Origin of the sequence: Rhodococcus sp. 4CII, from assembly GCF_014256275.1 — a bacterium.
Taxonomy (GTDB): Bacteria; Actinomycetota; Actinomycetes; order Mycobacteriales; family Mycobacteriaceae; genus Rhodococcus_F; species Rhodococcus_F wratislaviensis_A.
The window spans coordinates 5,260,212-6,147,500 of record NZ_JACCFE010000002.1 but is presented as its reverse complement, the minus strand read 5'-3'; the positions used below and the strand labels follow the sequence as shown (position 1 = coordinate 6,147,500).

Genomic DNA, 887,289 nt, shown 5'->3' with positions numbered 1-887,289 from the left:
CCCAACCGGATCATCTCCTCGACGAAGCGGAACCGCGCCTCGAAGACGTTCTCGGTGATCATCGATGTTCCCTCCGCGACCGCGGCGAGGCCGATGGCCATCGGCTGCAGGTCGGTGGGGAATCCCGGATACGGCAGCGTCGCGAAGTTGACGGCGGTCGGCCGTGCCTCCTGGACCACCCGGAAGCCGTCGGATTCGGCCGTGACGTCGGCGCCGGCCACGCGCAGTTTGTCGAGGACCAGCCCGAGATGCTTCGGATTGACCCCGCGAACGCGCACGTCACCGCGGGTCATCGACGCCGCGATCCCCCATGTCGCTGCCACGATGCGGTCCCCGATGACGCGGTGCGTCGTCGGCTCGAGTTTGGCGACGCCCTGGATCGTCAACGTGGACGTGCCGGCGCCCCGGACCTTGGCGCCCATCTGATTCAGCATGTTGCACAGGTCGACGATCTCGGGTTCCCGGGCGGCGTTGTCGATCACTGTCTCGCCCTTGGCGAGCACGGCGGCCATCAAGATGTTCTCGGTGGCTCCTACGGACGGAAAGGCGAGCCGGATGTTCGCACCGTGCAGATCGTCTGCCTGGGCAACGACGCACCCGTGTTCGATCGTGCTGTGCGCGCCGAGCAACCGCAGCCCCGACTGGTGCATGTCGAGGGGCCGCGAGCCGATTGCATCGCCACCGGGAAGTGCCACCACGGCGCGCCTGCAGCGCGCGACCAACGGTCCCAGTACGCACACCGACGCGCGGAACTGCCGTACCGCCGCGAAATCGGCGTGATGTTTGGGCTCGGCGGGTGTAGTGATCCGGACGACGGAGTCGTCGAGGTCCACCTCGCACCCGAGGCCCCGCAGGACGTCAGCCATCAAGGGGACGTCCAGGATGTCCGGACAATTGGTGACGGTTGTCGTGCCCTCAGCCAACAGCGCCGCCGCCATCAGCTTGAGAACGCTGTTCTTCGCGCCCCCGACAGACACTTCACCTACGAGGCGGTTACCGCCGGTGACAAGGAAGCGTTCGCTCACAGAGCACAGCCTAGAGCCAGAGAGGCCGACCCCGGAGGCCGGTACCGTAACGCTATGGCCGTACACCTCACCAAGATCTATACCCGGACCGGCGACGACGGGACCACCGGACTCAGCGATTTCTCCCGTGTGTCGAAGAACGATCCGCGGCTGATTGCCTACGCCGACTGCGACGAAGCCAACGCCTCGATCGGTGTCGCGGTGGCGCTCGGTGCCCCTCCGGAGGAGATCCGGTCGATCCTGCGGCAGATCCAGAACGACCTGTTCGACGCCGGCGCCGATCTCTCGACCCCGGTGGAGATCGAACCCAAGTATCCGCCGCTGCGCATCACCGCCGAGTACGTCGATCGTCTCGAAGCGTGGTGCGACCGACTGAACGAGCGTCTGGAACCGTTGAACTCGTTCATTCTTCCCGGCGGGACCGCCCTGGGAGCGCTGCTACATGTGGCGCGGACCGTGACGCGGCGCGCCGAACGGTCGGCGTGGGCCGCCGTCGATGCGAATCCCGAGAACACCAACGCGCTGCCGGCGAAGTATCTCAACCGGCTGTCGGATCTGCTGTTCATCATGAGCAGGCTGGCGAACCCCGAGGGCGACGTGCTCTGGAAACCCGGAGCCGGCAAGGCCTGATCAGAGTCGGCGGCCGCGAACCGATCGGCCGGACGGTCGTGATTCGACCCAGGAGAGGAACGCGGTCAGCGCTCCCCCGTCCAGTGCGATCTCGTACGAATTCCCGCGGTCCTTGACCGACAGGATGATGATCTCCTCGGACATGATGTCGAATTCGGAGCCCTCCGGGCTGCGACGACCTGCGACTTCGATGCCCTGGCGCTCGATGCGCGAATCCGGGCCCGGACGCAGACTCGACAATTTGAAGAAGACGAGAGAACCCTCGCCGTAGCGGATGACGCCGTGGCGCCAGCCGGTGTCCCCCGGGGCGGGCGTCACCCGGAGGATCGCCGCGGTACCACCGCGGCGCAGTACTGCAAGCCGATACAGAAAGACCGCGACGAAGGCCGCGAGCAGCACAACCAGAATGATCAACACAGTCATTCCGATTGTCACTGTTCGTCGGCTCCGTCGCGGTCTTTCTCGAGCAGCCTAGGCGCGCTCTACGGCGCGGATCCGGCCCTTGGCGACAGCAATCGCCTCGAGGTCGTCTCCGCTCTCTTCGAGCACGGCCTTGGCCGCTTCCACATCGATGTCCTCGGCCAAGTCGGCGGACTCGGCGAGGATGGTGACTGTCTTCGCGGTCACGGACAGGAAACCGCCGTGCACAGCAGCGACGATACGCTCACCGTCGGCCGTCGTGATCGCAACCACGCCGCCCTCGACCAGCTGTCCGAGAACCGGCTCATGCCCGGGCATGACACCGATCTCGCCTTCGGTCGTCTGTGCACTGACGAGAGTCGCCGAACCAGACCACAACCGTCGCTCCACGGCGACGAGTTCCACGGTCATCTCAGCCATCGTCGACTACTTCCCGGCGATCTTCTTGGCTGCAGCCTCGACGTCGTCGAGTCCACCGCAGCTGTTGAACGCCTGCTCGGGCAGGTGATCGAACTCGCCCTTGCAGATGCGGTCGAACGCCTCGATGGTGTCGCGGAGCGGCACCACGGAGCCGGGCTCACCGGTGAACTTCTCGGCGACGATGAAGTTCTGGCCGAGGAACTTCTGCAGACGACGGGCACGGCCGACGAGCACCTTGTCCTCTTCCTGCAGCTCGTCCATACCGAGGATGGCGATGATGTCCTGCAGTTCCTTGTACTTCTGCAGGATCCGCTTGACCTCGTTGGCGACCCGGAAGTGCTCGGCACCGACGATGCCGGGCTCCAGGATGCGGGAGGTGGACGTCAGCGGGTCCACAGCGGGGTAGATACCCATCTGCGAAATCGGACGCGACAGCTCGGTGGTGGCATCGAGGTGCGCGAACGTCGTGGCCGGCGCCGGGTCGGTGTAGTCGTCGGCGGGCACGTAGATCGCCTGCAGCGAGGTGATGGAGCGGCCTCGCGTCGAGGTGATGCGCTCCTGCAGCTCACCCATCTCGTCAGCCAGGGTCGGCTGGTAACCCACGGCCGAAGGCATACGACCGAGCAGGGTCGACACCTCGGAACCGGCCTGGGTGAACCGGAAGATGTTGTCGATGAACAGCAGAACGTCCTGACCCTGGACATCGCGGAAGTACTCCGCCATGGTCAGCGCGGACAGGGCGACGCGCATACGCGTTCCCGGCGGCTCGTCCATCTGGCCGAAGACGAGGGCGGTGTCCTGGAGGACGCCCATCTCTTCCATCTCGAGGTGAAGGTCGGTGCCCTCACGGGTGCGCTCACCGACGCCTGCGAACACCGAGGTTCCGGAGAACTCGCGGGCGATACGGGTGATCATTTCCTGGATCAGAACGGTCTTGCCGACACCGGCGCCACCGAACAGACCGATCTTTCCACCCTTGACGTACGGGGTGAGGAGGTCGATGACCTTGATACCGGTCTCGAGGATCTCCGTCTTGCCCTCGAGCTGGTCGAAGGCCGGTGGCTTGCGGTGGATGCCCCACTGCTCGCCGTCGCGACCCGTGCCGGGTGCGTCGAGGCAGTCGCCCAGCGCGTTGAACACGTGGCCCTTGACGACGTCACCGACGGGAACCGAGATCGGCTTGCCCGTGTCGGACACCGAGGTGCCACGGATCAGGCCGTCGGTGGGCTGCATCGAGACGGTGCGCACCAGGTTGTCGCCGAGGTGCTGCGCGACCTCGAGGGTCAGCGTCTTGGCGACCGAGGGGAGCGTGATCTCGGCGTGCAGGGCGTTGAACAGTTCAGGAATAGCGCCACGCGGGAATTCAACGTCCACGACGGGACCGATGACCCGCACGACGCGGCCGGCGACGGACGAGTCCGAGCCTGCCCCGTTGTTTTCGGTTACTGCTGCGGTCATTGCTTAGTCACTTCCTGCGCTCGAGGCAAGCGCATTCGCGCCGCCGACGATCTCGCTGATTTCCTGGGTGATCTGGGCCTGGCGAGCCTGGTTTGCCTGACGGCTCAACGTGTTCACCAGTTCGTTTGCGTTGTCCGTCGCCGCCTTCATGGCGGTACGACGGGCAGCCGACTCCGACGCCGCAGCATCCAGCAGCGAGGAGTAGATGCGGGTGCTGACGTACTTCGGCAGCAGGGCACCGAGCAACTTGTCGGGTTCCGGCTCGAAGTTGTATCCGGCGACCGGCTCCGAGTTGCTCGACCCGTGGCCGTTCGACAGCATGTCCTCGCCGAGTTCGACGTGCTCCTCGGAAACCATCACCTCGAGGGGAGCCATGCGGCGCACCTCGGGAGACTGGGTCAGCATCGACACGAAACGGGTGTAGACGATGTGCAACTCGTCGACGCCTTCGATGGTGCCCTCGCCGTTGGGCGCGGGAACCTCGGAGCCGGATCCTGCCATGAACAGGTCGACCAGGTGCCGGCTCGCCTTGGCGGCGTCGGAGTAGCCCGGATCCTGGGAGAACCCGGTCCACGCGCCACCCAAGTCGCGGCCACGGAACGTGTAGTACCCCAGACCCTTGGATCCGAGCACGTAGATGACCGGATCCTTGCCCTCGCTGCGCAGCAGCTGGAACAGCTCCTCGGCCTCCTTGAGGACGTTGGAGTTGTATCCACCGCACATACCCCGGTCGCTGGTGACGACGAGAACGGCAGCACGCTTGGGGTCTGTGCGCTCGTTGAGGAGCGGGTGGTCCAGCGACGCGGACGCGCTCGCCAGCTCCGACAGGACCTTCGTGATCTCCTCGGCGTACGGCTTCGCCGCAGCGACCCGCGACTGTGCCTTCGTGATACGCGAAGTCGCGATCAGCTCCTGGGCCTTGGTGATCTTCTTGGTCGAGTTGACCGACTTGATGCGAGACCTCAGTTCGAGAATGCTTGCCATCGATCGATCACTCTCCCTTCATGTTTCGCAGCATCATGGGCTGGCCGCTCACTTGCTGACGGTGGTGCGCTTGACGTTGATCTGCTCGTGGCCGACCTCGCCGGCGTCGAGAGCCTCGGCCTCGGCCTCGTTCACGACCCGGCTTCCGTCGGACGCGAGGAAGGTTTCCTTGAACTTGTCGGTGGCCTCGACCAGCGCCTTGGCGTTGTCGGCATCGAGGGCCTTGCCGCCCTTGATGCTCTCGTACACGCCGGAGGCGGTGCGGTGCAGCTCGTCGAGCAGCTCGGCCTCGAAGCGGCGGACGTCGCCGACGGGCACGCTGTCGAAGACGCCTTCACCGGCGAGGTAGATCGACACGATCTGGTCCTCGACGGGGATCGGGCTGTACTGATCCTGCTTGAGCAGCTCCACCAGGCGGGCACCGCGCTCGAGCTGAGCCTTGGAGGCGGCATCCAGGTCGGAGGCGAAGGCCGAGAACGCTTCGAGCTCACGGAACTGGGCCAGCTCCAGACGCAGCGAACCGGACACCTTCTTCATGCCCTTGGTCTGCGCGGCGCCACCGACGCGGGACACCGAGATACCGACGTTGATCGCGGGGCGGACACCCTTGTTGAACAGGTCCGACTCGAGGAACACCTGACCGTCGGTGATGGAGATGACATTGGTCGGGATGTAGGCCGAGACGTCGTTGGCCTTGGTCTCGATGATCGGCAGCGCGGTCAGCGAGCCTCCACCCAGGGCGTCGGACAGCTTGGCCGAACGCTCCAGCAGGCGGGAGTGCAGGTAGAAGACGTCACCGGGGTACGCCTCGCGTCCCGGCGGGCGACGCAGCAGCAGCGAGATGGCGCGGTAGGCCTCGGCCTGCTTGGTCAGGTCGTCGAACACGACCAGGACGTGCTTGCCCTGGTACATCCAGTGCTGACCGATGGCGGAGCCGGTGTAGGGCGCGAGCCACTTGAAACCGGCGGAGTCGGAGGCCGGGGCGGCGACGATGGTGGTGTACTCCATCGCGCCCTGCTCCTCGAGGGCCGCCTTGACGCCCGCGATGGTGGAACCCTTCTGGCCGATCGCGACGTAGATGCAGCGAACCTGCTGCTTCTCGTCGCCGGTCTCCCAGTTGGCCTTCTGGTTGAGGATCGCGTCGATGCAGACGGCGGTCTTGCCCGTCTTACGGTCGCCGATGACGAGCTGACGCTGCCCGCGGCCGATCGGGGTCATCGCGTCGATGGCCTTGATGCCGGTCTGCAGCGGCTCCTCGACGGGCTGACGCTCGAGCACCGAGGCAGCCTGCAGCTCGAGGGCGCGGGTCTCGCTGCTCTCGATCTCGCCCAGGCCGTCGATCGGCTGGCCGAGCGGGTTGATGACGCGGCCGAGGAAGGCGTCGCCGACGGGAACCGACAGCACGTCGCCGGTCCGCTTGACTTCCTGGCCTTCCTGGATGTTCTCGTAATCGCCCAGGATGACGGCACCGATCTCGGTGGCATCCAAGTTGAGCGCGACGCCCAGAATTCCGCCGGGGAACTCCAGCAGTTCGTTGGCCATCGCCGAAGGCAGGCCACTGACGTGCGCGATGCCGTCGCTGGTGTCGGTCACGACACCGACCTCTTCGCGGGAGGCCTCCGGGGAGTAGCTCGCGGTGTAGTTCTCGATCGCGCTACGGATCTCGTCGGAGGAGATCGTCAGCTCCGCCATGTTTTTCCTGCTCTCGGTGTCTGGTCTTCGAAAAGATCTGGGGTATGGGGTTCGGTTGCGGACTACTTGAGGGACTTCCGCAACGCTGCGAGACGTCCCGCTCCGCTGCCGTCGATCACCTCGTCGCCCACCCGGACGACCAAGCCGCTGAGGAGTTCAGGATCGACCTCCACGTGAACCGTCACCGGCTTCCCGTAGGTACGGGTGAGGGTGGCGGTCAGCCGATCCGACTGCTCACTGGACAGCGGGGCAGCGCTGCGCACCTTGGCGACAACGGCCTTCCGCTGTGCTGCTGCCAGATTCGACAATTCGTCGAAGGCGTCCGCGGGTGCGGAGTTCTTCAACCGGCCCACTGCCTGGGTCGCCAGTGCCTCGGCGACGGCGGTGACCTTGCCGTACAACAGCTTGGACAGCAGTTCGCGCTTGCCCTTCGCCGATACGGAACGGTCGGACAGTGCCTGCTCGAGCTCCGGGTCACCGGCCACGATGCGGCCGAGACGGAAGAGTTCGTCCTCGACGGTGTCGAGCTGTTGCTGATCGGCCGCTGCCCGGAGCAGCGATTCCCGACCGAGGAGCACCAGCGAGTTGAGCAGGTCGGAGGTAGCGGACCAGTCCTGGCCCACCGCCACCTTCAGGACGGCGAGGGTCTCGGCGGAGACCTTGCTGCCGAACACCTGCTCGGCCAGACCTTCGCGAACGCTCCCGGGCGTCGAGGTGTCCGACAGGGCACTCCGAAGAGTGCGCTGTTCGTCCAGGATCTCGACGACCGAGAACAGCTCGGCCCCGATCTGGGCCGCGGCCGCTGTGGCTGCTCCGGCAGAGACGGATCCCAAGGCCGAAGACAACGCAGCACGGGTCTGCGTCAAGGCCTCACGGCTCGCTGCGTACATGGTGCTCACTTCCCTGCTGCGGAATTTGCGCCGATGGAGTCGAGCTCGTTCAGGAATCGATCGACCGTGCCTGCCCGCTTCACCTCGTCGGCGAGGGACTCACCGATGAGCTTCTCGGCGAGATCGACCGCGGTGCGGCCGAGATCGGCGCGCAGTTCGGTGACGATCTGCTGACGCTGCGCAACCAGCTGGTTGTGGCCGGCGGCCACGATGCGGTCGCTTTCTTCCTGAGCCTGTGCCTTCATTTCGGCAATGATCTGCTGCCCCTGGGTGCGCGCATCCTCACGGATCTGCGCAGCCTCGGTGCGAGCCTCGGCGAGCTGGGCGCGGTACTGCTCGAGCGCCGCCTTCGCCTCGGCTTGGGCCTCTTCGGCCCGCTTGATGCCGCCGTCGATCTGCTCGGTTCGCTCGGCAAGGACCTTCTGGAACATGGGAAGGACGTACTTCCAGAAGACGAAACCAACGATGACCAGGCAGACGATCGACCAAACGATGTCATACGTCGCGGGGAGGAGAGGGTTGTGGCTCTCTTCCTCTGCCGCGAGCAATGCGATGTTGGCTGCCATGTGACGGTCTTAGAAAATGAAGCCGGCGACGAGGCCGATCAGCGCGAGGGCTTCGGTGAAGGCGATACCGAGGAACATCGTGGTACGAACCTGTCCGGCCATCTCGGGCTGGCGGACCATACCCTCGATCGCCTTACCGACAACGATGCCCACGCCGATGCCGGGGCCGATCGCGGCGAGGCCGTAGCCGATGGCTCCGTAGCCCTTCGCCGTGGTGGTGGTCTCGACCGCTCCCTGTGCGAGGTACGCGAGGCTCATGGTGTTCCGTTCCCTTTCTGTTGACCTCCGCCGGATTCGGCGGGAGGCTCAGTTCTGGTGTAGCTGGTCGTGAAACTTGTGGTGCTAGTGCGAATCCGCGTGCAGCGCCAGATCGATGTACACCGACGTGAGCAGCGCGAAGACGTAGGCCTGCAGGAAGATCACCAGCAGTTCGAAGAAGGTGAATGCGATGCCGGCGGCAAGCGAGGCCACACCGAACACTGCCTGGAAGCCACCTGAGATGAAGAAGAAGTACTGGGTGGCGCTGAAGAACAGCACCAGCAGGATGTGGCCGGCCAGCATGTTGGCCATGAGACGAACCATGAGCGTGAACGGCCGGAGGACGAACGTCGAGATGAACTCGATCGGCACGAGCAGGAAGTGCAGCGGAAGCGGAACACCCGGGACCACGATGCTGCTCTTCACATACTTGAAGAAGCCGTACTTCTTGATGCCGACGTAGTTGAACACGATGTACGCGAGGGCGGCGAGCACGAGAGGCATGCCGATACGCGCGTTCGGCGAGATGTTGATGAAGGGAATGATGCTGCCGAGGTTGCTGGCGAGCACCAGGAAGAAGATGGTGGTGATGACCGGCAGGAAGCGCTTGCCCTGCTCCTTGCCGAGAATCTCTTCCGCGATGTTGATCCGGACGAAGTCGAGCGCGATCTCGCCGATGTTCTGGACGCCGCGGGGAATGAGCTTCGGGCTGCGCATCGCGATGACGAAGAAGAGCATCATCAGTGCGGACAGCAGGATGCGAACCAGCATCAGGCGGTCGAGTTCGAACGGAGTCCCTTCGAACAGGACCGCGGGCGGGAAGAAGTCGTTCAGGGAAGGCGCGTGGAATTCTTCCGCGGCCACGTTGATGACGCTCAGCGTTCTCTCCCGTAGTCGGTCCGCAGCCTTCGTTGACTGCGGTTCGATCGGACATTGACGATCAAACAAGTCGACAAGCGCGACTCGCGTATTCGTCAGCTGCTGTGGACTGTTCGAGTCCAGCGTCTGTCGGTGTCGGCGACTCTCGTCGACTCGGCGGCCCTGGAAGTGCGGCCACCTACAAGCATGCAATACCGGCGAGTAACTGACTCGCCCTCTCATTGCTCTCGCTTGACCCAGACCTTAGCAAGTCATCTACGACGTTGTGTAGACGGGGTCCGAGTCGATTCAATTTTACTACATCTCGTAGTACTACTTATCGTCCGAATCCGGCGAGCCGGGATCGTTCGAGGGCGTCGGCTCGACGTACGGGGCCTTGACTCCCAGCACCCCGAACGTCTCCGCTCCCAGCACGATCACCAGCGACAGCACCATGACCAGCACCAACGCAGTCTTGTCGTAGAAGTCGAGCGGCTTGAGGATCGCCAGGACCGTGATCGCGAGGATCATCTTCAACAACCACGTACCGAGCAGTACCGCTCCCGCCGTCAGGGCCGGAAGCTTCGCGGTGAAGAGCACACCCAGTGCGGTACACAGGATGAACCCTCCCCCGACGGCCGCTCCCAGCAGCGCGCCGTAGAGACCGGGCTTACCCGCGACGAGATACGCGACGATCGAGCCGACCACCGCCAGCACGATCAGACCGAGAACTCCGTAGCGGACGGCAGCCCGCAACGACGCGGTGTGATCGGGGACGGAGGCAGGGGTGAACGTCACGGTCGCCAAGGGTAGTGGATCGTCATCGGTCCATCGCAACCCTCCGGTCAGCCCCGACGGTCGTGCTGCTGTCCGCGGATCGACGGGACAGCCGTGACGACCAGGGCGAACACGAGGCCTCCCGCCACCAGGAGCACCACGACACGACGATCGAACAGCGCCGATCCGACCGCGCCGAACGCCAGGACACCGACCCACAGGTAGATGAGCAGCACGACACGGCGGTGCGAGTGGCCGATCTGCAGGAGTCGGTGATGAAGATGCATCTTGTCGGGACTGAACGGGCTCACCCCCGCGCGAGTACGCCGGACGACGGCCAGCAGCAGGTCGAGGATCGGAATGAACATGACGGCGCCGACGAGGAGCAGCGGAGACAGCAGACCGAGCAGGTCGCGTGTGCCGTACGCGGTGAGCGGGATGCGTCCGGACGCGCTGGTGGAGATGGCCGCGAGCATCAGCCCGATCAGCATCGAACCGGAGTCACCCATGAAGATCTTGGCGGGCTGGAAGTTGTGCGGCAGGAATCCGAGGCACGCACCTGCCAGCGCCGCCGCGATCAGCGCGGGGGGATAGGCGCTCACGTCGCCGCCCTGATCGTGCAGAAGTCCGACCGAGAAGACGCAAATGGCGAGCGAGGAGATCAGGCCGAGGCCGGCTGCGAGACCGTCGAGGCCGTCGACGAAGTTCATGGCGTTCACCATCACGACCGCAACACCCACGGTGACGAGACCGGCCTGGAGCTGATCGAGGATGACGGTGCTGCCGTCGCCGAACGGCATGTAGATGATGAACCAGCTCACCCCCATCACGACGAGGATGCCCGCTGCGGTGACCTGGCCGACGAACTTGGTGAGCGCGTCCAGGCCCCATCGGTCGTCGACCACCCCCACCAGCACGATCACGAACCCGGAGACCACTGCCGCGGGAATGTCGGAGGTGAACTCGAATCCCCTGGTGAGCGCCGGAAGCTGTTGCGCGAACAACAACGCGACCAGCATGCCGAGGTACATCCCGACACCGCCGAGCCGGGGCGTGGGCGTGACGTGGACGTCGCGGTCCCGCGGCACCGCGACCGCCCCGAATCTGAGCGCGAACAGGCGCACCGCACCGGTGGCCAGGTAGGTCACCACCGCCGCGGTGAACAGCACGAGCAGGAGTTCGCGCAGCGGGACACCCGCGCCGCCGCCTGCTTGAGCCAGCGCCACGCCGGCCGATTCGGCAGCAATCACTGGGCGGACAGGCTCTCCGCCGTCACTCCGAGCACGTCGGCGACGTCGCCGGTGGGCACCGCGCCCGCACGCAGGATCCGAGGAGCCGCGCCGGTGAGGTCGACGATCGTCGAGGCCTGGCCCTGCTCCGCCCGGCCGCCGTCGAGGTACACGCTCGCGGATCCGCCGAGTTGCTCGCGCGCTTCCTCGACCGTCGTGGCGGGCGGGCGCCCGGAGACATTCGCGCTGGATACCGCAAGCGGTCCGACGTCGCGCAGCAGTTCGAGCGCGACAGGGTGCAGCGGCATCCGCAGCATCACCGTCCCGCGGGTGTCGCCGAGATCCCAGGCCAGCGAAGGTGCTTGTTCCACAACGAGACTCAGGCCACCGGGCCAGAACGCGCGGATAAGGTCACGTGCCTGCGGGCGGACGCTGTACACGAGGCCGTCGATCGTGTTCCACGAGCCGACGAGCACCGGAACCGGCATGTCACGGCCGCGCCCCTTGGCACGCAGCAGAGCGGCGACGGCCTCGCTGTCGAACGCGTCCGCGCCGATTCCGTACAGCGTGTCGGTGGGGAGAACGACAAGCCGTCCGGCCTTCAGTGCATTCTTGGCCGCACTCATTCCGGCGGAGCGGGAATCAGGGAGGCCACAGTCGTAAACGGTACTCACCCGCCCATCCTTTCACCCTCGCCGACGGTGCCTGCACGCTGCGCCTCGATATCGGTGGCGATGCGCCGGGCGACGACGAAGCGCGGCTTGCCTGCGAGGTCGGGGTGCTCGGCCACCTCACCGAACACGCGGCGGGATGCGAACAGGGCCGCCACATCGGACCCGTTGGTGTCGTCGTGTTCGATTCCGACCGCTCCCCCGATCCGCAGCCAGCGCGCGACGTTCGAGATCATCGGCTTGATCACGGACAGCCCGTCCGGTCCGGCGAACAGTGCGCTGTGCGGATCGTGATCGGCCACCTCCGGCTCGAGTTCGACACCTTCCGGGATGTACGGCGGGTTCGACACGATCAGGTCGACGCCGCCCTCGAGCCCGGCCAGCAGCGTGCGGTCGGTGACGTCGCCCTGGTACAACCGGATCGGCGTGTCGCCGGCCTGTTCGCGGGCGTCGGCGTTGCGGCGGGCCCACGCGAGGGCATGCGGTTCGAGTTCGACCGCATGGACGACAGCGTCGGGGCGGGCATTGGCGATTGCGAGCGCCAGCGCACCCGACCCGGTACACAGGTCGAGAACGACCGGCGGGTGCTGATCGCAACTTCCGAGGAACGCCAGTGCCCACCCGAGCAGCAGTTCCGTCTCGGGACGGGGCACGAAAACCCCGGGGCCGACCTCGATGTCGATGTCGCCCATCGCGGCGGTACCGAGGATGTACTGCAACGGAATCCGCTTGGCGCGCTGGTCGACCATTTTTTTGTAGGCGTCGATCACCGACTCGTCGACGAGGGGGACCAGACCGAGCCGGGTGCGCTCGACCCCCAGCAGGTGTGCTGCGAGCAATTCGGCATCCGCACGGGAGCTGCGCACCCCGGCCTCGTCGAGTTGCGCGGTTGCGTCGATCAGGGCCAGGCGAAGAGGAAGGCGACTCACAGGTACAGAGTGCCACGCGGCCCGGCGGCCGGTGCGCAGTCCCGGGTCGGCGGCTACTCCGCGGCGAGCCTCGCCTCGCGGTCCGACTTGCCCAACGCGTCGAGCAGGGCGTCGAGTTCGCCGTCCAGGACGGCATCGAGGTTGTGGGACTTGAAACCGATCCGGTGATCGGTGATCCGGTTCTCCGGGAAGTTGTAGGTGCGGATGCGCTCGGAGCGGTCGACGGTGCGCACCTGGCTCTGTCGTCCGGCCGACGCCTCGGCATCCGCCGCCTCCTCGGCTGCGGCCTGCAGGCGGGCTGCGAGGACCTGCATGGCGCGGGCCTTGTTCTGCAGCTGCGAGCGTTCGTTCTGACAGGTCACGACGATGCCGGTGGGCAGATGTGTGATGCGGACCGCGGAGTCGGTGGTGTTGACACCCTGACCGCCCTTACCCGAGGAGCGGTAGACGTCGATGCGCAGATCGGTCTCGTCGATCTGCACCTCCTCCACCTCCTCCGGCTCGGGGTAGATGAGGACACCGGCCGCGGACGTGTGGACGCGTCCCTGCGATTCCGTGACGGGCACCCGCTGCACGCGGTGGACGCCGCCCTCGAACTTCAGTCGCGCCCAGACCCCGTCACGCACATCGCCCTTCGACTTGATCGACAGCGTCGCATCCTTGTATCCACCGAGGTCGGACACGGTCGCGTCGAGGATCTCGACGCGCCATCCGTGACGCTCGGCGTAGCGCACATACATCCGGGCCAGGTCGGACGCGAACAGTGCGGATTCCTCGCCGCCCTCCCCCGACTTCACCTCGAGCACCACGTCGTCACCGTCGTGGGGATCGCGGGGTGCGAGCAGATCGGTGAGGGTCTTGTCGAGCTCCAGGACCTGCGCCTCGAGGTCGGGCACCTCGGCGGCGAAGCTGGAGTCGTCGGCGGCGAGTTCGCGGGCCGCGTCGAGATCGTCCTGCGCCGACTTCAGCTTGGTGTACGTCGCCATGATGGGCGCGAGCTCGGCGAATCGCTTGCCCGCCTTGCGGGCCGCGGAAGCGTCGTTGTGCAGGGCCGGGTCCGCCAACTGCTGCTCCAGGCCGGCGTGTTCGGCCAGGATGTCGTCGATGGCCGAAGGCTGGGTGGTCCCTGCCATGATTCGCTCCGCTCTGCGTTCTTTTCGGGAATGGGCACAAAAAAGCCGACGCCCGGCCTGCAATTATCGCAGGACGGGCGTCGGCGGAACAGCTAGGACTCGGCAGATTCCTTGGCTGCGCCCTTGCCGGCGCGCTTGCCGTAGCGAGCCTCGAAGCGGGCGACACGTCCACCGGTGTCGAGGATCTTCTGCTTGCCGGTGTAGAACGGGTGGCACTGCGAGCAGACCTCGACGTTGATACGCCCGGACTCCTTGGTGCTGTGGGTCTCGAAAGTGTTTCCGCAACCACAGACCACGGTGGTGGCCACGTAATTGGGGTGAATACCTGACTTCATGGTGTCCCTTTCAATGGTCGCCGGGTCGCCTTCGCCGTTCGAAGACGTGAACCGGAACCGGACTCAGCCGCTCAGTATGCCAGATCGCGTGTTCGCGATCCCAATCGGCATTTCTGCTTGCGGTGTGGTCAACGCGGGCGGTCCGCGTTTTGTTCCACGGCAGTTCTCGGGGGATTTCCCGGGAAGGCAACGGGGCCCGGCGACCGTGGTCGCCGGGCCCCGTTCCGGGTCGAATCAGTCGTCGATCGCGCCCGGAGCAGTCTTCGAGACCTGCATGAGGAATTCGAGGTTGCTCTTGCTCTTCTTGAGCCGGTCGATCAGCAGATCGATGGCCTGGTGCGAATCGAGACCCGACAGCACGCGGCGGAGCTTGTGCAGTACCGCGGCCTCGTCCGGGCTGAGCAGCAGCTCGTCCTTACGGGTACCCGACGGGTTCACGTCCACGGCCGGGAACACGCGCCGCTCCGCGATCTTGCGGTCGAGCTTGAGTTCGGCGTTACCGGTGCCCTTGAACTCCTCGAAGATCACGGTGTCGCCGGTGGAACCGGTCTCGACCATGGCCGTCGCGATGATCGTGAGCGAACCGCCGTTCTCGATGTTGCGCGCCGCACCGAGGAACCGCTTGGGCGGGTAGAGCGCGGTCGAGTCGACACCACCGGACAGGATGCGTCCCGACGCCGGCGACGAGTTGTTGTACGCGCGGCCGAGGCGCGTGATCGAGTCGAGGAGGACGACGACGTCCTTACCCGCCTCCACCAGCCGCTTCGCACGCTCGATGGCGAGCTCGGCGACCGAGGTGTGATCTCCCGGCGGGCGGTCGAAGGTCGAGGAGATGACCTCGCCCTTCACCGACCGCTGCATGTCGGTGACCTCTTCGGGACGCTCGTCGACGAGGACGACCATGAGGTAGCACTCGGGGTTGTTCGTCGCGATCGCGTTGGCGATGGCCTGCAGAACGCTGGTCTTACCGGCCTTCGGCGGGCTCACGATCAGCGCGCGCTGGCCCTTGCCGATCGGCATCACCAGGTCGATTACACGCGTGGTCAGGATGTTCGGCGTCGTCTCCAGGCGCAGCCGCTGATTCGGGTACAGCGGGGTGAGCTTGCCGAACTCGGGGCGCTTCTTGGCCGCTTCCACGTCGCCACCGTTGACGGTGTCGATGCGGACCAGCGGATTGAACTTCTGCCGCTGGTTGCCCTGGTCACCCTCACGTCCCACCCGGACGGCGCCGGTGATGGCGTCGCCGCGGCGGAGACCGTTCTTGCGGATCAGGTTCATCGACACGTACACGTCGTTCGGTCCGGCCAGGTAGCCGGAGGTCCGCACGAACGCGTAGTTGTCGAGGACGTCCAGGATGCCCGCGACCGGCTGCAGGACGTCGTCCTCGCGGATCTCGGTCTCGCGGGCGTCACCGCCGCCACCCTCGCCACGGTCACGTCCACGTCGGCGCTCGCGGAAGCGGCGTCCGCGGCGTCCGCGACCGCCTTCCTCGTCGTCACCGGGACGGTTGTCGTTGTTCCGGGGGCCGTTGCCGCCCTGGCCGCGCTCACCGCGGTTGTCGCCGCGATCACCACGGTCACCACGGTCGCCGCGGTCACCACGGTCGCCGCGGTCACCACGGTTGTCGCGGTCGCCGCCGCGCTCGCGTCGAGTGCGGTCGCCGCCCTGTTCGCCGGCGCCGTCCTGCTGCTTGGCAGGCTTTTCGGCGGAATCCTGGCGGTCTTCGGCCTGCTTGCGCTCGGTCTGCTGCGTGTCGGTGGCCGTCGCCGAGGCAGTGTCCTCGGCGTTGCCGCCCTGGTCACCCTGCTCGGGTGCGCCTGCACGACGCGCAGATCCGCGGCGCTGACGCCCACGGCGCCCGCCCTCTGCGGTGTCGGCGTCGGCGGCTGCGCCGTCGGCCGTCGCGGTCTCGGTCGTCTTGGGCTCGGCGGCCTTCTCGGTGGTCTCCGGCCGCGGAGTCACTTCGAGTTCGGTCTGCGCCGACTGTTCGCGCTTCGCGCGCGTTGCCCGGGTGCGGGGAGCGGCTTCGGTCGCGGTGGCAGCCGGGGCCGCGGAGCCGCCCTGACGCTCCTTGATCGCGGCGATCAGGTCGCCCTTGCGCATCCCCGAGATGCCCTTGATGCCCAGCTCACCAGCGAGAGTGCGGAGCTCGGTGAGCACCATTCCGGACAGCCCGGCACCCCGGCGCGCCTCGGCGCGCTTGGTGGAGGCCGTCACTGCGCCGGTCGATGACGCCTGTGAAGAGTCGCCTGCCTGCGCGCCAACGGTATCCACCGAGGAGGCGCGCACAGGTGCGGCGATGAGGTCCGTATCGGTCACGGAGGTCCTTTCCTTCCCTCACTCGCGCTGCGCTGAGTCGAGGGTTCGTCCCGTAATCCGGTGTCGATACCGAATTCGGATGTGCCGTACGTAGTTGCATGTGAAGAACTGCCGGCTTGCCCGCCATCACATCACCTTTGAAACAGGCGCGTACTCGCAATCCCTACACGACAGAAAGTGCGGAGGATCGTGCCAGGAGCCGTCAACCCCGATTGACCTGGAGTAATTGCCCTGGTGAAGCACCGGCGTCTGATGCGCACGATGTACGGACAATGCCCAGGATAGCTGTGAACGCCCGTAGGGGCAAGGAGACGCCCCTACGGCGTGTCAGCTGGTCCGGACGCCGTCCGCAACGGCCAGTTCGAGCACCTGCAACCCCTCTGCCTCCGCCTGCGCTCGGAGCTCCACGGGGAAAGGGTCCGTGGTCAATGCGAGCACTGTCGGTCCCGCTCCCGAGACGGTGGCGGCGATCCCCGCCTTCCGGAGGATGGCGATCCATCGCGTCGTCAGCGGAAGAGCGGGAGCGCGCTGCGTCTGGTGCAGCCGGTCCTCGGTGGCCGCCATCAGAAGGTCGGGACGCTCTGTGAGCGCCACCACAGCGAGGGCGCCTCGGCTGACGTTGAACGCGGCGTCCCGATGGGGAACGGTCTCCGGCAACAGACCCCGCGTGTGAGCGGTCGACGAGCGCTCCCCCGGCACCAGTGCGACGACGCGGATCGAGGGGTGCACCGTCAGCGCGACGGCCGAGTAGATGTCGGTGGCAGCCGTGGTTCCGTCGGCCTGCTCGCCGGCACAGCTCCACGACACCACGGCGCCGCCGAGCACGCTCGCCGAGGCGTTGTCGGGGTGACCCTCGAATTCCGACGACAGCTGGACCAGCTGATCGAGCGACAGCGCCAGTTCCGGGTCGAGCTTGGTCGCCAGCCCGTTGGCGGCCGCCAGACCCCCGACGACGGCGGACGCGGAGGAACCCAGACCGCGCGAATGGGGTATCGCATTGCGGCACACCACATCCAGGCCCTCGGCCCACACCCCGGCCGATTCCAGGCCGCGTTCGATCGCCCGGACCACGAGGTGGGACGGACCCCACGGCACGTCGTCGGCACCTTCGCCCTCGACCCGGATCTTCAGCCCCGAACCCGTGGTGGTCACGGTGATCTCGTCGTACAGACCGAGCGCGATGCCCAGCGTGTCGAATCCCGGGCCGAGGTTGGCGCTCGACGCAGGGACGCGAGCGGTCACGGCGAGGCCCGTGGGGAGGGTCTGTGTCATATCAGCGGTCTGGTCCTGCGGCGTGGTGGGCGTGGGCGCCACCACTACGCCAGCTCGAGGGCCGAGGCGACAGCGACAGGGTCGACCGGAATCGGTTGGACCTCAGGCATGCCCGCCAGGGCCGTGTCCGGGTCCTTCAGGCCGTTGCCGGTGACCGTGCAGACGACGGTCAACCCGGAGTCCAGCCAGCCCTCCTTGCGCGCGGCGAGCAGACCCGCGACGCTCGCCGCGGACGCGGGCTCGACGAACACGCCTTCGGTCCTGGCGATCAGGCGGTACGCCTCGAGGATCTCGTCGTCGGTGGCGGCCCGGAATGCGCCGTGCGACTCTTCCTTGGCGGTCACGGCGCCGTTCCACGATGCCGGCGAGCCGATGCGGATCGCGGTGGCGATCGTCTCCGGGTCCTTCACCGGTGCGCCGTGGACGAGCGGTGCGGCGCCCGCGGCCTGCACGCCGAGCATGCGGGGCTTCACGCTGGTGAGGCCGTCCGCGTAGTACTCGGAATACCCGCGCCAGTACGCGGTGATGTTGCCGGCGTTGCCGACCGGGAGCGCGTGCACGTCGGGGGCCTTGCCCAGCGCGTCGCAGATCTCGAACGCCGCGGTCTTCTGACCCTCGATGCGGACCGGGTTGACCGAGTTCACGAGCCCGATCGTGGGGAACTCCGCGGTGGTCTTGCGGGCCAGTTCGAGGCAGTCGTCGAAGTTACCCTGCACCTGGATGATCCGCGCGCCGTGCATGACGGCCTGCGCGAGCTTGCCCATCGCGATCTTGCCCTGCGGCACCAGCACGGCGCAGGTCATCTTCGCCTTGGCGGCGTACGCGGCGGCGGAGGCGGAGGTGTTGCCGGTGGAGGCGCACAGGACGGCCTGCTGGCCGCGGGCCAGCGCGTCGGTGACGGCCATCGTCATGCCGCGGTCCTTGAACGAACCGGTCGGGTTGAGCCCCTCGACCTTCAGGTAGACGTCGCACCCGGTGATCTCCGACAGGTGCCCGGCCGGCAGCAGCGGGGTGCCGCCCTCGCGCAGGGTGACCGTCTTCCAGTTCGGTCCGATGGCGAGACGGTCGCGGTAAGCCTCGATCAGCCCCGGCCAGGGGGTGTGAACGGGGTTACGGGTGCCGGTCATTGTTCGGTGCCTTCCAGTCGCAGCACGCTGGTCACAGCGGTGACGAATTCGAGTTTGCTCAGTGCCTCAACGGTTTCCGACAGCGCGGAATCCGTCGCGACGTGGGTCACGACGACGAGGCGGGCACCGTCGCCGGCGCCCTCCTGCCGGACGGTGGAGATGCTGACGCCGTGCTGCGAAAACTCGGCAGCCACCGCGGACAGCACACCGGCCTTGTCCGCCACCTGCATGTTGACGTAGTAGCGCGTGGGGATGTCACCGATCGGCGCGACCTTCAACTTGGCGTACTTGGACTCGCGGGGTCCGCGGCCGCCGTTGACCTTGTTCCGCGCGGCCATCACCAGGTCGCCCATCACGGCCGACGCGGTGGGGGCGCCGCCCGCGCCCTGGCCGTAGAACATGAGTCGCCCGGCGTTCTCGGCCTCGACGACGACGGCGTTGAACGCGCCGTTCACCGATGCCAGCGGGTGCTCGAGCGGCACGAGCGCCGGGTAGACCCGCGCGGAGATCCGTTCCTTGCCCTCGGGCGTGGTGATCCGCTCGCAGATGGACAGCAACTTGATCGTGCAGTCGAGTGCGCGCGCCGACGTCAGGTCGGCGGCGGTGATCTTGGAGATGCCCTCGCGGTACACGTCCGCGGCGGTGACCCGGGTGTGGAAGGCGATCGACGCGAGGATCGCTGCCTTCGCCGCGGCGTCGTAGCCCTCCACGTCGGCGGTCGGATCGGCCTCTGCGTAGCCCAGACGACCGGCCTCGGCGAGCGTGGCGGCGTAATCCGCCCCGGTCTCGTCCATCGCCGACAGGATGAAGTTGGTGGTCCCGTTCACGATTCCGGCGACCTTGTTCACCCGGTCACCGGCGAGCGACTGGGTGAGCGGGCGGATCACGGGGATCGCACCGGCCACGGCGGCCTCGAAGTAGAGGTCGACGTTGTGCAGTTCGGCGGCTTCGGCCAGTTCACCGGTGTGATCGGCGAGCAGCGCCTTGTTGGCGGTGACGACGGACTTGCCGGAATTGAGCGCCGAGAGAATCAGCTTGCGGGGCAGATCCATGCCGCCGATGACCTCGACGACGAGGTCGACGTCGTCGCGGGCCACGAGGGACTCCGCGTCGGTGGTCTGCAACTCCTCGGGAATTCCGCGGTCCTTGCCGGGGCGGCGGACGGCCACACCCCTCAGTTCCAGCGGGGCACCGACGCGAGCCTCGAGGTCTTCGCTGTGCTCCCGCAGGATGCGCACCACCTCGCTCCCGACGTTGCCGAGGCCGAGGACGGCCACACCGATAGCGCGATGCGCCGATTCGCTCGTCACTCTTGTACCTCCAAGCTCAACAGGTCTTCCACGGTTTCCCTCCGGAGGATCACGCGCGACTGTCCGTCGCGCACCGCCACCACGGCAGGGCGGGCGAGCAGGTTGTACCTGCTCGACATCGAATAGCAGTATGCACCGGTGGCCGCGACGGCAAGCAAATCGCCGGCGTCGATGTCCTCGGGCATCCAGGTATCGCGGATCACGACGTCACCCGACTCGCAGTGCTTGCCGACGACGCGGGACACCACCGGTTCGGCCTCGCTGACCCGGGAGACCAGCTTCGCCTCGTACTCGGCCTGGTACAGCGCGGTGCGGATATTGTCGCTCATGCCGCCGTCGACGCTGACGTACCGACGGGTGAGGTTGCTGCCGACGGTGACGTCCTTGATGGTGCCGACCTCGTACAGCGTCACCGTTCCGGGTCCGGCGATCGCGCGCCCGGGTTCGACGGCCAGCGTCGGCTCGGGCAGTCCTGCGAGTGCCGACTCGTTGCGCACGATGTCGCCGAGTTTAGCGGCGAGCTGATCGACGGGCGGCGGGTCGTCGGTGGGGACGTAGGAGATTCCCATGCCGCCACCGAGGTCGATGATCGAGATCTGCGCGGTCTTGTCCACACCGAACTCCGCGACCACGTCCCGGAGGAGCCCGATCACGCGGTGCGCGGCGACCTCGAAGCCGTCGACGTCGAAGATCTGCGAGCCGATGTGGCTGTGCAGACCCACCAGTCGCAGGTTGTCGGCGGCGAACACCCGCCGGACCGCGTCGATCGCCTTACCGCCCGCGAGCGAGAACCCGAACTTCTGGTCCTCGTGTGCGGTGGAGATGAATTCGTGGGTGTGCGCCTCGACGCCGACGGTCACGCGGATCAGGACGTCCTGCACCACACCGGCTTCGGCGGCCACTTTGTCGAGGCGGTCGATCTCCATGGCCGAGTCGAGCACCACGTGCCCGACCCCGGCGGCGACGGCGGCCCTCAGCTCGGCCACCGATTTGTTGTTGCCGTGCATGGCAATTCGCTCCGCCGGGAATCCGGCATGCAGAGCGACCGCCAATTCACCGCCCGACGCGATGTCCAGCGACAGGCCCTCGTCGGCCACCCAGCGGGCGATCTCGCCGCACAGAAAAGCCTTGGAGGCGTAGTGCACCTTGGCCGTCGGCCCGAATGCACGGGCCATGTCACGGCAGCGCGACCGGAAATCGTCCTCGTCGACGACGAACAGTGGAGTGCCGTACTTCTCGGCGAGTTCGGTGACCGGGATGCCTGCCAGACTCACGACTCCGTCGGCGCCGCGGCGGGCGTTGCGGGGCCACACTTCGGGCGACAGGGCGGCGAAAGCGGCAGCGTCGGCGGGACGTTCGGGCAGCCCGGGTGCGTGCACCTGCTCGGCGTGCTTGGGACCTGCGGGGTGCGCGTTCACATCTGCTCCGGTGCGCTGACGCCGAGCAGTGCGAGACCGTTCGCCAGCACCTGGCGGGACGCGTCGCACAGCGCCAGTCGCGCGACGTGCAGCGGACCGACCTCCTCGTCCCCCTGGGGCAGGATCCGGCAGGCTCCGTAGAACCGGTGGTAGGCACCGGCCAGCTCCTCCAGATACCGCGCGATACGGTGCGGCTCACGCAGATTCGCGGCGCTTGTGACGACGCGCGGGTACTCGCCGAGGGTGCGGATGAGGTCACCCTCCTGCTCCGAGACCAGCAGCGCGAAATCGGGATCCGCGACGGCGATGCCGAGGTCCCGGGCGTTGCGGGCGATGGCCGACAGCCGGGCGTGCGCGTACTGCACGTAGTACACCGGGTTCTCGTTGCCGGTGCTCGTCCACAGTTCGAGGTCGATGTCGATGCTCGAATCCACCGACGACCGGATCATCGCGTACCGAGACGCGTCGACGCCGATCGCCTCGACCAGATCGTCGAGGGTGATGACGGTTCCGGCCCGCTTGCTCATCTTCACGGCCACGCCGTCGCGGACCAGGTTCACCATCTGGCCGATGAGCACCTCGACGGTGTCGGGGTCGTCGCCGAACGCGGCCGCGGCCGCCTTGAGCCGGCCGATGTACCCGTGGTGGTCCGCGCCGAGCATGTAGATGCACAGGTCGAAGCCGCGGGAGCGCTTGTCCTGGAAATAGGCGATGTCACCGGCGATGTACGCCGCATTGCCGTCGCTCTTGATGACGACACGGTCCTTGTCGTCGCCGAAATCGGTGCTCTTGAGCCACCACGCGCCGTCCTCCGGGAAGAGGTTGCCGGAGTCCTTCAGCGTCTCGACGGCCTTCTCCACGGCGCCCGACTCGAACAGCGAGTTCTCGTGGAAGTAGACGTCGAAGTCGACGCCGAACTCGTGCAGGGTCCGCTTGATGTGGGCGAACATCAGGTCGACGCCGATGGACCGGAACACTTCCTGCTGCTCGTCGGCGGGCAGGTCCAGCGCGTCCGGGCGCTGCTGCTGCACCTGGGCGGCGATGTCGGCGATGTAGGCGCCCGCGTATCCGTCCTCGGGGGCGGGCTCGCCCTTGGCGGCCGCGATCAGGGAGCGGGAGAACCTGTCGATCTGCGCGCCGTGGTCGTTGAAGTAGTACTCGCGGGTGACCGCCGCGCCCTGGGTGGAGAGAATCCGGCCGAGCGCATCCCCGACGGCCGCCCAGCGCGTTCCCCCGAGGTGGATGGGTCCGGTCGGGTTGGCGGACACGAACTCGAGGTTGATCTTCTTGCCGTCGAGCGTGTGGCCCGACCCGAATGCGGCGCCCTCCGCGAGGATCTTCGCGACGATCGCACCCTGCGCGTCGGCGGCGAGGCGGATGTTGAGGAAGCCGGGGCCCGCAATATCGGCGGAATCGATGCCGTCGGCCGCGGTCAGGGCCTCGGCGAGCCAGGTGGCGAGCTCCCGCGGGTTGGTACCGACCTTCTTGGCCACCTGCATCGCCACATTGGTGGCGTAGTCGCCGTGCTCAGAGTTGCGCGGACGCTCGACCGTGAGAGTTTCGGGGAGCACGGACACGTCGAGTCCGCGTTCGGCGAGTACTTTCGCGGCGGTTCCGCGGAGCAGTTCGGCAAGGTCAGCTGGAGTCACAGGTATCTATCCTATGGCCAACGCGTCCCGATCGGTGATCCGCCTTGCCGCGAGTACCGCGGACGGCGTCGCGACCGCCGGCAAGAGTGGCCGCGGCCACTCTCCCAGGTTGCCCTCAGGGTGGGAAAGTACAGTGGGGTCGCCCTGAGTCCCGGCCCTCAGCTTCCGGTTGCCGGGGGTCGAGCGCCCGTAACCCACACACCGAAAGATCACAATCGATGCCAAGCGGTTCGGAAAGTCGCGGTCCCGATAAGAACTCGGGCGCGAAGTCGGCGAAGGCCATCAAGGCTGCCAAGAAGAAGAGCGGCGGCGTGAAAGCCAAGGGCGGCGCGTCCGCTCCCCGGAACATCCCGTGGCTGACGATCGGCGCCGGAGCGGCCGTTCTCGCACTCGTGGCTGTCCTCGCGATCAACCTGATCCCCAAATATCAGGCCAAGGAAGAGGCCGCGAAGTACGCGCCGAGCGCCGAGAATCCCGACCCGTCGGTCAACATCGACGGCGTCGTCAAGGTCGACTACCCGGCCGGCATCCACATCCAGCCGACGCAACGCGTCGCATACGACCAGTCGCCCCCGTTCGGCGGACCGCACGACGCGATCTGGGCGACGTGCACCGGAACGGTCTACCCGAACGCGATCCGCACCGAGAACGCCGTCCACTCGCTCGAGCACGGCGCCGTGTGGATCGCCTACAACCCGGACGAGGTGTCCGGCGACCAGGTGGACACGCTGAAGAACAAGGTGGACGGCCAAACGTACACGCTGATGTCGCCGTACCCGGGCCTCGACAGCCCCGTCTCCGTGCAGTCCTGGGGCCATCAGCTGAAGGTGGACAGCGTGGACGACCCGCGCATCGATCAGTTCATCACGGCGCTGCGGATCAACAAGAACACCTACCCCGAGGTCGGCGCGAGCTGCTCGTCCATCCCGGGTTCGGGATTCGACCCCGACAACCCGCCGCCGTTCGACCCGTCCACGCCGGGCGCGGACGCGGTTCCGATGAACGGTGGCGGAATCAACCCCGACCAGTCGGAATCGGGCGGCGCGGGCGCGCAGCTGCCGAGCGGGATGCAGCTCCCGAGCGACCTGCAGCTGCCGTCCGATCTGCAGCAGGCGCCGGCCGAGGGCGGCAATGGTTAGTTCTGCCGATCCCCGGCACGAGCCCGACGCCGACGCTGAGGCCGACAACGAAGCCGATCCTGCCCCGGCCCGGCCCGGTCAGCGCACCGCGCTCCTGGTCATCGGGTTGATCGGTGCCATCGCCCTCGGATTCGCGCTCGGGTTCTTCGCCCGGCTTCCGCTGGGGGACACCGGCACCGCGGTACCCGAGGCGGGTTCCGTCGACGTCGGATTTTCTCAGGACATGAGCGTGCACCACAGCCAGGCGGTGGAGATGTCGGCGATCGCACTGACGAACGCCACCGACCCGGCAGTCCGGAGCCTCGCGTACGACATCCTCACCACGCAGCAGAACCAGCTCGGGCAGATGCAGGGCTGGCTCACACTGTGGGATCAGCCGGCGCTGCCGTCGGGCGGTTACATGGGCTGGATGGAGTCCGAGCATTCGGACGGGCACGACCACGGGTCCACCGAGAGCGCGCACATGGGTTCGATGACGAAGATGCCGGGCATGGCGTCGTCGGAGGACATGGCGGCGCTGCGTCAGGCCACCGGCCCCGCCGTCGACGTCCTGTACCTCCAGCTGATGCTGCGACACCACCAGGGCGGGCTTCCGATGATGGAGTACGCCGCGCAGCATGCGTCGGAAGACGCGGTCCGCGGCCTCGCGCAGACGATGGTCGACACGCAGCAGAGCGAGGCGACGGTGATGACGAACATGCTCACCGCGAAGGGTGCGGCGCCCCTCCCGATGAACTGACCGGCAGGCTCACAACCACGTCCAGTCGCGCACCTCGGGCATGTCCTCGAGGTGCGCGACGACGTACTCGCCGTGCCGTTCGAGTTGCCTGAGGCAGAAGTCGGCCAGCTCGGACGCGCCGGCCGGTTCCCGCCGCGTGCGCCGCAGCGCCGCGAGAGCCAGGTGGTAGCGGCTCATCCGGTTGAGCACGACCATGTCGAACGGCGTGGTCGTGGTGCCTTGCTCACTGAAGCCGCGGACGTGGAAGCGGCCCGCCGCAGGGCGTCCGTGGATCAGTTCGTGGACGGCGCGCGAGTACCCGTGGAAGGCGAACACCACGTCGGTGTCCGCGGTGAACAGGTCGAGGAACGTCTGCGCATCGAATCCGTGCGGATGCTCGGTGGGCGTGAGCAACCCCATCAGATCGACGACGTTGACCACCCGAGTCACCAGGTCCGGGGTGTGCTCGCGCAGCAACTGCGCCGCCGCGAGGATTTCCTGGGTCGGAACGTCTCCGGCTGCCGCGAGCACGACATCGGGGTCGGTGCCCGCACCGGATTCGGTACCCGCCCATTCCCACACCGACGCCCCGGCCGCGCAGTGGGAGTGCGCTGCGTCCAGCGTCAGGTACTGCAGATGCGGCTGCTTGTCGACCACGATGAGGTTGACGTGATCGGTGCTGCGAAGACAGTGGTCGGAGATCGAGAGCAGGGTGTTCGAATCCGGTGGCAGCCAGATCCGGACCACGTCCGGTGCGAGCGGGATGACCGCGTCGATCATGCCCGGCCCCTGATGGGAGAAACCGTTGTGGTCGTTGCGCCAGCAGGTGCTGGTGAGCAGGACGTTCAGCGACGCCACCGGCGCGCGCCACGGGAGGTCCACCGCGTGCTGCAGCCACTTCGTGTGCTGGATGAGCATCGACACGCTCACCATGGCGAACGCCTCGTAGCTCGCGAACAGTCCGTGCCGCCCCGACAGCAGGTACCCCTCGAGCCACCCCTCGCAGAGGTGCTCGCTGAGCACCTCCATCACCCGGCCGCGGGCCGACAGTGCGTCGTCGTGGTCGGTGACCGGCAACTGCCAGCAGCGGTCGGTTTGCTCGAACACCGCACCCAGCCGGTTGCTCGACGTCTCGTCGGGGCAGAACAGCCGGAACGATCCGCCGCCGTCCGCGGTGGTGGTCGCGGCGTAGAGGTCGCGCAGCAGTTCGCCGAGCACCCGGGTCGTCTCGTGGTGCGTGGTGCCCGGTTTCTCGATCGTGAGGGCGTACTTCTCCAGCGACGGGACGGGAAGATCCGCCCGCAGACGCCCACCGTTCGCATACGGGGACGAACCCATGCGTTTGTCGCCCTGCGGCGCGAGCCGCTGCAGGTCCGGCACCAGCGTCCCCGACGAGCCGAACAGTTCCTCCGGCGAATACGACCGCATCCACTCCTCGAGTTGGCGCAGATGGTCCTCGTCGGTCCGGACCCCCGACAGCGGAACCTGGTGCGCCCGGTGCGTGCCCTCGACGAGCACACCGTCGACGATGTGCGGCCCGGTCCAGCCCTTCGGAGTCCGCAGCACGATCGCCGGCCATCGGGCGGGGCCGGGCCTGCCTGCCCGCGCCCGCCGCTGGAAGCCGGTGATCGCGGTGTGCGCGTCGGTCAGGGCGCGATGCAGCGCCGGGAAGACCTGCCGCGGGTCGTCGCCGGCGACGACGGTCGGCGCCCACCCCTGACCGCTGAGGAATGCTTCGACGTCGTCGTCGCTGCTGCGACCGTAGACGGTGGGCCCCGCGATCTTCGCGCCGTTCACGTGGAGGATCGGCAACACCGCTCCGTCGCGTTCCGGATTGAGGAACGCCGGGAGTTTCCACGAACCGGACAACGGTCCGGTCTCCGCCTCACCGTCCCCGATCACGCACGCCACCAACAGATTCGGATGGTCGAACGCCGCGCCCGCGGCATGGGCGAGCGCGTAGCCGAGTTCGCCGCCCTCGTGGATGCTCCCCGGCGTCTGCACGCTGACGTGGCTCGGGATCCCGCCCGGCGTCGAGAACTGCCGGCAGAGCCGATGGATGCCGGCGGCGTCGCGGGAGACACCGGGATACACCTCCGAGTACGTCCCCTCCAGGTAGGTGGCGGCGACGAGCGCCGGACCCCCGTGACCGGGACCCGTCACATAGAGGCAGTCGGTGTCGGTCCGGCGGATGAGACGGTTCAGCAGCGCGTAGATCATCGACAGCCCCGGACTCGTCCCCCAGTGCCCGAGCAGCCGCGGTTTGATGTGCTCCGGCCGCAGCGGCTCCCGCAGAAGCGTGTTGTCCTGCAGATAGATCTGCGCGACCGTCAGATAGTTCGCGGCCGCCCACCACCGCAGGTCCAGGTCGAGTTCGGAATCGGAATACTGCCCGCCCGCGTCCTGTGGGTCGACCTGCCGCACTTCGGTCATTCTCGACCCCTCCCCGAGAGTTCGCGAGCGTCCACGTCCCTCCGACACTAGGCCGGTTCGGGCCGCTACCGGGGCGAGTCCGCGAAGTAGGGGCCCGATTTGGTCGATCCCCCTACCCATGCGCTACCATTGGCCAGCCCAATCGGCACACCGGTTTTCCGGTGCGCCCCCGTAGCTCAGGGGATAGAGCGTTCGCCTCCGGAGCGAAAGGCCGCAGGTTCGAATCCTGCCGGGGGCACACGAAAAGGGCAGGTCAGAGGCTGTTTTGCTGAGTCGCTGACCTGCCCGTTGACTATCCGGTGATCATCGCCGTCCCCCTCAGAGCCGCGCGCCGAACGGTCGGTTTGGGGTATTGATGACGATTCCCTGCCCCGAGTAGCGTCAAATCTAGCGGCCCGGGCGGCCGTCGGGGATGTTGGATGGCGTGGTCGTCCGCTTCGCGTTTCATCCAGAGCGCGAATCGAAAAGGAGTGCGGTCATGATCACATTCGGAAGTCCAACGTCCAATTCACCGGGATCGACAGGCCAGGGAACGCAAGTTCGACGGAGACGAGCGCCACGGCTGAGAGCGGCAACGTTCACACTGGGAGCCGCTGCCACAGCGATGGTCCTCGCGGCCGCACCCGCCGCCGCAGTTGTTACCGCGACCACGGTGTCCGTGCAGGGCACAGCAGCGACCACCTGTCAGGTCACGCTGAACGCGAAGGTTACGCCCACACCCGTGGGCGGCACAGTGCAGTTCAGGGACGGCACGGTGGCGATCGGGGCCGCAGCGGCAGTCAAGGCGGACGGCACCGCCAGCGTCAACCACACCTTCAGCACAACAGGTGCGCACGTTATCAGCGCAAAATTCAACGGAGCCGCTGGCTTCGATGCCTCAACGTCTGCAAACCTGACCGTTAACGTGGGAATGGGACTAAATCTCGGCTCGATCTGCTTGCCAATCGGCTGAGCGGAAGTCCGGCGTTTGAACGCCTAAAGTCGTCGACCCTGGCCCAGGGCCTCAGGACCGCCCTTTGTGCGCCGGGGTCGGCCCGTGTTCGTCCACAACCACAGCCTTGTCCAATCCACACAGGAGACTTCACATTGGCGATCTGGCGCTGAACCTCAGGTGAACATCGCATCACTTCGGCCGCCGGTGACGGTGAAACGCCGGACATCAAGCTGCGGTCCCCACACAATGAGTGACGGCATGCGTTGAGGTGAGCGGCAAGCGTAAGGGCGACCACCGTGACGAACTCGACCGTTCGAGAGCAGTTGCTCCACGACGCGCAGGACCGCACGACCGAGATGCGCCGATGGTTGGATTCGGACACCTCGTCGTTGACGGCGTATCTTCGCGATGAACCGGTCGACTAAACGTGGCTGAATACCTACCAGCGCCTCAACCGCGAACTCATGTCAGCCGTCGGGAATGTGCAGGAGCAATCGCCGCGACGACGATGAACGCCGACCAACGCCGCGCGCTCGAACATGTGCGGGACTCGTGCGCAGTCCTCAAAAGCTTTATGCGCATCGAACACCAGACCCGCGTTTCGGTCCTGGTTTGTATGACACCTACCGGCAGCTCACCGGCGAACCCATGGATGCAGTAGTCGGGGCGAGATCGGCGGGCGTGCCGGAACACATCATTTTCGACAGCATTGAAACGTCCGGAATGATAATGCCGATTTACCAAGTAGGTCGGGGAATTAATTTAACCGATCAAACGAGGTGAGGGCTCATGTCGGCAGGTATCGATCTCAACGTAGCCGAGTCGTCCCATCAGTTCCTTCGTCGTCGCCCCTGCGTGAGCCGCCAGCGTCGCCCCAGTGTGCCGGAGGTCGTGAATCCTCAACGACGGCTTATCGATCCGGTCGGCGGCGAGCTTGAACGGTCGGCGGATATCCCAGTCGGGAATGAAACTGCCAGCGGCACCGGGAAACAGCAGCGCGTACGGATCGTCGTCGTCCAGATCGGCCAGGTGCGCCAGGATCGCCGGTCTGATGTGTGGGGGCACCGCGACGGTGCGAGTCCCCGCCCTCGTTTTCGGGGTGTCTACCATGGTCTGCCCGCTGCGGTGGCTCACAGCCCGCTCGACGCGCACCCACTCGGCATCCGGGCCGATATTCCTCCGCATCAGCGCCTTCACCTCACCAACCCGCAGGCCACACCAACCCATCAGCAGCACCGCCGCCCGCAGAGATTTCGGCATCTCCCACACCAGCGCCTGCAACTCGTCGGGTGAGAGCGGTTCGATCTCCCGAGTACTGCCGGTCTGCATCGCCTTCCGGATTACACACGGGTTGGACGGGATCACCTCGTCCTCGACGGCGGTCCGCAGGATGGCATGCAGCAGCGCATAGGCGTGGGCCTTCCGCGTCGGCTCGGTCTCCAGTTCGGCATGCCAGGCGCGTACCGCTGCGGGCGTGATCCGGGCCACCGGCAGCTCACCAAGACCGTGGTTGATGCGCAGGCGGAGTAGATCGGCGTACAGCTGCCGGGTGCGCGGCTTAGGGGTGCGCTGGGTCAGCCAGCGTTCGGCGTACTTCTCCAGGGTCATGCCGCGCTGGTCCTCGCTGCCCGGTGGCCTCCAGGTTTCGAGATCGATCTTGCGGCGCTCACTCGACAGCCAGCCGTCCGCGTCGATCGTGGCGGCGAATGTGTGCGGCGCCGCATAACGGACGAGATCCGGACCGACATAGGTGGCGCGGAACCTGCCCGACTTGAGTTCGAAGACGGAGCCCCACGAGCGTCGTTTCGCTGTCTTCCTCGGCTTGCCTGCCATCGTGCTGACCACTCGGCGTTGATCAACCGTTGATTACAGGTCCGCTCCCCTGCGTCCTGGTGCGGCTTCCTGCAGAGGAGGCGAAAGATCATCTGTCCTGGTCAAAGCGCATTCTACGCGTCTGACCAATACAAACACCACCGAGCAGAATGAGTTTCGAATCCTGCCGGGGGCACACGAACGGGACGGCGGCGGGTTTCAGGCCGGGGTGCTGAGGCGCATTTCGCGTCGGAGGATTTTCCCGCTGGCCGTCTTGGGCAATTCGCCGACGATCTCGACCCGCCGCGGCGCCTTGTAGCCGGCCAGCCGCTCCCGGCAGTACTCGACGAGGGCGTCCGGCTCCACCGACCGGCCGGGGCGGAGGCTGACGAACGCGGCGACGGTTTCGCCCCGGTAGCTGTCCGGTTCGCCGACGACGGCCGCCTCCCGGACCGCGGGATGCTGGTAGAGAACGTCCTCGACCTCGCGGGGCCACACCTTGAACCCGGACGCGTTGATCATGTCCTTCTTGCGGTCGACGACGTACACCCAGCCGTCGGCGTCCATGAATCCCACGTCACCGGTCAGCAACCGGCCGCCGGGCAGCGACTGCGCCGTCGCGTCGGGTTTGTTCCAGTACGCGGGCACGACCATCGGTCCGTCGACGACGATCTCCCCCACTTCGAGGGGCGCGAGGTCGTCACCGTCTTCCCCCACGATCCGGATCACGGCGGAGGGCAGGGGCAGGCCGATCGCCAGGGTGCCGGAGGTCGGATCGACCGGGGCCTCGAGACCGGGCGGGACGACGACACACGGTGCGCTGGTCTCGGTGAGCCCGTAGCCGTTGCGGATGTATTTTCCGGTCAGCTCGCGGAAGCGTTCGACGATGGCAGGTGGCAGTGGGGCGCCGCCGGACATCACGGCCTCCAGTGAGGCGAAGCGTGCACCGGAGAAATCGGGGTGGGCCATCAGCGCCATGTAGGCGGTGGACGGGCCGACCATGAACACCGGCCGCTCACGCTCGAGGGCATCGAGCACGACCCCGGCCTCGAACCGGTACGCGAGGATCAGCGGTGACGCCAGGTCGATCGCGGTGAGCAGCTGGCACACCATGCCCGTGATGTGGAACAGCGGCGCGAGCGCGAAGATCGGCGAGCCGGCGGGTTTGTCCTCGTACAGGCGCAGGATCGCGCAGTTGACGGTGAGATTCCGGTGGGTGTTGGTCGCTCCCTTGGGAACTCCACTCGTTCCGGACGTGTAGGACACGAGCGCGATGTCATCCGGAACCAGACCGGGATCGGGCACGCCCGAGCCGGCGCGTGCCCGGGCCACCTCCAGCAGGTCGGGCACACCCGCGCTGCGGACCCGCGTCACGCCCCCGAAGAGGCGCGCGTCGTCGGAGGTCTGGATGTCGAGTTCGCAGGCGGTCACCGCGATCCGCACGCCCGCGGCGGCGGCCCGCTCCCCCACCCGCTCGGCCCACGCGTTCTCGCTGCACACGATCGCGGTGACTCCGGCGTCGGTGAGGATGTGGGCGAGTTCGTCCCGGTACATCGGGTTCAGCGGGACGACGGTACCCCCGGCCTTCCACGTGCCGATCAACGCCAGCACGAACTGCGGGACGTTCTGCAGGCAGATCGCCAGCCGATCCCCTGCCCCGAATCCGTTCTCCACGAGGTACGCGGCCAGACCGTCGCTGAGTTCGTCGACCTCGCGGTAACTCAGGGTGCCGCCGAGGTACCGGATCGCGGGCCCGTCCGGGGCGGACCGGACCGCGGCGGCGAACACGTCGAGCGCCGTCCGTGCGGGAATCTCCCCCACCGCACGCGTTCTCTCGTCGTACCGGTCCATCCAGGGCCTGTCGTCGTACCAGCTCATCGCCGCCGTACCGCCTCTCGCTCGCTTCCGTGTTCCGACTGGTTGACCGGTTGTTCAGCGTGTTCCCGACATCCCGCCGTCCACGGGGATCACGGTTCCGGTGAGGTACGCCCCGGCACGTGAGGACAGGAAGATCGCGGTGCCCGCGGCGTCCTCCGGTGTGCCGACGCGGCCGAGCGGAACGGAACCCTCGATCGCGTCCTTGCGCTCCGGGTCGTCCAGGATGAAGGCCATCATCTTGCTCGGGAACGGTCCCGGCGCAATGGCATTGACGGTGATCCGCTCGGCAGCGAGTGTCGCGGCGAGCTTGCGGGTGAGCAGGTGGACCGCGGCCTTGCTCGCCCCGTAGGAGAAGTTGTCGGTGCCGGACACGACGAGTCCGTCGATCGATCCGATGTTGATCACCCGGGCCGGGTCGCCGTCCGTCGCCGCGGCCCGCAGATTCGGCAGCAGGGCCTGGGTGAGCAGGAACACGCCCTTGACGTTGATGTCGAAGATCTTGTCGAATCCGCCTGCGGGGAACTCGTCGATCGGCGCACCCCACGTCGCGCCGGCGTTGTTGACGAGGACGTCGAGCCGGGGCGACAGCTCGCCGACCCGTGCGACGAGGCCGGCGATCCCCTCCTCGGTCGACAGGTCGGCGGGGTGCGCGTGGCACGTCCCCGGCCCCTGGGCCGACAGTTCGGCGGCGGCCTTCTCGCATGCCTCGGCCTTGCGTGCGGAGATGACGACCGTGGCCCCGGACTGGACGAATCCCTCCGCGATCATCCGGCCTATGCCCCGCGAACCCCCGGTGACCACCACGGTCTTGCCCGTGACGTCGAACAGTGACCCGGCATCCATGTGCGTTCCTTTCAGGGTTGGAAGACGAGGCGGCCGACGGTACTGCCGTCCCCGAGCCGGCCGAGGCCGTCGGCCACGTCCGCGAGCGACAGTCGTTCGCTGACGAGCGGCCTGATGGCACCGGAGTCGGCGAGGCGCGTGAGTTCCTCGTGGCAGTCGTCGATCGCCTGCTGGTTGTACTGCTTGTACAGGCCCCAGTGCAGTCCGATGATCGAGTAGTTCTTGATCAGGGCGTGGTTGAGGCCGGGTGTCGGGATGGTGCCGCCGGCGAAGCCGATGATCAGGATCCGGCCTTCGAAGGCGATGCATTTGGTGGACTTGGTGTAGGCGTCGCCGCCGACCGGGTCGTAGACGACGTCCGCTCCGCGTCCGCCGGTGAATTCCTTCACGAGCGGAACGAAATCGTCGGTGCGCCGGTCGATCACCAGATCCGCTCCCAGCCTGCGGCAGTACTCGACCTTGTCGGGGCCGCCGACCACGCCGATCACCTTCGCGCCCGCGGCCTTGCCCAATTGCACTGCGGCGCTGCCCACTCCGCCCGCGGCGGCGTGCACGAGCAGTGTCTCGCCGGGCTGCAACCGGGTGCGGCGGTGAAGGGCGAACCAGCTCGTCTGGTAGCCGATGCTCAGCGCCGACGCCTCGGCGTCGTCGAGTGCGGACGGGGCGGCGAACGTGTTGACCTCATCCATCACGGCCATCTCGGCGAATCCGCCGCCGGGCAGGTTCGGGTTGCCGATCACCCGCTCGCCGACGGCGAAGCGGGTGACGCCGTCGCCGACCGCCACCACCTCGCCGCACAGTTCGACGCCGGGTGTGAACGGCAGCGGTGGCGTGATCTGGTACTCGCCCCGGCACAGCAGGACGTCGGGGAAGTTGGCCGGCGCGGCCAGAACCCTGACCAGTACCTGGCCGGGACCGGCTGTCGGGTCCGGGACCTCCTCGAGTTGCAGCGCGCTGCGTGGTTCGCCGAGTTCGTGGACACGCCATGCCTTCATGTATTGCTTCCTGACTGTCGGTGGTGCGGGTTCGGTTACGCGGGCAGGTCGATCAGTCCGGCCAGGTGCGCGCGGTGCCGGTACGCGGTGCCCAGCGCGAGTTGATCGCTCTTCGCTCTCTTCAGGTACAGGTGGGCCGGGTATTCCCAGGTCATGCCGATTCCCCCGTGCAACTGGACGCACTCCTCGGCGGCGTGGACCGCGACGTCGCTGCAGTAGGCCTGTGCGACGGCAGCGGCGACCTCGGCGTCCGCGTCGCCGCGGGCAGCGGTGTCCGCGGCGTAGCGGGCGGCGGCGGCCGCGGAGGTGACCTCGAGCCACAGGTCGGCGAGTCGGTGCTTGATCGCCTGGAACGAACCGACGGCCCGGCCGAACTGCGTGCGGTCCTTGACGTACGCGAGGGTCGTCTCGAAGCACCACTGCGCGAGTCCGAGTTGCTCGGATGCGAGCAGGGCGGCGCCGACGACGAGCGCCTCACGGACCGCTGCCGCGGCGTCGCCGTCGTCGATGCGGGTGGACGCGGCGCCGTCGAACGCGACATCCGACAGGGGCCGGGTCATGTCGAGCGCGAGTACCGGTGTGACGGTGACGCCGGCGGTGCCCGCGGGCACCGTGTGCAGTTCGAGTCCGCCGGGACCCACGGCGGGCACGATCAGGAGGTCGGCCTCCGACACACCCGCGACACTGGTGACGGTGCCGGTCAGACGGTCGCCGTCCCGGCGCACGGTCGGGGTGAACCGGCCCGGTGCGGTCGCGAGCCCGACCGTGAGGGCACCGGTGGTCGTCCCGTCGGCGAGCGCGCCGACGGTGCGCGTGTCTCCCGCCTTCAGCAGCGCGACCGTCGCGAGGACGGCGCTGGACAGATACGGGACGGGCGCGACGGCGCGTCCGATCTCCTCCATGACCACCGCGGCCTCGCGGGCGCTCGCTCCGGCGCCGCCCAGGTCCTCGGGGACGAGCAGTCCCGCGAGTCCGAGTTCGACGGCGAGGGATTTCCACACTCCGGAGAAGTCGGCAGGCGCCCGGTCGTATGCCCCGACCACCAGTTCGGGTGGACAACGGTCGGCGAGGAGGCGGCGGACGGAGTCGCGCAGGGCGTCCTCCGTGTCGGAGTACAGCAGATCTGCGGTGCTCATCGGGGCAGGTCCTTCCAGGCGATGTCCTTGTCGACGCGGTGCTCCGGCGGGAGACCGAGGACGCGTTCTGCGATGACGTTGCGCAGGATCTCGGACGTGCCGCCCTCGATCGAGTTGCCTTTCGCGCGCAGGTACCGGTAGCCCGGTTCGCGTCCGGTGAAGTCGACCTTGTCGGGGCGGCGCATGGTCCAGTCGTCGTACCGCAACCCGGCCTCGCCGTGGAGTTCGATGTCGAAACCCGAAATGGTCTGCGCGAGCCGGGCGAAGGCCAGCTTCAGCCCGGATCCCTCCGGGCCGGGCTGACCGGCCTCCAGTTGCTGTCGCAGGCGTTCCCCGGTCAGCCGGGCGACCTCCGCCTCGACCCACAACCGGAGCAGTTCGTCGTGCATCGCGGGGTCGCGGAGGTCGGGGTGTTCCCGCCAGGCGCGGGCGACGGGTCCGATCATGCCGCTCTCGCGGGCGGCCGCGGAACCGCCGATCGCGACCCGCTCGTTGTTGAGGGTCGCGGTGGCCACCTTCCAGCCCTGTCCCTCGTCGCCGAGCCGGTCGGCGTCGGGAATGTGGACGTCGGTGAGGAACACCTCGTTGAATTCGGCCTCGCCGGTGATCTGCCGCAGCGGCCGGACGTCGATGCCGGGGTCGCTCATGTCGCACAGGAAGTAGGTGAGTCCGGCGTGCTTGGGGACCGTCGGATCGGTCCGGGCCACGAGGATGGCCATCTGCGCGTTCTGCGCCCCCGACGTCCACACCTTCTGCCCGTTGACCGTCCAGCCGTCACCCTCACGGACGGCTCGTGTCGCGACCGCGGCGAGGTCGGAGCCCGCCCCCGGTTCGCTGAACAACTGGCAGTAGATGTGCTCGCCGGTGAAGATCGGCCGAAGGTATTTCTGCTGTTGTTCCTCGGTGCCGAACGCGGCGATGGTCGGCGCGGCCATGCCCAATCCGATTCCGTTGCGGCCCTTCTCCGGACCGGGCGCCCCCGCCGCCTCGAGTGCGGCGTCGACCTGCGCCTGGAAGCTCTGCGGCAGACCGAGACCGCCCCGCCCGGGCGGGAAGTGGACCCACGCGAGGCCCGCGTCGAATCGGGCCCCGAGGAACATGGCCGGATCCGACAGGTCGTTCTGCTCGACGAGTGTCGCGACGCGATCGTGGAGATCGCGTGCGATCGCCTGTTCGTCAGTGGTCATGTTCCTCAGTCCTTCGGTCCGCCGGCCACGTAGATCACTTGCCCGGACACGAATCCGGCACCGTCACTGGCCAGGAACGACGCCGTGTTGGCGATGTCCTCGGGCTGCCCGACCCGATTCACCGGGATCTGCGATGCCGCCGCCTTCTTGAAGTCCGCGAAACCGACGCCCACCCGCTCCGCGGTGGCGGCGGTCATCTCGGTCTCGATGAACCCGGGCGCGATCGCGTTCGCGGTGACGCCGAACTTGCCCAGCTCGATGGCGAGAGTCTTGGTGAAGCCCTGCATCCCGGCCTTGGCCGCGGAATAGTTGACCTGCCCGCGGTTGCCGAGCGCGGAGGTGCTCGACAGATTCACGATGCGGCCGAACCCGGCATCGACCATGTGCTGCTGCACCGCCCGCGACATCAGGAACGCGCCGCGCAGGTGCACGTTCATCACCGCGTCCCAGTCGTCGACGGTCATCTTGAACAGCAGGTTGTCGCGGGTGATCCCGGCATTGTTGATCAGGATCGTCGGGGCGCCGAGGTCGGTCGCTACCCGCTCGACGGCCGCGGCGACGGACGCCTCGTCGGCGACGTTCGCACCCACCGCCAGCGCCTCGCCGCCGACGGACTTGATGGCGTCCACCGTTGCCGCGCAGGCGGACTCGTCGAGGTCGAGGACGGCGACCGCGTGACCGTCGCTCGCCAGTTTCTTCGCCACCGCGGCACCGATACCCCGCGCCGCGCCGGTGACGATTGCCGTTCTCTTCATGAAGTTCTCCATCGTTGTCGGTTCAGATCCCGGCCCGGGCGGCGACGTCGCACGCCTTGGCCACGAGGGCGTCGATGCGCTCGACCGTCGGCGTGCCCGCGGGCGCCTTGTTCTGCGGTTCGTCCCGCGCGCGTCGCATCACGCCCTCGGCGATGACCGCGACCTTCCACAGGCCGAGGACATGCCAGAAGGCCAGCGCGTCGGGGTCGCGCCCGGTCTCCTCGAGATACACCGCGGCGATCTCCACCCGGTCCGGGAAGCCGTCGAGGGTGGACGCCGGGAAGTCGCCGCCGGTTGTCTCGCCCGGCTCCGGCCAGTACGCGAGCAGGCTGCCGACGTCGGCGAGCGGGTCGCCCAGGGTGCACAGCTCCCAGTCGAGGGCTGCGGTCACCGCCCCGCTGTCGAAGGAGGTGATGACGTTGCGCAGATGGAAGTCGCCGTGCACGAGCGTCAGTTCCCGCTGCTCGGGGACCGCGGCTCCGAGTCGCCGGGTGAGGTCGTCGAGGGCGGGCAGTTCGCGGGTCTTCGATTTCTCCCACTGGCCCGACCACCGCTTGAGCTGACGCTGTGCGTACGGCTTGTGGCTGGCCAGATCGGTCAACCCGGTCCGGTCGAGGTCCACCGCGTGGATCTTCGCCAGGGTCCGCGGCAGCGAAAGGCCGATCGCCCGGCGACGCTGCGGCGTCAGTCCTTCGGCGATCGACATGCGATCGACCACCTGTCCGTCGACGAATTCCATCAGCAGCAGCGGTACGTCCGTCACGTCCGGGTCGTCGGTGAGACCGAAGACCCGGGGAGTGGGCACCGGGGTGTCTTCGAGGGCGGACAGGATCCGCGCTTCGCGGGCGACGTCGTGCGCGGACGCGAGGAGGTGTCCGAGGGGTGGGCGCCGCAGCACCCATCTGCGACCCGCCCGGTCCTGCACGAGGTACGTGAGGTTGGACTGGCCGAGTCCGATCCGGTCGAAGGTCAGCGGTTCGGCGCATTCGATGCCGAGTGTGCCGAACCACCGGCTGACGGCTCCGGTGTCGATGCCGACGACGTCCACGCTAGACACCGAGCTGGGCTCCCTGCCGGAACGGGAGCGCGTCGCCGAGCAACTGGCCTCCGTCGACCACCATGGTTTCGCCGGTGATCCAGCTCGCGGCGTCGGAGACGAGGAACGCGACCGCGGACGCGATGTCCGTGGGTTCGCCGATCCGGCCGAGTGCGGTCGACGCCGACACGGCCTGCTCGTGTTCCTTCCAGAGGGCCTCGGCCAGCTTGGTGCGCACCACACCGGGTGCGACGGCGTTGACCCGGACCTTCGGCGACAGTTCCAGTGCCAGTTGCTTGGTGAGGTGGATCAGCGCGGCCTTGGACGCGTTGTACACGCCGATGTCGGCCTCGAACGCCATGCCGCCGATGGAGGCGGTGTTGACGACGGCGCCGCCGTGCTCGCCCATCCACGCCTTCGTAGCGAGCCCGGTCCACATCACCGGCGCCCACAGGTTCACGTCGAAGGTCTTGGCGAAACGGGCGTGGTCCTGGTCGATGACCGGCCCGTACGAGGGGTTCGTTCCGGCATTGTTGACCAGGATGTCCAGGCTGCCGAACCGTTCGAGGGTGAGGTCGATGCAGCGCCGGGCGGCGTCCTCGTCGACGGCGTGGGCGGCGACACCGATCGCGGTGCCCCCCACCTGGGTAGCGGCGGCGTCGGCGGAGTCTTGCGACCGGGAGGTGAGCACCACGTTGCCCCCGGCGGCCGCGAGGGCCTGGGCGACGGCCAGGCCGATGCCCCGCGAGGCGCCGGTGACGATCGCGGTGCGTCCGGTGAGGTCGAGTCCGGCCATGTCAGCTCACCGCAACCTTGTGTCCGTTGGTGGCGGTGACGGCGGCGTCGCGGTACTGCCGCAGTTCCTGACGCGCGATGGCGCGCTTGTGCACCTCGTCGGGACCGTCCGCCAGCCGTAGCGTGCGCAGGTGCGCCCAGGCCATGGCGAGGGGGAAGTCGTCGGTGACGCCCGCACCGCCGTGCACCTGGATCGCCCGGTCCACGATCTTCAACGCAATATTGGGGGCGGCCACCTTGATCGCCGCGATCTCCGTCCGCGCTTCCTTGTTGCCCACGGTATCCATCAGATACGCCGCCTTCAGCGTCAGCAGGCGGATCATCTCGATCTCGATGCGCGCCTCCGCGATCCAATCCTGGATGTTCGCATTCTCACTGACCGGTTTCCCGAACGTCACCCGCGACGAGGCCCGGCGGCACATCAGCTCCAGCGCCCGTTCCGCCATCCCGATCGCCCGCATGCAATGGTGAATCCGCCCCGGACCCAACCGGGCCTGGGAGATCGCGAAACCTTCCCCCTCCCCTTTCAGCACGTCGGTCACCGGCACCCGCACATCCGCGAAATCGATCTCCGCATGGCCCTCCCGGTCCTGATACCCGAACACGGGCAGACCCCGCATCACCGTCACCCCCGGCGCGTCGATCGGCACGACCATCATCGACTGCTGCCGATGCGGCGCCGCCGACGGATCCGTCTTCCCCATCACGATGAGGACTTTGCAGTTGCGGTGCAACGCATTCGACGCGAACCACTTCCGGCCGTTGAGCACGTACTCCGCACCGTCCCGGACCATCGACAGCTCCACGTTCGTCGCATCCGAACTCGCCACCGCGGGCTCGGTCATCGCGAACGCCGAGGCCATCGTCCCGTCGAGAAGCGGCTTCAGGTACTTCTCCTTGTGCTCGGCCGTCCCGAACAGCTCGAGCACCTCCATGTTGCCGGTGTCCGGAGCATTGCAATTGCACGCTTCCGACGCAATATGACTGCGCCCCATGATTTCTGCCAACGGCGCATACTCGAGGTTCGTCAGTCCCGCACCCGTCCCCGGATGCGGATGGAACAGATTCCACAAGCCCCGGCGCCGCGCCTCCGCCTTCAACTCCTCCAGCACCGGCGGCTGGAAATGCGGATCCCCCGACTCCCGCATCTGCTCCTCGTACACCGCCTCCGCCGGATACACATGCGAATCCATGAACTCCAGCAGATCGGTCTGCAGTTGCTGGGCGCGATCCGAGATGTCAAACAGGGACATGGGAACTCCTGACGGGTAGTGAGCGAAACATGGGTGGGCGCTTGTCGAGGTGACTCTGTACGCCCTCGACGAGATCGGCCCCGCGGAACGCCTGCAACATCAGGCCCTCCGCTCGGGCCACGGATTCGGTGTAGGTGCCGTCCGAGTCATTGTGCAGTTGGTCCTTGATGACGGCCATCGACGTCGGGGAGCAGTGCGTCGCCAGCGCCTCCGCGTAGGCGACCGCGGCGTCGACGACCGAACCGTCCGGCACGAGATGGTCGACGAGTCCGATGCGCAGCGCCTCCTCGGCGTCCACCATGCGGCTCGACAGCAGCAGGTCGGTGGCCCGGCCGCGTCCCACGAGCCGGGGCAGCAGCCACGAGATGCCGTATTCGGCGATCAGCCCGCGCTTGGCGAAGGCGGTCGTGAACCGGGCCGAGGCCGAGGCGAACCGGACGTCGCAGTAGAGGGCCTCCACCATCCCGAGGCCGGCCGCGACCCCGTTGACCGCTCCGATGAGCGGTGTGCGCAGCGTCGCCGGAAGGTCGCGGGGCCGCGGCCGGCGAAGGTCCGCGTCGGAGACGTCGCCGACGGCCTGCAGCCGCCCGAGGTCGGCGCCGGCGCAGAACCCGCGCCCGGCTCCGGTCACGACGATCGCGCGTACGCCGGGGTCGTCGTCGGCGTCGGACAGCAGCGTGAAGTACCGATCCTCGAGATCGTCGGTCCAGGCGTTCAGCTTGCCCGGCCGGTTGAAGGTCAGCAGTTGGACCTGCCCGCGCCGCTCGGCGAGGACCAGGTCCGCGTGCCCGGGGGTCACGCGTGCTCCAGCAGCGAACTCTGATAGCGGCGCATCCCGCGCAGCCAGCGGTCGTAGTCGGACCCCTTCTGCCGGTACATGGTGAGGACGCTCTCGTGGGGCAGGATCAGGAACGTCTCGCGGTCCACGGCACCGAGCACGATGTCGGCGACCTGCTCGGGCTGCAGCACGTCGCCCGCCGACACGACGGCCCGGGTGGCGGCGACACCGAGTGGATCACCCGAGTTCTCGCCGGAGCGCATCAGCGTGGTCTCGACCCCCATCGGGCAGAGGCAGCTGACCCTGATTCCCTTGTCGCCGTAGGTGACCGACAGCCATTCGGAGAACGCGACCGCAGCGTGCTTCGTGACCGCGTACGTGGCCGAGCCGATCTGGGTGAGCAGGCCCGCGGCGGAGGCGGTCGACACGAAGTACCCCTCGCCGCGCTCGACCCACCTCGGCACGAGTTGCCTGGCGGCGCGGACGTGGGCACGAATGTTGACGTCGAACGCGAGATCCCAGTCGGCCTCGTCGGCGTCGAGGCCGGGCGCTCCCGCGACGCCCGCGTTGGCGAAGTAGAGATCGACCGGGCCGAACTCGGTCTCCGCGCGCTCGATGATGCGCCGAATCTGCTCGGTGTCGGCGACGTCGGCACCTTCGGCGAGGGCAGACCCGGGATGGTGTTCGTTGATCCGGTCCGCAACCGCGGCCGCTGCGGTCGGGTCGAGATCGGCGACGAGAACCTTGGCGCCCCGGTCCGCGAGACGGTCGGCGATGGCCCCGCCGATACCACCCCCACCGCCGGTCACGATGGCGACCTTCTGTGCAACCTTCACGAGGTGTCCTCTCCTTCGCCGTGCATTGTGACTCGGGTCTCTCTTTTGTATAGTTGAATCCGTCGTCAAGTTCAAGTGTCGGGGTTCAGATCACACCTCTAATTCCGACCCGGCCAACGTGACACATCCAGGCCCTGCACCACTCGGAATTGAGGGAGACAGATGACCGACACCACCGCACTGCCCGTTCGTCCGGCGAGCTTCGACGAGCTCACCGCGCTGATCGGCAAGGAGCTGGGCCCCACCGACTGGCACGACGTCACCCAGGAACGCGTCAACGCCTTCGCCGATGCGACCGGCGACCACCAGTGGATCCACATCGATCCCGAGCGCGCCGCGGCCAGCCCGCTCGGCGGCACCATCGCGCACGGCCTGTACAGCCTGTCCCTCGGACCGGCGCTGTCGGCGACCCTGCTGCGATTCGACGGCTTCGCGCACAGCCTGAACTACGGCTACAACAAGGTCCGTTTTCCCGCGCCGGTGCCGGTGGGTTCTCGCATCCGAATGCGTGCCACCGTCCAGTCCGCCGAACAGGTCGGCGGCGGCATCCAGGTGACGATGAGGCAGGTCGTCGAGCGCGAGGGTTCCGACAAGCCGGTGGTCGTGTCCGAGTCCGTCGCCCGCGTCGTCGAGGCCGGACAGTAGCCGTGGGTACTTCACAACCGCCCGCGGTCAACAAGTACTCACAGGCGAATGTGCTCGATCCGGTGTCCCGGCACGCGGACGCCACTCCCGGCAACATCGCGCTGCGCGGCGCGGACAGCACCCTGACCTACGGACAGCTGCGCGACGCGAGCACCCGGTATGCGGGAGCGCTCAGGGACGCCGGCCTGTCCCCCGGCGACAGAGTTCTGCTGGCCGCACCCTCCGTACCCGAGTTCGTGGTGGCGTATCTGGGAATTCAGGCTGCCGGGTGCGTCGTGGTCCCGGTGAACACGATGTCGACCCGGCCCGAGGCCGAGTACGTACTCACCGACGCCGGCGTCGCGCACGTCATCGGGTGGCACGAACTCGGGCCCGCGATCGGCGACGCCGCGGCTGCCCTGGACATCCCCGTCTGGACGCTCGCACCGGGCACGCTCCCGGACGCCGAGCCCGTCACCCCGGCCGAGCGGAGCCGGGACGACACCGCCGCCATCCTCTACACGTCCGGCACCACCGGCCGGCCCAAGGGCGCGGAGCTGACGGTCGGGAACCTGTTGTCCGGCGGCGAGATCGGCGCCGAATGCAGTCGCGGGTCGAGCCACGACCGCACCGGCACGGGACTGCCCCTGTTCCACGTCTTCGGCCAGTCCTCGGTCATGATGGCCACCTTCACCGGTGGCGGGTCGCTGTCGCTGCTGGCCCGGTTCGATCCGGCCGCGATGCTCGCCATGCTGCGCCGGGACCGGCTCACGATCATGGCCGGTGTCCCGACGATGTGGAATGCAATGCTCCATGCCGCGGGCGGTGCGGACTCGCAGGACTTCACCCAGCTCCGCATCGCCATCTCCGGCGGCGCGTCGCTGCCCGGCGAGGTGGCCCGCGAATTCGAATCGCGCTTCGGGTGCAGCATCCTCGAGGGGTACGGACTCACCGAGACGACCGCGTTCGGAACGTTCAACGACATCGACCGCGGCGGAAAGATCGGCTACACGGGACGGGCGGTGCCCCGGATGCAGGTCGAGGTGCGGGACCACGACGACGTCGCCTGTCCGCCCGGGACCGTCGGCGAGGTGTTCGTGAAGGGCGCGACCGTGATGAAGGGCTACTGGAACCGGCCCTCCGACACCGCGGCCGTCCTGGACTCGGACGGCTGGCTGCGCACCGGCGACCTCGGCGAGATCGATGCGGACGGTGACCTGCGGATCGTCGACCGGGTGAAGGACCTCATCATCCGCGGCGGCTACAACGTGTACCCGAGCGAGGTCGAGGAGGTCCTGTACACGCACCCCGAAATACTCGAAGCCGCCGTGGTGGGCGTTCCCGACGACCACTACGGCGAGGAGGTGGCCGCCGTGGTGGCCACCCTCCCCGGGTCCGGCCTGGACGGCGGCGAGTTGACGAGGTGGGCGCGGGAACGACTGTCCGCATACAAGATTCCCCGGATCGTAGCGATCGTCGATTCCCTCCCGAAGGGGTCGACCGGAAAGATCCTCAAGCGGTCGATCGACAGGACTGCTCTGAGAAACGACGCACTGACCGCAGAACCCGAAAGGTGAACATCGTGACATCCGTGAACAGGCAGGTCCGGCTGGCGAAGCGTCCGGTCGGCCGTCCCGACGACTCCACCTGGGAGATCACGTCCGAACCGATTCCCGAACCCGCGGACGGCGAATTCACCGTGAAGGTGGACTACGTGTCCCTCGATCCCGCGATGCGCGGATGGCTCGACGACGTGAAGTCGTATGTGCCTCCGGTGGCGATCGGTGAGGTGATGCGCACGCACGCCGTCGGCCGGGTGGTCGCGTCGAAGAACGCGAAGTTCCCGGAGGGGCAGCTGGTCTCCGGACAGTTCGGCGTGCAGGAGTTCGCGCTCTCCGACGGCCGCGGTGCTCTCGCCGTCGACGAATCGCTCGCCCCGGCACCGACGTGGCTGGGTGCCCTCGGTTTCCCCGGTATGACCGCTTATTTCGGCCTCACCGACGTCGGAAAGCTGGAGAAGGGTGACACCGTGCTCATCTCCGGGGCCGCGGGAGCCGTCGGGAGCATTGCCGGGCAGATCGCCAGGCTGAAGGGTGCCACCGTGATCGGCATCGCCGGTGGCCCCGAGAAATGCGCGTGGCTGACCGGCGAACTGGGTTTCGACGCGGCGATCGACTACAAGTCCGAATCGGTCGGCAAGGCCCTGCGCACCGCCGCGCCGGACGGCATCGACCTCTATTTCGACAACGTCGGCGGCGAGATTCTGGACGCCGCACTGGCCCGCCTCCGCAAGAACGCCCGGGTCGCGCTGTGCGGTGCGATTTCCGGATACAACGCCACCGACCCCCAGCCGGGCCCCTCCCGGTATCTGTCGCTGTTGGTCAACCGTGCGTCGATGACGGGATTCATCGTGTTCGACTACCTCGACCGGTTCCCCGAGGGCATGGAGGCGATGTCGGAGTGGATCCGCGCCGGGGAGATCGTGACCCGGGAGCAGGTGGAGACCGGGGGCGTCGAGGCGTTCGGCCGCACCCTCAATCTGCTGTTCGACGGCGCCAACACCGGAAAGCTGGTGCTGAAGATCAGCTGACCGCACGCTCGACAGGCTCGTCGCGGCCGCCACCGTACCCCGGTGACGGCCGCATTCGTGTTCGGGGCAGAAATCGGTAGAACGGCGTTGTATTGAAAACTTGAGCGTTCTAGGATTGGGGTATGGCGAAGGTCGAGTCCGATTCGACGGCCCCAGGCGGATCCGGAACCCGCCGGTACCGATCTCCGCTGCGCCGGATGCAGGCAGCTCAGACGCGGGCGGTGGTACTCGACGCCGCCACCCGAATGTTCGCCGAGCGCGGCTGGGTCGGCACCGGCATGAGGGAAGTTGCGCGGGACGCGGCGGTGTCCGTCGAAACCGTCTACGCGACGTTCGGATCGAAGGCCGGCCTGTTGAAGTCGGCGCTGGAGACCGCCGTCGCCGGCGACGACGAGGAGGTGCCGTTGGCCGACCGGCCCGTCTATACGGCGATCGGTACCGGCCGCACCACTGGCGACCGCATCGAGATGAGTGCGCGCATGGTTGCCGGTATCAACGAGCGCAGCTATCGCCTGGCAATGGCAATCCGCCAGGGTGCGACGACGGATGACACGCTCGCAGCGGTCGCTGCCGAACTGGAGGGGCAGCGCAGGCGCTCGGTCACCGACGTCGCAAACCTGATCGTGGGCCGTCCCGCCCACCCAGGTCAGGTCGACGAACTGTGGCTCCAGACCCACGACCAGGTCTACGCCCTGCTCGTGGACGAATGCGGGTGGAGTCGTGTCCGCTACGAGTCATGGCTGATAGACCGCATCGAAGAAATCCTCGACCGCCCGGTGTGACACCAGGGCACCATTGTCTGGAGTAGGTCATGACAACCGACACTCCCCCTCCCGCCGACACGCGCATCATGCGCATCGTGCACAACGCGCTGCGCCGCGATCTCGCTCGCGCTGCACCGGTATTGCGCACAGCACCTCCGCCCGCGCAGCGCCAACGGGTCGCCCTCGCCGATCATCTGGTGTGGATGATGCATTTCCTGCACCTGCACCACAGCGGTGAGGACCGCGGGCTGTGGCCGCTGGTCCGAAAGTTGAACCCGGGCGCCGGGGCACTTCTCGACGCGATGGAGACCGACCATGCGCGAATCGACCGCGAGATGGAGCGGGTTACCGCCGCGGCGATCGAATATCGTGCGCATCCGGATGCCCGAGAAGACCTTTCGGATGCCCTCACCGCTCTCGAACGGGTTCTGCTGCCGCATCTGCAGCGTGAGGAGGACGAGATGATGCCGGTCGTCGCCCGAACCCTGACTCGCCGTCAGTGGGACGACGTGGAACAGCGGGTGTTCGTCGCCTCGAAGACCAAGCGCGAGCTGGGGATCGAAGCTCACTGGATCGTCGACGGCGTCGACCGGGAAGACTACGACGTCACCGTGCGCAAGGTCGGTCCCGCCACCCGGTTCATGTTGCTCCATGTGTTCGAACAGCCGTATCGGCGGGCGTGCGCCGCCCGGTGGGGCGCCGACGTCGACGTCAGCCCGCGGCTCCGTCGACCGCTGCGCACCGAGGGCTCGGCGGAACTGTGGATCGGCGTCCCGGCCCGGCCGCTGTACGACGCGGTCGCCGATGTCACCCGGATCAGCGAACGTAGCCCCGAGTGCCGCAGCTGCGCGTGGCTCCCGGGACGATCGCCGGGCACCGTGGGCGCCCGATTCCGGGGGCACAACCGCGCGCACCACGCGCGATGGTCCCGGGTGTGCGAGGTGACCGCCGCCGATCCGGGCGAAAAGTTCGAATTCCACACGGTGTCCGATCGGCGAAACCCGCTGTACCACGACTCGACCACCTGGTCGTACACCTTCCGGGCCGACGGCGACGGGACCCTGGTGACGCATGCGTATCGGATCGACGTACTGCCCTACCGCCCGCTGCTGTCGCTCTACACGCGCCTGCAGCCGCAGCACCAGGACATGCGGCCGCAGATGCGGCAGAATCTGGAGGCGCTGCGACGGCAGGCACGCGACGGCACACTCGTGTCGGGTTCGGCGGCGCCGGGACCGTCTAGTAGAACTGGGCGCCGGGTACGGCGGCGGGATCGTTCCGGACCTCGGCGGTATTGGTCTCGCGGAGCTTCCACGCGCACAGGAGCGTGACCAGTCCCATCAGCGCGACGAAGACGGCGACGAACGTGGTGGTGCCGGTCTGGGCGATCAGCGCGGTCATGATGAACGGGGTACCGCCGCTCACCGTGATCGCCGCCAGTTGGTAAGCGAGCGACGCCGCCGAATACCGCACGTTGGGAGCGAACAGTTCACCCATGTACGCGGCGATCGGCCCGTACGTCATGGACTGGAACACGCTGCCGACCGTGACGGCGACGAAGAACAGCAGCAGGTTCCGGGTGTTGATCAGCCAGAAGTAGGGGAACGCCCACACGATGATCATCGCCGCACCGATCAGGATCATCGGGCGGCGTCCGATCTTGTCGGACATGTGCCCGGACCACAGGACGACACCGACGGTGAGTGCGGCGCTGAGCAGCGAGATCGCGAGCAGGTCGTTGCGTTTCATCCCCAGTTCCGCGGTGCCGTAGCTGAGCACCCCGGCGATGGAAATGTAGAACAGGGAATTGGTCGCCGCGAGCAGTCCGCAGCCGAGCAGGATCTTGCGCCAGTGGTCCTTGATCGCCTGGGTCAGCGGTGCGCGGACGACGGTCTCGTTCTTCTTCTGCGCCTGCTCCTGCAGGTCCCGGAATTCGGGAGTGTCCTCGACCTTGGTCTGGATGTAGAGCACGACCGGGAACAGGAGTGCGCTGGCGAAGAACGGGATGCGCCATCCCCAGCTGAGGAACGCCTCGTTCGAGATGGCCGCGGTGGCGCCGAGGAACACGAGGTTGCCGAGCAGGACGCCGAACGAGACGCCCATCTGCCCGAATGTGCCGGAGAATCCCCTGCGTTTGGGGCTCGCCGACTCCGTGAGCAGCAGCACGATCCCACCCCATTGGCCGCCGCAGGCGATGCCCTGGACGAACCGCAGGACGACCAGCAGGATCGGGGCCGCGACGCCGATCGTCGCGGCGCCGGGAAGGCACCCGATGAGGAACGTCGCGAGTCCCATGAACAGCAGGCAGGTGACGACGGCCGGTTTGCGGCCGTACTTGTCGCCGAAGTGACCGGCGACGAGGCCACCGAGCGGGCGTGCGACGAAACCGGCCCAGAAGGTGCTGAACGAGAGCAGGGTACCCACCAACGCCGACGAGTCGGGGAAGAAGACGTGGGGAAAGACCAGTGCCGCAGCGGTTCCGTACAGGAAGAAGTCGTACCACTCGATCGAGCTGCCGACGAGTCCCGCCGCAAGCAGTTTCCGATGTGCACGCGTGCGTGAGACGGCTGTGTCCTTACTCGGCTGCACCGCGGATGTAGTCATCCGATCACTCCTCGAGATAGGTCTGCGTGTGGACGTGGGAACGAGATTTTTCAGAACATGACGCCAACTTCAAGTCAGTGAGCGCTTGCTTAGTGTGTTTGAATAGCGGTGTGATGTCAATCACTCGAGGGGATTGATCTTGCCGAATCCCGCCGACACGGACCAAGCTCGATTCGGCGGAGAGGACCACCGATGACCGAACTGCGAGACGACGCGTCCGCGACCGAGGAGCCGACCCCGGGCCCGCCGACATCCGAGGAACGCCTGCTCCTCGCGGCAACGACGCTGTTCTCCGACAAGGGTTTCGAAGCCACCCGCACGAGGGACATCTCCACGATGGCAGGGATGAGCCCCTCCGCGATGTACGTGCACTTCCCGTCCAAGGAGGATCTGCTCTTCCAACTGGTGCGCCGATCGAACGAGCGCGCCCTCGCTCTGGTGCTGAGCGCAGTCGCACCGTTCACCGACCCGATCGACCGCGTCCGGGCACTGGTTCGGGAGTTCAGCGTCATGCATGCCCGGAATTTTCGGCGGGCACGCATCGCGCAGTACGAGAGCAGGCATCTGAGCCCCGAACATCACGAGGTGGTGGCCGAGACCCGCCTCCAGATCCGGGTCGCCGCGATGCGCGAGGTGAAGAACGGGATCGATCAGGGGGTGTTCCTGATCCCCGACCCGCGCGTCGCAGTCCTGGCGATCATGTCGCTCGCGGTCGACATCTGCCGGTGGTACAGCCCCGACGGCGAATTCACGCCGGCGGAACTGGGCGACATCAACGCCGATCTCGTCCTGCGCATCCTCCACGCGCCCGGTTACTGAGGGGCATCTCGGACGCGGTCCGGGACGCGCAGCGCGTTCGTCCACATCCGCGCGAGCCCCGCGGTCAACTGCTCGAACGTGAGCGTTCTCCGCTCGCTGGGCGGCCCGACGAAGTAGCCGTAGGCGGTCCTTCCGACCATGGCGGACAACGCCTTCGACGTCAGCATCGGATCGAGCGACGCGTCGGCGAGACCGCGGTCCTGCAGATCGGCGATCGCTCGCGCGTTACGCAGGAAGAAGGTCTCGTCCCGGGAGCGCTCCAGATCACGGAAGGCGGGGTCGACGTGCGCGACCTGTTCGAGCAGGGCCAGCAGTCGCGCATTCCGGCGGCACGCGTGCAGGTATGCCCGGATGCTGGCCTCCACCACCGCGTGCACGTCGCCCTCGTCCTCGACCCGCTCCATCCCGGGATGCAGCAGGTCGTTCTGCGTCACCTCCACGACCGCGGCGAACACCTCCTCCTTGCCGGTGAAGTAGGTGTAGAAGGAGCCGGTCGAGAGTCCGGCTTCCTTGCTGATGTCGACCAGGCGGGCGTCGAGGTATCCGTCCCGCTCGAATACCACCCTCGCAGCGGCGACGAGGCGGTCGCGGGTACGGACGCCCCGGGCCGTGACGGGTGCCGTCGGTGCGATTCGCGGGCGCGACATGTCAGTAGGTGCCGACGTTCTCGAAGTATCGACGGGGCACCTCGACGAGCATCTCGGTGATCATTTTCTCGGTGACACCCCGCTCCCGGACGTGGGGCAGCACGTCGTTCTCGATGTGCAGGTAGTGCCACTGCGGCAGGGCCGCCATCAGGGCGGGGTCGATCCAGTCGATGTAGCAGGAGGCGTCCTGCGACAGGACCATCTGCCCCGCGAACCCGCGGCGGCACATCTCGACGAGCGTGTCGGCGCGCGCTTCGAACGTGGTCTCGAGGTTGATGCCGAACCGGTCCATTCCGAGGACGAATCCCGCCTCGGCGAGGCTGGTCAGGTGCTCGACGTCGGTGCTGTCGCCGCTGTGGCCGAGCACGATCCGGTCGGGCCGCACCCCCTCTTCGTCGCACATCACCCGCTTGACGTGCCACCCTGCCTCGCTGCCGGGGTGGGTGTGCACGGTGACGGGAACACCGGTGCGACGGTGCGCCTTCGCGACCGCCCGCATCACCCGCTCGACCCCCGGCGTGAGCCCCTGATGGTCGATCGCGCACTTGAGCAGGCCCGCGCGGACCCCCGTGTCGGCGATCCCCTCCTCGATGTCCTTGACGAACATGTCGACCATCGGGTCGGGGACCGCGGTACCCACCATCGCGTCGAGCGCCGGACCCCGGTAGTGGAAGAAGAACGGCACGTCGTCGTAGGTGTAGAGCCCTGTCGCGGCAACGATGTTCAGCTCGGGAAGCTGTTCGGCGACCCGCTGGATGCGCGGAATGTACCGCCCGAGTCCCACGACGGTGGGATCGACGATCGTTCGCACACCCTGCTCGGCCAGCGCCCGCAATTTGGTGACGGCGTCGGCGACGCGCTCGTTCTCGCTCCCCCACTCGTCGGGGTAGTTCTGCTGCATGTCGGGGGTCAGCACGAACACGTGCTCGTGCATGTAGGTGCGTCCGAGTTCGGCGCTGTCGATCGGTCCGCGGACCGTGTTGATCTGGCTCATGCAGGCTCGCCTCTCCGGATGTGACGGTCGTCATACCCCCGGTTCAGCGTAGAACCAACTTGAACCTGACGTCAACATTGGCGTTACTGTCCGCCGGCCGCGGCCTGGATCGGCGCCATGTCGAAGTAGTCGCGCCACGTGGTGATCTTGCCGCCGGTGATCTCGAAGACGCCGACGACGGGCAACTCGACGACGGTGCCGTTCAGGGTGAACACGTCGATCCGTTCGTTCATCACCACACCACTCGACTCGTCGGCGTTGGGGCTCTGCCCGCCGTCGGTGACCTGCCGGTGCACCCGGAAGTCGATGCCGCCGAAGGCCACGATGAAACCGGCGATGAACTCACGAATCGCGTCCCTCCCGATCACCGGCTCCATCGGAATGTTGTGGTAAATGGCGTCTTCCGCGAAATATCCGGCGATCTTCGCCGGATCGGGCTCGATCCACTCGGCGCAGAATTGGGTGACCAACTCATCCGGGGTCATCGGTTCTCCCTTTCGATCGAGGACGGTTCGACGATGGCCATGACGGAGTGGATAGCCCCCGCCGGGATGTCGAAGTGCTCGGTGATCCGAACGGAGGTCACCTCGGTGGGGGTGGCCCCGAGATCGAGCAGGAACCGGGCCACGACATTGTCGCCCCACTCGTGGAAGGAGAGATCGCGGACGGCCTGGATGGCCTGGTACTGCAGGCCATTCTCGAGTTCGTCCCGGATGAAGGCCCCCGATTCGCCGGTGCGCTGACCGTTCTCCACCCGCCACGCGGTGTCCGCCAGACGCACCTTGGTGGCGTCGTGACTGACCAGGGCGTCGATGTAGGCGCGGGCCATCGCGACCCGGCCGCTGTCGGCGGTGTCGGTGGCGTGCTTCGCGATCGCGGCCAGCAGGGGCTGCGCCAACTCCGGCCGGCAGATCAGGAGGTCGGGCAGGTAGGGGTGGGATTCGTTGTAGTCCAACGGTGTTCCGTCGATCCGCGAGCAGTGCAGACCCGCCGCCATCGCGACGCCGACCGGTGCGGCCGAGTCCCATTCCCATTGGCCGCCCGCGTGGACGTAGGCGTCCACGTCTCCGCGGAGCACGGCCATCGCCTTCGCGCCCGCCGAACCCATGGTGGAGACCTCGGCACCGATCTCGGTCGCGACGGCGTCGACGAAGGCCGGCGGCCTGCTGGCGCTCACCACGATACGCGGGCGTGCCGGGAGCTGCTCGGCGTGCACCGCGTGACTGTCGTCGTCGCTGGCATACACGGCTCCCAGCGCCGGTTGCGCGACCGCGGCCGCCGTGATGCCGCGACCGCGTTCCCACAGCGCGACGTGCACGGCCCAGTCCGAATGCCCCGGCAGGCCGTACTCCTTGGAACCGTCGAGGGGATCGATGATCCACACTCTCGCGCTCTCCAACCGCGACCGGTCGTCGGCCGACTCCTCCGAGAGGACCGCGTCGTCCGGTCGCTCCGCGGAGAGCTTGCCGAGAATGAACGCGTCGGCGGCGACGTCGCCGCGCCTACCCAGTTCGCGACCGTCCGCCGATCCGAGTCCAGCGGTGCGGATGTCCAGCAGGAGGGCACCGGCGCCGGAGGCGATGTCGGCCGCGAGTCGCGCGTCAGTAGTCACGTCTCAACAATTCCATAATTTTCTCGGCTTGTTCGGTCGGCGTGCCGTCCTCGGGCCGGAGGACGAGTTCGGCGTTCTCGGGGGCCTCGTACGGATCGTCGACCCCGGTGAATCCGGAGATCTCCCCCGCACGCGCTTTCGCGTACATGCCTTTGGGATCCCGCGCCTCGCACTGTTCCACCGGCGTGTCGACGAACACCTCGACGAAGTCGATCCCGGCAGCCCGGTGCAGTTCCCGGACCCGGTCCCGGTCGGCGCGGTAGGGGCTGATCAGCGAGGCGATCGCGACCACCCCCGAGTCGGCCAGCAGCCCGGCCACGGCGCCGACGCGGCGGACGTTCTCGGCGCGGTCCGTCGCGCTGAAACCGAGGTCGGCGTTGAGACCGTGGCGCAGATTGTCGCCGTCGAGGCGGTAGGCGGGCACCCCGGACGCGACCAGTCGTCGCTCGAGTTCCACGGCGACCGTCGACTTTCCCGACGCAGACAGTCCGGTCAGCCACACGGTGCGACCCCGGGAGGCCCGCTCCTCGCGCGACACGGCTGCCGCATGCCACACCACCTTCGAACGCGACAGCGTCGGCCCGGTGATCATGCCCGCGGCCACGGTGTTGTGGGTCGACTCGTCGACGAGGATGAAACTGCCCGTCACGTGGTTGCGGCGATAGGGATCGAACATCAGCGGCTGCGCCGTCTTCAGCTGAATGCGGCCGATCTCGTTGAGTGAGAGCGATTGTGCGGACTCGTCACGGTGCAGGGTGTTGACGTCGAGCCGGTAGTCGAGCCGCTCGACGGTTGCCCTGGTCGCGCGGGTGGTGTGCAGCAGCGTGTACCGCGCGTCCGGTGTGAGCGCGGAGTGTTCGCTGAACCAGCAGACCATCGCGTCGAGTTCCTGCCCGACGAGGGGACGGTTGTTGGGGCGGCACAGGACGTCTCCGCGGCTCACGTCCAGCTGGTCGGCCAGCTGTATGCACACCGCCGACGGCGCGAACGCCTCGTCCAGGCGGGTACCCCCGGGACCCCAGATGGCACTGACCGTCGTGATGAAACCCGAGGGCAGCGCCACCACCTCGTCGCCCGGTTTGAACACGCCGCTCGCGACCGTGCCTGCGTAGCCGCGGAAATCGTGCAAAGCCGAATCGGTCTGGCGCTGCGGGCGAACCACGTACTGCACCGGGAACCGCGCGTCGATGAGGTTGCGGTCGGAGGCCACGTGCACCTGCTCGAGGTAGTGCAGCAGCGACGCGCCCTCGTACCACGGCATGTTGACCGTGCGTTGGGCGATGTTGTCGCCGCGCAGCGCCGACACCGGGACGAACGTGAGGTCGTGGACCTCCAGTTTGATCGCGAACTGCCGGAACTCCTCCTTGATCTCCTCGAACCGCTCCTCGGACCACCCGACGAGGTCCATCTTGTTGACGCACAGCACGAGGTGGGGAATCCCGAGGAGGCTGGCGATGAAGGCGTGCCGCCGCGTCTGCTCCAGGATTCCCTTGCGGGCGTCGACGAGGATCAGGGCGAGGTCGGCGGTCGACGCCCCGGTCACCATGTTCCGCGTGTACTGCTCGTGGCCCGGCGTGTCCGCGATGATGAACTTGCGGTGCGGTGTGGCGAAGTAGCGGTGAGCGACGTCGATGGTGATGCCCTGCTCGCGTTCGGCGCGCAGACCGTCGGTGAGCAGTGCCAGATCGGCGTGCTCGTCGCCGCGTTCGCGACTGGTCCGCTCGACCGCTTCGAGCTGATCCTCGAAGATCGCCTTCGAGTCGTAGAGCAACCGGCCGATGAGGGTGGACTTGCCGTCGTCGACGCTGCCCGCGGTCGCGACCCGGAGTAGTTGCGGCATCAGAAGTACCCTTCCTTCTTGCGGTCTTCCATGCCGGCCTCGGAGATCCGGTCGTCCGCCCGGGTGGCCCCGCGCTCGGTCAGCCTGCTCGCGGCAACCTCCGTCACGACGGCCTCGGGGCTGGTCGCCGACGATTCGACGCAGCCCGTACAGGTGGCGTCGCCGACGGTCCGGAATCGGACGAGGGCCTCATACGGCTCGTCCCCGGGAAGCAGGGTCAGGAACCGGGTGTGCGCCAACAGCATTCCGTCGCGCGGGACCACCTCCCGCCGGTGCGCGTAGTACAGGGGCGGCAGCTCGATCCGCTCCGCGCTGATGTACTGCCAGATGTCGAGTTCGGTCCAGTTGGACAGCGGGAACACCCGGATGTGCTCACCCTTGCGGTGCCGGCCGTTGTAGAGGCTCCACAATTCCGGACGCTGCGCCCGCGGGTCCCACTGCCCGGACTCGTCCCGGAAACTGAAGACCCGCTCCTTCGCGCGGGCCTTCTCCTCGTCGCGGCGGGCGCCGCCGAAGATGGCGTCGAAGCCGTTCTCGCGGATGCCGCGCAGCAGTGCGGTGGTCTGGAGCCGGTTGCGGCTCGCACGCGGCCCGGTCTCCTCGCTGACCCGCCCGGCATCGATGTCGTCCTGCACGCTCGACACCACCATCCGCAGGTCGAGGCGGGCGACGGTCCGGTCGCGGAACTCGATGACCTCGTCGAAGTTGTGGCCCGTGTCCACGTGCATGACGGCGAACGGAAGCGGTGCGGGCCAGAACGCCTTGGCGGCGACGCGCAGCATCACCACCGAGTCCTTGCCGCCGGAGAACAGCAACACCGGACGCTCGAACGTGGCGGCCACTTCTCGGAAGATGTGCACAGCCTCTGCTTCCAGCGCGCCGAGGTGGGACAACTCGTACACGGGCGGTGCGGTCATGGGCGACTCCTCGTCGCGAGTGACATACCGGTGGTTCATATTTGGACCAGGCCGGTCGAAAACGAATGCACCTCCGAGAATAGAACGTGTTTCAGATTGCGGTCAATGCCGGATCGTCACCGGGGCCGGCGACCGCCCACCTCCGACGTGATCGCGTCGGCGGCCGCGGCGAGAGCCTTGCCCCGCCGCGCGATCTCGGACGGCGCGAGTTCGGCGCCCACGTAGAGCGTGAGGACCATGGCCTGATGACCCTCGGCGTCGTATGTCGGCGCGGCGACGAGACTGACGGGATGCGGCGCGGCGAGGTCCGCGCGTTCGGCGTCCAGGTACACCCGCTCCCCCAGGCTGGACACCATCTCACCGAGAACGTCGCGCAACTCCGGCGGCAGATCGTGCGCGGCGACGCCGGCCATCAGCGTGTGCAGGCGCTGCCCGACCGGAGTGAGCGTCTCGACGAGGTACCCGGTGCGGGAGCACTCCTCGACCACCGCGCGCAACCGGTCCCGGTCCAGGCGCACCGGCAGCGTCGGCTCGCGCCGCAGCCACGACTGCAGCGCGTCGTCGCCGTCCCACAACACGTACATCAGCCCGACGGGCGGCGCGAACGGGTACATCTCCCCTACCTTGGCCGCCGCCCGGACGCCCGGCGGGCTGGTCAGTTCGAGGACGGCGATGCGGTCGCCGACCACCGCCGACGCCGTACACGTGGTCCGGAATTCGTCGCTGAGCGCGGCGAGATGCCTGCGCGCCACCGGCCCGGCCGCGAACCCCTGCTGAGCCGCGCGCCCGGCCGCGATGAGCGCCGGGCCCAGGCCGTACGTCTTGGTTGCTGGGTCCCGGACGAGGTAGCCGCCGCGGGCGAGTTCGGCGAGTATCCCCAGGCACGTCGGCTTGCTGATGTCGAGTTGCCGGGCGAGTTCCGACAACCCGAAGCGGTGCTCCTTGCGCGCCACCAGGAAGTCGAGCACCTGCACCACACGCTCGGTGGGCGGCGACCGCCGACCCTGGACCCGGTCGGTTGCCTCGTCCTCGTGCCCCATTGACCACTCCTTAGAACACGTTCTATTGTCGGTTCATCAACGTTCTACCACGCAGGTACATATTTGTACCACCCCTTCGTGAGGAGCACGGTGTGCTGACCGACCCATTCGCCGACGCCATGGCCGAGGCCGAGAAACTGATCGAGAGCGCCCCCCACATCCGCACCGAACAGGACCTGCTCGAGGGGTACCAGTACCTCGCCGGCGGCATTCTCGCGACGACGCACGCCGCGTGGGCCTCCGAACGGTCGCACCCGGCGTTCATCTCGGGCACCGGCCCGTACATGAAGATGGGCCTCGACAATCCCGACACTCTGTACTTCGGCACGCGGATCGACGACGACGTCGAATACGTGGTCACCGGGCGGCGCGGCACCACCGCCGACCTGAGTTTTCAGATATTGAACGGGAACTACACGGCCGCACACGTTCCCGGCAGCGTCACCGCGTTCGACGACCGGGAGATCGACATCGCGGACGACGATTCGTTCGAGGTTCGGTTCGGCCCGGACGAGAGCGCCGGCCGGCGCAACTACTTCACCCTGGCGCCGGGTTCGTCGCAACTGGTGGTCCGGGAGGTGTACAGCGACTGGAGTCAGCGGCCCGGCACCATCCGCATCGCCCGGGCGGACACGATCGGCACCGCCCCCGCGCCTCTCACTCGCGAGACCGTCGAGAAGCGCTACGCCCACGCCGGCACCGCACTGGTGTCACGGGTCAAGACGTGGCTGCAGTTCCCGGAGTGGTTCTACCTGAACCTACCGGTGAACACGATGACCGAACCCCGGCTGACACCGGGCGGTCTCGCCACGCAGTACTCCTCCGTCGGACACTACGAACTCGCCGAGGACGAAGCGATCGTCATCACCGTCCCGAAAGCCGATGTGCCCTATCAGGGTTTTCAGCTGGGCAGCATGTGGTACATCTCCCTCGACTACGTGAATCACCAGACCTCGCTGAACGTCTCCCAGTCCCAGGTGGATCCCGACGACCACATCCGTCTCGTCGTCAGCGAGCGCAATCCCGGAGTCGCCAACTGGATCGCCACCGTCGGACACCTCCGCGGGTACCTGCAATTCCGCTGGCAACGCGTATCCCGCGAACTGACCCCGGACGACGGGCCCCGGATCGAGGTCGTGAAGTTCGACGAGATCCATCGAAAACTGCCGTATTACGATTCCAACAAGATCTCGCCCGAGGACTTCGCCGACCGCATCGCCGCACGCCAGGCCGCCGTGGCCGACCGGATGCTGGGGTGACCGCCGTGAGCACTCCACAACTGTTGCAGGACAAGGTGGTCGTCATCTCCGGTGTCGGACCCGCGCTGGGGCGCACGCTCGCCGTCCGCTGCGCAGGTGCGGGCGCGGACGTGGTGCTCGCGGCCCGCACCGCGTCGCGCCTCGACGAGGTGGCGAAGGAGATCATCGCCGCGGGGCGTCGCGCGGTGACGGTGCCGACCGACATCACCGATCAGGCCTCGGCGGAGAACCTGGTGTCCGCGGCGACCGATGCGTACGGCACGGTCGATGTCCTGATCAACAATGCGTTCACGGTTCCGTCGATGAAACCGCTGGCCCGCACGGATTTCGACCACATCCGTAGCAGCTTCGAGCTGACCGTGCTCGGCGCCCTGCGCCTCACCCAACTGTTCACGCCCGCCCTCGCCGAGGCGAACGGGGCGGTAGTGAACATCAATTCGATGGTGCTCCGGCACTCCCAGGAGCGGTACGGCAGCTACAAGATGGCCAAGTCCGCCCTGCTCGCCACGTCGCAGTCCCTCGCCACCGAGTTGGGGCCACAGGGAATCCGCGTCAATTCCGTTGCTCCCGGATACATCTGGGGTGACACGCTGAAACAGTACTTCACACACCAGGCCGAGAAGTACGGGACGACCGTCGAGCAGATCTACGAACACACCGCCGCCAACACCGACCTGAAGAGGCTTCCCACCACCGACGAGGTGGCCGACGCCGTGATCTTCCTGGCCTCCCCGTTGGCAAGTGGCGTGACCGGCCAGTGCCTCGACGTCAACTGCGGCGAATTCCACCACTAGCGAGCAGAACCGGAGCATCATGAGCGAGCGCACCACCGTCGGCACCGTCGAGGACCTGCACGCCTCGGCCACCCGCCTGACCGGTCTCACCGACTTCGGCGGGGACGACTACACCGAGGCCCTCGGCGTCCTGCTGGACTCGTATCACACCGACGAGCAGCTGACCCCGCTCGGCAGCAAGGTGTCCCGGGTGTTCCTCCGCGGCGCCCTGGTGGCGCGCCTGCTCAGCGAGGCGGCGTGGAAGCAGCACCCCGAGCACGCGGACGTGCGGATCGAGCGGCCGATCTTCGTCACCGGGCTTCCCCGCACGGGGACGACGGCGCTGCACCGGCTGCTCACCGCGGACCCGTCGCATCAGGGTCTGGAGATGTGGCTGACCGAGATGCCTCAACCCCGGCCGCCGCGCGAGACGTGGGACTCGAATCCCGTGTTCCAGAAGATCGAGGAGTCGTTCAGCCGTCACCACATCGAGCGCCCCGAATTCATGGGCGTGCATTACATGTCGGCCGGCGAGGTCGAGGAGTGCTGGCAGTTGCTGCGGCAGACCTTCAAATCGATCTCCTACGAATGCCTGGCGTCGATTCCGACGTACTCCCGCTGGCTCGAGCACCAGGACTGGACGAACGCATATCAGCGGCACAAGAAGAATCTGCAACTGATCGGGCTGCCCGATCGAGATCGCCGCTGGGTGCTGAAGAACCCCAGCCACCTGTTCGCGCTCGACGAACTGCTGGCGGTGTATCCGGACGCACTGATCATTCAGACCCACCGGCCGCCGCGCACAATCGTTCCGTCGGTGTGCAGCCTGGCGGAACAGGCGACCGAAGGATGGTCGGAGAAATTCCGGGGCAGCGTCATCGGGGAGAGCCAGCTCGAACTGTGGGCCCGCGGGCTCGAACAGTTCACCGCGGCACGCGCCGAACACAATCCCGCCCAGTTCATCGACGTCGACTATCACGACTTCGTGGCCGACCCGCTCGGCACCGTGGACGGGATCTACACGCATTTCGGCCTCGAACTCACGGCGCAGGCCCAGGGCGCGATGGCGGCGATGCACGCCGACAGCCGCCGCGGCGACCGCCGCCCCTCGCACAGGTACACGCTCGAGGAGTTCGGGCTCACCGCCGAACAGGTGGACGAAAGATTCGCGAACTACCAGTTCAGCGCGACCAGCTGAGGGGATAGTCGAGAATCGACGACGCCGCCCGCGCCGCGATCAACGGCCGCGGCGACAACGGCAGGTGAAGGACCGGGGCTGCCGGGGGTTCGGCCTCCACACGGAGTTCGGGCTCGGGTTCCCGTTCCGGTTCCCTCTTCTCGCCGCTCGCGAGATCCAGAGCATCGAGCAGGGGAATCAATTCGGCCGCGATCCGATCGCCCACCGCGGTGAACGCCGACTCGGCCAGCCCCACCGGGTCGCTGATGTTCGGCTCGTCGACCTCCCCGTAGTCGCGGCGGGCGACAGCGAGCTCGGCGACGGTGCGGGCACCGGTGTCGACGACGATCCGGCGGGCTTCCGGGAGCGTGAACGTGCAATGGCTCGTCCCGAGAAGCAGTTCCATCGAACGATCCCGGATCTGCTCGGTCATCGCGAGGACGAGGTCGGCGCGTTTGATCATCTCGGGCCGCAGGCGACGTGCCCGGAAACCGTCGGCGCTCGCACCGAGACCTTCGATGACGCGCGCGGCAACCGGTTCGATCGGGAAGCCGACGAGGGCCCGCACCCCCGCGCTCTCGGCGGTGAGGTGCGGCAGATCGTGGACCGCCGCGTATGCGCGCGTCAGCCGCTCTGCGATCGGTGAGCGGCAGACGTTCCCGCTACAGACGAACAGAACGTGCATGAGGGCACCCTAAACAGCAAGGTCCCCCTCGCGCACGGTCGATTCCACTGTCCGAGCGGTCTGTTTTTCCCGTTCACCCAACGGAGGCCGGACGTTCACTCCTCGGACTTCTCCCGGTCATCTCCCCTGACGGACCCCCAGCTCACGGCCGCCGGGGTGCAGGTTCGCCACCCACGCGATCTGCGTCACACTCCGGGTCCACCGCGCGGGACAGCCGGTGTCATCGTCTGCCCACAGCAGACAATCGCGGGTCCGGCGCCGGTCCGGCGGTAGTACTGAGACATGACCACTGCCACACTCACCGACCTGAACTACCGCGACCTGCTGGCGGACAGACTGTTTCGCCAGCGCACGATCCTCCTCACCGGCGAGGTGGACGATGCCATGGCCGAGCGGGTCTGCTCGGAACTGGTGCTGCTCGCGGCCGCCGACCCCAACCGTGACATCGTGCTCTACATCAATTCTCCGGGCGGCTCGGTCTTCGCCGGCCTCGCCATCTACGACACGATGAAACTCGTACCCAACGACGTGGTGACCGTCGCCATGGGTTTCGCCGCCAGCATGGGACAGGTGCTGCTGTGCTCGGGAACCCCCGGCAAGCGGATCAGCCTGGCGCACAGCCGCATCATGATGCACCAGCCGTCCGCAGGCATCGGCGGCACCGCGGTCGACATTGCCATTCAGGCCGAGAGCCTCGAACGGATGAAGCGCCAGTCGCAGGAAATCCTCGCGGCCGAGACGGGTCACCCGGTCGAGGAGATCGCCGAGGACAGCGACCGGGACCGCTGGTTCACGGCCGACGAGGCCCGCGACTACGGGATCGTCGATCGTGTCGTGTCCTCGTTCGCCGAGATCGCCCCGCACACCACCGCCCCGAGAATTGGACTGTGACGCCATGTCTTCGTACACCATTCCCCACGTCATCGAACGCACCCCGGCAGGCGAACGGTCGTTCGACATCTTCAGTCGCCTGCTGAACGAGCGGATCGTGTTCCTCGGCACAGAGATCGACGACGGAGTCGCCAATGTCGTGATGGCGCAATTGCTCCACCTGCAGGCGGACAGCTCCGACCGGGAGATCGGGCTGTACATCAACTCCCCCGGCGGCTCCACCACCGCGATGCTCGCCATCTACGACACGATGCAGTTCCTCCGTCCGACCATCGCCACGTACTGCATGGGTCAGGCGGCGTCCGCCGCCGCGGTCCTCCTGTCCGCGGGAACGAAGGGGCACCGCCACGTGCTGGCGCATTCCCGGGTTCTGCTGCACCAGCCGTCCACGCAGGGCAACGGCACGATCTCCGACCTGGCGCTGCAGGCGGCGGAGATCATGCGGGTCCGTTCGCAGACCGAGGCGATCCTGAGCACACACACCGGGCAGACCGTCGAACGTCTGCGCCGGGACACCGACCGGGACCGCATCTTCACTGCCCAGCAGGCCATCGACTACGGCCTCGCCGACACGCTCGTCGTGGACTGACCGCGACGTCAGGCGGCGAGCAGGGTGGGCACCTGCCGGTTGACGGTTCCGGTCACCGACGTGCGGTGCGCTGCACCGAGCCGGCGTCCGGACCGGAACAGTAGGTGTTCCACCGACATACCGAGTGCACCGCACACGGCGCGGAGCATTTCCGAGGACGGCTCCTTCTTGCCGCGCTCGATCTCGGAGAGGTACTGCTTCGACATTCCGACGGCGCAGGCGACGTCTTCGAGGCTGCGGTCCTGGTCAAGGCGCGCGTCGCGGAGCACCCGTCCGTAGAGCTCACGCACCAGCGGCTCCTCCCCCGAGTCCTCGGAAGCCGCTGCCACCAGCGTCAGTCTGCGCTGCGCGTCCATAGTCCGGAGTCTTCCAGAACCGCGGAGCCGGCGCCGCGCAGTTCGCCGACAGCGGACAGCGGCGTCACGGCTGATCGAGCAGGTGCTCGCCCAATAGGGCGTCGACGCGCGCGGCGGCCTCGTCCGGGATCCAGTGGCTCACTCCGCGGAGAATCTCGTAGGTGTACGGGGCGTCGACGAATCGCGACGTCAGTTCCGGCCCGACGGGTCCGATCGCCGTGTCGCCGTCGCTCCACACGAAGAGCGTGGGCACCGTAACCGTGCGGGAGGCGGATCGGGGCGCGGTGAAAGGCATTGCCCGATACCAGTTCAGGGCACCCCGGGCGCGTGTCCGGTCGCGCATGGGCTCGAGATCACGCTTCGCCCGGTCCGCGGTCTGCCCGCTGGCGATCAGCGCCCGGTAGCCGTAACCGTCGGGGGTGATCACCCGCTCCGGAATCCACGGCAGCTGGAACACGAACATGTACCACGACTTCAGGATCTGCCGGCTGGTGAGCATCGCACGCACGAACGCCGCCGGGTGCGGCACCGACAGCGCGGTGAGCGTGCGGACCCGGTCGGGTCGTTCCGCCGCGATCCCCCACGCCACCGCCGCTCCCCAGTCGTGCCCGACGACGTGCGCCGGACCGAGACCGGCCTGATCGATGAGTGCCACGACGTCCGCAACCAGTTCCGAGCTGCGGTACGCCCAGCGGGCGCGGGGCCGGGCACCGGCCGAACAGCCGCGCTGGTCCGGCGCGAGGGTGCGGAAGCCCCGCCGGTGCAGCAGTGGCGCCAGCGCATCCCACGACCGCGAGTCCTGCGGAAAACCGTGCAGCAGCACCACCGGCACCCCGTCGATCGGGCCCTCGTCGCGGACGTCGAACACCAGCCCGGCACGGGTGAACGTGCCGATCCGTTCGGTCCTGCTCATCGGGCCGCGCTCATGGAGTCGCTGCGGTCCGCCACGGAGGCCCCCGCGCGGAGGAACCGCCCGGTCCTGGCGGCGCCGAAACCGCCGGTGAATTCGCCATCCCGGTAGACGAGCCGGCCGTTGATCACCGTCGCGACCGCGGCTCCGTCGCTGCGGTTCACCATCCGGCGCAGGCCGCCGTACTCGGGGACCTCGGCCTCGAACAGTCCGTCCACCGTGGCGTCGAGACCCGCCGGATCGACGACGACGAGGTCGGCGCGGTCGCCTTCACGCAGGTGCCCGGCGTCGATGCCGTACCAGTCGGCCAGCTCGCCCGTCAGCCGGTGGACGGCCCGCTCGACGGTGAGGAACGGCTTGCGGTCGGACTGCGCATCCTTGACCTTCTTGAGCAGCCGGATCGGATAGTTGTAGAACGCCATGTTGCGCAGGTGCGCCCCGGCGTCGCCGAAACCCATCTGTACCCCGGAGCTGGCGGCGAGCTTCTTCGCGAACTTGGGGCGATGGTTCGCGATGGTGGTCCGCCACCGCAGGTCGGTGCCGTACTGCACGACCAGATCGAGGTACGCGTCCACCGGGTGCACACCCCGAAGATCGCCGACGGCACCGAACGTCTTGCCGATCAGCGTCTCGTCGGGGCACCCGACGATCACGGCGTCGTAGAAGTTGCGATGCCAGATGCGCGGACTGAACTTGTTGTCGTAGTCCTTGCGGAACCGACGTCGGTAGGACTCGTCCTGCAACAACGCGTTTCGCTCCACCTCATCCTTGAGATGCAGGGCGGCGGCGCCGGCACCGAACTCCTCGAACACCACGAGGTCGATACCGTCCGCGTAGACGGTGAACGGCACCGGCAGGTGCTGCCACTTGAAGTCGGTCTTCGCGAAGCGGTTCAACAGCGGCGCCGCGGCGAGCATGAAGTACACGATCGGCGGGTACGCCTTCGAGTCCGCGGCCGACAGCAGTGACGTCTTGAGGGGCTTGCGCCGACCGAGACCCGAACTCTCCGCGAAGAATCCCGCGATGTTGGGGTGCAGATTGATCGTCGGCGCGCTCTGCAGGATTCTGCCGCGCTCGCGCAGGATGCGGTTGAGGAAGCGGAACTCCTTCCACCGCGCATATGTGGACGGCAGTGAGCGCGAACGGTATTCGTCGCCGTCGATTTTATCGAGCGCGTTGGTCATCGAGGAGAGACCGAGGAATCCGGCGTCGACTGCCTCGGTGAGCATCTCGCCCATCCGCTCGAGCTCACGTGTGCTCGGCTTCGTTCGCCTGTCGGTGCCCCGGCCGAGGCCGAGCACGTGGGTGCGGATGTCGGAGTGCCCGAGGAAGCCGGCGACGTTGGGACCGAGCGGCAACGACTCGAGTGCCTCGACGTACTCCGCCGGACTCTGCCAGATCTTGTTCTCTTCCAGGATCCGGAGCACGGAGTCGTGCGGCACGGCCTCGACCCGGCTGAACAGGTCGGCGCACTCACGGGGTGTCGAGTAGACGGTCGACAGGGAGCAGTTTCCGAGAACCACGGTGGTCACGCCGTGTCGCACCGACTCGGGCAGACCGGGGCTGACGAGCACTTCGGCGTCGTAGTGGGTGTGAACGTCCACGAAACCGGGGAGCACCCATTTGCCCGCCGCGTCGATGATCTCTGTGTCCGGCCCGGCGGGGAGCGGGCTACTCGACGTCACGACGACGACCCCTTCGCGGATACCGAGATTGCGGCGCTGCGGTGCGGATCCGGTTCCGTCGAACCACAGTCCACCGCTGACGACCACATCGAAATCCGACATTGTTGCACTCCTCACACTCAGTATGTGTTACCCGAGGTTACGTTTCCCGTTGAGTAGAAGTCAATGGACGGCCCGAAGGTTCCTCCCTAGAGTGCAGAGGTGGCCGCCGCACCCCGCACTCCCGAAGATCGGCGCGCGCAAATCCTCGACGTGGCCGTCCGGCTCTTGCAGACGGTGCCGTTCGACGACCTGTCGATGGACCAGGTGGCCGCCGAAGCAGGCGTCTCCTCGCCACTGCTGTTCCACTACTTCAAGAACAAGCAGGGTTTTCGCAACGCGGTACTCGAGGCCTCGGCCTCCGAACTTCAGCGCCGGATGACGCCCGACGCCGCACTTCCGCTGCCCGGACAACTCCGGGCCGGCGTCGAGACATTCGCGGACGCGGTGATCGAGCACCCCACCATCTACCTGGCGGTGATGCGATTGGCCGGTAGCGGTGACGAGCGGATGCGGCAGATCTACCGCGGCATGCGGCGGACGTTCACCCGCTGGATCGGCACGTCACTGGCCGAGTTCGGCGTGCCGGCGACACCCGCGCTCGAGGCCGCGATCTCGGGCTGGCAGGCATTCATGGAGGAGATCGTGCTGTCCTGGCTCGACGAGCCGACCATGGAACGCACCGAGATGATCGACCTCTGCGAACGCGCCTTCTACCATCTCCTCCCCGCCGCGGGTGTCGACGCCGGCGCACTCGACACGACCCGCTGAACTGGAGGGGCCGGGTTCACAGGAACCTTCCAGCCCCCTCCCAGCCCGGTGACCTCACTCCGGCGCCGCCGCGGCGAACAGGACCGCACGGCCACCGCGCCGCGATGTGGATCGCCCTCACCGGTCGTACGTCGAGAACGGCCAGGTGCACTACTACATCTCGGGAGGCGGCCGCGGCGGCGCCGGCATGTCCGGGGAGATCCAGAACTGGGTGGTCGCCAACTTCACGGCCGTCACGGTGGCCGGGACCACCGTGTACGACCTGACCGGCTACACCGGATAGTTCACCGACACGGTGGACGCACGCAGAGAACCGGCAGTTGCATCACCTGCCGGTTCTCGTCGAGCGAGTGACGGGATTCGAACCCGTGTGAACGGCTTTGCAGGCCGGTACCTCAACCACTCAGTCACACCCGCATCGACCATCACTGTGCCCGCCGGGGGCCGACGGCGCGAGAGTTGTGCTCACGGTGATTTTGAAGCAGCCCGCCGGAGCGGGAACAAACCGAGCACCCTCGTTGCTGTGTTGCTTCATGACCGACACCGACGAACACGCCGTAGTGACCGCCGACCGGACAACTACTCGTCCCAGCCTTCGGGTGATCCTGGTACTCGGCGCGATGGTGGCCCTCGGCCCCTTCACCATCGACATGTACCTTCCGGCGCTTCCGGATATCGGAACCGACCTCGGTGCGTCGTCGTCCGCGGTCCAATTGACCATCACCGGCACCCTGCTCGGGCTCGCCCTCGGGCAGTTGATCGTCGGACCACTGTCGGACAGCCTCGGACGGAGGCGCCCCCTCATCGCCGGTATCGCTGTCCACGTCGTGGCATCCGCGCTCGCGGTGTTCGCCCCGACCGTGGCCGTGCTGGGAGTGCTCCGCGTGTTCCAGGGCATCGGGGCCGCCGCCGCCGCGGTGGTCGCACTCGCGGTGGTCCGCGACCTGTTCTCCGGGAACACCGTGGCCGTCGTGATGTCCCGGCTGATGCTCGTGCTCGGCGTCGCGCCCGTGCTCGCGCCGAGCATCGGCGGCGCGCTCCTCATCGCCGTCGACTGGCGCGGGATCTTCGTCGTCCTCGCCGTGATCGGCACGCTCACGGCGTTGATCGGGGTGTGGGGTCTCACGGAGACGCTGCCCCCTGAGCGGCGTCGCAGGAGCAACCTGCGTGCGGTACTGGCCACCTACACCAGCCTGCTCGGTGACCGGGCGTTCATGGTGCTCGCTCTGGTGTCGAGCGTCGCGATGGGATCGTTGTTCTCGTACGTCTCCGGCGCGTCGTTCGTGTTCCAGGATCAGTACGGCCTCGACGAGCAGCAGTTCGCGCTGCTGTTCAGCTCCGGCGCGATCGCCCTGATCGGCGCCTCACAGCTCAATGTGCGCGCCCTCGCACGCTGGTCACCTTTGCAGATCACGGTGGCGGCCCTCGGCTTCGCGACGGTGGCCGGGCTGGCGCTCGTCACCACCGCCCAGGTCGAGTTCGGCGGACTCGCCGGTTTCGTCGTTCCGCTGTGGTTCCTTCTCGGTGGTGTCGGCTTCGTTCTGCCCAACGCCCCCGCACTGGCGCTCGGCCGTCACGGGGAGGCCGCCGGCACGGCGGCCGCGCTGCTCGGCGCCTTGCAATTCGGGGTCGGTGCGCTGATCGCTCCCCTCGTGGGCGTGCTCGGCAACACCGGCGTCGCCCTCGCGGTGACGATGACAGCGTGCGTGGGATTCGGGTTGGTGGCGTTGGCGTCCGCCGCGCGCACCGAAGCGCGGTAGGGACACGCTGGCCGGACTTTCGCGGCGCAACACCCGACATGGGATGATCGACGCATGCCACCACCGTCACCACTTCATCTCGACCCCATCGAAGAGGCCCACCGGCAGTGGACGAAGCACGGCTGGGGTGACGTCGCCGACGGCATGGCGGCGGTGACCTCGGTGATGCGGGCGCAGCAGATCATGATGGCCCGGGTGGAAGAGGTGCTCAAGCCGTCGGGGCTCACGTTCGCCCGGTACGAATTGCTCACGCTGCTGACGTTCACCCGGACGGGCGCCCTCCCGATGGCGAAGGCCAGCGCCCGCCTGCAGGTTCACCCCACCAGCGTCACCAACGCCGTCGATCGGCTCGAGACCGCGAACCTCGTCCGGCGCGTTCCGCATCCGAGCGACCGCCGTGCCACGCTGATCGAAATCACCGAAGCGGGAAGGAAACTGGCCGTCGAGTCCACCGAACGGCTCAACGCCCAGGTGTTCTCGCGTCCCGGGGTGTCGGGCGACAAGTTGGAGCAGCTCGTCACCATCCTCGCCGAACTGCGCCGCGAGGCGGGCGATTTCGACACCGGAGACGCGCCCACCAAGTGGTGAGAGGCAAGGGCTCTAGCGGTGCCTGAACACCGGCGCGCGTTTCTCGACGAACGCCGCCATCCCCTCCTTCTGATCCTCGGTGGCGAACGTCGAATGGAACACCCGCCGCTCGAACCGGACGCCCTCGGTGAGCGTGGTCTCGAAGGAGCGGTTTACCGCTTCCTTCGCCATCATCGCGACGGGAAGAGACATCTCGGCGATGGTGGTGGCCGTCTGCAGCGCGTCGTCGAGCAGGTCGGCGGCGGGCACGATCCGCGACACCAGTCCGGCGCGTTCGGCCTCCTCTGCGTCCATGTTCCGGCCGGTCAGGCACAGCTCCATCGCCTTTGCCTTGCCGACGGCGCGGGTCAGCCGCTGCGACCCACCGATGCCGGGGATGACACCGAGCTTGATCTCCGGCTGACCGAATTTGGCGGTATCGGCGGCGATCAGGATGTCGCAGAGCATCGCTAGTTCGCACCCGCCGCCGAGGGCGTACCCGGCGACCGCGGCGATGGTCGGCTTACGCGCCGCAGCAAGGCGGTCCCATGCCGAGAAGAAGTCGTCCAGGTACACGTCCATGTACGACTTGGGTTGCATCTCCTTGATGTCGGCACCCGCCGCGAATGCCCGGTCGGAACCGGTGATCAGAATGGCGCCGATCTCCGAATCGTTCTCCAACTCGTCCACCGCCGACACGACCTCGCGCATCAGCTGGGAGTTCAATGCGTTGAGGGCCTTCGGGCGGTTGAGCGTGATGATCCCGACCCGGCCCCTGCGGTCGAGCAGAATGGTCTCGAAGTCGGTCACTTGTCTCCTCCGGAACGCTCACGGATGTCGTTGATGATGGCCGAGAAGTCCTGGCCACCACCACCGGCGGCGTGGAACCTGCTGTACAACTCGGCCGCGCGCAGCCCGAGTTCCGCCTCGACGCCGTTGGTCTTCAGCGCATTCGCGGCGAGACCGAGATCCTTGTCCATCAATGCCGCCGCGAAGCCCGGCTGGTAGTCGTTGTTGGCGGGGCTCGTCGGAACCGGTCCGGGCACAGGACAGTTGGTGGTAAGCGCCCAGCACTGACCCGACGCGTTGGACGCGACGTCGAACAGCGCCTGGTTGCTCAGCCCCAACTTCTCACCGAGGACGAACGCCTCACTGACCGCGATCATCGACACGCCGAGAATCATGTTGTTGCAGATCTTCGCGGCCTGCCCGTTGCCCGGGTCGCCGCAGTGGACGACCTTCTTGCCCATCACGTCGAGCAGCGGCTTCGCGGACTCGAAGTCCTCCGCCGTGCCGCCGACCATGAACGCCAACGTTCCCGCGGTGGCGCCCACGACGCCACCGGAAACGGGTGCGTCCACCGAACGGTGACCCGCCTTGACGGCCTCGTCGTGCGCCGCGCGGGCATCCGCGACGTCGATGGTCGACGAATCGATGAACAGGGTGCCCGGCTTCGCGGCCGGCAGGATCTCCGCGTAGAGCCCGAGAACATGCTTGCCGCTCGGCAGCATCGTGATGACGACCTCCACCTCGCGCACGGCCTCGACGGCCGAATCGGCGACGGTGACACCGTCTTTCACTGCCTGCTCGAGCGCGGCGGGCGCGAGGTCGAAGCCGACCACCGTGTGCCCCGCCTTGACGAGATTGGCCGCCATGGGACCACCCATGTGACCGAGTCCCAGAAATCCGACGGTAGTGCTCATAGCAGTCCCTCCTGGACGCGTGTGCTGTTGGTCAGTGCTGCGGCTGCGGGGCCGTCAGGCCGAGTTCGAGGTCTCCGAGTGGTGTGAAGAACTGTGCGACGTCGTCGTCGTGCACGTCGTCGATGGACGGGGGTGACCACTGCGGGTTGCGGTCCTTGTCGACGACCTGCGCCCGGATGCCCTCGACCAGGTCGGGGGAGTTCAGGCAGGCCACCGACACCCGGAACTCGTCGTTGAGGACCTCCTCGAGGCTGCCCGCCCGCCGCGCCCGCCGCAACGAGGCCAGGGTCACCGCGCACGCGGTCGGCGACTTCGACCGCACCTGCCCGGCCGCCTTCACCGCCTCCGGCACCGCACTGTTCTCGAGCCGGGACACGATCTCCGCGACACTGTCCGCGGAATACGCGGCGTCGATCCAGCCCTGCTGGGCCAGCAACTCCGACGCCGGGGCCGGCTCGGCGTACGCGTCGAGCGCCTCCTGCACCGACGTCGACGCCAACGCCTCGATGAATGCGGTGATCTTCTCCGACGGGACGAAGTGGTCGGCGAACCCGCACGCGATCGCATCGCCGGCGCTGAGCCGGGCCGTCGTCAACGCGATGTGGGTGCCCAACTCGCCCGGGGTGCGGGCCAGCAGAAAGGTGCCCCCGACATCGGGGACGAACCCGATCCCGGTCTCGGGCATCCCGATCATCGACCGCTCGGTCACGATCCGGACGCTGCCGTGCGCCGACACCCCGACCCCGCCGCCCATCACGATGCCGTCCATGATCGCCACATACGGTTTCGGATAGTTCGCGATCACCGCGTTGAGGACGTACTCGTCGCGCCAGAACTCCCGGGACCCGGTGCCGCCGTCCTGCGCGTCGTGGTAGATCGACACGATGTCCCCGCCCGCGCACAACCCGCGGTCCCCGGCGCCGGTGATCAGCACCGCCCGCACCGCATCATCGCCGGACCACCGATCCAGGGCGGCCGCGATCTGCCGGACCATCGAGTGGTTGAGGGCGTTGATCGCCTTCGGCCGGTTCAGCACGATCCGGCCCAGCCCGCCGTGGCTGTCGATCAGCACATCCGGCTGCATGGTGGTGGTGTCGGTCATGCCGCTCCCTTTCCGTGTCCGGCGACGACGCTGCGGGCGATGACCACCCGCATGATCTCGTTGCTGCCTTCGAGGATCTGGTGCACCCGCAGGTCCCGGACGATCTTCTCGATTCCGTACTCGGCAAGATAGCCGTACCCGCCGTGCAGCTGCAGCGCCCGGTTCGCGACCTCGAACCCGGTGTCGGTGGCGAACCGCTTCGCCATCGCACACAACTCCACCACCTCCGGGGCGCCCTCGTCGAGGGCGGCCGCCGCCCGCCACAACAACGTCCGCGCGGCCTCGAGTTCGGTGCGCATGTCCGCCAACTGGAACTGCAACGCCTGCGACTCGAGCAGCGGCGCCCCGAACGCCTTCCGGTCCGCCAAATAGGCGACCGCCTTGTCCAGCGCCGCCTGCCCACCGCCGACCGAGCAGGCCGCGATGTTCAACCGGCCCCCGTTCAGGCCGGCCATCGCGATCCGGAACCCGCCGCCCTCCGCACCGAGCAGGTTCGCCGCCGGGACCCGGACATTCTCGAAGATCACCTGCCGGGTCGGTTGGGCGTTCCAGCCCATCTTCACCTCGTTCGGCCCGAACGACAGCCCCGCCGAGTCCTTCGGCACGATGAACGCCGAGATCCCCCGCGGTCCGCGGTCGCCGGTGCGGGCCATCACCACGTACACATCCGACGCCCCGGCCCCGGAGATGAACTGCTTGACCCCGGTGAGGACGTAGTCGTCGCCGTCGCGGACCGCCTTCGTGCTCAGCGCCGCCGCATCCGACCCGGCCCCGGGTTCGGTCAGGCAGTAGCTGCCCAGCTGGTCCATCGCACACAACCCCGGCACCCAGGTGCGGCGCTGCTCGTCGGTGCCGAACCGGTCGATCATCCAGGTCACCATGTTGTGGATGGACAGGTAGGCGGCGATCGACGGGCACCCCGTCGCCAACGCCTCGAAGATGCGGGCCGCATCGACCCGGGTCAGCTCCGACCCACCCACATCCTCCCGGACATAGATCCCCCCCATCCCCAGCGACGCCGCCTTCCGCAGCACATCCACCGGAAAATGCTTCTTCTGATCCCACTCCACCGCATACGGCGCGAGATGCTCGGCCGCGAAATCACGAGCAGTGTCGCGAATCGCCCGCTCGTCATCGGACAACGTGAACATACGGGTCCGATCAGTTCATCGTCGGGATGACGAAGTGGTTGGTCTCTTCCTTCTTGCCGGAGGGCCAGCGCTGCGTCACCGTCTTGGTCTTGGTGTAGAAGCGGAAAGAGTCGGGACCGTGCTGGTTGAGGTCACCGAATCCGGACCGCTTCCAGCCGCCGAACGTGTGGTACGCGATGGGCACCGGGATCGGGACGTTGACGCCGACCATGCCGACGTTGACGCGGTTGGTGAAGTCGCGGGCGGTGTCGCCGTCGCGGGTGAAGATCGCGACGCCGTTGCCGTACTCGTGCTCGGTGGGCAGGCGCAGCGCCTCCTCGTAGTCCGCGGCACGGGCGACAAGCAGGACGGGCCCGAAGATCTCCTCCTTGTAGATGCGCATGTCGGTGGTGACCTTGTCGAACAGGGTCGCACCGGCGAAGAAGCCGTTCTCGTGGCCTTCGAGGGTGAAGCCGCGGCCGTCGACCACTGCCTCGGCGCCCTCGTCGAGGCCGATCTGGATGTAGTTGTTCACGCGTTCGAGGGCGTCCTTGCTGACCAGCGGGCCGAAATCGGCGCCTTCGTCGTCGCTGCGCCCGATCTTCAGCTTGCCGACCCGTTCGGTCAGCTTCGCGACGAGCGCGTCCGCGGTCTCCTCGCCCACCGGGACGGCGACCGAGATCGCCATGCAGCGTTCGCCCGCGGAGCCGTACCCTGCGCCGATGAGTGCGTCCGCGACCTCGTCGAGGTCGGCGTCGGGCATGACGATCGCGTGGTTCTTCGCGCCACCGAAGCACTGCGCGCGCTTGCCGTGGGCCGCGGCGGTCTCGTAGATGTACTGCGCGATCGGTGTGGACCCGACGAATCCGACAGCCTTGACGCGGTCGTCGGTGAGCAGGACGTCCACCACTTCCTTGTCGCCGTTGACCACGTTGAACACACCCGCGGGCAGACCGGCCTCGAGGAACAACTCGGCCAGACGCAGCGGCACCGACGGGTCGCGCTCGGACGGCTTCAGGATGAAGGCGTTACCGGCGGCCAGCGCGGGGCCGGCCTTCCACAGCGGAATCATGGCCGGGAAGTTGAAGGGGGTGATGCCGGCGACGACACCGAGCGGCTGCCGCATCGAGTAGACGTCGATGCCGGTACCGGCGGATTCCGTGTACTCGCCCTTGAGCAGGTGGGGCGCGCCGAGGGCGAACTCGATGACCTCGAGGCCGCGCTGGATGTCGCCCTTTGCATCGGGGATCGTCTTGCCGTGCTCCGACGACAGCAGCCGTGCCAGTGAATCCATTTCTTCCTGCACGAGCTGGAGGAACTTCATCAGGACGCGGGCGCGCTTCTGCGGGTTGAACAGCGCCCATTCCCGCTGAGCCTCCACCGCGTTCGCGATGATCGCCTCGGTCTCGGCCTTGTCGGCGAGCGGCACGCGCGATTGAACCTCACCGGTGTTGGGGTCGTAGACGTCGCCGAACTTGTTGGACGCACCGGGGACGCGCTTGCCGCCGACGAAGTGGGATAGCTCTTGAACCATTGTGCGAACCCGTTCCTTACTCGATGATGAGGGAGTTCCGAATATATAGCTCATCCTATAGTTGGATGTCCATGTATGTCCAGGGACGAGAAAAGTCCACCAGATCTACGCTCGGTACGCCGTGGCACGAGTGAGCAGTCAGTGTTTTCGTACGACGCGCTCGGGCTCCCCCGGCTTCCAGATCGTGATGTCCATATGGCCGTCGCCGACCTCCACCGCCGAGCCGCCGGTCAGGTCGGCTCGGTAGCAATGATCGAATTCCTGTCCGCGAATATCGAACCCGGTCTCCTCGAACAGCGCCTGAGCGAAGCGCTGATGCAGGGCCTTGTCCTGGACGTCGTCGACGACTCCCCACAGTTTCGCGTCGCCCTCCTTCACCTCGGTGTCGACGGTTGCCGTGTGCAGGCAGAATCGCGGATCGCGAGCCAGGTCCCGGAACTTCGTGGTGTTCGGCATTCCGGCGATCCACAGTTGGCTCTCGAAGAATCTCGGCTCGACCGGACTGATCCGCGGAAAACCGTCGGAGCGAAGCGTGCCGAGCATGCACAGGTTTCCGGTCGCCGCGTGCCTTCGCGAGAAAACAGCGGCAATCCGCGGTGCAGCTTCGGCGAACTCGTTCCAGCCGGCCATGCACACGACCCTACGACGATTCTCGTGGCCGCACGGTCAGGACGCATGCAAATGTGCAATCAGAATGGCCTCGACTTCCGACCGTCGCGCCGCAGACGGCAATCGTGGGGCAGCCGACCGGTAGTGGTGCCCGGTCGGTGTACCGAGATCGAGGAGGTGGGTGCGGCCAGGCCTGCTCACGGGACGGGCGGTCCAGCCGTCGCCTTCCTTGGCGTAGTTGCAGGCCTCACACAAACCGGCCCCGTTGCGTGCCGTGGTGGCGCCCTCTTTGCGGCGGGAGCGGATGTGATCGTGATGGCGAATCGGCGCATCACACCACGGCGTGCGGCAGGTTCGGTCCCGGAGGTCGATCAGCTTCCGCAAGCCTTTCGGGAATGTCCTCGACTGCGATTCCATCGCCGTCAACGCACCCGACAGCGGACACGAGTAGACGTTTCGTAAGGTCACCGCGGTGTCACCATCGAGGGCGTCCGCCACCAACTGCCGAGCTATCGCCGCCGGCACCGGCCCGAACCCCGTCAGGTCCGCCGCCTCATTGCCACCCGCCAGGAGTGTTTCGTCGGAGAGCACCAGGTCCACCGCCACCGGCACACCCGAGGCCACCGATGCCCCGGTGCCGCGGTCGAACAACAAATCCGCCATCAACTGATTCCGGGTTCGGCCACCACTGTCCCCGGTCGCGATCAGGCTGTCCGCATCCCGACCGAGTGTGGCCCGCAAACAGACTGCCTGTTCCATCGGCATCAGCACACTCAGGTACGCCATCGAATCCGGTGCCGGACGTGTCGTCACCCGCCGCTCCGACACCGCCTTGCGATACCGCGCGACGACCGCGGCGGCGTCGAGTTCCACCGCCAGCGCCTTCGCCTTTGCGACCAGGCCGCGGTCGCCGACGCCGTCGAGAATGTCCGGGTCCGAACACAACCGGTGGTCGACGATCTTCCGGTCTGCCGCCGACAGACACGCCGTTTCCCGCACCAACAGGGTGGCCCGCCACTCGTTCAACCGACCCGACCGCAACAACGCCAATGTGTGCGGCATCTCGTGCACCACCGCCCGCGCGAACCCCAGATGCCGGCCACCACGATTCGGAGACTCTCTTCGCGCCAACGCAATCTGCGCTGCGATACCGCGGTCCCACTCGGCCCGCGGGAGCCTCCGGGCCCGACGGTCCTCTCGCATGCGGGTGGCGACATCGTCCGTGGCCACCGCCTGCACCGCACACCCCACCGACTTCAACGACTCCACCGCATCGAGCCACTCGATCCCCAACCCCGCATCCCCGCACGGCTCGACACACCGCAAACGCGCGGTGAACGCCCGCAACTCCTCCAGATCCGGTGGCGCCACTTCCCCCATGACCAACCTCCCCCAAGGTTATTCGAAATTTTGTTCGACTCTAGCAGTCGGACTGGATCACACGCAATGGCCGACAAATTCAGATCCCCAGCGCCGCAGGCGCTGCGAGGGCGATGGTTTCGTCGACGGCCTCGTATCCGCCACTGCCGCCGCCTGGGCCGCCGCTGTCGGCGATGGTGCGTCAGGCGGAGAGGTGTACGGCGTCGACGCCGGTGCCTGCGACCGCGGCGATGTCCTCGACGCGGATCCCGCCTCCTGCCATTACTTGAATCCGCCCGTTCGCGTCAGTGACCGTGCGGGAGAGGGATTCCAGTCCGTCGATGCACCGCGGTGCTCCGCCCGAGGTGAGGACGCGCGTGATGCGGGCGTCGGCGAGGGTGTCGAGCGCGGTCGCCCGGTCGTCCACGACGTCCATCGCACGGTGGAAGGTCACGTCGACCGAGGACAGGTCGATACCGTCGAGCAGACGCGCGAGCGCGGAACGGTCGACGCGACTGTCAGCGGTCAGCGCACCGAGCACGACGCCGGAGGCACCCGCCCCCAGTGCGGTGTCAACCCGCCGGTGGCGCCGAGCGCGGCGCACAACTCGACGCGCGGCGCACCGGCGCGTCGCGCGATCCGGGCACCCGCGACGTCCTGGACGCCAATTCGAGTACAGGCGTCATCTAGAACGACTGCCAGGAAGGCTTGTGTTCCAGCGCATACCGGTAGTAGTCGGCCAGTTGCAGCTTGCCGGCCGCAGCCTCGTCGATCACGACCGTGACGTGCGGGTGCAGCTGCATCACCGACGCCGGGCAGAACGCGGAGAGCGGTCCCTCCGCGGCGGCGGCGATCGCCTCTGCCTTGCCCTTGCCGAACGCGATCATCACGAGGTGCCGGGCCTCGCTGATGGTGCCGAGCCCCTGGGTGAGGACGTGGTGCGGGACGTCGTCCACACTGTCGAAGAACCGCGCATTGTCGAGGCGGGTCTGCTCGGTGAGCGTCTTGACGCGGGTGCGTGAGGTCAACGCGGAACCCGGCTCGTTGAATCCGATGTGGCCGTCGGTTCCGATGCCGAGAAGTTGCACGTCGACGCCACCTGCCGCGGCGATGGCGGCGTCGTACCGCGCCCCCTCCTCGGCGATGTCGGACGATTCGCCGTCGGGGCTGAGCACGTACCCCGGGTCGAGGTTCACGTGGTCGACGAACTCCGACCGGATCACCGAGAAGTACGACTGATCGTGGCTTTTCGGGAGTCCCACGTACTCGTCCAGCAGGAAGGCGCGGGCATCCGAGAAGTCCAGTCCCGACTCACGGTGTCGGCGTGCGAGTTCCCGGTAGCTGCCGAGCGGGGACGAACCGGTCGCGAGGCCCAGCGTCGCCGGACCGCGTCGCACGTACCCCTCGACGATGTCCGCGACGGTCGAGCTGACCTCCGACGGCGTCTGCCGGATTACGATTTCCATGCGAGTCCTTCCGTTCCGGCCGGCGTTCCGCCGACGAACACGCCGCGGGGGCGCAGGTGGGGATCGGTGACGACGATGTCGGCGCGGCGACCCGGGGCCAGGCTGCCGCGTTCGGAATCCAGGCCGAGCAGCCGGGCCGGAGTCCTGGTCGCGGAAGCGACGGCGTCGGCGAGACCGATGCCGCTGTCGACGACGGTGCGCACCACGTCCAGCAGTCGTGCGGTGCCGCCGGCGATGGCGCCCTCGGACCCGTCGGCGGTCGCAAGCCGGGCCACACCCCGCGAGACGCGGACGTCCAGGGGCCCGAGCTGGTAGTTGCCGTCCGAGACGCCGGCGGCGGCCATGGCGTCACTGACGAGGACGATCTGGTCGGGTCCGACGGTGTCGAACACCATCGACACGGTCTCGGGCGCGAGATGCACTCCATCCGCGATCAATTCGACGACGATGTCTCCTCGACCGGCCGCGGCCAGGAACGCGGCCACCGGTCCTGGTGCGCGGTGGTGCAGCGGCGGCATCGCGTTGAACAGGTGGGTGGCGGTCAGCGGCCGGCCGGCGGCGTCGGCGATCCGCGCTGCCGTGGTCGCCGCGTCGGTGTCGGTGTGGCCGAGGCTCGGCAGCACACCCCGCCGGTGCATCGCGTCGAGGAGTTCCCCGAAGTGCGCCGTCTCCGGCGCGAGGGTCATCGATCGGACGGTGCCGCGCGCGGCGTCGCAGATCCTCTCGAAAAGGCCGGGATCTCCGGGGATCACGGAAGCGGGATCCTGCGCGCCGCACCGGGCACCGGAGATGAACGGGCCCTCCAGGTGGATCCCGAGCAGCTCACCGCGTTCCACCAGGCCTGCGAGGATCCCGGCCTGCCGGAGTAGGTCCTGTTCCCCTGCCGAGACGAGACTGCCGAGCAGTCCGGTGGTGCCGTGCCGGCGGTGATGCTCCGCGGCCCGCCTCGCGCCGTCGGCGTCGGCGTTGGGAAATCCCGCGCCGGCGCCGCCGTGGCAGTGCAGGTCGATCAGACCGGGCAGCAGTATCGACGAATCGGGTTCGGGCAGGAGCGCCTGCCCGCGGTACTCCGAGACCGACCCGACCCACGAGATTCGGTCGTGGTCGGTGACCACCACGCCGTCGTCGACGACACCGTCCTCCCCGACGACCTTGCCGCGCAGGATCATCGGGATGCTCCGGGCGCGAGAGCGAGATCGGACGCGGCCTCACCGCAGACGCCGACGGGGGGGCCCGCCTCCGCTCCCGCGGCACCGACGGTCCCGATCAGATCCAGCACCGCGGGCTGCCACGGGTCGAGCACGGCACACGTGTACTGGCTCAGGTCGTTGGTGCCGATACTGACGAAATCGAGATGCTCGAGCAGGTCGCGGGCGCGCGGTGCCGCCGAGGGGATCTCGATCATCGCCCCGAACGCGAGCCGGGGCGCGCAGACCAGGCCCGGACTCACACCGCGGCCGTGGACAACCTGTTCCGTCGTCGTCGGCATCAGGGTGTGTCGAGGTCGGAGGCGAGCAGGTCGGCGAGACGGTCGCGGGCCTCCTCGGGGCGGGTGTGCAGTCCCACCTTCGAGCCGATGAGAACTGTTCGTGCTGCCATGGTCATTGACCTGCCTTTTCCGTGTCGACGGTTGTTTCCGTTTCCGCGTCGTCCTCCCGACCGGGAGTGCGCAGGTTCCACTTCTTGATGACGAAGCTGAACAGGACGTAGTAGATGACGGCGTACCCGAGCCCGATCGGGATCAGCATCCACGCGTTGGTGGCCTTGCCGAAGTTGAGCACGTAATCGAAAAAGCCTGCGGAGAAAGTGAATCCATCGTGGATGCCGAGCGCGTTGACGAGCGCCATCGACGTTCCCGTGAGGAATGCGTGGATCAGGTACAGCGGCCAGGCGACGAACATGAACGCGAATTCGAGGGGCTCGGTGATGCCGGTGAGGAACGCCGTCAGCGCGGTGGAGAGCATGATGCCGCCCACGACCTTCTTCTGTGACGGGCGGGCGTTGCGCCAGATCGCCAGTGCGGCAGCGGGAAGGGCGAACATCATGATCGGGAAGAAGCCGGTCATGAAGATGCCGGCGCTCGGGTCGCCGGCGAAGAACCGGTTGAGGTCGCCGCGGACGAGTTCTCCGCTCGCGTTCTGATAGTCGCCGACGAGGAACCAGACGGTGGAGTTCAGGATGTGGTGCAGGCCGGTCGGAATGAGCAGGCGGTTGGCCATGCCGTACACGCCGCCGCCGATCACCGAGTTCTCGGCAACGGTCTCGCCCACCCACGTGAGGGCGGAGTTGAACGCCGGGTACAGGAACGCCATCAGCACGCCGACGACGAGACCGGTGATCGCGGTGAGAATGGGAACGAGCCTGCGCCCGTTGAAGAATCCTAGATAGTCGGGCAGTTTCGTGCGGTAGAACCGCTGCCACAGGATGGCGGACAGCAGACCCATCACGATGCCCGCGAGCACACCGTAGTTGATCAGCGCCTGGTCGCCGTTCGGATCGGTCTTGCCCTCGAGGACGACCGGCGACATGGCCTCGAACACCCCGTTGATGACCATGTATCCGACCACCGCGGCCAGGGCGGTGGAACCGTCCGCCTTCTTGGCCCAGCCTATGGCGATGCCCACCGCGAAGATGAGGGGCAGCCAGGTGAACACTGCTTGGCCGGCTGCGGAGATGACGGACGCGGCGGTGTGCATCGAGTCGAATCGGCCGAGGAGGTCGTCCTGGCCGAGTCGCAGCAAGATGCCGGCCGCGGGGAGCACCGCGATAGGCAGCATCAGGCTTCGCCCGAGGCGCTGCAACCCGGCAAACACCGCTGATTCCTTTTTCGGGCTGTCTACGACGGTCATATCAGCCTTCTCTGTGCGCGTCGGGCGCCGAATCGGCGTCTGGTGATACTCGAATCCGGCGGCGACGAGCGCGTCGTCCGGCTTCGGAAAACTATTGTGGACCAGCACCGCGAACGGGTACTGTCCGGTCATAACCAGTTGCTAGTTTGACCAGGTGAGCACAGGATGTCAACAGGCAAATGTGACCCAGCTAACGCATTCCGCACCATCACCTGCAGCGCGAACACGAACTACGAGGAGACCCGATGTCCAAAGCGGACGCAATCATCAGCGGCCTCGGCGGTGCCGCCAACATCGTCGAGATCGAGGCCTGCATCACCCGGCTGCGCACCGAGGTCAAGGACGGCGCGAAAGTCGACGAGGCCGCGCTCAAGGCTGCGGGCGCCCACGGGGTGTTGAAGGCGGGCAGCGTCGTCCAGGTCATCGTCGGCCCCGAGGCGGACACGCTCGCCGAGGACATCGAGGACATCCTGTGAGCGTGACCGTGCAGGCCCCGCTCCCCGGGCGCGTGCTCGCCCTGGAAGAGGTGCCCGACCCCGTGTTCGCCGGACAGATGGTGGGTTCCGGGGTCGCGATCGACCCGGCGCGCGACCGGGGCGCCGTCGACGTGCTCGCCCCGATCTCGGGCAAGATCCTCAAACTGCATCCGCACGCGTTCGTCGTCCTCGGCTCCACCGGTGCGGGAGTGCTGGTCCACCTGGGAATCGACACCGTGAAGTTGAAGGGCGAGGGATTCACCCTGCTCGCGGCCGAAGGCGACGACGTCGACGCGGGCGATCCCGTGGTCCGATTCGATCCGACCGAGATCGACGGCACCGGATACTCCGCCGTGTGCCCCGTGGTGGTGATGGACTCCAAGCCGGATTCGGTGTCCACCACCACGATCGGTTCCGACGTGAGCACCGGCGACGCCCTGTTCGGCTGGACGGCGCCGTAGCCAAGGGGCGGCCGGGCTCAGACGCTGCGCTGAGCCCGCTCCCCCTGAACTTCCATCTGCAGTTGGTAGCGATCGGACCGGTACCAGCTGCGGGTGTGCTCGACCGGAGTGGGACCGCTGAACGACACCCGGTCGAAGTACATCACGGGGGCACCCTTCTTGACGCCGAGGAGGGTCGCGATCTCCTGGCTCGCCCCATCGGCGCTCACGGTCTGCTCCGCCCGGTCGATCGGCATGCCGTACGTGTCGGCGGTGGCCCGGTAGATCGACCCGGTGAGGTCGAGATCCAGCAGGCCGGGAAGCAGTGCGGCGTTGAACCAGCCGTCGTCGACGCTCACCGGTTCGCCGTCTGCCAAGCGCAGCCTCTTGACGTGATACGCGCTGGTGTCGGGTGCGATTCGCAGGGCTCTCGCGGTAGCCTCCGGCGCCGCGTCCTCCTCGCTCTGCAGCACCACCGTCGTCGGCTTGTGCCCCTGGGCCCGCATCTCCTCCGTAAACGAGGCCAAATGGAGTTTCGACTGCACCGGCCGGTGCGCCACGAAGGTCCCCTTGCCCCGCACCCTGACCAGGTGGCCCTCGTTGACGAGCTGACCGATCGCCTCACGAACCGTGATGCGGCTGACGCCGTAGTCCTGCATCAGTTTTCGTTCGCTCGTCATCAGATCGCCGGGCTGGAGTTCCTTCGTGCACTTGTGCAGCAGGATGGCACGGAGTTGTTCGTGCTTCGGAATCACGCTGTCGCGTAGATGTACGGGCATCATTCCGGCGGCTCCAGCTCAGTCAGGGGTGGACACATCGGATCAGTCAGTTGTACCCAAAGGTCCCGTCCGGTCCGGTCCAACCACGAGAATACGTGATCCGGACGCTCCGGCCTACCGTGTCGCCTCCTCCAGCGCCGCGAGATACCTGCGCGTCATCACCCGCTGGACGACCCGGCCCGCGGGTCCGCCGAGCCGGGTGAACCACCGCCCCGGTTTCGAGAACGCCGCGATGGTCGCGAGCACACTGCCGTCGGCCTTCTGTTCGACGACGAAACTCTCTTCGCCGCGCTCCGGATGCCCCGGCAACGTCCCGTAGGCGAATCCCCTGCGATGCGGCTCGTCGACGACGTAGACGACCCGGCAGGAGAACCGCAGTCGCACCCGCCCGATGCCCCAGCCGAGTTCGACCGACGTTCCGGGCACCGCCGTCGGCGACTCGGCCCGCACGTCCAGCCCGGCGCCGCGATGCATCCCCCAGGAGCAGAGGTGGGCGGCCACGGCGTCGAATGCCTCTGCCCCGTAACCGATCACCTTCTGCTCACGCACATGGTGGTACCCCGCGGGGAAGGGAACGTCGCGGCTCGCACCCACCTCCGGGTACGTGAACGCTGGCAGGTCGTCTCGGGTATTACTGATGGCGGTCGATCCTCTCGGTCCGGGCGTCACGAGCAGGTGGAAAGCACGTTACCCGGCGCACCGTCTCGAGGCCTTCAGGGGTGCCCGGCCGGTGCCGAGCCACGACCTGCGGCCCACACCTGCCTCGCATCCATCCGGCGGCGCCTACTGCTCCGACCGGACCGCAGGACGGATGTTCTGGTTCACGTGGAAGAGGTTGTCCGGATCGTATTTCGCCTTGACCTGCGCGAGCCGGTCGTAGTTGCCGAGGTAGGAGGCACGCACGCGGTCCTCGCCCTCGGACATCATGAAGTTGACGTACGCCCCGCCCGCGGTCGTCGGGTGGAGGGCCTCCCAATACCTCTTGGCCCAGTCCGTGATGACCTCGGCGTTCGCCGGATCGGGGTCGACACCCACGATCACCGCGGCCCAGCCGCCGTCCCGGTACGCGAACGCGGTGGCGTCCTCGGCGACCCGCGTCGCCGAGCCGTCGATGGGATACATGTGCATCGTCGAGTGCCCGGTCGGCAGCTGGCGGCCGAACTCCAGATGGATGTCGATGGCGTCGTCGGAGATCTCCCGCACGAAGTCCGCGCGCCAGTACCACTGCAACCCGGCCGGGTACAGTCCGTCGAAGGCGGATTGCAATGCCGTGAAGGGCATTTCGCCGAGACCGACCAGCAGGGGATTTCCGAAGTTCCGGATCGGTTCGAACACCGCGTCGGCCTTGTCCGGATCGCCGGTGTAGCACCAGACGACCCCGCACGCCTTGCGTCCCCACAGTTCCTCGGGGAACGGCGGTGCCGGCGGGATGGTGAGGAGGCCGATCCAGCCGTTGAGTTCCTCGGGCAGCGACGGCAACAGTTCGCGATACCACCGCATCACGTCGGGGGTGTCTTCCAGGTCGTACAGCACCGGACCACCGACGACGGTTCCGTGGTTGCCGATGTCGTGGCACGCGAACTGGAACGACGTGACCACGCCGAAGTTGCCGCCGCCTCCCCGCAGCGCCCAGAACAGGTCCGGGTGTGATCGTTCGCTCGCCGTCACCAGTGTGCCGTCGGCGAGCACCACGTCGGCGCTGAGCAGGTTGTCCACGGTGAGTCCGAAACGGCGAGTCAGATAGCCGATTCCACCGCCCAGCGTCAGTCCGCCGACGCCGGTGGAGGCGATGAACCCGGACGGGGTTGCCATGCCGAACGGCACGGTGGCATGGTCGACGTCACTCCAGGTGCATCCGCCGTCGACCCGGACCGTCCGGTCGGCGGGCGAGACGGTGGTGGCGCGCATCTCCGACAGATCGATCACGAGGGCGTCGTCCCACACACCGAGACCTCCCGCGTTGTGTCCCCCGCCGCGCACCGCGAGTTCGACGCCCTGCTCCCGCGCGAACCGCACACACGCGACGACATCCGCGGCGTTGGTGCACCGCGCAATGGCCGCCGGCCGACGGTCGATCATCGCGTTGTACACCGCCCGCGCGTCGTCGTAACCGGTGTCGTCGGGGGTGATCAACCGGCCGCGCAGAGACGCCGCCAGTTCCGCGAAGGGTGGCGGTGTCGTCGTCGGCGGTGTCGAATTCGTGATGGTGGTGCTCATGACCTTCTCCTCGGATCGCCGGGCCCCGAAACGGGCCGTACCTGGTAATTCACACCGTAGGAAGTCGGCGTTCGCGCACCGTTCGCGCCGGAAGACCTCCCGCGAACGCTCCGAGATCCGCGCGTAGTCGCAGCACCTGCGGCAACCACCAGCGGTCGTCGCGTTGCTCGGCGGCGATCCGGGCGGCGTCGAGCGTCGCGCGTGCCGAGTCCATGTCCCCGACCTCGATCTGTACCTCCGCCAGCAGCGAGAGCCAGTACGGCATGCGCGCGAACGCCCGCTGTCGCCGCAACAGGTCGAGTCCCTCGCGGATCTTCGCGATTCCCGGTTCGCCGCCGAGGAGCCTGCCTTCGAGGATCTGCGCCCACTGGCTGTAGTACGCGAAGCGGTAGCGCTCGCACAGCTCCCGCAACTCGGTGAGCGAGGCGAGTAACGCGACGTCGTCGCCGCGTATCTGATCCAGCACCGACGCGTATCCCAACGCGACCGCGAGACTGTAGGGATGACCGCAGGTCCGGCCCAGCGCGAGGGCCTCCGCACAGGACTGCACGGCGGCCTCGTCGTCGCCGATCATCCAGTACGCGTGCGACTCCCACGCGCGGGCATGTACCTCGAGCCGAGTACCGAGAATGAACGAATAGTCGTCGGAGAACGCGGCCCGCGCCAGGTCGAAATGTTCGATGGCCTCCGCCGGGCGGCCCAGGCCCAGGGCGGCGCCCGCCACGGAGAACTGCGCCTGGCCCTCGAATTGGGGATCGGCCGCGGACAGTTCGAGCGCGCGCACGCCGATACCGTAGGCGTGCGCGGTGTGCCCCTGCACGAAGTGCACCGCGAACAACCCGATCAGAGCCGCGAGTACCACCGTCGGCCGGCGCAGTTGCTGCCCCAGCTCCGCGGTGTGGTCCAGCGTCTGCTCGAGCTCGGCCGAGGAGTACCCGTACAGCGTGGTCAGCGGCGCAGACATGGCCTGCCGCACCTCCACCTCGCGCGCATCACGGTTGCGACCGGCCGGCATCGCTTCGAGGAGGTCCAGGCAGTGCCGGAAGTGTCGCACCGCCTCGGCGTTCGCGAACACTCCTGCCGCACCCTCGGCGGCACGCTGCAGATAATGGAGCGCGCGGTCGGGCCGCCCGCCCCGTCGATACTGCTCGGCGAGCTGCAGTGCCACGTCGTCGGTGCGGCCGGTGTGGAGGAGTTCGAGGCCTTGCGCCAGGCGGCGATGCAGGAGCCAGCGCCGCGGCGGGCCCACCGAGCGGTACGCGGCCTCCCGGACCAGGTCGTGCACGAAATCGTAGCCGGTGCCCGCGGGCCGGACGATTCTCCGCCGCCACAGTTCGTCGACCGCCTGAACGAGAGGATCGGCATCCAGATCGCTCGCCTCGCTGAGCAGGTCCAGGTCGAAATCGGTGCCGAGCGCCGCGGCCAGGCCGGCGACCTCCCGCGCGGGCTCCGAGCACTGTTCGAGCCGCCGCTGCAGCACCGCCCCGAGGTCGTCGGCGCCTCCGCCGGACCTGGTCGCGTCCGGGTCCGGCACCATCCGTGCGGCCTCGACGACGTACAGCGGGTAGCCCCCGGTGGCGGCGTACAGAACCGCCTCCTCCGCGCGGTCCAGCGTCCGGCCGCCGAGGGACCGTGCCAGTTCCGCCGTCCCGTCCGCGGTCAGGGGGTCCACCTCGACGTCTGTCACCAGTCGCGCCGATCGGAGGGCCCGTAGCGCCTCCCGCACGTCATGGCGCGACTGCGCCTCGTCCGTGCGGGCGGTCGCCGCCACCAGAACCCGCATGTGCGACTCGAGGGAGAGGAGGAAGGCCAGCCATGCGGTCGTCTCCGTGTCGCACCACTGCAGATCGTCGAGGACGAGCAGCACCGGCCTGCCGGACGACAGCACCGCTCGCGCCGTTCCTTCGAAGAAGCGGTGCCGCTGCCAGGCGTCGACCATCGCCCGGGACGTCGCCGGCCGCGGCCAGGACTCGGCGCTCGGCACCAGCCGTTCCACCTCCACCCGCCACAACGGGTTCAGGGACGCGACCGCGGACTGCAGTTCCGGGCTGCGGAGCCATTCGGCGACGGGAGCCAGCGCAACGCGCCCCGGCAGTCCGAAACAGCGGGCGGTGACGACGATCGCGCCGTCGGCGCGGGCGATCTCCGCGAGTTCCGTGGTCAGCCGGGTCTTGCCGACCCCGGCGTCACCCGAGACGAGCAGCAGTCCCTGCTTGCCGCCCTGCGCCTGCCGCCACCGCCGGTGCAGCTCCGCGCGTTCGCGCTCCCGCCCGATCAGCGTGGGCACCGCGTTCCGCACCCGTTCGGGCCGCCAGGCTCCGGCGGCCCCTGCCGTCGGACGGTCCCCCACCAGGTGGTCGAAGAGCCCGGCGGTCGCGGGGCTCGGCGCAACCCCGAGCTCGGTTTCGAGCACCGCCGCACACCGGTGGTAGGTGGTCATCGCCGCGGCCCGGTCGCCCGATGCGGCCTGCAGTTCCATCAGTGTTCGATAGCCCACCTCCTCGAGCGGGTCGAGTTGGATGCGTCGGCGCGCGCGCGCCGTCGCCGTCTCGACATCCCCCGACTCCCGCAACACCCGTACCGTCGCCTCGCAGAGTTCGACGCACTGCCGGCGCAGCACGTCGCGGTGCTCGAGAACCCAGTCCTCGTACGTTCCGGGCATGAGCTCACCGCGGTACACGTCGATCGCGCGGTCCGCGTGATCGAGAAACGTTCGGGGGTCCGAATCGGCGAGCGCTGCGAGGGCCGTCGATCGCTCCTTCCGGAAGGTGTCGACGTCCACCCGGCACGATGGCGAACCGGTCCACGTCAGTGTCGGCCCCTCGGCGGCGAGCGCCCCGTCCGCCCCCAGTACGCCGCGCAGGTTGTGCAGTTCCCGCCGCAGGTTGGTGCGGGCCTGCTGCTCGCTCGACTCGGGCCAGAACAGCCCCGCGAGACGCGTCCGGGACTGCCCGAGTCCGGCGTGCAGCACGAGATAGGCCAGCAGCGCGATCGCCCGTGACGAGATCGGTCCGCCCCGGGTATCCGCCGGGTCCGACACGCGCTGTTCGCCGAGCAGGTAGACCGTCAACATGACTGACCAGCTCCCGGTCGCGGGACGAGGTGAGCGCCCGCTCCCTCATCTTCGCACGGTCAGCGGAACTGCTGGTAGAGCGCTTTCAGCTCCCGGATCGCCGCATCGACGTCACGCTCGTCGGCACTGACCGATCGGATCGCCTTCCGCAGCTGCAGCGGGTCGAGGTCGTCGATCGCGGCCCGGAAGTCGGCGTCGGGCAGAGCGGGAAGCTGGGCCTCGTCACCGAACCAGTCGTCGAAATCCGCGTCGGAGGCGCCGCCGCCGACACCGTCGATCAGCATGTCCAGGTCGACGCCGCGCAATGTCAGGATCTCGAGTGGGTTCTCGTCGATCCGTTCGGCGGTGAGGTACGCGACCGCCGCCGCATGTTTGCACGGCCAGCCGTCGTCCGGGCAGGTGCAGTCGTAGTTCAACGCCGATGCCCCGGCCGGCAGCAGCAGCGGGCCCAGAATCTCCGGCACCCCGCCGCCCGCCAGCATCGCGAGGCTTCCGGGTTGTCGCCGCACCAGGGCGACGAGTTCGCCGATCTCCGCCTCGTCGAGACGATCGATCGACACGGTCGCGACGAACGGCTGCAGCTGACTGCCCTGGACCTCCCCCGTCACCATCCCACCGGCGATCTCGAGCGAGATCACCTGACCGCTGCGCGCGTAGCTCCGGCCACGGCTCATCCGGCCCTTCTCGGCGACGAACTCGATGATCTCGACGAATTCCCGGCCCCACCACGTGCGGCCGAACGATCCGCGCTGGGATCGCGCTTCGAGCCCGCCGGCCACCGGCCGGCGCTTGCCGTACCGACCGAAGTACGGCCCGGGTCGCCGATTCGTCATTCGCCCACCGCCTCGTCGCCGAGCCGCAGCAGTTCACCGAGTTGTTCGGTGCTCATCTCCGTCACCCAGTTCTCGCCCGTTCCCACCGCGAGGTCGGCGAGTTCCTGCTTGGTGGCGATCATCGCGTCTATCCGCTCCTCCAGGGTGCCGACGCACACGAGTTTGCGCACCTGCACGTCACGCCGCTGACCGATCCGGAAGGCGCGGTCCGTGGCCTGGTTCTCGACCGCCGGGTTCCACCACCGATCGAGGTGGACGACGTGATTTGCCGCAGTGAGGTTCAGCCCGGTTCCGCCGGCCTTCAGCGAGAGCATCATGATCGGCGGCCCGTCGTCGCCCTGGAACGATGCCACCATGTCGTCGCGCTTCTGCTTGGGGACGCCCCCGTGCAAGAAAGGTACGGGGGTACCGAAACGTTCGGCGAGATACGGCGTGACGAGGTCGCCGAATTCGCGGAACTGGGTGAACAGCAACGCTTTCTCGCCGTCCGCGACCACGGAGTCCAGGATGTCCTCGACCAGCCCCAGCTTTCCGGAGCGGTGCTGCCCGCGCCGCATCACCGTCGAACCGTCCCGCAGGAAGTGCGCCGGATGGTTACACACCTGCTTGAGTTTCGTCAGCGCCGCCAGGACGGCACCCTTGCGCTTCATGCCCTTCTTGTCCTTGATTTGCGCCATCATGTCGTCGACCACCGCCCGGTACAGCGCGGCCTGTTCGGCGGTGAGGTTGGCGCGGACCGTCATCTCGAACTTGTCCGGGAGGTCGGCGATGACCGCCGGATCGGTCTTGACGCGGCGCAACACGAACGGGGAGGTGACGGCGCGGAGCCGGGCCACCGCCGTCTCGTCCTGTTCCCGCTCGATCGGCACCACGAAACGTTTGCGGAACATCGCCTCCGAGCCCAGGATTCCCGAGTTCGCGAAATCGAGGATCGAGCGCAGCTCGTCCAGGCGGTTCTCGACCGGCGTCCCCGTCAGTGCGACGCGGTGCGCCGCCGGAATGCTGCGGGCCGCCCTCGCCTGCCCGGTCTTCGCGTTCTTGATGTGTTGCGCCTCGTCCAGAACGATCCGCCGCCAGTCCTGCTCCTTCAGTTGTGCGACGTCGCGCGCGAGCAGTGCGTACGTGGTGATCACCAGATCGCTCTGCTGCACAGCGGAAGTCAGGTCGTCGCCGCTGCGCCGCTGCGGTCCGTGATGGACGAGGACCCGCAGAGTGGGAACGAAGCGGGCCGCCTCCCGCTGCCAGTTGCCGACCACGGACATCGGGCACACGAGCAGGGTGGGCGAGGCCGCCTTCTCGTGGGCCAGCAGGGCGAGCAACTGCAGCGTCTTGCCGAGGCCCATGTCGTCGGCCAGGACCGCCCCGAGGCCGAGGCGGCTCATGAACACCAGCCAGTCGAGTCCGCGCTTCTGATACGGCCGCAGCGTGGCGTCCAGCCCCTCCGGCGTCGGCACATCCTCCGGTTTCGTGTCGCCGTCCAGCAGCGCGGCCGCCCACCCGGTCGCGGTCACCTCCTCGACAGGGAGATCGGACAGATCGTCCGCTATGAGGTCTTTCAGCAGGTCCACGATCGCCCGGTCGCCGCTGCCGTGCCGTTCCGCCACGTAGCGCGCGGCGCGGGAGAGCACCTCCTGATCGGCCCGGACCCACTCTCCGCGCAGGCGCACGAGGTCGCTCTTGGCATTGACCAGTCGATTCATTTCCGCGGCGGTGAGAACCGTGTCGCCGAGGGCCAGTTCCCAGTTGTACTGCACCAACTGGTCTTTGCCGACGGCCCGGTTCTCCGCGCTCGCCGGGGTGCTCGGCGAGCTCACCCGCAGCCGCATCGACGGCGACGCCACACTCCACGCCCGCGGCAGCAGCAGGCTGATGCCCTTCTCCTTCAACGCGACCGCACCATGCCCCACGAGGTCGATGACCACCGCGGTGGGCAGCATCAGGTCCAGACTGTCGGGATCGCTCGGGACGTCCTGCAATCGCGGATAGGCGGCGACGGCCTCGGTCAGCTTGCGGACACCGGTCTGCAGCCGGCTCGCCTCCGTGCGGTGCAGCGGAATCGGCACCGGCGCTTCGCCTTCCGGACGGAGGCACACCTGCAGCCGCCACAGCACCGTGTCCGGGTCCCACTCCCCGTCGACGTCCACGTCCTCCGGCTCGAGGAGTCTCAGCACCAGTTCGGGCTCGTCCACCTTGAGGCTGTCCCGCCACCCGTCGAGCGCGCCCGCCAGCTGGGCGGTGCCCTCGGCGAAGTGTTCACCGCGAACCAGCGCCTCGATCAGCGGGTGCTCGGCGCCGAGACCGGAATCGTCGGGGTGCCTGCCGCCGAGGACACGCCGGACCACCGGGTCGGTCAGCTCGGTGACCAGGTCGTCGAGCTGAGCGCGGGGAGTCGAACCGTGACGCTGGACCGGCGGCATCGCGACCGACAGTTCCGTGAGCCACGCACGCTGTCGTTCTCCGCCGAGCAGCCGCCACCGCGGCCACCAGCTACCCTCCGCCCGGTGCACCTCCGGCACCACCCGTCCGGCTCGAGCCCACCGCTCGATTCCCCGCGCCACGTGCGCGAGGTAGCGCAGGTCGCCGGCGATCCGAGGGTCGCGGGCCGACACCGACAGCAGGAAGTCGGTCGCATCCGGCGGCGCGAGCGCGACCGCGGCCCACTCGAGCATCTCCGGCCCCGACGGCGCCGGCATCGGAACCTTGACGTGGTGCCGGAACTTGCGAGCCAGCACCCGTCCGACCGAATCCGTCGGCTCCGGTACGGCCGAATTGCGGTCGTCGACCCACAGCATGAGACCCGAACCGGGTGTCCAGAGGCCGTGCAGCATCCACCCATCCAATCAGGCTCGACCGACACTCCGGGAAATCCCTGCTCGAGACGTGTAACCCTCGACGATGTTCCACCGATGGACGAGGTGGCGGCTGTCCACGCCGGTACTTACCGGGATCGCTGCCGTAGTTGATCGCAGTGATCGGAGGAAGACACATGGACGCGACACAGATGTTGCAGGTTCTCGTTCAACTCATCCAGGTTCTCGGACCGTTGATGGGTGGCGGAGGAGGCGGCGGAGGCACAGGTTCCCTGGGCAGCCTGTTCGGCTCCTGAGTTCGCACGAGAGGGCCCGCCGACTCCAGTTCGGCGGGCTTTCTGCGTGCCCGAATCCTGGCGCCGTCCGTGATAGGACTGTGGGCGTGAGCATGGCATACGGCTTCAGTGAATACGGCGGACCCGAGACGCAGCAGTTCTTCGACGTCCCCGTACCCTCCCCCGGCCCCGGACAACTGCTCGTCGCCGTCCATGCGGCGGGCGTCAATCCCGCCGATTGGAAGGTGCGCGCCGGAACGCGCAAGGACACCGTGCCCGTCACCCTGCCCGCGGTCCTGGGCCGGGAGGTGTCCGGTGTGGTGGCGGAGGTCGGACCCCGGGTGACCGATTTCGCGGTTGGCGACGCGGTGTTCGGCGCCACGGCGACCGGGTTCGGCGGGTACACCGAGCACACCCTCGTCAACACGGCGTCCGCGGCGCACAAGCCGGACACCGTGTCGTTCGCCGACGCGGCCACGCTGCCCGTCGCGGCGGGAACCGCGTACGACGCCCTGACCACCCTGGACCTGCCTCCCGGCAGCCGGTTGCTCGTGGTCGGCGCGGGCGGCGGCGTCGGGGTGGCGGCGCTGCAGCTGGCCGCCGCGGGAAACGTCACGGTGATCGGCGTCGCGAGCGAAAGCAAGCGGGAGGTCGTCGAATCCCTGGGCGCCACCTGGGTGGCGTCCGGCCCCGGGCTGGTCGACCGGGTGCCCGGCCCCGTCGACGCCGTCTTCGATCTCGTCGGCGGCGACTCCCTGGCCGACGCGGCACGGGTGGTCGCGGACCCGGCGGCGATCATCAGCGTCGGCGACCCGCTCGCCGCACGGGACCTCGGCGGCTCGGGAGTGGAACGCCGCCGGACGACGGCGGTCTTCACGCAGGTCGCTGCACTGGTGGCCGACGGAACTCTCGACCCGCGGGTAGCCCACCGGTTCCCGTTCGCGCACGCCGCCGACGCCCTCGCCGTGGTCGAGTCGGGCCACACGAGTGGCAAGGTCGTGATCGAGATCGGTTAGCGGGTCTGGCTTTCACCCGTTCCGAGGTAGATGCTGGAAAGACGTAGCTGCCGCCGGAAGAGTCGGGAGTCGATCATGAGCATCCTGATCCAGGTTCTCGAACAGGGGTACGCGCTCACCACCCCGTGGGAGCAACGGAAGTACGCCTTCGTCGATGCCACGCACATCGTCACGATACGACTCGACGGCCAGTCGGGTGTGTGGCTCGACGGGATGAAACACGGTGAGGCCCACAGGCTTGCGGTCACCCCCGTCGCCAGCGAGGCCATCTTCTTCCTCCTCCGCACCCTCGACCTCCTCGCGGAATGCAGGCAGAGCGGCGGTTCCTGGGTCATCGGCCACGACGGCACGCACGTGTCGTCGATCGCCGCGGTCCGGCTGCCGTTCAGCTGAACCTGTCGGGGTCCCGGTGCATACTCGTCGCGGTAGGGGGACGAGTCGCCGGGCGCCCGGGGGGACGCATGAGAATTCTGTACGCGACCGTGGTGCTGGCCACGGTGTTGTCGATCTGCGGTTGCGGGGTGTCGCTACTCGACCTGAGCGGCCCCGGTCCGGCGCCGGGGAGCCCGTCCCGCGCGGTCGTCGAGGAGTTGCTCGGCCGGGTCGCGACGGTCGCCTCCCGGCCCCACCCCGGCGGGTACGAGCGCGGGTGCTCCGGCAGCGAGTCGTGTGTGTTCGGTCCAGCCTGGACCGATGATCAGGACGCGACGGGCGGTCACGACGGGTGCGACACCCGCAACAACGTTCTCGCGCTCGATCTCCGTTCGGTGGCGTTTCGCGAGGGCACCCGCGACTGTGTGGTGCTGAGCGGGGTCCTCGCCGATCCGTACTCCGGCGACGTGCTCCCGTTCGACCGGGCCGATGCGAAAGCCGTTCAGATCGACCACGTCTACCCGCTGGCGGCGGCGTGGGACATGGGCGCGTCGACGTGGCCGGCCGCGCGCCGTCTCCGGTTCGCCAACGACGTTGCGTTCAACCTGCTGGCGGTCAACGGTGCCGACAATCAGGACAAGGGCGATCAGACCCCGCAGGACTGGCTGCCGCCGAATCCCGCGTATCACTGCTTCTACGCGGGCAAGTACCTGTCGGTGGCGGTGGAGTACGAACTTCCGGTAACGCTGGCCGACCGCGACACGCTCGCCGAGGTGGCGGAACGGTGTCCATGAGGGCGTCAGGCGACGGTGAAGGAACGGGTGTGCCAGCCGGTGGCACCACCCGGGATCGGCGGCGTCCGCTCCTCGACCTGCACGTTGCCGTCCAGATCCGTGGCTCGCACCTGGAGGGTGTGCAGACCGGACGTGGCCTGCCACTCCCAGATCCACTGCCGCCAGGTGTCGACGGTGTACTGCGGGGCGAGGGTCGCGGTCTGCCACTGCCCGTTGTCGACCCGCACCTCCACCTTCTCGATTCCACGGTGCTGTGCCCAGGCGGTTCCCGCGACGAGGACCGACCCGGGGGCGGTAGGCGCGAACGGGGCAGGCACATCGATCCGGGAAGCCGTCTTGATCGGCCCCCGCGCGGACCATCCCCGCTTCGTCCAGTAGGCCTCCGCCTTGTCGAAGCGCGTGAATTCCCAATCGACCACCCACTTGGTGGCCGATACGTAGCCGTACAGACCGGGGACGACCTGCCGCACCGGGTAGCCGTGCTCGAACGGCAACGGCTGACCGTTCATCGCCACCGCGAGGATCGCGTCGCGGCCGTCCCGCAAGACCTCGACCGGGGTGCCTGCCGTGAAGCCGTCGCTGCTCGTGGACAGCAGCATGTCGGCGTCGGGGTGGATCCCGACCTCGTCGAGAATGTTCTTGATCGGGTAGCCGATCCAGGTGGCGTTGCCGGCGAGGTTTCCGCCGACCTCGTTGGAGACGCACGTCATCGTGATCACCCGTTCGATCGGCGTCCTCGCGATCAGGTCGTCCCAGTTCAGCGTGAGCTCGCGGGCCACCATGCCGTGGATGCGCAGTTGCCAGTCGCCGGTGGTCAACCGCGGGACCCGCAGCGCGGTGTCGATCCGGTAGAACTCGTCGTTCGACGTGATGAAGGGGGTGGCTCCCCGCACTGCGATGTCGGTGCCCGCCGCGATCGGGGTCGCCTTGTCGGTCACGTCGGGGACCGCGAACGCGCGACGGTTGTCCAGGGCTTCCGCAGCCTGCTGCCCGAGATACCGACCGGCTGCTCCCGCCGCCGCGGCGGCTGCGGCCGCGGCGGCGGCAATCAGCAGGAACGTGCGGCGCGGCAACCACGAATCCTCGGCGTCGGAATCCTGGGGTGCCTGCGCGGTGGCGGTCAGCACCCGCAGAACGGCGATCCCGGCGACCACACCCACCACGGTCGGCAGGGCGTACAGCCACGTGGCGCTCGGCCGCTGCGTCGCGGCGAAGACCCCCACCAGACCGAGGGCCGCCAGGATCGCGCTGCCGAACGGGGCGCGGGGACGCTCGACGATGCCCGCGATCGCGGCGAGGAGCACGATGAGGATCGTCATGCCGACGAACAGAGCGGGTTTGTCGTTGGTGCCGAACGTGTGGATCGCGAACTCGCGGGCCCAGGCAGGACTGCGGTCCACCGTCGTCGATCCGACCGCGTAGAACGGCGACGAGTTCGGGTCGATCAGCGCCGACAGCAGTTCGCCCACCCCGAGCACCACGCCGGCGGCGATCACTCCGGCGAGCGCGCGGGAGAACAGGTGCCGCCGCCTCCGGGGCGTCCTCGCCGCGTCGTGCCGGTCACCGATCGTCGTTGTCATCGCAGCCCTGCTCCTTTGCCGTCGTCACCGTGTATTCGAAGCTGAGAACGCGCACGGATGGGAGCCCCCCACTAGTATTTACCGGATGAACCAGCTCGACAAAGACACCCGTCTCTGCATCTCGCTCTCCGGCCGACCGAGCAACATCGGCACCCGATTTCACAATTTCCTGTACAGCGAGCTGGGCCTCAATTACGTCTACAAAGCGTTCACCACCACCGACCTCCAGGCCGCGGTCGGCGGCATCCGCGCGCTCGGAATCCGCGGCGCCGGTGTGTCGATGCCGTTCAAGGAACAGATCATCGAGTACGTCGACGTGATGCACGAATCGGCGTCGGTCATCGAGTCCGTCAACACGGTGGTCAACGAGGACGGCGTGCTGCATGCCTACAACACCGATTACCAGGCGATCGCGAACCTGTTGCGGGACAATGCGTTACCGCACTCCCTGTCGGTAGCAGTCGCCGGGAGCGGCGGCATGGCCAAAGCCGTGGTCGCCGCCGTGCGCGACTACGGATTCACCGACGTCACCGTGATTGCGCGCAACGAAAGTACCGGCCGGGCGATCGCGCAGCAGTACGGATTCGGTTGGCAACCCGAACTCGGCGCGGCACGGCCGGGCCTGCTGATCAATGCCACTCCCGTCGGCATGGCGGGCGGTCCCGAGGCGGAGGACCTCGCGTTCGCACTCGACGCGATCGACGCGGCAGACGCCGTGTTCGACGTGGTCGCGATGCCCGCCGCGACGCCGCTGATCCGCGCCGCGGCCGAGCGCCACAAGACGGTCATCACCGGCGCCGAGGTCATCGCACTGCAGGCCGCAGAACAGTTCGTCCTCTACACCGGCGTGCGCCCGTCCCCCGACGAGATCCGCCGAGCCTCCGAGTATTCGCGGTCGTGAAGTAAGCACGGGCGAGACACGTTGACCTCCTCCCGGTGCTGATTGCCGAAGTGGCAGTACACGGTTGGGCCGCAATCGCGAGCAGCGAGACTCGCGTGACCGACTGCGTCGTCACGGTGCGGCGGCCGCACCGACAGGCGCGACGACCCCTTCGATCCAGAATCTGGATCGATTCAATTTTAGGTCTTGACACCTCTTGTGACCCCTGTCACGATTCTCTATACGGAATCATTATTTCGCATTGTGGAAGAAGGGTCGCCATGGTTCTCGATGTAGGACTCCAACGATTCAACGAGGCACCACACTCCGAGGCAACGGCATGGGCCAGGGTCTGCCTGGACATTCCCCGGTGGGCAGACGAACTCGTCTCCGCCCGGCCGTATCTCGATCGCGCCGCACTCCTCGCCGCGGCGAGGACGGGCGCCGGACCGCTCACCGCGGCCGAGATAGAGCAGGCTCTCGCCCACCATCCTCGAATCGGTGAACCCCCGGGCGGCGACGACCGCGAGGCGCACCTGGCACGCTCGGAACAGGCCGGCCTCGATTCGTCCGACGTGGCAACGCAGCAGCAGCTCAGCGACGGCAATCGCGCCTACGAGGACAAGTTCGGCCGGGTGTTCCTCGTCCGGGCCGCCGGCCGCACCTCGTCCGACATCCTCACCGCGCTCGATCAGCGACTTCGCAACGACGAGGACCGCGAATTGACCGTGGTCGCAGAGGAACTGCGCGACATAGCCGCACTCCGGCTCGCGGGAATGCTGGACGCATGAGCGCCGTCAGTCAGGTCACCACCCATGTCCTGGACGCCGCCGAGGGCATACCGGCGCACGACGTGCCGGTCTCGCTGTCCGTTCTCCGCGACACCGGGTGGGACACCGTCGCCGACGGCGTCACCGACCACGACGGCCGCGTCACGACTCTGGGCCCCGCCCGACTCGAACCCGGCACCTACCGGATCGTCTTCGACACCGGACGCTACTTCTCCGCGAAGGGACGTCCGACGTTCTACCCGGACATCACCATCACGTTCGCCCTGACCGACAGCGAACAGCACTATCACGTACCCGTCCTACTCAGCCCGTTCGCATACTCGACCTACCGAGGGAGCTAAATCATGAGCAAGATCGTGCTCGGCCAGAACCAGTACGGCAAGGCGGAGGTCCGGTTGGTCAAGATCACCCGCGACACCCAGCGGCACGAGATCGAGGACGTCAGCGTCACCTCTCAGCTTCGCGGCGACCTCGACGCGGTGCACACCGAGGGCGACAACTCGCACGTCGTGGCCACCGACACACAGAAGAACACGGTGTACGCCTTCGCCCGCGACGGCATCGGATCGATCGAGAAGTTCGCGATGCGACTCGGACGGCACTTCACCGGAGAGTTCGACTGGATCACGGGCGGCCGATGGGAGATCGAGCAGTATTCGTGGGCGCGGATCCCGGTCGACGGCAAAGGACACGACCACTCGTTCGTCCGGTCCAGTGACGAGAGACGCAACACCGTGGTCACCATCGACGGCAATCAGACCTGGATCGTGTCCGGACTCAGCAACATGGTGGTGTTGAAGTCGACGGGTTCCGAGTTCCGCGGATACCCGAAGGACAAGTACACGACCCTGCAGGAGACGTCCGATCGCATCCTCGCCACCTCGGTCAGCGCGCGGTGGCGGTACCTCACCACCGACGTCGATTTCGACAAGATCTTCGACAACGTGCGGTCCACCATGCTGGAGACCTTCGCAACCACACACTCACTCGCCTTGCAGCAGTCGCTGTTCCAGATGGGTTCGGCAGTACTCGAGGCTCATCCAGAGATCGCCGAAGTGAAGTTCTCGATGCCGAACAAGCATCACTTCCTCGTCGACCTGGAGCCGTTCGGCCTCGACAATCCCGGCGAGGTGTTCTTCGCAGCCGACCGACCCTACGGGTTGATCGAGGCGACCGTCGAACGCGAGGACGCTCCCGACGCCGGCCGCGCCTGGGATTCCGTTCCCGGATTCTGCTAGGGGCACAGCCATGAAGCGGATCGGACATCGGGTTGCCGGGACAGCGGGACCCGAAGACGAGCGGTTGCCGCTCGGAAAGTCGTACGTGTACGGGTTGCAGCACATCCTGACCATGTACGGCGGAGTGATCGCGCCTCCCCTGATCGTCGGCGGCGCCGCCGGACTGACCGGCGTCGAGATCGGACTGCTCGTGTCCGCGGCGCTGTTCGTCAGCGGCGCGGCCACCCTCCTGCAGACCCTGGGAATTCCGTATTTCGGAGCGAAGCTGCCACTGGTGCAGGGTATTTCCTTCGCCTCGGTGTCCACGATGGTGGCGGTCGCGAGCGGTCCGGGCGGGCTCCGCTCGATCTTCGGGGCCATCATGATCGCCGGCGTGATCGGTTTGTTGATCAGCCCCTTCTTCTGCAAGATCGTGCGCTATTTTCCGGCCGTCGTCACCGGGTCGATCATCACGGTCATCGGCATCTCGCTCCTTCCCGTCGCGGTGCGCTGGGCGATGGGCGGCAATGCCAAGGCCCCGGATTGGGGGTCGATGTCCAACATCGGCCTCGCCGGCTTCAGCCTGTTCGTCGTGCTCCTGGTGAGCCGCCTCGTCCAGGGAACTTTGTCCCGGCTGTCCATCCTGATCGGCATCGTGGTGGGCACCGCGTTTGCCGCGCTGATCGGCAAGGCCGACTTCGGCGCCGTCGGGAAGGGCGCGATCTTCGAACTCCCGCAGGTGTTCTCGTTCGGCACGCCGCTGTTCCAGATCGGCGCGATCATCTCCATGACGGTGGTGATCCTCGTCATCATGACCGAGACGACAGCCGACATCCTCGCGGTCGGCGAGATCGTGGGAACGAAGGTCGATGCCCGGCGGGTCGGCGACGGACTCCGCGCCGACATGCTCGCCACCACCGTGGCGCCGGTGTTCGGGACGTTTCCGGCCAGTGCGTTCGCGCAGAACGTCGGGCTCGTCGCGATCACGGGAATCAAGAGCAGATACGTGGTCGCGGCCGGCGGTTCGGTTCTGTTCGCTCTCGGGCTGTTTCCCATCCTGGGGCGGCTGGTGGCCTCCGTGCCGCTGCCCGTCCTCGGCGGTGCGGGCATCGTCCTCTTCGGTTCGGTGGCAGCGAGCGGTATCCGGACACTGTCCAAGGTGTCGTACGACGGCAACCTCAACCTGGTGATCGTCGCGGTGGCCCTGGGGTTCGGTGTCATTCCGATCGCGGTCCCGGAGTTCTACTCCGCCTTTCCGGAATGGGTGCACATCGTCTTCGACTCGGGCATCAGCGCAGCGAGCATCGTCGCGGTCGTGCTGAACATCCTGTTCAACGAGATCAAGATCGGGAACAGACCCACTCCCTCGGTGGTCTCGGCGGCGCCTCCCGTCCTCGTCGACCGCGCCGAGGTAGCGGATCGTCCGGAGGCGTCCGCGCCCACCTCCGCCGTGCGCAACGACTGAATCTCCGAGATCACCCCACCGCGCCGCGCAGCAGAGACGCCATCCGCGCGTCGAACGCGACGAACAGGATCCGCGCAATTCCGGCGTCCGACTCGCGGACGGCACCGACCGCCTGACGGACGGCGTCGTCCGCGGGCCAGCCGTACACCCCGGACGAGATCAGCGGGAACGCGACGGACTGCGCACCGAGGTCGGAGGCCACCGCCAGGCTGCTGGTGTAGGCGCTGCGCAAGGTTGCCGACCGATCGTCCGAGGCGGAATACACGGGGCCGACCGTGTGGATCACCCAGCGCGCGGGCAGGCGGCCCGCCGTCGTCGCGACCGCCTGTCCCGCCGGAAGCCCGTCCTGCAGCGTGGTGGCCCGCAGTTGCCGGCATTCGGCGAGGATCTCGGGCCCACCGGCCCGGTGGATGGCGCCGTCCACACCCCCGCCGCCGAGCAGCCCGGAGTTGGCGGCGTTGACGATCGCGTCGACCTCGACCGTCGTGATGTCGCCCTGCACGATCTCGATGGTGGTCATCTCCCCATTATCGCCGCGAGCCGACGGCGACCCGCACGATCAGACCGGCGATCAGCGCCCAGAACGCCGATCCGATTCCGAGGATGGCGACGCCCGAGGCGGCGATGAGGAAGGTGACGACGGCACCTTCCCGTTCCCGGACGTCGTCGAGGGCGGAGGTCAGAGCCCCACCGAGCGTGCCGAGGAGGGCGAGACCGGCGACCGCCTCCACCACCCCTTCGGGCGCCGCCGCGATGAGTGTGGCCACCGCGGCGGAACAGGCCGCGAGCACCAGGTAGGCCCATCCCGCCGTGAACGCCGCGACCCACCGCCTCCGGGGGTCGGGGTGGGCGGACGGCGCGGCGGCGAGGGCGGCGCTGATGGCGGCGAGGTTGATCGCGTGGCCACCGGCGGGCGCACCCACCAAAGTTCCGACTCCGGTCACCAGCATCGCCGGCCGCCACGGCACCCGATAGCCGAACGAGTTCATCACCGCGGTCCCGGGAATGTTCTGGGACGCCATCGTCACGATGTACAGCGGGACGGCGATCCCGATCATCGCCTGCCACGTCCACGCCGGTGCGGTGACGTCCACCGACGGCAGCAACGCCGTGGTGTCGAGTTCGCCGCCGCCGGTGACGAGTCCGATCGCGATCACGACACCCGCGGCCGCGAACGCCGCCGGCACCGCCCACCGCGGCGAGTACCGCTGCAGAACCAGCCACACCAAGACCACGGGGGCGACGGCCAGCGGTGCGTCACGCAGCGCGAGCACCGGCGCCAGGCACAGCGGCAACAGCACTCCCGCGAGCATCGCCTGCGCCAACGCGGACGGGATGGCCGCAATGAGCCTGCCCAGCCGCGGCCACAGCCCGGTGAGGATCACCGCCGCCCCCACGACGGCGAACGCGCCGACCGCCGCGGGCCAGCCGCCGCTCACCGTTCCCGCACCGGCGAGGAGAGCGGCACCCGGTGTGGACCACGCCAGTGTGATCGGCATGCGATAGTGCCGCGACAGCCACAACATCCCCAGCGCCTGCGTCACACACAACGCCAGCAGTCCCGACGCGGCCTGGGCGGAGTTCGCGCCCACCGCAGTCAATCCGGTGAGCACCACCGCGAACGAACTGGTGAAGCCCACCAGCGCAGTGACGATTCCGGCACTGATCGGCTGGGCGGCGGAACCGGGTGAACGCACGGCGCTGTCGGGCACAGACATAGGACGCGATTCTGCCCGATGTGAGGTCCGGTCGATCCGGGGCATTAGGGTCGGGGCGGTGAACCACGACGAGGCCCCCGCGCTGCCGACCGCCGCCGACTTCCCTGCCCTGTGGCCGGTCCCGACCCGCTGGGAGGACAACGACCACTATGGGCACGTCAACAACGTCACGTACTACTCGTACTTCGACACGGCCGTCAACGGCTGGCTGATCGCCACGACCGGCACCGACATCCGGGACCTGCCCGCCATCGGTGTGGTCGCCGAGACGTCCTGCAAGTACATCAGCGAACTGACGTTCCCGGAACAATTGCAGGTGGGGTTGTCCGTCGAGCGGCTGGGCGCCCGCAGCATCGTGTACGCGCTCGCGATCTTCCGCGAGAACGACGACGCGCTCGATCTCGCGGCTCTCGGCCGCTTCGTCCACGTCTATGTGGACGCGAAAACCCGGAAGCCGGTACCGATCCCCGCCGAAATTCGCAGCGCTGCAACCCTACTGGTGGTACCGGACGCCGTCTGAGCGTCCGGTACCGTTCAGCGATTCAGCGCAGGCCCTCGGCCTCCGCCGTGGCCACCGCCCGGGCGATGATCCCGTCGATCAGCGCGACCGTGGGCGCACCGGTCTCGGCCGTGTTCCGGGGGTCGTCGCTCACGCGGCGCAGTACGCCCTCGGCGATGATCGCCAGCTTCCACAGCGCCAGGACGTGCCAGTACCCCACGTGCGTGACATCGCGGTTCGTGTGGTGGACGTACGCCTCCACCAGGTCGGCCCGGGTGGGGAATCCCTCGAGCGTGGAGGCGGGGAACGGTCCGGCGTCCTCGTCGCCCGCCTCGGGCCAGTAGGCCAGCAACGCGCCGACGTCGGCGAGGGGGTCGCCGAGTGTGCACAGCTCCCAGTCGACCACCGCGACCACCTCCCCCTCCTCTGGTGAGGTGATGACGTTGCTCAGGTGAAAATCGCCGTGCACCAACGTCAGTTCGGTCTGCTCCGGGGTGTTGCGCTCGAGTATGCCCGCCAGGTCTTCGATCGCCGGAACGTCACGGGTCCGGGACTTCTCCCATTGGTCCTTCCAGCGCTTCAACTGCCTTGCCGCGTAAGGCTTGTGACTGGCCAGATCCTCCAGCCCGGCGTCCGCGAGATCGACCGCATGGATCTTCGCGAGAGCCTTCGGCATCGCGAGCCCGACCGCATTCCTCTGCTCGGGAGTCAGCTTCTTTGCCACGCCGATACTGTCGATCACCACCCCCGCGACGTAACTCATCAGCACGAGTGGCGCATCCGTGACCTCCGGATCGTCGGTGAGCCCGAGGATCTTCGGCACCGGAACGTCGGATCCCTGGAGAGAGGACAGAATCCGATGTTCGCGGACCACGTCGTGCGCCGACGCGAGCAGATGTCCGAGCGGTGGCCGCCGCAGCACCCACCGTCCACCACCCGCATCGCTGACCGCGTACGTGAGATTCGATTGACCGTTCCCGATCCTCTCGAAGCTCAGCGGTGCGATCGCTCCCACACCGAGTCCGGCAATCCACGCGGAAACGGCATCCTCGTTCAGCCCCACAGCATTCACGCGCTCGATGCTAACCGCTCGGGAGCCCGATGCGGAGGGAACGGGTCCGCACCGCAGGTCGCGGCCCTAGGGTGGCAACAGTGAGGCCGATTCGGCCGGAACGGGAGGGACGGACGTGGAAGTTTTCCTCATCGTGTGTGGCGTGCTCCTCGCCGTGAGCGCCGTCGCCGTGAGCATCCCCAAGCTGAGACTGAAGGGAACCGCGTGGACGGGCCTGCGGGCGCGGGGCCTGAGCGGGCAACAGGTCCGGCTGATCGGCGTGGCGGAACTCGCCGGCGGCGTCGGCGTTCTCGTCGGCCTGTACTGGACTCCGCTGGGAGTGATCGCGACGGTGGCGCTGCTGATTCTCCTCCTGTGCGCTATCGCCTTTCACGTCCGGAACGGCGACTACGGCAACCCCGATACGCGGGCGGTCGCGATGCCCGCGGTCTATCTCGCGGTGCTCGCCGTCCTGGCGTCGATCGGGTTCGTGTTCGCGGGCTGACCGGGGCTCACGGATCATTGCAGCGACAACTATGTGCCGGTGGTGTCCGGACTGGTCATTAGACGCAGCGTGACAGCCGCGGCATGCCCGAAACTGGGCAAAGTGCTCGAGGTCGACGGTGCCACTTGCGCACTTCGCGTTCCCGTGGATGCTGTGAAGTAGGACACACACATGCCCTACCGCACGTCTCCCACGAACCCACAAGGTTCACGGACTCGACAACGCGAGGTGAATCCGATGGTCGACACGATTGCCTATCCGGTCCAGCTCATCCAGCCGGACGGCCGACGGGTCTTCAGACCCGACTACACGAGCCTGGTCCGCGACATCGGACCCGACCAACTGCGCGACCTCTACGAGGATCTCGTGGTCGCGCGTCGGATGGATGTCGAGGCCGTGGCCCTGCAACGGCAGGGCGAACTGGGACTCTGGGCGCCCCTGCTCGGTCAGGAAGCCGCACAGGTCGGCTCCGCCCGCGCCCTCCGCCCCGACGACTACGCGTTCATCAGCTACCGCGAACACGCCGTCGCCTACTGCCGGGGCGTCGACCCGGGCGTGATGACCCGCATGTGGCGGGGCTGCGCCCATTTTGCCTGGGATCCGAGTTCCGTGAACGTGACGAATCCCGCGATCGTCGTCGGCTCACAGGGGCTACACGCCACCGGATACGCCATGGGCGCCCACCTGGACGGCGCGGAAATCGCGACGATCGCCTACTTCGGCGACGGCGCCACCAGTCAGGGCGACATCGCCGAAGCCCTCGGATTCTCGATGAGCTTCAACGCACCGGTCGTATTCTTCTGCCAGAACAACCAGTTCGCGATCAGCGAACCCGTCCACCTGCAGAGTCCCGTCCCCATCGCGCAGCGCGCCGCCGGATACGGCATGCCCGCCGTCCGGGTGGACGGCAACGACGTCCTCGCGGTCCTCGCGGTCACCCGCCAGGCCACCCAGCGAGCCCGCGAAGGCAGTGGGCCGACGTTCATCGAGGCCGTCACCTACCGGATGGGCCCCCACACCACGTCGGACGATCCCACCCGCTATCGGGCGGCAGCCGAGACTGAAGTCTGGAAGGCGCGCGACCCGATCGACCGGATCCGGCGGCTCCTCGACCGGGAAGACCTGCTCGACGACGTGTTCCTCGCCCGGGTCCAGGCCACCGCCGACGACGTCGCGGCCCGGTTGCGGTCCGGAACCGTCGAGGCGCCGGACCCCGCGCCGCTCGACCTGTTCGAGCACGTGTATTCCACCGACCACCCGCTCATCGACGAGGAACGCGAGCAGTACGCGGCGTACCTCGCAGGCTTCGCAGGCATCGAGGAGGCACTGTCATGACCACCACCACGCTGTCATTCGGCGCCGCGCTCAACGCAGGCCTGCGACGCGCACTCGAACACGATCGCAAGGTCGTGATCATGGGTGAGGACGTCGGACGCCTCGGCGGGGTCTTCCGCGTCACCGACACACTGCAGAAGGATTTCGGCGACAACCGGGTCATCGACACCCCTCTCGCCGAATCGGGGATCATCGGCGCCGCATTCGGCATGGCCCTGCGCGGCTACCGGCCGGTCTGCGAAATCCAGTTCGACGGGTTCGTCTATCCCGCATTCGACCAGATCGTGTCGCAGGTGGCCAAGATTCATTACCGCACGCAGGGCCGGGTCACCGCGCCGCTCACCATCCGGATCCCCTACGGCGGTGGCATCGGCGCGGTCGAGCATCATTCGGAATCCCCGGAGGCATACTTCGCCCACACCGCTGGACTGCGCGTCGTCACTCCCAGCAACCCGGCGGACGCGTTCCACATGATCCAGCAGTCCGTCGCGTCGGACGACCCGGTGATCTTCTTCGAACCGAAGCGGCGGTACTGGGACAAGGCCGACTTCGACGTGGACGCCGAACCGGACCTGCCGCTGCACCGGGCGCGGGTGGCGCGGGAGGGCACCGACGCCACGATCGTCGCGTACGGTTCCGTCGTGCCGACGGCCCTGTCGGCAGCGGCCGTCGCCGACGACGAGGGCCACTCCCTCGAGGTGATCGACCTGCGATCCCTGTCCCCGATCGACTTCGACACCATCGAGCAGTCGGTCCGCAAGACCGGACGGCTCGTCGTCGCGCACGAGGCATCGACGTTCGCCGGTCTGGGTGCGGAGATCGCCGCCCGCATCTCCGAGCGGTGCTTCTACCAACTGGACGCGCCGGTTCTGCGGGTCGGCGGATTCGACGTTCCGTATCCGCCGGCGAAGCTGGAATCGCACCATTTGCCCGACGCCGATCGCCTGCTCGACGCCGTCGATCGCAGCCTCGCGGCCTGATCCCACTCATCGCACGAGAGGAGCCGACCGGTGGCGCACGAATTCCGCCTACCCGATCTCGGCGAGGGGCTGACGGAGGCCGAACTGGTCTCCTGGGCCGTCGACGTGGGCCAGACGATCGCACTCAATCAGGTCATCGGTGAAGTCGAGACGGCGAAGGCGCTCGTCGAGTTGCCCTCGCCGTACGCGGGTGTGGTGGAGGAGTTGCTGGTGTCGCCGGGCACGACGGTGCCGGTGGGCACTCCGATCATCCGGATCACCACGGATGCGGGCACCGAGGAACCGCCCGCGCGCACACCCGTTCTGGTTGGGTACGGGCCCGGAGCCCCGGCCGCGAGCAAGCGTGCCCGGCGGAAAACGGTGACCGCACCGGAGGCCGGCGCCGTACCGGACCGCCGGCGGCCCGATGCCTCGCCGGCGGCGCGGGCGGCTGCCCGCGAACTCGGAATCGACCTCGACCTGATAGCGGGAACGGGGCCGTCCGGCGCCGTCACGCGGAGCGACGTGGAAGCCCGGACGGGTTCGGCCCGGCCGGACACACCGCCGGCACCGGAGTCGCCGCAGTCACCGGAGCGCGAGACCCGCACCCCGATCCGGAGCGTCCGGAAGCAGACCGCGGACGCGATGGTGCGCAGCGCGTTCACGGCCCCGCACGTCACCGAATTCGTGACCGTCGACGTCACGCGTTCGATGGAACTGCTCGACCGCCTGCGCGAGCTCCCCGAATTCGAGGGGCTGTCGGTGACACCGCTGACCCTGGTCGCGAAGGCGATGGTCGTCGCGTTGCGCGAGAACCCGAGCCTCAACGCCTCGTGGGACGGCGAGCATCAGGAGATCGTCACCAAGCACTACGTCAATCTCGGCATCGCCGCGGCGACGCCCCGCGGGCTGGTGGTCCCCAATGTGAAGGAGGCGCAGACCCTGAGCCTGCTCGAACTGTGCCGGGCGATCACCGAATTGACCGCGACCGCCCGCAGCGGCCGGGCCACGCCCGCGCAACTCACCGGCGGCACCGCGTCGATCACCAACGTGGGGGTGTTCGGCGTCGACGCGGGCACACCCATTCTCAATCCCGGCGAGTCGGCCATTCTCTGCCTGGGCAGCGTCACCAGGAGACCGTGGGTGCACGAGGACGAACTGGCGGTGCGGTGGGTCACCACCCTGAGCGTGTCGTTCGATCACCGGGTGGTCGACGGCGAGCAGGGGTCGAGGTTCCTGGCGTCCGTCGCCGGCATGTTGCACGACCCCGCCTCGCTGCTCGCGCACCTCTGATCCTCGGTACGTTTGATCGGTGAGCACTCCCCGAGCGTCCCCGGTCGACACGCGCGAACCGGTGGCCGCGCCGCTCCGTCGGGCCCGCGCCGGAACCTTCGGGATCTTCGGGATCAACGGGTTCCTGCTCGGCATGTGGGTCGTGCACATTCCGGCGATCGAGCACCGGACCGGGATCAGCCACTCCACCTTGGGTTCGCTGCTGCTCCTGCTGGCGGTCGGTGCGATCGGCGGCATGCAACTCAGCGGCCCACTGGCCGACCGGTTCGGCAGCAAACGGCTGGTGATCGTCGCCGGACTCGCACTGTCCGTGGCGACCGTGGGTCCCGGGCTGGCGTCCGGCGCCTGGCAACTCGGTCTCGCCCTCCTCGTGTTCGGATTCGCCAACGGCGCACTGGACGTGTCGATGAACTCGCAGGCCGTCGAAGTCGAGCAGCGGTATCGACGACCCATCATGTCGGCGTTCCACGCCCTGTTCTCCGTCGGCGGAGTCGCCGGATCCCTCCTCGGAGCGGCGACGCTCGCCGCAGGGTGGGCACCGCTGACGGCGCTGCTCGTCGCCGGCGGCATCGGCGTCGTCACCGTCGCCGCGGGTTCGCGACGGCTGATGGCGGATCGACCGCGGTCCCGGCACGGGACCGCGCCCGCCGAACAGGCCCACGGGCGATTGTCCGCGCAGGTCCTCGCGCTCGGAGGCGTCGCCTTCGTCCTCATGCTGTCGGAGGGTGTCGCGAACGACTGGAGCACCCTGCAGGTCAAGGAACACCTCGGTACATCGGATTCCGTCGCCGCCCTCGCGTTCGGCGCCTTCTCGGTGATGATGACCGTGGGCCGGTTCACCGCGGACCGTGTGAGCAGCGCGCTCGGCCCCGTCGCCGTCGTCCGCTACGGCACCCTGGTCGCGGCCCTCGGCATGCTGCTCGTCCTCGTATCCGGACTGCTCCCGCTCACGATCGCCGGCTGGGCGCTGTTCGGCCTGGGACTGTCGGGCTGCGTCCCGCAGATCTTCACGGCCGCGGGCAACCTCGGCTCAGGTTCGGCCGGCACCAACATGTCGCGGGTGGTCGGTCTGGGATACGTCGGATTCCTCGCCGGCCCGGCCACCATCGGGTGGATCACCCAGGTGGTTCCGCTCACCGTCGCGATGGTGGTGCCGCTGGTCTGCGTGCTGATCGCCGCCACGTTCGCGGGCGTGGTCCGGCGCGCCTGACGCTCAGGCCACCGCGCCATACCTGAGCATCATTTCGTGGTCCTCGTGATCGAGGATGTGACAGTGCCAGACGTAGCCCTGCAGCGCATGCGGGCCGTCGCACGCGTGTCCGTGGGCGCCGTCTGATCCGCGCCCGAGCGTCACGTCCCGGTAGACGTCCGGGCGTGATGTCGAAGGGGAACGCGCACGCCGACCCGACGGACACCGCGCCCCACCCACCCCCGAGCGCCACCGCACGCAGGAACGATCGGCGCGACGCTCGGCGCACGACGTCGACCGTTCACCGACCTCACAGTGGCCTCTCATGGATCGTTCAGCGTCGGTTGGCACACTGTGTGTCGTGACCGAATCGACTAGCAGGCTGCGTCGCAGTGTTCGCCGCCTCGCCTTCGCCGCGGCGGGTGTGGTGGCACTGTGCGCGCTGTACCTCATCCGCCCCGAATCGTCGGCTCTCGTGCTCCCGGAGGCACTCCGACCCGTCGCCGAACCCGTGATCCAGGCGATCGACGTCACCACGGTGCTCGCAGCGACCGTCATCCTCGCCATCGTCGCGGCGATGCGAAAACTTTCGTACGGCATGGGCGCGGTGCTGGTGCTCTGCATCGGAGCCAATCTCACCAGTGCAGCGATCCGGGCCTGGGAGGCGGACGCCCCGTCCGTGCTCCTGCCGAGCGGGCACGTCGTCGCGATCACCGCGCTGTACGGTTCGGCGCTGCTGGTGTCGGCTCCGCGGTTCCGGCCCGTCATCGCGGGCCTCGGTTTCGCCGTCGTACTCGGTGTCGCGGGCGCTGCCGCGCTCGTCGAACCGATCGGCGTCCTCGGTCTCGCGGCCGCCGTAATCATCGCGGCGATCTGGTGGGCGCTGGCGTCCACCCTGATGCTCTACTCCCCCGTCGCCGCCGAACGCGAAGAGCGCCGGCCCGACACCGCGGCCATCGCCTTCTCGCGGCACCGCGGCAGTCTGCGGCTGTAGGCGGCTCCGCCGCCCGTGCGCCTTTTTGGTAGCTGCTGCTACCAGAAAGGCGCACGAGCCCGGAGGGCCTACAGCGCTTTGAGTTCTTCGGTGACCTCGGCGACCGACTTCTTCGCGTCCCCGAACAGCATCGAGGTGGTGTCGGCGAAGAACAGCGGGTTGTCGATGCCGGCGAACCCGGAGTTCATCGACCGCTTGAGCACGATCACCGACTTCGACTGATCCACGTTCAGGATCGGCATCCCGTGAATCGGCGACGACGGATCGTTCCGCGCGGCCGGGTTGGTGACATCGTTCGCACCGATCACCAGGGTGACGTCGGTGCGAGCGAACTCGTCGTTGATGTCGTCCATTTCCTTCATCGCGTCGTACTCGACGTCGGCCTCGGCGAGCAGCACGTTCATGTGCCCGGGCATCCGGCCGGCGACCGGGTGGATCGCGTACTTGACCTCCACACCCTTCGACTCGAGCAACTTGGCCATGTCCTTGACCGCGTGCTGCGCCTGGGCCACCGCCAACCCGTACCCGGGAACGACGATGACCTGGTTGGCGTACGCCATCTGGATCGCCGCGTCCGCCGCCGAGGTGGACTTCGCCGTCTTGATGGTGCCGTCGCCGACCGCCGCCGCCGCACCGCCGCCGCCGAACCCACCGGCCACGATCGCCGGGATGGACCGGTTCATCGCCTTCGCCATCAGGTTGGTCAGGATCGAACCCGAGGCGCCGACGATCATGCCGGCCACGATCATGGCCTGGTTATTGAGTGCCAGACCGGCGGCCGCCGCGGACAGACCGGTGAGCGCGTTGAGCAGGGAGATCACCACGGGCATGTCGGCGCCGCCGATCGGCAGCACCACCATCAACCCGAGCACCGCCGCCAAAACCAGGACTCCGACGATCCACCACTGGCTGGTGGGTGCGGTCGGGTCGATGGCCTTGATCCCGATGGCCACCGCCAACGCGACCGCCCCGATCAGCAGCAGCGCGTTGAGTGGTTGCTGCAACCGGCCGATGCCGATCGGCCGGCCCGGCAGGGTTTCCTGCAGCTTGAGGAATGCGATCACCGATCCCCAGAAGGAGATCGACCCGATGATCGCCGCGAACAGCGAGGCGATCACGATGTGCACCGTCGGCGACTGTCCGTGCGTGAACGCGGTGAACCCGTCCGAGTCGAGGAATTCGGCGTAGGCGATCAGGGCGACGGTGCCGCCGCCGACGCCGTTGAACAACGCCACCAGCTGCGGCATCGCGGTCATCTTCGTCCGCAACGCCGGCGGCACCCCGAGGACCACACCGATCACCAGACCGGTGATGATGAGCACCCAGTTGGAGGTGTCCCGGATCGAGATCAGGGTGGCGACCACGGCCACTCCCATGCCGACCGCGGCGATCTGATTGCCGCGGACCGCGGTCTTCGGGCCGGTCAGGCCCATCAGACCGTAGATGAACATCGAGAACGCCACGATGTACAACACGTTGACGAGGTAGTCCATTACTTGTCCCCACCCTTCTCAGCGGCAGCGGCAACAACCGTCGGTGCGGCGGGCTTGGACTTGAACATGCCCAGCATCCGGTCGGTCACGACGAAACCACCGACCACGTTGATCGTTCCGAACACCAGGGCCACGAACAGGATCACCTGCAGCCCCCACGGCGGGTTCTCCACCTTGCCGAGCACCACCAGCGCGCCGAGCACCACGATGCCGTGGATGGCGTTCGTGCCCGACATCAGCGGGGTGTGCAGCGTGTTCGGGACCTTCGAGATCACCGCGAACCCCACGAACCCGGACAACACCAGGATCGCGATGTTCGCCAACAATTCGGTATACATCTAGGACACACCCTCCTCACGGGTGACGCAGGACGCGGCGAGGACCTCGTCCGAGAAATCGGGAGCCAACCGGCCCTCGACCAACATCAGCTCCAGCAGGGCGGAGATGTTCTTCGAGTACAGCTCCGACGCGTGCTCGGGCATGCTGGCGGGCAGGTTCAGCGGCGAGCAGATCGTCACCCCGTGCTTGACGACGGTCTGACCGGGCTCGGTGAGCTCGCAGTTGCCGCCGGTCTCCCCGGCCAGGTCGACCACCACACTGCCGGGCTTCATGCCCTCGACCGCGGCGGCGGTCACCAACCGGGGTGCCGGACGACCCGGCACCAGGGCGGTGGTGATGACCACGTCGAAGCCCTTGATCGCATCCTCGAGCGCCTGCTGCTGCTGCGCCCGTTCGGCCTCGGTCAGCTCGCGGGCGTAGCCGCCCTCACCGGCGGCGTCGATCCCCAGATCGAGCCACTGCGCACCGACCGACCGCACCTGATCGGCGACCTCCGGGCGGACGTCGTAGCCGGTGGCCCGGCCGCCGAGCCGCTTCGCCGTCGCCAACGCCTGCAGACCGGCGACACCGACACCGAGGACCAGCACCGACGCCGGCTTGACCGTGCCGGCCGCGGTGGTGAGCATCGGGAAGAACCGGGTCGACTCCGACGCCGCGAGCAGCACCGACTTGTACCCGGACACGTTCGCCTGCGACGACAACGCGTCCATCACCTGGGCGCGGGAGATCCGCGGGATCGCCTCCACCGCGAAGGCCTGCACGCCGGCCGCCTTCAGCGCGGCCACCTGATTGTCCTGATTGCGGGGGGCGAGGAACCCGATCAACGTCTGCCCCGACGACAGGCGGCCGACTTCCTCGTCCGACGGCGGCGCCACCTTCACGATCACGTCCGCCGACCACGGGTCGGCGATCTTCGCCCCCGCCTCGGTGTACAACTCGTCCGGAATCAACGCGCCCAACCCGGCCCCCGACTCGACGACCACGTCGACGCCCTTGGCGATCAACGCGGCCACGACCTTCGGCACCAACGCCACCCGACGCTCACCGTCGTTCGACTCCCGAACGACACCGACCGTCGGGCGCGCGGTGGACGCGCTCTGCGATGTATCCATGTATCGACTTCCTGCGGTAGATGATGTGTGTGCCGCGACGAGCGGCGATCAACCGATGATGAGCGGGAAAATCTCTCCCACCTCGACTGAGTTGAGCTGATAGTAGCCAGAGAAAGCGTGACGTAGGGAACAGAGAAGTCTGTGGATAGGCGTCTGAATCGAGTCCGAACAGTCGTTGTCACAGAACTTTCTCCCCGTTTGTGAACCCGGTCACACGACGTTCAGTCGTAGTCTGACGGTAGACACCGCACGGAAGCGGAGGTTCGATCATGAGCAAACCGAAGGAACGGAGCGCGGCGGACGTCACCGCCGGCCCACCCGTCGTGGTCGAACGGGTCTACGACCATCCGACCGAGGGCGACGGACTGCGACTGTTCGTGGACCGGCTCTGGCCGCGGGGCCTCCGCAAGGACGCGTTCCATTTCGACGACTGGGCCAAGGACCTCGCGCCGTCGACGGAGTTACGTCACTGGTACTCGCACGACGTCGCCGCGTTCAGCGAGTTCCGCGAGCGGTACGTCCACGAGTTGGATTCGCCGACCGGCCGGAAGGCGGTCGCGCGGGTGCAGGAACTCGCGCACGGGCGCCCGATCGTTCTTCTCACGGCCACCAAGGACGTCACCCACAGCCACGCCGAGGTTCTCGCCGACTACATGCGGGACCGGTTGTGACGACCCGCCGCGAGGAGGCGGTGCCCGTCGGCGACTCGGACGACGACGTCGGCGGCGATCCCGTCTGCTGGCTGGACCGCGTGTGCCCGGACTGCGGGTTGTTCGTCACCGATCGCGCCGCGGGCACGTGCCCGCGCTGCGGATCGGCGCCGGACAGGTGACGGGCAAGAGTTCAGCCGGCGTTCAGATAGCGGGCCCGGAGCTTGTGCTTGACGAGTTTGCCGGTGGGCGTGCGCGGCAGGTCGTCGGAGAAGTCGATGCTGCGGGGCGCCTTGAAATGGCTGACCCGGTCGCGCACGTACTCGAGTAGTTCGCGGGCAACGGCGTCCGACGGCTCCACCCCGTCGACGAGTTGCACGACGGCTTTGACCTGTTCGCCCATCTCCTCGTCGGGCACGCCGATCACGGCGACGTCGAACACCTTGGGATGCATGGTGAGAACGTTCTCCGACTCCTGGGGGTAGATGTTCACTCCACCGGAGATGATCATGAACGCGGCCCGGTCCGTGAGGTAGAGGAAGCGGTCGGAGTCGATGTATCCGATGTCGCCGCTCGTGGTCCACGTCGGATGGTCGGGGTGCGTCGCGGCGTCGGTCTTGGCCGGGTCGTTGTGATACTCGAACGGCCGCTCCTCCCGCTCCCAGTACACGGTGCCGATGTCGCCGACGGGGACGTCTGCACCGTCGTCGTCGCAGATGTGGACGACGCCCATCACGCCGTCGTGGCCGACCGACCCCGGCTTGGCGAGAGCCTGGGCGCTGTCGATGAACGTTGCACCGGCGCCTTCGGTGGAGGCGTAGTACTCGTGGATCACCGGACCCCACCATTCGATCATCGACCGTTTCACGTCGGGCGGGCAGGGCGCCGCCGCGTGGATGGCCACCTTCAGGCTCGACACGTCGAACTTGTCGCGAACGTCCTTCGGCAGCTTGAGCATCCGGACGAACATCGTCGGAACCCACTGACTGTGGGTGACCCGGTACTCGTCGATGAGCCGCAGTGATTCCTCGGCGTCGAATCGGTCCATCAGGACGATGGTGCCGCCGACGGAGGTGATGGTGCCGCAGAAGCGCAGCGGCGCAGCGTGATACAGAGGCGCGGGGCACAGATAGACGGTGTCCGAGTCGAATCCGTACATCGGGGCGAACACCGCGGTGTACGGATCCGTCGTGGTGTCCACTTCCCCCTCGGGGAGAGCGGGTTTGATCCCCTTCGGCCTGCCGGTGGTGCCCGAGGAATACAGCATGTCCTGTCCGCGGGGTTGCGACCCGAGCGGTTCGGCCGACTGCGCCGCGACGGCCCCTTCGTAGCTGTCGAATCCGTCGAGTTCGCCGCCGTATACGAGACGGTGGCGGACATGGGGAAGCTGTGCCGGGTCGCGCGGGACCGCACCGCCCGCGTCGGCGGACACGATGAGGACCTCGGCTCCGCAGTCGTCGACGACGTACCCGGCCTCCTCCGGGGTGAGATGCCAGTTGACCACGGTGATGTACAGCCCGGATCGCAGCGCCGCCCAGTACACCTCGAGGACCCGGAGGTCGTTGCTCGACACGAGCGCCAGATGGTCGCCAACCTCCAGGCCGAGCGAGCGCAGGTGCCGTGCGAGGCGGGTGGACCGCTCGTCCAGCTCCCGGTAAGTGAGCCGCTCCCCCGTCGAGGGACGAATGACAGCGGGCTTGTCCGGGGTGGTCGCCACGAAGTTTCCAGGGAACATCCGCACTCCTTTTGTTAATGGAGATTCTCACCATCGGTCTACCACACCGAACCCGGGACGGGGAGTCCTTCGTGGCCGTCACCGGCGCATTCGTCCGCCCGCGGCGAAAATGCCCGGGCACTCCGCCGGGAGGTCCTAGAGTTGAGGCAAAAGGAGGCGTACGACTCGTGACTGCCCTGCAGAAGGAACCGATCCTCGACGCATTGTTCGAGGAATGGAACGTGCTCGACGAGGTGCTGTCCTCGCTGTCCGGCGACGCGTGGTTCACGCCCACCGCGCTGCCCGGATGGACCGTCCACGACGTCACCGCGCATCTCATCGGCACCGAATCGCTCCTCGCCGGAATCTCCGCACCCCACACCAGCATCGACGTCCGCAGCCTCGGCCACGTGCGCAACGAGATCGGGGCGTTCAACGAGGAGTGGGTCGAGGGACTGCGCAGGTGCCCCGGACCGGAGATGCTCGAGCGGTTCCGGACGATCACCGCCCGCAGACGGTCGGAGCTCGGCGAGATGACCGAAGAGATGTTCGCGGCCGAGACCACCACGCCGGTCGGCCCGGCGCCGTATCTCCGGTTCATGCGCATCCGGTTGTTCGACTGCTGGATGCACGAACTCGACCTGCGGGACGCGCTCGCGCTGCCCGGCGACGAGGGGGGCCCGCGCGGCGAGACGGCGTTCGAGGAGATCGCCGGCGCCGTCGCGTTCCTCGTGGGCAAGCGCGGCAAGGCCCCGGACGGGTCGCGGATCACCCTCGTGCTGACGGGACCGCTCGCGCGGAACATCCACATCGCCGTCGACGGCAGGGCCGCGGTGGTCGACGAGCTGCCGTCCGCCGCGACGACCACCGTGACCCTCGACTCCCGGCTGTTCACCCGCTTGGCGGGAGGACGGACGACGGCGGCGGACCATCGCGACGAGATCGCATTGAGCGGTGACACCGCCGCGGGCAGGAGGATCGTCGACAACCTCGCGTTCACGATCTGACCGCGGTGCGCCTGTTCCTGTCCTCGTATCGGTTCGGCGCGGATCCCGCGCCGCTGATGTCGCTCGCCGGGAGCCCGGGGCGTGTCGGGGTGATCGCGGCGGCGGCGGACGCGTGGCCGCGGGCGGCGCGGACCTCCGCGGTCGTGAGCGATGTGATGCCGCTGACACGACTGGGCTTCACCCCGGAGGAGGTGGATTTACGCGACTACATCGGCGAGGACGGCCGGGCGCGGGCCGCGGCGCTGACCGAACGGCTGGACGGGCTCGACATGCTGTGGGTGCGCGGCGGCAACACGTTCGTGTTGCGCGCGCAGATGGCCCGGAGCGGGGCGGACCGGGTGATCCCGGAGCTGCTACGGAAGGACTCGCTCGTGTACGCCGGGTACAGCGCGGGGGCGTGTGTGATGACTCCGACGCTGCACGGTCTCGACTCCTCCGATGACCCGGCGGAGGTGGTCGCAACGTGTGGCATGGAGCCGCTCTGGGACGGCCTGGGCGTGGTGAGTTTCGCGATCGTGCCGCATCACCCGCCTGTGGGGCCGTCAGGGGCCGAAGACGCCGTGCCCCTGGAGGACGCGGCCGCCGTCCGGCGCACCGTCACCGCGCTGAGGCTCGCCGGCATCGAATACCGCACCTTGACGGACGATCAGGCGATCGTCGTGAACGGAGATCGAACCGATTTCGTGTGACGACGGCGAGCCCTGCGACGCGGAGGCCGTCAGCCGAAGACGGCGACGGGCACGGACGGGGTGAACGGAGCCACGCGGTCGAGTGCTGCCCAGGTGACCTCGCAGCGCTTCGCGGTGACCTCGTCGGCGTCCGCGAGAAGCGTGTTGAGGAGGGTCTTGGGGTTCAGGCGCCATTCCTGGACCATGGACCGAACTTCCTCGTTGGTGAACAACCCCGAACCCGCCAGGGCGAAGATCCATTCGTCGAACTCGCCGCGATGGATCTGTTCGATGGAGTCGTAGTCGATGCCACCATCGAGGAACTCGTACGAGAACATCGCGGAGATGTAGCTGCTGGGATCTCGGTGGAGTGCATTCATCGGTGCGGGTCCTTCCAGGGTCGGTGCGGCAAAACCCGGCCCCAACCGTGTTCTGGCTCACATTTAGTGAGAATCTCCGTTTGGGTGTAACGCCTCGCCGGTGTTTGACGATGCAAGACGCTAACCCGTAGAAGCGGGGTTTTGCATTGCCTGGTCGATACGATCCGGTAACAGAGGGACGAATGTGACCTGTGTTACACCCGTTTTGTCCGGGTTCTCACGTTCCGCGAGACGCCTCTACCTGCATTTTCTCCCCCACGCCCGGTTTCCCATGCCATCCGACAGTGCCCGAAAAAATTCACCCCCCTGATCCCACATCGTGAGACTCCTACGCGTAAGTAACTAACCGATGGGCTAATGGAGTCCCCCTTCTGCACCGAACGTCCAGGTTGGGGCGATATCCGCGAGTCGGGGTCGGAATCGACCCAGTTGGACGACTGACCAATTCGAGGACACGTGCGGGCGGCTGGGCTACCGTCGGGACTCCCGACACCCGCATTCCAGGAGTTCCGATGACGGTCACCGACGGCGCACTCGCAGAGCTCGCCGACGCACTCCCCCAGGGTTGCCTCGTGACCGACCCGGACATCCTGGCGTCGTACCGACAGGACTGGGCGCGCGACCCCCAGGCGGCCCTTCCCCGCGCCGTCGCCCGCCCCACGACGACCGAGGACGTCCAGACGGTGATGCGCTGGGCCACCGAGCACACGGTCCCGGTGATTCCCCGGGGAGCGGGCTCCGGGCTCAGCGGCGGGGCCACCGCGGTGGCGGGCAGCGTGGTGATCAGCACCGAGCGCATGCGGCGGATCGACGTGGACCCGATCACCCGCATCGCCGTCGTCGAACCCGGCCTGTTCAACGCCGAGGTGAAGGCCGCGGCCGCCGAGCACGGCCTGTGGTACCCCCCCGATCCGTCGTCGTTCGAGATGTGCTCGATCGGCGGCAACGTCGCGACCAACGCGGGCGGCCTGTGCTGCGTCAAGTACGGCGTCACCACGGACTACGTCCTGGCGCTGCGGGTGGTTCTCGCGGACGGCACCGACGTGCGCCTGGGCGGTCCGCGCCTCAAGGACGTGGCCGGACTGTCGCTGACCAAATTGTTCGTCGGGAGCGAGGGAACCCTCGGCATCGTCACGGAGGCGACACTGAGACTGATCCCCGCCCAGCCGCCGTCGAGCACCCTCGTCGCGTCGTTCGCCTCGGTCCAGGCCGCCGCCGACACCGTGCTGGCCATCACCCGCACCCTGCGGCCGTCGATGCTCGAGTTCATGGACCGCGCATCGATCGGCGCCGTCGAGGACGCCCTGAAGATGGGCCTGGACCGGACGGCGGAAGCGATGCTGATCGCCCGGTCGGATGCGCCGGGAGCGATTGCGGCGGAAGAGGTTTCCGCCATGGCGGACGCGTGCCGGGTCAACGGCGCCACCGAGGTCTTCACCACCGACGACCCGGACGAGGGTGAAGCCTTCGCCGCCGCACGGCGATTCGCGATTCCCGCGGTCGAGAGATTGGGCAGCCTCCTGCTCGAGGACGTCGGTGTGCCGCTCCCGAAACTGCCCGCGCTGGTGGAGGGAATCGCCGCCATCTCCCGCGAGCGCGAGGTGATGGTGGCGGTGATCGCGCACGCCGGCGACGGAAACACACACCCGCTCATCGTGTTCGACCCCGAGGACGCCGTAATGGCCGAACGTGCGCACCTGGCGTTCGGCGAGATCATGGACCTCGCAATCTCACTCGGCGGCACGATTACCGGCGAGCACGGTGTGGGCAGGCTGAAGAAGGCGTGGCTGCCCGACCAGGTGGGCCCGGACGTCATGGAATTGACGCAGCGGATCAAGAACGCCCTCGACCCCCTGGGGATCCTCAACCCCGGAGCGATCCTGTAGCTACACAGGTCGGGTGCGATACCCAATGGTTACCCAGGGGGCTGGTGTGACAGGTGAGGTATTGCTAGCGTGACCGGACCCGACTCGATTCGTCGCAGAGAGGTGCGCTCGTGACCAGACTCCGCCGTGTCGCCTCTCTGGCGATGCCCGCCCTACTCGCCTCTACCTGCACGTTTTTCACGATGGCGCCGCCCGTTGCGTCGGCGGCGCCGTGCCTCGGCGGAACCGGCAGCCTCGGATCGAGCAGCGGGAATCAGGGCATCAACCCCATTCCCTGGCTCAACGGCAGCGACGGTCGCCTTCCGGAGTTGCGTGGCAAAACTCAGGCTATTGCCCACATCACCGGGCCCCGCAGCTCCAACGACACGATCGGCCGGTTCCGGGTTCTCGGCACCGACCTCGGCATCATGTGGGACAACGGCGGCGGTCAGATCCTCACCGCCTTCGGCGACACGGTGGGCCTGAGCGACAACCCGCTGTGCGGGCTGGTCGGCGACTGGCGCAGCAACATCCTGTTGCGCAGCTCCGATCACGACCTCACCAACGGGATGAGTATCGACAATTCTCCGGTCGACGGACCGAACCATTCCAAGGAGATCATCCAGAGCAAGAAGATTCCCGGGGTGGAGCAGACCGTCATCCCCACCACCGGCATCTCGGTCGGCGAGGGCCCGACCGCGACGCAGTACATCAACTACATGTCCGTGCGGAGCTGGGGCGCCCCCGGGGAGTGGGTCACCAATGCGTCCGGTATCGCGTACTCCGTCGACAACGGCGAGAACTGGATCACGGACCCGCTGACGCTGCGGCCCAACGTGCCCGCAACGGGTGCCGAGAACTTCCAGATGGGCTCCTACGTCAAGCACGACGGGTTCGTCTACGCGTTCGGCACCCCTTCCGGGCGCAACGGCGACGCCCGGTTGTCGCGGGTGAAGGAAGCGGACATCCGGAACCTCACGGCGTACGAGTACTGGGACGGCAGGGCGTGGGTGAAGTCCAACGCCGTCCTGGCCGCCCCGGTGATCCCCGGACCGGTCAGCGAGTTGTCGGTGCAGTTCAACCAGTACCTCGGCCAGTTCGTCGCGATGTACACCGATGCCGGCAACTCGGTGGTCATGCGCCGCTCCGACCGTCTCGAATCCGGCTGGAGCGAACCCGAAGTGCTGGTGAGCAGCCGGGACGTGCCCGAGTTGTACGGCGCGTACATGCACCCGTGGGCGCAGGGATCCGATCTGTATTTCCTGGCCACCACCTGGTCGGACTACAACGTCATGCTGCTGCGTACCAACCTCGCGGACTGACGGTAATCTGCGAGTGACAGCGTGCGCGGGACAGCGCGCACGCCACACGAGCAGAGGAGCGATCTGTGGCGGCCACGGTGGAGCACGACATGTCGGAATCCCGGTTCGAGGTCTACCTCGACGGTCAACTGGCCGGATACGCCGACTACTTCGAGCGGAACGGTGCCCGCGACTTCCACCACACCGTGACGTACCCGCAGTTCCGCGGGCAGGGGCTGGCTGCCGTGGTGGTGAAGGCCGCCCTCGACGACACGAAGTCGAGCGGGCTCGCCGTGATCCCGTCGTGCTCGTACGTGGAGAAGTACATCGCCGAGAATCCGAGCTATGCGGAGCTCGTCTGATCCGGTCCGCCCTGCCGTCCGCGCGACGTGTCTGATCGCGGCGGCGGTCACCCTCGCCGGCTGCGGTTCCGGCACCGGTTCGACGGATCCGGCGGCGTCCGCGCCGACCACCTCGGTGGCCCCGCAGGCCGGCGCGTTCGTGGGTGAATGCGGCTCGCTGACCGACGCCGAGGTGTACGAGCGGGCCGGTATCTCCGGGCTCGCTCCGGTGTCGCGCAACGGCATCAAGTGCCGTTGGGAAGCGGGCCCCGAGCGGTACGTGATGTTCACCTGGTACCGCGGCAGCCCCATCGACCGGGAGCGGTCGGTGGCGAAGGGCATCGGTCACGAGGTGCACGACCTCGAGATCGCCGGGCACCGCGGATTTTCGTCGCAGAACGTCGGCTTCTGCGAGGTCGCGCTCGCGACGGGTTCCGACTTCGTGCACTGGCTCGTCCGCTACGGCACCGGCGCCACACCCGCCGACCCGTGCGCGGCCCCGACCGCGCTCGGGGAGCTCACGCTGGAGAAGGCCAAATGACCGCCGGTCGCCGGCTCGCCGCGGCGCTGGCGTCGGCGATGCTTCTGGCCGGCTGCGGCACGTCGGTCACCGGCACCGCGCTGCCGGAGGGCGCGTCCGCCTCCGGCGGGGGCGGATCGCCGCAGTTCGACAAGCTTCTGCGCGAATGCGACGCCGTCCCCAACGACAAGATCGCCGAAACGCTCGGCGGCGACGGCATCGACCAGTACTTCTACGGTGCGGTGTGCATGTGGACGGTGTCGTCCGCGGCCGGGTCGATCGATGTGACGTTCGGCTGGTTCGAGAACAACTCGTTGCAGCGGGAGCGGGACGTGGCGGCACAGCTGGGGTACCAGGTGGAGGCCACGACGATCGCGGGCACGTCGGCGTTCAGCGCCCGGCGACCGGGTGACTCCGCGACGTGCGGCATCACGGCCGCCTACTCCGGCGTCATCACGTGGTGGGTGCAGCAGCGGTCGGGCACCGGCGACCCGTGTGTGGGTGCCCGCACCCTCGCCGAACTGACCCTGCAACGCAACCAGTAGCGGCCGGAAATTCGCTCGCGGTGGCCACGACCTCGCTGTTAGCGTCGTAGGACCACCGATCGAGCCGACCAGAGGACCCTTGCCGTGACCGCCACCGAGACGGCTGTGACTCGCCGGTTCGGGCCCCTGATCCTCCTGAATGTCGCGACCCTGTTCTCTTCCACTGGCAACGGCATCGTCATCGTCGTGCTGCCGTGGCTCGTGCTCGAGCAGACCGGTCGCGCGTCCGACGCCGCGATCGTCGCGGGCGCGGCCACCCTCCCGCTGTTGCTGTCGAGCCTGTTCGCGGGCACGTTCGTCGACCTCTTCGGCCGACGCCGCACGTCCCTGATCTCCGACTGCCTGTCGGCCCTGTCCGTCGCGGCCATCCCGGTGATCGCGAACACGACGGGCCTCACCGTCACGGTGATCGCCGTTCTCGCCGCGATCGGCGCCGCGTTCGATCCGGCCGGAATCGCGGCCAGGGAGTCGATGCTGCCCGCCGCCACGAAGTCCGCGGGGTGGTCACTCGACCGGATGAACAGCCTCTACGAGGCCAATTACAACGTGGCGTATCTCGTCGGGCCGGGCATCGGCGGCGTCCTCATCGCCACCGTGGGTGCAGTGAACACGTTGTGGGTCGCCGCCGCCGGGTTCGTACTGTCCGTCGCGACGATCGCGTTCCTCCGTCTCGAGAACGCCGGCAGACCGGACCTTGCCACGCGCCCGACGTCCATCTGGCACGGCACGCTCGAGGGATTGAAGTTCGTGTGGCACAACCGGCTCCTGCGCACGATCGCTCTCGTGGACATGGCGGTCGTCGCGCTGTACATGCCCGTCGAATCGGTGGTGTTCCCGGTGTACTTCACCGAACTCGACAAACCCGCGCAACTCGGTTCCGTCCTGATGGCGCTCAGCATCGGCGGCGTGGTGGGCGCCCTCGCGTACGGACCACTCGCGCCGTACGTGTCGCGCCGGATGCTGATGGTGGTGGCGGTGACGGTGCTGGGCGCGGCGATGGTCGCGATGGCGTTCCTGCCGCCACTGTGGGCGATCCTGGCGCTGGCGCTCCTGCAGGGTCTGGTGTTCGGTCCGGTCGGCCCGATCGCCAACTACGCCATGCAAACTCGCAGTCCGGAGCACATGCGCGGCCGGGTCACAGGGGTCATGACGTCCACCGCGTATGCGGCGGGTCCGCTGGGCTACCTGCTGGCCGGTCCCATCCTCGACAAGTGGGGAATCCAGCCGACGTTCTTCGTGCTGGCGATCCCGGTCCTGATCATCGGGTTGGCGTGCGTCGCGCTGCCCGTGCTGAAGGAGCTGGACGAGAACGTGCCGGTCAGTTGAAGCCCATGACGTCGTTGCCCCACGCGATCCGCATCTCGCGGTCCGGGTCCTGCACGAGGGTGTCCGCGCCGTCGATCAGCAGGGTGGAGCGGTTCTCCTCGTCGTAGGGCGCCCAGTGCTTGGACCCGTCCAGCGCGGCGGGGACACCGTGCCGCGCGAACGCGAGCCACCGGCGCTGGATCCGGCCCGACACCTCGAGTGCCGTCTTCCGGCCGCCGAGCCAGAACGTCGGGTCGATGTTGAGGGTGTCGAAATTGCCGAAGACGTACGGGAGTTCGGTGGCGTGCCCGGCGCCGATGCGCGCGGCCTTGAGCATCGGCGTGGCCTGATCGAACCGGTACATCCAGGTCGGCGAGTGCCTGCTGTGCGCGTCGGCCACCCACAGGGCGGGCATCCGGAACGCGGCGTCGCGGGACATCGCGAGTGCGCCCTTCGGTTTCCCGCGGTCCGGGTACGCCGACAGGATGTCGGCGAGGCGGGCCGCGGGCAGTTCCGGGTGATCGGTCGCGATCGCCCGCAGCATCTCCTGCACCGAATCCGACGTGACCGGCAGCAGAGGCGATTTCATGAACTTGAAGATCGACGACTCGTCCTTGTTGGAACCGATGATGAGCGGGATGCGGTGGGAGAAGCCCTTCTGGAACGCGGCCACCGGGTAGCGCGGCAGGAAGTCGCGATCCACCACCGGCGCCATCGCCAGCGTGCCGGGGATCTTGACGGGGACCTCGTTGACGAGGGTGTCGCTGGCCTCGATGATCGTGCGGTACGGCAGCCGCAGCAGCGTGTCGATCTGCCCCGGCGCCACGTCGAGGATGTCGAGGAACTGCTTCCCGACGGTGGCGGCCCGCTCACCACCGTAGACGGACGTCGCGGGTGGGCTCTGGGCGATCGCGCGGTGGAACAGCCCCTCCGCGCTCGGACACGTCATCAGGGTGGTGATCGACCCGGCCCCGGACGACTCCCCGAACACCGTCACCTCGTCCGGGTCGCCGCCGAACGACCCGATGTTCTCGCGCACCCACTCGAGGGCCGCGACCTGGTCGCGCAGCCCGCAGTTGGTCTCGAACACCCGCCCGGCGGTCGAGAACGACGACAGGTCGAGGAACCCGAGCGCTCCCACCCGGTAGTTGAAGGAGACCAGCACGACGTCGCCGAGGGTGGACAGGACGCGCCCGTTGTAGATGCCCTGCGCCGCGGTTCCCAGGCAGTACGCGCCGCCGTGGATCCACACCATCACCGGCCGCGGGGTGCCGTCCGGTCGCGGCGCCCACACGTTCACCGACAGGCAGTCCTCGTCCATCTCGAGTCCGGCGTCGATCGGGACGGCGGTGCCGTGCCCCTGCGGCGCCATCGGGCCGAAGTCGGCGCAGTCGCGCACACCCTCCCACGGCGCGGGCGGGACCGGCGCGCGGAACCGCAGGTCGCCGACGGGGGCCGCGGCGAACGGGATGCCCTTCCATGCGTAGACGTCGCCCTCGGGGTAGCCGCGCACCTCGCCGTCCCGGGCACGGACGACGAGCGTGTCGCCGGACTTCTCGACATCCACGGACGAATCTCCTCACGCAGCGCGTACCGGGAATCTCAGGCCAAACTACCAACGATGAGCAGGCAGGGCCTTTCCTTCGCGGGCACGGGCGGTGCTAGGGTCGGCTTGTTCTGACACGGGGTGCTCCGCACGGGCGGGGCTGAGAACACACCCGGGAACCTGCTCAGGTAATGCTGACGAAGGGATGTCAACGTTGTGAATAGCTCTGTCCAAGATGCTGCCGGCGCCGGCCAGCACGCCCGATTCACGGACCACTTGTGGGACCGGACGAAGGTGCTGCGCGAAGCGATCGACGAACTCGAGTTTCTGCGCCGCCTCGGTGACGGCACGCTGCCGCTGGACGTGTTCCGCACGTACATCGAGCAGGATTTCCTGTACCTGACCGGCTACGCGAAGGCGCTGTCGCTGGTGGCCGCGCACGCGCCCGGTCCCGTCGAGGCCGGCTTCTGGGCGGGTTCGGCAGCCGAGGCCGCCACCGTCGAGGCAACCCTGCACCAGAATCTGCTGACCAGCGGACGGCTCCCCGCGTCGGACGCGGAGCCTCAGCATTCGCAGGCCTGCCTCGGATACATCTCGTACCTGACCGCCGTGGCGGCCACGGAACCGTACGCCGTGGCCGCGGCCGCGGTGCTGCCCTGCTTCTGGATCTACGCGGACGTGGGACGCCGGCTCGCGGCGAGCGCCCGTGACGTGCTCTCCGCCGACCCGTCGCACCCCTATGCGCAGTGGGTGACCACGTACGACGCGGAGGAGTTCCACGCCGCCGTCGCCCGGGCCCGCGAACTGGTGGACGCCGCCGCCGAGGCCGCGACCGATGCCCAGCGTGAGGAGATGGTGGAGGCGTTCGTGATCGCCAGCCGCTACGAACTCATGTTCTGGGACACCGCACTCAACGAGCAGGAATGGCCGGCGTCGTGACACTCTTCTCTCGCACCAAGCGCGCTGCGACCGCAGCCGTCATCCTGGTCTCCGCCCTGTCGATGCTCACCGGCTGCGCGGGTGACTCGCAGTCGGACGACACCATCCGGTTCGCACTCGACTGGACCCCGAACACCAACCACACCGGTCTGTTCGTCGCGCAGCAGCAGGGCTATTTCGCGGACGCCGGACTCGACGTGCAGATACTGCCGTACAACGACACCTCCCCCGACACCCTGGTCGATGCCGGAAACGCGGAGTTCGGGGTGAGCTTCCAGAGTTCCGCGACGTTCTCGAAGGCCGCGGGCGCGCAGACCACGTCGGTCCTGGCCCCACTGCAACACTGGGCGACGGGCATCGCGGTGAAGGCGGATCGCGCCGACATCACCCGCCCCCGGGATCTTGACGGCAAGATCTACGCCGGTTTCGCGGACCCGGACGGCGAGGAGACGCTGAAGCAGATCATCCGGAACGACGGCGGCAAGGGCGAATTCACCACCGTCACGCTGGGCACGTCGGCGTACGAGGCCGTCTACTCCGGCACCGCCGACTTCACCGTGTCGTTCTTCGGCTGGGAAGGAATCGAGGCCGAGCACCAGGGCACGCCGATGCGCTACTTCCACTACACCGACTACGGCTTCCCCGACGCGTACGCGCTGATCATCGAGGGCAACGAACAGTGGATGGCCGACCATCCCGAGCAGGCCCGCAAGTTCGTCCAGGCCCTGCAGCGCGGCTACCAGTTCGCCGCCGACCAGCCGGATCAGGCGGCGCAGATCCTGATCGACGCCAACCCCGGCGCGTTTCCGGACGAACCCCTCGTCAAGGAGAGCCAGCAGATGTTGTCGTCCGAATACATGAAGGACAGTGCCGGCAAGGTCGGAACCCAGACGGCCGAGAAGTGGGCGGGATACTCCGGTTTCCTGTTCCAGCACGGCCTGCTCACCGGCCCCGACGGGGCACCGCTGACCACGGAACCCGACTGGTCGACGTATTTCACCAATGAGTACCTCGCTCAGCCCTGACACCAGTCTCGGCACTCCGGCCCCGGGCACGTCCTCGCTGCTGCGACGGACGGTGCCCGCGGTCGTGGTCCTGGCACTGCTGCTCGTCGCCTGGCAGGTGTACGTGACGGTCAGCGGTATTCGGCCGCAGGTGCTGCCCTCGCCGCTGCGCGTCGTCCAACAGGGTTGGCGGGCGCGCGACGCCATCTCCGGTCACGCTTCCGCGACGCTGCAGGTGACACTGATCGGTTTCGCAGTGTCCCTGCTCTGCGCCTGGGCGCTCGCCGTGCTCGTGGACTTCTCGCCGTGGCTGCGACGCGCATTCGTTCCGCTGTTCGTCGTGTCGCAGACGTTGCCGATCATCGCGATCGCGCCGCTGATGATCATCTGGTTCGGTTTCGGTCTCCTGCCGAAAATACTCGTGATCGCACTCGCCACGTTCTTCCCGATGACGATCGGCCTGATCGAGGGTTTCGCCGCGGCCGACCGGGAGGCCGGGGCGCTGCTGCGCAGCATGGGCGCCTCGCGGTGGCAGGAATTCCGATACGTTCGGCTCCCGTCGGCGATCCCCCGGTTCTTCACCGCCTTGCGGATCGGCATCACGTATGCCGTGGTGGGTGCCGTGTTCGCCGAATATGTCGGCGCCACGTCCGGTCTCGGCATCTATATGGCGACGCAGAAGAACTCCTTCCGCACCGATCTCGTGCTGGCCGCCGTCCTCGTGACCGCCGTGATCAGCCTCAGTCTGTACCTGCTCACGTTCGCGGTCGAACGCGTCGTCGCCCCCTGGATCAAGAACGAGAGGGCCCGGCATGAGTGAGACCGCACGCGTCGCACTGTCCGGTCTCACCAAGGGATTCCCGGTCCGCGGCGGCATCCGGCCCGTTCTCGACGACATCACGTTCACCGTCGAACCCGGCGAGTTCGTGTCGGTGATCGGCCCCAGCGGGTGTGGGAAGAGCACCGCGTTCGCCATGCTCGCCGGTCTCGACCGACCGGACTCCGGCACCGTCACCATCGGCGGCGAACCCGTCCGCCCCGCCGGCAGCGTCCCCTCGAAGTGCGCGTACATGCCGCAGAAGGACCTCCTGTTCCCGTGGCGCAGCGTCCTCGACAACACCACCCTCGGCCTCGAGGTACAGGGGGTATCCCGCAAGGAGGCGCGGGACAAGGCACGCGAATTGTTCTCAGTGTTCGGTCTCGGCGGGTTCGAGGACGCCCGCCCCAGCCAGCTGTCCGGCGGGATGCGGCAACGCGCCGCGATGCTCCGCACCGTCGTCCAGGACCGTCCGGTGCTGCTGCTCGACGAACCGTTCGGCGCCCTGGATTCGTTGACCCGCACCGAGATGCAGACCTGGTTGCAGGACGTCTGGCAACGCTACCGGTGGACCGTGCTGATGATCACCCACGACATCCGGGAGGCCGTCTATCTCTCGGACCGGGTGGTCGTGCTGTCGGCGCGCCCCGCCACCGTGCGGCGCGAGGTGACCGTGGGCCTGCCCCGCCCCCGCGAACTGTCGATGATGACCTCGCCCGAATTCGCGGACGTCGAACACGAACTGCTGGGGGTCCTCCACGAGGAGTCGCGGCGGGCGCTCGTCGAGCAGGAGTCGGGCAGACGCTGAAACCTGCGGCGGCTCAGAGCAATGCGGCCTCGAGTTCGCCGAGCGCCATCTCCAGGTAGAACAGGATCCGTTGCAGGCTCGGCACCGAGCGGCGGCACCCGATGACACCGAAATCGAGGTTGTCGCCGTTGGTGGTGAGCGTGATGTTGAGGGCCTGCCCGTCCAGCACCACCGACGTCGGGTAGATGCCGTCGAGCCGGGACCCGTTCCAGTACATGGTCTCCCGAGGTCCTGGCACGTTGGAGATGATCACGTTGAACGGCGGCGGCGTGAACCGCACGAATCCCGGCACCGGCGTCAAGGCGATCGGCGACATGTTGATCGCGGACCACGCCAGCGCCTGCATCGAGGTGAGGCTGCCGAACAGTTCCTTCCCCTGGGTCATCGACGCGGAGATCGCGGTCAGCCGGTCAACCGGGTCGTCTACATCCGTCGCCAGGTTGCACAACGTGACGCCCACCGCGTTGCCGCCGGCGTCGACCTTCTGCTCGTCGCGCAGCGACACCGGAACCATCGCGATCAGCGGCTCGTCCGGCAGCGCATTCTGCTCGTCCAGGTACCCCCGCAGCGCGCCGGCGCACATGGCCATCACCACGTCGTTGACGCTGACGCCGGCGGCCTTCCGGACCGCGTGTACCCGCTCGAGCGGCCACGACTGCGCGGCGAACCGGCGCGCCCCGCCGATCGGGACGTTGAACATGGTGCGGGGCGCCTCGTACGGGAACCTCATGTCGTGTTGCCCCATCACGGTGCGGGCGATGCGCAGCGACGCCGGCGCGAGACCGGCCACGTCCTCGACCGTGCGACGGACACCGTTCACCACCGACCAGACGTCGGGAACGGAACCGTTGGTGGAGCCTCGGCGCGGCAGATCCCACGGCGGCGGGGCGTCGCGCACGTCGGGGTCGGTCGACAGCGTCCGCATCAGCAGCCGCAGCCCGGAGACCCCGTCCATCAGCGAGTGATGCAGTTTGGTGTAGATGGCGAACCGGCCGTCGTCGAGCCCCTCGATCAGGTACATCTCCCACAACGGACGGTGGCGGTCCAGCAGCGTGCTGTGCAACCGGGACGTGAGCGTGAGCAATTCCCGGATCCGGTACGGGGAGGGGAGAGCCGAATGACGCACGTGGTATTCGAGATCGACGTCCGACTCGTCCGCCCACCACACGTTCCCGAGACTCCCGACGGGGCCCGCCGGCTTCTTGCGAAACGTGGCGTCGACGTCGGTGTGTTTCAGCAGGGTTTCGTGCATCGACTTCACGTAGCCGGGGCCCGCGCCCTCCGGCGGTGTGAACAACTCGAGCGATCCCACGTGCATCGGATGCTCTCGCGACTCGGCCAGCAGGAATATCGAATCGGTAACCGGCATGAGCCCCACCTGGACGTTCACCCCCACTCGGTCACTATCCCATTACGACTTCCGTCTGGATGCTACGTCGGGCGTAGCGTCCGTGCGACCAACTTCGATGTAGATCGTACGGCGCAAAGAGGTGGCGCACCTGAGGGCAGTACGTCGATGGGCACCGAGGCCGGAACGGAGGCAGGCAATGAGCACTGCGACTTACGAATTCTGTCCGTCACCCGTGCCGGTGACGCGGCGGGAGTTCGCCGGAACCAGCCTGCAGTCGGCGGCCCTCGCGCACACCCTGCGCCGGACCGTCCGGCCGTTCCTCGACGGGTGGGCGCGCTACCCCGAACTGCCGTGGCCCACGGGAGTGGTCGACCTGTTCGGGTACTCGCTCGGCCCCATCCGCGGAACCCGGCGCCGGCCGGTCCGGCTGCCGAACTGCCGCGCCGAATGGATCCGCCCGCCGGGTGAGCTCGGCGACCGGGCCATCCTCTACCTCCACGGCGGCGCGTTCCTGTGCTGCGGGATCAACTCGCACCGTCAGATGGTGTCCCGGATCGCCGCGGAGTCGCAGGCGTCGACACTGAACGTCGCGTACCGCATGATCCCTCGCAACCCCATCCGGGCGGCCGTCGAGGACGGGGTCGACGGGTACCGGTGGCTGCTCGCGCACGGTTACACGGCAGACCGCATCGTCGTCGCCGGCGACTCGGCCGGCGGATTCCTCACGTTCATGGTCACCCTCGAAGCCCTGCGGCAGGGGTTGCCGCGCCCGGCCGCGGACGTCGCGCTGTCGCCGCTGACCGACCTCGACCCCGTCAACAAGCTGGCCCATCCCAACGCCGACCTCTGCGCCGTCTTCCCCACGCGCGCGGTCGGTGCCCTGTCCAGGCTGATCGAGAGGCTGGACACCCGGGGCGGGCACGAGCCGTCCACGTCACCCGTGGACGGCTCGCTCGCCTCGATGCCGCCGGCGCTGATCCAGACCGGCTCGCAGGAAATGGTGTACGTCGACGCGGAACTGATGTCGGAGCGGCTGTCCCAGGCGGGCGTCCCGTGCGAACTGCAGGTGTGGGAGCGGCAGGTGCACGTCTTCCAGGCCGCGGCCGGTCTGCTGCCCGAGGGCACCCGCGCCATCCGCGAGATCGGCCGGTTCATCCGCAAGGCGACCCCCCGTGAGTACTTGTCAACCGCCCGCGGTTGACGAGTACTCACAGGGTGAAAAGGTGGTTCCGGTCGAGCGTGGAACCCGGTGTGCGCCCTCCGCCCCACCCGATCACGGCGCGGTAGGCGCCGAGGGCCCCCGACTCTGCCAGCCCCTCGGCGTCCGTGTGCGTCGAGTCCTCGGGAACCGGGGTGTCGAACGGTGCGACATACAGTGCGTCGGTGGGACAGTTGGCCTCACACATGAAGCACGTCTGACAGTCCTCCTGGTGCGCGACGACAGGAACGCCGTCCGGGCCGCGGCGAAACACGTCCGTCGGACAGACCTTGATGCAGATGTCGCACCGCACGCAGCGGTCGGCGACGACGACCTCGATCATGACGCGACCGTCCCGGCGTCCGCGCGGGCCGTGCCGCGTTCGGGTCGCACCCACACCTCATCGAGCCCGCCGGACAGCAGCCGACGGGTCTGCGTCGGGTCGGTGCCGGGGTGGTCGGTGCGTACGTGCATGCCCCGCGTCTCGGTCCGCGCCTGCGCCGAGTGTGTCGCCCACCGTGCGGCCGCCAGCATCGCGGCGGCCGAACGCGCCTGCAGCAGTTCCCGTTCGGAGCCGCCGAGCAGATCGGCGGCGCCCGCCCAGGCCTCGTCGAGCGCGGTCACGCTGTCGTGCAGGCTCGTCGCGGTGCGCCGGTAGCTGCGCCGCAGCGGCAGGGTGTGCTCCTGCACGAGTCCGACGATGGCGCGCGAGGCCTGCCGTCGGGCCGACGGCCCCCGCAGGCCCGCCGTCCCCGCGCCCCGAACACGGTCGGGAACGGAATGCACCCGCGCGAACCGGGCCGCGCCGGCGCCCGCCCAGGTGCCCGAGGCGATCGCCCATGCCCCGTTGTGGCTGCCGCCGCCGCTCCGGCCGCCGGTGATCAACTCGCGGGTGGCCGCGTCGCCCGCCACGAACAGTCCGGGAACATCGCCGGCGCAGTCCGTTCCGGTCACCCGGATCCCCCCGGTCCCCCGCACCGTGCCTTCCAGGACGGCACGCACCGGATACTTCTGCGTGAACGGGTCGACCCCAGCCTTGTCCAGCGGCAGAAAGTAATTCGGCTGCGACGATCGCATGGCGGCGCGGATGTCGGGCCTGGCGCGGTCCAGCCTCGCGTACACGGGGCGACCGGCGGCGAGGTGTGCCATCGCGGCTCCGCGCGCAGCGAATCCACCGTCGCCGAGAGGCTGCCCGTCCGCGTCGTAGTAGGTGGCGAATTGCATCATCAGGCCCTTGGTGTGCCCGCTCCACGCGGGTGCCAGCGCGTAGGCCGTCGAGAATTCCATGCCCGAGAACGACGCCCCGACCTCCGCGGCCATGAGGAGTCCGTCGCCGGTGTCGACATTGGTTCCGAAGCTTCCCGACAGGAAGGCGCAGCCGCCGGTCGCCACGACCACCGCCCCGGCGCGCACCGACCACGGCGCGTATCCGCTCTGCCTCTGCAGACCGGCGGCGCCGGACACGATGCCGTCGCCGGTGACGAGCAGTTCGAGTGCGGGGCTGTGATCGAGGATGGTGACGCCGGCGCGGTGCACACGCCGGCGCATCCGGCGCATGTACTCCGGCCCCTGCAGGCTGGTGCGCACTTCCCGGCCGTCGTCGCCGGACGGAAACCGGTACCCGGCGTCGGCGAGCTCGTCCACGCGGTGGTGGGTCTCCTCGAGGACCCGGTACATCCAGGCCGGCTCGGACAGTCTGCCACCGTCCTCGAAGCGGGCCTGCACGGACCGTTCGCGCGCGGGACCGGGTGAGATGTTCCACAGGTTGTTGCCGCCCGACGCGGTGGGACCGCTGGTGCCGCAGTACCCCTTGTCGGCGAGCACGACCCGGGCGCCCGCCCGGGCCGCCGACAGTGCCGCCCACGTTCCGGCGGGGCCGCCGCCGAGGACGAGGACGTCGGCGACGATCGCGAGGTCGCTCACGAAGCGAACTGAATGGCCGAGGCAGCGACGGCCGCTCCGGTGCGTTCGGACAGCGGGCGGCGGCGGAACAGCCGGTCGAGCAGAATCATCGTTACCCCCGGTCGGAGCGGTATGGATACCGTTCGATCGTCGGCTGACCGGCTCGTCCGAACAAGGGTTCTCGTCAGCGTGCGCCGAATGCCGGCGGTCGCGCAGCAACGATCGAGCGAACAATCCCGGACGGGTCGCCACCCGGATACGTGCAGCGGTGGGTGGCACCGCCCTCTATGGTGGACGCATTTGCACGCCGAGGACGGGTAACAGATGGACGACAGGACAGTAGCGGTCGGGGCACTCGCGATCGCCACCGTTTCGGCGGTCTCCGGGCTGATGATCGGTGCCGCAGGCGGCGCGTTCGGCAGTCGCGGGCCTGCGGTCGTGCCGCCGCCGTTGACGTCGGAAGGTCTGCAGGCCGCCGGTACATATCAGGCGGAGCCGGCCAAGACCACGTTTCAGGTGTTCGTCCCGCCGACGCCCACGTGGCAGATGGCCGAGCTCACCACGCCGCGGGCGGTCACGCTCACCACCGAACCGGCACCGGTCACCACCGCACCGCCGCCCGCCCCCTCGACGACGACCACGGCACCTCCGCCGCCCCCGGTCAGGACCACGATCGTGCCGCCCCCGATCGCCACCGTCGCCCCCGTCACGACACCGGTGACCCATGCTCCCGTCATCACGACGACCGAGGAGACCATGTCGACGACCGAGGTGACCACGCCGCGGATCGCGGCCGCGCCGCCGGTGACGACGACCACGACGACGCGGCCGGTGATCACGATTCCGCCGATCACCACCAGGCCGCGCGGCTGGTAACCGCTCAGGTCCGCCGGCGCCCGATCAGCTGTGCGACGGCGACACCGGCGCCCAGCACGGCGACCAGGGCGCTGAAGACGATCCCGGCGGTGCGCAGGTCGGTGAAGCGGGCCAGCACACCGACACCGACCGCGGGGACGGCCAGCATCACGTAGATCCCGGCGAAGAACGCCGAGGACACCCCACCGCGGAATTGCTGTTCGACCCGTTCGACGGTGGTCGCGATCGACGCATTGAGGCACAGCCCCCCGGCGATGCCGAGCACCACCGACGACGCGAGCAGCGGCAACAGGATCGTGTTCGCCAGTGCGAGGGCCAGCAGTGCCGCGGCGGGGATCAGGGCGAGACACCCCACGAGCATGGCGCTGGACGTCGACATCCGGCGGGCCAGGAGTTGTCCGACCGCCATGAACAGGAACGTCAGGAACACGACGAGCCCGGCCATCGTGTGGCTCCTGGATCCCAGGTATTCCGTCAGGAACAGCGCCGACACGGCGGTGAGCACACCGGTCACCGCGAACGCCGTTCCGGCGGCGAGCACCGCGGTGACGAAGGCGCCGCGGATCGAGGCGGGAACCTGCAGTCGCCGGGGCCGGATCCGCCACGTCGGACGGATCGCCGGCGCGGGCGCGAAGAACCACAGCGCGACTCCCGCGAGGACGGCGAGCACGAGATTCACCACGTAGGGGAGGGTGAGCGGACTCGAGGTGAGGTCGGCGAGGACGCCTGCGCTGAGCGTGCCCAATCCGAGACCGCCGGTGTTCACGGCGACCGCGAGCATTCCGCCGACGGCCTTGCGGTCGGGTGGGAACAGGTCGATCACCGCGGCGGTACCGGTGCCGGTCATGAGGCCGGCGGACAGCCCCGAGATCACCCGGGCCACCACGAACACGGGAAGTGTCGACGGCAGCAGGAACAGCACGGCACTGACCGCGGCGAGGGCGACGGCGATGAAGAGCACCGGGCGCCGGCCGACGTCGTCGGACAGCCGGCCGAACAGGGCGAGCGCGGCCACGACCCCCACCGCGTACACGGCGAACAGGATCGTGACGGTGAGGGCGCTGAACGCCAGTTCTTGCGCGTAGATGGAGTAGAGCGGGGTGGGCAGTGTCGTGCCCATCATCGTGACGAGAAACGCGAACGACGTGGCCCCGACCGCGAGGGCGGACGTCCGCCGGGTGCGCGTTCCGGACACTGCGGGCGAGGACGAAGGCATGGACCGAGCTTTTCGGAGTTCGGGAGCGGTGACAAGCCCCGCGCAGCAGTCGGTAAGGTGGCTTCCCGCCGGATTGGGGGGTCCACTCCGGGACCAGGGTGTCCAACTGTCGGAGGTCGGGGATGAACGGCGGGGAGAATTTTCAGTCGGGCGCGTGGAACCACCGCGCCATCGGGGCCGCGGTCGACGCCATCGACCCGGCCCGATCGGGGGCGGTCGCCGGGGCCTGGCACGGACTCGGCCGGGCGTTCCGGGAGTCCGTCTCCGCGTTCGACGACGCCACCCGGACCGCGGTCGGCAACAGCTGGCGCGGCCGGACCGCGGACGCGGTGGTGTCGACCCTCGACGACTACGCCGCCCGGGCCGCAACCGTGAGCGGGAAATTCACCGAGGTCGCGAATGCGCTGCGGCAAGCGACCGACGGCGCCGAAGCGGTGCGCGGCGCGGTCGGTCCGCCCCTCGACCCTCCTGCCGACTGGACCCGGGTGCTGCCGGCGAACTGGACCGCGGGAGCCGAGGCCGACACCGCGGAACAGGACGCGAAGGCGGCCATGCAGACGCTGTACGCGTCGGCGTACCGGGCCGCGGACGAACAACTGCCCGCCGACGCATTCGCCGCGACACACCCCGCGACGACCGCGCAGCCGGTGGGATTCGATTTCGGGCCGAACGGGGTGCACGGCATTCCCAGCGATCAGCAGGTGGCCGAGCCCGCCGCCGAGTCCGTCCCGCACAACGAGCACCGGAAGAGCGGAGAGGTCCGTCCGCAGGACTCGCACGAGACCGCACCGGCGGCGCCCGCGTCGATCGAGGGCGCGGCACTGGCCGGGGCCGTCGGCGGCGGGGTCGCGCACTACGCGCACCACGTGGTGGCGTCGTACCGGGCCGCGACCTCCGCACGGCCGAGCCCGCCGGCCCAGGCTGCCGAACGGGAATCCGAGGAGGAACCCCCGACCTACCTCGAAAGCATCGACGAGGCAAGCGAACTCGTCGGGAAACTGCCGCTCGTCACACCTGCGGTGATCGGCGAATAGCCGTGGGGTACTGGGTGCTCGGCGGTCCGCAGTTCTCGGCGTTGTGGGCCCGCACCGGCCAGGACCGCATCCCGTATCCGTTCGCGGTCACGAGCGAGCTGACCACGGCCGACGAGTACGACGACGAGCAGCGCCGGATCCGCACCGACTTCGCCGGTCCCGAACACGATCCGCTCCAAGCGGCGTTGCTGGTCCTCGCCGAACCCGACCTTCGTATCGAGATCGCCGGCTCGATCGGTCCCGAGGCGACACCGATCCGCATGACGGGTGCCCACTCGCGGGGGCACGCGATCGCGGCCGTGCAGCATCCGGGTTCCGAGGTGGTGCTGCGGCGCTGCGAACCGTACGACCTCGGCCGGCAGCTGATCGCGCAACTTCCCGACACGGACGCGGGCACGGCGGCGGGCGTCGTGGTCCCGGTCACATCCGACGGGAAGGCACCGGCCGCGGCCCGCATCCTCGACCGGCCCGCGACGAGCCAGGGGGTGGTCACCGTGGTCCGGGGGTCGCGGCATTCGCCGCGGCCCGTCGGTGGTCTCGCGTGGCGTGACATCGACGGCGACGGCCGGTATCTGGTGTGGGGCGATGCGTCCGTCGCGGTGACCCCGGGCACGTCGTGGGACCTCCTCGACGCCGTCACCCGGCTGACCGGACGGATCGCCGCCGGTCACCCCGTCTGACGTCGCCGCACCCTCCTGCGCTGCGGTACGGACGATCGCCGCTACCGTATAGAGCGGAAGAACGTGACTCGTGGCCGACCCGGACGGAGCAGACATGCAGGACTTCGATCTGGATTCGAGCGTGAACCGCGACTGGGCCGAGTTCCAGCGGCGTCTCGCGGACTATCTGGCAGCGATGCGGGACGAGGACCTTCTGGTGCTCGAATCGGGGTTCGAGGAACTCGACGAATCCCAGGGGCTGATGCCGTGCATCCAGTTCGTCGTGTGGGACGGCGACACGGTGCGCTGCGAGGTGCCGTCGAACCATTACCTGCACCCCGACCGGGCACTGACCGACGCCGAGCAGACGTACCTCACCGAGCTGGGCTGGAACCGTCCGACCCGCGGTCCGGACGACGAACCCGACGACGGCTCCCCCGCGTTCTACGTCGACAAGAAACTGTCATGGTCGGATCAGCTGGCCGCGATGGCCGTGGCCGCGTTCCGCGACGTCTGGGGCATCACGCATCCGGCGTTCCTGAGTACCGAAACGTCGAGTACGGACCCCGAGGCCACGTTCGACCCGGTTGCGCTGCGGCCGCCGCTGGTCGCGCAGCTCGACCCCGGCGCGGCCGTCGTCCCGCGCGACGCCGAGCATCTGCACGAGCTGATCACGCTCTCGCTCGTGCCGATGCTGGGTCTGCTGCCCGAACGCGACCCGGACGGCGACGTCCCGATCCGGATGGGCAACACCATTCTGTTCGTCGGCCCGCTCGCCGACTCCGTCGACGTGCAACTGTTCGCGCCGCTGGTCCACGACATCAGCGACCGCACCCGGGCCGCCGAGGTCACCGCCGACCTCAACCGCACATGGTCACGGATCAAATTCGTGCTGGTGGACGACCGCTTGTCGGCGTTCCTCGAAGTGTCGGGCAACCCGTTCGTCCCGCAGCACCTCACGGACACCTGCAAGACGTTCGCCGAGTTCCTGCGTACCGTCGACGGCGACTTCGCGGCACGGTTCGGCGGCGAACTGTTCTTCACCCGCGAGTCGGCGTCGGACGAAGACCTCGAACCGGAACCCGGCGGTCGAACCGAGAGCCGGATGTCGTCGACGGACCTGCCGAAGGAACTGCTGACGCTGTTCCATCTCGATCCCGGACCGGCGGACGCCAGCGATCCCGCGGTCGTCGCCGACGTCTGCGGTCACGACCGCGATCGGATCCTTGCGCTCCTCGACACCGGCACCGCCTGGGTCAGTCAGTTGCGCGACACCGACGATGCGTCCGCGGACCACTGGGAGCGGGTCGTCGGCACCCTGCGCCACGCCCTCCGCACCGTCGTGCTCCCACCGACCTCCGCGCCCGACACGAAACCGCAGCCCGAGCAGATGGGACTGTTCACCAACCCCGAGGAGTAGGCGCTCCGCGCCCGTGCGCCTTTCTGGTAGCGGCAGCAACCACAAAGGCGCACAGGCGGTAACACTCCTCGCAATCGTGGCGAACAGGACCTCGGATACTCCTTCGTTCGGGGTGAGCACGATTCCGGTGCTGCGCGGCGAGAACGTGCGGTCGCGCGAGGAACTGTGGGCGCTTCCACTGCGGACCGTGATCGACGACGGCGCGTGGGACAGCACTCCCGTCGTCGCGGCGTCGGATGCCCGCCTGGTCTACCTGACGTCGGGGACGATGGTCGGGTTGGGTTCGGCCGAGTGACGGCCTACCCGGCTGACGCATCCCGCGCACCGAGGCGCCACAGCGACGTCACTTCCCGCTTGCGTGCGGCGTGCAAGGCGTCCGAGCGGTCGGCGACCTTGCCGTGCCGGGGCGCCACGTCCCGCCGCCCGAGAACTGTCAGGCCCGCGTCGTCGATCAGGGACAGCAATTCCTCGCGGGTCCGGAGGCCGAGGTGTTCGGCGATGTCGGACAGGACGAGCCATCCCTCTCCCGCGGGCTCGAGATGCTCGGCGAGGCCGGCCAGGAATCCGCGGAGCATCCGGCTGTCCGGGTCGTAGATCGCGTACTCGACCGGCGACGTGGGGCGGGCGGGGATCCACGGCGGGTTGCACACCACCAGCGGGGCTCTCCCCTCGGGGAACAGATCGGTCTCCACCACCTGCACGCGGTCGGAGTAGCCGAGCCGGTCCAGATTCGTCCGGGCGCACGCCAGCGCGTTCGCGTCGAGCTCGGTCGCGATCACCTTCTCGACGCCGCGGTGCGCGAGGACCGCGGCCAGCACCCCGGTGCCGGTCCCGATGTCGAACGCCGTCGCGTGCGACGGCAGCGGAGTGTCCGCGACGAGGTCGATGTATTCGCCGCGAATCGGCGAGAACACGCCGTAACCGGGATGGATACGCGCGCCGAGCGCGGGGATCTCGACGCCCTTCTTCTGCCACTCGTGGGCGCCGATCGCGCCCAGCAGATCACGCAGGCTGGTGACGGTGGGCTGATCCGTCGGTCCGAACGCCTCCCGCGCGGCCTGCCGCACGTCGGGGGCGCGGCGCAGCAGGACGGTCTGGTCGGCGTCGAACGGCACCAGCAGCATCCCGAGGATGCCCGCCCGTCGCGACTGCGTCTGCCGGTGCAGGTGGAACGCGGTGGCGGGGTCGGTCGACGTCTTGCGGGCCTTCCGGTCCGTGCGGGCGGCGACGGCGGTGCCGAGTTGGCGGGCGTTGTGGAAGTCGCCCCGCCACAGCAGCGCCGTCCCCTCGCACGCCAGGCGGTACGCCTCGTCGGCGGTCATCGAGTCGTCGGCCACCCGGATCTTCTTCGGCGGCGTCGCCCCGCTGGTGGACCGCCACACCGCCGAATGCTCGATGCCGTCCTCGGTCCAGCGGACGAACTCGGTTTCCATCGCACCACCATAGGCGCTTCGCGCCCGTGCGCCTTTTTGGTAGCTGGAACTACCAGAAAGGCGCACGGGTGGCGGAGCCGCCTACCGGACGGCGAGGACGCTCTTCCCGACGGTTCGGCGGTGTTCGAGATCGAGCAGGGCCTCGGCTGCCGCATCGAACGGGTACCGTGTCGGCTCGGGGACCTTCAGCGCGCCCGACGACAGGAGTGGAAACAATTCGTCCCACTGCGACGTCAGTCGAGCGGGGTCCTCGGACCACCACGAGCCCCACGCGACTCCCACTGCGGACGCGTTCTTCAGAAGCAGTCTGTTCACTTTCACCGAGGGGATGTCCCGGCCGGTGAAGCCCATCACGAGAATCCTCCCACCGGTCGCCAGGGATCGGACACTGTCGGTGAAACGATCGCCGCCGACCGGGTCGACCACAACATCCACCCCGCGGCCATCGGTGACCGCGAGGACCTCGTCCCGCCACTTCCCGGTGGTCACGACATCGGAGGCGCCGAGGCTCCGCACGTACTCCGCCTTCTCCTCGGTGCTGACGACCGCGATGGTCCGCGACGCGCCGAGGTGCGGTGCCAGTGTCATCGCAGCGGTACCGATGCCGCCTGCCGCGCCGTGGACGAGCACCGACTCACCCTTCTCGAGGCGTCCACGACGAACCAGCGCGAAATGCACGGTCAGGTAGTTGAACAACAGGGCGGCGCCCGCAGACATCGAGATCGTGTCGGGAAGAGGGAAAGTCATTTCCGGCGGCAGCGCGACCACTTCGGCCATCGCGCCACCGACACCGGTCAATCCGACGACGCGGTCCCCGGGAGAATATCCGCTGCCCTCCGGCGCAGACCGGACAATCCCCGCGACCTCGCCGCCGGGGACGAAGGGCAGAACCGGCTTGTACTGGTACCGGCCCTGGGTGAGAAGCAGATCCGGGAACGACACCCCGACCGCGTGAACGTCGACCAGGATCACGGATTCGTCCGCACCGGGTTCGTCGACCTCGACCGGGGCAAGAGCCCGGGGACCGTCGAGCGCGGTGACCAACAATGCGCGCATGCGGTTGCCCCTTTTCATGTGGTAATGGGGAGTTCGCGGACGGCAGCGCGGCGTAACTTGCCGACTTCGGTGCGCGGGAGTTCGGGGCGGAAGTCGACGACCTTGGGCGCCGCGTACGGTCCGACACGTTGCGCGACATGTTGTTTCAGTTGCATGACGAGGTCACCGTCATCGTCCCGGGCGTCCGCGCGGACGACGACGACCCGGACCACCCCGCCACGGATCGGGTCGTCGTACGCTACTGCCGCAGCGTCTGCGACCGCCGGGTGCTGCAACAGCGCGTTCTCGACCTCGACCGGGCTGATGTTGTGGCCTGACGCGATGATCATGTCGTCGTCCCGGCCGAGTACCTGCCACCGTCCCTCCGGGTCCGTGACGGCTCGGTCCTCGGTGAGAAATACATCGCCGCGCCAGCGGTCGGCCCACAGGTCGGCGGCGTTCTCGTAGCCGCTGGACATCTGGTGCCGGGGCCGCCGTACCGCGATCAAGCCCGGTTGGTCCTCGGCCACCGGTTGACCGTCCCGGTCCGCGAGGAAGGTGTCGAAACCCGGAATCGTGGCGGACATCCAGCCCGGGCCGGACCGCGGTTCGGTGCCCTGGGTGTCGCCCAGCAGCATGCCGACCTCGGACAGTCCGTACCCGTTGCGCACGGCGGGCGCACCGGTCTCGGCCCAGGCAGCGGCGACCGCCGCGGTCAGTGGTTCGCCGGCAGCGGCAACGGCCCGGAGGGTCGGCGGCACTCCGTCCTGCGCGAAGGTCGCCGTCAGTCGCCGCAATGCCGCCGGCGCGGTGGTGAGGATCGTGGCCTTCTCTTCCCGGATGACGCGATGCCAGGCCTCGGGGACGAACCTTCCGGAGTACATGACGCGCGGCACGCCCAGCGCCATGACGGCGGCACCGGTGCTGTACAGCCCGAATGCCCACGCCGGGTCCGACGTCGAGAAGACGACGCTGTCTCGGGTCGCCCCGAGAACGCTTTTCACGTAGGGCATGACCGAGACGAATGCGGCGTGGGTCATGTTGCACGCCTTCGGTGTTCCGGATGTTCCACTGGTGAACAGCAGGGTGGCGGTGTCCCCGATGGCCGTGGTCGCGAGCGGGCCGTCGGCATCGGCCCGGTCGACCTCGGCCCAGAAGGACTTGTCGTTCCCTCTGACCGCACCGCCCCCGACGACGAACACGGTCGGATCGAGTCCGTGGGTCGCCTGCGCCTCCGCGAGGGCCGGTCGGTACCGCTGATCGACCACGATCGCGCGGACCGCCGCCGCGTCGAGGCGCAGACCGATCGCGTCCGGGGCGAACCCGCCGAACAAGGGCACGTACACCAGCCCGGAACGCCACACCGCCAGTGCGGTGATCCAACTCTCGACCTGTCGTGTGAGCAGTCCGCCGACGCGATCTCCCGGCTTCAGCCCCGCGCGTGCGAATACGCGTGCGGCCTTGGCTGCGAGTCTGTCGAGTTCGCGGTAGGTCCAGCGGTCCACCGACCCGTCGTCGTGCCGCACGGTCAGCGCGACGCGACTCGGGTCTGCCGCATAACGGGTGCAGATTTCGTGGGCGGTGTTGAAGTCGCTACCGAACGGGTCGCGGTCCAGCAGGGCTTCGATGTCCTGCCATGCGGCGAGTCCGGACGTTGTGTCGTTGCCAAGAGACATCAGTGATTCACCTTTGCAGTTTTCGCCAGGGTCAGGACCAGGACTGTGATGGCGCACGCTGCGGCGATGTACGCGGCCAGCGCCCACGAACCGTCCGACTCGGCAGCGATCGCCACCGCGATGAACGGTGCGGGAGCACTGAAGACGACACCACCGAACTGATAGGCGACGGACGCGCCGGTGTACCGGACTTCGGCCGGGAACAGACCGGTGACGTAGCCGGCCACCGCGGAATAGGTGACGGCGTGACCGATGGTGATGATCAGAATCATCGCCAGCAGGACGGCGACCCCGACGCCGGTCGACAGCAACCAGAAGAACGGGTACGCGATCGCCGCCATGTAGAGGGACCCGTAGATCAACATCTTCCGGGCTCCGATCCGGTCCGCGATCATCGACGCGTAGGGCACGGACAGGATGTCGAGGACGCATGCGACGAGGATGCTCAACAGAATCGTCTGCCGCGAGATGCCGAGTTCCTTCGGACCGTACGAAAGCACGAAGACTGTGACGAGGTAGAACGGCACGAGTGAGGCGGCCTGGGTGAGAATCCCGACGCCGAGCGCACGTTTCTCGCTTCGCAGTACCGCCAGGATCGGGAAGTCGGCGATCTTCTTGTCACGCTTGACGTTCTCGAACTCCGGCGATTCGACGACCTTCAGTCGCACGTACATTCCGACCGCGACCAGCCCGGCGCTGGCCAGGAACGGAAGCCGCCATCCCCATGCCTGCACCTGATCCTCCGGAAGCTGCTCGACCAGCAGGAACGCGAGCGTCGCGAGCACGAGCCCGGCAGGAACGCCGGCTTGCGGCCAGCTGCCGTAGAACGCTCTCTTCTCGCGCGGTGCGTGTTCGACGGCCATCAGTACCGCGCCGCCCCATTCGCCGCCGACCGCGAAGCCTTGTGCCAGCCGCGCAAGTACGAGCAGCACGGGCGCCGCGAGGCCGATTGCGCCATAGGTGGGGATGAGTCCGATCGCGACCGTCGACGACCCCATCAGCACCAGGGAGAACACCAGCATCTTCTTGCGCCCGATCCGGTCTCCGAAGTGCCCGAAGACGATCGCGCCCGCGGGACGCGACACGAACGCGACACCGAACGTCGCAAACGCGGCCAGCGTTCCCGACAGCGGACTCAACGACGGGAAGAACGCCTTCCCGAATACCAGAGCGGCTGCGGTCCCGAAGATGAAGAAGTCGTACCACTCGATTGCCGTTCCGACGAAGGACGCGAAGGCGACCTTTCGGGGTTTGACCCGTGTGACCTCCAGGTCGTCGATGACTCCCATATCGAATCTCCCATCGCTGCTGATGTGGGGCGGTGCGGCGCCGGGTTGATTCGGTGCCACCGCGGTTGTGATCGGGTCGTGGGGCCTCGTCCGGGGTTCGCCGATCGGAGATCGCGTCCGCGTCGTCGCCCCATGTGGCCACGGTCACAGGTGTAACACACCCCAGACCTCGTCCGCAAGCCTTTTGTACCGAACGATCCACTCTGCCAACTCGCCCAAATAGTGATTCTCTGCACTTCAAAGGCGGGTTTCTAAATCACTCTGGACTATTTTTGGATCGATCAGTACATTTTGCTCATGGACGAGAACGATCACGACGAGTCACGCGTCGCACTGGTCTCCGGCGGCTCCCGCGGCATCGGGGCCGCCGTCACCACCGCTCTGACGCAGCGCGGTTGCCGGGTGGGATGTACGTACCGAACCGGACGTGACGACGCCGAGAAGATCGCCGCAGACGCCCCCGAACAGGTACTCCCGATCCGTTTCGACCTGCACGACGACACCACGGCACCCACGGCCGTGGCTGACCTCGTCTCCCACTGGGGACACCTCGATTCGCTCATCCTGAACGCGGGCCAGTGGTCGGGCGGGCGGCTCGTCGAGACGGACGCGGACGCCTGGTGGAGCGTGATAGAGACGAACCTCCGAGGCACCGTTGCCCTCGCCCGGGCCGCGCTGCCCCACCTCGTGCACGGCAGGTCACCCAGCATCGTGCTGGTGTCGTCGGTCGTCGGCGTGATCGGTCACGCCGGCGACACCGCGTACGCGGGTGCGAAGTCCGCGATGATCGGCTTCGGTCGGTCACTCGCCAAGGAGGTCGCGCGTGACGGCATCCGGGTCAACGTGCTGGCCCCGGGCTTCGTCACCACCGACATGACCGATGCGGTGCCCGACTCCGCACGCAGGCGAATCGAACGAGAAACCGTCCTCGGTCGATTCGGCACCGTCGACGAAATTGCCAAGGCCGCAGTCTTCCTCAGCGAAGACGCCACATTCTGCACCGGCTCCGTTCTCACTGTCGACGGCGGCTGGGCGCTATGACACACCACGACCGCAACGACCAACAACGAAGGGACACAACACCATGACCGCGACACTCACGCATTCGGTCGGCATTCCGGAGTCGGAGTACCTGGCGCTCCGCGACCGTATTTTCGATGCGATCTGGTCCGAACTCGATCCACTCGAACAGCGGATCGAAGACGACGAGCAGGTTCCACACGACATCGTCATGCCCATCCTCGAGCGAATCGGCGCACTCGGTCTGCTCGTCCCCCGCGAGTACGGCGGCAGCGGCCTCTCGATCGCCCAGTACCTGCCGATCATCGCCGAGTTCGCCAAGGTACAGGGCGGGCTCCGGGTCATCGTCCACGTGCACAACTCCTTCGCCCACGCGCTATCCGAGATCGGCAGCGACCTGCAGAAGGCGGACGTGCTGCCGGGCACGGCCACGGGCCGGAACTCGGTCGCGTTCGCGCTGACGGAGCCGGGTTTCGGGACGGGCGCCGACCTCGGGTCGACCGCGGTGCGCGACGGTGACGACTACGTCCTGAACGGCGAGAAGTGGTTGATCACCAACTCCGACATCGCCTCTCACTTCATCGTGTTCGCGAAAACGACCGCTACCGACGTCTCCGCGTTCCTCGTCCCTCGCGAGACCGAGGGCCTCTCGATCGCAGCGCTTCCCGAGACGATGGGGTGCAAGGGCACCGAGCACGGACGCGTCACCCTCGACTCCGTCCGCGTTCCCGCCACCGCCCTCGTCGGCGCCGAAGGACAGGGAAACGAGCACCTCGAACGCGCACTGGAGATCAGCCGCGTGTTCATCGCGGCGAGTTCGCTCGGCACGTCCGAGCGCGCGCTCGAACTGTCGATCGCCCACGCGAAGAGCCGTGTCACATTCGGCAAGCCGATCGGCACCCGGCAGGCCATCCAGCGCTACCTGGCAGAGATGGCTACCGACGTCTATGCCCTGCGCGGGATCCTGGCCGACGCCGCACAGAAGTGGGATGCGGGCGAACGGATTCCGGCCGAGGCCAGCATGTGCAAGCTGTTCGGCCTCGAGGCGGTCGGCCGGGTGACCGACCGCGCACTGCTCATTCACGGCGGAATCGGATACACGCGGGCGCACCCGATCGAACGCCTGTACCGGGACGCCCGTCTCAACTGGCTCGAGGAGGGGACGCCGACGATCCAGTACCTGGTCACGGCGGGACGCCTGCTCGACGGGTACGCGTTCTCCGACGCCTTCGAGGCGTCGCGCAAAAGCTGACATCAGCCGCCCTGCGGTCAGGAACGGCCGCAGGGCGGCACCTGCCACCAAGTGAGGAGAACAATGACGAACGCAGACCCCACCGTCCTCGTGGCGGGGGCACGAACCCCGTTCGGACGCTTCATGGGATCGCTGTCGAGCCTGAGCGCCCAGGAGCTGGGCGGCTACGCGATCGGTGGTGCGCTGGAATCCGCCGGCGTCGGCGCACGCTCCGTCGACCACGTGGTCATGGGTCAGGTGCTCACGGCAGGCAGCGGCCAACTGCCGGCTCGCGTCGCGGCTGCGGCCGCCGGAATCCCCATGACCACACCGGCACTGAACATCAACCGGATGTGCCTGTCCGGAATCGACGCGATAACGCTGGCGCACCAGATGATCGTCACCGGCGACGCCGACGTCGTGGTCGCCGGCGGTCAGGAATCGATGAGCACTGCGCCGCACCTCCTGAGGAACAGTCGTCGCGGGAACAAGTACGGCGACACGGTTCTGATCGACCACCTCGCGTTCGACGGGCTCCAGGACGCCTTCACCGGGTCGTCGATGGGGGCGCTGACCGAGTCGAGGAATCCCGGGTACGGGATCACCCGCGCGGCCCAGGACGAGTGGGCCGCACGCTCACACCGTGCCGCCGCACGCGCGCGCAAAGATGGCGTCTTCGCGGCCGAGATCGTTCCCGTTCCGATCACGTCCGGGCGGGGTGAATCGACCGACGTGAGCCACGACGAGGGCATTCGGGCCGACACCTCGGCAGCAGACCTCGCCGGTCTGCCTCCCGCCTTCGCCGCCGGCGGCTCACTGACGGCGGGTAACTCGTCACCGATCTCCGACGGGGCCTGCGCCGTCGTGGTCACGCGGAAGTCCACGGCCGTCCGGCTCGGACTGTCGTGGCTCGCCGAGATCGGATCACGCGCCGTGGTCGCCGGGCCCGATTCGGGTCTGCACGAGCAGCCGTCGAACGCCATCCAGGCCGCGTGCCGACGCGAAGGGATCGCGCCGCGCGACCTCGATCTCGTCGAGATCAACGAGGCGTTCGCCGCGGTCACGCTCGTCTCGTCCGAATGCCTCGGTCTCGACGTGGACCGGGTGAACGTCAACGGCGGCGCGATCGCGCTCGGCCACCCGATCGGCGTGTCCGGGGCACGGATCGTGCTGCACCTCGCGCTCGAGTTGCGACGCCGTGGCGGGGGCGTCGGCGCGGCGGCGCTCTGTGGGGGCGGCGGGCAGGGGCAGGCCCTGATCGTGCACGTCGCGCGCACCGGGATCACCGGGCTGGCCGCGCCGAACCCGTGATCCGGCGTCTAGACTCACATCTTCGACCGCCTGGAGACAAAGGGGCCCTTCGATGAGCGACAAGTACGACGCCAACCGGGACCGAGTCTTGCAAGTGGCCGCCGAATTGTTCGCGAAGTCGGGCTACCACGGCACCGGCATCTCCGACCTGGGCACGGCGGTCGGGCTCGGCCGTGGGGCGCTGTATCACTACATCGGCAGCAAGGAGGCAATCCTCTACGAGATCAGCAGCAGGCAACTCGCCCAGATGAATACGATCGCCGACGAACTCGCGCTGTCCGAGGCCGATCCGGAAAAGCGGCTACGGGGCCTCGCACGGGCGCTCATGCGGAACATCGCCGAGCACCGTGCGGAGTGGACAGTCTTCTTCCGCGAGTACCACGCCCTGACGGACGAACGTCGCGATCGGATCATCGCCGAACGTGAACGCTACGAATCGCATTGGCGGAACGCAGTGGAGCAGGGCATTCGCGACGGACAGTTCCGTGCTCTCCCGCGGCTGATGGTCAAGGGTCTGCTGGGCATGTTCAACTACAGCTACCTCTGGATCACACCCGACGGTGCCGAATCGCCGGAACAGATCGCGGACGAGTTCCTCGACGCAGTCATCATCGGGATGCACAAGTGAGACGCTTCGCGACGCTGGCTTGGACCTGCCAAGCCTGACACGACTATTCTCGTCGCATGAGCCCGTCCTCGGCCACGCCTGCCCGCTGTTCCATCGCGCGTGCCCTCGAGGTCCTGGGCGACCGGTGGACGCTGCTCATCGTCCGTGACGCCTTCTGGGGTCACAGCCGATTCTCGGAGTTCACGCGCAGCCTCGGTGTGGCGTCCGATGTGCTCACCGCACGGCTGGCGTTGCTCGTCGACGAGGGCATCCTCGAGCGCCGCGCGTATCGCCGGGCGGGGTCGCGGGAACGTCAGGAGTACGTGCTGACCGAGAAGGGACGGCAGTTACATGTCGTGATCGGGGCGCTCGGCCAGTTCGGTCGCGACTACCTGCCGCGCCCGGGGAGCACCTCCCCCGAGTACACCGACGAGACCACCGGCGAGGCCGTGTCCCTGGCCTTCGTCACCGACGACGGTCGACGCGTGTCCGCATCGACCCTGCACGTGCAGCGGGGAGAACCGGCGCCTACGGGCGACTGACGAAGCCGGTCACATCGTGAGAAACGAGAGCTCGACCTCTTCATACCCATGCTAACTTGGAAAATCCAAGCCAGAGAGAGGTAAACGCATGCCCCGTCGACACGGAGTTCACGCAGTCGAGAATTTCTGGGCCCGGGTGTGGCAGTCACCCCAAGACCCCCACGCGATCGACGAGCTCGTGGTCGACGATTTCGTCATCGTCACCGGCGGCGAGGCGATCCGCGGCCGAGACGCCTTCAAGGAATGGGTGCTGAAGTTTCAGTCGACCGTCGACGACCTGGAGTTCCTCCCCGTCGAAACGTTCCAGAACGCGGACGGTTCCCGCGTCGCATCACTGTGGGAAATGACCGGCCGCAATCGCGGATTCATGGGCACCGAACCCGACGGGCAGCCCATTCATCTGACGGGCACCGCGGTGTGGAACGTCCGCGCCGATGGGATGCTCGAATCCAACCGCGTCGAGCGCAACGCCTGGGAGCTGCACCGGCGGCTGACGGCCTAGGCGCTTCGCGCCCGTGCGCCTTCTTGGTAGCTGGAACTACCAGAAAGGCGCACGGGTGGCGGAGCCGCCTACCGGGCTGCGGCGATCCGGGCCTCGGCGACGGCGTCGGCTGCGGCGCCGGCGAGGATGCCGTCCCGCTTCGCGACGTCGAGGATCTGCACGACGGTGGCGAAGATCTTCTCGACCTGCGCGCGGACGTCGTCGGCGGAGGTGCCGAGGCGCTCGCCGGCGACCTGGATGAGTCCGCCGCCGTTGGCGACGTAGTCGGGGACCCAGGTGATGCCGCGGTCGCCGAGGTCGTGCTCGACCGCGGGGTGGGCGAGCTGGTTGTTCGCGGCCCCGCAGATGATGTCGGCGGTGATCGCGGCGACGGATTCGTCGGTGAGGGTGGCGCCCATCGCGCAGGGCGCGTAGACGTCGAGTTCACGGTCGATGACGGTGGATGCGATCGCGACCTCGGGGAAGTCGCGAGCCACCCGGTCGAGGGCGGCGGCGTTGACGTCGGTGGCGACCACCGACGCGCCGTCGGCGAGCAGCAGCTTGATCAGCTGGTAGCCGACCTTGCCGGTGCCCTCGACGCCGACGGTGCGGCCGGCGAGGCTCGGGGTTCCCCACCTGGCCTGTGCGGCGGCGCGCATGCCCTGGAAGACGCCGAGCGCGGTCATCGGGGCGCTGTCGCCGGACCCGCCGGCGGCCGTGTTGCGTCCGACGACGTAGTCGGTCGCGCGGCCCATCACGTCGAGGTCGTCGGAGTTGGTGCCCACGTCACCGGCGGTGATGTACCGGCCGCCGAGGGTCTGGACGAAGCGGGCGTACGCCTCGAGCAGTGCCTCCGACTTGCCGGTGGCGGGGTCGCCGATGATGACGGCCTTGCCGCCGCCGAGGTCGACCCCGGCGATCGCGGACTTGTAGGTCATGCCCCGCGACAGGCGCAGCACGTCCTTGAGCGCGGCGGCCTCGTCGGCGTAGGGGTAGAAGCGGGTGCCGCCGAGCGCCGGTCCGAGGGTGGTGTCGTGGATCGCGACGATCGCCTTGAGTCCGGTGGCGGGGTCCTGGAAGAACGTCACCTGCTCGTGGGCGGTGTCGGTGGGGAAATCGGTGCGCTCGAACACTCCGGCGTTTGCGGGCAGTGCGGTGTCGTGACGTTCCGCGGTGAGACTCATGTCTTCTCAGGACCTTTCCGGAGTGGTGGCGATGGTGATGGTGGAGGTGTCGACGCCGAGTTCGGCGAGACGCTGGAGGTAGACGGTGACGTTCCGCAGCTTCACGTCCTCGTAGCCCCGCACGAGGTCGGGAGCGTCGGCGATCAGCGTGGCGGTGTCGTAGGTGTCGGCGGTCAGGTCGGCGACGAGGCCGGCCACCGTGGTCTCGTAGTGCGCGAGCAGTTGACGCTCGAGACGACGGACCTTGGCGTAACCGAAGGGGTCGAACGCGGTGCCGCGCAGGAACTTCGCCTTGGCGAGGGTCTTGAGCGCCACGTGTGAGCGGGGACCGAAGCCGATCTTGCTCTTGCGGCCCATGGCCTTGAGGACGGGCGGGTGCAGTTTGTAGGTCAGCTTGCCGGCGCCGGGGACCTCGCCGGCGGCGGCGTCGAGGAAGGCCTGGTCGGTGAGCATCCGGGCCACTTCGTACTCGTCCTTGTAGGCGGTGAGCTTGTGCAGTCCGGCGGCGACGGCCTCGCTGAACTCGGTCCGGGTACCCAGCGCGCGCTCGGCGTCCCACGCCTGCTGCACGAGGGCGATGTAGCGGGCGGCGACGCGGTCACCCTGGAAGGCAACGAGATTCGCGGCGCGGCGTTCGGTGAGCTCGCGCGTCGCACCACCCAGGGTGGATCCGGCGAACAGGTGCGCCGGGACGACGGTGTCGCTGCGCTGCGGCACGGCCGCCGAGCTGGTGGCGGCGAGGAAGGCCTCCCGGTCGGCGACGGCGACGCGACCCCAGTGGAATGCGGCCTTGTTGGACTCGACGGCGACCCCGTTGATCTCGAGGGCTTCCTCGATGAACCGGGCGGGGACGGGCAGTCCGCCGGCCTGGTAGGCGGCGCCGACCAGCAGGAAGTTGGCGGCGGCGGTGCTGCCGAACAGTGCGGTGGCGGCGGCGAGCCCGTCGATCGCGGTCAGTTCGCGGGCCGAGACGTCGAGACGCTCGAGCAGCTTGTCCTCGTCGGGGTAGCGGACGGCGGGGTCGTAGACCATGTCGCCGGTGGGGGTCTGGCTCGTCGACGCGACGGTGATGGTGCGGTCGGAGCTGCCGAAGCCGGCGTACTTCGCGTCGGCGGCGGTCAGCAGGTCGAACGCGAGGACGCAGTCGGCGGTCGCGGGGCTGATCCGGTTGGACGGCGCCGAGCTTCCCGACCGCGTCTTCTGGTCGCTGAGCCGCAGGTGCGAGGTGACGGGTCCGGCCTTCTGGCTGAGACCGGTCTGGTCGAGTCCCTCGACGTGCAGCCCGGCGCGCAGCGCGGCCATGCCGAGCACCTGGTTGACGGTGACGATGCCGGTACCACCGACACCGGCCATGAACAGGTTGTGCGTTCCGGTCCACACGGCGGGATCGGGGTCGCCGACCTCCGGCGGAACGGGGATCTCGCGCAACGTCTTCGGTGCGCCTTCCTCGGGCAGCTCGACCGTCACGAACGACGGGCAGTCACCCTCGAGGCAGGAGTAGTCGGTGTTGCAGCTGGTCTGGTCGATCTTGGTCTTGCGGCCGAACTCGGTGTCGACGGGCTGCACGGACAGGCAGTTGGACTTGACGCCGCAGTCGCCGCAGCCCTCGCAGACGGCCTCGTTGATGACGACGCGGGTGCGGCGGGCGGGCAGCTTGCCGCGCTTGCGCTTGCGGCGCGCCTCGGCGGCGCACTGCTGGTCGAAGATCAGCACCGTGACGCCCTCGATGTCGCGGAGGACGCGCTGCGCCTCGTCGAGCCGGGTGCGGTCCCACAGCAGGGTGTTGGCGGCGAAGTGGGCGCCCTTGTGTCGCTTGGGGTCCTCGGCGCACACGATGATCTGCTTGACGCCCTCGGACGCCAGCTTGTGGGTCAGCTGCGGCACGGTCAGTCCGGCCTCGGCGTCCTGCGCGCCGGTCATCGCGACGGCGGAGTTGTAGAGCACCTTGTAGGTGATGTTGACGCCGGCGGCGACGCACGCCTGCACGGCGAGCTGGCCGGAGTGGAAGTAGGTGCCGTCGCCGACGTTCTGGAACATGTGCTTGACGTCGCTGAACGGGGCCTGCCCGATCCACTGCGCGCCCTCGCCGCCCATCTGGGTGAGCATCGTGACGGCGCTGTCGGTGCGGCCGGACATCGTGACCAGGGTGTGGCAGCCGATGCCGCCGCCCGCGATCGATCCCTCGGGCACCGCGGTCGAGCGGTTGTGCGGGCAGCCGGAGCAGAAGTACGGGGTGCGCGACGTCGGGAGGACGGTCAGCTCGAGGCGCGGCGGCGGGACCGGGGTCAGCGCGACCCGGTCCTTCAGGACGCGTCGCAGTGGTCCGGTGAGGCGGGCGGCGGTCAGTTCACCGTCGACGGGGATCAGGTTCTTGCCCTGCGCGTTCTTCTTCCCCAGTACGGCGGGTGCGCTCGTGCCACCGTAGAGGATGTCCTTGAGCTGGGACTCGACGAACGGCATCTTCTCCTCGACGACGAGGACCTGCTCGACGCCGTCGGCGAGTTCGCGCACCTGGTCGGCACCCAGCGGGTACGGCATGCCGACGCGGAGGATGCGGATGCCGGCGTCCTCGAGCTGGGAGTCGCCGAGCCCGAGGTCGAGCAGGGCCTGGCGCAGGGAGTCGTAGGCGGTGCCGACGGCGGCGATGCCCAGCCACGCGCTGCGCGGGTTGACCTCGATCTTGTCGATCTCGTTGGCGGCGTTGAACGCCTCGACCATCGCCCAGCGGGGCCCGTACAGGTCGGCCTCGGCGTAAATGCTGTCGGGCGGGGACGCGAGCACGCGCTGCCGGTACGACCACGGTTTGCCGTTCCATTCGATCTCGGGGAGCACGATGTCGAGGTCGGCGAAGTCGCGGTCGAGGGTCCACAGTCCGTCGGCGACGTCGGCGACGATCTTCATGCCCGACCAGCAGCCGGAGATCCGGGACAGCGCCACCCCGTAGAGGCCGAAGGTGATGACCTCCTCGGCGTTGCGCGGGAAGAACACCGGCATGCCCATCGCGGCCATGGACCGTTCGCTGGCGCACGGGATGGTGGAGGACTTGGCGTTGGGGTCGTCGCCCACGAGGACGAGGACGCCGCCGCGGGCGTTGGCGCCGTACATCGCGGCGTGCCGGATTGAGTCGCTGGCGCGGTCGAGGCCGGGACCCTTGCCGTACCAGACGCCGACGACGCCGTCGTGGGTGCGCTCGCCCTGCGGGAGGTCGACCTGGCTTCCCCAGACGGACGTCGCGGCGAGTTCCTCGTTCATGCCGGGCACGAACTTGACGTCGTGATCGGTGCTCAACGTGGGGATGGCGGCGATGGTGCGGTCGAGACCGGCGAGGGGGCTGCCCTGGTAGCCGGAGACGAACGTCGCGACGTTCAGACCGGCGCGGCGGTCGCGTTCGTGCTGCTCCACCAGCTGGCGGGCGATGGCCTGGACACCGGTCATCAACACCGGGCCCGAATCGGCCCGGTATCGGTCGGCGAGATCAAAGGATGCTGCACTGGTACGAGCGTCGTCTAGCTGAGTCATTGCGATTCCCGATCCGTCGCGTTGAGCATTTCGTGAGCTTGATCCTCTATCTGCTCTATGATTTGGTCAACGCAAATCGCATCAACTGATCAGTTCACGCAACAGGTGACGGTCGTCACTTCCCGGAGGTACCCAAAGTGCTCAGCATCGACAAGCTCGACGTGCAGTTGCTCGGACTGCTCGGCAAGGACTCACGCATGAGCGTGGCCGAACTCGCCAACTCGCTGGGCGTCGCCCGCAACACCGTGCAGTCCCGGATGAAGCGGATGGAGACCAGCGGATTGCTCACCGGCTTCCGCCCCAACCTCGACCTCGCCGAGGTCGGGATTCCCATTCAGGCGTTCGTCGGGCTGGAACTCGAGCAGGGCAAGCTGACCGCCGTCGGCAACCGTCTCGTCGACCTGCCGGAGGTCATCGAGATCCACGCGACCACCGGTCGCGAAGACCTGCTGGTGCGGGTGGCCACGTCTACGCACGCGGAACTGCAGAAGTTGCTCGAGAAGATCGCGAACCTGCCCGGCATCACGCATTCGACCACCACGATCGCATTGACCAGCCCGCTGCCGTACCGCATTCAGCCGCTGCTCGAGCACCTCACCGACGACTCGGGGTGGGGTCGGTCGACGGCACTGCCCCGTTCACAGCGCTGACACCGGTGCAGTAGTTTCAGACCATGAGTGAGAGTCAGGGACGGATCGCGTTCATCCAGGCCACATGGCACCGCAACATCGTCGACCGCGCGCGCGAGGGATTCACCGACGAGGTGACCACGCTGGGGTATTCCAAGGACGAGCTGGACTTCTTCGAGGTTCCGGGCGCGTTCGAGATCCCGCTGCACGCACGCCGGCTCGCGCTCACTGGACGTTACGACGCCGTCGTCGCCGCGGCACTCGTCGTGGACGGTGGCATCTACCGGCACGAGTTCGTCGCGACCGCGGTCATCGACGGACTCATGCGCGTGCAACTCGACACGGATGTGCCGGTCTTCTCGGTTGTGCTGACGCCGCACCACTTCCACGAGCACGAGGAGCACCTCACGTACTTCCGTGAGCACTTCGTCAAGAAGGGCGCCGAGGCCGCCCGGGCCTGCGTCGCCACCGTCACATCGCTGAAGTCGCTGCCGGCCGCGAACTGAAATTCGCCTCCTCCGAACCCACCACGAGAAACCGCCGCCGGTACGTACCGGCGGCGGTTTCTCGTGTTATCGGTCCTTCGCGTGCCGCCGCTGGAAGAAGAGGAGCCAGAAGACCGGCGCGCCGACGACAGCGAGGATGGTCGCGAAGACGCGCAGCCCGACGTTCCCTTCGCCGAAGGGGGCGATCATGAGGACGATCGTGCAGATGACGGCGCCGAGCAGTTGCCAGTGCGCGCCGAAGAAGCCTGCGACCATGGCCCAGGCGTTGCGGGCGACGATGCGCGCCGGCGACTCGGATTCCGGTGGGGGCGGCGGGGACGGGGCCACCGCAACCGTCGAGTTACGCGCGGCCGCCACCAGTTTCGGGGCGTGCGCGCCGACGGGCGGGGTTTCGCCGTCGGGCTCGCACCGGAACAGGGCGATGCCCACCGTGTCCGCGTAGTCGACGGCGTCGTCGGTGTATCCGGGGGCGGAGAAGTACAGGAGTTTGCGGGCGTGACTGGTTCCGCGGGTGTCGTAGAGGTTCGCGAGGTCCGCCTTGCCTGCGCTGCCGCCCCGCCACTTCACCTGCGCGTACGCGCGCGAGGAGTAGACGTCGATGCCGCCGTCCGCGCCTCCGAGTAGCGCTGTGGCGTCGCCGTACCCGAGCTTCTGCATCTGCTCGGCGGCGTTGATCTCAGCTTCGGCCGCCGTGCGTATGCGTGCCATGCCTCACTCCCCCAGATCGAACCAATCTTTCCCTTCGAAGGTACCCGCAGATCCGGCCAAACCAGCTATCCGCCGGTGAACGTCACACCGGCGGCATCGAATTGCAACACACTGCAACTCTTCGCGATCCCCGCCGGCGGTCGTACCGTTCCCCGAATCAGCACGTTCACAACGCAGTGAGGGCGGATTCATGAGGGCAGCACGCTTCCACGGACGACGCGACATCCGGATCGACGACATCCCCGAGCCGGAACTGAGGCCGGGCGCGGTGAAACTCCGGGTCGCGTGGTGCGGCATCTGCGGCACCGACCTCCACGAGTACCTCGAGGGCCCGATCTTCATCTCCCCACCCGGACATCCCCACCCGCTGTCGCACGAGAACGCGCCGGTGACGATGGGCCACGAGTTCTCGGGGACGGTCGAGGAGGTCGGTGAGGGCGTCACCGACGTCGCCGTGGGCGACAACGTGGTGGTGGAGCCGTACTTCGTGTGCAACGAGTGCGCGTCCTGCACGGCAGGTAACTATCACCTGTGTACGAAGATGGGCTTCATCGGATTGGCCGGTGGCGGAGGTGGACTCAGCGAGAAGGTGGTGGTCGACCGCCGGTGGGTGCACAAGATCGGCGACATCCCCCTCGACGAGGCGGCCCTGATCGAACCGCTCAGCGTCGCGCATCACGCGGTCGTCCGCAGCGGCGCGAAGGCCGGCGACGTGGCGCTCGTCGGCGGCGCCGGGCCGATCGGGCTCCTCGTCGCCGCGGTCCTGAAGGGTCTCGGTGTCACCACGATCGTCACCGAACTCAGCGACGCCCGGAAACAGAAGGCACTGTCGAGCGGGGTCGCGCATCACGTCATCGACCCGTCGTCGGAGGACGTGACGGCCCGGGTGCTCGAGCTGACCGACGGTGTCGGTGCCGACCTCGGGTTCGAGTGCGCGGGCGTCAACGCCGTCCTCGACACCATCCTGGACGCCGTCCGGCCCGCAGCCGTGGTGGTGAACGTGTCGATCTGGGGTAAGCCGGCGACGGTCGACATGCAGAAACTCGTCCTCAAGGAGATCGACCTGCGCGGCACCATCGCCTACGTCCGCGATCACGAGGCGGTGATCGAGATGGTGCGCAGCGGCGTGATCGACCTGGCGCCGTTCATCACCGGCCGGATCGAACTCGACCACCTGGTCTCCGAGGGCCTCACGACGTTGATCGAGCACAACGACACGGCAGTGAAGATCCTGGTACGGGCGTGACCGTCAGTCGGGTTCGTCCGAAGACGGTGTCACCGCTCTGGCCTTGAGCGCCAGCCACAGCTCCATGCGGTCGTCGGCCTGGTCGAGGTTCCGCCCGGTCAGTGCCGCGATCTTGTCGATCCGGTTCCGGACGGTGTTGCGGTGCACGGAGAGGGCTGCCGCCGCGGGGTCCCATGCCCCGTTGGCTCGCAGCCATTCCTCGAGCGTTCGCTGGAGTTCGACGCGTTCGCGTGGCTCGAGCTGATCGAGGGGTGCGAGGACGGCGGTGGAGAAGCCGCTGAGCACGTCGGCCGAGCCGAGTCGGAGCAGCAACTGGACGGTCTCCCCTTCCTTGGCGTCGACAGCGCGGCCCAGTCGGGCGCTGACGGCGACGAGGGATCGCGCCTGCATCGCCGACACGGCCAGCGCGTCCACGGGAACCAGCGCACCGATCCCGATCGCGCATCCCTCCGCCAAGCCCGACAGCAGGTCCGCCAGCCCGGCGACCTCGGGGTGCGCGATCTCGATGTCCGAGTTGCGCTGTCTCAGGACGGAATCCGGGAGGACCGAACCGATCCGGACGGTCAGGTCGGCAACCGCCTCGGGAGTGGAGCGCACGACGGCGATCTGCAGGGGGTCGCGGGACAGCCCGATGCCTGCCGCGATCTGGTGCGCGCGCTCCCTCCGGAGGCCGGGTCTGAGCAGCTGCGCCAGCGCCGCCGCCCGCCGCTGCCGCTCGGGTTCGCCGGCCATGTGACGGCGTTCGAGTTCGAGCGACAGCAGCGAGACGAGAACATTGGACGCGTGCCGCAGCGCGTTGTCCGCCGACCGCTCGAGCACGACGAACGCGAGCGGGTTCTCGATGCGAACGGGGTGCAGTTCGAGTTCCCGCCGACCGGCACCGCCGAACGCCGTCCAGCCCTTCGCGCGGGTGGTGTAGCGACCCACCTGGTCCTGGGCGTCCTGCAGAAACGCCGCGTCGACGCCGTCGGAGAGTTGGACCACCCCGCCCGACGCGTCCAGCACCGCGCAGAGGGAGCCGCTGACGGAACGCCAATTGTCGAGCAATCCGCTCAGCGGCGACGGTCCGGCCGCGACCGCGGTGAGCTGATAGCTCAGTTCGATGGCGTCCTCGAGCGCACGTTTCTCCTCCTCGGCGATCCGGGAGAAGATCCACTTGGTGATGGCGATGAACGGCACCGAGTCGGGGGCGATGAGCAGCGGGACGCCGAATTCCCGCGCCGCCGCGACGAGCGGCGCGGGTGGCGCCTGAAAGGGCAGCCCGTGCCCCAGACCGAGGCACAGTGCGGCGACCCCGCCCGCGACGCAATCCCGCACGTAGTCGCGGCACCCGGATTCGGTGGTGGGAAGCATCAGGCCGACGGTCATCAGCAACTCGCCGCCCTGGAGCCAGTCCCGCGGACGCGTCAGTTCGGACACGTGCGCTGCGGTGATGGGGTTGCCGACTCCCGCCGTCCCGCTCATCGACGTGAGCCGCAGCGTGGGAGCGGACAGGACGTCCTGGACGGTGATCACCGGCGACCTCTTGTACTCATTGCCCAACCGTAATAGACGAACTGTACATCTCGCCTCTGGTGCTGGGGCGGCGCAGTGCGCAGAGTGGTGATCAGAGCCACAGCACCTCCTAGGAGTTTCAGTGTCAGATCACTCCGGCGACACCGCCGCGACCCTCGGTGGCACCATCGAGACCCGCTCCATCGACTACGTCCCCGAGGACGAACGTCACGGGAAGGTCCGCGACCAGGGCCCCTTCTGGTTCGTCGGAAACTTCCAGCCATTCACGGTGGCCATCGGCTTCGTCGGCCCCGCCCTCGGCCTGTCGCTGGGCTGGACGGTCGTCGCGGGCATTCTCGGCATCTTCTTCGGAACCCTGTTCATGGCGTTCCACGCGTCGCAGGGACCGGTGCTCGGACTCCCGCAGATGGTGCAGTCCCGAGCGCAATTCGGCTATCGCGGTGTCGTCCTCGCACTCATCGGGACGTTGTTCACGTACGTCGGGTTCAACGTCGTGGACGTCGTCATCATCAAGACGGGTCTGCACAGCATCTTCGGGTGGAACGCTGCCGTCATCGCCGTCGTGATCACCGCGGTCGCGACGCTGCTCGCGATCTTCGGTCACGATCTCCTGCACCTGTCGTTCCGTGTGCTGTTCTGGCTGTCGCTGCCGCTGTGGGCCATCCTCACGTGGGGCATCGTGTTCGGGCACGCCGGCGGCAACGCGGGCGCCGCGACGGGCGGGTTCACCCTGCTGGCGTTCATCGCCCAGTTCAGTGTCGCGGCCTCCTACAACATCACGTACGCGCCGTACGTGTCGGACTACTCGCGGTACCTGCCGCGCAACACGCGCACGTCGGCCATCGTGTCGGCCGTGTTCCTCGGCGCCTCGGCGTCGCCGGTCTGGCTGATCCCGGTGGGCGCGTGGATGGCCACCCGACTCGGAGCCACGGATGCGCTTGCAGGCATCCACGACGCCGGCAACTCGGTGGTCCCGTTCCTCGGCAGCGTGCTCGCCCTCGTCGCGACGCTCGTGCTGGTGGCGACCATGGGCCTGAACGCGTACAGCGGCATGCTGACCGTGATCACCGGCATCGACTCCTTCCGGAAGGTCACCCCGTCCCGCCGGATCCGGGTGGTGACCGTCCTTGCACTGGCGGCGGTCTGGCTGGTGCTGAGCCTGCTGTTCACCGATTCGACGACCGTCCTCAACACGACGCTGCTGATCATGCTGTACCTCCTCGTGCCGTGGACCGCCGTCAATCTCACCGACTTCTTCTTCGTGCGCCGCGGGCACTACGCCATCACCGACCTGTTCACGCCGGACGGCCTGTACGGAATGTGGTCGTGGCGGGGCATGACCGCCTTCTTCGCCGGCATCGTCGCGTCCGTGCCGTTCATGGTGCTGCCGTTCTACGTCGGACCGATCGCCGCGGTCCTCGGTGACGTCGACGTCGCGTTCGCGGTCGGCCTCGCCGTGTCCGGGATCGTGTACTGGGTCCTGTCCCGGTCGCTGGACCTCGACACCGAGGAACGGTTCATCGAAGACAGCGAAGCCACACTGGCAGTCGAGGAGACCCCGGCTCATGGCTGACACGACGACGGCAGACGTCCAGCACGCGATCGACGCGCTGATCCGGGCATTCGGCGAGCACGACACGACGGCCTACTTCGAGGCGTTTCAGCCCGGACGCGACGTTCGTCTTCTACACCCACCCGGTGCCGCTGCCCAGTCGCGAGGCCTACCGCGACCTGTGGACCGAGTGGGAGGCGGACGGGTTCCGCGTCCTGGCGTGCCGTTCCAGCGAGCAGAACGTCACGTTCCCGATCCCGGATGTCGCGGTGCTGACGCACCGGGTCGGCACCACCGTGCGGGATTCGACGGGAACGGTCGAGCTCGACGAACGGGAGACGATCCTGTTCCGGCGTGGCGCAGAGTCGGGCTGGATCGCCGTCCACGAGCACTTGTCGCCCCAGTCGATCACAACCTGATAGCTGACCGATAGCTGGTTTGACGTGGACCGCATCACATCAGGGTCCCGCCAAGTTGCGGCGGCTCGGATTCGCGGGTGTACTCATGGGTAACCTGTCCGGCTCGGCATATCGCGAAGGTGCACAGATGACGGATGAACGGCCCGGCAAGAAGCAGTCCCCACAGAAGAAGGCGCCGAGACCGAGCCCTGAGGAGGAGACCCGGGACGTGTCCAAGACCGACCTCGCGGCCGTTGTCGACGCACTCACCGCGACGAACGAGAAGAACTACGACTTCTGACCCCGCGCCTCAGCCCCGTTCCCGATGCGGCACGAACTCGAACGTCAGGCACGCGAACGCGACGGGCAGCAGGTAGCGGAACCGCAGGAGCACGTAGCGCCGGTTCCCCGTCGAATGGAACTTGCCGAGGTAGCGGTACAGCGACTCGAGTGAGATCAGTACGTCGCCGAGGTGCAGGAGCCGGCGGAACAGTCGCGCTCCCGCACCGGGCGCGCGGGGGTCGAGGAGTTCCGGAAACGCCGCGAACGACAGCGAGACGTATCGCGCGCCGGTCTGCTCGGCGTAGCGGATGACGTCGACGGACATGCGTTCGTCGGTGCCGTTCGGTGCGTCGTCGCCGCGCCACGGCACGTCGAGGCTCAGTTCCCGCACCGAACCGGCGGTCCCGTACCGCTGGAACGCGACGGCACGCCCGGACGCATCGCGGGCGATGACGAGGAGAAGCCCGGGGAGCGTCCCGTCCAGCAGGTGGTCGAGGATCATCGAGAATCCGCGGCGCTGATGCCCGGCGCGGGCGTCGTCGACGATGTCCGTCAACTCGCGACGCGTCGGTTCGTCGAGGGCGGCCTCCGGGACGATCTCGGTGGTGATCCCGGCATTGTGGGTGCGCTGCACGGCCTGCCGCAGGTTACGGAACTTCCGGCCCTCCAGTGTGAAGTGTCCGACGTCGATCACCACGTCGCGTCCGATCGGCACCGCTCGCAACGACTTTCGGGTGTCGCTGCCGGTCTCCCACATCCTGCCGGCGCGCTCCCCGGCGCCGAGCACCGCGACGCGCCACCCGCGTTCGGCGGCGAACTCGGAGAACTCGTCGAGAAGCGCGCCGAATGCGGCGGTGTCGCCGAGCGGATCGCCGGACACGACCGCTATCCCGGACCGCGCCCGGTACGCGATCGCCGCGGTGCCGGACGCGTTGAAGTAGTACGACTTCGCCGAATTGAGGGCGAACGGCGACAACGGGTCGTCCGTGGTCCGCTGGATCAGCGCGAAGATGCGGGCGCGGTCCTCGGGTTGCGGCACGCTGCGCACCGGCAGCATCAGGACGGGTCCGGTCGCCATGAGGAGAACGAACCCCGGCGCCGGATGAGCGGTCGTGTAAGCGAGATCGGCGGCGGCCACGAACAACACCGCCGCGACCACATGCGTCACGGTGACGGGCCGGCGCAGGTGCAGCCCCCGGGCCACCAGCAGGACGGCGAGGCCGGCCGCCACGATCGACATGCGGACGGGCCCCGACCGCGCGGCAATCCACAGGAGCACGAGACCGACCACGACAGTCGCGCCGACGAGCGCCGCCCGCGCCGCGGGCGATTCGGGCCGGTACACCCGCAGCCCGGGCACGGTCGTCGGAGTCGACTTCGAATTCTGCACGCGCACCCCCGCACCAGGTGACGACTGTTCCCGTGACTCCAATCTAGCGGCTCCACCGCCCGTGGGTGGTCAAGGAGTCCAGGGACTCGCTACGCACTCACGGGCGCAGCCTGCTCGGCCCGACGGCGGTGAGTGTGCCCGGGGCGCGCCCCTTCCCCCAGCCGAGCTTCTCGCGGTATCGGCCGATGTGCTCGTGCGGGATGCCCTGCCCGTCGGTGAGGGGTGTGGACTGCGGATCCACGTAGAGCGCGTCGACGGGGCAGTACGCCTCGCACATGAAGCACGTCTGGCAGTCCGATTGCCGCGCGATCACGGGGATCCCGGCGGCGGTGCGGTCGAACACGTTGGTGGGGCACGCGTCGACGCACTTGTCGCAGCCGATGCACGCGTCGGTCAGCAGCAGTTCGATCACGATGCCACTCGCAACAGGCCGCTCCGCGCCGCGGCGGTCGTCGTCCAGACGTCGTCCAGCCCGCCGGTGAGCACATGGTGGTGCTGCGCGGGGTCGAGGTCGGGGTAGTCGGCGCGCTTGCTCATTCCGCGGGTTTCCGTCCGTGCCAGCGTCGAGTGGTACATCCACCGGCCCACCGCGGTGATCGCGGCGGCCTGACGGGCCCGGACGCGTTCGTCCCCGGAGTCGCCGCCGAGGCCCAGCGACAACGCCGTCCACAGCGACTCCAGTTCGTCGAGCGCCCCCTGCACCCGGACCCCGTCCCGCAGGTAGTTCTTCTCGTACGGAATCAGTTCCGCCTGCGCGGCCGCGACGACGGTGGACGCCTCCAACCCCGACCGCTGGGTTGGCCGCAGACCGGCCCGGCCGGCGGGGCGGAGCTCGCCTGCCCGGACGCGACGTTCGGTTCGGGCGAAGCGCGCGGCCCCGGTGCCCGCCCAGCTGCCGGACGACATCGCCCACGCCGAGTTGTGGCTGCCGCCGCCGGTGAACCCGCCGCAGATGCGTTCGCGGGTGGCGGCGTCGCCAGCCGCGAACAGTCCCGGCACGGACGTGGCACACGTGTCGTCGATCAGAGCGATACCGCCGGTTCCGCGTACCGTGCCCTCGGCGAGCACGCCGACCTCGAAGCGGTCGGTGAACGGGTTGATGCCGCGACGGTCGAACTGCAGGAAGAAGTTGGGCTGGCCGAGCCGCATCTGGCGCTGCACCTCGTCGTCGGCGCGGTCGAGTTGCGCGAACACCGGCTCGGACAGCAGCGTTTTCGCGATCACCGACCGCCCCTTGGTGGAGCCGGCGCCCTCGAGAACGCTCCCGTCGGCGTGGAAGAACGTGGCATAACCGTAGTAGGCGGTCTTCGTGATGGTGGAGTTGGCGGGGACGATCGCGTACGCGTTGGAGAACTCCATGCCGGAGAATGTGGCACCCACCTCGGCGGCCATCAGCGCGCCGTCGCCGGTGTCGACGTTCGTGCCCAGAGCGCGGGACAGGAACGCGCAGCCACCGCTCGCGATCACGACGGCGCCCGCCGTGATCCGGTAGTCGCGGTCGGCCTGGCGTCGGTAGCCGGCAGCGCCGCGCACCTGGCCGTCGATGTCGACGAGCAGTTCGAGGGCCGGCGAGTGGTCGAGGATCCGAACGCCCGCCTTCTTGACCCACGCCCGCATCCGTCGCATGTATTCGGGCCCTTGGAGTCCGGTGCGGATCTGCCTGCCGGTGTCGGGGTCGACGGGGAACGGGTACCGGCCCTCCTCGGCGAGGAGGTTCATGTTCGCGTACGTCTGGTCGAGGACGCGGTCCATCCAGTGATGGTCGGCGAGATGCCCGCCGAGCGTTTCGCGGCTGGCCTTGGCCTCCGCCCGCGCCGACGGGTCGGGGTCGACGTACCAGACGCCGGTGCCCGAAGGCGCGGTGGCGCCGCTGGTTCCGCAGTACCCCTTGTCGACGAGGACGACGTCCGCCCCGGCTTGCCGTGCGCGCAGCGCCGCCCACGTTCCTGCGGGGCCGCCACCGATGACGAGGACGTCGGTGCTCAGGTCGAGAAGTTCGGTCATGAAGGGCGCTCCTGTCGAGGCGGAACTACGGCCCCTTCACGCTTCCGCACATCACGGCCCTTCGCCATCGTCTGAATCACCGTGAACCAAATCGCCCGTGCGCCTTTCTGGTTGTCCCAGCTACCAAAAGGGCGCACGGGTGCTACGCGCCTTTGCCGTAATCGACGCTCAGCCAGTGCTCCGGCCGCATGCGGATGACGATCGCGTTGTCGTCGTACGCCTGCTCGACGAACCCGTCGACCTCGTCGGCGGGCAGGTAGCGGGTGGCGAGTCCGCGGACGATGTCCTCGGTGGGTGATTCGTCGAACTCCGCCGGACCTTCGACGCTCACGTACCGGTACGGCGGCTTCTCGTCCTGGGCGACGAGGCTGAAGCGGCCGGCGGCGCGGATCAGCCGCTCCTTCAGCGACCCACGACCGGTCCACACGTATGGTTGGCCGCCGGGTTCGTAGCCGTACCAGATGGGCACGGCGAGCGGTGCCCGCCCGTCGCGGTCGACGGCGATCACCCCCACGTGCACGTCTGCGAGGAACTTCTCGCGCTGTTCGGGGGTCATCGACAACTGCGACATGTCAGTCTCCGCTCTCGTGTTCGGGTTTCGACGGTGATGCGGGTGGTGCGGGGTCGAGAAGCTGGGCGAGATGTTGCGACGATCGGTCCGGGTCGAGTTGCCGCACCTGCATGTGGCAGCTGAATCCGTCGGTCAGCACGACTGCGTCGTCTGGACTGTCGCGCAGCGCGGGGGCGAGTGCCTGTTCCGCCACCTGCATGCTGAGCTCGTAGTGGTCGGCCTCGAACCCGAAGTTTCCTGCGACGCCGCAGCATCCGGTGGCCTCCCGCACCCGCGGCACCCCGACCGCTTGCAGCGCCTTCCGCTGCCCGGCCGCACCGAACACCGCGTATTCGTGGCAGTGGGTCTGCACGGTGACGTCTTCGGGCAGCGGCACGCTCGGGGTCCATCCGGCCTCGGTGCGCTCGAGGATCGCGCCGGCGAAGCTCCGGATCCGGGCGGCGACGCGTCGTGCGGCGACGGTATGGACGAGTTCGGGCAGGTCCTTGCGGAACGCGGCGGCGCAACTGGGTTCGAGGACGACGATGGGACGGTCGGTGCCGTCGTCGAGAATCTCCGCTGCCCGCGTGAGGGTCTTCTTCGCCTGCTTCAGCTGTCCGGTGGAGATCCAGGTGAGCCCGCAGCAGACGTCGCTGCGGCACTGCGAGCTCAGGCCCGCCTCGGCGAGCACTCGCGACGCGGCGCCGACCACCTCGGGCCGGAATCCGCGGGTGAACGTGTCGGCGAGCACCACGACGTCCGCGGCGCCGTTCTGCGACGTCTCCCCGACCTCGCGTCGAATCTGCTTGCGCGACGCGAACTCCGGCATCGTCCGGTGCGGGGTGAGACCGCCCACCCTGGCCGCGACCTTCGCGAGCCGGCCGGCGGTGAGCCGGTTCACCAGCGGGGCGGACCGTTCGGCGACCTTCAGCCACACCGGCAGCCAGCCGAGGGAGTAGTGCGACAGCGGACGCCGCCGGCCACGGTAGTGATGGTCGAGGAATTCGGACTTGTAGGTGGCCATGTCGACGCCCACCGGGCAGTCGCTGGAGCACGCCTTGCAGGACAGGCACAGGTCGAGGGATTCCTTGACGTCCTCGGACCGCCAGCCGTCCGCGACGGTCGGCGAGTTGCGGACCATCTCCTGCAGGGCGCGGGCCCGGCCGCGCGTGGAGTCCTTCTCGTCGCCGGTCGCCCGGAAGCTGGGGCACATCACGCCGCCCGTCGAGGCCCGGCAGCGGCCTACACCGATGCAGCCCTGAACGGCGTGGACGAATGGTGCGACCGGGACGTCGCTGGTGGGGGTGAGATCGAAGCTGGTCTGCCATGCCCGCGGGTTCACCCCGTCGAGGGCGAGACTGCCGAGCAACGGTTCGGGGTCGACGATGCTTCCCGGGTTCAGGACGGCCGCCGGGTCCCACAGCCGTTTGAACGCCGCGAACGCCGCCATCATGGTGGGCGTGTACATGATCGGCAGCAGCGCCGACCGTGCGCGACCGTCGCCGTGCTCCCCCGACATCGATCCCCCGAACCGCACGCACAGTTCGGCGGCGCGGTGGATGAACCGCGACATCACGTCCCGGCCGTCATCGGTGCGCTGGTCGAAGTTGATGCGGATGTGCATGCAGCCGGCGCCGAAGTGCCCGTACATGACGCCGGTGAGACCGAATTCGGCGAGCAGCGCCTTGATGTCGACGAGGTAGTCGGCCAGCTGGTCGGGTGCGACGGCGGAATCCTCCCAGCCCGTCCAGGATTCGCCGCCCTCGACGAGCCGGGCCGACAGTCCGGCGCCGTCCTCGCGCACCCGCCACAGCGACGCGCGTTCCGCCGGGTCGCCGACCACCCGCGAGTCGACGAGCCGTCCGGCCGCCCGCAGCTTCGAGACCAGTTCGGCCCCGCGGCGTTTCACCTCGGCGAGGTCGTCACCGTCCAGGTCGACGTACAGCCAGGCCTCACCGTCGGGCAGCCCGACAACGGAGTCGGCGCCGCGGAGGTGACGCATGGTGTCGACGATCGCCGAGTCGATGCCCTCGATCGCGGCGGGAGAGCATTCGAGGATCAGAGCGTTGTCCCGGGCCGCATCCACCAGGTCGCGGTATCCCAGGCACAGCAGCATCGCCGCAGGCGGCACCGGAACCAGCGCGACGGTCGCGGCGACGATCACCGCGCACGTCCCCTCGCTCCCCACCAGGGCGCGGGCCACGTCGAAGCCGTTCTCGGGCAGCAGGTTCGCGAGGTGGAACCCCGATACCTGACGCGGGATCCGGCCGAGTTCGAGCCGGAAGTCGCCGAGGTGCTCCTGGGTCAGCGCGCCCAGTCCGGCGGCGATCCGCTCGGCCTCGCTCACCGCAGACGCGTCGTCCGGATCGGTGGCCCACAGCCCGTCGCGGGTGGCGGTCAGCCGGTGCCCGTCCGCCGTCACCAGGTCGAGCGCGACGACGTGATCGGACGTGCGGCCGTAGCGGACGGAGTGGTTGCCGCAGGCATCGTTGCCGATCGCGCCGCCGACGGTGGCGCGGGACTTGCTGGACGGGTCGGGCGCGAACGTGAACGCGCCGTCCGTCGCCAGTTGCACCTGCTTCTGCAGGTCGGTGAGGACGATGCCGGGTTCGACGACGGCCGTGCGGGCGGACGCGTCGACGGCCCGCACCCGATTCATGTGCCGGGAGAAGTCGAGTACCACGCCCCTGCCGATCGCGTTGCCCGCGAGCGACGTGCCGCCGCCGCGGCTGGTGATGGGAATGCCCCGGTCGGTGCAGGCCCGGACGATCGCCACCACGTCGCCGGCGCTGCGCGGGAAGGCCACGGCCAGCGGCGGCACCCGGTAATTGGAGGCGTCGAAGGAGTATTCGGCGCGTCGGCGCGATCCGGTGTCGAGGTCGATGCCCTGCCCGCCGAGCTCGGCGCGCAGGTCGACGGCGGAAGGTGTCAGCGCAGCCACGCGTCGAGGTGTCCCGTCTCGTCGGAGTCAGCTACCGGGATTCGCGTCAACGGGGCCATGGCTACATCGTCGAGCCGCCCCCGAGGATTGTCAACAATCCACTCGGTGAGCCGGTACGGTACGGAGGGGTGAGCGTCGTGAGAACGTCTTCGCCCGCGCAGCGACTGTCGACTGTGCGGGTGGGCGCCGCAGCGTGGGTGCTGATCCCCCTGTATTTCGTCGCCGAGGCCGTGACCGCGAATGCCTGGCCGCGACCGTACGTGGTGCGGACCAATTCGGTCAGCAACCTGGGGGTCACGGGTTGCGACGGTTCCGCGGCACAGGCCGCCGCGGTCCGGCTCTGCTCGCCGCTGCACGCGGTGATCAACAGCGCGTTCGTGCTGACGGGCGTGCTCATCCTCGTCGGGGCGGTGTGCCTGCGGGAATTCCTGCCACCGGGACGGCTCCGACGCACCGCCCTGGCTCTGTTCGGTGTGGCCGCCGTCAGCGCCGCCCTGACGGGTTTCATCCCGATCAATGTGGACGCGCACCTGCACCAGATCGTCGCGACCCCGACCTTCGTCGCGCGCAACGCCGCCATGATCGTCGTCGCGATTGCGCTCTACCCGCGGTGGCGCGCCTTCGCGGTGTGGACCGGTCTCTGCGGACTCCTCGGGGTTCTCGGCATGGCGGCGATCCTGCTTCCGGGCACACCGTTCGGCATCACCGAGCGCCTGGCCCTCTACCCCTTCACGGTGTGGGTCGCGACCGCCGGTGTCGCCGCGCTCCGCACCCGTGCGCCGTTCCGGTTGCCCTGACTACCAAAAAGGCGCACGGGGCGCCGAAGGTGCCACCATGGAGTGATGTCCACAGCTCTCACACATGCCGCCGCTGCCCAGCAGTTCGCGGAGAACGGCCGCATCTCGATCGAACCCAACCACAAACGCATCCGGGTGTTCTTCGGCGGCCGGGTGGTCGCCGACACCACCCGGTCGGTGTACCTGTTCGAGAAGGGGCACCTGCCCGTCTATTACATTCCCCGCGACGACGTGGCGTTCGACCTCCTCGAGCCCGTCGACGCGACCACGACGTGCCCGTGGAAGGGCAAGGCGCGGTATTGGGATCTCGTCGTCGGTAACCGTCGCGCCGCACAGTCCGTGTGGGGTTACGACGTGAAACTGGACGACTCCCTCGACCTCAGCCCGTACGTCGCGTTCTACTGGCACAAGATGGACGCCTGGTACGAGGAGGATCAGCAGGTGTTCGTCCACGCCCGCGACCCGTATGTCCGCGTCGACGTGCTGCCGTCGTCCCGGCACGTCGAGGTGTTCGTCGGTGACACGCTGGTCGCCGACACGGTGCGCCCGCGACTGCTCTTCGAGACGTCGCTGCCGGTGCGCTACTACATTCCCCGCATCGACGTGCGGTCCGAGTTCTTCACCGCCTCCGACACGCGGACGTCCTGCCCGTACAAGGGGACGGCGTCGTATCTGTCGTTCACCGGGTCGGACGGCTCCGCGCCGGTCGAGGACGCCGCCTGGTTCTACCCGTTCACCACGGCGGAGGCGTCGGGCATCGACGACCACGTGTCGTTCTACCCGGACCGCGTGCGGATCGTCGTCGACGGCACGCCGCTGGATAACTAGCGGGCCGGCAGCGGCGGCAATTCCAGATTGTCCCGGAGCGTGCCGCCGACGTAGTCGGCGGCGACGATCCCGCGGCGCCGCAGTTCGGGCAGCAGCCCACTGACGACGAAGTCCCGGGTTCGTTCCTCGGCGAGCCCGCCGAGCGAGATGACGTCGAGGACGCCCGCGTCGTAGCGTTCCTGGACGGCGCCGGCGAGTTGTTCCGGTGTTCCCGCGACCGCCCAGTGGCCGGTGTCCTTGGACGCGATGATCAGCTCCCGTAGCGTCCGCGCGGTCGCGGCGAGCCGGCTGAAGATCTCGACCCGGCCGCGGCGGCGATTCACCGTCCGGACGTCGGGCAGGACGTCCGCCGGGATCGGTTTGTCGAGCGGCAGTCCGGACAGGTCGATGTCGCCGCCGAGCATGTCCTCGAGCCGGATCCGGCCCGCGTCGAGGTCCGTCGCCTCCTCCTGCTCCCGGACCATCTGCCGCACTTCCTCCTCGGTCGCGCCGTAGGTGGCGTGGAACGAACTCATGACCGCCTCCGCGAATCTGGCCCCGAGTTCCACGCCGGCCGCGGAGTGACCGGCCTGGAACTGCACGGGACGACGCTGCGTCGTACCTCCGGCGCCATCGGGAATGAGCGCCTCAGCAGGTCGGCGGCGAACAGTGCGTCGAACTTGTTCGCCTCCGCGATCTTCGCGATCTCGATCGAGGACGCGATGGTCGACTGCTGCGGGTCGACCGCGGAGGCATAGGTGCTGACGGCGCAGCTGACTCCCGTGACCGTCTTCAGCGGCCGGCGACGTGCTCATCGTAGAAGGCGTAGAAACGACGGCCCGGCCGGCCCAGCATTCGGATCAGCCGGATTCTGACCACCCACCGGACGTTCCGGTTACCGTCGGGGTGTGCTGTTCTCGCAGATCGTCGCGACGTCCCGGGACGTGGGGGCCACCCGGTCGCGCAAGGTGAAGGTCGGGGCTCTGCGTGAGGTGCTCACCCGATTGGAGCCGGCCGAGGTGGAACCGGTGGTGGCGTGGCTGTCCGGGGAGCTTCGGCAGGGCCGGATCGGAATCGGCTGGCGGACAGTCGCGGACATTCCCGCCGCCCCCGTCGACGTCCCGACCGTCACCGTGTCCGACGTCGACGGGACCATCTCCGCTGTCGCCGAGGTCTCCGGGTCCGGGTCGGCCGCACGCCGACGCGAACTGCTCGCGGACCTGTTCGCCCGCACCACCGCCGACGAGCGGGACTTCCTGCTGCGACTGCTCACCGGCGACCTGCGCCAGGGCGCGCTCGAGGGGGTGATGACGGACGCGATCGCCGCGGCCGCCGACCTTCCCGTCGAACCGGTGCGCCGGGCGTTCATGCTGTCGGGTCGCCTCCCTGCGACCGCGGTCGCGGCGTTCGACGGCGGCGTCGACGCCCTCACCGCGTTCCGGCTGGAGGTGGGCCGTCCGGTCCGGCCCATGCTGGCGTCCCCCGCCGAATCGCTCGCCGACGCGTGGACCGAACTCGGCGGCGACGTCAGCGTCGAATACAAACTCGACGGGGCGCGGATCCAGGTGCACCGCAACGGCGACGAGGTGCGCATCTTCACCCGCACCCTGCGCGAGATCACCGGCAGCGTGCCCGAACTCGTCGCCCTCGTCGCCGACCTGCCGTGCACGTCGGCGGTGTTCGACGGAGAGACGCTGGCCCTCACCGACAGTGGCCGCCCCCGACCGTTCCAGGAGACGATGAGCCGCTTCGGCGCCGAGTCCGCCCGCGATCTGCTGCTGCATCCCTACTTCTTCGACTGCCTGCACCTCGACGGCGTCGACCTCCTCGACGCACCGCTGGAACAGCGACTGGATGCCCTCGAACGCGTTGCCCCGCAACACCGCATCCCCGGACTGATCCGCCCCGACGGCGCGGGCGCCGCAACCCATTTCGACGACGCCCTCGCCGCCGGGCACGAGGGGGTGATGGTCAAGTCGCTGACCGCGCCGTACGCGGCGGGACGACGCGGCCGCGCCTGGCAGAAGGTGAAACCGGAGCACACCCTCGACCTGGTGGTGCTCGGCGCCGAGTGGGGGTACGGGCGGCGCACCGGATTCCTGTCCAACCTGCACCTCGGCGCGCGCGACCCCGACGGCGGGGCACCGATCATGGTGGGCAAGACGTTCAAGGGCCTCACCGACGCACTGCTGCAATGGCAGACGGACGAATTCCCGCGCCACGAACGCAGCCGCGACGACTACACCGTGTACCTGCACCCTGACCTGGTCGTGGAGATCGAACTCGACGGCGTCCAGGTGAGCTCCCGCTACCCCGGCGGGCTCGCGCTGCGGTTCGCGCGCGTCCTGCGTTACCGCCCCGACAAGACCGCCGCCGACGCCGACACCATCGACGCCGTGCGGGCCCTGCTGCCGGGGTGAGTGCTCGTCCTGCGCGGCGCGCGCCGGGACGGTAGCCTCCCCGGCAAAACAAGTCGCCGTGCCGCGAGGGGGTCGACCAGTGACATTCGTTTCCCGCTTCGTGCCCTCGCGTGTCGCCTCGATAGTCGAGGACGCGCACCGGAGGGCAACCGCCGCCGCCGAGCGTCCCGTCCGCATCGCCGTGTGCACCGTCACCGTGCCGATCGAGGTGGCGAAGACGTCGTTCCACATCCTCCGGCTCACCGAGGAACTCATGGAGGAGGTCGTGTTCCTGCTGCGGACGATGCGGCCGGTGGTCGAGGCGGTGAGCACCACCCGGCAGTCGGAGAATGTCGACACGGTGGTCCGGACGCTCGAACAGATCCAGCAGTCGGCCGACGCGATCGCCCGCACGCCGATCGGGGTGGTCCGCAGCGTGTTCGCGCCGGCCCGGCCGTCACCCGACGAGGTCGACCATCACCCCACGATCATCGACGCCGAACCGCCGTCGCCTCCCGGCCTCGCGGTCCGGATCGCGTCGATCACCGTGACGGCGCCGAGCATCACGTTCGGGCGGCCGAACCGCTGATCCGGGATACGCTCGTATGGTGTCCGAACACATCCTCGTCACCGGTGGATCGCGCGGCATCGGCGCCGCCGTGGTGCGCCTCGCCGTCCATCGCGGCTATCAGGTGACGTTCACCTTCCAGCGGAACGGGGAGGCCGCCCAACACCTCGTGCACCAGTGCGGCGTCCGGGCCACCGCGGTGCGGGCCGATGTGCGCGATGCCGCCCTGGCCGCGGCGGTGGTGGGCGCGGCCGACGAGCGCGGGCAGCTGACCGCGGTGGTCAACAACGCGGGGACCACCGGCCCGCTCGGCACATTCCTCAGCACCTCGGACGCGGCGCTGCGGGAAGTGTTCGACGTCAACGTCTTCGGCACCCTGAACTACGCCCGCGCGGCGGCCGAGCACTGGATCCGGGAGGGGCGCCCCGGTGTCGTCGTCAACCTCAGTTCGGTCGCGGCGGGAACCGGGGCAGCGGGCGAATACGTCGGGTATGCCGCGTCGAAGGCCGCCGTCGACAGTGTGACGACCGGACTCGGCAGGGAGTGGGCGAGCGCGAACATCCGGGTCGTCGGCGTCGCCCCCGGCACGACGGACACCGACATCCACGCCGCGGCCGACCCGGGACGACCCGGACGAGTGGCAGGCAGGGTGCCACTCGGCCGGGTCGCGCAACCGGAGGAGATTGCCGAGGCGGTGCTGTGGGCGCTGTCCCACCAGGCGTCCTACGTCACCGCCACGACCATCGCCGTCGCCGGCGGTCTGTGAGCTACCGCGCCCGCGAGCCGACCCTCGGGACGAGCATCGGCACCCGCCTGCGGTAGGTGCGGTAGTCGTCGCCGAACGTGTCGACCAGGTCATGTTCCTCGAAGCGCACCGCCACCAGGATGAAGCCGGTGGTCCCGACGGCGAACAGCAACCGGCCCCACGTCATCGTCGGCGCCACCCAGAACGCGATGATGAAACCGGCGTACAGCGGGTGCCGGATCACCCGGTACAGCAGCGGTGTCCGAAAGTGGCTGGGCAGAGCCGACTTCCCGCTCTGGTTGCGCAGCACCTGGCGGAGCCCGAACAGGTCGAAATGGTCGATGGCGAACGTCGCGGCCAGCACGAGGGCGTATCCGCCGAGCGAGACGGCATACAGGGCGACGCGGACCCAGTTCGTCTCCACGTCCCAGATCTGGTCGGGCAGCGGACGCCATTGCCACATCAGCAGCGCCAGCGCGGCCGTCGCGAACAAGACGTAGGTGGACCGCTCCATCGGCTCCGGGACGATCCTGGTCCAGCGTTTCTTGAACCAGGGCCGGGCCATCACCGAATGCTGCATCGCGAAGATCGTCAGCAGCACCACGTCGACGACCACGGCAGCGGCGACGGGGGCGTCGGGACCGTCGTTGATCGTGTGGGGCACGACGAGACCCTCGACCCAGCCGATCGCGTACAGGAACACGACCAGGAACGCGGCGTACACGACCGCTCCGTACGCCGTCATCAGGCTGCGGGCGACCGCGTGTGGGCGGTGTCCCCGCCGGGTTTCGACCATCTCGGCCATGGTGTTCTCTCCGATCTCTGGGCTTTCCCCCGACCCACCGAAGTCTCCGATCGGGCGCGGTGCGGAACAAGGAACCCTGGGGTGGAGTTCGCGGCACCCCGATCGGGCGGCGAACCGTGTCGGATCGACTGACTATCCTGTGGCCATGCTGCCTGGGGAATTCCGTGACATCGACGTGGCGTCGATCAAGTCGGTCCTCGGCACCACCACCTACACCCGCGGCGAGCAGTACGCCCGGGAGCACGCGGTCGTGGACATGGCGTGGGACCCGGACGCGAAGGAGTTGTGGGGCGAGGTGGCGGGCACCGCGCCGAAGCCGTACATCGCCTCGGCGTTCGTCGTATCCGTCCCCGGCCGCATCCTCTACCGGTACGGAGTCTGCACGTGTCCGGTCGCGATGAACTGCAAGCACGTCGCCGCCTTGCTGATCACCGCGATGCGACAGGCGAGGTCCGAGGCCCAGGCGGTGGTCGCCCCCACCTGGGAACGCTCGCTCAGCTCCCTGCTCGCCCCGGCCGATCCGTTCGGCGACTCCGGACGGCGTTCGCCGCTGGCCATCCAGTTCCGGGTGCAAGCGTCGTCCGGAGACTTGGCACCTCAACTCCTGGTACGACCCGTCCAGCCGGGTTCGAAGGGCTGGATCGTCGGCGGGCTGGCGTGGAACAAGCTGGGCAGCCACTTCCAGCATCCGGCCGAGCAGATCCGCGTGCTGCACGAGATCCATCTGCTGGCCGGCGGGGGCCTGAACTATCGCCGTCAGAACCACACCGACCTCGACCTCGGCGTCTTTCCCAGCCGCCAGTTGTGGTCGCTGCTCGACGAGGCGGCCCGGGTAGGGGTCGAGCTTCTCCACTCCTCCAAGCGCCTCGGCGCACTCGGCCCGGTTCGCTCGGCGGAGGTCTGCCTCGACGCCACCCGCGACGGCGCCACCGACGCGCTCGTCGTGCGACCGGTGGTCCGCGTCGACGGCGAACCCGTCCACGCGGCCACCGTCGGCTTCCTCGGCCTCCGGGCTCACGGACTGTTCTACGTCGACGCGGACGAGCGCATCCACCTCGCACGGCTCGTCTCCCCCGTGCCCGCCCCGTTGCAGGATCTGGTGCGCCGCCGCACGCCCATCGAGGTTCCCGCCGCCGAGGAGTCCCGTTTTCTGACGGACTTCCTGCCGAAGCTGCGCAACCTGGCCACGGTCATCTCCTCGGACGGCTCGTTCGTCCCACCCGCGATCTCCGAGCCCACCCTGGTGATGCGGGCGTCGTATCTGCCCGACCACGAGGTCACCGTCGACTGGGAATGGCTTTACACCGTCGGGGACGACGAGCACCGCACGCCGCTCGCGGCCCGGACGTCCGGGGACGACTACCGGGACGGCGCCCGGGAACGCGCACTGCTCGACGAACTCGACATCGTTTGGGACAGATACGGATTGGGGTCGGACGGCCCGGAATCGACGGCGTTGCGCGGACTCGACACGATGCGGTTCACCACCGAGGTCCTCCCCCTCCTCGGCGGCAAGTCCGACGTGTCCGTCGACGTCGTGGGCGAGCCGGCCGACTACCGGGAGGCCGGCGACTCCCTGGCCATCGGCGTGTCCGTCACGGCGTCGGAGGGCGGCACCGACTGGTTCGACCTCGGCGTCACCCTCACCGTGGAGGGCCGGGACGTCCCGTTCGACCAGGTCTTCTCCGCGCTGGCCGCGGGAAAGACCGACCTGCTGCTGCCCGACGGCGCCTACTTCTCCCTCGACAAACCCGAACTCCACACGCTGCGGAAACTGATCGACGAGGCACGGGCACTGCACGATCGGGTCGACGGGACGCTGCGACTCAGCCGGTTCCAGGCGAGCCTCTGGGACGAGTTCGCGGCTCTCGGCACCGTCGAGCGTCAGGCGACGTCGTGGCGGCAGCAGGTGGACGGCCTGCTGGCACCGGGCACCGTCCGGCACGTCGACGCCCCGGGCACGCTCGACGCCCAGCTGCGCCCGTACCAGCTGGAGGGGTTCCGCTGGCTGGCCTTCCTGTGGGAGCACGGGCTCGGCGGCATCCTCGCCGACGACATGGGGCTCGGCAAGACGCTGCAGGCGCTGGCACTGATCTGCCATGCGCGGCAGTCGAATCCGGCCGCGCCGCCGTTCCTCATCGTTGCCCCCACCAGTGTCGTGTCGAACTGGGAATCCGAATCCACCCGCTTCGCCCCGGGCGCGAATGTCGTCGCGATCGCGGACACCCTCAAACGCCGCAAGGTTCCGCTCGACGAACTGGTTCAGGGCGCAGACGTCGTAGTCACGTCGTACACCCTGTTCCGCCTCGAGTTCGAGGGGTATGCGGCGTGCACGTGGTCGGGGTTGATCCTCGACGAGGCGCAGTTCACCAAGAACCATCAGTCGAAGATCTACCAGTGCGTTCGCCGGCTCGAGACGCCGTTCAAGTTGGCGATCACCGGCACGCCGATGGAGAACAACCTGATGGAGCTGTGGTCGCTGCTGTCGATCACCGCCCCGGGACTGTTCCCGAATCCCGCTCGGTTCACCGACTACTACCGCAGGCCGATCGAGCAGCAGGGCGACGCCGAACTGCTCGCGCAGCTGCGGCGTCGCGTGAAACCGCTGATGCTGCGCCGCACCAAAGAGCAAGTGGTGAAGGATCTTCCGGCCAAGCAGGAGCAGGTACTCGACGTCGAACTGCACCCCAAGCACCGCAAGGTCTACGACACCCACCTGCAGCGTGAGCGGCAGAAGATCCTCGGCCTGCTCGCCGACGTCGACAAGAACCGTTTCACGATCCTGCAGTCGCTCACCCTGCTGCGGCAGCTGAGCCTCGACGCCGAGCTGGTCGACGACGAGTACCGCGACGTCCCGTCCGCCAAGGTCGACGCCCTGCTCGAGCAGCTCGCCGACGTCGTCGCCGGTGGCCACCGGGCGCTGGTGTTCAGCCAGTTCACCGGCTTCCTCGGGAAGGTCCGCGACCGCCTCGACGACGCCGGCATCGCGCACGCCTACCTCGACGGCAGCACCCGGCGCCGCGGCGACGTGCTCCGCGGCTTCAAGGAGGGCGACGCCCCGGTCTTCCTGATCAGTCTCAAGGCCGGCGGCTTCGGGCTGAACCTCACCGAGGCCGATTACTGCTTCATCCTCGACCCGTGGTGGAACCCGGCCACCGAGGCCCAGGCCGTCGACCGGGCGCATCGCATCGGGCAGACCCGCAACGTCATGGTGTATCGGCTGATCGCGAAGGACACGATCGAAGACAAGGTGATGGCGCTGAAGGCGAAGAAGTCGGCGCTGTTCGCGAGCGTGATGGACGCTGACACCCTGCTCAGTACCACCCTCGACGCCGACGACCTCCGCAGCCTGTTCGAGTAGTCCCCCGGCGCGGGGGCCGTCGGCCCTGGGTAATGTCCGATTCATGCCTCGTTACACGCTCCCCCTGCGGAACAATCCCCGCCCGGACGCGCCGGCGTCCGTGAGCCGCCACGTGCCGTTCTACTGCGCGCACGAAGCGGCGGCCGCGGCGTGGACCCGGGCCCTCGTGGAGGTCTGCGGCGACCTGCTCGACCCGGTCACGCAGACCGCCGTGGTGAACGTCGTCAGCAACTTCGGCCGCGAACTGTTCACCGGCGACGCGGACATCGTCGTCACCCTGGATCGAATCGGCAGCACCTCGCTGACCCTGCTCATCACCATCGAGCAGGACGGTGTGCAGGCCGCGGAGCTGACCGCCACCCTCGTCCAGCTCGATTCGAGCCGGGTGAACTCGGCGCCGTGGTCGCCGGCGCAGATCGCCGCGCTCGAGTCGTTGCGGAGTGCTCCGGTCGTGGCCTGACCTCGATCGATCGAAGTTTCAATCACGCGTGATCTGGGCATTTGATGCGTATGAGTATCGAAGACGGGCCCGGTGACACGCTGAGCCCCAGCGAGAGCCTGGACTCCGACGACGTGCGGAACAACGACGGCGATGACGTCGTCGATCCGCCCGACGGCTGGAGTGAGGCCGACAAATTCGGTACCACGGCGCGCGAGGAGCGCGAGGGTGAGTCGCTCGACGAGAAGTTGTCCGAGGAGGAGCCCGACACCCCGCTCGAGGAGCAGAGCGAGGTGTCGTTGGCGGATCTGCCCGACGACGAGCTGACCGAGGACGTGGACCGGGTCCTCGACGACGAGGACATCGACATCCCGGTGTTCGGCACCAAGCACGCGAACGTGGTCGAGGGCGTCATCGTGGAGGACTCGCGCACCGACCGCGGTCAAATCGACGGGGTGGCCGAGGACGGCGACTCGTTCTTCACGGTCCTCGACTGACGGCCGCCCCCGAACCGGGGCTTACACTGGCAGTGTTCGCACTCGCGACAGTCACCGGAAAGGCTCGACATTACTCATTCTTCTGCTCCGCACGACGTGTACCTGGTTCCTCCGGAGCAGGAGACCGCCGAGACCGTCGCGCACGCCTCCGCCGCCGCGTCGTCGCGGTTGCGGGACCGCCCCGACGTGGTCCGGTTCAAGGGCCGGTTCGCCCTGTCGATCACGCACACCACGCCGCACGAGGCGATGGTCGAGGACCTGTTGTTCGTCCGCGACGTCCTCGACCGCGCGGGCATCGAGTACCTGCTGGTGCGGGGCAACGACGAACGCCCGGTGATCGCGATCAACTGGGCGCAGCGCAAGGCGTTGCGGGCCGCGCTCGTCGCCGCGTGCGAGGACCGTCCGTTCTACTCCAAGACCGTCGACGCCAAGGGGCCGGCGGTCCTGATTTCCGACGGCACCCTGTCGGCGACGTCGAAAGCCCGCATCTTCCGGTTGTTCCGGCCGCGCGTGCACGTGGCGAGCGGTCTGAGTTACGGAGCGTCGACGGGGGTGCAGATCGAGTTGTGGTCGATCAGCGACGACGAGATCGTGCTGCCGATGGAGAATTCGCTGACCCGCCGCGTGGTGCGCTCGGAGGAGGCGGTCCGCGGCACCGTCGAGCGGTTCGGCCGGGTGTGGCCGACCATCGAGAACATGTTCGCCGACCACGCGTCGGACATCAATTTCGATGTCGACCTGGTGTTCTCCTGGGTGGATGGGTCTTCGGCGGAGTTCCAGGCGCAGCGCGCGAAGCGGATGCAGAACTACGTGGTCGGGGAGGGTGACGATTCCGCCGCCCGGTACCGGCAGATCGACGAACTGAAGTATGCGCTGCGCTCGGTGCACATGTATGCGCCGTGGATCCGCCGCATCTTCGTGGCCACCGACTCCGACCGTCCGGCGTGGCTCGCCGACGACCCCCGCGTCACGTTTGTGCCCAGCGAGGAATTCTTCGCCGACCCGTCGGTGCTCCCCACCCACAACTCGCAGGCCGTGGAGTGCCAGCTGCACCACATCCCCGGTCTCGCGGAGCATTTCCTGTATTCCAACGACGACATGTTCTTCGGCCGCGCGGTGGGCCCGCAGATGTTCTTCTCCCCTGGCGGCATCACCATGTTCATCGAGGCGACCACGCGAATCGGGTTGGGCCACAACGACGACGAGCGCAGCGGGTTCGAGAACGCGGCCCGTGTCAACCGCCGGCTGCTGCAGGACCGCTTCGGACTGATGACCACCCGTCACCTCGAGCACGCCGCCACCCCGCTCCGCAAGAGCGTGATGGAAGAGATGGAGAAGGAGTTCCCCGACGAGTTCGCCGCCACGGCCGCAAGCACTTTCCGCGCCAGCTCCAACATTTCGGTGACCAACTCGCTGTACCACTATTACGCGCTGATGAGTGGCCGCGCGGTGGTGCAGACGGCGGCGCGGGTGAAGTACGTAGACACCACCATGAAGTCGGGGCTGCGTGACATGGATTCGCTGCTCGCGAAGCGGTCGATGGACTTCTTCTGCCTCAACGACGGCAGCGCACCCGAAATCGACCTGGAGTTGCGGACCCGGAAGGTGACACAGTTCCTGGAGACCTACTTCCCGATCCCGGCGCCGTGGGAGACCGGGGTCTGATCAGATGGAGGGAAACGCATCGGCGGGACGCTCGCCCTCGTCGTAGACCGTTGCGGGAGAACCGATGAGGAGCGAGTCGGGTTTGCCGACCACGTGTTTGTCCTTGCCGGCGTAGTCGAACCGGTCGAGGATCCAGCGGATCGCTTCGAGGCGGGCGCGTTTCTTGTCGTTCGATTTCACGACGGTCCACGGCGCGTGCGGTGTGTCGGTGTAGAACAGCATGGCCTCTTTGGCCTCGGTGTAGGCGTCCCACTTGTCGAGGCTCGCGAGGTCGGTGGGTGAGAGTTTCCACTGCTTGACGGGGTCGGTGCTGCGGGAGACGAACCGGGCGTGCTGCTCCTCCCGGCCCACCGAGAACCAGAATTTCACGATGTGGATGCCCGATTGCACGAGCATCCGCTCGAACTCGGGCGCCGACCGGGTGAACTCGAGGTACTCGTTGGGGGTGCAGTAGCCCATGACGCGTTCGACGCCGGCCCGGTTGTACCAGGAGCGGTCCATCATCACGATCTCCCCGCCCGCGGGCAGGTGCTGCACGTACCGCTGGAAGTACCACTGGGTGCGTTCGCGTTCGGTGGGCTTCTCCAGCGCCACCACCCGCGCGCCACGAGGGTTGAGGTGTTCGGTGAACCGCTTGATGGCGCCACCCTTGCCGGCGGCGTCGCGGCCCTCGAAGATGATGACCACCTTCTCGCCGTTCTCCTTCACCCAGGCCTGGAATTTGAGGAGTTCGATCTGCAGTTTTCGCTTGCGGTTCTCGTACTGCCTGCGGGTCATCTTCTTGTCGTACGGGTAGCCGTGCCGCCAGGGCTCGTCTTCGTCGTCCACCGCGTGTTTACGGCCGGACTTGCGCAGCAGCTCCCCGATCTCGTCGATCTCCGGTGTCACGTCGATCTGGTCGGCGGGTGCGAGTTCGAAGGCTGTGGGATCGCGCAACTCGTCCATCTGAAAAGGCTACCGCTCCACGGCGCCGCCCGGCAGGCCCATGAGATCGTGGACTGCATGAGCATCGACCACATCGTTTCCGCGCTCGACTCGAAAGTTGCGGCCGAGCTCGCGGCCGTCCTCGACGGGTCGCCGCTCGTCACCCTCGACGGGATGGTGCTACCCGACCCCGCGCGCGACGCGGTCGTCGAACTGCTCACGCTCCTCGCCGACGGTCAGAGCGTGGCCCTCGGCGCGGTCGCGGACCTGCTCACGACATCGCAGGCCGCGGAGATCCTCGGCGTCTCCGACACCTATGTGCGCAGGCTCGCCGATTCGAACGCACTGCCGATCGAGATGCGCGGCACCCACCGCCGCTTCCGGCTCTCCGACGTCATGGCCTACAGAGAAAAGTTTCCGCGCACGAGTTGATCAGAGCCGGCCGGTGCGACAGCAACCTCGCCGTCCGAAATCCGCACGCCCTCGGCCGCGAGCCGACGCTCGGTTTCCTCGGCGGTGACGTATTCGCCGACTGTGTCGTAGCTGCCGATCGGGACCACCGAGTGCACGACCGTCTGCGGGTACACGTGCACGAGGTTGTAGCCCTGGGCGCCGTCGCGTCCGCGCAGCGCCCCGGCCGGGACGTTGAGGTCCTGGGTGTAGCAGGTGGCCGACGCGACGGAGACGGGGATGCCCGCGAACGTCGCCGTCGTCGAGTAGTGCAGATGGCCCGCGAGGATCGACCGGACGTCGCTGCCGCGAAGCACGTCGGCGAGGCGCGGCTGGTCGCGCAGTTCCACCAGCACCGCCAGGTCGAGGACGCACGGCACCGGCGGATGGTGCAGCGCAAGGATGGAACCGTGGGGCGCCGGGATCGCGAGCTGCTGTGCCAGCCAGATCAATTGGCTCTCGGAGATCTCGCCGTGGTGGTGCCCGGGGACGGTCGTGTCGAGGGTGATGATGCGCAGCCCGTCGACGTCGTGGACGTGGTCGATCGGCTCGTACGTCGGTTCCTGCCCGAGCAGTTCGGCGCGGAAGTGGCCGCGGTCGTCGTGGTTGCCCATCGCCCAGATCACCCGCGCACCGAGGGTCGCGGCTACCGGTTCGACGATTTCTCGCAGCTTCTCGTAGGCGCCCGGCTGACCGCGGTCGGTGAGGTCGCCGGTGAACACCAGCGCGTCCGGGCGGGCGTGCGATGCCTCGATGTCGGCGACGATCTGCCGGAGGGTGGCCTCGCTGTCGACGGCCCCGTACAGCAGGTCGTCGTCGACCAGGTGGGTGTCGCTGAGGTGGAGCACGACGTGTGACGGTCGCGGATACTCGGCCGTCCGTATGTCGGCTGCCGGTGTGCCGCTCATCGGTCTCTCGCTTCCGCTCGCCCCGACTGGGGCAGGTGCCCGGGTGGACGCCACTGTGCGTCCACCCTAGCCAAGCGCATTCCGGTCACCTGCCGGGGCACGTGCGGTGGCCGGCCGGTGAACGTTGAGATACGTCAGTTCCGGGCGTGGTGCGGTGTGCGCGACTCCGCACCGGCGGGCGGGATCATCGCAGCGAGATTGGCCTGCGCCTCGAACCGGGCGCGCTCGTCGCCATCGTCCGTCGCTGCCGCGTCCTTCGCCGCGGTGAGGAACGGCCGGACCAGGTCGAGCGGCATCGGGAAGACGACGGTCGAGTTGTTCTCGCCACCCATCGCGCTCAGGGTCTGCAGGTAGCGCAGCTGCAGGGTGGTGGGGTTGCGGCTGATGACGTCCGCGGCCTCGACGAGTTTGGCGGAGGCCTGGAACTCGGCTTCGGCGTTGATGATCTTGGCGCGGCGCTCGCGTTCGGCCTCGGCCTGCCGGGCGATGGCCCGCTGCATGTTGGCGGGGATCTCGACGTCCTTGATCTCGACGGTGGTGACCTTGACGCCCCACGGCTCGGTCTGCTGATCGATCACCTTCTGCAGGTCTTCGTTGAGGCGTTCCCGCTCGCCGAGGAGGGAGTCGAGATCGGCCTTGCCGAGGATCGATCGCAACGTCGTCTGGGCGATCTGCAGGGTGGCGGCGAGGAAGTCCTCGACCTCGACGATCGCCTTGTCGGCGTCGACCACCCGGAAGTACGCGACGGCCGTGACCTTGGCCGGCACGTTGTCGTGGGTGATCACTTCCTGGACGGGGATCTTGAGGGTGACTGTCCGCAGGCTGACACGTTCCATCCGGTCGATCGCCGGGATCAGCAGCACGAGCCCCGGGCCCTTCAGGTCGACCAGCCGGCCGAGCCGGAACACGACGGCCCGCTCGTACTCGCGGAGCACCCGGATCGAGCTGCTCGCGACGACTGCGAGGAGGGTGATGACGACGCACAGGATGACGATGATGGTGGTCATAACGGCAGCTCCCATGGTTCGCGGCGGCGCACGGTGAGGGTGAGTCCGCGGATCTGCTCGACGATGACGGAGTCGCCCGCGGTCGGCGTCTCGTCGTCTCCGAACAGGGTTTGCGCCCTCCACAGGCTTCCGGCGGCCTCGACCTGACCCTGCCGGCCTTTCCAGTTGCGGACGGTGGCGTCGGATCCGATGAGGGATTGCATTCCGGTGCGCACGGGCGCGTGTCCGGCGGCCAGTGCCTTCCGGCCACCGACCACGGCGAGGCCGACACCGACCACCGCCACTCCCGCGGCGGCCGGGATGGCGATCATCTGGGCGGTGTCGCTGGACGTGAACAGCAGCCACACCCCGGCGCCGACGAACAGTGCCCCGAGCCCGCCGAGCACACCCGCAGTCGGTGCGTGTGCCTCGACGACCATCAACAACACACCCAGCACCAGCGCCAGTACGCCCAACGCGGTCATCTCGCATCACCCACGATCACGCTTCGCGAGGACCCGGTCGCACTCGCATAGCCACTCGGCGATCGAGCCCTCAGTTCAACGGTAAGCGCAGGTCGACGGCAATGCCACCGGCAATTTGCGGCGGCGTACCGTTGCGCGAATGACGAATTTAGATCACGGAGATCCCGGTGACGCCCCGACCGTCCCGCCGCCGTTGGAGGAGGTCGCCAACCCCGCCCGCCCGTCCGCCGCCGAGGAGGCCCGGACGGTCGCGGCCACGACGAACGTAGGCACGCTCGCGAGCCTGACCAGCGAGGGCGACCCATGGGCGTCGTTCATCACCTACGGTCTGCTCGACGGCTCCCCCGTGCTGTGTGTGTCGCAGATGGCCGAGCACGGCCGCAACCTCGCGCACGACCCCCGCGCCAGCATCGCGATCGTCGCGCCGAACCCGCCGTCCGATCCGCTGGCCAGCACCCGCATCACCCTCGCCGGGTACGTCTACCGCCCGGAAGGCGACGAACTCGCCGCCGCCCGCGAGGCGCACCTGGCGGCCATCCCGGCGGCGCACGTCTACATCGACTTCAGTGATTTCTCGCTGTGGGTGCTGCGGGTGCAGCGCGTGCGGTGGGTCGGCGGCTACGGGCGGATGGACTCGGCGACCGAAGAGTCCTATGCCGCCGCCGAAGCAGACCCCGTCACCCCGCACGCCGGCCGGGCGATCGAGCACCTCAACGCCGACCACGCCGATGCCCTCCGCGCGATGGCCCAGGCGCTCGGCGGCTTCCCGGACGCAACCACCGCCGTGTGCGAAGGCGCCGACCGCTACGGTCTGGATCTGCGCGTCACCACACCCCGCGGCGTGGCCGTGACCCGCGTCGGGTACGCGGAGCCCCTCGACTCGGCCGACCAGTTGCGTTCGGCAACAGTCGATTTGACTGAGAAGGCTAGGGCGTTGACCGGGCGGTGAGCCACACCGCGGTGACTGGGCTGAATTGTCCAGTCACCGCGGGGCGGTTTACCCGCCTGTCGGCGTCAACTCAAGGCTTGTTAGTCCTACCGGAATCCGCACAATCAATTCGCACCGACGGCGCTCGCGGCCCCAACGCATTGATCGCTAAAAATTTCTGTGCTCGAGGCGTTTTCGACCGATCCTGGGTCTGACATGTTCGGGGGGATTTCGGGGCGGCACATCTGTGACGATCGAGAAATCGTCGACAGGCTGGAGTCCAAGTCTCACGAGGCATCGCGCTGGCGCCACCCAGCCAGGCGAGTAGCGATTGACGTAAACGTTGCGAGGCGATATCAGACGCCTAGACCTACCACCAGATGGCGCCCTCCCACGTACCGTCAATTAGTGTTCATCCGGTCGAACTTGTTTTGGGAGATGCGATGCGTACAGCTGTTTCGAGGGGTGCAGAACGCCGCCGTCCTTGCGCAGTGCTCTTTGCATCCTTCTTGCTACTTGGTGCATGTAGCTCGCACTCTGGAAACGTCGACACGGCAACGATCGTCAGCACGCCGCCGGCCAGGACGGAAACGACCGTCCCTCCGGCAGCGAGCCCAGAACCTCCACCGAGCGCAGAGGATCAGCCACAGGCCACCCCCACGGAAACGGTTGACTGTAGTCAACCGATGCCCGCGCCGACAAATCAGTTCGGCGCCCCCATGTCGAGCGGAACAAGTATCTGCGCCACTGTCGTGGCGTGTGCCGACATCAGCGAGAACTACGAGCCGGGCACTACCCACATGTCAGACGGCACCCTGATGTACACCGAGGAATGCAACGACTACTACTTCACCCAAAAGGCCGAGCAGCAGCCGGACCCCGGGACGACCTCCGGCCGGGGTTACACCTGCAACGAGAGTGGATGCGTCTGGCCTGACGGCTCACCGGTCCCGAACTATCAACGCTGTGGCGAAATGTGCGGCGAACCCCCCACCTCCGGTGACATACAAGGCAAATGGTTCGAATGCCTGAATTCTGGAGCAACCGAAGAAGAATGCCGTTCGCAGCAGGGCGAAAATTAGACAGTAGCCATTGCTGCGCAGTGCACCACACACGCGCGCACACGTTGCTCTGTTAAACGGCGGCGATACCTGGAGCCAGCGTACGAGGACCTGCGTTGTGATGAAACCAGCGATCGACCCGGGCGTCTCTCAGGCCCCCGACCGCCCCGCGGCTGCGCTCACGCAGTGACGCGAAGAAGTTGATGCGACGCATCCCGCGCGTAACAGATCTACCCAAAGGTGCGATAACCAGGGACAACGCTTGCGCGTCACTGCTAGCAATGCCCGGAGATACCATGTACGACCCTCACGGTCCCACACCCAGCTCACCCGCTCACGAGAACGGCCGCGCAGGGTTCCGTCGCACACTGTCGGCAGCGGTTCGAGTAGTTGTGGGACTGATTGGAGTCGTTTTCCTCCTCTCTCTCATCGGCGCTGCGATGGACGGCGTGGTCAGTATTGCGTTCTACGTATTCGGGCTACTGATCTCCACTGGCGCGTTGTACTTCGCCACCATTCGCCCATCACGCGTTCGCGCATGGAGGCAACAGAATCCGGGCAAGTCACCCGTCAAGCGGAGAGTTCTCTGGGGCGCGGCGGTGGCAACGTTGTTCATAGCCTCGACTGCTCTTGATTCGGCGATTCACCCCGAGATGCACGAAAGCGAGCAGACGGCTGAGATCGCAAGCTCGACCTTCCCTGGCACAACGACCGCGACTGCTCCATCTGCACCGACCACGACCGCCGAGCGGCCCCTCGCCGTCGCGTCCAAAGTCAAACAAGTCGATGGTTCGGTGGCAGCCAACGCTGCACTCGCGAAGCTCGACGCCTTAGCCATCGAGCAGCCAGCGCCGATGGTTGGCTTTGATGATGCCAGGCTGTCGACGTGGTCCGACGACGTTGACGTCGAGAGCGGAAGAAATGGATGCGACACTCGCGATGACATTCTGCGACGGGACCTCACCGAGGTCGTCCTCGTGTCGGGTTCTGGAGGATGCTCAGTACGTTCGGGGAAACTGGAGGATCCCTATTCGAACAGAACCCTTACCTTCGTAAGCGACGCGGACGTATCGGGCAGCGTGCAAGTCGACCGTGTCGTCGCTCTTGCGGATGCGTGGCAGAAGGGAGCGCAGCAGGTCGACGAGCAAACGATGCGCGCGCTAGCAAACGATCCGCGCAACCTGCAGGCGGTAGGTTCCACTACATTCGAGCAGAAGGCCGGGCGCGACGCCTCTGCGTGGTTGCCGTCCAACTCGTCGTATCGCTGCACCTACGTGGCCCAGCAGGTGGACGTCAAGTCGCTCTATCGGCTGTGGGTCTCGCAAGGTGAGCACGACGCGATCGCGCGGGTCTTGGGTGAGTGCGGCGCGACCCTACCACCACATCCAAGCCCGGTAGCCGTGCCGACCACAACCGTTTCGCCGTCTCCGCCACCCCCTACCGTTCCACCAGTTCAACAGGAACTAACTCGCGCCTCGCCGACAACAGTTCCAGTCGTACCCCCACCACCACCGGCCGCTCCGGCGCCCGCACCGGCTCCAGTCGTACCCCCACCACCTCCGCCCTCGCCGGCACCGGCTCCTGCACCTGCACCTGCCCCGGATCCCGAACCTTGGGGAGGGTACGGCTGCGGCGAGGGCTACTACGAGAACTCCGCCGGCAATTGCATCCCCGTACCCGGCTCATCGCCGAGCGGCGCAAGCGCACGTTGCAATGACGGCACATATTCTTACAGCGAGAGTAGAAGCGGAACGTGCTCCCGTCACGGCGGAGTGGCCGAGTGGTACTGACAAGCTGGCATGCGATTCTCGGGTTGCGCGCACCCCCGCAACTTCAGGATTCACCCACCGTCTGAAATATCAACGAGTTACATATGGCGACAATCGCTTTGACACGTCAGACTACAGCGATGAAGAGGTGTGAACCTGCAATTCGATCGGGTGGACGGCGAGCTTCAGACTCGCCGGAATCCGCTTCCGGGATTCGTGGGCGAATGATCAACTTCCTTGATACCGGCCCGTCCCGCGCGCCGGGGTGGGCGACTCCGTTCCGTTGACCGTGGGCAACGGGGAGAGCGGGAGGACGAATTCGTCCGGCAACGAGAGCATCGCGGCTGGTGGTGACGATGCGCGACGACCGAGGGCAAACATCCCGCCATCGGTACTGAGGTCGAGCAACGCGACACTGAGACACCGAAATCGAAAGTCATCTCGCCCCGCAGCGGGGCGCACTGGCGACAGCAGGCAGTCATTAGACCATTGCACCGAAACGCGTTAGTTCTATCGGCTCGCTGCATCCAAAAGAATTTGCGCCCATTCGTACCCGTCACCCCGCTGATCGGAACTTGTCGTAGCTCGCCTCGAGCAGTTCTCGATCTGGCCGCTCAGCCCGCACAGATGGAATCACCATGAGCTTCTGACCATGTCGTTCCTTCAATCCGTATTCGAGCATCGGTCCGTCAATCTCGATGAGCAGGTCCTGTCGAATTTCCACCACAAGGTCCGGTCGAATACCCAAAATGTGCGCATCGAATGCCGCATGGTGAATCTTGCACATCGCGAGCCCATTTCGAACGGAAGCGATGCCCCCTTCGTCAGAGTCCGGAACGATGTGCGCCGCGTCTAGAAGTTGACTGTGCCCCAGCGCACACACCGCGCACCGGGTCTCATACGCGCGCATCACCGTGGACCGGAAGACGGGCTGATGCAATCGCCGCTTGGTCTCCGCCACGATGTATCGGCGGAGGTGCTCCTCCACAGGCGAGTCCGTCCGGTGCAAATCACGTGCGACTTCCGTTGCGACAACGAATTGATGCTGCTCAGCTTCCTCAGCGACAATGAATACGGGGTAGATCGGTTGAAAGCGGCTCGGTCCCACGCCATAGAACCAGATGAGCGGAACCTTCAGCTCCATCGCCGCACGAAGGCCCCGGTTGTCCATGTTCTCGGGATCCTTGCCTGACCACTTGTAGCGAAGGAGCCCGTCCGCACCCACCGTATCCTCGTACGGTCGCTCTTCGCCAGCGCGACGGTACGTGGTGCTGATCGACAATGCGGAGGCGAGCTGGCGTGGCTTGCGAATGCCGCGTGTGGGATCCATCAAGCGGAACATCTCGCCATCGACAGTGAAGTCGAGCAGTTCCTGTCTGCTGATCGAATCGAGACCGTCATTCGTGCGGATGGCCAGAAACCTCATCGCCTCGCTACGTAGACGTGTGTCAAAATCCGATGCGGCGTTGACACCCTGAGAAATATCCGCCATCAACCGTTCCTCCACGTACTCAGCCTTTCCCCGCTAGTCACATTGAGTCGTAGAAGGGTCGCAGAATGCTTGCGACTGGCTCCTCTTTCATTGCTTTCAATGATTTGGACTCGATCTGCCGGATTCGTTCGCGCGTAACACCGTAGATCTTCCCGATCTCATCGAGGGTGTACGGTTCCAATCCTGTCAGCCCGTACCGGAGCCGGATGACCTGGGCGTCCCGCTCCGACGACGGCGCGAGCACCGATTCGAGCACTTCATAGAATCGTCTGCGCTCAGCGACCTCTTCTGCAACGACGGCCAGGTCGTCCTCGAAGTCGAGCCCGTCGTGTTCTGCGTTGTCGATGAGCACATCGAGACTCAGCACGCGTTGGTCGTACTTTTCCAGATCACCGATGTGTTCGGTCGTGGTGTCGAGCGCAGTGGCGAGCTCGCTCGGCGTCGGCTCCCGCCCGGTCTCCCTCGTCAGGCGCGCACGCTCCTTGCTCAGCTGGTCGATCTGCTCGACCATGTGCACCGGAATCCGAATGACCCGGGACTGGTCGGCTAGGGCGCGAGTGATCGCCTGCCGAATCCACCACGTCGCGTAGGTCGAGAACTTGAATCCGGTCTTGTAGTCGAACTTCTCGACGGCCCTGAACAGTCCGAGGTTGCCTTCTTGAATGAGATCGAGAAGTTCGAGCCCCCTGCCCTGGTAACGACGAGCGATCGATACGACCAATCGCAAGTTCGCCTCGAGGAACCGCATCTTTGCGCGCTGCCCATCTCGACGGAGCCGCTCCAAGTCGCGGTGTCGCTGGTCGGATAACTTCTCGCCGGCTTCCTCGGCCTCCTCCAACAGATAGGCCGCGTAGAGCCCGGCCTCGATCCGCTGTGCGAGTTCGGATTCATCTCCCGACACCAGTAGGGAGCGCTTCTGGATCGACTTCAAATACGCCCGAATCGAATCGACAGTCTCATACTCTCCGACATCGATGGCCGCCTCTGTGCCTACCTCGTTCTCGTCGAATTCGACTGGTGGTTCGTGCTTACTCGTGCCCGCGCCGGCGGCGGCACTCCCCTGTGGACGAGGAGCTGCCGGTTCCAACTCTCGCTTGAGTTTCGGTGTGCACTTGTTCTCCGCAGGACGCATCTGCTGCAGCCGTGGTTGCGGATGTTCCTCAAGCTTGGGCGCTTCCGCTTTCGGAGGAGAATACGCAGGCTCCGCGGGGACGCGATCAAACCCTTCGGCCTCGGGCTCGACAGAGGACGTCCGATCAACGATGGTGACGCCGAGCGCCCCGAGCGTTCGAGCCAGCTGCGTGAACTTGTGGTTCGAGCCGGCGTAATAACGCACGGCGTGGGGATGCCCAATATTGAACTGCCCCTCCGACGACCCTTCGAGGTCGATACACCGCTCGATGACGTGGACGATGCCGAACTCGGAAGTCGTTCCGCGCGTCAGCCGTACTTCACCGATCTGCGAAATCGGCAATCGCCGCGGCTCGGTACCAAACGACAACGCCACAGACGGCGCCAGCTCTTCCCGCGTTATCCAGACGTACCCGTCGTGCAGAAGAACCTGTCCGTCGAAGCCGTCGTATCGATCGACTGTCACCGTCATTTACCGCAGTACTTCGCCCTTGGTGGCACGGGCCTGCACCCGCTCCACGATCCGATCGATCAAGCGCGGAGGTGTCTTCCAACGCATCGCGGCTTTGTCGTAGTTCATCGAGTGTTCGGTGATGATGTCCTTCAACTGCTCCGTGTTCAGCGTCTTCAATCGAGCGCGCAGGCCCGCTTCACCGGAAACCGCGAACACCGAGAACGGATCGAGGACACCCTTCGAACGCGCGGTCGCGATACGCGGGGCGGCAGGCTTGGGCGGGGCAGGCGCCGCGACACCACCCCCGGCGGCGAGTGCCTCACCCAGCGTCTTCGCAAAGCGAGGCGTACGCGCTGCCTCATCCGCTATGGCCTGGACCATCCGCGCCAGTGCCACCGCCACGTCAGGATTGGCCTTGCCAAGCGTCACCAACGAAGTCTCCGCATCGGAGGTGACACGCCGCAGTCGCAGCTCGTCGACCGTCAGGTCTCTCCCGCGTGTCTCTCCTACGCCCATCCCAACCTCACCTTTGCCGTAGCCATGAAATCCTGTGCCAGATCCCGCAGTGCGGTGAACTGACCGTCCGATCCGTACTTCTGTCGGAGAGTGCCGAAGTCCGCATACTCCGCGGCCGCCGCAATCTGATTCGCCTCCGGAATCAGGGACGGGAACACCATCGTGATGTCCTTCCTCCGGTTCAGATCATCGACAGTATTTCGATGGACCGGCGACGCCTTCCGGTACTTGGTGATCACTACACCCAGTTCCACGATCGGCCGTCCCCAGCGCTCGCCGAATTGCGCGATCCGTTCCTGCACCGGACCGATACCGTACGTCGACATCACATCGGGAATGGTGGGAATGATGTACGCATCTGCGCAACGTAGACCGTTGAGCGTGATGGTCTCGAGATTCGGTGGGCAGTCGATCAGCACGTAGTCGTACTGATCGATGACGGGCTTCAGAGCACGCAGGAGGATATCCGTCGAGTCACCCGACGCGAACGCTGCTCCAGCGATCCGTTCCTGCAGACCAATCATTTTCAGCGAAGACGGCAGGAGGTCGACCGTCCGGACCTTGCGTAACGGCGACACGGAACGCTGGATGATGCTCGATACGTCGAATTCGAAGACGGTGCCGGCAGCTGATATCGCGTGCTCGAACAACGCCGCCAGGGTGCGGCCCTGTGAGTCGAGCTCACCCCAGCGACTCTCCCCAATCATCATCATCGTCAGGTTGGTCTGAGGATCGAGGTCGATGAGCATTACCCGTTGCCCGAACTCACCGGACAGCATCTCGCCGAGGGCAGCCGTGGTCGTCGTCTTCCCTACCCCACCCTTGAGGTTGGTAGTCGCGACCACGTGCGTCATGACGGTCCCTTCCTGCTGCAAGATTCAACAATGCACAAACTAGCGTGTGTATCCGACACGGACTGTCATCCGCTACAGCAGGTTCGCGAGCACGTCGGCAACGTCGGGCTTCTCGAGCCGACTCATCGCGGCGGCCTCCGTTCGGCCGACGTCGACAGCTGTCAGCGCGAGCGCCGCAGCCACCTCCGACTGACTCATCGGCCGATGTCCACCTAGCCCGAACCTTAAGATCACGACGCCTACTTGATCCGGTTCGAGCACGGACAATCCGGTCAACACGATGTCGACGTCGTCGGCGCGCGGGTTCTCCGCGACTCGGCTCAGGACAGCCAGAAGCTCAGAACCGGCAGTGACCGTCCCTGGCTCCAGGGAGTCTTCTGCCTCCCCCACGAGCCGCTCAGCGGTTTCCCGGTAGACGGCGTCGGTCGAATCCGTCGACGATCCGTCGTGCGACTCGTCCCCACCGAGCCAATCACGAAGAACGTCCGCAGCCTGATCCGCGTCGACTGTAATCAGCTCGGACGCGATACCCGTCAGCTGTTCGAGAAACGTGCCGTGAGCACCCAAATCGGGGTCTTCAGAACTCCCCTTGGCGAACAGGACGAGGAAGGATGCATGCCTGCCATCCTGCTTCGGACGAATGATGCGACCCATCCGCTGGATCATTTGCCGCCGGCTCTTGCTGCTGGCGAGGATGACGCCCACATCGGCTTCCGGAACGTCGACACCTTCGTCCAATACCTTCGGGGCAATCAAGGCCTTCATCGCCCCGCTCTTGAACGCGCCCAGCAGCGTGGTGCGGTCGGTTCGCGACAGGTCACTCGTGTACGGCGCCGCGAGCACGCCTTCCTCCAGCAGTACCTCCGCGGCGGCCCGGGACGACTCCTTGGTTTCGGAGAACAGGATGCTGCGCCCGGTCTGCGCCAGCACGCCCCCGAGCTCCCGAACCGTCTCGAGTTTCCCTGCTGCCGCTGCCAGCAGTGCGCGTCGCTGCGAGAACGCACGCAGGTAGTTTCTGGCAGCCCACGTGGCGCGGTCAGCGCCGCCCTCGCTGAGTTGCTGTACGTCGCGCATGAACTCGCCGAAGGGCTCCCCGGTGCAGCCGTACTTGTGGATCAGGTTGCCGCGCTCACGCTTGGCGGTCTCGTCGAGCTCCGAGTAGGTACCCTGTTCGGCCTCCGAGAACGGTACCGCTACCAACATCACCCGGACCGGGGCGAGAATGCCATCGCGATGCCCTCGGTCGTAGTCGCATCCCGAGATGACGGCTTCGAAGTACGGCAGAAGATGTTGTTCGACGCCATCATCGGTGCGTTCGAATGTGGCGGTGAGTCCCAGCCGTTCGGTGAACTCTTCAGTCAGCAGACGGGAGAAGGTCAGGGCCCCGTACCGGTGGACCTCGTCCGCGACCAACAGTGCCGGACTCGTCGGCATGGGCGCATTGCGCTGAATGGCAGATTGCACAGTGCTCACAAGAATGTCGCTGTTCGCGAAACTGTCGGACGACCCCGCACCACGACGACCGACACGACGACCGGGCAAGGCCTTCCGAATTGCCCGGTACCACTGGTCGAGGAGGTCTATGCCGGGAACCACTACCAGCACCGACAGTCCACGAGACAGCGCCTCTGCGGCGGCGACGATACCCAGGGTGGTCTTGCCCGTACCGGTCACCGCTTCGACCACTGCACGGCGACCCGCTGCATTCCACGCGTCGAGCGCTTCCTGCTGCCACGCGCGCAGCTCGATGCGTTCGGCGGCAACCGTAGCCGTCACGGCCTGATCCATTCCGGACCGTCAGCGCCGGCACGCTTCCGCAGCAGGCCTTCCTGCGCCAGCTCAGCGAGAAGTGCCGAGAGCTCGCCCTCCGGGAGGCGAGTGATGCGAGAGCCGCGTTCCATCGTCACCGGGCTCGTCCATGCGGCGGCGGTCAGCACACTCTTTGCCGAATCACGTTTCGCAGATGGGAGACCCGACCCCACCGTGGCGGGCGTGATGTGATCTTCGGAGAGAACGTACTTCCCCTGGTCGATGGCCAGTGTTTCGTCGGACACCAACGCATCCAGAGTTTCCCGCATCAGCCCCTCGTCCGCGGGCAGTCGTCGGTGTAGGTCCGTGCGAGTCGCGGGGCCCTTCTTCACCTCGGCGACGATGAGGGTGCGCAGCAGTCGCGGCGAGAACTCCTGATGGCCAGGCTCGGGACGGGCGTGGGTAGCCGCGGCAGGTGCGTCACCTTCCGCATTCGGAGGTTCGGCGAGTGCGTAGCGGATGTCCGGTTTATCCCCCACCTTGTCCATGAGGTTTTTGTGCGCCAGCTTTCGGAGCGCCGACCAGATCTGCACACGGTCGAGTCGCCAGAGCTCAGTGAGCTCGGCGGTCGACACCGGACCGGACTTCGCTGCCTCGAGCAGCCGATCGAAGAGATAGTCGTCAGGCCGCGGAATTGCGCTCTCGGGCATCACTTCCCATGCCGAAGCCGGAACAGCCGAAAGCGGTTCCTGAATGACCTCGGGTGCCGACGCGTTCACCTCGGCGACAACCGGTGGTGCCGGGGGCTCGGTGTCTGGCCGCTCTGGCGGGATCACTCCGGACTCGGCCGGAGGCACCCGCTCGATCGGATCGACGTCCACCGTCGGCTCCGCGACCGGGGTCGTCAATGGGGCCTCCGAGGGGAGCACGTTTGCCAGCTCCGCCTCAGCCACGTCCTCGGCAAGTGATTCGTCGTCAGGCAACAATGGAGGTGCCCACGTCGAGGTCGAAACTGTCTCTGCCGTGGAGACGGAACCGGGCGAGATTCCTCGCTTGTCGAGCTCCGCCCACAGCCCGCTCAGCGAACCGACGGGATCTAGGTAGTACTCCGACTCGCGGATCCTCCAGAACTCCCAACCACAACGCTTGAGCTCTCGCTCACGCTCCATGTCGGCGCGTACCTGTTCCGGTGATGTGTGGAATGCGTCGCCGTCACACTCGACCGCTAGCCGTCCGGCCGCACCGGTGACCACCAGGTCGATTCGGCGACTGTTCACCTCCACCTGCGGATTCACGTGATACCCGCGTGCCACGATGTCGAGGTAGATGCGCTGTTCGAAGAGGCTGTCGAAGTCTCGGTGGCGCTCGTCTCGAGTCACTCCCCCAGGCATCGGATCTGCCGGCGCCGGAGACGTCGACTGCATGTATGTGAGCAACGAATGCCGCAAGTCGGTCGAGCGCAGGGAGTCCGCAGTCCGCGAATGGAACAGCCATAGCTGGTCCTGCGCACGTGAAGCGGCAACGTTGTAGCGGCGCTGGTAGTCGTTTTTCGTCATCGCCGATATTTGCTGTTCGGGTGCGACCACCATCGACAGTAAGATGACGTGCCGCTCGTCGCCCTGGAAGTCGGGTGGTGTTCCGATGCGGAGCCGCCGCTCGTCCCACACGTCGATGTCCAGGCGTGTGAGAAGCTCGTTTTGGATGACGTCCACCTGGGACTGTCCCTGGAGCACCACGACGCCGAAGGTTTTTCCGTCGTATGCCTCGTCGGACAGACATGCCACGATGGCATCGACAATGGCGAGTGCTTCGGGCCTGTTCGCCAGTGTTGCGTTTCTCCCGGTTACGACACCGCCCTCCACATAGGTGGTCCGCAGCGGCGGCAGCCGGTCGGCGCCGAACTGGCGAACGGGCACCAGCGGCGCGTCGCGGTAGAACTGATTGCTGGACCAGTTGATGATCTCGGGCATGCAGCGGAAATGCTCGCGCAGCCGGATCACTTGGCCAAACCTCGTTCGCAGCAGGGAGAACAGGCTGTCACGGGGGGTGAAGCTGTTTCGGAGGTAGCCCGGAACGTCGTGCAGATACATGTCGAGCCGGTCGAAAATTCCGTCCAACGCACCGGACGAAACTTCGCTGGGCGCACACTGCTTGTCGTCGCCGACAACGATCACCCGCGGCGCGAGCCACAACAGGAACAAATTGCTGATGTCGGCCTGGCTGGCTTCATCGACGATGACGACGTCGAAAGTGTTGGGTTCCGGAGGAATCGACGCAAGAACCTGCTGGAGCGGCATCACCCAGGCGGGCACCGCCCTCTGCGCGATCTGCATCGCTTCACGAGCCGAGGCTCGATATGTCTCGGCGTACTTGCCGGTGCCCTTGCCGATCGACGACACGTGCCCCCGGTATGCCTGCAGGGCCTGCACTTCGGTTGCCGTCATCCGTTGAAGACACCCGACCCAGGCGCGTTCTGCCGCCAGCCGCGCGGTCAGCTGCGCAATATCAGCTTCAGCCGTCGCGAGATCCAGTTCCTGTTGTTTGTCTCGGCCCACCTCGTGCTCGCGCTGCATCCAGGTGTGAGCGCGACGCCAGGCCCATGCCTGGTCGAGGTTGTCGAGGCGGGTCGACCATCTGTCGTCGCCCGCGGTGTCGGCGATCAACGTCGCCAGTCCCGGCGCGCCGCCCTCGATCTGCCCGCGCAGGGTGTTCAAGTAACGCTCTTCTTCTTGTTGCTGTCGAGCCGTTGCAAGATCGGAGAGTGCTCGGGTGATTTCGTCGAAATCTGCCGAGCCAAGCCCTTCAATCAAATCGATGTACTCGGGTGCCGGTGCTCCACCACTCACCGCCGACACCTCGGCACTGAGTTGACTCATTCGGCTGCGGGCATCGTCCGCGTCATGGGTCGCCGCGACGGCGCCGGCCGCAGCCGCGAGTGCTTGCGCTTCCGACACGCTTCGGATTCGAGGCGCGGCAGGGGTGATGCCGAGCAACACCTCGACCAGACCATTTGCCTCCGCAGCGAGACCGTTGATGTGTCCGATCTGCACCGCCGTCCGGTGCAGTTCATTGATCTGGACGGTGCGTGAACCGTTGACGTGGACGACGATGCCGATATCGCCGACGAGTGTCGCGGCACTCTGGACGCAGTCAAGTGCCCGAAGGTGTTCAGTGACTATGCGCGCCGAGTCTGCGGTAACGGCGTCCTCGCCGTCCACCGTCGCCAGTACGCCCAGCTCCTCGACAGCCTTCTGTTCGTCGCTCTTGCGAAAACGGGTTCGCCACTCCACGCCCTTTTCCATTGCGACGGCCAACGCGCCGTAGGCATTCAAAGCGCGGCGCCCGGCAACCTGAGTTTCAACGCGACGCGAGCCGACGAAGGCGTCGCTGCGCTTGGCCATGTCGAGCAAGGCTGGCACCTCTGCGGTCCTCGACCACAGGTGTGACGTGTGACCCGACAGCACACCCTCGGCAGCGTTCTGGAACGCCGGCTCCAATGCACGAACTTCGGCAACCCGGGCCTGCAGTCGCTCGCAGCGGCGTTGCACATCCATCAACGTCGGCGCCGTCGCTCCACCGAGCAACTGAAGAAAATGGGCGGCCCCCGGATTGATGTCTGCGGGCCGGATGGATGCGCGCGTGCACAGCTGCTGGAGCTCGGGCATCGACGGAAGGAGGTGGTCGACAGTGGGCAAGGACTGGTCGAGCCGCCCCGCGCGGGTCGGGTTCGATCGAAGCGTCAGGGTGATCAGGGTTCGGAACTGTTCACCGGTGAGCGGGGGCGCGTCAGCATTGACTGGACCTGGGAGCCAGTCGAAGAGCTCCGCCCGGTTGGTGACCTCACGAACGATTGCTGCCGCAGTGCCCGAGTACCCCGGTGCAATTTCCGGATGCTGGAACGTTTCGGATTCGCGCAGGGAGCGGATGTCTTCGGTGATCTTCGCGCGGCGACTCAGCGCCTGCCGACGTCTGCCGGTGAGATCCGCGATCCGGGAATCGGCATCACCTTTACTGAACGAAGCTTTTCGGGTAGCGATCTCGGCAACGCTCTTGTTGAGCTCGTCGGAGCCACCGCGTCCGATATCCGTGATGGAGACACACAGTTCTTGCATCTCCTCCGGCAACTTGTCCCGCAGTACCCGCAGCGCCTGCGACTTCTCACTGGTGACGAGCACGCGCTGCCCGTTCGCCAGCAATGCCGAGACGAGGTTGGCAATGGTGTGCGTCTTGCCGGTTCCGGGGGGACCTTCCACCACGACGCCGCTGTCGTCTGCGAGCCGTTCGATGATCTCGCTTTGCTCGCGGTTGGCGGGCAAGGGAAACAGCGGGTCTTCAGCGAGAGCGGCCGACGGCGCGGATCCTGTCCGCTCAAGCCACGCGACTCGCCCATCCGGCTCGATGGCCGTCACCAGCTGTGCAAGCCCGAGAGGAACCGTGCTGTCGTCGCGTTCTGCCGCAGCGATCATCGTCTCGTAGTACTCGACCAGCGCGAACGCCCCGCGCTTCCGCAATACCAGCGCCGGCGACGGCGTGAGAACGCGACCGGAGGGCGAGTCCGTCCCGCTCTCTTCGACCTCCACATTGGTGGTGAGCGCACGCGCGGCCCATTCCTTGAGGAAAACGAGAATGTTCGCATCGACGGGAGACGCTGATTCGTGTAGCCGCTCCTGGAGAGCCCGCGATCCCGATACGTCGAACGCGTCGAGACCGGTCAGCAGCTGGGTGTCCTCGAGCCTCGGCGCAGTGTCCGCATTGAGTCGTACCAGTAGGTCGCCGGTGGTTTCGTCGCGTTCCACGGTGACCGGCTGCGTAACGATGTGCGTGCGAATATCCTCGCCGGCAACCTTTGCCGACAGCTCCAGCAACCCGGACGCCAATACCAGCTCGACGGACTCGGGGCGCGACACCATTTCCTGCAAGGCGTGCTGCAGTGCCTGGTAGAGCTCCCAGTTCGGCCGTCGCTCCTGGTCGAGCTGAGCCCACATTCGCCACTCGGACAGCCACCGTGTGAATTCGCCCTCGACGGCCGTTGCGTTGGGCGAAATTGCCAACGAGGCACGCGAGTCTGTGGGATCACCCTGGATCCATTCACGAAGGTTTCGAGGCACCTCGGGCGGCTCTTCCAACGCGACCCGCCGCGACCGAATGACTACTTCACCCGCGGTAACTTCGAAATCCACTGACACCGAGAGGCGGCTCTCGTTCAACCAGATGATGTCGTCGTGGAGGCGGAGGTTTCGGACCGGCTTGGTCCTCGCTTTTACCAGTTCCTGCAGAAACTGCATGAGCCGCTGAACCCGGTCTTTGAGCTGGGGGTCGTCTTCCCGAACCTCCACAGAATCGCCCCCTTCGTGCCTGTGCGCCTACTGCGCACCCGTAGCGTGTGACAGAGTAATGAGCAGGTAAGACACTCGCGCGACGGAGTCCTCAATTCCATCCGCGGTATCCGCTACGTGAATGACACGGTTCCTACCGTGGAAGTCCTAGAAGGTCCCAGCGATTCTTTCCGTGCGCCACCCGCTCGAGTTCGATCGCGTGATGTCCCTTCCGCTCGCGACGAGGATCGCGTGCAACCCATGCATCGGTCGCTCGACTGATGCCCTCTGCCACGTCTTCAGCGGCGAGGATGTAGATCGACTTGGACGAAGTCGACAGATCGACGAACGCCCAAAACTCCGCGCCGGTGTCGTCGCTCGCCAGATCCGGAAAGCGGCGCCCCTTCAGCTCGCCCTTCGTGATGTTGGTTTCTCCTGATATCAAGTCGCACACGGCGAGCGTGCGAAATCCGGCGCAGTCGAGGTACACCCGCCACCTACGCCCGACCGCAGCGGATCCCGACGGGCTCCTGCACCGTCGGGGTAACCGGAGCCGTCGACACCGGTTTCGACTTCGGGGCGGGGCTCACGGTCGGGGGCTGTGTGGCGCTCGGGGTACGTGACGGCGCGGGTCTGACGAGAGGCCTCAAGTCAACGCGCGGTGGCGCCTTCACCGCAGCCGGTGGCCGCTCAGGCACTTCGGGAGCGATGATCTCCCAGAGCTGCCCCAGCCGCATTGCGGACAGTTCTGCCAGGGGTGTGCCTGCCACCGCGGTAGCCAGTTGGTTGGTGCCGGCGTCTCCGCGGAGGGTGGTCACCAAGCGCGCCAGTTCGCGAAGTCTGCTTTCGCGAACTTCCTCGGACATCGAGTGATGGCCCCCGCCACGAACCAGCCATCACCCACCCAACCCCACGTCATCCGCGCATCGTCGTCGAGTGTGTCGAGTTCGTCAGCGAGGTGGCTGAACGTCTCTCCGTGTAGCGGCGACACGTCCAGCAGGCCAGCCCTCATGATGATTTCGTCGACCGACGCCAACCCTTCGAGTGCATCGAGCGCGGTCAGGAACTTGTCATCCGAGTCCTGCGGTGGCTCCTCCGCGTGAACGACTACCTCGCAGTATTGCGACAGGCTCTTCGTGAGCTCGAGAATGGCGGGGGCGACCGAAGCGTCGCACAGAACGACGTCGGGGTGGATGACGGTTCCTTCGTCAGGAGTGTCAGCACCCTGCACAAGTATGTGAATGAATCCGGGCCCGTCCTCCGACCCTGGAACGAAGCTGCACCTCTCCACAGCCGACAGCAGCGCTCGTCGTGGATGAGTGGGAAACGGAAAGTCTGTGCCGGCAGACAGTCCCTCCCTGGTAATCCACACGTAGGGGTGGTCGACAAGGATCTGTCCGTTGATGCCGTCGTACCGCTCCACCGCGTCTCTCTCCTGCTCGAGCTATGAGTCGTCACGCTGACACGGGTAGTCGGACCGATGGCGCGGTGCGTTACCGGTCGCGTCATCAGTGCTATGGCTATTGTGAGGGCGAACAGCGAAAACCGGGACGCCGATCTGGTCGTCGTCCGCAGTCTCGAAAGGACCACCATGGGCGTCACTCTGGCCAAAGGCGGCAATGTTTCCCTGTCGAAGGCGGCACCGAACCTGACAACGGTGTCGGTCGGACTCGGCTGGGATGCCCGCAGCACAACCGGCGCACCCTTCGATCTCGACGCGAGCGCCCTGGCCACCGGCCAGGACCGCAAGGTCCTCTCCGACCTTCACTTTGTGTTCTACAACAACCTCCGCTCCCCCGATGGCTCGATCGAGCACACCGGTGACAACCTCACCGGCGAGGGAGATGGTGATGACGAGTCGATCAACGTCGATCTCTCCGCCGTTCCCCCGAACGTCACCAATATCTTTTTCCCCGTGTCGATCCACGACGCAGACACCCGCGGCCAGTCCTTCGGACAGGTCACCAACGCATTCATCCGTGTCGTCGACAGCACCACCGGCATAGAACTCGCACGCTACGACCTCACCGAAGACGCGTCCAGCGAAACCGCCATGCTCTTCGGCGAGGTTTATCGCCACAACGGCGAGTGGAAGTTCCGCGCCATCGGCCAGGGTTACGCCTCCGGACTCGCCGGCATTGCACGCGACTACGGCGTCAACATCTGACGACAGGTAGAGCGTTGGGTTCGTGACGCCCGAGCGGCCCCAGCGAGAAGGTGACAACAACTGCACACCTGACTCGCTGGGGCGTTGCGGCCCGAAGGCCTACCTTCCGAAACGTCTCGCTCAGTTGGTAGACAGAGTAAGACGGGCCTCTTCGCTATCGCTGATCGAATCGTCGTCGTCCGGCCCGAACTCAGCTTCAAATTCTGCGTCGAGATCAGCGCGCGAAATACCCTCGCTGACTACGTCATCGACAGGTATCGTCTTGCCAGTCGCTTCCTCGATGAGGGATACGAGCTGCCGCTGCCGATCAGCCATGAACGCTTCGAATTCGTCTGACCGAAGCAGATTCGGGTTGATCAGGTGGCTCGAGAGATATCCATCCAGTGTGCCGGCAGCGATGACGGGCGCGTTCCCCTTGCCTCGTTCGAGACCCGCCAGGTAAAGCGACGGAGCCTCGCCGCCGATGATTCTGTTAGTCCTGAAAGATAGCGGGGTCTTGTTGATGATCGAGTCGTACACCGAACGCTGGATCCCGTTCGTTTCACACCACTTCTTTGGGAAAATGTGGTGGATGTCCACGTTTTCCCCGAAGAACACCGTGTGGTCGAACTCCTGACCTGATCGGAAGTCCTTCGCGCCCTTCAACATGAGCAGTGCATTCACTCCCTTGTACGCCGCAGACAACCGCATCCTCATCGTCTTCAACCGTTCCGCGCGGAACGAAGCGTCGAGTACTGTCGTCGGCTCCGGACCTCCGCGCATCCACTCAGGCACCTCGATGAAGTCCTTGGCAATGCGGTTCTCCGTCGTGGAACCGTACAGCTCGCCAAACACTCCATTCCAATACCAATTGACAAGCTTCGCGTGGTTCGTGACATGGTCGATGTCGTCGCCGATATCCGCCAAGATCGCTGCGAGGGGGATGATCTGGGTCTGGTATGGGAGGTCGAAGATGCGATAGATGTGGAGACGATGGAGGAACTTCGCGGCCGCTACGAATCCCTCTTCGACCTTGTCTTGGTACTTCACATAGGCCGAGAGCGGCAGATTGAGAAGCGCCTGCCGATTGCCGATTACCTGGGGCAGCTCCTTGCCCGTCTTCCCCGCAGCCGCGGCATCTCGGCGCTTCTCGCGCGTGTGAAAGAGCGACACGACGTGCAAGAAATCAGTGTTTGACACGTCGGCCAGAATTCCCGACTTCGCCTCCGCGAGGCGGTGGGTTCGTGCCATCCGTGCCTGCCGGCCGACGGTCGTCCCTTCACCGAACCAGTCCTTGCGAAGTTCATAACCCTCGGCTGCGTACATGGCGGTAATCAGTTCAAACGCGTCGAGCGCTTTGCCGCCGGTGTTCACCTTCTCGAACACGACGCAGACGGCTTCCTTCGACGTGTCCTTGTCGAGGGCGATTACCGGCACGTGGTAGCTGGTGAAGTTGTCAACTATCTGCTCCTGAAACGCGGTCAGCAGCGCCCACTTCTCCTGCAAGTTGTCGGGTTCTTCCTTCATGAAGTAGTTGATAAACTCCTTCTGCCATTCTGCGAAGTCAAACACCATCGACACCGGAAACATCAGGTTCCGGAACTCACCTTCTCTGGTCGACAGGTCGAGCTCGGTCTTGCGTCCGAAATCGCTCCTGACAACTCGGTCCTCGGGCACACCGAGAATCGCCTCTTCGCGATCGACCAAAGGGTCGAGAGCCTTCTCGATATCGATGTAGAACCAGCGCTTCACTTTGCGCTTTTTGGGTGTCACGGTCTCGACCACCTGCTTGCGCAGTGTCACCTGATACAGAGACGTCATGCGCTGCTGACCATCGAGCAGAAGGGCCGATGGCGGCTGCTCCGCAGCTGCATGCGGCGCCCCTTCCACCGGCCTCGGCTTGAACTCAACGCCTCCGCCCGTCTCCAACGTCATGAGGGCACCGACAGGGAAGGCACGCGACACCGACGCGATCAAGCTCCGGATGCGCTCCTCGTCCCAGACCCAGCTCCGCTGAAAGTCGGGCAGCTGCAGCTTGCCCTTCTCACAATCGGTCAGCAGCTCCCCCAACAGGATGGGGTTGGTCTTGAACATAGCTTTCGCCACGGTGACACCTCAATCTTCTGGCAACGAGACGGTATGGACCCTAGTAGGTAAGTGCTGAGTTCACTGCCGTCGACGGTACATACCGAAACGCGGCCTCGGTCAGCTGCGGTGAGTGCACCTTGCGCTGCATGCAAGGTCCCTTACGCATGATGTGCAGCGCAGTGGTCGCCGCGGCCCTCGTAACCGCCACATCGTCGAGAAGCCTTTCGATATCATCCAGGCTGTAGGCGTATAGGAAACTCTGGCCTGGGCCGGACTCCTGGTAGTCGGCCTCGCCGATACGGATGGAAGGATGCCTCCGCAAGAACGCGATTTCGGAAAATTCTGTCGGAAACAACTCGGCATCGTTTACCTGTATCTTTCCTCGGAGGCCACTACGGCCGCCCTCAAACATCAGAGTCAAAGTCTCGGTCATTGCGATGGTGATGCACGACAGTCGACCTCGCTTCCGATCAGGCTGCGTCAAGCAACTCAACGCCCACGACTGATATTCGGTACGTGCCGGGTACGGCACGCAACGCGAAAGGTAGTGGCCCAGGATGCGGGCAATTTGGTCTGCATCGGGCCGAGTGACGAACTGCCGGAAGTTGACAGTGGAGCTGGCAAGGCGCTCGTCGGAATACGCGCGCCGACCAGCCGGATCCGAAGCATTCCTGCCATCGGGAGCTCTCAGCCATTTCTTTTGCTCGGCAGATGAAACGACTTCATCGAGATGCTTGCTTGCACCGATCATTGTCGCCATCTCGTTGATGTTGCGAGCGTAGAGCCCCGCCTCCTGCGCTCCATGGATGAAGGCTCGCTCTTGGAGCCGCAAGTGGCGCTTCACATTCGGATGTCTGCGCGGTGCGTCATCTGGGCGCAAGCGAATCCCTTGCAGATCTGAATAACGCCCGCGATGCTGATCGAGCCGAGCCGGCAGATCAATCGACTCTCCGACATAGCATTGCCCGTCTCTGAATTCCAGCACGTAATAGCCCACGGTCCCGTGACCGGAATCCTGCAGATATCGGGTCACCTCCGCACGCGTAGGTGACAACCTCCCCGAGAAGCCGTTCTCCGTCGCCCAGTCGCCGATCTGCCGTAGCCGGGCGCTGACGACCTCGGCGGCAGGTTGCTCTTCCGTATTCATTGGGGTGGCCGGCAGGCCCGAGGGCGGAATCATTGCGCCCCCTGAATGACGGGTCGATGCGATTACCGAGGCATCAAACACACAATCCGGAGCTCCTACAGCTATCGCCCACATGATTTCGTCGAGGTCTCCATCGACTCTTCCGGTGGCGCCAACGAATCCTGTTGCTTCGGAATCGAGTACCCAGTCACCGTTGTCGAGCGACCATGATGCTGTGACTGGACCGGGCACAATGGGTTCTTCGCCATGCGCTGGTGGAACAAGCAGGCGCTTATCCATTTCGTTCGATAGAGCGGCGGACAGTTCGATGCGCTGCCGACCATATTTAGCGGTATGTGTCACGGATACGCGCCCGCCCGCCGCGAGGGCGCAACCGTACAGCTCACCTATCGTTTGGAGGGAATCGCAGATGGCCTCGACCAACTCCTCATCATCGATCCGCGACCTTAGATCGAGAAACGGATCGGTCAGATCAGTCTGCGCGGAAGGCGCCAAATATGCGGGTACACAACTGAACACCTGCTCGATGAGGGATTCGGAATCCTTCGCCACGACGTGCCCACCGCTTGTCAACGATCCTGTCGTGTTGAGGTCAATGAACCACTCGCCGTCCACGAACACAGCAGTCACCTGCACGCCGTCCAGCCCCGGCGACGGCGCGTCAGCATGAATCCGAAGCTCGAGTTGCTCATTTCGCAGCCCAAGGCTCGCATCAAGCGACCATCCGAGAAATACTGGGACGAATGCCAACTCGATGATCTCATCGGGCAGATCGAACAGCAAGAATGGCGATTCACCTGTGTTGTTTGAGTCCATACCGTCTCGCATCCCTACACCCACTCTTCCTACTGCGATAGGTTCCGCCACACGAAGTTTGAGGCACCGGAAGGGCCGAGATCCCACTACTTCGACCCGCACCGTCAATCGAGCGGTTAGTTGAAACTAATACCAGACAACCCTGTCGTCACCAATATGGATCGCCGTGGCAACACAGACTGCGCCCGAATGAAAACGAGTCAATACATTGTTCAACCGACAGCGCCATAACAAGGAGGGACCTTCGGCCCTAGCCGAAGCTAACGTCAACGCCCTGGGCCGCTACAGGCCCCGAGCAGTCGTCGGCGCTCGACTCTCACCACCGACACACCGTCGCCACGCCGACCGGTCTAATCCGGTGACCGATCACGGCCCAAGTGGATCCGGTGCCCGTACGCGATAGGTAGTAGTTTTGCGGTGTGGACACTACGTGGCAGGACCCCAGCGCCGTCTCGTCGATGCTCGACGACTGGGAGACGTGGGCGATCGTCGGGCTCTCCGGCAACCCCGACCGGACGGCGTTCCGGATCGCGGAGTTGCTGCAGCGTCGGGGGAAACGAATCGTCCCGATCCACCCGGATGCCCCGACCGTCCTCGGGGAGCAGGGGTACGCCACTCTGGCGGACGTACCGTTCCCGATCGACGTCGTCGACGTCTTCCGGCAGAGCGAGGCGGCCGGAGAGTTCGCGGACCAGGCCGTCGAGGTGGGAGCGAAAGGCGTCTGGTTCCAATTGGGCGTCATCGACGAGGCCGCTTTCCATCGCACGATCGCGAAGGGCGTCGCCATGGTCATGGACACCTGCCCGGCGATCGAGTGGAGCGCACGGGAATCGGCGTGACGTAGTCGGGCCGGCGTGCGCCGCTCGCGACTACGGCTAGTCTGGACCGAAATCGTGCAAATCGGACACCCGGTCCGATACGAGCCGCTCAGCCAACCGGAAGGTTCTCCCCTGTGGCCATCGACTACACCCGCCGCCCATCCACCCCCGCCGCACCGCAGGGCGGAGTCAGTTTGAGCAAGGTCACTTTGTCGAAGGCCGCGCCGTCGGTCAGCCTCACGAAGTCGGGCGAGCGGCAGGGTGCGATGCGGGTCAACCTCAACTGGTCGACGGGGGCGACACCGCAGCCGAAGAAGTCCGGTTTCTTCGCGAAGCTCGCGGCAGCAGCTGCCGGCAACAACGGCATCGATCTCGACCTCGGCTGCCTCTACGAACTCGCCGACGGGTCGAAGGGCGTGGTCCAGGCACTCGGCAACACCTTCGGTTCGCTGCAGAACGCCCCGTTCATCAAGCTCGACGCCGACGACCGCACCGGCACCGTGACCGGCGGCGAGAATATGCACATCAACCTCGACCGACCCGAGATGTTCAAGCGGATCCTCATCTTCGCGATGATCTATGACGGCGCACCCAACTGGGCGGCCGTGGACGGGGTCGTCACCCTCTACCCCACCAGCGGCCCCGAGGTGGAGGTTCGACTGGACTCCGCGAACAGCTCCGCCCGCATCTGCGCCATCGCGATGCTGCAGAACACCGGGCAGGGCATCACCGTCACCCGCGAGGTGAAGTACGTCGAGGGCAGCCAGGCCGATCTCGACAGGTCCTACAACTGGGGCATGAAGTGGGCGGCGGGCCGCAAGTAGCGTCCTCCGGGAGTACCGGCCCTGTTGCCGATCCGGCAAGAACTCTCGCCGAAAACGGCGATGCTGGTGCACAGTGTCGGCATGGAACATGCGGGCGAGGCCACCGGGTTCACGGCAGAATCAAGCGAGGCGGACGAGTGGGATGCGCGCTACAGCGAGCGGGATCGCGTGTGGAGCGGAGAACCCAACGGGACGCTCGTCGACGAAATGACCGGTGCACGGCCGGGACGGGCCCTCGACATCGGTTGCGGTGAAGGCGCCGACGCACTCTGGCTCGCCGGCCGGGGATGGGCCGTGACCGCGCTGGACGTTTCCCGGGTCGCCCTCGACCGGGCCGCGGCCCACGCCGACGGGAAGGGCTCGGATATCACGTGGATGCTGAGCGGACTGCTCGATGCCGACCTGCCCGCAGGCGGATTCGACCTGGTCTCGGCTCAGTACCCGGCCCTGCGCAGTACCGCCGACCGCGTCGCCGAACGTGCGCTGCTCGCCGCGGTCGCGCCGGGCGGCACCTTGCTGGTTGTGCACCACGACATGCGCGATGGCAGTGTGGCGCGCGAGCACGGCTTCGATCCCGATGATTGGGTCGCACCCGGTGATGTCGCAGCGCTACTGGACGACAGCTGGCACATCGACGTGAACGAGGTGCGGGAGCGTTCGATCAATGGCGGCGCGGGTGCGCACCACACCCACGACGTGGTCCTGCGCGCGCACAAGCTGTAGTCCCCCGAGGGTGATCAGCCTGTCGGGCTACTGCGAACACCGGTCGGCTGTTGCACGTCGAGGAGAGTTCACCGGTCGGTGACCGGTCCGCCCGCAGCGCGCCAATGGATGAGCCCGCCGCTCATATTGACCGCGCCGAAGCCGTTCTCCACCAACAGGTTCGCCGCACCGGCCGACCGGACGCCGCCGGTGCAGAAGGTGATGAGCAGGCGGTCGTCGGGGAGCTCGAGACAGCGTTCGAGCAACACTTCGAGTGGCGCGTGCACGGCACCCGGGATGTGTACCCGATTCCACTCGAACTGGCGGCGGACATCCACGACGAGCGGGCCGTCCTCGACGAGGCGGACCGCGTCCGCCGCGGTGACGGATGGGGGTCGGCGTAGGTAGTGTCGGAAACTCATGCGTTGCGCGCCACCTGTCGCAGGTTGACCATCGTGAGGGGGCCGCTGAGCACCGGCACGAGGGCACCGACACGGGTCCGCGTCGTCAATCCGCGACCGAGCAACGCCGTGACGGCAACGGCCAGGTAGAGCGCACCGTGAATCGGACCGAGGACACCGGCGACGGTCCCGTCGTGCACGGTGGCGAGATTGAAAAACAGCGCGAAGACGCTGACGGTCTCGAGGACCGAGAGCGCAGCCAGCGCGCGCAGCATCCCCGTCATGCGTAGCTCGATCCGGGCCGCACGATCATGAGCACGACAACGATCACCCACAGCACGTTGAACAGGCCGGTCGTCACGCCGAGGCGACGCAGCCGGGCACCGTCGTCGGGTGCGGTGAGCGCTTCCCCTTGCAGCGGGGCGATCTGCAGGGCCAGCAGTCCCCCGGCGACGGCGGTGAGCACCATCGCGACCACGACCCAGACCTCGCTCGTGCGGCCTTGGACAGAAGCGAGGACGAGGCCGACGACCGGGACCGCGATCGCCAGCAGGCCGTAGACGCGGGTGATGCGGTGGAGCACGCGGGCGGTGTCGAGGCTCCGCTCGTCCCGTTGCGGACCGCCCAGCGGGACGTTCACCGGCGCGTACCGGGGAAACAGGCTCGTGGCCACTGCGACGGGACCCACGAAGAGAATGCCCGCCACGACATGGGCGGAGAGCAACAGCGATTCCATAACCTTCAGCCTAACTGAAGGTAGGTGGTGGGGGTCAGTCGGTGGCCGACATCACCCGCAGCATGTGCGCCCGCAACGCCTCGGTCAGCTCGGGGTGCTGGACGGCGAACTCCGCGTCGAGGCGGGCCACTACCTCCGCGGCCCGGGCCAGCAGCGACTCGCCCTCCGCCGTAATCCGCAGCGTGGATGCCGCCCCCGCGTGCGCCGTCGCGTCGTCGACGAACCCAGCCTCGACGAACGCGGCGATCGCCGTGTGGGCGCTCTGCACGGTGATGCGCGAACGTCGGGCGAGCTCACTGAACGAGATGCCCGGCGTTCCGCGAACGTGACCCAGCAACCCGTACTTGCGGGTGGTCAACCCGAGCGGCTTCAGCGCGTCGGCGAACGCGGCCTCCCACACCCGGCCCACCGTGAGCAACGTGACCGTGGGACTGAAGGGCGGCGGCTCAGACATGGAAGCAGGCTACCGAGACGAGCGCGGCTCCAGGACAACTCGACACTGCCGACCTACGGCAATCGCGCTACCGTCGGACCATGTTCAGTACCGAGATCGAGGTGCGCACCGGCGCCGAGCCGGTGGTGCACGACCTGACCCGTGAGATCGAGAAGTTCCTCGCGTCCGCCGGAGCCGGCGACGGCCTGCTGCATGTCTGGGTGCCGCACGCCACCGCGGGAATCGCCGTCATCGAGACCGGCGCGGGCAGCGACGACGACCTTCTGCGGGCTATCGACGACGTGCTTCCCCGCGACAACCGGTGGACACACCGCCACGGCAGCCACGGGCACGGCCGCGACCACGTGCTGCCCGCATTCCTGCCGCCCTATGCGTCGGTGCCTGTCTTGGACGGAGCACTCGCGACGGGCACCTGGCAGTCCGTGTGCCTGGTCGACACCAACATCGACAACCCCGTGCGGCGCGTCCGGTTCAGCTTCCTCGCCGGCTGAACAACGTCAACCGTCTTCGATCATGAGCGCGCGAGTTCCCTTGCCGTGAAATAGATTTCAGGGAGGCTCGCCGACTCGTCGGCTGAGGACCGATCCACCCACGTCTCCAGCGCCGCCCGGAGCACGGCGACCGACACGTCGACCGCAAGTCGAATCTGCAAGTCGGAGCAGTCGAATCTCGTCGAGACCACGTCGACCAGAGCCGCCGTCCGCCGCACACTCTCCCGCGCCAGCACAGCACGCAGGGCCGGTTCCTGCTTGATGAGCCGGCTCACGCGCAACAATCGCCGGCAGGGAATCGACAAGCTGTCCGAATACGTCACCAACGCGGCGGCGAAGGAGGATTCCAACGCGAGCCTCGGGGAGATGTCCGGATCGAGCCGGTCGAGCCCCGACACCACGAACGCTTCGAACGCCCAGTGATCCCGGAGCGCGGCCTCCTCCTTGGTGGCGAAGTATCGAAAGAACGTTCGCTGCGACACTCCCGCCGATTGCGCGATCTCCCCCACCGTCGTGGCCTCGACACCCTTGCGTTCGAACAGTGTGAGCGCAGTCTCACTGATCTCCACGTTCGTCTGCTCACGTCGCCGTTCCCGCAGCCCAGGGGGCCCAACGGGCAGGTCAGGCGGCACGGGGAACACTTCGAGTCTGGTCATCAACGGCCTTCGTTATCGGTAGGTGAGCACCCACGCGACGATCGTTCACATTCGGGCATCCGTTGTCAATATGGCAGCGTGTGCCATAATGGTGGCGAAGGGTAGGTAATTAATGAATCTCAATATCGGTGACATCTTCCTGTACCCCCACCATGGGTCGGTGACCGTCACAAAGCTCACGACCCGGATGTTCAAAGATCTACCCACCGATTACGTGCAGTTCGAAGTCGCTCAGACCGGGCTGTCCATCGAGATCCCGGTCGCGAAGGCCGAAGCGCTCGGCGTGCGGAACGCGATCAACAACGACGAAGTCGATCGGGTCTTCGACATCCTGCGCGGACCGACCGTCGACGATCCGTCCAACTGGTCCCGGCGATACAAGGCCAACCAGGAAAAGCTGACCGTGGGCGGAATCTTCACGGTCAGTGAAGTCATCCGCGACCTGATGACTCGTTCGCAGGAGAAGCCGCTGTCGGCCGGCGAGAAGCGGCAGCTCGAGCACGCGATGCAGCTCGTCATCTCCGAACTCGTCCTCGCCATGAAGTCCGACCCGGACGAGACTCGACGCCGCATCGAAGAGATCTACGAATCCAGCACAACCGCAGCGGCCGTCTGACAACTCGATCGGCAGCAGCCCGGACTTTCGTCCGGGCTGCTGCCGATTGTCGTCGGTTGGCCAGTGGATCCGACGCTGGGGGCGAGATCAGCTGCTGCCGAACAGGTTTCCGAGCGATCCCGTTCCCGAACCCTGCCCGTAGGTGATGATCACGGTGGGTGCCGCGTCCACCGCAGCAGCCGCGAACGTCCCGCCGGGTGCGTACGACGAGCCGCCGCCGCCACCGCCTCCGCCGTAGTTGTCGGCTCCGCCGCCACCTCCGAACAATCCGCCGCCGCCCCCGCCGCCGGCTCCAGCGGCCGCACCACCGACGCCGGCTTCACCCGGCGAACCGTGCGGGTCGGTGCCGCCGTTGCCTCCGACGCCTCCGGCCGTGTCCGTGGCGCCGCCGCCACCGCCTCCCCCGCCACCGGCCGAACCGGCAGGTCCCATCAGATTGCCCGCGCCACCGATGTAGGTGTCGCCCGCTCCGCCGCCGCCCGAGGCGACGATCTGACGATCCGCGAGCTCACCCGACCCGGTGCGAACGTCGGACGCGCCGCCTCCGCCGCCGCTCACCCCGTCGCCACCCGCTCCACCGCCGTTGTACCCGGCAACTCCCGTTCCGTCGCCGCCGTTCCCGCCGACCTGGATGTAGAGCGCGTCACCGGCGGCGACCGTCAGCTGTCCGGTTGCGACCGCCGCCGGGCCGCCCAGGATCGCGTCAATGTTTCCGGAGCTGTTGCCACCACGTCCGCCCGTCGCCGTCACTGCCAGGCTGGTAACCCCGTCGGGAACCGTGAACGACTGCGCGGTGCCGGTGAACGTGAACGTGCAGGTTACCTGGGTACCCGCGCCCTGCACGCAACCGGCAGGCAACGCCGCCGGCGCGGCGACCGCAACACTGGGGGCAAGCAGGCCGGATGCGCCGATGACGGCGAGGCCACACATTCCGGTCGTGTACCACCGGCGGCGTGATCGAACGAGGTTCGTGGTCAAAGCAGTCTCCTGTCGCAACGCGAGCACGTGAAAGCTGGTCCGAGTGGAGCATTCCACAGCGTTCGGCGTCCAGCCCGGTGTTCCAATTTCCCGCGCGACGATGCCGCAGGAAGCACCTGGTCACAGCCTGTGTCGTTCCGCCAATCGGGACCCGCGGTATCGCAATCCGCAGCAGGAGGTCAGTATGAAGAGAAGTAGAACTAATTTGTTCCTCTAGGCAACGAGGTATGCATATGAACGACGCGGCACCCATCGGTGACGGGATCTTCCAGATTCCGGTCCCGATCACGGATAATCCCCTCGGTCACACACTCGTGTACGCGATGGAATCCCCCGGCGGCCTGATTCTCGTCGACGCCGGCTGGGACGACGACAACGCGTGGAACGGCCTCACCTCCGGACTCGAGGCGATCGGGCATTCGGTGAAAGATGTGGAGGGCGTCGCCCTCACCCACTTCCACCCCGACCACACCGGTCTGTGCGGGCGCGTCCGAGAGGCATCCGGCGCTTGGATCGCGATGCACGAATCCGATCATGAAATGTTCCAGCACATGTCGACCGGTCACGGCCCCGAGTGGCTGGAGTTCCAGAAAGCCAACATGACGCGCGCCGGCGCCGGCCCGGCAGACCTCGAGGCGTTCGAGAAATCCGCGAGCGGGAAGCCGCCCACAGGTCCCGATTCGGCCCCCGACCGTGTTCTCGTCGACGACGAGCTCATCGCCCTCACCGGCCGCAACCTGCGCGCCGTCTACACCCCGGGCCACACCCCCGGACACATCTGTTTCTATCTCGAGGACGCCGACGTGATGTTCACCGGCGACCACGTCCTGCAGAAGACGACGCCGCACGTCGGCAACTTCGTCTACCCGCTCGAGGAGCGCGACGGCCTCGCCGAATTCATGGACTCGCTGCGCCGCGTGCAGACCATGAACATCACCCGCGGCCTCGGCGCCCACGGCATCCCCATCGACGACGTCGCGGGCCGCGCCGGCGAACTGATCGAGCACCACGAAGAGCGACTCGACCACCTGTACAAGGCTTTCGGCGACGACCAGATCACCGTGTGGCAGGTCGCCGAGCGCATGAAGTGGTACAAGCCGTGGGCAGACATCTCTCCCATGGGCAAGGGCATGGCGCTGTCGGAGGCAGCGGCCCATCTTCGGCACCTCGTCGCCCGCGACCTCGTCGCCCAGGTTCCCGACAGCGAACCCGCCGTCTTCGCCCGCCGCTGACACGTGTAGCGGCAAAGCGTCCCCGAGGACACTTTGCCGCTCACATGGGTGGAGTCATCTCCAACCGCACGCCGAGGAGTCGCACCTCGCGCTCGTGGTCGAGCCTGTCGACCAAAGCTGCTGCCGCGTCGGCGATCACGTCCGGATCGAATGTCGGCTCGGGTAGCGGCTTGCTCGTCGTGTGGGTGTCGAACGGGGCATAGCGCACCTTCAACGCCACCCGCACCGCCTTCCGATTCTCCGCGAGGATGTCTTCCCTGACCCGGGCGGCGAGGCGTCGGATCTCCTCGGTGACAGCCTCCCTGCCGGCGAGGTTCTGCTGGAACGTCGTCTCCCGGCTGTGCGACCGCGCCACCCACGGTTCGGCGGACACCGGCGAGTGATCGATGCCCCGACCGATCCGCGCGTACCACGGACCCATGGTCGGGCCGAGGGTCGCGGCCAACTCCTGATCCGACGCGTCCGCCAACTCCCGCCCGGTGCTGATGCCCAGCGCGGCAAGCTTCTTCGCCGTCTTCTTGCCGATCCCCCACAGCGCGTCGGTGGGGCGCTCCCCCATGACGTCGAACCAGTTCTCCTCCGTCAGCCGGTAGACGCCCTGCGGTTTGCCGAAGTCCGTCGCGATCTTGGCGCGTAACTTGTTGTCGCCGATGCCGACTGAGCAGTGCAGCCCGGTCGCCTCGAGGACGGCGTCGTGGACGCCTCGCGCGAAGGCCTCCGGGTTGTCGGTCTCGACACCGAGAAACGCCTCGTCCCAGCCCATCACCTCGACGACGACGTCCAGCTTCCGCAACGTGTCCATCACGACGCCCGATACCTCGGTGTAGGTCTCGGCGTCGACGGGCAGGAATACGGCGTCGGGGATCTTCCGGGCCGCGATTCGCATCGGCATGCCGGAACCGACACCGAATTCACGCGCCTCGTACGACGCGGTCGATACCACCGCACGCTCGGTGGGATCCCCGCGACCGCCCACGACGACCGGACGTCCCTGCAGTTCAGGGTGCCGTAGCACCTCGACCGCGGCGATGAACTGGTCGAGATCGACATGCAGCACCCACCGGCGACGCGGCGGTGTGCTCATGAAGCCAGTGTGCCGGAATCGACGGGCCGACCACCGGCAAATCGCCGCGCACCAGCCGGCGAACCGTCCCGCCTCCGATGGTGACTCCGCGAAAGGCGAAGGCTTCACGTTACCTCGGTGGAGTCCGGCGGCGGCAGCAACTCGTCGGGAAAGCGGTACGAACATCCGAGTTCGCTGGTGGACCGGGTGCCCCAGTTGTCCCGGAACCAGGCCACGCACGTGTTCGCGATGAGGTTGACGTCCCGACTGAAGAGGTAGCCGTCCGTGCAGTCTTCGAAGTGGCCGTCGAACTGCCACCGGTCGAGTGGCAGGTTCTCGGAGGAATAATCGGCGAGCAGCAGGTGCCCGAGCTCGACACGTGAACGACGAAGCATCAGCACACCGTCGGCCAGCACCTGAATCTGCGCGCAGACGACTTCTTCGTCGTCGTCCTCACTGATGTAGCTGTTCGGGCCGATCTCGACGATGAGCGCAACGGGTTGATCGACCAGCGACCCCGTCAACCACTCGACCATTCCTGCCCACGAAACTTCGGGCAACTCGGTGGAATCGACCATCGCCATCACCTTCCCATGCTCGCGACCACGCCGGGGAGCGTCGGGCGCCTCTCCCATGAGTCGTATCAAAGCAGAAGGTTCCGACAGATGTGGACCGAAAGCGTTCTGCATCGCAGTGTGTCGATCACGCGAATGACGCGATCCGAGTGGCACTCGGTGGCGGAAAATGTTGAATTCTTCTGTCCCGCAGAACTTTCGAGCGACGGGCACCGACTTCCGAGCGACCGACCTACATCGACAGCACCATCTGCGCGAAGAGGCGGCCCCACTGGGGGTCCATGGGCTGGTCGCGTTGCCGGTAACCCTCGACCATGGCGCCGATCAGTTCGAGGAACGTGATCGTGGGGCGGGCGATCCAGAAGAGTTCTTCCCGGCCGACGATGGTGCCGTCGCTCGTCTGCCAGCCGAGGGCTGCGAGCCCTTCGGCGACCACGTCCCGGCGTTCGTCCGAGGACGTGCCGGCGGCGAGGGTGAGGAGCACGAGGTATCCGGCCTCCCGCTCGACCTGGTCGGTGCCGAGCGGCAGGCGCTCGAGCAGATGGCACCACATCTTGAAGACGTCGTTCGCCATCGAACTTCCGAGATTGGTCCGGACCAGCTTTCCCTTGTATTTGCGGACCAGGCCGAGGGTCTTGGCGTATTCGCGGAGCAGGTGGACCGGTCGTTGGTCCGTCTCACGGTTGCTGCTGGCGGGCCACTCGTCGAATCCCGGTAGTTCGTGCCGCATCTCCGATACCACGGCTGGTGGCAGATAGCCTGCCTGGGTCAGGGTGATGCCGTCGGGTCCGATGCGCTGCAGGAACCACCGCAGATGCCGCGTCGCCAGGTCCTGGGCCGCCTCGATGCCGACCCGTCGGTCGGTGAGCCCGGCGTGCTCGAGGAGCGAAAAGACATGCGGTGCAGCCTGATGCGGGATCCGGCGCAGCAAGTCCGCGAACTTCGAATCGGTCACCGGGCCATGCTCACGGATCACGGCCTCCAACCGGAGGTTACGGTTCACGACGTCGACGCCGAACGATTCGGGCGCGAAGCCGGGCCCCACCCACGCCCCGGCGTCGTGGTGACCGGGGTGCGACGGAGTGGCCAGGACCTTCAGCAGATCGGCGTACCCGCCCGGTCCGCCGCAGTCCTCGGGTGGGCAGGCGCGGGCACCGGCAACGCAGGTGACCGTCGGCGCAGACCCGTCGGCGTCGATCCGCTCGAGGACGATCGTGTGGTCCCAGCCGTCCCCGAAGTCGTACAGATAGGACAGCAGCTCGCCGGGCTCGGCCAGTACCTGGTCGAGCCGCACCGCGTCCTCGCACAGCTCGTCGTCCTCGTCGGCGAATCCCTCGTCGATGCTCTCGCGCATCTCGTAGCGCTCCGAGGCGGGCGGCTCGCCGCCGACCCATGAATGCAGGTGACTGTCCTGCCAGCCCATCACCGTCTGCACGATCGGATGCAGCTCGTGCAGGAACAGGTTCGACGGCACCACGAACTGACGCCAGATCGGCGGCGTCACCTCGTCGAGTTCGATGCGCAGGTGATAACTCGCGACGTCGCGTCGGCCCCGCCTCGCCGACGGCCGGACGATCGTCGGCACGTCGGGGACGACGGACAGATGTCGGCGTTTACCCGAAGCGGTCATGGCGTCATGTTAGGCGGGAGGCAGCGGTGTCCGGCACAAGTGGTGACGATAGCGTGAACGCATGCCCGTGTCCGCAGTTCTCGCAGGTCGGTACCAGTTGCGAGGAGTGCTGGGCCGGGGCGGGATGGCCGACGTCCACGACGGCTGGGACCTTCGCCTCGAGCGGCCGGTCGCGGTCAAGGTGCTGCGCCCGGAACTCGCGTCCGTCCCCGACACCCGTCGGCGGTTCGAGGCCGAGGCCCGGCTGGCCGCCACGCTGAACCACCCGAACGTGGTCGCCGTCCACGACTGCGGCGAGGACGCCGGCGTGGCGTACATCGTGATGGAACGCCTGCCCGGCCACACCCTGGCCGACGAGATCGCCGGCGGTCCGCTCCCGGACGGGCGAGTGCGGTCGATCCTCGCGGACGTGCTCGCCGCGGTCGGCGCCGCCCACCACGCCGGCATCCTGCACCGCGACATCAAACCGGGAAACGTGCTGTTCACCGCCACCGGCGCGGTGAAGGTCACCGACTTCGGCATCGCGAAGAGCGCCGATTCCGATCACACCGCGACCGGGCAGGTCCTGGGCACGGTCGCGTACCTCAGTCCGGATCGCATCACCGGCAAACCCGCCACCCCCTCCGACGACCTCTACGCGGTTGGGGTCGTCGGCTACGAGGCCGTCACCGGGCAGCGGCCGTTCGCGGGCGACAACATCCTCTCGCTCGCCCGGGCGATCATCGACGGCGCGGCCCGGCCCCTCCACGAAATGCGTCCGGACGCCGACCCGGGCCTCGTGCACACCATCGAACGGGCGATGGCGCGCGATCCGCGGGAACGCTACGTCGACGCGCACGCCATGCGGGACGCCGTCCTCGGCGCGTCCGGCGCCGTCCCACCCCCGACGAGGGCCTTCACGGCCACCACGTCCGTCCACGAGTTACCGCCCGAGCCTGTGCGACCCCGCCGGCGGACCGGGCTGATCATCGCCGCCATTGCCGCACTGCTGGTCGCGGTCGTCGTCGGAGCGCTGGCCATCGCGGCGCAGAATCGGGACGGAACCGTCGGTCCCGGCCCGGGCACCACCACCGTCAGTCCGCCGCCGGCCCCCGTGTCTGCCCCGAGCAGCGCCGTCGAGATAAACCCTGTTGCACCCGTCCCGCCGCCGAACGCACCTTCGACGAACGCCCCGAAACCGCGTCCGGGAAACGGCAATGGCAACAACGGGAATGGGAACAACAAGACCAAGGACAACGAGAAGGAGAAGCACGGCAACTGACCCGCGCGGTCGCTCACGCGGGGGTGCCGACGCCGCGGCACGCGTCGACGGCGGCCCGCACGGCCGGTGCGACGTCGGTCGCGAATTTCCTGACCTGCGCGGGGTCGTCGCCGTCGGTGCCGAAGACGAACGTGTCCATGCCCGTCTCCACCGCGAGGTCCGTCAGTTGGCTCACCCACTGCTCGGCGGTTCCCTCGAACAGCGTGTCCGACGGAGTGTCGCCCACCCGCCCGAAGATGTTGTAGGCGCGGACGATCGAACTCGGATCACGGCCGGCGTCTGCGGCGCCCGCATCGATCTTCGCGTGCATGCCGGGCAGGACCTCCGGCGGGAAGTAGGAGCTCGACGGAACCCATCCGTCGGCGGAACGACCCAGCGCACGCAGCAACCGCGGCCCGCCGACACCGAGCCAGATCCCCATCGGATGCGCCGGAACCGGCCCGGGATGCACGCCGTCGAGTCGGTAATACTCGCCCTCCGATCGGACGGCACGCTCACCCGACCACATCAGGCGGATCACCTCGACCGCCTCCTCCACCGCCGTCGCCGCCTGCCCGGGTGTGCGGACGTCGCCGCCCATCGCCCCGATCGCCTCCCAGAAGGCGCCCGCGCCCAGCGCCAGTTCGAACCGGCCGCCCGACATCACGTCGAGGCTGGCCGCGGCCTTCGCCATCACCGCGGGCGGGCGCAGCGGCAGGCACGCGACGTCGGGAAACACGCGCACCCGCTCCGTCCGGGCCAGCAGGGTGCCCATCAGCGAGAAGGAGTCGAGGAACTTCGCCTGGTACGGGTGATCCTGAACGGCGACGAAATCGAGCCCGGTCTCGTCGGCGAGTGCGGCGAGTTCGAAGGTGTTGCCCAGCAACTCCACCGTCGGGGTGACGAACACGCCGAACTGGAGGGTTCTGCCGTAATCGGTCATCTCGGTCGCGTCCCCTCTCGGTTCCCGGCCCCCTTCGATCATCCACCACCTCGCCCGCCGGGAACACCCGGTTCGCCGGGCGGCATAGTGGGTTCATGACATCCGAAGACACGACCGCAGGCTCCGCTCCCGACGTGCGGGACGCCCCCGACCACCACCGCTTCGAAATCCACGTCGACGGAGAGCGCGCCGGGCTCACCGAGTACCTCGACCGCGGCGACCAGCGCATCTTCTTCCACACCGAGATCGGTGACCAGTTCGCGGGTCGCGGCCTCGCCAGCGCCCTGATCCACCGCGCGCTCGACGAGACCGTCCGCAGCGGGAAGCGGATCGTTCCGATCTGCCCGTTCGTCGCCGGCTACCTGAAGAAGCACGACGACTTCGCCGACAGCGTCGACCCGGTCACCCCCGACGCCGTCCAGGCGGTGAAGGAGTCGCGTAGCTGATCACGGCCGGGCGTCGGCGCCGCGGGCCTGCTCGAGCTGTCCGATGAGGGTCGCGGCGTCGTAGGGGCCGCTGTGCCGGACGAGGTCGGTGCCCGTCGCGCCGAGGTAGAACGTCGGGGTCCCGCGGAAGTCGCTCGACTCGGCGTCGAGTTCGTCGTCGTCGACGCGGTGGAGGTATTCGCCCTTGCGGATGTCTTCCTCGAACCGGTCCGTGTCGAGCCCCAGCTCGGCCGCGTACCCGAAGATCTCGTCTTCGGAAAGGGCGTCGCTGTTGGCGAACAGGTGGTCGTGCATCTCCCAGAACCGACCCTGCGCGGCCGCCGCCTCGCTGGCCTGGGCGGCGAACCGGGCGTGCGGGTGCACGTCGTCGAGGGGCAGATGCCGGAAGACGTAGCGCAGTTCGTCACCGAAATGCGCTCGCACGTCCCGAATGCTGCCGGTGGCCTTGCTGCAGAACGGGCATTCGAAGTCGCCGTACTCGACGAGGGTAAGCGGCGCATCGGCCGGGCCGCGCACGTGATCGCGGGTGAGGGTGACGGGCCGCAGGAGGGTGAGCCCGGGCGCCTTCGTCGGCGGGTACCGCCAGTCCGACAGCCGGAAAAGCGCCCAGCCGAGCACCGTCGCGATGACGGCCGCCGTCAGGACGCCGACCCGGGCCTCGTTGGCCAGCTCGGGAGAGTCGATGGCGAGGTCGACGATGAAGAGGGAGATGGTGAAGCCGATGCCGGCCAGCGCGCTGCCGCCGGTGATCTGCGAGAGCGTCAGCCCGGGTGGCAGGCTTCCCGGCCGCAGCTTCGAGAAGACGGCGGTGGCCGCGGTGATGCCGACGAGCTTGCCGACCACCAGGCCGAGGACGATGCCCCACGCCAGCGACGACCGGGCCGCGTCCGCGAGGGTCTGCCCGGTGATGACCACACCCGCGTTGGCGAGCGCGAAGATCGGGACGACGAGGAACGCGGTGTACGGCTGGTAGAAGCGCAGCAGGCGCTCGTTGACGGACACCGCCCGCAGCACCCCGAGCTGTGCGGCGCGGGCGTATTCGGAGTTGGGTGACTGCCGGAACGCGCGCGTGAGTTCCCCGGCCCGCTCCACCTCACTGCGCCGCGGCGGATACACCGGCAGGATCAGCGCGATCAGCACACCGACGAGGGTGGGGTGGACGCCGGATTCGTAGAACGCCACCCAGGTGGCCGCCGCGACCACGAAGTAGGCGACGCCCCGCCACACCTCGAGCTTGCGCAACTGCATGATCAGCAGCAGCCCCACACACCCGAGGAGCAGGGGCCCGAGCCGCAGGTTGTCGGTGTAGAAGAACGCGATGATCGCGAGGGCGCCGATGTCGTCGGCGACGGCGAGGGTCAGGATGAACAAGCGCAACCGGGCGGGGCATCGGGGCCCGACCAGCGCGAGCGCCCCCAGCACGAACGCGGTGTCGGTCGAGACGACGACGCCCCATGCGCTCGCCTCCTCCCCGGTGGGGTTGAGGACGAGGAACAGCGCTGCGGGCAGCGCCAGACCCGCGATTGCGGCGAGAAGCGGGACGGCGGCGCGGGCACGGTCGGTGAGTTCGCCGATCGTCAGCTCGCGTTTCACCTCCAACCCCACCACGAAGAAGAACAGCGTCATCAACCCGTCGTTGACCCAGTGCTTCAGGTCGAGGCTGACCACGTAATCGCCGATCTGGATCGTCACCGGCGTGTGCCAGAACGACTCGTACGAATGACCGATGTTGGCCCACACCAACGCGACGATCGTCGCGACGAGGAGGAAGCCGGCCGACAGCTTGTCGTCGTCCGTGTCGTCGCGAATCTCGGCCAACCGCATCGACAGTCGCCGAAGTGTGGTGGGGCTGCTCTGGTCGACCGTCATCTGTTTCCTCACTCACAATTTCTGCCGCTGGTCAGCCTAACGCCGCTGCGATCGAGCCGCCGGGCTGTCCGATCACTCAGCCCCGACTACCTGAGCTCTGCGGGCGTTACGATCTCGCCATGGGATCGAACCGCAGGAGCAATCCGGGCCAGAAGCGTGCGGCAAAGCAGAAGGCACGCCAACGACGGAACCGCTCCACCGTGTCACCACTGTTTCCCACTCCCGCCGTCGACCAGGCGCTCATCGACAGCTTCGTGCAGTGGCTGCACGGCGGCGATCTCACCGAGGATGCGGAAGCCTACGGGCACCTCGTCGAGTCGACACTCACGAACCTCGCGCACGCCCGCCCCGGTTTCCGTGCCACCGGCTGGCTCCCGGCGGACGCGCATACCCTGCTCGAGGCCGCCGACGAACTCGTCGCGCAAGATTCCGACAACATGGACGACGTCGCCATGACAATCGTCGCCTCAACCCTGACGTTCCTGAACTTTCTCGACGAGAATCGGCTGTGGACCGGCACCGAGGAGGACTTCACGCATTGCATCGAGGACCTCCTCGAATTCGTCGAGCCGGAGCCACCCGTCCTCTTTCCGGACGACATCCCGCTTCCCACCGTGGACGAAGAAGACGAACTTCGCGCACTGCTCGCCCTTCCCGCGATCACAGCACTCGCCGCACTTGTCGACTGGGTCGGCACGAGTAAGCCCGTCACCTCCACCAAGGTGCCCAAGCCCGTCTCGGTTCCCGCTCTCGCTGACGCGCTGGGAATCGATCTCGACGTCGGCTCGGTGGGCATTCCGCGGGTCGGGAAAATCCGCTCGATGCGTGAGGTGCCCGACATGATGTCATATTGGGAAACCGCCGAAGAGGTCGGTCTCATTACCGTCAACTCCACGCGCGCCGCCCGTGGACCGAACGCGGAACTGTTCGCCGACCGCACGACCGGGGCGCTGCCGTTGATACGTGCCGCCGTCACCGAATTCGTTCGCAGCCAACTCGTCTCGACGCACGATCATCCGGACGACCTCACGCAACTGACCGATGTCGTGGTGATGCAGGTGATTCTGGCGGGAATGACACCGGAGCCGTCCCTCGCCCCGTCGGAAGACGCGCCACTCGACGACGAACAATCGATCATGGATGAATTCATCCACGACCGATTGGAGACGCTGGTGGAGCAGAAGTGGCTGACCAAGGATGACGCCTACCGCGTTCCGGCCGCGCTGCAGCCCGCCGTCCTGCGTGCCGTCCAGCTCGCGAGTCCGGAAACCGAGTACGCACTGCCCGACGTGGTGGATTCGCAGGTCACACTGCGTATCTCGTTGGAAGGCACACACATTCCCATCTGGCGTCGCATTCGACTCGACGCCACGCTGCCGCTCGCCGCTCTCCATGACATCATCCAGTCCGCGTTCGGGTGGGAGGACTCTCATCTCCACGAGTTCTCCGTCGGACCGGCGTACTCGGGCGGCGGAGTTTTCATCCCCGCCGACGACATCGCGCACCGCGACGTGGAAGGCCCGGCCGTTCCGGAGGAGGAGGTCCCCATCGGGTTGCTGCTCAGCTCCGTCGGCGACCATCTCACCTACCTGTACGACTTCGGTGACGACTGGATCCATCACATCGTCGTCGAATCCGTCGACGACCCCCATCCTGACTTCGCCGGCGCGCTCTGCCTCGACGGAGGCAACATGGCGCCGTACGAGGATTCCGGCGGGCCGTGGGGCTGGGCAGCCAAGATCGACGCCAGCGCCGATCCACGACACGAGGAGCACGCGGAGATCCGGGAATGGCTCGGTCTTCGCCCCGGTCAGCAACTCGATCCGACCTCGTTCGATCGAGACCGGGTCAACGAGGACCTCGCGACGTTGTTCGGGTAGTGCGGGGTCAGACGTAGTTCTCCAGAACGAACTTGGTGAAGCCCTTGCGGATCAGCCGGACGGCCTGCTTCTGCCCCTGCCGCAGCACGGACTTCGGCACCCACACCTTCGGCTCCACCGACATCGTCAGGGACACCAGCGTCCCGCGGGCGGTGGGGGTCAGTCGGTACTCCCCCTCCTGGCACTTCTGCTTCTCGCTCTCGAGAAGCGTCCACGACATGTGTTCGTCCCCGATCCACTTGTGCTCGGCCAGCTGAACGTCGGAGACACCGAGGACGGCAAGCGTCATCCGCACGGTGCGGGGACGTCCGTCGTCGAACCGCGACTCCACCACGACCTTCTTGTGCACCGCCGACCACTCGGGAATGCGTTCGACCTCCACCAAAGCGGCCATCACCCGCTCCGGGGGTGCTTCGATCTCGAACTCGCCTGACACCGACAACGCCATCTACTGCTCTTTCTCTCGACGGATGTGCCCACCGTGAGTGGCATTGCGCCCTCCAGCACGCATTGCCACTCACCTGTCCTACAGTTCGGCCGCGTAGCGCTCCAGCATGGCAGCGAGTTCGTCGGGTCGCGCGAGGGCCGCGAGATGTCCCGCATCGATGACCTCCGGCACGATACCCAGCCGCTCCCGGACGATCCGCTGCATGAAGTCGAGCGGAAACAGTCGGTCGCGACTGCCGGCGACGACACGCGTCTTCACGTGCGGCCACGCGTCCGCCTGCCACACCGTCTCGAACGGGGTATCCGACACCACCGGCGCCTCCTTACTGAACGCCTGCTCGGTTACGGCCGCGGGAACGTCGTGGAAGAACAGCGACCGCAGGTCGTCGGGGGCGTCGGGGTCGCGACCCTCCCGCACATCGAGTGCGCGTTTCGCGTCCGGCTGACCGGTGGTCGCCCACCACTGCCCGGGCGCCTCCCCCGGCGCCGGCAGCATGGGCGCCACCAGAACCAGGAGGTCGACGTCGACCTCGCCGCGTTGACACACGATCGCCGCGGTGAACGCGGACATGGACTGCGCGACCAGCACGATCGCCCCCTCGACATCCTCGGCGGCATCGACGACGACGTCGGCGAACTCGTACTGCCCCGCCGCGTCGTCGCCGTACGGCAGGTCGACGGCGATCACCGAGTGCCCACTCTCCTCGAGGAGCGGTGTGACGCGATGCCAATACCACGAGTCCGAGCCGGCGCCGGGCAGCAGAACGAAGGTTGCGGGCATCTCGTCTCATCTCCTGTTCCGGGACACGAACGGTCGGGTCGAGCCTAAGCGCTACGCGAGTGGGAGCGCGCGTCCGAACACGCTTGCCCAGTCACGTGCGGTGTGAAACGGCGGAGCGTCTGATGCCGATACACCCCATAGGTCGGACAGGCGAGTCCGACCGCGACGGGACCGACAGCCCACCACAGAACCGAGCCGACATGTTCACCAACCACCTCTTCGGCGGAATGACCGAACAGGAAATCGACATCGAGATCGCCGACGAGCTGGCGGCCTGACGCAGGCCCCGTGAGTGGCGATGCGTACCCCGGCACTCCGCGCCGCTCACCTGCGAATTGCGTTCACGCTCAGCTGGTTCGCCCACTCGCTCATGCCCGACGGAAACTCGGCGTAGCGTCACGTGGACACTGTCGACGGAGGAGTGCTCATGTCGGGCGAACTGTCGTTCTTCGAATTGGGTGTAGCCAACACCGAACAGGGCCGGAAGTTCTACTCAGCCTTGTTCGGCTGGGAATTCGAATCCGGGCCCGGCGGGTCGGGGTACGCGATCAACACACCGAACGTCCCGGGCGGCATCCACGGCGGCGACGAAGGAGCCAGCCCCTACGTCTTCTTCCGGGTGCCCGACCTCGCGGCCGCCGTCGAGCAAGTGCTGGCACTGGGCGGCACCGTCGACGCCGTGGATTTGGGCGGAGACCCGGAGTCGGTGGCGAAATTCGGAAAGTTCAAACTGTGCCACGACGATCAGGGATCCGCATTCGGCCTGCACGAACCGCCCGACGGACGATGATCAGCGCGCCCGGGAGGAGAACTTCCAGGGCGCACTGACCACGGACTGACGCGAAATCTGTCGAACAGTCGGTTTCAGATCACGATCGAGCCGCACCACGGCCCCCTGCGTCGTGCGAATAATCACCGGCGAATCAGGGGTTGACCGTCCGGCCCTGATTGTTGGCCGGCTGCGAGGAAATGCCGTCGTCGGGGCCGTCGCACCAGTTGTCGAATTGGTTGTACGGGTCGGTGCCCCATTGCGGCACATTGTTCTCGTAGGGTTCCGCCCAGTCGTCGCACCCGATCGGTCCGTTCTGCGGGAACCCCGGTGGCATCGGTTGGACCACATCCGGCCTGCGCACCGGTACCGCCGAGTCGAGAGTGCCACCCCAGGCGACACCGGACGCTCCCAATCCGATCGAAGCCGCGAATACTGCCACCGCGGCCACTCTCCTACCCATTCTCATAATTGCCTCCGTTGGTTACATGGCCTCTCGGGGCGATACCCAGAAACCCGGAAAACAATCCTCGACGAGAGTGTTCGTTGAAGAAATTCGACGATCAGTCGGTTTCGGGCCGGCAGCGCATGTACATCTCGGTCACCGACGTCAGGACCTGCTTACCCGATCCGTTGAGAATCTCCGCCGCAACAGTCACCAGGGCTCGTCCGCGATCGTCCGGAACCACATCCTCGACCACCAGGTTTCCGGTGAGCACATCACCCGGCCGCACCGGCCGCAGGAAGTTCACATCGCGCATCTGCTTCCCGGCGATGACGCTCCACCCCGCGTACAGCGTCAACGCGGACAGTCGCTGACACACCGCGATGGTGTGCACACCACTCGCGATGAGCCCACCGAAATAGCCGTCATCTGCAGATTCACGGTCGATGTGGAACGACTGCGGATCCCACTGCCCCGCGAACTCGACCACTTCCTGCTCCGTCACCGTGTACGAACCCAGCGCGAACTTCCCGCCGACCACCAGGTCGTCCGCATAAACGACATCACATTTGCTGTCCACTACCAACCGTCCGATCATTCGCTACAGCCCCCGGCACGAGACTGTAGTCGAGGATATGACCGGACGAGGACCGCGGTGACAGCGCCCTTCCACCGATGGCAGGACGACCGCCGTCAGTTCTCGTCATAACGCGGCCAGCCCGGATACGGAGCCAGCGTCGGGTAGGGGGTGTCGTGCGGGAGGTTCGACTTCTGCGGTCGCGCATCCCTGGCATCAGGCATGCGCGAGTCGCACTCCGTGTATGCGTTCTGATCACGCGCGCCTTTCGCGTGATCAGCCAACGTCCAACCACCGAACACATCGATAGTGGGCGCACGTTCCGAACCGGATGATTCTGCCGAAGTCGCGGACTGGTCATTCGGTGCGATCAAATCCACCGTCTCCGCGTTCACGTACTTCGATCCCACGTTGTAAAACTTCCCGTCTTCGCCCACTTCCATCACCGAGTAGTCGCCCGTGCACACCGTGGCGAACCAGCCATGCTCAGTCGGCGTCATCCACATCAGATGTTGAAACTGGGTGCCGACATATCTCCGGTCGGTCGGGTCTATGGGGTTATCGAAGTCGGCTCTCTTCTTTTGGGGAACCGCCTCGGCAAAACCCGGGTACGTGGCCGAAAGTGCGCTGCTGTTGATCGCAAGGTAGTAGGACTCCATATAGGCGCGTACAACTGTCGCCTGCCGGCTGGACAGATCGATGCCCGGGTCGGCTGACCACCGATAGTTGTAACCCACGCTCTCGGGCACAGAATAAGTCACAGCCGACACGGCCGCTGGGGATTCCGCAGCACTCGACCTACACCCTGCTAGCAGCAAGAGCGCCGCGGCGACAATCGCACCGGAATGTCGATTCACTGGCCGCCAGTCGCATTCTGAGCAAACTCGCGCCCTGCGTTCATCTGATCGATGAACTCGCCCAATCCCGTGTACCCGGAGTCGATTATGTAGCTCGAAAGGTTTGCCCCAAGTATTGGGAGAGCGGAAGCGGGGCGGTCTCCCGCGATCTCGTCATACGGCAGCAAAGGACCGTTTTCCCCATCTCGAAATTCCTCCAGTCCATCGTAAGGACCCAGCACTCCGCCATTCGCCGCCTGTAGACCTAACGCGATCTGGTAGTACTGCTTGGCGAGGTGCGCGTCGTCAGCGAATTGAGTATTCGATTGTGCAGTGTTGTCGGGCACAGCCCCCATCACCGCGCTCTTGAACGCCGGGTCCGCAAGGTCAATCCCACTGGCGATAATCGGACCTGCACCCGGAATGAACTCGACCCCCTTACTTACGACCGTTCTAATGGTGTCGTACGCAATGCCTTTGTTCTCGAACCCCGATGAATTCAGTGAGGATTCGTCCCCTGATCGGTCAGCGAACTCTAGGTCGAAACCTCTATCCACCACCCCCTGGATACTGCCTGCCCACCATCCGTACTGGTCGTGCGAGACCTCGACAGTTCGACCTTCGAGCGCCCAAGCCTGCTCCAGCTGCGCCGACATTCCGAATGCTTGCGCGTTGAAGTAGCTTGCCGCATCGGCGTTGGAGTCGATCACCGAGAAGAGGCGGGGCGCGTTCTCCAGCCCGAATTCTCCGCCGGTGGGACTGGCGAAACCCGAAGTACCCGCGAAGTCACCGGGAACCCCCACCATATTGCCGATGTAGGGTGCGAGGGATTTGCTTAATGCCTGGGTGATGTGGGGGTTCACTTCCCCAATTGCATGGCCGTTCGCTCCCGGGATATCGAGCAGTTCGGCGTCTTTGGCTGCCAGGATCTGGGCGAGGCCGAATGCCGATTCGCCGGCTTGTCTCGACCGGAACAGTTCTCCGGGATCGGAGGGATCGGTGGGTCTGGCGTCGTCGGCGATCCAGTCGAACATCCCCGCGACCTTCTGTTCGCCGCCGTCGGCCCAATCACGCTGGAGCAGAGGCATGATGGCGTCGTCGCGGTTGTAGTCGGCCGGCATTCCCTCGCCGGACAGGATGTTGTGGACGGCGACATGGTCGCGGCCACCGACGCCGACCATGTCCTGCAGGAGAGCGTCGACGCCGTCGCGGCGCAGAACGTTGTGGTCGAAGGAGTCGCCGATCAGCAGACTCTTGTCGTTGGTGGCCGACGCGATCTCGCCGGCGCGGGAGAGGAGGTTCTCGCTCAGCTCGCTGCCCTGCTGGACGGCAGGGTCCGCGAGTCCGAATGCCTTGGTGAATCGTGCCAGATCGTGGCCGTTGTTGACGACCATCGACTGCTGCGGGGAGTCCTGCGCGCCCTTTGTGAGGTTGCCGGTCGACGTCACCGGCCCCTCGAACAACCCACGAAGGCTTTCCGGGATGTGGCTCCGGCCGCCGACGTCCCCGGCCGCACTACCGACGTTGTAGTTCGACACGACGGCGAGACCGTTGGACAGCGCGCTGGCGGCTTCGGTGCGTCCGTTCTCGCTGTACTGCTCCGACAGCGCCAGGAAGCCGTCCTTACCGGCCGCGGTGTAGAACTGCTGGAGGAAGTCGATCGTTCCCTGCGGCACATCGGTGACCTTGCCGCCGTCTGCCAGGGTCTTCACCTGTTCGGGAATGAGCCCCGCGGCCACGATCTCCCGTGCAACACGGTCACGGACTTCCTGCGGAATGTCGGATCCGCTGCGCGCGACCTGCTCGCCCAGCGTGGTGCCCTCATGCCCCGACAGGCCTTTCGACGCGGGGGCACTGGCCGCCACGGCCCCCAGCGCGTCCCGGATCGCCGTCGCCATGTCCCGATCGGCATTGCCGAGTTCCGTCAGCGCCCCATCGAGTTGGCTGCGCCAGAACTCCATCAGGTCGGCGTGCTCGGCGGCCTCGGCCTCACTCGTCGTCGGCTGACTGACGAGTTGCCAGTCGTCGGACACGGTGAATCCGTCGGTGGCCGCCTTGTCGATCACGGTGGCGACGTAGTCCCGCGCATGACCGAGGCGATCAGCGCCACCCACGAGCGCGTGCGACAGGTCCTCCAGATCGTCTGCGAGCCGGCGGATTTCGGTGCGCTCGGTATTCGCTCGCTGCTCGGCGGCCGCCTGCGCGGGGCCGCGCCAGTCGTCGTGCCCACCGAGATCGGCGACAACCCGATAGACGTCCTCCGCCCGGCTGCGCGTGTCTTCGGCGGTCCGACCGATCTCTTCACCTGCCGAGGTGAGGTTCCGCGGGTTCCAGACGTGCAGCTGCGACCGACGCGGAATCACATCTCCCCCATCGCCGACAGCTGTGCAGCGAACGACGTGTCGGTGACGTCGTAATTCTCGGCGCCGTCTCCCGCGATGTACGCCATCTCGTCGATGCGGCTCGCGGCGACCCCGAGCGCGGATGCGAGAACGTCGCCGGCATCCTGGCATGCGGCAGCGGTGTCGGATCCCTCGACGGCCCGGCCGGCGTGGTCGAAGCTCCGCCGGCCGCCCAGCGCCTCGACCTCACGGGCGACAGCCCCGAGCGCACCGGCCATCGCACGCAACATGTCGGGGTCGACCTTGACGACCGCGACCTCCGGGCCGCCGAGCACCGGCGGCAACCCGGGGACGCTCGCCAGCGGAGGCTGCGCCGCACCGGTTCCGTCCATGGCTCCGATGACACTTTCCGGCCACGTCATATCGCCCACCGACATCGACTTTCCCCCTGATATCCGCCCCGCGGCCCACCCCCGGACCGGGTCACCGACCACGCTCGGCGACGGTGGAGAGAATAGCGGACGGCCTCGCACGGACGTGTGACCACGACCCAGTTGGACGGATACTCGGATTGGAATCGGCGCGAACCGGGTAACGACACGAGATGGCCATCACCGATATCAAGGAGTACAGCCACCTCACCGAGGCGGATGTGGAGGCGCTGGGTGCGGAACTCGATGCGATCCGCGCAGACATCGAGGAGTCCCGCGGCGCCCGCGACGCCCGGTACATCGACCGGACGATCAAGCTGCAGCGGTCGCTGGCGATTGCGGGCAGGGTCGTGCTGTTCGGCAGCCGGAAGAGACCGGCCTGGCTTCTGGGTACCGCGCTGATGGGCGCGGCGAAGATCATCGAGAACATGGAACTCGGTCACAACGTCATTCACGGCCAATGGGATTGGATGAACGACCCGGAGATCCACTCGTCGAACTGGGAATGGGACAACACGTGCCCGTCCTCCGGGTGGAAGCACTCGCACAACTACGTGCACCACAAGTTCACCAACATCGTCGGCCTCGACAGCGACGTCGGGTACGGGATCCTGCGCATGACCCGGGACCAGAAATGGTCGCCGGTGTATCTGGCGCAACCGTTCTACAACGTGCTGCTGGCGTTGCTGTTCGAGTGGGGTGTCGCGCTGCACCACCTGGACGTGGCGAGCATCCGGCGCGGCGACTACGACCGCGCCGAGACACTCCGCAACGCCAAGGAGGTGGGACGCAAGATCGCGCGGCAGGTCGGCAAGGACTACGTGGTGTTCCCGGCGCTCACCGGACCGGCCTGGAAGTCCACCCTGACGGCCAACGTCACCGCCAACGTGATCCGGAATCTGTGGGCATACGGTGTCATCTTCTGCGGACACTTCCCGGACGGCGCCGAGAAGTTCACCAAGGAAGAATACGAGCGGGAGACGAAGGCCGAGTGGTATCTGCGTCAGATGCTGGGTTCCGCCAACTTTCACGCCGGGCCGGTGCTGGCGTTCATGAGCGGCAACCTCTGCTACCAGATCGAGCATCACGCCTTCCCTGACCTGCCGAGTAACCGTTACGCCGAGATCGGGGTGAAGATGCGGGAACTATGCGACAAGTACGACCTCCCGTACACGACGGGTTCACTCCCTCACCAGTACGGACTGACCCTCCGGACCATCCTCAAGTTGGCCCTGCCCAACCGCTTCCTGTCGGCGTCCGCGGACGATGCACCGGAGACGGCGTCGGAACTGCGGTTCCGTATCCGGGGTGGGATGAAGGAAGTGTTCGGTGTCGACCCGGCCACCGGAAAGCGGCGCGGGCTGCGCACGGCGCTGGCGATGATCCGGCACTGACTACGGCGTCCACGCGAACCGGAAGCGCTGCGCGACCTCGTCGACCGGCTCGTCCCGGTACCGGGAGTGCTCGTACTCCTTGACCGCTAGGAGCGCCTCCACGATCGCGGGGCCGAACAGGTCCTGCGCGAGCGCCGACGCCCGAAGCGCTCCGAGCACGTCGGACGGCAACGTGGGGAGCAGGTCGACGGCGTCCGCCCCGGTCAGTTCGGCCGGATTGACCGACACCTCGTCCGGGAGGGGGCGCGCACCGAGAATTCCGTCGTGGGCGGCGCCGAGGATGGCGGCGGTGCCGAGATAGGGATTTGCGGACGGGTCGAAGGACTTGATCTCGAGGTTTGCGCCGTGCGGGTTGCCGGCGGTGTCCGCGCAGAGGCGGACAGCGGCCTCTCGGTTCTCCAGACCCCAGCACCGGTACGCGCCGGACCACATTCCCGGGCGCAGCCGCAGGTGCGAGAGCGCCGACCCGGCGAGGACAGCGGTGGCGTCGGGCAGCGCCCGCAGAATCCCCGCGACGGCCGCGCCGCCCGCCTCGGTCAGTCCGTGCGGACCCGGACCTCCCGACAGCAGCGGCCGGCCGCCTTCGGCGAACGACACGTGCTGATGAGCGCCGTTACCCGAACCACCTGCAACGGGCATGGGCGAGAACGACGCCCGCAGGCCGAGGGCTCGCGCGACCCGGCTGATCAGTGCGCGGGCCAGCACCGCGTCGTCAGCCGCCCGGACGGGATCGGCGGGGGCGAGCGACACCTCGAACTGGTTGAGGCCCGCCTCTGCGTGGACCTGTTCGATCGGGAGTTCGGCCGTCGTGGCGGCCGCGAGCAGTCGACCGAGGAATTCTTCCTGTGCGAGAACGGCATTGAGCCCGTACGCCGCCCACTCGTCGACGGCCACTCCCTCGAAAAGAGTGAACTCGATCTCGTGACCCACGCGCGCAGTCAAGTCGGACGACGCCAACCGCTCCGTCACCCGTCGTAACGCGCCGCGGGTGCAGGCGAGCGACGGCGTCCCGTCCTGCTCGGTAAGGCACGCCGGCGCCCAGTGTGTGCCGTTGCCCAGATCGCGCACGTCGTCGCTGACGATGCGGAGCCGAAGATCGCCCACGACGGAGAACGCCGGCGTGAACGCGAGGTGGTCGTCGATGCAGAACACGCTCCAACTCGGTGAGGCGCCCGCACCGGATTCGACGAACGACGTCAATCTGGCGATCGGCAGCACCTTCGCGCGGGAGACCCCGGCCATGTCGACGATGGAGCCGACGATGCGGTCCCCCCGGCCGTGGTCGTCCCTCTCGCCGCGCATCACGCCCGCGCTCCTGCCCTGACCCGTGCGAGGAAGCCGAGCACACTGCGGACCGCTTCCCGTTGCGCCCGGCCCTGTCCGGCCCCGTCGCCCCCGAACGCGATGCCGCCGGTCCACTGCGCGTCGGCGGGAAACATGCCGAGGCGGATGAGGTGGCCGGCCCCGTCGAAGGTCCGGTGCTCGTCGCGGGCGGCGGATCGACGGTCGAGCAGCGCGGTGGCCATCTCGCTCGACGGCCACACCTGGTCGTCCGCGCCGGTCAGGCACAGCAGCGGCGGCGTCGCCTCCTCGGACCGCAGCGCCGCGTCGGCGGGTGCGGCGGCGAGACCGGCACGGTAGGCGGCACCGAGCCGCAGCAGGCTCGGCCGGTGGGCGGCGATGTCACGGTGCGCGCGCCACGCGTTGCCGATCAACTGCGGCATCAACTCACCTCCCGGCAGCGGCGCCCACGGCACGGGCAGGCCGTTCCGGGTCCACGACGGGGTGTCGGCGATCTCCCCGTCGGGTCCGATCGCCTGCCAGGACACCGAACTCGGGCTGACCAGGATCAGCCCGGCGACGGGAAGGTCGCAGGCGCAGGCCGCGGCCATCAGACCTTCCGCGCCGCGCGAGATCGCCATCGCGGTGAGCCGGTTCGCGTCCACCGACCCCTGCGCACCCAACGCCGCCACCGCGTCCGCGAACCGCTCGAGCGGAATGCTCACCAGCGTCGCCTCGGTGTTCGACTCGTCCACCCATGAATAAACCAGTGCGGCATACCCGTTGGCGGCCAGCATGCCGATGGTGGAGCGTTGTGAGTCGACGCCGCCCTCCGAGCCGCCGAAGCAGGCGACGGCCGGCCAGCCGCCGAGTGGCGGGGCGCCGGCGGGCAAGGCCAGCAGCGCGGGCCGGCCACCCACGTCCAGCGGTCGAACGGACACCCCGGGGTCGCTCACGTGACGCGTCACCGTCCGGCGTGCGATTCCGTCCGGTGACGTCGCCTCGACGGTGACGAGCCAGGCGTCGGGCGGGGGCACGAACAGGTCGGGTACCCGGCCCTCCGACACGAAACGCATGGCCCACAGTGGTGCGTCGCCGTCCGCGACGTCCCAGTCCCCGTGGTCCGGACCGTGCGCCGCGACGTCGACCACCCCGTCGGCCGAGGCGGTGAACGTGGCCTCCGACCGCCACTGCGCACCGAACAGGTCGGTCCCGGTGGTGCGGACCGTGACCGGCGCACCGGGGATGACGCCGCGCACGATCAGCGAGAACTCCTGATCGTGGCGCGAATCCGCAGGGACGTCGAGGACGAGGGAACCGGACGACACATCCTCGGCCGGCGTCGGCTGCGGCGCCACCTCGGGGTCGGTCGACGACTGCGCCTCGAGCAACTGCGACCGCGACTCGAACCAGCCGGGGAACACCGCGGACACCAGACCCGCGGCGCCCATGAGGGTGTACGGCAGCACCCAGTAGCAGACGACGGACAGGGTGTCGCCGGCGTCGCGCATGGTGGCGTCGCCGTCGACGATCGGCGGAATCAGCGAGAACACCGTCATCAACCCGAACGCCGCCACCCACATCCACGTCATCGCCGTGGTGACGTAGCGGAATCCGCCGCTCGCCGCGGTCCGCGCGTCGACACCGGCCTCCGCGTATTCGCGAACGAAGGGGCGGCCGATCAGGGCGCCCACCGCCGCGATCGCGAACAGCCCGAAGTTGCCGAGCGGCTGCAGCCACCGTTCGAGGACGGCGTCGTCCAGGGTGAGCGCCGCGAGCAGCAGCACCGCGAAGACGGCCACCGTGCCCACCTCGAGGGTGCGCCACGGCTCGCGCCGCACCCGCTGCAGCACCTGACCGGCCAGCGCGATACCGAACGCGATCGCCACCGCAGCGGCGAATCCGGTGTTGCCCACCAGGATCCAATAGACGATCCACGGCGCAAATCCGATGACGAATCCCATTGCCCTGCCCCACTGCTCGACTCACCATATTGTCGACCCCCGGGCGGGCACGGGGTGCCGAATCGCCGAAGCCGGCTCAGTGTCCGAGCAGCTGATGCGCCCGCAGGCCGACGTACAGTTCGGCGGCGTCGATGGGGTCGGAGAAGTCGCGTCCGGTGAGGGTGTGGATTCTGCGCAGCCGGTACAGGACGGTGTTGCGGTGGTAGTGCAGTTGAGTGGCCGCCGCCGTGGTGGAGCCGCGGCACGAGAACCAGGCGTCGAGAGTGGCGAGCAGGCTGTCCTGTTCCTCGGCGGGCAGAGCGAGCACCGGTCCGAGGATCTGGCTCGACGCGAGCTTCCCGGCGTCGGGAACGCTGACCAGCAGCAGCGACACGGGCACCGACTCGTAACGGGTGATCGGGCCGCCCCCGTGTCCGGCACACCGGCGGGCGAACCGCGCCTGCTCCACGGCGTGGCTGGTTCCGCCGGGGCGTCCGAACGCCGAGCTGACCCCGATCCGGCCTTGACCGGTGCGGCCGAGAACGTCCAGGGCGGACTCGAGCAACTCGGCGCCGGCCGCCCACAGCAGCCCGATCCGGCCGTCGACCTCCGAATCCCACACCGAATCGACACCGACGCCGCGAAGGTCCGACTGCACGATGTCCGCGGCGGACGGGGCGGCCGCCGCCTCCACCGACACGACGACGAACGTGCTGTTCTCCGGAATCCGGAACGTGCGGAGCGCGTCGGCGGCGCCGGCCGGATTGGCCGCGTGGTCACCGAACAGCGTTCTGATCAGCCGGCCACGCGACTCCGCGTCCTCGCGGGCACGCAGGTCCGCGGTCTCCCGGTACGCCTCCGCGGCGCTGTCCGAGTAGACGTCCACGAGCGCCCACACCTGGGCGGCCATCTCGAGCAGGGCGTTGGTGGCGCGGCCCTCGGAACGGTTCATCAGTTCGTCCCAGATCAGGCGGCCGCCGAGCCGGAACGCGTGCAACAGCGCCGCCAGCGGCACACCCTGTTCGGCCTTCAGCTGCCCCGCCGCCCGCGCCGCCTCCAGCCGAATCGGGGCGCTGCCGGACAGGTTGCCGAGCATCGCCTTCAGATTGTCGACGCACGCCGCGTACAGCTGCTCGGGGGTCAGGAGCGTCGCCTCCACGTACCCGTGCTCCACCGACAGGATGCGGGCGACGAGTTCCTCGGACAATTGTTCGACGGATTCGAGCATCGATCCCAGGAGATCGGTGGGCGACGGCGCGACGTCCGGGCTGACGGTCATCCGGCAAGAATATCGACGCGGGGTAGTCGACGCCATAGCCGTTTTGTGCGACGGCATAGCGCCCGCGACGGGATTGACAGCCGCGGCCTATGGCGTGGGCGCACGGAACAGGACGAGAATCAGTGTTCTACGCCACAGTGTTCGTCTCGTTCCGTGGCGCAGTCCTACCTGCATTCGACCCGACCCGAGCGGAGCTGTCCACCGTGAGCACTACAGAACCCGAGGCCACCTCCAACACCCCCGGCGCCACCTCGTTGTACCCGGACGTCGACGCGGCCCTCGCCGCCCTGTCCGAGGGGGAGAAGACGTGGGCCGGCCTCTCCCTCGCCGACCGCCGCAAACTCCTCGACAAGGTGCACGACCTCACCGTGCAGCACGCGGCCGACTGGGTCGACGCCGCGGTCGCGATCAAGGGGCTGGACCCGAAGTCGCCGCTGGTCGGCGAAGAATGGATGTCCGGACCGTACCCGCTGGCCACCGGCACCGCAGCGCTGTCGGCCAGCCTCGCGAAACTCGAAGCGGGGCAAAGTCCCCTGGAGGGCGCCGCGTTCGGCACGGCGCCCGGTGGTCGCACCACCGTCAAGGTGCTGCCCCTGAACATCTTCGACAAGCTGCTCCTCAACGGATTCAGCGCGGACGTGTGGCTGCAACCGGGAATCGATCGTGCGACGGCACAGCGCGACGCCGGCCTCGCCCAGCGCGACCCGTCGCGGACCCAGGGCATCGGCGTGGTGCTGGGGGCCGGCAACATCACCTCGATCGCCCCACTCGACACCCTGTACGAACTGTTCGCGCACAACCGCGTCGTCGCCCTCAAGCTCAATCCCGTCACCGACCGCCTGCTGCCCGTCCTGGCACGGGTCCTGGAACCACTCGTCGCGATCGGCGCGGTCCGGTTGCTCACCGGCGGCGCCGAGGTCGGGACGTATCTGGTGCACCACGACCTCGTCGACCACGTGCACATGACCGGCAGCGCCCTCACACACGACGCGATCGTGTTCGGGACCGGCGACGAGGGTGCGCGTCGCAAGACGGCGAACGAGCCCATTCTCGGCAAGGCCATCTCCAGCGAACTCGGGGGCGTCTCCCCCACCATCGTCCTGCCCGGCGACTGGAGCAGTGCCGACATCAAATTCCAGGCCGAACATATTGCGACGCAACGACTCCACAACGGCGGCTACAACTGTGTCGCCGCACAGGCCGTCGTCGTGTCGGCCGAGTGGAAGCAGCGCGACGAATTCGTGGCGGCGTTGCGGGAGGCCCTGGACCGGGCGCCGGAACGCGCCGCGTACTACCCCGGCAGCGATGCCCGGGTCGCCGGCGCCACCGCCTCGTTCCCCACCGCGGCGCACCTCGGCCGGAACGGCGGACGCCTCCTGGTCACCGATCTCGAACCCGGCGACTACGCGCCCCTGCTGCAGACCGAATACTTCGCACCGGTGCTCGGTGTGATCGACCTGCCGCACGGCGGCTCCGCGTTCGCGGAACACGCCGCCGACCTCGTGAACGAGGACTTCATCGGCACCCTCGGCGTCAACATCGTCGCCGCGCCGAAGACCATCCAGGCGATGGGCGCCGAGTTCGACTCGCTGCTCGAGAGCCTCCGGTACGGGACCATCGCGGTCAACGCGTGGACCGGGGTCGGGTACCTCACCGCCACCGCCACGTGGGGCGCCTTCCCCGGTCACACCCTGAACGACGTCCAGAGCGGCATCGGCGTGGTCCACAACGCGCTGCTCATCGACCGGCCGGAGCGCACCGTCGTCCGCGGCCCGTTCCGTCCGTCGCCGCGGTCGATCCTCAACCGCGAGATGTCCATCTCCCCCAAACCCCCGTGGTTCGTGACCAACCGAACCGCTGCCACGACGGGCCGATTGCTGACAGGATTTGCCGGTGCACCCTCGTGGACCCGGCTCCCGGCGATCTTCGCGTCCGCGCTGCGCGGATGAGGGCAGTGCGTCCCCGATCCCTCCCCCCGTCGAAGTGGAGATGACCGATGAATCAGGAACTGTCAGTGGCCGACTACGTGATCGTGGGGTCGGGTTCGGCGGGCGCGGTACTCGCCGATCGGCTCAGCGCCGACTCCGGCAGCCAGGTCGTCGTCCTCGAGGCCGGGGGTGAGGACAAGGACAAGTTCGCGCACATTCCCGCGGCATTCTCGAAACTGTTCCGCAGTGCGTCGGATTGGGACTACCTGACGGAGCCGCAACCCGGACTCGGCGGCCGCAAGATCTACTGGCCGCGCGGCAAGATGCTCGGCGGCTCGTCGTCGATGAACGCCATGATGTGGGTGCGCGGATTCGCCGCCGACTACGACGAATGGGCCGAACTCACCGACGACTCCTGGTCGTTCAAGGAAGTGGTCAAATACTTCCGCCGCATCGAGAACGTGCAGGACGCGGCCGCCGGCGACAGCGGCACCGGCGGTCCGATCGTCGTCTCGCACCAGCGGAGCCCCCGGGCGCTGACCGGGTCGTTCCTCGACGCTGCGGGAGAGGTCGGGTACCCCGTCGAGCGAGCGAACACGAGTCGGCCCGAGGGCTTCTCGCAGACCATGGTCACCCAGAAGCGGGGAGCCCGGTGGAGCACCGCCGACGCGTACCTCCGGCCCGCCCTCAAACGCAAGAACCTGACCGTCCTCACCGGCGCCCAGGCCACCCGCGTCCTCTTCGAGGGCTCCGCCGCGGTCGGCGTCGAATACGAGAAGGACAGCGCCCGGCACACAGTGCGCGCCGCGAAGGAAGTGATCCTCGCCGGCGGGGCCATCAACACCCCGCAACTCCTCATGCTGTCGGGCATCGGCGACGAACAGCAACTGCGGCAGCACGGCATCGCGGTGCAGCAGCACCGGCCGGAGGTCGGGAAGAACCTGCTCGATCACCTGGTGTCGTTCCTCGGCTACAGCGTCGACTCGGACTCGCTGTACGCGGCGGAGAAGATCCCCGAACTGCTCAACTACCTGACCCGACGCCGCGGCATGCTCACCTCGAATGTCGGTGAGGCGTACGGCTTCACCCGCAGTCGGGACGATCTGACGCTGCCCGACCTGGAGATGATCTTCGGCCCCGCGCCGTTCTTCGACGAGGGACTCATCCCGGCGACCAGTCACGCCGCGGTGCTCGGTACCATCCTCCTCAAACCGCGGAGCAACGGGGAGATCTCACTGCGATCGGCCGATCCCCTCGCCAAACCGATCATCGATCCCCGCTACCTCAGCGACAGCGACGGGGAGGACCGGCGGGCGATGATCGAGGGGCTGCGGCAGTGCGACGCTTTCGCGTCGGCGCCGGCACTGAAGTCGAAGCTCGGCAACCTGATTCGACCGGCCGTCGAGCCGAGCACTCCCCTCGACGAGATTCTCGACCGCGCGCTCGAAGAGAACGCGCACACGCTCTACCACCCGGTCGGAACGTGCCGAATGGGCACCGACGACGCCAGCGTCGTCACCCCCGACCTGAAAGTGCGTGGGGTCGACAACCTGAGAGTCGCGGACGCGTCGATCATGCCCGCCATCATCCGCGGGCACACCCACGCACCCTGCGTCCTCATCGGTGAGCGGGCGTCGGATCTGATCCGGAACTCGTAGGGCGCTCCGCGCCCCGTGCGCCTTTTTGGTAGCGCTGACTACCAGAAAGGCGCACGGGCGGCGAAGCCGCCTCAGTATCGGCGCGCCGCGTAGAACGGCATCGAATCGAGTGGTGCTTCCTTCACCGGCTGTCCGGCGGTCGACGCGTGAACGACCGTGCCGTGTCCGGCGTAGAGCCCGACATGTTCCGCTCCGTTGAACAGGACGAGGTCGCCGGGCTGCAGGCTTCCCTTGTCCACGGGCGATCCGCCGTTCACCTGGTCGTAGGTGGTACGTGGCAGCGAGACGCCTGCCTGCTTGTACGCCCACTGGACGAGCCCCGAGCAGTCGAAGGCATTCGGACCGGTCGCACCCCAGACGTAGGGCGAGCCGATCTTCGACTCCGCGGCCGCGAGAGCCTGCGCACCGTGGGTGGACGGCATCGCCGGCGGCGCCGGCAGCGGTCCCGGAAGGGGACCCGGGAGGGGTCCCGGGTTCGGTGCCGACGGCACTGGCGGTACCGGCGGTACACCCGGTACCTCGAACGTCCCAATCCCTGGGATCGTGATCGGCTCCGCTGCAGCGGGAGCAACAGGAAGCAAGAACGCTCCCGCTCCCACACCGGCGGCGATCAGAAGACCGCCGGTCGAAAACTGCAGACGATTGCCCCGACGCAATCTATGCTTGGCCATTGAGGTGAGTCCTTCGATTCATTCGATGTCCGGCGGCATCGTGCCCTTCGGACGAGACGTTAGATAACATCTCGGTTACGGACTCAGCGGACAACGGCCGAATGGCCCATATACATACCTATTTTCGCAATCCAGGTATATAACGATCGGATATCGAACCGACCGGTCAGTCATCAAATATAAGAAACAGGTATGCCTTCGGGCAATTCGGCCCGTTCCCGACGGCATGCGCGTCGTCCACGCTGTGTGCGTGTCACTCACCCAGAATTCAGAACCCGAGATCTTCGGGGAACCCGCAAGCCCGGACGTCCCAGCGCTCACCGTCGTCGGGCACGGTTCGCCGGTCGTCTTCCTCCACGGTTGGGGACTCACCCCGCGGGTGTACGGCCGCAGCCTGTCGATGCTCACCCAGCAGGGGCACCGCGTCCTCACCCCGACGCTTCCCGGGTTCGGCGGAACCCCGGACCATCCACCCGAGTCCCGGAACTTCGCCGGCTACGCGGCCTGGCTGGGACGGTTCCTCGACGACGAGGGGATCGACGAACCGGTCACCCTCGTCGGCCACTCCTTCGGCGGGGGCGTCGCCATTCAGGCCGCCCACGACCTTCCGGACCGGGTCGCACGCCTGGTTCTCGTCAACTCCGTCGGCGGCGGCGCCTGGTCGCCCGACGGCTGGGGAACCCGGCCCATCGAGGAGCGACCGCTGTGGGACTGGGGCGCGTCGATGCTGGGTGAGGCGCTGTCGATCCGCTCCCTCGCCCACACGGCGGCGTCGCTGTTCAACGGTTTCCTGCCCAACACGGTGCGGGATCCGGGCGCGGTCTGGCGCATCGCGCACCTGGCGAGACGGGCAGACCTGCGCCACGAACTCGGCGTCCTCGCCGACCGCGGACTCCCGGTGTCCCTCGTCTGGGGTCGCGGCGACCGGATGATTCCCCCCGCCAGCTTCGAATCGCTGCGGAAGGCACTGCGCAATCCGCCCGTCCTCACCGTGACCGGCGGGCACGGGTGGCTGATCCACGACTCCACGACCTTCGCCGATGCAGTCCGTCGGGCCCTGCACAGCCTGTGAGTGGTCAGCGAGTCCGGAGAATCCCTAACCTCTCACGGGCGCGGAGCCGCCTACTTCTCGCCGCGGAACGCGGCACCGGCGATGGACGTGGACTCCTTGCCGTCGGGGCCGACGGGGACGTCGCCCTCGAGGGTGGTGCGGTAGAGCACCCGGGTGACGTCGAGGTGGTCGAGGTCGGTGGGCGCGAGGTGGGCAGTGGCGCGGTTGTCCCAGAACGCGAGGCTGCCCGGCGCCCAGCGGAAACGCACCGTGTAGGCCGGGTTCGTCACCTCGGCGAACAGCAGGTCCAGCAGACGGTCGCTCTGGGACGGCGAGACCCCGACGATCCTGGCGGTGAAGCCGGGTGTCACGAACAGTGCCCGCTCCCCCGTCACCGGGTGCACACGGACCACCGGGTGTTCGGTGACGAGCGGGTTCTCTCGCGTCTTCTGGGCGTAGCTACTGTCCTCGGCCCACTGCGGGTGCCGGCCGCCGAACCGGTGCTCGGCGCGGAGACCGTCGACGAAGCCCTTCAGTGAGTCCGGCAGACCCTCGTACGCGGCGACGAGGTTCGTCCACTGGGTGTCGCCGCCCTGCTCGGGGACGATGTGCGCGCGCAGGATCGTGCCGGCCGGCGGGTTGATCAGGGCGGTGACGTCCGTGTGCCACTTGTTGTCGTAGCTGTACTTCTTGCGCCCGAAGCGCTTCTCGTACTTGCGGCTGTCGACGGCGAGGATCTGCGGAAAACCCTCGGGTGCTTCGTCGTCGTACGGATGCGACGGCGTCACGTCACCGAACCTCCGCGAGAATGCAATCTGTTCGGCGTGCCCGATCTCCTGGTCGCGGAAGAACAGGACCTTGAAACGGTGCAGTGCATCGCGTACCTGCGCTACCTCGTTGTCGCCCAGTTCTTTCCGGAGGTCGATTCCGGAGATCTCGGCGCCGATGTGCCCGGCGACGGGACGAACCTCGAGCGCAGTGTCGGCGGTGCGGTCCGACTCGGCGGGCGCGGCGGTGGTGACTGTCATGAATACTCCTGGTGTCGGTCTGAACTCGATATGTCGCGATCATCATCGGATCCCGAACCACGTTGCTACAACCTACTTTTCACAATGCGAAAAAGGTTCACCCTGAGTTTTTCCCTACCGGAACACGGGGAACGCCGAACCTGCTCCCGCACCGATCCGTGCCGCGACGCCCCGCATCGGAGGCACGATCTCCCGGACCAGATCATCGGTGAGTCGGCGGCGGAGCGCCTGGACACCCAGCGCGCCGCGGGACCGTCCGTCGGCGTCGAGAACGGGCACCGCAATCGCGCGCACCTCCCGATTCTCCGACAGTGTCGCGGCGTAGCCCACCTGCCGGACCCGCTCGAGGTCCGAGCGCGTCGTCACCGCACCACCCCCGCGTGCGAACGCCGTCCCGAACGCCAGAATCGCCATCCCCATCGCGCTGCTCTGCAGCGGTTGCCGTGCCCCGGGCAGCTGATGCGTGCAGAACCGTTCGGGTGGGCGCGCCGAGAACACGGTGACCGCGACGTCGTCCTTCGCGACCCCGAGACTGGCTGTCAGCCGCAGACGCGCCGCGAGTGAATACAGGTGCGGAGCGAACGATTCGGCGTCGATTCGCCCGAGCGACGGCAGTGCCAGCGAGATCAGGCTCGGCCCCACCCGATAGCAGTCGGTCCGTTCGTCACGTTCGAGCAGTCCACCGCGGACGAGGGCCTGCACGATGCGATACGCGGTGCTGACCGCCAATCCCGTGCGGGCGGCGAGTGCGCTGAGGGTCAGGTCGGCGGCACCGCCCTCGAAGCAGGCGAGGACCGCGATCGCCCGTTCCACCGCCTGCGACCCCGAACGCGGTGAACTCACGACGCCTCCTCACCGTCCGAACGACATCAGGCCGACCGCGCGGCGGAATGCTCGGGAAGCGGCACCGCGAAACGCTCGCGCAGCGTCTTCTCCGCGTAGTCGTGCCGGAACAGCCCCCGTTTACGGAGCAGGGGCACTACCTCGTCCACGAAGGTGTCGAGTCCGGACGGCAAAGCGTCGGGCATCAGGTTGAATCCGTCTGCCGCCTCGGCACGGAACCATGCCTCGATGGTGTCGGCCACCTGGTGCGGGGTGCCGATCACGGCACGGTGCCCGCCACCACCGTCCAGCTCGCGCAGGAGCTGGACGACGGTCAGATTCCGCTCCCGTGCCAGGCCGACCACGGACTCGCGGAATCCGAGGGAACCCGAGAACGTCGCCGGGTCGGGCGGCCCGCCCAGCAGCGACGCCGGGATCGGCCGGTCGAGGTCGAGTAGCACCACCTGGTCGCGGGCCGCGTCCGGGTCGAAGTGCGTCCGGTACCGGCGCACCGCGTCCTCCTCCGCGAGGATCACGGCGTCCGCCGTGCGCCGCGCCGCCACCAGTTCGGCCTCGTTCCCGGGCCGCCAGAACACGGGCAGTTTGCGTTGCGGTGGCTCGGGAACGTTCAGCGGTCCCGACACGGAGAACGTACCGGCATGGTCGATGTAGACGATCCGCTCGGATTCCGCGAAGATGCCGTGCTCGGCGTCGTCGACGATGCTGTCGCCGGGCCAGCTCTCCCACAACTTCCGGACCACCCACACGGCATCGACCGCGGCGGACAGCGGGTCCGAGCCGATCAACCATCCGACCCTGCCATGGGATCCGTGGTCGAGCGAACCGAGCCGGCGCGCGAGATTGAACGGGTGATCGCGGACGGGAGCACTGGCCGCCACCAGACTCACCGACGTCGTGTGACGGGCCAGGACGGTGGCGGCCACGGTCGCATCGATCGTGACGTGCCCCGCGGCCGGGCGGTCACCGCCGAGAACGACGAAGTCGATTCCCGCCTCGTCGATGCTGCGCCCGAACTCCTCTCGCCGCGCCGGATCCGTCGGATCGAGCACGTGTGGGACGACGGCGGCGTCGAGGTGCAGTCCCACGACGGTATGACGGCTCATGACGGTTCCCCTTTCCGCGACAGCCGTTACCCTCCCCGAGCATCGTTCGCGAGACGAGCGTTGCGCTCAGTCTGATTCTGTTCTGCCCGAGAAGGTTCGAATGGCACGGCCTTCCGCTCACGCTGCGGGGACGGCTGTACGGCCCCACCGCAGCGGCCGTAACGTCGCCCGTGTGATCACCGTCTGGATCATCGCGGTGTGTTCCTTCTGTTCCGGGGCATTCCGCTGGCGGTCATCCTGCACAACACCGCTCCCCCGCGGGCTGTTTCCCAACTCCGCGGTCAACGCAGTCGCCGGCTGGGTGGTAAATCTCGGCCGGTCACTGCCGTTCCTGGTGCCGATGGCCGCCATCATCCCGTTGACCCGATTCGTCGTCGGCCCCTCGCTCGGGGACTGGCACTCGAGAGCCGGTACTCGGTGTCCGAACTGCTCCGCAACGCGGGCGGCTTCGGCCACCGGCTCGTCTGCTCCGCGCGAAGGGAATCTTCCGGCGCGAGTACGCGGAGTCGACGCTTCGAGGGCGCTTCGCTTCCCGTGAGTGGTTGACGAGTGCAAGGACTCGTTAACCACGCGCAGCCGCGGCGGAGCCGCCTACGCGGGTGTCCGGACGACGGTGAGGGCGGACTGCCGGCGGAGGGTGAAGCCGAGACTCTCGTACAGGCGGATCGCCGTCGTGTTCGACTGCGCGGCGTGCAGGAACGGCGTTTCCCCGCGTGCGCGGATACCGGCGCCGACGGCGCGGACGAGCCTGGTGCCGAATCCGCGGCCCCGGAAACGCTCGTCGGTGCAGACCGCGCTGATCTCGGTCCAGCCGGGCGGATGCAACCGCTCTCCCGCCATGGCGACGAGTTCGCCGTCGACCCGAAACCCGACGTAGGTCCCCATCTCGATGGTCCGCGGAAGGTACGGTCCGGGCCGGGTGCGACCGATCAGATTCAGGATCTCCGGAACATCGTCCGCGCCGAGGACTTCGGCGTCCTGGTCCGGTGCGACGTCCAGCGCGGTGCCGTCCATCTGGACCAGCCCGAAGGAATCCAGGACTTCCCAGCCCGGCGGCGGGGGGTGTCCGAATCCGCGGACCGCGGCCGTCGCCGACGGGCCGAGCAGCGCCGCCAGATCCGCCCAGTCCTCGTCCACCAGGGTGTCCGGGTGTCCGACGTGCGGCGCGACGTCCGGGTGATACCCCGCCACCCGGCCCGACCACCGGGCGAAATGCGCGTGCTCGCCGCGCAAGGATTCCCGAATTGCGTCGTCCAGAGGGTGGACGACGTCGGTCGTCGCCGGCGACGTCAGTTCCGTGGTCACCGGGTTTACGACGCGGCGGTGCGGAGCCAGCGGAACCGGCTGCGGTGGAAGACGATCGGCTCGATTTCGGACTGCACCCTCAGCTCGTTGATCCGCAGGACCACGATGGCGTGATCGCCCGCGGGCACCTGCTGGGTGACGGTGGTGTCGAGCCACACAGACGCGCCGTCGATGAACAGTGCGCCGCCCTGAGTGGTCTCGGTGTCGAGCCCCGCGAACCGGTCACCGGTCTTCGCGGCCAGCACCCGGGCGGCGGCGTCGTGCGCCTCGCCGAGAACGCTGATGCCGACATGCGCCAGGTCCGCGAGCTTCGGCCACGTCGTGGACGTGTTCTGTACGCAGAACGCGACCAGTGGGGGCTCGAGGGACACGGGCACGAACGTGCTCGCCGCCATCCCGACCCGCTCACCGTCGACTTCGGCGCAGACGGCGACGACACCGCTCGGGAAATGTCCGAACGCCTCTCGAAGCGAAGTCTGGTCCAGCGTGCCGTCTGCCTGTGTCATGAAAGTTCCGTTCGGGTCCGGGCCGCCGCGGTGAGGATCGCACCCCAGCGCTGGGCGTAGTCGGCGATGCGGGTGTCGGTGGTGTAGGTGGTGTCGATCAGGTAGAGGCCGGGGGCCGGGGCTGTCGCGCCGAGTTCCACGAGGACCGGCTTGAGCAGCAGGTCGGGCGCCATGGCGTGGGCCGGGCCCGCGCCGAGCATCACCGGCACCACCACGACGTCCTTCAGCCCGTCTCCGGTGGCGAACTGGTCGAGGAACAGCTTCAGCACACCCGTGTACGACGCCTTGAACGTCGGGCTTGCGAAGACGACGAGATCCGACGACGCCACCGTCTCCACGGCCGCCGCGACATTCTCGTCACCCCACCCGAGCAGACCCGCCTCGAGCTCGATCACGTCGACCGTGGAATCCGCGGCCACCCCCGCGACCGCGGTCGCCACCAGGCCCGCCGCGTCCAGCGTCCGCGAACCGGGCTTGGGATTGCCCGCCACTACCGTTACCTTCATCGCTCCATCACCTCTCGCGTGTTTACCAGTGTGCCTTCGGCCCCCTGAGTACTTGTCAACCGCCCGTGGTTGACAAGTACTCACGGGAGGCGGAGCCTCAACTCCCGGCGCCGCTCCCGGGTTACCGCCCCACCGGTCAACGTGGGCGCCGATCCGACGAGGAGCGCGGTGTATGGGTGTTGCGGATCGGAGATCACCTGGTGGGTGGGACCGTCCTCGACGATGTTGCCGCGGTAGAGCACGACGATCCGGTCGACCAGCGCTGCGACCGCCCCCAGGTCGTGTGAGATGAACAGCTGAGCGAGTTGCCGCGAGTGCCCGAGCTCGGTGAGCAGTTTCAGGATCTGGATGCGGTTGACCGAGTCGAGGGCGCTGACCGGCTCGTCGAGCAGCAACAGCGCCGGATCGAGGACCAGCGCCCTCGCGATCGCGATGCGCTGGCGTTGCCCACCCGACAACTCGGCGGGAAGCCGCACCGCGATGTCGGCGTCGAGTCCGACGCTACCCAGGACCGCCGCGACGCGTGACCGCACGACGCCGCGGTCGACTCCGCCCCGCACGAGCAGCCCCTCGGCGATCGACTCGCCCACCGGAATGTCCGGGTCGAGGCTCAGCAGCGGATCCTGGAACACGTACTGCACCGTCCCGGTGCGCCGGTGCGCCCTGCGCTGCGCGGTGGACAGGTCGTCGACACGCTGCCCGCGGATCTCGACCGACCCGGATGTCGGAGTGATAAGACCGAGTATCGTCCGGGCCAGTGTCGTTTTCCCGGAGCCGCTTTCGCCGATCAGTCCCACCTTCTCGCCGGCATCGACGGTCAGGTCGATGCCGTGCAGGATCTGCTTGCGGGCGCCGCGCTGCCCACGTTCCACCCGGACATCGGTCATGCGCAGCAACGAATCAGACACGGGCCGTCTCCTTTCCGGTGAACGACTCGAGCCCGTATTCCCGATGGTTGTCGACGAGTTGGCGGGTGTATTCGTGCCGGGGCGCGGTGAGCAGGTGGTCCGCACGCCCGGATTCGACGACGGCGCCGTCCCGCATCACGATCACACTGTCGCAGACCTGGGCCACCACCGCGAGGTCGTGCGAGACGAGGACGAGGGCGAGGCCCAGCTCTTCGCGCAGATCCTCGAGGAGGTCGAGCACCTCGGCCTGAACCGTGACATCCAGCGCGGTGGTCGCCTCGTCGGCGATGAGGAGTTCGGGTTCCGCGGACACCGCGATCGCGATGAGCACCCGCTGCAGCATGCCCCCGGACAGTTCGTGCGGGTACTGGCGGTACACGGTGTCGGCGTCGTTCAGCCCCATCTTCCGGAACAGTTCTACGCCGCGACGTTTCGCGTCCGCGCGGGACAGCCCGAGCGTGGACCGGAGGGCCTCGGCGAGTTGTTCCCCGACGCGGATGGACGGGTTCAGGTAGGACGCCGGGTCCTGGAACACCGCGGAGATGCGGGTTCCCCGCAGCGGCCGCCAGCGTTTGCGGTCGAGGTCGGTGAGTTCGACGCCGTCGAAGTCGATCGAACCGGCAGTGACGTCGAGTCCGTCGGGCAGGATCCCGAGAATGGCACGGCAGGTCAGCGACTTACCGCTTCCCGATTCGCCGACGATGCCGAGGGCTTCACCGCGCGCGAGGGAGAAGTCGACGCCGTGCACCAGTTCGGTTCCGTCGCCCAGTGCGATGCGCAGATCGCTGACGGTGAGCACCGGCCTGCCGCGGACCGCGGTTCCGGCTGCGGTCGTGGCATCCAATGTGTCAGTGGACATCCGAAGTGACCTCCTGCTTTCTCGGGGCGTGTCGTCGGGGTCGGCCGGTTACGTCGCGCAGCGCGTCGGCGATGGCGTTGAGAGCCCACACGGTCGCGACGATCAACAGTGCGGGCACGACGGGCCCGAACGGAACCTGGTAGAGGTACTGCAATCCGCTGGCGAGCAAACCACCCCACGTCGGGTCCGGCGGCACGACGCCGATCCCGAGGAACGTCAGCGACGACACGATGACGAGGCTGGCCCCGGTCATCGCCGCGAACGTCACCCCGACCGCCGGCAGCACCTTGCGTACCGCGTGGCGGCGGATGATCCACGACGTGTCGGCCCCCATCAATTCGGCTGCCTCGACGTACTGGGAGTTGGCGACGGTCAGTGCCGCGGCGCGCGTGACGCGGTAGAAGGCGGGTGCGATGAGGATGCCGACCGCGAACATCGCCTGGGCGAGCCCGTTTCCGAGCAGCGCGGTCATCGCGACGGCGAAGACCAGGAACGGCAGCGTGATGAGCGCATCCATCAGCCGCAACGTGAACCATTCCACGCCGCGCCCGAGGTACACCGACAGGAAGCCCGGGATCACGCCGAGGAGGAATCCGACGACGACGCACTGCAGCGCAGACAGCACCGACACGGTCGATCCCGCCAGCAGTCGGCTGAACACGTCCCGTCCGACATTGTCCGTCCCGAGCAAGTGAGTTCCGCTCGGGCTCTGCAGGATTGCGGACGTGTCCTGCTCGAGCGGGTCGAACGGGGCGAGCGCGGGCCCGAAGACCGCGAGCACCAGGATCAGCCCGAGGACGATGACCGCGGCGCGAGCGGAGTGATAGCGCAGGATTGCTGTGAGCATGGGATGTCAGTCTCTCCGCTTGGTTGCCGGCTGCAAGACGCTCTGCGCGATGTTGACGACGATGTTGCAGAACAGCACGAACACGATCGCCACGACGAGCGTCCCCTGGACGATGGGCACGTCCCCTCGCAGTGCGGAGTCGGCGGCGAGTCGACCGAAGCCGGGCATGGAGAACATGGTCTCCATCACGACGGCGCCGCCGATGAGGGTGGGGATCTTCATGCCCAGGATCGACAGCGCGGGGCCGCTGCCGTTCCGCAGTGTGTGCACGAACAGGATCCGGGACGGGCTGATGCCGCGCACCACCGCGCCGGTGACGTAGTTCTGATCCAGCTCCGCAACGAGTCCGGTGCGCAGTTGCCGCGCGATGTCGGCGACGACGTCCATACTCAACGCGATGGCGGGCATGATGATCAGCGACAGCCAGCGGCCGAAGTTCTCGTCCGGCGGGACGTACCCGGCCGACGGCAGCCAGTGCAACCCCACGCTGAGGACGAGGATCAGTCCGATCGAGATGACGAACGGCGGCAGCGTCGAGGCCACCGACGTGTAGGCGGTGATCAGCCGGTCGAGCGGGCTGCCCTTGTAGACGGCGGCGAGCACCCCGAGTCCGACACCGAGGACGAGTCCGATGACCAGAGCGACCCCCGCGATGGAGGCACTGACGGCGAGTCGCTCGCCGATCAACTCGCTGACCGGGATCTTGCTGAACCACGAGACGCCGAGGTCGCCGCTCAGCATGCTCGACATCCAGTCGACGTACTGCTGCCAGATCGGCTTGTCCAGCCCGAACTCGGCATCGATGCGGGCGATGGTCTCCGGTGTCGCGGCGTCGCCGGCGATCCCGGCGGCCGGGTTGAGTCCGCTGGCCGCTCCGAGCAGGAAGGTGATCAGGGTGGAGAACAGGAACACCGGTACCACGATCAGCACGGTGCTCAGCACGACCCGCAGCGCCGTGCCGAGCGCACCCGCGGGCACCGGGAGAGCGAATGTTCTCCCGGTGCCTACGGCCTGGACGTCTGCGGTGGTCACGAGACCGTGACGCCTTCCCACCGAACCTGGGACGGCAGGATGTTCAGGTTCTTCAGGTCCGGGTTGGACACGATGACCCACGGATTACTGAAGAGGTAGTTCGTCGGCGACTGCTCGACGCCGACCTTGACGGCCTGCCACAACCGCGGCTTGTACTCCGGGTCCTCGAGCGGCGTGCGGCGCACGGCGTCGAGAGCGGCGGTGAACTCCGGCGACGCGTGCGGACCGCTGAGGTTCATGATGCCTTCCGGACCGTAGACGGCGAGCAGGTTCTGCACCGGGGATTCACGTCCGATGGTGCCGTCCGTCGCCAGCTGCGGATTCTTCGCAAGGTAGACCTCGCTCTGCCACGTCGACGATCCCGGCGGGACCACCTTGATGGTGGACTCGACGCCGATCTTCTTCAGCTGCGACTGCACCAGCTCCGCCCGGTTGGTGGCCGCGGACTGCGCGGTGATCTCGATCGACAACTGTCCGGGCCCGTAGCCCGCCTCCGCGAGAAGGCGAGAGGCCTTGTCGGGGTCGTAGTTCCAGATCTTCTCGATCTCCGGGTTGAAGGCGAGGTACCCGTCGGGGAAGGGCTGACTCGTCGTGCTCCCCAGGCCGTTCGTGACGACGTCGACGAACGCCTGACGGTCGAATGCGTAGCGGAACGCCTCGACGACCTTCGGGTTGTCGAATGGGGCCTTGTTGAGGTTGATGGACACGTCGTTCGCGGCCAGCGACGGCTTCACGGTGACGTCGAGACCGGCGGCCTCGGCTTCCTTGGACTGCAGGGCGGGCAGCGTCGCGAAGTCGATGGAACCGGACTGGACGCCGGCGACGAGCGTGGCCGGATCGGGTGCGACGCTGAGTTCGAAGTGGTCGATGTGGATGTTGCCGGCGTCCCAGTAGTTCGGGTTCTTCTCGAAGTACGCGTGATCCTCGGCGACGAAATCGGTGATCGTGAACGGGCCCGCCCCGACCGGCCACACGCTGAGCTTCTGCGGGTCGGCCGCCGCAGTCGGGCTGGCGATCGCGCCGGTGCGCCCGGCCACGAGGTACGGAATCTGGTAGTCGGCGTCGCTCAGGTGCAGTGTGACGTCGGTGGCGCTGTCGGCCGTGACGTCGGTGACGCCGGCGAGCTGATCGCGCAGGAACGAATCGTCCTGCGTCTTGCCCCGGTCGAAGAACGCTTTCACTGCCTGGGAGTCGAGGGTGGTCCCGTCGGAGAACGTGAGACCGTCACGCAGCGTGAACGTCACCGCGGTGCCGTCGGCGTTGTACTTCCAGCTCTCGGCGAGTGACGGTTCGACGTTGCCCTCGGCGTCGAGCCGGGTCAGCGACGCGTACGCGAGGCTGATCGTGTTGATGTCGTTTCCTGTCCGGCTCGTCACCGGATCCCACGACGTGGGGAGGCTGAACGCCCACTTGACCTCGGCGCCGTCCGAACTGCTGCCACCGCCGCACGCGGTGGCGACGAGCCCTACTATCACTCCGAGTATGACGGCGCCGGCGATCCGCCGGCTCTTCTTGCTCACTGGGTGCTCCTGACCATGCAAAAGGGGTGGTGATTCAGACGCTCGCGGACAGCGATGCGGTGGTGCCGGGCAGCGGGGTGGGGTCGGTCCCCTCACGCCGTGCCCGGGTGTAGCGGTTCTCCGCGAACGGCAGGCCGAGGTTGCCCCGCAACGTGTTCTGCTCGTAGTCCTCCCGGACGACCCCGCGCTCACGCAGGATCGGCAGCACCTCGTCGACGAAGCGGCGGAACTGGGCCGGGTGACCGATGTGGATGTTGATGCCGTCGAGGGCGCGGCCGTCCAGCCAGCGCTGCAGTTCGTTCGCGACGGTCTCGGCGCTGCCGGTGAACGGCGACGTCTTCGGTGCGCTCAGCGCCTCGACCGTCTGCCGCAGGGTCAGCCCCCGGTCGGCGGCGAGGTCCGCGATCTTCTTCGCCTGGGTGTAGAAGCTCCGCTCGGCGTCCTTCAGTGCCTCGGTGGGGAACGGTGCGTCGAGGTCGTACTGCCGGAAGTCGTGCCAGCCGAAGGGGCGGCCCAGTTCGCGGAGCGACTTGCCGAAGTCGTTGTCCGCGAGTTGCGTTGCCCGTTCGATTTCGCGTGCGTCGGCGTCGGTGTCGCCCACCGTGACCGTCACCCCGGGCAGGATCACGATGTCCTCCGGGTCGCGGCCCTGGGCGGCGGCCCGCGACTTGATGTCCGCGTAGAACGCGGCGCCGGCCTCGAAAGTGGGCGCGTGCGTGAAGATCCCGTCGGCGATCCGCGCTCCGAGGTCACGGCCTTGGTCGGAGTCGCCGGCCTGGAAGATCACCGGCTGCCCCTGCCGCGACCTCTCGATGTTGAGCGGTCCCACCACCGAGAAGTGCTCACCCCGGTGATCGAGGGTGTGCAGCTTGTCCGCGTCGAGGAAGCGGCGGGCCTCGCGGTCGCGCGGAAACGCGTCGTCCTCGTAGGAGTCCCACAGCGCTTTGACGACCTCGACGTGCTCGAGGGCCCGGCCGTAGCGGGTGGCGTAGTCGTAATGCTCCTCGAGGCCGTAGTTTCCGGCCGTCCCCGAGTCGCCACTGGTGACTACGTTCCAGCCGGCGCGGCCGCGGCTGATCAGGTCGAGGGACGCGAACCGCCGCGCGAGGTTGAACGGCTGGTTGAACGACGTGGTCAGTGTGCCGACGAGGCCGATGTGCTCGGTGGCCACCGCCAGCGCGGACAGCAGCGTCAGCGGCTCGAGCCGGTTGAGGTAGTGCGGGGGCGAATCGGGGGTGATGAACTGGCTGTCGACGATGAACACGAGGTCGAACTTCGCCTGCTCGGCCAGACGCGCGTAGCGGATGTACCAGTCGATGTCGACGCTCGCGTCACCGTCGATCTCCGGATCCAACCAGGTGTAGGGGTGCCCCGGCCCACCGGTGGGCGTGAGGACAGCACCCAGTTTCAGTTGCCGTCTCGTCATGATGTCGCTCCTTCGTCGTCCGCCGTCAGCCACCTGCCTCGGCACGCCGCGTTGAAGTGTATGGAGCAAATTGCCGCGTGCAGAGTATTAAATTCTCGATGCTTCAAAACATATTTCGTATGTCCCGCAACGCTGTCGAACAAAGTCCGATCAGTCGAAGAACTCGCGCGACGACTCCGCGACCGCCGACGCGACCACGTCGGCGAGCTGCCCGATCCGCCCCGCGTCGTCCGGTAGCTGCGTGGCCGACAGGCGCAGCAGCGGCTGCGCCGGTGTCTCGACGAACGAGCGGGAGCCCGCCCCCACCGAGATCCCCTGCCGCGCCAACGCGACGAGCGCCGCGGTCTCGTCCGACACCGCGACCCATACGACGAGACTGTGCGGGCCGGCGAACGCGTCGATACCGCGGTCGGTCAGGGCCGCGAGCAGCGATGCGCGCCTGGTGGCGTAGCGGTCGTGCGCGGTCGTGACCGCCTGTTCGGCGTCGGCGCTGCCGACCAGGTGGGCGAGAGTGTTCTGCAGGATGCGGCTGTTCGAGCCGACTCCGTGACTGCGCACCTTCATCGCCTTCTCGATCAGTTCACGCGACCCGCCGAGAACGGAGGTCCGCACGTCGATCCCATATGCCTTGCAGTAGCTGCGGATCCGAACCACGCGCAGCGGCAGTTCGCCACCGACGGTCGGAGGTTGTCCGGGTTCGAGCGGGCCGATCGAGTCGTCCTCGACGACCCACACCGCCGGATGCCGTCGCAGCACCTCGGCGAGTTCACTTGTGCGCCTTGCGCTGACCGCATGGTGCACCGCGAACGGCGCGCCAGGCTGGAACACGAAGGCCACCGCACCGGCGGTCAGGGCCGCATCGAGAGCGTCCGGCCGGGGACCGTCGCGATCCGCACCGACGCCGAACGCCACCAGTCCCAGGTCGCGGAGGGTGTCGAGAACACCGGGGCCGAGGGGTTCGTCGACGGCCACGATCGATCCGGGCGGCGCGGCCGCCTCCACCGCCAGCAGCAACGCCTCGGTGCCGCCGCCCGCCGTCGCCCACGCCTCCGGTTCGAACGGCCACCCCGGAGCGACGGCCTTCCGCAACCGCTCGGTCATCAGTTCCCGGCCGAACACATTGAGCGTCTCCGCGTCGAGACTCGACAACAAGGCGTCGGACAGCGACGGCTGCAGCGCCGGATCGGGGGCATTCTGCGCCAGGTCGATGCCACGCCAATCGGGTATGCCGCGCTCGGGCACGCTGTCGAGGGGAGGAAGAACGACGGTGCCGCCGCGCCGGCGGGTCTGCACGAACCCTTGTTCCTGCAGGCGGCCCCAGGCGCTGACGATCGCACCGACACTGAGATCCGTCGATTTCGCGAGCGCGCGGACGGTCGGCAGGCGGTCGCCGGGGCTGAGGTCGCCCGACCGGATGAGGTCCGCGACGGCATCGGCCAGTTCCCCGGTGCGGCCCTCCACTCGTTCGAGCAACCACTTCGGAGAGATCGTCTCCGACTCCAGCACCGCTGACATCTCCACCCCTTCGATCGACAACCACACCCGGCCCCGCCCGCGACACGGTCAGTGCGCGAGCGCGCCGTCCGGTTCGCGGAGGAGGATGTCCGGCGTGCCGGGCAGGCGGAGTCGCTCGAGAAACTGCACGATCTCGGCGGCAACCGACCGGTGGGACACGTCGTTGAGGATGTCGTGGAGTCCCTCGCGAACCACCACGACCCGAGCGTCCGGCAACGCGGAGGCGACGGCGCGCACGTCCGCTGCCGGGCTCAGGACGTCGGCGGCCCCGTGCACGACGAGGACGGGGACCCGCACGCGGGCCAGCGAGTCCGCCGTCGCCACCACCGTTTCGCCGCCGAGCGTCCCCCGGTCGAGTGCGTCGGCCGAGGAGAGGACGCCGCGATGCACCGGGCAGGCGGAGCGGATTTCGAGCTCGCCGTCCCACTCTCCCGAGAAGGTGTCGGCACCGGCGACGAGAAGTCCGGCTGCCACGACCCCGGCGACCGCGGGGTGTGCGACGGCGACGTCGAGGGCGGTCAGGGCACCACTGTCCGACCCGGCCACGACGATCGGGAGTTCGGCATCGGCATCGGCGATCACCCCGCCGACCGCCGCGGGATCGTTCTCCACCACCGCGACGCGGTACCCGTCGAACGCGATCCGGCGGGCGAACCGGCGGTACACGGAAGCCCGCTCGCCGCGGCCGACGATGACGATCACCGAGCCTCGTGTGGTCGCTTCGGGTTCCAGCCAGTCGATGTCCACTGATTACCTCATTCGGGTGCTAGTTCGCAGGAATTGACTGCGTCACCCTGACCCACCCAGGCGAGCTGGAACAAGACTAAAGCTCGAGCAGAACAAAACACGTGCCTTCTCGGCGCACTTCGTGTTTTGTTCCGAACATATTCGTTTTGCTCTGCCATTGCGCCAGACATATCAACCCAGACGGTTCGACGAAGGGACAGGCACACCGATGCCCGAGACCACAGGGTTTGCGACCCGGCAGGTCCGCACCGGCTATCAACCCGGAACAGCGCAGAACACCGCGATCCCCCCGATCTACCAATCGGTTGCCTACGACTTCGGCAGCTTCGACCAGGCGCGGGACATCTTCTCCCTGCGAAGGAAGGGAAACCTCTACAGCCGCACAGGAAATCCCACCCAGGCCGTCTTCGAGCAGCGCCTCGCCGACCTCGACGGCGGTGTCGCGGCGCTCGCCACGGGTTCCGGGCAGTCCGCCGTCGCGGTCGCACTCCTCACGCTCGCCAAGTCCGGACAGCACATCGTCGCGGCACGGCAGTTGTACGGGGGGACGGTCGACCTTCTCACCGACACCTTCGCCGACTTCGGGATCGAGGTCACACTCGTCGATCAGGACGACCTCGACGGCTGGCGTGCGGCGGCGCGCCCCGAGACCCGGGCGTTCTTCGCCGAGACGATCGGCAACCCCGTCGCCTCCGTCCTCGACGTTCGAGCGGTGGCCGACATCGCGCACGAGGCGGGGGTCCCGCTGATCGTCGACAACACGATCGCCACCCCGTACCTGCTCCGCCCGAAGGACTTCGGCGCCGACATCGCCGTGTATTCGGCCACCAAGTTCATCGGTGGGCACGGCACGTCGCTCGGCGGCGTGATCGTCGACCTCGGCACGTTCGACTTCGGCGCGGAACCGCAGCGGTGGACCCAGTTCACCGAGCCCTACCCGCGGATCGGCGACCTCGTGCTGTGGGATGAGTTCGGTCGCGACCGGAGCGCCTACCTGGTCTACGCGAAGACGAAGATCGTCCACGACCTCGGTCCCGCGCTGTCTCCGTTCAATTCGTTTCAGCTGCTTCAGGGTCTGGAGACGCTGGACCTGCGGCTCGAACGGCAGGTCGGCTCGGCGCTGGCGATCGCACGGTTCCTCGACGGTCATCCCGCGGTCGCCCGGGTGAATTACCCCGGCCTGCCGGACAACCGGTGGCACGACGCCGCCCAGCGGTACCTGCCCCGGGGCGCCGGTTCGGTGTTCTCCTTCGATCTCGCCGTCGACGACTCGCGGGTCGCGAAGTTCGTCGACTCGCTGCAACTGTTCGCCATCGTCGCCAACATCGGCGACGCCCGGTCGCTGGTCGTGCACCCCGCGACCACCACGCACAGCCATCTCGACGACGCGCAACTCCGCGACGCCGGATTCGGTTACCGCACCGTCCGACTGTCGATCGGGCTGGAGAACCTGGACGACCTCGTCGACGATCTGCGTGCGTCGCTCGACGCCATCACGGAGGAATGACATGCATTTCGGTTACTGGACCCCCATCTACGGCGGCTTCCTGCGCAACCTCGGCGACGAGGGAATGCCCGCCACCTGGGATTACGTCAAAAAGCTCTCGCAACTGGCCGACCGGCTCGGCTACCACACCACCCTCGTGCCCGAGCTCTATCTCAACGACCGCAAGGGCGTCGACGCGCCCAGCCTCGAGGCGTGGTCGCTGTCGTCGGCGATCCTCGCGGTCACCGAACAGCTTCGGGTGATGACGGCGGTGCGCCCCGGATTCCACCTGCCCGCGGTCACCGCGAAGGAGTCCGCGACGATCACCGACATCGCCGGCACGACCGACGCCGGTGCCGCGCGGTTCGCGCTCAACGTCGTCGCCGCGTGGTGGGAGGAGGAGGCGCGGCAGTACGGCGGCGCCTTCACCCGGCACGACGAGCGGTACCGGCAGGCCACCGAATTCGTCGACGTCCTCCGCGGGTTGTGGGAACACACCCCGTTCAGCTACGAGGGTGCGCACTTCACCGTGCGCGACTCGGTCCTGTCGCCGAAACCCGGAATCCACCCCCCGGTCTTCGCGGGCGGCGAGAGCGAGAGCGGCCGCGAGTCGATCGCGACCTTCGCCGACTCGTACGTCCTGCACGGCGGCACCGTCGACGAGGTGCGCACGAAGATCGCGGACATGAACGCGCGGTCGCAGCGAATCCACCAGCGGGACATGGCCGAATTCGGCATGTCCACGTACGTCATCGTGCGCGACACCGAAGCCGAGGCCCGCGCCGAACTCGAGCGCATCACCACCGTCGATCCCCACTCGCCCGGCTACGCCTCGTTCGAGGAGTTCGTGCAGAACTCCGAACTCGACGTCGAACTGTCGCGGCGCGAATACTCGGTCGGCACCCGCGGACTGCGGCCCGACCTCGTCGGCACACCGGAACAGGTCGCCGAGAAGATCCGCGCCTACCAGGACGCCGGTCTCACCCTGCTGCTCATCCAGTGCTCCCCCGCACACGAGGAACTCGAGCGCATCGCCGAGCAGGTGTTTCCCCTCGTCCCCACCCGTGAGTACTTGTCAACCGCCCGAGGTTGACAAGTCCTCTCAGGCGGGACGCTCTTGACCGCACGACTCGCCGCGCGTCAGGATGGATACATTCTGTGCGCGGCGGTTTCGTTCCCGGGCGAGCGCGAGGGGATTTGTCATGGCAGACATCGAGGTCGACTGTTGCGTCGTCGGCGCAGGTTTCGCGGGGCTGACCGCGGCACTGCGCGTGAAGCAGGCCGGACATTCGGTCGCGCTGATGGAGGCGCGGAACCGGATCGGCGGGCGCACGTTCACCGAGATCCGCGACGACGGCTCGTGGATCGATCGGGGTGGTGCGTGGATCGGACCGGGGCAGGACCGGATCTACGCCCTGATGGACGAATTCGGCGTCAAGAGTTACAAGCAGTACACCGACGGCGAAGCGATGATGGTCGTCGGCGGCAAGCAGTACCGGTACAAGGGCACCATCCCGTGGACGATGAGTCCCTGGGCCGCCGCGAACCTCGGTGCCGTCTTCGTCGAACTCGGTGAGATGTGCAAGACGATCCCCCTGGACGCACCGTGGGAGGCGAAGAAGGCCGCCAAGTGGGACTCGATCAGCCTCGCGAAATGGCTCAGCGACAACACCGCGTCCAAGCCCGCCCACGACCTTCTCGAGACCGCCATCGCCGGCTGCTACACGTCCGCGGCGTCGGAGGTGTCGATGTTGTTCGTCCTGTATCAGATGGCATCCGGCGGAGGTCCGAGTTTCGTTCTCGGCGTGAAGGATGCGGCCGAGGACGCGCGGCCGGTCGGCGGAATGGGCGCCGTGTACCGGCCGATGGCCGCCGAGATCGGCGACTCACTGCATCTGTCGCAACCCGTCCGGGACATCGTGCAGGACGACGACGGCGTGACCGTCCGCTCCGCGGACATGGCGGTGCGGGCCCGCAGAGTGATCGTCGCGGTACCCCTCGCGATCGCGAGCCACATCCTCTACGAACCGCTGCTTCCGATGGACCGGTCGTTCCTGCACCAGCGGATGCCGAGCGGCGCCGTCAGCAAGATTGCCGTCCTCTACGACGAACCCTTCTGGCGCGCCGACGGATTGTCCGGACAGTCGGCGGCACCGGAATCCCCCGCCACGATCACCATCGACGCCAGTACGGACACGGGACGTCCCGGTGTGCTGTGCGTGATCGTCGAGGGTCCCGTCGCCCGCAGGATGGGGAGACTGTCGGTGGCGGAGCGGAAGTCGGCGGTGCTCGGGGAATTGACCGCCAGGTTCGGAAGCAAGGCGGCCTCCCCCGTCGATTACATCGAGCAGAACTGGAGCGTCGAGCGCTACTCCGGCGGCGGCATGCTCAGTCATGCGCCGACGGGAGTGCTCACCCAGTTCGGTCACACCCTCCGCGAGCCCTGCGGTCGCATTCACTGGGCCGGAACCGAGAGTTCGTCCGTGATGTGCGGCTGGGTCGACGGGGCCGTCCGCTCCGGGGAGCGCGCCGCCCGGGAAGTCACCGCTCAGTAATAGACGGCGCCCGGAGCGCCCCCGCCGACGGCCACCGCGTCGCCGGTGATGGCGACACTGCGCGGTGACGCCAGGAACGTGACGACGTCCGCGACCTCGCTCGCGTCGATCAGCCGGTGGATCGAATTGGTGGCCAGCCGCGACTCCAGTTCGGCCACCGGCACCCTCTCGTCCTCGGCTTGCTTCGCCAAGCGGTCGACGAGGCGTTCCGTCCGCGTCAGTCCCGGATGAACCACCGTGACGTTGACGCCGTGCGGTCCGAGTTCGTCGGCGAGGTTCTTCGTCAGCGCCGACACACCGACGTTCCGGACGGTCTGCGCGATGGAGTTGGCCTGCCGTGCACCGAGCCCGCTGATATTGATGATCCGTCCCCACCCCTGCTCGACGAGGTGAGGTGCCACCGCGCGGGCGGTCCGCAGATAGCCGAGCACCTTGATCTCGAATTCCTCGCGCACCACATCGTCGGTGGTGGACGCGAAATCGCTCGGCTTGCCCGCGCTCCACGGTGTGGCCGCGGCGTTCACGAGAATGTCGACGCCGCCGAATTCGTCCACCGTCCGCTGCACGAGGGCGCGCACCGAGTCGTCGTCGCCGGTGTCGGTCGGTACCCCGATCACCCGACGCCCGGTCTCCTGCGACAGCGTCTTCGCCGCCAGTTCCAGCGCCTCGGCGCCCCTGGCCGCGAGCACCACGTCGACCCCCTCCGACGCGAGGCTGCGCGCGATCGCGAAACCGATGCCCCGGCTGCCGCCGGTGACGACGGCCCGCTTGCCGCTCAGACCGAGATCCATTGCGTTCTCCTCATCTCCGCTGTCCACCCCTCGGTTCGAGAGTAAGACCGCATGGGCCGAGAGTCACGGATTCGGTTCAGTGTGAGGCCAATTGCGCTCCGCACCCGTGCGCCTTTCTGGTAGCTGGAGCAACCAGAAAGGCGCACGGGCGGCGAAGCCGCCCGGTGGCCGGGTTCACCACGTCGATACGACCCGTTCCCTGCGACTCGACCCAGGATCCGTCGATGTAGATCGCGGTGCGGTCCAGAACCTCGCTCATCGGTCACCCTCCAGTAGAAGGCGGATCCCCCTGCGCCCCGCAGCCTACGACCGCCGTCGCCCGGCACGGGGCGATTGCGATCTCGCGGAACCACATGCCGGGACGACGACGATCGCGGACCATCGACGTAGGCCGCACGTTCAGCAGGAGGAGCGATCCATGCGCACACCGTCACCGGCACGCACCCTTCTCGGAGCGCTCGGGATCGCCGCCGTACTCACCGCCTCGGCGTGCGGATCGACGGACGAGTCGGGGACCGCCGAGCCGTCACCCGGCGGCACTGCGACGACGTCGGCGGCCCCCACGACCACCGGCACTCCATCCACATCCACATCCACATCCCCGTCGTCGTCGTCCGAGACCACCGCACCGCACCCCGACCGCTGCCTGATCGGCGAACTGCAGGTGACGCTCGGCGAGTCGAGCGGGGCGGCCGGCTCGCAGGAGATTCCGATCGTGTTCACCAACACGGGCAGCCGCACCTGCGTCCTCCACGGGTATCCCGGGGTGTCGTATCTGGCGGCACCGGACGGCCCGCAGGTCGGGGCCGCGGCGGCCCGGGACGGCGGGGCGGAGAATCCGGTGACGGTGGCCCCGGGCGCGCGGGCTACCGCTGCGGTGCGCGCGACGGTGGTGCAGAACTATCCAGCCGAGACGTGCGGACCCACCGCGGTCGCCGGGTTCAGGGTGTACCCACCGAACGACACGGGGTCGGTGTTCCTTCCGTACCCCACCACCGGATGTGCACAGACCGGCGTCAAGCAATTGTCCGTGCAGCCGGTCACGGGGTGACCTGGTTCACCCGCGCCGGGTGAATCGGGTCACCCGGCCGCGACCTACCGTCGGACTACCGGCTCGCGTCGAGGGAAGGCGGAGGCATGTTCGAGATCATCCGCGAAGTCCATTCCGAGGTTCGGCATCGCCGCGGTCCGCGGCACCACCACCATCATCTTCTGACCCGCGCGGAACGCCGGTCACGGATCCTGAAACACCTCGCTCTGTGACCCGCGCGGACCGCTAGCCCCCGCCACCAGGCCTGTTCCTTGCCTTCGCTAACCATCAGCGCGGATGGGTACTATCCGACGTCGTGACTGACAGCAGGCTGGAATCGGCGAATGTGTCCAGAGACGACTCGGACGAGTCGCCGATCGGGACCCCGCCCCAGTCGTCGCTCCGTCGCAAGTCGGTCCGCTCCGCCCGCCTTCTCGCCGTCATCGCCTCCGTCCTCGGAGTGCTGCTCACGTTGTCGCTCCCGTTCCTTCCGGTCGAGCAGGACAGCGCGACCCTCAGCTGGCCGCAGAACGGCAGCACCGGAAGCGTCGAGGCACCGCTCGTCTCCTACGCGCCGCTCAGCCTCGACATCCGGATCCCCTGCTCGGCGGTCGGTGAGCTCGCCGACCGCGGCGGGATCCTGACCTCCACCGCGCCCGCCGGGGCCGCCGACGCCGGCAAGTACGGACTGGTCGCCAAGGTGAATCCCGCGACCCCGAACGGACCCGCCGGCGTCGAGGTGCTGCTGCGGAACCAGGCGATCCTGTCGTCGCCGCTGAGCCAGCTACCCGCCGACTGTACGCTCGCGGTGTCGTCGGACTCCACGCGCACTGCCGCCGGATTCGTCGGGGCGGGCCGGGACGCACCGACCGTCGTCGCCGGCGACCTCCGCCCCCAGATGGTGGGCATCTTCAGCGACCTCGACGGACCGGCGCCCGACGGACTGCAGGTGACCGCGCAGATCGACAGCCGGTTCTCGTCCACGCCGTCGACGATCAAACTCGTGGCCATGGTCGTCGGCGCACTCGCGACGATTCTCGCGCTCGTGGCGCTGCACCGCCTCGACAACGTGGACGGTCGCCGGGCGCGACGTTTCCTGCCTACCCGCTGGTGGTCGTTCGGGGCCGTCGACGCCGTCGTCCTCGGCACGCTGGTGCTGTGGCACTTCATCGGCGCCTCCACCTCCGACGACGGCTATCAGTTCAACATGGCCCGCACGTCCGAGGCCGCCGGGTACATGGCCAACTACTTCCGCTGGTACGGCGTCCCGGAGGCGCCGTTCGGGTCTCCCTACTACGACGTCCTCGCCGTGCTGGCGAACATCACACCAGGCAGCCCATTCGTGCGACTGCCCGCGCTGCTCGCCGGTATCGTCGCGTGGCTGGTGATCAGTCGTGAGGTGGCGCCGCGACTCGGCGCCGCCGTCCGCGGAAACCGGCTCGCGCTGTGGACGGGTGGCCTGGTGTTCCTCGCGTTCTGGCTTCCGTACAACAACGGTCTGCGGCCCGAACCGATCGTCGCGGTGGGCGTTTTGCTCACGTGGTGTTCGGTGGAACGCGCCGTCGCGACCCGGCGACTGCTGCCCGCTGCCGTGGCAATCCTCGTCGGTGCGGCCACGCTGACCGCGGGTCCGTCCGGATTGATCTGCTTCGGCGCCCTGGTCGCGGGTGCGCGGCCGATCCTGCAGATCGTGATCGCGCGGGCCAAGACGGTGGGATACGTCGCGCTGCTGGCGCCGCTCGTCGCGTCGGGGACCGTGATCCTGGTGGCGGTGTTCGCGGACCAGACGCTCGCCGCGGTCCTGGAGATGCAGCACGTGCATGCCATCGGACCGAACGTGCCGTGGTTCGACGAATACCTCCGCTACCAGTACCTGCTGAACATCTCGGTGGACGGTTCGCTGTCGCGGCGGTTCGGCGTGTTCGTCATGGTGCTGTCGCTGGCGGTGACCGTTCTCGTGATGCTGCGCAAGGGCGGCCGGATTCCCGGGACCGCGGTGGGACCGTCGCGGCGGCTTCTCGGCATCACGCTGGCCGCGATGGCGCTGATGATGTTCACGCCCACCAAGTGGACGCACCACTTCGGCATCTACGCGGGCCTCGCGGGGTCGCTGGCGGTGCTGGCATCCGTGGCGGTGAGCACCGGTGTGGTGCGCTCGCCGCGCAACCGCGCCCTGTTCGCGGCCGCCGTCCTGTTCCTGCTGGCGATGTGTTTCACCAGCACCAACGGGTGGTGGTACGTGTCCAGTTACAGCGTTCCGTGGTGGGACAAACCGGTGTCGATCGCCGGTCTGGGCGCGGGCACGATCCTGCTCGGCGCCACCCTGCTGATGCTGCTGGTCGCGGCGTGGTGCTATTTCCGCGAGCCCTATCGACGGACCGACTCCGCGCCGCCGGGGCGGCTGTGGGCGATCCCGCCGCTGACCGTGGCGGCCGCCGCGATGGTCCTGTTCGAGGTGCTGTCGATGGCGAAGGGCGCGGTCGCGCAGTACCCCGCGTTCTCCCTGGCCCGCTCCAACGTCGACGCCGTCACCGGCGCGCCGTGCGGTCTCGCCAACGACGTCCTGCTCGAAACGGATCCCAACGCGTCGCTCCTGCAACCGCTGTCCGGTGACGCGGCGACCACGCTCGCGGGCTCCGGCACCGTCGGCTTCACCCCGAACGGTGTCGCAGGTGACCTCAGCGCCGACGAGGAATCGTCGGACGCCGGTGTCGCCAACTCCGTCAAGACCGACAACACCGCGCAGACGGCGTCCAGCAACGCCGCGGGCACCGGCGGCGGCGCCGGCGCGGTGGGCGTGAACGGCAGCGCCGTGGCCCTGCCGTTCGGACTCGACCCGTCGCGCACGCCGGTCCTCGGTAGCGACGGCAGTGCGGGCGACGCGGCACTGACCACCGACTGGTACCGGCTGCCGGACGCCGACTCGGACACCGGGGCGGGGGACATCATCTCCATCGCCGCCGCGGGTCGCATCCGCTCCGTCGACGCGGACGGCGTCGTCACCTACGGCCAGAATCTCGAGGTGGAGTACGGCACCGCCCAACCGGACGGCACGGTCGCGGCGACCGGGCGTGTGACGCCCATCGACATCGGCCCGGCGCCGTCGTGGCGCAATCTGCGCGTCCCGCTCGATTCCCTGCCGCACGATACGAATGTCATCCGACTGGTGGCCTCGGACTCGGACAGCGATCCGCAGCAGTGGCTGGCGGTGACACCGCCGCGCGTTCCGCGGACGCAGACATTGAACGACGTGATCGGATCGGACGCGCCCGTGATGATCGACTGGGCTGTCGGCCTTGCGTTTCCGTGCCAGCGACCGTTCGATCACCGTGTGGGCGTCGCGGAGGTTCCCGAGTACCGGATCCTCCCGGACCGCCCCGGCGCGATCATGACCAGCCTGTGGCAGGACCGGTACGGCGGCGGGCCGCTCGGCTGGATCGAGATGACCCGGGCGAGCCGCACCATTCCGTCGTATCTGAAGGACGACTGGGACCGCGACTGGGGCGGAGTGGAGCAGTATTCCCCCCTCGACGCCGGCGCGACGGCGGCGGAGATCGACACCACCCGGACGCAGCGTTCGGGACTGTGGAATCCGGCGCCGATCATCACCGCCTACTGAGCGCCGGTGACGCGCCCTGCGCCGGGCGCGTCACCGGTCATCTCAGAGTTCGAATTCCGCCGGTGCGATGCCGACGGCGAAACAGGCGTCGCGCACCACATTTCGCTCGTGCTGATCGAAGTTGCCGTCGGCGCCACCGATGACGATGCCGATCTGGATGACGGCCCGGGCCTGATCCTGCTTGGTCTTCAGCTTCGCGATGGTGGCCGTGGCCTCGATCTTGCCGAATTCGAAATCGGACTGCAGCTTGCTGCAGTACCAGTCGAACTTCTGACTCAGCTCGTCCGACGGGAACACGCTCAGCGCCTCGTTGCTGGTGATCAGCGCCGACGTCTTCTGCCGCTCGGACGGGTCGATGGTCCCGTCCGCCGCGGCGATGAGGGCGCACATGGCCATGCTGGCGTTGGCGAACTCCTTGTTCTGGAACTGTGCCGTCTTCGTCTTGAGCTGGCCGTTCATCTCGAACGCCTTTGCCTTCAGCTGATCCCAGAAAGCCATTGGACTCCTTCGTCGTGTTCCACGCACGGTGCGCGTGGTGTCCAATTTGCCAGGTTTCCTTCGATGGCGTCGCCGCGGTCGGTCTACCAGCGCGGTCGCCGTCGCTAGGGCCGCAACGACTGCAGGCTTCCCGTCGGCAGGTGGATCCACCCTTCCCGCTCGGCGACGGCGCGGTCGTCCCCGTCGGGCAGCGCGGTGCATCCGACGGCCGCGGCCCGCGCGATGACCGCGGCCAGCACCGCGTCGAGGGCATCGTCCGATTCTCGGCAGAGCGTCCGGAACGCACCGAGTTCCAGCCAGTCCGCGGCCGCCAGGAGCGTGTCGACCAGCCCACCCAGGGTCAGCCGATTCTGCGCGCTCTTGTATCCGCGCGACGTCAGCCCCCAGATACGCAGCGCGGCAGCCGGATACGCCTCCACCACCCGGCCGTCGACGCGTCCGACGTCGACGCCGAGGTCGCCGAGTTCCGCGAGAAGTCCGGCGCAGCGCAGCGCGACGTGCGCGATGAGATCCGCCGACACACTGAGCGGGGAGATCCCCGTCGCGGCCTGCACCACGAGGTCGGTGCGCCGCTTGGTCAGCGGTCGGCGTCCGTCGCGGTTCGCGAGACCGCTGGTCGCGGGCAGCCTGCCGGCGTGATGCTCGGACACCATCCGGACGAACGCGTCGGGCCACCCGAACGGTGCGTCGATTCCGGCCTTGTCGCAGGCCAGGACGGCTTCGGTAATGGCGTCGTTTCCGGCTCCCAGCCGGACGGACTCGACGCGGGCCACGCCGCCGGACCAGTCGAGGACCGCCAGTGCCGTCTTCTTCGGCTCGGCCGCCAGGTCGACTCCCACGGTGCGCATCGACCCAGACTAGTTCGACCTGCTGAATCAGCAGAAGTGATGCGACGCATCGGTTAGTTGTTCTGAACAGACACCGGGCCGGTGTCCGCGTTCCTCGGCGGCGCCGACCTGTCGTGGGTGGCCGGCCTGGTGGTGACCGGACCCCTTTACCTCCTCCTCGCGCGGCGCGGCTCCGGAGCGGAGGTCACCTCGACGACACGGGAACCCACGCGATTGTGAAACTCCGAACCTCGCACCGCCCGAGCCGGTTACAGGCTCGGGCGATCGTCGTGTGGTCGCCCGAGGCCCTGCCCGCTCGGGCAGGGTTTCCAGATTGTCCACCACGCGGCTGCGCCGGCTCGCTAGGGTCGGAAACGGAGACCATTCCGCCGGAGAGAAAGTTGTCGCAGATGTCCAGTTTCCCGGGCCTCGCCCACGTCGCGATCACCGTGTCCGACCTTCCGGCCAGCACCGCCTGGTACAGCGCACTGTTCGGCTCCGCCCCCGTGCTCGACGAGGACGAAGAATCGGGGACGTTCCACCACACGGTGTTCGCGCTCGACGGGGGCATGCTCTTCGGCCTGCACACCCATCCCGACAGCGGCGCCCCCGCGAGGTTCGACGAACGGCAGGTCGGACTCGACCACATCGCATTCCAGTGTTCCCCCGACGCACTGCCCGGGTGGGCGGAGCGGCTCGACGCACTCGGCATCGAGCACGGGGGAATCAAGAATGCGCACTACGGATCCGGCATCTCGTTCCGCGACCCCGACAACATCGCGCTCGAGTTTTTTGCGCCTCCGGCGACGTGAGTACTTCTTGACCGCCCGAGGCCATCAAGTACTCACGGGCGGCGGAGCCGCCGGAGTATGGCGTCGAGCTGGTCGCAGCTGAGGAGGCCGTGCTCGAGGACCAGATCGGTGACGTTGCGGTCCGTGTCGAGGGCTTCCGCCGCCAACCGGGTCGCGGTCTCGTAGCCGAGGTGCGGGCTGAGGGCCGTGACGAGGCCGATCGACCGTTCCACTCCGGCCCGCATGTGGTCGACGTTGGCGGTGATCCCGACGACGCAGCGCGAGGTCAGCGCCTCGCAGGCCGCGGCGAGGTGGCTGAGCGATGCGAACAGGCTGTGCGCGATGATCGGTTCGAACGCGTTCAGCTGCAGCTGGCCGCCCTCCGCGGCGAGGGTGATGGTGACGTCGTTGCCGATAACCTCGAATGCCACCTGGTTGACGACCTCCGGGATCACCGGATTCACCTTGCCGGGCATGATGGACGACCCGGCCTGCACCGCAGGCAGATTGATCTCGCCCAGCCCGACCCGCGGTCCCGACGACAGCAGCCGCAGGTCGTTGCACATCTTCGACAACTTCACCGCGGTGCGTTTGAGCACCCCCGACAGCTGCACGAACGAGCCGACGTCCTGGGTGGCCTCGACGAGGTCGGTCGCGGTGGCGAGCGGTAGACCGGTGACGGCGCGCAGTTCCTCGCACGCGAGCGCGGCGTAGTCGGGGTGGGCGTTGAGTCCGGTGCCGATGGCGGTGCCGCCCAGGTTGATCTCGGCGACGAGCAGCGCGGCTTCCTCGAGACGTTCGGCGTCTTCCCGGACCATCACCGCGAACGCCCCGAATTCCTGGCCGAGCGTCATGGGGACGGCGTCCTGCAACTGGGTGCGGCCCATCTTCAGGTGATCGCTGAACTCCGCCGCCTTCGCGGAAAAGGCTTCCGCGAGCGCTGCCATTGCCGCGCGGAGTCGTCGAATCGCGAACTGCAGCGCCACCTTCAGGGCGGTGGGGTACACGTCGTTGGTGCTCTGGCTCAGGTTCACGTGCTCGAGCGGGTGCAGAAACATGTAGTCGCCGGGCCGGTGCCCGAGCAGTTCGAGGCCGCGGTTGGCGATCACCTCGTTGGCGTTCATGTTGGTCGACGTCCCGGCCCCGCCCTGGATCACGTCGACGACGAACTGGTCGTGCAGCGCGCCGCCGCGGATCTGCTCACAGGCGGCGACGACGGCGTCGGCGCGGCGGGCGTCGAGCAACCCGAGTCGCCGATTCGCGACCGCCGCCGACTGCTTGACACATGCCAGCGCCGCCACCAACTCCGGGTAGCGGCCGATCGGCGTCCCGGTGATGGTGAAGTTCTCGAGCGCGCGGAGGGTGTGGATCCCGTAGTGGGCGTGCAGCGGGACGTCCCGCTCCCCCAGCAGGTCGTGTTCGACGCGTGTGCGGCCTGGCTGGGCGATGCGGGACATCGGGCTTCCTTCAGGGTGATCAGTGGAGCAGGTGGGTGCGGAGACCGGGTTCGGTCGCCGCGTCGAGCAGGGTCAGGGCGAGGGCCAGCGCGCCGTCGACGGCGGCCCGGTCTGCGGCGGGTGCGGCGCTTGCCGCGGCGAACTCGGCCTGATGGTTGACGGCGGGCGCGGAGTCGATGCCGATGTACGGGTGGATCGCGGGGAGCACCTGTGAGACGTTGCCCATGTCGGTGGAGGCCCGGTTCATCAGCGAGTCCGCGCCGGTGCGGAACACCCGGCCGAGTCCCTCCGCGTTCCGGACGTACGACGCGAGCAGCGCTTCGTCGGTGCGGAACTCCGAGTACGGTTCGCTTTCCGGGGCGATGGTCAGTTCGCAGCCGGTGGCGACGGCGCCGGCCTCGAAGCAGCGGGCGACCCGCGGTTCGATGCGGGCCAGCTCCTCCAGGGTCTCCGCGCGCACGTACCAGCGACCTTCGGTGCGCTGGGGTATGGCGTTGGGCGCTTCTCCCCCACGAGTCATCATGCCGTGGACGCGGGTGCTCGACGGAAGCTGTTGCCGGAGAAGCCCGATGGCGACCTGCGCGACGGTGAACGCGTCGGCCGCGTTGATGCCCCGTTCCGGGTAGGCCGCGGCGTGCGCAGCCTTGCCCTCGTACCGGATGTGGCTGTGGGAGACGGCGTACGGTTCGGCCCGGGCCACGTCGACCGGGCCCGGGTGGGCCATGACGGCAGCGTGGACGCCGTCGAACGCTCCGCGGGTGAGCATCTCGATCTTGCCGCCCCCGCCTTCCTCGGCCGGGGTGCCGAGCACGGACAGCGTGATGCCGAGGTCGTCGACGAGCGGGGCGAGGGCCAGCGCCGTCCCCACCGAGACGGCGGAGATGACGTTGTGCCCGCACGCATGCCCGAGTCCGGGGAGCGCGTCGTATTCCGCGCAAACCGCGAGGCGCAGCGGCCCGGAGCCCACCTGCGCGCGGAACGCGGTGGGCAGCCCGACGTACTGCTGCTCCACCGTGAAACCGGCATCCGAGAGCACCCCGGCGACGCGGACGCACGACCGTTCCTCCTCCCACGCGACCTCCGGGTTTGCGTGGAGGTCGTGCGACAGCGCCAGGATCCGGTCTTCCGCGCGCCTGGCCCCGTCCCGAATCGCCCCGTCGGCACCGGCACTCACAGGTCGCCCGGCACGCCGTAGGACGGGGCGGCCGTCGGGTCGACGCCCCGCACCCGGTAGTCCCGCTTCTGCGGTTCCCACACCGTCCACAGCCGGCGCAGTTCGCCGACCGGGTCGTCGTGCCAGTCGACGCGCAGGTCGGTGACGGGCCAGGGCACGTCCTCGACCACCTGCATTCCGGCCGAGTGCACGGGCCCCGCCTCGCCGCCCGCGGTGATCGCGGCGGTGAGACCGTCGAGCAGTCTGCCTTCGAAGGTCGAAGCCGTGCTGGACACGTACCCGAACAGCAGCGACCGGATGACGCCCTCGTCGCGGAGCATGTTGCCGGAGACTGCGGCGCCGCTGCCCTGCGCGCTGCTGTGGATGCCGAGCGTCTGCGCACCCGAGTGCACCGCGGTGCCGCCGTCCGCATCCACGACGACGAGCTGCCGGTACTCCGGGAACTTCTCCTGCGCAAGTGCGGTTTTCAGCGCGGTCTCCGCATTCTCGCCCGACGCGAGCGCGTCGAGTCCGATGGGCCCCAATCGTGGATTGGTGACGTTCTGGGAGGCGACGACGCCGACCCCGGGCCGCACGTGCAGGCAGCGCGACGCCACTGCGGGGCTGGAGGAGCAGACGACCATCCCGAATGCGCCTCCGGGATCGCGGGCGACGAGGGAGAACGTCATGAGCCGATCACGGCCGTCGCGTCGATCTCGACGAGCCATTCCGGCCGGGCGAGGGCGTCGACAACAAGGCCGGTGGACACGGGGTGCACACCTTTCAGCCAGCGTCCGACCACCCGGTAGACGGTCTCCCGGTACCGGACGTCCACCAGGTAGATGGTGACCTTGACGACGTCCTCGAGCCGGCTGCCCGATTCCTTCAGCAGCATCGCGATGTTCGCCATCGCCTTCTCGGCCTGGGCCTCGACGTCGCCGATACCCACCGACTCGCGAGTGTCGAGATCCTGGCCGATCTGCCCGCGGAGGTACACGACTCCGCCGGCGACGACGGCCTGCGCGAGGTCGTTGTCGAGGTTCTGTTCGGGATACGTGTCGCGGGTGTTGAACGGGCGGATGCGGGTGTGGGTGCTGGTCATGCCGCACCTCCGACGACGTTGTCCGACAGTCCCGCCGCGGCCTTGACCAGGCCCAGCGGCCCGTCGAAGTCGAAGTTGCGGTACACGGCGGCGAGCTGGGCGAACGGCGGCGACTGGGCGAACAGCTGGAACGTCAGCCGGTGTCCGGCGTAGTCGCTGTTGAGCAGGTCGCGGGCGAACGCGAGGAGCTTGCGACGGTCGTCGGCCACCCAGTTGTCGTTGATGGAGTAGAACTTCTCCAGCCACGGCGCGACGTCCGGGTCGGCGAAGGTGGCGGCGTCCGGGGTGATGCAGATCTGGCCGCCGCACAGTTCGCGGGCGATGTGCATCATCGCGGGCAGTTGGCTGAGCGCCATCACCCGGCCGGTGTAGAGCAGGGACTGGTTGGGCATGAGCAGGCCGCCCGGGCTGGGCTCGGCGAGCGAAATCGCCGCGGTCAGGTGGGCGTTGATCGTCTCCCGGTAGCAGGCGAGCTGAGCGAGTTTCTCCTGCACCGCCTGCTGCTTCTCGAGGCCGCTCTGCTTGACGTTCCACAGCGCGGATCCGATCATCAGATCGGCGAGGTGCAGGGTGCGCTGGACGAACGGGAACGCGCTGTAGCGGTGCAGGGTGGAGCGGATGAACGTCGCCGCCCGGGTGTGCCGGTAGAACAGGACGTCTTCCCAGGGGATCTCGACGTTGTCGAATACGACGAGGGATTCGACCTCGTCGACGCGGTTGGCGAGGGGGTAGTCCGCGGACGGCGCGCGGCCCGCGAACCCGTTGCGGGAGATGTACTTCAGCCCCGGTGCACCCATGTCGAGCACGAATCCGACGGCGTAGTCGGACAGTTCGCTGTTTCCCCAGTTCGCGATGGTGGGTTTGGTGAACGCCTGGTTGGAGTATGCGGCGGCGGTCTCGTACTTGGCTCCGCGGACGACGATGCCGTTGTCGGTCTCCTTCACGACGTGCAGGAGCATGTCGGGGTCCTGATCCTGGGGCGCCTTGGACCGGTCGCCCTTGGGGTCGGTGTTCGCCGACACGTGGAACGGGTCCTCGCGAACCGAGCGCTCGAGGTGGCGGCGGATGTTCTCCGAGAAGCGTGGGTCGACCTCGTTGAGCACGTCCTGACCGTCGAACAGCGACCACATCTCCCCGATGGTCTCGTCGCCGACGCGGGTGACCACTCCCCGGGTGTCCTCGAGCACCAGGTCGACGGCGGCGCGCTTGTCGAGCCAGTCCTGCTGCGTGCGGGGAAGCTTGTTGGCGATGGCGTTGCGTTCGCCGGATTCGGGATCGACATACGTCATCGCGCCCTGCGTGGCCTCCTCGTGCGCGAGGTCGTAGATACGTGCCCGCACGTCGACGATCGGCTTGAACATGGGGTGGTCGGCGACGTCCTTGACGCGTTCCCCGTCGACCCAGACCTCACGGCCGTCTCTGATGGACTCCCTGTATTCGTCTCCGGTGCGGATCATTTCGTGCTCCTGGTCCTCGGCGCGGGGTGTGCGTCCGGGTAGTCGGGGAAAATGGACGGTTCAAATGCTGCGGGCTTGCTGTAGGTGTGGGACGCGTACACGAGCGGTTCGCCGGGGTGCGACTCGACGGCGGCGACGCGTCCGATGTAGACGCGATGGGTGCCGGCCTCGATGACGTCGTAGACGGTGCAGTCGAACGAGGCGATCGCGTCGTGCACGCGCGGCGACCCGGATTCGGCGACGGTCCAGTGCCCGCAGGTGAAGTCCCATCGCTGCTTGCCGGGCCACGGCCGCCCCGCGAACGTGTCGGCCACGTGATCATGCTGGGTGGCAAGCACATTGACGCAGAAAACGCCGTTCTCGGAGACCGCGTCGTTGACGGGGCTCCGTCCGTGGATGCAGACCAGCACCAGCGCGGGATCGGCCGAGACGGAGCACATCGCGCTCACGGTCTGCGCCGCGCGGCCGCCGGGACCGTCGGTCGCGACGACGGTGACCCCGGTCGCGACGGCTCCCATGGCCGTGACGAAGTTCGCGGTCGAGCTGTCCGGCATCGGTGCAGCCACCGATGTGCGGGCCGTCGTTTCGACGGCGGCGTGACGGTCAGCGATCGGCATGACGGGCTCCTTTCTGTGTGCGGTGAGCGAGGAGTTCGTGCCGTGGAACCAATCTTGGGTCGCACGGTGAAATCTGTACAACACAGATAAGTGGCGCACTGCATAAGAAGAAGTGATGCAACGGGAACCGATGCCGATCCCCGGCTCGACCAGGGATAATTCCCTACGACAGCCGATGCGGACGGGGACGACGATGACGCCACTGCAACGCTATATCGCCGAAGAGATCGCGATCGATCATGCGGACGGGCTGCTGACCCGCCGTGAGGCGCTGCGAAGACTCGGCCTCATCGGCCTCGGGGTGGCGGCGGCATCTTCGCTGCTGGCCGCCTGCTCCACCGGCGGCGACGAGCAGTCGTCGACGTCGGCCCCGGTGACGCCCGGTGGGGCGACGCCCCCGCCACCGGGAGTGGCCGACGCGGTCGGCACCGAGGCCGTGACGTTCCCCGGTCCCGACGGGCGGGTCCTGCAGGGGGCCTGGGCCGAGGCGGCCGAGCCCCGCGGGGCGGTCCTGGTGGTGCACGAGAACAAGGGCCTGACCGATCACATCCGTTCGGTGGCAGGCCGATTCGCCGGTGCCGGCTACTCCGCGCTGGCCGTGGACCTGCTCTCGGAGGAGGGCGGGACGGCCACCTTCACCGACCAGGCTCAGGCCACCGCCGCGCTGGCCACCGTGCCGCCGGAGCGCTTCGTCGCCGACATGAAGGCGGGCGTCGACGAACTCGCCCGCCGGGTACCGGACAAGAAGTACGCGGCAGTGGGATTCTGTTTCGGCGGCGGCATGGTGTGGCAACTGCTCGCGTCCGGCGAACCGCGACTGGCGGCCGCCGTCCCCTTCTACGGCCCCCTGCCCGACGGCGCGGACTTCTCCGGGTCGAAGGCCGCAGTCCTCGCCATCTACGCGGAATTGGACGCGAGGGTGAACGCGTCCCGCGACGCCGCCGACGCGGCACTCACCAAGGCGGGCCTGCCGCACGAGATCGTCACGGTTCCGGGCGCTGATCACGCGTTCTTCAACGACACCGGGCCCCGGTACAACGCGGCCGCGGCGGCGGAGGCCTACGAACGTGTGCTCACCTGGTTCGGCGAGTACGTGGGGTGAGGCGGGCGCATCAGCAGGGCGGCGACGAGGAAGCAGACCGCGCCCACGAATGTGCCCAGATCGGCGATCCCCGCGTTCTCCAGCGCGCCCGTGCCCGGCACTATGAACGCGGCGACGGCGGATACCCCGAACGCCACCGACCCGATCATGTTCAGCCAGGTGCTGCGCCAGTTGCGGGCGTGCGGATCCCACAGCCTGTCGGTTTCGGTGGTGGCCACCACCGCCAACGCGCTGGCGACGAGAAAGGCGGTCGACCCGAAGATGTCGGGCCGCCACCCCCACACCCGGTCCTGTTCGACGGTGAGGCCGTGGATGAGCGCGACACCGGTACTGATGTTGAACAGCAGGGTGCCGACGAACTGGATCAGCGCCGACCACCAGTCGTAGCGTTCGACCCGGTGCGATTCCGCCCCGGGCACCGGTCTGCCGCTCAGCGACAACTGGATGAATCCGGCGGTAGTGAAGAACAACGATCCGACGAAGTAGGTGATGTTGTCGAGTTCGGGGCCGGCCGCGTCGCCGTACACCCGCGTGGCCGCGAGTCCGAACAGGAAGGAGCCGATGACGAATCCCCAGGACTCCCGGCGCAGGCGCAACACTCGGCGCGGTGCGGAGGAGGTGCGGTCCCTCGGCATCGTGACGTCCCCCTCACCCGTCGGCCCGAGTCCTCAGACTCGCCGAAGACGCTGACCGGGTCAAGGGCGGGCACGGAAATTCGGCTGCGAGTCCGCACGGGGTGTGCCAGGGTCGAACCATGGCGAGCACCGGCGGAATCACGATCAGAACTGCGACCGAACAGGACTGGCCGAAGATCGTCGTGCTCAACGAGATCTGTTTCGTGACACCGCAGACGGAGGAATTCACCGCCCACTGGAGGCAGCTCGTCAATGGCGAACCGCCGGTGATCGCGCTGGACGGTGACGAGGTCGTCGGCGCGACGATGGACATTCCCATGACGGTCACCGTTCCCGGCGGCAGCGTCGCGGCGGCGGGCGTCACCGCGGTCACGGTCGCGCCCACCCATCGGCGGCGCGGCATCCTCCGCGCCCTCTACACCGAACACCACGCACGGATCCGAGCGTCGGGCGTGCCGCTGTCGATTCTCACCGCCAGCGAGGGCGGCATCTACGGACGGTTCGGTTACGGACCCGCGACCGTCGAGTCCACGGTGAGCATCGACCGCCGCTTCGCCGTCCCGCATCCGAGGGCACCGGACCCCGGCGGTGTGCGGATGGTCCATCCGGCCGAGGCCCGGCCCGCGTTCACGGACGTCTACCACCGCTGGCAGCAGGTGACTCCGGGGGCGCAGGTGCGGCCCGAGATCGTGTGGAACCGGATCTTCGCCGACCGCGAGAGCGAACGGGGTGGCGGCACAGCGTTGTTCGGGCTCGTGCACGACGACGGTTACGTCCTGTACCGTCGCGCCTCCGGCGACAACGGATCCTTCGCCCGGGTGGAGGAGATCCGCACGGTTACCGGTGACGCCCACGCTGCGCTGTGGCGGGCGATGCTCGGCCTCGACCTGGTGCGCCGCATCGAAGCGCATCTCACCCCCGAGGATCCGCTTCCGTATCTGCTCACCGACGGCCGACTCGTGCGCACGACATCCCGTCACGACGAGCTGTGGGTGCGGATCATGGATGTGCCCGCCGCGCTCGAGGCCCGCACGTTCCGCGGCAACCTCGACGTAATGGTGCAGGTCGACGACGGGTTCCTGGACGCCGGTGGCAGATTCGCCCTCACCGTCCGCGACGGCAAGGCCGTGTGCACACGGACCGACGCCGCACCGCAGGTGGTGCTCGATCTGGACGTGCTCGGAAGCCTGTACCTCGGGGCGCACCGGGCGCGGACATTCGCGGCCGCGAACCGGCTGCGGACTGCCGACGCCGACGTCCTGGACCGGTTCGAGCACGCGTTCGGCTCCGACCGCGACGCCCAGATGGGTTGGGGGTTCTAGCGTCTACGTAGATCTCATACTGTCTGCCACTTGCGTGGCGGGCGGGGGAGATGGACGTGTGGCACGGCTACCCGCATCACCGTGAGGTGGTGCGGGTTTGACCGTGTCCCACACCGACGCTTGTGGTGCAGGAACATATCTGTTTGGAGTCACCCCCACCCGCGGTGTCACGGTGGGCAGGCTGTGTCGGACCCGGCGATGCCGCGGCCTGCTCGGGGTGGGACTGTTCTTGTCCCGGGACTTGCGGACCGGCGCGTGCTCGGCGACCCGGACGGCGGGCATCTGCCCCCGCCGCCGAGTCACCTTGGTTCTACCGAGCAGGGCGCGTTTGGCCAGGTTCACCCCGGCGATATGGTCACGGTTGCCGCCGACGCGGCAACCTGAACACCACGCGGTGTGATAGCCGCCGGGGCGCGAGAGTGGTGCGTCGCAGCCCGGACACTGCGCGGACGAGCCGCGGGCCGGCACCGACACCACCGCGATGCCGACCTCTGCGGCGGTGTGAGTAAGGGCAGTGACCGCTTGGCGGCGGGCGGATTGCGCGGCCCGATTGTTGTTGACCCGACCGTGCCCGCGAGTTTCAAGGGTGGCGAGGTCCTCCACCGCGATCACCTGCGCGCCCGCCGAGATGGCGTAGTCGGTGACCTGGCGGGCGAAGTGGAATCCCAGTTCCCGGTTGATCTTGCCCCGTTTGACGCCCACCGCGGTGCGGTGGGCATCGAGGACGGTGATCTTCGCATCGAGTTGGGCGCGGACCTCGGGTTCGGCGTTGGTGGCGAGTTGCGTCAACCGGGCCGCCTTGCGGTGCAGCAGTTGCCCCTCGGCTTGCAGGCGTGCGAGTCTGGTCCCGAGGCCGCGGTCGTCGTACGTGAAACCCCGAAAGTCCGAGGACAACCCGTCCGGGGTTTCGGTGGTGATGGCGGCGACACCGAGCGTGGCCGGGGACCAATCCACCCCCACCGCGACGGTCGCCGATCCCAGGTCACAGACGGGAACGAGTTCGGTCGCCGCGCACCGCCACAACAGTCCCTTCCTGTCAAGGACCAGGGTCGGCAGGTGCCAGCCGCTGATCGGCCGGCCGTGCAGGTGCCCGGGGATGGCGGCGGTCAACCGGACCCGACGCCACTGCGCCCGCCCCGCCGGGGTCGGGCAGGTCGGCAGCTTCACCGTCAACACCAACTCACGGTCTGTCGCGGTGATCTGCGCGAGCTGCCGATCCGCGGCCGAGAGCCGGGCCATCGCGCTCGTCTGCGGTGGTCCCTGGATGTCCGTGATCCGGACCCGGCCCACCGACACCGCGTCGGTGTCGGTGCGGCGAGAGTGTACGACGAGTTGCCGCCGCACGCCTCGCGCGAAACCCGCTGGCACCCAGTCCGCAGCGCAGGTGGGTGGGGCTATCCGCCCAGTGGCCGGGTCGAACCGCTGGGCGAGTGCCGTAATCGCGGTGTCCCGGTAAGCCAGCGTCCGACGGGACGCCATCACCTGCGCCGTCACCACCCTGCTCACCCTCGACGGCATGTACACCCCGTCCGGGTAGTGCGGGTTCCAGCCGAGGCGGGCCGCGGCGACGTGACCCTGGGCGGGCAGCCTCCGGTCCTGATGGTCTCGTCCGGCCGCGAGGACGTCGAAGGTGACCGGCTGCCACAGCCGCGCCATCAGCTCGGTGCAGGCCGTGGCGATCAGGTCGAGCAGCCACCCCACCCGGGTGTCGACGTCGCCCCGTCCGATCGGTTCGCCGGTGATGTCGTCGACCGCGACGTGGGCGCGGGTGGTGAACGCGAACTGCCGCAGCGCAGGCAATCCGGTATCGGCCATCAGCGAGCCCACCTCAAAGCAATGACATCATCCATCAGCTCCCCCACCCGAGACTGTGTCCCCATCCTCACCGATGATCTCGACCCTAACGCCGACCACCGACACGTCACACTCGATCCACGCCACCCCGAAACCTGCGCCAACCGATCCCGCCACACCACTGGCACCACCGCGAACTGGCGGGTGGCTGCGTCGTCACGCATCCGATTCACGCCCGCTCGAGTCTCTCCCGCAGACCGGAACCACGATCCTGGTAGGCCCGGTACACGGTGCCGGCACGCTCACGCAACGTCATTTCCTGATCGGCGAGCGAGGGTTCCTGGCCGGTCGAGTCGGACAGCCGGCAGTACAACTGCTTCCGCCCTGTCCGCCCGAACACTCTCCGATGCAGGTCGACTCAGATTGACGTCGCGATCCTCCCGATCGAAGACTCGCTGACAGGAACGTGTACGCCGAGGGGCCGACGACGCGGCCCTCCGGACCCCCACCACGGACATGCTCAGGTCGCCGCCTCGAAAATGCGCATGAACCGACAGTGATTAGGAAGGATTAGGAAGTATTGGCCATTACGTCCACAGTTGACAGCCCGGTCCTAGCCAGCCGTTCGTGCTTGATTCGCGAACACGGCCCGTGCCCGCTCGGCGACGGCTCGGGCCCGGGCGGTGCTCCGGACGCCCTTGAGCCGGGCGAGGACGACGGGCAGTCCGGGAACGTCGTCGGCGATCGGTAGTGTCGCGACCCTCCCGCCGTCGTACGTCCGGCCCTCGGCGGGCCGCTGGTTCAGTATCGAGAAGCCGTGTCCGCGGGCGACGAGCCCACGCACCGTTTCGTAGCTCGCCGACCGGTAGCGGACCATCGGGGCGACCCCCGAGCCCGACATCATGGCGAGGAAGTAGTCGCGGCTGCTCGGCAGGTCCAGCAGCACCATCGGTTCGCCCTCGAGGTCGGCGAGCGCGATCGCGTCGTGGCCGGCCAGCCGGTGGTCCGGCGGCAGGACGACGTGCGGTCGGGCGACGCCCAGCGTCTCCGTCTCCATGTCGTCACCCAACGCAAGATCGTAGGTGAGGGCCAGTTCCGCGGTGCCGTTCCGCAGTGCCGCCCGCACCGCCTCCGCCTGGGTCTCGACGACCTCGACCTCGAGGTCGGGGTGTTGATCGCGCAGGTCCGAGATGAGCGTCGGCAGGATGAACGGGGTGAGGGTGACGAAACAGGCGAGGCGCACCGTTCCGCGGACGTTGTCCTCGTGGCCGCGCGCCGCATCGAGAACCTCCCCGAGATGGGCCAGGACGCTGCGGGTGTCGCGGAGCATTTCCTCCCCCGCCGCCGTGAGAACCAGCCCGCGGGACCGTTGCCGGATGAACAGCTGGGTGCCGATCTGGTGCTCGAGCTGGGAGATCGCCGAGGACACCGCCGATTGCGCGACCATCAGTTCGTCGGCGGCCTTCGTCATGCTGGAGAAGTTCGCGGCCTCGACGAAATATCTGAGCTGGGTCAACGTCACGTCGGGTCGTCGTTGCATGCGCTCTCCTCGGGATCTGAGGCCACCAGGATGGCAGGTCTCCGACCGGGGAGCCACTAACGACACCCGCGCCGGATGCGGCACCATTACCGGACGTCGGCCTTCGCGAGGTCGGGGTCCGGTTCGTCTTCGCGCACGGAACGCGGACCGGTCGCGGAGCGGACGGACTTGCCGCGCATGTACCCGATCGCGCCGAGGAGCGCGAGCACGGCCAGCGTCCCGAGGGTGAACAGTTCGAACGTCGACTGGCTCACGCCCCAGATGTCGTCGAAGTCGTAGTCGAGGCCGAACAGCGATTCCAGCGTGCCCGGGAACACCGCCACCCAGGAACCGAGCAGCACCCAGGCGAAGCAGAGACCGCCGAGGAGGCGGAAGCCGGCGTTTCCGGTGGGAACCCGGAACGGCCGCGCGACGTCCGGGAAGTGCGTGCGCAGCCGGATCGCGGACGGGATGACGATCAGGTAGCTGAGCAGGAACGTCGAGATCGAGATCGTCAGCACCACCGCGAAGACGGAGCCACCGGAGCCGGTGATCTGCATGGCGGCGATCATGAACGCGGTGGCGACGACGCCGGACAGGAAGTTGACGCGCACCGGTGTTCCGAGGCGCGGATGGAATCGGCCGAAGAACCCGCCGAAGAAGGCGCCGTCCGCGGCGGCCATCGCCTGCATGCGGTCGCTGATGATCATCCACGCCGCCCCCTGGGTCATCAGGATCACCGCGAAGATCACTCCGGTCACGGTCAGCATGACGGGTGCGGCGGGACCGTAGACGCTGTATACGGTCGCGACCGCCTCGAGGAGGCCGCCGACACCGGTGATGTCGTCCGCGGGCACCACGAGGAGGATCGCGAAGATCGGCAGCAGGTACGACGCGGCGGCGATGCCGCAGGCGCGGGCGATGGAGATCGGGACGTCGCGGGCGGGGTTCTTCATTTCGCCGGCGGCGCTGTTGCCGGATTCGAAACCGAGGTAGGAGAACAGCAGCAGCGGTGTGACGCCGAGGAGCCCGGTGAGGGTGGGGCTGAAGTCTCCCGCGGAAATGCCGGCGAATCCGTTCTTCGCGGCGTAGATCCCCGTGGTGACGAGGAAGAACAGCAGGAAGGCGATCTTCAGGAACGCGCCGATCGTCGGAATCCATTTGCCCCGTGCGAGACTCACCACGGCGGCGAGCACCGTCAGCCAGATGAAGACGAGTTTGAAGAGGTAGTCCGTCACCGAGCCTTCCTCGAAGGCGCTGACGTAGTGGTTCCACGTCTCGGCGGCGATGAACGCCATCGATCCGCCGACCCACACGGGCTGGGTCACCCACGTCAGCAGCGACGCGAGCGCGGCGAGCGGACGGCCGAACGCTCGCCGCACCCACACGTAGGCCCCGCCTTCACCGGTGAACGTGCTGCCGATCTCGGCGAAGATCAGGCCGTACGGCAGGAGGAAGAATACGGCGAGAACGAGCGCCCAGGTGAACGTCTCCGCGCCGAACGTGGACACCTGACCGAGGACCTCGACCGACACCACCGCCGCGACGATGAGGAAGACGATGTCGAAACGGCCGAGGGACTTCTCGAGATGTCGTGTCTGTTCGTCCGCCAGGACGGTGGGGGTGTTGTCGCTCATCGGTGCACCTCGTTGCTGGAGTCGATAGGAATGTGCTTGCGTACTACCGGTTTTCGGTCGGCGCGGTGTCAGGCTTCGTCGGCAACGTTGCAGTGATGCCGGTCACCACTCTCGTCCGCACCCGGCAAATCTGTACAGCACAAAGATCCGGGGTAGTGCATCAGTTCTGCAGATGCCACGGCTCGCGCGAATCCTCGCCACGCGGCGTGCCGCTCTAGTCCGCGGCGAACTCGGCGATGGAACACGACAGCACGGCTTCGAGGTAGCGAAGGACGCTGTTACGTGCGGTCCACGGCTCGACGCGCCGGTTCCGCGCGATGATGTGGAGGCCGTAGGCGTCCTCGAGGCTCACTGCGGTGCGGGCGATCTCCTCGGTGGGCATCGACGGCGCGAACACGCCCTGGGACCGGCCGATCTCGAGCACGGTGCTGTACAGCGACACCTCCAGATCGAACAGCGTCGACAGCAGTGCGGAGTGCGTCGCGTTGCGGCTCGCGTGAAGATGCAGCTCGTAGAGGACCGTGCACAACGGATCGTCGGCGGCGTCGGGAATGCCCAGGCGCACCGTCGTGCGCAGCCGCTCGACCGGATCGACGAGGTCCTGCACCGCGTCGTGCCTGCGCCGGTAGAACCTGTCGACTGCGTGCTCGTGCACTTCGACGAGCAGATCGTCGAGTGACGGGTAGTAGTAGCTGACCAGACCCGCCGACAGGCCCGCCTCCTCCGCGACGTCCTTGATGCGCAGCCCGGTCATGCCGCGCTTGGTGATCGCGGTGGTGGCCGCCGAGACCATCTCACTGCGCCGGACTCCCTGCCGCTTCGGACGTGCCATGACAACCATTATTGATGAACTTCATCAATAAACAAGTAGCGATCGGGGCGGTATTTCGCCGACTGAGCCTGGACTTTCCCCACTGGATCGGTAATTATTTGAGAAAGATCTCAAAGAATCGTCGTCTCGGCGACAGTGGCACGGCCAGCCAGCCGAGTGCGCAGGCCGCCACAGCGAGCCCACTCTCCGTCTCCAGTCAGGAACCCACCGTGCGTGATCCGCGATACGACATCCTTTTCGAACCGGTCAAGATCGGACCGGTCACCGCCCGCAACCGGTTCTTCCAAGTCCCCCACTGCAACGGCATGGGCTACCGCGACCCCTCCGGCGAGGCCTACATGCGGCGAGTCAAGGCCGAGGGCGGCTGGGCGGTCGTCTGCACCGAGCAGGTCGAGATCCACCCCACCTCGGACATCGGCCCGTTCATCGAACTGCGCCTGTGGGACGACCAGGACCTGCCGGCCCTCACCAGAATCTCCGAGAAGATCCACGAGGGCGGCTCCCTCGCCGGCATCGAACTCGCCCACAACGGCCTGAACAGCCCCAACCTGATCAGCCGCGAGACCCCGCTCGGCCCGCAGAATCTGCCGGTCGTCTCCTGGAACTACGACCCCGTCCAGGCCAGGGCGATGACCAAGTCGGACATCGCCGACCTCCGGCATTGGCACAAGGAAGCGGTGCGCCGGTCGCTGAAAGCCGAATACGACATCGTCTACGTGTACGCCGGGCACGCGATCGGCGGCCTGCACCACTTTCTGTCCCGTCGCTACAACAACCGGACGGACGAGTACGGCGGCAGCCTGACCAACCGCGTGCGCCTGCTCCGCGAGATCCTCGAGGATTCACGCGAGGTCGCGGACGGCAAGGCCGCGGTCGCGTGCCGCATCTCCGTCGACGAACTCCTCGGCGACGAGGGAATCACCCGCAGCGAGATCGAGGACGTGATCGGTCTGCTCGGCGAGACCCCGGACCTGTGGGACTTCGTGCTCGGCAGCTGGGAGGACGACTCCGTCACCTCGCGGTTCGGACCGGAGGCGGAGCAGGAACCGTACGTTCGGGGACTGAAGCAGCTCACCACCAAACCCGTCGTCGGTGTCGGCCGCTTCACCTCGCCCGACACGATGCTGCACCAGGTCAAGGGCGGCATCCTCGACTTCATCGGGGCGGCCCGCCCGTCGATCGCCGACCCGTTCCTGCCGCGCAAGATCGAGGAAGGGAATCTCGAGGACATCCGGGAATGCATCGGCTGCAACATCTGCGTGTCCGGTGACTTCACGATGTCGCCGATCCGCTGCACCCAGAATCCGACGATGGGTGAGGAGTTCCGTCGCGGGTGGCACCCGGAGCGGATCAAGGTCCGGTCGAGCGAGTCGAACGTGCTCGTGGTCGGCGCGGGTCCCGCCGGACTCGAGGCCGCACGCGCCCTCGGGCAACGCGGCTACACCGTGAGCCTCGCCGAGGCGAGCAGGCAACTCGGTGGCCGGGTGACCCGGGAGTCGAAGCTGCCGGGGTTGTCCGCATGGATCCGCGTGGTCGACTACCGCGAGCAGCAACTCCGCAAGCTCGCCGACGTCGACGTGTTCATGGAGAGTGAGATGACCGCCGACGACGTCATCGACAACGACTTCCACCACGTGGTCGTCGCCACCGGTTCCAGTTGGCGCCGCGACGGTGTCGGCCGGTGGCACACCCACGCCGTTCCCGTCGACGCGCACGCCGACGTCCTGACACCGGACGACGTGATGGCGGGGCTACGACCGGCGGGCAACAAGGTGGTGCTCTTCGACGACGACCACTACTACCTCGGGGCGGTCGTCGCCGAACTCCTGGCGAAGGAGGGATTCGACGTCACCCTGATCACTCCCGCCGCGCACGTGTCGCAGTGGACGACGAACACCATGGAAGTGGTCCGCATCCGTAAGCGAATCATCAACGCCGGGGTACACGTTCAGGTCAATCGCGCCGTCACCGAGGTCACCGCCCAGGGCGTGCGCACCGTGTGCGCGTTCACCGGCGACGAGCAGTTCGTCGACGCGGACAGCGTCGTCCTCGTCACCGCCCGGCTCCCGCACGATGCGCTGTTCCACGAACTGCAGTCGCGGGAACCCGAATGGGCCGGCGCCGACCTGCGCAGCGTCCGCGGCATCGGCGACGCCTGGGCGCCGTCCACCATCGCGGCCGCGGTCTGGTCCGGGCACCGGTACGCCGAGGAACTGGAGGAACCGCCGGCCCCGGGTCCGGTCGCGTTCCGCAGGGAAGTCACCGGGCTGTCCATCGAACCTGTCCACACACTGTCCGTCCCCCCGCTCGTCAACGCACAGAACTGAGGAGACCAACCATGACCGCAGTACACCCGATCCCCACCGGCGCCGAGAACGTCGCGGCGATGACGCCCAGCGCGTACGTCACCGCGGAGACGCTGCGAGCGGGCGATCCGCACGAACACGAGATGGTCCACCTGAGCAGCGGGGACGACAAGTTCACTGTCGGCTCGTGGCGCGCGCAGCCGTATCGCGAGTACATCGAGTCCTATCCCGGCGACGAATACACCCGTGTGCTGGAAGGGTCGGTGACGCTCACCGCGGACGACGGCACCTCGCACACCTTCGGCCCCGGCGACGCATTCACCCTGACCAGGGGCTGGCGCGGGGAGTACCGCGTCGACGAACCGCTGCTCAAGCAGTTCGCCATCTACGTTCCCTGACCACCACTTTCGAGCACGAGGATGACGATGCCTGATCCGACCACACTCGACGACTGGACAGCGCTCGCCGCGACGATCACGCCGCGCCGCGAACTGTTCATCGGCGGGGCGTTCCGTCCCGCGAAATCGGACGAGACGTTCGATTCGATCAATCCGGCGACCGGCGAACTACTCGCGCGGGTGTCCGCCGCGGGCGCCGCCGACGTCGACGTGGCGGTCCGGTCGGCGCGGGAGGCGTTCGACTCGGGAATCTGGTCGCGCAGCCCGGCGTCGCACCGCAAACGGGTTCTGCTCCGGCTCGCCGAGCTGATCCTCGAACACCGCCACGAGCTCGCCCTGCTCGACTCCCTCGACATGGGCAAGCTGGTCGTGGAGGCGCTGACCGTCGACGTCCCCTCGGCCGCCGAGCTTTTCAGGTTCTATGCGGAGGCCCTCGACAAGGTCGGCGGGGAGATCGCGCCCACCGATCCCGGGAGTCTCGCGCTGGTCTCCCGCGAACCGCTCGGCGTCGTCGGGGCAGTGGTCCCGTGGAACTTCCCGCTCGACCTCGCGGTGTGGAAGCTGGCGCCGGCCCTGGCCGCGGGCAACAGTGTCGTTCTCAAGCCCGCCGAGCAGGCGCCGCTGTCGGTGCTGCGACTGGCCGAACTGGCGGCCGAGGCGGGGCTGCCCGACGGCGTCCTGGCCGTCGTCCCGGGATCGGGCGCCACCGCCGGGGCGGCGCTGGGTCTGCATCCCGGTGTCGACGTCGTCGCCTTCACCGGCTCGACCGCGACCGGGAAGCGGTTCCTCCGATACGCGGCGGACTCGAATCTGAAACAGGTCTGGCTCGAATGCGGAGGCAAGAGCCCCAACCTGGTCTTCGCGGACGCCGATCTCGACGAGGCGGTGGAGAAGGCGGTGTTCGGCGCGTTCTACAACCAGGGCGCGGTGTGCTCGGCGAATTCCCGGTTGCTGGTGGACGCGTCGGTCGCCGAACAGGTGATCGACGCCCTCGTCCGCCGGGCGTCGTCGATCCGCCCCGGCAATCCACTCGATCCCGCGTCGACGCTGGGCGCGATCGTCGACGAGAACCACGCTCGCAGCGTCGCCGGGTTCATCGACCGGGCCCATTCGGAGGGCCGGGTGTTGCTGGGCGGCAACCGGACCACCGTCGGCGGCCGGGGGTGCTTCGTCGAACCGACGATCTTCACCGACGTCGCACCGACCGCCGAGGTGGTGACGCAGGAGGTGTTCGGGCCGGTCCTCACCGTCCAGACGTTCACCGACGAGGCGGAGGCGATCCGCATGGGTAACGACAGCATCTACGGTCTGGCCGCCTCGGTGTGGACCGAGAACCTGAACCGGGCGCACCGCGTCTCCTCCGCACTGCGGGTCGGGACCGTGTCGGTCAACACCGTCGACGCCATCAGCGCGCAGACCCCGTTCGGCGGGTTCAAACAGTCCGGGTTCGGCCGCGACCTGTCGCTGCACGCGATGGACAAGTACACCGGGCTCAAGACCACGTGGATCCGGCTGCGGCCGTAGCGAGGCCGGCGGGCGAATGTACCGTTCGGCGCCCCAGGCGCACCCAGGGGTACATTCGCCCTCGAATCGTGGCACCCCGTGAACACCGGGTCCATCGCGCTGCACCACGCGGTCGGCTACCGGACCGTCGGGGTCCGGGAGCGGCTCGCGCAGATCGACGGCGTCTGGCACGACAGCGTCCTGCTCGAGCGCCGCCGCGACACCTGACACCGCGTCCACCCGGGGATACGGTGGAGGAATGCTCCCCGTCATCGATCTCGCCGAACTGGACACACCGGCCGGGCGGGAACGGCTGCGGGAGATCACCCATCACGTGGGCTTCTTCTACCTCGACGGGCACGGCGTCGACCGGGACCTGCTCGACCGCGTGTTCACGGTCGCGCGGGAGTTCTTCGCACTGTCCGAGGACTCCAAACAGTCGATCGCGATGCTCAACAGCCCGCACTTCCGCGGCTACAACCGCGTGGGCGGTGAACTCACCAACGGCGAGACCGACTGGCGCGAACAGATCGATATCGGTCCCGAACGGCAGCCGATCCCCGGCGCCGCCGACTACCTGCGGCTGCAGGGTCCCAATCAGTGGCCCGCCGACCTGCCCGACCTCGAGAAGACGATCGAGGCCCTCGACGCCGCCCTCGCCGACGTCGGGATGCGACTGCTCCGGCACTGGGCCGCATCGCTCGACGCAGACCCGGCCACGTTCGACGACGCCTTCGCGCACGCCCCCGCCACGCTCATCAAGGTCGTCCGCTATCCGGAACGGCCGAGCGCAGACCACACCGGGGAACAAGGAGTGGGCGCCCACAAGGACTCGGGCGTGCTGACGATGCTGCTCCTCGAACCGGGGTCGTCGGGACTGCAGGTGGAGACCGAGGACGGCGACTGGATCGACGCGCCCGCCCGGGCAGGCTCGTTCGTGGTGAACATCGGCGAACTGCTCGAGGTCGCCACCGGCGGATACCTGCGAGCCACCCGGCACCGGGTGCTCACCCCCGCGGGCGCGCCCGAGCGACTGTCGCTGCCGTACTTCCTCAATCCCGCACTCGACGCCACAGTTCCGACCATCGAGTTGCCGCCGCACCTGGCCGCCCGCGCCCGTGGCATCGAACTCGATCCGGCGAATCCGCTGTACCGCACGTACGGCGAGAACGCGTGGAAGAGCCGCACCCGCGCCCACCCCGACGTCTACCGGCGCTGGTATCCGGACGAGGCGGCACCGCAGTAATCAGGCTGCCACCACCGGGAGTATTGTTCCCGCAGTGTTGTTCCTGACCTCTCGACGTTACGTCGACCTCCGCCTCCAGGCGAGCGCCATCTGTCCGCGCTCGCGCTGACGCACCTTTTCACTCAGGACTCTCTGTCGCCGTATCCGCCCCACCGGGCGACGTCCACGGCCCCATGCGAAAGGCACACCCATGCCCGATACCGCGCTGCCCACGCGCGCCGAGACCACCTCCCGGCGCCGACTTCCCCAGTGGGCCACAGCGTTCGGCCCCCAGATCGTCACCGGACTCGTCGTCGGCGTCGTTCTCGGACTCGTCGCCCGCGCGATGCCCGTCGCCGCCGACGGCAACGAGAACTGGCTCGTCGGCACCGTCCACACCGTCGGCTCGAGTTACGTGAAACTGCTGACCGTCGCGGTGATCCCGCTGGTGTTCACGGCCATCGTCAGCTCGATCGCCAATCTGCGTGAGGTGGCCAATGCCGCGCGCCTCGCCGTCCAGACGCTGCTGTGGTTCGCGATCACCGCGTTCATCGCCGTCGTCATCGGGATCGTGATCGGACTCGTCACGCAACCGGGCTCGCACACGACTGTCACCGGCGCGGGGAAGGAACCTTCCACCACCGGTTCGTGGTGGGCGTTCGTCACCGGCCTGGTGCCCAGCAACTTCCTCGGCCTGAACGCGAAGACCACCCTCACCGAAGGCGCAGCCAGCACGTCGCTGAGTTTCAACGTGCTGCAGTTGCTCGTCGTCGCGGCCGCGATCGGCATCGCCGCGCTGAAGGTCGGGGCCAAGGCCGAACCGTTCCTGCAGTTCAACGCGTCGCTGCTGGCCATCGTGCAGAAGGTGCTGTGGTGGATCATCCGCCTCGCACCGATCGGCACCGCCGCACTGATCGCGAACGCCGTCGCCACCTACGGGTGGGACGCCATCGGTTCGCTCGGCTGGTTCACCGCCGCCGTGTACATCGGCCTGGCCATCGTGTTCCTCGTCGTCTACCCCGTGCTGATCCGCGCGCACGGACTGTCGGTGCGCGCCTTCTACTCCGGCGTCTGGCCGGCGACACAGCTCGGATTCGTGTCCCGGTCGTCGATCGGCACGCTGCCCCTCACCGAGCGGGTCACCGAACGCAATCTGGGTGTCCCCCGCGAGTACGCGTCGTTCGCGGTGCCGCTCGGGTCGACCACCAAGATGGACGGATGTGCTGCCGTCTACCCGGCGATCGCAGCCATCTTCGTCGCCGAGTTCTACGGTGTGCCTTTGTCGTTCACCGACTACCTCCTGATCATCGTCGTCTCGGTCATCGGGTCCGCGGCCACCGCGGGAACCACCGGCGCCACGGTCATGCTGACGCTCACGCTGTCGACGCTGGGACTCCCGCTCGCCGGCGTGGGCCTGCTGCTCGCGGTCGAACCGATCGTGGACATGGGCCGCACCGCGGTGAACGTCACCGGCCAGGCGCTCGTCCCGACCCTCGTCGCGAAGCGGGAAGGCATCCTCGACGAGACCCGCTACAACGCGGAGCGGACCGGCGACCCGTTCGTCGACGACGACGAGACCGTCGCCGCGGCGTAGCGAATGCGCGACGGCAGCCTTCCGCACGTGGGAGGCTGTCGTCATGCCGGACTTCGACGCGATCAAACATCGGATCGTCACCCAATTCCAGCGGCACGTCGCCAACCCGCTCACCTCCAGATTGTCGAGCCAAACCCTCCTCGAAACCACCGGACGCGTGAGCGGGCAGCCCCGCCTCACCCCGATCGGGGGCCGGCGCACGGGCACCGAGTTCTTTCTGGTGTCCGAGTTCGGTGAGCGGTCGAACTACATCCGCAACATTCGTGCGAACAGTGCCGTTCGCCTGCGGATCCACGGCAGATGGCACGCAGGCACGGCAACGTTACTGCCCGACGACGATGCCCGCGCGCGGCTGGCGCAGCTGCCGCGGATGAACAGTCTCGCCGTTCAGGCCGTCGGCACCGACCTCCTGACGGTCCGGATCGATCTCACCGACTGAGACCACACCCCCAACAGACGCCCACGGGATCGTCACCCGCACACGCGAGAGTGTCCGCATCCGACCAGCCGCCGCGCAGCTACGGACCGGTCAGTCCGAACGATCGTTCGGCGGGCGACCGGGTCATGCACGTTTACCGGCCTGGCCAGGTGTGATGTTCGCGACTGCACGTTCCGCCTGCACGCTCGGCGCGGATTTGGTACCGCTCGTCGGCCACGGATCGAGCAGCTTGCAGTAAAGACTTAGCCTCCGCTAATCTGCGGTTTCGCGTGGACATGCCAAAGTCCGCATTTCAGACAACGACGTCTGCCTCACCGGCGCATCGGTACGGGGCCGGTTCTCTGCCGTGATCCTCTCGCCGACGCCACCCGTGCGCCCAGCACGGAACCCTATTCGGCGAGTATCGCGAGGAGACAGTCGGTTGAACACGAGTGCCACCGAGTCCGGCCTGTACGACAGGACGCTCGACAAGAGCAGCTGCGGCGTGGGCTTCATCACCCGCAAGGACGGCATTCAGACCCATGACGTCCTCCTCCGGGGCCACGAGGCCCTGTGTGCCGTTCCTCACCGCGGTGGCATGTCCGCGGAGGGCGTCGGCGACGGCGCCGGCGTGTGCGTCGACCTGTCGGTGCCGTTCTTCCGCGCCCTGACGGGGCAGGACGACCTGGAGGCCGGGAGCTTCGGTGTCGGCAACTTCTTCCTCCCCACCGACGTGGCGTTCCATGGCGACGCGGAGGCGGTCATCGAGCGGGCACTCGCCGACCAGGGGTTCCAGGTGCTCCTCGAACGTGACGTGCCCGTCGACGCGACCGTGCTGCGGCCCGCCGCGATCCGGCACCAGCTGCCGATCCGGCAGTGGGTGTTCACTGCGCCCGACGCGGGCGCCGACGAGGCCGAGTTCGACCGCCGCATCCACGACGCCCTGCTCGCGATCGAGGCCGTCGCGTACACCCAGCCGGATCTGGCCGGGTTGTACCCGCTGTCGCTCAGCGCGCGCACGCAGGTGCTCAAGGGCCGCCTCAACTCGAACGAGGTGATGCCCTACTTCCAGGACCTCGTCGACCCGGCGCACGCCGTCCACACCCTGTACTTCCACACCCGGTTCTCCACCAACACCGACCCGCATCCGACGATGGCGCAGCCGTTCCGTCTGATGGCGCACAACGGTGAGCTCAACACCGACAAGAAGAACCGGCTGTCGGAGGCCGCGCTGGCCCGTGCCCGCAACCGTGAGATCGTCCGTCCACACGGCCAGTCCGACAGCTGTCGCCTCGACCAGACACTGCAGAGCCGTGTCGTGGAGGACGGTCTCGACCTGGTGACCGCTGTGGTGTCGATGATGCCGCCGGCGTGGGAGAACGATTCCACCCTGTCACCCGAGGTGCGGGCGATGCTCGAGTACTTCTCGCTGTACGAGGAGAAGAACGACGGGCCGGCCGCGCTGATCTTCGGTGACGGCACCGTCGTCGGCGCCCGGCTCGACCGACTCGGTCTGCGTCCGCTGCGCTCGGTGGAGACGGACGAGTACCTGTGCGTCACGTCCGAGGCCGGTCAGATCGACTTCGACCCCGCCACCGTCCTGCACCGCGGCCGCATCGAGGCCGGCGGCATGCTGTACTTCGACCACCGCGAGGGCCGCGCGTACTCCACCGACGAGGCGCTCGAACTGCTCGCGTCCCGCACCGACTACGTCACGCTGGTCGCCGACGCGCGCCGCACCCTGGACGCCCTGCCGGAGGTCCAGCCCGAGCCCGGCCCGCTGCGCTACAAGGGCGATCTCGACCGCCACCAGCGCTTCGTCGCGTACTCGCACAACCAGGAGAGCTTCAAGTTCATGATGGACCCGATGCTCGCATCGGGTCAGGAGAAGATCTCCGCGATGGGCTACGGCAACGCCATCAACGCGCTCTCCGATCAGGAAGGCGGCGTCGCCAAGTACTTCTCTCAGCGGTTCGCGCAGGTCACCAACCCGTCCCTGGACAGCATCCGGGAGGCCGACGGCATGACGCTGCGGGTGGCGCTCGGCGCCAAGCCGAACAGCGGTGCCCGCCCGGCCCCGCAGATCGTGGTGCCGTCGCCGATCCTCACCCACGCCGAGGCGCTGCGGATCCGCAAGCAGACCGAGACGCCCGTCGAGCGGTTCTCGATGCTGTACACCCCCGTCCAGGGCGACGCGGCCGCCAACGCCGCCGCGCTCGAGGCCGCGGTGTCCGCCCTGTGTGATGACGTGGAGGCGTTCGCGCGGGAGCACGGCGGCATCGCCGTCGTCACCGACCGGCACGTGTCCACCGACAAGGCCGCGCTGCCGATGATCGTGGTGATCTCGGCGCTCAACCAGCGGCTCATCGAGGAGGGCCTGCGCCTGCGGGTGTCGGTCGTCGCGGAGAGCGGTCAGATCTCGTCGTCCCACCACGTGGCCGCCGCCCTCGGATTCGGCGCCGCCGCGGTGTACCCGCTCGCCGTCCGACTGCGCGCCGAGGAGAAGTTCGCCGACGAGGCCGACGTGGCGTTCAAGCGGTTCGCGAAGGCCGCCGAGAAGTCGCTGATGAAGACGATGGGCCGGGTCGGCCTGTGCACCGCCGAGAGCTACATCGGCGGCGAGTTCTTCGAGCCCAACTACCTCGACACAGACGACCCGATCCTGCGCCGCTGGTTCCCGAACGTCCAGACCCCGGTCGGCGGTGTCGGCTTCGCGGTGATCGCCCAGGCCGTCGCGGACTGGCACGCCCGTGCCGTCACGGTGTCGGGCGAGAAGGACATCCCGCTGCTCGGCCTGTTCAAGGAGCGCGCCGAGGGCGCCGGTCACTCGTACGGCACGGCGGCCGTGCGCGGCTTCGTCGACCTCACCGAGGAGCCCATCGCATTCGACACGGCGGGCACCCAGGACCACACCGAGTCGCTGCGACTGCTTCCGCTGAACCGGCTCGAGGACGCGTTCGGGCTCGACGACGACGCCTACCGCAACGCCGGCTTCCAGAAGCTGACGCACGACGCGATCGACCGTTTCGAGATCACCCCCGGCTACCGGGCGTTCGCGCGGACCATGGCCGACGAGCGCACCCGTCGTCCCGCAGCGCTGCGGGACGTGCTGGATCTGCCCGCCGACGTCACGTTCCTCACGACGGCCGCGGAGTTCCGCAAGCAGATGGGCCGCTTCTCCCGCAAGGGCAACAACAGCTTCGCGGTGCGCGGACTCGCGTCCGAACCGGTCGGCGACGACGAGTTCCGGCTCCGGCTCACCGGCCCCCACGCGGGCGAGGCTCGTGTGCTGGCGGCACTCGGCGAGTCGCTGGTGATGCGGTTCGGCGACGACCTCCGCGAGCACCGCGTGGACGGCGACGCACTGCTGGTGCGCACGTCCGGTGAGGCGCTGCGGTGCCTGTCGCTGCTGCGCACCGCCCCGCCGAGTGTCCCGCTGGCGAAGGTCCAGAAGGCCAGCGAGATCACCCCGTTCCTCACGTCCGGAGCCATGAGCCACGGTGCGCTGAACTCCAACGCGCACGAGGCGGTCGCGCACGGCACCAACATGGTCGGCGGCATGTCGAACAGCGGTGAGGGCGGCGAGCACATCTCCCGCTACGGCACCATCCGCGGTTCGCGGATCAAGCAGTTCGCGTCGGGTCGTTTCGGTGTGTGGGCCGGGTACCTGGCCGACCCGATGCTCGAGGAACTCGAGATCAAGATCGCGCAGGGCGCCAAGCCCGGCGAGGGCGGGCAGCTGCCCGCACCCAAGGTGACCGTCGAGATCGCGGCCGCGCGCGGTGGCACGCCCGGCGTCGAACTGGTCTCTCCCCCACCGCATCACGACACGTATTCGATCGAGGACCTCGCGCAGCTGATCCACGACTGCAAGGCCGCGCGGGTCCGCGTCATCGTCAAGCTCGTGTCCTCGGAGGGCATCGGCACGATCGCGGTGGGTGTCGCGAAGGCCGGCGCCGACGTCATCAACGTCGCCGGCAACACCGGCGGCACCGGTGCCGCCGCGGTGACGAGCCTCAAGTACGCCGGACGGTCGGCGGAGATCGGCGTCGCCGAGGTCCATCAGGCGTTGTGCGCCAACGGGTTGCGGCAGAAGGTGCTGCTCCGGTGCTCCGGTGCGCACCAGACGGCGAGCGACGTGGTGAAGTCGGCGCTGCTCGGCGCCGACAGCTTCGAGTTCGGCACCACCGCGCTGATGATGCTCAAGTGCGTCATGGCCAAGAACTGCAACGTCAAGTGCCCGGCCGGGCTGACCACCAATCCCGAACTGTTCGACGGTGATCCGCGGGCGATGGCGCAATACCTGCTGAACATCGCGCACGAGACCCGCGAGGTGCTGGCCGAGCTGGGCATGTCGTCGCTGCGTGAGGCCCGGGGACGGTCGGATCTGCTGCAGCTGCTCGACCACCCGTCCAGCGTCGGTCAGCTCGACCTGCGCGCGATGCTGGCCGTGGTCGAGGAAGTCACGATCGGCGATCCGGTGTACCTGGAGAAGGACTACACCCTCGACGACGGCTGGCTGGTGCAGTTGCGCGCCGCGCTGGTCGAGCAGGGCGAGGCCACGGTCGAGCTCGGCGACGGGGTGCACCTGAGCAACCGCAACAAGAGTGTCGGCGCCCAGTTGGCGGTCGACATCGAGCGGATGCTCAATCACGAACTCACCGACGCCGCGCTGCCGGCCGTGCTCCGCGACGAGCGTGGCCGCGGCTATCTGCGCGAGGGCAGCGTCCGGATCACCACGTCCGGGTCCGCGGGCCTGTCGTACGGCGCATTCTGCAACGACGGCATGACCCTCGTCCACACCGGTACCGCGAACGACGGCGTAGGCAAGGGCGCCAACGGCGGCAGCATCGTCGTGCGTTCGCCCGGTGGCGGCTCCGACCGCCACGGCGGCAACGTGCTGATCGGCAACTTCGCGCTGTTCGGCGCCACCGGTGGGCGCACGTTCGTCGAGGGCCAGGCAGGTGACCGCTTCGCCGTGCGCAATTCGGGTGCCACTGCCGTGGTCGAGGGTGTCGGCGACTTCGCCTGCGAGTACATGACCAACGGTGCCGTCCTCAACCTCGGCGGCTTCGGCAAGGGCGTCGGCAACGGCATGAGCGGCGGCTTCGTCTACCAGTACGACCCCGAGAACAAGCTGCCCGGCAAGGCCAGCGCGGACTCGATCCTGCTCGGTTCCATCACCGGCGACGACGAGCACGCGGCGCTGCACCGTCAGGCCGTGCACGTGCTGCTCGGGTGGCACCTCGAGGCCACCGGCTCCGCGAAGGCCGCCTGGTTGCTCGAGAACTGGGAGACCGAACAGCACCACTTCGTGTACGGCATGCCGCGCGCGCTGCTGCAGTACCAGGACAGCGGCGAGATCCTGAAGGCCAAGCCCCGCAAGGACCTGGCCGACGAGCTCGCCGCCGCACTGGTCGCGCACCAGGTTCGGAAGTTCAAGCTGGACTACCGGGACGGCCGCGCGGTCCAGGACGGCGCCGTGCCCGGCTACGGCGAGACCGACACCGAGGCCATGTTCGCGCTGCTGAACAACTACACAGTGCTGAACGCGGCGCAGGAGATGGCGCTGTCGAAGCTGCCGGGTGTCACCGATCTGTCCGATCCGGCGGTCGACAAGGCCGTCCGCAACCTGCTGCTCACCGAGGACTTCTTCCTCATTCAGCGGTTGCAGCGGTACGCACGGGAAGCGTTGAAGGACTACAGCGACGAAGACCTCGCCGTGATGGTGGCGGCCAAGCGTCTCGCCGACTACAAGGATGCGTTGCGCCGCCGCAACGTGCGGTCCATCGACGCCCCCGGCACGTACGGCTGGATCCTGCACCAGGATGCGAAGAACGTCGCGAAGATCGGCCGGCTGCCCGGTTTCGAGGAGCTGTTCGCGCAGCACGCCCTCCCCGATCTGATCCCCGCGAGAGACATCCCCACGAAAGACGTGGTGGCCTCATGAAATTGCCCTACATCCCGCAGGACGCCCCCTTCAGCGAGGACCAGCGTGTCTGGCTCACCGGCTTTCTCGCCGGAATGAGCTCACGTCTGGTCGTCGGTGGCTCCGACGCGTCCGCCGCGACCGGCGGGCAATTGCCCGCCATACACGTGCTGTACGGCAGCCAGACCGGGAACGCCGAGGGCATCGCGGAAGACGCTGCGGTCGCGGCACGTTCGCACGGCTTCGCGCCGGTCGTGAGCGCCCTCGACGACGTCGACATGGACGCTCTCGCCGCCATGCAGCGCGTCCTCGTCATCACGTCCACCTACGGTGAGGGCGAGATGCCGGACAACGCCGAACTGTTCTGGCAAGCGCTGGCCGCGGAGACCGCACCGCGACTCGAATCCACCGACTTCGCGGTGCTCGCCCTCGGCGACACCGGGTACGACGGGTACTGCCAGGCCGGCAAGATGATCGACACAAGGCTCGAGCAGCTCGGTGCCCCCCGGGTCACGCCGCGCGTCGACTGCGACGTCGACTACGAGGACACCGCCGCCGCGTGGGTCGCCGACACGCTGCCGTTGTTCGCGGCCGTGGAGGGCATTCGCGGCGAGTCCGCGGTCGCCGATGTCGCCGCCCCTGAGACGAAGCCCGCCCGCACGCGCTCGCAGTGGAACCGCAAGAACCCCTACAGTTCCACGCTGTCCGTGAACCGGCGGCTGTCGAGCGAGACGTCCGCGAAGGAGATCCGCCACTACGAATTCGCGCTCGCCGACAGCGGTCTCGAGTACGAGGCCGGTGACGCGCTCGGCGTGATGCCGATCAACGATCCCGCCCTCGTCGACGCCCTCGTCGACCGGCTGGGCATCCCGGCGGACGCCGCCGTCACCGGCAAGGAGCGGCCGTTCAGCGACCTGCTGCTGCACGCGTACGAGATCTCCACGCCCAGCCACGAATTGATCGACGAGATCGAGAAGCGGGCGGGCGACGACGAGCTGAGTCACGTGCTGCGGCACGGCGACAAGGAAGCGCTCGACGCCTGGTTGTGGGGCAAGGACGTGCTCGACCTGCTGCTCCTCGACCCGTCGGTCACGCTGACCGCGGACGAGTTCGTCGGGCTGCTCAAGCCGCTGCAGCACCGGGCGTATTCCATCTCGTCGAGCCCGCTCGCCAACCCCGGCAGTGTGCACCTCACCGTCGCGAGCGTCCGGCACAGCTCGGCAGGCCGCGACCGCGGCGGCGTGTGCTCCACCTTCCTCGCCGACCGGATCGCCGAGGGCGGCAACGGCGGAATCTTCGTGTCGAAGAACAAGTCGTTCCGGGTCCCCGCGAACGACGACGCACCCATGATCATGGTCGGCCCGGGCACCGGCATCGCCCCGTTCCGCGCGTTCCTGCAGGAGCGTCAGGCGCGGGGCGCGTCGGGACGCAACTGGCTGTTCTTCGGCGACCAGCACCGCGCGTCGGACTACATCTACGAGGAGGAGATCGGCGCCATGACCGACAGCGGTCTGCTCACCCGCCTCGACCTCGCCTTCTCCCGCGACCAGGCGGAGAAGATCTATGTGCAGAACCGGATGATCGAGAACGGCGCCGAGTTGTTCGCCTGGCTCGAGGACGGCGGCCACTTCTACGTTTGCGGCGACGCGACCCGGATGGCGAAGGACGTCGACCGGGCGCTGCACGAGGTGATCGCCACCCATGGCACCCTTTCCACCGAGCAGGCCGCCGACTACGTGACCAGGCTCAAGAAGGACAAGCGCTACCTGCGCGACGTGTACTGACCACGTCGGCAGCTACTCACGAGGAGCAAGAACAATGGCAGTGGTGATTCTGTACGGCAGCGAGGGCGGGACCTCCGAACTGGTGGCCGACAACATCGCCGACGTGCTCGGCGACTACGGCGACACGTCCCTGTACGACATGATGGAGTTCGATGCGGGCGACCTCGACCCCGAGAACTTCCACGTCATCGTGTGCTCCACCTACGGCGAGGGCGAGCTGCCCACCGGCGCGGAACCGTTCTTCGAGGGGCTCGAGGAGGACGAACCCGACCTCACGGGAATGCAGTTCGCGCTGTTCGGCCTGGGCGACAAGGTGTACGAGGAGACGTACAACCGCGGCGGCGAGATCCTCGCGGAGAAGCTGATCTCCCTCGGCGCGGTGCAGGTCGGCGAACACGGCCGGCACGACGGGTCCAGCTCGATCCGCCCGAAGGATCAGGCCGAGGAGTGGGCGAAGAACATCGGCGAGGAATTCCTGGGCTGACGCCCCTCAGGCCGGGAGCCGCGACTGCAGGTTTCGCACCCAGTCGCGGCTCTCGGCGAGGTAGCGGTCCCGCGCCGACGCGAACAGGCGAACACTGTCGGCGCCAGGCCAATTCGCGGGCAGCATACCGGCGGGCAGGCCCGGGTCGACGTACGGGATGATGCGCCATTCGTCGAGTAGCGGCACGAAGCGGACGAATGCGTCGCGCGGCGACACCTCCTCCGCGGCGGCGAGAGCGACGCGGTGGTGGTCGAGGAAGTCGCGGTGTCGCGCGGCGATGCCGCCCAGGTCCCACCACCGGGCCGCCGCGTCCGCCGTCGAATCGGGCACGAACACCGACGTGGACACGAACGTGGTCACGTATCCGGACAGGCCCAGCGCGTCGACGATGTCCCCGACCTCACCGGCGAGATGTTCGGGTGCGATCCACAGGCCCGGCGACACGGTGCCGCACCCGATCCAGCCGAGCCGCCTACGCAACTGGTGCCGTGCGGCCCGCTGGGATTCGGGGATGGTGAACGAGATCAGCCGCCAGGGGTCGGTGTCCGCCATCTGACGGAAGCCGAAGATCCGCGGATCGCCGCGGGTGAACATCGCCTCGGCCTGCTCGGTCACCTCGTACCCGCTCCGCCCGTCGCGGGTCAGCGGCCGCAGCACGCCCTTCTTCTTGAGGCGGGTCACCGCGATGCGCGTCGATTCGGGCGGGATGCCGACGACCTGCATCAGTTCCACGAAATCGGCGATGGCCACCCATCCGCCGAGGTCGCGCACGTACGCGCCGAGGACGGTGCGGATCAGCGACGTCGCGCTGCCGGGACGCGAATCGAAGTCGTCGAGGATCGCGCTCGCCGGCTCAGTCGGCGAGTTCATCACGGATCGCGAGTATCCCGGCGCACACCTCGCCGAAACTCGTGCTCAGCGGGCTCAGTCCGAGGCGCAGACCCTGCGGGGCCCGGAAATCGGGGATGACGCCCTTCGTCCACAGTCGCTCGACGACGGCCTCGAACCGCGGGTGGTCGACGATGACGTGACCGCCGCGTTCCGCAGCATTGCCGGGCGAGCCGATCTCCACTCCCAGTGGGACCAGCAACTCGCGGACGAGGTCGAGTGCGTATTCGGTGAGCGCGATCGACTTGGCCCGCACGGCGTCCGTCCCGACCTCGTCGAGAAGGGCGAGGGTGTCCTGCAGCGCAATCATGCCGAGCACGGACGGCGTTCCGCTGATCACGCGCCGGATGCCGGGCGCCGGACGGTAGCCCTGCTCCATCGCGAACGGATTGTCGCGGCCCATCCAGCCCCAGATCGGCTGCACGAAGTCCTGCTGATGGTCGGCCCGGACGTACGCGAACGCCGGTGAGCCGGGTCCGCCGTTCAAGTACTTGTACGTGCACCCGACCGCCAGGTCGACACCCCACGCGTCGAGTTCCAGGGGAACCGAGCCGACGGAATGGCAGAGGTCGAGCAGCAGGAGCGCGCCCGCCTCGTGCACCACTCGGGCGGCCGCGGCGGCGTCCACCAGGTATCCCGAGCGGTACGCGACGTGACTGAGAACGACGAGTGCGGTGCGGTCGGAGACCACGGACGTCAGTTCGTCGACGGTGACGCCGCCCCGGGTGTCCGACTCGATCCACCGGAGGGTGAGCCCGAGTTCTCCGGCGATGGCCTCGAGCACGTAGCGGTCCGTCGGAAAGTTGTCGCGGTCGACGACGATCTCGGTGCGGTCCGGCCGCAACGCGAGCCCGCCCCGCGCGAGTTTGTACAGCAGGACCGTCGTCGAGTCGCCGATGGTGGTCTGACCGGGGGCCGCGCCGAGCGCCACCCGCGCGAGTGTGTCGCCGATCGTGATCGGCAGGTCGTACCACTCCTCGTCCCACCCGCGGATGAGCCGGCCACCCCATGACCGAGTGACGAAGTCGTGGATCCGCTCGGCGCTCGCCTTGGTGGGCCGCCCGAGCGAGTTCCCGTCGAGGTACGCCACGACCGCGGGATCGTCGGCACCGATGAACAGTGCGCGATACGCGCGGAGCGGGTCGGCCGCGTCGAGTTGTTCGGCCCGGGTTGCAAGTACGTCGGTGGAAGCGGGCATCATCGTCCGATCTCGGTGCGGATGGCGAGAAGTTCGGGAAAGAACGTCAGTTCGAGGGCCTTCTGCAGGAATCCCACGCCACTGGATCCGCCCGTCCCCGGCTTCATGCCGATGGTCCGGAGCACAGTGCGCATGTGGCGGAAACGCCACAACTGGAAGTTCTCCTCGAGGTCGACGAACTCCTCGAACGCCTCGTAGACGGCCCAGTGTTCCTCGGAGTTCTCGTACACGAACTTGATCAGCGGCATCAGGTCGTCGTTCATGCTGTAGGCCGCGGTCACGTCGCGGTTCAGCGCGGATTCCGGCACGTCGTATCCGAGCCGCGCCAGGCACTGCCAGAACGCGTCGTACAGACTCGGCTCGCCGAGGAGCCGGTCGAGCAGTTCGTGGGCGGCAGGATCGGCCTCGAACACCTTCAGCATCCCGGTGTTCTTGTTGCCGAGCACGAACTCCACCGCGCGGTACTGATAGGACTGGAACCCGGACGAGTTGCCGAGGAACTGCCGGAACTCGGAGTACTCGGTGGGGGTCAGTGTGGCCAGCACCGACCACTGCTCGGTCAGCGTCTTCTGGATGTGCTTGACCCGCGCCACACACTTGAGCGCCCTGCCGATGTCGTCGGCGTCGAAAGCCGCTCGGGCCGCGAGGGTTTCGTGCAGCACGAGCTTCAGCCAGAGTTCGGTGGTCTGGTGCTGGATGATGAACAGCAGTTCGTCGTGGTGCTCCGGACGGCTCACCGGTTTCTGCGCGCTCAGCAGCGTGTCGAGGTCGAGGTACGAGCCGTAGCTCATCCGCTCGCTGAAATCGGTGACGATGTCTTTCTCGATGGCTCTGGTGTTGGCCTGCACGCCCCTGACCGTCCTCACTGCTGGTGTTCGAGTACCGGGCTCCCACGACCATATTACATAATCGTGGCGACCGTTACAGATATCGAATACCGCTCGCGCTCTCCGCAGACCTCACGCCAACTCGGCCGCCCAATCGGCGAAGCTCTGCCAGCCCACCTCGGGGTAGAGCCGGCGCAGTTCTCCGATGTTCGCGTCGTAACCCGTGTCGGTGAGGAAGCGGAACATCGCGCGCATGTCCGGCGATGCGATGGCGTCCGCGTCGGACGAATGGGCATGAACCTGTGTGCCCAGCACCTCACCGAGCACCTCGGCCATTCGACGCGGCGTCGGATCATCCGATGCCAGGTCGATTCTCGTCCCGGCGAATCGGTCCGGATCGTCGAACACGAGGGCAACGAACCGACCGAGGTCTCGGCGCGACAACTGCTGCAACGGGGTATCGACGGGCAGAGGCAGATCGAGTCGGCCTCGGCGGATGCCGTCGAGGCCGCCGAGCAGGTTGTCGTAGAAGTACGTCGGACCGACGATCGTGTACGAGACCGACGATTCTCGCAGCAACGCCTCGGTCGCGGCCTTCGTGTCGAAATGCGGGACCCCGGTGCTCTTGTCCGCGTCGGCCACCGAAGAGAACACCACGTGGGGAACACCGGATTCAACGAACGCGTCGACGAGGGCGGCACCCTGAGCGATCTCCGCCTCCGGGCCGTCTTCGAAGGGCGTTGTCATGGCGAACACGCCCGCACACCCGTCGACTGCAGACGCGACCGCCGCCCGGTCGGTGATGTCGGCGACGGCGATGTCGACGCCTCGCAGGCGCAACGCCTCTGTACGAGAAGAGCTTCGGCGGACGAGTGCTCGGACCTCACGTCCTCGTTCGAGCAACGCGTCGACGACCGCGCCTCCCTGACCACCCGTCGCTCCGACGACTGCATACGGCTCACTCATGGGCACAACACCTCTCCTTCTCGACCGCGCCAGCGTACTCGCAGGCTCCGTCCGCCCCTCGGACTACTCGGCCAGGTGAGATACCGCGACAGGAGAGCTCGGGACAGCGGTGCGGCGGGGTTGTGCGACGAGGATCAGTACCAGGGACAGGAGAAGCCCTGCGACGCTCACCGCGACGAGCGTCCCGCAACCTCCAGCGCTTTCGACGAGGCGCCCACCCATCAGCGGGCCGAGTGCGAATCCGCCGCCGATGGCGAGGTTCGCCAGGTTGACCAGCTGACCGGACCGATCCAGCCCGGAGAGGGTGGACATGAGATACGGAAGGATGAACGTCCAGGTGAACTTGAAGAGCAACGCGGCCGCGGTGAATCGGAGGACTCCGGGCGTTCCCGCCAGCAGAGCGACCGACAGGGTCATCGCGAGGTAACCGACGAGGAGATTGATCCGGGTGTTCGGCCGTGCACCCAGAACGGTCGCCCCGACCGAGCCTGCGATGCCGAACACGGTGGCGATCGACAGGATCGAGCTCGAGGTGTCGTTGTCGATCATCGATGCGCCCGCGATGCTCCCGAGGAACGTCCAGATGCCGCTGAGGCTGACGTAGAAGGCGAGCAGCGCGATCAGGCCCAGGGTCGCGCGGAGGGCGTAGTTCGCTGTGGGGACCGCGTCTTCGTCCGCGGGGCGGCCCGCGAAGATGTTGCGTTGCGGCAGGAACCGGACGAGCGGGAGGACGACTATCATGAGAATGGCGAGAACCCAGTACACGATGCCGATCCCGAAGGTGTCGAAGAACTTCGGGAGTACGGCCAGCCCGATCGCACCGAAGCAGAGTTGCCCCATCAGCCACAGGCCGTAGACACGGTTGCGGTCCCTGGTCTGGGCTGCGAGCGCCATGCACAGGACCATCAGCGATCCGCCCGCGAGGGACGTGAGGAATCGGACCGCGACCAGAGTCCCGTATTCGCCGATGTAGGCCGAACAGATATTACCGACGATGAAGATCGTCCCGAAGATCGTCGACATCGTGCGCAGGTTGTACTTCTTGATCCACCACAGTGCAGGAATCGACGCGATACTCATCGCACCGAGCTCGGCAGCGAACAGATCACCCGTCTGCGAGGGACTCAGTGCGAGCTGCAGTTGCAGTTGGCTTGCCGCGGCAGGTGCCATGAGAAGGAGCATGGCGACGACCGCCGAGAACAGGACGATGACGGCTACGCGTCCTGTGGAGTTGGGGTCGGTGCTGTCGAATGGGACGCGTCGGCCGTCGAGAGCTGTCACTGGGGTTGTCCGATGTCCGGCAATGACGTTGCATCATCGGGCCGGTAACTCGGCATGACGATGACCGGCTTGCCCGCACGGTGCCGGGAATCGAAGGCACCGACAGCGTCAGCGAGAGGCCGCACGCTGACCGCTGGCGGACGCAGGCGACCGTCACGGATCCGGCGCTCGATGCGGACCAGGCACTCACGATCCGGTTCGACGACGAAGAATATCGCCCGCCCCTGCTCGGGAATCACCCGAAGGGGCTCCGCGATGGTAACGAGGACACCACCGGAGCGCACCAGTTTTGCTGAACGGTCCAGTGTTTCGCCGCCGAGGACATCGAGTACCACGTCGACCTCGTCGAGGTCTTCGAGCCGGTGACGATCCAGATCGACGAAGGCGTGCGCGCCGAGACCGAGAACGGTGTCACCGTGCCGGGCACGACCGGTGCCGATGACCCGGGCGCCCGCCTCGAGCGCCAGTTGCACGGCCATCGAACCGACCGCGCCGGCCGCACCGTGGATCAGTACGGTCTGCCCTGCGGCGAGTCGCGCGTGATCGAACAGCGCCTGCCACGCGGTGAGCCCGGAGATCGGCAGGGCGGCAGCCACGGCGTGGTCGACGCCGCCCGACAGCGGCGCCAGGTTTCGGGCCTCGACCGCGACGTACTCGGCGAGTGTACCGTTGCGAGTCCAGTCGGTGACCCCGAACACGCGCTGGCCGATTGTCAAACCGGTTGTTCCATAACCTAATTCAGCGACGATTCCGGAGACTTCGTGACCGGGAATGGATGGTGCCCGGTCGCGTCCCGCACGGTCGGACCAGGTGCCGGGCCAGTCGAGCTCACCGGGCGTGAAGCTCGCGGCGTGCACGCGGACGATGACGTCGTTCTCGGCCGCATGAGGGTACGGAACGTCCGCCACCGACAGTCCATTGACACCGGAATCGTGGTCGGACGCGAGGACCGCTTGCATGAAAAACCTCACTTCGTTTCGTTTCGTTTCGATTGCGCGACGTGGAGTCGCGGCGCTCAGCTCTGGTGCCGACGCGCGCCGGTATGGCGCAGATGGTCGGTGACCTCGACGTTTCCGGCATTCAGCATGATCTGAGGCTAGTACCGTGGCGAGCCTTCGCATGGGCCACTTCCCCACCGAATCCGGGGGCCACTCACCGAAGTTGCCGGGCCAATGCCTCCACGGCTGCAGGCCATGCGCTCTGCGCCGGCGCGGCGAAGCCGACGACCAGACCGTCACGGTCGACGTCGACGTCGACGTCGGGATGGCGGTAGAGGGCGAGGCCCTCGACAGCAAGATTCCGCCACCCCGGTTCTCGAGCGGCGGCACTCTCGCTGCCGCCGGCCAGGTGCAGCAGGACGTGCAGGCCTGCAGGCAGGCCGGTCACGCGAGTGGCAGGGGACGACCGGCCGACCGCGTCGACGAGTTGCTCCCGCCGGCGGCGGTACTGCGCGCGCATCGCGCGAATGTGCCTGTCGTAAGCGCCGGTTCGGATGAACTCGGCCATCGCCAGCTGGTCGACGAAGCCGCACGTGGTCTCGGTCTCGCCCTTCTCGCGGGCCACCGTCTCGACGAGCCGGTCCGGAAGGACCAGCCAGCCGAGCCGCAGACCCGGGGCAAGGGACTTGCTCGCGGTGCCCACGTACACCACCCGCTCGGGGTCGACACCCTGAAGCGCGCCGACAGGGCTGCGGTCGTAGCGGAATTCTCCGTCGTAGTCGTCCTCGATGATCACGCCGCCGGTTCTGCGTGCCCAGTCGACGACAGCCGCGCGCCGGTCGGGGCGCAGCGGTACGCCGATGGGGAACTGGTGTGACGGCGTGAGCAGCACACCGCCCACCTCGTGCAGCTCGTCGAGCGCGGCGACGTCGGCGCCACCGGCGTCGACGTCCAGCGGTGGACAGCGCAACCCGGCTGTGCGCAGCGCGTCGCGGTGCGCCGGCAACCCATAGGACTCGACCGCCAGGGAGACCACCCCCGCACCGGCCAGCGCGCGGGCCAACAGGGTGAGCCCCTCGGCGGCACCGCAGCAGACCACGATGTTGTCGGGCCTGCACACGACCCCGCGAGCACGCGCGAGGTACTCGGCAAGCGCCAGGCGCAGTTCGGGACGGCCGTGCGGGTCCGCATAACCGAACGCCTCGAACGGGACCGTGCGGAGCGCCTGGTCGACGGCGCGACTCCACTGCCCGCGCGGGAACGAGGACAGGTCGGGCCTGCCCGGTCGAAGGTCGTGGTCGGGGCGGCGCGCCGGCGGCCTCCGCACGCGAAACCCGTCGGCCGGAAGGGCTCGAGCGGCGCGGCGGGACACGGTGGTACCCGAGCCGTGTTGCGAGGTCAGCCAACCTTCCTCGACGAGTTCCGAGTACGCCCGCGCTACCGTGTTCCGCGCGATGCCCAGGTCCGCGGCGAACGCGCGGCTCGACGGCAGTCGAGTGCCCGGCGGCAACCGGCCCGAACGGATGGCGTCACGTAGAGCGTCCATCACGCTGTCGCGGACTCGGCCGGTAGGCCGCTCGAGGTGCAGATCCAACCCGGCCGTCGAGGCCGGTGGTGGCTCGGTGTCCGTGGTGTCGGCGGACACCCCTTCGTCGGCGCTCAGCACATCCTCCAGTCGACGGGAAGACCTGACCAGGAGCTTACGCCGGTGCGGGCATCTCCCCGCAGATGCCGAGTCAATGCAGAAGAGAAGACGGTGACACTCCGTAGCGCTGCCGAAAGGCGGCGGCGAACCGGCCGAAATGAGTGAACCCCCATTTCAGCGCAACGTCGGTCACCGAACGAGCCGAGCCCGAGGCGAGTTCGGCCCGGACGCCGGCGAGACGGATCTCGGTCAGGCATTCGCGGGGAGTCTTGCCGAGGTAGAGGCGGAAGCCCCCTGCAGGCGCCGCAGCGGCGGGCCTGCGCAAATCGATCTGATCCGGGATCACCGCGTCGGCCCGGCCAGTCACGCGCCACAACTCGCGTTGGGCGAAATCCCGATCGATCTTGACGCCGACGATCGTGCAGGCGCGAGGCCACCGCGTGATGTCGGCCGGGGTGTCAGCGGGGTTGACCGTGGCGAAGCCTCGGGTGGACACGACGAGCCGCCCCCTGATCCGGGTCTCGCGCTCGCCATGAAGCGGGATGTTGATGCCGACGGCGCCGGGATGCTCGCTGTGAACGGCAACATCAGCGCCCCAATTGATTCGGACGATGTGCAGGGGCCGAGATGCAACGCGGAAACCCTGGGAGCTGCAGTGGGACTGGACGCGGTCAGCGGCATGAGCTCGTGCGGAAAGTTGGCGTCGAATACTGCATGGGGCACCGCGTCCCAATCGGGGTGCCGCATGCCACCCCCGGGATACTCGCCGCTCGACAGGGTGCCGGAAAAGCTCTCGCGCAATGTAATCGACCTCGCGGTTAACGGATCGCCACGCGACGAGTCCGTGCCTATCTTGTATCACACTCACTGCGGAATCAGAAGGAATCGGGGACGTGGAAGCATGACGCGGACCCGGCCCGGCGGGGTACCGATAACACGGTCTTCGAACAAAGTTTCGGTATTCCGACGTCGCACCGCCGGGGTTGCGATACCCTGACTGCGTCTGTCGCAAAGTGGAGGTGTCGTGTCGAAAGCGAGAACTCGCAGCGGCAACGTCCCGTCCACCGCAACCAGCTTCGTCGGCCGGCGTCAGCAGCGTAAGGAGATCCGCGACCGTCTGGCGAGCGGACGACTGGTGAGCTTGATCGGGCCCGGCGGAGTGGGCAAGACCCGATTGGCATTGCACGTCGCCGACGAGATGAACCACCTTTTCGAGAACGGCGTATATTTCGTCGAATTGGCGTCCGTCTCGGACGGAGGCGACGTACCGGCCGCTGTTGTTCACGCGCTGGGAATTGCGGATCAGTCGAATCGTGACGCCACCGCGAAGCTGATCGAATATCTTCGTGATCGCGAGATCCTGCTCATTCTCGACAATTGTGAACACGTACTCCCCGGGTCCGTGGCATTGATCAGCGACATTCTGCGATATGCCCCCTCGATTCGAATTCTGGCCACTACCCGCACGTCGCTGACGGTGACCGAAGAATTCCTTTATCCAGTACCTCCACTCACCGTCCCCGATGACGCGGCGCCGGTCACCGTCGAATCCCTGTCGCAGTTCGAGTCGATCCGACTACTCCAGGAGCGTGCAGAGGCCGCCTCCCCCGGTTTCGTCCTCGACGAGCACAATGCTGCCGCAGCGGCGCGTTTGTGCATTCAACTGGAGGGAATTCCGCTCGCAATCGAACTCGCGGTCGCCCGCATGCGCATTCTGTCGCTCGACCAGATTCTGGAACGACTGACGGACCGATTCGGGCTGCTCACCAGCGGAAGTCGATCGGCCGCACCGCGCCAGCAGACCCTCCGATCGCTCGTCGATTGGAGTTTTGCACTCTGCACGGAACCCGAACGTCATCTGTGGGCACGCCTGTCCGTTTTCGCCGGCAGTTTCGACCTGACATCGGCGGAAGGCGTGTGCGGCGACGCATACGCCCACGGCGGCCACCCGGCGACGACCACGCTCGACCTCTTGAGTTCCCTGGTGAACCAGTCCATCGTCGGGGTCGAGGACCAAGAATCGTCGATGCGCTTCCGGATGCTGGAAACCATCCGGGCCTACGGTGCAGAGATACTCGCGCTGACGGGAGACTCCGACAGATTCCGCAGCCGTCACCGTCAGTATTTTCTCGACGTGGTCCAAGAACTGGAACGTTCCTGGTGCGGGCCCGACCAAGCGGCCTCGGCCAAGTGGATGCGCGTCGAGCGGGAAAATCTTCGAGCCGCGTTGGACACTGCCGCCGCGGGCGACAACTATCAACTGGAATTGATCGCCGGACTGCGATACCGCTGGTACGCAGACGGATACATAGCCGAGGGTCGCCGGTGGTCGGACGAATCGCTCGACGCACCCGACGGCGATCGGACGCCCACGCCGGCCCGGGCGAAAGCGCTGTGGGTCGCTGCCAGGGTGTGCCTTCTCCAAGGCGACCACGAGGTGGCAGCACGGCGCCTCGACGAGTGTGAAGCAGTGGCGGCACAGCTTCACCTCGCTGACGCGGCGGCCCACTGCGTCGGTCTGCGGGGACTCGCCGCACAGCTTCGCGGCGACCTTGCCGAGGCCGAGAGTCGATTCGAGGTCGCGCTGCGCGAGTTGGCCGACGTCGGTGAGACCGCCGAATGGCTGATGGCGTCCTTCGAGTACGCCGTCGTGCTCTCCCTCGGCGGCCGGAGCGCGGAAGCACTGGCCGTCAGCACGTCGGCCTTGTCTGTGTGCCGGCATCGCGGTGAACGATGGGCGCGTTCCTACCTGAAGTGGAGCCAAGGGCTCGACCACTGGCTGCAAGGCGACTTCACCGCAGCGCATGCAACCGCGATCGATGCGCTGCGTGATCACCGGGTCTTCGATCCGTCCCTGGGCACCGCCTTGATGACCGAACTTCTCGCCTGGATAGCGGGATCAACCGGTCAGTTCGAGCGCGCGGCACAGTTGATCGGGGCGTCCCGGAGCCTGTGGCGACGCACGGGTACGGAATTGGTGGCGTTCGGGCCGAAACTCACCGGCTATCACTCCGCCTGTCGCGGTCAGCTCGAGCAGGCGATGGCGCCCCGGGCGCTGTCGACAGCGTTGCAGGCGGGAGCAAAGCGATCCCCGACCGGCATCATCGCCTACGCACTGGCGGAACAGGTCGCCGATTCGATTCCCGAGGGCGAACCACCCGTGCTCACCAGCCGGCAACAAGAGATCGCGGCCTTGATATCGAAAGGGCTGACCAGCCCGCAGATCGCGGCGGCTCTGGTGATCTCCGCACGCACCGTGGAGAGCCACATCGAGAACATCATGACGCGCCTCGGGTTCGCCTCGCGCAGCCAGATCGCCTCCTGGTACATCGGACAGTCCCGCTGACCGGACCACGCACCCGCAGCACGGGACGCGCCGACTTCGACGCCTGACGGCGTCCGTCCGTGAGAACTCGCGGTTCAGAGCCGTTTCTTCGTGTGCGCCGCCGGCCACGCCCGGTACGGAACCCCGCAACTTCCGTACCACCTTCCGTGATTTACCCCATGTGCGCGATCGCACAGTGCGGCAGATTACAACGGGCCGGACGTTGTGACCTCCCCTATGGAAGTCGCCCGACGGCGAGGCCGAAAACGACGGGCCGGTCGGCCACGAGTACACCACGTCGCCGACGTGGCCTCGTGCACCACAGTCCACGCCGGGGCATCCGGCCGAAATTCGAAGGAGTCCCCATGGCATCGCAGTTCGAGGCCCGACACTCCGGCCCACAGCCTCGGCGAGCGGACACCGCGAATCAGGCACACGAAGACCTCGCGATGGAAATCAAGGCCAAGACGCCGATCACCGACACCGTCACGCAGCTGACCCTGGTCCGCGCCGACGGTCGAGACCTCCCCGGGTGGACGCCGGGTTCACACATCGACGTCGTACTCGGACCGGACATGATCCGGCAGTACTCCCTCTGCGGTGAACCTGGCGACCGTCGTTCGTGGCAGGTGAGCGTCCTGTACCAACCCGACGGCCGAGGCGGCTCCACACGCCTTCATCACGAAGTGCACGAAGGCGAAAGCGTCACCGTCCGTGGGCCACGAAACAACTTTCACCTCGTCGACGCACCCCGCTACCTGTTCATTGCCGGAGGAATCGGAATCACCCCGTTCCTCCCGATGATCACGTCGGTCGAGCGGGCAGGAGCCGAATGGTCCTTGATATACGGAGGCCGCAGCCGACGCAACATGCCATTCGCAGGCGGCTTGAAACAGGCCCACCGCGACCGCGTGACCTTGGTTCCGGCCGACATCGACGGGCGCATCGACCTCCCTCGCATCCTTGCGGGTGCCACTCCCGATACCGCGGTATACGTGTGCGGCCCCGAGAGCCTGCTGTGTGCTGCGGAGGAGATAGCCGCCGAGCTCGACAATATCGATGAAATTCATCTGGAGCGATTTACTCCCAAAACTCCGACTGACGCACCGGTCCTCGATGAATTCGAAGTCGAATTCGTGCGAAGCGGCATCACCGTCTCGGTCGGATCGGATCAATCGATTCTCGACGCAGCACGAGCCGTCGGCATACCCGCACCATTCTCCTGTTCCGAAGGCACGTGCGGAACCTGCGAAACAAATATCGTGTCCGGCCTGGCCGACCACCGCGATTCAGTGCTCAGCCCCACAGAGCAGGAAGAAAACAGCACATTGATGATCTGCATCAGTAGAGCCGCCTGCCCGAAGATCACACTCGACCTCTGACAGCCCACCGAAGAGAGGAAAACAATGACTGGGTGCCCGGTCGCTCATACCGCCGCAGGATTCTCGTTCTTCGACCACGAATATCAGGAAAATCCGGGGGCCTCGCTGGCGTGGGCCCGCGAGAGTCAACCGGTGTTCTACAACGACGACTCGGACTACTGGGTCGTCACGCGGCACGAAGACGTGAAATCAGTTTTCAGCCAATTCAATCAGTTCTCTGCGGCCATCACGCTGACGCCGGTCACACCCCCCTCCGAGGAGGCCGGCGAGCAGCTCGGCAAGTACAACTTCGCACCCTGCCCCGTCCTCGCGGATTCCGACCCGCCCATGCACCGGCAGTACCGCCGGCTGAACGCTCCCGCATTCATGCCGGACCGTATCGACCCCCTCGCTCCCTACATTCGGGAGACGACGAACACCTACATCGACCGCTTCGTCGATCAGGGTCATGCCGATCTCGTCGCCGATATGCTCTGGGACATCCCCTGTTTGGTCGCTCTGCAGTTCTTGGGGATTCCCGAGGAGGACGTAGACACCGTACGCAAGCTCGCCACGTCCATGACCGAATTCGTGTGGGGGCGGCCCAGCCCCGAGGAGCAGATCCGAGCCGCCGACGGCCTGGGCCAGTTCTGGGAGATGGGTGAGCGCGTCATCGGGAAACTCAAGGAACTCGACAATCCACCAGGGTGGTTGGGTCATGCGATCAAGATGCAGCGTGAGAACCCTGACGTCATCTCCGATACCTGGCTGCAGACGAACGTCATGGGCGGCGCGATGGCTGCCCACGAAACTACGACGAATGCCACCGCGAACGCGGTCGTCACTCTGCTGAGGAACCGCGACCAGTGGGATCGCCTGTGCGCGGACCCCTCCCTGATCCCCGCGGCGGTCGAGGAGTGCCTGCGACTCAATCCCTCGGTGGCCGCGTGGCGCCGAGTCGCGAAGCAAGACGTGCAGGTCGGCGACGTGACCATTCCCGCGGGCGGAAAGATCCTCATGGTGATCGCGTCGGCGAACCAGGACGGCTCCGTGTTCGACGATCCCGAACGATTCGACATCGACCGAGACGCCAAGGCGCACATCGCATTCGGCGCGGGAACACACATGTGCCTGGGTAACCATCTCGCCCGGCTGGAGATGATCATCTATCTGGAGGAACTGACGCGACGCCTGCCCCACATGACTCTCGACCAGCAGGAGTTCCACTACGTCCCGAACACCTCGTTCCGAGGCCCGGAGTCGCTGCACGTCAGTTGGGATGTCGAAAAGAATCCGATCCTCACCTGATCGGCGCCCGCGCGCCGAGCACTCTCGAGTACTACCGAACGCTACGAACGGAGCAAGCACGCATGACCAACAACTCCATCGACTTCTCCGACACCAGGACCTGGCCGCCCCTGGACCGACTGGTGCCGGGATTCGACGGCAACAAGGCCGTCAGGTCGAGCAGTGTGGCCGGCCGCGACATCGTGTTCACGAACTCCCAGGGCAGCCGGGTGTCACACCGTTTCGGCACGACGACCGTCGAGTGGAGCTACGAGCCCGGGCCCGGCGACCCACACCCGGTGATGTCCGGAAAGGACGACTACGAGGCCTTCGACGTCGCAGAGGGACTGGTGTACACGCAATTCCATCATCGCGACAACGTGCCGAATACAGCAGTCAGCCTCGTTCTCGACTTCGAACACGGACGCAGCCTCGCCATCGTGAGCACGATCGGAGATCCGGCCGAGGGCCGGACCCGGGTGCAACACAACTTCCTGCAGGGCCGCATCGAAGGACTGGCGACGCGCGGGCCGGAACCGGCACCCACGACCGCACTCCTGGGCCGAAGAGTGCAGTGGACCTACAGCGACGAACACAGCTACGAGCACGTCTACCTCGGACCGCATTCGTACACGTGGCACTGCTTGGCCGGGCCCGCTGCCGGACTTGCGGACACCGACGAGTGCACGACCTATGAACTACGTCCCGGAATCTACGTCTTTGCCTCGCGGGAAAAGGTTCTCCCCTTCGCGGCGGTCACCATTGCCGATCACCGCGACATCACGTCCCTGCGATCGTACGGAGCCCTCTTCGGCCTCGACGAGACAGGTGAACTGCCAACGCACTTCACCTTCGGCGCAGTAGGCGAGCTAGTCAGTCACACGGTACGAAACACCACCTTCTGAGAGGACACACCCATGTTGGCTAAAGGAAACGTCCAGGTCACCGACCTGCTCTGCGCCACCCCACCCGCCATTCCCGAGGGTTCGCACGCGATGACCCAACTCGTCGAACTCCCGCCGGCCGACCCCGGACTCGCCCCGCATCGCCACTCCGGACCGGTGTTCGGTTACGTACTGGAGGGCAGCATCTTCTTCGAACTGGAGGGCGAAGAACCCCGGGTAATTGCTGCGGGCGAAGCATTCTGGGAACCCGGCGGCGACGTCGTGCACTACCAGGTCTCCAATCCCGATCCGCAGGCCTGGAGCCGGTTCGTCGCGGTGTGCATCTGCGCTCCCGACGTGGACATGATCACCATGCTCGAACCGGAAGAGATCATCGCCCGCGACCATCTGCGCCACCCCAGCGCGCGTCAGCACCAGGGCTGACCACCACCGCGGCTCCACGTCGCGCAATCGAAACGAAACGAGAATCCATGTCAATACTGTCGCGACGGTCGGTGGCCGACATCATTGCCCGCAGGTTCGCCGCCAAGATCAACGCTGCGATCCACCCTGCCGTCGAACCTCGGTTCCCTGAAATCACCATCCGCACAACCGACATCAGCATCGAAACGCGTCACGGTCCGGTCGCTGCGACCATCTATCCCCCGCAGTCTCCGACAGGCACCCCCGGAGTGTACGTGAATGCTCACGGCGGTGGCTTCGTCGTGGGACACCGAGAACAGGACGACGCCTGGTGCCGCTTCCTTGCCGCCCATGCCAATGTCTTCGTGCTCAACACGGATTACGCGTTGGCCCCGGGCAAACGGTTTCCCACGCCCGCCGAGCAGTTCTACGATGTAGTTCAGTGGGCATCAGGACCGGAGCGTGAGTGGGACGGCACGCGGTTGTGCGTCGGTGGCCAGAGCGCGGGAGGCAATCTGTCAGCAGCCGTGTCACGGATGTCGCTGGAGAACGACGGTCCCGCCATCGCGTTGCAGATTCTGCATTACCCGCCGCTCGATATTATGACGCCCCCCTCCCACAAGCCGTCGCCGCTGGGCTCGAAAGCCGTTCTGCAGCCCTGGTTGTGTGAGGTGTTCGACACCGCCTACACCCCCGATCGCGCGCAGCGTAGTCACCGGTTCGTCTCGCCGGCATGGGGAGACAACGCCAACGGCATAGCAGGTATCGCACCGGCATTGGTCATCGCCGCGGAGTTCGACCGCCTGCGCACTGAAGCCAGGCGATACGCGGACAAACTCGAGGCGGTCGGCGCGCTCGCCGAATACGTCGAGGTGCGCGGTGTCGATCACGGTTACGACATCATGACCGACGAGACCGAGATAACACGGCGGATGTACGAGGTGATAGTCGCGCACGTCAACCGGGCGGTCGACTCAAACATTCAGTCCCACAACCAATCGACAACCCAACCGAAAGGAACATTATGAGCAGCGTGAATATCGGCAAGCAGCACCCGGCCGTCTACAAGAGCCTGGTGACGCTGGATGCGGAAGTGAAATCGACCCTGAATGCGGCGGGCGTGGATCCGCTCCTGGTGGAGTTGGTGAAGATCCGCGTCTCCCAGCTGAACGGCTGCGCCTTCTGCCTTCGCATGCACACCCGCGACTCTCTCGCCAAGGGAGAGAAGGCGGATCGACTCGCGGTCGTCGCGGCGTGGTGGGAGGCGCAGTATTTCAGCGACCAGGAGCGCGCGGCGCTCGCTCTCGCCGAACAGGTCACCGGCCTCGCCGTTCCGGAACGGCGCACCTGGGATGACGGCTCCCTCACGGACGAGCAGGTGTCCGCGATCAGCTGGCTTGCGATCGTGATGAACGCCTGGAACCGGGTTGCCATCACCAGCCACTACCCCGTGGCACCGTAGTGTTCTCGGCCCTCGGCGCTGTCGTCGAGGGCCGGCCTCTGAAGAAGATCCGAGAGTGACGATGTTCGATATCCCAGTCGCGTACGCGACGATGTTCGCCGGAGCGGTCGGGGCACTCGTCCCGATGTGGCGGGCACATGGAACGCACTGCCGAGTCCGGATCGCGCACGGTGCGATGGCGGTGTCCATGGTCGCGATGATGATCCCCCGCGTGCCGGCAGGAATTCACCTGCTCGAGGGTGCCGTTCTCATCACGCTCGCCGTGTTCGTCACCGGTGAGACCATGCACCGCCGGACCGCGGTTCCCTGCGCGGTCGATCTCACGGCGATGGGGATGTTGCTGCTCCTGGCCCCGATGTCCGCTCCCGCCCCGGCGGCGTCGGCGCCGGCACCCTCCGGCCACCATCACGGCGGCGCAGGAATCTCGACCGGCTGGCTTCCCCTCACCGTGCTGGTGTGCTGGGCACTGTTGACCCTGCACCTCTTCCGCTCCACCCCGCGCCCCGAACGCGTCGGCGTCAAGACCGCGGCAACGGGTTCCGCACTGATGATCCTGGGCATGGCTCCGATGGCCCTCTGAGGGTCCCGAGGAGAGTCCTCCGCCACTTCGCCAAGTCGTTCAGAGAAAAGAGCTTCCATGACTGTCGTGTCCGAACCCACCACACCGCAGAAGGTCGAGTTGACCGACGAAGAGATCTTCGCCGGCCACATCGGCGGGAAGCTGTCCGTCGAGTTGACCACCCCGCTGGACAATCAACGCGATCTGTCGATCGCCTACACCCCCGGTGTCGCGCAGGTTTCCCGCGCCATCGCGGCCGACGAGACCCTCGCCGACCGGTACACCTGGACCAACCGCCTCGTGGTCGTCGTCTCCGACGGCTCCGCGGTCCTCGGTCTCGGCGACATCGGCCCCCGCGCCTCGCTTCCGGTGATGGAGGGCAAGTCCGCGCTGTTCAAGAACTTCGCCGGCCTGAACTCGATCCCCCTGGTCCTGGACACGAAGGACCCCGACGAGATCGTCGAGACCCTGATCCGGCTGCGCCCGAGCTTCGGGGCGGTCAATTTGGAGGACATCTCCGCCCCGCGCTGCTTCGAGATCGAACAACGGGTCATCGAGGCGCTGGACTGCCCGGTCATGCACGACGACCAGCACGGCACCGCCATCGTCGTCCTCGCCGCGCTCAAGGGTGCGGTCAAGGTCCAGGACCGGGACCTGTCCTCGCTGCGGGTGGTGATCTCCGGGGCCGGTGCCGCCGGCGTGGCGTGTGCGAACATCCTGCTCGCCGCCGGCATCGCCGACGTGACGGTCCTCGATTCGAAGGGCATCGTCTCCGCCGACCGCCAGGATCTGAACGCGGTGAAGGTGGATTTGGCGGCCCGCACCAACCCGGCCGCACGCCGCGGCGGCATCGTCGAGGCCCTGGACGGTGCGGACGTGTTCCTCGGGGTGTCCGCGGGCACGGTGCCGGAGGAACTGATCGCGACCATGGCGGAGAACTCCATCGTGTTCGCGCTGTCGAACCCGGACCCGGAGATCCACCCCGACGTCGCCCGCAAGCACGCGGCGATCGTCGCCACCGGGCGCAGCGATTTCCCGAACCAGATCAACAACGTGCTCGCCTTCCCCGGTGTGTTCCGCGGCGCCCTGGACGCCGGTGCCCGCCGGATCACCGAGGGCATGAAACTTGCCGCCGCCGAGGCCATCCTCTCGGTCGTCGGTGACGAGCTGGCTGTGGACAAGATCGTTCCCAGCCCGCTCGATCCTCGCGTGGCCCCCGCTGTCGCGGAGGCAGTCGCCGCCGCAGCGCGGGCGGACCTTGTCACCGCATGGCACTGACGACTGTCCCGGTATTTCATGATCGACTGACAGCGGATCCGTGCCGCTGGCGTGAATCAGCCGACTGCACTGCGGTGGGCGACTATTTCTTCTTCGCTCCGGAGAGCGAAACAGACCACGCCCGCCATCTCCGAGAGAACATCGCCCGCGGCATCTGCGAAGGCTGCACCGCCCGCAACCACTGCCGCCGGTACTCGCTCGAGACGGCGCAGCCGTACGGCATCTGGGGAGGACTGACCGAATGGGAACGCAAAGAGATTCTCGAGCGATCCACCGCATCGTGACGACGGCAACGGGTCCAGGTGTAGCGTATCGCGCTGTCTCCTGGTCACACTCCTGCCGCCGAGACGAGCTCTCGAATCTCGAGAGCCATGTCCAGCATCTGGGGTGTGTTCCGCCACCAGTCCTGCAGGTGCAGGTCGAGGATCAACTCATCTGCACCCGCACTTGCTACGGAAGCGATGTCGTCGAGAATCTGTGCAAGCGTGCCCGAAAAGCCGATCCGATCGTCGCCGGACGGAGTCTCGGAGAACGCGACGTTCCCCACCACGATCATTTCCATCTCGGACGGGTCGCGCCCGGCGGCGGACGCCGACTGGCGGATCACGTCCCACGCCGTGCGAAGCTTCCCGGCACCAGCATCGCCGGGGGTCGGGAAGAGAGGCATCCAACCGTTGGAACGTCGGGAAATCCGTTCCAGCACCCGCGCATTGGGACCTCCAGCGGAGCTGAAATCGACGTCGCCGGCCAAGATGACGGGGATCGGCGAAGCCGGCTTCGGCAGGACGTAGGCGTTGTCGATGAGCGTGTGTGGCCCGCGGTAGGTCACCGGATCCGGACCCCAGGCTGCCTCGAAGACGTCGAGGGTCTCGTCGAGCAGTCGGCCGCGGTCGGACTTTGCCATGCCGACCGCCTCGAACTCGTCCACCGCCCAGCCCGTTCCCAACCCCGCGACCACACGCCCGCCACTGATCTGGTCGAGGGTCGCGAATCTCTTCGCGAGTTGGAGAGGCTGATGAAGGCCGGCGACTATCACGCTGGTGCCCAGTCGGACTCGCTCGGTGACCACCGCTGCGGCCGCGAGGACGGTCAGTGGGTCGGCCGCTTGCCGATACGCGGGCGGCCACGGCGCGCCCGGAGTGAAGGAATCACGGGGCGCCACAGGAAACAACAATCTCTCCCAGGCCCAGACGCTGTCGAACCCGGCACGTTCGGCGGCGCCGGCTACCTCCGTGACGTCGTGACGCAAATCAGTACCCATTCGCTGGGGCAGTCGAAGTCCAAGTCTCATGAGTCAAGGGTGAACTATTTCGTCCCGGTACAAGGAGTGTAAATATCCTGGTATTCACGCCACCTGGATCGTCCGCCCAGGACGTGTCCGATGAATGATGTGGATGCACGTCGTGAAGCCCGCGCTCGTCGCGGCGAGTTCGGCGCTTTCCTGAAGAGCCGACGCGCCCGCATCACGCCGGAGCAGGTAGGCCTGCCCACCGGGGGGCGCCGCCGGACTCCGGGACTGCGACGTGAGGAGATTGCCCAACTGGCCGGCGTCGGAGTGACTTGGTATACGTGGCTCGAACAGGGTCGCGACATCAAGGCATCCGAGCAAGTGCTCGCGGCGATCTCGCGGACGCTGCGGCTGGATCTGCACGAGCACGCACACCTGTTGACACTGGCGGGTGTGACAGAACCGTTGAGCAAGACGGAGTGCAATGCCGTTACGCCTTCGATGAAGGCCATGATGGCCAAGCTCGACCCGTTTCCGGTGATAGTAAGCAATGCGCGCTACGACGTCCTCGCCCATAACCGGGGCTACTGCTGGCTGATGGGCGGCCTGGACGCTGTTCCGTCTGGGGAGCGCAATCTTCTTGTCCAAAGTCTGTTCAACCCGGACTGGCGAGCGCGCATCGTCGGCTGGGAGGAGCACGTTTCCCGTATGGTGGCGGGCTTCCGGGCCGGGTGGGCGGAGCACCTCGGTGAGCCGGCGTGGATCTCCTTGGTGAAGCGACTGAGTGCCGAGTCGCCCCTGTTCGAGCAGCTGTGGAATCGATGCGACGTTACCCGCGATCCCGTCACTACTCGCCGCTTCGAGCACCCCACCGCGGGGCCGCTGAAGTTCCACGTGACCCACCTGAACGCCGGACTTCATTCGGAGATCACGACGTCCACTTTCACCCCAGCCGACGAGGTCACGGCATCGAAGCTGCCCACCGCGGCCTGCAGACCATTGCGGAACTCTGCGTGAAGGTCACCGACGCCGAGGCAAGCGCGTCGGGTTGTGGCTGCGGCGATGATTTTGCGGCCTGGCCGGTGTCAGTATTCGTATGAGGACACTCGCGATTACCCAGAACATCACCGTCGACGGCTCGATCGAGATGCTCGGCGACTGGTTCGCCCCAGCGGACCAGGATCCACAGTTGCTGGAGGCGACCAACCGGCAGTCCGAACGCGCGGACGCCATGCTGCTGGGTCGGCAGACGTTCGAGGACTTCCGCAGCTACTGGCCCCGGCAGACCGACGACCGGACCGGGATCACCGACGAGCTCAACCAGATTGAGAAGTACGTCGTTTCCTCGACCATGACCGACCCCGAGTGGCGGAACTCGACCGTGCTCACGGGCGACTGGATCACCCAGGTGCGGGCCCTGAAGGGGCAGGAGGGCCGCGACATCGTGGTCACCGGGAGTATTGTTTCCCGATTCCAGTTCAGGCATCGGCGTTCCGGTAACGACATTGACTAAGTTCGGGTCGGACCAGGGCCGAATCGTCAAATGGGGAGTGCGTGAATCTGTCATGTGCCCTCGCCAGATGCCATCCCGGTACGTACGGTGACCCGGTGACCGAATCCGCTCGCCGACTCGACGTCGTCTTCGCCCCCGGCACCGTGGCGCACCACGGAACCGCGGAGGAACTGGTGGGCCGGGCGCTGGATGCGCGCGGTCTCGCCGGCGAGGTGATGTTCGCTGCGGACACCGTGGATCTGCAGCGGGCCGTACGGATGGCGGCGGGCCGGGGCGAGTTCGTCGTCGTACCCGGCGCGGGAGCGCCGTTCACCGCACCGGCCTGCGGGGCGATCCGCGTCGATTTCGGGGAGTGCGAGCCGGACCGCTCGGACGGCATCCGGGCGCACATCCGCGGGCGGGGACTCGACGGGCTCCGATTCGCCGTCGACAGCTGGTACCACCACCGCGTCCACCCCGGGAAGATCGTGCGCTACGGCGACGACATCGATCAGCGCGCCGAGCTGCGGATCCCGGGCGGCACGGGGCCCTTTCCCGTCGCCGTGCTGGTTCACGGCGGATATTGGCGTCCCCGTTGGGAGTTCGACCTGATGGATGGCCTTGCCGTGGACCTGACGGCCCGCGGGTACGCGACGTGGAATGTCGAGTACCGGCGACCCGCGGAGAACCGCTGGGCCGCGATGACGTCCGACGTCGCGGCTGCCCTGCAGGCCGCCGGGTCCCTCCCGGGGGCGGATCCGGGGCGGGTCGTGATCCTCGGTCACTCGGCCGGTGGCCAGCTCGCGCTGCGTGCCGCCGCCGACTCGGTCGCCGACCGGGCGGCGGTGCGTCCGGCCTTGGCGGTCAGCCTCGCCGGGGTCCTGAATCTGCGGCTCGCCGACGATCGCCGGCTCGGCGAGGGAGCGGTCGCGAACGCTGTCGGCAGCCACTGGGCCGACGACCCGGCGACGTACGAGCGGTCGTCACCGCTCGCACGACTGCCGCTCGGCGTCCCGCAACTGGTGGTGTGCGGCGTGGACGACGAACCGGACCTGCTGGAAATGAGCAGGCAGTATCACGCCGCCGCCGCGGCGACGCCCGACGACGTCGCTGCGATCGAGGGGCCCAGCGACCACTTCGCCGTCATCGATCCGGACAGCGACCTCTGGCGAACCGTCGCCGAGGCGATCGATGCCCGGCTCAGACCTCCGACAGCGTCGACTCCGCCGACCACAGGCTGGACCCCACGCGACCCCGCACGAGATCCGCGCAGCGCTCGGCCATCGTCATTACCGTGATGTTGGGGTTGATGTGCGGCAGCTTCGGCATCGCGGACGCGTCGACGACGCGCAGTCCCCGCACACCCTTGACCCGCAATTCCGGGTCGAGCACCGCCATCGGGTCGTCGACGCTGCCCATCCGGGCCGTGCCCGCCGGGTGGTAGACCGTGTTGTGGGTCTTGTGGATGTAGTCGAGGATGTCGGCGTCGGTGACGGCGTCCGGTCCGGGCGCCAATTCGCGGGCGATCCACCCGCGGAGCGCCTTCTGCTCCGCGATGGTGCGGGCCAGCTTCACGCCGGCCAGCATCACCCGGTCGTCGTGGCCGTCGCTGTCGGTGAAGTACCGGGGGTCGACCTTGGCGCGGTCGCGGAAATCGCGGGACCGCAACCGGACCGTTCCCCGGGACCTCCCCTGGGTCACGTTGGGCGTGAGGCAGAATCCGTTGTCGGTGGTCGGGTAGCCCCACCGCAGCGTGTTCATGTCGAACGGGACGCTGCCGTAGTGCATCATCAGGTCGGGGTGATTCAGCCCCTCCTGCGTGGTCGCGAACAGGCCGATCTCCCACCACTGCGTGGACTCGGTGACCATCGGCCGGGACGCCTCCCAGAAGACGAGCCCCTCCACGTGATCGTCGAGGTTCGCGCCGACCCCGGGTGAGTCGACGCGGACCGGGATACCGAACTCGGCAAGATGGGCCGCGGGCCCGATTCCGGACAGCATCAGCAACTTCGGGGTGTCGATGGCGCCCGCCGTGACGATCACCTCGCGCCGGGCCGACACCGTGTCGTAGCCGGTGAGGTCGGGACGCTGGTACCGGACGCCGGTCGCCGTCTGCTGTTCGTCGAACAGGATCTCACTGACCCAGCAGCCGGTCCGTACCTCCAGGTTGGGCCGGGACCCCAGGATCGGGTGCAGATAGGCGTGCGACGACGACATCCGGGTGCCGTCCTCGGACGCGTTGATCTGGAACCAGCCGGCGCCGTTGAGTACCGTTCCGCCGCGGTTGAACGCGACCGTCGGCAGTCCCACCGCGGCGGCGGCGTCGAGAACCGCGTGGCCGCAGGGGTCGTTCGGCGGGACGTCCCGCAGCCGCACCGGCCCGCTGCGTCCGTGGCCGTCGCCGGGGGCGTCGTTGCTCTCCAGCCGGCTGACGTACGGGAGGATGTCGCGCGCGCCCCATCCCGACGCGCCCATCGCCTCCCAGTCGTCGAGTGCCTCGGCCGGCGGCCAGAACGCGATACACGAGTTGTGGGACGAACAGCCGCCGAGGACCTTGGCCCGGGCGTGTCGCATGAAGCTGTTGCCCTTCTCCTGCGGCTCGACGGGGTAGTCCCAGTCGTACCCGGAGTCGAGCAGGTGCATCCACTGCGACAGTTCGAGGATCGCCCGGTCCCCGACGTCGGACGGGCCCGCCTCGAGGAGGCACACCGTCACCGACGGGTCTTCGCTGAGCCGTGCCGCGAGAGCGCACCCCGCGCTGCCACCGCCCGCGATGACGTAGTCGAATTCTCCTGCAGCGCTCTTCGATTCGCGGTCGGTCATCGGGCGAGCTCCTTGTCGTTCGGTTCGGATTCCGGCGCGGGTGTCGCCACCGCCGCGCAGTGTGACGTCAACGTGCCGATGTGGTGGCGGCCGGTGGTGAAGTACCACAGCAGTCCGGACCCGAGGATGACGCCGATGTAGACGAAGGCGCCCCACGTGTTGTACCAGGGTTCGCCGTAGACGGCCTCGCGCGGCCAGGCCAGGTTGACGGCCATCCCGATTCCCCACACGAGCGCGATGATGTTGACGGGCAATCCCCACCTGCCCATCGTGAAGTAGCCGCCCTCCTTCAGGTCCCGTGGCGGCCACTCGCCCCGCAGCCGCTTCTTCAGCATCGGCCCGGTGACCATCAGGTAGGCCAGGTAGATCATGATGATCGCGATCGAGGTGAGCACGGTGAAGATGTGCGGCTGGCCGATGTTGACCACCAGAATGAGCGCGGCCACCACTCCGATCGTCACCGCGGGCACGACGGGGGTCCGGGTTCTCGGGTGGACGCGGGCGAGGCGCTCACCGAACGGGAGTGCGTTGTCGCGGGCCATCGCGAACGTCAGCCGGATGGCAGCGGTGTGCACCGCGAGCGAGCACACAGTCACCGCGATCACGATGCACACCAGGAAGATCGTGCCGAGCGGGCCCCACATCACCTGCTCCACGATGTACTGCAGGCTGCCGTCCGACGCCCCGATCTTCGGATCGTCGAGGTCGGGTGCCGCCATCACTGCGAACACGAGGATCGCGCCGCCGATCACGAACGAGGCGAGGATCGCCCGGAAGATCGCCTTGGGGGCGGTGCGACGCGGTTCCACCGTCTCCTCCCCCAGCGAACTCGCGGTGTCGAATCCATACATCACGTAGCCCGACGCGAGCGTCGCGACCAGGAACGCACCGAGGTATCCACCGCTTTCGCCGGCTCCGTACCCGTGGGTGGAGAAGAACACCTGCGGGCCGCGGGTCGCGTTGGCGGCGAGGATGATCGCGATCAGGACCGCGGCGATGATCTCGATGAACACACCGGCGCTGTTGATCATCGCCATGAGACGGACGCCGAGCGCGTTGACGACGGTCGTGAAGCCGATCATCACGGTCCCGAGAATGACGGCGTTGGTGGCGAAGTCGTGTTCCCCGCTGCCGTCACCGACGATCTGGAATCCGCTCCACAGCCGCGGCAGGTTGAGCTGCAGCGCCAGCACGACGGCCGACAGGGTGACGATCGACGCGGTGAGCATCAGCCAGCCCGCGGACCACCCCACCACTCTGCTGCCGAGTGTCTTGGCCCAGTTGTAGACCGATCCGGCGATCGGGTACTTGGCGGCCAGCTCCATGAAGCACAGCGCCACGGCCAACTGGCCGACGAACACCAGCGGCCACGACCACAGGTACGCGGGACCTGCGGTGCCGAATCCGAAGTAGAACAACTGGAAAGTGCCGGTCAGGATGGAGATGTAACTGACGCCGGCGGCGAAGCTCGCGAACTTGCCGATGCTGCGATCGAGGGACTCCTTGTATCCGAAATCCTCGAGTCCACTGTCGTGATCACCGGTCGTGTTGTCGGTACTGGTCATTCGATCACTTCCTGAGAAGTTGAGTAGGCCTGTCAGGGCGCGGTGAACCAACCCGCGAGAGGTGAGGTCGTGTTGTTCCAGATGTGTTTGACTTCCTGGTATTCCGAGAGCCCGGCGGGTCCGAGTTCGCGCCCGTTGCCGGACTTCTTGAATCCGCCCCATTCCGCCGCCGCCGTGTAGTAGCCGAAGTCGTTGAGCCACACGGTCCCGTGGCGCAGGCGGCGCACCACCCGCTCGCCGCGGGCGGCATCGGACGTCCGGACGCCGGCGGCGAGACCGTACTCGGTGTCGTTGCCGAGCCGGATCGCGTCCGCCTCGGTGGTGAATCTCTCGACCGTGAGAATCGGCCCGAACGTTTCCTCCTGCACGATGCGCATCGAGCGGTCGCAGTGGTCGAAGATCGTGGGCAGGTAATAGCTGCCGCCGTCGAGCGCGGGATCGGTGGGCCGGGAACCTCCCGTCCGGAGCGTCGCCCCTTCGGAGATACCCAGCGCCACATAGGCTTCGATTTTGTCCCGCTGCGCCACTGACACGAGCGGTCCGGTTTCGCTACCGGGATCGAGCCCCGGGCCGACGCGGATGGCCTCGGCCCGCGCGACGAGTGCGGCGACGAAGTCGTCGGCGATCGACTCCTCGACGATCAGCCGCGTCCCGGCCGAGCACACCTGGCCCGAATGCAGGAAGACGCCGGTGAGCACCTGGTCGACCGACGACTCCCACTCGGCGTCCGCGAACACGATGTGCGGGTTCTTCCCGCCGAGTTCCACGGCGACCTTCGTGACGTGCTTGGCCGCGGTTTCCAGAATGGTGGTGCCGGTCGCGAGTCCACCGGTGAACGAGATGAAGTCGACGTCGCCCGTGTCGGTCAATGCGGGGCCGAGGTCGGCGCCGCTTCCCTGCACCAGGTTGACGACGCCCGCGGGCACACCCGCCTCCTCGATCAATCGCGCGAACGCGATCGTGCTCAGCGGTGTGACTTCACTGGGTTTGAGCACCATCGTGCATCCCGCGGCCAGGGCGGGTGCCACCTTCCAGGAGACCTGGAGCAGTGGATAGTTCCACGGTGCGATGAGGACGCACACCCCGATCGGTTCGCGAACCACCCGGGAGACGACGGCGGGGTCACCCACGTCGACCACCCGGTCACCGGAGACGAGGGCCAGCCGGGCGTAGTACCGGAACACCGATACGACGTCGTCGATGTCGATTCGGCTCTCCACCAGCGTCTTACCGGTATCCACCGTCTCGATACGCGCCAGTTCCTCCTTGTCGCGCTCGAGGAGATCCGCGATCCGCGACAGCAGTGACGACCGCGTGGCGACCGAAGTCTCCGGCCAGACCCCGGCGTCGAAGGTCGCGCGGGCGGCGGCCACGGCGCGCCGGGCGTCGTCGGGCGACGCCTCGTCGATCGTCGCGATCACGTTCCCGGTTGCCGGGTCGATGCAGTCGCGGGTGCGCCCCGACGTCGCCGCGACCCACTCCCCCGCGATGAAATTCACCTTCCCGAACAATCTCTGCACGTCGAGATCCGCCGATAGCGCCGTCGTCTTCATACTGTGTCCGAAACCCTCTCGTGTGCAGACTTTTTCGATGGACCGACGACAAGCGGATCCCGGGAGACGTCCCGGTACAGCGAGAAGCACAATCCGATCATCACCAGGAGGAACGGTGCGGCGGCGATGATCGTCATCGTCTGCAGTCCCTGCAGGGCGTCCGAGCCTCCGGTCCAGAGGATGAGGGCCGCGGTGCCGCCGGTGAGGGTTCCCCAGAAGATGACGACCCACGTTCTCGGCTCCCGCGCACCTCGTTGCGACAGGGTGCCCATCACCAGCGAGGCCGCGTCGGCACCGGACACAAAGAAGATTGCGACCAGCACCATGACCAGCACGGTGGCGAACCCCGTCCACGGCAGATGGTCGAGCATTCCGAACAGCTGACCCTCGGTCGAGGACTTCGACGCCAGGTCGATACCGTCCTGCTGCTGTCCGACGGCGGCACCGCCGAACACCGCGAACCACACCAGGCTGACCGAGGTGGGGATGACGATCACGCCGACGACGAACTGCCGGATCGTCCGGCCGCGGCTGATCCGGGCGAGGAACATTCCGACGAAGGGAGTCCACGACACCCACCACGCCCAGTAGAAGATCGTCCACGACGACAGCCACGACGCGGTGTCGTCGCCGGCACTCGCGGCGGTCCGCCCGGACATGGTGGCGAGCTGCGCCGCATAGTCGGCGATCGCGGTGGGGAGCAGGTTGAGGATGAGCACGGTCGGGCCGAGGACGAACACGAAGAGCGCGAGGGCCACCGCCAGCACCATGTTGATGTTCGACAGCCAGTGGATGCCGCGTGCCACCCCCGAGACCGCCGAACCGACGAATGCGAAGGTCAGCAGTCCGACGAGCGCGACGAGCGCGAACGTGCCGACGTGGCCCATCCAGCCGATGATCTCGAGACCGGAGCCGATCTGCAGTGCGCCGAGTCCGAGCGACGCGGCGGTGCCGAACATCGTCGCGATGATGGCGAGAACGTCGATGACTTTCCCCGCGGCCCCTTCCGAGCGGCGCCCGAGGAGCGGGTAGAACGCGGCGCTGATGAGTTGCTTGCGGCCGCGCCGGTAGGAGCCGTAGGCGATGGACAACCCGACGACCGCGTAGATCGCCCACGGGTGCAGTCCCCAGTGGAACATCGTCGTGGCCATCGCCGACCCGACGGAGCCGTCCGTTCCCGGCGGCGGGCTCACCAGGTGGGCGAGGGGTTCGGCGACACCGTAGAACATCAGTCCGATGCCCATGCCGGCGCTGAACATCATCGCGATCCAGCTGACCGTGCGGAACTCCGGCTTCTCGCCGTCGCGGCCGAGCGGAATCTTCCCGTACCGGGAGAACGCGAGAAACAGCGAGAAGACGACGAACGCCGACGACGCGGCGATGAATAGCCAGCCCATATCGGCCACCAGCCAGTCCAGCGCGGCGGTCGACACCACCGACAGGTTCTCCGGCGCCAGCAGTCCCCACAGGATCAGTCCGACACCGAGCGCCGCGGCCGTGCCGAACACCACCTTGTCGACGCTCCCCCGCCCCTCACCGGCGGAGGGCGCCGTCTGCTCCGGCTCCGGTTTCGGCGCCTGCACCCGGTGCGGATCGGTCACCCTGGGTTGTTCGCCGGCGTACGTCATCGGTGGTCCCCGCTCAGCCTGTCGAGTAACCAGTCGTGGAATTCGCCGATGTGGTGTTCCGCGGGCACCAGCACACCCCCGTTCCGGTACGCCTTCGACGCCATCGTGGGCTGCGTCCGCTCGCAGGCGTCGAAATCCTGCTGGTTGACCCGGTGGAACAACTCCACCGATCGGGAGACGTCGCGCCCCGACGCGGTGACCTCCGGGGAGTACAGCCAGTCGCATTCGACGATGGTGCGATCCGCGGACACGGGGTACATGCGGTGGAAGATGACGTGGTCGGGGACGAGGTTGACGAACACCTGCGGTCGGATCGTGATGGCGTAGTACTTGCGGTCCTGCTCGGGGGTGATGCCGGACAACGCCTCGAATCCGCCGCTTCCGTCGACGGTGAATCCCTCGACGTCGTCGCCGAAGGCGGCACCGTGTCCCACGAAGTACTGTGCGGCAAGGCCGTCCGCGAACTCCGGAAGCACCTCGGTGAGTTCGGGGTGGATGGTCGCGCAGTGGTAGCACTCCATGAAGTTCTCGATGATCAGCTTCCAGTTGGCTGCGACGTCGTAGACGATTCTGCGGCCGAGTTCCAGGCTGCCGATCTGGTAGCGATCGATGGCGCCCGGATCGCCGAGTCGTTCGGTCACGGCCCCGACGACGTCGTCCTCGAACGACGGCGGATCGTCGGCCAGGCACACCCAGGCGTAGCCGAGCCACTCCCGGATCGCGACCGGGATCAGTCCGTACCGGACCCTGTCGATGTCGGCACCGGTCTCGTCCCGCAGTGCCGCCATGTTGGGGGCGGCCACGAGTTTGCCGTCGAGTCCGTACGTCCACGCGTGGTAGGGGCACTGAAGGTTCCTGCGGATCTGCCCGTCGTCCTCGGTACACAGCATCGCGCCGCGGTGGCGGCAGATGTTGAGGAAGGCGCGCAGTTCCCCGTCTCGGCCGCGGACGAGGAGAACACTCTCCCGGCCGACCGTGATCTTCTTGAAGGCTCCGGGATCGGCGAGGTCGGCGGCGCGGACCGCGCAGAACCACATCGCCTCGAAGAGGTTCTCCTGTTCGTCCGTGAAGATGTCGGCGTCGGTGTAGTACCGGCCGCCCAGGGTGGGGATCAGGGCGGGGGCGGGGGCGGGGGCTTGAACGTCCGGAGCGGACATAGATGTCACCGTTACTTTCGTTGCCGGGAGAGATGCGTCGGTCGGGCTGTGACCTGAAGTGTGTGTGCGTATGGGGCGCAGATCGCAGTAGGCGTCGGTGCCGAGCGAGACGACATGCGGGCCCGATCCTCGGTGATCGGTCGAACAGCAGACAGCTTTCGGCCGAACCACCGCGGGGTCAGCATTGTTGCGTCTTCAGCAACGCTATGCGATTCACACAACTTAGACCGTCGTCCGCAGACGTGTCAAACATCACATTCGGCACATCTTTCGTGGACGCGACACGGCCGAAACACCACGTTAACGGCGGCAGGCCGGAACCCGGGCAAACGGGACTATCCGTTCATCCCGCCTTGAGGGAGAAGCACTTCCGGTCGCTCAGTCGCCTTCGCCGGCGGACTGCTGCGCCTCGATCCGCGTCACCGCGTCGGCGAGTTCGAGCGCCACCGCCTCGAATCGTTCGGGTGCGAGCCGGTACTCGGGCCCGGACACGCAGATCGAGGCGACGATCCGTTGGGTGACCTGACTGCGCACCGGCACCGCGATGGAGTGAAGGCCCGCCTCGAGCTCCTCGGCGGTGGACGCCCACCCGCGCGACCGCACGCGCTCGAGTTCCACGTCGAACGCCCGGAAATCGGTGATCGTGTTGGCGGTGAGCGCCTCGAGACGCGGACCCAGCCGGCTCCGAAGCTGGCCGGACGTCATCTCCGAAACCAGGACCTTGCCGGTCGCGGTCGCGTGCGCCGGGCTGACCTGCCCCACCCACGTACGCAACGCCACGTGCCGATCGCTGCGCGCCTCGAGCACATTGATGGTCGCCGCGCCGTCCAGCACGGCCAGATTGACCGTCTCACCGAAGGCGTCGGCCAGCCTGTCGCACTCCGGCTGCGCGACCTCGACGAGCCCGCTCTGCGCCACCGTCGCCTCGGCCAGCCGGACGACCGCGAATCCGAGCTGATATTTGCCGCGGATGCCGGTCTCTTCCACGAATCCGCGCTGCTGCAGCGATGCGATCAGACGCGAGACGGTGGACTTGTGCACGCCGAGCCGCACGGCGATCTCCGAGGCTCCGACCTTGCCTTCGGCGGCAACGATCTCGAGCACGTCGATGGCCCGCTCCACCGCGTGTACGGTCTTCGCTTTCCCCTCGCCGCCCTGCGTCGCGGGCGTCGTCGCCTCGGATTCACTCATGCCCCGAGGTTATGCCCACGGACTTCCGCCACGCAGTTTTTACACGCGAGTGCTTGACATCGCAGGGCGGCACCCGCGAGCATTGTGTTGCACAGCTTGCAAGTCGTCGCGCATAGCGCAACAACCGCTCCACAACTTGTCCTTCCTCCCCGACGCTTTCGGAGGTATCGAGTGATTCTCGATAACGATTCCCCAGTTGTGACCCACCCCGGCGCCACAGCCTTCCCCGTGTGCGAACTCGTGACCCTGCCCGTGGGCGACGTCGTCACGGTGACCCCGCCGGGCCGGGCTCCGATCTCCGTCTTCCACACCTCCGACGGCCTGTACGCCATCGACGACACGTGCACCCACCAGGACGCGTCACTCGCCGACGGCTGGGTCGAAGGCTGCACCGTCGAGTGCCCTCTCCACGAAGCCTGTTTCGACCTCCGCACCGGAGTGCCGTCCGGTCCGCCGGCCAAGATCGCCGTCCGCACACACGACGTGTCGATCGTCGACGGCACCGTGCTGGTTCACCTCGAACAGAAGGACGACGTGCGATGACTAATGTTCCGAATTCCGTTGTAGTGCTAGGCGCTTCGCTCGCCGGACTGTCAGCGGTGCGCGCACTTCGCGAGAAGGGATACGCGGGCCGCCTCGTCGTGGCCGGCAGCGAGCAGTCCCTGCCCTACGACCGGCCGCCGCTGTCGAAGGAATTCCTCACCGGCGAGGTGACCGACGAGGACCTGCTGCTCATGAACAGCGACGACGACACCCTCGACGTCGAGTGGCGCATGAACAGCACGGCGACCGGCCTGGTTCGCGCACCCGACGGGAGCCACCGCGTCACCTTCGACGACGGATCCCACCTCGACGCCGACGCCGTGATCGCCGCGACCGGGGCGCGCGCGCGAACCCTCCCGGGACACTCCGGTCTGACCGGGGTGCACACCCTCCGGTCTGTCGACGACGCACGCGCACTGCGGAATTCACTCGCGACAGCGCGGAACCTGGTGATCGTCGGAGCCGGCTTCATCGGAGCGGAGGTCGCATCCAGCGCCGCCGGGATGAGCCTGGCCGTCACCGTAGTCGAGGCGTCGCCGACACCCCTGGCAGGCCCCCTCGGCACCGAACTCGGCGCCATCTGCGCCGGACAGCACGCCGCGCACGGCGTCCGGCTCCTGACCGGCGCGGTCGTGGACGACCTGCTGGGCGACGGCGCCGTCGAAGCCGTCCGACTCGGCGACGGCACCGTCCTTCCCGCCGACGTCGTGGTGGTCGGGATCGGGGCCGTCCCCAACGTGGAGTGGGCCTGCGATTCGGAACTGCTGATCGACGACGGCTTCCTCACGGACTCGTCGTGCCGCACGAACGTCCCCGGCGTCTACGCGATCGGCGACTGCGCACGATCGTTCGACGACGCCCACGCGGTGCACCACCGGAGTGAACACTGGAGCAACGCCGTCGCGCAGGCCGCGACCGTTGCGCACACGATCATGGCGACACCGTCCGGGCCCGCCGCGATCCCGTACTTCTGGTCGCACCAGTACGGCAAGATGCTGCAGTTCGCCGGTACGAGGCACAGCACCGACGAGGTGCGGTTCGTCGACGGGGATCCCGGAGCCGGCTCGTTCGTGGCCACCTACGACCGGGACGGCGACACCGTCGGCGTCTTCGCGATGAACAACCCGCGCCTGTTCACGCGGTACAAGAAGCAACTCGCCAGGTCGCGAGCCTGATGCCGGCGCTAGGTGGCGGCATAGCCCAATCGGCTGCTGATCTGCTGGGACGTGTCGAGTGCGGCGCGGGCGACGTCCTCGAACAGTTCCGGCAGCAGCCGGTACGCCGGTCCGGACACACTCAGCGCTGCAATCATTTTCGACGTGTAGTCGCGGACCGGAACGGAAATCGCGTTCAACCCCAGTTCGAGTTCCTCCTCGGACTCGGCCCAGCCCCGTTCGCGAATAGCGTTCACCGACTCCACGAGCGCCTGCACATCGGTGAGAGTTTTGGACGTGAGCGCAATCGGAGTTTCTCCCACGCGCTCGGCAATATCGCTGTCGGACAATTCCGTGAGCAACAATTTCCCACTCGCCGTCGCGTGCGCCGGGCTGCTCTGCCCCACCCATGTACTGGTACCGACACCGGACGGGCCGTCTGCCTTGACGATGCTCACCGAGCGATTGCCGTCGAGTATCGACACATTCACGCTCTCACCGACGGAGTGCGCGAGTTCGGCGCACAATTCCTGACTCTGCCGCACCAGATCGCCGTCCGGCGACGCGGTGCGGGCGAGACGGACGATCGAATTGCCGAGTTGAAATTTTCCCCGGTTCTTCAATTGCGCAACGTAGCCTCTCGAATCCAGCACGGCGACGAGACGCGACGCAGTCGACTTGTGAACTCCCAACTCGTCCGCGATTTCCGTGACGCCGGCGGTACCGAGCCTCGCCAGGATTTCGAGGACGGCCAGTGCGCGGTCCACTGACTGCACGGCCCCGGTCGGCCGGCTCCGATCCCCATTCGAGTTATCGTCCAATTCAGTCATCGCGACTATCAGGATAGGCGACACCACCGTGCGACGGTTACCTCCATCCACAACCGCTCCGGCACCATCTCACACAGCGCCGCGCAATTCCGCTGAAATCCGCGGAACGGTCGTCGTTTCCACCATCCGATCGCTCTGGAATTGCCCGCAATTCAGGGTTGACCCGTTATCGAACGCACACCTACTGTGTTGATATATCAGTTGTCGATGACGATCCGATTTCCATTCCCGCACATTTCGCGATTCGCAGATCTTTCCGAAACCGCACCCGCACTTCGCCGCACACCGGCACCCACCCAACCAGGAGGACCATCATGGGGTCACCCCGCGTAGTGATCATCGGAGCCGGCATCGTCGGCGCGAATCTGGCCGACGAGCTCACCGCTCGCGGCTGGAATCGGATCACGGTTCTCGACCAGGGACCGTTGCCGCTCACCGGAGGCTCCACGTCGCACGCACCGGGCCTGGTGTTCCAGACCAACGCGTCCAAGACGATGACCGAGTTCGCCCGGTACACGGTCGAGAAGTTCGTCGGACTCGACGTCGACGGGCAGTGGTGTTTCAACCAGCTCGGCGGACTCGAGGTGGCCACCACCGAAGAGCGCCTGGCCGATCTGCACCGCAAGCAGGGCTGGGCCACGTCCTGGGGCATCGAGGGCGCCGTCCTGGACCCGGCCGAGTGCGCGAAACTGCACCCGCTGCTCGACGAGAAGCGGGTCCTCGGCGGCCTGTACGTGGAGACCGACGGCCTCGCGAAGGCCTCCCGGGTCGTCGTCGCGCTCGCCCGCCGCGCCGAGGCCCGCGGAGCGGTGTTCCAGGGCTCGACGAAAGTGATCGGCATCGAGCAGGCCGGCGGCAGGGTCACCGGCGTCGCCACCCCGGACGGGGTGATTCCCGCCGACATCGTCGTCTCGTGCGCCGGCTTCTGGGGTCCCGACGTCGGCGCGATGGTCGGCATGGACGTTCCGCTGCTCCCCCTGGCACACCAGTACGCGAAAACCGCGCAGATTCCCGAACTCGTCGGCCGCAACACCGAACTCGCCGAGGCGGGATTCCCGATCCTGCGCCACCAGGACCAGGACCTGTACTTCCGTGAGCACGTCGACCGCCTCGGCATCGGCTCTTACGCCCACCGCCCGATGCCGGTGAACCTGCGCGACCTGGCCGACAGCAGCGGCGACGTCTCCGACGCCGACATGCCGTCGATGCTCCCCTTCACCGACGACGATTTCGCCCCGTCCTGGGAGCAGAGCAAGCTGCTGCTGCCGTGCCTCGAATCCGCGGAACTCGAGCACGGTTTCAACGGGGTCTTCTCGTTCACCCCGGACGGCGGTCCGCTGATCGGGGAGTCCCCCGACGTCGCCGGATTCTGGATCGCCGAGGCCGTGTGGGTCACCCACTCCGCCGGCGTCGGCCGCGCCGTCGCGCAACTACTCGTCGACGGCCGCTCCGAGATCGAATTGCACGGCTGCGACGTCCACCGCTTCGAGGACGTCCAGATCGCACCCGACTACGTCAGCGAGACCTCGCAACAGAACTTCGTCGAGATCTACGACGTGCTGCATCCGCTGCAGCCCAAACAGTCACCCCGCGACCTGCGGGTGAGCCCGTTCCACGTCCGCCAGAAGGAGCTCGGTGCGGTGTTCCTCGAGAGCGCCGGCTGGGAGCGCCCGCACTGGTTCGAGGCCAACGCGCATCTGGTGCAGCAGCTTCCGGCCGAGTGGCAGCCGCCGGCGAGGGAGCCGTGGGCCGCGCAGTTCCACTCCCCGATCGCCGCGGCCGAGGCCTGGAAGACTCGAACGTCGGTGGCGATGTACGACATGACCCCGCTCGAGCGGCTCGAGATCAGCGGCCCGGGAGCGCTCGCGCTGCTCGACCGGCTCACGACCGGCAAGATGGACAAGTCCGTCGGGTCCGTCACCTACACCCTCGCCCTCGACGACGCGGGAGGCGTGCGCAGCGACCTCACCGTCACCCGAATGTCCGACACCGTCTTCCAGGTCGGCGCCAACGGCCACCTCGACCTCGACTACTTCCGCCGCCAGGCCCCCGGCGACGGCAGCGTGTCGGTCCGGGACATCACCGGCGGCACCTGCGGCATCGGGTTGTGGGGTCCGCGGGCCCGGGACCTGGTGCAGGCACTGAGCAGCGACGACTTCTCCAACGAGAACTTCAAGTACTTCCGATCCAAGCAGGTCCGGATCGGCGGTGTGCCCGTCACCGCAATGCGCCTTTCCTACGTGGGCGAACTCGGCTGGGAGCTGTACACCTCCGCCGACAATGGTCTGCGTCTGTGGGACCTGCTGTGGGCGGAGGGGCAGAAGCACGAGATCATCGCCGCCGGCCGGGCCGCGTTCAACAGCCTGCGGATGGAGAAGGGCTACCGCTCCTGGGGCAGTGACATGACCACCGAGCACAACCCCTACGAGGCCGGTCTCGGCTTCGCCGTCCGGTTGCAGAAGGGCGACTTCCGCGGCCGCGACGCTCTCGACGGCATCTCCGACGAGACCGTCGAGCGGCGCCTCGCGTGCCTGATGATCGACGACCGGCAGTCGGTGGTCCTGGGCCACGAACCCGTCTTCGTCGACGGCGAACCCGCCGGATACGTCACCAGCGCCGCCTTCGGCCACACCGTCGGGGCCCCCATCGCCTACGCCTGGCTTCCCGCCACCGCGACCGTCGACACGACGGTGGAGATCGAGTACTTCGGGCGCCGCATTCCCGCCACCGTCGTCGCCGAACCTCTCGTCGACCCCGAGATGAAGAAGATCCGGTCATGACCATTCGAGACGACACGATCGCCGGTTTCCTGGACTCACTCGCCGCCCGGACCCCCGCGCCGGGCGGCGGCGCGACCGGCGCGCTGCACCTCGGCCAGGCAGCCGCGCTGGTCTCGATGGTCGCCCGGTACACCACCGGCACGAAGTACGCCGACCACGGTCTGCTCGTCGAACGCATCTGCGCCGGCGCGGATGCGTTCCGCGAGAAGGCCCTGCAATTCGCCGACGACGACATGGCGGCGTTCACTGCCGTGATCGACGCCTACCGGCTACCGCGGGGCACTGACGACGAATCCGCCTCGCGCACAGCGGCGATCGCCTCCGCTCTGGCCGGAGCCGCCGCCGTTCCCGCCGAGGTGGTGGTCGCAGCAGGCGAGGTGGTCGCACTCGCCGACACGCTGTTGCCGGTGGCGAACCGCACCGTCGTCAGCGACGTCGCGGCCGCCGCCGAGGCTGCCCGCGCAGCCGCCACCACCGCCCGCGTCAACATCGAAGTGAACCTGCCCGGCATCACCGATGCAGACACCCGCCGTGCCCTCACCGAGTGCGTCGCCGGTGTCGACGCGATCCTCGAGCGCGCCGACTCCGTCACCACACGAGTACGAAAGCAGCTGAGTTCATGACCCGAAGCCTCGGCGGCGCCGAACTCGCCGCCTCCATCCGCAACGACGCCTCCGTCGCCGCCGCCGCCCTGGCCGACCTCGGTATCCGGCCCACGTTGGCGGTGGTCCTCGCCACCGACGACGAATCGACCGCGTGGTACGTGCGGTCCATCGCATCCGCCGCGAAGCGCACCGGAATACTGTGCAACATAGTCGATCTCGGACCATCAGCAACGACCGAGCAGATCCGCACCACGCTCGTCGAACTCGGCCACGACCCCGACGTCCACGGAATCATCCTCCAGACACCCCTGCCGGACGGCACCGACCTCGATGCGCTGCGCGAGGCGATCGATCCCGCCAAGGACATCGACGGCGCCAACCCGGTGAGCCTCGGACGCCTCGTCGCCCGCCTCCCGGCGTTCGCACCCGCCACCGCGCAGGCCGTGATCGCACTCCTCGATCACCACGGAATCCCCGTGCACGGCAGGACCGCCGCCGTCGTCGGACGGTCGACGGTCGTGGGAAGCCCTGCGGCGCACCTGCTCGTGCAACGCAACGCGACGGTGACCGTCTGCCACCGGCACACCGCCGACCTGGCCGCCGGCACCCGTGACGCCGAGATTCTCGTCGTCGCGGTCGGGATACCCGGTCTGATCGCGGCCGAGCACGTGGCCGAGGGTGCCGTCGTGATCGATGTCGGAACCACGGCCACCGACGACGGGCAGCTGCTCGGTGACGTCGACGCCGCCGCCGTCGACGGTCGGGCCGGCGCGCTGACTCCGGTTCCCGGAGGGGTGGGACCGGTGACCACCGCACTGTTGCTCAATCACACCGTCGACGCTGCCGCGACCCAGTACGCCGAGACCCGGTCGAACGCCCTCCTGACTGGGTCCCGCAGCAGCGGCTGACTCACGCTCCACCCCTTGACCCGTTCGTCCCGCCTGAAATAGCATGGGCCCATTCTGATATATCAGTTCGCTCGGACTGACACCTCAATAGGTCCGGCATCGAGGAGACCCACATGACCCAGACCTTCACCCTGACGCTCAGCTGCGCTCAGCGTCCCGGGATCGTTCACGCAGTCAGCTCCTTTCTCTTCGAGCAGAACTGCGATATCGCCGAGCACCAGCAATTCGACGACACCCTCAGCGACGCCTTCTTCCTCCGCACGTCGTTCGTGTCGGCAGAAGACGTCGACATCGAGCGCCTCACCGAGGAATTCCAGAGCGTCGCAGCGAAGTTCGGCATGACGTTCACCGTCAACGGCAGCGACCTGCCCCGCGTCATCGTCATGGTCTCCAAGATGGGCCACTGCCTCAACGACCTCATCTTCCGCTGGCGAGCGGGCAACCTCGGCGCCGAACTCGTCGCCGTCGTCTCCAACCACGAGGTCCTGCGACCGATGGCCGAGGCCGCCGGGCTGCCGTTCGTCCACGTCCCCGTCACCCCGGCCACCAAGCCGCAGGCGGAGGCCCGGCTACTCGAACTGGTCGAGGAATTCGACGCGGATCTCGTGGTCCTCGCCCGGTACATGCAGGTGCTGTCGGACGACGCGTGCCGGGCGCTGCGCGGACGGGCCATCAACATCCACCACTCGTTCCTGCCCGGCTTCAAGGGCGCCAAGCCCTACCACCAGGCATTCGATCGCGGCGTCAAGCAGGTGGGCGCCACCGCCCACTACGTCACACCCGACCTGGACGAGGGCCCCATCATCGAGCAGGAAGTCATCCGCATCGACCACACCTTCGACCCGGCGCGACTCGCCACGGTCGGGCAGGACGCCGAAGCCCTCGCACTGTCCCGGGCCGTGCGCTGGCACTGCGAGAACCGGGTCCTGCTCCACGGTCACCGGACGGTCGTCTTCAGTTGAGGCGGCTCCGCCGCCCGTGCGCCTTTTTGGTACCCCCTGCTACCAGAAAGGCGCACGGGCGCGAAGCACCTACAGCAGGTCGCGGATCGCCTGCTCGAAGCCGGTGACGTGGGCGAGGGTGAGCGCGGAGGCGGTCTCCCCGTCGCCGTCGACGATGGCCCGCAACAGTTCCGCGTGCTCGCGGACGTGGCTCGCGACGTCGGGCAGTCGGTCGAGGAACAGGCACCAGATGCGGGTGGCGTGGGCGTCGAGGCTGACGAGGATGTCTTCCAGGTGCGGATTGCCGGACGCCCGGTAGATCTCGCGGTGGACGCGCACGTCATAGCGCAGGACGTCCCGCGGATCCTCGGTGTCGCTGATCTCGGCGATCTCGTCGGCCAGTGCCGACAGTCGCGATCGCGCGTCCTGCGATGCGGTCCGCGCCGCGCGGGCGGCGGCGTTGGGTTCGAGTTGCTTGCGAATTTCGGAGATGTCGGCGAGATCGGTCATGTCGACGGCGGTGGCGAACGTTCCGCGGCGCGGGTAGGCGACGACGAGACGCTCCCGTTCGAGCCGCTTGAGAGCCTCCCGCACGGGGGTACGGCCGAATCCGAGTTCTTCGGCGAGGCGGTCGTCGTTGATCGGCTCGCCGGGCCGGATGTCCAGCATGACCAGGCGTTCACGCACGATCTCGTACGCGCGGTCGGCATTGGTACCGCCGTTGGATGCCGTGTCCGCGATCGATGAATGCGCCAGGCTCATGTTCCGTCTCCCTGATATTCCGGAGCTATTGACGTTGTTCGTTCCTGACCTTACTCTATTTTTCAGTTGATATATCAGTTCGAAGTCAACTGACCTTCCAGAAAGGCGAACCATGACCGTGGACACCGCAGGCCGCACCGAATCGGCTGCAGCGAACCCGACGCTGACCCATTCGCTCGCCGACCTCGACCCCGCCGTGCACCAGGCGATCGCGGCCGAACTCCAGCGCCAGCAGGGCACGCTGGAGATGATCGCCAGTGAGAACTTCGCCCCGCTCGCGGTGATGCAGGCGCAGGGGTCGGTACTGACGAACAAGTACGCCGAGGGCTACCCCGGTCGCCGCTACTACGGTGGCTGCGAGCACGTCGACGTCATCGAGCAGCTCGCCATCGACCGCCTTACCTCGCTGTTCGGCGCGAAGTTCGCCAACGTGCAGCCGCATTCGGGTGCGCAGGCCAACGCCGCCGCGATGGCCGCGCTCCTGCAGCCCGGCGACTCCATCCTCGGCCTCGCCCTCGCCCACGGTGGTCACCTCACGCACGGAATGAAGCTGAACTTCTCCGGCAAGCTCTACGATGTCGCCGCCTACCACGTCCGCGAGGACGACCACCTCGTCGACATGGACGAGGTCGAGCGCCTCGCCCGTGAGCACCGTCCGAAGCTGATCCTGGCCGGCTGGTCCGCCTACCCCCGGCAGCTCGACTTCGCCCGGTTCCGCGCCATCGCGGACGAGGTCGGCGCCTACCTCATGGTCGACATGGCGCACTTCGCCGGCCTCGTCGCCGCGGGGCTGCACCCCTCCCCCGTCCCGCACGCCCACGTGGTGACGTCCACGACGCACAAGACCCTCGGCGGCCCCCGCGGCGGCGTCATCCTCACCAACGACGAGGCACTGGCGAAGAAGTTCAACTCCTCGGTGTTCCCGGGACAGCAGGGCGGCCCGCTCGAGCACGTCATCGCCGGCAAGGCGGTGTCGTTCAAACTCGCCGCCGAGCCCGAGTTCCGCGAACGCCAGGAACGCACCCTGGCCGGCGCGAAGATCCTCGCCGACCGCCTCCTCGAGGACGATTCCCGCGACGCCGGAATCAACGTCGTGTCCGGCGGCACCGACGTCCACCTGGTGCTGGTGGATCTGCGCGAGTCCGAACTCGACGGCAAACAGGCCGAGGACCGGTTGCACCGGGTCGGAATCACGGTGAACCGCAACGCCGTTCCGTTCGACCCCCGCCCGCCGATGGTCAGCTCCGGTGTGCGGATCGGCACCCCAGCCCTCGCCACCCGCGGTTTCGACGAGGAGGCCTTCGCCGAGGTCGCCGACATCATCAGTTACGCCCTGCGCCCGGCCACCGACGAGGCCGCTCTCGACGACCTGCGCGCCCGTGTCGACGCCCTCGCCGCCCGGTTCCCGCTCTACCCCGACCTCACGGAGGCGAACTGATGACTGCCACCCAGCCACCCGGCGCCCACCTGCCCGACCACCCCGACTTCCTGTGGCGTAACCCGGAGCCGAAGAAGTCGTACGACGTCGTGATCGTCGGCGGCGGCGGGCACGGCCTGGCCACCGCCCACTACCTGGCGAAGAACCACGGCATCACCAACGTCGCGGTGCTGGAGAAGGGCTGGCTCGCGGGCGGCAACATGGCCCGCAACACCACCCTGATCCGGTCGAACTACCTGTGGGACGAGAGCGCGAAGATCTACGAGCACGCGCTGAAGCTGTGGGAGGGGCTCGAGGACGATCTCGACTACCCGATCCTGTTCAGCCAGCGCGGCGTGCTCAACCTCGCGCACAGCCTGCAGGACGTCCGCGACAGCGTCCGCCGGGTCGAGGCCAACAAGCTCAACGGCATCGACGCCGAGTGGGTCGGGCCCGACGAGGTGAAGAAGCTGTGCCCGCTGGTGAACATCTCCAGCGACATCCGCTACCCGGTGATGGGTGCGACGTACCAGCCGCGGGCCGGCATCGCCAAGCACGACTACGTGGCCTGGGGATTCGCCCGCCGCGCCGACGAGGCCGGCATCGACATCATCCAGAACTGCGAGGTCACCGGGTTCGTCACCGACGGCAACAAGGTCACCGGGGTGCGCACCAGCCGCGGCGACATCGCGGCAGGCCAGGTCGCGTTGTGCGCGGCGGGGCACACCTCGACGCTCACCGACATGCTCGGCATCCGCACCCCCGTGCAGTCCCACCCGCTGCAGGCGCTGGTCTCCGAACTGCTCGAGCCGGTGCACCCGACCATCGTGATGTCCAACGCCATCCACGTGTACGTCTCGCAGGCGCACAAGGGTGAATTGGTGATGGGCGCCGGCGTCGACTCCTACAACGGGTACGGCCAGCGCGGCGCGTTCCACATCATCGAACGGCAGATGGCGGCGGCGGTCGAGTTGTTCCCCGTCTTCGCCCGCGCCCACCTGCTGCGCACCTGGGGCGGCATCGTCGACGTCTGCCCCGACGCCTCGCCGATCGTCGGCCGCACGCCCTACGACAACGTGTATCTCAACTGTGGTTGGGGCACCGGAGGTTTCAAGGCCACCCCGGGGTTGGGCTGGTGTCTGGCGGACACCATCGCGAACGACGAACCGCACGAGTTCATCGCGCCGTTCAGCCTCGACCGGTTCGTCACCGGCGCCCTCGTCGACGAGCACGGCGCCGCAGCCGTCGCCCACTGAGCGGAAGGAGAACACACCATGCAACTCATCGAATGCCCGTGGTGCGGGTCCCGCGAGGAAACCGAGTTCCACTACGGGGGCGAAGCCCACGTCGTGTACCCGGACGATCCCGCGTCGCTCAACGACGAACAGTGGGCGCACTACGTGTTCTTCCGCGCGAACCCGAAGGGTCTGTTCGCGGAACGATGGAACCACAGCGCCGGCTGCCGGCGCTGGTTCAACGCCGTCCGCGACACCGCCACCTACCGATTCCACAGCGTCTACCGCTTGGACGAGCAGAAGCCGACGATATCGTGAACGCACCCTTCCGCACCCGCCAGGGCGGTCGCATCGACCGTGACACCTCCTACACCTTCACCTTCGACGGCCGGGACCTGACCGGCCACCCCGGTGACACCCTCGGCTCGGCGCTGCTCGCCAACGGCGTCCACCAGATCACCACCAGCATCAAACTCGGCAGGCCCCGCGGCATCACCGCGGCCTGGGCGGAGGACACCGGCGGCCTCGTCCAGCTCGAGGAGCCGTTCCCCGAGCCGATGCTGCTCGCCACCACCATCGAACTGTTCGACGGTCTCGTCGCCCGCGGCATCCCCGGCCAGGGACGGCTCGCCGCCATCGCCGATGCGGCAAAATACGATGCCACGCACGTCCACACCGACCTCCTCGTCGCCGGCGCAGGCCCAGCCGGTCTCGCCGCCGCCCTCACCGCGGCCCGGGCCGGCGCACGAGTGGTGATCGTCGACGAACAGAACGAGGCCGGCGGCGCCCTCCTCGGCTCCACCGATCTCATCGACGGCGCCCCTGCGCTGGACTGGGTCGCGGCCGCGGTCGCCGAACTCGCCACCTACCCGGATGTGCTGCACCTGCAGCGCACCACCGCATTCGGCAACTACGACGACGGCTTCGTCCTCGCGCTGCAGCGTCGCACCGACCATCTCGGCGTCGAGGCCCCCGCCGCACTGAGCCGTCAGCGTGTCTGGCGGATCCGCGCCCGGCACATCCTCGTCGCCGCCGGAGCGCACGAGCGTCCCGTCGTCTTCACCGACAACGACCGCCCCGGCATCATGCTCGCGCACGGCGCCCGCACCTTCCTGCACCGCTACGGCGTGAAGGTCGGCGAGCAGGCCGTCGTGTTCACTACCAACGACAGCGCCTACGAAGCCGCGATCGACCTGCACGACGCAGGCATCCGCGTCAACGCAATCGTCGAGGCCCGCGATCAGGCACCCGCACACTGGCAGGCCGAGTGCGATGCCCGCGGCATCGCGGTCCGCACCGGATCGGTGGTGTCGGGCACCCGCGGCAACGGCCGGGTCAGCCACGCCCTCGTCACCAACCGCACCGGCGACACCGGCACCGCGATCCCCCTCGCCTGCGACGTCCTGCTGGTCAGCGGCGGCTGGAACCCGGCTGTGCACCTGTTCTCCCAGGCCCGCGGCAAGCTCCGCTACGACGAGAACCTCGGCGCGTTCGTTCCCGGTGAGGACCTGGACGGCGTCTCCGTCACCGGCTCCGCGGCCGGGATCCTGAATCTGCCCGGGTGCCTGCGCGACGGGCAGAAGGCCGGGCAGTCGATCATGACCGACCTGGGCTTCACCGTTCCGGACCGGACGATCGACGTGACGATCGGAGAGGAATCCGCACCGTCGGCTCCGCTCGTGCTGTGGCGGGTGCCCGACGTCGCCGGTGAGGACACACAGTTCGTCGACGTCCAGCGCGACGCGACGGTCGCCGACCTCTCCCGCGCCGTCGGCGCCGGAATGACGTCGATGGAGCACATCAAGCGCTACACGACCATCGGCACCGCACACGACCAGGGCAAGACCTCCGGCGTGATCTCGTCCGGCATCACCGCCGAACTGCTCGGCCGCCCGATCGAGACGCTGGGGACCACCACGTTCCGCCCGCCCTACACCCCGGTCGCGTTCGCCACCCTCGCCGGCCGCAGTCGAGGCACCCTCTTCGACCCCGAACGGGTGACGGCACTGCACGATTGGCACGTCGGCCGCGGCGCGGTGTTCGAGGACGTCGGCCAGTGGAAGCGTCCCCGCTACTACCCGCTCCCCGGGGAGGACATGGACGCGGCGGTGCTGCGCGAGTGCGCCGCCGTGCGCCGCAGCATCGGCATCCTCGACGGCTCCACCCTCGGCAAGATCGACGTCCAGGGGCCCGACGCCGGGGTGCTGCTCGACATGCTCTACACGAACATGATGAGCACCCTGAAGGTCGGCATGGTCCGCTACGGCGTCATGTGCGGCGTCGACGGCATGGTCATCGACGACGGCACCGTGATGCGCCTGGCCGACGACCGATACCAGGTCTTCACCACCACCGGCGGCGCCGCGAAGATCCTCGACTGGATGGAGGAATGGCTGCAGACCGAATGGCCCCATCTGAAGGTGCGGCTCACCTCGGTCACCGAACAGTGGGCCACGTTCCCCGTCGTCGGACCGAAATCGCGCGACGTGATCGGCGAGGTCTTCCCCGACCTCGACGTCAGCAACGACGCGTTCCCGTTCATGGCCTGGCGCGACACCGCCCTCGGCGACCTGCACGTGCGGGTGGCCCGGGTCAGCTTCTCCGGAGAACTCGCGTACGAGGTCAACGTCAACGGCTGGCACGCGCCCGCCGTCTGGGCACGCCTGATCGCCGCCGGCGAGAAGTTCGACATCACCCCGTACGGCACCGAAACGATGCACGTGCTCCGCGCCGAGAAGGGCTACCCGATCATCGGCCAGGACACCGACGGCACCGTCACACCCCAGGACCTCGGTATGGGCTGGGCGGTGTCGAAGAAGAAGCCCGACTTCGTCGGCAAGCGCTCGTTCGCCCGGGAGGAGAACCAGAACCCGCTGCGCAAGCAATTCGTCGGACTGCTGCCCCTCGACAAGCAGACCGTGCTGCCCGAGGGTGCGCAGATCATCGAACACCGCCCCGACGGCGTCCTGCCGCCCCCGCCGGTCCCGATGCTCGGCCACGTCACCTCCAGCTACCTCAGCGCCGAACTCGGCCGGCCGTTCGGCCTCGCCCTGGTCAAGGGTGGCCGGGCCCGCGTCGGTGACACCCTGCACGTCCCGGTGGACGGTCAATTGGTGGCCGTGGAGGTCACCGGTTCCGTTCTCGTCGATCCCGAAGGAGCACGCCGCGATGGCTGACACCCTCGTTCCGCTCAGCCCCCTGCACGGCTGGGACCAGAAGTTCTCGGTGCTCCCCGACTCGGTGAGCATCGCCGAGGAACCGTTCGTCGCGACGGTCGATCTGTGGGTGGATCCGACAGGCCCCGGTGGCGCTGCTGCGGCCGCCGTCCTCGGCGTCGAACTGCCCACCACTCCGTCGACCCGTGTCGAGAGCGGCGCGATCACCGTCATCTGGCTCGGCCCGGAGGAATGGCTGATCACCGCCCGATCCCAGTCCCCCGAGGAACTCGAGGACGCGCTGCGCACCGCGGTGACCCCGCACGGCGGCGCGGCGATCGACGTCTCCGCGCAGCGCACCACCGTGCGCCTGCGCGGGGCCCACGCCCGCGACGTCCTCGCCAAGGGCTGCTCGCTCGACCTGCACCCCCGGGTCTTCGGTCCGGGTGCGGCCGTGCAGACGATGCTCGGCCTCGCCGGCGTCGTGCTGATCGCGCTCGACGACACCGGCACCGACTACCGCATCCTGGTGCGGGCGTCGTTCGCCCGGTATCTCGCGGAATGGCTGATCGACGCCGCCGAGGAGTTCGGCATCGATCCCGTCTGACGCGACAGTCCTCGGCCCGGTGGACGACATGGCGCCGTCCACCGGGCCGATCCCATCTGGAAGGAGTGCGTCGGATGGCCTCGTCCCCTGCTCTCATCGCGTCCCGCCCCGACCGCCTGCTCACCGCGCTCGCCGACGACGTGCCCGTGGTCTGCGGCATCGTCAACGTGACCCCGGATTCGTTCTCCGACGGCGGCCGGTACCTCGACACCGCCGCGGCCGTCGAGCACGGGTTGTCCCTCGCCGCGGAGGGCGCCGGACTTCTCGACGTCGGCGGCGAATCGACGCGGCCGGGGTCGCGCCCACCGTCGGTCGCCGAGGAGATCGACCGTGTGGTGCCGGTCGTCGCCGCCCTCGCAGAGTCGACGCCCGTCCCGATCTCCGTGGACACCTCGCGGCCCGACGTGATGCGCGAGGCCGTTGCGGCGGGCGCCTCGATGATCAACGACGTTCGCGCCCTACAACTTCCGGGCGCATTGCGCGCCGCAGCCGATCTGGACGTGCCCGTCTGCCTGATGCACATGCGCGGCGAGCCGGAGACGATGCAGAGATCTCCGGAGTACGACGACGTCGTGGCCGAGGTGCGCCGGTTCCTCGTCGAGCGGGTCGACTGCTGCCTGGACGCGGGCGTGCCGAACTCGCACATCATGGTCGACCCGGGGTTCGGATTCGGCAAGACGCTGGCACACAATCTCGAGCTGCTGTCGCGGCTGCCCGAGATCGCCGACCTCGGGCTGCCGGTGATGGCGGGGCTGTCGCGCAAGGGCATGCTGGGAGCGATCACCGGACGCGAGGTCGGCAACCGGCTCGCCGGGTCGGTCGCCGCCGCCCTCGTCGCCGCGCAGAACGGTGCGGCCGTCCTCCGGGTGCACGACGTCGCCGCGACCGTGGACGCGGTGTCCGTTCTGCGGGCGCTCGTATATCGTGGTTCCGCCCACCCGAGTCGCGCATCGAATCGAGCCTCCGCCCAGTGAACACCGCCGTCTCCGCCGCCGCCGGTCTCGCGACGATCGATGCGGCCGGGATCCAGCTGGTGGACGCCGCTGCTCAGTTGATGGAGACGATGTATCACGATCCGCGGACGGGACTGCGGCACGGGGAGCGACATCTGCGACGCCTGGCCCGTTCCGCGTCCGTGCTCGGGTACGAGTTCGGGGAACGAGGCATCCGGAGCCTTCTCGCGAGGCGACTGTCCGGCGTCGGCGCGGCCCGGGTCCGCGTGCGCCTGCACCGCGACGGCGCTGTGGACGTCGACGTCTTCCCGCCCCCGGTTGCGCCGTCGTGCGTGTCGCTCGTCCTCGACGACGAGCGTGTCGACTCCCGCGACGTCCTCCTCGGTCACAAGACCACCGTGCGCGAGCGGTACGACCGCAGGCGGCGCCGCCATCCCGAGGCCGACGACGTCGTGCTGGTCAACGAACTCGGGCACGTCACCGAGACCACGATCGCGAATCTCGCGGCCCGGATCGACGGCGTCTGGTGGACGCCGCCGTTGTCGTCGGGGTGCCTGCCGGGTGTCGAGCGGTCCTGGCAACTCGACCGCGGATTCATACGCGAGCGCATTCTCACACCGGGCGACCTCCTGGAGGCCGAGACGCTGGCCGTGACGAGCTCGCTCAAGGGCGTCCTGCCCGCTGCGCTCCGGCCGTAGCCACCCGTTTCCAGACGTTCTCTCGATCACCTCTTGACCCGCCCCCACACCTGACCTACCGTTATGGCTCAGACTGATATATCAATATCCGATCTGTTGGATCGCACGCGCGACGTCCGCGACGACTACGCCCGACTGTCAAAGGAAAAGGCATGAGATCTCGAAAGATTCCCTCGGATCGACGGTTCACGGCAACACACAGCTGGCTGGCCCTCGCACCGGGCCAGAACCTCTCCGACTATCCGCTGCGGGCCGGTGTCACCGACGCGGCGGTCGACGAGGTCGACGTCGTGAGCCTGGAACTTCCGGCGGTTCGCAGCACGATCGAGGCAGGTGCCCCCTGCGCCCTGGTGTGGTCGTCGAACCGGACCCCGATCACGGTGTACGCACCGATCAGCGGACTCGTCACGCTCACAAACGCCGACGTCCTCGCGAATCCGGCACTCGTCGCCGACGACCCGTTCCACCGTGGCTGGCTGTTCGCCGTCCTTCCCCTCCCGACGTCGTCGGCCTACGGACTGCTCACCCCCGCGCAATACGCCGGCGAACTCTGTGAGGCGATGTAACCCCATGACCATCAGCGTGTTCGACCTGTTCTCCGTCGGTGTCGGCCCCTCGAGTTCCCACACCGTCGGACCGATGCGCGCGGGCGCGCGGTTCGTCTCCGACCTCCGCGCGCTCGGTGCACTCACCGACGTGGCCGATGTCCGCGTCGACCTGTACGGCTCGCTCGCGGCCACCGGGGCGGGCCACGGCACGATGTCGGCGGTCCTGCTCGGACTCGAAGGGTATTTCCCGGAGACGATCGAGACCGAGGAGATGGAACGACGGCTCGACGAGATGCGCAGCACCGGGCGCATCCGGGTCGGCGGATCGCAGGAGGTCGCACTGGCCGAGGACGAGATCGTCCTCCACCCGCTGACGATTCTGCCGCTGCACCCGAACGGAATGACGATCACCGCGTTCGCCGCCGGGGGCGTCGAGATTCACCGCGAGACCTACTTTTCCGTCGGCGGCGGGTTCGTCGTCACCGAAGCGGAGAGCGCGGAGCCACCGGCTACCAGCACCGGCGGCATGTCGTTCGGGTCGGCGAAGGAACTCCTCGACGTCGCGGCCCGCCACGGCTACGCCATCAGCGACGTGATGCTCCGGTTCGAACGCGAAAAGCGGTCGACCGTCGAGATCTACGAACGGCTCCTCCATATTCGCGACGTCATGGTGGAATGCGAGAAGCGGGGGATCTCCCGTGACGGGATCCTGCCGGGCGCTCTGCGCGTGCGGCGTCGCGCACGGGACTGGTACCTGCGGCTGGATCAGGAAGACCCGCACCGCGATCCCGCCTTCGCCGAGGACTGGGTCAACCTCGTCGCGCTCGCCGTCAACGAGGAGAACGCATCCGGCGGCCGGATCGTCACCGCGCCCACCAACGGCGCCGCCGGGATCATTCCCGCGGTGCTGCACTACGCCGTCCACTACACACCCGCGGGCCGGGCCGATCCCGACGACACCGCGATCCGCTTCCTCCTCGCCGCGGGAGCCGTGGGATCGCTGTACAAGGAACGCGCGTCGATCTCCGGCGCCGAGGTCGGCTGCCAGGGCGAGGTGGGTTCGGCCGCCTCCATGGCCGCTGCCGGGCTCGCCGAAATCCTGGGCGGCACAACGGAACAGGTGGAGAACGCCGCGGAGATCGCGATGGAACACAGTCTCGGCCTCACCTGCGACCCCATCGAGGGACTGGTGCAGATCCCCTGCATCGAACGCAACGCGATCTCGGCGGGCAAGGCCATCAACGCCGCTCGCATGGCCTTGCGGGGCGACGGCACCCACCGGGTCAGCCTCGACCAGGTCATCGAGACGATGCGCTCGACGGGCGCGGACATGCTTTCGAAGTACAAGGAGACGTCGACCGGTGGTCTGGCAGTCAACGTTCCGGTCAACTATGTCGAGTGCTGACGTGATCACCGACGAACTTCGGCTTCTGCCCGCCCGCGCCGCGCAGTTCATTCGGCGGCACCGCGTCCACGAGGACTCCGCACCCGAGACGGGCTTCTCCGTTCTCGACGTCCTCGTGCACTGCGCCCCCGTCCGCGGCGATGCGTTCGTGGTCTTCCAGTTGCTGAGCCGACGCGCGCTACCGGGGTCCGGCATCCTGGACCGGGGCGCCCTGGACGACGCACTCGGCGTGCTCGATTCGTTCGCCGTGACCGAGGACGAATGCACGGAGACGTTCGGCCCGAACTGGCCGGACGTCATCGAGCACGCCGTCGACGCGGCGGCCCTTCTGCACGACCGCCTCCGAGAGCTGGGTGCGGCGAGTGGCACCGTCGACAGCCGCCGCAGGCTCGCCGCGTGGGCATGTGCCCGCGATGCGGCCTGGGCGAGCGGCCGGATCAAATCGTGGTATCGGGCTCAGGACGCCGCGTGGGAACGGTGCCACATGGACGAGCGGACACTGCGGGAGGACGAGCGGCTGTGCGCGAATCTCGCGACCGCCGTCCGTGATGCCGCGGCCGCCCTCGCGGTGGCCGATCTGGTCGGATCGGACGACTTCACCCGCTCACACTTCGAGACGTTGCTCGAGCCGTGGCGCCTCTGCTCACCCGGCGGCGCCAGTACGCGGACGCGAGCACTGCATCGGTGATCGCCCGCGGCAGGCCCGGAAGCCGGGGCGCCCGACAGACGCACCCGTTCTGTGCAGACGCACCCCTATTCGGGCCGCACAAGGGGTGCGTCTGCCGGGAAGGGGTGCGTCTGCACCAGCCCAGCCGGTGTCGCCGTTCCCCGTGCGGCGCAGTGCGCTCGGCACTATGTTCGGCGATGACGGTGCAGGTTTCTACGCGAGGGGGCAGTCCGGCATGAGCAGGACACATTTCACGGTTCGGACACTGGGCGCGGTGGCGCTGGCGGGAGGTGCCGCAGTCGCCGCGGGCGCGGGCACCGCCGCGGCGGATCCGCTCACCGAGATCAACGGCTGCACCATCGTGGCGAATCCGACGCCCGACGATCGCACGACGTGCCCGGGCGCCGATCTCAGTTTCGCAAATCTGGCCGGCGTGAACCTGAGCTTCGCCGAGCTGTCGGGCGCGAACCTGAAACGCGCGAACCTCACCGGCACCAATTTCGCTGCCGCGAATCTGTCGTACGCCGACCTGAGCGATGCAGACATCACCGGCACGAACTTCACTGATTCGCAGCGCAACGCGGTGATCCTGTACAGCACGGACATCAATATCTTCGGCACGATCATCGGCGACATGAACATCACCACCGAGCCCGAATGGTCGACCGAGGCACACGAGCGGGCACTCGCCTCAGTCGTCCCGGTGACGCCGACACCGGCCCCGTAACTCACCCCTGACAACCCAACCGGGCTGCGCACCGCGCGGTCCGGGTTTTGGCATGCCTGCACCCCTTGACATTGGATACTGTCACTATCCATTATTAGATAGTCTTGATATCCAGTCTTGGAGGCGTCCGATGACGACGATCGAACCCGCCCGTTCGACTCACCACTACGACGGCGAACTGGTGGTCTTCCTGATCGGGATGACCATCAACCGGCCGTGGCGACCCGATCTGTGGCTCCCGGCATTTCTGGCGATGCCGACGATGCTGCGGGAACTGTCCGAAGACGAAGCGTCGGGCCTGATGGGCTACCGCCTGACGTTCGGGTGGCGCGGCCCGACGGTGATTCAGTACTGGAACTCCGTCGACAAGCTGTACGCCTACGCCGGCGACGGCAATGCGAAGCATCGTCCGGCGTGGGCCGCGTTCAACCGGCGGGCCCGCAAGGCACCCGGCGCGGTCGGCGTCTGGCACGAGACCTATCCGGTGAGCCGCGCCGAGTCGGTCTACGTCGGTGCGCCGGCGATGGGCCTGGCACGTGCCACCGCCCGCGTCCCCGTCTCACAGAAGTTGAGCCGTGCCCGAAACCGGCTGTCCCGGCCGACGTCCACGCCGCCGCGGAGGGACTCTCGCCGGGACCCTTCGAAGCCCTGATCCCCCGCACCCTCCTGCAGATCGTCTTTCTGTCGGCCACCCTCGCCGTCGTGATCTCGTCGACGCGCAACCGTGTTACAGAATCGCCCGCCGAAGCCCGCTGGCCCGCAGGACCCGGCGTTGCACTCCCGCCCGCACTGCGTCCTCCGCTCCGATGATTCGCACGTGCTTCCGGGCACGGGTGATCGCGGTGTACAGCAATTCCCGGGTCAGCAGGGAGGATGCCGCACCGGGCAGTACCACGGTCACCGTGTCGTACTGGCTGCCCTGACTGCGGTGAATCGTCATCGCGTACACGGTCTGCACGGCGGCGAGGTGCGTTGGGTGCAACAGGAACGGTTCGGCGCCCCGCAGGAAGGCGGCAGCGAGTTCGTCGTCGTCGCGCCGCACGATCACCCCGGTGTCGCCGTTGTAAATCTTCGTATCGTGATCATTGGCAGTCACCATCAGCGGCTGGCCCGGATACCAGCGATCCGGGTCCAGCCACTGCCCTGTCGCCGCGCCGATCCACTCCATTGCCTGCCGCGCCCACCGCTGCACGCCGTACGGACCCTCCCGGTGCGCACACAGCAACCGGTGCGTCTCCGAATGCTGCAGTGCAGCAGCTGCATCGCCCAATTCTGCGGCGCCGGTGACCGCGGCCGCCGTGCCCACCACATCCGACCGCAGCGCGTCGAGGTCGTCCGGATCGTGAAAGGACACCTCGGGGGCACCCTCGCCACGCAGGATCTCGATCACCCGGTCCTCGTCCCCGTCTCGCACCGCGACCGCCAGTGTCGCGATGCCACCGCCGAACCGGCGTCCGCGGCTGAGCCGGACCACCCCGCCCCGCAGCCGGTCGCGCTCGCCCGCACCCAGGGACGCTTCGAGGGGGTCGTCCGCGGCGTCCAAGTCGTCCCCGACGACCCGCGCGAGCACCGGATTCTCGGTTCCCGAGACGGGCCGCCCCACCAGATCCGCGAGAACGGCGCCCGCATCGACGGACGTCAGCTGATCCGGATCACCGACGAGCACCAGGTGGGTGTCGGGCCGGACGGCCTCGAGAAGCCGGCACATCATCGTCAGCGACACCATCGACGTCTCGTCGACGACGATCACGTCGTACGGCAGGTGATTGTTCGTGTTGTAGCGGAATCTGCTGCCGCGCCCCCGCTGCCACCCCAGCAGCCGGTGCAGCGTCATCGCGGCCAAGTCGGGCGGCAGCCCGAGTGTGTCGGCCTGCTCGCGCACGGCCTCCTGCAATCGCGCCGCGGCCTTACCAGTGGGGGCGGCGAGCGCGATGCGCCGCCTCGGTCCCGGTTGCCTCGCCAGCAGCGCCAGCACCCGGGCGACGGTGTGCGTCTTGCCCGTTCCCGGTCCGCCGACGATCACGGACGTCCACTGTGTGGCGGCCACCGCGGCAGCGATCCGCTGCCGATCCGGTGACGGCGACGGCGCCCCGACGTCGTGCTGGTCGCGGAACAGCGCGTCCAACCCGTCCCGCAGCGCATGCTCGTCGACGAGCGGGTGCCCGACGGCACGCTGGTCGAGCACCCGCCGGATGGTCGCTTCCTGCCGGAAGTACCGGTCGAGATACAGCAGCCCGCCCTCCGCGGTGTCGACGAGCCGCAGCGGTCGCAGCGGACCCGCCGCGCCACCCGTGACCAGCGGGCTCCGGCGCAGGGCCTCGACGACAGCCGAGTCTTCCGGCCAGGGCAGCGCGTCGAGGTCGACCTCGGACTCCTCGTCGACCGTCACCTCCCGGATCCGCGTCAGGTCCAGGCACACCGAACCGGCCCGCACCGCGCGAACCGCCAGCGCCGTCGCCAGCACGACGTCTTCCGAGGGTTCGCCCCCGAGCGCTGACAACCGCAACGCGACGTGCACGTCCGCCGCGGCGAGCACACCGGCCTCGTTGAAGATCCGCAGCCGCCCCTTGCCGCGCTGCGCCACCTGCACCTCCGTCATGGCGTCCCCTCGGGCTCGCTGGCCGACCCGGACAGCAGATCGGACAGTTCGGTGATCAGCGCGGCCGGGGGTGCCCAGTCGAAGACGCCGCAGCCGGGTGGGGTGCCGGGGCCGACCATTCCGCGAACGAACAGGTACTGGACCCCGCCGAGGTGGACTGCGGGATCGTAATCCGGCTGCCGCCAGCGCAGGTAGCGATGCAACGCAACGGAATACAGCAGTGCCTGCAGCGGGTAGTGCGCCCGCAGCATTTCGGCGGCCATGTTGTCGCGGGTGTAGTGGGCGGTGGTCAGCTCCCCCTGCGCGAGGCGGTTGGTCTTGTAGTCGACCACGACGTATCGCGGCCCGGGCAGCCGCAGCACGGCGTCGATGCTGCCGGTGAGGTATCCGCGCAGGGGTGTCGGTTCGAGGGTCAGCACGGCGTCGGCATACGACCGCAGCGGGTCGTCGTCGGACAGGTGCGTGCGCAGCAGTCTGCCGACACGGTCGAGCATCACGGTCAGCGAGGGCGTGTCGCCGCCGGCGAGGGGCAGCTCGAAGTCGAGTTCCGCCAACAGGTCCGCCGGGGCGAGGTCGGCGAGTGTGCGCCCGGCCCCCGCCCCGAGAGGAGTCCGCAGCACCGGGACCAGTGCGGAGGCCAGCTGAGCCGGATCGATGTCCGAGAGCGTCGACGCGATCACGTCGCGGCAACACCGTAGGACTTCGTCGTCCAGATCGGGCGCTGCGGTGTCGACGATCTCGAAGACGGCGTGGACGAGCGTGCCGAACGTCGCGCCGCCCGGCAAGTCGTTCATCGTCGACGGCACACCCGTAGTGACGTCGGCGGGGGCCTGCAGCGGTGGCTCGTCCGGCTCGTCCGTCTTCTCGTCGACCTCCGCCTCACTTCCCACGGCGGGCGCGTCGTGCGCGGACGCGGTCAACGCCGAATACGACGTGCGACGCCAGCGCATGTCGAGCAGTCGGCGAAACCGCGCGGCCTCCAGATCTCCGCTGGGCTCGCGCTGCGGGGTCCACCCGACCCGCGCGATCGGTTCCGACCCCACCGCCTCGACCGTCACCGTCTCCGGCGCCGCCGAACCCCACTCCGACAACCGTTCCGCGACAACCGGATCCTCGGGAACGACGGCCTTCTGCGGGACCTCACGCTGCCCGGGCCTGCGCCCCAGAATCATCCGGTGCAGCGGCGCGCCCGCTGTCGTGAACCCCGGCGCCCACCACACCACGAGCCCGCACATCGCCCGGGTGACCGCGACGTACAGCAGCCGAAGTTCCTCCCCCGCCTCTTCGGCGTCGTGCCGGTTCCTGCGGTCGGCGTAGCCGGGGCTGCCCGGACCGCCGACGTCGAGGATGCGCCGACCGTCGTCGTCGTGCAGGAGCAGTTTGCTCGGTTTCGAAATCTTGGCGGCGTCCCACGCGTAGGGCAGGTAGACGAGCGGGAATTCGAGGCCTTTGCTGGCGTGGACTGTCGCGATCTGCACGGCGGTGGCGTCGCTGTCGAGTCGCCGGCTGCGGTCTACCCCACCCGAGGTCGGGTCCTTCATCCGTTCGGTCAGCCAGCGGGTGACGGCCGTCAGACCGAGCGACTGCTCGACGGCGGCACTGTTGAGCAACTGCGCCACGTGCCGCAGATCGGTCAGTGCCCGTTCTCCCGCCGCGACCCGGAGCAGTCTCGCCTCCAGGGCGGCGACCGCGGACAGTCGTTCGAACAGTGCCGCGAAACCGGACTGGGCGAACACCGCGCCGAGTTCGCGCAGCAGGCCCCCGACCTCTGCGACGATGTCGTCGCCGCGGGCGTCGAGTTCCTCGGCCGAATGTCCGAGCAGCGGTGTGAGCGCCGCCAGCCGCACCCGGTCGGCGCGGTGCGGTTGCTCGATGGCCTGCAGGATCCAGAGCCAGTGCTGCGCAGCCGGAGTGGTGAAGACACTGGCCCCGCCGGCCAGTACGGACGGCACCCCCGCCCGGTCGAGGGCGTCGTGGACGAGTGCGATCTGGGCGTTGGTGCGCACCAGCACGGCGATGTCGCCGGGTTCGACCGGCCGGGCGCTGCCCCCGACGTCGAGCGTCGCACCGCCATCGAGGAGGGCGACGATGTCGGCGGCGAGGTCGGCGGCGATCCGCTCCCGGAGCGGCCCCACCGCCGGATACCCCGATTTGTTGAGCGGGCCCGCGCCGGTCCGGGGAAGGTACCGCAGCCGCAGCGGCGCGGCGCCCGTGAGCCGCGACTTCGGTCTCGCACCGTCGACACGGTGCACCACGATCTCGGGATGCCCGAGTGCGGCGCCGCCGTGAAGGTATTCGAGGCCGTCGAGCAGTTCCTGATCGCTGCGCCAGTTGGTGGTCAACTCCTGGTGCCGATCGGCCGACCGCACCGCGTCGAGGTAGCTGAGCACCTCCGCCCCGCGGAAGGCGTAGACGGCCTGCTTCGGATCGCCGACGAGTACCAGTGTGCCGTTGCCGTGGAAGGTCCGGCGCAGAATGTCCCACTGCAGCGGGTCGGTGTCCTGGAACTCGTCGACCAGCACGACCCCGTACCGTTCGCGGACGCGCCGGCAGGCCGCCGCACCGTGTGCGGGGTCGCTGAGGACGCGGTGCAGGAGCATCGGCAGATCGTCGAAGTCGCGCAGCCCGACCGCGCGTTTGCGCCGCTCGACCTCGGCGCGCACCGCCTCGGCGAACGCCACCCGTTCCCCGGCCGGGGTGCCCCGTGCGTCTTCGGGGGCGAGCACGGCCTGCGGGTCGAAGATGGCAGCCCTGGCGGCGGCGGTAGCCTCGGCCGGAGTGAACGGCGCGACCTCGACGCGGCTGTAGGCCCGCAGGTACAGGTCGTCGATCACCTCGGCCGTAAGGTCGTCGGCCGCCTCGACCAGCACCGTGTCGGGGTCGCGCTCGCCGGCGATGCCGAGCCCGTCGAGCATGCGCTGGCAGAAACTGTGCGTGGTGACGATGGTGGCGGCGTCGAAATCCGACAGCGCCTGCAGCAGGCGCCGGCGCCGCACCGTCACCTCCTCGGCGTCACCGTCGGCGAGGTGCCGGATCAGGTGATCCGCACTCAGGCGCGCCGCCGCCGGATCGGCCAATGCGGCTGCGGCCGAACCGAATCGCTCACGGGTGCGTTCGCGCAACTCCTGCGTCGCGGCCCGGCTGAACGTGACCAGCAGCAGCTGCGACAGGGCCACCGCGCCCTCGGCGACGAAGCGGGCGGCCAGGCCGACGATCGCGTACGTCTTGCCGGTACCGGCGTTCGCCTCGAGTACCGTCGTCCCCTCCGGCAGCGGGCCGAGGAGGTCGAATCCGCCGGCGCCGGTCACGGCTGCGCCATCGTCTCTGCGGTGAGCAGCGGCGCCCACAGTTGTCGTGCGTAGTTCTCGATGGTCACCGAATCACCGAGCACGTCGAGACCGGGAGACGCTCCGTAGACGTAGGTGATGTGCCGGTCCCGTGCGTCACCGAAATCACTGCTCCACTCCTTCCGGGCCGCCTCCATCGCCTCCTCGACGCTGCTGCCGCCGTACCGTCGTTCGGCGTAGGCCGCGGACGCCCCCGTGGCGATGGGCAGCGGCGCGTGCAGACCCCGATCGCGCAATTCGACGAGGCGCACCAATTCCTCCACCGGGTTCTCCGGTGCGGTGAGGGTCGAGCGCCACGCCGGACGGCTGTACGCACCCCGGCCGGTGGTGACGGCGGTCCACTCGGTTCCACCGTCGGAAGCCGCCACTGCCAGCAACTGCGCCCACGCGGTGAGCCGATGCTTCGGCCCCAGCCTCGAATACGTGGTGCTCGCGATGACCGACCCGTGCACGCCGCCGACCGTCCCGGTGAGCCGACGACCCGAACCGAGGTCGACATCGACGTCGACGGATTCCGCGCGGCCGACGTGCACCGACCCGCTGACGGCGACGAGCGACTCCACCGCGTGCTCGATTCCCCCCAGCACCGACTCCCCCAATGCGAACGGCGGCAACGTCCCCCGGCGCCACTCCGCGGCGCGGAAATCGCCCAGCTCGACCCCCGCCAGCCTCGCGACGAGCATCCGCTGGCCCAGATCCCAGCGGGCCAGCGGATCGGGCGCGATGTCCAGCGCGTCGGCGAGGTCCTCGTCCACGTCGGGAACCCGCAACCCGAGCCGTTGCCGCAGAAACGCCTGCGTCGGGTGCACCAGGAACGCGATGAGATCGGCGAGATCGACGTCCCCCACCGGCGGCGGCACCAGCGGCGCCGGCAGGAACCCGGGCTCCGGCTCCGGCGGATGCTGCGTGGCGCGGGCCCCCGCCAGCGCACCCCGATCGAAACTGAACGGACGCTCCGGCCGGAAGTTCCGGGCATCGAACGGCTGCAACGGATGCCGGGTCACGATTCCCGGGAGAGCGTCCCGCCCGACCGTCGCGGCCACCGCGTCGAGGAGCTCGGACAACGGGATCGCCGGCGGCCGGGTCATGCCGCTGACGGGATCGGCGCCCGTGTAGAACAGCAGCAGCTTCTCACTCGCGGACATGACGGCATCGAGCAGCAACTGCCGATCCTCGCTCCGCGGGTCACGTTCGCCGAGAAGCGGATTGCGGGCCAGCACGTCGTCGCCGTCCACGCTCACACCCCGCGGGAACACCTCGTCGTCGAGACCGAGGAGAACGACGACGCGGTGCGGCACCGACCGCATCGGCACCATCGTGCACACCGTCAGCTCCCCCGTGCGAAAGTTCGCGCGGGTGGGACGGCCCGCGAGCCGGGTGGCCAGCATGGCGCGCACGTCCGACAGCCGCAGGACCGTGCCGCCGCCGTGCTCCATCGCGGCTCCGAGCTCGCGTCGCGCCTGCGCCAGTTGCCACGCGTCGGCGGCGGCGACGTCGACGAGAAGGTCCAACGCCCGGGTGAGGGCGCTCGACCACGCCGCGACCGACTGTGGTCCGCCGAGCCCCCGCAACGCGACGTCGAGCCGGTCGACGAACTCCGCCAGCCGCCCGGTGAGGTCGATGTCGTTGCTGTCGACGTCGTCGAGGGGAAGGGCCAGCGCGAGCCATTCGCTCTCCGACTCGTCGGCGGCGGCGCCGAGCAGGATGCGGTCGAGTGCGGTGGTGAACGTGTTCTGCGGAAAGTCGCCGAGACCGAACGCGGCGCGCTGCCGCGGTCCGATTCCCCACCGCGCGCCCGTCGCCGTGGCCCACTCCCGGATCCGTTCGAGGTCGTCGTCGCCGAACCGGAACCGCCTGCGTACCGGGGCGGCCGCCGACAGGTCCAGCACCTGGCTCGCCGTGACCCGCGCGTCGGCCAGCGCGAGCAGCGTCGACACCACGGCCAGGACCGGATTGGTTTGGTGCAGAGCACGATCCGCGAGCCGGACCCGAAGACGGTGGCCGGGATGACCGAGCACGTCCTGCCCGAACGCGGCGCGGATCAGCGGCGCGTACGACTCTACGTCGGGGCACATCACGAGCACGTCGCGCGGCTCGAGACTCGGATCGTCCTCGAAGAGATGCAGCAGGCATTCGCGCAGGACCTCCACCTGACGCGCCGGACCGTGGCAGGCATGCACCTGGACGGACGAGTCGGCCGTGCACTCGGCGAGCGCGGGTGCACGATCGTCCCTGATGTCCGCCTGCAGGCGTCCCAGGAGGGAATCGGGCGGCGGCGGCGCCTCGTGGTGGACATCGTCGAGGTCGAGACGGGTCAGCCTCGACTCGAGTTCGCGAACGTCGCGGGCCAGACTGGAGAGCAGCGGGTGCGCGACGGACAGCGCGGTGTGGTCGTCGGCGCGCGCGAGGACGCCGTCCGGCGCGGCCGAGGCCGACCACATGGCCGGGCTCGGATGCGGAAGCCACAGGTGCACATCGCGATTCACGGCGAGCGCGGCGAGCACCGAGAGCTGGTCGGTCGCGAGCCGGGTCGGACCGAACAGCGACAGCCGGTCGGGGAGCTCAACGAGCCGCGGTTCCTCGCGCAGCCGGGCACAGGCCGGCTCGAGCCGCTCCGCGGGCGCCGGGCCGCCGATGCGCTCGCGCATCCGTCGCCACAGTTCGGCCTGCCAGAGAAGGTCGTCGTCGAGCACGCCCCCGGCCCCGTCGGTGTCGCGGCCACCTGCCCAGTCGACCAGCATCGCGGGTCGCTGAGCGCCGTAGCTCCGGAACAGATCGGTCAGGTGCGACGCGGTGGCGTAGCGCCTGCCGGGCCGGTGATCGTCCGGGTTCTGGTCCGGCAGGCCGTGCCCGAGATGCTTGGCGAGAACCGCGCACCAGGGCTCGCCGAGGCAGCGGTCGACGACCTCGAGCAGTGCCCACAGCATGCGCGAGGGCGCCCACGGGTCGTCCTCGGCGGATACACCGGTGGCCGCCGCGAGGCACTCGTCCACGAGCCGGGTCGGTGACGGGAAGTCGATGTTCGCGGCCACGCCGTCACCGAGATCGCCCCGCGCCCCGAGCACCGTCGACAGTCGCTGCGTGAGCCAGCGCTCCACACCCTTCGCCGGGACCGCGACGATCTCACGGGCGAACGGATCGGACAGCGGGGTCGCGAGCACGTCGCCGAGTGCCGACGCGAGGGTGGTGGAACGCTCGGCGCGATGCAGTACGAGCACATGACCTCCCCTCGCTCCCCAACTCCGTTCGGCTCAGACTTACCACACCCCACCGACTCGGGAGGTCCACCCTCCGCAGGCGAGTGGCAATGTGTGCGGGGCGCGCATTCGCACTCACGTGCGGGTTAACCTGGTTCCGACCGTTCCGGCCCGGGAGGCAGGATGCAGACATTCGTGCCCGACCCGGGGTTCGCCCGCAGCGGCGCGCTGCTCGACGACCGGCGGCTGGGCAAGCAACGGGTGGAAACCTTTCAGATTCTCCGGGCCCTCGTGTGGCCTTCGTACGGGTGGAAGAACCATCCCGCGACCGCGATGTGGCGAGGCTTCACCCCCGCGCTCGTCACGTACGGCGTCGCGATGTGCCGCGAGTGGTCCGCGCGCGGTCACACCGACGCGCTCGCGCCTCAGCTGCTCGAGTACACGGGTGGGCGACTCGACTCGTTCGAGCATCTCCGCGACCACGGGCTGCTGCCACCGTGGGTCGGCGACGGCGCCGTCCACGCCAGTCACCGCCGCGTCCTCGCCGAGAAGGCACCCGACGCCTACCCGCGGTCGTGGAGCGGAGACGGCGGATACGTCTGGCCGACGCCCGTGTACCCGCGGTGGCCCGTCCGCGGCGCCGACCCGCGCGAGGTGCTGACTCCCGCGGAAGCCGAGACACTGGCCGGCAGCTCGGACACGCGGGACCTCCTGCGCAGTCTGCACCTCGGCCGGTCCGCCTCGACCGACTCACCGGATCCGGCGACGGTCGTCGCAGCGAGCCTGGTGCGTCCCGGATTGACGGCGGTGCTGCTCGACGCCGATCCCGTTCCCGACGACGCCGAGACACCCGCGGCGACGGCGGACGACGCCGGTGCCGCGACCCCGTCGATCGCCCGGCAACCGACTCCGGAAGATCGCGAGGCGATGGAGAGCGAGGCGACCGATCCACGCCGCATCCGGTTCTTTCGCCGCGGCCAAACGGTTCCGAGCGCCGAACGATATGGACTGGTCGTCTCGTCGTCGAGCACGCCGCCGCAGGGGCTCGACTCGATTCCCCTGCTGCACCTGCGCACCCCCACGTGAGTGGCAGTCACATCAGCGGCCGGGGCGCGCCTGAGTGAGGTGCGGAACCCAGCCGTGGGTTGGCCACTTCTTCAGACCGACCTTGGCCGGGACGATCCGCTTGTTCACGAACTGCGACTCCAGTTCGGTGTCGGACTCGCCCGTGAACCGCCACAGCGATGCGTCACCCGGCCGCGCGACCGACGACCAGGATTTGGCCCGGTAGGCGGCGCGAACGATGTTGTCCGCGAACACGATCACCGGGATGTCGTCGGTGTTGCGCACGGCCGCACCGGCCGCCCAGGCCCCGCGGGAGAGTTCGTACACCTGCTCCGACGTCACGCCGCGCCGGGACGCGGCGGGCACCTCGAGGACTACGCACGGGGTCGGCAGGTTCGGCACAGGTTCTGCTGCGTACTGCAACACGAGGTCGTCGACGGGCACCGCGCGATGCTCGCCGACGCCGGCGGCAAGGTTGGCGAGCTCGGCACCCTCGTTCAGCCCCAGCGCTCCCACCACGCCGTCACGCACGGCGTCGGCGACGCCACCGCTGTCGGCGACCCGGTGCGCCACGATGTAGTGCTCGACCTCGTGACCGGAATCGAAGATCTCCCGGATGCGGGCGATCGTCGCGGCCTTCACCTCGGCGCCGTCGGTGTCCGGATCCTCCAGCGTCTGACGGTGCTCGTTCTCGGCCAACGCCTCCCACACGTAGCCGTACACCCGCGTGCCCCGTCCGGTGCCGACGTAGAACACTGACCTGTTGCGGGGGTCGAGCAGCGCGTAGACGTAGGTGCCGAGTTCCTCGCCCACCCGCTTCGGGAACGGTTGCGGCGCGTGCCGGGTCTGATACACCTCTTTCAGGATCAGGCGCAGCGCTGCCAGTTTCAACGCGACGGGGACGCCGCCCTCGATGCCGTCGAACAACGCGGTCGCCGCGCCCTGCACCGAGGAGAAGGTGTGCCCGATGTGCCGTTCCAGCGACTTCGTGACATCCGCGAACTGCGCGAACCGCACCCGGGGATCCGGGGACGCGTTGTCGAGATCGTTGGACGCGAGGAAGGTCTGGACCTCGGCATTGTCGAGCCAGCGAGAAGTGATGTCGATCGGGATCGTCCAGACGGTAGCCATGCCCCTACCGTAAGGGAAAAGTTCCGTGAAGAACTCGGGCGAGTAATGCGCCTGGCGATTCGAACCCTTTCGACGTACGACATGGTGCGGGAAGATGGAGTGGTACCCGCTCCGACGCAGGTTGGGAGATCTTTCATGACAGCACCCAGCTACTCCACCCGTACGGCCGTCGACATCGCCGTCGGGATCCTCATCGGCGTCCGCGGATGCTCCGAGAACGAGGCGTTCGCCGAACTCGCGGAGACGTCCCGGCAACACAAAGTCGCCCTCGCCCGCACCGCACGCGCGTTGATCGCGTTCAGTCAGACTCACCATCACGACCTTCCCGCCTCCGACGTCACCGCGGCGGCCCTGCATTGGAGCAACGCCACCCCGTACCGGGGCGCGTTCGGCACGGCGGCGTAGGGCCGATGTGCGGTGAAGTCTGAGAATTCTCTGGCTTCGACGGCGCGATGCCCCGCAACCCTTCAGACTCGATGTGAGAACCGAACGACCTGCGCACCGAGAGACGAAGAGGTAACTGAGTTGACGATCCGCAAGATCACGGTTGCCGCGGTAGCGATCGCCGCAGCCCTCACGATGTCCGCCTGTGGTTCCGACGAGCCCTCCAGCTCGAACGCGACCACCAAGTCCACCACCGCATCGGCGGCCGAGACCACGGCCGACCTCGAACTGCCGACCGCAGCCGATCTCAACGCCCTACTGGCGAAGGGGCTCGACCCGGCGACTCCGCTCGACGAGAAGATCGCCATGGTGGAGGGGTCCGAGCAGGATCCGAACCTGTTCAACCAGGTCGCCGCCGCCGCGCAGCAGGCGGGTGCGCAGGTACAGGTGCTGGACCCGGTGATCGACAACGGCGACGGGAGCGCGAGCGCGCAACTGCAGTTGACGATCAACGGCCAGGTTCAGCAGAACACCCTGCCCGCCATCTTCGTTCCCGGCGAGAACGGGACGTGGAAATTGTCGAAGGCAACGGCATGCTCGATCGTGGCAATCGCGCAGCTGACGTCGCCGGCGTGCCCGCCCGCCTGATTCCGTCCGTCCGCGTCGGACGCCTTTCCGTGTCAGACGCCTTCCAGGGCTTCCCCGATCTCCTGGACGGCCCGGTTGTGCTGATCGGTAATCAGGATGTGTCCTGCCGCGATGGTCAGCGCAACCGGCCATTCGATGATTTCGACGGCGGCGAGCAGGCCGATCGCGGCGAAGAATGCCAACTGCTCGGGGCGGGGCAGCGGCACCCGGCCGAGGACCGGTAGCTGGACCGCGAAGCTGCGGGCTTCGCGGACCCGCTGCACGGCGTCGCTCTGTGACTCCGCCTCCGACGTTCGTTGGGTCATCGTTCGTCTCCCTTGTCCGTGCCGTTTCCCTGTGCGCCACCTTGATCGCGGACCGTTGCAGGCGTGCTGAGTTCCGTCGCCCAAACCGCCGTTGGTGTCTTCTCCGCTGCATCGGACCCGTTCACCGGCGCGGTGACCCGGGTGCTGACTCCACCGCTGCGGGAGGTGTACGCCGTGCTGCTCCGGGCGGGTGTGATCGAGATCGTCGACTGATCGCCCGCGAACTTTTCCAGCAACCCCGGTGCGAGGGCGGCGGCCGCGGTCGCGGCGCCCGCGCACCCCAGCGCCTGGGCCCAACCGAGCGGCCCGAGCGGGGTGCACCCCAGGAGCTGACTGACGCCGGGCGTGCTGACCATGACGGTGAGCGCGACGAGTGAACCGCCCGCAGTGAGCACGACGAGCGGGCTTCGCGAATCGATGAGCGTCTGCCCGAGCTGGGTGCCGACCAGTGCCACCAGCCCGACCGTCGACGCCCGGCGTTGCCTGCCCGTCACGCTCGCCAGCGCCCATGCCGTCGTCGCACCAGCCGCCGTGGCCGTGCCGCGGATCGCGACGGTCCGCCACAGCGCGGCACTGTCCGGGCCGCGGCCCTCGCCTCGAGCCCGCTCGTTGGGCGGACTCACCGCGAGCGCGGCCGCCGGCAGCGCGTCCGTGAGCACGTTCACCAGCAGGAGCTGGCGCGCGGTCAGCGGCGACCGTCCGGCGATCGCACTACCGACCAGGGCGAACGCCACCTCCCCCGCGTTCCCGCCGAGCAGTACCGACACTCCCGCCTGCACCCGCCGCCACAGTTGGCGACCCTCGTCCAGGGCGTCGAGCAGCGCGTCGACGCGGCCGTCGAGCAGCACGACGTCCGCGGCGCTCCGGGCCGGGTCGCTGCCGCGGGAGCTGACCCCGATGCCCACGCTGGCGGCCCGGATCGCCGCCGCATCGTTCGCGCCGTCGCCGACCATGGCGCAGACGTGTCCCACCCGTTCGAGGGTCTGCACGATCTGCACCTTGTTCTCCGGGGACATGCGGGCGAAGACAACGCACTTCTCGACGGCATTCTCCTGACCCCGGTGCGACAACGCGTCCCAGGCCGTCCCACTGATCACCTGCTCGGCCGACACCGGCAGTCCCAGTTCTCTCGTGATGGCGGTCGCGGTCACGGGATGGTCGCCGGTGATCAGCCGGACCCCGACCTGCAGCCGTTCCAACTCCGGCAGCAGTCCGGCCGCTTCCGGTCGCGGGGTGTCTGCCAGCCCGAGCAGTCCGACGAATTCCAGTTCGGCACCGCAGAGCTCGTCCAGGACCGCGGTGTCGGCGGCCGCGCGGCGCGCCTGGAAGGGCGTGACGGTTCGGCGGGCGACGGCGATGACACGGAGCCCGTCCGCGGCCATGCCGACGACGGTGTCGTGCACCTCGTCGGCGTCGATTCCGGCGCAGGCCTCGAGCACGACCTCCGGCGCACCCTTCAACGACAGGTGCGTGCCCGACAGCGCAGCGGAGTACGGCCGCCCGGATCGGAACGGGAGGTGGATGTGCTCGCCGTCCTCCGGGGCAAGGTCCGCCGCCGCCTCGGCGATCGCGGCGTCGGTTGCGTGTGCGGCCGGACGTCCGTCGGGTGTCACGGCACTGCGGGCCGCGCAGGCGAGCACCTCCTCGCGGTCGTGACCCGGGTGCGGGACGGCGCGGACCACCCGCAGCCGGTTCTCGCTGAGCGTGCCGGTCTTGTCGAAGCACACCACGTCGACCCGGCCCAGCGCTTCGACCGAACGCGGTGCCCGCACCAACGCGTCCGACCTCGTCAGCCTGCGTGCGGCGGCCTGCTGCGCGAGTGTCGCGACAAGCGGCAGTCCCTCGGGGACGGCCGCCACCGCGACCGCGACACCACTGGTGACCGCCTGCCGCAGTCCGGTGCCGCGCAGGAACCCGACGGCGGTAACCAGCGCACCGCCGCCGACGCTGACGGGCAGGACCCGGTCGGTGAGCGTCCTGAGCTGCGCCTGCAGACCCACGTGCGACGCGCCCGCGGGAGTGAGGGCGCCGGCGCGGCCCGCTTCCGTCGTCCCGCCCACCGCGGTGACGATCGCGGTCGCCGTGCCGGTGAGGACGGTGCTTCCCGCGAACACCATGCAGGCGCGTTCGCTGAGCGGCGCACCCGGAGTGGCCGACGTCTGTTTGACCACCGGCAGGGATTCCCCGGTGAGAGACGACTCGTCGACCTCGACACCGGCGGACTCGACCACCCGGCCGTCGGCGGGCACCACCTCGCCGGGACCGATCTCGATCACGTCCCCGGGCCGCAACCGCGAAGCCTCCACCCGTTCCGACACCCGGTGTTCGGGAACTCCGACGATCCGGTGTGCGGGCGGATCCCCCGCCGCCAGCAACCGGTTGAGCAGGCGTTCCGCATGCAGACGTTGCACCGCGGACAGCGCGGCATTGCCGACGAGGACGGAGCCCACGAGCACCGCGTCCACCGGCGACCCGAGCAGCGCGCTCGCCGCCGACCCGGTGGCGAGCACCGGCGTCAGCGGGTCGGACAGCTCGGTGCGCATGGCCCGGCCGAAGTCCCAGGCCAGCCCGACCGGCCATGCGGTGAGCCGCTCGATCACCGCGACCGGGCCCAGCACGAGGTTCACCGAGCGACGCCGCGCGCCGCCGATCCCCTCGTCCTCACGTGCGGGCAGCAGCCGGCGCACGTCCGGAACCGGCATCTCGTGCCACGCGTGGACCGGCGCCGCGGCCGGGGCCGGGGCCCGCAGCACGCCGCGTGCAAGGGAATGTCCCGTCCACACTCCGGCCGCCGCCCCGACCGTCACGGGTCCGGGTCCGCGGCCGCGCACTCCCGGCAGCATGAGGAGCGCGCCGAGTATCGACGACGCCGTCGCGATTTCCACGCCGCGCCTGCTCGCGGTCCTCGCGTCCGGCAGCGATCGCAGCACCCGCCAGGCCACGACGAGATCGTCGACGAGGAGATCCGCCGGCCAGGGCGGCGGGGCATCGGCGGCGAGGACGCCGATGCCGACATCCGCGGCGGCCAGGGCGAGTGGGGCCCGGACCGCCAGCACCGCAACGGTCGCGCCTTTCGCCCGAAGCGCCGCGACCGCATCGCGGAGGTCCGCGTCCTGTGACCCGCTCGCCGGGAACAGGTCGTCGAAGGCGGAGCGGAGACCACCGAGGGTGTCCACGTCCACCGACACCACCTGCGCTCCCGACGTCCGCGCCTGCGCGAGCACGGCCGCCGCGTGCGAGTGGTGGGCGGGGGTCACGAGCACGGCGGCGTCGTCGTCCTCGGCTGCCGCGGCGAGATCATCCGGAAGCTCTCCCAGCGCGTGCCAGCCCGCTCCGAGGGCACCGGCGTCCACAGCGGATCGGGCAGCCTCCCACACCCGGGTCCGGTCGGAATCGCGGACCGCGCGGATCGCGCTGACCCGGAGCTCGGACGTGTGCAGAACGTCGGGGTCGACGACCACGGCGTCGATACGGTCCAGGCAGCGCAGCGCTCGGGGACGCAGCGTGAGCACGTCGTGGCGATCGGCGAGTCCGCGGCCGAGCGTGGCGGCGAACACCTCACGGGCGGTGCGCGCCGCCTTCGGTGCGGCAACCAGAGCCGCGTCCGCGGCGCCCGCCACGCTGCGAGTGGCTGCCCCCACCGCCGTCGCCCCCACCAACTGGGCGACCGCCGCGCGGTCTGCGTCCCGCTCCAGCGGTCCCGACGTACGGTCGCGAGGGATTGCGACGCGGTCGGTGTCGTCGGAAGGGTTCCGCGCCAATTCGGGTTCACGCCGCCGCCATGCGCGTCGGCCCGACCAGGCCTCGGCCGTGATCGCCGACCGCAAAACCATGTCTACGGCGAGCGACGCGGGCGCCTGCCGCACCACGTCGCCGGCCGCCTGCGCGGTGGCGAGCAGCAGTTCGGCGGCGTCCGGTCCGAGCCGGTCCTCGACCATCCCGCGCAGGCGCGGCTGGTAGTTGACGAAGGTGACCGCCGCGGCCGGCACCGGCCAGGGCAGGCCGGGGATCGGAATCAGGCGGCCGGCGAGCGCCGCGACGAACCCGGTCGTCACGGCGGCCAGTGCGAGGGACCGTTCGGCGAGCGTCACGTCGTCGCCGGGAAGTTCCTTCGAACGGTCGCCGGCGGCGTCCGGGACCGACGGGCGGGCCCTATCCTCGGCGCCGGCGATCACGGTGCACAGCTCGGCCACCGACGGTCCGCTCGCGCCGACGGTCACGATCAGCCGGGACAACGACCGGTTGAGTTCCGCCCGGTCCACGCCGTCGAGGCTGCGGACGGCAGCGAGAACCCCCGCGGCCACGTCGTCGCCGCGGGCCCCCTCGAGTCCGCGGACCTCGATCCAGGCGCGACCGTGGTGGGTACTGGTCCGTCTGACCGGGGTTCCCCCCATCAGCTCGCCGGCCAGCTGCGTCGCCGTCCGGGTGGTGGTGGCCACGAGATCCGCGGCCACGGCGCCCCCGTAGGTCGCCACCCCGAGACCGAATCCGGCGCCACGCACCGGCAGCGACGCGGCGGTGCGGAGATACCCGACCGCGCCGTCGGCGATTTGCATCATGAGCTCCCATCGGCCGTGGCCACCGGCGCCGCCGACATCGGCGCGGTCATGACCGCGGTACCCACCCCAGGATATTCTCAACCGCCTCGCACCGGAACGTATTCAGGGAACTCTCAGCAAACCTCAGATACTGTTCTGCCCCAATGGAATTCGATCACCCTGCTCGGTGCGCCAGAAGTCCCACCCGTCGTAGGTCTCGACGTCGCCGCTGATGTGACTGGCAACGGCACCCGCCGCCGTCGTCGGGTCGGGGAACCGCCGGCCCTGCATCGGGCCGCGCATGATCTCCAGCGAACGGGTGTCGGGGTCGAATCGTCCGACCAGGCGGTACCCCTCGAAGTCGGCGACGACTTCGACTCGGGTATCGACCAGTTCGTCCGACACGGCGGCAGCCTTCGCCGGCTTCTTCCGGGCGGAGGCGTCGGCGGCCGCGTCCGCGCGCAGCGTCGCCGCCGTGGTGGCACGCTGCGCGTCGCTGTAGCGGCTGGGGTCCTTGTCCCCCGCCAGGCCGAGCAGGTCCCAACGCCCGCGGCCGTGCGCGACCCGGTTCAGCGGGATCGCGTGATGCCCGGTCCGCGTGCGGCCGGGGGTGTCCATCATCCACAGATCGACCTCGGCGCGGATGTCGTCCGCGACCTCGGCGGAAGGCACGATGAAGAACTCCTCGGGGGTGCTCGCGAGATCCACGAACACCCAGAACTGCGAACCGGTGTCGTCGTCGTCGAGCGATTCGTCCTGTTTACGGGCCTGCCAGTCGCCGCTCAGCTTGGAGCGCACCCGCACGATGCAACTGGTGCCGTCGTCGCCCCAGACCTGGACGGGGTTGCGTCGCGAGTGGGTGAGCCGGACTGCCTTGCCGCCCCGCTCCACGACATCGGCGATGAAGGCCTGGATTCCCCGGCTGGCGGTGTCTTCCACTGTGTACGTGTCCGTCCCTGATTCTGCGTCCCGTACGCAGGTGGAGAGAGGTGTGGCGACGGGTTTGCGCAGCACGACTCGGCGTTCTTCTCCTCACCATACGTGCCTGGTCGGGGAAGTGTGACTACCCGACCGCGCGGGCCGCGTCCGCGGCCTCGGCGAACAGCCACGACAGCACCAGCGCACCGGGGTCCACGACGCCGCGCGCCGCCTCGCCGATGTAGCTGGCCCGGCCGCGCCTCGCGGTGATGCCGGCGGTGGCCTCGGCCCCGCGGGCGGCGGCCTCTGCGGCCTCGGCCAGACCGTCGGTCGGACTGCTCCCGGTGGCGACGGCCGATTCGAGGGCGGCGACGGCGGGGGCGATCGCGTCGATCATGGTCTTGTCCCCGGGTTGCGCGCCGCCGAGTTCCTGGACGGCATCGAGGCCGGCGCGCGCCGCCGCGGTGATCGCGGCCAGATCCAGACCGTGCGGCGCGTCCGCGGCCGTCCGGTAGAACTGCCGGAACCAGACCCCGAACAGTGCCCCCGACGTGCCTCCGGCGTGCCCGAGATAGGCATCGGACAGCGACTCGAACACCGTCGCCGGGGCGTAGATGTCGCGGATCTTCCCGACGTCGACATGGTCGAGTGCCGCCACCATGTTGGTGCCGAAGTCGCCGTCACCGGCGCGGCGGTCGAGGTCGGTGAGGTCGGGCTCCTCGGCGAGCACCTTCTCCACGAATGCGCCGATCCATCTGCCCACCGCCGCACGGCCGAGCGCGCCGTCGGTGCCGGGCACCTCCGCCTCGTCCTCGCGTGATGCGACCTGCGATCGGAACTGCATCCCGGATGCGTCGGGGACGCCGCGGAATTCACCGGCCGGGGCGTTGGGCCACCCCGGCGCCGCGGTCGGGGCGTCCCACAGCTCGAGGAGCTGGTCGTCGCAGCGCACCAGTGTGACGGACGCGCCGTCCATGTCGAGGGCGGTGACGAAACTGCCGACCAGGGAGCGGCGAATCACCACTTCCCGCTCGGCGAGGTAGTCGGCGAGCTCACCGAACAGCAGTTGCAGTTCGAGCGGGTGGGCCGCGCCGAGCCCGTTGACGATCGCGATCACCTGCTCCCCCCGCTGCACGCCGAGCGAGGCGAGGACGGGGTCGGTGAGCAGGCGGACCAGTTCGGCGGCGGGCATCGCCTCCACCCGTTCGGTTCCGCGTTCGCCGTGGATGCCGATCCCCAGTTCGATCTCGCCGTCCGGGAGGTCGAACGACGGGGATTTCGCCCCGGGCAGGGTGCACGGCCGCAGGGCGACCGCCATGCTGCGGGAATTCCGGGCGGTGCGTCGCCCGAGTTCCGCGACGGTGGCGAGGTCGTCGCCGCGTTCGGCCGAAGCGCCGCAGACCTTCTCGACGGCGATCGTGGCCGCTGTGCCGCGGCGGCCCGGACCGTCCTCCCGCTCGGAGGCCACGTCGTCGTCGACGAGAACGCGCTCCACCGTGATGCCGTCCTCCGCCGCCAGATCGCCGGCGATGCGGAAGTTCAGGACGTCGCCGGTGTAGTTCTTCACGATGTGCACGACGCCGCCACCCGCGTCGACGGCCCGGGTGGCGGCCCGCACCTGCAGCGCGTTGGGTGAGCTGAAGATCAGGCCGGGGCACGCCCCGGTGAGCATGCCCCGGCCGACGAACCCCGCGTGCAGCGGTTCGTGCCCGGACCCACCGCCCGACAGCAACGCGACCTGCCCGGACGGCAACGGTTCCCGCCGCGTCAGATAACCCGGTTCCGGATGCCATTCGAGGTCGTCGGTGGTGGCGACGGCCCCGCGGAGCGCGTCGACGACGAAGGACTTGGGCGAGTTCAGGAACTGTGGGTGCGCCATGCTCCCAGGCTAAGCGTCGGCACGTAGGTGCCGTGGAGTGCCGGAGCACACATTGCCACTCACGTGGGCGGCCGCGGCAAGCGCTTCCTCGAACTCCCGCTGCCCCGACTGCGATCCGAGCAGCAACGCGAGCCTGGTCAGGAACCCTTCGCGGTCTGATTCGCCCGCCTGGTCGAGTGCCTCCGACAGCCCCATCCATACGTTCTCGCGCAGCAGTTCCTCCGGGCTCGCGGCCGTGCCGGTGTGCGCGGGGACGACGCCCACCGCGGGGGCGGTCGCCGCACTCAGGTGCTCGTGCACCTCCCCGAGCAGCGACAGGTCGCGGACCCGGCACAGGACGAGCCCGTCCGGGCGGATGACGAAGCACTCGCCGGGGGACGCGCCGAGAGCGGCCGCGACCGCACCGTCGGGGTCGTCCAGGACCGTCAGGTCCGCCGCCGGGTCCACCACCGCACCGGGTGCGGGGACGACGATCGCCCGCACCGACTCCGGCGACAGCGCCGTCGACAGCGCGGCCGCGTGGGCTGCGACGACGTCGGCGACCGCGGCATCCACTCCGACACCGAGCACCGCGAAACCCGTTCCGCGGACCCGGTTCAGCGACGACTCCACCGACCCCTCGGCGGTGACGACGCGAACGCGCCTGTCCTCCAGCGGATCTCCGGGCAGCACGCCGGTCGTGCCCTCGGCCACCGGCCACGTCAGCGGGGACAGGTGCGCATGCGTGGCGCTGGACTGCCGCGGGTTGATGAGGTGACCGAATTCCGGACGGGCGGTCGCCAGTGCCAGGACGGCGTCGCGGGTGGTGCGGTAGCCGTGGCTGCCGGGCGACATGATGAGCGTCGACTTGCCCGCGTTGTCCACGTTCTGCTGCCAGGCGCTGCGCCGCTCGACCGAGTACGCCTGCAGCAGAGCCTCGTCCGCGGTGCCGTGGACGACGGCGGCCAGCGTCCAGGCGAGGGTCTCGGCGTCCTCCATTCCCGAGTTCAGCCCGCGGACACCGAAGATCGGCACCAGGTGGGCGGCGTCGCCGGCGAACAGGATGCGGCCGTGGGCGAAATCGTCCAGCGCGAGCGCGTGGGCGCGGTAGAAGCCGTGCCATTCGAGGGTCCACGGCACGTCGTTCTCGAGCCAGTCGAGGTGCCGGGTGATCCGGTCACGGATCCGGTCTTCCTGCGTCTCGAGTTCGGCGTCGTCGGCGCTGTCCAACTGATAGTCGATGCGCCAGATGTCGCGGGGCTGCTGATGCATGATGATCGTCGAACCGGGGTTGCTCGGCGGGTCGAACCACACCATCCGTTCGGCGGGCAGCGTCGATTCCCAGTGGATGTCGGCGATGACGTAGTTTCCCTGATAGCTGTTTCCCTGCAACCGGATTCCGGCCAGCTCGCGCATGCGGCTGCGGCCACCGTCCGCCGCGACCACCCACCGCGCGCGCAGCCGGCGCCTGCCGAAGGCGGTGTCGATGTCGAGTGTCACGTCGTCGTCCGACCGCAGGACCCCGGCGACGCTCGACGACCAGTGGAACGTGATCAGCGGGTGCTCGAGCAGCGTGTCGGTCATGATCTGCTCGATCTCGGACTGCGACACGTTGACCATGGGACCGCGGACGTCGTGCTCGCCGTGCGCCATCTCGAAGTGCAGCACCTGCTCGTCGCGGTAGAAACTGCGACCGCCCACCCAGGGGAGCACGATCTTCTCGAGTTGCGGTCCGAAGCCGAGCCGGGCCGCGACCTCGAGGCTGTGCCGTGAGATACAAATGGCGCGACTGCCGAACGACACCTGGTCGGCGGCCTCGAGTACGGTCACCGGGATGCCGCGCTGCGCGAGCCCGAGCGCGACCCCCATCCCGACCGGTCCGGCGCCCACGACGACGACGGGCAGGGCCTCGTCGGTCGCGGTGGTCGAGTCGAAATCCGTCGCCGGGTATTTCCGGGGCTGAAAGTAGGTGGACATGTCAGGCGGCCTGCGCTTTCCGTGCGATCGTGTTCGTTTCCGGGAGTCGCAGGATCGCGACGAGACTGATCAGGGCGATCACCACGAAATAGGCGGTGATCGCCGCGGAACTCCCGACGGCGCCGAACAGCCACGTCGCCATGAACGGTGCGAGCCCGCCGCCGAGGATGGCGCCGATCTGATAGCCGAGAGACGCTCCGCTGTACCGGATGTGGGCGGGGAAGAGTTCCGCGAACAGTGCCGACTGCGGTCCGGCGGTGGTGCCGAGCACCGCGGCCATCACGACCATCGCGGCCAGCATGACGGGGATCGACGCCGTGTCGATCAGCGGGAAGAACGCCGCCGCGACGATCACCAGCGCGACCGAACTCCACGTGTACACGCGGCGCCTGCCGAGAACGTCCGATTTCCAGGCCGAGATCGCCATGCCGGCCATCCACACCGGGCACGCGACGATCAGAAGGGTGAGCATCGTGGCGCGACTGAAGCCGAGTTCGTTCGTGCCGTACGTCAGCACGTAGACCATGAAGACGTAGGCGATGCCGTTGGTCGCGATGAACGTGCCCGCGGCGAGCAGCACGGTCCGCCAGTTCTTCGTGAGCACCTCGACGATCGGCATCTTCACGATCGTGTGGGTCTCCTTGGCCTCGGCGAAGGCCGGGGATTCGAAGACGCCGAGGCGAATCCACATCGCGACGCCGACGAGCACGGCGCTCATGAGGAACGGCACGCGCCAGCCCCACGTCTGGAACGCGTGGTCGGACAGCAGTTGCGTGACGCCGAGGAAGACGACGTTCGCCATGATCACGCCGGCGGGGACGCCCATCTGCGGTGCGGCGCCGTACAGTCCGCGTTTGCCTTCGGGGGCGTGCTCGGTGGCCATGAGAACGGCGCCACCCCATTCGCCGCCGACGCCGATTCCCTGGACGAACCGCAACGCCACCAGCAGGATGGGTGCGGCCACCCCGATCGCCTCGAAGTTCGGGAGCAGGCCGATGCCGACGGTCGCGGCGCCCATCATCGTGAGCGACAGCACCAGCATCGACTTGCGTCCGATGCGGTCGCCGAAGTGGCCCATGACGACGCCGCCGATGGGGCGGGCCACGAATCCGACCGCGAACGTCGCGAACGCGGCCAGGGTTCCGGCGAACGCGGACGCCCCCGGGAAGAATTGCGGTCCGATCACCAGGGCTGCGGCGGTGCCGTAGATGAAGAAGTCGTACCACTCGATCGCGGTGCCGACGAAGCTCGACAGGACTGCCCTGCGCGCTTCCTTGTGAGACACCGTCGGTGTCGCCTCGGTGATTGCCGTCATCGTCTGCCTTCCCGGTTCTGCTGCGCACACTTCCCGCGCTACGAAGAAAACAATGACCCGGCTCACAGGCTTTGAAAAGCGGGACTATCCCCCCATGAAATGCAGAAAATCCGTGGAAAGGCCGAGTGCGCTGTTCAGGCGGACACGAACCGGATGAAGGCCCGCGCGACTCTGCTCAGTGTGGCCTCCCGATGCCACGCGACGACCACCGCCACCGACGCCGGTTTCGGTTCGGCGATCGGTTTCACCACAACGGGCAGGCCCTCGTAGGTGACGTCCACCCGGGGGCGCTGGAGCAGCAGCGTCCACCCGAGACCTCGCCCGACGAAGGCCCGGGCCGTCTCGAAGTTCGCCGTCCGGTACGCCACCCGCGGCGCGAAGCCGGCCTCCCGGCAGACGTCCATCGCGTGGTTCGTGCTCGGCGGCGCATCGAGCAGCACCATCGGATGCTCGGCCAGATCGGCGAGACGCACCGGCCCGTCGACTCCCGCGAGCGGATGCTCCGCCCCGAGCACCACCATCGGCTCGCGGGTCATCAGCGGCACCGTCTGCCAATCCGAGGACAGGTCGAGGTCGTAGACGATGGCGACATCCAATTCACCGCCCTCGAGCTCCGTGCGCAACCGGTTCTGGGTGTCTTCCCGAAACTCCACCGACGCTCGCGGGTACTCGGTGGTGAACGCGTACAGCATCGACGGCAGGATCGTCGGCCCGAGCGCCGGGTAGCAGCCGACGGCGATCGGCCCCGCGACGACGCCGCCCTCCCCCGACGCGTCGGCCTGCAACTCCCCCGCCTGCTGCAGCAGGGCACGTGCCCGCGACAGCACCGCCTCCCCCGTGGGTGTCAGCTGCACTCCGCGGGCACGGCGGCGCACGCACAGTTGGGCCTTCAGAGCCTTTTCCAGATCCGTCACCGCCGCGGACAACGCCGACTGCGACAGATGCATCCGTTCGGCGGCGCCGCTGATCGTGCCCGTCTCGGCGACGGCCACGAACGCCGCCAGTTGGCGGATCGTGTATGCGGGGACGTGGTCGGATCGGGGCATGGAAGAACGGTAGCGCGGACGCCCGGTCTTTCACTGCGCTCGATCTTTCACTGCGCTCGATCTTTCACTGCGCTCGATCTTTCCTGCCCTCGATCTTCCCTGCGCTCGATCATTCCTGGCGCGCGAGCTTGCGAGAACCGAACTATCGGCACCTGCCCCGATGTTAATCTTGACGAAGTTCGCTGCGAAAGGCGCACGTCGATGAGTACATTCACTCGAAGAATGAGTTCGGCCATCGTGACGCTCACGCTCACCGCCGCCGCTCTGGTCGTCTCACCGCCGCTGGTGCACGGCTTCGCCGAGGACATCTGTTACACCGAAGACGGAGCGCCACCGCACAACTGCGCTCCCCTGCCCACCGACTGCCCGCTCAACGACCCCAACGGGCCGATCTGCGGCGTCGAGGCGTTCGCCCGCTACGGATTCACGTTGCGCCAACCGCTCGGCGGCCGGAGTCTCGTGCACTCGGATTCGACGTACATCATCGCCCGCACCGTCGGATTCTCGGAGCGGGACGCATATTGGATCGCAGCGTACGACGAAGCAACCGACCTCGGCACATTCGCCCCACGAGACGTCAACGGCCGCCTGGTTCCCGGCGCCGACGCATTGACGACCAAGGACATCAGCGGCCTGGTGCGCACCCATTTCGCCACCGGCGGGTTCCTCTTCCACTTCCTGCCCACGTTGCGCGGGCCGTCGGACCCCCAGCCGAACGGGCTGCAACCCGACGTCGACGATCCGCAGCACGAGATCATGCTGACGCACCTGCGGCGCTGGGCCCTGGCGGGACCGGGCAGCGACGCCCCGTTGTGCACAGGAGGTTTCACCAACCCCTCGGCCGACGGCGACTACGCCACGGGCACAACCTGTTACGGCGGTACCCAGCCGGTACAGATCAACGGAACGTACAGCGTGGAGACCCCCGTCGCCATCCCCTTCACCAACGATACCGGTGAGCAGGTCATCTCCGATAACGTGCGCTCGTCGCAATTCGACTCCTGGATCGGCAGCGATTCGTGGAATGCGCGGATGGGCATCTACATTCACGCTCTCGGTGATCGCATCTCGCACCACGTCTGCACCGATGCCGGGACGATCACGCCGCCGAGCCCGGCAAGTCCGGCGTTCGGGATCGGCCTGAACGTGCCCACCTGCGACCAGGGCCCCCACGCAATTCGCCACGAGTACGAGACCGGCGTGGATTTCGCCGGGCTCGCACCGGAAGACCGGACGACGGAGGCGGCGCTGTCGATGGTGTACGACGAACTCGTCGCGTTCGCGCGCGTGCGTGGAACGCTCGATGCACGCGCCACGGCCCCCGCGACCAAGACCGCGCTCGTGTCCGACGGACTGCTGCCTGCGCTCGAGATTCGGGAACCGGTCGAGCGGTTGACAGCCGTCACCGCGGTCGGCTGCCGTAGCGGCGTGCCGGCGTTCCCCGGCAACCCGGTGTGTCCCGCGTGACCGCGAACCCCTAGCCCCTGACGACTCGGACCCCCTCCTGGCGAGTCAGCGTCTCGCCGGTGAGAGAACGTCCCGGGTCGCTGCGACCAGCCGATCCAGCCACGCATCCGTGCCGACGGCCCGCCGGAGTGGTTCGTTGGGCAGTTCGATGCTCACCGGGAGGTCGGCGGGCAGCCGCGACCAGATGCCGGCGAGGTCGATGCCGCCGGTTCCCGGCACGAGCCGTTCCTCCCGGGCGTGGCGGATCAGTTCGGCGTCGTCGGTGGGCGCCGGCGCGGAGCCGTCGCACATCTGCGCGTAGTGCAGCCACTCACGGGGAATCGCCGCCACGTCGTCCAGCGTGGTCGTCGAACGGGCGGTGTGCAGCGCGTCGACGAGGACGCTGCGCGCCGGGCCGTCGGCCTGCGACACGATCTCGACGGCCGCGGTCGCGTCCGGCACCGCGGTCCACGGCATGAATTCGAGACTCGCGACGATCCCGTAGGTGGCGCACAGTTCCGCGAGCCGGGCATAGGAGTCGGTGAGCCTCGAGCGGTCGCGGTCGTCGCCGCCGACGAGAACGGCCTCGGCCCCCAGCCGCGCCCCCGCCTCCAGCAGCGGCACATAGGCTTTCGCGTCGAAATCGGCTCCTAACCGGATGATCTCGAGGTCGAACACCGTCACCGGCGAATCCGCGAGCCGCCGCACGAGGGCGTCGAGCGCGGCGTCGTCCTCGTGCAGCGGGTAGGCGGTGGTGCCCGGTGCCGCGGGCAGCAACCGGATGCCGATGGTGTCGAACCCGTGCTTCTCGGCGAGGTCGACCTGCTCGAGCGGAGCCGTATCCAGGACGGTGAGGGCGGCGAGGCCGAGTGGGGCGGTCATCGGGAAACTCCTGTCGTCGAGGCGAGCCGGCGGCCGGTGAGGTAGCCGAAGGTCATGGCCGGGCCGAGGTTGATGCCGCCGGACGGGTAGTGCCCGCCCATCACGCTGGCCTGGTCGACGCCGACGGCGAACAGGCCGTCGACGGGTTGGTTGTCGTCGTTCAGCACTCGCGACGTCGCGTCGGTGACCAGACCGGCGAACGTGCCGAAGCTGCCGGGCACCACCTTCACAGCGTAGAACGGGCCTTCCTCGAGCGGGGCGAGCGCCGGGTTCGGCCACGGGTTGTCGGGGTCGCCGGAAGCGACGGTGAACGGGGTGGTGCCGCGGCCGAATTCGGGATCGACACCGTCGCGGGCGCCCTCGTTGAACGCCGCGACCGTCTTCTCCAGACCATCCGGGGCGACGCCGATCTTCTCCGCGAGTTCGCGGACCGTGCGGCCCCGGGTGAGGTACCCCGACTTCAGGTACGGCCACGTCGGGATCGGCAGCGGCTTGGCCATGCCGAGGGGGAAGTACCGCAGGTAGCGCTGGTCGGCGATCAGCCAGGAGCACACCTCCTCGCCGTCGGGCACCTGCTCGACCATCGCGAGGGTGTAGTCGTGGTAGCCGAGCCCCTCGTTGACGAAGCGCCGCCCGTCCGCGAGAATGCCGATGGCGCCGGGCTTTCCGCGGTCGAGGATGTGCGGGAACACGCCCTCCTTGCCGTTGCGGTACCGGATGAGCGACACCGGGCAGTACGCGACCGGGGACGCGAGCGAGCGGTCCAGCCGTCCGCCGACGGATTCGCCGAGGGTGATGCCGTCGCCGGTGGTCGTCGACGGGGTGAGAGTCCAGTGCTCACGGCCCGTGGGGGTGCGGGGAAAGAGTTCGCGTCGCCGGTCCAGGTCGTGGGTGAAACCACCCGTCGCGAGAACCACCCCGCGGCGCGCGTGCACCGTGTACGCGCCGTCGGGACCGTCCAGCCGGACACCCGTGACGCGACCGTCCGCGTCGGTGGTCAGCGCGGTGGCGGCCGTGCCGACCCGGATCTCGACACCCGCGTCCAGCGCCGACCGCAGCAGCCGGCCGACGAGCGCGGTGCCGTTGACGAGTTGCTGGCCGCGCTGCTTGGTGGCGAGGTCGAACAGGTGCGTCGACACCCGTTTCGCGCAGTGCAGGAACGCCTTCGCCGAGCGGGTCGAGTGCAGGAACGCCTGCAGGTCGGGGCCGGCCATGATGCCCATGCCGAGGAACGACGTCTCGTAGAGCTGGCGACGCAGCAGCGGCGCGACGTCGGGTCCGAGCGTCCGCAGGCTCACCGGCTTCGGTCCCACCGAGCGGTGACCGGTACCGGCACCGGGGGTGTCGCCGTGGATGTCGGCGATCTTCGCGCCCGGAACGAACTGCAGGGCGGTCTGCTTCTCGAAGAACTCGACCATCTCGGGGGCGCCGTCGAGAAGTGCGTCCACCTTGCCGGCGTCGAAGTTGTCGCCGAGCCGGTGCTCGAGGTAAGTGCGCGGCCCCGAGCGGTCCTCGTGCACGCCGTCCGCGTGCGCGAACAGGTTCCGCGGCGTCCACATCCAGCCGCCGGACCATGCCGTGGCACCGCCGCACGTCTCCGCCTTCTCGGCGACGAGCACGGATGCGCCGCCGTGCGCTGCCGCGATCGCCGCGGACAGACCGCCCGCGCCGGAGCCGATGACGACGACGTCGTAGGTGGTGGTGTCGGGGGTCATCGGTTCTCCTTGATGGTGGCGAGGGTGGGGACGGGTGCAAGGTTCACGACCCGGCCGGTGCGCGACGACTCGTAGACGGCGGCGACGATCGCGAGCGAGGCGCGGGCGTCGCGTCCGGTGACGGCGGGGGCACGGCCGGTGAGGACGGCATCGGCGAAGTCCTGCACCTGCAGCGTGTGGAAGTCGGCGAGTCCGGCGTTGACGTCTCCGACGTCGAGGTTGGCGTGAACGCCGGGTGAGAAGGGTGTGCGGAACTCCAGTTCGCTACGAAGGGTCCAGATCTCGTTGACCCCCTCCCGTCCCTCCGGGAACTCGAGGACACTGGCGATCGCGCCGGTCTGCCCGATCACGGTGACCCGGTTTCCGAGATTGTGGTTGGCACCGGTCGTGGCGGTAACGGTGGCCGTCCCGCCCGACGCGAACGAGACGACGGCGGACGCACTGTCTTCGGTCTCGATATGCTCCCCGTGTGTATGGGTGCGGATGAAGCCGCTCACCGAGACCGCCTCGCCCATGAACCACTGCAGCATGTCGATCTGGTGCACGGCCTGCGTCATGAGGACGCCGCCGCCGTCGGTGTCCCAGCGGCCACGCCACGCGTCGGCGGAGTAGTACGTCGACGGGCGGTGCAGAAGCACCGACGCCTCGCCGAGCACCGGGACGCCGAGACGACCGTCGTCGATCGCGGCCTTGATCCGCCGGGCGGCGGGCCAGAACCGACGCTGGAACAGCACCCCGAACGTGATGCCGGCGTGGTCGGCGGCCTCGATCATCCGGTCGGCCGCGGCGACGTCGACGGCGATCGGCTTCTCGCACAGCACGTGGATGGCGGCCTCGGCCGCCGCGACGACCACCTGTTCGTGGACGGGATGCGGAGTGCAGACGGTGCACGCGTCGAGGCCCAGGTCGAGTAGTTCCGCCATCGAGCGCACCGCCCGGCCGATGCCGTGCGCCGCCGCAAATGCCTGGGCGCGGTCGAGGTCGGGGTCGCAGCATCCGATCACCTCGACGCCGGGCACCTGCTGCAGTGCCTGCGCGTGGTTGCCGGCGATCTTGCCGCAGCCGACGATGCCGATGCGTAGTGCCATCAGAAGTGTTCCTCCGTTTCGACGTCCCGGCAGGCGATCATTCCCTCGAACGCCGCGACGTACCGGTCGAGACGCGGGAGCGGCCACGTACCGAGTCCGACCGGCGGCATGGTGGTCCGGATCGGTGTCGCAGCGGTCACCGCACTCATGCCGTCACCTCGGCTCGGGCGTCGGCGGCGGCCGTGATCTTCGCGGCGACGTCCACGGCGGTGACGAGGGCGGCGTGGAGGGAGCCGCCGTCACCACTGGCGTCACCGACCGGGTGGACGCCGAGTCGCGGTGCCAGCGAACGCAGTTCGGCGATCAGGTCGGCACGCGGTTCGACGCCGTGCGAGATCAGCAGTTCGCCGGGTGCGTCGACGGTGCGCTCCTCGCCGCCGGTCGAGATCACCACCCGGTCGGCTTCCACCCGCGTGACGATCGACGACAGGTGGGTGGTGAGGTTCTCGCTCGCCGCGAGGCGCGGTAGCAGCACGATCTTGCCGCGTCGGCCGACGTCGTGGGCGATGGTCTCCTGCGGTCCGATCATGACCACCGTCGTGCCCTGCTGGAGCAGGTCGTCGGCGACGGCGGCGGCCTCGCGGTCGGCGCCGAAGATCGTGATCGATTCGGGCGCAGGGTCTCCGGAGGCGAGGAACTCCCGCACGTCGCGGACCGTGCGGGTGTCGGCGCCGGGGATGTCGACCTGGGGTCCCCGGCCGCCCGTCGCGAGCACGATCGCGTCGACGTCGAGGCCGGCCAGTGCCGCGGCGTCGACCAGTGTCCCGGTGTGGCAGGTGACGTCGAGGTCGGCGAGTTCGGCGCGGTACCAGTCGACGATCCGAGCGTACTCGGGATATTCGTGCAGCCGCGACGCCAACGCGAAATCGCCACCGACGCTGTCGCGTTCGTCGTAGAGGTCGACGCGGTGCCCGGCGAGGGCGAGGTCGCGGGCCGCGGCCATGCCCGCGGGCCCGGCTCCGACGACCGCGACCCGCACCGCGACGGCCGCGGGCTTCGACGGCTGCTCGAGTTCCCGGCCCACCCACGGGTTGACCGAGCACGGAACGGGTCCGGCGGCAAGGCTGTCGATGCAGTAGTTGCACGCGATGCACGGCCGGTAGCGGCCGCCGTCCAGCGCGCGGTTCGGGAAGTCCGGGTCGGCGTGCAGGGTGCGGGCCATGCTCACGAAGTCGGCCTGACCCGACTCGATGATGCGGGCGGCGACGTCGGGTGAGCTGATCCGGCCGGCGACACCGATCGGGATGTCGAAGTCCCGCGTGTAGGGCTCGGCGTACGGCGCGAGCAGGCCGCGCTGCCATTCACCGGGCTGGATGATCCACTGCCCGGATTCGTAGTTGCCTGCCGAGACGTCGAGGAAGTCGAGGCGGTCGGTGTCGATCGCGTCGATGCGCGCGCGGGTGGTGGCGGCGTCGAGACCGCCGTCGATTCCCTCGAACGCCGAGAAGCGCAGTCCGAGAGCGATACCCGGCGCCATCGTGCGGACCGCGTCGATCACCCGGTTGACGAAGAGGGTCGGGTCGGCCCACTCGTCGTCGCGGTGGTTGTAGGCGGGCGAGAGGAACTGGTGGATGAGGTAGCCGTGCCCGCCGTGCAACGAGATCACGTCCACCCCGGCCTGCCGGCAACGCGCCGCCGCCTCGCCGAAGCATTCGATGATGTGCTCGATGTCGTCGCTGTCGAGTTGTTCCGGCATCTCCCCACCGACCACGGCGCACGGGATCGGCGACGGAGCGACGGGGACGAATCCACTGACGGCGCCCTGCGCGGTGCGGCCGCCGTGGTTGAGTTCGACGCCCACGAGTGCACCGTGCGCGTGGATCGCGTCGGTCATCTTCGCGATTCCGGGAATGCGTTCGTCGACGTCGACGCCCATCTGCCGGATGCGGCCCTTGCCGTCGGCGCGGACGTAGCTGGCCTCGGTGAACACGAGTGCGGCACCGCCGGCGGCGCGGCGCTCGAGGTACGCGATGTAGTCGTCGGTCATCGTGCCGTCGACCTCGCAGTAGTTGCGTTCCATCGGCGCCGACACGAAGCGGTTGCGCAGTCGCAGTCCGCCCAGGTCGAGCGGGGCCGCGAAGGCGGGCGGGGTGGTCATCGGGACTCCTCGAGGAGGGTCGGGACACCCTGCGCGGCGAGGAGATCACCGAGGTGGCGTCGCATGCGTTCGGGGTCGGGACGAATCCCGGTGACGAGCGCGAACGTGTCGGCGGCCTGAGCGACGAGCATCTGCCCGCCGTCGAGCACGTCGCAGCCGAGAGCGATTGCGGCCGAGATCAGTTCGGTGCGCAACGGGCGGTACACGATGTCCGCGACCCACAGTCCCGGGTGCAGCGCGTCGGGGTCGAACGGTGTTCCCGGGTGTCCGACCATACCGATCGGCGACGCGTTGACGACGCCGTCGGACGACCGCAGGGCACCGGCGATCGCGTCGACCGGGATCGGAGTGGTCCGGGTCGACGGGAAGGCGGCGGCCACCCGGGCGCACACGTCGGCGGCACGGGCCGGGTCGGCGTCGGCGATCCGCAGGTCCCGGACACCGGCCGCGGCGAGTGCGTACGCGACCGCCGAACCCGCCCCGCCGGCACCGGCCAGGACCACGCGGCCCAGCGACGCGTCGGGCAGCCCGCGCCGCAGGGCGGCGAGGAAGCCGCTGTGGTCGGTGTTGTGGCCGATCAGCCTGCCGTCGCGGACGACGACGGTGTTGACGGCGCCGAGGAGGCGCGCGTCCGCCGACAGTTCGTCGAGGGCGTCCACGACCACCTGCTTGCACGGGTGCGTGACGTTGAGGCCGGTGTAGCCGACGGCGACGGCGTCGCGCAGGACCGTGCCGGCGCTGTCGGCCGGGACCCCCGAGACGTCGAGGTCGATGAGGTCGTAACGGTAGCCGGTGAGGCCGAGGGCGTCCGCCTCGTGCGTGTGCAGCGTCGGTGACAGGGACGTGGCGATCCCTGCCCCGACGAGGCCGATACGGTGGCGGCTGGGTTCGGGGCCCATGAGAATTCTCCTGCGTAGTTCGGGCCGGTCAGGCGTCGTTGCGGACGAGTGCCTCGGGCGGGGCGGCGACCGCCTCGGTGCGGGGCTCGCCGAGTTGGTCGGTGGGCGTGCGGTACGTCTCGGGACCGGTGAGTGCGGCAACCGAGGACAGCAGCGCGAAGCCCAGGCACATCCACGCGACCGGGGTCCAGTTCGCGGTGTCGCCCGCCGACAGCCACTGCGCGATGGCCGGAGTGAAACCGGCGACCAGCAGTCCCAGCATGAGGCTCACGGCCATGCCCGTGTACCTGACCTTGGCGGGGAACTGCTCCGGGAAGTACGCCGGGTACACGCCGTTGGGCATCGCGTAGAACAGGCCGATCAGGACGATGCCCGACGCGAATACCATGGGTGCGCTTCCGGTTCCGATGGCGTAAAAGAACACGAACACCATGACCGCGGAGCCGACGGCACCCGTCACGAAGACCGGTTTGCGGCCGATCCGGTCGGCGAGCATGCCGAACAGCGGCTGGGTCAGCACTGCGACGAAGTTGGCGGTGGCGATGGCCCACAGCATCGTCGAACGTTCGAACCCGGCGACCTGCACGGCGTACGCCAGCGCGAAGACGTTGACGATGGTGTTGATCATCGCAAAGGTCGCGCTGAGGCTGATGCGGATCACGGTGCGCCAGTGCGAGCGGAACATCTCGACGACGGGGATTCCCGCCGTGTCTTCGTGTTCCTTCAGTTCTTCGAACACCTCGGGCTCGTCGAGCTTGCGGCGCAGCCAGACGGCGACGCCGGTCACGACGATGCTGAGCAGGAACGGCACCCGCCAACCCCAGGAATAGAGATCGTCGTCCGGCAGGGCCGCCACGGGGATGAATACCAGACTGGAGACGACGATGCCGAACATGATGCCGCTCATCGTGAACGAGGTGAAGAACGAGCGGCGGCGGTCCGGGGCGTGCTCGAGCGTGAGAGCGGACGATCCGGGCGACTCGCCGCCGGCGGACAGTCCCTGCAGCAGTCGCAGGAACACGAGGATGATGGGTGCGGCGATGCCGATCTGGTGGTACGTGGGCAGACAGCCGACGACGACGGTCGAAATGCCCATGAGCAGCAGGCAGGCGAGGAGCGAGTTCTTGCGGCCGTAGCGATCGCCGAGATGTCCCCACAGCACTGCGCCGAGCGGACGGGCGATGTAGGCGACACCGAGCGTGCCGATCGACAGCAATGTCGCGGTGGCTCCGCCGCCGGGAAAGAAGATCCGGGGAAAGACGAGCGCGGCCGCCGATCCGTAGATGAAGAAGTCGTAGTACTCGAGTGTGCTGCCGAGGAAACCCGAGACGGCCGCCCGGCGGGCGTTCTCGTTCGGTTGTCCCCCGGTGTCGCGAGTAGACGTGCGTGCCATGGTGTTCCTTTCGTCCCAGGGATCCGGGACGCCGCGAGGGCTGACTTCGGGGGGGGTGACTCACCTCACACGAAGATCCGGACCGTGACGAGCGTGTCACGGCTGACTATGTCGCGTCCAACACCGAAAAAGTCTCAGATAAAGACCGAAAATGTCTTACTCGGGGGTGGGGAGGATTTCCTCCGACACCCGCAGGGCCACGGCGAGCGCATCGGACACCCGGCGAGGCGACCAGGCGAGACCGTGGTTCATGTAGATCGGGTCGCCGGTGAGCGGAACGAACACCGTGCCCGGGGGTGTGATCGCGGCGATCCCCGAGGTCATGAGGGCGACCCCGACGCCCGTGGCCACCAGCATCAGGATCATGTACGGGTCGGTGATCTCCTGGACCACCCGCGGCCGGAAGCCGGCGTCGACGCACGCCCGCATCGCGACCTCCTGCAGCGCGGAACCCGCGGACAGCGGGGTGGTGACGAAGCCGTCGTCGGCCAGGTCGCGCAGGTCGATCCGCTGCTCACCGGCCAGCCGGTGGTCGGACGGCAGGACGGCGCCGAACGCCTCCCGGCGGATCAGCCGCGTCGACACCGAGGCCGTCTCGACCGGCAGTCCGACGAAGGCGAGATCGAGTGCCCCGCTGTCCAATTGGGTCACCGCGTCGCGGGTCATGATGCGGCCGACGAGCGTGAGTTCGATATCGGGGTAACGCTGCCGCAGCGCCCTGGTGAGCGGGGGAAGCGACAGGTGGTTGAGCACGCCGGTGAAACCGATCCTTATCCGTCCGTACACGCCGCCCGCGGAGGCACGGGTGGCCTGCCGGGCGGTATCGACACTCTCGAGGATGCGGTAGGCGTGCGGCAGGAAGGCATGACCGCCCGCGGTGAGAGCGACGCTGCGGGTGCTGCGCTCGAACAACGGCACCCCGAGGTCTTTCTCGAGTTTGCGCACGGTCTGACTCAGCGGCGACTGCGCCATCTGGAGCCGGGCCGCGGCCCGGCCGAAATGCAGTTCCTCGGCGACGGCGACGAACGCCTGGATCCAGCGGATCTCCACGAAAGCTCCTCCGGTGAGAACGACGGGCGGGCTTGACGATTGTCGCTCACGTCATATATCCAGATTCATACACAGTGTGGAAAGGATCATGCCGATTTCACACATAGAGTAAGACTACTGTGCACTCAGCGCGCGAGGAGAATTCAGATGCTCACCTACCCCGACGGCGCGACTGCCCTCGTCACCGGCGGCGCGAGCGGAATCGGCGCGGCCTGCGCGAAGCGACTGTCCGACGACGGCCTCCGAGTCGTCACCGCCGACATCGCGGCGGGTGCCGACGAGCGCCTGGACGTCACCGATCCCGACGCCGTCAACGCTCTCCGCACCCGGCTGGGGCGGGTGGACATCCTCGTCAACAGTGCCGGCGTCGTGGGACCGTCGGCCCCGCTCGTCGATATCGGCCTGGACGACTGGCGGCGCACGTTCCGCATCAATGTCGACGGAACGTTTCTCCTGTGCCGGGCGTTGGTGCCCGCCATGGTCGAGGCCGGCTGGGGGCGGATCGTGAACCTCGCGAGCATCGCGGCGAAGGACGGCAACCCCGGACAGAGTGCATACTCGGCGTCCAAGGCTGCCGTCATCGCCCTCACGAAATCGCTCGGCAAGGAGGTCGCGACCACCGGCGTCCTCGCCAATGTGGTGGCCCCGGCCGCCGTGGAGAGCCCGATGAACGCCGGCACCGATCCGGCGATCCTCGCCCGCTCGCAGAGTCTCACCCCGATGGCCCGGATGGGGCGGCCGGAGGAGATCGCCGAACTCGTCGCCTGGCTGTCGTCGACGGCGCTCAGCTTCTCCACCGGGGCCGTCTACGACGCGAGCGGCGGCCGGGCGTCGTACTGACTCACAGCCAGTGCGGGGGTTGAGCGTCCGCGCCGGAGGTGAGACCGACGGCGCCGCGGCCGGCGGCCCAGCGCACCACGGACGCGAGGGAACCGCCGACCTTCGTGGATGACGGCGAATCCGGTTGCACCGCAATGGGTACGCAGCCGTCGAACGCGAGAACCAGGCCGGCGCCGAGGTCCTTCTTCTGCCACATCCCGACGATGTCGGTGAGCAGCGAATCCAGGACGACGTCGGGGAAGTCACCGAACCGGCCGCCGTTACCGAGATCGGCGGCGTGGATCCACACCTCCCGCGTCCGCATCCACGCCGTCTCCGACACCGGCACCAGGCGGCCCTGCGCGGTGCGGACCTGCGCGTCCCACGCCGAGGCGGGCAGATGCCGCCACTTCTCGTCGAGCCGGGCGACGGTGTGATCGAACAGGTTCCGCAGCGCCGCCGCCGACAGGGTGGCACCCTCGTCGATCTCGGTGCCCCGCTGCTCCGGCGAGGCGTACATCGGCGTCTCCACCCCGGTGGCCGCCCAGTCCAGGAGCCGGCACAACGCCGCCGCGTTGTACCCGACATGCGCCACCAGATGTTTGCGCGACCACCCCGCCAACAGGGTGTCACCGGTCAGGTCGCCGTCGGTCAACTCCGCCAGACGCTGCGCGAAATACGCCGTGCCGCGGCGGGCGATCAGCAACCGCTCCGGCAACGGCAGATCCTGAAACGACATGGCCCCTACTTGACGATCGTCTTGTTGCGCACGCTGCCGAGTCCCTCGATGCTCACCTCGACGGTCTGCCCGTCCTGGATGTAGAGACCGGGCTTGCGGGCGTGCCCGACCCCACCCGGGGTGCCGGTGATCACCACATCACCCGGCTGCAACGTCACGATGTGTGAGATGTACTCCACCAGCTTCGCCGGGGTGAACACCAGATCGTCGGTGGTGGTGCTCTGCACCACCTGCCCCTCCAGTGTCGTGACGAGGGCACCGCCGAACGTGTAGGAGTCGGTGGTCGTGAGGAACGGTCCGAATCCGCTGGTCTTCTCGAACGTCTTGCCCTGATCCCACTGCAGGGTGCGGTACTGGTAGTCCCGCATCGTGTAATCGTTCATCACCGAATACCCGGCGATGTACTGCTCGGCGTCCGCCTCGGACACCTGGTAGGCCTGTTTGCCGACGACGAACGCCAGCTCCCCCTCCCAGTCCAGCTGGGCGGCCGCATACGACGGGACGATCACGTCGTCATAGGGACCGGTGAGCGCTTCCTTGAACTTCGAGAAGAGGGTGGGGTACTGCGGCAGATCCCGGCCCATCTCCTTGATGTGGTTGGCGTAGTTCAACCCGACGCAGATGATCTTCCCCGGGGACGGGACCACCGGGGCATAATCCGCGCCGTCGAGTTCCACGGTGGCTCCGGATGCGTTCTCGGCCAGGGCGTTCCAGTCCGGATCGGCCAGCAGCGCGGACAGGTCGGTGAACCCGTCGACGATCGTGGCGGTGGTATCGGAATCGACGCGCACGGCGACGGTGGTCCCGGCGCGGCGCAGGGTGGCAAGCTTCATGAGATTCAGGCTCCTTCGGAAATGTACGTACGGTGCAGATGCAGGCGTTCGACGATCGGGGCGTCGGAGAACGCGAACAGGTCGAACTCGGTGTCGGCCTGGATGGACCACTCCGTCCAGGACGGGACCACGACCATGTCGCCCTTCCCGACGACGTGTTCGGTGCCGGCGAGCAGGAAGCGCCCCTCGCCCTCGAACACCTGGTAGACGGTGGACCCGACGTCACGCCGCGGCCGGGTGTGCGCGTCGGCCCGCAGCCGGTGGAACTCGGCGCGGATGGTCGGCATCACGTCGCCGCCGGTGGTGGGATTGGTGTAGCGGACGGCGGCGTGACCGGGTTCGGTGGTCGCCGCATACCCCTCGTCCTCCAGGGCCAACTGCTCGCGCAAGGCTGCGTCGGTGTGCTCCCATCGGTACGCGGCGATCGGCGAGGACGTCTTCGCGTCCAACCCGACCAGCGGCCGCAGCCCCGGATGCGCCCACAACCGCTCCGACCGGGACACGTCCGGGGTGGAGTCGTCGGTGACGTTCTCGGACCCGAATTCGAAGAACCCGGTGTCGGTGTAGTGCACGAACGGGATGTCGAGCCCGTCGATCCACGCCATCGGCTGATCGGTTTCGTTGTGGTGGCCGTGGAAATGCCAGCCCGGGGTGAGCAGGAAATCGCCGCGGCGCATCGCAACCGGATCGCCGTTGACGACCGTCCACACCCCTTCGCCCTCGACGACGAACCGGAACGCGTTCTGCGCGTGCCGGTGCTCGGGGGCGACCTCCTTCGGGCCCAGGTACTGGATGGCCGCCCACAGCGTCGGTGTCACGTACGGCACCCCACCCAGGCCGGGATTGGCCAGGGCGATCGCGCGGCGTTCCCCGCCGCGGCCGACCGGCACCAGATCCCCGGCGCGCTGCGCCAGCGGATACAGCGTCGACCACTTCCACACGAACGGCACCGCCCGCGACGCCGGCGTCATCGGCATCAAATCACCGAGCTGAGTCCACAACGGATTCAGGTGTTCGCTCTCGAAGTCCCGGTACAGCTGGGCGAGGGGTGCGTCGTCGATGTGCGGTTCGGTAGCGGTCATGGCGTCAACGCTAGGAGCGCGGGTGCCGCCGCCGGGAGGATATTCTGCTGTGCAGAATCAGGTCAGGGTGCGAGGTCCGCGATGTCCACCTCCAGTTCGCGGATCGCGTTCTTTATCTGCGACACCAGCGGACCCTGCGAATGCTGACGGAACCGCGTGATCGGCACGGCCACGGTCATCGCTCCGACAGCCGTACGCGCCCGGTTCCGGATTGCAACACCGAACGCCGCGACACCCTCCTCGGTCTGCTGCACGTTGAGCGCGAACCCGACGGCACGGGCCGCGGACAACTCACGGCAGAAGCGCTCGAAGGCGTCCGCCGACAGCCGGCGGTCGCCCCACTCCCGCTCGTCGTCGGTCAGATCCGGGGGCCGCAAGTACAACTGCTCGAGAATGTCCCGCGGCAGTTCTGCCAGCAGAATCCGCCCTCCCGCAGTCAATTCCGCGTCGAGCACCTGCCCCTGACGGTCGCCGACGCGCAGCATTCCCGTCGACTCCGCGGACGAGAGGAACCGCGCCTGCGTGCCGACCCGGATCACGAGGTTGACGGTTTCACCGCACAGGATCGCAAGCGCCTCCATGTGCGGCCGGCACAGGTCGGTGAACTCGCGCGTCCACCCGCGCCGGGCGGGACCGGCGCCCATCGCCGAACCGGGGTGGTACATGCGCTTCTCGTCCTGAACCGCGAACCCGCGGTACACGAGCATCGCCAGCAACCGGTGCGCGGTGGACGGCGCGATACCGAGTTCCTCAGCGGCGTCCTTGAGGCGCAGTCCCCCGACGTCACGCAGCATCTGCAGCAGGCGCAGCGCGTTGTCGACGGACTCCAACATGTAGGTCGGCTTCTCGATTGTCCGCTTTTTCTGCACAGCAGAACTCTATTGCACGCACCCTGTGCGCCGCATCACCCTCGAATCATGCTCCTTACCGCCACCTCCGTAGCGCCACCGGTGAACCGCGTCGGCCTCGACCGCAAGGCCACGATCGCCGTTGTCGTCTGCTGGCTCTTCGTGGTCTTCGACGGTTACGACCTCATCGTCTACGGCAACGTCATCCCGAGCCTGCAGAAGGAATGGGGCATCAGCGCCGCCACCGCGGGCACTCTCGGCAGCCTCGCGTTCCTGGGAATGATGATCGGCGCCGTCCTCGCGGGCCGACTCTCCGACGTAGTGGGACGCAAGCGCGCGGTGATCGGGTGCGCGATCGTCCTGTCGGTGTTCACCGCGCTGTGCGCCCTGGCGACCGGTCCCGTAATGTTCGGCGCGCTGCGCCTGATCGCCGGTCTCGGACTGGGCGGCCTCGTCCCCACGTCGAATGCGCTTGCCGCAGAACTTGTTCCCGCGAAGTGGCGGGCTGCGGTGGCCACGATGATGATGTCCGGGGTTCCCATCGGCGGTTCGATCGCGGCACTGCTCGGCATTCCGGTGATCCCGCACTGGGGCTGGGAGCCGATGTTCCTGTTCGCTCTGATCCCGCTCGTCGTGCTCGTCCCCCTCGCGTGGAAGACGCTTCCGGACCGCACGATGCCGGCCACCGGGTCCACCCCGAATCGGGTGACCGGTTTCGGCGCACTACTCGGTGCCCGTTTCCGTTCCGTCAGCATCATGTTCGCACTCGCGACGGTGGTGACCCTGCTCGCCTGGTACGGCCTCGGGACGTGGCTGCCCAAGCTCATGCAGGGTGAGGGCACCGATCTGGGCAGCGCGCTCACCTTCGCGCTGGCACTGAATCTGGGCGCGGTGGCCGGGTCGTTCGTGACCGCCTGGGGCGGCGTCCGATTCGGCACGATACCCACCAGCATCGTCGCCGCACTTCTCGCGGGTCTCGCCCTGCCGGCATTGCTCACGAATCCGCCGGTGGCGCTGGTCTACGTCATCTTCGTCCTCGCCGGTGTCGGGACGCACGGAACCCAGTGCCTGATCATCGCCGCGGTCGCGTCGTACTACCCCGACCATCTGCGGGGCACGGCCCTCGGCTGGGCGCTCGGCGTCGGCCGGGTCGGCGCCGTGGCCGCTCCGCAGATCGGTGGCTGGCTGCTCGCCGCGGGACTCGGCGCCGATTCGAACTTCGTCCTCTTCGGCGTCAGTGCCCTCGTCGCCGCACTGCTGCTCACCGTGATCGGGCGCCGCTTCCCCTCCCCCACGTGAGTGCCGCCGTGTGCCCCGGCACGCACTGCCACTGACCTGCCCCCGAACGCTCGAACAGAAGGAACTGTCATGTCGAACCTGCAGGACGCACGCATCATCATCGCCGGAGGCGGGATCGGCGGCGCAGCCAACGCCCTCGCACTCGCGCGGAGAGGAGCGAACGTCACCTTGTTCGAACGCGCCGCCGAATTCGGTGAGGTCGGCGCCGGACTGCAGGTCGGACCGCACGGAGCCCGCATCCTCGACTCCTGGGGCGTGCTCGACGACGTTCTCTCCCGCGCCTTCCTGCCGAAGAACATCGTGTTCCGCGACGCGATCACCGCGGAGGTGCTCACCAAGATCGACCTCGGCTCCGAGTTCCGGGCCCGATACGGCGGTCCGTACTTCGTCACGCATCGCAGCGACCTGCACGCGACGCTCGTCGACGCGGCCCGCGCGGCGGGCGCCGAACTGCGCACCGGGGTCACCGTGACCGACGTGGTCACCGACGGCGACAGTGTTCTCGTCACCACCGACGACGGACACACGCACGAGGCCGACATCGCCCTCGGCATGGATGGTCTCAAATCCCGCCTGCGGGCCAAGATCTCGGACGACGAGCCGGTGTCGTCCGGCTACGCCGCCTACCGCGGCACCACCGCGTACCAGGACGTGGACCTCGACGAGGACATCGAGGACGTGGTCGGATACATCGGACCGCACTGCCACTTCATCCAGTACCCGCTGCGCGGTGGTGAGATGCTCAATCAGGTCGCGGTGTTCGAATCCCCCGGTTACCGGCAGGGTGTCGAGAACTGGGGCGGTCCGGAGGAACTCGAACAGGCGTACGCGCACTGCCACGAGAACGTCCGTCGCGGAATCGACTACCTGTGGAAGGACCGCTGGTGGCCGATGTACGACCGCGAGCCCATCGAGAACTGGGTGGACGGCCGGATGATTCTCCTCGGCGACGCCGCGCACCCGCCGCTGCAGTATCTGGCCTCGGGAGCCGTGATGGCGATCGAGGACGCAAAATGCCTCGCCGACTACGCGGCCGAGGACTTCTCCGCGGGCGGCGGGAACGCCGCGTGGCCGCAGATCCTGAAGGAGGTCAACACCGAACGCGCACCGCGCTGCAACCGCATCCTCACCACCGGGCGGATGTGGGGCGAGCTGTGGCATCTGGACGGCACCGCCCGCATCGCGCGCAACGAACTGTTCCGCACCCGCGACACCTCGAGCTTCAGGTACACCGATTGGTTGTGGGGTTATTCGTCCGATCGCGCGTCGTAACCGCCTCCCGGCCCATCCGGTTCGGCAGACTGGGTGAGTGACCCTCAACCTGGTGCGAACCCGTGTATGGCGCGATGGGCAGTGCGTGGGTGAAAACTTTCCGCTCGCCGACGTGTCCGAGATGATGCGGGACGAGAACGCACTCGTGTGGGTCGATCTGTGCGACCCTGACCACGAGTGCCTGACCGAGTTGGCGAACGAACTGTCGCTCGATCCGAACGCCGTCGAGGATGCCGTCGCTCGCGGTGAGCGACCGAAGGCGACGCGCTATGCGGGCCACGCGTTCGTGACCGCATATGCCACCTGGTTCGACGCCGAGGACGCCGTCACGCTCGGCGTCCTCGATTCACGGCTCCGGCTCAGCCGCGTCTCGGCGTTCGTCCTGTCGAACGGGATCATCACGGTGCGGCGGGACGACCGGTTCGACATGTCGCAGGTGGTGGAGCGCTGGGAGGAGTACCCCGCGCTGCTCACACCGGGTTTTGGCGCACTCGCGCTCCTGTACGGTCTGCTCGACGCCGTCGTGGACGGACAGTTCGAGACGATCGAGACGATCGACGACGCGATCGAAGCGCTCGAGGAGGGACTGTTCGACGAGTCCGCGCGGACAAAGGAGATCCAGCAGCGCACGTACCGGTTGCGGAAGGAACTGGTGCAACTGCGTCGCGTCGTACTGCCGATGCGGGAGGTGGTGGGCACCGTCATCCGCGGGCGGGCCGAATCCGAACACGATCGGTCGCCGGTTCTCGACAGCCTGTACACCGACCTCTACGACCACGTGACGCGCGCCGCCGAGTGGACGGAGTCGTTGCGCGACATGGTGGTGACCGTGTTCGAAACGAATCTGTCGCTGCAGGATGCACGGCTCAACACCGTCATGAAGAAGCTCACCGGGTGGGCGGCCATCATCGCGGTGCCCACCGCGGTGACCGGGTGGTTCGGTCAGAACGTCCTGTTCCCTGGAGTCGGTCAGGTGTCGGGGACGATCGTCAGCACCGTCCTGATCGTGACATCCGCGAGCCTGCTCTACATCCTGTTCAGCCGGCGCGACTGGCTGTAGTCCAGAGAGGCACGCCGTCAGGGTGCCGTCTTCGCTCCTGGTGACCCGGTCTCGCCCGGGGGGACCCCGGCGGCCTCGGTCATCAGGCGGGTGATCTCGGCGCGGTCGGCGTCACCGGGGAGTCCCCAGCCGGTCCGGTAACCGTAGAGGTCGGCGAGCGTGATCGAATGCCGGTTGCCGTCCGCGACCTCGACATCCGATGCGGTGATCAAGCCGGGGTGTGCGACTCCACACGCCTCGGCCACCTTGAATACGTCCCGACGCAACGCCCGCAGATAGTTCGCGGCCCGGACGGATTTGACGTCGGAATCGAGACCGTGTGCGAGCCAGGGGTTTTGAGTCGCAACACCCGTCGGGCACCGATCGGTGTGGCACTTCTGCGCCTGGATGCACCCGACCGCGAGCATCGGCTCACGGGCCACGTTGATCAGGTCGCACCCGAGCGACATGGCCGCCACGGCATTGTCGGGCAGGCCGAGCTTGCCCGAACCGATGAACGTGATGTCGTCGGTCAGCCCGGCTTCCGCAAACTTGGCGTAGACGCGCGCGAAGCCACTTCGGAACGGTAGCGAGACCGCATCCGTGAACACCAGCGGCGCGGCGCCTGTGCCGCCCTCACCCCCGTCGATGGTCACGAAGTCGACCCCCCGTCGAGAGTTGCTCATCGCATCGATCAGCTGGTCCCAGAACGTCGGATCGCCGACGGCGGACTTGATCCCGACCGGCAGTCCCGTCTCGGCGGCGAGGAGCTCGACCCAGTCGAGCATGCTGTCGACGTCGCGGAAGGCTGTGTGTCGTGATGGGCTGATGCAGTCACGGCCCTCCGGCACACCCCTGATCTCGGCGATCTCCGGCGTCACCTTCGCCCCCGGCAGGAGACCCCCGAGACCCGGTTTGGCTCCCTGGCTGAGTTTGATCTCGATTGCCCGCACCGGCGCCGACTCGACCAGCGCCCGAAGCCTTGCCAGGTCGAACCGACCGTCTGCGTCGCGGCAACCGAAATACGCGGTCCCGATCTGGAAGATCAGATCTGCGCCGTTCCGGTGGTATCGGGAGATTCCACCCTCGCCGGTGTTGTGCAGGCAGTCGGTGGCAGCGGCACCACGATTGAGAGCGATCACGGCCGCGGACGACAGCGCCCCGAAACTCATCCCCGAAATGTTCACGATGGAGCGCGGGCGGAAGGCGTGTGCCCGGCCGCGGGCGGCGCCGAGCACCTTCGCCGACGGAATCTCGAGATGTTCGTCGGCATGGGGCACCGCCGAGGGAGGAATCTCCGAGAACGTCCGGTGCTTGATGATCGTGTAACCGTCGGTGAACTCGATATCGTTGTCCGTGCCGAAACCGAACGTGTCGGTCACCCGCTTCGACGACGCGTACACCCAGCGACGCTGGTCTCTGGTGAAGGGTCGTTCCTCGTCGTTGCCGGTCGTAATGTATTGCCGGAGCTCCGGACCGAGCGACTCCAGCAGATATCGGCCGTGCCCGACCACAGGAAAATTCCGAAGCAGCGCGTGACGTCGCTGAACAAGGTCGTACGACGCGACCGCAGCGGCGACGGCGGCCGGAATCGCCAGAGCATTCCACCGCTTCATGAACTCACCGTACGCGCGTCCCGGCGCTCGGACCGGCTCCTCGCGGCAATGTCACCCCGGCATCGACCCCGACGCCGGGGCCTCCCGCGATACCGCCAGCAGGACGCGCAGTGCGTCGGTGACCACCTGCGCGGAGATGGTGGGATCGATGGCGCGCTGAATACCCAGTCCGACACCGAGCCCGAGCATGCTGCCGGCCACATCCTCCGCAGGAAGCGGCAGCACCACCCCGAGTGACTCGGTGAACGACTTCAGCAGCGACACGGTGATCTCCCGCGCGACCCCGAGGGTGGCGGTGAGTGCGTCGCGCAGTTCGGGATCGTGGCGGGACAACACGATCAGCTCGAATTCGAGCATGGTCCACCCGACGTCGCCGAGCGTCTTCTCCGCCCAGGCCTGGAACGCCGCGAGTCGCTCCTCCGTCGTGTCGCCGCCGCCGAGTGCGTCCGCGATTTCCTGTCCCTTGGTGGTGTGGATGAGGCCGAGCACCTCGAGGCACAGTTGCTTCTTGTTCTTGAAGTTGGAGTACACCGCGCCTTTGGAATAGCCGGCCACGTCGGCCACCTTGCCGAGCGACGTCGCCGCGTATCCGTCGGCCAGGAAGAGGTCGCGTGCAGTCGCGACGAGATGCGCCCGCGTCTGCGCCTGACTCTCCGACCTGGTCATTCGTGCCATGTCCACCCTTTCGCCGAAGCCTCCCGAGAATATTCTACTTTTCATATACCGCCGGTATCTGGTTTCTGCTAGTTTCTGTATATGACTTCGAGTGACAGGTACCTCAGCCGCGGGCTGGTGATCGGTTGCGGCGGGACGCTCGGCGCAGCATGGACGGTGGCAGCGCTCGTCGCCGTGAGCGACGTGTTGGGCTGGGACCCGCGCGACGCCGACGTGCTCGTGGGCACCTCCGCGGGCGCCGAACTCGTCACCATGCTGGGCGGCGGGGCCGGGGTCGACGATCTGCTCGCGATGCACCTCGGTGGGGTCACCCATCCGGCGCTCGACGGGCACCTCGCCGCCGCACCCGGACGGTTTCCGCCCCTCCCGAAGCCGGGCCTCGGATCGCCCGGCCTGCTGCGTCGCGGACTCCCGCCCGTCACCGCCGCGAGCGGACTGCTGCCGCGCGGCCGTGGCGACACGGCCTGGCTCGACCGGCTCGCACGGCGGTTCACCGTCGACTCCGGCTGGGTCCGCCACCCGGCGACGTGGTTGGTGAGCATGGACTACGACACGGGCGAGCGGGTCGCGTTCGGCTCACCCGGTGCGCCCGCCGCGACGCTGTCGGAGGCATTGCGGGCGTCGTGGGCGATTCCCGGCTGGTATCCCCCGGTTCCGATCGGCGGCCGACGCTTCGTCGACGGCGGTGTGGCATCCACGGCTTCCGCCGATGTGGTGCTTCCGCTCGAACTCGACGAGGTGATCGTGCTGGCGCCCATGGCGTCGACGGGCCGCACGGTCGGGCGCGGCGCGGCCCGCGTCGAGCGATTGATGCTGCGGAACTGGATGAGCGCCGGACTCGACGCCGAACTGGCGACGCTGGAGGCGGCAGGTACCCGGGTGATCCGGCTCGACGCCACGGCCGAGGACCTCGCCGTCATGGGTCCGAACTTCATGGACGGCAGGCGCCGGCTCGCCACCCTCGAACATTCCCTCGTCAGCACCCGAGCTCAGCTCGCGAACGGAGTACGCGCATGAAGCATTACGACATTGTCATCGTCGGCGCCGGGATCTCCGGCATCGGCGCAGCAATTCGATTGAAGCAGAGCGGAATCGACAACTTCGTCATCCTCGAGAAGGGCGACGCGCTGGGCGGTACCTGGCGTGACAACACCTACCCCGGCTGCGCCTGTGACGTCCCCTCCGCCCTGTACTCGTACTCGTTCGCACCGAACCGGGAGTGGTCGCGGCTGTTCGCCGGGCAGGAGGAGATCCGCCGCTACATCGAACGCACCGCCGCCGAACACGGGGTCCCGGAACACGTGAAGTTCGGCACCGAGATGCAGCGTGCCCGGTGGAGCGAGCAGAGCAGGCGGTGGACGGTGGACACGTCCGCGGGCACAGTCACCGCGAATGCCGTCATCGCCGCCGCCGGACCGTGGAGCGAACCGCTCGTGCCCACCGTCCCCGGACTCGACACCTTCACCGGCGAGGTCTTCCACTCCTCCCGCTGGAACCACTCGTACGATCTCACCGGCAAACGCGTGGCCGTGGTCGGAACCGGTGCGTCCGCGGTGCAATTCGTCCCGGCCATCGCACCGAAGGTCGAGTCGCTGCATCTGTACCAGCGCACCGCACAGTGGGTGCTGCCGAAACCCGATCACACCCTGCCGGGGGTGGAGCGCGCGTTCCTGCGGCGGGTGCCGGGTGCGATCCGGGTACTACGCCGCATCGAGTACATGATCATGGAGTCGCTCGGGCTCGGCTTCCGGCACCCGTGGATCCTGCGTGTGGTGCAGCAGATCGGGAAGGCCCAACTGCGCGCGCAGGTGCGAGATCCGCAGTTGCGCAAGGCCCTGACTCCCGACTACACGCTCGGCTGCAAGCGACTGTTGATGTCGAACACCTACTACCCCGCGCTCACCCGGCCCAACGTCGAAGTGCACGCGAACGCCGTGCAGTCGGTGCGCGGCAACGTGGTCGTCGGCAGCGACGGCGCCGAACGGGAGGTGGACGCCATCATCTTCGGCACCGGCTTCCACATCCTCGACATGCCGATCGGCTCCAAGGTGTTCGACGGCACGGGCCGGAGCCTCGACGACCACTGGAAGGGCAGCCCGCAGGCCTACCTCGGCACGACCGTCGCGGGTTTCCCCAACGCGTTCGTTCTCCTCGGCCCCGCTCTCGGCACCGGACACACCTCGGCGTTCATGATCCTCGAGGCGCAATTGGAGTATCTGATCCAGGCCGTCACCCGGGCCCGGAGCAGCGGCTGGACCCGGATGGAACCGCGACGCGACGTACAGGACGCGTTCAACGCCCAGGTCCAGGAGGCCCTGGCCACCACCGTGTACAACGCCGGTGGCTGCCAGAGCTACTTCCTGGATGTCAACGGCCGCAACAGCTTCAACTGGCCGTGGTCGACCGACCGGATGCGGCGGCGGCTCGGCCGGTTCGACGAGGCCGCGTACGAGGTGTCGTCCGAGCCTGGGGTCACAGCGACTTCGCGATGATCCCCTTCATCACCTCGTTGGCGCCCGCGTAGATCTTCTGGACGCGGGCGTCCTCGTACATCCGGGCGATCAGATATTCGCGCATGTACCCGTAGCCGCCGTGCAACTGCACACACCGGTCGATCACCGCGCACTGCTGCTCGGTGAGCCAGTACTTGACCATCGCCGCCTCCGACGGATCCAGCTCGCCACGCAGGTGCGCGTCGATGCAATGGTCGAGGAACACCGCACACGTGCGGGCGATGGTCTGGCACTCGGCGAGCTCGAACGCCGTGTTCTGGAACTCGAACAGACTGTGCCCGAACGCCTGCCGCGACTTCGTGTACGCCACCGTGTCCTCGACGGCACGATTCATCGCACCCGACGCCTGCGCACCGATGATCAACCGCTCCTGCACCAACTGCGCCATCAATTGTCCGAACCCCTGCCCCTCCTCGCCGAGCAGATTCGACACCGGCACCCGCACGTCGGTGAACGACAACTCCGACGTGTCCGCGCCGTGCTGACCGACCTTGTCCAGCACCCGGCCCACGACGAATCCGGGACAGTCCCGCAGATCGACGATCAGCAGCGACACCCCCTTCGCGCCGGCCTTCGGGTCGGTCTTCACCACCAGCACGATCACGTCCGCCGACGCACCATTGGTGATGAACGTCTTCGACCCGTTGACCACGTACTCGTCGCCGTCCCGGATCGCGGTGGTCTTGATCGCCTTGAGATCCGAGCCGGCGCCGGGCTCGGTCATGCCGATGGCGCCCAGGAGCTGCCCACTCGCCATCCCCGGCAGCCACGCCTTCTTCTGCTCCTCGGTGCCGTACTCGTAGATGTAGTGCGGGACGATGCCCGAATGCACGGCGATCCCGAACGCGAGGTCACCGGCGTAGCCCTGGGCCTCGAACACGGCCAGGTCGTGCGCGAACGTGCCACCCCCGCCGCCGTACTCCTCCGGGATCGAACAGCACAGCAACCCGAGCTTGCCCGCCTCGATCCACACCTCGCGGTCGATGCGGTGCTGCGCGTCCCACTTCTCGTTGTGCGCGACCACCTCGCGCTCGAAGAACCCGACCGCGAGTTCGGACAGGGCCTTCACCTCGTCGTCGTGCCACGACGGAACGTGCTTTTTCATCGCCGACCCTGTTTCTAGACGCGCTTGAAGAGTGCGGCGAGTGCCTGACCGCCGCCGATGCACATGGTGACGATGCCGAGTTCGAGGTCGCGGCGCACCAGGTCCTTCGCCACGCGCAGGCTCAGGATCGCACCGGTCGCACCCACCGGATGCCCCAACGCGATCGCCCCGCCGTACGGGTTGGTCTTCTCCGGGTTCAGCTTCGCGTCCCGGATCACCGCGACCGCCTGCGACGCGAACGCCTCGTTCAACTCGATCACGTCGATGTCACCCGGGGTGGTGCCGGTCTGCTCGAACAGATTCTGCAACGCCAGCACGGGGGCGTACCCCATCAGCGCGGGGTCCATCGCCGCGGTCGCGACCGCCTCCAGGGTGACCAGCCCGGTCAGACCCTTCTCCTGCGCAGCCGACCCGGTCGCCAGCACAAGCGCCGCGGCGCCGTCGTTGATCCCGGACGCGTTGCCCGCGGTCACCGTGCCGCCCTCCTCGAACGCCGGCCGCAACTTCGCCAGCGCCTCGAGGGTGGTGTCCGGCTTGGGGTGCTCGTCCGTGTCGATCGTCTTCGGCCGCCGGCCCCCGATCTCGACCGGGGTGATCTCCTGCGCGAACGCCGCCCGCGCCGCATCCGAGGCGGCGCGACGCTGCGATTCGACCGCGAACTCGTCCTGCTGCTGCCGGCTCACGTCGTACTTGCGGGCAACGGCCTCGGCGGTGCGGCCCATGTGGACCCCACCGAACGGGTCGGTCAGGATCGCGACCGTGCCGTCCACCAACTTGCGGTCGCCGAGCTTGTAGCCGGAGCGGGCCGAGAAGTCGTAGAACGGCATCCGGGTCATGCTCTCGTCGCCGCCGGCGAGGGCGAAGTTCACCCCACCCCAGCGCATCTGCTGCGCCGCCGACCACACCGCCTGCAGACCCGATCCGCACAGCCGGTTCACGGTGTACGCCGGGGTCTTGTCGGGCAGTCCGGCGGCCAGGGCGACGCGGCGGGCGTTGTAGGCGTCCGGCCCGACCTGACCGATGCAGCCCATCACCACCTCGTCGATGTCGGCGCCGGGCACCCCGGCGCGTGCCAGGGCGGCCTTCGCGGCGGTGGCACCGAGCTCGTGGGCGGGGACGTCCTTGAACGCGCCACCGAAGCTGCCGATCGGGGTCCTCGCGCCGTCGACCACCAGGATTGGTTCAGGAGTATTCATGACGTGCCCTTCCGTCTCTCTACCGGTATGGGGAGATAGTAGGACTTCAAAGTACCTAGCGGTTCACGCAGGGCCTCCGGGGCACTCCGTTCAGGCGCCGCGAATGAGATCGGCGCACTTCTCGGCCATCGTCATGACCGTGATGTTGGGATTGACGTACGGCAGCTTCGGCATGGCCGACGCGTCCACCACCCGCAGTTTACGGACGCCCTTCACCCGCAACTCCGGATCGAGAACGGCCATCGGATCGGCGACCGCACCCATGCGCGCGGTCCCGGCCGGGTGGTACACCGTGTTGTGCGTCCGGTGCGCATAGTCGATCAGTTCGTCGTCGGTCTCTGCCTCCTTCCCGGGTGCCAGCTCACTCATAATCCAACCGCGGAGGGGTTCCTGCTCGGCGATGCGGCGCGCGAGCCGGAGTCCGGCGAGCATCACGGCCTCGTCGTGGCCGTCGGGGTCGGTGAAATACCGCGGGTCCACTCGCGGCCGGTCCCGGAAGTCGCGGGAACGCAGTCGCACCGTTCCGCGGGACAGTCCCTGCGTGACGTTCGGGGTGAGGCAGAAGCCGTTGTCGGTCGTGGGGTAGCCCCACCGGAGGGTGTTCATGTCGAACGGCACACTGCCGTAATGCATCATCAGGTCCGGATGGTTCAACCCCTTCACCGTGGTGGCGAACAATCCGATCTCCCACCACTGCGTCGACGTCTCGACCATCGGCCGGGACGCGTCCCAGAACACCAGCCCCTCGACGTGGTCGTCGAGGTTCTGCCCGACCCCCGGCGCGTCGACGCGAACCCGCACACCCATCTCCCGCAGGTGCACCGTCGGCCCGATCCCCGAGAGCATCAACAGTTTCGGTGTGTCGATGGCCCCGGCGGTGACGATCACCTCGCGGCGGGCCGAGACGGTGTCGTAGCCGGTGAGATCGGGTCGCCGGTACCGCACGCCCGTCGCCGTGGTCGCGTCGTCGATGAGGATTTCGCTGACCCAGCAGTCGGTGCGCACGTCCAGATTCGGGCGGGATCCGAGAATCGGGTGCAGGTAAGCGTGTGACGTCGACATCCGGGTGCCGTCCTCGGACGCGTTGATCTGGAACCAGCCCGCCCCGTCGAGGACGGTGGTGCCGCGGTTGAACTGCACCGTCGGCAACCCGGCCTTCGCCGCGGATTCGAGCAGGGCCACGCCGCACGGGTCGTTCGGCGGGACGTCGCGCAACCGCACGGGACCTTCGTGTCCGTGCTGGTCGCCGGGGGCGTCGTTGTTCTCGACCCGCGCCACCAGGGGGAGCACATCCTCCGCTCCCCAGCCGGTGGCGCCGGCCGCCGCCCAGTCGTCGAGCGTCTCGGCGGGCGGCCAGAATGCGATACACGAATTGTGGGAGGAGCATCCGCCGAGCACCTTGGCGCGGGCGTGCCGCATGAAGCTGTTGCCCCTCTCCTGCGGCTCGACCGGATAGTCCCAGTCGTACCCGGAGTCCAGAAGGTGCATCCACTGCGACAAGTCCAGGACGTTGCGGTCACCGATGTCGGACGGTCCGGCCTCGACGAGGCAGACGGTCACCGACGGGTCCTCGCTGAGCCGTGCGGCGAGTACGCATCCGGCGGTGCCGCCGCCGGCGATCACGTAGTCGAACACGGTGTCCGTCATGACAGTTCGCTCTCCGTCGTCTCGTCCTTCGACGACGCCGCGTGCGAGGCGAGACATCCGATGTGGTTACGCCCCTTCACCGCGTACCAGAGGAGTCCCAGCCCGAGGATGATGCCGATGTACACGAACGCACCCCACGTGTTGTACCAGGGCGTGCCGTACACCTCGGTGCGTGGCCAGGCGAGGTTGAGCGCCATTCCCACTCCCCACAACACGGCGAAGATGTTGACGGGAAGTCCCCACCGGCCCATCGTGAAGTAGCCCTTCTCGGCGAGATCCTTCGGCGGCCAGTGCCCTTGCAGCCGCTTCTTCAGCAGCGGTCCGGTGACCATGAGGTACGCCAGGTAGATCATGATGATCGCGATCGACGTCAGCACCGTGAAGATCTGTGGCTGACCGATGTTGATGACGAGGATGAACGCCGCGAGCACCCCGATCACGATGGCGGGCACCACCGGCGTCTGATGCTTCGGGTTGACGTGGGCGAGTCGCTCGCCGAAGGGCAGGGCGTTGTCGCGGGCCATCGCGAACGTGAGCCGGATGGCCGCGGCGTGCACCGCGAGCGAGCACACGGTGACGGCGATGACGATGCAGACGAGGAAGACCTTGCCGAGCGGTCCCCACATCACCTGCTCGACGATGTACTGCAAGCCACCCTCGCTACTGCCGATCAGTGGATCGTCGAGGTCGGGTGCCGCCATGATCGCGAACACCAGGATCGCCCCACCGATCACGAACGACGCGAGGATCGCCCGCAGGATCGCCTTGGGCGCCGTCCGCCGCGGATCGACCGTTTCCTCACCGAGCGAACTCGCGGTGTCGAATCCGTACATCACGTACCCCGACGCGAGGGACGCCACCAGGAAGACGCTCAGATAGCCGCCGGTCTCCCCGGCGCCGTACCCGTGGGTGGAGAAGAACACGTCCGGACCGCGGGTGACGTTGGCGGCGAGGATTGCGGCGATGAGCACGGCCGCGATCAATTCGACGAACACGCCGGTGCTGTTGATGAGTGCCATCAGCTTGACGCCGAACGCATTGACCGCCGTGGTGAACGCGATCATGACCGTGCCGAGAATGACGGCGTTGGTCGCGAAGTCGTATTCACCGCTGCCGTCGCCGACGATCTGGAATCCGCTCCACAGCCGCGGCAGGTTGAGTTGCAGTGCGAGCACGACGGCCGACAGGGTGACGATCGACGCCGTGAGCATCAGCCAGCCCGACGACCATCCCACGATCCTGCTGCCGAGCAGTTTCGCCCAGTTGTAGACCGAGCCGGCGACGGGATATTTGGCCGCGAGTTCCATGAAGCACAGGGCGACGGCCATCTGCCCGACGAACACCATCGGCCACGACCACAGGTACGCGGGGCCCGCCGTGCCGAATCCGAAGTAGAACAGTTGGAAGGTGCCGGTGAGGATCGAGATGTAGCTGACTCCCGCGGCGAAACTGGCGAATTTGCCGAGGCTCCGATCCAGTTCCTCCTTGTACCCCAGTTCGCCGAGCCCGCTGTCCCCCGGCGTCCCGTCGTCACCCACTGCTCCGTGCCGAGTTGCCATGGTTCTCTCGCCTCTCCGTGCGCCGACCTAGCCGTTGTCGAACCACCCCGCCGCGGTGGGCGAGGTGTTGTGCCAGATGTGTTTGGTCTCCTGATATTCCGCCAGACCGGCGGGTCCGAGTTCGCGTCCGTTCCCGGACATCTTGAAACCGCCCCATTCGGCGGCCGCGGTGTAGTAGCCGAAGTCGTTGAGCCATACCGTGCCGTGCCGCAGACCGCGCACCATCCGCTCGCCCCGCGCGCTGTCGGCGGTCCGGACACCGGCGGCGAGGCCGTACTCGGTGTCGTTGCCGAGGCGCAACGCCTCCTCCTCCGTCGTGAAACGCTCGACGGTGAGGATGGGCCCGAATGTCTCTTCCTGCACGAGGCGCATGGTGCGGTCGCAGTGATCGAAGATGGTCGGGAGGTAGTAGCTCCCCTTCGCCAGCGCGGGATCCGACGGCCGCGCGCCTCCCGTCACCAACTGGGCACCTTCGGAGAGCCCGAGCGCGACGTACCGCTCCACCTTCTCCCGGTGCGCCTCGGAAACCAACGGGCCGGTTCGGCTCGCGGGATCGAGACCGTTGCCCATGCGGATCTTCTCGGCGCGCGCGGCGAGCGCGGCCACGAACCGGTCGGCGATGGATTCCTCGACGATGAGCCGGGTTCCCGCCGAACACACCTGACCGGAATGCAGGAACACCCCCGTGAGCACCTGGTCCACCGAATCGTCGCCGTCCGCGTCCGCGAAGACGATGTGCGGATTCTTGCCGCCGAGTTCCACTGCCACCTTCGTGACGTTCTTCGCCGCGGTTTCGAGGATGACGCGTCCGGTGGCGAGCCCACCCGTGAACGAGACGAAATCGACGTCGGGGGTCCCGGTGAGCGCGGCACCGAGCACCGCGCCGCTGCCCTGCACCAGGTTCACCACCCCGGCCGGAGCGCCTGCCTCGACGATCAACTCGACGAACGCGATGGTGCTGAGCGGGGTCACCTCGCTCGGTTTGAGGACCATAGTGCAGCCGGCGGCCAGCGCGGGTGCCACCTTCCACGAGATCTGCAGCAGCGGATAGTTCCACGGGGCGATGAGCACGCAGACGCCGATCGGTTCCCGCACCACCCGGCTGATCACGTCGGGCCTGCCGACATCCACCAGGCGGTCCGACTCGACGGCCGCGAGGTTCGCGTAGTACCGGAACACCGATACCACGTCGTCGATGTCGATTCGGCTCTCCTCCAACGTCTTTCCGGTGTCGAGTGTCTCGATCCGCGCGAGCGTCTCCTTGTCCCGCTCGAGCAGATCGGCGATCCTCGCGACCAGGGCCGCACGCTCGGCGACGGGGGTGCGGGGCCACGTTCCCTCGTCGAAGGCCGCGCGGGCCGCGGCGACGGCACGGGTGGCGTCGTCCGGAGCTGCTTCGTCGACGGTGGCGACAACCGACCCGTCGGCCGGATTGATGCAGGCCCGGGTCTCGCCGGAGCTGGAGTGGAGCCACTGCCCGTCGATGAACAGGCCCGTGTTCAAGAGGTCGTCGATCGACTGGTCCTGCATCACTCAACTCCGTGGCTCGCCGGAACGCATGCACCCCCTTCACGGTATGCCAGTGGAGTCGCGGTGGGCTGGGTTCGATCACACATGTCCGATTCCGGGAGTTCACCGAAAACAGGGCGTTCGGTAGTCGGACGCACGTTCGCTACGCGGCTGCGATAGCGTGGTCAGCCGAACTCTTCGCACCTTCGCACATGCACACCGAGAAACAGCACACCAAGAAACGGAGCACCCGTGGTCGCGATCGGCACGTCGGATCTGGACATCTTTCCCCTGGCCCTCGGCGGAAACACCTTCGGCTGGACCAGTGACGAATCGACGTCGTTCGAGATCCTCGACGCGTTCGCCGCGGGCGGCGGCAACTTCGTCGACACGGCCGACTCGTACTCGGCGTTCGCCGAGGGGAACTCCGGCGGCGAGTCGGAGACCGTCCTCGGCAACTGGATGTCCTCCCGAGGCAATCGCGACCACATGGTGATCGCCACCAAGGTCAGCCGGCATCCGGATTTCAAGGGCTTGGCGCCCGCCAACGTCCGGGCCGCGGCCGAGGCGTCCCTGAAGCGGCTCCAGACCGACCACATCGACGTGTACTACGCCCACTTCGACGACGCCGAGACCCCGCTCGTCGACACACTCGGCGCCTTCGACGAACTGGTTCGCGACGGCCTCGTCCGTTACGTCGCCATCTCCAACTACTCCCCCGAGCGCATCCGGGAATGGCTGTCCCTCACGGCGGAGAACGGGTTCGCGGCCCCGATCGCGTTGCAGCCGCACTACAACCTCGTGCACCGGCACGACTACGAACCCGAGGTCGCGGCGATCGCCGGCGAGAACAACCTCGGCGTCTTCCCGTACTACTCCCTGGCCGCGGGCTTCCTCGCAGGCAAGTACCGCACCCAGGCCGATCTGGACGGTCAACCCCGTCAGCGGATGGCGACCCGCTACTTCTCCGAATCGGGCCTCGCCGTCGTCGACGCGCTGGCCGAGATCGCCGCCGCCCACTCCGCGGAGATCTCCACCATCGCGCTCGCCTGGCTCCTCACCCGGCCCGGCATCACCGCGCCGATCGCCAGCGCGAGCCGACTCGAGCAACTTCCCGCCCTGCTCGACGCCCCGACGGTGACGCTGACCGCGTCCGAGATCAACCAGCTCACGACGCTCTCGGACGCGATCGGCGCCTGACGCACCGCTCGACTCAGCTCAGCAGCTTGCTCCGGAGCCGGTCGATGGTCGCCGGGCGGAGGCCGAGCCCCTCGGTCAGGTAGCGGTCGACCGTGCCGTACCGCTCGGTGAGGCGCCCCAGCCCTGCCTCCAGATAGCTCCGGTCGACCCCGAGCAACGGCTGGTAGATCGCCGCCACCGCCTCCCCGCGGCTGGCGGCGATCTGGTCGTACGTGACCTTCATCGACGCGGCGGTGTAGTCGTTGGTGAGCAGGTAGTCGTCGAAGATGGTCTCCTGCGAAACGCCCGCGATGCTCAGCAGCAGTGCGGACGCCCAGCCGGTGCGATCCTTGCCCGCCGTGCAGTGGAAGACCTGCGGTCCGGCCGTCTCGGCCAGTGACGTCAGAAGATTCGCGAAGCCCGCACGGGTGGCCGCGTCGTCGACGAAGCTGCGGTTCATCTGCTGCATGAACGCGACGGCGTCGGCCGGCGACTTCAGTTGCGCGACCGCCGCACCCAGGTCGCCCGACAGGATGGGGATGCCCAGGTATCGCGGGCCTGCCGGGAGCCGGTCCGGTTTCGCCGCGACCTCTTCGACGGTGCGCACGTCGTACACCGCCGTCAGACCGAGACCGGTGAGGACGGCGAGATCCTGATCGTTCGGGACCAGTGCGTTCGAACGGTAGAACACTCCCCGCGTCACGTGTCCCCCACGCGCGGTGGCGTACCCCCGTCCCGTGCCCCCGACGTCGCGGAAGTTGTCTACCGACGCGAGTCGCGGCGTCTCGGCGACCGGGCCCGCGCTCCCGAAGTCGGCGGAACCGAATCCGGGGAGCGTGATTCCGGGCAGCGACAGCGGGTCCGCCGAAGCGAGCGCCGGCGTACCGAAACCCGCGAACAGGACGCTGCCGGTGATCAGCGCCGCGGCGGTGGACGTGACACGACGAGACATAGAAGAGCCTTTCGGTGGGCTGTCGAGGAGAGCCGCCCCTCCGGCGTGTCCGGAACGTGAGCGGGTAATCCACATCACAGTGGGCCGGGGTTTCCGGTGGCTACGAGTTGTTCCGATCACCGGGAGACCCCGTTTCCCGGCGGCGATGCCCGCAGCAGACTCGGGCGGTCGGCAACCGACGCGCGCCGACGAACGAGATTTCCGAGAACGAGGATGTGAGCTGAGATGACCGAGATCGCACAGCAACTGGCGGGGAAGGTCGTGATCGTGACCGGCGCGTCACGCGGGCTCGGCGCCGCCTTCGCGCAGCGCATCGTCGACGAGGGCGGCAGCGTCGTGATCGGCGACGTCCTCGACGACGAAGGACACGCCACCGTCGCCCGGCTGGGCGACCGGGCGCGATACAGCCACCTCGACGTCACCGACCCGCAGCAGTGGCAGGCCGCGGTCGACGTGGCGACGAAAGAGTTCGGACGCGTCGACGGCCTCGTCAACAACGCCGGCATCTCCACCGGCCAGTACATCGAGCACGAACCGCTCGACCACTTCCGGACGGTCCTCGACATCAACCTGACCGGGGTGTTCAACGGTCTGCAGGCCGTGATCGCCCCCATGCGCGCCGCCGGTGGCGGATCGATCGTCAACATCTCCTCGGCCGCCGGGCTGATGGGCCTCGCGCTGACCGCCGGCTACGGCGCATCGAAGTGGGGCGTGCGAGGACTGACGAAGATCGCCGCCGTCGAGTTGGGCACCGACCGAATCCGCGTCAATTCCGTCCACCCCGGCATGACGTACACCCCGATGACCGCGGGCCTCGGAATCCAGGCGGGCGACGGCAACTACCCGAACACCCCCATGGCCCGGGTCGGGGTACCCGAGGAAATCGCCGGTGCCGTCGGCTTCCTGCTGTCCGATGCCGCCGCCTACGTCACCGGAGCGGAACTGGCCGTCGACGGCGGATGGACCGCCGGGCCCACCGTGAAATACGTGATGGGCCAATGAGATCGAATACGGAAACACACGAGGAGTACAGACGATGAATCGATTCGACAACCGCCGGATCCTGGTGACCGGCGCCGCGTCGGGTATCGGACAGGCCACCGCGCTCCGCCTGCTCGACGAGGGCGGCACCGTCGTGGCAGCCGACGTCTCCGAAGACGGCCTGGCGAAGACGGCGGAGCTGGCCGACGCCGCAGGCACCGCGGGACGCCTCAGCGTCACCGGCATCGACATCGGCGACGAGAAGTCCGTCGTCGACGGCGTGAAGTCGAGCGTCGAGACGCTCGGCGGACTGGACGTCCTCGTGAACGCCGCCGGGATCCTCCGCGCCTCGCACACCCACGAGACGTCGCTGGACCTCTGGAACCAGGTGATCGGCGTCAACCTCACCGGCACGTTCCTCATGGTCCGCGAATGCCTGCCGGCACTGCTGCGGGGCGAGCGCAGCGTGGTCGTGAACTTCAGTTCCACGTCCGCCGCGTTCGCGCACCCGTACATGGCCGCGTACGCCGCGAGCAAGGGCGCCATCCAGTCGTTCACCCACGCACTGGCACTCGAATACGGCAAGCAGGGCCTGCGCGCCGTCGGCGTCGCCCCCGGCAGCATCAAGACCGGAATCACCGACGCCACATCGGGTTACGTTCCCTCCGACGCCGACTGGAGCCTGTTCTCCAAGCTCTCACCCATCCTCCCCACCACCCTGGAATCCGGTGGCGCTGCCATGGGCGGACCCGAGCAGGTCGCCGGTGTGGTCGCCATGCTCGCCTCCGACGACGGCGCGTTCGTCACCGGAACCGAGATCCGCATCGACGGCGGAACCCACGCCTGACACGGCGAACCTTGCGTCAGCGACGGCGGCGGCACGTAGGTTGGACCCATGAGTCTCCCCACGCCTGCCGCCGATCGCACCGCGCTCGTCACCGGAGCGTCGTCCGGGATCGGCACCGCGATCAGCCGTGAACTCAGCCGCCGCGGTCACCAGGTCGTGCTCGTCGCCCGTCGGGCCGAGAAGTTGGAGGAGCTCGCCACCGAACTCCGTGCCGCGGGCGGTCGGGCACACGTGGTGTGCGCCGATCTGTCCGACCGCTCCGCGCGCGCGACCCTGCTCGACCGCGTCGGCGAACTCGGACTCACCCTCGACATCCTCGTCAACAACGCCGGCCTGTCCACCCTCGGCCCGGTGGCGGCGTCCGATCCGGACGCCGAGATGAACATGATCGAGGTCGATGTGATGGCTGTCGCGGATCTGTGCAGCCGCGCCCTGCCCGGCATGGTGCAACGGCGCCGGGGAGCGATCCTCAACGTCGCCTCCACCGGGGCGTTCCAGCCGCTGCCCGGGCAGGCCGGGTACGCCGCCTGCAAAGCGTTCGTCCTCTCCTACACCGAGAGCCTCACCGGCGAATTGAAAGGCACCGGCGTCACCGCGACCGCGCTCTGCCCCGGGCCCGTGGACACCGGGTTCGGCGAAACCGCCGGATTCGCGAAGGAAGACGCCGAAGCCGCACTGCCCAGCTTCATGTGGGAGAGCGCCGAATCCGTGGCCGCGACCGGCATCGACGGACTCGACAAGGGGCACATGATCGCCATACCCGGCTTCGCGAACCGGGCGGCCTCCATGTTCGCCCGCCTCGCGCCGAACAGATTCCTCGTACCGGTTCTGGCCAGCCGTCATCCCGGTTTGCGGACGTAGCGGCCGCCCGCCGGTTTACGGTGGCCCGGTGGCGACGACTACTGTCCATGGACTTCCCGGGATCCCTCGGCGCCACACTCCCGGACTACAGGGGGTCGCCCTCGACCCGCCCTGCCGGAAGGCTGCGGCCACAGATCATCAGCGCGAGATCTTCACCTGTTCCGCGTAATTCGGCGCCGGAACCGTACGACCAGTCGAGGTCCGTCGCCCGCAAACCGCGGCCCTCGATATCGATGCCGAAGTTCGAGTGACCGCCACCCGCGGTGAGATCGTTGAGAACGACGCGAATCGTCGCCTCCGGAACCCGGCGCGGCAGTCCGAGCGGCACGGTGGCGTCGAGTCCGTGAATCACCACATGGTTGAGGGCGCCGTGATACCCACCGCGGGGCGGGGTCCAGTGGCGCATGATGTCCGAGCGCACATTGGCGACGAGTTCCGCCGTTGCCAGTTCGGCATCGCGAGCGGCGATCTCGTTCGACAGCCGGGTGAAATCGAACTCGCTCTCACGCAGACGTCGCATGAACTCATCCTCCGAGTAGCGCGCCGCCATGGTCACATGCGCGACGACTTCCCGAATCCGCCACCCCGCACACAACGACGGCGTGTCCCACTCCGCATCGGAGAGCCCGTCGAGCAGATCGGCCAGTGCCGAGAACTCGTGCGCGACCGCACGTTGCAGATCAGCGTCATCGGTCATCGCAGCCAGTCCCCACATCCTTGTCCGACGAGAGTTCTCCCGACCACCGTAGACCGAATCCGCCGAGTATTGCCCCAGTCGAACATGATTGGTAGAGTCGAACACATATTCGAATAACCTTGGGGGAGGTTGGTCATGGGGGAAGTGGTGGCACCGGATCTGGCGGAGTTGCGGGCTTTCACGACACGGCTGCGGTGTGTTGAGGCTTGTGGCGATGCCGGGTTGGGGATCGATCTGCTCGATGCGCTCGAGGCGCTGAAGTCGGTGGGGTGCGCGGTGCAGGCGGTGATCACCGAGGATGTCGCCTTCTGCATGCGGGAGGACCGCAAAGTCCGGGGGTTGCCGCGGGCGGAGTGGGACCGCGGAATCGGATCGCAGATCGCCTTGGCACGCAGGGAGTCCCCGAACCGGGGTGGCAGGCATCTGGGGTTCGCGCGGGCACTGGTGCACGAAATGCCGCACACGTTGGTGTTGCTGCGGTCCGGCCGGTTGAACGAATGGCGCGCGACGTTGTTGGTGCGCGAAACCGCCTGCCTGTCGGCGACCGATCGTGCGGTAGTGGATCGCCGGTTGTGTTCGGACCCGGCCGTTCTGGACGGGGTGGGTGATCGGGCCTTGGTCGCGCGCGCGAAGGCGCTTGCGGCGGAGCTCGATGCCGCCGCTGTGGTGGCGCGGCACCGCAAGGCCGTCTCCGAGCGGCGGGTCACGACGCGGCCGGCACCGGACACGATGGCGTATCTGAGTGTGCTGATGCCGGTGCAGCAGGCAGTGTGTCTGCAGGCCACTCTGGGGCGGGACGCGGACAGCCTCATCGCCACCGGACACGGTGGCGGCCGTACCCGGAATCAGGTGATGGTGGACCTGTTGTTCGAACGCGGCACCGGACAGGCGGTGGCGGCGGGGGTGCCGGTGACGGTGAATCTGGTGCTCTCGGACCAGACCCTCCTCACCGGTGGTCCCGCGCCGGGTGGTCCGTCGGTCACCCGCCGGAGCAGTAGGCATGAGATCGATCTCCGCACCCCGACCGGGCACCATTACCGATCGACCGCGCCACCGCTGCCGACACCGGCGTACCTGCGAGCGTCATGAGGTGGCTGGTCTTGCACCGTCGGTCGCCGGGGTGATGCGCAGAAGTACCACCTTTCCCCGTCGAGTGCATGTCACGGGCGATCCACACCGGCGTCGCCACGGCCGCGCCGGACTTCCGTTACGTGGTGAGCGAGACGAACTATTCATCACCCAATCTGTCGAAATCGGTCATGCCCGTCCCCAGGAGGTGAGTTCGGCGATGTCGCCGTACAACGCCGACTGGTAGGTAAGCATCAGTTCCTCCACTCCGCCGAACTGATCGCCCACGTAGTGGGTGTTCTCCGCCGACAGTTCGCGATCGCCGGAGCGTGCGATGAGTTCGTCGATGCGGCTGTCGAGGCTCATCGCCCGGTTGACGGCCAGCACGGATCGCAGTTGCACCTCGGCCCGCGACAGCAGGTCGCCGATTCGGGCGAGGGCGGCGACGCGGTCCACCAATTGATCCCACACCGGTTTCAGCGCGTTCCGCCGAGCCTCGACCTGATGCCGCCCGCTGTCGGAGTGGGTGGCGCGGAGTGCGTCGTCGAGTTCGAACCGGATGCCGCGCAGAGCTACGGTGTCGACGGCGATCTGGGTGAGTTCTTCGGCGAGGTCGAGTTGATGCCGCTGCACGGCGAAGTGCTCCGAATGCCAGACGGGGGAACCGTCGATCCGGTCGAAGAGCATCCCCGCCAGGTAGAGCAGGGTGTCGTAGCCGTCGGCGAAGGTGTCGTTGTCGAGGTCGGTGCCCTTGCCGATCGCCTCGGCGACGCGTCGTCCGACCGCGGCCATACGTGTGTTCTCCGCCGCCCGGCCGATTCGTTCCGCCGCGGTGCCGCGGGCATAGTTGCCGGCCCGTTCGAGCGGCGTACCGACGACCGGCGCCGGTGTGCGCTGCAGCGCCCGGAACAGGGACTCCCGTTGTTCGAGGTCCAGATGCACGCCCTCACGCCGGTCGCGGCGCATCGCCCGGACACCGTTGCCGTAGTGCGCCGTCGACATCACCACGGCAGACCGGTACGACTGCAGCTTGCGCCCAAGTTCGGTGGCGCGGTATTTGAACAACAATTGCGCGGGCCCGGGGCGCAGGGTGTCGGCGCGCCGCGCGACCTGGTTGTACTCGTCCGTCAGCAGGCGCAACGCCCCGAAGCCCCCGATCGTCGGGATGGTCCGACCCGCACGACGGCGGTAAGTGAGGACCTGACGGGTCGGCGCATCGACATGACCGGCGGCGATCAGCACGGCGGCGGCGTCCGACAGCGGGGCGTGCCTGCCCGCGATCGCAGCCTGCTCGCACCACTGGCGGACCTGAGCCGAGATGCGGGCACGACGCTCCTCGTAGTGGGCGTTTTCCGGCATCGGACCTCCTGGCAACTGACTGATCACCACTGTCCCAGAATTTCGACCGGCGCGCTCTAGGCTCTCCCCAATGACCTCCACGGTGCGTGCGGTGCTCCTGTTCGCTTCGCTGTTGCTGGTGGCCGGTTGCGGTCGCTCGGTCGACGGATCCCCCGAGACCGGTGCCGTCGCGGGACCGGCGACCACCCCGTCGGCGACAACCGCGCCGTCGGCGACGACCGCGCCTTCGGTGACGACCGCGCCGAGAACGACCACCACGATCACCACCACAACAACAACGACCACCACAAGCGCCCCGGCGCAGGCCGATCCGAAGGCGTTCGCGGGCACGGCGGCGGGGAGTTACTACTTCACCACCCCGAGCACCAAGTTCCACTGCGGAATCCTGACCGGCGGCGACCTCCCGACCGCCGGCTGTCACGGCCCGATGCCGGCGTCGGCGCCGAAGGTTCCGGGGGCCGGCGCGTCCGGCACCGCGGTGACACCGAATGCGATCGAGGTCACCGGCGCCCGCCCCGGGCAGTTCGCCAGCGCGGGCGATCCCCGGTATTACCCCCTCGACGGGTCGGCGGCGGCCCCGGCCCTGCCCTACGCCACCGCGCTGCAGGTGAACGATCTGACGTGCCTCGTCGACGAGAAGTCGGGGGTGACGTGCCACAGCGAGGCGGGGCACGGATTCACGCTCTCCGACAGTGCGTTCCGGGTGTGGTAAGACGTCAGCCCAGCTCGGCCGAACGCCGCTCCATCAGCGTGCGCAGCTGAGCGTTTTCCTTCGGAGTGAAGCCGATTCTCTCGATTTCCCCGATGCCCCGCCCGATGCCCTTGCGGACACCGTCGAGCATCCTGGTGACGGCACGTTCGGGAACACCGAGCCGGCCACCCGATTCGACGAAATGCCTGCGGTTCAGCTTGTTCGCCTTACCGTAGAAGTCGAGCGCCATCGGGTCGCGCCACCCCAGGTACGGCTGAGTGCACAGCAGGTCGTACGCGGGTGTCACGCTCCACAGCCCCGACTCGGCGAGGTGCACCGAGAAGTTCTTGCCGTGCAGGTCGCCGTTGCCGATCGCGTACGAATATGCGACCAGCCGGAGCAATTCCAGTGTCGCTACTCGGGCCGATCCGCCGCCGCGCTCGCACACGTCGGCCAGGGCGGTGATGACATTCTCGGTCTTCAGCCGGTATTTGGCGGCGGGGAACACGCCCATCACCTGGCAGGCGTCCTCCTGCGGTGTGCGAACGACTCGACCGGCGGAGTCGACTCGCCTGTCGAAACGTGCGACCAGCAGGCCGGCGTTGCCCTTCCCGTCGCGCACCAGTTGATGGTCGGCGACGGGCAACCCGCAGTGCGCGGCGAGCCCCATGAAAAAGTGCTCGTTCTCCACCAGCTGCGGGTATCCCTGCGGTGGCGAGAGTTTGAGGATGGCGGGACCCTTCTCGGTCGCGATGGGCGTCGAGTACATCTGAGCGGACACCTTCGCCTGCACTCCGGGCAGCGAGGTGGGGTCCAGCTTCACCGCTTCGTGACCCGACATGTGCTCGAACAGCTCCCGCAGGTCGGAGCGTTCGATGGCGTCGGGGTCGAACACCGGTGCCGTCTCGGGCGGCGGCACACCCTCGGGCAGGACGCGCACGTCTCCGATCGTGTCTGCCCCGACCGCCATCAGGATCGTGAGGTGATCGTCCTCGGATGTCTTGGTGGCCGCGACCGCACCGCGAAGCCGGATACCTTCCGGGAGGAGACCCGCGAAGAACGGCGGAACGCTGCCGCCGCTCGCCCGCACGTCGGGTGACGACGTGGGGATCGTCCACGCGACCTGCGGAGATTTCGGATCCTGAAGGTACGTGGCGTCGTAACGGAAGACGACGTCCCCGCCCTCCCGCGCAAGGCTGCCCGCGAGGCGCTCGCCCTTGTAGACGTCGGCCCGCTCGACCCTGCTGAGATTCTCGACCATCAGGACGTCACCTCGACACCCGCGCGGGTCACGAGCACCAGGCGGCAGCCCAGCGCGCCCGCGACGGCCTCGACGAGGTCCAGTTGGACCGTTCCCCGACCGGATTCGATCGACTGCACACTCGACCTCGACACCCCGGCCAGGTCGGCCAGCTCCGCCTGCGTGAGCGCGAGCTGATGCCGCCGGGCCACGAATCCGTCGGCGATGCCTCCGGTTTCCGTGCGTTCGCGGCGGCGTGGGGTAGCCATGGACGCCTCCTGCTCTGATCGAGCAATGCTTGTAGTCGGATGCTTAACGACAGTGTGCGCCGATTTCGGCGCGAAGTCCATGTCTATGACTGCGAACGCAAGCTTAACGCTGAGGAAGGCCCCCAAAGGCCAGACCTCGCGCATTAAGCGTGCGATTGCAAGCACAATCAGTGTCGCGGCACCCACCCCCTACCCTGGTTACATGCGCATAGGAGCACACGTCCGCCAGGACGAAGATCCGATCGGATACGGCGCACGGCTAGGCGCCGACGTCATCCAGATGTTTCTCACCGACCCCCAGAAATGGGAAAAACCTCCGACGCATCCGCGGACCGACGAGATTCGCGACAGCTCCATCGACGTCGTCGTGCACTCCTCGTACGTGATCAATGTGGCCAGCCTCAACAACCGGCTGCGGATGCCGTCGCGCAACGCCGTCGCACAGCAGGCCCAGGCCGCGGCCGACATCGGCGCGTTCGGACTGGTGGTCCACGGCGGACACGTCCGTGACGGTGAGGACGTGAAGGCCGGGATAGTCAACTGGCGCAAACTCTTCGAACGTCAGGCCGACAAGGGCGGCTTCCCCGTCCCCATCCTCATCGAGAACACGGCGGGCGGCGACTTCGCAATGGCACGGCATTTCGACGCCATCGACCGGCTGTGGCAGGAGGTCGGCGACTTCGGCGCCGGATTCTGCCTCGACACCTGTCACGCGTGGGCGGGCGGCGAGGAACTGGTGGGTGTCGTCGAGCGAATCAAAGCCATCACGGGGCGCATCGATCTGGTCCATCTCAACAACTCCCGCGACGAGTTCAACTCGGCCCGCGACAGGCACGCGAACCTCGCCGACGGAACCATCGACGCCGAACTGCTCGCCGAGGTCGTCAGAACCGCCGATGCGCCCGTCGTCCTCGAGACACCGGCGGAGGGGCTGGCCGACGACCTCGCGTATCTGCGGGAGACCGTCGGTTAGTCGCCCAGCCGGCCGGTCAGCCTGCGGTACCGCTCCTCGCTGACCGGATTCAGGCCCTCCACGGTGACGTCGGTGCCGCGACTCGCGTACTTCGTGGTGACGCCGTCGAGCGCGGCCACGGTGGAGGCGTCCCAGATGGTGGCGCCCGACAGGTCGATGACGACGCGGCCGGGGTCGTCGGCGTAGTCGAACGAGAACACGAGGTCGTTGGACGAGGCGAAGAAGAGTTGGCCGCTGACCCGGTACGTCTTCACGTCGCCGTCGAGTTCGCCACGCACGTCCACCATGTGCGCCACCCGGCGCGCGAACAGCACCATCGCGACGAGCACACCGACACCCACACCGATCGCAAGATTGTCCGTCGCGAGGGTGCCCGCGACGGTGCTGAGCATCACCAGAGTCTCGCTCAGCGGCATTCGCCGGAGGGTGCGCACGCTGTGCCAGTCGAAGGTGGTCGCAGCCACCAGCACCATCACGGCGACGAGCGCCGCCATCGGAATAGTCCCCACCACGTCGCCGAGCCCGACCACGAGAATCAGCAGAAACGCCCCCGACAGGAACGTCGACAGCCGGGTGCGGGCCCCGCCCGTCTTGACGTTGATGATGGTCTGCCCGATGAGAGCGCATCCGCCCATGCCGCCGAAGAGTCCGGTCACGATGTTGGCGACACCCTGGCCCCACGACTCGCGAGTCTTGTCCGAATGCGTGTCGGTGACGGAGTCCACGAGTTTGGCGCTCATCAGCGATTCGAGCAGTCCGACGACGGCCATCGCCAGCGCGAACGGGGCGATGATCTTCAGGGTGTCGACGGTGAGGGGAACGTCGGGCAACCGATCAGGGTCGGCAGCCCGTCGGGCAGTTCACCCTGGTCCCCGACGGTGGGCACCGCGACACCGGCGAGCACGGTGAACGCGGTGAGACCGACGATCACCAGCAGCGGGGCCGGCACCGCCGTGGTCAGCTTCGGGATCCACACGAGCAGCGCCAGACCGGCGGCGAAAAGCGCGTACACCGCCCACGGCACGTTCGTCAGGTACGGGAACTGGTGGACGAAGATGAGGATTCCCAGCGCGTTGCAGAACCCGACCATCACGCTGCGGGGCAGGAACCGCATGAGCCGCGCGACCCCGAGGACGGCGAGGACGATCTGCAGCGCACCGCCGAGGAAGACCGCCGCGATGAGGTACTGCAACCCGTGTGACGCCATGAGCGGCGCCAGTACCAGCGACACCGAACCGGTGGCCGCGGAGATCATCGCGGGACGGCCGCCGGTGAACGCGATGGTCATCGCCATGATCGCGGCGGTGAACAGACCTACCCGCGGATCGACACCCACGATGATGGAGAACGACAACGCCTCCGGGATGAGGGCCATCGCCACGACCAGCGCGGACAACGACTCGATACGAAACACCGTCGGATGCAGCCACACCGGCCGTCGAAGAGCGAGAGAGGGCACGGCGGGACAAACCTTCTTCCTGAGGGGGCCCGAAGATCCTATCCGGGTGGCGTTCGACCAGTACGGTTAGCTGATCCGCCGAATGAGGAGGAACGCCGTGCGACGCACACTTCCGACCGTCCTGATCGCCGTCCTGACCGCGCTGTCGCTGGCCGGATGCGGGAACTCCGACTCGGGGCCGGTCATCGACCAGGTACGCGAGGCCGGGGTCCTGAAGGTCGGCACCGAGGGCACGTACACGCCGTTCAGCTACCAGGGCCCCGACGGTCAGCTCACCGGGTACGACGTGGACGTCATCCGTGCGGTCGGCGACAAACTCGGTGTCTCCGTCGAGTTCACGCAGACACCGTGGGACTCCATCTTCGCGGGCCTCGAGGCGAAGCGGTACGACCTCGTCGCCAACCAGGTGACCGTCAATGACGAACGCACTCAGAAATACGACCTGTCGACCCCGTACACCTACTCCGAGGGCGTGATCGTCACCCGCGCCGACGACAACTCGATCACCTCGCTCGCCGACCTGAACGGCAAGACGACGGCGCAGTCGGCGACGAGCAACTGGGCGCAGGTGGCGAGGGACGCCGGCGCGAACGTCGAATCCGTCGAGGGCTTCGTGCAGGCGATCACCCTGCTGAAGGACGGCCGCGTCGACGCCACCGTCAACGACAATCTGGCCGTGGCCGAATACCAGAAGCAGACCGGGGACACCGGCGTGAAGGTGGCTGCCGAGACCGGGGACACGAGCGAGCAGGCGTTCGCCGCCCGCAAGGACAGCGGCCTGATGCCCGACATCGACAAGGCGCTCGACGAGCTGCGGGCCGACGGTACCCTCGCCCAGATCTCGCAGAAGTACTTCGGCACCGACGTCTCGGCGCCGAGCAACTGAGAGTCTGTCCGTGGACGACGCAACGGTCCAGCTGATCCTGGACAACCTGTGGCCGATGCTGAAGGCCACGATCACCATGACGATCCCGTTGACCATCATCAGCTTCACCATCGGGCTCGTGATCGCGCTGCTGGTGGCGCTGGCCCGGATCTCGTCGATCAGACCGTTGTCGGCGGTCGCCCGCTTCTACGTCTCCATCATCCGCGGCACCCCGCTGCTGGTGCAGTTGTTCATCGTGTTCTATGCGCTGCCGCAATTCGGGATCACGCTCGAGCCGTTTCCGGCGGCCGTGATCGCGTTCAGCCTCAACGTCGGCGGCTACGCGGCGGAGGTGATCCGCTCGGCGATCCTGTCGATCCCCAAGGGACAATGGGAGGCCGCCCAGACCATCGGGATGGGGTACACCACCACCCTGCAGCGCATCGTGCTGCCGCAGGCCGCGCGGGTCGCCGTCCCCCCGCTGTCGAACACGCTGATCTCACTGGTGAAGGACACCTCACTGGCGTCGACGATCCTGGTGACCGAACTGCTGCGCGTCGCGCAGCTCGCGGCCGCACCGACGTTCGACTTCTTCGCCCTCTACGGTGTCGCGGCGCTGTACTACTGGGTGATCTGCATCTTCCTGTCGGCCGTCCAGGGCCGGCTCGAAGCCCGACTCGACAGGTACGTGGCCCGATGACCGACACTCCTCCCCTTCTCCAGGTATCCGGCGTCGAGAAGTCGTTCGGCGACCATCAGGTGCTCCGCGACATCGGGTTCGACGTCGCCGCCGGAACGGTCACCGTCATCATCGGACCGTCGGGTTCCGGCAAGACGACGGTGCTGCGCACCCTCAACGCCCTCGACATGGCCGATGCCGGGGTGATCTCCATCGGCGACGTGTCGGTGGATTTCGGCACCGAGGTGGGCCGTTCGACACTGGCCCGGTTCCGCGCACAGAGCGGGATGGTGTTCCAGTCCCACAATCTGTTTCCCCACAAGACGGTGCTGCAGAACGTCACCGAGGGCCCGATCGTGGTGCAGAAGCGACCCAAGGACGAGGCGCGCGCCGACGCGATGCGGTTGCTGACCCAGGTCGGCCTCGCGGAGAAGGCGGACCAGTACCCGTATCAGCTGTCGGGCGGTCAGCAGCAGCGGGTCGGGATCGCCCGGGCGCTCGCACTGAAGCCGAAGCTGATGTTGTTCGACGAGCCGACGTCCGCACTCGACCCCGAACTGGTCGGTGAGGTGCTGCGGGTGATCCGCGACCTCGCCACCGAGGGCTGGACGATGGTGATCGTGACGCACGAGATCCGGTTCGCTCAGCAGGTGGCCGACCAGGTGCTGTTCATCGACGGCGGCGTCGTGCTCGAACGCGGCACACCGAAGGAGGTACTCGCGAATCCGACCGGGCCGCGACTGCGGCAGTTCCTGCACCGCATCCTCGACCCGCTGTGAACGGTCAGAGCAGGGACTTCTCCATCAGCACGACGCTCGGCCACTCCGCCTCGAAGTCTCTGCGACCCACCAGGAAGAAGCCCTGCTCCTCGTAGTAGTCGCGCAGTCGCGAGTTGGTTTCGACGCACTCGAGCCGGACGACGGACGCCGCCTCGGAGCGGGCGTGCTCGTCGACCCACCGGAGCAGTTCGGCGCCGAGTCCCGCACTGGCGTGGCGGCGGTCGGTCATCACGCGGGCGACGTACGCGGCCGGGGTGTCGTCCTCGGTCCAGACGTCCGGATCCGACCGCAGCACCCGCAGCGCCCCCACCACGATCCCGGCGAACAGCGCGACACGCCATTCCCCGAACTCGATCTGTTCCCGCACGTCGGCGAGCGACACCTCACCGCGAGCCGGCGGATCGATTTCCCTGGCCAGGAGCCAATCCTCTGCGTCCCAGTGCATCTGAACGATGTCTTCAGCCTGCTCGAGTACTGCCCGCTCCACGGTGACCGCCATGCACACACACTAACCATCCGGCGGCGAAAACAAACCACCGCTGTAGCCGTGTCTATCTGCGGCGATGTGACTGGAGTTACAGTTACATTCCGGGACAGTTACCTCAGGGCGGTGGTAGCGATGAAGCTGTTTCGCGCAGTGGTCCTGATGACACTCTCCACCTGCGCGGCCGCGTATGTCTGCGCCCATCCCCCACGGGTGTCCGCGCAGCCCCTCGGGCCCGAATCCATTCTCCCGTCCCCCATCCTGGACGACGACTTCTTCGTGTGGCCGCCGAACGTCGCGGACTTCGCGGCGGGCGAGATCATCCGCTCCCGGGAGGTGACACTCCGGGCGTTCCCGAACCCGCTGGTACCGCACCGCGCCCACCAGATCATGGTGCGCTCCAACGATTCCAAGGACCGTCCCGTGCCGGTGACGGCGACGGTGCTGGTCCCCACCGCGGAATGGACCGCGCCGGGACCGCGGCCGGTCGTCGACTACAACATGCCCATCGACTCGCTGGGGTCCCGGTGCACCCCGTCGTACAAGATGGTCCACGACTGGCAGACCCTCGACCTGGACATCCCCCCGGTGCTGTCGCTGTTCCTCGCGAAGAACTACGCGGTGCTCGTGCCCGATCACCAGGGACCGCGGATGGCGTACAGCGCGGGACGCATGGCGGGACATGCCGTGCTCGACAGCATCCGCGGCATGAAGCGACTACCGGGACTCGGCCTGTCGGACAGTCCCGTGGTCGCGACGGGATACAGCGGCGGCGCGATCGCCACCGGCTGGGCAGCGCAACTGCAGCCGACGTACGCGCCGGACGTCGCACTGGCCGGGGCCGCCGCGGGCGGAACCCCCGCAGACTTCGGGTTACTCCGCAGGACGATGAACGGGCAGATCGGTTCGGGTGTGTACCTGTCCGCCGTCCTCGGGCTCGCCCGCGAATATCCGGAGATGCTGACCCTGGCGAATCCGCTGGGTGTGCTGCTGGCGACGGCACCACTGCGGGACCAGTGCATCATGGCTCTCGCACCGGCCGGGGTCGCCTCGATTCCCGCCGAACTGCTCGCGTCCGTGCCCGACCCGTTCGACTCGGACACGGCACGGACGGTCGTTGCCGAGAACCGGATGGGCGCAGTCGCGCCGACCACCCCGGTGCTGCTCTATCACGGGTCGTCGCGAGTGTTCCTCGGCGACGAGTGGATTCCGGAGGAGGGGGTGCTCGCCCTACAGCAGGAATGGTGCCGCGGCGGCGCGAATGTCACCTACGCCCCGCAGGTCGGGGAACACCTCACCGCGGCCGTGTTCGCGCTGCCGGAGGTCGTGCACTGGATCGACGAGCGACTCGCCGGTGTGCCGGCGCCCGACGGGTGCCGCTGACCGTCACCGATGCCGATGCCGATGTGGCAGCAGCAGATCGGCCTGCCCGACCTCGACGGGTGCCTCGTCGAGCCACTTCGCGGTCTGCTCCCGGGCCCGCGTGATCAGCTCGTCGGCGTCGCCGAAATCGGCGGGGCTCGTGTCCAGCGGACACAGCGGAGGCACCACCCGGACGTCGGCGACACTCTCGTACCGCTCGATGTCGAGGGCGAGACGCTGATTGATCGCGAGGGTCACCCCGAGCAACCCCATCCCCAGGGCACTTCCGGGGACCTTCGACAGCGTGCACGCATACCCGGTGGGCAGCACCCACACGGTCGTGGCGCCCAGTTCGATCGCGTGGGAGATGGGCGTGTTGTTCACAACCCCGCCGTCCATCAGTGCCCGGCCGTCGATCACCACGGGCGGAAGGATGCCCGGCAGCGCCGCGCTCGCGGTGACGGCGTCGACCGCGGGGCCCGTCGACAACCGAACGTCCTTGCCGGTCAGCACGTCGGCGGCGATGACGTGCAACGGAATGGGCGCATCCTCCATCCGCTCGAACCGGAGATGTGTCTCCAGCAACCGCTTGATGGCCCGGTTGGACACGAGATGATTCCGGAGCCCCACGAAACCGGTGAAACCGGTGAGCAACCCGGCGGGGAACACCGCGCTGCGCTTCAGCCCGCGCCACAGGTCGGCCAGGTCACGAAGGTCCGCGTCGGAGGAGCCGCCGGCGAGCCAGGCGCCGTTGAGCGCTCCGACGGACGTGCCGACGACGAGGTCGGGCCGAATTCCCCTGCCGATCAGGGTCTGCAACATCCCGACCTCGATGGCCCCGAGACTGGCTCCACCCGACAGAACGAAAGCTGTGGTCATGCCGCCACCGTATCCGGTCAGCCCCGGCGGTACAGGTTCGCGATGTCCGCGGCGAAGCGTTCGGTCACCACGGGACGCTTGATCTTCGAGGTCGCGGTCAGTTCTCCGGCGGCCTCCGTGAGGTCGCGGCCCAGGACGACGAAACGCTTGATGGCTTCCGTGTGCGAGACGGTGGTGTTCGCGTCGTCGACGGCGTCCTGCAGATCTCCGCGGAGTTCCTCGTCGTCGCGCAGATCCGCCACCGACGCGTCGGAAGGCTTGCCGTGCGCGGACTTCCACTTCTCGAATGCCTGCGGATCGACGGTGAGCAGGGCGCCGACGAACGGGCGGCCGTCGCCGACCACCACTGCCTGCGAGACGAGGGAATGCGAGCGCAACCGGTCTTCGAGCGGACCCGGTGACACATTCTTGCCGCCGGCGGTGACCAGCAGATCCTTCTTGCGTCCGGTGACGGTGAGGTACCCCTCGTCGTCCAGTTCGCCGAGGTCGCCGGTGCGGAACCAGCCTTCGTCCAACGCTTCCCGGGTGGCGTGCTCGTTGCGCCAGTACCCGCCGAACACGACGCCGCCGCGCAGTTCGATCTCGCCGTCCCCGGCGATGCGCACGCTGTTGCCGCCCAGCGGCCTGCCGACGGTCCCGATCTTCTGGGCACCCGGAACGTTCACGCAGTGCGCGGCAGTCGATTCGGTGAGGCCGTACCCTTCGTAGACCGGAACACCGATGCCGCGGAAGAAGTGGCCGAGTCTCGGCGTGAGCGCGCCGCCGCCCGAGATCGCCCACCAGCAGTCGCCTCCCAGCGCGGCACGCAGTTTGGCGTAGACGAGTCGGTCGGCCACCATCCGCTCGAGCCGGAGCCGCAGCGACGGGCCGCCGTTGTCCTGTGCCTCGCTGTACGCGACCGCGGTGGCCTCGGCGAAGTCGAAGATCCGGGTCTGCAGACCACCGGCCGACGCCGCCGAGCGGGCGGCACCGTCGCGCACCTTCTCGAACACGCGCGGAACTCCGAGAATGGTGTTGGGCCGGAAACGTGCGAATTCGCCCGTGACCGTGCTGAAATCGGACCAGTGGGCCTGGGTGGCGCCGGCCTCGAACATCGCCAGCGACACCGCCCGCGCCAGCACGTGGGCGAGCGGAAGGAACGTCAGGACTCGGTTGCCGGGGCGGGCTACGTCACCGATCGGCGCCGCGAGCAGCGCCCGCACCTCCGACAGGAAATTGCGGTGGGTGAGGATGCATCCCTTGGGACGGCCCGTCGTCCCCGACGTGTACACCAGCGAGGCGAGATCGTTGGCTGTCAGGGCCACCACCCGTTTGAAGACCTCGGAATCGTCGATCGACAACCCGTCCGTGATGAGGGTGCCGACGGCGTCCTCGTCGATGGTCAGGATGCGCTTCAGCGTGTACGGGATTCCGTCACCCTCGAAACTCGACGCGTGCGCCGGGGTCTCCACGAGGGCGGCCACCGCCCCCGAATCCTCGATGATCCAGCGGATCTGGTCGTGGGACGAGGAATCGTAGATCGGGACGGACGCCGCGCCCGCCGCCCAGATCGCGTAGTCGAGCAGCGACCATTCGAATCTCGTCGACGACAGCAGTGCCACCCGGTCGCCGGGGCGGACCCCGTTGGCGATCAGGCCCTTCGCGACCCCGGTGACGAGCGCGCCGAAGTCCTTGGCCGTCACGTCGACCCACCCGCCGGACTCCGGGCGGGAATACATCACGCGATCCGGGTTGCTCTCGGCGTGCGCGAACACCGTCAGCACGGCATTCTCGTGGTCGGCGACGGGGACCGTCTCGGCGGTGGTGTACTCACGCACGGGGGTCGTCTCCGATGCTCTCGTGGTCCGAGTCGCCGCCCTGGCGGAATTTGCGGAGATCCCGGGCGAATGCGGCGATCTCACTGTCCGACCACGAGGCCACGCGGTCGCGCACCTCCTCGACCCGGCGTGCGTCGGCACCGGCGAGCACCGCTATGCCGACGTCGGTGAGGCTCAGCGGGTGCCCGCTGCGGAGCGGTCCCGGCTCGGCGTGCACCCAGCCCTCGTCGACACAGCCGCGGAGTTGGCGCGACACGGTGGAGCGGTGCACTCCGAACGCGTCCGAGATCTGGGTGGCCCGGCACCCGGGATTGCGAGCGACGAAGGAGAGCAGCGAATGTTGAGCGAACGTCGGAGATCCCGCGGGCGGACGGTCACCGGCAACCAATTGTCGGACGAGGCGGACGAGTTCGTCATGGACGGCCACCACGCCCGATGCGGGCGTTTCCTCCGGCTCGACCTCGTTGTGTTGCACACTGCAACTGTAACCGACCACCCTGGCCTCGACCACCCGCACCCCGTTTCCCCGTTGTCCTTCGCTCGACTCACATTCTGCCCATACTGCTACCGACTCCCCGGAATTTCATTCGGCCGGAAAAGTCACACGGTCACAATTGGAGAACGCTTTCGCCACACGGCTACCGGCCGGACAACCCACGACACCGAAAAAGCCGTTGCGACCACGGTGCCGCCGATTCACGCTGGCGGCATGCTGATCAGGCGAGAGAATCCGGACGACGTCGCCGCCGCGGCGGGCTTCGTCTCCGGCCCGTCGGTCGGGATCGAGCCGGACGAGCCGTCGTGGTCGTCCCACTTCCAGGTCCGCCGTCTCGCGCGCTGGGAACCAACCCTCACCGGTACGGTCCGGTACGCGGCGCCGTTCTACGACCTGTGACGACGAATGCGCTGGTAGTTTGAGGTAGCACGTGTCACGGGGTGAGCGGAACCGAGGTAGGAAACGATGGAGAACGTGGCCGAGGGCACCCGGCCAGGCGAACCGGCGGATGCGTCCGTCACGACGACGATCGTGCGCCGAGTCCTCGCCGGCTGTGACGAGGAGTTCGCCGACTGGATCCAGACCGGCCTCGGCCTCGCCCGGCTGTTCCCCGGATTCCTCGGCGGCGGCTGGCTGAAGGAAAGCAGCACCTCCGACGTGTGCGTGATCGTGCTGAAATTCGAAACCCAAGCTGCGCTGGACAACTGGCTGACGTCGTCGCTGCGCAACGGGTGGCTGCGGACCGGCGGCAACATCGCGGTGGAGGAACCGAACGAGCGGGTGTCGAACGTCGAGAGCCTGTTCGAGCGACCTCGACTCTGACGGCGAGGGGTCAGGCGGATTCACCCGGGATCTGGGCGCCCGAGGGCATCCCCTCCCCCAGATACGTCTGATAGAACGGCCGCCAGTCGGACGACGCGTCCCGGCGATGTCCGGACGCGTCCGCCCCGTCGAGGTGCCGGTCCAGGTCGGCGAGACACACACTCCACCCTGCTGCGTTGCGGGCCGCGGTGTTGCGGACCTCGAGAACGTTGACGAGGGTCAGGGCGCACCCGTCCGCGGTCGGTTCCACCTCGAAGTGGATCTCGTCGCCGCCCCACGTGAATGCGAGTGCGCACGGCGCGCCGTACACGAGGACCGTCCCCGTCTCGACGTCGCTGTGCGGTTCCGGGACGAATTCGATGTCTCCGCCGGCGTAGGGGTCGATCCGGACGCGCGACGGAAACCAGTGCGCGAGTTCGTCGGGATCGGACACCGCCGCCCACAACCTCTGCACCGGGAACGGGTACGTGCACCGGAACCGCACGGCGGGACGACCCTTGAACTCGAAATACCTTCCGTGGATCACCGGCCCACTCCTCGCTGTCGCACCTGACGACAGCTTGACACGCGAGGCCGCCGCGCATATCGAAGTTCGCGGACATACCGCGTACCCTCCTCCCTTCGTGTCGGACAATTCCCTTACGGTGACGGGGTGACGTCGCCTTGGTCGGAGGGACAGGTCGCATCGGTCGCCCCCGATGCCGGCTCGCTCGCTGCCGCGCGAAAGCTGTCGGCCGCGTGGTCGCAGACGGGTATCGCAGGCGACGCACTGTGGGGACTGTGCCAGGGCAGCGGCGCGAACCCGTACCGCGCGGTAGTCGACCTGTCCGGGCCCGCGTATCACTGCTCGTGTCCGAGCCGGAAATTTCCCTGCAAACACGCACTCGGCCTGCTGCTGATGTGGTCGGCGGGCCGGGTTCCCGAAGTGTCCGCACCGCCCGCGTTCGCGGAGGAATGGCTGAGCCGCAGGGCCGCGCGCGCCGCCGCGCCGCCCACCGCGGCGGCACCGGCCACCGCGACCGTCGGCGCGAAATCCGCGGAACGCCGGGCCGAGCGGGTGACGGCGGGGCTCGACGAACTCGACCTGTGGCTCACCGACCAGATCCGGGGTGGGCTCGGCGCGGCCGACGTCTCGGCTTCCGCGTTCGACGCCATCGCGGCCCGGATGGTCGACGCGCAGGCGCCCGGTGTCGCATCCGCCCTGCGACGTCTGCCGATCGTCGTGGCCACCCGGGCGGACTGGCCCGACCGGCTGCTCCGCGAATACGCGAGGCTGCACCTGCTCGTCGTCGCGCATCGCCGTCTGGGCGAGCTGCCGGAACCGCTGCAGGCATCGGTGCGCGCGCACGTGGGTTACCCGACCACCACCGACAGCGTGCGCAGTCAGCCCGGGGTCCGCGACCGGTGGATGGTCCTGGGACTGCAGACCACCGAGGAGAAGCGGCTGTTCACCCGCAAGGTGTGGCTGCTCGGCCGCGACCGCGGTCGCCGCGCGATCCTGCTGGACTTCGCGCACGGCTCCGCCAACTTCGCGACCGCGGTCCCGCCGCCCGGTTCCCTCGTCGACGCCGCCCTGCACTTCTATCCCGGCGCGGCACCGCTGCGCGCCCACCTCGGCGACGTCCACGAAAGTCCCGAACCGTTCACCACCGTCGCACCGAGCGGCGTCGACACCGCACTCGACCACTTCGCTGCCGCGATCGGCGCCGACCCGTGGATCCGGTCGTGGCCCGCGCTGCTCACCGAGGTCACCCCGGCATTCGACGACGGGAACTGGGTGATCGTCGACGCCGAGGGCCGGGCGTTGCCACTGTCCGGCGAGGACCCGGTCCTGTGGCGGCTCCTCGGAATGTCCGGGGGCCATCCGGTCACCGTGTTCGGGGAGTGGAACAGCGAGTCGCTCGTTCCTGTCTCGGTGTTCGATCGCGGTGACGTGTACCCGCTCGGGGCAGGTGCGCCCTCGGCCGCGGCGGCGGTGCGCCGACGATGAGCGAACTCCTGTCCTCCGCACTGCTCGGTACCGCCCGAGCAACCCCGTCGTTCCACGGTTCGGCCACCGGCGAACTCGCCCAGTCGATCATCGGCGATTCCGCGGAGACACTGCTGGGCGCCGCGGCCCTCGAGAACGCCTACCGCGACGGCGGCGTCGTCGCGACCGCGCACGTGCCGCCCGCACCCGCCGAGGACGATCCGCGGCCCCAGTTGCCGCCCGCCTCCGCATCTCACCTCGTGCAGTTGCTCGCCGCCAAGTCGTGGACCCTCACCGAATGGTTCGCGGTGGCCGGCGAACGCGGATACCGCGCCCCCGATCATCTCGTGGCCGATCTGATGGCCGTCGCACGCACCAATGACACGCACCGCGAGAACATTCTGCGGTTGACCGGCCCCCGCGGCCAGTGGCTCGCCGCGCAGAACCCGGAATGGTCGACGCTGGTCCGGCGGTCCGATCGCACCGACGTCTGGACGCACGGTTCGCACCAGGAACGCCTGCAATGGCTCACCACGATGCGGGCGGAACGGCCCGCGGTCGCATCGACGGAACTGAGCCGCACCTGGGATTCCGAACGGGGTGAGCACCGGGCGGCGTTCATCGCCGTCCTGGGAACGGGACTCGGCGATGCGGACGCCGCGCTGCTCGAGCACGCACTCGACGACCGGCGCAAGGAGGTGCGCCAGCAGGCGGTCCAGCTGTTGCGGCAACTGCCGAATTCCGCCTACGCCCAGCGGATGGCCGCACGCGCCCGGGCATGGGTGCGAGTGGAGAAGAAACCGCTGCGCACCCGGCTCGTGGTGAACATGCCCGGGTCCCTGGACGATTCGGCCCGTCGCGACGGGATCGAGGACGTTCACTTCAAGAACAAGGGAATCCGCAGTTGGTGGTTGCGGATGGTGGTCACCGCCGCGCCCCTGTCGGTGTGGGAAGGCATGATCGGCTCCGCCTCCCAGGCATGGGAGATCCGGATCGAGGACCAATGGCGGGAGGTGATGACGGAAGCGTGGACCAACGCCACTGTGCTTCAGCGAAATCCGCGCTGGGCATCCGCCCTGCTGCACCGCGAGGGACGCACGACCGAACGCCGCGTGGTGCCGATCGTCCCCGCCCGCGAACGCCTGGAGTACATCCTGTCGGGCCGGGCCGACTCCTACCTGCTCGGGGTGGACGGCGCCGCCCTCTTCGACGGTCTGCCGCATCCCTGGCCGCTCGACCTCGCCGCGCGGGTGATCACCCGCCTCGAGGACGTGGCCGGACGGCACGCCGCAACAGGCAAGGACCTCGGGCAGTTCTCCCGGCACAGCCACTACTCGACCCTCCGCAGCGCCGAGACGCATTTCCCGTTCGCGGCGGTTCCGCTGCTGCGTGCGGCCGCCGAGCGGACCCGTGACCCCGGCTGGCACCAGGCGTTCGCCACGGTCGCCGCCAACATCGACCATCGCCGAACAGTCTTGAAGGAGCTCGAGTGACCGAGATCGCGGCCGCCCAGGCGGACCTGCTGCGCCCCCACGCGGAGCAGGCCTACGCCGACGAACTCACGGCCCTCGCCGCGCACGACACCCGGCCCCGGCCGCCGTCGTGGAAGTTGTCGCCCTGGGCTGTCGTGACGTACCTGCTCGGCGGCGAACTCGACGACGGCACCGTGATCACCCCCAAGTACGTCGGTCCCCGCCGGTTGATGGAAGTGGCGGTCGCGACGCTCGCCACCGACCGGGCACTGCTTCTGCTCGGCGTTCCCGGAACCGCCAAGACGTGGGTGTCCGAGCACCTGTCGGCCGCGGTGTCCGGGGAGTCGACCCTGCTCGTGCAGGGAACGTCGGGGACGCCGGAGGAGGCCATCCGGTACGGCTGGAACTACGCCCGGCTTCTCGCCGAGGGCCCGACGGCGGGCGCGCTCGTGCCGTCCCCGGTCATGACGGCCATGGAGGGCGGCCGGATCGCGCGGGTCGAGGAACTGACCCGCATCCCCGCCGACGTGCAGGACGCGCTCATCACCGTGCTCTCCGAGAAGACCTTGCCCATCCCCGAACTGGGCACCGAGGTCCAGGCTGCCAAGGGTTTCAACCTGATCGCCACCGCCAACGACCGCGACCGCGGGGTCAACGAATTGTCGTCCGCGCTGCGCCGACGTTTCAACACGGTGGTGCTGCCCCTGCCCGCCAGCGAGGAAGACGAGGTGGCCATCGTCGCCAGGCGCGTCGAACAACTCGGAGCGTCGCTCGAACTGCCGACGGTGCCGGCGACGGTCGACGAGATCCGGCGGGTGGTCACGGTGTTCCGCGAGCTGAGGTCGGGCGCCACCGGCGACGGCCGCACCAAGCTGAAGTCTCCGTCCGGAACGCTGTCGACGGCGGAGGCGATCTCCGTCGTCACCAGCGGCCTCGCCCTCGCCGCGCACTTCGGCGACGGCGTGCTCCGCCCGTCCGACGTCGCCGCCGGAATCCTCGGGTCCGTGCTGAAGGATCCGGTGGCAGACAGGGTGGTGTGGACCGAGTATCTGGAGGCCGTGGTCCGCGAACGGGAGGACTGGGCCGACTTCTATCGGGCGTGCCGCGAGGTCACCGGGTGAGCACCAGGGCGATGAGCCCGCCGGCGGGCGACGTCCGTGTTTTCGGTATCCGCCACCACGGGCCCGGTTCGGCGCGTTCGGTGCGCCGCGCTCTCGACGAATTCGTCCCCGACGCCGTCCTGATCGAGGGGCCCGCGGACGCCGATCCGCTGGTCGCGTTGGCCGGATCCGACAGCATGGAACCGCCGGTGGCCCTGCTGGCCTACGCCACCGGCGAACCCAGGACCGCGGCGTTCTGGCCGTTCGCCGTGTTCTCCCCGGAGTGGCAGGCGCTGTCGTGGGCGGCCGGACACGGCGTCGACGTCCGCTTCTGCGATCTTCCCGCCGCCAACACCCTCGCCGCCGACCGCGCCGACCCCGCTCGTGAGGACCCGCTCGCGCAGCTCGCCGCGGCGGCCGGTTACGACGACACCGAACGCTGGTGGGACGCCGTGATCGAATCGGGTTCGGGAGCTGACGCTTTCGACGCGATCACCGACGCCATGACCGCGCTGCGGGATACCGTCGAACTCGACGAACCCACCAGCAGGCGCGAGGCGTACATGCGCCAGACACTGCGGAAGGTGATCAAGGGCGGCGCCCAGCGGATCGCGGTGGTGTGCGGCGCCTGGCATGCCCCGGCACTCGCCGGACCCCTGGGCCCGGCCACCGCGGACGCGCGAATCCTCAAGGGAATCCCCAAGATCAAGACCTCCCTCACCTGGGTGCCGTGGACGCATTCGCGGTTGTCCACGGCGTCCGGGTACGGCGCCGGCATCACGTCCCCCGGCTGGTATCACCACCTGTTCACCGCCCCGGACCGAACGATCACCCGATGGCTCACCAAGGTCGCGCGGGTGCTGCGTGCCGAGGACCTGCCCGTGTCGAGCGCGCACGTCATCGAATCCGTCCGCCTTGCAGACACACTGGCCTCGATGCGTGCGCGACCGCTGGCAGGTCTCTCCGAGGTCACCGAGGCCACCCGCGCCGTGATGTGCGACGGCGACGACGTCCTGCTCGACCTGATCACGAGGCGGCTGGTCGTGGGCGAGGCCCTCGGCGCCGTGCCCGACGACACCCCGACGGTTCCCCTCGACGCCGATCTGCGGGCGCGCGCGAAAACCCTCCGGCTGAAGCAGCAGGCCACCGAGAAGGCGCTCGACCTCGACCTGCGCCGGGACAACGACGTCGCGCGGTCCCGCCTCCTGCACCGCCTGCAGATCCTCGACGTCGGATGGGGGACCCCCGCCGAGAGCGAGGTGCGCGGCACCGGCACCTTCCGCGAGACGTGGTCACTCGTGTGGAAACCCGAACTGGCGGTGTCGATCATCGAAGCGTCGCTGTGGGGCACCACGGTCGAGGCCGCGGCGACGGCGAAGGTCCGGGACGAGGCGTCGTCCGGCGACGTGACCCTCGCGCAGCTCACCCGGCTGCTCGAGCAGGCCCTGCTGTCCGATCTCGGTGACGCCCTGGCCGAACTGTTGCGCGCCCTGGAGAGCGCTGCCGCGCTCGACCACGACGTGATGCATCTGATGGACGCCCTGCCCGCCCTCACCCGGACCCTGCGCTACGGCGACGTCCGCGGCACCGACGTCTCCTCACTCACCCGCGTCACCGACAGCCTCCTCGTCCGGATCTGCGCGGGACTCCCCTCGGCGGTATCCGGTCTGGACGACGACAGCGCCCTCGACCTCCGCCGTGCCGTCGACGACGTCCACGCCGCGGTGATGTTGCGCGACGACGACCGTGCGTCGGCCCGATGGCTGGGCACCCTCGTCGGCCTGGTCGACCGCGGCGACGTGAACGGACTGGTGATCGGCCGGATGGTCCGGTTGCTCCGCGACGCGGGCGCCGTCAGCGAAGCCGAATCCGCCACCCGGCTGTCGCGGGCGCTGTCCGTCGGCGCCGAACCGTCCGCCAAGGCAGGGTGGGTCGACGGTTTCCTCGGCGGCGGCGGGCTGCTCCTGGTCCACGATCGGCAACTGCTCCGACTGTTCGACGGATGGGTGTCCGGACTACGCGAGCAGGATTTCGTCGACGTGCTGCCACTGCTGCGGCGCACGTTCGGCGGCTTCGAGACCGGGGAGCGCCGGGCGATCGGACAGTCCGTCGAGGGTGGTTCCGCCGCCGATGCCCCCGCCCCGGTCGATGCCCGGCGCGGCACCCTCGCGATCCGGACGGTCGCCGACATCCTGGGGGTGACGTCGTGAGCGAGGACGCGGAGCGGCTACGACGGTGGCGCCTGGTCCTCGGCAATGCCGCCGAGGAGTCCACCGGCGGGCTGGCGTCCCGGGCGGACACCTCGATGGACGGCGCACTCGCCGCCCTCTACGACACCAGCAGCGAGGGGTCGAAGAGCCGGCGCCGCGGCGCCGGCCTCGGTGGATCCGCCCCCAAGGTCGCGCGCTGGCTCGGCGACATCCGCACCTACTTTCCGAGCAGCGTCGTGCAGGTGATGCAGAAGGACGCCATCGACCGGCTCGGACTCACGCAACTGCTTCTCGAACCCGAACTGCTCGACGCCGTCGAACCGGACGTCCACCTCGTCGGCACACTGCTGAGCCTGAACCGGGTGATGCCCGAGACCAGCAAGGCCACCGCCCGGATGGTCGTCGAGAAAGTGGTCCGGCAGGTGGAGGACCGGATCGCGCAGAAGACCCGGACCGCGGTGACCGGCGCACTCAACAGGTCGGCCCGCATCAACAACCCCAAGTACCGCGACATCGACTGGAATCGCACCATCCGCGCCAACCTCGCGCACTACCTGCCCGAACACAAGACGGTGGTGCCCGAACGGCTCCTCGGATACGGCCGCCGATCGCAGACCGTGCACCGCGACGTCGTCCTCGCCATCGACCAGTCCGGCTCGATGGCGTCGAGCGTCGTGTACGCATCCGTGTTCGGTGCGGTACTCGCGTCCGTGCGCGCACTGAAGACGTCGCTGGTCGTGTTCGACACTGCGGTCGTGGACCTCACCGACAGGTTGTCCGATCCCGTCGACGTCCTGTTCGGGACGCAACTCGGCGGCGGCACCGACATCAACCGGGCCATCGCCTACAGCCAGTCACTGATCGACAGGCCGGCGGAATCGCTGTTCGTGCTGATCTCGGACCTGTACGAGGGCGGCATCCGCGCAGAGATGCTGCGGCGGATGGCGGCGATGAAGAGCGCCGGCGTCCAAGTGGTGGTGCTGCTGGCACTGTCCGACGACGGCGCGCCGTCGTTCGATCACGACAACGCGGCAGCACTGGGTGGGCTCGGCATCCCGACGTTCGCGTGCACCCCGGACAACTTCCCGGAACTGCTGGCGCTCGCACTCGAACGCGGAGACATCGGCCGCTGGGCGGACGGTCTACGGACGGACTGAGCGCCGTTTCAGCCGGCGGCCATCCGGCGGTCGCTGTGCAGTTCGGGATGTGCATCGGCGCGGATCCTCAGCAGGACCAGACCGGACACCGAGGCGACGATCAGCGATGCGACCGTCCATGGAACGTGCAGTTCGGAGATCCCGACTCCCGCACCGACGAGTCCCACGACGAGCAGGCTCCACATGATCGCTTTGACTGGACCGGACCCCATGACAACGCTCCTTCACCGAGATACGTACATCCCCCGTGAGTTCTGATGTGCGCGCAGAACGTTAGCTGCGTCACACGGGGGTCCTCGTGCGACACGTCGAAAACGCTCTTTCCGATACCAATCCGAGACCTGGACCGGTGAGCCCTTGTCAACCGCGGGCGATTGACAAGGACTCACCGGTGCGGCTAGATGATGCTGATCGTCCCCGGAGTGGTCGCCGCCGCGAGCACCCGCAGGTGGTCGTCGGAACCGCCGAGGGTGTGCTCGATTGCGGTCAACCGGCTGACGTAGTGCCCGACCGGGTACTCGGCGGTCATGCCGATGCCGCCGTGCATCTGGATCGCCTCCTGGCCGATCGTGCGGGCGGAACGGCCGATCTGCAGCTTGGCGCGTGAGGCGACCACCGGATCGACGGTGCCGTCGGCCAGCGACATCGTCGCGTAGAGACTCATGCTGCGCGCCAATTCCAGCAACACATACATGTCGGCCGCCCGGTGCGTCAGCGTCTGGAACTTCGCGATCGGGACACCGAACTGCTTGCGGGTCTTCAGGTACTCGGTCGTCAGCCGAAGCGCCTCCTCCATCGCACCGACCGCCTCCGCGCCCAGTGCCGCCTGCGCCCGGATCTGCGCGCCCACGATCACCGACGACGCGTCGCCGCCCGCACCGAGCGGCTCCGCCGGGGTGTCGGACAGTTCCACCTGCGCGGCCCGCAGCCCGTCGTGGGTGGCGTACGGGGTGCGGGTCAGACCGGCCGCATCGGCGTCGACCAGGAACAGCCCGACCCCACCGCCCGGGAGCGCCGCGGTGACGACCAGCGTGTGCGCGCTGCCGCCGTGCGGGACCGGATTCTTGGTGCCGGTCAGCGTCCACGCGTCACCGTTCCTCGTCGCGGTCGTCGACACCCGGGGAGACGGCCAGCGCACACCCGGTTCCCGATCGGCGAAGGCCAGCAGGAGGTTGCCGTCCGACACGTCGGGCAGAATCCGGCGCCGCTGCTGCGTGCTGCCCGCGGCGGCGATCAGTCCACCAGGTACGAGGACCGCGTCGAGGACCGGTTCGGGTGCGAGCCTGCGACCGATCTCGGTCATCACCGACGCGACCTCGACGGGTCCGGCGCCCATCCCGCCGTCCTCCTCGTCGAAGCTCAGACCCAGCAGCCCCACCTCGGCGAGTTGCTTCCACACCTGCGGGCTCCACCCCTGCTCGGTGTCGGTGACGATGTTGCGCTTCTCGGCGTCGTAACTGCGGCCGAGCAGTTCCCGGGTGGTGTCGCGCAGCAGTTTCTGTTCGTCGGTCAGTTCGAAGTCCATGTCACGCCCTCACAATCCGAGGATCGAGGAGGCGATGATGCTGCGCTGCACTTCGCTCGATCCGCTGTAGATGGAAACCTTGCGGTAGTTCAGATAGGTGGGTGCCGTCCGCTGCGCCCAGCGCGGCGAGGAGATCCCGTCACCGGCGGCGAAGGGCAGGGAGTCCGGTCCCGCGACGTCGGTGAGCAGTTCGAGCGTCGCCTGCTGCAGTTCGGAACCGCGCAGCTTCAGCAGCGACGACGCCGGGTTCGGCTTGCCGTCGGCGGAACTGGCGACCACCCGCAGCTGGGTTAGCTCGAGCGCGATGATCTCGTTTTCCAGTTCCGCGACGCGGGCGGCGAACAGCGGGTCGTCCAGGAGCGTTCCCTCCCCGACCGAGATCTCCGCGGCGCGTTCCTTCGCCTGCGCGAGCCGAACCTTGGAGAATCCGAGGCGGGTGACGCCGGTGCGCTCGTTGCCGAGCAGGAACTTGGCGTAGCTCCAGCCCTGATTCTCCTCACCCACCAGATTCTCGGCGGGTACGCGCACGTCCTCGAAGAAGATCTCGTTGACCTCGTACCCGCCGTCGATCAGCTTGATCGGACGCACCGTGACGCCGGGCGTCTTCATGTCGACGAGGATGAAGGAGATGCCGGCCTGCTTCTTGGGGGCGTCCGGGTTGGTGCGGGCGAGGACGAAGATCCAGTCGGCGTGCTGCGCGAGGGTGGTCCACGTCTTCTGGCCGTTGATCACGTAGTCGTCGCCGTCGCGGACGGCGCGGGTCTTCAGCGACGCGAGGTCGGAGCCGGCCTCGGGTTCGGAGAATCCCTGGCACCACCAGATGTCGAGGTTGGCCGTCGGCGGAAGGAACTTCTCCTTCTGCTCCTGCGACCCGAACGCCGCGATGACGGGGCCGACCATACTGGTGTTGAACGCGAGCGGCTCGGGCACCGACGCGAGCTGCAACTCGTCGAGCCAGATGTGCTTCTGCACCGCGGTCCAGTCGCGACCGCCCCACTCGACCGGCCAGTGCGGCGTCGCGAGGCCGTTGGCGTTCAGAATCCGCTGGGACTCGATGAAGCTTTCTTTCCCCACTTCTTCGCCGCGCGCATAGCGCTCGCGGATCTCCGCCGGAATCTGCGTGGTGAAGAACGTTCGCATCTCGTCGCGGAACGCCAGCTCCTCGTCGGTCAAGGCCAGATTCATCGGAATTCCTTCGCACTCGAGGTCGGATTCATGTTCTGGCTCCGACGGTACTCCCTCGTGCGGCTCCGCCGCCCGTGAGTACTCGTCAACCGCCCGCGGTTAACGAGTACTCACAGCTCAGGCGGTGCGCAGGACGAGCAGATAGGCGCCACCCGCGGCGTCGATCTGCGTCTCCACATTCAGTTCCGGGGCGAGACGCGACAACCGGTCGAGCAACCACTCCGACGCGTCCTCCGCGTCCGATCTGCCCGGACACCGCGCCACCGCGACCCGCCCGCCCTTGCGGCCCAGTTGCTCGACCACGCCGATGATCGGGGCGGGATCGACGACGAACAACCGGTCGGGCCACGGCACGACGGGTTTCACGGCGCCCTTCTTGGTGTTGCACGCACGGTGCGCGAGGCGTTCGACGCCGCCCTTTACCTTCGCCTTCTTCGCGGTGACGACGCTGTCGATGCTGGGGCCGCGCGGATCGTTGACCGACATGTCGGGATCCACCGGTTCGTCGCACAGCCAGCAGCGCCACGACTCCCGGTCGCCGACCTCTCGAAGAGTACTCATGGGCGCCAACGCTACTCGTGGGCTTGAACGGGATCGAAGCCGGAGATCAGCCAGTTGTCACCGGATTTGGTGAGTGTGACGTCGATGCTCGTCGCCGTCGTCGCCGGGTCCGGTTTCGCTGCGCTGGTGGTGGTCTGGTTGACGAACAGCAGCACTCTCGCGGTGTCGGCCTGCACGTCGACGGGGCCGGAGGCGGCGACGGTTGCCTGCGTGGCGACCTGACTCTCCTTCGCCGCCGGAATGACGACCTCGGTCGTGAACTTCGTGTAGTAGTCGAGGAACTCACCCGTCAGACGATCCCGGGCGGACCCGACGTCGCGTTCCACCGTGTCCGGCCGATACGACAGCAGCGCGATCGCGCCCTGCGATGCGGTGTCGGTGACGGCCGCGCGGACGGAATCGTCGACGCGCCGGTCGGAACGGTAGAGCGTGAAGTACAGAACTCCGGCCAGCACGGCCGTGATCACACTGAGCGCGCCCAGGATCAGGAGGAGCCTGCGTGGTTTCGGTGACGTCTCGGTGCTCACTGCACGAACCCCGCCTTCACGATCTTGTAGGAGCCGTCGTCGAGTTGCATCGTGACGCGCATTCTCTGGCCGCGCGGTTCCTCCGTCGCCCCACCTGCGTTCGACACCTTCTGGGCGACGGCGACGAGCACGTCCGCGGAGTCGCCGTTCTGCGTTTCGATCGCCGCCTGCCGCACCTCCCCCTCGGACTTGACCTTGGCCTCCTGCATGACCGCGACGAGGTCCTTGGACCGGGCCTCGAACTCGTCGCGGAAATCTCCGGCCGAGCCGTCGAGCACCCGTTGCACGTCCTCGTCGGCCCGCTCGAAGTCCATCGTCGTCAGGTTGACGACGCCCTGCCGCGCTGCCGCCAGGATCTCGGACCTCTGCTGCGCCTGCCGCGCGGCCTGCCAGTGCGTGTAGCCGAAGTAGCCACTGACCGCGAGGAAGGCGAGGGTGAGGACGGACAGCACCACCACACCCGGGGTGACTGCCCGCGACTGGGCGTCGGTGACGACGTCCTCAACGGGTGACTCTTCCGTCATCGGGTTCCTTTCGTCGTGCCGCGCTCGTGTTACCTGGATCACGCCAGATGCTACCGCTTAGTCATATCAAATATTTTTGGCCACCTTCCCGCGGCAGATCCGCGGTCGCAAAGGCGCGTGGGAAACCCCGCGTAGCGTCGGTGGTCATTACTGTTGAAGGCAAGGCAGGCGACTCGAAGGGGATCCACGATGACCAGCGATTCAGGCGCACGTAGCCGCGTGCAGTTCGGTGCGGGGGCGACGCCGGAACTCGTCAGTTCCGAGGGACGCACCATCATCGCGGACGCCGTGGTCGCCAAGATCGCGGGAATCGCCACACGCGAAATCAACGGCGTGTACGACGTGGGCGGCGGCACCGCGCGCGCCGTCGGCGCCCTCCGGGATCGCATCCCGGGTGCCCGCGTCAACCACGCGCAGGGCGTGGCCGTCGAGGTCGGGGAGAAGCAGGCCGCGATCGACATCGGCATCGTCGCCGAGTACGGCGTCGCACTGCACGAACTCGCGGTCGGCATCCGCCGGAACGTCATCGCCGCCGTCGAACGCATGACCGGACTCGAGGTGACCGAAGTGAACATCACCGTCTTCGACGTCATGCTGTTCGACGAATCCGAGGCCGTGACCGAACTCGACGGCAAACCGAGGGTGCAGTGACCGGCCCACTCCCAGGGGACGACCACACCGAAGACATCTCCGAACGCATCGTCGCCGCCGTGCTCGCGACCCCCGGAGTGGCGGCGATGCACGGCGGCGCGTTCGGTGAAGTCGCCACCTACCTGCCGGGGCGCCGGGTGACCGGCGTGACCGTCGGCCCCACGTCCTGCGCCGTCCACCTCGCGGCGCGCTATCCCGACAACGTCGTCGACACCGCCGACAGAGTTCGGGCCGCAGTGGAACCGCTGGTGGACGTCCCCGTCGACGTGATCATCGAAGACCTCCTGACAGAGACAGGACACGCTCAATGAACAGCACCGTCACCGGCCTGATCGTCGGATTACTGCTCGCCCTCGCCGGGATCCTCGGCGGGTTCAGCGGGTTCGTCTTCGCAGTCCTCCTCGGCGCCTTGGGCATGGCCGTCGGCGCGCACCGCGACGGCCACCTCGACCTCGGCGCCATCCTCCGAAGCCGCGGCCGTGGCTGAACCGTCCACCGCAGCCGCCGGCCCCCAGGACGAGGCACTGCTCGACGACACCGCCCTGCGCGGCGAACTGGTGATCAAGGAACGCGCCGTCGTGAAGATCGCCGTCGCCGCGGCGCTCCAGGTGCCGGGCGTCGTCAAGCAGTCGGGCGGGCTGTCCCGCCTCACCGGTCGCGAACTCCCGCGCGCCGACGTCTCGACGGGGGCGGACGCCGTCGCGATCAACCTCTACATCGCAGTGCAGTGGCCGTGCCACCTCGACCTCCTCAACCGCCGGGTCCGCGCTCAGGTGCACCGTCAGGTCGAGGAGATGACCAACATGCCGGTCATCGAACTCAACATCGTGGTTGTCGGAACGGAATCTGCTGCACCCGAGGACAGTTCGAGCGAGAGCCTCTTCGCCGAGCAAGGGGACCCGACCGCGCCGCCCACCCCGGTGGCGCCCGTCCGGCCACGCACACCGCGGGCCACACCGGCCGCCGTGCCCGCCGCGATCCTCGTCGCCGTCGGAGCCCTCGGTCTCGCGGTCGTCGCCGCGCGCGAACTGCTGATCATGCGCGGCACCTTCGCCAACGCACCGTGGATCCGCAACACCGTCCAATGGCTCGGCCGGCTGCACTGGTCCGACTGGATCGTCCCCGTCGCCGTGGGCGCCATAGCGCTAGGGATCGTCTTCATCGTCGCGGCCCTCAAACCGCGGCCTCGCACCCATCTGCCACTCGCCGTCGGCGACACCCCTATCGTGTGGCTTCGCCCCACCGATCTGGCCCGCAATTCCAGCAGCCACGCCAACACCGTGCCCGGGGTGCTGTCGGCGCACACCACGGTCGACCGCAAACACGTCACCGTCCGCGTGGTGCGCACCGAGTCGACACCCGCAGGCGACGTGGCCATCTCCGTCCGCGAGGCCGTGGAACCGACGCTGTCGCTGCTCGGCCGATCCCCCGAACTCCGAGTGCAGGTGAAGCCGTGAGACATCGGACCGCCGCCGTCAACCGCGTGATCGTCCTTCTCGTCGGCCTCGCACTCCTCGGATTCGGCGCCTACGCCGTCGCCTGGGACCTGCGGGTTCCCCTCGTCCGCGAATGGGTCGCGCGGTACGACCGCGAACGGGTCACCGCACTACCCGACCAGGACTGGTGGGGCTGGGCCCTCGCCGCGACGGTGCTCGTGGGACTGGTGTTCGGGATCGTGCTCCTCGCCCTCGACCTCACCCGGCGTCGCACGTCTCCCGTCGCCGTGCCGGACCGCGAGTCGGGCACGTTCGTCACCGTCGATCTCGGTTCCCTCGCGAACGGGGTCGCCAGCGAACTCGCCCAATACCCCGGTGTCCGGCAGACGCGTGCCCGCGCGGTGATCGAACGCGGCCTCCCCACACTCTCGATCGTCGTGACCGCCGACGCCACCCTCGACATCTACGACTTCACCCGCAAATCCGAGGACGTCGCCTCGTGGGTCGCATCGACCCTCGGCGGACAAGAGGTCGCCACGCAGGTCCTGCTCCACCTCGACCGCGCCGACCACCCGGTGCACGTCGAAAGCTGAGTTCTCGCCCCGAAAACGCCGATGGCGCCCACCCCGGAGGGTGAGCGCCATCGGCGTTGGTGAAGCTAGATCACTTGTTGATCTTCGTGACCTTGCCGGCGCCGACGGTACGGCCGCCTTCGCGGATCGCGAAGCGCAGGCCCTCGTCCATGGCGACGGGCTGGATCAGCTTGACGGACATCTCGGTGTTGTCACCGGGCATGACCATCTCGGTGCCCTCGGGCAGCGTCACAACGCCCGTCACGTCCGTGGTACGGAAGTAGAACTGCGGACGGTAGTTGTTGAAGAACGGCGTGTGGCGGCCGCCCTCGTCCTTGGACAGGATGTACGCCTGGCCCTCGAACTCGGTGTGCGGGGTGGTGGTGCCGGGCTTGACGACAACCTGTCCACGCTCGACATCTTCGCGCTTGATACCACGAACCAGCAGACCGACGTTGTCGCCCGCCTGGCCCGAGTCGAGGAGCTTGCGGAACATCTCGATACCCGTGACCGTGGTCTTGGTCTTGGTTTCCTTGATGCCGACGATCTCGACGTCCTCGTTGACGTTGATCACGCCACGCTCGATACGACCGGTGACGACGGTGCCACGACCGGTGATCGTGAAGACGTCCTCGACGGGCATGAGGAAGGGCTTCTCGGTCTCGCGAACCGGGTCCGGGATGGACTCGTCGACCGCAGCCATGAGCTCGAGGATGTTCTTGGTCCACTCCGGGTCGCCCTCGAGCGCCTTGAGAGCGGAGACCTTGACGACGGGGGCTTCCTCGTCGAACTCCTGCGCAGCGAGGAGCTCACGGACCTCCATCTCGACGAGCTCGATGATCTCGTCGTCGTCCACCATGTCGGCCTTGTTCAGGGCGACGAGGATGTACGGCACGCCGACCTGGCGGGCGAGCAGCACGTGCTCACGCGTCTGGGGCATCGGGCCGTCGGTGGCCGCGACCACGAGGATGGCGCCGTCCATCTGCGCCGCACCGGTGATCATGTTCTTGATGTAGTCGGCGTGACCGGGAGCGTCGACGTGCGCGTAGTGGCGCTTCTCGGTCTGGTACTCAACATGCGAGATGTTGATCGTGATACCGCGAGCCTTCTCCTCAGGAGCCTTGTCGATCTCGTCGAAGGCCGAGGCCTCGTTGAGATCCGGGTACGCGTCGTGCAGAACCTTGGTGATGGCCGCGGTCAGCGTGGTCTTGCCGTGGTCGACGTGACCGATGGTGCCGATGTTCACGTGCGGCTTCGTCCGCTCGAACTTCGCCTTCGCCACTGTGTGTCCTCCTGGACTGATTGATGCTTGCGGTATGCAGCAGTGCGGTTGTTATTTCTGGGTCGTGCTTCGGCCGGCTGGAACCGAGGTTACTCGCCGGTCGCCTTGGCGATGATTTCCTTCGAGACGTTCGCGGGAACCTCTGCGTAGGAATCGAACACCATGGAGAAGTTCGCCCGGCCCTGGGTCTTCGACCGCAGATCACCGATGTAACCAAACATCTCCGAGAGCGGAACCAGCGCCTTCACGACACGGGCACCACTGCGTTCCTCCATGGCCTGGATCTGGCCACGGCGGGAGTTCAGGTCGCCGATCACGTCACCCATGTACTCCTCGGGTGTGGTGACCTCGACAGCCATGAGCGGCTCGAGAATGACCGGGCCGGCCTTGCGGGCGGCTTCCTTCAGCGCCTGCGAACCGGCAACCTTGAAGGCCATTTCCGACGAGTCGACGTCGTGGTAAGCACCGTCGAGCAGCGACAGCTTCAGGTTCACCAGCGGGTAGCCGGCGAGAACGCCGTACTGCATCGCGTCCTGCGCGCCTGCATCCACGGACGGGATGTACTCGCGAGGGATGCGACCGCCGGAGACCTTGTTCTCGAACTCGTAGGTGGCACCGTCTTCGCCGACGAACGGCTCCAGCGCGATGATCACCTTGGCGAACTGGCCCGATCCACCCGTCTGCTTCTTGTGGGTGTAGTCGTGCTTCTCGACCTTCTTGGTGATGGTCTCGCGGTAGGCGACCTGCGGCTTGCCGACGTTGGCCTCGACCTTGAACTCGCGACGCATACGGTCGACGAGGATGTCGAGGTGGAGCTCGCCCATGCCGCCGATGACGGTCTGGCCGGTCTCCTCGTCGAGCTCGACGGAGAACGTCGGGTCCTCTTCGGCGAGCTTCTGGATCGCGGTGCCCAGCTTCTCCTGGTCGGACTTGGTCTTGGGCTCGATCGAGACCTGGATGACCGGGTCCGGGAAGCTCATGGACTCGAGCACGATCGGGGCGTCCTGTGCACACAGGGTGTCACCGGTCGTGGTGTCCTTCAGACCGATCATCGCGTAGATGTGGCCGGCCACGGCCTCGTCGACCGGGTTCTCCTTGTTGGCGTGCATCTGGAAGAGCTTTCCGATGCGCTCCTTCTTGCCCTTGGTCGCATTCATGACCTGGGCGCCCGGATCGATCCGGCCGGAGTACACGCGGACGAACGTCAGCTTGCCGAAGAAGGGGTGCGACGCGATCTTGAAGGCGAGAGCCGAGAACGGCTCTTCCTTGCTCGGCTTACGCGTGAGAATTTCTTCTTCGTTGCCGAGGGCGTGACCCTGGACCTCGCCGATGTCCAGCGGGTTCGGCAGGTAGTCGATGACCGCGTCGAGCATGGGCTGAACGCCCTTGTTCTTGAACGCGGAGCCACACAGAACCGGGTACAGCTCGGAGTTGACCGTCATCTTGCGGATGGCGCCCTTGATCTCCTCGACGGAGAGTTCCTCACCGGCGAAGTACTTCTCCATGAGCTTCTCGTCGGACTCGGCGACCGTCTCGAGCAGCTTCTCGCGGTACTCGGCAGCCTTGTCGGCGAGATCGGCCGGGATCTCCTCGATGGTGGGCTCGGCGCCGATGGCGACCGTGCCACGCCAGGTGACAGCCTTCATCTCGACCAGGTCGACGACGCCGTCGAAGTCGTCCTCGGCGCCGATCGGCAGCTGCAGGACGAGCGGCTTCGCGCCGAGGCGGTCGATGATGGTCTGGACCGTGAAGTAGAAGTCCGCGCCCATCTTGTCCATCTTGTTGACGAAACAGATGCGCGGAACGTCGTACTTGGCGGCCTGACGCCACACCTGCTCCGACTGGGGCTCGACGCCCTCCTTGCCGTCGAAAACGGCAACGGCGCCGTCGAGCACGCGGAGCGAACGCTCCACCTCGACGGTGAAGTCGACGTGGCCCGGCGTGTCGATGATGTTGATCTGGTTGTTGTTCCAGAAGCAGGTCACCGCGGCAGAGGTGATCGTGATGCCGCGTTCCTTCTCCTGCTCCATCCAGTCCGTCGTCGACGCACCGTCGTGCGTCTCACCGATCTTGTAGTTGACACCGGTGTAGAACAGGATGCGCTCGGTGGTCGTGGTCTTGCCGGCATCGATGTGCGCCATGATGCCGATGTTGCGGACCTTGTTCAGGTCGGTCAGCACTTCCTGTGCCACAGGATTCTTCCCCGCTCGTAGCTCGTGTATCGGGTGACGGCCTCCCCGGTGTTCCACCAGCGGGGCCATTGTCTCGAGTTGTAGATCAGCCGGTCCCCGGTAGGGGCTCGACGTGCGACGACGCCGGAGCAGTCACGGTAGGTGACTGCTCCGACGTGACGTCACCAGCGGTAGTGGGCGAATGCCTTGTTGGCTTCGGCCATCTTGTGAGTGTCCTCACGGCGCTTCACAGCGGCACCGAGGCCGTTGCTGGCGTCGAGGAGCTCGTTGGCGAGACGCTCGACCATCGTCTTCTCACGGCGCTGCCGGGAGAAGGTCACCAGCCAGCGCAGCGCGAGGGTGGTGGAACGGCCCGGACGGACCTCGACCGGCACCTGGTAGGTGGCGCCACCGACACGGCGGCTGCGGACCTCGAGGGCAGGCTTGACGTTGTCCAGTGCACGCTTGAGGGTGACGACCGGATCGGTGCCGGTCTTCTCGCGCGCCTGCTCGAGTGCTTCGTAGACGATGCGCTCGGCGGTGGACTTCTTGCCGTCCAGCAGGATCTTGTTGACGAGCTGCGTCACCAGGGGCGAACCGTAGACCGGGTCGTTGATGAGCGGACGCTTCGGAGCGGGGCCCTTACGTGGCATTAGCTCTTCTCCTTCTTGGCGCCGTAGCGGCTGCGGGCCTGCTTGCGGCCCTTGACACCCTGGGTGTCGAGGGAGCCGCGGATGATCTTGTAGCGCACACCCGGGAGGTCCTTCACACGACCACCGCGAACGAGCACCATCGAGTGCTCCTGCAGGTTGTGGCCCTCACCCGGGATGTAAGCGGTGACCTCGACGGAGCTGGTCAAGCGCACACGCGCGACCTTACGGAGCGCCGAGTTCGGCTTCTTCGGGGTGGTGGTGTACACGCGGGTGCACACGCCACGACGCTGCGGGCTGCCCTTGAGGGCTGCCGTCTTGACCTTCGCGGTCTTGTCGCGGCGGCCCTTGCGGACCAGCTGGTTGATGGTTGGCATTTACCGGCTTTCCTCGTGTTGAACAGACTGCTCTGGACAAGCAACCTTGGCTGTTCTGAAATTAGGGATCTAGCAGTTGGGGCAAGAGAGCTGCTGCCCCTCACCCGCTCCTCGAGCTGCACCCGAGGTCGGGTGTGTCGCATACCCCCACACAGGCAGCCGGATGCTCGTTCCATGCAGAAATCTGCACGAACGCGCGCACGGCAATACCTCGCTAGGCACACAGATCGGCCCGGGCATGCCGGACACGACCCACAACGATACCCGGCGGCGCGCCGGAAGGTCAAAGTGGGCTGGCAGTGGTAAGGGCTGACCTGCACTGTGCGGTATTACGTGGAGCTGTCGGTACGGGTACGGGCACATCAACTACTCAGATTGAGCGTCAGATCCGCAAGCGTCGACGCCGCTTTGCAGGGATCTGCCGCCCCCGCCCTGAACTGTACCCACCAGCCGACGACGCCCGCGGAGGGCGATCCGACCGTCACGCCGCACGCCCCCGGATCGTCCGGAGGCCGCATCACGACGGCCCTGCGGCCCTGAATCGTCGACGACTCCACGGTGTATCCCAGCTTCTCCCCGGTCGACTTCTCCGTATCGAGTGAGCCCGTCTCGAACCAGTTGAACGTCACCTTCACGGGACCGCTCGAACCGACCGCGTCCCAGCGGCAGATCGCGCCGAAAAACCCCCGCTGGATGGCGTCGGCACCGACGGTCTGGGCGATCTGTTCGTCCGAGACCGCGTTGCACTCCTCGAGCAGGGCCGTGAACTTTTCGGTGTCGCCGGACGACGACGCCCCCTCCGCTCTCGGAGAGCCCTCGATCGACGACCCGCATCCCGCGATCAGCCCGACCGCGGTGGCCGCGATCAGGACCCGTGCGGCGCGCCACGTTCCACTGCTCATCACTCCCCCGCTCACTTGGCCCTCGACACGTTGAGTTCGGCGAGACTCCGCGCCACCGTGCACGGGTCCGCGGCGGGTTGCGCGTCGGCGTACATCACGGACCAGTGCACGAAGTCGCCGCCGAATTCCACACCGAGTTCACACAGAATTCCCTGGGACGATGCCATGAATCCGGGATGTCCCTGGACGTCGATGTCGGTGGCCGGGCGGCCGATCAGTTCCGAGCCCGCACGCTCACGGCCGATGGGACTGCCGCGGTACCACGAGAACGTCACGCTGGGACCGCCTATTCCCGCGGTCTCCCATTCGCAGCCGACGGAATTACGCGTTACCCCGGTGAAGGGAGGCATCCCGAACGCCTTCGCCACCTCGTCGTCGGTGACCGAGCCGCACTGCCCGAAGAACGGGCCCGGGTCCGTCACCTGCTGGGGTGCCTGCGCGGCCGGATCGGTCCCGGAATCGTCCCCGTTTCCCCCACAGCCGGCCAGACCGGCCGCGACGGTGATCAGGACGAGCGCTCCCCATATCCGGCCCATGGTCGGTGACTCTACCGATCCTCGCGTTCTTTGCCCGGTCAGTCGCGGACGGCCGCGTCCAACTGCGCCGCCCACTGCCGCACGATGTCCGCGCGTCGTTTCGAGTCGTCCGTCAGCACGTCGGCCAGGCCGAGTCCCCGCGCGAGGTCCAGGGTGGCCTGGACCAGTCGGTGCGCCACCGGGTCGGTGTCGTCGAACCCGAAATGCTCGACGGCGGTGCGGTGCGCGATCCTGCCGAACCGTTCCTCGAGCGGCACGATCCGGGCCCGGAGTTCGGGGTCCGCGGCGGCGGCCGTCCACACCTGCAGCGCCGCCTTGAAGAGGGTTCCCGTGTAGTAGTCGACGAGCCGCGACACGACCGCCTCGGTGCGTCCGGCCCCGTCGGGCAGGTCGGTGGCCTCCCGCCGGGCCTGCTCCATCCGGGCGTCGAACATCACCTCGAGCGCGGCGGTGATGAGGTCTTCGCGGGTGGGGAAATGGTGCTGGGTGGCGCCGCGGGACACTCCGGCGCGCTGGGCGACGAGGCTGACCGTGGTGGCACCCCAGCCGAGTTCGGCGAGGCAGTCGATGGTGACCTCGAGGAGGTGCCGGCGCGTGACCCGGCTACGGTCCTGCTTCGGTTCGCGGGTCATGTGTCACCTTCCTCTCGTCGCGCTGCGCGCCCGTGCGTGGTTGGCGAGTCCTGGGACTCGTCAACCACGCACGGGGCCGGAGGCCCATCTCGGTGGGCGCTTCTGCAGAAACGCCATCATGCCTTCCCGCGCCTCCTCGGATTCGAACAGCCTCGCCGACTGGGCGGTCAGCTCGTCCGTGTACCGGTCGAAGTCGGCGAGAACAGCGCGCGTCGTGAGGGTCTTCGACTCGGCCAGTCCCTGCGGGGATGCCTGCCGCAACTGGTCGAGCAGTTCCGCGACGGTGTCCTCGGGATCCTGAGCGGACTCGCTGATCAGTCCGATCGCCTCCGCCTCGTGGGCGCCGAACTTCTCGCCCGTCAGCAGGTAGCGGCTCGCGGCGCGCGAATCGATGCGGGGCAGCACCGTCAGGGAGATGATCGACGCGGCGAGTCCGAGCCGGACCTCGGTGAGCGCGAACGTGCTGCGCGGGCCGGCGACGGCGATGTCGCACGCCCCGACGAGGCCCATGCCCCCGGCCCTGACGTGACCGTCGATCCGGGCGATCACCGGCTTGGGCAGTTCGACGATGGCCCGCAGCAAGTCGGCCATCTGCCGGGTCCGCGAGCCCACGTCGCCGGACGTCTCGCTCAGATCGGCCCCGGCGCAGAACGTGCCGCCCGTGTGGGTGAGGACGACGCCGCGGACGTCGTTGTCCGCGGCGGCGTCCCGCAGCCCCTGCAGCAGTTCGCCCACGAGCCTGCCGGAGATCGCGTTCCTGTTGTGCGGCGAGTCGAGGGTGAGTGTGGCGAACCCCCGGTCCACCTCGTACCGGACGTACCGGTCGGCTTCCACATCGGTCATGTGCTGTCCGTTCGACATCAGTACGACTTCGGCAACCCGAGCGAGTGCTGGGACACGAAATTGAGGATCATTTCCCGGCTCACCGGTGCGACGCGGGCGATGCGCGCCGCACCGAGCATCGCCGCGAGACCGTATTCCCTGGTCAGGCCTGCGCCACCGTGCGTCTGCACGGCCTGGTCGAGTGCCTTGATGCTGGCCTCGGCGGCGGCGTATTTGGCCATGTTGGCGGCCTCGGCGGCGCGGAAGTCGTCGCCGCTGTCGTAGAGGACGGCCGCCTTCTGCATCATCAGCTTGGCGAGTTCGAGTTCGATCTTGATCTGTGCGAGCGGATGCGAGATGCCCTGGTGCGCTCCGATCGGCTCCTTCCACACCGTGCGCTCCTTCGCGAACCGCACCGCGGCGTCCAGCGCGTAACGGCCCATGCCGATCGCCATCGCGGCGCCGAGGATGCGTTCGGGATTCAGACCCGCGAACAGCTGCATCAGCGCCGCGTCCGCCTCACCGACGAGTGCGTCGCCGGGCAACCGGACGTCGTCGAGGAACAGCATGAACTGGTGATCGGGTTCGACGATGTCCATTTCCATCGGCGTCTTCACGAAGTTCTCCGCGCCGGTGGGGACGATGAACAGCGCCGGCTTCAGCTTCCCGGTCTTCGAGTCCTCGGTCCGCGCGACGATCAGGACGGCGTCGGCCTGGTCCACCCCGGAGATGTAGATCTTGTTCCCACTCAGCAGCCAGTCCTCGCCGTCCCGACGCGCGGTGGTCGCGATCTGGTGCGAGTTGGATCCGGCGTCGGCCTCGGTGATCCCGAACGCCATGATCTTCGACCCGTCGGCGAGTGCGGGGAGCCAGGTCCGCTTCTGCTCCTCGGTGCCGTACTTGCCGATGATCGTGCCGCAGATGGCAGGCGACACGACCACCAGCAGGAGGCCGGCGCCGTGGGCGGCGAGTTCCTCCTGGACGAGGGCCAGTTCGTAGATGCCCGCGCCGCCACCCCCGTATTCCTCGGGAAGGTTGACCCCGAGGAAGCCGAGTTTGCCTGCCTCGTTCCACAATTCGGTGAGCGGTTCGCCCCGCCGCGCCCGGGGCAGCACGTAGTCGACGTAGTTGAAACGCTCCCCGAGCCTCGACACGGAGGCGCGGAGTTCCTTCTGTTCTTCGGTCTCGATGAAGCTCATGATTGCCCTTCTGTCTGCGCTGCCTCGACCACTGCCAGGACCGTTCCCACGTCGACCTGCTGACCGGCGGTCACGGAAAGTTCGGTGAGGACACCGGATGCCGGTGCCTTGATGGTGTGTTCCATCTTCATCGCCTCGAGCCAGACGATCGGCTGACCGGCGGTCACGGAATCGCCGGCCTCGGCGCCGAGGCGGATCACGGATCCGGGCATCGGTGCGAGCAGCGACCCCTCGGCGACGACCGCACTCGGATCGGTGAATCGCGGTGCCGCGTGCAGGCTCACCGGGCCCAGCGCGGAGTCGACGAACACGTCGTCCCCGTACCGGGACACCGCGAACGACCGGCGCAGCCCCCCGACGTCCAGGATGACGTGCCGCGCCGTGGCGGACACGAGGGAGACGTCGTCGAAATCCTCGGCCTTCAGCCCGTACCGGGTGTGCAGGTACCGGATCTCGAGGTCGCCGCCCGTGCCCGTGAACGTCTTACCCTGCGGCGCGGACGCCAGGTTCCGCCATCCGCTGGGCAGGGACCTGTTCACCGTCGCGACGTCGCGGTTGTGTGCGGCGTCGGCGAGCGCGGCGGCCAGCGCCGACAGTCGCTCGGTCTCCGCCGAGGCCAGTGGCTGCGCCAGCACGTCCAGCCCGTGGGTGTCGAAGAAGGCGGTGTCCGTGTCTCCCGCCAGGAATGCCGGGTGACGGAGGACGTTGACGAGGAGGTCGCGGTTGGTGCGCAGTCCGTGGATCCGCGCACGCCTCAACGCGGCGGCCAACCCGGCCGCGGCCTGCGTGCGGGTCGGCGCGAACGAGATGACCTTCGCGAGCATCGGGTCGTAGTGCACGCCGACGGCCGATCCGTCGACCACCCCGGAGTCCAGCCGGATTCCCGGGGAGCGGAGAACGTCGAATTCGACCGCATTGCCCGGCAATTCGAGGTGGTGCACCGGCCCGCTCTGCGGCTGCCAGTTCTGCGCGGGATCCTCCGCGTACAACCGGACCTCGATGGAGTGGCCGGACACCGCGGGCGGCGTGGCGTCCAGCGCCAGCCCGTTCGCGACCTGCAGCTGCAGCTCCACCAGGTCGAGTCCGGTGGTGCATTCGGTGACGGGATGCTCGACCTGCAGGCGGGTGTTCATCTCGAGGAAGTAGAAGTCACCCGCGTGGTCGGCCAGGAACTCGACGGTGCCCGCGCCCTCGTAGTCGATGGCCTTCGCCGCGAGCCGGGCCGCCTCGAACAGCCGCTCACGCATCCCGGGGACGGCCTCGACCAACGGGGACGGCGCCTCCTCCACCACCTTCTGGTGCCGGCGCTGGATGGAGCATTCCCGCTCCCCCACCGCCCACACGGTTCCGTGCCGGTCGGCCATCACCTGGACCTCGATGTGCCTGCCCGTCTCCAGGTACCGCTCGCAGAACACGGTCGGGTCACCGAATGCCGATTGCGCTTCGCGGCGGGCGCCTTCCAGATGTTCGGGCAGGTCTGCGAGTGCCCGCACGACGCGCATGCCGCGTCCGCCGCCGCCCGCGGACGCCTTGACGAGCACCGGCAGATCGGCTTCGGTGACGGCGTCCGGGTCGAGTTCGGCGAGCACGGGAACCCCGGCGGCGGCCATCATCTTCTTGGACTCGACCTTCGAACCCATCATCTCGATGGCGGGCGCGGGCGGCCCGATCCACGTCAGTCCCGCGTCGTGGACGGCGCGCGCGAACGCCGCATTCTCGGAGAGGAACCCGTAGCCGGGGTGGATCGCATCGGCACCGGCGAGCAGCGCCGCCTCGACGACGAGGTCGCCGCGCAGGTAGGTGTCGCCGGGACTGCTTCCCGGCAGCCGGACCGCGGCATCGGCATCGCCGACGTGCGGACTGCGTGCGTCGGCGTCCGAGAACACGGCGACGGTGCCGAGGCCTGCGCGGCGGCAGGTGGCGAAGACGCGGCGGGCGATCTCACCGCGGTTGGCGACCAGTACGGACTGGATCATGTCGGGCCTCACATCCGGAAGACGCCGAAGTTCGCGGCGCCTTCGATCGGGGCGTTGGCAATGGCCGACAGGCACATTCCCACCACGGTTCGGGTGTCGCGCGGGTCGATCACGCCGTCGTCGTAGAGGCGACCGGACAGGAACATCGGCACCGATTCCGCCTCGATCTGGTTCTCGATCATCGCGCGCATGCCGGCGTCGGCCTCCTCGTCGAACGCCTGCCCCCGGGCCTCGGCGGAGGCGCGGCTGACGATGGAGATGACGCCGGCCAGCTGCGCCCCGCCCATGACGGCGGATTTGGAGCTGGGCCAGGCGAACAGGAAGCGCGGATCGAACGCCCGCCCGCACATGCCGTAGTGGCCGGCTCCGTAGGACGCGCCGAGCAGGATCGAGATGTGCGGCACGGTGGAGTTGGAGACGGCGTTGATCATCATCGACCCGTGCTTGATCATCCCACCTTCCTCGTACTCCTTGCCCACCATGTACCCGGTCGTGTTGTGCAGGAACAGCAGTGGGGTATTCGAGCGGTTGGCGAGCTGGATGAACTGGGTGGCCTTCTGCGATTCCTCGCTGAACAGCACGCCACGTGCGTTGGCGAGGATGCCGACGGGATATCCGTGCAGCTCGGCCCAGCCGGTGACGAGGGACGAACCGTACATCGGCTTGAACTCGTCGAAATCGGAGCCGTCGACGATGCGGGCGATCACCTCGCGGGGATCGAACGGGATCTTGAGGTCGGCGGGAACGATGCCGAGCAGTTCCTCGGGGTCCTCGAGCGGTTCGATGACGTCGGCCCGGGGCGCCGGCCCCTGCTTCGTCCAGTTCAGGCGCTTGACGATGCTGCGCCCGATCCGGATGGCGTCCTGCTCGTCGACGGCGAAGTAGTCGGCGAGACCGGACTTGCGGGCATGCATCTCGGCGCCGCCGAGGGTCTCGTCGTCGGACTCCTCGCCGGTGGCCATCTTGACCAGCGGCGGTCCGGCGAGGAACACCTTGGACCGTTCCTTGATCATGACGACGTGATCGGACATGCCGGGGATGTAGGCGCCCCCCGCCGTCGAGTTGCCGAAGACGAGCGCGATGGTCGGGATACCCGCGGCCGAGAGCTGGGTGAGGTCGCGGAACATGCGGCCACCGGGAATGAACACCTCCTTCTGCGTCGGAAGATCCGCGCCGCCGGATTCGACGAGGGAGATGACGGGAAGCCGGTTCTGCCGGGCGACGTCGTTGGCGCGGAACCCCTTCCGCAGCGTCCACGGATTACTGGTGCCGCCCCGCACCGTCGGATCGTTGGCGACGATCAGGCACTCGACGCCCTCGACCACCCCGATACCCACGACAGTGCTGGCGCCGACCGGGAAATCGCTGCCCCACGCCGCGAGCGGGCACAGTTCCAGGAACGGCGAATCCTGATCGAGGAGCAGTTCGATGCGTTCGCGGGCGAGGAGCTTGCCGCGTTTCTTGTGCCGCTTGGTGTACTTCTCGCCGCCGCCCGCGAGCGCCTTGGCGTGCTCGGAGTCGATTTCGGCGAGCTTCTCCGTCATGGCCTTCGCCGCGGCGACATACTCTTCCGAGCCGGTGTCCAGATCGGATTTCAACGTGGTCATGACTGATACCCCAATCGCTTGGCCGCGAGCCCCCTCAGGATCTCGGTGGTCCCGCCACCGATTCCGAGGATGCGCATGTCGCGGTACTGCCGTTCCACTTCGCATTCCCGCATGTAGCCGAGTCCGCCGAACAGTTGGACGGCCTGGTTGGCCACCCATTCGCCGGCCTCGACGGCGGTGTTCTTCGCGAAGCAGACCTCCGCGATGAAGTCCTCGTTCGACACGAGCGAACGTTCCACCAGCGCCCTCGTGTACACCCGGGCCACGTCCGTTCGGCGTGCCATGTCGGTGACCGTGTTCTGCACCGACTGCCTGCTGATCAGCGGACGGCCGAACGTCTCGCGGTCGCGCACCCACTGCAGTGTCAGGTCGAGGCACCGCTGCGCGCTCGAATAGGCCTGCGCGGCGAGGGCGATGCGCTCGGTGAGGAACGCCTGGGCGATCTGCGCGAACCCGCTGTTCTCTTCGCCGACCAGGTTGGCCGCGGCCACCCGTGCGTCGACGAACGACAGCTCGGCGGTGTCGGACGCCCGCCAGCCCATCTTGTCGAGTTTGCGGGCCACCTCGAATCCCGGTGTGCCCTTCTCGATCACGAGGAGGGAGACCCCGGATGCCCCGGGACCTCCGGTGCGCACGGCGGTGACCACGAAGTCGGCGCGGACCGCGGACGTGATGAACGTCTTGGCGCCGTTGACGACGAAGTGGTCGCCGTCGCGGACCGCGGTGGTCCGCAGGTGCCCGACGTCGGAACCGCCGCCGGGTTCGGTGATGGCGAGCGAGCCGATGAGCTCCCCGCGCAGCGTGGGGCGGACCCACATCTCGATCTGCTCGGGGTCGCCGGCCGCGGCGAGGTGCGGCAGCGCGATGCCCGAGGTGAACAGGGAGGCGAACACGCCGCCCGACGCACCGGCCTGATGGAATTCCTCGCAGATCAGCACCGCGTCGACGAGGTCTCCGCCCTCGCCTCCGACGGATTCGGGGAAACCGGCGCCGAGGAGTCCGAGTTCGGCAGCCTCTCGGTGCAGTGTGCGGGGCAGTTCGCCGTCGCGTTCCCACTCGTCCAGGTTGGGCAGTATCCGGCGTTCGACGAAGCTGCGCACCGTCTTGCGCAGTTCCTGCCGTTCGGGTGTGTCCCACACGCTCACAACGCTGTCCCTTCGGGGAGGAGTGAAGCCGGTATGTCGAGGTGCCGGGATCTCAGCCATTCGCCGAGTCCCTTGGCCTGCGGGTCGAATCGGGCCTGGGACGCGACGCCCTGCCCGAGGATGCCCTCGATCACGAAGTTGACGGCGCGCAGTTTCGGCAGCACGTACCTCGTGACGGTGAGGTCGGCGGCCTCCGGGAGGAGCCGCTTCACCTCGTCGACGGTCAGGGCGTGGGCCAGCCACCGCCACTGCTCGTCGGTGCGCACCCACACGCCGACGTTCGCGTTGCCGCCCTTGTCTCCGCTGCGCGCGCCGGCGACTGTGCCGAGCGCCACCCGGATCGTGGGTTCGGCGGCCCGAGGTTCCGGGAGCGCGGGTTCGTCGACGTCGTCGAGTTCCCGGACGTCGGTGGCGGGTTCGATGTCGACGCGGGTGCCGTCCGGCAGCACCGCGACGTGCGGCACCTCCTTGGCATGCACGTAGCCAGGCGTGAACACGCCGTAGGGCTGCCCCTGCCCGGGCGGCGCCGTCAGCGTGAAGCCGGGGTAGCTCGCCAGTGCCATTTCGACTGCGACGGAGGAAAACCCGCGACCGACCGCGTTGGCATCGGAGTCCCGGACCACGCAGCGCAGCAGCGCACTGGCCGCCTCCTCGGTGTCGGCGTCCGGGTGGTCGGTGCGGGCGAGCGACCAGTCCAGCTCGGCAGGCCTGACGGGCAGCCATCCTTCGAGCTGCCGCTTCACGAGCGCCGCCTTGTCGTCGATGTCGAGGCCGGTGAGCACGAACACGGCCTCGTTGCGGAATCCCGCGAGAGTATTCAGCGACACCTTGAGCTGCGGCGGCGGCGCCTCCCCGGTGACGCCGCTGATCCGGACCCGGTCGGGGCCGTCCTGCGTCAATGCGGCGGAGTCGATCCGCGCGGTCACGTCGGGACCGGCGTAGCGGCCACCCGTGATCTCGTACAGCAACTGCGCGGTGACGGTGCCGACGTTCACGGCGCCCCCGGTCCCGAGGTGCTTGGTGATGACGGACGAACCGTCCGCGTCGATCTCCGCGATCGGGAACCCGGGGCGGTCGAGGTCGTCGATCTCGGTGAAGAACGCGTAGTTGCCGCCCGTCGCCTGGGTGCCGCATTCGATGACGTGTCCCGCGACCACGGCGCCGGCGAGCTGGTCGAAATCGTTTCGCCGCCAGCCGAAGTGCGCGGCCGCCGGACCCACGATCACCGACGCGTCGGTGACCCGCCCGGTGACGACCACGTCGGCACCGGCGTTCAGACATTCGACGATGCCCCACGCCCCGAGGTAGGCGTTGGCGGTCAGCGGGCTGCCCAGCCCCAGTTCGGCTGCCCTGCCGATCAGGTCGTCGCCTTCGACGTGGGCGATCGTCGCCGACAGCCCCAGCTTGTCGTTCACCTCCCGCAACGCGTCCGCGAGCCCGGCCGGGTTGAGACCGCCCGCGTTCGCGACGATGCGGACACCGCGGTCCAGGGCGAGCCCGAGACAGTCCTCCGCCTGCCGGAGAAACGTCTTGGCATAACCGCGGTTCGGGTCCTTCATCCGGTCGCGGCCGAGGATCAGCATGGTGAGTTCGGCGAGGTAGTCACCGGTCAGGTAGTCGAGTTCGCCGCCGTCGAGCATCTCGCGCATCGCCGACAGCCGGTCACCGTAGAAGCCGGAGCAGTTGCCGATCCGCACGGTCATCGGGTTCCCGCCTCACGCCCGCCGCCCGCGGGGCCCGCGAAGGCCTGCGCGATGTTCAGCCACGCGTCCGCGTCGGCGCCGGTGGCCTCGAGGGCGAGATCGGCCCGGATCGCGCGCTGGGTGACGAGGAGGCAGAAGTCCTCGGCGGGGCCGGTGACCTTCTGCGCGGCGTCGTCGGGGCCCCACGTCCAGACGGACACGCCGTCGGGGGCGGTGAGCTCGACCCGGAATTCTTCGGCCGGGGGCGCGAGTTCGTTGACGGCATAAGCGAAATCGCGGGTGCGAACCCCCAGGTGGGCGATGCTCTTCAACCGCTCGGTGGGTTTGCGGGGCACCGCGAGTGCGTCGGCGACGTCCTGGCCGTGCGCCCACGTCTCCATCAACCGGGCGGTGGCCATGGACGCCGCCTTCATCGGCGGCCCGTACCAGAGGATCTTCTGCCCGGGCGGCACCGCGAGGAGTGCCTCCGCGAGTCGCGCCCGGGCCGATCGCCAGGCCGCGAGCAGTTCCGCGGGTTGCCGCCGGGCGTGCTCCGCGGCACCGGCGTCGACGAAGCCGCCGGGGTTCGAGGCGGCCACCGTCAGTTGCTCCGTGAAGCCGTCGGGGTCGGTGATCGCCAGCAGCGCGGCCTCGTCGGTCCAGAGCAGATGTCCGATCTGGTGGGCGATGGTCCAGCCCTCGGCCGGTGTCGGGTCGGCCCAGCGGGAGTCGGGGAGGTCGGCGACCAACGCGTCGAGCGAAGCGCTCTCGGCGCACAGGTCATCGATGAACCTCTGCAGTTCAGCCATGCGATCAGCATCACACCGACCCGAGAAAAAAGCAAGCACGACTGATTGTTATTCGATCGGTGAGCTGACATCCTGGTCAGGTGATCCGACAGATGCTTACCCAGGCCGCGCTCAATCCACTCCCCACTCCGCGCGCACTGGCTGCGCGACTGGTCCCGGGAACCGGTCACCCCGTCGCCGGCAAGAGGATCCTCGTCACCGGCGGTTCCTCGGGGGTCGGCGAAGCCGCCGCCCGCCGGCTCGCCGCGCTGGGCGCCGAGGTCGTCCTCGTCGCCCGCGGCGCCGACGCCCTCGAATCCGTGCGCGACGACATCCTGCGGTCCGGATGCGAGGCGCACGCCGTCCCCTGCGATCTCACGGACCCGGAGTCCGTCGACGCTCTCGTCGCCACGGTGCTCGGAGACATCGGTCCCGTCGACGTCCTCGTCAACAACGCGGGGCGGTCGATCCGGCGGACGGTCGAGGACTCGCTGGACCGGTTCCACGACTTCGAACGCACCATGGCCGTCAACTACTTCGGCTCGACGCGGCTGACCCTCGCATTCCTTCCGTCGATGATCGAGCGCGGCGGCGGGCACGTCATCAACGTTGCGACGTGGGGCGTGCCGGCCGGCGTCATGCCCAAGTTCTCCGCCTACCACGCGTCCAAGGCTGCCGTCGGCGCGTTCGGCCGGAGCCTCGGCGCCGAACTACGCGACCGCGGAATCTCCGTGACCACCCTCGACTTCCCCTTGGTCCGGACGCCGATGATCGCACCCACCACCGACTACGACGCGATGGCAGCCCTGACTCCCGAGCAGGCGGCGGAATGGTTCGTCACCGCCGTGCGCACCCGGCCGATCGAACTGCTCCCCGGTTACGCCGAACTGTTCCGGGTGCTCGGCACGTTCGCGCCGTCCGCCACCGACGCATTGGTACGGCGCACCGGCATCTGAGCGAGGTGACAGACTGGGACGGTCTCGAATCCACGCTCACACCCGAGGGAGTCGTCCATGACCGACGCCGTGCTCACCACCCGCGATGGCGACATCGTCACCTGGACGCTCAACCGCCCCGAGGCGCGAAACCCCATCTCCGAGCCGGACGTGATCGAGGCGCTCGAGCACGCGGTGGCGGACGTCAACGGCGATCCCAGCGTGCGCGTGGCGATCGTCACCGGTGCGGGATCGGCGTTCTCCTCCGGCGGCAACGTCAAGCACATGCGCGACCGCGCGGGCATGTTCGGCGGTTCCCCCGCCGACCTGCGGCAGGGCTATCGGCACGGCATCCAGCGCATCCCGCTCGCCCTCTACCACTGTGAGGTGCCGACCATCGCCGCCGTCAACGGGCCTGCGATCGGCGCCGGATGCGACCTGACGCTCATGTGCGACATGCGGATCGCCTCGACTGCCGCCGTGTTCGCCGAGAGTTTCGTCAAGGTCGGGCTCGTCCCCGGCGACGGCGGCGCCTGGTTCCTGCCGCAGGCCGTCGGGATGGCGCGGGCCAGCGAGATGGCGTTCACCGGTGATGCGATCGACGCCGCGAAGGCTCTCGAATGGGGACTCGTCTCGCAGGTGACCGAACCCGGCGACCTCCTCGACGCGGCCCGCGCGCTCGCCGACCGGGTGGCGGTCAACCCGCCGCAGGTGCTGCGGATGACCAAGAAACTGCTGCGCGAGGGCCGTCACCAGAGCCTCGAAAGTCTTCTCGAACTGTCGGCGGCCATGCAGTCGCTGGCACACCACACCTCCGACCATCACGAGGCGGTCGGTGCGATGCTCGATCGCCGCAGCCCGACCTTCACCGGCCGGTGACCGCACACAGGTGACAGCCGAGCCGCGCAGTCAACTTCTGCCCGTCGTCTCGGTCCTCGGATCGGTGCTGTCCGTCCAATTCGGCGCCGCGTTCGCGAGCACCCTGTTCGACGCGGTGGGCGCCGGCGGCGCGGTGTCGCTGCGACTGACGATCGCGGCACTCGTCCTCGGGGTGATCGTGCGGCCGCGATGGCGAGGCTGGACACGCACGCAGCGGCAGGGCGTCCTCGCGCTCGGAGTGGCACTCGCCGTGATGAATTCGGCGTTCTACGAGGCCCTCGCGCGGCTCCCGCTCGGCACCGCGGTCACCATCGAATTCCTGGGTCCGCTCACCCTCGCCGCCGTGCTGTCGCGACGACTGCGGGACGGCGTGTGGGTGCTGGCGGCGCTGACCGGTGTGGTGCTGCTCGGCCTGCGCGAGAACTCGGGTACCGAGTCCCTCGATCTCGTCGGGGTGGCGTTCGCACTCACTGCCGGGGCCGCGTGGGCCGGGTACATCGTCGCGGGCTCCAATCTCGCGGCGAGAGTGCCCAGCGCGGACGGACTCGCGGGAGCGAGCATCATCGCCGCCGTCCTGACGATTCCGCTGGGCGCGGTGTCCGGCGGCACCGAACTGTTCGATCCCCGGATCCTGGCCGTCGGCGCGGCCGTGGCCCTGCTGTCGTCGGTGATCCCCTATTCGCTCGAGCTGAGGGCACTGCGGGTGATGAGCAAGAAGGTGTTCGCCGTTCTCATCGCCCTCGAACCGGCGGCCGCGACCCTCGCCGGGGTGATCGTGCTCGGGCAGGTCCTCGGACTGCAGTCGCTCGCCGCGATCGCGCTCGTCGTCGCGGCGGGCGTCGGATCCGTGCTGAGCAACCGGTAGCCGCACGGACGACGGGCCCGGCTGGCAGGATCGACCCGTGAGCACCGCGAATCTGACCCGAGCCGAAACCGCCGAACGTTCCCGCGCGATCGACGTTCTCGGTTATCGGGTGGAACTGGACGTCCTCGGTGCCGTCGACCCGGAGGTCGGGACATTCGCGACCACGACCACCGTCGAGTTCACCGCCCGCACCGCCGCGACCTGGCTCGACTTCCTCGGCGCCGACGTGGAATCGGTGACGGTCAACGGCGCCGACGTTCCCGTCGACTACGACGGCGCCCGCATCGCGCTGACCGGGCTGCTCGAATCGAACGTCGTGACCGTCACCGCCCGGGGCGAGTACAGCCGTTCGGGCGAGGGCCTGCACCGGTTCCTCGACCCCGCGGACGGGCAGACCTATCTCTACACGCAGTACGAACCGGCGGACGCACGCCGAGTGTTCGCATGCTTCGAACAACCGGACCTGAAGGCCCCGTTCACATTCGTCGTCGCCGCGCCGCGGGACTGGGAAGTGGTCTCCAACCAGCAGATCGCCGCACGGGACGACACCGACGGCGGACAACTCGTCACCTTCGCCCCGACGTTGCCGATCTCCACGTACATCACCGCGATCGTCGCGGGGCCGTACCACCGGGTGGACTCGTCGTGGCGCGGCGGCGACCTCACGATCCCGCTCGGTGTCCTCTGCCGGGCCTCGCTCGCCCGGTACCTCGACGCCGACACGATTTTCGAGATCACCCGGCAGGGCCTGGGCTTCTTCGCGGACGCGTTCGACTACCCGTACCCCTTCGGCAAATACGACCAAGTGTTCGTCCCCGAATACAACCTCGGCGCCATGGAGAACCCGGGTTGCGTGACGTTCACCGAGGCATACGTGTTCCGTGGCGCCGCCACCGACTCCCAGTACGAGGGGCGCGCGAATACGATCCTCCACGAGATGGCCCACATGTGGTTCGGCGACCTCGTCACGATGGTGTGGTGGGACGACCTGTGGCTGAAGGAATCGTTCGCCGACTACATGGGCGCACTCGCCAACGCCGAGGCCACCCGGTGGACCGACGCATGGGTGGCGTTCGCCAACCGCCGCAAGGCGTGGGCGTACCTGCAGGACCAGCTGCCGACGACGCACCCGATCGTGGCCGACATCGTCGACCTCGAGGCCGCCAAGCTGAACTTCGACGGCATCACGTACGCCAAAGGCGCCGGCGTCCTCAAGCAACTCGTCGCGTATGCCGGGCGGGACGCATTCTTCGAGGGTGCGCGCCGCTATTTCCGCGCGAACGCCTTCGGCAACACCACCCTCACGGATCTGCTGACGGAACTGTCGGCCACGTCGGGCCGGGACCTGTCGAGCTGGGCACGCGCCTGGTTACAGACCACCGGGGTGTCGGCACTGACCCTGGAGCATGGCACCGACGGACGCGCGGCGATCGTGCAGAGCGAGCCTCGGCCGCACCGGCTGGGAGTGGGGCGGTACGACTTCGACGAGGCGGGCGACCTCGTCTGCGTGCAACGGGTCGACGTCGACCTCGCCGACACGCGCACCCCGATCGACCTCGACGACGCGCCGCTCGTGGTGCTCAACGACGCCGACCTCACGTACGCGAAGGTGCGGCTCGACGATCGGTCGCTGACCACGGTCGAGCAGTCGCTCGACCGGCTGCGCGACCCGCTGACGCGTGGCCTGATCTGGTCGTCGCTGTGGAACGCCACCCGCGACAGCGAACTGGTGGCCACGCGGTATCTGTCGATGGCCCAGCGGTTCTCCTCCACGGAGTCGCAGCCGACCCTCCTCACCTCCGTGCTGGCCAACGTGCCGTATGCGATCGAGCACTACCTCCCCGCATCGGCGCGCGAGGCCGCACGCCGCGACTGGCTCGAGCACACCTGGGGTGCGTTGTGGGCGGCACCGGCGGCCTCGGGGAGCCAACTCGCCTGGGCACGCGCCGTGGCCACCGCCGCCGCGATGGACGGCGGTCGCGCGGACGACATCCGGTCGATGCTCGAGACCGGCGGCCCCAAGCCGGCGGGGCTGTCGCTCGACCCGGATCTGCGCTGGGCGTTCTGGAGCGCTCTCGCTGCCACCGGGCATGCCGGCGACGCCGATCTCGACGGGGAATTGCGCCGGGACGACACCGGTTCCGGCCGCACCGCGTACCTGCGGGCGACCTTCTCACGACCGGACCCGGACGTGAAGGCGAAGGCCTGGCGGTCGATCTTCGACGACCGCACCCTGTCCAACGATCACCTCGGCGCGATCATCGCCGGGTTCGGGGCGGGCGCCCGGCACGACCTCGTCGCGAAATACGCCGCCGGTTACTTCGCCGCGATCCGCTCGGTGTGGGAGGAGCGCAGCATCGAGATCGCCCGGCGGATCGTGGTCGGGCTGTTCCCGTCCGAGACGAGTCTCGACGCCGCGGACGGTTGGCTCGACGGCAACACCGATGCGCCCGCTGCGCTGCGCCGACTGGTGATCGAGCAGCGGGATCACCTCGCCCGCGATCTGCGAGCGCAAGCGTTCAACAGCCGAGACGTCACCGACTGACGGCGCGGGCGCTGTTCGCCGTGTGGGCCGACCACCGGCCCAGGACACTCCGCCACTGGCCCGACGAACTGTCGCCGGCCCAGGCAATGTAGCCGTCGGGACGCACGAGCAGTGCCGGACCGGCGTCGGTTCGGGCCACCGCGTGGACATCGCCGGGAACCGGCGCCCCCGGCTCGGTGACCAGAACGAAACCACCCGAACGCATCACCTCGTACAGCCGGCCCGCGCCGGTGGGCAGGTCCTCGACCCGCCGGCCGACCAGTGCGCTCTCACCGGCCCGGTGTCCGTAGCCGATTCCGATCCCCGAGAACATCCGGGCGATGGCGTCCCCGATCGGCGGGAAGCCGAGAAGCGCTGCGACAGCGACATTCCGGACCTTCCGGAGAATCCACGGCCGGACCGTCATCATGCGCATGGTGGCGCCGCTCGAGCGCAACACCAGCCTCCCCACCGGGTGACGCTCGGACTGGTACGTGTCGAGCACCGACTCGTCGGCGCCGTCCAGGACGGCCGCAAGCTTCCAGCCGAGATTGACGGCATCCTGGATGCCGGTGTTCATGCCCTGCCCACCCGCGGGCGAATGCACGTGCGCCGCGTCGCCGGCGAGGAACACCCGGCCCGTGCGGTACTGCGGCACCTGCCGTTCGTCACTGTGGAATCGCGACTGCCAGCGCACGTCGCCGAGCCCGTAGTCGGTGCCCATCGCGGTCCGGATGGTGGCGCGCAATTCCTCCCTGTCTACCGGGGCACTGTCGTCCACCTGATGTCGCCGGTTCCACGCGATCACGCGAAACAGGTTGTCGCCGTAGGGCGCGATGAACGCGAAACCGTCGCGGACGGCGTTGACGGTCACGAGGTCGTCCGGCGGGTTCGCGAACTCGACGTCCGCGAGCATGATCGACCGCAACACGGCCTTGCCCGGGAACGGCTGCCCGATCATCCTCCGCACCGTGCTGTGTGCGCCGTCCGCACCGACCGCGTATGCCGCGTGGAACGTGACGTCCTCGCCCGCGCTGTCGCGGCCGCGAACCCGGACGCCGTTCCGGTCCTGGTCCACCCCGGTGACGGTGAATCCGCGGACGATGTCGGCGCCGCGCTCACGCGCCCGCGCTTCCAGGAGGGCATCGACGTTCCGTTGCGGCGTGACGAGGACGAAGGGGAAGCGGGACTGCAGGCGGCCGAGATTCAGTGCCGCACCGCGCCACAGCCTCAGACCCGACGAGGGAGCCCCGGTGGCGACGAGCTGATCGGCGAGTCCGCGGGCGTCGAGCAGTTCGAGGGTGCGGGCATGGACGCCGAATGCGCGACTGAGAGTGGATGGTGCGGCGCGCTTGTCCAGCACCGTCACCGATCGGCCCGCCGTCGCGAGCTCGGCCGCGAGCGTGCATCCGGTGGGTCCGGCGCCGATCACCACCACGTCGATGCGCTTCATGACGATCCTCCGATCGAAAGACATCCGTCTAAGTCAACACCTGTTGACTTAGACGGTAGACCGATCCGACCGCCAGGTCAACAGCTGTTGACTACACTGTCGAAATGCCCGAACGCCGCACCCGCTCCGCCGTAGCAACGCGCGCCGCGATCCTCGACGCGGCCCGCGCCCGGTTCGGAACCGAGGGCTACGACCGCACGACGATGCGCGGCGTCGCGTCGGATGTCGGCGTCGACCCCGCGCTGGTCATCCGCTACTTCACCAACAAGGAATCACTGTTCGCCGAGGCCGCGGAATTCGAACTGTGCCTCCCCGACCTCCACGACGTTCCGACGGATCAGCTCGCCACCGTGCTGATGCCGCAGTTCTTCGCCGTGTGGGAGAACGACGGCGCGTTCCTGCCCCTGCTCCGCGCCGCGGCCGGCAGTCCGCGGGCGGCAGAGGCGATGTTGCAGGTCTTCGCCCGCCAAGTGGCACCCGCCCTCGCCGCGGTGGCGCCGGATCGTCCGGACGAGCGCGCGGCGCTCGTCGGGTCGCAGATACTCGGACTCGCCTTCGCCCGCTACGTACTCCGCGTACCGCCCCTGGCCGACATGACGCACGACCAACTGGTGCGTTGGGTGGGGCCTGTCCTCGAGTACTACCTCACCACCGAGCCGCGGTAGCCCTACCGGTGATGCCTGCCGCCGTTCAACATCCAGCGGGCATCGAGTTCACTCGTGCCACGGCGGTGCCGCCTGATGGTGAACGACGTGATCGGCAACCGCTCCACCGCGCTCGCGTCGGCCCGCAGATCGCCCGCGATGCCTTGTTCGAGAACCGAATACGCCGTGTGGTTGACCGAATGCACCGCCAGCCGGAGGGCGTCGAGCGCCGTGGGTCGCGGCCCGAACGCGGCGAGCGTGTGACCGCCGTCAACCGCGGTTTCGACCACCGCGTAGAAATGCCAGTCTGCGCCCGAATCGCCGGTCATGATGCGCCTCACTCGTTGTCCGTCTGTGAGCTGTGCCATGACCGTATCGCGAGGGTACGACACGTTTTCGTCAGCCGCACCGGTCAGGCGACCGCCCGCCGGCCGATCCCGAAGAGTTCCTGAGGGGTGTCCATCCCCTCGAGCCGGTGGCTGCCTGCCGGCTCGCCCCAGAATTCGTCGGTGTCGAGTTCGTCGAAGAACTCGCCCGTCACGACCACCTCGTGCGACGGCGCGACCGCGACGACGCGATCGGCCATGGTGACCGGCCGGCCGAACCAGTCGCCGGCGCTCGGCACGGCCGTGCCCCAGGCGATTCCGGCGCGCAACGGGGGCAGCCCCTCGGTGCGGGCGGCCTGTACGAGATCGAGCGCGGTATAGGCCAGCGCGTTGGGATCGGGCGACACCAGCATGACCGAGTCTCCGATCGTCTTCACCAGAGTCACCGGCGCAACCAGGAGATCGGCGGCGAGGCCGCCGAGTCGCTCGGCACCGCGGCCCGGATCGGCGGACGCCCCCTGCTCCCCCAGCAGTGTGAACCCGACGAGGTCGGCGAAACAGACCCCGATCTCCTGCGCCCCCCGAACCGGGAGGTTCGCGTCCCCGGCGATCTCCACCGCATCCGACCGCAGTTGCCGTCGCACATGGGTGGCGACGAGGTGCGCCAGGATCTGCGCCTCGAAGTCGGCGAGGCGGCGCACCTCCACCGCGTAGCGCAGTGCCAACTCGGGATGGTCGCGCGTCGCGTCGAGTCGCCCCTGCAACAGCGCGTCTGCGGCGTCGACGACCGTCGAGAGGTTGCGTCCCAGCACCCGGGCGGCCGCGAAAATCCCGCTCTCGTCGAGCCCCAGCTCCCGGTACTGCTCGAGTCCGCGCACGACCGCGAGGTCGCCGTCGTTGTAGTACGTCCCGTCGTCGGACGCCCCCCGGCCGATGGCCCGGAACCACCGGCGGGCGTCGTCGACACCGACTCCGGTCATCCGCGAGATCTCGTGGATGCTGTAGCTGCCCTCCGGTGACAGCGCCCGCTCGAGCAGCAGATGCGCGAGCCGGTCGTCCCGGGAGGCGGCGCGGAGTTCGTCGATCGGCACGCCCTCCTCGACCAGGGTGTTCAGCACCCCCACCCGCGCGGAGCGGTCCGACCCACTGAGGCCGTCGAGCAGGCCGGCACGCTCGAAGTCCTGCAGTTGCGACGGTCGCGGCCCCGGACGCCGCAACGGTCGCGGTGGCGGGGAAACCAGCCGTCCCGGTCGCGGTGTGATCCGACGAGGCTGTCGCGGAGTGCGCACGTCCTCATCGTCCCAGGAACGACGCACCCCTTCGCCGTTATCCTGCGAACTCGTCAGCCGCGCGGTTTCAGCCGGCTGTTCGGCAACTCGGGCGCGGGCAACGGATCGCCGTCGTAACCGGCGACCGTGCCGAACCGTGGGTCGTCGGGCACCGCGGCCCGGAGTTCGGACTGCCACTCACGGCGGTATCCGACGATGTCCTCGTGGCTGCGGCCGAGGAAGTTCCACCACATGATCACCTGCTCGCCGAGTGGTGCGCCGCCGAGCAGCAGCAGTCGCGCGCGGGTGGTGCCCGGGTTGCGCAGCACCACCAGCGACTCGCCCGGCGGCTGATAGCCGAGTTCCGACCATCGGAGGGTGGTTCCGCGCAACTGCACCTCGCCCTCGTCGACGAGCACCCCCACCTCGAAACCGCGCTCGATGTCGAGGGTCACGGCCGCCCCCGGCTCCAGTAGGACCTCCGCACCGAGCAGCGGTGTGAACGTGCGAACCGGCGACGTCGAACCCGCCGTGGTCCCGAGGAACACCCGCACGGTGGCGCCGTCCCGGACCACCGGATCGGGCGCGTACGTCTCGAACGCCGGCTCCGCGTCCTGCGCCGACGCCGGCAACGCCACCCACAGTTGCGCGCCGTGCAGGATCCGCGTCTGCGGAGTCGACACCTCGGAGTGCGCGATTCCCCGCCCCGCCGTCATCAGGTTCAGTTCACCGGGACGCACCATCGCGTGCGAACCGATGCTGTCCCGGTGCTCGATCTCCCCGGTGAACAGCCAGCTCACCGTCTGCAACCCCGTGTGCGGATGCGGCGGCACGTTCATCCCGCCCGTGGTCCCGACGTCGTCCGGACCGTAATGGTCGGCGAAGCACCAGGCCCCGATCAGCGACCGCTCCCGCTGCGGAAGGGTGCGGCGGACCGGCATGGCGCGGGGACCGCCCAGCGGAACCTCCCGGGCGCCCAGCACCTGGATGCCACCGCCGTCGGGGTGGGACTCACACCGCTCTTCCACCGAATTCGTCTCCAGATTGCTCACTGCTCCATCGTGCCTTTCGTCAGTCCTGTGCGCTGCGCAGTTTCGTGCACAGCTCGGTGAGCGTGTCGAGTTCGTCGTCGGACAGTGCCGGGCCGACGTGCCTCCGGATGCTCGCCGCGTGCCTGCGTCCCACGGACTGCTGCTGCCGCGCACCCCGATCCGTCAGGGCGACGACGGTCCCCCGGCGGTCTCCGGGATCGCACTCCCGGGCAACGAGCCCGGCGACGACGAGGCGTTCGACGAGCCTGCTCAGCGACGGCTGGCTGAGCAGGATCTCCCGATTGAGATCGTGCAGGCGCAGTCTGCGTCCGGGTGCCCGGCCGAGGGTGAACAGCACGTCGTACTCGCGCATGCTCAGCTCGTCCCACACGTCGTCGGCGGCGAGGCTGCGCATCACTGCGACCTGGGCGCGGAAGAGTGCCTCCCACGCCTCGGCCGCCCGTTCGGTCCTACTGACGGGCGGCATCGACGGGCTCGCGGTCGGCCTTCATCGACGCGTGCGTCGGCGGGTTGTCCGGCACGCCGGCAGGTCGCCGGGCCGCGAATTCCTTGCGCAGCACGGGCACGACCTCACCGCCCAGCAGATCCAGCTGCTCGAGCACCGTCTTCAACGGCAGTCCCGCGTGATCGACGAGGAACAACTGCCGCTGGTAGTCGCCGAAGAAGTCGGCGAACGTCAGGGTTTTCTCGATCACCTGCTCCGGTGTGCCGACGGTCAGCGGAGTCTGGTCGGTGAAATCTTCGAGGCTCGGCCCGTGACCGTACACGGGGGCGTTGTCGAAGTAGGGCCGGAATTCGTCGACGTCCTTCGCGTTCTTCCGCATGAAGACTTGCCCGCCCAGTCCGACGATCGCCTGGTCCGCGCGGCCGTGACCATAGTGTTCGTACCGCTCGCGGTAGAGGTTGATCAGGGCGATGTAGTGCTCCTTGGGCCAGAAGATGTTGTTCGCGAAGAACCCGTCGCCGTGGAATGCCGCGATCTCGGCGATCTCCGGGCTGCGGATCGATCCGTGCCACACGAAGGGCGCGATGCCGTCGAGCGGGCGCGGGGTCGACGTGAATCCCTGCAACGGGGTGCGGAACTGTCCCTGCCAGTCCACGACGTCTTCGTCCCACAACCGGCGGAGCAACCGGTAGTGCTCGAGCGCCAGCGGAATGCCCTGCCGGATGTCCTGGCCGAACCACGGGTAGACGGGGGCCGTGTTTCCGCGACCCATCATGAGATCCACCCGGCCGTCCGCGAGGTGCTGCAGCATCGCGTAGTCCTCGGCGATCTTCACCGGATCGTTGGTGGTGATCAGCGTCGTGGATGTCGACAGGATGATCTTCTCGGTCTGCGCTGCGAGGTAGCCGAGCATCGTGGTCGGGGACGACGGCACGAACGGCGGATTGTGATGCTCGCCGGTGGCGAACACGTCGAGCCCGACGTCCTCCGCGTGCCGGGCGATGGTCGTCATCGCCTTGATGCGCTCGTGCTCGGTGGGGGTGCGGCCGGTGGTGGGATCGGGGGTCACGTCGCCGACGGTGAAGATTCCGAACTGCATAGCTGTTCCTCTCACGCCAGAACTCCATGCGTTTGCATGAACCTATTGCAACATTCAACCACTTCGGCGTATTCCGGAAACGGCCGAGGGCGGCAAGCGCAGTGCGCTTGCCGCCCTCGTCGACGATCGGATCGAACGATCCCGATCAGTGCATCATGACCGTCGGGGCCCCTTCGGCCTCGAGGTGCGGGTTGACCGACTTCTTCCGCGGCAGCAGGAACGCCGGGATGAATGTCAACGCGATCAGCACGGCGGCAACCAGGAACGTGTTGCCGAAGGCATCGGCGGCCTGACTCAGGACCTGGTCCACCATTCCGGGAGGCTCCTGCGCAGCGACCTCGGGCACATGCTGCATCGCGACGGTCTGGCTGTCGAGACCGCGATCGAGCAGCTGGTTGGTGAGCACCACCGACATGACCGCCGTACCGATCGAGCCCGAGGCCTGCTGGACGATGTTCATCAGGGTCGAACCCCGCGCGACCTGCTCGTTGGAGAGCGTCACGATCGCCGCGGTCATCAGCGGCATCATCGTGCAGCCCATGCCCATGCCCATCACGAACAGGGCACCCATCAGCAGCCACGTCGGCGAATCCGACGCGACCTGCGTGAAGACGCCGATGCCGATCAGGATCAGCGGCAGACCCGTCAGCACGATCTTGCCGGGGCCCATTTTGTCGACGAGACGTCCCGCTACGGGCATGGTCAGCATCGCACCGATACCCTGCGGAGCCATCAGCAGACCGGCAGCGAGCGTTGTGTGCCCACCGACCTGGATGAAGTAGCTGGGGAACAGCAGACCGGCACCCATGAACGCGACGATGAACAGCGAAGTCGTGATGACCGCGACCGTCAGCTGCCGGTTCTTGAACAGATGCAGGTCGATCAGCGGGTGATCCTTACGCAATGCGTGGAAGACGAACGCGATGATCAGCGCCAGACCGATCGCACCCGACACGAGCACGCGAGCGGACGCGACAGTGCCCACCTCAGGAATGGACGAGACACCGAACAGGAACAGCGCCAGGCCGGGCGAGAGCAGCAGCATGCCGAGGAAGTCGAAGGACTCGGAGGGCGAGGGCTTGTCGGACGGCAGGATGATGAATGCAGCGGTGAGGGCGATGATGCCGATGGGCACGTTGATCAGGAAGATCCAGTGCCAGCTCGCTGCCTCGATCAGCCAGCCGCCGAGGATCGGACCACCGATGGGGCCGAGCAGCATGGGGATACCCAGCACCGCCATGACCCGGCCGACGCGGTCGGGGCCCGCGGCCTTCGTCATGATCGTCATGCCGAGCGGCATCAGCATGCCGCCGCCGAGCCCCTGAAGGACGCGGAAGCCGATCAGCGAGGTGATGTCCCAGGCGAAGCTGCACAGCACCGAGCCGAGCACGAACAGGACGAGTGCCGTCATGTAGAGGCGCTTGGTGCCGAACCGGTCGGCCGCCCACCCGGTGACGGGAATGACGGTGGCCAGCGCGAGGGTGTACGCGGTCATCGTCCACGCGACCGTGGCGTACGTGGTGTCGAATTCCGTGGCGAACGTCGGCAACGCGACGCTGACGACGGTCACGTCGAGGATCGACATGATGGCACCGAGCACCACCACGGACGCGATCTTGAGGACCGTGCCGTCGAGCTTGTCGGGCGCCGCGTTCGCGGCGGTCGGCGATGTCATCCGAATATCTCCTGGTTGAGTTCTCGCAGGGACTCCCCCGCGAGGATCGGTTGTAGTGCCTCGATCAGCCGAGTCCGCTCGATCTCCGGTACCCGGTGCGCAAACCGTCGCAACTGATCACGCTTGCATTCGACGTGCTGGGTTGCGACCTTATGCCCTGCCTCCGACAGGGAAACTCGCTTGACCCGCCGGTCCCGTTCGTCCTCCCGGCGCACGACCAGACCCAGTTTCACGAGCTGGTCGACGTTCCGGCCCGCTGCGGCCACCGAGAGCCGCAGCCGCTCGGCCACCTCGTTGATCGGAAGCGGCTCCCCGTGCTGACTGAGCGCGAAGAGCATGCGCACCTGTGAGAACGTCAGGTCCAGCTCGATGAGGATGTCCATCGACTCCGACTCTCCCGCGCTCAACAGTTGAGTGAAGAAATCGTTGAGAAGTTCGAAGAGAAGATCAGGAGATTTGTCGGGCACCTTCAAATAGTAGCGCTCATGCAACTATTGCTCAACGGCAACTATGACGCAACCGAATAAACGGTGTCCGGCATCACATCGTCCGACTGCCCGTACGCGCCAAGAGAACGACACCCGCGACTCGGGCGCCGGGGACGAACGGCGGCTCGGGGAGGAGCTGATGCTTGCCGTAGCAGCTCAGAAGGTCGGGGAAGCACACACCGCTCGCCTCGACGTCGATCAGGGCCAGACCGTCGGCGGAGAGTTCGGGCACGTCGCGCAGGGCCATGCCGGCCGGCCCCGACAGCTCCGTCACCACCACTGCGCGCACGCTCGAAGACTGGACGCGCAGGGGTGGCCGGAGTCCATCAACGAGTGAAGAGCCGCTTCCGTCGGCGGGCGACGGACACCATCTCGGCGGGGTCGGTCATCTTGACACGTGGCCGACCCGAGCCCGCCCCGCGTCCGGTCTCCGCCTTGTCGATCGCACGCCAGCCCGCGAACCCGATCTGTTCCGGCCTGCGCCGCTCGATCAGTTTCTTCACGTCCTTGCGGGTGCCGACGGTGCCGCGGAGCTTGCCGGCCTCGAAATCGGCGAGCAGCGCGGACACCGTCTCCTTGGCGCAGGCCTTGTTGGTGCCGATGACACCGCTGGGGCCACGCTTGATCCACCCGGTCACGTACACGCGGTCGGTGACGCGCCCGCGGTCGTTGGGGATGACGCCACGCTTCTCGTCGAACGCGACACCGCCGACGGGATTACCGCGGTACCCGATGGAGCGCAGCACGAGCGAGGTGTCGAGGGCACCCTCCTCGCCCGTCGGCCGGGCCGTCGGCGCGCCGGAGTCGGCGACCACCAATTCGTTGCGTCCGTAGCGCAGCACCTCGGCCCTGCCGGCACCGGCGACCTCGAGCGGCGACGTCAGGTAGCGAAACACGATGCGCTTGTGACCGGGACGCGGGGCACGCTCGGCGAACTCCCGCGCCAGCCGGACCTTCATCGCGGTGGCCGGATCGCCCAGCAGCGCCTCACTGGCCGGATCGAGATCGAGGTCCGCCTCGTCGATGACGACGTCCACGTTGTCCAGGTCGCCGAGCGCGAGGAACTCGGGGTTGCTGTAGGCCGCCTGCGCGGGCCCGCGCCGGCCGAGGAGCACGACCTCCTCGATGTTGCTGCGCCGCAGCGCCGCGAGGGCGTGATCGGCGATGTCCGTCCGTTCCAGTTCGTCGACGTTCATCGTGAGGATGCGCGCCACGTCGAGCGCGACGTTGCCGTTGCCGACGATCACCGCGCGCTTCGCGGACAGGTCGAACGTCCGCTGCGCGTAGTCCGGGTGGCCGTTGTACCAGGCCACGAACTCGGTGGCGGCGTGCACGCCCGGCAGATCCTCACCGGGGATTCCCAGCCGGCGGTCGCTCGACGCCCCGACGGCATAGATGACGGCGTGGTGATTCTGGAGCAGTTCGTCGTGCGTGACGTGCGTGCCGACCTCGACGTTGAGGTGGAATTCGAAGTTCGGCCGGTCGAGACTCCACTCGAACATCCGCGTCACCTCCTTGGTGCCGGGATGGTCGGGGGCGACACCCGCGCGGACGAGCCCCCACGGGGTCGGCAGCTTCTCGAACATCTCGACTTCGACGTCGGAACGCTCGAGCAGTTCACCCGCGGCGTAGCAGGCCGCCGGACCGGCCCCGACGACGGCGACGCGGAGCTTGCCGAGGTCGCGCCGCGGCGGGGTCGCGGGTGTGAGCGGGATCCAGCCGGTCGGCATGGGGTTGGTCGTGTAGTACTCGGCGTTGATGTCCTTGTAGCGGGTGAGGGACCCGAAGAGCTTGTCTTCCGGGAAGATCGCGTCGACCGGGCAGGCATCGACGCACGCCCCGCAGTCGATGCAGGTTTCCGGGTCGATGTGCAGCATCTCGGTCTGCGCGAACTCCCGCTCCTCGGGTGTCGGATGAATGCAGTTCACGGGGCATGCGGAGACGCAACTCGCGTCGTTGCAGCACGCCTGGGTGATGACATATGCCATTGCGGTTTCCTCACACCTGTCCGGACCATCGAGCTCATTTGTGTTACACGTAGTAACAGTTATATGAACTGTACTGAGAATCGCGTCCGCAAACAAGCACCGCCGCCGGGGTGGAAGAATCGGCACTTCGACCACGAGCGAAGGAAACGCACCTTGGCACTCGACCGACCCCTCGCCGCTCGCCCCGCCCGCGGTGGAGTCTTCGAAACCTCCTGGCCCGTCCGCACCGGCGACATCGACGCCGCGAAACGACTCCGCCTCGACGGGATCGCGCGCTACCTGCAGGACGCCGGCCTGGACAACCTCGACGCGGTGGACGCCGCCGACACCCACCCCCTCTGGATCGTCCGGCGCACCGTCATCGACGTCGTCCGACCCGCCGTGTGGCCCGAACGGGTGCATCTACGGCGCTGGTGTTCGGCGCTGTCGACCCGCTGGACCAACATGCGGGTCCAGATCGAGGGCGAGGCGGGCGCCCTGATCGAGACCGAGGGGTTCTGGATCCACATCAGCGGCGAAACCGGAATGCCCACCCGTATCGACGACGGGTTCATCGAACGGCTCGGGGAATCGGCGGACGAACACCGCCTCAAGTGGAAGCGGTGGCTCGTCGAGAACGCTCCCGCGGCCGAAGAGGACGGCATCGTCGACACCGAGTTCGTCCTGCGGCGCACCGATATCGACCCGTTCGACCACGTCAACAACGCCGTCTACTGGCAGGCGGTCGAGGAATTGCTCGCCGACCACGAGCATCCCGGCGGCGGCCGCCTCGTCGACAACCCCCACCGCGCGGTGCTCGAATACCTCTCCCCCATCGTGTCGACCGACCAGATCGTCCTGCGTTCGCGGCGGGACGAGCAGTCGCTGACCGTATGGTTCCTGGTCGACGACTCGTTGCGCGCCGTGGCCCACGTCGGGCCACTCGCAACCTGATCAGACCATCTGCTGGGTGCCGATCACCCGCAGCAGGTCGAGCTTCGCCCGGGCATCCGAGCCCGGCTGCGGCATGTACACGAGCAGATGCTGATAGGCCCCCTGGGTCAGCAGCGTCTCGCAGACGAGGTCGATGCGCCCGACCTCGCCGTGGAGAACGCTCTTCGTGTCGGACCGGCGGACCGCCACGTCGTGCCGGTCCCACAGGGCGACGAACTCGGTGCTCGACTCGTACAGCCGGCCCACCAGGTCCGTGACGTCGGCGTCGCCCGCGCGCCGAGCCGCAGTCGCGCGCAGGTCCGCGACGTGATGTCCGGCGAGACGGTCGTGATCGTCCGCCGGAAACATGTGCCGCTCGTCGGGGTGCACGAACCACCGCCACGTCACGTACCGGTCGAGACCGGAATACCGGGACGCGTCGCCGAACAGGATCATGTGCATCCGGTTCTGGATCAGCACCTCCCCGAGGTCGGAGATGACGCAGCCCGGGGTGTCGTCGAGCTTGTCGAGCAGATGCAGCAACCCCGGCCCGACGTGCTTGTTGCCCGCCGCCCGCATGGGCGGAACCTGACCCGACAACAGGTACAGATGGTCACGCTGATCGTCGGTGAGCCTCAGCGCACGCGCGATCGACGCCAGAACCTGCGTCGACGGGTGCGGTCCACGTGCCTGCTCGAGGCGCGTGTAGTAGTCGGTGGACATTCCCGCGAGCATCGCCACCTCGTCGCGCCGCAGTCCGGGCGTGCGGCGCCGCACACCCGGCGGCAGTCCGACGTCGGCCGGAACCAGCTGTTCCCTGCGACGCCGGAGGAAATCTGCCAACTCGGAGCGGTCCATGAATCCACTGTGCCGGACCCGCGAATGCCCTGCCAGGGATCGCCGGTCCCCCGATGAACGGTCTCTGGTTGCCGGTCCCGGCCGAGACGACGCTGGTGTCCGGAACACACAGCGACCATCGGAGCAGAACATGATCACCAGCACCACGCTCGGCAAGACCGGTCCCCGCGTCGGCCGGCTCGGTCTCGGCGCCATGGGCATGTCCGGGATGTACGGCAGGACGGACGATACGGAGTCCGTCGCCACCATCCACGCAGCCCTCGACGCCGGGATCGACCTCGTCGATACCGGGGACTTCTACGGATCGGGCCACAACGAATCCCTGATCGGCAAGGCCCTCACCGGTCGCCGGCGCGAGGACGTGACCCTCAGCGTCAAGTTCGGCGGACTTCGCGGTCCCGGCAACACGTGGGGCGGAGTCGACACCCGTCCCGCGTCGATCCGGAACTTCCTCGCGTACTCGATGCAGCGTCTCGGCGTCGACTACATCGACATCTATCGTCCGGCCCGGCTCGACCCCGACGTCCCGATCGAGGACACCGTCGGAACGATCGGCGAGCTCGTGGAGGCCGGGTACGTTCGTCACATCGGCCTGTCGGAGGTGGGTCCCGAAACCCTCCGGCGCGCGGCATCGGTGCACCCGATCGTGGACCTTCAGATCGAGTATTCGCTGATCTCCCGGGGCATCGAGGCCGAGATCCTGCCGGTCTGCCGGGAACTCGGGATCGGCGTCACCGCGTACGGCGTGCTGTCCCGCGGCCTGCTCAGCGACTCGTTGCGCACCGATCAGACCCTCGCCGCCGACGACTTCCGCGCGCACAGCCCCCGGTTCCAGGGCGAGAATCTCCGACAGAACCTGACCCTGGTCGACGCGCTCGCCGCCGTGGCCGCCCGGCACGGAGCGAGCGTCGCGCAGCTGGCCATCGCGTGGGTGCTCGCCCAGGGTGACGACATCGTGCCCGTCGTCGGGGCACGCACCGTCGCCCGCCTCGCGGAGACGCTCGGCGCACTGGATGTCCACCCGGCCGCCGCCGATCTCGCCGCGGTCACTGCTGCGGTCCCGGCCGCCGCCGTCGCCGGGGAACGCTACGCGCCGGCGCAGATGGCTCAGCTCGACAGCGAACGCGCGGCCGTGGGGAGCTAGCGTCTACGCCATGGCCTCGCACAGCTCGTCGCGCACCCGCACTCTCATCCTGATGCGCCACGGCAAATCGGCGTACCCGGAAGGGGTCTCCGATCACGAGCGGCCCCTGGCGCCGCGCGGACGAAAGCAGGCCGGGCTCGCCGGTGACTGGCTGCGGTCGACTCAGCCCCCGATCGACGCGGTGCTGTGTTCGACCGCTCGCCGCACCAGGGAGACGCTCGAGGCGACCCGGGTCGGTGCGCCCACCCGATTCGCCGCAGAGCTCTACGGCGGCTACCCGCCGGAGATCCTCCTCGAGATCGCGCAGGTGGAACCGTCGGTGCGCACGCTTCTCGTGGTGGGGCACGTTCCCGGCATGCCGTCGACGGCACTGGATCTGGCGGGCAACCCCGACACCGGAGACGCGAACCAGATGCGCGAGAAGTTCCCCACCTCCGCCCTCGCCGTTCTCGCGGTGCCGTGCGAGTGGAACGAACTCACCTCGAGCGCAGCGTCACTCGCCACGTTCCACGTGCCGCGGTAGCGAACCTCAGAACACCTTCCGGCCGACGACGGCCACCACGCCCAGAACCAGGGCGAGCACGAGGGCGGACCAGAATCCGAACAGCCACCAGACCACGCCGAAGACGACGAGAGCCGGCGCCACGGTGATGAGTGCGATCGTGGGGCTTTCCCGCACGACTTCGAGTGCCGACTCGGCTTTGACGCGATCGATCTTCTTCTCGGACATCTCGTCTCCGTTCAGCGAACCACGCATATCGGACAGGTGTGGTCGAGGATAGTCGCGCCGCCGGTAGTCAGCCGCCCGGGAAGGTCACGACGTCGAGGTAGAGCGGCATCGCGTCGGTACGCTCACCGGTCTGCGCTCCGGGCTCGTCGACGACGGGAGCACCGGCAGTGGCGGCGTCGACGCTGTCCCCCGTCATCCGTGCGTCGAGTTGGAAGCTGTCGAACTCGAACGGCACCCCGTTCGACGCCAGGGGGTCCGGACCGTCCATCACGTGGAAGTGTAGATGCGGCGCATCCGTGTTCCCGCTGTTGCCCAGCAACCCGACCTGGTCTCCCGCCCGGAGGTCCTGGCCGACGCTGATGTCGTCCACGCTGCCGGGCTGCAGGTGCGCGTAGAACGCGAACCGCCCGTTCCCGATGTCCTGGACGACGTGGTTTCCGCCGTACTGGTCGAGGGGCAGTCCCTGCGGACTGGCACCCGGAACCTGTTCGGACAGATCGCCCACGACCGCGATCACCTTGCCGTCCGACACGGCGCGCACCGGTGCGCCGTAATACTCGTAGCTCGACAGCTGAGTCTTGTCGCCGACGAAGATCCGCCCCTGCTCGTCGAGTTGGACGAAGTCGATGGCGAACCGCTCGGCAGTCAGCATCTCGCCGTTGATCGGCAGCACGGCCGCACGGTGCGCGCTGACCGTGCAGCACCCGGTGCCGTCGAGCCAGCGTGGACCGTCGAGCGGTGAGCGGATCCGGACCGCCTCCCGGGTGTCGACCTTCGTGTTCGCGACGTTCTCGGTGAGCCGCCCAGGCACCAGCGACGTCGCCTGCGGGAAGTCCACGGTCAGGACATGTCCGAGGCTGCCGGGTACGTCGTCCGGCCTGTTCACCGTCGCGTCGATCCACACCAGCCCCTGCTGTCCGGGGGCGAGGACGGTGCCGGTCTTCGGGCCGCCGCCGAGCGCCTGGAACCAGGGCATCAGCGCGTCGCCGCTCAGGTCCACGAGGGTTCGTCCGTCGCCCGTCACCTGGAACGAGGCGATCGTCGCGGGCTGCGAACCGGTGTTCGTCAGCCGCAATTCGTAGGCCAGGTGCACGAGCCCGTCGCTGCCGGTCACCGGTATCGGTGCCGCCACCACATCGGCGACCACCGGTGTGAGGACGGCGGGACCGGTGGACGTGGCAGGCGCCGCCGGCGACGTCGTCTCGCTCTGCGGGGTGTCCGAGGCCGAACAGGAGGTCGCGGCCCCCACGACGACGGCGACCAGGAGTGCGACGGCGAACCTCGACCGGGCCATCTTCCGACGCTAGCAACGGCGAACATCCGCCGACAAGACGCGGAAAACAGATGAAGGCCCCACCCCCGAAGAGAGAGGGGTGGGGCCTTCGTCCGATGGTGAGTGCTCGACGAGTCCTGGGACTCGTCAACCACTCACGGGCGCGGAGCGCCTACCGGTAATCGTTGCTGAAACCGTAATCGTCCAGCGGCACCGCGGCACCGGTGTTCTGGCCGAAGCCGTCCGGGCTGTAGTACTGGTCGTCGTACGACGGAACCGCGTACGCCGCAGCACGGGCCTCTTCGGTCGGCTGAACCTGGATGTTGCGGTAACGGTTGATACCGGTACCGGCAGGGATCAGCTTTCCGATGATCACGTTTTCCTTCAGACCGATCAGCTTGTCCGAGCGGCAGTTGATCGCCGCATCGGTCAGCACGCGAGTGGTCTCCTGGAACGACGCCGCGGACAGCCACGAGTCGGTCGCCAGCGATGCCTTGGTGATACCCATCAGCACCGGACGTCCGGCTGCCGGCTCGCCACCCTCGGCTACGACCCGACGGTTGGCCGCCTCGAAGTCGGCACGCTCGGTCAGCGAACCGGGCAGGAACTCCGTGGCGCCCGAATCGATGATCGTCACGCGACGCAGCATCTGGCGCACGATGACCTCGATGTGCTTGTCGTGGATCGACACACCCTGGCTCCGGTACACCTCCTGGACCTCGTTGACGAGGTGGATCTGCACCTGACGGGGGCCCATGACACGCAGCACCTCGTGCGGATCGGCAGCACCTTCCATGAGCTGCTGACCGACCTCGACGTGGTCACCGTCGGCCAGGAGGCGTTCGGTGCCGTCGTCGTGCTTGAAGACACGCAGACGCTGACGCTTCGAGAGCTTGTCGTAGACAACCTCTTCGCCACCGTCGTCCGGGATGATGGTGATCTTGTAGAAGCGGTCCCCGTCCTCGAGCTGCACACGGCCGCTGACGTCGGCGATCGGGGCCTTGCCCTTGGGGACGCGGGCCTCGAACAGCTCCTGAACACGCGGCAGACCACCGGTGATGTCGTCTCCGGCGACACCACCCTGGTGGAACGTACGCATGGTCAGCTGCGTACCGGGCTCACCGATGGACTGCGCGGCGACGATACCGACGGCCTCACCGATGTCGACGAGCTTGCCGGTGGCCATGGAGCGGCCGTAGCAGGTGGCGCAGACGCCGGTGCCGGTGGTGCAGGTGAGCACCGAACGGACCTTGACCTGCGTGATGCCCGCCTCGAGCAGCGCGTCGATGGCCGGGTCGCCCAGGTCGTGTCCACGCTCGACGATGACGTTGCCGTTCTCGTCGACCGCGTCGGCGGCCAGGGTGCGGGCGTACGTGCTGGTCTCCACGTGCGCGTCGCGGATCATCGAGCCGTCGGCCAGCTTCTCGGCGATCGTGGTGATGATGCCGCGCTCGGTTCCACAGTCGACCTCGCGGACGATGACGTCCTGCGAGACGTCCACCAGACGTCGGGTCAGGTAACCCGAGTCGGCGGTGCGGAGCGCGGTATCGGCCAGACCCTTACGGGCACCGTGCGTGTTGATGAAGTACTCGAGAACGGTCAGGCCTTCCTTGAAGGAAGACTTGATCGGACGCGGGATGAATTCACCCTTCGGGTTGGTGACCAGACCCTTCATGCCGGCGAGCGAGCGAACCTGAGTCATGTTGCCGGCGGCGCCGGACTTCACGATCATCGGGATCGGGTTGTCGTCGGGGAAGTGGGCCTCCATGGCCTTACCGACCTCGTCGGTGGCCTCGGACCAGATCTTGACCAGGGCGCTGTTGCGCTCGGTCTTGTTCAGGGCACCACGCTGGTACTTCTTCTCGATCTGATCAGCCTGAGCCTCGAAGGACTCCATGATCTGAGCCTTCTCCGGCGGCACGAGGACGTCGGAGATGGAGACCGTGACACCCGAACGCGTGGCCCAGTAGAACCCGGCGTCCTTCAGCTTGTCGACGGTCTGCGCGACCACGATCATGGGGTAGCGCTCGGCGAGATCGTTGATGATCGTCGCCTGACGCTTCTTCGGCATCTGCTCGTTGACGAACGGGTAGTCCGCGGGCAGCAGCTCGTTGAAGAGCACGCGACCCAGCGTCGTCTCCGCCGTCCAGCCGTCACCGTAGTTCCAGCCTTCGGGGAACAGCTCCGCCTCGATGTCACGGGGCGGGCGCTGCTGCGTGAGCCGCACCTTGATCTTCGCCTGCACGACGAGCGCGCCACGATCGACGGCCATCTGAGCCTCGGCCGGCGAGGAGTACACGCCCTGCTCCGCCTCGTCGTTCGTCGACGCCTCGAGCTCGCCGGTGGCACCCTCGTCCAGCCGGGTCAGGTGGTACAGACCGGTGACCATGTCCAGACGGGGCATGGCGAGCGGTCGACCCGACGCGGGCGACAGGATGTTGTTCGACGACAGCATCAGGATGCGAGCCTCGGCCTGCGCCTCCGCGGACAGCGGGAGGTGCACGGCCATCTGGTCACCGTCGAAGTCGGCGTTGAAGGCCTCACACACCAGCGGGTGGAGCTGAATGGCCTTGCCCTCGACCAGCTGCGGCTCGAAGGCCTGGATGCCCAGGCGGTGCAGCGTCGGCGCACGGTTCAGCAGCACCGGGTGCTCGGCGATGACCTCTTCGAGGACGTCCCACACCTGTGCGCGCTGACGTTCCACCATGCGCTTGGCGGACTTGATGTTCTGCGCGTGGTTCAGGTCGACCAGGCGCTTCATCACGAACGGCTTGAACAGCTCGAGCGCCATCAGCTTCGGCAGACCGCACTGGTGCAGCTTGAGCTGCGGGCCGACGACGATGACGGAACGACCCGAGTAGTCGACGCGCTTACCGAGCAGGTTCTGACGGAAACGACCCTGCTTGCCCTTGAGCAAATCGCTCAGGGACTTCAGCGGACGGTTACCGGGACCCGTGACGGGACGGCCACGACGGCCGTTGTCGAACAGCGCATCCACGGACTCCTGCAGCATCCGCTTCTCGTTGTTGACGATGATCTCGGGGGCACCGAGGTCGATCAGTCGCTTGAGGCGGTTGTTGCGGTTGATCACGCGGCGGTACAGGTCGTTCAGGTCGGAGGTGGCGAAGCGGCCACCGTCGAGCTGAACCATCGGACGCAGCTCCGGCGGGATCACCGGGACGGCGTTGAGAACCATGCCCATCGGCGAGTTCTGGTTGGCCTGGAAGGCGGCGACGACCTTGAGACGCTTCAGCGCGCGGAGCTTCTTCTGCCCCTTGCCGCTGCGGATGGTCTCGCGGAGGTTTTCGGCCTCGGCGTCGATGTCGAAGCTCTCCATGAGCTTCTGGATCGACTCGGCACCCATGGCGCCCGTGAAGTACTCGCCGTAGCGGTCGACGAGCTCGCGGTACAGCAGTTCGTCGACGATGAGCTGCTTGACGCTGAGCTTGGTGAACGTGGTCCAGATCTCGTCGAGACGATCCAGCTCACGCTGCGCGCGGTCACGGAGCTGACGCATCTCGCGCTCGCCGCCGTCCTTGACCTTGCGGCGGACGTCGGACTTCGCGCCCTCCGCCTCCAGCTCGGCGATGTCGGCTTCGAGCTTCTGAGCGCGGGCCTCGAGGTCGGCGTCGCGCTGGTCGGCGACGGCCTTCTTCTCGACCTGCATCTCGGCTTCGAGCGTGGACAGCTCGTTGTGACGCAGTTCCTCGTCGACACCGACGATGACGTACGCGGCGAAGTAGATGATCTTTTCGAGATCCTTCGGCGCCAGGTCGAGCAGGTAGCCGAGACGGCTGGGCACGCCCTTGAAGTACCAGATGTGCGTGACCGGTGCGGCCAGTTCGATGTGGCCCATGCGCTCACGGCGCACCTTGGCGCGAGTCACCTCGACGCCGCAGCGCTCACAGATGATGCCCTTGAAGCGGACACGCTTGTACTTACCGCAGTAGCACTCCCAGTCCCGGGTGGGGCCGAAGATCTTCTCGCAGAAGAGGCCGTCCTTCTCGGGCTTGAGGGTGCGGTAGTTGATGGTCTCCGGCTTCTTGACCTCGCCGTAGGACCAATTGCGGATGTCCTCTGCACTGGCGAGGCCAATGCGGAGTTCATCGAAGAAGTTGACGTCGAGCACGTAACTTCCTTTCCCCAGAGGGATTGTGGATCAACGGTCGCCCGCCGATTCCTGACTGCCAATTCAAATGTGAACTACGCCCCCGGGTCACAGATTTCCGTGACCCGGGGACCGAAAACTAGTTCGCGAGGTCGTCGACCGTCGCCGCTTCGTTCCGGGACAGGTTGATGCCCAGGTTCGCAGCGGCCCGCTCCAGGTCCTCGTCGTCGCCGTCGGCCATCGCGATGGCCGCGCCGTCCGAGGACAGCACCTCCACGTTGAGGCAGAGCGACTGGAGCTCCTTCAAGAGCACCTTGAACGACTCGGGGATGCCCGGCTCGGGGATGTTCTCGCCCTTGACGATGGCCTCGTACACCTTGACTCGACCCACCACGTCGTCCGACTTGATGGTGAGCAGTTCCTGCAGCGTGTATGCCGCGCCGTAGGCCTGCATCGCCCAGCACTCCATCTCACCGAAGCGCTGGCCACCGAACTGGGCCTTACCGCCGAGCGGCTGCTGGGTGATCATCGAGTACGGACCGGTCGAACGAGCGTGGATCTTGTCGTCGACCAGGTGGTGCAGCTTGATGATGTACATGTAGCCGACCGAGACCGGGTACGGGAACGGCTCGCCGGAACGGCCGTCGAACAACGTGGCCTTTCCGTCGGACGCGACCATGACCTCGCCGTCGCGGTTCGGCAGCGTCGAACCGAGGAGACCGGTGAGCTCGTCCTCCTTGGCGCCGTCGAACACGGGGGTGGCGATGTTGGAGTCGGAAGGCGCCGACAGCATCTCCTCCGGCAACTGCTCCGCCCAATCGGGACGGGAGCCGTCGCCGGCGATCTGAACGTTCCAGCCGGTCTTGCCGATCCACCCGAGGTGGGTCTCCAGGATCTGGCCGATGTTCATACGACGCGGAACACCGTGGGTGTTCAGGATGATGTCGATCGGGGTGCCGTCGGGCAGGAACGGCATGTCCTCCTGCGGGAGGATCTTGCCGATGACGCCCTTGTTGCCGTGGCGGCCGGCGAGCTTGTCGCCGTCCTGGATCTTGCGCTTCTGAGCCACGTAGACACGGACCAGCTCGTTGACACCGGGGGGCAGATCGTCGTCGTCGTCGCGCGAGAACACGCGGATGCCGATGACCTTGCCGGTCTCACCGTGGGGAACCTTCAGCGACGTGTCACGAACCTCGCGGGCCTTCTCACCGAAGATGGCGCGCAGCAGGCGCTCCTCGGGGGTCAGCTCGGTCTCGCCCTTCGGCGTGACCTTTCCGACCAGCACGTCACCGTCACGAACCTCGGCACCGATACGGATGATGCCGCGCTCGTCGAGGTCGGCGAGGACCTCGTCGGAGACGTTCGGGATGTCGCGAGTGATCTCCTCGGCACCGAGCTTGGTGTCGCGGGCATCGATCTCGTGCTCCTCGATGTGGATCGAGGTCAGGACGTCCTCTTCCACGAGGCGCTGCGACAGGATGATCGCGTCCTCGTAGTTGTGGCCTTCCCACGGCATGATCGCGACGAGCAGGTTCTTGCCGAGCGCCATCTCACCGTTCTCGGTGCAGGGGCCGTCGGCGAGGACCTGTCCGGACTCGACACGCTGTCCCTCGTCCACGATGGGACGCTGGTTGGCGCAGGTGCCCTGGTTCGAACGCGCGAACTTGCGCATCCGGTAGGTCTTGCGGCTACCGTCGTCGGCCATGACCGTGACGTAGTCGGCGGAGACCTCTTCCACGACACCGGTCTTCTCGGTGACGATGACGTCGCCCGCGTCGACGGCGGCACGCAACTCCATGCCGGTACCGACCAGCGGAGCCTCGCTGCGAACGAGCGGCACCGCCTGACGCTGCATGTTCGCGCCCATCAGGGCACGGTTGGCGTCGTCGTGCTCGAGGAACGGGATCATCGCGGTCGCGACGGACACCATCTGCCGCGGCGAGACGTCCATGTAGTCGATCTCGGCGGACGAGACGAACTCGACCTCGCCACCCTTACGACGGACCAGAATGCGATCGTCGGTGAAGTGGCCGTTGGCGTCGACGGCCGAGTTGGCCTGGGCGACGACGTGGCGGTCCTCTTCGTCCGCGGTGAGGTAGTCGACCTGGTCGGTGACCTGGCCGTTCTCGACCTTGCGGTACGGCGTCTCGATGAAGCCGAACGGGTTGACCCGGGCGTACACCGACAGCGAACCGATCAGGCCGATGTTCGGGCCTTCAGGGGTCTCGATCGGGCACATGCGGCCGTAGTGCGACGGGTGAACGTCTCGCACCTCCAGGCCGGCGCGCTCACGGGACAGACCACCCGGGCCGAGAGCGGACAGACGACGCTTGTGCGTCAGCCCCGACAGCGGGTTGTTCTGGTCCATGAACTGCGACAGCTGGGAGGTTCCGAAGAACTCCTTGATCGCGGCGACGACGGGCCGGATGTTGATCAGCGTCTGCGGCGTGATCGCCTCGACGTCCTGGGTGGTCATGCGCTCGCGAACCACGCGCTCCATGCGGGACAGGCCCACGCGGATCTGGTTCTGGATGAGCTCACCGACCGTGCGCAGACGACGGTTGCCGAAGTGGTCGATGTCGTCGACCTCGACGGGCACCGCGACGCCGCCGGGGGCGGTCATCTCGGTGTCACCGGCGTGCAGGCGCACCAGGTACTCGATGGTGGCGACGATGTCTTCCTCGGTGAGGGTCGACGCGACGATCGGCTGCCCGGTGTTCAGGCCCAGCTTCTTGTTGATCTTGTAGCGACCCACGCGAGCCAGGTCGTAGCGCTTGTCCTTGAAGAACAGGTTCTCCAGGAGCGTCTGCGCGCTTTCCTTGGTGGGCGGCTCGCCCGGACGCAGCTTGCGGTAGATGTCGAGCAGCGCCTCGTCGGTGCCGGCGGTGTTGTCCTTCTCGAGGGTCGCCATGAGGATCTCCGAGAAGCCGAAGCGCTCGGTGATCTGCTCGGTGGTCCAGCCGAGGGCCTTCAGCAGCACGGTGACGGGCTGGCGGCGCTTGCGGTCGATGCGGACGCCGACCGTGTCGCGCTTGTCGACGTCGAACTCGAGCCATGCACCACGGCCGGGGATGACCTTGACGCTGTGCAGGTCCTTCTCGGTGCCCTTGTCGACGGAGTGGTCGAAGTAGACGCCGGGGGAACGCACCAGCTGCGAGACCACGACACGCTCGGTGCCGTTGATGATGAACGTGCCCTTGTCGGTCATCATCGGGAAGTCGCCCATGAAGACCGTCTGGCTCTTGATCTCACCGGTGTTGTTGTTGATGAACTCCGCGGTGACGAACAACGGCGCCGCGTAGGTCATGTCCTTGTCTTTGCACTCGTCCGTCGAGGCCTTCACCTCGTCGAAGCGCGGGTCCGAGAAGGACAGAGACATCGAGCCCGAGAAATCCTCGATCGGGGAAAGCTCCGCGAGAATGTCCTCGAGACCGCCGGAGATTGCGCTGTCGCCACGAGCGGCGGCGCGCTCGCGCCAGCTCTGCGCACCGATCAACCACTCGAACGAATCGGTTTGTAGATCAAGAAGCCCGGGAACTTCGAGGGGTTCGCGAATCTTTGCGAACGAAACCCTCTTCGGGGCTCCGGGGATTCCGGAAACTGCCTTGGTCTGGCTAGAGACTGCCAAGATGCGTCCTTCCAGCACCTCACGCGGGCCGCTCTTGCTGTTGCGACCGCCGCTGTATCTGCTTCGAATTTCGCTGGTCACGACCCGAACGAAACTCGTCACAGTTGCTGAGGAGTGGATCACTTCGCAGCGGTACGGACGAGAGGTGGACAGGAGGCAGCCAGCGCAACGTCCAAAAGTACACCCAAACTCAGTAGATGTCGAGTCGGGCACCCGAAACAGCACCCAGCCGGGCGCTCGGCCACGCGTCACTGCGCATGTTCACGCATCAGAGTGACGCGTGATCATCGCGGCGTCAAGAGTTAGGGGGCGTGTCGTGTCGTTTCGCCCGGCCGACGGGCCGTTTCCGGCACCCCTTCCCACCCGCTGACGGGCGGTGAACAATATGCGCACGCGATCGGAAGTCGATTTCTCGAGGGAAGCAGAGCCGTGACGCGCTGGAGTTCGTTCGTCGTCGCCCGCCCGACGCTGGTCCTCGCCGTCACGGTGCTGCTGGTGCTGCTCGGCGGGGCGTGGGGTTCGGGCGTGTTCGACCGGCTGAGCCTGGGCGGATACACCGACCCGGGCAGCGAGTCCGCGCGCGTCGAGCGCCTGATCGAGGGGACGCTCGGACGCCAGACCCCCGACCTGGCTGTGACCTACCACGCCCGTCCGGGCGCGACGCTCGACGATCTCGGGCCCGACGTGGCCGCCCACCTCGCGCAGATCGACCCAGGAGCGCTCGCCGGCACTCCCCTGTCGTACTGGTCGGCGCCGCCGCAGGCGAAGGAGTTCCTGCGGTCCACCGACGGCACCGAAGGGCTGGTGGTGCTGTCGCTGAACGGCGACGAGAACACTCGGATCGCCGCGTACCACGACCTCCGGCCCCTGCTGGTCATCGATGGCACGGAACAGGAGTTCAGCGGCTTCAGCGCGGCCGCCAACGCCTTCAACGAGGCGTCCGAGCGCGACCTGCTGCGCGCCGAGACGGTGTCGTTCCCGCTCCTGCTGCTACTTCTGCTCGTCATCTTCGGCGGCCTCGTCGGCGCGGCGGTCCCGCTGTGCGTCGGCGGTCTCGCGATCCTCGGCGCACTCGGCGCCCTGCGCGTGATCTCGTACTTCACCGAAGTCAGCGCGTTCTCGGTGAACATCGCGAGCCTCGTCGGTCTCGGCATGTCCATCGACTACGGGCTGTTCGTCGTGACCCGGTTCCGCGAGGAGTTGCGGTCGGGCGCCCGACCGGACGACGCCGTCCGGCGGACGCTCGCCACCGCCGGCCGGACCGTGGGGTTCTCCGCCCTCCTCCTCGTGTGCGGATTCGTGGGCATGCTCGTCTTTCCCCAGGCCATCGTCCGGTCCTTCGCCTACGGGGGGATGGCGGCCATCGGGATCGCGGCGGTGCTGTCGCTGTCGGCATTGCCCGCGGCGCTCGCTCTGCTCGGGCCGCGCATCAATTCGCTGACGTGGCGACCGGGCGTGGTCGAACGCGGCGAAGACCGGGCGCACCGATTCTGGGGCGGCGTCGCCGCCCGGGTCATGCGGCGCCCCGTCGCGATCGCGTCGGGCATCGTGGCGGGGCTGCTCGTGCTCGCGGCACCCCTCACGGGCGCGTCGCTGGGCGATCTCGACCACACCGGGCTGCCCGCGGCTCACCCGCTCCGTCTGGCCGTCGAGGATCTCGCCGCCGACTTTCCGCTCGCCAACAACGGCGCAACGCTGATCCTGCAGGGCAGCGACGGCAAGGCCCCGCCCCCGGCCGCCACGGCAGAGTTCTTCCGGGCGACCGCCGCGGTCGACGGCGTCCAGCGGGTGGTCCCGGTGGGGGCCACCGGCACGTTCGTCGCCATCCGGGCCATCTTCGACGACGCCGACCGGACGCCGGGGGCCATGGCGACGACCGCCGCACTGCGCGACCTCCCGCCCCCGGAAGGGACCGTGAAGATGCTGGGCGGGCTGAACGCCCTGACCTCCGACGGACTGGACGCGATGGCCGCGCGACTGCCGTGGATGATCGGGATCATGGTGGCGGTCACCTTCGCCCTGATGCTGTTCGCGTTCCGGTCCGTGGTGCTGCCGCTGAAGGCGATCGCGATGGCCACCCTCAGCCTCGCCGCGTCCTTCGGCGTGCTCACGTGGATCTTCGAGGACGGTCACGGCGCCGGTTTCCTCGGCGTGACGCCAGGGCCGCTGCCCGCGACGATGGTCGTGCTGATCATCGCGGTGGTGTTCGGACTCTCCACCGACTACGAGATCTTCCTGATGTCCCGGATGGTCGAGGCCCACGACCAGGGCGCGTCGACGGAGGAGGCCGTCCGGATCGGCACGGCACACACGGGGCGCATCGTGACGGCGGCCGCCGCGCTGCTGATCGTCGTCACCGGTGCGTTCACGCTCTCGGAGCTGACGATGATGCGGTTCATCGGGCTCGGCATGATCGTGGCGCTGCTCATCGACGCCACCGTCATCCGCATGATGCTGGTTCCCGCCCTGGTGAAGCTGATGGGCGAGGCCAACTGGTGGGCACCGGGATTCCTGGCACGCAAGACACCCACCCCCGGTTCACCGGATGATCCGAAACGGTCACCGCGGCAACAGATTCCCGCTCAATCGTGATTCTTGTTCGGGCACAATACCTTTCAGGTGTCCGAATCAGCCCTCGCTGTCGGAGATGTCGGAGAGCACCCACTTGCCGTCGATCTTCTCCATCTTGATCGACAGCGGGGTGGCAGCACTACCCTGAGCGACCGCATCACCCGTGGCGCTGACGTTCATGTGCGCCAGAAGCTCGGCGCGGTCGCCGTCGAGCACCGTGACCCCGATGTCCGTGACGGAGGCCTGGGTGGCCGTCTTCGTCTGGATCGCAGCTTGTTTGGTGGTATCCGCGGTGGAGTCGAACTCGGCACGCTTGGCATCGTTGAGATAGCCACGCGCCTTGTCGAAGTCCTGATCGATGGTCTCGTAGCTGTAGGTGTACAGCGTCTCGATCGCCTCGGTCCCCGCCTTCGTCACCTCGGCGGTCGCTCCCGCGTCGACCCAGGCGGTGTTCGTGATGTGCGCGCCGGGCTTGAACGCCGCGACGACCGCGAACACACCGAGCACCACCGCCACGGCGCCGAGGATCCCGACGAGCTTCCAGGTGATCCGACCGGTTTCGCCGGCCGCGCCGGCCTCGGCGACGGGCGGTGCCTGCTGCTTGCCTATGCGGGGCTGAAGGTTCGGGACCTTCGCCTTACCCGCCGACGCCTTCGCGGTGTCGGTCGTGGTCGTGGTCGCGGTCGCTGCCGCGGTCGCCGCCGCCTCCTTCGCCACCGGGGCCGACTTCTCGCCCGGCGTAGGCTTCTTCACGAGGTCCGGCTTCTTCACCAGGTCCGGCTTCTCCACCAGGTCCGGCTTCTCCACCACGTCCAGCTTCTCGAGGGCTTCCGGCTTCTTCACCACGTCCGGCTTCGAAGTCGATTCCGGCTTCGGCGTTACCTGACGGGTCCCCGCCACGCGCGGACGCCTGCCCTTTGCAGCGCTGTCCGGCACGTTGTTGCGGCGCTTGGGGGGCATAATTCACCACTTTCTCATTGCACGACGAGCTGTCGTCGACGTGGACACCACAGCGGCACGCCGCTGTGGCACATCGGAACTACTGGCCGCCGCTGTCGCCCTCGGGGGCCGGCGCCTGCTCGGCGGGAGCCGGCGCCTGGTCTGTGGGAGCGGGGGCAGCGCCGGCGGCGGGTACCGGACCGTTCTCGAGCGGAATACGTCCGCCCACCGGTTCCACCGACGACGCCTTCCAGACCCCGTCCACGTCCTCGACGTCCATCCGCATCGTCACCTTGGCCTTGTCGAAGCGATCCGGCCAGGTGGTGGTGACAGCCACGACGACCAGCGCCTTGGCGGTGCCGTCGTCGGTGTTCAATTCGGTGAGGGTGCCCTGGATCAATTCGGCCTTGCTCGCCGCCCTCGACTGACGCATCTGGTCGGTGAACCCGTCCATCGTCGACTGCAGATCCTGGTTCATCTTGTCGCCCGTGATGGACGACTTCATATTCTCGAAGGATCCGTCGAGGTCCGCGGAATCGACCGAATTGAGGTTGATCGCGGCCTGCTGGGCGCCCGCCAGCGCGGAGTCGCGCGCGTCGGCGATCGGCTTGTCCACGAAGAGAGCACGCGCCCACCCGAAGCCGAACCATCCGGCTGCGACAACCGCGATCACCACCAGTGCGGTCACCGCAGCAAACGAGGCCTTCAACGTTCTGTCCTTCCCCGGAGCCGGTTGTCCCGACTCCGGGGGCGTGGTAATTCGCGTCACACCAATACCCTACTGATTGTTTTCTTCTACCCGCCCTCGGTGAGAACCGAATGCTACTTGGGAGTAACCCCGAGGAGCGGCGCGAGCTGCGTTGCGATGGGATTCAAGTTGAGAGTGTCAGGCATGACCTTCGGCTTGAAATCCCACGGTTGGATCGTGTCCGGATCGGCGAACACGATGCGATCTGCACTTCGAACACCCGTCACGCTTCCCTGGGGAGCGTCGCAGTTGGCCTTCGTGTTGTACGGGAAGTCCTGCTGGGTGTCGTCGAAATTCGGGTTCTGCCGCTTCATCTCGGCGAGGATCTCCTGCGTCCCTTCGTAACCCAGTGTGCACGACGGCGGATTGTTGGTCTCCAGGACGATGCCCTGGTGGACGGTGCCGTCGCCCGGTGCCACGGTCGACGCGGACGCCGCGATGGCAGGCAGGAACATCAGGATCGGCCGCAGCGCGATTGCCTGCGGGGCCAGCTTGTCGCCGACCGCGGCAAGGTTCGTCAAGTCGGTGGTGAGACTCGGACCGGTCTCGTTCACCAGTTGACCGATCTCGTCACTCGCCGGAATTCCCCTGTCGATGATGGAGCGGATGTCCGGGTCGCTGGTGCGCAGCTGCGCTGCCACCGCGTCGAGGTCCGAACTGAACTGGACGATCGCCGACGATTGATCGGATTGTGTCGCCAGCACCGTCTGGCTGTCCCGGATGAGGGCCAGCGTCTGCGGAAGGACGTCGAGTCCGTCCTTCGTCAGCGTCGAGAGAGAATCCGCGAGCGTCTGCAGATCCTCGCCCTTGCCGTTGAACGCCGTTCCCAATTGCGTGACGACCGTGCGCAGCGAGTCGACCGGAACCGACCTCACCAACCCGTCGGTGGCCATCAGCACCTGCTCGACCGGAACCGGTGTGGAGGTGTCGGCCTCGCCGATCACCGAGCCGTCTTCCAGATACGGCCCCTGGTCGGTGTCGGGCTGCAGGTCCACGTACTGCTCACCGATCGCGGACCGGTTCGCGACGACGGCTTTGGCCGACGCCGGAATGTCGGGCCCGCCCGACGAGATCTTCAACTCGACGTTGATGCCGTCCGCCGTCAGCGACAGGTCGCCGACACGCCCGACGGGCACACCGCGATACGTGACCTCGGCGTTGGTGAAGATACCGCCGGAGTCCTTGAACTGCGCGTTCACGGCGTACTCGCCGAACCCGAGCAGGTTGTCGAGGCGAACATACTTGGCACCGACGTAGACCAGCCCGAGCACCGCCACGACGGCGAACGCGACGAGCTGGAATCTGACCAGCCGTGACCTCACTGTCCACCCCCGATTCCGAACTGCTCCAGCAGTCCCCCGAGCGGGTTCTGCGGCAACGGCGCCTGGCCGTCCGTCGTGCGGTTCCCCGCGCCACCGTTGCCGGCCGCGGGCGCCGCCCCGGGAAGACCCGGGATCCGCAGACCCGTCGGGGCGGGGATGATCGGCGGAATCGGCAGCAGCGACACCGTGGGCCAGCCCGGCTTCGGCCCGTTGCCGTTGTAGTACGGGTTCGACGGGTCCACGATCGGCTTGGGTTCACCGAACTTCGGCGGCACGTACACCGGGTCGCCCTGACCGACGCCCAGCGCGCTCAGTGCGTCGCCGATCTGCAGGTCGACCGAGAGGAACAGGTTGACCGATCCGCCGAGGGCGATCTTCTCCACACCGTCCGGGAACGGGACGGTCGGGATGAACGCGAGCGAATTGGGCAGGTTGTCGCCGGAGTCGGCGAGCGCCTTGAGCGTCGGCCGCAGCGCGAGGAGATCTGCGATCAGATCGTTCTTCGACCTGTTGATCACGTCGGTTCCGACGGTGCCGAGCCGGTCCAGTTGCGTCAGCATCTGAGTGAGCTGCGGGCGCTGCTGGTTGAGCACTTCGGTGGCGATGGGAAGCTGATCGAGGATCAGCCCGATCTTCTCGTTCTGTTCGTCCACTCGGGTGGTCAACGCGTCGAGTCCGTCCAGGGCCCGGGTGATGTCGTCGCGCTGCTGGTTGAGTCCGTCGATGAGCGTGTTCGTCTGCTCGAGAAGTCCCCGGACCCGATCCTCGCGGCCGTCGAGGGCAGTGGTCAGTTCGTGCACGATCGGCTGCAACTGTCCGACACCGCCACCGTTGAGCAGCAGTGACAACGCGCCGAGCACCTGCTCGATCTCGGTGGCGTGGCGCGTGCGATCCAGCGGGATCGTGTCGCCGTTCTCGAGCCGCGCGGGATCCTTGTTCTCCGGCGGCTCGGACAGCTGGACGAACTTCTCACCGAGCAGGTTGGTCTGCTGGATGGCGGCGACCGCATTGGCCGCGAGGTCGACGGACGAGTCGAGGATTACCTCCACGTCGGCCGTCCAGCCGTCCGGCGCCACCTTGATGGATTCGACCCGGCCCACGGGAACACCGTCGACCTTGACGGCGGACTGCGGAACGAGGTCGAGGACGTCGTCGAATTGGATCGTCAGGTGCATCGGATCGTTGCCGACGTCCGGCCCGCCGGGGAGGGGAACTCCGTAGATTCCCTCCGACGAGCAGGAACTCACCGCGATGGCGACGGCGCACGCGCCGGCGCCGAGGATTACCGACCGCTTCATTCGCCCTCACCACCCGTTGCGCTCTCGAATCGCGGCGACACGACACCCGGCACCGTGCCGGGCGTGACCGTCCGCTGAATGTTGTCCGCACTCATGATCCCGAACGGAAGCACGAGCGACGGAGACTTCGCCGACTGCGTGATCTGGGACGTGACGGCGGTGCAGTTGTCGATCAGTGGCTGCATCTGACGCCCGAGTTGCTCGAAACGCGGGTCGCCGGGAACCAGCTTGCCGAGGTCGATCAACTTGCAGACCACGCCCGCCGGATCCTGCAGATCCGGGAACGCCAGGCGCGACGCCAGGTTGCCCGACTCCGCGTCGTACGAGTTGGCCAGGTTGCTGATCGCCAGCGGGAGCAGCGTCAGCGAGTTGACGAGCGACTCACGGTTGTCGGCGAGGGTCTGCGTCACCGGAACCAGATCGTTCACGTTCTCGGCGAGGATGTCCCTGTTGTCCGCCACGAACTTCGAGACGTCGCCGAGTGCGATCGCGAGCTGGTTGAGGGCGGCGCCGAGGTTCTCCCGCTCCCCCGCCAGGAACCCGGACAGATCGGAGAGCTGCGAGTTGAAGTCACGGACCTGCTGATCGTTGGCCGCCAGCGCGCCCACGAAGACCTGGAGGTTCTTGACGGTGTCGAACAGGTCGCCGCGACTCTCGTTGAGGGTGCGGGCGGCGTCGGAGAGCTGGGTGATGCTCTGCCCCAGCGCTTCACCGTTGCCATCGAGGTTGGCGGCGCCGGTCTCGACGAACTGGGACAGCGCGCCGTCCTTGTTCGCCCCGTTCGGACCGAGTGCGGTCGAGAGCTTCTCGATGCTCGCGTACAACTGGTCGACCTCGACGGGAGTCGCAGTGCGGTCCCGCGAGATCACGGCACCGCTCTGCATCGTGTCGCCTCCCGTGTACGCGGGCGCGAGCTGGATGTAGCGGTCGGACACCACCGACGGCGTGACCTGAGCAGCTTTCGCGTCGGCGGGAATGTCGACGCCGCGATCGACGCGCATGTCGACCTTCACCTGATCGCCCTGCGGCTCCACCCCGTCGACCGATCCGACCTTCACACCGAGGACCCGCACATCGGAGCCCTCGTAGATGCCCACCGACTTGTCGAAGTACGCGGTGATCTTGGTGGTGCCTGCCCGGGTGAACACCCACCACAGCGCGCCGGCGATCACCAGCGCGACGATGACGATTCCTACGATGAGGGCGACACCGCCGCGTCCTCCGCGGTCGGCTCCGTTCTCGACGTCTGCCATCAGTTACCCCCCAACGTGCGGACGGGTTCGCGCGGACCGGGAATGTCGGGCAGACCGGGCGGCAGGAGGTTCACCACGACCTGGTCGAACCAACGACCGTTACCGACCACGTTCGTGTAGAGGCGGACGAAGGGCTCGTACAGTTTCATCGCCTTGTCCAAGTTCTCGTTATTGGCCTTCAGGATCTCGACGACGCCGTCGAGCTGCTCGAGCGCGGGACCGATGGCGGCCTCGTTGTCGTGCACGAGTCCGGTCAGTTGCTGCGACAGGCGCTGTGTTCCGGTGAGCAACTGGGAAATCGACTGCTGACGGCTGTTGAGCTCACCGAGCAGCAGGCCGGCGTCGCTGATCAACCGGTTGAATTCGGCGTTGCGGTCGGCGAGGACCTTGGTCGTCTTGCCGGTCGCGTCGAACAACTTCTGCAGTTCCTGGTCGCGGCTGGCGATGGTCTGCGACAACCTGCTGACGCCGTCCAGGGACGCGCGGATCTCCGTGGGCGTTCCCTCGAACGCCTGCGACAGCGTGACTATGCTCTGCGCGAGCTGGTCGGAGTCGATGTCTCCGACCGTCTCCGCAGCAGCGGAGAACGCTTCGATCACGTCGTACGGAGACGTGGTGCGGTCCAACGGGATCGCGTCGCTCGGGTTCAGCGTGTCGGAGCCGCGGGGGTCGAGGGCCAGATACTTCTGGCCCAGGATCGTCTTGATCTGAATGGATGCCGACGTCTCGTCGCCGACCCACGCATCCGACACCTTGAACGCGACGTCGACGTGGTCGCCGTCGAGTTCGACCGACGTGACCTTGCCGACCTTCACACCGGCGATACGTACCTCGTTGTCGGGCTTGAGCCCGGCCGCCTCGGTGAATTCGGCGTGGTAGGTGGACCCGGCGCCGATGAACGGCAGCGAATCCAGGAAGAATGCCGACAGGGTGGCCAACAGCACCACGAGAATGCCGAGGGCACCAGCCACTGCCGGGCTGCGACGTCTGCTCATCGTGTCTGCAACTCCTGTAGGCCGTCCTGTGTGCACCGTTTGGCCGAGTTCGTATACAGCGGCTGGTTGACGGTGGGCAAGCCCGTGGGCAGGTTCAGTTGGGGCGCGGTGCCTGGTCCTGCGACGATGTCGACTCCACAGAGGTAGAACTGGAACCAGGATCCGTAACTGGCTGCCCGGCCGAGCTTTTCGAGCTTCACCGGAAGCGTCTGGAGGACGCTGTTGACGGTGTCGGAGTTACGGTTCAACGTCGTCGCCAGCGTGTTCAGCGACGTGATGGATTCCTGGATGGACGGGCGGGTGGGTTCGAGCAGATCGGCCGTCGCGTCGGTGAGCCCGGCGAGGGATGTCACCGCCGAACCGACGGTCCCCCGGTCGTCGGCCAACCCCGTGACGAGCTGCTGGGTGTTGACGATCAGCGAATCGAGCTGATCGTCGCGCTGATTCACCGTGGCGAGCACGCTGTTGAGGTTGTTGATCACCGCCCCGATCACCCGGTCCTTGTCGGCGACGGTGTTGGTGAGGCTGGCCGTGTTCTTGACGAGTTCCGTAATCGTCCCCGATTCACCCTGGAACACCTGGATGATCTGGTACGACAGCTTGTTCACGTCGTCGGCGCTGAGAGTCTGGAACAGCGGGCGGAAACCGTCGAACAGCGTCGTGAGGTTGACGGCAGGCTTGGTCCGCTCCATCGGAATGGTGTCGCCGCCGTTCATCTTCATCCCCTGCTGGCCCTCACCCTGTTCGAGCGCGATGTAGCGCTGACCCACGAGGTTCCGGAAGCGGATGGTCGCGGTGGTGCTGGCCGGAAGCCAGTCCCGTTCCGACACCGAGAACTGGACCTCCGCCTCGCGGTCGTCGTGGATCGAGATCTTCTCGACCTGACCCACACGCACACCGGCGATACGCACCTCGTCGCCCTCGTTGAGCGAGGTGACGTCCGAGAAGATCGCGTTGAACTTGGTGCCACCGCCGCCGCCGAGATTGGCGATGGTGGCGGCGAGCAGACCGGTCGCCAGGATCGTGACCACGGCGAACACGATCAGCTTGACCAGTGGTGCAGTCAGGCCCCTCACTTGAAGCTCACCTCAGTCCCCCTCATGGTCGGCGCGCCGACGAGTGTCGTCCAGCTCGGCACGTCCTCCGGCGCCATGCCGCCGGCCTCGCCGTACACGACGTCCAACGTGTCCTGCTCCATCTTCGAACCCGCGTAACTCGCGGGCGTGACCTGGGCTCCGTACCCCGGAACCTGATCGGGAACACCGGCCGGTGCCGGGAGGAAGTCGATGGTCGACGGACCGGGATTGCGCGAAGGCACCTGGTAGGCACCGTCGTTGTAGGAGGACCCGCCCGGGTACTGCGGGAACTTCCCGCCCGGTGCGGTGACGTTGTCGTAGCACGCCGGTCCGCGGTTGTCGAGCAGGCGCGGCTCGTCCTGGTTGGGCACGTAACGGCCCTTCGGGTTGACGAACTGCACGCTGGCACGCACACCCGGGTACGGATCGTCCGGCGCCAGCAGCTCACGGGCGACGGGTGCGGACTTCGCGAAGCCCGCGAACGTGCAGCCGAAGCTCGGCGAGTAGCGGCCCAGGATCTGCAGCGCCTCGCGCGAATCGGCGGCGATGCTGACGATCGACTCGGCGTTGGTCTGGAGCAGATCGGCGGTGCTCGATGCGGTTCCGGTCAGCGAGGCGAGCAGCGTGGAGATCTCACCCTGCTTCTCCACCACCGTGTTTCCGGTGGTCCGCAGATTGTCGAGGGCGTTCACCAGCTCCGGCGCCGCCTCCGAATACGTCTGCGAGAAATCGGCCAGACCGCGCAGATCCTCCTGAATGGCGGGCAGTTCGGTATTCAATCCGCCGAAGATCTCCTCGAGCCGGTCCAGCGTGAGGCCGAGTTCGGCGCCGCGGCCGCTCAACCCCTGCGACAGCGCACCGAGGGTGTTCGCCAGATCCTGCGGCGGAATCGCCTGCAGCAGCGGCAGCAGCCCGTCGAGAACCTCACCTACCTCGACGGCGTTGCCGCTCTTGTCCTGACGCAGCGTGTCTCCGGCCTGGATCGGCGGGGCGGTGTCACCCTCCGGAACGATCAGCGACACATACCGTTCGCCGAACAGCGTCTTGGGCAGCAGTCGCGCCGTAGCGTTGGACGGGATCAGCGGCGCCTTGTCCGGCTGGATCGCGAGCGCGAGGGTGACCTCGCCCTCCGACGTGGATGCCGAGCGCACCTCGCCGACGATGAGGCCGCGGACCTTCACGTCCGCGTTCGGCGGCAGGGCATTTCCCGCGGTATCGGTGAGGAGGTCGACCTTGACGACCTTGGTGAACGTCTTGTTGAACATGCCGATGGTGAAGGCCAGGAACAGCGCGAGGACCAGGAAGAACACAAGCCCCAGCACCCGTCGGCCCGCGACAGATGTCGTGTTGCTCATCCGGCCACCCTCACTGTGGTCGTCGTGCCCCAGATGGCGAGGCTCAGGAAGAAGTCGAGAACGGCGATGGTGACGATCGCGGTGCGGACCGCCCTACCCACGGCCACACCGACACCGGCGGGACCACCCGACGCGTGGTAGCCGTAGTAGCAGTGGATCAGGATGAGTACGAACGCGAAGATCAGCACTTTCGCAAACGAATACAGCACGTCCTGCGGTGGCAGGAACAAGTTGAAGTAGTGGTCGTACGAACCGGTCGACTGCCCGTTGAACACGGTGCTGATGACCCGGGACGCAAGATAGGCCGCCAGCAGACCGACGATGTACAGCGGGATGACGGCCACGAATCCCGCGATCATGCGAGTGGTCACGAGGAACGGCACACTCGGCACCGCCATGACCTCCAGGGCGTCGATCTCCTCCGAGATCCGCATGGCACCGAGCTGCGCCGTGAAACCACAACCGACGGTGGCCGAGAGTGCGAGTGCCGCAACGATCGGCGCGATCTCGCGGGTGTTCACGTAAGCGGACAGGAAGCCGGTGAGGACCGAGCTGCCGAGCTGTTCGAGCGCAGCGAAGCCCTGCAGACCGACGACGACACCGGTGAAGCCGGACATCATCGCGATGACACCGATGGTGCCGCCGATGACGGCGAGCGCGCCGCTGCCGAATGTCACCTCGGCGAGGAGGCGGAGCACTTCCTTGCGGTAGTGGACGAGTGTGTGCGGCGACCAGGCAATGGCTCTGGCGTAGAACGACATCTGCTCGCCGGCCTTGTCGAGCACGTTCAGTGGCGCACGACCGACTCGGCGTGCCGCCATCAGAGTCCGGTCACCGCGTCCCTTGGCGATTGTCATCGGGTCACGATCCCTTCGCCGGAACGATCTGGAGGTACACCATGGTCAAGATCAGGTTCGCGAAGAACAACAGCAGGAACGTGATCACCACAGACTGGTTCACCGCGTCACCGACGCCCTTGGGTCCGCCCTTCGGGTGGAGTCCCTTGTACGCCGCGATGACACCGGCGATGACACCGAAGACGGCCGCCTTGAGCTCGCCGACCCAGATATCGGGGAGCTGCGCGAAAGCCGAGAACGATGCCAGGTACGCACCGGGATTACCCCCTTGGAGAATGACGTTGAAGAAGTAGCCCCCGGCGATGCCGACCACCGACACGAGGCCGTTGAGCAGGATCGCGACGAGGACCATCGCGAGCACCCGAGGCACGACGAGTCGCTGAATCGGGTTGATACCGAGCACTTCCATGGCATCGATCTCTTCGCGGATCGTCCGCGCACCGAGATCCGCCGTGACCGCCGACCCCGCAGCTCCGGCCACCAGGAGTGCCGTCACCAGCGGGGAACCCTGCTGAATGACGGCGAGAACGCTGGCCGCTCCCGTGAACGACTCGGCTCCGAGCTGCTTGATGAGCGATCCGGTCTGCAGTGACACCACTGCTCCGAACGGAATCGCGACCATCGCAGTGGGCAGAATCGTGACGCTGGCGATGAACCAGGCCTGTTCGATGAACTCACGGACTTGGAACGGCCGTTTGAACGTGTTTCGTGCGACGTCGACGAAGAGCTCGACGATGTTTCCGGCCTGCGTCAGCGCACCGTTGACCGGCCGCAAGACCGAGCTGCGGGTAACCCCCATCCGTTATGCCTACCCTTGCCCGTGAGTGGTGTTTTCGTACCCTTCACCCCGGTATGCGGGGATGACCTGCGTGTCGTCCTGGCTGTATGCGTAGTCGTAGCCTCCGCCGCCGTTTCCGCCGGAATTCTCGTCGAGGCTTTCCTGAATCGCGATCTGAGCGTTCTCCGGCAACGTGTGCATGATGTGCCGCACCCGCTCCTGACGGCGAGCGACGGCCTGCCGGAACGGCATCCCCGGCGTCGCCTTCATCTGCGGAACGATTCCCTCCACGTCATCGACACCACCGGCATGGTGACCGGCGTCGACCATCGCCTGCTCCTGTGCCATCTGCGCCTCGTCCTTCTCCTCCGACATCCCGATCGGACCGATCATCGTGCCGTTGAGGAACTGCTTGACCACCGGCTCCTCACTGGTGAGCAGCACCTCGCGGGGTCCGAACATCACCAGATGCCGCCGGAACAGCATCCCGATGTTGTCCGGCACCGTCCGCGCCAGATTGATGTTGTGCGACACGATCAGAATCGTCGCATCGATCTCCGCATTGATATCGATCAACGTCTGCGAAATGTAGGTGGTGCGCACCGGATCCAGACCGGAGTCGGGCTCGTCCACCAGAATGATCTGCGGATCCAGCACCAGCGCCCGGGCCAACCCGGCGCGCTTGCGCATACCGCCGGAGATCTCGCCGGGCAGCTTGTCCTCGGCCCCGAGGAGACCGACCAGCTCCATCTTCTCCATCACGATCTTGCGGATCTCGGACTCGGATTTCTTCGTGTGCTCGCGGAGCGGGAACGCCACGTTGTCGAACAGGTTCATCGACCCGAACAGGGCGCCGTCCTGGAACAGCACCCCGAACAACTTCCGGATCTCGTACAACTCCTTCGAGGAGCACTCGAGAATGTTGGTGCCATCGATCACGATCGACCCCTGCTCCGGACGGAGCAGACCGATCAGCGACTTCAGAAACACCGACTTACCGGTACCCGACGGGCCCAGCAACGCACTCACCTCGCCGGCCGGAAGAGTCAACGTGACGTCCTGCCAGATCCTCTGCGAGCCGAAAGACTTGGTCAGTCCCTCGACGGAAACCTCGACTCCCACCATTACCTCCGCGACCGTCCGATGCACTCACCCCGTGTGGGTTGGGTCACTCTATCGCATCGGAGTGTTACCTGTGACAGGCTATGCTACTCATGAGTAAGAAAGATGCCAACAGCGGGTCCCACAATGCAAAACAACGTGCCTGAACTGGGATAACGGTAGCGAAATTTTTGGTCGCGCGTCCAGGTTTCGGCCACTATTCTCGACACTCCGAAGGCGTCCGCAGACATGAAAAGAGGGCCACTTCCCACGTATGGGAAGTGGCCCTCTTCGTCTACTCGGTGAGCAGCGCGGGTGAAACCGTCTTACTTGACGGAGATCTTCGCGCCGGCAGCCTCGAGCTTCTCCTTGGCGGCGTCGGCCGCGTCCTTGGCAACCTTCTCCAGGATGGCCTTCGGAGCACCCTCGACGAGGTCCTTGGCTTCCTTCAGGCCGAGGCCGGAAACGACCTCACGGACGACCTTGATGACCTGGATCTTCTTGTCACCGGCCGACTCGAGGATGACGTCGAACTCGTCCTGCTCTTCGGCAGCGTCGGCGCCGGCAGCAGCCGGGGCGCCGGCAGCAGCAACGGCGACCGGAGCGGCAGCGGTGACCTCGAAGGTCTCCTCGAACGCCTTCACGAACTCCGAGAGCTCGAGGAGGGTGAGCTCCTTGAACTGGTCCAACAACTCTTCGGTGCTGAGCTTCGCCATTGTGGCGGTCCTTCCTGTAAGTCCCATGTCGCTGATCCGCGACCGGGCGGGGTTATAGCAGTGATGCGCGGGTGCGGATCAGCTTTCGGCTGCAGCCTCGGCGGGAGCTTCGGCGGCTCCGCCCTCTGCGGCCTTCTTTTCCTGCAGCGCGGCGGCCAGACGGGCCACCTGCGAAGCAGGAGCGTTGAACAGGCCTGCGGCCTTTGCCAAGTTGCCCTTCATCGCGCCGGCGAGCTTGGCCAACAGGATCTCGCGGGACTCGAGGTCCGCAATCTTGTTGACCTCGTCCACGGACAGCGCAGCGCCGTCCATGTAGCCGCCCTTGATGATGAGCGCCTTGTTGTCCTTCGCGAAGTTCTTCAGAGCCTTCGCAGCATCGACGGGCTCGCCCTTGATGAATGCAATGGCGGTCGGACCGACGAAAAGGTCATCAAGGCCCTCGACGCCCGCTTCGGCAGCGGCACGCTTGACCAGGGTGTTCTTGGCGACGGAGTAGGTGGCACCTTCTCCGAGAGCGCGTCGCAGTGTCGTGATGTTGCCCACCGTCAGACCACGGTATTCCGTGATCACAGCAGCGGTCGAACCCTTGAACTGCTCGGTGATCTCCGCAACTGCGGAAACCTTCTCAGGCTTTGCCATACTTCGCCTCCTCTCATGACAGTCGTTATCCCACTTCGGAACCGCTGCGCACCGCCGGGTATCCCGGAGCACGCAATCCAAGACATGCAAAACGCCCCGGTGCAGGGCACACGGGGCGTGAAAGGAAGCCATTCGGTCAGCGCACACACGCGACCGATACGCATCCCCCTACCTCGTCCTCCTGCGTGGGCCGCCGGACATTCCCGGACTTTCAATCGCACCCTTACGGGAGACGATCACCAACGGTCTTGGGTAGAACATGATTTGGGGTGAAGCTCAAATACTGCATTGAACTCCGCAGGACAGATTACGGCATGCCCTGCACAACCACCAAATCCCAGCTCGAACCCGATCTGCCATGAGTGTTGCGGATCACCATTCATGGGCGATGTGGTTCATCAGACCCAGGCTGCCATGCATTATCTGTTACGTAACGTCACATATATAGTCTAGATTCGTGACATGACACTCCTCGAAGCCCGAGCCGTCGTGGCCGGCTCCCGGACGCGCCGCTTCCTCGCGCTCGCCGTGATCTGCCTGGCCGAACTGCTCGTCGTGCTCGACAACACCATCGTCAACGTCGCGCTCCCCTCCATCGGCGTCGAACTCCGCACCAGCGTCAGCGGGCTCCAGTGGGTCGTCGACGCCTACACCTTGACCTTCGCCGGTCTGTTGCTGGCGTTCGGCAACCTCGGCGACCGCTACGGCCGGCGACGCGTCATGATCATCGGGCTGATCGGCGTCGCCGTCATGTCGATCGCAGGCGCCAACGCCGAGAGTCTCGGCCAGGTGATCGCAGCCCGCGCGGCGATGGGCGTCTTCGCGGCCGCCGTCTTTCCCGCGACCCTCGCCCTCGTCATCAACATCTTCACCGACGTGCGGGAACGGGCACTGGCCATCGCCGCGTGGACCGCGATGGCAGGGTTCGCGATCGCCATCGGCCCGATGGCCGGTGGGTGGCTGCTCGAGCACTTCAGCTGGCACTCGGTCTTCTGGATCAACGTGCCGATCGCCGTCATCGCGGCAGCGGCAACGCTGCTGCTGGTGCCGGAGTCGCGCGCCTCCGTCGCCGGACGCATGGACCTCGTCGGGATCGCCGCCTCGATCACCGGAATCACCGTGCTCGTGTGGGCGATCATCGAGGCGCCGCACCACGGGTGGGCGTCGCCCGTGACGGTCGGCGCCGTCGCCGTCTCGATCGCGGTCCTGGCCGGATTCGTCTTCTGGGAGTTGCGCACCGAGCACCCGATCCTCGACCTCCGGTTGTTCCGCAACCGCAGGTTTTCGCTCCCCGCGCTCGCGATCGCGATCGGCTACTTCTCGATGTTCGGCTTCCTGTTCCTCATCACGCAGTACTTCCAGGGAGTCCGCGAATACACACCGTTCGAGTTCGGCGTCGCATCACTGCCGTTCGCCGTGTCCGTGGCGGTCGGCGCACCCGTTGCCACACTGCTCGCCCAGCGGATCGGGACGACCCCCGTCATCGTGTTCGGACTTCTCCTCACCGGAGTAGGCCTGTACCTCGGCGGTCAGGTGGCCGTCGACAGCAGCTACTTGACGGACGTCCTCCCGTCGATGGTGTCGATGGCTCTCGGATTGGCGATCGTGCAGGGTCCCGCGACCGAGTCGATCATGGCGTCACTTCCCCTCGACGAGGCCGGAGCCGGTTCGGCGGTGAACGACACGACCAGGGAGATCGGGGGCACACTCGGTGTCGCCGTACTCGGATCGATCGTCGCGTCGTACTACGCGACGACGATGGGTCCGCTGCTCGACCGGATCCCGGCGAGCTTGATGAACGAGGACGACAAGGGCTTCGCGCGGGCCACGGTCCTGAGTGTGCTGGAGATCCGTAAACGGCAGATCCCGCCGTTCCTCGAACAACAGCGTGAGAATCTCATCCTCACCATGAAGACGACAGTCCTGCAGGGCTCGCACACCGCGTCGCTCGTCGCTGCCGGCGCCGTCGTCGTCTGCGCCGTCGTCGTCGCGATCTTCATGCCGTGGGCGCCGGTGCGCACGGATTCCGTGATGCTGGCCTGGCGGAAACACCCCGCACCGGAGCCGATCGACGAAGACTGACCCCGGAAATGCAGTTCGGCCGGTACGGAAGATTTCCGTGCCGGCCGAACTGTGTGAAGCGAGACTTACGCGTCGGCATCCTCGAGAAGGTTGCGGGTGCGGTTCGGGTCCACCGGGATGCCCGGGCCGGTGGTGGTCGAAACGGTGACCTTCTTGACGTAGCGGCCCTTCGCGGAGGACGGCTTCGCACGCAGGATCTCGTCCAGCGCGGCGCCGTAGTTCTCCACCAGCTTGGCGTCGTCGAACGACGCCTTGCCGATCACGAAGTGCAGGTTGGCCTGCTTGTCGACGCGGAAGTTGATCTTTCCGCCCTTGATGTCCGCGACAGCCTTCGTGACGTCAGCCGTCACGGTGCCGGTCTTCGGGTTCGGCATCAGGCCACGCGGTCCGAGGACGCGGGCGATGCGGCCGACCTTGGCCATCTGATCGGGGGTCGCGATGGCGGCGTCGAAATCGAGCCATCCGCCCTGGATCCGCTCGATGAGGTCCTCGGCGCCGACGGCGTCGGCTCCAGCGGCCTCGGCCTCGGCGGCCTTCTCACCGACGGCGAACACGATGACGCGGGCGGTCTTACCGGTGCCGTGCGGCAGGTTGACCGTGCCGCGGACCATCTGGTCCGCCTTGCGGGGGTCGACGCCCAGACGGACGGCAACCTCGACGGTCGCGTCCATCTTGCTCGACGACGTCTCCTTCGCCAGCTTCGCAGCCTGCAGCGGGCTGTACAGCTTGTCGAAGTCGATCTTCTCAGCGGCGGCGAGATACGCCTTGCTGCGCTTTGCCATTTCTTCTGTCCTAACTTCTCACCGCAGTGTGTGTCTCGTCAGCGGTGGTGAATGGTTCAGTAGTGGTCGGGGCCTGGCCGGCCCTCCCACGCTTTCGTCGACGGCGGTGCGGTCAGTGGATCGTCGACGGCGGTGCCGTCAATTGATCGTCGACGGCGGTGCCGTCAGTTGATCTGGGTGACTCAGCCGTCGACCGTGATACCCATCGAGCGTGCGGTGCCGGCGATGATCTTCGCCGCCTGCTCGATGTCGTTCGCGTTGAGGTCTTCCTGCTTGGTCTTCGCGATTTCGCGCACCTGGTCCATGGTCACGGAAGCAACCTTGGTCTTGTGCGGCTCGCCGGAGCCCTTCTGCACGCCTGCAGCCTTGAGCAGCAGCTTGGCGGCCGGAGGGGTCTTCAGCTTGAAATCGAAGGTCCGGTCTTCGTAGACCGAGATCTCGACCGGCACCACGTTGCCGCGCTGGGACTCAGTCGCCGCGTTGTAGGCCTTGCAGAACTCCATGATGTTCACGCCGTGCTGACCAAGCGCGGGACCCACGGGCGGTGCAGGGTTAGCCTGACCGGCCTGGATCTGAAGCTTGATGAGCCCTGCGAGCTTCTTCTTCTTGGGGGGCATCTCGATTTCCTAATTCTTGCTGGGTGTGTTTCTTGCTACTGCAGTGCAAGTGTGTGGCGCTAGATCTTCGCGACCTGCGTGAAGGACAACTCGACCGGGGTCTCACGACCGAAGATCGAGACCAGGACCTTGAGCTTCTGCTGCTCGGCGTTGACCTCGCTGATGCTGGCGGGCAGCGTGGCGAACGGGCCGTCCATGACGGTGACCGACTCGCCGACCTCGAAGTCGACCTCGATGAGCGGCTTCGCGAAGCTTTCGCCGCCGGTCTCCCCTGCCGAGACAGCCGCCGCGGCGGTCTGCTTCTTCTGTTCCTGCTGCGGGAGCAGGAACTTGATCACCTCGTTGAGGGTCAGCGGGGACGGACGCGACGTGGCACCGACGAATCCGGTGACGCCGGGCGTGTTGCGCACGGCTCCCCAGGACTCGTCGTTGAGATCCATGCGGACCAGGATGTAGCCGGGCAGAACCTTGCGGTTGACCTGCTTGCGCTGGCCGTTCTTGATCTCGGTGACCTCTTCGGTGGGAACTTCCACCTGGAAGATGTAGTCGCCGACGTCGAGGTTCTGCACGCGGGTCTCGAGGTTGGCCTTGACCTTGTTCTCGTAGCCTGCGTAAGAGTGGATGACGTACCAGTCACCGGGGGCGCGACGCAGCGCCGCCTTGAGTTCCGCAACGGGATCTTCGGGCTCTTCGGCGGCCACGGCCTCTTCGGCGGTCACAACCTCGTCGGCGGCCTCGGCCTCGTCGTCAGTCGCGGCCTCGTCGTCGGTCGCGGCCTCGTCGTCGACGAACTCGTCGGCCGGGGCGTCCTCGGTCACGTCGTCACCGACGAATTCCGCGGTTTCGGTGCCCTCGTCGGCAGCCTCGACATCCACTTCGGCTGCCGCCTCGGCAGAAACACGCTCTTCGGCCAAGGCCTCATTCGTGTCGTTCTCGGGGGTGCTCACTGGGGCACTCGCTTCCTCTCGTCACTCACATACTTCGGATCCACCGGGGCGGATTCCGTCAACCGAACAACCAGGTGACGCCTTTGATGACCGCCAGATCCAATACGCCGATGAACGCCACCATGAACACCACGAATACCAGGACGACGCTGGTGTAGGTGATCATCTGCTTGCGATTGGGCCAGATGACCTTGCGGAGCTCGGCGATGACCTCGCGGAAGAACCTGCGCAGGCGCTTGAAGATGTTTTCCGTGCGCGGCTTGTCGGCGCGATCTTTCTTTGCCGGCTTGACCGCAGTGGCCGTCTCCGACTTCGAACGTTCCGGTGACTTCACGGAACTCGCAGCGATCTCGGTACCCGCCGGCGAACGACGGCCCTGGCGCTTGCCGCTGGGCTTGCCCGAGGGAGTGGCGGAACGCGTGGTGGCGTCGGCCGCGGTGCCATCGGCACCGTCCGGGCGCGTCGACCCTGAAGTGTCGCCGTCGCGCTTGGCGCGCTCCTCGCTCACGTCGTTCCTCTCAGTCGCTGGCATCCGGGGGCAGGGGCGACAGGACTTGAACCTGCAACCTGCGGTTTTGGAGACCGCTGCTCTGCCAGTTGAGCTACGCCCCTTTGGTCGGGAGACCTGATCCGAAACTAGCCTCGGACCAACTCTTGACCGACCTCTCTGTGATTACATGACACGCGCGCCACCCTTGCCGGCCGTAGAGCACCGTAGGGCAGCGCGCAGCGCTGAGTAATCCCAGAAATCTCAGTGTACTTCAAAGCCCCGGAACAAACCCAATCCACCCGGCTGTCAGGCCAGACGGACCGTTGCGGTAGCGCGACCGAAGATCTTCTTTCCCTCGGAGCGCGCCACGATCGCGACTACTGCTGTCTTGCTTTCTTCGTCGAGCGACTTCACCTTACCGGTGTACTCGACCTGCGCGGCCTCGTCCTCACGGACATAGACCGAGCTCGTGAAACGAACGTTGTATTCCTTGACCGCACCCGGATCGCCGAGCCACGACGTGACGAAGCCGCCGCCGAGACCCATGGTCAGCATTCCGTGCGCGATCACGTTGTCCAGACCGGCGAGCTTGACGACCTCGTCGCTCCAGTGGATCGGGTTGGGGTCGCCGGAGACGCCCGCGTAGTTGACCAGGTCGCCACGCGTGAGCTTCACGATGCGCTCGGGGAGTTCCTCCCCCACCGAGACGTCCTCGAACTTACGAAGCGCCATGCATGATCACATCCTTGACTGCGTGAGCGATGTTCTCGTCGACCTCGCCACCGGTCCGCGCGACCAGCGTCGTCCACGTGGTCTGGACCAGTTCGTCGTGCTGATCGGTGACGATGTTCTTGGTGACGATGATGTCGCTGCCACCCATCTGACGGAACGACTCCAGGTACACGTCGCAGACCAGACGGTCGCCGACCTTGATCGGCTTGTGGAACTCGAGCCGCTGGTCGGTCTGCAGGATCTGGCTCGGGTCGTAGCCGGTGACGATCTCCTTGAAGAGACGTCCCTGGGCGATGATGCCGACGAGCGAGATGAACGTCAGAGGTGCGAGGAGGCCGTCGTAGCCGAGGCCCTTGGCGGCGTCCTCGTCGTGGTGAGCGGGGTGCCAGTCCTGCACGGCACGCGCGTATTCACGCACCTTCTCACGTCCGACCTCGTAGAAGTCGTCGACGCGGTAGTGGTGCCCGACCATCGCGAGTGCGTGCGCGGCAGGATCGGCAGGTACAGCCGCGGGCACGTATGCCTCTGTCTCTGTCACAGTGTCAGTCACGCGAAAGAACCTCTTCTACCCTTGACGTCAGCGCGTGAGGGCAGCCTAGAGGACTCCCTTCGCGTACGCAGTCCTTGGTTCCGGACCGTGTTACTTGGACTCGCGATGCGACTGGTGAGTTCCGCAGTTCGGGCAGAACTTCTTGAGCTCCAGGCGATCGGGGTCGTTGCGCCGATTCTTCTTGGTGATGTAGTTGCGGTGCTTGCATACCTCGCAGGCCAAAGTGATCTTGGGCCGAACGTCAGTCGAGGAGGCCACGGGATGCCTTCTTTCGGGTGAATCTGATTACGAACAATCAGGGTGGATCATGCATATTGTGTAGCGGTGACCGGACTTGAACCGGCGACGCAACGATTATGAGTCGTTTGCTCTACCAACTGAGCTACACCGCCTCGGTGTCGAGTGTCGCGCACCAGGCGCTCCACTTCAATCCAGCGAGCCCCCTAACGGAATCGAACCGTTGACCTTTTCCTTACCATGGAAACGCTCTGCCGACTGAGCTAAGGGGGCGTGCTTCGCTCGCACATCGCTGTGCGCTGAAGCCTTGACGAGATTACACAGAGTTCGCGTCCAGAAACAAATTGCCTGGTCAGCCGCTTTCGCCCGCGGCTGTGCCTGGCAGTTCGGATCGCAGGCCCTGCCGGGTAGCGGAGCCCGCCCACATCCGGCCCACGATCACGTCCGACCCACGAACGACAGAACCCCGGTGAGCTCTCGCTCACCGGGGTTCTGTGTGTGGCAGATGTAGGATTCGAACCTACGTAGGCATAAGCCGACGGATTTACAGTCCGCTCCCATTGGCCGCTCGGGCAATCTGCCGGGGTTGCACGAGGAGCGCGAAATCTGTAGGAAATCGCTCTCCGCTGCGGAAAGAAGAATACAACGAACGGCCCCCCGTTTTGCAAACCGGGTGGATACGGGCGGTTGCGAACCGATAGCGTCGAATCTGCTCGTCGGCTTTCGGCGAGCCTCCGGCCGGGTCGCGGCGGGGAGAACTAGACGAAACCGGGAGTGTGAAGTGGCTGATTCGTCCTTCGATGTGGTGAGCAAGGTGGAGCGTCAAGAGGTGGACAACGCCCTGCATCAGGCCGGCAAGGAGCTGTCGACCCGGTTCGACTTCCGGAACACGGGAGCATCGATCGAGTGGTCCGGCGAGGAAACCATCACCCTGACGGCCGACACCGAGGAGCGACTGCTCGCCGCCCTGGACGTCTTCAAGGAGAAGTTGATCCGGCGAGACATCTCCCTGAAGGCGTTCGACGCGGGCGAGCCGGCGCAGTCCGGGAAGATCTACAAGCTGTCCGGCAGCCTCGTCCAGGGCATCACGACCGAGAATGCGAAGAAGATCACCAAGAAGATCCGGGACGAGGGCCCCAAGGGCGTCAAAGCGCAGATCCAGGGTGACGAGCTGCGCGTGAGCAGCAAGAAGCGCGACGACCTGCAAGCCGTCATTTCCCTGTTGAAGGGCGAGGACTTCGGGATCGCGCTGCAGTTCGTGAACTACCGGTAGGCGCTCCGCGCCCGTGCGCCTTTCTGGTCGTTCCTGCAACCAGAAAGGCGCACGGGCGGCGAAGCCGCCTACATCCCCGCCATCCGCTCGAGCCGCTCGATCCGCTCGGCCATCGGGGGGTGGGTGGAGAACATCCGGCTGACCTTCTCGCCGGTGCGGAACGGGTTGGCGATCATCAGGTGCGACTGCGCGGCGAGCTGCGGCTCCGGCGGCAGCGGCGCGGCCTGGGTGCCGTGTTCCAGCTTCCGCAGCGCGGACGCCAGCGCGAGGGGGTCGCCGGTGAGTTCGGCCCCCGACTGGTCGGCCTGGAATTCCCGCGACCGGGACACCGCAAGTTTGACGACGGTCGCCGCTATGGGTCCGAGCAGCGACACCAGGAGCAGTGCGATCGGGTTGGCGCCCTGCCCCCCGCCGCGTCCCCCGAATATGTTGGCGAACATGGCGAAGTTCGCGAGCCCCGATACGACGGCGGCCATCGCGCCGGCGACCGACGAGATCAGGATGTCGCGGTTGTAGACGTGCGACAGCTCGTGCCCGAGCACTGCGCGCAGTTCCCGCTCGTTGAGGATCTGCAGGATCCCGCTCGTGCAGCAGACTGCGGCGTGGCGGGGACTGCGCCCGGTGGCGAAGGCGTTGGGCGCGCTGGTCGGACTGATGTAGAGCCGCGGCATCGGCTGATGCGCGGTGGTCGCCAGCTCACGGACGATGCGGTAGATGACCGGCGCCTGCACCTCGGTGATCGGCTGGGCGTGCATCGCCTTGAGCGCCAGCTTGTCGCTGTTGAAGTACACGTACGCGTTCATTCCGACCGCGAACACGATGGCCAGCAGCAGGATGGTCGGGCTACGGAACAACGCGCCGATGAACACGATCAGCGCCGACATGCCGACCAACAGAACCAGAGTCTTCGCCCCGTTTGCGTAGCGCACGTCACGCCTTCCTTGTCGTTGTCACCCGATCACGATCGTCCGAATTTTCGGGATCTTGATCATTCAACGAAACACGGTGGCAGGACGGTTCCCGTTCCGACGACGAGATATCGGGGTGATGACGAGCTCAGGTACTGACGATACGGCTCAGCCGACGCGCTCGATCGTGTAATCGACGAGCTTCACGAGGGCGTCGTTGGCGGGACCCTGCGGTAACTCGGCGAGCTGCGCACGTGCCTGGACCGCGAACTCCGCGAGCTTCGCCTTCGCGGCCGCCATGCCGGGAGACCGTTCGAGGATCGCGAGCGCCTCCGCGACGTCGTCGTCGTCGGTGACGGGACCGTCCAGGAGCACGCGCAGACGGTCCGCGTCGGGCCCCTCGTCGCGCAGCGCGTACAGGACGGGCAGCGTGTGGACGCCCTCGCGCAGGTCGGTTCCGGGGGTTTTGCCGGACTGCGCGGACACCGAGGAGATGTCGATGATGTCGTCGGAGATCTGGAAGGCGGTGCCCACGGCGTCGCCGAGTCGTTCGAGCCGCTTCACGTGATCCGCATCCGCACCGGAGAAGGTGCCGCCGAAGCGCCCGGACGCCGCGATCAGTGAACCCGTCTTCTCCCAGACGACCTTGAGGTAGTGCTCGACCGGATCCTGTTCGCCGCGAAGCCCGATCGTCTCGCGCATCTGACCGGTGACGAGTTCGGCGAACGTCTCGGCGATGATGCGCACCGCCTCGGGTCCGAGCGTCGAGACGAGCCGCGACGCGTGGGCGAACAGGTAGTCGCCTGCGAGGATGGCGACGCTGTTGCCCCACCGCGCGTTGGCGCTGGGTGCACCGCGGCGCATCGACGCCTCGTCCATCACGTCGTCGTGGTACAGCGTGGCGAGGTGGACCAGCTCGACGACCGTGGCCGCCGTGACCACCGACGGGTCGGAGGCGTTCGGTCCGAGCTGGGCCGTGAGCACCGTGAACAGCGGGCGGAAACGCTTGCCGCCTGCCTTCGCGAGATGCAATGCGGCCTCCGTCAGGAAATCCTCCCCGTCGGAAAGCTCGCTGACCAGCAGTTCCTCGACTTGCTTCAGTCCTTCACGGACTGTGGCAGCTAGCTGCGGGTCGCCGAGATCGATCCCGGCGACCGTAGTGCCCACTACAGCGTCGGCAGCGGTGTGTGCTGCGCCCTCGGTGCTCACGTTCTCAGTACCCATTCCTGTCGTCAGTGACAGCGCGGTTCCCGCGCCGTCGGTGGCGGCTCGGCTACCACGGTAGTGAACCTAGCGGTTCCGCTGCCCGTCGGCCTCGCCGCGGTCACATAGCGAAGCCTGACAGGATGTAGGTGTGGTCGCAGCAGAACAGTCCCCCGCGGGATCCCCGCTTCCCACCAGTACCGACGTCCTGGTCGTCGGTGCTGGTCCGGCCGGTTCCTCGGCCGCCGCGTGGGCGGCGCGCGCGGGCCGCGACGTCGTCCTCGCCGACGCGGCCGTGTTCCCCCGCGACAAGACGTGTGGCGACGGCCTCACGCCCCGCGCCGTCGCCGAGCTCGATCATCTCGGTCTCGGCGACTGGGTGCGGTCGAAGGGAACCAACCGCGGGCTGAGACTCAGCGGGTTCGGGCAGGAGCTCGAGCTGGAGTGGCCCGGCCGGTCCTTCCCCGCGGTCGGCAGCGCGGTGGCCCGCACCGAACTGGACGACAAGATCCGTGCCACCGCCGTCGACGCCGGCGCCGTCATGGTGCAGGGCGCCAAGGCGATCGGCGTCGAGCGGGACGGCGACCGGGTGACGGCGGTGACCGTGACGACGCCCGGGGGAACGCACACCATCGCCTGCCGGACGCTGATCGTCGCCGACGGCGTCCGGTCCACGCTGGGCAAGCAACTGGGCAGGCAGTGGCACCGGGACACGGCGTACGGCGTGGCTGCCCGCGCCTATATCGCGACCCATCGCAGCGCCGACCCGTGGATCACCTCGCACCTCGAACTGCGTGACGGCGACGGGACGCTGCAGTCGGGATACGGCTGGGTGTTCCCACTCGGGACGGGCGAGGTCAACATCGGCGTCGGCACCCTGGCCACCGCCAAACGCCCCGCTCCGGGCGCCCTGCGACCGCTGCTGGACCTGTACACGGCGCAGCGGCGCGACGAATGGAACTGGGACGGGGAATTGCGGGCGGTCGCGTCCGCCCTGCTGCCGATGGGCGGTGCGGTGTCGAACATCGCGGGCCGGAACTGGGCGATCGTCGGCGATGCGGCGGCGTGCGTGAATCCGCTGAACGGCGAGGGCATCGACTACGGGCTCGAAGGTGGGCGCCTGGTCGCGGAGATCCTCGACGCCGACGATCTGTCGCAGCTGTGGCCGTCGATCCTCCGCGAGCGGTACGGCCGCGCGTTTTCGGTGGCGCGGCGACTCGCCGGTATGTTGACCGTTCCCCGGGTGCTGCCGGCGTCCGGCCCGGTGGCGATGCGCTCCCGTGCGCTGATGACCGTCGCGGTGCGGGTCATGGGCAACCTCGTCACCGAGGAGGACAGCGACCTCACGGCCCGCGCGTGGCGGGCGTCCGGCCGGGTGTCGCAGAAGGCCGACTCTCGACCGTTGTTCGGCTGAGGTTCAGCGGGTGGCGCGGTGCAGGGCGACCACACCACCGGTGAGGTTGCGCCACTGCACGTTCCGCCATCCGGCGGCCTCGATGCGCTGTGCGAGTTCCTCCTGGGTCGGCCACGCGCGGATCGATTCCGCCAGGTACACGTAGGCGTCGGGGTTGCTGCTGACGGCGCGCGCGACCCGCGGTAGCGCCTTCATCAGGTACTCCATGTAGACGGTGCGGAACGGCCCGAACACCGGGGTCGAGAACTCGCTCACGACGAGGCGTCCACCGGGTTTGGTGACCCGGGCGATCTCGCGGAGTCCGGCGTCGAAGTCGGAGACGTTGCGCAGCCCGAAGGAGATCGTGGCGGCGTCGAACACGGCGTCGGCGTAGGGCAGATGCATGGCGTCGCCGGCGACCATCGGAACACGCCGGCCGATGCCGGCCTGCAGCATGCCCTTGGAGAAATCTGTGGCCACACACCAGGCGCCCGACCGTCCGAGTTCCACGGTCGACACCCCGGTGCCCGCGGCGAGGTCGAGCACCCGCTCCCCTGGTTTCAACGCCAGCGCCGAGCGCGTCGCCTTGCGCCAACTGCGGTCCTGACCGAACGAGAGAATCGTGTTGGTGAGGTCGTAGCGCTTCGCGACGCCGTCGAACATCGACGCGACCTCGTGCGGATCCTTTGCGAGCGACGCCCGCGAACCGTGTGTAGTTGCCACGCCCGAAACGCTACCAACCGCGCCCGGCACCGATGTCGGCGCCGGGCGCGGAGGCGCGGCGGTCACTTCTTGGAGACGCGCACCAATTTCTTGTTGACGAACTCGTCCATTCCCCACGGGCCGAGTTCGCGGCCGACTCCGGAACGCTTCACGCCGCCGAACGGCAGGCCGGGCAGCGTCGTGCCGTGCTCGTTGACGAAGGCCATCCCGACGTCGAGCCGGTCGGCGACCTCGCGCGCCCCGTCGAGGTCGGTGCTCCACACCGAACCGCTGAGACCGTAGGAGGAGGAGTTGGCGAGTTCCACGGCTTCGTCGGCGGTGGCGACTTTGTAGACGACGCCGACCGGGCCGAACAACTCCTCGCTGTAGGCCCGCATCTCGGGAGTCACGTCGACGAGCAGCGTCGGTTCGACGTATGAGCCGGGGCCGTCGACTTTCTTCCCGCCGGCGAGAAGCGTCGCACCCTTGGCGACGGCGTCCTCGATCTGCTCGATCAGGGAATCCGCGGCGCTCTGCGAGGACAGCGGCCCGAGGACGGTCTTCGCGTCGAGCGGATCGCCGGTCGGCGTGGCCTTGAACGACTCGGCGAGCTTCGAGACGAACTCGTCGTAGTTCGGCTCGGTCACGATGAAACGCTTGGGCGAGTTGCAGGCCTGGCCCGCGTTGGACAGGCGGGCGCGGGTGGCCGTCTTGACGGTGGCGTCCATGTCGTCGGTGTCGAGGACGACGAACACGTCGGAGCCGCCGAGTTCGAGTACCACCTTCTTGAGGTTGCGCCCCGCCGTCTCGGCGACGCTGGTCCCGGCCCGCTCACTGCCGGTGAGGGAGACGCCCTGGACGCGCGGGTCGGCGATCATGTCGGCGATCTGCTCGTTGGTGGCGAACACGTTGAGGTACGCGTCCTCGGGAAGACCTGCCTGCCGGAAGATCTCCTCCATGAGCAGTGCCGACTGCGGACAGTTCGGTGCGTGCTTGAGCAACACGGTGTTGCCGAGCATGAGGTTCGGTGCCGCGAATCGGGCGACCTGGTAGTACGGGTAGTTCCACGGCATCACGCCGACGAGCGCACCGATCGGCCTGCGGTAGACGACGGATTCGTCCGCGCCCGGCACATCGAGCCGTTCCGCCTCGAGCAGACCGGGACCGTTGTCCGCGTAGTAACGGTAGATCGCCGAGGAAAGCTTGACTTCGCCCTTGGCCTCGCGGACGGGTTTGCCCATCTCGAGCGCGATCATCCGCGCCAGTTCGTCCTCGCGCTCGGCGTAGAGGTCGGCTGTCCGGCCCAGAATGTGGGCTCGCTCCTCGGCAGGGACGGTGCGCCATTCGAGATATCCGCTGTGGGCGCGTGCGAGCGCCGACTCCACTCCTGCCTCGTCCAAGGTTGTGAATTCCCGGACGGTTTCACCGGTCGCGGGATTGACAGTTTTGTACTTGGCCATGCTCCGGGCAACGACGGGATGCGGCCGCGGAATTCCCCGGCCGACCACATCGCGGGCCGCCCTCCCATCTCGTGAGAAGGTCGCGACTTCGCGTTCAGGCCGCCCGGAACTCGCGAAAACCCTGACCGCCGACGACCGCCGCGTAGTGGCCCAGCAGCTCGTCGCAGATCGCCGGCCACGTGCGGTGCAGCACCGACTGCCGGGCGGCCTCCCCGAAGCGCGCCCGCATCCGGCGGTCGCGCAGTGCGTCCACGGCGCTCGGCAGCAGTTCGCCGAACCGGTCCACCGGAAGCAGATAGCCGTTGCGGCAGTGCGCGACCAGATCGCGCGGGCCACCCGCATCCGGTCCGATCACCGGCACCCCGCTCGCGAGCGCCTCCTGGACCGCCTGGCAGAACGTCTCGTGCTCGCCCGGGTGGACGAACACGTCCAGGCTCGCGTAGGCCTCGGCGAGCTCCGTACCGCCGAGCTGGCCGGTGAAGACCGCGTCCGGCATCAGCTTCTGCAGCCGAGCCCGGTCCGGGCCGTCGCCGACGATCACCAGCCGGACGCCGGTGTCGTCCGCGAGTGCGGCAAGCCGCTCGACGTGCTTCTCCGGCGCGAGCCGGCCCACGAATCCGACGACCAGCCGGTCGGAGTCACCCAACCAGGAATCCCGCAGGACGGTGCTGCGGCGGGACGGCGCGAATCGGGTGGTCTCCACGCCGCGCGCCCAGCGGTGGACCCGCGGAATCCGCTGTTCGGCGAGCGCCTCGACCGCCGACGTGGACGGTGCGAGCGTGCGGGTGCAGCCCTTGTGGATCCGCCGGGTCCAGGCCCACGCCGCCCGGCTCGTGATGCCGAGGCCGTAGCTCTCCGCGAAACCCGCCACGTCGGTCTGGTACACCGCGACGGTAGGCACATCGAGCCGGTGCGCCGCCCCGAGTCCGCCCGCCCCGAGCAGGAACGGCGACGCCAGATGCACCACGTCGGGACCGAAGGCGCGCAACGCAGCGGTGAGTCCCGGCTGCGGCAGCCCCACGGGCAGCGAGCTGACCTTCGGAACCATCACGGCAGGCACCCGGTGGACGGGCACGCCTTCGTGTTCGGTCGGCGCCGACGTCTGCGACCCGACCGTGTCCGGGGCGACGACCATCGCCTGGTGTCCGGTGCGCTGCAGGTGGTCGAGAACCCGCAGCACCGAGTTGGTCACACCGTTCATGTTGGGCAGGAACGACTCCGCAACGATGGCTACTCTCACGTCGCTCAGCGTGGCAGTGCTCATGGTCACAGCAGCGAGATCGACATGACCGTCGCGCGAAGATCCGGGAAACTCAGGATGACGCTGTCGGCGAGGACGCCGCCTGGTCTTCCCGTCGGCGCAGATACCAGATCAGCGGGCCCGCGATCAGCCACGTCACGACGATCAGCGAACCCGCCGGGACGACCGCGACGCTGGCGTCGCGTCCGGACACCCGCACCAGGTCGGGGTCGCTGCGCGCGTACTCGACGTCGATCCGCTGTCCCACGGTGAGGTTGGTCGGATACAGCACCCCGAGTTCGGGGTTGTGCGTCACCCCATCCGGGGTGACGAAGCTGATGGCCGACCGCAGCGATCCCGCCGACAGCACCTCCGCGGTGGCCACGCCGCGGTCGGATTGAATGGTGTGGTCGTTGCGCCAGGCGGCGAGGACGAGGAGCACGGCCAGGACGGAGATGCCGATCGCCGCCACCAGCACCCCGCGCCGGACGCGGCGCGTCACGCGCGCATTCACAACTGTGCTCGCACCGCGGCGTGCAGTTCACGTAGCCCGGAGCGTTCGGTGGTCACCTCGAGCACCCGGATTCCGCGGTCGCCGGGAATGTCGGGCGTGCTCAGCCGGGTCGACAGCTCGCCCAGCCCGACGAGGTGGTGCTCCACGCGGTACGCAGCGCACAGGGCAGCGAGATCCATCCCGTGTGGGGTGCCGAAGACCCGCTCGAACACCCCCGCGTACTGGGGGTCGCCCTGTTCGAGCAATTCGAAGATTCCGCCACCGTCGTCGTTGGCCACCACGATCGTCAGGTCGCGGGGCCGCGGTTCGCCGCTGCCGACAAGCAGCCCGGACGCGTCGTGCAGGAACGTGAGGTCGCCGAGCAGGGCGACCGTGCGCCCCTCCTCGTAGGCGAGCGCCGCTCCGACTGCCGCGGACACGGTGCCGTCGATGCCGGCGACGCCCCGATTGGACAGCACCCGGATCTTCGGCACCGGATAGCTCACGAGCGCCGCATCGCGGACGGGGTTGGACGCCCCGAGCAGCAACTGGTCACCGTCGGACAGCGCGTCCATCACGGCGGCGGCGACGTGCAGTCCCGTCGCCTTCGGGTGGGCGGCCAGTTGGGCGCGGACCGCCTTGTCGGTGTGTTCGGACAGCGTGCGGCACCGGTTGATCCAGGCCCGGTCGGGTTCACCGGTCACCACCGCGCGGGTTCCGGTGGCCAGCACGTTCCCGGACACGTCGGGCCACCGAGGGCCGGTGGTGAGCGCGTAGACGGCCACCGACGGATCGGCGAGGACCTTCGACACGGACCGGTGGAGGGTGGGGCGTCCGGTGATGACGGCCTGCCGCGGCTTGAGCTGCGGCAGCGCCATCGGATGCACCGGGATGCCGTGCAGGGGCGCGGTCGGCTCCGCGACCGTCGGAAGTCCGGCGAGCTCGGGCCGCAACGCGGACCCGTGCCCGGAGATGACGATGGTGTCGGGGCCGATGTCGAGGTCCATCGGCACGTCGAGCGTCGCGTGCTGGGTGGTGGTCCACGCCGCGCCACCCGGTCGTCCCTGCGGGACGGGACCCTGCGCGTGGACGTCGGGAACGAGCGGTTCCCGCAGCGGGATGTCGAAGTGCACCGGACCGGCGTTCCCCGACCGGGTGCCGCGGGCCGCAGCGAGGACCCGGCACACAGCCGAACGCCACTGGCTGTTCTGCCCGGCGTCGTCCTCGGCCAGACCGAGGCTGATGGTCGCGCGCACCTGGCTGCCGAACAGTCCGAGTTGCTCGATGGTCTGGTTGGCTCCGGTGCCGAGCATCTCGTACGGGCGGTTGGCGCTGAGCACCACGAGCGGCACCCGGGCGTAGTTGGCCTCGAGTACGGCGGGACCGAGATTGGCCACGGCGGTGCCGGACGTCATGACGATCGGGACCGGACGTCGGCCGGCCACGGCGAGGCCGAGGGCGAGAAATCCCGCGGTGCGCTCGTCGATGCGCATGTGCAGGCGCAGCCGCCCCTCGAGGTCGGCGGCCTGCAGGGCGAACGCCAGCGGCGCGTTCCGCGAACCCGGGCAGAGCACGACCTCGCGAACTCCCCCGCGGACCAGTTCGTCGACGACCGCGGTGGCTTGAGCAGTGGACGGGTTCACGCCTTCAAGAGTGTCAGATACTCCGGCGGGTGCGTCCGGCGACCTCGCCGGGTGAGTTCGCGGCCACAACGCGGGCACTGACAACATGAACGCATGCGCACACTCTTCGATCCCGCCGAACTGCCACCACGCCGCATGTACCAGGTGCTGACCGCGTCGGTGGTGCCGCGACCGATCGCGTGGGTGTCCACGGTGTCGGCGGACGGGGTGGCCAACCTGGCCCCGTACAGCTTCTTCTCGGTGTCCAGCACGCAGCCGCCGGTGGTGCAGTTCACGTCGGTCACCCGCAAGGACAGCCTCCGCAACATCGAGGCGACGGGCGAGTTCGTGATCAACCTGGCAACCGAACCCCTGATGTCGGCGGTCAATGCCAGTTCGGCGACGTACGACAGCCACGTCGACGAGTTCGCCGCGCTGGGCATCGACACCGAACCCAGCGAGCGGGTGCGGCCCGTCCGGGTCGCGGGTTCGCCCGTCGCCATCGAATGCACCCTGAAGCAGGTGATACCGGTCGGCGACTCGTTCGTGGTGATGGGTGACGTGGCGGCGATAGCGGTCCGGTCCGAGGCGGTCGCCGACGACGGGTTGCCGGACTTCGAGACTCTCGCACCCCTGAGCCGCCTCGGTCGCAACGAGTGGGGTCTGCCGCCGAAGGTCGTGCTGCTCGACCGCCCACACCGCCCCGAACAACCGACAGTTGGTTAGGCTTACCTGACAACACAGCTTTCGCACCCGGGGAGACTTCGCAGCCATGGCCCAACGCACCAAGTTCGTCAAACCTCAGAGTCGCCGGATCGCGTCGGCGCGCGTGGTCGCCGCCAAGCAGATCAGCCCCAGCTTCGTCCGAGTCACCATCGCCGGCGAGGAACTCGACTCCGTGAGCCCCTTGGGCTACGACCAGTGGTTCCGGATGTTCTTCCCCCAGGAGGGGCAGAACACGCTGCGGCTGCCCACCAGTGCGAGCAACCTCTGGTACGCCCAGTACAAGCTGATGTCCAAGGACTCGCGACCCGTCGTCCGCAACTACACGATCCGCGAGCTCCGGGTGGCGGGGTCGGGGACGTTCGGCGACACAACCGAGATCGACATCGACTTCGCGTCGCACGGGGACCTCGGTCCGGCGTCGGCGTGGGCGAACACGGCCGCGGCCGGGGACGAAGTGGCGATACTCGACGAGGGGCTGATCTACAACCCTGCCCCGGACGCAGAGTGGCAGTTGCTCGTCGGCGACGAGAGCGCGCTCCCCGCGATCGTCGGGATTCTGCGGTCGGCCCCGCGGGACCTGCGAGCCGAGGTATTCATCGAGATCCCCGCTACCGAAGACGCTCGAGAGGTTTCGGTGGGTGACGGCGTCAACGTGCACTGGCTGGTGCGAGACGACGCCGATGCCCGTCCGGGAGTGCTCGCGCTGAATACGGTGATGCAGGCGGAGTTGCCGTCCGGTCCGTCGTACACCTTCGTCGCCGGCGAGAGCGAGCTGACGACGGCGCTGCGGCGTCACCTGGTGAACGAGCGCCGGGTCCCGAAGTCGCACATCTCGTTCACCGGCTACTGGCGCCACGGTCACGCCGCGCCCTGACAGGTGAGTGGCAATGCGTGCCGGGGCACACATTGCCACTCACCTGGGGATCAGTTGGCGTGCTTCTGGACGAGGGCGCCCAGACGCGGAAGCGCCTCGATCACATTCTTCTTCGCCGACGGACGCAGCGACGAGTACACCTTCTTGACGGCACCGCGGTCGCTGCCCTCGATGCGCTCGTCCGTGACACCGAGGAGCGAGTCCGCGACCTCGTCGCTGCGCGCCACCAGGTACTCGGAGAATCCGCTCTCACCACTGGCGGTGAAGGCCTGCCAGTACGGCTCGAGCTTGGTGACGAACGCCGGCAGCAGTCCCTCGATGGCATCCGGCACGATCGACGGTCCCACCTTCTTGACGGCGCCGTATCCAGCCTTGAGTGCCAGTCCCGAGGCCCCCGACTTGTCCGAAACCTCCGCGTCGATGAGAGCCTGGACGTCTGCGACGACCGCAGGGACGCGCGACTCGTCGAGCAGGGTTTCGTTCAGAGCTGCAACCACTTTCAATGCCTCCGTATTGACTGAGCGATCAGGTCCGGCCAGACACTATACGAAAAACCGGACGCCGCGTCGTTCGAGCAGGCCATGGCACCGGCGTGCCCGCTCGATCCACCAGCCCGAACGCTCCGCGGATGCGGCGAGGCCCGTGAGCCGTTCGACGTCGGGTACCACCGCCTCGACGGTGAGCGCGCCGTCGACCGGTTCGCGACCGCGGGCCACGTCCGCCTCGAAGAGCCCGCCGGTACCGAGACCGCACGCGAACTGCAGTTCGGGGAGCGCCGCGGCGGCGGCCACTCCGGCCGCGATCCCGACGGCGGTGTCCAGCGCACTCGACACGACCACCGGCACGCCGTGCGACGCCAGATCGTCGGCGAGCGACAGCAGTCGCCGCATGCCGCCCAGTGGCGCGACCTTGACGACGGCCACGTCGGCACCGCCCGCCCGCACGACCTTCAGCGGATCGTCGGCGCGGCGGATGCTCTCGTCGGCGGCCACCCGCACGCCGGGCAACCGACGGCGGATCTCCACCAGTTCGGGCACGCTCGCGCACGGCTGCTCGGCGTACTCGAGGGGACCGTCCGCGGTCAGGGCCCGCAAGGCGGCCTCGGCCTCGTCGACCGACCAGCCACCGTTGGCGTCGACGCGCACGTTCGGGACGAGTGTGCGGACGGCAGTCACCCGGGCGACGTCGTCGGCAAGGGTCTGACCGCGTTCCGCCACTTTCACTTTCGCGGTCCGTGCGCCGGGGTACCGCGAAAGCACGTCGGGCACCCGGTCGGCGTCGACGGCGGGGACGGTCGCGTTGATCGGCACCCGTGTGCGCACCGCGGCCGGCGGCCCCAGCCAGGCGTCCTCGATCGCCGACTGGAGCCAGTGCGCCGCCTCGTCGTCCGCGTACTCGGGGAACGGTGCGAATTCACCCCATCCGGCGGGACCGCGCAGCAGCAACGCTTCCCGCGTCGTGATGCCGCGGAACCGCACACGCATCGGCAGACTCACCACGACGGCATCGGCCAGGACCTCCGCGACGGAGGGCAGCGATGTCACGCGGTTCAGGGCTGCCCGGGCAGGAGCACGAGCATGAGTGCCTCGCATTCCGCAAGGAGGGTGTCCCCGTGCGTCAGCCGGGCGGTGATGTACGTCTTGCGCCCGTCGACGCGGTCCACCTCGCCTTCGACCGCGAGCGTGGTGTTCAGCGGTGTAATCGCGCGATAGTCGACGTGCAGATACGCGGTGCGGCTGATCGGGCGGCCGTAGGCGTGCACGATCATGCCCATCAGGTCGTCGAACAGCAGCGGCAGCGTGCCACCGTGGGCCGCGCCGTTCCCGCCCAGGTGGTAGCGGCGGAACTGGCCCGTGCTGCGCACCCCGTCGGGCCCGAACTTCTCGATGTTCCACGGCGGCATGAGCAGGCTGCCCCGGCCCGGGAGTTCGATCGTCCGACCGGCCGGCGACCGGCCCTCGGGAACCACGTGCGGCCCGAGCAGTTCGGTCAGCTTCTCCACCTGGTCGGCGGCCTGCACGAGGACGTCGTCCGGGGCGTCGACGGACACCGCGAGGTCCTGCAACGTGCGCATTCCCTCGACGAACCGCGCCCAGTCCGGACCGGGTGTCACCGGCTCGTATTTGGGGAACCCGCCGTGATGCTCGTACTCGTCGTCGCCCGTGCCGTCGAGACCGGTGACGTCCGCAGCCTGTTCGCTCATACCTGCACGGTAAACCCGGGCAAAACTCCTGCGCGCGCGGACACCCGCCGACGGCACCCGATAACCTCGGACCCGTGACCTTCAACCCGCAGCACTGGCGACCGGTTCCCGGTTTCGAGAACCTGACCGACATCACCTACCACCGTCATGTCACCCAGGGAATCGTCCGGGTGGCGTTCGACCGCCCCGAAGTGCGCAACGCCTTCCGCCCCCACACCGTCGACGAGCTGTACCGGGCCCTCGACCACGCCAGGATGACATCCGACGTGGGCGCCGTGCTGCTCACCGGCAACGGTCCGAGCCCCAAGGACGAAGGCTGGGCGTTCTGCTCCGGCGGCGACCAGCGCATCCGCGGCCGCAGCGGATACCAGTATGCGGAAGGGGAAACCGCGGACACCGTCGACAAGGCCCGCGCCGGACGCCTCCACATCCTCGAGGTGCAACGGCTGATCCGGTTCATGCCGAAGGTCGTCATCTGTCTCGTCAACGGATGGGCCGCCGGCGGCGGTCACAGCCTCCACGTGGTGTGCGACCTGACGCTCGCCAGCCGCGAACACGCCCGGTTCAAACAGACCGACGCCGACGTCGGCAGCTTCGACGGCGGGTACGGCAGTGCCTACCTCGCCAAGATGGTGGGCCAGAAGTTCGCCCGCGAGATCTTCTTCCTCGGCGAGACGTACACCGCGGAGGAAATGCACCAGATGGGCGCGGTCAACAAGGTCGTCGACCACGCCGAACTCGAAGACGTCGCCATCGACTGGGCCACCAAGATCAACGGCAAGTCCCCGCAGGCACAGCGCATGCTCAAGTACGCGTTCAACCTCCAGGACGACGGCCTCGTCGGGCAGCAACTGTTCGCCGGCGAGGCAACCCGCATGGCGTACATGACCGACGAAGCCGTCGAGGGCCGCGACTCCTTCCTCGAAAAGCGCGAACCCGACTGGAAGCCGTACCCCTGGTACTTCTGAGAGCCCGTTTCTACGTGTACTCGACCGCCATGCGGTCGATGGTGCCGTTGAACGGGAACGGCGCCCGGTCGTAGTAGTCCAGCGACACCGGGGAACCCAGGCAGGTGCCGACGTCGAGACAGTCGTTGGCGGTGAACAGCAACGGCGCACTCACCGGCACCTGCCCCTCCCCGACGACACTGCCGTCGATGCAGAGTTTCACGTTCAGCGGGCCACCGGGCCGCGCCTCGACGTACTCCGTGACCACCTGCACCGTCCGGGTGCCCGGCGCGATCGGCACGGTCGCGCGAATCTTGGTGCGCATCAGGATGAACAGGTTGTACTCGTAACAGAGGAAGCCGTCGTCGACGAAGCACGTGAGTCCGCCGGCGTTGCTCCCCAGCGCGTAGAGCACTCCGCTCGGGTTCTCCGGTGCCGTGAGTTCGAGGGTGACCCTGTTGTTCTTGTTGCCCAGCGCGGGAGCGCAGAACTCGGGCATCCGGATCGTGTCGCCGGAGAACTCCCAGCTCGTGTACGGCGTCGTGATCCGCTGCTCGGGATGCAATGCGACGACCCACAGCCCGCCACCGACGGGAAGCACATTGTTCTTCGCGGCCTCGATCACGAACAGTTCCCGCAGTTGCGCCAGCTTCTTCGGATGCTGCTCCGCGAGATCCCGATTCTGGGTCCAGTCCTCGTCCAGGTTGTAAAGCTCCCAGACGTCGTCGTCGGGGCTCCAGTCGCGGATGCCACCCGGGAGGCCCGCCACCCACGGTGCGCGTGGCCCGAACGCGGACGCCATCCAGCCGTCGTGGTAGATCGCCCGGCTGCCCATGATCTCGAAGTACTGGGTGGGCTTTCCCCCGGCCGCCCCGGGTTCGACGAGTGTCTGCGCGAAGCTGGCGCCGTCCACCGGATCCTGTGGAACACCGTTCACCGTCCGCGGTGGGGTGATCCCGATGATGTCGTACAGAGTCGGCACCACGTCGTTGCAGTGCAGGAATTGCGTGCGGGGTGCCGGGTCCGGTGTCACCTTCGCCGGCCACCGGGCCACCATCGGGTTGCGGGTGCCACCGAGGTGGGAGGCCAGCAGCTTCATCCCCTTGTACGGTGCGCTGCCCGCCCACGCCCAGCCCGCGTGGTACATGTTGTCGGTCTTCGGCGACCCCAGGACGTCCAGACCACCCAGTTGCTCGAGGGCCGCGATGTGCTGCGCCGGTGTGGTCGGAATGCCGTTCTGCGCCAGCAGTTCACTGATCGTGCCGTTCTGACCCTCGCCGGACGAGCCGTTGTCGCCCCAGATGTACAGGACCAGGGTGTCGTCCCGGTAGCCGAGACGGTCCAGTTCGTCGAACAGCCTGCCCACCTGGACGTCACAGTGCTCGGCGTACCCGGCCGCCACCTCCATCAGCCGGCGCTGGAACGGTTTCTCGTCGTCGGGAATGTCGTCCCACGCGGCCATCGTCGGGTCGCGGTCCGTCAGCTCCGCTTCGGGGGGAATCCAGCCCTTCTCCTTCGCCCTCGTGAAGACCCGCTCCCGGTAGGCATCCCAGCCGTCGTCGAACTTCCCGGCGTACTTGTCCGCCCACGGCTTCATGATGTGGTGCGGTCCGTGCAGACAGCCGCTGGCCCAGTACATGAAGAACGGCTTGTCGGCCTCGAACGCCTTGTGCCTGCGCAGCCAGCCGATGGCGTCGTCCGCGAGATCCTCACTGAGGTGGTAGCCCTGCTCCGGCGTCTTCGGGGGCAGCACCACCGTCGTGTTGCGCACCAGGTTCGGCTCGTACTGGGACGCCTCGCCGGCGAGGAAACCGTAGAAGTACTCGAATCCGAGACCCGTCGGCCAGTTGTCGAACGGACCGGCGGCGGTGGTCTCCTCGGCAGGGGTGTTGTGCCATTTCCCGAATGCGGCAGTGCTGTATCCGTAGTGGCGCAGCACCTCGGCCCCCGTCGCACTCGACCGCGGGATGTGGCCGGAGTAGCCGTCCCAGTCGTTGGCCAGCTCGGCGATCTGCCCGTTCCCGACGCGATGATGGTTGCGTCCGGTCAGCAGCGACGCGCGGGTCGGCGAACACATTGCGGTCGTATGGAATCGGTTGTACCCGATGCCGTCCTGCAACATCGCGTCGAGCGTCGGGGTGTTCACCTCACCGCCGAGTCCGCTGGGCAGGCCCGGCCCGGCGTCGTCGATGAGGACGATCAGGATGTTCGGTGCCTCGGCGGGGAGCCGCTTCTCCTTCGGATGCGGGCTGTACACCGACTCCTGCATGGTCCGGCCGGCGACGCTCCCCGACGGCCTCGGCGGGAACGGTAACGATTCGCCACCCGGTATCGGCTCGCCTGTCACGCTCGAAGTCATGGTCCCGTCCCCTCGTCGTCGGAAGCTGTCGATCCAGTCCAACACCGGGCGGTCGCGGGCGAGTACACCCGCGGAGGGTGAAATACGCGGGCGGATTCGTCGCGTAGGCAGGAGGGGACGCGCGGCGGCACCGATTCGGGCACACTGACCCCCATGAGCATCGACCGCGAGCTCCCCGCACCGGAACACCGTCGTCCGCCCGGAGTCGGTGACGACACCGTCGCCGCGCTCGGCAAACTGTCGGAGGCCCTCGAAACGGTCGAACGCGCCCGCGGGCACCTCTACTCGTTCCATCAGCTGATCGGGCACGCCGACCTTCAGCTCGGCGAGGCCGTCGACGCGCTGCGGGACGCGGGTCACCCGGACGTCGCGGACCGGGTGCAGTCCGAGCTCGTGGGTCGCAACGTCGTCGAGGGCCGGTGGACGTTCCAGCTCGTCGAGGAGTTCGACGACCACTACTGGACGCCGCTGCGCGAGCACGAACGTGGCGCACGTCACGAACTCGTGGACGGACGGCGGCACCTGTTCGAGGCCGAGATGAAGGAAGATCGACGGACACACGGTCGAACGGGACACGAGGCCCGGCCCGGCGAAGGAGGGTGACGGGTGGAAATCCTCAGCAGCAGGACGATTCTGCGGCCGCGTGACTACCCGACGACGCTCAGCTTCTACCGCGACATCCTCGGGCTCGCCACTGCCCGTGAATACCCCGGGGGCACGGTGTTCTTCGCCGGTCAGGGCCTGATCGAGATCGCCGCGCACGGCGGTACCGGTGAATCGTCGTCCTTCGACGGCGCGCTGTGGCTGCAGGTGCGCGACCTCACCGCCGCGCAGACCGAGCTGGTGCTCGCCGGGGTGAAGATCGACCGCGAGGCCCGGCAGGAACCGTGGGGACTGGTGGAGATGTGGATCGCGGACCCCGACGGAATCCCGATCGTGCTGGTGCAGATCCCCGACGATCACCCCCTCCGCCGCGACACCCGCCCGAAGGGTGAGAACTGACCGGCTCCATACCCAGGAGTGATCCGGTACACCGGACGTCAGCTGTACATTTCCGGTTGAAATCCGCACAATCCTCGGTGTGACCGCAGAGCTCGTAGTTCTCCTGGTGGTGGTCGTCACCGCCCTCGCTTTCGATTTCACGAACGGCTTTCACGACACCGGCAATGCAATGGCCACCTCGATCGCGACGGGAGCTCTGCGGCCCAAGGTCGCGGTCGCATTGTCCGCATCGTTGAATCTGGTCGGCGCCTTTCTGTCCGTGGAGGTTGCGGCGACCGTCGCCAAGGGCGTGGTGAACCTGGGAGCGGTGAGCGGTGAGGATCTTCTGCTCATCGTGTTCGCGGGCCTGGTCGGCGGCATCATCTGGAATCTGGCGACGTGGCTGCTCGGCCTGCCGTCGAGCTCCTCCCACGCACTGTTCGGCGGTCTGATCGGTGCCGCCATCGCGTCCATCGGCATGAGCGGTGTCGAGTGGGGCGGCGTGCTCAGCAAGGTCGTCGTCCCCGCCGTGCTGGCCCCCGTGGTCGCCGCGCTGGTCGCCACCGCGGGCACCAAGCTGGTCTACCGGATCACATCGACGGTGCCGGAGGGCACCAAGGAGCACGGGTTCCGCATCGGCCAGATCGGCTCCGCCTCCCTCGTGTCCCTCGCCCACGGAACGAACGACGCCCAGAAGACGATGGGCGTGATCTTCCTCGCACTCGTCGCGCACGGAAGCCTGTCCGCCGACGACGAAATGCCGTTCTGGGTCAAGTTCAGCTGCGCTGTCGCGATCGCGCTCGGCACCTACCTCGGCGGCTGGCGCATCATCCGCACGCTGGGCAAGGGACTCGTCGAGATCGCGGCCCCCCAGGGCATGGCCGCGGAATCCTCGTCCGCCGCCATCATCCTGACGTCCAGCCACCTCGGACTGCCGCTGTCCACCACGCACGTCGCGACCGGCTCCATCCTCGGCACCGGCCTCGGGCGCAAGGGCGCCGAGGTCCGCTGGGGCATCGCCGGACGCATGGCCGTCGCGTGGCTGGTCACCCTGCCGTCGGCGGCGATCGTCGGAGCCGTGTGCTGGGTCGTCGCCCACCTGATCGGCGGTCTGCCGGGTGTTCTCGTCGTGTTCGCCGCCCTGATCGTCCTCGCCGGGTTCATGTACCTGCGCTCCCGCCTGCAGCCGGTGACGTCCGGCAACGTCAACGCGGAGTGGGAATCGGACGACGCCCACCTACCCACCGAACCCAGTGAGCCGGACGTGGCCGAGACCGCGGACTCCGCCGGTCCCGCCGCGAATCGCTGAAGGGCCGGCACATGACACTCCTGACCACCACCGTGCACTCGCTCTGGCAGGTCATCCTCGTCGGACTGCTGTTCGGTGCCGGACTCCCCGCGATCTTCGCGCTCGGACTCAGATCACTCGGCGTAACGGACACCGGTGAGGACGTCACCCAGCCGACCGTCGCCGACCGGATCGGCGCCTGGGCCTGCTTCGCCGTGGTGCTGATCGCGATCATCACTGGGATACTTCTGTTGATGAAGGACTTCCTGGCCGGCAGCTTCGGTATCCACATCTTCTGAGCGGCGGCCCCCGAGTCCCCGTTCCATCGACGAAAGAGGCCGAAACGCGTGCCCAAGAACTCACTTCGCTCCGTGCTCGACTGGCTCCGCGCCGGGTACCCCGAGGGAATCCCGGCGAAGGACCACTTCGCGTTGCTGGCCGTGCTGCGTCGTCGCCTCACCGACGAGGAAATCGAACAGGTCGTCGCGCTGTCGATCGAGACCGCCCACGAGACGCCCGACCGCCACGTCGACTACGACAACATCCGACGCCTCATCAGCGAAATCACCCACGAGGAACCCTCCGAGGAAGACATCGCGCGGGTGACGGAGAACCTCGAGGCCGGAGGGTGGCCGGTCGGTACCGACGCCGAATGCGGCGACGGTGCCGGCGACGCGGAAGAAACCCCCGACGCAGGCTAGCCATGAGCCTCCCACCGTTTCTCTCCTCCATCATCGGCTGGCTGCGTGCCGGCTACCCGAACGGTGTACCCGAGCAGGACTACATTCCGTTGTTCGCGCTGCTCACTCGCCGGCTGTCGGAAGACGAGGTGGACGCCGTCGCCGACGCGCTCGTCGAGGAGGGTGACCTCCCGATCGAGAGGACCGACATCCAGGTGCTCATCACCAAAGTCACCAACGAGTTGCCGCTGGAATCGGACGTCGACCGGGTGCGCAGCAACCTCACCGCGGGCGGCTGGCCGCTCGCCGGGCCTGCCCAGTGAACGCACTGCACGCCCTGCCCGTCCCGTCGGGTGCCGGGGTCCTCGGCATCCTGCCGCAGCTGTCCGCGGTCCTCGACGGGGCCGCTCCCGCCGCGCTTCCCGTCCCCGCCGCGGACGAGCGGGAGACCCGCCGACTCACCGACGCGCTGCGTCCCGGAGACCCCATCGACGACGGCGTCGCACTCGTCGTCGCGACCTCCGGCACGACGGGGGTGCCGAAGGGGGCCATGCTTACCGCGGCCGCACTCCGCGCCAGCGGTGACGCGACGCACGCACGGCTCGGCGGTCCCGGTTCCTGGCTGCTGACCCTGCCCGCTCACCACATCGCGGGCATGCAGGTGCTGCTGCGCAGTGTGCTCGCAGGCACCGAACCGGTGGTGATCGACGTGACCGGAGGCTTCGATCCCGACACGCTACCGGCCGCGGTGGCGTCGATGCGCGGCCCCCGCCGCTACACCTCGCTCGTCCCGACGCAACTGGTCAAGGCCCTCGACCATCCCGACGCGGTGGCGGCACTGGCCGCGCTCGACGCGGTCCTCCTCGGTGGCGCCGCGACCCCCGCACCGGTCCTGCGCCGCGCCGTCGACGCCGGCGTCACCGTCGTCCGGACGTACGGAATGAGCGAGACCTGCGGTGGGTGCGTGTACGACGGGGTGCCCCTCGACGGCGCCCGGGTCCGGATCGACGGCGACGGTCGCGTCCTCCTCGGCGGGCCCATGCTCGCGTCCGGATACCGCGGACTCCCCGACCACCCCGCGTTCGCCGAACCCGGCTGGTTCCGCACCGACGACGCAGGCACCGTCACGGACGGCGTCCTCGGCATCACCGGCAGACTCGACGAAGCCATCTCCACCGGTGGTCTCACCGTCGTCCCGCAGGTGGTCGAGGCGGCTCTCGTCGCCCACCCCGCCGTCCGCGAATGCGCGGTGATCGGCCTCCCCGACGAGCGACTGGGGCGTCGCGTCACCGCCGTCGTCGTCGCCGAACCCGGCACCGCACCGACACTCGCCGAACTCCGCTCGTTCGTCGAACGCACCCTCGACCCCACCGCCGCCCCGCGCGAACTGCACCTCGTCGACGCCCTCCCCCTCCGAGGTCCCGGCAAGGTCGACCGGCGGGCACTCGAATCGCGGTTCGGGTAGCGGATCGCCTGTTCGTGCGAAGGTGCACGCCGATTTGCCGAATTCCCGCGCAATTGCGTGTGCTTCCGGCAATTCGGTGGGAAACGACGCCTCACCGGCGCCGCGAGCGGGCACATGCGCGCTCGAATCGCGCCTTCACGGCGTCGAACCGCCCGAGGTCCGCCCACACCCACCTGATCACCTCGAGGCCCGTGTCTCGTATCGCGTCCTCCCGCAGCTTCTCCCTCGCCACGATGTCGCCCGACTGCCCGGAGCCGAATCGGTACTTGCCCATGCCGTCGAACTCGCCGACAACTCCCCAGTGCTCCCAGAAGAAGTCCACGCGGCCCACGAACGCACCGCCGTCGGTGCGCACTTCGTGCTGCAGCTCGGGCGCCGGCATCCCACATTCGCGCATCCTGATTCGGCTGAGCGACTCGCCGGGACTCTCGCTGCGCCCGTCGAACAGAGCCACCGCGCGCCGGGCCGCCCCGATGCCTTTCCTCCGGCCGTGACGTTCCAGCACGGCCCGGACGTCGTAGATCGACACGTCGCCGCGATGCAGGGCGGAGTCGCCGATCACGACTGCCTCGTCCAGCGATTCCGAACGTGCGACGTCCGCCACGGTCCGGGCGAGCGAGGTCACCGCGACGCCGTCGATCTCGGTGACGTCATCACGACCCAGTGGAGCGATGTGCACATGCAGCGCCGCGGTCCGTCGCCCGCCCGACCGACGCTCCCGGCTCAGATGCACTCGGTCGAGGTTCACTGCACCGACGTCGAGTCCGTGGAGGACAGCGGCGGACGCGTGGCTGACCACGATCCCATCACCGTGCGCCACCACGGCCGCCGCGACCCGCGCGCGGTGCATCCCGACCGCGTCCAGTGCTGCGGAGTGGTCGCCGTCGAGGTAGGCACCCGCAGCCACGGCAACCAGTTGTCGTGTCGTCCTGGCGCGACGGAGTTCCGGGTCGGTCATCCCGTCGGCCAGCGCATGACGGCGAAAGATCAGGTCCTGTGCTCTCATATCGAGCATCGTGCTCCCTGCTCCGGAGCGGCCGCGGCCGCCGACCAGGACATTCAGCAGACCTGTGGATAACCGAGGGGCTGTGGAATTCCACAGCCGCACACCGATTCGTCAGATTCCCCCGCAATTGCCACTGATTCCGGCAAATGTCCGTGAACCTGCAGGTCGAGGGTGCTTGTCAGTCTGTGCAAGAGGCGTGCAAGGGCGCTGCAAGGGGCGGACTGCATTGTTTACGGCATGAACCTCAGTGCAACTCCCCCAGCGATCGAGGCCGACGGGCTCGTGAAGCTCTTCGGCCGTCAGCGTGCCGTCGACGGCGTGAGCCTGTCCGTACCGACCGGGTCGGTGTACGGAGTGCTCGGCCCGAACGGCGCGGGCAAGACCACCACGGTGCGGATGCTGGCGACGTTGTTGCGGCCGGACGGCGGCGAGGCCCGCATCTTCGGCCACGACGTGGTGCGCGAACCGAACGCGGTGCGCTCACTGGTCGGCGTGACGGGTCAGTACGCATCGGTCGACGAGGACCTGTCCGCGGTCGAGAATCTGGTGATCTTCGCCCGGCTGCTCGGCCTGAGCCGCGGCGATGCCCGTCGCAAGTGCGCGGAACTGCTCGAGGAGTTCGATCTGACGGAGGCGGCGACGAAGCCGCTGAAGAACTTCTCCGGGGGCATGCGACGACGACTCGACCTGGCCGCCAGCCTCATCGCCCACCCGCCGCTGTTGTTCCTCGACGAGCCCACGACGGGTCTGGACCCTCGGACGCGCGCCCAGATGTGGGACACCGTTCGCCGGCTCGTCGCCGAGGGGTCGACGGTGCTGCTCACCACGCAGTACCTCGACGAGGCCGATCAGCTGGCCGATCGGATCGCCGTCATCGACCGCGGAAAGGTGATCGCGGACGGTACCGCCGACGAACTGAAGGCGTCCGTGGGCGTCTCCTCGCTGCAGTTGACGCTGGCCGATCGCGGACGGACCGACGACGCGCGGTCGGTGATCGCCCACACCCTCGGTGTGGAGGTGGCGATCACGCCGGAGATCGGCCGCCTGACCGCGCCGATGACCGATCCGTCGCTGACCGTGGAACTATTGATCCGGCTGCGCGACCACGGGATCGCCGTCGACGAGATCACCGTCCAGAAACCGAGTCTCGACGAGGTCTTCCTCACCATCACCGGGCACGGCGCGGAAACCGTTGCCGCCGAGTCCGACACCGAACGGAGCGTCGCATGACCAGCACCCTCGAATCCCGCACTTCCGCGGGCCCGCAGCCGATTCCGGAGGTCCGCAACCGGATCAGCCTCGAACAGTCCGTCGCCAACACGCTGACCATGGCGTACCGCGGTCTGCTCAAGATCAAGCACAACCCCGAGCAACTGTTCGACGTCGTCGTCCAGCCGATCATCTTCACGTTGATGTTCACGTACATCTTCGGTGGCGCCATCTCCGGCGACGTGGCGTCGTATCTGCCGATCATCATCCCGGGCATCCTGGTCCAGACGGTGATCACCACGTCGATCGTGACGGGCACCCAGTTGCGGGAAGACATGGACAAGGGCGTCTTCGACCGTTTCAAGTCGCTGCCGATCGCCCGCATCGCACCGCTGTCCGGCGCCCTCCTCGCCGACGTCGTGCGGTACGGCATCGCCACGACCATCACGTTCACCGTCGGCATCGCGATGGGCTACCGTCCCGGCGGCGGCCTCGTGGGGGTGTTGTCGGCCGGAGCGCTGGTCGTCGTCTGTGCCTTCTCGATCAGCTGGATCTTCGCGCTGATGGGCGTCCTGATGAGCAAAGCGTCCTCGGTGCAGGGCATTTCGATGCTCATCCTGTTTCCGCTGACGTTCATGTCCAATGCATTCGTGCCCGCGAACACGATGCCCGGCTGGATGCAGGCGTTCGTGAACGTCAACCCTGTATCGCACGTCGTGACGGCGGTGCGTGAACTCGTCAACGACGGCCATTTCGGTGTCCACGTCGTGTGGTCGCTGCTCGGCGCCGCCGTGATCGTCGCGGTCATGGCACCGCTGACGGTCCGGATCTACATGCGCAAGGCCTGACAACCCGACGAACGACGCGAGCCGGTGGACGCGGGGTCCACCGGCTCGCTTCGCCTATTTCTCCAGTTCAGGGGCGTCCGCCTGCAACTCCCCCACCTCCGTCTTGAGGATTCGCATCGACCGTCCCAGGCCGCGGGCGGCGTCCGGGAGCTTCTTCGATCCGAACAGCACCACGAGCACCACCGCGATGATCGCCCAGTGGCTCGGGCTCAGCGCCCCCACTACCGGGGCTCCTCACCGTCGGGGTACACGGCGTCCACCTCCACTTCGACGAGCCAGCCCGCAGCGGGCAGGCTCGCGACCTCCAGCGCGAAGCGGCTGGGCCGCGCAGAGTTCCGTTCCATCGGTGCGGCCGGTTCCGCGGTGCCGAGCGGGACCAGTTCGGTGTCACCGGTGTCGAGGTTGGTGTTCGCGAAGAACTGCCGGTAGGCGCGGTTCCAGCCGGCGTAGTCGGCGCGGTCGGTGCCGGGGGCGTTGTCGAGGAACACCCGCATGGTCACGACGTCTTCGAGGCTCAGCCCCTGGGCCTCCAGATTGTCGCGAATCCGCTTCAGCGCGTTGATGCCCTGCGCCTCGGTGATCGTGACGCCGGCCGGGAGTGCGCCGCCCGCGAACACGTCGGTGTCGATGTAGGACTCGGGCGTGCCCTCGGGGGCGGTCCTGTTGGACGCGCCCGGGCCGATTCCGCTCGACTTGTACACGGCGGTCCCGCCGCCGATCGCCACACCCTGCGCGATCATCGGATTCGACTCTCCCGCTTCGAGAACCGACTTCGATACGAACGTACTGCCCTGCGCCTCCGCTGCCGCCTCGTCGGAGGAGCACGACGTCGCCCCGACGATCAGAGCGGATGCGGCGAGGGCCGCGGTGACGGCCCGGGTACGAATCGACTTCACAGTGCAACTCCTTGTTCGAGGGAAAGGTCAGGCTTCCTGGGCCACGCGCTCGTGGATGTGGGTGACGACGTCGCGGGCCGACGTCAGGGCGCCGTGCTGCCAGGCGATGGCGTTGGAGAGGTGGTCGCCGGCGAAGTAGATCTTGTCGACGGGTGCGAGCAGCTTCTCGTACTCGGGGGTGGCGGCGCCGCCGTGCGAGCCGCCGCTGCCCGCCCAGTTCGCCCACGCGCTCTCGGAGTACTTGGTGCGGCGCCAGCTGCCCGAGAACGACGAGGAGATGTCGCGGGTGTACTTCTCGCCGTGGATCTCCGAGCCTTCCGCGACCGCCTTGGCGAGCCGCTGCCGGTGGGTGAGAGATTCGAACGCTTCCTGCCGCTTGCCGCTGCTGTAGTAGGCGACGACCACACCCCGGTCGGAGTTGTAGTGGTCGTACGGGAACATGATCTGCGAGATGTCCCTGTCGGTGTTGGACGCGCCGCCGTAGATGCGGTCCTCCGTCTCCCACCACCGGCGCGAGTACTCGATGCCGAGCTTCCCGGACGACGACGGCTTGGCCGCCTTCAGCGCGGTGAGCACGTCCGCGGGCAGATTGTTCTGCAGTCGCCCGATCAAGTGCGGCGGGATCGTGCAGATCGCGTAGTCGGCGGTGATCGACTTCTTCGCGCCGCCGGCAGCGTACTCCACGGTGACTCCGCCGGACACGTTCTTCATCGACGTGACCTCGGCGCCGAAGACGATGTTGTCGGTGCCGATCCTGTCCTGGAACGCGTAGTAGATGCGGTCCATGCCGCCGACCGGGGTGAACATCATCATCGCCTGGTCGTAGCCGAAGTCGAAGCTGAAATTGCGGCCGATTCCGCTGCGGATCACGTCCTGCATCGCGAACGGCTTCTTCTCGGTGCCGAAGTTCAGGCCGGCTCCGGGCTCGGAATCGTAACCGCGACGCGATGATCCGAGGTATCGGCCGTCGTCGGAGAGATCACCGAAGTCGCTGAGGAACTCCGACAGGGCGTCCTTGTCCTCCCGGGTGAGCACCTGGTCGAGGGCACCCTGATCGGTGGCCTTCTTCAGCAGCTCCGACATGTAGCCGAACGTGTCGGCCTTGGCGGCGCGGTAGGTGACGGACTGGTTCGACAGCGACGTGTCGCTCCGGTAGTTGACGAACGTATTGGCGTTCTGGTTGCCGAATCCCTGTATCTCGACGCCCAGTTCGCGGCAGTAGTCGAGGGTGATGTGGCTCTGCGGGATGCGGGTGGCACCGACGTTGTAGAAGTGGCCGTCCGAGAACGTGCACTTCTGCGTCTCGCCGCCCAGGTCGGTCTCCTCGGTTCCGCCCCGGGCGGTCCAGACGCGGCCGCCGGGCCGGGTGCGGGCCTCGAGGACGGTCACCGTGTATCCGGCCTTCTGCAGTTCGAAGGCGGAACAGAGGCCGGCGGGGCCGCCGCCGAGCACGACCACGGAATGGCTGCCCTTCACCTTGCCGATCAGGTCGCCGGCCGCGAGCGGTCGGAAGGTGCGGGCGGGCGCGGCGGTCGACGGTGCGAGCCCGAGCGTCGACATCGCCCCGTAGGCGAGTCCCGCGCCGCCGGTGACCCCCAGGCCCTTCATGAAAGATCTACGTGTGAATGCCAATTCGCGCTCCCATTCTTGCGCCCGGCGACCCGGGTAACGTGTCCGGATTCATCCTGGGAGCAACACGAGTCGGGAAGTTGTCGGCGGCGAAACAGTCCGATGCAACCGAGCGAGAACCGGCACGGGTTCGTTCTCACTCCGACGTCCGAGTTCGACGCGAAACCGAAACGTCTGCGCAACACGACCCGATTAGTTTCACGCGCATGTCAGCTCTTTCCGACGCCATCGCGCGTTCGTTCGCCACCCGCGAGCCCGAACGTCAGGCCCTGTCGCCGCTGCGTGCGCTTGGCCGGCGGCAGTTGTCGGGCGTCGAGGTTCTCGCCCAGTCGGTGGCCACGACGGCTCCGGCGGTGTCGATGGTGGTCCTGCCCGTCACCATGTTCACCCACCGGATGCTGCTGAGCGGTCTGATCACGATCGTCGTCGCGACGGTGGCCGTGTCCCTGATCGCAATCTGCGTCTCGCAGTTCACCCGACGCATGGCGGCCGCGGGCGGCCTCTACAGTTTCGTGTTCCAGGGCCTCGGCACTCGTGCCGCGCTGACCGCCGGTGTCGCCATGCTGACCAAATACGTGGGCAGTGCGGTGATGACGCTGTACCACGGGGGGCAGGCCGTGATCGCGACGCTCGGCTTCTTCGGGCTCGAGTTACGCGCGCCGGCGGAGCGCCTCCTCGTCTACGCCGGAATCGCGATCGTGATCCTGGCCTGCCTGGTCCGCGGGGTGCGGTTCGCGGCCCTCGCCATCCTCGCCGTCGAATCGTGCTCGCTGCTGTTCATCGTCGGCCTGATGATCGTGTCGGGCGCGGGCGGCCAACACGCCCTTGTGCCGCCGTCGGATTCGGCGTACGGACCGCTGCTCATGACACTGGCCGCGGTGTTCGCTCTGGCCGGTTTCGAGAGCGCCACGTTCTTCGGTCCGGAGGCCAAGCGCCCGCTCGCCACCGTCACCCGCACGGTGACGCTCACGCCGATGATCTGCGGTGGCCTGTTCATCTTCTCGGCGTGGGCCGCCTGGTCCGGCCGCACGGACACCCTGGTCAACGCGTACCTGCACGGAACCGCGACCGGGGTCGACCCGGCCGTGGTGATCGCCCTCAACCTCGGGTTGGGCACGTCGTGGCTGGCGTCGGCGATGGCGTCGTCGAATGCCGCCTCGCGCCTGCTGTATTCGATGGGGATCGAACGGGTAGTCCCGCGGCTGTTCGCCCGAGTGCACCGCGGCTACCGCACGCCGTTCGCAGCCCTCGCCGTCATCGTGTGCGCCGTGTGCCTCGGCGCCGGGACCTTCGGGATCGTCGGCAAGTCGACCGGGTTCGGTCACGTGCAACTGATCGCCAGGACCGCGGTGGTCGCGGCGTACGTGCTGGTGGCCGTGGCGTCGGTGCGGTTCCTCGGCCGGATCGGGGAGCACACTCCCCTCGTCCGGGCGGCGGGCGTCGCGGGCAGCGCCGCAGGGACAATCGTGCTGGCCTACATGCTGTTCGTGAACGTGGCACACGGCTTCTCGATGGTCCCGGCCGTGGTGCTCACCCTGTTGCTGTCGGGTTCTGCGTGGCAGCGTTTCCTACAGTGGCGTCATCCGGCGAGCCTGCGGTCGATCGGTGTGTTCGACACCGCGGAGACGGACGACGTTCTGCCGGGAGCGGGAGTCTTCGCGACGGACGCCGCCGGGAACCTGGCGTTGACGGCGGCTGGACGCACCCCCGGGCCCCGGTGATGGGCGCCCGAGCCGGGGAGATCGCGGGCCACGAACCCCGCGCCGTGCAGAAGGCACTCGCACTGCTCGAGGCCGTCGCTCAGCTGGGGTCCGGGGCCACCGCGCGAGATATCGCCGCGCACGCGGGCATCCCCCAGGCCACCGCGTACCGGCTGCTCAATCTCCTGACCGCCGACGGGTATCTGGTGCGGATCGCCGACCTGTCCGGCTTCGCGCTCGGCCGGAGAACCCGGCAGTTGGCGGGGGCCGGCGCGGCGCCGGAACCGGTCGACTACCACGCCGTACTCGACGACGTGCGGGAGCAGGTCCGTTTCGGGATCCATCTGGCATCGTTCGCCGGCAGCCGGGTGCGACTCGTCGACCGCGACCCCGATCACGAACTCAGCGGCGAGGCAACCATTACCGCGCACCTGCACGCGTCCGCGATCGGCAAGATCCTCCTTGCCTCGCGACCGGACCTCCTCCCGCAGAACCTCAGACGAGTCACGTCCCGGACCGTCACCGAATTCGCTGCGCTGCATGCCGAACTCGACGCCGTCCGACGCACCGGTTCGGCCCGCGAGGTCGACGAGGTGCGGGTCGGGCGCAGCTCCGTCGCGGTTCCGGTGCTCGATGCGCAGAACGCGGTGATGGGTTGCGTCGCGGCGATCGGCAAGACCGGGCGGCTGGCCGTCGACGATCCCGAGCTCACCGACCTCCTGCGCTCGTGCGCGGCCCGGGTCGGCGGACGGGTCCCCGCCTGAATCGCCAACTCACCTCAGCGTGGTGAGCATGTCGAGAATCTCCGCGCGCACCATGCGACGTGACCAGGTGCCGACCCTCGCTCGCGCCGATTCCCAGCGGTCCGCGTCGACTCGGTCGAGTGCGAAGGCCACGTGCCGGTGGTGCTGCAGCGAGGCGCTGTCCTGCCGGGCGCGGGCAGGCGAAGAGAGTGCCAGCAGCGCGAGTCCACGTTCGGAATTCCCGTGCGCGATCTCGAAGCATCCGACGCCGGCGGCGACGGCGCCGGTGACCGGTAGATCCGGATACATGCCCATACCCAGCCGGGTCGACGCCCATCCCGCGAGCTGCGGAACGAACTCCACCATCATCTCGGACCGGCCGTGCAGCACGTGGGCGCACACCACCGAGGCCGCCAGCATGAGTCCGAACGGATCGGCGTAGGGCTCGGACACGATCCGGGGATACATCATGTCCAGCGCCTCACGATAACGGGCGAGCCCCCGCTCGACGTCGCCGTCCGCCAGATCGGCCTCCGCGAGACTGCTGATGGCAGCTACCCGCCATTCGTCCTGCTGATGGTCGTCCGTGGCCGCGAGCGCACCGCGATGCTCGAGCACCGTCTCGGCCAGCACCTTCCGGCCCCTCACCACGTCACCGTCGGCGATCAGCGCCGAGGCCTGGAAACCCCACAGCTGATTCGCCTCCTCCTGCGCACCCAGCCTCCGCATCCCCTCGACCGCGACCTGATAACGCCCTACCGCGGCCCGGTACTGCCCGGACTGGCTGTGCAGCGAACCGAGGAATTGCGCGGCCATCGCCGTACCCCACACGTCGCCGATCGCGACGCACAGGTCGGAGACGGCCCGGGCGTCGCGCATGGCACCGCGGAAGTCGCCGAGATTCTCCCGCAGGCTGGCTCGTACCGACAGCGCCGCAGCACGGGTTTCCCGATCGTTCGAGCGCACTCCGTCGGCGACCGCCCTGGCGAGTCGCCGCCCCGAACCCAGGGACAGGATGAGCCGCACCGCGAACCCCGTGACCGACGGGAGGTCGGGACGCTCCCGGACGACGTGCCGCAGTCGCGTCCGGGTGCGGGCGAGGGACCGGGTCTCACCACCGAAGACCAGGTGCATCCCCGCGAGCAGGAACGTGTACGCCACCAACTCCGAGTCGACGTCGCGCAGGTCCGAATCGGCGGTCGCCGCGAGGATCCGTGGCGTCCAGTTCATCACCTCCGAATGCGCGCCCCGAATGGACCACAGCCCGCCCAGCAGCGGGAACACGGTCGTGACCGTCTCGGCATCGCCCCGTTCCACCGCCCACCGCAGCACCGCGAGCAGGTTGTCGTGATCGGCGTCGATGTCGTCCGCGAGCGCGACCTGGTCGGCACGGCACCGCCCGAGCGCCTCCGACGCGAACCCGCGCGCCCACATTCCCTGGCGCCGGAACACTTCCGACTCCTCGGCGGCTGCGGCGAGTTGCTCCTCGCCGTATTCGCGCACCGTCTCGAGCATGTAGTAGCGCAGCGTGTCCGACGTCTCCGACACCGACAGGAGGGATTGGTTGACGAGACCCTCGACGGCATCCACGACGTCGTCGACGCCGTCCCATTCCGCGATCGTCCGGGCCGCGTCGAGGGTGAACCCGGCCGGAAACCGGCACAGTCTGCGCAACGCGACCTGCTGCTGCTCGCCCAGGAGCTGCCAGCTCCAATCGATGACGGCATGCAGGGTGCGATGCCGCTCCGGCGACGTCGGGTCGTTGGACCGCAGCAGCGCGAACCGGTGCTCGAGGCGCCGGCCGATGTCCTCGACGCTCATGCTGCGCACCCGCGCGGCGGCCAGTTCGATCGCGAGGGGAAGACCGTCGAGTGTGCGGCAGATGCCGCGGACGGTCTCCGGATCCAGACGGGCCGTCGGCCGCACCGCGCGTGCCCGGGCCGTGAAGAGTTGCACGGCGGGAGCGTCCTCGGCGTCGCTCGCCAACGGCGGCAGCGGGTACACGGCCTCGGACGCGAGCATGAGCGGCGATCGGCTGGTCGCGAGGACCGTCAACTGGTTTCCGGCCGCCACCAGGTCGGCGACGATCTCGGAGCAGGCGCCGATCACGTGCTCGCAGTTGTCGAGGATCAGGAGCATCGGTCCGGCCGACAACGCTTCCCGGAGTCGTTCCCGCGCGGAGTGCACGCGGCTCACGACGAGCCGTCCCGGTGCGAGGTCGACCTCGCTGAGACCCAGGGTGCCGCTGATCGCCGCCACGACGTCCTCGCTGCTCCGCAGCGCCGCGAGTTCCACCAGCGCCACGGACGTCCCGGCGGCAGCGCGCACACCCAGTTCGTGAGCGAGCCGCGTCTTTCCCGCACCGCCCGGTCCGAGAATGGTGACGACCCGCGACGACGTGAGCAGTCGTTCGATCGCCACGATGTCGGTGTCGCGTCCGAGTAGCGTGTTGGGCGCCGCACGAAGCCCGATCGCCGTCCGGTCCGGCGGCGCGAGGCGCTGGACCGCCGACGCGGGTGGGCTGCCGCCGCGCAGGATCTCGGTGTGCAGCGCGACGAGCGCCGGCGACGGGTCTGCTCCCAGCCGGTCCACCAGCCGCGTGCGGAAGGTCGCGAACACGTCGAGCGCCTCGTTCTCGCGCCCGAGCCCGGCGAGCGCGCGCATGAGGTCGGCGTGCGCCCGCTCGTCCAGAGGTCCGGCGGCCACCTGGACCTGTGCCTCGGGGAGAGCGGCCTCCCAGGCTCCGGCCTCCACCAGCGCGGCGAGTTCCGCGGCCTCGAGCCGGCCCCGGATCACCGCCGCGTGGGCGGCAAGTTCCGTTGCCGCCACCCCCGCGGGAAGGTCGGCGCCCGGCTCCCCCCGCCACAGTGCGAGCGCGGCCCGGATCTCGTCCGGTCCCACACCGCGATCGTGATCCCGGCCCTGCCATCGGCGTGCCATGTCTTCTGCCCGGGTCAGATCGACGGCGTCGCGCGGGACTCTCAGCCGGTATCCGGCCGGGCCGATCTCCAGCACCCCGTCCGGCAACGCCGCGCGTAGCCGGGAGACCTGCGTGTGCAGAGCGTTCATCGGGGACCGCGGCGGATCCTCGCCCCACACCTCGTCGATGAGGGCCTGCGCAGCCCTGCTCCGGCCGGGGTCGCGGGCCAGGGCGACCAGCAGGCTGCGCGCACGGGTGCCGGGCAACGGTGCGAGCACACCCGATCGGTACGTCGAGACCTCACCCAGCAAGGCGACCTGAATCGGTGTACTTGCCGGTGCCACCCTCTCGTCGACGCTCATGTGCTGGTCCACCGCGTTAGATGGTATTGCACCGGGCGGATGCGAACTCCCCGAAGTTCGGCGTGGGTGCAGGCGCCTTCTCGCTCGATGCAAAGATCGGTGCATGGCAACGGCTGCTCAATGGATCGAAGGCGCTCGACCGCGCACCCTCCCGAATGCGATCGCCCCGGTGCTCGTGGGCACCGGCGCCGCAGCGTCGCTCGGCGGCGCGGTGTGGTGGAAGGCGCTATTGGCATTGGTGGTCTCTCTCGCGCTGATCGTGGGAGTCAATTTCGCCAACGACTACTCGGACGGGATTCGCGGGACCGACGACGAGCGGGTCGGACCGCTGCGGCTCGTCGGATCCAAGCTCGTGCAGCCGTCGGCGGTGAAGGCCGCCGCGATCGCCTGCTTCGCCGTCGCCGCGGTGGCCGGCCTGGCGCTCGCGATCACCACCGCCTGGTGGCTGGTCCTGATCGGCGCCCTGTGCATCGTAGGCGCGTGGTTCTACACGGGTGGCACGAAGCCGTACGGCTACAGCGGCTTCGGTGAGGTCGCCGTCTTCGTGTTCTTCGGTCTCGTCGCCGTGCTCGGCACCCAGTACGTGCAGGCCGAAACGGTCGACTGGGCCGGACTCGTGTCCGCGATCGCCGTGGGTTCGTTCTCGAGCGCGGTACTCGTCGCCAACAACCTGCGCGACATCCCCACCGACACCGAATCCGGCAAGCGCACGCTCGCCGTCCGGCTCGGCGACTCCCGTACCCGCGTCCTGCATCTCGTCACGCTGACGGTCCCGTTCGTCGTGACCCTCGTCCTGGTGCTGCGCACACCCTGGGCGCTCGTCGGGCTGCTCGCGCTGCCGCTCGCGGTCCGGGCGAACGCCCCGGTGCGCTCCGGCGGGCAGGGCCTCGCACTGATTCCCGCGCTTCGGGATTCGGGGCTGGCGATGCTGATCTGGGGCGCCGCCACCGCCGTGGCACTGGCCGCCGCCTGAGCGGCTCAGTCGCCGTCGGGGACGACGATGCTGAGCAGGAAGTTGACGATCGAGATGATCAGGCCTCCCCACAGGGCGGTCCAGAAGCCGTCGACGGTGAGGCCGTACTCGGTCAGGGAGCTCAGCCAAGCGGTGAGCATCAGCATCAGCGCGTTGATCACCAAGGTGAACAGCCCCAGCGTCAGGATCAGCAACGGCAGCGACAGCAACTTCACCAGCGGTTTGACGAAGATGTTGACGACGGTGAACACGAGTGCGATGCCGAGCAGCACCACGATGTCCCACCCGGTTCCGTTGCCCGAACTGGAGATGTCGATGCCCGACACCCAGGCTGCCGCAAGCCAGATCGCGAACGCGTTGATGACGAGGCGTACCAAGAAGGTCATGCGTGCATGCTGGCACATCGATCGGACAAACGGGAACCGGGCGATCCGGGATTCCGGCGGTCAGGCAGCGCGGTCGTCGAGTGCGGCGTGCACGCGGCGCCGGAGTTCGTCCACCCCGACCCGGACTTCGAGGATCTGCCTCGTCGTGCCGTCGGCCACCCGCAGCACCCCGAGGAGCACGTGCTCGGCGCCGATGTGATCGTCCTTGCGCGCCAGCGCTTCCCGCAGTGACAGCTCGATCGCCTTCTTCGCGTCGCGGGTGAACCCGATGTGCCCCGACTTCCGGCCGAACCAGCCGCGCTTCTCGGTGGGCTCCTCGGGATCGAGCACGCCCTTGCCGAAGTTCTGCTCGAGGCTCTGGCGCACGGCCTCGAGGTCGATGCCGATCGATTCGAGCGCTTCCGCGTCGGCGTCGCTCAGGGCCGTGCCCTGTGTCGCGACGGTTGCTCGCGACGTCTCCTCGTCGATGCCGGCCGCGGAGAGGATGCCGTGAACCGGTTCGGTTCTCACGGACAGTAGGGCGAGGACGAGGTGTTCGGGCCCGATCTGCGGTGACTTCAGTTCGCGCGCTTCCTGTTGCGCGCCGATCACCACGGCCCGTGCGTCGGTCGAGAATCGTTCGAACATGCGCCGTTACCTCCCTCTCCGATTGTGCTTCTGATGGACGGCCTGCCTGCTGACCTCGAGGGAGTCGGCGATCGCCTGCCAGGACCAGCCCTGGGCGCGGGCGTTGGCGACCTGTATCGATTCGAGCCGTTCGAGGAGACGCCGCAGCGCACGCACGGCCCGCAGACCCTCTGCGGGGTCGGGGCTGCCCGCCGCTGCGGCGAGCGTGGTTGCTTCGGTCATGCATGTCAATCTAAGTTGACACCTCGCGGGTGTCAACCCTTCTTGACAGATTCCGGACCGGTCGTCAGTACGCCGCGACCGCCCCGTCGACGGCGAGTTGCAGGTCCTTCTGCACGACGTGGGCGATGTCCATCGGTTTCGCCGGGAGGTCGAACAGCGGCTCCCCGACGAAGACGCTTGCCCCCTTCACGTTCTCGGTATCGGGACCGGACGCGTCCGGTCCGTAACTGATGCCGATGGACAGCAGCACGGGCGAGACTCCGCGATCCGCCGCACGTTTCGCGATGTGACCGATGCCGCTGTTGATGTGCTGCAGGCGGGTCGGATCGTCCTCGTTGCACGTGCCCTCGGGAAAGATGGCCAGGTTGTCGCCGCGGCACAGCCGCTCGGCCGAGATGTCCATCATGAGCCGGCCGGCGTCCGCGACCGCCCGGAGACCGTAGTTCTTGCTGCGGAACACGGGAATCCCGCCCATCATGTCGACCTTCTTGTGCAAATCGGGGTCGACGAACAACTCGTCCTTCGCAAGCACCCGGGTGCGTCCGATCGCGCGGCGCAGCGGGGTCTTCCAGGCCGTGGCCGCGAGCGTGTACTGATCGCTGTGGGTCACGTGATTGGCGGCGACGATGAGCACCCTGCCGGACTTCACCAAACCGGCCAGCTGCGCCTTCGCGTCGTCCGAGTACACGATCCGCGGGCGGTACTTCGCATACAGCGAGGCGTATGCGAGCGCGGCCAGCACCCGATTCTGCTGATGATCGCGGTAGTACGCGTACACCTCTTCGTAGTTCTCGAGAGTTACCTCGGGCTTGTCCATACTCGTCCCCGCTCCGTCGTCCTATCGCCAGGCTACCAACCTACGGTCGCGTAGCCTACGGAGTAGTAGGTATCGGGAAAGTGCAGGGAAACTGTGCGAACAGCGCGATTTCGGGTACAAAAGACCTGTGATCCGCCCGGCCGTTTCCACCGACCTGCCCATTCTGCAAGACATCGAAATCGCGGCGGGTGCGCCGTTTCGTGACATCGGAATGGACGCCGTCGCCGACGATCCCCCGTTCACCCTCGACGAGCTCACCGAGTATCTCCGATCGGACTGCGCCTGGGTCGCGGTCGACACCGACGACGCACCGGTCGCGTACGCGCTCGCCGTCGTGGTCGACGGGGGCGCGCACATCGAGCAGGTGTCGGTGCATCCCGACCATGCCCATCAGGGCCTCGGCGCGCAGCTCATCGACGAGATCGCGTCGTGGGCCGCGGTGCGCGGCCTGCCCGCACTCACCCTCACGACGTTCGTCGACGTGCCGTGGAACGCTCCCTATTACGAGCGACTGGGATTCCGCCCGCTGCCGGAATCCGACCTCACCCCGGGACTGTCCCGCATCCGCGACGAGGAGGCCCGGCACGGTCTGGCCGCATGGCCGCGCGTCACGATGTCGCGGCCGGTCACCGCGCCGGTAGCCGCGACTCAGCCGGGCTGACCCGGCCACCGTCCGGTCGCCGCGAAGCCGTCGAGCGCCGCGGCCGGACCGGTGAGGTCGATGCCCTCGCCGGCCACCCAGTCGTCGTCGAAGTAGGTGTCGGCATACCGCTCACCGCCGTCGCAGAGGATCGTGACCACACTGCCGGACCGTCCGGCCGCGAGCATCTCCGCGACGACGGTGAACGCTCCCCAGAGGTTCGTGCCCGTGGACCCACCTACCCGGCGTCCCAGCACCGCGCTGGCGTGCCGCGCCGTGGCGATGGATGCGGCGTCCGGCACCCGCATCATCCGGTCGATGACCTGCCCGACGAACGACGGCTCCACGCGCGGCCTGCCGATGCCCTCGATGCGCGAGGGCATCCCCGTCGCGTACTCGCACGAGTTGGTGTCGTAGCCGCCGAAGAACGCCGAGTTCTCGGGATCGACCACGAGCAGACGCGTCGCGTGCCTGCGATAGCGGATGTACCGGCCCAGCGTCGCGCTGGTGCCACCGGTCCCGGCGCTCATGACGAGCCACTCCGGCACCGGGTGCTCTTCCTGCGTCATCTGCTGGTAGATCGACTCGGCGATGTTGTTGTTGCCCCGCCAGTCGGTGGCCCGCTCCGCGTGCGTGAACTGGTCCATGAAGTGACCGTTCGTCTCTGCGGCGAGGCGGCGGGCCTCGCTGTAGATCTCCGGGGGCCGGTCGATGAAGTGGCAGCGACCGCCCTGGGCCTCGATCAGGGCGATTTTCGCACCGCTCGTACTCCGCGGCATGACGGCGACGAAATCGAGGCCGAGCATCTTCGCGAAGTACGCCTCGCTGACCGCTGTGGACCCCGACGACGCCTCGATGACCGTGGTTCCCTCGGTGATCCATCCGTTGCAGATCGCGTACAGGAACAGGGAGCGGGCCAGTCGGTGCTTGAGGCTGCCCGTGATGTGGGTCGACTCGTCCTTCAGATAGAGCTGCACACCCCAGTCGACGGGAAGTGGGTAGCGCAGCAGGTGCGTGTCGGCGCTGCGCTGCGCGTCGGCGTCGATGAGACGGACGGCGTTGTCCACCCAGTCACGCGGCAGGCTCCGATCGATGACGACGCAGTCGCCGACCGTCACCGAGACGTACCCTCACCGCGAAGCCGGGCGCGCAGGTCGGCCTGATCGGCGCGACGTTGCGCGTCGAATGCGGCGATGCCCTCGTTGACCCGCCGGCGGAGCTTCGCGAACAGCAGCAGCGACAGCGGGAGCGCGATCAGGACCGCGAAGATGGCCGCGACGAGCAGCGGGACGGCGACACCGACGAGGGCGGCCACCCCGAGGATGATGGCACCGATGAGGACCACCAGCAGCAGCCGCGCGATCGAGTAGATCGCGACGTCGCGCGCCAACTGCCCCTTGGTCACCCGCCCGTCCGACTTCGGCTGCGCGCTCGAATCGGCGGCAGCGGGGCGCTCGACCTGGTCTTCTGGCTTCTCGGATGACTCGCTCACGCCCCCAGGTTACCCACCGCTGGAGCCGCTCCTCACACGTCCGACTTATCCGATTTGTCTATTACCTCCCCTTTACCAACATTAGATCGTTCGAGTACCCAGGGTCTCGGATGTCACGATGACCGAGATCAGTCGCAACAGCGGCCGGCTTCAGCACAGACCAGTCGAAAGCAGTGGAGGATCGTCGATGAGCGCACCCACCTACAACGGACCCGGATTCAGTGGATCCAACGAAGCCCTCATGACCCCGGGCCAGGTGGCTGCCCTGTTCCATGTCGACCCGAAGACCGTGACGCGATGGGCGCACGCGGGCCGGCTCGGATCGCTGCGCACCCCGGGTGGTCACCGGCGCTTCCGTGAGGCCGAGGTCATGCAGTTGCTCCGCTCGCTGACGACGGAGGCGGGCCGACCGTAGTCGCGGAGGCGGGCCGACCGTAGTCGCGGAGGCGGGCCGACCGTAGTCGCGGAGGCGGGCCGACCGTAGTCGCGGAGGCGGGCCGACCGTCAGGCCTACTGCGATGTATTACCCGGACGCCCTGCGACCCGGGTAGGTGCCCTCTGCCGCCGTCGCGGCTACGCTCGAGGAATACCGGCTACCCTCGAGCGGTGTAAGGAGGTGCGCGGTGATCTATCTGTTGGCGCTCATCGGGCTGGTGACTGTGGCGGTCCTGCTGTGGAAGGCTTTCGGCCCGAATACGAATCCGGTGCTCAGCAAGCGGGTGCTGGGTCCCGACGACGATCCCGACTTCCTGTGGAAGGTGGATCGCGAGGCCCGTCGGAAGAAGTCCGACGAACCCGATACCGGTCCGGCCGACCAGGCCGGATGACGCGACGCCGGGGTGCCGGTCTGCCCGGCACCGCCCGGCGTCACTGCCTCAGCGACGGTCCTGTAGGGCGAAACTGGACGCCGGAAAGTCCGACGCGACCGCGGCTGCCAATTCGAGGAGAGCGTTGCGCGTCTTCGGGCGCAGCCGCTCGAGGTCGATCTCGGCGCCCTCTTCGAGGTGCGGATCGAACGGAATCAGCCGGACCAGGCGGCACCGCTGCTCGAAGTGCTCGACGACCTTCGGCAGATCGACCTTGCCGGACCGCGGGCGTACCGCGTTGACGACGGCCACCGACCGGGCCACCAGTTCGCGGTATCCGTGGGCGTCGAGCCAGTCGAGTGTGGCGGAGGCGCTCCGGGCGCCGTCGACGGAGCCCGAACTGACCACCACGAGCGCGTCGGCCTCTTGGAGGATCGTCTGCATGGCGGAGTGCATCAGTCCGGTGCCACAGTCGGTGAGGACGATGTTGTAGAACTTCTCCAGCATCGTGACGGTTCGTGCGTAGTCGTCTGCGCTGAACGCCTCGGAGACCGCCGGGTCGCTGTCGGAGGCGAGCACTTCGAGCCGGTGCCGGCTCTGCGACGTGTAACTGCGGACGTCGCTGTACTTTTCGATGCTCTGCTCGTCGCGCAACAGGTTGCGGACGGTGGCGGGGGTCTCGAGCGGAATCTTCTGACTCAGCGTGCCGCGGTCGGGGTTGGCGTCGACGGCGATGACGCGGTCGCCGCGCAGCGACGCGAAGGTGGACCCGAGGGTGGCGGTGGTGGTCGTCTTGCCCACTCCGCCCTTGAGACTCAGCAGGGCGATCTTGTAGCACCCCTGCAGTGGCTGGTTGACCTGCCGGGTCAGCTCGATGCGACGCTGTTCCTTCGCACTGTTACCGACGTTGATGTAGCGGCCGGAGAGCCGGTACAGGGCCTTGCGCCATCCCGTCGTGGGGGCGGGCTTGACCTGCTTGAGGAGTAACGAGGTCGACAGGTCGCGGGCCGACACCGCGTGCTGCTGATCGGCATTCGAGTGGGGCTGCCGGTTCGCGGGCGGTGCGAACTGCTCCTGAGGCTGGGGCGCCTGCGGCGCGGCAGGGGCAGGGGCTGCCTGCGGCGGGATGGGGGCCGCCGGCGCCTGGGTCTGCGGCCGCGTGGGTGCGGCCGGGGCCTGGGCATTGGGCTGCGCGAACGGGTTGGGACCCTGCGGCTGAACGTACGGGGCCTGCCGCGCGGCGTTCCAGGCTACAGCCGATCCGGCGTCGTCCGCGGGCGGGTTCGATGCCGGCCGTACCGGCTCCCACAGGCCGGCGTTGTTTTCGGACATGGCTGAACGTCCCCCTCGTGAAGTCTCCATCGCCCCCGCCGGATTCCCATCGGTCCGAGACGTCGCGGCGGAAGGATATCAGTCGGTGGCGACCGTCAGTTCAGGCCCGCGTACGAGTGCAACCCCGACACCACCATGTTGATGATGAACAGGTTGAACAGCATCGCGACGAAGCCTGCCACGTTGATCCACGCGGCCTTCGTGTCGCGCCACCCGGACGTCGCGCGGGCGTGGAGGTAGGCGGCGTAGATGACCCAGGCGATGAACGACATCGTCTCCTTGGGATCCCAGCCCCAGAATCGGCCCCAGGCGGCCTCGGCCCAGATGGCGCCGAGGATGACACCCGCACCGAACAGCGGGAACCCGATGATCGTGGTCTTGTACGCCAGCCGGTCCAGGGTCTGGGCGTCGGGCAGGCGCTCCGCGATTCGTCCGAAGACGCCGGTGCCTTCCTCCCCGCGCCGGTACCGCATGCGCAGCAGGAACAGCAGGCTGGCGATGCCCGACACCAGAAAGACGCCGGAGCCGACGCTCACGATCGTGACGTGGATGGGCAGCCAGTACGACCGCAGCGCGGGGACCACGGGAGCCGCGTCCGCGTAGAGCACGGTGGCGGCGAGGAACATCAGGATCAGGACGGGGACGAGCAGGAACACCCACATCGACCGGTAGGCCGGCTTCGACAGCAGCGCGAGTCCGACGACGAGCGCGGCGGCGCAGGCCATGGTCACGAACTCGTACATGTTGCCGAGCGGGAACCGCTCGGTCGCGAATCCGCGGAGCACGATCGAGGCGAAGATCAGGACGGTGCCGACGACGAGCACCGCTGCGCCCATGCCGCCGAACCGCTCGGACAGCGGTTTCTTCGGCTGCTCGATCAGCCGACCGGGAACGGTGCCGTCGGCGGCGGGGGGTGCGCCTGCGCCGGCCGCCACGAGTTCCCGGTCCTGCACGGCCTGCGCGCGCGTGGACGCGTACTGCACGATGAGCAGCACGAGCGCCAGCGCCAGCACGGTGAAGGCTGATCGGAAGGCCCAGTCGCTGTACTGCGCCAGTGTCTCGTTGGTCGTCATCGTTGGCTCTCCTGCGCGTCAGGCTTCGTGTCGTCCGTGAGCAGTCGGGTGCAGAGCCGGCCGAACTCGTCGCCCCAGCCGGCCTGATCGGTCCGGGCGAGTCCACCAAGCTCTACTACAGTACGTCGTGGCCCCGCCTCCGCGGCGTGCGCGGGGTAGATGCGGGCCCAGATGCGGCGGCGCTTGACTAGGAGCGAGACGAGAAGTCCCGCCATCATCGTCAAGGCCGACACCAGCACCCACTGCTGCGCCGGGTCGTGCGACACCTGCAGATTGACGAAGTCCACGGCGCCGTCGAACCGCACCTGGGTGCCGTCGGCGAGGGTCGAACTCTCCCCCGGTTTCAGGTTCACCCGGTCCTGCTTCACGAGCCGGCCCTGGTTGATCAGTTCCGTGTTGAGCGAGAACAGCGACTGCGGGTTGCCGGTGTCGAGGCCGGTGTCGCCCTTGTAGATGTCGATGGCGACGGCCGGGTCGTTCATCGCCGGGTAGCTCGACGCCAGCAGGCTGCCGTGGAGCAAGGCGGTGGGGGCGAACAGTCCCTCGATCGCGATCTGGTTCTTCCGGCGCTCGTCGGTGTCGGGGTACATGCCTCCGGGGGGGTCGAACCGCATGGCGCCGCTGCTGAGGAATGTGGTCGCGTCGTCCGGTCGCCACTGCAACGTCTCGGTGCGGGTCTCCCCGTTCGGGAACGTGACGGTGAACGTCGGCGCGTACCCGTGGCCCTGTAGGTAGACGCGGTCGCCCTCGACGCGCAGCGGATGGTTGACCTGCAACTGGCCGTCCCGCCACGTGTTGGTCTCGAGATCGTCGCCGGCCTGGTAGGAGATGTTGGACGTGAACATCTCGGCCTGACCGCTGTCGAGGTAGTCGGCCGCGAAGTCCTTGACCTTGACGCACAGCGGAGTCATGCCGGTGCCGTCCTGCGTGTTGCCCGCCTTGAACGAGTCGAAGACCGCGGGCGACGTGGTGCAGAACCCCGGGCCGTCGTTCGCGACGACGATCACGTTGCCCTCGTATCCGAACAGCTTGCCGACGGCGATCGCGACGAGCAGCCCGACGAGGGACAGGTGGAAGACGAGGTTGCCGAGTTCGCGCAGGTATCCCTTTTCGGCGGAGATGGTGATCTCGCCGTCGTGCGCGGCCCGTTCTCCGCCCTGACGGGTCTGGATCCGCCACCCCTTCAGGTGGGTGCGGATGCGGGCGGCGAGTTCCTCGGGTGTCTCGTCGACGCGGTCTTCGTGGTGGTGCGGAAGTCGTGCGAGGTTCCGCGGGGCAGGCACCGGACGCGTTCGAAGGGCCTTGGCGTGGTCGACGCAGCGCGGCAGGATGCAGCCGACGAGGGAGATGAACAGCAGGACGTAGATCGCGGTGAACCAGAAGCTACCGAACACGTCGAACAGTTCGAGCTTGTCCATCCACGGGCCGAGGGTCGGCCGGTTCGCGATGTATTCGTCGACCTTGCCCGCGTTGAGGCTCCGCTGCGGCAGCAGTGCGCCGGGAATGGCCGCGAGCGCCAGCAGGAACAGCAGCACCAGCGCAGTGCGCATCGACGTGAGGCCGCGCCAGGTGTTGCGGACGAGCGCGAACGCGCGGCCGGGGAGCGATTGACGCGGTACCGGTGCGGCTTCCGGGGCCTCGGGGGTCTGGATGTCGCTCATATAGGCAGGGTCACTTCCGAGATAAAGGCGTCGCGAACCCAGCCGACGAACTGGTCCCACGCGCCGGTGACGAGGGCGATACCCACGGCCACCAGCATGATTCCGCCGAAGATTTGAATGATGCGCGCGTTGCGGCGCAACCAGCCGACACCGCGCAGCGCACGGGACGAGCCGAGCGCCAGGATCACGAACGGCAGCCCGAGGCCGAGGCAGTACGCGACGATGAGTGCCACACCGCGGGCGGCGGTGGCCCCGTCGGTGCCTGCGGCGAGGGAAATGACACCCGCCAGTGTCGGGCCGAGGCACGGGGTCCAGCCCAGCGCGAACACGGCGCCGAGCAGCGGGGCGCCGGCGAGACTGGAGATGCGGCGCGGCTCGAGACGGGTGTCGCGTTGCAGCGCGGGAATCAGGCCGATGAACACCAGGCCCATGGCGATCGTGACCACACCGCCGACGCGCATCAGGACGTCGCGGTTGATCGCGAGGGCCGAGATGGCCCCGAACACCGACGCGGTCGCGAGCACGAATACCACGGTGAAGCCGGCGACGAACAGTGCGGCCGCACCCGCGACCCGCAACCGTCCGTCGGACACGGTCTTCGTGCGGGCGGCGGCCTCCTCCGCGGTGACGGCCGGGGCATCGGCGCCGACCACACCCGCGAGGTAGGAGAGGTATCCGGGAACGAGCGGCACGACGCACGGCGACGCGAACGAGACCAGACCCGCGAGGACGCACGCACCGAGCGCGAGCAGCAGCGGTCCGGATGCCGCGGTCGTCTGGAAGGCGTCGCCGACGCCGCCGGCGAGAAGGGCAGTGCTGGTGTTCACGATTCCTGCGCCACCCGTTCGACCACCGGCTTCAGGTCCTCGACGAGCAGCTCCTTGAGGAACACCGCGGCAACGCGGTGTTCCCGGTCGAGCACGATCGTCGTGGGGATTACGCTCGTGGGGTAGTTCTGGCCCAGTGCGATCATCGTCCGCATCGCGGGGTCGTAGATCGACGGATACGACACCTTGTTGTCGATCACGAAGTCCTGCGCCTTGTCCTGTTGGTTGTCGCGCACGTTGATTCCGAGGAACGACACACCCTGATCCTTGGTCTCCTCGTACACCTGCTCGAGATCGTTCGCCTCACCCCGGCACGGACCGCACCACTGCCCCCATACGTTGAGGACCACGACCTGACCCGCGAAGTCGTCGAGCGAGGTGGTCTTGCCCTCGGTCATCAGGTCGGGTCCGGACACCGTGCCGATGGTGCCGCGGTCGGCCGGCGGGTCGTAGAAGATCTCCGTCTGTCCGCCCGGCGACACGAAGTCGAACGTGCCGCCCTGAGCCACGGCGTCGTCGCCGGACGCACACGCCGACAGCGCCACCGCGGCCGTACAGATCACCGCGAGAAGCCCGGCGAAGCGCCCCCGACTCATGCCCCGGTCACCCTCGGATCCGATGCGCCCGCGGGCTCCGAGTACACGATGTCGATGAGGGTGTCGCCCTCGTAGACGAGGGACGTCAGCGACGCGAGACCGCACTGACGGTGGCGCGGGTCGTGCCACAGCCGCTCGCCCTGGAGGAAGCGGCGGAGGGTCCAGACGGGGAGCTGGTGGCTGACGACGACGGCCTCGTGGCCCACCGCCGACACGCGGGCGCTGTTGACGGCGGCCAGCATGCGGTGCGCGATCTGCAGGTACGGCTCACCCCACGACGGGGTGAAGGGATCGCGCAGTTTCCACCAGTGCCGGGGCCGGGACAACGCGCCGTCGCCGACGGACACCTTGAGACCCTCGAATTCGTTGCCCGCTTCGATGAGGTTCTCGTCGGTGGCGATCTCGACGCCGTGCGCGTCGGCGATCGGGGTGGCCGTCTCCTGCGCGCGCTGCAGCGGCGACGACACCACGTGGGTGATGTCGTGCTTGGCCAGCACCGACGCCACGGCCCGCGCTTGCGCCTCACCCGTCACCGACAGCCGGAACCCGGGGAGCCTGCCGTAGAGGATTCCGCGCGGGTTGTGCACCTCGCCGTGCCGGAGCACGTGCACGATGGTGCGGGTCTGGGCGTGGTCGGGATGATCGGCTTCGGTCACGTTGCGGTTCCTCGGGTCGGGGCGGGAGGTCAGGTGGGTGTCGGCGGCGGGGCTGCCGGTCACCGGAGGGGACGACACGTCAGGGCTGGACGGCCGCGGCGGCGGCCTTGGCGGCGTGGGGCAGGGCGTCGGCGATGATCGAGAACGCCTTGTCGTCCATCGCGGCGGAGACGAACCACGCCTCGAACGCGCTCGGCGGCGGGTACACCCCGCGCGAGAGCAGTCCGTGGAAGAACGCGGGGAAACGCCAGGTCTGGGCGGCCTTGGCCTCGGCGTAGTTGGTCACCGGGTCTTCGCTGAAGAACACGCTGAGCATCGTTCCGGCGGTCTGCACCCGGTGCGGCACGCTCGCGGCGGTCAGCGCGTCGGACAGCAGGGTTCGGAGGGTGGCGCTGTTGCGCTCGAGGGCGTCGTACACGCCCTGGTCCGCGGCGCGGAGGCTGGCGAGCCCGGCCGCGACGGCGACGGGGTTCCCGGACAGGGTGCCTGCCTGGTAGACGGGACCGGCCGGCGCGAGATGGGCCATGACGTCGGCGCGACCACCGAATGCGGCGGCGGGCAGACCACCGCTCATCACCTTGCCGAACGTGTACAGGTCACCCGCGACGCCGTCGAGGCCGTACCAACCGGCGGAGCTGACCCGGAATCCGGTCATCACCTCGTCCATGATGAGCAGCGCGCCGTTGTCGCGGGTAAGGGTGCGCAGGCCCTCGTTGAATCCGGGCTGCGGCGCCACCGCGCCCATGTTGCCCGCGGCGGCCTCGGTGATGACGCACGCGATCTCGCCTTCGTTGGCGGCGAAGGCCTGCGCGACGGCGTCGAGGTCGTTGTAGGCCACGACGATGGTGTCCTCGGCCTGGGCCCCCGTCACGCCGGGGGACGTCGGGAGGCCGAACGTGGCGAGTCCGGAACCGGCGTCGGCCAGCAGCGCATCGACGTGTCCGTGGTAGCAGCCCGAAAACTTGAGGACCTTGGTGCGGCCGGTGAAACCGCGGGCGAGGCGGACGGCGCTCATGGTGGCTTCGGTGCCGGAATTGACCAGGCGCACCTTCTCCACCGGCGCGACGCGGGCCACGATCTCCTCGGCCAGTTCGATCTCGCCCTCGGTGGGCGCGCCGAACGACAGTCCGGTGGCGGCCGCCTTCTGCACGGCCTCGACGACGGCGGGGTGCGCGTGCCCGAGGATCATCGGACCCCAGGAGCAGATGAGGTCGACGTAATCGTTGCCGTCGACGTCGGTGAGTGTGTAGCCGGACGCTTCCCTGATGAACCGCGGGGTGCCGCCGACCGAGTGGAACGCCCGCACCGGGGAGTTGACGCCGCCGGGAATGACCAGATCAGCCCTCTCGAAGAGCTGGGCGGAGCGGGATGCGTGCACGTCGGGGTCACCGGAGGAAACAGTCACGGCCTCCAGTGTCCCAGTTCTGTCGAATTTGCCAACGACAGGGTGTAGTGGGTGGCAAGGATCACTCTGCCGATGCCTCGGACAGGCCGTGCCGCTCCACCGGCGGTCACAGATTGCCGCGGGCCGCCTGCTCACGCTCGATGGACTCGAACAGGGCCTGGAAGTTGCCGGCCCCGAACCCGAGCGAGCCGTGCCGTTCGATCAGCTCGAAGAACACGGTCGGCCGGTCGCCCAGCGGCTTGGTGAAGACCTGCAGGAGGTAGCCGTCCTCGTCGCGGTCGACGAGGATTCCGCGCTTCTGCAGTTCCTCCACCGGCACCCGCACCGTGCCGATGCGGGCCCGCAGCTGCGGGTCCTCGTAGTACGCGTCGGGAGTGTCCAGGAATTCGACGCCCTCGGCCCGCAGCGCGTCCACCGTCGCGAGAATGTCGCCGGTCGCGAGGGCCAGATGCTGGCAGCCCGGTTCACCGTAGAATTCGAGGTATTCGTCGATCTGCGACTTCTTCTTGCCCACCGCGGGTTCGTTGAGCGGGAACTTCACCCGGTGGTTGCCGTTCGCCACGACCTTCGACATGAGTGCCGAGTACTCCGTGGCGATGTCGTCGCCGACGAATTCGGCCATGTTCGTGAAACCCATGACCTGGTTGTAGAACCGCACCCAGTGGTCCATCCGGCCCATCTCGACGTTCCCGACCGCGTGATCGAGCGCCTGGAACAGCCGGGTCGGTCTGCCCGGTCGCGTCGCGTAGCCGCTGGAGCGCGCGACGAACCCGGGCAGGTAGGGCCCGTCGTACCGGCTGCGGTCGACGATGGTGTGGCGGGTGCTGCCGTATGTGGCGATCGCCGCCAAGCGCACGGTGCCGAACCGGTCGGTGACATCGCGCGGCTCCTCGAGAATGGTGGCGCCATGCGAGCGCGCGTGCGCGATGCAGCGGTCGACGTCGAGAACTTCCATGGCCAGGTCCACCACCCCGTCGCCGTGGGCCCGGTGATGGTCCGCGAGCGGGCTCTTCGGATCGACGGCGCCGTGGAGGACGAAGCGCGCCGACCCGGACTCGAGCACGAACGACTTGTGCGCGCGCTGACCGGTCTCCGGTCCGGCGTACGCGACGAGGGTCATGCCCCACGTGGAGACGAAGTACTGCATGCTCTGCGTCGCGTTGCCGCACACGAACACCACGGCGTCCATTCCGACCACGGGAAAGGGGTCCGCGGCGTCGTCGTGTTCGACGAGCCCGACCAGCTGCCGGAGTTCGTCGGTCTCCAGGTGTGCGGCCACTTCGTGCGGCGTCAGGCGGATGTCGGCGATAGTCATACCCCACTGTGATACAGCACACAGCACTGCGCAACGGTGCATCTTGACGCTGCTCAATCTGTACAGAATGCTGGATCGATATACGGTTCGACCCTACACAGTGACCAGGGATGCGATGAGTATCGATCAACTCGACGCCGCGCTGCTCGACCTCCTCCACACGGAGCCGAAGGTCGGCGTGCTGGAGGCGTCGCGACGGCTGGGAGTGGCGCGCGGCACGGTTCAGGCGCGTCTCGACCGACTCGAACGCACCGGTGTGATCACCAGTTCCGCCCCGACCCTCGACCCGGAGGCCCTGGGGTTTCCCGTGGTCGCATTCGCCACCCTCGAGATCGCCCAGGGCAACGGGCACGCCGCCGTCGTCGAGCATCTGACCGCCATCCCCGAAGTGCTGGAGGCGCACACCATCACCGGAGCCGGCGACGTCCTCGTCCGCGTCGTGGCGCGCACCCACGCCGATCTGCAGCGAGTGATCAACTCGATCGTCGACGGGCACAACGTCCTGCGCTCGTCGACCGTCATCGCGACGCAGACCCAGATCGCCCTGCGGCACGACCAACTCGTCCGAGCGGCGGTCCCGCCGACCACCGTCGACGACCCTCACGACTCAGCTCGTGCAGCAGTGAACTGAGCAGGTAGCAGGCGTGGTCGAACCGGTCGTGGCCGACGATGCCGCCCCAGTGGTACTCGATCTCGGCGACCCGCACCGCGGCGTCCTGCAGCGCCTGCCGCCCGCGCCCCGTCGGGACGACCAGCTCGCGCACCTGGGGCATCCCATGGACACACAATCGATCACCCGGACCGTCCCGACGACCGCCGGGAACCTCGCCATCCGTCGACAGGGTGGGCAACGCCTGGGCCTACGCATCGCCGGGCCGATACCACCGCTCACGACTGCCGTGATGAACGTCCTTCTCGGCAAGGAACTTTCGCGGACGCACCCGCAACGGTTCCGGGCCGTCGCACGCACCTTCCGGCAGGCACCGCGCCGTGGCATGCACGAGGCGATACAGTCGATCATGTTGCACCGCAAGGGCTGGACCCACTTCTCCCCAGGATCGGAGTGCCGACTCTGATGGTCGTCCCCCACGCAGACACGATGATTTCCCTCGACCAGGCACGGGCCGCCGCCCCGGCCGGACTCGCCGACCTGATCGCCGCGTTCAGGCGCGACCCCGCGGGATACCTCGCCGCGTCGGCGGACGCACGGTGACCGGCGGCCACCCGGCGCCGGATCCGGTCGGTCCGGGGCAGGAGTCGGTATGGGACTACCCGCGGCCGCCGGCGGTGCACCCGAGCGACGAGCTGGTCGAGGTGTGGTTCGGTGGACAGCTCGTCGCACACACACGAAACTCGCTGCGACTTCTCGAGACGAGCCACCCACCGACGTACTACCTGCCGCGCACATGTTTCGCCCAGGGGGTCCTGCGCCCGGTCGACGGGAGCACGGTGTGCGAGTGGAAGGGGCGGGCCGACTATTTCGACCTCGTGGCAGGTGGACACGTCGCCGAGCGTGCGGCGTGGCATTACCCGCAGCCGGTTGCCGGATACGAGTCACTCGTCGGGCACGTTGCAGTCATGCCGGGTTCGATGGACGGCTGTTTCGTAGACGGGGAGCAGGTCCGGCCCCAGACCGGGGGCTTCTACGGCGGGTGGATCACCGATCGGGTGGTCGGTCCCTTCAAGGGCGGGCCCGGCAGCCGATTCTGGTGACAGCCCGGCCCGTGACGGCGGCACGGTACGCCGGAAGTCCGGTTGCCGAACACGGCGAACCGCCCATTGCGGCGTGCGGCACGCATCGCCGGTGTTACGGTCGGCCGGGGGAGGTGGTCGCAGATGCCTGGAGCACGAATGCTTCTCGCCGGTATCGGTATCGCAACGGCGGTCGCCGTGACCGGCACCGGCATCGCTGCCGCAGCCCCCGCGCCTCCCCCGCTGGGTGAGCGCGTGACGACGTTGCAGATTCCACCTATCGGCACGAGCCCGCTACTGGCCGCCTACTTCACCGTCGAGGCGGTCACGGGTCGCGCTCCCGGAGTCGTTCTGCTGCGCACTGTCAGCGAGTGTTACGTCCTGAATCCGATCAGTGCGCAGACCTGCATACCCGGGCCGGGCAATCACATGCGGGCCAACGCCGTGCGCGTGAACTGGCTGAACGTGAACACCGGAGCGAGTGGCGTGGCCACGATTCCCATCGGCACCGGCGGCTCGACCGACTCGCCTCGTCCGGAGATCGATGTGGCCACCGGCGCCGGACGAATCGTCGTCAGCACGACGGCGCCGGCCGAGTACCCGCAGTCGCTGCTGCCGGGCTTCGGCACCTTCGATGTGCCCTGATCACCGGACCCGTGCGGCGACTCGCCTCGCTCGCCTCACCGCGGCGGCTAGTGTCGAGTCATGGCCACCACAGCTGACCACCTGAGAAGCACACTCGACGGACGCTGGCGCGAGGTGCGCGAGCGCGTCCGGGCAGAACTGTCCGGCACCCCCGATTTCGCACCGCACTACACCCCCGACCTCGACGAGGCCCGCGCAAAGACCCTGGCGCAGTTGCGTCTGCTCGCGCGAAACGGCTACGCCGCCGACGGATTCGCGAAAGCTCACGGCGGCACCGGTGACGCCGGCGCCGCCGTCACGAGTATCGAGATGCTCGCGATGTCCGACCTGTCCCTGATGGTCAAGGCCGGGGTGCAGTGGGGACTGTTCGGCGGCGCGATCGAGAACCTCGGCACCGCGCGCCACCACGAGGCCTACGTGACGCGGCTGATCGACCTGGACCTGCTGGGCTGTTTCGCGATGACCGAGACGGGTCACGGCAGCGACGTTCAGGCGCTCGAGACGACCGCCACATACGACGCGGATGCGGGCGAATTCGTCGTCCACTCCCCCACCCCGTCCTCGCGCAAGGACTACATCGGCGGCGCGGCGCAGGACGCGACGATGGCGGCCGTGTTCGCGCAGTTGATCACGGGCGGCGAGTCCCAGGGCGTGCACTGCTTCGTGGTGCCGATCCGGGACGAGGACGGCAACGATCTCCCCGGCGTCCATACGTCGGACTGTGGCTACAAGGGCGGGCTGCCCGGCGTCGACAACGGCCGAATCACGTTCGATCAGGTGCGGATTCCGCGGGAGAACCTGCTCAACAAGTACGCCGACGTGGAGCCGGACGGCACCTACACCTCACCCATCGACAACGCGAATCGCCGCTTCTTCACGATGGTGGGCACCCTCGTGCGTGGACGCGTCACCGTGGGCGGGTCCGCCGGCGCCGCCGCCCGCGTCGCCCTGTCGATCGCCACCCGCTATGCGTTGCAGCGCAGGCAGTTCAATGCACCGCAGGCCGAGGACGAGGTGCTGCTCATGGACTACCTGGTTCATCAGCGCAGGCTGTTCCCGTTGATCGCCCGGTCCTACGCACTCCAGTTCGCCCAGAACGAGCTCGTCGCCAAGATGCACGAGATCCAGAGCAGCGACGACGCCGACCCGCAGGAACAGCGCGAACTCGAAGGCCGCGCCGCCGGACTCAAAGTCGCGAACACCTGGCACGCCACCCGCGCGATCCAGGAGGCCCGCGAGGCGTGCGGCGGCGCCGGGTACATGGCCGAGAACCGTCTCACCGCGCTGAAGGCGGACACCGACGTGTTCACCACGTTCGAGGGCGACAACCACGTTCTGACTCAGCTCGTCGCCAAGGAACTGCTCACGTCGTACGCGGACGAGGTGCGCGGTATGAGCCCCGTCGAGTGGATGCGCTTCGCCGCCACCACCGTGTCCGACGTCGTCAAGAAGCGCACCGCCGCGCAGCAGATCATCCAGACGATCCTCGACACCCGGCAGGACAACGAGGAAGACGGGAGCCTCTTCAACCGCGGCACGCAGCTCGCCATGTTCGAGGACCGCGAGCAGTACCTGCTCTCGACCGCGGCCCGTCGGCTCCAGGGTGCGCAGAAGCGTGAGGACAACCCGTTCGACGCCTTCAACTTCGTGCAGGACCACGTGCTGCACGCCGCGCAGGCTCACATCGACCGGATCGTGCTCGAGGCGTTCGTCGCCGGTATCGACGAATGCGAGGACGACGAGGCCCGCGACCTGCTCGGCGACGTCTGCGACCTCTATGCGCTGAGCGTCATCGAGGAAGACAAGGCGTGGTTCATGGAACACCGGCAGCTGTCGGTGGAGCGTTCGAAGGCGGTGCAGCGGGGCATCAACGAACGATGCCGGTCGCTGCGGCCACACGCGGAGACGCTGATTGCGGGACTCGGGGTGCCCGAGGCGTTACTCGGTTCCGCGATGCTCGACGGTCCCGGGACCGACACCGTCCGCAAGACCCAGATCTTCCGGTGACTCGTCCGGTGCCGGCTCGGCGGGTTCGCCCGCCGAGCCGGCCCGGAATCGGCGCACCGAATCGATCACCAGCAGTCCTGCGACCGTGACGAGTCCCGCAGCGACGGCGATCCACGACCCCGAATACGCGGTTCCCTCGAACGAGGGCGCGCCCGGAGCCACGGGCCCGAACTCCGACGTGACCTGCGCGTGGTTCCAGCACCACACGGCGAGAACGACGCCGACCACGGCGCCGATCCACTCGGCGGCCGCCAGCATGGCGCGGCGGTTCATTCCGCCGACCCTCCCGCCGACTTCGCGAGTAGGCTTTCGAGCTGCGCACGGAGTCGTTCGTCATCTTTCGCCCAGGCCTGCACCAGTGCGCCGCCCCGCAGTCGGAGCCCGATTCCGGTGCGTCGCCGGGGAACCGCGGACAGCTCGCCCAGACTCCGGGCCGTCTCCCACGGCTGCTGCTCGTACGCCTCGGGGTCGGCGGGGGGCATGATCTTCAGGATTTCGGTGATCGGCAGGTCTTCGGTGCCCTGCCGCAGCGACGACGACGTGAGTTCGACGCTGGCGTGCCTCCGGGCCGCGACCACTTGCACATAGACGAACCCGCTGAGGATCACCGCGAACAGCGACAGCGCGAACCAGTGCACCACCGGGCCGGTCAGCAGTTCGATGATCAGTGCGATCAGGCAGAACACCGGGCCGAACGCCACCATCCGCCAGCGGGCGCCGGGTTCGCTGAACAACACTGCCGGTTCGGTCACCCGCTCATCCTGCGACATCGTGACCCGCGAGGAGAACGTGGGGCTCGTCAGGAGAGGACACCGGGGATGACGACGAGCAACAGAGTCAGCAGAACGAAAGCCACGATGAGGGCGAACATCAGTGCTTCTTTGCGAGACCCGTGTGCTCGATCGTCAGCGCGCATGGAGATTAAGCCCTTCGGTCGAAATGAAGTCTGTCGTCTACCCTTGTGACGCACTTCACGGTACATCTTTATACGTCACGAGCAAATCGAAGCTACTCCGCGGACGGCGGCAGCCTCAGGAAGTAACTGTTCGCGTCCTTGCGGTGCATCAGTACGACGGCACCGACGGCCACCACGGCCTGCAGGATCTGCACCCCGCCGAGCGCGAGTGCGGTGCGGCTACCGTCGGATCCGATACCGAAGAGCACCGGAACCGTCCACACCACCATCATCACGCAGGCGATGGTGAGCAGCATTCTGGCCCAGTTCCTGCCCTTGCGCATGAAGTGCACGAACAGCACGAAGAGCCCGGTGAGGATCAGCATCAGCACAACCGTGAATCCGATGCCCACGTAGAACAGCGATTCCACGCTGTCGCGGCTCATGTCGACCTCACCCGAGGTGACACTGGGGTTCTTCATCAGTTCGTCGACGAACGTCGACTTCTCGCCCACCACAAACACCATCGCGGCCAGGGCCTGGATCAGACCGAGTCCGGCCACGGCCCAGAGCAACTGGGCTGCGGTCCCCACGTCGACCGGCGCCGGACGCTCGGGTTTCTGCTGTGGCACCGGCGGGGGGTACGGGAAATTCTGCGGCGCCGGGCCCTGCTGGTGCGGGGCCTGGTGCGGTGTCGGTGGCCACTGCTGGGTCATGGCACCACCGTAACCGCCGCCGCCGCGATCACAACCAGCCCGCCGCTTCGGTGGCCCAGTAGGTCAGCACGACGTCCGCACCGGCGCGGCGGATGCTCGTGAGCGATTCGAGGACGGCGGCGTCGCGGTCGATCCAGCCGTTCTGCGCGGCGGCCGTGATCATCGAGTACTCCCCCGAGATCTGATACGCCGCAACGGGGACCGGCGAACGGTCGGCCGTCTCCCGCAGGATGTCGAGGTACGACATCGCCGGCTTCACCATCACCATGTCGGCACCCTCGTCGAGATCGAGGTCGACCTCACGCAACGATTCCCGACGGTTCGCCGAATCCTGTTGGTACGTACGGCGATCACCCTGCAGCGACGAACCGACCGCTTCACGGAAGGGCCCGTAGAACGCCGACGCGTACTTCGCCGAGTATGCGAGCTGACCGACGTCGGTGTGGCCCGCGTCGTCCAGAGCCTTCCGGATGGCGGCGACCTGGCCGTCCATCATTCCGCTCGGACCGAGCAGATGCGCACCGGCCTCGGCCTGCGCGACCGCCATGTCGACGTACCGCTGCAGCGTGAGGTCGTTGTCCACCGCACCGTCGGCGTCGAGCACACCGCAGTGACCGTGATCGGTGAACTCGTCAAGGCAGGTGTCCGCCATGATGACCGTCGCATCGCCGACTTCGTCTGCGAGCCAGCGCAATCCGCGGTTGAGGATGCCCTCCGGGTCGGATGCGCCCGAGCCCTCGGCGTCCTTGTCGTCGGGACGCGGCACCCCGAAGAGCATGAGCCCGCCGAGCCCCGCCTCCGCCGCCTCCGTCGCCGCCCGCCGCAACGAGTCGGGCGTGTGCTGGAAGACACCGGGCATCGACGAGATCTCACGGGGCTCGTCGATACCGTCCGCGACGAACATCGGCAGCACGAGATGCCGTGGCTCGAGCGAAGTCTCTGCCACGAGCCGGCGCAGAGCCGGGGTGCGGCGAAGCCGGCGCGGTCGGTGGGTCGGGAACAAGGACAAGCCCTCCTTCGTCGGGCCCGTGCGCCTTTTTGGTTGTGGGAACAACCAGAAAGGCGCACGGGCGCGTAGCGCCTATCGCCGAGCGCGGGACTTCTTGCGCGGCGGGGGCAGTGCACCCTCGGCGCGCAGGCGCGCGGCGTGCTCGGCAAGAGCCTCCACCAGCGGGCCGACCTGAGCGGTCTCCGGCTGCACGTCGACGCGGAGGCCGAACTCGAGGGCCGTCTCGGCGGTCTTCGGGCCGATGCAGGCGACGAGGGTCCGCGCGTGCGGCTTTCCGGCGATGCCGACCAGGTTGCGGACCGTCGAGGACGAGGTGAAGCAGACGGCGTCGAACCCACCGGTCTTGATCATCTCGCGGGTCTCGGCCGGCGGCGGCGCAGCCCGGACGGTGCGGTACGCGGTGACGTCGTCGATCTCCCAGCCACGTTCGCGCAGGCCCTCGGCCAGCGTCTCGGTGGCGATGTCGGCGCGCGGCAGCAGTACCCGGTTGACCGGGTCGAACACGTCGTCGTACGGGGCGAACTCGGCCAGCAGGCCTTCGCTCGATTGCTCACCGGACGGCACGAGTTCGGGGTTGATTCCGAACGAGCGCACCTTGGCGGCGGTGGCCTCACCGATGCAGGCGATCTTGACGCCGGAGAACGCGCGGGCGTCGAGCCCGAACTCCTCGAACTTCTCCCACACCGCACGCACCGCGTTGGTGGAGGTGAAGACCACCCACTGGTAGCGGCCGTCGACGAGGCCCTTCACGGACCGCTCCATCTGCGCCGGGCTGCGGGGCGGCTCGACCGCGATCGTCGGCACCTCGATCGGGATGGCGCCGTGCGTGACGAGGCGGTCGCTCATTTCGCCTGCCTGATCCTTGGTGCGCGGCACCAGGACCTTCCAGCCGTACAGCGCGCGCGACTCCCACCAGGACATCTTGTTGCGCTGGGCGACGACCTTGCCGACCGTCACGACCAGCGAACCGACCAGTTCGGACCCGGCCTCGTTCAGCGTCGCGAGGGTGGCCTCGACGGTGCGCTGCTGTCGGGTGGTGCCGCGGACGGTGATGGCGGCCGGGGTCTGCGGGGCCAGGCCGTGCTCGACGAGCGCGCTCGCCGTCTCGGCGAGGTGACCCGACGTGGCGTGCAGGACCAGCGGTCCGGGTGCGGCGGCCAGGGCGGCCCAGTCGACCTCGCCGCGGACGTCGGCCTCGGTGTGTCCCGACCCCAGCGCCATCCCGGCATAGGAGGGGACAGCGGACGCGGACGGCAGTCCGGGCAGGACCTCGAACTGCACCTGGGTGCGGGCCACGGCGGTGACCTCGGCGATCACGGAATCGGTGGTCAGCGGGTCGCCGGACACCAGGCGCACGACGTCGTGGCCGTTGCGCGCCTCGTGGACGAGGGTCTTCGCGACCTCCGCCGGCTCACCGAGCGCGGGCCGGACCTCGGCGAGGGGTTCACCGGTCTCGGCGTCGACGCCCAGGTCGGTGCCCACCAGAACGGTGACGCCCTTGTCGACGTCGGGGTCGGTGAAGGCGAGGGTCGCTGCGGCAAGGACGTCCCGTGCGTGCACGGTGAGCAGTGCCGGATCGCCCGGTCCGGATCCCACGAACAGGATTCGTCCGGGGGTGTTCTTACGGACTCGGCTCATCGGTAATTCTCCAGTGCGATCATGTGTCGAGATGGGTACGGGAAGCGGATCGGCCGATCAGTCGGCCTTCGCACATCAAACATCGGCATCACCGGCCTCGGTGACATTCATCAGCTCCCGCGCACCGAGCTCGAGAAGCTCCCGCGCGACGGAGCGGCCGAGTTCTTCGGCGTTCTCCGGGGAGCCCACGGCCCCCGTGCGTATGACGTCGGAACCGTCGATGGCCGCGGCGCAGCCTCGGACGGATAGTTCGTCGAAGATGCGGCCGTCGTCGTCGAGCGATTCGACGACCTCGGCGATGGCGCCGACGGGCGCGGTGCAACCGGCCTCGAGCTCGGCGAGCAGCGCGCGTTCCGCCGTGACGGCGGCGCGACTGTTCGCGTCGTCGAGCTCGGACAGGATCGCGACGAGCGCGGTGTTCGCCGACAGGCATTCGACGGCGAGCGCGCCCTGCGCGGGTGCGGGCAGCATCTGGACCGGTTCGATCGACTCGGTGATCAGGTCCAGGCGGCCGATCCGGGCCAGCCCGGCCCGCGCGAGGATGACGGCGTCGAGTTCGCCGGACTCGACCTTGCCGAGCCGGCGCTGCAGGTTGCCACGCAGCGGCTGGATGTCGAGGCCGAGACCCAGCGCCCGGAGCTGCGACGTGCGTCGCGGTGCGGACGTGCCCACCTTCGAACCGGCGGGCAGCTCACCGAGCACCAGTCCGTCGCGGGCGACGAGCGCGTCGCGCGGGTCCTCCCGCGGCGGGATGGCGGCGATCGTGAACCGCTCGTCGCGGGCGGTCGGCAGGTCCTTGTAGGAGTGGACGGCCACGTCGACGCGGCCGTCGGCGAGCGCTTCGCGCAGTTCGGCGGTGAAGACCCCGACCCCGATCTTCTCCACCGATTCCATGGACTGGTCGCCCTTGGTCTTGATGATGACGAGTTCGGCGTCGTGCCCGGCCGAGATCAGTGCGTCGCGCACCGTGCCGGCCTGGGTGGTCGCGAGTTCGCTCCCCCGGGTTCCGATCCGCAGAGTACGGGTGCCTACGGCGCTCATGCCTGCGATTCCTTCCCGTGGTTGTCGTCGGTGACGAAGCGGCGCAGGCGCGGGTCCTGGCCGGCGATGAACCCGTCCGTGATGTCGATGGCACCGAGGTCGGTGGTGGTTCCGAGGTCCATGGGCTTCGCGACGGCCTCGACGGCTCCGGGGCTCAGTTCGAACAGTTCGCGCAGGGCGGCGGCGTAGGAGTCGCCGCCGGGCGCGGACGCGAGCTGTTTCACCCGGACGGTGGGCGCGTGGAGGAGTTTGTCGACCACCCGCCGCACGGTGCGGGCCACCTCGTCGCGCTCGGGATCGTCGAGTCCCGGCAGACGGGAATCGAGTCGCATCAGTTCCGCCTCGACCACGTCGGCGGCGCGCTGGCGCAGTGCCGTGACCGTCGGCGTGACCTCGGCGAGCCGCTGGCCTGCCAGGTAGTTGGCGAGTTCGGCGGCGACGATGGTCCGGGCGGCGTCGGCGTCGGATGCGGCCGCGCCGGCGGCGGGGTCGCGCTGCAGCGACTCCATGTCGAGGACGGTGACCCCGGGCAGACCCGACACGGCGGGCTCCACGTCGCGGGGCAGTCCGAGGTCGCAGATGACGAGCGGTCGTGCGGAGTCGCGGCCGGGCTGTGCCAGCGCGCGGTGGGTGTCCGCGAGCGTGACGACGGCGCCGACCGCGCCGGTACAGGTCACGAGGACGTCCGCCTGCCCCATCGCCGTGGGCAGTTCGCTCAGTTCGAGGGCCTCCGACGCGACGCCGTTGGACCGGGCCGTGTCGGCGAGGTGCTCCGCACGCTCCTTGGTGCGGTTCACGACGATGATGCGACCGATCCCGGCCCGGGTGAGGTGCGCGACCGACAGCCCGCCCATGGATCCGGCGCCGACCACGACGGCAGTGCGTCCGGTGAGCCCGCCCGCCCCGACGATTCCGGCGGCCCGGTCGAGGGCCACGGACACGACGGAGGCGCCCGCGGAGTCGATGCCCGTCTCCGAGTGCACCCGCTTACCGACGCGCAGCGCCTGCTGCGCGAGCTCGTGCAGGGTGCGGCCCGCGGCCTGCTGGGCGTCGGAGGACGCATACGCGGTCCGGATCTGGCCCAGGATCTGCTGCTCGCCGATCACCATCGAGTCGAGACCGCTGGCCACGGCGAACAGGTGCTCGGCGGCGGCCTCGCTGTACCGCACGTACGCGTGCCGGTGCAGGTCCGTGAGGTCGAGTCCGGAGTGGTCGGCAAGCAGTTCGCCGACCTCGGTGAGCGCACCGTGGAACGCATCGACGACGGCGTAGATCTCCACCCGGTTGCAGGTGGAGACGATCATCGCCTCGGAGATGTGCGACGACGCCAGAAGCTTGTCCGTCAACTTCGGGCGATCGGTGTCGGTGACAGCCACCCGCTCGAGCACCGGCACCGGGGCCGTCCTGTGCGAGACCCCGACAAGCAGAACACTCACGGCGCGATCACTGATCCGTTTCTTGGTGCGGTGGACGGGACAGCAGAATGTCCGATGCGCACGCGGGGAGCGGTGGGTACCGATTCCGTGTTGCGTGCGCTGTTGAACGAGAGAACCTGCATTTCGACGGCGAGGTCGACGCGGCGCATCTCGACGTGATCGGGAACGTCGAGCGAGGTCGGTGAGAAGCTGAGGATGCAGCGCAGTCCGGCGCGGACCAGCCGGTCCGCCACCTCCTGCGCCGCCTCGTCCGGCGTCGAGATGACACCGATGGTGGCCTCGAGTTCGGCGCAGGCCCGCTCGAGTTCGTCGACGTGCCGCACGGTGAGGTCGCCCACCGGCGCACCGACCCGGGCCGGGTCGCTGTCGAACAGTCCGACCATGGAGAAGCCGCGGCGGCCGAAGCCGCCGTAGCCGGCGAGGGCCTGGCCGAGGTTCCCGACGCCGACGAGCACCACCTTGTGTCCGCGGTCCAGGCCGAGCGCCCGTTCGATGCGGGCTCGCAGGCGTGTCACGTCGTACCCGACGCCGCGCACGCCGTTGGGTCCGAGGAAGGAGAGGTCCTTGCGGAGCTTCGCGGAGCCGACCCCGGAGGCGGCGGCGAGTTCCTCGCTGGAGACGATGATCGTGCCGCGTTCCGACAGCACTCCGAGGACCCGCAGGTAGGTCGCGAGGCGGGTCACCGTAGCCTGGGGGATGTCCCGCGATTCGGGGAGCGGGGACGCACCGGCGACCGAGGGGGCCGGAGAACCGACCACCGACGGCCCGATCGCGCCCGTGACGCCAGGGGCCACAGACCCATGCGTCTGGTGCGTTTCGGTCACGTCGTTGGCTCCTCGTCCGACCGGCATTCGATGCCGTTCTTCACGATGCTCCGGGGAATTGTTCACACCACGGTAACCGCTTGTGAAGCCATGCACAAAGTCGCTGCGACTGCGCGACATGCGGTCCTACCTGCACGGCATCGGAAGATCCCACTTTTAGGGTTTCCTTACTTGCGTAAATCCGAACGAAGACGCTCTTCGTCGACCTCCCAGTAACTGTGCTCACGTCCGTCGAGCATCACCACCGGCAATCGGTCACCGAATTCGGCCCTCAGTTCGGGGTCCGTGGCCGCCGCTTCGTCGACGTCTATGCACGTCAGTTCCAGCCCGAACTCCTCGCACAGAACCAGCAGCCGCTCGCGGGCCGGCGCGCACGCACCGCACCCCGCCCGCGTGAGGAGCGTCACCTCGTGTCCGTCACTGCTCATGCCTCGTCGCTTCCTTTCACCGTCTCCAGTGGAGTCACTGTGCCGTTTCCGGGTGCGGTGACGCCAATCGCCTCGGAGATGAACGTCACACAGTTCCCCCCGGGCGGCCATCCACCCGCCCCGTCCCGGACTCGGGGGATAGGCTGCTCCCAGAGGCTTCTGCGATACGGGAGGTGCGAGTGCCTGCGCGATCACTACCGAACGGCTCGGGTTTCGGTTCAGGTCTGGCGGGGATAATCCTCCCGGGCCGACGCCAGTTCAGGAATCCGCTGGGACCCAGCGAGGCCGAGGTACGTGCCAATGTCGCGGGCGAGGCGAGCGCCGACGCGGCCCTCGCACTCCACGTCGCAGCCGGCGAGGACATCGCGGTCGAGGAACACGACATTCCCCTCGACCTGACGGCCGCCGCGTTCTTCGACGTCGACAACACGATGGTCCAGGGCGCGTCGATCATCCACTTCGCGCGCGGCCTCGCCGCCCGCAAGTATCTGAAGACGTCCGACCTCGTCGATTTCGCTTGGAAGCAGATCAAATTCCGCGTCACCGGCAAGGAGAGCAGCGACGACGTCGCTTCCGGCCGGGAGAAGGCCCTCTCGTTCGTCGCCGGACGGTCGACGGCCGAACTCGCCCGGCTCGGTGAGGAGATCTACGACGAGGTCATCGCCGACAAGATCTGGCCCGGCACCCGGGCCCTCGCTCAGATGCACCTCGACGCCGGCCAGCAGGTGTGGCTCGTCACCGCCACCCCGGTCGAACTCGCCCAGGTCATCGCGAAGCGCCTCGGCCTCACCGGCGCCCTCGGCACGGTCGCCGAGAGCGAGAACGGACAGTTCACCGGACGTCTGGTCGGCGACATCCTGCACGGCCTCGGCAAGGCCCACGCCGTGCGCGCCCTGGCCGTACGCGAGGGTCTCAACCTCAAGCGCTGCACCGCCTACTCGGACAGCCACAACGACGTGCCCATGTTGTCGCTGGTCGGCACCGCGGTCGCGATCAATCCCGACACGGATCTGCGCGAGCTCGCGAAGAACCGGGGCTGGGAGATCCGCGACTTCCGGACCGGACGCAAGGCCGCCAAGATCGGTGTTCCCACGGCGCTGCTGCTCGGCGCCGCAGGCGGTGCGCTGGCCGCGATCGTCGCCCGCCGCCGCGAACAGGCGGCCTGAGCCGGGCGGTGGTTCGCGCCCCGAGGGCAGGGGTCAGCCGAACACAGGGTCAGCCGAGGAACACGTTCCGGCGCTTCGCCAGGAGCCGGTACAGCGTCTGCTGGATGGTCTCCCGAACGTGGTCGGTGACCTCGAAGAGCTCCATCGGGTCGTCGGCCGCCGAGGCGTCGTACGTGTCGGTGACGATCGGCTTGCCGAATTCGATGTACCACTTCGACGGCAGCGGAACGAGCCCGAGCGGCCCGAAGTGCGGGAACAGCGGAGTCACCGGGAAGTACGGCATCCCCAGCAGCCGGGCGAGCGTCCCCAGTTCGCCGATCTTCGGGTAGATCTCCTCGGATCCGACGATCGAGCACGGAATGATGGGCGCACCGGTGCGCATGGCGGCGGACACGAACCCGCCACGGCCGAAGCGCTGCAGCTTGTAGCGTTCGCTGAACGGTTTGCCGATGCCCTTGAAGCCCTCGGGGAACACGGCCGCCACCTCGCCGTCCTGCAGCAGGCGGACGGCGTCCGGATGGCACGCGAGGGTGTGCCCGGCCTTGCGGGCGACGCCACCTACCAGCGGCATCTCGAACGCCAGGTCTGCGGCCAGCATCCGCAACGGGCGGTGCGCCGGATGATGATCGTGGACGGCGACGGAGGTCATCAGACCGTCGATGGGGAGGACACCGGCGTGGTTGGCGACCACCAGCGCCCCGCCGGTGGTCGGGATGTTCTCGAGACCGCTGACCTCGACGCGGAACCACTTGTCGAACAGCGGCCGCAGGATCGGGAGCCACACGTTCTCGGCGAAGTGCGGGTCGTAGCCGAAGTCGTCGACGTGATAGTCGCCCGACAGCCGACGGCGCACGAATTCGGCGGTGTTGACGATCTGCTCGGCCAGGGCGTGCCGGACGGCGTCGACGGCCGAAGATTCGGTGACTGGCTCGGGTGGGGTGATCACGGCAGGTGGCGGCATCGCGGACGGATGTCGGCTCTCGCTCTGCTCACGCCTCGAACGTCCGATTGCGGCCCCGCGCGCGGTAATCGCACCGTGCAGCGGAATGACCTTCGCCACTTCGTTCACCTCTCCCCTTTCGCCGTGCCGGTAAGAGCGAGTAGTGCGTTTTCTGCTGCGTCGACCCATTCGTTCTTGATGATCGGCTTGACGCCGGCCGCGCGCGCGAAGTCGTCGAGCGCCTGCATCGAGGTCCACCGTGGCTCGAAGGATAGTTCGGTTCGCATGCGGGTGGTGTCGAGTCCGCAACCGAAATGGAAGTACTCGAGTTGTTCGGTGGTGTACGACCGCATCACCGGCCCCATCAATGCGCGACCGAGATTGCGGAACAGCCCGAACGGCATCGGGACCTCGATCCGCCCGGCACGCCGGATGGCCTGCGACATCATGACCACGCCGTCGCCGGCGACGTTGAACGTGCCCGCCGGACCCGACACCGTCGCGCGCTCCAGTGCGGCGAGAGCGTCCTCCTCGTGGAGCACCTGTAGTCGCGCGTCGCGCCCGAGAATCGTCGGCACCACCGGCGAGGTGAGGTACTGCGCGACCGTCGCGTTGAGGCGCGGCCCGACCAGCGGCGCGAGGCGGACGATCGACACGCTGATGTCCGGACGCCGGCGCCCCATTCCGCGCAGATAGCCCTCGATCTCGATGCAGTCCCGCGCATAGGCGCCCGCGGGACGCCGCCTGGCGCTCATCTCCTCGGTGAACTTCGCCGGATCCTTGGCGCTGCAGCCGTAGACCACGGAGGCCGAACGCAGCACCACCTTCCGGACGGTCGGCGCCTTCTGGCAGACGGCGAACAACTGCATCGCGCCGATGACGTTCATGTCCTTCATCGCCGCGCGGCTACCCGATTTCGGCGGGCGCGCCAATGTGGACGCGTGCACGACGGTGTCGACTTCGGCGTTGCGAATGACTTTGCCGATGAGGGGGTTCCGGATGTCTGCGCGCACGAACTCGGCTCGGCCCATGCGCCGCAACATGTCCTTGCTCGGCGACACCGCGTCGACCGCGATGACACGCTCGATGGCCGGATTCTGAGCGAGCCGGGTGACCAGATATCCACCCAAGAATCTGCTTGCCCCAGTGACCAGCACGACGCGCGGCACCGCCGTTCGCGTAGTACTGTCTTCGTCACTCACAACCACTAGAACCCCCGATCACGTAGCGAGTGACGTCAACACTACGTGCAGGAAGGGGATGGCGCTTCGCACAACGACAATTGGTCGCGCGCCCAATTCGGCGGGACCGGAAGCGGAAACGACGAATGCCCGCCACCAGAGGTGACGGGCATCCAGCCGCGACTCTCTTACTTACCGAGTTTCCTGCGCTGCACTCGGGTGCGGCGAAGCAGCTTGCGGTGCTTCTTCTTCGACATGCGCTTGCGTCGCTTCTTGATCACTGAACCCATAGCGGGTGTCCCTCACGTTCTTCTCTAGCGTTCCTGCGCACGCCGGTCACGTACGCCTGCGCCACTCTGGCGCCTGGGCCTCGTTTTAACTAGCTCAGCGCCTTACGACACCAGCTGGCTGGTACGACAGTCGCTAATCGTACCGGTGCGGGTCCGCCCGGGAGAAACCGAGGTCGCACCGCTGCCGGCGCAACCACCGAACCCTCTTCGTGCCGATCGGTCAACCGGCGTCGAAGTACGAGGTTTCGAGGTAGTCGTGCACTGCTTTCGCATGCACTCTGAACGAACGGCCCACCCGGACGGCGGGCAGTTCGCCGCTGTGCACCAACCGATACACAGTCATCTTGGACACTCTCATCAGCGTCGCTACCTCGGCGACGGTGAGAAATTGCGTTCCGGCCAGTGCCGGTTGTCCGTCCGGGGCCGAGCCCTTGGACGGCTTTTTTGCAGACGTCATCAACCACTTACCTCCGGCACGTCTCGCGCCGCCGGCTTCCCCTCCGGCGGAACAGACACGCACGTGCTACTTCGAGCTTAGCGGGACGGATGGGGTTACTGCGACGGGTGTGGGCAATCGAATATTCATTCGGTCGTCGTGCCGAGTTCGGCGGATCGAATTTTCGCCGCCTCCAGCGCATCGAAGAAGGCTGTTCGGAGTCCGTTTCCCTCCAGCTGCCGGATCGCCGCCGCGGTGGTTCCGCCGGGCGAGGTCACCGCGGCACGTAGTTCGGTGGCGCTCTCCCCCGACCGATCGAGCATCGCCGCGGAGCCGACCATGGTCTGCACGACCAGTTCGGATGCGGTCGCGCGGGTCAGCCCGAGCCCCACGCCGGCGTCGATCATGGCCTCGGCGACCAGGAAGAAGTAGGCCGGACCGGAGCCGGAGACGGCGGTGACGGCGTCGATCTGCGCCTCGGGGACCACCACGACCTTGCCGACCGACGACAGGACGCCGCGGACCAGGTCGAGGTGTTCCTTCTTCACGTGCCTGCCGGGAGCGAGCACGCTGACGCCCTCACCGACCAGCATGGGCGTGTTGGGCATGACCCGGACGACCGGGAACCCGGCAGGCAGTCTCGTCTCGTAGAAGGCGGTCGGGATACCCGCGGCGAGCGACACGAGCAGCTGTTCCCGCTCGCCGTCGAGGTCCACCTTGGACACCTCGGTGAGGGCTGCCTCCACGTCACCCGGCTTGACGGCGATCACGATGACGTCGGCGCCCTCGGCGGCATCCGCGGGGGTGGTGACCCGCACCGAGTACGCGGCGGCGAGCTCGTCGGCGCGCGCCGGGTGCTGCTCGGCCACCACGAGATCCTTGACCGCATGACCCGCCTGCATCAGCCCCGAGATGAGTGCCTCGCCGATCTTGCCGCCACCGATTACCGCAATTCTCGTCATGGCGAACAGCCTGCCACGACGCTCTGCGGGGGCTTCCTAGCGGGGGATCATCGCCAGTTGCCGGCTCTGCACGACGATCGCCCCCGTCGAGTCGAGGACGGTGTGGTCCTCCTCGAACCACGTACCGCCGAGCACCGTGCTGCTGGCCATCACCCGCAGCCAGCCGGGCGCCGGCTGCCTGCGCAGGTAGGTGGTCAGCTGGACCGTCGGCGCCCAGCCGAACATGCCCCGGTTCATCGTCACGGGCGCGCTGATGTCACCGGTCATGATCGCGAACAGGGCCGCCGTGTCGGGATCGTTCTCGTCGCCTTCACGCGGCCGCACCCACATGCGCACCTCGGGTTCACCCTGACTGCCGGTGAGGAAGTGCGCCGACGTCCCGTCCACCCGCATGTCGCAGCCCTGTGCCACGTGGACGATCTGCCCCATCGGGTGGTCGGCGGTGAGGACGATCGCGTCGGCGGGCGGTTCGACCGGCAGCCGCGTCAGCGCGTGGTCTCCGCTGTATTGCGGTTCCCCCACGTCGGGGACGCCGAGCGTCACCGAGGCGTGCACGGCCACCCGGTCGCCCTGCCGGAGTTCCACGTCGACGAACGAGACCTGCTTGCCCTGCTTGCGCAGCGTCGTCGACAGCGTCACCGCGCCGGGGTCGGGGGCGGACAGGTAGTTGGCACCGACCGCGAGCGGCTGCACCCGCAACAGTTCGGTTTCGCCGGTCTCGTCGAGAAGGCGCGTGCGGGCCGCGGCCGCGCAGAGCGACATCATCGAACCGCCGTGCACCTTCGGGCCGATCGTCCAGATCGGGTCGATCGACGCCTCGTAGGACCCGTCGCCGACTGCGGTGAGGACGTTGAGATCGTGGAACGGGGTTGGGCTCACTGCGGATCCTGTTCTTCGGAGTTCCGGAGACGCTTCTGTGCGACGTCCTGGTGCGCGAGCCGGCGCATCGCGGCGATCACCGGCTCGTAGATGGCGGTGCCGAGCACCGCGTAGCGGATGGCGTCCTCGGCCGACTCGGTGGGCATGAGTCCGATGTCGATCTCGGCGATCCCCCGCACGTGTCGCCCGTAGGCCTCGAGCCGATCGTCCGTCATCGGGATGCCGGCTTCTTCGAGCCCCTCGAGCGCCCGTTCGAGCTGACCGACCGCGACGTACCGCGGGTCGTACACCTGCCCGAGCCGCTCGAGGACGGCGCGGGCCCGGGGAAACTCGTCGACGTCACCGTCGCCGGCGGCCCCGTCGAGGTACGGCGGCAGTTGCGCGATGGCCTGACCGAGCACCTCGAACAGCGAGCCGTCGGGGTGGTCGACGAGCCTGAGGATCTCGCGGATGCGCGGGATGGGTAGCCCGGCGCCGGCCAGCGCCTTGACGAGGCCCAGGCGCTGGATGTGCTCCTCGCCGTACCGGGCCTGCGTGGCGCTCGTCGCCTCGCCGGGCATGAGCAGCCCTTCGCGCAGGTAGTACTTCACCGTCGCGAGTGGAACGCCGGTCCGGGCGACCAGCTCGGAAACGCGCACTGCCACTCCTTCGGCATCTCGACCACATATTGGATATCCATACTATCCAATATGTGGTCGAGTTTACCGCAGGATGAACACCGCAAATATTTCAGGCGCCGTCGTGATCGCCGTCGGAGTGGCCGCGCGGTGACCCGGACGCGGCGCGGCCCGGTTCGAGGTGCTCCCGGGCGAAGGCCAGCGCCTGCCCGAGCATCGACGACCGTTCCCGCTGCGTCCGAGCGTTCTGAGTGTTGATCTCGATCACCGCCTGCCCGTCGAAGCCGGTGTCGACGAGATGACGGCACAACTGCGCACACGGCTGGGCACCGTGCCCGGGAATGAGGTGTTCGTCCATCGATGCGCCGCGGCCGTCGGCGAGATGGAGATGCGCGAGACCCTCACCCATCCGCTCCGCCAGCTTCATCGCGTCCATCCCGGCCGTGGCCGTGTGCGACAGGTCGAGGGTGTAGTGGGCATGCCCCGAATCGGTGGGGTCGTAGGACGGGCTGAACGCCGACAGCGCCGCCCCGGGTCCACCTCGCCGGCGGAGCCTCTCGGCCGACCGCTCCTTGCTACCGAAGAAACCGTCGGCCCGCATCGGGAACATGTTTTCCACCGCGACGATGACGTCGCTGCGCCGTTCCAGGTCTGCCACCTGATCGGCGAACCCCTCGGCATACCGACGCTGCCACCGGAACGGCGGATGCACCACGACGCTCGTCGCGCCGAGCGACTCGGCGGTCCGGACGGAACGCTCGAGCTTCGCGACCGGGTCGGCACCCCACACCCGCTGCGAGATGAGCAGGCAGGGCGCGTGGATCGCCTGCACCGGGATCGCATATTTGCGTACCAGCCCGGCGACGGCCCCGACGTCCTGGCTGACCGATTCGGCCCACACCATCAGTTCGACGCCGTCGTACCCCAGATCCGCCGCGTACCGGAAGGCCGCCTCGGTGTTCTCCGGGTACACCGAAGCCGTCGACAGGCCCACGAGCACTTTCCGCCCGCGCGGTGCCCGTCGAAGCTGCTCGTGCCCACTGTCCCCGACCATGAGCAACTCAGCCCGACGCGAGCATGAAGGCGAGTGGCCCCAGAGTGACGATCATCCCGACCACGACGGCGATCACGAAACTGGTGATGTCGTCGGTGCGGCGCAGGATGCGGACCATCGCGACCAGGCCCACGATGACGAGCAGCGCCAGGATCAGCGCGACCCAGGGAAAGACGTCCCACAGCTTCTCGAAGCCCTTGAAGAGCAGGGCCCCGGCGATCACGGCGACGACACCCTGACCGATGAGGACGGCCCACTCGCGCGTGGAGTTCTCGGCGCCCTCGCCCTTGCCGGCCTTCTCCGCTTTCGCGGCCTCCGCCTTCTCGGCCTTCGCCGCCTTGCGGGAGCGGCGAGGGCTCTCGGGCGTATCGGTCTCGGGTGCCCCGGTCTCCGCCTTCTCGGTGGCGGCCTCGATGAGGTCCGTCTCCTCGGCCGCGTTCGCCGCATCCTTGTCCCGGGACTGACGCATCAGGTCGCCCGCCAGCGTCGACCCGGACAGCAGTGCCGGCTCCGGCTCGGCCTTGGCGGGAGCGTCGGGCTTCGGCGCCGCCGCGACCTTCGGCGCGCCGTTCGCCGGGGCCGCACTGCCCGCCTTCGCTGGAGCTCCGGACGTCGGTGCCGCTGCGGGCTTCGCCGGGGCCGCAGGCTTCGCCGGGGCCGCAGGCTTCGCCGGGGCCGCGGACTTCACCGGCTCGGCCGGTGCCGGGCTGTCGGCCTTCGGCGCCGGCTTCACGCGAGGAGCGTCGACAGTCGGTGCCGGCTCCGACTTCTTCACGACCGGGGCCGCCACGGTGGCCGCAGGCGTGGACGGGGCGGAATCTGGTGTCGAGGGTCCCGGCCGGGCGGCCCGGCTGACCCAGGTTCCCTGGTGATCACGCGACGTCCCGCCCGACACCACTCCGCGGCCACGGCCGGCGGGGCGACTGGCGATGGGCTCGTCGTCCTCGTCGTCCTCGTCGACCGGCGCCGTGACGGCCGCGGTGCGCTCGTCGGCGCGGGCCGGTCGCGCGGCCGGGGCCGGCTTCTGCGGCGGTTCCGGGGCAGCAGGAGCAAGCTCCGGTTCCGATTCGGGCTCGAGCGCCCGCGACTCGGAGGAGTCGCGAACCACCGGAATCTCACCGGTCAGCTCGGCAACGGAGATTCCACCCTTGACGCCACGACGACGCCGCCCGCCCCGGGACTCCACCTGTTGTCCGTTGCGTTTGAGCAGCTCCGATACGGAGATCTGCTGACTGTCCTCGGTCATCGAGCACCCACCATCAATTCACCGCCCATTTCCGTGTCGAGCTTGCGGAGGATCAAACCCTCGCGCAGAGCCCAGGGGCAGATTTCCAGTTCCTCCACGCCCAGTGCTCTCATGCTGGCCTCCGCAACGAGTGCTCCGGCCACGATCTGCTGCGACCGGTCGGAGCTCACCCCCTCCAATTCTGCACGGTCCGAGGCCGTCATCCGCGAAATGAAAGCTATGAGTTGCCTGAGACCGCTGGCGGTGAGGGTGCGCTTGACCCGCGGGCCTGCGCCGGACGGCGCCGCGCCGGTCAGCCGCGCCAGCGAGCGGAACGTCTTGGACGTGCCGACAGCCCGATCCCACTGCCCCGCGGCGCGCAGCTCCTTGGCCGGGACCGTCAGTTCGGCGTCCAGCCAGTCCCGCAGTACCGACACCCGGCGCTTCCCCGGCGGGTCGGCCTCGAGCCAGTCCCGGGTGAGGCGGCCCGCGCCGAGTTGCAGCGACAGCGCGACGTCCGGGTCCTCGTCGCCGCCCGTCGTCAACTCGAGCGATCCGCCGCCGATGTCGAGGTTGAGGATGCGGCCCGCGCTCCACCCGAACCAGCGGCGCACGGCGAGGAACGTCAGCCGGGCCTCGTCGACGCCGGACAGGACCTCGAGCGTCACCCCGGTCTCGGTGTGCACACGCGCGAGCACGTCGTCGGAGTTGTTGGCGTCGCGCACGGCGGACGTGGCGAAGGCCATGAGTTCCCCGCACCCCGAGGTCCTTGCGATGCTGGCGAAGTCTGCCACCGTCGTGACCAGGCGATCTGCACCCTGGGAGGTGATATCACCTCGGTCGTCGGTGTTCTCCGCCAACCGCAGAGTCGACTTCGTCGAACTCATGGGTGTGGGGTGGCCGCCCCTGTGGGCGTCCACTACGAGCAGATGGACGGTATTGCTTCCGACGTCGAGTACCCCTAGTCGCACATTGACACGGTACTGGGTCTACCGTCGGGCATTGTGACAGCACGTAAAGCAGGGCGTTCACACAAGATGAAGCCCAGCCCTGAAGTACCCCTCGACTTCGCTCGTGAATGGGTCGAGTTTCCCGACCCCGACAACGTCGAGCACATCATCGCCGCGGACATGACGTGGCTGCTCTCCCACTGGACCTGCGTGTTCGGCACCCCCGCCTGCCAGGGCATCATCGCCGACCGCCCGGACGACGGCTGCTGTTCCCACGGCGCGTTCCTCACCGACGAGGAAGATCTGGAGAAGCTGAACGCGTCAGTGAAGATGCTCACATCCGAGGACTGGCAGTTCATGGAGAAGGGTCTCGGCAAGAAGGGGTACATCGAGGAGGACGACCTCGAGGACGAGCCTGCGCTGCGCACCCGCCGCTATCAGGGGGCCTGCATCTTCCTGAATCGTCCCGGTTTCGAGGGTGGTGTCGGGTGCGCGCTGCACTCGATGGCCCTCAAGCGCGGAATCGAACCCCTCGAGGTCAAGCCCGACGTGTGCTGGCAGCTCCCGATCCGCCGCACCCAGGAATGGGTGGAACGGCCGGACGGCGAGCAGATCCTCAAGACCACCATCAGCGAGTACGACCGTCGGGGCTGGGGCGAGGGCGGCGCCGACCTCGACTGGTACTGCTCAGGGTCCCCCGATGCCCACGTGGGCGCCAAGGCTGTCTGGCAGTCGTATGCGCCGGAACTGACCGAGCTGCTCGGCAAGGCCGCGTACGCGGAGTTGGCGAAGCTGTGCAAGCGCCGGGCGGGGCTCGGATTGATCGCCGTACACCCGGCCACCGAGGCCGCTCAGAAGCAGGCTGCTCGGTAACGCCACAGACCCCCCGGTCGATTTCCCATGCACGGCCCGCTTCCGGGCACAGCCATGATGGGAGAGATCATGTTCGCTCGAATTCTGACCGGTGCCCTGCTGACCGCCGCCGCAACGACACTCGCCATGGCCCCGACGGCGTCCGCCGATCCGACCCCGGATTGGAACACCTTCTACGACAAGACGGCCAACTTCGTCGCACCCTTCGACCCGGGCGCCTTCGGCTACAAGGCGGACCGGGCACTCGTGCTGACCCCGTACGGGACCGGCCGGGTCATCGAGTGCAAGGGCGACGGACACTACGTCGCGGTCTACTGCCGGCAGTTCGACGACCAGGGTCGCGAGCACGCCATCACGCAGATCATCTCGGCACCGTTCCGCGGTCTCTACGTGTACAACCCGTTCTGACAAACGCGCACAAATTCGTCAGCCGCGCAGGAAATTTCCTGCGCGGCTGACGAATTCGTCTGCGACTGTAGCGGATCCGCGCCGCCTCAGGCCTCCAGCTTGTAGCCCAGGCCGCGGACGGTGACGAGATGTTCGGGCTTGGCCGGGTCGGTCTCGATCTTCGACCGCAGGCGCTTGACGTGGACGTCGAGGGTCTTGGTGTCGCCCACGTAGTCCGCGCCCCACACCCGGTCGATCAACTGCCCGCGGGTGAGCACCCGGCCCGAGTTCCGCAGCAGGTACTCGAGGAGGTCGAACTCCTTGAGCGGCAACGTGACCGCCTCACCGTTGACCTGGACCACGTGCCGCTCGACGTCCATCCGGACTGGCCCGGCTTCGAGGACGGCCGAATCCTGCGCGATGTCGAGTTCGCTGTCGACCCCGCGGCGCAGAACCGCGCGGATGCGTGCGATGAGTTCCCGCGCCGAGTACGGCTTGGTGACGTAGTCGTCGGCGCCGAGTTCGAGGCCCACCACCTTGTCGATCTCGCTGTCCCGCGCCGTCACCATGATGACGGGGACCCCGGACCGGCTGCGGAGTTGCTTGCAGACGTCGGTTCCGCTCATGCCGGGCAGCATGAGGTCGAGGAGGACGATGTCGGCACCGGCCCGGTCGAACTCGGCGAGCGCGGACGGTCCGTCGCCGACGATCGTCGTCTCGAACCCTTCCTTGCGAAGCAGGAATGCCAACGGGTCGGCCAGTGATTCCTCGTCTTCCACGATCAGCACACTTGTCATCGCTTGGCCTCCATACCGGTTTCTCTCTTCCCGACGTGTCCGCCGTCGGCGTCCCCGCCGTTCGTGTCCACTGTTTCGATGTGTGCAGGTATTTGCAGGGTAAACGTCGAACCTGTTCCGGGCTTGCTCCACAGGTCGATGGATCCGTTGTGGTTGGCGGCCACGTGTTTGACGATCGCGAGGCCGAGGCCCGTCCCGCCGGTCGCCCGCGCCCGCGCCTTGTCGACGCGGAAGAATCGTTCGAACACCCGCTCCTGGTCGGCCTTGGCGATGCCTTCGCCGCGGTCGGTCACCGAGATCGCCACGTTGTCACCGCGGATCGACCGGCTCACCGAGACCGGGGTCCCCTTCGGCGAATAGGCGATGGCGTTCTGCACCAGGTTGGACAGCGCTGTGACGAGGAGAGCACGGTCGCCCAGCACCTCGTAGCCGCTGTTGTGGTCGGTGGTGACGGCGATGCCGGCGGCTTCCGCGGAGATCTTGCAGCGCTGCAGGGCCTCGTCCACCACCTCGTCGACCGAGACGGCCCCGAGGTCGGGCAGTTTCTCGGCGCCCTGCAGCCGCGACAGTGCGATCAGTTCGGTCACCATCTTGCCGAGCCGGACGGATTCACTGAGCACGCGTTCACCGAAGTGCCGCACCGACTCGGGGTCGTCCGCCGATTCGAGGAGCGCCTCCGCCAGCAGACCCATCGCGCCGACCGGCGTCTTGAGTTCATGGCTGACGTTGGCGACGAAGTCGCGGCGGGTCGCCTCCATGCGCACCTGCTCGGAGTCGTCGTCGGCGAACAGGACCACGAAGTTGTGGTCTTCCTTGCTGAGCAGCCTGGCGGTACCGCGCACCGCAATCCGGTCGCGTCCCCGTTGCGGGTTCTTCGTGCTGAGGTCGACCTCAGCCGGTTCACCGGTTTCGAGGACGCGGAGTGCCGCCACCCAGGCGCGGTCGTCGACGAGCCGGTTGCGTACCAGACCCAGTTCCTCCGCACGAGGATTGAACAGGACGACGTCGTGGAACTGGTCGACGACGGCGATGCCGCTCTCCGACGCCAGCACGATCAGGTCGAGCACCTGCGACATCGTCAGTCCGGAAGTCTCCTCCATCCGCTGCGCCTGCCGGGTGGACAGCATCGGGATCAGGACGCCACCGACGAGGTAACCGACGAAGCCGCCCACGATGGCGAGCAGGACGGCTTGAACAACACTCACGCCTGAATCGTACGTTCGCGCGGCGGGCGGGTTACGCAGGGTCCGGGCATTTCCGCGCACGTCACACCGGGGAACCGGACTCTTCGTCCGCAGTTAACCTGCCGTTGGCCGGACGTCCCGCGAACAGGACGTCCGGCCGGGCGCACGGGTTACTTCCCGCCCTGGTTTGCGACCGCGGCGGCGCCCGCGGCGGCGGCCTCGGGGTCGAGGTACGTGCCTCCGGGGTTGAGCGGCTTCAGGTTCTCGTCCAGGTCGTATCGCAACGGGATGCCGGTCGGGATGTTCAGTCCGGCGATGTCCTCGTCGGAGATTCCGTCGAGGTGCTTGACCAGGGCGCGCAGCGAGTTGCCGTGCGCGGTGATCAGGACGGTCTTGCCGGCCTTCAGGTCGGCGGAGATGGTGTCTTCCCAGTACGGGATCAGACGGTCCACGACATCCTTCAGGCATTCCGTCAGCGGCACCTCGTCGAGGTTCGCGTACCGGGGATCGGTGTCCTGGCTGTATTCGCTGCCTGCCTCGATCGGCGGCGGCGGGGTGTCGTAGCTGCGGCGCCACAGCATGAACTGTTCGTCGCCGTACTTGTCCTTGACCTGCGCCTTGTTGCGTCCCTGCAGGGCGCCGTAGTGGCGTTCGTTGAGCCGCCAGTCGCGGGTGACGGGAATCCAGTGCCGGTCAGCCGTGTCGAGCGCGATGTTGGCGGTGCTGATGGCGCGGCGCAGCAGCGACGTGTACAGCAGGTCGGGGAGCAGGTTGTGCTCGAGCAGCAGTTCGCCGGCGCGCTTGCCCTCGGCGATGCCCTTATCGGTCAGGTGGACGTCCACCCAGCCGGTGAACAAGTTGAGCGCATTCCATTCACTCTCGCCGTGGCGGAGCAGCACAAGGGTTCCGGTACTCATGCCGTTCATCCTGGCATGCCTCCCGGAACCCTCGCGCCGTGAACCCCTGCCGTCAGCTCCGGCCGGCCTCGCTCGCCCGCAGATCCTTGCGGAGGATCTTGCCCGCGGCGGACTTCGGGACGAGGTCGATGAACTCGACCTTGCGGACCTTCTTGTGCGGGGAGACCCGCTCGGCGACGAACGCGATGATCGCGGCTTCGTCCAATTCGGCGCCCTGCTGCTTGACGACGAACGCCTTCGGGACCTCCTCACCCTCATCGTCGAGGACACCGATGACGGCGGCGTCGGCGACCTGCGGATGGGTCAGCAGCAGCGCCTCGAGTTCGGCGGGCGGCACCTGGTAGCCCTTGTACTTGATCAGTTCCTTCATCCGGTCCACGATCGTCACCACCCCCTCGGCGTCGACGGTGGCGATGTCCCCGGTGTGCAGGTATCCGTCCGCGTCCAGGGTTTCCGCGGTCGCCTGCGCGTTGCCGAGGTAGCCGGCCATGATGTTCGGGCCCTTGCACCACAACTCCCCCGGTGCACTGACCCCCTCGGTGGGGTAGTCGATCTCCGCACCGGTGGCGGGGTCGACGAGTTTGCATTCCATGTTCGCCACCGACGGGCCGACCGAGTCCAGGGCGATGTCGTCGCGGTCGAACGGGATCGCGTGCGAGACCGGGCTCATCTCGGACATGCCGTAACCCTGCCGCACCCGGCAACCGAGCCGGTTCGCGACGGCCTTGCCCAGTTCCTGATCGAGGGGGGCGGCGCCGGAGAAGATCGAATGCACCGACGACAGGTCGTACTCGTCGACCAGCGGATGCTTGGCCAACGCGACCGCGACCGGCGGGGCGATGAACACGTACGTGCACTTCTGCGCGGAGACGATGGACAAGAACTCGACCAGGTCGAATTTCGGCATCGTCACCAGCGCGGCCCGGTTGTAGAGGGCGGCGTTGAGCAGCACCGTCATCCCGTAGATGTGGAAGAACGGCAGCACCGCGAGGAGTTTGTCGTCGGCGCCGATGCCCATCCGCGGGTCGATCTGGCAGACGTTGGCGACCAGGTTGCGGTGGGTGAGCATCACCCCCTTCGGGCGGCCGGTGGTGCCGGACGAGTACGGCAGCACCGCCAACTGGGTCGCCGGGTCGAACGACACCTCCGGGGCGGGGGCACCGGCGGTCAGCAGATCGGCCAGCGACGGGTGCCCGTCGGCGCCGTCGAGGACGATCACGTTCTCCGCCGGAATCCCGACCCTCGCGGCGGCGTCCCGGGCCTGTGGGAGCAGCGGGGAGACGGTGAACAGGAACTTCGCGTGCGAGTCGGTGAGCTGCTTGGCGATGTCCTCGGCGGTGTAGAGGGCGTTGACGGTGGTGGCGACACCACCGGCGCGCAGGATCCCGTGGAACACCGACGCGAACGCGGGCACGTTCGGCGAATGCAGGCCGACGACCTCGCCGACCGCGAGCCCGCGTGCGGCCAGCGCCCCGGCCACCGCGTCGATCTGGGTGGTGAGGGTCCGGTAGGTGGTGACCGCGCCGGAGGCACCGTCGATCAGCGCGGGCCGGTCCAGGTCCGCCGGGTCGACCCGGCCGAAGAGGAACTCGTAGACACTGAGGTTCGGAATCTCGACGTCCGGAAACGGGCTCTTGAAACTCACTGGGGCCTCTCCCTCGTGTTGCAGCAGCAGTTGTCGGTACAAGCTTCTGTGAACATCAGAAACATGCACCCGGCCTGTGATCACAGTCACAGATTCGCCGCAACTCTACCCGCGCGAATCTCCCACCGGCGGGCGGTCCACCAGCCTTCAGTCCTGCGAGTCCTCGATGAGGTGTTCGAATGGTTTCAGGTTCGCCAGCGACTCTCCGCGTGAGACGCGCCACTCCCATTCCCGCTTGATGGACCCGGCGAATCCGAGTTCGAGGAGAGTGTTGAAGTCGCCGTCGGCTGCCTCGAGGACCTGCCCGAGGATCCGGTCCAGTTCGTCCGCGGTCACCGCATGCTCGGCGATCTGGCCGACCAGGTAGATGTCGCCGACCTTGTCGATCGTGTACGCCACCGAGTACAACCGGCGATTGCGCCGCAACAGGTATTTGTAGACGCCCTCGAAGTTCTCGTCCGGCTTGCGGCACACGAAGGCCTCGACTCGCAGACCGTGCTTGCCGACGGTCAGCAGCGTGGTGGTCTTCAGTTTGCGCTCGCCGGGCAACTCGACGACGAAGTGCGTCGAATCCTTCCTCGTGAAGTCCAGCTCACGTTCGGTCAGGGCGGACTCGATCGCTTCGGCCAGGTCGGTCATGCGCGCACTCCCCCGGCCCGTCGCAGCTTCCACAGCCCACGTCCGCGACGCGGGGAGAATTCGCTCAGGCCGTTTCCATAGTTGTAGTTGACGGTCGCCATCCGATAGCTCTCCAGGAGTCCGTCGGCGGTGTGTTCCCAGGAGAAGTTCTCGGCGTGACGCGGGGCTTCGGCCGCGAGTGCGGCGAGCCGGGCGGGATCCGAGACCAGCGATTGCAATGCAGTGGCCCAGTCCTCGGTGCGGTGCCCGTCCACCAGCAGACCGGTCTCGCCGTGCCGGACAGCGACACCGAGGCCGCCGACGTTCGCGGCGATCACCGGCGTGCCGCAGGCCTGCGCCTCGATGGCGACGAGCCCGAACGACTCCGAATAGCTCGGCACGGCAACGAGATCCGAGGCCCGGTACACGTCGGCGAGCCGATCGGGCGCCTGCGGCGGCAGGAACGTCACCCGCGCGGCGATGCCGAGGGACGAGGCGAGTTCGATCAATGCGTCCGGCCGGGCCAGACCGGAACCGGACGGACCCCCGACCACGAGTACCCGCAGCGTCGACTCCGGGTCTCGGGCGATCAGTTCCGCTGCGGCGCGCAGCAGTACGTCGGGCGCCTTGAGCGGCTGGATCCGTCCGACGAACGTCACGACCGTCTCGCGGGGGTCGAGTCCGAGCCCGGCGCGGGCCGCGACCCGGTCACCAGGCCGGTACCGCGTCAGGTCGGCGCCGGGCGCCACCACGTCGATGCGGTTGGGGTCGGCGCCGTAGTGCCGGACCAGCTGATCGGATTCGTCGGTGGTGTTGGCCACGAGCCGGTCGGACTCGGCCACCACCTGCTGCTCCCCGATCTGGCGGGCCGCGGGTTCGGGGGTGTCGCCCTCCGCGAGCGACAGATTCTTGACGGCCGCGAGCGTGTGCGCGGTGTGCACGAGCGGCACCCCCCACCGGTCGCGGGCGAGCCAGCCGACCTGTCCCGACAGCCAGTAGTGCGAGTGCACCAGGTTGTAGTAGCCGGGCTCGTGGCGGGCCTCCTCGCGGAGCACCCCGGCTACGAACGCGCACAGCTGGGTGGGCAGATCCTGCTTGTCCAGCCCCTCGAACGGGCCGGCCACGACGTTGCGGACGAGGACCCCCGGCGCCGCTTCCTGGACCGGGGCATCGGCCGACGATGTGGCGCGGGTAAAGATTTCCACCTCGACACCACGCCGCGCCATCTGGATGGCGGATTGCAGCACGTAGACGTTCATGCCGCCCGCATCGCCGGTACCGGGCTGCGCCAGTGGTGAGGTGTGGACCGAGAGGACGGCCACCCTGCGGGGGCGCGAATTGTGCATGGGCGTCACCACTCCATAGTGCTCCCTCACCGATCGTCGCCTTTAACCGAGGTTGTCGACGAACTCGCCGACCTCCTTGACGAACCTCTCGGGATCCTCCACGAACGGTGCGTGGTCGCATCCGTCCCAGAACGACGCCCGCGCCCGCGGGATCAGTTCGACAGCGTGCCTACCTGCGGAGACGTCGACGACGGAGTCCTCGGTTCCGTGGAGGACGAGCGCCGGGACGTCGAGTGACCGCAGCAGGTCGTCGTGGCTCGCGGACCGGTTGAACAATGCGGCCCGCACGCGCGGCGGGGTGGCGAGGCTGGCACCGAACAGGGCCTGCGACTGAGCGCCCTTGCCTTCCGGCGGTCCCGTGAGCGCGGTGCCGAACGCGCCGAGTGCGCGGATCGCGTCGCGCGGTTCCTCCGACATCGCGCCGGGGATCGCCGCCCGCATCGCCGCGCCGACCTTTCCGCCGGCCTCGCCGCGACCGATGCTGGTGATGGCTCCGACGAGGACGACGCCGTCGACGGCGGAGGTGCCGTGCGACGCCAGATAGTCGCAGATCACGAGGCCGCCGTAGGACCAGCCGAGGAGCACGGCACCGGACGTGACGTCTTCGGCGGTGAGCACGGCGTCGACGTCTCCGGCCCAGATCGCGGAGTCGTCGTAGCCGGAGTCGGGCGCGTCCGAATAGCCGTGTCCGCGCAGGTCGACGGCGATGACGCGGTAGCGGGCCGCGAGTTCGCCGAGCACTTCGGCACCCCAGCATTTCGAGGACTGCGCCCAGCCGTGCAGGAGAACCAGGGCCCGCGCGTCGGGGGCACCGGTCACCGAGTAGACGAGGGGGGTTCCGTCGACGCCGACTGTTTCACGAATAGCCATGGGGTCACCATAGAGGCCGGCAGCAGCGGAATCGTCAGGACCGCCACCGCGAGGACCGCGACCATCACCAGCTTCCGGAGCGACGCGGACACCCGGATCGCGCCGATGGACGTCGCGCTCATTCGCGCTCCGGACAGCTTCGTGACGATGCCGATGCCGACCATGGGGATCTATACGCGGGCGACGAATCCTGCGGCCGAGAACGCTGCCGAGCCGGGGCCGCGATACCGAACACGCGTCGAGCCTCACAGATCGTGGCCGCGACTTCCAGTACGTGCAAGTATTGCGCTCATGAGTGTCCTGGTGTGTTTCCACGCCCATCCCGACGACGAAGTGTTCACCACCGGCGGCGTGATGCGTCAGGCCGCCGACGCCGGCCATCGCGTCGTCGTCGTCACCGCGACGGACGGGGCGCTCGGCGAGACCCCCGACGGGATCCTGACCGAAGGCGAGTCGCTCGCCGAGCGCCGGCGTCGCGAGTTGGAGGAGTCGACGTCGCTGCTCGGCGCCCAGCGAGTGGTGTTGCTGCACTATGCGGATTCGGGGATGGCGGGAACGCCGGAGAACGAGAATCCCGCGGCGTTCTGCAACGTCGACGTCGAGGAGGCCGCTGCCCGGGTCGCGGCGATCCTCGTCGAGGAATCCGCCGACGTGGTCACCATCTACGACCCGAACGGTGGTTACGGACACCCGGATCATGTCCAGGTCCACCACGTCGGCCTCCGCGCCGCCGAACTGGCCGGTGTGCCGCACGTCTACGAGGCCGCCGTGAGCCGCGATCACCTGCGGAGTCTCTTGGCCGCCAATCCCGAATGGTCCGACAACGCTCAACCGCCGGACCTCGACACGTTCGGGCTTCCCGATTCCGAGATCACCACGGTCGTGGACGTCAGCTCGGCGATGGACGCCAAGCGCGCCGCGATGCATGCGCACGCCACCCAGATCGGGGATTTCGGTCCGTTCCTCCAGATGCCCGAGGAGCAGCTTCTGGCGGCGTTCGGCCGGGAGTGGTTCCGCCGCCGCGGGGCACCGGCCGGGCTCGCGGAGTCGTCGCTGCCCCTCTGACCGACCGGCTCGGACCTCCGGAGATCCAGCCTCGCGAACCGCCTGCGCGGGTTCGGCTCCCCGCCTAGCATCCACGGGTATGGATCCCGCTGATCTCGTCGCGACCATGCCGTTCGCCGTGCACACGGGGGTTCGCCTCACCAAGGCCGCGCCCGAGGAAGTGGTCGGGCATCTCGACTGGGAACAGCACCGGACCACCGCCGGGAACGGCTTGCACGGCGGCGCGCTGATGACGCTCGCCGACAGCGTCGGTGCCGTTTGTGCGTTCCTCAATCTGCCCGCCGGCGCGGCGACGTCGACGACGAGTTCGAGCACGGTGTTCACCCGCGGCGTCCGGAGGGGCACCGTCACCGCGACGGCGCGCCCGCTGCACGCCGGACGGAGCACGGTCGCGATCGTCACCGAACTGCGGGACGACGCGGACCGCCTCGTGGCGCAGGTGACACAGTCACAGGCAGTGCTGCATCCGCAGCCGGAAAGCTGACCGATGTCGCGGCTGCTGCGGGCGTACCGCGCCACTGGCGCGGATCTGCCGTTCGGCAACCTCCTCGCCGCGCACGACGTTGCGATGGAGGGCTATTTCTGGCGGTTCACCCAGCCCGCGACGGGACAGGTCGTGGTCGCGCTGGCCGGAATCAACCGGGCCGCCGACGGGCACTGGGCCACGCTCGGTCTCGCCGGTCACCCCACCCGGTTCCTGCGCACCGCCGCGCATCCGGAGGGTCACGCCAACCCGACCGGACTCGGCGCGTTCGCCGGCGATCTGTTCCGCGGGTCCGTCGACCGGGTCCGGGTGGATCTCGGGCCGGACGCCCGGCTCGACGTCCGGGTCGGCGCGCAGGTCCCGTGGCCGCGGCGCAGGCTCGGCGGGTCGAGTGTGTTCCAGACCGTGCCCGCACTCAACCAATACTGGCACCCATGGTTGCTCGGCGGCAGGGCCGAGGGAACGGCCGTGCTGGGCGGCACCGAGGTCGACCTCGACGGCGCCCAGGTGTACGGCGAAAAAAGTTGGGGAAGAGATGGATTCCCCGACTCCTGGTGGTGGGGTCAGGCCCAGGGGTTCGCCGACCGGCAGGCGTGTGTCGCGTTCGCGGGCGGCGAGATCACCGCGGGCAGGCTGCGCACCGAGGTCACGGCCGTCGTCGTCGCGCTGCCGGACGGCACGGTGATCCGCCTCGGCAATCCGGTCACCTCCCCCGTCCGGGCGCACGTCACCGACGACCGGTGGTGGCTGCGCGGTCGCGGCCGCACGTGGAGCGTCGAGATCGAGGGTGGCTCCCCGCTCGGCTCGGCGCACGTGCTGCCGGTGCCGCTCCCCGCCGAGCGCCGCAACACCCCCGGCGCCCTCGAGCACCTCGCGGGTTCGATGAGTGTCACGGTCCGCCGTCGCGGCACCCTGGTGTGGGCCGATGAATCACCGCTCGCCGCGCTCGAGCACGGCGGCATCGAGAGGGCACGCGCGGAGTTGCGCCGGCGGGGTGCGCCGCCGGACGCGACGTCGGCGCCTCCCCTCAGCTGATCACTTCGAGTTCGGGTGGCTGCAACGCCGCGACGATCTCGTCGGTCTCCGCGTGGAGGACCCCGATGCGTCCGGCCTCCTCGAGATGGCGCGCGTCGATGCCCGAGATCGCATCGGCGGCGACGAGCACCCTGTAGTCGCGTGCGCTGGCGTCGACGATCGTGGCTCGTGGGCAATTGGCGTAGTTGCACCCCGCGATCACCACCGTGTCGACCCGCCACCGGCGCAGGTGGTCGTCGAGGTCGGTGCGGTAGAACGCACTCCATCGAGGCTTGAACAGGATCATCTCGGTGGGCGAGACGGCCTGGGGCCGACCGGCGAGGAGGGACTCGGGGTCCAGCGGCGGCACGCCCAACTCGGGCGCCATCTGGGAGCCGGCGGTGCCCGGTCCGACGATGCCGAGCCCGGCCGCGATCACCCGGCGACGGCACAGGTCCACGTCGTCTCCCGCGTACAACCGGACGACGTGCACGATCGGCGCCGACGATTCCCGGTAGGCGTCCACGAGACGCGCGATCGCCGGCAGCACCGCCGAGGTCCCGGGAACCGGCGCCGTCCCGCCGTCCACGAAGTCCACCTGCATGTCGACGACGAGCAGCGCGGACCGGCCGAGATCGGGAGCGAGGAAGGGATCCGAGTTCTGCCGCCAATGGGTCACGCTGCAAATCTATCGCTCGCACGCAGCGTGTCGCCGGAATCACAGGGACCGGTTCGTTCGCTCTACACCGGGGTTTGGGACGATGGAGCGGGTGGGGTAGTGCGAGAAGGGTCCCGACCGATGACTGTGAGCGATGAGAACTGGCCGTTGATCGGCGCGACCGGGGCGCGTTTCGGGTCGGCCGCACGACGCGGACGCGGCGCCCGGAACGAGCAGTCGTCGACAGCGGATCCGGCGTCGCCGGAGTCGACCGAGTGGGTCCCGCCCGCCGCCGCCGAGGAGATGCCGGCGCAGGTGGACGCCGTGCCCGGACCCGTCGGCGCGCCGTCCGGCGCCCACGACAGGTCCACCGAATGGGTGGTGCCCGAGGACACCGTCTCCATCGTGCGGCCGTTCATTCTCACGGGCGGGAGAACCGTGTCCGGGGTCGATCTGCCGCTCGAAGCCCTCGTCGTGGCCAGCGCGGACGGCGACGCCGTGGTGGACGGGATGCCGGCGCCGGACGACCCGCGCCGCGTCTTCGCACTGTGCTCCGAGCCGCGGTCGGTGGCCGAGATCGCGTCACTCGCGTCGATCCCGCTGGGAGTCGCGCGGGTGCTCGTCGGCGACCTGGCCGCCGCCGGGGCGGTGACCGTGCACGAGACCGCCGGGTCCACCGGACCGGACCGGGAACTGATGCAACGCGTCCTCGACGGGCTGCGCACGATCTGAACCCTCCCTGGGCGCCGCACCCGCACACACGAATTCGTCAGCCGCACACGCTGTTGCCTGTACGGCTGACGAATTGCTGTGACGCTAGAGCGAAGTCCGGCGCATCGCGCCGATCGGATCGGAGTAGAGGGTGCTCAGCGACACCACCGTCGACGCGTACTCCTGCACCCGGTTGCCGAATCCGGAGATGCGAATGTCCCTGCGCTCCAGCGACGACGCCAGCGCAAAGGCCTCCGCGACGTGGGGGATACCGGCCGGATACTCGGTGAACGCCTGACCGCCGAGGATCACCCGGTCGGGGTTGAACAGATCCCGCAGCATGGCCACCGTCTTCCCGAGCACCTGGGCACGCTTCACCAGAAGATCATGCGCGGGAACGGAACCCGTGGCCGCCACCTTGTAGAGGGCGCTCATCGTCGGCCGCTGGTTCGACTCCGGAAGGATGCCCGCATCGAGGGCGGCGGAGAGGACTGCGCGATCGCTGATCGTCGCCTCGAGGCATCCGCGTGAGCCGCACGAGCACTGCGCGGACGAGCCGGTCGGCAGGTGCGCGATGGAACCGGGGCCGCTCGACGGTGTGTGGACGCGACCGTCGATGGTGATCGCGATGCCCGCCGTCTCGCGGGCGTAGAAGTACAGGCCCGTTTCGCCTTGCGCCACACCGTCTTCGCTGTCCGGGCTGAGTAGCAGCTCGGACGCGGCCATCGCCTCGACGTGCGCGGCGACGGACACGGGCAGTCCGAGTCCGGTGGCGATGACCGCGCCGACCTGCGCGGACTTCCACCCCAGCCGGGGATGGTCGACGACACCGGTCTGCGGATCGACGCGCCCACCGAGCGCGACACCCGCCCACAACGGACGGCGCCGATGCCAGCGGGAGGCGAACGCCCGAGCACTGCGAGCGATAGCGGTGAGCGCGTCGGCGGACGATCCCTGCGGGGTGGGCACCTCGACCGCGCCGAGCACCTTCCCGCGCAGATCGCTCGCGATGATGCTGGTCACGACCGCGCCGATGTGGATGCCGACCGTCAGGTACGGCTCGTGGTTGACCTCGAACGGAACGCGCGGACGCCCGATCGCGCCGGACGGCGTGAGGTCGCCGCGCTCACGCAGCAGACCGAGGTCGAGCAGGGCCGACACCTGACGGTTGACGGTCGCAATGCTCAGTCCGGTGGCCTTCGCGGCGACGTCCCGCGACAGCGGCCCGCGAGACCGGGCAACCCGCAGAACACCCGCGGCCGGACCGTCGCTGATGCGCAGTTCGGGGGGAACGATGTGGAGACGAGGACGGGACGACGCCGGCCGCGGGAATCGGGACGCGGATCCGGTGCGGTTGGGAATGGTGAGCGTGGGGGTAGACACGTGGCAGTCCTTGCATGCGGAGGCGGTGCGCACCTTCGTCCGAACGCTGCATCCGTCCCGAACAGATTGGGACGAGAGGGACGGTCGATCAGGAGAAGACGGCGCGAATTAGCTGCAGAAGCTGAGACGGCGACAACACAGTTCCCGCGCCAAGGGCAGCCGCGAACCCAGCGCGGAGGTCACATAGGTGACCCGCGGAGCGGTCGACTGGCCTGAGGACATGACACGAAAATAGCAGCTTCGCCCGGTTTCACCAATCGGAGGGCGCGCCGGTATCAGGGGGTGGAACTCTCCACCCCCAGGGTGGCTGTCCGGATACGGTCCGACGCCGGACGATGAATGTACACAGCAACCAGGTCTTCACCAGGTCGAGGAGCGACGATGACCGAGATCCACGCGGAACCCGCCACCGGGTCCGCCGACCTGAGCCGGATTCACGCCGAGATCGCCCGCCTCGACGCGGAGATCCTGGACGCCGTCAATCGCCGGCTCGCTCTCGCACAGCTCGCCGCGCGGACTCGGGTCGAGACAGGAGCGCCCATGGTCGCGCTGGGCGGCGAGACGGACGTGATCCGGCGGTATCAGGACGAACTGGGGCCACGGGGTTCCCTGCTCGCCCTCGAACTGCTCCGGCTGGCGCGTCCGCCGTTCTCCTCGACCTACCGGAAGCGGTAGCCCCCACACCACAACTCGGTCGACACCGGGAGCGAGAGCAGCGTCCAGCGCCCCAGCGGCACTGGGCGTTGTTCGCCGTCCGGTTGCGATCAGGGTGACGCAAATCCTTCCGGCAACTCGCGCCGCGATGGTTCGGTTACGGGACTCCACCGCCTCCGGTATCCGAAAGGTCCATCATGTCCATCGATTTCGCGCCCGAGTCCGTGACCGAAGCGGACGCTTCCCCCTCCGCTGCGAGCGTCGTCAAGCTCGGCGCCCACATCGGCGCCCGGATCGACGGCGTCCGGCTCGGCGGCCACCTCGACCCCGCCACCGTGTCACTCATCCGCCAGGCGCTGCTCGACCACAAGGTCATCTTCTTCCGCGGCCAGGATCACCTGACCGACGACTCCCAGTACGAGTTCGCGGAGCTCCTCGGCTCCCCCACCACCGCCCACCCGACAGTCACGTCGCGCGGCACGAAGATCCTGCCCATCGACTCCGACTACGGCAAGGCCAACAGCTGGCACACCGACGTCACGTTCGTCGATCGCATCCCGAAGGCGTCGATCCTGCGTGCCGTGAAACTCCCCACCTACGGCGGATCCACCACGTGGGCATCGGGTGTCGCCGCCTACAACGCACTGCCCGAACCCCTGAAGGTTCTCGCCGACAACCTGTGGGCGACGCACACCAACGTCTACGACTACGCCGCGACCAGTGCGGAGCGCGCGCAGGACGAGAAGGCGACCGAGTACCGCGCCGAGTTCCAGTCCACGTACTTCGAGACGGAGCACCCGGTGGTGCGCGTGCACCCCGAGACCGGTGAACGCACCCTCCTGCTCGGCCATTTCATCAAGAGCCTCGTCGGCCTGAGCAGCACCCAGTCGCAGGCGCTGTTCCGGGTTCTGCAGGACCACGCCATCTCGCTCGAGTTCACCACGCGGTGGAACTGGCAGGACGGCGACGTCGCCATCTGGGACAACCGCGCCACGCAGCATTACGCGGTCGCCGACTACGACGACCAGTACCGGCGCCTCAACCGCATCACCCTGGCGGGCGACGTCCCCGTCGACATCCGGGGCGAGCGCAGCCGCAGTATCGCCGGCGACGCGAGTGGATACTCCGTCGTCGACGAGCCCTAACATGACGGCATGACCCTTTCACCTGACACCCGCATCGCCGTCGTCACCGGAGCGAGCTCCGGAATCGGGGAAGCCACCGCCCGCACCCTTGCCGAGCAGGGATTTCACGTGGTCATCGGGGCCCGGCGACTGGATCGTCTGGAAAAGATCGCCGAAGACATCGGTGGTACCGCGCTCGAACTCGACGTCACGAATCAGGATTCCGTGGACGCGTTCGCCGCGGTACTTCCGAGAGTCGACGTGCTCGTCAACAATGCGGGCGGCGCCAAGGGACTGGCCACCGTCGCCGAGGCCGATCTCGACGACTGGCGGTGGATGTGGGAAACGAATGTCCTGGGCACCCTTCGGGTCACGAAGGCGTTGCTGCCGAAGCTCGTCGAGTCGGGCGACGGCCTGGTCGTCACCGTCACCTCCGTGGCTGCGCTCGAGGCGTACGACAACGGTTCCGGCTACACGACGGCCAAGCACGCACAGGCCGTCCTGCACCGCACGCTGCGCGGGGAACTCCTCGGCCAGCCGGTCCGGGTCACCGAGATCGCCCCGGGCGCAGTGGAAACCGAATTCTCACTGGTCCGCTTCGAGGGCGACCAGGAACGCGCCGACAAGGTCTACGAGGGCATCACCCCGCTGATGGCCTCGGACATCGCCGACATCATCGGATTCGTCGCCTCGCGGCCGTCCCACGTGAACATCGACCAGATCGTCGTCAAGCCGCGAGATCAGGCCTCCTCCGGACGTTTTCACCGCACGACGTAAGCGATCTCGCCGCCGTCCGCCTGTCCTGGTGTTCGAGTAGCAGGACCACGGTCCACAGCCCCGCCACGATCGACATCACCGACACCAGCAACATCCATCCCATCACAGAGTCCCCCTGCCGAATCGGACTGTCGGGGGGTCGTCCGTCGACCCCTCGACAGCGGACGACACCCCACAGTTGTGCCCGAGGACACGGCGCCGTCGGCGCGCCCTCATTCAGATAGACGCAAAGGACCCGTCTTCGGTTCCACCGAGTGTGAAAAAAGTGTCGCCGACCTCACCTATGCGAGGGCGGACAGAGACTGCCATTCGGACCAGTCGATGGCCCAGTCGTAGATGTCGCCGTCGGCGGGCGACAGGTCGATGGACGTTCCGGTCACCTCGACGGGATCGCCGTACATCGCCGTGCCGAAGTACTGCTGCGCGTCCTCCAGGGACAGGTTGATGCAACCGTTGGTGACGTTCGACGAACCCTGGACGCCGACGGTCTCGGGGTTGGCGTGGATGAACTCGCCGTTGTTGGAGATGCGGACGGCCCACCGCTCGCGCACATTCTCGTAGAACGGCGGGTTGGACATGAGGAAGTCCTCGTGCTTCTCGGTCACCATGTGGATGCCGCTGCGCGTGACGTTGCGCGCCTCGTTGCCCTCGCCGTAGCTGACCGGGATGTCCATGATGGTCTCGCCGCCGCGCACCACCTGCATGCGGTGGCTGGGGGCGTTCGCGATCACGATCTGACTGCGTCCCACGGTGAAGTTCAGCGACAGATCCTCCTCGCCGTACGCTCCCCCGCCGAAGTCCACTCCGTACAGCTTGGCATCCAGGGCGACGGTGGTGCCGGGGGCCCAGTAGTTCTGCGGACGCCAGTGCGCGCGCGACCCGTTGTCGTCGGCCAGCCACGCCCAGGCGCCGGGGGTGGGCGGATTGGTCGTGACGGTCATGGCCTTCTCGACCGCGGCCTTGTCCTCCACGGAATCGTGGAACTGGACGATGATCGGGGCGGCAATCCCGACTTCCTGGCCATCGGCGATGTTGAGGGTGGCGCCGATCGTTTCTTCGGGTTCGAGCGTGGTGAAACTGCCGTCGACGGCGACGGACTTGCCGTCCGTGCCGAGTGCCGTGCCGTTCCACGTATACGTGGCGCCGTAGCCCAGCGCCTCCGCGACGGTGAACGTGGTCCGGTCGGGTGAGAGCACACCCTGCACGGCACGACCCTCGGTGTTGACGAGCGAGATGTCGGTGAAGGTGCCCTGGCTCGCGGTCGCGGAGATCGGCGACACCGGGTTGACGTCCTCGGTTCCCGAGGCCGGGTTCAGGGTGACGTCGACTGCCGGTTCGGGCGACGCGGTGGCGGTTCCCGACTCGGAGCCGACCGTGCATCCGGTCAGCAGTAGGAGAAACGCGATCAGCGCCGCCGCGACCAACGCAACGCGCGACCGACTTGTCCGGGAACCCAGTTCATCCACAGCTAACAGATTACCTGTGCTACCGACCCGTCTCAGATGGCGCAGCCGACCGTCACGGGTTCGGGCTCGAGCCGGACGCCGAACGCCGACTGGACGCCGTCGCGCACGTCACGGGCCAAGGACAGCAGGTCCTCGCTCTTCGCGGTGCCACGGTTGGTCAGCGCGAGCGTGTGCTTGGTCGACAGTCGCGCGACCGCCTTGTCCCCGGGATACCCCTTGGAGTAACCGGCACGCTCGATCAGCCACCCCGCAGACAACTTCGTTCCGCCGTCGGCCGGGTACTGCGGAACGGTGACGTCGCCGAGGCGGGTCCCGATCGCGGCGAGGACACCCGCCAACTCCCCGTCTGGCACCACGGGGTTGGTGAAGAACGAGCCCGCACTCCACGTGTCGTGATCGTCGGGGTCCAACACCATCCCTTTGCCCCGGCGCAGGTCCAGCACAGCGTCGCGGACCTGCGCCGACGGCAGTCGATCACCCTCGGAACCGTCGAGCGCCGCGACGAGTTCGCGGTAGCGCAGCGGTTCGGAGAGCCCGTCCGAATGGACCGTCAGTTCCACCGCGAGCACCAGGGCGGCGTCGGAGTGCTTGAGAACGCTCGTGCGGTAGCCGAGACCGAGGGCGCCGGGTTCGACCCAGTGCGCCGCCCCCGTGCGCCGATCGAGCAGGTGCACCCGCCGCAGCATCGATCCGATCTCGACGCCGTACGCACCGACGTTCTGGACCGGCGTGGCCCCCGTCGAACCGGGAATGCCCGACAGGCACTCCAGCCCGCCCAGTTCCGCCGCGACGGTCTGCGCGACCACCTGATCCCACTCGGCGCCCGCCTCGGCAGTGACGAATCCCTCCTCCAGACCGACAGTGGTGTTGCACACACGTACCACCACGCCGTCGAATCCGTCGTCCCCGACCACGAGATTGGAGCCGCCGGCGAGGATCAGCGTCGGGATGCGGGCGCCGTCGAGAAGCCGCACCACGTCGACGAGCACCTGCGTGTTCGGGCACTCGGCCACGATCCGCGCCGGCCCGCCCACCCGAAGGGTGGTCATCCCCGACAGTTCGAGGTTCTCGGAGACGAAGGCGCCCGAATCGACGAGTTGACTGACAATGCTCACATCCCACACAACCGCAAACGGTAGCCTGCGGATCGTGAGTCGCCGCATCGAGCATTCGTCGTCCTATGCGTTTCCCGTCGCCCAGGTCCACGCGGGCCTGATCACCGAGCAGTACTGGCGCGACCGCCTCGACCGGGTCGGAGGGCCGGGAGCCACCCTGGATCAGGTCACGACCGGACCGGGCACCATCTCGGTGGCCATGTCTCAGTCGATTCCCGCCGAGCACCTGCCCAGCATCGTCTCGAAGGTCCGATCCGGCGATCTCGTGATCAAGCGCACGGAGACGTGGGGCGCCCTGGACGGCGACCGCGCCGAGGGCACCTTCACGGCCGAGGTGCAGGGTGCGCCGGCGACGATCTCGGGTACCCAGACCCTGACGGCCGCCGGTTCCGGATCGAATGTGCAGGTCGAAGGCAAGGCCGACGTCCGGATCCCGCTGATCGGCGGCAAGATCGAGGGCGCGATCGCGGACGAGGTCCTTCGCCTCATCGCGAAGGAACAGGACTTCACGAAGCAGTGGCTCGGGGCCTGACCTGGGGCGGGTGTCCCTGGCGTCGGGTCCCAGCCGGTAACCTTGGCGATCATGGCTCGCCGCATCGACTACTCAGCCCGTTACAAGCACACCCCCAAAGAGGTGTACAACGCGTTCACCAACCGTGACTACTGGGATGCGCGCATCGAGGAGATGCGGAAGTATTCCGAGAATCACATCGAGCACTTCGAGGTGACCGACGACGGGATCGACATCGTCCTGCACCACATCCTGCCGCGGTCGGAACTCCCCGAGATCGCGCAGACCGTGATGAAGAAGGACATGGTCATCACGCGCAAGGAGTCGTACACGCCCTTCGGTGAGCCGACCACGGGCACGTACGAGGCGTCGATCCCGGCGGGCCCGGGCAGCCTCACTGGCACGATGAAGCTGTTCGCCACCGAGACCGGGTGCACGTTCCGCACGTCGTCCGAGGCCAAGGTGTACCTACCGTTCATCGGCGGGAAGCTCGAGCAGTTGATGCTCGTCAACCTGATCGACCTCTTCCGTGCCGAGGCCGAGATCACCGAAACCTGGTTGTCGCAGCACTAGCACCCGCCGCACAGACTTCCCATGACTTCAGCGACGCTGAGGCGGCCTCACGGTGTCATCACCCGGGGCACGACCGGCATCAATCGGCTGCGGCGCAGCGACCGCTGGCTCGTCCACGACGCGCTGGTGCGTCGCACGCTGCACGCGTCCGCCGACCCGCTCGTCGTCGACCTCGGGTACGGCGCGCGCCCGCACACCACGTTCGAGCTGGCCGACCGGCTGACCGCCGTGCGCGGCGACCGCCGCGTGGTCGGGCTCGAGATCGACCCCGAGCGCGTGGTCGAGAGCCGGAACGGAGTGAGTTTCGCCCGCGGCGGGTTCGAGCTCTCCGGACTGCGACCGGTCCTGGTCCGCGCGTTCAACGTGCTGCGGCAGTATCCCGAGGACGCGGTCGGTCCGGCGTGGGCGCGCATGCAGTCCGGGCTCGCGCCGGGCGGGTTGATCGTCGACGGCACCTGCGACGAACTGGGTCGCCGCTGCGCGTGGGTGCTGCTCGACGCGACCGGACCGCTGTCGCTGACGCTGGCGTGGGATCCGTTCGCCGTGGACAAGCCCTCGGACATCGCCGAACGGCTGCCCAAGGCGCTGATCCACCGCAACGTCCCGGGCGAGCCGGTGCACGCCCTCCTCGCGGCGGCGGATCGCGCCTGGGCCACCGCGGCGCCGCACGGCTCGTTCGGACCCCGGGTGCGGTGGCGGGCCGCCCTCGAATTGCTGCGCGCGCAGGGACTTCCCGTGCAACCCCAGCGCCGCCGGCTCCGCGACAACATCCTCACCGTTCCGTGGGCACTGGTCGCGCCCGGTTCCGGCGTAAATTAATACACGCGACACCGCCGAGATCCTCCCCTGGAGTCATTTTCACGAAACATGTTGTGCCGGTGCGCAGGCGAGGGTTACTTCGACTGTTAATCGCGCGGTCGCCGGTTCGAATCCGGTCAGGGACGCACGTCCCTGTAGCTCAGCGGTAGAGCGCGTCCGTGCCTTCGCCGACCCCGATCTCGGCACGACATGCGTGCGCGCCACCCACCCCGCCGTCGCTTCGATCTCGGGTGGCGCGCACTCCGCACGTCCACCGGAACCTCCTGGAAGGAGGAACACCCATGAGCAAATTCAACCTGAAGGCGCTGCGCCGCAGCAAGTTACAGAGCTCCATCACGTCGGAGACGATGTCCGTCGGCCGCACCTTCGCGGGCGGCAGCGGCTACGTCCGCGACGCGAAGAGCGAGCTGTTCCTCCTCGCGGTCACCACCATGGTGGGCGAGCGCACCTTCTACGAGTCGGCCTCCGACCGCGACGGACGGTTCGTCGAGCTGATCCACGAGGTCACGCTGTCGGATCCGGAGTGGACCGCCCGCCTGATCGGGTGGCTGCGCCGCGACGCGCATCTGCGTTCGGCGTCGGTGGTGGCCGCCGCGGAGTTCGTCCGGGCCCGGCTCGGCGCCGGCCTGCACGGCGGCAACCGTGCCGTCATCGCCTCGGCGCTGCAGCGGGCCGACGAGCCGGTGGACGGCGGCATCCGCGACGGACACGGCGTCGGCGGTGCGGAAGCACTACCGCGCCCACGATCGCGTCGTCATCGTCACCGACGAGCAGGCGGCGTGGGGTGATCCGACCCGGCACGCGAGTGGCCGTTCTGACTGCTCAGGTGCAGGTGGCCAGTGCGTGTTCGACACGCTGCGCCACCTGCGCCGGCAGCGATCCGCACTCGCCGTGCAGTGCGCGTGCATTCAGGCGCCCGATCGCGACGCCGTCGGCGACCACCTCGTCGAGCAGTTCCTGCGAGATACCGCTGGCGGCGAGGTCGAGTGCGGTGCACATCGGCGTGGTGATGCGGAGGGGGCCGACCTGCTCGCAGTCCTCCGGGCGGAGGGATCGCCGGTGCAACGCCAACTGCTGCGTGGGCGAGGGCGGCGACAACACCGTGGAGAGGTGGATGAACCGCGGATACAGGTGCCCGAGACCGTGAAGTTCGGCGGCACTCTGATGTGAGACCGCGGCGGCCGCACCGAACCAGGTGCACCACTTCGCGAACTCCTCGAGATCGGAGTGCGGGCAATCCTTCAAGCGGAACAGATCTCGCTCGACCTTGACCCACGAACCGTCGGCGAGGTGCTCGCCGATATCGTCGGCGGCGAAACCGAGGCGCAACACCTGCGCAGTGGTGAAGAAACCCGCCTGAGCCGTCGCGACGCGTGTCAGCTCTTCACCGACACCTTCGCGCTCCGGGTCACCGGGACGTGGAGCCAACCATCCGGACATTCCCCTACATTACTGGGCATTTGTGGCATGTATCACAATTTCTGCGGATCTCGGCGCCACGCCGCGCGCGCATTTCACAGAATTTGCTCAGAGTGTTCGGGAAGAATCCGTGTCATGACAGCCGGAACGAACTCCGCACCCCGAAGTAACCGTGTGCTCGTCATCTCTCTTGTCGTCATCGCGGCGCTCGTCGCGGTCCTCGTCGGCGGTGAACTCTACGTGCGCAACCGAGTGAAGACCTGCATGGCAGACCAGTTCGAGAGCCAGCTCGGCTCGCAGGTGGACGTCGGCCTGAGCTGGAAGCCGGTCCTTCTGCAGTCGATCGACAAGAACGTCCCGTACATCACCATCGACTCCGACGACACGAAGTTCGGCCCCGCGCAGGGGATGCAGGTACACGCCCAGGTCAACGACATCCGGATCGAGAACACCGCCGACAGCAGCGGCACCATCGGCAGCTCCGACGCCCACGTCACCTGGTCCACCGCGGGCATCCTCGCGACGCTGCAGCAGCAGGCGTTCGGCTCGCTCATCAGCGGAGTCACCGCGGACTCGAACGCCGGGACTTTGAAGTTCGCCGTCGGCCCGGCCGGACTCGCAGACCTGACGGTGCGGCCCCAAGTGGTGAACGGGACCGTGAAGGTGGACACGGTGGGGGCGGAGATTCTCGGTTTCGGTCTTCCCACCGATCTCGTCGACGGGGTCGTCCAGACCCTCACCTCGAGTCTGCAGACCTACCCCCTCGGCATGCAGCCGACGTCCCTGAAGGTCACCGACGACGCCATCGAGATCACTCTCGAAGGCGGCGCCTACACGATGCCTGCCGCGGGCACCCAGCAACAGCAGCAGGAACAGCAGAGCAGCTGCGGCCTCCTGGTCTGATCGGCTGCCGGGTCAGTCGGGCAACCCGTCGAGGACGGCACGGGTTCCCGACAGCCCCAGCCGGGTCGCCCCCGCCGCGATCATGTCGAGCGCGGCCTGCGCTGTGCGGATCCCGCCGCTCGCCTTGACCCCGATCCGCCCGTCGACGGTCTGCGCCATCAGCCGCACCGCCTCCACCGTCGCTCCCCCGGCCGGGTGGAATCCCGTGGACGTCTTCACGAAGTTCGCGCCGGCCCGCTCGGCGGCCCGGCACGACTCGACGATCGCCTCGTCGGTGAGTGCCGCGGTCTCGAGGATCACCTTCAGGACGGTGCTGTCGCCGACGGCCTCGCGCACGGTGAGGACGTCGGCGAGCACCGCATTGAAATCGCCGGCCACGGCGGCGCCGATGTCGATCACCATGTCGATTTCCTGCGCGCCCTGATCCACGGCGAGCCGGGCTTCGGCGCCCTTGACCAGCGAGTGGTGCTTCCCCGAGGGGAACCCGACCACGGCCGCGGTCACGAGGCCGGGCGCCCTGACCGGCAGCATCGACGGCGACACGCACACAGCGAGCACACCGAGCGCACGTGCCTCGTCGATCAGCGCCCTCACGTCGCCGGCGGTGGCCTCCGGCTTGAGGAGCGTGTGGTCGACGAGGTCGGCCACCTGGGAGCGGGTCAGTGCAGCGTCGGACATACCTGTGAGCTTCGCACAATGCCGTCCGGGTCTCGCGGCACGGCCTAGCATCGCCGTATGACTGATCCGGGATCGATCTTCGACGAGGCACGGCTCGAGTTCGACCGGCTGACGACGGCCGTGTGGGCGCCGGCCGGGCAGTCGCTCGTCTTCCAGCTCGGACTGCGTCCCGGCGACGCCGTTCTCGACGTGTGCTGCGGCGCAGGCTCTTCTGCCGTGCCCGCCGCCACCGCGGTGGGACCGTCGGGACTCGTCCACGGGGTCGACCTGTCCGACGAACTCCTGGAGCGGGGCCGGATCACGGCGTCCGACCGCGGATTGCAGAACATCGAATTCGTCTGCGCGGACGCCACCACCTGGGAGCCGCCGAGCACCGTCCCTGAGGCCGGCTACGACGCACTCGCCTGCTCGTACGGCGTGTTCTTCCTGCCCCACATGGATGCCTCGTTCACCCGGCTCACGGGCCTCGTCCGGCCCGGCGGGAAGGTCGGGATCACAGTGTGGCGGCGGGGCGCGCTGCGTGCGTTCGCGGACGCGTTCCACGACGCCGTGGCCCGTCACCAGGAACCTGCGCCCGAACCGGCCGGGTCGCCGTTCGATCCCCTCGAACGCATCGACACCCCGGACGCTCTCCACCAGTGGCTGGGCGAGCTGGGCGCGCACTCGACCGAGGTCCGGGAACTGTCCAACATCATTCCGGCGACCCCCGAGTTCGCGTGGAACCTGGTCCTCGGTGGGGCCTTCCGCCGCGCGCTCGCCCCGTTCGACGACCGGACGGTCGAGCAGATTCGTCTCGATCTCCTGCAGCTGCTCACCGAACGCGCGATTCACGACGTCGACGCCGGGACCCTCGTCGGCACCGCCGTGGTGAACGGCCGGAGCGCGACCTGAAAGACTGTTGCCCATGAGCGCTGCTTCGACCGAGGACCACCGGTACGTTCTTTCTCTCGGCTGCCCCGACCGCACCGGCATCGTCGCCCGCATCTCGACATTCCTCGCCGAGGTCGGCGGCTGGATCGTCGAGGCCGCGTACCACGCCGACGCGGACACCGGCTGGTTCTTCACCCGCCAGGCGGTCCGAGCGTCCTCGGTGGACATGTCCATCGAGGAACTCCGGGAGCGCTTCGCGGCGGTGGCCGCCGAACTCGGCCCCGAGACCGAGTGGACCGTGTCCGACACCGGTGAGCGCAAGCGGGTGGTGCTGCTGGTGAGCAAGGAGGCGCACTGTCTCCACGACCTGCTGGGCCGTGCGGCCGGCGGCGAACTGCCCGCCGACATCTGCGCGGTGATCGGCAACCACCGCGACCTCGAAACCGTCACGCGGCAGCACGGCATCGACTTCCACCACGTGCCGTTCCCGAAGGATCCGGCCGAACGCGGGCCCGCGTTCGAGCAGGTGCGGGTACTGGTCGACGCCCACGACCCCGACGCCGTCGTGCTGGCGCGGTTCATGCAGGTGCTGCCGTCGGAACTGTGCGAGCACTGGGCCGGCCGGGCGATCAACATCCACCACAGCTTCCTGCCGTCTTTCGTCGGCGCCCGCCCCTATCACCAGGCGTTCGCCCGCGGCGTGAAGCTGATCGGCGCCACCTGCCACTACGTGACCGCCGAACTCGACGCGGGCCCCATCATCGAGCAGGACGTGATCCGCGTCGACCACGCCGACGAGGTCGCCGACATGGTCCGGCAGGGCCGGGACATCGAGAAACTCGTGCTCTCCCGCGGCCTGCGCTGGCATCTCGAGGACCGCGTCCTCGTGCACGGCCGAAAGACCGTGGTGTTCAGCTAGTTCCGTCGCACACGGGCCGCAGCAAGGGCACTGACATGGTCGACGTCGCAGTTGCACAGTTCGCTGCCGGTTCGGACGAGGGCCACAACCTCACCCTGATCGCGAGGTCCGCGCCCGAACCCGGCACTGTCGCTGCGCCGCTTCGGTGTGGCGGCACGCAGTAGATTCCGGCGATCAGCGGTACACGTCGGGGAGGCCGTCCGACACCGACTGGGGGAAGTCGGGCTGCCGCTTGTCCAGGAAGGCCGCGACTCCTTCGCGGACGTCGGGCGAGGTCCCGCGCACGTGGATGGCGATCGACTCGGCCCGGTGTGCCACCTCGGGGCTGTCGGCTCCGAGCATGCGCCACATCAGCTGCCGGGTCAGGGCGACGGAGACCGGCGAGGTGCCCGTCGACAGTTCGCGGGCCACCTCGATCGCGCGCGACAGCACGCGGTCGGCGGGGACGACCTCGCGGACGAGGCCGCGTTCGAGCGCCTCCGCCGCCGACACCATCTTCCCGCCGAGGGTCCACTCGACCGCGGTCGAGATGCCCACGATCCGGGGCAGGAACCAGGTGGAACAGGCCTCCGGCACGAGCCCGCGACGGGTGAACACGAACCCGAACTTCGCGGTGTCCGCGGCGATCCGGACGTCGGCGGGCAGCGTCATGGTCACACCGACCCCCGCGGCGGGGCCGTTGATCGCCGCGATCACCGGCTTCGTCGACCGATAGATCCGCAGCGACGTCTGGCCTCCCGAGTCCGGCGGCGCCTCGCCGGTGTCCGGATCGTCCTCGCTGACGAACGTGTCGCCGCCGGCCGCGAGGTCCGCGCCCGCGCAGAAGGCGCGACCGGTTCCCGTGAGGACGATCGCCCGGACCGAATCGTCGGCGTCACATTCGTCGAAGACTTCGATGATCCGATCCCGCACCGCGAGAGTGAACGCGTTGAGCCGTTCGGGGCGATTCAGCCGCACGACGGCGATCTCCTCGTGCCGTTCGAGCACGACCACGCTCTCGACATCGACAGACGTCATTTCTTCTTCTTCCTCTTCGTCGAATCACGCAGGTGGAGCGTCAGCGCACCTTCGAGAACCTCTCGGACACGTCGCGGTACTCGGATCGGATCGCGGTCTTGGACAGCTTCCCGCTGGGGAGCCGCGGCAGGGGTTCGTCCCGGATCACGACGTAGCGGGGCACCTTGTAGTCGGCGACGAGCCGGTCGCAGTGTTCGACGATGGTGGCCGCATCGACGTCGCCGGTGACCGTCACGATCGCGGCGGGCGTCTCACCGAACCGCGGATCCTTCGCGGCGATCACCGCTACTTCCTCCACCCCGTCGATCTCGCCGATCACGCGCTCGAGTTCCACGGGTGAGATGTTGATTCCGCCCGTGATGATGAGGTCCTTGAGCCGGTCGACGAACTGCAGTCGCCCGTCGCCGTCCCGGGTTCCCAGATCGCCGCTGTGCAGCCATCCGTCCTGCAGCGCGGCCTCGGTGGACTCTTGGTCGTTCCAGTAGCCGGGCGTCACTCCCGGTCCGCTGAGCAGAATTTCGCCTTCCTCGCCGGGGTCGGCCTCGGTCCCGTCGGGGCGGACCACTTTCATCTCGGTGAAGATGGACCCGTTTCCGCACGTCCCGGGGTGGTCGAAGGCCTCACTCACGAGTGTGGCGGTCGCGACTCCCCCGGCCTCCGTCATGCCGTAGATCTGGCGGAGCGCCACCCCCTTGTCCGCCCACCGCTGCAGCAGGGCGGGTGCGACGGCGGCGCCACCGATGATCGCCGTGCGCAGCGAGCTGAGGTCGGCGTCGTCGAACTCCGGGGCCCGGGAGATGGCGTCGAAGATCAGGGGCACGCCGAAGAGCGCCTGGACCCGGTGCTCGCTCAGCAGCGCCGCGGCGCGTCCGGGTTTCAGCTCGCGTTCGATGATGATGGTGCCGCCCAGCACGGTGGTCATGAGCAGGCCCCACACGAGACCGGGGGTGAAGACGAGCGGGAGGACCAGCAGCGTCGTCGCGCCGGGCCGGAGTCCTTCCTCCGTGAGCGAAGCCTCGAAGACGATGTTCAGCAGGGTGCGGTTGGTGCAGATGACGCCCTTGGAGAGCCCGGTGGACCCACTGGTGAACAACAGCGCCGTCGGCTCGTCGGGGCCGAGGTCGATCCGGAAGTCGTCGACGCCGCCGCCGCGCAGCGCCGCGAATTCTTCGAAGGGCAGCGAGTCGAACGGCGTGCCCAGAGTGCGCGTCGCGTCGATGGAGTCGCCGAACGCGGCGGGCGCGATGACCAGGCGGGCGCCGGCGTCGTCGATCACTTTGCGCAGTTCCGCCGGCTTGAGTCGCGGGTTCAGCGGTACCAGGACAGCGCCGGCCTTGAGTACGCCGAGGGCGATGGCCGGCCACTCCAGCGAGTTCGGGCCGAGGACACCGACTCGGGTTCCCGGCTCGATCCCGGCTGCGGCGACCCGGCGGGCGATTCGGCTCGACCAGTCCTGCAGTTCCCGGTACGTGAGCGCGTCGTCATCCACGACGATCGCCCGCTGGTCGCCCTTCGTCGCCGCCCACCAATGCAACGCCGACCCGATTGTCGCAGCCATCTCCACTCAACCTTCCGCCGTCGCCGCTGGGCGACATCGATGTCACGGCCGACGCCTCGCGCCACCGCCCAAAACCTATGATCTATAGATTAACTGATACTGCACCGAATCGGACACCCCGATCGGCACGTTTTCTCCGGAAGTGCTCCGCACACACGATCGCGAGTCCGGCCGCTCCCGCCGCCGCCGCGCCGGCCCAGAACGCGATCACGAACGCCCGCTCGGACGCCAGATCCGTGCCGGCGACGGTCACCGCGGCGAGCAGCGTCGCGACGAGCGCACTGGCGAGCGAACTTCCGAAGGTCCGCGCAATCGCGTTGATACCGTTGGCGACTCCGGTGAATTCGGGCGACACCGCGTCGACGAGCAACGCGGGCAGCGCCGCATACGACGCACTGACGAAGACGTTGATCACGACGAGCGCCACCACAACCTGCCACAGCCGGGAATGCGCCAGCGCCAGCATCGCGAATCCGGCCACCCCGATCCCGCAGACCGCGACGAGCACACGGTCCGCGCGGAAGCGGTGAACGAACGGGCCGCTCACCGACGCCGCGGCCACACCCGCCACCGAACCGGGGAGCAGCACGAGGAGGCTGGTGCGCAGCACCGACGCGTCGAAACCGTATCCGACGTCGGCCCGCGACGCCTGAACGAACTGCGCCGCACCGAGAAACTGGATGTACATGGCCATGCCGAGGAGGAACGCCGCGAGATGAGCGCCCGCCACCCGCCGGCCGGACAGCAGCATCGGCGGGACGAGGGGTGCGGTGGTCCGTCGCTCGTGCAGATACCACCAGACCGAGACGACGACCCCCAGTGCCGCGACGCCGATCGTCTGCGGCGACGCCCAGCCCCACCGGCCGCCTTCGGCGAGGGCGATCAGAATCCCCGACAGCCCCACGGCCATCAGACCGACGCCGGCCGCGTCGACACCGCCGCGGAACCGCGCCGCATCGCCGCGGGGGACGGCCGCCCACGCAACGACGAGTGCGGTGAGGTTCAGCCCGACGAGCAGCACGAACACCCGCCGGAAGTCCGCACCCTCGGTGTGGATCACACCGGCTGCGATCATCCCGAGGCCCCCGCCGACCGCCAGGATCCCCGACATCAGCCCGATCGCGTTCAGGAGCCGGCGCGGGTCGAGACGCCCTCGCAGCACGGCGACGCCGATCGGGAACAGCGCGAACGACATCCCCTGGAGGATGCGACCCAGAACGAGGACCGGGAGATGCTCGGTGACGATGCACAGCACCGAACCGACGAGTACCAGGACGAGGGTGCCCAGCAGAACCGGGCACGGTCCGCATCGATCGGCGAGCCGGCCCAGCACCGGCGTGCACACCGCCGCGGCAAGCAGGTTCGCCGTGACCACCCAGCCGGCAGCGGCCGAATCGACATCGAGTTGCGACGCCATGGCGGGAAGCAGCGGCACCACGGCCGTCTGGGTCACCGGTGTGGTCATGACGACGAAGCACAGCGCGGGGACCAGCAGCCGATCGCGTGCCACCGAGGGTCTAGCCGGATGCGTGGCCGTGACCGGCTCGGCGCCCTTCGTCACAGATCCAGAATCAGCTTGGGTGTGCAACTCCGGGACACGCAGATCATCATGGCGTCGTTCTCCGCGTGCTCGTCCTCGCTGAGTACGGAGTCGCGGTGATCGGGAATGCCGCCGAGTACCGCGACCTCGCATGTTCCACACGTGCCTTCCCGGCAGGAGAAGTCTGCGTCGACACCCTCTCGCAGGACGGCGTCGAGAATCGTCTCGTCCGCGGCGACCTGCACCGTTCGCGCCGACCGGCCGAGTTCGACCTCGAAGGCGTCGTCGTCGGCTCCCGTCGGAACCTCCTTGGGCGCGAACCGTTCGACGTGCAGTGTGACGTGGGGACGTTCGCGGCACGCCGATTCGATTGCCTGCAGCAACGGTTCCGGCCCACAGCAGTACACGACAGTTCCGGGCTCGACCTCGTCGAGGGCCGCGGCGAGATCGAGGTGTCCGTGCTCGTCCTGCGGCCGGATGCGCACCCGATCGGGGTGCGCCGTCACGAGTTCGTCGGCGAACGCCATGCTCGCGCGGGTCCGTCCGCCGTAGAGGAGGCGCCACGGCGTTCCCTTCGCATCCACCTCCCGCGTCATGGGCAAGAGGGGCGTGATGCCGATCCCGCCCGCCACGAAGAGGTAGGAGTCGGCATCGACGAGCGCGAAGTGGTTGCGGGGGCCACCGACGGCGACGAGGTCACCGGTTTCGAGTTTGTCGTGGACGCGGATCGAGCCACCACGGCCGTCTGCCTCACGCAGGACTGCCACGGTCAGCGAGGACGTGTCTCCGAGATTCCCGCACAGTGAGTACTGGCGGGTGGTCGTGTCGTCGAGGATCAGATCGATGTGTGAACCCGGCGTCCAGGCCGGGGCCGCAGCACCGGATTCGTCGACCAGCGTGAGTCGCACGACGCCGTCGGCAAGCGCGTCCTTGCCGGCAACCTGCATCTGCCGCCGTTCCTGGTTCGCATTGCTGGTCATGTATCCGTCTCGTTCCACTCGACTCCACTATCCCATAAATCTTATGTCATTAGATTAAAGCCGCGCAAGACGCCCGTCGGAGATGTTGCCCCGCGGCGACACCTGCGATAAACCTATGTCCATTAGAATTTCGGATGGGAGACCTCGATCATGAACCTGCCGGCAACCGAATCGGTGCTCGACCTGTTCCGCCTGACCGACTCCGTGGCCGTCGTCACCGGAGCGGGCAGCGGACTCGGCGCGGGGTTCGCCTGCGCACTCGCGGAGGCGGGCGCGGATGTCGTGATCGCCGCACGACGGCGCGACAGACTCGACGCGGTCGCCCGATCGGTGACCGAACGCGGTCGCGAGTGCCTCGTGGTCCCCACCGACGTCACCGACCCGCAGCAGTGCGACGCGCTCGCCCGGGCCGCGATCGAACGGTTCGGCAGACTCGACGTCCTGGTGAACAACGCCGGCGTCACCCATGCCACACCCGCCACCCGCGAGCGGCCGGAGGACTATCGGGCGGTCCTCGATGTGAACCTCTTCGGCGCCTACTGGGCCGCACAGGCCTGCGCGCGCGTCATGCGGCCCGGGTCCAGCATCGTCAACATCACCAGCATGCTCGGCCTGGTGAAGTCTGTGCTCCCGCAGGCCGCGTACTCGTCGAGCAAGGCCGGTCTCATCGGATTGACCCGGGACCTGTCGAACCAGTGGTCCGGGCGGAAGGGCATCCGGGTCAACGCGATCGCACCGGGGTTCGTCGACACCGGTATGATCGGCGAGATGTCGGCGGAGACACTCGCGGCCTTCCTCCACGACTGTTCGCTGGGACGCACCGCCACCCAGCGCGAACTCGACGCGGCGGTGGTCTTCCTCGCCAGCCGAGCCTCGGGATACATCACCGGTTCGACGCTGGCCGTCGACGGCGGAACCTCCGGTCACTGACCGACGAAAGGCGAAAAACCATGCCCCTCACCACCCTTCGCACCGATCTTCGAGGCGACGGAGTCGTGCTCACCGCCGACCGGTGGGAGCCGGCCTCCCCGAGGAAAGGGATCGTCCTGCTCCTCCACGGCGGTGGGCAGACCCGCCATTCGTGGCAGCGCACCGGAATTCGTCTCGCCGACAACGGCTGGTGCGCACTGGCGATCGATGCCCGCGGTCACGGCGACAGCGAGTGGGCCGAGGACGGCGACTACGGTACCGAGGCCCACGCGCGCGATCTCGCCGCGGTCGTCACCGACCTCGGCGAACCCCCGGTGCTGGTCGGCGCGTCCATGGGTGGGATGGCGTCGTTGCTCGCCCAGGGCGACCACGGCATCGGCCGTGCGCTGGTCCTGGTGGACATCACCCCCCGTGCCGAGCCTGAAGGACTCGCCAAGATCACGGCGTTCATGGAGAGCGGGCTCGCCGGTTTCGACACTCTCGACGACGCCCTCGACGCCGTCGTCGCGTACAACCCGCACCGTCGTCGCCCGCCGCGGATCGAAGGTCTCCGCAAGAATCTTCGCCACCGCGACGGTCGCTGGTACTGGCACTGGGATCCGCGGATGATCATGCACCGGGAGAACGGCGTCGACCAGGCGGGGGTCCGCGAGGCGCGGGCTCGTGCCGCGGCGCGCGCGGTGACCGTCCCGACCCTCCTCATCCGGGGCGCGCAGTCCGACGTCGTCAGCGCCGACGGCGCGCGTGACCTGCTGGAACTGATCCCGGCGGCCCGTCACATCGACGTCGGGGGCGCCGGGCACATGGTCAGCGGCGACGACAACGACCTGCTCAGCGACGGCCTGCTCGACTTCCTCGATCGAGAGGTCGCCTACACCCGGAAGGTGACCACGACCCGCTACGATTCACCTCACCATGCCAAATAACCGTTCGAGCGAACCCCACCGGAAAGCCTGACATGCCCCGACCGTCGAAGCCCCTGATCAGCCGTGCAACTGCGGTGCAGGCGTCCATCGAAATCATCGATTCCGAAGGACTCGAGGCATTCAGTCTGCCCCGACTGGCCAAGCACCTCGGAGTGCAGGCGCCGTCGTTGTACCACCACTTCGCGGACAAGAGCGAGATCCTGTCCGCCGTGGCACGGCACATCGCCGGCGCCACCGTGGTCCGCCCCCGCCGCAAGCCCGGTGCCGACTGGCCCGAGTTCTTCGTGGCGTTGAGCCTGAACTTCCGCCAGGCCATTCTCCGGCACCGTAACGCGGCACCGATCCTGCTGCAGTATCTGCCCCGCGACCTGCTGATCGGCACGTACGAGGACACGGCCCGATTCCTCCTGGACTCCGGCGTCCCGACGCATCTCCACGTCCAGATTCTGGACGGGATGGAGACACTGTCCATCGGCGCCGTCCTGACTGAGGCGATGCGCAAACCGAGTACCCGCGCGACGATCTTCCCGAATGTCGATCCGGACTCGCAGCCCCTTCTCGCGGAAGCTCTTGCTGCCAACGAACTCTCGTCGAAGAAGTTGTTCGAGGAGATGATCCGCAGCTTCCTGTACGGGGTGATGCGGAACCAAGCCGGTGCCGGTTCTGCTACCACGGAACGCTCGGCCTGAAGCGCCGCCCGAGCCGACCGAACGGCCCCTGGACTTCCGAGTCCGGGGGCCGTTCGTCATCTCTGCGACCGGCGATCGGCTACCCGATCGCCGGCAGGTGAACCGTCTTGGTCTCGAAGAACTCCTCGAGGCCCTCGATTCCGCCTTCACGCCCGACACCGGACTGCTTGTAGCCGCCGAACGGCACCGTGAAGTCGATGATGGCCGCGTTCACGCTGATCGTTCCGGTCCGGATCCGCTGCGCCACCTCGAAACCGTGGTCGAGGTCCTCCGTGTACACCGCACCGGACAAGCCGTAGATCGAGTCGTTGGCGATGGCGATCGCCTCCTCCTCGTCCTCGTAGGTGATGACGGAGATGACCGGGCCGAACACCTCCTCCTGCGCGACTCGCATGTCGTTGCGCACGCCGTCGATCAAGGTCGGCTCGACGAAGAAGCCGTGTTCGACCCCGGCGGGCCGCCCGCCGCCGAGCACGATCGTCGCGCCCTCCTCCTTGGCCGAGGCGATGTAGCTCTCGACGCGGTCACGTTGCCGCTCCATGGCGAGCGGACCCAGGAAATTCGTCTGCTCCCAAGGATTTCCCATCGGCAGGAAGCTCAGTGCACCCTTGAACGCTTCGATCACCTCGTCGTGCCGCTTGCGGGACACGAGGACACGCGTCAGCGCGATACAGGCCTGACCGCTCTGCATGCAGCCTCCCATCGGGAGCGACTGCATGACGTGCCCGAGGTCGGCGTCGTCGAGGATGATGGCGGCCGACTTGCCTCCGAGTTCGAGGGACACCCGCGCGATCCGCTCGCCGGCGAGCGACATGATGCGCCGCCCGGCGAGAGTGCTTCCGGTGAAGGTGATGTGATCGACGTCGGGGTTGGTGACGAGGGTTTCGGAGATCTCGCGATCGGCGCAGAGAACGCTGACGACACCGGGGGGAATCACGCCTTCCGCCGTCAGTTCCCCGATGATGTCCGCGAACACGGACGGCGAAAGGGGGGCCTCCGGCGCCGTCTTGAGAATCACCGAGCAGCCGGCGGCGAGGGCGGGCGCCAGCTTGAACGCGATCGTCCCGATCGGCCCGTTCCAGGGGATGATGGCGGCGACCACACCGGTCGGCTCCTTGAGGATCCGGGAGATTCCGCCATCCGCCCGGGTCCGGTCCTCGCGAGTGGAAAAGTTCCGGGCCACCGCGGCGACGGCGCGGAACAATCCGGCGGTCATCTGCTGGGTCGGTCCACTGACCGCGACGGGGATGCCGACCTCGATGACCCCGAGCGGGGTCAACTCCTCGACCCGGCGCTCGAGCCGGTTCGCGATCTCGTCGAGAACATCGGCACGCTCGGCCATCGTGCGCGACGCCCATTCCCCGGAATCGAACGACGCGCGCGCCTCCTGTACGGCCCGCGCGACGTCTTCTGCTGTGGCGCTACGGATTCGCGCCGCCCGCTTCTCGGTCCACGGGTCGACGAGGTCGATCCATTCGTCTCCCGTCGACTCCACCCACCGGCCGCCCACGAATACCTGCTCGCGATCGGCGATCTCCGGCGGCGCTGCTGCCGTCGATTCGGTTGTCGTCATGTCGGTTACTCCTTCGCTCAGCGGTTGTTGTAGCCGGCATCGACCGGCAGGGTCACGCCCGTGACGTACCGCGCCTCGTCGGAGGCGAGGAACACGATGGCGTTGCTGATGTCGACGGCCTCGATCAGCTCGATCGGCATCGGATTCTTGTACGACTCGTCGTTCGCGACCTCGGGGTGCGAGTTCACGAACTCGCCGTATTCGGCATTGGCGACCATTGGGGTGTTCACACCGGTGGGATGCACGGTGTTGACTCGAATGCTGTGCTTGGCCAGCTGCTTCGAGTACAGGCGCATGAGGCCGACGACGCCGTGCTTGGCCGCGGAGTAGCCGGCCTGCCCGGGGAACGTGTTCAGCCCGATGCTGGTGAGGCCCGCGGCGGAACTGGTGATGACGATCGACCCGCCCTGACCGCGTTCGATCAGTCCGGGCACCGTCACCTCGAGGACGTGCCACACACCGGTGAGCATCACGTCGATCGCGTCGTGCCACGCCTGCGGCTGGTCGCCGGGTTCGATGACGGGCATGATCCCGGCGTTGGGCAGGACGATGTCGACGTGCCCGAACTGTTCGATTCCGGCGTCGTAGGCGCGCTGGACGTCGGCCCGGTTCCGGACGTCGCCGACCGACGTGACGATGGAGCCGCCGGCCTCCTTGACCAGACGTTCGGTCTCGGCGAGGTCGTCCGTGGTGGCCATGGGGTAGAAGACCGAGTCGATCTGCTCGCAGATATCCATCGCGATGACCGAGGCGCCCTCCTCTGCCAGTCGAATGGCGTGCGAACGTCCCTGTCCGCGAGCCGCACCGGTGACGAACGCGACCTTCCCCTCGAGTCGTGTCATGACGTGTCCTTCCGTTCAACCGAGCCTGAGATGTCGGTGATGAGCGCAGAAATGTCGCGCGGCGTGCGCGCGGCGTGCGCACTGGATGTGAGCCTGGGTTCGAGGGCCGTCGGCCGGACGCCCTCGTCACGGACACTGCTTGTGAGCCGTGTCACAGGACAGTAGCGCGGCGTCCGTCACTCGTCAACATTGCAACAAATATCGTTCTCCGTCTCATGCCTCAGACGTAGCCGGGAGGCTCGTGCCAGTCGCCGACCTGGTAGCACGTATGGGCGTCCTCCTGCTCGAACGACAGCAATCGACAGAGACGGACTGCACCGTCGTCGTCGGGATCGATTCTCATCAAGGCGATCTGGGCCCCGGCGTCGCGCAGCACCTCGAGCGCCCGGACGAGCAACCCGGCCCCCAGACCCCCGCCCCGCGCCTCCTTCTCGAGCACCAGCGCCCGGATCCACGACGCCCGCAGGTCGAGATGTGGGTGCAGCGTCGGGTCCAGCCAGACGAACCCCTGGGGCCGGCCGGTGTCGCCCGACGCGACGACGACGGACCCGGTTCCGTGAGCGCGGCTCTCCGCGAGTTTCTCGAGCTGAGCCGGAAGGATCCCCGAACGGCCCAGGACGTCGTCGAGGGCCTTCTCCGACGCGGCGTCGTCCAACCCGCGCAGCTCCTCCAGGACGGTCCCGTCCGGCAGGCGAACCGGATCGAGCGGAACCGCGAAGGGCCCGGTCAGACTGCGGAACAGCGTCCACAGCCGGCTGACCGATGCAATCGCGAACCGCCGCGTCAGCCGCTCGGCCGCCGGGTGCGTGCCGAAAGCCCAGGCGCGCAGGGAACGCGCACCCGTACCGCTCCAGCCGCCGGGCCGGTCCACGTCGAGGCCCATCTCCTCGACGAGCAGGGTCGCGATCCCCCGCGACCGATAGTCGGGGTGCACGACGAACTGGACCGTGCCGAGGCCGTCGTCGTCCACGGCCAGATGGAGGTATGCGACGACGACGAGCGGCACATCGTCGAGCGCACTCAGGCCTCGACGCGCCTTGACAGCGAGATGCGATACCCGCACCCCCTTCCGCGAACGGGCCGTGACGTCGCGCGGTTCGATGCGCGAGAATCCCGCCTCCTCGTCGTATTCCGCGGCCGCGGCCACCAGAGCGAGAACTTCGTCGCGGTCGTCGTCTGCGAGTTCCTCGCACCACTGACAGGAAATCATCCGTATCACTCCTCATCGGACGGTGTCACCCAAACCTAATGTCCATTGATAAAACCCGCAACGGCCGGACCTGCGAGGGTTTACACATAAATCTATGTGAGTTAGATTTATCGAGTCGATCCACACCGCATTCGGAGACGGTCCCGGGAAGCGGCCACAACGCCGGCCCATCGACTCCGCACGACACTGGAGGAAACGCAATGACCGAGGTCGGAGCACCCCGCGAGGAACGCATTCGCCGCGCCCTGGATCACCTGCGCAACGACACGACGGACGAGTTCGACCACATCACCTGGTTCCGGCCGGAGGAGTTCACCGATCCGGCGGTCGCCAAGCAGGAACGCGACCTCATCTTCGGGCGGGTTCCCTCGATCGTCGCGCACGGCTCCGAAATCCCCCGCTCCGGCGACTTCTTCACCCTGCAGATGCCGCGGAACAACATCATCGTCGTCCGCCAGCGCGACGGCGGCGTCAAGACGTTCGTCAATCTCTGCCGGCACCGGGGCGCCCTCCTCGAGAAGGAGGAGAAGGGCCGCTGCCGCCTCTTCTCCTGCCCCTACCACCGGTGGTCGTACGACACGGACGGAAGTCTGCGGACGATCACCCGCGACAACACCTTCGGAGAGACCGACACCACGAACATGGGTCTCGTGGAGTTACCGACCGAGGAACGTCACGGCTTCATCTGGGTGGTGGACGAGGCGAATGCCGAGATCGACGTGGCGGGCTGGCTCGGCGAGGAGATGGACACGATCCTCGGCGGCTACGACCTCGGTTCGAAGATCGCCTTCCAGGCCGAAGGGTTCGACGAGCCGGTCAACTGGAAGATCATGCAGGACGCCTTCCTCGACGGTTACCACATCCAGTACGCCCACCCCAATACCGCGGCCAAGCACATCCACACCAACGTGATGGCGTTCGAGGACTTCGGCAGGCACTGCCGCTTCATCGCCCCGCGCAAGTCGATCGACCGGTGGATCGAAGAGGATCCCGGCGACCGGAGCCTGGCCAAGGACATCACGGAAACCCACTTCCTGCTCCCCAACAGCACCCTGCTGCGGCAGCCGGATCACTTCCAGCTCCTCACCTTCCGGCCGCACCCCACCGATCCGCAGCGCTGCCGAATGGAAATGCGCCTGATCGTTCCGCCGGTCGCGGACACCGAGATGACCGAGGAGAAGTGGACTCGCCTGTGGAACAAGAACTGGGAGATTCTTCTCGCAGTTCTGCACGCCGAGGACTTCCCGCTCCTGCGGGACTCCCAGCACGGAATGACGAGCGCCAACGCCGGCCGGATGGTGTTGGGCCAGAACGAGGTCGCCAACCAGGTGTTCCGTCGTGAGACGCAGAAACTGCTGGCAACGAACTGACAACACATGATGTGCGGGGCGCCCCACGGACATCCCGCATCAGGAGGAAGACATGCAGAGCGATCTGTTCGACCGGGACCACGAAATGTTCCGCGAATCCGTGCGGGGATTCGTCGACAAGCACGTGGTACCCCAACTCGAGAAATGGGATGCGGATCGCCTGATCGATCGCGAGACCTGGCTGGCAGCGGGTCGCCAGGGCCTGCTCGGACTGCCCGTCCCGGAGGCATACGGCGGGCCCGGCGAACTCGACTACCGCTTCCGTTTCGTGATCCAGCAGGAGATCGCCCGCGTCGGCGCGTCGGCCCTGCAGTCCGGGTTCTCCACCAACGACGACATCGTCCTGAACTACCTGCTCCGGCACGCCGACGACGATCAGCGCCGGCGGTGGCTGCCGGGATTCGTCACCGGCGAGACCATCGGTGCCATCGCGATGAGCGAGCCTGCCGCGGGCAGCGATCTGCGCGCCATCCAGACCACCGCCGTCGCCGACGGCGACACCTGGGTGATCAACGGGTCGAAGACGTTCATCACCAGCGGAATCCTCGCCGACCTTGTGATCGTGTTTGCGAAGACCGACCCGTCGGCCGGCTCCCGCGGTTTCAGCCTCTTCGTCGTCGAGGACGGGACACCGGGATTCGCCCGGGGCCGCAAACTCGACAAGCTCGGTCTGCACGCCCAGGACACGGCCGAGTTGTTCTTCGAGGACGTCCGCGTCCCGAAGGAGAACCTGCTCGGCGAGCTCGGTTCGGGCTTCGCGTATTTGATGCAGAGTCTTCCCCTCGAACGACTGGGTATCGGCATCGCCGCGCAGGTGTCCGCCGAGGCGGTACTCGGGTGGACGCTCGACTACGTCAAGGAACGCACGGCCTTCGGCAAGCGGGTCGGCGAGTTCCAGGGCCTCGGTTTCACCCTCGCCGAACTGCAGACGGCCGTCGAGGTGTCCCGTGCCTACATCGACCGGTGCGTGCGCGAGCACAACGCGGGCACCCTCACCGCCGTGGACGCCGCCAAGGCCAAGCTCTGGGCGACGGAACTCCAGGGTCGTGTCATCGATGCCGGGGTGCAATTCCACGGCGGCTACGGCTACATGATGGAGTATCCCGTCGCCAAGGCGTACATCGACGCACGAATCCAGCGCATCTACGGCGGTACCAACGAGATCATGAAGGAAATCATCCATCGAGATCTCATGAAGGCCTGAAATACTCCGACAAGAAGGGGTGCGGCGAAGATCTGTTCGCCGCACCCCTTTTGGGTCGTTCCCACCCACGCACACCCGGACAGAAACTACACTTCTTAGATAAATCGGACACTCTGGCGGCTACTGTGTTCGGCCTGGAGAGTCGAAGATCGGCACGATGATCGGGGTCGCTCCCGCCACAAACGGCATCAGCAGTGCCTACGGAATGCTGAATTTTCTCGCCGAGCATTCCCAGGCGAAAGACGCTGTCGCCAATGCGATTCCGGCAGTCGACGACGGGACGTCGGGTTCCGCGTTCGTCACGGAGACCGGGCAGGGCGGGATAGCTCCGCTCCTGCCCTGAACCATTCGCGTCAACGAAGCGCGGCGGCGGCCTCGGCGACCGGTGCCGGTTCCGCGACGGGCGGTTGCAGGACTCCCTCCGCCACCAGACGATCCATTTCTGCGGTCGGCATGCGCAGCACGTCCTCGCAGATCTCCCGGGTGTGCTGCCCGGCAATCGGGGCCTGCCGCAGCGGAGGATCGGAGATACCCGAGAAGCGCGCGACTCGGGCTGCCGTGGGCAGCGCCTTCGGAAGCAGGTCGTGATGCGTGAGCGTGTAGGCCTCGCGGGCCGCCAGATGCGGGTCGGTGAGCAGTTCGGGAAGGCGGAGCATCATGCCGGCAGGCACTCCGGCCGCCTGCAACGCCGCGACCGCCTGCGCGGGAGGCTGCGTCTGCAGCCACTCGTGCAGCACGTCGTCGACGTCGGCGCGATTCCGGATCCGCTCGGCTCGCGTACGGAATGCCGGAACGCTCGCCAATTCGGGCCGTCCGATCACGGCGCACAGCCGAGCCCAGTCGTCGTCGTCCCGGACCGACACGACGCACCATTCGTCGTCGCCCGCGCACGCGAACACTCCGGCAGGCGCCGCGAAGGGGTCGGAGTTGCCGGGCGCGGAGACGGTGCCCGGTCGCAGCGATTCCGTCACGAGCTGAGCACCGAGTTGGACGAGTGCGGTATCCGCCTGTGCCACTTCGAGTGCCGCCCCTCTACCCGTGTGCGTGCGCTGGATCAGCGCTGCGAGCACCGCGATCGCCGTGACGTGGGCCGCGATGTGATCGGGGTAGACGGTGGAGCCGTCGCAGAGCAGATCGTCGTGCTCGGGGTACCGCCACAGCGCCGACACCCCGCACGCCGCACGCACCAACGGGCCGTACCCGAGTCGCGTGTTCCACGGTCCGGTGCTGCCGAACGCGCTGCTCTCGGACACGATGATGCGGGGATTGAGCGCGGCGAGTTCGTCGTACGAGAGGCCCATCGACGCGAGTGTGCCGGGCTTGAAATTGGCCAGCACCACATCGGCCTCGACGACGAGGCGTCGGAACACGTCGCGGCCTTCCGGGCTGCGCACGTCCAGGCCCAGGCTGCGCTTGTTGCGGTGGCCCCAGGCGACGGACGCGGCCAGCGCCGCACCACGCTTCGACTGGCGGAGCCCGTCCGGGAACTTGGCGTTCTCGACCTTGATGACATCGGCACCGTAGTCGGCGAACTGACGGCTGAGTTCGGCGCCGAAGACGATCACACCCAGATCGAGGACCCGGAGGCCTTCGAGGGGGCGGGCGCCGGGCCGCCGGTTCCCGAACCCCGCACGAGTGGGGTGCTCCCGCGTCGCCACAGGCGTGGCGTCGTGCTCCCCGACCTCGGGCGCCGGGGTCCGGATTCCGGCCCGCGCGCCGTCGATCGACACGTATCCCGTCGGAATCCGCGCCTGTACCCCGGCGGCGATCTCCACGTCCGCGAGCGCACCGGACACGTCGAAGTGCTCGGTCGTCAGGACTTCGCCGAGCGAGAGAACGCCGCCGACCGGCACTCCCCGAGCCGCCCCCTCGGCGACCAGCTGGTCGCGGGTGCGGGTCGCGAAGAGCGCCTCGATGAGGGGGTGCAGGGTTCCTGCGGCCGCGAACCGGGCCGGAATCGTGTCGTACTTCGGGTCGGCGAATTCTGCCGGCTCGCCGAGCCATTCGAACATGCCCCGCCACTGCCGTTTGGCCAGCAGGCAGATCCGCACGTGTCCGTCGGCGCAGGGGAACACCGGATAGAAGTTCGACGCGTCCGGCCGCCCCCGGGGGAAGTCGTCGGAGCGCCCCGCGGCGGCGGAACCCTGTGTGCCGAAACCGGGGTCGAAGCCGTGGACGAGCGCTTCGAACGCGGACAGATCGACGACTTGGCCGCGTCCGGTCCGGAGACGGTCGTAATACGCGAGCAACGCCGACCAGGCCGCGTGCATCCCGACGGTCTCCTCCACCAGACCGGCAGGCGGAAGCAGCGGTTCGGCTCCGGGGGCACCGGAGCGGGACAGCACGCCGCTCAGTGCGTACAGCACCTGCTCCGTGGCCACCCAGTCCCGGTACGGTCCGGTCTGCCCGAACGGTGTGACCGACACGCACACCAGTGCCGGTGCGAGAGCGGAGAGTTCGGCCGCGCCCACACCCCGCTCGCTCAGCAGCCCCGGCGCGTGCGATTCCACCACGATGTCGGATTCCGTCGCGAGTTGCCGAAGACGGTCCCGGCCGGCGGGATCGTCGAGGTCCACGACGATGCCCCGCTTGTTCGCGTTGCGCAGCGCGAACGGGATGCTGACACCGTCCACCACCGGTTCGGCGCGGCGTGAGCGGGCGCCTCCCGGACCTTCGACCTTCGTCACCTGCGCGCCGAGGTCGGCGAGGTAGCGGCCACATGACTCACCGAGGCCGTCGGTGAGGTCCAGTACGCGGACACCGGTCAGCGGTAGCGTCATCGCCTGCTCCGTTCGATCAGATCTAATGGTGAATGAAAAGCGTTTTTGTTCAGCGCGTTCCGAGGTACACGGACTTGGTGGCGAAATACGGTTGCAGGCCTTCCGGCCCGAGTTCACGTCCGAGTCCGGAGGACTTGACGCCGCCGAAAGGCGCGTCGAGGTCCAGCGCGTAGTGGTTGACACCGACGGTTCCGCTGTGGATGCGGGCCGCCAGGGCGAGACCGCGATCCTCGTCGGCGGTCCAGACCGTGCCGCCCAACCCGTATTCGGAGTCGTTGGCGATCGCGACGGCCTCGTCCTCGTCCGTGTACGGGGTGATCGTCAGAACGGGTCCGAAGATCTCCTCCTGCGCAATGCGGGCGGAGTTGTCGACGTCCACGAACACCGTCGGCTCGACGAACCAGCCGAGCGGTTGCGAACCCGGCACGCCGCCGCCCGTCGTGGTGCGGTACCCCGCGCTGCGCCCGTCCTCGATGTACCCGAGTACACGCTCACGCTGAGCGGCGCTGACCAGCGGCCCGATCGCGGTGGACTTGTCGAGTGGATCCCCGACCACCAGTCCGCGGACGGTCTCGGTGACCACCTCCACGACCTCGTCGTATCGGGCACGGGGCGCGAGGATCCGAGTGCTCGCATGGCAGGTCTGACCGTTGTTCACCAGCGAGACTTCGGCGAGATTCGCGGAGAAGACCGACAGGTCGGCGTCGGCTGCCACGATCGCAGCGGATTTGCCGCCGAGTTCGAGCGTCACGGGCCGCAGGAGCCGGCCACAGACCTCGCCGATGGCTCGTCCCGCGGCGGTCGAACCGGTGAACGCGACCTTGTCGACCCCGGGGTGCTGCACCAGGTAGGCGCTCGCCTCGCGATCCGCGGGCACGATGTTCAGGACGCCGGGCGGCAGCCCCGCCTCGTCGGCCGCGTCCGCGAACGCGAACGCGTCGAGTGCGGTTTCGGGGGCAGCCTTGAGAATCACGGTGCACCCCGCCGCGAGCGCGGGCGCGATCTTCATCGCCGCGAGGGGCTGCGGGTAGTTCCACGGCGTGATGGCCGCGACGACGCCCACCGGCTCCCGGCGGACCACCGTGCGACCGCCGAAGGCGCTGGGGCGGACGTCTTCGGACGCCGCCTCGCGGACGAGCGCGGCGTAGTACCGGATCATGGCGGCGGGCCCGAAGCCGTTGACCCCCGCGGAGAGCGAGATCGGCATGCCGTTCTCGCGGCTCACCAATGTCGCAGTGTCGCGGCCGCGCTTCTTCAGTGCGGACGCGAGGGCGTCGAGAAGGTCTGCGCGAGCGCGGTTGTCGAGCTGCCCCCACGGACCGTGGAGTGCGTCGCGCGCCACGGTGACGGCGACATCGATGTCGGCGGACGACGCGAGCGCCGACCGTCCGAGCACCTTCTCCGTGGCAGCTTCGACGATGTCGACCGCGCCGCCCTTCGCCGGGGCGACCCACCGGCCACCGAGGAACAGAGCGTCGCGGTCCACAGTCATGTTGTCCATGTCGGTCCTTTTCACAGAGTCGGTGGTGCTACAGCACGTCTTCGTGGGCGAAGAGCGTCGAACTGACGAGAGGTGCCATCGGACCGCCGATGAACAGCGACGTCTTGGCGTGCGCCACCGGATTGGTCGACGTGCCCCGGATCTGCCGCACCGCTTCGACCGCGAGTCCCATTCCGTTGACGAACGAGTCGGCGATGTTGCCGCCACTCGTGTTCACGGGAAGCTTGCCCACACCCGCAGTCAGGTTGTCGACGGTGAGGACGTCGCCCGCCGCGGGACCGGACGGCGCCAGACCGTGGTCGATGAGCGCGGCGACGGCGGGCCCGCTGAAATTCTCGTACACCTGGACGACGTCCACGTCGTCCGGGCCGAGACCCGCTGCGGCCCAGAGGCGGTCCGCGACGCCGGGACGACCGGCGGCACCCGCGAAACCCGCTGTGGCGTACTGGTCGTCGTTGTCGATGAGCGAGGAGTAGCCGCCCGGGGCGCCCTGGGCGCCGGCGAGAACGTACGCGGGGTCGGGTCGCAGCGATTTCGCACGCTCGGCGGAGACCAGCACCAGCGCGACGGCTCCGTCGCTCTCCCGAGAGCAGTCGTACAGGTGGAACGGTTCGGTGATCAGGCGGGACGACTCGTATGTCGCCTCGTCGAGCGGCTTGCCGTAGCCCTGTGCGGTCGGGTTGTTCTGGGCGTGCCGGTACGCCGCGAGCACGAGGGCTCGCATGGTCTCCCGCGGCACGCCGTCGTGCTCGAGCAGTCGCTGCGTCCGCAGTGCGCAGACCTGGGCCGGTGACCCGACACCGTGCGCGAGGAAGTGCGGTCCGTAATGGTATTTCGCGTATCCGAGTCGTCCGGTGTCCGCCTGTGCCATCGCACGGTAGACGACGACGCACTCGGCCTGCCCCGCGGCGATCGCGACGGCGGCATTGTTGACCGCGGCGGCGACCGTCCCGCCGCCGCCGCCCCACATCATGTTCGACCACCGGACGTCGTCGACGCGCAGGGCGCCGCCGATGACCGCGCCGTCGTGCCCGCCACCGGCATAGGAGACGAATCCGTCCAGCTCGCGCGGAGAGATGCCGGCGTCCGCGCACGCGGCGAGGATCGCCTCGAGGGTCAGTCTCAGCTCGCCCGCGGGGGCTTCGCCGCGGCGATAGTGGAGTTCGGACACGCCGACCACGGCGGCCGCGCCACGCATGGCGAGTGCACTCATGCCTGCGCTCCTTCCGGGGATCGACGCCAGCGCAGCAGCGGCCAGGTCGCGCCTTCGTCGTGTTCGATGTGCCCGACGACCGGGTCGCCGATGCGGACGGCGTCGGTGTCGTCGCCGGTCAGGATTCCGAGTACCCGGCGGTGCCCGGCCCCCGGAAGTTCCACGAGAACCGTCACGTAGGGGACCCGGTCGGCCAGTTCGGTGATGAACGGGTACCAGCTGCGTGACCAGCTGTACACGGTTCCGGCCGGTGTCACGGACTCCCAGTTCGGGTCGAGGGTGTGGCAGGATCCGCACACCCATTGAGGTCCCCAGATCCAGGTCTTGCACGTGCCGCAACGCTGGAGTCGCAGCTCACCTCGGGTGAGCCCGTCCCAGTAGGGCTGGTCGAGGCCGTCGGCGGACGGTCCCCACGGTTCGTCCGTCATGCCTGCCGTCCTCCGTCCACGGGGAAGTTCTCGAGCGCCGCCGCCTGCCAGCGGCCGTCGTGCCGCTCCCAGATCGATCGCAGGCCGATGGCCCCCTTCGGCGTGGTGTACACCGTCTCGCCGATGCGCCGGTCGCCGTCGGCCCGGACGTCCTTGATCTCGAACCCGTCGACGTCGCCGCGGGGAACGGTGACTCCGTCGAACACGGCGGGCAGATTTGCCTGAACCATGTCGGCGAGAGCGGCCTTCTTGTCTCCGGACACCACGTATCCGACGTGTCGCTCGTACAGGTCGCGGAAGTCTTCGACAGACATTCGAAACTCCTTTTCTCCGTGAGAGCCTCACACCTCACGGCGGACGGCCTCGTTTACCTATACCTTATGTCGTTAGGTAAACAGGAGTCAATCGTCCGCGCACCGGAAGGTGCCGTCGGCCGTCACGGCCACCGTCTCCCGGGCGACGTCGACGTCGATCAACCGGGTCAGGGCGCCCGCGTCCGTCGTCGCGGCCAGCGTGCGTTCGCCGGCCTCGGTCCGCACCGCGACGAAGCCGCGCTCCGGGGACCCGTCGCGTCCGTGCACCACCGTCCAGGACTCGATCGAGCCCGACCCCTCGTAGCTCGTCAGCGCCCGCGTGGTCGGATACGCATCGACATCGGCCTGGACGTCCTGACGCCGGAAGCCGCTGCGCGGCGGCTCGGTTCGGTAGACACCGAACGCGTGCTTCGTCAGATAGCCACCGTTCGCGGTGATCAGACCGTACGTTCCGGGGGCCTCACGCAGCCGGGTCGCCAGCGTGGCGATCGCGTGCGTGCTGTAGTTGTTCCACGGACCACCGGCGAAGGTGAGGCCGCCGGTGAGCGTCAGCGGCCGCCCCGGATCGTCGAGCGGCAGTCCCAACTCGGCCGCGGCGACCTGGACGGCCGACGGGAAGCAGGAATACACGTCCACGTGCGCGACATCATCCCGCCCGATTCCCGACAGTTCCAGCGCCCGCGCCCCGGCGACCCGGATGGCCGGCGACCGGTCGAGCGACTCCCGCTCGGAGATGTCGTACGTGTCGTGCGCCTCGGTGCCCGCGTGTGGAAAGACCCAGGTGTCGCGGGAGATCCCGAGGCGGGTGGCGACCTCGACCGAGCAGAGCAGCAGGGCCGCGCCCTGCTCCACCATGTTGTTGGAGTTCAACAGCTTGGTGTAGGGCTGGCTGATCCACCGATTGTCCTCGGACGGCGTGACGATCTCCTCGGCCGTGTATTCACGACGGGACCAGGCGTGCGGGTTCGTCGACGCCACCTTGCTGAATCCCGACCAGAGGGCGCCGATCGCGGAACGATGATCGTCCACCGACAGTCCCGACGAGATTCGCAGCGCCTGTTCGAAGAGCGGGTACACGTACGCAGGCCGGTCGAGGCCGATCCGGGCCTGGCCGTCGAAGACCATCGGAACCTCGGGAACGAGGATCTCCGCGGGCGGAATCGACTCGTCCTGAATCGTCCACTCCGGGCGAATGCCCTGGGAGCGCAGCTTCATTCGGGTCCGCCACGACTCGGCGCCGCCCACCAGGACCACGTCGGTCCGGCCCGCCGCGATGTCCTCGGCGGCCTGGTTGACGAGAACCTGTGGGCCGCTGCCGCCGCTGCCGGTGTAACCGGTGTGCCGCACGGCCGCGCCGATACGCTCGCCGACCAGCGCGCCCGGGTCGCGGTACCGCCACGACAGCATGCCGATCAACCGAACCGAGTCGACGAGTTCGAGCAGCCGGGACGATCCCGCTTCCGCGGCGGCGACACGGGCCGCCGCGACGATGAGATCGACGGGTTCCTCTCCCCCGCTCCGCTCGTTGACCTGCCCTCCTCCGACGAGGATCGGGGTGCGCGGATCGAGTGTCATGACATCACCGCCTCGAGGATGCGTTCCCGGTTCTCGGGCCTCGGCCAGCCGCCGAGGATCAGCGTCGTCAGACAGGTGGGCTTCCAGCGGTTCACGATGTCCTCACAGATCTTGTCGGCGGGCCCGATCAGCGCGACGTCCTCGACCATCTCGGTGGGAACGGCCTGCGCGGCGAGATCGGGCCGACCGCGCAGATACAAATCCTGGATCTCGGCGCAGGCGTCGGCCCAGCCCATGCGGGTGAAGACGTCGTTGTGGAAATTGGCACCCTTCGCACCCATGCCACCGGCGTACAACGCGACGACGGGTTTGATCTTGGCCGCCGCCTTCTCCACGTCGTCGTTCTCGATCAACCAGCACACGTTGGCGATCTCGAAATCCGACGGCGTCCGGCGTGCGCCGTCCCGGCCGAAGCCCTCGGCCAGGGCGGCGCGGTAGAACTCGTCGCTCTTGGGCGAGAACCACAGCGGGGTCCAGCCGTCCGCGATCTCCGCAGCGAGCGCGACATTCTTCGGTCCCTCCGCCCCGAGGTACACCGGGATGTCCTCGCGCAGTGGGTGAACGATCGACTTCAGCGGCTTTCCGAGACCACTGCCACCGTCCAGCGGGAGCTGGTAGTGCCGCCCTTGGTAGGTCACCGGCTTCTCCCGGGCCCACACAGCGCGCATGATCTCGACGTACTCGCGGGTCCGCTCGAGCGGACGGGGATACGGTTGCCCGTACCAGCCCTCGACCACCTGCGGGCCCGATGCGCCGATGCCGACGATCACCCTGCCACCGCTGAGGTGGTCGACCGTCTGCGCCGCCATCGCCAGGGCGGTCGGCGTCCGGGCCGACATCTGACAGACCGCGGTCCCGAGCTTGATGGTGGAGGTGCGCGATCCCCACCAGGCGAGTGGAGTCAGCGCGTCCGACCCGTAGGTCTCCGCCGTCCAGAAGCTGTCCACGCCGAGCGCCTCGGCTTCGGCGAGCATGCGTTCGACGTTGCGCGGCGGGCCGGAGCCCCAATATCCCGCGGCGATACCGACCTTCACCGTCGACCCCCGTCCTCGTCTCGACTCGTCACAGCTGTCGTCCTTCAGTGGTTCTGATAGACCGGCGGGCGCTTCTCGAGAAACGAGTACACGGCTTCGCGGTGGTCCTTGGTCATGGCGGCGAGGATCTGGGTCCGGTTCTCCAAGTCGATCGCGGCGCGCAGGCTCGGAACCTCGAGGTTGGACCACATCACCTCCTTGGTCATCCACACGCCGAATGGACTGTTGCGCGCGATGTTCTCGGCGGTGTCCAGCGCCGAATCGAGTAGCCGCTCCGCCGGTTCGACCGACGACACGATGCCGACGCGCTCGCACTCGGCGGCGTCGACGGGGCGGCCGGTGAGAAGAATTTCCGCCGCCCTGGAGAATCCGATCATCCGGGGCAGCAACCAGCTGACGCCGATGTCGCAGCTGGACTGCCCGCGGTTGATGAACGACGCATGCAGTGCCGCGGTATCGGACATGATCCGGATGTCGGCCATCAGTGCCAAAGCCATCCCACCTCCCGCGGCGGCGCCGTTGATCGCGGCGACCACCGGCGGTCTGGCGCCGCGGAACGCCTCGACGAGCGAGGCGATGTGCTGCTGAACCCGCATGCCCGCCTGCGCGCGGCCCTCGCCGTCGGTCGCGCCCGGCGGGGTGCCGTAGCCGCGCAGGTCGATTCCCGCGCAGAATGCCCGCCCGTTCCCGGTCAGCACGATCGCGCGGATCTCGGAGTCGTGGCGGACGTCGGCGAGCACCGCGTGCAGCGCCTCGACGAGCGGGGCGTTCATCGCGTTCAGGGCGTCCGGGCGGTTCAGGCGGATCAGCAGAACACCCGGCCGCGGCCGCTCGGTCGATATCAGTTCGGACATTCGGGGCCTTCCCCTCGTCTGGTTCCGACGGCCGACTTCGCATCGGCGGCCGTCGACATATCAAGCTAATACCTTTAGGTTAATACCTCAAGATCACAGTTCGGACGGACGGCGAGGAAGGATTCGGCACAATGACGGAACTGCACGGCAAGGTCGCGGTCGTGACCGGTGGCGCGAGCGGAATCGGGGCTGCGACCTGCGCACTCCTCGCGGAGCGGGGCGCGCGGGTGGTGGTCACGGACATCGACGACGAACGCGGCGAGGCGGTCGCGGCCGCCCTCGGAGAGCACGGCGTCTACCTGCACACCGACGTCACCCGCGAGGAGGACGTCGCGGCGGCGATCCGCACCGCGACCGAGCGCTTCGGTCGGCTGGACGCCATGGTCAACAACGCAGGCCGGGTCGGCGCCTGGACGTACGTCGCCGACACCACCGTCGACGAGTGGGACTCCTCGTTCGCGATGCTGGCGCGCAGCGCCTTCCTCGGCACCAAGCACGCCGCGGGTGTGATGCGCGAGCAGGGTTTCGGCGCCATCGTCAACGTGTCGTCGGTGGCGGGCGTGCGCACCGGCTTCGGCCCGCACCCCTACGGCGCCGCGAAGGCCGCCGTGCTACAGCTGACCCGCAGTGCCGCACGTGAACTCGCGGAATTTCGCGTCCGGGTGAACGCCGTCACCCCGGGCGGCGTCGCCACCCGGATCGTCGGTCACGGAGCCGGCCTCGACGGCGACGCACTGGACGCCAGCGTCGACAAGGTGCGGCAAGGGCTGGCGTCGTTCCAGCCGATCCCCCGCGCCGGCGAGGGCCACGACATCGCCGGCGCCGTCACCTACCTGGTCTCCGACGACGCAACGTTCGTGACCGGGCAGAACCTCGTCGTCGACGGCGGGCTGACCCTCGGGAAGGCGTGGCCCGGCAACTACCGCGCCGAGGCCGACGCCGTCGGGCGCTGACGCGCCCGTGCGCACTTCTGGTAGCTGCGACTACCAAAAGTGCGCACGAGCGCCGAAGGTGCCGCTCAGATGCCGACCGGCCCACCGAGCCAGACGCCGACCTCTTCCCCGGACACGTGCCTGCCGTCCTCGCTGACGAGGAAGGACACCGTCGACGCGATCGACTCGGCCGGGATCCGCGGCCAGTGGGCGGCAAGGGTCTCCACCGCGTTCTCGCCGCCGGAGGCGATGATGTCGGTCTCCACGAATCCCGGCATCACCGTGTTGACCGTGATGCCGCGGCGCGCCACCTCGAGCGCCATCGACCGGGTCATGCCCACCAGTCCCGCCTTCGCCGCGGAGTAGGCGCTCATGCCCGGGGACGGTCGTCGCCCGCCGGACGGGCTGCTGACGAAGACGACGCGGCCCCAGCCGCTGTCGTACATGGCGGGCAGCGCGGCATGGGTGGTGTAGAAGGCGCCGCTGAGGTTCACGCCGATCACGCGGTCCCAGTCGCCCGGCGACTGCTTGCGGGCCGCGCCCGCGATGTTCATTCCCGCGTTGTTCACCAGCACGGTCGGTGCGCCGAGTTCGGCCGTCGCCGAGGCGATCAGCTCCTCCGCTTGCGCCGCGTCGGACACGTCCGCTCTAATCGCCGCGGCCCGGCCGCCGCCGGCGACGATCTTGTCCACCACGTCCTGCGCGTCCGCCGCGCTGGACGAGTAGTTGACCGCGACCGCGAACCCGTCGGCCGCCAGCCGCCGGGAGATCGCGGCCCCGATCCCGCGACCACCGCCCGTCACGACCGCCACTCGCTGCTGCGTCACTCCCGTCACCGGACCTTCGGATAGGTCTGCGGCACATCGGAGTACGTTTCCCGCAGGTCCCGTTTGGAGATCTTGCCGCTGGCCATCCGGGGCAAGCCGCCGTCGACGAACACCACGTACCGCGGCACCTTGTAGTCGGCGAGGTTCTGGTTGCAGTACTCGACGACGTCCGCCTCGGTGACCCCCGCGACCTTCTTCACGATCGCGGCCGGAGTCTCGCCGAACTTCTCGTCGGGCACGCTGATCACCGCAACCTCCTCCACCCCGGGCAGCCGGTTGATCACCTGCTCGATCTCCGCGGGTGAGATGTTGAGGCCACCGGAGATGATCATGTCCTTGAGCCGGTCCACGAACGTGAGATAGCCGTTGTCGTCGAGCTTTCCGAGATCGCCGGTGTGCAGCCAGCCGTCGATCAGCGTGGATCGGGTGGCTTCCTCGTTGCGCCAGTATCCCGGCATCATGCCCGGGCCCCGCAGCAGGATTTGCCCCACCTGGTCCGGGGCGCAGTCCTTTCCGTCGGCGTCGACGACCCGGATCTTGGTGAAGATGCCACCCCACCCGCACTTGTCGGGGTGCTCGGCGGCCTCGTCCCGCGGCATCGCGGTGGCCGAGCCGCCGATCTCGGTCTGTCCGTAGATCTGCCGCAGCTGGACGCCCCGGGCCAGCCACGTGCCGACCAGCGCCGACGGCACCCGGGCACCACCGACGTGGGCCGTGGTCAGGTGGCTCAGGTCCGCGTCCGCGAAACCGGGGACGCGGGAGATCTGCTCGAACAGGATCGGCGGGCCGGTCAGGGTGGTGGCTCGGCTGTCGATCATCACCCGCAGCGCGGCCTCGGGGTCGAACCCGGGTTGCAGCAGCAAGGTGCCGCCGTGCAGCACGGTCCGGGAGATTCCCCAGATGATGCCTGCGGCGGTGAACAGCGGCAGCACGAGCAGTGGCCGGAAGCGGTTCTGCTCGATCGGCTCCATCAGGGCCCATTCATGCATCTCTCCGGCGATCGTGGCGTGGGTGAACACGACACCTTTCGGCTTGCCGGTGGTGCCGCTGGTGAACACGATCGCGGTGGGCGCGGACTGCTCCGTCACCGGTGTGCGGAACGGCGGATGCGTGCCACCACGCAGGGGACGCACGTCCCGCTCGAACTCCACGATGTCGAAGGTGCCGCGCGCCGCGTGCACGTCGTCGAGGCGCGACCGCAGCGCCCCGTCGCAGTACACGACGGACGGCTCGCAATCCTCGACGAGGGTGGTCAGCTCGCCGGCGAGCATCCGCTGGTTGAACGGCGCCGCGATCGCGCCCACCTTCATCGCGCCCAGTGCGGCCACGCACCATTCGAGCGAGTTGGCTCCGACGAAACTCACCCGGTCGCCTTCTGTGACGCCGCGCGCCGCGAGGTCGTGGGCGACGGCGTCGGCCCAGGTGTCGAGATCGCGGTAGGTCACCACGTCGCCGGCGAAGTCGATCGCCGGCTGGTCGGGGACGGTCCGCACCCAGTACGTGAGTGCGTCGATAACGGTTCCGCTCATGGAATGCCTCCTGTGTGCCCGGCCGCGACCGGCGGGATCGAACCCGAAGTTCTCCGTGACACGGCCTCGTGCATACGGATGCTCCGTGGCGCCGATCACAGCGCTAAATCTAAAGGTTGTTGTTAAATCCGGCAAGGTTTCGGTCGAACCCCACCCGTGGGCGCACCTCGACGTTGATGCCGGTGAGATGCGACTGGTTGCTGAGCGGGTCGTAACCCTCTCGGCCGGTGGGCGCGAGCCGGTTGACGTTCACACCCGGATTGCGGCGCGCGACGGCCAGCCCCCGGGCAGTGCCCTGCCCCCAGCCGTGGGTCATCGCCACCACTCCGGGACGGAGGGTGTCGTCGCACACCAGCACCGCGTCGACCTCCCCGTGTCGGTTGCGCACGGTGACGTCGTCGCCCTCGACGAGACCGCGGCACCGCGCGTCCTCCGGGTTCATCCACAGCGGATTGCTCTGGTGGACACCCTGTTTGAATACCGGAAGGTTGTGCAGCCAGCTGTTGACCATGAAGTTGGTGCGACGGGTGATCAACTTGAGCTGGTCGGCGGGCTCCGCGGCCAGTTCCTCGAAGATGCGCTCGGCCGTCCGGTACGAACGCCGAAAGAGTTCCGGGCAGCAGTCGATCAGGCCGTCGTCGTGCTGGACCGCGATACTGAATACGTGCGACGGTTCGGCTTCCGGCAGCACCGCGGTCTGGCAGGGCATCGCCTTCAACGCCTCGACGCTCAGACCCGACTCCCGCATCGTCGCATCGACCGCGGCGAACGGATCGGGATCCGGCTCGTCGAGCAGGGTCGAGACACCCATCTCCTGCTGGATGCGGGACAGGATCCACCAGTCGTCGCGGCGCTCCCCCTTCGCCGGGACAACCGCCGGTGTGTACTGCACGTAGGGCTCCATCGCGACGCCCATCGTGTTCAGGAAGTTGACGTCCTCCCGCTCCAGCCAATCCGTCGCCGGCAGAATGTAGTCCGCCATCTCACCGGTGACCGTTCGATACAGATCGACGGTGACGATCAGGTCGAGTTCCTCGAATGCGCGGCGCAGCCGGTCGTCGCCGCCGACCGACAGCAGCGGATTGCCCGACACCACGATCAGCGCGCGAATCGGGTCGTCGGGGTTCTCGATGAAATCCGGGAGCAGTGCCGCGGGCAGATCACCGCTCACGGTGCGCATTTCCCCGAAGGGTCCCTCGAAGAACGGGTCTTCCCGCTTGCGTTTCGAGTTCTGCACCACGTCGGCGACGCCGCGGGAGTAGACGTTTCCGCCGCGCCTGCCGAGGTTGCCGGAGAACAGGCTCACCATCGTGAGCATCCAGTACGCCAGTGCGCCCTGACGGCCCTGGTTCACGCCGGTGGCCATGTAGATGCTCGCACTCGACGCCGCACAGAAGTCGTCCGCGACCCGGCGGATCGCGTCGGCCTGGATTCCGGTGACCGCCGCGATCCGGTCGACGGGATACCGCCCGACGAAGTCGAGCAACTCGTCGACGTGTCGCGCGTGCCGCTCCACCTCGGCCCGGTCGTAACCGATCCGGAAGACGATCTCGTGCAGAATCCCGGCGAGGAAGTAGAAGTCGGTGTCCGGCTTGATCTGCAGGACGTCACCGGTCTCCGGCGACGACGACTCGATGCGGCGCGGATTGACGAACAGCACGGTCCCGCCGCGCCGGCGCACGGCGCGGATCTTGGCCATCGGATCCGAGATGTGGATCAGCGTCATGTGCGAGACCTGCGGATTGCTGCCGAGGCACAGAAAGTAGTCCGTGTGCAGCAGGTCGGGAATCGGATGGGCCATCGACGCGCCGTAGATCGCCTCGCTGGCGGCGTATTTCGCGGATGTGTCCTGGGTTCCGGCGCTGAAGCGCATCCGGGTGTCGAAGCCGCGCGCGATCGTGGCGGCGTTGGCGTAGTAGGCGCCGTTGAACGCCGACGGGTTGCCCTGGTAGACGGCGAGGGCGTTGCGGCCGTGCGCGCGCCGCACCTCCCGGAGCCGGATGGCGATCTCGCGCGCCGCGGCATCCCAGTCGACCGGCTCGAAGACGCCACGGGTCTCGCTCCGCGGGTTCGTCCTCTTCAGCGGCCGGTCGAGCCGGTCCGGATCGCGGTGCACCTGGAGGTAGTGCACGCCCTTGTGGCAGGAGAACCCCTTGTGCACGGGGTGCTCCTTGTCGGGCTGCAACCGGACGACCTCGTCGTCACGGACTTCCGCGAGCAGACCGCAGCCCGGCTCGCAGATCCGGCAGAACGTGTGCACGCGGGTCGTCTCCGGCGGGTTCATCTGGTGGCCGCACCCGCGACGACGGCCGCCTCGCCGGCATCGACGATCTTGATGCGGGGCCGGCCCGCCTCCCGCCCCTGCTCACGCTCGAAGCGGTCGATCGCGCGCCAGTCCGCGCCGCCCAGCGCGTCGGGCCGGCGTTCTCGCACCAGCGCCGTCAGGTCCGTCGCGGCGCCGGTCGGCGCGGTGAGCAGGCCCGCGCGGTGATCGTCGAGGAGGGCCTCGACGGTCTCCGCGGCGCAGTAGCGGTTGGTGCCGATCACACCGGTCGCACCGCGCTTGATCCAGCCGGCCACGTAGTGCCCGGCGACGGTCTGCCCGGTGGCCGCCTCGACGACGCGGCCCGCGACGTTGGCGACGGTTCCGGCGGTCTCGTCGAACGGCAGACCGGCGATGGGCAGTCCGCGGTATCCGACCGCCCGTAGAACCATCCCGCACGCGATCCGGTCGACGGCTCCGTCGTTCGACACCGCCAGCGCCGACACGTGGTCGCCGCCGACCACTTCCTTTGGGGAACAGCCGAATCGGAACACGATGCGCTTGTTCCCCGGCGTCGGCTCCCGCCGGGAGTACTCGGCCAGGATCTTCAGCTTCGCCGGGGCGTCCGGTCCCGCCGCCACGGGGCCCTCGACGAGGACGTCGATCCCCGGCAGCGAACCGAGCGCGAGCAGTTCCGGTGTGGTGCAGGCCGCGTGTTCGGGGCCGCGCCTGCCGAGCACCACCACTTCCTCGACCCGGCTGCCTGCCAGGGCGACGAGGGCGTGATCGGCGATGTCGGTGCGGCGCAGGGTCTCGACGTCGCTGACCAGAATGCGCGCTACGTCGAGCGCCACGTTGCCGTTGCCGACCACGACCGCACGCGGCGCGGTCAGGTCGAAGCTGCGGTCGGCGTGCTCGGGGTGGCCGTTGTACCAGGCCACGAATTCCCGGGCGGCGTGGCTGCCCGGCAGGTCCTCACCGGGGATGCCGAGACGGCGGTCCCCGGACGCTCCGGATGCGTGGATCACCGCGTGATGGTGCGCCAGCACCTCGTCGAGCGTCACGTCCCGCCCGACCTCGACGCCGAGATGGAACGTGAAACCGTCCCGCCGTGCGGTGCGGTCGAACACCCGGTCCACCGTCTTGGTGTGCCAGTGGTCCGGCGCAACGCCGAACCGCACGAGTCCGCCTGCGACCGGGAGTCTTTCGAACATCGTGACCTCGGCCGCGATGTCGCGGCGCGCCAGCAGTTCCTCGGCGGCGTAGAACGCCGACGGCCCCGATCCGACGATCGCCACCCGCAACGCCGGTGGGTCGTCGACGGCGGCGGTCGCGAGGGCGAGCGGAAGCGGCTGCACGTGCGCGCCCGGCGCGGCCGTGCGCGGATTGTGCCGGAAGTACTCGGCGTTGATGTCGCGGTACCGGTCGATGTCGGGTGCGATTTCGTCACCGGGGACGATCGCGTCGACGGGGCAGACGTCGGAACAGGCGCCGCAGTCGATGCAGGCGGCCGGATCGATGTACAGCATCTCGGTTCGCATGTACTCCCGCTCCGCGGGAGTCGGGTGGATGCAGTCGACGGGGCAGACCGCAACGCAGGTCGCGTCGTTGCAACAGTTCTGGGTGACCACGTACGCCATCAGGGATGCTCCTCGCTCGTGCGCGTCACGGTGACCGGGACGCCGTTGAAGATCGGGGACGCCGTCAGCGCCTCGAGGTCGGTGGTGTCGTCCACCAGGGCGTTGTAGTTGCTGCCGGGGACCGATGCCGACCGGGACGTCCGCAGTCCCGGCCCGTCGTGGCCCCACCCGTGCGGCATGCTCACCACACCGGGACGCAGCGTGTCGTCGATCCGCAACTCGGCGGTCACGGTGGTGACCTTCGACGTCACCGCCACCCGATCGCCGCCGACGAGGCCGCGCTCGGCCGCGTCGTGCGGACCGATCAGCAGCGCGCACTGGCCGCCGTCCGGCTGCGGAAGCGCGTTGTGCAGCCACGAATTCATTCCCCGGCGCTGCCGCCGGTTGATCAGCAGCAGATCCGGTGCCGCCCTCGTCATGGTCGCCCGCAGTCGCGGCAGGTCCGCGGTGATCATCTCCGGCATCAGGTCGACCCGGCCGTTCGGTGTGCGCAGCACCTCGGGGATGCGCGGTTGCAGCGGCCCGTAGTCGATGCCGTCCGGGTTGTCCTCCAGCAGCGCGAGAGTCAGGCCATCCGGATCGAGGCCGAAACGGTCGCCGTAGGGTCCGCTGCGCAACCGCAGGTCCAGCAGCCGCTGGGGCCCGTTGCGACCGGCCGTGCTGCGCAGCGCCCGTTCCGGCTCGCAGCCGACGAGTGTCGCGGCGCGCCGAGCGGCGACGGCGGCCACCTCCTCGTCCATTTCGGTGACCGAACGGTCCGGCGTTCCCCTGGCGATCGCGGCCAGCCGCAACAGGATCTGCCATTCCGCCAACTCGCCGTCCGCGAGGTCCAGCAGCGGCGGGGTGTAGCGGGCGACGTTCCGAATCTGGAAGTGGTTCAGGGTCACGTCGTGATGGCCACGGGTGATCACCGGGGGCGGGGGCAGGATCACGTCCGCGTGCCGGGTGGTCTCGTTGAGATAGCAGTCCACCGACACCATGAACTCCAGCGCTCCGAGCGCGTCCTCGATCGCGCCGCTGTTGGGTAGCGAGCGGGCGGGGTTGCCGGCGAGGGTGATCAGCGCCCGGGTGCGGCCCGGCCCAGGGGTGAGGATCTCCTCGGCGAAGCACACCGCGGGCAACTCCCCCATCGCCTCCGGCAGGCCGCGCACCCGCGAGCGCCACCGGTCGAACATCAGCTTCGGCGGCCTGGTCACCGGCCACGTGTTCTGGCCTCCGCTCGGCGGCAGCGCGAACATCGCGCCACCGGGCCGGTCGAGATTTCCCGTGACGATCGTGAGGACCTCGACGAGCCAGTTCGCGAGGGTGCCGAACTCCTGCATGCACGTCCCGATACGCGAATGCGCCACCGCCGCCGATGCTCCCGCGAAACCGCGGGCCACGTCGCGGATCATGTCGACGTCGATGCCGCACACGTCGGCGACGGCGCCGGGGGTGTACTCGGCCGCCATCGCCAGTGCGTCGTCCAGGCCGTCCACGACTGTGGGCACCCGGTCGGGCCGGGCGAGACCCTCGGTCGCGACGACGGACAGCACCCCGAGCAGGAACAGGGCGTCGGTGCCGGGGCGGATCGCCACGTGCACGTCCGCGACCTCGGCGGTCCGGGTGCGCACCGGGTCCACCACGACGAGGGTGCCGCCCCGGTCGCGCAGCGCCTGCAATCGGTGGTGCATGCCGGGCGCGGTGACGGTGCTGCCGTTGGAGACCATCGGATTCGAACCGAGGATCAGCAGGTAGTCGGTGCGGTCGAGGTCGGGCAGGCTCATCCCCAGCCCGGTGCCGTACAGCAGCATGTGGGCGAGGTTCTTCGGCCAGGTGTCGACGCTGGCGGGCGAGTAGATGTTCCGGGTGCCGAGCGCGCCGATCAGCTCGCCCAGATAGAAGGTGGCGTCCAGGTGGTGGGCGGCCGGATTCCCGTGGTAAATCGCGCAACTTCCCGGATCACCGGCGACGAATTCCGGTAGTCTGCACTCGATCTCGGCGAATGCCTCGTCCCAGCCGGCCTCCCGGAATCCTCCGTCCGCGGTGCGCAGGAGCGGGGTCCGGATCCGGTCCGGGTCGCCCTCGATCCGCCCGAGGCCGAGTCCCTTCGCGCAACTGTGCCCGGCGCTCAGCACGTCGTCGGGGTTGGGCGCGACCCGCACGATGTGGCGACCGTCGAGTTCGACGAGCAGCCCGCACGTCGACTCACACAGCGGGCAGATGCGGTGGCCGGAAATCGGTTCGGTGCCGGTCTTCACACGTCCTCCTCGGGGGCCGCTCGCTCGACCGTGACGGGAACGGCGGTCATGGTCGGCATCGCGTTGATCGTCTGCACCCCGTCGCCCGTTCCGGTGAGCGCGTTCACGTTCACTCCGACGTCCCCCCGCGGGTCGACGCTGCCGAAGCAGTGCGTCATCGAGACGGTGCCCCGGGCGAGGGTGGCGTCCGCCCGCACGGTCGCCCGCAGCCGCCCGGACACCGAACGCAGTGTCACCACCTGTCCGTCGGCGATCCCGAGACCGGCGAGGTCGTCCGGGTGCAGTCCCGCCGGGTTGGTGCCTCCCGGGACGAGCCCCGGAACCCGGGTGCCGGTGGAGTTCACGGCCTCGCGAATCCGGCGCACCGTGAGCAGCAGCGGAAACTGTTCGGTGACAGCCGTGTCGGTCAGCGCCGCGCGCAGTTCGGCGCGCACATCGTCCGGCATCAACGCCAGCCGGTGCCCGGCCCCCTCCTCGGTCGCCGGGCCCACGACGGCGCCACTGTCCCCGGCGAGATGCCCGTGCCGGGCGGCGACCAGGTCGGCGAACGGGACGCGTCCGCGCTCGGCCGTCATCGCCAGCAACTCCTCCGATGTCAGCGGTGCGCCCGGATCGAGGATGCGGCCGGCGAACTTGACCGGCTGCCTCGAGGCTGCGGCGAGGTCGAGGAAGAACCGCCAGTCGTCGACGACGCCGGGCGGCGGCGCCACGACAGCGGGAGTGAACTGCGCGAACGGGCGCGGGAAGAACGGCTCCATGATCGCGGTGTGGTCGGCGCGTTCGTACATCGTCGTCGGGGCGATCACGTAATCGGCGAGTCGTGCGGTATCCGACATCCGGGGATCGACGCACACCAGAAGGTCCAGGGAACGCAACGCGCGCAACGCCTTCCCACGGTCGGGCAGAGCCGCCGCCGGGTTTCCCCCGGAGACGATCAGCGCCCGGACCCGGTCGGGGCCGGGTTCGAGGATCTCGTCGGCGAGGATGCCGGACGGCAGTTCGCCGCGGATGGCCCGCACGTCACCGATCCGGCTGCGGAATCCGCGCTCGTAGGCCCGGGTGGGCGGGGCGATCTCCGCCCGGGCGGCCTGGTGCAAGGTCAGGACGGCGCGGTCGTCGGCCCGCTCCCCCTCGCGCAGATACCGGCCGCACACCACGTTGAGGGCGGCGACGAGGTGCTCGGCGAGGTTCGAGTGCGGGCCCATGCACAGCCCCGTTCCGCTCGTCGCCATTCCCCTGCTCCCGCCCGCGAACACCCGTGCGGCGTCGCGGACCCGGTCGGCGGGGACGCCGCAGATCCGCTGCACGACCGCGGGGGTCACGTCGGACACGGCATCGACGAGCGAGGCCAGATCGGCGGTGTACCGGCGGCAGAAGTCGGCGTCGTGGCGGTGCTCGGTGAGGACGACGTGCAGGAGGCCGGCGAACAGCACCGCGTCCGTCCCCGGCCGGGGCGCCAGATGCACGTCGGCCAGGGCCGCGGTCTCGGTGCGCCGCGGGTCGACGACGATCAGCCGCAGTCCCCGCTCCCGTGCCGCCCGGAGGGTGACGGACGGGTTCTGCACTACCGCGCCGTCCCCGTCGCCGCCGTTGCCGGAGACGACGGGGTTGGTGCCGGCCAGCAACCACACATCGGCGTCCTCGAACCGCTGCCGGCCGCCCAGGTAGGTTCCCATCCGTTCGGCGACAACCCATTTCGCGGACTGGTCGATGGTCATCGTGGAGAACAGCTTGTGCGAGCCGGTGCCCCGGAACCAGGCCCGGGCCATCGGCGGGGTGAGTGCGGCGAAGTTCTGCTGCGTTCCCATGAACAGGGCGACCGCGTCCGGTCCGTGGCGGTCCACGATGGCGCGCAACCGGGCCGCGATTTCGGTGACGGCCGCCGCCACCGGGACCGGCTCATGGGTACCGGCGGCGGTGCGCCGCATCGACGTGGTGAGCCGGTCCGGACCGTGGACGAGGTCGCCCCCGCGGCGCCCCTTCGGGCAGGTGTACCCACCGGAGATCGGGTGGTGGGCGTCGCCGAGCACCCGTGCGATCCGCCCGTCCTCGACGTCGAGCAGGACCCCGCACGAGGACGCACACAGCCTGCAGTACGAGGTACACCGGGACGTGACGGGTCGCATGGGCTCAGTGCGCCTCGGCCACGGAGGCCGACTGCGTGGCGTCGACGACGGTGCGTCCGCGAAGACGCTCCCGCACGAACAGCACCCCGAGGGTGAGAACGGCGGTGGCGGTCGGCACGATCATGAGCAGGAAGATGGTGCGGGCGTCCATTCCGGCGGCGATCAGGGCGGCACCCAGCGTCGGTCCGGCGATCGATCCGATGCGACCGACTCCCATGGCCCAGCCGATCCCGGTCGAGCGTGCTGCCACCGGATAGATCGACGCGGCGATCGCGATGATGCCGGCCGAACTGCCGGAGATCCCGAAACCGACGATGCAGATCGCGATCAGCAGCAGTGTGGAATTCGCGAGCAGCATCGCGACGGCGCCGATGAACAGCGCCCCGAGGGTGTAGCCCGCCATGACCACTGCGTAGGCGGCGTCCGAACCCCGGGACCGGGCCCACGCGGTGCCGACCCGGTCGGTGATCCACCCGACGGACAGCGCGCCCGCCATGCCGCCGAGGTTGAACAGCGCCGCGGCGAGGATCGCGTGGGACGCACTCTGCCCGGCTTGGCTGAACAGCGACGGCATCCACCCGAACAGGAAGTAGATCACCAGGAAGTTGATGACGAACACCACCCACAGCAGGATCGTGTCCAGCGCCCGGCCCCGGGCGAACAGCGCACGAATGGGCGATCTGGTGGACGCCGCGGCGTCCACGGTGAACGTCACCGAACCGTCGATGCCGGCGTGCGGGGCGATCGCCGAGAGGATCTTCGCGGCGCCGCCGCGATCACCCCGGGCAGCGAGGAACTTGCCCGACTCGGGCAGCCCGGCCCACGCCAGGGCCGCCACGATCAGTGGGAGGACGCCACCGGCCACGAAGATCGACTGCCACCCGTACGCCGGAATCAGTTGAGCGGCAGCAAGTCCGCCGAGGAATCCACCGAGAGACATGCCCGCGACGACGATGGTGACCAGAGTGGAGCGGCTGCGTGCGGGAGTGTACTCACTGGTCAGTGCGATCAGATTCGGGGTGACGCCGCCGAGCCCGATCCCGGCAAGGATGCGGAGCACGATCAGCACACCCATCGACGGGGCGAACGCGGACGCGAGTGTGAACACCGCGAACAGCACGGTACACAGCAGGATCACCCGTCGCCGGCCCCACCGGTCGGCGACGGGGCCGAACAGCAGGCTGCCCACGACCATCGCGCCGCTGCTGAGCGCCAGCAACAGTCCGAACGAGGCCTTGGACAGGCCCCAGTCCTCCGACAGGGCGGGAATCGCGAATCCGATCAACTGGGCGTCCATGCCGTCGAGAATTGCGAGCGCCAGGCACAGCGCGATGGCACGCTTCTGGAGGGCTGACACCGGTGCGGCGTCGATGAGCTGGGAGATGTTGACTTCACGCGTGGGGGCCACGATGTGCATTCCTCTCGGGAGGGGGAATTGCGGGGAGATGAAGCGAACTGGATGCCCTAGACGGGCGTGACGGTGCCGTCGACCGCGAGTGCGTCGGCGGGCGCCTCGGGGAAGCGCTGGCGCAGAGTCGGTTTCGCGAGCTTGCCGGAGAACGTGCGCGGCAGGGGTTCACCGAGGGCGACCGCGTGCTTGGGGCGCTTGAACTTCGCGAGATTCTCGCCGGCGACCTCCGCGATGTCGGCGACGATCTCGGCGGCGGGACGCTCGCTGTGGAACACCACCATCGGCACCTCGCCCCACCGGTCGTCCTTGACACCGATGACGGCGAGATCGACCAGGCCGTCGATGCCGTGCAACGCCTTCTCGATCTCGGCGGGATAGACGTTGAGACCGCCGGAGATCAGCATGTCCTTGCTGCGATCGACGATCTTGAGGAATCCGCCCTCGTCCTGCATGCCGAGGTCGCCGGTGCGGAGCCACCCGTCGCCGAGGGTCGCCGCGGTGGCCTCGGGCTTGTTCCAGTACTCCCGCAGCACGTGCTCGCCGCGGACCAGGATCTCGCCGACCTCCCCGGCCGGGGTGTCGACGCCCGGATCGCCGATCCGAATGTGGGTGCCGACCAGCGGCAGCCCGGCGAAGCCGGGGCGCGACACGGCGTCCTCGTAGGCGAGGGTCGAGACCATGCCGGACGCCTCGGTCAGGCCGTAGCACTGGGTGAGTGGGATGCCGTGCGAGCGGTAGAAGTCGAGCAGGTCCAGGCTGACCGGCGCGCCACCAGTGCCGGCGAACGTGAATTTCGCAAGCTTGCGGCCGCCGAAGTCGGGCAGCATCGTCATCCGTTCCCAGATCACCGGGACGGTCGTGGTGGCGGTGATCTGCTCACGCTCGAAGGTGTCGAGGGCTATCTCCGGGTCGTACTCGCGCAGCAGGACCATCGTCGCGCCGGGCACGACGACGAGCTGCATGAAGATCGACAGGACGGAGCCGGTGTACACCAGCGGGGCGGAGCACAGCACCCTGTCCCGGTGGGAGAAACCGAACGTGATGGACTGCGAGATGCCGGGAGTCATCGCGTTGCGGTGCGTGATCAGGGCACCCTTCTGGACGCCGGTGGTCCCCGAGGTGTAGCAGATGAAGCCCGGGTCGTCCGCGTCGATGGCGACGACGGGCGCGGTCCCCGGGTCGATCAGCCGCTCGTACGGCGGGTGGGCGTCGCCCCCGATCGCGTAGGTCTCGAACTCGGTCTGCTCGGCGGCGGCCTCGAGCAGCGACGCGAAGCCGTCCTCGACGACCACGACGCGCGGCGCGGAGTCGACCACCATCGGCGCCAGCTCCTTCGCGGTGAGCCGGAAGTTGAGCGGGACACTGATCGCGCCGAGCTTGAGGGTCGCCAGGATGATGTGCGCGAGTTCGGGGCGATTGAGCATCATCACCGCCACCCGATCGCCCTTGCGGACTCCACGCGCCGCCAGACCGCGGGCGAGCGCGTCGGTGATCGCGTCGACCTCGGCCCAGGTCTGCGACGTGTCCCCGAACACGATGGCCTGCTGCTGCGAACGCGTTTTGCCCCAGAACCGGGTCAGGTCCGCGAGATTCATCTGTGCTCCTCGTGCTCGTCAACCGGGTGTGACCACCCTCACTTCGTGTGCCGTAAACCTAACAGTTGTAGGCGAAAGACGCAATGCTCGATTCGGAAATTTCGGACATCTTGCAGAACCGACGATTTGCACGAAAACAACACCCACACAACATATTTCGTGTGAGTGTCGCTTCTTCGGTATGCGCGCGGTCAGCCGTCCGACGAGGCCCCGCGCCGAGAGCTCGCCGGGTCGGTGGCCGCCGCGATCCGCCGGTCGTCGTACCCTGCCACCGACCGCAGCACGTCCGTCGTGTCCGCACCCAGAACCGGCGGCAGGGTGGGCGCGAACTTCTCCCCGGCGACGCGCACCGGGCTGACCACGAACTCGAGCTCACCGACCCCCTGGTAGTCCACCCGGTAGGTGTTCTCCCGCGCCTGGAAGTGCGGGTCCGCGAGCATGTCGGCCACGTTGTTGACCGGACCTCCCGCGATGCCGTGTTCCAGGAACAGCTGCACCCACTCGGCGCGGGTGCGCCGCGCGAAGATCTCCGTCAACGCACGCCACACCAGGTCCGCGCGGGCGGGGGCACCGTGGTCGGTACTGGTGAGGTCGACGCCGATCAGGTCTTCGCGCTCGACCGCGACCAGGAAGTTGTGCCAGAACTTCTCCACGTGCGAGCCGAACAGGATCGCCTCGCCGTCGCTGGTGCGGTAGGCCTCGAGCCGCGGCCAATCGGGCAGACGGCCGTCCGGGAGCCAGGACGGACGCGGCATCGAACGGTCCCTGTTCAACTCCGCGTCCACCGCGTCCGGCATCCACGCGGCCGCGACGTCGATGCCCGCCACCTCGACGTGGCAGCCGACACCGGTAGCTCCCGCCTTGCGCAACGCGGCGAGCAGCCCCATCGCCCCGTACGCGCCGAGCGCGTACATCGCGATCGGCGGCGTCGTCGATCCCGCCATGCCCTCGGTCGGCGGCTCGGCGGGAGTACTCACCTCGCGGAGCCCGGCGTACGCGTCGAACACCGGCCCCCCGGTGCCGAGCACTCGGTATGGACCGTCCGTGCCCATCCCGGACACCGTGCACAGCACGATCTTCGGATTCACCTGTCGCAGAGCCTCGTACCCGATCCCGAGCCAGTCGAGGTATCCGCCGCGCATCCCTTCGATCACCGCGTCGCACGACCGCGCGATGTCGAGGAACGCCTGCTTGCCCTCGGTGGTGCGCAGGTCGAGGGCGACGCTTCGCTTTCCGCGATTCCACCGCAGGTGCATGAACGCCGGACCGTCCGCACAGCCGACGGCTCGGCTGCCACCGATGCGCACCGGATCCCCGAGGGGGCCGGATTCGATCTTGATCACGTCGGCGCCCAGATCGGCGAGATGTCCGCCGAGCGACGACGGCGCCAGCTGCGCGACCTCGAGGATGCGGACGCCGTCCAGCAGCGAGTACCCACTCATGAATCCTCCTCCTCGCGACCCACGGCCAGCGAGACATTGTGTGTCTGTTCAGGTTTCAGTTCGATCCAGAGCCCGTCGACGTCGGCGACGAGAACGTCGCCGTGATACATCGCACCGCGCATGAAACGTTTGCGGCCGTCCTGACCGGCGAACTCGGCCTCCACCCGCAGTTCGACGTCGAGTGGTGCGGGCGCCCGGTAGTTGACATGCAGGTACGCCGTGCGGGCCCAGGGCCTGCCGGAACTGTTGGCGAGGCGCGCGAGGATTTCGTCGAAGATCAGCGGTGTCACACCGCCGTTCATGGCGTATCGCCCGGAGTGGAATCTGCCGACGGTGACGCGCCCACGTGCCCGGTCCGCGGTCACCTCGTCGAGATGAAGGGGCGGTGTGAGGGTCTGCCCCCGTCCCGGGAGATCCCAGCGCCGACCGGCGATCTGCTCGTCCTCACCGACCTCGAACTCGGCGAGCCGGGTCGCGAGGTCCCGGAGCACACGCGCCGCGCGGCCCGCCGCGTCCGGGTTCGGGCGACTGCGGGTGACGGCCTCCTGCACCGAGCGCAGGGCGCAGGCCAACTCCGCGAACTCGTCGTCGCCGTCCGCGGTCGGTTCGAAGGGGTCGTCCCAGCTGGGACTCCAGATGTCGTCGCGAGTCGAGACGGCGGCGTCCATCCGGACCTCGCTTTCCGTGGTGAGGACCGGGCTCGTGCGGGTCACTGCGCGCGACTTCCGAAGTACGACGTGAACATCTCCTCGACCGGACGCGGCCGCAGCGTCGTGCGCGACGCGACGTTCTCCCGGTCGTACCGGCTCCGCAGATCACGGCCCGGACCCTCGAGCAGCAGTGCCTTGATCTCGCGCATCGATTCCGGCGGTTGGGCTGCGATCTGACCGGCCGTCTCGAGCGCGGATCCGAGGACGTCGCCGTCGGCCGCATACCGGGAGACGAGTCCCATCCGGAAGGCCTCCTCACCGGCCACGGTCCGTGAGGTCATCAGCAGGTCGCGGGCCTGCCCCGCGCCGATCAGGTGGTCGAGTACCCACGTGAGGTTGGCGCCGCCGTACTTCGCCGCGGTGACGGTGATGCTGGTGCCGGGGCCGCCCACCCGCAGGTCCGAACACACCGCCAGCAGGGTTCCTGCGCCGTAGGCCATCCCGTGGACGGCGGCGACCGTCGGCTTGGGGAAGGTGAAGTACTTCCACAGCAGTTCGTCCCGCTCGAGCATGCTCGTGGCGCGGGCGTCCGCCGTCATCGCCCGGAGTTCCTTCAGGTCGTATCCGGCAGAGAAGGCCGCCGGACCGTCTCCCGCCAGCACCACCACCCGAACGCCGGGATCGTCCGCGGCGTCGGCGAGCGCGGCATCGAGCTCACGCTGCAGGCCGAGGGAGATCGCGTTGTGCACGTCCGGCCGAGCGAGGTCGAGCTGCAGAACCCCCGGCGCCGGAGACGAACGCCGCAGGTCGCCCGATGTCACTTCGCACCGCCGACCGCGGCCTCCTGCCGAGCGACCTCCTCAGCATCCCGGGTGATCATCTTGTGGAACACCTGACCGGGGAGCTCGTTCCGTCCGTAGATCAGCTCGTCGACCTGGCCGTGCGCGGCGTTGGCTGTGATCGTCTTGGTGACGAACCAGTCCTCGGCGTGCAACGTCTCCATGAGGAGTTCCCAGTTCTTGTCGAGAATCAGCTTCTCCCGCGGCGTCTCGGGCTCCTTCGGGGAGAGGAGACGAATGGTGCAGTAGGAGACGTTGGGATCTTCGGTGTCGGGCACGATCGTCCAGATCTCGAAGTGGTTGGGCTCGGTCACGAGCATCGTGCCCGGGTAGATCGTGTAGTTCGCGAGGGAATAGTCGCGGACGTCGAACGAGTCGGGGTCCGCTCCGCGCACCTCGGTGATCGACTTGCGGGCCACGACGATTCGCCACGAACGGTCGACCAGGTCGTACGCCGTGATGTTGCCCTCGAGGTAGTTGCACACGGTCTTGGTGTGCAACTGGCAGAGGTGGTACGAGTCCTGGACGCCGTCGACGGCGATCTTCCAGTTCATGTCGAGTTTCCAGGTCTCCTTGCGCACCTGGAACGACTCGGCCATTCCGGTCGCCGTCACCTCCGCGTCGTGCTTGGCGCCGAGGATGCCGGCGATGTCGAGATCGGCGCCGACCGTCGGAACCACCCAGACCAGACCGTGCCGCACCTCGCAGGGGAACTCGACGAGCCCGTACTGCGAGCGGTCCATGCCGTCGAAGCCTTCCGCGTGCGGCATTCCCCGCAGATCCCCGCCGCGGCCGTACGCCCAGTTGTGATACGGGCAGCTGAAGATACGCTTGCATCCCGATTCGTCGAACTCCACCTTCGAGCCCCGGTGCCTGCACACGTTGGAGAAGGCCTTGACGCTGCCGTCCGTCTGTTTCACTACCAGCAGCGGTGTGCCGATCAGCTCGGTCGTGACGAAGTCGCCCGCCTTCTTCAGCTCGTCGACATGGGCGACGATGTGCGGCAGTCGCCGGACCACCGTGCGCTCGCGTTCGGCGAGTTCGGGGTCGGTGAACACCGAGAACGGCACTCGAAGCAGGTCGTCCGCGTAGTCGGTGCTGTTGTTGTCGACATGTGCGATCAGTCGCTCGGTGAGTGTGATCTTGTCTTCGCGCTCCATGCACCGAGAGTGGCACATGAGACATTCGTTGTCTAGCGTCTCACGCAAATGGTGGCGGTACTGTTTCCTGGTGGCTGCAAGGACTGGAAACGACCCCGCGACCGACGTCCGCTCGACGATCCTCTCCGCAGCGGAGTCGTGCTTCGAACGTTTCGGAATCACGAAGACGACCATGGAAGACGTCGCCCGCGCGGCCGACATGTCCCGCGCGACCGTCTACCGGTACTTCTCGGACCGCGAGAGCCTGATCATCGAATCGGTCGCGCGACGCGCGCGCACGAACATGGCGCCCGCCCGCGCGTTCATCGCGAAGTGGCCCACGATCGAGGAGAGACTCGTCGAGGGCATCTGCCAGAACGTCGAGAGCGGTCTGCGCGACCCGATGGTTCACCTCCTCGTCTCCCCGTCGGAAATGACCCTGGCGAACTCCCTGCTGACCACGTCGGGCAAGGCCGTCGAACTCACGAGTGAACTGTGGGAGCCGATTCTGCGCGAGGCGCAGGAGGCCGGCGACATCCGGGCGGACGTCGACCTGACGCTGCTGTGCGAATGGATCTCGGAACTCGAGATCATGTGCATCAGCCAGCTCAACGGCGGAACCGGCTCGCTCGAACGATTCCGCGAGAAGATCCGGGCCTTCGTCATCCCCTCGCTGTTGCCGGCCGGTCGCTGAGAGACCGCCGCGCACGACTCACCGGTCACCGCGGCGCCGTGTCGCCGTCGAGTGCCGAGTCGATTCCGCTGATCTCGGTGATCTTCCACTCGTTACCGCTGTCGACGGTCATCTTGTAGGTGGCTGTCGACTGCAGCCCGTCGGGTGCCTGACTGTTCTTCGTCAGGACGCTGACGAAGCAATCCACCGAATAGGTTCCGTCCGGTCCCGGTTCGGCTTTCGCCGAGATCGGTTGTGCGGTCGACGTCCATTGCAGCGGAGCAATGATCTGCTCCATCGACGTCGCCGCCTGAGTGAGGCGGTTCGACAGTTCCGGGGACGTTCCCGCCGTCAGCCGTGTCCGCCACGCGGGCAGGTCGCGAAAGTCCATTTCGGCGGCGCCGGTCGCGTAGTCGAGGGCGATCCGTTCCGCCTGCTGCGTGCTCGCCGCCGCGTCGTGGAGCTGGTCGAGTTCGTGCGTCGTGCTGCGGAGTTGCCACCCGAGCACCGCCAGTGCGACGACGAGAACGGCGACCAGGCCCCCGATCACCACCGATTGCAGCGGCACGTTCCTGCCCGCTCGACGCTCGCGATCGCCCGCACCATCGGAGTGATCGGTCTCAGGAGTGGTTCCGGGGTTCACGAGTTCCATCGATTTCTGCATCGTTCGCCTTTCGCTGGGCTGCCCGATCTCCGGGGTGGACGATCGAGGACGGGTCGGGTCCGGTCGGTTCTACCGCCCGGACGGGCTGAGGTGGACTGTCAGTGCGTCTCCGGATGTGGTGGCCGCCATGACGTTGTCGAGCAAGCGGCCTACGTCGACGGTCCGCATCGCGGCCGCTCCGGCCTGGACCGAGGGGAGAAGATTCACGCCGATCACCTGGAGGTCCGGGGCCGTGTGGTCGAGGAAGGTCTGTAGCTCCCCGATGAAAGGGCTTGCCCCGTTGGCGATTCCGTCGCGCAGCGGACCCTTCTCGGTGGCGAAGCGGATTCCGCCGAGCACGTCGTGGAACCCGCTGCCGAACTCGGCGACGATCGGTGTCGTGCCCCGGAATCCTTCCGGGACGGTGGCGCTGTCCATCAGCAAGGGCTGCAGGGTGTCGAACAACGTGGTGAGGGTGTCGGACTGCTGGCTGAGCGTCGCGGCGAGTAGTTCGCCGGCACGGTTGAGATTGTTCAGGACTGCGAAGTCGTCGGGCAGCGCGACGTCGATCGTGTCGAAGATCGACTGCACCCGTTCGGGATCCACCTGTTCGAGAAGCCTGGTCAGGCGTTCCGAGAGCTCCTTGAACGTCGTCGGCACCACCACCTGCGACGCCGGGACCGTGGCACCGTCCTCGAGATACGGTCCGGCGTTCGACGAGGGCAGAACGGCGAGATACGGCTCGCCCAGTGCCGAGAGATTGTCGACCCGGAACGCGCTGTCGGCGGGGATCGACCGGCCGTTCTCGTAGTTCCAGGCGACTTCGATGTGATCTGCCGACGTCGTCATGTCACTGATGTGCCCGATTGCCACCCCGCGGAGCAGAACCCGTGAGCCGACGACGAGTCCGTTCGTGTCCGGCACGTCCAGCGTGGCGGTGCGCACGTCGTCGAATCGGCTCACGTGCAACCCCGCTCGGCCCATGTAGAGGAACGACAACACGGCGATCACCACCATGCCGACGATCGACAATTGCGTCTTCACGGTCATTTCACTGCTCCCAGCATGCGGAGCAGGTTCTCCGCGTCGGCCACGATCTGGTCTCCCCCGGCTGATTCGATGCCCTCGATGTCGACGGACGGCTTCTGCGCGAACGGCACGATCCTGCTCCGCAGGAAGCGGGACAGCACGACGGTCGTGTCCGGCGCCTCGTCCCAGGCCTCGCGCGCCACGTCCCCCGTGTCGGCGAGGGAGTTCAGCATGGGAACCATCCACAGTCCGCCTTCGTAGACGCTGCCGACGGACGGCAGGATCTGGCCGATGTGGGCGACGACCGAGATCGCGAGTCGCCGCCAGTAGTGCACGCTGGAACTGTCGAACATCGCCGACAAGGCATCGGTCCGGTCGTCGAACGACAGCGCGGTCTCGTTCAACCCCGACAACGTCCGATCGATCTCCTCGGTTCGCCCCGCGAGGTCCCGCATGTCCAGCGCCGCCACGGACGCCACGTCGCGTACGGCCGGGAGTGGCGGCACCACGGAATTCACCCGGGCCATCACGTCTTCGATCCGCTGGATACTGCCGCCGTTGACGAATTTCGCCAGCACCGCGATGGTGTCCTCCAGTTGCGGCGGCGAGATGGTGCGGCTCACGGGAATGGTGCCCCCGGCGGGCAGATACTCGCCGGCCGCACCGCCGCCCTCATCGGTGACCGCGATGTACGTGTCGCCCAGGAGCGTGTCCTGACGGACGATCGCGCGCGCGTCGGCCGGGATTCGGGTGCCGCTTCCGATGCCCGCCGACACCGTCACGATCGGCCCGGACACCTGCAGGGACCGGACCTCGCCGACCCGCAACCCGTCCATCATCACGTCGGCGCCCGCAGGCAGGTTCATCACGCTGGTGAACTCGAGCGAAAGGTCGTAGGTTTCCCCGACGCCGGCACGGACCGAGGGGAGGTCGTCCGGGCCCAGGGAGCAGGCCGGCACCGTCAGTACCACTACGCCCACCGTCACGGCGCCCAGAAGCCGCCTCGTTCTTCTCGATCGGTTCATGTCATTTCCTTCCCGCGAGCACGAGGTCGAGCAGCCTGCCCATCGGCACCTCGGCTCCGGTGGCGGTCGTCGCCACGGTCGGTGGCTGATAGGCGATGGAGAGCGCTCCGTCGCGCGCCGTCTGCTGCGCGAGGAACGGCGCGACCGACGGAATCGTCGAGATCAGGCCCGCGATGTCGGTCGACCTCGTCGCCGCCAGCTTCAGGGCGTCGGTCGCCGGTCCGTGCACGAACGGCCAGATGTCGGCGCCGTAGTTCTGCTGGATGTCGTTCAATGTCGCTACCAGCCAGCCGATTCCCTCGCACACCTCGATGACTCCGGGCCACAGGTCGATCCCCGCGGCCACGACCGCCGGCATCTGTTCCACGATCGACCGGATCGAACTCCAGCGCCGGAGCGCTTCGTCCGTCAGCGGAGCCATGTTCGCGATCGACGAGCCGATGTCGGCGACGAGCTTGTCCGGATCGGCCGCCGCCGCGGCGGCATGCCTCATCATGTCTGCGGCGTTCTCGCCCTGACCGCGCAGTGCCGTTTCTAGACCGACCACCGTTCCCCGAACGTTCTCCTGCCCGTCGTCCGGCGCGATCGCATCGATGAAATCTGCTGCCGAACCGGCAATTTCGGAGATGCTCTTCGGGGTGTGGCTGTGCTCCAGCGGGATACACTCCGCCGGCTCGAGTTCCGGACCGGTGGCGTAGTTGCCCACCAGTTCGAGGCTCCGATCGGCCAGCAGCGACTTCGAGCGGGTGACCGCCCGGACATCCTGCGGATAGGATCGGCCACTCGCGAGCGAGAAGGTGACCTGCACGTGGTCGCCCTGCGGTTCGATGCCTTCGACGCGGCCGACCTGGTAACCCATCTGGGTGACAGGGTTGCCCGTGTAGAGGCCGACGGCGTCCGGCATGAGCGCGCAGAACGTCGACCGGTCTGCGGGCTCTCCCGTCGTCGCCACCGCCACACCGGCACCGCCGACGACGGCGGCCGCGCAGACGACGGCCAGCACCTTGACCGTCAGGCGTGATGTCGCAGGCATCTCAGCACGTCCGTCCGGCAACGGGGACGCAGAAGTCCGAGGCCATGAGTGTGCCGCCCTTGATCGCGGCCATCCCGTCGGGCGTCATCCATTCGGCGAGCTGACCGCGCAACGCCTGAAGATTGTCGATGGCGGGGCCCATCGACGTCCGGAATTCGTCGATCACCGTCTTCGCCTGGTCCACCGCTGCGAGCACCTCCGTCTTGTGGTCGAGATAGAACGCTTCGAACGGCTGGATCGTCATCAGGACGTTGCCGAGCAGCCGGTACGCCTCGTTGAAACCGGCGTGAGTGGTGTTGTACGTCGAGAGGACCACGTCGATCTGACGGATCAGTTCGAACACCATGCCCTGATCGGCCTCGAAGCTCTGGAGGTACTCCGCGGCGAGGTCCGCGACGGTGCGCACCTGCGCACGTTGGTGATCCATGACTCGGGCGATGCTGGTGAGTCCCGAGATCATCGAGGCGATCGATGTCGGGTTCTCGTCGAGAGCCCGCGCGACCTCGTCGAGATTCGCATCGACGGTGCCGCCCTCGATGTCGTCCGTCGTGTGCGGCGCGGCCTGGAGCACGTCTCCGATCGAGTACGGAACACTGACCTGGGAGGCGGGCAGAGCCGCGTCGCCGAGCGGCTGATCGCCGAGCGGGACGAGGGTGATCGCGTAGCCGCCGACCGGGGTGAGCATGCGCACGTCGACGCGGGATTCCGAGCCGACCGGTATCTCGTGGTCGATCTCCGCCGTCACCAGTACCGTGTCCGGCTCGATCGACACATCCGTGACGGTTCCCACGCCGATGCCGGCCACCCGGACGTCCTGGCCGATGTCGATCGAGGACGCGTCGTCGGTGCGGAACGAGAACGACGTGCGCCCCGGCGGGTTCGCGTACAGGACTGCGGTTGTCGTGAGCGCGACGACGAGCAGGAGAACGACTCCGGCGCCGAGCGCCACCTCCCTGCCGATCAGCGACCGCGCCACGATCGACGTTCGGCCCATCCGCCCGGCACGGCTTTTCGTCACGGGTTGCATACGACGACCTCGCTCCCTCTCAGCAGGACCTCGACTTCGGTGGGCAACTGCGCCACACCATTCGTGCACCGGAGGGCGTCCGGGCCGCGCACAGCTGTCTGCGGAACCTGCAGTCCGGCGAAGGTGACCGGGAGCAGTCGCAGCGCTTCGGCAGTGTCCGGCACCGACTCGAACGCGTCGGACAGCATCTTCTCGACGTCCGTCCCCGGTTGCAGGCCGAGGGCGTCGATCAACCGTTTGATCGGGGTGAGGAACTCGGGGCCGAACGCGGCCGTCTTCGGGAATTCGTCGATGACCGACATCGCCTTCGCGATGGGGAAACTCACCGAGCGCAGGAACTCGACGACTTCGGGCGACCGGCCTCCCATGCTGTCGGAGATTCGCGCGAGGTTGCCGGTGAGCGTCGAGATGACCTGTTCACGATCGTGGGCGAGACCGGCGAGTTTCTGCGCGTCCGCGAGCATCGGCGACAGGCCGTTTCCGTCTCCCTGGAGCAGGGAGATCGCGTTCTCGGTGAATCTGTTGATGTCGTCCGTGCTCATGGTGGCGAGGACCGGTTGCAGTCCGTTGAACAACTCGGTGATGTCGTACGAGGGTCGCGTCTTGTCGGCAGGCAGACGATCGACCGCGTCGCCCGGATCCGAGGGAAACTCCGCGTCGATGTAGCGGACCCCGGTGAGGTTCTGGTACTTCACCGCCAGGACCGTGTCGGAGGTGAGCTGATACTGCTTCTCCATCGTGAAATGCACCTCCGCGAGACTCCGCCCGCCGTCCCGGATCAGCTCGACCGATTCGACCTTGCCGATCCGCACGCCCTTCGTCCGGATGTCCCCGTGCGCGCCCAGACCGGAGACGTCGGTGAATTCCGCTGTATAGCTTCTCGTCTCGCCGTCTACCGGACTCTTCATCGCACTGATCACGATGACGAAGAGGAGCACGGACACCGCGGCCGCAGCGGCGAGCTTGACGAGAGTGACGACGAATCCGGTGCGGTTGCTCATCGGCCTGCTCCGTTCCCGGCCGGCGCCGCGGCATCGGTGTACGCGAGCGGGGCCGCCAGCGCGGGCAGGTCGTCCAGGACAATCCGCAGGTTGAGCCGCTGACCGTCGCCGCTGTCCTCGAACGTGGTGTCCAGCCGCTCGACAGCGTCACGCAGTCGCTCGGGCCGCGCCCCGCCGTCGTAGAGGTGCGGTACCACGCCGGCGAGTTCTCCGACCACTTCGGTCACGGGCGTCAGTTCCTCACCGTGCGATTTCAACAACTGCCCGGCCTGTCCGAACAATTGCCCCGCCGCAAGGGTCAGACCGGCGTCGGTCTCGTCCATGAACGGGTCGTCGACCCCGACCGAACCGTCGGGTCGCTGGTTGTACGTGCTGTTGTAGATGTGGGTCAGTGAATCGATCGCCTGGCGGTTGAACGCCGGGAACACCGCGAGGATGTCGTTGACCCGCCCGAGCAGTTCGCTGGGAAGGGCCTGCTGCGTCTGCGCCACCCGGTCGGCGAACAGAAGTCCTGCATCGATCATGGGTGTCAGACCGTCGGTGTACCGGACGACCTCGTCCAGGCCGGCGATCATCGAGTCCGTCAGCGTGCCGTCGACGGTCAACGACCCCTTCTCGATCATGGTCGACATCGTGAAATCTCCTGTGGGCGTGCGGTCGAGTGTGCGATGCGCCTCCAGTTCGGAACCGCCGGGCTTGCCCACCAGATTGACGGCCGTGGAACCGAAGTAGTTCTGCGGCCGGAAGTCGACGTCGAATGCGTCGGTCAGGCCTGCGATCTGACTCGGGTCGAGCCGAAGGTCCATGCGGACGGAATCCGCGCCCATGCGTTCCAGACCGGTGACGACACCGACCTCACCGCCCCGTAAAATCACCTTCGTGCCGGAGTCGACGCCCGGCCCCACGTACGGGATGTCGATGCTGATCGGCATCCCGTCCGGTTCGGCGCTGCCCGGGTACACCCAGACGGCAGCGGCGATCACCGCGCACGTCGTGACGACGACCCCCAGCCCCGCCGTGTTCAGCACCCGGGCCTGACGACCCGGCGCGCCCCTCAGAAAGTCTTGGCTCCGCGCTCTACTCATTCCTCATCCTTTGAATACCAGCTCGGGACTCAGACCCCAGATCGCTACGGTCATACAGAAATTCAGGACCACGATCGCGACGAGACTCGCCCGGATCGCGCGCCCGGACGCCGCACCCACGCCTGCCGGCCCACCACTCGCGAAGTATCCGTAGTAGCAGTGGATCATCGTGACGACCGCGCAGAAGACGACCGCCTTGACGAGCGACGCCACCAGGTCGGGAACACTGAGGAATTGACTGAAGTAATGATCGTAGGTACCCGCCGGCTGACGATGAAAAGTCTTGATGATAAACCCGCCGGTCATGAAACTGACCACCAGCGCCATCAGGTATCCGGGAATCACGATGAGCATGCTCCCGATCAGACGCGTCCCGACCACGAACGGAATGGCTTGCAAGCCCATCGATTCGGTGGCGTCGATCTCCTCCGAGATGCGCATCGAGCCGATCTCGGCCGTCATCCTGCAGCCGGCCTGAGCGGCGAATCCGATTCCGGTGATGATCGGCGCGATCACCCGGACATTGCCGAACGATCCGATGATCCCGGTCAGCGCCCCGAATCCGAGCAGATCGAAGGCCATGAACGCCTGGATCGCCACCACGGCGCCCACGGCCAATCCCAGGAAGAACATCAGACTGACCACACCGCCGTCGACGACGAGCGAGCCGTTTCCCCAGGCCATGTTGTTCATGGTGGTCATGGTCTGCTTGCGGTATTTTCGCAGTGTCGTGGGCAGCAATGCGACCGTCTTGGCGGCGAAGACCGCGACCTGCCCGATTTCCTCGATGGCCGAGGTGACCGCGCCACCCAGCGAGCGAAACGGCGTCAGGAGTATCCCACCGGCGGGGCCGGTGCGGCGCGTGGAGTGTGTGTTCACGTCACGCCAACCGAGCCGGGAAGAACATCATCTGTACCTGGCTGACCACGAGATTGGTCATGAAGATGCAGAAGACACTGAGTACCACCGAGGCGTTGACCGCGTTGGCGACGCCCTTCGGGCCGCCCTTCGCTTCGAGCCCGCGCAGGCTGGCGATCAACACGACGAGCGCCGCGAAGATCACCGACTTGAGCACGGAGAAGGCCAGATCGGTCGGCGTTGCGAACGAACCGAACGATTGCCAGAAGCTGCCGGGCACCACGTCGTTGACGTTCGCGGAGATCACCAGCCCCGCGGCCACGCCTGCCGCGACGATCACGATGCACAGCATCGGCGCGATGGCGATCATCGCGAGGAACCGCGGGACGACCAACCTCTGGACCGGGTCGATACCCATCACCCGGATCGCTTCGATCTCTTCGCGAATCGCGCGAGCACCGAGATCGGACGCGATGGCCGATGCGGCCGCACCGCTCATCAGGAGTCCCGCCGCCATCGGCGCCCCCTGTCCCACCACGCCGAGTCCACTGGCGGCACCCGCCAATGAATTCGCGCCGACCTGGTTCATGATTCCACCGACCTGGACCGACACCTCGGCGCCGATCGGCACCGCCATCAGCAGCGCGGGCAGTGCGGTGACCTTGAGGAGCTTCCACATCTGGGTGGCCACCTCTTCGATGGGCAGCCGCAGCGCAATGGTGTCGGATACGGTGTGCCTCAATATGTTCGCCGCGAGTTCGGCCGATCTCCCCAACGTCTCGAGACTTCGAATGGGCGTCTCCTTCAAGTATTTCCCCACCGCGTCGATCGACAGACGCGGCCGCTGCCGCTTCTCCGGTGCGGCTCGATCTGCCGGCGCGACCGGACCTGACGGCGCGGTGTCCGCCGCGATCGCTTCTCTCACACTCGTCACTGTGTTACTCCTGTGTACGCCGGAAGAACCTGCGTGTCTGCGTCGTTCGAATCCCACTCCCCGTCGAGGCAGCCAGCTCCGAGGCTTTCGTGAATCGCGATCTGAGCGTTCTCCGGCAACGTGTGCATGATGTGCCGCACCCGCCCCTGACGGCGAGCGACGGCCTGCCGGAACGGCATCCCCGGCGTCGCCTTCATCTGCGGAACGATGCCCTCCACGTCATCGACACCACCGGCATGGTGACCGGCGTCGACCATCGCCTGCTCCTGCGCCATCTGCGCCTCGTCCTTCTCCTCCGACATCCCGATCGGACCGATCATCGTGCCGTTGAGGAACTGCTTGACCACCGGCTCCTCACTGGTGAGCAGCACCTCGCGGGGTCCGAACATCACCAGATGCCGCCGGAACAGCATCCCGATGTTGTCCGGCACCGTCCGCGCCAGATTGATGTTGTGCGACACGATCAGAATCGTCGCATCGATCTCCGCATTGATATCGATCAACGTCTGCGAAATGTACGTGGTGCGCACCGGATCCAGACCGGAGTCGGGCTCGTCCACCAGAATGATCTGCGGATCCAGCACCAGCGCCCGCGCCAGACCGGCGCGCTTGCGCATACCGCCGGAGATCTCGCCGGGCAGCTTGTCCTCGGCCCCGAGCAGACCGACCAGCTCCATCTTCTCCATCACGATCTTGCGGATCTCGGACTCGGACTTCTTCGTGTGCTCCCGCAACGGGAACGCCACGTTGTCGAACAGGTTTATCGAGCCGAACAACGCACCGTCCTGGAACAGCACCCCGAACAACTTCCGGATCTCGTACAACTCCTTCGAGGAGCACTCGAGAATGTTGGTGCCGTCGATCACGATCGACCCCTGCTCCGGACGGAGCAGACCGATCAGCGACTTCAGAAACACCGACTTACCGGTACCCGACGGGCCCAGCAACGCACTCACCTCACCGGCCGGAAGAGTCAACGTGACGTCCTGCCAGATCCTCTGCGAGCCGAAAGACTTGGTCAGTCCCTCGACGGAAACCTCCACTCCCACCATTACCTCCGTGCATTCAGGCATCAATGCCAGTTCGGATGTTGCAGGGCACTCGCGACCTCGAGCCGGAACCCACAGTCGTTCCCCGTGCGCACGTCGAGATCCCGCCGTGCGCACGCCGGGTGACGCCTGTGGTCGAATAGAGCTTCACGGCAGAGCTTTTCATCGGTCTGCAGTCGATCGACGCCGAGTTCGCAACGTCCGACTGTGATACAAATTACGTCGCACGTATTACGTTATACGCCAAATGACCGCCCAGGCAAGAGTGGTTCACAAAATCATTGCCTCGCGAAATGTGCCCGCGCGGAGACATTCCCGCTCGATCGGGCCGTGACCAGCCGCTGGAGCCATTTACCCACGAAGCTACGTCCATTAGATTTACGACGAGCAGAGCGCGTCGTGCCAACGCACAACGAAGCCGTGCCCCTTGGAGGGACACGGCTTCGACGCTGTCGGGAACCCGGGCGAACTACGGCAGGAAGGCGGGGAGGACGAACTGCCTCATCATCTGCCGGTGCGCCGGATCGCTCGGATCCGAATTGTCCAGTCGCGGCGCAAGCATCAGCTGAACGAGGGTGATCCAGGAGCAGGCGTCGTCCGTATCGATGTCCGCCCGCATCTCGCCGTCGGCCTTGGCGTCGTCGAAGATCGGCCCCCACAGTTCGGTGGTCAGACTCGTCGCGAGCGGGATGGTCTCGAGCCACGAATCTCCGCCGACGTGTTCCGGACTGACGAGGATGCGCACGATCGGATCGTTGATGCCGTCGTAGACCAGATAGATGAGGCCCTCGATCAGCCTGTCCTCGAACGTCGCGCACTCCATCAAGAACTTCCGGCCGCGTTCGAGCGTCTGACGGGAACGCCACCTGATCAACTCGGTGGTGAGCGTTTCGCGATCCTGGAAGTACCGGTAGACGGTCGGACGCGAGACCCCGGCCTCCTTGGCGATGTCCTCCATCGTCGTCTTCGCGATCCCGAAACGAAGAATCATCGTCTGGGCAGCCACGAGTATCTGAGACCGTGCCACATCGGCATCCTGACTCAGGACGCCCGCGGTCTTTCTTCTTGCCATCCTCGCTCCAGACACTGTCACTTCCGGCCGGCCACCCCGACGAGCCGCGATACAAATGACAGTACACGTAAAGTGTTGCACAGAGGGTGGCGACCACGCCCTGTTCATTACACCAAAAGAGCGAGGCAGCTGTCCGAAGTCCCACGGGACCACGGACAACTGCCTCGAACATGCCTCGAACCTAGGACGAGGGCGTAAAGGCGATCGGGAGTCGGATGCAGCCGCGTACCTGCGTGGCGTGCAGGATCGGCGGGTCCTCCGGAACGAGGCGGTAGTCGGGCAACCGCCGGTGGATCTCCTCCATGGCCAATTTGAGCTCGATTCGAGCCAGGTGAGACCCGATGCACCGATGCGGCCCTGCACCGAACGACAGGTGACGGTTGGGCGAGCGGTCGATCCGCAGCTCGTCGGGATCCTCGAACTCGCCACCGTCGCGGTTCGCCGAGCAGAGCAGCACGATGAGCTGGTCGCCCTCCGCGATCGTGACTCCGCCGAGTTCGACGTCGCGGGTCGCTCGCCGGCCGGCGATGACGGCAGCCTCGATCCTCAGGATCTCCTCCACCGCGGCCGGGATGGTGTCGGGATCGTCCACGATCTCCTGCCGCTGACCCGGGTTGTTCGCGAGGTGGATGATCCCCCAGGCAAGTGACCCCTGGACGGTGTGCAGGCCCGCGATGAGCAGGAGGAAGAACATGCGGTACAGCTCTTCGTCGGTGAGCAGCCGTACCCCGTCCTCCATCTCGATCGGGGTGTTGATGATCTGCGCGGTCAGGCTGTCCGAGGTGTTCTCACCCGAACGCACCGCGGCCACGATGGCACCGAAGTAGCCGAAGATCTGATTGGCCGCGTCCTCACGCGCCTTCGCGGATTCCTCCTCCGTTCCACCGGGAATACCCTGCAGTGCAACATCTGTCGTCTTGGTGAACATCTCGGCGTCTTCGAGCGGCCAGCCCATGAGGGCCAGGAAAACCCGCGTCGGCAGTTCGTGGGCGAACTCCGAGATGAACTCGGCTTCGCCGCGCGCCGCGAAGTCGTCGATCAGCTCGTTGACGACGTCCCGGATCTGGGGCTCGAGCTCCTTCATCCGCTTGGGACTGAACAGCGGTTGCAGCGCCTGCCGGTAGAACGTGTGCTCCGGCGGGTCGAGCTCGATCGGGATGAACTTCCCTTGGCCCGCGTTGACGAGGTTGTTCGGGTAGCTGGAGAAGGTCTCCGGATCGCGGAGGACCTGGTGGATCTCCTCGTAGCGCGTCACGATCCAGTGTCCGCCGTGCGCCGTGGAGTAGACGACCGGGCCGATGGCCCTCAGCGCCGCCGCCCGTTCCTGGAACACGTCCTCGGGCATCGCCAATGTCTGGTCGTAGACGTCGAAGTCCACGATGAGCTTGTCGGGTAGTTGGGTGGTCGTCACTGCTTCTCAGCCTTCCGAAGTCGGGAGTTCGACGCTCAGCGCGCGTTCGGGGCACATCTCGACGAGAGCACCCAGTTGGTCTCGTAGTTCCTCGGGAACCGGTTCGGCGACGACGACGGGATAGCCCTGGTCGTCGCAGTCGACTATCTCGGGAGCGGCGCCGTAGCAGAGGCCGTGGCCCGCGCACGCGGACCGGTCGACCTGCAGGGACAGCGCGCGGTTCTGCGCATGAATGGTCATCGAAAGGCTCCGTTCAGTCGACGGGAACCGTCGGATTCGGAGCGTCTTCCTCGAACATCATCGCCACACGCGACAGGGTGCCGCCGTCGGTCGCGGGCAGCGTGAGACCCGAAATGTAGGCCGAGTCGTCGGACGCGAGGAACAGGGCGACCTTCGCGTTGTCCACGAGGGACGGCGGGCGCTGCAGCTTGAGCGGAATGGGCGAGACGCCCGGATCCCACGGCCCCGCGGTCTCCTCGTACGACTGCCCGATCACCGGGGTGCCCGGGCCCATGAGGAAGTTCGGGGACATTCCGTGCGTGGGGGCGAGGGCATTGACGCGAATCCCGTACCGCCCGAGATCCAGGCTGAGGCCGCGAACCAGGCCGTTGACACCGGCCTTCGTCGCCGAGTACATCGCGATGCTGTGATAGGCGGCGAAGGACGCCGCCGACGACGTTGCCAGGATGACGCCGCCGCCGTTGGCCCGCATCGCCGGCACCGCGGCCTTGCACGAGTACACGACGCCGCTGAGGTTGACTCCGAGGACGTGCTGCCAGTCGGCATCCGTGAGGTCCTGGAACTCCACGTGTTCGCCGCCCGCCACCGACGGCACACCGCCCCGGGAGACGACGCCCGCGTTGGCCCACATGATGTCGAGCTTGCCGAACTGCTCGACGGTGGTCTCGACACTGCGGTAGACGGCTGCCTCGTCGCTCACGTCGGCGGTGACGGCGATCGCCGTTCCACCCTGCTGCTCAACCAGTTTCACCGTCTGTTCGGCCCGGTCGCCGTCGATGTCCACGACCGCGACCTTCGCACCTTCCGAGGCGAACAACTGCGCACCCTGGCGCCCGAGCCCGGACCCACCTCCGGTGATGACGGCGACTTTGTCCTGAAGTTTCATGGGGACTCCTCTGTGATGGTTCGTCGGATGCCGGAGATTCGCGGTGCGGGTGGACCTCGTGCGGCGAGACTGTTCCGATCCTCGACGGCGGGCTGTTGCCGGTCGAGCGGATCGTGTGCGGGCCGCATCTCCGATCCGGATAAACCTTATACCGTTAGGCCGTGAGACGTCAATCACTTTCTCGGTGTGCGGCGAATCGGATCATCGCGCGTACGTCATCCGGAAATGACTGCACGTGAGGCGATTTCAACCATCGAAGCAGTGTCGACCAGCTTCACCCGCGGCCTGCCGGATTCCCTGCCCAGCCGGCGCTCGTAGGCGTCGATCGTCTTCCATCCGTCGTAGTCGATCCGGTCGGGTCGCCGATCCGCGACCAGCCGGCGGAGCTCGTCGCGACCGCCGCCCGGAGCCGTCACACGCCCGGCGTGGAAGTCGTCGACGAGGGCGTCGACGGTTTCGGCGGCGCAGGCCTTGTTGGTCCCGATGACGCCGGACGGACCGCGTTTGATCCACCCGACTGTGTACACGCCCCGCATCGGGTTGCCCGAATCCGGATCCAGCACACGGCCTCCGTCGTTCCGCATCGTCGCGCGTGCACCCGAGACCGGGATACCCGCCACCGGGACGCCCCGGTACCCCACCGACCGCAGGACCAGGTCACAGTCGATGTCCTCGCCAACACCGGTCGCCACCGCCGCAGGGTTGCCCGCCGGATCCGGAACCAGCTCGTTGCGGACCAGACGAATTCCCTCCACCCGGTGGTGCCCGAGCATCTCCACCGGAGAAAGCAGATAGCGCAACGCAATACGTCTATCTCCCGGCGTACGCGGGGCCGCGGCGAACTCCGCGACGATCCTCGCTTTCATCGCCTCGATCGAATCGGGGCGCCCACCGGATATCGGTGCCTCCGCTATCTCGTCGGGATCTACCGCGACGTGAACGCCCGGGAGGTAGCCCAGCGCAAGCAACTCGGGGTTCGTGTACGCCGCCTGCGCCGGTCCTCTTCGCCCGACGACCACCACTTCCTCGATCCTGCTCTCCGACAACGCTTCCAGTGCGTGCGGGGCGATATCGGTCTTACTCAGCGCGGAGGCGCCGGACACGAGCACTCGGGCCACATCCAGCGCGACGTTGCCGTTGCCGATGATCACGGCGCGCGTGCCCGACAGGTCGAAGGTGCGGTGCGCGTGATCGGGATGACCGTTGTACCACCCCACGAATTCGGTTGCCGAGTGGCTTCCGGGCAGATCTTCGCCGGGAATCCCCAGCGCACAGTCGGCGGGGGCGCCGACCGCGTAGATCACCGCATCGTGATGCGCGAGCAACTCGTCGTGCGTGAGGTGTTTTCCCACCTCGACATTGAGGTAGAAGTCCACGTTCTTCCGCGACGCCGTCTTCTGGAACTGCGACGCGACTGACTTGGTCCCCTGATGGTCCGGTGCGACGCCGAACCGGATCAGCCCGAACGGTGTCGCCAGCTTCTCGAAGAAGGAGACTTCCACGGCGAGGCCGCTGCGCGACAGCAGGTTCTCCGCGGCGTAACAGCCGGACGGCCCCGACCCGACGATCGCCACCCGCAGCAGCGCGCGTTCGGACACCTGGACCGCGGCGGCAGGTGGCGCGGCAGCCGGAACGAGCTGCTCCCGATTCGTGTAATACGCCGCGTTGATCTCCTCGTAGCGCGCGGTTTCCGGAGTCAGGTCGTAGTCGGGAACGATGGCGTCGACCGGGCACGCGTCGATGCATGCGCCACAGTCGATGCAGCCGGCCGGATCGATGTACAGCATCTCCGCGCGGCCGTAGCCGGGCTCGTTCGGAGTCGGATGAATGCAATCGACGGGGCACACCGGGACGCAACTGGCGTCGTTACAGCAGGACTGGGTGACTACATGAGCCAACGTGAGCTCCTATCGCTTCGAGATCGGATCGGCGGGCGCGCACCTCGTCACGTTTAACAGTGATACAAATAACGTTAGATGTCAGTTAACTATGTGTCAAGGCTCACACCGGCACCACGGCATCGGGCCCACACGCCTGCGCGTGTGGGCCCGATTTCTCCGGGTGTAGCGATCGACGGGTCAGAGAGTGCGCAGCCGCACAATCTCCTTGTCGAATTCATCGATGTTCTCGACCGAGCTCATGTGCCCCACGCCGGGAAGAACGATGAGCCGCTCCAGATGACCGGCCTCGTCCAGAACGCGGGCAAGTTGCGAGCGTGGACCGGCGGTGTCAGCCGGTCCATGGAGCCCACGAGCACCGTGGTCGGCACGTCGAGGTTGTCGAGCGCCTCGTGGATGTCGAGGCCGCTCAGCGCGGCGCCCCAACCGCCTCGGATCCGCGGCTTGCAGTCCCGGACGATGTTCTCGCAGAACTGGACTTCGGCGCGCGAGGCGTTCGGCGACATCGACACGTACTGGATCGCGCGGGTCATCACCGGCGAGGACACCAGGGGCATCGGTGCGCTCAGGACGGCGCGGCCCACCGGAACCGGCACGCGCGGAAAACGATTCGGCAGCGGAATGACAGTGGTCTCGGCGATCAGGCGGTCGCAGGCGGTGCTCGCGAGGAGCACGGCCTTCGCATACTTCTTCACCTCGTCGGGGTGCCGTCCGGCCCACGCCATGATGCTCATGCCGCCCATACTGTGACCCACGAGCACGGCCTTCCGGTCTTCCCGCACCGTCGCCTTCAGCACCTCCGACAGGTCGTCGGCGAGGACATCGGGGCCGAGCGCGAGCGAGCCCACCGAGCTGCGCCCGTGGCCGCGCTGGTCGTAGGTGATCACGCGGTACTCGCCGGCGAGAGCGTTCACCTGCGGGTACCAATATTCGGTGGAGCAGGTCCAACCATGGCTCAGCACAATGGGATCGCCGTCCACCGGACCGTACGCGCGGACATACAGCGTCGCTCCGTCGTCCGTAAGGATCTCCGTCACGTCCGGGCGCAGAGTCGGGGGCCGCAGCAGTTCGTTCGGGGCCACCTCGGTCGACAACGTCAACCCGCGAGTGGCGCGCCTGCGGCGGATCGTCGCCGCCGCGGCGGCGAGTGCACCCACTCCGGCCGCGCCGGCGAGTGCCCCGAGGGCGATGGTGCGCGAACTGCTGGTCATTCCTACCCCTGTTCCTGTCTAACTTGCTCTGTTGGTGTCCGGGTTCTTCGCCGGCTCGGGCGTCTCGCCGAGCCGGCGGGCCGCCCGCTCGAGCGCCTGGGAGATCTGCTCCTCCATCGCCTCTGCGAACAGCGACTGGACGGCGTCGTGCGCAAGGGGCCGCATCCGGTCGACGAGCTGTGCGATGTCCGATACCTTCGCCTCGTCGAGTTCGAGCGGCTCGTATTCGGCGCCGAGATAACGGTCCGCGACGACGGCGACGAACCGCGCTGCGACGTCCGAAAGTCCTTGCCGCACTGCCGCGGTCTGCTCGAGAACCTCCTCGAGCGGGATGCCTGCGTCGACGAGGAGCTGCGCCGCTTCGACCAGACGCGGATTGTTCACCGAATAGTCGTCGCCGGCGGGAACGAGCACACCGAGTTCGGCGCCCCGGGCGATATTGGCCTCAGTGGTCTGTGCCCCGAACATACGTCGAAGCTCGGCCAGCGTGAGGCGGGCCGCGCGCCGGCGCTTCGTCCACCGGCTGCCCGGGTCGTCGGTCTCCAGGACCTCCTTGACCTGGAGTCCGTAGTGGGCGGCGGTGAGGAGTTCGCTGATGGTGGCGAACGTGTAGCCGCGGTCGAGCATCCGCCCGATCAGATGTAGCCGCGCGAGATGCGACTCGTTGTACCAGCCGGTGCGCCCCTGCTTCCGCGGCGGCGGAAGCAGGCCGCGATCCTGATAGACGCGCACGTTGCGCACACTGACCCGCGCCTCGCGGGCGAGGTCGTCGATCCGGTATTCCTTCATCGGACGATGTGCGCCCGTCGGAGCAGCAGCCGGGACGGTCCGCCGACGAGCCCCACCGCGTCGAGGAATTCGATGGTCTTGGAGCAACCCTCGCGCAGCATGTCGTGATAATGCCGGTTCGATTTCGCGGCCTTCTTCGCTTCGTCCACATCGAGACCGGCGGCCGCGTAGACCCGCGGATTCACCAGGCTGGTGACGACGAAGTAGGCGGTGGTCCCGAGAACGAGTCGCACCCGCGCCCGGGTGAACCACGACGCGTTCCGCACCCGGCGGACCGTCTCCTCGCGTGCGAACTTGATGTGGCGGGATTCCTCGAGCACGTGAATCCTGCTGACGGTGCGGGTGATCGGCTGCACCCGTTCGTCCTTCATGAAATCGCGCTGCATCATGTCGAGGATCTCCTCGGCGAACAGAGTCCCGCCGTATGCCAGCGACCCCGTCGCCGTGGCCTTGAAGGCCCGCGCGCTCTGCCGGATCCACCACTTGGGCCGGTACGACGGAATCCCGAATCGCTGCGCGGACCGGGCGAACATCGTGGAGTGCCTGCACTCGTCGGCGATCTCGGTGAGGGCGAACTGCACGTGTGGTGTGGCCGGGTCGTGCGAGTAGATGTCGCGGACCAGCATCTGCATCAGGATCAGCTCGAACCAGATTCCGGTGCCGGCGATGCTGGCCGCCTCATGCTTGGTAAGGGTAACGCGCTGCTCCTCGGTCATGGCGTCCCACATGTCGGTGCCGTAGAGACTGCACCATTCCGGGGTCATGCCGTACCGATCCTCCGGGATCGGCGCCTCCCAGTCGACCTCGATCAGCGGGTCGTACGACTTGCGCGCGGCAGAGGCAAGCAGCCGGGCCGCCGTGTCCTGGCGATCACCGGCGCGTGTCAGCCGGGACGTGGGGTGGGCAGTGCTCTCTGAGTTCCGCATGTTGACGACGGACATGTCAGCTCCTCGGTAGCCGTCTCACCACCATAGCATTGTCACAATGTCCATTGTCATGATCGAGGCGTGCGAAGTCCACGACTTCGTTGCGGAGAGACAGTGAGTTCGCGGCTACCAGCGAGGCCCGCGCTGCACGTCGTCGACACGCGGACGTACGTCGACGAGATAGACGCACACTGCGACGACTGCGACGATGCCGAACAATTGGACCGCGGGGAACAGCAGGAGAACGAGGAACGCGACGGCGAGAATGCTCAGCCAGATCGGTTTGCTCAACTTGTCCACCGCGGTGAACGCGTCCTTGCGCTGGCGAGCCGCGTGAAACAGCGCGAAGGCCGCACCACCCAGGGCAATGATGCGAATCACCAGCAAGATCACCGACACGACGCCGTCAACTTGAATCACAGCACCATCCTACGAGGTCGGCACGCAAACGGCCCCCGCACCAGCGGTGCGGGGGCCGAAAAGCGTGAAGGATCAAGCCTTCTTGACGGGAGCTGTCTTCTTGGCGGGAGCAGCAGCGGTCTTCTTGGCGGGTGCCGGAGCGGGAGTTGCCGCGGCCTTGGCCGGAGCGGCCTTCTTCGCCGGAGCGGCATGCTTGGCCGGGGCGGCCTTGTCTGCCTGAGCCTGGACGTCGGCCGCGGTGGCGGTGACGCGCTCGGCGGCATCCTTTGACGCCGCCTCGGCCTGGTCGCCCAGGTCGAGAACCTTCAGGGCAGCCTCGTCGCCGGCGTCGGCGATGGCCTCGCCGAGACCCTCGGCGGTCTCGGAGATGCGGCCCGACGCGCGGCCCGCGAGCTTCGCGGCCTGCTCGCCCACGGCGCGCGTCTGCCGCGCGACGGTGCCGAGAGCTTCCTCGGTCAGCTCGACGGCGTCACCGAAAGCGGACTCGGCGCGGCCGATGCCCTCCTCGACGACCGGCTGCTTGCGGATGCGCTCGACCGTGTCCTCGCCGCGCTCGGCGAGCGACGTGTACAGGTCGGAGGCGACCTTCAGGTAGGCCTCGGCGACCTTGCGCAGCTCGTCGGCGGTGAACTTCTCGCGCAGCTCGGCAAGCTCCTCGGGCAGCTCGGACGGCAGTCCGGCGAGGCGGTCGCGCAGGTTCTCGACGCCCTCGGTGACCTCTTCCTGGAGGCCGGCGATGCGCTCCTTGGCGCCGCCGACCCGCTCCTCGACGTCACCCTGGGTGGACTCCGCACGCGAGCGGACCTGGGCGACGACGTCGGCCACGGCCTGCACCACGACGTCTCCGGCACCTACGGCGGCATACAGCGAGGTCTTCACGCTGTCGATGGTCTTCTGGTCAGTCATCGGCTTTCTCCTCTTCAACGGTGGGGGGTTCTGGTTCCGGCGTCTGCGAATCAGAACGCTGGTGTTCATCTGTCCGAAGCTCGGACGTCCGGGATTCGGCCGCTTCCGCCGATTCGTTCTCACGACAGAACGACTCGTAGATCTCGAGCAGCACCTGCTTCTGCCGCTCGGTGATGGCCGTGTCCGCGAGCAGAGCGTCACGGAGGGGGCCGTGTGGCCGCTGCTCGAGGTAACCCGCCTGGACGTACAGGACCTCCGAGGACACCCGGAGACCCTTCGCTATCTGCCCAAGCACCTCGGCCGAGGGCTTGCGCAACCCACGTTCGATCTGACTCAGATACGGATTACTGACACCGGCCAGCTGCGCCAGCTGCCGCATCGACACCTGGGCCGCTTCGCGCTGGGCACGAATGAAACCTCCGATGTCGTGAGCGGCATTGCTGACTACACGAGCTGCCAGATCTCCTGCACCGGCTGCGTCGCGATCGTCGCTTGCCATCAGTCCTCCGTGTTGCTGGGCAAGACCAAGCCTAAAGGAGGGTGCTAGCAATTGCAAGCACTCTGTTAGCACTCAGCTAGCGGGCCGATCGTCAGCCGAACAGCAGCGTCGAGAACGTATAGATCAGCAGACCCGCGATGGAACCGACAACCGTGCCGTTGATGCGGATGAACTGGAGGTCCCGTCCCACTTGCAACTCGATCTTCTTCGACGCCTCCTCGGCGTCCCAGCGTTCGACGGTGTCGGAGATGATTCCGGTGATCTCGTCGGTGTAATGGACGACGACGTAGCGCGTCCCGGCGAGCACCCACCCGTCGACCTTGGCCCTCAGCTCGTGGTCGTCCCGCAGCCGCTCGCCGAACCGGACGACGTTCTCCGCGACCTTCGTGCGCAGCGTGCTGTTCGGGTCGTCGACGGATTCCATGATGAGGCGCTTGGCGACCTTCCAGGTCGCGGCGGCGAGGCCGGTCACCTCCTCGCGGCCCATGATCTCGGCCTTGATCTTCTCGGCCTTCTCCATGGTCGCGGGATCGTTCTGCAGGTCGTCGGCGAAGTCGATCAGGAACCGGTTGGCCGCCTGCCGCACCTCGTGCTCCGGGTTCGATCGCACCTTCCAGGTGAACTCGACCAGTTCCCGGTGAATCTTCTCGCCCAGCATGGCGTCGACGAACTTGGGCGACCAGGCGGGCGAATCGCGGCTGACGATCCTGTCGATCGTCTCCTGACTGCCCAGCGCCCACTGATGTGCCCGCTCGGCGAGCAGATCCAGGATGGGCAGCTGCCGGTTCTCCCGGAGCAGTTCGGCGAGGACGCGTCCGATCGGCGGTCCCCACTGGGGCTCGGCCAGCCTGCGCACCAAGGTGCTGTCGATGATCTGCTGCACGTCCTCGTCACGCAGGATCTCGACGAAGCCGCGCAGAATGGTGGCCGTCTCGGCGGCGACCCGCGCGGCATGATGCGGCTGCGCCATCCAGGTGCCCAGCCGCAGCGGGATCTCCGCCGCCTCCACCTTCGCGGACACCACCTCGGGTGCGAGGAAGTTCTGGCCGACGAAATTGCTCAGACTCGCGCCCAGCTGGTCCTTCTTCCGCTTGATGATCGCGGTGTGCGGAATCGGCAGCCCCAGGGGATGCCGGAACAGCGCGGTCACCGCGAACCAGTCGGCCAGCGCGCCGACCATGCCGGCCTCCGACGCGGCCCGCACGTACCCCACCCACGCCCCCGCACCGCGCGATTCCTGCCACCTGCAGAGGAGGTAGACCACGGTGGCGAAGACGAGGAAGCCGGTCGCGACAGTCTTCATCCTGCGGAGGTCGCGGCGCTTCGCATCGTCGTCGAAGGCGGAAAGACTCAGTTGGTCCACAGACGCCATTGTGCCCAAGGTCGGCGCGGAGGCGGGTGTCCAGCCGATCGACGCGCGCCCGCACAAGCGGCGTTGTGCCGGGCGACAACACCCGAGCACTAAGCTGACAGGAGATCGTGACACGAAACGGATGTGAAGAGACTCAGTGGCGAACGATGACGTGAAGGATGCCGAGCAGGTGACCGAGTCGACGACGAAGACGGAAAAGGCGGCAAAGCCCGACGGGCGCAAGCGCCGCTGGCGTGAGCACAAGATCGCACGCCGGGAGGAACTCGTCGACGGCACGATCGCCGCCATCCGCCTGCGCGGGCGCGACATCGGGATGGACGAGATCGCGTCCGAGATCGGCGTCTCGAAGACCGTCCTCTACCGCTATTTCGCGGACAAGAGCGACCTGACCAACGCGACCATGGCGCGCTACGTGGAGACGACGCTCGCGCCGCGGATCTACGAGGCCATCGGCGGCGACCTCGACGACTTCGAGCTGACCCGGGCCACCATCACCGCATATGTCGAGACGGTGGCGTCGGACCCCGACGTGTACCTGTACATCATGGCCAACGGTTCCGGGCCGGGCCGGGACACGGTCGCCGACTCGGAGCGAATGATCGCGGAGGTGCTCTCCACGGTTCTCGGCGAGCGGCTGCGGCAGATGGAGATGGATTCCGGCGGGGCGGTCCCGTGGGCATACGGGATCATCGGCGGCGTGCAGCTGGCCACGCACTGGTGGATCTCCAACCGGTCGATGTCGGTCGAGGATCTGATCAACTACCTCACGATGATGACCTGGGGTGGCGTCACCGGCATCGCCGCCGTGAACGGGTCGCCCGCTCGCTTCAACGCGATCCCCCACCCCCTCCTTCCGTCCGAGGCAGAGTAGCTTCACCCATTCTTGTGTAACCGCCAGTAACAGGTAAACTTCCCCGTGTGAACGAACACGAGGAAGAAGAAGAGGGCTACCGCGGCCCCGCCGACGTCGTCGTCGGCGACCGCCCCGCCGTGACCGTGCAGGTCCAGCTGGCGGGAAACTTCGAACCCATCAGCGGTCGGTACGTGTGGCACGGTCGAGTCCGCACCCTGACGGACGCCCTCGGTGCGGACACCGACCTGTCTGCGGGCACGGAACTGCAGATCACCGGCCCGGAAGGCACAGCCACCGCTCGCATCACCGGCGTCGACCTCTGGGGCAGCCACCTCGTCGACGGAGTCACACCTCCGCCGTTCAAGCGGGTGTGAACTCGAAATCCGCAGGATCGATCGAGCGCGTCCGTCTCCAGTAGCGCACCGTCGAACCCGGCCAGATCGTGCGGTTGACACCGTGTGAATCCAGATACCAGCTGACGCATCCGCCGCTGGACCACACGCCCTTTGCCAGCTTTCGTTGGATGTCCGTGTTGAAACCACTCTGCACCGCCTGCCGGACCACCGCTGAATCGGCGCCCCGCCGGTCGACGAGGTCCATCAGCTGCAGCACGTAACGAATCTGCGACTCGATCATGAACACCACCGAATTGTGACCGAGCCCGGTGTTGGGACCGAGGAGGAAGAACGCGTTGGGGTACCCCGCGACGGTGATCCCGAGGTGCGTGCGGATCCCGTGTTCCGCCCATTCGTCGGCGAGGCTCCTGCCGTCCACACCCGTCAGGGCGACACTGTCGAAGCCGTCGGTGACATGGAACCCCGTGGCGTAGATGATGGCGTCGACCGCCCGTTCCCGCCCGTCCCCCGCGACGATGCTGCCGGGCCGGATCTCGGCGATGCCCTCGGTGATCACCTCCGATTTCGGCGAGACGAGCGCCGGGTAGTAGTCGCCCGACCCGAGGATTCTCTTGCAGCCGATGTCGTACGACGGAGTCAGCTTGCGACGCAGCACGGGATCGGTGACGGTCTTGTTCAAGTTCCTCCGCGCCAGATTCTCGATCGGCCGCATCAGGCGGCGGTGCCCGTTGAACCCGAGCGCCAGCGACTCCTGCAACCAGTAGACGGCGGCACGCACCATCCGGCGCATCAGCGGAACCCGGCCGAACAGGCGACGCGCCTCCGGCGGGATGTCGAAGTTCAGGCGGGGTATCACCCAGGGCGGCGTCCGCTGGTACATCTGCAATTCGGCGACGTCGTCGATGATCTCGGGAACGAACTGGACGGCGCTGGCACCCGTGCCGATCACCGCGACCCGCTTGCCGCGCAGGTCGAAGTCATGGTTCCACCTGGCCGAATGGAACGCCGGACCCGCGAAGGTGGCGGCGCCGGGCAGATCGGGGACGTTCGGGATGTGGAGGGCGCCGATCCCGGACACGAGGAATTGCGCCACGTACTCGTCGCCCGACGCGGTGTGCACGTGCCATCGTTGCCGGCCGGCGTCCCAGTACCCGCCCGTCATCGTGCGCCCGAAATGGATGTTGCGCCGCAGGTCGTATTTGTCGGCGAGGCCGCGCAGGTAGGCGAAGATCTCCGCCTGCCCCGACCACATCTGCGTCCAGTCCGAATTCGGCTCGAACGAGAACGAATACAGGTGCGAGGGGATATCGCAGGCGCAACCCGGATAGGTGTTCTCCCGCCAGGTGCCGCCGACCTCCTGCGCCGCCTCCAGCAGGATGAAGTCGTCGCGTCCCCGCTTGCGGAGCTGGATGGCCGTGCCCAGACCGGAGAAACCGGTCCCGATCACCAGGACACGGCAACGATTCACCTCGCCGCCCATTCCTCCATGAAACGCCCCTGTGGCACTGTTTGTACATGGCAGACAACCGACGCGGATTCTGGAAGACGCCGGCCACCCTGGCCCTGCGGGCAGACCCGGACCACCGGGTCGCCGAACTCGACTGCAAAGGCACACCCGGATTCGTCGGCGACAAATCGGACGGCCTCCGGCTGTTCGAGGAGCGCGGAGCGGTGCTGTCGACTCTGCAGGAGAAGCTCTACGCCAACGGACGATCCGGCGACCACCGGGCGGTGCTCCTCGTGCTCCAGGGGATGGACACCGCGGGGAAGGGCGGCATGGTGCGTCACGTCATCGGTCACGTCGACCCCCAGGGCGTGGATCACGCCTCCTTCGGAGTGCCCACCCCCGAGGAGAAACGGCATCACTTCCTGTGGCGGATCAACAAGGCCCTGCCCCGCGGCGGGCAACTCGGGGTGTTCGACCGGTCGCACTACGAGGACGTGCTGGTGGTCCGGGTCCACAACCTCGTCCCTGAAGATGTCTGGACAGGGCGATACGACGCGATCAACCAATTCGAGAAGGAACTCGTCCTGGCGGGCACCACCCTGGTCAAGGTGGCCATGTTCGTGTCACTCGACGAACAGAAGGCGCGGCTGCGCAAGCGGCTGGAGCGGCCGGACAAGTACTGGAAGTACAACCCCGCGGACGTCGACGAGCGCAGGTTGTGGCCGGCGTACCAGGAGGCGTATCAGGCGATGCTCGACAGGACGTCGACCGAGTACGCGCCGTGGCACGTGGTTCCGTGCGACCGCAAGTGGTACAGCAGGATAGCGGTCACCGAACTGCTGATCGACGCCCTGGAGAAGCTCGACCTCGACTGGCCGCCCGCCGCGTTCGACATCGACGAGGAGAAGCGGCGGCTCGCGGAATCGTGAGGCCGCACCGTCAGAACAGGTGCGGCGTTTCGTGATGCAGCCGGTGATCGTGCCGCACGGTTCCGCCGTACAGCGCCATCGCCCCGGCCAACGCGACCACGCACATCGATCCGGCGATCACCGCCCAGCCGCCCTGACCCGAGCCTGCGGCGACGAGGAACCCGCCGAGACAGACCACCGAGAGCAACACCAGTGCGAAACTGACCCATGCAGCGAAGAGATTGAGTTTCACGGCACTCACCTCACCTTCGAGAACGTGGTCCCGACGCTACGCCCGACCTGCACCGACGACAAGGTAGGCGGGTTTTCTTCACGCGGCCCTGGGTAATCGGTCGTCATGAAGCTCGAGAGTCTGTTCCGGAAAGCGGAATCCGCCGCCTTCCTCGACGGCAGCAGCCGGTTTCTGCAACACAGGATCCGGGGAGCACTCGGCTCCTCCGGGGCGGGTCCACTGCTGCGCGGATCCTGGCTCGGGCATCCGGTGCATCCCGTTCTCGTGAGCCTTCCGATCGGGGCGTGGGTCGGCGCGACCGTCTTCGATCTGGCGCTTCGCGATCACGTCGGCGCGCGCAGGCTGATCGCCCTGGGACTGCTCGCCGCTCCCCCGACGCTGATGACCGGCTGGGCGGACTGGGCCGAACGCGACACCCGTCAGCGTCGCGTCGGACTGATCCACGCCGAGGCCAACGCCGTCGGGGTCGTCGCCATGCTCGCGTCCTATCTCCGCCGCAGACACGGAACGGACGCACGCGCTGTCGCCACGAGTACCGCGGGCCTCCTCGCGATCGGGATCGGTGGCGCGTTGGGCGGGCATCTGACCTACGCAATGGGCGCAGGGGTCGACGGGGTGCGTGAGGGTCCGGAACCGGATTCGCTCCTCACCCCGGTGGCATGAAGAATCGAGGGACGTCATGATCGTGCTCGGACTGATCTTGCTCCTGATCGGGTGGCTGACCGGCCTCACGTGGCTGTGGACGATCGGCATCATCCTCCTCGTGATCGGCGCGATCCTGTGGATTCTCGGCGCCACCGGGCGTGCGGTCGGCGGTAGGCGACGCTGGTATTAGTTCGCAACACGGGCCGGCCTCGGTGGCACCCGTCTCGTGACAGAGGGCGAGTCGGTCGGTTTACAAACCCGCAGTTCGGGAATCCCCGTGGCATGACCGCCATACATCGTGAACCGAGACCTCCCGTGTGCGGCGTGCAGCCGATGAGAACGGCTACCGTCAGCACCTCGAGACGATTGAGGATTTCGATGGTCTCGGCCAACGCCAGTCCGCTCGACATCGCGGACGGCGCCGACGTCGGGGGCCAAAGCATTCACCTTGCCGAACTGTCCGCCGCTCTCACGAGAGAGGGGCACGACGTCACCGTCTACACGCGGGCGGAGAGCGACGACGTCCCCGAACGGGTTACGACGGCGGCCGGATACACCGTCGTGCACGTGCCGGTCGGGCCGGCCCGCCGGCTACCGGAAGCCGAGATCCTGCCGCTGATGGGCACATTCGGCAGCTTCCTGAAGACGGAATGGGAGTCCGCGCGACCCGACATCGTCCACGCCCACTACTGGATGTCCGGCATCGCGACGCAACTCGCCGCCCGGACGCTCGGCATTCCGGTGGTCCAGACGTTCCATGCGCTGGGCGTGGTGGAACAGAGATTCGAGCCCGCGGAGCCGTCGAGCACCCACAGCCGAATTCACCTGGAGCAGTTGATCGCCCGCGGAGCCACCCGGGTGGTGGCGACGTGCACGGACGAGGTGTTCGAGCTCTCCCATCTCGGCCTGCCCCGCTCGCGCACGTCCGTAGTCCCGTCCGGTGTCGACGTCACCGAGTTCACACCCGACGGCCGCGCCGACGAGAAGGGCAAGCGCCATCGGCTCGTCATGGTCGGCAGGCTCGCGCCGAGCAAGGGTTTCGACACCGCGATCGAGGCGCTCTCGCACTTCCCCGACACCGAACTCGTCATCGCCGGTGGGCCCGCCGCGGACGACGTCGCCGACGACCCCGAAGCGTCGCGGCTGATGACGCTGGCCCGGGAAACCAAGGTGCGCAACCGGGTGCGGATCGTCGGGCGCGTGCCGAGAAACGCCATGCCGTCGCTGCTGCGTTCCGCGGATGCCGTCGTGTGCACCCCGTGGTACGAGCCGTTCGGCATGGTTCCGCTCGAAGCGATGGCCTGCGGAACCCCGGTGGTGGCGTCCGCTGTCGGCGGCATGCGGGACACGGTGGTCGATGGAATCACGGGCCGCTTGATCTCGCCTCGCAATCCGGTCCGCCTGGCCGAGGCCCTGCGGCAGATCTTCGACGACGACGCCCTGCGCACCGGTTACGGCATGGCGGGATGCGACCGCGCGCGGGCACGCTACTCGTGGGACCGCGTCGCCACCGACACCCTGCGCGCGTACGGGCGCTGCGTGTCGGCTCCTCCGCGCACGAGTCGAACCGGCGCCCACTGAGTGTGGGCGCCGGTTCGATCGATCAAGCCGTTCTTCCGTGCCAGGCCCCGAGGGCACTGTCCACGGAAGCGAAGCACGGGTAACTCGACTCCTGACCGGCCGCCCTGAGCAGGCGATAGACCGGCCGACCGCAGATCATCGCCCACGTCCGCCCGTCCCGGACGTGTCGCGTGTGCACGCTGTCGAGCACCGACAGACCCGCGGTTCCGATGAAGTCCACCTTCGACATGTCGAGGATGAACTGCCCCTCCGGCGAAATCTGCGTGCACACGTAGTCACGGAAGACCGCTGCACTGAACAGGTCGATCTCGCCCCGCACCCCTACCAACACCACCCCGGACCCGAGTCGCTCGGAAGTGAATTCCGCGCTCCCACAGCGTGTCGGAGCGGAACCGACGGCCGAGAGCGTTACCCTCGGCTTGTAACCGGTACCGAACTCCGTGCCCGAACACGCCAGTTCAGGTTCTGGGACCCCTGCACCACCAGACATGGCTCACCCCATCTCGAACATTGAGTAGGGAAACGGAGCACTTGCAGACAGACCCGACCTCGGACACATGACACTGTCTGCTACGGCAGCGCTTCCCGACATCGGCTGTGTGTTCAACCTCGGTTCGAGACTACTCCCGCCTGTGATGTGTCACAAGGAAATAACAGATACTCGAGCCCTCATTTGCCCAGGTGAGCGATTACAAACCGTTATGCACGGATGCACGCCCGGAAACAGCCGCGACGACACGTTCTGCGACCACGCGCAGTTTCACGTTTTCGCGCTGAGAGCGCGCGACGAGAACGTCGAAAGCAGTCTCGGCGTCGAGACCGCGCAGCGCCATCACGATTCCCTTCGCCTGGTCGATGACCGCACGCGACTGCAGCGCGATCCGAAGCTGCTCGATCAGATGCCGGGCTTCGCCGTACCGCCGCGCATTGCGCACCGCGACGGCGGCCGCCTCGACGTACAGCTCGAGTACGGACTCGTCCATCCGGTGGAAGGCGTGAGGCAGCACGCCGTACATGTTCAGAGCGCCGGGCCGCTCCGTGCCGGGCAGTAACGAAACCGACAGATAACTGTGCACACCGGCCTGTGCGGAATTCGCGGCGTACGCAGGCCACCTCTCAAGCGCGCCCGCCCGGTCGGCCCGCACGGTGTCGCCGGAGCGTGCGGCGTCGAGCGCAGGACCCTCGCCGAGGCGGTGTTGCAGCTCCTGCAGTCGTGCCGCCTCGTCCGATGTCGCCGCCGCCGTCACGGGACCCGTCGATCGGAGAACGGTGACCCCGGCCATCGCAGCGCCTGGGAACGCCTGGACCACCTGAAGGCACAGCGTGTGCAGCGCGTCGTCGGCCTCGTCCTCGGTCTCGAGCAGCGCGAGCACCGATTCGAGCGACGCCGAGACCGCGTCGAAGCTCGCGGTGTCGGCGTCACTCGTCAACGTGTGCAGGTGAATCTCGTCAGGCATCCCGCTCGTCTCCCGTGACCACCATGCCCCTGCCCAGGGCCGGAGGAACGCTGGTCGTCCCGCCAACATTACTCGGGCAAACGTACTGATCGGACTGGTTTGATCGGCCCTGTTCTGCGGTATTCCACCTGCGGTGTCGCCGGATCGCTACCCTGATTTCTCAGCAGCGCGAGCCGACCCCACCGCCCGCGTAAGCCCGGAACGCCCGACCCGGAGGTCTCATGGCCATCGCCAAGACAATCGAACCCGACCAGGATCACAGACATCCCGTCGTCGAACTGCGCGTGCGAGCAACGCCTGATCAGCTGTCCGTACTGCGCGCCCTGGCAGCTACCGTTGCCATCCACGAAGATTTCGACCTCGACTCCATCGCCGACATCAAACTGGCCATGGACGAGATCTGTACCCAGCTGATCGTCCGGGCGACACCGGACGCAGTCCTGGTGTGCCGCCTGCAATATCTGGACGGCACCCTGCGAGTGGACGTGTCGAGCACCACCAGGTCGGTCGACTCTCTCGGCGAGCGTTCGTTCGCCTGGCACGTGCTCAACGCCCTGACCGATTCGGTCGATCTGAGACAGGAACGCGATCCCGTCACCGCGGGGTTCGTCACCACCATGGAATTCACCAAGGTGAAGAACGGCCTGACTCTGTGACGTCCCATACTCACGGTGGGGGGCACACGGCCCGTTGGCCGGACGAGTATCAGGACGTCACAGCACTGTTCGAACAGATGGCAGCCCTCGACGAGGACGACCCCCGGCGCAGCAGACTGCGCGACGCCGTCGTGACTCGCTGCCTCCCACTCGCCGAGCACATCGCACGACGTTTCGACGGCCGCGGTGAGGCGCACGACGATCTGGTCCAGGTCGCGCGTCTGGGCCTGGTCAACTCGGTGGATCGCTTCGACGTCGAGCGTGGATCCGACTTCGTGTCGTTCGCCGTCCCGACCATCATGGGTGAGGTCCGGCGGCACTTCCGCGACACCGGGTGGGCGGTCCGGGTGCCGCGCCGCATGAAGGAACTGCACCTCGCACTCAGCCAGGCCGTCGCGGAACTGTCCCAGAGCCTCGGCCACGCCCCCACCGTCAGCGAACTCGCCGAGCATCTCGACCTCGAACAGGAGGAGGTGGCGCAGGGTCTCCTCGCCGGCAACGCCTATCAGACCGTGTCCGTCGACAACACGTCCTCGGACCGCGCCGGCGAGCTGTCCATGGTGGAGACGCTCGGCGACTACGACGCCGCGATGGACGACGTCGAGAACCACGAGACTCTGCGCCCGCTGCTTCAATCACTGCCCGAACGTGAGCGGACCGTTCTCATGCTCCGCTTCTTCGGCAACATGACCCAGACTCAGATCGCCGACCGGGTCGGTATCTCGCAGATGCACGTCTCGCGCCTGCTGGCGAAGACATTGGCATCGTTGCGAGACCAACTCGGCGATCAGTGAGTCAGATCGTTGCCGTGTCGATCACGAATCGGTACCGCACGTCGCTGGCGACGACCCGGTCGTAGGCTTCGTCGATCTCGCCCGCGGAGATCACCTCGATCTCGGCCCCGATGGCGTGCTGGGCGCAGAAGTTCAGCATCTCCTGGGTCTGCGCGATGCCGCCCACCATCGAACCGGCCAGGCTGCGCCGGTTGGCCGCGAGGCTGAACGCGCGCACCTCGATCGGCTTCTCGGGTAGACCCAGTTCGACGAGGGTGCCGTTGATCGCGAGCATCGACAGGTACGCGTCGATGTCGAGGTTCACCGAGACGGTGTTGACGATGAGGTCGAAGTGTCCACGCAACTGCGTGAACGTGGCCGGATCAGAGGTGGCGTAGTAGTGGTCGGCGCCGAACTTCAGCCCGTCGTCCTTCTTGCCGAGGGACTGGCTGAGCACGGTGACCTCGGCGCCCATCGAATGCGCGATCTTCACACCGACGTGTCCGAGTCCGCCCATTCCGATGATGGCGACCCTCTTCCCCGGCCCTGCTCCCCAGTGCGCGAGGGGTGAGTAGAGCGTGATCCCCGCGCAGAGCAGCGGCGCCGCGACGTCCAGTTCGAGGCTGTCGGGGATGGACAGGACGAATCGTTCCGTCACGACGATGTGCGTCGAATAGCCGCCCTGCGTCCGCTCGCCGTCACGCCCCTCGGCGTTGTACGTTCCGGTGGCCCGGTGGACGCAGTACTGTTCCTCGTCCGCCGTGCAGGCGTCGCACTCCCCGCAGGAGTCGACGAAGCAACCGACGCCGACGCGGTCGCCGACCCGGTGTTTCGTGACGTCGGCTCCGACCGCCGCCACGACACCCGCGATCTCGTGTCCGGGCACGACCGGATACCGGGTGCCGCCCCACTCGTTCCGTGCGGTGTGAATGTCGGAGTGACAGATGCCGGCGAACTTGATCTCGATGAGCACGTCGAGCGGTCCGAGCTCGCGGCGATCGATGGTGGTCTTCTCGAAGGAGCCTTCGGCGGACGTAACTGCGTATGCGGCTGCGGTAACCATGCTTACATGCCTACATGTCTGCAGCGCCGAACGCACGTTCGGGGCCACCCTTCAGGCGGTGACCCCGAACACGCCGGACGAATCAGTCCTCGGAATCTTCCTTCTCCGCCCGCCTGCGCAGACGCTTCGCGGCCGCCACCAGGTTGCGCAGTGAGGGCTCGAGCTGCCAGTAGTGCCGGGTCTTCAGGCCACCGTCCGGGTTCGCCCACAACCGCTCGAGCGACACCGACTCGCCGGCCTCGGTGAGCAGTTCGTCCAACTCGTCGATGTCCGGAATCCGGGCAGACCGGCTTTCGTACACACCCGGCCCGACGCCGTGCGTCAGCGCCCGCTCCTTGATCGCATCGAGCACCCACGTGATGGAGCGCGTCGCCACGATCGCAGTGACGTCCGCGTCGAGCCGTTCTATGGCGTCGACCACCGACGCCCGGCTCGTGTACGTGAGATGGGTGTGGATCTGAGTCTCCGGCTTCGCCCCACCCGTCGCGAGACGGAACGCGTCGACCGCCCACTCGAGGTAGGCCTCGCGGCCGTTCTCCCGCAGCGGCAGCAGTTCCCGGATGGCCGGCTCGTCGACCTGGATGATCGCGATGCCCGCCGCCTCCAGATCGGCGATCTCGTCGCGAATCACCAACGCCAATTGGTCGGCCGTCTCGTACAGCGGCTGATCCTGCCGGACGAACGAGCGCGCGATCATCGTCACCGGGCCGGTGAGCATGCCCTTGACCGGCTTGTCCGTCAGCGACTGCGCGTACGCGATCCATTCGACGGTCATCGACTTCGGCCGCGACACGTCCCCGTAGAGGATCGGCGGACGCGTACACCGCGAGCCGTACGCCTGCACCCAGCCGTTGTGGGTGAAGGCGTACCCCTCGAGAAGCTCCGCGAAGTACTGCACCATGTCGTTGCGTTCGTGCTCGCCGTGCACCAAGACGTCGAGACCGATGTCCTCCTGCAACCGGATCGTGCTTTCGATCTCCGCCTGGATACGCTTGTAGTACTCGTCCCACTCGAGGCGTCCCTGACCCAGTTCGTACCGGGCCCGGCGGATCTCGCTCGTCTGCGGGAACGAACCGAGGGTCGTCGCCGGAACCAGCGGCAGGTTCAGGCGCTCCTGCTGGGCAACCCGCCGTTCCTCGTACGGAACCCGGATGCGGTCGTCCGGCTTGATCGCGTTGACCCGGGCCCGCACCGCGTGCTTGAGCTTGAAGTGCACCGACGTGGGACGCTTGCGCCACTTGTCGGACGGCCCCTCGGTGAGCGCCTTGGCCAGCGAGACCACCTCTCCGACCTTCTGCTTCGCGAACGCCAGGCGGTCCGCGACGTCGCCCGGAATGTCGTACTCGGACAACACGTCGTACGGCACGTGCAGCAACGACGTCGACGTCGACACCACCAGATCCGGCACCACGTCCTTCAACGTGTTGAGGTACGTCAGCGTGTTGTACCGGTCGACCCGCCACACGTTCCGGCCGTCGACCACGCCGGCGTAGATCCGCTTGCGCTTGATGCCCGGGATCTTCGCCAGCTCGTCGGCAGTGAGCCGGTGACTGACGAGGTCGAGGCCCAGAGCCTCCACTTTGGTGGAGGCCAGGATCGCGAGAGCCTCCCCGAGGTGCCCGTACGGACCGGTCACCAGGATGCGGGGACGCAGCGGCGCGTGCGACAACTTCTCGTACGTCCGGGCCAGTGCAGCCAGTTCCTCCGGCGTGCGGTCCTCGGTGAACGACGGCTCGTCCAACTGGACGCACGTGGCGCCGGCCTTCGCGAGCTGCTCGAACAACCGCTCGTACTCCGGCAGCAACTTGTCCAGCAGATCGAGGGTCGAGAAGCCGTGCCGCTTCGACGTCGGACCGATCTTCGACAGCAGAAGCAGAGAGACGGGACCCAGCACGACGGGACGCAATTCGATGCCACGCGCCTTCGCCCTCTCGAATTCGTCCAACACCGTCTCGGACCGCAGCGAGAACTCGGTGTTCTCGTCCAGTTCGGGCTGACGGTAGTGGTAGTTGGTGCCGAAGAACCGCACCAACTCGAGCGGCGGGAAGTCCGGCTCACCCCGCGCGAGCGTGAAGTAGAAGTCCAGCGGGTCGAGCTGACTCTCGAGCGGGGTGAACCGCTCGGGCACGGCACCGAACAGCAACGCATTGTCGAGTACGTGGTCGTAGTAGGAGAACGTGTTGCCCGGGACCTGCGTCAGACCGGTCGCGGCGAGCTCACTCCACGTCTCCTCCTGCAGATCCCGGGCGACGGCGACGAGTGCTTCCTTCGTGCTCGTGCCGTGCCAGTAGGACTCGAGGGCACGCTTGAGTTCGCGGTGAGGTCCGATGCGGGGATACCCCAGGATGCTGGATCCGTATGCTGCGGTGCTGGACATGCGGTCGACCTTTCTGGGCTCAGTCCAGTGGCTGCGAATGCCTCTGGGCTCGATGCACCTGTGCGCCTCTCACAACCGCCAGTGGTCGTGAAAGGCGCACAGGCGTAGTCGCCTACCTACCTACTAGCTGGCCTTCTTGCTCGCACGGCCGTTGTCGCCGTACTCGTAGAATCCCGCGCCGGACTTCTTGCCGACCAACCCGGCCTCGACCATGCGAAGCAGCAGCGGCGGCGCCGAATACAGGGGCTCCTTGAACTCTTCGTACATGGAGTCGGCGATGGACTTGACCGTGTCCAGCCCCACCAGGTCGGTCAGCGCGAGCGGACCCATCGGGTGCGCGAGGCCGAGAACCGTTGCCTTGTCGATGTCTTCCTTGGTGGCGAACCCGGACTCCACCATGCGGATCGCGGAGAGCAGGTACGGCACAAGGAGGGCGTTGACGACGAATCCGGAGCGGTCCGCGGAACGGACGACCTGCTTGCCCAGCACGTCGCTCGCGAAGGCCTCCGCCCGCTCGGACACCGACTTGCTCGTCTTCAGCGTGGTCACCAGCTCGACCAGGGGAAGAACCGGCACGGGGTTGAAGAAGTGCATACCGATGACCCGGTCCGGGGACTTGGTGGCGATGCCCAGCTTCATGATCGGAATCGATGACGTGTTGGACGCCAGCACAGCATTCGGATCTGTCACGACCTGATCGAGTTCGGTGAAGATTTCACTCTTCACCTTCTCGTCCTCGACGACGGCCTCCACGACGAACTGCCGGTCCGCAAAATCACCGAGGTCGGAGGTGAACCGCAACCGCCAGGCAGCCTGCTCACGTTCGCGCTCGGTGATCTTGCCGCTGCTCACCCCACGGTCGAGCGAACGCAGGATGCGCGAACGTCCCGCCGCCGCAAGCTCGCGGGTCTGCTCGAACACCAGGACGTCGACGTGCGCGCGAGCGCACACCTCTGCGATTCCGGCACCCATGATCCCGGCGCCGATCACGCCGACGCGCTGAATCTTTTCGCTGGTCACGTCAGCTCCTTTTCGTCTAGTGGAGTCGTCACCCGGGGAGGGGCCCTGGTGCGGGCCCCTCCCCGGGGTCGGGTAGATCAGGTGAAACCGTGATCGGTCGAGCCTTGAAGGACAAGACTCAGTGGAACTGACCCTCTTCGGTGGAGCCCTTCAGAGCAGCCGTCGAGGTGTTGGGGTCGACCGTGGTGGCGATGCTGTCGAAGTAGCCGGCACCGACCTCACGCTGGTGCTTGATGGCGGTGAAGCCACGCTCCTCGGCGGCCTTGAACTCGCGCTCCTGCAGGTCGACGAAGGCAGTCATGCCCTCGCGGGCGTAGCCGTGCGCCAGGTCGAACATGCCGTAGTTGAGCGAGTGGAAGCCGGCGAGGGTGATGAACTGGAACTTGAAGCCCATCGCGCCGAGCTCCTTCTGGAACTTCGCGATGGTCGAGTCGTCCAGGTGCGCCTTCCAGTTGAAGGACGGCGAGCAGTTGTAGGCGAGCAGCTGGTCCGGGAACTCGCTGCGAACGGACTCGGCGAACTTCTTCGCGACCTCGAGGTCCGGCACGCCGGTCTCCATCCAGATGAGGTCGGAGTACGGCGCGTACGCCTTGGCGCGGGCGATGCAGGGCTCGATGCCGTTCTTCACGCCGTAGAAGCCCTCGGCGGTGCGGGTGCCGTCGAGGAACTCACGGTCGCGCTCGTCGACGTCGGACGTGATGAGGGTCGCGGCCTCGGCGTCGGTGCGGGCGATGACCACGGTGGGAACGTCCGCGACGTCGGCCGCGAGGCGAGCCGAGGTCAGGGTGCGGATGTGCTGCTGCGTGGGGATGAGCACCTTGCCACCGAGGTGGCCACACTTCTTCTCCGACGCGAGCTGGTCCTCCCAGTGCGAACCGGCGACACCGGCGGCGATCATGGCCTTTTGCAGCTCGTAGACGTTGAGCGCGCCACCGAAGCCGGCTTCACCGTCGGCGACGATCGGAGCGAGCCAGTTGTCGACGGACGTGTCGCCCTCGACCTTGGCGATCTCGTCGGCGCGCAGCAGCGCGTTGTTGATGCGGCGCACGACCTGCGGCACCGAGTTGGCGGGGTACAGGCTCTGGTCCGGGTAGGTGTGGCCCGAGAGGTTCGCGTCGCCGGCAACCTGCCAACCGGACAGGTAGATGGCCTTCAGGCCGGCGCGGACCTGCTGAACAGCCTGGTTGCCGGTGAGGGCGCCCAGGGAGTTGATGTAGTCCTCGTTGTTGACGAGGTCCCACAGGATCTCCGAACCACGGCGAGCGAGGGTGGCTTCCTCTACGACGGTGCCCTGGAGCTTGGCGACCTGATCGGCCGTGTAGTTACGGGTGACGCCCTTCCAGCGCGGGTTGGTGTCCCAATCCTGCTGGATTTCAGCTGCGGTCTTCGGGGTGCCGGTGGTCGACATCAAGACTCCACTCTCTTCGATCTGCTGGTCCGGTACGGATGTACTGCTTCACATCCTTGCCAGGCCCTTCGTATGTACTCACCGAGAATGACATAAGCAAAAAGTGCCGTCTACCTGTTGCTAATGCCAATCTTGGCTAGCTTTTCACAGCCATTTGCAAAGACTGTTAAGAAAGATCAGCCCTTCGCCTGCCCGACCGGGCAGGAAAAATACTCGCCAGTAGCAAGAAGTCGCAGGTGGTGAACCCAATGCACGCAACTCGTCGTACACAGGTATTTCTTCCCTCCGGGACCCGTCGCCCGTGCCGCGGCACACCACCCGGCGGGATCGGTGTGACTGCAATCACTGGCCGACTCGCCTGCGAACGACCCTCGAAGGCCCGAGCGTGGGGTGAACGTACCGTCCGGCGTCTCCGATGCGCCGAAAGGCACAGCCACCCGCGACACCGCACCCCGACCACGCGAGCGAATCTTGCGAAGGTTCCGTTCGCACATCTGACCTGCGTCGGTACCATTGCCGTATGTCCAAGACCTTCGTCGGCACCCGGTTGCGTCAGCTCCGTACCGAGCGCGGTCTGAGCCAGGCGGCGCTGGCGAAGACGCTGGAGATCTCCGCGAGCTATCTCAATCAGATCGAGCACGACGTCCGGCCGCTGACGGTGCCGGTGCTGCTGCGGATCAGCGAGGTGTTCGGCGTCGACACCACGTTCTTCTCCTCCCAAGACGACACACGCCTGATCGCGGAAATGCGCGAGGTGGCGCTGGACCAGGAGATGGGCATCGACGCGGACGCCCAGGAGATCGCCGAGATGGTGGCGTCGCATCCCGGACTGGCGAAGGCGATGGTCAACATGCACCGCCGCTTCCGCAACACCACCGCCCAGCTGGCGCTCGCGACGGAGGACCGCTACAGCGACGGCAGCGGCAGCGGCGCGATCACGATGCCGCACGAGGAGGTCCGCGACTACTTCTATCAGCGGCAGAACTATCTGCACGACCTGGACACGGCGGCGGAGGAACTGACCGCGCGCATGCGGTTCCACCGGGGCGACGTCGGCGGTGAGATCGCCCGGAGGTTGCAGACCGTGCACGACGTGCAGATCGTCCGCCGCATCGACCTCGGCGAGAATGTCCTGCACCGGTACGACCCGGAGTCTCGGTTGCTGGAGATCTCGCCGCACCTGTCGGGCGGGCAGCAGGTGTTCAAGTTCGCGACCGAACTGGCGTTCCTCGAGTACGGCGACCTGCTCGACAAGTTGGTGGCGGAGGGCGGCTTCACGAGCGACGAGTCGGTGGCGCTGGCCCGGCTCGGGCTGGCCAACTACTTCGCCGCGGCCACCGTCCTCCCCTACGGTCAGTTCCACGACGTGGCTGAGGACTTCCGGTACGACATCGAGCGGTTGTCGGCGTTCTACTCGGTGAGCTACGAGACGATCTGCCACCGTCTCTCGACGCTGCAGCGTCCGAAGCTGCGCGGGGTGCCGTTCATGTTCGTCCGGGTCGACCGAGCGGGCAACATGTCGAAACGGCAGTCCGCCACCGGGTTCCACTTCTCCACCAGCGGCGGCACGTGCCCGCTGTGGAACGTGTACGAGACGTTCGCGTACCCGGGCAAGATCATGAATCAGATCGCGCAGATGCCGGACGGCCGGCGGTACCTGTGGATCGCCCGCACCGTCGAACGCCGCGCCCAGCGTTACGGTCAGCCCGCGAAGATCTTCGCAATCGGGCTCGGTTGCGAGATCCGGCACGCCCACCGTCTCGTCTACGGCGACGGTCTCGATCTCGACGATTCCAACCCCGGGACCCCCATCGGCGCCGGCTGCCGGGTATGCGAGCGCGTCAACTGCCCGCAGCGCGCGTTCCCGCCGCTCGGCAAACAACTCGACATCAGCGAGCACCAGAGTTCGGTCTCCCCGTATCTGATCCGTTAGCGCACACCGGTTCCCGGCCGCGACGGGGCACTGTGCGCGGTTGTTCACACCACCGTAATCGGTGTCACGAACACGTCACCGACAGACATTCGTACGCAACAACGGCCGCTTACTGTTCCCCCCACGAATACACCTCTGTATACGTGGGGCGCATACACCTGTCCCGGGTTTGCGGAGGTCACCAAGTCCTCCGACGGAAAGGCCCGTACATGCGCACCTTCTCCCAGCGCGCCCTCGCCGTACCGACCGTGCTCGCCGCCATCGGGCTCGTGCTGACCGGTTGTGGCAGCAAAGCGTCCGACACGGCCGGCGAGTCAACGGCGGCATCCTGTGTGGACACGTCCGGCGACACGATCAAGGTCGGGTCGCTGAACTCGTTGTCCGGGACGATGGCCATCAGCGAGGTGACCGTCCGCGATTCGATCGCGCTCGCGGTCGACGAGATCAACAACTCGGGCGGCGTGCTCGGCAAGAAGATCCAGGTCGTCGCCGAGGACGGGGCCTCGGAGCCCACCGTGTTCGCCGAGAAGGCGGAGAAGCTGATCAGCAGTGACTGCGTCGCAGCTGTGTTCGGCGGCTGGACGTCGTCGAGCCGGAAGGCGATGCTGCCGGTCTTCGAGGACAACAACTCGCTGCTCTACTACCCCGTGCAGTACGAGGGACTCGAGGATTCGAAGAACACCTTCTATACCGGCGCCACCACCAACCAGCAGATCGTGCCCGCCCTCGACTACCTGAAGGAGAAGGGCGTCAAGTCGCTGTACCTGGTGGGCAGCGACTACGTGTTCCCGCAGACCGCCAACCGCATCATCAAGGCGTACGCGGAGGCCAACGGCATCGAGATCAAGGGCGAGGACTACACGCCGCTCGGTTCCACCGACTTCTCGACCATCGTCAACAAGGTGCGCTCCGCCGACGCGGACGCCGTCTTCAACACCCTGAACGGCGACTCCAACGTCGCGTTCTTCCGTGAGTACGCGAACGTCGGCCTGAAGCCCGCCGACATGCCCGTCGTGTCCGTGTCGATCGCCGAGGAAGAGGTCGGTGGCATCGGCGTCCAGAACATCGAGGGTCAGCTGACGGCCTGGAACTACTACCAGACCGTCGACACGCCGGAGAACAAGAAGTTCGTCGACGCGTACAAGGCCCGGTACGGCGCGAACAAGCCGACGTCCGACCCGATGGAAGCCGCGTACACGTCGGTGTACCTGTGGAAGAACACCGTCGAGAAGGCGAAGTCGTTTGCCACCGAGGACGTCCAGGACAACGCGGACGGCGTCACGTTCGCCGCACCGGAGGGCCTGGTCACCATCGACGGGTCCAACCACCACATCACCAAGACCGCGCGCATCGGTGAGATCCGGGGCGACGGCCTGATCTACACGGTCTGGGATTCGGGCACCCCGATCCAGCCGGACCCGTACCTGAAGTCCTACCCGTGGGCCGAAGCGCTGGGGAGCTAGAACACCGTCCGACGGGCACGAGGGAAGAGAGAGGACATACATCGATGGATGTAGTGATCGGACAGCTGTTCACCGGGTTGAGTATCGGGTCGATCCTGTTGCTCGCGGCGCTGGGGCTGTCGTTGACGTTCGGTCAGATGGGCGTCATCAACATGGCGCACGGCGAGTTCATCATGGCCGGCTCGTACACGGCATATGTTGTGCAGCAGGTGATTTCGAGCGCCACGGGTTCTCTGTTCATCTCTCTGCTCGTCGGCTTCGTGATCGGCGGCGCGATGGGTGTCCTGCTCGAGGTCACCCTCGTCAAGCGGATGTACCACCGGCCGTTGGACACACTGTTGGTGACGTTCGGCGTGGGGCTGATCCTGCAGCAGCTGGCACGGGACGTCTTCGGGGCCCCGGCGGTCAACGTCGCCGCGCCGGAATGGCTCTCGGGTGGCGTGGAGATCCTGGGCGCCGTGGTCCCGAAGACACGCCTGTTCATTCTCGTGCTCGCGGTGATGGCGGTCGTCGCGCTGAGCCTGGCGATGCAGAAGTCGCCGATGGGACGCCGCATCCGCGCCGTCGTGCAGAACCGCGACCTCGCGGAGACCAGCGGGATATCGAGTCGCCGAACCGATGTGACGACGTTCTTCATCGGTTCCGGTCTGGCTGGTGTCGCGGGTGTGGCGCTCACCCTGATCGGCTCGACGAGCCCGACCATCGGGCAGAGTTACCTCATCGACGCGTTCCTGGTGGTCGTGGTCGGTGGCCTGGGCCAGATGAAGGGCGCGGTGATCGCCGCGTTCGCCCTCGGCATCCTCAATTCGTTCGTCGAGTACTCGACCACGGCATCGATCGCCAAGGTCATCGTGTTCGTGGTCATCGTGGTGTTCCTCCAGGTTCGGCCGCAGGGCCTGTTCGCCGTCAAGACGAGGAGTCTCGTATGAGCATCCCGACGAGTGGCCGCTACCGCGCGTGGGCAGGATTCGCGCTGGCCGCACTGCTTCTGTTCGTCGTCGCCCCCGCGGTCCTCAGCGACTTCCGGCTGAGTCTGCTCGGCAAGTTCCTGTGCTTCGCGATCGTCGCGGTCGGTATCGGCCTGGCGTGGGGCCGCGGTGGCATGCTCACCCTCGGCCAGGGTGTGTTCTTCGGGCTGGGTGCGTACATGATGGCGATGCATCTGAAGATCGCCGACGCCGAACTCCGCGGCGACCCGGTGCCCGACTTCATGCAGATCGCGGGCATCCGCGCACTGCCGGGCTACTGGGTGCCGTTCACTTCGCCGATCGTGACGATCCTGGGCATCCTGTTCGTCCCGGCACTGGTGGCGTTCGTCCTCGGTCTCGGGGTGTTCAAGCGCCGCGTCAAGGGCGCCTACTTCGCGATCCTCAGCCAGGCGCTCGCCGCCGCGTTCGCCATCCTGCTCGTGGGCCAGCAGAGCACCGGAGGAAGCAACGGCCTCAACCGGTTCCGCACGTTCTTCGGGTTCAACCTGAATGATCCGGCCAACAAGCAGATGCTGTTCTTCATCGCCGCCGGTGTGCTGCTGGCCGTCGTCGCCGTCACCCGCCAGCTGATGAACAGCCGGTACGGCGAACTGCTCGTCGCCGTCCGGGACCAGGAGGAGCGGGTGCGCTTCCTCGGGTACGACCCGGCGAACATCAAACTCGTCGCCTACGTGACGGCCGCGTTCTTCGCGGGCCTCGCCGGCGCACTGTTCGTGCCGATCGTCGGCATCATCTCCCCCGCAGACGTCGGAATCGTCCCGTCGATCGCGTTCCTGATCGGCGTGGCCATCGGCGGCCGGTCCACACTTCTCGGCCCGGTCCTCGGCGCCATCGGTGTGGCGTGGGCGCAGAGCGCGTTCTCGGAATCGTTCCCCTCCGGCTGGATCTACGCGCAGGGCCTCCTGTTCATCGTGGTAGTCGGATTCTTCCCGGCCGGCGTCGCGGGGCTGTTCGCGCTGCTGAAGCGGAAGAAGAAGGCCTCGTCCGAGCGGCCGGCACCGCCCGGGCCTGCGGACGAGACCGAGCCGACGGAACGAATGGAGATGGCCCGATGACGATTCCCACCACCGCCAAGGCGCCCGTGCTCGGCGGCAACGCCGGAATGTCCAGCGAGTACCTCGAGGTCCGGGACCTTCGGGTCAGCTTCGACGGCTTCAACGCGGTCGACGGCGTCGACCTCACCCTGATGCAGGGTGATCTGCGGTTCCTCATCGGCCCCAACGGCGCAGGCAAGACCACTCTCGTCGACGCGATCACCGGCCTCGTTCCGGCGACGGGCTCGGTCACGAAGTCCGGTGTCGAGTTGATCGGCCGCAAAGTGCACCGCATCGCCCGGCTCGGTGTGGGCCGCACGTTTCAGACCGCGAGCGTGTTCGAGGAATTGACGGTGCTCCAGAACCTCGACATCGCGGCGGGCGCCGGCCGCTCCGCGCTCACGCTGCTGCGCCGCCGAAAGACGGTGCTCTCCGCCATCGAGGAGGCGCTCGACGTCACGGGTCTCGGCAGGCTCCGCGACACGCCGGCGGGCATCCTCGCGCACGGGCAGAAGCAGTGGCTCGAGATCGGCATGCTCCTGGTGCAGAATTGTTCCGTCCTGCTGCTCGACGAACCGGTGGCGGGCATGAGCCACGAGGAACGCGACGAGACCGGAAAGCTCCTGCGCCGCATCGGCGGTGAGCGGACCGTCGTGGTGGTCGAGCACGACATGGATTTCATGCGCGCATTCGCGACGTCGGTGACGGTGCTGCACGCCGGGAAGGTGCTGAGCGAGGGAACGGTCGAGCAGGTACAGGCCGATCCCCGTGTGCAGGAGGTGTACCTCGGGACCGCGGCGGCCGGTGCCGCCCCCGAGTTGCAGCCCGAGGTTTCGAAGGAGGACAGCGATGCTCGAGCTTGACGACATCCGCGCCGGGTACGGCCGAACCGAGGTGATCCACGGAGTGTCGCTGACGGTCCCGTCGGACGGGGTGGCCGCGGTGATGGGACACAACGGCGCGGGCAAGACCACGCTTCTCCGGGCTGCCGTCGGACTGATCAAGGTCGGTTCCGGTCGGGTGCTGCTCGACGGCGAGGACGTCACGGCGCTGCGGCCCAGCGCCCGCGTCGCCCGCGGCCTCGCCTACGTCCCGCAAGGCCAGCAGTCGTTCGGTCAGTTGACCACCGCCGAGAACCTGCAGGTGGTGGCGGACGGTCGCAGGCGCGGAAAGGAACTCGTCGACGAGGCACTGGACCTGTTCCCGGCCCTGCGCAGCCTGCTCGACCGGCGCGCCGGCCTCCTCTCCGGCGGGCAACGGCAGCAACTCGCCATCGCGCGGGCGCTGATCACGGAACCGACGGTGCTGATCCTCGACGAACCGACCGAGGGCATCCAGCCGTCCGTCGTCGCGGAGATCGAGCGCACCATCATGGAGCTCACCCGCCGCGGTGGGCTCGGAGTTCTCTTGGTGGAACAGCACATCGGGTTCGCACTCGAATCGGCCGAGAGCTATCACGTCCTCGAATCCGGGCGGGTCACGTCCTCCGGAGCCGGTGGCGCCGCCCCCGGCTCCGACGTCGGGACCGCGGTCTCCGACGTCCGCGCGGCGATGGCGATCTGATGGCACGCCGAGAACCGGCCGGTTCCCTCAGCGACCACGTGTACCTGTCGCTGCGCACCGACCTGATGAGCGGACGGATCCCTCCCGGGCAGCGGCTCGGCGAGGAGCGTCTCGCCGATGTCTACGGGGTGTCGCGGACGCCGGTGCGGGAGGCCCTGGCGCGCCTGCTCGCCGACGGACTCGTGCAGCGCGACGTGGGCGGGCTGTTTCCGTACCGTCCACGCATCGACGAACTCGCGGGACTGTACGAACTCCGCATCACGCTCGAGCTTCAGGGAATCGCCCGGGTCCGCGCCGACGCGTCGCTGTCGCACGACCCGGACGTTCTGGGGCCTGAACTCGAGCGGTGGTACGCGTTGCGGAAGGAGGTCCCCGCCCCGGACGCCGGGTTCGTGGCGCTCGACGAGCAGTTCCACACGGTGCTGCTGCGGTCGGCCGGCAACCGGGCGCTGTCCGATGCGCTCGTCGGCGTGAACGCGAAGGTGCGGCCGGTCCGGATGTTCGACTACCTCACCCCGGACCGCATGAGCGCCACCATCGACGAGCACATCTCAGTGGCCGAGTTTGCCCTCGACGGCAAACTCGATTCCGCGTACGACACGCTACTCGCGCACATCAGCGAGTCTCGGGAAGTGGTCATCGAGCGCGCTGAACAGGCACTTTCCCTCGCGCGGATGGCGTGGGCGATCCGCGATTGAGACAGTTGTCCAACTCCGTGTGACATTTTTCCCTCCCCCGACCCGAGCGGGTGCTAGCGTCTTGCTACCGCTCGGTAACACAGGTTGGGAACTCGCTTCATGTCACGCACTCTCGAAGAGAATCTGGTCGGACGCCGCGTCCTGATCACCGGCGCAGCCCGGGGTATCGGCGCCGGACTCGCCAGACGACTTCACGAGCGGGGCGCCCGTGTCGGGTTGCTCGGCCTCGAACCCGAACTCCTCGAACAGACGGCCACCGCCTGCGGCCGGGCGCCGTGGCGTCGATGCGACATCCGCGACAGGATGGCCGTCGAGGACGCGTTCGACTATCTCGCCGATCGGCTCGGCGGACTCGACGTGGTGGTCGCGAACGCGGGCGTGACGCCGCCGGCGCAGATAGTCGAGGGCGATCCGGACGTGATGCGGTATGCCGTCGAGGTCAACGTGATGGGCACGTACCACACGCTGCGTGCCGCGGGACCGCACATCGGACACCGCAACGGGTACGCACTGGTCGTGGCATCGTCGACGGCCTTCACCCCGCTGCGCGGCGTCCACGGCGCCACGCGAGGCGGAGCGGAGGAACTCGGTGAGGTCCTGCGGGAGGAGCTGAAACCACTGGGGACGCGGGTGGGCATCGCCCGCCTCGGCCAGATCGACACGGACCGGACGCTGATCGATTTCGACGGTGTCGCGGTTCCGCCACCCCGCGGCAGCGCACGGGCCCGGACCTCCTCGATCACGGTGGCGGTCGACGCTCTCGAACGGGCGATCGCCGGGCGCAAGAATCGGATATACACACCATCCCGGATACCCGGGTCGGATTCTGTGCGTATGCTCGCACTCCGGGCCACGGAGATGACCCGGTCGATCGAACTACGCGCGCACGCAACCGGTCCTGCGAAGGGGCGGATGGAACGAGAGGGGGCCGCGTGACCGCACGCATTCCACCCGGACGTCTGAAGGAGCTCGGCCCCGTCAACTGGGTGCTGTGGCGGATCATCTCCCGCGTCGCCGGTGTCCCGGACGCGCACCTGTTCAGCACGGTGGGCCGCGCCAGGGGCCTCTTCCGTGCGTGGCTGCGCTACTCCGGCAAGCTGATGCCGGGCGGGAAGATCTCCCGGCACGAGACCGAACTGATCATCATCCGGGTGGCGCATCTTCGGAAGTGCGGCTACGAGATGGACCACCACGTGCGTCTCGGACGCCGGGCGGGCATCACCCCGGCGCTGCTCGAACAGGTGCTGGAAGGCCCCGACGCGGCGGGCTGGGACGCGCGTCGCCGCGCCGTCCTCACGGCCGTCGACCAACTCGTCACCACCGACAACCTCGACGATGCCACATGGTCGGCGCTCGCTGCGTACTTCGACGACCGCCGCCTGATCGAATTCTGTTTTCTGGTGACCCAATACGACGCGCTGGCCACCACGATCGGGACTCTGAGGATCGAACGCGACTATTTGTAGGTTCCACACCGCGTAGGTTCCACACCGCGTAGATTCCGCATCGCGCAGAGAAGGGGACGGCCGCATGACATCCGCCACCGAAGAGGTCCGCTCCGAAAAGGGACTGGCACGGGTTGCGCAGTCACTGGCCGGGTGGACGGAGAAATGGTTTCCGGACGCCTACGTGTTCGCCCTCGTGGGTGTCTTCGTCGTCGCGGTGGCCGCACTCGCCAACGGTTCGTCGCCGCAGGCCGTGGTCGACGCGTTCGGCGACGGTTTCTGGGATCTGACCGCGTTCACCCTGCAGATGGCGATGGTGGTGCTCACCGGATACGTCGTCGCCACGTCCCCGCCGGTCGCTCGGCTGATCGATCGCCTGGCCATGATGCCTCGGACAGCGCGCAGCGCAGTCAGTTTCGTTGCTTTCCTGGCCATGTCGGTGTCCTTCCTGAACTGGGGACTCAGCCTGGTGTTCGGCGGGCTGCTGGCCCGGGCGATCGCGCGCCGATCCGACCTGCGGGTCGACTACCGCGCTCTGGGCGCGGCGGCGTTCATGGGTCTGGGCGCGGTGTGGGCACTGGGTATGTCGTCCTCCGCGGCCCAGCTGCAGGCCACCGCCGCATCTCTGCCTCCCGCGCTGCTGAAGATCACGGGCGTCCTCGACTTCGGAACCACGATCTTCACCTGGCAGTCGCTGCTCATGTGCGCGATCATCATCGCCCTGACCGTGGTGATCGCTCACTTCTCGGCGCCGAGGGGCGCCGCCGTCACGACCGCCCAGGATCTGGAGGTCGACCTCGACGACCGTCCGAAAGAGGTCCCGCCTCGATCACGACCGGGAGAGTGGCTCGAGTACAGCCGGATCCTGCCGGCGCTGGCCGGCCTGATGACGTTGGGCTGGCTCGTCTCCCAGCTGCTGACCAAGCCCCTGCTCACCGTCGTCAGCAGCCTCAACGCGTACCTGCTGGTCTTTCTCATGCTGGGACTGGTGCTCCACGGGACGCCACGTAAATTTCTGCAAGCCGTAGCCCTGGCCGTCCCCGCCACGGCCGGCATCCTGGTCCAGTTTCCGCTCTATGCCGCCATGGCCGCGATCCTCACGAAGGCCGAGGGCAGAAACGGTCTCACCATCTCGGAGCACCTCGCGGAATTCTTCACGAACATCGGCAGCGGCGGAGGCTTCACCGTCGTCATCGCCCTCTACACCGTCGTACTGGGCCTCTTCGTCCCGTCCGGCGGCGGCAAATGGCTGGTCGAGGCGCCGTATGTGATGCAGTCGGCCACCGACGTCGGGATGAACCTGGGCTGGACCGTCCAGGTGTACAACGTCGCCGAGGCGCTGCCGAACCTGATCAACCCGTTCTTCATGCTGCCCCTGCTGGCGGTGCTGGGGCTCCGGGCGCGCGATCTGGTGGGATTCACGTTCCTGCAGTTCATGTTCCACCTGCCGGTGGTCCTGCTTCTGGTGTGGTTGCTCGGGACGACTTTCGACTTCGTTCCCCCGGTGCAGCCCTCGACACCGTGAGAGGTGTTACTTACCCACGCTTTACCTCGAGAAATCTCGGTGAAACACCCCGTCCTTAGCGTATACAACCATGTCCACAGGGATGAATACGCCGACGATCGAGTACTCCTTCGACACCCTGCTCGTCGCCAACCGGGGCGAAATCGCCTGCCGCATCATGCGAACCGCGCATCTCCTCGGACTGAAGACGGTCGCGGTGTACTCCGACGCCGATTCCGCGGCCGCACACGTCGAGATGGCCGACGTCGCCGTCCGGCTGGGCCCGGCGCCCGCCCACGAGTCGTATCTGCGGGCCGACGCCGTCGTGGAGGCCGCGCTGGCGACGGGCGCGGGCGCGATTCACCCCGGCTACGGTTTCCTCTCGGAGAATGACACGTTCGCCGCGGCGGCCGAAGCCGCGGGCATCGCGTTCGTCGGCCCCACCCCCGAACAGTTGTGCACGTTCGGAAACAAGCACACGGCCCGCGAGGCCGCCCGCGCCGTCGGCGTCCCCCTCGTGGCGGGCAGCGGGCTCCTCGACTCCGCCGACGCGGCCCTGTCCGCGGCCTCGGACATCGGCTATCCCGTGATGATCAAGGCCGTCGGTGGTGGCGGCGGAATCGGGATGCAGGCCTGCGCCGACGCCGCGGAACTCCGCGAAGCCTACGACCGCGTCCAGCGCCTCGCCCAGGCCAACTTCTCCTCGTCCGGGGTGTTCCTCGAACGTTTCGTGGCTCGGGCCCGGCACATCGAGGTGCAGGTGTTCGGCGACGGCCTCGGCCGCACGATCAGCCTCGGCACCCGCGACTGTTCACTGCAGCGCCGCAACCAGAAGGTAGTCGAGGAGGCCCCGGCACCCGGACTCCCCGACGACCTGGTCGAGCAGCTTCTCAGTTCGTCGCGCCGCCTTGCGTCGTCGGTGAACTACCGGTCCGCGGGCACCGTCGAGTTCGTCTACGACGTGGACCGGGGTGAGGCGTCGTTCCTCGAGATGAACACCCGACTGCAGGTCGAGCACCCGGTGACCGAAGAAGTCACCGGAATCGACCTCGTCGAGTGGATGCTGCGGCTCGCCCGCGGTGACGGGTCCATGCTGGACGGGCTGCCCGACTCCGGACCCGAGATCACCGGAACCGCCGTGGAGGCGCGCATCTACGCCGAGGACCCCGGCCACGACTACCGCCCCTGCGCCGGACGACTCACCGGCGTCGAGTTCCCGGCTCACACACGGGTGGAGACGTGGGTCGACACGGGCACCGAGGTGAGTGCTCACTACGACCCGATGCTGGCGAAGGTGATCACCCGCGGGCACCGGCGCACGGCGGCGTTCGCCGCCCTCGCCGAGGCGCTCGGGGACACGCACATCTACGGGGTCCAGACCAACCTGCCCCAGCTGCGGCGGATCTGCGCCGCGGACACGGTGCTGGCCGCCGAGCACACCACGCGATCGCTGGCCGATCTGCGACCCACCGGCCGCCGCGTGGACGTGCTCCGCGCCGGAACCATGACCACGGTGCAGGACCATCCGGGCCGAATCGGTCTGTGGGAGGTCGGGATTCCGCCGTCGGGACCGATGGACGACCTGTCGTTCCAGCTCGTCAACACCGCCGTCGGCAATCCGGCCGGCGCACCGGGACTCGAATGCACCCTGCAGGGGCCGCGCCTCGTGTTCTCGGACGCCACCGTGATCTGCGTGGGCGGCGCCGACACCCCGGTCACCCTCGACGACGAGCCGATCCCTCTGTGGGAACCGGTGGAAGTGCCTGCCGGAGCCGTGCTCGACATCGGCACTCCGCGCGACACGGGTCTGCGCACGTACATCGCGTTCCGCGGCGGCATCGACGCGCCGCTCTATCACGGAAGCGCATCGACGTTCACGCTCGGCGGGTTCGGCGGCATCACCGGCAAGGCCGTCACCGTCGGCGACGTCCTGGGCCTGTTCGACGACTCGCTGTTCGAGAACACCGCGCGACTCGCTGCGCCCCAGCCCGTCCCGCTGGACTTCCGCCCCGAGCTCACCCACGAGTGGCATCTCGCCGTCACCGAGGGACCTCAACCGGCGCCCACCTACTTCACCGACGCCGACATGGCGCAGTTCTACGACACCACCTGGAAGGTCCAGGCTCACGCCAACCGCACCGGACTGCGGCTCGACGGACCCAAGCCGGTCTGGTCCCGGACCGACGGCGGCGACGCCGGGCTGCATCCGTCGAATCTGCACGACAACCCGTACAGCATCGGCGCCCTCAACGTCTCCGGTGACACCCCGATCCTGCTCGGACCCGACGGTCCCAGCCTCGGCGGCTTCGCGTGCCCCCTCACCGTCGTGAAGGCGCACCGCTGGAAGCTGGGGCAGATCCGCCCCGGCGACCGGGTGCGGTTCATCGCGGTCTCCGACGACGGGGCGCACGTGCTGAGGGCATCGGATTCGGCTCGACGCCTGGATGTTCCGCCCGCCGCCACCCGGGCGACGATCGGCGATGGTGGGGTGCTGCACCGCATCGCCCCGATACTGGGCCGACCGGAGGTCGTGTATCTGCGCGGCGGCGACGACAACATCCTCGTCGAGTACGGCGCCCGCGAACTCGATCTCGGGCTCCGCATGCGCGTCCATGCGCTGTCGGAGGCGCTGGTCCGGCGCCGCGTCCCCGGCATCATCGACATCACGCCGGGTGTCCGGTCGCTGCACCTGCACTTCGACGCCGACGTCCTTCCGGCCCGCCGACTCCTCGACACCCTGCAGGACATCGAGGAACTGCTGCCGGCGACGCACGATCTGGTGGTCCCGAGCCGGACGGTCCGGTTGCCGCTGTCGTTCGACGACCCGTCCATCGCGGAGGCCATCGACCGCTACCGCAACGGTGTCCGCGACGAGGCGCCGTGGCTGCCGTCGAACACCGAGTTCATCCGGCGCATCAACGGTTTGGACAGCATCGACGACGTCCGCGATGCCGTGTTCGACGCCGAGTACCTGGTGCTCGGGCTCGGCGACGTCTACCTCGGCGCGCCCCTGGCGGTGCCCCTCGACCCGCGGCACCGCCTGGTCACCACCAAGTACAACCCGGCGCGCACCTGGACGCCGTCCGACGCCGTCGGTATCGGCGGCAAGTACCTGTGCGTCTACGGCATGGAGTCGCCGGGCGGGTATCAGTTGATCGGCCGCACCGTCCCGATCTGGTCCGGGTACCGGCAGCACCGCCCGTTCGACGAGGGCAAGCCGTGGATGTTCCGGTTCTTCGACCGCATCGTGTGGGAACCCGTCACCCCTGAGCAGTTGCGTGAGTACCGCGCGCAGGCGGTGGTCGGGCGGTTCGACGCGGAGATCTCCGACGGCACGTTCGCGTTCGCCGACCACCTGAAGTTCCTGCAGGACAACGCGCGATCCATCGCCGAATTCGACGCACGCCAGTCCGCGGCGTTCGACACCGAGAAGGCGGCGTGGCGGGCGTCGGGCGAATTCGACCGCGTCGAACAGACGCCTGCTCCCGAACCGTCCGCACGGGGCGAATTTCCGTCCGGTGCGGCCGTCGTCGAGGCGCCCATGGTCGGAAGCGTGTGGCGTGTCGAGGTCGAGGCCGGGCAACGCATCGAAGCCGGACAGAACGCGGTGGTGCTCGAGGCGATGAAACTCGAGATGCCGGTCGCGTTCCCGTCCTCCGGAACGGTCCTCGAGGTCCTCGTGTCACCGGGCGCGATCGTCGAACCGGGCACCCCACTCGTCGTGATTGGAGCAGAAAACTGATGACTGTCGATGCCGTGAACCGCGGACAGACCACCCTCTCCCCCATTGACCGTGTCGAGGACGCCTTCCGGCGCATCGCCGAGGTCGACCGCCCCGAGGTGTGGATCACCCTCCGGCCCGTCGCGGACGTGCACGCCGATGCCGTTGCCGTGCAAGCCCGTCTCGACGCCGGCGAACGTCTCCCCCTGGCCGGGAAGGTCGTGGCGGTCAAGGACAACATCGACGTCGCCGGACTGCCCACGTCCGCGGCGTGCCCCGAGTTCGTCTACCTTCCGGACGTCACCGCGACCGCCGTGCGCCGACTGGTCGAACAGGGCGCCGTCGTCCTCGGGAAGACGAACCTCGACCAGTTCGCGACCGGGCTGGTCGGGACGCGCAGTCCGTACGGCGCCGTCCGGTGCTCGTGGGATCCCGAACGGGTGTCGGGTGGATCCAGCTCGGGTTCGGCGGTCGCCGTCGCACTCGGCATCGCCGACATCGGAATCGGCACCGACACAGCGGGATCCGGCCGGGTCCCGGCCGCGTTCAACGGTCTCGTCGGAATCAAGGCGACTCTCGGCGTCATCCCGGCCGACGGCGTGGTTCCCGCGTGCGTCGACTACGACTGCGTCACCGTCTTCGCCACCGAACTCGACACGGCCGTGACCGCCGCTCGCATCATGTCCGGTCCGGCGACCGCGGACCCGCGCAGCCGCGCGTGGCCCTCCGACGTCAGGCTCGCCGCCCCCGCGCAGCCGCGCGTCGCGATTCCCACGAAAGCGGATCTCGCGCTGCTGACACCGCAATACCGGGCGGCGTTCGACGCCACGGTGACGTCGGTGACGGACCGTGGGTTCGCCGTCGAGGCGGTCGACATCTCCCCGCTGCTCGAGGCGGCGCGGCTGCTGTACGACGGCGCTGTCGTCGCCGAGCGGTACACCGCGGTCGGGCAATTCCTCGACACCGCGCCTGCAGGGGCAGACCCGGTGGTCACCGCCATCGTCGAGTCGGCGAGGAAACCGGCGGGCCATGAATTCGCCGCCGACCTCGACACCCTCGCCCGCGTCAAGGCACGGACCCGGGAACTGCTGACCGGTTTCGACGGCCTCCTCCTGCCCACCACCACCGAACACCCGACCATTGCTGCCGTGCAGGCGGATCCGATCCAGATCAACCGGAGGATGGGCACCTACACGAACTTCTGCAACCTGCTCGACATGGCGGCCGTCGCGGTCCCCGGCGTCCCGACCGCTGCCGGCGACCCGTTCGGCGTCATGGTCGTGGTGCCGGCGTTCGCGGATCAGGTCGCCGTGGATCTGGCGGCCCGGCTCGTCGGCGTCCCCGCGCCCGCCCTCGTCGAGGGCGGTGTCGAACTCGCGGTGTTCGGCGCGCACCTGCGCGGTCAGCCCCTGCATTTCCAGCTCGAGGACATCGGCGCACGGTTTTTCGGCACCGTCACCACCACGGACGCGTATCGGCTCACTGCGCTCGCCACGACCCCGCCCAAACCCGGTCTCGTCCGCCGCGGTCCCGGCGCGGGAGCCGAGATCGCCGGCGAACTGTTCCGAGTGTCACCCGCAGGCCTGGGCACCTTCCTGGCGGCCCTGCCCGCCCCGATGGCGCTGACCAGCGTCGAATTGTCCGACGGCCGCGTCGTGGTGGGCTTCAGCTGCACCCACGACGCGGTCGACGGGGCCACCGACATCACCGAGTTCGGGAGTTGGGTCGCATATCTCGCGGCTGCCGCTTCGCGCCCCGTGAGTACTTATCAAACCGCGGGCGGTCAATAAGTACTCACAGGCCGAAGGCTTGGGCGGCCGGGGTCGACTTGCGGCCGATCAGCCTCTGGAGGTCACCGCTCTCGGTGTCGAGGGCGCCGGCCGCCACTCCCGCATCGGAGTCGGCGAGCATGCTCGCGATCGGCGCGGGCAGTCCGGCGCCCTCGAGCACCGCAGCGTACTCGGACTGCGGAAGATCCTTGTACGACACCGGCTTTCCGAGTACCCCGGAAATGACGTCGGCCAGTTCGCTGTACGTCAGGCGCTCGTCGCCGCCGAGTTCGTATACCTTGCCGGCCTGCGCGTCGGCGAGCAGGACCGCGGCGGCGGCCTCGGCGTAGTCCTTCCGGGCGGCCGCGGCCACGACACCCGTTCCGGCACTGCCGAACAGGGCACCGGTCTCACGCGCCGCGGGAATGCTGCCGAGGTAGTTCTCCCAGTACCAGCCGTTGCGGAGCAGGGCGAAGTCGATTCCGGATGTCGCCAGCCGGTCCTCGGTGCCACGGTGTTCCACGGCCAGTCCGAGCGGAGAGTTCTGCGCATCGAGGATGCTGGTGTAGGCGAGGAATCCGACCCCGGCGGCCTCCGCGGCGTCGATCACGTTGGTGTGCTGGGCAATCCGTTGCCCGATGTCACTGCCCGAGACGAGCAGCAGCTTGTCGACGCCGGCGAACGCCTTCTCCAATGCGGCGCGGTCGCCGTACTCCGCCTGGCGGACATCGACGCCCTTGTCGGCCAGGTCCGCGGCCTTGGCCGGGGTGCGGACCACGGCGACGATGTCGGCGGCAGGTGTGCCTTTGTCGAGCAGTGCCTCGACGACGAGGCGTCCGAGGTGTCCGGTTGCTCCTGTGACGGCGATGGTCATGACGAACTCCTAGCGCGTAGTGGTGCGAGTTGACGATCAAGCTCACTTTCCATCATGCACTAATTTTTCGTAAGTGCAAACAGTTACGTAAGTGCTTCTTCTGCGTGCGGTAGTCTGGACGCATGTCCGAGCACGCGCACCCAGCACAGGAAAGCGAAGACCGCACCCTCGAAGCCGACGTCTTCGCGCGAGACTGCGCCTCGCGCGAAACACTGCAGACCGTCACCGGCCGGTGGGGAGTGCTCGCGCTCGCGGCACTGACCGAGGGCAGCTACCGCTTCAGCGCACTCCGCCGACGCGTCGACGGCGTCAGCGAGCGCATGCTGTCGCAGACGTTGCAGGCACTCGAACGAGACGGCCTGGTGATTCGCGAAGTGCTCGAAGCGATTCCACCGAAGGTCGAATACAGCCTCACGCCGCTCGGCGCCGAGATCGGCTCACGCCTCATCGGCCTCATCGAGCTGGTCGAATCACGCGTACCCGACGTCCTGGCGGCGCAGGAGAGGTACGACGCCGGTCGCGGCGTCAGCTGAGATCGTCGAGATCAGACTCGTCGTCCACGATGTGGACCGCGGCTTCCTCGGCCGACGCCGCTCCCCCGTCGATCCCGATATCGGACGCCACGAGATCCTTCTCCTCGTCCGGCCCGGAACCTTCGTCCTCGGCGAGAAGCCTGCCCGACCGCTGCCGTCCGACCTCGTTGTCGTCGAGGATCTCCGCGTCGTCGTCCTCGTCGAACGCCGGATCCGGTTCTTCCTCCGCGAGCCGCTGATCGAGGGTCTCCCCTTCACGCTGTTCGGCCGCCGTCGTTCCGAACGCGTCGAGCCCGAGTGGTTTCTCCGGCGGCGAATACCCCTCGTCGAGAACGTCGTCCACGCCTCGGTCGACCAACGTGTCCTCCGGCTGCAGCTGGTCCTCTTCGTCCAGGCTGTACTCGCCCTCGGATCCTTCTGGTGTGCTGTCCGACATGGTCATCTTCCCCACGATGCCACCGGAACGGGCACTTCGCCATGGGATCACGGAAGCAACCCGGTGAGACACGACGAGGGCCCGCACAGAAGACTGTGCGGGCCCTCGGTGCGATCGAGTCAGAAGTTGATCATGTGCCCGGCGAGACCGTGGATGGCCTCCTGCAAGGCCTCGGACAGCGTCGGGTGCGTGTGCACGTTGCGGGCCAGCTCGTTGACGGTGAGGTCCCACTTCTGCGCGAGGGTCAGCTCGGGCAGCAACTCGGAGACGTCGGGGCCGATGAGGTGTCCACCGATCAGCTCGCCGTACTTCGTGTCAGCGATCAGCTTGACGAAACCGGTGGCGTCACCGAGGCCGTGCGCCTTGCCGTTCGCGGCAAACGGGAACGTCGCAACCTTGATGTCGGAACCTCGGGCAGCAGCTTCTTCCCGGGCCTGCTGCTCGGTCAGACCGAAGCTCGCGACCTGCGGCTGGCAGAACGTGGCGCGCGGCATCATCCGGTAGTCGTCGATCGGCAGGGTCTCCGCGCCACCGATGGTCTCGGCCGCGACGACGGCCTGCGCCTCCGCGACGTGCGCGAGCTGCAGCTTGGCCGTCACGTCGCCGATGGCGTAGATGTGCGGCACGTTGGTCTGCATCGTGTTGGTGATGCCGATGGCACCGCGGTCGGTGAGCTGCACCCCGGTCTTCTCCAGACCGAAGCCCTCGACGCGCGGGGCGAAGCCGACGGACTGCATGACCTTGTCGACCACGACGGTCTCGATCTCGCCGGACTTGTTGTTCTTGATCGCGACGGTGACCTTGGAGCCGTCGTCGTCGATGCTCTGCACGGCGGCGCCGGTGACAACCTTGACGCCCAGCTTCTTGTACTGCTTCTCGATTTCCTTGGAGACGTCCGCGTCTTCGTTGGGCAGCGCGCGGTCGAGGAACTCGACGATGGTGACGTCGACCCCGTAGTTCTTCAGGACGTACCCGAACTCCATGCCGATCGCGCCGGCGCCGACGATGAGGATCGATCCGGGCAGCTCCCGGGTCATGATCTGCTCTTCGTAGGTGACGACGTTCTTGCTCAGCGAGGTGCCGGGCAGCAGCTTGGTGGTGCTGCCGGTGGAGATGATCGCGTTGTCGAACGTGATCGTCTCGGTGCCACCCTTGGTGAGCTCGACCTCGATGGTGTTGGCATCGGTGAAGGTGCCCTTGCCGTCGTACTCGGGGATCTTGTTCTTCTTCATCAAGAAGTGAATGCCCTTGACGCGGCCCTCGGCAACCTTGCGGCTGCGATCGAACGCGGCGCCGAAGTCGAAGGACGCCTCACCCGAGATACCGAACAGCTTGGCCTCTTTTGTGAAGAGATGCGCAAGTTCGGCATTGCGGAGAAGAGCCTTCGAGGGGATGCAGCCCACGTTCAGGCACACACCACCCCAGTACTTCTGCTCGATGATGGCAGTGCTCAGTCCGAGTTGTGCCGCGCGGATAGCAGCGACGTACCCACCGGGACCGGCTCCGAGGACAACGACGTCATAGTGTGAGGTCACGGTTGTTCAGGGTAGTCCCGTCCGGAATCTCTGTCGCACCGCGGTCGTATTACCCGCGAGTAGCCTCACCCGTCACACCTTTGCCGCCGCGACCAGGCACAACACCTCCTGCAAGAATGACGTCATGACGGATCCCTTCCTCTGGCTCGAAGATGTCACCGCGGACCGATCACTCGACTGGGTGCGGGAGCGTAATGCCCGCACCCTCGCCGAGTACACCGAGAACGCCGCGTTCTCCGCGCTCGAAAGCCGGATCCTGGACGTCCTCGACACCGACGACCGGATCCCCTACGCCGGGATGCGGGGCGAGTACCTGTACAACTTCTGGCGCGACGGCGAACACAAGCGCGGCATCTGGCGCCGCACCACGCTGGAGCAGTACCGCACCGACACCCCCGAATGGGACGTTCTGCTCGACGTCGACGCGCTCGCCGACCGCGAGGACGAGAACTGGGTGTGGGCCGGCGCCACCGTGCTGCGACCGGCGCAGACGCGGGCCCTGCTGTCGTTCTCGCGGGGTGGCGCCGACGCGTCCGTGGTACGCGAATTCGACATCGAGAAGCGTGAATTCGTCGGCGGCGAGGACGCATTCGACGTCCCCGAGGCGAAGACCAGCATCAGCTGGATCGACACGGACACCGTGTACGTCGGGACCGATTTCGGCGAGGGCTCGATGACCGACTCCGGCTACCCGAGGATCGCGAAGCGCTGGCATCGCGGCACGCCGCTCGCCGACGCGGTCACCGTCTTCGAGGGCGAGACCACCGATGTGTCCGTCGGCGCATCGTACGACGACACCCCCGGATACGAGCGGCACTTCGTCGGCCGGTCCATGGACTTCTACAACTCCGAGCGCTACCAACTGCTCCCGGACGGGTCGAAGGTCCGGATCGACACCCCGGACGACGCGGGCTCGTCCGTGTACCGCGAGTGGCTGACCATCCGTCCGCGCACCGATTGGGACGTGGACGGCACCGTCTACCCGGCCGGGTCGCTGCTCGCCGCGAACTACGCCGACTTCCTCGCCGGGTCACGCGAGCTGACTCCCCTGTTCACCCCGGACGAGCACACCTCCCTCGAGCAGGGAACGTGGACCCGGAACCACCTCCTCCTCGTGCGACTGTCGGACGTTCAGACCAAGCTGTCGGTGCTCACCCCGAACGACACGGGGTGGGAGGAGAAGCCGCTCGACGGTGTGCCCGAACTGACGGCGAGCGGGATCATCAGCACCGATGCACGCACCGGCGACAGCTTCTTCGTCAACTCCAGCGGCTTCACGACTCCGGCGACCCTGCTGTACGGCACAGTCGGCGGTCCGTTGGAGGCGGTGAAGCAGGCGCCGTCGTTCTTCGACGCGGACGGCATGTCGGTATCGCAGCATTTCGCGGTGTCCGACGACGGAACCGAGATCCCCTATTTCGTGGTGCGCCGCGACGACGTGACGGGCCCCTGCCCCACCATGCTGTACGGGTACGGCGGCTTCGAGAATTCGATGGTTCCGGGGTACAGCGGTTCGGTCGGGTTCGCGTGGCTCGAACGGGGCGGCGCCTACGTCGTCGCGAACATCCGCGGCGGCGGCGAATACGGTCCGTCGTGGCACACCCAGGCGATCCGCGAGGGCCGCCACAAGGCGTTCGAGGACTTCGCCGCGGTCGCCCGCGACCTCGTGGCCCGGGGCATCACCACGTCGAAGCAACTCGGGATCCAGGGCGGCAGCAACGGCGGACTTCTCATGGGCGTCATGCTGACCCGCTACCCGGAACTGTTCGGGGCGATCGTGTGCCAGGTGCCGCTCCTCGACATGAAGCGGTACCACCTGCTCCTCGCCGGGGCGTCGTGGATGGCCGAATACGGCGATCCGGACGACCCGGACGACTGGAAGTTCATCAGCGAATACTCGCCGTATCAGAACACCGACGCGACCGCGGACTACCCGCCGATTCTCGTCACCACGTCCACCCGGGACGACCGCGTTCACCCGGGCCACGCCCGCAAGATGACCGCACTGCTCGAGGAGCAGGGCCACGAGGTCTGGTATTACGAGAACATCGAGGGCGGCCACGGCGGCGCCGCCGACAACGCGCAGGCCGCATTCAAGTCAGCCCTGACCTTCACGTTCTTGTGGGAGATGCTCACCCGCCCGTGAGTACCTGCCGTGAGTACTTCTCAACCGCCGGCGGTTGAGAAGTACTCACGGGTCAGGTGTGGTCGTGGATCCACTCCGCGATCCGGTCGACGGTGCTCGCCGGGTCGCGGATCCATCCGTTGTGGCCCAGGGGCTGCGGCTGGTGCCACAGGGTGACGTCGGCGTTCGGCAGCTTCGCGAGGAGGTTCTTCGCTGACGACGCCGGCGCCAGATCGTCACCCTCGACGGTCACGGACAGCACGGGCAGCTTCAGCCGCGCGATGCGTTCCTCGTAGTCGATGTCGGCACCGTCGGGTTCGATCTTGCCGGTGCGGGCGAATCGCGACCAATCGGTGATGAGCACCTTCGACTGCCGCCCGAACCCGCCGATATCGAGTTTGTCGCCGGGCCAGAACCCCGCCAGATTGGCCGTCATCGACATCGCCGCAGCACCCACCAGCAGCCGCGGGGCGTGTATCCCGGGAAATCCTCGGTGATACGGCGACCCCGACGCGACGAGCACGATCCCGCCGAGCCGGCCCCGGATCCGGGCGGCGTACATCACGCCGAGCTGACCGCCCATGCTGTGGCCCAACAGGAACGGCGTCGCCGCGGGAAACCGTTCCCGCACCACTTCGAAGATCGCGGGAAAGTCGAGGGACACCAGTTCCTGGTAGCCGTACGTGCTGGAACTGCTCGGGCGGGGGCGACTGTCGCCCTGCCCGCGGAGCTCGCCGATCGCCGCGTTGAAACCGCGGGACACCAGTTCCTCGGCGAACGGTTCGTAGTAGCCGGCGGGAATTCCCAGACCGGGAAACACCACGACCACGGGGGCCTCGTCGGGTCCGGGAAACAGGCGGACCGGAGTGGTGGTTCCGTCGGGCATCTGGATCGGTACGGTCTCCACTTCGTCAGACTAGACGGCTCGACCCCCGCAGATCCGGGATCTGCGGGGGTCGAGTCGTTTCCGAGACCGGACGCTACAAGCCGATCGACGCTGCGAGCATCGGCCACGACTTGTGGAGGTCTTCTTCCCAGTACGACCACGAGTGCGTGCCGGTGGGCCGGAAGTCGAACGTCGCGGGGATCTGCAGTTCGTTCAGCTTGTCGGCCAGGGCGTGGGTGCACTGGTTGGTGGCGGCTTCGATGGCGCCGCCGAGGAGGATCTGGTTGGCGAGCGTGCCGACGTCCCCGTTGATCCCCGGTCCGTTCAGCTGGTCGCCGGGGCCGGGAAGACCCGTGCCGTTGCTGACGTAGATGTCGAGGCCGCGCAGCTTCTCCGCGTTGATGTACGGGTCGTTGGCCGCCCAGCCCGGTCCGTCGATCGGTCCCCACATGTTGGAGCTGTCGCCGCCACCGCGGCCCTCGACGACCATGCGTACGTACGTGCGGCCGGGGTCGGTGCTCGTCATCGCGCAGCCGCTGTAGGCCCCGACGCTCTTGTAGAGGTCGGGAGCCGCCTGCGCCAGACTCAGCACGGAGCTACCCGCCATCGAGATACCGGCGATCGAATTGACGCCGTCGGTTCCGAGCGCCGAGTCGACGATCGGCGGCAGTTCCTGCGTGAGGAACGTCGTCCACTTGTTGTTGCCCAGTTCCGGGTCGGTCTTCTCCCAGTCCGTGTAGTAACTGAACGCGCCCTCCATGGGCGTGACGACGTTGACGTTCTTGTCGGCGAAGAAGCCGACGACGTCGGTCTTGGCCTGCCACGTGGCGGAGTCCTCCCCGCCGCCCGCACCGTTGAGCAGGTACAGCGTGGGCCTCGGTGCGCTCGTGTCCGCGGGAGTGATCACCCGCAACGGGATGTCCCGGTCCATCGACGCCGAGTACACGTGCATGGTCAACTGGCGGTCGTCGATCCGGTCGGTGCTCACCAGGTGGGAGCCACCGTCCGCGACGGCCGTGGCCTCCGCGGGATCGGCGGAGGCGGACGCCTGGACTCCGAGGCAGGGAATCGCCGCCGTCAGCGCGACCGCGAGCGCCACCCTGACCCCGTACCTACCCGCTGCAGTGCGGTTGACCATCCTTCACCTTCCGTCTGGGCGCTGCTCGCACACTGTCCGAGCACCGAACTGGGGCCCACAGTGTCGCATGTGGGCCCCAGTGTCAGTGAAGTTCGGGTCTATCCCCCCATTGATCCGGAGAGGAGGGGCAGCAGGGTCTGAATGATCTGCAGAAAGCTCATGATTTCCGAAGAGAACATAAAAACTCCTGATCGTCGTGTTGGGTTTTGCTCCGCGCCCTTCATGACGCTTCGTCCTTTGTACCGGACGTGAAGCATCAGCCAAAGAAAAATTTCATAACATTTCGAACTGTTACGCAGGCGTCCACTGTTTGATTGCCTGGTTATTCCTCAATTACCTCATTCGCACGTGCTACTACCAGCGGATCTACCGTGCCGACCACGCCGAGGTCCTTGTTCTCGTAATCGAACAGCGACAAAACATACTTCGTGCCATTGATACGGGCCCTTTTCTTGTCGTTGCTCTTGATGACAGTCCACGGTGTGATATCGGTATCGGTGAAACGAAACATATCCTCTTTGGCTGCGGTATAAGCCGACCATTTGTCCAGCGAGGCAATGTCCATCGGCGACAATTTCCATTGGCGCACCGGATCGACCTGACGGATCGCGAACCGGGTGCGTTGTTCGAGCGGCGACACCGAGAACCACAGCTTGACCAGACTGGTGCCCTCGTCGACCAGCATCTGCTCGAACAGCGGCGCCTGATGCAGGAATCGGGAGTACTGCTCGTCGGTGCAGAAGCCCATCACCCTCTCGACTCCGGCGCGGTGAGCAGAACCGGATCGTCGTCGTCCTCGTCGTTGACGGTGAACGCGGAGGTGTCCCGCAGATCGACGGCGGTGGACAGATCCGCGAAGGCGCTGAGGAAACCCGGATGTTCCTCGAGGTCAGTCATGCGCCGAAATCTAACCGCCCCAGGCGTCGTCGCGGTGTCGCAGACGTGAACGACAGGACGGCACGGCGCGCAGGCTCAGGGTGAAAGTCCAGGGTCGAGATCGGGGTACATCCCGATGCGCGCGGCCGGCCACTCCGACCAGGATGAAGGCATGACATTCGACAGCAACACTCCCCGCCAGTTCATCCGCTCCGACAATCAGAAGATGCTCGCAGGCGTCTGCGGCGGCATCGCCGAATACTTCTCCGTGGACGTCAACCTCGTCCGCCTGCTCACCGTCGTCGCGACGTTCGTCACCGGCGGCACCGCGGCGCTCGTCTACCTCGCCGCCTGGATGCTGATGCCGGCCGGACACTGACATCGCAGTGACACCGGGAAACGGCGACACCTGGAAACGGAAAAGGCCCGGAACACCGAGTGGTGTTCCGGGCCTTTCCGGGCACTTCGTGCCCGTGAGTGGCGGGCGAGTCCGAGGACTCCTCAGCCGCTCACGGGAGGCGTAGCCGCCTTTAGAAGTCCATACCGCCCATGCCGCCGGTCGGGTCGCCCACGGGCGCTCCGGCCTTCTCCGGCTTGTCGGCGACGACGGCCTCGGTGGTCAGGAACAGAGCCGCGATGGACGCTGCGTTCTGCAGCGCGGAGCGGGTGACCTTGACCGGGTCGTTGATGCCGGCTTCGAGCAGGTCGCCGTACTCGTTGTTGGCAGCGTTGAGGCCGTGACCTGCGGGCAGGTTGCGAACCTTCTCGGCAACGACGCCGGGCTCGAGGCCGGCGTTGAATGCGATCTGCTTCAGCGGTGCTTCGAGGGCGACGCGAACGATGTTCGCACCGGTGGCCTCGTCACCTTCGAGCTTCAGGTCGTCCAGAGCCGGAGCCGACTGCAGCAGAGCCACGCCACCACCGGCGACGATGCCCTCTTCAACGGCAGCCTTGGCGTTCCGCACGGCATCTTCGATGCGGTGCTTGCGCTCCTTGAGCTCCACCTCGGTGGCAGCGCCGGCCTTGATGACTGCAACGCCACCGGCCAGCTTGGCCAGGCGCTCCTGCAGCTTCTCGCGGTCGTAGTCCGAGTCGCTGTTCTCGATCTCGGCGCGGATCTGGGCCACGCGGCCGGCGATGGCCTCGGGATCTCCCGCGCCCTCGACGATGGTGGTCTCGTCCTTGGTGATGACGACCTTGCGTGCCTGGCCGAGCAGCTCGAGTCCGGCGGTCTCCAGGGAGAGGCCGACCTCTTCACTGATGACCTCGCCACCGGTGAGGATGGCGATGTCGGCGAGCTGAGCCTTGCGACGGTCACCGAAGCCGGGAGCCTTGACGGCCACGGACTTGAAGGTGCCACGGATCTTGTTGACCACCAGGGTGGACAGGGCTTCGCCCTCGACGTCCTCGGCGATGATGACCAACGGCTTGCCGGACTGGATGACCTTCTCCAGCAGCGGCAGCAGGTCCTTGACCGTGGAGATCTTGGAGCTCACGAGGAGGATGTACGCGTCCTCGAGGACGGCTTCCTGACGCTCCGGATCGGTCGCGAAGTACGCCGAGATGTAGCCCTTGTCGAAGCGCATGCCCTCGGTGAGCTCGAGCTGCAGGCCGAAGGTGTTGGACTCCTCGACCGTGATGACGCCTTCCTTGCCGACCTTGTCCATGGCCTCGGCGATGAGCTCGCCGATGGACGGGTCGCCCGCGGAGATACCAGCGGTAGCAGCGATCTGCTCCTTGGTGTCGATCTCCTTGGCGGTCTCGAGCAGACGCACCGTGACGGCCTCGACGGCCTTCTCGATGCCGCGCTTCAGACCCAGCGGGTTGGCGCCGGCAGCGACGTTGCGGAGACCCTCGCGGACGAGTGCCTGGGCGAGAACGGTGGCGGTGGTGGTTCCGTCGCCGGCGACGTCGTCAGTCTTCTTGGCGACCTCCTTGACCAGCTCGGCACCGATCTTCTCGTAGGGGTCCTCGAGCTCGATCTCCTTGGCGATGGACACACCATCGTTGGTGATCGTGGGGGCGCCCCACTTCTTTTCGAGCACGACGTTGCGACCCTTGGGGCCCAACGTCACCTTGACTGCGTCGGCGAGGGCGTTGAGTCCCCGCTCGAGGCCGCGACGGGCCTCTTCGTCGAACGCGATGATCTTGGCCATTGCGAAGTGATCCTCCGGATTGGGGGTGACACACAAGGCGACCGCTAGTCGGGTCGCCTCATTTACGCCTTCGGCCGAGTTCGGTGCCCGCGACGGACGACCAGGGGTGTCTTTGGTTCCCGGTCTCACCGTCCCGACCTGGCACTCACGCGTCGTGAGTGCCAAGTGCATTTTTAGCACTCGGACAGGGTGAGTGCAAGGTCGGGACGGAACCGATGTGCCGGGGCGATCAGCGCATCGCGCAGACCTGACCGGTGTTCAGGTTGAAGGCGAGGGACAGTGCGCCGACGCAGTCCACGCCGTTCGCGTCCGCCGTCGCACCCGAACCCCAGCCGGCGATCGCGACGGTGGTGGTGCCGTCGGCCGCGCCGGAACGGGCGATGCCGCCGCCGAGCGAGACCGCGTACGCCTGGCCCGAGCCCGTCGACGCACCGAGCGACGTCCCGTATCCGTTGGCGTAGGTGGTGGCGCCGCTGTGCCCGTTGGCGACGCTCACCGCGGTGCCGCTGTCGGCCGCCATCGCGTGGGCCACGCCGGCCTCGGTCGCCTTCGCGCCACAGCTGGCGGTCTCCGACACCTGGACGTCGTTGGCTGACGGCGGGGACACGCAGTTGACGGGGGCGGCACCGGCGACGCCTGCGCCGGCCACCGAGATTCCCGCCGCGACGCCCAGACCCACTGCCATCGCCGCTCCCACACGTGCCAGCCGACGGCCGAACAGAGAAGAGATACGAGTACGAGAAGCCGAGGCGGTCGAGGTGACGGGTGTGGAGACAGCGAGCATGGAAGCTCCTTCTGGGAACGTCGAATTGGAGGATTCGCCGCGACAGTACCCGTTCGCGGCCGCTTAGTCCCGGACCGCGGTCAGGCGAGTTCGTCGAGGAGCTTCGGCAGCTGTGCGACCGAGTCGACGACGTGGTCAGGTCGCTGCGCGGCGAGGTCCAGAATCGACTGCCGGAACTTGCCCGTCCGCACCAGCACGCCGGTGAGCCCGACCCGCTGCGCGGCCAGGACGTCGCCGGTCAGATCGTCACCGACCATCACCGTCACGTCCGGTCCCGTCCCCATCAGATCGGTGGCGGTGAGGAACGCCGCGAGCGACGGCTTACCCACCGAGACGACGTTGGTTCCCGCGACCTCCTCCATGCCCGGGAGATAAGCGCCCGTGTCGATGCGCAGCCCGTCGTCGGCGGCCCACGTGGTGCCCCGGTGCATCGCGACGACGGGGACGCCGTCGAGCATCAATTCCACCACCCGGCTCAGCGCCTCGTGGGTGAATTCCGGCCCGGCGCCACCGAGGATCACGACCTCCGGGTTCTCGTCGTCCAGTTCGATCCCCGACAGGTCGGCCGTGATGTCGCCGCTGTTGAGGACCCAGGCTCGCGACCCCGGGTAGGTCGACCGCACGTACTCCGCCGTGAGCCGCGCCGCGGTGACGATCTCGTCGGAGTCCGCCTCGATGCCCGCCGATCGCAGGGCGTCGACGATCTCGTCGCACGTACGGGACGTCGTATTGGTGAGGTAGGCGCACGCGAGTCCGCGGTCCCGCACCTCCCGCACCGCGGCAGCGGCACCGTCGATCGGATGCCACGACGTAACCAGCACACCGTCGATATCGAGCAGGACACCCTCGACCCCAGCCATGACAGGAGCTTATCCCGGCGTCACTGCCGAGTCCGGCAGACGAGGACCGGGCAGGGAGCGTGGTGCACCAGATTCTGGCTCACCGATCCGAGCAGCGCGCCCATCACCTTGCCCCGGCCGTGGCTGCCGACCACCAGCAGTTGCGCCGTCGCGGCGTGCCGCAGCAGCACGTCGGCAGGCACACCCTGCGTGGACAGCTCCTCGACGGGCACGTCCGGGTACTCGTCCCGGACGCCGGCGAGGCTTTCGGACACGACCGCCTTCACCGCTTCCTCGTAGGCGGACCAGTCGACGTATTTCGACGCATGCGCGAGTCCGTGCTGTTTCTCCCCGCTCCACGCGTGCACCGCGGTCAGCCCGACCCCGAACGACGATGCAAGCGCGAACGCCTCGTCGACCGCCGTCTCGCTGACCTGACTGCCGTCCACTCCGACGACGATCGGGCGACTGTCGGGGGACTCGGTCTCGGGCGAGCCCCGGACCACCGCGACCGGGCTGTGCGCATGGTTGGCCGTGCGCAGGACCGTGGACCCGAGGAGGTAGTCGGTGACGGCACCCGCCCCCTGCGCGCCGAGCACCACCATCCGCGCCGCCCGCGACAGCTCGATCAGGTGGGACGCCGCCGTTCCCGACCGGACGTCCCGCTCGACCACGAGACCGGGATGGTCCTGCGCGGCGGCGGCGGTGGCGGCGTCCAGCATCGCATTGCCGTCCTCGCGCAGTTCCTGAATGAACTGGGCGTCGATCATCATGGCGGTGCCGTTGTAGAACGTGGCCTCGTCCGGGTAGGTGTGGGCGAGCAGGAGTGGGGCACCCAGCCGGACCGCCGCCCCCGCCGCCCAGCGTGCCGCGTCGAGCGCGGCGCGAGAACCGTCGACACCGACGACCACCGGCGCCCCTGCGTGTTCGCTCATATCTCTCTCCCTCTACGGCTCGAGAACTGCTGCACCGCTGAACATTCCGCCGTCCAGGTCACGCAGGGCCCGGTCGGCGCGGTCGAGTGGGTACGGATGGACGTCGATACTCAGCCGGTGTTCGGCTGCGATGCGGAGGAATTCGGTGGAGTCCGAACGAGTATTGGCGGTGACGCTGCGGATCTGCCTTTCCCGGAACAGGTGTCGCTGATAGTCGAGCGGGGGAATGTCGGTGAGGTGGATCCCCGCCACGGCGAGGGTGCCGCCGTCGGCGAGCGCCTCCATCGCGACGGGCACCAGATCGCCGACCGGCGCGAACAAGATCGCGGAGTCGAGCGGTTCGGGTGGCGCGTCACGCACCCCCTGCACGGATGTCACCCCAAGGCGCTCCGCGAGTTCGCGGGCCTGCGCCCCTCGGGTCATGACGTGCACCCGGGCACCCCGCGTCAACGCGACCTGGGCGGTGAGGTGGGCACTGCCGCCGAACCCGTAGATGCCCAGCGCCCCGCCGTCCGGGACCGCGGCACGCTCGAGTGCCCGGTAGCCGATGATCCCGGCGCACAGCAGCGGAGCGAGTTCGGTGTCCGTGTACCCGCCGGGCAGGCGCAGCGCGTAGCCGGCCGGGACCGTCGCGAACTCGGCGTACCCGCCGTCCGCGTCCCAGCCGGTGTACCGCGACTGCCTGCAGAGGTTTTCGTCGCCCCGCAGGCACGCGGCGCAGCGCCCGCAGGTGTAGCGCAGCCAGGCGATGCCCACCCGATCCCAACGGCGAACGACTCCTCTGCCGAATCACCCAGTGCGGCAACCTCCCCCACCACCTCGTGGCCGGGGGTCACACGGGGCCGGTGCACGGGCAGATCACCTTCGGTCACGTGCAGGTCGGTGCGGCACACTCCGCACGCCAGGACCCTCACGAGAAGTTCCCCCGGCGCCGGCTCGGGAATCGCGTCACGTCCGAGCACGAGAGGACGGCCCGCGACGGGGCCCGGCGCGACCACACGCCATGCGGCCATCGTCCCGGTTCCACCCTCCGTCGCCGCCATACCCCCACAATGCCCGTGACGAGTACCCACCGCCAGGACCTGAGGGCTCGTGTCCCGGGCGACACGGCGTCCCGGCGAAGGCCCGGCCGGACCGTCCGCGGCAACTAGGCTCCACCCATGGACCTGCGCGGTGAAGACCTGTTCACGGTGGCGGAGTCTCTGGCCGAACTGCTCCGCGCCCCGATCACGATCGAGGACGAGAACTCGACGGTGCTCGCCTATTCGAGTGGCGAGCAGGCAGTCGACGAAGCACGCATCGGCACCATTCTCGGCCGTCAGGTGCCGGGGCGATTCCGGCAACTCCTTGCCGATGCCGGGGTGTTCGAACAATTGCACCGCGACACGGATGTCCACTATGTCGACCTCCGGATGCCCGAGGTGCTGCCGCGCGCGGCGATCGCAGTGCGGGACGGCGATCGGCCGGTCGGTTCCATCTGGGCCGCGATGTCCGCGCCTCCCACCCCGGAGCAGGAATCGATCCTGCGGTCCGCGGTCCCCGTCGTCGCCGAACACATCGCGGCCGAACGGGAGCGCGTGGACGTGACCCGCAGACTGCAGGTCGACCGGGTGCGTGCGCTGATCAACGGCGGGGAGCCCGCGTTCCGGGCCGCCGACGACCTCCGGTTGGAGGGACGGCTCACGGTCGCGGCCGCCGCGCCCGTCGCGATCGGGCGACCGTTGCCATCGGGGTTGCTCGCGTCCCTCGGCCTGTACCTCGACACCCTGGCGGTCGACTCGGTCGCCGCGCAGCTCGACGACGTCATCTACGTGGTCATCGCCGCGTCCGCGAAGGATGTCCGGCGCCTCGCCGAGGATTTCCTCGGCCGCGCCCGCAGCGGTCCCGCGTTCGTGGTCGCCATCGGCCGGGAAGTGACCACCGCCAGTCAGGCTCACCTGTCGCGAGGGGACGCCGACCGGGTCCTCACCGTGCTCCAGCACGGCCGAGCCGGTGGTGTCGTCGGGACGATGCGGGACAGTCTCGCGTCCGTGCTGGCGTTGCGGGTCGCGGACATCTTCGACGGCCTGGGTGACCTGACACCCCTCGCCGCGCTCACCCGGCACGACGAACAGCACGGAACCGACCTCGTGGCGACGGCCCGCGCGTTCCTCGCCCACGGCGGCGACGTCGCCGACGCGGCCGCCGCCCTGCACGTTCACCCCAATACCCTGCGGAATCGGCTGCGGCGCTGCGTCGATTCGTGCGACGTGGACCTCGCCGACGCGGACACCCGGCTGATCCTGATGCTGCACCTGAAGCTGGCCGGGCTGCGCATCATGTGACCCCTGGCCGATTGCACAGGGGACGCTGCCGCGGACTGGCCGGGCTGCGCATCATGTGACCCCTGGCCGATTGCACAGGGGACGCTGCCGCGGACTGGCCGAACGGCTACTCCCCCGGCGTTGTCACCGACCGATGATGGAGTCATGAGCAGAGTGAAGCGCCCGGACCATGTCGCGATCGTCGGGGCAGGCGTCGTAGGATTGTCCACCGCGTGGTTCCTCCAGGAACGCGGCGTCCAGGTGACGGTCGTCGACCGAAAGGGTGTCGCGGCCGACGCGTCGTGGGGCAATGCGGGTTGGCTCGCACCGGCATTGACGCTGCCGCTGCCCGAACCCGCCGTGCTGAAATACGGCCTGCGCGCGATGCTGAATCCGTCGTCGCCGGTCTATGTCCCCTTCACCACCGATCTGCGCCTGCTCCGTTTCCTCGTCGGTTTCGCCCGGCACTGCACGCCGAACCGGTGGGCGGACGCGATGGCGGTGTACGCCGAAGTCAACCGGATCTCCCTGGGCGCCTACGACGAACTCGCGGACGGCGGGGTGCGGGAGCACACGCATCTCGCCGACCCGTTCCTCACCGCGTTCGTGTCGGACGAGGACCGGGAAGCGCTCGTCGACGAGTTCCGCCACATCGAGGCCGCGGGCGGAGAGGTCGAGTACGACCGCCTCGACCGGGACGAGATCCACTCCCTGGAGCCGAGTCTCGGCGACGGCGTGCACTCCGGCCTGCGGCTGCGCAATCAGCGATTCATCGACCCGCCGCGCTTCGTGCACTCACTCGCCGACGCCGTCCGGGCCAGGGGCGGCGAGATCGTGTCCGGCTTCGACGTGACGGCGGTGCAGGATCGGGGACAGCCGGGGGTCCGGCTGGTTCCGGCCGCGGGCGATGCGGTGTTCGCCGACGCCGTCGTCATCGCGAGCGGGGCGCGCCTCAACGCGCTCGCCCGTCCGTTCGGTGTCCGCGCCCTGGTGCAGGCCGGCCGCGGGTACAGCTTCAGCGTCCAGCCACGCCTGATGCCGAAGAACCCGATCTACTTCCCCACCCAGCGGGTGGCGTGCACGCCGCTCCACGACCGTTTCCGCGTCGCCGGGATGATGGAGTTCCGCAGTCCCGATGCTCCGCTGGACCCGCGCCGCGTGCAGGCCATCATCGAGGCCGCGACGCCCATGTTCACCGGCATCGACTGGGAATCGCGTGAGGAGGAATGGGTCGGGTCCCGGCCGTGCACCACCGACGGACTTCCGCTCGTCGGCGCTACCCGCTCACCGCGCGTGCACGTGGCCGGCGGCCACGGAATGTGGGGCATCGCGCTGGGACCGCTCACCGGACGCATCCTGGCCGACTCGATGACCGGCGGAGCGGTTTCCGGCGTGATGCGGCATTTCGACCCGCTGCGGTAGCGGTCAGTCCAGCTTTCCCACCACCGTCTCGGCGCTCGCGACCAGTGCACCGGAAGAGGCGAGGGCCACCGCGGCCTCGATCTCCGGCGCAAGGTGACGGTCGGTCCCCGGTCCGCCGACGTGCTCGCGGATCGTCGCCCGCACCGCACCCGTCGCGGGTGACGGTGCGAGGGGGGCCCGCAGATCCAGGGCGCGAGCCGCCGTCAACGCCTCGATGGCGAGAACCCGGGTGAGCCCGTCGATCGCCCGCCGCAACTTCCGGGCCGCGGACCACCCCATCGACACGTGATCCTCCTGCATCGCCGACGACGGAATCGAATCCACACTCGCCGGCGCCGCCAGCCGTTTCAGCTCCGACACGATCGCCGCCTGCGTGTACTGCGCGATCATGTGCCCACTGTCCACCCCCGGATCATCCGCCAGAAACGGCGGCAACCCGTGACTGCGCGCCACATCCAGGAACCGGTCGGTGCGACGCTCACTCATGCTCGCCACATCCGCGACCACGATCGCCAGAAAATCCAGCACATACGCCACCGGCGCCCCGTGAAAGTTGCCGTTCGACTCCACCCGACCGTCCACCGTCACCACCGGGTTGTCGACCGCACTCGCCAACTCCCAGCCCGCCACCCGCTCCGCGTGCGCGAGGGTGTCCCGCGCCGCGCCCGCGACCTGCGGGGCACACCGCAGCGAGTACGCGTCCTGCACGACCGTGCAACTCGGGTTGGCATGGCTTTGCACGATCTCCGAGCCCGCCAGCAACCGGACCATGTTCGCCGCCGCCGCCGCCTGCCCGGGGTGGGGCCGCAGCGCCTGCAGCTCCGCGGCGAACACCTTGTCGGTGCCGAGCAACCCCTCCACGCTCATCGACGCCGTCACATCGGCCAGCGACAGCAACCGACGCAGATCGTGACACGCCAGCACCAGCATCCCGAGCATGCCGTCGGTGCCGTTGATCAGCGCCAACCCCTCCTTCTCCGCCAACACCACCGGCGCGATCCCGGCGGCGGACAACGCCGCCCCGGCCGGCACCAGTTCGCCGTCCGCGTCCCGGACCGTGCCCTCGCCGATCACCGCGAGCGCCACATGGGCGAGCGGCGCCAGGTCGCCGGAGCACCCGAGGCTGCCGTATTCGTGCACCACCGGCGTGATCCCCGACGACAACAACGACGCATACACCTGCGCCACCTCCGGCCGCACCCCGGTCCGGCCCGTCGCCAGCGTCGACAACCGCAACAACATCAACGCCCGCACCACCTCCCGCTCCACCTCCGGACCACTGCCGGCGGCATGCGAGCGGATCAGGCTGCGCTGCAACTGCGCCCGCCGCGCCCAGGGAATGTGCCGGGTCGCGAGCGCCCCGAAACCCGTCGACACCCCATACACCGGCCTCGGGTCCCCCGCCAACGCCTCGATGCGCTTCCGGGACTCCGCCATCGCTGACATCGCGTCCGCTGCGATCCGGACCGGGGCGCCGAGACGCGCCACCCGGATCACGTCTTCGGCGGCGAGCGCCCCGGTTCCGACGACGACGGACTCTGCGGTTCCCACATCACCCAGTGTCCCCCGAGTCCGGTGGGTGAGTGACGAGATTGCGGGAGCGACGACGCCGTCTCAGAGACGGCCGCGGAGAGCTTCCTCGATTTCGCGCGGCGTCATGAGACGTTCGAGTTTTTCACTCGGCCACGAGGACGGACGTCCTTGCAATCGGGCTGATTCGAGTAGAGGGAGAGGGCTGCGGTCCCACCGCAGGATCGAATGAACATTCACGACCGATCACTTCCGAACACCGACTCGACAACTTTCCATTGCGCCATTGCACCCGCGACTTTTCGCCGCGCTATTGACTCATCGCCCATCGTGCCCCTTTGGTTACACGGTTTCGGTGAGGCGCGCGGAAGCGCTGGAAAACCGGGGTCGGACGAGAAATTCAGTGACCTACCGCACACCGTCCTCTCCTGAACCCCTACGATGGTGCAAAAGTAATTGTTACCGTTCGTACCACGTTCCTGACTGGAGACAGCCGATGGCAAACACCCTCGAAGCAAGCATCGACATCGCCGCGACCCCGCAAGACGTGTGGGCCGTCGTGTCGGATCTGAACCGGATGGGCGAATGGAGCCCCCAGTGCCGCAAGATGCGCATCCTCGGCGGCGTCGTCGAGGAGGGCACGAAGACCGTCAACATCAACCGCAAGGGCTTCCTCGTCTGGCCGACCACGTCGAAGGTCGTGAAGTTCCAGCCCAACAAGTCCATCGCATTCCGCATCCTCGAGAACCGCACCATCTGGTCGTACGAACTCGAGCCCACGGCCGACGGAACCAAGGTCACCGAACGCCGCGAAGCGCCGACCGGAACGTCCAAGGTGTCGCAGTTCCTGGTCAAGACCGTCCTCGGCGGCAATGACGACTTCGAGGTCGACCTCGTGAACGGCATGAACACCACCCTCGCCCGCATCAAATCGGAGGCCGAGCGCAAAGCTTGACCCCGAACCTGGTCGAGGCCTCCGCGTTCCCGGCATGAACACACCGGACGCCGTCATGGCGAGGATCGCGCAGGGTCGGGAACTGGCAGTGGCAGGTGACCGGGGGGCCCGGCGCATCTTCGAGGAGGTGTGGGAGCCCTCGACGCCGCTGACCGACGACCGGACCCGGCAGCACCATGCCTCCCGGCTCCGCGCCGACCTCGACGCGTCCGAGTGTCGGACGGACGGGGCAGAGTGAGGGACGTGCTCAGCATCGGCGAACTCGCGCGGGCGTCCGCCCGTCGGTCAGCGCCCTCCGGTTCTACGACAAGGCCGTCCTCGTCGCCGCGATGCGCCACTGACGAGAATTCACCACCTGCTCGACGTCCGACGAGATGGTCGTCGGCAACCGCGGCGAGGCGCCGGACGCGCGCTTCCATGTGCAGGTGAACGCGGGTTTTCTGCTCGAGACCGTCGACGCGCTGCCGGGCGAGCAGCTGACGTTCGACGTGACCGGTCCCATCGCTCCCCTCGCCATCCGGCCACGATCCGTTCACACATCGGACCGCGCGAGTGCGTACTCTCTCCTGATGCCGTTGCAGCCGGTAGCGCTCACGTAATCTGTGAGTGCGCTGTGCGATGGCGCGCAGCAGCACGTTCGTCCGACACAGTTAGAGGAGCCCGTGGCACGCAAGCCCACACCCCCCGGAACCCCGCAACCCACGAGCGTCGGGCACATCGTCGACCTGGTCCGCGGAGCAGTTCCGCCCCTGCATCCGGCCGGGCTGCCCTTCGTCCTCGCACCACTCGGTGTGGCGCTCGTCGGGCGCAAGCGCAAGTGGGTCCGGCGCGGGGCGCTGACCTCGGCCGCCGCCTGCGCCGCGTTCTTCCGGCACCCGCACCGCGTTCCGCCGAACCGAGTCGGTGTCGCGGTTGCACCCGCCGACGGTGAGGTCGCGCTCGTCGACTCCGCGGTCCCCCCGTCCGAACTGGACATGGGCAGCGAACCGCTCCCCCGGGTCAGCATCTTCCTGTCCGTGCTCGACGTGCACGTCCAGCGCAGCCCCGTGGGCGGCGAGGTGAAGAAGGTCGTCCACCGGGCAGGCCGGTTCCTCTCCGCCGACCTCGCCGACGCCAGCGAGGTCAACGAGCGCAACAGCATGCTGCTGCACACCGCCGAGGGGCACGATGTCGCCGTCGTGCAGATCGCCGGGCTGCTCGCCCGCCGGATCGTCTGCGACGCCAAGGTCGGCGACACCCTCCCGATCGGCGACACGTACGGCCTGATCCGGTTCGGCTCCCGCGTCGACACCTACTTCCCGGCGGGCACCACGTTGCTCGCCGAGCGGGGCCAGCGGACGATCGGCGCCGAGACCGTCATCGCACAACTGCCGTGATCGCCAACGCGAAGCAGCAGCGGCGAGGACGACCCCAGCAAGCTGTTCGGCTCCTGCCGAGCGTGGTCACGATCCTCGCCCTGTGTGCGGGACTGTCCGCCGTCAAGTTCGCGCTCGACGAAGACCTGGGGACGGCACTGGCGATGATCGGCGCCGCCGCGGTGCTCGATTCGCTCGACGGGCGCATCGCCCGTCTGCTCGACGCCACCAGCAAGATGGGCGCCGAACTGGATTCGCTGGCCGATTCCATCTCGTTCGGCGTCGCCCCGGCCCTCGTCCTCTACGTCACACTGCTGGACGGGCAGAGCTTCGGCTGGATCATCGCGCTCATCTACGCGGTCAGCATCGTGCTGCGACTCGCGCGGTTCAACACCCTCCTCGACGAGGACGACGCGCCGGGCTACACCAACGAGTACTTCACCGGGGTGCCCGCACCGGCAGGCGCGCTGGTCGCGCTGGCGCCGCTGGCCGCCGCCGCGCAGTGGGGCGACGGCTGGTGGTCGTCGTATCCCGTCGTCGTGGCATGGACCGTGCTCTCCGCCGCACTGATCGTCAGCCGCATCCCCACCCTCGCGCTGAAGACGGTGTCGGTACCCCCCCACATGGCGGCCGGTCTCCTCGTCCTCGTCGCGCTCGCGGCGGCGGCCCTGGTCACCTACCCGTACATCCTGCTGATCGCGCTCGTGGCGGTGTACCTCGCGCACATTCCGTTCGCGGTCCGTTCGAAGCGGTGGGTGGCGGCGCGGCCCGAGACGTGGGACATCAAACCCGCCGAACGACGCGCCATCCGGCGTCAGCCCGACGCCCGCGGCAAGCGCTCGGCCGCACGGCTCGGACTGCGCCGTCCCCGGGCCCGGTAGGACGCTCCCGCACGTAGGCTCGACGGCGTGACCTCACCGGAACTCGCGCTCACAGTCCGACTGAACACCTCGGCCGCCGACACCCGGCGCGGTGTGGTGCGGCTGCATCCGGAAGCCCTCGCCGCGCTCGGCCTCCGCGAATGGGACGCGATCGCCCTCGTCGGCGCGCGCCGCACCGCCGCGGTCGCCGGTCGCGCACCGGCCGGAACCCCCACCGGGACCGCGCTCCTCGACGACGTGACACTCTCCAACGCGGGACTGACCGAGAACAGCACCGTCGTCGTGACCCCGGTGACGGTGTACGGCGGGAAGACGGTGACGGTCAGCGGCTCCGCACTGGCCGTCAATTCCATCTCCGACGTCACCCTCCGCCATGCCCTGCTCGGGAAGGTCCTCACCGTCGGCGACACCGTATCGCTCCTCCCCCGAGACCTCGGCCCCGGAACCAGCACCGCGCCGGCGACGCAGGCACTGTCCCGCACGTTCGGCGTCGCCTGGACCTCCGAGTTGCTCACCGTGACCGGGGTCGACCCCGCCGGTGGTCCGGTGAGCGTGCAGCCGAACACCGCCGTCCGCTGGGGTGAAGGGGTGCGGCCCACGGTGTCCGTGTCGCCGTCCCGGCTGTCCGCGCCGCCGCCGGTCCCGGCCGCCCAGGACCTTCCCCCGGTCCCGGTCGAAGACCTCGTCGGAGCGCAAACCCAGGCGGCCAAACTCACCGAGTGGCTGGGGCTGGCGCTCGACGAACCCGAACTGCTCCGGAAACTCGGCGCCTCGCCCCATCTGGGGGTCCTGGTGACCGGGCCCGCCGGCGTCGGGAAGGCGACGCTCGCCCGTGCGGTGCTCGCGTCCCGGCCGGTCGTCGAACTCGACGGTCCGAGTGCAGGAGCGCTGGAGGCTGATTCGCGGTTGCAGCGGGTCACGGCCGCGGTGGAGGAGATCCGCGGCGGTGGCGTCCTCCTGATCACCGACATCGACGCTCTGCTGCCGGCCACCCCCGAACCGGTGGCGGCGCTCGTCGTCGAACAACTCCGCCGCGCGGTCGACACCGTCGGGGTCGCGTTCGTCGCGACGTCGGCGCACCCCGACTCGATCGACGCCCGGCTCCGCGGGCAGGACCTCTGCGACCGCGAACTCGCGCTGACTCTGCCCGACGGCTCCACCCGCAGGGCACTCCTCGAACTGCTCCTGAGGAAGGTCCCCACCGACGGCGTCACCCTCGATGCGATCGCGGCCCGCACACCCGGGTTCGTCGTCGCCGACCTCGCCGCGCTGTGCCGCGAAGCCGCGCTCCGTGCCGCCTCGCGTGCCGCCAGGAAGCCGGTCGACCCGGCGCTGACGCAGGACGATCTGCTCGGCGCCCTCGACGTCATCCGTCCGCTGTCGAGGTCGGGCAGCGAGGAACTCGCGATCGGCAGCGTCACCCTCGACGACGTCGGCGACATGGTGGAGACGAAGCAGGCGCTGACCGAGGCGGTCCTGTGGCCGCTGCAGCATCCGGATTCGTTCGCCCGCCTCGGCGTCGATCCCCCGCGCGGCGTGCTGCTCTACGGTCCGCCCGGTTGCGGCAAGACCTATCTCGTTCGTGCACTGGCCAGTTCAGGACACCTCAGTGTGCACGCCGTCAAGGGCGCCGAGCTGATGGACAAGTGGGTGGGCGCATCCGAGAAAGCCGTTCGCGAATTGTTTCAGCGGGCGCGCGATTCGGCGCCGTCGCTGATCTTCCTCGACGAGGTGGACGCGCTGGCCCCGCGGCGCGGCCAGAGTTCCGATTCCGGGGTGTCCGATCGGGTGGTGGCGTCGCTGCTCACGGAACTCGACGGCGTGGAGCCGCTCCGCGACGTCGTGGTCGTCGGCGCCACCAACCGGCCCGACCTGATCGACCCGGCGTTGCTGCGCCCCGGCCGCCTGGAGCGGCTGGTGTTCGTGCCGCCGCCGGACGGCGACGCCCGCCGCGCGATTCTCCGGACGTCCGGCAAGGCGGTCCCCCTCGCGACCGACGTCGACCTCGACGCCCTGGCCCACGACCTCGACGGCTACTCGGCCGCCGACTGCTCGGCATTGCTGCGGGAGGCCGCGCTGGCCGCCATGCGCCGGAACATCGATGCCGCCGACGTCACCGCGGCCGACGTGGCCGAGGCGCGCGAAAAGGTGCGCCCCTCACTCGATCCCGAGCAAGTGGCGCACCTGAAGGCCTATGCGCTGTCGCGCCTGTGAGTACGGGTCAGGACCAGCGGGCGAGCATTGTGGCCGCGTGCGCGCCGAGGGCGGCCTGGAAGAACGGGCCGAAGCTCACGCGCGCGACCCCGAGCGGGCCGAAGCTCGCCGGGTCGTCCTGCTCGGGCAGTCCGATGGCGTTGACGGGCAGCGGCAACTCCGACGTGAGCCTCTTCTGCGTGGCGTCGTCGTGGCGGCCCACCGGGTAGAGCACGTCGGCGCCGGCGTCGGCCGCGAGCTTCAGCCGTGCGATCGCACGGTCGACCCGATCGGATTCGTCGCCGACCTGCTTCACGAACAGGTCGGTGCGCGCGTTCACGACCACATGCACGCCGGCGGCGTCGGCGGCCTGTCGCAATCCGCCGACGAAGTCGGCGTGCTCCTGCGGCTCACGGAGACGCCCGCCCTCGCTGTGGACGGTGTCCTCGATGTTCAGACCTACCGCCCCCGCGCCGATCAGACCCTCGATCAGTCGCGTGGGTTCGAGCCCGTACCCCGACTCGATGTCCACGGACAGCGGCAGATCCACCGCAGCGGTGATCTGCGCGATGCGATGCAGCAGCTCGTCGAACGTGATGCCCTCGTTGTCGGGCTTGCCGATCGAGTCGGAGACCGGGTGGCTTCCGACGGTCAGCGCCTGAAACCCGGCGGACACAGCCAGATTCGCGGACCAGGCATCCCACACAGTGGGCAGGATGACGGGGTTGCCGGGCCGGTGCAGCCCCAGCAGGGTGGTGGCCTTCTCGTTGATCGACGTCATGGGTGGGCTCCTCGCCTCGGGTTATTTCGATCGGAGTGGTTCTCGGGCACGCCTTCGGTGCCAACGCCAGGTTCGCCGCTTCCATTCCTACCCGCTCGAGTACCGTGAGCGAATGGACTTCCGCGAACCTCTGTCGGCCGCGGCTGCTCTCACGTCCGGCGCGCTGGCCGGTTTCGTCCTCACCAATCCCCGCAATCGGGCCTGGACGATCAACGCCTCCGATCGCGAGATCGACCGCTGGCTGAGCAGCCAGCCGACCGGCGTGGTGGTGGCACTGGTCCTCGGTGTCGTCGCCGTGGCGGGTCTGCAACGCTCCGGCTCGCGACGCTTGTCGTGGCTGCTGGCAGCGGGGTGCGCCCTCGTCCTGATCGGTGCGCGCGCCGTGGTGCCCGATGCGGGCGGTGTCGACACGCTGATCGCTCTGCACTTCGCCAAGACCGCGACCGCCGGGTTCCTGCTGGGCGCGGCGGTCGCCGCGGTGTGGGGCCGCTGGGCTCGGCAGCTAGCCCTGACTCTCGGTGTCGCGGGCGCGTTTCTCCTCGCGAGCGTGCAGCGTCTGCCGCGCGGTGACGCCACCTATGTCGAGCCTGCGAGCATGAGCACCTCCGCGATCGGTGAACCTCCACTGTGGCTGCTGGTCGCAGTGCTCGTGCTCGCCGTCGCGTCGGCGGTCGTGGCGCGGGCGCAGTTCCGGGTGCAACGACCCGAGCGGAAGACCCTGCTGACGGCGCTGGTCGGCGCGCTGGCCCTTGCCCTGCTCAACCGGTTACTCGGGGCGTGGATCGACGATCAGGAATTCGGCGAGCCGATGACGGTCTGGCTGATCGTCGCGTTCTCCCTCGCGGTGATCGTGGCGGGAACGGACCTCATCGCACACCGATTCCCCGGCATCGACGGACATTTTCTGCTCGCCGCCACCGGGGTCACCGCGGCGGCCGTGCTCGTGCTCGACGACCTCAGGACCCCACGAGTGACGGTTCCTGCGGCGGCCCTGCTCGCGGTCGGTATCGTCGCACTGGCCGCGGGGATCGCCGGGGCGGTCAGAGTTTCGCTCAACTGGCGACGGCCGGGATGGGGTCTGTGCCTCGCCGGTCTCGTCCCGTTGGTCGCCACCGCCTGGCCCGACTTCGGCAACGACGGTGTCACACTCCTGATCCGGCTGGCCGTGGTGGGCGGCGGGACGGGGTTCGCGCTCGCCGCCGCGCTGCCGGGTTCGGCACCGATCGCGGTGCTCGGCCTGGCACTGCCGTTCGCCTCGCTGGTGTTCGTGGCGGCGACCACCGTTCCCCGCAGCCGCGTGGTCTACGCGGGTGCGAACACCGAACACCACCTGCCGTCGTCCCCGGCGTCGACTGTCGCGTCCGACCATCTCGCCGGTGCGGCGATGCTGCTCGTCGTCGCGTTCTGCATCTATTCGGTGCGTGCGCGACACCCGACTGCGGACGGCAGCTAGTCGAGGAGGCCGAGCGACTGCAACCGGCGGAACACGAGCATCGAGCCGGGCGCGACGTCGGGCATCGCCGCGTACTCGTCCACGGTGAAGTACCGCAGTTCGGCGATCTCGCTCGTCGGCCGGGGCTCGCTGCCGAGTTCGGCGAGAAAGCAGGTCATGTGCAGGTCGGTGCCCTCGGGATGTCCGTACGCGGGCGCCTCGAACACCCCCAGGTGCTCGAGGGTCCCGTCGACGATCCCGGCGTCGAGTTCTTCGCGGATCTCGCGGTGCAGTGCCTGTTCGGCGTTCTCGCCCGGATCGATCTTGCCGCCCGCCATGTAGAACGCGGACTTCCCGACCGACCGGGTCTGGAGGAGTTTCCGGTCGCGAATGTGGGCGAGGGCGGCGGTTCGGATCTGGGCGGGCACGGTCACAACATAGATGAGTCGGGGCGACCGTCCATAACACATTCCGCCCCTTTAGTCCGATTTGCCGCGATTGTGAGTCCGAATAACCGACCCAGTAGGATGTACGTGTAGCCCGGTTCGCCCGCAGAGCGAACGGTCTGCACGACTCGGTTCGTCTCGTTCCGACACCCCGCCGCCCGCTGACCCCGACGGAGTGCCTTTTGCTTGCTGTTCTGCTCGCCCATGCCGTTGCCGCCGTTCTGGCTCCGCTTGTGGTGCGCAAGTTCGGCCGCAACGGTTTCTACCCCCTCGCTCTCGTGCCCCTGGCGTCGCTCGGCTGGGTTCTCGCCAAGTGGGGCACCGTCCAGACGGTCTCGATCGAGTGGGTTCCGGGCCTGTCGATGAACCTCGACTTCTGGTTCGATCCGCTCGCCGCGATCATGTCCGTGCTGGTGCTGGGAATCGGCACCCTGATCCTGATCTATTGCGCGCGCTACTTCTCCGACGACGAACCCCGGCTCGGCATCTTCGCGGCCGAGATGGTGGCGTTCGCCGGCGCCATGTTCGGCCTCGTCGCCAGCGACAACATGCTGCTGCTGTACACGTTCTGGGAATTGACGACCGTCCTGTCGTTCCTGCTGGTCGGTCATTACGCCGAACGCGCGTCGAGCCGCCGGGCCGCGACGCAGGCACTGCTGGTCACCACCGCGGGTGGTCTGGCGATGCTGGTCGGCATCATCATCCTCGGCCAGGTCGGCGGCACCTACAACCTGTCCGAACTGATCGAGGTCGCACCGCGCGGCTGGCTCGCCGGGGTCGCCGTCGTGCTGGTCCTCATCGGCGCACTGTCGAAATCCGCGATCGTGCCCCTGCATTTCTGGCTGCCCGGCGCGATGGCCGCCCCCACTCCCGTGAGCGGTTATCTGCACGCCGCGGCCATGGTGAAGGCCGGCATCTACCTCGTAGCCAGGTTGTCGCCCGGCTTCGCGGACTCCGGGCCGTGGCGGTTCACGATCATCACGCTCGGCCTGCTGACGATGGTCCTCGCGGGGTGGCGGGCGATGCGCGCCTTCGACCTCAAACTGGTGTTGGCGTTCGGCACGGTCAGTCAGCTCGGTTTCATGATGGTGCTCGTCGGCCTCGGCACCCGGGACGCCGCGCTGGCCGGCATGACCATGGTCGTCGCCCACGCCATGTTCAAGGCCGCCCTGTTCATGGTGGTCGGCATCATCGACCACACGACGGGCACTCGGGACATCCGCAAACTCGCGCATCTCGGTGACCGTGCGCCCGCGCTCACGGTCTTCGCCGCGATGGCGGCGGCGAGCATGGCGGGGATCCCCCCGTTCCTCGGGTTCGTCGGCAAGGAGGCCGCATTCGACTCCCTGCTGAGCACGTCCGTCCTCGCCGACCCGGCACGGATCGTCACCGTCGGTGTGGTCGTGCTCGGGTCGATCCTGACACTCGCCTACAGCGTGCGCTTCATGTGGGGCGCGTTCGGCCGCAAGCGTCTCGCGCGGCCGAGTTCGGCCGTGCAGACCATGCACGCACCCGGACCGCTGTTCCTCGCCGCGCCCGCCGTCCTGTCGGTTCTGAGCCTGGCCGCGGGACTCGCGTCGCCGCAGCTGGAGAAGCTGCTGACGCCGTACTCGCGCACGTTTCCCGCCACGAGCGCCTCCGATTACCACCTCGCTCTGTGGCACGGGGTCAACACCGCGCTGGTGCTGACGCTGCTGGTGTTCGCGGTCGGCACCGCGCTCTTCGTGGCCCAGCGCTGGGTCAACCGGCTGCGGTTCGAGCATCCTCCCCTCGGCAATGCCGACCGCATCTACGACGCGACCCTGCGCGGCATGGACGCCCTGTCGATGCGGCTGACGGGCGCCACCCAGCGAGGTTCGCTGCCGCTGACGCAGGCCACCATCCTCGGCACCCTCGTGGTGGTCCCGCTGGTGCTGCTCGTCGTCGGCACCAACACCCGCGCCGAGGTCCGGCTGTGGGATTCGCCGGTGCAGTTCGTGATCGGGTTGATGATGGTCGCGGCGGCGCTCGCCGCGACCGTGATGCGGAACCGGCTGGCCAGCGTGATCCTCGTCGGTCTCAGCGGTTACGGCTGCGGTGTGCTGTTCGCGCTGCACGGCGCCCCCGACCTCGCGCTGACCCAGTTCCTGGTGGAGACGCTGACACTGGTCATCTTCGTCCTCGTGTTCCGCAAGCTGCCCGCCGAGGTGGACGAGCGCCGGGCGATCGGGTTCAAGATCCCGCGGGCGCTTCTGGCCGTCGCGGTCGGGGCCACCATCACCACGATCGGCGCGTACGCGATCAACGCGCGTAACTCGGTGCCGATCCACGAGCGCCTTCCGGACGCCGCGTATTACCTCGGCAACGGCAAGAACGTCGTCAACGTGCTGCTGGTCGACATCCGCGCCTGGGACACACTCGGCGAGATCTCGGTCCTGCTCGTGGCCGCCACCGGTGTCGCGAGCCTGGTGTTCCGCAACCGTCGCTTCGGCAGCGCGCCCCGGGTGTCCGACGCGCCGGCGGTGATCGCCGAGTCGGCGGCCTCGCATTCCGAGACCACGTGGCTGCTCGGCGGCGACCTCATCGATCCGAAACACCGCTCGCTCGTGCTCGAGGTGACGACCCGGCTGATCTTCCCGACCATCATGGTGGTGTCGGTGTACTTCTTCTTCGCCGGGCACAACGCACCGGGCGGCGGATTCGCAGGCGGCCTCACCGCCGGACTCGCCCTCGTGCTGCGTTACCTCGCGGGCGGACGGTACGAGCTCGGCGAGACCGTCCCGATCGACGCGGGCAAGATCCTCGGCCTCGGGCTCACGCTCGCGGCGGGCACCGCGCTGACGTCGCTGTTCCTCGGCGCCCCGGCACTGTCCTCCGCGGTCTTCGAGGTGACGCTGCCGGTGTTCGGTCACGTCAAGATGGTCACCGCCCTGTTCTTCGACCTGGGTGTGTATCTCATCGTGGTCGGTCTCGTGCTCGACGTTCTCCGCAGTCTCGGGGCGCGTCTCGACGCGCAGGTGGAGGTGAACCAGCGATGAGCGCGAACCTCGGATTTCTCCTCATCATCGGCGTCCTGGTGTCGGCCGGCGTCTACCTGCTCATCGAACGCAGCATCACCCGCATGCTGCTCGGGTTATTGCTGTTCGGCAACGGCATCAACCTGCTGATCCTCACGTCCGGCGGCACGGACGGCAATCCGCCCATCGTCGGCCGCGAATCCATTCACGAATCGATGGCCGACCCGCTCGCGCAGGCGATGATCCTGACGGCGATCGTCATCACGATGGGCATCGCCGGCTTCGTGCTCGCGCTCGCGTACCGGTCGTTCAAGATCACCACCCAGGACGCCGTCGAGAACGACCCCGAGGACACGAAGGTCCTGCGGCGCCGCTCCCCCGCCGAGGCCCCCGACCGCGACCGCTCCGACGACCCGGTCACCGGCGAGCCGAGTTTCAGCGGCGACGCATTCGACAAGGACGGAAACCCCATTCCCCTGGAAGAGCTGAAGAACCTCGAGGACCTCGAGTGCTACGAAGACCTGCACGAGGGTGATTTCGACGACGAAGATTCGGACAGGGCCGGGATCGGGGAGAGATTGTGACCATCTCCCCGCACATCATCACGGCCCTCGCGCCGCTGCCCGTCCTCGTCCCGATGCTCGCCGCCGCCGCCACTCTGGTGCTGGGCCGGCGTCCGCGCGCCCAGCGGATCATCACACTCGTCGCGCTGATCGCCGTCCTGGTCGTGTCGGGACTGCTGCTGTTCCTGGCCGACCGCGACGGGACGACGGCCGTTCAGGTGGGTGGCTGGGATTCCCCCATCGGCATCACGCTGGTGGTCGACCGGCTGTCCGCGATGATGCTGGTGGTCTCGTCGATCGTGCTGCTCGCCGTCATGGCGTACGCCGTCGGTCAGGGCATCCGGGACGGCAGTGAGGACCAGCCCGTCTCGATCTTCCTGCCGACGTATCTGGCGCTGACGGCCGGCATCTCCAACGCATTCCTGGCGGGCGACCTGTTCAATCTGTACGTCGGCTTCGAGGTACTTCTCGCCGCCAGCTTCGTGCTGCTGACGCTCGGTGCGAGCGCCGACCGCGTCCGCGCGGGTGTGTCCTATGTGATGGTGTCGATGGTGTCGTCGCTGATCTTCCTGGCGGGCATCGCGTTCGCCTATGCGGCGACCGGCACCCTCAACCTCGCCGACATGGCCACCCGCCTCGACGGCATCCCGTCCGGCACCCGGACCGCCATCTTCGGTGTGCTGCTCGTGGCGTTCGGCATCAAGGCCGCGGTGTTCCCGCTGTCCACCTGGCTGCCCGACTCCTACCCCACCGCGCCCGCACCGGTCACCGCCGTGTTCGCCGGCCTGCTCACCAAGGTAGGTGTGTACGCGATCATCCGGGCGCACACACTGCTCTTCCCGGAGGGCGAACTCGACAACGTGCTGATGGTGTGCGGTCTCCTGACTATGCTCGTCGGCATCCTCGGTGCGATCGCGCAGAGCGATATCAAGCGTCTGCTGTCCTTCACTCTGGTCAGCCACATCGGGTACATGGTGTTCGGTATCGCGTTGTCGACGCAGTCGGGACTGTCCGGCGCCATCTACTACGTGGCCCACCACATCCTGGTGCAGACCACACTGTTCCTGGTGGTCGGTCTGATCGAACGCCAGGCGGGGTCGTCGTCGCTGCGTCGCCTCGGCGGGCTCGCCGCGGCCAGCCCCGTCCTCGCCATCGTGTTCCTCGTCCCGGCGCTCAATCTCGGTGGCATTCCCCCGTTCTCCGGGTTCATCGGCAAGGTTGCGCTGTTGCAGGCCGGTTCGGCGGACGCCAGTGTGCTGGCCTGGATCCTCGTCGCCGGCGGCACCCTCACCAGCCTCCTCACCCTGTACGTCGTCGCCCGCGTGTGGACCAAGGCGTTCTGGCGGGCCCGTGCCGACGCCCCCGAGGGCGACCTCGCGGACGTCAGCCCGTCGGCACTGCTCGACGAGTCCGAGGCCGACATCGCGTTCGACGAACGCGCCGACGTGGGCCGCATGCCCGCGATGATGCTGATTCCGACCGTCGCGCTCGTCGCGGTGGGCCTGGCCATGACCGTGTTCGCCGGCCAGATCATCCAGATCAGTGATCGCGCGGCGAGCGATCTGCAGAACCGGTCGATCTACATCGACGCCGTCCTCGGCGGTCACCCCGGCGGCGAAGCGCAGGAGGCGCCGCGATGAAACGCGAGAGACTTCTCCAGTTCGGCGCGTTGCTGTGGCTGATGGCGGTGTGGATCCTGCTGTGGGGCAACGTCAGCTGGGGCAATATTCTCGGCGGTCTCGCCGTCGGCGCGGTGATCATGGTGCTCATGCCGCTGCCGCGGGTGCCCGTCGAAGGTCGGGTGCACTTCCTTCCGCTCCTGCGACTGGCCGTGATGTTCGTGTACTACTCGCTCCAGTCGAGCCTGCAGATTGCGTGGCTCGCGCTCCGGCCCGGTCCGCCGCCCGTCACCGGCGTCCTGCGCTATCAGCTGGGAATCAAGTCCGATCTGGTGCTGACCCTGTGCATCGACGTCCTGAATCTCATTCCGGGCACCATGGTGCTGGAGATCGACCAGGTGCGGCGGATCGTCTACGTCCACGTGCTGGACATGGGCTCACAGAAGGCGGTCAGCCAGTTCTATCGCACGGTCGCACAGCTGGAACGGTTGTTCATCGCGGCGTTCGAGCGCGACTCCGACTGGAAACCCAGCCCCTGGCACAACCGCGACCAGCAGTACGACGACCCCGCTCAGGAGGGCAGCTCATGACAGTCGTCTCGGTCATATCCGGGATCATCCTCGTCGTCGCCGGAGTCCTCACGACATTTCGGCTACTCGACGGCCCCAACTCGCTGGACCGTCTCGTCGCCCTGGACACCCTGATCGCCCTCGCAATGTGTGGGCTCGCCGTGTGGGCCGCGTACACCGGCGACACGACGATCGTGCCCGCCATCGTCGCGTTGTCACTGGTCGGGTTCATCGGTTCGGTGTCGGTGGCCCGATTCCGGGTGAGTGACAAGTCGTGAGCACCGTCCTGGACGTCGTCGGGGCCGCGCTCATTCTCTGCGGCTCGCTGCTGGCCTTGACGGCCGCCATCGCCATCGTCCGCTTCCCGGACACCCTGCGCCGGATGCATGCCGCCACCAAACCACAAGTGGTCGGGCTGATCATGGTGCTCGCCGGCGCCGTCCTCGAACTGCGCGGCAACGTCGACATCTGGATGCTGATCCTCGTCGGCATCTTCACCCTGTTCACCGCGCCGGTCATCGCGCACAGCGTGGGCCGGGTGGCCTACCGCGAGCAGCGTGACCAGGACGGGCTGCTGATGATCAATGAGTTGGAGCCGCCAGAGGGTCCGTGACCACGGTCTTGCCGGTGCCCCAGCGGGCGAGTGCGCTGTCGGGTGCGGCGAAGAACGTCGCGTAGAACCCGAGGCTCATCGCGGCGAGCGCACCGAGCACCAGTGGTCCGGACAGTTCGGGGAATCGGCCCATGGGAACCGCCAGATAGCGGTAGCTGAGCAGCAGTGTGGCCAGCACGAGCGCGCCGCCTCCGACGAGGCGGACCCGGAACCAGCCCCATCCCCGTTCGGGGTCACGAAGCGCCGATTCGATGGTCAGGCACAGGACGGCGCCGGCAACCAGGTCGACCCCGTAGTGGTAGCCGAACCCGAGGGTGGCGGTCAGTGTGCACACCAGCCAGAACGTGCCGCCGAGGCGCAGCCACCAGGCACCGTGCCGGGAGTGGATGAACAGTGCCAGGGCCCACGCCGTGTGCAGGCTCGGCATGCAGTTGCGTGGGGTCGTCGAATCGAAGGGCCTCGGTTCGGGCGCGAAGTCGGGCGCCGGGACGAGGTTGGGCCAGTAGTCGCTGACCTGGAACCCCTGCCCCTCGGTGCCGTACGCGAAGATCGGACCGACCACCGGGAAGAGCACGTAGAAGACGGGACCGATCAGCCCGATCACCAGGAACGTGCGCACCAGATAGTGCGACGGCCAGCCGTTCCGCAATTGGTAGACGGCCACCGCGATCGCCGCGACCGGCAGTTCGATGTAGACCCAGTGCAGGATGCCGTAACCGACCGGACCGAGTGCGTCGACGAACTGACCCATGTGCCACGACGGGCTTCCCAGCGCGTGATCGGCCAATTGGGCGAAGTCGTCGAGAACCATCGGCCCGGCCATGATGGTGACCTGCAGCCAGGCGTCGCCGAACTTCGTGGCCAGGATCAGCAGGGCACCGAGACCGACCCCCTTGAGGCCGCTGCGCCGCTGGTCACCGGTCCAGCACACCGACGCATAGACGCCCACCGCGGTGAGTACCCACGTCGCGCCGTTTCCGACGGTCAGCTGGCCACCCGACAGGTAGCGGACCGCGGCAACCGTCACATCGATGCCCGCTGCCGTGGACAGTGCGACGACGCGTTGCCGGTTGGTCAGCCCGACCATCGCGAGTGCAAGGCCCGCCCACGGAACGGACGCCGATTTGGGAGTCAGAACGTAGTCGTGGAACAGGCTTTCGAGGGGGCCTTGGAACCCCTGAGTGGACGCCACGCACTGGACCACCACCAGCAGGATCGCCACACCGAGCGCCCCGCCGGCGACGAACATGCGGGAACGATCGACGGACCCACCCGGCCGTAGAACGGCAACATCGTCGATCGACACCCGCCAAGTGTAAACAACACATGAACGGGAAGTGGACGAGTGTCCTGCCCGAGACCGTCTTTCAGGTCCCGAGTTCCTTCACCAGCGCATCGACCACGGCCACCAGGTCTCCCCCGGTCGCTTCCGCGACCTGACGTTGCCGCTGGTAGGAGGCTCCCCGGCGGGGTATCTCGGCCACGGCGGCCAATTCGTCCGCACAGCCGAGACGCACCGCGGTGGGCGCCAGCCGCTCGAGCAGGTCGTTCAGGTCGTCGGTGACGAGCCGTTCGTTACTGTCCTCGTCGAGGATGATCTCGGCGTCGAGTCCGTACCGCGCCGCCCGCCACTTGTTCTCCTTCACGTGCCACGGCTGCAGGTTGGGCAGGTTCTCGCCCGCCTCGAACCGGCGATCCAGGTCGACGATCAGGCAGTGCACGAGCGCGACGAGGGAACTGAGCTCGGCGCGGGTGGAGATGCCATCGAAGACGCGGACCTCGATGGTGCCCCACCGCGGCGCCGGCCGGATGTCCCAGTGCATTCCGCCGATCTTGGTGATCACGCCGGTCTTCATCTGGTCGCTGATGAAATCTTCGTACTGCGCCCAGTTCGCGAACTGGTACGGCAGCCCCGCGGTGGGGAGCTGCTGGAACATCAGTGCGCGATTACTCGCATACCCTGTGTTGACCCCGGCCCACATCGGCGACGACGCGGACAACGCGAGCAGATGGGGATACCGCTGCAGCAGGGCGTTGAGGATCGGAAACACCTTCTGCGGCGAAGACACACCGACGTGAACGTGCACACCCCAGATCAGCATCTGCCGGCCCCACCACTGCGTGCGCTCGATCAGCTCGTCGTAATCCGGTGTGCGCGTGACCAATTGCGTGGACCACTGCGCAAACGGGTGCGTTCCCGCACAGATGAGATCGACCCCGAGCGGATTCGCCGCACGACGCAACAGGTCGAGCGATTCGCCGAGGTCGTCCATCGCCTCACCGACGGTGGAATGGATGCCGGTGACGAGTTCGACGGTGTTGCGCAGCAACTCCTTGGTGATCCGGGGATCCTCCGGGCCCGCGAGGTTCGCGACCGCGTCGAACACCTCCGCGGCCGTGTTGGAGAGATCCCGCGTGACCCTGTCGACCAGCGCGATCTCCCACTCGACACCCAGCGTCGGCCGCGGCGAACCGGGAAATGGAACTACCACGGTTCCGATCCAACCACAGGCCGGAGTGTGCGGCAGCGCGCCGACATCCCGGCCGCAGCCGGGATGTCACGCGACTCAGCTGGCGCCGATGACACCGCAGGCCACGCGGGAGCCTGCGTCCCCGGTATTCAGGGTTTCCTGATCGGGCGCGGGTGCGTACCGGGTGGGGATGTTGGCGAAGTTGTCGGGACCCGAGTGGATCATGATCGCGGTGCCGCTGTCGCCGTTCTTCAGGTCCTCGACCGTGAAGGCGTCGGTGCTGGTGACCAATTCGGCTGTACCGTCCTCCAGCACCTGCAGCGACGTGAGGTCGCCGCTCGCGGGGTGTCCCGAGTGGCCCGAGGCCTGGAAGTGGCCGCCTGCGGACAGGAAGTTTCCGGGCGCACCCCCGGTCGGTGCGACGGAGTTCGTCTCACACTTGCCGACGGAATGTACGTGGAACCCGTGGAATCCGGGCGTCTGATCCTTGACGGAGACGGTGACCTCGACGTGGCTGCCGGCCTGCTTGAACGTGGCGGTGCCCACGTCCTGGCCTTCGGCATTCTTCAACGTCGCGCTCACCGCGCCGCTCTCGGCGGACTGACCCGAGCCGCTCTCGGCGTCGCCGGGAACACCTGCGGCACTGGGATCGGCGGCACCGGTCCACACGGGAGGAGTGGTGCCGGGAACGTCGGTCGGCCCCTCGTTGTTACTGCAGGCGGTCAGTCCCAGTGCTGCAATGGCAACCACCGGGGTGACAATGCGCCATGACATCCGACGGGTAGAACTCGAGGCCATCAAACCGCTCCTTTGAGGTGGCGAGGAAGTGCATCTGATCATAACCGCGGCGACGGTGCACCGACCGTCCGGTCTATTGGGCCGAGGTGACGATGACGATCACCCCGGCGGACGAGTTCGCGATACCCGGGAACCGGGGCTGCGCGGACACCCCGAGTTGCGCGGCGATCTCGGTGGCTGCCTCCTTTTCGGCGGCGGAAGTCCCGTAGTACACGGTGGTTTCGGAGATGGTGCCGTCGCTGTAGTTGCCGGTTTCCGACACCGTCCACCCCGAGGACATCAGTTTGGTGGCCGTCTGACTGGCCAGACCCGTGACGTTGCTGTTGTTGAGCACCCGCACCGGGACCGACGCCGCATCCGCGGACTTCGAGGTGCTCGACGCGCCGGACGTCGTGCTTGTCGTGGACGCCGAGGTGGCTCCCGCGGCCGCTGTCGTCGTGCGGGCAGCGGCGGTGGTCGTGACCGCTGCCGTGGTGGTGGCCGTGGTTGCGGTCTCTTCCGAATCCGAGCCCCCGAGGGAGGCGAACCCGAGACCCGCGAAGAGGATCGCGAGGGCGATCAGCACCATCGCGAGGGCTCGTAACGGCGGGCCGGACGATTCGGGTTTCGGAGTACTCACGGTGTCGACCTTAGCCACCGGCCGGCTAGGTGACGTCGAACCCGAGGCGACGGGCGGCGCGGGCCTTCTGCCTGCTCGCGCGCAGCCGTCGCAGCCGCTTCACGAGCATCGGGTCGGCCGCGAGCGCTTCCGGCCGGTCCACCAGCGCGTTGAGAACCTGGTAGTACCTGGTGGCGGACATGTCGAACAGTTCTTTGATCGCTTCTTCCTTCGCGCCGGCGTACTTCCACCACTGGCGCTCGAAGGACAGGATGTCGTGCTCCCGACGCGAGAGGCCGTCGGATCCGACGTCGTCGACCACTACGTCGTCGACCACTACGGAGTTGTCGCTGTCGGTGCGTTCGGACTGGTTCCGACTACGCGCTGTTGCGCCGTCCATCTCACTCCTCGACTACTAGCTCTCGCTCGACCTCAGCGAAACCACGTTCCCCCGGCTCCTCGATCGCGTGGCCGACCGAGCAACGAATTACACAGCTGTACTTCAGCGCCTATTCAACCACGCCGAAGGCTGTGGGCAGTGCGAACGGCTGAGGCGCGCCGCACTATCCTTGACGACCATGGCCATCCTCCCCATCCGGATCGTGGGCGACCCGGTATTGCACGAACCGACCGAGACGGTGACCGAGTCGCCGGCAGAACTCTCTGAACTTATAGCGGACATGTACGACACGATGGATGCCGCCAACGGCGTCGGTCTCGCCGCGAACCAGGTCGGAATACCGCTGCGGTTGTTCGTCTACGACTGCCCGGACGTCGACGGGAACGGCAAGGCGCTGCGCCGCCGGGGATGCGTCGTCAACCCGGTCCTCGAGACGTCGGAACGGCCGGAGACCATGCCGGACCCGGACGACGACGTCGAGGGCTGCCTGTCCGTGCCGGGCGAGCAGTTCCCCACCGGACGCGCCGAGTGGGCGAAGGTCACCGGCACCGACGCCGACGGCAACGCCGTCGAGGTCGAGGGACACGGCTTCTTCGCGCGCATGCTGCAGCACGAGGTCGGTCACCTCGACGGTTTCCTCTACGTCGACATGCTGATCGGCCGCAATGCCCGCGCCGCCAAGAAGACCATCAAACGTGCCGGCTGGGGCGTTCCCGGTCTCAGCTGGGTGCCGGGCACGGTCGAAGACCCGTTCGGGCATGACGACTGACATTCCGCTCGGAAGCCGGGTGGTGCTGCGGTACGCGCTGCCACCCGGTTCCAGCCACCCGATGACCGACGTCATCGGGACCCTGGAGAGCGTCGAGCCGCTCGTCGTCGTCCGCGTGGCCGACAACTCCCTGATCGAGGTCGAACCGGACCGGGTGGTTGCGCTCAAGGCCGTTCCCGCGCGACCGATACGCGCGAGCGAGATCCGTTCCCTCGAACTGGCCTCCGCCGACGGCTGGCCCGGGATCGAACACACGTGGATCGACGGGTGGCTCGCCCGGTACGGTCACGGCTTCACCGGACGCGCCAACTCGGCGGCCCCGCTCGGCGATCGCGGGACCGTCGGGAGCCTGAACGACTCCTCCCCCGGCAGCACCCTCGCCCGGCTCCGCGAGTGGTACGCCGAGCGCGACCGCCCGTTGCGATTGCTGATCCCCGACCGCCTCGGCGAAGTGCCGCTCGGCTGGAACGTCAGCGACGAGGTGGTCGTGATGGCGGCCGACGTCGACAACCTGGCGCTGCCCGAGGGCCCGCGCACCACGACCGTCGCCGATCACCCGGATCCGGACTGGCTCGCGCTGTACCGCTACCGCGGGTCCGCGCTGCCCGACTTCGCGGTGGACGTGCTCGACGCCGTCCGCGGCGGCATCCTCGGGTTCGGCCGGATCGGTGCCGCCGATTCGACGCTGCTCGCCGTTGCACGAGGCTCCGTCACGTCCGCCCCGGACGAGCGCCGGTGGGTCGGGCTCACCGCGGTCGAGGTGGCTGCCGACCACCGTCGCCACGGGATCGGCAGTCTCATCTGCGGCGACATGATCAACTGGGGGCGCGAGCACGGCGCGACCCACGCGTGCCTGCAGGTGGCCGTCGAGAACGAGGGCGCGCAGGCGATGTACCGCAACCTCGGCTTCACCGCACACCACCGGTACCGCTACGCCACGGAATACGGCGCCTGAGGATCTGTCGGCGACTGCCGCTAGGGTGGCTGCCGTGCGCATCGCAACCTGGAACGTGAACTCTGTTCGTGCCCGTACCGACCGGATCCTGGACTGGCTCCAGCGGACCGACGTCGACGTTCTCGCGATGCAGGAAACCAAGTGCAAGGACGAGCAGTTCCCGTACGAGCGTTTCCGCGAACTCGGTTACGAGGTGGCGCACGTGGGACTCAGCCAGTGGAACGGTGTCGCCATCGCGTCCCGCGTCGGCCTCGACGATGTGCAGATCGGGTTCGAAGATCAGCCCGGGTTCCACAAGGACCCGGAGGTCGCGCCCGCGCAGGAAGCCCGCGCCATCGGCGCCACCTGCAACGGGGTCCGCATCTGGAGCCTGTATGTTCCCAACGGCCGCGAGCTCGCCGATCCGCACTACACGTACAAGCTCGACTGGCTCGCGAAGCTGCACACCGACGCGGTCGGGTGGCTGGAGCAGAACCCGGACGCACAGATCGCGCTGGTCGGCGACTGGAACGTAGCCCCCACCGACGAGGACGTCTGGGATCCCGCGCTGTTCGAGGGCAAGACCCACACGTCCGCCGCCGAGCGGGACGCCTTCCACGCGTTCGTCGAGTCGGGTTTCGCCGACGTCGTCCGGCCCCACACCCCGGGTCCCGGTGTCTACACGTACTGGGATTACACCCAGTTGCGGTTCCCGAAGAAGCAGGGCATGCGCATCGACTTCGTGCTCGGCTCGCCTGCCCTCGCGGGCCGGGTCGACAAGGCCGAGATCGACCGGAACGAGCGCAAGGGCAAGGGTGCCAGCGATCACGCTCCGGTCATCGTCGACCTCGGCGACTGAGACCGCAGCACGCCGAGAGCCACCACCGCGCAACCGATCCCGATGAGCATTCCATGCGCGATGCGCAGTGGGGCGTCGGCGTAGAACTGCGGAATGAACAACGCGAATCCCAGCGCCATCGGGATTCCCGTCCATCGGGCGAACAGTCCGGATCGGGCGATGGCCACGGCTGCCGCGACCGCGCCGACCGCGAGAAGTAGCAGTCCTGCCGCGAAGAGAATCGCCTGCGCCGAGCCCATTCGCACGCTCTCGGCGAGGGTGGCGACTGCGTCCTCGTCCAGTCCGCTGCCGCCGAGGGCGTGCAGCGCGAACGTCTCCGCCCCGTAGTACGGCAGCGTCAGCCCGATCCCGACCCACGACGCGACAACAGCGACCATCGCGGCCCGCGCGCCGGGTGTCCGCTTCAGGATGCTGCCGAGCGCGACGAGCGCAAGCCCGAACGCGATGAACCCACCGACGGCGGAGAGGTGCGCGACGAGCCACCACGGGGAGGCGAACTCGGCGGGGCCGTCCGGGGCCCCGTTCGGGGCATAGGGGCGCACCGCGGGGTAGACGACGAACAGGACACCGGTGAGCGCAAACAACACTCCGGAGGTCCGATTTCCGATCCTATCCGACACGGTCATGACGACTCCTTCGAATGTGAGCACTGCTCTCTATACAGAGCAGTATTCACAGCGACGTCGCAGAAATCAAGAGCAGTGCTCTCACAGAAGTTCTACTCGACCGCCAGAATGTCCAGATGCTCCGGATTCGATGCCAGGTAGCGCTGGACGTATGTGCAGATGGGACGCACTCTCCAGCCACGATTGCGCGCCCAGCCCAGAGCCTCGGCCACTAAGATCGCGGCCAGCCCGCGGCCACCGAAATCTTCTTTGACGACGGTATGCATGAACGCGACCACCTCGCCCGGTTCGGACGTGCAACCGGGGATGTCGTCGCCGTCCCGGTAGCCGAGAATGCCGACCAACTCGTCACCCAGCCACAGATCGAATCGTTCGTGGGCGGGGTTGTCGAGCACGCGGGCGTCGGTGGCCGCGACGTAACTCGGCGACGCGGAACCGTTCGAAATGTGATTCATGCCACTCATGGAATCAGCAAGATGACGTCGTCATCAGCCGAATCGCCGGTCCCGGAACCGTTTCGTTGTAGTCGGGTTGCCGCTTCACGGCGCGCGCACGGTCAGCGCTCCACCGGGACGATGAGGTCGCGGTATTCGGGATGCGCCGACACGAAGCGCTGCACGTACGTGCACACGGGCCGAATCTTCCATCCGTACCCCCGGGCGAGATCGAGCGAGCGGCCCACCATGAGCGCGGCCAGCCCACGGTGACCGAAATCCTCCACGATCACCGTGTGCATGAACGAGACCACCGGCGCCTGCCGCCCCTTACCCTTCGAACCCGGCGGCCGGGCTGCGGCCGCCCCCGCTCCGGGCGGCGTCTCCGCGAGGTCGAAATACCCGAGAATCCCGACCAGATCACCGCTCAGCCGGAGTTCGAACCGGTTCTGATCGGCATTGTCGATCACGTCCACAACCTGCGCGTCCGTCAGCATGGCTATCTCCTGGGGGTATGTGTCGTAATCGAAATGTGATGTTCATCACCCTTTATACCGATGGTCGGAAGCGCTGTCCAAGTTTCCCCCGAATGTGTGCCCGCAGAGATCTCGGTTACAGTCTCCGGGACAACTACACATCCACGGGGGCTCGCACCAGCGGGCTGAGAGGACGGCTAGGGCCGTCGACCGTCGAACCTGTCCGGGTAATGCCGGCGTAGGGAGCATCATCGATGAGCAAAACTGTATCTACAGCCACGTCCGTCACCACTGGGCCGATCGAGGGCAGCACCAAGCACTACCTGCCGTCGGGCGACGACGTCCGGGTGCCGGTGCGCCGTGTGCACCTCACCAACGGTGAACACCTCGACGTCTACGACACGTCGGGTCCGTACACCGACGCGGACGCCACCATCGACCTGGAGGCGGGACTGCCGCATCTGCGCGCGCCGTGGATCGCCGACCGGGAGGGCACTCAGGTCGACGCGGCCCGAGCCGGCACCGTCACCCCGGAAATGCGGTATTGCGCTGCACGCGAGGGTGTTTCACCGGAGACGGTGCGCGCCGAGGTGGCCGCGGGTAGGGCCGTGATCCCGGCCAACCGCAGGCACCCCGAACTCGAGCCGATGGTCATCGGGAAGGCCTTCGCGGTCAAGATCAACGCGAACATCGGCAACAGCGCGGTGACGTCGTCGATCGCGGAGGAGGTCGAGAAGATGGTGTGGGCGACCCGGTGGGGCGCCGACACGATCATGGACCTGTCCACCGGCAAGAACATTCACGAGACCCGGGAGTGGATCCTGCGCAACTCGCCCGTGCCGGTCGGCACGGTGCCGATCTATCAGGCGCTCGAGAAGGTGAACGGAGACCCCACCGCGCTCACGTGGGAGATGTACCGCGACACCGTGATCGAGCAGTGCGAGCAGGGTGTCGACTACATGACGGTCCACGCCGGAGTCCTGCTCCGCTACATCCCGCTCACCGCGAAACGCGTGACCGGCATCGTCTCGCGCGGTGGCTCGATCATGGCGGCCTGGTGCCTGGCCCATCATCGGGAATCGTTCCTGTACACCCATTTCGACGAATTGTGTGAGATCCTGCACCGCTACGACGTCACGTTCTCCCTCGGCGACGGACTGCGCCCCGGTTCCATCGCCGACGCCAACGACGACGCTCAGTTCGCCGAACTCCGCACTCTCGGCGAACTGACGAAGATCGCGAAATCACATGGCGTGCAGGTGATGATCGAAGGACCCGGACACGTGCCGATGCACAAGATCGTCGAGAACGTGCGGCTCGAGGAAGAACTGTGCGAGGAGGCGCCGTTCTACACGCTCGGACCGCTCGCCACCGACATCGCGCCGGCGTACGACCACATCACGTCCGCGATCGGCGCGGCGATGATCGCGCAGGCCGGCACCGCAATGCTCTGTTACGTCACCCCGAAGGAGCACCTGGGACTGCCGAACCGCGACGACGTCAAGATCGGCGTCATCACGTACAAGATCGCGGCCCACGCCGCGGACCTGGCGAAGCAGCATCCGCGCGCCCAGGAGCGGGACGACGCGCTGTCCAAGGCCCGGTTCGAGTTCCGCTGGCACGACCAGTTCGCGCTGTCCCTCGATCCGGACACCGCGCGCGAGTTCCACGACGAAACCCTGCCCGCGGAGCCGGCGAAGAGCGCGCATTTCTGTTCGATGTGCGGTCCGAAATTCTGCTCGATGCGGATCTCCGCCGATGTGCGCGAGTACGCGCAGCAACACGGGCTCGATACGATCGAGGCCATCGAGGCGGGCATGGCCGAGAAGTCGAGCGAGTTCGTCGACGCAGGTGGACGCGTGTATCTGCCCGTCGAATCCGTCACCTCCGAGAATCGGTAAGGTCCCTGTCGTGAAGCTGCTGCCCCTGACCCCCGACGGCCAGACCCCCGTCCGCGTCCTCACCATCGCCGGCACCGATTCCGGTGGTGGCGCCGGAATCCAGGCGGACTCGCGGACGATGGCCCTGTGCGGCGTCCACGCGTGCGTCGCGGTCGCTGCGGTGACGGTGCAGAACTCGGTGGGCGTCAGCGGTTTCCACGAGATTCCGCCGGAGACGGTGGCCGCGCAGGTGCGGTGCGTCGTCGACGACATCGGGGTCGGGGCAGCGAAGACGGGCATGCTGGCGTCGACGGCGATCATCGAGGCCGTCGCCGCCGTGTGCACCGAGGTCGGGATCGGGCGCGACCAACCGGTCCCGCTGGTCGTCGACCCGGTGTGCGCGTCTATGCACGGAGATCCGCTCCTGCACGCCGAGGCACTGGACGCCGTGCGGAACACGCTGATCCCGATCGCCACGGTCGTGACGCCGAACCTCGACGAGATCCGGTTGATCACCGGCATCGACGTCGTGGACGACGCGACGGCGCGGCGGGCAGCGGAGGCGCTGCATGCACTGGGGGCGCAGTGGTCGATCGTGAAGGGCGGGCATCTCCGGACATCGGCGTCGAGCACCGATCTACTGTTCGACGGCGATACCTTTCTCGAGTTCAGCAGTCCCCGCATCGACACGGGCAACGACCACGGCGGCGGCGACACCCTCGCCGCCGCCATCGCGAGCGCACTCGCCCACGGATGGTCGGTGCCCGATGCGGTGGCGTTCGGCAAGGAGTGGGTCACCAAGTGCCTGGAGGCGTCCTACGACCTGGGCGCCGGTCACGGCCCCGTCTCCCCCCTGTGGCGACTTCGTCGCTCGTGAGTAATTGTTAACGTCCGGCGGTTGAGAAGTACTCACGGGCGGCGGAGCCGCAGCCGCCAGATCCCGAGGTCGGATGGCACCCCACTGGGTGCGGGGGCGAAGAACGCGCGGCGCCAGGGTTTGACGCCGACACCGAGTTCCTCGAGGGTGCCCGGCTGCAGACTCGACAGCGTGGCGGACGACGCCATCACGTTGCCGTCGCCGCCCAGTTCCATCATACGGGCCGCGATCGTCACGTCCACCCCCAGCCAGTCGCCGCCGATCTGCCGGGGCACACCGGTGTGGATACCGACGCGCATGCGGGGGTGGTAGCCGTCCACCTCCACCCCGGCGAGCGCCTCCTGCGCCGCGAAGACGGCGTCGATCGCGCGGTCCGGACTGGAGAAGACGGCCATCACGCCGTCCCCCAGTCGTTTCACCACATGCCCGCCCCGATCGACGATCGGCGTCTCGACGGCCCGGGCGACGCCGCGCAGCAGGGCGAGGGTGGCGCTGTCGCCGGCCGGCAGCGACCAGGTAGAGAACCCGACCAGGTCGGTGAACACGATGGTCACCTCGCGCGTTCCACGACCGCGGCCGGTGCGTTCGAGCAGGGCCTGCCACACCTGCAGCGCGCCCAGACTCATCTCGCGGGACGCGCCGGGCTGGTGGTCGAGGAAGCGGTCCGCGACGCGCGCGATGGCGCGTGCGCTGCCGGGTCCCGCCGTCGACAGGGGGTCACCGAACGCGGGATCGCCGGGCATCGCCCGACGGACCTTCCGCAGCCCCTCGATCAGCTGCGGTTGCCGGTTCACCGACCCCACCCAGCCCAGAATCTTGTCGCCGCGTTTCGGTGTGGGCGCAGCGTCGAACTCGGCAGCATTCTCGTCGGCCGGGTCGTCACTCACGACAGTAAGAGTAACCCAGCGTCACATGCATCAACCGTGACGAATCGGATATCACTCCGCGGCCCGCGCCTTCTCCCGGTCCGCGCCGGCGGGGACGCCGTTCGGGCCGGCGAGCGACTCCGCGTAGACCCCGACGGCATACGCGACCGCGGCGGCATTCTTGGCGAGCGCGGCCCGGTTCACGTTCTCGAGGGTATCGGTCGCGCTGTGATAGTTCTCGTCGTACGTCACCCCCGGGGTGCCGCCCCACTTCTGCGCCTGCTCGGGTGTCTTCGTCTCGTCGGCGCCGCTGAACACGCCCCCCGACGGGATCTGGTGCTCGATGAACGGCCCGTAGTCGGACCGGCCGTCGAAGTCCGTGCCGTCCGCGGCGACACCGTTGCGCTGGAGGTACTCGACGAACGTGCGCTCGATGCCCGCGGAGCCCTCGGGTCCGGGCCCCTCGCCGACGTTGTCGGAGTTGTCGCCGTCGTAGGCCAGGTAGCCGGCGTTCTCGGAGCCGAGCATGTCGAAGTTCAGGTACAGCGCGATGTCGTTCCGCTGCTCGTCGCTGAGGCCGTTCACGTACGCCTCCGACCCGAGCAGACCCAATTCCTCGGCGCCCCAGAACGCGAAGCGCACCGCGTTGTCGACGTCGGGCGATCCGCCGAGTTGCCCGGCCGTTTCGAGGATCGAGGCGACGCCGGTGCCGTTGTCGTTGATACCGGGGCCTTCCGGGACGCTGTCGAGGTGCGCGCCGACCATCACGACGTCGTCGGTCGAGCCGGTCTTGGTCTGGGCGATGACGTTGCGGGCCGTGCTCGATTCGGTGGTGGTGTCGAGGGTGAGGGTGACGTCACCGCCGGCCTGCTCGAGTGCGGCGCCGTCCGCCTTGCTCACCCCGCCGGTGGGAACCTTGCCCGCGTCGGGGTTGCCGAGGGTGCCGCCGCTCATCGGTCCGTCCGCGTTGTTGACGACGATCACGCCCGCGGCGCCGCGCTCGGCGGCGATCTGCTGCTTGGCCGCGAACGGGCACACCCCCCGGTTCACGAGGACGATCGCCCCGGTCACGTCGAGACCGTCGTAATCGGTGACCTCGCATCCCGGGCTCTCGTCCTTCGGGGCGGGCACAAGCCGGGCGGTGATTCCCTGCGGACCGGTGGACGGCGAATACGACAGCGCCCGCACCTCGAAGTCGCCACCGCTGGACCTCAGTGCCTCCGCCCCGACGTCGAACCTGTGGAACTCGAACTCCGGGGTCTGGACGTCGAAACCCTTGTCTTCCAGAACCTGTGCGACGTAGTCGACGCTCGCGTCGTACCCGGCGGTCCCGGCCGCGCGGTTGCCGTTGTTGTCGTCGGCGATCGTCTGCAGTTGCTGCAGATGCGCCACCACTCCGGACTCGGTGACCGAGGCAGCGAGAGCGTCCGCGTCGAGCGGCGGCGCATCGGGTTCACTCGTCGACGAGCACCCGGCCAGCACCAGCGCACCGGCCACTCCGACTGTGAAGACGCCCCGTAGTCGCATGTCGGGAGCCTAACGTAGAAGCACCTGTGGGCCGGCGCGAATGGATTTCGCACCGGCCCACAAGCTCCCGCCCCGCCGTCACCTCAGCCAGGCCTCCCGACGATCACCTGGCGGAGGAGCAGGGCGAAAGTACTGTATCGGGTGTCAGGCGTCGCGCTTGTTCACGACCACCAGACCGGCCCCGAAGATCACGAAGACGAACACCGCGAAGTACACCAGGCTGCCCCACGGACCCCAATAGAAATCGACTCCCTGCTGCGCCCCAAGGAAGTTGTTGGCGTTGAGGAAGGGCAGGAACGGCATGACCTTCGTGCCGAACGAGCCGAACAGATTGAACAAGCTCTCGATCAGCAGCGGCCACAGCAGCAGCAGGGCGATCGCGCCCGCCGACTGGCGCAGCAGCGTACCGACACCGACGGCCAGCACCACGCACAGGAACGCGTAGATCGGGACGCCGTAGATCGACCGCCACGCGTCGTCACCCGACAGGGTGAGGGCGGCTCCCGCCTCGTCGCCCGCGGTCGCCTTCGCGATGGCGTACGCGCCGAAGGTGAGAACGAACGTCAGCACGGCACCGAACGCGCCGATCAGACCGGCCTTCGCGATCAGGACGGACGCCCGGTTCGGGATGGCCTGGAACGTGGTGCGGATGACCCCGAAGCGGTATTCGCTGGTCACAGCCAGTGCGGCGAGGATCATCAGGACCAGCACGCCGAACCCGGACACACCGCCGACGGCGTCGGCCATCTGCGGCAGGAACGGGTCGAAGTCCGGTTTCTTACCGTCCGCGATCTGGTTGTTGAAGGAGTTGATGCTGGCCTTCGCGCTCAGCCCGATGACCGCCGCGAGACCGAGACCCAGCACGATGATGATGACGGTGCACCACCACGGCGACCTCGTCGACGTGATCTTGATCCGTTCGGCATTGAGAACAGCCATTACAGTGCACCCCTCATCACATCTTCGACGCCCTCTGCGTGGTACTGCACGTCGTCTCCGGTCAACTTCATGAAGGCGTCCTCGAGCGATCCGCGCTGAGATGCCAACTCGTGCAGGACGATGCCCTGCGCACCGGCGATCGCGCCGACGGCGTCCGTACTCGAATCCACCACGACGAGCGCCTGCTGTCCGTCGGATCCGTCCTCGCGGACGGTGAGACCCGTGGACGTGAGCGCACTGCGCAATGCGTCCAACTGCGGGCTGCGCACGCGCACCGTCGATTCCGAGGACTTGCTGACGAACTCGGAGACGGTGGTGTCGGCGATCAGGCGACCGCGCCCGATGACCACCAGATGTTCTGCGGTGAGCGCCATCTCGGACAGCAGGTGGCTCGACACCAGCACGGTGCGGCCCTCCGCGGCGAGGCGCTGCATGAACTTGCGGATCCAGACGATGCCTTCGGGGTCGAGTCCGTTGACCGGCTCGTCGAACAGCAGCACCTTCGGGTCGCCGAGCAGCGTGGCGGCCAGGCCCAGTCGCTGGGACATGCCGAGCGAGAACCCGCCGGCCTTCTTGCCCGCCACCTCGGTCAGCCCGACGAGGTGCAGTACCTCGTCGACCCGGCTCTTGGGCAGCGAGTTGGACGCGGCCATCCACTGCAGATGGGCGCGGGCGGACCGGTTGGGGTGCACCCACTTCGCGTCGAGCAGAGCCCCCACCGTCCGCAGCGGCTGCACCAGGTCGCTGTACGGTTTGCCATCGATCAGCGCGCTGCCCGCCGTGGGACGGTCCAGCCCGAGGATCATGCGCATGGTCGTCGATTTGCCTGCACCGTTCGGGCCGAGGAAGCCGGTGACCATACCCGGCTTCACGGTGAACGTCAGGTTGTCCACCGCCTTCGTCGCACCGAAGGTCTTTGTCAGTCCCCTCACTTCAATCATGATGAGAAGGATGCCGGAACCTGCGGCCGGCGCGCATCGGCCGCAGGTCTACTCCCGACTCGTCCCCTGGTACCGGTCGGACCCTGAGCGGGACCCCGATGGAACCCCGAGGACTACGACGACGCCTGCGCCCAGAATCGCTTGGGAATGCGGCCGGCGTGCCGTGCCTCGTACCCGGCCACCACGGCTTCGCGCATCGCCGACGCCATGAGCGCCGGATCCTTCGCCCTGGTCACGGCCGTCGCCAGCAGCACCGCGTCGCAGCCGAGTTCCATCGCGAGGGTCGCGTCGCTGGCAGTTCCGATGCCGGCGTCGAGGACGACGGGCACCCCGGCACCCTCCACGATCATCTGGATGTTGTGCGGATTCGCGATACCGAGCCCGGTGCCGATCGGCGAGCCCAGCGGCATCACGGCGACACACCCGACATCCTCGAGCCTGCGGGCCAGCACCGGATCGTCGGTGGTGTACGGCAGGACGACGAACCCGTCGTCCACCAGTTGTTCTGCCGCGCTGACCAACTCGATGGCGTCGGGCATCAGGGTGCGTTCGTCGGCGATGACCTCGAGCTTCACCCAGTCGGTCTCGAGCGCCTCGCGGGCGAGTTGCGCCGTCAGCACAGCCTCGGCCGCACCGCGGCACCCCGCGGTATTGGGCAGCGGCGCGATGTCGAGCCTGCGCAGCAGGTCCAGCACGCCGGTGCCGCCCACGGCGTCCACGCGGCGCATCGCGACCGTGGTCAGCTCGGTGCCGGACGCCACGAGGGCCTCCTCGAGCACGGTGAGGTTGGCGGCGCCGCCGGTGCCCATGATCAATCGGGAACCGAACGTCCGTCCCGCGATGGTGAGGCCCTTCTGCAGGCCGACAGTCGCGTCAGCCACCCTGCACCGCCGTGAGGATCTCGATCTCCCAGCCCCGGACCACCAGTTCGTCCCACCGGGCGCGCGGGAACACCGCGCCGTTCACCGCCACTGCGATGCCTTTGGACGGCAGGTTCAGCGCCTCCAGCAGCCCGGCGACGGTCAGTGGTTCCGTGAACTCGTGGTCCTCACCGTTGACGCTGATGCCGATCGGCACCACTACTTGCTGCTCACTCATCTCTTACCTCGCTACCTTTTCGAAACGTTCGGGGTCGGCGGCTTTCGCCTCGACCAGTGCCGAGCCCTCCAACAGTGCCACCGTCGCGTCGGCGGTCACCGGAGTGAGCAGGATGCCGTTGCGGCCGTGCCCCGTCGCCACCACCACACGATCGGACACCCGGCCGATCAGAGGCAAATTGTCCGGGGTCATCGGGCGCAGACCCGCCGAGGCCTCGCGCAGTTCGTACTCGCCGATCGCCGGCATCAGCGCCTCGGCGTCCGCGATCAGGTCGCGGACACCCGCCACCGTGACCTGCGTGTCGTTGCCCGATTCGTACTGGGTGGCTCCGACGACGATGCCGTCGGCGCGCGGCACCAGATACGCGGGCCGGCCGTGGACGCTGCCACGGATGGTGCGTCCCGGCGCAGGGGTCACCCCGGGACGGGCACGCAACCGCAAAATCTCACCCTTCACCGGCCGGACCGGAAGTCCCGGCCACAGGGCCGGCGACGCGATGCCGGCGGTGACCACGATCTGGTCCGTCTCGAGCCGGTCGATGCTCTGCACGGCCTCACCGATCAGCTCCGCTCCCGCGTCCACGGCGCAGCGCCGCAACGCCTGCAGCAGCAGCCGGTTGTCGACAGCCAGTTCGTCGACGGCCAAGAGCCCCAACCGGACTCCGCGGCCCAGCATCGGTTCGAGTGCCCGGACCTCGGCGCGGTTCAGGATCTGCAGATCCCGCCCCTGCGCACCCACCCATTCCGCGATGGTCCGCAGGTCCTCGGCGTCCGCACCGTCCAGAGCGACGGTGAGCGAACTCTCCGACGTGAACAGGTCGACCCCGGCCCCGGCCTCGAGTTCCTTCCCGAATTCGGGCCACCGATCTAGCGATGCGCTCCCCAGTTCGAGGACGCTCTCCTCACCTGGCCAGCCCTCGGACAACGGGGCGAGCATTCCGCCCGCCACCCAGGACGCCCCCGAACCGATCGACGGGTCGTACAGCCGCACCGACCAGCCGTTGCGGGCTGCGCGCCACGCAATGGACAGGCCGATCACTCCGCCTCCGACGACGGACACCGATCTCGCCATTGACTCCACCTCACTTCCTGCGCCGGCATGATCCGGGTCAGGTATGACGGTCGGGCTCGGCGTGAGCCCCTCTCAGCCCCACGTTCCCCGGGACTCCCGTGTTGCACTTTCACCGTAGAGGCTACCGTCATGCCGTGACCACCACGCACCACAGCAACCTCACGGACCGTCGGCGCCGCCTCGGAGCGGCGCGCTTGTACCTGTGCACCGACGCCAGGCGCGAGAAGGGCGACCTGGCGCAGTTCGCCGAAGCCGCGCTGTCCGGTGGCGTCGACATCATCCAGCTCCGGGACAAGGGCTCGGCCGGCGAGAAAAAGTTCGGCACGATGGACGCCCGGGACGAACTCGCGGCGCTGTCGGTGCTCGCGGCCGCGGCCAGGCGGCACGGCGCGCTGCTCGCGGTGAACGACCGCGCCGACATGGCGCTGGCGGCCGGGGCGGACGTGCTGCACCTCGGTCAGGGTGACCTGCCCGTTCCGTACGCGCGGACCGTCGTCGGGTCCGACGTGCTGATCGGCCGCTCCACCCACAGCCGCGCGCAGGCCAGCCTCGCGGCCATCGAGGACGGCGTCGACTACTTCTGCACCGGGCCGGTGTGGGCCACACCCACCAAACCCGGCCGGACCGCGTCGGGCATCGATCTCGTGCGTTCGACCGCAGACTCCGCGACCAACCGCCCGTGGTTCGCGATCGGCGGCATCGACGAGGCCCGCGTACCGGAGATCCTCGCCGCCGGGGCGACCCGCATCGTGGTCGTACGCGCGATCACCGAGGCCCGCGACCCGCAGGCCGCCGCGCGCTCGCTGTCGGCCCTCCTGCAGCAGAACGCCTAGTTACGGCTGATCCAGCCAGCCCAGCACAGTCGCCGGCGTCAGGACGACGACGGTGGCCGGCAACTGTTCGACCAGCTCGGGGTCGGTGGCGACGACCGCCGTGACCGTGCCCAGCGTGGTGCCGTGGCCGACCGGTTCGGCGAGCAGGCCGACCGTGTCCGCCGACTCGAGCACTTCGATGCGCGGCAGCCACCCGTACATGCCGTCGGGCAGGCGCACCGTGCGGGGCAGCGCCTTCGACAGCTGCGGCAACGCACCGCGCTCTCCCAGCACGTCGTACCTCGCGAACAGCAGTCGCACCTCGGTGGTCCGCAGTCGCGGCCATCCCGCTTCGAATCCGGGGTGCAGGGGCAGGCCGGCGACGTCTGCCTCCCGTACCCAGCGCAGTTCGGTGCTCTCCCCGTTCGGGACCGTCGGCAGCGGGCGCTCGGCGTCGGCGATCACGGTGGTGTAACTCCAGCCGCTCGCCGCCTCCATGGTGACGACCTCGGTGCGGACGCGGATGGCCGCGCTGTCGATGCCTGCTTCCTCGTGCGCCTCACGAACCGCGGCGTGGGTGGTGGTCTCGTGACTGTCCCGGGCGCCGCCGGGCAACGCCCACGTCCCACCCTGGTGGCTCCACGCAGCCCGGTGCTGCAGCAGCACGGCCGGCGTCTCGTCCGGCAGCGGCGCCCGCAGCAACAACCCGGCCGCACCGTGCTTGCCCCAATGACGACTGCCGTCCGGCCCGGTTGCCCAGCCGTCACCGTCACCACGCATCGACTACCCCTGTCCGACCTGATGGGTCACCCTGCAGTTCTCTCACACTAACGGTTTCTCCCGGAACTGCCCGTCGGCAGCCGGGAACCGACTGCTGCTTATATGCTCCCCACCAAGGTGCGGCCGTGACACGGGAGGGGTGCGAGGTGGTTCTGCGTGAGGCACCGTCGATCGAACCCCACGGCAGCCGCGCATTGTCTGCCGCCGCGGACGACGACGTCGACCCCGCGGTGGCGCGCCGCAAGGAACTGCGCGCGTTCCTCGCGTCGACTCCCGCCAAACTCACCGCGCTCGGCGCCCTCCTGGTCCTGCTCACCCTCGTCGCCGGATTAGTGGCCGCATCCACCGTGAACGGCCGGGAAGCCACACTCGACAGCGTCCTCGCCGAGACCGAACCGCTGTCGTTCTCGGCGCAGAATCTGTACAGCGCCCTGTCGGTGGCAGATGCCGCGGCCACGACGGCGTTCATCTCCGGCGGTCTCGAACCGCCCGAACTCCGGGACACGTATTCGCAGGCGATCGGCACGGCGTCCGCCGACCTCGTGTACGCGTCGGGCGGACTCGCCGCGAGCGACGTCGACAGCCGGCGTCTGCTCGCCTCCATCTCCAGCGAGCTCAGCGTCTACTCGGGTCTCGTCGAAACCGCGCGGGCCAACAATCGCACCGGTCATCCCGTCGGTGCCGCCTATCTCAGCGAGGCGTCCACGCTGATGCAGACGAGCATGCTGCCGATGGCGCAGGAGTTGCACACCCTGCAGGAATCCGACGTCGCGGACACCCAGCGGGACTACTCGCGTCCGCCCTGGTTCGCGCTGATCCTGGTGCTGATCGCGCTCGTCGCGCTGGTCGTCGCCCAGGTCGTGCTCGCGAGACTCAGCCGGCGCACGTTCAATCTCGGACTGATGCTGGCGTCCGCGTGCACCGCGATCCTCCTGGTCTGGATGCTGGTGGCCGGGCTCGTCTCCTCCGTCGACACCAATCGCGCGCTCACCCAGGGCGCCCGTCCGATGCACGAGTTGACCGCGGCGCGCATCCTCGCCCAGCAGGCGCGCACCGAGGAGACGCTCAAACTGGTCCGCCGCGATTCGAACGGTGACTACGACGCCGTCTTCGAGGACAAGTCCGGCCGGCTCGACGCCGTCCTGTCGAACTACCCCCAGGAGACCGGAGCGGTCGGTCGCGACGAGGTGGCCCGGGCCCAGCAGGCATGGACCGGCTGGTCCTCGGCGCACGACCGGATGAACGAGATCCTCGCCCGCGGCGACTTCGTCTCGGCGGCGGCGGTGGCCATCGGGCCGGGACCCGCCGACTCCGCGGCCCAGTTCACCGCCGTCGACGACGCGCTGACCGACGGAATCGCGACCGCCCGCGACCATCTGCGATCCCACGTCGCCTCAGCGGCCCGCGTGCTGACCGCGCTCGGTTCGGGCGCCCTCGTGCTGACACTGATCGCGTTCGCCGGAATTATCATCGGGTTGTGGCCTCGGTTGCGGGAATACCAATGAGGCGGCGCCCGATCGTGCTGCTGCTTCTGGCGGTTGTGGTCCTGACCGGTGGGTGCGCCCAGTCGAGTCCGGAGCACGTCGGATCGCCGAGTGTCTCGTATACCGAACCCCCGTTGCCCGCGGCCGCGACGCCGGCCCCCGAGGCCGGCGCTGCGCCGCCGACTCCCGCCGAGGACTGCGGTGATCCCACGGCGAGCCTGCGTCCGTTCCCCGACGACTCCGCGACCCCGATGCCGACGGTCGACGCCATCCGCGCGCGGGGGCGTCTCGTCGTCGGCCTCGACACGGGCAGCAACCTGATGAGTTTCCGCGACCCCACCACCGGTGCCGTCGAGGGCTTCGACGTCGATGTCGCCCGGGAGATCTCGCGGGACCTGTTCGGCGATCCCGATCGGCTCGACTACCGCATCCTCACGTCGGCCAATCGGGAGAAGGCACTCCAGGAGTCGATGGTCGACATCGTGGCGAAGACGATGACCATCACCTGCGACCGCAAGGAACGGGTGGCGTTCTCGTCCGAGTACTTCGCGGCGCAGCAACGGGTGCTCGTCGTGAAGGGCTCACCCATCCACGGTGCCGCCGACCTCGACGGCAAACGGGTCTGCGTGGTCGCCGGCACCACGTCGCTGACACGGTTACGGCAGGTGGCGCCGAAGGCCGACATCCTGACGGTTCCCATGTGGTCGGATTGCCTGGTGGTCCTGCAACAACGACAGGTCGACGCGGTGACCACCGACGACACGATCCTCGCCGGCCTGGCATCCCAGGACCCGTACCTCGACATCGTCGGCGACAGCATGGGGGCCGAACCGTACGGCATCGGCATCACCAAGACGAACGACGACCTGGTGCGGTTCGTCAACGGCACCCTCGAACGCATCCGCCGCGACGGAACCTGGACCGAGATGTACGACCGATGGTTGTCGATGCTGGGACCGTCCCCCGGCCCACCGCCCGCCGTGTACCAGGACTGAGGGGACGTATGCCGCAGCATTCGAAGAATCCGGAGGCCACCAGCCCGGACATCGCCACCCAAGCCGCGGTCCGGGAGGCCGACGAAGGCCCGGCGACCCAGGCGGCGGTCCCCGCACCGGATGACGGCCCGGCCACGCAAGCGGCGCCCACGTCCCGGCCGTCCGGCGCGTCCGGCACCGGACGCTCGACGCGATCGCCCCGGACCCGTTCCGGGCAGCGCCTGCGACTCGGCGGGGGTCTCGTCGAGGTTCCCGTGGTGACGACACTCGACCCGGCCTCGGCGGTGATGACCGACCCGAAGGTCCCGGAGGGCAAGCGGTTCTGCTGGAAATGCAACAAGCCGGTCGGCCGCGCCGGGGCCACCTCCGAGAGTTCCGAGTTCGGCGTGTGCCCCTCGTGCGGGGCCACTTTCGACTTCCGGCCGCTCCTCGGCCGGAACGACCTCATCGGCGGCCAGTACGAGGTGCAGGGCTGCATCGCGCACGGCGGTCTCGGCTGGATCTATCTGGCCATCGATCGCAATGTCAGCGACCGCTGGGTGGTGCTCAAGGGCCTGTTGCACTTCGGCGACGCCGAAGCTCAGGCCGTGGCGGTGGCCGAACGGCAGTTCCTCGCCGAGGTGGCCCACCCGAGCATCGTGAAGATCTTCAATTTCGTGGAGCATCCCCGTGCGGACGGGACCCCGATGGGCTACATCGTCATGGAGTACGTGGGCGGTCATTCGCTGCGGGACGTCCTGTCGACGCACGCGCGACCCGAGCGGATGCCGATCGAGCAGGCCATCGCCTACGTGCTCGAAATCCTGCCCGCACTGGCGTATCTGCACTCCACCGGGCTGGTGTACAACGACCTCAAACCCGACAACGTGATGGTCACCGAGGACGCTCTCAAGTTGATCGACCTGGGCGCCGTCGCCGGTATCGAGGACTACGGTTACCTGTACGGCACGCCCGGGTATCAGGCTCCGGAGATCGTCCGGACCGGCCCCACCGTGGCCTCCGACATCTACACGGTGGGGCGCACACTCGCCGTGCTGACGCTCGACATGCCGTCCGACAAGGGCCGCTATCTCGATGGGATCCCGTCTCCCGAGGACGCGCCGCTCCTCGCCGAGTACGAGTTCTTTCACCGACTCCTGTTACGCGCCACCAACCCCGATCCGGCGCGGCGGTTCTCCTCGGCCGAGGAGATGGCAGGTCAGCTCACGGCCGTGTTGCGCGAGGTGCTCGCGCAGCAGACCGGCGAGGAACATCCCGGGCTGTCCACCGTGTTCAGCAAGCAGCGAACCACGTTCGGCACCGACGACGCGGTCGAGCAGACCGACGTCTACGTCGACGGCGTCGAACGGGACCGGAACCTCGACCCGCAGTCCGTCGCGCAGGCGTTGGCGGTGCCGCTGATCGACCCGGCCGATCCCAACGCCCCGCTCCTCGCCGCCGCGGTGCACAGCGAACCCCGGCAGACGCTGGATTCCATCCGGCACGCCCGGGAGAACGGGATCGAACGGGTCGTCGGCGACGCGGACGTGTCGTTCTCCCGGGAACTGACGCTCGCCGAGATCAAAGCGCACCTCGATCTCGGCGACGCCGACACCGCCCGCGAACTCCTCGCCGGTGTGCGGGAGGAGATGGGCGGCAACTGGCGCGTCGACTGGTACGCCGGCCTCACGACGCTGATCGACGGCGAATACGAGACGGCGTTCTCCCATTTCGAATCCGTGCTCCAGGCGATGCCCGGCGAGACCGCACCCAAGCTTGCGCTGGCCGCCACCGCCGAACTGATTCTGCAGCACCGGGAGAGCGACGATCATCCTCAGTGGCGGACGTTCGCGGAGAAGTACTACCGGACGGTGTGGCGGACCGACCACAGCATGGTGAGCGCGGCGTTCGGGCTGGCCCGGCAACTCACCGAACGAGGCGACCTCGCCGGTGCCATCAGCGCCCTCGACCAGGTTCCCGTCACCTCCCGCCACTTCACGATGGCCCGGATGACCAGTGTCCTGATGTTGTTGTCGGGCAGGCCCATCGAGGAGATCGACGAGTCCGCCCTCCGGGAGGCCGCGCTCCGCGTCACCGCGCTCGCACCCGAGGAGAGCAGGGCGCTGCAGATGCGAACGCTCGTGCTGGGCACGACGCTGGACTGGGTGCGGACCGGTCACAGTTCGGCGACCGAAGCCGAAACGATCCTGGGTGTGCCGTTCACCGAACGAGGGCTGCGCAAGGGCGCCGAGGCCGGTCTGCGGGCGCTGGCCCGCACCGCCCCCGAGCGCACCCACCGATACACGCTGGTGGATCTGGCCAATGCCATCAGGCCCAAGAGCCTGCTGTAACCCTCAGGCCCCGATCAACTCCGCCGCCGCGCGGGCGATCGCGAGTTCCTCGTCGGTGGGCACGACCAGTACCTCGACACCGGACTCGTCCGCCGAGATGCGGCGGGCTTCGCGGGAACTCACCCGGTTGCGGTCGTCGTCGACGACGATCCCGAGACGCGCAAGCCCGGCCAGGCTGTCCCGGCGGACGTCGACGTTGTTCTCGCCGACTCCCCCGGTGAACGTGATGACGTCGACGCCGCCCAGTTCCACGAGATAGGCGCCGATGTATTTGCGGAGGCGGTGCACGTACACGTCGTAGGCCAACGCCGCGTCTCCGTCGCCCTCGCCGACGAGTGTCAGCAGCGCCCGGAAGTCGTTGACCCCCGACAGCCCCTTGAGACCGGAGTGCCGATTCAAGAGGTCGTCGATCTGGTCGACGCCCATCCCGCCGCGGTACAGGTGCAGGAGGACACCGGGATCGACGTCGCCGGAGCGCGTGCCCATGACCAGTCCCTCGAGCGGCGTCAGACCCATGCTCGTGTCGATCGCCCGCCCGCCGCGGATCGCGGACGCCGACGCGCCGTTCCCCAGGTGCATCACGATCTGATTCAGCTCCGACAAGTCCCTGCCGAGGAACTCGGCCGCCTGCGCCGAGACGTACTGATGCGAGGTGCCGTGGAAGCCGTATCGCCGGATGGCGTGCTCCTCTGCTACCTTCCGGTCGATCGCGTACGTGGACGCCTCCGCGGGGAGGGTGTGGAAGAACGCTGTGTCGAACACGGCGACGTGCGGGATGTCCGGCAACTCCTCCCGCGCCACCTCGATCCCGAGCACGTTCGCCGGATTGTGCAGCGGAGCGAGGGTCGAGAGGTCCGAAATGGACTGCACCACAGCGTCGTCGATCACGGTGGGTTCGAAGAACACGTCGCCGCCGTGGACGATGCGATGCCCGACCGCGACGATCCCCGCGTCCCGCAGCGGACGGCCGACCTCGGCGACGATGTCCGACACCAACCTCAGCCCCACACGATGGTCGGCGATCGGAACGGTGCGCTCCTCCACACCGGTGCGGTGGTGATAGACGATGTGCCCTCCCGGCTCCCCGATCCGTTCGACGAGACCGGACGCCGACGACTCACCGGTCTCCGGGTGGATCAACTGGAACTTGATCGACGACGAACCCGAATTGAGGACCAGCACGGAACCCGCGGTGCCTTCGCTCACTGCTGCGCTCCCTGCGCCTGGATCGCGGTAATGGCCACAGTATTCACGATGTCCTCGACGAGCGCCCCGCGCGACAGGTCGTTGACGGGTTTGTTGAGACCCTGCAACACCGGCCCGACGGCGATGGCACCGGCACTGCGCTGCACAGCCTTGTACGTGTTGTTGCCGGTGTTGAGGTCCGGGAAGATGAACACAGTCGCCTTGCCGGCTACCGCCGAATCCGGCATCTTCTTGTCCGCGACGCTCTGCTCGATGGCGGCGTCGTACTGAATGGGACCTTCCACCAAAAGGTCCGGGCGACGTTCACGGACGAGCTTCGTCGCGGCACGCACCTTGTCGACGTCCGCTCCGCTGCCGGAGTCTCCCGTGGAGTACGACAACATCGCGATGCGGGGATCGATACCGAACTGGGACGACGTCTGCGCCGACGAGATCGCGATGTCGGCAAGCTGTTCCGACGTCGGGTCGGGTACCACGGCGCAGTCACCGTAGGCGAGCACCCGGTCGGACAGGCACATGAGGAACACACTCGACACCGTGGACACTCCCGGTTGCGTCTTGATGATCTCGAACGACGGACGAATCGTGTGCGCCGTGGTGTGCGCGGCGCCCGACACCATGCCGTCCGCGATCCCCAAGTGCACCATCATCGTTCCGAAATACGAGATGTCCGACATCACCTCGCGGGCACGGTCGACGGTCATGCCCTTGTGCGCGCGGAGCCGCGCGTACTCCTCCGCGAACGGAACGGCGTGTTCGGACGACCGGGGGTCGAGAACCTGCGAGTCCCCGAGGTCGACGCCGAGCTCCGCCGCCCGACGACGCACCTGCGCCTCGTCGCCGAGGATGGTCAGCTCCGCAACCTGTCGTTGCAGCAACCGGCCCGCCGCCCGGAGGATGCGATCGTCGCCGCCCTCGGGCAGGACGATGTGTTTGCGATCCCTGCGGGCACGGTCGATCAGCTGGTACTCGAACATCTGCGGGGTCACCACCGACGGGATGGGCAACTTCAACCGTTCCAGCAGTGTCGGCGCGTCCACTCGCAGTTCCATCACACTCAGCGCGGTGTCGATCTTGCGCTGCGAACCGACCGCCACCCGCCCCCGCGTCTGAGCGGCCGCGCTCGCGGTGTCGAATGTGCCCAATTCGGTGGTCAGAATGGGCAACCGCGGCTTGAGTCCCGCCATCAATTTCGCGATCGACGGATGCGGAGTGAGCCCGCCGTTCATGATGATCCCCGCCAGCGACGGAAAACCCTCGGCCTCATGCGCATTCACCATCGCGAGCAGCACGTCGGACCGGTCGGCCGGCGCGATCACCACCGTGCCCTCGGACAACCGTTCGAGGATGTGCTCGGCGGTCATCCCGCCCACCAGCACCCGCAGCGCTTCGCGGTGCAGCAACTCTGGGTCGCCACTGAACAGGCTGCCGTCGATCGCATCGAGGAGTTCGGCCATCGTCGGGGCGATGAGCAGCGGGATCTCGGGCAGGCTCCACGCGGGCACACCGGTGGACCGCAGCGCCTCGGTGACGGCATCGAGTGCGTCCGGGTCGCAGCGATTCGCGATCACGGCCAGCAGATGCGCGTGGTGGGCGGTCAGTTCCCCGATGCAGAGGTGGGCGAGATGCGCGACTTCCTCCGGGCTGCGCCGGGCACCCCGCACGGCGAGCAGAACCGGCGCACCGAGATTCACGGCGATCCGCGCGTTGTAACCCAGCTCGCTCGGGCTGGCGACGTCGGTGTAGTCGCTGCCGATCACAACCACCGCATCGCACTGCGCCGCCACCTGGTGATACCGGGCGACGATCTCACTGAGCGCACCCTCCGGATCGGCGTGCACATGCTCGTACGTGACACCCAGGGACTCCTCGTAGCCGAGGTCGGCCGTCGTGTGTTCGAGGAGCAACTCGAGGATGTAATCGGTTTCCTCCGTCGACCGCGCGATCGGACGGAAGACCCCCACCCGGGCCGCCGACGCACACAGCATCTGCAGGACACCCAACGCGATGGTGGACTTGCCGGTGTCGCCCTCCGGTGAGGCGATATAGACACTCGACGGCAGGGGACGTGCGGGCGGAGTTGTCGCGGGCGCAGCCATGGCCATAGCGTATCCGGCTACCGGCGCGGCGCGATTGACACCGCTCCCGCCCACCGGTGAGATGACGTATGGCCGAATCACCCTTCCCCGAAGTCCGGTGGGGCAGCGAGACCAGCTTCCTCCGCGAACCCGCGACCGCGTTCGCCGCCACCAGGCCCGGATCGTGGGTGATCCGGAAACTCGCCGGTGTCGACCGCCGACTGCTCGAGAGGAGCAGGGGACGATTCACGATCCTCGGTCCCATCGCCGCACCCGTTGTCCTGCTGACCACCACCGGTCGCAAGTCGGGGAAGCCGCGGACCAGCCCGCTGCTGTACTACCGCGAAGGCGAGCAGATCTTCGTCGTCGGCAGCAACTTCGGGCAGGAGCACCACCCGGCATGGTCCGGGAACCTCCTGGCGCAGCCGAACGCAACGGTCACGATCGGCGGTAAGGACATCCCCGTCACCGCCACTCTCCTCGCCGAACCCGAACGGACGCGCATCTACCGCGAATTCGACGACATGGTCCGTGTCTACGGTGTCTACGAACACCGCACCCACCGCAACATGCGCGTGTTCGCTCTCACCGCCGCGTGAGAAGCTCCGCGCTGCGGCAACTCGGCGCACGTTCATGACGCGCGCAGCTGTGCGCTCAGGACCGCTTCGGCGACCGAATCTCGTGCCGGTGTCGGCAACGGTGGCGCGGTCGATCGGTAATGGTGCCCGGTCGGGGTGCCGAGATCGATCTCATGCCTACCGCCCCGGCGGGTGACCGGGCGGACCACCTCCCCGGTGCCTCCTTCGCATAATTGCACGCCTCGCACAGTCCGGACCCGTTGCGTGCGCTGGTCCGACCCGACCTGTCATGCGACCGGATGTGATCGTGATGGCGGATCGGCGCATCACACCACAGCGTCCGGCACGTCCGATCCCGCAGATCGACACACCGCCTGCGCCACCGGCATCAGCACACCCAGATACGCCATCGTTTCCGGCGCCGGCCGCGTCGTCACCCGCCGCTCCGAGACCGCCTTGCGGTGCCGCGCCGGACCCGACCCGGACTATGCGGTCGTGGGCGGGAACCCGGCCGTCCACATCAAGGACCGCTACTCGGAATCCGAGGTCGCCGCGCTGGTGCAGATCGCGTGGTGGGACTGGCCGATCTCCGTCGTCACCGAGCATCTGCGGACCATCGCAGCAGGGACGGTCGAGCAACTTCAGGAGATCGCCGACCGACTCGGGTGAGTCAGGCGCACTCCGCCTGCCGCGCTTCGGTGTCGAGGTCGAGTTCGCCGTCGTCCGCGAACACGAGGCGTCCGTCGTCGAGAGCGACGGCCCACCGGTGCACGGGCGCCCAATCCCGTCCGAGCAGACCCTCCGACTGGGACAGGTCCGCGAAATCCTCGATCACGACACCCGGCGCGAGTGCATCGGAGTCGCGACGGACCCGAACGCGTGCGCCGACGACGACATCGGGGCTGTGGGGCTGTGCGGCGCTCTTCTGATCAGACATGAGTTCGTTCGCTTTCTGCAGGGTGGATGCCAGGGCAAGGGAACATCCACGCCCGCTGCCGAGAACCCACTACAGACGATCGGCAAATTTTGAGCAAGCCTCGAGTCGGAGTTGTGGGGATCATCACCGAGGGCTTGACGTCCGGCGCTCGGCGCCCGTGAGTGGTTGACGAGTCCCTGCACTCCTTGACCACGCACGGGCGGCGAAGCCGCCTACCCCCGCAGCCGGGGTGCGAGATCGCGCTCGAACAATTCCAGGAACCGCTTCTGATCGTGCCCCGGCGCGTGGAACACGAGATGGTTCAAACCGGCATCGAGATAGGGGCGGATCTGCGCGACCGCCTCATCCGGATCCGACGCCACGATCCACCGCTTCGCGACCTGCTCGATCGGCAGCGCATCGGCCGCCTTCTCCATCTCGATCGGATCGTCGATCGAATGCTTCTGCTCCGGCGTCAGCGACAGCGGCGCCCAGAACCGGGTGTTCTCCAGCGCCAACTCCGGATCCGTGTCGTACGAAATCTTGATCTCGATCATCTTGTCGATCTCCGCGACATCGCGCTCCGCCTTCGCCGCACCCTCCGCGACCGCCGGCATCAGCTTGTCGGTGTACAACTCCATGCCCTTACCCGAGGTGCAGATGAACCCGTCACCGGACCGGCCCGCGTACCGGGCCACCACCGGACCACCGGCCGCGATGTACACCGGGATCCCACCCTCGGGCACGTCGTAGATCGATGCTCCGACCGTCTTGTAGTAGTTGCCTTCGAAGTTCACCCGGTCACCGAGCCACAGCTCGCGCATCAAGGCGACGGCCTCCCGCAACCGCGCGAACCGCTCCTTGAACTCCGGCCACGGACCGGCGAAACCGGTCGCGATCTCGTTGAGCGCCTCACCGGTACCGACCCCGAGCATGATCCGCCCCGGATACAGACATCCCATCGTCGCGAACGCCTGCGCCACCACCGCCGGGTTGTACCGGAACGTCGGCGTCATCACCGACGTCCCCAACTGCAACCGTTCGGTGCGTTCGCCGACCGCGGTCATCCACGCCAGCGAGAACGGCGCATGACCACCCTCGTGCCGCCACGGCTGGAAATGATCCGACACCGTCGCCGAATCCATCCCGTGCCGCTCCGCCAGAACACCCAGCTCCACCAACTCCCGCGGACCGAACTGCTCCGCGGACGCCTTGTAACCGAGCTTGAGTTCGTGGGCCACCGTGTACTCCTTCGTCTTCACGTCCGGTTCGCGCGGTGCAAACCTCTTCTGCAGGTTAGAGCGCAGCCACCAGGCTGGCGACCGCCGCTCCCAGTGCCACCACCGTCAGTGTCACCGCGAACAACCACAACTCGTGCGGTGGCGGCATGGGTGCGCCGTCGCGGAGTGCCTTCTCGACCTGGGACCACCGTCGCATGCCGACGAGGGCGGCGGCCGCCGCGAGTCCGATCAGGATCAGGCCCAGAGTGGTTCGCACCCACCCGGTACTGAACTCGGGGACGAGGTGGATCATGGCGATACCGCCGGCGAGGAGTGCGAGCGAACTCCGCATCCACGCGAGGAACGTCCGCTCGCTGGCGAGGGTGAATCGCTCGTCGGGCCGGTCGTTGTCGGTCACCGAATCATCTTTACACCGGTTCGCCGGAACCGCACCAAGCAGGTGCCCCGCCGTCCTAGATTGGAAGGGCAGGCCACAGCCAGGGGGCGTCCATGCGACCGTTCGAAGCTCTGCGATCCGTGACCGTGCTGCGCGCATGGGCGGTCTTGTTGCTGGTGGTGGCCTCGTGGGTCGTGATCGCCCCGCGACCGGCCTCGGCCGAGCCCCGGGTCACCCGGGTGGAGGTGTATTCGGAGTCGATGGGCCGGTCGGTGGCCAACGACGTCCTCTCGCCCTCGACGGGCGGTCCGGCACCCACGTTCTATCTGCTCACCGGTATCGGCGGCGGGTCGGACGGGATCTCCTGGTTCAACAATACCGGTGTGCGGGAGTTCTTCGCCGACAAGCACGTCAACGTGGTAATGCCGATCGGCGGCCAGTACAGCATGTACACCGACTGGAACACCGACGATCCGGTCCTCGGCCGGAACAAGTGGCAGACGTACCTGACGAGCGAACTTCCCGCCGCCATCGACAGCCGGTTCGCTACCACGGGAGTCAGTGCAATCGGCGGGGTGTCCATGGCCGGCAGCGCCGTCCTCGACCTCGCGATCCAGGCTCCGGGGTTCTACCGTGCCGTCGGCTCGTACAGCGGGTGCGCCGCCACGAGCGGGCTGCTCGGGCAGGCGATGGTGCGGTCGATGGTCGAATTGCGCGGCGGGGGCAATGCCGCCAACATGTGGGGTCCCGCCGGGGACCCCGAGTGGCGTGTGCACGATCCGATGCTCAACGCCGAACGTCTGCGTGGCACAGAGCTGTTCGTCTCCAGCGGCAACGGGGTTCCCGGCAGCATCGACAACCACGACCCCGTGCTGGTGGTGCCGCAGACGATCGGCGGCAGCGTCGTCGAGATGGTGACCAACGTGTGTGCGACAACGTTCCAGTCGCGGCTGCAGACGCTGGGCATTCCCGCCACGTTCGCCTACCTTCCGCAGGGCACCCATTCGTGGGGGTTGTTCGAGTCGGAGCTACGGCAGTCCTGGTCCGTCATCGGCGGCGCGATCGGGGCGTGACCCGAGGGCCCTCTCCAGGATCGGCCCGATGACCGCGAGGGCTTCCGGTGTGGTCATCCTCAGGTGGTCGCATTCCACCTTGTTCTCGACGATCACACCGGTGACGGCGGGCTGCCACACACTCGGCGACGGACGCTCACCCTCCTCGCCGTCGGCGGATTGGGCGGCGCTGAAGAACAGCAGGTCGCCATCGAACACCCGGGGCCGGTATCCGGTGGAGATCTGCTTCGAGTTCGCCAGTCCGGTGCTGATGCGACCGAGAAGGGCCGATGCGAATGCGGGGTCGCGGCCGAAGGACCGGCCGAGCATCTCGACCAGTTGCTCGCGGTACGACGTGCCGGTGTCGTCGGCGCCCTCGAACTCGACCCCCAGCCCGTGCAGCCATTCCTCGGCGTTCACCTCGAGGTCGCCGAAGTCGTCGCCCTCCGCGACGTAGCTGTCCATCATCGCGAGTGTGCCTACCTCCGCGCCGGATTCGCGGAGTTCGACGGCGATCGCCTGGGCGATCACTCCACCCAGCGACCAGCCCAGAAGGTGGTAGGGCCCGTCGGGCTGCACCGCGCGCATCTCGACCACGTACCGATGGGCGAGTTGCGCCATCGAATCGAAAGTCGTTCCGCCGCTGAGGATCGGCAGTTGCAGGCCGTACATCGGCCTGTCGGGTGCGAGGTATTTGACGAGTCCCGCGTAGCCCAGCGCGAGTCCGCCTGCCGGATGTACGCAGAACAGTGCGGGTCGCGTCCCGCCTGCCCGGAACGGGACGACTACGTTCAGCACGTCGTCGGACGGCCGGTCTCCGAGCACCGACGGGTCGGTGATGCGATGCGCGAGACCCTCCGGGGTCGGATGGCGGAAGATCCACTGCAGGACCACGTCGGTGCCGAGCCGATCGCGGAGCGCGGACGCCACCCGGGTCGCGACGAGCGAGTTCCCGCCCAGTGCGAAGAAGTCGTCGTCGGCTCCGACGCGGTCGAGACCGAGCACGTCGGCGAACACGTCCGCGACCGCCTGCTGCGCGGGGCCGGCGGGGGCCCGGAACTGCCTGGGCGCGAGTACCGGTGCGGGGAGCGAACGCCGGTCCAGTTTGCCGGTGCGGCCGACGGGCAACCGGTCGAGCACCACCACCTGGGTGGGTACCATATAGGGCGCCAGGTGGGCCCCGGCGAACCGCAGCAACTCGGCGGTGTCGAGGCTCGCACCGGCCTCCGCCGTCACGTATCCCACCAGCACGCCCCCGGTGCCGCCGTGCACGGTGACCGCCGCGCGGCCGACGCCGTCGCAGCGGGCGAGTACCGATTCGATCTCACCCAGTTCCACTCGCTGTCCGCGAATCTTCACCTGGAAGTCGTTGCGTCCCACGTACTCGAGCCGGCCGATGTCGGTCCACCGCACGAGGTCGCCGGTGCGGTACATGCGGGAGCCGGGTTCGCCGAACGGGTTCGCCACGAACGACGCGCTCGTCAGAGCCGGGCGGCGGTGATAGCCGCGGGCCAGTCCCGGCCCCGCGACGTACAGTTCGCCGACCACCCCCACCGGAACGGGCTGGAGCCACGTGTTCACCACGATCACGTCGACTCCGCGGCCGGGCCCACCGACGTTCACCGATTCGTCGGAGGACAGCACCTCGCTGATCGTCGTCTGCACCGTCGCCTCGGTCGGGCCGTACCCGTTGAAGACGAAACGCCCCGGGGTCCAGCGATCCGCCAACTCGGGTGGGAATCGTTCCCCCGCCACCGCGAGAATTCGCAGGGACGGGAGATCCTCGGGGCGGAGGGTGTCGAGGATCGTGGGTGTGAAGAAGGCGTGGGTGACCTGTTCGGCCTCGAGTAGTTCGGCCAGTTCCCGTCCCCCGAAGATCGTCGGTGGCACGACAACCAGTGTCGCGCCGACGGCGAACGCCATCAGAAGTTCGAACACGGACGCGTCGAAACTCGGCGACGCCAGGTGCGACACCCGGGCACCGTGCATCGACGCGAACCGCTCCCGTTCCTCGACAGCGAGATTCGCGAGACCGCTGTGCGTGAGCACGACTCCCTTCGGGGTGCCCGTGGAACCGGAGGTGTAGAGCAGGAACGCCGCATGCTCGACGCGCAGCGGACGGACGCGGTCCGCGTCGGAGATCGGGTCGGCGGACTGCGCACTCGCCACCTCGGGGTCGTCGAGCAGAAGCCACGGCACCGCCCCGGGCAACCGGTCGCGATGCGCAGTCACCGTCAGCCCGAGCACCGCGCCCGAATCCTCGAGCATTCCGGCGATGCGCGCGGACGGCAGGGCGGGGTCGACCGGCACGTACGCCGCCCCCGACTTCGCCACCGCCCACACCGACAGCACCCAGGCGATCGACCGCTGCACTCCGACCGCGACCACCGTCTCCGGTGCTGCGCCTCGCTGGATCAGCTCCCGGGCCAGCCGGTTCGACCGTTCGTCGAGTTCCCGGTACGTCAGGGTGACGCCCTCGCAGGACACGGCGACCGCCCCGTGTCCGAGCGCGGCGCCGGAAGCGAGCACGTCCGGGAGGGTGCGCTGCACGGCCGCGGGGAAACCGCGCATGGGCACGAGTTCGTCCCGTTCGAGGGCATCGAGGATGTCGAGGTCGCCCACCCGGATCGACGAATCGGATACGGCGGCGTCGAGCATCCGGACGAACCGGTCGGCCAGCCCGGCGACGGTGTCGGCGTCGAAAAGGTCTGTGGTGTACGCGAACGCGGCCGTGATTCCGGCCGGCGATCCGTCGTCGTCGTACTCCTCGGACAACGTCAGTTGCAGGTCGAACCGCGCGATCGTCGCCCCGAGGTCGATACCGTCGACCTCGACGCCCGGCAGCGCGAGGTCTGGGCGCTCGACGTTCTGGAATTCGAGCAGCACCTGGAACAGCGGTGAGTGGGCCGTCGAGCGGGGCGGATCGAGCGCCTCCACCACCTTTTCGAACGGCACCTCGGCGTGGGCGTACGCACCGAGATCGACGTCGCGTACCTGCTCGAGGAGTGCCGAGAACGGACTCGCGTCGGAGACCAGCGTCCGCAGCACCACGGTGTTGACGAACATCCCGACGACGTCGTCGAGCGCGGCCTCGCCCCGGCCGGCGACCGGGGTGCCGACGGCGATGCTGCCGGGCGGGGCCCGACCCTCCCCCCTCGAGCCCCCTCGACCCCACGTCTGCTACGCGTACCGTGCCTGGGCACGCCAGTCCTCGAAGGCCGGCCGTCCGGAGACCATCCCGCGCCCTGTCTGCACTCGCGCCCTCGTCCGAGCCGCTCCCCCCGGCCGCGCCGGGGCTCGCCCCGGCCGGCCGACCGGGGTGCCGACGGCGATGTCCTCGGACCCGGACATCCTCGCGAGGAACGCGGCCAGGGCGGCGTGCGCGACCATGAACACGGTCGACCGATGCGCGGACGCCGTCGCCAGGAGCCGGCGGTGCAGTTCGGCGTCCATCTCGAATCCGACCCTGCTCCCCTCCGGCGACCGCTGCATCGACCGGGGCCGGTCGGCGGGCAGATCGAGGGCCGCGGGAAGACCGGCCAGCGTGGTGCGCCAGTAGTCCAATTGCTGCGACACCAGCGAATGCGGGTCGTCTTCCGATCCGAGGAGTTGCCGTTGCCAGAGTGTGAAGTCGGCGTACTGGACCGTCGGCGGGTGCCACGCGGGGGGCTGCCCGTCCGCCCGGGCGGTGTACGCCGTCATCATGTCCCGTGCGAGGGGGACCATCGACACCCCGTCCGCGACGATGTGGTGCACCACGACGAGCAGCACCCTGTCGGTGGCGGATGTCTCGAACACAACTGCCCGCAACGGAATCTGCTGCGTGACGTCGAATCCCTGCGACACCGCCGCCGCGAGCAGGTCATGCAACTCCGCATCGCCGTGCACCGTCGTGACCGGCAGGACCGGCACCGCATCACCGGCAGGCAGGATCACCTGCACCGGTTCCGTTCCGCTCATCGGGAACCGGGTGCGGAGCGATTCGTGTCGCGTCACCACATCCGCGACCGCGGTCCGCAGCGCATCGAGGTCGAGGGCGCCGGTGAGACGGAACGCCATCGCGATGTTGTAGGCGGGCGAGGTGGTGTCGAACTGGTTGAGGAACCACATGCGGGTCTGGGCCAGGGACAGGGGGATTCGCTCGGGTCGTGGCACCGCCCGCAACTCCGGACGGTCCGTCCGCACCACGGCTTTCGCCGCGCGTTCCGCGAACGCCAGCACGGTCGGCGCCTCGAACAGGGCGTGTACCCCGACGTCGACGCCGAGAGCGGCATCGACCCGGGCGACGACCCGGGTGGCCGACAGCGAGTCGCCGCCCAAATGGAAGAAGTCGTCGTCGGCGCCGACAGGATCGACATCGAGGACGTCACCGAACACGTCGGCGACGACGGCCTCGAACGGGGTGGACGGGGGCCGGAATCGACGAACCGGGGCCTGTGGTGCGGGGAGCGCCGCCCGATCCACCTTCCCCGCCACCGTCACCGGCAACTCCCCCAACACCACCACCACCGACGGCACCATGAACCCCGGCAACACCGACCCCGCAAACTCCACCACCACACCCGGATCCACCACCACCCCCACATCCGCCACCACATACCCCACCAACCGACCACCCTCACCCACCACCACCACAGCCCGCGCCACCCCCGGACACGACACCAACACCGACTCCACCTCCCCCAACTCCACCCGCTGCCCCCGCACCTTCACCTGAAAATCAGCACGCCCCACAAACACCAACGACCCCAACCCATCCCACCGCACCAAATCCCCCGTCCGATACAACCGCGACCCCACACCCCCAAACGGATTCGCCACAAACGACCCCGCCGTCAACCCCGCACACCCCACATACCCCCGCGCCAACCCCACACCCCCCACATACAACTCCCCCACCACACCCACCGGCACCGGACGCAACCACCCATCCAGCACCACCACCTCCACACCCACCGCCGGACCCCCCACCGTCACCGGCCCACCCGGCACCAACGCACCACTCACCGTCGCCTGCACCGTCACCTCCGTCGGACCATACGCATCGAACATCTCCCGACCCGACCCCCACCGCGCCACCAACTCCGGCCCACACACCTCCCCCGCCACCACCAACACCCGCACCGACCCCAACCCACCCGACTCCACCGACGCCAACACCGACGGCGTCACAAAACAATGCGTCACCCCCTCCGCGTCCAACCACTCCCCCAACACACCACCCCCCACCACCCCCGGCGGCGCCACCACCAAACACGCCCCCACCGAAAACGCCATCAACCACTCGTACACCGACGCATCAAAACCCACCGACGCCACATGCGACACCCGACACCCCACCCCCAACCCGAACCGAACCCGCACCTCCTCCACCAAATTCGCCAACCCCCCATGCGTCACCACCACCCCCTTCGGACGCCCCGACGACCCCGACGTATACATCACATACACCGCATTCCCCACCCCCAACCGCCCCGACCGCTCCCCCTCCCCAATCGCCGCCCCCGACACCCCCTCCACCACCGACCCATCATCAACCCGCAACCACTCCACCACCGACGGCAACACCACCCCCGACACCGACAACCCCACCACCGCACCAGAATCGACCAACAACTCCCCCACCCGCACCCCCGGCAACCCCACATCCACCGGCACGAACACACCCCCCGACTTCACCACCGCCCACACCGCCACCACCAACTCCACCGAACGCGGCACCGCCACCCCCACCACCACCTCCGGACCCACACCCCACCCCACCAACACCCGCGCCCACCGATTCGACCACTCATCCAACTCCCCATACGACAACTCCACACCCCCACACGACACCGCCACCCCACCCCGATTCACCGCCACACCCCCCGCCAAAATCTCCGGCAACAACCGCACCCCCACCCCACCCCACACCCCGCACCGGCACCAACAACCCCCGCTCCACCACACCCAACACACCCACCCCCGCCAACGCCGTGTCCGGATCGGCCACCATCGCCTCGAGCACCCGGGTGACCCGTGCTGCGATCGAGTCGACGCCGGCCCGGTCGATCAGGTCGGGTCGGTAGTGAAACGTCATGTGCAGCTGCGTATCCACCGAGAAGGCGACACTCAGCGGGTAGTGGGTGGCATCGACTCCTGTCACGTCGACCACCCGCATACCGGCCAGATCGGTGTCGGTGGTCAGTCCGCCCCGGTCGATCGGATACGACTCGAACACGGTTGCCGTGTCGAATCCGATGTCGGAGCCCGCTGCTCGCTGGATGTCGGAGAGTCCGAGGTGATGGTGGTCGAGGAGCGCTGCCTGTTCCGCCTGTGTCCGGTCGAGCAACTCGCCCAGCGTTTCCCTGGGGTCCAGCGTGATCCGGGTGGGCACGGTGTTGACGAACAGTCCGATCATCGATTCGACGCCGGTCAGGTGCGGCGACCGCCCGGACACGGTGCTGCCGAACGTCACGTCGTCGCGGGACGTCGCCGCGCCGAGCACGATGGCCCACGCCACCTGCGTCACCGTGTTCAGTGTCGTGTCGCGGCTGCGGGAGAGGATCGTGAGGTCGTCGGTCAGTTGCTCGGACACGCCGAACCGGGCGCTCTCCGGCGGAACCGACAGCGGCCGGTCCCGCGCGTCGGGCAGGAGCAGCGTCGGGCCGTCGACCCCCGCGAGCGCGGACGCCCAGGCCAGTCGTGACTCCTCCGGGTCTCGGCGATGCAGCCACGACAGGAAGTCTCGGTAGGGCCGGGGCATGGGCAACGGAGACACGTCGTCGCCGACCACGTACAGCGCTAGCAGCTCGCGGATCGCCAGCGGCATGGACCATCCGTCGAGGAGGGTGTGATGGTTGGTCCACACGAGCCGGAATTCCCGGCTTCCGGTGGACACCAGCAGGAACCGCACCAGCGGGGCCCGGGACGTGTCGAACGGCGTGGCACGGTCGGCGGCGAGGACACGGTCCAGTTCGGCGATACGTGCATCCTCGGGCAGATCCGAGAGGTCGAGGTCGCGGAACGACAGATCGACCGCGGCGGGCACCACCTGGACGAACGTTCCGTCCCGGGCGGGCACGAACGCCGCCCGTAGATTCGCGTGCCGATCGAGCAAGGCCTCTGCGGCACGGCGCATCCGGGCCGGATCGACCGCACCCGTCAGGTGCAGTGCGACCTGCACCGTGTAGGCGTCGATCGACGGTTTCGCGAGCAGCGCGTGGAACAGCAATCCGGCCTGCAGCGGCGCGGTCGGCCACACGTCGGCGAGCGCGCCGAACCGCTCCTCCCACGTGTCGAGGTCGCTCTGCGTCACGTCGACGAGCGGAACGTCCGACGGCGTGAGCCCGCCGGCGTCTCCGCTGCGAGCGTGGAATACCAGTGCGGACACCGCTTCCCGCCACCGTGCCGCGAGCCGCTCCACCTCGGCACGCCCGAGCAGCGTGTCCGGGAACCCGAATCCGACCCGGAGCCGCCCGCCGATCACGATCGCGTTGATCTCGATCGCCGCGGACGCCGGCATGTCCGGGTCCGGGACGTAGCTCAGGTCGCCGAACCCGTCTGCGGGGGTCCAGCCGGCCGCGGTGCCGTCGTCCACCGAATCGGGAACCTGGCCGAGGTAGTTGAAACTGATCTGCCCCGGTTCCGTTCGCGGCAGGCCGCCTGCGGTGTCCGGGTTCAGGTACCGCAGCAGTCCGTAACCGATGCCCATGTCGGGCACTGCCCGCAGGTGTTCCTTCACGCGCTTCACGGCGCTGCCCATGTCGTGGCCGCCGGCGAAGGCGTCGTCGAGGTCGATGCCGCGCAGGTCGATCCGGACGGGGAAGACCGTCGTGAACCAGCCGACGGTACGGGACAGGTCGGCACCCGGCACCACCTGCTGCTCGCGGCCGTGCCCTTCCAGTCGGAGGAGCATCGACGTACCCGGGATCCCCCGCTCGGCGCGCCACCTCGACGACGCCACCACCAGCGCCGTCAGCAGAACGTCGAGAACGCCCCCGCGATACAGCCCCGGCAGGACCGTCAGCAGGACCGCGGTGTCCTCGGACGAGATCTCGACGCTGACGTCCTGCAGCGCGGTCGCAAGGTCCAGACCGGGATCGAGCGGGCGGTCCGTGATCGGTGGATCGGGTCCTGCGACGACGTTCTGCCACCACACCAGTTCGGCGGCTCTCTCGTGCCGGACGGCTTCCTCCGCCAGCGCGTGCGCCCAGCGGCGCATCGACGTCGCCGGTTCCGGCAGGACCGGTACGGCCCCCGAGCCGACCTGATCCCAGGCAGCGGCGAAGTCGGGCAGCAGGATCCGCCACGACACGCCGTCCACCGCAAGATGGTGCGCCACCACGATCAACAAACCCGGGTCGAGCCACACGAACTGGGCGACCACCCCCTCGGCGGGGCGCAATCTCTGCACGGCCGCCTGGTGCTCGGACGCGATCAGCTCTGCTCGCGTCCCGGGATCGGACTCCGGGTCGTAGGCGACGCGCCGGACTAATGTGCCGGTGTCGATCTCGCTCGCGGCACGAGTCTCCATCTGCCACTGCCCGTTCGAGCTCTGATACAGCCGCGCCCGCAGCATGTCGTGACGAGCGACGACGGCGGTGACGGTTGCGAGGAGACGATCCGAGTCGATGCCGGCCGGAAGTCGGAGCAGCACACTCTGACTGAACCGCTCGAAGTGCCCGCCGCGCTCGATCAGGTACCGGACCACCGGCGTGGGCGGGAACGTGCCGATTCCGCCGCCCGCGAGTTCGGCGAGGGGAGCGGTGGTCTCCGCGTCCGCGATCTCCGATTCCGACGCGAGCGCCGCCACCGTCCGGTGCTCGAACACCTGTTGCGGCGTGAACACCAGTCCCCTTGCCTTGGCACGGGATACGAGCCGGATCGACAGGATGCTGTCGCCGCCCAGCGCGAAGAACGACTCGTCGAACCCGACCCGGTCGACGCCGAGCACTTCGGCGAACACCGACGCCAGCGTCTCTTCCGCCGCTGTCCGCGGCGCGCGGTGCGGCCCGCGCGGGGCCTGTGGTGCGGGGAGCGCCGCCCGATCCACCTTCCCCGCCACCGTCACCGGCAACTCTCCCAACACCACCACCACCGACGGCACCATGAACCCCGGCAACACCGACCCCGCAAACTCCACCACCACACCCGGATCCACCACCACCCCCACATCCGCCACCACATACCCCACCAACCGACCACCCGCACCCACCACCACCACAGCCCGCGCCACCCCCGGACACGACACCAACACCGACTCCACCTCCCCCAACTCCACCCGCTGCCCCCGCACCTTCACCTGAAAATCAGCACGCCCCACAAACACCAACGACCCCAACCCATCCCACCGCACCAAATCCCCCGTCCGATACAACCGCGACCCCACACCCCCAAACGGATTCGCCACAAACGACCCCGCCGTCAACCCCGCACACCCCACATACCCCCGCGCCAACCCCACACCCCCCACATACAACTCCCCCACCACACCCACCGGCACCGGACGCAACCACCCATCCAGCACCACCACCTCCACACCCACCGCCGGACCCCCCACCGTCACCGGCCCACCCGGCACCAACGCACCACTCACCGTCGCCTGCACCGTCACCTCCGTCGGACCATACGCATCGAACATCTCCCGACCCGACCCCCACCGCGCCACCAACTCCGGCCCACACACCTCCCCCGCCACCACCAACACCCGCACCGACCCCAACCCACCCGACTCCACCGACGCCAACACCGACGGCGTCACAAAACAATGCGTCACCCCCTCCGCGTCCAACCACTCCCCCAACACACCACCCCCCACCACCCCCGGCGGCGCCACCACCAAACACGCCCCCACCGAAAACGCCATCAACCACTCGTACACCGACGCATCAAAACCCACCGACGCCACATGCGACACCCGACACCCCACCCCCAACCCGAACCGAACCCGCACCTCCTCCACCAAATTCGCCAACCCCCCATGCGTCACCACCACCCCCTTCGGACGCCCCGACGACCCCGACGTATACATCACATACACCGCATTCCCCACCCCCAACCGCCCCGACCGCTCCCCCTCCCCAATCGCCGCCCCCGACACCCCCTCCACCACCGACCCATCATCAACCCGCAACCACTCCACCACCGACGGCAACACCACCCCCGACACCGACAACCCCACCACCGCACCAGAATCGACCAACAACTCCCCCACCCGCACCCCCGGCAACCCCACATCCACCGGCACGAACACACCCCCCGACTTCACCACCGCCCACACCGCCACCACCAACTCCACCGAACGCGGCACCGCCACCCCCACCACCACCTCCGGACCCACACCCCACCCCACCAACACCCGCGCCCACCGATTCGACCACTCATCCAACTCCCCATACGACAACTCCACACCCCCACACGAGACCGCCACCCCACCCCGATTCACCGCCACACCCCCCGCCAAAATCTCCGGCAACAACCGCACCCCCACCCCACCCACACCCCGCACCGGCACCAACAACCCCCGCTCCACCACACCCAACACACCCACCCCCGCCAACGCCGTGTCCGGCGCCCCGACCACGGCGTCGAGAATGTGGGCAAAGCGCTGGGCGTCGCCGGGGCGGTGCACGTACACCGTCCAGGAGCCGTCTCGGTCATCCACTTCCACGGACATCCCGTCGGCGGCGACGCCCCACCGCGCCGCGACGGCGGCGCCGCCGGCGCCGATGTGCCCGACGCCGAGCGGTTCGCGCATTCCACCTGTCACCGCCCACGAGTCCGCCGCACCGTCCGCGGCGGCGAGGAACCGGTGCCTCCGGGATCTCCGGAGTTGCAGGCCCACCTGCCGCGTCAGCGCATCGAACGTGAGATGCGGTGCGAGGGAAAGCCTCACGGGAGTGACGGTCCCGGCCGACCGGTGCCCGACCACCACGTCGTCGACGGCGGTGCGGCTGTGCGCATACACCGCCAGCGCGGCGAGCAGGACGGCGGCGGGACCACCACCGCTGCGCCGTGTGAGCCGCACGAGCGCCGCGTCGGCACGATGGCTGAACCGGGTCGGGCTGTCCCCCGACGGAACCGGACCGGTCTCCTGTCGCGGCGCGCCGTCGAGCAATTGCTCCCAGTAGCGGCGGTCGTCGGCCCACGCGTCGCTCTCGCGGTACCGCGCATCGGCGGTCAGGGGAACGGTCGGCGACACGAACGGCCAGGACTCCGGCGGCGGGGTCGGAGTGTCGTCCCCCGACTCGTAGACCTCGGCGGTGCGGCGGACGATCGCCGTCATTCCCGCTTCGTCGTTCACCAGCCGGTGGTAGCGCTGGAACCACCCGTATCGGCCGTGCGGCAGCCGGAACAGGACGTGCACGTACAGCGGGCCGGTGGTGACGTCCATCGGCCGGTCCAATTCGCGGTCGATCCACCCCGTCACGAGGTCACCGGGATCATGAGCCTTTGTGGCGTCGACGACCTCGGCACCGACCACCCCGGCGCCGGCAACCTGTCCGGGTTCCGGGCCGACGATCACGAAAGTGGTATGCAGACATCCACATTCGGCCAGCGTCTGCCGCAACGCCGCGCAGAATCCGTCCTCGTCGAGCGGTCCGTCGAGTTCGAGGTACTGGGCGAACGACGCGTCGCCGCCGGCGCGGAGCACCCCGAATTGGTCGAAGGTGAGGGGCAGCACCTCACCGGTAGTCATGGAATCCTCGCCCCGTCTTGCGCCCCAGGTGACCGGCGTCGATCAGGGCCTCGAGCGACTCGGGCGGACGGTAGTGGTCGTCGCCGGTCAACTCGCGCAGCGCGGTCATCGTGTCGTGGACGTTGTCCAGACCGATCAGGTCTGCGGTCCGCAGTGGTCCCATCGGATGACCGAGGCAGCCTTCGAACAGTGCATCGGTGGTCGCCGCGTCGGCGATACCGTCGCCGAGTGCGGCCGCCGCCTCGGCGATACACAGCATGAGCACCCGATTCAGCACGAAGCCGGGTCCGTCGCCGACGACGATCCCGGTCTTGTCCAGCGACGCGAGCAACGTCAGCGCACGGTCCAGCGTCTGCGCCGACGTTCGCGGCCCCCGCACCACCTCGACCGTGTCCTTGAGCGGTGCCGGATTCATGAAGTGCAGTCCGACAACCCGTTCCGGGCGGGTGACGCTCGCCGCGAGCCGGTTCACGGGAATGCCCGACGTGCAGGTCGCGAGAATCGCCTCGGGTTCGCAGACGCGGTCCAGTTCAGCGAAGACCTTCTCCTTGAGATCGATACGTTCGGGGACGCACTCGATGACGAATGCGGCGTCGCGGAGATCGGTCGGCGAGTCCGTCCACCGCACCCGCGCGGCGACCTCGGCGGGTTTCGGACCTCCTGTGCGTCCGAGCAGAATCGCCAGGCGGAGAGAGTCGCGCATCCGGGACCGGGCCCCGTCGACGGCTCGCGGGTCGGGATCGACGACGCTCACGTCGTGGCCGGCCTGCGCAAGACATTCGGCCACCCCGGCGCCCATCGTTCCGGCCCCCACCACACCAACCTTCATCGCGCTGCCTCCTGGTCGAAGCCGGTGTCGTCCTGGTGCACGTACTCCATCGCCACCTCCTGGGTGGTCAGTTCGGGATGGGCGACGAGTCCGGCCAGCAACCGCCGGAGGTCGGTGAGCATCGCGGCAGCCGTGCTCCGGTCGAAGAGGTCGGTGGCGTAGTCGAGTTCGAGGGTGAGTGCCGTGGGGCGGCGGGTCCACGACAGCGCGAGTTCGACGGGCGACGGGCCGGGCGGTTCGGAGTCGGCGTCGCGCTCCCCGTCACATCGCACCGGGAACGTGCCGAGTGCGGCTGTCTCCGTGGACAACTTCCCGCGGACGGCCGTCACGAGATCCGGGAAGGTGGGGTCTGCGGACAGGTCGACGACCACGAGCCGCGGCGCCTCCCCCGGCGCCGGGACGGTGCTCACCGCCACCTCGTCCTGTGCCGTGTACCAGGCGAGGAGCGTGAGCCAGGCGGCGAGCAGCTCCGGGTGGCTCGGGTGGTCGTCGAGCGTCGCCGTCACCCGGGCGGTCGAATAGCTCGGCGGTACCGTGTCGTTCGAGGATTGCCGGGGCCGGTCGGCCGGGACCAGGGGCGGTGCCACCGCACGCGACACCGGCGCCGGGGACGGGTCGGTCAGGAACACCGAGATCGGCTGTGTGCGCGGAGACTCCGCGACCCCTTCGAGGATGCGGACGTACTCGGCGCACAGTGCGACGGCGGTCTGCTCGGTGAACAGTTCCGTGCTGAACTCGAGCCCGGCCGCCATGTCGTCCTCGCCGCCCCGCTCCGTGGTGACGAGGGTGAGATCGAATTTGGCCGTGCCGGACGGCACCCCGCCGAACGCGATGGCAGCCGGGTCCTCCTGGTCGAACAGCGTCTCGGTGAGTCCTTGCTGCGCCTGCAGCGCCGGCAGTTCCTGGTGGACGTGGCAGACGTCGAACAGGGGTGTCCGGCTCAGGTCCCGGTCGCCGGTGAGTGCGGTGACGACGCGGTCGAACGGGATCTCCTGGTGTTCGAGGGCGCCGAGCACCACGTCGCGCACGCGGGCGCACAGTTCGGTGACGGTCGGGTCGCCGGACAGGTCGGCGCGCAGTGCCACCGTGCTGTTGAAGTATCCGATCATCCCGGACAGTTCCGGCCGGTTGCGTCCGGTCGTCGGCGTTCCGACCACGAGGTCCCGTTGGTGGCTGCGGCTCGCCATGAGCAGGTAGAACGCGGAGAGCAGCACCACGAACAGCGACACGGATTCTCTCCGCGCCACGGCTCGCAGGCTCCGTGTCAGGTCCTCGGACACGGTGAACGTGTGGAACGCGCCGGTGAAGTTCTTCCGTTCCGGCCGCGGGAAGTCGGTGGGCAGCCGGAGCAGCGGAACGTCGGCCAGGACGGTTCGCCAGTACTCCAGTTCGGAGTCGAGCGCGGCACTCGCGATCAGTTCCCGCTGCCACACGGCGTAGTCCCAGTATTCGACGGGGAGCGGGGCGAGGTCGGCGCGGCGACCGGCTCGGCGTGCCGCGTACAGGACGGGCAGTTCCTGCTCGAAGATCCTCGGCGACCCGCCGTCGTTGACGGAATGGTGGGTGGTGACCTGCAGGACGTGCTCGTCGGGGCCGATCCTGATGAGCAGTGCCCGCACCAGCGGGTCGGTGGCCAGATCGAACGGTGCGACGGCCGCCTCGTGCACGAGGGCCCGGGCCGCGGTCACCGGATCCGGTTCACCCGACACGTCGGCGGTGCGGAAGAAGTCGCCGAGGGATTCCCGGATCCGCAGTTGCGGCTCCCCGTCCACCTCGACGTAGTTGGACAGCAGCACCCGGTGCCGTGCCGCGAGGTCGTCCCACATCCCTCGCACGGCGGATTCGTCGATCGGACCGTGCAGTTCGCTGACCATCGGCAGGTTGTAGATGGTGGTGGCGGCGTCGAGTTGGTGATGAAACCACATGCGTACCTGACCGAACGACATCACGTGCCGCCCCCGCGGCACGATCGGGGGCAGCCCACCGGACGCAGAGGTGCCCTCCGCGAGGAGGGCGGCGAAGTCGGCGACCTTCGGCCGCTCGTAGAGGTCGATGAGTTTGGGCCGGACCCCGTATCGGTCCGACACCCGGTCGACGAGTTGCATGCCGATGAGCGAGTTTCCCCCGAGGTCGAAGTAGTCGTCCTCGGCGGCGACGTCCCTTTCGCTGTGGAGCAATTCGCGCAGCGTCGTCTGCAACCAGTCGAGGCTGTCTTCCGGAGCGGCCGCAGCCGCGGGGGCGTTCGGTTCCGCCGCCGGATCTTCCGGCGCATCGGTCCAGTCAGGTCGGCCGGGGAGGTCGAACCAGCACCGCGATCCGCGCATCGGGTGGCCCGGTAGTCGCACCCGCCAGGCGGTGTCGTCGGCGTGGTCGACGGCCGCCCAGTCGAGGTCGATTCCGCGCTCGTACAGCCCGGCGAGCAGGTGGGTGACGGCCTCGGATGTGTCCGGCGTGCGGAGTACGTCGGCGTCCGGCGTACCGCCGAGCGCGTCGGCGAGCAGCGTCCCGAGGCGTCCCTCCGGGCTCGGCTCCACGAAGACGACGGGTCCGTCCGCGACCATTCCCTTCGCGACGGCGACCAGCCGATCGGTGTCGATCGTGGGGTTCGCGGCCGCGGCGGCGATGACTGCGGCGTCCACCGCCGACGAGTTGTCGCGCAGATACCGGGCCGCGTAGCGGGACACCCCGCCGCTGAGGACGGCGTCGACGGTGACGCCCGCCGCCCGCAATTCCCGGTGGACGGCGATCTGACCGGCGAGGAGGTCCGCCGAGGCGCCGGCGGCGGGGAGCTCCGGCGGCAGGGCGGGGCCGCGCAGTCCGGCCGGCATCCGGTCGGGCGACAGCAGGAGCGCCACGGCCGGTGCGCGCCGCGGTGCGGGCGCGAATTCTCCTTCGCGGAAGCCGAGTTCGGCGGCGCGCCCGGCGAGCGAGCGCGAGAGTTCGGTGGTGCTGCGTGCCTGTACCGCCACCCGATATTCGTGATGCGGGCGGCCGCGATTGAGGGTGAACACGACGTCGTCCAGGTCGTGACCGCGCACCGCCGTCGCCAATTCGGCACACAGTGCGGCGAGCGCGCCCGCGCTCTTCGCCGAGACCCCGATCAGTCGGGTCGTGTCCTCGGCGCGGCTGCCGGCGGCACGCGCCGGCGGCTGTTCCACCACGCAGTGCGCGTTGATGCCGCCGAGGCTGAACGAACTCACCCCCGCTCGCCGGGGACCGCTGTCGTCGCTCCACGGTCGGGCCCGGGTGAGCACCTCGATTCCGCTGCGGCGGAGGTCGACTCCGCCGGTGGGCCGTTCGAAGTGCAGAGACGGGTACAGTTCGCCGTGCTCGACGGCGAGGATCGCCTTCACGAGGCCGGACACTCCGGCGGCGTGGTCGAGGTGACCGATGTTCGTCTTCACCGAGCCGATGGGCAGGACCCCCGGCCGGCCGTCGAACGCCGCCGCGATCCCTTCGAGTTCGACGGCGTCGCCCAACGGGGTTCCCGATCCGTGGGCCTCGAGGTACCCGGCGTCGCTCGGGTCGAGGCCGGCGTTCCGCCACGCCCGGGAGATGACGGCCACCTGTGCGCGGGCGCTCGGTGAGCTGATGGTTGCGGACGAATGGCCGCTCGACACCGTTGCGGTACCCCGGATCACGGCATGGACGGGGACGCGGTCGGCACGCGCACGGGCCATCGTCGTGAGGAGTAGCACCGCGCCGCCCTCGCCGACCGCCGTGCCGTCGGCGCTCGCGTCGAACGCTCGGCAGCGTCCGCCCGGTGACATCAGTTCGGCTGATCCCTCCGCCATGTCGGCGCGAATGCCGTTCACCCGCAGACTGACGCCGCCGGCAAGAGCGAAGTCGGCGTCACCGGACCGCAGTTCCCGGCAGGCGTGGTGCACCGCGATCAGCGACCCGTTGCATCCCGAATCGACGGCGTAGCAGGGCCCGGTGAGCCCGAGGTGGTACGCGATCCGCGCCGGGACGGCGAACGGGACGTTGCCGAGTGTGCTGAGCACACCCGGCTCCGCCCACACCGCCGGATACGTCGACGTGGCCGCGCTGAACACCACCGCGGTCGCGCTGTCCCGGAAATCTGCCACCGAGTAGCCGGCGTCCTCGACCGCCTGATGCGCGAGGACGAGGGCGAGTCGCTGCTGCGGGTCGATCAGCGACGCTTCGCGTTTCGACAGGGTGAAGAACGAGTAGTCGAATGTGGCGATGTCCTCGACGAATCCCATCGCGTGGTAGTGCGACGGGGGGCCGAGCCCGGTCTCCTTCGCCCGTGACCGGGACAGGGGGCGCACCGAGTCGCGCCCGGCAGCGAGGTTGGCGCGGAATTCCGCGAGGTTCGCGGCCTCGGGGTAGCGCGCGGCGATGCCGACCACGGCGATCTCGTCGTCGCCCGGTGTGGGGTGTCGCACCGTCACCGTTGCCTCCTCCCTACTGGGTCAGAACTCGTACGTGGCGGGCGCGGACGCGTCACCCACCGGGGTGGGATTCGAGATCGCCTCGGCCTGAGCTGCCACGGTGACGAGGTCGAACAGCTGGCCGACCCGCAGCGTCCCGGGCCACCGCTCCTCGAAGCGGCGCTGCAGTTCCACGACGCGGTGCGAGTTTCCGCCGACGTCGAAGAATCCGTCGTCCGGGCCGAAGTCGTCGTGTCCCAGCACCGCGGCCCAGTCCTCGGCGACCGTCCGCTCCAGCGCGGTCCACCGGTGCCGCGCGGCTGCGCCCGCGGGCTCGGTCTCGGCGACCAGTGCACGCAGCGCGCCTTCGTCCACCGTGCCGTCGGCCGACCGCGGAACGGCGCCGAGGGCCACGAACCGCGCGGGCACGAGGGGGGCGTCGAGCCGCTCGGCGCTGAAGTTCCGTAGGTCCTCCGCCATCGGAAGCACGGCCGCCGCGGCCGCCGGGACCCAGAAGGCGGTGACGCCCACCGCGGTCGTGAGGACGACCGCTTCCCGGACCGCGGGGTGGCTCGCCACGACGTCCGTGACCGACCGCGTCGACGAACCGGAGGCGCCGACGGTGACCAACTGCCCAGATCGGTTCCACCGGGCAAGTGCACCCGTCCGGACCATGCGCGAACCGGGGGCACCGAACGGATTCGCGACGAACGTGGTGGCCGCCACCCGCGCCGAGGTGTGGGGCTCCTGCGTGTCGGCCGAGTACACCGCACCGGTCACACCCTCGGGTGCCGGATGCAGACGCGGGTCGAGGACGAGGCTGTCCGCCGCCTCGCTCCACTTCCGGAGCCGGGCCCGCTCGTCCGGGGCCAGCACGTCGATGTCGCCGACGGCCCCGTGCGGATCCACGGCGACCGCGGCCAGGATCCCGGTGAACCGTGCGGCGAGTGTCTCCACCGTCTCCGGATCGAACAGGTCGGTGGAGTAGGTGAATCCGGCCGTCATCCCCTCCGGCGTCCCGGACTCGTCGTACCGCTCGCGCACCGTCAGCTGCAGGTCGAACAGCGATACCTCGACGTCCGGTTCGAGAATCTCGGCGTGCAGGTGTGGGAGGGCGAGATCGGGATGCTCGGTGTTCCGGAACTCGAGGAGCACCTGGAACAGTGGTGAATACGACTGGGAGCGCGGCGGGTTCAGCGCCTCCACCACCCGCTCGAACGGCACGTCGGCGTGCGCGTAGGCCGCGAGGTCGGTCTCGCGGACCCGCTCGAGGAGTTCGCCTGCGGTCCCCGTCACCCGGGTCCGCAGCACGAGGGTGTTGACGAACATCCCCACCACGTCGTCGAGAACGGCGTCGCCGCGCCCCGCCACGGGTGACCCGATCACCACGTCGTCGGTGCTCCCCACACGCGACAGCAGCACGGCGAGCGCCGTGTGCACGACCATGAACACGGTGCACCGCCGGGTCCTCGCCAGCGCGACCACGTCCCGGTGCAGGTCGGCGCCGATCGCGAACGCCACCCGGTCGCCGGACGGGGACCGCCGCGGCGTCCGGTTCCGGTCCGCGGGCAGCTCGGTCACGGCCGGCGCGCCGGCGAGCGTGGTGCGCCAGTAGTCGAGTTGCCGCGACAGCAGCGACTCGGGGTCGTCCTCCGCACCGAGCAGCTCCCGTTGCCACAGCGTGTAGTCGGCGTACTGCACCGGCAGCGGCTCCCATCCGGGCGCGCGACCTTCCGATCGCACCGGGTAGGCCGTCATCACGTCCCGTGCGAGTGGCACCATCGAGAACCCGTCGGCGGCGATGTGGTGCACCACGACGACGAGGACGTGCTCCTGCTCGCCGAGTGCGAACAGCCGGGCCCGCATCGGAACCTCGGCGGCGACGTCGAATCCCGCCGTCACGAGTTCCGAGATCTGGCCGCGCACCGGTGCGTCCTCCGTCGACACGGTGAGTTGCGCGACGTGGCCCGCACCGACGATCACCTGGGTGGGTTCCGTGTCCCCGTACGGGTATCGGGTGCGGAGAGATTCGTGCCGGTCCACCACATCGGCGACTGCGGCGGTCAGCGCGTCGACGTCGAGTTCACCCGACAGCCGGACGATCATCGCCACGTTGTACGCGGGGGAGGACGGGTCGAATTGATTGAGAAGCCACATCCGGCGCTGCGCCCACGAGAGGGGAACCGAGTCCGGACGCCGCGACGCCACCGCCGCGGGCCGGGCCTCGCCGCCCGCCGCCTCCCGCGCGACCCGCGACGCCAGGGCCCGAACGGTCGGGGACTCGAACACCTCCCGGACACCGATGTCCGCACCGAAGGCGGCGCCCAATCGCGCGACCACCTGCGTCGCGGTCAGGGAGTTGCCGCCGGAGGCGAAGAAGTCGTCGTCGGCACCCACCGCGCCGATTCCGAGGACGTCGGAGAACACCTCCGCCACCGCCGATTCGAAAGGTGTCCCGGGTGGACGGAAGATGCGGGGCGCGAACTCCGGCTCCGGCAGCGCATGCCGGTCGATCTTGCCGTTGGCGCCGAGCGGCAGGTGGTCGAGGACGGTCACGGACGCAGGCACCATGAAGGGGGCGAGCACCGATGCGGCGAATCCCAGCACCTCGGCGGTGTCGAGGTGGGCGCCGTCCTCCGCCGTGACGTATCCGGCGAGAACCGCCTCGGCGGCAGGCGTCCGCCGGACCACGACGACGGCCTGCGCGACCCCGGGGCAACCGGTGAGCGCCGCCTCGACCTCCCCTGGCTCGACCCGCTGACCGCGCAGCTTCACCTGGAAGTCGTTGCGGCCCAAATATTCCAGCCGCCCATCGCGGGTCCACCGCATGAGATCGCCGGTGCGGTACATGCGCGAACCGGCCCGGTCGAACGGATTCGCGACGAACGCGGCGGCGGTGGCCCCGGCCCGCCGGTGGTAGCCGCGTGCCAGCCCCTCCCCGAGCACGTACAGTTCGCCCACCACACCGACCGGAACCGGGCGCAGCCATTCGTCGAGGACGAGTTCGCGGACACCCCGCATCGGGTGGCCGATGCGCACCGGGTCGCCGGGCGTCATCGGGTCGCCGATGTTCGACATCACCGTCGTTTCCGTCGGCCCGTACCCGACGAGCAGGGTCCGCCCGGACGCCCAGCGGGCCAGCAACTCCGGCGGGCAGCGTTCGCCGCCGACGACGAGGGCACGGAGCAGGCGCAGACCGCGCGGGTCGATCGTGGCCAGCACGGCCGGAGTGACGAACGCGTGCGTGATCCGCTCTGCCGCCAGCAGTTCCGTCAGCGCGGCGCCGCCGTACACCTGTGGCGCCGCGATCACCAGGCGCGCACCGGCCCCGAAGGCCATGAGGTATTCGAGCATCGTCGCGTCGAACCCGGGCGACGCGAGGTTCAGGACCCGAGAGGCATTGGTCGTGGCGTACCGGGCGCGCTGATCGAGGGTGAAATTCTGCAGGCCGGCATGGGGAATCACCACACCCTTCGGCGTGCCCGTCGACCCGGACGTGTACATCAGATACGCCGGATGCTCCGGTCGCAGCGGCACGACCCGGTCGTCGTCGGTGATCGGATTGGACTCCCACTTCCGCGTCGGACCCGGGTAGTCGAGGAGCAGCCATTCCACGTCGTCCGGCATGCGGTCGCGCTGTTCGGCGACGGTGAGTCCCGCCACCGCGCCGGAGTCGGCGAGGATGTCGGTGATCCTCCCGGGAGGCAGGCTCGGATCGACGGGCACGAACGACGCACCCGACTTCGCGACCGCCCACACCGACACCACCAGTTCCACGGATCGGACGAGCCCGATCGCCACGTGGTCCTCCGGTCCGATTCCGCGGCGGATCAGCACCCACGCCAGGCGGTTCGACCAGTCGTCGAGTTCGCGATACGACATCACCGCGTTGCCGTACGACAGCGCTATGGCGTGCGGGTCGCGGGCGGCCGCGGCGGACAGGATCTCCGGCAGCAACCGAGTCGCGGCGCCGGGCCGGCCGCACACCGGGACGAGCGCCGCACGCTCGCCTGCATCGAGGAGGTCGATCCGGGCCAACGGCACCTGCGGGTCGGCGACCACAGTCTCGAGAAGCCGCAGGAACCGGTCGGCGAAGCCCCGGACGGTGGCTGAGTCGAAGATGTCGGTGGCATAGGTGAATCCGGCTCCGATTCCGGCCGGCGCGCCGTCCGTCGCGAACCGTTCGGCCAGAGTCAGCTGCAGATCGAAGGTGGAGACGGAGACCCCGAGGTCGATCTCCTCCACGTCCACGTCCGGGAGGCTCGGGGTCGGCCTCGTCACGTCCTGGAATTCGTACAGCACCTGGAACAGCGGTGCGTGCGCCGTGGTGCGCGGGAGGTCCAGGGCCTCCACCACCCGCTCGAACGGCACCTCCGCGTGCGCGAACGCCTCCAGATCGCGGTCCCGCACGGCAGCGAGGACCGTGGCGAAGGAGTCGCGGCCGTGCACCGGTGTGCGCAGGGCCAGGGTGTTGACGAACATGCCGACCACGTCGTCGAGCGCGGCCTCCCCGCGCCCCGCCACCGCCGATCCGATCACCACGTCGTTCGTGCTCCCCAGTCGCGACACCAGGACGGCGAGCGCCGCGTGCGCGACCATGAACACCGTGGCGTCGTGCTCGCGCGCCAGGGCAACCACGGCCCGGTGCAGACGGTCGCCGATCTCGAAGGATTCTCGCGCGCCGGCGAGCGAGCGGTGTTCCGGGCGGGCACGATCCATCGGCAGATCAGTCACGACCGGTGCATCGGCGAGCGCGGAACGCCAGAATCCGAGTTGGCGGGACATCAAGGAACCGGGATCGTCCTCCGATCCGAGCAGCGCCCGCTGCCAGTTGCTGTAGTCGGCGTACTGGACCGGCAGCGGTACCCAGTCCGGCGCGCGCCCTCGCACCCGCGCGGTGTACGCGGCCGTCACGTCCCGGGCGAGCGGGGCCAGCGACAGCGCGTCCGCCGCGATGTGGTGGACCACCAGGGCCAGGACGTGTTCACGCGGGCCTGCCTCGAACAGGTGCGCCCGCAACGGAACCTGGGTGGTCACCTCGAAACCGGCCGACAACGCCCCGGCGAGCCGGTCACGCAGGTCGCGCTCCCCCGCGACCGCCACCGCGCGAAGGGTGGGCACCGCGTCCGCCGCCGGGATCACCGACTGCACGGGAATGTCCTCCCACATCGGGAAGACGGTCCGCAGCGCCTCGTGCCGCTCCACCACATCCGTCAGCGCGGCGTGCAGCGCCGCGACGTCGAGGGGTCCGTGCAGCCGGAACGCCGCCGCGATGTTGTAGGCGGGTGACGTCGTGTCGAACTGGTCGAGGAACCACATCCGCGTCTGTGCCAGAGACACCGGCGCCGGCGTGGACCGGTCCGTCGCCACCAGCGGCGGCCACCCCGTCTCGTCCGCGCGGCCCACCCGGGTCGCCAGCGACCGCACCGTCCTCGCCTCGAAGACGTCCCGCACGCCCACATCCGCGCCGAGCGCATGGTGGATCCGCGCCACGATCTTCGCCGCGATCAACGAGTTGCCCCCGAGCGCGAAGAAGTCGTCGTCGATACCGACGGTGGGCACGCCGAGCAGCGCGGCGAAGATGACCGTGAGCGCCTCCTCGGCGGCGGTGCCCGGTGCGGCGAATTCGGCACGGGAGTCGTTCGGCGGCACCGGGAGTGCCGCGCGGTCCAGTTTCCCGTTGACGGTGAGCGGCAGCCGATCGAGGACGGTGATCGAGTTCGGGACCATGTACGACGGCAGCACGGTGCGCGCGTACTCCAGCACGCTGTCCGTCAGGGCGGTCGCACCCGTGTCAGGCACGACGTAGGCGGCCAGCGCAGGGCCGGTCACGAGGTCGTCGCGCATCGTCACGACCACCTGCGCGACCCCCTCGCACTTGCCCAGCGCCCACTCCACCTCACCGAGTTCCACCCGGAATCCGCGGATCTCGACCTGATGGTCTTCGCGCCCGAGGTAGTCGAGGCGTCCGTCTCGCCGCCACCGCACGATGTCCCCGGTCCGGTACATCCTGGCCCCGGACTCGTCGGCGACGAAGCGTGCTGCCGTGAGACCGGCACGCCCGAGATAGCCACGTGCCACTTGTGGCCCCGCGACGTACAGTTCACCCGCCACCCCGACCGGCACCGGATGCAGACGCGAATCGCGCACGGACACCCGCAACCCGGGGAGCGCACGCCCGATGACGCTCGTCCACGCAGCGGCAGCCAGGTCACGGCGCAGGCGCAGGTGACTCACGTGCACCGTCGTCTCGGTGATGCCGTACATGTTCACGAGCACGGGCGCGTCCTCGCCGTGTCGCGAGTACCACCGCTCGAGCTGTCCCAGCTCGAGCGCCTCACCGCCGAGCACGACGTAGCGCAGCGGTGAGGTCGCGCCGCCGTCATCGGCGGCGGCCTCGATCAGCTGGGCGAATGCGCTCGGGGTCTGGCTCAGCACCGTCACCCGTTCGCGCCGCAGCAGGTCGAGGAACGATACGGGCGAGCGCGTGGTGTCGAAGTCGACCACGACGAGGGCCCCACCGTGCAGCAGTGCGCCCCACACCTCCCACACCGAGAAGTCGAACGCCGGGGAGTGGAACATCGTCCACACGTCGGTGTCGGTGAACCGGAACAGGTCCCGGGTGCTCGTGAAGAGCGCGACCACGTTGCGGTGCGACACCGCGACGCCCTTCGGCCGCCCGGTCGAGCCGGACGTGTACACGACGTACGCGAGGAGGTCCGGATCGGCCGGCGCCCGTTCCTCGTCCGTCAGCGGAGCGGCGGATGCACCATCGAGTTCCATCTCGGCCGAATCGATCAGCAGGACAGGCATATCCGACGTCGGCAGCGTCGTCGCGGCGCCCCCGGTGGCCAGGACGCATACCGGGAGGGCGTCGTCGAGCACGAGGGCGGAGCGCTCACCGGGGTGGTCGGCGTCGATCGGGAGGTACGCCGCCCCGGTCCTGACGACCGCGACGAGCGCGACGATCAGCCCCGCCGATCGCGGCAGCGCGACCGCGACCGTCGCCTCCGGACCGGCACCCATCGAGAGAAGCCGGCGGGCAAGGCGGTTCGACCGGGCATCGAGTTCCCCGTAGCTCAGGCGTTCGTCACCCGACACGACGGCGACGGCATCGGGGCTCCGCTCTGCGCGGGCTGCGAACAGCGCGCCGAGCGTCGCCTCCGGGGCGGTATCCGCCGGCCGGCTCGACCACTCCCGCAGCAGGGCATGGTCGGTCGGCGACGTCAGGTCGATGTCCCCGATCACGACGGACGGGTCCGCGACGGCGGTATCCATCGCTTGCGCGAAGCGGCGGGCAATCGCCTCGGCGGTGGCCGCGTCGAACAAGTCTGCCGCGTAGGTGAATCGGACCGACTCCTCCGACACCGTCACCTGCAGGTCGAGATCACCCAGTTCGTGCGGTCGTTTCGAGAATTCGAGCAGCACCTGGTAGAGCGGCGCATGCGACACCGGGTGCGGCATGCCCAGAGCCTCCACGATCCGCGGGACGGGCACCCCGCGGTGGGCGAACGCCTCCGCGTACGTGTCGCGCACCGTGTCGACGAAGTCGGTGAATCGGTCGGCGCCGCGCACGCGGGTCCGCAACACCAGCGGTTCGGTGTCCGTCCGCCTGCCGAGGACGACGTCGTCGGTGCGGGCCGATCGAGACAGCACCAGCGCGAGCACCGCGTGCGTCACGGTGGCGGCGTCCGTGCGGTGGGCGGCCGCGAACGCTGCGAGCCTGCGCCGCAGATCCGGGCTCAGGACGATGTCGACGGCGGCGCTGCGGTGCGACGGCCGGGCCGGCCGCGGACGGTCGGTCGGCAGGTCCAGCACCGGGGGCGCGTCCGCGAGTGCGCGCGACCAGAAATCGAGTCGGGCCGTCTCCTCGTGAACGGAGCCGATCGCGGTGTCCGCGTCGGCGGTCAGGAAGTCGTCGAGCAGTGCCGTGAACCGCCGGTGATGCGCACCGACCTCGTCGGCGTCGTACCGGTTCGGGTTCGCGAGGAAGTGCACGAAGGTCCGCACCGGCGTGCCACTCCGGTACACGTTGACCAGCAGGTCGTCCACCGGCCCGGACGTGACGATGTGGTACTCGCCGACGAGCGGTCCGAGAGCGAGTTCCTGACGGAAGAGCATCACGTTGACCATCGGGCCCGACAGTGACTCCGCCGCAACGGCTCCCGCGTCGCGCCGGATGTCGCCGATCCCGAACCGCTGGTGCCGCAGCGCGCCCATCAGGTCGAGGTGCACCCGCTCGACCAGTTCGCCGACCGTGTCCTCGGGGCGGATCCGCACGGGCAGCGGCACGACACCCGCCACCATGCCGCCGGACCGTCGTAGGGTCGCGGTGGTGCGCGCCGACACCGGGATCGTCACCAGCACGTCCCGGCGCCCGGTCATCCTGGACAGGTAGCAGGCGAATCCGGCGATGATCGTCGCGGTCCCGCGCGCGCCGGCGTCGCCGAGCGCTCGCTCCGCCGCGTCCGGCAGTGGCCCGGTCACGTCGGTGCTCGTGGCGACCGCGGGCCCGGTTCGGCGCGCGAGGCTCGATCCGGGTCCGAGGCCGTCGATCCGGTCGGCCCAGTACCGCCGGTCCGCGGTGAATCGGCTCGACGACCGGTACTGCTGTTCGATGTCGTACAGATGCCGGGGCGCTGCGGCCTCGTTCTCCGGCAGGTCCCGGCCGAGGACCGCCGCGGAGTACCGCGCCGCGATGCGATTGAGCATCGTCATCGCGCCGTAGCCGTCCAGTGCGACGTGGTGAATCTTGCTGTACCACAGATAGTGTTCGTCGCCGACGCGGAGAATCGAGGATTCGACGAGTCGGTCGCGAGTGAGATCCAGCGGCGCCTCGCAGTCGGCGTGCATCCATCGCCGGGCCGCGTCCGCGGGGTCGGCGTCTCCGCGGAAGTCCACCGTGCCGATGGACCGGTCGGTGGGGTCGACCACCTGGAACGGCTGACCCTCCCGGTCGATCAGCCGCAGGAAGGGCGATCCGAATTCGTCCGCGGTGGTGACGGTGGCTTCGCGCAGGAGATCGACGTCCAGGTCGCCGTGCAGCTCGACGTACTGGGCGATGCACAACGGCACGTCGGGGGCCAGTTGCTGGGCCAGCCACGCCTCGTACTGCGCCGGCGACAGCGGGAACGGCGGGTCCTCGTGGCCGTCGGCGGCGGGGCGCCGGTCACTCACCGTCACCACCTCCGCCCGGCAGCATCCGGCGCAACGCCGCCTCGTCGACCTTGCTGCTCGCGGCGAGGGGCAGCGCGCCCAGCGCGAGGAAGCGGTCGGGCACCGCCTGCGCGACGAGGCGCTGCGCGCAATGAGCGATCAGGTCGCGCGGTGTGGGCAGCAGCGTCGCGGTGGCCGCGGGCACCCAGAACGCGGTCAGTTCCGCCTCCCCGTAGTCGTTGGCGGTCGCGAGGACCACCGCCTGGTACACAGCGGGGTGGGTCTCCAGGGCGGCCTCCACCGCGTGCCGCTCCACCCGCGCACCGCGCACCTTCACCTGTCCGTCGAACCGTCCGCAGAATTCGATGTCGCCGCTTCGATCCACACGGGCCAGGTCACCCGTGTGGTACATCCGGGCGCCCGTTCCCGCCGCGAACGGGTCGGCGACGAAGCGTGCCGCGGTGGCACCCGGTCGGGACGCGTAACCCTCGGAGATCTGGGGACCCCCGATGTACAGGTCCCCGACCGTTCCTTCCGGCACGACCCCCAGCTTCGCGTCGAGGACGTAGGCGGTGCTCGCCCCGAGCGGCCTGCCGATCGGCGCGATCGAGGCGGGCACGTCGCGCACCGGGTGAGCCAGGCAGCTGACGGTGGTCTCAGTCGGACCGTACTCGTTGCTCAGCGGTACCCCGGGAAGGACGGCGCGGTGCTGTTCGACCAGCGTGCCCGGAAGCGCTTCGCCCGCAAGGGTCACCAACCGCAGGCGCTCGCGGAGCGGCGCGAGGTGCGGCAGCAACAGCCGGTAGAAGGAGGGTGTCGCGACCAGGTGGGTGGTCCGCCACTTCTGAGCGAGTGCCGCCACGGCGTCGGCGTCCATCAGTTCGTGCGCGTCCGGGAGCACGCTGGCGCCGCCGGTGCACAACGCCCACAGGGTCTTCAGCAGGGACCCGTCCCACGTGAGCCGGAACGCGGAGAACGTGACGAGGTCGTCCTCGTCGTAGTCGTAGTTGCGGCCGTCGACCATGCTCGCGAGGTTGGCACGGCTCGCGACGACGGCCTTGGGGATGCCGGTCGACCCGGACGTGGTGATCACGTACGCGGGAGTGGAGGCGGGAACGTCGTCGGGAAGGCCTGCCGCGGGTCCGACGTCGTCCGGGCGGGCGGTGTCCCGGTCGTGCAGCGCCGGAACGCTTCCGGCCGCGTCGCGGGCGAGCACCCGGACGGATTCGGTGGGCGTCTTCGGATCCGCGGATCCGAAGACGATTGCGCCGCAGTCGATGTCACCGAGAAGGGTACGTAGCTGAGCCGCCGGATGTCCGGGCTCGATCACACACCACGCCGCGCCGGACCGCAGTGCCGCGATCATCGCCACCACCGTGTCGGCGCTCTGCCGCTGATGGATCAGCACCACGCGACCCGGCCGCACCCCGTCGGCGCGGAGTTGCCGCGCCAGTGCTGCACTCGCCGAATCGAGTTCGCGGTACGTCAGTGATCGATCGCCCACGACGACGGCGATCCGGTCCGGAACCCGGGCGCACTGGCGCAGGATGGCGGCCGTCACCCCACCGCTCGCGACCACGTCCGTCATGGCAGCGCACCCTCCGTGAGGACCCGGACATGACCGGCGCCGGCGGCGGCGGACCGGCCCCGCGCATCGTCGAACACGAGCAGTGTCCGGTCGGCGTCCGAGCCGAGCACCTCGAAGCCGGCGAAGCGCAGGGTCACCAGCATGACCCGGTTGACGTCGGTGGGCACGAACTCGGCGAGGGCACGTCTGCCGTGGCTGCGCGCCCGGTCGACGACGTGCCGGATCAGCGCCGTCCCGACACCGCGGGACATCACCCGGCACGACATCAGGAGCAGTTGCAGAACGGAGTCTCCGCCGCGTATCTCCGAGACCGCGAGCCCGATCGTGCCGTACCCGCCGAAGCGGTCGGCGAGGGACGCGACGAGCACCTCGTGGTCGTCCGACGCACACAGTGCGCGCAGTTGGTCGATGCCGAAAGTTCTTCCCGTCGTGTTGAGTTGATGAGAACGCACGGTCAGTTCATGGGCGCGGTCGAGGTCGTCCTCGGTCGCGCTGCGGACCGTCATCACCAGATCGAGGGAGGCGAGGAACTCGGAGTTCGAACCCGGGAACTGCTGCTCACCCGCCCGACGGGTCCGCTCGGCCCGATACAGCGACCTGCGCTGCCGGGCCTCCTCCGTGACGGCGGGCGGGGTCAGCTCGGGAAGATCGGGGAACGACGCGATCTGCTCGGCCGGGTAACACCGCACCCGGGGCAGCGCCTCGGACACCTCGGCGCGCTCGACGGGATCGTTGTCGACGAAGGCGATGGTGTCGAGGCCGACGTTCAGCGTCTCCGCGATCCGGCGCACGGCCGCCGATTTCGGGCCCCAGCCGACGTCGATCGCGCAGAACAGTTCCTCGAGGCCGTGAAGGCGGAGGTGCGCGGCGGCGGGTTCGAATTCGCCTCGGCTCGCGACGGCGTGCAGGATTCCCCGGCGGTCGAGGACGTCCAGGGCCCGCAGGGCGTCCGCCCTCGGCACGGGAGCATCCTGTTCGAGGACGACACCGTCCCAGAGAGTGTCGTCCAGATCCCACACCATGCACTTGACCGTCTGTTCCACCACGGTCACACCCCGTCCCGCGGCGGGTCCGGCAGGCGCCGGAGCAACGCGCTGCTCCACGCCGCGACCGGGCTGCTGTTCATGATCACGCAGTAGTCTCCGGGCCTTTGGGAGGGTGCCACCCGCTCCAGGTTCGCCGCCACGTCCACCGACCCGAGGTGGCCGAACCGCGCGAGGTTGTCGCCGCACACCGGGTCGATCGTGACGTCGAGCGCCTCCTGCCAGAACGCGAACGCACCGACCGACAGGTTCTGCATGAGAAAGACGCCGATCGCGTCCTGCTGCAGTCCGTTCCGGGCCAGCAGTTCGGCGTTGATCTCGGTGAACCGCTTGCGGCTCTCGACCGCGAGGCGAAACGAATATGTGGGCTCGTCGGCGCAGGTCTCGACCCAGTCGGCCGCGCGCACGTCCTGGTAGTCGATGCGGAAGAGGTCAGCGTATTTTCCGTCGCTGCGAATCATCTGGTCGACGAGTTCGTACCGGCCGGTCCCGGACGTCGTCAGCAGCACCGCCGCGGCGCCGTCTCCCAGCAGCGTCATCGGCGACCGGTACCGCGACCGGGTGGGCGTCTTCGCCGCCGCCACGACGAGGACGTTCCGGCATCGGGGGTCGCCGCGGAGCAGCACCGATGCCAGCGTGAACGCCGCCGAGACGGACACGCACCCCAGGTCCCCCACCCCGGTGGTGAATGCCTGGCTCGCGCCGAGCCGATGTTGCAGCCGGGTCGACTCGGACGCGAGCAGATACTGCGGAACCCGGCCCTGGACGAGGAGCAGCGCGTCGAGTTGCGACGCGTCGAGGCCCGACTGCCTGAGCGCCTCCTCCGCCGCCGCCAGGGCCAGATCCGTCTCGCAGAGACCGATCCCGATCCGCACCGTGTCGATTCCCAGCGACAGCGCGTGTTCGCGCTGCGCGATGGGCAGTTCGTCGAGTTCGGGCAGACCCGCCACGGTCACCTCGTCGTCCGGGAACCAGAGCGCCACCGTGTCGATCGTGATCGGTCGGTCGGCGGTCATCGCGCACCTCCCCCGAGCACGTAGTCGCCGATCTGGAGTTCCGCGACTTCCGTCGCGCCCTCGATGATCTCCATGACCTTGGCGTCGCGGAAGAAGCGGCCGGCCCGGCTGCCGGGAGCGCACCCGGCGGCGCCGAGCACCTGTACGGCGTGACTGCTGGCCGACGCGGCGACGCGGGACGCGGCGTACTTGGCGGCGATCGTGGCGAACAGTGCGCTCGGCTCGTGCGCGTCGCGTTGTTCGGCGGCGCGTTCGCACAGTGCGCGGGCAGCCGCCGCATCCACCCAGCTGCGACCGAGGATTGCGCGTACCGAGTCGTGCTCGGACAACACGGTGCTGCCCTGCACCCGGGTCGAGGCGTGCGCGACGGCGTCCGCGAGGCACGCGCGCGTCATCCCGGCACACCCCCACGCGATGGTGTACCGGCCGTGGTCCAGGGCTGTGCCGACGACGTGGGACAGTCCGAATCCCGGCGGTGCGATCAGGTGGTCGGCGGGGACCAGGACGTCGTCGAACGCGATGTGCGCGACCCGGGCGCCCCGCATGCCCAGCTGCCCGTGAACCGGTTCGACGGTGACCCCGGGTGCGTCGGTTTCGACGAGCGCGGTCGTCAGTCCGGCCTGCGATCGGCCGAGAACCAGCAGCACGTCCGCCACCTCACCGAACGTGACCCACAGCTTCCGGCCGGAGATCCGGTGGTCGGAGCCGTGCGCCTCGAAAGCGGTACTCACAGAGGAGAGGTCGCTGCCGGCGCCGGTTTCGGTGGCGGCGAATCCGGCGAGAAGTTCGCCGGTCGCCAGGGCAGGCACCCACTGGGCCCGCTGCTCGGCGGTGCCCCACCGATCGACGGCGGCGCCCACCATCCCCTGCACGGTCAGCAGCGACCGCAGCGACGTGCAGACCGCCCCGAGTCTCTCTGCGACCGAGCCGAGTTCGGCTGCGGTCAGGCCGAGACCGCGGCAGTCCTTCGTCCGGTCGAGGCCGAGTACCCCGGCCCGCGCGGCGGCCCCGATGACGTCGACCGGCAGTCCAGTCTCGTCCCAGCTGCCGGCGTCGGTCTCGGCGGAGGCGACGAGCGTGTCGATCCCGATCACGGCGACGCCCCGTCCGTCGCACGAAGCTGCTCGCCCCGCTTCCTCCGTATGAACCCCGCAACCCGGTTTGCGGTGCGGAAGTTGTCGAGGTCGAGGTCTTCCACCTCGACCACGACGCCGTGAGAGCCCTCGATGTACGTGACGATCTCCAGGGCCCGCAACGAACTCACCAATCCCAGGGTGAAGTAGTCGTCGTCGGGACCGAGTTCCGTCGACGTGATCGAGCTCAGGTATTGCCGGAGCTGCTCGACCAGCGCGTCACGGGACTCGGGCACAGGGGCATTTGCTGTGTCCATGGGCGTGGGATTCCCAATTGGACCAGCGTTCAATCATCGCGATCTCAGGCGGCGAGCAGGCGGGGCAGTCCCCACTCCGCCGCCAGCAACTCGTACGAGCGCAGGCGGTCGGCGTGATCGTGGGTGACGCTGGTGATCACCAGTTCGTCGGCGTCGGTGAGTCTTCGCAGACTGTCGAGTCGGTGGGCGACGGTTGCGGGCGCCCCCACGAACTGGGTGAGCAGCCGATCCTCGACCGCGGCGCGTTCGGTCTCCCCGAGCGGTGCAGTGTGCGCGGGGTCCGGGTACGGGACCGCACCGTGGCCGCTGCGGATGCTGTGCGTCCAGTGTCCGAACGTCGACGCCAGCTCCTGCGCGGTCGCATCGTCCTCCGCCACGACGGCGTCGGCGGAGACCACGACGTACGGCCGCTGCAGGTTCGCCGACGGCCGGAACGCCGCCCGGTAGGCCTCGACCGCTTCGATCGTCGTCGACGGGCTGACGTGGTAGTTCGCCCCGAACGGCAGCCCCAGCCGGCCGGCGAGTTCGGCGCTCGGTCCTGCACTGCTGCCGAACACCCACACCTCGAGGTCCGCGCCCTCACCGGGGCTCGCGTGGAGTTCGATTCCGTCCGGGGTGCGGTAGGTGCCGCCGAGCAGTGCGAGGATGTCGTCGACCTGTCCGTCGAACGCCGGTGACAGCGCACCCGGCTGCTGCAGCACGGACTGCGCCGCGGTGAGCCGCGGAGACAGCAGCAGACCGGACGGGTCGAACGGTGCCGGGATGACCACGCCGTCCCGGATCTCGGTCTCCCGGCGAGGCGGCGCCGGTTGGTTGTTGCGCTCCGCAACCGCTTTCAGCGCCTCGGCCCGTCGCTGACCCGACCGTCCGAGCCCGAGGTCCAGGCGACCCGGGTACAGCGCGTCGACGGTGCCGAACGCCTCGACCACGGCCGCGGCGGTGGTGTGCCCCAGCTGCACCGCGGCGGCGCCGATCCGGAGCGTGCTCGTCGCCGCGGCCAGGATCCCGGCGAGCACGGCCGGTGAGGAGCTGGCGACGCCCACGAAGTGGTGTTCGGCGACCCAGTACCGCTTGTAGCCCCACCTTTCGGCGTGCTGGGCGAGGTCGACGGTGTTCCGCAGCGCCGTGCGTGCGGTGGCCCCCTCGCTGACGGGCGACAGATCGAGGACGGACAGCGGAGTGGTCATGAGGGCACTTTCTGAAGAGAGCGGGGATGGACGGCACGGTGGCTGCGTGGGGCACCGAGTCCGAGGTGCTGCCGCAACGTGGGGGTGGTGTAATCGCTGCGGAGAACGCCACGGTCCTGGAGCAGCGGCACCACCGTGTCGACGAACTCGTCGAGGCTTGCGGGGGTGGCCTGGGAGTCGAGCACGAATCCGTCCGCCGCCTCCCCGCCGACCCATCGGACGATCCGGTCCGCGACGGAGGCCGCGGGTCCTGCGAACGTCGTGGCGGCGAGAACCGTTACCGCTCCGGCGGGCCGGCCGGCGGCGACGGTCCGGCGCCGGAGGTCGGCGCGGAACGCGCGGCCCTCCTCGAACGTGGCGAGTGGGGCGATGACGACGTCGCCGTGGCGGGCGGCGAGATCCCGCTCGGCCCGGCCGCCGCCCGAGACGATCACCACGGGCTGCGCCTGCGGACTCCTCGGCACGGTGAACCGTCCGCCGATGCGGAAGTCCCTCCCCCGGTGATAGAAGGCGCCGGCGGTGGGGTCGGAGACGAATCGTCCCGCGGCGCGGTCGACGGTCACCACACCCTCGGCCCAGGAATCCCACAGGGTGCGGGCGATGTCGACGAACTCCGCCGCCCGCTCGTCCGCGGCCGTCACGACGTTCCACGCCGCCCGGCCGCCGGACAGGTGATCGAGCGAAGCGAGCCGGCGGGCCACGTCGTACGGTTCGGTGGAGGTCGTGCCCAGCGTGGCCGCGAGCCCCACCCGGTCGGTGTACGCGGCCAGCGTGTTCGGTTCGGTGGCGCCGTCGGCGACCACGAAGTCGAACCGTCCCCGCTCCGCGGTGCGGGCGGCGTGCACCGACTCCGTGACATCGGTCCGGCCCGCGGCGATCGACGCACCGAGCACGACCTGCTTCTCGGCCATGTCTACCGCGGGTTCTTCTCGCCGGCTTCGACCGCGAGCGTCAGCCTGTTCTCCGCGGGCGCCACCGGGCACGTGGCGTAGTCGGTGAACGCGCACGGCAGATTGGACGCCCGGTTGAAATCGAGGACCACCCGGCCGTCGGCGGCGGGGGCGGCGACGGCCAGTGACCGCGCCGCCGGGTAGGTGCTCACGCCGCTGGTGGCATCGGTGAACAGGACCTGCAGCCCACCGTCCTTGCCGGCGAACGCGACGAGTTCGTTTGTCCCGCCGTCGTACTCGAATGCGAGCGTCCCCACCGCGGTGTGATGGTGCTCGAGCCCCTCGACGACGGCGCCCGTCGTCACGACCCGGGACTGCGGGAACGGGGTGAACGTTCCCGGAACGGACCACCGCGGCGCGGCGGGGAACGCCGGGATGCCGGTGAACGAGGCGAGGGTGCCGGCTTCCGGGTCGTGGATCCGCAGCGCGACGTCCCCGGTTCTCCGGATCACCTCGATGTTTCGGCTCCCGTGCCGCACGAGCAGGCCGGGCGCGCCCTCCAGGGGTGCGAGGGCCGCGGTGCCGTCGACCGTCTTGCCGTCGACCTCGAGACCGGCGTCCGCGCCGGCCGTGATCACCACCTCGTCCGCGTCGGCCCGCCATTTTCCGGGCAGGTCGGGGAATGTCGTGTCGGTCTCGACGAGCCAGTGCAGGGCCGTGAGGCTCAGCCAGCCCAGCGGGTCGCGGAACGCTTCTTCGCGGGCCGAATGCCAATCCTGCCAGTCCTGCTCGAATGTCGTGGTGCCGGTGACTGCGGTCATGATGCCCGAACTCCTTCTGTCTGCTGATGTGGGTGGCGCAGTCCGAGGTGGCTGCGCAGGGTCGTGCCCGAGTATTCGGTGCGGAAAGTGCCGCGGTTCTGCAACTCCGGAACCACCTTGTCGACGAACTCGTCGAGGCCGGCCGGGGTGAGGTGCGGCACCAGGATGAAGCCGTCGCACGCGTCCGCCTGCACGTACCGGTCGATCTCCTCCGCGACCTGGGTGGCGGTGCCGACGAACTGCTGGCGGGTGGTGACGGCGATGATCAGTTCGCGGATGCTGAGCTTGTCGGTCTCCGCCCTGGCCCGCCACTGGTCGGCGATCTCCCGGGGGTCCTTCGCGTGCCGGACCCGGCCACGGGTGATATCGGGGTCCTCGGCGGGTTCGACGTCCGGCAGCGGCCCGTCCGGGTCGTATGCGGAAAGGTCACGTCCCCAGACCTGTTCGAGGAACGCGATCGCGGTCTGCGGACCCACCTGCTGGTGCCGGATGTGGTCGGCGCGTTCGGCCGCGTCGGCCGCGGAGTCGCCCAGCACGAATGTCGCGGCGGGCAGCACCTTGAGGTCGTCGTGGCTGCGCCCGTACTTCGCCAGCCTGCCCTTGACGTCGGTGTAGAACTTCCGGCCGTCCTCGAGCGAACCGTGGATGGTGAAGATCGCGTCCGCCTGGGCGGCGCCGAACTCGCGGCCCTCGTCGGAGTCGCCCGCCTGCAGCAGCACCGGGTGCCGCTGGGGGCTCCGCGGAATCGTGAATCGTCCCCGGATGTCGAACTGGGAACCGGAATGGGTGACGTCGCGGATCGCGTTGTCCGGGGCGAACACTCCCCGGACGCGATCGATCTGCAGGGCATCCGTGTCCCAGCTGTCCCAGAACTTGCGGGCGCCGTCGATCAGTTCGCCGGCTCGGACGTAGCGGTCGGCCTTGTCGAGGTATCCCCCGCGCCGGAAGTTCTCGCCCGTGAACGCGTCGGAGGACGTGACCATGTTCCACGCGGCCCGGCCGTCGGACAGGTGGTCGAGCGAAGCGAATTGCCGTGCCAGCTCGTACGGTTCGTTGAACGTCGTGTTGATGGTCCCGGCCAGACCGAGGTGCGTGGTGACTCCGGCGAGTGCGCCGAGCACCGTCAGCGTGTCGGGGCGGCCGACCACGTCGAGGTCGTGGATCCGGCCCCGGTGCTCGCGCAGTCGCAGGCCCTCGGCGAGGAAGAAGAAGTCGAACAGTCCGCGTTCCGCGGTCTCCGCGAGGTGCACGAAGGAGTCGAAGTCGATCTGGCTCTTCGACGCGGGGTCGCTCCACACGGTGGTGTTGTTGACTCCGGGGAAGTGCGCGGCGAGGTGAATCTGCTTGCGCTGGTTGCTCATGATGTCAGTCCTGTCCGGCGAAGTGGTTGACGGGACGGGTGAGGCCGAGCCGTTCCCGAAGGTTTCCGCGACCGGACACCGGGGCCTCCGACCGCAGCAGGGGCAGGACGTGCGCGGTGATCGCGTCCAGTCCGGACGCCAGCGCCAGTGGACGGAGCGTGACCCCGTCGACGTCCCCGGTGGCCACCACGTCGGCGATCAGCCGGGCCAGCCCGGCGGCGTCGCCGCGGTGGAGAAGCGACTGCGGCTCGTACCGGCTACCGGACCAGTTCTCCAGCTGCGCGAGATCGTGGTCGGCCGTGTCGGCTGACTCGGCGATCACCACCTCGACGTCGAGTAGCACCCGGATCGAACCGGGGTCACGGCCCGCCTCCGCGGCAGCCGTGCGTACCTGCACTGCCCGCTGACGTGCGGCCTCGACCCCGGGTGCGCCGATGCGGATCACGTCGGCACGCGCGGCGGCGACCCGGGCGGAGTGCTCCTCTCGGGCTTCGATCACGACGACCGACTGCCCCTGCGGCGACCGCGGTGTGATCGAGGGGCCCTTCACCGTGAAGTGGGATCCCTCGAAATCGATGTAGTGCAGCTTGTCCCGGTCGATGAAGCGTCCGGTGGCCACGTCGCGGATCTCGGCGTCGTCCTCCCAGCTGTCCCACAGCAGGCTCACGACCTCGATCGCATCGGCCGCCTCCTCCCACAGGCTGTCGATACCCTGAGCATCTTTGCGCCCGAACAGATTCGCCTGCGCCTGACCGGCCGACACGTCCACCTGCCACCCCGCGCGCCCCCGTGATGCGTGGTCGAGGCTCGCGATCGCCTTCGAGACGTGGAACGGTTCGGTGTGGGTGACGGTCACGGTGGGAACCAGGCCGATGCGGTCGGTGGCGGCGACGGTGCGTGCCGCGATTGCCACCGCGTCCAGGTGTCCGCGCTGCTCGGCGTGCCCCGTCGTGGCGATCGCGAAGGAATCGCCGAGAAACGCGAGATCCACCCCGGCCGCGTCGGCCTGCGCGAGCAGCCCGGTCCAGTATCCGGCGGTGAAGAGGTCCTCGGCGCGCGAGTCCGGGCGTCGCCAGGACTGCGGATGAATTCCCGTGCCGTACAGATCGACGGCAACGAGCGGGGAGCGTGGCTCAGACATGAATCGAGTCCTTCGGCTGCGGTGAACGGGGGCGTACGACGGATCGTCCCGGGATCGCGTCGAGCAACTGCCGGGTGTAGTCGTGGCGGGGGTTGTCGAAAATTTCTGCCGCGGTCCCGAATTCGACGATCTGCCCGGCACGCATCACTGCGACCGTGTCGCTGATCTGCCGGACCACGGCCAGGTCGTGCGAGATGAAGAGATAGCTCAGGTCGAGGTCCCGCTGCAGATCGTCGAGCAGAGCGAGGATCTGCGCCTGCACCGAGACGTCCAGGGCCGACACCGGTTCGTCGAGCACCACGAGTTCGGGATGCAGGGCCAGCGCGCGGGCGATGGCGACCCGCTGACGTTGCCCGCCGGACAATTCGGCGGGCCTGCGGCCCAGAAAGGTGCGGGGCAACGCGACCTGGTCGAGCAGTTCGGCTACCCGCGCCGCGCGTTCGGTCCTCGTTCCGACACCGAACGCACCGAGGGGTTCCGCCACGATGTCCGAGACGGCCAGTTTCGGGTCGAGCGAGGCGTACGGGTTCTGGTACACGATCTGCACCCGCCTGCGCAGGGCACGCAGCGCGCCGCCGCGCAGGCTGGTGACGTCCCGGCCGTCGAACTCGACGCGTCCCGCGGTGGCGGTCTCCAGCCGGATGGCGATCCGCGCCACCGTGGACTTCCCCGAACCGGATTCCCCGACGAGCGACAGGGTGCGTCCACGCGGGACGTCGAACGACACGTTCCGCACGGCGTCGATGGCCGTGCGCCGGTCGATCCGGAACGTCCGGGACACCCCGCTCACGCGCAGCAGGACGTCGGGGGCGACTCCGCCGTCGTGGTCGTCGCGCCGAGGTCCCCGCCCCACGGAGAGGCTGGGTGCGGCGGCCAACAGGGTGCGGGTGTACTCGTGCTGCGGGTTCTCGAGGATCTCGCGGGCCGGACCCGCCTCAACCACCTCACCCTGGCTCATCACCACGATCCGGTCGGCCCGGTCCGCGGCGACGCCCAGGTCGTGGGTGATCAGCAGGACCGCGGTGCCGGATTCGGCGATCCGTGCGTCGAGGTGATCCAGAATCCGGCGCTGGACGGTGACGTCGAGCGCGCTGGTCGGCTCGTCCGCGATCACGAGTTCGGGGCTGCACGCCAGCGCGATCCCGATCAGCACACGCTGCCGTTGCCCGCCCGACAGGTCCTGTGGGTACTGCCGCGCCCGCACGTCCGGGTTGTCGATCCCGGCCTCGGCGAGAATGCGCACCGCCTCGATGCCCGCGGTCCGCCGGTCGGCGAGACCGTGGATCCGCAGCACCTCCGCAACCTGCGCCCCGACCCGCTGGACGGGGTTGAGGGAGGTCGTCGGGTCCTGCGGGACCAGGCCGATCCGGGCGCCGCGGATCCGGCCCAGCGCGCGCTCGGACTTCGTGTCGAGGCGTTCGCCGTCGAACGTGACGGTGCCGCCGACGGTGCGGCCGTTGCCGCCGAGAAGTCCGAGAATCGCGTGCGCCGTGGTGGATTTCCCGGAGCCGGACTCGCCGACCACCGCCACCACCTCGCCCCGGCCAACCGTCAGGTCGACGCCGTTCACGGCCACGACGGGATCGCTCACGCTGCCGTAGGCCACCTGAAGTCCGGAGACCTGCAGTAGCGGGATGTCGTTCGCGCTCATCGCACTTCCCTCCGTTCGAGTGCATGCCCGAGCCGGTGCGCCGACAGCACGACCGCCACGATCACGAGCCCGGGAAGGGTCGTCATCCACCACGCGGTGGCGAGGTAATTCCTGCCCTCCGAGATCAGCGAGCCCCACTCCGGGGTGGGCGGCACCGCGCCGAACCCGAGGAAGCTCAGCGACGACACCGCCAGCACCGCCATGCCGAACTCGACGGCAGCGAGCGCCACGACGGGTGCGTACGAGTTCCGCAGCACGTGCCGACGCAGCACCGTGTGCCACCGGACGCCCGACGCGAACGCCGCCTCGACGTATAGCGACCTGCGGACGCGCAGTACCTCCGACCGCATCACCCGGGCGAAGTTCGCGATCAGCGACACCCCGACGGCGATCGCCACGTTGACCGTGCCGAACCCCAGCGCCGTCACCAGCGCGAGCGAGAGCAGCAGCGCGGGGATCGACAGGAGGACGTCGACGATTCGCATCAGCACGGCGTCCAGCGCGCCGCCGACCGCGCCGGACAGCAGACCGATCAGCGAACCGACGGCCAATGCGATACCCACTGCCAGCAACGTTGCGGTCAGCGACAATCCGGCGCCGTGGACGACGCGGGTGTACACGTCGCGTCCGATGTTGTCGGTGCCGAACCAGTGTGCGGCGCTCGGCGCCTGCAGCTTCTGGGCAGGCACCCCGACCAGCGGGTCACCGCTCGCGAACACCGACGGCGCCACCGCGAATCCGACGGCGAGCAGGAGCACGGCCGCCGAGACGACGGGCACGAGAGTGTGCCGCAGCCACGCCGGCACGCGGTGTGCGCGACGCGGTGTCCCCGGCGCGATCGGGGACGGCGGTATTTGCGGTGCGGGGTCGAAACCCTCGGCCTCGTCGATCAGTTCCCGGGTGAGGATGTCAGACATGAACCTTCTCCTCCAGATCAGCGCGGCCTTCGGCGGCGCGGCGGCTTCGCCCGCCGTCGACGATCCTGGGATCGATCAGCGGGTAGAGCAGATCGACCGCGAGATTGACGAGGACGTAGACGAGAGAACTCAGCACCACGATCCCCTGGACCACGGGAATGTCCTGCGCCATCACCGACGTCTGTGTGAGCCGCCCGACGCCGGCCCGCGAGAACACCGTCTCCACGACGACCGATCCGGCCAGCAGATTGCCCACGAGCACACCGGCGATGGTGAACGCGGGAATGCTCGACAGCCGCAGCGCGTGCCGCGTCTGGATCTGCCAGCGCGACGCGCCCTTCGCCCGTGCGGCCTCGACGAACGGTTGCCGCCACGTGGTCTGCAGACTCGCCGCGAGCACCTGGGCGATCACCGCGCCGGTCGGCAACGCCAGCGTCACCGCGGGAAGCACCAGTGCGGCGACCCCCTGGTCTCCGAACGCCGGGAAGGCCTTCAGCCGGAACGAGAACAGTTGCAGCAGAATCAAACCCACCCAGAACGTAGGCACCGCGACGCCGAGGGGCGGCAGGGAGAACAGCAGGTTTCGCAGCCACCGGACACCGGTGTACGTGGCGAGGAACGCGACGGACGTCCCGAAGATCACGGCGAGGACCAGCGCCGCAAAGGCCAGCGCGAGGGTGCTGGGCAGCGCGTTCCCGATCGCCTCGGTCACCGATTGCCCGGTGGCGATGGAGTACCCGAAGTCGCCGCGCACGGCATGGCTCAGCGAGTTCCAGTACTGGACCCACACCGGCTGGTCCAGGCCGTACCGCGCCTGCAGTTCCGCGACGGCGGCCGCGTCGACCGTCGTTCCGGTGGACGCCGAGTCGACGGCGATGCTCACCGGGTCGGACGGCAGCAGGAACAGCACGGCGAACGACACGGTGAATGTCGCCCACAGCACGGCGACCGCCTGCAGAACCCGGAGTCCGAAGTAGCGAATCATGGCTCAGCGTCCGCTGATCCAGGTGTCGAAGAACTGGAGCCGGGCCGAGGCCTCGAACTTCAGGTCCTGCACGGTCGGGCCCGCTCCGATCGCCTGCGACAGCTCCACCGTCGGGATCCACAGACCGTTGCCCAGCACCTGCTGCTGGGCGTCGGCGAGCAGTGCGCTCCGCTCGGCCGTGTCGGTGGTGGCCAGCTGCTTCGCCAACACGTCGTCGAGCGCGGGAATCGAGGCCCGGCTGTTCAGGTTACGGCCCTCGAGGCCGAACTGGGTGCGCAGAATGTCCCCGTCGGCGCGAGTGCTGTTGTAGTAGGTGGCATCGAAGTCCTTCGAATTCTGGCGGGCGGTGGCCTCCGGGGTGGACACGAGGTCCAGTTGCAGATCGACGCCCACCTCCTTCAGCTGCTGCTGCACCAGTTCGAGGATGGCCTGGTTGCCGGCGAACACCGAGCTGAACAGAACCGGGAAACTGAGCTTTTGGCCGCCCTTCTCGCGGATGCCGTCGGCGCCGGGCACCCAGCCGGCCTGATCCAGAATCGATTTCGCCTTCTCCGGGTCGTACGTCACGTCCGGCAGGGCGACGTAGCCCGGGGTGCGGCTCGCCAGCGTGCTGGTGGCGGGTTTGAAGTTGGGGCCGAGCACGGTGTCGACCAGTTCCTGCCGGTTGATCGCCGGGGCCAGCGCGCTGCGGACGACGGGGTCGACGAGCGGTCCGCGGGTCACGTTGGGCTGGAAGCCGAACGGGGTACCGGGATTCGACGTGGTGAGCACCCGTCCGCCCGCGCCTTCGATCTGCGGGGCATCTTGCGGCAACGCGTCACTGATCGCGTCCAGCTGTCCCGAGGACAGGCTGCCCGTGCGAACACCGGATTCCGGGACGACGCTGAACTCGATGGTGTCGAGGTAGGCCTCGCCGTCGTGGCCGAACACGTCGGAGCCCCAGTCGTATCCGGCACGCTTGGCCAGGGTGACGGATTTGTCCTGCTGGTAGTCGGCGTACGTGAACGGTCCGGTGCCCGAGATGTCGCCGGTGCAGCGCTCTTCGGCGGACTTCGCGACGGAACCGTCGGACAGGATGCCGAGCTGCGGGGTGGACGACGCCTGCAGGAACTGCGCGTTGGGTGCGGCGAAGTCGACCTGCGCGGTCAGCGGGTCGATCACGGTGGTGCCGGTGTAACCGGTGAGATAGCTGGCGGCCAGTGCGGCCTTGGCCCCGGTGAGGGTATTGACGACGGCGTCGAGGTTCTTCTTCACCGAGTCCGCGGTGAAAGGTGTTCCGTCACTGAACGTCACTCCGTCCTTCAGGTGGAACGTGAAGGAGGACGCGTCGGCGTCGGTGTCCCAGCTCTCGGCCAGCCACGGCTTCAGTTCGCCCGTCTCCGGGTCCTGGTCGGTGAGCGAGTCCACCACCTGACGTGCCACGTAGATCGTCTGGTTCGTGCCCGCCTGTGCGGGGTCTGCGCACGTGGGTGCCTGGGACAGGCCGTAGCGGAGAGTGCCGCCGGGCTGCGGCGGTCCCGCATCCGCGGTCGAACTGCCGGAGGCACCACCGCACGCGGTGAGCGCCGTGGCCAGCACGGCGGCGGCGACTCCGGCTGCGATGTGGGCACCGCCGCGGGAGGACGAGGACAAAGGAACTGAGGGCACCGAGAACTCCGTGATCTCGAAGAAGTGCCGTGCGCGCTGTCCGTCGTACAGGCAGCGCTCACGCGCACGGGAAGGTGAAAGGCACCGGATCCGAGGTGGATGCGGTGTGACGAGCCGGAACCCCGAGGTGGCGGGGTATCGGGTCAGCTGGAACAGATGGAGGTGGACAGTCGGCAGAGATCGACGTGCAGGCGCCCCCAGGCGCTCACGAACCCTTCGGTCAACATGATTCCTCCATCGATCCCGGCGGTAGCACCCGCACCCGCAGGACGGGGGGTTGCTGCGACGTCAACGAGCCAGGTCTCTCGGTCGCTCTGGATGGTCGTTACCGAGTGTAAGAGATCGCCGGTCGCCGCGCCACACGGGCCCCGGCTACCCGGTGGCCTGCCGCGGCGGGAGCTCCCGCCGTGACAGCGGGGGCCGGAGACCGAGATGCTCGCGTAGGGTCGAACCCTCGTATTCCGTTCGGTACGAACCACGCTCCTGCAATTCGGGTACCAGCAGGTCGACGATGTCGTCGAGTCCGGTGGGCACCAGGTACGGCGAGATATTAAAGCCGTCGGTCGCGCCGCTGCGCACCCACCGGGTGAGTTCGTCGGCGACCTGACCGGGTGTGCCAGCGAAACCGGAGCGCTGGGTGGTGGCGATCGCGACCTGGCGCAGCGACAGGTTCTGCGCCTCCGCCAGGGCACGCCACTCGCGGGCGATGGCGAGTGGATCCTTTCCGTCGCGCGCGGCCCCGCGGGTGACGGAGATCGGTGCGGGCACCGGATCGAATTCGGGCAGTGGACCGTCCGGGTCCCGATCGGACAGGTCGCGACCCCACACCTGCCCCACCAGCGACAGCGCCGTCTGGCCGGTGTACTGGCCTTCGAGGACCCAGCGGACCTTCTCCTCGACCTCGGATGCGGTCTCCGCGAGCACGATCTGCGTGCCCGGCAGAATCTTCACGTCGTCCTCGGGACGTCCGGCACGACGCAGTCTCGCCCGGATGTCCTCGGCGAAGGCGAGCGCCTCGTCGAAATGAGTTCCGTGCCGGGAGAAGATCACATCGGCGCGGCCGGCCGCGAAGTCGCGGCCCGCCGGGGAGTCGCCGGCCTGGAAGATGACGGGATGCCCCTGGGCACTGCGCGGGAGGGTCGGGGTGATCGCGACGTCGAATTGCGACGTCCGGCGGGTCACCTGCTGCACTCCGTCCGGAGCCGCCCACGTCGGCGCGTCGGTGCTCGTCGCGACCGCATCGTCGGCCCACGCATCCCAGATCGCGCGAGCGGTGTCGAGGAACTGGCCGGCCCGCTCGTACCTGTCCGCGTGGTCGAGGTAGCCGCCGCGGCGGAAATTTTCCCCGGTCCAGGCATTGTCCGTGGTGACGGCGTTCCAGCCGGCCCGGCCACCGGACAGGAGGTCCAGCCCGGACAGCCGACGGGCGAGGTCGGCAGGCTCGTTGTAGGTGGTGTTCTGGGTGGCCACCAACCCGATGTGCCGGGTGATGCCGGCGAGCGCCGCGAGTTGGGTGATCGCGTCCGGACGGCCGACGATGTCGAGATCGAGGATCTTGCCGCCCTGTTCCCGCAGGCGCAGGCCCTCACCGAGGAAGAAGGCGTCGAACAGGCCCCGCTCGGCGGTCAGGGCCACCCGACGGAACGTCTCGAAGTCGATCTGCGAACCGCTCGACGGGTCCGACCAGATGGTGGTGTGGTTGACGCCCTGGAAGAAGACACCGAAATGCACCTGGGCGCCGGGTCTGGCGTGCGAATTGTCGGTCATGGTCTCCACAACCTTTCAGCGAGGGGAGTCTTCGAGGCGCGGGGCCTGGAAGCGGGTGTCGGGACGGGCCAGGCCGAGCGTGCCGCGCAGGGTCGCGCCGGTAACGGGACGGTGGGCGAGACCCTCGCGCAGAAGGGCCGGGACGACGTATCGCGCGAGCACCGGAAGATCATGGTCGACGACGGCGGGATGCAGTCGCACACCGTCGACGTGTGGATCGAGTGCACGAAGCAGTTCCAGCAGCCCGGAGGCCTCGCCCGCGAACGACAACCGCCCGCTCGGTGGGGCCGGAGTGGACGAGCCGAGCGCCACGTCGAGTTCGACGAACACCAGCGCGGCCCCGCGGTCCTTCGTCCGTGCGGCGGCGTCGGCGATGTCGTCGAGGGTCGCCTCCGACACCAGCACGACATCGACCTGGGACGGGTCGACCTCGCCGCCGCGACCGAACACCACCAGTTGCCCCTGCGGCGGTCGCGGCACGATGGCCGGGCCCTTCACCGAGTACGTGTCGCCCTGGAAGTCGATGTAGTGGAGTCGGTCTCGGTCGACGAAACGGCCGGTCGCGTAGTCGCGGATCACCGCGTCGTCCTCCCAGGAGTCCCACAGGTCCCGGACCACCGTGATCGCGTCCCGCTCCTCCCGGGCGAGGTCGGCGGGAACGGTGACCGCGGACCGTCCCAGTGCGCTCGCGACCCGGGGGTCGGTATCGCGTGAGGCGATCCAGCCGCCGCGACCGCGCGATGCGTAGTCGAGTGTCGCGAGCTGGGAGGACGTGTGGAACGGCTCGGCGTACGTCGTGCCGACCACCGGCACCAGGCCGAGCGTGCTCGTGGTCGCGGCGACGAACGCGGCGCGGTTCACCGCGTCGATCCGGCCCACGGGTCCCCCGTCGGCGCCGGGCGGCAGAAGCGAGTCCTCGAACGTGGCGAACGTGAATCCGGCGTTCTCGGCCGCCGCGACCCGATCCGCCACGGTGCGCCCGGTCAGCAACCGGTCGGGTGAATGCCCGGCTCGCCGCCACGCTTCGGGATGGGCGCCCTCGCCGTCGAGTTCGATACCCAGATGCAGGCTCATGCGTGTCCCTCCACAGTGTGCGCCGCGAGAGGGCGGCTCGGAATGGCCGCACGCAACGCGGGGGCCACCTCGGCCTGGAACAGCTCGAGGCTTTCGCGGTGTTGCTTGTCGGTGCCGACACGGTCGGCGCTCAGGTGGATCACCTCGTGGCCGAACTGCTCGTGGTAGCGCTGCACCTTGTCGATCACCTGCTGCGGGCTGCCGATCAGTGCGGAACTGCGTTCCACGAAGTCCTCGACCGTCTCGAACACCACCGGAAGTCCTGCCCTGCGGGCGAAGTCGAGGCGGGCGGCGTGAATCGGCCGCCACAGGTCGAGCGCGTCCTGCGAGTTCGGCGTCACGTAGAACCCGGCGGTTCCGGCACCGACGAGGGCGTCGGCGGGATCGTGACCGTAGTGCGCCCACCGTTCGCGGTAGTGCCGGACCAGCTCGGCGTACGAATCGATGGGGTAGGTGACGTTGGCCGAGAAGATCGGATCGCCGTAGCGGGCAGCGAGATCCACCGACTCCGTGCTCGTCGCGCTGCCGTGCCAGATCCGGATCCGAGGCTGTAACGGGCGCGGCAGGGCGACCGCGTGGTCGAGAGGCGGCCGGAACGTGCCCTCCCACGTCACGTCCGCGCTCTCCCACAACTGCCGGAACAGTTCGTAGCCTTCGCGATTGCGATCCCACTGATCGTCCGGGGTGACGTGGAACAGCTCCGCCTGCGCCGTTCCGTTCCCCTTTCCGATGATGAGTTGCAGCCGGCCGCCCGACAGGTTGTCCAGCGTCGAGTAGTCCTCGAACGCACGGACCGGATCGAGCAGACTCAGCGTGGTCACCGCGGTCCACAACTGGAGGGAGTCGGTACGCGCCGCGATCGCGCTGAGTACCACGGGCGGCGACGAGGACAGGAAGGGATGCTCGTGACGCTCGCCCACCGCGAACCCGTCGTACCCCAGTTGCTCGGCGAGGACGGCCGACTCCACGACCTCCTGCAGCCGGGCCGCGGTGCCGATCTTCTCCCCGGTCACCGGATCCGGTTGGTGAGTAATCAGGCTCATCAGCAGAAATTTCATACGGACTCGTACTCCTTTGCGGCCCAGCCGGAGGGCAGAGCGGTGGCGGTGGGCAGGGCCTTCTCGAATCCGTGAATTCCGACGTCCTGCGGTGGGAGGGAGCGGTCGAACAGCGCCGTGTATCCCGCGGCCAAGTACAGGCCCACCGCCTCGGGCTGCCGCGGCCCCGTGGTGAGGAAGATGCGGGTGTAGCCGGCGCGGACGATCGCGGCCTCGAGTTCACGCAACACGATCCGCCCGAGGCCGCGGCGGCGGTGCGGCGACGAGGTCCAGATCCGCTTGAGCTCCGCGGTCGTGTCGTCGTAGCGGCGAAAGGCCCCGCCCGCCAACGGCGTCCCGCTCTCGACGAGCACGAGCAAAGCACCGCCCGGCGCGGCGAACTCCTCCGCCGGATAGGTGGTGAGATCCTCGTAGATCTCGTCGCGGGTGCGCCCGTACCGGGTGCTGTATTCGATCGCCAGTTCGTCGAGCAGCGGTGCGGCCAGTGGATCCGTCTGGTCGACGAACACGGCCTGCACGGAGTCGGTCCTCTCGGTCACTGTTCCTCCTGTCAGCTGGTCTTGGGAAGCCCGGGCGGGTTGACGATCGACGTGCCAACTGCCTCGTTCGCGATGTTCCAGCGATCGAGAACCTGTGCGTACGTTCCGTTCTCGATTATGTGGTTGATGGCCTCGTTGACGGCGGTGATCAGCCCGTTGTCCTTCTTGGTGAGCACGGCGATCTCACCTTGGAGTGCATCGCCCGCACCGGAGAACGTTCCGGCGATCTCGGTCTCCCCGGCCTGCGCGACGTGGAACGACGAGGACGGGTTGGGGCCGAAGTACGCGTCGATCCGGCCCGACGCGAGAGGCAGGTAGTAGTCGGTGGTGTTCTGGTAGTAGGTGATGTCGGTGGGTTCGAGCCCTGCCGCGACGTTCTGCTCGCTCCACTTCACCAGCAGTGCTTCCTGATTGGTGCCGGAGGAGACCGCGATCTTCAGGCCCGCGACGTCCTTGGGTTCCTTGATCTGGATGCCGCTGCCCTTCTTCGTCTCGAACGCGACCGTGTCGAGGCGGTACGTCGAGAAGTCGTACTTCTCCTTCCGTTCCTCGGTGACGGTGACGTTGGAGATGAAGGCGTCGGCCTCCCCGGAGTCGATCCGGACGAAATTCTGCGCCCAGTCGGCGGCCTGGAGATCGACCTTCAATCCGAGGACGTCACCGATCAGGTACGCGAAGTCGGTCTCCGTGCCGATGAGCGTCTTGTCGTCGTCGGCGTAGAACCGCAGGGGCGGGGCGGAACCGGCGCTGCCCGTCACGACGAGCGTCCCGCGGTCGCGGATCTGCTGGGGAACCTTCGCGGCGATGGATTCGACCTCGTCGGTGGTGATGCGATTCTGATCGGCGGTGAGGTTGTAGCCGGCGGCCGAGGTCGGCCCCGATCCCTCGTCCTCGACGTCGCCGCCCCCGCACGCGGCGGCGAGCAGCGCGACGGTGGTGAGGGCCGAGGCCAGGATCTTCGTACGGAACCGTGCGGTGGACATGTGTGCCTTTCGGGGATCCACACCGATCGTGTGGAGAACAGGTGTGGTGGATCAGAGAACTCGGGAGAGGAATGCCTTGGTGCGGTCGTGCTGCGGGTTGTCGATGACCTGTGCGGGCGGGCCCAGTTCCACGACGACTCCGGCGTCCATGAACACGGCGGTGTCGGCGACCTCGCGGGCGAAGCCCACCTCGTGGGTGACGATCACGAGGGTGGCGCCGTCGCGTGCCAGTTGCTTGATGACGGCCAGCACCTCGCCGACCAGTTCGGGGTCGAGCGCGGAGGTGGGCTCGTCGAACAGGATCACCGCCGGACGCAGCGCGAGAGCCCGGGCGATCGCGACCCGTTGCTGCTGTCCGCCGGACAGTTGTCGCGGGTACTCGTGGGCCTTGTCGCCCACCCCGACCCGCTCGAGGAGTGCCTTCGCCTCCACCTCGACCTCGGCCCGGTCACGGCCCTGCGCCGACACCGGCGCCTCGATCACGTTCTCCAGCACCGTCAGATGCGGGAACAGGTTGAAGTTCTGGAACACGAATCCGATCCGGGACCGCTGCTTCAGGATCTCGCGCTCACGCAGTTCGTGCAGTTTGCCGCCCTTGCGCCGGTATCCGATCAGGTCACCGTCGATGCGGATGGTGCCCCGGTCGACCTTCTCCAGGTGATTCAGGGTGCGCAGCAGCGTGGACTTGCCGGAGCCCGACGGGCCCAGGATCACCGTCACCTCGCCCTTGCGGACCAGCAGGTCCACACCCTGCAGGACGTCGAGTGCGCCGAAGGACTTGTGCACTCCGCGCACCTCCACGGCGAACTCCGCCGGCTGGGCGTCGACCGTCATTTCGTGGCACCTCTCGGTACGGAGACACCGGCGTCGCGGATCTCGGCGAACTTCCGGGTGAGCTTCTGCCACGGGGTCGGCGGCAGTGCCCGAGCCGATCCGCGTGCATAGTGTCGCTCGACGTAGTACTGGCCGATCGACAACAGCGTGGTCAGGATGATGTACCAGATCGTCGCGACCATCAGCAGTGGCACGACGCGGCCGTTCCTACCGAAGATCACCTGCACCTGGTAGAACAGTTCGGCGATCGCCATCGTCGACACGATCGAGGTGCCCTTGAACAGGCTGATCACCTCGTTCGCGGCATTCGGGAGGATGCCGCGCATGGCCTGAGGCAGAACGATCTTGAAGAACTGGCGCCGGCGGGGTATGCCCAACGATTGCGCCGCCTCGATCTGCCCGTGGTCCACCGAGATGATGCCGGAGCGGATGATCTCGGCGGAATACGCGGCCTGATGCAGGGCCAGTCCGATGACGGCGGCGGTGAAGCCGCTGATGACGCCGTTGACCTCGACCGTGAAGAAGCCGGGCCCGAACGGAATACCCAGCGACAGAGTCTGATACAGGTACGTGATGTTGAACCAGAACAGCAACTGCACGATCAGCGGGATCGACCGGAACGCCCAGATGTACACCCAGGCGATCACCTGCAGTACCGGGTTGTGCGACAGGCGGCTGACGGCCAGCACCACACCGAGCGCGAACCCGAGGACCGTCCCCCACAGCGTCAGCTTCACCGTCATCCACAGCGCCTGCAGCACGGAGCCGGCGGTGAAGTACTTGGCGAACGTCGCCCAGTCCCACCCCGGGTTGGTGGCGAGACCGTGGACGAACTGCGCGAGCAGCACCAGGACGACGACGCTGACGACCCACCGCCACGGATGCCACCTCCGCGCGACTTCCAGTGCCGCGTCCTCCGGCCGGTCACCGGCGATACCTGAGTCCTGAGGGGCGGTAGCTGAACTCTGGGGCGCGGTCGACCGCGCCCGGACTGGTGCGCTCACGCTCCCTCACCACTTATGACAGACATCACTGAGGCGGCCTTTCACCTGGAACGGGACGAGTGGAGGCGCGCGGCTACCGCCGAATGCGGGCGCGCGTCAGATGCTCACCGGGCGTCGTGCCTGGTGAGTGTGGTGCAAGAGATCGTCAACAGTGGCAGGAGGTGGTCCGGCACAGGTCGATGTGCCGTCTGCGCCATGCTGGGCGCGCAAGGTAGTTCATGTGATGCCTTCCATCGATCCTGGCGGTAGCACCCGCACCCGAAAGATTCGGAAGGGTTGCTGCGACGTCAACGAGCCAGGTCTCTCGGTCGCTCTGGATGGTTGAAGCGAACACTAGCCGTCTTCCCGCACGGCGTCAACACAGGGTATTCCCCTGTAACACAGGGGAAATGGTGCCGGACGAACGCAAGAATCACCGTGCGCAGAAGTGCTGACATCCGCCGGGGAATGCGGTTGGATCGGAGCATCGCCGCCGTCGCGCGACCCGGCTGCCCGGCCGCCGTGGGCCCTTGTAACGTCGCCCCGGTGACACCACTCGAAGTCATCGCGATCCTGGTAGCCGGTGTGGGCGCCGGCGCGATCAACGCCATCGTCGGCAGCGGCACGCTCATCACCTTCCCCACCCTGGTCGCCTTCGGGTTCCCCCCGGTGACGGCGACGATGTCGAACGCGATCGGCCTGGTGGCCGGCGGCGTGTCCGGCACGTGGGGATACCGACGCGAGCTGGCCGGGCAGGGACCGCGGCTGCGATGGCAGATCCCGGCGTCGCTGTCCGGTGCGATTCTCGGCTCGTGGTTGCTGCTGCATCTACCCGAGACGGTGTTCGAACTCGTCGTTCCGGTGCTGCTGATCCTCGCCCTGCTCCTGGTGGTGTTGCAGCCGAAGATCCAGGCGTGGGCCAAACAGCGGGGCAGCCACGAGGCGGGCCTGAGCGCGACGCGCCTCGGCCTGCTGACTGCAGGCACGTTCGCCGTGGGCGTGTACGGCGGATACTTCACCGCCGCGCAGGGCATCCTCCTGATGGGCGTGATGGGCGCGATCCTGCCCGAGAGCCTGCAGCGGATGAACGGCGCGAAGAACCTGTTGTCGCTGATCGTCAACGTCGTGGCCGCGACCGCGTACACGCTCGTGGCCTTCGACCGGATCAGCTGGGCGGCCGCCGGCCTCATCGCGGTCGGCTCGCTGCTCGGCGGCGTGCTCGGCGCCCGCTACGGTCGCCGGCTGTCGCCGACCGCGCTGCGGGGAACCATCGTCGTCGTCGGCCTCATCGGACTGTTCCGGCTGCTCGCATAGTCGCGCACGCCCCCTCCCGCTCCCTCATACTGGGTCGGTGAGCAACGAAGTAGAGCACCCGGGCTGGACGTATCTGATGGACATGGACGGCGTCCTCGTCCACGAAGAGCACCTGGTTCCCGGAGCCGATCTGTTCCTGGCCGAACTCCGCGAATCCGGCACCCCCTTCATCGTCCTGACCAACAATTCGATCCGGACGCCACGCGATCTCCGCGCCCGACTGCTCCGCACCGGCCTGGACATTCCCGAGGAATCGATCTGGACCTCAGCGCTGGCCACCGCGACGTTCCTCGCAAACCAGCGTCCGGGCGGCAGCGCGTACGTCGTGGGCGAATCGGGGCTCACCACCGCACTGCACGACATCGGGTACGTCCTCACCGAGAACGATCCCGACTACGTGGTTCTCGGCGAAACGCGCACCTACTCGTTCGAGGCCATCACCACCGCAATTCGTCTGGTGGAGAGGGGCGCCCGCTTCATCGCCACCAACCCCGACCCCACCGGACCCTCACGGGAGGGTTCGCTTCCGGCCACAGGATCCGTTGCGGCACTGATCAGCAGAGCAACCGGACGCGACCCGTACTACGTGGGCAAGCCGAACGCGCTGATGATGCGCTCGGCACTGCGGGCCATCGGCGCGCACTCCGCGAACACGCTGATGATCGGCGACCGCATGGACACCGACATCGTCTGCGGCCTCGAGGCCGGGTTGCAGACCATCCTCGTCCTCACCGGCATCTCGACGCGCGATTCGGTGGAACTGTTCCCCTACCGCCCCACCGCGGTACTCAAATCCGTCGCCGATCTCGTCGGCCGCACGTCGGATCCCTTTGCGGCTTCGCCGCCCGTGAGTACTTCTTAACCGCCGGACGTTTAACAAGTACTCACGAGCGGCGGCAGCCGGTGATGCCCCGGATCGACGCCGCCTCGGATGTCCCGAAGGTGATCCGGTTTCCGTCGTCGCTGGACAACGTGACGTCGTGGTGTCCGGGCCGATCGACGTGAACGTGAAGTCGGCTCATTCCGGCGTCGGCCGCGATCTCGCGTGCCGCGGCCAGCACGGCCGGCCATTCGGCGTCGCCGATGGGGATGTCGGACAGCCACGCCTGCGTGGTGACGGAGAGCCCGTCCGTGTACGCATAGGGTCCCGGGCATCCCCCGCCCAGGCTGCGTTCCCGGTGCCACCGCCAGTGCGTGCCCGGGGCAATCGCCGCGGCGGCCGCGCCGATCCGCACGACCGCGTCGGTGACCTGCCGCTCCGTGGCGGCGAGCGAGGGCCGGACGCTCAGGCTCTCGGCCGCCGCCGCGATCTCGTCGTCGCCGAAGTTGTACGGGTTGTCGGTCATGCCACCACATCCGCTCGTCAGGATCGCCGCGCCGATCACGGCGACCGTCTTCGCTGTCCATTCGCCCCGGACCGTCACCGGACCGCCAGGTCCGGCAGGCCCGCCACGATCACGGCCATGTTGTACCCGGACGTCCGCATGGTGCCGTTGCCACCGGACCGCGGATATTCGCTGTGCCCGTTGGCGTCTTCCCGCCGCACTCCGTCGGCGGTCGTCGCCTCACGCACCGACAGTTGTTCGAGGTCGGTCTGCACGGGATCGGGTCCGAGCCGGCCGAACCCGTCGACCATGCTGATCGGGTCGTCGTACGCGCGCATCACGAATCCGTGGCCTCGAGCCAGCCCGAGGTCCGATTCGTCGTCGGCGTGGAACCCGGGCGAGCCGTAGAACACGGCGTCGTCGACGGGTTGTCCCGGGCCCGGATCCTGCAAAGCCAGGCCCTGGGTGTACGAACCGTACGAATGACCGAGGGCGGTGATGTGCGGATCGGGCTTCTGCGAGGCGACGTCGAGGCCCTCGTAGAAGGAGGCGAGTTTCGGGGCGCCCGCGGTCGCGCGGTCGGACTGCCAGGAGTCGAGGAGCCATCCGCGGCCGAGATTCTGGTCGAGGAACGGCACGTCGTGATTGCCCGGACCGGTGGTGGTCGGCGGCTGATACCCCAGCCACGCGATCGTCGACACCGTGTCGCTCGTGCGGCCGGCCAGGTCCAACTGCCGTTCGGTCTCGGCCTTCAGTGCCTGCGCCTCGTCGGTCATCCCGCGCAGCGAGGCCACCGTCGTGTCGATGCCCGGGGTGGTGACCGAGATGTGATCGGCGGTGTCCGGGTCGCCCAGCGCGAACGCGGCCATCGTCCGTTCGCCCGACTGCAGGTCGAGGAGCATCAGCCGCCCGTCCGGGTGATCGCGCACGAGCCGCTCGAGGTCGTCCAGATCCCGCAACTTCTGCTCGGCGTACCACAGCGCCGCATCGTCGTCGGTGAGTGCTCCGCCGAACATGTTGTGGGCCAGCCTGTCCCGCAACCAGTCGCGCTCAGCCTCCCAGCGCGACCGCTCGTCGTCGAACCGGCTCACGTTCGCCTCGTGCCGTACCGCCGAGGGGATGCCGTCGCGGTTGCCGACCCACTCGGGATGCTGGCCGATCACTTCGCGGCGCTGGGCTGCCGGCAGGGCGTCCCAGTACGCACGGTTGTCCAGCGGGGAGCCGTCCGGCGGTGGTGCCGGGGCGGACAGTCCGGGACCAGCCGGGCCCGCCTCACCGGGACCGAGTTCGCCGTCCGCGGCCCGCGTCAGGACAGCGGCGGCATCGGCGACGAGGTCCTCCGCCTGGAGTATCAGCGCCCGGGCGGCGGCGCGGACTTCTTCACGCAGCGCGTCCCCCGAGCCGTCGACGGGCGATCCGGCGACGTCCCCGTTGTCGAACAGAACCATCCCGTGGGCGGCCGCCGTATCTCGGAGGCCGTCGAGTTCGGTCTTCAGGTGCCTGACCGCGTCGGCCAACTCACGGGACAACCGCTCGACGACGGTGATCGCTGCCGCCTCGCCGGTCAGGTCATCCGCGGCGATCCGGAACCGCCGACGTGCGGCGTCGGCGGCGTCGTCCTGCCACGTCGGCAACCGGCCGATGTCGGCGAGACGATCCTGTACGAAGCCGATCGTGGCCAGTCGCTCGGACAGCGACCGTTGCACGGCCTGCAGCACACCGACGTCCCACCGGGCAATGTCACTCAGATTCACGATCCCCCCCAGGATGCATAATGCCCGTACCCTAACGGATCGATCGCATCCGCGGGAGCCCGATCTCGTCTCGACCGACACGAAGGATCGAAAATGAGCGGTTCCACCCACGTCGACACGGCTGAACTGCGCGCAGCGGCCGGTCAGCTCGACGCCCTGTTCGACGAGGCGTCCTCCCAGTTGTGCGCCGCCGAAGCCGCCGTCACCGATTCCGGCGCGGCGTGGCCGGAGGCGGCCGGTACCGCGTTCGGCCTGTTCGCATCGTCGCTGGAGAGCCGACGGGAATCGTTGCAGCGCACACTCGCCGAGATGTCGACGACTCTCGTCGAGTGTGCGCACCGCTACGACGGACAGGACGGGGCCACCACGACGCGCCTCGACGCGCTCACGCCGACCACGAGCCTCGACCTCTAGGCGCTTCGCGCCCGTGCGCCTTTCTGGTTGCGGGAACAACCAGAAAGGCGCACGAGCGCCGGAGGCGCCTACGCCAGCGCCTGCTCCAGGTCCGTCAGCAGGTCGGCGGTGTCTTCGAGGCCCACGGAGAGTCGGACGACGCCGTCGGTGATGCCCACTGCTGCACGACCTTCCGGGCCCATCGCCCGGTGGGTGGTGGTGGCGGGGTGGGTGATGAGCGACTTGGAATCGCCGAGGTTGTTCGAGATGTTGACCAGGCGCAGCGCGTCGAGGAGTTCGAAGGCCCGCTTCTTCGCTTCGCCCTCGGACGCGTTGAGCGCGAAGGTGACGACGGTGCCGCCGCCGCTCATCTGCCGCTTGGCGAGTTCGTGCTGGGGGTGCGATTCGAGGTACGGGTACTTGACCCAGTCGACAGCGGAGTGACTCTCGAGGAACTGCGCGATCTCCAGTGCGGAGCCGACGGAGTGCCGCACCCGGATGGGCATCGTCTCGAGTCCCTTGAGGAGCGTCCACGCGTTGAACGGGCTGAGCGCAGGCCCGGTGTGGCGCATGAGGTTCTGGACGGGACCCTCGATGTAGTCTTTCGGCCCGAGGATCGCCCCGCCGAGCACGCGGCCCTGGCCGTCGATGTGCTTGGTGCCGGAGTAGACGACGATGTCGGCACCCAACTCCAGGCTGTGCTGCAGCAGTGGGGTCGCGAACACGTTGTCCAGCACGACCTTTGCGCCGGCGGCGTGCGCGAGTTCCGCCACGCGGGGTACGTCGACGAGCGTCTGCATCGGGTTGGACGGCGTCTCGAAGAACACCGCGGCGGTCGGCTCGGACAGCGCCTTTTCCCACTGGTCGAGGTCTTCGCCGTCGACGAACACCGTCTCCACACCCCAGCGGGGCAGGATCTCGTTGCACACCACGAAGCAGGAGCCGAACAGGCTGCGTGCCGCGACCAGCCGGTCGCCCGCCTTCAGCAGCGCGCCGAGTGCGGTGAACACGGCCGACATTCCGCTGGCGGTGCCGAAGCATGCTTCCGCGCCTTCGATCAGGCGCAGCCGCTCCTCGAACATCTTCACGGTGGGGTTGCCGTACCGGGAGTAGACGAAGTGGTCGATGTCGCCGGTGAACGACGCCTCGGCCGCTCCCGCGCTCTCGAACACGAAACCGGAGTTCAGGAAGATCGCTTCGGACGTTTCCTCGAAGCCGGAACGCAGGGTTCCTCCGCGCACGCTGATCGTGCCCTGGCCGATGTCGTCCGGCAGCGCCTTCTGAAACGCGCCGCCTTGGGGAATTGCACTCACCACTGCCTCCACGGCAGGCCCAGCGCCCGCCAGCCGACCGCCCCACGATGACCTTCGGCGTCCAGGCCGCCTTCGAAACCGTCGAGCACGTTGTACGACGGGCCGATGCCCGCCGCTGTCGCGGCTTCCGCCGCACCGATGGACCGCTGGCCGGAACGACACAGGAAGATCACCGGGGCGTCGTCGCCGCCCGCGATCCCGGCCTCCTTCAGCTGGTCCACGAAGTTGTCGTTACGAGTGCCCGTCGGGTAGCTGACCCATTCGATCAAAATGGTCTTCCGCCCGAGTGAGGACGTGTCGGGGACTCCGACGTATTTCCACTCGGCGTCCGTCCGCACGTCCACCAGCACCGCGTCGGGATTCTCGCGGAGCAGCTCCCAGGCATGCTCCGGCGTTATGTCGCCTGCGTAACTCACCATGTCAGCTTTTCACAACCTTGTTCGGTGCGCCCTTCCGGGCAACGGTCAGTCGCAAACGACCCATTTGTCGCCGTCCCGCGTCAATTGCCATGTATCCGTCGTCTCGCCCTTGCCGTCGTCGGCGCTGACCCGGACCTCCGCCCGGGCCCGGTCGCCGTTGACCTCGGACGACTCGACCGCCTTCAGTGCGACCTCGCCTTCCCGGTCCCGGAGCACCGACCGGTCGTCGGACCAGGTGGAACAGACCAGCGTCTTCTGCAGATCGGCGTCGTCGTGGTTGTGAGCCTGGATGAAGTCGGCCACCGTGCGGTTGATGCGGTCGGCCTCCGTGACGTTCTCGTCGGCGGGCGAGAGCAGGCTGGACACGACGATGGCGACCAGGATGACGACGATGATGGTGACGGCGGCGATGAACGGCACCGCCGTGATGCGCCGGGGATCCACCGGATCTTCCGCGCCTCCCGCGTCGCGCTGAGGCGATTCGCTCGAACCGGACATGACTTCCCTTCGATCTCGGCGTGGGCACGAGTGTATAGAGCAGCCCCTACAAATCGTGTTTGTGACCCCCCAACACGAAGGCGACTACCCTCTACAGGCGTGAGTCCCGAGAATGGGCCCTGCCCTGTCTGCTGCACCTCGGCCACCCGATTAGGCTGGGCTTAATTTAAGCTGAGGTTTCGTTGTCCGCCCATCAGAAGGTAGTTCGCTCCAGATGACTGATCAGACACGTCCGTTGCGCGTTGCGATCGTGGGTGCCGGTCCCGCCGGTATCTACGCAGCCGACGCTCTTATGAAATCCGATGCCGCGTCTGACGGCGGGATCAGCATCGACCTCTTCGAGCGGATGCCTGCCCCCTTCGGTCTGATCCGATACGGCGTCGCCCCTGACCACCCACGCATCAAGGGCATCATCACCGCCCTGCACAAGGTGCTCGACAAGCCGTCGGTGCGCCTGCTGGGCAACATCGACTACGGCAGCGACATCACCCTCGAAGACCTGCACAACTTCTACGACGCGGTGATCTTCTCCACCGGCGCCAACGCCGACCGCGCCCTCAACATCCCCGGCATCGAACTGGACGGCAGCTACGGCGCCGCCGACTTCGTCTCCTGGTACGACGGCCATCCCGACGTCCCGCGCAGCTGGCCGCTCGAGGCCGAGAAGGTCGCCGTCCTCGGTGTCGGCAACGTCGCCCTCGACATCGCCCGCGTCCTCGCCAAGACCGGCGACGAGCTGCTGCCGACGGAGATCCCCGCCAACGTCTACGAGGGACTCAAGGCCAACAAGGCCGTCGAGGTCCACGTGTTCGGGCGCCGCGGTCCCGCGCAGGCCAAGTTCACGCCCCTCGAACTGCGTGAGCTCGACCACTCGCCGACCATCGAGGTCATCGTCGATCCCGAGGACATCGATTACGACGAGGGCTCCGAGCAGGCGCGCCGCAACTCCAAGCAGGTCGACATGGTCGCCAACACCCTGCAGGACTGGGCCATCCGCGACGTGGGCAACCGCCCGCACAAGTTGTTCCTGCACTTCTTCGAATCGCCCACCGAGGTGCTCGGCGAGGACGGCAAGGTCGTCGGTCTGCGCACCGAGCGCACCCAGCTCGACGGCACCGGCAACGTCAAGGGCACCGGCAAGTTCAACGACTGGGACGTCCAGGCCGTGTACCGCGCGGTGGGCTACCTGTCGCAGAACATCGCCAAGCTTCCGTTCGACGAGCAGGCCGGCACCGTCCCCAACGAGGCGGGACGCGTCATCTCCGACGACACCGCCGAGGGCAACGACCGGTTCATGCCGGCCACCTACGTGACCGGTTGGATCAAGCGCGGCCCGGTCGGCCTGATCGGCCACACCAAGGGTGACGCCAACGAGACCGTCGCAAACCTGCTCGAGGACCGGCCCCGCTTCGCCGAGCCCGCCAACCCGAGCGAGGACGCGATCATCGACTTCCTCGAGGGCAAGCAGGTTCCGTACACCACGTGGCAGGGCTGGTACCGCCTCGACGCGCACGAGCGCAGCCTCGGCGAGCCCGAGGGCCGTGAGCGGATCAAGGTCGTCGAACGCGAAGACATGCTCAAGGCCAGCGAGCCCGACAAGGCCTGATCCTCCGAGTCGCGAAGGGAACCTCCCGCGGGGAGGTTCCCTTCCGTCGTCTCGGACCAGGTACGCCGACAGCGCTTCCTTGGTGCCGAAGTGGCAGCCGATAGCCGCCGGACTCACCTGGACAAGGCAGGATATAAGTCGTGTTTGACGCCCACGTTCACATCATCGATCCCCGGTTCCCGGTGGTCGAGAACCACGGCTACCTGCCGGAACCCTTCACCATCGCCGACTACCGGGCACGCACGGAAGGCTTCGGGGTGGACGGCGGCGCTGTCGTCACGGCCTCGTATCAGGGCACCGATCAGAACTATCTGAAGGCGGCGCTCAACGAGCTCGGTCCCAGCTGGGTGGGTGTCACTCAGCTGGAGCCCGACGCCACCGACGACAGCATCCTCGAACTCGACCGCGCCGGGGTCCGGGCCGTCCGGTTCAACCTTCGGCGCAGCGCGACCGACGTCAAACTCCTCACCAAGCAGGCCCTGCGGGCGTACGAGCTGGCCGGCTGGCACGCCGAGTTCTACGTGGACGCCACCCTGCTGCTGTCGCTCGAGCCGGTGTTCGCCAAGCTGCCCGCCGTGTGCATCGACCACCTCGGGATGTCGACCCGGGGCCTGCCCTACCTGCTCGACCTGGTCGACCGGGGCGTCCGGGTGAAGGCCACCGGGTTCGGGCGGACCACCATCGAGAATGTCGGCGACGTGCTGCGCAAAATCCACGCCGTCAATCCGGCGGCACTGATGTTCGGCACCGACCTACCGGGCAGCCGTTCCCGAAGAGTGTTCCAGGACAGCGACATCGACATCGTCGCGGATGCGGTGGGTGACGACTTCGACGCCGTCATGGGCGGCAACGCACGCGCGTGGTATCGCTGCGACACGCCTGCGGGACCCTGTTAGTACCCCGCAGTCCGGTCAGCAGCCTTCCATCTGCGCGGAGTTCATCGACGCCATCTCGACCACCGGCGGTGTCTGCGGCTGCGACGCCAGCCAATTGTTGTAGTTGTTCATCTGGCCGCAGTCCAGCTGCTGCCGGCGTTCCTGCCGCCGCTCGCGCTGCCGGTCGTCCATGTCGTCGCCGTTCCGGTCGACGGCGATGGCACCGGTGGACGATCCGTTGGCCTGCCGCTCGAGACCCCTGACGCCGTCGGCGGTCATGATCCAGCCGAGCGTGTAGTCGGCCCCGTCGTGGTTGGTGGTGGCGCGGAACAGTCCTTCCTCCGCTGCGGCGGGCTTCGCCGTGAACGCCTTGTCAGGCATGCCCGGCGCGCTGACCTGCCCTGTTACGGTGCCGTCGCTCATCGACGCGGTGAGTGTCGCTCCGTCCGGCGACGACAGCGTCGCCTTGTCGCCGTCCATGGTGCCGGTCATCCACTTCCACATCTGGTCGCCGTCGCACAGGAACGCGACCATGTCGTTCCCCGACCTGGCCAGCGCGACGTATGCGTCGGTTCCGTCGACCGTACCGACGTAGGTCGGCTCCATCTGCGGGGCCATCACGAAGGGTGACGGAATCTTGTCCATCATGTTCGACGCCGGCGCCGCCGCGCCGCCGCTCGTACTCGCAGCGCTCGTCGTACTCGCGGCGCTGGTCGCGCTCGTCGCCGCCGAGTCGGACGAGTCGTTGCCGCAGCCGCTCAGAGAGAGGGCCACGACAGCGACGGGCGCCAGGATCCAGGTCGTCTTCTTGTTCACGGCGTATTCCTCCGCTAGCCGGGAAGATCAACATCCGCATTTCATCATCGCAGGTGGAGGGCGCTTCTGGATACCCCTCGGCGACGATTTCGAGCTACCTACGTCGCGACCACGGCGGCCAGCCACACCCCGGACGCGATCAACGCCCCCAGCAGTTCGATGAGCATCGACAGCCCGACGGCCTTGCAGGCGTGCCACGTCGACGCCCACGCCCGGTCGTGTGCACGCAACCGATAGATCTCGGCCACATACGTTCCCGCGATGAAACCGAGGAACAACCCGACCACGGGAACGACGAAGAACCCCACGATCCCGAGCAGTCCGCCGGCGATCAGCGACGTGCCGGGCACCCCCGCGGTACGCATCCGCTTTCCCGGCCAGGTGTATTTGACGACACCGCTGACGACGAGGAAGACAGTGGCCACCGCGAACACCGCCCACGCGGTCGCCCCACCGGTCATGATGGCCCACAACAGAATTGCGGCGAAGATGAGGATCGTGCCGGGCAGGATCGGGATGACGATTCCGACGAGCCCGACGACGATGACCAGGCCGACGAGGACTTCTGCGCCCGGACTCACGCGATCGGCGTGACGCGGGACGCCGCATCCCGCGCGCGGCTCCGCGCGGTCTCCACGTCCGGTCCGGTGGATACGGCGACGCCCATCCGCCTGCGCACGAAGCTCTCCGGTTTGCCGAACAGCCGCAGGTCCGTCTCGGGGACCGCCATCGCCTCGGCGACGCCCTCGAAGCCGATACCGGCGGCGTCGACGCCGCCGTAGATCACCGCGGACGCACCGGGCGTCGTGAGCGTGGTGTCGACCGGCAGGCCGAGGATGGCACGGGCGTGCAACTCGAACTCCGAGAGTCGTTGTGTCCGAAGGGTGACCAATCCGGTGTCGTGGGGGCGCGGGCTGACTTCGGAGAAGTACACGTCGTCGCCCTTGACGAACAATTCGACACCGAAGATCCCGCGGCCGCCGAGCGCCGATGTCACCTTCTCGGCCACCTCCCGCGACCGGGCGAGCGCCGTGTCGCTCATCGGCTGCGGCTGCCACGACTCCACGTAATCACCGGAATCCTGCAGATGCCCGATGGGTTCGCAGAAGAAGGTGCCCACCTCGCCATCGGCCCCGATCGCCCGGACGGTGAGTTGCGTGATCTCGTAGTCGAAGTCGACGAAGCCCTCCACGATGACACGGCCGTGATTGATGCGGCCGCCCGCGAGCGCGTAATCCCAGGCCTTGCCGACGTCGTCGGCACCACGCACCGTCGACTGGCCCTTGCCGGACGACGACATCACCGGCTTGACCACGCACGGAAAGCCGATGCGTTCGGTGGCCGCCCGCACCTCCTCGAGCGACTCGGCGAACTCGTACGGCGACGTCGGCAGTCCCAGCTCCTCCGCCGCGAGGCGCCTGATGCCCTCGCGATTCATGGTCAGCTGCGTCGCCCGCGCAGTGGGAATGACCACCGCGATACCGCGTTCCTCGACCGTCGCCAGCGCATCGGTCGCGATGGCCTCGATCTCGGGGACCACGAAATGCGGCCGCTCCGCCTCGACGAGACGCAGAAGCGCATCCGGGTCGCTCATGTCGATCGTGTGCGCCCGATGCGCCACCTGATGGCCCGGCGCGTTGTCGTAGCGGTCGACTGCGATGACCTCGACCCCCAGCCGTTGCAGGGCGATGATCACTTCTTTGCCCAGCTCACCCGATCCGAGCAGCATGACGCGGGTCGCGCCTGCCGTCAGAGGAGTGCCGAACCGTCCGGGTGCCTGTTCACGCATGGTCACAACTATATGCGGGCGCGGCGCTCACTTCAGCAGCCGCGACATCCGGCGGTCGGCGAGCACCTTGCCTCCGGTCTGGCACGTCGCGCAGTACTGAAAGGACTTCTCCGCGAACGACACTTCCCGCACTGTGTCGCCGCACACCGGGCATGGCAGACCGGTCCGGGCGTGGACCCGCATCCCGGATCGCTTCTCCCCCTTCAGCCGTGCGGCGTCCTGGCCGAGCGATCGTTGGACGGCATCCGTCAGCACGGAGCGCATCGCGTCGTACAGCACGTGCACCTGGTCTTCGGCCAGGGTGCGGGACGTGGCGAACGGCGAAATCTTTGCGGTGTGCAGGATTTCGTCGGAGTAGGCGTTACCCACGCCCGCGAGCAGCGACTGGTCGACGAGCGCATTCTTGATCCGCGCCGACGTGGTGGACAGCAGCGCGGCGAATTCGGGTTCGGTGACGGCGAGGGCGTCGGGTCCGAGCCGGGCTATCCCCTCCACCTCTTGCGGGTCGTGCACCACCCACACCGCGAGCCGTTTCTTCGTGCCTGCCTCGGTCAGGTCGAACGCCGGAGTCGCGCCCTCCGGGGTGAAGAAGTGCACTCGCAGAGCCAGCGGGCCCTTCCCGGGTTTCGGCGGCGCCGCGGACGGGTTGTCGGTCCAGCGCAACCAGCCCCCACGCGACAGGTGGGTGACGAGCCACAACCCGGAACAGTCGAGCGCGAGGTGCTTGCCGAACCGGGCCGCACCGGTCACGTCGCGACCCTGCAGCGCCGTGATCGGGGGGTCGAAGGTCTTCAGGACACTCAGCGCCGCCACGTCCACACGGCCGACGACCGCTCCCACGGCATGTTCACGCAGGAACTCGGCTAACGCCTCCACCTCGGGCAGCTCGGGCATGTTCCCAGGCTAACGGCATGTGAGCGGGAAAGTGCGCTCCTCCACACTTTCCGCTCACCTGCGGAGGAGGTAGGTGTCCATGATCCAGCCCTTGCGTTCGCGCAGTTCGGCACGCACCCGCTGGATCTCGTCTTCGACGTCGCGCAAGCGGCCGGAGATCAGCACCTCGTCGGGTGTGCCGAGGTAGGCGCCCCACCAGATCTGGACGTCGTCACCGGGGACCTGGGTGAACGTGCAGTGGGCGTCGAGCATGACCACGGCGTTGTCGACGCCGTCCGGCAGTCCCTCGGCCAGTCGCCTGCCGGTCGTGACGTGCACGGGTTCGCCGATCCGGTTGAGCACGATCCGGTGCTGCGCGGCCAGCGACTGCACGCTGGTGACACCCGGGATCACCGAGTAGTCGAACGACACGTTGCCACGGGCGAGCACCCGCTCGACGATCCGCAGCGTGCTGTCGTACAGCGACGGGTCGCCCCACACGAGGATCGCCCCGACCCCCGGCTCGGACGCGAACTCGGCCTCGAACAACGCCGCCCGGCGCTCGTGCCAGTCGTCCACCACGCCCTCGTAGTCGGACGGCGTGCGGTCGCGGGGCGGATCGAGGATCTCCACCACCCGCCGCGGGCCGGGGACGTGCTCGTCGAGGATGGTCGTGCGGAGATCGACGAGGTCCTGCTTCTCGTCGCCCTTGCCGATGACGAAGAACACATCGGCCTTGTTCATCGCCTTGATCGCCTGCACCGTCACCTGGTCGGGGTCGCCGGCGCCGATGCCGATCACGAAGAGTTCACGCATGGGCGCAGGCTATCGCCCGTGCGCCTTTCCGGTTGTTCCAGCTACCAAAAAGGCGCACGGGCGCGAAGCGCCTATGCTCGTACCGTGACATCTGTGCCGACCCCGTACGAAGACCTGCTCCGACTCGTCATGGACACGGGCACCCCGAAGGCCGACCGCACCGGGACCGGCACGAAGAGCGTCTTCGGTCACCAGATGCGCTGGAACCTCGCGGACGGGTTTCCGCTGATCACCACGAAGAAGGTGCACCTCAAGTCCATCGTCTACGAACTGCTGTGGTTCCTGCGCGGTGACTCCAACGTCAAGTGGCTCCAGGACAACGGCGTCACGATCTGGGACGAGTGGGCGGACGCGGACGGCGAGCTGGGCCCCGTCTACGGCGTGCAGTGGCGCAGCTGGCCGACCCCGTCGGGCGAGCACATCGACCAGATCAGTCAGACGATCGAGACGCTGAAGTCGAACCCGGACTCACGTCGCATCATCGTGTCGGCGTGGAATGTGAGTGACATTCCGCAGATGGCGCTGGCGCCGTGCCACGCGTTCTTCCAGTTCTATGTCGCGGACGGCAAGCTGTCGTGCCAGCTGTACCAGCGCAGCGCCGACCTGTTCCTGGGGGTGCCGTTCAACGTCGCGAGCTACGCGCTTCTCACCCACATGGTGGCGCAGCAGACCGGGCTGGAACCGGGCGACTTCATCTGGACCGGCGGTGACTGCCACATCTACGACAACCACGTCGACCAGGTCACCGAGCAGCTGAGCCGGGAACCGTTGCCATATCCCTCGTTGAAGCTGAACAAGCGGGACTCGATCTTCGACTACACGTTCGACGACGTGGAGATCGTCGACTACCGACATCATCCCGCCATCAAGGCGCCGGTGGCCGTCTAGTGGCTCCCCGGCAGGTCACGCTGGTGTGGGCGCAGGGTGTCGACGGCGTCATCGGGCGCGACAACGCCATCCCGTGGCACGTCCCCGAGGACATGGCGTACTTCAAGCGGGTCACGGACGGACACCCGGTGCTCATGGGCCGCCGGACGTGGGATTCACTGCCCCCACGGTTCCGCCCCCTGCCCGGGCGCCGCAACATCGTGATCAGCCGTCAGGCCGGCTGGGCCGAGGCGGGGGCCGAATACGCCGACGGGATCGAATCCGCGCTCGCACTCACCGACGAGGACGTGTGCGTCATCGGCGGCGCCCAGATCTACACGGCGGCAATGCCGTTCGCGACGAGGCTGTCGGTCAGCGAGATCGACGTCGCGGTCGAGGGCGACGCGTGGGCACCAACGATCGACGACTCCTGGCGTGCGGAGGACACCGGCGAGTGGCTCACGTCCACGAAGAACGGCACGCGGTACCGGTGGATCACCTACACGCGGGCCTGAGATCGGGAGCATTCGCCTCCGGGGGACGTCACCGTTCGCCCCTTCGCCACCGCACCGTTACCCCATTCGACGGGTGACGACGCGCGCAGTGGTTCATACTTCCCTCATGGACAAGAAGTCACTGACCGCCCTTGCCCGTCAGCAGCTGAAGTTGGCAGGCGGGACGTCCAGCGGCCGCAGTTCGCAGACCGTGTACGGCGGCCATCGGCGCAGCCTCCGACAGACCGTCGTCGCCCTGGCCGCGGGTCAGAAGATGGCCGAGCACGAGAGCCCGGGCGAGGCCACCCTCTTCATTCTGAGCGGCAAGTTGAACCTCGTGTCCGGCGAGGATTCGTGGAAGGGCTCCACCGGCGACCTGCTGGTCCTGCCGACCGATCGGCACAGCGTCGAGGCGATCGAGGACGTCGCGTTCCTGCTCACCGTCGCCATGTGACGACCGGTTCGCGGACGCCGCGAGCCGTCCACCGCTCGCCGGTATCGTCGACACCGGCACGCACAGCAGTGGAGACGCAGGAGAACAGATGACCGAATCTCAACCCGTGCTCGAGGTGTCCGTCGCGGCGGCCCCGTCGGTGGTGTGGCCGGCCCTGCGCGACCCGGAGTTGCTCAGGCGCTGGCACGGCTGGGACTACGACGGCCTGGCCGACGAGATCCGTCAGATCTACTTCGGCAACGTCACCGAGGACGCCGCCCACTTCGTGCTCGCCCTCGACAAGGGCGATCGGTTCAGTCTGCACGAGCACGAGGGCACCACCTTGGTGCGGATAACCCGGCCACCGCGCACCGGGGACCCAGCCGTGGACGACTGGTACGACGACGTCACCGAGGGCTGGACCACATTCCTGCAGTCCCTCAAGTTCGGCATCGAGCGGCACGGACTCGCCGAGCGTCGCACACTGTTCCTGGAAGGTCCGGTCGCGGAGGGCGATTCGGCGCGGCACCTGCTCGGGCTCGACCGGCTGGAGGGCATGAGGGTCGGCGACCACTTCAGCGAGGTCTGCCAGACGGGCGACCTGCTCCGCGGCGTGGTGTGTTCCGTCAGCGAACACCAGACCGCGGTGAGCGTGGACGACCTCGGCCCGGGACTGCTGCAATTCGGCGAGCAGCCGGTCAACTCTGCCCGGCCGAACGGCGGAGCGCAGATCCTGCTGACCGTGTACGGCCTGGACGACGAGGAGTGGGCCGAACTCGAGGAGCGCTGGACGCAGTGGTGGCAGGCCCGGCCGGGAGCCGAACCTGCCACCTGACGTTCTCGAACGGGTCAGGCGAGCACGGTGCCGAGCGTGGGCCACCAGATGGTGCTCTTGACGATGTTCGTCCCCACCTGGTGGTTCAGCGAGCCGTATACGGCTGCCACGACCAGTCCGCTGCCGAGTCCGGCGACCGGCGCCGTGGAGACGACCGTGGGAACCGCGACATTGTTCTGGTCCAGCTTCACGATGCCGCTGGCACCGGTGGCGAAGCTGTAATAGACGACGTCGAGTTCGGCGCCCGTCTGGTCGTTCGCGATGACGCCCGGTCCGCCGAAGAATCCGAAACGGAATTGGTTGCTCATGTTGGTCGCGACGCCGGCCCCGTACAGCTGTCCGAGGACGGGCCCACCCTGCCCGGTGTCGGAGTACGCCGGGACCTGGAAGATCTGCCCCGGCAGGGCGATGTTCGTCGCGGCCGTATCGGTCGGTGACGCGGCGAGCCGCTCGAGGGCCGCCTCTGCCTCGGGGTTGCCGGCGGCCACGGTCCGCAGCTTCGCGATCGCGGTCGCCGGGTCGACGGCGGGCGCCGAATCGGCGGGCTGAGCCGACACGACACCGGTGAACATCATCGTCGCTGCCACTGCTGCGGTCAGACCTGCCGCGACCCGTCGTCCGAAGTGCCGTCGATTCATTCTTCTTCTCCCTCGTCAGGTGAATGGGTAAGCATTAGTTCGACTGAGTAAACACTCGAGCCCTTATCGACGCCGCGGTTCGAGGCGTTACGCCCCCTGCGGACCTATGCTGCAGGCATGGGATCGGACGGTGGGCGCGGGGCGAGGTTCAGCGAATTCCGGGAGGGGCTCGCCGATGTGGTGCCCACCCGCCGCAGTCTGCAGCGCCTGTTCGAGGCCGTCCTCGTGGTCGGATCCGGACTCGAGTTGGATTCCACCCTGCAGCGCATCGTCAACTCGGCCACATCCCTGCTCGACGCCCGCTACGGAGCCCTCGGTGTCCATGCGCCCGACGGGGGCCTGTCCGAGTTCGTCTACGAGGGCATCACACCGGACGAGCGTGCGCACATGGGACACCTGCCCGAGGGCCGCGGCCTGCTGGGACTGCTGATCCACAACCCCCGGCCGGTGCGCCTCGCCAACCTGGCCGATCATCCGGGGTCAATCGGCTTCCCTCCCAATCATCCGCCGATGAAGAGTTTCCTCGGTATGCCGATCATGATGCGGGACAAAGTGTTCGGAAGCATCTACCTCACCGAGAAACTCAGCGGACCCGAGTTCACCGACGAGGACGAGGTGATCCTGCGTGCGCTCGCGACGTCCGCCGGCGTGGCGGTGGAGAACGCCCGCCTGTTCGAGGAATCACGGACCCGGGAGCGGTGGCTGACGGCCGTCGCATCGATCACCTCCCGGCTGATGGTCGGCGGTTCGCTCGACGAGACACTGCACACGCTCGCCGAACAGGTGCGCGAACTGTCCAGCGGTGAAAATGTTTCCATCGTCGTCACGCTCGGCGAGGGCGCGGTGGTGGGCGCTGACATGACATCGCGGCCGCTGCGCAACGAATTCCGGCGAGCCACCCGAATCGCGCCTCTCGCCGAGGTCTTGCACTCCCGCACTCCCGCCCTGCTGACCGGCCTCGACGGTCTCGCACCGTTCTCGGCCGACGCGGGCCGTGCGGCGGTGCTGCCGCTGTCGACGGCATCGGGAGTGGGCGGGGCCCTGGTCGTCACGGCGCGCGGCAACGCCCCGTGGGATCCCGACGAGGTCGCCCGCCTCGAGTCGGTCGCCGACCTGGCTGCCGTCGCGGTGGAATTCTCCGATCAGCAGAGCAAGCAGCGTCTGCTGTCGGTGCTCGCCGATCGTGACCGAATCGCCCGCGACCTGCACGACAACGTCATTCAGCGACTGTTCGCGACCGGTATGAGCCTGCAGAGCACACACGCGGTCGGGGACGTCCCGGACGGCGTGCGCTCCATCGTGGCCACCGCGGTCGAGCAACTCGATCGCACGGTCCGTGAGATCCGCACCACCATCTTCGATCTGCATGCCACCGGAGTCGCGTCGGCGACCAGCCTGCGCCGCCGCCTCCTCGACGTCATCGGCGACCTCACCTCCCAGTCCCCGATCGTGCCCAACGTCCAATTCTCCGGCGCCATCGACACTCTCGTGCCCGCCCGCATCCACCCGCACGCGGAAGCCGTACTGCGGGAGGCCCTGAGCAACGCGCTGCGGCACGCGCGGGCCACCACCATCGACATCTCGGTGGCCGCCGACGACGACCTCACGGTGACGGTCGCGGACGACGGCATCGGGATCGCCGACGGCGCCCGGCGCAGCGGACTGGACAACCTCGACCGGCGCGCCGAGCAGTGCGGCGGCACCTGCACCGTCGACGCGGTCGATGTCGGAACCGTGGTGAGCTGGCGGGTCCCGTTGACGTGACGGCGAATTCAGCGCTGGTTGCGTAGTTCGGTGGCCAGCACCGCCGCCTGGGTGCGTCGTTGCATCCCGAGCTTGGACAACAGGCGGGACACGTAGTTCTTGATCGTCTTCTCGGCGAGGAAGAGTCGCTCGGCGATCTCCCTGTTGGTGAGTCCCTCACCGATCAGGTCGAACACCGCGCGTTCCTGCTCGGACAGTTCGGCCAGCGGGTCGTCCCTGCGCGCGGACCTGATCCGGTTCATCAGCGCCGACGTGGCCCTGCTGTCGAGCAGAGACCCGCCCTCCCCCACGGTCCGCACGGCTGCCACCAAATCGGTGCCGAGGATCTGTTTGAGGACGAATCCGGATGCGCCGGCCATGATGGCGTCGAACAGCGCTTCGTCGTCGGAATACGACGTGAGCATCAGGCACCGCAGGTCGGGCAGGGCGGCGCGCAGGTCACGGCACAGCTCGACGCCGTTGCCGTCGGGCAACCGGACGTCGAGGACGGCGACGTCGGCGCCGCTGCCCGGGATCCGCGCCATTGCCTCGCCCACCGACGCGGCTTCCCCGACCACCTCGAGGTCGGGCACGCTGCCGAGTAGATCGACCAGGCCTCGTCGCACGATCTCGTGGTCGTCGACCAGGAACACCCGCGTGGTCATGTTGTGCACCTCCACCGTCTCTCCTCGAACCGTACCGCGCCCGGCGAAGGGTAGCGGCCCCCCAGGGACCTCTCCCCATGCATTCGGGACCTTCGACCCCAGCGCAGCCGGCGCGACGCGCGAAATGCTGGGCGTGCGGGGGATCACCCGGACACCACAACCGGAGGTCACGATGAACAGCTGGTCGCTCAGTGACATCGAGGTGGTTTCCCGCGCCATCGTCTCGGCTCCGTCGGTCCACGACACGCAGCCGTGGGATCTGCGCCTCGACGGCACGCACGCGGAGATCACCGAACGCCGCGGGTTCACGGACATCCCCCGCGCCGACCGCGTGATCTCTTGCGGCGCGGGTGTCGCGAACGTGGAGCTCGCGTTGCGGGCGCTCGGCAGGCAGATCGAGACGGATCTGCTGCCCGATCCGCGTCGGCCCGAGCTCGTCGCGACTGTGCGGGCAGTGGGCGCGACGTCCCCGTCGAGCACCGATCTGAGGCTCTTCTCCGCCATGGCCCGCCGTCGCAGTCATCGGGAGGCGTTCGCCGACATCCCCGTTCCGGCGGCCACCGTCGCCGACATCGTCTCCGCGGCGGAGATGACGGGAGTCCGCGCTCGGCTGCTCGCCGCGGACGAGGCGAGCGCGCTCGCCGACATGCTCCTCTACTCGGCGGACCTCGTGCGGCACGACCTCCGCTACCAGCGCGACCTCTTTCCGTGGACGTCGCACTGGCTTCCGCACGGTGGTCACGAGTCGGTCGACACCATACATACCGTGGTCACCCGCGGCGTCCCCGATTCGGCGCGCCTCGCCGCGGCCATCGACGGCGAGACCGTCCTCGTGTTCGCTTCGGAGACGCAGGAGTCGATCGACCTGGTCCGCACCGGAATCGCCGTCGAGCGGGCGTGGCTGACGGCGGTCGACGCCCGGCTCGGCGCGTCCATCCTCTCCCACCCGCTGCGCGTCGGCGACTCGGCGCAGCGGCTCGCGCGGCGACTGAACCTGCCCGGCCATCCACAACTGATCCTGCGAATCGGATACTGACAGAACAGAACGGAGTACCCTTGTGAGCCGCGTACTCACGGACCGCGAACTGCTGCACGAACTCGAGGACGTCGCCGAGGACAACGTCAACCGGCACCTCGCCATGGCCAAGGACTGGCATCCCCACGACTACGTGCCGTGGGACGACGGCCGCAACTTCGCCGCGCTGGGCGGCGAGGACTGGGATCCGGAGCAGTCGCAGCTCAGCGATACCGCCAGGGCGGCGATGATCACCAATTTGCTGACCGAGGACAATCTGCCGTCCTATCACCGCGAGATCGCCCAGCACTTCTCGCTCGACGGCGCCTGGGGCACCTGGGTGGGCCGCTGGACCGCGGAGGAGAACAAGCATTCGATCGTGATGCGGGATTATCTGGTCGTGACACGAGGGGTCGACCCGGTGGCGCTCGAACACGCTCGAATGGAGCACATGACCCAGGGTTTCGATCCCGGCGGCGCGTCGATGCTGGATTCGGTGTCGTACGTGACGTTCCAGGAACTCGCCACCCGGGTATCGCACCGGAACACGGGCAAGGCCTGCGGTGATCCGATCGCGGACCGGATGCTCGCCCGGGTGGCGGCCGACGAGAACCTGCACATGATGTTCTACCGCAACATCGTCGGCGCCGCCCTCGACGTCGCACCCGATCAGGCGATCGCCGCGATCCACAAGGTGCTGACCAACTTCCAGATGCCTGGCGCCGGGATGCACAACTTCCGGCGCAACGCCGTGCTGATCGCGAAAGGCGGCATCTACGATCTGCGCCAGCACCTCGACGAGGTAGTCCTGCCGGTGTTGCGGAAGTGGAAGATGTTCGAGCGTAACGATTTCGGACCCGAGGGTGAACGGTACCGCGACGAACTGGCACACTTCGTGCACGGCCTGGACGTCAAGGCCGCTCGTTTCGAGGAGTCCCGGGATCGGGCGCTCGCCCGCGAAGCCCGCCGCGGCACACGCGTCGTGGCGCTCTAACGAAACTCGAACACGAGCGGGTACCGCGAGGCGGCGTCGTCGAGCGCCGGCTACCCCAGCGTCGTCGCGATCGGGGGTGTCAGCTCTCCGGCCGGACGATCATCACCGGGCAGTCCGCGGTGTGGAGCAGCGCATTGCTGGTGGACCCCAGCAGCATTCCCTTGAACCCACCCCGGCCGCGGCTGCCCACGACGATCAGCTGGGCCTTCTCCGCGAATTCGCTGAGCACACGCACCGGACGGTCGCGCGCGACGACGCGTTCGACCGACACGTCGGGATACCGCTCCTGGTGCCCGGCGAGACGCTCCGACAGCACCACTTCTTCGCCGGTCTGAATGCTGCTCCACAACGGGTCTTCCGGGGTGGCCCCGAGCGACGGCTGCACGCTGACATCGCTCCACACGTTGACCGCGACCAGGCTGGCCCCGCGGGCGGCGGCCTGCTCGAACGCCCCCTCCAGCGCCGCCTCGCTGCTCTCCGAACCGTCGACGCCGACCACGATCGGCCCCTCGGTCGGCGGCTGCCCGTCCAGGGTCCGCCCCCGCACGACCACGAGTGGGCAATGGCCGTGCGCAGCGACCGCGGACGTGGTGGAACCGACCAGCAGGCCGGTGAACTCACCGTGCCCGCGCGAACCGAGCACGACCATGTGCGCGTTCGCGGAGAGTTCGATGAGCATCTGGCTCACCTTGCCCTCGTGCTGCTCGGTGGTGATGTCGAGCGGCTCGTCCACCGTCTGCGTGGCGTGCACCCGAGCACTCCCCAGCCGGGCCGTCGCCGTGTTCTCGAGTTCTTCCTTGAAACTCTCGGCGAGATACGGCTCGGTGTAATAGAAGGACGGAATGTGCACCACCGTCACGATGTGCAGCGGCAGCGACAGTGCGGCGGCGGCGCGGGCGGCCCACGCCACGGCGGCGGAGGCCGACTCCGATCCGTCGACACCCACGACGATCGGCTTGATTCCGGTCATGGTCACCTTTCCTGGTTCTTCCGGCTGGGCATTGCGGGGTTTGCGGTGTTACCCGCAGATCTTGCGGAGCTTCTCGACCAACGCGACGCGACCCGCGCGGTCCGCGGCGAGCGGTGTGACGGTGAGGGTGGTGACCCCGGATTCGGCGAACGCGGCCACCCGTTCCGCGACGTAGCTCTCCGGACCGATCAGGGACACGGCCCGCACCAGTTCGTCCGGCACCGCGGCGGCGGCCTCGTCCTTCTTGCCCGACAGATAGAGATCCTGGATGGTCTCGGCTTCCTTCTCGTAGCCGTACCGGACCGCGAGGTCGTTGTAGAAGTTCTTGCCCTTCGCGCCCATGCCGCCGATGTACAGCGCGAGGCCGGGGCGGACCCAGTCGAGCATGTGCTCGACGTCGTCGCCGATGGCGAGCGCGGGCGAGGCGAAGACCTGCAGCTCGCCGAGGCTGGAGTCGCGCTTCGCCTTGCCCTTGGCGAGGGGCTCGCCCCACACGCTCGCGGCCTTCTCCGGGTGATAGAAGATCGGTTCCCAGCCCTCGGCGATCTCGGCCGTCATCTCGACGTTCTTGGGCCCGAGCGAGGCGATGACGATCGGGATGCGATCACGCACAGGGTGGTTGATGATCTTCAGTGGCTTGCCCAGCCCGGTGCCCTTCTCCGCGGGGAGCGGAACCTGGTAGTACTTGCCCTGGAATTCGACCTTCTCGCGGCGCCACACCTTGCGGCAGATCTCGACGACCTCGCGGGTGCGCCCGAGGGGTGCGTCGTACTTGACGCCGTGAAAGCCCTCGATCACCTGGGGTCCGGACGCGCCGAGGCCCATCACGAAGCGGCCGTTCGACACGAAGTCGAGGCCGGCTGCCGTCATGGCCGTCAGGCTCGGCGTGCGGGTGTAGATCTGGAAGATGCCCGACGCGAGTTCCAGCGTCGTGGTCTTGGCGGCGAGGTAGCCGATCTGGCTCACCGCGTCGAACGAGTAGGCCTCGGGCACGAACGCGATGTCGAGTCCAGCTTTCTCCAGGTCGGCGACCTCGTCGACCGTCTCGGCGAAACCGCCGCTGTAGTTCAAGCCCATACCTATGCGCACGTCGTTCCCCAATCCTGGCGTTCCTGCAACCTGTTCTTCTTCAGTCCAGAACACTACTGCGCGCAATCGCGTCAGGGGCGTGCAGGCCTCACGACGACTACCGGGCAGTGCGCACCGCCGACCAGGCTGTTGCTGGTCGATCCGAGCAGCATTCCCTTGAATCCGCCGCGGCCCCGACTGCCCACGACCAGCAGTTGTGCCTTCTTCGACCACTCCAGCAGTCGCGCCCGCGGGTTGTCGATGTACACCTCGCGGGTGACCCGCACGTCCGGGTATTTCTCCTGCCAGCCGGCGAGGCTCTCGGCCAGGACGGCATGTTCGTCCTCCTCGACGCCCTGCGGGACCAGGGCCACGGCCCTCGGGTCCTCGAACGCCGTCGGCCCGAGGTCGCTCCAGACGTGCACGGCCACCAACGGCGCGTTCCGCAGCGACGCTTCCTGGAAGGCCACCGAGATCGCCCGTTCGCTGGTGGGGCTGCCGTCGACGCCGACGACGACGGGCCCGCCCTCGTGGGCGTCACCCCGGACCACGACGACCGGGCAGTGCGCGTGGCTGGTGACGTTGATCGCCGTGTTTCCGAGCAGGGCGGTGGCCGCGGCACCGGACCCGGACGCCCCGACCACCACGATCCGGGCGTTCTCGGACAGGTCTACGAGCCACTGCGCACTGCTTCCGATCGACAGTTCGGTGTGGACGTCGATGATGGGATTGACCGCGTACGCCTCTTCCTGCGCCTCGGCGAGGATCGCCTTGCCGCTCGCTTCGACCCATTCGTACACGCCACCCGAATCCATGTAGGGGCCGCCGAACCCGTACGGCGCGAAATCGAGGGCGTGGATGATCTTCAGGTTCAGGCTGCGTTCGGTGGCCAGGTCGGCTGCCACCCGTACCGCGGACTTCGAGCTGTCCGATCCGTCGACACCGACGACGACACTGTTGCGGTCCCGTGTGCTCATGGCTTCACACTATCCCCGGTGTCCGATTCGCGTCTGCCGCCCTTCGCCTTTCGATCCGGGACTTAAGTCCCACCGAATCGGGCTCTCCGACCGTAGCCGTGGCGGCCGAATTCGGCGATGATGAAAAGGTGGGGCAGTGCGCCCAACTCAAATACTGTTGGGCCACAACACTTTCCGAGTGATTTTTCGTCGAGCGACGTCGGTCACAAATTTGGTATTCCAGATGAGAATAAAAGTACGTTCAGGTCATGCAACTCACACAGTTCACCGATCTGGGGCTGCGGGTCGTCATGCGACTGGCCGTCGCCGGGGACGGTGAACGGCCGGGCAGCAGGGCGATCGCCGAGGAACTGTCCGTGTCGTACACCCACGCCGCCAAGGTGATCACCCGACTCGGCGAACTCGGCATCGTCGACGCGCGACGGGGACGCGCCGGTGGTCTGGCCATCACCGAACTCGGGCGCACCGCGTCCGTCGGCCGGCTCGCACGCCGACTCGAAGGTGACGCGGAGGTCGTCGACTGCGACGGCGCCCAGCCCTGCCCGCTGCGGTCGAACTGCCTGTTGCGGTCGGCGCTCCGACGTGCGCAGGACGCGTTCTTCGGGTCGCTGGACGGCCTCACCGTCGAAGACCTCACCCGGACCCCCACCGGAACCGTGCTGCTCGCCCTCCCCCGGGTAGCCGCCACCACTTCCCAGATTTCTCGAACGATCGGAGACTGACATGCTCTCGCCCACCTCGACGGACGTCATCCGTGCCACCCTGCCCGTGGTCGGCGCCGCGATCTCGGACATCACGACGCTCTTCTATCGCAAGATGTTCGACGCGCACCCCGAACTCGAACGAGACCTGTTCAATCGGGGCAACCAGAAGCAGGGCGAACAGCAGAAAGCGCTGGCCGGGGCTATCGCCGCGTTCGCCGCCCTCCAACTCGAACCCGATCAGGCACGCGTCGACCTCATCCTGTCGAGGATCGCGAACAAGCACGCGTCACTGGGAATCGAACCCTCGCAGTACACAATCGTGCACACCCACCTGTTCGCGGCCATCGTCGAGGTCCTCGGTGACGCCGTCACTCCCGAGGTCGCGGCGGCCTGGGACGAGGTGTACTGGCTGATGGCGGAGACGCTGATCGCGATGGAGGCCGGCCTGTACGCCTCGGCGGGAGTGGCAGCCGGAGACGTGTGGCGGAACGTGCGGGTTCGCGAGCGCAGGCACGAGTCCGCGGACACCGTCTCGTTCGTCCTCACCTCGGTGGACGGCACTCCGCTTCCTACCTTCGCGCCGGGACAGTATCTCTCCGTCGCGGTTCGCCTGCCGGACGGTGCGCGCCAGATCCGCCAGTACAGCCTGTCGTCGGCACCGTCCGGCGGCGACTGGCGGATCTCCGTGAAACGAACGGGCGAGGTGTCGAACTTCCTGTACCACAACGTGTTCGAAGAGGACATCGTGGAGGTGTCGACACCGTTCGGTGATCTCGTCCTGCAGGACGACGACGCGCCGCTGCTCCTCGTCTCCGCGGGCATCGGGTGCACGCCGATGATCGGGATGCTCAGCCACCTCGCCGACACCGAGGACGACCGCCCTATCTCGGTGCTCCACGCCGATCGCTCCGCCAGCAGCCACGCGCACCGCGCGGAGCTGACGGAACTCGTGGAGCGTCTGCCGTTCGCCGTGATGCACCGCTGGTACGAGGACCTGGGCGCTCGCAGGCCCGAGGGCAGCCTGCGGGAGGGACGAGCCGACCTCGGGGAGGTGACGATCGCGCCCGGCACCCAGGCCTACCTGTGCGGTCCGCTGCCGTTCATGCTCGGCATGCGCGAGGCGCTGCTAGCAAAGGACGTGCCCGCCGAGAACATTCACTACGAGGTCTTCGGTCCCGACAGCTGGTCGGCCGCCGGAGTATGAGGGCGGCTGCGCCCGTTCACACCGGCCAGGTGTGAACGGGGCTCCCCTCGCGCATGTTCTCGACGTACTGACGCAGCATGGCGGCCAAAGCCTCCGGGCGGCGCAGACCGGCGTTCTCGTGCCGGATCACCTGCGCACGCTGCCACGACGCTCCGGTCTGCCGGGTGAGGCACCGGCCCTCGATGACGCTGAGGTAGCGGTCGCGGGCCTTCGCGGACAGCCCGAATGCGGCGAGACCCTCGTCGGCGATCGGCAGCAACCGCCGCAGGACGAGCTCGTCGGCGCCCGCGAACCCGATACCGGGCCAGTACAGTTCGGCGTCCATGCCGTACTTCGCGCCGGCGTGCAGGTTCTCCTCGGCGGCGTTGAACGACATCTGCGACCACACCGGCTGCTCCGCCTCGACGAGCCCGCGCAGCGCACCGTAGTAGAACGCGGCGTTCGCCATCGTGTCGAGGACGGTCGGGCCCGCCGGCAGCACACGGTTCTCGATCCGCAGGTGCGGCTTTCCGTCGTCGCTGTCGTAGACCGGCCGGTTCCACCGGTAGATGGTGCCGTTGTGCATCTGCAATTCGCTGAGGTCGGGCACCCGTCCGGCGTCGAGTTCCGTCAACGGGTCGACGTCGGACATCTCGGGTAGCAGCGCCGGGAAATACCGGGAGTTCTCCTCGAACAGGTCGAGCACCGAGGTGATCCACCGCTCGCCGAACCACACGCGCGGCCGCACACCCTGGTTCTTCAGCTCCAGCGGACGTGTATCGGTGGCCTGCTCGAAGATCGGGATGCGGGATTCGTGCCACAACGCTTTGCCTGCCATGAACGGCGAGTTCGCCGCGAGCGCCACCTGGGCCCCCGCCAGACACTGCGCGGCGTTCCAGTGGGCGGCGAACTCGTCCGGCGCAACCCGCAGGTGCAACTGGAGGGAGGTGCACGCGGCCTCCGGGAGCACCGAGTTGGCGTCCACCCTCAGCTGTTCGGCGAGTCGGCCCGAAAGCGGAACACCTTCGAGGTCGAGTTCGATGTCCTCACCGCGAGCGGCGAAGATCTGTTCGTTGAGCTGCTCATAGCGCGGATTCGCGGTGATCCACTCGTGACCCAGATGCTCGAGTTGCAGCGTCGGCAGCATGCCGATCATCACCAGCTGGGCGTCCTGCCCGTGGATTCGCGCGTCGGCGACGTGCAGCGACGCCCGCAGTGTGCGTTCGAGCTCGAAGGTGCCCTCGCCGACCAGCGGACCCGGCCGGACGTTCATCTCTACGTTGAACTGGCCGAGCTCGGTCTGAAACACGGCATCGTCGTCGATCGACTCGAGTACAGCGAGATTCGACATCGCGGGCGTCATGTCGGCGTGGACGAGGTTGAACTCGATCTCCATCCCCAGCATCGGCCGCGGCGGGTCGACGTCGTCGGCGAACGCACCCTCCCGAAGCATCCGCTCGAGCGCGTCGGCGCACTGCAGCACCTTCTGCCGGAACAGGCGCCGGTCTGCTCGGGTGAATGTCCGAGACGTCACTTCGCGACCCATACCACTCCCCAACTGCGCTCGAACTGCGCTCACGGGGGAGCATATCCGTTCAGCCCGCGCGAATGCGGGATGGCGGACTAACCTCGAACCAGACGCTGGTGAGCGGAAGGACCGAGATGACACCTGATACCGACTCCAAGAAGAAACCAGAGTTCTCCGTGGGCACGCGGGTGAAAACCCGGCATTCGGCCGATCACGAACTGGCCGAGAAGAAATGGCCCCTGGAGGCCGGCGTGATCGTCGACGATTTCGCCGGCGTCCAGGACATCAGCAACGATTCCTACGGCCGCGACTGGGCCGTCTCACGACGCTGGGCGATCGCCCTCGACAGCGGACCACTCGTGTTCCGCAACGACGACGATCTCGAGCCGGAATAGGCCTTACGCGTTCGCGCCCGCGTTGCCCCAGGTGACGGACACGCCGCGTTCCTGCAGCCAGCGTGCGGGATCGATCTTGTTGCCGTTCGCGTCGTGCACCTCGAAGTGCAGGTGCGGTCCGGTGGACTGGCCGCGGTTGCCGACGTGGGCAATTTCCTGCCCGGCGGTGACGCGCTGTCCGACGCTCACGGTGTAGTCGTTGACGTGTCCGTAGATCGTGACGGTTCCGTCGTCGTGCAGCAGTCGCACCCACAGTCCGAAGCCGGACGCCGGGCCGGCGTCGATGACCTGTCCGTCAGCGGCGGCGAGCACCGAGGTGCCGATCGGTGCGGCGATGTCGATGCCGCCGTGGTGCGCTCCCCAGCGGGAACCGAAGTCGGAGGTCAGCTTGCCCGACACCGGCTGCACCGTGTGGGGCTTGACCGGGTTGACGGAGTTCAGCCACTGCTGCGCCTGGGCGCCCAGGTCGGGGCCGCCGAGGTTCTGGGCCGCGGCGCCGAGGTCTGCGGGCAGATCGACACCGGCGGGAAGGACACCGGCCGGGATCTCGAACGGCAGACCCGGCAGGGTTTGCGCGCCGCTTGTCTCGTGGGAGTCGACGGGCGCGGCAGCCGCGTTTCCGGCGCCGAGTTGCGCGGCACCGACCACGATGGCACCGGTGGCGGCCGCAACAGTGGCGGCCTTGATGCCCACACCCGCTCCGGTCTGCTGATTGCGATGGCGTCCACGCGCCGCGGCCGGATCGATCTCGAAGCGAACGGAAGACCCGTTCGCCCGGTGGTGGGAACCCACAGTTGATACCTCGTCAGTCGTCGGATTGCAGCTCTCCCCACCCGGGGGAGCTCCTCTGTCTGGCGAAGAATGTAACAAAACGATATAGGTCCGCGCCACCGTTACCGAACGTTTATCTTTGGCGTTCCTCGAGTTCGGCCTTGAACGCGGCGTACCGGGCGCGGTGCGGGGCACGCCGGCGAATCACCGCCCACGCGATTCCGAGCACGATGAACCATACCGGGGTGACGAGGAGCGCCTCGAGGGTGTCGTCCTCCTGAGTCAGGGCCCAGATCAGGAATACGAAGAAGGCCAGGACGACCCAGCACATCACCACGCCACCGGGCATCTTGAACTTCGAGGCCTCGTGCAGTTCGGGGCGACGCCTCCGGTACACGATGTAGCTGGCCAGGATCATCGTCCACACGAACATGAACAGCACCGACGAGATCGTCGTCACAGTCGTGAAGGCCTCGATCACCGAGTCGCCGGAGAACAGCAGCGCGATCGCCGACAGCAGGAACGCGCAGGAGAACATCAACGCGTTGGCCGGAACCTTGCGGGAGCTGAGCCTGCCCAGCCGGTCCGGTGCGTCGCCCTCCTGCGCGAGGCCGTAGACCATCCGAGACGTCGAGTAGATCCCCGAGTTCGCCGAGGACGCCGCCGACGTCAGCACCACGAATTGGATGACGCCCGCCGCGATCCCCAGACCGGCCAGGGTGAACATTGCCGTGAACGGGCTCTCGCCGGGCACAACCTCGCGCCACGGCGTGACCGAGATGATCACGATCAACGACACCACATAGAACAGCAGGATGCGGACCGGGATGGAGTTGATGGCCTTCGGCAGGTTCTTCTCCGGATCCTTCGCCTCGGCCGCCGTGGTGCCGACGAGCTCGATACCCACGAACGCGAACACCGCGATCTGGAAGCCGGCGACGAAGCCCATCGCGCCGGTCGGGAACATGCCGCCGTCGTTCCACAGGTTGTCGAACCCGGCCTCGGCCCCGTTGGGCGCGGTGAAGTGGGTGAACACCATGACGAGTCCGACGACGATGAGGCTGAGGATGGCGATGATCTTGATCAGCGCGAACCAGAACTCGGTCTCACCGAACGCCCGCACGGTCGGCAGGTTCAGCAGAAGCAGCGCCGCGATGGCCACGAGCGCCGGGATCCACAACTGGAGGTCGGGCCACCAATACCGCACGTATCCCGAGATCGCGATGATGTCGGCGATGCCGGTGACGATCCAGCAGAACCAATACGTCCACCCGGTAAAGAACCCGGCCCAGGGGCCGAGCAGATCGGCCGTGAAGTCGGAGAACGACTTGTAGTGCAGATTCGACAGCAGCAGCTCGCCCATCGCCCGCATGACGAAGAACAGCATGAATCCGATGATCATGTAGACGAAGATGACCGACGGCCCGGCGAGCGAAATCGTCTTCCCGGATCCCATGAAGAGGCCCGTTCCGATTGCGCCGCCGATCGCGATCAGCTGGATGTGCCGGTTGGCGAGTTGCCGGGAGAGGTGCGGCTCCCCCGCCGTCCCCGAGCCGTCACCCGGTCCCGATCCGATCGAGCCCGTCGAGGAAGTTCGGTCAGCCATGGAACACCTGCAACCCTTCTCAGTCCTTGCCGTCACCGTCCGAAAGCGTGGGTCACGTTACGCCGGGACGGCCCGCGGACCACCGTCGAGGAGGAAACGCAGAGGAGAAGGGACTTGACAGAAACCGAGTAGCCAAGGCTAACCTCAGTCCGTTACTTCGAGGCGAGGAGCCTGCACCATGATCGACGACCTGATCGAGATCGCGTACGCCCAGGGCGCCGTCACCTGCGTGGCTCAGGCCGCCGACGGCGTCGACGAGTACGAACTCGCCCGGGTCGACTCCGTCGCGTCCAGCGTCACCGTCGCGGTGCGCGCCGACGGGAAATTCGCGAAGGCCACGAGCGTCGAGGGATACCTCAGCCTCGGCCAGGTGGTCCGCGCATGCGGACTGGACTACGGGCACGCCACCTCCGGCGCCCGCCAGTTCATTCACTGATCAACCCAGGTGCTCCCCGAAGAACCGGTCGATCCGCGTCCAGGCGTCCGCGGCCGCCGCAGGGTTCGGCACCATCCCGGTCACCTTCAATAGAGGACGCAGCACCTTCGGGCCGGCCAGTTCGTCGTTCATGAACGCATGCCCCGCCGTCGGATACTCCTTCACATCGTGCACCACGCCGGCCTCCGTCAACGCCGCATCCAACTTGGCTGACGCATTCCGCAGGGCGAAGTCCTTCCCGCCGTAACTGGCCACCACCGGGCACGCACCCGCCACCGCAGCATCCAGGTCTCGTGGCAGAACCCCGTAGTTCGGCGCCGCCGCGTCGAACCCGGTTCGCAGCGTCATCAGCGCGAACCCGCCGCCCATGCAGAACCCGATGACGCCGATCTTCCCGGTGCAGTCCGGCGAACCGGCCAACCACTGACGCGCGGCCTCGATGTCCCCGTACGCCCGGCCCTTCCCCGACAGCATCGCCCGCATCGTCGACACCAGGCATCGGCGCGCGCCGCCCGCACTGAACAAATCCGGTGCCACCGTCAGAAACCCCGACTCCGCCAGCCTGTCCGCCTGCCGGCGCATCACATCGTCCAACCCGAACGCCTCGTGCACCATCACCACCCCGGGCCACGGGCCCTCACCGGACGGCCGCGCCAGATAACCGTGCAAATTCGGCGAACCGTCGTGCCGCGCAGCGAGGTCGGTCAAGTCGATCTCGGACATGTGCGTCTCCCGTTCCGTCGTCACTTCCAGAACATCTGCGACAACCATGCCCTCCCCATCGCGGGAGCACCACCATTCCCGCTACACTCACCTCGGTGTGCGCCCGGCGCGTGCACCACGCCTTCGTAGCTCAGGGGATAGAGCAACCCTCTCCTAAAGGGTAGGTCGCAGGTTCGAATCCTGCCGAGGGCACTCAGTTAGTGCAGGTCAGAGGCTTTTTCTGACACCCTCGCAGAGCGCGCGCAATGCCCGCGCAATCATGGACCGATGTGTGCCGTTCTCCATCACCTAAGAACGGCCCCCGATGGTGCTACCAACACCGTTCGGGAGCCTAGGCCCACAACGGAAGCGACCCGCCATGAACCATGGGACCACTCTATCCAAGCCGACTGACAGGCTCGAGCATCCGCTCGCCTATCTCCTGACCCTATTCATCCTGATCAGCCTCTACGCCGCCGCGCTTGGTGTGCTGCGGCTGGCTATCGCTCTCGGCTGGTACGTCTCATCAACGACCAGCTGAGCATCAACGTTGCCGCGAACCGGCTCGGAGTCACCACTGACGCTGTTGTCGACGCCGCAGGCCTCACTCTCGGTGAACTCGAGCACCTCGCGGAACTGGACGGCCTCGATCCGTGCCAGTACCGACAGGTTCCAGTGCTCACCGATCACGACATGAACGTGATCGCGGCAAGGCTTGCCCGACCGTGACGTGTTGAGCCGGACAGGTCGGTGAATCGACCCACCTGTCCGCGCTTTGCACGCCGCGTTCCGTGACCCCTGCACGTCGCTCCTGTTCGTCTCAGACGTAAACCGAGACAGCCCGGTGTACTTCATCCCCCGAACCGGCTGGGGCGCTCTCACATCGATGTCAGGCCTGGCCTTGTGAGGGTCCGGTACAAGCTCGCGCCTCCTCGAGGGCGGGCCATTCGCGCTGGCCTGACGCGATACGGGGACGTGGCTCGTGGGAAATTCTGGGGTGGGGTCAGTAGCACAGGCACCGGTAGGTGTCCGTTCGGTCCGGTGAAGGCCTTCAGTCCGGTCTTTAGAAAGCAACGCACACAGGGAGATTGCATGTTTGTCGGTTCGACTGTTGGAAACTTGATCTCAGTTTCCAACAGCATCATCGAGGACGTTCCACTCGTGACGGTCAGTTACGGGGCAGGTATCGCGGAAGTGTTCGACCTCACCCCGGAAGCGGCGAGAAATCTCGCATCGGCACTGATGGTAGCGGCGGGTTCATAGGAGGTGAAAGGGAGACGCGTGGAGTGCACTGTCGGACGTAGCGCTTAGATTGACACCATGACGCCGACGCGCCCCCTGAACCAGCGGGACTCACCCAGAGTCTTGATTTGGGTTAATGAAGCGATTTCCGAGCGAATCGACTTCGTACAGAAGTTGCCAGGCACGTACCGAACCATCAACAGCATGACTGACGTCGATCCGTCGGAGTGGGATGCGATCATCACCACGCGGCACCTCGCCAAGACAGTTGAGTCAAACTTTATGGCCGAGGCGCGCTACGTCCGCCCGGTGTCGGCGCACTTATGCGTACTTCTAGTGATGACTCCCGAAGAATTCGGAGGAGGATGGTCGGACATTATCGACGTCCTCGACGTTCCGGGGGCTTCAGATATTCACGTTCCACTCGCCTACAAGTGGAATGTCGCGGGACACCACGCGTATCCAGGAGACACCGGGTTATCCGAATCGCTAACAGTTCTCGTTAAGCAACAGCTGATACCCGCCGTCGCGAGTCGCACCAGACAGTTCGGTGTAGGTGTCACGGATGAGGAAATTGAACCCCTCGTCGACTTTGGGACCTTCCTTCGTGGGCCAAATCAGCTGCGCATTGCCGGGAAGTACGTGCACCCCGGCAACGGGTCAGTCTGGTTCATCCCCCATGACGTCGAGAACATAGAGCCGTGGTGGCTGCTCGCACTGAGCGACTGGCACGATCGTTTCCCCAATCGATTCCCAGACGTTCCGAAGTGGGAGAAATCGGCGGATTGGATGACCCACGCCGAGAGAGTGGTACAGGCCAAGCTTGACGCTGAATATGCGAGATTCAAACCGCTACAGGAAGAGCACGACGCCATTACTGCTGAGCTTGGAACTGAACTGGAAGCTGCGAAGGATAACGCCTCCAGGAACGAGCGCGTCTTACTCACCGGCCAGGATGAAGAACTCCAGGACGCAGTCTTACGTGCTCTAGTCACCCTCGGCTACACCGTCCAGGACATGGACAAGCTCTGGCCGGACAAGGAGCGGCGGGAAGACTACCGGATTACGGAGCCGGGAGTCGATGACTGGCTCGTGCTTGCGGACGCGACTGGGGTAACAAAAGGTGCCAAGCAATCGAAACTTCAGATCTTGAACAGCAACGTGGTCAAGTATGTCTTTGAGGAGAAGCCGCAGAACATTCCACGCCAATGGCTAATCGTCAACCGCCTGATCGCGCGAGACCCAACCACACGCGGTGACGTTTTCCGCCCGGACGAGCTGGGTCCCCTTAGCGAAAACCAAGGCCTCGCGTTCGACACTGCCGCGTTATTTGTTCTCCAGGACGCTGTCGTCTCAGGGAAGGTCACGGCAGTGCTCGTGCGTGAGATGCTTCGAGAACGCACTGGCCAGCTTCGACTCGAAGACGCTCGGGAGTGGCTGAACAGACAAGAACCTTAGGTTCGTCGGCCGTCCATCCCTCTAGAGTGCACAGCATGGATGTGTCTATCTGGGTGCCCGTAATGGTTGCAGGCATCGCCGCCATAAGCGGACTACTGCTCAATTACCTGTCGCATCGGCAGGCAGGTCGAGACGTGCGGACTAACATTCGAGCCGACCAGGAGCTGCTCGAAAAGCTCGACTCCGACAGTCGGGAGTTTCGATCGCTGAAGGACCATATCGCTACGCGGATCACGACACTTTGCGAGCACGAATCCGGGGCTCGACGGGATCAGAGCGGCATTGCTGCGGGTGTGTTCTGCCTAGCTGTAGCCGTGGCCCTGTTTGCCCCGGCAATCTCATACGGCGGATGGTTTTGGGTCTTGGCAGCGCCCGGCAGCGTCTTCGGCCTCATGGGAATTATCGGTGGCGGTGCTGCACTTAAAAAGAAGGTTCGTGATTAGGAGGGCCTGAATAGTCTGAGTTCGCCTTCACGGCCAGAAAGCCATACGACCGGAAATCATTGTTCGGGCCTCGAATGTCGACAAACCCATATCCCCAGCCCAGCGGACTATTGCCCGCGCCCAGTTCTGGCGTGCCGACAGCATCACCTCGCCCATCAGCTCCCTACGGTTCGGATGCGACGACCCCATGCGGTCAATCTGGCGCAGGAGGTCGGGGTCACAGAACAGTCGAATATCCGGGCCACCTGCAAGTTCCTCCGGGACGTCAACCACCGGAGCGGAATCAGGCTCGGCTGCCTTGAACTCAGCCATGGCCGACAACCTTCAGGTCGGGGTTGTTGACGCCGTAGTACGGTCGGCTACCCGAACGCCTCTGCGGCCGCTTGGGGGCATCGTCCACCTTCGGAGCCGCGATGGTGGGCGCGTCCGGAAGCCGGAGAGATGCGATGAGTCGGGCCATAACCGTCGATTGCTGGCGAATCTCCACGAAAACGGGATGCATGACCGTGCCCTGCCGAGCTTCGAACACCGGGGCCACGCCCTTCGCGGCCAGCTCGAGCACGTCGAGCCGGTCGATGGTCCGGCACAGCTGCTTAAGTAGAGCCAACTCGGTGCTTGAGAGGGCGTAAGTCGACGTAACTTCGCGCCACATCGCCTTACCGCCCTCACCGAACGTTTCGGGGTAAACAGTGCGTTGGCCAGCCATTATGTACCTCCTACGGGTGATTTTCGGGCGTTGTCGGGCGGATTTCTAGGGCTTGTCTAGGTTGGACGTTTTGCGATCCACAGTGCGCTGCGCAGGGGCGCGACCCCGGGGGGGAAAGGTGGTGCCCCCACCCCTCTGTAAGCCGCTGACCAGGGACGCAGCGTCAGTTGGGCGTGACTGCGTCGCCGTTCGTCGTGCCGTGCGACCTGGAGATATGCGCCGCGCCCAATGTTACCGATCGGTAGGAATCCAATTAACTTGCTAGGCAACGCAATAGGCCCTAGCTTGATGTGGAGTCCGATCCGGACATTCATCGGCGGGAGTCTTCCGCGTCATCGACAGGAGCAAACGCAATGGGCAGCGGATTCTTTAGCAACATGAGCCACGGCCACAAGGCCCGCCAGCGTAGGCGGGAAGAGAATCGCCGGAATGATTCGGCCGACCTCTACATCGGACGGGCGACGGACGATGCCAGACGGTGCCTCGCTCTCGCGGAGGAAGCTCTCGCGAATGGGGATAGCCGAACAGCTCAGAAGTTCGCCCTGGATGGTCAGGCCGAAGCGAACCTGGCCGCCGATATCCGGATCGCGAGGTTGATGGGTCGCTGGTAGGTCCGTTCGGTGCGAAACCCCATGTCGTGAGGCCAATTCTCACGGCATGGGGTTTCGTCGTTGTGGTGTCGACGTGTCCGAACACGTCGACCACGGGCCGCCGTCAGCGTAAAGGCACTGACGGGCCACGTCTTCTACTTCGCCGATGCGTTTCGTGTACGGCGTCGCGGTGCAGGTGCGGGCGGCTCTGGCACGGGCTGCGGCTGCTCGGTATCGGAAGCGTCAGACACGACCGTGACCCAGCCATTCCTGACCCAGCCCGCGACTGTGGCGGGATGAACGAGCACCGTACTGCCCGCGCCAACCTGCTCGCCGATCTGCTGATCGAAGATCAGGTAGCCATCCGAGACTCGGCACGGAACAGCCAGCTCAGGCGACACCGGACGTGCAGTACGCGCACGGGAACGCGATGTCATCACGGCGTCGCAGTCACCTTCACGATTGCGGCAGCATGCGCGAATCCGAAGCCCGCCCGCAGCACCGCACGGACAGCCGTCCGATCCGACGTGAAGAACGCCGACGTATCAGTAGCCACGTCCACATCCTTTCGCAGACCAATCACAGTGCGCTGGAAAGGAATCGCCCAAACAATGTTAGCTGCGACAGCGGAACTGACGAAGAGTGGAACACCAGCAATCGTGCGTTTGGTGGGGCTGGTCGGGTCCTGACCGAGAAGCGGTGTGTTGCTACCCGTTCCCGTCTTGATCTTCGCCAACGCCAGCGCAACAGCTGGGCTGGTCACGAACGCGGACACGGTAGCCCCGACAGTCTCAGCAAGGCTCAGCGCCTCATGGAAGGGGTCGAGATTGGCCCACGGCCCGGCGAAGGTAACCGACTGCACGCCAGACACCGAACCAATACCGTTCGGCGTATTGGCGGCAGAGACACCGAAGTATGCTGCGTCAAGCCGCTTAGCAACATCCCGGGCCAGACCCTCCCCGACGAGCTGGGAAGCTTCCGGTGAACTGTCTTCGATCAGCTCATTACTGACCACCGTAAGCCCCTTAAGGGCGTGGAACGCGACGTTGACTTCTTCGAGCGTTGCGTCGCTTACCGCGATCTCTGCACCTTCAGCGGTCCAAGCGGCTGTGGGGTCAGCGGCCACGACGGGAAGACGAAGCGCGGAAGCGTTCGTGTGAATCACCTTCGCAACCTGTGCGGCGACAGATTCAGCGAGAACGGGACGGATGAGAAGTTCATCGACCTGCGCGGGAGTGAGAACCGCACCGGAACTAGAGGTATTCATTGCCATTGGAAAACTCCAGATTGTTTGCGTCTGTGCATGATTTGTGACGACGCAATTTGCAACCTGGCAGTAATGCGTTTCTCCGCTGGAGATTTGTCGGTGTCGGGCGAAGTTCGGGGCCAGCCTGGGCCGCATAACCTTCTCTGAATATTATCTATCGGCCTTCACGAGCCTGCAAGATGAATGACTTTGGTATTGACATGCCCTTGCAACGGTGCATTAGTTCCAGATCTCTTGCGGAGGGTTTGTGTTTCGTGTCTCAGGTTTATTGAGACTTGCCCCACTCTCCGCAGGTCAGCGGTGGACTTCTCTTTTCGAATGACTGCAGATACGGGTCCTGGCGCCGTTCGTGAACGTGCCTCAGAGACGCAGAACGGCTGGTCATGCAACATTGCAAAGCGTCCCCAAAGCTCTTGCGCACTCCGAAATCCGTTGCATGATCATTCCAACGAACTTCAACCGCTACAGACGCAAACGGAGAACAGCAAGTTGAGCATGAACCGCTTGGCCACCATTCGAGAAGTGGCCGCAATGAAAGGCGTCACCGTGCGAACGGTGTACTACTGGGTGGCGAACGAGTATGTGACCGCATACAAAATTGGCGGAAAGCTGCACATCGATCTCGACAGTCTTGAGAAGCAATTCGAGCCGAAACTAGTTGCGGTGAGAACTGATGATGTAGAGACCGCCACGCGGGCGCCAGTGGCCTATGGTCCAGATACCAACCACGTGCCCGCGCGATTTCTCACCGGGCTCCTGCCGATCAACCATGCCGAGCTTGTCAGGCTCATCATGAGTCGCGAAGTCGACGGCTACCGGGGCGTCAGCGACCACTACGTGAACCTGCTCAGCCTCCGCGAATGGTGGAACGTCAACCGATGAAACGTCCGCAACAACTGTCGACGATCGAAGACGCGGCACGATACCTGAATGTCTCAACCCGCACGATTCGCCGGATGATCACGGACGGAAAGATCACTGGGTATCGGATCGGATCTCGCGCAATTCGGGTGGACCTGGATGCGCTGTTCGACGCCGTGGCCAGGCCGATGGGCATGAGCGCCGCATGACCCACGACGACATCATCCGGCTATCGATGCGACAAGACAGGTTCGGGGAGCACTACGTCGCGCAACTGTTTAATGTCGGACACAGCGAAGTGCGCGCGATGCTGCGGGAGCTGGCAGATGCCGGTCACCCGGTCGGGACTCGCCGCAGGAAATACAGCTTTGGGCACCTCGATGCCGTATGCGCCCGCATCGAACAGACTGGAACTGTTACCGCTTCTGACCTGGCCAAATACTTCGGCGTGCTTCCCGAATGCCTCGAGCGTGGCCTCTCCGAGCTGACCGAGACTGGGCGAATCATCTCCGCACCGGACGGATATCAGATCAGCCCCACACTGTAGGTCCGCACAACCCCTGCCTCTCGCCGGCCAACCGTCGACCTGCGGAACCTCGGACGACTCCGAGACTCAGACTGTGTTGTCGCATAAGACAACCAAAGCAGGGCTAGCCGTATCGGTCGCCTGGCTAGTACTCACACACAACGAAGAATGCCCCCAGGCTCACGACCTGGAGGCATTCGGAAAGCAATTCGCTATGCGTAACTCTACCCGAAACCCCGACCTGATGCGCTTCGATGACTGACGCACGAATCCCGGAGCGCTATCTCAATGATCGGCGGCTGAACCGGCTCAGTGACAGTGATTTCCGCTCATACATCATGTCCCTCGTCTGGAGCGTCTCGAACCGGACTGAGGGGAATCTATTCGCCGATGACCTTCCACTGATACCACGATTCACATCGGGCGCGGAGGTTGGCATCGAGGAATCTGGGCTATGGCGTCGTAACGGCCAGGCATGGATTATCGACCGGTTCGAGTTCGATCAATCTACGAATGCACAACTCGAAGCCGCAGACAGGACCACTCTGCACAACCGCGAACGTAAGCGGAAGCAACGTGCACGCGCAAAAAAACCTCCCGTTGTCGATGTCACGGCGGATGTCACGCGTGACATCACGCAGGACATCCAAGGACAGGACAGAGACAGGCCAGGACAGGCAAGAGATCTACCTCCTGAGATTGACCACGACTTGGCAGACTCCGAGTTCACGGAGTGGAGGAACAGTGCTTAACCGACTGGACTGCCACGAGTGCAGTCTGTTTCCCTGCGCGTGCAAGCACATCGCCAATCTTCGCCCCGGCAGTCGCCTCGCCCACCTGCGAGAAGCCGCGCTGCTGGAAGTCAACAAGCCCCTGTCCATTGGCCCCGATGGTCAGCCGACCTATCACCGTGGCGGCTGTCCATGTCCGCGCTGTTATTCGCTCTGCGCAGCGACCTATCTGGAATCTGAGCACTGACCGCCACATCATGGCGGATTTAGAGGGTCCGTACGGGAGCTGGCGCGGCCGTTTGCCCCATCCCCGGACTGTCGGGGCCAACGAATCACATCAATCCCCCCAAACTGAGCTACAGGAGTTTTCACGAAATGACCGACCCCACCGAACCAAACGACGACCAGGCGGCAATCCTGACCCGCGAGAGGGAACTTATCGCTCGACTTGAGGTCCTAGCTCTGCTCGAAGCACACGTTGAGGACCGAGCCGATGATTTCAGGTCCCTTGCGTCAGCCCAGCAGACGACCGCCACCGGGCTGTTCGCCGAGGCTTTGGGGCTGCTCGCGGCGGTCCTCGTCCACACCGGGACATACGCCAAAGTGGTCGCTGACACCCGCGCGCGAGCAATCGAAGCATCGGGGCGGGGCTGAGCATGGCAACCGCAACCGAACACATCATCCCCGGCGTGAGCGGTTGGCTCGGCGCGGATGATCCTCGAGGCTGGCTGACCTTCGCCGTTGTGCCCGACGAGATGCGCGACAGGCTCGATGCCACGCAACACGCCGACTACGTTGCACGCAATCGCATCCGGCCCGCAACGCTCGATGAACTGGCGTTGCTCAGGCACCTCGGCCTGGTCCTTCCGCCCGATCTTCCCCAGTCAGACCCGCGCTACCGCGCAACGTTGCAGACCGTCGTGACCTACGTGTCCGCAACGTTGCGCAACCTCAGCTGGTCCGTCCTCACTGGCCAAACCCCCACCGACCCGGCCGCCTCCTAGAAACCGAGAGCAACCAATGACCACACCGAACACGACCGCAACAACCGATTCCGACCCCGCTGACGCACTCCCGAACAGCGCAGAACCGAACGTCGGCACTCCGGGCACCCCCGCAACGGAAACCGGCTCAGAATCCCCCACCGGGAACGCCGACGATTCGGCCGGCAAAATTGGCGGCAACGCCGAAGCTGCCCGCTACCGTCGCCAGCTCCGCGACACCGAAGCTGAACGCGACGCGCTCACGGCTAAGGTAGAGGCTTACCAGCGTGCTGATGTTGAACGGATGGCGTCCGAACTCGCACAGCCTGGCGATTTGTTCACCATTGCGGGCGTAACTGTTGCGAACCTCCTGGACGAAAACGGGGAGATCTCCGCCGAAACCGTTGCTGAGAAAGTCGCTGAACTTCTCGCGGCGCGGCCGGGGTTGTCCGCGAACGCAACCATTCGGCCCCGACCGGCCTACAGAAACTTTGGTCAGTCGCATACCGGATTCAGCGGTGGTGGTGCTAGCCATTCGTGGCGAGACGCCCTGCGACCTCCCAGCTAGAACCCCCGAACCGCCCCCGTCAGCTATCGACGGGGGCCTTTTCGTCTTCGTCGTCGGCCGTCCCGGTTGTCCATAGGCCCTCTACCAGCGCTCTATTTCGTGCGGCTGTCGAGTGTGTATACCGCGCACTCATAGCGGGGCTTGTGTGCCCCATCAGCGTCATGTGATCGGCCAACGTCGCACCAGCCTGCGCAAACAGGGTTGCCGCCGAGTGGCGTAGATCATGAAAGCGCAGATTTGGGTGACCGATATTCGCAGCCGCTCGTTTGTAGTGTGGTCTCACCGTGTTCTCATGCGGGACAGCGTCTGTCACCGAAGGGAAGGCCAGGCCGTCGCGACCGGACTGCGCAAACGTCGCGAGATGTTCTTCGATAATCGGGCGCAGGCCGGACGGCAATGGCACCGTTCGTAGCGCCGCTTTCGACTTCGGTCGGCTGATCTCGAAACTCCCCTTTCTCCGAACTGCCGCCCGCGCCACAGTCACGGAGCAGTCATCATCTGTGAGTGAAAAGTCGGAGCACCTCAGCGCCGCCAACTCACCCCAGCGGAGCCCCGAGAATCCTCCGACGAGAACTAGAGCCCTCCAGCGTTCAACCTTCATCTCACGCGCCAAAGTTTGCAGCTCAGAAGCTCTCAGAGCAATTGGCTCCACAACACGATGCTTCACAGCGGCGCGCTTCACGCGGCACGGGTTGGCTTGGATCAACTCGTCGTCAAGCGCTTGGTTCAGAATCGTTCTCAGCAGGCTATATGCGTTCGAGTTACGCGTCGGGAACGCATCGAGACCGGCGTACCACGCCCGGATCATCTGCACCGTTAGCTTGTCGATGGGAACCACGCCCAAACTGGGCAGGATCACGCGATCCAAGTAGCCGCGGTTTAAGTCTCGTGTGCGCGGCTTATGCCTGCCGTTCGTCTCGGCGTACCACGTTTCGGCATAGTGACTGAGAGTCAGGCCTTCCGCCTTCCTCTCACCGGGCGGTGTCCACGCGTCCAGCTCAATCTTGCGGCGCTCACCGGAAAGCCATCCCTCGGCGTCCATCTTGGCAATGTATGTAGTCCGCGCTTTGTGGACAATCCCGTCAGGCCCCACGTAAGCGGCCTGGTACCGACCTGACTGAAGTTGCCTGATTCGCCCCCATGAGCGCATCCCCGGCCTTGCTGGCATTGTCGTGCAATCCTCGCGTAATCTCAGTGGTCATTCGTGTCTCGTTGCGTCAATTCATGACACAAGGTAGATTACCTATTCTAGCAGGTGAAAAGGTACAAATACCAGGTCACAGGCTAGATCGGCGAACAGCATATGTCAGGTTCGAATCCTGCCGAGGGCACTCGGGGCCGCGGTTCGTCCTTCGCACGGTAACGCGGGTTACGTCGCGGGCGATACGCCAGTCAGGTCGGGACGACCCGAGGGATGGGACCACAACCATGATCGGCATATTGCCTGACCTGCCACACTTGGGACTGGACTGGGAGTTCTTCTTCCCGACCAATCTTTACATCGCGTTCATCAACTGGTGGAATCCTTTCTAGCGTAGGAAGACCGACTTCAGGGCAACCGCACCCGTCGCCACCATCGGGTTTTCCTGCCGTGCCTCCTGTCGTCCTCGACGGCATCGAGGAACGGTGTCAACGCTCCCGTCACCTCGAGTGCCTCGAATGCGGCATACGCCCTTCGCCATTCCTTCCTGTACATGAGAAGTACAAACCCGGGCCCGAGCGAGCCGAGGACGAAGGGGATCGACGCCAGATACCAATTCCAGCCGTATGCGCGGCCGAGCGCCGGACAGATCAGGGCGATGGCAATCAGTAGCCGCTGGACAGCACTCCGGTGGGCGTTTTCCATCCCCGCGAGGTGGTAGTCCATTTTCAGTTGATGGATTTCGATCTCACGCAGGATTCGCATCCCCTCCGACAGGATCGCGGAAAAGCGGACCGCGGTCATGCGGTCGCCTCATCACCAGCACAGAGAACCGGCCGGACGAGTGAGCCGTTTTCTTGTCGGTGGGTCGCGGTAGGATCGGAGAACATTCAGCGGGGGCTGAATGATCTGGGGGGGCGAATGATGTTGATGCAGAGCCGGTTAGACGCGACACCACCGGGTATCGTCGCGCTCGAAGACCTGCGTGCGCACTAGGCCGTGCTCGCGCGCACGCAGTACGCACAGGTCATGGCTGTCACCGACTTCTACGACCTGTGCTTGGACGAAGACGAACGCCGCGGCATCAACCCCCTCGTCGTCGACGGCGAGCACTTCCTTCTGGCTCATTCCCCGACCGTATCGGGCGCACGTGCGGATCCTGGTCGGAGCCTGTGAAGATTCTGTGCAGGTTTGCCCTCGACCTTCGGCGGGGTGGGTGATGCGCACCCTGGGGTGCCTGTCGAAGGGGCTGTATCCGGCGCAAGGTTGTCTTGTCAGCCCAGCCGGATCGACCGAACCCACCGAAGGTAGATCACGTCATGTCGCACACCAAGACCCGCATCGCGATCGGTGCCGGCGCTGCGTTCGCCATCTCCGTCGTCGGTGCGGCCGGGATCGCCGTCGCCGCGGGCACGGCGCCGCCGAGTTCCGACGTCGGAGTCTCCGAAAAACATCAGGCCCCGCAGGCGACGCCCGCCCCCATGAAGATCTTCACGCCCCCGACCCTGCACGTCCCGACACCCCACCCGCCCGGCTCATTCGACACCGCGTCGGTGGGCCCATTCGAACCAGCCGCCTGGCGGTAATGCCAGCGGCGGCTGCTGCGCACCGTCCGGCGCCTCGACGAGGGCGTGCGCCGGTTCCGGCCACAGTGTCTCCACCCGCTCGGCTGCGTCCGCGAACACGGCGGAATCGAAATCCATCCGAGACTCCGGCACCCCGAAATACGGCCACGCCGTGATCATCGACCACCGTTTCGGAGGAGGGAGCGGCTGCAAGAAATACGTCTTGTAGCCGGTGAGGGGCCCACCGCGGCCCGCTCCGCCGTGCAGCCCGTCGGTCATCCGGGCACCCGGAAGGTTGGTGAACACGCTGCCGTCCGCGTACTCCACGCCGAAAAGAAACGGCCCACTGCTCTGCGGGGAACCGGGTTTGCCGAAGCCGAACATGTCCAGCAGCACCGTCGACTCCGGTCTGCGCGCCTGAATCGTGAACTCGACCCCGCAGCTGTACACGTGGACGTCGGTCAGCCACAGCACGAGCGATTCGGTGCGGGCCAGCACGGCATCGACCCGCACGGGGACGGGAATCTCGTTCTCCGGGGTCGATTGAAATCGGATACCGGTCATGACGGTTGCTCCACCTCGACTTCTTCGGGTGTCTTGTCGTCCCTGAGCCCGCGCCAACTGGGGTGCCGCAGTCTCCTCGAACCGGTCCATTCCATGAACCGCACCTCCGCCACCAGCGTGGGAGTGACCCACACGGCACCCTTACGGTCGGCGGTCGGAAGGTCGTCGACAAAGGGGGTGGTGTCGGTTTCGAGCGGGCCCAGGGTGGACGCGAGTTCCTGCAGATCCCGTTCGGTGAAGCCGGTTCCGACCCGTCCGATGTAGTGCAATCCGCCGTCCTCGGGGACACCGAGAAGCACCGATCCGATTCCGCTCGACCGCCCGCCCTGACCGCGGCGCCACCCGCCGATCACGGCTTCCTGTGTACGCCAGTTCTTCACCTTGATCCAGCTCGACCCGCGCTTGCCCGGCAGGTACACGGATTCGCGGCGCTTGGCCACCACGCCCTCCCACCCACGGCGGCGGCTCTCGTCCAGCGCTTCCTGCGCGGACCCATCCAGTTGCGGGGGAACCACCAGGTCGTCCACCTTGGCGGCGAGCGCCTCGAGGACGCGTCGCCGGTCGGTGTATTTCTTGCGCAGCAACGAGACCCCGTCGAGGTACAGCACGTCGAACGCGAGGAAATGCGGTTCGTTGCCCTGCTGCAGCAGACCGAAGTTGGGGACACCGCGCTCGTCGAACGCGACCACCTCGCCGTCCAGAACCACCTCGTGGTCCCCGAGAGACTCGGCGAGCCAACCCAATTGCGCGTAGTCACCGGTTTTGTCGTTGCCTGCCCGGCTCGTCAGCTTCAGCTGCCCGCCACCGATCTCGGCGATCACCCTGATGCCGTCCCATTTGCCCTCGAACGCCCATTCGTCGGCATCCAGACCGTCGAGAGTGCCGGGACTCGCCAGCATCGGCGACAGTCCGCGCGGCAACTCCGGCGACCCCGACCCGGCGGGGGTCTGGTCCTTCATCAGGTGCATCAGCCACTGATCGCCCTTGGTGCGGATCAACGCGAACCGGCCGTCCACGTGCTCGCCGTGCAACCGGACGATCACCTCGTCGTCCCGCCACTTCTCGGTGTCGTACGTGCCCGTGTCCCAGATGGTCATCTCGCCGCCGCCGTACTCGCCCTTGGGGATGGATCCCGAGAAAGTCAGATACTCCAGCGGGTGGTCCTCGGTGTGCACGGCCAGCCGGTTCTCCCCCGTCGTCGTCGGCACGTTCTTCGGCACCGCCCACGACGCGAGCACCCCGTCGCGTTCGAGACGCAGGTCGTAGTGGAGGCGCCGAGCGTGATGTTCCTGGATGACGAAACTGTTGCCCTCCCCCGGCCGCACCGCGTCCGGCATCGGCTCGGGCGTCCGCCCCGGATCGCGCTTGCGCCGGTACTCGGCGAGGGCCGGGTCGTTCTCGATAGGCGGATCCAGCCCGGCGAGGAGATCGCCGTCCGACTCCCACCGTTCGAGCACTTCCTCGAACCGCAACTGACGCAGGTCGGGATCGTCGAGTTCGTCCCAACTGCGCGGTGCCGCGACATACGGCTGGGCCCGCCCCCGCAGCGAGTACGGGGCGATGGTGGTCTTGGACGGATTGTTCTGGCTCCAGTCGACGAAGACCTTGCCCGCGCGCACCGACTTCGCCATGGTGGCGGTGACGAGTTCGGGCCGCAGCTTCTCCAGTCCGGTCGCCACCTGTTTCGCGATGGTCGACGCGCCGGAGCCGGCCAGCTTCCGGTCGAGCGGCACGTACAGGTGAAGGCCCTTGCTGCCGCTGGTGACCGGGTACGCCGTCCAGCCGAGGTTCGCGACGAGGTCCCGCACCGCGCGGGCCACCTCCGCGCATTCGGCCAATCCGACACCCGGGCCGGGGTCCAGGTCGAAGACGATGCGGGTGGCCGGTCCCCGGTGCGCGTGGTCGAACCGCCACTGCGGCACGTGCAGTTCGAGGGCCGCCTGCTGCCCCGCCCAGGCGAGAGCCGCGACGGAGTTCAGGAGCGGATAGTGCACGGACCGATCGGAGTGTTCGAGTGCGCGCCGCTCCAGCCAGGCCGGCGCGGACGCTGCGAGGTTCTTCTCGAAGAACGGTTCACTGTCCACCCCGTTGGGCCAGCGTTTACGGGTGGCCGGACGGTCGACGACGTGCGGGAGCATGGCGGCCGCGATGCGCGTGTAATAGTCGATCACCTCGCCCTTCGTCGTACCCGACTCCGGGTAGAGGACCTTGCCGAGATTGGTCAGGGACAGGCGATGTCCGTCGATCGTCACCTGACGAGCACCCGCAGCCGGCACGCGAACCTCCCTCCGCCAATACATACATATTGTGCGCCGCGCGGCCGCTTCGGTGGCCGTATCGCACCCCGGCAGGCAAGATGACGGGGTGCCCCGCCGACGAAGGACAGCTCTCGCCGCCCTATCCGCCGCACTGACGCTGCTCGCCGGATCCTGCACCACCGACTCGGCGTCGGACGTCGAAACCCAGGCCGACGCGTCGACGATTCCCGAAGCGTTCACCAAACTTCCGTCCACCCGCGCGGTCGGCGACTGCGCCCCGGGCAGCGGCGTCACCGCCCGGGACGGCGTATTCACCATCGCCACCGACAGTCCGTCGTACCAACCGTGGTTCGCCGACGGCGACCCGTCCAACGGCAAAGGCTACGAGGGCGCCGTGGCCCGCGAGGTGGTCGAGAAGCTCGGATACGGTCCGGATCAGGTGCAGTTCGAGACGGTCGCGTTCAACGATGCGCTGGCCGCAGGCGCGAAGGATTTCGATTTCGCCATCGACCAGTTCACGATCGTCGACACCCGCCGCGAGACGGTCGACTTCAGTTCGCCGTACTACGCCGTCACGCAGTCGGTGCTGGCGCTGAAAAATTCTCCCGCCGCGCGGGCCAAGTCGCTCGCCGACCTCGCGCCGTTCCGTCTCGGGGCGCAGGTGGGTTCCACGAGTTTCGACGCCATCACCCAGACCGTGCAGCCCCGCCAGGCGCCGGTCAGTTTCACCACCACCGACGACGCCAAGGCCGCCCTGGCCGCCGGCGCCATCGACGCGTTGGTGGTGGACATCCCGACCGGATTTCAGATCACCGCCAACGAGGTGAAGGACAGCGTCCTCGTCGGCCAATTCCCGCGCCCCAACGCCGTCACCGAATTCTTCGGCCTCGTGCTGGAGAAGAACAGCCCGCTCACCGCGTGCGTCTCGGCCGCCGTCGACTCCCTCTACGCCGACGGGACGCTGGACGCGCTTGCCGCCGAGTGGATCACCGACACCGGCGGCGCGCACGTCCTCGATTGATCAGGCGTACAGCTCGACGAACGTCTGCAGCGACTTCTCGATATCGCCCTTGAGCGCCTTCGCGACGCCCGAGCCGATGGGCCCGAAGAGGGGCGCGCCACCGAGTTCGATGGTGAACGCCACCTCGGAGGCAACGCCCTTCGCCTTGACGTCGAGCACCAGTCCGAGCTTCACGCCACCCTTGCCGTCGCCCTTCAGCACGATGCGGTTCGGGGCGTCGTACTCCTTGATCGTCCATTTCACGCGGTTGCGAAGCCCCTTGACCGTGACGACGGAACTGATTTCGGTACCCGCCGTGAGGGTCTCGGGGAGCTCACCGCGCCAGCCGTCGTGGACGACGAACCACTTGTCGAAGTCCTGCAGATTCGAGGCCTTGTCCCAGGTTTCCTGAGGGCTGAGAGGAACATCGGTCTTGACCGTGAGTTTCGCCATCCCTGCAGACTACGGCCCGTGAGTACTTGCCAACCGCGGGCGGTTGACAAGTACTCACGAACCGATGGCATCAGTGCGAGACGGCCTTCTCCACACCGACACCGGTGAGCGACCGGACCTCCATCTCGGCCTGCTTGGCGGGATCCTCCGCCTTGCGCCGGCCGATGTAGGTGCCGACGATGCCGAGCACGAACGCCAGCGGGATGGAGACGATGCCCGGGTTGGCCAGCGGGAAGAGGTCGAAGTCGGCGTTCGGGAACATCGACGACGCCTTGCCGGACACGGCCGGTGAGAACACGATCAGCAAGAGGCAGCTGATCAGGCCGCCGTAGATGCTGAACAGCGCACCGGTGGTGTTGAACTTCTTCCAGAACAGCGAGTACAGCAGCGTCGGCAGGTTGGCCGATGCGGCCACGGCGAAGGCGAGCGCCACCAGGAAGGCGATGTTCTGGCCCATCGCCATGATCCCGAGGACGATCGACACGAGACCGATCACGACCACCGTGATCCGGGAGACCCGCACCTGCGACTCCTCGGATGCGTGTCCACGCTTGATGACGCTGGCGTAGATGTCGTGGGCGAACGACGCGGACGCCGTGATCGCGAGCCCCGCCACCACCGCGAGGATGGTCGCGAACGCGACCGCGGAGATGATCGCGAGGAAGATGGTGCCGCCCAATTCGAAGGCGAGCAGCGGCGCGGCCGCGTTCTCCTTGCCGGGCGCCGCGAGGATGACGTCGGGACCGACCATCTTCGCCGCACCGTAGCCGAGGACGAGTGTGAACAGGTAGAACGCACCGATCAGGCCGATCGCCCAGGTCACCGAGCGGCGGGCCTCCTTGGCGGTGGGGACGGTGTAGAAGCGCATCAGTACGTGCGGCAGACCCGCGGTACCGAGGACCAGGGCGATGCCGAGCGAGATGAAGTCGAGCTTGCTCATCGAACTGATGCCGTACTTGGCGCCGGGGGCGAGGATGTCGCGATTGGCGATCGCCTCGTTCGCGGAACCGCTGACCGTCGCCTGCGCGTCGGCGAGCAACTGGGAGAAGTTGCCGCGCACCGCGAACAGCACCAGGAAGAACATGATGCCCGCACCGGCCACCAGCAGGACCGCCTTGACCATCTGCACGTAGGTGGTGCCCTTCATGCCGCCCACGAGGACGTACACGATCATCAGCACACCCACGACCGCGACGACGATGCCCTGACCGACCTTGCCGTCGATGTTCAGCAGCAGCGCGACGAGTCCGCCGGCACCGGCCATCTGCGCGAGGAGGTAGAACAGCGAGACCACCAGCGTGGACAGCGCGGCGGCCATCCGCACCGGACGCTGCTTCAGCCGGAAGCTCAGTACGTCCGCCATCGTGAACCGCCCGGTGTTGCGCAACAGTTCCGCGACCAGCAGCAGAGCTACCAGCCAGGCGACGAGGAAGCCGACCGAGTACAGGAAGCCGTCGTACCCGTACACCGCGATGGCACCGGCGATGCCGAGGAACGAGGCCGCCGACAGGTAGTCGCCCGCGATGGCGAAACCGTTCTGCGGGCCGGAGAACTGACCGCCGCCGGTGTAGAAGTCGGAGGCCTTCTTGGTGGTGCGGCTCGCCCGGATCACGATGGTCATGGTGATCACGACGAACGCCACGAAGATGGCGATGTTGAGGAGCGGGTTGCCGACGTCGGTGGCGGCGGCGAGTGTGGTGATCACTTGAGCGGTCCTTCCAGCTCTTCGCGGATCGCGGCGGAGCGGGGATCGAGTTCCCGGTTGGCGAACCTCACGTACAGCGCGGTGATCACGAACGTGGTCACGAACTGGCCGAGACCGAGGATGATGCCCAGGTTGATGTTGCCGATCACCTTGGTGGCCATGAACTCGGGCGCGTACGTGGCCAGCAGCACGTACGCCGCGTACCAGGCGAGGAAGAACGCCGTCATCGGGAAGACGAAGCTACGCAGGCGGTGTCGCAACTCCTGGAATTCCGGGCTCGCCTGCATGTCTACGAAGGCTTGCGCATCAGGGGTGCGCCGCTTCTGCGGTGCGCCCTCACTGAGGTCGGCTGTGGTCACTGCAGACTCCTTGGTCGCGTGTGAGTGAACTGGATGCCGACGTTAGTGAGAGTTGAATCACAGAAACAGCCTGTGGCGTCAGTCACACGGCGAGCTGCCGGACTGTGCGCCGAACGGTCACCCGACCGCGACAAGCGGCTCCGCCCCGTGCGCCTTTCTGGTTGCGGGAGCTACCAAAAAGGCTCACGGGGAGCGGAGCTCCCTCTCGCGGTCGGAGCCGACGCCGAGGCGCTCGGGGGCGTGCATCCGCGTGAAGATGCGGCCGACATCGGCTGGGACCTGCCTGCGCGTCACCTTGCTGACCAGCACCATCGTGACGAAGGCCAGCGGAACGCTGACGGCGGCCGGGTACGCGACCATCGCGGCGGGCCAGCCGTTCCAGGCGTCGACGGTGAACCCGCCGAACACCGACACACCGGCCGCGCAGCCGGCGACCAGCCCGCCCGCGACCATCCCGGAACCCGCCCCGGCGGCCGTCAGGCCACGCCACCAGATGCCGAGCACGAGCAGCGGGCACAGGGTCGACGCCGCGACCGCGAACACCAGCCCCACCGTCCGCGACAGATCCAGCGACGTCACCGCCAGCGACAGCACCAGCGGCACCGCGCCGGCCAGGACGGCGGCGATCCGGAAGTCCCGGATCCGCCCGCGCAGGACGTCGGTGCTGAGCACGCCGGCGATGCTGACGAGTAGGCCCGAGGACGTGGACAGGAACGCGGCGATGGCCCCGGACGCGACCAGTGCGGCGAGGAGTTGCCCGGCCCACCCCGAGATCACGGACCCGGGCAGCAGCAGGACCGCGGCGTCGGACGTGCCGGTGATGAGCAGTTGCGGCACGTACAACCGCGCGAACACCCCGAGCAGCGTGGGGAACAGGTAGAACACCCCGAGAAGCCCGACCACGGCCAGCGACGTCAGCCGGGCGGCCCGACCGTCGGGGTTGGTGTAGAACCGGACCAGCACGTGCGGCAGCCCGAGCGTGCCGAGGAACGTGGCGAGGATCAGCGAATACACCTGGTACATCGGGTGTTCGCCGCCGAATCCCCAGCCGGGGGCGATCCAGTCGGCGTTGTCGGCGGGTGCGCCCGCGACGACGGGCACGGGGGCGCCCGCTTCGAGGATCATCGTCGTTCCCTCGCCGAGGTGGTGTTCGCCCGGTTCGAGGAGAACGTCGCCGCTCGCCGCCACGCCGTCGATCGTTCCCGAGCCGCCGACCGTCACCGGCGCGGACACGTGGACGACGACGTCGGTGGTGATGTCGACGGTGGTCTGCTCACTCACGGTGGGGGGTGCGGCCGAACCGAGTTCGTGCTGGTCGGCGAAGAAGTACACCGACAGCACCAGCGCGGGGATCGCGACCGCGGTGAGTTTCAGCCAGTACTGGAAGGCCTGCACGAATGTGATGGACCGCATGCCGCCGCCGACGACGTTGGCGATCACGATGATTCCGACGACGACGGCCCCGACCCAACTCGGCACGCCCAGAAGGATGTTCAGGGTGAGCCCGGCCCCCTGGAGTTGCGGGACGAGGTACAGCGCGCAGACGACGGCGACGACGAGCATGGCGAGGGTGCGGATCCGGCGGGAGCCGAGCCGGAACTCGGCGAAGTCGGGCACCGTGTACGCGCCGGACCGCCGCAGCGGCGCCGCGACGAAGAGCAGCAGACCGAGATACCCGGCCGTGAACCCGATCGGATACCAGAGGGCGTCGGCGCCGTATTTCGCGATCAGGCCGGCGACCCCGAGAAAGGATGCGGCCGAGAGGTACTCGCCGGAGATCGCGGCGGCGTTCCACCGGGGGCCGACGCTGCGGGACGCGACGAGGAAGTCGGAGGTGGTGCGCGCCAACCGCACTCCGTAGATGCCGATGGCCACCGTGGCGACCGCGGCCGCCACGAGACCCGCCACGGTCAGCCAGGGTATGGGTTGGTCGGTGGTCACGGGACGCTCAGTCGTCCACCAGGTCGGCGAATTCCTGCTCGTTGCGCTCCGCCTGGCGCACATAGATCCAGCCGGTGGTGAGCAGCACCGGGTACACGAGCACCCCGAGCACGACCCACGGCAGCCGGATCCCCAGCACCGACACGTGCGACAGCGTCGGGAACAGGAACATCACCAGCGGCACCGCGCACAGCAGGCACGCCGCGAGCAGCGCGAGCCGGACCGCCAGCACGAGCTGGGTGCGCACGAGCCCTCGGATCATCGCGTCCCCGACCGCTGTCTGTTCCTGCACCTCCACCCGGGTGCGGACGATGCGCGCACCGCGGCGCTGGGCGAGGACGACGCGTTCCCGCTGCGGTCCGCGCTCCGGCGAACTCATCGCGCGGTCCACGATTGCTTCGGCGCCCGGACCAGCCGGTCCTTGAGCATCCGGGTGTGCCTGCGGCTGACCGGCAGTTCGACGGGCGGGTGGTCGCCGTGCGCGCGCAGGCACACGACCAGCCCGTTGCCGACGGTCCGGATTCCGGTCACGCGCGGCAACGCGACGAGGTACGAACGGTGGACACGCAGGAACCCGGCGTTCGCCCAGCGGGTCTCGAGCGCCGAGATGGGGATGCGGACGAGGTGGGAGCCGTCCGCGGTGTGCAACCGCGCGTAGTCGCCGTCCGCCTCGACCCATTCGACGGACGAACGGTGGACGAGTGTGGTGATGCCGCCGAGTTCGACGGGGATCACCTCGTCGGCCTGCGCCGCCGGTTCGGTGGTCCCGCTGCGCCGCCTGCGGCGCTCGACGATGCGGCGGACGGACTCCGCGAGACGCTCCTCGCGCAGAGGTTTGAGCAGATAGTCGACGGCACCGAGGTCGAAGGCGGCGACCGCCCGGTCGTCGTGGGCGGTCACGAACACCACCTGCGGCGGCGACGCGAAGTTCGCGAGGATCCCGGCCAACTCCAGACCGTCCAGTCCGGGCATGTTGATGTCGAGGAAGACGGCGTCGACGTCGCCGTCCCGCAGAATGCGCAGCGCCGTGGTGGCATCTCCCGCGGTCCGGATGTCCCCGACCGCGTCCTGGGCGCGCAGCAGGAACGCCAACTCGTCGAGGGCGGGTTTCTCGTCGTCGACGGCCAGCACGGTGAGGGGCGCGTCCGTGCCGGACGAGCCGGGGGCCATGGCGTCAGTGTTATTCACAACGCCAGCAATCGTCGCACGGACCCCTCACGTTCACGTCGAGATCCCCCGCCGGAACTTGGGGACGCGCATGCTCACCTTCGTCCCCGCGCCGGGCGCGGTCTCGACGACGAGCCCGTAGTCGTTGCCGAAGGCGGCGCGCAGCCGGTCGTCGACGTTGGCGAGCCCGACGTGAGCCGCCTCCTTCACTCCCGAGGAGTCGGCCACCGCGTCCAGCGACCCCGACCGCAGCAGTTCCGGGTCCATACCGACCCCGTCGTCCTCGACGCTGATCACGCAATCCGTGCCCTCGTCGGCGGCGACGATGCTGACGGTGCCGCCGTCCGGTTTGGCGGCGATTCCGTGCCGCACCGCGTTCTCGACCAGCGGTTGCAGCGCGAGGAACGGCAGCACCACGTTGAGCACCTCAGGGGCCACCTGCAATTTCACGGCGAGGGCGTCGCCGAACCGGGCGCGTTCGAGGGTGAGGTACCGGTCGATGTTGCGCAGTTCGTCGGCCAGCAGGGTGAACTCCCCCGCCGAACGGAACGAGTACCGCGTGAAGTCGGCGAATTCGAGCACCAATTCGCGGGCCCGGTCGGGATCGGTGCGGACGAACGACGCGACCGTGTTGAGCGCGTTGTAGATGAAGTGGGGGCTGATCTGCGCGCGCAGCGCCCGGACCTCGGCGCGGTCGAGGCGGGCGCGGGAGGCGTCGAGGTCGGCGAGTTCGATCTGGCTGCACGCGTACCGGGCGACTTCGGTGACGGCGCCGAGCATGCCCGGGCCGGGGTCTTCCGTGGTGACGATGCCGAGCACCCCGACCACGCCGGTCGCCTCGATGAGCAGCGGCTGGGCGATCAGGGCCCGAACCGCGCCGTCGCCCGCGCTTCGGACGAGTCCGCCGTAGGCGACGAGGACCCGGCGTTCCCCGTCGACCGCCCGGGTGGCCGCGTCGCGCAGTTGTTCGGTCATGGCCTCGTGCGGCCCACTCCATGCGAGCAGGTCACCGGACGCGTCGAAGATCGCCAGGGCCTGCGCCCCGGTCAGCTGACGCAGGTGCGGGGCGGCCTCGGCCGCCGACGTCTCGTCGAGGCCCTTCCGCAGTGGCCGCGCCGCCAGCGACGCGGTGTGCAGGGTGGTGTGGACGGCACGTTCGGTGGGTGTCGTCAGCTCGCGCCGGGCCCGCAGCCAGACGGCGGTGAACGCGACGACGGGAACGAGGACGAGCAACGCGATCACGGCGACGACGGTTCCGGTCATTCGCCGGCGTCCTGACGGGCGATCAGGGTCTTCGGCGCGACGGAACGGTAGGCGTCCGCCCAGAGCGACGCGTCCTTCACGGCGTTCCTCCCTCGGCACACGTGTCCGGCGCGGGGACGCCGGCGAAGCGGTCGGATATCCACTGCACCGCCCCGGGGACGGAACGTCCGTCGGCGTGCCCCTCCTCGGGTTGGGATTCGAATTCGACGACGTCGCCGAGCGCGCACGCCTTGTCGACCGCCTGCGAAGTCCATTGCGGCAGAATCAGATTGTCCCGCTCCCCCACCACGACGAGCATCGGGCCACCGGCGCGCGTCTTCGGCAGGGCGATGTCCTCGAGCCATCCGCGCATGCGCTCGGCGTCGGCCGGCGTCCGCGGTCCGGTGTCGACAGGGGTGAGTTGGGTTGCCACCGTCCACTTCTCGGGGAGTTTCGCGGCGACGCACGACAGGGTGACGTCGGGGGAGGCGGCCAGTGCGCCGCGCATGTAGTCGTCCGGATTCAGCTCGGGGTGTACCACCTCGAGTCCTTCGAGGAGATACGGCAGGAACATCTTCTGCGGCAACGACAGCGGATCGGCGGTGCCGTCGACGAAAATCCCCGACAGATCGGCCGCGGGCGACAGGTTGGCGGCGCCGACGAAGTCGAGTCCGTCACCGTAGTCGCCGGCGTGCTCGGCGGCCGACCACGACGCCTGTCCGCCCTGCGAGACCCCGATCGCCGCCCACCGCGTCGAGGCGTCCGGCACCACGTTGCGCGCGGCCCGGACCGCGTCGATCAGGTCGTAGGCCGCCGTATTCGGTTCGAGGTAGGGATGAGGTCCGTCGGTGCCGAGGCCTTGATAGTCGGTGACGGTCACGACGTAGCCCCGCTGCAGCAGCGGCCGGACGAGGTTCATCGTGCCCAGCAGCGTCGGCGAGGACGAGGGTGCGCACTCATCGGTGACGCCGGTGGTGCCGTGCCCCACCGTCACGACGGGCCGGCCGCCGTCCGGTGCCGGACCCGCGGGAGTGAAAACGGTGCCGACCACCTCGGCGCCGCCTCCGTCGACACCCGACGTCGACCGGTAGACGACCCGGGTGGCCGTCGCCCCGAGCGCGGTGACGGCCCCGTCGATGTCGGGGACGGGCGCCTGGCTGATCAGGGATCCTCGCTGATCGCCCGTCGGCGCCGGGGATGCGGGCGAGGCCGAGGGGGTGGCCACCGATGTGGTGGGCGACGGACTCGGCGACGCCTCGTCGGTGGCGCAGGCGGTCAGCGCCACGGCACCGGCCAGGGCAACCACGGCGACGCGCACCGGACGCACACTCATCTCGCACCTCATTCGCGCCGTCTCCGCACCCGTTCCTCGGCTGCTGCCTCCTCCACATCGAGGCTTTCCAACACGCTACGCATCACTTCGTCGTCGAGGGTGCCCGCGTCCCGGGCAGCGATGATCGCCTCCCGTTGCGCTCGCAGCGCCGCGCGCCGGTAGTGGTCGAACAGTGCGCCGGCCCGCTGCTTCTCCGCGGCATCTTCCGCCTCCTCGGCCTGGAGCCGGGACCGCATCGACCGCCGCACCCGCTCGAGGATGCCGGTCAGGTCGGCTCGGTCGATTTCCTCCGGCGGGTGTTCGGCGAAGTCGGCCAGCGCCCGCTCACCGGCGTCGCGCGAGATCGCGCGGGCCAGCTTGACCTGCTCCTCTTCCCGTTCGCGTTCGCCGGGATCCGCCAGGTCGAGCATGCGGATCAGAAACGGCATGGTGGCACCCTGGATCAGCAGCGTGCCGACGGCCACGACGAACGCGATCGCCTGGATCACCTCGCGGCCGGGAAACGGTTGCCCGCTGGCGATCACCACGGGCACACCGGACGCGGCGGCGAGCGTGACCACCCCGCGCATGCCCGCCCACGACACGACGACGCTCTCCCGCCACCGCAGTTCCACCGAGCCGCCCGGCGTCCTGATCACCAGCCCGACCCGGCGGCGGAGCCAGTGCAGCAGAATCCACGCCGGCCGAATCGCCATGACCACGCCGAGAACCGCGAATCCGTAGAAGAAGACGTGATGCACGGGCAGGCCCTGGTCGCGGACGTCGTCGATGACGAACTTCAGTTGCAGTCCCATGTACGCGAATACGAACATCTCGAGCAGGAGGTCGACAGTCTCCCACAGCGACCGCTCCTGGATGCGGGTAGCGACGGACGCGTCGGTCGCCTTGTGCCCCATCAGGAACCCCGCCGCGACGACGGACAGCACGCCGGATGCGTGCACCTCCTCGGCCGCGAGATACGCGGCGAACGGGAGCATCAGCCCCAGCACCGTCTCCAGCGGGGAGTCGTACATGCGGTGGCGCACCCACTCGACGATCTTCGCGAGCACCAGTCCGATCAGCACCCCGCCGACCACCTCGTAGCCGAAGAACACGACCGGGGGGACCGGGATCTTCGCCCCGACGACGGCCGAGACGGCGACGGTGAACAGGGTCAGCGCGGTCGCGTCGTTGACGAGTCCTTCGCCGGTGAGGATGGCGATCACCCGGTTCGGCAGCCCGAGCCTGCGGCCGACGGCGACGGCACTGACCGCGTCCGTCGGCGCAACCACGGCGCCGAGGACCAGTGCCGCGCCGAGGGTGAATTCGGGAACCAGCCAATTGGCGAAGATGGCCACCCCGGCCGCGGTCGCGAGGACGGTGAAGATCCCGAGCCGCAGGATCGGCGCGAGGTGGCGCCGGAATGTGGCCACCGAGAACTTCAGCGCCGCGGAATACAGCAACGGCGGCAACACCACACCGAGAATGGCCTCCGGGTCCAGTTCGAGCCGCGGCATCCCGGGAATGAACGACGCCACCGACCCGATGGTGACGAGGACGAGCGGGGCCTGCAGATCGCGGCGCTTCGCGAAACTCGTCACGGCGATGGCCGCGATGATGACGAGGAGCACCAGGACGCCGTTCACGACACCGATTCTGCCGCGCCCGCCCGCGGTGCGCGGGTCAACTCCGAAGACACGCGCGGGCCCCGGTCCGGAAACCGGGGCCCACAGTGTCTGTGTGAGAAGTGTTCACTCCTTCGGAGGAACAGCCTTCTTCGCCGCGTCGGCGGCCTTGTCGATCTTGTCGCTGTACTTGCCGCCGGTCTTGCTGTCCGCGACGTCGGCGGCCTTGTCGATGGCGCCGTGAACCTTGTCCGCGTTCTGCGAGGCGGCTTCCTTCCCCTTGCCCAGCAGGCCCTTCAGTGTGTCGACGAAACTCATCGTGCTTCCTCCTCCGGTGCATGCGCATGCACTGTCCGTGCGAGTTGATCACTCGCCGTGCACCCAGTCTCCCAGTATCGACTCGGCGGCGCCAACCGTTCGGATCGTCGCGAGCCGTACTCGTGTCAGTGCACGCCCGGCAGATCCTCCGGCGCCGCGAACAACCGGCGGTGCTCACCGTGCAGACGTCCCGTCACCCACCATGCGATTTCGACGAGAACCACTCCCACGAGCCCACACACGAGCGCGGACGTGGTGGCGCCGACGTTCGTCGGATCGAGTTTGAAGAACTCCCGGGTGAACGGCAATGCGAACAGGATGAGGTATCCCGCGACGGATCCGAAGATCAGCAACAGCTTCCACCACACGTACGGTCGCGCCACCACCGCCAGCACCCACAGCGCGATCATGATGAGGGTGATCAGCGCCGACGTGCCCGCTTGAATCTTCTGTGTCTCCGTCTGATCCGGGCCTGCGTAGACGAGAAGGTACGACACGAACGTCGTGACACCGATGATCACACCCGACGGGACCGCGAGGCGCATCACCCGGGGCACGAACCCGGATCGGGCCCGCTCGTTGTTCGGTGCCAGCGACAGGATGAACGCGGGAATGCCGATGGTGAACCAGGCGGCGATCGTCACGTGCCGCGGCAGGAACGGATACGGCACCGGCTCGAAGTGGAAGATCTGCGACAGCACACCGGTAATGCCGACGAGGAACGCCAGCAACACCGAGTACACGGTCTTGGTGAGGAACAGGTTCGAGACGCGTTCGATGTTGCCGATCACCCGGCGGCCCTCACCGACCACGTAGGGCAGGGTGGCGAACTTGTTGTCCAGCAACACGATCTGCGCGACCGCCCGGGTGGCGGGACTACCGGACCCCATCGACACCCCGATGTCGGCGTCCTTGAGGGCCAGGACGTCGTTGACCCCGTCCCCGGTCATCGCGACGGTGTGACCGCGAGACTGCAGGGCCCCCACCATCTCCCGCTTCTGATCGGGGCGCACCCGCCCGAACGTGGTGGACGCCTCCAGGATGTCGGCGAGCGCGTCGCGGTCGGCGGGCAGTTCCCGGGCGTCGACGGGCCGGTCGCCGCCGGGCAGTCCGAGCGACCCGGCCACCGCACCCACCGACACGGCGTTGTCACCCGAGATCACCTTCACGGTGACGTTCTGGCTCGCGAAGTACTCGAGTGTGCCGCGGGCGTCGGGGCGCACCCGCTGCTCCAGGATCACCAGCGCCCGCGGGGTGATCACGCCCGGCGCCGCCGGGTGGTCGACCGGGACGTCGCAACTGCCGAGCAGTAGCACCCGCAACCCCGACGACCCCACGTCCTCGGCCTGCCGGGCCATGTCGCTGCCGGGGTCGAGCAGGACGTCCGGTGCGCCGAGAACCCAGTTGCCGCGGGCCCCGTAGGACTGACCGCTCCACTTCTTCGCCGACGAGAACGGCGCCTCCGCGGTGGCCTCACCCCACCCGGGATCGTCCGGAAGTGCCTCCTTGATCGCGAGGACGCTGGCGTTCGGCCGCGGATCGGACGCGGCCATCGCGGCGAGCGCCGCACGCGACGGTTCGGTGTCGGCGGAATCGGCGCAGCGCAGTTCGGACAGCCGCATGCCGTTCTCGGTGAGCGTTCCGGTCTTGTCGGCGCACACCACGTCGACGCGGGCGAGACCTTCGATCGCGGGCAGCTCCTGCACGAGACACTGCCGCTGACCGAGCCGGACCACGCCGACGGCGAACGCGATCGACGTCATCAGCACCAGGCCCTCCGGCACCATCGGCACGAGCGCCGCGACCATCCCGTTGAGCGCCGGTCGAATCGACTGTCCGCTCGAGAACAGCTGGTTGTAGATGATGAGCAGACCCGCCGGAATCATCAGGTACGTGATGAATTTCAGGATCTTGTCGATGCCGCTGCGCAACTCGGAGTGCACCAGCGTGAACTTGCTGGCCTCGTCCGCGAGTTTGGCGGCGTAGGCGTCGCTTCCGACCTTCGTGGCGCGGTAGCAGCCGCTGCCGGACGCGACGAAACTTCCCGACAGCACCTGCTGACCGACGTCCTTGTGCACCGGGTCGGCCTCACCGGTGAGGAGGGACTCGTCGACGTCGAGGGACGCCGCCTCCACCACCACACCGTCGACCACGATCTGGTCGCCCGCACCGAGTTCGATGATGTCGTCGAGCACGACTTCCCGCGGAGCCATCGCGACGGCCACCCCGTCGCGCCGCACCACGGGTTTGGTCTGGCTGACGATCGCGAGCTTGTCGAGGGTTCGCTTGGCCCGCACCTCCTGGATGATCCCGATCCCGCTGTTGGCGATGATGAGGAGGCCGAACATGCCGTCGATGATCGAACCGGTGGCCAGCACGATGAGCAGGAGCACACCGAGGATCGCGTTGATCCGGGTGAACACGTTGGCGCGCACGATGTCGCGCACCGATCGGCTGGCCCGGTCGGGGACGTCGTTGGTCTTACCGGCCGCCACCCGCTCCGCCACCTGGGCGGCCGTCAAACCCTCCACCGCGACGACTGCAACGGTGTCGGTGCCGGTTTCGTCGTATGTCATGGTGAAAGGCTACGCAACGAGGCTCGGCTCCGAGGGCACGCGCGCTGGGCTCAGCCCAGTGCGGTCCACCACGGTGTCTGGGCTGCCGGCTTCAGCGCGTCGGTGCGCTGCCCGGGCATCGGCACGGCCACCGGGGTGCCCGTCTCCTCCGCGGCCGCGAGCAGCCGGACGATCGGCTCCGACCACGTGTGGAACGCGAGATTGAACGTGGCCCAGTGCACCGGCACCAGCAACCCGCGGGTGGCGTCGCCGCCGTTCAGGTCGGTGTGGGTCTGCACCGCCTCTTCGGGGTTCATGTGGATGTCGGCCCACCGCGGGTCGTAGGCGCCGACGGGCAGGAGGGTGAGATCGAACGGTCCGTACCGGCGGCCCAGGTCGGCGAACCGGGGTGTGTACCCGCTGTCGCCGCCGAAGAACACCTTCCGGTTCGGCCCGGCGAGCACCCACGACGCCCACTGCGTCGTGTTGCGCACCAGCCCGCGGCCGGAGAAGTGCCTGGCCTCGGTGCAGGTGAGCGTGAGGCCGCCCAGGGTGGTCGACTCGTCCCAGTCGAGTTCCACGATCCGCTCCTCCGGCACCCGCCACTGGCGCAGGTGCGCTCCGAGGCCGACGGGGACGACGAACGGCGCCTTCTGCGTGGCGGCGAGTTGTTGCACGGTGGCCATGTCGAGGTGGTCGTAGTGATCGTGCGAGATGACGATCGCGTCCAGAACGGGCAGGTCGGCCAACGGCACGGGCGTCGGGTGCATGCGGGACGGACCGAGGACCGCCGACGGCGACACCCGGCGGCTCCACACCGGGTCGGCCAGCACCCGGTACCCGTCGACCTCGACGAGCACACTCGAATGGCCGTACCAGGTGACGGCCACGTCGGCGGCCTCCACGGGCGCGAGGGGCGTCGCGAGTGGGATGGGCCTGCGCGGGCGTCCCGCCGAGCCGCGGGTGATCAGCGCCTTGAGGATCCCGGTCTCCGAACCGGTCAGCATCGTGCTGCCCGGATCGGTGTTGTGGAACTGACGGTTGCGGTACCGCGGCGAGTTCGCGGCGTATGGCCGGACCTTGGCACGCGACGCTCCGATCTGCGCCGGGAGCCCCCACGCGGCGCGCGTCAGCCACCCGAGGGCGGCGGTGGCCAGAACAGTCGTCACGGCGTTCTTCGCTTTCACCCCGACAACTGTAACCACGCGTGCGGGAAACGTGCGGCCGACGGCTACTGACCGCGGAACACCGGCGGACGCTTCTCGGCGCGGGCGGTCCGCGCTTCCTGCGCGTCGTAGCTCTTCCACGCCGCGTGCAGCGCCGCGAGCTGCTCGGGCGGCGGCGGGCTCTGGGTGCCGTCGTCGTTGAGCACCATCTTGAGGTGCTGCAGCGACAGCGGCGCGAGGCGCGCGATCGAGTGCGCCCACTGCTGCGCGACGACGAGGTCGCCACGTTTGTTGGCGAGGCCGTGCGCGAGCGCCTCGTCGGCCCCGACCTCTTCTGCGCCGAGCAGGATCGTTCGTGCCGGTCCGCCGCCGATCAGGGCGGCCAGCCGGTGCACGGTCCACCGGTCCACGGAGATTCCGAGCTTGGCGGCCGGGATGGCGAAGCGGGCCTCGGGCGCGACCACCCGCAGGTCCGCGGCGAGCGCCAGCTGGCTGCCCGCGCCGATCGCGGGGCCGTTGATCGCGGCGATGACGGGGACGGGGACCGAGTCGATGGTGTGCAGCATCTCGAGCAGGGTGTCGGTGAACCCGTCGGCGTACACGTCGCCCGACAGGTCGGCGCCCGCGCAGAACGCACTGCCCTGCCCTGTGAGGACGATCACCCGTGCGCCGTCGGTGACGGACTTCTCCGTCTCCTCGCGCAGCAGTTCGCAGATCTCGGTGTTCAACGCATTGCGACGGTCGGGTCGTTGCAGTTCGAGGGTGAAGACGTCGCCGTCACGACTCGTCCCGATCATGTCCACTCGCTTTCTTCGTGATTGCTGTCCACTTCCGAATTCTCCCCTGCCCACCCGACTGGACAGCTGTCAGCCAACCACAACCGAACCCGCCGGAACACACGAGGCTCTCCGGCGGTTGTGCGGGTGGAGGTGAGGACCGACATGAACAGTGCTGTGGACAGTGATGTGGACGTGGCCGTGATCGGCGCGGGGCAGGCGGGGCTGTCTGCCGCCTATTATCTGCGCCGGCTCGGGGTGGAACCGGAATCCGGTTTCGTGGTGCTCGACCACGCGCCGGGCCCCGGCGGCGCATGGCAGTTCCGGTGGCCGTCACTGACGCTGAGCACCGTCAACGGTGTCCACGACCTGCCCGGGCTCGGGTTCGCCGAGACGATCGGCGTCGATCCGGGCGATCCCGAGGCCGCGCTGGTGCACGCGGCGACGGCGGTCCCCCAGTACTTCGCGACGTACGAGAAACAGTTCGAACTGCCGGTGCACCGTCCCGTGCACACGCGGGTGGTGTGCGCACGCGGTGAGCGTCTGCGGATCGAGACCGACCGCGGCGTCGTGACGGCACGTGGCCTGATCAACGCGACGGGCACCTGGGAGCGCCCGTTCATTCCGCGGTACCCCGGCGCCGAATCGTTCACCGGCCGCCAGGTGCACACCAGGGACTATTTCTCGGCGCAGGACTTCGCGGGACAGCACGTCCTCGTCGTCGGCGGCGGCATCTCGGCGGTCCAATTGCTGGACGAGATCTCCCGCGTCACCACCACCACGTGGGTGACGCGGCGGGAACCCGAATTCCGCGACGAACCGTTCACACCCGAGATCGGCCGCGCCGCAGTGGCTCTCGTCGAGGACCGTGTTCGGCGCGGGCTGCCGCCGGGCTCGGTGGTGTCGGTGACGGGACTGCCCGTGACACCCGCGATCCGCGCCGCCCGCGAACGCGGCGCACTGGCCCGGCAGCCGATGTTCAGCGAGATCACCGCGGACGGCGTCCGCTGGGCCGACGGCCGCGAACTGAAGGTCGATGTGATCCTGTGGTGCACGGGTTTTCGTAGCTCCCTCGATCACCTCGCCCCGCTGCGCCTGCGCGGGGCGGGCGGCGGGATCACGATGACGGGACGCCTCGCCACCCAGGTGGCCGCGGATCCGCGCATTCACCTGGTGGGCTACGGCCCGTCGTCGTCGACGATCGGGGCGAATCGGGCCGGGCAGGCCGCGGCCCGCGAACTCACCCGCCACCTGGGGCTCCCGACCGGATCGGCGCGCGCTACCGGATCAGCCCGGCGATGAACGCGGCCTGGTCGGGGCCGGCCTGGTACATGCTGCCGAAGTGACCACCCGAGTACACCCGGTAGTCGAGATTCGTTCCCGCACTACGCATCTCGGACACGAGTTTCTCCGTCAGCGGGATCGGCACCGACGCGTCGGTGATCCCCTGCACCAGCAGCAGCGGGCGGTCGTATCCCGCGACCGGGACCTCGAGGTACTCGCGTAACGCGTCCTGCACCGCAGGCACGTCGAGCGACCGTGACAGCATCTGCGCCACCGACACGTTGCGGGTCATGACCGCGAACTGCCGGAACGGCACTTCCGGGGCCGCGTCCACGAACTGCTTGCCGACCGGAGTGAGGTAGCTGTCGACGTCCAGTTGCGGGTACGCGTCCCGCACCCCGGCGATCAGGTAGGACATGTACACGGTGAGACCGGCGAGGCCTTGCGGCGGGAACAGCGGACCGCTCCAGTTCGACACCATCTCGATATTCGACGGCACCCCGTTCGCGACCGCCCCGCGGTAGTCGAGTTCCGGCGCGTACGTGGTGGCGACGTGCGCCGCGAACACCGCGGCCTGCCCGCCCTCGGACAGTCCGACCGTCATCCACGTGGCGGACAGGTCGGCGTCGACCGCCCTGGCAGCGCGCACGGAGTCGACGACACTGCGTCCGGCGACCTTCCCGTCCAGATACGGAGGCACCCCGGCGGTGCCCAGTCCCACGTAGTCGGTGGCGGCCACGGCGTAACCGAGTTGCAGCCAGCTGCTCACGTAGTCTGACGATTGCGGGTCGACCCCCGTGACAGAGGGCGCGTCGGCGTCGGAGTTCCCGACCGTTCCGTGCGCCCACGCGATGACGGGCCAGCCGCCGGGAGGTGGGGCGCCGGGCGGCACGAACAACATCCCGGTGCACGGGGTGATGCCGTGGCGGTCGGTCGTGAGGTAGGTCATCCGGTACGCGCTGCCGGTGCCGCGCAGCCAGAGTTCGGGGGGCAACTCGGACGAGTCGACGACGGCGCCCGGGCCGGAGCCGGACCGCAGGGGATCCGCACCGACAGGAGGTGCCCAGAGCACACTGACCAGTGCGAGTAATGCCAGGATGCGCCACCACCTCCGCACCTCTCAACGGTAGCTGGGCGGAGGTGGCGCAGTACTGTAAATCGTCCACCCGCAGGGAGGGGACGCACGAGACCGGGGAGAGCAGACACCGACATGAGCGCGAACAGCCAGATCCTCACCCCAGGCGACACTTGCTGGCAGGTTGCCCACGCCGACCGACTCGCGTGCATCGTCGACGCGGCCGACTACTTCCGGCACGCCAAGTCCGCGATGCTGCAGGCCCGCAGGCGCATCATCCTGATCGGCTGGGACTTCGACACGAGGATCAAGTTCGAACCGCAGGAGAAGACGCTCGACGGCCCCAACCGGCTCGGCAAGTTCCTGGCCTGGCTGACGCGGGAACGCCCGGATCTGGAGATCTACCTCCTCAAATGGAACATCGGCGCGTTCGCCGCCATCGGGCGCGGCATGACGCCGATCTTCGTCGTCAACTGGGTGACCGATCGCCGCCTGCACTTCGAACTCGACGGCGCCCACCCGGTCGGTTCGGCGCACCACCAGAAGATCGTCGTCATCGACGACGCGCTCGCCTTCTGCGGCGGCATCGACATGACCGTCGACCGGTGGGACACACCGGAGCACCGGGACGACAACCATTACCGCACCCAGCCGAACGGCAACCGGTACGGGCCGTGGCACGACGCGACCACCGCGGTCGACGGGGAGGCGGCGAAGGCCATCGGCGAACTCGCCCGCGCCCGGTGGAAGGCGGCCACAGGGCAGGAACTCGGGCCGGTCGACGACCTCGCAGGCACGACACCGTGGCCGGAGGGACTGGAGCCGACGATGCGCTCCGTCGACGTGGGCGTCGCCCGCACGCTGCCGGAACTGGCCGATCGCGACGAGGTCCGGGAGATCGAGGCCCTGTATCTGGCGGCGATCGCCGGCGCCGAGCGGTCGCTGTACATCGAGAGTCAGTACCTGGCGTCGCGCACCCTCGCCGAGGCGATCGCCGCGCGACTGCGCGAGCCGGACGGTCCGGAGATCGTCCTGGTGCTGCCGCGCAACGCCGACGGCTGGCTCGAGCAGAAGGCGATGGACGGCGCGCGCCGCCGGTTGCTGCATCTGCTGTGGAAGGCCGACACCGGGAACCGGCTCGGCGTGTACTACCCCGTCACGGCGGGTGGTGACCCGATCTACGTCCACGCCAAGGTGCTGGTGATGGACGACCGGTTGCTGCGCGTGGGCTCGTCGAATCTCAACAACCGCTCGATGGGGTTCGACACGGAATGCGACCTGGCGGTCGAGGTCACCGCGGACACGGAGAACGGCGACGAGCTGCGACGGACCATCCTCGGCATCCGCCGCCAGCTCGTGTGCGAGCACCTCGGCGTACCGGCCGAACAGTTCGACGGCACCCTCGCGGAGTCCTCCTCGCTACTGCGCACCGTCGAGGCCCTGCGGGGCGGCGGCCGGACGCTCGAGAAGTTCGAGCCGGACACCGTCGAGGACGAGGACAGTCCGCTGGCGGAGAACGAACTGATGGATCCCGAACGCACGCCGCCGAGCCTGTGGGAGCGGACCAACCGGGGCAGGTTGCGGCGCAGGGTGATCCGGCGTCAGAAGGCGGCCGGTTCGGTGCCGTAGATCCGCCGGTAGTCCTTGCGGAACGCCCGCCGACCCAGGACTGTCCACGCCATCCTGGCGGCGAAGGGCATCTCCGACAAGAACATCCGTCGCTCGTCGGGTGTCGCGCCGTGCAGGATGAAGCCGAGGAACACCAGCAGCCGGTCCTTCGGAATGGAGGCCCGGCCGCGATCGCCCATCTCCTGCCATTCGGCGAGCGTCATGAACTGTTCCGCCATCGGGAGGATGCGCTGTTCCTCCTCGCCGAGGTGCTCGTCGAGCGCCGCGGACAGCGCGGTCAGCGTCTTCGCCAGCGGTTCACCGTCCACGGCCGACGCCGTGAACTCGGCGCCCTGAGACTGCGCCCGGGACAGCAGTTCCGCGATGCGCTCGTGCTGCTCCTCCATCCGCAGCACCAGAGCGGCGTCGGTGGGGGCGCGGTCGAGCAGCTTCGGCCACAGCAGGTCGTCCTCGCTGGTGTGGTGGTGGTGCAGGGCGGTGGCGAGTTCGCCGAAGTACGTCACCACCACTGCGGCGCGGGCGGTGTCACCGGGAGGAACACCGCGGACGAGTGCGGGCAGTGCGGCGAACTGCCGACGGAAGCAGTTGTGGACCACCACCATCTCGCGGGTGTCGGGGCGGGTCGGGTGGGCAGTGGGCGTTGTCATGCAAACAGGGTCGCTTCGGCGTCTTGGAGCGCACTTGGAACCCACTAGTGCTTACGCTTGCGGGACGATGCTGCGGATTCGAGTACTCGGAACGCTCGAGGCGGAGGACGACGCGGGGGCGGTGGACCTCGGGGGCCCCCGCCAGCGGGCCGTGCTCGCACTTCTGCTCGTCGCGCGCGGCGAGGTGGTGTCCGTCGATCGGCTCGTCGACGACCTCTGGCACGGCGCTCCCCCACCGCGGGCCGTCGGCGCACTTCAGGCGTACATTTCGAACCTGCGCCGCGCCCTCGAACCGCACCGTGCTCCGCGGGCGGACTCCACGGTCCTGGTGAGCCGGGCCCCCGGGTATGCGCTCACACTGCCGACGTCCGGTGTCGATGCCTGGGAGTTCGAGAGCCTGATCCGGTCGGCCGGCGCCGAGACGGCGCGCGCCGATCTGCAGCGGGCGCTGACCCTGTGGCGCGGACCGGCGTACGCCGAGGTGGCCGGTGAACCGTGGGCGCTCGCCGAGATCGCCCGGCTCGAGGAAGTGCGGGTGGTGGCCCGCGAACGTCTGGTCGCGGCCGCCCTCGCGTCCGGCGACGCGGCCGGCGCCGTGCTCGACGCGCAGGCCCTCACCCGGGAGCACCCCCTCCGGGAAGAGGGGTGGCGGTTGCTGGCGCTGGCCTTGCACCGCGGCGGGCGGCAGGCGGACGCCCTAGCCGCGCTGCGCGAGGCCCGCGACCGATTGGCGAGCGAACTCGGGCTCGATCCCGGTCCGGGTCTGACGGAACTCGAACGCCGGATCCTCACCGGCACCGTCCCACCGGCCCCCGTTTCGGCGCCGGTGGCCGAGCCGGCCGACACCACCCCGGCCCCGCGGTTCCTCGGCCGCACCGAGGAATTGGCGACCCTGACCGCGCTGATGACCGCACCGGGCACCCCCGTCGTCCTCCTGGGAGGCGATGCCGGATCCGGAAAGTCGTCACTTCTGCGCCGGTTCCGCCGGACACTGGACGCCGCCGGCTGGCAGGTGGCGGTGGGCCGCTGCCCCGAAGTGGACGGCGCCCCACCCGCCTGGGCGTGGGTGGAGATCCTGCGGGCCCTGCGCGAGACGGTCGACCCCGGTGCCGAGACGGCCGCGCTCGCACCGCTGCTCTCCGACGACCGTTCGCACGCGGCACGCGCGGACGCACCGAGCGGGCGGTTCCTGCTGCACCGTGCCGTCGCCGACTACCTCGGGACCGTCCGCGAGCACCGCCCCCTCGCCGTCGTCCTCGACGACGTCCACCGCGCCGACGAGGAAACCCTGTCGATCCTCGTGCGGCTGGCACAGCAGCGGTCGCCGATCCTGCTGCTCCTCGCGTTCCGGCCGGACGAGGTGGACGCCAGGCTGGAAAACTGTTTCGCTGATCTCGCGTCGCTGCAACCGACGCGGATCCGCCTGAACGGCCTCGGACCCGACGACTCGGCGGAGTTGATCCGGCAGGTGTCGGGCCGCGACCCCGACCCCGACACCCTCCGTGCCCTCGCCGACCGGACCGGCGGCAATCCGTTCTATCTGCAGGAGAGCGCCCGGCTCCTGGAGAGCGAGGGCGAACTGGTGGCCACATCGGAGGTGCCCGAGGGAGTCCGGGACGTCCTGCGCCGGCGGATCGCCCGTCTCCCCGAACTCGCCGTCTCGGTCCTGCGGCTCGCCGCGGTCGTGGGCCGCGAATCCGACATCGACATCCTCACCCGCGCAGCCGAAGTCGACGAGGACACCGTCTTCGACGCTCTGGAATCCGGGGTGATCGCCGGATTGCTCGGTGAACCGCGGGCCGGGACGGTCCGATTCACGCACGCCCTCGTCCGCGACACTCTCTACTCCGATCTCACCCGGCTCCGCAGGAGCCGCTGGCACGCGCGGGTCGGGGCAGCACTCGAGGAGTTGCGGCCGCACGACGTCGCGGCACTGGCCCACCATTTCACCGAGGCGCTGTCCGCGGCCACCGCACGACAGGCCCTCGACCACAACGTTGCGGCCGCGGCGCAGGCGGCCGACCGCTACGCCCACGATGCGGAGATCGGCTTCCTCGACCACGCCCTGCGCGCGGCGGACCGGCTGCCGCCGGAGTCGGCCGCATCGGTAGACGAGCGGGTCGAACTCCTCACCGAGCTGAGCCGCGCGCAACTGGCCGCCGGCAGCGCACTGGACGGGTCCCGCTCCCGGAACCGGGCACTCGCGCTCGCCCGGGAGGCTGGGCGCACCGATCTCGCGATCCGGGCGCTCGCGTTCGTCGACACCCCGACGCCGTGGATCAACCGGCGATACGGCGAAGTGGATGCGGCCGTCGTCGAGCAGATCGAGACGCTGCTGCGAGGCGACGACCTGAAGCCGGCGATGCGGTGCCGGCTGCTGGTGACACTCGTGCACGAGATCGGGGCGGAGGACCACGAGCGCACCGATTCCGCGGTCCGGGAGGCGGAAGCGCTCGCCCGCGACCTGGACGATCCGGTGCTGCTCGGGCTGGCGCTCTGCGCACTCCACGCCGGAACGGGATCGACGACCAGCACGGTCGGCGACCACGTGATCGGCGACGAACTGCTCCGGATCGGTGACGAGACGCAACTGCCTGTGTTCACCATGCTGGGCCACCATCTGCTGGCCGAGATCGCGTCGGGGATCGGCGACATCGGCGCGATCGAGCACCACATGAGCATCCAGTCCGAGCTGGCCGACCGGTACCAATTCCAGCAGGCACAGGCCACCCGGCAGATGAGCCGTGCGATGGTCGCGCACCTCACCGGGGATCTGGGCGCGGCGGAGCAGCACTACGTGCGCGGGCACGAACTGATGACCCGTGCGGGTCTCGACGCGGACGGCGTCTTCGCGCTGTCGGTGTTCACGCTGCGGCTCACCGAGGGACGAGTCGGCGAGCTCGAGCCGATGATCGCGACCATCGACAGTGCCGCGGCCGACGTGATCGTCGACCTGCACGCCCTCGCCCTGCTCGCCAACGGCAAACCGGATCAGGCCCGGGAGGCGCGCCGCCACCACCGTCCGGTCCGCCGCGACTTCTTCCATTCGCTGATGATGTCGCTGCGAGGCATCGTGGTCGCGGGCCTGCGTGAGCGGGACGAGGCGGCGGCGGTGTACGCGGAGTTGCGCCCCTACAGCGGACAGATCGGCGGCGGCGACACGGGAGCGTTCGCGGTGGGCCCCGTCGACACCGTGCTCGGTGACCTCGCGCTGCTCCTCGGCCGTCCCGACGACGCGCGCACGCACTACTCCGCCGCACTCGCGCTGGCGCAGCGCTGCGGCTGCCCGGCCTGGGTGACGGCCGCCCGCACCCGGGTGACCACCTACCCAAGCGAGTTCCAAGTGGGCCACTAGCCGCCGCGCGCACAGTCGGAGGCGACAGAACACACCTGCTCTCCGGAGGCCCTCTCATGAGTTCCCTGCTCGCGCGCCTCGGCGCGGCTGCCGCCACTCATCCGTGGCGGGTGATCGCCACCTGGGCGACACTGCTCGTTCTGGTGTTCGCCGCCGCGTCGGCATTCGGTGGCACCAACCACGACGACTACAACGTGCCCGGTCTCCCGTCGCAGCAGGGGACGAACCTGCTGAGTGACCGGTTCCCGGAGATGTCGGGGGCCGACGCCCGGGTGGTCGTGCACTCCGAGGACGGACCGCTCGATCCCGCGGTCCTCGCCGGTCTCGGCAGCAGACTGGGAGAGGTGAACGGGGTGAGTTCCGTGTCGCCGCCCCGCCTGTCCCAGGATTCCGACACCGCCGTGATCAGCCTCAACTACCGCATTCCGGTGACCGACTTCCACGGCAGCGAGGGCGTCGACGCTCTCGACGCCGCGGTCGCCGACACGCGGGCGGGTGGGCTGCGGGTGGAACTCGGCGGGCAGGTCCCGGAGAACATCTCCACGCCGTCGGGTACCGCCGAGGCGGTGGGAATGATCCTGGCGCTGGTCATCCTCGTGTTCGCGTTCGGTTCGGTGGTGGCCGCGGGACTGCCCCTGGCGGTGGCGCTCGTCGGCGTCGGCATCGGGTCCGGGCTCATCACGATCATGGCCGGGTTCACCAGCATCAGCACCATCGCCCCGACCATCGCGACGATGGTCGGGATCGGCGTCGGAATCGACTACGCGCTGCTGCTCGTCACCCGCTACACCGAAGGACTGCGGTCCGGGATGCCGGTCCGGGACGCCGTGGCAGCCGCCAACTCCACCGCCGGGGCGTCCGTCGTATTCGCCGGCACCACGGTCCTCGTCTCTCTGTTCGGATTGCGACTGTCCGGGCTGCCGATGTACGCGTCGTTCGGGTACGCCACGTTCGCGATGGTCGGCATCGTGATGCTCACGTCGGTGACGCTGGTACCCGCGCTGTGCGGGCTCGCGGGCCGACGGGTGCTCGGCACGCGGTCACGTGCCCGGGCCGACCGTCGCGCCACGTCGCCCCTGACCGAGCGGTGGGCGATCCGGGTGAGTCGCAGGCCGTGGCTGTGGGCTCTGACGGCGCTCGGGGTGCTGCTGCTCCTGGCCGCACCGGTTCTGGGCATGCGGACGTGGCCGCAGGACGCCGGTAGCGCGCCGGCCACCAACACGATCCGGCAGGCCTACGACCTGATCGACGCCGAGTTCGGGCCCGGCGCCAACGGCCCCCTGATGGTGGCGGTCGATCTGAACATGGTTCCGGCAGCCGAACTTCCGGCCATCGCGCGTGATCTCGCAGCCGAACCGGGGGTGGCGTCGGTCTCGCCCGTCCTGATGAACTCCGACGCGGCGCGTCCTATCGATGACATCACCTCGACGGCCGCGCTGATCGAAGTGCAGCCGACCACCGGTCCGAGTGATCCCCGCAGCACCGAACTGCTCGAACGAATCCGGTCGGACGCCGCCGACGGCGTCCACGTCACCGGACTGACCGCGTCGTTCGCAGACATCTCCGCGCGCCTCGCCGAGCGGCTGTGGCTGGTGATCGCATTCGTCGTCGCGCTGTCGGTGGTGCTGCTCACCTTCGTGTTCCGCGCGCCGGTGGTCGCGGTGAAGGCGGCCGTCATGAACCTGCTGTCCGTCGCGGCCGCCTACGGCGTGATGGTGATGGTGTTCCAATGGGGTTGGGGCGCAGAGTTACTCGGACTTCCGCACGCACTTCCCGTGTCCAGCTGGGTGCCGATCCTGATGTTCACCATCCTGTTCGGACTGTCGATGGACTACGAGGTGTTCCTGCTCTCCCGGGTCCGCGAGCGCTGGCTCGACACGGGTGACTCGCACCGCAGCGTCGTCGAGGGTCTGGCATCGACCGGTCGGGTGATCACCAGTGCGGCGGCAATCATGGTCGCGGTGTTCGCCGGATTCGCGCTCGACGGGGACGTGACCGTGAAGATGATGGGCGTCGGACTCGCGACCGCCGTCTTCATCGACGCGACGATCGTGCGGATGGTGCTGGTCCCCTCGACGATGTATCTGCTGGGCGACGCCAACTGGTGGCGGCCGGGACACCGCGGTGCGTCACCCGACGCGGACGCTACGCCCGCAGGCGCTCGACTTCCGCTTCGAGCGCAATGACCCGCCGGTACAAGGCCTGAATGCTCGCCATGCACACCCCGTTCGCGTCCACCATCGCCACGCGGCGGTCGGTGGAACCGAGACCGAACGCGGTCGCGAAATCCTGCGACATCGGGCCCAGGTGCCGCACCGAGTCGTGATCGAAACCGTAGGTCCAGACGCTGAGCGGCATGTCGGCGAGACGCTCGAGCACCTCGCCGGCACTCGTCGGGGGCGCCTGCGACGCGACGCCTCGCCTGCGCGTCAGAGACGAATGAAGCCACGCCAACGGGTGACGGGCACGGGCCGCTGTTCGCGCCCGTGCCCGCCCCCGCCGAGTATCGACCCACACGGAGTCAGTCCGAGAGTTCGTCGACATCGTGCTTGATCGTCGCGTCACTGAGAAGGAGGCCGACCCCGAGGGCCATGACACCGAGGCCGAGTCCGAGTGCGGCTCCGCCGAGTCCGAGCATGATTCCGAGCATGGTTTCTCCTGATTGTCGCTGGTGTGGGCGAGAGTTCGTGCCCCGCCCTCTGATCACCTACGACTCTCGCGGCTACGACGCCCCGAGATAAGACACCCCAGGGGTGGTCCGACCGCACCCCCGGCGCGGGCACCGGACGGCACAATGGCTGACATGACCGAATTACCGGAGTGGGCCCGAACCCTCGACCTCGCGCCGCACGCGGAAGGCGGCTGGTACCGCGAAACGTGGCGCAGCGACGTGACGATCCCCGCGGCGAGCCTGCCCGGCGACTACCCGGGACCGCGCGCGGCAGGCACCGCCATCCTGTTCCTGCTGATGCCCGGGCAGCAGTCCGAATGGCACAGCGTGCGCAGCGCCGAGATGTGGCTGTACCACCGGGGCAGCCCCCTGCGGCTCGAACTCGGCGGTGACGGCGACCGGCCCGGCGATCCCGAACCGCTTCTCCTCGGCGCCGACGTCGCGGCGGGCCAGCAGCCGCAACTGCTTGTCCCGCCGCGACACTGGCAGCGCGCGAAGCCCGAGGGCGACGAACCGACACTCGTCAGTTGCGTCGTGACCCCGGGCTTCGATTTCGCGGACTTCACACTTTAGGCGCTTCGCGCCCGTGCGCCTTTCTGGTAGCTGCAGCAACCAGAAAGGCGCACGGGCGGCGGAGCCGCCTACGCCGCCGGATCGGGGCCGATTCGCCCGTCCGCGCGGGTGAGGGAGCCGACCGTGTTGATCTCGTCGGGGGTCAGTTCGAAGTCGAAGACGTCGAAGTTGGCGGCGATACGTTCCGGCGTCACCGACTTGGGGATGACCACGTTGCCGATCTGCAGGTGCCAGCGGATGATCACCTGGGCGGTCGTCTTCCCGTGCGCTGCAGCGATCTTCGCAATCGACTCGTCCTCGAGGACGGTGCCCTGCCCCAGCGGGCTCCATGCCTCGGTCGCGATGCCCTTGCCGGTGTGGAAGGCACGCAGGTCTGCCTGGTTGAACCGCGGGTGCAGCTCCACCTGGTTGATCGCGGGCACCTCACCCGTCTCGGCGATCAGCCGGTCGAGGGTCTCCGGGGTGAAGTTGGAGACGCCGATCGAGCGGGCCCGACCGTCGGCCTTGATCTTCTGGAAAGCCTTGAACGTGTCCACGTACCGGTCCGCGGACGGCACCGGCCAGTGGATGAGGTACAGGTCGACGTAGTCGAGGCCGAGCCGATTCAGGCTGTCGTCGAACGCCCGCAGGGTGGAGTCGTAGCCCTGATCGTCGTTCCACAGTTTGGTGGTGACGAACAGTTCGTCACGGGCGATGCCGGAGTCGGCGAGCGCGCGGCCCACCCCGGTCTCGTTCTCGTAGATCTTGGCGGTGTCGATGCTGCGGTACCCGGCCTTCAGTGCCTCGGTGACCGCTGCGTGGCTCTCGTCGTCCGGCACCTGCCACACGCCGAAGCCGAGGGCAGGAATGCTGTTCCCGTCGTTGAGCGTGACCGTAGGTACAGGACTCTGTGCATTGTTGAAACCCATGGGACTGTGCAACCGGGCGATCCGGGGAGATGTTCCCCGCCGTCTCAGAATGTGGACTTGCGCGTGTTGTTCCGCAGCAACCGGGTAATCCGACGGCATCGGCGTTCAGGTGGTGACGCGCCCGGTGGAAGGGGCGGACATGGGCCTCGGATACACATTGGCCTATCGGTTCAAGATCACGCCCTGGGTGAAAGCAGGACGCATCTTCGGAAACCAGATCGAGACGTTGCTCGATCCCTTCGACATCCCACCGGGGAAGGTCCTCGACGTCGGATGCGGCACCGGCGACCACGCCATCGAGATGGCGCGGCGCGGCTGGGAGGTGACCGGCATCGACACCGTGCAGCTGGCGCTCGACAAGGCGCGGTCCAAGGCGCGGAAGGCCGGCGTCGACGCGCGATTCATGCACGCGGACGCCACCGACCTCGAGCATGCCGTCGGCCGCGGGTACCACCTGATCCTCGACGTCGGGTGCTACCACGGGCTGAACGACCACGACCGGGCCGCGTACGCCGACAACGTCACGACCGTGAGCGAACCGCACGCCACCCTGCTGATGTTCGCGTTCGGGCCCGGTCATCGCGGACCCATTCCGCGGGGCGTCTCCCGCTCCGACGTGGAGCGGACGTTCGAGAAGTGGAAACTCGTCTCGGACGTCGACGCCGACACCACCGGCATGCCGGGGCCGCTGAAGAAGGCCGACCCGCGCTGGTTCCGCCTGATCAAGCGGTAAACCGCCCGGGAGCACTCGTAACCGCCCGCGGTTAACAAGCACTCACAGGTGGGGGGATAATCGCCGGGTGACTGCAACACTGCGCATCAGCGGACTGTCGGCTTCGCGCGGTGAGCGCACCCTGTTCTCCGGCCTCGACCTGACGGTCGCGCCGGGCGACGTGACCGGCCTCGTGGGCGCGAACGGAGCCGGCAAGTCGACGCTGCTGACCACCCTCGCCGGGATCGGGTCGGCGGACGTCGAGGGCAGTGTCGTGCTGAGCCCGCCCGATGCCGCCGTCGGCTACCTCGCCCAGGAACCCGACCGGATCGCCGGCGAGACCGTCCTCGACTTCCTCGGCCGCAGAACCGGGGTCACCGAGGCCGAGCTCACCATGAACGCCGCCGCCGAAACTCTCGGCGAGTCCGACGACGACCTCTACTCCCCCGCGCTGGAACGCTGGCTGGCGCTGGGCGGCGCCGACCTTGCCGAACGCGCGGAGAAGGTGGTGAGCGAACTCGGGCTCGGCGTGTCGCTGGACGCGCACATGACGTCGCTGTCCGGTGGACAGGCCGCACGGGCCGGTCTGGCGTCGCTGCTGTTGTCCCGCTACGACGTGCTGTTGCTCGACGAGCCGACCAACGACCTCGACCTGGTGGGGCTCGAGCAGCTCGAGCGGTTCGTCGCCGAGAGTCGCGCGGCCATGGTGGTGGTGAGTCACGATCGAGAGTTCCTGGCGCGGACCGTGACCGGCATCGTCGAACTCGACCTCGCGCAGCAGCAGATCGCGGTCTACGACGGCAGTTACGACTCGTACCTCGCCGAACGGGAGATCGCACGCCGGCACGCGCGGGAGGCGTACGAGGAGTACGCCGGGACCCGCTCGGACCTCGAGGACCGCGCGCAGATGCAACGGAACTGGATGGAACACGGCGTCCGCAATGCCCGCCGCAAGGCGAAGGACAACGACAAGATCGGCAAGGGTCTGCGCACCGAGTCGACGGAGAAGCAGGCCGCGAAGGCCCGCCAGACGCAGCGCCGGATCGAGCGGCTCGAGGTGGTCGAGGAGCCGCGCAAGGAGTGGGAACTGCGGATGGAGATCGCCGCCGCCCCGCGCAGCGGATCGGTCGTGGCAACGGCGAACGGTGCCACCGTCGCGTGGGGCGGGGACCGCGACTTCACGTTCGGCCCGGTCAGCACGCAGGTCGACTGGGGCGACCGGATCATCGTCACCGGCGCCAACGGTTCGGGCAAGACCACCCTGCTGAAGGTTCTGCTCGGCAAGCTCGCCCTCGACGCGGGCACCGCGACGCTCGGTTCCGGCGTGGCCGTCGGGGAGATCGATCAGGCCCGCGGGCTGTTCGAGGGCACGGAGAAGGTGGCCGACGCCTTCGCGGCGCAGGTCCCGCACTGGCCGGACGCCGAGGTGCGGACCCTGCTCGCGAAGTTCGGGCTCAAGGGACACCACGTGCTGCGTCCGGCGGGGTCACTGTCGCCCGGCGAACGCACCCGCGCGGCTCTTGCCCTGCTGCAGGCGAGGGGCGTCAATCTGCTGGTGCTCGACGAGCCCACCAACCACCTGGACCTCCCCGCGATCGAACAGCTCGAACAGGCGATGGAGAACTTCGACGGCACGCTGCTGCTCGTCACCCACGACCGGCGGATGCTGGACTCGACGCGCAGCACCCGCCGGTGGCGGATGGACGGCGGCCGGCTGTCGGAGCAGTAGCCGGTTCGGGGGTGAAGGTCAGTCGCCCTCGGCCATGGGCGGCAGCGCCTTGACGAACGGCGGGTCGTAGTCGACCTTCCCGAGCTTCGCGGCGCCACCGGGCGACCCCAGGTCGTCGAAGAAGTCGGCGTTCGCCTTGGTGTACTCGACCCACTGGTCCGGGACGTCGTCCTCGTAGAAGATCGCTTCGACGGGGCAGACGGGCTCACAGGCACCGCAATCGACGCATTCGTCGGGGTGGATATAGAGCATCCGACCCCCTTCGTAAATGCAGTCGACAGGGCATTCTTCGATGCATGCCTTGTCCAGAACGTCGACACAGGGCTCTGCGATGGTGTACGTCACGTCAGTAATCCTGGCCTTTCCTGCCGTCCGGCGCGAATCGCCTCCACTCTGCCACTCAATTTGCCGTGGTCAACCTGTCGGCCGTCACCATGCTCTCCCACTCCGGGAGGCGCTCGCAACCGTTGTATGCGGTTGACAAGCTGTTGGGTTTTCACAACACTTTATTGCATGAGCCCAGTACGGCGCGGGAACTCGCTCCCCATCTACAACCGCATCGGCGTGCTTCGTGCCGAGCGTGGGATGAGCCGGGCTCAGCTCGCGGGACTCATCGACGTCAATCCCCAGACCGTCGGCGCGCTCGAACGGGGTGACCATTACCCCAGCCTCGACCTGGCGTTCCGTATCTCGTGGGTGTTCGAACTGCCGGTGGAGGCCATCTTCTCCCGCACCGAGTTCGGGCCCCTGTCCACCGAGTTGTACCGCACCCACCGACCGCCGTCCACGACAGGAAGCGGGGAGAGTTCCCATGCCTGAGACCAATCTGATCGAGCGGTACCAGGGGTTCCGGACGCGTAGATTCCTCCGGAACGAACGCCGCTACCAAACCTGGCTGCCGGCGTGGCGGTCACGTCGCCGTCGACGGATCCTGGTGGTCGCCCTCGCGATCACATTCGTGTTCATGATCGCCGTCGGAATCGTCTGCCACTTCGACATGGTCGTCGGACCGCTCCTCTGGCTGCCTGCGTGCCTGTTCTTCCTCCCGCTGTGGACGATCCTCCAGATCGTGTCGAGCAGGCACGGTGACGCGCCGCGAGCCGTGCTGGACGAGTGGGAGATCCAACAGCGCAACAGCGCCCGGTCGATCGGTCTGATGGTGACTCAGTCACTCACCTTCGTTCCCGCCGCGTATCTCATCTTCGTCGGCGCTGTCGGTGTCGGCTCCGAGAGCGTTCCCTACGCCGGAGGGCTGCTGGTCCTCACCACGCTGATCATCGGCGGCTGCACACCCGCCATGATCCTCGGCTGGACGCAACCCGACCCCGAGCCCGACGACTTCGCTGCGTAGGAACATCCCACTCCAGAACGGGAAGGGCCCATGTCTCACACCCTCACGATCGACGGCATCTCCAAACGATACGGCGACGTCGTCGCACTCGACGATCTGTCGTTCGAGGTCCGCCCCGGTGAGATCTTCGGTTTCGTCGGCAGCAACGGCGCCGGCAAGACCACCACCATGCGCATCGCGCTGGGAGTTCTGTCCGCCGATTCCGGCGAGGTCCGGCTCGGCGGCAAGCCGGTGGACCTGGACGTGCGGCGCACCATCGGATACATGCCGGAGGAACGCGGACTGTACCCGAAGATGAAGGTGGGCAAGCAACTCGAATACCTCGCCGAGTTGCACGGCATCTCCCGCTCCGCCGCCCGGGACGCCGTGGCCCGCTGGACCGAACGCCTCGGCATCGCGGACCGGGTCGGCGACACCGTCGACGCACTCTCGCTCGGCAATCAGCAACGCGTCCAGCTGGCCGCCGCGCTCGTCCACGATCCCGCGGTGCTCGTACTCGACGAACCGTTCTCCGGACTCGACCCGGTCGCCGTCGACGTCATGAGCGACGTGCTGGTGGAGAAGGCGAACACCGGAGTGCCGGTGATCTTCTCGAGCCATCAGCTCGATCTCGTGCAGCGGCTGTGCCACCGCGTGGGCATCATCAGCCACGGCAGGATGCGGGCGGCCGGCACCGTCGACGAGTTGCGCGGCGGCGGCAACGCCCGACTGGAAGTCCACGCACCAGAGGCTCCGGTCGGCTGGGCCCACCACCTCGAGGGCGTCACCACCATCAGTCACCTCGACGGCCGCACCCTGCTGTCGCTCGACGCCGGTGTGGACGATCAGCTGATCCTCCACACCGCACTGAAGACGGGTCCAGTGCACGAATTCTCTTTGCACCGGCCCACCCTCACCGATCTGTTCCGAGAGGTGGTCACGGCATGAGTGCCCCACTGAGTCCCGTCCGCGCGATCGGCCTCGTGGTCCGCCGCGAATTCCTCACCCAGGTGACGAAGAAGAGTTTCGTCATCAGCAATGTCGTCATCCTGCTCGCCATCGTCGGCGGCATCGTCGCGTATTCGCTGTTCTCGGGCGGCGACGACGACCGCGCGACCGTCGGACTCGTCGGCGACCAGGCCCTCGCGCCGGCCCTCGTCGCCACCGGAGATGCGGTCGGGACCCCGGTCGACGTCCGCCCCGTCCCGGACGAACAGGCCGCGCGGGACCAGGTCGGCGACGGAGACCTCGACGTCGCCCTCGTTCCCGGCGCCGACGGATCCGTCACGGCCGTCACCGAATCCGAACTCGGATCCGGGCTTCGCACCGTGATCGATGCCGCGGTGGTGCGGCAGGCCCAGGCCGGCGCCCTCGCCGCGCAGGGAGTGGACCCCGCACAACTCGCCGAGGCGACGGGCCGGGCCGTCGTCACCGTCGACGCGCTCGACCCGCCCGATCCCGAGAAGGGCCAGCGCGTGGCCCTCTCCATCGCCGTGGTCGTGCTTCTGTACATGCAGATCATGATGTTCGGCATGTACGTGGCCATGGGTGTCGTCGAGGAGAAGTCGAGCCGCGTCGTCGAACTGCTCCTGTCGACCCTTCGCCCGCTACAGCTCCTGTGGGGCAAGGTGATCGGCATCGGCGCGGTGGGTCTCGTCCAGTTGGCCGCCTACGGTGTGGTCGGTGTCGCCGCCGGACTCGCGACGGGCCTCCTCACCGTCACCGGAACGGCGCTCGGCGTGCTGGGCGGAACGCTCGGCTGGTTCGTGCTCGGATTCGCGTACTTCGCCGTCCTGTACGCCGCGGCGGGGTCCATGGTGTCGCGCCAGGAGGACGTCAACGCCACCGCGTCGCCGCTGATGGTCCTGATCGTCATCATGTTCTTCAGCGCCTTCTCGTCGGTGAGCAACCCGGACGGCACGCTGAGCAACGTCCTCAGCTGGATTCCGCCGTTCTCGGCGATCCTGATGCCGCTGCGCATCGCCGCCGGGGTGGCGTCCCCGGTCCAGGTGGTCGTGACCATCGCCCTGATGCTGGCCGTGACCGCCGCGCTCAGCATGCTGGCCGCAAAGATCTACCAGCGGTCGATCCTGCGTATCGGCAAGGTCGTGTCGTGGAAGGAGGCGCTCGGCAGGTAGCGAACCCCAGCGGACGGCCGAGGTCCCTGTGTAATCTTCGAATCGTCGATCGATGCTGCTCAGCTGCCGTCGTGGAACGGGGAACCCCATGGTCGTCCGTCACAGGAAGCCGGTCGTCGCCCTCGCCGTCGCCGTGGTCACGGCCATGATGTTGATGCTCACGGCGTGCACGTCAGACGAGTCGGCGCCGTCGGGCGGCCACGACCCCGGCACCCCCGCCGCCTACCGGGAGCCGGTCAAGCTGTCGAGCGAGAACGGGGTGCTCGAGGTGCGGTTGTCTGCCCACCAGGGCTCGGTCGACCTCGACACCGCGTCGCAACCGGTGTCCGATTTCCTGCTCTTCGGATACGAGTTGCTGCAGGGAACGAGTTCGGACGGCTCGACCACCGGTCACGACGTCTACCCGGCGCCGACGTTGCGGGTTGATCCGGGTGAGCGCCTGATCATCCACTACGACAACGATCTGCAGAACCTGACGATCGAGGACTTCTACGACCCCGCGTTCACTCCGGCCGGCGGTGAGGTGCCCATCTATCCGCCCGCCCTCGCGTCGGCACCGCTGAACCTGCACACGCACGGGTTGCACGTGAGCCCGGACGGCAACGCCGACAACGTCCTCCTCGACATCCCCGCCGGGATGGGCAACGTCTACGACTACGCGGTGCCGAAGGACATGCCGAACGGCATGTACTGGTATCACAGCCACCGTCACACGCTGACCGCGCAGCAGACGTACGCGGGGCTCGCGGGACTGCTCGAGATCGGGCGGCCCGACGGCAACCTACCCCTGGTGACGCAGAACGACATTCCCATCCGGGACATGGCGCTGCAGTACAACTTCGTCTTCGACCGTCGAGGCAACGGCCACCAGCTGAACGACCCCAACTGGCCACAGTTCGTGTCCACGCTGACGCCACCGGAGGGGACGCAGCTCGCCGACGGCACGTACTCGCCGAGCCTCGCCCCGGTGAACTTCGCCGAGACGTCGGAGGGCTCCCGGTACGTCACCAATTGGTACGCCGGACCGCTGTCCCCGGCCAACCACCGCGGGCAGAACCAATTCGTCCCGGGCAATCTCCAGAGCTTCGCCAGTGATTCGACGAACATTCCGGCGGATCCGTCGTTGCCCGACCGCGAACGCGACGTGCAGTACACCGTCAACGGGCAGTTCCAGCCGGACCTGAGCCTGAAGCCCGGTCAGACGGAGATCTGGGTGCTGGCGAACATCAGCGACTTCGCCTACATGCCGCTCCGACTCACCGAGACCGCAACGGGCCGGCATCCGGCGTTCTCGGTCGTCGGCCAGGACGGCAATCCCTACACGCAGGTGCAGTTACCCGTCGGCGGCGACGGCACCCGGCTCGTCGTCCCGCCGGGGTCGCGGTACGCGATCGCGGTGACCATGCCGGAGACCGGCGATCTGGTGCTCGACATGCCGCCACTGGAAGGTGCGAAACCGGTCACCAATCCTGGTGTGCTCTATACCAACAACGGCACCGACCGGTCGCCGGCCGAACTCGGCACGGTGACCGTCGACTCGTCGGTCATCAGCTACGCCGACGGGTTCTTCACGTTCCCCACCCAGACCCTCCTCCACGTCACGCCCGAGAGCGGTGAAGGGCAGACCACGCCGTTCGAGCCAGGCCAGAACCTCGACGCCTACACGTCGTTCGTGGACACGTCGGTGATGACACCCGACGTGTCGCGCACACTCA

General features: G+C 67.9%; 823 protein-coding genes, 7 tRNA genes, 16 pseudogenes and 5 riboswitches (2 of these 851 running past the window's edge). Of the genes and pseudogenes, 334 read left to right on the top strand and 512 right to left on the bottom strand.

Features of this window, described 5'->3' with window-relative positions; genetic code table 11:
- Positions 1-1,025 carry the 5' portion of a UDP-N-acetylglucosamine 1-carboxyvinyltransferase gene (murA, locus tag H0B43_RS29250; protein WP_185724737.1) on the bottom strand. 244 nt of this gene lie to the left of the window's left edge, so the window shows 1,025 of its 1,269 coding nt (coding positions 1-1,025); the start codon lies at positions 1,023-1,025; the stop codon falls past the left edge of the window.
- 54 nt (positions 1,026-1,079) lie between these two features.
- Here murA and H0B43_RS29245 point away from each other — a divergent pair, with 54 nt between their 5' ends.
- The gene (locus H0B43_RS29245; RefSeq protein ID WP_185724738.1) at positions 1,080-1,655 is read left to right on the top strand and encodes a cob(I)yrinic acid a,c-diamide adenosyltransferase; all 576 of its coding nucleotides are present in this window, start codon (positions 1,080-1,082) and stop codon (positions 1,653-1,655) included.
- On the opposite strand, the gene H0B43_RS29240 is transcribed toward H0B43_RS29245, so the two are convergent.
- The 21 genes from H0B43_RS29240 to argS form a co-directional block, all read right to left on the bottom strand.
- Positions 1,656-2,078: a DUF2550 domain-containing protein gene (locus H0B43_RS29240; protein WP_185724739.1), complete on the bottom strand. Its 423-nt coding sequence runs from the start codon at positions 2,076-2,078 to the stop codon at positions 1,656-1,658.
- A gap of 48 nt (positions 2,079-2,126) precedes the next feature.
- On the bottom strand, positions 2,127-2,495 hold the full coding sequence (locus tag H0B43_RS29235) for a F0F1 ATP synthase subunit epsilon (RefSeq protein WP_141472228.1): 369 nt from the start codon (positions 2,493-2,495) through the stop codon (positions 2,127-2,129).
- A gap of 6 nt (positions 2,496-2,501) precedes the next feature.
- Positions 2,502-3,953: a F0F1 ATP synthase subunit beta gene (gene atpD / locus H0B43_RS29230; protein WP_012688407.1), complete on the bottom strand. Its 1,452-nt coding sequence runs from the start codon at positions 3,951-3,953 to the stop codon at positions 2,502-2,504.
- 3 nt (positions 3,954-3,956) lie between these two features.
- On the bottom strand, positions 3,957-4,937 hold the full coding sequence (locus H0B43_RS29225; protein WP_185724740.1) for a F0F1 ATP synthase subunit gamma: 981 nt from the start codon (positions 4,935-4,937) through the stop codon (positions 3,957-3,959).
- Positions 4,938-4,985: 48 nt separating this feature from the next.
- The gene (gene atpA, locus H0B43_RS29220; protein ID WP_185724741.1) at positions 4,986-6,629 is read right to left on the bottom strand and encodes a F0F1 ATP synthase subunit alpha; all 1,644 of its coding nucleotides are present in this window, start codon (positions 6,627-6,629) and stop codon (positions 4,986-4,988) included.
- Positions 6,630-6,691: 62 nt separating this feature from the next.
- On the bottom strand, positions 6,692-7,519 hold the full coding sequence (locus H0B43_RS29215; protein WP_185724742.1) for a F0F1 ATP synthase subunit delta: 828 nt from the start codon (positions 7,517-7,519) through the stop codon (positions 6,692-6,694).
- A gap of 5 nt (positions 7,520-7,524) precedes the next feature.
- On the bottom strand, positions 7,525-8,085 hold the full coding sequence (locus H0B43_RS29210; protein ID WP_185724743.1) for a F0F1 ATP synthase subunit B: 561 nt from the start codon (positions 8,083-8,085) through the stop codon (positions 7,525-7,527).
- 9 nt (positions 8,086-8,094) lie between these two features.
- Positions 8,095-8,343, bottom strand: coding sequence for an ATP synthase F0 subunit C (locus H0B43_RS29205; protein WP_185724744.1), 249 nt, complete (start codon positions 8,341-8,343; stop codon positions 8,095-8,097).
- Positions 8,344-8,427: 84 nt separating this feature from the next.
- Positions 8,428-9,213 (bottom strand): F0F1 ATP synthase subunit A, encoded by a 786-nt coding sequence (atpB, locus tag H0B43_RS29200; protein WP_378462633.1) that lies wholly within the window; start codon positions 9,211-9,213, stop codon positions 8,428-8,430.
- Positions 9,214-9,534: 321 nt separating this feature from the next.
- Positions 9,535-10,008: a hypothetical protein gene (locus H0B43_RS29195; RefSeq protein ID WP_185724745.1), complete on the bottom strand. Its 474-nt coding sequence runs from the start codon at positions 10,006-10,008 to the stop codon at positions 9,535-9,537.
- Between the two features lie 38 nt (positions 10,009-10,046).
- Entirely contained in the window at positions 10,047-11,228 is a 1,182-nt protein-coding gene (locus H0B43_RS29190; protein WP_185724746.1) for a glycosyltransferase family 4 protein, read from the bottom strand.
- The gene (locus tag H0B43_RS29185) at positions 11,225-11,881 is read right to left on the bottom strand and encodes an L-threonylcarbamoyladenylate synthase (protein WP_185724747.1); all 657 of its coding nucleotides are present in this window, start codon (positions 11,879-11,881) and stop codon (positions 11,225-11,227) included. The genes H0B43_RS29190 and H0B43_RS29185 overlap by 4 nt, the downstream gene beginning before the upstream one ends.
- Positions 11,878-12,807, bottom strand: coding sequence for a peptide chain release factor N(5)-glutamine methyltransferase (prmC, locus tag H0B43_RS29180; RefSeq protein ID WP_185724748.1), 930 nt, complete (start codon positions 12,805-12,807; stop codon positions 11,878-11,880). Before prmC ends, H0B43_RS29185 begins: the two co-directional genes overlap by 4 nt.
- 53 nt (positions 12,808-12,860) lie before the next feature.
- Complete coding sequence (gene prfA, locus H0B43_RS29175; RefSeq protein ID WP_037238871.1) at positions 12,861-13,940, bottom strand: peptide chain release factor 1; 1,080 nt, start codon at positions 13,938-13,940, stop codon at positions 12,861-12,863.
- A gap of 92 nt (positions 13,941-14,032) precedes the next feature.
- Positions 14,033-14,275 carry a 50S ribosomal protein L31 gene (gene rpmE, locus H0B43_RS29170; protein ID WP_087558323.1) on the bottom strand — a complete coding sequence of 81 codons (243 nt, stop codon included), beginning with the start codon at positions 14,273-14,275 and terminating at the stop codon, positions 14,033-14,035.
- Between the two features lie 234 nt (positions 14,276-14,509).
- Complete coding sequence (gene rho / locus H0B43_RS29165) at positions 14,510-16,594, bottom strand: transcription termination factor Rho (protein WP_185724749.1); 2,085 nt, start codon at positions 16,592-16,594, stop codon at positions 14,510-14,512.
- A 327-nt stretch (positions 16,595-16,921) separates the two neighbouring features.
- Positions 16,922-17,866 (bottom strand): homoserine kinase, encoded by a 945-nt coding sequence (thrB, locus tag H0B43_RS29160; protein WP_185724750.1) that lies wholly within the window; start codon positions 17,864-17,866, stop codon positions 16,922-16,924.
- Positions 17,867-17,910: 44 nt separating this feature from the next.
- Positions 17,911-18,993: a threonine synthase gene (gene thrC / locus H0B43_RS29155; RefSeq protein WP_072946109.1), complete on the bottom strand. Its 1,083-nt coding sequence runs from the start codon at positions 18,991-18,993 to the stop codon at positions 17,911-17,913.
- The gene (locus tag H0B43_RS29150; protein ID WP_185724751.1) at positions 18,990-20,303 is read right to left on the bottom strand and encodes a homoserine dehydrogenase; all 1,314 of its coding nucleotides are present in this window, start codon (positions 20,301-20,303) and stop codon (positions 18,990-18,992) included. The genes thrC and H0B43_RS29150 overlap by 4 nt, the downstream gene beginning before the upstream one ends.
- Positions 20,300-21,721 carry a diaminopimelate decarboxylase gene (gene lysA / locus H0B43_RS29145; protein ID WP_185724752.1) on the bottom strand — a complete coding sequence of 474 codons (1,422 nt, stop codon included), beginning with the start codon at positions 21,719-21,721 and terminating at the stop codon, positions 20,300-20,302. Before lysA ends, H0B43_RS29150 begins: the two co-directional genes overlap by 4 nt.
- Positions 21,718-23,370, bottom strand: coding sequence for an arginine--tRNA ligase (gene argS / locus H0B43_RS29140; RefSeq protein WP_185724753.1), 1,653 nt, complete (start codon positions 23,368-23,370; stop codon positions 21,718-21,720). The genes lysA and argS overlap by 4 nt, the downstream gene beginning before the upstream one ends.
- Positions 23,371-23,588: 218 nt before the next feature.
- On the opposite strand from argS, the gene H0B43_RS29135 reads away from it, so the two are divergent.
- Entirely contained in the window at positions 23,589-24,509 is a 921-nt protein-coding gene (locus tag H0B43_RS29135; protein ID WP_185724754.1) for a DUF3105 domain-containing protein, read from the top strand.
- Positions 24,502-25,248, top strand: a complete 747-nt coding sequence (locus H0B43_RS29130; RefSeq protein WP_185724755.1) for a DUF305 domain-containing protein — start codon at positions 24,502-24,504, stop codon at positions 25,246-25,248. Before H0B43_RS29135 ends, H0B43_RS29130 begins: the two co-directional genes overlap by 8 nt.
- 9 nt (positions 25,249-25,257) lie before the next feature.
- On the opposite strand, the gene H0B43_RS29125 is transcribed toward H0B43_RS29130, so the two are convergent.
- Positions 25,258-27,660, bottom strand: a complete 2,403-nt coding sequence (locus H0B43_RS29125) for a phosphoketolase (protein WP_185724756.1) — start codon at positions 27,658-27,660, stop codon at positions 25,258-25,260.
- A 165-nt stretch (positions 27,661-27,825) separates the two neighbouring features.
- On the opposite strand from H0B43_RS29125, the gene H0B43_RS29120 reads away from it, so the two are divergent.
- From H0B43_RS29120 to H0B43_RS42605, 3 genes are all read left to right on the top strand, one after another.
- Positions 27,826-27,898, top strand: a tRNA-Arg gene (locus H0B43_RS29120).
- Between the two features lie 366 nt (positions 27,899-28,264).
- Positions 28,265-28,612: an Ig-like domain-containing protein gene (locus H0B43_RS29115; RefSeq protein ID WP_252189684.1), complete on the top strand. Its 348-nt coding sequence runs from the start codon at positions 28,265-28,267 to the stop codon at positions 28,610-28,612.
- Positions 28,613-28,890: 278 nt separating this feature from the next.
- The gene (locus H0B43_RS42605; protein ID WP_282555427.1) at positions 28,891-29,019 is read left to right on the top strand and encodes a hypothetical protein; all 129 of its coding nucleotides are present in this window, start codon (positions 28,891-28,893) and stop codon (positions 29,017-29,019) included.
- Between the two features lie 337 nt (positions 29,020-29,356).
- Here H0B43_RS42605 and H0B43_RS29105 read toward each other — a convergent pair whose 3' ends face one another.
- From H0B43_RS29105 to H0B43_RS29050, 12 genes are all read right to left on the bottom strand, one after another.
- Positions 29,357-30,439 (bottom strand): tyrosine-type recombinase/integrase, encoded by a 1,083-nt coding sequence (locus tag H0B43_RS29105; protein WP_312037627.1) that lies wholly within the window; start codon positions 30,437-30,439, stop codon positions 29,357-29,359.
- Positions 30,440-30,625: 186 nt separating this feature from the next.
- Complete coding sequence (locus H0B43_RS29100) at positions 30,626-32,284, bottom strand: AMP-binding protein (protein WP_185724758.1); 1,659 nt, start codon at positions 32,282-32,284, stop codon at positions 30,626-30,628.
- A gap of 54 nt (positions 32,285-32,338) precedes the next feature.
- Positions 32,339-33,127, bottom strand: a complete 789-nt coding sequence (locus H0B43_RS29095) for an SDR family oxidoreductase (RefSeq protein WP_185724759.1) — start codon at positions 33,125-33,127, stop codon at positions 32,339-32,341.
- 11 nt (positions 33,128-33,138) lie between these two features.
- Positions 33,139-34,122 carry an NADPH:quinone oxidoreductase family protein gene (locus H0B43_RS29090; protein ID WP_185724760.1) on the bottom strand — a complete coding sequence of 328 codons (984 nt, stop codon included), beginning with the start codon at positions 34,120-34,122 and terminating at the stop codon, positions 33,139-33,141.
- A gap of 35 nt (positions 34,123-34,157) precedes the next feature.
- Entirely contained in the window at positions 34,158-35,258 is a 1,101-nt protein-coding gene (locus H0B43_RS29085) for an acyl-CoA dehydrogenase family protein (RefSeq protein WP_185724761.1), read from the bottom strand.
- Complete coding sequence (locus tag H0B43_RS29080; RefSeq protein ID WP_185724762.1) at positions 35,255-36,445, bottom strand: acyl-CoA dehydrogenase family protein; 1,191 nt, start codon at positions 36,443-36,445, stop codon at positions 35,255-35,257. The genes H0B43_RS29085 and H0B43_RS29080 overlap by 4 nt, the downstream gene beginning before the upstream one ends.
- Before the next feature lie 5 nt (positions 36,446-36,450).
- Positions 36,451-37,212 (bottom strand): 3-oxoacyl-ACP reductase FabG, encoded by a 762-nt coding sequence (gene fabG, locus H0B43_RS29075; protein ID WP_185724763.1) that lies wholly within the window; start codon positions 37,210-37,212, stop codon positions 36,451-36,453.
- A 10-nt stretch (positions 37,213-37,222) separates the two neighbouring features.
- Positions 37,223-38,257, bottom strand: a complete 1,035-nt coding sequence (locus tag H0B43_RS29070) for a phosphotransferase family protein (protein ID WP_185724764.1) — start codon at positions 38,255-38,257, stop codon at positions 37,223-37,225.
- Positions 38,250-39,032 carry an SDR family oxidoreductase gene (locus tag H0B43_RS29065; RefSeq protein ID WP_185724765.1) on the bottom strand — a complete coding sequence of 261 codons (783 nt, stop codon included), beginning with the start codon at positions 39,030-39,032 and terminating at the stop codon, positions 38,250-38,252. Before H0B43_RS29065 ends, H0B43_RS29070 begins: the two co-directional genes overlap by 8 nt.
- 1 nt (position 39,033) lies before the next feature.
- Positions 39,034-40,284, bottom strand: a complete 1,251-nt coding sequence (locus H0B43_RS29060) for an acyl-CoA dehydrogenase family protein (RefSeq protein WP_185724766.1) — start codon at positions 40,282-40,284, stop codon at positions 39,034-39,036.
- Positions 40,271-41,083: an enoyl-CoA hydratase-related protein gene (locus H0B43_RS29055; protein WP_185724767.1), complete on the bottom strand. Its 813-nt coding sequence runs from the start codon at positions 41,081-41,083 to the stop codon at positions 40,271-40,273. The genes H0B43_RS29060 and H0B43_RS29055 overlap by 14 nt, the downstream gene beginning before the upstream one ends.
- Entirely contained in the window at positions 41,080-41,898 is an 819-nt protein-coding gene (locus H0B43_RS29050; protein ID WP_185724768.1) for an SDR family oxidoreductase, read from the bottom strand. The genes H0B43_RS29055 and H0B43_RS29050 overlap by 4 nt, the downstream gene beginning before the upstream one ends.
- Before the next feature lie 162 nt (positions 41,899-42,060).
- Here H0B43_RS29050 and H0B43_RS29045 point away from each other — a divergent pair, with 162 nt between their 5' ends.
- From H0B43_RS29045 to H0B43_RS29025, 5 genes are all read left to right on the top strand, one after another.
- Positions 42,061-42,543: a MaoC family dehydratase gene (locus tag H0B43_RS29045; protein WP_185724769.1), complete on the top strand. Its 483-nt coding sequence runs from the start codon at positions 42,061-42,063 to the stop codon at positions 42,541-42,543.
- A gap of 2 nt (positions 42,544-42,545) precedes the next feature.
- Positions 42,546-44,099 (top strand): AMP-binding protein, encoded by a 1,554-nt coding sequence (locus H0B43_RS29040; protein ID WP_312033651.1) that lies wholly within the window; start codon positions 42,546-42,548, stop codon positions 44,097-44,099.
- 5 nt (positions 44,100-44,104) lie between these two features.
- The gene (locus H0B43_RS29035) at positions 44,105-45,112 is read left to right on the top strand and encodes an NADP-dependent oxidoreductase (RefSeq protein WP_185724770.1); all 1,008 of its coding nucleotides are present in this window, start codon (positions 44,105-44,107) and stop codon (positions 45,110-45,112) included.
- A gap of 122 nt (positions 45,113-45,234) precedes the next feature.
- Entirely contained in the window at positions 45,235-45,894 is a 660-nt protein-coding gene (locus tag H0B43_RS29030; RefSeq protein WP_185724771.1) for a TetR/AcrR family transcriptional regulator, read from the top strand.
- 29 nt (positions 45,895-45,923) lie between these two features.
- Entirely contained in the window at positions 45,924-47,207 is a 1,284-nt protein-coding gene (locus H0B43_RS29025; RefSeq protein WP_185724772.1) for a hemerythrin domain-containing protein, read from the top strand.
- On the opposite strand, the gene H0B43_RS29020 is transcribed toward H0B43_RS29025, so the two are convergent.
- Entirely contained in the window at positions 47,116-48,480 is a 1,365-nt protein-coding gene (locus H0B43_RS29020) for an MFS transporter (RefSeq protein WP_185724773.1), read from the bottom strand. The genes H0B43_RS29025 and H0B43_RS29020 overlap by 92 nt on opposite strands.
- A 192-nt stretch (positions 48,481-48,672) precedes the next feature.
- Here H0B43_RS29020 and H0B43_RS29015 point away from each other — a divergent pair, with 192 nt between their 5' ends.
- Positions 48,673-49,299: a TetR/AcrR family transcriptional regulator gene (locus H0B43_RS29015; RefSeq protein WP_185724774.1), complete on the top strand. Its 627-nt coding sequence runs from the start codon at positions 48,673-48,675 to the stop codon at positions 49,297-49,299.
- On the opposite strand, the gene H0B43_RS29010 is transcribed toward H0B43_RS29015, so the two are convergent.
- The 7 genes from H0B43_RS29010 to H0B43_RS28980 form a co-directional block, all read right to left on the bottom strand.
- Entirely contained in the window at positions 49,293-49,946 is a 654-nt protein-coding gene (locus H0B43_RS29010; RefSeq protein ID WP_185724775.1) for a TetR/AcrR family transcriptional regulator, read from the bottom strand. The two genes, H0B43_RS29015 and H0B43_RS29010, sit on opposite strands and share 7 nt — an antisense overlap.
- A gap of 1 nt (position 49,947) precedes the next feature.
- The gene (locus H0B43_RS29005) at positions 49,948-50,940 is read right to left on the bottom strand and encodes a phosphotriesterase (protein ID WP_185724776.1); all 993 of its coding nucleotides are present in this window, start codon (positions 50,938-50,940) and stop codon (positions 49,948-49,950) included.
- 83 nt (positions 50,941-51,023) lie between these two features.
- A complete protein-coding gene (locus tag H0B43_RS29000; RefSeq protein ID WP_185724777.1) occupies positions 51,024-51,425 on the bottom strand; it encodes a nuclear transport factor 2 family protein in 402 nt (133 codons plus the stop codon).
- Complete coding sequence (locus H0B43_RS28995) at positions 51,422-52,552, bottom strand: 3'(2'),5'-bisphosphate nucleotidase CysQ (protein ID WP_185724778.1); 1,131 nt, start codon at positions 52,550-52,552, stop codon at positions 51,422-51,424. Before H0B43_RS28995 ends, H0B43_RS29000 begins: the two co-directional genes overlap by 4 nt.
- Positions 52,542-54,392 (bottom strand): adenylyl-sulfate kinase, encoded by a 1,851-nt coding sequence (gene cysC / locus H0B43_RS28990; RefSeq protein ID WP_185724779.1) that lies wholly within the window; start codon positions 54,390-54,392, stop codon positions 52,542-52,544. The genes H0B43_RS28995 and cysC overlap by 11 nt, the downstream gene beginning before the upstream one ends.
- Positions 54,392-55,309, bottom strand: a complete 918-nt coding sequence (gene cysD, locus H0B43_RS28985) for a sulfate adenylyltransferase subunit CysD (RefSeq protein ID WP_185724780.1) — start codon at positions 55,307-55,309, stop codon at positions 54,392-54,394. Before cysD ends, cysC begins: the two co-directional genes overlap by 1 nt.
- Before the next feature lie 116 nt (positions 55,310-55,425).
- On the bottom strand, positions 55,426-56,349 hold the full coding sequence (locus H0B43_RS28980; protein ID WP_185724781.1) for a helix-turn-helix domain-containing protein: 924 nt from the start codon (positions 56,347-56,349) through the stop codon (positions 55,426-55,428).
- A gap of 92 nt (positions 56,350-56,441) precedes the next feature.
- Here H0B43_RS28980 and H0B43_RS28975 point away from each other — a divergent pair, with 92 nt between their 5' ends.
- From H0B43_RS28975 to H0B43_RS28965, 3 genes are read left to right on the top strand one after another with little or no spacing between them, the layout of a single operon-like run.
- The gene (locus tag H0B43_RS28975; protein ID WP_185724782.1) at positions 56,442-57,608 is read left to right on the top strand and encodes a hypothetical protein; all 1,167 of its coding nucleotides are present in this window, start codon (positions 56,442-56,444) and stop codon (positions 57,606-57,608) included.
- The gene (locus H0B43_RS28970) at positions 57,605-58,402 is read left to right on the top strand and encodes an SDR family oxidoreductase (RefSeq protein WP_185724783.1); all 798 of its coding nucleotides are present in this window, start codon (positions 57,605-57,607) and stop codon (positions 58,400-58,402) included. The genes H0B43_RS28975 and H0B43_RS28970 overlap by 4 nt, the downstream gene beginning before the upstream one ends.
- Before the next feature lie 19 nt (positions 58,403-58,421).
- The gene (locus H0B43_RS28965) at positions 58,422-59,579 is read left to right on the top strand and encodes a sulfotransferase (protein ID WP_185724784.1); all 1,158 of its coding nucleotides are present in this window, start codon (positions 58,422-58,424) and stop codon (positions 59,577-59,579) included.
- Here H0B43_RS28965 and H0B43_RS28960 read toward each other — a convergent pair.
- Positions 59,563-60,243 carry a low molecular weight phosphatase family protein gene (locus tag H0B43_RS28960; protein ID WP_185724785.1) on the bottom strand — a complete coding sequence of 227 codons (681 nt, stop codon included), beginning with the start codon at positions 60,241-60,243 and terminating at the stop codon, positions 59,563-59,565. The genes H0B43_RS28965 and H0B43_RS28960 overlap by 17 nt on opposite strands.
- Before the next feature lie 282 nt (positions 60,244-60,525).
- On the opposite strand from H0B43_RS28960, the gene H0B43_RS28955 reads away from it, so the two are divergent.
- Both H0B43_RS28955 and H0B43_RS28950 read left to right on the top strand, forming a co-directional pair.
- Positions 60,526-61,134, top strand: a complete 609-nt coding sequence (locus H0B43_RS28955) for a ClpP family protease (protein ID WP_185724786.1) — start codon at positions 60,526-60,528, stop codon at positions 61,132-61,134.
- A gap of 4 nt (positions 61,135-61,138) precedes the next feature.
- Positions 61,139-61,723 (top strand): ATP-dependent Clp protease proteolytic subunit, encoded by a 585-nt coding sequence (locus tag H0B43_RS28950; RefSeq protein WP_185724787.1) that lies wholly within the window; start codon positions 61,139-61,141, stop codon positions 61,721-61,723.
- An 8-nt stretch (positions 61,724-61,731) separates the two neighbouring features.
- Here H0B43_RS28950 and H0B43_RS28945 read toward each other — a convergent pair whose 3' ends face one another.
- The 3 genes from H0B43_RS28945 to H0B43_RS28935 form a co-directional block, all read right to left on the bottom strand.
- Complete coding sequence (locus tag H0B43_RS28945; RefSeq protein WP_185724788.1) at positions 61,732-62,079, bottom strand: helix-turn-helix domain-containing protein; 348 nt, start codon at positions 62,077-62,079, stop codon at positions 61,732-61,734.
- A gap of 64 nt (positions 62,080-62,143) precedes the next feature.
- Positions 62,144-62,992: an alpha/beta fold hydrolase gene (locus H0B43_RS28940; protein WP_185724789.1), complete on the bottom strand. Its 849-nt coding sequence runs from the start codon at positions 62,990-62,992 to the stop codon at positions 62,144-62,146.
- Entirely contained in the window at positions 62,989-64,776 is a 1,788-nt protein-coding gene (locus tag H0B43_RS28935; protein WP_185724790.1) for an amidohydrolase family protein, read from the bottom strand. The genes H0B43_RS28940 and H0B43_RS28935 overlap by 4 nt, the downstream gene beginning before the upstream one ends.
- 99 nt (positions 64,777-64,875) lie before the next feature.
- Between H0B43_RS28935 and H0B43_RS28930 the strand changes: the two genes are divergently transcribed.
- Both H0B43_RS28930 and H0B43_RS28925 read left to right on the top strand, forming a co-directional pair.
- Positions 64,876-65,484, top strand: coding sequence for a TetR/AcrR family transcriptional regulator (locus tag H0B43_RS28930; RefSeq protein ID WP_185724791.1), 609 nt, complete (start codon positions 64,876-64,878; stop codon positions 65,482-65,484).
- Positions 65,485-65,590: 106 nt separating this feature from the next.
- A complete protein-coding gene (locus tag H0B43_RS28925) occupies positions 65,591-65,767 on the top strand; it encodes a hypothetical protein (protein WP_185724792.1) in 177 nt (58 codons plus the stop codon).
- Positions 65,768-65,829: 62 nt separating this feature from the next.
- Here H0B43_RS28925 and H0B43_RS28920 read toward each other — a convergent pair.
- Positions 65,830-65,901: transfer RNA gene (locus tag H0B43_RS28920), tRNA-Cys, on the bottom strand.
- 116 nt (positions 65,902-66,017) lie between these two features.
- On the opposite strand from H0B43_RS28920, the gene H0B43_RS28915 reads away from it, so the two are divergent.
- A complete protein-coding gene (locus tag H0B43_RS28915) occupies positions 66,018-67,244 on the top strand; it encodes a multidrug effflux MFS transporter (protein WP_185724793.1) in 1,227 nt (408 codons plus the stop codon).
- Positions 67,245-67,298: 54 nt separating this feature from the next.
- Positions 67,299-67,832 (top strand): MarR family winged helix-turn-helix transcriptional regulator, encoded by a 534-nt coding sequence (locus tag H0B43_RS28910; protein WP_185724794.1) that lies wholly within the window; start codon positions 67,299-67,301, stop codon positions 67,830-67,832.
- A 12-nt stretch (positions 67,833-67,844) separates the two neighbouring features.
- Here H0B43_RS28910 and H0B43_RS28905 read toward each other — a convergent pair whose 3' ends face one another.
- From H0B43_RS28905 to H0B43_RS28850, 12 genes and pseudogenes are all read right to left on the bottom strand, one after another.
- Positions 67,845-68,621, bottom strand: a complete 777-nt coding sequence (locus H0B43_RS28905) for an enoyl-CoA hydratase (protein ID WP_185724795.1) — start codon at positions 68,619-68,621, stop codon at positions 67,845-67,847.
- Positions 68,618-69,532, bottom strand: a pseudogene (mmsB, locus tag H0B43_RS28900) (3-hydroxyisobutyrate dehydrogenase); the annotation flags it as partial. The gene H0B43_RS28905 and the pseudogene mmsB, both read right to left, overlap by 4 nt.
- 13 nt (positions 69,533-69,545) lie before the next feature.
- Complete coding sequence (locus H0B43_RS28895; RefSeq protein WP_185724797.1) at positions 69,546-70,616, bottom strand: enoyl-CoA hydratase/isomerase family protein; 1,071 nt, start codon at positions 70,614-70,616, stop codon at positions 69,546-69,548.
- Positions 70,613-71,767 (bottom strand): isobutyryl-CoA dehydrogenase, encoded by a 1,155-nt coding sequence (locus tag H0B43_RS28890; RefSeq protein ID WP_185724798.1) that lies wholly within the window; start codon positions 71,765-71,767, stop codon positions 70,613-70,615. Before H0B43_RS28890 ends, H0B43_RS28895 begins: the two co-directional genes overlap by 4 nt.
- A gap of 10 nt (positions 71,768-71,777) precedes the next feature.
- On the bottom strand, positions 71,778-73,280 hold the full coding sequence (locus tag H0B43_RS28885) for a CoA-acylating methylmalonate-semialdehyde dehydrogenase (RefSeq protein ID WP_185724799.1): 1,503 nt from the start codon (positions 73,278-73,280) through the stop codon (positions 71,778-71,780).
- 138 nt (positions 73,281-73,418) lie between these two features.
- Entirely contained in the window at positions 73,419-73,910 is a 492-nt protein-coding gene (locus H0B43_RS28880; RefSeq protein WP_185724800.1) for a pyridoxamine 5'-phosphate oxidase family protein, read from the bottom strand.
- 36 nt (positions 73,911-73,946) lie between these two features.
- Positions 73,947-75,269: an HNH endonuclease signature motif containing protein gene (locus H0B43_RS28875; RefSeq protein WP_185724801.1), complete on the bottom strand. Its 1,323-nt coding sequence runs from the start codon at positions 75,267-75,269 to the stop codon at positions 73,947-73,949.
- A gap of 79 nt (positions 75,270-75,348) precedes the next feature.
- Positions 75,349-75,934: pseudogene (locus H0B43_RS41870) on the bottom strand (copper homeostasis protein CutC).
- Positions 75,935-76,714 (bottom strand): glucosamine-6-phosphate deaminase, encoded by a 780-nt coding sequence (gene nagB / locus H0B43_RS28865; protein WP_185724802.1) that lies wholly within the window; start codon positions 76,712-76,714, stop codon positions 75,935-75,937.
- The gene (locus tag H0B43_RS28860) at positions 76,702-77,883 is read right to left on the bottom strand and encodes an N-acetylglucosamine-6-phosphate deacetylase (protein WP_185724803.1); all 1,182 of its coding nucleotides are present in this window, start codon (positions 77,881-77,883) and stop codon (positions 76,702-76,704) included. Before H0B43_RS28860 ends, nagB begins: the two co-directional genes overlap by 13 nt.
- A gap of 11 nt (positions 77,884-77,894) precedes the next feature.
- Positions 77,895-78,125 (bottom strand): annotated as a pseudogene (locus tag H0B43_RS28855) (putative PEP-binding protein); the annotation flags it as partial.
- A gap of 190 nt (positions 78,126-78,315) precedes the next feature.
- Positions 78,316-79,563: a PTS transporter subunit EIIC gene (locus tag H0B43_RS28850; protein ID WP_185729757.1), complete on the bottom strand. Its 1,248-nt coding sequence runs from the start codon at positions 79,561-79,563 to the stop codon at positions 78,316-78,318.
- A 245-nt stretch (positions 79,564-79,808) separates the two neighbouring features.
- On the opposite strand from H0B43_RS28850, the gene H0B43_RS28845 reads away from it, so the two are divergent.
- Together H0B43_RS28845 and H0B43_RS28840 are read left to right on the top strand one after the other, a co-directional pair.
- Positions 79,809-80,039, top strand: a complete 231-nt coding sequence (locus H0B43_RS28845; RefSeq protein WP_185724804.1) for a glucose PTS transporter subunit EIIB — start codon at positions 79,809-79,811, stop codon at positions 80,037-80,039.
- Complete coding sequence (locus H0B43_RS28840) at positions 80,036-80,500, top strand: PTS glucose transporter subunit IIA (protein WP_185724805.1); 465 nt, start codon at positions 80,036-80,038, stop codon at positions 80,498-80,500. The genes H0B43_RS28845 and H0B43_RS28840 overlap by 4 nt, the downstream gene beginning before the upstream one ends.
- A gap of 17 nt (positions 80,501-80,517) precedes the next feature.
- On the opposite strand, the gene H0B43_RS28835 is transcribed toward H0B43_RS28840, so the two are convergent.
- The 6 genes from H0B43_RS28835 to H0B43_RS28810 all read right to left on the bottom strand — a co-directional run bounded on the left by H0B43_RS28835 (position 80,518) and on the right by H0B43_RS28810 (position 90,209).
- The gene (locus H0B43_RS28835; RefSeq protein ID WP_185724806.1) at positions 80,518-81,261 is read right to left on the bottom strand and encodes a GntR family transcriptional regulator; all 744 of its coding nucleotides are present in this window, start codon (positions 81,259-81,261) and stop codon (positions 80,518-80,520) included.
- 111 nt (positions 81,262-81,372) lie between these two features.
- A complete protein-coding gene (locus tag H0B43_RS28830) occupies positions 81,373-81,852 on the bottom strand; it encodes a DUF1990 domain-containing protein (RefSeq protein WP_312033653.1) in 480 nt (159 codons plus the stop codon).
- A 189-nt stretch (positions 81,853-82,041) separates the two neighbouring features.
- Positions 82,042-83,475 (bottom strand): FAD-binding oxidoreductase, encoded by a 1,434-nt coding sequence (locus tag H0B43_RS28825; RefSeq protein WP_185724807.1) that lies wholly within the window; start codon positions 83,473-83,475, stop codon positions 82,042-82,044.
- 49 nt (positions 83,476-83,524) lie between these two features.
- Positions 83,525-86,548: an AAA family ATPase gene (locus tag H0B43_RS28820; protein WP_185724808.1), complete on the bottom strand. Its 3,024-nt coding sequence runs from the start codon at positions 86,546-86,548 to the stop codon at positions 83,525-83,527.
- A 59-nt stretch (positions 86,549-86,607) separates the two neighbouring features.
- Positions 86,608-87,381 carry an SWIM zinc finger family protein gene (locus H0B43_RS28815; protein ID WP_185724809.1) on the bottom strand — a complete coding sequence of 258 codons (774 nt, stop codon included), beginning with the start codon at positions 87,379-87,381 and terminating at the stop codon, positions 86,608-86,610.
- Positions 87,378-90,209 carry a DEAD/DEAH box helicase gene (locus H0B43_RS28810; RefSeq protein ID WP_185724810.1) on the bottom strand — a complete coding sequence of 944 codons (2,832 nt, stop codon included), beginning with the start codon at positions 90,207-90,209 and terminating at the stop codon, positions 87,378-87,380. Before H0B43_RS28810 ends, H0B43_RS28815 begins: the two co-directional genes overlap by 4 nt.
- 370 nt (positions 90,210-90,579) lie before the next feature.
- Between H0B43_RS28810 and H0B43_RS28805 the strand changes: the two genes are divergently transcribed.
- From H0B43_RS28805 to H0B43_RS28795, 3 genes are all read left to right on the top strand, one after another.
- Complete coding sequence (locus H0B43_RS28805) at positions 90,580-91,482, top strand: NADP-dependent oxidoreductase (protein WP_185729759.1); 903 nt, start codon at positions 90,580-90,582, stop codon at positions 91,480-91,482.
- Between the two features lie 75 nt (positions 91,483-91,557).
- Positions 91,558-91,875: a hypothetical protein gene (locus H0B43_RS28800; RefSeq protein WP_012688484.1), complete on the top strand. Its 318-nt coding sequence runs from the start codon at positions 91,558-91,560 to the stop codon at positions 91,873-91,875.
- Between the two features lie 68 nt (positions 91,876-91,943).
- Entirely contained in the window at positions 91,944-92,648 is a 705-nt protein-coding gene (locus tag H0B43_RS28795) for an HNH endonuclease family protein (RefSeq protein ID WP_185724811.1), read from the top strand.
- A gap of 5 nt (positions 92,649-92,653) precedes the next feature.
- Here the strand turns inward: H0B43_RS28795 and H0B43_RS28790 are convergent, their stop codons facing one another.
- Positions 92,654-94,228, bottom strand: a complete 1,575-nt coding sequence (locus H0B43_RS28790; RefSeq protein WP_185724812.1) for a molybdopterin-dependent oxidoreductase — start codon at positions 94,226-94,228, stop codon at positions 92,654-92,656.
- A gap of 85 nt (positions 94,229-94,313) precedes the next feature.
- Between H0B43_RS28790 and H0B43_RS28785 the strand changes: the two genes are divergently transcribed.
- The 5 genes from H0B43_RS28785 to H0B43_RS28765 all read left to right on the top strand — a co-directional run bounded on the left by H0B43_RS28785 (position 94,314) and on the right by H0B43_RS28765 (position 98,581).
- Positions 94,314-95,129: a shikimate 5-dehydrogenase gene (locus H0B43_RS28785; protein ID WP_185724813.1), complete on the top strand. Its 816-nt coding sequence runs from the start codon at positions 94,314-94,316 to the stop codon at positions 95,127-95,129.
- A gap of 260 nt (positions 95,130-95,389) precedes the next feature.
- Positions 95,390-95,899 (top strand): 2-oxo-4-hydroxy-4-carboxy-5-ureidoimidazoline decarboxylase, encoded by a 510-nt coding sequence (gene uraD / locus H0B43_RS28780; RefSeq protein WP_185724814.1) that lies wholly within the window; start codon positions 95,390-95,392, stop codon positions 95,897-95,899.
- On the top strand, positions 95,896-96,240 hold the full coding sequence (uraH, locus tag H0B43_RS28775; RefSeq protein WP_185724815.1) for a hydroxyisourate hydrolase: 345 nt from the start codon (positions 95,896-95,898) through the stop codon (positions 96,238-96,240). Before uraD ends, uraH begins: the two co-directional genes overlap by 4 nt.
- 3 nt (positions 96,241-96,243) lie before the next feature.
- Positions 96,244-97,137 carry a factor-independent urate hydroxylase gene (gene pucL, locus H0B43_RS28770; RefSeq protein WP_185724816.1) on the top strand — a complete coding sequence of 298 codons (894 nt, stop codon included), beginning with the start codon at positions 96,244-96,246 and terminating at the stop codon, positions 97,135-97,137.
- A gap of 10 nt (positions 97,138-97,147) precedes the next feature.
- Complete coding sequence (locus H0B43_RS28765; RefSeq protein ID WP_185724817.1) at positions 97,148-98,581, top strand: nucleobase:cation symporter-2 family protein; 1,434 nt, start codon at positions 97,148-97,150, stop codon at positions 98,579-98,581.
- A 10-nt stretch (positions 98,582-98,591) separates the two neighbouring features.
- Here the strand turns inward: H0B43_RS28765 and H0B43_RS28760 are convergent, their stop codons facing one another.
- Both H0B43_RS28760 and H0B43_RS28755 read right to left on the bottom strand, forming a co-directional pair.
- The gene (locus H0B43_RS28760) at positions 98,592-99,101 is read right to left on the bottom strand and encodes an O-acetyl-ADP-ribose deacetylase (protein WP_185724818.1); all 510 of its coding nucleotides are present in this window, start codon (positions 99,099-99,101) and stop codon (positions 98,592-98,594) included.
- A 7-nt stretch (positions 99,102-99,108) separates the two neighbouring features.
- Entirely contained in the window at positions 99,109-100,299 is a 1,191-nt protein-coding gene (locus tag H0B43_RS28755) for a benzoate/H(+) symporter BenE family transporter (RefSeq protein WP_185724819.1), read from the bottom strand.
- Positions 100,300-100,357: 58 nt separating this feature from the next.
- Here H0B43_RS28755 and H0B43_RS28750 point away from each other — a divergent pair, with 58 nt between their 5' ends.
- Complete coding sequence (locus H0B43_RS28750) at positions 100,358-100,819, top strand: thioesterase family protein (RefSeq protein WP_185724820.1); 462 nt, start codon at positions 100,358-100,360, stop codon at positions 100,817-100,819.
- Positions 100,820-100,841: 22 nt separating this feature from the next.
- On the opposite strand, the gene H0B43_RS28745 is transcribed toward H0B43_RS28750, so the two are convergent.
- Positions 100,842-101,870, bottom strand: a complete 1,029-nt coding sequence (locus H0B43_RS28745) for a phosphotransferase family protein (RefSeq protein WP_185724821.1) — start codon at positions 101,868-101,870, stop codon at positions 100,842-100,844.
- A 115-nt stretch (positions 101,871-101,985) separates the two neighbouring features.
- On the opposite strand from H0B43_RS28745, the gene H0B43_RS28740 reads away from it, so the two are divergent.
- The 5 genes from H0B43_RS28740 (at position 101,986) to H0B43_RS28720 (ending at position 107,151) form a co-directional block, all read left to right on the top strand.
- Positions 101,986-102,354, top strand: a complete 369-nt coding sequence (locus H0B43_RS28740) for a DoxX family protein (protein WP_185724822.1) — start codon at positions 101,986-101,988, stop codon at positions 102,352-102,354.
- Positions 102,355-102,591: 237 nt separating this feature from the next.
- Positions 102,592-103,689, top strand: a complete 1,098-nt coding sequence (gene pdhA, locus H0B43_RS28735) for a pyruvate dehydrogenase (acetyl-transferring) E1 component subunit alpha (protein WP_185724823.1) — start codon at positions 102,592-102,594, stop codon at positions 103,687-103,689.
- Positions 103,686-104,669, top strand: coding sequence for an alpha-ketoacid dehydrogenase subunit beta (locus H0B43_RS28730; protein WP_185724824.1), 984 nt, complete (start codon positions 103,686-103,688; stop codon positions 104,667-104,669). Before pdhA ends, H0B43_RS28730 begins: the two co-directional genes overlap by 4 nt.
- A 30-nt stretch (positions 104,670-104,699) precedes the next feature.
- The gene (locus tag H0B43_RS28725; protein ID WP_185724825.1) at positions 104,700-105,941 is read left to right on the top strand and encodes a dihydrolipoamide acetyltransferase family protein; all 1,242 of its coding nucleotides are present in this window, start codon (positions 104,700-104,702) and stop codon (positions 105,939-105,941) included.
- A gap of 61 nt (positions 105,942-106,002) precedes the next feature.
- Positions 106,003-107,151 carry an MFS transporter gene (locus tag H0B43_RS28720; protein WP_185729760.1) on the top strand — a complete coding sequence of 383 codons (1,149 nt, stop codon included), beginning with the start codon at positions 106,003-106,005 and terminating at the stop codon, positions 107,149-107,151.
- Here the strand turns inward: H0B43_RS28720 and H0B43_RS43265 are convergent.
- Positions 107,075-107,383 carry a hypothetical protein gene (locus H0B43_RS43265; RefSeq protein ID WP_397517549.1) on the bottom strand — a complete coding sequence of 103 codons (309 nt, stop codon included), beginning with the start codon at positions 107,381-107,383 and terminating at the stop codon, positions 107,075-107,077. The two genes, H0B43_RS28720 and H0B43_RS43265, sit on opposite strands and share 77 nt — an antisense overlap.
- A gap of 108 nt (positions 107,384-107,491) precedes the next feature.
- Here H0B43_RS43265 and H0B43_RS28710 point away from each other — a divergent pair, with 108 nt between their 5' ends.
- Positions 107,492-108,124 carry a hypothetical protein gene (locus H0B43_RS28710; protein WP_185724827.1) on the top strand — a complete coding sequence of 211 codons (633 nt, stop codon included), beginning with the start codon at positions 107,492-107,494 and terminating at the stop codon, positions 108,122-108,124.
- Between the two features lie 68 nt (positions 108,125-108,192).
- On the opposite strand, the gene H0B43_RS28705 is transcribed toward H0B43_RS28710, so the two are convergent.
- From H0B43_RS28705 to H0B43_RS28695, 3 genes are read right to left on the bottom strand one after another with little or no spacing between them, the layout of a single operon-like run.
- Positions 108,193-109,617, bottom strand: coding sequence for an NAD(P)(+) transhydrogenase (Re/Si-specific) subunit beta (locus tag H0B43_RS28705; RefSeq protein WP_185724828.1), 1,425 nt, complete (start codon positions 109,615-109,617; stop codon positions 108,193-108,195).
- Positions 109,617-109,955 carry an NAD(P) transhydrogenase subunit alpha gene (locus H0B43_RS28700; RefSeq protein ID WP_185724829.1) on the bottom strand — a complete coding sequence of 113 codons (339 nt, stop codon included), beginning with the start codon at positions 109,953-109,955 and terminating at the stop codon, positions 109,617-109,619. Before H0B43_RS28700 ends, H0B43_RS28705 begins: the two co-directional genes overlap by 1 nt.
- On the bottom strand, positions 109,956-111,068 hold the full coding sequence (locus H0B43_RS28695; protein WP_185724830.1) for a Re/Si-specific NAD(P)(+) transhydrogenase subunit alpha: 1,113 nt from the start codon (positions 111,066-111,068) through the stop codon (positions 109,956-109,958). It lies immediately after the preceding gene.
- A gap of 269 nt (positions 111,069-111,337) precedes the next feature.
- Here H0B43_RS28695 and H0B43_RS28690 point away from each other — a divergent pair, with 269 nt between their 5' ends.
- Positions 111,338-111,739: a DUF488 domain-containing protein gene (locus H0B43_RS28690; protein ID WP_185724831.1), complete on the top strand. Its 402-nt coding sequence runs from the start codon at positions 111,338-111,340 to the stop codon at positions 111,737-111,739.
- Positions 111,736-111,900 carry a hypothetical protein gene (locus H0B43_RS28685; RefSeq protein WP_185724832.1) on the top strand — a complete coding sequence of 55 codons (165 nt, stop codon included), beginning with the start codon at positions 111,736-111,738 and terminating at the stop codon, positions 111,898-111,900. Before H0B43_RS28690 ends, H0B43_RS28685 begins: the two co-directional genes overlap by 4 nt.
- An 11-nt stretch (positions 111,901-111,911) precedes the next feature.
- On the opposite strand, the gene H0B43_RS28680 is transcribed toward H0B43_RS28685, so the two are convergent.
- Positions 111,912-113,453, bottom strand: a complete 1,542-nt coding sequence (locus H0B43_RS28680) for an AMP-binding protein (protein ID WP_185724833.1) — start codon at positions 113,451-113,453, stop codon at positions 111,912-111,914.
- A gap of 167 nt (positions 113,454-113,620) precedes the next feature.
- Between H0B43_RS28680 and H0B43_RS28675 the strand changes: the two genes are divergently transcribed.
- Positions 113,621-114,439, top strand: coding sequence for a maleylpyruvate isomerase family mycothiol-dependent enzyme (locus tag H0B43_RS28675; protein ID WP_185724834.1), 819 nt, complete (start codon positions 113,621-113,623; stop codon positions 114,437-114,439).
- A 5-nt stretch (positions 114,440-114,444) separates the two neighbouring features.
- Positions 114,445-115,128 carry a Type 1 glutamine amidotransferase-like domain-containing protein gene (locus tag H0B43_RS28670; RefSeq protein ID WP_185724835.1) on the top strand — a complete coding sequence of 228 codons (684 nt, stop codon included), beginning with the start codon at positions 114,445-114,447 and terminating at the stop codon, positions 115,126-115,128.
- Between the two features lie 29 nt (positions 115,129-115,157).
- On the opposite strand, the gene H0B43_RS28665 is transcribed toward H0B43_RS28670, so the two are convergent.
- Complete coding sequence (locus tag H0B43_RS28665; protein WP_011594545.1) at positions 115,158-115,487, bottom strand: hypothetical protein; 330 nt, start codon at positions 115,485-115,487, stop codon at positions 115,158-115,160.
- A 512-nt stretch (positions 115,488-115,999) separates the two neighbouring features.
- On the opposite strand from H0B43_RS28665, the gene H0B43_RS28660 reads away from it, so the two are divergent.
- The 6 genes from H0B43_RS28660 to H0B43_RS28635 all read left to right on the top strand — a co-directional run bounded on the left by H0B43_RS28660 (position 116,000) and on the right by H0B43_RS28635 (position 121,385).
- A complete protein-coding gene (locus H0B43_RS28660; RefSeq protein WP_185724836.1) occupies positions 116,000-117,373 on the top strand; it encodes an FAD-binding oxidoreductase in 1,374 nt (457 codons plus the stop codon).
- Positions 117,374-117,483: 110 nt separating this feature from the next.
- Complete coding sequence (locus tag H0B43_RS28655) at positions 117,484-118,674, top strand: DUF4185 domain-containing protein (RefSeq protein WP_185950087.1); 1,191 nt, start codon at positions 117,484-117,486, stop codon at positions 118,672-118,674.
- 65 nt (positions 118,675-118,739) lie between these two features.
- Positions 118,740-119,015: a GNAT family N-acetyltransferase gene (locus tag H0B43_RS28650; RefSeq protein ID WP_185724837.1), complete on the top strand. Its 276-nt coding sequence runs from the start codon at positions 118,740-118,742 to the stop codon at positions 119,013-119,015.
- A complete protein-coding gene (locus H0B43_RS28645; RefSeq protein ID WP_185724838.1) occupies positions 118,999-119,535 on the top strand; it encodes a DUF3558 domain-containing protein in 537 nt (178 codons plus the stop codon). The genes H0B43_RS28650 and H0B43_RS28645 overlap by 17 nt, the downstream gene beginning before the upstream one ends.
- Positions 119,532-120,059, top strand: a complete 528-nt coding sequence (locus tag H0B43_RS28640) for a DUF3558 domain-containing protein (protein WP_185724839.1) — start codon at positions 119,532-119,534, stop codon at positions 120,057-120,059. The genes H0B43_RS28645 and H0B43_RS28640 overlap by 4 nt, the downstream gene beginning before the upstream one ends.
- An 84-nt stretch (positions 120,060-120,143) precedes the next feature.
- A complete protein-coding gene (locus H0B43_RS28635) occupies positions 120,144-121,385 on the top strand; it encodes an MFS transporter (protein WP_185724840.1) in 1,242 nt (413 codons plus the stop codon).
- Here the strand turns inward: H0B43_RS28635 and H0B43_RS28630 are convergent.
- Positions 121,378-122,931: a carboxylesterase/lipase family protein gene (locus H0B43_RS28630; protein ID WP_185724841.1), complete on the bottom strand. Its 1,554-nt coding sequence runs from the start codon at positions 122,929-122,931 to the stop codon at positions 121,378-121,380. The genes H0B43_RS28635 and H0B43_RS28630 overlap by 8 nt on opposite strands.
- 106 nt (positions 122,932-123,037) lie before the next feature.
- Positions 123,038-123,133, top strand: a riboswitch (TPP riboswitch).
- On the opposite strand from H0B43_RS28630, the gene H0B43_RS28625 reads away from it, so the two are divergent.
- The 4 genes from H0B43_RS28625 to H0B43_RS28610 all read left to right on the top strand — a co-directional run bounded on the left by H0B43_RS28625 (position 123,127) and on the right by H0B43_RS28610 (position 126,478).
- Entirely contained in the window at positions 123,127-123,849 is a 723-nt protein-coding gene (locus tag H0B43_RS28625; protein WP_185724842.1) for a TenA family protein, read from the top strand. Its footprint overlaps the riboswitch before it by 7 nt.
- Complete coding sequence (locus tag H0B43_RS28620; protein ID WP_185724843.1) at positions 123,834-124,874, top strand: ABC transporter substrate-binding protein; 1,041 nt, start codon at positions 123,834-123,836, stop codon at positions 124,872-124,874. Before H0B43_RS28625 ends, H0B43_RS28620 begins: the two co-directional genes overlap by 16 nt.
- Positions 124,852-125,673, top strand: a complete 822-nt coding sequence (locus H0B43_RS28615) for an ABC transporter permease (RefSeq protein WP_185724844.1) — start codon at positions 124,852-124,854, stop codon at positions 125,671-125,673. Before H0B43_RS28620 ends, H0B43_RS28615 begins: the two co-directional genes overlap by 23 nt.
- Positions 125,666-126,478 carry an ABC transporter ATP-binding protein gene (locus H0B43_RS28610; protein WP_185724845.1) on the top strand — a complete coding sequence of 271 codons (813 nt, stop codon included), beginning with the start codon at positions 125,666-125,668 and terminating at the stop codon, positions 126,476-126,478. The genes H0B43_RS28615 and H0B43_RS28610 overlap by 8 nt, the downstream gene beginning before the upstream one ends.
- Before the next feature lie 13 nt (positions 126,479-126,491).
- On the opposite strand, the gene H0B43_RS28605 is transcribed toward H0B43_RS28610, so the two are convergent.
- Positions 126,492-127,847: a wax ester/triacylglycerol synthase family O-acyltransferase gene (locus H0B43_RS28605; RefSeq protein ID WP_185724846.1), complete on the bottom strand. Its 1,356-nt coding sequence runs from the start codon at positions 127,845-127,847 to the stop codon at positions 126,492-126,494.
- 178 nt (positions 127,848-128,025) lie between these two features.
- Here H0B43_RS28605 and H0B43_RS28600 point away from each other — a divergent pair, with 178 nt between their 5' ends.
- Positions 128,026-129,030, top strand: coding sequence for an alpha/beta hydrolase (locus H0B43_RS28600; protein ID WP_185724847.1), 1,005 nt, complete (start codon positions 128,026-128,028; stop codon positions 129,028-129,030).
- Positions 129,031-129,037: 7 nt separating this feature from the next.
- Here the strand turns inward: H0B43_RS28600 and H0B43_RS28595 are convergent, their stop codons facing one another.
- Positions 129,038-129,370 carry a ferredoxin family protein gene (locus H0B43_RS28595; RefSeq protein ID WP_185724848.1) on the bottom strand — a complete coding sequence of 111 codons (333 nt, stop codon included), beginning with the start codon at positions 129,368-129,370 and terminating at the stop codon, positions 129,038-129,040.
- Positions 129,367-130,950, bottom strand: a complete 1,584-nt coding sequence (locus tag H0B43_RS28590; protein ID WP_185724849.1) for an FAD-binding protein — start codon at positions 130,948-130,950, stop codon at positions 129,367-129,369. The genes H0B43_RS28595 and H0B43_RS28590 overlap by 4 nt, the downstream gene beginning before the upstream one ends.
- 303 nt (positions 130,951-131,253) lie before the next feature.
- Here H0B43_RS28590 and H0B43_RS28585 point away from each other — a divergent pair, with 303 nt between their 5' ends.
- Entirely contained in the window at positions 131,254-131,805 is a 552-nt protein-coding gene (locus H0B43_RS28585; protein ID WP_185724850.1) for a hypothetical protein, read from the top strand.
- Between the two features lie 4 nt (positions 131,806-131,809).
- On the opposite strand, the gene H0B43_RS28580 is transcribed toward H0B43_RS28585, so the two are convergent.
- Positions 131,810-133,021 (bottom strand): MFS transporter, encoded by a 1,212-nt coding sequence (locus tag H0B43_RS28580; protein WP_185724851.1) that lies wholly within the window; start codon positions 133,019-133,021, stop codon positions 131,810-131,812.
- Positions 133,022-133,143: 122 nt separating this feature from the next.
- Between H0B43_RS28580 and H0B43_RS28575 the strand changes: the two genes are divergently transcribed.
- From H0B43_RS28575 to H0B43_RS28560, 4 genes are all read left to right on the top strand, one after another.
- Positions 133,144-134,055 (top strand): hypothetical protein, encoded by a 912-nt coding sequence (locus tag H0B43_RS28575; RefSeq protein ID WP_185724852.1) that lies wholly within the window; start codon positions 133,144-133,146, stop codon positions 134,053-134,055.
- A 14-nt stretch (positions 134,056-134,069) separates the two neighbouring features.
- Positions 134,070-134,735 (top strand): ESX secretion-associated protein EspG, encoded by a 666-nt coding sequence (locus tag H0B43_RS28570; RefSeq protein WP_185729761.1) that lies wholly within the window; start codon positions 134,070-134,072, stop codon positions 134,733-134,735.
- Positions 134,736-134,805: 70 nt separating this feature from the next.
- Positions 134,806-136,134, top strand: a complete 1,329-nt coding sequence (locus H0B43_RS28565; protein WP_185724853.1) for a T3SS (YopN, CesT) and YbjN peptide-binding chaperone 1 — start codon at positions 134,806-134,808, stop codon at positions 136,132-136,134.
- Between the two features lie 112 nt (positions 136,135-136,246).
- Positions 136,247-136,429, top strand: a complete 183-nt coding sequence (locus H0B43_RS28560; protein WP_185730157.1) for a hypothetical protein — start codon at positions 136,247-136,249, stop codon at positions 136,427-136,429.
- 4 nt (positions 136,430-136,433) lie between these two features.
- Here the strand turns inward: H0B43_RS28560 and H0B43_RS28555 are convergent, their stop codons facing one another.
- The 4 genes from H0B43_RS28555 to H0B43_RS28540 all read right to left on the bottom strand — a co-directional run bounded on the left by H0B43_RS28555 (position 136,434) and on the right by H0B43_RS28540 (position 141,567).
- Entirely contained in the window at positions 136,434-137,567 is a 1,134-nt protein-coding gene (locus H0B43_RS28555) for a class I SAM-dependent methyltransferase (RefSeq protein ID WP_185724854.1), read from the bottom strand.
- An 81-nt stretch (positions 137,568-137,648) separates the two neighbouring features.
- On the bottom strand, positions 137,649-138,623 hold the full coding sequence (locus H0B43_RS28550) for an NADPH:quinone oxidoreductase family protein (RefSeq protein WP_185724855.1): 975 nt from the start codon (positions 138,621-138,623) through the stop codon (positions 137,649-137,651).
- Positions 138,624-138,637: 14 nt separating this feature from the next.
- Positions 138,638-140,278, bottom strand: a complete 1,641-nt coding sequence (locus H0B43_RS28545; RefSeq protein WP_185724856.1) for an AMP-binding protein — start codon at positions 140,276-140,278, stop codon at positions 138,638-138,640.
- Complete coding sequence (locus H0B43_RS28540) at positions 140,278-141,567, bottom strand: MFS transporter (protein WP_185724857.1); 1,290 nt, start codon at positions 141,565-141,567, stop codon at positions 140,278-140,280. The genes H0B43_RS28545 and H0B43_RS28540 overlap by 1 nt, the downstream gene beginning before the upstream one ends.
- Positions 141,568-141,864: 297 nt before the next feature.
- Here H0B43_RS28540 and H0B43_RS28535 point away from each other — a divergent pair, with 297 nt between their 5' ends.
- The 6 genes from H0B43_RS28535 (at position 141,865) to H0B43_RS28510 (ending at position 146,780) form a co-directional block, all read left to right on the top strand.
- A complete protein-coding gene (locus H0B43_RS28535) occupies positions 141,865-142,608 on the top strand; it encodes an SDR family NAD(P)-dependent oxidoreductase (RefSeq protein WP_185724858.1) in 744 nt (247 codons plus the stop codon).
- Positions 142,609-142,651: 43 nt separating this feature from the next.
- Positions 142,652-143,839 carry an acyl-CoA dehydrogenase family protein gene (locus tag H0B43_RS28530; RefSeq protein ID WP_185724859.1) on the top strand — a complete coding sequence of 396 codons (1,188 nt, stop codon included), beginning with the start codon at positions 142,652-142,654 and terminating at the stop codon, positions 143,837-143,839.
- A gap of 63 nt (positions 143,840-143,902) precedes the next feature.
- Positions 143,903-145,129 (top strand): acetyl-CoA C-acyltransferase, encoded by a 1,227-nt coding sequence (locus H0B43_RS28525; protein WP_185724860.1) that lies wholly within the window; start codon positions 143,903-143,905, stop codon positions 145,127-145,129.
- A gap of 52 nt (positions 145,130-145,181) precedes the next feature.
- Positions 145,182-145,757: a TetR/AcrR family transcriptional regulator gene (locus H0B43_RS28520; RefSeq protein WP_185724861.1), complete on the top strand. Its 576-nt coding sequence runs from the start codon at positions 145,182-145,184 to the stop codon at positions 145,755-145,757.
- A 56-nt stretch (positions 145,758-145,813) separates the two neighbouring features.
- Positions 145,814-146,278 (top strand): helix-turn-helix domain-containing protein, encoded by a 465-nt coding sequence (locus tag H0B43_RS28515; protein ID WP_185724862.1) that lies wholly within the window; start codon positions 145,814-145,816, stop codon positions 146,276-146,278.
- 88 nt (positions 146,279-146,366) lie between these two features.
- Entirely contained in the window at positions 146,367-146,780 is a 414-nt protein-coding gene (locus H0B43_RS28510; protein ID WP_185724863.1) for an ester cyclase, read from the top strand.
- Between the two features lie 68 nt (positions 146,781-146,848).
- Here the strand turns inward: H0B43_RS28510 and H0B43_RS28505 are convergent, their stop codons facing one another.
- Both H0B43_RS28505 and H0B43_RS28500 read right to left on the bottom strand, forming a co-directional pair.
- On the bottom strand, positions 146,849-147,943 hold the full coding sequence (locus H0B43_RS28505) for a Glu/Leu/Phe/Val dehydrogenase (RefSeq protein ID WP_185724864.1): 1,095 nt from the start codon (positions 147,941-147,943) through the stop codon (positions 146,849-146,851).
- A 6-nt stretch (positions 147,944-147,949) separates the two neighbouring features.
- Positions 147,950-151,462 carry an indolepyruvate ferredoxin oxidoreductase family protein gene (locus H0B43_RS28500; RefSeq protein WP_185724865.1) on the bottom strand — a complete coding sequence of 1,171 codons (3,513 nt, stop codon included), beginning with the start codon at positions 151,460-151,462 and terminating at the stop codon, positions 147,950-147,952.
- A gap of 137 nt (positions 151,463-151,599) precedes the next feature.
- Here H0B43_RS28500 and H0B43_RS28495 point away from each other — a divergent pair, with 137 nt between their 5' ends.
- Together H0B43_RS28495 and H0B43_RS28490 are read left to right on the top strand one after the other, a co-directional pair.
- Positions 151,600-152,112: an Lrp/AsnC family transcriptional regulator gene (locus H0B43_RS28495; RefSeq protein ID WP_005252722.1), complete on the top strand. Its 513-nt coding sequence runs from the start codon at positions 151,600-151,602 to the stop codon at positions 152,110-152,112.
- 23 nt (positions 152,113-152,135) lie between these two features.
- Entirely contained in the window at positions 152,136-152,597 is a 462-nt protein-coding gene (locus H0B43_RS28490) for a 6,7-dimethyl-8-ribityllumazine synthase (RefSeq protein ID WP_185724866.1), read from the top strand.
- A gap of 66 nt (positions 152,598-152,663) precedes the next feature.
- On the opposite strand, the gene H0B43_RS28485 is transcribed toward H0B43_RS28490, so the two are convergent.
- Complete coding sequence (locus H0B43_RS28485) at positions 152,664-153,305, bottom strand: restriction endonuclease (protein WP_185724867.1); 642 nt, start codon at positions 153,303-153,305, stop codon at positions 152,664-152,666.
- 190 nt (positions 153,306-153,495) lie between these two features.
- Here H0B43_RS28485 and H0B43_RS28480 point away from each other — a divergent pair, with 190 nt between their 5' ends.
- Positions 153,496-154,551, top strand: coding sequence for a 2,3-butanediol dehydrogenase (locus H0B43_RS28480; RefSeq protein ID WP_185724868.1), 1,056 nt, complete (start codon positions 153,496-153,498; stop codon positions 154,549-154,551).
- Between the two features lie 3 nt (positions 154,552-154,554).
- Here H0B43_RS28480 and H0B43_RS28475 read toward each other — a convergent pair whose 3' ends face one another.
- Positions 154,555-156,066 carry a PucR family transcriptional regulator gene (locus H0B43_RS28475; protein WP_185724869.1) on the bottom strand — a complete coding sequence of 504 codons (1,512 nt, stop codon included), beginning with the start codon at positions 156,064-156,066 and terminating at the stop codon, positions 154,555-154,557.
- A gap of 121 nt (positions 156,067-156,187) precedes the next feature.
- On the opposite strand from H0B43_RS28475, the gene H0B43_RS28470 reads away from it, so the two are divergent.
- The 3 genes and pseudogenes from H0B43_RS28470 (at position 156,188) to H0B43_RS28460 (ending at position 158,317) form a co-directional block, all read left to right on the top strand.
- Complete coding sequence (locus H0B43_RS28470; RefSeq protein WP_185724870.1) at positions 156,188-157,639, top strand: cytosine permease; 1,452 nt, start codon at positions 156,188-156,190, stop codon at positions 157,637-157,639.
- Positions 157,632-158,037, top strand: a pseudogene (locus H0B43_RS28465) (YybH family protein). The gene H0B43_RS28470 and the pseudogene H0B43_RS28465 overlap by 8 nt, the downstream one beginning before the upstream one ends.
- A gap of 127 nt (positions 158,038-158,164) precedes the next feature.
- Entirely contained in the window at positions 158,165-158,317 is a 153-nt protein-coding gene (locus tag H0B43_RS28460; RefSeq protein ID WP_185724871.1) for a hypothetical protein, read from the top strand.
- A 9-nt stretch (positions 158,318-158,326) separates the two neighbouring features.
- Here the strand turns inward: H0B43_RS28460 and H0B43_RS28455 are convergent, their stop codons facing one another.
- The 5 genes from H0B43_RS28455 to H0B43_RS28435 all read right to left on the bottom strand — a co-directional run bounded on the left by H0B43_RS28455 (position 158,327) and on the right by H0B43_RS28435 (position 165,183).
- Positions 158,327-159,694 carry a bifunctional lysylphosphatidylglycerol flippase/synthetase MprF gene (locus H0B43_RS28455; protein WP_185724872.1) on the bottom strand — a complete coding sequence of 456 codons (1,368 nt, stop codon included), beginning with the start codon at positions 159,692-159,694 and terminating at the stop codon, positions 158,327-158,329.
- A gap of 91 nt (positions 159,695-159,785) precedes the next feature.
- Positions 159,786-160,100 carry a ferredoxin family protein gene (locus H0B43_RS28450; protein ID WP_185724873.1) on the bottom strand — a complete coding sequence of 105 codons (315 nt, stop codon included), beginning with the start codon at positions 160,098-160,100 and terminating at the stop codon, positions 159,786-159,788.
- Complete coding sequence (locus H0B43_RS28445; RefSeq protein WP_185724874.1) at positions 160,097-161,692, bottom strand: FAD-dependent oxidoreductase; 1,596 nt, start codon at positions 161,690-161,692, stop codon at positions 160,097-160,099. The genes H0B43_RS28450 and H0B43_RS28445 overlap by 4 nt, the downstream gene beginning before the upstream one ends.
- Before the next feature lie 142 nt (positions 161,693-161,834).
- A complete protein-coding gene (locus H0B43_RS28440; protein ID WP_185724875.1) occupies positions 161,835-162,263 on the bottom strand; it encodes a pyridoxamine 5'-phosphate oxidase family protein in 429 nt (142 codons plus the stop codon).
- Position 162,264: 1 nt separating this feature from the next.
- Positions 162,265-165,183, bottom strand: a complete 2,919-nt coding sequence (locus H0B43_RS28435; protein WP_185724876.1) for an FAD-binding and (Fe-S)-binding domain-containing protein — start codon at positions 165,181-165,183, stop codon at positions 162,265-162,267.
- Between the two features lie 137 nt (positions 165,184-165,320).
- On the opposite strand from H0B43_RS28435, the gene H0B43_RS28430 reads away from it, so the two are divergent.
- Positions 165,321-165,980: a DUF998 domain-containing protein gene (locus H0B43_RS28430; RefSeq protein WP_185724877.1), complete on the top strand. Its 660-nt coding sequence runs from the start codon at positions 165,321-165,323 to the stop codon at positions 165,978-165,980.
- Between the two features lie 45 nt (positions 165,981-166,025).
- Complete coding sequence (locus H0B43_RS28425; RefSeq protein ID WP_185724878.1) at positions 166,026-166,808, top strand: DUF427 domain-containing protein; 783 nt, start codon at positions 166,026-166,028, stop codon at positions 166,806-166,808.
- Here the strand turns inward: H0B43_RS28425 and H0B43_RS28420 are convergent.
- Positions 166,805-167,583: pseudogene (locus H0B43_RS28420) on the bottom strand (hypothetical protein). The gene H0B43_RS28425 and the pseudogene H0B43_RS28420 sit on opposite strands and share 4 nt — an antisense overlap.
- A 112-nt stretch (positions 167,584-167,695) precedes the next feature.
- Between H0B43_RS28420 and H0B43_RS28415 the strand changes: the two are divergent.
- From H0B43_RS28415 to H0B43_RS28405, 3 genes are all read left to right on the top strand, one after another.
- Entirely contained in the window at positions 167,696-169,207 is a 1,512-nt protein-coding gene (locus tag H0B43_RS28415; RefSeq protein WP_185724879.1) for an ATP-dependent DNA ligase, read from the top strand.
- 79 nt (positions 169,208-169,286) lie between these two features.
- Positions 169,287-169,775 (top strand): hypothetical protein, encoded by a 489-nt coding sequence (locus H0B43_RS28410; protein WP_185724880.1) that lies wholly within the window; start codon positions 169,287-169,289, stop codon positions 169,773-169,775.
- A gap of 16 nt (positions 169,776-169,791) precedes the next feature.
- Complete coding sequence (locus H0B43_RS28405; protein ID WP_213015267.1) at positions 169,792-170,520, top strand: SDR family NAD(P)-dependent oxidoreductase; 729 nt, start codon at positions 169,792-169,794, stop codon at positions 170,518-170,520.
- Between the two features lies 1 nt (position 170,521).
- Here H0B43_RS28405 and mddA read toward each other — a convergent pair whose 3' ends face one another.
- Positions 170,522-171,304: a methanethiol S-methyltransferase gene (mddA, locus tag H0B43_RS28400; RefSeq protein ID WP_185724881.1), complete on the bottom strand. Its 783-nt coding sequence runs from the start codon at positions 171,302-171,304 to the stop codon at positions 170,522-170,524.
- A gap of 145 nt (positions 171,305-171,449) precedes the next feature.
- Between mddA and H0B43_RS28395 the strand changes: the two genes are divergently transcribed.
- From H0B43_RS28395 to H0B43_RS28380, 4 genes are all read left to right on the top strand, one after another.
- Positions 171,450-174,665, top strand: a complete 3,216-nt coding sequence (locus H0B43_RS28395; RefSeq protein ID WP_185724882.1) for a DEAD/DEAH box helicase — start codon at positions 171,450-171,452, stop codon at positions 174,663-174,665.
- Positions 174,666-174,708: 43 nt separating this feature from the next.
- A complete protein-coding gene (locus tag H0B43_RS28390; RefSeq protein ID WP_185724883.1) occupies positions 174,709-175,125 on the top strand; it encodes a hypothetical protein in 417 nt (138 codons plus the stop codon).
- Positions 175,126-175,169: 44 nt separating this feature from the next.
- The gene (locus tag H0B43_RS28385) at positions 175,170-175,601 is read left to right on the top strand and encodes a hypothetical protein (RefSeq protein ID WP_185724884.1); all 432 of its coding nucleotides are present in this window, start codon (positions 175,170-175,172) and stop codon (positions 175,599-175,601) included.
- A gap of 168 nt (positions 175,602-175,769) precedes the next feature.
- On the top strand, positions 175,770-177,266 hold the full coding sequence (locus H0B43_RS28380) for a stealth family protein (RefSeq protein ID WP_185729763.1): 1,497 nt from the start codon (positions 175,770-175,772) through the stop codon (positions 177,264-177,266).
- Here H0B43_RS28380 and ppk2 read toward each other — a convergent pair whose 3' ends face one another.
- A complete protein-coding gene (gene ppk2, locus H0B43_RS28375) occupies positions 177,267-178,211 on the bottom strand; it encodes a polyphosphate kinase 2 (protein WP_185724885.1) in 945 nt (314 codons plus the stop codon).
- A 57-nt stretch (positions 178,212-178,268) separates the two neighbouring features.
- On the opposite strand from ppk2, the gene H0B43_RS28370 reads away from it, so the two are divergent.
- Complete coding sequence (locus H0B43_RS28370) at positions 178,269-178,622, top strand: helix-turn-helix domain-containing protein (protein ID WP_185724886.1); 354 nt, start codon at positions 178,269-178,271, stop codon at positions 178,620-178,622.
- Here the strand turns inward: H0B43_RS28370 and H0B43_RS28365 are convergent.
- From H0B43_RS28365 to H0B43_RS28355, 3 genes are all read right to left on the bottom strand, one after another.
- Entirely contained in the window at positions 178,592-179,548 is a 957-nt protein-coding gene (locus H0B43_RS28365) for a phosphodiesterase (RefSeq protein WP_185724887.1), read from the bottom strand. The genes H0B43_RS28370 and H0B43_RS28365 overlap by 31 nt on opposite strands.
- 134 nt (positions 179,549-179,682) lie before the next feature.
- Complete coding sequence (locus H0B43_RS28360) at positions 179,683-180,555, bottom strand: slipin family protein (RefSeq protein ID WP_185724888.1); 873 nt, start codon at positions 180,553-180,555, stop codon at positions 179,683-179,685.
- A complete protein-coding gene (locus tag H0B43_RS28355) occupies positions 180,552-181,019 on the bottom strand; it encodes an NfeD family protein (RefSeq protein WP_185724889.1) in 468 nt (155 codons plus the stop codon). Before H0B43_RS28355 ends, H0B43_RS28360 begins: the two co-directional genes overlap by 4 nt.
- Before the next feature lie 139 nt (positions 181,020-181,158).
- On the opposite strand from H0B43_RS28355, the gene H0B43_RS28350 reads away from it, so the two are divergent.
- The 3 genes from H0B43_RS28350 (at position 181,159) to H0B43_RS43260 (ending at position 184,798) form a co-directional block, all read left to right on the top strand.
- Entirely contained in the window at positions 181,159-181,968 is an 810-nt protein-coding gene (locus H0B43_RS28350) for a HugZ family protein (protein ID WP_185724890.1), read from the top strand.
- 665 nt (positions 181,969-182,633) lie between these two features.
- Positions 182,634-183,029, top strand: coding sequence for a hypothetical protein (locus tag H0B43_RS28345; protein WP_185724891.1), 396 nt, complete (start codon positions 182,634-182,636; stop codon positions 183,027-183,029).
- Between the two features lie 182 nt (positions 183,030-183,211).
- Entirely contained in the window at positions 183,212-184,798 is a 1,587-nt protein-coding gene (locus H0B43_RS43260; RefSeq protein WP_397517545.1) for a DUF3761 domain-containing protein, read from the top strand.
- Positions 184,799-185,333: 535 nt separating this feature from the next.
- On the opposite strand, the gene H0B43_RS28335 is transcribed toward H0B43_RS43260, so the two are convergent.
- From H0B43_RS28335 to H0B43_RS28300, 8 genes are all read right to left on the bottom strand, one after another.
- Positions 185,334-186,284: an HNH endonuclease signature motif containing protein gene (locus H0B43_RS28335; RefSeq protein WP_312033654.1), complete on the bottom strand. Its 951-nt coding sequence runs from the start codon at positions 186,282-186,284 to the stop codon at positions 185,334-185,336.
- Positions 186,285-186,306: 22 nt separating this feature from the next.
- Entirely contained in the window at positions 186,307-187,872 is a 1,566-nt protein-coding gene (locus H0B43_RS28330) for a sigma-70 family RNA polymerase sigma factor (protein WP_185724892.1), read from the bottom strand.
- On the bottom strand, positions 187,873-188,283 hold the full coding sequence (locus H0B43_RS28325; RefSeq protein ID WP_397517440.1) for a hypothetical protein: 411 nt from the start codon (positions 188,281-188,283) through the stop codon (positions 187,873-187,875).
- A 77-nt stretch (positions 188,284-188,360) separates the two neighbouring features.
- Positions 188,361-189,224, bottom strand: coding sequence for a ParA family protein (locus H0B43_RS28320; RefSeq protein WP_185724894.1), 864 nt, complete (start codon positions 189,222-189,224; stop codon positions 188,361-188,363).
- A gap of 72 nt (positions 189,225-189,296) precedes the next feature.
- Positions 189,297-191,012 (bottom strand): DEAD/DEAH box helicase, encoded by a 1,716-nt coding sequence (locus tag H0B43_RS28315; protein WP_185724895.1) that lies wholly within the window; start codon positions 191,010-191,012, stop codon positions 189,297-189,299.
- Positions 190,997-196,309 (bottom strand): AAA domain-containing protein, encoded by a 5,313-nt coding sequence (locus tag H0B43_RS28310; RefSeq protein ID WP_312033655.1) that lies wholly within the window; start codon positions 196,307-196,309, stop codon positions 190,997-190,999. Before H0B43_RS28310 ends, H0B43_RS28315 begins: the two co-directional genes overlap by 16 nt.
- Before the next feature lie 133 nt (positions 196,310-196,442).
- Complete coding sequence (locus tag H0B43_RS28305; RefSeq protein ID WP_185724896.1) at positions 196,443-196,778, bottom strand: hypothetical protein; 336 nt, start codon at positions 196,776-196,778, stop codon at positions 196,443-196,445.
- A gap of 324 nt (positions 196,779-197,102) precedes the next feature.
- Positions 197,103-197,711, bottom strand: a complete 609-nt coding sequence (locus H0B43_RS28300) for a hypothetical protein (protein ID WP_185724897.1) — start codon at positions 197,709-197,711, stop codon at positions 197,103-197,105.
- Positions 197,712-197,879: 168 nt separating this feature from the next.
- Here H0B43_RS28300 and H0B43_RS28295 point away from each other — a divergent pair, with 168 nt between their 5' ends.
- Positions 197,880-198,455, top strand: a complete 576-nt coding sequence (locus H0B43_RS28295; protein ID WP_011594621.1) for a TerD family protein — start codon at positions 197,880-197,882, stop codon at positions 198,453-198,455.
- A 120-nt stretch (positions 198,456-198,575) separates the two neighbouring features.
- Here the strand turns inward: H0B43_RS28295 and H0B43_RS28290 are convergent, their stop codons facing one another.
- Positions 198,576-200,540 carry a DUF262 domain-containing protein gene (locus tag H0B43_RS28290; RefSeq protein ID WP_185724898.1) on the bottom strand — a complete coding sequence of 655 codons (1,965 nt, stop codon included), beginning with the start codon at positions 200,538-200,540 and terminating at the stop codon, positions 198,576-198,578.
- A 40-nt stretch (positions 200,541-200,580) separates the two neighbouring features.
- Entirely contained in the window at positions 200,581-202,485 is a 1,905-nt protein-coding gene (locus H0B43_RS28285) for a GIY-YIG nuclease family protein (protein WP_185724899.1), read from the bottom strand.
- 419 nt (positions 202,486-202,904) lie between these two features.
- On the opposite strand from H0B43_RS28285, the gene H0B43_RS28280 reads away from it, so the two are divergent.
- The 3 genes from H0B43_RS28280 to H0B43_RS28270 all read left to right on the top strand — a co-directional run bounded on the left by H0B43_RS28280 (position 202,905) and on the right by H0B43_RS28270 (position 204,850).
- Complete coding sequence (locus H0B43_RS28280; protein WP_185724900.1) at positions 202,905-203,324, top strand: CoA-binding protein; 420 nt, start codon at positions 202,905-202,907, stop codon at positions 203,322-203,324.
- Between the two features lie 113 nt (positions 203,325-203,437).
- Positions 203,438-204,127, top strand: coding sequence for a tellurium resistance protein (locus H0B43_RS28275; RefSeq protein ID WP_185724901.1), 690 nt, complete (start codon positions 203,438-203,440; stop codon positions 204,125-204,127).
- A gap of 81 nt (positions 204,128-204,208) precedes the next feature.
- On the top strand, positions 204,209-204,850 hold the full coding sequence (locus H0B43_RS28270; protein ID WP_185724902.1) for a bifunctional 2-polyprenyl-6-hydroxyphenol methylase/3-demethylubiquinol 3-O-methyltransferase UbiG: 642 nt from the start codon (positions 204,209-204,211) through the stop codon (positions 204,848-204,850).
- Between the two features lie 68 nt (positions 204,851-204,918).
- Here H0B43_RS28270 and H0B43_RS28265 read toward each other — a convergent pair whose 3' ends face one another.
- The 4 genes from H0B43_RS28265 to H0B43_RS28250 are packed head-to-tail and all read right to left on the bottom strand — an operon-like array spanning position 204,919 to position 206,420.
- The gene (locus tag H0B43_RS28265; protein WP_185724903.1) at positions 204,919-205,251 is read right to left on the bottom strand and encodes a rhodanese-like domain-containing protein; all 333 of its coding nucleotides are present in this window, start codon (positions 205,249-205,251) and stop codon (positions 204,919-204,921) included.
- Positions 205,248-205,514 carry a hypothetical protein gene (locus H0B43_RS28260; protein ID WP_185724904.1) on the bottom strand — a complete coding sequence of 89 codons (267 nt, stop codon included), beginning with the start codon at positions 205,512-205,514 and terminating at the stop codon, positions 205,248-205,250. Before H0B43_RS28260 ends, H0B43_RS28265 begins: the two co-directional genes overlap by 4 nt.
- On the bottom strand, positions 205,511-205,966 hold the full coding sequence (locus tag H0B43_RS28255; RefSeq protein ID WP_185724905.1) for a hypothetical protein: 456 nt from the start codon (positions 205,964-205,966) through the stop codon (positions 205,511-205,513). Before H0B43_RS28255 ends, H0B43_RS28260 begins: the two co-directional genes overlap by 4 nt.
- Positions 205,967-206,000: 34 nt before the next feature.
- The gene (locus H0B43_RS28250) at positions 206,001-206,420 is read right to left on the bottom strand and encodes a MarR family winged helix-turn-helix transcriptional regulator (RefSeq protein WP_185724906.1); all 420 of its coding nucleotides are present in this window, start codon (positions 206,418-206,420) and stop codon (positions 206,001-206,003) included.
- Between the two features lie 80 nt (positions 206,421-206,500).
- On the opposite strand from H0B43_RS28250, the gene H0B43_RS28245 reads away from it, so the two are divergent.
- Entirely contained in the window at positions 206,501-206,911 is a 411-nt protein-coding gene (locus H0B43_RS28245; protein ID WP_185724907.1) for a secondary thiamine-phosphate synthase enzyme YjbQ, read from the top strand.
- A gap of 20 nt (positions 206,912-206,931) precedes the next feature.
- On the opposite strand, the gene H0B43_RS28240 is transcribed toward H0B43_RS28245, so the two are convergent.
- Positions 206,932-207,567 (bottom strand): TetR family transcriptional regulator, encoded by a 636-nt coding sequence (locus tag H0B43_RS28240; protein ID WP_185724908.1) that lies wholly within the window; start codon positions 207,565-207,567, stop codon positions 206,932-206,934.
- 160 nt (positions 207,568-207,727) lie between these two features.
- Here H0B43_RS28240 and H0B43_RS28235 point away from each other — a divergent pair, with 160 nt between their 5' ends.
- A complete protein-coding gene (locus H0B43_RS28235; RefSeq protein WP_397517441.1) occupies positions 207,728-208,183 on the top strand; it encodes a CarD family transcriptional regulator in 456 nt (151 codons plus the stop codon).
- A gap of 87 nt (positions 208,184-208,270) precedes the next feature.
- On the opposite strand, the gene H0B43_RS28230 is transcribed toward H0B43_RS28235, so the two are convergent.
- Positions 208,271-209,161 carry a glycine-rich protein gene (locus H0B43_RS28230; protein ID WP_252189687.1) on the bottom strand — a complete coding sequence of 297 codons (891 nt, stop codon included), beginning with the start codon at positions 209,159-209,161 and terminating at the stop codon, positions 208,271-208,273.
- A 233-nt stretch (positions 209,162-209,394) separates the two neighbouring features.
- Between H0B43_RS28230 and H0B43_RS28225 the strand changes: the two genes are divergently transcribed.
- Entirely contained in the window at positions 209,395-210,393 is a 999-nt protein-coding gene (locus H0B43_RS28225; RefSeq protein WP_185724910.1) for an MBL fold metallo-hydrolase, read from the top strand.
- Between the two features lie 40 nt (positions 210,394-210,433).
- Here the strand turns inward: H0B43_RS28225 and H0B43_RS28220 are convergent, their stop codons facing one another.
- From H0B43_RS28220 to H0B43_RS28210, 3 genes are all read right to left on the bottom strand, one after another.
- On the bottom strand, positions 210,434-211,477 hold the full coding sequence (locus H0B43_RS28220) for a DNA polymerase IV (protein ID WP_185724911.1): 1,044 nt from the start codon (positions 211,475-211,477) through the stop codon (positions 210,434-210,436).
- Between the two features lie 104 nt (positions 211,478-211,581).
- Entirely contained in the window at positions 211,582-212,034 is a 453-nt protein-coding gene (locus tag H0B43_RS28215; RefSeq protein WP_185724912.1) for a hypothetical protein, read from the bottom strand.
- Between the two features lie 229 nt (positions 212,035-212,263).
- The gene (locus H0B43_RS28210; protein WP_185724913.1) at positions 212,264-213,661 is read right to left on the bottom strand and encodes a plasmid pRiA4b ORF-3 family protein; all 1,398 of its coding nucleotides are present in this window, start codon (positions 213,659-213,661) and stop codon (positions 212,264-212,266) included.
- Positions 213,662-213,722: 61 nt separating this feature from the next.
- On the opposite strand from H0B43_RS28210, the gene H0B43_RS28205 reads away from it, so the two are divergent.
- Positions 213,723-214,922, top strand: coding sequence for a serine/threonine-protein kinase (locus tag H0B43_RS28205; protein ID WP_185724914.1), 1,200 nt, complete (start codon positions 213,723-213,725; stop codon positions 214,920-214,922).
- Positions 214,923-214,935: 13 nt separating this feature from the next.
- On the opposite strand, the gene H0B43_RS28200 is transcribed toward H0B43_RS28205, so the two are convergent.
- Positions 214,936-215,844: an LLM class flavin-dependent oxidoreductase gene (locus tag H0B43_RS28200; RefSeq protein WP_185729768.1), complete on the bottom strand. Its 909-nt coding sequence runs from the start codon at positions 215,842-215,844 to the stop codon at positions 214,936-214,938.
- Positions 215,845-215,939: 95 nt separating this feature from the next.
- Between H0B43_RS28200 and H0B43_RS28195 the strand changes: the two genes are divergently transcribed.
- Positions 215,940-216,290 carry a GNAT family N-acetyltransferase gene (locus H0B43_RS28195; protein ID WP_185724915.1) on the top strand — a complete coding sequence of 117 codons (351 nt, stop codon included), beginning with the start codon at positions 215,940-215,942 and terminating at the stop codon, positions 216,288-216,290.
- Here the strand turns inward: H0B43_RS28195 and nhaA are convergent, their stop codons facing one another.
- The gene (nhaA, locus tag H0B43_RS28190; protein ID WP_185724916.1) at positions 216,291-218,159 is read right to left on the bottom strand and encodes a Na+/H+ antiporter NhaA; all 1,869 of its coding nucleotides are present in this window, start codon (positions 218,157-218,159) and stop codon (positions 216,291-216,293) included. It abuts the gene before it with no gap.
- A 119-nt stretch (positions 218,160-218,278) separates the two neighbouring features.
- Between nhaA and H0B43_RS28185 the strand changes: the two genes are divergently transcribed.
- Positions 218,279-220,039, top strand: coding sequence for a plasmid pRiA4b ORF-3 family protein (locus H0B43_RS28185; protein ID WP_185724917.1), 1,761 nt, complete (start codon positions 218,279-218,281; stop codon positions 220,037-220,039).
- Positions 220,040-220,046: 7 nt separating this feature from the next.
- Here the strand turns inward: H0B43_RS28185 and H0B43_RS28180 are convergent, their stop codons facing one another.
- Both H0B43_RS28180 and H0B43_RS28175 read right to left on the bottom strand, forming a co-directional pair.
- The gene (locus H0B43_RS28180) at positions 220,047-220,487 is read right to left on the bottom strand and encodes an SRPBCC family protein (RefSeq protein WP_185724918.1); all 441 of its coding nucleotides are present in this window, start codon (positions 220,485-220,487) and stop codon (positions 220,047-220,049) included.
- 78 nt (positions 220,488-220,565) lie between these two features.
- Positions 220,566-221,267 (bottom strand): alpha/beta fold hydrolase, encoded by a 702-nt coding sequence (locus tag H0B43_RS28175; protein WP_185724919.1) that lies wholly within the window; start codon positions 221,265-221,267, stop codon positions 220,566-220,568.
- Between the two features lie 122 nt (positions 221,268-221,389).
- Here H0B43_RS28175 and H0B43_RS28170 point away from each other — a divergent pair, with 122 nt between their 5' ends.
- Complete coding sequence (locus H0B43_RS28170) at positions 221,390-221,545, top strand: hypothetical protein (protein ID WP_185724920.1); 156 nt, start codon at positions 221,390-221,392, stop codon at positions 221,543-221,545.
- Positions 221,546-221,694: 149 nt separating this feature from the next.
- A complete protein-coding gene (locus H0B43_RS28165; RefSeq protein WP_185729769.1) occupies positions 221,695-222,057 on the top strand; it encodes a VOC family protein in 363 nt (120 codons plus the stop codon).
- A 133-nt stretch (positions 222,058-222,190) separates the two neighbouring features.
- Here the strand turns inward: H0B43_RS28165 and H0B43_RS28160 are convergent, their stop codons facing one another.
- From H0B43_RS28160 to H0B43_RS28145, 4 genes are all read right to left on the bottom strand, one after another.
- The gene (locus H0B43_RS28160; RefSeq protein ID WP_185724921.1) at positions 222,191-222,505 is read right to left on the bottom strand and encodes a hypothetical protein; all 315 of its coding nucleotides are present in this window, start codon (positions 222,503-222,505) and stop codon (positions 222,191-222,193) included.
- A gap of 94 nt (positions 222,506-222,599) precedes the next feature.
- The gene (locus H0B43_RS28155; RefSeq protein WP_185724922.1) at positions 222,600-223,079 is read right to left on the bottom strand and encodes a MaoC/PaaZ C-terminal domain-containing protein; all 480 of its coding nucleotides are present in this window, start codon (positions 223,077-223,079) and stop codon (positions 222,600-222,602) included.
- Positions 223,080-223,174: 95 nt separating this feature from the next.
- Entirely contained in the window at positions 223,175-223,795 is a 621-nt protein-coding gene (locus H0B43_RS28150) for a hypothetical protein (RefSeq protein WP_312037626.1), read from the bottom strand.
- 116 nt (positions 223,796-223,911) lie between these two features.
- A complete protein-coding gene (locus H0B43_RS28145) occupies positions 223,912-225,960 on the bottom strand; it encodes a hypothetical protein (RefSeq protein ID WP_312033657.1) in 2,049 nt (682 codons plus the stop codon).
- Positions 225,961-225,981: 21 nt separating this feature from the next.
- Between H0B43_RS28145 and H0B43_RS41855 the strand changes: the two genes are divergently transcribed.
- Entirely contained in the window at positions 225,982-226,311 is a 330-nt protein-coding gene (locus H0B43_RS41855; protein WP_252190297.1) for a hypothetical protein, read from the top strand.
- On the opposite strand, the gene H0B43_RS28140 is transcribed toward H0B43_RS41855, so the two are convergent.
- Positions 226,254-226,658 carry a hypothetical protein gene (locus H0B43_RS28140; RefSeq protein WP_185729771.1) on the bottom strand — a complete coding sequence of 135 codons (405 nt, stop codon included), beginning with the start codon at positions 226,656-226,658 and terminating at the stop codon, positions 226,254-226,256. The two genes, H0B43_RS41855 and H0B43_RS28140, sit on opposite strands and share 58 nt — an antisense overlap.
- 182 nt (positions 226,659-226,840) lie before the next feature.
- On the opposite strand from H0B43_RS28140, the gene H0B43_RS28135 reads away from it, so the two are divergent.
- Positions 226,841-228,061, top strand: coding sequence for a fatty acid desaturase (locus H0B43_RS28135; protein WP_185724924.1), 1,221 nt, complete (start codon positions 226,841-226,843; stop codon positions 228,059-228,061).
- Here H0B43_RS28135 and H0B43_RS28130 read toward each other — a convergent pair whose 3' ends face one another.
- The 3 genes from H0B43_RS28130 to H0B43_RS28120 all read right to left on the bottom strand — a co-directional run bounded on the left by H0B43_RS28130 (position 228,062) and on the right by H0B43_RS28120 (position 232,564).
- A complete protein-coding gene (locus H0B43_RS28130) occupies positions 228,062-229,363 on the bottom strand; it encodes a glutamine synthetase family protein (RefSeq protein ID WP_185724925.1) in 1,302 nt (433 codons plus the stop codon).
- Entirely contained in the window at positions 229,363-231,306 is a 1,944-nt protein-coding gene (locus H0B43_RS28125; RefSeq protein ID WP_185724926.1) for an acyl-CoA thioesterase/bile acid-CoA:amino acid N-acyltransferase family protein, read from the bottom strand. Before H0B43_RS28125 ends, H0B43_RS28130 begins: the two co-directional genes overlap by 1 nt.
- Positions 231,307-231,382: 76 nt before the next feature.
- A complete protein-coding gene (locus H0B43_RS28120; RefSeq protein ID WP_185724927.1) occupies positions 231,383-232,564 on the bottom strand; it encodes a CdaR family transcriptional regulator in 1,182 nt (393 codons plus the stop codon).
- Positions 232,565-232,818: 254 nt separating this feature from the next.
- Between H0B43_RS28120 and H0B43_RS28115 the strand changes: the two genes are divergently transcribed.
- Positions 232,819-234,513 (top strand): aldehyde dehydrogenase family protein, encoded by a 1,695-nt coding sequence (locus H0B43_RS28115; RefSeq protein ID WP_185729772.1) that lies wholly within the window; start codon positions 232,819-232,821, stop codon positions 234,511-234,513.
- 47 nt (positions 234,514-234,560) lie between these two features.
- Positions 234,561-236,150: a GMC family oxidoreductase gene (locus H0B43_RS28110; RefSeq protein WP_185724928.1), complete on the top strand. Its 1,590-nt coding sequence runs from the start codon at positions 234,561-234,563 to the stop codon at positions 236,148-236,150.
- A gap of 71 nt (positions 236,151-236,221) precedes the next feature.
- On the opposite strand, the gene H0B43_RS28105 is transcribed toward H0B43_RS28110, so the two are convergent.
- Complete coding sequence (locus H0B43_RS28105) at positions 236,222-236,821, bottom strand: C40 family peptidase (RefSeq protein WP_185724929.1); 600 nt, start codon at positions 236,819-236,821, stop codon at positions 236,222-236,224.
- A 250-nt stretch (positions 236,822-237,071) separates the two neighbouring features.
- On the opposite strand from H0B43_RS28105, the gene H0B43_RS28100 reads away from it, so the two are divergent.
- Positions 237,072-237,893, top strand: a complete 822-nt coding sequence (locus H0B43_RS28100) for an alpha/beta fold hydrolase (RefSeq protein WP_185724930.1) — start codon at positions 237,072-237,074, stop codon at positions 237,891-237,893.
- 50 nt (positions 237,894-237,943) lie between these two features.
- Here the strand turns inward: H0B43_RS28100 and H0B43_RS28095 are convergent, their stop codons facing one another.
- From H0B43_RS28095 to H0B43_RS28030, 14 genes are all read right to left on the bottom strand, one after another.
- Positions 237,944-238,900: a TauD/TfdA family dioxygenase gene (locus H0B43_RS28095; protein ID WP_185724931.1), complete on the bottom strand. Its 957-nt coding sequence runs from the start codon at positions 238,898-238,900 to the stop codon at positions 237,944-237,946.
- Positions 238,901-239,014: 114 nt separating this feature from the next.
- Positions 239,015-239,743, bottom strand: a complete 729-nt coding sequence (locus H0B43_RS42915; protein ID WP_185724932.1) for an IclR family transcriptional regulator — start codon at positions 239,741-239,743, stop codon at positions 239,015-239,017.
- 26 nt (positions 239,744-239,769) lie between these two features.
- Complete coding sequence (locus H0B43_RS28085) at positions 239,770-240,846, bottom strand: LLM class flavin-dependent oxidoreductase (RefSeq protein ID WP_185724933.1); 1,077 nt, start codon at positions 240,844-240,846, stop codon at positions 239,770-239,772.
- A gap of 591 nt (positions 240,847-241,437) precedes the next feature.
- Entirely contained in the window at positions 241,438-242,151 is a 714-nt protein-coding gene (locus tag H0B43_RS28080; protein WP_185724934.1) for a GNAT family N-acetyltransferase, read from the bottom strand.
- 5 nt (positions 242,152-242,156) lie between these two features.
- A complete protein-coding gene (locus H0B43_RS28075; protein WP_185724935.1) occupies positions 242,157-242,657 on the bottom strand; it encodes a flavin reductase family protein in 501 nt (166 codons plus the stop codon).
- Positions 242,654-243,163, bottom strand: a complete 510-nt coding sequence (locus H0B43_RS28070) for an NADPH-dependent FMN reductase (protein WP_185724936.1) — start codon at positions 243,161-243,163, stop codon at positions 242,654-242,656. Before H0B43_RS28070 ends, H0B43_RS28075 begins: the two co-directional genes overlap by 4 nt.
- A gap of 80 nt (positions 243,164-243,243) precedes the next feature.
- On the bottom strand, positions 243,244-244,071 hold the full coding sequence (locus H0B43_RS28065) for an ATP-binding cassette domain-containing protein (RefSeq protein WP_185724937.1): 828 nt from the start codon (positions 244,069-244,071) through the stop codon (positions 243,244-243,246).
- Complete coding sequence (locus tag H0B43_RS28060) at positions 244,064-244,930, bottom strand: ABC transporter ATP-binding protein (RefSeq protein ID WP_185724938.1); 867 nt, start codon at positions 244,928-244,930, stop codon at positions 244,064-244,066. The genes H0B43_RS28065 and H0B43_RS28060 overlap by 8 nt, the downstream gene beginning before the upstream one ends.
- Complete coding sequence (locus tag H0B43_RS28055; RefSeq protein ID WP_185724939.1) at positions 244,920-245,777, bottom strand: ABC transporter permease; 858 nt, start codon at positions 245,775-245,777, stop codon at positions 244,920-244,922. Before H0B43_RS28055 ends, H0B43_RS28060 begins: the two co-directional genes overlap by 11 nt.
- A gap of 6 nt (positions 245,778-245,783) precedes the next feature.
- Positions 245,784-246,809 carry an ABC transporter permease gene (locus H0B43_RS28050; protein WP_185724940.1) on the bottom strand — a complete coding sequence of 342 codons (1,026 nt, stop codon included), beginning with the start codon at positions 246,807-246,809 and terminating at the stop codon, positions 245,784-245,786.
- Entirely contained in the window at positions 246,806-248,329 is a 1,524-nt protein-coding gene (locus tag H0B43_RS28045) for an ABC transporter substrate-binding protein (RefSeq protein WP_185724941.1), read from the bottom strand. The genes H0B43_RS28050 and H0B43_RS28045 overlap by 4 nt, the downstream gene beginning before the upstream one ends.
- Positions 248,330-248,363: 34 nt before the next feature.
- Positions 248,364-249,755: an LLM class flavin-dependent oxidoreductase gene (locus H0B43_RS28040; protein WP_185724942.1), complete on the bottom strand. Its 1,392-nt coding sequence runs from the start codon at positions 249,753-249,755 to the stop codon at positions 248,364-248,366.
- Between the two features lie 150 nt (positions 249,756-249,905).
- Entirely contained in the window at positions 249,906-251,270 is a 1,365-nt protein-coding gene (locus H0B43_RS28035) for an aminotransferase class I/II-fold pyridoxal phosphate-dependent enzyme (protein ID WP_185724943.1), read from the bottom strand.
- A 48-nt stretch (positions 251,271-251,318) separates the two neighbouring features.
- On the bottom strand, positions 251,319-252,017 hold the full coding sequence (locus H0B43_RS28030; RefSeq protein WP_185724944.1) for an alpha/beta hydrolase: 699 nt from the start codon (positions 252,015-252,017) through the stop codon (positions 251,319-251,321).
- A 208-nt stretch (positions 252,018-252,225) separates the two neighbouring features.
- Here H0B43_RS28030 and H0B43_RS28025 point away from each other — a divergent pair, with 208 nt between their 5' ends.
- The 3 genes from H0B43_RS28025 (at position 252,226) to H0B43_RS28015 (ending at position 256,058) form a co-directional block, all read left to right on the top strand.
- On the top strand, positions 252,226-253,524 hold the full coding sequence (locus H0B43_RS28025; RefSeq protein ID WP_185724945.1) for an O-acetylhomoserine aminocarboxypropyltransferase/cysteine synthase family protein: 1,299 nt from the start codon (positions 252,226-252,228) through the stop codon (positions 253,522-253,524).
- Between the two features lies 1 nt (position 253,525).
- A complete protein-coding gene (locus tag H0B43_RS28020) occupies positions 253,526-254,596 on the top strand; it encodes an LLM class flavin-dependent oxidoreductase (protein WP_185724946.1) in 1,071 nt (356 codons plus the stop codon).
- A 109-nt stretch (positions 254,597-254,705) separates the two neighbouring features.
- Positions 254,706-256,058, top strand: a complete 1,353-nt coding sequence (locus H0B43_RS28015) for an FAD-dependent oxidoreductase (RefSeq protein ID WP_185724947.1) — start codon at positions 254,706-254,708, stop codon at positions 256,056-256,058.
- Here the strand turns inward: H0B43_RS28015 and H0B43_RS28010 are convergent.
- A complete protein-coding gene (locus H0B43_RS28010; protein WP_185724948.1) occupies positions 256,052-256,849 on the bottom strand; it encodes an SDR family NAD(P)-dependent oxidoreductase in 798 nt (265 codons plus the stop codon). The genes H0B43_RS28015 and H0B43_RS28010 overlap by 7 nt on opposite strands.
- Positions 256,850-256,925: 76 nt before the next feature.
- On the bottom strand, positions 256,926-257,108 hold the full coding sequence (locus H0B43_RS28005; protein ID WP_185730158.1) for a hypothetical protein: 183 nt from the start codon (positions 257,106-257,108) through the stop codon (positions 256,926-256,928).
- A gap of 159 nt (positions 257,109-257,267) precedes the next feature.
- Here H0B43_RS28005 and H0B43_RS28000 point away from each other — a divergent pair, with 159 nt between their 5' ends.
- Both H0B43_RS28000 and H0B43_RS27995 read left to right on the top strand, forming a co-directional pair.
- Positions 257,268-257,900 (top strand): DUF4232 domain-containing protein, encoded by a 633-nt coding sequence (locus H0B43_RS28000; RefSeq protein WP_185724949.1) that lies wholly within the window; start codon positions 257,268-257,270, stop codon positions 257,898-257,900.
- 325 nt (positions 257,901-258,225) lie between these two features.
- Complete coding sequence (locus H0B43_RS27995) at positions 258,226-261,498, top strand: arabinosyltransferase domain-containing protein (RefSeq protein WP_185729773.1); 3,273 nt, start codon at positions 258,226-258,228, stop codon at positions 261,496-261,498.
- A 42-nt stretch (positions 261,499-261,540) separates the two neighbouring features.
- Here H0B43_RS27995 and H0B43_RS27990 read toward each other — a convergent pair whose 3' ends face one another.
- Positions 261,541-261,996 carry a tellurite resistance TerB family protein gene (locus H0B43_RS27990; RefSeq protein WP_185724950.1) on the bottom strand — a complete coding sequence of 152 codons (456 nt, stop codon included), beginning with the start codon at positions 261,994-261,996 and terminating at the stop codon, positions 261,541-261,543.
- 104 nt (positions 261,997-262,100) lie between these two features.
- Positions 262,101-262,844: a DUF429 domain-containing protein gene (locus H0B43_RS27985; protein ID WP_185724951.1), complete on the bottom strand. Its 744-nt coding sequence runs from the start codon at positions 262,842-262,844 to the stop codon at positions 262,101-262,103.
- Between the two features lie 81 nt (positions 262,845-262,925).
- Here H0B43_RS27985 and H0B43_RS27980 point away from each other — a divergent pair, with 81 nt between their 5' ends.
- Both H0B43_RS27980 and H0B43_RS27975 read left to right on the top strand, forming a co-directional pair.
- Positions 262,926-263,063: a hypothetical protein gene (locus tag H0B43_RS27980; protein WP_252189689.1), complete on the top strand. Its 138-nt coding sequence runs from the start codon at positions 262,926-262,928 to the stop codon at positions 263,061-263,063.
- Between the two features lie 170 nt (positions 263,064-263,233).
- Complete coding sequence (locus tag H0B43_RS27975; protein WP_185724952.1) at positions 263,234-263,635, top strand: VOC family protein; 402 nt, start codon at positions 263,234-263,236, stop codon at positions 263,633-263,635.
- A gap of 32 nt (positions 263,636-263,667) precedes the next feature.
- Here H0B43_RS27975 and H0B43_RS27970 read toward each other — a convergent pair whose 3' ends face one another.
- From H0B43_RS27970 to H0B43_RS27945, 6 genes are read right to left on the bottom strand one after another with little or no spacing between them, the layout of a single operon-like run.
- Positions 263,668-265,071, bottom strand: coding sequence for an aspartate ammonia-lyase (locus tag H0B43_RS27970; protein WP_185724953.1), 1,404 nt, complete (start codon positions 265,069-265,071; stop codon positions 263,668-263,670).
- A 19-nt stretch (positions 265,072-265,090) separates the two neighbouring features.
- Positions 265,091-266,245: a M20 family metallopeptidase gene (locus H0B43_RS27965; RefSeq protein WP_185724954.1), complete on the bottom strand. Its 1,155-nt coding sequence runs from the start codon at positions 266,243-266,245 to the stop codon at positions 265,091-265,093.
- Complete coding sequence (locus tag H0B43_RS27960) at positions 266,242-266,913, bottom strand: DUF1028 domain-containing protein (protein ID WP_185724955.1); 672 nt, start codon at positions 266,911-266,913, stop codon at positions 266,242-266,244. Before H0B43_RS27960 ends, H0B43_RS27965 begins: the two co-directional genes overlap by 4 nt.
- Entirely contained in the window at positions 266,910-267,326 is a 417-nt protein-coding gene (locus H0B43_RS27955) for a RidA family protein (protein WP_185724956.1), read from the bottom strand. The genes H0B43_RS27960 and H0B43_RS27955 overlap by 4 nt, the downstream gene beginning before the upstream one ends.
- Positions 267,323-268,783: a 4-hydroxyphenylacetate 3-hydroxylase family protein gene (locus tag H0B43_RS27950; RefSeq protein WP_185724957.1), complete on the bottom strand. Its 1,461-nt coding sequence runs from the start codon at positions 268,781-268,783 to the stop codon at positions 267,323-267,325. The genes H0B43_RS27955 and H0B43_RS27950 overlap by 4 nt, the downstream gene beginning before the upstream one ends.
- The gene (locus H0B43_RS27945; RefSeq protein WP_185724958.1) at positions 268,780-269,400 is read right to left on the bottom strand and encodes a flavin reductase family protein; all 621 of its coding nucleotides are present in this window, start codon (positions 269,398-269,400) and stop codon (positions 268,780-268,782) included. The genes H0B43_RS27950 and H0B43_RS27945 overlap by 4 nt, the downstream gene beginning before the upstream one ends.
- Positions 269,401-269,593: 193 nt before the next feature.
- Between H0B43_RS27945 and H0B43_RS27940 the strand changes: the two genes are divergently transcribed.
- Complete coding sequence (locus H0B43_RS27940) at positions 269,594-270,502, top strand: dienelactone hydrolase family protein (protein WP_185724959.1); 909 nt, start codon at positions 269,594-269,596, stop codon at positions 270,500-270,502.
- Here H0B43_RS27940 and H0B43_RS27935 read toward each other — a convergent pair.
- Complete coding sequence (locus H0B43_RS27935) at positions 270,460-271,137, bottom strand: YrhK family protein (protein ID WP_185724960.1); 678 nt, start codon at positions 271,135-271,137, stop codon at positions 270,460-270,462. The two genes, H0B43_RS27940 and H0B43_RS27935, sit on opposite strands and share 43 nt — an antisense overlap.
- 119 nt (positions 271,138-271,256) lie before the next feature.
- On the opposite strand from H0B43_RS27935, the gene H0B43_RS27930 reads away from it, so the two are divergent.
- Complete coding sequence (locus H0B43_RS27930; protein ID WP_185724961.1) at positions 271,257-272,459, top strand: enhanced intracellular survival protein Eis; 1,203 nt, start codon at positions 271,257-271,259, stop codon at positions 272,457-272,459.
- Positions 272,460-272,462: 3 nt separating this feature from the next.
- On the opposite strand, the gene H0B43_RS27925 is transcribed toward H0B43_RS27930, so the two are convergent.
- From H0B43_RS27925 to H0B43_RS27905, 5 genes are all read right to left on the bottom strand, one after another.
- Positions 272,463-274,274, bottom strand: a complete 1,812-nt coding sequence (locus tag H0B43_RS27925; RefSeq protein ID WP_185950086.1) for a zinc ribbon domain-containing protein — start codon at positions 274,272-274,274, stop codon at positions 272,463-272,465.
- A gap of 208 nt (positions 274,275-274,482) precedes the next feature.
- Positions 274,483-274,653, bottom strand: a complete 171-nt coding sequence (locus tag H0B43_RS41850; protein ID WP_252189690.1) for a hypothetical protein — start codon at positions 274,651-274,653, stop codon at positions 274,483-274,485.
- Between the two features lie 213 nt (positions 274,654-274,866).
- Positions 274,867-275,793 carry a LysR family transcriptional regulator gene (locus H0B43_RS27915; RefSeq protein ID WP_185724962.1) on the bottom strand — a complete coding sequence of 309 codons (927 nt, stop codon included), beginning with the start codon at positions 275,791-275,793 and terminating at the stop codon, positions 274,867-274,869.
- Positions 275,794-275,879: 86 nt separating this feature from the next.
- A complete protein-coding gene (locus H0B43_RS27910; protein ID WP_185724963.1) occupies positions 275,880-277,409 on the bottom strand; it encodes an APC family permease in 1,530 nt (509 codons plus the stop codon).
- A 214-nt stretch (positions 277,410-277,623) separates the two neighbouring features.
- The gene (locus H0B43_RS27905; protein WP_252189691.1) at positions 277,624-278,241 is read right to left on the bottom strand and encodes a TetR/AcrR family transcriptional regulator; all 618 of its coding nucleotides are present in this window, start codon (positions 278,239-278,241) and stop codon (positions 277,624-277,626) included.
- A gap of 209 nt (positions 278,242-278,450) precedes the next feature.
- On the opposite strand from H0B43_RS27905, the gene H0B43_RS27900 reads away from it, so the two are divergent.
- The 10 genes from H0B43_RS27900 (at position 278,451) to H0B43_RS27855 (ending at position 293,882) form a co-directional block, all read left to right on the top strand.
- Complete coding sequence (locus H0B43_RS27900; protein WP_185724965.1) at positions 278,451-280,568, top strand: FAD-dependent oxidoreductase; 2,118 nt, start codon at positions 278,451-278,453, stop codon at positions 280,566-280,568.
- An 11-nt stretch (positions 280,569-280,579) separates the two neighbouring features.
- Positions 280,580-280,945 (top strand): cupin domain-containing protein, encoded by a 366-nt coding sequence (locus H0B43_RS27895; protein ID WP_185724966.1) that lies wholly within the window; start codon positions 280,580-280,582, stop codon positions 280,943-280,945.
- A 27-nt stretch (positions 280,946-280,972) separates the two neighbouring features.
- Positions 280,973-282,469, top strand: a complete 1,497-nt coding sequence (locus tag H0B43_RS27890) for an aldehyde dehydrogenase (protein ID WP_185724967.1) — start codon at positions 280,973-280,975, stop codon at positions 282,467-282,469.
- Positions 282,470-282,547: 78 nt separating this feature from the next.
- Positions 282,548-282,676, top strand: coding sequence for a GNAT family N-acetyltransferase (locus tag H0B43_RS42590; RefSeq protein WP_282555428.1), 129 nt, complete (start codon positions 282,548-282,550; stop codon positions 282,674-282,676).
- 31 nt (positions 282,677-282,707) lie between these two features.
- Positions 282,708-283,694 carry an isopenicillin N synthase family oxygenase gene (locus H0B43_RS27880; protein ID WP_185724968.1) on the top strand — a complete coding sequence of 329 codons (987 nt, stop codon included), beginning with the start codon at positions 282,708-282,710 and terminating at the stop codon, positions 283,692-283,694.
- A 190-nt stretch (positions 283,695-283,884) separates the two neighbouring features.
- Positions 283,885-285,267: a dicarboxylate/amino acid:cation symporter gene (locus H0B43_RS27875; protein ID WP_185724969.1), complete on the top strand. Its 1,383-nt coding sequence runs from the start codon at positions 283,885-283,887 to the stop codon at positions 285,265-285,267.
- Positions 285,268-285,310: 43 nt separating this feature from the next.
- A complete protein-coding gene (locus H0B43_RS27870) occupies positions 285,311-285,706 on the top strand; it encodes a nitroreductase/quinone reductase family protein (protein WP_185724970.1) in 396 nt (131 codons plus the stop codon).
- A 421-nt stretch (positions 285,707-286,127) separates the two neighbouring features.
- Positions 286,128-291,635 (top strand): glutamate synthase-related protein, encoded by a 5,508-nt coding sequence (locus H0B43_RS27865; RefSeq protein ID WP_185724971.1) that lies wholly within the window; start codon positions 286,128-286,130, stop codon positions 291,633-291,635.
- A complete protein-coding gene (locus H0B43_RS27860) occupies positions 291,632-293,398 on the top strand; it encodes a sulfite reductase subunit alpha (RefSeq protein ID WP_185724972.1) in 1,767 nt (588 codons plus the stop codon). Before H0B43_RS27865 ends, H0B43_RS27860 begins: the two co-directional genes overlap by 4 nt.
- 34 nt (positions 293,399-293,432) lie before the next feature.
- On the top strand, positions 293,433-293,882 hold the full coding sequence (locus H0B43_RS27855) for a flavodoxin domain-containing protein (protein WP_185724973.1): 450 nt from the start codon (positions 293,433-293,435) through the stop codon (positions 293,880-293,882).
- Between the two features lie 6 nt (positions 293,883-293,888).
- Here the strand turns inward: H0B43_RS27855 and H0B43_RS27850 are convergent, their stop codons facing one another.
- From H0B43_RS27850 to H0B43_RS27815, 8 genes are all read right to left on the bottom strand, one after another.
- Positions 293,889-294,752, bottom strand: a complete 864-nt coding sequence (locus H0B43_RS27850) for a PaaX family transcriptional regulator C-terminal domain-containing protein (RefSeq protein WP_185724974.1) — start codon at positions 294,750-294,752, stop codon at positions 293,889-293,891.
- Positions 294,736-295,971: a kynureninase gene (locus H0B43_RS27845; protein ID WP_185724975.1), complete on the bottom strand. Its 1,236-nt coding sequence runs from the start codon at positions 295,969-295,971 to the stop codon at positions 294,736-294,738. Before H0B43_RS27845 ends, H0B43_RS27850 begins: the two co-directional genes overlap by 17 nt.
- Positions 295,968-296,816, bottom strand: coding sequence for a tryptophan 2,3-dioxygenase family protein (locus H0B43_RS27840; RefSeq protein ID WP_312033658.1), 849 nt, complete (start codon positions 296,814-296,816; stop codon positions 295,968-295,970). The genes H0B43_RS27845 and H0B43_RS27840 overlap by 4 nt, the downstream gene beginning before the upstream one ends.
- A gap of 111 nt (positions 296,817-296,927) precedes the next feature.
- Positions 296,928-297,767, bottom strand: a complete 840-nt coding sequence (locus H0B43_RS27835) for an NmrA/HSCARG family protein (protein ID WP_397517442.1) — start codon at positions 297,765-297,767, stop codon at positions 296,928-296,930.
- Positions 297,768-297,824: 57 nt separating this feature from the next.
- Positions 297,825-299,042: an MFS transporter gene (locus H0B43_RS27830; RefSeq protein ID WP_185724978.1), complete on the bottom strand. Its 1,218-nt coding sequence runs from the start codon at positions 299,040-299,042 to the stop codon at positions 297,825-297,827.
- Positions 299,039-300,001: an NADP-dependent oxidoreductase gene (locus H0B43_RS27825; protein ID WP_185724979.1), complete on the bottom strand. Its 963-nt coding sequence runs from the start codon at positions 299,999-300,001 to the stop codon at positions 299,039-299,041. Before H0B43_RS27825 ends, H0B43_RS27830 begins: the two co-directional genes overlap by 4 nt.
- Before the next feature lie 193 nt (positions 300,002-300,194).
- Positions 300,195-301,625, bottom strand: a complete 1,431-nt coding sequence (locus H0B43_RS27820) for a PLP-dependent aminotransferase family protein (protein WP_397517506.1) — start codon at positions 301,623-301,625, stop codon at positions 300,195-300,197.
- A 91-nt stretch (positions 301,626-301,716) separates the two neighbouring features.
- Complete coding sequence (locus H0B43_RS27815; protein ID WP_312037650.1) at positions 301,717-302,487, bottom strand: helix-turn-helix transcriptional regulator; 771 nt, start codon at positions 302,485-302,487, stop codon at positions 301,717-301,719.
- A 162-nt stretch (positions 302,488-302,649) separates the two neighbouring features.
- On the opposite strand from H0B43_RS27815, the gene H0B43_RS27810 reads away from it, so the two are divergent.
- From H0B43_RS27810 to H0B43_RS27765, 10 genes are all read left to right on the top strand, one after another.
- Positions 302,650-304,971 (top strand): LuxR C-terminal-related transcriptional regulator, encoded by a 2,322-nt coding sequence (locus H0B43_RS27810; RefSeq protein WP_185724980.1) that lies wholly within the window; start codon positions 302,650-302,652, stop codon positions 304,969-304,971.
- A gap of 554 nt (positions 304,972-305,525) precedes the next feature.
- Positions 305,526-306,332: a PDR/VanB family oxidoreductase gene (locus H0B43_RS27805; protein ID WP_252189693.1), complete on the top strand. Its 807-nt coding sequence runs from the start codon at positions 305,526-305,528 to the stop codon at positions 306,330-306,332.
- 24 nt (positions 306,333-306,356) lie between these two features.
- Entirely contained in the window at positions 306,357-307,619 is a 1,263-nt protein-coding gene (locus H0B43_RS27800) for a cytochrome P450 (RefSeq protein ID WP_185724982.1), read from the top strand.
- 62 nt (positions 307,620-307,681) lie between these two features.
- On the top strand, positions 307,682-308,503 hold the full coding sequence (locus tag H0B43_RS27795; protein ID WP_185724983.1) for a MoaF C-terminal domain-containing protein: 822 nt from the start codon (positions 307,682-307,684) through the stop codon (positions 308,501-308,503).
- Positions 308,504-308,515: 12 nt separating this feature from the next.
- Positions 308,516-308,926, top strand: coding sequence for a cupin domain-containing protein (locus tag H0B43_RS27790; protein ID WP_185724984.1), 411 nt, complete (start codon positions 308,516-308,518; stop codon positions 308,924-308,926).
- 47 nt (positions 308,927-308,973) lie between these two features.
- Complete coding sequence (locus H0B43_RS27785; protein WP_185729775.1) at positions 308,974-309,933, top strand: alpha/beta hydrolase; 960 nt, start codon at positions 308,974-308,976, stop codon at positions 309,931-309,933.
- Positions 309,930-310,367, top strand: coding sequence for a carboxymuconolactone decarboxylase family protein (locus H0B43_RS27780; RefSeq protein ID WP_185724985.1), 438 nt, complete (start codon positions 309,930-309,932; stop codon positions 310,365-310,367). The genes H0B43_RS27785 and H0B43_RS27780 overlap by 4 nt, the downstream gene beginning before the upstream one ends.
- 61 nt (positions 310,368-310,428) lie before the next feature.
- Positions 310,429-310,947 carry a hypothetical protein gene (locus H0B43_RS27775; protein ID WP_185729776.1) on the top strand — a complete coding sequence of 173 codons (519 nt, stop codon included), beginning with the start codon at positions 310,429-310,431 and terminating at the stop codon, positions 310,945-310,947.
- A 57-nt stretch (positions 310,948-311,004) separates the two neighbouring features.
- Positions 311,005-312,204: an NADP-dependent malic enzyme gene (locus H0B43_RS27770; protein ID WP_185724986.1), complete on the top strand. Its 1,200-nt coding sequence runs from the start codon at positions 311,005-311,007 to the stop codon at positions 312,202-312,204.
- Positions 312,195-312,488 carry a WhiB family transcriptional regulator gene (locus tag H0B43_RS27765; protein WP_185724987.1) on the top strand — a complete coding sequence of 98 codons (294 nt, stop codon included), beginning with the start codon at positions 312,195-312,197 and terminating at the stop codon, positions 312,486-312,488. Before H0B43_RS27770 ends, H0B43_RS27765 begins: the two co-directional genes overlap by 10 nt.
- 44 nt (positions 312,489-312,532) lie before the next feature.
- Here H0B43_RS27765 and H0B43_RS27760 read toward each other — a convergent pair whose 3' ends face one another.
- The gene (locus H0B43_RS27760) at positions 312,533-313,465 is read right to left on the bottom strand and encodes an LLM class F420-dependent oxidoreductase (protein ID WP_252189694.1); all 933 of its coding nucleotides are present in this window, start codon (positions 313,463-313,465) and stop codon (positions 312,533-312,535) included.
- Between the two features lie 120 nt (positions 313,466-313,585).
- Here H0B43_RS27760 and H0B43_RS27755 point away from each other — a divergent pair, with 120 nt between their 5' ends.
- The 3 genes and pseudogenes from H0B43_RS27755 to H0B43_RS27745 all read left to right on the top strand — a co-directional run bounded on the left by H0B43_RS27755 (position 313,586) and on the right by H0B43_RS27745 (position 316,222).
- Complete coding sequence (locus tag H0B43_RS27755; protein WP_185724989.1) at positions 313,586-314,449, top strand: helix-turn-helix transcriptional regulator; 864 nt, start codon at positions 313,586-313,588, stop codon at positions 314,447-314,449.
- 79 nt (positions 314,450-314,528) lie between these two features.
- Positions 314,529-314,894: pseudogene (locus H0B43_RS27750) on the top strand (dihydrofolate reductase family protein); the annotation flags it as partial.
- 146 nt (positions 314,895-315,040) lie between these two features.
- The gene (locus H0B43_RS27745; protein WP_185724990.1) at positions 315,041-316,222 is read left to right on the top strand and encodes a S9 family peptidase; all 1,182 of its coding nucleotides are present in this window, start codon (positions 315,041-315,043) and stop codon (positions 316,220-316,222) included.
- On the opposite strand, the gene H0B43_RS27740 is transcribed toward H0B43_RS27745, so the two are convergent.
- The 6 genes from H0B43_RS27740 to H0B43_RS27715 form a co-directional block, all read right to left on the bottom strand.
- Positions 316,125-317,747 (bottom strand): GMC family oxidoreductase, encoded by a 1,623-nt coding sequence (locus H0B43_RS27740; RefSeq protein ID WP_185950085.1) that lies wholly within the window; start codon positions 317,745-317,747, stop codon positions 316,125-316,127. The two genes, H0B43_RS27745 and H0B43_RS27740, sit on opposite strands and share 98 nt — an antisense overlap.
- The gene (locus H0B43_RS27735) at positions 317,744-319,312 is read right to left on the bottom strand and encodes an APC family permease (RefSeq protein ID WP_185724991.1); all 1,569 of its coding nucleotides are present in this window, start codon (positions 319,310-319,312) and stop codon (positions 317,744-317,746) included. Before H0B43_RS27735 ends, H0B43_RS27740 begins: the two co-directional genes overlap by 4 nt.
- A 32-nt stretch (positions 319,313-319,344) precedes the next feature.
- Positions 319,345-320,865, bottom strand: coding sequence for an aldehyde dehydrogenase family protein (locus tag H0B43_RS27730; protein WP_185724992.1), 1,521 nt, complete (start codon positions 320,863-320,865; stop codon positions 319,345-319,347).
- Positions 320,862-322,493, bottom strand: a complete 1,632-nt coding sequence (locus H0B43_RS27725; RefSeq protein ID WP_185724993.1) for a BCCT family transporter — start codon at positions 322,491-322,493, stop codon at positions 320,862-320,864. The genes H0B43_RS27730 and H0B43_RS27725 overlap by 4 nt, the downstream gene beginning before the upstream one ends.
- Entirely contained in the window at positions 322,490-323,650 is a 1,161-nt protein-coding gene (locus H0B43_RS27720) for an aromatic ring-hydroxylating dioxygenase subunit alpha (RefSeq protein WP_185724994.1), read from the bottom strand. Before H0B43_RS27720 ends, H0B43_RS27725 begins: the two co-directional genes overlap by 4 nt.
- A 378-nt stretch (positions 323,651-324,028) precedes the next feature.
- Positions 324,029-324,841 carry an IclR family transcriptional regulator gene (locus H0B43_RS27715; protein WP_185724995.1) on the bottom strand — a complete coding sequence of 271 codons (813 nt, stop codon included), beginning with the start codon at positions 324,839-324,841 and terminating at the stop codon, positions 324,029-324,031.
- Positions 324,842-325,039: 198 nt separating this feature from the next.
- On the opposite strand from H0B43_RS27715, the gene H0B43_RS27710 reads away from it, so the two are divergent.
- Positions 325,040-325,384: a bifunctional 3-phenylpropionate/cinnamic acid dioxygenase ferredoxin subunit gene (locus H0B43_RS27710; RefSeq protein ID WP_185729777.1), complete on the top strand. Its 345-nt coding sequence runs from the start codon at positions 325,040-325,042 to the stop codon at positions 325,382-325,384.
- Positions 325,381-326,559: an NAD(P)/FAD-dependent oxidoreductase gene (locus H0B43_RS27705; RefSeq protein WP_185724996.1), complete on the top strand. Its 1,179-nt coding sequence runs from the start codon at positions 325,381-325,383 to the stop codon at positions 326,557-326,559. Before H0B43_RS27710 ends, H0B43_RS27705 begins: the two co-directional genes overlap by 4 nt.
- A gap of 8 nt (positions 326,560-326,567) precedes the next feature.
- Here H0B43_RS27705 and H0B43_RS27700 read toward each other — a convergent pair whose 3' ends face one another.
- Positions 326,568-327,368 (bottom strand): IclR family transcriptional regulator, encoded by an 801-nt coding sequence (locus tag H0B43_RS27700; protein WP_185724997.1) that lies wholly within the window; start codon positions 327,366-327,368, stop codon positions 326,568-326,570.
- 314 nt (positions 327,369-327,682) lie between these two features.
- Here H0B43_RS27700 and H0B43_RS27695 point away from each other — a divergent pair, with 314 nt between their 5' ends.
- The 4 genes from H0B43_RS27695 to purU (H0B43_RS27680) all read left to right on the top strand — a co-directional run bounded on the left by H0B43_RS27695 (position 327,683) and on the right by purU (H0B43_RS27680) (position 332,623).
- Positions 327,683-330,148 carry an FAD-dependent oxidoreductase gene (locus H0B43_RS27695; RefSeq protein ID WP_185724998.1) on the top strand — a complete coding sequence of 822 codons (2,466 nt, stop codon included), beginning with the start codon at positions 327,683-327,685 and terminating at the stop codon, positions 330,146-330,148.
- Entirely contained in the window at positions 330,145-330,771 is a 627-nt protein-coding gene (locus tag H0B43_RS27690) for a cyclodeaminase/cyclohydrolase family protein (protein ID WP_185724999.1), read from the top strand. Before H0B43_RS27695 ends, H0B43_RS27690 begins: the two co-directional genes overlap by 4 nt.
- On the top strand, positions 330,768-331,661 hold the full coding sequence (locus H0B43_RS27685; RefSeq protein WP_185725000.1) for a bifunctional 5,10-methylenetetrahydrofolate dehydrogenase/5,10-methenyltetrahydrofolate cyclohydrolase: 894 nt from the start codon (positions 330,768-330,770) through the stop codon (positions 331,659-331,661). The genes H0B43_RS27690 and H0B43_RS27685 overlap by 4 nt, the downstream gene beginning before the upstream one ends.
- 113 nt (positions 331,662-331,774) lie before the next feature.
- Positions 331,775-332,623: a formyltetrahydrofolate deformylase gene (gene purU, locus H0B43_RS27680; RefSeq protein WP_185725001.1), complete on the top strand. Its 849-nt coding sequence runs from the start codon at positions 331,775-331,777 to the stop codon at positions 332,621-332,623.
- Between the two features lie 69 nt (positions 332,624-332,692).
- Here the strand turns inward: purU (H0B43_RS27680) and H0B43_RS27675 are convergent, their stop codons facing one another.
- Complete coding sequence (locus tag H0B43_RS27675; protein ID WP_185725002.1) at positions 332,693-333,364, bottom strand: GntR family transcriptional regulator; 672 nt, start codon at positions 333,362-333,364, stop codon at positions 332,693-332,695.
- A gap of 112 nt (positions 333,365-333,476) precedes the next feature.
- On the opposite strand from H0B43_RS27675, the gene glyA reads away from it, so the two are divergent.
- The 12 genes from glyA (at position 333,477) to H0B43_RS27615 (ending at position 345,428) form a co-directional block, all read left to right on the top strand.
- Positions 333,477-334,802 carry a serine hydroxymethyltransferase gene (glyA, locus tag H0B43_RS27670; RefSeq protein ID WP_185950084.1) on the top strand — a complete coding sequence of 442 codons (1,326 nt, stop codon included), beginning with the start codon at positions 333,477-333,479 and terminating at the stop codon, positions 334,800-334,802.
- Positions 334,802-336,037, top strand: coding sequence for a sarcosine oxidase subunit beta family protein (locus tag H0B43_RS27665; RefSeq protein ID WP_185729778.1), 1,236 nt, complete (start codon positions 334,802-334,804; stop codon positions 336,035-336,037). The genes glyA and H0B43_RS27665 overlap by 1 nt, the downstream gene beginning before the upstream one ends.
- A gap of 18 nt (positions 336,038-336,055) precedes the next feature.
- Entirely contained in the window at positions 336,056-336,334 is a 279-nt protein-coding gene (locus H0B43_RS27660; protein WP_185725003.1) for a sarcosine oxidase subunit delta, read from the top strand.
- The gene (locus tag H0B43_RS27655) at positions 336,331-339,192 is read left to right on the top strand and encodes a 2Fe-2S iron-sulfur cluster-binding protein (protein WP_185725005.1); all 2,862 of its coding nucleotides are present in this window, start codon (positions 336,331-336,333) and stop codon (positions 339,190-339,192) included. The genes H0B43_RS27660 and H0B43_RS27655 overlap by 4 nt, the downstream gene beginning before the upstream one ends.
- Positions 339,185-339,778, top strand: coding sequence for a sarcosine oxidase subunit gamma (locus H0B43_RS27650; protein WP_185725006.1), 594 nt, complete (start codon positions 339,185-339,187; stop codon positions 339,776-339,778). Before H0B43_RS27655 ends, H0B43_RS27650 begins: the two co-directional genes overlap by 8 nt.
- Positions 339,779-339,852: 74 nt before the next feature.
- On the top strand, positions 339,853-340,752 hold the full coding sequence (gene folP / locus H0B43_RS27645; protein ID WP_185725007.1) for a dihydropteroate synthase: 900 nt from the start codon (positions 339,853-339,855) through the stop codon (positions 340,750-340,752).
- Positions 340,749-341,429, top strand: a complete 681-nt coding sequence (locus H0B43_RS27640) for an aminotransferase class IV (protein WP_185725008.1) — start codon at positions 340,749-340,751, stop codon at positions 341,427-341,429. Before folP ends, H0B43_RS27640 begins: the two co-directional genes overlap by 4 nt.
- Before the next feature lie 152 nt (positions 341,430-341,581).
- Positions 341,582-341,995, top strand: coding sequence for a glycine cleavage system protein H (locus H0B43_RS27635; protein ID WP_185725010.1), 414 nt, complete (start codon positions 341,582-341,584; stop codon positions 341,993-341,995).
- A gap of 4 nt (positions 341,996-341,999) precedes the next feature.
- Positions 342,000-343,382, top strand: a complete 1,383-nt coding sequence (locus tag H0B43_RS27630; protein WP_185725011.1) for an L-serine ammonia-lyase — start codon at positions 342,000-342,002, stop codon at positions 343,380-343,382.
- Between the two features lies 1 nt (position 343,383).
- Positions 343,384-344,070 carry a hypothetical protein gene (locus H0B43_RS27625; protein ID WP_185725012.1) on the top strand — a complete coding sequence of 229 codons (687 nt, stop codon included), beginning with the start codon at positions 343,384-343,386 and terminating at the stop codon, positions 344,068-344,070.
- A gap of 214 nt (positions 344,071-344,284) precedes the next feature.
- A complete protein-coding gene (locus H0B43_RS27620; RefSeq protein WP_185725014.1) occupies positions 344,285-344,776 on the top strand; it encodes a pentapeptide repeat-containing protein in 492 nt (163 codons plus the stop codon).
- A 130-nt stretch (positions 344,777-344,906) separates the two neighbouring features.
- Positions 344,907-345,428 (top strand): DUF4188 domain-containing protein, encoded by a 522-nt coding sequence (locus H0B43_RS27615; protein WP_185725015.1) that lies wholly within the window; start codon positions 344,907-344,909, stop codon positions 345,426-345,428.
- 75 nt (positions 345,429-345,503) lie between these two features.
- Here the strand turns inward: H0B43_RS27615 and recD are convergent, their stop codons facing one another.
- The 3 genes from recD to recC are packed head-to-tail and all read right to left on the bottom strand — an operon-like array spanning position 345,504 to position 353,940.
- Complete coding sequence (gene recD / locus H0B43_RS27610; RefSeq protein WP_185725016.1) at positions 345,504-347,375, bottom strand: exodeoxyribonuclease V subunit alpha; 1,872 nt, start codon at positions 347,373-347,375, stop codon at positions 345,504-345,506.
- Entirely contained in the window at positions 347,372-350,722 is a 3,351-nt protein-coding gene (locus H0B43_RS27605; protein WP_185725018.1) for a UvrD-helicase domain-containing protein, read from the bottom strand. The genes recD and H0B43_RS27605 overlap by 4 nt, the downstream gene beginning before the upstream one ends.
- The gene (recC, locus tag H0B43_RS27600) at positions 350,680-353,940 is read right to left on the bottom strand and encodes an exodeoxyribonuclease V subunit gamma (protein WP_185725019.1); all 3,261 of its coding nucleotides are present in this window, start codon (positions 353,938-353,940) and stop codon (positions 350,680-350,682) included. Before recC ends, H0B43_RS27605 begins: the two co-directional genes overlap by 43 nt.
- A 162-nt stretch (positions 353,941-354,102) precedes the next feature.
- Here recC and H0B43_RS27595 point away from each other — a divergent pair, with 162 nt between their 5' ends.
- Positions 354,103-355,005: an MSMEG_6728 family protein gene (locus H0B43_RS27595; protein ID WP_185725020.1), complete on the top strand. Its 903-nt coding sequence runs from the start codon at positions 354,103-354,105 to the stop codon at positions 355,003-355,005.
- Between the two features lie 12 nt (positions 355,006-355,017).
- Here H0B43_RS27595 and H0B43_RS27590 read toward each other — a convergent pair whose 3' ends face one another.
- A complete protein-coding gene (locus H0B43_RS27590) occupies positions 355,018-356,115 on the bottom strand; it encodes a GIY-YIG nuclease family protein (protein ID WP_185725021.1) in 1,098 nt (365 codons plus the stop codon).
- 135 nt (positions 356,116-356,250) lie between these two features.
- Here H0B43_RS27590 and H0B43_RS27585 point away from each other — a divergent pair, with 135 nt between their 5' ends.
- Entirely contained in the window at positions 356,251-356,520 is a 270-nt protein-coding gene (locus tag H0B43_RS27585; protein WP_185725023.1) for an ANTAR domain-containing protein, read from the top strand.
- A gap of 120 nt (positions 356,521-356,640) precedes the next feature.
- A complete protein-coding gene (locus H0B43_RS27580; protein ID WP_185725024.1) occupies positions 356,641-357,147 on the top strand; it encodes a hypothetical protein in 507 nt (168 codons plus the stop codon).
- Between the two features lie 32 nt (positions 357,148-357,179).
- Here the strand turns inward: H0B43_RS27580 and H0B43_RS27575 are convergent, their stop codons facing one another.
- Positions 357,180-357,452, bottom strand: a complete 273-nt coding sequence (locus H0B43_RS27575; RefSeq protein WP_185725025.1) for a hypothetical protein — start codon at positions 357,450-357,452, stop codon at positions 357,180-357,182.
- 63 nt (positions 357,453-357,515) lie between these two features.
- Between H0B43_RS27575 and H0B43_RS43255 the strand changes: the two genes are divergently transcribed.
- Positions 357,516-357,665, top strand: a complete 150-nt coding sequence (locus H0B43_RS43255) for an Rv1535 domain-containing protein (protein WP_397517548.1) — start codon at positions 357,516-357,518, stop codon at positions 357,663-357,665.
- 50 nt (positions 357,666-357,715) lie between these two features.
- Here the strand turns inward: H0B43_RS43255 and H0B43_RS43250 are convergent.
- From H0B43_RS43250 to H0B43_RS27545, 6 genes and pseudogenes are all read right to left on the bottom strand, one after another.
- A pseudogene (locus tag H0B43_RS43250) lies at positions 357,716-359,995 on the bottom strand (cation-translocating P-type ATPase); the annotation flags it as partial.
- 2,139 nt (positions 359,996-362,134) lie between these two features.
- Positions 362,135-362,929, bottom strand: coding sequence for a hypothetical protein (locus tag H0B43_RS27565; protein ID WP_185725026.1), 795 nt, complete (start codon positions 362,927-362,929; stop codon positions 362,135-362,137).
- Between the two features lie 124 nt (positions 362,930-363,053).
- A complete protein-coding gene (dhaL, locus tag H0B43_RS27560) occupies positions 363,054-364,787 on the bottom strand; it encodes a dihydroxyacetone kinase subunit DhaL (RefSeq protein ID WP_185725028.1) in 1,734 nt (577 codons plus the stop codon).
- A gap of 9 nt (positions 364,788-364,796) precedes the next feature.
- Positions 364,797-366,743, bottom strand: a complete 1,947-nt coding sequence (locus H0B43_RS27555) for an FAD-dependent monooxygenase (RefSeq protein WP_185725029.1) — start codon at positions 366,741-366,743, stop codon at positions 364,797-364,799.
- A gap of 1 nt (position 366,744) precedes the next feature.
- On the bottom strand, positions 366,745-368,058 hold the full coding sequence (locus H0B43_RS27550) for an MFS transporter (RefSeq protein WP_185725030.1): 1,314 nt from the start codon (positions 368,056-368,058) through the stop codon (positions 366,745-366,747).
- Positions 368,059-368,192: 134 nt separating this feature from the next.
- Positions 368,193-369,104: a LysR substrate-binding domain-containing protein gene (locus H0B43_RS27545; RefSeq protein ID WP_185725032.1), complete on the bottom strand. Its 912-nt coding sequence runs from the start codon at positions 369,102-369,104 to the stop codon at positions 368,193-368,195.
- 201 nt (positions 369,105-369,305) lie between these two features.
- Here H0B43_RS27545 and H0B43_RS27540 point away from each other — a divergent pair, with 201 nt between their 5' ends.
- Positions 369,306-370,571: a hypothetical protein gene (locus H0B43_RS27540; protein ID WP_185725034.1), complete on the top strand. Its 1,266-nt coding sequence runs from the start codon at positions 369,306-369,308 to the stop codon at positions 370,569-370,571.
- Positions 370,572-370,616: 45 nt separating this feature from the next.
- Here H0B43_RS27540 and H0B43_RS27535 read toward each other — a convergent pair whose 3' ends face one another.
- The 8 genes from H0B43_RS27535 to H0B43_RS27500 form a co-directional block, all read right to left on the bottom strand.
- Positions 370,617-371,432: a sugar phosphate isomerase/epimerase gene (locus H0B43_RS27535; protein ID WP_185725035.1), complete on the bottom strand. Its 816-nt coding sequence runs from the start codon at positions 371,430-371,432 to the stop codon at positions 370,617-370,619.
- A complete protein-coding gene (locus tag H0B43_RS27530; RefSeq protein WP_185725037.1) occupies positions 371,429-373,147 on the bottom strand; it encodes an FAD-dependent oxidoreductase in 1,719 nt (572 codons plus the stop codon). The genes H0B43_RS27535 and H0B43_RS27530 overlap by 4 nt, the downstream gene beginning before the upstream one ends.
- Positions 373,144-374,235 carry a Gfo/Idh/MocA family protein gene (locus H0B43_RS27525; protein WP_185725038.1) on the bottom strand — a complete coding sequence of 364 codons (1,092 nt, stop codon included), beginning with the start codon at positions 374,233-374,235 and terminating at the stop codon, positions 373,144-373,146. The genes H0B43_RS27530 and H0B43_RS27525 overlap by 4 nt, the downstream gene beginning before the upstream one ends.
- Positions 374,235-374,384 (bottom strand): hypothetical protein, encoded by a 150-nt coding sequence (locus H0B43_RS27520; protein ID WP_185725039.1) that lies wholly within the window; start codon positions 374,382-374,384, stop codon positions 374,235-374,237. The genes H0B43_RS27525 and H0B43_RS27520 overlap by 1 nt, the downstream gene beginning before the upstream one ends.
- Entirely contained in the window at positions 374,381-376,333 is a 1,953-nt protein-coding gene (locus H0B43_RS27515; protein ID WP_185725040.1) for an FAD-dependent oxidoreductase, read from the bottom strand. The genes H0B43_RS27520 and H0B43_RS27515 overlap by 4 nt, the downstream gene beginning before the upstream one ends.
- Positions 376,330-377,232: a shikimate dehydrogenase gene (locus H0B43_RS27510; RefSeq protein ID WP_185725042.1), complete on the bottom strand. Its 903-nt coding sequence runs from the start codon at positions 377,230-377,232 to the stop codon at positions 376,330-376,332. The genes H0B43_RS27515 and H0B43_RS27510 overlap by 4 nt, the downstream gene beginning before the upstream one ends.
- A 28-nt stretch (positions 377,233-377,260) precedes the next feature.
- The gene (locus tag H0B43_RS27505; protein ID WP_185725044.1) at positions 377,261-378,625 is read right to left on the bottom strand and encodes an MFS transporter; all 1,365 of its coding nucleotides are present in this window, start codon (positions 378,623-378,625) and stop codon (positions 377,261-377,263) included.
- Positions 378,626-378,781: 156 nt separating this feature from the next.
- Positions 378,782-379,675, bottom strand: a complete 894-nt coding sequence (locus H0B43_RS27500) for a LysR family transcriptional regulator (RefSeq protein WP_185725046.1) — start codon at positions 379,673-379,675, stop codon at positions 378,782-378,784.
- 147 nt (positions 379,676-379,822) lie between these two features.
- On the opposite strand from H0B43_RS27500, the gene H0B43_RS27495 reads away from it, so the two are divergent.
- On the top strand, positions 379,823-380,515 hold the full coding sequence (locus H0B43_RS27495) for an SDR family NAD(P)-dependent oxidoreductase (protein WP_185725048.1): 693 nt from the start codon (positions 379,823-379,825) through the stop codon (positions 380,513-380,515).
- A 1-nt stretch (position 380,516) separates the two neighbouring features.
- Here H0B43_RS27495 and H0B43_RS27490 read toward each other — a convergent pair whose 3' ends face one another.
- The 4 genes from H0B43_RS27490 to H0B43_RS27475 form a co-directional block, all read right to left on the bottom strand.
- Complete coding sequence (locus H0B43_RS27490) at positions 380,517-381,233, bottom strand: maleylpyruvate isomerase family mycothiol-dependent enzyme (RefSeq protein WP_185725049.1); 717 nt, start codon at positions 381,231-381,233, stop codon at positions 380,517-380,519.
- Between the two features lie 5 nt (positions 381,234-381,238).
- Positions 381,239-382,066 carry a fumarylacetoacetate hydrolase family protein gene (locus H0B43_RS27485; RefSeq protein WP_185725050.1) on the bottom strand — a complete coding sequence of 276 codons (828 nt, stop codon included), beginning with the start codon at positions 382,064-382,066 and terminating at the stop codon, positions 381,239-381,241.
- A gap of 5 nt (positions 382,067-382,071) precedes the next feature.
- Complete coding sequence (locus H0B43_RS27480; protein WP_185725052.1) at positions 382,072-383,148, bottom strand: cupin domain-containing protein; 1,077 nt, start codon at positions 383,146-383,148, stop codon at positions 382,072-382,074.
- A gap of 62 nt (positions 383,149-383,210) precedes the next feature.
- Positions 383,211-384,017: an IclR family transcriptional regulator gene (locus H0B43_RS27475; RefSeq protein WP_185725054.1), complete on the bottom strand. Its 807-nt coding sequence runs from the start codon at positions 384,015-384,017 to the stop codon at positions 383,211-383,213.
- 48 nt (positions 384,018-384,065) lie between these two features.
- Here H0B43_RS27475 and H0B43_RS27470 point away from each other — a divergent pair, with 48 nt between their 5' ends.
- The 3 genes from H0B43_RS27470 (at position 384,066) to H0B43_RS27460 (ending at position 387,627) form a co-directional block, all read left to right on the top strand.
- Positions 384,066-385,295, top strand: coding sequence for an aromatic acid/H+ symport family MFS transporter (locus H0B43_RS27470; protein WP_185725056.1), 1,230 nt, complete (start codon positions 384,066-384,068; stop codon positions 385,293-385,295).
- Between the two features lie 69 nt (positions 385,296-385,364).
- Positions 385,365-386,567, top strand: coding sequence for an FAD-dependent monooxygenase (locus tag H0B43_RS27465; protein ID WP_185725057.1), 1,203 nt, complete (start codon positions 385,365-385,367; stop codon positions 386,565-386,567).
- Between the two features lie 37 nt (positions 386,568-386,604).
- Positions 386,605-387,627, top strand: coding sequence for a magnesium transporter CorA family protein (locus H0B43_RS27460; RefSeq protein ID WP_185725058.1), 1,023 nt, complete (start codon positions 386,605-386,607; stop codon positions 387,625-387,627).
- 17 nt (positions 387,628-387,644) lie between these two features.
- Here the strand turns inward: H0B43_RS27460 and H0B43_RS27455 are convergent, their stop codons facing one another.
- On the bottom strand, positions 387,645-389,222 hold the full coding sequence (locus tag H0B43_RS27455) for an FMN-binding glutamate synthase family protein (RefSeq protein WP_185725059.1): 1,578 nt from the start codon (positions 389,220-389,222) through the stop codon (positions 387,645-387,647).
- Between the two features lie 51 nt (positions 389,223-389,273).
- Positions 389,274-389,897: a TetR/AcrR family transcriptional regulator gene (locus H0B43_RS27450; RefSeq protein WP_185725060.1), complete on the bottom strand. Its 624-nt coding sequence runs from the start codon at positions 389,895-389,897 to the stop codon at positions 389,274-389,276.
- Between the two features lie 81 nt (positions 389,898-389,978).
- Between H0B43_RS27450 and H0B43_RS27445 the strand changes: the two genes are divergently transcribed.
- Both H0B43_RS27445 and H0B43_RS27440 read left to right on the top strand, forming a co-directional pair.
- On the top strand, positions 389,979-390,914 hold the full coding sequence (locus H0B43_RS27445; RefSeq protein WP_185725061.1) for a patatin-like phospholipase family protein: 936 nt from the start codon (positions 389,979-389,981) through the stop codon (positions 390,912-390,914).
- On the top strand, positions 390,911-392,389 hold the full coding sequence (locus H0B43_RS27440; RefSeq protein ID WP_185725062.1) for an NAD(P)/FAD-dependent oxidoreductase: 1,479 nt from the start codon (positions 390,911-390,913) through the stop codon (positions 392,387-392,389). The genes H0B43_RS27445 and H0B43_RS27440 overlap by 4 nt, the downstream gene beginning before the upstream one ends.
- On the opposite strand, the gene H0B43_RS27435 is transcribed toward H0B43_RS27440, so the two are convergent.
- The 5 genes from H0B43_RS27435 to H0B43_RS27415 form a co-directional block, all read right to left on the bottom strand.
- Positions 392,370-393,515, bottom strand: coding sequence for an acyl-CoA dehydrogenase family protein (locus tag H0B43_RS27435; protein ID WP_185725063.1), 1,146 nt, complete (start codon positions 393,513-393,515; stop codon positions 392,370-392,372). The two genes, H0B43_RS27440 and H0B43_RS27435, sit on opposite strands and share 20 nt — an antisense overlap.
- 14 nt (positions 393,516-393,529) lie before the next feature.
- A complete protein-coding gene (locus tag H0B43_RS27430; protein WP_185725064.1) occupies positions 393,530-394,711 on the bottom strand; it encodes a thiolase family protein in 1,182 nt (393 codons plus the stop codon).
- A gap of 90 nt (positions 394,712-394,801) precedes the next feature.
- On the bottom strand, positions 394,802-396,358 hold the full coding sequence (locus H0B43_RS27425) for a GMC family oxidoreductase (RefSeq protein ID WP_185725065.1): 1,557 nt from the start codon (positions 396,356-396,358) through the stop codon (positions 394,802-394,804).
- The gene (locus H0B43_RS27420; protein WP_185725066.1) at positions 396,355-397,917 is read right to left on the bottom strand and encodes an APC family permease; all 1,563 of its coding nucleotides are present in this window, start codon (positions 397,915-397,917) and stop codon (positions 396,355-396,357) included. The genes H0B43_RS27425 and H0B43_RS27420 overlap by 4 nt, the downstream gene beginning before the upstream one ends.
- A 27-nt stretch (positions 397,918-397,944) precedes the next feature.
- A complete protein-coding gene (locus tag H0B43_RS27415) occupies positions 397,945-399,447 on the bottom strand; it encodes an aldehyde dehydrogenase family protein (protein WP_185725067.1) in 1,503 nt (500 codons plus the stop codon).
- Positions 399,448-399,678: 231 nt separating this feature from the next.
- Here H0B43_RS27415 and H0B43_RS27410 point away from each other — a divergent pair, with 231 nt between their 5' ends.
- On the top strand, positions 399,679-400,626 hold the full coding sequence (locus tag H0B43_RS27410; RefSeq protein ID WP_185725068.1) for an aldo/keto reductase: 948 nt from the start codon (positions 399,679-399,681) through the stop codon (positions 400,624-400,626).
- A gap of 13 nt (positions 400,627-400,639) precedes the next feature.
- Here the strand turns inward: H0B43_RS27410 and H0B43_RS27405 are convergent, their stop codons facing one another.
- The gene (locus H0B43_RS27405) at positions 400,640-401,557 is read right to left on the bottom strand and encodes a tyrosine-protein phosphatase (RefSeq protein WP_185725069.1); all 918 of its coding nucleotides are present in this window, start codon (positions 401,555-401,557) and stop codon (positions 400,640-400,642) included.
- A gap of 225 nt (positions 401,558-401,782) precedes the next feature.
- Here H0B43_RS27405 and H0B43_RS27400 point away from each other — a divergent pair, with 225 nt between their 5' ends.
- From H0B43_RS27400 to H0B43_RS27390, 3 genes are read left to right on the top strand one after another with little or no spacing between them, the layout of a single operon-like run.
- On the top strand, positions 401,783-402,559 hold the full coding sequence (locus tag H0B43_RS27400) for an SDR family oxidoreductase (protein ID WP_185725070.1): 777 nt from the start codon (positions 401,783-401,785) through the stop codon (positions 402,557-402,559).
- Between the two features lie 34 nt (positions 402,560-402,593).
- The gene (locus H0B43_RS27395; RefSeq protein WP_185725071.1) at positions 402,594-403,385 is read left to right on the top strand and encodes an SDR family NAD(P)-dependent oxidoreductase; all 792 of its coding nucleotides are present in this window, start codon (positions 402,594-402,596) and stop codon (positions 403,383-403,385) included.
- Positions 403,386-403,433: 48 nt separating this feature from the next.
- On the top strand, positions 403,434-404,246 hold the full coding sequence (locus H0B43_RS27390) for an SDR family oxidoreductase (protein WP_185725072.1): 813 nt from the start codon (positions 403,434-403,436) through the stop codon (positions 404,244-404,246).
- A gap of 85 nt (positions 404,247-404,331) precedes the next feature.
- Here H0B43_RS27390 and H0B43_RS27385 read toward each other — a convergent pair whose 3' ends face one another.
- Positions 404,332-404,943 carry a maleylpyruvate isomerase family mycothiol-dependent enzyme gene (locus H0B43_RS27385; protein WP_185725073.1) on the bottom strand — a complete coding sequence of 204 codons (612 nt, stop codon included), beginning with the start codon at positions 404,941-404,943 and terminating at the stop codon, positions 404,332-404,334.
- A gap of 135 nt (positions 404,944-405,078) precedes the next feature.
- Between H0B43_RS27385 and H0B43_RS27380 the strand changes: the two genes are divergently transcribed.
- Entirely contained in the window at positions 405,079-406,032 is a 954-nt protein-coding gene (locus H0B43_RS27380) for a DUF222 domain-containing protein (protein ID WP_185725074.1), read from the top strand.
- A 168-nt stretch (positions 406,033-406,200) separates the two neighbouring features.
- Here the strand turns inward: H0B43_RS27380 and H0B43_RS27375 are convergent, their stop codons facing one another.
- The gene (locus H0B43_RS27375; RefSeq protein ID WP_185725075.1) at positions 406,201-407,370 is read right to left on the bottom strand and encodes a hypothetical protein; all 1,170 of its coding nucleotides are present in this window, start codon (positions 407,368-407,370) and stop codon (positions 406,201-406,203) included.
- Positions 407,371-407,440: 70 nt separating this feature from the next.
- Between H0B43_RS27375 and H0B43_RS27370 the strand changes: the two genes are divergently transcribed.
- Positions 407,441-408,082, top strand: a complete 642-nt coding sequence (locus tag H0B43_RS27370; RefSeq protein WP_185725076.1) for a hypothetical protein — start codon at positions 407,441-407,443, stop codon at positions 408,080-408,082.
- Between the two features lie 4 nt (positions 408,083-408,086).
- Here H0B43_RS27370 and H0B43_RS27365 read toward each other — a convergent pair whose 3' ends face one another.
- The gene (locus H0B43_RS27365) at positions 408,087-409,322 is read right to left on the bottom strand and encodes a type II toxin-antitoxin system HipA family toxin (protein WP_185725077.1); all 1,236 of its coding nucleotides are present in this window, start codon (positions 409,320-409,322) and stop codon (positions 408,087-408,089) included.
- Entirely contained in the window at positions 409,322-409,570 is a 249-nt protein-coding gene (locus H0B43_RS27360; protein ID WP_185725078.1) for a helix-turn-helix transcriptional regulator, read from the bottom strand. The genes H0B43_RS27365 and H0B43_RS27360 overlap by 1 nt, the downstream gene beginning before the upstream one ends.
- A 202-nt stretch (positions 409,571-409,772) precedes the next feature.
- Here H0B43_RS27360 and H0B43_RS27355 point away from each other — a divergent pair, with 202 nt between their 5' ends.
- The gene (locus H0B43_RS27355; protein WP_185725079.1) at positions 409,773-410,543 is read left to right on the top strand and encodes a deoxyribonuclease IV; all 771 of its coding nucleotides are present in this window, start codon (positions 409,773-409,775) and stop codon (positions 410,541-410,543) included.
- On the opposite strand, the pseudogene H0B43_RS27350 reads toward H0B43_RS27355, so the two are convergent.
- Positions 410,540-412,002: pseudogene (locus H0B43_RS27350) on the bottom strand (SulP family inorganic anion transporter). The gene H0B43_RS27355 and the pseudogene H0B43_RS27350 overlap by 4 nt on opposite strands.
- Before the next feature lie 97 nt (positions 412,003-412,099).
- Between H0B43_RS27350 and H0B43_RS27345 the strand changes: the two are divergent.
- Genes H0B43_RS27345 through H0B43_RS27335 form a run of 3 tightly spaced genes read left to right on the top strand, consistent with a single transcriptional unit; the run spans position 412,100 to position 414,325 of the window.
- Positions 412,100-412,888: an amino acid ABC transporter substrate-binding protein gene (locus tag H0B43_RS27345; RefSeq protein ID WP_185725080.1), complete on the top strand. Its 789-nt coding sequence runs from the start codon at positions 412,100-412,102 to the stop codon at positions 412,886-412,888.
- A gap of 10 nt (positions 412,889-412,898) precedes the next feature.
- Positions 412,899-413,567 carry an amino acid ABC transporter permease gene (locus H0B43_RS27340; protein ID WP_185725081.1) on the top strand — a complete coding sequence of 223 codons (669 nt, stop codon included), beginning with the start codon at positions 412,899-412,901 and terminating at the stop codon, positions 413,565-413,567.
- Positions 413,564-414,325, top strand: coding sequence for an amino acid ABC transporter ATP-binding protein (locus tag H0B43_RS27335; RefSeq protein WP_185725082.1), 762 nt, complete (start codon positions 413,564-413,566; stop codon positions 414,323-414,325). The genes H0B43_RS27340 and H0B43_RS27335 overlap by 4 nt, the downstream gene beginning before the upstream one ends.
- 4 nt (positions 414,326-414,329) lie before the next feature.
- Here the strand turns inward: H0B43_RS27335 and H0B43_RS27330 are convergent, their stop codons facing one another.
- The gene (locus H0B43_RS27330; RefSeq protein ID WP_185725083.1) at positions 414,330-414,824 is read right to left on the bottom strand and encodes a GNAT family N-acetyltransferase; all 495 of its coding nucleotides are present in this window, start codon (positions 414,822-414,824) and stop codon (positions 414,330-414,332) included.
- Positions 414,825-414,944: 120 nt separating this feature from the next.
- On the opposite strand from H0B43_RS27330, the gene H0B43_RS27325 reads away from it, so the two are divergent.
- Positions 414,945-416,192 (top strand): lipase family protein, encoded by a 1,248-nt coding sequence (locus H0B43_RS27325; RefSeq protein WP_185725084.1) that lies wholly within the window; start codon positions 414,945-414,947, stop codon positions 416,190-416,192.
- A gap of 3 nt (positions 416,193-416,195) precedes the next feature.
- Here the strand turns inward: H0B43_RS27325 and H0B43_RS27320 are convergent, their stop codons facing one another.
- Genes H0B43_RS27320 through H0B43_RS27310 form a run of 3 tightly spaced genes read right to left on the bottom strand, consistent with a single transcriptional unit; the run spans position 416,196 to position 419,384 of the window.
- A complete protein-coding gene (locus H0B43_RS27320; RefSeq protein WP_185725085.1) occupies positions 416,196-417,050 on the bottom strand; it encodes a patatin-like phospholipase family protein in 855 nt (284 codons plus the stop codon).
- Between the two features lie 17 nt (positions 417,051-417,067).
- Positions 417,068-418,867, bottom strand: coding sequence for a long-chain fatty acid--CoA ligase (locus H0B43_RS27315; protein WP_185725086.1), 1,800 nt, complete (start codon positions 418,865-418,867; stop codon positions 417,068-417,070).
- Positions 418,860-419,384 (bottom strand): MarR family winged helix-turn-helix transcriptional regulator, encoded by a 525-nt coding sequence (locus H0B43_RS27310; protein ID WP_185725087.1) that lies wholly within the window; start codon positions 419,382-419,384, stop codon positions 418,860-418,862. Before H0B43_RS27310 ends, H0B43_RS27315 begins: the two co-directional genes overlap by 8 nt.
- A 192-nt stretch (positions 419,385-419,576) precedes the next feature.
- Between H0B43_RS27310 and H0B43_RS27305 the strand changes: the two genes are divergently transcribed.
- Together H0B43_RS27305 and H0B43_RS27300 are read left to right on the top strand one after the other, a co-directional pair.
- Positions 419,577-419,762, top strand: coding sequence for a hypothetical protein (locus tag H0B43_RS27305; protein ID WP_252189696.1), 186 nt, complete (start codon positions 419,577-419,579; stop codon positions 419,760-419,762).
- A 66-nt stretch (positions 419,763-419,828) separates the two neighbouring features.
- Positions 419,829-420,185, top strand: a complete 357-nt coding sequence (locus H0B43_RS27300) for an antibiotic biosynthesis monooxygenase (protein ID WP_252189697.1) — start codon at positions 419,829-419,831, stop codon at positions 420,183-420,185.
- A 10-nt stretch (positions 420,186-420,195) separates the two neighbouring features.
- Here the strand turns inward: H0B43_RS27300 and H0B43_RS27295 are convergent, their stop codons facing one another.
- Entirely contained in the window at positions 420,196-420,711 is a 516-nt protein-coding gene (locus H0B43_RS27295) for an SRPBCC family protein (protein WP_185725088.1), read from the bottom strand.
- 126 nt (positions 420,712-420,837) lie between these two features.
- Between H0B43_RS27295 and H0B43_RS27290 the strand changes: the two genes are divergently transcribed.
- Genes H0B43_RS27290 through H0B43_RS27270 form a run of 5 tightly spaced genes read left to right on the top strand, consistent with a single transcriptional unit; the run spans position 420,838 to position 428,093 of the window.
- Positions 420,838-422,175: an SWIM zinc finger family protein gene (locus H0B43_RS27290; protein ID WP_185725089.1), complete on the top strand. Its 1,338-nt coding sequence runs from the start codon at positions 420,838-420,840 to the stop codon at positions 422,173-422,175.
- Positions 422,172-423,647 carry a DUF5691 domain-containing protein gene (locus H0B43_RS27285; RefSeq protein WP_185725090.1) on the top strand — a complete coding sequence of 492 codons (1,476 nt, stop codon included), beginning with the start codon at positions 422,172-422,174 and terminating at the stop codon, positions 423,645-423,647. Before H0B43_RS27290 ends, H0B43_RS27285 begins: the two co-directional genes overlap by 4 nt.
- Entirely contained in the window at positions 423,644-424,747 is a 1,104-nt protein-coding gene (locus tag H0B43_RS27280) for an AAA family ATPase (RefSeq protein ID WP_185725091.1), read from the top strand. Before H0B43_RS27285 ends, H0B43_RS27280 begins: the two co-directional genes overlap by 4 nt.
- A gap of 11 nt (positions 424,748-424,758) precedes the next feature.
- A complete protein-coding gene (locus H0B43_RS27275) occupies positions 424,759-426,936 on the top strand; it encodes a DUF5682 family protein (RefSeq protein ID WP_185729780.1) in 2,178 nt (725 codons plus the stop codon).
- Positions 426,933-428,093: a VWA domain-containing protein gene (locus H0B43_RS27270; RefSeq protein ID WP_185725092.1), complete on the top strand. Its 1,161-nt coding sequence runs from the start codon at positions 426,933-426,935 to the stop codon at positions 428,091-428,093. The genes H0B43_RS27275 and H0B43_RS27270 overlap by 4 nt, the downstream gene beginning before the upstream one ends.
- An 8-nt stretch (positions 428,094-428,101) precedes the next feature.
- On the opposite strand, the gene H0B43_RS27265 is transcribed toward H0B43_RS27270, so the two are convergent.
- The 6 genes from H0B43_RS27265 to H0B43_RS27240 form a co-directional block, all read right to left on the bottom strand.
- Entirely contained in the window at positions 428,102-428,305 is a 204-nt protein-coding gene (locus H0B43_RS27265; protein WP_141469447.1) for a hypothetical protein, read from the bottom strand.
- 185 nt (positions 428,306-428,490) lie between these two features.
- Positions 428,491-429,618 carry an acyl-CoA dehydrogenase family protein gene (locus H0B43_RS27260; protein WP_185725093.1) on the bottom strand — a complete coding sequence of 376 codons (1,128 nt, stop codon included), beginning with the start codon at positions 429,616-429,618 and terminating at the stop codon, positions 428,491-428,493.
- Positions 429,619-429,627: 9 nt separating this feature from the next.
- Positions 429,628-430,803, bottom strand: coding sequence for an acyl-CoA dehydrogenase family protein (locus tag H0B43_RS27255; protein WP_185725094.1), 1,176 nt, complete (start codon positions 430,801-430,803; stop codon positions 429,628-429,630).
- A 117-nt stretch (positions 430,804-430,920) separates the two neighbouring features.
- The gene (locus tag H0B43_RS27250; RefSeq protein WP_185725095.1) at positions 430,921-431,364 is read right to left on the bottom strand and encodes a hypothetical protein; all 444 of its coding nucleotides are present in this window, start codon (positions 431,362-431,364) and stop codon (positions 430,921-430,923) included.
- Positions 431,365-431,375: 11 nt separating this feature from the next.
- On the bottom strand, positions 431,376-431,891 hold the full coding sequence (locus H0B43_RS27245) for a twin-arginine translocation pathway signal (protein ID WP_185725096.1): 516 nt from the start codon (positions 431,889-431,891) through the stop codon (positions 431,376-431,378).
- Positions 431,888-432,415 carry a hypothetical protein gene (locus H0B43_RS27240; RefSeq protein ID WP_185725097.1) on the bottom strand — a complete coding sequence of 176 codons (528 nt, stop codon included), beginning with the start codon at positions 432,413-432,415 and terminating at the stop codon, positions 431,888-431,890. The genes H0B43_RS27245 and H0B43_RS27240 overlap by 4 nt, the downstream gene beginning before the upstream one ends.
- Before the next feature lie 189 nt (positions 432,416-432,604).
- On the opposite strand from H0B43_RS27240, the gene H0B43_RS27235 reads away from it, so the two are divergent.
- Genes H0B43_RS27235 through H0B43_RS27215 form a run of 5 tightly spaced genes read left to right on the top strand, consistent with a single transcriptional unit; the run spans position 432,605 to position 435,095 of the window.
- Entirely contained in the window at positions 432,605-433,066 is a 462-nt protein-coding gene (locus H0B43_RS27235) for an Asp23/Gls24 family envelope stress response protein (protein WP_073361038.1), read from the top strand.
- On the top strand, positions 433,063-433,377 hold the full coding sequence (locus H0B43_RS27230) for a hypothetical protein (protein ID WP_185725098.1): 315 nt from the start codon (positions 433,063-433,065) through the stop codon (positions 433,375-433,377). Before H0B43_RS27235 ends, H0B43_RS27230 begins: the two co-directional genes overlap by 4 nt.
- Positions 433,374-433,553 (top strand): DUF2273 domain-containing protein, encoded by a 180-nt coding sequence (locus H0B43_RS27225; RefSeq protein WP_185725099.1) that lies wholly within the window; start codon positions 433,374-433,376, stop codon positions 433,551-433,553. The genes H0B43_RS27230 and H0B43_RS27225 overlap by 4 nt, the downstream gene beginning before the upstream one ends.
- A complete protein-coding gene (locus H0B43_RS27220; protein WP_185725100.1) occupies positions 433,546-434,523 on the top strand; it encodes a DUF6286 domain-containing protein in 978 nt (325 codons plus the stop codon). Before H0B43_RS27225 ends, H0B43_RS27220 begins: the two co-directional genes overlap by 8 nt.
- Positions 434,520-435,095, top strand: coding sequence for a hypothetical protein (locus H0B43_RS27215; RefSeq protein ID WP_185725101.1), 576 nt, complete (start codon positions 434,520-434,522; stop codon positions 435,093-435,095). The genes H0B43_RS27220 and H0B43_RS27215 overlap by 4 nt, the downstream gene beginning before the upstream one ends.
- A 70-nt stretch (positions 435,096-435,165) precedes the next feature.
- On the opposite strand, the gene tuf is transcribed toward H0B43_RS27215, so the two are convergent.
- The 14 genes from tuf to H0B43_RS27145 all read right to left on the bottom strand — a co-directional run bounded on the left by tuf (position 435,166) and on the right by H0B43_RS27145 (position 450,864).
- Positions 435,166-436,356, bottom strand: a complete 1,191-nt coding sequence (gene tuf, locus H0B43_RS27210; protein ID WP_185725102.1) for an elongation factor Tu — start codon at positions 436,354-436,356, stop codon at positions 435,166-435,168.
- 89 nt (positions 436,357-436,445) lie between these two features.
- Complete coding sequence (gene fusA / locus H0B43_RS27205; RefSeq protein WP_005258137.1) at positions 436,446-438,548, bottom strand: elongation factor G; 2,103 nt, start codon at positions 438,546-438,548, stop codon at positions 436,446-436,448.
- Positions 438,549-438,709: 161 nt separating this feature from the next.
- Positions 438,710-439,180, bottom strand: coding sequence for a 30S ribosomal protein S7 (rpsG, locus tag H0B43_RS27200; RefSeq protein WP_005252199.1), 471 nt, complete (start codon positions 439,178-439,180; stop codon positions 438,710-438,712).
- Positions 439,180-439,554 (bottom strand): 30S ribosomal protein S12, encoded by a 375-nt coding sequence (gene rpsL, locus H0B43_RS27195; protein WP_005252198.1) that lies wholly within the window; start codon positions 439,552-439,554, stop codon positions 439,180-439,182. Before rpsL ends, rpsG begins: the two co-directional genes overlap by 1 nt.
- 362 nt (positions 439,555-439,916) lie before the next feature.
- Positions 439,917-440,456: a DUF3558 domain-containing protein gene (locus H0B43_RS27190; protein WP_185725103.1), complete on the bottom strand. Its 540-nt coding sequence runs from the start codon at positions 440,454-440,456 to the stop codon at positions 439,917-439,919.
- Positions 440,457-440,467: 11 nt separating this feature from the next.
- Positions 440,468-440,992 carry a DUF3558 domain-containing protein gene (locus H0B43_RS27185; protein WP_185725104.1) on the bottom strand — a complete coding sequence of 175 codons (525 nt, stop codon included), beginning with the start codon at positions 440,990-440,992 and terminating at the stop codon, positions 440,468-440,470.
- Positions 440,993-441,030: 38 nt separating this feature from the next.
- The gene (locus H0B43_RS27180) at positions 441,031-441,624 is read right to left on the bottom strand and encodes a TetR/AcrR family transcriptional regulator (RefSeq protein ID WP_185725105.1); all 594 of its coding nucleotides are present in this window, start codon (positions 441,622-441,624) and stop codon (positions 441,031-441,033) included.
- A gap of 60 nt (positions 441,625-441,684) precedes the next feature.
- Positions 441,685-442,485: an enoyl-CoA hydratase family protein gene (locus H0B43_RS27175; protein ID WP_185725106.1), complete on the bottom strand. Its 801-nt coding sequence runs from the start codon at positions 442,483-442,485 to the stop codon at positions 441,685-441,687.
- Positions 442,485-443,645: an acyl-CoA dehydrogenase family protein gene (locus tag H0B43_RS27170; protein WP_185725107.1), complete on the bottom strand. Its 1,161-nt coding sequence runs from the start codon at positions 443,643-443,645 to the stop codon at positions 442,485-442,487. Before H0B43_RS27170 ends, H0B43_RS27175 begins: the two co-directional genes overlap by 1 nt.
- Complete coding sequence (locus H0B43_RS27165) at positions 443,642-445,621, bottom strand: biotin carboxylase N-terminal domain-containing protein (protein WP_185725108.1); 1,980 nt, start codon at positions 445,619-445,621, stop codon at positions 443,642-443,644. The genes H0B43_RS27170 and H0B43_RS27165 overlap by 4 nt, the downstream gene beginning before the upstream one ends.
- 8 nt (positions 445,622-445,629) lie before the next feature.
- A complete protein-coding gene (locus H0B43_RS27160) occupies positions 445,630-447,228 on the bottom strand; it encodes an acyl-CoA carboxylase subunit beta (RefSeq protein WP_185725109.1) in 1,599 nt (532 codons plus the stop codon).
- Positions 447,225-448,373 carry an acyl-CoA dehydrogenase family protein gene (locus tag H0B43_RS27155; protein WP_185725110.1) on the bottom strand — a complete coding sequence of 383 codons (1,149 nt, stop codon included), beginning with the start codon at positions 448,371-448,373 and terminating at the stop codon, positions 447,225-447,227. Before H0B43_RS27155 ends, H0B43_RS27160 begins: the two co-directional genes overlap by 4 nt.
- Positions 448,370-450,076: an acyclic terpene utilization AtuA family protein gene (locus H0B43_RS27150; protein WP_185725111.1), complete on the bottom strand. Its 1,707-nt coding sequence runs from the start codon at positions 450,074-450,076 to the stop codon at positions 448,370-448,372. The genes H0B43_RS27155 and H0B43_RS27150 overlap by 4 nt, the downstream gene beginning before the upstream one ends.
- A complete protein-coding gene (locus H0B43_RS27145; protein WP_185725112.1) occupies positions 450,073-450,864 on the bottom strand; it encodes a TIGR03084 family metal-binding protein in 792 nt (263 codons plus the stop codon). The genes H0B43_RS27150 and H0B43_RS27145 overlap by 4 nt, the downstream gene beginning before the upstream one ends.
- 92 nt (positions 450,865-450,956) lie before the next feature.
- On the opposite strand from H0B43_RS27145, the gene H0B43_RS27140 reads away from it, so the two are divergent.
- The 4 genes from H0B43_RS27140 to pepN are packed head-to-tail and all read left to right on the top strand — an operon-like array spanning position 450,957 to position 456,067.
- Positions 450,957-451,799 (top strand): SDR family oxidoreductase, encoded by an 843-nt coding sequence (locus tag H0B43_RS27140; RefSeq protein WP_185729781.1) that lies wholly within the window; start codon positions 450,957-450,959, stop codon positions 451,797-451,799.
- Between the two features lie 57 nt (positions 451,800-451,856).
- Positions 451,857-452,657 (top strand): crotonase/enoyl-CoA hydratase family protein, encoded by an 801-nt coding sequence (locus tag H0B43_RS27135; RefSeq protein WP_185725113.1) that lies wholly within the window; start codon positions 451,857-451,859, stop codon positions 452,655-452,657.
- 10 nt (positions 452,658-452,667) lie between these two features.
- Positions 452,668-453,522: a DMT family transporter gene (locus tag H0B43_RS27130; RefSeq protein WP_185725114.1), complete on the top strand. Its 855-nt coding sequence runs from the start codon at positions 452,668-452,670 to the stop codon at positions 453,520-453,522.
- Between the two features lie 37 nt (positions 453,523-453,559).
- A complete protein-coding gene (gene pepN, locus H0B43_RS27125; RefSeq protein WP_185725115.1) occupies positions 453,560-456,067 on the top strand; it encodes an aminopeptidase N in 2,508 nt (835 codons plus the stop codon).
- Here the strand turns inward: pepN and H0B43_RS27120 are convergent.
- On the bottom strand, positions 456,057-457,499 hold the full coding sequence (locus H0B43_RS27120) for an FAD-dependent oxidoreductase (RefSeq protein ID WP_185725116.1): 1,443 nt from the start codon (positions 457,497-457,499) through the stop codon (positions 456,057-456,059). The two genes, pepN and H0B43_RS27120, sit on opposite strands and share 11 nt — an antisense overlap.
- 104 nt (positions 457,500-457,603) lie before the next feature.
- Here H0B43_RS27120 and H0B43_RS27115 point away from each other — a divergent pair, with 104 nt between their 5' ends.
- Complete coding sequence (locus tag H0B43_RS27115) at positions 457,604-458,164, top strand: TetR family transcriptional regulator (RefSeq protein ID WP_185725117.1); 561 nt, start codon at positions 457,604-457,606, stop codon at positions 458,162-458,164.
- Positions 458,165-458,166: 2 nt separating this feature from the next.
- Here H0B43_RS27115 and H0B43_RS27110 read toward each other — a convergent pair whose 3' ends face one another.
- The 9 genes from H0B43_RS27110 to H0B43_RS27070 all read right to left on the bottom strand — a co-directional run bounded on the left by H0B43_RS27110 (position 458,167) and on the right by H0B43_RS27070 (position 466,484).
- Positions 458,167-458,472: a hypothetical protein gene (locus H0B43_RS27110; RefSeq protein ID WP_185725118.1), complete on the bottom strand. Its 306-nt coding sequence runs from the start codon at positions 458,470-458,472 to the stop codon at positions 458,167-458,169.
- A gap of 83 nt (positions 458,473-458,555) precedes the next feature.
- Positions 458,556-459,758 carry an adenylate/guanylate cyclase domain-containing protein gene (locus H0B43_RS27105; RefSeq protein ID WP_185725119.1) on the bottom strand — a complete coding sequence of 401 codons (1,203 nt, stop codon included), beginning with the start codon at positions 459,756-459,758 and terminating at the stop codon, positions 458,556-458,558.
- Between the two features lie 53 nt (positions 459,759-459,811).
- Positions 459,812-460,789, bottom strand: a complete 978-nt coding sequence (locus H0B43_RS27100) for a pirin family protein (RefSeq protein WP_185725120.1) — start codon at positions 460,787-460,789, stop codon at positions 459,812-459,814.
- 19 nt (positions 460,790-460,808) lie between these two features.
- On the bottom strand, positions 460,809-461,255 hold the full coding sequence (locus tag H0B43_RS27095) for a MarR family winged helix-turn-helix transcriptional regulator (protein ID WP_185725121.1): 447 nt from the start codon (positions 461,253-461,255) through the stop codon (positions 460,809-460,811).
- Positions 461,239-462,333, bottom strand: coding sequence for an LLM class flavin-dependent oxidoreductase (locus tag H0B43_RS27090; protein ID WP_185729782.1), 1,095 nt, complete (start codon positions 462,331-462,333; stop codon positions 461,239-461,241). Before H0B43_RS27090 ends, H0B43_RS27095 begins: the two co-directional genes overlap by 17 nt.
- A 145-nt stretch (positions 462,334-462,478) precedes the next feature.
- The gene (locus H0B43_RS27085) at positions 462,479-464,008 is read right to left on the bottom strand and encodes a DHA2 family efflux MFS transporter permease subunit (protein ID WP_185725122.1); all 1,530 of its coding nucleotides are present in this window, start codon (positions 464,006-464,008) and stop codon (positions 462,479-462,481) included.
- Entirely contained in the window at positions 464,005-464,475 is a 471-nt protein-coding gene (locus H0B43_RS27080) for a MarR family winged helix-turn-helix transcriptional regulator (RefSeq protein ID WP_185725123.1), read from the bottom strand. The genes H0B43_RS27085 and H0B43_RS27080 overlap by 4 nt, the downstream gene beginning before the upstream one ends.
- A 73-nt stretch (positions 464,476-464,548) precedes the next feature.
- The gene (locus H0B43_RS27075) at positions 464,549-464,785 is read right to left on the bottom strand and encodes an alcohol dehydrogenase catalytic domain-containing protein (protein WP_185725124.1); all 237 of its coding nucleotides are present in this window, start codon (positions 464,783-464,785) and stop codon (positions 464,549-464,551) included.
- Positions 464,786-464,822: 37 nt separating this feature from the next.
- The gene (locus H0B43_RS27070; RefSeq protein ID WP_185725125.1) at positions 464,823-466,484 is read right to left on the bottom strand and encodes an FAD-dependent oxidoreductase; all 1,662 of its coding nucleotides are present in this window, start codon (positions 466,482-466,484) and stop codon (positions 464,823-464,825) included.
- 153 nt (positions 466,485-466,637) lie between these two features.
- On the opposite strand from H0B43_RS27070, the gene H0B43_RS27065 reads away from it, so the two are divergent.
- A complete protein-coding gene (locus H0B43_RS27065) occupies positions 466,638-467,417 on the top strand; it encodes an acyl-[acyl-carrier-protein] thioesterase (RefSeq protein ID WP_185725126.1) in 780 nt (259 codons plus the stop codon).
- Here the strand turns inward: H0B43_RS27065 and H0B43_RS27060 are convergent, their stop codons facing one another.
- Positions 467,418-468,254, bottom strand: coding sequence for a helix-turn-helix transcriptional regulator (locus tag H0B43_RS27060; protein WP_185725127.1), 837 nt, complete (start codon positions 468,252-468,254; stop codon positions 467,418-467,420).
- 130 nt (positions 468,255-468,384) lie between these two features.
- On the opposite strand from H0B43_RS27060, the gene H0B43_RS27055 reads away from it, so the two are divergent.
- Both H0B43_RS27055 and H0B43_RS27050 read left to right on the top strand, forming a co-directional pair.
- Entirely contained in the window at positions 468,385-469,398 is a 1,014-nt protein-coding gene (locus tag H0B43_RS27055) for an aldo/keto reductase (RefSeq protein ID WP_185725128.1), read from the top strand.
- 10 nt (positions 469,399-469,408) lie between these two features.
- Complete coding sequence (locus H0B43_RS27050) at positions 469,409-469,921, top strand: histidine phosphatase family protein (RefSeq protein ID WP_185725129.1); 513 nt, start codon at positions 469,409-469,411, stop codon at positions 469,919-469,921.
- A 6-nt stretch (positions 469,922-469,927) separates the two neighbouring features.
- Here the strand turns inward: H0B43_RS27050 and H0B43_RS27045 are convergent, their stop codons facing one another.
- The 4 genes from H0B43_RS27045 to H0B43_RS27030 form a co-directional block, all read right to left on the bottom strand.
- Positions 469,928-470,128: a hypothetical protein gene (locus H0B43_RS27045; protein WP_185725130.1), complete on the bottom strand. Its 201-nt coding sequence runs from the start codon at positions 470,126-470,128 to the stop codon at positions 469,928-469,930.
- Positions 470,129-470,195: 67 nt separating this feature from the next.
- The gene (locus tag H0B43_RS27040) at positions 470,196-471,422 is read right to left on the bottom strand and encodes a M23 family metallopeptidase (RefSeq protein WP_185725131.1); all 1,227 of its coding nucleotides are present in this window, start codon (positions 471,420-471,422) and stop codon (positions 470,196-470,198) included.
- Between the two features lie 151 nt (positions 471,423-471,573).
- Positions 471,574-475,530 carry a DNA-directed RNA polymerase subunit beta' gene (locus H0B43_RS27035; protein ID WP_185725132.1) on the bottom strand — a complete coding sequence of 1,319 codons (3,957 nt, stop codon included), beginning with the start codon at positions 475,528-475,530 and terminating at the stop codon, positions 471,574-471,576.
- A 118-nt stretch (positions 475,531-475,648) separates the two neighbouring features.
- On the bottom strand, positions 475,649-479,155 hold the full coding sequence (locus tag H0B43_RS27030) for a DNA-directed RNA polymerase subunit beta (RefSeq protein ID WP_185729783.1): 3,507 nt from the start codon (positions 479,153-479,155) through the stop codon (positions 475,649-475,651).
- Positions 479,156-479,566: 411 nt separating this feature from the next.
- Here H0B43_RS27030 and H0B43_RS27025 point away from each other — a divergent pair, with 411 nt between their 5' ends.
- Positions 479,567-481,729, top strand: coding sequence for an MMPL family transporter (locus H0B43_RS27025; protein ID WP_185725133.1), 2,163 nt, complete (start codon positions 479,567-479,569; stop codon positions 481,727-481,729).
- Between the two features lie 36 nt (positions 481,730-481,765).
- Here the strand turns inward: H0B43_RS27025 and H0B43_RS27020 are convergent, their stop codons facing one another.
- The 13 genes from H0B43_RS27020 to rplJ all read right to left on the bottom strand — a co-directional run bounded on the left by H0B43_RS27020 (position 481,766) and on the right by rplJ (position 494,785).
- Complete coding sequence (locus H0B43_RS27020) at positions 481,766-482,668, bottom strand: hypothetical protein (RefSeq protein WP_185725134.1); 903 nt, start codon at positions 482,666-482,668, stop codon at positions 481,766-481,768.
- 79 nt (positions 482,669-482,747) lie between these two features.
- Positions 482,748-483,335, bottom strand: coding sequence for a hypothetical protein (locus H0B43_RS27015; protein WP_185729784.1), 588 nt, complete (start codon positions 483,333-483,335; stop codon positions 482,748-482,750).
- 134 nt (positions 483,336-483,469) lie between these two features.
- Positions 483,470-484,717: an MCE family protein gene (locus tag H0B43_RS27010; RefSeq protein ID WP_185725135.1), complete on the bottom strand. Its 1,248-nt coding sequence runs from the start codon at positions 484,715-484,717 to the stop codon at positions 483,470-483,472.
- The gene (locus H0B43_RS27005) at positions 484,714-486,015 is read right to left on the bottom strand and encodes an MCE family protein (protein WP_185725136.1); all 1,302 of its coding nucleotides are present in this window, start codon (positions 486,013-486,015) and stop codon (positions 484,714-484,716) included. The genes H0B43_RS27010 and H0B43_RS27005 overlap by 4 nt, the downstream gene beginning before the upstream one ends.
- Positions 486,012-487,268 (bottom strand): MCE family protein, encoded by a 1,257-nt coding sequence (locus tag H0B43_RS27000; RefSeq protein WP_185725137.1) that lies wholly within the window; start codon positions 487,266-487,268, stop codon positions 486,012-486,014. Before H0B43_RS27000 ends, H0B43_RS27005 begins: the two co-directional genes overlap by 4 nt.
- Entirely contained in the window at positions 487,268-488,263 is a 996-nt protein-coding gene (locus H0B43_RS26995; protein WP_185725138.1) for an MCE family protein, read from the bottom strand. Before H0B43_RS26995 ends, H0B43_RS27000 begins: the two co-directional genes overlap by 1 nt.
- Positions 488,260-489,339: an MCE family protein gene (locus H0B43_RS26990; protein WP_185725139.1), complete on the bottom strand. Its 1,080-nt coding sequence runs from the start codon at positions 489,337-489,339 to the stop codon at positions 488,260-488,262. Before H0B43_RS26990 ends, H0B43_RS26995 begins: the two co-directional genes overlap by 4 nt.
- The gene (locus H0B43_RS26985) at positions 489,336-490,694 is read right to left on the bottom strand and encodes an MCE family protein (protein WP_185725140.1); all 1,359 of its coding nucleotides are present in this window, start codon (positions 490,692-490,694) and stop codon (positions 489,336-489,338) included. Before H0B43_RS26985 ends, H0B43_RS26990 begins: the two co-directional genes overlap by 4 nt.
- Entirely contained in the window at positions 490,691-491,551 is an 861-nt protein-coding gene (locus H0B43_RS26980) for an ABC transporter permease (RefSeq protein WP_185725141.1), read from the bottom strand. The genes H0B43_RS26985 and H0B43_RS26980 overlap by 4 nt, the downstream gene beginning before the upstream one ends.
- Before the next feature lie 4 nt (positions 491,552-491,555).
- Positions 491,556-492,350, bottom strand: coding sequence for an ABC transporter permease (locus H0B43_RS26975; protein WP_185725142.1), 795 nt, complete (start codon positions 492,348-492,350; stop codon positions 491,556-491,558).
- 9 nt (positions 492,351-492,359) lie between these two features.
- Positions 492,360-493,454, bottom strand: a complete 1,095-nt coding sequence (locus tag H0B43_RS26970; protein ID WP_213015257.1) for an ABC transporter ATP-binding protein — start codon at positions 493,452-493,454, stop codon at positions 492,360-492,362.
- Positions 493,455-493,756: 302 nt separating this feature from the next.
- Positions 493,757-494,146, bottom strand: a complete 390-nt coding sequence (gene rplL / locus H0B43_RS26965; protein ID WP_185725143.1) for a 50S ribosomal protein L7/L12 — start codon at positions 494,144-494,146, stop codon at positions 493,757-493,759.
- 78 nt (positions 494,147-494,224) lie between these two features.
- The gene (gene rplJ / locus H0B43_RS26960; protein ID WP_005252102.1) at positions 494,225-494,785 is read right to left on the bottom strand and encodes a 50S ribosomal protein L10; all 561 of its coding nucleotides are present in this window, start codon (positions 494,783-494,785) and stop codon (positions 494,225-494,227) included.
- Positions 494,786-495,247: 462 nt separating this feature from the next.
- Between rplJ and H0B43_RS26955 the strand changes: the two genes are divergently transcribed.
- Positions 495,248-496,867, top strand: a complete 1,620-nt coding sequence (locus tag H0B43_RS26955) for an MFS transporter (protein ID WP_185725144.1) — start codon at positions 495,248-495,250, stop codon at positions 496,865-496,867.
- A gap of 65 nt (positions 496,868-496,932) precedes the next feature.
- Here the strand turns inward: H0B43_RS26955 and rplA are convergent, their stop codons facing one another.
- The 11 genes from rplA to H0B43_RS26900 form a co-directional block, all read right to left on the bottom strand.
- Positions 496,933-497,649: a 50S ribosomal protein L1 gene (gene rplA, locus H0B43_RS26950; protein ID WP_005252097.1), complete on the bottom strand. Its 717-nt coding sequence runs from the start codon at positions 497,647-497,649 to the stop codon at positions 496,933-496,935.
- Positions 497,650-497,831: 182 nt separating this feature from the next.
- Positions 497,832-498,266: a 50S ribosomal protein L11 gene (rplK, locus tag H0B43_RS26945; protein ID WP_005252095.1), complete on the bottom strand. Its 435-nt coding sequence runs from the start codon at positions 498,264-498,266 to the stop codon at positions 497,832-497,834.
- 59 nt (positions 498,267-498,325) lie between these two features.
- Entirely contained in the window at positions 498,326-499,213 is an 888-nt protein-coding gene (gene nusG / locus H0B43_RS26940) for a transcription termination/antitermination protein NusG (RefSeq protein ID WP_185725145.1), read from the bottom strand.
- 58 nt (positions 499,214-499,271) lie between these two features.
- Positions 499,272-499,721 (bottom strand): preprotein translocase subunit SecE, encoded by a 450-nt coding sequence (gene secE / locus H0B43_RS26935; protein ID WP_185725146.1) that lies wholly within the window; start codon positions 499,719-499,721, stop codon positions 499,272-499,274.
- Between the two features lie 31 nt (positions 499,722-499,752).
- Positions 499,753-499,825 (bottom strand) — tRNA-Trp (locus tag H0B43_RS26930).
- Positions 499,826-500,009: 184 nt separating this feature from the next.
- Positions 500,010-500,435: a (3R)-hydroxyacyl-ACP dehydratase subunit HadB gene (hadB, locus tag H0B43_RS26925; protein WP_005252091.1), complete on the bottom strand. Its 426-nt coding sequence runs from the start codon at positions 500,433-500,435 to the stop codon at positions 500,010-500,012.
- A complete protein-coding gene (hadA, locus tag H0B43_RS26920; protein WP_185725147.1) occupies positions 500,422-500,985 on the bottom strand; it encodes a (3R)-hydroxyacyl-ACP dehydratase subunit HadA in 564 nt (187 codons plus the stop codon). The genes hadB and hadA overlap by 14 nt, the downstream gene beginning before the upstream one ends.
- Positions 500,986-501,075: 90 nt before the next feature.
- Positions 501,076-501,243, bottom strand: a complete 168-nt coding sequence (rpmG, locus tag H0B43_RS26915; protein WP_003941903.1) for a 50S ribosomal protein L33 — start codon at positions 501,241-501,243, stop codon at positions 501,076-501,078.
- Between the two features lie 61 nt (positions 501,244-501,304).
- Positions 501,305-501,377, bottom strand: a tRNA-Met gene (locus H0B43_RS26910).
- Positions 501,378-501,422: 45 nt separating this feature from the next.
- Positions 501,423-501,495, bottom strand: a tRNA-Thr gene (locus H0B43_RS26905).
- A 226-nt stretch (positions 501,496-501,721) separates the two neighbouring features.
- Positions 501,722-501,804 (bottom strand) — tRNA-Tyr (locus H0B43_RS26900).
- Between the two features lie 199 nt (positions 501,805-502,003).
- Between H0B43_RS26900 and H0B43_RS26895 the strand changes: the two genes are divergently transcribed.
- Positions 502,004-502,495 carry a YajQ family cyclic di-GMP-binding protein gene (locus H0B43_RS26895; protein ID WP_007298080.1) on the top strand — a complete coding sequence of 164 codons (492 nt, stop codon included), beginning with the start codon at positions 502,004-502,006 and terminating at the stop codon, positions 502,493-502,495.
- 68 nt (positions 502,496-502,563) lie between these two features.
- Here the strand turns inward: H0B43_RS26895 and htpX are convergent, their stop codons facing one another.
- Positions 502,564-503,424: a zinc metalloprotease HtpX gene (gene htpX / locus H0B43_RS26890; RefSeq protein WP_185725148.1), complete on the bottom strand. Its 861-nt coding sequence runs from the start codon at positions 503,422-503,424 to the stop codon at positions 502,564-502,566.
- Positions 503,425-503,571: 147 nt separating this feature from the next.
- Entirely contained in the window at positions 503,572-504,627 is a 1,056-nt protein-coding gene (locus H0B43_RS26885; protein ID WP_213015256.1) for a polyprenyl synthetase family protein, read from the bottom strand.
- Positions 504,628-504,757: 130 nt separating this feature from the next.
- On the opposite strand from H0B43_RS26885, the gene H0B43_RS26880 reads away from it, so the two are divergent.
- Positions 504,758-506,020 (top strand): geranylgeranyl reductase family protein, encoded by a 1,263-nt coding sequence (locus H0B43_RS26880; RefSeq protein ID WP_185725149.1) that lies wholly within the window; start codon positions 504,758-504,760, stop codon positions 506,018-506,020.
- 3 nt (positions 506,021-506,023) lie between these two features.
- Here H0B43_RS26880 and H0B43_RS26875 read toward each other — a convergent pair whose 3' ends face one another.
- The 5 genes from H0B43_RS26875 to menD all read right to left on the bottom strand — a co-directional run bounded on the left by H0B43_RS26875 (position 506,024) and on the right by menD (position 511,537).
- Positions 506,024-506,722 carry a demethylmenaquinone methyltransferase gene (locus H0B43_RS26875; protein WP_185725150.1) on the bottom strand — a complete coding sequence of 233 codons (699 nt, stop codon included), beginning with the start codon at positions 506,720-506,722 and terminating at the stop codon, positions 506,024-506,026.
- Positions 506,723-506,784: 62 nt separating this feature from the next.
- Complete coding sequence (locus H0B43_RS26870) at positions 506,785-508,161, bottom strand: NAD-dependent succinate-semialdehyde dehydrogenase (protein WP_185725151.1); 1,377 nt, start codon at positions 508,159-508,161, stop codon at positions 506,785-506,787.
- 94 nt (positions 508,162-508,255) lie between these two features.
- On the bottom strand, positions 508,256-509,401 hold the full coding sequence (locus H0B43_RS26865) for a glycosyltransferase family 1 protein (protein ID WP_185729787.1): 1,146 nt from the start codon (positions 509,399-509,401) through the stop codon (positions 508,256-508,258).
- Between the two features lie 73 nt (positions 509,402-509,474).
- Positions 509,475-509,915: a DUF3592 domain-containing protein gene (locus H0B43_RS26860; RefSeq protein ID WP_185725152.1), complete on the bottom strand. Its 441-nt coding sequence runs from the start codon at positions 509,913-509,915 to the stop codon at positions 509,475-509,477.
- Positions 509,912-511,537: a 2-succinyl-5-enolpyruvyl-6-hydroxy-3-cyclohexene-1-carboxylic-acid synthase gene (menD, locus tag H0B43_RS26855; protein WP_185725153.1), complete on the bottom strand. Its 1,626-nt coding sequence runs from the start codon at positions 511,535-511,537 to the stop codon at positions 509,912-509,914. Before menD ends, H0B43_RS26860 begins: the two co-directional genes overlap by 4 nt.
- 93 nt (positions 511,538-511,630) lie before the next feature.
- Between menD and H0B43_RS26850 the strand changes: the two genes are divergently transcribed.
- Entirely contained in the window at positions 511,631-512,242 is a 612-nt protein-coding gene (locus H0B43_RS26850; RefSeq protein ID WP_185725154.1) for a flavin reductase family protein, read from the top strand.
- A gap of 46 nt (positions 512,243-512,288) precedes the next feature.
- Entirely contained in the window at positions 512,289-513,116 is an 828-nt protein-coding gene (locus tag H0B43_RS26845) for a siderophore-interacting protein (RefSeq protein ID WP_185725155.1), read from the top strand.
- Between the two features lie 50 nt (positions 513,117-513,166).
- Here H0B43_RS26845 and H0B43_RS26840 read toward each other — a convergent pair whose 3' ends face one another.
- Genes H0B43_RS26840 through H0B43_RS26830 form a run of 3 tightly spaced genes read right to left on the bottom strand, consistent with a single transcriptional unit; the run spans position 513,167 to position 515,319 of the window.
- Positions 513,167-513,613, bottom strand: a complete 447-nt coding sequence (locus H0B43_RS26840; RefSeq protein ID WP_185725156.1) for a DUF6918 family protein — start codon at positions 513,611-513,613, stop codon at positions 513,167-513,169.
- A 45-nt stretch (positions 513,614-513,658) separates the two neighbouring features.
- On the bottom strand, positions 513,659-514,660 hold the full coding sequence (locus H0B43_RS26835; RefSeq protein WP_185725157.1) for an o-succinylbenzoate synthase: 1,002 nt from the start codon (positions 514,658-514,660) through the stop codon (positions 513,659-513,661).
- Between the two features lie 5 nt (positions 514,661-514,665).
- Complete coding sequence (locus tag H0B43_RS26830; RefSeq protein WP_185725158.1) at positions 514,666-515,319, bottom strand: PaaI family thioesterase; 654 nt, start codon at positions 515,317-515,319, stop codon at positions 514,666-514,668.
- 74 nt (positions 515,320-515,393) lie between these two features.
- On the opposite strand from H0B43_RS26830, the gene H0B43_RS26825 reads away from it, so the two are divergent.
- Positions 515,394-516,287: a 1,4-dihydroxy-2-naphthoyl-CoA synthase gene (locus tag H0B43_RS26825; RefSeq protein WP_072939980.1), complete on the top strand. Its 894-nt coding sequence runs from the start codon at positions 515,394-515,396 to the stop codon at positions 516,285-516,287.
- Between the two features lie 10 nt (positions 516,288-516,297).
- Here H0B43_RS26825 and H0B43_RS26820 read toward each other — a convergent pair whose 3' ends face one another.
- Positions 516,298-518,625: an arylsulfatase gene (locus tag H0B43_RS26820; RefSeq protein WP_185725159.1), complete on the bottom strand. Its 2,328-nt coding sequence runs from the start codon at positions 518,623-518,625 to the stop codon at positions 516,298-516,300.
- A gap of 153 nt (positions 518,626-518,778) precedes the next feature.
- On the opposite strand from H0B43_RS26820, the gene H0B43_RS26815 reads away from it, so the two are divergent.
- The 7 genes from H0B43_RS26815 (at position 518,779) to menE (ending at position 523,039) form a co-directional block, all read left to right on the top strand.
- Complete coding sequence (locus H0B43_RS26815; protein ID WP_185725160.1) at positions 518,779-519,228, top strand: hypothetical protein; 450 nt, start codon at positions 518,779-518,781, stop codon at positions 519,226-519,228.
- A 3-nt stretch (positions 519,229-519,231) separates the two neighbouring features.
- On the top strand, positions 519,232-519,627 hold the full coding sequence (locus H0B43_RS26810; protein ID WP_185725161.1) for a VOC family protein: 396 nt from the start codon (positions 519,232-519,234) through the stop codon (positions 519,625-519,627).
- A gap of 79 nt (positions 519,628-519,706) precedes the next feature.
- Entirely contained in the window at positions 519,707-520,915 is a 1,209-nt protein-coding gene (locus H0B43_RS26805; protein ID WP_185725162.1) for an inorganic phosphate transporter, read from the top strand.
- Between the two features lie 11 nt (positions 520,916-520,926).
- Positions 520,927-521,193, top strand: a complete 267-nt coding sequence (locus H0B43_RS26800; protein WP_185725163.1) for a hypothetical protein — start codon at positions 520,927-520,929, stop codon at positions 521,191-521,193.
- A 48-nt stretch (positions 521,194-521,241) separates the two neighbouring features.
- A complete protein-coding gene (locus tag H0B43_RS26795) occupies positions 521,242-521,595 on the top strand; it encodes a DUF3349 domain-containing protein (RefSeq protein ID WP_185725164.1) in 354 nt (117 codons plus the stop codon).
- Positions 521,596-521,597: 2 nt separating this feature from the next.
- Positions 521,598-521,897, top strand: a complete 300-nt coding sequence (locus tag H0B43_RS26790) for a DUF3349 domain-containing protein (protein WP_185725165.1) — start codon at positions 521,598-521,600, stop codon at positions 521,895-521,897.
- Entirely contained in the window at positions 521,894-523,039 is a 1,146-nt protein-coding gene (gene menE, locus H0B43_RS26785; protein ID WP_185725166.1) for an o-succinylbenzoate--CoA ligase, read from the top strand. Before H0B43_RS26790 ends, menE begins: the two co-directional genes overlap by 4 nt.
- Before the next feature lie 91 nt (positions 523,040-523,130).
- Here menE and H0B43_RS26780 read toward each other — a convergent pair whose 3' ends face one another.
- The gene (locus H0B43_RS26780) at positions 523,131-524,045 is read right to left on the bottom strand and encodes a hypothetical protein (protein ID WP_185725167.1); all 915 of its coding nucleotides are present in this window, start codon (positions 524,043-524,045) and stop codon (positions 523,131-523,133) included.
- 237 nt (positions 524,046-524,282) lie between these two features.
- Here H0B43_RS26780 and H0B43_RS26775 point away from each other — a divergent pair, with 237 nt between their 5' ends.
- On the top strand, positions 524,283-525,275 hold the full coding sequence (locus tag H0B43_RS26775) for an ATP-binding cassette domain-containing protein (protein WP_185725168.1): 993 nt from the start codon (positions 524,283-524,285) through the stop codon (positions 525,273-525,275).
- On the top strand, positions 525,272-526,102 hold the full coding sequence (locus H0B43_RS26770; RefSeq protein ID WP_185725169.1) for an ABC transporter permease: 831 nt from the start codon (positions 525,272-525,274) through the stop codon (positions 526,100-526,102). Before H0B43_RS26775 ends, H0B43_RS26770 begins: the two co-directional genes overlap by 4 nt.
- A 54-nt stretch (positions 526,103-526,156) precedes the next feature.
- Here H0B43_RS26770 and tatA read toward each other — a convergent pair whose 3' ends face one another.
- The 3 genes from tatA to H0B43_RS26755 are packed head-to-tail and all read right to left on the bottom strand — an operon-like array spanning position 526,157 to position 528,606.
- A complete protein-coding gene (gene tatA, locus H0B43_RS26765) occupies positions 526,157-526,324 on the bottom strand; it encodes a Sec-independent protein translocase subunit TatA (protein ID WP_005252050.1) in 168 nt (55 codons plus the stop codon).
- A complete protein-coding gene (locus H0B43_RS26760; RefSeq protein ID WP_185725170.1) occupies positions 526,324-526,998 on the bottom strand; it encodes a Rid family hydrolase in 675 nt (224 codons plus the stop codon). Before H0B43_RS26760 ends, tatA begins: the two co-directional genes overlap by 1 nt.
- Before the next feature lie 27 nt (positions 526,999-527,025).
- Entirely contained in the window at positions 527,026-528,606 is a 1,581-nt protein-coding gene (locus H0B43_RS26755) for an FAD-dependent oxidoreductase (RefSeq protein WP_185725171.1), read from the bottom strand.
- A gap of 227 nt (positions 528,607-528,833) precedes the next feature.
- On the opposite strand from H0B43_RS26755, the gene H0B43_RS26750 reads away from it, so the two are divergent.
- The gene (locus H0B43_RS26750; protein WP_185725172.1) at positions 528,834-530,348 is read left to right on the top strand and encodes an APC family permease; all 1,515 of its coding nucleotides are present in this window, start codon (positions 528,834-528,836) and stop codon (positions 530,346-530,348) included.
- Positions 530,348-531,091: an IclR family transcriptional regulator gene (locus tag H0B43_RS26745; protein ID WP_185725173.1), complete on the top strand. Its 744-nt coding sequence runs from the start codon at positions 530,348-530,350 to the stop codon at positions 531,089-531,091. The genes H0B43_RS26750 and H0B43_RS26745 overlap by 1 nt, the downstream gene beginning before the upstream one ends.
- A 9-nt stretch (positions 531,092-531,100) precedes the next feature.
- On the opposite strand, the gene H0B43_RS26740 is transcribed toward H0B43_RS26745, so the two are convergent.
- Complete coding sequence (locus tag H0B43_RS26740; protein ID WP_185725174.1) at positions 531,101-534,352, bottom strand: BTAD domain-containing putative transcriptional regulator; 3,252 nt, start codon at positions 534,350-534,352, stop codon at positions 531,101-531,103.
- A gap of 103 nt (positions 534,353-534,455) precedes the next feature.
- Here H0B43_RS26740 and H0B43_RS26735 point away from each other — a divergent pair, with 103 nt between their 5' ends.
- Positions 534,456-535,325: a 1,4-dihydroxy-2-naphthoate polyprenyltransferase gene (locus H0B43_RS26735; RefSeq protein ID WP_185725175.1), complete on the top strand. Its 870-nt coding sequence runs from the start codon at positions 534,456-534,458 to the stop codon at positions 535,323-535,325.
- Between the two features lie 5 nt (positions 535,326-535,330).
- Here the strand turns inward: H0B43_RS26735 and H0B43_RS26730 are convergent, their stop codons facing one another.
- The 4 genes from H0B43_RS26730 to H0B43_RS26715 all read right to left on the bottom strand — a co-directional run bounded on the left by H0B43_RS26730 (position 535,331) and on the right by H0B43_RS26715 (position 537,377).
- On the bottom strand, positions 535,331-535,711 hold the full coding sequence (locus H0B43_RS26730; protein ID WP_185725176.1) for a phage holin family protein: 381 nt from the start codon (positions 535,709-535,711) through the stop codon (positions 535,331-535,333).
- A gap of 60 nt (positions 535,712-535,771) precedes the next feature.
- Positions 535,772-536,338: a Clp protease N-terminal domain-containing protein gene (locus tag H0B43_RS26725; protein WP_185725177.1), complete on the bottom strand. Its 567-nt coding sequence runs from the start codon at positions 536,336-536,338 to the stop codon at positions 535,772-535,774.
- 6 nt (positions 536,339-536,344) lie between these two features.
- Positions 536,345-536,560, bottom strand: a complete 216-nt coding sequence (locus tag H0B43_RS26720; RefSeq protein ID WP_185725178.1) for a helix-turn-helix domain-containing protein — start codon at positions 536,558-536,560, stop codon at positions 536,345-536,347.
- Between the two features lie 64 nt (positions 536,561-536,624).
- On the bottom strand, positions 536,625-537,377 hold the full coding sequence (locus H0B43_RS26715) for a 1-acyl-sn-glycerol-3-phosphate acyltransferase (RefSeq protein ID WP_185725179.1): 753 nt from the start codon (positions 537,375-537,377) through the stop codon (positions 536,625-536,627).
- A gap of 127 nt (positions 537,378-537,504) precedes the next feature.
- On the opposite strand from H0B43_RS26715, the gene H0B43_RS26710 reads away from it, so the two are divergent.
- A complete protein-coding gene (locus H0B43_RS26710; protein WP_185725180.1) occupies positions 537,505-538,038 on the top strand; it encodes a GNAT family N-acetyltransferase in 534 nt (177 codons plus the stop codon).
- Here the strand turns inward: H0B43_RS26710 and H0B43_RS26705 are convergent.
- Both H0B43_RS26705 and H0B43_RS26700 read right to left on the bottom strand, forming a co-directional pair.
- The gene (locus H0B43_RS26705; protein ID WP_185725181.1) at positions 538,026-539,135 is read right to left on the bottom strand and encodes a PLP-dependent cysteine synthase family protein; all 1,110 of its coding nucleotides are present in this window, start codon (positions 539,133-539,135) and stop codon (positions 538,026-538,028) included. The genes H0B43_RS26710 and H0B43_RS26705 overlap by 13 nt on opposite strands.
- The gene (locus H0B43_RS26700; RefSeq protein WP_185725182.1) at positions 539,132-539,509 is read right to left on the bottom strand and encodes a DUF4229 domain-containing protein; all 378 of its coding nucleotides are present in this window, start codon (positions 539,507-539,509) and stop codon (positions 539,132-539,134) included. The genes H0B43_RS26705 and H0B43_RS26700 overlap by 4 nt, the downstream gene beginning before the upstream one ends.
- A gap of 187 nt (positions 539,510-539,696) precedes the next feature.
- On the opposite strand from H0B43_RS26700, the gene H0B43_RS26695 reads away from it, so the two are divergent.
- Both H0B43_RS26695 and H0B43_RS26690 read left to right on the top strand, forming a co-directional pair.
- A complete protein-coding gene (locus H0B43_RS26695) occupies positions 539,697-539,924 on the top strand; it encodes a BldC family transcriptional regulator (RefSeq protein ID WP_005252019.1) in 228 nt (75 codons plus the stop codon).
- 208 nt (positions 539,925-540,132) lie between these two features.
- On the top strand, positions 540,133-540,336 hold the full coding sequence (locus H0B43_RS26690; protein WP_185725183.1) for a hypothetical protein: 204 nt from the start codon (positions 540,133-540,135) through the stop codon (positions 540,334-540,336).
- A 48-nt stretch (positions 540,337-540,384) separates the two neighbouring features.
- Here H0B43_RS26690 and H0B43_RS26685 read toward each other — a convergent pair whose 3' ends face one another.
- The 8 genes from H0B43_RS26685 to hppD form a co-directional block, all read right to left on the bottom strand.
- Positions 540,385-541,647 carry a MinD/ParA family protein gene (locus H0B43_RS26685; protein WP_185725184.1) on the bottom strand — a complete coding sequence of 421 codons (1,263 nt, stop codon included), beginning with the start codon at positions 541,645-541,647 and terminating at the stop codon, positions 540,385-540,387.
- Between the two features lie 95 nt (positions 541,648-541,742).
- On the bottom strand, positions 541,743-542,720 hold the full coding sequence (gene ccsB / locus H0B43_RS26680; protein WP_185725185.1) for a c-type cytochrome biogenesis protein CcsB: 978 nt from the start codon (positions 542,718-542,720) through the stop codon (positions 541,743-541,745).
- On the bottom strand, positions 542,717-544,381 hold the full coding sequence (locus H0B43_RS26675) for a cytochrome c biogenesis protein ResB (RefSeq protein ID WP_185725186.1): 1,665 nt from the start codon (positions 544,379-544,381) through the stop codon (positions 542,717-542,719). Before H0B43_RS26675 ends, ccsB begins: the two co-directional genes overlap by 4 nt.
- On the bottom strand, positions 544,378-545,208 hold the full coding sequence (locus H0B43_RS26670; RefSeq protein ID WP_185725187.1) for a cytochrome c biogenesis CcdA family protein: 831 nt from the start codon (positions 545,206-545,208) through the stop codon (positions 544,378-544,380). Before H0B43_RS26670 ends, H0B43_RS26675 begins: the two co-directional genes overlap by 4 nt.
- Complete coding sequence (locus tag H0B43_RS26665; RefSeq protein ID WP_185725188.1) at positions 545,205-545,804, bottom strand: TlpA disulfide reductase family protein; 600 nt, start codon at positions 545,802-545,804, stop codon at positions 545,205-545,207. The genes H0B43_RS26670 and H0B43_RS26665 overlap by 4 nt, the downstream gene beginning before the upstream one ends.
- Positions 545,801-546,460 (bottom strand): histidine phosphatase family protein, encoded by a 660-nt coding sequence (locus H0B43_RS26660; protein ID WP_185725189.1) that lies wholly within the window; start codon positions 546,458-546,460, stop codon positions 545,801-545,803. Before H0B43_RS26660 ends, H0B43_RS26665 begins: the two co-directional genes overlap by 4 nt.
- Before the next feature lie 79 nt (positions 546,461-546,539).
- On the bottom strand, positions 546,540-547,865 hold the full coding sequence (gene hemL, locus H0B43_RS26655; RefSeq protein WP_185725190.1) for a glutamate-1-semialdehyde 2,1-aminomutase: 1,326 nt from the start codon (positions 547,863-547,865) through the stop codon (positions 546,540-546,542).
- A 106-nt stretch (positions 547,866-547,971) separates the two neighbouring features.
- Positions 547,972-549,180 (bottom strand): 4-hydroxyphenylpyruvate dioxygenase, encoded by a 1,209-nt coding sequence (gene hppD, locus H0B43_RS26650; protein ID WP_185725191.1) that lies wholly within the window; start codon positions 549,178-549,180, stop codon positions 547,972-547,974.
- 115 nt (positions 549,181-549,295) lie between these two features.
- Here hppD and H0B43_RS26645 point away from each other — a divergent pair, with 115 nt between their 5' ends.
- From H0B43_RS26645 to H0B43_RS26625, 6 genes are all read left to right on the top strand, one after another.
- The gene (locus tag H0B43_RS26645) at positions 549,296-549,811 is read left to right on the top strand and encodes an Lrp/AsnC family transcriptional regulator (protein ID WP_185725192.1); all 516 of its coding nucleotides are present in this window, start codon (positions 549,296-549,298) and stop codon (positions 549,809-549,811) included.
- 13 nt (positions 549,812-549,824) lie between these two features.
- Positions 549,825-550,256 carry a hypothetical protein gene (locus tag H0B43_RS41845; RefSeq protein WP_252189701.1) on the top strand — a complete coding sequence of 144 codons (432 nt, stop codon included), beginning with the start codon at positions 549,825-549,827 and terminating at the stop codon, positions 550,254-550,256.
- A complete protein-coding gene (locus H0B43_RS41840) occupies positions 550,244-550,393 on the top strand; it encodes a hypothetical protein (RefSeq protein ID WP_252189702.1) in 150 nt (49 codons plus the stop codon). The genes H0B43_RS41845 and H0B43_RS41840 overlap by 13 nt, the downstream gene beginning before the upstream one ends.
- A complete protein-coding gene (locus tag H0B43_RS26635) occupies positions 550,390-550,893 on the top strand; it encodes a DUF427 domain-containing protein (protein ID WP_185725193.1) in 504 nt (167 codons plus the stop codon). Before H0B43_RS41840 ends, H0B43_RS26635 begins: the two co-directional genes overlap by 4 nt.
- A 123-nt stretch (positions 550,894-551,016) precedes the next feature.
- Positions 551,017-551,517 carry a hypothetical protein gene (locus H0B43_RS26630; RefSeq protein ID WP_185725194.1) on the top strand — a complete coding sequence of 167 codons (501 nt, stop codon included), beginning with the start codon at positions 551,017-551,019 and terminating at the stop codon, positions 551,515-551,517.
- A gap of 60 nt (positions 551,518-551,577) precedes the next feature.
- Entirely contained in the window at positions 551,578-553,524 is a 1,947-nt protein-coding gene (locus tag H0B43_RS26625) for an acyl-CoA dehydrogenase (RefSeq protein ID WP_185725195.1), read from the top strand.
- Here the strand turns inward: H0B43_RS26625 and H0B43_RS26620 are convergent.
- From H0B43_RS26620 to H0B43_RS26580, 9 genes are all read right to left on the bottom strand, one after another.
- Positions 553,456-553,797 carry a hypothetical protein gene (locus H0B43_RS26620; RefSeq protein ID WP_185725196.1) on the bottom strand — a complete coding sequence of 114 codons (342 nt, stop codon included), beginning with the start codon at positions 553,795-553,797 and terminating at the stop codon, positions 553,456-553,458. The two genes, H0B43_RS26625 and H0B43_RS26620, sit on opposite strands and share 69 nt — an antisense overlap.
- Entirely contained in the window at positions 553,794-554,276 is a 483-nt protein-coding gene (locus H0B43_RS26615) for a hypothetical protein (protein ID WP_185725197.1), read from the bottom strand. The genes H0B43_RS26620 and H0B43_RS26615 overlap by 4 nt, the downstream gene beginning before the upstream one ends.
- A gap of 256 nt (positions 554,277-554,532) precedes the next feature.
- Positions 554,533-555,135, bottom strand: a complete 603-nt coding sequence (locus H0B43_RS26610) for a hypothetical protein (RefSeq protein ID WP_185725198.1) — start codon at positions 555,133-555,135, stop codon at positions 554,533-554,535.
- A 28-nt stretch (positions 555,136-555,163) separates the two neighbouring features.
- A complete protein-coding gene (gene hemB / locus H0B43_RS26605; protein WP_185729788.1) occupies positions 555,164-556,138 on the bottom strand; it encodes a porphobilinogen synthase in 975 nt (324 codons plus the stop codon).
- A 78-nt stretch (positions 556,139-556,216) separates the two neighbouring features.
- Positions 556,217-557,782, bottom strand: a complete 1,566-nt coding sequence (locus H0B43_RS26600) for a bifunctional uroporphyrinogen-III C-methyltransferase/uroporphyrinogen-III synthase (RefSeq protein WP_185725199.1) — start codon at positions 557,780-557,782, stop codon at positions 556,217-556,219.
- Positions 557,783-557,857: 75 nt separating this feature from the next.
- Positions 557,858-558,823, bottom strand: a complete 966-nt coding sequence (gene hemC / locus H0B43_RS26595) for a hydroxymethylbilane synthase (protein WP_185725200.1) — start codon at positions 558,821-558,823, stop codon at positions 557,858-557,860.
- Positions 558,820-560,259, bottom strand: coding sequence for a glutamyl-tRNA reductase (locus tag H0B43_RS26590; protein WP_185725201.1), 1,440 nt, complete (start codon positions 560,257-560,259; stop codon positions 558,820-558,822). The genes hemC and H0B43_RS26590 overlap by 4 nt, the downstream gene beginning before the upstream one ends.
- Entirely contained in the window at positions 560,256-561,110 is an 855-nt protein-coding gene (locus H0B43_RS26585; RefSeq protein ID WP_185725202.1) for a redox-sensing transcriptional repressor Rex, read from the bottom strand. Before H0B43_RS26585 ends, H0B43_RS26590 begins: the two co-directional genes overlap by 4 nt.
- A 140-nt stretch (positions 561,111-561,250) precedes the next feature.
- On the bottom strand, positions 561,251-561,511 hold the full coding sequence (locus H0B43_RS26580) for a glutaredoxin family protein (RefSeq protein WP_185725203.1): 261 nt from the start codon (positions 561,509-561,511) through the stop codon (positions 561,251-561,253).
- 179 nt (positions 561,512-561,690) lie between these two features.
- Between H0B43_RS26580 and H0B43_RS26575 the strand changes: the two genes are divergently transcribed.
- Complete coding sequence (locus tag H0B43_RS26575) at positions 561,691-562,677, top strand: HAD family phosphatase (RefSeq protein WP_185725204.1); 987 nt, start codon at positions 561,691-561,693, stop codon at positions 562,675-562,677.
- 49 nt (positions 562,678-562,726) lie between these two features.
- Here the strand turns inward: H0B43_RS26575 and H0B43_RS26570 are convergent, their stop codons facing one another.
- The 10 genes from H0B43_RS26570 to H0B43_RS26525 all read right to left on the bottom strand — a co-directional run bounded on the left by H0B43_RS26570 (position 562,727) and on the right by H0B43_RS26525 (position 571,232).
- A complete protein-coding gene (locus H0B43_RS26570) occupies positions 562,727-563,746 on the bottom strand; it encodes a lysophospholipid acyltransferase family protein (RefSeq protein ID WP_185725205.1) in 1,020 nt (339 codons plus the stop codon).
- Positions 563,743-564,786 (bottom strand): NAD-dependent epimerase/dehydratase family protein, encoded by a 1,044-nt coding sequence (locus H0B43_RS26565; protein WP_397517443.1) that lies wholly within the window; start codon positions 564,784-564,786, stop codon positions 563,743-563,745. The genes H0B43_RS26570 and H0B43_RS26565 overlap by 4 nt, the downstream gene beginning before the upstream one ends.
- Before the next feature lie 200 nt (positions 564,787-564,986).
- Positions 564,987-565,088 carry a 30S ribosomal protein bS22 gene (locus H0B43_RS26560; RefSeq protein ID WP_003402602.1) on the bottom strand — a complete coding sequence of 34 codons (102 nt, stop codon included), beginning with the start codon at positions 565,086-565,088 and terminating at the stop codon, positions 564,987-564,989.
- Positions 565,089-565,308: 220 nt separating this feature from the next.
- Positions 565,309-565,545, bottom strand: coding sequence for a helix-turn-helix domain-containing protein (locus H0B43_RS26555; RefSeq protein ID WP_005258384.1), 237 nt, complete (start codon positions 565,543-565,545; stop codon positions 565,309-565,311).
- A gap of 125 nt (positions 565,546-565,670) precedes the next feature.
- Positions 565,671-566,486, bottom strand: coding sequence for a pyrroline-5-carboxylate reductase (gene proC / locus H0B43_RS26550; RefSeq protein WP_185725207.1), 816 nt, complete (start codon positions 566,484-566,486; stop codon positions 565,671-565,673).
- Positions 566,487-566,522: 36 nt separating this feature from the next.
- Positions 566,523-567,365 carry a thioesterase family protein gene (locus H0B43_RS26545; protein ID WP_185725208.1) on the bottom strand — a complete coding sequence of 281 codons (843 nt, stop codon included), beginning with the start codon at positions 567,363-567,365 and terminating at the stop codon, positions 566,523-566,525.
- Positions 567,362-568,003: a MerR family transcriptional regulator gene (locus H0B43_RS26540; protein ID WP_185725209.1), complete on the bottom strand. Its 642-nt coding sequence runs from the start codon at positions 568,001-568,003 to the stop codon at positions 567,362-567,364. Before H0B43_RS26540 ends, H0B43_RS26545 begins: the two co-directional genes overlap by 4 nt.
- 91 nt (positions 568,004-568,094) lie before the next feature.
- Complete coding sequence (locus H0B43_RS26535; RefSeq protein WP_185725210.1) at positions 568,095-569,036, bottom strand: sugar phosphate isomerase/epimerase; 942 nt, start codon at positions 569,034-569,036, stop codon at positions 568,095-568,097.
- Between the two features lie 7 nt (positions 569,037-569,043).
- On the bottom strand, positions 569,044-570,282 hold the full coding sequence (locus tag H0B43_RS26530; RefSeq protein ID WP_185725211.1) for a hypothetical protein: 1,239 nt from the start codon (positions 570,280-570,282) through the stop codon (positions 569,044-569,046).
- Positions 570,279-571,232, bottom strand: coding sequence for a Ppx/GppA phosphatase family protein (locus H0B43_RS26525; RefSeq protein ID WP_185725212.1), 954 nt, complete (start codon positions 571,230-571,232; stop codon positions 570,279-570,281). The genes H0B43_RS26530 and H0B43_RS26525 overlap by 4 nt, the downstream gene beginning before the upstream one ends.
- Positions 571,233-571,298: 66 nt before the next feature.
- Here H0B43_RS26525 and H0B43_RS26520 point away from each other — a divergent pair, with 66 nt between their 5' ends.
- Together H0B43_RS26520 and H0B43_RS26515 are read left to right on the top strand one after the other, a co-directional pair.
- On the top strand, positions 571,299-572,084 hold the full coding sequence (locus H0B43_RS26520) for a hypothetical protein (protein WP_185725213.1): 786 nt from the start codon (positions 571,299-571,301) through the stop codon (positions 572,082-572,084).
- Positions 572,085-572,153: 69 nt separating this feature from the next.
- On the top strand, positions 572,154-572,492 hold the full coding sequence (locus H0B43_RS26515) for a hypothetical protein (protein WP_185725214.1): 339 nt from the start codon (positions 572,154-572,156) through the stop codon (positions 572,490-572,492).
- Positions 572,493-572,578: 86 nt separating this feature from the next.
- Here the strand turns inward: H0B43_RS26515 and H0B43_RS26510 are convergent, their stop codons facing one another.
- The 7 genes from H0B43_RS26510 to H0B43_RS26480 all read right to left on the bottom strand — a co-directional run bounded on the left by H0B43_RS26510 (position 572,579) and on the right by H0B43_RS26480 (position 579,848).
- Positions 572,579-573,268: a response regulator transcription factor gene (locus H0B43_RS26510; RefSeq protein ID WP_185725215.1), complete on the bottom strand. Its 690-nt coding sequence runs from the start codon at positions 573,266-573,268 to the stop codon at positions 572,579-572,581.
- Positions 573,265-574,473: a cell wall metabolism sensor histidine kinase WalK gene (locus tag H0B43_RS26505; protein ID WP_185725216.1), complete on the bottom strand. Its 1,209-nt coding sequence runs from the start codon at positions 574,471-574,473 to the stop codon at positions 573,265-573,267. The genes H0B43_RS26510 and H0B43_RS26505 overlap by 4 nt, the downstream gene beginning before the upstream one ends.
- A 149-nt stretch (positions 574,474-574,622) precedes the next feature.
- On the bottom strand, positions 574,623-575,378 hold the full coding sequence (locus H0B43_RS26500) for a phosphoglyceromutase (RefSeq protein ID WP_185725217.1): 756 nt from the start codon (positions 575,376-575,378) through the stop codon (positions 574,623-574,625).
- A 43-nt stretch (positions 575,379-575,421) separates the two neighbouring features.
- Positions 575,422-577,014 carry an AMP-binding protein gene (locus H0B43_RS26495; RefSeq protein ID WP_185725218.1) on the bottom strand — a complete coding sequence of 531 codons (1,593 nt, stop codon included), beginning with the start codon at positions 577,012-577,014 and terminating at the stop codon, positions 575,422-575,424.
- 147 nt (positions 577,015-577,161) lie between these two features.
- Complete coding sequence (locus H0B43_RS26490) at positions 577,162-577,653, bottom strand: YbjN domain-containing protein (protein ID WP_185725219.1); 492 nt, start codon at positions 577,651-577,653, stop codon at positions 577,162-577,164.
- On the bottom strand, positions 577,650-579,008 hold the full coding sequence (gene mshA / locus H0B43_RS26485) for a D-inositol-3-phosphate glycosyltransferase (protein WP_185725220.1): 1,359 nt from the start codon (positions 579,006-579,008) through the stop codon (positions 577,650-577,652). Before mshA ends, H0B43_RS26490 begins: the two co-directional genes overlap by 4 nt.
- Before the next feature lie 12 nt (positions 579,009-579,020).
- Complete coding sequence (locus H0B43_RS26480; RefSeq protein WP_185725221.1) at positions 579,021-579,848, bottom strand: alpha/beta fold hydrolase; 828 nt, start codon at positions 579,846-579,848, stop codon at positions 579,021-579,023.
- 291 nt (positions 579,849-580,139) lie between these two features.
- Here H0B43_RS26480 and H0B43_RS26475 point away from each other — a divergent pair, with 291 nt between their 5' ends.
- From H0B43_RS26475 to H0B43_RS26465, 3 genes are all read left to right on the top strand, one after another.
- Positions 580,140-580,913 (top strand): PIG-L family deacetylase, encoded by a 774-nt coding sequence (locus H0B43_RS26475; RefSeq protein WP_185725222.1) that lies wholly within the window; start codon positions 580,140-580,142, stop codon positions 580,911-580,913.
- A gap of 79 nt (positions 580,914-580,992) precedes the next feature.
- Positions 580,993-581,397, top strand: coding sequence for a PaaI family thioesterase (locus H0B43_RS26470; RefSeq protein WP_185725223.1), 405 nt, complete (start codon positions 580,993-580,995; stop codon positions 581,395-581,397).
- A gap of 3 nt (positions 581,398-581,400) precedes the next feature.
- The gene (locus tag H0B43_RS26465) at positions 581,401-582,432 is read left to right on the top strand and encodes a tocopherol cyclase family protein (protein WP_185725224.1); all 1,032 of its coding nucleotides are present in this window, start codon (positions 581,401-581,403) and stop codon (positions 582,430-582,432) included.
- Here H0B43_RS26465 and H0B43_RS26460 read toward each other — a convergent pair.
- Positions 582,425-583,090: a cysteine hydrolase family protein gene (locus tag H0B43_RS26460; protein ID WP_185725225.1), complete on the bottom strand. Its 666-nt coding sequence runs from the start codon at positions 583,088-583,090 to the stop codon at positions 582,425-582,427. The genes H0B43_RS26465 and H0B43_RS26460 overlap by 8 nt on opposite strands.
- A gap of 120 nt (positions 583,091-583,210) precedes the next feature.
- Between H0B43_RS26460 and H0B43_RS26455 the strand changes: the two genes are divergently transcribed.
- Positions 583,211-583,801: a DUF742 domain-containing protein gene (locus H0B43_RS26455; RefSeq protein WP_185725226.1), complete on the top strand. Its 591-nt coding sequence runs from the start codon at positions 583,211-583,213 to the stop codon at positions 583,799-583,801.
- Positions 583,802-583,885: 84 nt separating this feature from the next.
- Here the strand turns inward: H0B43_RS26455 and H0B43_RS26450 are convergent, their stop codons facing one another.
- Positions 583,886-585,163, bottom strand: coding sequence for an ROK family transcriptional regulator (locus H0B43_RS26450; protein WP_185725227.1), 1,278 nt, complete (start codon positions 585,161-585,163; stop codon positions 583,886-583,888).
- Between the two features lie 381 nt (positions 585,164-585,544).
- Between H0B43_RS26450 and H0B43_RS26445 the strand changes: the two genes are divergently transcribed.
- From H0B43_RS26445 to H0B43_RS26435, 3 genes are all read left to right on the top strand, one after another.
- Complete coding sequence (locus tag H0B43_RS26445; protein WP_185725228.1) at positions 585,545-585,838, top strand: chorismate mutase; 294 nt, start codon at positions 585,545-585,547, stop codon at positions 585,836-585,838.
- Between the two features lie 176 nt (positions 585,839-586,014).
- The gene (locus tag H0B43_RS26440) at positions 586,015-586,962 is read left to right on the top strand and encodes a TauD/TfdA family dioxygenase (protein WP_185725229.1); all 948 of its coding nucleotides are present in this window, start codon (positions 586,015-586,017) and stop codon (positions 586,960-586,962) included.
- A gap of 9 nt (positions 586,963-586,971) precedes the next feature.
- Entirely contained in the window at positions 586,972-587,718 is a 747-nt protein-coding gene (locus tag H0B43_RS26435) for an SDR family NAD(P)-dependent oxidoreductase (RefSeq protein WP_185725230.1), read from the top strand.
- Between the two features lie 281 nt (positions 587,719-587,999).
- Here the strand turns inward: H0B43_RS26435 and H0B43_RS26430 are convergent, their stop codons facing one another.
- Positions 588,000-589,184, bottom strand: a complete 1,185-nt coding sequence (locus tag H0B43_RS26430) for an Ig-like domain-containing protein (RefSeq protein ID WP_185725231.1) — start codon at positions 589,182-589,184, stop codon at positions 588,000-588,002.
- A 32-nt stretch (positions 589,185-589,216) separates the two neighbouring features.
- Complete coding sequence (locus H0B43_RS26425; protein WP_185725232.1) at positions 589,217-590,308, bottom strand: UDP-N-acetylmuramate dehydrogenase; 1,092 nt, start codon at positions 590,306-590,308, stop codon at positions 589,217-589,219.
- Positions 590,309-590,333: 25 nt separating this feature from the next.
- Here H0B43_RS26425 and H0B43_RS26420 point away from each other — a divergent pair, with 25 nt between their 5' ends.
- From H0B43_RS26420 to H0B43_RS26405, 4 genes are all read left to right on the top strand, one after another.
- Positions 590,334-590,831: a DUF2505 domain-containing protein gene (locus tag H0B43_RS26420; protein ID WP_185725233.1), complete on the top strand. Its 498-nt coding sequence runs from the start codon at positions 590,334-590,336 to the stop codon at positions 590,829-590,831.
- Positions 590,832-590,882: 51 nt separating this feature from the next.
- The gene (locus H0B43_RS26415) at positions 590,883-591,383 is read left to right on the top strand and encodes a DUF2505 domain-containing protein (protein ID WP_185725234.1); all 501 of its coding nucleotides are present in this window, start codon (positions 590,883-590,885) and stop codon (positions 591,381-591,383) included.
- Between the two features lie 21 nt (positions 591,384-591,404).
- Positions 591,405-592,202 (top strand): class I SAM-dependent methyltransferase, encoded by a 798-nt coding sequence (locus tag H0B43_RS26410; protein WP_185725235.1) that lies wholly within the window; start codon positions 591,405-591,407, stop codon positions 592,200-592,202.
- A gap of 281 nt (positions 592,203-592,483) precedes the next feature.
- Positions 592,484-592,990: a hypothetical protein gene (locus H0B43_RS26405; protein ID WP_252189703.1), complete on the top strand. Its 507-nt coding sequence runs from the start codon at positions 592,484-592,486 to the stop codon at positions 592,988-592,990.
- Positions 592,991-593,024: 34 nt separating this feature from the next.
- On the opposite strand, the gene H0B43_RS26400 is transcribed toward H0B43_RS26405, so the two are convergent.
- Positions 593,025-593,642 (bottom strand): hypothetical protein, encoded by a 618-nt coding sequence (locus H0B43_RS26400; protein WP_185725236.1) that lies wholly within the window; start codon positions 593,640-593,642, stop codon positions 593,025-593,027.
- Between the two features lie 114 nt (positions 593,643-593,756).
- On the opposite strand from H0B43_RS26400, the gene H0B43_RS26395 reads away from it, so the two are divergent.
- Positions 593,757-594,524 carry a DUF2993 domain-containing protein gene (locus tag H0B43_RS26395; RefSeq protein ID WP_185725237.1) on the top strand — a complete coding sequence of 256 codons (768 nt, stop codon included), beginning with the start codon at positions 593,757-593,759 and terminating at the stop codon, positions 594,522-594,524.
- A 12-nt stretch (positions 594,525-594,536) separates the two neighbouring features.
- Here H0B43_RS26395 and deoC read toward each other — a convergent pair whose 3' ends face one another.
- Entirely contained in the window at positions 594,537-595,202 is a 666-nt protein-coding gene (gene deoC / locus H0B43_RS26390) for a deoxyribose-phosphate aldolase (protein ID WP_185725238.1), read from the bottom strand.
- A 57-nt stretch (positions 595,203-595,259) separates the two neighbouring features.
- On the opposite strand from deoC, the gene H0B43_RS26385 reads away from it, so the two are divergent.
- On the top strand, positions 595,260-596,093 hold the full coding sequence (locus H0B43_RS26385) for a class I SAM-dependent methyltransferase (RefSeq protein WP_185725239.1): 834 nt from the start codon (positions 595,260-595,262) through the stop codon (positions 596,091-596,093).
- A gap of 13 nt (positions 596,094-596,106) precedes the next feature.
- Positions 596,107-596,991 (top strand): formyltetrahydrofolate deformylase, encoded by an 885-nt coding sequence (purU, locus tag H0B43_RS26380; RefSeq protein ID WP_185725240.1) that lies wholly within the window; start codon positions 596,107-596,109, stop codon positions 596,989-596,991.
- A gap of 174 nt (positions 596,992-597,165) precedes the next feature.
- On the opposite strand, the gene H0B43_RS26375 is transcribed toward purU (H0B43_RS26380), so the two are convergent.
- The 4 genes from H0B43_RS26375 to H0B43_RS26360 form a co-directional block, all read right to left on the bottom strand.
- Complete coding sequence (locus H0B43_RS26375; protein ID WP_185725241.1) at positions 597,166-598,008, bottom strand: enoyl-CoA hydratase-related protein; 843 nt, start codon at positions 598,006-598,008, stop codon at positions 597,166-597,168.
- 40 nt (positions 598,009-598,048) lie between these two features.
- Positions 598,049-599,566: a class I adenylate-forming enzyme family protein gene (locus H0B43_RS26370; RefSeq protein ID WP_185725242.1), complete on the bottom strand. Its 1,518-nt coding sequence runs from the start codon at positions 599,564-599,566 to the stop codon at positions 598,049-598,051.
- Between the two features lie 82 nt (positions 599,567-599,648).
- The gene (locus tag H0B43_RS26365) at positions 599,649-601,127 is read right to left on the bottom strand and encodes an MFS transporter (protein ID WP_397517444.1); all 1,479 of its coding nucleotides are present in this window, start codon (positions 601,125-601,127) and stop codon (positions 599,649-599,651) included.
- The gene (locus H0B43_RS26360) at positions 601,124-602,086 is read right to left on the bottom strand and encodes a PDR/VanB family oxidoreductase (RefSeq protein WP_185725243.1); all 963 of its coding nucleotides are present in this window, start codon (positions 602,084-602,086) and stop codon (positions 601,124-601,126) included. The genes H0B43_RS26365 and H0B43_RS26360 overlap by 4 nt, the downstream gene beginning before the upstream one ends.
- A gap of 150 nt (positions 602,087-602,236) precedes the next feature.
- On the opposite strand from H0B43_RS26360, the gene H0B43_RS26355 reads away from it, so the two are divergent.
- Genes H0B43_RS26355 through H0B43_RS26345 form a run of 3 tightly spaced genes read left to right on the top strand, consistent with a single transcriptional unit; the run spans position 602,237 to position 604,631 of the window.
- Complete coding sequence (locus H0B43_RS26355; protein ID WP_185725244.1) at positions 602,237-603,016, top strand: SDR family NAD(P)-dependent oxidoreductase; 780 nt, start codon at positions 602,237-602,239, stop codon at positions 603,014-603,016.
- 20 nt (positions 603,017-603,036) lie between these two features.
- Entirely contained in the window at positions 603,037-603,942 is a 906-nt protein-coding gene (locus tag H0B43_RS26350) for an alpha/beta fold hydrolase (protein WP_185725245.1), read from the top strand.
- Between the two features lie 32 nt (positions 603,943-603,974).
- A complete protein-coding gene (locus tag H0B43_RS26345) occupies positions 603,975-604,631 on the top strand; it encodes a TetR family transcriptional regulator (RefSeq protein ID WP_185725246.1) in 657 nt (218 codons plus the stop codon).
- Positions 604,632-604,710: 79 nt separating this feature from the next.
- Here the strand turns inward: H0B43_RS26345 and H0B43_RS26340 are convergent, their stop codons facing one another.
- From H0B43_RS26340 to H0B43_RS26330, 3 genes are all read right to left on the bottom strand, one after another.
- Complete coding sequence (locus tag H0B43_RS26340) at positions 604,711-606,204, bottom strand: aldehyde dehydrogenase (protein ID WP_185950083.1); 1,494 nt, start codon at positions 606,202-606,204, stop codon at positions 604,711-604,713.
- A gap of 17 nt (positions 606,205-606,221) precedes the next feature.
- Complete coding sequence (locus H0B43_RS26335) at positions 606,222-607,046, bottom strand: mycofactocin-coupled SDR family oxidoreductase (protein WP_185725249.1); 825 nt, start codon at positions 607,044-607,046, stop codon at positions 606,222-606,224.
- A gap of 220 nt (positions 607,047-607,266) precedes the next feature.
- On the bottom strand, positions 607,267-608,256 hold the full coding sequence (locus H0B43_RS26330) for a GNAT family N-acetyltransferase (protein WP_185725250.1): 990 nt from the start codon (positions 608,254-608,256) through the stop codon (positions 607,267-607,269).
- Between the two features lie 200 nt (positions 608,257-608,456).
- On the opposite strand from H0B43_RS26330, the gene H0B43_RS26325 reads away from it, so the two are divergent.
- The 3 genes from H0B43_RS26325 (at position 608,457) to H0B43_RS26315 (ending at position 611,173) form a co-directional block, all read left to right on the top strand.
- Complete coding sequence (locus H0B43_RS26325) at positions 608,457-609,626, top strand: SRPBCC family protein (RefSeq protein ID WP_185725251.1); 1,170 nt, start codon at positions 608,457-608,459, stop codon at positions 609,624-609,626.
- A gap of 52 nt (positions 609,627-609,678) precedes the next feature.
- Positions 609,679-610,830 (top strand): acyl-CoA dehydrogenase family protein, encoded by a 1,152-nt coding sequence (locus H0B43_RS26320; RefSeq protein ID WP_185725252.1) that lies wholly within the window; start codon positions 609,679-609,681, stop codon positions 610,828-610,830.
- Between the two features lie 157 nt (positions 610,831-610,987).
- Positions 610,988-611,173, top strand: coding sequence for a hypothetical protein (locus tag H0B43_RS26315; protein ID WP_252189704.1), 186 nt, complete (start codon positions 610,988-610,990; stop codon positions 611,171-611,173).
- Between the two features lie 10 nt (positions 611,174-611,183).
- On the opposite strand, the gene H0B43_RS26310 is transcribed toward H0B43_RS26315, so the two are convergent.
- The 8 genes from H0B43_RS26310 to H0B43_RS26275 all read right to left on the bottom strand — a co-directional run bounded on the left by H0B43_RS26310 (position 611,184) and on the right by H0B43_RS26275 (position 620,529).
- On the bottom strand, positions 611,184-613,610 hold the full coding sequence (locus H0B43_RS26310; RefSeq protein ID WP_185725253.1) for a CaiB/BaiF CoA-transferase family protein: 2,427 nt from the start codon (positions 613,608-613,610) through the stop codon (positions 611,184-611,186).
- Between the two features lie 49 nt (positions 613,611-613,659).
- Entirely contained in the window at positions 613,660-615,111 is a 1,452-nt protein-coding gene (locus H0B43_RS26305) for an aldehyde dehydrogenase (RefSeq protein ID WP_185725254.1), read from the bottom strand.
- 28 nt (positions 615,112-615,139) lie between these two features.
- Positions 615,140-616,324: a thiolase C-terminal domain-containing protein gene (locus tag H0B43_RS26300; protein WP_185725255.1), complete on the bottom strand. Its 1,185-nt coding sequence runs from the start codon at positions 616,322-616,324 to the stop codon at positions 615,140-615,142.
- Complete coding sequence (locus H0B43_RS26295) at positions 616,321-616,752, bottom strand: Zn-ribbon domain-containing OB-fold protein (protein WP_185725256.1); 432 nt, start codon at positions 616,750-616,752, stop codon at positions 616,321-616,323. The genes H0B43_RS26300 and H0B43_RS26295 overlap by 4 nt, the downstream gene beginning before the upstream one ends.
- Positions 616,749-617,066, bottom strand: coding sequence for a hypothetical protein (locus H0B43_RS26290; RefSeq protein ID WP_185725257.1), 318 nt, complete (start codon positions 617,064-617,066; stop codon positions 616,749-616,751). Before H0B43_RS26290 ends, H0B43_RS26295 begins: the two co-directional genes overlap by 4 nt.
- An 87-nt stretch (positions 617,067-617,153) precedes the next feature.
- Positions 617,154-618,641 carry an acetyl-CoA acetyltransferase gene (locus H0B43_RS26285; RefSeq protein WP_185725258.1) on the bottom strand — a complete coding sequence of 496 codons (1,488 nt, stop codon included), beginning with the start codon at positions 618,639-618,641 and terminating at the stop codon, positions 617,154-617,156.
- The gene (locus H0B43_RS26280; protein WP_185725259.1) at positions 618,638-619,675 is read right to left on the bottom strand and encodes an LLM class F420-dependent oxidoreductase; all 1,038 of its coding nucleotides are present in this window, start codon (positions 619,673-619,675) and stop codon (positions 618,638-618,640) included. The genes H0B43_RS26285 and H0B43_RS26280 overlap by 4 nt, the downstream gene beginning before the upstream one ends.
- 44 nt (positions 619,676-619,719) lie before the next feature.
- Complete coding sequence (locus H0B43_RS26275) at positions 619,720-620,529, bottom strand: enoyl-CoA hydratase/isomerase family protein (protein WP_185725260.1); 810 nt, start codon at positions 620,527-620,529, stop codon at positions 619,720-619,722.
- A 131-nt stretch (positions 620,530-620,660) separates the two neighbouring features.
- Here H0B43_RS26275 and H0B43_RS26270 point away from each other — a divergent pair, with 131 nt between their 5' ends.
- Positions 620,661-621,482: a glucose 1-dehydrogenase gene (locus H0B43_RS26270; RefSeq protein ID WP_185725261.1), complete on the top strand. Its 822-nt coding sequence runs from the start codon at positions 620,661-620,663 to the stop codon at positions 621,480-621,482.
- A gap of 65 nt (positions 621,483-621,547) precedes the next feature.
- On the opposite strand, the gene H0B43_RS26265 is transcribed toward H0B43_RS26270, so the two are convergent.
- The 12 genes from H0B43_RS26265 to H0B43_RS26210 all read right to left on the bottom strand — a co-directional run bounded on the left by H0B43_RS26265 (position 621,548) and on the right by H0B43_RS26210 (position 639,183).
- On the bottom strand, positions 621,548-622,297 hold the full coding sequence (locus H0B43_RS26265; protein ID WP_397517445.1) for an SDR family oxidoreductase: 750 nt from the start codon (positions 622,295-622,297) through the stop codon (positions 621,548-621,550).
- Complete coding sequence (locus tag H0B43_RS26260; RefSeq protein ID WP_185725263.1) at positions 622,294-623,817, bottom strand: class I adenylate-forming enzyme family protein; 1,524 nt, start codon at positions 623,815-623,817, stop codon at positions 622,294-622,296. Before H0B43_RS26260 ends, H0B43_RS26265 begins: the two co-directional genes overlap by 4 nt.
- Before the next feature lie 109 nt (positions 623,818-623,926).
- Positions 623,927-626,101, bottom strand: coding sequence for a molybdopterin-dependent oxidoreductase (locus H0B43_RS26255; protein WP_185725264.1), 2,175 nt, complete (start codon positions 626,099-626,101; stop codon positions 623,927-623,929).
- Positions 626,098-627,720 (bottom strand): FAD-dependent oxidoreductase, encoded by a 1,623-nt coding sequence (locus tag H0B43_RS26250; protein ID WP_185725265.1) that lies wholly within the window; start codon positions 627,718-627,720, stop codon positions 626,098-626,100. Before H0B43_RS26250 ends, H0B43_RS26255 begins: the two co-directional genes overlap by 4 nt.
- Positions 627,720-629,960, bottom strand: a complete 2,241-nt coding sequence (locus H0B43_RS26245) for a molybdopterin-dependent oxidoreductase (protein WP_185725267.1) — start codon at positions 629,958-629,960, stop codon at positions 627,720-627,722. The genes H0B43_RS26250 and H0B43_RS26245 overlap by 1 nt, the downstream gene beginning before the upstream one ends.
- Positions 629,957-632,086: a molybdopterin-dependent oxidoreductase gene (locus H0B43_RS26240; protein WP_185725268.1), complete on the bottom strand. Its 2,130-nt coding sequence runs from the start codon at positions 632,084-632,086 to the stop codon at positions 629,957-629,959. Before H0B43_RS26240 ends, H0B43_RS26245 begins: the two co-directional genes overlap by 4 nt.
- A 4-nt stretch (positions 632,087-632,090) precedes the next feature.
- Positions 632,091-633,494 carry an MFS transporter gene (locus tag H0B43_RS26235; protein WP_185725270.1) on the bottom strand — a complete coding sequence of 468 codons (1,404 nt, stop codon included), beginning with the start codon at positions 633,492-633,494 and terminating at the stop codon, positions 632,091-632,093.
- A 56-nt stretch (positions 633,495-633,550) separates the two neighbouring features.
- Positions 633,551-635,092: a class I adenylate-forming enzyme family protein gene (locus H0B43_RS26230; RefSeq protein ID WP_185725271.1), complete on the bottom strand. Its 1,542-nt coding sequence runs from the start codon at positions 635,090-635,092 to the stop codon at positions 633,551-633,553.
- Positions 635,093-635,283: 191 nt separating this feature from the next.
- The gene (locus H0B43_RS26225) at positions 635,284-636,534 is read right to left on the bottom strand and encodes a CaiB/BaiF CoA-transferase family protein (protein WP_185725272.1); all 1,251 of its coding nucleotides are present in this window, start codon (positions 636,532-636,534) and stop codon (positions 635,284-635,286) included.
- The gene (locus H0B43_RS26220; RefSeq protein ID WP_185729790.1) at positions 636,531-637,202 is read right to left on the bottom strand and encodes a PaaI family thioesterase; all 672 of its coding nucleotides are present in this window, start codon (positions 637,200-637,202) and stop codon (positions 636,531-636,533) included. Before H0B43_RS26220 ends, H0B43_RS26225 begins: the two co-directional genes overlap by 4 nt.
- A 41-nt stretch (positions 637,203-637,243) precedes the next feature.
- Positions 637,244-638,005: an enoyl-CoA hydratase/isomerase family protein gene (locus H0B43_RS26215; RefSeq protein WP_185725273.1), complete on the bottom strand. Its 762-nt coding sequence runs from the start codon at positions 638,003-638,005 to the stop codon at positions 637,244-637,246.
- Positions 638,002-639,183 (bottom strand): Rieske 2Fe-2S domain-containing protein, encoded by a 1,182-nt coding sequence (locus tag H0B43_RS26210; RefSeq protein ID WP_185725274.1) that lies wholly within the window; start codon positions 639,181-639,183, stop codon positions 638,002-638,004. Before H0B43_RS26210 ends, H0B43_RS26215 begins: the two co-directional genes overlap by 4 nt.
- 70 nt (positions 639,184-639,253) lie before the next feature.
- Here H0B43_RS26210 and H0B43_RS26205 point away from each other — a divergent pair, with 70 nt between their 5' ends.
- A complete protein-coding gene (locus H0B43_RS26205; RefSeq protein WP_185725275.1) occupies positions 639,254-639,856 on the top strand; it encodes a TetR/AcrR family transcriptional regulator in 603 nt (200 codons plus the stop codon).
- A 25-nt stretch (positions 639,857-639,881) separates the two neighbouring features.
- On the opposite strand, the gene H0B43_RS26200 is transcribed toward H0B43_RS26205, so the two are convergent.
- The 22 genes and pseudogenes from H0B43_RS26200 to H0B43_RS26095 all read right to left on the bottom strand — a co-directional run bounded on the left by H0B43_RS26200 (position 639,882) and on the right by H0B43_RS26095 (position 661,140).
- Entirely contained in the window at positions 639,882-640,499 is a 618-nt protein-coding gene (locus H0B43_RS26200; RefSeq protein ID WP_185725276.1) for a hypothetical protein, read from the bottom strand.
- A 69-nt stretch (positions 640,500-640,568) separates the two neighbouring features.
- Positions 640,569-641,528, bottom strand: coding sequence for an MlaD family protein (locus H0B43_RS26195; protein ID WP_185725277.1), 960 nt, complete (start codon positions 641,526-641,528; stop codon positions 640,569-640,571).
- Positions 641,525-642,532, bottom strand: a complete 1,008-nt coding sequence (locus H0B43_RS26190) for an MlaD family protein (protein ID WP_185725278.1) — start codon at positions 642,530-642,532, stop codon at positions 641,525-641,527. The genes H0B43_RS26195 and H0B43_RS26190 overlap by 4 nt, the downstream gene beginning before the upstream one ends.
- 1 nt (position 642,533) lies before the next feature.
- The gene (locus H0B43_RS26185; protein ID WP_185725279.1) at positions 642,534-643,565 is read right to left on the bottom strand and encodes an MlaD family protein; all 1,032 of its coding nucleotides are present in this window, start codon (positions 643,563-643,565) and stop codon (positions 642,534-642,536) included.
- A gap of 1 nt (position 643,566) precedes the next feature.
- Entirely contained in the window at positions 643,567-644,592 is a 1,026-nt protein-coding gene (locus tag H0B43_RS26180) for an MlaD family protein (protein ID WP_397517446.1), read from the bottom strand.
- Positions 644,580-645,593, bottom strand: coding sequence for an MlaD family protein (locus H0B43_RS26175; RefSeq protein ID WP_185725280.1), 1,014 nt, complete (start codon positions 645,591-645,593; stop codon positions 644,580-644,582). Before H0B43_RS26175 ends, H0B43_RS26180 begins: the two co-directional genes overlap by 13 nt.
- The gene (locus tag H0B43_RS26170) at positions 645,590-646,678 is read right to left on the bottom strand and encodes an Mce family protein (RefSeq protein WP_185725281.1); all 1,089 of its coding nucleotides are present in this window, start codon (positions 646,676-646,678) and stop codon (positions 645,590-645,592) included. The genes H0B43_RS26175 and H0B43_RS26170 overlap by 4 nt, the downstream gene beginning before the upstream one ends.
- Before the next feature lie 3 nt (positions 646,679-646,681).
- Entirely contained in the window at positions 646,682-647,467 is a 786-nt protein-coding gene (locus tag H0B43_RS26165) for an MlaE family ABC transporter permease (RefSeq protein WP_378465829.1), read from the bottom strand.
- Positions 647,468-647,558: 91 nt separating this feature from the next.
- Complete coding sequence (locus H0B43_RS26160) at positions 647,559-648,365, bottom strand: ABC transporter permease (protein ID WP_397517507.1); 807 nt, start codon at positions 648,363-648,365, stop codon at positions 647,559-647,561.
- 101 nt (positions 648,366-648,466) lie between these two features.
- Positions 648,467-649,522, bottom strand: a complete 1,056-nt coding sequence (locus H0B43_RS26155) for an ABC transporter ATP-binding protein (RefSeq protein WP_185725282.1) — start codon at positions 649,520-649,522, stop codon at positions 648,467-648,469.
- 466 nt (positions 649,523-649,988) lie between these two features.
- Entirely contained in the window at positions 649,989-650,591 is a 603-nt protein-coding gene (locus tag H0B43_RS26150) for a TetR/AcrR family transcriptional regulator (protein ID WP_185725283.1), read from the bottom strand.
- 181 nt (positions 650,592-650,772) lie between these two features.
- A complete protein-coding gene (locus H0B43_RS26145) occupies positions 650,773-652,002 on the bottom strand; it encodes a cytochrome P450 (RefSeq protein ID WP_185725284.1) in 1,230 nt (409 codons plus the stop codon).
- A 6-nt stretch (positions 652,003-652,008) separates the two neighbouring features.
- Complete coding sequence (locus tag H0B43_RS26140) at positions 652,009-652,242, bottom strand: ferredoxin (protein WP_185725285.1); 234 nt, start codon at positions 652,240-652,242, stop codon at positions 652,009-652,011.
- A gap of 13 nt (positions 652,243-652,255) precedes the next feature.
- Entirely contained in the window at positions 652,256-653,128 is an 873-nt protein-coding gene (locus H0B43_RS26135) for an SDR family NAD(P)-dependent oxidoreductase (RefSeq protein ID WP_185725286.1), read from the bottom strand.
- A gap of 215 nt (positions 653,129-653,343) precedes the next feature.
- On the bottom strand, positions 653,344-655,026 hold the full coding sequence (locus H0B43_RS26130) for an FAD-dependent oxidoreductase (RefSeq protein ID WP_185725287.1): 1,683 nt from the start codon (positions 655,024-655,026) through the stop codon (positions 653,344-653,346).
- Positions 655,027-655,206: 180 nt separating this feature from the next.
- Positions 655,207-656,237, bottom strand: a pseudogene (locus H0B43_RS26125) (alpha/beta fold hydrolase).
- A gap of 18 nt (positions 656,238-656,255) precedes the next feature.
- Positions 656,256-657,026, bottom strand: coding sequence for a MerR family transcriptional regulator (locus tag H0B43_RS26120; RefSeq protein ID WP_185725288.1), 771 nt, complete (start codon positions 657,024-657,026; stop codon positions 656,256-656,258).
- Entirely contained in the window at positions 657,023-657,952 is a 930-nt protein-coding gene (locus H0B43_RS26115; RefSeq protein WP_252190017.1) for a diiron oxygenase, read from the bottom strand. The genes H0B43_RS26120 and H0B43_RS26115 overlap by 4 nt, the downstream gene beginning before the upstream one ends.
- Before the next feature lie 126 nt (positions 657,953-658,078).
- Positions 658,079-658,372, bottom strand: coding sequence for a DUF2516 family protein (locus tag H0B43_RS26110; RefSeq protein ID WP_185725290.1), 294 nt, complete (start codon positions 658,370-658,372; stop codon positions 658,079-658,081).
- A gap of 72 nt (positions 658,373-658,444) precedes the next feature.
- A complete protein-coding gene (gene tadA / locus H0B43_RS26105; RefSeq protein ID WP_185725291.1) occupies positions 658,445-659,278 on the bottom strand; it encodes a major lipid droplet protein TadA in 834 nt (277 codons plus the stop codon).
- Entirely contained in the window at positions 659,271-659,777 is a 507-nt protein-coding gene (locus H0B43_RS26100) for a helix-turn-helix domain-containing protein (protein WP_185725292.1), read from the bottom strand. The genes tadA and H0B43_RS26100 overlap by 8 nt, the downstream gene beginning before the upstream one ends.
- Before the next feature lie 91 nt (positions 659,778-659,868).
- Positions 659,869-661,140: a DUF445 domain-containing protein gene (locus tag H0B43_RS26095; protein ID WP_185725293.1), complete on the bottom strand. Its 1,272-nt coding sequence runs from the start codon at positions 661,138-661,140 to the stop codon at positions 659,869-659,871.
- A gap of 145 nt (positions 661,141-661,285) precedes the next feature.
- Here H0B43_RS26095 and H0B43_RS26090 point away from each other — a divergent pair, with 145 nt between their 5' ends.
- Together H0B43_RS26090 and H0B43_RS26085 are read left to right on the top strand one after the other, a co-directional pair.
- On the top strand, positions 661,286-662,020 hold the full coding sequence (locus H0B43_RS26090) for a TetR/AcrR family transcriptional regulator (protein WP_185725294.1): 735 nt from the start codon (positions 661,286-661,288) through the stop codon (positions 662,018-662,020).
- A gap of 47 nt (positions 662,021-662,067) precedes the next feature.
- The gene (locus tag H0B43_RS26085) at positions 662,068-662,376 is read left to right on the top strand and encodes a DUF4873 domain-containing protein (protein ID WP_185725295.1); all 309 of its coding nucleotides are present in this window, start codon (positions 662,068-662,070) and stop codon (positions 662,374-662,376) included.
- Here H0B43_RS26085 and H0B43_RS26080 read toward each other — a convergent pair.
- Positions 662,363-663,838 (bottom strand): NAD(P)/FAD-dependent oxidoreductase, encoded by a 1,476-nt coding sequence (locus H0B43_RS26080; RefSeq protein WP_185725296.1) that lies wholly within the window; start codon positions 663,836-663,838, stop codon positions 662,363-662,365. The two genes, H0B43_RS26085 and H0B43_RS26080, sit on opposite strands and share 14 nt — an antisense overlap.
- A gap of 35 nt (positions 663,839-663,873) precedes the next feature.
- Between H0B43_RS26080 and H0B43_RS26075 the strand changes: the two genes are divergently transcribed.
- On the top strand, positions 663,874-664,734 hold the full coding sequence (locus H0B43_RS26075) for a polyphosphate kinase 2 family protein (RefSeq protein ID WP_185725297.1): 861 nt from the start codon (positions 663,874-663,876) through the stop codon (positions 664,732-664,734).
- A 10-nt stretch (positions 664,735-664,744) separates the two neighbouring features.
- Here the strand turns inward: H0B43_RS26075 and H0B43_RS26070 are convergent, their stop codons facing one another.
- Complete coding sequence (locus H0B43_RS26070) at positions 664,745-664,975, bottom strand: hypothetical protein (protein WP_185725298.1); 231 nt, start codon at positions 664,973-664,975, stop codon at positions 664,745-664,747.
- Positions 664,976-665,071: 96 nt separating this feature from the next.
- Between H0B43_RS26070 and H0B43_RS26065 the strand changes: the two genes are divergently transcribed.
- The 3 genes from H0B43_RS26065 to H0B43_RS26055 all read left to right on the top strand — a co-directional run bounded on the left by H0B43_RS26065 (position 665,072) and on the right by H0B43_RS26055 (position 667,192).
- The gene (locus tag H0B43_RS26065) at positions 665,072-665,629 is read left to right on the top strand and encodes a DUF2231 domain-containing protein (protein ID WP_185725299.1); all 558 of its coding nucleotides are present in this window, start codon (positions 665,072-665,074) and stop codon (positions 665,627-665,629) included.
- 16 nt (positions 665,630-665,645) lie between these two features.
- Positions 665,646-665,801 (top strand): DUF6131 family protein, encoded by a 156-nt coding sequence (locus H0B43_RS26060; protein WP_005251863.1) that lies wholly within the window; start codon positions 665,646-665,648, stop codon positions 665,799-665,801.
- Between the two features lie 188 nt (positions 665,802-665,989).
- Positions 665,990-667,192 (top strand): glycosyltransferase, encoded by a 1,203-nt coding sequence (locus tag H0B43_RS26055; RefSeq protein WP_185725300.1) that lies wholly within the window; start codon positions 665,990-665,992, stop codon positions 667,190-667,192.
- Between the two features lie 22 nt (positions 667,193-667,214).
- On the opposite strand, the gene H0B43_RS26050 is transcribed toward H0B43_RS26055, so the two are convergent.
- Complete coding sequence (locus tag H0B43_RS26050) at positions 667,215-667,526, bottom strand: STAS domain-containing protein (protein ID WP_312033663.1); 312 nt, start codon at positions 667,524-667,526, stop codon at positions 667,215-667,217.
- A 355-nt stretch (positions 667,527-667,881) separates the two neighbouring features.
- Complete coding sequence (locus H0B43_RS26045; protein ID WP_185725301.1) at positions 667,882-668,649, bottom strand: GAF and ANTAR domain-containing protein; 768 nt, start codon at positions 668,647-668,649, stop codon at positions 667,882-667,884.
- A 221-nt stretch (positions 668,650-668,870) separates the two neighbouring features.
- On the opposite strand from H0B43_RS26045, the gene H0B43_RS26040 reads away from it, so the two are divergent.
- Together H0B43_RS26040 and H0B43_RS26035 are read left to right on the top strand one after the other, a co-directional pair.
- Positions 668,871-669,305: an ATP-binding protein gene (locus tag H0B43_RS26040; protein ID WP_185725302.1), complete on the top strand. Its 435-nt coding sequence runs from the start codon at positions 668,871-668,873 to the stop codon at positions 669,303-669,305.
- Positions 669,302-670,099 (top strand): RNA polymerase sigma factor SigF, encoded by a 798-nt coding sequence (locus H0B43_RS26035; protein ID WP_185725303.1) that lies wholly within the window; start codon positions 669,302-669,304, stop codon positions 670,097-670,099. Before H0B43_RS26040 ends, H0B43_RS26035 begins: the two co-directional genes overlap by 4 nt.
- Before the next feature lies 1 nt (position 670,100).
- Here the strand turns inward: H0B43_RS26035 and H0B43_RS26030 are convergent, their stop codons facing one another.
- From H0B43_RS26030 to aceA, 4 genes are all read right to left on the bottom strand, one after another.
- Positions 670,101-671,141, bottom strand: a complete 1,041-nt coding sequence (locus H0B43_RS26030; RefSeq protein ID WP_185725304.1) for an NAD(P)-dependent alcohol dehydrogenase — start codon at positions 671,139-671,141, stop codon at positions 670,101-670,103.
- Positions 671,142-671,223: 82 nt separating this feature from the next.
- On the bottom strand, positions 671,224-673,518 hold the full coding sequence (metE, locus tag H0B43_RS26025; protein ID WP_185725305.1) for a 5-methyltetrahydropteroyltriglutamate--homocysteine S-methyltransferase: 2,295 nt from the start codon (positions 673,516-673,518) through the stop codon (positions 671,224-671,226).
- Positions 673,519-673,641: 123 nt separating this feature from the next.
- Positions 673,642-674,538 carry a 3-hydroxybutyryl-CoA dehydrogenase gene (locus tag H0B43_RS26020; RefSeq protein WP_185725306.1) on the bottom strand — a complete coding sequence of 299 codons (897 nt, stop codon included), beginning with the start codon at positions 674,536-674,538 and terminating at the stop codon, positions 673,642-673,644.
- A 118-nt stretch (positions 674,539-674,656) separates the two neighbouring features.
- Positions 674,657-675,946 (bottom strand): isocitrate lyase, encoded by a 1,290-nt coding sequence (aceA, locus tag H0B43_RS26015; protein ID WP_185725307.1) that lies wholly within the window; start codon positions 675,944-675,946, stop codon positions 674,657-674,659.
- Between the two features lie 520 nt (positions 675,947-676,466).
- Between aceA and ramB the strand changes: the two genes are divergently transcribed.
- From ramB to atzF, 12 genes are all read left to right on the top strand, one after another.
- Positions 676,467-677,879, top strand: a complete 1,413-nt coding sequence (gene ramB / locus H0B43_RS26010) for an acetate metabolism transcriptional regulator RamB (protein WP_185725308.1) — start codon at positions 676,467-676,469, stop codon at positions 677,877-677,879.
- 209 nt (positions 677,880-678,088) lie between these two features.
- The gene (urtA, locus tag H0B43_RS26005; RefSeq protein ID WP_185725309.1) at positions 678,089-679,342 is read left to right on the top strand and encodes an urea ABC transporter substrate-binding protein; all 1,254 of its coding nucleotides are present in this window, start codon (positions 678,089-678,091) and stop codon (positions 679,340-679,342) included.
- A 44-nt stretch (positions 679,343-679,386) separates the two neighbouring features.
- Positions 679,387-680,271, top strand: coding sequence for an urea ABC transporter permease subunit UrtB (gene urtB, locus H0B43_RS26000; protein ID WP_185725310.1), 885 nt, complete (start codon positions 679,387-679,389; stop codon positions 680,269-680,271).
- On the top strand, positions 680,268-681,386 hold the full coding sequence (gene urtC / locus H0B43_RS25995; RefSeq protein WP_185725311.1) for an urea ABC transporter permease subunit UrtC: 1,119 nt from the start codon (positions 680,268-680,270) through the stop codon (positions 681,384-681,386). Before urtB ends, urtC begins: the two co-directional genes overlap by 4 nt.
- On the top strand, positions 681,383-682,228 hold the full coding sequence (gene urtD / locus H0B43_RS25990; RefSeq protein ID WP_185725312.1) for an urea ABC transporter ATP-binding protein UrtD: 846 nt from the start codon (positions 681,383-681,385) through the stop codon (positions 682,226-682,228). The genes urtC and urtD overlap by 4 nt, the downstream gene beginning before the upstream one ends.
- Positions 682,215-682,928 (top strand): urea ABC transporter ATP-binding subunit UrtE, encoded by a 714-nt coding sequence (gene urtE, locus H0B43_RS25985; protein ID WP_185725313.1) that lies wholly within the window; start codon positions 682,215-682,217, stop codon positions 682,926-682,928. Before urtD ends, urtE begins: the two co-directional genes overlap by 14 nt.
- Positions 682,928-683,626: a GntR family transcriptional regulator gene (locus H0B43_RS25980; RefSeq protein ID WP_185725314.1), complete on the top strand. Its 699-nt coding sequence runs from the start codon at positions 682,928-682,930 to the stop codon at positions 683,624-683,626. The genes urtE and H0B43_RS25980 overlap by 1 nt, the downstream gene beginning before the upstream one ends.
- 99 nt (positions 683,627-683,725) lie before the next feature.
- Positions 683,726-684,562 (top strand): SDR family NAD(P)-dependent oxidoreductase, encoded by an 837-nt coding sequence (locus H0B43_RS25975; RefSeq protein WP_185725315.1) that lies wholly within the window; start codon positions 683,726-683,728, stop codon positions 684,560-684,562.
- Positions 684,559-685,092, top strand: coding sequence for a carboxymuconolactone decarboxylase family protein (locus H0B43_RS25970; protein ID WP_185725316.1), 534 nt, complete (start codon positions 684,559-684,561; stop codon positions 685,090-685,092). The genes H0B43_RS25975 and H0B43_RS25970 overlap by 4 nt, the downstream gene beginning before the upstream one ends.
- A gap of 64 nt (positions 685,093-685,156) precedes the next feature.
- Positions 685,157-686,596, top strand: a complete 1,440-nt coding sequence (locus H0B43_RS25965; RefSeq protein WP_185725317.1) for a short-chain fatty acid transporter — start codon at positions 685,157-685,159, stop codon at positions 686,594-686,596.
- A gap of 70 nt (positions 686,597-686,666) precedes the next feature.
- A complete protein-coding gene (uca, locus tag H0B43_RS25960; RefSeq protein ID WP_185725318.1) occupies positions 686,667-690,317 on the top strand; it encodes an urea carboxylase in 3,651 nt (1,216 codons plus the stop codon).
- Complete coding sequence (gene atzF, locus H0B43_RS25955) at positions 690,317-692,086, top strand: allophanate hydrolase (RefSeq protein ID WP_185725319.1); 1,770 nt, start codon at positions 690,317-690,319, stop codon at positions 692,084-692,086. The genes uca and atzF overlap by 1 nt, the downstream gene beginning before the upstream one ends.
- A gap of 4 nt (positions 692,087-692,090) precedes the next feature.
- Here atzF and H0B43_RS25950 read toward each other — a convergent pair whose 3' ends face one another.
- On the bottom strand, positions 692,091-692,939 hold the full coding sequence (locus H0B43_RS25950; RefSeq protein WP_185725320.1) for an SDR family oxidoreductase: 849 nt from the start codon (positions 692,937-692,939) through the stop codon (positions 692,091-692,093).
- A 122-nt stretch (positions 692,940-693,061) separates the two neighbouring features.
- On the opposite strand from H0B43_RS25950, the gene H0B43_RS25945 reads away from it, so the two are divergent.
- Positions 693,062-693,472, top strand: coding sequence for a helix-turn-helix domain-containing protein (locus tag H0B43_RS25945; protein WP_185725321.1), 411 nt, complete (start codon positions 693,062-693,064; stop codon positions 693,470-693,472).
- Here the strand turns inward: H0B43_RS25945 and H0B43_RS25940 are convergent.
- Complete coding sequence (locus tag H0B43_RS25940; RefSeq protein ID WP_185725322.1) at positions 693,465-693,914, bottom strand: DUF5709 domain-containing protein; 450 nt, start codon at positions 693,912-693,914, stop codon at positions 693,465-693,467. The genes H0B43_RS25945 and H0B43_RS25940 overlap by 8 nt on opposite strands.
- Positions 693,915-694,027: 113 nt before the next feature.
- Positions 694,028-695,443, bottom strand: coding sequence for a dihydrolipoyl dehydrogenase (gene lpdA / locus H0B43_RS25935; protein WP_185725323.1), 1,416 nt, complete (start codon positions 695,441-695,443; stop codon positions 694,028-694,030).
- 58 nt (positions 695,444-695,501) lie between these two features.
- On the opposite strand from lpdA, the pseudogene H0B43_RS25930 reads away from it, so the two are divergent.
- Positions 695,502-697,589: pseudogene (locus H0B43_RS25930) on the top strand (prolyl oligopeptidase family protein); the annotation flags it as partial.
- Positions 697,590-697,641: 52 nt separating this feature from the next.
- On the opposite strand, the gene H0B43_RS25925 reads toward H0B43_RS25930, so the two are convergent.
- The 4 genes and pseudogenes from H0B43_RS25925 to H0B43_RS25910 form a co-directional block, all read right to left on the bottom strand.
- Positions 697,642-698,475 (bottom strand): alpha/beta fold hydrolase, encoded by an 834-nt coding sequence (locus H0B43_RS25925; RefSeq protein ID WP_185725325.1) that lies wholly within the window; start codon positions 698,473-698,475, stop codon positions 697,642-697,644.
- A 73-nt stretch (positions 698,476-698,548) separates the two neighbouring features.
- Positions 698,549-699,592 carry an alpha/beta hydrolase family protein gene (locus tag H0B43_RS25920; protein WP_185725326.1) on the bottom strand — a complete coding sequence of 348 codons (1,044 nt, stop codon included), beginning with the start codon at positions 699,590-699,592 and terminating at the stop codon, positions 698,549-698,551.
- 322 nt (positions 699,593-699,914) lie between these two features.
- Positions 699,915-700,364 (bottom strand): annotated as a pseudogene (locus tag H0B43_RS25915) (polyphosphate kinase 2); the annotation flags it as partial.
- The gene (locus H0B43_RS25910) at positions 700,340-700,489 is read right to left on the bottom strand and encodes a hypothetical protein (RefSeq protein WP_185725327.1); all 150 of its coding nucleotides are present in this window, start codon (positions 700,487-700,489) and stop codon (positions 700,340-700,342) included. The pseudogene H0B43_RS25915 and the gene H0B43_RS25910, both read right to left, overlap by 25 nt.
- A gap of 151 nt (positions 700,490-700,640) precedes the next feature.
- Between H0B43_RS25910 and H0B43_RS25905 the strand changes: the two genes are divergently transcribed.
- Positions 700,641-700,847 carry a PspC domain-containing protein gene (locus H0B43_RS25905; RefSeq protein WP_185725328.1) on the top strand — a complete coding sequence of 69 codons (207 nt, stop codon included), beginning with the start codon at positions 700,641-700,643 and terminating at the stop codon, positions 700,845-700,847.
- A gap of 151 nt (positions 700,848-700,998) precedes the next feature.
- Here the strand turns inward: H0B43_RS25905 and groL are convergent, their stop codons facing one another.
- The 5 genes and pseudogenes from groL to H0B43_RS25880 form a co-directional block, all read right to left on the bottom strand.
- The gene (gene groL / locus H0B43_RS25900) at positions 700,999-702,624 is read right to left on the bottom strand and encodes a chaperonin GroEL (RefSeq protein WP_185725329.1); all 1,626 of its coding nucleotides are present in this window, start codon (positions 702,622-702,624) and stop codon (positions 700,999-701,001) included.
- Between the two features lie 229 nt (positions 702,625-702,853).
- Complete coding sequence (locus H0B43_RS25895) at positions 702,854-703,408, bottom strand: DUF6764 family protein (protein ID WP_185725330.1); 555 nt, start codon at positions 703,406-703,408, stop codon at positions 702,854-702,856.
- A gap of 80 nt (positions 703,409-703,488) precedes the next feature.
- Positions 703,489-704,268 carry an HAD-IIA family hydrolase gene (locus tag H0B43_RS25890; protein WP_185725331.1) on the bottom strand — a complete coding sequence of 260 codons (780 nt, stop codon included), beginning with the start codon at positions 704,266-704,268 and terminating at the stop codon, positions 703,489-703,491.
- A 20-nt stretch (positions 704,269-704,288) separates the two neighbouring features.
- Positions 704,289-705,182, bottom strand: coding sequence for a universal stress protein (locus H0B43_RS25885; RefSeq protein ID WP_185725332.1), 894 nt, complete (start codon positions 705,180-705,182; stop codon positions 704,289-704,291).
- A gap of 12 nt (positions 705,183-705,194) precedes the next feature.
- A pseudogene (locus H0B43_RS25880) lies at positions 705,195-706,195 on the bottom strand (zinc-binding alcohol dehydrogenase family protein).
- A gap of 147 nt (positions 706,196-706,342) precedes the next feature.
- Here H0B43_RS25880 and H0B43_RS25875 point away from each other — a divergent pair.
- Together H0B43_RS25875 and H0B43_RS25870 are read left to right on the top strand one after the other, a co-directional pair.
- Positions 706,343-707,506: a helix-turn-helix domain-containing protein gene (locus H0B43_RS25875; RefSeq protein ID WP_185725333.1), complete on the top strand. Its 1,164-nt coding sequence runs from the start codon at positions 706,343-706,345 to the stop codon at positions 707,504-707,506.
- Positions 707,507-707,626: 120 nt separating this feature from the next.
- Positions 707,627-708,907, top strand: a complete 1,281-nt coding sequence (locus tag H0B43_RS25870) for an NAD(P)/FAD-dependent oxidoreductase (protein ID WP_397517447.1) — start codon at positions 707,627-707,629, stop codon at positions 708,905-708,907.
- Positions 708,908-708,910: 3 nt separating this feature from the next.
- Here H0B43_RS25870 and hutH read toward each other — a convergent pair whose 3' ends face one another.
- On the bottom strand, positions 708,911-710,458 hold the full coding sequence (gene hutH / locus H0B43_RS25865; protein WP_185725335.1) for a histidine ammonia-lyase: 1,548 nt from the start codon (positions 710,456-710,458) through the stop codon (positions 708,911-708,913).
- A 475-nt stretch (positions 710,459-710,933) separates the two neighbouring features.
- On the opposite strand from hutH, the gene H0B43_RS25860 reads away from it, so the two are divergent.
- The 6 genes and pseudogenes from H0B43_RS25860 (at position 710,934) to H0B43_RS25835 (ending at position 715,842) form a co-directional block, all read left to right on the top strand.
- The gene (locus H0B43_RS25860; protein ID WP_185725336.1) at positions 710,934-711,392 is read left to right on the top strand and encodes an SRPBCC family protein; all 459 of its coding nucleotides are present in this window, start codon (positions 710,934-710,936) and stop codon (positions 711,390-711,392) included.
- Between the two features lie 34 nt (positions 711,393-711,426).
- Complete coding sequence (locus H0B43_RS25855) at positions 711,427-711,630, top strand: hypothetical protein (protein ID WP_252189705.1); 204 nt, start codon at positions 711,427-711,429, stop codon at positions 711,628-711,630.
- Positions 711,631-711,757: 127 nt separating this feature from the next.
- A pseudogene (locus H0B43_RS25850) lies at positions 711,758-711,991 on the top strand (hypothetical protein); the annotation flags it as partial.
- Between the two features lie 63 nt (positions 711,992-712,054).
- Entirely contained in the window at positions 712,055-712,768 is a 714-nt protein-coding gene (locus H0B43_RS25845) for a phosphatidylserine decarboxylase (protein WP_185725337.1), read from the top strand.
- Complete coding sequence (gene pssA / locus H0B43_RS25840) at positions 712,765-713,628, top strand: CDP-diacylglycerol--serine O-phosphatidyltransferase (protein WP_185725338.1); 864 nt, start codon at positions 712,765-712,767, stop codon at positions 713,626-713,628. Before H0B43_RS25845 ends, pssA begins: the two co-directional genes overlap by 4 nt.
- A 27-nt stretch (positions 713,629-713,655) precedes the next feature.
- Positions 713,656-715,842, top strand: coding sequence for an AAA family ATPase (locus H0B43_RS25835; RefSeq protein ID WP_185725339.1), 2,187 nt, complete (start codon positions 713,656-713,658; stop codon positions 715,840-715,842).
- A gap of 7 nt (positions 715,843-715,849) precedes the next feature.
- Here the strand turns inward: H0B43_RS25835 and H0B43_RS25830 are convergent, their stop codons facing one another.
- Entirely contained in the window at positions 715,850-716,602 is a 753-nt protein-coding gene (locus H0B43_RS25830; RefSeq protein ID WP_185725340.1) for an isocitrate lyase/phosphoenolpyruvate mutase family protein, read from the bottom strand.
- 112 nt (positions 716,603-716,714) lie between these two features.
- Between H0B43_RS25830 and H0B43_RS25825 the strand changes: the two genes are divergently transcribed.
- Complete coding sequence (locus H0B43_RS25825; protein ID WP_185725341.1) at positions 716,715-718,055, top strand: hypothetical protein; 1,341 nt, start codon at positions 716,715-716,717, stop codon at positions 718,053-718,055.
- On the opposite strand, the gene H0B43_RS25820 is transcribed toward H0B43_RS25825, so the two are convergent.
- Positions 718,052-718,504 carry an NUDIX domain-containing protein gene (locus tag H0B43_RS25820; protein ID WP_185725342.1) on the bottom strand — a complete coding sequence of 151 codons (453 nt, stop codon included), beginning with the start codon at positions 718,502-718,504 and terminating at the stop codon, positions 718,052-718,054. The two genes, H0B43_RS25825 and H0B43_RS25820, sit on opposite strands and share 4 nt — an antisense overlap.
- Before the next feature lie 158 nt (positions 718,505-718,662).
- Here H0B43_RS25820 and H0B43_RS25815 point away from each other — a divergent pair, with 158 nt between their 5' ends.
- The 6 genes from H0B43_RS25815 to mnhG are packed head-to-tail and all read left to right on the top strand — an operon-like array spanning position 718,663 to position 724,840.
- Positions 718,663-721,497, top strand: a complete 2,835-nt coding sequence (locus tag H0B43_RS25815) for a Na+/H+ antiporter subunit A (protein WP_185725343.1) — start codon at positions 718,663-718,665, stop codon at positions 721,495-721,497.
- Positions 721,494-722,060 carry a Na(+)/H(+) antiporter subunit C gene (locus tag H0B43_RS25810; protein WP_185725344.1) on the top strand — a complete coding sequence of 189 codons (567 nt, stop codon included), beginning with the start codon at positions 721,494-721,496 and terminating at the stop codon, positions 722,058-722,060. Before H0B43_RS25815 ends, H0B43_RS25810 begins: the two co-directional genes overlap by 4 nt.
- A complete protein-coding gene (locus tag H0B43_RS25805; protein WP_185725345.1) occupies positions 722,057-723,679 on the top strand; it encodes a Na+/H+ antiporter subunit D in 1,623 nt (540 codons plus the stop codon). Before H0B43_RS25810 ends, H0B43_RS25805 begins: the two co-directional genes overlap by 4 nt.
- Positions 723,676-724,248, top strand: coding sequence for a Na+/H+ antiporter subunit E (locus tag H0B43_RS25800; RefSeq protein WP_185725346.1), 573 nt, complete (start codon positions 723,676-723,678; stop codon positions 724,246-724,248). The genes H0B43_RS25805 and H0B43_RS25800 overlap by 4 nt, the downstream gene beginning before the upstream one ends.
- Positions 724,245-724,505: a monovalent cation/H+ antiporter complex subunit F gene (locus H0B43_RS25795; RefSeq protein WP_005251754.1), complete on the top strand. Its 261-nt coding sequence runs from the start codon at positions 724,245-724,247 to the stop codon at positions 724,503-724,505. Before H0B43_RS25800 ends, H0B43_RS25795 begins: the two co-directional genes overlap by 4 nt.
- Positions 724,502-724,840: a monovalent cation/H(+) antiporter subunit G gene (gene mnhG / locus H0B43_RS25790; protein ID WP_185725347.1), complete on the top strand. Its 339-nt coding sequence runs from the start codon at positions 724,502-724,504 to the stop codon at positions 724,838-724,840. The genes H0B43_RS25795 and mnhG overlap by 4 nt, the downstream gene beginning before the upstream one ends.
- Here mnhG and H0B43_RS25785 read toward each other — a convergent pair.
- From H0B43_RS25785 to H0B43_RS25765, 5 genes are all read right to left on the bottom strand, one after another.
- Positions 724,809-726,089: a phosphatase PAP2 family protein gene (locus tag H0B43_RS25785; protein WP_185729796.1), complete on the bottom strand. Its 1,281-nt coding sequence runs from the start codon at positions 726,087-726,089 to the stop codon at positions 724,809-724,811. The two genes, mnhG and H0B43_RS25785, sit on opposite strands and share 32 nt — an antisense overlap.
- Before the next feature lie 118 nt (positions 726,090-726,207).
- Positions 726,208-727,332 carry a glutamate--cysteine ligase gene (locus H0B43_RS25780; RefSeq protein WP_185725348.1) on the bottom strand — a complete coding sequence of 375 codons (1,125 nt, stop codon included), beginning with the start codon at positions 727,330-727,332 and terminating at the stop codon, positions 726,208-726,210.
- A 75-nt stretch (positions 727,333-727,407) separates the two neighbouring features.
- Positions 727,408-728,109, bottom strand: a complete 702-nt coding sequence (gene sodC / locus H0B43_RS25775) for a superoxide dismutase[Cu-Zn] (protein ID WP_185725349.1) — start codon at positions 728,107-728,109, stop codon at positions 727,408-727,410.
- A gap of 73 nt (positions 728,110-728,182) precedes the next feature.
- Positions 728,183-728,728: a LytR C-terminal domain-containing protein gene (locus H0B43_RS25770; RefSeq protein ID WP_185725350.1), complete on the bottom strand. Its 546-nt coding sequence runs from the start codon at positions 728,726-728,728 to the stop codon at positions 728,183-728,185.
- Positions 728,729-728,753: 25 nt separating this feature from the next.
- A complete protein-coding gene (locus H0B43_RS25765; protein ID WP_185725351.1) occupies positions 728,754-729,107 on the bottom strand; it encodes a DUF3263 domain-containing protein in 354 nt (117 codons plus the stop codon).
- A 178-nt stretch (positions 729,108-729,285) separates the two neighbouring features.
- Here H0B43_RS25765 and H0B43_RS25760 point away from each other — a divergent pair, with 178 nt between their 5' ends.
- Genes H0B43_RS25760 through H0B43_RS25750 form a run of 3 tightly spaced genes read left to right on the top strand, consistent with a single transcriptional unit; the run spans position 729,286 to position 731,669 of the window.
- Positions 729,286-729,876 (top strand): peptide deformylase, encoded by a 591-nt coding sequence (locus H0B43_RS25760; protein ID WP_185725352.1) that lies wholly within the window; start codon positions 729,286-729,288, stop codon positions 729,874-729,876.
- Complete coding sequence (locus H0B43_RS25755; RefSeq protein ID WP_185725353.1) at positions 729,866-730,831, top strand: N-acetyltransferase; 966 nt, start codon at positions 729,866-729,868, stop codon at positions 730,829-730,831. The genes H0B43_RS25760 and H0B43_RS25755 overlap by 11 nt, the downstream gene beginning before the upstream one ends.
- Before the next feature lie 34 nt (positions 730,832-730,865).
- Positions 730,866-731,669: an exodeoxyribonuclease III gene (locus tag H0B43_RS25750; RefSeq protein ID WP_185725354.1), complete on the top strand. Its 804-nt coding sequence runs from the start codon at positions 730,866-730,868 to the stop codon at positions 731,667-731,669.
- Here the strand turns inward: H0B43_RS25750 and H0B43_RS25745 are convergent.
- From H0B43_RS25745 to H0B43_RS25735, 3 genes are all read right to left on the bottom strand, one after another.
- Entirely contained in the window at positions 731,636-732,295 is a 660-nt protein-coding gene (locus H0B43_RS25745; RefSeq protein ID WP_185725355.1) for a hypothetical protein, read from the bottom strand. The two genes, H0B43_RS25750 and H0B43_RS25745, sit on opposite strands and share 34 nt — an antisense overlap.
- Positions 732,296-732,387: 92 nt before the next feature.
- Positions 732,388-732,750 (bottom strand): GNAT family N-acetyltransferase, encoded by a 363-nt coding sequence (locus H0B43_RS25740; RefSeq protein ID WP_185725356.1) that lies wholly within the window; start codon positions 732,748-732,750, stop codon positions 732,388-732,390.
- A gap of 101 nt (positions 732,751-732,851) precedes the next feature.
- Positions 732,852-733,226, bottom strand: a complete 375-nt coding sequence (locus H0B43_RS25735) for a GNAT family N-acetyltransferase (protein ID WP_185725357.1) — start codon at positions 733,224-733,226, stop codon at positions 732,852-732,854.
- 133 nt (positions 733,227-733,359) lie between these two features.
- Positions 733,360-733,467, top strand: a riboswitch (TPP riboswitch).
- Between H0B43_RS25735 and thiC the strand changes: the two genes are divergently transcribed.
- Together thiC and thiD are read left to right on the top strand one after the other, a co-directional pair.
- Positions 733,460-735,106, top strand: coding sequence for a phosphomethylpyrimidine synthase ThiC (thiC, locus tag H0B43_RS25730; RefSeq protein WP_185725358.1), 1,647 nt, complete (start codon positions 733,460-733,462; stop codon positions 735,104-735,106). (Overlaps the previous riboswitch by 8 nt.)
- A gap of 10 nt (positions 735,107-735,116) precedes the next feature.
- Positions 735,117-735,962, top strand: coding sequence for a bifunctional hydroxymethylpyrimidine kinase/phosphomethylpyrimidine kinase (gene thiD / locus H0B43_RS25725; protein WP_185725359.1), 846 nt, complete (start codon positions 735,117-735,119; stop codon positions 735,960-735,962).
- Positions 735,963-735,994: 32 nt separating this feature from the next.
- On the opposite strand, the gene H0B43_RS25720 is transcribed toward thiD, so the two are convergent.
- The 7 genes from H0B43_RS25720 to thiO all read right to left on the bottom strand — a co-directional run bounded on the left by H0B43_RS25720 (position 735,995) and on the right by thiO (position 742,404).
- Positions 735,995-736,849, bottom strand: a complete 855-nt coding sequence (locus tag H0B43_RS25720; protein ID WP_185725360.1) for an adenylate/guanylate cyclase domain-containing protein — start codon at positions 736,847-736,849, stop codon at positions 735,995-735,997.
- 51 nt (positions 736,850-736,900) lie between these two features.
- Positions 736,901-738,355 carry a M20/M25/M40 family metallo-hydrolase gene (locus tag H0B43_RS25715; RefSeq protein WP_185725361.1) on the bottom strand — a complete coding sequence of 485 codons (1,455 nt, stop codon included), beginning with the start codon at positions 738,353-738,355 and terminating at the stop codon, positions 736,901-736,903.
- 144 nt (positions 738,356-738,499) lie between these two features.
- Positions 738,500-739,294 (bottom strand): ABC transporter permease, encoded by a 795-nt coding sequence (locus H0B43_RS25710; RefSeq protein ID WP_185725362.1) that lies wholly within the window; start codon positions 739,292-739,294, stop codon positions 738,500-738,502.
- Positions 739,294-740,235 (bottom strand): ABC transporter ATP-binding protein, encoded by a 942-nt coding sequence (locus tag H0B43_RS25705; protein WP_185725363.1) that lies wholly within the window; start codon positions 740,233-740,235, stop codon positions 739,294-739,296. The genes H0B43_RS25710 and H0B43_RS25705 overlap by 1 nt, the downstream gene beginning before the upstream one ends.
- 113 nt (positions 740,236-740,348) lie before the next feature.
- A complete protein-coding gene (locus H0B43_RS25700) occupies positions 740,349-741,116 on the bottom strand; it encodes a thiazole synthase (RefSeq protein WP_185725364.1) in 768 nt (255 codons plus the stop codon).
- Positions 741,109-741,333 carry a sulfur carrier protein ThiS gene (thiS, locus tag H0B43_RS25695; RefSeq protein ID WP_185725365.1) on the bottom strand — a complete coding sequence of 75 codons (225 nt, stop codon included), beginning with the start codon at positions 741,331-741,333 and terminating at the stop codon, positions 741,109-741,111. The genes H0B43_RS25700 and thiS overlap by 8 nt, the downstream gene beginning before the upstream one ends.
- 3 nt (positions 741,334-741,336) lie before the next feature.
- A complete protein-coding gene (gene thiO / locus H0B43_RS25690) occupies positions 741,337-742,404 on the bottom strand; it encodes a glycine oxidase ThiO (protein ID WP_185725366.1) in 1,068 nt (355 codons plus the stop codon).
- Positions 742,402-742,514, bottom strand: a riboswitch (TPP riboswitch). Its footprint overlaps the gene before it by 3 nt.
- 24 nt (positions 742,515-742,538) lie before the next feature.
- Here thiO and thiE point away from each other — a divergent pair.
- Positions 742,539-743,237, top strand: a complete 699-nt coding sequence (gene thiE / locus H0B43_RS25685) for a thiamine phosphate synthase (RefSeq protein WP_185725367.1) — start codon at positions 742,539-742,541, stop codon at positions 743,235-743,237.
- Here thiE and H0B43_RS25680 read toward each other — a convergent pair whose 3' ends face one another.
- Positions 743,238-743,996, bottom strand: coding sequence for an NUDIX hydrolase (locus H0B43_RS25680; protein ID WP_185725368.1), 759 nt, complete (start codon positions 743,994-743,996; stop codon positions 743,238-743,240).
- 125 nt (positions 743,997-744,121) lie between these two features.
- Between H0B43_RS25680 and H0B43_RS25675 the strand changes: the two genes are divergently transcribed.
- The 3 genes from H0B43_RS25675 to H0B43_RS25665 are packed head-to-tail and all read left to right on the top strand — an operon-like array spanning position 744,122 to position 748,805.
- A complete protein-coding gene (locus H0B43_RS25675; protein WP_185725369.1) occupies positions 744,122-745,501 on the top strand; it encodes a hypothetical protein in 1,380 nt (459 codons plus the stop codon).
- Positions 745,498-746,475 (top strand): glutamate ABC transporter substrate-binding protein, encoded by a 978-nt coding sequence (locus H0B43_RS25670; RefSeq protein WP_185725370.1) that lies wholly within the window; start codon positions 745,498-745,500, stop codon positions 746,473-746,475. The genes H0B43_RS25675 and H0B43_RS25670 overlap by 4 nt, the downstream gene beginning before the upstream one ends.
- A gap of 8 nt (positions 746,476-746,483) precedes the next feature.
- Positions 746,484-748,805, top strand: a complete 2,322-nt coding sequence (locus H0B43_RS25665; protein WP_185725371.1) for a serine/threonine-protein kinase — start codon at positions 746,484-746,486, stop codon at positions 748,803-748,805.
- A gap of 3 nt (positions 748,806-748,808) precedes the next feature.
- Here the strand turns inward: H0B43_RS25665 and H0B43_RS25660 are convergent, their stop codons facing one another.
- Positions 748,809-750,011: an acetate kinase gene (locus tag H0B43_RS25660; RefSeq protein WP_185725372.1), complete on the bottom strand. Its 1,203-nt coding sequence runs from the start codon at positions 750,009-750,011 to the stop codon at positions 748,809-748,811.
- A complete protein-coding gene (gene pta, locus H0B43_RS25655; RefSeq protein WP_185725373.1) occupies positions 750,008-752,116 on the bottom strand; it encodes a phosphate acetyltransferase in 2,109 nt (702 codons plus the stop codon). Before pta ends, H0B43_RS25660 begins: the two co-directional genes overlap by 4 nt.
- Positions 752,117-752,178: 62 nt before the next feature.
- Here pta and H0B43_RS25650 point away from each other — a divergent pair, with 62 nt between their 5' ends.
- On the top strand, positions 752,179-752,688 hold the full coding sequence (locus tag H0B43_RS25650; protein ID WP_185725374.1) for a nitroreductase/quinone reductase family protein: 510 nt from the start codon (positions 752,179-752,181) through the stop codon (positions 752,686-752,688).
- 32 nt (positions 752,689-752,720) lie between these two features.
- On the opposite strand, the pseudogene H0B43_RS41835 reads toward H0B43_RS25650, so the two are convergent.
- Positions 752,721-753,043: pseudogene (locus H0B43_RS41835) on the bottom strand (HNH endonuclease); the annotation flags it as partial.
- Positions 753,044-753,069: 26 nt separating this feature from the next.
- Here H0B43_RS41835 and H0B43_RS25645 point away from each other — a divergent pair.
- A pseudogene (locus H0B43_RS25645) lies at positions 753,070-753,336 on the top strand (hypothetical protein); the annotation flags it as partial.
- Between the two features lies 1 nt (position 753,337).
- On the opposite strand, the gene H0B43_RS25640 reads toward H0B43_RS25645, so the two are convergent.
- The 3 genes from H0B43_RS25640 to H0B43_RS25630 all read right to left on the bottom strand — a co-directional run bounded on the left by H0B43_RS25640 (position 753,338) and on the right by H0B43_RS25630 (position 755,221).
- Positions 753,338-753,604, bottom strand: coding sequence for a hypothetical protein (locus H0B43_RS25640; RefSeq protein ID WP_185725375.1), 267 nt, complete (start codon positions 753,602-753,604; stop codon positions 753,338-753,340).
- A 212-nt stretch (positions 753,605-753,816) separates the two neighbouring features.
- Positions 753,817-754,824 carry a glucose-6-phosphate dehydrogenase (coenzyme-F420) gene (gene fgd / locus H0B43_RS25635; RefSeq protein ID WP_185725376.1) on the bottom strand — a complete coding sequence of 336 codons (1,008 nt, stop codon included), beginning with the start codon at positions 754,822-754,824 and terminating at the stop codon, positions 753,817-753,819.
- A 55-nt stretch (positions 754,825-754,879) separates the two neighbouring features.
- Positions 754,880-755,221, bottom strand: coding sequence for a YidH family protein (locus H0B43_RS25630; protein ID WP_073370691.1), 342 nt, complete (start codon positions 755,219-755,221; stop codon positions 754,880-754,882).
- A 92-nt stretch (positions 755,222-755,313) separates the two neighbouring features.
- Here H0B43_RS25630 and H0B43_RS25625 point away from each other — a divergent pair, with 92 nt between their 5' ends.
- Entirely contained in the window at positions 755,314-756,273 is a 960-nt protein-coding gene (locus H0B43_RS25625) for an alpha/beta hydrolase family protein (RefSeq protein WP_185725377.1), read from the top strand.
- Here H0B43_RS25625 and H0B43_RS42585 read toward each other — a convergent pair.
- From H0B43_RS42585 to H0B43_RS43245, 29 genes and pseudogenes are all read right to left on the bottom strand, one after another.
- Positions 756,229-759,378 (bottom strand): annotated as a pseudogene (locus H0B43_RS42585) (amino acid adenylation domain-containing protein); the annotation flags it as partial. The gene H0B43_RS25625 and the pseudogene H0B43_RS42585 overlap by 45 nt on opposite strands.
- A gap of 54 nt (positions 759,379-759,432) precedes the next feature.
- On the bottom strand, positions 759,433-762,072 hold the full coding sequence (locus H0B43_RS42575; RefSeq protein ID WP_185950082.1) for a non-ribosomal peptide synthetase: 2,640 nt from the start codon (positions 762,070-762,072) through the stop codon (positions 759,433-759,435).
- A complete protein-coding gene (locus tag H0B43_RS25610; protein WP_185950081.1) occupies positions 762,044-767,932 on the bottom strand; it encodes a non-ribosomal peptide synthetase in 5,889 nt (1,962 codons plus the stop codon). The genes H0B43_RS42575 and H0B43_RS25610 overlap by 29 nt, the downstream gene beginning before the upstream one ends.
- Positions 767,919-768,761 (bottom strand): 3-hydroxyacyl-CoA dehydrogenase family protein, encoded by an 843-nt coding sequence (locus tag H0B43_RS25605; RefSeq protein ID WP_185725379.1) that lies wholly within the window; start codon positions 768,759-768,761, stop codon positions 767,919-767,921. The genes H0B43_RS25610 and H0B43_RS25605 overlap by 14 nt, the downstream gene beginning before the upstream one ends.
- Positions 768,758-773,176, bottom strand: coding sequence for a condensation domain-containing protein (locus tag H0B43_RS42910; protein ID WP_185725380.1), 4,419 nt, complete (start codon positions 773,174-773,176; stop codon positions 768,758-768,760). The genes H0B43_RS25605 and H0B43_RS42910 overlap by 4 nt, the downstream gene beginning before the upstream one ends.
- A 21-nt stretch (positions 773,177-773,197) precedes the next feature.
- Positions 773,198-782,332: a non-ribosomal peptide synthetase gene (locus H0B43_RS25595; protein ID WP_185725381.1), complete on the bottom strand. Its 9,135-nt coding sequence runs from the start codon at positions 782,330-782,332 to the stop codon at positions 773,198-773,200.
- Entirely contained in the window at positions 782,325-783,899 is a 1,575-nt protein-coding gene (locus H0B43_RS25590) for an amino acid adenylation domain-containing protein (protein WP_185725382.1), read from the bottom strand. Before H0B43_RS25590 ends, H0B43_RS25595 begins: the two co-directional genes overlap by 8 nt.
- On the bottom strand, positions 783,896-784,951 hold the full coding sequence (locus H0B43_RS25585; protein WP_185725383.1) for an HAD family hydrolase: 1,056 nt from the start codon (positions 784,949-784,951) through the stop codon (positions 783,896-783,898). The genes H0B43_RS25590 and H0B43_RS25585 overlap by 4 nt, the downstream gene beginning before the upstream one ends.
- Entirely contained in the window at positions 784,948-785,958 is a 1,011-nt protein-coding gene (locus H0B43_RS25580; protein ID WP_185725384.1) for a 3-oxoacyl-ACP synthase, read from the bottom strand. Before H0B43_RS25580 ends, H0B43_RS25585 begins: the two co-directional genes overlap by 4 nt.
- Positions 785,955-787,052 (bottom strand): acyl-CoA dehydrogenase family protein, encoded by a 1,098-nt coding sequence (locus tag H0B43_RS42905; RefSeq protein ID WP_185725385.1) that lies wholly within the window; start codon positions 787,050-787,052, stop codon positions 785,955-785,957. The genes H0B43_RS25580 and H0B43_RS42905 overlap by 4 nt, the downstream gene beginning before the upstream one ends.
- Positions 787,049-787,348, bottom strand: a complete 300-nt coding sequence (locus tag H0B43_RS25570; protein ID WP_185725386.1) for an acyl carrier protein — start codon at positions 787,346-787,348, stop codon at positions 787,049-787,051. The genes H0B43_RS42905 and H0B43_RS25570 overlap by 4 nt, the downstream gene beginning before the upstream one ends.
- Positions 787,349-787,392: 44 nt before the next feature.
- Complete coding sequence (locus H0B43_RS25565) at positions 787,393-788,535, bottom strand: LLM class flavin-dependent oxidoreductase (RefSeq protein WP_185725387.1); 1,143 nt, start codon at positions 788,533-788,535, stop codon at positions 787,393-787,395.
- Entirely contained in the window at positions 788,532-789,446 is a 915-nt protein-coding gene (locus tag H0B43_RS25560; protein WP_185725388.1) for an LLM class flavin-dependent oxidoreductase, read from the bottom strand. The genes H0B43_RS25565 and H0B43_RS25560 overlap by 4 nt, the downstream gene beginning before the upstream one ends.
- 2 nt (positions 789,447-789,448) lie before the next feature.
- The gene (locus tag H0B43_RS25555; RefSeq protein WP_185725389.1) at positions 789,449-790,246 is read right to left on the bottom strand and encodes a DUF1684 domain-containing protein; all 798 of its coding nucleotides are present in this window, start codon (positions 790,244-790,246) and stop codon (positions 789,449-789,451) included.
- Positions 790,243-791,607: an NtaA/DmoA family FMN-dependent monooxygenase gene (locus tag H0B43_RS25550; protein ID WP_185725390.1), complete on the bottom strand. Its 1,365-nt coding sequence runs from the start codon at positions 791,605-791,607 to the stop codon at positions 790,243-790,245. The genes H0B43_RS25555 and H0B43_RS25550 overlap by 4 nt, the downstream gene beginning before the upstream one ends.
- A gap of 4 nt (positions 791,608-791,611) precedes the next feature.
- Complete coding sequence (locus tag H0B43_RS25545) at positions 791,612-792,748, bottom strand: LLM class flavin-dependent oxidoreductase (protein ID WP_185725391.1); 1,137 nt, start codon at positions 792,746-792,748, stop codon at positions 791,612-791,614.
- A complete protein-coding gene (locus H0B43_RS25540; RefSeq protein WP_185725392.1) occupies positions 792,741-794,399 on the bottom strand; it encodes an ABC transporter ATP-binding protein in 1,659 nt (552 codons plus the stop codon). The genes H0B43_RS25545 and H0B43_RS25540 overlap by 8 nt, the downstream gene beginning before the upstream one ends.
- The gene (locus H0B43_RS25535; protein ID WP_185725393.1) at positions 794,396-795,316 is read right to left on the bottom strand and encodes an ABC transporter permease; all 921 of its coding nucleotides are present in this window, start codon (positions 795,314-795,316) and stop codon (positions 794,396-794,398) included. The genes H0B43_RS25540 and H0B43_RS25535 overlap by 4 nt, the downstream gene beginning before the upstream one ends.
- The gene (locus H0B43_RS25530; RefSeq protein WP_185725394.1) at positions 795,309-796,301 is read right to left on the bottom strand and encodes an ABC transporter permease; all 993 of its coding nucleotides are present in this window, start codon (positions 796,299-796,301) and stop codon (positions 795,309-795,311) included. The genes H0B43_RS25535 and H0B43_RS25530 overlap by 8 nt, the downstream gene beginning before the upstream one ends.
- 3 nt (positions 796,302-796,304) lie before the next feature.
- Positions 796,305-797,948, bottom strand: a complete 1,644-nt coding sequence (locus H0B43_RS25525) for an ABC transporter substrate-binding protein (protein ID WP_185725395.1) — start codon at positions 797,946-797,948, stop codon at positions 796,305-796,307.
- Between the two features lie 143 nt (positions 797,949-798,091).
- The gene (locus tag H0B43_RS42900) at positions 798,092-798,175 is read right to left on the bottom strand and encodes a putative leader peptide (protein WP_312037648.1); all 84 of its coding nucleotides are present in this window, start codon (positions 798,173-798,175) and stop codon (positions 798,092-798,094) included.
- Between the two features lie 4 nt (positions 798,176-798,179).
- Positions 798,180-798,273: riboswitch (SAM riboswitch) on the bottom strand.
- A 47-nt stretch (positions 798,274-798,320) separates the two neighbouring features.
- Positions 798,321-799,715, bottom strand: coding sequence for an NtaA/DmoA family FMN-dependent monooxygenase (locus H0B43_RS25520; protein WP_185725396.1), 1,395 nt, complete (start codon positions 799,713-799,715; stop codon positions 798,321-798,323).
- Positions 799,716-799,730: 15 nt separating this feature from the next.
- Entirely contained in the window at positions 799,731-800,789 is a 1,059-nt protein-coding gene (locus H0B43_RS25515; protein WP_185725397.1) for an LLM class flavin-dependent oxidoreductase, read from the bottom strand.
- Positions 800,786-801,847, bottom strand: a complete 1,062-nt coding sequence (locus H0B43_RS25510) for an LLM class flavin-dependent oxidoreductase (RefSeq protein ID WP_185725398.1) — start codon at positions 801,845-801,847, stop codon at positions 800,786-800,788. Before H0B43_RS25510 ends, H0B43_RS25515 begins: the two co-directional genes overlap by 4 nt.
- Positions 801,844-802,386, bottom strand: a complete 543-nt coding sequence (locus tag H0B43_RS25505; RefSeq protein ID WP_185725399.1) for a GNAT family N-acetyltransferase — start codon at positions 802,384-802,386, stop codon at positions 801,844-801,846. The genes H0B43_RS25510 and H0B43_RS25505 overlap by 4 nt, the downstream gene beginning before the upstream one ends.
- Before the next feature lie 11 nt (positions 802,387-802,397).
- Positions 802,398-803,369, bottom strand: coding sequence for an ABC transporter substrate-binding protein (locus H0B43_RS25500; RefSeq protein WP_185725400.1), 972 nt, complete (start codon positions 803,367-803,369; stop codon positions 802,398-802,400).
- 51 nt (positions 803,370-803,420) lie between these two features.
- Positions 803,421-804,203, bottom strand: a complete 783-nt coding sequence (locus H0B43_RS25495; RefSeq protein WP_185725401.1) for an amino acid ABC transporter ATP-binding protein — start codon at positions 804,201-804,203, stop codon at positions 803,421-803,423.
- Positions 804,200-805,138, bottom strand: a complete 939-nt coding sequence (locus H0B43_RS25490; RefSeq protein ID WP_185729797.1) for an amino acid ABC transporter permease — start codon at positions 805,136-805,138, stop codon at positions 804,200-804,202. Before H0B43_RS25490 ends, H0B43_RS25495 begins: the two co-directional genes overlap by 4 nt.
- 214 nt (positions 805,139-805,352) lie before the next feature.
- Positions 805,353-805,427 carry a putative leader peptide gene (locus tag H0B43_RS43245; RefSeq protein ID WP_368681154.1) on the bottom strand — a complete coding sequence of 25 codons (75 nt, stop codon included), beginning with the start codon at positions 805,425-805,427 and terminating at the stop codon, positions 805,353-805,355.
- A gap of 7 nt (positions 805,428-805,434) precedes the next feature.
- A riboswitch (SAM riboswitch) is annotated at positions 805,435-805,531 on the bottom strand.
- Between the two features lie 201 nt (positions 805,532-805,732).
- Here H0B43_RS43245 and H0B43_RS25485 point away from each other — a divergent pair.
- Positions 805,733-806,500, top strand: coding sequence for a sulfite exporter TauE/SafE family protein (locus H0B43_RS25485; RefSeq protein ID WP_185725402.1), 768 nt, complete (start codon positions 805,733-805,735; stop codon positions 806,498-806,500).
- A 76-nt stretch (positions 806,501-806,576) separates the two neighbouring features.
- Positions 806,577-807,362, top strand: coding sequence for an HAD-IIA family hydrolase (locus tag H0B43_RS25480; protein WP_185729798.1), 786 nt, complete (start codon positions 806,577-806,579; stop codon positions 807,360-807,362).
- A gap of 22 nt (positions 807,363-807,384) precedes the next feature.
- Here the strand turns inward: H0B43_RS25480 and H0B43_RS25475 are convergent, their stop codons facing one another.
- On the bottom strand, positions 807,385-807,846 hold the full coding sequence (locus H0B43_RS25475; RefSeq protein WP_213015244.1) for an LppA family lipoprotein: 462 nt from the start codon (positions 807,844-807,846) through the stop codon (positions 807,385-807,387).
- Between the two features lie 74 nt (positions 807,847-807,920).
- A complete protein-coding gene (locus tag H0B43_RS25470; RefSeq protein ID WP_185725404.1) occupies positions 807,921-809,579 on the bottom strand; it encodes an alpha/beta hydrolase in 1,659 nt (552 codons plus the stop codon).
- A gap of 93 nt (positions 809,580-809,672) precedes the next feature.
- Here H0B43_RS25470 and H0B43_RS25465 point away from each other — a divergent pair, with 93 nt between their 5' ends.
- The gene (locus tag H0B43_RS25465) at positions 809,673-809,993 is read left to right on the top strand and encodes a type VII secretion target (protein ID WP_185725405.1); all 321 of its coding nucleotides are present in this window, start codon (positions 809,673-809,675) and stop codon (positions 809,991-809,993) included.
- A gap of 68 nt (positions 809,994-810,061) precedes the next feature.
- Here H0B43_RS25465 and H0B43_RS25460 read toward each other — a convergent pair whose 3' ends face one another.
- Genes H0B43_RS25460 through H0B43_RS25450 form a run of 3 tightly spaced genes read right to left on the bottom strand, consistent with a single transcriptional unit; the run spans position 810,062 to position 812,202 of the window.
- Positions 810,062-811,285 (bottom strand): O-succinylhomoserine sulfhydrylase, encoded by a 1,224-nt coding sequence (locus H0B43_RS25460; RefSeq protein WP_185725406.1) that lies wholly within the window; start codon positions 811,283-811,285, stop codon positions 810,062-810,064.
- Positions 811,282-811,701 (bottom strand): rhodanese-like domain-containing protein, encoded by a 420-nt coding sequence (locus H0B43_RS25455; protein ID WP_185729799.1) that lies wholly within the window; start codon positions 811,699-811,701, stop codon positions 811,282-811,284. Before H0B43_RS25455 ends, H0B43_RS25460 begins: the two co-directional genes overlap by 4 nt.
- A 48-nt stretch (positions 811,702-811,749) precedes the next feature.
- On the bottom strand, positions 811,750-812,202 hold the full coding sequence (locus tag H0B43_RS25450) for a hypothetical protein (protein WP_185725407.1): 453 nt from the start codon (positions 812,200-812,202) through the stop codon (positions 811,750-811,752).
- A 214-nt stretch (positions 812,203-812,416) separates the two neighbouring features.
- On the opposite strand from H0B43_RS25450, the gene H0B43_RS25445 reads away from it, so the two are divergent.
- Both H0B43_RS25445 and H0B43_RS25440 read left to right on the top strand, forming a co-directional pair.
- Positions 812,417-813,808 carry an FAD-dependent oxidoreductase gene (locus tag H0B43_RS25445; protein WP_185725408.1) on the top strand — a complete coding sequence of 464 codons (1,392 nt, stop codon included), beginning with the start codon at positions 812,417-812,419 and terminating at the stop codon, positions 813,806-813,808.
- A gap of 140 nt (positions 813,809-813,948) precedes the next feature.
- Positions 813,949-814,704 (top strand): amidohydrolase, encoded by a 756-nt coding sequence (locus H0B43_RS25440; protein ID WP_185725409.1) that lies wholly within the window; start codon positions 813,949-813,951, stop codon positions 814,702-814,704.
- 15 nt (positions 814,705-814,719) lie between these two features.
- Here the strand turns inward: H0B43_RS25440 and H0B43_RS25435 are convergent, their stop codons facing one another.
- The 5 genes from H0B43_RS25435 to cobF form a co-directional block, all read right to left on the bottom strand.
- Positions 814,720-815,499 carry a hypothetical protein gene (locus tag H0B43_RS25435; RefSeq protein WP_185725410.1) on the bottom strand — a complete coding sequence of 260 codons (780 nt, stop codon included), beginning with the start codon at positions 815,497-815,499 and terminating at the stop codon, positions 814,720-814,722.
- A gap of 98 nt (positions 815,500-815,597) precedes the next feature.
- Entirely contained in the window at positions 815,598-816,080 is a 483-nt protein-coding gene (locus tag H0B43_RS25430; RefSeq protein ID WP_185725411.1) for a DUF456 domain-containing protein, read from the bottom strand.
- On the bottom strand, positions 816,077-817,288 hold the full coding sequence (purT, locus tag H0B43_RS25425; RefSeq protein WP_185725412.1) for a formate-dependent phosphoribosylglycinamide formyltransferase: 1,212 nt from the start codon (positions 817,286-817,288) through the stop codon (positions 816,077-816,079). Before purT ends, H0B43_RS25430 begins: the two co-directional genes overlap by 4 nt.
- Before the next feature lie 27 nt (positions 817,289-817,315).
- Positions 817,316-818,182, bottom strand: a complete 867-nt coding sequence (locus H0B43_RS25420; RefSeq protein ID WP_185725413.1) for an Fpg/Nei family DNA glycosylase — start codon at positions 818,180-818,182, stop codon at positions 817,316-817,318.
- Between the two features lie 54 nt (positions 818,183-818,236).
- The gene (cobF, locus tag H0B43_RS25415) at positions 818,237-818,977 is read right to left on the bottom strand and encodes a precorrin-6A synthase (deacetylating) (RefSeq protein ID WP_185725414.1); all 741 of its coding nucleotides are present in this window, start codon (positions 818,975-818,977) and stop codon (positions 818,237-818,239) included.
- An 84-nt stretch (positions 818,978-819,061) separates the two neighbouring features.
- On the opposite strand from cobF, the gene H0B43_RS25410 reads away from it, so the two are divergent.
- The 4 genes from H0B43_RS25410 to H0B43_RS25395 all read left to right on the top strand — a co-directional run bounded on the left by H0B43_RS25410 (position 819,062) and on the right by H0B43_RS25395 (position 821,606).
- The gene (locus H0B43_RS25410) at positions 819,062-819,865 is read left to right on the top strand and encodes a thymidylate synthase (RefSeq protein WP_312033665.1); all 804 of its coding nucleotides are present in this window, start codon (positions 819,062-819,064) and stop codon (positions 819,863-819,865) included.
- The gene (locus H0B43_RS25405; RefSeq protein ID WP_185725415.1) at positions 819,865-820,359 is read left to right on the top strand and encodes a dihydrofolate reductase; all 495 of its coding nucleotides are present in this window, start codon (positions 819,865-819,867) and stop codon (positions 820,357-820,359) included. Before H0B43_RS25410 ends, H0B43_RS25405 begins: the two co-directional genes overlap by 1 nt.
- Before the next feature lie 106 nt (positions 820,360-820,465).
- Complete coding sequence (locus H0B43_RS25400) at positions 820,466-820,792, top strand: cupin domain-containing protein (protein WP_185725416.1); 327 nt, start codon at positions 820,466-820,468, stop codon at positions 820,790-820,792.
- 88 nt (positions 820,793-820,880) lie between these two features.
- Positions 820,881-821,606: an SRPBCC domain-containing protein gene (locus tag H0B43_RS25395; RefSeq protein ID WP_185725417.1), complete on the top strand. Its 726-nt coding sequence runs from the start codon at positions 820,881-820,883 to the stop codon at positions 821,604-821,606.
- Between the two features lie 14 nt (positions 821,607-821,620).
- On the opposite strand, the gene H0B43_RS25390 is transcribed toward H0B43_RS25395, so the two are convergent.
- Positions 821,621-822,244, bottom strand: coding sequence for a Tat pathway signal protein (locus tag H0B43_RS25390; protein WP_185725418.1), 624 nt, complete (start codon positions 822,242-822,244; stop codon positions 821,621-821,623).
- A gap of 117 nt (positions 822,245-822,361) precedes the next feature.
- On the opposite strand from H0B43_RS25390, the gene H0B43_RS25385 reads away from it, so the two are divergent.
- Complete coding sequence (locus H0B43_RS25385) at positions 822,362-824,008, top strand: GAF domain-containing sensor histidine kinase (protein WP_185725419.1); 1,647 nt, start codon at positions 822,362-822,364, stop codon at positions 824,006-824,008.
- 8 nt (positions 824,009-824,016) lie between these two features.
- Here the strand turns inward: H0B43_RS25385 and H0B43_RS25380 are convergent, their stop codons facing one another.
- Positions 824,017-824,652, bottom strand: a complete 636-nt coding sequence (locus H0B43_RS25380) for a response regulator transcription factor (protein WP_185725420.1) — start codon at positions 824,650-824,652, stop codon at positions 824,017-824,019.
- A 172-nt stretch (positions 824,653-824,824) separates the two neighbouring features.
- Here H0B43_RS25380 and H0B43_RS25375 point away from each other — a divergent pair, with 172 nt between their 5' ends.
- Together H0B43_RS25375 and H0B43_RS25370 are read left to right on the top strand one after the other, a co-directional pair.
- The gene (locus H0B43_RS25375; RefSeq protein WP_185725421.1) at positions 824,825-825,688 is read left to right on the top strand and encodes a nitroreductase family protein; all 864 of its coding nucleotides are present in this window, start codon (positions 824,825-824,827) and stop codon (positions 825,686-825,688) included.
- A 22-nt stretch (positions 825,689-825,710) separates the two neighbouring features.
- A complete protein-coding gene (locus H0B43_RS25370) occupies positions 825,711-826,661 on the top strand; it encodes an acyl-ACP desaturase (RefSeq protein ID WP_185725422.1) in 951 nt (316 codons plus the stop codon).
- A 79-nt stretch (positions 826,662-826,740) separates the two neighbouring features.
- On the opposite strand, the gene H0B43_RS25365 is transcribed toward H0B43_RS25370, so the two are convergent.
- The 3 genes from H0B43_RS25365 to H0B43_RS25355 all read right to left on the bottom strand — a co-directional run bounded on the left by H0B43_RS25365 (position 826,741) and on the right by H0B43_RS25355 (position 829,676).
- A complete protein-coding gene (locus tag H0B43_RS25365; RefSeq protein ID WP_185725423.1) occupies positions 826,741-827,631 on the bottom strand; it encodes a universal stress protein in 891 nt (296 codons plus the stop codon).
- Between the two features lie 48 nt (positions 827,632-827,679).
- Positions 827,680-828,720 carry an LLM class F420-dependent oxidoreductase gene (locus H0B43_RS25360; protein WP_185725424.1) on the bottom strand — a complete coding sequence of 347 codons (1,041 nt, stop codon included), beginning with the start codon at positions 828,718-828,720 and terminating at the stop codon, positions 827,680-827,682.
- 71 nt (positions 828,721-828,791) lie between these two features.
- Positions 828,792-829,676, bottom strand: coding sequence for a universal stress protein (locus H0B43_RS25355; RefSeq protein WP_185725425.1), 885 nt, complete (start codon positions 829,674-829,676; stop codon positions 828,792-828,794).
- 248 nt (positions 829,677-829,924) lie between these two features.
- On the opposite strand from H0B43_RS25355, the gene H0B43_RS25350 reads away from it, so the two are divergent.
- Both H0B43_RS25350 and H0B43_RS25345 read left to right on the top strand, forming a co-directional pair.
- Complete coding sequence (locus H0B43_RS25350; protein WP_185725426.1) at positions 829,925-830,398, top strand: Rrf2 family transcriptional regulator; 474 nt, start codon at positions 829,925-829,927, stop codon at positions 830,396-830,398.
- A gap of 1 nt (position 830,399) precedes the next feature.
- Entirely contained in the window at positions 830,400-831,584 is a 1,185-nt protein-coding gene (locus H0B43_RS25345; RefSeq protein ID WP_185725427.1) for a globin domain-containing protein, read from the top strand.
- A gap of 16 nt (positions 831,585-831,600) precedes the next feature.
- Here H0B43_RS25345 and H0B43_RS25340 read toward each other — a convergent pair whose 3' ends face one another.
- Positions 831,601-833,109, bottom strand: coding sequence for a glutamate-cysteine ligase family protein (locus tag H0B43_RS25340; RefSeq protein WP_185725428.1), 1,509 nt, complete (start codon positions 833,107-833,109; stop codon positions 831,601-831,603).
- A 116-nt stretch (positions 833,110-833,225) separates the two neighbouring features.
- On the opposite strand from H0B43_RS25340, the gene H0B43_RS25335 reads away from it, so the two are divergent.
- Positions 833,226-833,486 (top strand): hypothetical protein, encoded by a 261-nt coding sequence (locus tag H0B43_RS25335; RefSeq protein ID WP_005251602.1) that lies wholly within the window; start codon positions 833,226-833,228, stop codon positions 833,484-833,486.
- A gap of 3 nt (positions 833,487-833,489) precedes the next feature.
- On the opposite strand, the gene H0B43_RS25330 is transcribed toward H0B43_RS25335, so the two are convergent.
- Entirely contained in the window at positions 833,490-834,278 is a 789-nt protein-coding gene (locus tag H0B43_RS25330; protein WP_185725429.1) for a M23 family metallopeptidase, read from the bottom strand.
- Between the two features lie 112 nt (positions 834,279-834,390).
- A complete protein-coding gene (cycA, locus tag H0B43_RS25325) occupies positions 834,391-835,863 on the bottom strand; it encodes a D-serine/D-alanine/glycine transporter (RefSeq protein WP_185725430.1) in 1,473 nt (490 codons plus the stop codon).
- A gap of 178 nt (positions 835,864-836,041) precedes the next feature.
- On the opposite strand from cycA, the gene H0B43_RS25320 reads away from it, so the two are divergent.
- Entirely contained in the window at positions 836,042-836,299 is a 258-nt protein-coding gene (locus tag H0B43_RS25320) for a hypothetical protein (RefSeq protein WP_185725431.1), read from the top strand.
- On the opposite strand, the gene H0B43_RS25315 is transcribed toward H0B43_RS25320, so the two are convergent.
- A complete protein-coding gene (locus H0B43_RS25315) occupies positions 836,300-837,070 on the bottom strand; it encodes a dienelactone hydrolase family protein (RefSeq protein WP_185725432.1) in 771 nt (256 codons plus the stop codon). It lies immediately after the preceding gene.
- 71 nt (positions 837,071-837,141) lie between these two features.
- On the opposite strand from H0B43_RS25315, the gene H0B43_RS25310 reads away from it, so the two are divergent.
- Positions 837,142-837,214, top strand: a tRNA-Arg gene (locus H0B43_RS25310).
- Between the two features lie 255 nt (positions 837,215-837,469).
- Here the strand turns inward: H0B43_RS25310 and H0B43_RS25305 are convergent.
- A complete protein-coding gene (locus H0B43_RS25305) occupies positions 837,470-837,691 on the bottom strand; it encodes a hypothetical protein (protein ID WP_185725433.1) in 222 nt (73 codons plus the stop codon).
- Positions 837,692-838,093: 402 nt separating this feature from the next.
- Here H0B43_RS25305 and H0B43_RS25300 point away from each other — a divergent pair, with 402 nt between their 5' ends.
- The 3 genes from H0B43_RS25300 (at position 838,094) to H0B43_RS25290 (ending at position 840,144) form a co-directional block, all read left to right on the top strand.
- Positions 838,094-838,264, top strand: a complete 171-nt coding sequence (locus tag H0B43_RS25300) for a hypothetical protein (protein ID WP_185725434.1) — start codon at positions 838,094-838,096, stop codon at positions 838,262-838,264.
- A 183-nt stretch (positions 838,265-838,447) separates the two neighbouring features.
- Positions 838,448-839,701, top strand: a complete 1,254-nt coding sequence (locus H0B43_RS25295) for a hypothetical protein (RefSeq protein ID WP_185725435.1) — start codon at positions 838,448-838,450, stop codon at positions 839,699-839,701.
- Positions 839,702-839,736: 35 nt separating this feature from the next.
- Positions 839,737-840,144, top strand: coding sequence for a hypothetical protein (locus H0B43_RS25290; RefSeq protein WP_185725436.1), 408 nt, complete (start codon positions 839,737-839,739; stop codon positions 840,142-840,144).
- Positions 840,145-840,171: 27 nt separating this feature from the next.
- Here the strand turns inward: H0B43_RS25290 and H0B43_RS25285 are convergent, their stop codons facing one another.
- The 3 genes from H0B43_RS25285 to H0B43_RS25275 all read right to left on the bottom strand — a co-directional run bounded on the left by H0B43_RS25285 (position 840,172) and on the right by H0B43_RS25275 (position 842,713).
- On the bottom strand, positions 840,172-840,456 hold the full coding sequence (locus tag H0B43_RS25285; protein WP_185725437.1) for a hypothetical protein: 285 nt from the start codon (positions 840,454-840,456) through the stop codon (positions 840,172-840,174).
- On the bottom strand, positions 840,449-840,850 hold the full coding sequence (locus tag H0B43_RS25280; protein WP_185725438.1) for a terminase: 402 nt from the start codon (positions 840,848-840,850) through the stop codon (positions 840,449-840,451). The genes H0B43_RS25285 and H0B43_RS25280 overlap by 8 nt, the downstream gene beginning before the upstream one ends.
- A gap of 1,026 nt (positions 840,851-841,876) precedes the next feature.
- Positions 841,877-842,713 carry a phage major capsid protein gene (locus H0B43_RS25275; RefSeq protein WP_252189709.1) on the bottom strand — a complete coding sequence of 279 codons (837 nt, stop codon included), beginning with the start codon at positions 842,711-842,713 and terminating at the stop codon, positions 841,877-841,879.
- Between the two features lie 489 nt (positions 842,714-843,202).
- Between H0B43_RS25275 and H0B43_RS25270 the strand changes: the two genes are divergently transcribed.
- From H0B43_RS25270 to H0B43_RS25250, 5 genes are all read left to right on the top strand, one after another.
- Positions 843,203-843,589, top strand: a complete 387-nt coding sequence (locus H0B43_RS25270; RefSeq protein ID WP_185725439.1) for a helix-turn-helix domain-containing protein — start codon at positions 843,203-843,205, stop codon at positions 843,587-843,589.
- Positions 843,586-843,777, top strand: coding sequence for a helix-turn-helix domain-containing protein (locus H0B43_RS25265; RefSeq protein ID WP_185725440.1), 192 nt, complete (start codon positions 843,586-843,588; stop codon positions 843,775-843,777). Before H0B43_RS25270 ends, H0B43_RS25265 begins: the two co-directional genes overlap by 4 nt.
- Positions 843,774-844,115, top strand: coding sequence for a hypothetical protein (locus H0B43_RS25260; RefSeq protein ID WP_185725441.1), 342 nt, complete (start codon positions 843,774-843,776; stop codon positions 844,113-844,115). Before H0B43_RS25265 ends, H0B43_RS25260 begins: the two co-directional genes overlap by 4 nt.
- A gap of 1,085 nt (positions 844,116-845,200) precedes the next feature.
- Positions 845,201-845,479 (top strand): hypothetical protein, encoded by a 279-nt coding sequence (locus tag H0B43_RS25255; RefSeq protein WP_185725442.1) that lies wholly within the window; start codon positions 845,201-845,203, stop codon positions 845,477-845,479.
- 2 nt (positions 845,480-845,481) lie between these two features.
- Positions 845,482-845,829, top strand: a complete 348-nt coding sequence (locus H0B43_RS25250; protein WP_185725443.1) for a hypothetical protein — start codon at positions 845,482-845,484, stop codon at positions 845,827-845,829.
- A gap of 127 nt (positions 845,830-845,956) precedes the next feature.
- Here H0B43_RS25250 and H0B43_RS25245 read toward each other — a convergent pair whose 3' ends face one another.
- From H0B43_RS25245 to H0B43_RS25230, 4 genes are all read right to left on the bottom strand, one after another.
- Entirely contained in the window at positions 845,957-846,343 is a 387-nt protein-coding gene (locus H0B43_RS25245) for a hypothetical protein (protein WP_185725444.1), read from the bottom strand.
- Positions 846,344-846,395: 52 nt separating this feature from the next.
- The gene (locus H0B43_RS25240; protein WP_252189710.1) at positions 846,396-847,418 is read right to left on the bottom strand and encodes a site-specific integrase; all 1,023 of its coding nucleotides are present in this window, start codon (positions 847,416-847,418) and stop codon (positions 846,396-846,398) included.
- Positions 847,419-847,925: 507 nt separating this feature from the next.
- Entirely contained in the window at positions 847,926-848,321 is a 396-nt protein-coding gene (locus H0B43_RS25235; protein ID WP_185725446.1) for a hypothetical protein, read from the bottom strand.
- A gap of 138 nt (positions 848,322-848,459) precedes the next feature.
- Positions 848,460-848,645: a hypothetical protein gene (locus tag H0B43_RS25230; RefSeq protein ID WP_185725447.1), complete on the bottom strand. Its 186-nt coding sequence runs from the start codon at positions 848,643-848,645 to the stop codon at positions 848,460-848,462.
- 191 nt (positions 848,646-848,836) lie between these two features.
- Between H0B43_RS25230 and H0B43_RS25225 the strand changes: the two genes are divergently transcribed.
- On the top strand, positions 848,837-849,103 hold the full coding sequence (locus H0B43_RS25225) for a hypothetical protein (protein WP_185725448.1): 267 nt from the start codon (positions 848,837-848,839) through the stop codon (positions 849,101-849,103).
- On the opposite strand, the gene H0B43_RS25220 is transcribed toward H0B43_RS25225, so the two are convergent.
- The gene (locus H0B43_RS25220; RefSeq protein ID WP_185725449.1) at positions 849,053-849,646 is read right to left on the bottom strand and encodes a hypothetical protein; all 594 of its coding nucleotides are present in this window, start codon (positions 849,644-849,646) and stop codon (positions 849,053-849,055) included. The two genes, H0B43_RS25225 and H0B43_RS25220, sit on opposite strands and share 51 nt — an antisense overlap.
- Complete coding sequence (locus tag H0B43_RS25215) at positions 849,643-851,946, bottom strand: ATP-dependent DNA ligase (protein WP_185725450.1); 2,304 nt, start codon at positions 851,944-851,946, stop codon at positions 849,643-849,645. Before H0B43_RS25215 ends, H0B43_RS25220 begins: the two co-directional genes overlap by 4 nt.
- 64 nt (positions 851,947-852,010) lie before the next feature.
- Between H0B43_RS25215 and H0B43_RS25210 the strand changes: the two genes are divergently transcribed.
- Positions 852,011-852,925 (top strand): transporter substrate-binding domain-containing protein, encoded by a 915-nt coding sequence (locus tag H0B43_RS25210; RefSeq protein ID WP_185725451.1) that lies wholly within the window; start codon positions 852,011-852,013, stop codon positions 852,923-852,925.
- Here the strand turns inward: H0B43_RS25210 and H0B43_RS25205 are convergent, their stop codons facing one another.
- The 13 genes from H0B43_RS25205 to H0B43_RS25145 all read right to left on the bottom strand — a co-directional run bounded on the left by H0B43_RS25205 (position 852,926) and on the right by H0B43_RS25145 (position 867,544).
- Complete coding sequence (locus tag H0B43_RS25205; RefSeq protein WP_185725452.1) at positions 852,926-853,357, bottom strand: SRPBCC family protein; 432 nt, start codon at positions 853,355-853,357, stop codon at positions 852,926-852,928.
- A gap of 70 nt (positions 853,358-853,427) precedes the next feature.
- Complete coding sequence (locus H0B43_RS25200) at positions 853,428-855,062, bottom strand: cation acetate symporter (protein ID WP_185725453.1); 1,635 nt, start codon at positions 855,060-855,062, stop codon at positions 853,428-853,430.
- Positions 855,059-855,421, bottom strand: coding sequence for a DUF485 domain-containing protein (locus tag H0B43_RS25195; RefSeq protein ID WP_185725454.1), 363 nt, complete (start codon positions 855,419-855,421; stop codon positions 855,059-855,061). The genes H0B43_RS25200 and H0B43_RS25195 overlap by 4 nt, the downstream gene beginning before the upstream one ends.
- Before the next feature lie 183 nt (positions 855,422-855,604).
- Positions 855,605-857,362, bottom strand: coding sequence for a cation acetate symporter (locus tag H0B43_RS25190; RefSeq protein ID WP_185725455.1), 1,758 nt, complete (start codon positions 857,360-857,362; stop codon positions 855,605-855,607).
- A 7-nt stretch (positions 857,363-857,369) separates the two neighbouring features.
- On the bottom strand, positions 857,370-857,741 hold the full coding sequence (locus H0B43_RS25185; RefSeq protein ID WP_185725456.1) for a hypothetical protein: 372 nt from the start codon (positions 857,739-857,741) through the stop codon (positions 857,370-857,372).
- Entirely contained in the window at positions 857,738-858,550 is an 813-nt protein-coding gene (locus H0B43_RS25180; RefSeq protein ID WP_185725457.1) for a LytTR family DNA-binding domain-containing protein, read from the bottom strand. The genes H0B43_RS25185 and H0B43_RS25180 overlap by 4 nt, the downstream gene beginning before the upstream one ends.
- Positions 858,551-858,583: 33 nt before the next feature.
- Positions 858,584-859,792 (bottom strand): histidine kinase, encoded by a 1,209-nt coding sequence (locus H0B43_RS25175; RefSeq protein WP_185725458.1) that lies wholly within the window; start codon positions 859,790-859,792, stop codon positions 858,584-858,586.
- 76 nt (positions 859,793-859,868) lie between these two features.
- Complete coding sequence (locus H0B43_RS25170; protein ID WP_397517448.1) at positions 859,869-861,104, bottom strand: lipase family protein; 1,236 nt, start codon at positions 861,102-861,104, stop codon at positions 859,869-859,871.
- 8 nt (positions 861,105-861,112) lie between these two features.
- A complete protein-coding gene (locus H0B43_RS25165; RefSeq protein WP_185725460.1) occupies positions 861,113-862,729 on the bottom strand; it encodes a Na+/H+ antiporter in 1,617 nt (538 codons plus the stop codon).
- A 105-nt stretch (positions 862,730-862,834) separates the two neighbouring features.
- Positions 862,835-863,026, bottom strand: coding sequence for an antitoxin (locus H0B43_RS25160; protein ID WP_015888853.1), 192 nt, complete (start codon positions 863,024-863,026; stop codon positions 862,835-862,837).
- 125 nt (positions 863,027-863,151) lie between these two features.
- On the bottom strand, positions 863,152-865,602 hold the full coding sequence (locus tag H0B43_RS25155; protein WP_185725461.1) for an HAD-IC family P-type ATPase: 2,451 nt from the start codon (positions 865,600-865,602) through the stop codon (positions 863,152-863,154).
- 50 nt (positions 865,603-865,652) lie between these two features.
- Positions 865,653-866,768, bottom strand: a complete 1,116-nt coding sequence (locus H0B43_RS25150) for an MBL fold metallo-hydrolase (RefSeq protein ID WP_185725462.1) — start codon at positions 866,766-866,768, stop codon at positions 865,653-865,655.
- Between the two features lie 44 nt (positions 866,769-866,812).
- The gene (locus tag H0B43_RS25145; RefSeq protein WP_185725463.1) at positions 866,813-867,544 is read right to left on the bottom strand and encodes an enoyl-CoA hydratase; all 732 of its coding nucleotides are present in this window, start codon (positions 867,542-867,544) and stop codon (positions 866,813-866,815) included.
- Between the two features lie 144 nt (positions 867,545-867,688).
- Here H0B43_RS25145 and H0B43_RS25140 point away from each other — a divergent pair, with 144 nt between their 5' ends.
- On the top strand, positions 867,689-868,825 hold the full coding sequence (locus H0B43_RS25140; RefSeq protein WP_213015241.1) for an NAD(P)-binding domain-containing protein: 1,137 nt from the start codon (positions 867,689-867,691) through the stop codon (positions 868,823-868,825).
- Here the strand turns inward: H0B43_RS25140 and H0B43_RS25135 are convergent.
- Positions 868,803-869,924, bottom strand: a complete 1,122-nt coding sequence (locus H0B43_RS25135; RefSeq protein WP_312033666.1) for a lipase family protein — start codon at positions 869,922-869,924, stop codon at positions 868,803-868,805. The two genes, H0B43_RS25140 and H0B43_RS25135, sit on opposite strands and share 23 nt — an antisense overlap.
- Positions 869,925-870,017: 93 nt before the next feature.
- Between H0B43_RS25135 and H0B43_RS25130 the strand changes: the two genes are divergently transcribed.
- Positions 870,018-871,511: a phospholipase D-like domain-containing protein gene (locus H0B43_RS25130; RefSeq protein ID WP_185725464.1), complete on the top strand. Its 1,494-nt coding sequence runs from the start codon at positions 870,018-870,020 to the stop codon at positions 871,509-871,511.
- Here the strand turns inward: H0B43_RS25130 and H0B43_RS25125 are convergent.
- Positions 871,484-872,158, bottom strand: coding sequence for a hemerythrin domain-containing protein (locus tag H0B43_RS25125; RefSeq protein ID WP_185725465.1), 675 nt, complete (start codon positions 872,156-872,158; stop codon positions 871,484-871,486). The genes H0B43_RS25130 and H0B43_RS25125 overlap by 28 nt on opposite strands.
- A 67-nt stretch (positions 872,159-872,225) precedes the next feature.
- Between H0B43_RS25125 and H0B43_RS25120 the strand changes: the two genes are divergently transcribed.
- Both H0B43_RS25120 and H0B43_RS25115 read left to right on the top strand, forming a co-directional pair.
- Positions 872,226-875,513 (top strand): BTAD domain-containing putative transcriptional regulator, encoded by a 3,288-nt coding sequence (locus H0B43_RS25120; RefSeq protein WP_185725466.1) that lies wholly within the window; start codon positions 872,226-872,228, stop codon positions 875,511-875,513.
- A gap of 56 nt (positions 875,514-875,569) precedes the next feature.
- A complete protein-coding gene (locus H0B43_RS25115; protein ID WP_185725467.1) occupies positions 875,570-877,699 on the top strand; it encodes an MMPL family transporter in 2,130 nt (709 codons plus the stop codon).
- On the opposite strand, the gene H0B43_RS42895 is transcribed toward H0B43_RS25115, so the two are convergent.
- Together H0B43_RS42895 and H0B43_RS42560 are read right to left on the bottom strand one after the other, a co-directional pair.
- Positions 877,659-878,030 carry a tail fiber domain-containing protein gene (locus H0B43_RS42895; protein ID WP_185725468.1) on the bottom strand — a complete coding sequence of 124 codons (372 nt, stop codon included), beginning with the start codon at positions 878,028-878,030 and terminating at the stop codon, positions 877,659-877,661. The two genes, H0B43_RS25115 and H0B43_RS42895, sit on opposite strands and share 41 nt — an antisense overlap.
- 4 nt (positions 878,031-878,034) lie before the next feature.
- Positions 878,035-878,163, bottom strand: a complete 129-nt coding sequence (locus tag H0B43_RS42560) for a hypothetical protein (protein ID WP_282555430.1) — start codon at positions 878,161-878,163, stop codon at positions 878,035-878,037.
- Positions 878,164-878,316: 153 nt separating this feature from the next.
- Between H0B43_RS42560 and H0B43_RS25105 the strand changes: the two genes are divergently transcribed.
- Positions 878,317-878,757 (top strand): cupin domain-containing protein, encoded by a 441-nt coding sequence (locus H0B43_RS25105; protein ID WP_185725469.1) that lies wholly within the window; start codon positions 878,317-878,319, stop codon positions 878,755-878,757.
- 68 nt (positions 878,758-878,825) lie between these two features.
- Here the strand turns inward: H0B43_RS25105 and H0B43_RS25100 are convergent, their stop codons facing one another.
- Positions 878,826-879,665, bottom strand: a complete 840-nt coding sequence (locus H0B43_RS25100; RefSeq protein WP_185725470.1) for an aldo/keto reductase — start codon at positions 879,663-879,665, stop codon at positions 878,826-878,828.
- Between the two features lie 139 nt (positions 879,666-879,804).
- Between H0B43_RS25100 and H0B43_RS25095 the strand changes: the two genes are divergently transcribed.
- Positions 879,805-880,398, top strand: a complete 594-nt coding sequence (locus H0B43_RS25095; RefSeq protein ID WP_185725471.1) for a class I SAM-dependent methyltransferase — start codon at positions 879,805-879,807, stop codon at positions 880,396-880,398.
- A gap of 67 nt (positions 880,399-880,465) precedes the next feature.
- Positions 880,466-882,106, top strand: a complete 1,641-nt coding sequence (locus H0B43_RS25090) for an ABC-F family ATP-binding cassette domain-containing protein (RefSeq protein ID WP_185725472.1) — start codon at positions 880,466-880,468, stop codon at positions 882,104-882,106.
- An 18-nt stretch (positions 882,107-882,124) separates the two neighbouring features.
- Here H0B43_RS25090 and fdxA read toward each other — a convergent pair whose 3' ends face one another.
- Entirely contained in the window at positions 882,125-882,451 is a 327-nt protein-coding gene (gene fdxA, locus H0B43_RS25085) for a ferredoxin (protein WP_005244047.1), read from the bottom strand.
- A 168-nt stretch (positions 882,452-882,619) separates the two neighbouring features.
- Between fdxA and H0B43_RS25080 the strand changes: the two genes are divergently transcribed.
- The 5 genes from H0B43_RS25080 to H0B43_RS25060 form a co-directional block, all read left to right on the top strand.
- The gene (locus tag H0B43_RS25080; protein ID WP_185725473.1) at positions 882,620-882,925 is read left to right on the top strand and encodes a helix-turn-helix transcriptional regulator; all 306 of its coding nucleotides are present in this window, start codon (positions 882,620-882,622) and stop codon (positions 882,923-882,925) included.
- Positions 882,918-883,457: a hypothetical protein gene (locus H0B43_RS25075; protein WP_185725474.1), complete on the top strand. Its 540-nt coding sequence runs from the start codon at positions 882,918-882,920 to the stop codon at positions 883,455-883,457. Before H0B43_RS25080 ends, H0B43_RS25075 begins: the two co-directional genes overlap by 8 nt.
- A gap of 30 nt (positions 883,458-883,487) precedes the next feature.
- Positions 883,488-884,384 (top strand): ABC transporter ATP-binding protein, encoded by an 897-nt coding sequence (locus tag H0B43_RS25070; RefSeq protein WP_185725475.1) that lies wholly within the window; start codon positions 883,488-883,490, stop codon positions 884,382-884,384.
- Complete coding sequence (locus H0B43_RS25065) at positions 884,381-885,574, top strand: ABC transporter permease (protein ID WP_185725476.1); 1,194 nt, start codon at positions 884,381-884,383, stop codon at positions 885,572-885,574. The genes H0B43_RS25070 and H0B43_RS25065 overlap by 4 nt, the downstream gene beginning before the upstream one ends.
- Before the next feature lie 88 nt (positions 885,575-885,662).
- A protein-coding gene (locus H0B43_RS25060) for a multicopper oxidase family protein (RefSeq protein WP_185725477.1) crosses the window boundary here: on the top strand, positions 885,663-887,289 show its 5' portion. 1,547 nt of this gene lie beyond the right edge of the window; only the first 1,627 of its 3,174 coding nucleotides appear in the window; the start codon lies at positions 885,663-885,665; the stop codon falls past the right edge of the window.

Coding starts and splice junctions, on each gene's coding strand:
- H0B43_RS29245 (WP_185724738.1), top strand. CDS start 1,080: ATGGCCGTACACCTCACCAAGATCTATACCCGGACCGGCGACGACGGG.
- H0B43_RS29240 (WP_185724739.1), bottom strand. CDS start 2,078: ATGACTGTGTTGATCATTCTGGTTGTGCTGCTCGCGGCCTTCGTCGCG.
- H0B43_RS29235 (WP_141472228.1), bottom strand. CDS start 2,495: ATGGCTGAGATGACCGTGGAACTCGTCGCCGTGGAGCGACGGTTGTGG.
- atpD (WP_012688407.1), bottom strand. CDS start 3,953: ATGACCGCAGCAGTAACCGAAAACAACGGGGCAGGCTCGGACTCGTCC.
- H0B43_RS29225 (WP_185724740.1), bottom strand. CDS start 4,937: ATGGCAAGCATTCTCGAACTGAGGTCTCGCATCAAGTCGGTCAACTCG.
- atpA (WP_185724741.1), bottom strand. CDS start 6,629: ATGGCGGAGCTGACGATCTCCTCCGACGAGATCCGTAGCGCGATCGAG.
- H0B43_RS29215 (WP_185724742.1), bottom strand. CDS start 7,519: ATGTACGCAGCGAGCCGTGAGGCCTTGACGCAGACCCGTGCTGCGTTG.
- H0B43_RS29210 (WP_185724743.1), bottom strand. CDS start 8,085: ATGGCAGCCAACATCGCATTGCTCGCGGCAGAGGAAGAGAGCCACAAC.
- H0B43_RS29205 (WP_185724744.1), bottom strand. CDS start 8,343: ATGAGCCTCGCGTACCTCGCACAGGGAGCGGTCGAGACCACCACCACG.
- prfA (WP_037238871.1), bottom strand. CDS start 13,940: ATGGCAGGGACCACCCAGCCTTCGGCCATCGACGACATCCTGGCCGAA.
- rpmE (WP_087558323.1), bottom strand. CDS start 14,275: ATGAAGTCAGGTATTCACCCCAATTACGTGGCCACCACCGTGGTCTGT.
- thrB (WP_185724750.1), bottom strand. CDS start 17,866: ATGACACAGACCCTCCCCACGGGCCTCGCCGTGACCGCTCGCGTCCCT.
- thrC (WP_072946109.1), bottom strand. CDS start 18,993: ATGACCGGCACCCGTAACCCCGTTCACACCCCCTGGCCGGGGCTGATC.
- H0B43_RS29135 (WP_185724754.1), top strand. CDS start 23,589: ATGCCAAGCGGTTCGGAAAGTCGCGGTCCCGATAAGAACTCGGGCGCG.
- H0B43_RS29130 (WP_185724755.1), top strand. CDS start 24,502: ATGGTTAGTTCTGCCGATCCCCGGCACGAGCCCGACGCCGACGCTGAG.
- H0B43_RS29125 (WP_185724756.1), bottom strand. CDS start 27,660: ATGACCGAAGTGCGGCAGGTCGACCCACAGGACGCGGGCGGGCAGTAT.
- H0B43_RS29115 (WP_252189684.1), top strand. CDS start 28,265: ATGGTCCTCGCGGCCGCACCCGCCGCCGCAGTTGTTACCGCGACCACG.
- H0B43_RS29100 (WP_185724758.1), bottom strand. CDS start 32,284: ATGAGCTGGTACGACGACAGGCCCTGGATGGACCGGTACGACGAGAGA.
- H0B43_RS29095 (WP_185724759.1), bottom strand. CDS start 33,127: ATGGATGCCGGGTCACTGTTCGACGTCACGGGCAAGACCGTGGTGGTC.
- H0B43_RS29090 (WP_185724760.1), bottom strand. CDS start 34,122: ATGAAGGCATGGCGTGTCCACGAACTCGGCGAACCACGCAGCGCGCTG.
- H0B43_RS29085 (WP_185724761.1), bottom strand. CDS start 35,258: ATGAGCACCGCAGATCTGCTGTACTCCGACACGGAGGACGCCCTGCGC.
- H0B43_RS29080 (WP_185724762.1), bottom strand. CDS start 36,445: ATGACCACTGACGAACAGGCGATCGCACGCGATCTCCACGATCGCGTC.
- fabG (WP_185724763.1), bottom strand. CDS start 37,212: ATGGAGAACTTCATGAAGAGAACGGCAATCGTCACCGGCGCGGCGCGG.
- H0B43_RS29065 (WP_185724765.1), bottom strand. CDS start 39,032: ATGGCCGGACTCGACCTCACCGGACGCACCGCGATCGTCACCGGCGCC.
- H0B43_RS29060 (WP_185724766.1), bottom strand. CDS start 40,284: ATGTCCCTGTTTGACATCTCGGATCGCGCCCAGCAACTGCAGACCGAT.
- H0B43_RS29045 (WP_185724769.1), top strand. CDS start 42,061: ATGACCGACACCACCGCACTGCCCGTTCGTCCGGCGAGCTTCGACGAG.
- H0B43_RS29030 (WP_185724771.1), top strand. CDS start 45,235: ATGGCGAAGGTCGAGTCCGATTCGACGGCCCCAGGCGGATCCGGAACC.
- H0B43_RS29025 (WP_185724772.1), top strand. CDS start 45,924: ATGACAACCGACACTCCCCCTCCCGCCGACACGCGCATCATGCGCATC.
- H0B43_RS29020 (WP_185724773.1), bottom strand. CDS start 48,480: ATGACTACATCCGCGGTGCAGCCGAGTAAGGACACAGCCGTCTCACGC.
- H0B43_RS29015 (WP_185724774.1), top strand. CDS start 48,673: ATGACCGAACTGCGAGACGACGCGTCCGCGACCGAGGAGCCGACCCCG.
- H0B43_RS29010 (WP_185724775.1), bottom strand. CDS start 49,946: ATGTCGCGCCCGCGAATCGCACCGACGGCACCCGTCACGGCCCGGGGC.
- H0B43_RS29005 (WP_185724776.1), bottom strand. CDS start 50,940: ATGAGCCAGATCAACACGGTCCGCGGACCGATCGACAGCGCCGAACTC.
- H0B43_RS29000 (WP_185724777.1), bottom strand. CDS start 51,425: ATGACCCCGGATGAGTTGGTCACCCAATTCTGCGCCGAGTGGATCGAG.
- cysC (WP_185724779.1), bottom strand. CDS start 54,392: ATGCCGCAACTACTCCGGGTCGCGACCGCGGGCAGCGTCGACGACGGC.
- cysD (WP_185724780.1), bottom strand. CDS start 55,309: ATGACCGCACCGCCCGTGTACGAGTTGTCCCACCTCGGCGCGCTGGAA.
- H0B43_RS28980 (WP_185724781.1), bottom strand. CDS start 56,349: ATGGGGCACGAGGACGAGGCAACCGACCGGGTCCAGGGTCGGCGGTCG.
- H0B43_RS28965 (WP_185724784.1), top strand. CDS start 58,422: ATGAGCGAGCGCACCACCGTCGGCACCGTCGAGGACCTGCACGCCTCG.
- H0B43_RS28960 (WP_185724785.1), bottom strand. CDS start 60,243: ATGCACGTTCTGTTCGTCTGTAGCGGGAACGTCTGCCGCTCACCGATC.
- H0B43_RS28955 (WP_185724786.1), top strand. CDS start 60,526: ATGACCACTGCCACACTCACCGACCTGAACTACCGCGACCTGCTGGCG.
- H0B43_RS28950 (WP_185724787.1), top strand. CDS start 61,139: ATGTCTTCGTACACCATTCCCCACGTCATCGAACGCACCCCGGCAGGC.
- H0B43_RS28945 (WP_185724788.1), bottom strand. CDS start 62,079: ATGGACGCGCAGCGCAGACTGACGCTGGTGGCAGCGGCTTCCGAGGAC.
- H0B43_RS28940 (WP_185724789.1), bottom strand. CDS start 62,992: ATGAGCAGGACCGAACGGATCGGCACGTTCACCCGTGCCGGGCTGGTG.
- H0B43_RS28935 (WP_185724790.1), bottom strand. CDS start 64,776: ATGTCGGATTTCGATGTGGTCGTCAGCGGTGGACTGTGGTTCGACGGA.
- H0B43_RS28915 (WP_185724793.1), top strand. CDS start 66,018: ATGACCGACACCGACGAACACGCCGTAGTGACCGCCGACCGGACAACT.
- H0B43_RS28910 (WP_185724794.1), top strand. CDS start 67,299: ATGCCACCACCGTCACCACTTCATCTCGACCCCATCGAAGAGGCCCAC.
- H0B43_RS28895 (WP_185724797.1), bottom strand. CDS start 70,616: ATGACCGACACCACCACCATGCAGCCGGATGTGCTGATCGACAGCCAC.
- H0B43_RS28890 (WP_185724798.1), bottom strand. CDS start 71,767: ATGTTCACGTTGTCCGATGACGAGCGGGCGATTCGCGACACTGCTCGT.
- H0B43_RS28885 (WP_185724799.1), bottom strand. CDS start 73,280: ATGGTTCAAGAGCTATCCCACTTCGTCGGCGGCAAGCGCGTCCCCGGT.
- H0B43_RS28880 (WP_185724800.1), bottom strand. CDS start 73,910: ATGGCCGGCTGGAACGAGTTCGCCGAAGCTGCACCGCGGATTGCCGCT.
- H0B43_RS28875 (WP_185724801.1), bottom strand. CDS start 75,269: ATGGGGGAAGTGGCGCCACCGGATCTGGAGGAGTTGCGGGCGTTCACC.
- nagB (WP_185724802.1), bottom strand. CDS start 76,714: ATGGAAATCGTAATCCGGCAGACGCCGTCGGAGGTCAGCTCGACCGTC.
- H0B43_RS28860 (WP_185724803.1), bottom strand. CDS start 77,883: ATGATCCTGCGCGGCAAGGTCGTCGGGGAGGACGGTGTCGTCGACGAC.
- H0B43_RS28850 (WP_185729757.1), bottom strand. CDS start 79,563: ATGACCGTCGTAGACAGCCCGAAAAAGGAATCAGCGGTGTTTGCCGGG.
- H0B43_RS28845 (WP_185724804.1), top strand. CDS start 79,809: ATGTCCAAAGCGGACGCAATCATCAGCGGCCTCGGCGGTGCCGCCAAC.
- H0B43_RS28835 (WP_185724806.1), bottom strand. CDS start 81,261: ATGATGCCCGTACATCTACGCGACAGCGTGATTCCGAAGCACGAACAA.
- H0B43_RS28825 (WP_185724807.1), bottom strand. CDS start 83,475: ATGAGCACCACCATCACGAATTCGACACCGCCGACGACGACACCGCCA.
- H0B43_RS28820 (WP_185724808.1), bottom strand. CDS start 86,548: ATGTTGACGGTCTACCTGCTCGGCGAACAGCGCGTGTCGGACCCGGCG.
- H0B43_RS28815 (WP_185724809.1), bottom strand. CDS start 87,381: ATGACGAATCGGCGACCCGGGCCGTACTTCGGTCGGTACGGCAAGCGC.
- H0B43_RS28810 (WP_185724810.1), bottom strand. CDS start 90,209: ATGCTGCACGGCCTCTGGACACCCGGTTCGGGTCTCATGCTGTGGGTC.
- H0B43_RS28805 (WP_185729759.1), top strand. CDS start 90,580: ATGGCATACGGCTTCAGTGAATACGGCGGACCCGAGACGCAGCAGTTC.
- H0B43_RS28800 (WP_012688484.1), top strand. CDS start 91,558: ATGAGCATCCTGATCCAGGTTCTCGAACAGGGGTACGCGCTCACCACC.
- H0B43_RS28795 (WP_185724811.1), top strand. CDS start 91,944: ATGAGAATTCTGTACGCGACCGTGGTGCTGGCCACGGTGTTGTCGATC.
- H0B43_RS28790 (WP_185724812.1), bottom strand. CDS start 94,228: ATGACAACGACGATCGGTGACCGGCACGACGCGGCGAGGACGCCCCGG.
- H0B43_RS28785 (WP_185724813.1), top strand. CDS start 94,314: ATGAACCAGCTCGACAAAGACACCCGTCTCTGCATCTCGCTCTCCGGC.
- uraD (WP_185724814.1), top strand. CDS start 95,390: ATGGTTCTCGATGTAGGACTCCAACGATTCAACGAGGCACCACACTCC.
- uraH (WP_185724815.1), top strand. CDS start 95,896: ATGAGCGCCGTCAGTCAGGTCACCACCCATGTCCTGGACGCCGCCGAG.
- pucL (WP_185724816.1), top strand. CDS start 96,244: ATGAGCAAGATCGTGCTCGGCCAGAACCAGTACGGCAAGGCGGAGGTC.
- H0B43_RS28765 (WP_185724817.1), top strand. CDS start 97,148: ATGAAGCGGATCGGACATCGGGTTGCCGGGACAGCGGGACCCGAAGAC.
- H0B43_RS28760 (WP_185724818.1), bottom strand. CDS start 99,101: ATGACCACCATCGAGATCGTGCAGGGCGACATCACGACGGTCGAGGTC.
- H0B43_RS28755 (WP_185724819.1), bottom strand. CDS start 100,299: ATGTCTGTGCCCGACAGCGCCGTGCGTTCACCCGGTTCCGCCGCCCAG.
- pdhA (WP_185724823.1), top strand. CDS start 102,592: ATGGTCGACACGATTGCCTATCCGGTCCAGCTCATCCAGCCGGACGGC.
- H0B43_RS28730 (WP_185724824.1), top strand. CDS start 103,686: ATGACCACCACCACGCTGTCATTCGGCGCCGCGCTCAACGCAGGCCTG.
- H0B43_RS28705 (WP_185724828.1), bottom strand. CDS start 109,617: ATGGACTACCTCGTCAACGTGTTGTACATCGTGGCGTTCTCGATGTTC.
- H0B43_RS28700 (WP_185724829.1), bottom strand. CDS start 109,955: ATGTATACCGAATTGTTGGCGAACATCGCGATCCTGGTGTTGTCCGGG.
- H0B43_RS28695 (WP_185724830.1), bottom strand. CDS start 111,068: ATGGATACATCGCAGAGCGCGTCCACCGCGCGCCCGACGGTCGGTGTC.
- H0B43_RS28690 (WP_185724831.1), top strand. CDS start 111,338: ATGAGCAAACCGAAGGAACGGAGCGCGGCGGACGTCACCGCCGGCCCA.
- H0B43_RS28680 (WP_185724833.1), bottom strand. CDS start 113,453: ATGTTCCCTGGAAACTTCGTGGCGACCACCCCGGACAAGCCCGCTGTC.
- H0B43_RS28665 (WP_011594545.1), bottom strand. CDS start 115,487: ATGAATGCACTCCACCGAGATCCCAGCAGCTACATCTCCGCGATGTTC.
- H0B43_RS28660 (WP_185724836.1), top strand. CDS start 116,000: ATGACGGTCACCGACGGCGCACTCGCAGAGCTCGCCGACGCACTCCCC.
- H0B43_RS28645 (WP_185724838.1), top strand. CDS start 118,999: ATGCGGAGCTCGTCTGATCCGGTCCGCCCTGCCGTCCGCGCGACGTGT.
- H0B43_RS28640 (WP_185724839.1), top strand. CDS start 119,532: ATGACCGCCGGTCGCCGGCTCGCCGCGGCGCTGGCGTCGGCGATGCTT.
- H0B43_RS28620 (WP_185724843.1), top strand. CDS start 123,834: ATGGCCGGCGTCGTGACACTCTTCTCTCGCACCAAGCGCGCTGCGACC.
- H0B43_RS28615 (WP_185724844.1), top strand. CDS start 124,852: ATGAGTACCTCGCTCAGCCCTGACACCAGTCTCGGCACTCCGGCCCCG.
- H0B43_RS28610 (WP_185724845.1), top strand. CDS start 125,666: ATGAGTGAGACCGCACGCGTCGCACTGTCCGGTCTCACCAAGGGATTC.
- H0B43_RS28605 (WP_185724846.1), bottom strand. CDS start 127,847: ATGCCGGTTACCGATTCGATATTCCTGCTGGCCGAGTCGCGAGAGCAT.
- H0B43_RS28600 (WP_185724847.1), top strand. CDS start 128,026: ATGAGCACTGCGACTTACGAATTCTGTCCGTCACCCGTGCCGGTGACG.
- H0B43_RS28595 (WP_185724848.1), bottom strand. CDS start 129,370: ATGATCGAGGTCGTCGTCGCCGACCGCTGCGTGCGGTGCGACATCTGC.
- H0B43_RS28585 (WP_185724850.1), top strand. CDS start 131,254: ATGGACGACAGGACAGTAGCGGTCGGGGCACTCGCGATCGCCACCGTT.
- H0B43_RS28580 (WP_185724851.1), bottom strand. CDS start 133,021: ATGCCTTCGTCCTCGCCCGCAGTGTCCGGAACGCGCACCCGGCGGACG.
- H0B43_RS28575 (WP_185724852.1), top strand. CDS start 133,144: ATGAACGGCGGGGAGAATTTTCAGTCGGGCGCGTGGAACCACCGCGCC.
- H0B43_RS28555 (WP_185724854.1), bottom strand. CDS start 137,567: ATGGAAACCGAGTTCGTCCGCTGGACCGAGGACGGCATCGAGCATTCG.
- H0B43_RS28550 (WP_185724855.1), bottom strand. CDS start 138,623: ATGCGCGCATTGTTGGTCACCGCGCTCGACGGTCCCCGGGCTCTTGCC.
- H0B43_RS28545 (WP_185724856.1), bottom strand. CDS start 140,278: ATGTCTCTTGGCAACGACACAACGTCCGGACTCGCCGCATGGCAGGAC.
- H0B43_RS28540 (WP_185724857.1), bottom strand. CDS start 141,567: ATGGGAGTCATCGACGACCTGGAGGTCACACGGGTCAAACCCCGAAAG.
- H0B43_RS28535 (WP_185724858.1), top strand. CDS start 141,865: ATGGACGAGAACGATCACGACGAGTCACGCGTCGCACTGGTCTCCGGC.
- H0B43_RS28530 (WP_185724859.1), top strand. CDS start 142,652: ATGACCGCGACACTCACGCATTCGGTCGGCATTCCGGAGTCGGAGTAC.
- H0B43_RS28525 (WP_185724860.1), top strand. CDS start 143,903: ATGACGAACGCAGACCCCACCGTCCTCGTGGCGGGGGCACGAACCCCG.
- H0B43_RS28520 (WP_185724861.1), top strand. CDS start 145,182: ATGAGCGACAAGTACGACGCCAACCGGGACCGAGTCTTGCAAGTGGCC.
- H0B43_RS28515 (WP_185724862.1), top strand. CDS start 145,814: ATGAGCCCGTCCTCGGCCACGCCTGCCCGCTGTTCCATCGCGCGTGCC.
- H0B43_RS28510 (WP_185724863.1), top strand. CDS start 146,367: ATGCCCCGTCGACACGGAGTTCACGCAGTCGAGAATTTCTGGGCCCGG.
- H0B43_RS28505 (WP_185724864.1), bottom strand. CDS start 147,943: ATGAGTCTCACCGCGGAACGTCACGACACCGCACTGCCCGCAAACGCC.
- H0B43_RS28500 (WP_185724865.1), bottom strand. CDS start 151,462: ATGACTCAGCTAGACGACGCTCGTACCAGTGCAGCATCCTTTGATCTC.
- H0B43_RS28490 (WP_185724866.1), top strand. CDS start 152,136: ATGAGTGAGAGTCAGGGACGGATCGCGTTCATCCAGGCCACATGGCAC.
- H0B43_RS28485 (WP_185724867.1), bottom strand. CDS start 153,305: ATGGCACGCATACGCACGGCGGCCGAAGCTGAGATCAACGCCGCCGAG.
- H0B43_RS28480 (WP_185724868.1), top strand. CDS start 153,496: ATGAGGGCAGCACGCTTCCACGGACGACGCGACATCCGGATCGACGAC.
- H0B43_RS28460 (WP_185724871.1), top strand. CDS start 158,165: ATGACGGATGAACGGCCCGGCAAGAAGCAGTCCCCACAGAAGAAGGCG.
- H0B43_RS28445 (WP_185724874.1), bottom strand. CDS start 161,692: ATGACCGAACTTCTCGACCTGAGCACCGACGTCCTCGTCATCGGTGGC.
- H0B43_RS28440 (WP_185724875.1), bottom strand. CDS start 162,263: ATGTCGCAGTTGTCGATGACCCCCGAACAGCGCGAGAAGTTCCTCGCA.
- H0B43_RS28425 (WP_185724878.1), top strand. CDS start 166,026: ATGTCCACAGCTCTCACACATGCCGCCGCTGCCCAGCAGTTCGCGGAG.
- H0B43_RS28405 (WP_213015267.1), top strand. CDS start 169,792: ATGGTGTCCGAACACATCCTCGTCACCGGTGGATCGCGCGGCATCGGC.
- mddA (WP_185724881.1), bottom strand. CDS start 171,304: ATGGCCGAGATGGTCGAAACCCGGCGGGGACACCGCCCACACGCGGTC.
- H0B43_RS28395 (WP_185724882.1), top strand. CDS start 171,450: ATGCTGCCTGGGGAATTCCGTGACATCGACGTGGCGTCGATCAAGTCG.
- H0B43_RS28390 (WP_185724883.1), top strand. CDS start 174,709: ATGCCTCGTTACACGCTCCCCCTGCGGAACAATCCCCGCCCGGACGCG.
- H0B43_RS28385 (WP_185724884.1), top strand. CDS start 175,170: ATGCGTATGAGTATCGAAGACGGGCCCGGTGACACGCTGAGCCCCAGC.
- ppk2 (WP_185724885.1), bottom strand. CDS start 178,211: ATGGACGAGTTGCGCGATCCCACAGCCTTCGAACTCGCACCCGCCGAC.
- H0B43_RS28370 (WP_185724886.1), top strand. CDS start 178,269: ATGAGCATCGACCACATCGTTTCCGCGCTCGACTCGAAAGTTGCGGCC.
- H0B43_RS28365 (WP_185724887.1), bottom strand. CDS start 179,548: ATGAGCGGCACACCGGCAGCCGACATACGGACGGCCGAGTATCCGCGA.
- H0B43_RS28360 (WP_185724888.1), bottom strand. CDS start 180,555: ATGACCACCATCATCGTCATCCTGTGCGTCGTCATCACCCTCCTCGCA.
- H0B43_RS28355 (WP_185724889.1), bottom strand. CDS start 181,019: ATGACCGCGTTGGGCGTACTGGCGCTGGTGCTGGGTGTGTTGTTGATG.
- H0B43_RS28350 (WP_185724890.1), top strand. CDS start 181,159: ATGACGAATTTAGATCACGGAGATCCCGGTGACGCCCCGACCGTCCCG.
- H0B43_RS28345 (WP_185724891.1), top strand. CDS start 182,634: ATGCCCGCGCCGACAAATCAGTTCGGCGCCCCCATGTCGAGCGGAACA.
- H0B43_RS43260 (WP_397517545.1), top strand. CDS start 183,212: ATGCGACGCATCCCGCGCGTAACAGATCTACCCAAAGGTGCGATAACC.
- H0B43_RS28330 (WP_185724892.1), bottom strand. CDS start 187,872: ATGACGGTGACAGTCGATCGATACGACGGCTTCGACGGACAGGTTCTT.
- H0B43_RS28320 (WP_185724894.1), bottom strand. CDS start 189,224: ATGACGCACGTGGTCGCGACTACCAACCTCAAGGGTGGGGTAGGGAAG.
- H0B43_RS28315 (WP_185724895.1), bottom strand. CDS start 191,012: ATGGATCAGGCCGTGACGGCTACGGTTGCCGCCGAACGCATCGAGCTG.
- H0B43_RS28295 (WP_011594621.1), top strand. CDS start 197,880: ATGGGCGTCACTCTGGCCAAAGGCGGCAATGTTTCCCTGTCGAAGGCG.
- H0B43_RS28285 (WP_185724899.1), bottom strand. CDS start 202,485: ATGGACTCAAACAACACAGGTGAATCGCCATTCTTGCTGTTCGATCTG.
- H0B43_RS28270 (WP_185724902.1), top strand. CDS start 204,209: ATGGAACATGCGGGCGAGGCCACCGGGTTCACGGCAGAATCAAGCGAG.
- H0B43_RS28265 (WP_185724903.1), bottom strand. CDS start 205,251: ATGAGTTTCCGACACTACCTACGCCGACCCCCATCCGTCACCGCGGCG.
- H0B43_RS28260 (WP_185724904.1), bottom strand. CDS start 205,514: ATGACGGGGATGCTGCGCGCGCTGGCTGCGCTCTCGGTCCTCGAGACC.
- H0B43_RS28255 (WP_185724905.1), bottom strand. CDS start 205,966: ATGGAATCGCTGTTGCTCTCCGCCCATGTCGTGGCGGGCATTCTCTTC.
- H0B43_RS28250 (WP_185724906.1), bottom strand. CDS start 206,420: ATGTCTGAGCCGCCGCCCTTCAGTCCCACGGTCACGTTGCTCACGGTG.
- H0B43_RS28245 (WP_185724907.1), top strand. CDS start 206,501: ATGTTCAGTACCGAGATCGAGGTGCGCACCGGCGCCGAGCCGGTGGTG.
- H0B43_RS28240 (WP_185724908.1), bottom strand. CDS start 207,567: ATGACCAGACTCGAAGTGTTCCCCGTGCCGCCTGACCTGCCCGTTGGG.
- H0B43_RS28225 (WP_185724910.1), top strand. CDS start 209,395: ATGAACGACGCGGCACCCATCGGTGACGGGATCTTCCAGATTCCGGTC.
- H0B43_RS28220 (WP_185724911.1), bottom strand. CDS start 211,477: ATGAGCACACCGCCGCGTCGCCGGTGGGTGCTGCATGTCGATCTCGAC.
- H0B43_RS28215 (WP_185724912.1), bottom strand. CDS start 212,034: ATGGTCGATTCCACCGAGTTGCCCGAAGTTTCGTGGGCAGGAATGGTC.
- H0B43_RS28210 (WP_185724913.1), bottom strand. CDS start 213,661: ATGACCGCTTCGGGTAAACGCCGACATCTGTCCGTCGTCCCCGACGTG.
- H0B43_RS28205 (WP_185724914.1), top strand. CDS start 213,723: ATGCCCGTGTCCGCAGTTCTCGCAGGTCGGTACCAGTTGCGAGGAGTG.
- H0B43_RS28200 (WP_185729768.1), bottom strand. CDS start 215,844: ATGACCGATTACGGCAGAACCCTCCAGTTCGGCGTGTTCGTCACCCCG.
- H0B43_RS28195 (WP_185724915.1), top strand. CDS start 215,940: ATGACATCCGAAGACACGACCGCAGGCTCCGCTCCCGACGTGCGGGAC.
- nhaA (WP_185724916.1), bottom strand. CDS start 218,159: ATGACGGTCGACCAGAGCAGCCCCACCACACTTCGGCGACTGTCGATG.
- H0B43_RS28185 (WP_185724917.1), top strand. CDS start 218,279: ATGGGATCGAACCGCAGGAGCAATCCGGGCCAGAAGCGTGCGGCAAAG.
- H0B43_RS28180 (WP_185724918.1), bottom strand. CDS start 220,487: ATGGCGTTGTCGGTGTCAGGCGAGTTCGAGATCGAAGCACCCCCGGAG.
- H0B43_RS28175 (WP_185724919.1), bottom strand. CDS start 221,267: ATGCCCGCAACCTTCGTTCTGCTGCCCGGCGCCGGCTCGGACTCGTGG.
- H0B43_RS28170 (WP_185724920.1), top strand. CDS start 221,390: ATGCCGATACACCCCATAGGTCGGACAGGCGAGTCCGACCGCGACGGG.
- H0B43_RS28165 (WP_185729769.1), top strand. CDS start 221,695: ATGTCGGGCGAACTGTCGTTCTTCGAATTGGGTGTAGCCAACACCGAA.
- H0B43_RS28160 (WP_185724921.1), bottom strand. CDS start 222,505: ATGAGAATGGGTAGGAGAGTGGCCGCGGTGGCAGTATTCGCGGCTTCG.
- H0B43_RS28155 (WP_185724922.1), bottom strand. CDS start 223,079: ATGATCGGACGGTTGGTAGTGGACAGCAAATGTGATGTCGTTTATGCG.
- H0B43_RS41855 (WP_252190297.1), top strand. CDS start 225,982: ATGACCGAGGCGATCAGCGCCACCCACGAGCGCGTGCGACAGGTCCTC.
- H0B43_RS28140 (WP_185729771.1), bottom strand. CDS start 226,658: ATGACGTGGCCGGAAAGTGTCATCGGAGCCATGGACGGAACCGGTGCG.
- H0B43_RS28135 (WP_185724924.1), top strand. CDS start 226,841: ATGGCCATCACCGATATCAAGGAGTACAGCCACCTCACCGAGGCGGAT.
- H0B43_RS28130 (WP_185724925.1), bottom strand. CDS start 229,363: ATGCGCGGCGAGAGGGACGACCACGGCCGGGGGGACCGCATCGTCGGC.
- H0B43_RS28125 (WP_185724926.1), bottom strand. CDS start 231,306: ATGGGATTCGTCATCGGATTTGCGCCGTGGATCGTCTATTGGATCCTG.
- H0B43_RS28120 (WP_185724927.1), bottom strand. CDS start 232,564: ATGACCGTCAGCCCGGACGTCGCGCCGTCGCCCACCGATCTCCTGGGA.
- H0B43_RS28110 (WP_185724928.1), top strand. CDS start 234,561: ATGAATCAGGAACTGTCAGTGGCCGACTACGTGATCGTGGGGTCGGGT.
- H0B43_RS28105 (WP_185724929.1), bottom strand. CDS start 236,821: ATGGCCAAGCATAGATTGCGTCGGGGCAATCGTCTGCAGTTTTCGACC.
- H0B43_RS28095 (WP_185724931.1), bottom strand. CDS start 238,900: ATGACAGTCACCACCGCCGCGCCCGCCGAGTCGGACCGCACCGCCGAC.
- H0B43_RS28085 (WP_185724933.1), bottom strand. CDS start 240,846: ATGAGCCGTCATACCGTCGTGGGACTGCACCTCGACGCCGCCGTCGTC.
- H0B43_RS28075 (WP_185724935.1), bottom strand. CDS start 242,657: ATGACACAGGCAGACGGCACGCTGGACCAGACTTCGCTTCGAGAGGCG.
- H0B43_RS28070 (WP_185724936.1), bottom strand. CDS start 243,163: ATGAAGGTAACGGTAGTGGCGGGCAATCCCAAGCCCGGTTCGCGGACG.
- H0B43_RS28060 (WP_185724938.1), bottom strand. CDS start 244,930: ATGTCCACTGACACATTGGATGCCACGACCGCAGCCGGAACCGCGGTC.
- H0B43_RS28055 (WP_185724939.1), bottom strand. CDS start 245,777: ATGCTCACAGCAATCCTGCGCTATCACTCCGCTCGCGCCGCGGTCATC.
- H0B43_RS28040 (WP_185724942.1), bottom strand. CDS start 249,755: ATGACGAGACGGCAACTGAAACTGGGTGCTGTCCTCACGCCCACCGGT.
- H0B43_RS28035 (WP_185724943.1), bottom strand. CDS start 251,270: ATGTCAGCGGTGCTGGAGTCGGAGACGATCTCTCCGAAGTGGTTGCTC.
- H0B43_RS28025 (WP_185724945.1), top strand. CDS start 252,226: ATGCCCGAGACCACAGGGTTTGCGACCCGGCAGGTCCGCACCGGCTAT.
- H0B43_RS28020 (WP_185724946.1), top strand. CDS start 253,526: ATGCATTTCGGTTACTGGACCCCCATCTACGGCGGCTTCCTGCGCAAC.
- H0B43_RS28015 (WP_185724947.1), top strand. CDS start 254,706: ATGGCAGACATCGAGGTCGACTGTTGCGTCGTCGGCGCAGGTTTCGCG.
- H0B43_RS28010 (WP_185724948.1), bottom strand. CDS start 256,849: ATGGATCTCGGTCTGAGCGGCAAGCGGGCCGTCGTCACCGGCGGCAGC.
- H0B43_RS28005 (WP_185730158.1), bottom strand. CDS start 257,108: ATGAGCGAGGTTCTGGACCGCACCGCGATCTACATCGACGGATCCTGG.
- H0B43_RS28000 (WP_185724949.1), top strand. CDS start 257,268: ATGCGCACACCGTCACCGGCACGCACCCTTCTCGGAGCGCTCGGGATC.
- H0B43_RS27990 (WP_185724950.1), bottom strand. CDS start 261,996: ATGGCTTTCTGGGATCAGCTGAAGGCAAAGGCGTTCGAGATGAACGGC.
- H0B43_RS27985 (WP_185724951.1), bottom strand. CDS start 262,844: ATGCGCACCGTGGGAGTCGACCTGGCGGCCGAGCCGAAGAAGACGGCA.
- H0B43_RS27975 (WP_185724952.1), top strand. CDS start 263,234: ATGTCCAGTTTCCCGGGCCTCGCCCACGTCGCGATCACCGTGTCCGAC.
- H0B43_RS27970 (WP_185724953.1), bottom strand. CDS start 265,071: ATGTCCCGCATCGCCCAGCCAGGCCGCACACGCGTCGAACACGACCTG.
- H0B43_RS27960 (WP_185724955.1), bottom strand. CDS start 266,913: ATGACGTTCTCCCTCGTCGCCCGCGATCCCGGAGGCGCATTCGGGATG.
- H0B43_RS27955 (WP_185724956.1), bottom strand. CDS start 267,326: ATGACCAGCACCCACACCCGCATCCGCCCGTTCAACACCCGCGACACG.
- H0B43_RS27950 (WP_185724957.1), bottom strand. CDS start 268,783: ATGATCCGCACCGGAGACGAATACAGGGAGTCCATCAGAGACGGCCGT.
- H0B43_RS27945 (WP_185724958.1), bottom strand. CDS start 269,400: ATGCCGATCGCTGACCGTCACGCCGCCGTCGAAACGACGGCCCGCACA.
- H0B43_RS27940 (WP_185724959.1), top strand. CDS start 269,594: ATGACGCCACTGCAACGCTATATCGCCGAAGAGATCGCGATCGATCAT.
- H0B43_RS27935 (WP_185724960.1), bottom strand. CDS start 271,137: ATGCCGAGGGACCGCACCTCCTCCGCACCGCGCCGAGTGTTGCGCCTG.
- H0B43_RS27930 (WP_185724961.1), top strand. CDS start 271,257: ATGGCGAGCACCGGCGGAATCACGATCAGAACTGCGACCGAACAGGAC.
- H0B43_RS27925 (WP_185950086.1), bottom strand. CDS start 274,274: ATGGCCGATACCGGATTGCCTGCGCTGCGGCAGTTCGCGTTCACCACC.
- H0B43_RS27915 (WP_185724962.1), bottom strand. CDS start 275,793: ATGCAACGACGACCCGACGTGACGTTGACCCAGCTCAGATATTTCGTC.
- H0B43_RS27910 (WP_185724963.1), bottom strand. CDS start 277,409: ATGAGCGACAACACCCCCACCGTCCTGGCGGACGAACAGACACGACAT.
- H0B43_RS27905 (WP_252189691.1), bottom strand. CDS start 278,241: ATGGCACGTCCGAAGCGGCAGGGAGTCCGGCGCAGTGAGATGGTCTCG.
- H0B43_RS27895 (WP_185724966.1), top strand. CDS start 280,580: ATGACCGCAGTACACCCGATCCCCACCGGCGCCGAGAACGTCGCGGCG.
- H0B43_RS27890 (WP_185724967.1), top strand. CDS start 280,973: ATGCCTGATCCGACCACACTCGACGACTGGACAGCGCTCGCCGCGACG.
- H0B43_RS27880 (WP_185724968.1), top strand. CDS start 282,708: ATGCTCCCCGTCATCGATCTCGCCGAACTGGACACACCGGCCGGGCGG.
- H0B43_RS27875 (WP_185724969.1), top strand. CDS start 283,885: ATGCCCGATACCGCGCTGCCCACGCGCGCCGAGACCACCTCCCGGCGC.
- H0B43_RS27870 (WP_185724970.1), top strand. CDS start 285,311: ATGCCGGACTTCGACGCGATCAAACATCGGATCGTCACCCAATTCCAG.
- H0B43_RS27860 (WP_185724972.1), top strand. CDS start 291,632: ATGAAATTGCCCTACATCCCGCAGGACGCCCCCTTCAGCGAGGACCAG.
- H0B43_RS27855 (WP_185724973.1), top strand. CDS start 293,433: ATGGCAGTGGTGATTCTGTACGGCAGCGAGGGCGGGACCTCCGAACTG.
- H0B43_RS27850 (WP_185724974.1), bottom strand. CDS start 294,752: ATGAACTCGCCGACTGAGCCGGCGAGCGCGATCCTCGACGACTTCGAT.
- H0B43_RS27845 (WP_185724975.1), bottom strand. CDS start 295,971: ATGATGCCCGCTTCCACCGACGTACTTGCAACCCGGGCCGAACAACTC.
- H0B43_RS27825 (WP_185724979.1), bottom strand. CDS start 300,001: ATGCAAGCGGTCCTCGCGTCCGACCACGATTCCGGTGTCAATGGACTG.
- H0B43_RS27805 (WP_252189693.1), top strand. CDS start 305,526: ATGATCCGGCAGTACTCCCTCTGCGGTGAACCTGGCGACCGTCGTTCG.
- H0B43_RS27800 (WP_185724982.1), top strand. CDS start 306,357: ATGACTGGGTGCCCGGTCGCTCATACCGCCGCAGGATTCTCGTTCTTC.
- H0B43_RS27795 (WP_185724983.1), top strand. CDS start 307,682: ATGACCAACAACTCCATCGACTTCTCCGACACCAGGACCTGGCCGCCC.
- H0B43_RS27790 (WP_185724984.1), top strand. CDS start 308,516: ATGTTGGCTAAAGGAAACGTCCAGGTCACCGACCTGCTCTGCGCCACC.
- H0B43_RS27785 (WP_185729775.1), top strand. CDS start 308,974: ATGTCAATACTGTCGCGACGGTCGGTGGCCGACATCATTGCCCGCAGG.
- H0B43_RS27780 (WP_185724985.1), top strand. CDS start 309,930: ATGAGCAGCGTGAATATCGGCAAGCAGCACCCGGCCGTCTACAAGAGC.
- H0B43_RS27775 (WP_185729776.1), top strand. CDS start 310,429: ATGTTCGATATCCCAGTCGCGTACGCGACGATGTTCGCCGGAGCGGTC.
- H0B43_RS27770 (WP_185724986.1), top strand. CDS start 311,005: ATGACTGTCGTGTCCGAACCCACCACACCGCAGAAGGTCGAGTTGACC.
- H0B43_RS27765 (WP_185724987.1), top strand. CDS start 312,195: ATGGCACTGACGACTGTCCCGGTATTTCATGATCGACTGACAGCGGAT.
- H0B43_RS27760 (WP_252189694.1), bottom strand. CDS start 313,465: ATGGGTACTGATTTGCGTCACGACGTCACGGAGGTAGCCGGCGCCGCC.
- H0B43_RS27755 (WP_185724989.1), top strand. CDS start 313,586: ATGAATGATGTGGATGCACGTCGTGAAGCCCGCGCTCGTCGCGGCGAG.
- H0B43_RS27740 (WP_185950085.1), bottom strand. CDS start 317,747: ATGACCGACCGCGAATCGAAGAGCGCTGCAGGAGAATTCGACTACGTC.
- H0B43_RS27735 (WP_185724991.1), bottom strand. CDS start 319,312: ATGACCAGTACCGACAACACGACCGGTGATCACGACAGTGGACTCGAG.
- H0B43_RS27730 (WP_185724992.1), bottom strand. CDS start 320,865: ATGAAGACGACGGCGCTATCGGCGGATCTCGACGTGCAGAGATTGTTC.
- H0B43_RS27725 (WP_185724993.1), bottom strand. CDS start 322,493: ATGACGTACGCCGGCGAACAACCCAGGGTGACCGATCCGCACCGGGTG.
- H0B43_RS27720 (WP_185724994.1), bottom strand. CDS start 323,650: ATGTCCGCTCCGGACGTTCAAGCCCCCGCCCCCGCCCCCGCCCTGATC.
- H0B43_RS27715 (WP_185724995.1), bottom strand. CDS start 324,841: ATGAGTGAATCCGAGGCGACGACGCCCGCGACGCAGGGCGGCGAGGGG.
- H0B43_RS27705 (WP_185724996.1), top strand. CDS start 325,381: ATGACTAATGTTCCGAATTCCGTTGTAGTGCTAGGCGCTTCGCTCGCC.
- H0B43_RS27700 (WP_185724997.1), bottom strand. CDS start 327,368: ATGACTGAATTGGACGATAACTCGAATGGGGATCGGAGCCGGCCGACC.
- H0B43_RS27695 (WP_185724998.1), top strand. CDS start 327,683: ATGGGGTCACCCCGCGTAGTGATCATCGGAGCCGGCATCGTCGGCGCG.
- H0B43_RS27690 (WP_185724999.1), top strand. CDS start 330,145: ATGACCATTCGAGACGACACGATCGCCGGTTTCCTGGACTCACTCGCC.
- H0B43_RS27685 (WP_185725000.1), top strand. CDS start 330,768: ATGACCCGAAGCCTCGGCGGCGCCGAACTCGCCGCCTCCATCCGCAAC.
- purU (WP_185725001.1), top strand. CDS start 331,775: ATGACCCAGACCTTCACCCTGACGCTCAGCTGCGCTCAGCGTCCCGGG.
- H0B43_RS27675 (WP_185725002.1), bottom strand. CDS start 333,364: ATGAGCCTGGCGCATTCATCGATCGCGGACACGGCATCCAACGGCGGT.
- glyA (WP_185950084.1), top strand. CDS start 333,477: ATGACCGTGGACACCGCAGGCCGCACCGAATCGGCTGCAGCGAACCCG.
- H0B43_RS27665 (WP_185729778.1), top strand. CDS start 334,802: ATGACTGCCACCCAGCCACCCGGCGCCCACCTGCCCGACCACCCCGAC.
- H0B43_RS27660 (WP_185725003.1), top strand. CDS start 336,056: ATGCAACTCATCGAATGCCCGTGGTGCGGGTCCCGCGAGGAAACCGAG.
- H0B43_RS27650 (WP_185725006.1), top strand. CDS start 339,185: ATGGCTGACACCCTCGTTCCGCTCAGCCCCCTGCACGGCTGGGACCAG.
- folP (WP_185725007.1), top strand. CDS start 339,853: ATGGCCTCGTCCCCTGCTCTCATCGCGTCCCGCCCCGACCGCCTGCTC.
- H0B43_RS27635 (WP_185725010.1), top strand. CDS start 341,582: ATGAGATCTCGAAAGATTCCCTCGGATCGACGGTTCACGGCAACACAC.
- H0B43_RS27630 (WP_185725011.1), top strand. CDS start 342,000: ATGACCATCAGCGTGTTCGACCTGTTCTCCGTCGGTGTCGGCCCCTCG.
- H0B43_RS27620 (WP_185725014.1), top strand. CDS start 344,285: ATGAGCAGGACACATTTCACGGTTCGGACACTGGGCGCGGTGGCGCTG.
- H0B43_RS27615 (WP_185725015.1), top strand. CDS start 344,907: ATGACGACGATCGAACCCGCCCGTTCGACTCACCACTACGACGGCGAA.
- recD (WP_185725016.1), bottom strand. CDS start 347,375: ATGACGGAGGTGCAGGTGGCGCAGCGCGGCAAGGGGCGGCTGCGGATC.
- H0B43_RS27595 (WP_185725020.1), top strand. CDS start 354,103: ATGCAGACATTCGTGCCCGACCCGGGGTTCGCCCGCAGCGGCGCGCTG.
- H0B43_RS27590 (WP_185725021.1), bottom strand. CDS start 356,115: ATGGCTACCGTCTGGACGATCCCGATCGACATCACTTCTCGCTGGCTC.
- H0B43_RS27585 (WP_185725023.1), top strand. CDS start 356,251: ATGACAGCACCCAGCTACTCCACCCGTACGGCCGTCGACATCGCCGTC.
- H0B43_RS27575 (WP_185725025.1), bottom strand. CDS start 357,452: ATGACCCAACGAACGTCGGAGGCGGAGTCACAGAGCGACGCCGTGCAG.
- dhaL (WP_185725028.1), bottom strand. CDS start 364,787: ATGGCGCACCCACAGTTCCTGAACTCGCCCAAGTCCTTCGTCGTCGAC.
- H0B43_RS27555 (WP_185725029.1), bottom strand. CDS start 366,743: ATGTCCACCTACTTTCAGCCCCGGAAATACCCGGCGACGGATTTCGAC.
- H0B43_RS27550 (WP_185725030.1), bottom strand. CDS start 368,058: ATGACGGCAATCACCGAGGCGACACCGACGGTGTCTCACAAGGAAGCG.
- H0B43_RS27545 (WP_185725032.1), bottom strand. CDS start 369,104: ATGCCCCGATCCGACCACGTCCCCGCATACACGATCCGCCAACTGGCG.
- H0B43_RS27540 (WP_185725034.1), top strand. CDS start 369,306: ATGAGTACATTCACTCGAAGAATGAGTTCGGCCATCGTGACGCTCACG.
- H0B43_RS27535 (WP_185725035.1), bottom strand. CDS start 371,432: ATGACCGCCCCACTCGGCCTCGCCGCCCTCACCGTCCTGGATACGGCT.
- H0B43_RS27530 (WP_185725037.1), bottom strand. CDS start 373,147: ATGACCCCCGACACCACCACCTACGACGTCGTCGTCATCGGCTCCGGC.
- H0B43_RS27525 (WP_185725038.1), bottom strand. CDS start 374,235: ATGGCACTACGCATCGGCATCGTCGGCTGCGGCAAGATCGCCGGCAAC.
- H0B43_RS27520 (WP_185725039.1), bottom strand. CDS start 374,384: ATGAGTGCGGTGACCGCTGCGACACCGATCCGGACCACCATGCCGCCG.
- H0B43_RS27515 (WP_185725040.1), bottom strand. CDS start 376,333: ATGACCACCCCGCCCGCCTTCGCGGCCCCGCTCGACCTGGGCGGACTG.
- H0B43_RS27510 (WP_185725042.1), bottom strand. CDS start 377,232: ATGGGCCCCGAACCCAGCCGCCACCGTATCGGCCTCGTCGGGGCAGGG.
- H0B43_RS27505 (WP_185725044.1), bottom strand. CDS start 378,625: ATGGCACGCACGTCTACTCGCGACACCGGGGGACAACCGAACGAGAAC.
- H0B43_RS27495 (WP_185725048.1), top strand. CDS start 379,823: ATGCTCACCTACCCCGACGGCGCGACTGCCCTCGTCACCGGCGGCGCG.
- H0B43_RS27490 (WP_185725049.1), bottom strand. CDS start 381,233: ATGTCGTTTCAGGATCTGCCGTTGCCGGAGCGGTTGCTGATCGCCCGC.
- H0B43_RS27485 (WP_185725050.1), bottom strand. CDS start 382,066: ATGAAGCTTGCCACCCTGCGCCGCGCCGGGACCACCGTCGCCGTGCGC.
- H0B43_RS27480 (WP_185725052.1), bottom strand. CDS start 383,148: ATGACCGCTACCGAACCGCACATCGACGACGCACCCCTCGCCCAGCTG.
- H0B43_RS27470 (WP_185725056.1), top strand. CDS start 384,066: ATGCTCCTTACCGCCACCTCCGTAGCGCCACCGGTGAACCGCGTCGGC.
- H0B43_RS27465 (WP_185725057.1), top strand. CDS start 385,365: ATGTCGAACCTGCAGGACGCACGCATCATCATCGCCGGAGGCGGGATC.
- H0B43_RS27455 (WP_185725059.1), bottom strand. CDS start 389,222: ATGAAGCGGTGGAATGCTCTGGCGATTCCGGCCGCCGTCGCCGCTGCG.
- H0B43_RS27450 (WP_185725060.1), bottom strand. CDS start 389,897: ATGGCACGAATGACCAGGTCGGAGAGTCAGGCGCAGACGCGGGCGCAT.
- H0B43_RS27445 (WP_185725061.1), top strand. CDS start 389,979: ATGACTTCGAGTGACAGGTACCTCAGCCGCGGGCTGGTGATCGGTTGC.
- H0B43_RS27440 (WP_185725062.1), top strand. CDS start 390,911: ATGAAGCATTACGACATTGTCATCGTCGGCGCCGGGATCTCCGGCATC.
- H0B43_RS27435 (WP_185725063.1), bottom strand. CDS start 393,515: ATGAAAAAGCACGTTCCGTCGTGGCACGACGACGAGGTGAAGGCCCTG.
- H0B43_RS27430 (WP_185725064.1), bottom strand. CDS start 394,711: ATGAATACTCCTGAACCAATCCTGGTGGTCGACGGCGCGAGGACCCCG.
- H0B43_RS27425 (WP_185725065.1), bottom strand. CDS start 396,358: ATGACGGACACCGTGTTCGACTACGTGATCGCCGGCGGCGGCACCGCC.
- H0B43_RS27420 (WP_185725066.1), bottom strand. CDS start 397,917: ATGGCAACTCGGCACGGAGCAGTGGGTGACGACGGGACGCCGGGGGAC.
- H0B43_RS27415 (WP_185725067.1), bottom strand. CDS start 399,447: ATGCAGGACCAGTCGATCGACGACCTCTTGAACACGGGCCTGTTCATC.
- H0B43_RS27405 (WP_185725069.1), bottom strand. CDS start 401,557: ATGTCTCGTCGTGTCACGTCCACCGCCGCGGCGCTGATCACCGGCAGC.
- H0B43_RS27400 (WP_185725070.1), top strand. CDS start 401,783: ATGACCGAGATCGCACAGCAACTGGCGGGGAAGGTCGTGATCGTGACC.
- H0B43_RS27395 (WP_185725071.1), top strand. CDS start 402,594: ATGAATCGATTCGACAACCGCCGGATCCTGGTGACCGGCGCCGCGTCG.
- H0B43_RS27390 (WP_185725072.1), top strand. CDS start 403,434: ATGAGTCTCCCCACGCCTGCCGCCGATCGCACCGCGCTCGTCACCGGA.
- H0B43_RS27385 (WP_185725073.1), bottom strand. CDS start 404,943: ATGACCGATGACGCTGATCTGCAACGTGCGGTCGCGCACGAGTTCTCG.
- H0B43_RS27380 (WP_185725074.1), top strand. CDS start 405,079: ATGGGGGAAGTGGTGGCACCGGATCTGGCGGAGTTGCGGGCTTTCACG.
- H0B43_RS27375 (WP_185725075.1), bottom strand. CDS start 407,370: ATGCCGGAAAACGCCCACTACGAGGAGCGTCGTGCCCGCATCTCGGCT.
- H0B43_RS27370 (WP_185725076.1), top strand. CDS start 407,441: ATGACCTCCACGGTGCGTGCGGTGCTCCTGTTCGCTTCGCTGTTGCTG.
- H0B43_RS27365 (WP_185725077.1), bottom strand. CDS start 409,322: ATGGTCGAGAATCTCAGCAGGGTCGAGCGGGCCGACGTCTACAAGGGC.
- H0B43_RS27360 (WP_185725078.1), bottom strand. CDS start 409,570: ATGGCTACCCCACGCCGCCGCGAACGCACGGAAACCGGAGGCATCGCC.
- H0B43_RS27355 (WP_185725079.1), top strand. CDS start 409,773: ATGCGCATAGGAGCACACGTCCGCCAGGACGAAGATCCGATCGGATAC.
- H0B43_RS27335 (WP_185725082.1), top strand. CDS start 413,564: ATGACCGACACTCCTCCCCTTCTCCAGGTATCCGGCGTCGAGAAGTCG.
- H0B43_RS27330 (WP_185725083.1), bottom strand. CDS start 414,824: ATGGCGGTCACCGTGGAGCGGGCAGTACTCGAGCAGGCTGAAGACATC.
- H0B43_RS27325 (WP_185725084.1), top strand. CDS start 414,945: ATGAAGCTGTTTCGCGCAGTGGTCCTGATGACACTCTCCACCTGCGCG.
- H0B43_RS27320 (WP_185725085.1), bottom strand. CDS start 417,050: ATGACCACAGCTTTCGTTCTGTCGGGTGGAGCCAGTCTCGGGGCCATC.
- H0B43_RS27305 (WP_252189696.1), top strand. CDS start 419,577: ATGCTGATCAGGCGAGAGAATCCGGACGACGTCGCCGCCGCGGCGGGC.
- H0B43_RS27300 (WP_252189697.1), top strand. CDS start 419,829: ATGGAGAACGTGGCCGAGGGCACCCGGCCAGGCGAACCGGCGGATGCG.
- H0B43_RS27285 (WP_185725090.1), top strand. CDS start 422,172: ATGAGCGAACTCCTGTCCTCCGCACTGCTCGGTACCGCCCGAGCAACC.
- H0B43_RS27275 (WP_185729780.1), top strand. CDS start 424,759: ATGAGCCCGCCGGCGGGCGACGTCCGTGTTTTCGGTATCCGCCACCAC.
- H0B43_RS27265 (WP_141469447.1), bottom strand. CDS start 428,305: ATGGGGTCCGGTCCAGTCAAAGCGATCATGTGGAGCCTGCTCGTCGTG.
- H0B43_RS27260 (WP_185725093.1), bottom strand. CDS start 429,618: ATGGACTTCGAACTGACCGACGAACAGAAACTGCTGCGCGACACCACC.
- H0B43_RS27255 (WP_185725094.1), bottom strand. CDS start 430,803: ATGAATCTGGCCTTGACCGACGAGGAGCTGGCGTTCCGCGACGAGATG.
- H0B43_RS27250 (WP_185725095.1), bottom strand. CDS start 431,364: ATGAGTACTCTTCGAGAGGTCGGCGACCGGGAGTCGTGGCGCTGCTGG.
- H0B43_RS27240 (WP_185725097.1), bottom strand. CDS start 432,415: ATGACGGAAGAGTCACCCGTTGAGGACGTCGTCACCGACGCCCAGTCG.
- H0B43_RS27235 (WP_073361038.1), top strand. CDS start 432,605: ATGACCAGCGATTCAGGCGCACGTAGCCGCGTGCAGTTCGGTGCGGGG.
- H0B43_RS27225 (WP_185725099.1), top strand. CDS start 433,374: ATGAACAGCACCGTCACCGGCCTGATCGTCGGATTACTGCTCGCCCTC.
- rpsG (WP_005252199.1), bottom strand. CDS start 439,180: ATGCCACGTAAGGGCCCCGCTCCGAAGCGTCCGCTCATCAACGACCCG.
- rpsL (WP_005252198.1), bottom strand. CDS start 439,554: ATGCCAACCATCAACCAGCTGGTCCGCAAGGGCCGCCGCGACAAGACC.
- H0B43_RS27190 (WP_185725103.1), bottom strand. CDS start 440,456: ATGAGCAGTGGAACGTGGCGCGCCGCACGGGTCCTGATCGCGGCCACC.
- H0B43_RS27185 (WP_185725104.1), bottom strand. CDS start 440,992: ATGGGCCGGATATGGGGAGCGCTCGTCCTGATCACCGTCGCGGCCGGT.
- H0B43_RS27180 (WP_185725105.1), bottom strand. CDS start 441,624: ATGACCCGCGAACCGAAGCAGGACCGTAGCCGGGTCACGCGCCGGCAC.
- H0B43_RS27175 (WP_185725106.1), bottom strand. CDS start 442,485: ATGTCGAACGGACAGCACATGACCGATGTGGAAGCCGACCGGTACGTC.
- H0B43_RS27170 (WP_185725107.1), bottom strand. CDS start 443,645: ATGAGCTTCATCGAGACCGAAGAACAGAAGGAACTCCGCGCCTCCGTG.
- H0B43_RS27165 (WP_185725108.1), bottom strand. CDS start 445,621: ATGATCCAGTCCGTACTGGTCGCCAACCGCGGTGAGATCGCCCGCCGC.
- H0B43_RS27160 (WP_185725109.1), bottom strand. CDS start 447,228: ATGACCACGTTGAAATCCGATCTGGACACCGGCTCGGAAGAGTATGTC.
- H0B43_RS27150 (WP_185725111.1), bottom strand. CDS start 450,076: ATGACCGTGCGGATCGGCAACTGCTCCGGCTTCTACGGTGACCGGCTG.
- H0B43_RS27145 (WP_185725112.1), bottom strand. CDS start 450,864: ATGGCTGAACTGCAGAGGTTCATCGATGACCTGTGCGCCGAGAGCGCT.
- H0B43_RS27140 (WP_185729781.1), top strand. CDS start 450,957: ATGCTTACCCAGGCCGCGCTCAATCCACTCCCCACTCCGCGCGCACTG.
- H0B43_RS27135 (WP_185725113.1), top strand. CDS start 451,857: ATGACCGACGCCGTGCTCACCACCCGCGATGGCGACATCGTCACCTGG.
- H0B43_RS27120 (WP_185725116.1), bottom strand. CDS start 457,499: ATGAAGCGCATCGACGTGGTGGTGATCGGCGCCGGACCCACCGGATGC.
- H0B43_RS27115 (WP_185725117.1), top strand. CDS start 457,604: ATGCCCGAACGCCGCACCCGCTCCGCCGTAGCAACGCGCGCCGCGATC.
- H0B43_RS27110 (WP_185725118.1), bottom strand. CDS start 458,472: ATGACCGGCGATTCGGGCGCAGACTGGCATTTCTACGCGGTGGTCGAA.
- H0B43_RS27095 (WP_185725121.1), bottom strand. CDS start 461,255: ATGCCGCCCGTCAGTAGGACCGAACGGGCGGCCGAGGCGTGGGAGGCA.
- H0B43_RS27090 (WP_185729782.1), bottom strand. CDS start 462,333: ATGCAGTTCGGAATCTTCACCGTCGGCGACGTGACCCCCGATCCCACC.
- H0B43_RS27085 (WP_185725122.1), bottom strand. CDS start 464,008: ATGACATCGCCGACCGCCGCGAACGCGGCGCCCGACAAGCTCGACGGC.
- H0B43_RS27070 (WP_185725125.1), bottom strand. CDS start 466,484: ATGGCATATGTCATCACCCAGGCGTGCTGCAACGACGCGAGTTGCGTC.
- H0B43_RS27060 (WP_185725127.1), bottom strand. CDS start 468,254: ATGGACCGCTCCGAGTTGGCAGATTTCCTCCGGCGTCGCAGGGAACAG.
- H0B43_RS27055 (WP_185725128.1), top strand. CDS start 468,385: ATGATCACCAGCACCACGCTCGGCAAGACCGGTCCCCGCGTCGGCCGG.
- H0B43_RS27050 (WP_185725129.1), top strand. CDS start 469,409: ATGGCCTCGCACAGCTCGTCGCGCACCCGCACTCTCATCCTGATGCGC.
- H0B43_RS27045 (WP_185725130.1), bottom strand. CDS start 470,128: ATGTCCGAGAAGAAGATCGATCGCGTCAAAGCCGAGTCGGCACTCGAA.
- H0B43_RS27040 (WP_185725131.1), bottom strand. CDS start 471,422: ATGGCCCGGTCGAGGTTCGCCGTCGCACTCCTGGTCGCCGTCGTCGTG.
- H0B43_RS27020 (WP_185725134.1), bottom strand. CDS start 482,668: ATGCCCCCCAAGCGCCGCAACAACGTGCCGGACAGCGCTGCAAAGGGC.
- H0B43_RS27005 (WP_185725136.1), bottom strand. CDS start 486,015: ATGAAGCGGTCGGTAATCCTCGGCGCCGGCGCGTGCGCCGTCGCCATC.
- H0B43_RS27000 (WP_185725137.1), bottom strand. CDS start 487,268: ATGGCAGACGTCGAGAACGGAGCCGACCGCGGAGGACGCGGCGGTGTC.
- H0B43_RS26995 (WP_185725138.1), bottom strand. CDS start 488,263: ATGAGCAGACGTCGCAGCCCGGCAGTGGCTGGTGCCCTCGGCATTCTC.
- H0B43_RS26985 (WP_185725140.1), bottom strand. CDS start 490,694: ATGAGCAACACGACATCTGTCGCGGGCCGACGGGTGCTGGGGCTTGTG.
- H0B43_RS26980 (WP_185725141.1), bottom strand. CDS start 491,551: ATGACAATCGCCAAGGGACGCGGTGACCGGACTCTGATGGCGGCACGC.
- H0B43_RS26975 (WP_185725142.1), bottom strand. CDS start 492,350: ATGGGGGTTACCCGCAGCTCGGTCTTGCGGCCGGTCAACGGTGCGCTG.
- H0B43_RS26970 (WP_213015257.1), bottom strand. CDS start 493,454: ATGGTGGGAGTCGAGGTTTCCGTCGAGGGACTGACCAAGTCTTTCGGC.
- rplL (WP_185725143.1), bottom strand. CDS start 494,146: ATGGCGAAGCTCAGCACCGAAGAGTTGTTGGACCAGTTCAAGGAGCTC.
- rplJ (WP_005252102.1), bottom strand. CDS start 494,785: ATGGCAAAGCCTGAGAAGGTTTCCGCAGTTGCGGAGATCACCGAGCAG.
- H0B43_RS26955 (WP_185725144.1), top strand. CDS start 495,248: ATGACACTCCTCGAAGCCCGAGCCGTCGTGGCCGGCTCCCGGACGCGC.
- rplA (WP_005252097.1), bottom strand. CDS start 497,649: ATGGCAAAGCGCAGCAAGGCGTATCTCGCCGCCGCTGAGAAGATCGAC.
- rplK (WP_005252095.1), bottom strand. CDS start 498,266: ATGCCCCCCAAGAAGAAGAAGCTCGCAGGGCTCATCAAGCTTCAGATC.
- hadB (WP_005252091.1), bottom strand. CDS start 500,435: ATGGCGCTTCGTAAGTTCGAGGACGTCTCGGTGGGGGAGGAACTCCCC.
- H0B43_RS26885 (WP_213015256.1), bottom strand. CDS start 504,627: ATGGGTACTGAGAACGTGAGCACCGAGGGCGCAGCACACACCGCTGCC.
- H0B43_RS26870 (WP_185725151.1), bottom strand. CDS start 508,161: ATGGCCAAGTACAAAACTGTCAATCCCGCGACCGGTGAAACCGTCCGG.
- H0B43_RS26850 (WP_185725154.1), top strand. CDS start 511,631: ATGCGCACACTCTTCGATCCCGCCGAACTGCCACCACGCCGCATGTAC.
- H0B43_RS26845 (WP_185725155.1), top strand. CDS start 512,289: ATGGCCCAACGCACCAAGTTCGTCAAACCTCAGAGTCGCCGGATCGCG.
- H0B43_RS26830 (WP_185725158.1), bottom strand. CDS start 515,319: ATGAGCGAACAGGCTGCGGACGTCACCGGTCTCGACGGCACGGGCGAC.
- H0B43_RS26820 (WP_185725159.1), bottom strand. CDS start 518,625: ATGACTTCGAGCGTGACAGGCGAGCCGATACCGGGTGGCGAATCGTTA.
- H0B43_RS26815 (WP_185725160.1), top strand. CDS start 518,779: ATGAGCATCGACCGCGAGCTCCCCGCACCGGAACACCGTCGTCCGCCC.
- H0B43_RS26800 (WP_185725163.1), top strand. CDS start 520,927: ATGACACTCCTGACCACCACCGTGCACTCGCTCTGGCAGGTCATCCTC.
- H0B43_RS26790 (WP_185725165.1), top strand. CDS start 521,598: ATGAGCCTCCCACCGTTTCTCTCCTCCATCATCGGCTGGCTGCGTGCC.
- H0B43_RS26780 (WP_185725167.1), bottom strand. CDS start 524,045: ATGAGAGCACAGGACCTGATCTTTCGCCGTCATGCGCTGGCCGACGGG.
- H0B43_RS26775 (WP_185725168.1), top strand. CDS start 524,283: ATGAACCTCAGTGCAACTCCCCCAGCGATCGAGGCCGACGGGCTCGTG.
- H0B43_RS26770 (WP_185725169.1), top strand. CDS start 525,272: ATGACCAGCACCCTCGAATCCCGCACTTCCGCGGGCCCGCAGCCGATT.
- H0B43_RS26755 (WP_185725171.1), bottom strand. CDS start 528,606: ATGAAGGGCCTGGGGGTCACCGGCGGCGCGGGACTCGCCTACGGGGCG.
- H0B43_RS26750 (WP_185725172.1), top strand. CDS start 528,834: ATGTCAGCTCTTTCCGACGCCATCGCGCGTTCGTTCGCCACCCGCGAG.
- H0B43_RS26745 (WP_185725173.1), top strand. CDS start 530,348: ATGGGCGCCCGAGCCGGGGAGATCGCGGGCCACGAACCCCGCGCCGTG.
- H0B43_RS26740 (WP_185725174.1), bottom strand. CDS start 534,352: ATGAGCGTCGACGAGAGGGTGGCACCGGCAAGTACACCGATTCAGGTC.
- H0B43_RS26735 (WP_185725175.1), top strand. CDS start 534,456: ATGGCAACGGCTGCTCAATGGATCGAAGGCGCTCGACCGCGCACCCTC.
- H0B43_RS26730 (WP_185725176.1), bottom strand. CDS start 535,711: ATGACCTTCTTGGTACGCCTCGTCATCAACGCGTTCGCGATCTGGCTT.
- H0B43_RS26725 (WP_185725177.1), bottom strand. CDS start 536,338: ATGTTCGAACGATTCTCGACCGACGCACGGGCCGTGGTGATCGGCGCG.
- H0B43_RS26720 (WP_185725178.1), bottom strand. CDS start 536,560: ATGACCGAAGCAACCACGCTCGCCGCAGCGGCGGGCAGCCCCGACCCC.
- H0B43_RS26715 (WP_185725179.1), bottom strand. CDS start 537,377: ATGGACAAGCCCGAGGTAACTCTCGAGAACTACGAAGAGGTGTACGCG.
- H0B43_RS26695 (WP_005252019.1), top strand. CDS start 539,697: ATGAGCGCACCCACCTACAACGGACCCGGATTCAGTGGATCCAACGAA.
- H0B43_RS26685 (WP_185725184.1), bottom strand. CDS start 541,647: ATGTCCGAAAACAACGCCGGCCTGTGGGAGCCGGTACGGCCGGCATCG.
- ccsB (WP_185725185.1), bottom strand. CDS start 542,720: ATGACGACCAACGAGACACTGGCGCAGTACAGCGACTGGGCCTTCCGA.
- H0B43_RS26675 (WP_185725186.1), bottom strand. CDS start 544,381: ATGAGCGACATCCAGACCCCCGAGGCCCCGGAAGCCGCACCGGTACCG.
- H0B43_RS26665 (WP_185725188.1), bottom strand. CDS start 545,804: ATGAGTCGGGGGCGCTTCGCCGGGCTTCTCGCGGTGATCTGTACGGCC.
- hppD (WP_185725191.1), bottom strand. CDS start 549,180: ATGACTATCGCCGACATCCGCCTGACGCCGCACGAAGTGGCCGCACAC.
- H0B43_RS26645 (WP_185725192.1), top strand. CDS start 549,296: ATGAGTATCGATCAACTCGACGCCGCGCTGCTCGACCTCCTCCACACG.
- H0B43_RS26630 (WP_185725194.1), top strand. CDS start 551,017: ATGCCTGGAGCACGAATGCTTCTCGCCGGTATCGGTATCGCAACGGCG.
- H0B43_RS26625 (WP_185725195.1), top strand. CDS start 551,578: ATGGCCACCACAGCTGACCACCTGAGAAGCACACTCGACGGACGCTGG.
- H0B43_RS26620 (WP_185725196.1), bottom strand. CDS start 553,797: ATGAACCGCCGCGCCATGCTGGCGGCCGCCGAGTGGATCGGCGCCGTG.
- H0B43_RS26610 (WP_185725198.1), bottom strand. CDS start 555,135: ATGACCCAGCAGTGGCCACCGACACCGCACCAGGCCCCGCACCAGCAG.
- H0B43_RS26600 (WP_185725199.1), bottom strand. CDS start 557,782: ATGAGCCGAGTCCGTAAGAACACCCCCGGACGAATCCTGTTCGTGGGA.
- hemC (WP_185725200.1), bottom strand. CDS start 558,823: ATGAGCGCCGTAGGCACCCGTACTCTGCGGATCGGAACCCGGGGGAGC.
- H0B43_RS26585 (WP_185725202.1), bottom strand. CDS start 561,110: ATGCCGGTCGGACGAGGAGCCAACGACGTGACCGAAACGCACCAGACG.
- H0B43_RS26580 (WP_185725203.1), bottom strand. CDS start 561,511: ATGAGCAGTGACGGACACGAGGTGACGCTCCTCACGCGGGCGGGGTGC.
- H0B43_RS26560 (WP_003402602.1), bottom strand. CDS start 565,088: ATGGGTTCAGTGATCAAGAAGCGACGCAAGCGCATGTCGAAGAAGAAG.
- H0B43_RS26555 (WP_005258384.1), bottom strand. CDS start 565,545: ATGACGTCTGCAAAAAAGCCGTCCAAGGGCTCGGCCCCGGACGGACAA.
- proC (WP_185725207.1), bottom strand. CDS start 566,486: ATGACGAGAATTGCGGTAATCGGTGGCGGCAAGATCGGCGAGGCACTC.
- H0B43_RS26535 (WP_185725210.1), bottom strand. CDS start 569,036: ATGGTCGGGGACAGTGGGCACGAGCAGCTTCGACGGGCACCGCGCGGG.
- H0B43_RS26530 (WP_185725211.1), bottom strand. CDS start 570,282: ATGACCGAGGACAGTCAGCAGATCTCCGTATCGGAGCTGCTCAAACGC.
- H0B43_RS26520 (WP_185725213.1), top strand. CDS start 571,299: ATGAAGCCCAGCCCTGAAGTACCCCTCGACTTCGCTCGTGAATGGGTC.
- H0B43_RS26515 (WP_185725214.1), top strand. CDS start 572,154: ATGTTCGCTCGAATTCTGACCGGTGCCCTGCTGACCGCCGCCGCAACG.
- H0B43_RS26510 (WP_185725215.1), bottom strand. CDS start 573,268: ATGACAAGTGTGCTGATCGTGGAAGACGAGGAATCACTGGCCGACCCG.
- H0B43_RS26500 (WP_185725217.1), bottom strand. CDS start 575,378: ATGAACGGCATGAGTACCGGAACCCTTGTGCTGCTCCGCCACGGCGAG.
- H0B43_RS26490 (WP_185725219.1), bottom strand. CDS start 577,653: ATGACCGACCTGGCCGAAGCGATCGAGTCCGCCCTGACCGAACGTGAG.
- H0B43_RS26480 (WP_185725221.1), bottom strand. CDS start 579,848: ATGGCTATTCGTGAAACAGTCGGCGTCGACGGAACCCCCCTCGTCTAC.
- H0B43_RS26475 (WP_185725222.1), top strand. CDS start 580,140: ATGAGTGTCCTGGTGTGTTTCCACGCCCATCCCGACGACGAAGTGTTC.
- H0B43_RS26470 (WP_185725223.1), top strand. CDS start 580,993: ATGGATCCCGCTGATCTCGTCGCGACCATGCCGTTCGCCGTGCACACG.
- H0B43_RS26465 (WP_185725224.1), top strand. CDS start 581,401: ATGTCGCGGCTGCTGCGGGCGTACCGCGCCACTGGCGCGGATCTGCCG.
- H0B43_RS26455 (WP_185725226.1), top strand. CDS start 583,211: ATGACTGTGAGCGATGAGAACTGGCCGTTGATCGGCGCGACCGGGGCG.
- H0B43_RS26445 (WP_185725228.1), top strand. CDS start 585,545: ATGACCGAGATCCACGCGGAACCCGCCACCGGGTCCGCCGACCTGAGC.
- H0B43_RS26440 (WP_185725229.1), top strand. CDS start 586,015: ATGTCCATCGATTTCGCGCCCGAGTCCGTGACCGAAGCGGACGCTTCC.
- H0B43_RS26435 (WP_185725230.1), top strand. CDS start 586,972: ATGACCCTTTCACCTGACACCCGCATCGCCGTCGTCACCGGAGCGAGC.
- H0B43_RS26415 (WP_185725234.1), top strand. CDS start 590,883: ATGGCTCGCCGCATCGACTACTCAGCCCGTTACAAGCACACCCCCAAA.
- H0B43_RS26410 (WP_185725235.1), top strand. CDS start 591,405: ATGACTTCAGCGACGCTGAGGCGGCCTCACGGTGTCATCACCCGGGGC.
- H0B43_RS26405 (WP_252189703.1), top strand. CDS start 592,484: ATGAGCAAATTCAACCTGAAGGCGCTGCGCCGCAGCAAGTTACAGAGC.
- H0B43_RS26400 (WP_185725236.1), bottom strand. CDS start 593,642: ATGTCCGGATGGTTGGCTCCACGTCCCGGTGACCCGGAGCGCGAAGGT.
- H0B43_RS26395 (WP_185725237.1), top strand. CDS start 593,757: ATGACAGCCGGAACGAACTCCGCACCCCGAAGTAACCGTGTGCTCGTC.
- deoC (WP_185725238.1), bottom strand. CDS start 595,202: ATGTCCGACGCTGCACTGACCCGCTCCCAGGTGGCCGACCTCGTCGAC.
- H0B43_RS26385 (WP_185725239.1), top strand. CDS start 595,260: ATGACTGATCCGGGATCGATCTTCGACGAGGCACGGCTCGAGTTCGAC.
- purU (WP_185725240.1), top strand. CDS start 596,107: ATGAGCGCTGCTTCGACCGAGGACCACCGGTACGTTCTTTCTCTCGGC.
- H0B43_RS26375 (WP_185725241.1), bottom strand. CDS start 598,008: ATGACGTCTGTCGATGTCGAGAGCGTGGTCGTGCTCGAACGGCACGAG.
- H0B43_RS26370 (WP_185725242.1), bottom strand. CDS start 599,566: ATGGCTGCGACAATCGGGTCGGCGTTGCATTGGTGGGCGGCGACGAAG.
- H0B43_RS26360 (WP_185725243.1), bottom strand. CDS start 602,086: ATGACCAGCAATGCGAACCAGGAACGGCGGCAGATGCAGGTTGCCGGC.
- H0B43_RS26355 (WP_185725244.1), top strand. CDS start 602,237: ATGAACCTGCCGGCAACCGAATCGGTGCTCGACCTGTTCCGCCTGACC.
- H0B43_RS26350 (WP_185725245.1), top strand. CDS start 603,037: ATGCCCCTCACCACCCTTCGCACCGATCTTCGAGGCGACGGAGTCGTG.
- H0B43_RS26345 (WP_185725246.1), top strand. CDS start 603,975: ATGCCCCGACCGTCGAAGCCCCTGATCAGCCGTGCAACTGCGGTGCAG.
- H0B43_RS26340 (WP_185950083.1), bottom strand. CDS start 606,204: ATGACGACAACCGAATCGACGGCAGCAGCGCCGCCGGAGATCGCCGAT.
- H0B43_RS26335 (WP_185725249.1), bottom strand. CDS start 607,046: ATGACACGACTCGAGGGGAAGGTCGCGTTCGTCACCGGTGCGGCTCGC.
- H0B43_RS26330 (WP_185725250.1), bottom strand. CDS start 608,256: ATGATTTCCTGTCAGTGGTGCGAGGAACTCGCAGACGACGACCGCGAC.
- H0B43_RS26325 (WP_185725251.1), top strand. CDS start 608,457: ATGACCGAGGTCGGAGCACCCCGCGAGGAACGCATTCGCCGCGCCCTG.
- H0B43_RS26320 (WP_185725252.1), top strand. CDS start 609,679: ATGCAGAGCGATCTGTTCGACCGGGACCACGAAATGTTCCGCGAATCC.
- H0B43_RS26315 (WP_252189704.1), top strand. CDS start 610,988: ATGATCGGGGTCGCTCCCGCCACAAACGGCATCAGCAGTGCCTACGGA.
- H0B43_RS26310 (WP_185725253.1), bottom strand. CDS start 613,610: ATGACGCTACCGCTGACCGGTGTCCGCGTACTGGACCTCACCGACGGC.
- H0B43_RS26305 (WP_185725254.1), bottom strand. CDS start 615,111: ATGGACAACATGACTGTGGACCGCGACGCTCTGTTCCTCGGTGGCCGG.
- H0B43_RS26300 (WP_185725255.1), bottom strand. CDS start 616,324: ATGAGTGCACTCGCCATGCGTGGCGCGGCCGCCGTGGTCGGCGTGTCC.
- H0B43_RS26295 (WP_185725256.1), bottom strand. CDS start 616,752: ATGACGGACGAACCGTGGGGACCGTCCGCCGACGGCCTCGACCAGCCC.
- H0B43_RS26290 (WP_185725257.1), bottom strand. CDS start 617,066: ATGTCTGTCGAAGACTTCCGCGACCTGTACGAGCGACACGTCGGATAC.
- H0B43_RS26285 (WP_185725258.1), bottom strand. CDS start 618,641: ATGACACTCGATCCGCGCACCCCGATCCTCGTCGGAGGAGGGCAGGTC.
- H0B43_RS26275 (WP_185725260.1), bottom strand. CDS start 620,529: ATGTCCGAACTGATATCGACCGAGCGGCCGCGGCCGGGTGTTCTGCTG.
- H0B43_RS26270 (WP_185725261.1), top strand. CDS start 620,661: ATGACGGAACTGCACGGCAAGGTCGCGGTCGTGACCGGTGGCGCGAGC.
- H0B43_RS26260 (WP_185725263.1), bottom strand. CDS start 623,817: ATGAGCGGAACCGTTATCGACGCACTCACGTACTGGGTGCGGACCGTC.
- H0B43_RS26255 (WP_185725264.1), bottom strand. CDS start 626,101: ATGAACCCGCCGGAGACGACCCGCGTGCACACGTTCTGCCGGATCTGC.
- H0B43_RS26250 (WP_185725265.1), bottom strand. CDS start 627,720: ATGGCGTACGTGGTCACCCAGAACTGTTGCAACGACGCGACCTGCGTT.
- H0B43_RS26240 (WP_185725268.1), bottom strand. CDS start 632,086: ATGCGACCCGTCACGTCCCGGTGTACCTCGTACTGCAGGCTGTGTGCG.
- H0B43_RS26230 (WP_185725271.1), bottom strand. CDS start 635,092: ATGAATCTCGCGGACCTGACCCGGTTCTGGGGCAAAACGCGTTCGCAG.
- H0B43_RS26225 (WP_185725272.1), bottom strand. CDS start 636,534: ATGAGTGGGTACTCGCTGCTGGACGGCGTCCGCATCCTCGAGGTCGCG.
- H0B43_RS26220 (WP_185729790.1), bottom strand. CDS start 637,202: ATGGACGCCGCCGTCTCGACTCGCGACGACATCTGGAGTCCCAGCTGG.
- H0B43_RS26210 (WP_185725274.1), bottom strand. CDS start 639,183: ATGGAGCGCGAAGACAAGATCACACTCACCGAGCGACTGATCGCACAT.
- H0B43_RS26200 (WP_185725276.1), bottom strand. CDS start 640,499: ATGCAGAAATCGATGGAACTCGTGAACCCCGGAACCACTCCTGAGACC.
- H0B43_RS26195 (WP_185725277.1), bottom strand. CDS start 641,528: ATGACCGTGAAGACGCAATTGTCGATCGTCGGCATGGTGGTGATCGCC.
- H0B43_RS26190 (WP_185725278.1), bottom strand. CDS start 642,532: ATGAACCGATCGAGAAGAACGAGGCGGCTTCTGGGCGCCGTGACGGTG.
- H0B43_RS26185 (WP_185725279.1), bottom strand. CDS start 643,565: ATGCCTGCGACATCACGCCTGACGGTCAAGGTGCTGGCCGTCGTCTGC.
- H0B43_RS26180 (WP_397517446.1), bottom strand. CDS start 644,592: ATGCAACCCGTGACGAAAAGCCGTGCCGGGCGGATGGGCCGAACGTCG.
- H0B43_RS26175 (WP_185725280.1), bottom strand. CDS start 645,593: ATGAGCAACCGCACCGGATTCGTCGTCACTCTCGTCAAGCTCGCCGCT.
- H0B43_RS26170 (WP_185725281.1), bottom strand. CDS start 646,678: ATGAGTAGAGCGCGGAGCCAAGACTTTCTGAGGGGCGCGCCGGGTCGT.
- H0B43_RS26155 (WP_185725282.1), bottom strand. CDS start 649,522: ATGGTGGGAGTGGAGGTTTCCGTCGAGGGACTGACCAAGTCTTTCGGC.
- H0B43_RS26150 (WP_185725283.1), bottom strand. CDS start 650,591: ATGGCAAGAAGAAAGACCGCGGGCGTCCTGAGTCAGGATGCCGATGTG.
- H0B43_RS26140 (WP_185725285.1), bottom strand. CDS start 652,242: ATGACCATTCATGCGCAGAACCGCGCGCTGTCCCTGCAGGTCGACCGG.
- H0B43_RS26135 (WP_185725286.1), bottom strand. CDS start 653,128: ATGAAACTTCAGGACAAAGTCGCCGTCATCACCGGAGGTGGGTCCGGG.
- H0B43_RS26120 (WP_185725288.1), bottom strand. CDS start 657,026: ATGAAGGAATACCGGATCGACGACCTCGCCCGCGAGGCGCGGGTCAGT.
- H0B43_RS26115 (WP_252190017.1), bottom strand. CDS start 657,952: ATGCGGAACTCAGAGAGCACTGCCCACCCCACGTCCCGGCTGACACGC.
- tadA (WP_185725291.1), bottom strand. CDS start 659,278: ATGACTGACCAGAAGACCATCGACAGCGTGAAGACCTCGCTGTATGCC.
- H0B43_RS26100 (WP_185725292.1), bottom strand. CDS start 659,777: ATGGCAAGCGACGATCGCGACGCAGCCGGTGCAGGAGATCTGGCAGCT.
- H0B43_RS26080 (WP_185725296.1), bottom strand. CDS start 663,838: ATGGGCGGCGAGGTGAATCGTTGCCGTGTCCTGGTGATCGGGACCGGT.
- H0B43_RS26075 (WP_185725297.1), top strand. CDS start 663,874: ATGGCAGACAACCGACGCGGATTCTGGAAGACGCCGGCCACCCTGGCC.
- H0B43_RS26065 (WP_185725299.1), top strand. CDS start 665,072: ATGAAGCTCGAGAGTCTGTTCCGGAAAGCGGAATCCGCCGCCTTCCTC.
- H0B43_RS26060 (WP_005251863.1), top strand. CDS start 665,646: ATGATCGTGCTCGGACTGATCTTGCTCCTGATCGGGTGGCTGACCGGC.
- H0B43_RS26055 (WP_185725300.1), top strand. CDS start 665,990: ATGGTCTCGGCCAACGCCAGTCCGCTCGACATCGCGGACGGCGCCGAC.
- H0B43_RS26045 (WP_185725301.1), bottom strand. CDS start 668,649: ATGCCTGACGAGATTCACCTGCACACGTTGACGAGTGACGCCGACACC.
- H0B43_RS26040 (WP_185725302.1), top strand. CDS start 668,871: ATGGCCATCGCCAAGACAATCGAACCCGACCAGGATCACAGACATCCC.
- H0B43_RS26030 (WP_185725304.1), bottom strand. CDS start 671,141: ATGGTTACCGCAGCCGCATACGCAGTTACGTCCGCCGAAGGCTCCTTC.
- metE (WP_185725305.1), bottom strand. CDS start 673,518: ATGTCCAGCACCGCAGCATACGGATCCAGCATCCTGGGGTATCCCCGC.
- aceA (WP_185725307.1), bottom strand. CDS start 675,946: ATGTCGACCACCGGCACCCCGAAGACCGCAGCTGAAATCCAGCAGGAT.
- ramB (WP_185725308.1), top strand. CDS start 676,467: ATGTCCAAGACCTTCGTCGGCACCCGGTTGCGTCAGCTCCGTACCGAG.
- urtA (WP_185725309.1), top strand. CDS start 678,089: ATGCGCACCTTCTCCCAGCGCGCCCTCGCCGTACCGACCGTGCTCGCC.
- urtB (WP_185725310.1), top strand. CDS start 679,387: ATGGATGTAGTGATCGGACAGCTGTTCACCGGGTTGAGTATCGGGTCG.
- urtC (WP_185725311.1), top strand. CDS start 680,268: ATGAGCATCCCGACGAGTGGCCGCTACCGCGCGTGGGCAGGATTCGCG.
- urtD (WP_185725312.1), top strand. CDS start 681,383: ATGACGATTCCCACCACCGCCAAGGCGCCCGTGCTCGGCGGCAACGCC.
- urtE (WP_185725313.1), top strand. CDS start 682,215: ATGCTCGAGCTTGACGACATCCGCGCCGGGTACGGCCGAACCGAGGTG.
- H0B43_RS25980 (WP_185725314.1), top strand. CDS start 682,928: ATGGCACGCCGAGAACCGGCCGGTTCCCTCAGCGACCACGTGTACCTG.
- H0B43_RS25975 (WP_185725315.1), top strand. CDS start 683,726: ATGTCACGCACTCTCGAAGAGAATCTGGTCGGACGCCGCGTCCTGATC.
- H0B43_RS25965 (WP_185725317.1), top strand. CDS start 685,157: ATGACATCCGCCACCGAAGAGGTCCGCTCCGAAAAGGGACTGGCACGG.
- uca (WP_185725318.1), top strand. CDS start 686,667: ATGTCCACAGGGATGAATACGCCGACGATCGAGTACTCCTTCGACACC.
- atzF (WP_185725319.1), top strand. CDS start 690,317: ATGACTGTCGATGCCGTGAACCGCGGACAGACCACCCTCTCCCCCATT.
- H0B43_RS25950 (WP_185725320.1), bottom strand. CDS start 692,939: ATGACCATCGCCGTCACAGGAGCAACCGGACACCTCGGACGCCTCGTC.
- H0B43_RS25945 (WP_185725321.1), top strand. CDS start 693,062: ATGTCCGAGCACGCGCACCCAGCACAGGAAAGCGAAGACCGCACCCTC.
- H0B43_RS25940 (WP_185725322.1), bottom strand. CDS start 693,914: ATGACCATGTCGGACAGCACACCAGAAGGATCCGAGGGCGAGTACAGC.
- H0B43_RS25920 (WP_185725326.1), bottom strand. CDS start 699,592: ATGGTCAACCGCACTGCAGCGGGTAGGTACGGGGTCAGGGTGGCGCTC.
- H0B43_RS25910 (WP_185725327.1), bottom strand. CDS start 700,489: ATGACTGACCTCGAGGAACATCCGGGTTTCCTCAGCGCCTTCGCGGAT.
- H0B43_RS25905 (WP_185725328.1), top strand. CDS start 700,641: ATGACATTCGACAGCAACACTCCCCGCCAGTTCATCCGCTCCGACAAT.
- groL (WP_185725329.1), bottom strand. CDS start 702,624: ATGGCCAAGATCATCGCGTTCGACGAAGAGGCCCGTCGCGGCCTCGAG.
- H0B43_RS25895 (WP_185725330.1), bottom strand. CDS start 703,408: ATGCTCGCTGTCTCCACACCCGTCACCTCGACCGCCTCGGCTTCTCGT.
- H0B43_RS25890 (WP_185725331.1), bottom strand. CDS start 704,268: ATGGCTGGGGTCGAGGGTGTCCTGCTCGATATCGACGGTGTGCTGGTT.
- H0B43_RS25885 (WP_185725332.1), bottom strand. CDS start 705,182: ATGAGCGAACACGCAGGGGCGCCGGTGGTCGTCGGTGTCGACGGTTCT.
- H0B43_RS25875 (WP_185725333.1), top strand. CDS start 706,343: ATGGACCTGCGCGGTGAAGACCTGTTCACGGTGGCGGAGTCTCTGGCC.
- H0B43_RS25860 (WP_185725336.1), top strand. CDS start 710,934: ATGGCAAACACCCTCGAAGCAAGCATCGACATCGCCGCGACCCCGCAA.
- H0B43_RS25855 (WP_252189705.1), top strand. CDS start 711,427: ATGAACACACCGGACGCCGTCATGGCGAGGATCGCGCAGGGTCGGGAA.
- H0B43_RS25830 (WP_185725340.1), bottom strand. CDS start 716,602: ATGACGTCGATCAACGAGAAGGCCACCACCCTGCTGGGGCTGCACCGG.
- H0B43_RS25825 (WP_185725341.1), top strand. CDS start 716,715: ATGGACTTCCGCGAACCTCTGTCGGCCGCGGCTGCTCTCACGTCCGGC.
- H0B43_RS25820 (WP_185725342.1), bottom strand. CDS start 718,504: ATGTGTTATGGACGGTCGCCCCGACTCATCTATGTTGTGACCGTGCCC.
- H0B43_RS25810 (WP_185725344.1), top strand. CDS start 721,494: ATGAGCGCGAACCTCGGATTTCTCCTCATCATCGGCGTCCTGGTGTCG.
- H0B43_RS25800 (WP_185725346.1), top strand. CDS start 723,676: ATGAAACGCGAGAGACTTCTCCAGTTCGGCGCGTTGCTGTGGCTGATG.
- H0B43_RS25795 (WP_005251754.1), top strand. CDS start 724,245: ATGACAGTCGTCTCGGTCATATCCGGGATCATCCTCGTCGTCGCCGGA.
- H0B43_RS25785 (WP_185729796.1), bottom strand. CDS start 726,089: ATGTTCGTCGCCGGCGGGGCGCTCGGTGTGGCGATCCTGCTGGTGGTG.
- sodC (WP_185725349.1), bottom strand. CDS start 728,109: ATGGCCTCGAGTTCTACCCGTCGGATGTCATGGCGCATTGTCACCCCG.
- H0B43_RS25765 (WP_185725351.1), bottom strand. CDS start 729,107: ATGGACGGCGCAACAGCGCGTAGTCGGAACCAGTCCGAACGCACCGAC.
- H0B43_RS25760 (WP_185725352.1), top strand. CDS start 729,286: ATGGCCATCCTCCCCATCCGGATCGTGGGCGACCCGGTATTGCACGAA.
- H0B43_RS25755 (WP_185725353.1), top strand. CDS start 729,866: ATGACGACTGACATTCCGCTCGGAAGCCGGGTGGTGCTGCGGTACGCG.
- H0B43_RS25745 (WP_185725355.1), bottom strand. CDS start 732,295: ATGACCGTGTCGGATAGGATCGGAAATCGGACCTCCGGAGTGTTGTTT.
- H0B43_RS25740 (WP_185725356.1), bottom strand. CDS start 732,750: ATGAATCACATTTCGAACGGTTCCGCGTCGCCGAGTTACGTCGCGGCC.
- H0B43_RS25735 (WP_185725357.1), bottom strand. CDS start 733,226: ATGCTGACGGACGCGCAGGTTGTGGACGTGATCGACAATGCCGATCAG.
- thiC (WP_185725358.1), top strand. CDS start 733,460: ATGAGCAAAACTGTATCTACAGCCACGTCCGTCACCACTGGGCCGATC.
- H0B43_RS25715 (WP_185725361.1), bottom strand. CDS start 738,355: ATGCGACTACGGGGCGTCTTCACAGTCGGAGTGGCCGGTGCGCTGGTG.
- H0B43_RS25710 (WP_185725362.1), bottom strand. CDS start 739,294: ATGGCTGTTCTCAATGCCGAACGGATCAAGATCACGTCGACGAGGTCG.
- H0B43_RS25705 (WP_185725363.1), bottom strand. CDS start 740,235: ATGATTGAAGTGAGGGGACTGACAAAGACCTTCGGTGCGACGAAGGCG.
- thiS (WP_185725365.1), bottom strand. CDS start 741,333: ATGAGTGAGCAGCAAGTAGTGGTGCCGATCGGCATCAGCGTCAACGGT.
- thiO (WP_185725366.1), bottom strand. CDS start 742,404: ATGGCGAGATCGGTGTCCGTCGTCGGAGGCGGAGTGATCGGCCTGTCC.
- H0B43_RS25680 (WP_185725368.1), bottom strand. CDS start 743,996: ATGCGTGGTGACGGTGACGGCTGGGCAACCGGGCCGGACGGCAGTCGT.
- H0B43_RS25670 (WP_185725370.1), top strand. CDS start 745,498: ATGAGGCGGCGCCCGATCGTGCTGCTGCTTCTGGCGGTTGTGGTCCTG.
- H0B43_RS25665 (WP_185725371.1), top strand. CDS start 746,484: ATGCCGCAGCATTCGAAGAATCCGGAGGCCACCAGCCCGGACATCGCC.
- pta (WP_185725373.1), bottom strand. CDS start 752,116: ATGGCCATGGCTGCGCCCGCGACAACTCCGCCCGCACGTCCCCTGCCG.
- H0B43_RS25650 (WP_185725374.1), top strand. CDS start 752,179: ATGGCCGAATCACCCTTCCCCGAAGTCCGGTGGGGCAGCGAGACCAGC.
- H0B43_RS25640 (WP_185725375.1), bottom strand. CDS start 753,604: ATGTCTGATCAGAAGAGCGCCGCACAGCCCCACAGCCCCGATGTCGTC.
- H0B43_RS25625 (WP_185725377.1), top strand. CDS start 755,314: ATGCGACCGTTCGAAGCTCTGCGATCCGTGACCGTGCTGCGCGCATGG.
- H0B43_RS25610 (WP_185950081.1), bottom strand. CDS start 767,932: ATGACTACCGGTGAGGTGCTGCCCCTCACCTTCGACCAATTCGGGGTG.
- H0B43_RS25605 (WP_185725379.1), bottom strand. CDS start 768,761: ATGAAGGTTGGTGTGGTGGGGGCCGGAACGATGGGCGCCGGGGTGGCC.
- H0B43_RS25590 (WP_185725382.1), bottom strand. CDS start 783,899: ATGACGGACGTGGTCGCGAGCGGTGGGGTGACGGCCGCCATCCTGCGC.
- H0B43_RS25580 (WP_185725384.1), bottom strand. CDS start 785,958: ATGACCGCCGACCGACCGATCACGATCGACACGGTGGCGCTCTGGTTC.
- H0B43_RS25570 (WP_185725386.1), bottom strand. CDS start 787,348: ATGGACACAGCAAATGCCCCTGTGCCCGAGTCCCGTGACGCGCTGGTC.
- H0B43_RS25565 (WP_185725387.1), bottom strand. CDS start 788,535: ATGACCACTCCGCTGTCCGTCCTCGATCTGTCGCCCGTCAGCGAGGGG.
- H0B43_RS25560 (WP_185725388.1), bottom strand. CDS start 789,446: ATGGCCGAGAAGCAGGTCGTGCTCGGTGCGTCGATCGCCGCGGGCCGG.
- H0B43_RS25555 (WP_185725389.1), bottom strand. CDS start 790,246: ATGACCGCAGTCACCGGCACCACGACATTCGAGCAGGACTGGCAGGAT.
- H0B43_RS25550 (WP_185725390.1), bottom strand. CDS start 791,607: ATGAGCAACCAGCGCAAGCAGATTCACCTCGCCGCGCACTTCCCCGGA.
- H0B43_RS25545 (WP_185725391.1), bottom strand. CDS start 792,748: ATGTCTGAGCCACGCTCCCCGCTCGTTGCCGTCGATCTGTACGGCACG.
- H0B43_RS25540 (WP_185725392.1), bottom strand. CDS start 794,399: ATGAGCGCGAACGACATCCCGCTACTGCAGGTCTCCGGACTTCAGGTG.
- H0B43_RS25535 (WP_185725393.1), bottom strand. CDS start 795,316: ATGTCTGACATCCTCACCCGGGAACTGATCGACGAGGCCGAGGGTTTC.
- H0B43_RS25530 (WP_185725394.1), bottom strand. CDS start 796,301: ATGATTCGCTACTTCGGACTCCGGGTTCTGCAGGCGGTCGCCGTGCTG.
- H0B43_RS42900 (WP_312037648.1), bottom strand. CDS start 798,175: ATGTTGACCGAAGGGTTCGTGAGCGCCTGGGGGCGCCTGCACGTCGAT.
- H0B43_RS25520 (WP_185725396.1), bottom strand. CDS start 799,715: ATGACCGACAATTCGCACGCCAGACCCGGCGCCCAGGTGCATTTCGGT.
- H0B43_RS25515 (WP_185725397.1), bottom strand. CDS start 800,789: ATGAGCCTGCATCTGGGTATCGAACTCGACGGCGAGGGCGCCCATCCC.
- H0B43_RS25510 (WP_185725398.1), bottom strand. CDS start 801,847: ATGAAATTTCTGCTGATGAGCCTGATTACTCACCAACCGGATCCGGTG.
- H0B43_RS25500 (WP_185725400.1), bottom strand. CDS start 803,369: ATGTCCACCGCACGGTTCCGTACGAAGATCCTGGCCTCGGCCCTCACC.
- H0B43_RS25495 (WP_185725401.1), bottom strand. CDS start 804,203: ATGACGGTCGACGCCCAGCCGGCGGAGTTCGCCGTGGAGGTGCGCGGA.
- H0B43_RS25480 (WP_185729798.1), top strand. CDS start 806,577: ATGGACATGGACGGCGTCCTCGTCCACGAAGAGCACCTGGTTCCCGGA.
- H0B43_RS25475 (WP_213015244.1), bottom strand. CDS start 807,846: ATGACCGACAACCCGTACAACTTCGGCGACGACGAGATCGCGGCGGCG.
- H0B43_RS25465 (WP_185725405.1), top strand. CDS start 809,673: ATGAGCGGTTCCACCCACGTCGACACGGCTGAACTGCGCGCAGCGGCC.
- H0B43_RS25450 (WP_185725407.1), bottom strand. CDS start 812,202: ATGTCCGGTTCGAGCGAATCGCCTCAGCGCGACGCGGGAGGCGCGGAA.
- H0B43_RS25445 (WP_185725408.1), top strand. CDS start 812,417: ATGACTGATCAGACACGTCCGTTGCGCGTTGCGATCGTGGGTGCCGGT.
- purT (WP_185725412.1), bottom strand. CDS start 817,288: ATGCGTGAACAGGCACCCGGACGGTTCGGCACTCCTCTGACGGCAGGC.
- H0B43_RS25420 (WP_185725413.1), bottom strand. CDS start 818,182: ATGCCCGAGCTGCCCGAGGTGGAGGCGTTAGCCGAGTTCCTGCGTGAA.
- cobF (WP_185725414.1), bottom strand. CDS start 818,977: ATGCGTGAACTCTTCGTGATCGGCATCGGCGCCGGCGACCCCGACCAG.
- H0B43_RS25400 (WP_185725416.1), top strand. CDS start 820,466: ATGGACAAGAAGTCACTGACCGCCCTTGCCCGTCAGCAGCTGAAGTTG.
- H0B43_RS25395 (WP_185725417.1), top strand. CDS start 820,881: ATGACCGAATCTCAACCCGTGCTCGAGGTGTCCGTCGCGGCGGCCCCG.
- H0B43_RS25390 (WP_185725418.1), bottom strand. CDS start 822,244: ATGAATCGACGGCACTTCGGACGACGGGTCGCGGCAGGTCTGACCGCA.
- H0B43_RS25385 (WP_185725419.1), top strand. CDS start 822,362: ATGGGATCGGACGGTGGGCGCGGGGCGAGGTTCAGCGAATTCCGGGAG.
- H0B43_RS25380 (WP_185725420.1), bottom strand. CDS start 824,652: ATGACCACGCGGGTGTTCCTGGTCGACGACCACGAGATCGTGCGACGA.
- H0B43_RS25375 (WP_185725421.1), top strand. CDS start 824,825: ATGAACAGCTGGTCGCTCAGTGACATCGAGGTGGTTTCCCGCGCCATC.
- H0B43_RS25365 (WP_185725423.1), bottom strand. CDS start 827,631: ATGACCGGAATCAAGCCGATCGTCGTGGGTGTCGACGGATCGGAGTCG.
- H0B43_RS25355 (WP_185725425.1), bottom strand. CDS start 829,676: ATGAGCACACGGGACCGCAACAGTGTCGTCGTCGGTGTCGACGGATCG.
- H0B43_RS25350 (WP_185725426.1), top strand. CDS start 829,925: ATGCAACTCACACAGTTCACCGATCTGGGGCTGCGGGTCGTCATGCGA.
- H0B43_RS25345 (WP_185725427.1), top strand. CDS start 830,400: ATGCTCTCGCCCACCTCGACGGACGTCATCCGTGCCACCCTGCCCGTG.
- H0B43_RS25340 (WP_185725428.1), bottom strand. CDS start 833,109: ATGGGTCGCGAAGTGACGTCTCGGACATTCACCCGAGCAGACCGGCGC.
- H0B43_RS25335 (WP_005251602.1), top strand. CDS start 833,226: ATGACACCTGATACCGACTCCAAGAAGAAACCAGAGTTCTCCGTGGGC.
- cycA (WP_185725430.1), bottom strand. CDS start 835,863: ATGGCTGACCGAACTTCCTCGACGGGCTCGATCGGATCGGGACCGGGT.
- H0B43_RS25320 (WP_185725431.1), top strand. CDS start 836,042: ATGATCGACGACCTGATCGAGATCGCGTACGCCCAGGGCGCCGTCACC.
- H0B43_RS25315 (WP_185725432.1), bottom strand. CDS start 837,070: ATGGTTGTCGCAGATGTTCTGGAAGTGACGACGGAACGGGAGACGCAC.
- H0B43_RS25300 (WP_185725434.1), top strand. CDS start 838,094: ATGTTTGTCGGTTCGACTGTTGGAAACTTGATCTCAGTTTCCAACAGC.
- H0B43_RS25295 (WP_185725435.1), top strand. CDS start 838,448: ATGACTGACGTCGATCCGTCGGAGTGGGATGCGATCATCACCACGCGG.
- H0B43_RS25290 (WP_185725436.1), top strand. CDS start 839,737: ATGGATGTGTCTATCTGGGTGCCCGTAATGGTTGCAGGCATCGCCGCC.
- H0B43_RS25285 (WP_185725437.1), bottom strand. CDS start 840,456: ATGGCTGAGTTCAAGGCAGCCGAGCCTGATTCCGCTCCGGTGGTTGAC.
- H0B43_RS25280 (WP_185725438.1), bottom strand. CDS start 840,850: ATGGCTGGCCAACGCACTGTTTACCCCGAAACGTTCGGTGAGGGCGGT.
- H0B43_RS25275 (WP_252189709.1), bottom strand. CDS start 842,713: ATGGCAATGAATACCTCTAGTTCCGGTGCGGTTCTCACTCCCGCGCAG.
- H0B43_RS25270 (WP_185725439.1), top strand. CDS start 843,203: ATGAACCGCTTGGCCACCATTCGAGAAGTGGCCGCAATGAAAGGCGTC.
- H0B43_RS25265 (WP_185725440.1), top strand. CDS start 843,586: ATGAAACGTCCGCAACAACTGTCGACGATCGAAGACGCGGCACGATAC.
- H0B43_RS25260 (WP_185725441.1), top strand. CDS start 843,774: ATGACCCACGACGACATCATCCGGCTATCGATGCGACAAGACAGGTTC.
- H0B43_RS25255 (WP_185725442.1), top strand. CDS start 845,201: ATGACCGACCCCACCGAACCAAACGACGACCAGGCGGCAATCCTGACC.
- H0B43_RS25250 (WP_185725443.1), top strand. CDS start 845,482: ATGGCAACCGCAACCGAACACATCATCCCCGGCGTGAGCGGTTGGCTC.
- H0B43_RS25245 (WP_185725444.1), bottom strand. CDS start 846,343: ATGGCTAGCACCACCACCGCTGAATCCGGTATGCGACTGACCAAAGTT.
- H0B43_RS25240 (WP_252189710.1), bottom strand. CDS start 847,418: ATGGACGCCGAGGGATGGCTTTCCGGTGAGCGCCGCAAGATTGAGCTG.
- H0B43_RS25235 (WP_185725446.1), bottom strand. CDS start 848,321: ATGACCGCGGTCCGCTTTTCCGCGATCCTGTCGGAGGGGATGCGAATC.
- H0B43_RS25230 (WP_185725447.1), bottom strand. CDS start 848,645: ATGAGCCAGAAGGAAGTGCTCGCCGTCGACGACGAGGGGGTTGATGCC.
- H0B43_RS25225 (WP_185725448.1), top strand. CDS start 848,837: ATGTCGCACACCAAGACCCGCATCGCGATCGGTGCCGGCGCTGCGTTC.
- H0B43_RS25220 (WP_185725449.1), bottom strand. CDS start 849,646: ATGACCGGTATCCGATTTCAATCGACCCCGGAGAACGAGATTCCCGTC.
- H0B43_RS25215 (WP_185725450.1), bottom strand. CDS start 851,946: ATGTATTGGCGGAGGGAGGTTCGCGTGCCGGCTGCGGGTGCTCGTCAG.
- H0B43_RS25205 (WP_185725452.1), bottom strand. CDS start 853,357: ATGGCGAAACTCACGGTCAAGACCGATGTTCCTCTCAGCCCTCAGGAA.
- H0B43_RS25185 (WP_185725456.1), bottom strand. CDS start 857,741: ATGAGTTCGCCGGAGCGCGGACCGCAGCGGGAACGCGTCGTCCTCGCC.
- H0B43_RS25175 (WP_185725458.1), bottom strand. CDS start 859,792: ATGACCGGAACCGTCGTCGCCGTGATCGCGTTGCTCGTCCTCGTTCCC.
- H0B43_RS25170 (WP_397517448.1), bottom strand. CDS start 861,104: ATGAGTGTGCGTCCGGTGCGCGTCGCCGTGGTTGCCCTGGCCGGTGCC.
- H0B43_RS25160 (WP_015888853.1), bottom strand. CDS start 863,026: ATGAGTTTCGTCGACACACTGAAGGGCCTGCTGGGCAAGGGGAAGGAA.
- H0B43_RS25155 (WP_185725461.1), bottom strand. CDS start 865,602: ATGACATACGACGAAACCGGCACCGACACCGTTGCAGTCGTCGCGGTG.
- H0B43_RS25145 (WP_185725463.1), bottom strand. CDS start 867,544: ATGATCGGGACGAGTCGTGACGGCGACGTCTTCACCCTCGAACTGCAA.
- H0B43_RS25140 (WP_213015241.1), top strand. CDS start 867,689: ATGAACAGTGCTGTGGACAGTGATGTGGACGTGGCCGTGATCGGCGCG.
- H0B43_RS25130 (WP_185725464.1), top strand. CDS start 870,018: ATGAGCGCGAACAGCCAGATCCTCACCCCAGGCGACACTTGCTGGCAG.
- H0B43_RS25125 (WP_185725465.1), bottom strand. CDS start 872,158: ATGACAACGCCCACTGCCCACCCGACCCGCCCCGACACCCGCGAGATG.
- H0B43_RS25120 (WP_185725466.1), top strand. CDS start 872,226: ATGCTGCGGATTCGAGTACTCGGAACGCTCGAGGCGGAGGACGACGCG.
- H0B43_RS25115 (WP_185725467.1), top strand. CDS start 875,570: ATGAGTTCCCTGCTCGCGCGCCTCGGCGCGGCTGCCGCCACTCATCCG.
- H0B43_RS42560 (WP_282555430.1), bottom strand. CDS start 878,163: ATGCTCGGAATCATGCTCGGACTCGGCGGAGCCGCACTCGGACTCGGC.
- H0B43_RS25105 (WP_185725469.1), top strand. CDS start 878,317: ATGACCGAATTACCGGAGTGGGCCCGAACCCTCGACCTCGCGCCGCAC.
- H0B43_RS25100 (WP_185725470.1), bottom strand. CDS start 879,665: ATGGGTTTCAACAATGCACAGAGTCCTGTACCTACGGTCACGCTCAAC.
- H0B43_RS25095 (WP_185725471.1), top strand. CDS start 879,805: ATGGGCCTCGGATACACATTGGCCTATCGGTTCAAGATCACGCCCTGG.
- H0B43_RS25080 (WP_185725473.1), top strand. CDS start 882,620: ATGAGCCCAGTACGGCGCGGGAACTCGCTCCCCATCTACAACCGCATC.
- H0B43_RS25075 (WP_185725474.1), top strand. CDS start 882,918: ATGCCTGAGACCAATCTGATCGAGCGGTACCAGGGGTTCCGGACGCGT.
- H0B43_RS25070 (WP_185725475.1), top strand. CDS start 883,488: ATGTCTCACACCCTCACGATCGACGGCATCTCCAAACGATACGGCGAC.
- H0B43_RS25065 (WP_185725476.1), top strand. CDS start 884,381: ATGAGTGCCCCACTGAGTCCCGTCCGCGCGATCGGCCTCGTGGTCCGC.